Origin of the sequence: Lacrimispora indolis DSM 755, from assembly GCF_000526995.1 — a bacterium.
Taxonomy (GTDB): domain Bacteria; phylum Bacillota; class Clostridia; order Lachnospirales; family Lachnospiraceae; genus Lacrimispora; species Lacrimispora indolis.
The window spans coordinates 1,209,846-2,132,591 of sequence record NZ_AZUI01000001.1 but is presented as its reverse complement, the minus strand read 5'-3'; the positions used below and the strand labels follow the sequence as shown (position 1 = coordinate 2,132,591).

At 44.9% G+C, this 922,746-nt stretch carries 802 protein-coding genes, 14 tRNA genes, 9 rRNA genes, 1 other RNA gene, 4 pseudogenes and 3 other annotated features (2 of these 833 running past the window's edge); of the genes and pseudogenes, 543 read left to right on the top strand and 287 right to left on the bottom strand.

The features are described from left to right. From K401_RS33545 to K401_RS32840, 22 genes are all read right to left on the bottom strand, one after another. Positions 1–509, bottom strand: the 5' end (the start) of a protein-coding gene (locus tag K401_RS33545) for a hypothetical protein (protein ID WP_024292861.1). Its footprint begins 2,299 nt before the window's first position; 509 of the gene's 2,808 nt are visible here — the first part of the coding sequence; its start codon is at positions 507–509; its stop codon lies off the left edge, out of view. Further along, complete coding sequence (locus K401_RS0110255) at positions 509–886, bottom strand: hypothetical protein (protein WP_024292860.1); 378 nt, start codon at positions 884–886, stop codon at positions 509–511. The genes K401_RS33545 and K401_RS0110255 overlap by 1 nt, the downstream gene beginning before the upstream one ends. 13 nt (positions 887–899) lie before the next feature. After that, entirely contained in the window at positions 900–4,970 is a 4,071-nt protein-coding gene (locus tag K401_RS31820; RefSeq protein ID WP_024292859.1) for a hypothetical protein, read from the bottom strand. A 34-nt stretch (positions 4,971–5,004) separates the two neighbouring features. Then, positions 5,005–5,400: a Gp15 family bacteriophage protein gene (locus K401_RS0110245; RefSeq protein WP_051464020.1), complete on the bottom strand. Its 396-nt coding sequence runs from the start codon at positions 5,398–5,400 to the stop codon at positions 5,005–5,007. Continuing rightward, positions 5,333–5,680, bottom strand: coding sequence for a hypothetical protein (locus K401_RS0110240; protein WP_024292857.1), 348 nt, complete (start codon positions 5,678–5,680; stop codon positions 5,333–5,335). The genes K401_RS0110245 and K401_RS0110240 overlap by 68 nt, the downstream gene beginning before the upstream one ends. Before the next feature lie 13 nt (positions 5,681–5,693). Then, positions 5,694–6,155 (bottom strand): phage tail tube protein, encoded by a 462-nt coding sequence (locus tag K401_RS0110235; RefSeq protein WP_024292856.1) that lies wholly within the window; start codon positions 6,153–6,155, stop codon positions 5,694–5,696. Between the two features lie 4 nt (positions 6,156–6,159). Continuing rightward, positions 6,160–6,549 (bottom strand): minor capsid protein, encoded by a 390-nt coding sequence (locus K401_RS0110230; protein WP_024292855.1) that lies wholly within the window; start codon positions 6,547–6,549, stop codon positions 6,160–6,162. Beyond that, on the bottom strand, positions 6,546–6,923 hold the full coding sequence (locus K401_RS0110225; protein ID WP_024292854.1) for a hypothetical protein: 378 nt from the start codon (positions 6,921–6,923) through the stop codon (positions 6,546–6,548). The genes K401_RS0110230 and K401_RS0110225 overlap by 4 nt, the downstream gene beginning before the upstream one ends. After that, positions 6,923–7,264: a hypothetical protein gene (locus K401_RS0110220; protein WP_024292853.1), complete on the bottom strand. Its 342-nt coding sequence runs from the start codon at positions 7,262–7,264 to the stop codon at positions 6,923–6,925. Before K401_RS0110220 ends, K401_RS0110225 begins: the two co-directional genes overlap by 1 nt. 4 nt (positions 7,265–7,268) lie before the next feature. Next, positions 7,269–7,655, bottom strand: coding sequence for a head-tail connector protein (locus tag K401_RS0110215; protein ID WP_024292852.1), 387 nt, complete (start codon positions 7,653–7,655; stop codon positions 7,269–7,271). A gap of 1 nt (position 7,656) precedes the next feature. Beyond that, entirely contained in the window at positions 7,657–7,902 is a 246-nt protein-coding gene (locus tag K401_RS0110210) for a hypothetical protein (RefSeq protein ID WP_024292851.1), read from the bottom strand. Positions 7,903–7,904: 2 nt separating this feature from the next. Continuing rightward, entirely contained in the window at positions 7,905–8,798 is an 894-nt protein-coding gene (locus K401_RS0110205; RefSeq protein ID WP_024292850.1) for a hypothetical protein, read from the bottom strand. Between the two features lie 13 nt (positions 8,799–8,811). Further along, the gene (locus tag K401_RS0110200; protein WP_024292849.1) at positions 8,812–9,453 is read right to left on the bottom strand and encodes a hypothetical protein; all 642 of its coding nucleotides are present in this window, start codon (positions 9,451–9,453) and stop codon (positions 8,812–8,814) included. 329 nt (positions 9,454–9,782) lie between these two features. Then, positions 9,783–9,974: a hypothetical protein gene (locus K401_RS0110190; RefSeq protein ID WP_024292848.1), complete on the bottom strand. Its 192-nt coding sequence runs from the start codon at positions 9,972–9,974 to the stop codon at positions 9,783–9,785. Between the two features lies 1 nt (position 9,975). Beyond that, positions 9,976–11,340 carry a phage minor capsid protein gene (locus K401_RS0110185; RefSeq protein WP_242842301.1) on the bottom strand — a complete coding sequence of 455 codons (1,365 nt, stop codon included), beginning with the start codon at positions 11,338–11,340 and terminating at the stop codon, positions 9,976–9,978. A gap of 328 nt (positions 11,341–11,668) precedes the next feature. Next, the gene (locus tag K401_RS0110180; RefSeq protein WP_024292846.1) at positions 11,669–13,192 is read right to left on the bottom strand and encodes a phage portal protein; all 1,524 of its coding nucleotides are present in this window, start codon (positions 13,190–13,192) and stop codon (positions 11,669–11,671) included. Continuing rightward, positions 13,189–14,433, bottom strand: a complete 1,245-nt coding sequence (locus tag K401_RS31170) for a terminase large subunit domain-containing protein (protein ID WP_330363145.1) — start codon at positions 14,431–14,433, stop codon at positions 13,189–13,191. Before K401_RS31170 ends, K401_RS0110180 begins: the two co-directional genes overlap by 4 nt. A 133-nt stretch (positions 14,434–14,566) precedes the next feature. Then, the gene (locus K401_RS0110170) at positions 14,567–15,079 is read right to left on the bottom strand and encodes a terminase small subunit (protein WP_024292845.1); all 513 of its coding nucleotides are present in this window, start codon (positions 15,077–15,079) and stop codon (positions 14,567–14,569) included. Positions 15,080–15,170: 91 nt separating this feature from the next. Next, positions 15,171–15,524: a hypothetical protein gene (locus K401_RS0110165; RefSeq protein ID WP_024292844.1), complete on the bottom strand. Its 354-nt coding sequence runs from the start codon at positions 15,522–15,524 to the stop codon at positions 15,171–15,173. A gap of 242 nt (positions 15,525–15,766) precedes the next feature. Continuing rightward, positions 15,767–16,297: a hypothetical protein gene (locus K401_RS0110160; RefSeq protein ID WP_156945267.1), complete on the bottom strand. Its 531-nt coding sequence runs from the start codon at positions 16,295–16,297 to the stop codon at positions 15,767–15,769. Beyond that, positions 16,255–16,506: a hypothetical protein gene (locus K401_RS0110155; protein ID WP_024292842.1), complete on the bottom strand. Its 252-nt coding sequence runs from the start codon at positions 16,504–16,506 to the stop codon at positions 16,255–16,257. The genes K401_RS0110160 and K401_RS0110155 overlap by 43 nt, the downstream gene beginning before the upstream one ends. Further along, the gene (locus K401_RS32840; protein ID WP_156945266.1) at positions 16,496–16,696 is read right to left on the bottom strand and encodes a hypothetical protein; all 201 of its coding nucleotides are present in this window, start codon (positions 16,694–16,696) and stop codon (positions 16,496–16,498) included. The genes K401_RS0110155 and K401_RS32840 overlap by 11 nt, the downstream gene beginning before the upstream one ends. A 146-nt stretch (positions 16,697–16,842) precedes the next feature. Here K401_RS32840 and K401_RS0110145 point away from each other — a divergent pair, with 146 nt between their 5' ends. Continuing rightward, positions 16,843–17,064 carry a DUF4318 domain-containing protein gene (locus tag K401_RS0110145; protein WP_024292841.1) on the top strand — a complete coding sequence of 74 codons (222 nt, stop codon included), beginning with the start codon at positions 16,843–16,845 and terminating at the stop codon, positions 17,062–17,064. Positions 17,065–17,368: 304 nt separating this feature from the next. Here the strand turns inward: K401_RS0110145 and K401_RS0110135 are convergent, their stop codons facing one another. The 18 genes from K401_RS0110135 to K401_RS32830 all read right to left on the bottom strand — a co-directional run bounded on the left by K401_RS0110135 (position 17,369) and on the right by K401_RS32830 (position 28,554). Next, positions 17,369–17,578, bottom strand: a complete 210-nt coding sequence (locus K401_RS0110135) for a hypothetical protein (RefSeq protein ID WP_024292840.1) — start codon at positions 17,576–17,578, stop codon at positions 17,369–17,371. A gap of 32 nt (positions 17,579–17,610) precedes the next feature. Beyond that, a complete protein-coding gene (locus K401_RS31165) occupies positions 17,611–17,982 on the bottom strand; it encodes a hypothetical protein (protein ID WP_024292839.1) in 372 nt (123 codons plus the stop codon). A gap of 1 nt (position 17,983) precedes the next feature. Then, a complete protein-coding gene (locus K401_RS31815; RefSeq protein ID WP_024292838.1) occupies positions 17,984–18,523 on the bottom strand; it encodes an HNH endonuclease signature motif containing protein in 540 nt (179 codons plus the stop codon). After that, positions 18,523–18,759 carry a hypothetical protein gene (locus K401_RS0110120; RefSeq protein ID WP_024292837.1) on the bottom strand — a complete coding sequence of 79 codons (237 nt, stop codon included), beginning with the start codon at positions 18,757–18,759 and terminating at the stop codon, positions 18,523–18,525. The genes K401_RS31815 and K401_RS0110120 overlap by 1 nt, the downstream gene beginning before the upstream one ends. Before the next feature lie 11 nt (positions 18,760–18,770). Then, positions 18,771–21,092, bottom strand: a complete 2,322-nt coding sequence (locus K401_RS31810; RefSeq protein ID WP_051464019.1) for a hypothetical protein — start codon at positions 21,090–21,092, stop codon at positions 18,771–18,773. Positions 21,093–21,111: 19 nt separating this feature from the next. Further along, a complete protein-coding gene (locus K401_RS33185) occupies positions 21,112–21,276 on the bottom strand; it encodes a hypothetical protein (protein WP_166435267.1) in 165 nt (54 codons plus the stop codon). A gap of 168 nt (positions 21,277–21,444) precedes the next feature. Continuing rightward, entirely contained in the window at positions 21,445–21,984 is a 540-nt protein-coding gene (locus K401_RS0110100) for a hypothetical protein (RefSeq protein WP_024292836.1), read from the bottom strand. A gap of 304 nt (positions 21,985–22,288) precedes the next feature. Then, on the bottom strand, positions 22,289–24,175 hold the full coding sequence (locus tag K401_RS0110095; RefSeq protein ID WP_024292835.1) for a DUF927 domain-containing protein: 1,887 nt from the start codon (positions 24,173–24,175) through the stop codon (positions 22,289–22,291). Position 24,176: 1 nt separating this feature from the next. Further along, positions 24,177–24,635: a CHC2 zinc finger domain-containing protein gene (locus K401_RS0110090; protein WP_242842300.1), complete on the bottom strand. Its 459-nt coding sequence runs from the start codon at positions 24,633–24,635 to the stop codon at positions 24,177–24,179. A gap of 13 nt (positions 24,636–24,648) precedes the next feature. Continuing rightward, on the bottom strand, positions 24,649–25,167 hold the full coding sequence (locus tag K401_RS0110085; protein ID WP_024292833.1) for an ERCC4 domain-containing protein: 519 nt from the start codon (positions 25,165–25,167) through the stop codon (positions 24,649–24,651). 13 nt (positions 25,168–25,180) lie between these two features. Continuing rightward, positions 25,181–25,603, bottom strand: coding sequence for a single-stranded DNA-binding protein (locus tag K401_RS0110080; protein WP_024292832.1), 423 nt, complete (start codon positions 25,601–25,603; stop codon positions 25,181–25,183). Beyond that, on the bottom strand, positions 25,596–26,330 hold the full coding sequence (locus K401_RS0110075; protein WP_024292831.1) for an ERF family protein: 735 nt from the start codon (positions 26,328–26,330) through the stop codon (positions 25,596–25,598). The genes K401_RS0110080 and K401_RS0110075 overlap by 8 nt, the downstream gene beginning before the upstream one ends. A 12-nt stretch (positions 26,331–26,342) precedes the next feature. Then, positions 26,343–27,257: a DUF1351 domain-containing protein gene (locus K401_RS0110070; RefSeq protein ID WP_024292830.1), complete on the bottom strand. Its 915-nt coding sequence runs from the start codon at positions 27,255–27,257 to the stop codon at positions 26,343–26,345. A gap of 130 nt (positions 27,258–27,387) precedes the next feature. Continuing rightward, positions 27,388–27,537 carry a trigger factor gene (locus K401_RS32835; RefSeq protein ID WP_156945265.1) on the bottom strand — a complete coding sequence of 50 codons (150 nt, stop codon included), beginning with the start codon at positions 27,535–27,537 and terminating at the stop codon, positions 27,388–27,390. Continuing rightward, on the bottom strand, positions 27,530–27,712 hold the full coding sequence (locus K401_RS0110060) for a hypothetical protein (RefSeq protein WP_024292829.1): 183 nt from the start codon (positions 27,710–27,712) through the stop codon (positions 27,530–27,532). Before K401_RS0110060 ends, K401_RS32835 begins: the two co-directional genes overlap by 8 nt. Before the next feature lie 52 nt (positions 27,713–27,764). Then, entirely contained in the window at positions 27,765–28,079 is a 315-nt protein-coding gene (locus tag K401_RS0110055) for a hypothetical protein (protein WP_024292828.1), read from the bottom strand. Between the two features lie 19 nt (positions 28,080–28,098). Further along, positions 28,099–28,383, bottom strand: coding sequence for a hypothetical protein (locus K401_RS0110050; RefSeq protein ID WP_024292827.1), 285 nt, complete (start codon positions 28,381–28,383; stop codon positions 28,099–28,101). A gap of 18 nt (positions 28,384–28,401) precedes the next feature. Continuing rightward, complete coding sequence (locus K401_RS32830) at positions 28,402–28,554, bottom strand: hypothetical protein (protein ID WP_156945264.1); 153 nt, start codon at positions 28,552–28,554, stop codon at positions 28,402–28,404. A gap of 385 nt (positions 28,555–28,939) precedes the next feature. On the opposite strand from K401_RS32830, the gene K401_RS0110040 reads away from it, so the two are divergent. The 5 genes from K401_RS0110040 (at position 28,940) to K401_RS0110015 (ending at position 33,026) form a co-directional block, all read left to right on the top strand. Then, on the top strand, positions 28,940–29,503 hold the full coding sequence (locus tag K401_RS0110040) for a hypothetical protein (RefSeq protein WP_024292825.1): 564 nt from the start codon (positions 28,940–28,942) through the stop codon (positions 29,501–29,503). Positions 29,504–30,133: 630 nt separating this feature from the next. Continuing rightward, complete coding sequence (locus tag K401_RS32370) at positions 30,134–30,451, top strand: helix-turn-helix domain-containing protein (RefSeq protein ID WP_024292823.1); 318 nt, start codon at positions 30,134–30,136, stop codon at positions 30,449–30,451. Positions 30,452–30,474: 23 nt separating this feature from the next. Further along, positions 30,475–30,945 carry an ImmA/IrrE family metallo-endopeptidase gene (locus K401_RS0110025; RefSeq protein ID WP_024292822.1) on the top strand — a complete coding sequence of 157 codons (471 nt, stop codon included), beginning with the start codon at positions 30,475–30,477 and terminating at the stop codon, positions 30,943–30,945. A 58-nt stretch (positions 30,946–31,003) separates the two neighbouring features. Continuing rightward, positions 31,004–31,726 (top strand): SHOCT domain-containing protein, encoded by a 723-nt coding sequence (locus K401_RS0110020; protein ID WP_024292821.1) that lies wholly within the window; start codon positions 31,004–31,006, stop codon positions 31,724–31,726. Between the two features lie 166 nt (positions 31,727–31,892). Continuing rightward, on the top strand, positions 31,893–33,026 hold the full coding sequence (locus K401_RS0110015) for a tyrosine-type recombinase/integrase (RefSeq protein ID WP_024292820.1): 1,134 nt from the start codon (positions 31,893–31,895) through the stop codon (positions 33,024–33,026). Between the two features lie 71 nt (positions 33,027–33,097). Here the strand turns inward: K401_RS0110015 and K401_RS0110010 are convergent, their stop codons facing one another. Continuing rightward, positions 33,098–34,243 (bottom strand): glycosyl hydrolase family 18 protein, encoded by a 1,146-nt coding sequence (locus tag K401_RS0110010; RefSeq protein ID WP_024292819.1) that lies wholly within the window; start codon positions 34,241–34,243, stop codon positions 33,098–33,100. A 511-nt stretch (positions 34,244–34,754) separates the two neighbouring features. Between K401_RS0110010 and K401_RS33180 the strand changes: the two genes are divergently transcribed. After that, positions 34,755–34,919 carry a hypothetical protein gene (locus K401_RS33180; RefSeq protein WP_166435266.1) on the top strand — a complete coding sequence of 55 codons (165 nt, stop codon included), beginning with the start codon at positions 34,755–34,757 and terminating at the stop codon, positions 34,917–34,919. A gap of 393 nt (positions 34,920–35,312) precedes the next feature. Here the strand turns inward: K401_RS33180 and K401_RS0109990 are convergent, their stop codons facing one another. Continuing rightward, a complete protein-coding gene (locus tag K401_RS0109990) occupies positions 35,313–35,753 on the bottom strand; it encodes a putative ABC transporter permease (protein WP_024292817.1) in 441 nt (146 codons plus the stop codon). A 722-nt stretch (positions 35,754–36,475) separates the two neighbouring features. On the opposite strand from K401_RS0109990, the gene K401_RS33175 reads away from it, so the two are divergent. After that, positions 36,476–36,631: a glycine zipper domain-containing protein gene (locus K401_RS33175; RefSeq protein WP_166435265.1), complete on the top strand. Its 156-nt coding sequence runs from the start codon at positions 36,476–36,478 to the stop codon at positions 36,629–36,631. Between the two features lie 125 nt (positions 36,632–36,756). Here K401_RS33175 and K401_RS32825 read toward each other — a convergent pair whose 3' ends face one another. After that, complete coding sequence (locus tag K401_RS32825; RefSeq protein ID WP_156882377.1) at positions 36,757–36,927, bottom strand: hypothetical protein; 171 nt, start codon at positions 36,925–36,927, stop codon at positions 36,757–36,759. Between the two features lie 193 nt (positions 36,928–37,120). Between K401_RS32825 and K401_RS0109965 the strand changes: the two genes are divergently transcribed. Continuing rightward, entirely contained in the window at positions 37,121–37,720 is a 600-nt protein-coding gene (locus K401_RS0109965) for an HD domain-containing protein (protein ID WP_024292816.1), read from the top strand. A gap of 289 nt (positions 37,721–38,009) precedes the next feature. Beyond that, positions 38,010–38,186 carry a hypothetical protein gene (locus K401_RS32820; RefSeq protein WP_156882378.1) on the top strand — a complete coding sequence of 59 codons (177 nt, stop codon included), beginning with the start codon at positions 38,010–38,012 and terminating at the stop codon, positions 38,184–38,186. 182 nt (positions 38,187–38,368) lie between these two features. Here the strand turns inward: K401_RS32820 and K401_RS32815 are convergent, their stop codons facing one another. The 3 genes from K401_RS32815 to K401_RS0109950 form a co-directional block, all read right to left on the bottom strand. Next, positions 38,369–38,518, bottom strand: coding sequence for a hypothetical protein (locus tag K401_RS32815; protein WP_156882379.1), 150 nt, complete (start codon positions 38,516–38,518; stop codon positions 38,369–38,371). A gap of 226 nt (positions 38,519–38,744) precedes the next feature. Beyond that, the gene (locus K401_RS0109955) at positions 38,745–39,182 is read right to left on the bottom strand and encodes a DUF3955 domain-containing protein (protein WP_024292815.1); all 438 of its coding nucleotides are present in this window, start codon (positions 39,180–39,182) and stop codon (positions 38,745–38,747) included. Continuing rightward, a complete protein-coding gene (locus K401_RS0109950; protein WP_024292814.1) occupies positions 39,173–39,655 on the bottom strand; it encodes an RNA polymerase sigma factor in 483 nt (160 codons plus the stop codon). Before K401_RS0109950 ends, K401_RS0109955 begins: the two co-directional genes overlap by 10 nt. A gap of 169 nt (positions 39,656–39,824) precedes the next feature. Between K401_RS0109950 and K401_RS0109945 the strand changes: the two genes are divergently transcribed. Then, positions 39,825–40,109: a hypothetical protein gene (locus K401_RS0109945; protein ID WP_024292813.1), complete on the top strand. Its 285-nt coding sequence runs from the start codon at positions 39,825–39,827 to the stop codon at positions 40,107–40,109. A gap of 507 nt (positions 40,110–40,616) precedes the next feature. On the opposite strand, the gene K401_RS0109935 is transcribed toward K401_RS0109945, so the two are convergent. Next, complete coding sequence (locus tag K401_RS0109935) at positions 40,617–41,093, bottom strand: hypothetical protein (protein ID WP_024292812.1); 477 nt, start codon at positions 41,091–41,093, stop codon at positions 40,617–40,619. A gap of 740 nt (positions 41,094–41,833) precedes the next feature. On the opposite strand from K401_RS0109935, the gene K401_RS0109930 reads away from it, so the two are divergent. Then, entirely contained in the window at positions 41,834–43,030 is a 1,197-nt protein-coding gene (locus tag K401_RS0109930) for an IS256 family transposase (protein WP_024292811.1), read from the top strand. Here the strand turns inward: K401_RS0109930 and K401_RS0109925 are convergent. Then, the gene (locus K401_RS0109925; protein WP_024292810.1) at positions 43,027–43,344 is read right to left on the bottom strand and encodes a GNAT family N-acetyltransferase; all 318 of its coding nucleotides are present in this window, start codon (positions 43,342–43,344) and stop codon (positions 43,027–43,029) included. The genes K401_RS0109930 and K401_RS0109925 overlap by 4 nt on opposite strands. An 835-nt stretch (positions 43,345–44,179) precedes the next feature. On the opposite strand from K401_RS0109925, the gene K401_RS0109915 reads away from it, so the two are divergent. Next, positions 44,180–44,875 carry a response regulator transcription factor gene (locus K401_RS0109915; protein ID WP_024292809.1) on the top strand — a complete coding sequence of 232 codons (696 nt, stop codon included), beginning with the start codon at positions 44,180–44,182 and terminating at the stop codon, positions 44,873–44,875. 8 nt (positions 44,876–44,883) lie between these two features. Next, a complete protein-coding gene (locus K401_RS0109910; RefSeq protein WP_024292808.1) occupies positions 44,884–47,151 on the top strand; it encodes a sensor histidine kinase in 2,268 nt (755 codons plus the stop codon). Here K401_RS0109910 and K401_RS0109905 read toward each other — a convergent pair. Then, complete coding sequence (locus K401_RS0109905) at positions 47,141–48,502, bottom strand: MATE family efflux transporter (RefSeq protein ID WP_024292807.1); 1,362 nt, start codon at positions 48,500–48,502, stop codon at positions 47,141–47,143. The genes K401_RS0109910 and K401_RS0109905 overlap by 11 nt on opposite strands. Before the next feature lie 15 nt (positions 48,503–48,517). Next, on the bottom strand, positions 48,518–50,050 hold the full coding sequence (locus K401_RS0109900; RefSeq protein WP_024292806.1) for a C40 family peptidase: 1,533 nt from the start codon (positions 50,048–50,050) through the stop codon (positions 48,518–48,520). Positions 50,051–50,319: 269 nt separating this feature from the next. On the opposite strand from K401_RS0109900, the gene K401_RS0109895 reads away from it, so the two are divergent. Continuing rightward, positions 50,320–51,126 carry a ZIP family metal transporter gene (locus tag K401_RS0109895; RefSeq protein WP_024292805.1) on the top strand — a complete coding sequence of 269 codons (807 nt, stop codon included), beginning with the start codon at positions 50,320–50,322 and terminating at the stop codon, positions 51,124–51,126. A gap of 71 nt (positions 51,127–51,197) precedes the next feature. Here K401_RS0109895 and atpC read toward each other — a convergent pair whose 3' ends face one another. The 8 genes from atpC to K401_RS0109855 all read right to left on the bottom strand — a co-directional run bounded on the left by atpC (position 51,198) and on the right by K401_RS0109855 (position 57,511). Then, positions 51,198–51,614: an ATP synthase F1 subunit epsilon gene (gene atpC, locus K401_RS0109890; protein WP_024292804.1), complete on the bottom strand. Its 417-nt coding sequence runs from the start codon at positions 51,612–51,614 to the stop codon at positions 51,198–51,200. Positions 51,615–51,630: 16 nt separating this feature from the next. Next, positions 51,631–53,025: a F0F1 ATP synthase subunit beta gene (atpD, locus tag K401_RS0109885; protein ID WP_024292803.1), complete on the bottom strand. Its 1,395-nt coding sequence runs from the start codon at positions 53,023–53,025 to the stop codon at positions 51,631–51,633. Positions 53,026–53,113: 88 nt separating this feature from the next. Beyond that, positions 53,114–54,010: an ATP synthase F1 subunit gamma gene (atpG, locus tag K401_RS0109880; RefSeq protein ID WP_024292802.1), complete on the bottom strand. Its 897-nt coding sequence runs from the start codon at positions 54,008–54,010 to the stop codon at positions 53,114–53,116. Between the two features lie 3 nt (positions 54,011–54,013). Further along, positions 54,014–55,522, bottom strand: coding sequence for a F0F1 ATP synthase subunit alpha (gene atpA, locus K401_RS0109875; RefSeq protein ID WP_024292801.1), 1,509 nt, complete (start codon positions 55,520–55,522; stop codon positions 54,014–54,016). 5 nt (positions 55,523–55,527) lie between these two features. Continuing rightward, positions 55,528–56,031 carry an ATP synthase F1 subunit delta gene (gene atpH, locus K401_RS0109870; protein ID WP_024292800.1) on the bottom strand — a complete coding sequence of 168 codons (504 nt, stop codon included), beginning with the start codon at positions 56,029–56,031 and terminating at the stop codon, positions 55,528–55,530. After that, a complete protein-coding gene (atpF, locus tag K401_RS0109865; protein WP_024292799.1) occupies positions 56,012–56,512 on the bottom strand; it encodes a F0F1 ATP synthase subunit B in 501 nt (166 codons plus the stop codon). The genes atpH and atpF overlap by 20 nt, the downstream gene beginning before the upstream one ends. Before the next feature lie 54 nt (positions 56,513–56,566). After that, complete coding sequence (gene atpE / locus K401_RS0109860; RefSeq protein WP_024292798.1) at positions 56,567–56,785, bottom strand: ATP synthase F0 subunit C; 219 nt, start codon at positions 56,783–56,785, stop codon at positions 56,567–56,569. 30 nt (positions 56,786–56,815) lie between these two features. Continuing rightward, the gene (locus K401_RS0109855) at positions 56,816–57,511 is read right to left on the bottom strand and encodes a F0F1 ATP synthase subunit A (RefSeq protein WP_024292797.1); all 696 of its coding nucleotides are present in this window, start codon (positions 57,509–57,511) and stop codon (positions 56,816–56,818) included. A 553-nt stretch (positions 57,512–58,064) separates the two neighbouring features. On the opposite strand from K401_RS0109855, the gene K401_RS0109850 reads away from it, so the two are divergent. Then, a complete protein-coding gene (locus tag K401_RS0109850) occupies positions 58,065–58,874 on the top strand; it encodes an alpha/beta hydrolase (RefSeq protein WP_024292796.1) in 810 nt (269 codons plus the stop codon). 102 nt (positions 58,875–58,976) lie between these two features. On the opposite strand, the gene K401_RS0109845 is transcribed toward K401_RS0109850, so the two are convergent. Continuing rightward, a complete protein-coding gene (locus tag K401_RS0109845) occupies positions 58,977–60,995 on the bottom strand; it encodes an alginate lyase family protein (protein WP_024292795.1) in 2,019 nt (672 codons plus the stop codon). Between the two features lie 426 nt (positions 60,996–61,421). On the opposite strand from K401_RS0109845, the gene K401_RS32810 reads away from it, so the two are divergent. From K401_RS32810 to K401_RS0109810, 7 genes are all read left to right on the top strand, one after another. After that, complete coding sequence (locus K401_RS32810) at positions 61,422–61,562, top strand: hypothetical protein (protein WP_156945263.1); 141 nt, start codon at positions 61,422–61,424, stop codon at positions 61,560–61,562. A gap of 93 nt (positions 61,563–61,655) precedes the next feature. After that, positions 61,656–62,702 carry a methionine ABC transporter ATP-binding protein gene (locus tag K401_RS0109835; protein ID WP_024292794.1) on the top strand — a complete coding sequence of 349 codons (1,047 nt, stop codon included), beginning with the start codon at positions 61,656–61,658 and terminating at the stop codon, positions 62,700–62,702. Then, positions 62,683–63,363: a methionine ABC transporter permease gene (locus K401_RS0109830; RefSeq protein WP_024292793.1), complete on the top strand. Its 681-nt coding sequence runs from the start codon at positions 62,683–62,685 to the stop codon at positions 63,361–63,363. The genes K401_RS0109835 and K401_RS0109830 overlap by 20 nt, the downstream gene beginning before the upstream one ends. Positions 63,364–63,392: 29 nt before the next feature. Next, positions 63,393–64,352 carry an L-lactate dehydrogenase gene (locus tag K401_RS0109825; protein WP_024292792.1) on the top strand — a complete coding sequence of 320 codons (960 nt, stop codon included), beginning with the start codon at positions 63,393–63,395 and terminating at the stop codon, positions 64,350–64,352. A gap of 69 nt (positions 64,353–64,421) precedes the next feature. Continuing rightward, positions 64,422–65,354, top strand: a complete 933-nt coding sequence (locus K401_RS0109820) for a MetQ/NlpA family ABC transporter substrate-binding protein (RefSeq protein ID WP_024292791.1) — start codon at positions 64,422–64,424, stop codon at positions 65,352–65,354. Between the two features lie 21 nt (positions 65,355–65,375). Continuing rightward, entirely contained in the window at positions 65,376–66,779 is a 1,404-nt protein-coding gene (locus tag K401_RS0109815; RefSeq protein ID WP_029700713.1) for an FAD-binding oxidoreductase, read from the top strand. Further along, entirely contained in the window at positions 66,763–67,941 is a 1,179-nt protein-coding gene (locus K401_RS0109810) for a pyridoxal phosphate-dependent aminotransferase (protein WP_024292789.1), read from the top strand. Before K401_RS0109815 ends, K401_RS0109810 begins: the two co-directional genes overlap by 17 nt. A 703-nt stretch (positions 67,942–68,644) precedes the next feature. On the opposite strand, the gene K401_RS31800 is transcribed toward K401_RS0109810, so the two are convergent. From K401_RS31800 to K401_RS0109750, 14 genes are all read right to left on the bottom strand, one after another. After that, positions 68,645–68,857 carry a hypothetical protein gene (locus tag K401_RS31800; RefSeq protein WP_024292788.1) on the bottom strand — a complete coding sequence of 71 codons (213 nt, stop codon included), beginning with the start codon at positions 68,855–68,857 and terminating at the stop codon, positions 68,645–68,647. A 12-nt stretch (positions 68,858–68,869) separates the two neighbouring features. After that, positions 68,870–69,103: a hypothetical protein gene (locus K401_RS31795; RefSeq protein ID WP_024292787.1), complete on the bottom strand. Its 234-nt coding sequence runs from the start codon at positions 69,101–69,103 to the stop codon at positions 68,870–68,872. Further along, positions 69,093–70,460 (bottom strand): MATE family efflux transporter, encoded by a 1,368-nt coding sequence (locus K401_RS0109800; RefSeq protein ID WP_024292786.1) that lies wholly within the window; start codon positions 70,458–70,460, stop codon positions 69,093–69,095. The genes K401_RS31795 and K401_RS0109800 overlap by 11 nt, the downstream gene beginning before the upstream one ends. Before the next feature lie 79 nt (positions 70,461–70,539). Further along, positions 70,540–70,665 (bottom strand): hypothetical protein, encoded by a 126-nt coding sequence (locus K401_RS34195; protein WP_367401701.1) that lies wholly within the window; start codon positions 70,663–70,665, stop codon positions 70,540–70,542. Positions 70,666–70,828: 163 nt separating this feature from the next. Beyond that, a complete protein-coding gene (locus K401_RS0109795; protein WP_024292785.1) occupies positions 70,829–71,845 on the bottom strand; it encodes an AbrB family transcriptional regulator in 1,017 nt (338 codons plus the stop codon). Beyond that, positions 71,845–72,348, bottom strand: a complete 504-nt coding sequence (locus K401_RS0109790; protein ID WP_198018303.1) for a LeuD/DmdB family oxidoreductase small subunit — start codon at positions 72,346–72,348, stop codon at positions 71,845–71,847. The genes K401_RS0109795 and K401_RS0109790 overlap by 1 nt, the downstream gene beginning before the upstream one ends. Before the next feature lie 18 nt (positions 72,349–72,366). After that, positions 72,367–72,864: a LeuD/DmdB family oxidoreductase small subunit gene (locus K401_RS0109785; protein ID WP_024292783.1), complete on the bottom strand. Its 498-nt coding sequence runs from the start codon at positions 72,862–72,864 to the stop codon at positions 72,367–72,369. A gap of 3 nt (positions 72,865–72,867) precedes the next feature. Then, on the bottom strand, positions 72,868–74,127 hold the full coding sequence (locus K401_RS0109780) for a 3-isopropylmalate dehydratase large subunit (protein ID WP_024292782.1): 1,260 nt from the start codon (positions 74,125–74,127) through the stop codon (positions 72,868–72,870). Then, the gene (locus tag K401_RS0109775; RefSeq protein WP_024292781.1) at positions 74,124–75,134 is read right to left on the bottom strand and encodes a hypothetical protein; all 1,011 of its coding nucleotides are present in this window, start codon (positions 75,132–75,134) and stop codon (positions 74,124–74,126) included. Before K401_RS0109775 ends, K401_RS0109780 begins: the two co-directional genes overlap by 4 nt. A 12-nt stretch (positions 75,135–75,146) precedes the next feature. Continuing rightward, the gene (locus tag K401_RS0109770) at positions 75,147–76,241 is read right to left on the bottom strand and encodes a M24 family metallopeptidase (RefSeq protein WP_024292780.1); all 1,095 of its coding nucleotides are present in this window, start codon (positions 76,239–76,241) and stop codon (positions 75,147–75,149) included. Between the two features lies 1 nt (position 76,242). Beyond that, complete coding sequence (locus tag K401_RS0109765; RefSeq protein WP_024292779.1) at positions 76,243–76,743, bottom strand: LeuD/DmdB family oxidoreductase small subunit; 501 nt, start codon at positions 76,741–76,743, stop codon at positions 76,243–76,245. Positions 76,744–76,754: 11 nt separating this feature from the next. After that, entirely contained in the window at positions 76,755–77,996 is a 1,242-nt protein-coding gene (locus tag K401_RS0109760) for a 3-isopropylmalate dehydratase large subunit (RefSeq protein WP_024292778.1), read from the bottom strand. A gap of 15 nt (positions 77,997–78,011) precedes the next feature. Further along, positions 78,012–79,187 carry a tRNA-dihydrouridine synthase gene (locus tag K401_RS0109755; RefSeq protein WP_024292777.1) on the bottom strand — a complete coding sequence of 392 codons (1,176 nt, stop codon included), beginning with the start codon at positions 79,185–79,187 and terminating at the stop codon, positions 78,012–78,014. 474 nt (positions 79,188–79,661) lie between these two features. Further along, entirely contained in the window at positions 79,662–80,393 is a 732-nt protein-coding gene (locus K401_RS0109750; RefSeq protein WP_024292776.1) for an IclR family transcriptional regulator, read from the bottom strand. A gap of 284 nt (positions 80,394–80,677) precedes the next feature. Here K401_RS0109750 and K401_RS0109745 point away from each other — a divergent pair, with 284 nt between their 5' ends. Then, positions 80,678–81,655 (top strand): 2-keto-3-deoxygluconate permease, encoded by a 978-nt coding sequence (locus K401_RS0109745; RefSeq protein ID WP_024292775.1) that lies wholly within the window; start codon positions 80,678–80,680, stop codon positions 81,653–81,655. A 158-nt stretch (positions 81,656–81,813) separates the two neighbouring features. Here the strand turns inward: K401_RS0109745 and K401_RS0109740 are convergent. From K401_RS0109740 to K401_RS0109705, 6 genes and pseudogenes are all read right to left on the bottom strand, one after another. Continuing rightward, positions 81,814–82,251, bottom strand: a pseudogene (locus tag K401_RS0109740) (transposase); the annotation flags it as partial. 211 nt (positions 82,252–82,462) lie between these two features. Beyond that, positions 82,463–82,535: transfer RNA gene (locus K401_RS0109735), tRNA-Lys, on the bottom strand. Between the two features lie 111 nt (positions 82,536–82,646). Next, positions 82,647–82,799 (bottom strand): hypothetical protein, encoded by a 153-nt coding sequence (locus K401_RS33170; RefSeq protein ID WP_166435263.1) that lies wholly within the window; start codon positions 82,797–82,799, stop codon positions 82,647–82,649. A gap of 88 nt (positions 82,800–82,887) precedes the next feature. Further along, positions 82,888–83,526 carry a tRNA (guanosine(46)-N7)-methyltransferase TrmB gene (trmB, locus tag K401_RS0109725; protein ID WP_024292773.1) on the bottom strand — a complete coding sequence of 213 codons (639 nt, stop codon included), beginning with the start codon at positions 83,524–83,526 and terminating at the stop codon, positions 82,888–82,890. 1,112 nt (positions 83,527–84,638) lie between these two features. Further along, positions 84,639–84,725 (bottom strand): hypothetical protein, encoded by an 87-nt coding sequence (locus K401_RS34190; protein WP_084492835.1) that lies wholly within the window; start codon positions 84,723–84,725, stop codon positions 84,639–84,641. A 341-nt stretch (positions 84,726–85,066) separates the two neighbouring features. Next, positions 85,067–85,594, bottom strand: a complete 528-nt coding sequence (locus tag K401_RS0109705) for a terminase small subunit (protein ID WP_024292770.1) — start codon at positions 85,592–85,594, stop codon at positions 85,067–85,069. A gap of 931 nt (positions 85,595–86,525) precedes the next feature. Between K401_RS0109705 and K401_RS0109700 the strand changes: the two genes are divergently transcribed. The 12 genes from K401_RS0109700 (at position 86,526) to K401_RS0109645 (ending at position 97,984) form a co-directional block, all read left to right on the top strand. Beyond that, entirely contained in the window at positions 86,526–87,650 is a 1,125-nt protein-coding gene (locus K401_RS0109700) for a DUF4145 domain-containing protein (RefSeq protein ID WP_024292769.1), read from the top strand. Between the two features lie 230 nt (positions 87,651–87,880). Further along, complete coding sequence (locus K401_RS0109695) at positions 87,881–88,192, top strand: hypothetical protein (protein WP_024292768.1); 312 nt, start codon at positions 87,881–87,883, stop codon at positions 88,190–88,192. 4 nt (positions 88,193–88,196) lie between these two features. Then, positions 88,197–89,243, top strand: coding sequence for a V0D/AC39 family V-type ATPase subunit (locus K401_RS0109690; protein ID WP_024292767.1), 1,047 nt, complete (start codon positions 88,197–88,199; stop codon positions 89,241–89,243). A 16-nt stretch (positions 89,244–89,259) separates the two neighbouring features. Beyond that, positions 89,260–91,188, top strand: a complete 1,929-nt coding sequence (locus tag K401_RS0109685) for a V-type ATP synthase subunit I (protein ID WP_024292766.1) — start codon at positions 89,260–89,262, stop codon at positions 91,186–91,188. Positions 91,189–91,210: 22 nt separating this feature from the next. Then, complete coding sequence (locus tag K401_RS0109680; RefSeq protein ID WP_024292765.1) at positions 91,211–91,642, top strand: ATP synthase subunit C; 432 nt, start codon at positions 91,211–91,213, stop codon at positions 91,640–91,642. A gap of 3 nt (positions 91,643–91,645) precedes the next feature. Continuing rightward, a complete protein-coding gene (locus K401_RS0109675; RefSeq protein WP_024292764.1) occupies positions 91,646–91,954 on the top strand; it encodes a V-type ATP synthase subunit F in 309 nt (102 codons plus the stop codon). A gap of 16 nt (positions 91,955–91,970) precedes the next feature. After that, a complete protein-coding gene (locus K401_RS0109670; protein WP_024292763.1) occupies positions 91,971–92,573 on the top strand; it encodes a V-type ATP synthase subunit E in 603 nt (200 codons plus the stop codon). Further along, a complete protein-coding gene (locus K401_RS0109665; protein WP_024292762.1) occupies positions 92,566–94,332 on the top strand; it encodes a V-type ATP synthase subunit A in 1,767 nt (588 codons plus the stop codon). The genes K401_RS0109670 and K401_RS0109665 overlap by 8 nt, the downstream gene beginning before the upstream one ends. Positions 94,333–94,346: 14 nt before the next feature. Continuing rightward, positions 94,347–95,750 (top strand): V-type ATP synthase subunit B, encoded by a 1,404-nt coding sequence (locus K401_RS0109660; protein WP_024292761.1) that lies wholly within the window; start codon positions 94,347–94,349, stop codon positions 95,748–95,750. Positions 95,751–95,761: 11 nt separating this feature from the next. Next, the gene (locus K401_RS0109655; protein WP_024292760.1) at positions 95,762–96,382 is read left to right on the top strand and encodes a V-type ATP synthase subunit D; all 621 of its coding nucleotides are present in this window, start codon (positions 95,762–95,764) and stop codon (positions 96,380–96,382) included. A gap of 206 nt (positions 96,383–96,588) precedes the next feature. Then, positions 96,589–97,206: an RNA polymerase sigma factor gene (locus K401_RS0109650; RefSeq protein ID WP_029700711.1), complete on the top strand. Its 618-nt coding sequence runs from the start codon at positions 96,589–96,591 to the stop codon at positions 97,204–97,206. 124 nt (positions 97,207–97,330) lie between these two features. Further along, entirely contained in the window at positions 97,331–97,984 is a 654-nt protein-coding gene (locus K401_RS0109645; protein WP_156945261.1) for a hypothetical protein, read from the top strand. A 117-nt stretch (positions 97,985–98,101) separates the two neighbouring features. Here the strand turns inward: K401_RS0109645 and K401_RS0109640 are convergent, their stop codons facing one another. The 4 genes from K401_RS0109640 to K401_RS0109625 all read right to left on the bottom strand — a co-directional run bounded on the left by K401_RS0109640 (position 98,102) and on the right by K401_RS0109625 (position 102,869). Further along, a complete protein-coding gene (locus tag K401_RS0109640) occupies positions 98,102–99,628 on the bottom strand; it encodes a glycoside hydrolase family 43 protein (RefSeq protein ID WP_024292757.1) in 1,527 nt (508 codons plus the stop codon). A gap of 37 nt (positions 99,629–99,665) precedes the next feature. Then, positions 99,666–100,505: a carbohydrate ABC transporter permease gene (locus K401_RS0109635; protein WP_024292756.1), complete on the bottom strand. Its 840-nt coding sequence runs from the start codon at positions 100,503–100,505 to the stop codon at positions 99,666–99,668. A 14-nt stretch (positions 100,506–100,519) separates the two neighbouring features. Then, positions 100,520–101,431, bottom strand: a complete 912-nt coding sequence (locus K401_RS0109630; protein WP_024292755.1) for a carbohydrate ABC transporter permease — start codon at positions 101,429–101,431, stop codon at positions 100,520–100,522. Positions 101,432–101,507: 76 nt separating this feature from the next. Further along, positions 101,508–102,869, bottom strand: a complete 1,362-nt coding sequence (locus tag K401_RS0109625; protein WP_024292754.1) for an ABC transporter substrate-binding protein — start codon at positions 102,867–102,869, stop codon at positions 101,508–101,510. Between the two features lie 247 nt (positions 102,870–103,116). On the opposite strand from K401_RS0109625, the gene K401_RS0109620 reads away from it, so the two are divergent. Together K401_RS0109620 and K401_RS0109615 are read left to right on the top strand one after the other, a co-directional pair. Next, the gene (locus K401_RS0109620) at positions 103,117–103,866 is read left to right on the top strand and encodes a response regulator transcription factor (protein ID WP_024292753.1); all 750 of its coding nucleotides are present in this window, start codon (positions 103,117–103,119) and stop codon (positions 103,864–103,866) included. Between the two features lies 1 nt (position 103,867). Further along, positions 103,868–105,619, top strand: a complete 1,752-nt coding sequence (locus K401_RS0109615) for a sensor histidine kinase (protein WP_024292752.1) — start codon at positions 103,868–103,870, stop codon at positions 105,617–105,619. A 122-nt stretch (positions 105,620–105,741) separates the two neighbouring features. Here the strand turns inward: K401_RS0109615 and K401_RS0109610 are convergent, their stop codons facing one another. The 4 genes from K401_RS0109610 to K401_RS0109595 form a co-directional block, all read right to left on the bottom strand. Next, entirely contained in the window at positions 105,742–107,931 is a 2,190-nt protein-coding gene (locus tag K401_RS0109610) for an alpha-galactosidase (protein WP_024292751.1), read from the bottom strand. 94 nt (positions 107,932–108,025) lie between these two features. After that, on the bottom strand, positions 108,026–108,847 hold the full coding sequence (locus tag K401_RS0109605; RefSeq protein ID WP_024292750.1) for a carbohydrate ABC transporter permease: 822 nt from the start codon (positions 108,845–108,847) through the stop codon (positions 108,026–108,028). Next, on the bottom strand, positions 108,847–109,719 hold the full coding sequence (locus K401_RS0109600; protein ID WP_024292749.1) for a carbohydrate ABC transporter permease: 873 nt from the start codon (positions 109,717–109,719) through the stop codon (positions 108,847–108,849). The genes K401_RS0109605 and K401_RS0109600 overlap by 1 nt, the downstream gene beginning before the upstream one ends. A gap of 2 nt (positions 109,720–109,721) precedes the next feature. Continuing rightward, a complete protein-coding gene (locus tag K401_RS0109595) occupies positions 109,722–111,050 on the bottom strand; it encodes an ABC transporter substrate-binding protein (RefSeq protein WP_024292748.1) in 1,329 nt (442 codons plus the stop codon). 187 nt (positions 111,051–111,237) lie between these two features. Between K401_RS0109595 and K401_RS0109590 the strand changes: the two genes are divergently transcribed. The 7 genes from K401_RS0109590 to K401_RS0109560 all read left to right on the top strand — a co-directional run bounded on the left by K401_RS0109590 (position 111,238) and on the right by K401_RS0109560 (position 120,164). Continuing rightward, the gene (locus K401_RS0109590; protein ID WP_024292747.1) at positions 111,238–112,998 is read left to right on the top strand and encodes a sensor histidine kinase; all 1,761 of its coding nucleotides are present in this window, start codon (positions 111,238–111,240) and stop codon (positions 112,996–112,998) included. Beyond that, on the top strand, positions 112,995–114,419 hold the full coding sequence (locus tag K401_RS0109585) for a response regulator transcription factor (protein ID WP_024292746.1): 1,425 nt from the start codon (positions 112,995–112,997) through the stop codon (positions 114,417–114,419). Before K401_RS0109590 ends, K401_RS0109585 begins: the two co-directional genes overlap by 4 nt. A 153-nt stretch (positions 114,420–114,572) precedes the next feature. Further along, positions 114,573–115,184 (top strand): TetR/AcrR family transcriptional regulator, encoded by a 612-nt coding sequence (locus tag K401_RS0109580; RefSeq protein WP_024292745.1) that lies wholly within the window; start codon positions 114,573–114,575, stop codon positions 115,182–115,184. After that, on the top strand, positions 115,184–117,664 hold the full coding sequence (locus K401_RS0109575) for a phosphoenolpyruvate synthase (protein WP_024292744.1): 2,481 nt from the start codon (positions 115,184–115,186) through the stop codon (positions 117,662–117,664). The genes K401_RS0109580 and K401_RS0109575 overlap by 1 nt, the downstream gene beginning before the upstream one ends. Positions 117,665–117,680: 16 nt before the next feature. Then, complete coding sequence (locus K401_RS0109570) at positions 117,681–118,553, top strand: ABC transporter ATP-binding protein (RefSeq protein ID WP_024292743.1); 873 nt, start codon at positions 117,681–117,683, stop codon at positions 118,551–118,553. 10 nt (positions 118,554–118,563) lie between these two features. Then, positions 118,564–119,361 carry an ABC transporter permease subunit gene (locus tag K401_RS0109565; RefSeq protein ID WP_024292742.1) on the top strand — a complete coding sequence of 266 codons (798 nt, stop codon included), beginning with the start codon at positions 118,564–118,566 and terminating at the stop codon, positions 119,359–119,361. A gap of 2 nt (positions 119,362–119,363) precedes the next feature. Beyond that, on the top strand, positions 119,364–120,164 hold the full coding sequence (locus K401_RS0109560) for an ABC transporter permease subunit (RefSeq protein ID WP_024292741.1): 801 nt from the start codon (positions 119,364–119,366) through the stop codon (positions 120,162–120,164). A gap of 81 nt (positions 120,165–120,245) precedes the next feature. Here the strand turns inward: K401_RS0109560 and rpoN are convergent, their stop codons facing one another. The 5 genes from rpoN to K401_RS0109535 form a co-directional block, all read right to left on the bottom strand. Beyond that, positions 120,246–121,598: an RNA polymerase factor sigma-54 gene (gene rpoN, locus K401_RS0109555; protein ID WP_024292740.1), complete on the bottom strand. Its 1,353-nt coding sequence runs from the start codon at positions 121,596–121,598 to the stop codon at positions 120,246–120,248. 116 nt (positions 121,599–121,714) lie between these two features. Beyond that, positions 121,715–123,082 carry a homoserine dehydrogenase gene (locus K401_RS0109550; protein ID WP_024292739.1) on the bottom strand — a complete coding sequence of 456 codons (1,368 nt, stop codon included), beginning with the start codon at positions 123,080–123,082 and terminating at the stop codon, positions 121,715–121,717. Positions 123,083–123,158: 76 nt separating this feature from the next. Next, the gene (locus K401_RS0109545) at positions 123,159–124,148 is read right to left on the bottom strand and encodes a zinc-dependent alcohol dehydrogenase (protein ID WP_024292738.1); all 990 of its coding nucleotides are present in this window, start codon (positions 124,146–124,148) and stop codon (positions 123,159–123,161) included. A gap of 59 nt (positions 124,149–124,207) precedes the next feature. Further along, positions 124,208–125,533, bottom strand: a complete 1,326-nt coding sequence (locus tag K401_RS0109540; RefSeq protein WP_024292737.1) for a GntP family permease — start codon at positions 125,531–125,533, stop codon at positions 124,208–124,210. 301 nt (positions 125,534–125,834) lie between these two features. Next, positions 125,835–127,745 (bottom strand): sigma 54-interacting transcriptional regulator, encoded by a 1,911-nt coding sequence (locus K401_RS0109535; protein ID WP_024292736.1) that lies wholly within the window; start codon positions 127,743–127,745, stop codon positions 125,835–125,837. Between the two features lie 278 nt (positions 127,746–128,023). On the opposite strand from K401_RS0109535, the gene otnK reads away from it, so the two are divergent. Both otnK and K401_RS33540 read left to right on the top strand, forming a co-directional pair. After that, the gene (otnK, locus tag K401_RS0109530) at positions 128,024–129,298 is read left to right on the top strand and encodes a 3-oxo-tetronate kinase (RefSeq protein ID WP_024292735.1); all 1,275 of its coding nucleotides are present in this window, start codon (positions 128,024–128,026) and stop codon (positions 129,296–129,298) included. Between the two features lie 45 nt (positions 129,299–129,343). Beyond that, the gene (locus tag K401_RS33540; protein WP_024292734.1) at positions 129,344–129,934 is read left to right on the top strand and encodes a class II aldolase/adducin family protein; all 591 of its coding nucleotides are present in this window, start codon (positions 129,344–129,346) and stop codon (positions 129,932–129,934) included. Between the two features lie 70 nt (positions 129,935–130,004). Here K401_RS33540 and K401_RS0109520 read toward each other — a convergent pair whose 3' ends face one another. From K401_RS0109520 to K401_RS0109395, 25 genes and pseudogenes are all read right to left on the bottom strand, one after another. Beyond that, entirely contained in the window at positions 130,005–130,643 is a 639-nt protein-coding gene (locus tag K401_RS0109520; RefSeq protein ID WP_029700708.1) for a lactate utilization protein, read from the bottom strand. Continuing rightward, positions 130,576–131,508, bottom strand: a complete 933-nt coding sequence (locus K401_RS0109515) for a DMT family transporter (RefSeq protein WP_024292732.1) — start codon at positions 131,506–131,508, stop codon at positions 130,576–130,578. The genes K401_RS0109520 and K401_RS0109515 overlap by 68 nt, the downstream gene beginning before the upstream one ends. A gap of 119 nt (positions 131,509–131,627) precedes the next feature. Next, positions 131,628–132,308 (bottom strand): DUF554 domain-containing protein, encoded by a 681-nt coding sequence (locus K401_RS0109510; protein WP_024292731.1) that lies wholly within the window; start codon positions 132,306–132,308, stop codon positions 131,628–131,630. A gap of 22 nt (positions 132,309–132,330) precedes the next feature. Next, positions 132,331–132,747, bottom strand: coding sequence for a MarR family winged helix-turn-helix transcriptional regulator (locus tag K401_RS0109505; RefSeq protein WP_024292730.1), 417 nt, complete (start codon positions 132,745–132,747; stop codon positions 132,331–132,333). 141 nt (positions 132,748–132,888) lie between these two features. After that, on the bottom strand, positions 132,889–134,433 hold the full coding sequence (locus K401_RS0109500) for a sodium/proline symporter (RefSeq protein WP_024292729.1): 1,545 nt from the start codon (positions 134,431–134,433) through the stop codon (positions 132,889–132,891). 221 nt (positions 134,434–134,654) lie between these two features. Further along, positions 134,655–135,245 carry a TetR/AcrR family transcriptional regulator gene (locus K401_RS0109495; RefSeq protein ID WP_024292728.1) on the bottom strand — a complete coding sequence of 197 codons (591 nt, stop codon included), beginning with the start codon at positions 135,243–135,245 and terminating at the stop codon, positions 134,655–134,657. 100 nt (positions 135,246–135,345) lie between these two features. Beyond that, positions 135,346–136,500, bottom strand: coding sequence for a YibE/F family protein (locus K401_RS0109490; RefSeq protein ID WP_024292727.1), 1,155 nt, complete (start codon positions 136,498–136,500; stop codon positions 135,346–135,348). Positions 136,501–136,588: 88 nt separating this feature from the next. Further along, a complete protein-coding gene (locus tag K401_RS0109485) occupies positions 136,589–138,097 on the bottom strand; it encodes a purple acid phosphatase family protein (protein WP_024292726.1) in 1,509 nt (502 codons plus the stop codon). Between the two features lie 231 nt (positions 138,098–138,328). Next, entirely contained in the window at positions 138,329–138,916 is a 588-nt protein-coding gene (locus K401_RS0109480) for a DUF3841 domain-containing protein (protein ID WP_024292725.1), read from the bottom strand. Then, positions 138,892–139,449 carry a DUF3841 domain-containing protein gene (locus K401_RS0109475; protein ID WP_024292724.1) on the bottom strand — a complete coding sequence of 186 codons (558 nt, stop codon included), beginning with the start codon at positions 139,447–139,449 and terminating at the stop codon, positions 138,892–138,894. The genes K401_RS0109480 and K401_RS0109475 overlap by 25 nt, the downstream gene beginning before the upstream one ends. Before the next feature lie 58 nt (positions 139,450–139,507). After that, positions 139,508–140,206 carry a GntR family transcriptional regulator gene (locus K401_RS0109470; RefSeq protein ID WP_024292723.1) on the bottom strand — a complete coding sequence of 233 codons (699 nt, stop codon included), beginning with the start codon at positions 140,204–140,206 and terminating at the stop codon, positions 139,508–139,510. 74 nt (positions 140,207–140,280) lie between these two features. Beyond that, a complete protein-coding gene (locus K401_RS0109465; protein ID WP_024292722.1) occupies positions 140,281–141,186 on the bottom strand; it encodes a selenium metabolism-associated LysR family transcriptional regulator in 906 nt (301 codons plus the stop codon). Positions 141,187–141,365: 179 nt separating this feature from the next. Then, complete coding sequence (locus K401_RS0109460; RefSeq protein ID WP_024292721.1) at positions 141,366–142,835, bottom strand: glycine betaine uptake BCCT transporter; 1,470 nt, start codon at positions 142,833–142,835, stop codon at positions 141,366–141,368. Between the two features lie 201 nt (positions 142,836–143,036). Beyond that, the gene (gene grdH / locus K401_RS0109450) at positions 143,037–144,356 is read right to left on the bottom strand and encodes a betaine reductase selenoprotein B (RefSeq protein WP_084492831.1); all 1,320 of its coding nucleotides are present in this window, start codon (positions 144,354–144,356) and stop codon (positions 143,037–143,039) included. 13 nt (positions 144,357–144,369) lie between these two features. Next, positions 144,370–145,695 (bottom strand): glycine/sarcosine/betaine reductase component B subunit, encoded by a 1,326-nt coding sequence (locus K401_RS0109445; RefSeq protein ID WP_024292718.1) that lies wholly within the window; start codon positions 145,693–145,695, stop codon positions 144,370–144,372. Between the two features lie 18 nt (positions 145,696–145,713). After that, positions 145,714–147,114 carry an L-seryl-tRNA(Sec) selenium transferase gene (selA, locus tag K401_RS0109440; protein ID WP_024292717.1) on the bottom strand — a complete coding sequence of 467 codons (1,401 nt, stop codon included), beginning with the start codon at positions 147,112–147,114 and terminating at the stop codon, positions 145,714–145,716. A gap of 55 nt (positions 147,115–147,169) precedes the next feature. Then, positions 147,170–148,330, bottom strand: coding sequence for a glycine/sarcosine/betaine reductase complex component C subunit alpha (gene grdD / locus K401_RS0109435; RefSeq protein ID WP_024292716.1), 1,161 nt, complete (start codon positions 148,328–148,330; stop codon positions 147,170–147,172). 4 nt (positions 148,331–148,334) lie between these two features. Then, positions 148,335–149,873 carry a glycine/sarcosine/betaine reductase complex component C subunit beta gene (gene grdC, locus K401_RS0109430; RefSeq protein ID WP_024292715.1) on the bottom strand — a complete coding sequence of 513 codons (1,539 nt, stop codon included), beginning with the start codon at positions 149,871–149,873 and terminating at the stop codon, positions 148,335–148,337. A gap of 209 nt (positions 149,874–150,082) precedes the next feature. After that, entirely contained in the window at positions 150,083–150,547 is a 465-nt protein-coding gene (gene grdA / locus K401_RS0109425; RefSeq protein WP_084492830.1) for a glycine/sarcosine/betaine reductase complex selenoprotein A, read from the bottom strand. A 114-nt stretch (positions 150,548–150,661) separates the two neighbouring features. Continuing rightward, entirely contained in the window at positions 150,662–150,994 is a 333-nt protein-coding gene (trxA, locus tag K401_RS0109415; protein ID WP_024292713.1) for a thioredoxin TrxA, read from the bottom strand. Between the two features lie 14 nt (positions 150,995–151,008). Further along, on the bottom strand, positions 151,009–151,938 hold the full coding sequence (trxB, locus tag K401_RS0109410; RefSeq protein WP_024292712.1) for a thioredoxin-disulfide reductase: 930 nt from the start codon (positions 151,936–151,938) through the stop codon (positions 151,009–151,011). A 13-nt stretch (positions 151,939–151,951) separates the two neighbouring features. Continuing rightward, the gene (gene selB, locus K401_RS0109405; RefSeq protein WP_024292711.1) at positions 151,952–153,826 is read right to left on the bottom strand and encodes a selenocysteine-specific translation elongation factor; all 1,875 of its coding nucleotides are present in this window, start codon (positions 153,824–153,826) and stop codon (positions 151,952–151,954) included. A gap of 76 nt (positions 153,827–153,902) precedes the next feature. Next, positions 153,903–153,996, bottom strand: a tRNA-Sec gene (locus tag K401_RS32805). Positions 153,997–154,208: 212 nt separating this feature from the next. Continuing rightward, positions 154,209–155,216: pseudogene (selD, locus tag K401_RS0109400) on the bottom strand (selenide, water dikinase SelD); the annotation flags it as partial. Positions 155,217–155,326: 110 nt separating this feature from the next. Further along, positions 155,327–156,685 (bottom strand): citrate/2-methylcitrate synthase, encoded by a 1,359-nt coding sequence (locus K401_RS0109395; protein WP_024292709.1) that lies wholly within the window; start codon positions 156,683–156,685, stop codon positions 155,327–155,329. 277 nt (positions 156,686–156,962) lie between these two features. Here K401_RS0109395 and K401_RS0109385 point away from each other — a divergent pair, with 277 nt between their 5' ends. The 5 genes from K401_RS0109385 to K401_RS0109365 all read left to right on the top strand — a co-directional run bounded on the left by K401_RS0109385 (position 156,963) and on the right by K401_RS0109365 (position 161,868). Beyond that, positions 156,963–157,613: a trimeric intracellular cation channel family protein gene (locus tag K401_RS0109385; protein WP_024292708.1), complete on the top strand. Its 651-nt coding sequence runs from the start codon at positions 156,963–156,965 to the stop codon at positions 157,611–157,613. A 20-nt stretch (positions 157,614–157,633) separates the two neighbouring features. Continuing rightward, positions 157,634–158,329 (top strand): TIGR01906 family membrane protein, encoded by a 696-nt coding sequence (locus K401_RS0109380; RefSeq protein ID WP_024292707.1) that lies wholly within the window; start codon positions 157,634–157,636, stop codon positions 158,327–158,329. Positions 158,330–158,631: 302 nt separating this feature from the next. Further along, positions 158,632–160,056, top strand: a complete 1,425-nt coding sequence (locus tag K401_RS0109375) for a serine hydrolase (protein ID WP_242842299.1) — start codon at positions 158,632–158,634, stop codon at positions 160,054–160,056. A gap of 17 nt (positions 160,057–160,073) precedes the next feature. Beyond that, entirely contained in the window at positions 160,074–161,165 is a 1,092-nt protein-coding gene (locus K401_RS0109370) for a sensor histidine kinase (RefSeq protein ID WP_024292705.1), read from the top strand. Beyond that, a complete protein-coding gene (locus tag K401_RS0109365) occupies positions 161,158–161,868 on the top strand; it encodes a response regulator (protein ID WP_024292704.1) in 711 nt (236 codons plus the stop codon). The genes K401_RS0109370 and K401_RS0109365 overlap by 8 nt, the downstream gene beginning before the upstream one ends. Here K401_RS0109365 and K401_RS0109360 read toward each other — a convergent pair. The 4 genes from K401_RS0109360 to K401_RS0109345 all read right to left on the bottom strand — a co-directional run bounded on the left by K401_RS0109360 (position 161,865) and on the right by K401_RS0109345 (position 165,278). Next, positions 161,865–162,857, bottom strand: coding sequence for a 3'-5' exonuclease (locus K401_RS0109360; protein WP_024292703.1), 993 nt, complete (start codon positions 162,855–162,857; stop codon positions 161,865–161,867). The genes K401_RS0109365 and K401_RS0109360 overlap by 4 nt on opposite strands. Positions 162,858–162,868: 11 nt before the next feature. Then, a complete protein-coding gene (locus tag K401_RS0109355; protein WP_024292702.1) occupies positions 162,869–163,081 on the bottom strand; it encodes a DUF3006 domain-containing protein in 213 nt (70 codons plus the stop codon). A 28-nt stretch (positions 163,082–163,109) separates the two neighbouring features. Then, positions 163,110–164,195, bottom strand: a complete 1,086-nt coding sequence (locus K401_RS0109350) for a ComEC/Rec2 family competence protein (RefSeq protein ID WP_024292701.1) — start codon at positions 164,193–164,195, stop codon at positions 163,110–163,112. Positions 164,196–164,324: 129 nt separating this feature from the next. Continuing rightward, positions 164,325–165,278, bottom strand: a complete 954-nt coding sequence (locus K401_RS0109345) for a PspC-like choline-binding domain-containing protein (RefSeq protein ID WP_024292700.1) — start codon at positions 165,276–165,278, stop codon at positions 164,325–164,327. 475 nt (positions 165,279–165,753) lie between these two features. On the opposite strand from K401_RS0109345, the gene K401_RS0109340 reads away from it, so the two are divergent. Together K401_RS0109340 and K401_RS0109335 are read left to right on the top strand one after the other, a co-directional pair. Then, entirely contained in the window at positions 165,754–166,617 is an 864-nt protein-coding gene (locus K401_RS0109340; RefSeq protein ID WP_024292699.1) for a carbohydrate ABC transporter permease, read from the top strand. Continuing rightward, positions 166,617–167,432, top strand: a complete 816-nt coding sequence (locus tag K401_RS0109335; protein ID WP_024292698.1) for a carbohydrate ABC transporter permease — start codon at positions 166,617–166,619, stop codon at positions 167,430–167,432. Before K401_RS0109340 ends, K401_RS0109335 begins: the two co-directional genes overlap by 1 nt. A gap of 200 nt (positions 167,433–167,632) precedes the next feature. On the opposite strand, the gene K401_RS0109325 is transcribed toward K401_RS0109335, so the two are convergent. Then, complete coding sequence (locus K401_RS0109325; protein WP_024291165.1) at positions 167,633–168,808, bottom strand: IS110 family RNA-guided transposase; 1,176 nt, start codon at positions 168,806–168,808, stop codon at positions 167,633–167,635. A gap of 255 nt (positions 168,809–169,063) precedes the next feature. Between K401_RS0109325 and K401_RS0109320 the strand changes: the two genes are divergently transcribed. Further along, positions 169,064–170,470 carry an ABC transporter substrate-binding protein gene (locus K401_RS0109320; protein WP_024292697.1) on the top strand — a complete coding sequence of 469 codons (1,407 nt, stop codon included), beginning with the start codon at positions 169,064–169,066 and terminating at the stop codon, positions 170,468–170,470. 71 nt (positions 170,471–170,541) lie between these two features. Here the strand turns inward: K401_RS0109320 and K401_RS0109315 are convergent, their stop codons facing one another. The 6 genes from K401_RS0109315 to K401_RS0109290 all read right to left on the bottom strand — a co-directional run bounded on the left by K401_RS0109315 (position 170,542) and on the right by K401_RS0109290 (position 177,827). Continuing rightward, the gene (locus K401_RS0109315) at positions 170,542–171,903 is read right to left on the bottom strand and encodes an FAD-dependent oxidoreductase (protein WP_024292696.1); all 1,362 of its coding nucleotides are present in this window, start codon (positions 171,901–171,903) and stop codon (positions 170,542–170,544) included. An 86-nt stretch (positions 171,904–171,989) separates the two neighbouring features. Further along, the gene (locus K401_RS0109310) at positions 171,990–172,541 is read right to left on the bottom strand and encodes a hypothetical protein (RefSeq protein WP_024292695.1); all 552 of its coding nucleotides are present in this window, start codon (positions 172,539–172,541) and stop codon (positions 171,990–171,992) included. A gap of 44 nt (positions 172,542–172,585) precedes the next feature. Further along, positions 172,586–174,739 (bottom strand): hydantoinase/oxoprolinase family protein, encoded by a 2,154-nt coding sequence (locus K401_RS0109305; protein ID WP_024292694.1) that lies wholly within the window; start codon positions 174,737–174,739, stop codon positions 172,586–172,588. Positions 174,740–174,764: 25 nt separating this feature from the next. Further along, positions 174,765–176,066 (bottom strand): hypothetical protein, encoded by a 1,302-nt coding sequence (locus K401_RS0109300; protein ID WP_024292693.1) that lies wholly within the window; start codon positions 176,064–176,066, stop codon positions 174,765–174,767. Between the two features lie 32 nt (positions 176,067–176,098). Further along, positions 176,099–176,794: a hypothetical protein gene (locus tag K401_RS0109295; RefSeq protein ID WP_024292692.1), complete on the bottom strand. Its 696-nt coding sequence runs from the start codon at positions 176,792–176,794 to the stop codon at positions 176,099–176,101. 46 nt (positions 176,795–176,840) lie between these two features. Further along, entirely contained in the window at positions 176,841–177,827 is a 987-nt protein-coding gene (locus K401_RS0109290) for a winged helix-turn-helix transcriptional regulator (RefSeq protein WP_024292691.1), read from the bottom strand. Between the two features lie 361 nt (positions 177,828–178,188). On the opposite strand from K401_RS0109290, the gene K401_RS0109280 reads away from it, so the two are divergent. Then, positions 178,189–180,012 (top strand): methyl-accepting chemotaxis protein, encoded by a 1,824-nt coding sequence (locus K401_RS0109280; protein ID WP_024292690.1) that lies wholly within the window; start codon positions 178,189–178,191, stop codon positions 180,010–180,012. A 103-nt stretch (positions 180,013–180,115) separates the two neighbouring features. On the opposite strand, the gene K401_RS0109275 is transcribed toward K401_RS0109280, so the two are convergent. From K401_RS0109275 to K401_RS0109260, 4 genes are all read right to left on the bottom strand, one after another. Next, the gene (locus K401_RS0109275) at positions 180,116–180,934 is read right to left on the bottom strand and encodes an alpha/beta fold hydrolase (protein WP_024292689.1); all 819 of its coding nucleotides are present in this window, start codon (positions 180,932–180,934) and stop codon (positions 180,116–180,118) included. A 153-nt stretch (positions 180,935–181,087) separates the two neighbouring features. Then, positions 181,088–181,813, bottom strand: a complete 726-nt coding sequence (locus tag K401_RS0109270; RefSeq protein WP_024292688.1) for a hypothetical protein — start codon at positions 181,811–181,813, stop codon at positions 181,088–181,090. Beyond that, positions 181,797–183,200 (bottom strand): AAA family ATPase, encoded by a 1,404-nt coding sequence (locus tag K401_RS0109265; RefSeq protein ID WP_024292687.1) that lies wholly within the window; start codon positions 183,198–183,200, stop codon positions 181,797–181,799. The genes K401_RS0109270 and K401_RS0109265 overlap by 17 nt, the downstream gene beginning before the upstream one ends. A gap of 133 nt (positions 183,201–183,333) precedes the next feature. Then, entirely contained in the window at positions 183,334–183,708 is a 375-nt protein-coding gene (locus tag K401_RS0109260; RefSeq protein ID WP_330363143.1) for a NusG domain II-containing protein, read from the bottom strand. A gap of 353 nt (positions 183,709–184,061) precedes the next feature. Between K401_RS0109260 and K401_RS0109250 the strand changes: the two genes are divergently transcribed. From K401_RS0109250 to K401_RS0109180, 15 genes are all read left to right on the top strand, one after another. Continuing rightward, positions 184,062–186,080 carry an NAD(P)/FAD-dependent oxidoreductase gene (locus K401_RS0109250; protein WP_024292685.1) on the top strand — a complete coding sequence of 673 codons (2,019 nt, stop codon included), beginning with the start codon at positions 184,062–184,064 and terminating at the stop codon, positions 186,078–186,080. Beyond that, positions 186,073–187,059, top strand: a complete 987-nt coding sequence (locus K401_RS0109245) for a polyprenyl synthetase family protein (protein ID WP_024292684.1) — start codon at positions 186,073–186,075, stop codon at positions 187,057–187,059. Before K401_RS0109250 ends, K401_RS0109245 begins: the two co-directional genes overlap by 8 nt. Positions 187,060–187,094: 35 nt before the next feature. After that, positions 187,095–188,210, top strand: a complete 1,116-nt coding sequence (locus K401_RS0109240) for a hypothetical protein (protein ID WP_024292683.1) — start codon at positions 187,095–187,097, stop codon at positions 188,208–188,210. After that, positions 188,200–189,273, top strand: a complete 1,074-nt coding sequence (locus tag K401_RS0109235; protein ID WP_024292682.1) for an FAD:protein FMN transferase — start codon at positions 188,200–188,202, stop codon at positions 189,271–189,273. The genes K401_RS0109240 and K401_RS0109235 overlap by 11 nt, the downstream gene beginning before the upstream one ends. 44 nt (positions 189,274–189,317) lie before the next feature. Further along, the gene (locus K401_RS0109230) at positions 189,318–191,048 is read left to right on the top strand and encodes a menaquinone biosynthesis decarboxylase (RefSeq protein WP_024292681.1); all 1,731 of its coding nucleotides are present in this window, start codon (positions 189,318–189,320) and stop codon (positions 191,046–191,048) included. Further along, positions 191,017–191,895, top strand: coding sequence for a 4-hydroxybenzoate octaprenyltransferase (locus tag K401_RS0109225; RefSeq protein WP_024292680.1), 879 nt, complete (start codon positions 191,017–191,019; stop codon positions 191,893–191,895). The genes K401_RS0109230 and K401_RS0109225 overlap by 32 nt, the downstream gene beginning before the upstream one ends. A gap of 21 nt (positions 191,896–191,916) precedes the next feature. After that, positions 191,917–192,501, top strand: coding sequence for a UbiX family flavin prenyltransferase (locus tag K401_RS0109220; protein ID WP_024292679.1), 585 nt, complete (start codon positions 191,917–191,919; stop codon positions 192,499–192,501). A gap of 75 nt (positions 192,502–192,576) precedes the next feature. Continuing rightward, a complete protein-coding gene (locus K401_RS0109215; protein ID WP_166435261.1) occupies positions 192,577–193,551 on the top strand; it encodes an ABC transporter substrate-binding protein in 975 nt (324 codons plus the stop codon). Between the two features lie 27 nt (positions 193,552–193,578). After that, positions 193,579–194,316 (top strand): ATP-binding cassette domain-containing protein, encoded by a 738-nt coding sequence (locus K401_RS0109210; RefSeq protein ID WP_024292677.1) that lies wholly within the window; start codon positions 193,579–193,581, stop codon positions 194,314–194,316. Beyond that, complete coding sequence (locus K401_RS0109205; protein ID WP_024292676.1) at positions 194,313–195,050, top strand: ABC transporter permease; 738 nt, start codon at positions 194,313–194,315, stop codon at positions 195,048–195,050. Before K401_RS0109210 ends, K401_RS0109205 begins: the two co-directional genes overlap by 4 nt. Positions 195,051–195,243: 193 nt before the next feature. After that, a complete protein-coding gene (locus K401_RS0109200) occupies positions 195,244–196,332 on the top strand; it encodes an extracellular solute-binding protein (protein ID WP_024292675.1) in 1,089 nt (362 codons plus the stop codon). 96 nt (positions 196,333–196,428) lie between these two features. Further along, the gene (locus tag K401_RS0109195; protein WP_024292674.1) at positions 196,429–197,529 is read left to right on the top strand and encodes an ABC transporter ATP-binding protein; all 1,101 of its coding nucleotides are present in this window, start codon (positions 196,429–196,431) and stop codon (positions 197,527–197,529) included. Then, positions 197,526–199,190 (top strand): ABC transporter permease, encoded by a 1,665-nt coding sequence (locus K401_RS0109190; RefSeq protein ID WP_024292673.1) that lies wholly within the window; start codon positions 197,526–197,528, stop codon positions 199,188–199,190. The genes K401_RS0109195 and K401_RS0109190 overlap by 4 nt, the downstream gene beginning before the upstream one ends. A 206-nt stretch (positions 199,191–199,396) precedes the next feature. Further along, on the top strand, positions 199,397–201,121 hold the full coding sequence (locus tag K401_RS0109185; RefSeq protein WP_024292672.1) for a sensor histidine kinase: 1,725 nt from the start codon (positions 199,397–199,399) through the stop codon (positions 201,119–201,121). Next, the gene (locus K401_RS0109180; RefSeq protein WP_024292671.1) at positions 201,114–201,914 is read left to right on the top strand and encodes a response regulator transcription factor; all 801 of its coding nucleotides are present in this window, start codon (positions 201,114–201,116) and stop codon (positions 201,912–201,914) included. The genes K401_RS0109185 and K401_RS0109180 overlap by 8 nt, the downstream gene beginning before the upstream one ends. A gap of 167 nt (positions 201,915–202,081) precedes the next feature. Here the strand turns inward: K401_RS0109180 and K401_RS0109175 are convergent, their stop codons facing one another. The 7 genes from K401_RS0109175 to K401_RS0109145 form a co-directional block, all read right to left on the bottom strand. Continuing rightward, positions 202,082–203,665, bottom strand: a complete 1,584-nt coding sequence (locus K401_RS0109175) for a methyl-accepting chemotaxis protein (protein WP_024292670.1) — start codon at positions 203,663–203,665, stop codon at positions 202,082–202,084. 147 nt (positions 203,666–203,812) lie between these two features. After that, positions 203,813–203,962 carry a hypothetical protein gene (locus K401_RS32800; protein WP_156945260.1) on the bottom strand — a complete coding sequence of 50 codons (150 nt, stop codon included), beginning with the start codon at positions 203,960–203,962 and terminating at the stop codon, positions 203,813–203,815. Positions 203,963–203,999: 37 nt separating this feature from the next. Then, positions 204,000–205,724, bottom strand: coding sequence for an ABC transporter ATP-binding protein (locus tag K401_RS0109165; protein ID WP_024292669.1), 1,725 nt, complete (start codon positions 205,722–205,724; stop codon positions 204,000–204,002). After that, the gene (locus K401_RS0109160; protein ID WP_024292668.1) at positions 205,721–206,542 is read right to left on the bottom strand and encodes an ABC transporter ATP-binding protein; all 822 of its coding nucleotides are present in this window, start codon (positions 206,540–206,542) and stop codon (positions 205,721–205,723) included. The genes K401_RS0109165 and K401_RS0109160 overlap by 4 nt, the downstream gene beginning before the upstream one ends. A 10-nt stretch (positions 206,543–206,552) precedes the next feature. Next, a complete protein-coding gene (locus tag K401_RS0109155; protein WP_024292667.1) occupies positions 206,553–207,566 on the bottom strand; it encodes a FecCD family ABC transporter permease in 1,014 nt (337 codons plus the stop codon). Continuing rightward, positions 207,563–208,591, bottom strand: coding sequence for a FecCD family ABC transporter permease (locus tag K401_RS0109150; protein WP_024292666.1), 1,029 nt, complete (start codon positions 208,589–208,591; stop codon positions 207,563–207,565). The genes K401_RS0109155 and K401_RS0109150 overlap by 4 nt, the downstream gene beginning before the upstream one ends. A gap of 33 nt (positions 208,592–208,624) precedes the next feature. Then, positions 208,625–209,557: an ABC transporter substrate-binding protein gene (locus K401_RS0109145; RefSeq protein ID WP_024292665.1), complete on the bottom strand. Its 933-nt coding sequence runs from the start codon at positions 209,555–209,557 to the stop codon at positions 208,625–208,627. A gap of 327 nt (positions 209,558–209,884) precedes the next feature. Here K401_RS0109145 and K401_RS0109140 point away from each other — a divergent pair, with 327 nt between their 5' ends. Then, complete coding sequence (locus K401_RS0109140; protein ID WP_024292664.1) at positions 209,885–210,853, top strand: helix-turn-helix transcriptional regulator; 969 nt, start codon at positions 209,885–209,887, stop codon at positions 210,851–210,853. A 152-nt stretch (positions 210,854–211,005) separates the two neighbouring features. Here the strand turns inward: K401_RS0109140 and K401_RS0109135 are convergent, their stop codons facing one another. From K401_RS0109135 to K401_RS0109095, 9 genes are all read right to left on the bottom strand, one after another. Beyond that, positions 211,006–211,932, bottom strand: a complete 927-nt coding sequence (locus K401_RS0109135; RefSeq protein ID WP_051464016.1) for a hypothetical protein — start codon at positions 211,930–211,932, stop codon at positions 211,006–211,008. A 20-nt stretch (positions 211,933–211,952) separates the two neighbouring features. Beyond that, a complete protein-coding gene (locus K401_RS0109130) occupies positions 211,953–212,597 on the bottom strand; it encodes a DUF4317 family protein (RefSeq protein ID WP_024292663.1) in 645 nt (214 codons plus the stop codon). Between the two features lie 94 nt (positions 212,598–212,691). Then, positions 212,692–213,426, bottom strand: a complete 735-nt coding sequence (locus K401_RS0109125; protein ID WP_024292662.1) for a class I SAM-dependent methyltransferase — start codon at positions 213,424–213,426, stop codon at positions 212,692–212,694. Between the two features lie 288 nt (positions 213,427–213,714). Beyond that, positions 213,715–214,527: a DUF1189 domain-containing protein gene (locus K401_RS0109120; protein WP_024292661.1), complete on the bottom strand. Its 813-nt coding sequence runs from the start codon at positions 214,525–214,527 to the stop codon at positions 213,715–213,717. Positions 214,528–214,543: 16 nt separating this feature from the next. Then, positions 214,544–215,017: a hypothetical protein gene (locus K401_RS0109115; RefSeq protein ID WP_156882382.1), complete on the bottom strand. Its 474-nt coding sequence runs from the start codon at positions 215,015–215,017 to the stop codon at positions 214,544–214,546. A gap of 385 nt (positions 215,018–215,402) precedes the next feature. Further along, a tRNA-Arg gene (locus K401_RS0109110) sits at positions 215,403–215,476 on the bottom strand. Positions 215,477–215,588: 112 nt separating this feature from the next. Continuing rightward, entirely contained in the window at positions 215,589–216,476 is an 888-nt protein-coding gene (locus tag K401_RS0109105) for a DUF3881 family protein (protein ID WP_024292659.1), read from the bottom strand. Positions 216,477–216,736: 260 nt separating this feature from the next. Then, positions 216,737–218,071 carry an NADP-specific glutamate dehydrogenase gene (gene gdhA / locus K401_RS0109100; protein WP_024292658.1) on the bottom strand — a complete coding sequence of 445 codons (1,335 nt, stop codon included), beginning with the start codon at positions 218,069–218,071 and terminating at the stop codon, positions 216,737–216,739. Between the two features lie 175 nt (positions 218,072–218,246). After that, positions 218,247–233,735 (bottom strand): doubled motif LPXTG anchor domain-containing protein, encoded by a 15,489-nt coding sequence (locus K401_RS0109095; protein ID WP_024292657.1) that lies wholly within the window; start codon positions 233,733–233,735, stop codon positions 218,247–218,249. Between the two features lie 246 nt (positions 233,736–233,981). On the opposite strand from K401_RS0109095, the gene K401_RS0109090 reads away from it, so the two are divergent. Together K401_RS0109090 and nudC are read left to right on the top strand one after the other, a co-directional pair. Beyond that, entirely contained in the window at positions 233,982–234,569 is a 588-nt protein-coding gene (locus K401_RS0109090; RefSeq protein WP_024292656.1) for a biotin transporter BioY, read from the top strand. A 146-nt stretch (positions 234,570–234,715) separates the two neighbouring features. After that, on the top strand, positions 234,716–235,558 hold the full coding sequence (gene nudC, locus K401_RS0109085; RefSeq protein WP_024292655.1) for an NAD(+) diphosphatase: 843 nt from the start codon (positions 234,716–234,718) through the stop codon (positions 235,556–235,558). 177 nt (positions 235,559–235,735) lie between these two features. On the opposite strand, the gene adhE is transcribed toward nudC, so the two are convergent. Then, positions 235,736–238,351 carry a bifunctional acetaldehyde-CoA/alcohol dehydrogenase gene (gene adhE / locus K401_RS0109080; RefSeq protein ID WP_024292654.1) on the bottom strand — a complete coding sequence of 872 codons (2,616 nt, stop codon included), beginning with the start codon at positions 238,349–238,351 and terminating at the stop codon, positions 235,736–235,738. A 474-nt stretch (positions 238,352–238,825) separates the two neighbouring features. Between adhE and coaW the strand changes: the two genes are divergently transcribed. Beyond that, complete coding sequence (gene coaW, locus K401_RS0109075) at positions 238,826–239,692, top strand: type II pantothenate kinase (RefSeq protein WP_024292653.1); 867 nt, start codon at positions 238,826–238,828, stop codon at positions 239,690–239,692. 291 nt (positions 239,693–239,983) lie between these two features. Here coaW and K401_RS0109070 read toward each other — a convergent pair whose 3' ends face one another. Genes K401_RS0109070 through K401_RS0109060 form a run of 3 tightly spaced genes read right to left on the bottom strand, consistent with a single transcriptional unit; the run spans position 239,984 to position 242,232 of the window. Then, positions 239,984–240,490, bottom strand: coding sequence for a DUF4446 family protein (locus K401_RS0109070; RefSeq protein WP_024292652.1), 507 nt, complete (start codon positions 240,488–240,490; stop codon positions 239,984–239,986). A 24-nt stretch (positions 240,491–240,514) separates the two neighbouring features. Then, positions 240,515–241,459: a ParB/RepB/Spo0J family partition protein gene (locus K401_RS0109065; RefSeq protein ID WP_024292651.1), complete on the bottom strand. Its 945-nt coding sequence runs from the start codon at positions 241,457–241,459 to the stop codon at positions 240,515–240,517. Positions 241,460–241,461: 2 nt separating this feature from the next. Continuing rightward, positions 241,462–242,232, bottom strand: a complete 771-nt coding sequence (locus tag K401_RS0109060) for a ParA family protein (protein ID WP_024292650.1) — start codon at positions 242,230–242,232, stop codon at positions 241,462–241,464. Positions 242,233–242,656: 424 nt separating this feature from the next. Here K401_RS0109060 and K401_RS0109055 point away from each other — a divergent pair, with 424 nt between their 5' ends. Next, entirely contained in the window at positions 242,657–243,607 is a 951-nt protein-coding gene (locus K401_RS0109055; RefSeq protein ID WP_024292649.1) for an alpha/beta fold hydrolase, read from the top strand. Positions 243,608–243,716: 109 nt separating this feature from the next. Here K401_RS0109055 and rsmG read toward each other — a convergent pair whose 3' ends face one another. The 8 genes from rsmG to rpmH all read right to left on the bottom strand — a co-directional run bounded on the left by rsmG (position 243,717) and on the right by rpmH (position 250,815). Next, complete coding sequence (gene rsmG / locus K401_RS0109050) at positions 243,717–244,448, bottom strand: 16S rRNA (guanine(527)-N(7))-methyltransferase RsmG (RefSeq protein WP_024292648.1); 732 nt, start codon at positions 244,446–244,448, stop codon at positions 243,717–243,719. Between the two features lie 10 nt (positions 244,449–244,458). Further along, positions 244,459–246,360 (bottom strand): tRNA uridine-5-carboxymethylaminomethyl(34) synthesis enzyme MnmG, encoded by a 1,902-nt coding sequence (mnmG, locus tag K401_RS0109045; protein ID WP_024292647.1) that lies wholly within the window; start codon positions 246,358–246,360, stop codon positions 244,459–244,461. Between the two features lie 119 nt (positions 246,361–246,479). Beyond that, positions 246,480–247,859 (bottom strand): tRNA uridine-5-carboxymethylaminomethyl(34) synthesis GTPase MnmE, encoded by a 1,380-nt coding sequence (gene mnmE / locus K401_RS0109040; protein WP_024292646.1) that lies wholly within the window; start codon positions 247,857–247,859, stop codon positions 246,480–246,482. A 152-nt stretch (positions 247,860–248,011) separates the two neighbouring features. Further along, complete coding sequence (gene jag, locus K401_RS0109035; protein WP_024292645.1) at positions 248,012–248,677, bottom strand: RNA-binding cell elongation regulator Jag/EloR; 666 nt, start codon at positions 248,675–248,677, stop codon at positions 248,012–248,014. A gap of 12 nt (positions 248,678–248,689) precedes the next feature. Beyond that, positions 248,690–249,973, bottom strand: a complete 1,284-nt coding sequence (locus tag K401_RS0109030) for a YidC/Oxa1 family membrane protein insertase (RefSeq protein ID WP_024292644.1) — start codon at positions 249,971–249,973, stop codon at positions 248,690–248,692. 19 nt (positions 249,974–249,992) lie between these two features. Continuing rightward, the gene (yidD, locus tag K401_RS32355; protein WP_013274846.1) at positions 249,993–250,208 is read right to left on the bottom strand and encodes a membrane protein insertion efficiency factor YidD; all 216 of its coding nucleotides are present in this window, start codon (positions 250,206–250,208) and stop codon (positions 249,993–249,995) included. 4 nt (positions 250,209–250,212) lie between these two features. After that, positions 250,213–250,560 (bottom strand): ribonuclease P protein component, encoded by a 348-nt coding sequence (gene rnpA, locus K401_RS0109025; protein ID WP_024292643.1) that lies wholly within the window; start codon positions 250,558–250,560, stop codon positions 250,213–250,215. 120 nt (positions 250,561–250,680) lie between these two features. Beyond that, entirely contained in the window at positions 250,681–250,815 is a 135-nt protein-coding gene (gene rpmH / locus K401_RS32350) for a 50S ribosomal protein L34 (RefSeq protein WP_013274848.1), read from the bottom strand. Positions 250,816–251,172: 357 nt separating this feature from the next. Here rpmH and K401_RS0109015 point away from each other — a divergent pair, with 357 nt between their 5' ends. The 6 genes from K401_RS0109015 to K401_RS0108990 all read left to right on the top strand — a co-directional run bounded on the left by K401_RS0109015 (position 251,173) and on the right by K401_RS0108990 (position 257,871). After that, on the top strand, positions 251,173–252,048 hold the full coding sequence (locus K401_RS0109015) for a glycoside hydrolase family 43 protein (protein WP_024292641.1): 876 nt from the start codon (positions 251,173–251,175) through the stop codon (positions 252,046–252,048). 70 nt (positions 252,049–252,118) lie between these two features. After that, the gene (locus K401_RS0109010) at positions 252,119–252,973 is read left to right on the top strand and encodes a helix-turn-helix domain-containing protein (RefSeq protein WP_024292640.1); all 855 of its coding nucleotides are present in this window, start codon (positions 252,119–252,121) and stop codon (positions 252,971–252,973) included. A gap of 182 nt (positions 252,974–253,155) precedes the next feature. After that, on the top strand, positions 253,156–254,106 hold the full coding sequence (locus K401_RS0109005) for a carbohydrate ABC transporter permease (protein WP_029700699.1): 951 nt from the start codon (positions 253,156–253,158) through the stop codon (positions 254,104–254,106). Between the two features lie 3 nt (positions 254,107–254,109). Then, positions 254,110–254,955 (top strand): carbohydrate ABC transporter permease, encoded by an 846-nt coding sequence (locus K401_RS0109000; RefSeq protein ID WP_024292638.1) that lies wholly within the window; start codon positions 254,110–254,112, stop codon positions 254,953–254,955. A gap of 37 nt (positions 254,956–254,992) precedes the next feature. Beyond that, a complete protein-coding gene (locus tag K401_RS0108995; RefSeq protein ID WP_024292637.1) occupies positions 254,993–256,360 on the top strand; it encodes an ABC transporter substrate-binding protein in 1,368 nt (455 codons plus the stop codon). 74 nt (positions 256,361–256,434) lie between these two features. Continuing rightward, positions 256,435–257,871: an MGH1-like glycoside hydrolase domain-containing protein gene (locus K401_RS0108990; RefSeq protein WP_024292636.1), complete on the top strand. Its 1,437-nt coding sequence runs from the start codon at positions 256,435–256,437 to the stop codon at positions 257,869–257,871. A gap of 78 nt (positions 257,872–257,949) precedes the next feature. On the opposite strand, the gene K401_RS0108985 is transcribed toward K401_RS0108990, so the two are convergent. Then, complete coding sequence (locus tag K401_RS0108985) at positions 257,950–258,579, bottom strand: ECF transporter S component (protein ID WP_024292635.1); 630 nt, start codon at positions 258,577–258,579, stop codon at positions 257,950–257,952. Between the two features lie 463 nt (positions 258,580–259,042). On the opposite strand from K401_RS0108985, the gene dnaA reads away from it, so the two are divergent. The 7 genes from dnaA (at position 259,043) to K401_RS0108950 (ending at position 269,370) form a co-directional block, all read left to right on the top strand. Then, entirely contained in the window at positions 259,043–260,419 is a 1,377-nt protein-coding gene (gene dnaA, locus K401_RS0108980) for a chromosomal replication initiator protein DnaA (RefSeq protein WP_024292634.1), read from the top strand. Positions 260,420–260,677: 258 nt separating this feature from the next. Beyond that, complete coding sequence (gene dnaN / locus K401_RS0108975) at positions 260,678–261,799, top strand: DNA polymerase III subunit beta (protein WP_024292633.1); 1,122 nt, start codon at positions 260,678–260,680, stop codon at positions 261,797–261,799. Positions 261,800–261,909: 110 nt separating this feature from the next. Beyond that, complete coding sequence (locus tag K401_RS0108970; protein ID WP_024292632.1) at positions 261,910–262,119, top strand: RNA-binding S4 domain-containing protein; 210 nt, start codon at positions 261,910–261,912, stop codon at positions 262,117–262,119. A gap of 8 nt (positions 262,120–262,127) precedes the next feature. Then, a complete protein-coding gene (recF, locus tag K401_RS0108965; protein WP_024292631.1) occupies positions 262,128–263,213 on the top strand; it encodes a DNA replication/repair protein RecF in 1,086 nt (361 codons plus the stop codon). Positions 263,214–263,276: 63 nt separating this feature from the next. After that, positions 263,277–265,190 (top strand): DNA topoisomerase (ATP-hydrolyzing) subunit B, encoded by a 1,914-nt coding sequence (gene gyrB / locus K401_RS0108960; protein ID WP_024292630.1) that lies wholly within the window; start codon positions 263,277–263,279, stop codon positions 265,188–265,190. Between the two features lie 79 nt (positions 265,191–265,269). Then, a complete protein-coding gene (gene gyrA, locus K401_RS0108955; RefSeq protein WP_024292629.1) occupies positions 265,270–267,864 on the top strand; it encodes a DNA gyrase subunit A in 2,595 nt (864 codons plus the stop codon). Between the two features lie 189 nt (positions 267,865–268,053). Then, the gene (locus K401_RS0108950; RefSeq protein ID WP_024292628.1) at positions 268,054–269,370 is read left to right on the top strand and encodes a hemolysin family protein; all 1,317 of its coding nucleotides are present in this window, start codon (positions 268,054–268,056) and stop codon (positions 269,368–269,370) included. Between the two features lie 184 nt (positions 269,371–269,554). On the opposite strand, the gene K401_RS0108945 is transcribed toward K401_RS0108950, so the two are convergent. After that, a complete protein-coding gene (locus K401_RS0108945; protein ID WP_024292627.1) occupies positions 269,555–271,474 on the bottom strand; it encodes a BglG family transcription antiterminator in 1,920 nt (639 codons plus the stop codon). 155 nt (positions 271,475–271,629) lie between these two features. Here K401_RS0108945 and K401_RS0108940 point away from each other — a divergent pair, with 155 nt between their 5' ends. From K401_RS0108940 to K401_RS0108840, 20 genes are all read left to right on the top strand, one after another. Then, the gene (locus K401_RS0108940; protein WP_027352510.1) at positions 271,630–271,935 is read left to right on the top strand and encodes a PTS sugar transporter subunit IIB; all 306 of its coding nucleotides are present in this window, start codon (positions 271,630–271,632) and stop codon (positions 271,933–271,935) included. A gap of 25 nt (positions 271,936–271,960) precedes the next feature. Continuing rightward, the gene (locus K401_RS0108935) at positions 271,961–273,220 is read left to right on the top strand and encodes a PTS sugar transporter subunit IIC (protein WP_024292625.1); all 1,260 of its coding nucleotides are present in this window, start codon (positions 271,961–271,963) and stop codon (positions 273,218–273,220) included. A 22-nt stretch (positions 273,221–273,242) separates the two neighbouring features. Further along, complete coding sequence (locus K401_RS0108930; RefSeq protein WP_024292624.1) at positions 273,243–273,584, top strand: PTS lactose/cellobiose transporter subunit IIA; 342 nt, start codon at positions 273,243–273,245, stop codon at positions 273,582–273,584. Between the two features lie 32 nt (positions 273,585–273,616). Then, positions 273,617–275,053: a glycoside hydrolase family 1 protein gene (locus K401_RS0108925; protein ID WP_024292623.1), complete on the top strand. Its 1,437-nt coding sequence runs from the start codon at positions 273,617–273,619 to the stop codon at positions 275,051–275,053. Between the two features lie 13 nt (positions 275,054–275,066). Further along, complete coding sequence (locus K401_RS0108920) at positions 275,067–275,339, top strand: HPr family phosphocarrier protein (RefSeq protein WP_024292622.1); 273 nt, start codon at positions 275,067–275,069, stop codon at positions 275,337–275,339. 193 nt (positions 275,340–275,532) lie between these two features. After that, positions 275,533–275,982, top strand: coding sequence for an RrF2 family transcriptional regulator (locus K401_RS0108915; RefSeq protein ID WP_024292621.1), 450 nt, complete (start codon positions 275,533–275,535; stop codon positions 275,980–275,982). Between the two features lie 97 nt (positions 275,983–276,079). Further along, on the top strand, positions 276,080–276,922 hold the full coding sequence (locus K401_RS0108910) for a fumarate hydratase (RefSeq protein WP_034620266.1): 843 nt from the start codon (positions 276,080–276,082) through the stop codon (positions 276,920–276,922). A 154-nt stretch (positions 276,923–277,076) separates the two neighbouring features. After that, positions 277,077–277,631, top strand: coding sequence for a Fe-S-containing hydro-lyase (locus K401_RS0108905; protein WP_024292619.1), 555 nt, complete (start codon positions 277,077–277,079; stop codon positions 277,629–277,631). 5 nt (positions 277,632–277,636) lie between these two features. Continuing rightward, positions 277,637–278,350: a lysophospholipid acyltransferase family protein gene (locus K401_RS0108900; protein ID WP_024292618.1), complete on the top strand. Its 714-nt coding sequence runs from the start codon at positions 277,637–277,639 to the stop codon at positions 278,348–278,350. 86 nt (positions 278,351–278,436) lie between these two features. Further along, positions 278,437–278,524: transfer RNA gene (locus K401_RS0108895), tRNA-Ser, on the top strand. Positions 278,525–279,048: 524 nt separating this feature from the next. Continuing rightward, positions 279,049–280,580, top strand: a 16S ribosomal RNA gene (locus tag K401_RS0108885). Positions 280,581–280,680: 100 nt separating this feature from the next. Then, a 5S ribosomal RNA gene (gene rrf / locus K401_RS0108880) occupies positions 280,681–280,798 on the top strand. 576 nt (positions 280,799–281,374) lie between these two features. Continuing rightward, positions 281,375–284,267: ribosomal RNA gene (locus tag K401_RS0108875) — 23S ribosomal RNA — on the top strand. The 16S, 23S and 5S rRNA genes sit together here with 7 tRNA genes alongside, the layout of an rRNA operon. Before the next feature lie 93 nt (positions 284,268–284,360). Then, a tRNA-Asp gene (locus tag K401_RS0108870) sits at positions 284,361–284,434 on the top strand. 22 nt (positions 284,435–284,456) lie between these two features. After that, positions 284,457–284,529: transfer RNA gene (locus K401_RS0108865), tRNA-Val, on the top strand. Between the two features lie 36 nt (positions 284,530–284,565). Beyond that, a tRNA-Thr gene (locus K401_RS0108860) sits at positions 284,566–284,638 on the top strand. Positions 284,639–284,659: 21 nt separating this feature from the next. Next, positions 284,660–284,741 (top strand) — tRNA-Tyr (locus K401_RS0108855). Between the two features lie 46 nt (positions 284,742–284,787). Beyond that, positions 284,788–284,861, top strand: a tRNA-Met gene (locus K401_RS0108850). A 48-nt stretch (positions 284,862–284,909) separates the two neighbouring features. Beyond that, positions 284,910–284,982 (top strand) — tRNA-Phe (locus tag K401_RS0108845). Positions 284,983–284,985: 3 nt separating this feature from the next. After that, a tRNA-Lys gene (locus tag K401_RS0108840) sits at positions 284,986–285,058 on the top strand. A gap of 100 nt (positions 285,059–285,158) precedes the next feature. On the opposite strand, the gene K401_RS0108835 is transcribed toward K401_RS0108840, so the two are convergent. Continuing rightward, complete coding sequence (locus K401_RS0108835; protein WP_024292617.1) at positions 285,159–285,389, bottom strand: hypothetical protein; 231 nt, start codon at positions 285,387–285,389, stop codon at positions 285,159–285,161. A gap of 167 nt (positions 285,390–285,556) precedes the next feature. Between K401_RS0108835 and K401_RS0108830 the strand changes: the two genes are divergently transcribed. Continuing rightward, complete coding sequence (locus K401_RS0108830; protein WP_024292616.1) at positions 285,557–287,020, top strand: aminotransferase class I/II-fold pyridoxal phosphate-dependent enzyme; 1,464 nt, start codon at positions 285,557–285,559, stop codon at positions 287,018–287,020. A 269-nt stretch (positions 287,021–287,289) separates the two neighbouring features. Beyond that, on the top strand, positions 287,290–287,877 hold the full coding sequence (locus tag K401_RS0108825; RefSeq protein WP_024292615.1) for a guanylate kinase: 588 nt from the start codon (positions 287,290–287,292) through the stop codon (positions 287,875–287,877). Between the two features lie 70 nt (positions 287,878–287,947). Here the strand turns inward: K401_RS0108825 and K401_RS0108820 are convergent, their stop codons facing one another. The 6 genes from K401_RS0108820 to K401_RS0108795 form a co-directional block, all read right to left on the bottom strand. Continuing rightward, on the bottom strand, positions 287,948–288,949 hold the full coding sequence (locus K401_RS0108820; RefSeq protein WP_024292614.1) for an ABC transporter permease: 1,002 nt from the start codon (positions 288,947–288,949) through the stop codon (positions 287,948–287,950). After that, complete coding sequence (locus tag K401_RS0108815) at positions 288,949–290,451, bottom strand: sugar ABC transporter ATP-binding protein (protein ID WP_024292613.1); 1,503 nt, start codon at positions 290,449–290,451, stop codon at positions 288,949–288,951. The genes K401_RS0108820 and K401_RS0108815 overlap by 1 nt, the downstream gene beginning before the upstream one ends. Before the next feature lie 36 nt (positions 290,452–290,487). Beyond that, positions 290,488–291,462: a sugar ABC transporter substrate-binding protein gene (locus tag K401_RS0108810; RefSeq protein ID WP_024292612.1), complete on the bottom strand. Its 975-nt coding sequence runs from the start codon at positions 291,460–291,462 to the stop codon at positions 290,488–290,490. Between the two features lie 221 nt (positions 291,463–291,683). Next, positions 291,684–293,111 carry a sugar ABC transporter ATP-binding protein gene (locus K401_RS0108805; protein WP_024292611.1) on the bottom strand — a complete coding sequence of 476 codons (1,428 nt, stop codon included), beginning with the start codon at positions 293,109–293,111 and terminating at the stop codon, positions 291,684–291,686. Continuing rightward, on the bottom strand, positions 293,108–294,145 hold the full coding sequence (locus tag K401_RS0108800; protein ID WP_024292610.1) for a sensor histidine kinase: 1,038 nt from the start codon (positions 294,143–294,145) through the stop codon (positions 293,108–293,110). The genes K401_RS0108805 and K401_RS0108800 overlap by 4 nt, the downstream gene beginning before the upstream one ends. Before the next feature lie 17 nt (positions 294,146–294,162). Then, the gene (locus K401_RS0108795; protein WP_024292609.1) at positions 294,163–295,791 is read right to left on the bottom strand and encodes a response regulator; all 1,629 of its coding nucleotides are present in this window, start codon (positions 295,789–295,791) and stop codon (positions 294,163–294,165) included. A gap of 258 nt (positions 295,792–296,049) precedes the next feature. On the opposite strand from K401_RS0108795, the gene holB reads away from it, so the two are divergent. From holB to K401_RS33165, 20 genes are all read left to right on the top strand, one after another. Continuing rightward, positions 296,050–297,039 (top strand): DNA polymerase III subunit delta', encoded by a 990-nt coding sequence (holB, locus tag K401_RS0108790; protein ID WP_024292608.1) that lies wholly within the window; start codon positions 296,050–296,052, stop codon positions 297,037–297,039. 3 nt (positions 297,040–297,042) lie between these two features. Beyond that, positions 297,043–297,951, top strand: a complete 909-nt coding sequence (locus K401_RS0108785; RefSeq protein ID WP_024292607.1) for a PSP1 domain-containing protein — start codon at positions 297,043–297,045, stop codon at positions 297,949–297,951. Continuing rightward, on the top strand, positions 297,941–298,678 hold the full coding sequence (locus K401_RS0108780) for a tRNA1(Val) (adenine(37)-N6)-methyltransferase (RefSeq protein ID WP_024292606.1): 738 nt from the start codon (positions 297,941–297,943) through the stop codon (positions 298,676–298,678). The genes K401_RS0108785 and K401_RS0108780 overlap by 11 nt, the downstream gene beginning before the upstream one ends. Before the next feature lie 21 nt (positions 298,679–298,699). Then, positions 298,700–299,554, top strand: coding sequence for a 16S rRNA (cytidine(1402)-2'-O)-methyltransferase (gene rsmI / locus K401_RS0108775; protein WP_027352512.1), 855 nt, complete (start codon positions 298,700–298,702; stop codon positions 299,552–299,554). Between the two features lie 141 nt (positions 299,555–299,695). Beyond that, positions 299,696–300,661 (top strand): beta-ketoacyl-ACP synthase III, encoded by a 966-nt coding sequence (locus tag K401_RS0108770; RefSeq protein WP_024292604.1) that lies wholly within the window; start codon positions 299,696–299,698, stop codon positions 300,659–300,661. A gap of 80 nt (positions 300,662–300,741) precedes the next feature. Then, positions 300,742–300,975: an acyl carrier protein gene (gene acpP, locus K401_RS0108765; protein WP_024292603.1), complete on the top strand. Its 234-nt coding sequence runs from the start codon at positions 300,742–300,744 to the stop codon at positions 300,973–300,975. Next, complete coding sequence (gene fabK / locus K401_RS0108760) at positions 300,975–301,898, top strand: enoyl-[acyl-carrier-protein] reductase FabK (RefSeq protein WP_024292602.1); 924 nt, start codon at positions 300,975–300,977, stop codon at positions 301,896–301,898. Before acpP ends, fabK begins: the two co-directional genes overlap by 1 nt. Before the next feature lie 16 nt (positions 301,899–301,914). Further along, entirely contained in the window at positions 301,915–302,829 is a 915-nt protein-coding gene (fabD, locus tag K401_RS0108755) for an ACP S-malonyltransferase (protein WP_024292601.1), read from the top strand. A 126-nt stretch (positions 302,830–302,955) separates the two neighbouring features. Continuing rightward, positions 302,956–303,696, top strand: a complete 741-nt coding sequence (fabG, locus tag K401_RS0108750) for a 3-oxoacyl-[acyl-carrier-protein] reductase (RefSeq protein ID WP_024292600.1) — start codon at positions 302,956–302,958, stop codon at positions 303,694–303,696. 108 nt (positions 303,697–303,804) lie between these two features. Next, positions 303,805–305,043, top strand: coding sequence for a beta-ketoacyl-ACP synthase II (gene fabF / locus K401_RS0108740; protein WP_024292599.1), 1,239 nt, complete (start codon positions 303,805–303,807; stop codon positions 305,041–305,043). A gap of 10 nt (positions 305,044–305,053) precedes the next feature. Beyond that, entirely contained in the window at positions 305,054–305,533 is a 480-nt protein-coding gene (accB, locus tag K401_RS0108735) for an acetyl-CoA carboxylase biotin carboxyl carrier protein (RefSeq protein WP_024292598.1), read from the top strand. Between the two features lie 62 nt (positions 305,534–305,595). Beyond that, positions 305,596–306,021: a 3-hydroxyacyl-ACP dehydratase FabZ gene (gene fabZ, locus K401_RS0108730; RefSeq protein ID WP_024292597.1), complete on the top strand. Its 426-nt coding sequence runs from the start codon at positions 305,596–305,598 to the stop codon at positions 306,019–306,021. An 8-nt stretch (positions 306,022–306,029) separates the two neighbouring features. Next, positions 306,030–307,382, top strand: coding sequence for an acetyl-CoA carboxylase biotin carboxylase subunit (locus K401_RS0108725; protein ID WP_024292596.1), 1,353 nt, complete (start codon positions 306,030–306,032; stop codon positions 307,380–307,382). 20 nt (positions 307,383–307,402) lie between these two features. After that, positions 307,403–309,127, top strand: coding sequence for an acetyl-CoA carboxylase carboxyl transferase subunit (locus tag K401_RS0108720; protein ID WP_024292595.1), 1,725 nt, complete (start codon positions 307,403–307,405; stop codon positions 309,125–309,127). Then, positions 309,127–310,242: an NAD(P)H-dependent flavin oxidoreductase gene (locus K401_RS0108715; protein WP_024292594.1), complete on the top strand. Its 1,116-nt coding sequence runs from the start codon at positions 309,127–309,129 to the stop codon at positions 310,240–310,242. The genes K401_RS0108720 and K401_RS0108715 overlap by 1 nt, the downstream gene beginning before the upstream one ends. Positions 310,243–310,466: 224 nt before the next feature. Further along, entirely contained in the window at positions 310,467–311,729 is a 1,263-nt protein-coding gene (gene uraA / locus K401_RS0108710) for a uracil permease (protein WP_024292593.1), read from the top strand. A gap of 262 nt (positions 311,730–311,991) precedes the next feature. Then, on the top strand, positions 311,992–312,609 hold the full coding sequence (locus K401_RS0108705; RefSeq protein WP_024292592.1) for a nucleoside recognition domain-containing protein: 618 nt from the start codon (positions 311,992–311,994) through the stop codon (positions 312,607–312,609). A gap of 227 nt (positions 312,610–312,836) precedes the next feature. After that, positions 312,837–313,322 (top strand): nucleoside deaminase, encoded by a 486-nt coding sequence (locus K401_RS0108700; RefSeq protein WP_024292591.1) that lies wholly within the window; start codon positions 312,837–312,839, stop codon positions 313,320–313,322. Between the two features lie 32 nt (positions 313,323–313,354). Beyond that, positions 313,355–314,647, top strand: coding sequence for a cytosine permease (locus tag K401_RS0108695; protein WP_024292590.1), 1,293 nt, complete (start codon positions 313,355–313,357; stop codon positions 314,645–314,647). 14 nt (positions 314,648–314,661) lie between these two features. After that, positions 314,662–314,826 carry a hypothetical protein gene (locus K401_RS33165; RefSeq protein ID WP_166435260.1) on the top strand — a complete coding sequence of 55 codons (165 nt, stop codon included), beginning with the start codon at positions 314,662–314,664 and terminating at the stop codon, positions 314,824–314,826. Between the two features lie 159 nt (positions 314,827–314,985). On the opposite strand, the gene K401_RS0108685 is transcribed toward K401_RS33165, so the two are convergent. Next, positions 314,986–315,780: a GntR family transcriptional regulator gene (locus K401_RS0108685; RefSeq protein WP_024292589.1), complete on the bottom strand. Its 795-nt coding sequence runs from the start codon at positions 315,778–315,780 to the stop codon at positions 314,986–314,988. A gap of 401 nt (positions 315,781–316,181) precedes the next feature. Between K401_RS0108685 and K401_RS0108680 the strand changes: the two genes are divergently transcribed. The 7 genes from K401_RS0108680 (at position 316,182) to K401_RS0108650 (ending at position 322,210) form a co-directional block, all read left to right on the top strand. After that, positions 316,182–316,889, top strand: a complete 708-nt coding sequence (locus tag K401_RS0108680) for a FadR/GntR family transcriptional regulator (protein WP_024292588.1) — start codon at positions 316,182–316,184, stop codon at positions 316,887–316,889. Beyond that, positions 316,886–318,250 (top strand): ABC transporter substrate-binding protein, encoded by a 1,365-nt coding sequence (locus K401_RS0108675; RefSeq protein ID WP_024292587.1) that lies wholly within the window; start codon positions 316,886–316,888, stop codon positions 318,248–318,250. The genes K401_RS0108680 and K401_RS0108675 overlap by 4 nt, the downstream gene beginning before the upstream one ends. 64 nt (positions 318,251–318,314) lie before the next feature. Continuing rightward, positions 318,315–319,187 carry a carbohydrate ABC transporter permease gene (locus K401_RS0108670; protein WP_024292586.1) on the top strand — a complete coding sequence of 291 codons (873 nt, stop codon included), beginning with the start codon at positions 318,315–318,317 and terminating at the stop codon, positions 319,185–319,187. Positions 319,188–319,190: 3 nt separating this feature from the next. Continuing rightward, positions 319,191–320,027 carry a carbohydrate ABC transporter permease gene (locus tag K401_RS0108665; protein WP_024292585.1) on the top strand — a complete coding sequence of 279 codons (837 nt, stop codon included), beginning with the start codon at positions 319,191–319,193 and terminating at the stop codon, positions 320,025–320,027. A 24-nt stretch (positions 320,028–320,051) separates the two neighbouring features. Next, positions 320,052–320,852, top strand: a complete 801-nt coding sequence (locus tag K401_RS0108660; RefSeq protein ID WP_024292584.1) for a transketolase — start codon at positions 320,052–320,054, stop codon at positions 320,850–320,852. Beyond that, positions 320,852–321,778 carry a transketolase family protein gene (locus tag K401_RS0108655; protein ID WP_024292583.1) on the top strand — a complete coding sequence of 309 codons (927 nt, stop codon included), beginning with the start codon at positions 320,852–320,854 and terminating at the stop codon, positions 321,776–321,778. Before K401_RS0108660 ends, K401_RS0108655 begins: the two co-directional genes overlap by 1 nt. A 15-nt stretch (positions 321,779–321,793) precedes the next feature. Then, entirely contained in the window at positions 321,794–322,210 is a 417-nt protein-coding gene (locus tag K401_RS0108650; protein WP_024292582.1) for a cupin domain-containing protein, read from the top strand. 43 nt (positions 322,211–322,253) lie between these two features. Here K401_RS0108650 and K401_RS0108645 read toward each other — a convergent pair whose 3' ends face one another. From K401_RS0108645 to K401_RS0108600, 10 genes are all read right to left on the bottom strand, one after another. Then, positions 322,254–322,667, bottom strand: a complete 414-nt coding sequence (locus K401_RS0108645; RefSeq protein WP_024292581.1) for a M67 family metallopeptidase — start codon at positions 322,665–322,667, stop codon at positions 322,254–322,256. Further along, complete coding sequence (locus tag K401_RS0108640; RefSeq protein WP_024292580.1) at positions 322,664–323,467, bottom strand: HesA/MoeB/ThiF family protein; 804 nt, start codon at positions 323,465–323,467, stop codon at positions 322,664–322,666. Before K401_RS0108640 ends, K401_RS0108645 begins: the two co-directional genes overlap by 4 nt. A gap of 1 nt (position 323,468) precedes the next feature. Beyond that, positions 323,469–323,675 (bottom strand): sulfur carrier protein ThiS, encoded by a 207-nt coding sequence (gene thiS, locus K401_RS0108635; protein WP_024292579.1) that lies wholly within the window; start codon positions 323,673–323,675, stop codon positions 323,469–323,471. 78 nt (positions 323,676–323,753) lie between these two features. Beyond that, positions 323,754–323,999, bottom strand: coding sequence for a sulfurtransferase TusA family protein (locus tag K401_RS31140; RefSeq protein WP_024292578.1), 246 nt, complete (start codon positions 323,997–323,999; stop codon positions 323,754–323,756). Continuing rightward, positions 323,992–324,852, bottom strand: coding sequence for a ferredoxin-like domain-containing protein (locus tag K401_RS0108625; protein ID WP_027352513.1), 861 nt, complete (start codon positions 324,850–324,852; stop codon positions 323,992–323,994). Before K401_RS0108625 ends, K401_RS31140 begins: the two co-directional genes overlap by 8 nt. 16 nt (positions 324,853–324,868) lie before the next feature. Beyond that, positions 324,869–326,095, bottom strand: coding sequence for an O-acetylhomoserine aminocarboxypropyltransferase/cysteine synthase family protein (locus K401_RS0108620; protein ID WP_024292576.1), 1,227 nt, complete (start codon positions 326,093–326,095; stop codon positions 324,869–324,871). Then, entirely contained in the window at positions 326,085–327,698 is a 1,614-nt protein-coding gene (locus K401_RS0108615) for a sulfate adenylyltransferase subunit 1 (protein WP_024292575.1), read from the bottom strand. The genes K401_RS0108620 and K401_RS0108615 overlap by 11 nt, the downstream gene beginning before the upstream one ends. Further along, on the bottom strand, positions 327,698–328,594 hold the full coding sequence (gene cysD / locus K401_RS0108610) for a sulfate adenylyltransferase subunit CysD (RefSeq protein WP_024292574.1): 897 nt from the start codon (positions 328,592–328,594) through the stop codon (positions 327,698–327,700). Before cysD ends, K401_RS0108615 begins: the two co-directional genes overlap by 1 nt. A gap of 84 nt (positions 328,595–328,678) precedes the next feature. After that, positions 328,679–328,990, bottom strand: coding sequence for a 4Fe-4S dicluster domain-containing protein (locus K401_RS0108605; protein ID WP_024292573.1), 312 nt, complete (start codon positions 328,988–328,990; stop codon positions 328,679–328,681). Beyond that, entirely contained in the window at positions 328,980–330,668 is a 1,689-nt protein-coding gene (locus K401_RS0108600; protein WP_024292572.1) for an adenylyl-sulfate reductase subunit alpha, read from the bottom strand. The genes K401_RS0108605 and K401_RS0108600 overlap by 11 nt, the downstream gene beginning before the upstream one ends. A 317-nt stretch (positions 330,669–330,985) precedes the next feature. Here K401_RS0108600 and K401_RS0108595 point away from each other — a divergent pair, with 317 nt between their 5' ends. Continuing rightward, positions 330,986–332,023 carry a LacI family DNA-binding transcriptional regulator gene (locus tag K401_RS0108595; RefSeq protein ID WP_024292571.1) on the top strand — a complete coding sequence of 346 codons (1,038 nt, stop codon included), beginning with the start codon at positions 330,986–330,988 and terminating at the stop codon, positions 332,021–332,023. Next, a complete protein-coding gene (locus K401_RS0108590; protein ID WP_024292570.1) occupies positions 332,020–332,691 on the top strand; it encodes a sirohydrochlorin cobaltochelatase in 672 nt (223 codons plus the stop codon). The genes K401_RS0108595 and K401_RS0108590 overlap by 4 nt, the downstream gene beginning before the upstream one ends. 122 nt (positions 332,692–332,813) lie before the next feature. Here the strand turns inward: K401_RS0108590 and K401_RS0108585 are convergent, their stop codons facing one another. Then, positions 332,814–333,260 carry an RrF2 family transcriptional regulator gene (locus K401_RS0108585; protein WP_024292569.1) on the bottom strand — a complete coding sequence of 149 codons (447 nt, stop codon included), beginning with the start codon at positions 333,258–333,260 and terminating at the stop codon, positions 332,814–332,816. A gap of 155 nt (positions 333,261–333,415) precedes the next feature. On the opposite strand from K401_RS0108585, the gene cysK reads away from it, so the two are divergent. From cysK to K401_RS0108555, 6 genes are all read left to right on the top strand, one after another. Beyond that, on the top strand, positions 333,416–334,348 hold the full coding sequence (gene cysK / locus K401_RS0108580; RefSeq protein WP_024292568.1) for a cysteine synthase A: 933 nt from the start codon (positions 333,416–333,418) through the stop codon (positions 334,346–334,348). A 343-nt stretch (positions 334,349–334,691) separates the two neighbouring features. Then, a complete protein-coding gene (locus tag K401_RS0108575) occupies positions 334,692–335,750 on the top strand; it encodes a sulfate ABC transporter substrate-binding protein (RefSeq protein ID WP_024292567.1) in 1,059 nt (352 codons plus the stop codon). Positions 335,751–335,782: 32 nt separating this feature from the next. Next, complete coding sequence (gene cysT, locus K401_RS32795) at positions 335,783–336,631, top strand: sulfate ABC transporter permease subunit CysT (protein ID WP_024292566.1); 849 nt, start codon at positions 335,783–335,785, stop codon at positions 336,629–336,631. 6 nt (positions 336,632–336,637) lie between these two features. Beyond that, positions 336,638–337,447, top strand: a complete 810-nt coding sequence (gene cysW / locus K401_RS32790) for a sulfate ABC transporter permease subunit CysW (RefSeq protein WP_024292565.1) — start codon at positions 336,638–336,640, stop codon at positions 337,445–337,447. Between the two features lie 5 nt (positions 337,448–337,452). Further along, entirely contained in the window at positions 337,453–338,511 is a 1,059-nt protein-coding gene (locus tag K401_RS0108560) for an ABC transporter ATP-binding protein (RefSeq protein WP_024292564.1), read from the top strand. 105 nt (positions 338,512–338,616) lie between these two features. Continuing rightward, positions 338,617–339,153, top strand: coding sequence for a hypothetical protein (locus K401_RS0108555; protein WP_024292563.1), 537 nt, complete (start codon positions 338,617–338,619; stop codon positions 339,151–339,153). 541 nt (positions 339,154–339,694) lie between these two features. Here K401_RS0108555 and K401_RS0108550 read toward each other — a convergent pair. Then, positions 339,695–339,943, bottom strand: coding sequence for a TIGR03905 family TSCPD domain-containing protein (locus tag K401_RS0108550; RefSeq protein ID WP_024292562.1), 249 nt, complete (start codon positions 339,941–339,943; stop codon positions 339,695–339,697). Between the two features lie 157 nt (positions 339,944–340,100). Between K401_RS0108550 and K401_RS0108545 the strand changes: the two genes are divergently transcribed. From K401_RS0108545 to K401_RS0108530, 4 genes are all read left to right on the top strand, one after another. Beyond that, on the top strand, positions 340,101–340,799 hold the full coding sequence (locus tag K401_RS0108545) for a 5'-methylthioadenosine/adenosylhomocysteine nucleosidase (protein WP_024292561.1): 699 nt from the start codon (positions 340,101–340,103) through the stop codon (positions 340,797–340,799). A gap of 127 nt (positions 340,800–340,926) precedes the next feature. Further along, positions 340,927–341,868, top strand: coding sequence for a hypothetical protein (locus K401_RS0108540; RefSeq protein WP_024292560.1), 942 nt, complete (start codon positions 340,927–340,929; stop codon positions 341,866–341,868). Between the two features lie 206 nt (positions 341,869–342,074). Beyond that, positions 342,075–343,421, top strand: coding sequence for a glucose-6-phosphate isomerase (locus K401_RS0108535; RefSeq protein ID WP_024292559.1), 1,347 nt, complete (start codon positions 342,075–342,077; stop codon positions 343,419–343,421). 192 nt (positions 343,422–343,613) lie between these two features. Then, positions 343,614–344,384: a DUF6612 family protein gene (locus tag K401_RS0108530; RefSeq protein WP_024292558.1), complete on the top strand. Its 771-nt coding sequence runs from the start codon at positions 343,614–343,616 to the stop codon at positions 344,382–344,384. A gap of 103 nt (positions 344,385–344,487) precedes the next feature. Here the strand turns inward: K401_RS0108530 and K401_RS0108525 are convergent, their stop codons facing one another. The 3 genes from K401_RS0108525 to K401_RS0108515 all read right to left on the bottom strand — a co-directional run bounded on the left by K401_RS0108525 (position 344,488) and on the right by K401_RS0108515 (position 345,527). Further along, on the bottom strand, positions 344,488–344,952 hold the full coding sequence (locus K401_RS0108525; protein ID WP_207641457.1) for a GNAT family N-acetyltransferase: 465 nt from the start codon (positions 344,950–344,952) through the stop codon (positions 344,488–344,490). 96 nt (positions 344,953–345,048) lie between these two features. After that, on the bottom strand, positions 345,049–345,198 hold the full coding sequence (locus K401_RS32785) for a GNAT family N-acetyltransferase (protein WP_156945259.1): 150 nt from the start codon (positions 345,196–345,198) through the stop codon (positions 345,049–345,051). 62 nt (positions 345,199–345,260) lie between these two features. After that, a complete protein-coding gene (locus K401_RS0108515; protein WP_024292556.1) occupies positions 345,261–345,527 on the bottom strand; it encodes a hypothetical protein in 267 nt (88 codons plus the stop codon). Between the two features lie 168 nt (positions 345,528–345,695). Between K401_RS0108515 and K401_RS0108510 the strand changes: the two genes are divergently transcribed. The 6 genes from K401_RS0108510 to K401_RS0108485 all read left to right on the top strand — a co-directional run bounded on the left by K401_RS0108510 (position 345,696) and on the right by K401_RS0108485 (position 353,349). Beyond that, the gene (locus K401_RS0108510; protein ID WP_024292555.1) at positions 345,696–346,787 is read left to right on the top strand and encodes a BAR domain-containing protein; all 1,092 of its coding nucleotides are present in this window, start codon (positions 345,696–345,698) and stop codon (positions 346,785–346,787) included. Positions 346,788–347,031: 244 nt separating this feature from the next. Continuing rightward, positions 347,032–347,631 (top strand): spore protease YyaC, encoded by a 600-nt coding sequence (gene yyaC / locus K401_RS0108505; protein WP_024292554.1) that lies wholly within the window; start codon positions 347,032–347,034, stop codon positions 347,629–347,631. A gap of 62 nt (positions 347,632–347,693) precedes the next feature. Beyond that, positions 347,694–348,908, top strand: coding sequence for a LysM peptidoglycan-binding domain-containing protein (locus K401_RS0108500; RefSeq protein ID WP_024292553.1), 1,215 nt, complete (start codon positions 347,694–347,696; stop codon positions 348,906–348,908). 73 nt (positions 348,909–348,981) lie between these two features. Beyond that, positions 348,982–350,256, top strand: a complete 1,275-nt coding sequence (locus K401_RS0108495; protein ID WP_024292552.1) for a DUF5711 family protein — start codon at positions 348,982–348,984, stop codon at positions 350,254–350,256. Continuing rightward, positions 350,253–352,232: a transketolase gene (gene tkt / locus K401_RS0108490; RefSeq protein ID WP_024292551.1), complete on the top strand. Its 1,980-nt coding sequence runs from the start codon at positions 350,253–350,255 to the stop codon at positions 352,230–352,232. Before K401_RS0108495 ends, tkt begins: the two co-directional genes overlap by 4 nt. 172 nt (positions 352,233–352,404) lie before the next feature. Beyond that, positions 352,405–353,349 carry an ROK family glucokinase gene (locus tag K401_RS0108485; protein ID WP_024292550.1) on the top strand — a complete coding sequence of 315 codons (945 nt, stop codon included), beginning with the start codon at positions 352,405–352,407 and terminating at the stop codon, positions 353,347–353,349. A 106-nt stretch (positions 353,350–353,455) separates the two neighbouring features. Here the strand turns inward: K401_RS0108485 and K401_RS0108480 are convergent, their stop codons facing one another. From K401_RS0108480 to K401_RS0108465, 4 genes are all read right to left on the bottom strand, one after another. Beyond that, complete coding sequence (locus K401_RS0108480; protein WP_024292549.1) at positions 353,456–354,643, bottom strand: oxygen-binding di-iron domain-containing protein; 1,188 nt, start codon at positions 354,641–354,643, stop codon at positions 353,456–353,458. Next, the gene (locus tag K401_RS0108475; RefSeq protein WP_024292548.1) at positions 354,640–355,344 is read right to left on the bottom strand and encodes a DUF542 domain-containing protein; all 705 of its coding nucleotides are present in this window, start codon (positions 355,342–355,344) and stop codon (positions 354,640–354,642) included. Before K401_RS0108475 ends, K401_RS0108480 begins: the two co-directional genes overlap by 4 nt. 131 nt (positions 355,345–355,475) lie before the next feature. Then, positions 355,476–356,165 (bottom strand): Crp/Fnr family transcriptional regulator, encoded by a 690-nt coding sequence (locus K401_RS0108470; protein ID WP_024292547.1) that lies wholly within the window; start codon positions 356,163–356,165, stop codon positions 355,476–355,478. 126 nt (positions 356,166–356,291) lie between these two features. Then, positions 356,292–357,389, bottom strand: a complete 1,098-nt coding sequence (locus K401_RS0108465) for an aldose epimerase family protein (RefSeq protein ID WP_024292546.1) — start codon at positions 357,387–357,389, stop codon at positions 356,292–356,294. 366 nt (positions 357,390–357,755) lie between these two features. Between K401_RS0108465 and K401_RS0108460 the strand changes: the two genes are divergently transcribed. From K401_RS0108460 to K401_RS0108450, 3 genes are all read left to right on the top strand, one after another. Then, entirely contained in the window at positions 357,756–359,261 is a 1,506-nt protein-coding gene (locus tag K401_RS0108460) for a sugar ABC transporter ATP-binding protein (protein ID WP_024292545.1), read from the top strand. Then, positions 359,261–360,247 carry an ABC transporter permease gene (locus K401_RS0108455; RefSeq protein ID WP_024292544.1) on the top strand — a complete coding sequence of 329 codons (987 nt, stop codon included), beginning with the start codon at positions 359,261–359,263 and terminating at the stop codon, positions 360,245–360,247. Before K401_RS0108460 ends, K401_RS0108455 begins: the two co-directional genes overlap by 1 nt. Before the next feature lie 66 nt (positions 360,248–360,313). Continuing rightward, the gene (locus K401_RS0108450; RefSeq protein ID WP_024292543.1) at positions 360,314–361,390 is read left to right on the top strand and encodes an arabinose ABC transporter substrate-binding protein; all 1,077 of its coding nucleotides are present in this window, start codon (positions 360,314–360,316) and stop codon (positions 361,388–361,390) included. A 54-nt stretch (positions 361,391–361,444) separates the two neighbouring features. Here the strand turns inward: K401_RS0108450 and K401_RS0108445 are convergent, their stop codons facing one another. Next, positions 361,445–362,293: a helix-turn-helix domain-containing protein gene (locus K401_RS0108445; protein WP_024292542.1), complete on the bottom strand. Its 849-nt coding sequence runs from the start codon at positions 362,291–362,293 to the stop codon at positions 361,445–361,447. 162 nt (positions 362,294–362,455) lie between these two features. On the opposite strand from K401_RS0108445, the gene K401_RS0108440 reads away from it, so the two are divergent. Beyond that, positions 362,456–365,731: a DUF5107 domain-containing protein gene (locus tag K401_RS0108440; protein ID WP_024292541.1), complete on the top strand. Its 3,276-nt coding sequence runs from the start codon at positions 362,456–362,458 to the stop codon at positions 365,729–365,731. A 188-nt stretch (positions 365,732–365,919) separates the two neighbouring features. Here the strand turns inward: K401_RS0108440 and K401_RS0108435 are convergent, their stop codons facing one another. Continuing rightward, the gene (locus K401_RS0108435; RefSeq protein WP_024292540.1) at positions 365,920–368,604 is read right to left on the bottom strand and encodes a calcium-translocating P-type ATPase, PMCA-type; all 2,685 of its coding nucleotides are present in this window, start codon (positions 368,602–368,604) and stop codon (positions 365,920–365,922) included. Between the two features lie 617 nt (positions 368,605–369,221). On the opposite strand from K401_RS0108435, the gene K401_RS0108425 reads away from it, so the two are divergent. The 3 genes from K401_RS0108425 to K401_RS0108415 are packed head-to-tail and all read left to right on the top strand — an operon-like array spanning position 369,222 to position 372,070. Further along, complete coding sequence (locus K401_RS0108425) at positions 369,222–370,892, top strand: putative manganese-dependent inorganic diphosphatase (protein ID WP_024292539.1); 1,671 nt, start codon at positions 369,222–369,224, stop codon at positions 370,890–370,892. Between the two features lie 15 nt (positions 370,893–370,907). Further along, complete coding sequence (locus K401_RS0108420) at positions 370,908–371,546, top strand: flavin reductase family protein (RefSeq protein WP_024292538.1); 639 nt, start codon at positions 370,908–370,910, stop codon at positions 371,544–371,546. Beyond that, positions 371,543–372,070, top strand: a complete 528-nt coding sequence (locus K401_RS0108415) for a shikimate kinase (protein ID WP_027352516.1) — start codon at positions 371,543–371,545, stop codon at positions 372,068–372,070. The genes K401_RS0108420 and K401_RS0108415 overlap by 4 nt, the downstream gene beginning before the upstream one ends. Before the next feature lie 134 nt (positions 372,071–372,204). Here the strand turns inward: K401_RS0108415 and K401_RS0108405 are convergent, their stop codons facing one another. Beyond that, positions 372,205–373,884 carry a methyl-accepting chemotaxis protein gene (locus tag K401_RS0108405; protein WP_027352517.1) on the bottom strand — a complete coding sequence of 560 codons (1,680 nt, stop codon included), beginning with the start codon at positions 373,882–373,884 and terminating at the stop codon, positions 372,205–372,207. A gap of 380 nt (positions 373,885–374,264) precedes the next feature. Here K401_RS0108405 and K401_RS0108400 point away from each other — a divergent pair, with 380 nt between their 5' ends. Genes K401_RS0108400 through K401_RS0108390 form a run of 3 tightly spaced genes read left to right on the top strand, consistent with a single transcriptional unit; the run spans position 374,265 to position 379,515 of the window. Continuing rightward, the gene (locus K401_RS0108400) at positions 374,265–375,383 is read left to right on the top strand and encodes a bifunctional glycosyltransferase family 2/GtrA family protein (protein ID WP_024292536.1); all 1,119 of its coding nucleotides are present in this window, start codon (positions 374,265–374,267) and stop codon (positions 375,381–375,383) included. Further along, positions 375,376–377,646 (top strand): glycosyltransferase family 2 protein, encoded by a 2,271-nt coding sequence (locus K401_RS0108395; protein ID WP_024292535.1) that lies wholly within the window; start codon positions 375,376–375,378, stop codon positions 377,644–377,646. The genes K401_RS0108400 and K401_RS0108395 overlap by 8 nt, the downstream gene beginning before the upstream one ends. Positions 377,647–377,649: 3 nt before the next feature. Continuing rightward, positions 377,650–379,515 (top strand): hypothetical protein, encoded by a 1,866-nt coding sequence (locus K401_RS0108390; protein WP_027352519.1) that lies wholly within the window; start codon positions 377,650–377,652, stop codon positions 379,513–379,515. Positions 379,516–379,590: 75 nt separating this feature from the next. On the opposite strand, the gene K401_RS0108385 is transcribed toward K401_RS0108390, so the two are convergent. Next, a complete protein-coding gene (locus K401_RS0108385) occupies positions 379,591–381,558 on the bottom strand; it encodes a methyl-accepting chemotaxis protein (RefSeq protein WP_024292533.1) in 1,968 nt (655 codons plus the stop codon). A 665-nt stretch (positions 381,559–382,223) separates the two neighbouring features. Here K401_RS0108385 and K401_RS0108370 point away from each other — a divergent pair. The 27 genes from K401_RS0108370 to K401_RS0108240 all read left to right on the top strand — a co-directional run bounded on the left by K401_RS0108370 (position 382,224) and on the right by K401_RS0108240 (position 409,856). After that, positions 382,224–384,245 carry a BglG family transcription antiterminator gene (locus tag K401_RS0108370; RefSeq protein ID WP_024292531.1) on the top strand — a complete coding sequence of 674 codons (2,022 nt, stop codon included), beginning with the start codon at positions 382,224–382,226 and terminating at the stop codon, positions 384,243–384,245. Between the two features lie 21 nt (positions 384,246–384,266). Then, the gene (locus K401_RS0108365) at positions 384,267–384,749 is read left to right on the top strand and encodes a PTS sugar transporter subunit IIA (RefSeq protein ID WP_156945258.1); all 483 of its coding nucleotides are present in this window, start codon (positions 384,267–384,269) and stop codon (positions 384,747–384,749) included. Further along, positions 384,746–385,063: a PTS fructose transporter subunit IIB gene (locus K401_RS0108360; protein WP_024292529.1), complete on the top strand. Its 318-nt coding sequence runs from the start codon at positions 384,746–384,748 to the stop codon at positions 385,061–385,063. Before K401_RS0108365 ends, K401_RS0108360 begins: the two co-directional genes overlap by 4 nt. 15 nt (positions 385,064–385,078) lie before the next feature. After that, positions 385,079–386,161, top strand: coding sequence for a PTS fructose transporter subunit IIC (locus K401_RS0108355; RefSeq protein ID WP_024292528.1), 1,083 nt, complete (start codon positions 385,079–385,081; stop codon positions 386,159–386,161). Between the two features lie 15 nt (positions 386,162–386,176). Beyond that, on the top strand, positions 386,177–387,040 hold the full coding sequence (locus tag K401_RS0108350; protein WP_024292527.1) for a ketose-bisphosphate aldolase: 864 nt from the start codon (positions 386,177–386,179) through the stop codon (positions 387,038–387,040). A 12-nt stretch (positions 387,041–387,052) separates the two neighbouring features. Further along, on the top strand, positions 387,053–388,243 hold the full coding sequence (locus K401_RS0108345; RefSeq protein ID WP_024292526.1) for an iron-containing alcohol dehydrogenase: 1,191 nt from the start codon (positions 387,053–387,055) through the stop codon (positions 388,241–388,243). 137 nt (positions 388,244–388,380) lie between these two features. Next, positions 388,381–388,719: a hypothetical protein gene (locus K401_RS0108340; protein ID WP_024292525.1), complete on the top strand. Its 339-nt coding sequence runs from the start codon at positions 388,381–388,383 to the stop codon at positions 388,717–388,719. Between the two features lie 57 nt (positions 388,720–388,776). Further along, positions 388,777–390,270: a PTS transporter subunit EIIC gene (locus tag K401_RS0108335; protein WP_024292524.1), complete on the top strand. Its 1,494-nt coding sequence runs from the start codon at positions 388,777–388,779 to the stop codon at positions 390,268–390,270. 15 nt (positions 390,271–390,285) lie between these two features. Next, a complete protein-coding gene (locus K401_RS0108330) occupies positions 390,286–390,933 on the top strand; it encodes an N-acetylmannosamine-6-phosphate 2-epimerase (RefSeq protein ID WP_024292523.1) in 648 nt (215 codons plus the stop codon). A gap of 178 nt (positions 390,934–391,111) precedes the next feature. Beyond that, on the top strand, positions 391,112–391,924 hold the full coding sequence (locus K401_RS0108325; RefSeq protein WP_024292522.1) for a MurR/RpiR family transcriptional regulator: 813 nt from the start codon (positions 391,112–391,114) through the stop codon (positions 391,922–391,924). 114 nt (positions 391,925–392,038) lie between these two features. After that, a complete protein-coding gene (locus K401_RS0108320) occupies positions 392,039–392,767 on the top strand; it encodes a MurR/RpiR family transcriptional regulator (RefSeq protein WP_024292521.1) in 729 nt (242 codons plus the stop codon). 180 nt (positions 392,768–392,947) lie between these two features. Next, positions 392,948–394,555 carry a PTS transporter subunit EIIC gene (locus tag K401_RS0108315; RefSeq protein ID WP_024292520.1) on the top strand — a complete coding sequence of 536 codons (1,608 nt, stop codon included), beginning with the start codon at positions 392,948–392,950 and terminating at the stop codon, positions 394,553–394,555. A gap of 12 nt (positions 394,556–394,567) precedes the next feature. Then, a complete protein-coding gene (locus K401_RS0108310) occupies positions 394,568–395,899 on the top strand; it encodes a 6-phospho-alpha-glucosidase (RefSeq protein WP_024292519.1) in 1,332 nt (443 codons plus the stop codon). A 254-nt stretch (positions 395,900–396,153) separates the two neighbouring features. Beyond that, a complete protein-coding gene (locus K401_RS0108305) occupies positions 396,154–396,909 on the top strand; it encodes an IclR family transcriptional regulator (RefSeq protein WP_024292518.1) in 756 nt (251 codons plus the stop codon). Positions 396,910–397,211: 302 nt separating this feature from the next. Continuing rightward, positions 397,212–397,790 carry a hypothetical protein gene (locus K401_RS0108300; RefSeq protein ID WP_024292517.1) on the top strand — a complete coding sequence of 193 codons (579 nt, stop codon included), beginning with the start codon at positions 397,212–397,214 and terminating at the stop codon, positions 397,788–397,790. Next, complete coding sequence (locus K401_RS0108295; protein ID WP_051153190.1) at positions 397,771–398,736, top strand: ABC transporter permease; 966 nt, start codon at positions 397,771–397,773, stop codon at positions 398,734–398,736. The genes K401_RS0108300 and K401_RS0108295 overlap by 20 nt, the downstream gene beginning before the upstream one ends. Positions 398,737–398,755: 19 nt before the next feature. Further along, positions 398,756–399,619 (top strand): carbohydrate ABC transporter permease, encoded by an 864-nt coding sequence (locus tag K401_RS0108290; protein WP_013270840.1) that lies wholly within the window; start codon positions 398,756–398,758, stop codon positions 399,617–399,619. 36 nt (positions 399,620–399,655) lie between these two features. After that, complete coding sequence (locus K401_RS0108285; protein WP_024292515.1) at positions 399,656–401,758, top strand: type 2 periplasmic-binding domain-containing protein; 2,103 nt, start codon at positions 399,656–399,658, stop codon at positions 401,756–401,758. 49 nt (positions 401,759–401,807) lie between these two features. Continuing rightward, entirely contained in the window at positions 401,808–402,359 is a 552-nt protein-coding gene (locus K401_RS0108280) for a hypothetical protein (RefSeq protein WP_024292514.1), read from the top strand. Next, on the top strand, positions 402,352–402,801 hold the full coding sequence (locus K401_RS0108275) for a hypothetical protein (RefSeq protein ID WP_024292513.1): 450 nt from the start codon (positions 402,352–402,354) through the stop codon (positions 402,799–402,801). Before K401_RS0108280 ends, K401_RS0108275 begins: the two co-directional genes overlap by 8 nt. A gap of 15 nt (positions 402,802–402,816) precedes the next feature. Further along, entirely contained in the window at positions 402,817–403,920 is a 1,104-nt protein-coding gene (locus K401_RS0108270; protein WP_024292512.1) for an ABC transporter ATP-binding protein, read from the top strand. Continuing rightward, positions 403,913–404,314 carry a hypothetical protein gene (locus tag K401_RS0108265; RefSeq protein WP_024292511.1) on the top strand — a complete coding sequence of 134 codons (402 nt, stop codon included), beginning with the start codon at positions 403,913–403,915 and terminating at the stop codon, positions 404,312–404,314. Before K401_RS0108270 ends, K401_RS0108265 begins: the two co-directional genes overlap by 8 nt. Before the next feature lie 5 nt (positions 404,315–404,319). Continuing rightward, positions 404,320–404,832, top strand: coding sequence for a hypothetical protein (locus tag K401_RS0108260; protein WP_024292510.1), 513 nt, complete (start codon positions 404,320–404,322; stop codon positions 404,830–404,832). 4 nt (positions 404,833–404,836) lie between these two features. Then, positions 404,837–406,813: a DUF4962 domain-containing protein gene (locus K401_RS0108255; protein WP_024292509.1), complete on the top strand. Its 1,977-nt coding sequence runs from the start codon at positions 404,837–404,839 to the stop codon at positions 406,811–406,813. Positions 406,814–406,837: 24 nt separating this feature from the next. Beyond that, the gene (locus tag K401_RS0108250) at positions 406,838–408,742 is read left to right on the top strand and encodes a heparinase II/III domain-containing protein (protein WP_024292508.1); all 1,905 of its coding nucleotides are present in this window, start codon (positions 406,838–406,840) and stop codon (positions 408,740–408,742) included. Between the two features lie 26 nt (positions 408,743–408,768). Beyond that, the gene (locus K401_RS0108245; RefSeq protein ID WP_027352523.1) at positions 408,769–409,503 is read left to right on the top strand and encodes an SDR family NAD(P)-dependent oxidoreductase; all 735 of its coding nucleotides are present in this window, start codon (positions 408,769–408,771) and stop codon (positions 409,501–409,503) included. Positions 409,504–409,526: 23 nt separating this feature from the next. Further along, positions 409,527–409,856, top strand: coding sequence for a cupin domain-containing protein (locus tag K401_RS0108240; protein ID WP_024292507.1), 330 nt, complete (start codon positions 409,527–409,529; stop codon positions 409,854–409,856). Positions 409,857–409,993: 137 nt separating this feature from the next. Here the strand turns inward: K401_RS0108240 and K401_RS0108235 are convergent, their stop codons facing one another. Continuing rightward, positions 409,994–410,848, bottom strand: coding sequence for a MurR/RpiR family transcriptional regulator (locus tag K401_RS0108235; protein ID WP_024292506.1), 855 nt, complete (start codon positions 410,846–410,848; stop codon positions 409,994–409,996). Positions 410,849–411,004: 156 nt separating this feature from the next. On the opposite strand from K401_RS0108235, the gene K401_RS0108230 reads away from it, so the two are divergent. The 17 genes from K401_RS0108230 to K401_RS0108150 all read left to right on the top strand — a co-directional run bounded on the left by K401_RS0108230 (position 411,005) and on the right by K401_RS0108150 (position 426,497). Then, on the top strand, positions 411,005–412,123 hold the full coding sequence (locus tag K401_RS0108230) for an ABC transporter substrate-binding protein (protein ID WP_024292505.1): 1,119 nt from the start codon (positions 411,005–411,007) through the stop codon (positions 412,121–412,123). A gap of 47 nt (positions 412,124–412,170) precedes the next feature. Beyond that, positions 412,171–412,947 (top strand): ABC transporter permease, encoded by a 777-nt coding sequence (locus K401_RS0108225; protein ID WP_024292504.1) that lies wholly within the window; start codon positions 412,171–412,173, stop codon positions 412,945–412,947. After that, positions 412,944–413,726, top strand: a complete 783-nt coding sequence (locus tag K401_RS0108220; protein ID WP_024292503.1) for an ABC transporter permease — start codon at positions 412,944–412,946, stop codon at positions 413,724–413,726. The genes K401_RS0108225 and K401_RS0108220 overlap by 4 nt, the downstream gene beginning before the upstream one ends. Continuing rightward, complete coding sequence (locus K401_RS0108215; protein ID WP_024292502.1) at positions 413,705–414,478, top strand: ABC transporter ATP-binding protein; 774 nt, start codon at positions 413,705–413,707, stop codon at positions 414,476–414,478. Before K401_RS0108220 ends, K401_RS0108215 begins: the two co-directional genes overlap by 22 nt. A 13-nt stretch (positions 414,479–414,491) precedes the next feature. Further along, positions 414,492–415,229: an ABC transporter ATP-binding protein gene (locus K401_RS0108210; RefSeq protein WP_029695555.1), complete on the top strand. Its 738-nt coding sequence runs from the start codon at positions 414,492–414,494 to the stop codon at positions 415,227–415,229. Positions 415,230–415,255: 26 nt separating this feature from the next. After that, complete coding sequence (locus tag K401_RS0108205) at positions 415,256–416,719, top strand: sulfatase-like hydrolase/transferase (RefSeq protein WP_051464015.1); 1,464 nt, start codon at positions 415,256–415,258, stop codon at positions 416,717–416,719. Positions 416,720–416,859: 140 nt separating this feature from the next. After that, positions 416,860–417,657, top strand: a complete 798-nt coding sequence (locus K401_RS0108200) for a sulfite exporter TauE/SafE family protein (protein ID WP_024292499.1) — start codon at positions 416,860–416,862, stop codon at positions 417,655–417,657. Positions 417,658–417,814: 157 nt separating this feature from the next. Then, positions 417,815–418,246 carry a Fur family transcriptional regulator gene (locus K401_RS0108195; RefSeq protein ID WP_024292498.1) on the top strand — a complete coding sequence of 144 codons (432 nt, stop codon included), beginning with the start codon at positions 417,815–417,817 and terminating at the stop codon, positions 418,244–418,246. Between the two features lie 453 nt (positions 418,247–418,699). Then, positions 418,700–419,011: a hypothetical protein gene (locus tag K401_RS0108190; RefSeq protein WP_024292497.1), complete on the top strand. Its 312-nt coding sequence runs from the start codon at positions 418,700–418,702 to the stop codon at positions 419,009–419,011. Between the two features lie 60 nt (positions 419,012–419,071). Further along, entirely contained in the window at positions 419,072–420,130 is a 1,059-nt protein-coding gene (locus K401_RS0108185) for a metal ABC transporter substrate-binding protein (RefSeq protein WP_024292496.1), read from the top strand. Between the two features lie 20 nt (positions 420,131–420,150). Continuing rightward, a complete protein-coding gene (locus tag K401_RS0108180) occupies positions 420,151–420,858 on the top strand; it encodes a metal ABC transporter ATP-binding protein (RefSeq protein WP_024292495.1) in 708 nt (235 codons plus the stop codon). Beyond that, positions 420,845–421,651 (top strand): metal ABC transporter permease, encoded by an 807-nt coding sequence (locus tag K401_RS0108175; RefSeq protein ID WP_024292494.1) that lies wholly within the window; start codon positions 420,845–420,847, stop codon positions 421,649–421,651. Before K401_RS0108180 ends, K401_RS0108175 begins: the two co-directional genes overlap by 14 nt. A 53-nt stretch (positions 421,652–421,704) precedes the next feature. Continuing rightward, the gene (locus tag K401_RS0108170; RefSeq protein ID WP_024292493.1) at positions 421,705–422,682 is read left to right on the top strand and encodes a CobW family GTP-binding protein; all 978 of its coding nucleotides are present in this window, start codon (positions 421,705–421,707) and stop codon (positions 422,680–422,682) included. A 1-nt stretch (position 422,683) separates the two neighbouring features. After that, the gene (locus K401_RS0108165) at positions 422,684–424,249 is read left to right on the top strand and encodes a permease (protein WP_024292492.1); all 1,566 of its coding nucleotides are present in this window, start codon (positions 422,684–422,686) and stop codon (positions 424,247–424,249) included. Beyond that, positions 424,246–425,172, top strand: a complete 927-nt coding sequence (locus K401_RS0108160; RefSeq protein WP_024292491.1) for a TIGR03943 family putative permease subunit — start codon at positions 424,246–424,248, stop codon at positions 425,170–425,172. The genes K401_RS0108165 and K401_RS0108160 overlap by 4 nt, the downstream gene beginning before the upstream one ends. Before the next feature lie 48 nt (positions 425,173–425,220). Next, positions 425,221–425,370, top strand: a complete 150-nt coding sequence (gene rpmG, locus K401_RS0108155) for a 50S ribosomal protein L33 (RefSeq protein ID WP_024292490.1) — start codon at positions 425,221–425,223, stop codon at positions 425,368–425,370. A gap of 14 nt (positions 425,371–425,384) precedes the next feature. Next, positions 425,385–426,497, top strand: a complete 1,113-nt coding sequence (locus tag K401_RS0108150) for a CobW family GTP-binding protein (RefSeq protein WP_024292489.1) — start codon at positions 425,385–425,387, stop codon at positions 426,495–426,497. A 478-nt stretch (positions 426,498–426,975) separates the two neighbouring features. Here K401_RS0108150 and K401_RS0108140 read toward each other — a convergent pair whose 3' ends face one another. After that, positions 426,976–427,485: a QueT transporter family protein gene (locus K401_RS0108140; protein ID WP_024292487.1), complete on the bottom strand. Its 510-nt coding sequence runs from the start codon at positions 427,483–427,485 to the stop codon at positions 426,976–426,978. Positions 427,486–427,992: 507 nt separating this feature from the next. Here K401_RS0108140 and K401_RS0108130 point away from each other — a divergent pair. The 4 genes from K401_RS0108130 to K401_RS0108115 all read left to right on the top strand — a co-directional run bounded on the left by K401_RS0108130 (position 427,993) and on the right by K401_RS0108115 (position 432,940). Then, a complete protein-coding gene (locus K401_RS0108130) occupies positions 427,993–428,877 on the top strand; it encodes a hypothetical protein (protein ID WP_024292486.1) in 885 nt (294 codons plus the stop codon). 197 nt (positions 428,878–429,074) lie between these two features. Further along, positions 429,075–430,454: a UDP-N-acetylmuramate--L-alanine ligase gene (gene murC / locus K401_RS0108125; RefSeq protein ID WP_024292485.1), complete on the top strand. Its 1,380-nt coding sequence runs from the start codon at positions 429,075–429,077 to the stop codon at positions 430,452–430,454. Positions 430,455–430,864: 410 nt separating this feature from the next. Continuing rightward, entirely contained in the window at positions 430,865–431,908 is a 1,044-nt protein-coding gene (locus K401_RS0108120; protein WP_024292484.1) for a DnaD domain protein, read from the top strand. A 36-nt stretch (positions 431,909–431,944) separates the two neighbouring features. Further along, positions 431,945–432,940: an ATP-binding protein gene (locus tag K401_RS0108115; RefSeq protein WP_024292483.1), complete on the top strand. Its 996-nt coding sequence runs from the start codon at positions 431,945–431,947 to the stop codon at positions 432,938–432,940. Between the two features lie 84 nt (positions 432,941–433,024). Here K401_RS0108115 and K401_RS0108110 read toward each other — a convergent pair whose 3' ends face one another. Further along, positions 433,025–434,698: a S8 family peptidase gene (locus K401_RS0108110; RefSeq protein WP_024292482.1), complete on the bottom strand. Its 1,674-nt coding sequence runs from the start codon at positions 434,696–434,698 to the stop codon at positions 433,025–433,027. A 236-nt stretch (positions 434,699–434,934) separates the two neighbouring features. Here K401_RS0108110 and K401_RS0108105 point away from each other — a divergent pair, with 236 nt between their 5' ends. From K401_RS0108105 to ltrA, 3 genes are all read left to right on the top strand, one after another. After that, positions 434,935–436,113, top strand: coding sequence for a ribose-phosphate pyrophosphokinase (locus K401_RS0108105; protein ID WP_024292481.1), 1,179 nt, complete (start codon positions 434,935–434,937; stop codon positions 436,111–436,113). Between the two features lie 10 nt (positions 436,114–436,123). Next, a complete protein-coding gene (gene brnQ, locus K401_RS0108100) occupies positions 436,124–437,431 on the top strand; it encodes a branched-chain amino acid transport system II carrier protein (protein ID WP_024292480.1) in 1,308 nt (435 codons plus the stop codon). A gap of 426 nt (positions 437,432–437,857) precedes the next feature. Continuing rightward, positions 437,858–438,805 carry a group II intron reverse transcriptase/maturase gene (gene ltrA / locus K401_RS0108095; protein ID WP_029700685.1) on the top strand — a complete coding sequence of 316 codons (948 nt, stop codon included), beginning with the start codon at positions 437,858–437,860 and terminating at the stop codon, positions 438,803–438,805. Positions 438,806–438,807: 2 nt separating this feature from the next. Here ltrA and K401_RS0108090 read toward each other — a convergent pair whose 3' ends face one another. Next, complete coding sequence (locus K401_RS0108090) at positions 438,808–439,002, bottom strand: hypothetical protein (RefSeq protein ID WP_024292478.1); 195 nt, start codon at positions 439,000–439,002, stop codon at positions 438,808–438,810. 41 nt (positions 439,003–439,043) lie between these two features. Next, positions 439,044–439,652 (bottom strand): annotated as a pseudogene (locus K401_RS31130) (transposase); the annotation flags it as partial. 376 nt (positions 439,653–440,028) lie between these two features. Between K401_RS31130 and K401_RS31125 the strand changes: the two are divergent. From K401_RS31125 to K401_RS0108045, 6 genes and pseudogenes are all read left to right on the top strand, one after another. Then, a pseudogene (locus tag K401_RS31125) lies at positions 440,029–440,535 on the top strand (M15 family metallopeptidase); the annotation flags it as partial. Between the two features lie 454 nt (positions 440,536–440,989). Continuing rightward, a complete protein-coding gene (locus K401_RS0108070) occupies positions 440,990–442,315 on the top strand; it encodes an extracellular solute-binding protein (RefSeq protein WP_166435259.1) in 1,326 nt (441 codons plus the stop codon). A gap of 26 nt (positions 442,316–442,341) precedes the next feature. Next, positions 442,342–443,226, top strand: coding sequence for a carbohydrate ABC transporter permease (locus tag K401_RS0108065; protein ID WP_024292475.1), 885 nt, complete (start codon positions 442,342–442,344; stop codon positions 443,224–443,226). Beyond that, positions 443,223–444,047: a carbohydrate ABC transporter permease gene (locus K401_RS0108060; RefSeq protein ID WP_024292474.1), complete on the top strand. Its 825-nt coding sequence runs from the start codon at positions 443,223–443,225 to the stop codon at positions 444,045–444,047. Before K401_RS0108065 ends, K401_RS0108060 begins: the two co-directional genes overlap by 4 nt. A 2-nt stretch (positions 444,048–444,049) precedes the next feature. Then, the gene (locus K401_RS0108055; RefSeq protein WP_024292473.1) at positions 444,050–445,171 is read left to right on the top strand and encodes an enolase C-terminal domain-like protein; all 1,122 of its coding nucleotides are present in this window, start codon (positions 444,050–444,052) and stop codon (positions 445,169–445,171) included. Between the two features lie 167 nt (positions 445,172–445,338). Then, positions 445,339–446,262 carry an ArsR/SmtB family transcription factor gene (locus K401_RS0108045; RefSeq protein WP_024292472.1) on the top strand — a complete coding sequence of 308 codons (924 nt, stop codon included), beginning with the start codon at positions 445,339–445,341 and terminating at the stop codon, positions 446,260–446,262. Positions 446,263–446,853: 591 nt separating this feature from the next. Here the strand turns inward: K401_RS0108045 and K401_RS31790 are convergent. Beyond that, positions 446,854–447,495, bottom strand: a complete 642-nt coding sequence (locus K401_RS31790) for a nitroreductase (protein ID WP_024292471.1) — start codon at positions 447,493–447,495, stop codon at positions 446,854–446,856. A gap of 476 nt (positions 447,496–447,971) precedes the next feature. Between K401_RS31790 and K401_RS33535 the strand changes: the two genes are divergently transcribed. Together K401_RS33535 and K401_RS33530 are read left to right on the top strand one after the other, a co-directional pair. Beyond that, positions 447,972–448,613: a hypothetical protein gene (locus K401_RS33535; RefSeq protein ID WP_242842298.1), complete on the top strand. Its 642-nt coding sequence runs from the start codon at positions 447,972–447,974 to the stop codon at positions 448,611–448,613. A gap of 11 nt (positions 448,614–448,624) precedes the next feature. Next, positions 448,625–449,305, top strand: a complete 681-nt coding sequence (locus K401_RS33530) for a transposase (RefSeq protein ID WP_242842350.1) — start codon at positions 448,625–448,627, stop codon at positions 449,303–449,305. Positions 449,306–449,510: 205 nt separating this feature from the next. Here K401_RS33530 and K401_RS0108030 read toward each other — a convergent pair whose 3' ends face one another. The 3 genes from K401_RS0108030 to asnS all read right to left on the bottom strand — a co-directional run bounded on the left by K401_RS0108030 (position 449,511) and on the right by asnS (position 453,961). Further along, positions 449,511–451,373, bottom strand: a complete 1,863-nt coding sequence (locus K401_RS0108030) for an ATP-binding protein (protein ID WP_024292470.1) — start codon at positions 451,371–451,373, stop codon at positions 449,511–449,513. A 4-nt stretch (positions 451,374–451,377) separates the two neighbouring features. Beyond that, the gene (locus tag K401_RS0108025; RefSeq protein ID WP_024292469.1) at positions 451,378–452,448 is read right to left on the bottom strand and encodes a metallophosphoesterase family protein; all 1,071 of its coding nucleotides are present in this window, start codon (positions 452,446–452,448) and stop codon (positions 451,378–451,380) included. 121 nt (positions 452,449–452,569) lie between these two features. Continuing rightward, the gene (gene asnS / locus K401_RS0108020; RefSeq protein WP_024292468.1) at positions 452,570–453,961 is read right to left on the bottom strand and encodes an asparagine--tRNA ligase; all 1,392 of its coding nucleotides are present in this window, start codon (positions 453,959–453,961) and stop codon (positions 452,570–452,572) included. Between the two features lie 245 nt (positions 453,962–454,206). Here asnS and K401_RS0108015 point away from each other — a divergent pair, with 245 nt between their 5' ends. From K401_RS0108015 to K401_RS0107995, 5 genes are all read left to right on the top strand, one after another. Continuing rightward, entirely contained in the window at positions 454,207–455,481 is a 1,275-nt protein-coding gene (locus K401_RS0108015; RefSeq protein ID WP_024292467.1) for a glucose-1-phosphate adenylyltransferase, read from the top strand. Next, positions 455,478–456,599: a glucose-1-phosphate adenylyltransferase subunit GlgD gene (glgD, locus tag K401_RS0108010; protein ID WP_024292466.1), complete on the top strand. Its 1,122-nt coding sequence runs from the start codon at positions 455,478–455,480 to the stop codon at positions 456,597–456,599. The genes K401_RS0108015 and glgD overlap by 4 nt, the downstream gene beginning before the upstream one ends. A gap of 25 nt (positions 456,600–456,624) precedes the next feature. Beyond that, positions 456,625–456,909, top strand: a complete 285-nt coding sequence (gene spoVG, locus K401_RS0108005) for a septation regulator SpoVG (RefSeq protein WP_024292465.1) — start codon at positions 456,625–456,627, stop codon at positions 456,907–456,909. 142 nt (positions 456,910–457,051) lie between these two features. Beyond that, positions 457,052–458,038: a diaminopimelate dehydrogenase gene (locus K401_RS0108000; RefSeq protein WP_024292464.1), complete on the top strand. Its 987-nt coding sequence runs from the start codon at positions 457,052–457,054 to the stop codon at positions 458,036–458,038. 24 nt (positions 458,039–458,062) lie between these two features. Continuing rightward, the gene (locus tag K401_RS0107995; RefSeq protein WP_024292463.1) at positions 458,063–458,464 is read left to right on the top strand and encodes a DUF3783 domain-containing protein; all 402 of its coding nucleotides are present in this window, start codon (positions 458,063–458,065) and stop codon (positions 458,462–458,464) included. A gap of 128 nt (positions 458,465–458,592) precedes the next feature. Here the strand turns inward: K401_RS0107995 and K401_RS0107990 are convergent, their stop codons facing one another. The 5 genes from K401_RS0107990 to K401_RS0107970 form a co-directional block, all read right to left on the bottom strand. Continuing rightward, positions 458,593–459,342 (bottom strand): phosphotransferase family protein, encoded by a 750-nt coding sequence (locus tag K401_RS0107990; protein ID WP_024292462.1) that lies wholly within the window; start codon positions 459,340–459,342, stop codon positions 458,593–458,595. Positions 459,343–459,478: 136 nt separating this feature from the next. Next, a complete protein-coding gene (gene glgB, locus K401_RS0107985) occupies positions 459,479–461,389 on the bottom strand; it encodes a 1,4-alpha-glucan branching protein GlgB (protein WP_024292461.1) in 1,911 nt (636 codons plus the stop codon). Between the two features lie 4 nt (positions 461,390–461,393). Further along, positions 461,394–462,728, bottom strand: a complete 1,335-nt coding sequence (locus K401_RS0107980) for an alpha-amylase family glycosyl hydrolase (RefSeq protein ID WP_024292460.1) — start codon at positions 462,726–462,728, stop codon at positions 461,394–461,396. A 26-nt stretch (positions 462,729–462,754) separates the two neighbouring features. Continuing rightward, positions 462,755–462,973 (bottom strand): YaaL family protein, encoded by a 219-nt coding sequence (locus K401_RS0107975; RefSeq protein ID WP_024292459.1) that lies wholly within the window; start codon positions 462,971–462,973, stop codon positions 462,755–462,757. A 101-nt stretch (positions 462,974–463,074) separates the two neighbouring features. Continuing rightward, positions 463,075–463,455, bottom strand: a complete 381-nt coding sequence (locus K401_RS0107970; RefSeq protein WP_024292458.1) for an ArsR/SmtB family transcription factor — start codon at positions 463,453–463,455, stop codon at positions 463,075–463,077. A 401-nt stretch (positions 463,456–463,856) separates the two neighbouring features. Between K401_RS0107970 and K401_RS31110 the strand changes: the two genes are divergently transcribed. The 11 genes from K401_RS31110 (at position 463,857) to K401_RS0107910 (ending at position 473,869) form a co-directional block, all read left to right on the top strand. Continuing rightward, positions 463,857–464,348, top strand: a complete 492-nt coding sequence (locus K401_RS31110) for a prepilin peptidase (RefSeq protein ID WP_024292457.1) — start codon at positions 463,857–463,859, stop codon at positions 464,346–464,348. A gap of 18 nt (positions 464,349–464,366) precedes the next feature. Further along, complete coding sequence (locus K401_RS0107955) at positions 464,367–465,368, top strand: P-loop NTPase family protein (protein WP_024292456.1); 1,002 nt, start codon at positions 464,367–464,369, stop codon at positions 465,366–465,368. A 71-nt stretch (positions 465,369–465,439) separates the two neighbouring features. Then, complete coding sequence (locus tag K401_RS0107950) at positions 465,440–466,621, top strand: TadA family conjugal transfer-associated ATPase (protein ID WP_024292455.1); 1,182 nt, start codon at positions 465,440–465,442, stop codon at positions 466,619–466,621. Continuing rightward, positions 466,611–467,348, top strand: a complete 738-nt coding sequence (locus K401_RS0107945; protein WP_024292454.1) for a type II secretion system F family protein — start codon at positions 466,611–466,613, stop codon at positions 467,346–467,348. Before K401_RS0107950 ends, K401_RS0107945 begins: the two co-directional genes overlap by 11 nt. Positions 467,349–467,361: 13 nt before the next feature. After that, on the top strand, positions 467,362–468,624 hold the full coding sequence (locus tag K401_RS0107940; protein WP_024292453.1) for an immunoglobulin-like domain-containing protein: 1,263 nt from the start codon (positions 467,362–467,364) through the stop codon (positions 468,622–468,624). A gap of 21 nt (positions 468,625–468,645) precedes the next feature. Beyond that, positions 468,646–468,825, top strand: coding sequence for a Flp1 family type IVb pilin (locus K401_RS0107935; protein ID WP_024292452.1), 180 nt, complete (start codon positions 468,646–468,648; stop codon positions 468,823–468,825). Further along, the gene (locus tag K401_RS0107930; protein ID WP_024292451.1) at positions 468,825–470,720 is read left to right on the top strand and encodes a DUF5702 domain-containing protein; all 1,896 of its coding nucleotides are present in this window, start codon (positions 468,825–468,827) and stop codon (positions 470,718–470,720) included. Before K401_RS0107935 ends, K401_RS0107930 begins: the two co-directional genes overlap by 1 nt. Before the next feature lie 69 nt (positions 470,721–470,789). Beyond that, entirely contained in the window at positions 470,790–471,713 is a 924-nt protein-coding gene (locus K401_RS0107925) for a hypothetical protein (protein WP_024292450.1), read from the top strand. Between the two features lie 11 nt (positions 471,714–471,724). After that, on the top strand, positions 471,725–472,159 hold the full coding sequence (locus K401_RS0107920) for a prepilin peptidase (protein WP_024292449.1): 435 nt from the start codon (positions 471,725–471,727) through the stop codon (positions 472,157–472,159). Then, the gene (locus K401_RS0107915; protein WP_024292448.1) at positions 472,156–472,545 is read left to right on the top strand and encodes a hypothetical protein; all 390 of its coding nucleotides are present in this window, start codon (positions 472,156–472,158) and stop codon (positions 472,543–472,545) included. Before K401_RS0107920 ends, K401_RS0107915 begins: the two co-directional genes overlap by 4 nt. 1 nt (position 472,546) lies before the next feature. After that, positions 472,547–473,869, top strand: coding sequence for a DUF6382 domain-containing protein (locus K401_RS0107910; RefSeq protein ID WP_024292447.1), 1,323 nt, complete (start codon positions 472,547–472,549; stop codon positions 473,867–473,869). A gap of 264 nt (positions 473,870–474,133) precedes the next feature. Here K401_RS0107910 and K401_RS31780 read toward each other — a convergent pair whose 3' ends face one another. The 6 genes from K401_RS31780 to K401_RS31775 all read right to left on the bottom strand — a co-directional run bounded on the left by K401_RS31780 (position 474,134) and on the right by K401_RS31775 (position 478,093). Continuing rightward, positions 474,134–474,697 carry a hypothetical protein gene (locus K401_RS31780; protein WP_024292446.1) on the bottom strand — a complete coding sequence of 188 codons (564 nt, stop codon included), beginning with the start codon at positions 474,695–474,697 and terminating at the stop codon, positions 474,134–474,136. Continuing rightward, on the bottom strand, positions 474,694–475,548 hold the full coding sequence (locus K401_RS0107900; protein ID WP_024292445.1) for a metal ABC transporter permease: 855 nt from the start codon (positions 475,546–475,548) through the stop codon (positions 474,694–474,696). Before K401_RS0107900 ends, K401_RS31780 begins: the two co-directional genes overlap by 4 nt. Continuing rightward, positions 475,545–476,255 carry a metal ABC transporter ATP-binding protein gene (locus K401_RS0107895; RefSeq protein ID WP_024292444.1) on the bottom strand — a complete coding sequence of 237 codons (711 nt, stop codon included), beginning with the start codon at positions 476,253–476,255 and terminating at the stop codon, positions 475,545–475,547. The genes K401_RS0107900 and K401_RS0107895 overlap by 4 nt, the downstream gene beginning before the upstream one ends. A gap of 14 nt (positions 476,256–476,269) precedes the next feature. Next, complete coding sequence (locus K401_RS0107890; protein ID WP_024292443.1) at positions 476,270–477,256, bottom strand: metal ABC transporter substrate-binding protein; 987 nt, start codon at positions 477,254–477,256, stop codon at positions 476,270–476,272. Positions 477,257–477,374: 118 nt separating this feature from the next. After that, positions 477,375–477,671: a hypothetical protein gene (locus K401_RS31100; RefSeq protein WP_024292442.1), complete on the bottom strand. Its 297-nt coding sequence runs from the start codon at positions 477,669–477,671 to the stop codon at positions 477,375–477,377. 32 nt (positions 477,672–477,703) lie between these two features. Beyond that, positions 477,704–478,093 (bottom strand): Fur family transcriptional regulator, encoded by a 390-nt coding sequence (locus K401_RS31775; RefSeq protein WP_024292441.1) that lies wholly within the window; start codon positions 478,091–478,093, stop codon positions 477,704–477,706. Between the two features lie 212 nt (positions 478,094–478,305). Between K401_RS31775 and K401_RS0107875 the strand changes: the two genes are divergently transcribed. From K401_RS0107875 to K401_RS0107865, 3 genes are read left to right on the top strand one after another with little or no spacing between them, the layout of a single operon-like run. Then, on the top strand, positions 478,306–478,926 hold the full coding sequence (locus K401_RS0107875) for a rhomboid family intramembrane serine protease (protein WP_024292440.1): 621 nt from the start codon (positions 478,306–478,308) through the stop codon (positions 478,924–478,926). Between the two features lie 23 nt (positions 478,927–478,949). Then, positions 478,950–479,387 carry an HIT family protein gene (locus K401_RS0107870; protein ID WP_024292439.1) on the top strand — a complete coding sequence of 146 codons (438 nt, stop codon included), beginning with the start codon at positions 478,950–478,952 and terminating at the stop codon, positions 479,385–479,387. Then, positions 479,384–479,926 carry an RNA polymerase sigma factor gene (locus K401_RS0107865; RefSeq protein ID WP_024292438.1) on the top strand — a complete coding sequence of 181 codons (543 nt, stop codon included), beginning with the start codon at positions 479,384–479,386 and terminating at the stop codon, positions 479,924–479,926. Before K401_RS0107870 ends, K401_RS0107865 begins: the two co-directional genes overlap by 4 nt. Positions 479,927–479,929: 3 nt before the next feature. Here K401_RS0107865 and murG read toward each other — a convergent pair whose 3' ends face one another. Beyond that, positions 479,930–480,997 carry an undecaprenyldiphospho-muramoylpentapeptide beta-N-acetylglucosaminyltransferase gene (gene murG / locus K401_RS0107860; protein ID WP_024292437.1) on the bottom strand — a complete coding sequence of 356 codons (1,068 nt, stop codon included), beginning with the start codon at positions 480,995–480,997 and terminating at the stop codon, positions 479,930–479,932. A 111-nt stretch (positions 480,998–481,108) separates the two neighbouring features. Here murG and K401_RS33385 point away from each other — a divergent pair, with 111 nt between their 5' ends. After that, positions 481,109–481,597 (top strand): hypothetical protein, encoded by a 489-nt coding sequence (locus tag K401_RS33385; protein ID WP_024292436.1) that lies wholly within the window; start codon positions 481,109–481,111, stop codon positions 481,595–481,597. A 108-nt stretch (positions 481,598–481,705) separates the two neighbouring features. Here K401_RS33385 and K401_RS0107850 read toward each other — a convergent pair whose 3' ends face one another. Continuing rightward, a complete protein-coding gene (locus K401_RS0107850; protein WP_024292435.1) occupies positions 481,706–482,065 on the bottom strand; it encodes an arsenate reductase family protein in 360 nt (119 codons plus the stop codon). Between the two features lie 138 nt (positions 482,066–482,203). Here K401_RS0107850 and K401_RS0107845 point away from each other — a divergent pair, with 138 nt between their 5' ends. From K401_RS0107845 to K401_RS0107835, 3 genes are all read left to right on the top strand, one after another. Further along, positions 482,204–482,731 (top strand): spore maturation protein, encoded by a 528-nt coding sequence (locus K401_RS0107845; protein ID WP_024292434.1) that lies wholly within the window; start codon positions 482,204–482,206, stop codon positions 482,729–482,731. A gap of 103 nt (positions 482,732–482,834) precedes the next feature. After that, complete coding sequence (locus K401_RS0107840; RefSeq protein ID WP_024292433.1) at positions 482,835–483,284, top strand: MarR family winged helix-turn-helix transcriptional regulator; 450 nt, start codon at positions 482,835–482,837, stop codon at positions 483,282–483,284. 27 nt (positions 483,285–483,311) lie between these two features. Continuing rightward, positions 483,312–483,848, top strand: a complete 537-nt coding sequence (locus K401_RS0107835; protein ID WP_024292432.1) for a GerMN domain-containing protein — start codon at positions 483,312–483,314, stop codon at positions 483,846–483,848. 49 nt (positions 483,849–483,897) lie between these two features. Here the strand turns inward: K401_RS0107835 and K401_RS0107830 are convergent, their stop codons facing one another. Beyond that, positions 483,898–485,718: a DUF885 domain-containing protein gene (locus tag K401_RS0107830; RefSeq protein ID WP_024292431.1), complete on the bottom strand. Its 1,821-nt coding sequence runs from the start codon at positions 485,716–485,718 to the stop codon at positions 483,898–483,900. 142 nt (positions 485,719–485,860) lie between these two features. Beyond that, positions 485,861–486,149: a binding site (T-box leader), on the top strand. A 113-nt stretch (positions 486,150–486,262) separates the two neighbouring features. Between K401_RS0107830 and metG the strand changes: the two genes are divergently transcribed. The 5 genes from metG (at position 486,263) to dhaS (ending at position 491,370) form a co-directional block, all read left to right on the top strand. Further along, complete coding sequence (gene metG / locus K401_RS0107820; RefSeq protein WP_024292430.1) at positions 486,263–488,242, top strand: methionine--tRNA ligase; 1,980 nt, start codon at positions 486,263–486,265, stop codon at positions 488,240–488,242. A 78-nt stretch (positions 488,243–488,320) separates the two neighbouring features. Continuing rightward, a complete protein-coding gene (locus K401_RS0107815) occupies positions 488,321–489,073 on the top strand; it encodes a TraX family protein (protein ID WP_024292429.1) in 753 nt (250 codons plus the stop codon). A 51-nt stretch (positions 489,074–489,124) separates the two neighbouring features. After that, complete coding sequence (locus K401_RS0107810; protein ID WP_024292428.1) at positions 489,125–489,901, top strand: TatD family hydrolase; 777 nt, start codon at positions 489,125–489,127, stop codon at positions 489,899–489,901. A gap of 19 nt (positions 489,902–489,920) precedes the next feature. Next, on the top strand, positions 489,921–490,790 hold the full coding sequence (rsmA, locus tag K401_RS0107805) for a 16S rRNA (adenine(1518)-N(6)/adenine(1519)-N(6))-dimethyltransferase RsmA (protein ID WP_024292427.1): 870 nt from the start codon (positions 489,921–489,923) through the stop codon (positions 490,788–490,790). A 16-nt stretch (positions 490,791–490,806) separates the two neighbouring features. Beyond that, positions 490,807–491,370 carry a dihydroxyacetone kinase transcriptional activator DhaS gene (dhaS, locus tag K401_RS0107800; RefSeq protein ID WP_024292426.1) on the top strand — a complete coding sequence of 188 codons (564 nt, stop codon included), beginning with the start codon at positions 490,807–490,809 and terminating at the stop codon, positions 491,368–491,370. Here dhaS and K401_RS0107795 read toward each other — a convergent pair. Continuing rightward, the gene (locus K401_RS0107795; protein WP_024292425.1) at positions 491,367–491,600 is read right to left on the bottom strand and encodes a hypothetical protein; all 234 of its coding nucleotides are present in this window, start codon (positions 491,598–491,600) and stop codon (positions 491,367–491,369) included. The two genes, dhaS and K401_RS0107795, sit on opposite strands and share 4 nt — an antisense overlap. A 218-nt stretch (positions 491,601–491,818) precedes the next feature. Between K401_RS0107795 and K401_RS0107790 the strand changes: the two genes are divergently transcribed. After that, a complete protein-coding gene (locus K401_RS0107790; RefSeq protein ID WP_024292424.1) occupies positions 491,819–493,546 on the top strand; it encodes an oleate hydratase in 1,728 nt (575 codons plus the stop codon). Between the two features lie 206 nt (positions 493,547–493,752). Next, positions 493,753–495,426, top strand: a complete 1,674-nt coding sequence (locus K401_RS0107785; RefSeq protein ID WP_024292423.1) for a peptide ABC transporter substrate-binding protein — start codon at positions 493,753–493,755, stop codon at positions 495,424–495,426. A 158-nt stretch (positions 495,427–495,584) separates the two neighbouring features. On the opposite strand, the gene K401_RS0107780 is transcribed toward K401_RS0107785, so the two are convergent. The 4 genes from K401_RS0107780 to nagB form a co-directional block, all read right to left on the bottom strand. Then, on the bottom strand, positions 495,585–496,136 hold the full coding sequence (locus tag K401_RS0107780; protein ID WP_024292422.1) for a TIGR01440 family protein: 552 nt from the start codon (positions 496,134–496,136) through the stop codon (positions 495,585–495,587). A gap of 34 nt (positions 496,137–496,170) precedes the next feature. Next, positions 496,171–496,590 (bottom strand): HIT family protein, encoded by a 420-nt coding sequence (locus K401_RS0107775; protein WP_027352531.1) that lies wholly within the window; start codon positions 496,588–496,590, stop codon positions 496,171–496,173. 35 nt (positions 496,591–496,625) lie between these two features. Beyond that, positions 496,626–497,030 (bottom strand): bacteriohemerythrin, encoded by a 405-nt coding sequence (locus tag K401_RS0107770; RefSeq protein WP_024292420.1) that lies wholly within the window; start codon positions 497,028–497,030, stop codon positions 496,626–496,628. Between the two features lie 209 nt (positions 497,031–497,239). Beyond that, positions 497,240–497,974, bottom strand: coding sequence for a glucosamine-6-phosphate deaminase (nagB, locus tag K401_RS0107765; protein WP_024292419.1), 735 nt, complete (start codon positions 497,972–497,974; stop codon positions 497,240–497,242). 118 nt (positions 497,975–498,092) lie between these two features. Between nagB and K401_RS33525 the strand changes: the two genes are divergently transcribed. After that, the gene (locus K401_RS33525) at positions 498,093–500,153 is read left to right on the top strand and encodes a hypothetical protein (RefSeq protein ID WP_024292418.1); all 2,061 of its coding nucleotides are present in this window, start codon (positions 498,093–498,095) and stop codon (positions 500,151–500,153) included. 28 nt (positions 500,154–500,181) lie between these two features. Here the strand turns inward: K401_RS33525 and K401_RS0107755 are convergent, their stop codons facing one another. Further along, entirely contained in the window at positions 500,182–500,877 is a 696-nt protein-coding gene (locus tag K401_RS0107755) for an anaerobic ribonucleoside-triphosphate reductase activating protein (protein ID WP_024292417.1), read from the bottom strand. Positions 500,878–501,077: 200 nt separating this feature from the next. On the opposite strand from K401_RS0107755, the gene tadA reads away from it, so the two are divergent. From tadA to K401_RS0107680, 15 genes are all read left to right on the top strand, one after another. After that, positions 501,078–501,572 carry a tRNA adenosine(34) deaminase TadA gene (gene tadA, locus K401_RS0107745; RefSeq protein ID WP_024292416.1) on the top strand — a complete coding sequence of 165 codons (495 nt, stop codon included), beginning with the start codon at positions 501,078–501,080 and terminating at the stop codon, positions 501,570–501,572. 60 nt (positions 501,573–501,632) lie between these two features. Beyond that, an RNA gene (gene ffs / locus K401_RS32320) (signal recognition particle sRNA large type) lies at positions 501,633–501,894 on the top strand. Positions 501,895–502,107: 213 nt separating this feature from the next. Further along, positions 502,108–503,187 carry a 6-phosphofructokinase gene (locus tag K401_RS0107740; protein WP_024292415.1) on the top strand — a complete coding sequence of 360 codons (1,080 nt, stop codon included), beginning with the start codon at positions 502,108–502,110 and terminating at the stop codon, positions 503,185–503,187. Positions 503,188–503,200: 13 nt separating this feature from the next. Next, the gene (dnaX, locus tag K401_RS0107735; protein WP_024292414.1) at positions 503,201–504,796 is read left to right on the top strand and encodes a DNA polymerase III subunit gamma/tau; all 1,596 of its coding nucleotides are present in this window, start codon (positions 503,201–503,203) and stop codon (positions 504,794–504,796) included. Positions 504,797–504,827: 31 nt separating this feature from the next. Further along, complete coding sequence (locus K401_RS0107730) at positions 504,828–505,181, top strand: YbaB/EbfC family nucleoid-associated protein (protein ID WP_024292413.1); 354 nt, start codon at positions 504,828–504,830, stop codon at positions 505,179–505,181. A 2-nt stretch (positions 505,182–505,183) separates the two neighbouring features. Continuing rightward, on the top strand, positions 505,184–505,780 hold the full coding sequence (gene recR / locus K401_RS0107725; RefSeq protein WP_024292412.1) for a recombination mediator RecR: 597 nt from the start codon (positions 505,184–505,186) through the stop codon (positions 505,778–505,780). Positions 505,781–505,891: 111 nt separating this feature from the next. Continuing rightward, positions 505,892–508,171: a tetratricopeptide repeat protein gene (locus tag K401_RS0107720; protein ID WP_024292411.1), complete on the top strand. Its 2,280-nt coding sequence runs from the start codon at positions 505,892–505,894 to the stop codon at positions 508,169–508,171. Positions 508,172–508,186: 15 nt separating this feature from the next. Then, a complete protein-coding gene (locus K401_RS0107715; RefSeq protein ID WP_024292410.1) occupies positions 508,187–509,020 on the top strand; it encodes a Cof-type HAD-IIB family hydrolase in 834 nt (277 codons plus the stop codon). Between the two features lie 81 nt (positions 509,021–509,101). After that, positions 509,102–509,836 carry a CvpA family protein gene (locus tag K401_RS0107710; protein WP_242837936.1) on the top strand — a complete coding sequence of 245 codons (735 nt, stop codon included), beginning with the start codon at positions 509,102–509,104 and terminating at the stop codon, positions 509,834–509,836. Between the two features lie 681 nt (positions 509,837–510,517). Next, a 16S ribosomal RNA gene (locus K401_RS0107705) occupies positions 510,518–512,049 on the top strand. Positions 512,050–512,149: 100 nt separating this feature from the next. Further along, positions 512,150–512,267: ribosomal RNA gene (gene rrf, locus K401_RS0107700) — 5S ribosomal RNA — on the top strand. 576 nt (positions 512,268–512,843) lie between these two features. Continuing rightward, positions 512,844–515,736 (top strand): 23S ribosomal RNA (locus K401_RS0107695). Positions 515,737–515,815: 79 nt separating this feature from the next. Continuing rightward, a tRNA-Asn gene (locus K401_RS0107690) sits at positions 515,816–515,888 on the top strand. A 47-nt stretch (positions 515,889–515,935) separates the two neighbouring features. Further along, positions 515,936–516,007 (top strand) — tRNA-Glu (locus K401_RS0107685). A 31-nt stretch (positions 516,008–516,038) separates the two neighbouring features. After that, positions 516,039–516,109 (top strand) — tRNA-Cys (locus tag K401_RS0107680). A gap of 112 nt (positions 516,110–516,221) precedes the next feature. Here the strand turns inward: K401_RS0107680 and K401_RS0107675 are convergent. Continuing rightward, complete coding sequence (locus tag K401_RS0107675; protein WP_166435258.1) at positions 516,222–517,298, bottom strand: tyrosine-type recombinase/integrase; 1,077 nt, start codon at positions 517,296–517,298, stop codon at positions 516,222–516,224. 633 nt (positions 517,299–517,931) lie between these two features. Between K401_RS0107675 and namA the strand changes: the two genes are divergently transcribed. Both namA and K401_RS0107665 read left to right on the top strand, forming a co-directional pair. Then, positions 517,932–518,960, top strand: a complete 1,029-nt coding sequence (gene namA, locus K401_RS0107670; RefSeq protein WP_024292407.1) for an NADPH dehydrogenase NamA — start codon at positions 517,932–517,934, stop codon at positions 518,958–518,960. Between the two features lie 402 nt (positions 518,961–519,362). Continuing rightward, the gene (locus K401_RS0107665) at positions 519,363–519,869 is read left to right on the top strand and encodes a DsbA family protein (protein WP_024292406.1); all 507 of its coding nucleotides are present in this window, start codon (positions 519,363–519,365) and stop codon (positions 519,867–519,869) included. Positions 519,870–520,161: 292 nt separating this feature from the next. On the opposite strand, the gene K401_RS0107660 is transcribed toward K401_RS0107665, so the two are convergent. The 4 genes from K401_RS0107660 to K401_RS0107645 all read right to left on the bottom strand — a co-directional run bounded on the left by K401_RS0107660 (position 520,162) and on the right by K401_RS0107645 (position 525,972). Continuing rightward, positions 520,162–521,454, bottom strand: coding sequence for an ATP-binding protein (locus K401_RS0107660; protein WP_024292405.1), 1,293 nt, complete (start codon positions 521,452–521,454; stop codon positions 520,162–520,164). A 227-nt stretch (positions 521,455–521,681) separates the two neighbouring features. Then, positions 521,682–522,926, bottom strand: coding sequence for a tyrosine-type recombinase/integrase (locus K401_RS0107655; RefSeq protein WP_024292404.1), 1,245 nt, complete (start codon positions 522,924–522,926; stop codon positions 521,682–521,684). Positions 522,927–523,031: 105 nt separating this feature from the next. Then, positions 523,032–524,120: an ATP-binding protein gene (locus K401_RS0107650; protein ID WP_024292403.1), complete on the bottom strand. Its 1,089-nt coding sequence runs from the start codon at positions 524,118–524,120 to the stop codon at positions 523,032–523,034. Further along, a complete protein-coding gene (locus tag K401_RS0107645; protein WP_024292402.1) occupies positions 524,113–525,972 on the bottom strand; it encodes a hypothetical protein in 1,860 nt (619 codons plus the stop codon). Before K401_RS0107645 ends, K401_RS0107650 begins: the two co-directional genes overlap by 8 nt. A gap of 273 nt (positions 525,973–526,245) precedes the next feature. Between K401_RS0107645 and K401_RS0107640 the strand changes: the two genes are divergently transcribed. After that, positions 526,246–527,847, top strand: coding sequence for a hypothetical protein (locus K401_RS0107640; RefSeq protein WP_024292401.1), 1,602 nt, complete (start codon positions 526,246–526,248; stop codon positions 527,845–527,847). Positions 527,848–527,961: 114 nt separating this feature from the next. On the opposite strand, the gene K401_RS0107635 is transcribed toward K401_RS0107640, so the two are convergent. Further along, positions 527,962–528,144 carry a helix-turn-helix domain-containing protein gene (locus K401_RS0107635; protein WP_024292400.1) on the bottom strand — a complete coding sequence of 61 codons (183 nt, stop codon included), beginning with the start codon at positions 528,142–528,144 and terminating at the stop codon, positions 527,962–527,964. A gap of 132 nt (positions 528,145–528,276) precedes the next feature. Here K401_RS0107635 and K401_RS0107630 point away from each other — a divergent pair, with 132 nt between their 5' ends. After that, positions 528,277–530,820, top strand: coding sequence for a hypothetical protein (locus tag K401_RS0107630; RefSeq protein WP_024292399.1), 2,544 nt, complete (start codon positions 528,277–528,279; stop codon positions 530,818–530,820). Positions 530,821–531,437: 617 nt separating this feature from the next. Beyond that, a complete protein-coding gene (locus K401_RS0107625; RefSeq protein ID WP_024292398.1) occupies positions 531,438–531,704 on the top strand; it encodes a Mor transcription activator family protein in 267 nt (88 codons plus the stop codon). 151 nt (positions 531,705–531,855) lie between these two features. Here the strand turns inward: K401_RS0107625 and K401_RS0107620 are convergent, their stop codons facing one another. After that, positions 531,856–532,215 (bottom strand): helix-turn-helix transcriptional regulator, encoded by a 360-nt coding sequence (locus K401_RS0107620; RefSeq protein WP_024292397.1) that lies wholly within the window; start codon positions 532,213–532,215, stop codon positions 531,856–531,858. A 132-nt stretch (positions 532,216–532,347) separates the two neighbouring features. Here K401_RS0107620 and K401_RS32775 point away from each other — a divergent pair, with 132 nt between their 5' ends. From K401_RS32775 to K401_RS0107485, 26 genes are all read left to right on the top strand, one after another. Next, positions 532,348–532,506 (top strand): hypothetical protein, encoded by a 159-nt coding sequence (locus K401_RS32775; RefSeq protein ID WP_154526655.1) that lies wholly within the window; start codon positions 532,348–532,350, stop codon positions 532,504–532,506. A gap of 154 nt (positions 532,507–532,660) precedes the next feature. Then, on the top strand, positions 532,661–534,673 hold the full coding sequence (locus K401_RS31770) for an N-acetylmuramoyl-L-alanine amidase family protein (protein ID WP_024292396.1): 2,013 nt from the start codon (positions 532,661–532,663) through the stop codon (positions 534,671–534,673). Between the two features lie 210 nt (positions 534,674–534,883). Further along, the gene (locus K401_RS31765; RefSeq protein ID WP_024292395.1) at positions 534,884–536,698 is read left to right on the top strand and encodes a YARHG domain-containing protein; all 1,815 of its coding nucleotides are present in this window, start codon (positions 534,884–534,886) and stop codon (positions 536,696–536,698) included. Between the two features lie 122 nt (positions 536,699–536,820). Continuing rightward, the gene (locus K401_RS0107600; protein ID WP_024292394.1) at positions 536,821–537,027 is read left to right on the top strand and encodes a hypothetical protein; all 207 of its coding nucleotides are present in this window, start codon (positions 536,821–536,823) and stop codon (positions 537,025–537,027) included. Between the two features lie 98 nt (positions 537,028–537,125). Further along, positions 537,126–537,302 carry a hypothetical protein gene (locus K401_RS33160; protein WP_166435257.1) on the top strand — a complete coding sequence of 59 codons (177 nt, stop codon included), beginning with the start codon at positions 537,126–537,128 and terminating at the stop codon, positions 537,300–537,302. Between the two features lie 244 nt (positions 537,303–537,546). Then, a complete protein-coding gene (locus K401_RS0107590; RefSeq protein WP_024292393.1) occupies positions 537,547–538,479 on the top strand; it encodes a DUF932 domain-containing protein in 933 nt (310 codons plus the stop codon). Then, entirely contained in the window at positions 538,476–538,757 is a 282-nt protein-coding gene (locus K401_RS0107585; protein WP_024292392.1) for a hypothetical protein, read from the top strand. Before K401_RS0107590 ends, K401_RS0107585 begins: the two co-directional genes overlap by 4 nt. 230 nt (positions 538,758–538,987) lie before the next feature. Next, the gene (locus K401_RS0107580; protein ID WP_024292391.1) at positions 538,988–539,509 is read left to right on the top strand and encodes a JAB domain-containing protein; all 522 of its coding nucleotides are present in this window, start codon (positions 538,988–538,990) and stop codon (positions 539,507–539,509) included. Beyond that, positions 539,510–540,439 (top strand): YqaJ viral recombinase family nuclease, encoded by a 930-nt coding sequence (locus K401_RS0107575; protein ID WP_024292390.1) that lies wholly within the window; start codon positions 539,510–539,512, stop codon positions 540,437–540,439. A gap of 141 nt (positions 540,440–540,580) precedes the next feature. After that, positions 540,581–540,862 carry a type II toxin-antitoxin system Phd/YefM family antitoxin gene (locus tag K401_RS0107570; RefSeq protein ID WP_024292389.1) on the top strand — a complete coding sequence of 94 codons (282 nt, stop codon included), beginning with the start codon at positions 540,581–540,583 and terminating at the stop codon, positions 540,860–540,862. A gap of 215 nt (positions 540,863–541,077) precedes the next feature. Beyond that, positions 541,078–541,887, top strand: a complete 810-nt coding sequence (locus tag K401_RS0107565) for a recombinase RecT (protein ID WP_024292388.1) — start codon at positions 541,078–541,080, stop codon at positions 541,885–541,887. Between the two features lie 89 nt (positions 541,888–541,976). After that, on the top strand, positions 541,977–542,156 hold the full coding sequence (locus K401_RS0107560; protein WP_024292387.1) for a hypothetical protein: 180 nt from the start codon (positions 541,977–541,979) through the stop codon (positions 542,154–542,156). Beyond that, positions 542,156–542,320, top strand: coding sequence for a hypothetical protein (locus K401_RS33930; RefSeq protein ID WP_312433265.1), 165 nt, complete (start codon positions 542,156–542,158; stop codon positions 542,318–542,320). The genes K401_RS0107560 and K401_RS33930 overlap by 1 nt, the downstream gene beginning before the upstream one ends. 449 nt (positions 542,321–542,769) lie before the next feature. Continuing rightward, positions 542,770–543,030, top strand: a complete 261-nt coding sequence (locus tag K401_RS0107550) for a hypothetical protein (protein ID WP_024292386.1) — start codon at positions 542,770–542,772, stop codon at positions 543,028–543,030. Between the two features lie 119 nt (positions 543,031–543,149). Beyond that, complete coding sequence (locus tag K401_RS0107545; protein ID WP_024292385.1) at positions 543,150–544,454, top strand: AAA family ATPase; 1,305 nt, start codon at positions 543,150–543,152, stop codon at positions 544,452–544,454. Between the two features lie 94 nt (positions 544,455–544,548). Continuing rightward, positions 544,549–545,574, top strand: coding sequence for a DUF5688 family protein (locus K401_RS0107540; protein WP_156945254.1), 1,026 nt, complete (start codon positions 544,549–544,551; stop codon positions 545,572–545,574). A gap of 374 nt (positions 545,575–545,948) precedes the next feature. Continuing rightward, positions 545,949–546,125 carry a helix-turn-helix domain-containing protein gene (locus tag K401_RS31080; RefSeq protein ID WP_024292383.1) on the top strand — a complete coding sequence of 59 codons (177 nt, stop codon included), beginning with the start codon at positions 545,949–545,951 and terminating at the stop codon, positions 546,123–546,125. 23 nt (positions 546,126–546,148) lie between these two features. Continuing rightward, positions 546,149–548,545 carry a phosphoadenosine phosphosulfate reductase domain-containing protein gene (locus tag K401_RS0107530; protein WP_024292382.1) on the top strand — a complete coding sequence of 799 codons (2,397 nt, stop codon included), beginning with the start codon at positions 546,149–546,151 and terminating at the stop codon, positions 548,543–548,545. Positions 548,546–548,746: 201 nt separating this feature from the next. Continuing rightward, positions 548,747–552,253, top strand: a complete 3,507-nt coding sequence (locus K401_RS0107520; RefSeq protein ID WP_024292380.1) for a DUF6079 family protein — start codon at positions 548,747–548,749, stop codon at positions 552,251–552,253. A gap of 15 nt (positions 552,254–552,268) precedes the next feature. Beyond that, entirely contained in the window at positions 552,269–554,722 is a 2,454-nt protein-coding gene (pglZ, locus tag K401_RS0107515; protein WP_024292379.1) for a BREX-4 system phosphatase PglZ, read from the top strand. Further along, positions 554,715–556,148, top strand: coding sequence for a BREX system Lon protease-like protein BrxL (brxL, locus tag K401_RS0107510; protein WP_024292378.1), 1,434 nt, complete (start codon positions 554,715–554,717; stop codon positions 556,146–556,148). Before pglZ ends, brxL begins: the two co-directional genes overlap by 8 nt. Continuing rightward, positions 556,148–556,738: a hypothetical protein gene (locus K401_RS0107505; protein WP_024292377.1), complete on the top strand. Its 591-nt coding sequence runs from the start codon at positions 556,148–556,150 to the stop codon at positions 556,736–556,738. Before brxL ends, K401_RS0107505 begins: the two co-directional genes overlap by 1 nt. A 4-nt stretch (positions 556,739–556,742) precedes the next feature. Further along, complete coding sequence (locus K401_RS0107500; protein ID WP_024292376.1) at positions 556,743–557,867, top strand: cysteine desulfurase family protein; 1,125 nt, start codon at positions 556,743–556,745, stop codon at positions 557,865–557,867. A 57-nt stretch (positions 557,868–557,924) separates the two neighbouring features. After that, a complete protein-coding gene (locus K401_RS0107495) occupies positions 557,925–559,220 on the top strand; it encodes a GmrSD restriction endonuclease domain-containing protein (RefSeq protein ID WP_024292375.1) in 1,296 nt (431 codons plus the stop codon). Beyond that, positions 559,210–560,166: a hypothetical protein gene (locus K401_RS0107490; RefSeq protein WP_024292374.1), complete on the top strand. Its 957-nt coding sequence runs from the start codon at positions 559,210–559,212 to the stop codon at positions 560,164–560,166. Before K401_RS0107495 ends, K401_RS0107490 begins: the two co-directional genes overlap by 11 nt. 1 nt (position 560,167) lies before the next feature. After that, the gene (locus K401_RS0107485; RefSeq protein WP_024292373.1) at positions 560,168–560,965 is read left to right on the top strand and encodes a hypothetical protein; all 798 of its coding nucleotides are present in this window, start codon (positions 560,168–560,170) and stop codon (positions 560,963–560,965) included. A gap of 1,505 nt (positions 560,966–562,470) precedes the next feature. On the opposite strand, the gene tnpC is transcribed toward K401_RS0107485, so the two are convergent. The 3 genes from tnpC to tnpA all read right to left on the bottom strand — a co-directional run bounded on the left by tnpC (position 562,471) and on the right by tnpA (position 564,812). Beyond that, positions 562,471–564,012: an IS66 family transposase gene (gene tnpC / locus K401_RS0107475; protein ID WP_024292371.1), complete on the bottom strand. Its 1,542-nt coding sequence runs from the start codon at positions 564,010–564,012 to the stop codon at positions 562,471–562,473. A 90-nt stretch (positions 564,013–564,102) separates the two neighbouring features. After that, positions 564,103–564,459: an IS66 family insertion sequence element accessory protein TnpB gene (gene tnpB, locus K401_RS0107470; RefSeq protein WP_024292370.1), complete on the bottom strand. Its 357-nt coding sequence runs from the start codon at positions 564,457–564,459 to the stop codon at positions 564,103–564,105. Continuing rightward, positions 564,453–564,812, bottom strand: coding sequence for an IS66 family insertion sequence element accessory protein TnpA (gene tnpA / locus K401_RS0107465; protein ID WP_024292369.1), 360 nt, complete (start codon positions 564,810–564,812; stop codon positions 564,453–564,455). Before tnpA ends, tnpB begins: the two co-directional genes overlap by 7 nt. 414 nt (positions 564,813–565,226) lie before the next feature. Here tnpA and K401_RS0107460 point away from each other — a divergent pair, with 414 nt between their 5' ends. The 15 genes from K401_RS0107460 (at position 565,227) to K401_RS0107380 (ending at position 583,455) form a co-directional block, all read left to right on the top strand. Next, the gene (locus K401_RS0107460) at positions 565,227–566,171 is read left to right on the top strand and encodes an AEC family transporter (RefSeq protein ID WP_024292368.1); all 945 of its coding nucleotides are present in this window, start codon (positions 565,227–565,229) and stop codon (positions 566,169–566,171) included. An 11-nt stretch (positions 566,172–566,182) separates the two neighbouring features. Further along, positions 566,183–566,797: a YesL family protein gene (locus tag K401_RS0107455; RefSeq protein WP_024292367.1), complete on the top strand. Its 615-nt coding sequence runs from the start codon at positions 566,183–566,185 to the stop codon at positions 566,795–566,797. After that, entirely contained in the window at positions 566,794–568,683 is a 1,890-nt protein-coding gene (locus K401_RS0107450) for a sigma 54-interacting transcriptional regulator (RefSeq protein ID WP_024292366.1), read from the top strand. The genes K401_RS0107455 and K401_RS0107450 overlap by 4 nt, the downstream gene beginning before the upstream one ends. Beyond that, the gene (locus tag K401_RS32770) at positions 568,650–568,844 is read left to right on the top strand and encodes a hypothetical protein (RefSeq protein WP_156945253.1); all 195 of its coding nucleotides are present in this window, start codon (positions 568,650–568,652) and stop codon (positions 568,842–568,844) included. The genes K401_RS0107450 and K401_RS32770 overlap by 34 nt, the downstream gene beginning before the upstream one ends. A gap of 207 nt (positions 568,845–569,051) precedes the next feature. Next, the gene (locus K401_RS0107440) at positions 569,052–570,407 is read left to right on the top strand and encodes an ABC transporter substrate-binding protein (RefSeq protein ID WP_024292365.1); all 1,356 of its coding nucleotides are present in this window, start codon (positions 569,052–569,054) and stop codon (positions 570,405–570,407) included. 120 nt (positions 570,408–570,527) lie between these two features. Continuing rightward, positions 570,528–571,442: a carbohydrate ABC transporter permease gene (locus tag K401_RS0107435; protein WP_024292364.1), complete on the top strand. Its 915-nt coding sequence runs from the start codon at positions 570,528–570,530 to the stop codon at positions 571,440–571,442. Continuing rightward, positions 571,442–572,281 (top strand): carbohydrate ABC transporter permease, encoded by an 840-nt coding sequence (locus K401_RS0107430; RefSeq protein ID WP_024292363.1) that lies wholly within the window; start codon positions 571,442–571,444, stop codon positions 572,279–572,281. Before K401_RS0107435 ends, K401_RS0107430 begins: the two co-directional genes overlap by 1 nt. 42 nt (positions 572,282–572,323) lie before the next feature. Next, a complete protein-coding gene (locus K401_RS0107425) occupies positions 572,324–573,862 on the top strand; it encodes an alpha-N-arabinofuranosidase (protein ID WP_024292362.1) in 1,539 nt (512 codons plus the stop codon). A gap of 19 nt (positions 573,863–573,881) precedes the next feature. Beyond that, positions 573,882–574,136 (top strand): DUF6171 family protein, encoded by a 255-nt coding sequence (locus tag K401_RS0107420; protein WP_242837838.1) that lies wholly within the window; start codon positions 573,882–573,884, stop codon positions 574,134–574,136. 646 nt (positions 574,137–574,782) lie between these two features. Continuing rightward, on the top strand, positions 574,783–575,760 hold the full coding sequence (locus tag K401_RS0107415) for a LacI family DNA-binding transcriptional regulator (protein WP_024292360.1): 978 nt from the start codon (positions 574,783–574,785) through the stop codon (positions 575,758–575,760). Between the two features lie 1,131 nt (positions 575,761–576,891). Continuing rightward, entirely contained in the window at positions 576,892–577,851 is a 960-nt protein-coding gene (locus tag K401_RS0107400; protein ID WP_024292359.1) for an ABC transporter permease, read from the top strand. A gap of 18 nt (positions 577,852–577,869) precedes the next feature. Next, a complete protein-coding gene (locus K401_RS0107395) occupies positions 577,870–578,769 on the top strand; it encodes a carbohydrate ABC transporter permease (protein ID WP_024292358.1) in 900 nt (299 codons plus the stop codon). A 52-nt stretch (positions 578,770–578,821) separates the two neighbouring features. Then, entirely contained in the window at positions 578,822–580,597 is a 1,776-nt protein-coding gene (locus tag K401_RS0107390) for an extracellular solute-binding protein (RefSeq protein WP_024292357.1), read from the top strand. A gap of 73 nt (positions 580,598–580,670) precedes the next feature. Beyond that, positions 580,671–582,041 carry a glycoside hydrolase family 32 protein gene (locus tag K401_RS0107385; protein ID WP_024292356.1) on the top strand — a complete coding sequence of 457 codons (1,371 nt, stop codon included), beginning with the start codon at positions 580,671–580,673 and terminating at the stop codon, positions 582,039–582,041. A gap of 43 nt (positions 582,042–582,084) precedes the next feature. After that, a complete protein-coding gene (locus tag K401_RS0107380) occupies positions 582,085–583,455 on the top strand; it encodes a glycoside hydrolase family 32 protein (RefSeq protein WP_024292355.1) in 1,371 nt (456 codons plus the stop codon). A 385-nt stretch (positions 583,456–583,840) separates the two neighbouring features. Here the strand turns inward: K401_RS0107380 and K401_RS32315 are convergent, their stop codons facing one another. After that, complete coding sequence (locus K401_RS32315) at positions 583,841–585,139, bottom strand: LysM peptidoglycan-binding domain-containing protein (RefSeq protein WP_024292354.1); 1,299 nt, start codon at positions 585,137–585,139, stop codon at positions 583,841–583,843. A 286-nt stretch (positions 585,140–585,425) separates the two neighbouring features. Here K401_RS32315 and K401_RS0107370 point away from each other — a divergent pair, with 286 nt between their 5' ends. Then, positions 585,426–585,968, top strand: coding sequence for a hypothetical protein (locus K401_RS0107370; RefSeq protein ID WP_024292353.1), 543 nt, complete (start codon positions 585,426–585,428; stop codon positions 585,966–585,968). A gap of 226 nt (positions 585,969–586,194) precedes the next feature. Here K401_RS0107370 and K401_RS0107365 read toward each other — a convergent pair whose 3' ends face one another. From K401_RS0107365 to dpsA, 6 genes are all read right to left on the bottom strand, one after another. After that, positions 586,195–587,628 (bottom strand): amidohydrolase, encoded by a 1,434-nt coding sequence (locus tag K401_RS0107365; protein ID WP_024292352.1) that lies wholly within the window; start codon positions 587,626–587,628, stop codon positions 586,195–586,197. A gap of 27 nt (positions 587,629–587,655) precedes the next feature. Then, positions 587,656–588,318, bottom strand: coding sequence for a hypothetical protein (locus K401_RS0107360; RefSeq protein ID WP_024292351.1), 663 nt, complete (start codon positions 588,316–588,318; stop codon positions 587,656–587,658). 15 nt (positions 588,319–588,333) lie between these two features. Next, positions 588,334–589,080, bottom strand: coding sequence for a DUF5058 family protein (locus K401_RS0107355; RefSeq protein ID WP_024292350.1), 747 nt, complete (start codon positions 589,078–589,080; stop codon positions 588,334–588,336). Positions 589,081–589,289: 209 nt separating this feature from the next. Continuing rightward, positions 589,290–591,584 (bottom strand): helix-turn-helix domain-containing protein, encoded by a 2,295-nt coding sequence (locus K401_RS0107350; protein ID WP_024292349.1) that lies wholly within the window; start codon positions 591,582–591,584, stop codon positions 589,290–589,292. Positions 591,585–591,729: 145 nt separating this feature from the next. Continuing rightward, complete coding sequence (locus K401_RS0107345; protein ID WP_024292348.1) at positions 591,730–592,308, bottom strand: dipicolinate synthase subunit B; 579 nt, start codon at positions 592,306–592,308, stop codon at positions 591,730–591,732. An 11-nt stretch (positions 592,309–592,319) separates the two neighbouring features. Continuing rightward, the gene (gene dpsA, locus K401_RS0107340) at positions 592,320–593,153 is read right to left on the bottom strand and encodes a dipicolinate synthase subunit DpsA (RefSeq protein WP_024292347.1); all 834 of its coding nucleotides are present in this window, start codon (positions 593,151–593,153) and stop codon (positions 592,320–592,322) included. A 120-nt stretch (positions 593,154–593,273) separates the two neighbouring features. Between dpsA and dapA the strand changes: the two genes are divergently transcribed. Both dapA and K401_RS0107330 read left to right on the top strand, forming a co-directional pair. Further along, a complete protein-coding gene (gene dapA / locus K401_RS0107335; protein ID WP_024292346.1) occupies positions 593,274–594,164 on the top strand; it encodes a 4-hydroxy-tetrahydrodipicolinate synthase in 891 nt (296 codons plus the stop codon). A 103-nt stretch (positions 594,165–594,267) separates the two neighbouring features. Further along, positions 594,268–596,283, top strand: a complete 2,016-nt coding sequence (locus K401_RS0107330) for a methyl-accepting chemotaxis protein (RefSeq protein WP_024292345.1) — start codon at positions 594,268–594,270, stop codon at positions 596,281–596,283. 72 nt (positions 596,284–596,355) lie between these two features. Here K401_RS0107330 and K401_RS0107325 read toward each other — a convergent pair whose 3' ends face one another. Beyond that, positions 596,356–596,598 (bottom strand): HPr family phosphocarrier protein, encoded by a 243-nt coding sequence (locus K401_RS0107325; RefSeq protein ID WP_024292344.1) that lies wholly within the window; start codon positions 596,596–596,598, stop codon positions 596,356–596,358. 181 nt (positions 596,599–596,779) lie between these two features. Between K401_RS0107325 and K401_RS0107320 the strand changes: the two genes are divergently transcribed. From K401_RS0107320 to K401_RS0107245, 15 genes are all read left to right on the top strand, one after another. Further along, positions 596,780–597,748 carry an AraC family transcriptional regulator gene (locus K401_RS0107320; protein WP_024292343.1) on the top strand — a complete coding sequence of 323 codons (969 nt, stop codon included), beginning with the start codon at positions 596,780–596,782 and terminating at the stop codon, positions 597,746–597,748. A 97-nt stretch (positions 597,749–597,845) separates the two neighbouring features. After that, a complete protein-coding gene (locus tag K401_RS0107315; RefSeq protein WP_024292342.1) occupies positions 597,846–598,250 on the top strand; it encodes a zinc ribbon domain-containing protein in 405 nt (134 codons plus the stop codon). A gap of 23 nt (positions 598,251–598,273) precedes the next feature. Continuing rightward, positions 598,274–599,194 (top strand): DUF2156 domain-containing protein, encoded by a 921-nt coding sequence (locus K401_RS0107310; RefSeq protein ID WP_024292341.1) that lies wholly within the window; start codon positions 598,274–598,276, stop codon positions 599,192–599,194. A 2-nt stretch (positions 599,195–599,196) separates the two neighbouring features. Beyond that, entirely contained in the window at positions 599,197–600,246 is a 1,050-nt protein-coding gene (locus K401_RS0107305; RefSeq protein WP_024292340.1) for a GNAT family N-acetyltransferase, read from the top strand. Between the two features lie 246 nt (positions 600,247–600,492). Further along, entirely contained in the window at positions 600,493–601,482 is a 990-nt protein-coding gene (locus tag K401_RS0107295) for an aldo/keto reductase (protein ID WP_024292338.1), read from the top strand. 48 nt (positions 601,483–601,530) lie between these two features. Further along, positions 601,531–601,728, top strand: coding sequence for a DUF951 domain-containing protein (locus K401_RS0107290; RefSeq protein ID WP_027352535.1), 198 nt, complete (start codon positions 601,531–601,533; stop codon positions 601,726–601,728). A gap of 151 nt (positions 601,729–601,879) precedes the next feature. Beyond that, positions 601,880–602,167: a 30S ribosomal protein S6 gene (gene rpsF / locus K401_RS0107285; RefSeq protein WP_024292336.1), complete on the top strand. Its 288-nt coding sequence runs from the start codon at positions 601,880–601,882 to the stop codon at positions 602,165–602,167. A gap of 22 nt (positions 602,168–602,189) precedes the next feature. After that, complete coding sequence (locus K401_RS0107280) at positions 602,190–602,642, top strand: single-stranded DNA-binding protein (RefSeq protein ID WP_024292335.1); 453 nt, start codon at positions 602,190–602,192, stop codon at positions 602,640–602,642. A 21-nt stretch (positions 602,643–602,663) separates the two neighbouring features. Then, positions 602,664–602,930: a 30S ribosomal protein S18 gene (gene rpsR, locus K401_RS0107275; RefSeq protein WP_013270973.1), complete on the top strand. Its 267-nt coding sequence runs from the start codon at positions 602,664–602,666 to the stop codon at positions 602,928–602,930. A gap of 674 nt (positions 602,931–603,604) precedes the next feature. Further along, positions 603,605–604,252, top strand: a complete 648-nt coding sequence (locus tag K401_RS0107270; RefSeq protein WP_024292334.1) for a hypothetical protein — start codon at positions 603,605–603,607, stop codon at positions 604,250–604,252. 39 nt (positions 604,253–604,291) lie between these two features. Continuing rightward, a complete protein-coding gene (locus K401_RS0107265) occupies positions 604,292–604,552 on the top strand; it encodes a hypothetical protein (protein WP_024292333.1) in 261 nt (86 codons plus the stop codon). A gap of 130 nt (positions 604,553–604,682) precedes the next feature. Beyond that, positions 604,683–605,177 (top strand): peptide deformylase, encoded by a 495-nt coding sequence (locus K401_RS0107260; protein ID WP_024292332.1) that lies wholly within the window; start codon positions 604,683–604,685, stop codon positions 605,175–605,177. Between the two features lie 91 nt (positions 605,178–605,268). Beyond that, a complete protein-coding gene (locus tag K401_RS0107255; protein ID WP_024292331.1) occupies positions 605,269–605,601 on the top strand; it encodes an ArsR/SmtB family transcription factor in 333 nt (110 codons plus the stop codon). Beyond that, positions 605,594–606,634, top strand: coding sequence for an ACR3 family arsenite efflux transporter (arsB, locus tag K401_RS0107250; protein ID WP_024292330.1), 1,041 nt, complete (start codon positions 605,594–605,596; stop codon positions 606,632–606,634). Before K401_RS0107255 ends, arsB begins: the two co-directional genes overlap by 8 nt. 102 nt (positions 606,635–606,736) lie before the next feature. After that, positions 606,737–607,147 carry an arsenate reductase ArsC gene (locus K401_RS0107245; RefSeq protein ID WP_024292329.1) on the top strand — a complete coding sequence of 137 codons (411 nt, stop codon included), beginning with the start codon at positions 606,737–606,739 and terminating at the stop codon, positions 607,145–607,147. Between the two features lie 101 nt (positions 607,148–607,248). Here K401_RS0107245 and K401_RS0107240 read toward each other — a convergent pair whose 3' ends face one another. After that, positions 607,249–608,088, bottom strand: coding sequence for a MerR family transcriptional regulator (locus tag K401_RS0107240; RefSeq protein ID WP_024292328.1), 840 nt, complete (start codon positions 608,086–608,088; stop codon positions 607,249–607,251). Positions 608,089–608,291: 203 nt separating this feature from the next. Between K401_RS0107240 and K401_RS0107235 the strand changes: the two genes are divergently transcribed. The 15 genes from K401_RS0107235 (at position 608,292) to K401_RS0107150 (ending at position 629,200) form a co-directional block, all read left to right on the top strand. Continuing rightward, entirely contained in the window at positions 608,292–610,019 is a 1,728-nt protein-coding gene (locus K401_RS0107235) for an ABC transporter ATP-binding protein (RefSeq protein WP_024292327.1), read from the top strand. After that, positions 610,016–611,770, top strand: a complete 1,755-nt coding sequence (locus K401_RS0107230; RefSeq protein WP_024292326.1) for an ABC transporter ATP-binding protein — start codon at positions 610,016–610,018, stop codon at positions 611,768–611,770. The genes K401_RS0107235 and K401_RS0107230 overlap by 4 nt, the downstream gene beginning before the upstream one ends. A 246-nt stretch (positions 611,771–612,016) precedes the next feature. Beyond that, the gene (locus tag K401_RS0107225; protein WP_024292325.1) at positions 612,017–612,766 is read left to right on the top strand and encodes a MurR/RpiR family transcriptional regulator; all 750 of its coding nucleotides are present in this window, start codon (positions 612,017–612,019) and stop codon (positions 612,764–612,766) included. A gap of 169 nt (positions 612,767–612,935) precedes the next feature. Then, on the top strand, positions 612,936–614,342 hold the full coding sequence (ascF, locus tag K401_RS0107220; RefSeq protein WP_027352536.1) for a PTS cellobiose/arbutin/salicin transporter subunit IIBC: 1,407 nt from the start codon (positions 612,936–612,938) through the stop codon (positions 614,340–614,342). 1 nt (position 614,343) lies between these two features. Further along, on the top strand, positions 614,344–615,774 hold the full coding sequence (gene ascB, locus K401_RS0107215) for a 6-phospho-beta-glucosidase (RefSeq protein WP_024292324.1): 1,431 nt from the start codon (positions 614,344–614,346) through the stop codon (positions 615,772–615,774). A 297-nt stretch (positions 615,775–616,071) separates the two neighbouring features. After that, a complete protein-coding gene (locus K401_RS31075) occupies positions 616,072–622,296 on the top strand; it encodes an S-layer homology domain-containing protein (protein ID WP_024292323.1) in 6,225 nt (2,074 codons plus the stop codon). A 254-nt stretch (positions 622,297–622,550) separates the two neighbouring features. Next, complete coding sequence (locus K401_RS32760) at positions 622,551–622,703, top strand: hypothetical protein (protein WP_156882218.1); 153 nt, start codon at positions 622,551–622,553, stop codon at positions 622,701–622,703. Further along, positions 622,700–623,482, top strand: a complete 783-nt coding sequence (locus K401_RS0107195) for a sugar phosphate isomerase/epimerase family protein (protein WP_024292322.1) — start codon at positions 622,700–622,702, stop codon at positions 623,480–623,482. Before K401_RS32760 ends, K401_RS0107195 begins: the two co-directional genes overlap by 4 nt. A gap of 23 nt (positions 623,483–623,505) precedes the next feature. Then, entirely contained in the window at positions 623,506–623,958 is a 453-nt protein-coding gene (gene arr, locus K401_RS0107190) for an NAD(+)--rifampin ADP-ribosyltransferase (RefSeq protein WP_051152960.1), read from the top strand. Positions 623,959–624,006: 48 nt separating this feature from the next. Then, the gene (locus K401_RS33520) at positions 624,007–624,846 is read left to right on the top strand and encodes a GNAT family N-acetyltransferase (RefSeq protein ID WP_084492814.1); all 840 of its coding nucleotides are present in this window, start codon (positions 624,007–624,009) and stop codon (positions 624,844–624,846) included. Positions 624,847–624,859: 13 nt separating this feature from the next. Beyond that, the gene (locus K401_RS0107175; RefSeq protein ID WP_024292320.1) at positions 624,860–625,243 is read left to right on the top strand and encodes a hypothetical protein; all 384 of its coding nucleotides are present in this window, start codon (positions 624,860–624,862) and stop codon (positions 625,241–625,243) included. 524 nt (positions 625,244–625,767) lie between these two features. Beyond that, on the top strand, positions 625,768–626,421 hold the full coding sequence (locus tag K401_RS0107165) for a response regulator transcription factor (protein ID WP_024292319.1): 654 nt from the start codon (positions 625,768–625,770) through the stop codon (positions 626,419–626,421). Next, a complete protein-coding gene (locus K401_RS0107160) occupies positions 626,422–627,840 on the top strand; it encodes a sensor histidine kinase (protein WP_024292318.1) in 1,419 nt (472 codons plus the stop codon). It abuts the gene before it with no gap. Next, entirely contained in the window at positions 627,824–628,378 is a 555-nt protein-coding gene (locus tag K401_RS0107155) for a hypothetical protein (RefSeq protein ID WP_024292317.1), read from the top strand. The genes K401_RS0107160 and K401_RS0107155 overlap by 17 nt, the downstream gene beginning before the upstream one ends. 66 nt (positions 628,379–628,444) lie before the next feature. Then, positions 628,445–629,200, top strand: coding sequence for a hypothetical protein (locus tag K401_RS0107150; RefSeq protein ID WP_024292316.1), 756 nt, complete (start codon positions 628,445–628,447; stop codon positions 629,198–629,200). A 96-nt stretch (positions 629,201–629,296) separates the two neighbouring features. Here K401_RS0107150 and K401_RS0107145 read toward each other — a convergent pair whose 3' ends face one another. Beyond that, complete coding sequence (locus K401_RS0107145; protein ID WP_024292315.1) at positions 629,297–630,091, bottom strand: IclR family transcriptional regulator; 795 nt, start codon at positions 630,089–630,091, stop codon at positions 629,297–629,299. Positions 630,092–630,314: 223 nt separating this feature from the next. Here K401_RS0107145 and K401_RS0107140 point away from each other — a divergent pair, with 223 nt between their 5' ends. The 8 genes from K401_RS0107140 (at position 630,315) to K401_RS0107105 (ending at position 636,116) form a co-directional block, all read left to right on the top strand. After that, positions 630,315–631,301: a 2-keto-3-deoxygluconate permease gene (locus tag K401_RS0107140; protein WP_024292314.1), complete on the top strand. Its 987-nt coding sequence runs from the start codon at positions 630,315–630,317 to the stop codon at positions 631,299–631,301. Positions 631,302–631,326: 25 nt separating this feature from the next. Next, entirely contained in the window at positions 631,327–631,620 is a 294-nt protein-coding gene (locus K401_RS0107135; protein ID WP_024292313.1) for a UxaA family hydrolase, read from the top strand. A 23-nt stretch (positions 631,621–631,643) separates the two neighbouring features. Beyond that, the gene (locus K401_RS0107130; protein WP_330363140.1) at positions 631,644–632,831 is read left to right on the top strand and encodes a UxaA family hydrolase; all 1,188 of its coding nucleotides are present in this window, start codon (positions 631,644–631,646) and stop codon (positions 632,829–632,831) included. A gap of 31 nt (positions 632,832–632,862) precedes the next feature. Beyond that, on the top strand, positions 632,863–633,759 hold the full coding sequence (locus tag K401_RS0107125; RefSeq protein WP_024292311.1) for a fumarylacetoacetate hydrolase family protein: 897 nt from the start codon (positions 632,863–632,865) through the stop codon (positions 633,757–633,759). 30 nt (positions 633,760–633,789) lie between these two features. Next, the gene (locus K401_RS0107120; RefSeq protein ID WP_024292310.1) at positions 633,790–634,707 is read left to right on the top strand and encodes a dihydrodipicolinate synthase family protein; all 918 of its coding nucleotides are present in this window, start codon (positions 633,790–633,792) and stop codon (positions 634,705–634,707) included. Positions 634,708–635,042: 335 nt separating this feature from the next. Beyond that, a complete protein-coding gene (locus K401_RS0107115; protein WP_024292309.1) occupies positions 635,043–635,300 on the top strand; it encodes a GlsB/YeaQ/YmgE family stress response membrane protein in 258 nt (85 codons plus the stop codon). Positions 635,301–635,712: 412 nt separating this feature from the next. After that, complete coding sequence (locus K401_RS0107110) at positions 635,713–635,919, top strand: hypothetical protein (protein ID WP_024292308.1); 207 nt, start codon at positions 635,713–635,715, stop codon at positions 635,917–635,919. Continuing rightward, positions 635,916–636,116 carry a hypothetical protein gene (locus tag K401_RS0107105; protein ID WP_024292307.1) on the top strand — a complete coding sequence of 67 codons (201 nt, stop codon included), beginning with the start codon at positions 635,916–635,918 and terminating at the stop codon, positions 636,114–636,116. The genes K401_RS0107110 and K401_RS0107105 overlap by 4 nt, the downstream gene beginning before the upstream one ends. Positions 636,117–636,119: 3 nt before the next feature. On the opposite strand, the gene K401_RS0107100 is transcribed toward K401_RS0107105, so the two are convergent. Further along, positions 636,120–637,271 carry an ROK family transcriptional regulator gene (locus tag K401_RS0107100; protein WP_024292306.1) on the bottom strand — a complete coding sequence of 384 codons (1,152 nt, stop codon included), beginning with the start codon at positions 637,269–637,271 and terminating at the stop codon, positions 636,120–636,122. A 95-nt stretch (positions 637,272–637,366) separates the two neighbouring features. Here K401_RS0107100 and K401_RS0107095 point away from each other — a divergent pair, with 95 nt between their 5' ends. Both K401_RS0107095 and K401_RS0107090 read left to right on the top strand, forming a co-directional pair. Further along, on the top strand, positions 637,367–638,437 hold the full coding sequence (locus K401_RS0107095; RefSeq protein ID WP_024292305.1) for an SIS domain-containing protein: 1,071 nt from the start codon (positions 637,367–637,369) through the stop codon (positions 638,435–638,437). 14 nt (positions 638,438–638,451) lie between these two features. Further along, entirely contained in the window at positions 638,452–639,372 is a 921-nt protein-coding gene (locus K401_RS0107090) for a BadF/BadG/BcrA/BcrD ATPase family protein (protein ID WP_024292304.1), read from the top strand. A 110-nt stretch (positions 639,373–639,482) separates the two neighbouring features. On the opposite strand, the gene K401_RS32755 is transcribed toward K401_RS0107090, so the two are convergent. Genes K401_RS32755 through K401_RS0107075 form a run of 3 tightly spaced genes read right to left on the bottom strand, consistent with a single transcriptional unit; the run spans position 639,483 to position 641,693 of the window. Continuing rightward, entirely contained in the window at positions 639,483–639,653 is a 171-nt protein-coding gene (locus tag K401_RS32755) for a hypothetical protein (protein WP_156945251.1), read from the bottom strand. A 20-nt stretch (positions 639,654–639,673) separates the two neighbouring features. Continuing rightward, positions 639,674–640,978, bottom strand: a complete 1,305-nt coding sequence (locus K401_RS0107080) for a GHKL domain-containing protein (RefSeq protein ID WP_024292303.1) — start codon at positions 640,976–640,978, stop codon at positions 639,674–639,676. A gap of 7 nt (positions 640,979–640,985) precedes the next feature. Then, the gene (locus K401_RS0107075; protein WP_024292302.1) at positions 640,986–641,693 is read right to left on the bottom strand and encodes a LytR/AlgR family response regulator transcription factor; all 708 of its coding nucleotides are present in this window, start codon (positions 641,691–641,693) and stop codon (positions 640,986–640,988) included. A 177-nt stretch (positions 641,694–641,870) separates the two neighbouring features. Here K401_RS0107075 and K401_RS0107070 point away from each other — a divergent pair, with 177 nt between their 5' ends. After that, positions 641,871–643,328 carry a sodium:solute symporter family protein gene (locus tag K401_RS0107070; protein WP_024292301.1) on the top strand — a complete coding sequence of 486 codons (1,458 nt, stop codon included), beginning with the start codon at positions 641,871–641,873 and terminating at the stop codon, positions 643,326–643,328. Between the two features lie 255 nt (positions 643,329–643,583). Here the strand turns inward: K401_RS0107070 and K401_RS0107065 are convergent, their stop codons facing one another. Next, a complete protein-coding gene (locus tag K401_RS0107065) occupies positions 643,584–644,225 on the bottom strand; it encodes a GntR family transcriptional regulator (RefSeq protein ID WP_034620283.1) in 642 nt (213 codons plus the stop codon). A 274-nt stretch (positions 644,226–644,499) separates the two neighbouring features. Between K401_RS0107065 and K401_RS0107060 the strand changes: the two genes are divergently transcribed. Together K401_RS0107060 and K401_RS0107055 are read left to right on the top strand one after the other, a co-directional pair. Then, positions 644,500–646,038 carry an alanine/glycine:cation symporter family protein gene (locus K401_RS0107060; protein WP_024292299.1) on the top strand — a complete coding sequence of 513 codons (1,539 nt, stop codon included), beginning with the start codon at positions 644,500–644,502 and terminating at the stop codon, positions 646,036–646,038. A gap of 2 nt (positions 646,039–646,040) precedes the next feature. Next, positions 646,041–647,447, top strand: coding sequence for a tyrosine phenol-lyase (locus tag K401_RS0107055; protein ID WP_024292298.1), 1,407 nt, complete (start codon positions 646,041–646,043; stop codon positions 647,445–647,447). A gap of 187 nt (positions 647,448–647,634) precedes the next feature. Here K401_RS0107055 and K401_RS0107045 read toward each other — a convergent pair whose 3' ends face one another. Then, complete coding sequence (locus tag K401_RS0107045) at positions 647,635–648,507, bottom strand: MurR/RpiR family transcriptional regulator (protein ID WP_024292297.1); 873 nt, start codon at positions 648,505–648,507, stop codon at positions 647,635–647,637. A gap of 269 nt (positions 648,508–648,776) precedes the next feature. On the opposite strand from K401_RS0107045, the gene K401_RS0107040 reads away from it, so the two are divergent. The 16 genes from K401_RS0107040 (at position 648,777) to K401_RS0106960 (ending at position 667,846) form a co-directional block, all read left to right on the top strand. Beyond that, complete coding sequence (locus K401_RS0107040; RefSeq protein WP_024292296.1) at positions 648,777–649,193, top strand: PTS sugar transporter subunit IIA; 417 nt, start codon at positions 648,777–648,779, stop codon at positions 649,191–649,193. Between the two features lie 5 nt (positions 649,194–649,198). Then, positions 649,199–649,690, top strand: coding sequence for a PTS sugar transporter subunit IIB (locus tag K401_RS0107035; RefSeq protein ID WP_024292295.1), 492 nt, complete (start codon positions 649,199–649,201; stop codon positions 649,688–649,690). Positions 649,691–649,702: 12 nt separating this feature from the next. Then, positions 649,703–650,452 (top strand): PTS mannose/fructose/sorbose/N-acetylgalactosamine transporter subunit IIC, encoded by a 750-nt coding sequence (locus K401_RS0107030; RefSeq protein WP_024292294.1) that lies wholly within the window; start codon positions 649,703–649,705, stop codon positions 650,450–650,452. Between the two features lies 1 nt (position 650,453). Further along, the gene (locus K401_RS0107025; RefSeq protein WP_024292293.1) at positions 650,454–651,281 is read left to right on the top strand and encodes a PTS system mannose/fructose/sorbose family transporter subunit IID; all 828 of its coding nucleotides are present in this window, start codon (positions 650,454–650,456) and stop codon (positions 651,279–651,281) included. 21 nt (positions 651,282–651,302) lie between these two features. After that, positions 651,303–652,433: a DgaE family pyridoxal phosphate-dependent ammonia lyase gene (locus tag K401_RS0107020; protein ID WP_024292292.1), complete on the top strand. Its 1,131-nt coding sequence runs from the start codon at positions 651,303–651,305 to the stop codon at positions 652,431–652,433. 3 nt (positions 652,434–652,436) lie between these two features. Continuing rightward, on the top strand, positions 652,437–653,171 hold the full coding sequence (dagF, locus tag K401_RS0107015) for a 2-dehydro-3-deoxy-phosphogluconate aldolase (protein ID WP_024292291.1): 735 nt from the start codon (positions 652,437–652,439) through the stop codon (positions 653,169–653,171). A 256-nt stretch (positions 653,172–653,427) separates the two neighbouring features. Next, positions 653,428–654,267 carry a BglG family transcription antiterminator LicT gene (gene licT, locus K401_RS0107010; protein ID WP_024292290.1) on the top strand — a complete coding sequence of 280 codons (840 nt, stop codon included), beginning with the start codon at positions 653,428–653,430 and terminating at the stop codon, positions 654,265–654,267. Positions 654,268–654,544: 277 nt separating this feature from the next. Next, on the top strand, positions 654,545–656,416 hold the full coding sequence (locus K401_RS0107005) for a beta-glucoside-specific PTS transporter subunit IIABC (protein ID WP_029700671.1): 1,872 nt from the start codon (positions 654,545–654,547) through the stop codon (positions 656,414–656,416). A 103-nt stretch (positions 656,417–656,519) separates the two neighbouring features. Beyond that, the gene (locus K401_RS0107000) at positions 656,520–657,959 is read left to right on the top strand and encodes a glycoside hydrolase family 1 protein (RefSeq protein WP_024292288.1); all 1,440 of its coding nucleotides are present in this window, start codon (positions 656,520–656,522) and stop codon (positions 657,957–657,959) included. A gap of 202 nt (positions 657,960–658,161) precedes the next feature. Continuing rightward, the gene (locus tag K401_RS0106995; protein WP_024292287.1) at positions 658,162–659,790 is read left to right on the top strand and encodes a response regulator transcription factor; all 1,629 of its coding nucleotides are present in this window, start codon (positions 658,162–658,164) and stop codon (positions 659,788–659,790) included. Then, the gene (locus tag K401_RS0106990; protein WP_024292286.1) at positions 659,774–661,213 is read left to right on the top strand and encodes a sensor histidine kinase; all 1,440 of its coding nucleotides are present in this window, start codon (positions 659,774–659,776) and stop codon (positions 661,211–661,213) included. The genes K401_RS0106995 and K401_RS0106990 overlap by 17 nt, the downstream gene beginning before the upstream one ends. Positions 661,214–661,386: 173 nt before the next feature. Next, entirely contained in the window at positions 661,387–662,472 is a 1,086-nt protein-coding gene (locus K401_RS0106985) for an ABC transporter substrate-binding protein (RefSeq protein ID WP_024292285.1), read from the top strand. Between the two features lie 153 nt (positions 662,473–662,625). Further along, entirely contained in the window at positions 662,626–664,146 is a 1,521-nt protein-coding gene (locus K401_RS0106980; RefSeq protein WP_024292284.1) for a sugar ABC transporter ATP-binding protein, read from the top strand. After that, positions 664,139–665,194 (top strand): ABC transporter permease, encoded by a 1,056-nt coding sequence (locus K401_RS0106975; RefSeq protein WP_027352538.1) that lies wholly within the window; start codon positions 664,139–664,141, stop codon positions 665,192–665,194. The genes K401_RS0106980 and K401_RS0106975 overlap by 8 nt, the downstream gene beginning before the upstream one ends. Further along, the gene (locus K401_RS0106970) at positions 665,195–666,208 is read left to right on the top strand and encodes an ABC transporter permease subunit (protein ID WP_024292282.1); all 1,014 of its coding nucleotides are present in this window, start codon (positions 665,195–665,197) and stop codon (positions 666,206–666,208) included. It abuts the gene before it with no gap. A 249-nt stretch (positions 666,209–666,457) separates the two neighbouring features. Further along, complete coding sequence (locus K401_RS0106960; protein WP_024292281.1) at positions 666,458–667,846, top strand: MATE family efflux transporter; 1,389 nt, start codon at positions 666,458–666,460, stop codon at positions 667,844–667,846. Here K401_RS0106960 and K401_RS0106955 read toward each other — a convergent pair. Then, the gene (locus K401_RS0106955; RefSeq protein WP_024292280.1) at positions 667,843–668,712 is read right to left on the bottom strand and encodes an AraC family transcriptional regulator; all 870 of its coding nucleotides are present in this window, start codon (positions 668,710–668,712) and stop codon (positions 667,843–667,845) included. The genes K401_RS0106960 and K401_RS0106955 overlap by 4 nt on opposite strands. 193 nt (positions 668,713–668,905) lie before the next feature. On the opposite strand from K401_RS0106955, the gene K401_RS0106950 reads away from it, so the two are divergent. The 15 genes from K401_RS0106950 to K401_RS0106875 all read left to right on the top strand — a co-directional run bounded on the left by K401_RS0106950 (position 668,906) and on the right by K401_RS0106875 (position 688,797). Beyond that, the gene (locus K401_RS0106950) at positions 668,906–670,771 is read left to right on the top strand and encodes a DUF2264 domain-containing protein (RefSeq protein ID WP_024292279.1); all 1,866 of its coding nucleotides are present in this window, start codon (positions 668,906–668,908) and stop codon (positions 670,769–670,771) included. A gap of 23 nt (positions 670,772–670,794) precedes the next feature. Continuing rightward, positions 670,795–671,931, top strand: a complete 1,137-nt coding sequence (locus K401_RS0106945; RefSeq protein ID WP_024292278.1) for a glycoside hydrolase family 88 protein — start codon at positions 670,795–670,797, stop codon at positions 671,929–671,931. Positions 671,932–671,958: 27 nt separating this feature from the next. Continuing rightward, entirely contained in the window at positions 671,959–673,245 is a 1,287-nt protein-coding gene (locus tag K401_RS0106940) for an ABC transporter substrate-binding protein (protein WP_024292277.1), read from the top strand. Next, the gene (locus K401_RS0106935; RefSeq protein ID WP_084493081.1) at positions 673,214–674,197 is read left to right on the top strand and encodes a carbohydrate ABC transporter permease; all 984 of its coding nucleotides are present in this window, start codon (positions 673,214–673,216) and stop codon (positions 674,195–674,197) included. The genes K401_RS0106940 and K401_RS0106935 overlap by 32 nt, the downstream gene beginning before the upstream one ends. A gap of 12 nt (positions 674,198–674,209) precedes the next feature. Continuing rightward, complete coding sequence (locus K401_RS0106930; RefSeq protein ID WP_330363139.1) at positions 674,210–675,055, top strand: carbohydrate ABC transporter permease; 846 nt, start codon at positions 674,210–674,212, stop codon at positions 675,053–675,055. Positions 675,056–675,071: 16 nt separating this feature from the next. Continuing rightward, on the top strand, positions 675,072–675,935 hold the full coding sequence (locus K401_RS0106925) for a sugar phosphate isomerase/epimerase family protein (protein WP_024292274.1): 864 nt from the start codon (positions 675,072–675,074) through the stop codon (positions 675,933–675,935). Positions 675,936–675,974: 39 nt separating this feature from the next. Then, on the top strand, positions 675,975–677,666 hold the full coding sequence (locus K401_RS0106920) for a glycoside hydrolase family 2 protein (RefSeq protein ID WP_024292273.1): 1,692 nt from the start codon (positions 675,975–675,977) through the stop codon (positions 677,664–677,666). A 306-nt stretch (positions 677,667–677,972) separates the two neighbouring features. Next, positions 677,973–680,189 (top strand): DNA topoisomerase III, encoded by a 2,217-nt coding sequence (locus K401_RS0106915; RefSeq protein ID WP_024292272.1) that lies wholly within the window; start codon positions 677,973–677,975, stop codon positions 680,187–680,189. A gap of 288 nt (positions 680,190–680,477) precedes the next feature. After that, positions 680,478–681,452, top strand: a complete 975-nt coding sequence (locus tag K401_RS0106910) for a LacI family DNA-binding transcriptional regulator (protein WP_024292271.1) — start codon at positions 680,478–680,480, stop codon at positions 681,450–681,452. Positions 681,453–681,499: 47 nt separating this feature from the next. After that, the gene (locus K401_RS0106905) at positions 681,500–682,606 is read left to right on the top strand and encodes a phosphate/phosphite/phosphonate ABC transporter substrate-binding protein (RefSeq protein WP_024292270.1); all 1,107 of its coding nucleotides are present in this window, start codon (positions 681,500–681,502) and stop codon (positions 682,604–682,606) included. 83 nt (positions 682,607–682,689) lie between these two features. Continuing rightward, entirely contained in the window at positions 682,690–683,445 is a 756-nt protein-coding gene (gene phnC / locus K401_RS0106900) for a phosphonate ABC transporter ATP-binding protein (RefSeq protein WP_024292269.1), read from the top strand. Continuing rightward, on the top strand, positions 683,442–684,263 hold the full coding sequence (gene phnE / locus K401_RS0106895; RefSeq protein ID WP_024292268.1) for a phosphonate ABC transporter, permease protein PhnE: 822 nt from the start codon (positions 683,442–683,444) through the stop codon (positions 684,261–684,263). Before phnC ends, phnE (K401_RS0106895) begins: the two co-directional genes overlap by 4 nt. A 12-nt stretch (positions 684,264–684,275) precedes the next feature. Next, entirely contained in the window at positions 684,276–685,085 is an 810-nt protein-coding gene (gene phnE / locus K401_RS0106890; protein WP_024292267.1) for a phosphonate ABC transporter, permease protein PhnE, read from the top strand. 4 nt (positions 685,086–685,089) lie between these two features. Next, on the top strand, positions 685,090–686,607 hold the full coding sequence (locus K401_RS0106885) for a bifunctional metallophosphatase/5'-nucleotidase (protein WP_024292266.1): 1,518 nt from the start codon (positions 685,090–685,092) through the stop codon (positions 686,605–686,607). 477 nt (positions 686,608–687,084) lie between these two features. Beyond that, complete coding sequence (locus K401_RS0106875; protein WP_024292265.1) at positions 687,085–688,797, top strand: carbon starvation CstA family protein; 1,713 nt, start codon at positions 687,085–687,087, stop codon at positions 688,795–688,797. 151 nt (positions 688,798–688,948) lie between these two features. On the opposite strand, the gene K401_RS34325 is transcribed toward K401_RS0106875, so the two are convergent. From K401_RS34325 to K401_RS34320, 3 genes are all read right to left on the bottom strand, one after another. Then, entirely contained in the window at positions 688,949–692,296 is a 3,348-nt protein-coding gene (locus K401_RS34325) for a hypothetical protein (protein ID WP_024292264.1), read from the bottom strand. A 650-nt stretch (positions 692,297–692,946) separates the two neighbouring features. Beyond that, positions 692,947–693,051, bottom strand: a complete 105-nt coding sequence (locus tag K401_RS34185; protein ID WP_242837837.1) for a 16S rRNA (cytosine(1402)-N(4))-methyltransferase — start codon at positions 693,049–693,051, stop codon at positions 692,947–692,949. Positions 693,052–693,909: 858 nt separating this feature from the next. Next, positions 693,910–698,130 carry a beta strand repeat-containing protein gene (locus K401_RS34320; protein WP_024292263.1) on the bottom strand — a complete coding sequence of 1,407 codons (4,221 nt, stop codon included), beginning with the start codon at positions 698,128–698,130 and terminating at the stop codon, positions 693,910–693,912. 457 nt (positions 698,131–698,587) lie between these two features. On the opposite strand from K401_RS34320, the gene K401_RS0106850 reads away from it, so the two are divergent. The 5 genes from K401_RS0106850 to K401_RS0106830 all read left to right on the top strand — a co-directional run bounded on the left by K401_RS0106850 (position 698,588) and on the right by K401_RS0106830 (position 704,150). Continuing rightward, the gene (locus tag K401_RS0106850) at positions 698,588–698,965 is read left to right on the top strand and encodes a LytR/AlgR family response regulator transcription factor (protein WP_024292262.1); all 378 of its coding nucleotides are present in this window, start codon (positions 698,588–698,590) and stop codon (positions 698,963–698,965) included. 227 nt (positions 698,966–699,192) lie between these two features. Next, entirely contained in the window at positions 699,193–701,253 is a 2,061-nt protein-coding gene (locus tag K401_RS0106845; RefSeq protein WP_024292261.1) for a DHH family phosphoesterase, read from the top strand. Further along, positions 701,253–701,699 carry a 50S ribosomal protein L9 gene (gene rplI / locus K401_RS0106840; protein WP_024292260.1) on the top strand — a complete coding sequence of 149 codons (447 nt, stop codon included), beginning with the start codon at positions 701,253–701,255 and terminating at the stop codon, positions 701,697–701,699. Before K401_RS0106845 ends, rplI begins: the two co-directional genes overlap by 1 nt. An 11-nt stretch (positions 701,700–701,710) precedes the next feature. After that, positions 701,711–703,045: a replicative DNA helicase gene (gene dnaB, locus K401_RS0106835; protein ID WP_024292259.1), complete on the top strand. Its 1,335-nt coding sequence runs from the start codon at positions 701,711–701,713 to the stop codon at positions 703,043–703,045. A gap of 445 nt (positions 703,046–703,490) precedes the next feature. Next, on the top strand, positions 703,491–704,150 hold the full coding sequence (locus K401_RS0106830) for a helix-turn-helix domain-containing protein (RefSeq protein WP_024292258.1): 660 nt from the start codon (positions 703,491–703,493) through the stop codon (positions 704,148–704,150). Between the two features lie 104 nt (positions 704,151–704,254). Here K401_RS0106830 and K401_RS0106825 read toward each other — a convergent pair whose 3' ends face one another. The 6 genes from K401_RS0106825 to pflB form a co-directional block, all read right to left on the bottom strand. Continuing rightward, positions 704,255–704,968 (bottom strand): gamma-glutamyl-gamma-aminobutyrate hydrolase family protein, encoded by a 714-nt coding sequence (locus K401_RS0106825; protein WP_024292257.1) that lies wholly within the window; start codon positions 704,966–704,968, stop codon positions 704,255–704,257. A 177-nt stretch (positions 704,969–705,145) separates the two neighbouring features. Next, the gene (gene fdxA, locus K401_RS0106820; protein ID WP_024292256.1) at positions 705,146–705,316 is read right to left on the bottom strand and encodes a 4Fe-4S ferredoxin; all 171 of its coding nucleotides are present in this window, start codon (positions 705,314–705,316) and stop codon (positions 705,146–705,148) included. 89 nt (positions 705,317–705,405) lie between these two features. After that, positions 705,406–706,179 (bottom strand): pyruvate formate-lyase-activating protein, encoded by a 774-nt coding sequence (pflA, locus tag K401_RS0106815; protein WP_024292255.1) that lies wholly within the window; start codon positions 706,177–706,179, stop codon positions 705,406–705,408. Between the two features lie 24 nt (positions 706,180–706,203). Beyond that, positions 706,204–706,449 carry an autonomous glycyl radical cofactor GrcA3 gene (gene grcA3 / locus K401_RS0106810; protein WP_024292254.1) on the bottom strand — a complete coding sequence of 82 codons (246 nt, stop codon included), beginning with the start codon at positions 706,447–706,449 and terminating at the stop codon, positions 706,204–706,206. A 21-nt stretch (positions 706,450–706,470) separates the two neighbouring features. Next, positions 706,471–706,746, bottom strand: a complete 276-nt coding sequence (locus K401_RS0106805) for a hypothetical protein (protein ID WP_024292253.1) — start codon at positions 706,744–706,746, stop codon at positions 706,471–706,473. Between the two features lie 92 nt (positions 706,747–706,838). After that, positions 706,839–708,899: a formate C-acetyltransferase gene (gene pflB, locus K401_RS0106800; RefSeq protein ID WP_024292252.1), complete on the bottom strand. Its 2,061-nt coding sequence runs from the start codon at positions 708,897–708,899 to the stop codon at positions 706,839–706,841. A 253-nt stretch (positions 708,900–709,152) separates the two neighbouring features. On the opposite strand from pflB, the gene K401_RS0106795 reads away from it, so the two are divergent. After that, positions 709,153–709,353 carry a DUF1858 domain-containing protein gene (locus K401_RS0106795; protein ID WP_024292251.1) on the top strand — a complete coding sequence of 67 codons (201 nt, stop codon included), beginning with the start codon at positions 709,153–709,155 and terminating at the stop codon, positions 709,351–709,353. 72 nt (positions 709,354–709,425) lie between these two features. Here the strand turns inward: K401_RS0106795 and K401_RS0106790 are convergent, their stop codons facing one another. Continuing rightward, entirely contained in the window at positions 709,426–710,298 is an 873-nt protein-coding gene (locus tag K401_RS0106790) for an AraC family transcriptional regulator (RefSeq protein ID WP_024292250.1), read from the bottom strand. A gap of 124 nt (positions 710,299–710,422) precedes the next feature. Further along, positions 710,423–711,745 carry an alpha-glucosidase/alpha-galactosidase gene (locus tag K401_RS0106785; protein WP_024292249.1) on the bottom strand — a complete coding sequence of 441 codons (1,323 nt, stop codon included), beginning with the start codon at positions 711,743–711,745 and terminating at the stop codon, positions 710,423–710,425. A 117-nt stretch (positions 711,746–711,862) separates the two neighbouring features. Here K401_RS0106785 and K401_RS0106780 point away from each other — a divergent pair, with 117 nt between their 5' ends. The 12 genes from K401_RS0106780 (at position 711,863) to K401_RS0106725 (ending at position 725,052) form a co-directional block, all read left to right on the top strand. Then, positions 711,863–712,660, top strand: a complete 798-nt coding sequence (locus K401_RS0106780; RefSeq protein ID WP_027352541.1) for an AraC family transcriptional regulator — start codon at positions 711,863–711,865, stop codon at positions 712,658–712,660. A 153-nt stretch (positions 712,661–712,813) separates the two neighbouring features. After that, the gene (locus K401_RS0106775) at positions 712,814–714,151 is read left to right on the top strand and encodes an ABC transporter substrate-binding protein (RefSeq protein ID WP_024292247.1); all 1,338 of its coding nucleotides are present in this window, start codon (positions 712,814–712,816) and stop codon (positions 714,149–714,151) included. 105 nt (positions 714,152–714,256) lie between these two features. Next, on the top strand, positions 714,257–715,162 hold the full coding sequence (locus K401_RS0106770; RefSeq protein WP_024292246.1) for a carbohydrate ABC transporter permease: 906 nt from the start codon (positions 714,257–714,259) through the stop codon (positions 715,160–715,162). A gap of 12 nt (positions 715,163–715,174) precedes the next feature. Next, positions 715,175–716,005 (top strand): carbohydrate ABC transporter permease, encoded by an 831-nt coding sequence (locus tag K401_RS0106765; protein ID WP_024292245.1) that lies wholly within the window; start codon positions 715,175–715,177, stop codon positions 716,003–716,005. A gap of 13 nt (positions 716,006–716,018) precedes the next feature. After that, positions 716,019–718,235 carry an alpha-galactosidase gene (locus K401_RS0106760; protein WP_024292244.1) on the top strand — a complete coding sequence of 739 codons (2,217 nt, stop codon included), beginning with the start codon at positions 716,019–716,021 and terminating at the stop codon, positions 718,233–718,235. Between the two features lie 163 nt (positions 718,236–718,398). After that, complete coding sequence (locus K401_RS0106755; RefSeq protein WP_024292243.1) at positions 718,399–719,082, top strand: helix-turn-helix transcriptional regulator; 684 nt, start codon at positions 718,399–718,401, stop codon at positions 719,080–719,082. Between the two features lie 200 nt (positions 719,083–719,282). Further along, entirely contained in the window at positions 719,283–720,497 is a 1,215-nt protein-coding gene (locus K401_RS0106750; RefSeq protein ID WP_024292242.1) for a dicarboxylate/amino acid:cation symporter, read from the top strand. Between the two features lie 27 nt (positions 720,498–720,524). After that, positions 720,525–721,193 carry an L-serine ammonia-lyase, iron-sulfur-dependent subunit beta gene (gene sdaAB / locus K401_RS0106745; protein ID WP_024292241.1) on the top strand — a complete coding sequence of 223 codons (669 nt, stop codon included), beginning with the start codon at positions 720,525–720,527 and terminating at the stop codon, positions 721,191–721,193. A gap of 9 nt (positions 721,194–721,202) precedes the next feature. Further along, positions 721,203–722,078 (top strand): L-serine ammonia-lyase, iron-sulfur-dependent, subunit alpha, encoded by an 876-nt coding sequence (gene sdaAA, locus K401_RS0106740; RefSeq protein ID WP_024292240.1) that lies wholly within the window; start codon positions 721,203–721,205, stop codon positions 722,076–722,078. Positions 722,079–722,234: 156 nt separating this feature from the next. After that, positions 722,235–722,684, top strand: coding sequence for a MarR family winged helix-turn-helix transcriptional regulator (locus tag K401_RS0106735; protein WP_024292239.1), 450 nt, complete (start codon positions 722,235–722,237; stop codon positions 722,682–722,684). Between the two features lie 7 nt (positions 722,685–722,691). Continuing rightward, positions 722,692–724,080 carry an MATE family efflux transporter gene (locus K401_RS0106730; protein ID WP_024292238.1) on the top strand — a complete coding sequence of 463 codons (1,389 nt, stop codon included), beginning with the start codon at positions 722,692–722,694 and terminating at the stop codon, positions 724,078–724,080. A gap of 81 nt (positions 724,081–724,161) precedes the next feature. Then, the gene (locus tag K401_RS0106725; RefSeq protein ID WP_024292237.1) at positions 724,162–725,052 is read left to right on the top strand and encodes an alpha/beta hydrolase fold domain-containing protein; all 891 of its coding nucleotides are present in this window, start codon (positions 724,162–724,164) and stop codon (positions 725,050–725,052) included. Between the two features lie 77 nt (positions 725,053–725,129). Here the strand turns inward: K401_RS0106725 and K401_RS0106720 are convergent, their stop codons facing one another. Together K401_RS0106720 and K401_RS0106715 are read right to left on the bottom strand one after the other, a co-directional pair. Beyond that, positions 725,130–725,849: an adaptor protein MecA gene (locus tag K401_RS0106720; protein ID WP_024292236.1), complete on the bottom strand. Its 720-nt coding sequence runs from the start codon at positions 725,847–725,849 to the stop codon at positions 725,130–725,132. A gap of 512 nt (positions 725,850–726,361) precedes the next feature. Further along, on the bottom strand, positions 726,362–726,763 hold the full coding sequence (locus K401_RS0106715) for a pyridoxamine 5'-phosphate oxidase family protein (RefSeq protein WP_024292235.1): 402 nt from the start codon (positions 726,761–726,763) through the stop codon (positions 726,362–726,364). 138 nt (positions 726,764–726,901) lie between these two features. Here K401_RS0106715 and K401_RS0106710 point away from each other — a divergent pair, with 138 nt between their 5' ends. The 7 genes from K401_RS0106710 to K401_RS0106675 all read left to right on the top strand — a co-directional run bounded on the left by K401_RS0106710 (position 726,902) and on the right by K401_RS0106675 (position 734,229). Further along, on the top strand, positions 726,902–727,252 hold the full coding sequence (locus K401_RS0106710; RefSeq protein WP_024292234.1) for a winged helix-turn-helix transcriptional regulator: 351 nt from the start codon (positions 726,902–726,904) through the stop codon (positions 727,250–727,252). A 331-nt stretch (positions 727,253–727,583) separates the two neighbouring features. Further along, a complete protein-coding gene (locus K401_RS0106705) occupies positions 727,584–729,056 on the top strand; it encodes a serine/threonine protein kinase (protein WP_024292233.1) in 1,473 nt (490 codons plus the stop codon). Positions 729,057–729,063: 7 nt separating this feature from the next. Then, positions 729,064–729,681 (top strand): hypothetical protein, encoded by a 618-nt coding sequence (locus tag K401_RS0106700; RefSeq protein ID WP_024292232.1) that lies wholly within the window; start codon positions 729,064–729,066, stop codon positions 729,679–729,681. An 89-nt stretch (positions 729,682–729,770) separates the two neighbouring features. Further along, complete coding sequence (locus K401_RS0106695; protein WP_034620286.1) at positions 729,771–730,016, top strand: hypothetical protein; 246 nt, start codon at positions 729,771–729,773, stop codon at positions 730,014–730,016. Positions 730,017–730,330: 314 nt separating this feature from the next. Beyond that, positions 730,331–731,992, top strand: a complete 1,662-nt coding sequence (locus K401_RS0106685; protein ID WP_024292229.1) for a glycosyl hydrolase family 18 protein — start codon at positions 730,331–730,333, stop codon at positions 731,990–731,992. Between the two features lie 34 nt (positions 731,993–732,026). Next, positions 732,027–733,454, top strand: coding sequence for a metallophosphoesterase (locus tag K401_RS0106680; protein ID WP_024292228.1), 1,428 nt, complete (start codon positions 732,027–732,029; stop codon positions 733,452–733,454). 106 nt (positions 733,455–733,560) lie between these two features. Continuing rightward, positions 733,561–734,229, top strand: coding sequence for an N-acetylmuramoyl-L-alanine amidase (locus K401_RS0106675; protein WP_330362235.1), 669 nt, complete (start codon positions 733,561–733,563; stop codon positions 734,227–734,229). Positions 734,230–734,507: 278 nt separating this feature from the next. Here K401_RS0106675 and K401_RS0106670 read toward each other — a convergent pair whose 3' ends face one another. Beyond that, complete coding sequence (locus K401_RS0106670; RefSeq protein WP_024292226.1) at positions 734,508–735,530, bottom strand: LacI family DNA-binding transcriptional regulator; 1,023 nt, start codon at positions 735,528–735,530, stop codon at positions 734,508–734,510. Between the two features lie 202 nt (positions 735,531–735,732). Between K401_RS0106670 and K401_RS0106665 the strand changes: the two genes are divergently transcribed. The 21 genes from K401_RS0106665 to K401_RS0106565 all read left to right on the top strand — a co-directional run bounded on the left by K401_RS0106665 (position 735,733) and on the right by K401_RS0106565 (position 758,874). Continuing rightward, on the top strand, positions 735,733–736,923 hold the full coding sequence (locus K401_RS0106665; RefSeq protein ID WP_024292225.1) for a diphosphate--fructose-6-phosphate 1-phosphotransferase: 1,191 nt from the start codon (positions 735,733–735,735) through the stop codon (positions 736,921–736,923). A gap of 23 nt (positions 736,924–736,946) precedes the next feature. After that, entirely contained in the window at positions 736,947–737,783 is an 837-nt protein-coding gene (locus K401_RS0106660) for a triose-phosphate isomerase family protein (protein ID WP_024292224.1), read from the top strand. A 134-nt stretch (positions 737,784–737,917) separates the two neighbouring features. Then, positions 737,918–739,411 (top strand): lactate racemase domain-containing protein, encoded by a 1,494-nt coding sequence (locus K401_RS0106655; RefSeq protein WP_024292223.1) that lies wholly within the window; start codon positions 737,918–737,920, stop codon positions 739,409–739,411. Between the two features lie 11 nt (positions 739,412–739,422). Beyond that, positions 739,423–740,244: a sugar phosphate isomerase family gene (locus K401_RS0106650; protein WP_024292222.1), complete on the top strand. Its 822-nt coding sequence runs from the start codon at positions 739,423–739,425 to the stop codon at positions 740,242–740,244. Positions 740,245–740,272: 28 nt separating this feature from the next. Then, a complete protein-coding gene (locus K401_RS0106645; protein ID WP_024292221.1) occupies positions 740,273–741,436 on the top strand; it encodes a class II fructose-bisphosphate aldolase in 1,164 nt (387 codons plus the stop codon). Positions 741,437–741,587: 151 nt separating this feature from the next. After that, the gene (locus K401_RS0106640) at positions 741,588–742,376 is read left to right on the top strand and encodes an ABC transporter permease (protein WP_024292220.1); all 789 of its coding nucleotides are present in this window, start codon (positions 741,588–741,590) and stop codon (positions 742,374–742,376) included. Next, positions 742,352–743,143 (top strand): ABC transporter ATP-binding protein, encoded by a 792-nt coding sequence (locus K401_RS0106635; protein WP_024292219.1) that lies wholly within the window; start codon positions 742,352–742,354, stop codon positions 743,141–743,143. The genes K401_RS0106640 and K401_RS0106635 overlap by 25 nt, the downstream gene beginning before the upstream one ends. A 12-nt stretch (positions 743,144–743,155) precedes the next feature. Further along, complete coding sequence (locus K401_RS0106630; RefSeq protein ID WP_024292218.1) at positions 743,156–744,250, top strand: ABC transporter substrate-binding protein; 1,095 nt, start codon at positions 743,156–743,158, stop codon at positions 744,248–744,250. Between the two features lie 252 nt (positions 744,251–744,502). Then, complete coding sequence (locus tag K401_RS0106625) at positions 744,503–746,026, top strand: sensor histidine kinase (protein WP_024292217.1); 1,524 nt, start codon at positions 744,503–744,505, stop codon at positions 746,024–746,026. Beyond that, the gene (locus tag K401_RS0106620; protein ID WP_024292216.1) at positions 746,023–746,706 is read left to right on the top strand and encodes a response regulator; all 684 of its coding nucleotides are present in this window, start codon (positions 746,023–746,025) and stop codon (positions 746,704–746,706) included. Before K401_RS0106625 ends, K401_RS0106620 begins: the two co-directional genes overlap by 4 nt. A gap of 91 nt (positions 746,707–746,797) precedes the next feature. Continuing rightward, positions 746,798–747,943 (top strand): N-acetylglucosamine-6-phosphate deacetylase, encoded by a 1,146-nt coding sequence (gene nagA, locus K401_RS0106615; protein ID WP_024292215.1) that lies wholly within the window; start codon positions 746,798–746,800, stop codon positions 747,941–747,943. A 25-nt stretch (positions 747,944–747,968) separates the two neighbouring features. Further along, positions 747,969–748,763, top strand: coding sequence for a sulfite exporter TauE/SafE family protein (locus K401_RS0106610; RefSeq protein ID WP_024292214.1), 795 nt, complete (start codon positions 747,969–747,971; stop codon positions 748,761–748,763). Between the two features lie 97 nt (positions 748,764–748,860). Next, entirely contained in the window at positions 748,861–749,577 is a 717-nt protein-coding gene (locus tag K401_RS0106605; protein WP_024292213.1) for a sulfite exporter TauE/SafE family protein, read from the top strand. A 122-nt stretch (positions 749,578–749,699) separates the two neighbouring features. After that, on the top strand, positions 749,700–751,046 hold the full coding sequence (locus tag K401_RS0106600) for an L-fucose/L-arabinose isomerase family protein (RefSeq protein ID WP_024292212.1): 1,347 nt from the start codon (positions 749,700–749,702) through the stop codon (positions 751,044–751,046). 84 nt (positions 751,047–751,130) lie between these two features. After that, on the top strand, positions 751,131–752,141 hold the full coding sequence (locus K401_RS0106595; RefSeq protein ID WP_024292211.1) for a LacI family DNA-binding transcriptional regulator: 1,011 nt from the start codon (positions 751,131–751,133) through the stop codon (positions 752,139–752,141). 142 nt (positions 752,142–752,283) lie between these two features. Beyond that, complete coding sequence (locus K401_RS0106590) at positions 752,284–753,636, top strand: ABC transporter substrate-binding protein (protein ID WP_024292210.1); 1,353 nt, start codon at positions 752,284–752,286, stop codon at positions 753,634–753,636. Positions 753,637–753,710: 74 nt separating this feature from the next. Next, entirely contained in the window at positions 753,711–755,114 is a 1,404-nt protein-coding gene (locus K401_RS0106585; RefSeq protein WP_024292209.1) for a sulfatase family protein, read from the top strand. A gap of 17 nt (positions 755,115–755,131) precedes the next feature. Then, positions 755,132–756,055, top strand: a complete 924-nt coding sequence (locus K401_RS0106580) for a carbohydrate ABC transporter permease (protein WP_156945250.1) — start codon at positions 755,132–755,134, stop codon at positions 756,053–756,055. 14 nt (positions 756,056–756,069) lie between these two features. Continuing rightward, positions 756,070–756,909: a carbohydrate ABC transporter permease gene (locus K401_RS0106575; protein WP_024292207.1), complete on the top strand. Its 840-nt coding sequence runs from the start codon at positions 756,070–756,072 to the stop codon at positions 756,907–756,909. Between the two features lie 16 nt (positions 756,910–756,925). Continuing rightward, positions 756,926–757,780, top strand: a complete 855-nt coding sequence (locus K401_RS0106570) for a class II fructose-bisphosphate aldolase (protein ID WP_024292206.1) — start codon at positions 756,926–756,928, stop codon at positions 757,778–757,780. Between the two features lie 41 nt (positions 757,781–757,821). Continuing rightward, complete coding sequence (locus K401_RS0106565; RefSeq protein WP_024292205.1) at positions 757,822–758,874, top strand: SIS domain-containing protein; 1,053 nt, start codon at positions 757,822–757,824, stop codon at positions 758,872–758,874. A 142-nt stretch (positions 758,875–759,016) separates the two neighbouring features. Here K401_RS0106565 and K401_RS0106560 read toward each other — a convergent pair whose 3' ends face one another. Genes K401_RS0106560 through K401_RS0106540 form a run of 5 tightly spaced genes read right to left on the bottom strand, consistent with a single transcriptional unit; the run spans position 759,017 to position 763,963 of the window. Continuing rightward, positions 759,017–759,856 (bottom strand): sugar phosphate isomerase/epimerase family protein, encoded by an 840-nt coding sequence (locus tag K401_RS0106560; RefSeq protein WP_024292204.1) that lies wholly within the window; start codon positions 759,854–759,856, stop codon positions 759,017–759,019. Between the two features lie 24 nt (positions 759,857–759,880). Further along, on the bottom strand, positions 759,881–760,708 hold the full coding sequence (locus tag K401_RS0106555) for a carbohydrate ABC transporter permease (protein WP_024292203.1): 828 nt from the start codon (positions 760,706–760,708) through the stop codon (positions 759,881–759,883). Further along, positions 760,708–761,592, bottom strand: coding sequence for a carbohydrate ABC transporter permease (locus tag K401_RS0106550; RefSeq protein WP_024292202.1), 885 nt, complete (start codon positions 761,590–761,592; stop codon positions 760,708–760,710). The genes K401_RS0106555 and K401_RS0106550 overlap by 1 nt, the downstream gene beginning before the upstream one ends. 48 nt (positions 761,593–761,640) lie before the next feature. Continuing rightward, positions 761,641–762,903, bottom strand: a complete 1,263-nt coding sequence (locus K401_RS0106545; RefSeq protein WP_084492802.1) for an ABC transporter substrate-binding protein — start codon at positions 762,901–762,903, stop codon at positions 761,641–761,643. Between the two features lie 34 nt (positions 762,904–762,937). Further along, entirely contained in the window at positions 762,938–763,963 is a 1,026-nt protein-coding gene (locus tag K401_RS0106540) for a Gfo/Idh/MocA family protein (protein ID WP_024292200.1), read from the bottom strand. 673 nt (positions 763,964–764,636) lie between these two features. Between K401_RS0106540 and K401_RS0106535 the strand changes: the two genes are divergently transcribed. Continuing rightward, positions 764,637–765,833, top strand: a complete 1,197-nt coding sequence (locus K401_RS0106535; RefSeq protein ID WP_024292199.1) for an ROK family transcriptional regulator — start codon at positions 764,637–764,639, stop codon at positions 765,831–765,833. 42 nt (positions 765,834–765,875) lie between these two features. Further along, a complete protein-coding gene (locus tag K401_RS0106530; RefSeq protein WP_438830316.1) occupies positions 765,876–766,940 on the top strand; it encodes a Gfo/Idh/MocA family protein in 1,065 nt (354 codons plus the stop codon). Between the two features lie 297 nt (positions 766,941–767,237). On the opposite strand, the gene K401_RS0106525 is transcribed toward K401_RS0106530, so the two are convergent. Then, on the bottom strand, positions 767,238–768,506 hold the full coding sequence (locus tag K401_RS0106525; RefSeq protein ID WP_024292197.1) for an Nramp family divalent metal transporter: 1,269 nt from the start codon (positions 768,504–768,506) through the stop codon (positions 767,238–767,240). A 127-nt stretch (positions 768,507–768,633) separates the two neighbouring features. After that, entirely contained in the window at positions 768,634–769,608 is a 975-nt protein-coding gene (locus tag K401_RS0106520; RefSeq protein WP_024292196.1) for a dihydrodipicolinate synthase family protein, read from the bottom strand. Between the two features lie 312 nt (positions 769,609–769,920). Here K401_RS0106520 and K401_RS0106515 point away from each other — a divergent pair, with 312 nt between their 5' ends. Both K401_RS0106515 and K401_RS0106510 read left to right on the top strand, forming a co-directional pair. Next, the gene (locus K401_RS0106515) at positions 769,921–770,916 is read left to right on the top strand and encodes a LacI family DNA-binding transcriptional regulator (protein ID WP_024292195.1); all 996 of its coding nucleotides are present in this window, start codon (positions 769,921–769,923) and stop codon (positions 770,914–770,916) included. Between the two features lie 171 nt (positions 770,917–771,087). Continuing rightward, positions 771,088–772,359: a methyl-accepting chemotaxis protein gene (locus K401_RS0106510; protein ID WP_024292194.1), complete on the top strand. Its 1,272-nt coding sequence runs from the start codon at positions 771,088–771,090 to the stop codon at positions 772,357–772,359. A gap of 90 nt (positions 772,360–772,449) precedes the next feature. Here the strand turns inward: K401_RS0106510 and asnA are convergent, their stop codons facing one another. Beyond that, complete coding sequence (gene asnA, locus K401_RS0106505; protein WP_024292193.1) at positions 772,450–773,457, bottom strand: aspartate--ammonia ligase; 1,008 nt, start codon at positions 773,455–773,457, stop codon at positions 772,450–772,452. 178 nt (positions 773,458–773,635) lie between these two features. Between asnA and K401_RS0106495 the strand changes: the two genes are divergently transcribed. The 16 genes from K401_RS0106495 to K401_RS0106415 all read left to right on the top strand — a co-directional run bounded on the left by K401_RS0106495 (position 773,636) and on the right by K401_RS0106415 (position 790,462). Beyond that, positions 773,636–774,697, top strand: a complete 1,062-nt coding sequence (locus K401_RS0106495) for an L-threonylcarbamoyladenylate synthase (RefSeq protein ID WP_024292192.1) — start codon at positions 773,636–773,638, stop codon at positions 774,695–774,697. A 124-nt stretch (positions 774,698–774,821) separates the two neighbouring features. Beyond that, positions 774,822–775,316: a deoxycytidylate deaminase gene (locus K401_RS0106490; RefSeq protein ID WP_024292191.1), complete on the top strand. Its 495-nt coding sequence runs from the start codon at positions 774,822–774,824 to the stop codon at positions 775,314–775,316. Position 775,317: 1 nt separating this feature from the next. Next, on the top strand, positions 775,318–777,108 hold the full coding sequence (locus K401_RS0106485) for a B12-binding domain-containing radical SAM protein (RefSeq protein WP_024292190.1): 1,791 nt from the start codon (positions 775,318–775,320) through the stop codon (positions 777,106–777,108). A gap of 56 nt (positions 777,109–777,164) precedes the next feature. Continuing rightward, positions 777,165–777,839, top strand: coding sequence for an endonuclease III (gene nth / locus K401_RS0106480; RefSeq protein ID WP_024292189.1), 675 nt, complete (start codon positions 777,165–777,167; stop codon positions 777,837–777,839). A 1-nt stretch (position 777,840) separates the two neighbouring features. Beyond that, positions 777,841–778,548, top strand: a complete 708-nt coding sequence (locus tag K401_RS0106475) for a 3'-5' exonuclease (RefSeq protein WP_024292188.1) — start codon at positions 777,841–777,843, stop codon at positions 778,546–778,548. A gap of 188 nt (positions 778,549–778,736) precedes the next feature. Next, a complete protein-coding gene (locus tag K401_RS0106465) occupies positions 778,737–780,233 on the top strand; it encodes a VanW family protein (protein WP_024292186.1) in 1,497 nt (498 codons plus the stop codon). Between the two features lie 11 nt (positions 780,234–780,244). Continuing rightward, the gene (locus tag K401_RS0106460; protein WP_024292185.1) at positions 780,245–780,865 is read left to right on the top strand and encodes an AIR synthase-related protein; all 621 of its coding nucleotides are present in this window, start codon (positions 780,245–780,247) and stop codon (positions 780,863–780,865) included. A gap of 73 nt (positions 780,866–780,938) precedes the next feature. Continuing rightward, on the top strand, positions 780,939–781,421 hold the full coding sequence (locus tag K401_RS0106455) for an Lrp/AsnC family transcriptional regulator (RefSeq protein ID WP_024292184.1): 483 nt from the start codon (positions 780,939–780,941) through the stop codon (positions 781,419–781,421). After that, complete coding sequence (locus tag K401_RS0106450; RefSeq protein WP_024292183.1) at positions 781,418–782,587, top strand: aminotransferase class I/II-fold pyridoxal phosphate-dependent enzyme; 1,170 nt, start codon at positions 781,418–781,420, stop codon at positions 782,585–782,587. Before K401_RS0106455 ends, K401_RS0106450 begins: the two co-directional genes overlap by 4 nt. Positions 782,588–782,591: 4 nt before the next feature. Further along, positions 782,592–783,086, top strand: coding sequence for a tRNA (uridine(34)/cytosine(34)/5-carboxymethylaminomethyluridine(34)-2'-O)-methyltransferase TrmL (gene trmL / locus K401_RS0106445; RefSeq protein ID WP_024292182.1), 495 nt, complete (start codon positions 782,592–782,594; stop codon positions 783,084–783,086). Between the two features lie 520 nt (positions 783,087–783,606). Continuing rightward, complete coding sequence (locus K401_RS0106440; RefSeq protein ID WP_024292181.1) at positions 783,607–784,545, top strand: ABC transporter permease; 939 nt, start codon at positions 783,607–783,609, stop codon at positions 784,543–784,545. Between the two features lie 26 nt (positions 784,546–784,571). Further along, positions 784,572–785,441, top strand: a complete 870-nt coding sequence (locus K401_RS0106435) for a carbohydrate ABC transporter permease (RefSeq protein WP_242842297.1) — start codon at positions 784,572–784,574, stop codon at positions 785,439–785,441. A gap of 105 nt (positions 785,442–785,546) precedes the next feature. After that, the gene (locus tag K401_RS0106430; RefSeq protein WP_024292179.1) at positions 785,547–786,725 is read left to right on the top strand and encodes a Gfo/Idh/MocA family protein; all 1,179 of its coding nucleotides are present in this window, start codon (positions 785,547–785,549) and stop codon (positions 786,723–786,725) included. Next, positions 786,722–787,804, top strand: a complete 1,083-nt coding sequence (locus K401_RS0106425) for a Gfo/Idh/MocA family protein (RefSeq protein ID WP_024292178.1) — start codon at positions 786,722–786,724, stop codon at positions 787,802–787,804. The genes K401_RS0106430 and K401_RS0106425 overlap by 4 nt, the downstream gene beginning before the upstream one ends. A 17-nt stretch (positions 787,805–787,821) precedes the next feature. Next, positions 787,822–788,646, top strand: a complete 825-nt coding sequence (locus tag K401_RS0106420) for an AraC family transcriptional regulator (RefSeq protein ID WP_024292177.1) — start codon at positions 787,822–787,824, stop codon at positions 788,644–788,646. 103 nt (positions 788,647–788,749) lie between these two features. Continuing rightward, positions 788,750–790,462, top strand: coding sequence for a type 2 periplasmic-binding domain-containing protein (locus tag K401_RS0106415; protein WP_024292176.1), 1,713 nt, complete (start codon positions 788,750–788,752; stop codon positions 790,460–790,462). A gap of 145 nt (positions 790,463–790,607) precedes the next feature. Here the strand turns inward: K401_RS0106415 and K401_RS0106410 are convergent, their stop codons facing one another. The 3 genes from K401_RS0106410 to K401_RS0106400 all read right to left on the bottom strand — a co-directional run bounded on the left by K401_RS0106410 (position 790,608) and on the right by K401_RS0106400 (position 795,183). Then, entirely contained in the window at positions 790,608–792,014 is a 1,407-nt protein-coding gene (locus tag K401_RS0106410) for a sensor histidine kinase (RefSeq protein ID WP_024292175.1), read from the bottom strand. Continuing rightward, positions 792,015–792,725, bottom strand: coding sequence for a response regulator (locus K401_RS0106405; protein ID WP_024292174.1), 711 nt, complete (start codon positions 792,723–792,725; stop codon positions 792,015–792,017). Positions 792,726–792,792: 67 nt separating this feature from the next. Then, on the bottom strand, positions 792,793–795,183 hold the full coding sequence (locus K401_RS0106400) for an endonuclease MutS2 (protein WP_024292173.1): 2,391 nt from the start codon (positions 795,181–795,183) through the stop codon (positions 792,793–792,795). Positions 795,184–795,586: 403 nt separating this feature from the next. On the opposite strand from K401_RS0106400, the gene K401_RS0106395 reads away from it, so the two are divergent. The 6 genes from K401_RS0106395 (at position 795,587) to nagA (K401_RS0106365) (ending at position 802,647) form a co-directional block, all read left to right on the top strand. Continuing rightward, positions 795,587–796,897: a S1C family serine protease gene (locus K401_RS0106395; protein WP_024292172.1), complete on the top strand. Its 1,311-nt coding sequence runs from the start codon at positions 795,587–795,589 to the stop codon at positions 796,895–796,897. A 130-nt stretch (positions 796,898–797,027) separates the two neighbouring features. Beyond that, positions 797,028–797,972 (top strand): 3'-5' exoribonuclease YhaM family protein, encoded by a 945-nt coding sequence (locus tag K401_RS0106390; RefSeq protein WP_024292171.1) that lies wholly within the window; start codon positions 797,028–797,030, stop codon positions 797,970–797,972. 358 nt (positions 797,973–798,330) lie between these two features. Then, on the top strand, positions 798,331–799,044 hold the full coding sequence (locus K401_RS0106380; RefSeq protein WP_024292170.1) for a response regulator transcription factor: 714 nt from the start codon (positions 798,331–798,333) through the stop codon (positions 799,042–799,044). Next, on the top strand, positions 799,016–801,274 hold the full coding sequence (locus K401_RS0106375) for a sensor histidine kinase (RefSeq protein ID WP_024292169.1): 2,259 nt from the start codon (positions 799,016–799,018) through the stop codon (positions 801,272–801,274). The genes K401_RS0106380 and K401_RS0106375 overlap by 29 nt, the downstream gene beginning before the upstream one ends. 19 nt (positions 801,275–801,293) lie before the next feature. Further along, complete coding sequence (locus K401_RS32750) at positions 801,294–801,452, top strand: hypothetical protein (RefSeq protein WP_156882213.1); 159 nt, start codon at positions 801,294–801,296, stop codon at positions 801,450–801,452. A 55-nt stretch (positions 801,453–801,507) separates the two neighbouring features. Then, positions 801,508–802,647, top strand: coding sequence for an N-acetylglucosamine-6-phosphate deacetylase (gene nagA / locus K401_RS0106365; RefSeq protein WP_024292168.1), 1,140 nt, complete (start codon positions 801,508–801,510; stop codon positions 802,645–802,647). Positions 802,648–802,841: 194 nt separating this feature from the next. Here nagA (K401_RS0106365) and K401_RS0106360 read toward each other — a convergent pair whose 3' ends face one another. After that, positions 802,842–804,527: a sensor histidine kinase gene (locus K401_RS0106360; RefSeq protein ID WP_024292167.1), complete on the bottom strand. Its 1,686-nt coding sequence runs from the start codon at positions 804,525–804,527 to the stop codon at positions 802,842–802,844. Between the two features lie 5 nt (positions 804,528–804,532). Next, positions 804,533–805,294 carry a response regulator transcription factor gene (locus K401_RS0106355; protein ID WP_024292166.1) on the bottom strand — a complete coding sequence of 254 codons (762 nt, stop codon included), beginning with the start codon at positions 805,292–805,294 and terminating at the stop codon, positions 804,533–804,535. 260 nt (positions 805,295–805,554) lie between these two features. On the opposite strand from K401_RS0106355, the gene K401_RS0106350 reads away from it, so the two are divergent. From K401_RS0106350 to K401_RS0106335, 4 genes are all read left to right on the top strand, one after another. Next, positions 805,555–806,934: an ABC transporter substrate-binding protein gene (locus tag K401_RS0106350; protein ID WP_024292165.1), complete on the top strand. Its 1,380-nt coding sequence runs from the start codon at positions 805,555–805,557 to the stop codon at positions 806,932–806,934. Positions 806,935–807,042: 108 nt separating this feature from the next. After that, the gene (locus K401_RS0106345) at positions 807,043–807,957 is read left to right on the top strand and encodes a carbohydrate ABC transporter permease (RefSeq protein ID WP_024292164.1); all 915 of its coding nucleotides are present in this window, start codon (positions 807,043–807,045) and stop codon (positions 807,955–807,957) included. Beyond that, a complete protein-coding gene (locus K401_RS0106340) occupies positions 807,954–808,796 on the top strand; it encodes a carbohydrate ABC transporter permease (protein ID WP_024292163.1) in 843 nt (280 codons plus the stop codon). The genes K401_RS0106345 and K401_RS0106340 overlap by 4 nt, the downstream gene beginning before the upstream one ends. A gap of 99 nt (positions 808,797–808,895) precedes the next feature. Then, a complete protein-coding gene (locus K401_RS0106335) occupies positions 808,896–809,921 on the top strand; it encodes a Gfo/Idh/MocA family protein (RefSeq protein WP_242842296.1) in 1,026 nt (341 codons plus the stop codon). Between the two features lie 176 nt (positions 809,922–810,097). Here the strand turns inward: K401_RS0106335 and phoU are convergent, their stop codons facing one another. From phoU to K401_RS0106310, 5 genes are all read right to left on the bottom strand, one after another. Next, positions 810,098–810,760 carry a phosphate signaling complex protein PhoU gene (gene phoU, locus K401_RS0106330; RefSeq protein WP_024292161.1) on the bottom strand — a complete coding sequence of 221 codons (663 nt, stop codon included), beginning with the start codon at positions 810,758–810,760 and terminating at the stop codon, positions 810,098–810,100. 143 nt (positions 810,761–810,903) lie between these two features. Further along, positions 810,904–811,668 (bottom strand): phosphate ABC transporter ATP-binding protein PstB, encoded by a 765-nt coding sequence (gene pstB, locus K401_RS0106325; protein WP_024292160.1) that lies wholly within the window; start codon positions 811,666–811,668, stop codon positions 810,904–810,906. After that, complete coding sequence (pstA, locus tag K401_RS0106320) at positions 811,665–812,573, bottom strand: phosphate ABC transporter permease PstA (RefSeq protein WP_024292159.1); 909 nt, start codon at positions 812,571–812,573, stop codon at positions 811,665–811,667. The genes pstB and pstA overlap by 4 nt, the downstream gene beginning before the upstream one ends. Then, positions 812,563–813,501 (bottom strand): phosphate ABC transporter permease subunit PstC, encoded by a 939-nt coding sequence (pstC, locus tag K401_RS0106315; RefSeq protein ID WP_024292158.1) that lies wholly within the window; start codon positions 813,499–813,501, stop codon positions 812,563–812,565. The genes pstA and pstC overlap by 11 nt, the downstream gene beginning before the upstream one ends. A gap of 98 nt (positions 813,502–813,599) precedes the next feature. Then, a complete protein-coding gene (locus K401_RS0106310; protein WP_024292157.1) occupies positions 813,600–814,526 on the bottom strand; it encodes a phosphate ABC transporter substrate-binding protein in 927 nt (308 codons plus the stop codon). Between the two features lie 387 nt (positions 814,527–814,913). Between K401_RS0106310 and K401_RS0106300 the strand changes: the two genes are divergently transcribed. The 6 genes from K401_RS0106300 to K401_RS0106270 all read left to right on the top strand — a co-directional run bounded on the left by K401_RS0106300 (position 814,914) and on the right by K401_RS0106270 (position 824,322). Continuing rightward, complete coding sequence (locus tag K401_RS0106300) at positions 814,914–816,482, top strand: plasmid pRiA4b ORF-3 family protein (RefSeq protein ID WP_024292156.1); 1,569 nt, start codon at positions 814,914–814,916, stop codon at positions 816,480–816,482. A gap of 666 nt (positions 816,483–817,148) precedes the next feature. Beyond that, positions 817,149–818,680, top strand: a 16S ribosomal RNA gene (locus tag K401_RS0106290). Positions 818,681–818,780: 100 nt separating this feature from the next. Further along, positions 818,781–818,898, top strand: a 5S ribosomal RNA gene (rrf, locus tag K401_RS0106285). A gap of 576 nt (positions 818,899–819,474) precedes the next feature. Next, positions 819,475–822,367, top strand: a 23S ribosomal RNA gene (locus tag K401_RS0106280). A 374-nt stretch (positions 822,368–822,741) separates the two neighbouring features. Continuing rightward, the gene (locus K401_RS0106275; RefSeq protein WP_024292155.1) at positions 822,742–823,236 is read left to right on the top strand and encodes a low molecular weight protein-tyrosine-phosphatase; all 495 of its coding nucleotides are present in this window, start codon (positions 822,742–822,744) and stop codon (positions 823,234–823,236) included. Positions 823,237–823,251: 15 nt separating this feature from the next. Further along, positions 823,252–824,322, top strand: a complete 1,071-nt coding sequence (locus tag K401_RS0106270; RefSeq protein ID WP_024292154.1) for a Gfo/Idh/MocA family protein — start codon at positions 823,252–823,254, stop codon at positions 824,320–824,322. 70 nt (positions 824,323–824,392) lie between these two features. On the opposite strand, the gene K401_RS0106265 is transcribed toward K401_RS0106270, so the two are convergent. Then, entirely contained in the window at positions 824,393–825,391 is a 999-nt protein-coding gene (locus K401_RS0106265; protein WP_166435256.1) for an HD-GYP domain-containing protein, read from the bottom strand. Between the two features lie 377 nt (positions 825,392–825,768). On the opposite strand from K401_RS0106265, the gene K401_RS0106260 reads away from it, so the two are divergent. The 16 genes from K401_RS0106260 (at position 825,769) to K401_RS0106180 (ending at position 843,124) form a co-directional block, all read left to right on the top strand. Next, on the top strand, positions 825,769–826,629 hold the full coding sequence (locus K401_RS0106260; protein ID WP_024292152.1) for an AraC family transcriptional regulator: 861 nt from the start codon (positions 825,769–825,771) through the stop codon (positions 826,627–826,629). Positions 826,630–826,831: 202 nt separating this feature from the next. Next, positions 826,832–828,991 carry a glycoside hydrolase family 3 C-terminal domain-containing protein gene (locus tag K401_RS0106255; protein WP_027352171.1) on the top strand — a complete coding sequence of 720 codons (2,160 nt, stop codon included), beginning with the start codon at positions 826,832–826,834 and terminating at the stop codon, positions 828,989–828,991. Positions 828,992–829,298: 307 nt separating this feature from the next. Continuing rightward, complete coding sequence (locus tag K401_RS0106250) at positions 829,299–830,003, top strand: bactofilin family protein (protein WP_024292150.1); 705 nt, start codon at positions 829,299–829,301, stop codon at positions 830,001–830,003. A gap of 24 nt (positions 830,004–830,027) precedes the next feature. After that, positions 830,028–830,894 (top strand): M15 family metallopeptidase, encoded by an 867-nt coding sequence (locus tag K401_RS0106245; protein ID WP_024292149.1) that lies wholly within the window; start codon positions 830,028–830,030, stop codon positions 830,892–830,894. Positions 830,895–831,032: 138 nt separating this feature from the next. Then, a complete protein-coding gene (gene spoIIID / locus K401_RS0106240; protein ID WP_013271108.1) occupies positions 831,033–831,305 on the top strand; it encodes a sporulation transcriptional regulator SpoIIID in 273 nt (90 codons plus the stop codon). 537 nt (positions 831,306–831,842) lie between these two features. Then, on the top strand, positions 831,843–833,315 hold the full coding sequence (locus tag K401_RS0106235; protein WP_024292148.1) for an aminotransferase class I/II-fold pyridoxal phosphate-dependent enzyme: 1,473 nt from the start codon (positions 831,843–831,845) through the stop codon (positions 833,313–833,315). A 5-nt stretch (positions 833,316–833,320) separates the two neighbouring features. Continuing rightward, positions 833,321–834,178 carry a polyamine aminopropyltransferase gene (gene speE / locus K401_RS0106230; RefSeq protein WP_024292147.1) on the top strand — a complete coding sequence of 286 codons (858 nt, stop codon included), beginning with the start codon at positions 833,321–833,323 and terminating at the stop codon, positions 834,176–834,178. Then, complete coding sequence (locus K401_RS0106225) at positions 834,175–835,443, top strand: saccharopine dehydrogenase family protein (protein WP_024292146.1); 1,269 nt, start codon at positions 834,175–834,177, stop codon at positions 835,441–835,443. The genes speE and K401_RS0106225 overlap by 4 nt, the downstream gene beginning before the upstream one ends. Before the next feature lie 7 nt (positions 835,444–835,450). Then, positions 835,451–836,572: a carboxynorspermidine decarboxylase gene (nspC, locus tag K401_RS0106220; RefSeq protein ID WP_024292145.1), complete on the top strand. Its 1,122-nt coding sequence runs from the start codon at positions 835,451–835,453 to the stop codon at positions 836,570–836,572. A 41-nt stretch (positions 836,573–836,613) separates the two neighbouring features. Then, a complete protein-coding gene (gene aguA, locus K401_RS0106215) occupies positions 836,614–837,762 on the top strand; it encodes an agmatine deiminase (protein ID WP_024292144.1) in 1,149 nt (382 codons plus the stop codon). Next, positions 837,716–838,597: an N-carbamoylputrescine amidase gene (aguB, locus tag K401_RS0106210; RefSeq protein WP_024292143.1), complete on the top strand. Its 882-nt coding sequence runs from the start codon at positions 837,716–837,718 to the stop codon at positions 838,595–838,597. The genes aguA and aguB overlap by 47 nt, the downstream gene beginning before the upstream one ends. Positions 838,598–838,684: 87 nt before the next feature. After that, on the top strand, positions 838,685–839,548 hold the full coding sequence (locus K401_RS0106205) for an AraC family transcriptional regulator (protein ID WP_024292142.1): 864 nt from the start codon (positions 838,685–838,687) through the stop codon (positions 839,546–839,548). Positions 839,549–839,662: 114 nt separating this feature from the next. After that, positions 839,663–840,046 carry a protease complex subunit PrcB family protein gene (locus tag K401_RS0106200; protein ID WP_242837835.1) on the top strand — a complete coding sequence of 128 codons (384 nt, stop codon included), beginning with the start codon at positions 839,663–839,665 and terminating at the stop codon, positions 840,044–840,046. Positions 840,047–840,193: 147 nt separating this feature from the next. Continuing rightward, positions 840,194–840,892 carry a serine O-acetyltransferase gene (cysE, locus tag K401_RS0106190; protein ID WP_024292140.1) on the top strand — a complete coding sequence of 233 codons (699 nt, stop codon included), beginning with the start codon at positions 840,194–840,196 and terminating at the stop codon, positions 840,890–840,892. Positions 840,893–841,013: 121 nt separating this feature from the next. Next, positions 841,014–842,585 carry a DUF3794 and LysM peptidoglycan-binding domain-containing protein gene (locus K401_RS0106185; RefSeq protein ID WP_029700660.1) on the top strand — a complete coding sequence of 524 codons (1,572 nt, stop codon included), beginning with the start codon at positions 841,014–841,016 and terminating at the stop codon, positions 842,583–842,585. Between the two features lie 293 nt (positions 842,586–842,878). Further along, positions 842,879–843,124 (top strand): GIY-YIG nuclease family protein, encoded by a 246-nt coding sequence (locus K401_RS0106180; RefSeq protein WP_024292138.1) that lies wholly within the window; start codon positions 842,879–842,881, stop codon positions 843,122–843,124. 49 nt (positions 843,125–843,173) lie between these two features. Here the strand turns inward: K401_RS0106180 and trhA are convergent, their stop codons facing one another. Then, positions 843,174–843,821, bottom strand: coding sequence for a PAQR family membrane homeostasis protein TrhA (trhA, locus tag K401_RS0106175; RefSeq protein ID WP_024292137.1), 648 nt, complete (start codon positions 843,819–843,821; stop codon positions 843,174–843,176). Between the two features lie 245 nt (positions 843,822–844,066). Here trhA and K401_RS0106170 point away from each other — a divergent pair, with 245 nt between their 5' ends. The 7 genes from K401_RS0106170 (at position 844,067) to K401_RS0106130 (ending at position 852,709) form a co-directional block, all read left to right on the top strand. After that, positions 844,067–844,804 (top strand): nitroreductase family protein, encoded by a 738-nt coding sequence (locus K401_RS0106170; protein WP_024292136.1) that lies wholly within the window; start codon positions 844,067–844,069, stop codon positions 844,802–844,804. A 9-nt stretch (positions 844,805–844,813) separates the two neighbouring features. Next, positions 844,814–845,515: an RluA family pseudouridine synthase gene (locus K401_RS0106165; RefSeq protein WP_024292135.1), complete on the top strand. Its 702-nt coding sequence runs from the start codon at positions 844,814–844,816 to the stop codon at positions 845,513–845,515. Positions 845,516–845,615: 100 nt separating this feature from the next. After that, positions 845,616–846,719: an AI-2E family transporter gene (locus K401_RS0106160; RefSeq protein ID WP_024292134.1), complete on the top strand. Its 1,104-nt coding sequence runs from the start codon at positions 845,616–845,618 to the stop codon at positions 846,717–846,719. Between the two features lie 72 nt (positions 846,720–846,791). Next, positions 846,792–847,001, top strand: a binding site (T-box leader). An 88-nt stretch (positions 847,002–847,089) separates the two neighbouring features. Continuing rightward, positions 847,090–848,523 carry a proline--tRNA ligase gene (gene proS, locus K401_RS0106145; RefSeq protein ID WP_024292133.1) on the top strand — a complete coding sequence of 478 codons (1,434 nt, stop codon included), beginning with the start codon at positions 847,090–847,092 and terminating at the stop codon, positions 848,521–848,523. A 37-nt stretch (positions 848,524–848,560) separates the two neighbouring features. Beyond that, a complete protein-coding gene (locus K401_RS0106140; protein ID WP_024292132.1) occupies positions 848,561–849,778 on the top strand; it encodes a CCA tRNA nucleotidyltransferase in 1,218 nt (405 codons plus the stop codon). A 93-nt stretch (positions 849,779–849,871) separates the two neighbouring features. Next, a complete protein-coding gene (locus tag K401_RS0106135; protein WP_024292131.1) occupies positions 849,872–850,852 on the top strand; it encodes a protein kinase family protein in 981 nt (326 codons plus the stop codon). 120 nt (positions 850,853–850,972) lie between these two features. Beyond that, complete coding sequence (locus K401_RS0106130; RefSeq protein WP_024292130.1) at positions 850,973–852,709, top strand: phospho-sugar mutase; 1,737 nt, start codon at positions 850,973–850,975, stop codon at positions 852,707–852,709. A gap of 137 nt (positions 852,710–852,846) precedes the next feature. Here K401_RS0106130 and K401_RS0106125 read toward each other — a convergent pair whose 3' ends face one another. After that, positions 852,847–853,734, bottom strand: coding sequence for a putative ABC transporter permease (locus tag K401_RS0106125; protein WP_024292129.1), 888 nt, complete (start codon positions 853,732–853,734; stop codon positions 852,847–852,849). 201 nt (positions 853,735–853,935) lie between these two features. Between K401_RS0106125 and K401_RS0106120 the strand changes: the two genes are divergently transcribed. The 5 genes from K401_RS0106120 (at position 853,936) to K401_RS0106100 (ending at position 860,810) form a co-directional block, all read left to right on the top strand. Next, positions 853,936–855,492 carry an ABC-F family ATP-binding cassette domain-containing protein gene (locus K401_RS0106120; RefSeq protein ID WP_024292128.1) on the top strand — a complete coding sequence of 519 codons (1,557 nt, stop codon included), beginning with the start codon at positions 853,936–853,938 and terminating at the stop codon, positions 855,490–855,492. 517 nt (positions 855,493–856,009) lie between these two features. Beyond that, complete coding sequence (locus tag K401_RS0106115; protein ID WP_024292127.1) at positions 856,010–857,014, top strand: rod shape-determining protein; 1,005 nt, start codon at positions 856,010–856,012, stop codon at positions 857,012–857,014. A 137-nt stretch (positions 857,015–857,151) separates the two neighbouring features. Next, entirely contained in the window at positions 857,152–859,377 is a 2,226-nt protein-coding gene (recD2, locus tag K401_RS0106110) for an SF1B family DNA helicase RecD2 (protein WP_024292126.1), read from the top strand. A gap of 178 nt (positions 859,378–859,555) precedes the next feature. Beyond that, positions 859,556–860,266, top strand: a complete 711-nt coding sequence (locus tag K401_RS0106105; RefSeq protein ID WP_029700659.1) for a ComF family protein — start codon at positions 859,556–859,558, stop codon at positions 860,264–860,266. A gap of 52 nt (positions 860,267–860,318) precedes the next feature. Continuing rightward, complete coding sequence (locus K401_RS0106100; protein WP_024292124.1) at positions 860,319–860,810, top strand: GNAT family N-acetyltransferase; 492 nt, start codon at positions 860,319–860,321, stop codon at positions 860,808–860,810. 90 nt (positions 860,811–860,900) lie between these two features. Here the strand turns inward: K401_RS0106100 and K401_RS33835 are convergent, their stop codons facing one another. Further along, a complete protein-coding gene (locus K401_RS33835; RefSeq protein WP_024292123.1) occupies positions 860,901–861,254 on the bottom strand; it encodes a helix-turn-helix domain-containing protein in 354 nt (117 codons plus the stop codon). 429 nt (positions 861,255–861,683) lie between these two features. Then, positions 861,684–863,087 (bottom strand): sugar transferase, encoded by a 1,404-nt coding sequence (locus K401_RS31040; RefSeq protein WP_242842348.1) that lies wholly within the window; start codon positions 863,085–863,087, stop codon positions 861,684–861,686. A gap of 2,099 nt (positions 863,088–865,186) precedes the next feature. Here K401_RS31040 and K401_RS0106075 point away from each other — a divergent pair. From K401_RS0106075 to prfA, 39 genes are all read left to right on the top strand, one after another. Then, a complete protein-coding gene (locus K401_RS0106075) occupies positions 865,187–866,077 on the top strand; it encodes an N-acetylmuramoyl-L-alanine amidase family protein (RefSeq protein WP_024292121.1) in 891 nt (296 codons plus the stop codon). Between the two features lie 73 nt (positions 866,078–866,150). Next, entirely contained in the window at positions 866,151–867,710 is a 1,560-nt protein-coding gene (locus tag K401_RS0106070; RefSeq protein WP_024292120.1) for a hypothetical protein, read from the top strand. Between the two features lies 1 nt (position 867,711). Further along, positions 867,712–868,449 (top strand): CpsB/CapC family capsule biosynthesis tyrosine phosphatase, encoded by a 738-nt coding sequence (locus K401_RS0106065; protein WP_024292119.1) that lies wholly within the window; start codon positions 867,712–867,714, stop codon positions 868,447–868,449. A gap of 14 nt (positions 868,450–868,463) precedes the next feature. Continuing rightward, on the top strand, positions 868,464–869,207 hold the full coding sequence (locus tag K401_RS0106060) for a YveK family protein (RefSeq protein ID WP_024292118.1): 744 nt from the start codon (positions 868,464–868,466) through the stop codon (positions 869,205–869,207). Further along, positions 869,204–869,902, top strand: coding sequence for a polysaccharide biosynthesis tyrosine autokinase (locus K401_RS0106055; protein ID WP_024292117.1), 699 nt, complete (start codon positions 869,204–869,206; stop codon positions 869,900–869,902). The genes K401_RS0106060 and K401_RS0106055 overlap by 4 nt, the downstream gene beginning before the upstream one ends. Before the next feature lie 165 nt (positions 869,903–870,067). Further along, positions 870,068–871,249, top strand: coding sequence for a MerR family transcriptional regulator (locus tag K401_RS0106050; protein ID WP_024292116.1), 1,182 nt, complete (start codon positions 870,068–870,070; stop codon positions 871,247–871,249). Between the two features lie 84 nt (positions 871,250–871,333). Then, positions 871,334–872,224, top strand: a complete 891-nt coding sequence (gene rfbA / locus K401_RS0106045; RefSeq protein WP_024292115.1) for a glucose-1-phosphate thymidylyltransferase RfbA — start codon at positions 871,334–871,336, stop codon at positions 872,222–872,224. Between the two features lie 48 nt (positions 872,225–872,272). After that, positions 872,273–873,295, top strand: a complete 1,023-nt coding sequence (gene rfbB, locus K401_RS0106040) for a dTDP-glucose 4,6-dehydratase (RefSeq protein WP_024292114.1) — start codon at positions 872,273–872,275, stop codon at positions 873,293–873,295. 62 nt (positions 873,296–873,357) lie between these two features. Further along, the gene (rfbD, locus tag K401_RS0106035) at positions 873,358–874,194 is read left to right on the top strand and encodes a dTDP-4-dehydrorhamnose reductase (RefSeq protein ID WP_024292113.1); all 837 of its coding nucleotides are present in this window, start codon (positions 873,358–873,360) and stop codon (positions 874,192–874,194) included. Between the two features lie 126 nt (positions 874,195–874,320). Next, a complete protein-coding gene (locus K401_RS33485) occupies positions 874,321–875,226 on the top strand; it encodes a helix-turn-helix transcriptional regulator (protein ID WP_024292112.1) in 906 nt (301 codons plus the stop codon). A gap of 171 nt (positions 875,227–875,397) precedes the next feature. Next, positions 875,398–876,756: an ABC transporter substrate-binding protein gene (locus K401_RS0106025; RefSeq protein ID WP_024292111.1), complete on the top strand. Its 1,359-nt coding sequence runs from the start codon at positions 875,398–875,400 to the stop codon at positions 876,754–876,756. A gap of 54 nt (positions 876,757–876,810) precedes the next feature. After that, positions 876,811–877,710, top strand: a complete 900-nt coding sequence (locus K401_RS0106020) for a carbohydrate ABC transporter permease (protein WP_024292110.1) — start codon at positions 876,811–876,813, stop codon at positions 877,708–877,710. Next, positions 877,703–878,542 carry a carbohydrate ABC transporter permease gene (locus K401_RS0106015; RefSeq protein ID WP_024292109.1) on the top strand — a complete coding sequence of 280 codons (840 nt, stop codon included), beginning with the start codon at positions 877,703–877,705 and terminating at the stop codon, positions 878,540–878,542. Before K401_RS0106020 ends, K401_RS0106015 begins: the two co-directional genes overlap by 8 nt. A gap of 34 nt (positions 878,543–878,576) precedes the next feature. After that, positions 878,577–879,791 (top strand): enolase C-terminal domain-like protein, encoded by a 1,215-nt coding sequence (locus tag K401_RS0106010; protein WP_024292108.1) that lies wholly within the window; start codon positions 878,577–878,579, stop codon positions 879,789–879,791. A gap of 291 nt (positions 879,792–880,082) precedes the next feature. Continuing rightward, the gene (gene rpmG / locus K401_RS0106000; RefSeq protein ID WP_013271142.1) at positions 880,083–880,232 is read left to right on the top strand and encodes a 50S ribosomal protein L33; all 150 of its coding nucleotides are present in this window, start codon (positions 880,083–880,085) and stop codon (positions 880,230–880,232) included. Between the two features lie 107 nt (positions 880,233–880,339). After that, the gene (secE, locus tag K401_RS0105995; RefSeq protein ID WP_024292107.1) at positions 880,340–880,543 is read left to right on the top strand and encodes a preprotein translocase subunit SecE; all 204 of its coding nucleotides are present in this window, start codon (positions 880,340–880,342) and stop codon (positions 880,541–880,543) included. A gap of 23 nt (positions 880,544–880,566) precedes the next feature. Then, entirely contained in the window at positions 880,567–881,082 is a 516-nt protein-coding gene (nusG, locus tag K401_RS0105990) for a transcription termination/antitermination protein NusG (protein ID WP_024292106.1), read from the top strand. A gap of 85 nt (positions 881,083–881,167) precedes the next feature. Continuing rightward, positions 881,168–881,596 (top strand): 50S ribosomal protein L11, encoded by a 429-nt coding sequence (gene rplK / locus K401_RS0105985; protein WP_024292105.1) that lies wholly within the window; start codon positions 881,168–881,170, stop codon positions 881,594–881,596. Between the two features lie 162 nt (positions 881,597–881,758). Further along, positions 881,759–882,454 carry a 50S ribosomal protein L1 gene (gene rplA, locus K401_RS0105980; RefSeq protein WP_024292104.1) on the top strand — a complete coding sequence of 232 codons (696 nt, stop codon included), beginning with the start codon at positions 881,759–881,761 and terminating at the stop codon, positions 882,452–882,454. 40 nt (positions 882,455–882,494) lie between these two features. Next, positions 882,495–882,638 (top strand) — a sequence feature (ribosomal protein L10 leader region). 59 nt (positions 882,639–882,697) lie between these two features. Then, positions 882,698–883,201: a 50S ribosomal protein L10 gene (gene rplJ, locus K401_RS0105975; protein WP_024292103.1), complete on the top strand. Its 504-nt coding sequence runs from the start codon at positions 882,698–882,700 to the stop codon at positions 883,199–883,201. Between the two features lie 117 nt (positions 883,202–883,318). Continuing rightward, positions 883,319–883,687: a 50S ribosomal protein L7/L12 gene (gene rplL / locus K401_RS0105970; RefSeq protein WP_024292102.1), complete on the top strand. Its 369-nt coding sequence runs from the start codon at positions 883,319–883,321 to the stop codon at positions 883,685–883,687. Positions 883,688–883,945: 258 nt separating this feature from the next. Further along, positions 883,946–884,149, top strand: a complete 204-nt coding sequence (locus tag K401_RS0105965) for a cold-shock protein (RefSeq protein WP_024292101.1) — start codon at positions 883,946–883,948, stop codon at positions 884,147–884,149. Between the two features lie 542 nt (positions 884,150–884,691). After that, on the top strand, positions 884,692–885,411 hold the full coding sequence (locus K401_RS0105960; protein WP_024292100.1) for a polysaccharide deacetylase family protein: 720 nt from the start codon (positions 884,692–884,694) through the stop codon (positions 885,409–885,411). Between the two features lie 2,125 nt (positions 885,412–887,536). After that, on the top strand, positions 887,537–889,750 hold the full coding sequence (locus tag K401_RS0105950) for a DUF6273 domain-containing protein (RefSeq protein ID WP_024292099.1): 2,214 nt from the start codon (positions 887,537–887,539) through the stop codon (positions 889,748–889,750). Positions 889,751–890,009: 259 nt separating this feature from the next. Next, positions 890,010–890,225, top strand: a complete 216-nt coding sequence (locus tag K401_RS0105945) for a hypothetical protein (RefSeq protein WP_024292098.1) — start codon at positions 890,010–890,012, stop codon at positions 890,223–890,225. A 330-nt stretch (positions 890,226–890,555) separates the two neighbouring features. Continuing rightward, the gene (locus K401_RS0105935) at positions 890,556–894,731 is read left to right on the top strand and encodes an Ig-like domain-containing protein (protein WP_024292097.1); all 4,176 of its coding nucleotides are present in this window, start codon (positions 890,556–890,558) and stop codon (positions 894,729–894,731) included. A gap of 57 nt (positions 894,732–894,788) precedes the next feature. Beyond that, entirely contained in the window at positions 894,789–895,223 is a 435-nt protein-coding gene (locus tag K401_RS0105930; protein ID WP_024292096.1) for a single-stranded DNA-binding protein, read from the top strand. Between the two features lie 891 nt (positions 895,224–896,114). Beyond that, complete coding sequence (locus K401_RS33830) at positions 896,115–897,167, top strand: transglutaminase-like domain-containing protein (protein WP_024292095.1); 1,053 nt, start codon at positions 896,115–896,117, stop codon at positions 897,165–897,167. 330 nt (positions 897,168–897,497) lie between these two features. Then, positions 897,498–911,417 (top strand): MSCRAMM family protein, encoded by a 13,920-nt coding sequence (locus K401_RS0105915; protein WP_242842295.1) that lies wholly within the window; start codon positions 897,498–897,500, stop codon positions 911,415–911,417. Further along, the gene (locus K401_RS0105910; RefSeq protein WP_024292093.1) at positions 911,401–912,498 is read left to right on the top strand and encodes a hypothetical protein; all 1,098 of its coding nucleotides are present in this window, start codon (positions 911,401–911,403) and stop codon (positions 912,496–912,498) included. The genes K401_RS0105915 and K401_RS0105910 overlap by 17 nt, the downstream gene beginning before the upstream one ends. Positions 912,499–912,605: 107 nt before the next feature. After that, a complete protein-coding gene (locus tag K401_RS0105905; RefSeq protein WP_024292092.1) occupies positions 912,606–913,616 on the top strand; it encodes a LacI family DNA-binding transcriptional regulator in 1,011 nt (336 codons plus the stop codon). Between the two features lie 270 nt (positions 913,617–913,886). Further along, positions 913,887–914,360, top strand: a complete 474-nt coding sequence (locus K401_RS0105895) for a NanQ anomerase/TabA/YiaL family protein (RefSeq protein WP_024292091.1) — start codon at positions 913,887–913,889, stop codon at positions 914,358–914,360. Positions 914,361–914,762: 402 nt separating this feature from the next. After that, complete coding sequence (locus K401_RS0105885; RefSeq protein WP_024292090.1) at positions 914,763–915,737, top strand: Gfo/Idh/MocA family protein; 975 nt, start codon at positions 914,763–914,765, stop codon at positions 915,735–915,737. A gap of 148 nt (positions 915,738–915,885) precedes the next feature. Further along, positions 915,886–917,205, top strand: a complete 1,320-nt coding sequence (locus K401_RS0105880; RefSeq protein WP_024292089.1) for a replication-associated recombination protein A — start codon at positions 915,886–915,888, stop codon at positions 917,203–917,205. 164 nt (positions 917,206–917,369) lie between these two features. Continuing rightward, complete coding sequence (gene rho / locus K401_RS0105875) at positions 917,370–918,983, top strand: transcription termination factor Rho (protein ID WP_024292088.1); 1,614 nt, start codon at positions 917,370–917,372, stop codon at positions 918,981–918,983. A 134-nt stretch (positions 918,984–919,117) separates the two neighbouring features. Then, complete coding sequence (rpmE, locus tag K401_RS0105870; protein ID WP_013271164.1) at positions 919,118–919,327, top strand: 50S ribosomal protein L31; 210 nt, start codon at positions 919,118–919,120, stop codon at positions 919,325–919,327. Positions 919,328–919,526: 199 nt separating this feature from the next. Further along, on the top strand, positions 919,527–920,471 hold the full coding sequence (locus K401_RS0105860) for a DUF1385 domain-containing protein (protein WP_024292086.1): 945 nt from the start codon (positions 919,527–919,529) through the stop codon (positions 920,469–920,471). Beyond that, positions 920,468–921,334: a peptide chain release factor N(5)-glutamine methyltransferase gene (gene prmC, locus K401_RS0105855; RefSeq protein WP_242842294.1), complete on the top strand. Its 867-nt coding sequence runs from the start codon at positions 920,468–920,470 to the stop codon at positions 921,332–921,334. Before K401_RS0105860 ends, prmC begins: the two co-directional genes overlap by 4 nt. A 33-nt stretch (positions 921,335–921,367) precedes the next feature. Further along, entirely contained in the window at positions 921,368–922,444 is a 1,077-nt protein-coding gene (prfA, locus tag K401_RS0105850; RefSeq protein ID WP_024292084.1) for a peptide chain release factor 1, read from the top strand. Between the two features lie 299 nt (positions 922,445–922,743). Here prfA and K401_RS0105845 read toward each other — a convergent pair whose 3' ends face one another. Further along, positions 922,744–922,746, bottom strand: partial view of a hypothetical protein gene (locus K401_RS0105845; RefSeq protein WP_024292083.1) — the end only. It continues 219 nt past the right edge of the window; 3 of the gene's 222 nt are visible here — the last part of the coding sequence; the start codon falls outside the window, past its right edge; it ends in the stop codon at positions 922,744–922,746.

Genomic DNA, 922,746 nt, shown 5'->3' with positions numbered 1-922,746 from the left:
CCGTTTACCATGGTCGAAGGGGTGAAGCGCAGGAACGTGGCGCCGTTAAATATCTCTTCCGTGACAAAGTGGCCACCAGTGTTCCCGGTGATCTCCACCATGTTGTTATCTGATTCGATAGTGAAGTCCACCGGGTAGGCCTTGCCAAATTCAATAGTAAGGCCCTTAATATCGTATTCAATTGGAAACCGTATCTCTATGGGGCCAAGAAGCTCCTCTGACACAATTCCTTGATTCAGGACTACATCTGCCCTTCCCCTGGGAAGGAAATACATACTGCCGTCCACCGCTGTGTAGTCCTGGTCACAAGTGGCATAAAGCTCCTGGACCTCATAATTGTCCAAGGGCATTTTAAAGCTGCTGTAATACGTATAATTTTCTTTGTCCGGAATGTAGGCGCTGGCCTGGGCTTCCTGGTTTATCAGGCCTATGGTGACACGGATATATGAAAACGGATTCTTATACTCCCTCCTCATCAAATCTTTATATTTCTGACTAGCTGGCTGCACTATTCAATCACCCCACAGTCAATTATATTTACCTTACAGTCCATGTACCTTGTTGGAAGTCCATCTGCATCAAATTCTATGGGGGTTGCGGTACGGTTCCCCGGGTACATGCGGATTGTCATCATGCGGTTATGTACCATATCTGGGAGCCTTGCCGTCACCACAAATTTATCAAACTCCTGCAGCATGGCCGCCCAAGTGGCAGCGTCTAAAAATTTCCATTGCAGGTTCTCAAATTTGTATTGATCTCTTCCTACTCTCTGGCCTATAAATTCCCCCAGGGCATTTTTCCCTTCACTTACATTCGTTGCCACCACCAGATTCCCTCCAATGTCGGGAGACGGAAACTCCCGGCCATTGATCGTTATTACTGCCACATTTACCGCCTCCTTACGTTGTTTTTAATGGGTAACCACTTCTCTTATCCAAATCGGCCAGTTTCTTTTTAATCTCCCTGATATCAATATTTACAGTTAAGTCCATAGCCTCAATCAGTTCTATGATCTTCCTGAGCAGATCCACCATAAGGGACAGGTAGTGATCTGACATGTTCTCGGTCGGCGTGGACATTGCTTGATTTGCCATAGCCTGGACCAGCTCAGCTGTGTCAGAGCTTCGCCCAGAGGTACCAACCAGAGACAGCGGCGGGGTTGCGTTACTGACAACGGTACTCATACTGGACACCAGCGGTGCTATGGCAGATCTCATCCCGCTTTGTACAGCACTGGCAATACCTGCCGTGATCTGCATGTTATTGGCGACCGCAGCCTTACCTCCCCAGCTTCCCACCATTTCGGGATTGCCGTTTTCATTTGCCACAAATAGGCTGCCGGATTTTGGGAAACCACCAGTTGCATGGCCTTTTACTCCAGGACCGCTACTTACATACCCCTTACTGCTTCCCGGCCCGGAAGAATCTTTTTCGTCCTCCTCCTCTTCTGCATCAGCCTTAGCTTTGCTGAATAGATTCTTAGCCCCGCTGACCACCTTATCCCAGGCTTCCCCCACTGCCTTCACGACACCATCTAGCCAGTTTGTGATACTCTTCCACACCTCCTGCATGCCGTCCCAAAGCTTATTCATTACCGCTTTACCGATCTCCAGCATTTCATCAAGTTTGAAAACATCTTTAATCTTCTGCCAGATTTCCCCGAACCAGTCCTTGATGGCGTTCCACTTTTCTTCAATGGTAGACTTTACACTATCCCAGATTTCAGATAGCTTATCTCTGATCGCAGTAAAGATTTCATCGGCCTTGGTCTTAATGCTGTCCCACAGATCGGAGACAAAGGTTTTTATACCATTCCAGATAGATTCCCAGGTCCCTTTTATTGCAGCAAGAACGGTATCTATCACCATTTTTATAGTATTCATCAGAGTTTCAGCCAGCGTCTTCATTGCATTCCAGATGTTGGAGAAAAACTCCTTAATTCCATTCCAGGCTCTTTCCCAGTCTCCTGTAAAGATTCCTGCGATGAAATCAATTAGACCTTTAAGAGCATCAAGAACGTAAGACAAAGTTTCCTTGATTCCTGACCACCATACACCAAAAGCAGCAATCAACCCAGATAGTGCATTTTTTATCACTGGTAGCATCGTATCCATGAACCAGGATGCAAATGGCTTTAGGTAAATATCCAACAAGGAGGTAACCAATTGGATAATTCCATTCACGAATCCCGAAAAAAAGCCTACCAATATCCCTATGACCGTACTGATAGTACCTGATACGGTATTCCACATCTCTAAAAAACCATCAAGGAAGCCCTGAACCAGGAAAACCCCTATTTCAGCAAATACCGTAGAGGGTGAATGAATACCAAAAATTCCCTTCACCACATCAATAATACCAGAGAAGATTTCTTTAATTTTCCCCCATGCCCAATCAGCAAAAGAAGAAATACCGTTAACAAAACCTTCCATCAACATCTGACCAATGGTCGACCAGTCAGTACCGTTTGCTATTTCCCTAAAGATGTTACTCAGACCTTTAAATACATCAGTAATACCTTTGATGATATCCATGATGGTTCCGCCGGTCCAAGATGCCAGTGGTTTTAAAAGGTTGTTCCAAAGCCATTCTCCTAAAGGCATCAATGCGTCCAGAACACTGTTTAGGAACTCAAGGGCCCCAGTAATTGCATCAAGGGCGGCAGGAACAGCCTGCTCCAGTGCCCATTTTCCAAGCGGCTCCAGTATGTTTTTAAATAACCATTCAAGCCCTGATCCTAATTTATCCCCCAGGGGCTTTACAGCGGCAGTAATGCGTTCAAACGCCTTCATAAGGGGACCAAAATCAAGAGTCTTACTCCATTCCGATAGAGACTGGGTAATTCTATCGATTGATCCCAATAGGCCGTCAAACAGATCCATTAGGTTTTGGACCACTGCTGTCCCGGTTCCATCAAGTTCCCATGCCGTCCGGAAGTTATCCCGGATATTCGTAATCACATTGTTGATATTCGTAAATATCTCAAGGATATGACCTATGATGGATTCCCCGGTTCCATTATTCCAAACGGTGCGGAACGATTCCCCAATCGTAAGAATCAGTTCCAGCCAGGAATTTAACCGATCAAAGATGCTCTGCAAAAGAGCCGTCCCTCTCCCGTTTTCATCCCAAGCTTTTTTAAATGCCCCGGCTATATCACCTACAACATTAAAAATCAGCGATACAAGGCGCAAGATGTTATTGCAAAACTGCTCCCCGGTTCCATTTGTCCACACTTCCAGAAAACTGGATCCAATAGACTTAGCCAAACCAATGACGTTTGTAAAGGCATAATTAGCAGCGTCAATTACATTCTTACCCTCTTGATCCCAGGAATCTTTTAAGGGTTTGAATAACTGATTTAGAACGCTTTTTACTTTTTCTGCAACGGAGCCAATCGCATCCATCTGACTTGTATCAATATCAGGAGTGATTATTTCAGGTGTCCCTGCTCCGCCACCGTCGTCAGCGCTGCTATCATCTTTCAGGATATTAAGTTCATCAATCCCAGTACTTACGCCTTGTGCGTCCTTTGCTGCTTTCTTTGCGCTGTTTCCATAAGCCCCCATAGCCGATTTCGCAGCCACAAGGCTCTTTGTGGCTGCTACGCTCCCTGACAGCGTCTTACCGAACAATAGGCTTACAAATGCTGCTACATAGCCAGTGACTCGTGCCAGCGCAGCCATGAGCATATTTAAGGCCGGCATAATAGCCTGCAGAATAGGAGTAAACGCTACATTCAGGTTTGATCGGATCTGTTTCAGAGAATTATTAAATTGATCATTGGCCTTCATGGAATCCATCAAATGTTTACCCATGGAGCGGATTGCGCTTACTACCATGGGGAGAATCAGCCGATAGATCATTAACGTTTTTAGCAGCCTCTGCATTCCGTTTTGTGCACTGGAAGCATTGTTACTACTTTTTCTTAGGGTTCTTCCGAAAAGAGTAATCTGCCCCGCAGCTTTCAGCAGCTTCATTCCTCCATTACCAGCCGTTCGAAATAGGTTACCAAGAGAACTGGTCACCTTTCTTGCCGCTCCAGTAATTCCACCTCCAAGGATTTTAAACAGGTCCGTGATGCCCCTTTTTAAGAAATTCACTCCGTTCAGTGCACTGCCAGTACCGATCAGGGCGAACATCTGATTGATCTGGCCCACAGATGCCATGGCTCTTACTTTAGCAGTATCAATACTGCCAGAAATGTCCTGCAAGCCTGCCACTTTAGGCGCGGCATTTGCCTGGGGAATCTTAACATTGGCCCCCTTAAAGCTTCCAATCCGCTGGCTTTCAACCGCCATTTCATCAATCTTTTTGTTGATGGCATCCCACTGTACTCCCAGATTCTCAATTTTACCCTGCAGATTAATGATATTTCCTTCTGTTTTTACAATCTGCTCCTGGATCTTGGATTTCTTGGATTCGTTAAAGGTGCGATCATAAGAGCCTTTTAAATCTATAAGTTTTTCGTCCAGGACATCAATCTGTTTACCAAGATTATTAATAACTGCTTCGATCTGATCCGCCTGATTTCCCAATATCTCAGAACTGGGATCAACCTTGATTACTGGTAATTTTACAGGCGGTCCTCTCGGCTTTGCAGGGCTAACATTTTTACCGGACAAAGCTGCGTTGTCTACAGAAGAGGCGGAAACATTAACATCAGTAAACCGGGAAAGAGCCTTTTCAATAGCAGCACTTAAGCGTTCTCCCAAACCATCAATTTCAGTTCCGGCTTTTCCAAAGCACTTGTCCAGTGCTGCATTGATCGTGCTGCTAACGTTCTGCATTGTCACCTTTATCTGATTGTCCATATCCTGAAACATTTTTTTAGTGTCAACGCCTACCGTTGCCTTTTCGAGACTTCCTTTCAGTCCGGTGCCGATCTTCTGGGCAGCATCGGATATTTGCCTCCCAATATCGGACTGCACTTCTAAGTCCAAGCCGATTCTTCCTACGCTGTCAGTCATCTTCTCACCTACCTTTCATAGAAAAACGGGCATTCTACCCGAACGCCCGCGCAAATAATTCCTGTATTTCTTTTACCGCTTTTGCTTTTTCCGCTTCCGTCATACCCTCAGTAGGATTATGGCGGCTTCGCCAGCTGTTCCTGATCTCATGCTGCGCTTTAGAAAACTGTTTAAGTACATCTTTGTCCTCTTCGCTTCGAATACTTACAATCTGCCCCAAAGGCGTCTTCGGCATGATCCCGGATAATAACGTGCAAAACTCTTTCCAATCCATATCCTCGGCTTCGACAAGGCGGATATTGTATTGCATAGCAAAGGAGGATTCTATCAGCTCCCAATCTTCAAAAATATCATACCAGGAACTATTTTCTTTTCTTTCCTGCCTGTCTTTCCTCCCCGGCTTCAGCCTCCACCTTTTCCAAATCCTCATTGGCAATCGCTGCCATGATAACATTGACAATAAGGCTCAGATTATCCATGGTTGGATCCTGAGACATGATGTATTCGAAGGCTTCTTCTCCCAGGGTGATCTTGATAATATCATCGATCTTGTCAAATTCATCCTTTTCCCGATCCTCTGTAGAAGCCCGTATAAAAAGCACCGCGCTTTTGCTTGTATTAATCCTGTATTCGTGGTCTGCGTCAATTTTGACTGTAGGCCGTTCCTTTCCGCTCTGTAATCTTGCAACAATGTCATAAGCTCTTGCCATATCTATCTCCTCCTTATTCTCCTGTCTCAGTGCCGTCCCCTGGTGTATAAACTGGCCGCCCGTCTCCGACCATATCGAATTCCAACGGAGCTACGTTGGTGGAATCACCGCCATAAATTGATTTCACATCTAATACGCAATCATAAGCCAGCTTTCCGCCATCTGGAAATTCAACCGTAGCCTTCGTACTACAATCCAGGCCATCTTTCCACGCAACACCTGCCACATAATCATTTCCAGGATCCCCGATATTCCGCTTTCCTTTTAAGCTGACCTTGAATTTCTTGGCGGTCATCAGGGATCTTGCCCAGCCTTTTGTTGTCATAGGAGTCCAATCCTGGACGCCTCCATCGATGCTGATTTCAAAACTTTCCATATCAGCAATTTCACTCATGTCACTTTCTGTACTGGCTTTTCCTTTCGTGCCAATCTTAAATACTAAACCGTAAACTGGAAATACTCCTAAACTTGACATATTATCATCCTTTCTTGTAATAGATCACAAAATTAATTACATATTCATAGATACCTTTACTGTCTGTCCCGACACTCACAGGGGAGTCCGTTCGCATATCAAACAAAAACACTTCTTTATCCCCCACAATCCCAGATTTTCCATATAGATGGTCATATAGCTCTTGCGCTTTTGCTTCCGCGCAAACCGCATCTGCTCCCCAATGGACCAGGATGGATACTGCCCTGGTGTCGTAGGACTTATTTTTTAAGCCGCCTAATGGGACAGGACGGTCAGGCCCCTGTGTGGGATATATTCCGATACACTGTTTATCATTTCCATTGATTTTTCCAATGTACCAGCAGGGACACTCTACTTTGGATTTCAGAAAATCCTTTACCTCTGTCAGCGTCATGTTATCAACCCCTTTGCATTTGCTTTCAGCCGAGCCTTAAAGGCATTTTTAAAGAAATCTTTCTTAGCACCATCAATATATACCTGAAGCCACAGCCCCCCGGCATTCTGGTTTTTATCAGTTCGAAAGTTGTATTCCGGGTGCCAGTAAAGCCGCCTTGCATAAGGAGTATCATAAACAAGTTGATACTTGGATCTTGACTTCTTTTTCATGAAAGAACTGCGCTCCAGCTCACCGGTCTCTTTAGGAACCACCTGACTGCTTACAATATCAGATTTCACAGCAGCAACCGCCTGTTGAATCGATGGCTCAATCGCCTCCTGGATCTCTTTAAGCTTACCTTGATCCAGTTCTACCGTAACATTCACCTTCATTAGACTAGCCTCAGTTCTGTAAAGTTAACCGTTCCGTCCGGATTCCTGACTTTTAGAGCCTGAATAATAGTACGATTTTTAGAAAAGATCGTAGCTTCTCCTCCGCTGATCACAGGCAGGTCGGTATAAATATCGCCGGGGAATAAAGCGATTCCCGATATTTGCACCAACTTCTGATCTGTATCCATGATCATCTTAGCGGAATCCTGATAGTTGCATTTTAAGTCCGGAAGATCTGCAGCCACCAAAGGACCGCCAGTTTCAGACAGTCCTTCTTCATAAAGGATTAATGATATGTCTGTCTTACAGAGCCGCTTCGGTACCAAACATGGATATTTCATAGACTCACCTCGCTAACCGGCAGCACAGGCCCGTCTGGGACAGCTGGGCATACACATCACGCTTCATAGCCACGCCTTTATCCATGAACACATTCCAGGAGCTCCCAAACTGTGCCGACACTCCATTAATGCTGTAGCTGGACAGGATTGTGTTGATTTCGTCCGCATTCTCAAACTCAAAGTCAGCCTGCTGACAGATCACTTCCTGAATGACTTCCTGTTGAAATTCTGACAGAGAAGAAAATCCCCGGCCCACAATGCGATTGTAGGTCAGGGAATCAATGTGCCTGCTGGCTTGCCGAAGGTGCGTTTCCAGGTCTTCTTCCGGTACTATGCTGCCTTTATAGGTTTCTTTGTAATACTCTGGGGTTACATAGGGAACGTAGGGCATATTACTCACCTGCTTTCGCTTTTTCCTTTGCAAGCTTTTCTTTTTCTGCCAGCTGAGCTTTTAATGCGGCGTTCTCCTCTTTCAAAGCAAATACTTCTTTTTCATGCTCTGCGACTGTAATCTTCTTCAGAGGGGAATGCTCTATCAGCTCCCCATCGTCACCATAAATATCATACCCCGTATCAAGGTAACGTTTCTTCTCTGTTTCGGTGATCGTGTACACCTTATTTTCTTTTTTTGCTTTCATGGTTACGCCTCCCTATTGATGATGCAAGCCTGTTTTAACTCCTGATCCAGCGCAAATGTGCCATTAAATCTTCTATTCTGATACATGTAATTGTCTGCAACTCTGGAATCATGCCCCGGAGTGTAAACATTGATGTAAGAGTACTTCACTCTAGAAACCTGCGCTTCCGGATCAACCAGGATATAATTGATCTGCTTTCCGGAGGCATCAGCCACATATCCCTCTGTGAAGTCATAAGTAGTTTTGAATCGCTCCAACGGAACGGTTACAATCTCCCCCAGGTCATCTAAGCCATGTACTCTGCGGTCAATCTTGGTGCTGCCATTGGCTTCCAGGGTTCGCTGCAGCCCTTCCGCATTTTTTAACTCCTTACGGTAAGCTGCTGTACAGTAAAGAATGCATCGGGACAACGGAATGCCTAAGTCTTCAAACTTTTCACAGTTATCATCAAAGTCTGCAAGAATGTTGGCGCGGGTCACTGCATTGGTCCGAATCTCCGCCCCGACTCTCTCGGCTTCGGAATAAATCTTTGAAAATGTGTAACAGTCCAACTCAGGAATTGCCTGTCGTTTCTCAAATCTTGCCTGGATATTGGCAATGGACATGATCTGATTTGTTTCGTCCACGTCCATGGGATCAATGAAAAACTCAATATCTCTATCGTGGTCAAGAGATTTGGTTTCAAAGTTGTTAGAGTAATTCCCGCCGTTAAAACCTAACGTATTCCGATCATGATCCTTATAACCGCTCACTGCAATGCGGGGAATTTTGATATCCTTTGCCCCTATAATCTTGATATCCGGATTACTGTTGTACAGTGCGCTTGATTTTAACTCATGCCCATACATATCAATAATTCTGGTGTGAAACTGTGTAACATAACTTAACACTGCCATAATAAATTTCCTCCTATTTTTTAACTCCAAAAATTTTGTCCAATTCTGCATCAATAGCCGTTGTGGTTCCTCCCTGGCCAGGGGCTCCCACTTGTACAAAGCCAGTAGCCTGCCCGGTCTGGGGTTTTAGAGCAGGCACATCTTCCAGTACTTTTGTTAAAGCGTTTTTCATTGTCTCATCATTGATCTTGCCGTCCTGGCCTATGACTTGAGTCAAGTCAGCCATCTTAAGGGCGTATGGAACTGTTTTTACATCAATACCTAATCCGATCGCTACCATCGTAGCCGCTTTGTCAATTGCTGCCTGCTGAGCAGCAGCCTGCGCCTGTGCAAGCTGTGTTTGCATGGCATTCACATCCGGCTGAGAAGCTGCCTTCTGCTGTTTGAATGCGGCTATAGCCTGACTCATTTCTTCCTGGCTTAGCCCCTGCTGTTTGAGATACCCTTTCAAGACGCTATCCTCAGTAGCAGCTTGTTTCCCTGCTATCGGCTGAGCGATCTTATCGTAATCAATAGCAGGAGCAGCAGTCTGAGTTGTCTGCTGGGCAGTACCGGCTGGTGGTGTCTGGTTTGCACCTGTGGCAGCTCCTCCACCTCCAGATCCGTTCTGTCCTCCATCTGCCTCAAACATAGGTATAAATCTTCCAAGTCTCATAGTTTATAATCTCCTTTCACAGTTAAATGGTGTCTCCATGTGCTGTTTGCACGAACAGTTGATAACAGTGTGTCTCACCGTAGTTTATAGCGCCTTCGGGCATAAAAATAAGACGCATAACCCTGCGCCTCAAAGGAAGATATCCGGATCACCTTACCCTTTCTTATCCTTATCAATGGAATCTAACAGCATCTTTAAAGTTACCAAAATGGTAATGCAAATAATAGCCGTGATCCGCACTCCTGTAGTCATGTAAGATCTCCTTCCTGTTGCGATATCGCAACTTTTAAATATAAAAATACCACCGGTCCTTTTACAGATCAGTGGTATTAAACAGTGTTTATTGTCTCTATGTCTACCGTCTCAAATTCAATCAGCCTTGCATTGCATCGAACAATCAGGCTTTCATTTCCTGATTCATTTTCATCTGGAAAGCAATAGTCTTCAGCAACTCCACTCCAGTGCTTTCCGGAAACATCGACAATATTAACTTCTTTTGAATAAAACTCTTTTAAACTCATGTCAATTCTCCTTCCTTGGCACTACATGCGTCCCTGTTTTTGAATAATGGATTGTTGCCTTTCTTGTTTCCTGCTCTTCTCCCAAAGGATCCACATTAACCCCGATCGGCTTATCTGAAACAACCTTTTCTTTATTATTCCATTCGCCGCTTGGTTTAAACACAGGTTCACCGGTTCCCTGCAGATCATCGACAAGCTTTTGGACCTCCCCGATCTCACCGTACAAGTAACTCCTGCCTTCTATGTACTTATCTGAGCTCTTTATGTGGCGCCCCTGTTTGTCGGCATTAATTTTGGTGTTTACCCTTCCGGAATCAATATATGCTCTTACAATATTACCTGATTTCATTATATCAGTTTTGGCGGCTTTTACAACACTAACTTCTGGATTTTTCTCCGTCAGTCCACGTGTTTTTTCCCGATTTGGTGTCCTCCGTATCTCTGGGTGATGTTCCAGATGTTCTTTCATCATCTTATGCAACTCAAACAGTTTATCATTTGCCAATTTTACTGTAGCCCCTTGTGCTGCCCCCTCAGCTATCCGTTTCCATTTTCGTATCTTTCTTTCGATCGCTCGCTGCATCTGCTCTGCTTCGTAGTTTTCTTTGGCCTTTTTTTCGTCTGGTACAGCAGGAAGCATTGTTACACCCGGAAAATACGTTGCCAGAGTATGGCGGCAGTTAGGGTGTAGCAGGCCTGCTTTCATAGCTTCAGACAAAAGAGGAACCCCTAATTCCTTAGCCTCCTCCGCGGTCCCGTGGCTGAATACATCATCAACCAAAACCCTTCCTTGCCACGGCGCGCACTTAGAACAGGTATTTGCGTGAGCTGATACAAAAACGGTATGAACTCCCCATTGATCCCTTAACTTTCCCTCAGCAAGAAACGTCGCCCGCTGGGAGGCGGTACGCAAAGCCATTTCTGCATAACTGGCGATATTTACCCGCCTGCCTGTTTTATACTCAATACAATTAATTCCGGCATTTAAGAAATCTTTTGTAGCCATATCAATTGCCTGATCTAATGTTTTCGTGCCTGCGGCCATGAACATTCCAGTTTTATAGATGGTCTTCCGGTAAACGTCGTCCATGTATCTCCAGACAGCCCCCTGTACCTTTTGCATGTCCTTAGTAACTTTATCCTTGAGGTCATCTAACTTTTGATCATTATCTTTCCCATTCAGGGTCTTTTCTGCTCCTTCTGGTCGGAAGGCGGCGTTATCAGTGACCTGAGGGGACTGGGGATCCTGATCCTCACGATTCTTTTCGGGAGGTCGGAAGATAATATCTGCCGTCTCCTGCATGGCGTTTACTTTGCCCTCATTAATTCCGAAAAAGTTTTCCTCCGGCTTTGCCGGTATATCCAAGTCCTTTTTGTCCTCCGGGATTGGAATTGGTAGGTTTAATGACCTGCCGGCGGCACTGATCAGCCGTTGTAAGGTATTCTTTGCCTTATCAAAGCTCCCCTGCAATGTGCTATTGACCATATCTTTGATCTCGGAACTATGCTCCTTAATGATCTCCAGATTCTCTTTTCGGAACTTGGAGAGGTTCCGAAGCTTTGACTTTTGCCACATCTCCCACCGGAATCCTTCTTTTTCCTCTTCCTTTTCGTGCCGGGTAAGGTTGCGGTTGAGATTTCGGATGAGATCCAGCTCTATTTCCTCAAAGATTTTCCAAAGGTTGTAAGCATTGTCACTCGGTAATTTCTGTTTCTGGCGCATTGGCTGCACCCTCCATTCCATCATAACCGGCTACATCGGGTTCCTCCGTTTCCATGATCCCCAGCTCAGCTTTTAACCGGCTCACCTCTTCGGCCTTCCATTCCTCATCTTTACTATCTCCCCACATTTCCTCCACCTGGGCCTCAATGCTCATGACGGGGGATCCTGGCCGGGCTTTTGACATTGTTTCCACCTGGCTTTCAAAGGACGGATTGGCATATTCACCAAATGGTATTTCCACCTTCACCTCTTCTAAAGGCTGTTTTAGCAAGATTTGATAGGCATTGATACATGCCGTTATGACTTCCGGCAGTTCTTCCTGCAAAGCCTCCACCACAGCGTTACGGGTGTAGAGAGTGGCCTTCTCCTTCTCTCTTTGGGCCTCTGCATTATCCAGTTTCTTTACATCAATACCTAGTGTACTGGGAGATATGATTCCCTGCAGGCAGAGATCCAAAGCTGTCACATAGCTGGCGAGATAACTTTCATGAGGAATGTCCGGCTGTTCAGTGTTAATCATGTTTTTCCCGTCTTCGCCCATATTGTCATCACCGGAGATAAAACGGTTGTCAAATGGGTTAGGCCTTATCAGCTCACCCGTTTCTGGATTTCTTGGTATGTAAGATTCCGGTATAAAGGTTCTGGCCCTACCGGCCCGCAGTGCGTCCATCCATTGGCTCCAGGCTTCATCAAAAGCATCGAAACTATCCAGCTTCCCATCAAAAATGGATCCGCCCCGGCCTTCGTATTTCGTGCTCTCATATATCTTTAGTGGCACTGCAAGTATGGTACTGCTGTCAAACTGGTAATCAGACAGGTTCTTCGTCTTATCAATAGATTTTAGATCCACCTGACGATCTTCCACAAACAACTCATTCCGTATGTATCCATAGCCGTAATGCTCATACAAGACATAACGCTTTTGTTTTTCTGTGTATGGCGTTTTAAACACCACCTCTTCCAACTCATCGGCATCATAGACTAACTCTACCCGTTCCCCTGGATACCATTGAAGGATAGGAAATTTACTTTTCTTTGTGTTGAATGTTACTTTCCAAGCTCCATCACCGACATATAATACTTCTTTTAAGCACCCTTCCAGCTTCTTTCGAAAACGGTTCCTTTTCTCTATATCCTTCCACAAGCCAGCCTGCGCCTCGTTATCAAAGTCAAAGTCATTCATATCTGATAATACAATCCCTGTCAAAACACGAACGATTAATCCGGGCAAGCCGGTATGGATCTTTCTCATTTCCATTCCCGGGGTGCACTTGGATGCCCAAAATTTATACTGATCTGCAAACTCAGCGGTCTGCTGGTAAAGCTGCTCCAGTTCATTTCCATCACCGCGGTACCAGATCCGGTTGCGGATGGCGTGAAGCTCAAAATCTAAAGTCTCATGGATCTGAATCGTGGTTCCTCCACTTGGCTGGATATCAAGCCAGCTGCGGATCCCCCTTTTTATATTGTCACCCAATTTCTTTGTCCACCTCATTTCTTTTCTTCCTCCTCAAATCCTATCAAATTTCGGTATGGGATCCACCCATACTGGCTGGCGTTGATTGTATGATCGTTGCGGTCCTCCGGTTCGTCCTTATCTTCCTGCCAAGAATACCGGTCCAGCTCTCCCATGTGCTCTGTGCAAGTATCTACAACCAGATAGCAGCCCTGTGTGATCCAGCCCAGCATGAAATTGATACGATCCAGGATCGTCACTTTCTTGTAAGAATCGTGGAAGTTATACAGGCAGCCTTTGAGCCGCTTATATTTCTTAAGCTCCGTGATTGTTGCCTGATCCGCACAATCAATAAACACATCTTTTGCAAGTCCCCATTCTTTTCGGTTCCTTTCCAGGAAATCCAGGAACTTCAAAACCGTGTCCGATGGAGCCAGCGGAACTGATAGATCGGCATTACTATACACCTTCTCATCAAGGATAATCACCCTACGGTCCGTTGTGATGGCCTGGAAGATCATTGCAATGGTATCAGGGCTTTTACTGGAATAAGAGGTATCCAGGGCAGCCGAAAACTTCTTGACCTTTATCTTTCCGGATTCGATCTGCTGTTTTACCCAGGCTTTGCTGACCACATGCTTTTTACGGTCAAAATTCGGGAAAATCAGTCCGGTTGCTTTCCCTCTCAGGCCCTGGATCTTGTTTTTCCAGATCTTTGTACCTTTTGGAGTATTTGATATAATCCGATCCAGCTTCTCCTTGGACAGGCCCAGATTATGGGTAAAAGAAAAGAACCAGTGCACCCAGCCGGGCTTTGGTTCTTCTCTTAATTCTTCCAGTATTTCTTTCGGCGTTTCATCCTCCCATTCAGGAAGTGGCCGGGAGCAGTTTATATACTCCTTATAGACCGGGAGATTGGGATCATCAGGATTAAGCGTACCCATCAGGTAATCGCAACGCATGGCGGACTCTCTTACAAACTCAATATCCGCTGTGTTGATCTCGTCAATATAAAGACAGCCGTACTGGCCGCCCAGGGCCTTCTGCCATTTCTTCTTGTCCCCGTATCCCATTACATAGATGATCTTATCGCCACCGGAAGTATGGAAAAGAATGTGGGGGATCTTATCATCTTTGGTTCCGTTGCCGTTGTATTCAGACAGAACTCCAAAATCATCTATGATTCCCAGATCCTTATTGATGATATTCTTCTCAGCAGTTCCGGTATCCTTTGCAGCAATGATGTGCAGCTTCTTAGGGCTCTCTGCCACCTTAAGCATGAACTTAAAAAGGCCGACCGTAGTCTTGCCCGCAGCCGTAGTTAAGTTCCCTCAAGGAATTCTACGGGAGCATCGCATTTTAGAAATGCTTTGTATTTTTCAGATAACAATAATCTTTCAGAACTCATGAGGATTAATCACCTCCCTGCATCTGCTTAATCAGGTCATCAAGCTTCGTTTTCTCAGTCTCCAGGGTGCCAGACACTTCCAGTTTATCCTTAAACATGCCCAGGTGCCTGCCGATCAGTTCCAGGGCCTTTCCCTTATCATTCAGTTTAATTTCTATCCCGTTGGCACCTTCCTTAATGCCAGCAATGGCTCCAAGCTTATCTGGGGGCATATCTTCCGTTTGTTTAACTTTTACATAGGGACCTTCAATTGTCACATAATCAGTGACATTTGCAAAACCGATCTTTGCTAACTCCTTTAAAACCATGTCCTGAGTGATCTCAGTACGCTTCTCCCGGTCTTTCATTCGTTTCTGGATATAATCCTCAACCTTAACATTTCTTAACAATCTGGCCCCTGCAGCTGCGGCCGACTCATCATTCTTGACCTTTGGATATGCCAGCTTGTAAGCCCTGGTGGCATTAAGATCAATCAGGTATTCATCTGCAAATATTTTCTGTTTGGCTGTTAATGCCATCAGGTTCACCTCACCTTCCAATCTGGCTGTTTTTTACATTAAAAAAGAGACGGGGTTGAGCCGCCTCTGTGTTCTTTCTCAACATGTACACTCAAATATAACTTTCTCTAACAAGGACTTCAACTTCGCATATGTGAATCAATTCTTCTGGTATACCAGACTGCCTTAAGCAATCATGAAACGTTTCTACCACTTCCTCATCTGCTAAAGCAACTACATTTTGAAGGTTTGTGATACATGATTCATTAATATCGCCACAAGAGTTAACAGCTTCCTCTATTATTCCACTTGCAACATATGCAACTTCATTAGCACACTGCAAGACTATTAATTCATTTTCCCCATCAACATCAGGAATAGTGAAATTCACAATCGCTTCATACAACTTGGTTCCTTCTGGCTCGTTATAATTTAGCCTCCATATCTTAATTTCAAAGCTTGACATGATAGTCTCCTACATTAAATCTATAATTCAATATATGAGTTATTTGCTAAGATGTAGATAAAAGAAAACACCCATCGACCAAATTTCGACAGGCGTTTTCATAAAGGAGAAAATCAGGAATCAATCAGCTGCCAAGCTGTTACACCCGGCGGCCGCAGGGGGAGGTTTTCCTAATGGATTCATCTGTTTACAGATTTCTCAGTTTAAATAATATCACTAAAAAACCGCCGTAACCGCCGTTTTCAATCTTTTTCCAAAAATCTATCATGCTTCTGCCGGCAGCTACTATCCGTATAGCACCGCATCTTCCCCCTATAGATCTGATCTTTATACAAATCATTCATTCTATGCGCCACCTGCACCCAGTTTAAGCCTTCCACATAATACAGTGTCATGATGTTCCTGATCTCCATCTTATCAACCCCGGCTATGTATTTCTCCACCTGATTGATCAGCTCCAGAAGTTCCTGCTCCTCGTCCATCAGGATAGCGTAGCTCTTTTCATAGGCCCTGGCAGCTTTCTGGGATTCAGGAACTGGATACCCAATGATCACCGCTGTTCCCAGAGGCTTCTTGCCTCTCTTCCCCTTGGTCACGGTATCCGCCACTACATACCCCCGTTCCCTTAGCCTGTCCAGATGATCCTCCTTCTTCTGCAGCTGCTCCCGAAGAAGCTTCACCCGGGCCAGCGCATCGGAATATTCAATCAAAATGTCTTTATCTATTTCAGTCACCTCCCTGCTGTCAATATCCTTTCTGTTACCTCGTCCCATTCCTCAGCCCACTTCATAGCCGCCGCAGTCTTTTCATTCGCCAGTCCCACCTCCTTGAAGGTGTACCGGTCTTTATAGATCAGGCCGTCCCTTGCATAATTACAAATAACACCCGGGGCCGTCCCCAACTTCTCCGCAAGCTCCTTGGCTATCCCCGTATCTATTGGCGCGCCATAGCTACAAAGGGCATATATCTTTTTAGGTTTCAAGCTGCACCTTCTTTCGCTTTGGTGGCTTCCGTAACGCCGGATCCGGACAAAGGCTTGTATATGTATAAGCCGGATGTGTTGCAGAGAAGGTCTTGGCAGGAGGCGCCTTCATAGCAATGGCTGCCTCTACCGTGGTTATCCTCTGCGCTTGGACGTATTGTATCCGGCGTTCTTTTGGTGATTTTCTCAATCCACCATCCCTTTCTTCATTTTCTTATACCAATTTCCCGATACCAGGAATATGGTTAATCATGCAAATTCTAACTTTACTATTTAATTTATTTTCATGCTTTTGTATAATCAATATGTGAGAATAATTCACTGAAAGGAGCTTTTATGTTTAAAAAAGGTTTTCATATTGATTTAGAAGAGTCGTTAACATATCCATCTGCAAAAGTAATGTGTTCATGCATAGAAAAGTATGCAAAATCAACTGGAGAGAAACTAGTTTTTATAAATACACAAAAGCCTATAACTTTTCACCTTAATGATATACCTTATATTGCTGAAGTTTCTATGATTCGTGGCGGGTACTATATTCATTGCAAGGAGAATTAGTGGTATTACTATTCATTCAACGGAATTATTCTCACAAATAAATTCTAATTCGTAAACAATCTTAATGAATGGCCTGCTATCTTTTTAAAATTTGTTATAATATAATTGTATTAAAGAAAATTTCAGGAGGCCTCCCATGTTCAGTATTTTAACTTTTATTGTTCCAATACTTGAAATATTTAAGTATGTTGTTTACGTTATGGTTTTTCTGTGCTGTATCAAGTATCTAAAGGAATAATATCCTTTCTCCCTCCGGCCCCTGCACTGCCAGTCAGGCCGGAATGTTATGTAATGCCGGATCGTATTACCCTCTACAAATTTTAAACGCATCTTCCAAACTTCTCACCCTAAGTGGCGTACCCATCATGAAGAAACCGCCTATTTCTGTTACCTCTTTACCTGTAAAGTATGCTATAAACTGGTCGGGCCAATCTGCATCATAAATTTTCCGCACTCCTTCGGCATCTGCATATAAAAACCTGATAAATGGTATTTTTTCTATTTGCTGATCCATAGTACTTACCTCCTGCTTTGCTCCGTCAAATTCTATTTTTCCAGGATCATCTGCTCCGCCGGTTCAATCCCCACAATACGCTCCGCCAATCCCTTTGCCACTTCCCATGGAGCCATTGGTTTGTCCATTTCATAAAAATAACCATGGATCGAAACCACCAACGCATTGTACCAATCACCCTTCTTCATGAATTCAGCTCTGACCACTTCCGCAGCTGCCTGAAGCTGATCGGTTGCGTTGTATGTATTTAGGATATTGCATAAAAATTGACCCATCTCACAACCGCCGCAGATATCGTCCAGTTCCTCCCGATCGCTGATCTCCCTGGGAAACCGGCATAGGTGATCACATACATGCTCTACCATGGGAGTAATGATCTTTACCATTTCATTCTGTTCTGCCATACTATCTCCTCTTTGCCTCCGCTATCGCGCTTATCAACTCTGCAATACAGGCCCCTGCCCTGGTACAATCTGCATCTTGGTATCTAAGTCCTTTTCTATTCATTATCAGATTAACCTTTCGATCAACCAGCATTAAATTTTCCATATCTGAATTAAGAGTATTTCCGTCCAAAAATATAACTACCTTTCCTCTTGGCATCTCACCATAATTTTTCTCCCACTCCACAATATGCTTCGGTCTCCACTTATTCGGTTCAGCTACTTTCACATAAGCATATTTATTTCCGTTACTGGAACTGCGCCTTATTTGTTCCGATCCCAGGGGCTTGCTTACGTGGGGGCGGCAGATTATCCTTTTCAAATAGGATTCTTTTCGGCCTGTTTGGATTTTTCGCCGGACTAAGAAATAATGTATTTGCTCAGAATCTACTGGAGGGTTGAACCTTTCGTTGAAAGCTTCTGCAATCTCCTTGTATCCGTGACCGTAAGCAAACGATGTAATAAACTCTACTTCAGTTTCAGTATATCTTCTCGCTGCCACTATTCCGCCTCCAGGAATTTAGGAACCTTAGCTTCCTTCAAGGGTCCTATCTCACTCTTAAACTGTTCTGCTCTAAGCGCCAGGGCTCCATTGGCAATGATTTGAGAAGCTACTCCCGTGATAGCCCTTGCCCGCTCAATCTCCTGCATCAGGGTCTCTCCCTTCAGTTCCTCGTCTCCAAGTCGTTCTATCTCTGCAAATAAATGATTGTTCAAATCAATCAGTTTATTGTTCATGACCACTCCTCCTATTTCTTTTTCTGAAATTCCTTCAAATATTCCACCAAAGCTGACATATTGCTGCTACACTCATAAAAGGTCCTGGTATCATCTTCTATACAAACACTTTTATTGGGACTCCATTCTGACTTCACACCCAGGAGATAATACTGCTTAGCACCATATTCACAGTCTTTGGTTTCTTTACCACTTTTCCAGGTATGTTTCAGGCTTACCTTCACAACCATGGCGATCTTGTCCGATAAGTCATATCTGTAATACCGCTCCCCGGTTTCTTTCTGGTCAACCCAGATCGGCCATGTGGTATAGTTTTCAATAAACTCCTTACGCTGATCATTGTTTTTCAGGCTGGGAAGTTCTGGCTGTTCCTGCTTAGCTGGTTCCGGTGCTTCCATATCCTCTACCATAGTGGTCAACGCAGCAACAATTATTTTCTGACGCTCAACCATTGGCGGCATCTCTAGTCCTTCGTCCTGATATACCTTTACCCAGTTGTGAAGTTCGGCTTTTTCTTCTTCAAGAATAGATCGGGCAGACAATTCCTGTTCTGGTGGAACTTCCACATATTCCCCGTCGATTACGGTTTCCCGGGGCTCTGGAACGGGTTCTGGCTCTTCTGGGACAGATTCGTGTTTTGGTGTGACAATTTCCGGCTTTTCCGGGACAGGCTCCGGTTCCTCAGAATCCGGATATAAGGCTGCAAGCTCCTGCACAAAGCGGCCGTATTTTAGGTGGAAATCCACCTTGCCGATGTGGAAGTCTATGCCGGCGGTAAAACTGCTGAAATGGAAGCGGTTTCCATCGCAAGCTTGCCCAGAATATCCTGCTGGGGCAAGGAACATCTGTACTGCTTTTGCCCGGTCGGAATTGTTTTTCTGTTCCCTGCATACTCTTAAGACACTGTTTCGTCTTTTCGGGTACTGCTCGGCCCAGAATTTTGTAGCCCAGGCTGCGTCATATTTGGGGATCTCTCCATTACGGCCGGCGGAAGCATTGCATTCCAGCTCACAGCGGCCCTGGTATCTGCATATCCAGCAACAGGAGGATCCGCAGTTGCTTCCATCTCCTGGGACCTCTCTATTTTCGGCCAGGACTGTACAACTGTATCCGTCCCGATGTGGGCAGCTGGTGGGGGTAGAGTTAAAGGTACCTTTTCCCTGGCTCTTCTCCGCCCGCTTTTCCGTCATCTGATCTATGTATGCATCAATTTGTTTCCTGGCAAAGTTTGAAAACTTCTTAAAAAGACAGATGCCCAGGTCTTCATCGCTTCTGTAAAACTCAATAATTTCTGCACACACTGCCGCTTCCACGTCATCATCAATCACTATGCTTCCCTCGCGTGCCTGAAACAGTTTCAGCATGTCAATGATGCTCTCATCAGTGATTCTAATAAATTCACCGTTCCCAAACAACCGCCTTGCATTCTCCTGAACAAACAGCTGGGCTAACATGTTCACATGTCTGTCGGAAGCCCTGGGAAAGTCTGCCATACTGTAGGATTCATCTACTTTCTTTTCATCATCCGGATTATAAAATCCCAGTTGCGGCAGATCCTCCTGCTCTTCTTCTGGCTCCTTGGATTCAAGTTCCGCCTTATTTCCGAAAAAGAAATTATATTCCCGTTCCAGCCTTGTGTTTTCAACGTCAAACGTAACAGCCGCGGGGCGATCGTCTCCTGAACAATTATAAAACACTGTAACAGTCTCACCCTTGACAGCTCTGTACTCATCTCCATAGACCGCAATTTTATATTCTCTTTCTGGTCCTTTATATCCGATTCTTAGATACTCCTTTACCACCTCTGAACGGATCCAGCCATAAGCATCACCTGTGGACTTGCTCTGGTCAAAAAAGTGCCTAATCTCTGGCTCTGAATCCTGATCCTCCTCCGGCTCAGAAGTTGTGACGTCACAACTTTTTTCCAGCTCCTCAGTTTCCTCCGGCTTCCTGATCTGCTTCAGCTTCTTGACCGTCATGCCCGGATCAACTTCCTCCCGCTGTTCTTCTGACATGTAGGCCAGCTCCACCAGCTGATAAGTGCTATATTCAAGATATTGCTTACTGAGAATAGGGGAATTCCCTTCCTCAGACAGCTGCTGATTTACCTTAATGCACTTGGACGCCCAGCCTTTATCCTTGTTATATTTTCCGCGGACATAATCTTCAAAATTCTGATACCCGGCCTCCTCAAACAGTTTGTCATCCCGTATCCTCCGAAGATAATACCCGTTTGCTACATAGGCCCTGGCTGCCGTGATCAGACCACTCTGTATGTATTGCTCTGCCTCCTCCAAAGTCATAGAGGAATTATAATATCTCACTTCATCCATAGCAGCACCTCCCTGCTCTTTATGTTTTACTTTCCTTTCCTGGCATACACTCAAAATGTATATGCAGCTTACTCTTTCTCTTGGTTTGTATGTACACATGCTCCCCTTGGATCTCCTTGCCGCAGATATGGCAGAGATAAGTCTTTTCCTGTTGGGGGGCGCTTGCTTTTCTTTTAGCCGGCATCCTCAATCCTCCTTCAAGGTTTCAAATTGTTCAGGTGTCCAGTGATCCCCTCTTAAGCAGTTTCGACATTCATCTGCTTCCTGGTGGCATTCAATTCCATCGTAAAATTTACACTCAGCACAAGTTCCAGCGCATTTATTACCACATGTATCACATACGATCTCATAATTACTCATTCTTGATTACACACCCTTTCGCAATCCGGTGAACGATCTCTCGCAGCTGTCCAGCATGTTCAAGCACCTGATCCGCATCCTGTTGGCGGAACACTGCATGACTCACCTTTTCCATGATCCCGGATTCCTTAATCGCCGTATTGATCTCCATGTATTTCCCCTTCGCCTGGATCCGCTCAATCTTCAGACCACTAAGCACTATGTCCTGAAGGATTTGTATTGTCATGGATCCAAGCTTTTCCTTTAGCTGCTCATAGGGAACTCTATACTTTGTTGTAAGAAGATCCAGTGAAACATTTTCTTTATTCCGCTTCAATTGCTTAAGCAGGGATTTATACTCATTCAGGTCCACCTCTGTCAGCTCAACAGAATTAAATGGTTTCTCTTCGTAAGCCTGGAATGACATTTCGCACATTTTTATAAACCTGTCCACCTGCTCTTTACTCTCAAATTTAGGATAATGTCCGGGAACCATTCTGATATTGCTCTCCAGAATGCGCTTTTCCGCATATTTTCTCACTTCTTTCGTCATAACATCACCTCAGTAACCGGATTTTAGGTTACAGTAACCCTGTTTTCTATTTGCATAGGTTACCGCTCAAACCCGCACAGAATAAAGGTTTTCTGGCTACGGTAACCCAGTAACCCACTTTTTTAGGTTTCCTTACGCGCGAGACATTTTTATAAAACCTTGTTAAATAATCTACAAAAGTTTTGAAATTATTTTTTTGTATATAGGAGTGTGTTTTTCTGGGTTACTGGGTTACTCACCCCTAAAAACACCCTCAAGCCCGCATAAAACCTAGCTTTTTGCGGTAACCCCTCTTGGGTTACTCTTAATTGAACGGAAGCTCTTCCTGAATACTTTCCGCATCATCTATTCTCACAAAGCCGTCCTTATCCGCATCGTCATTCAGCTTAAGGAATACGCAGCGCACCTTATTTCCCTTAAAGCTCTTTATCTTATCCATCTTTTTTCCACTACTTTCCGCCTGGATCAGCCCCTTGCGATTCGCCCAAGACAGAAAGGAAGTCCTTGAAAATCCTCCGTCTTTACATAGCGCAGTAAATGCAGTGGTATAAATAATGGCATAGCCATTTTCTATCACGCCCCACTTCTCCACATTTTCATTTTGGACATCAAACCGAGCTGGATTCATGGCAATCTTATCCAGAATAAACTGATAGCAGCGTTCATTGTCGGAAAGCTCGTTTCGATCCACCAGAACTTCCCTAGCCTCTTCCAGGCTTATGTATTGTCCATCTTTAAACAAATAATCTGTGACCAGCTTATCCGCCGTCAGGACGATTGACAGAGACAGGCTCTGCTTCTGCATCTTCTCGTCATCGGCCAGAAGCTTTGCAAATTCCTGCTGGATCTCCCTGATCTTCTCAATTCCCAACTCTTTTATAATCTCAATAAACTCCCTGCCTGCATGACCGTAATTTCGCTTAACAAGCTCTGCTGTATAGCCAGGGCTTTCAAAAACACGTTCCCCGCACTCTATTTCAAGAATACGGTTAATGGCTCCGCCCTGGGTCACATAAGAGCTTAAAGGCCTCTCTCCGTTTGTAAGGATGCAGTTCTTCCAATGATTCTCCCGGTTTAGCCCCAGCTCCTTGTTAGAGCGGGTTTTTCCCTTTCCGGAACACAGATCATATACCAATCCCTCAAAGTTATCTTCAATTTTCCGGTTCTTTTTGCTGGAATCGTCCAGGACAAGTGGAAGGTTATTTAACAGGTCGCAGATGGCCTCCAAGCCAACCTCCGTGCCTTTATAGTCCTTTATGTAGGCGCTCTCATCAGGATCGGCCCAGACCGACGCAGCCACCATTAGGGATACTGTTTTACCGCCTTCTGTCTCTCCCCAGAGATCAACAAAATACGGGAGGCCCCCAAGCGGCTGAACCAATACACTGGAAAACGCCGCAGCCAGCATGAATTTAACTTCTATTCTTCCGGCCTTACGCAGGGCTGACACATGATCAAACCACTTTGTCCGGCTTCCATCCTGTCCGATGCTCTCATATATTTGCCGGAAGCGCGCGTCCCCATCAAAGACAATTTCCGTATCATAGGGGAGGAATCCGCCCCGGATCCAGCCCAGCTTCGATGTGGAATACTGCACTGTGATGTGCTCCTCATTGGCATTTTCCACATCAGCCAGATATCTCACCAGATACTTTGCGTTCTCACTGGTAACGGCGATCCCGCGACCCGATAGAGAAACGATCTTATTGGCCGATGTGACCATGGTCTTAGGAACAATGATTTCATCCCACCGGCCGTTCCGTTTATAAGCCAGTTTGATCTGCTCCTCGCCCGTCTCCAGGTTCTTCAGGCGTTCGATCGGGAGGATCGGGTGATAACAGGCCAGGATATCCGTATAGCCTGTTGATGGATTTCTGAGGCAGATCCCGCTTTCCGTAGCGAGCCATTCCTTGCATTGCATATTTTCATAGGGACCTGTGAAATTCGTCCAGTTGTCCAGATAGCAGGGAGTTTTACTCTTCTCCCTCTCTTGGCGCTTCATTTCCTTTTCAACCTTTTTATAGGCCGCCACCATGTCCCTGAATTCTGTTTTTACTTTTAATTCCGTAGCTCTTAAGCCAAGGGAAGCAAGAAGCTCCGCTCGATACAGCTCATCTTCCTGGTCAAAAACTTCTGTTAAAATTGTACTGGATAATATTGTTTCTGCCGTGAGCTCATTCAACGGCACCATGCTACCACCTCGCTTCTATTTCATTTAATTCTGCCTGTACATAGAGCTGATATTGCAAGGCATTGTAACTATCACACCAGACGTCACTGAAAGGCTCTGAATGGTCTATATATGCCCGGAAAATACCTATAAGCATACAGTTAAGCCATTTCTTTCTGCCAAGCCTCTCCCGTTCTTTTTGCAGCATACTCCGGTGTTTCTGGGACCGGTAAACAGTAAGTTTGGAAGAGAATGTCGGCTTTTCATAAGCACCTCCCAGGGCCTGAAAAGCCTCCTTAAAGGAAATATTTTCCATCAGCTGGACAAAAGAAAAAATGTCTCCGTTGGCTCCACAGGCATGGCAGTGGAAGTCCCGGTCATACACCTTTAGAGAAGCCTGCCTGTCGCCCGAATGAAAGGGACATGAAATGAATCCTCTGTGGTTTGGTTGAAAACCGTACCGGGCCACAATGTCCCTCATACTGTATTTCTCCTTAATCTCTTCCACCGTCACCCGGAACACCTCCCAGCAGCTTTATGATCCGTTTTCCTGTCTCTATCCTGTCGCAAAACTCAAACCGGCACTGATATTTTCTCTGTAAGGTGCAAAGGATCTTATACAGCTTTTCCCCGGTGATTGCCTTGGTTGTGATATCTTTCCATTTTCCTGTATCCGGATCCTGTATCCGCTTATGGCGCCGGGGATTATCCCACCAGATCACATCCTCTAGGCGCTCCATGCCCTTCCCATGCTCACACAAGATAATCACATCGATACCGGCTTCATTTGCACGGATCAGCTCATTCCGGAAGCGGTCATGATCCTGACAGACGTTATTGCAGAGCTCCGTCAGATTCTGTTTCCGGTCGATGATCAGCCTGGGATTGTCCAGGTTCATGTAATCCCCGACATACAGCTTAGATACATAGTAATCCACTCTCTGGCAGTCAAACTCTGCCAGGATCTTCTTAATTGCTTTGGCCTTCTCCCGGCTGTCTATCTGTATATTCAATCAATATCACCGCCTAATTAAAGGGAAGTCCTTCATCCCCCACGTCATCAGGAATATGCATGAAACCATCTCCTGCGCTGGAAGGCTCCGGCCTGGAGTCTCCTTGACTGCTCTCAGAAGATCCCTTACTCTCCACAAATTCCACATTGTCCGTGCAGACATCTGTTGTATAAATTTTCTGCCCATCCTGATTCGTATAGGATCCGGTCTGAATGCGCCCGATCAGGCCGATGCGCATACCTTTCCGGAAGTGCTTTTCAATAAATTCTGCGGTCTTGCTAAAAGCAACACAGGAAATAAAATCTGCTTCTTGCTGTCCCTCTTTACGGAAGCGCCGGTCTACTGCAAGAGTAAACCGGGCAACCGTTGTGCCGCCGTCTGAATACCGTACTTCCGGATCCCTGGTGAATCTTCCCACAAGCTGCACATTATTCATGCTTTATATCCTCCTTCTCGTAAAGCTTCAGTTTGTTCATACAGTCCTTGTAATTCTCCAAAGTCATTTCTTCAATCTTTTTAATCTTGTACATGGCCAGGATCTTGTCCATCTTCAGCCCCTTATCACTGTATTTTTCAATCAATGACTTGACAGAAGTAATCATCGGATCTGTAACTTTATCCGATGTCTTTGCTCCGTTCGGAATAGACTCTGCAGCGGGAGGATTGGCTGGACCTTTTCCCTGTCCCGCATTCTTTCCAGAACCACCTGTATTGGAAGAAGAACTCCTTCCTTTTCCGGAAGTTTTGTTGTTTTCTGCTTTGCCCTCATCTGTCCCGCCCTGGTGATCCGCATCCTTCACATCGTCAATGCAGAACAGGCCATTCAGCGCATATTTTCTGGCATAGCTGCTGGTACTCCCTGTAATCTGGGAAGCGTCCATTCCCTTCTTGTCCAGCTCTTCACGGGCGAAAGCTGTATTCTTGATCTCATCACCGGATTCGCAGTCCACAAACCGGGCTGTGGCTTTTATGTAAAACCGCTCTCCCATCTGAACCAGTTCGTCTCCTACGATCAGAACAGCCTTCACCTCTCCAAGAAGCGGCTTTGCCGCCTCTTGGATATCTTCGCAATTCCGGTAATAATATTTACCAAATATGTTGTACTGGCTCTTGGGTGCTTTAAGGCCAGCTTGTACTTGCAGGAGTTTTTCCTGGATATTCATGCAAACACCTCCTTATACATCCTTTCTTTCAAAGTAAAGCCCAAGACTGTTCATGGCCATTTCAAGCTCTGCCAGCTCACACTCCGTCCCAAGCACTGTATAAACTGCTGTACGGGATTCTGGAGCTGTCAGAGGGGCCGCGGCAACTGTATCTACGGAAGTAATTTTCGCTTTCGTGTTTTCCTCGGTTTCCCTGCGAATCCGCTCCTCTTCGGCAACCCTCTGACGTTCCTCTGACTTCACACGCTCAATTTCCGCCTGATATCTGCGCTCCTCTTCTCTCTTAAGGTGCTCCTCCTCCCTTTTGAGAATTTCAGCCTTCTGAATTTCATACCGGTTTATATGTCCCAGAGCATCCGCAAGATTAAGGGTGGACTGAAACTTTCTCAACGCTTCTGGTACAGCTTCTGACTGCATAGCCTCAATAGCCGCTTTTCCTGTCCTGGCATTGGTAATAATCTCTGTCATTTCCTTTGCCAGAGCCTTAAGGCTTGTACTGGCATTGGTCCACTTATCCGACTTGATTTTATACAGCGGAAGGAATTCAATCATGTCTCCGATAGTTTCATTATAGATTCTCTGGATATCGGCCTCACGCTCTGCAATACGTTTATTTTCAAACTCCTCAACTTGTCTAAGTATGTAATCAATAGGGATATCAAGCTTTGCAGACAGAGCCTTGACCTTATCTGCAAACCTTTCATATGGTTCCATCCATAACTTTTTTGTAGTTTTAAGGCTGTCATCTACAGACTTTTTTGTTTTTCTGAGATCGGCTACAGACTTCTTGGCAGCTGCTTTCTGGTCCTCTGTGAAAACAACACCATCGTACTCATGGGTACGTTCTTCTATCCATTTTTCAAAATCTTCAAAGTTTGCTGTGATCTCCGCATTCACCGTTGTTACTTTCAGTTCCATATTGTTCATAATCCACTCCTATCTGGCTTCCGCGAGCCACTTTCTTAGTAATCCTCGATTTATTGATACATTCCTCACACGCTGCTCCATCTGAATCCAGATGCAGGCCGCACATGTCGCATTTATGCCTGTCCATACTTTAATCCTCCAAAAACTCTGCAGCCTCCATCTGGGCCATCTCAGTTAGTACAAAATGATAGATTTCCTTGTCCTCCGGATCCTTCTCATTGTTTTCATAATCAGTCAGTTTTTCCCTGAGAAGAACCCAGAGCTTACGATACTTATTCATGTCCCACCCTTTTTTCCGGCAGCTCAAACCCCAAAATACTGGCAATGTCCTCCTGCGAAATGCTGTAATCACTTTTTATAGTAAAAGATTTCAAGGCTTCAAGCCTCGCTATGGCAGCTTGTCCTTTTGCGTACTCATTCAAAGGAACATATACCATTATTATTTTTTCTTCCATCTTGATTTCCTCCGATAGATTCCCTATAATAGGGATGTGAAATATTTACGTGTTACCTTGATTCCCTGGGAGTTGCCGCTCCTGGGGTTTCAGTTTTTAGAGTCTGTATGACTCCATCAATTTCTGAAATTGCTTTTTCGTACTCCAGTTTAGAAACCTGAAACCGTTTGAGCAATGCAGTTCTGGCCCGCTTAGTCACTACAATGTATTGGCCGATTCCCTGCTTTACCATGATTGCCTCCGGAAACTCTGCTTGAACATACGGAAATAATTCATCCGCAAGTGCTTCATTAGCCATGCCGTAAGGCGATCCTTTCCGGTTTTGCAATTCCGTTAAGTAATAGTTCAGACGATCTTCATTTATCATGACCCCTCTCCTCCTCTCATTAAATTTCGATTTCATCAACGAGCATGAAACATTTTTGTCTAACCGCTATCATGACTAACTGTTTTTGTTCATCCAGCCATTCACCGAAGTCACCAGTAAAATCATTATTTTCAGTACAGATCATTGCATTGACTGTCATGTTCATACCATTGATAAAACCAAGTGCAGCATTTCCAGCTGCTTTTGCTCTTTCAATAGTCTCTGCCTTATCAATCCATTCCTTGTAATTTTCAAGTTCCCGTCCTGCGCTTACTGTCAAGTCAATATTGTTAATTTTTTTCATATTTCAATTGCTCTCCTCTCACATCACTTCCAACGAGCCACATACCGCAAACAGCACGGCCAGACAACAGAAAAATATGATTGTCATCCGGACGTAGCATATGGCTTTGTCCATTAGTGGGTGCCTGCTGTGATCGGTGTAATCATCTAAATTGTCATAGTACTTTTTCATGAGATTTACCCCTTACTCTCTTCTGCCAATTTTAGCAGATACTGATCCCATTTATTTACATCCACTTGCCATCTACGGCCAACGCGGATTGCTGGAGATCCTTTTCTTTTAAACAGGGACTCTATTGTGTTGTGACTTATGCCGTGGCGCTCTACGCAGTCCTTGATTGTTAGGAATTGCTTGTCCAACTTTATTTTCCCTCCTCTCATAATCTTTGCATGGATACCGCCTGCTCCGTTCCAGACAGCGGTTGCGGTACCGGCAGGACTTGCATGAATATGTAATTTCTATATGTATCACCATTCCTTTCTTGTAAAATTTTCCATTTCTCCTTATAATGTAAGTACCAGACTGCCATCTGGAATATATATGATAGGAGAAAAAAATGGTTCCTCTAATCAATGTTTCATTAAAGTTTTTCCTACTGCTTTTTTTTGTTACTGCATACATTGTTAAAATTGTAAAATCATTTATGAAGCTTAACGAAATATTAAAATGTTTAAAGTGTCTATTAAGATACATAAATTCCGCAAGAATAGATAGAATAAGCCTTCAATTTGATAAGAAAGAAAATTATCAACAATGTCTTAATGAAACCCTGCTTAAATTCCCAACGATACAAAAATACTACGGTGATTATGGCGATTCACTTGAATATGGGGCTTCCGATGTAGAAAATTATAGAGCTGCTATAAATATTTGCAATTATCTGCTGATGAAACGAAACTATCTTCTTCAAGACTTTAAATCTTCTTTTAATCCAGTACGGACATTAAAAACACTTTTTTCATTCCCAAGCAATTTAATTGAATTGATAGGATTTAATCCCTCTGCAGTAGCTTCAAGAGTTATAAACCTTGGCGGCTGGCTTTTATCCCTTGCAATCAGCCTTTATTCAACAGAAATAAAAGTTTTAATATCAGCCTTAATCCAAAAGCTTATGAACTGATAAATAGACAAGCATAAATAGTACAGACGATTGATACTTTGAAAGAATCTCACCATCAAAGCCAAAAATCATTTTCAAAATGAAAAAGCAGCTGAGTGTTAATAATAATGCGAGGCTGTTTTTCTTTATCTTTATCTCTCTCACCTCCCCTTTCTACTGCTTGTCCACGGCCCCGACCGTCCAGTCTTGCCCTCCTCTTTTTCGATGCGCTGTTACGCGTCCTGGGTGTCTTCCAGTAAGCTGTCTACGGTTACGCCTAATAGCCTGGCAACTCTGTGCACCCTCCATACACTTGGTTCATTTTCATCCCATTTACAAATACTGCTCCTCGGAAATTCAAGGCGTCTTTCTAGTTGTGAAATAGGGATATTTTGTTTATCGCACAGAGCCTTAATATTGTCATATAGCAAAGCTTCACCTCCTACAATTTTTGTAGTTGCGTAATATTTTATGAATTTAGCTTGACATTTTGCGTAAAATATTCTAGAATCAGAAGTGCCAATAATCAATTTAAGAATATACGCTTACAACATGACATTCGCAAAATCTTGCGCAACTCATAATTTTATTATACATAAAATTTTGCGAATGTCAATAGTTAATTGCGCAAAATTTTGAGGTATAACAAAAATGGGATTATATGAACGTATACGTGATACTGCCAAATTGAAAGGTTATTCCGTCAATCGGCTGGAACAAGAACTCGGGTTTGCTCGTAGCTCCATTAATAAATTTAATAAAAACATGCCGAGCGGAGACAAATTGCAAAAGATTGCAGAATTTTTGGGCGTTTCTGTCGATTTCCTGCTAACAGGACAAGAATCTAATCCTGAAACTTCGCGGATTGAAACCCTAGCAGCTCATTTTGAAGGAGAAAAACTTTCAGAGGAAGAAATGGAAGAAATTATGAATTATGTTGCGTTTGTAAAAAGTAGACGTAAAAAATAGTATTACACGGGGACTACAGAGTAATGAATGACTTAGAAAAAGAAGAACAGGAAGCGACAGACATCGGTTTACAAATCGATTATGTCCCTTTTAAGAGCGAAAATATTAAAGGTTTATACTGCGATGGGTCTATAGCAATTAGTAATCACATTGATACGTGTGTTGAAAGAGCATGTATACTTGCAGAAGAATTAGGACACTTTCATACTTCTTCTGGTATAATTTTAAATATGGAAAGTGCTGTCAATCAGAAACAGGAAAATTCCGCAAGGCTATGGGCCTATAATAAAATGGTTACAATAGAAAAATTAATTTCTGCCAAGGAAGCTGGTTGCTCTAACCGGTATGAAATCGCAGAGCATCTTAATGTAACTGAATCTTTTCTTCAAGAGGCCATAGATTGTTATCGTTCAAAGTATGGCCTTGGTTTTCAAAAAGGCGAATACATAATATTATTTGAGCCATTTAATATTTGCAAAATGTCAAGTGAGTAAAAATGCTGTGATTTTATAGAAAATTGTAAATAGATAAAAAAGAAAAGAGGTAATAAATATGGGGATAATGGACAATCTGGTTGGTTTGGCCAAAAATGAAATTGAAAACACTAAAGCAAAGGCCTTGAAACAGGCAGAGTGCTCAAAAGACAGAAGTATTCCTTTAAGTATGTCTTTTGGATTTAAAGAACTTGGACTCGGTCCCTCCGCCACACTTCGCCAGAAGTTAGACGGTGCCACATACTTTAACTATGACGATTCAGAAATTTATAAGATTGTAGATTACCATTGGAATGGACCTACTTATGATTCTGTGATGACAGCGAACACAAAAGGCTCTACAAACAGTGAAACAACCAAAAAAGGAAAATCGGGAAAAATGGCTACTGGGGCTATTATCGGCACAGTGCTTTTCCCTGGTGTCGGTACGGTTGTTGGTGCTGCTATTGGGGCAGGAGGAAAAAGCAAGGCAAAGACTCAATCCACAAACGAGTCTGCTACACAACAAGTACATAAGCAAGTTGAAAAAGATAATACAGCTATACTTAAATTACAAAGAATAAGCGATGGGACAGTCTTTCCAATTACCATCGCCTGCAACTCGAAGACCGATTCTCAAATTCAGTGTTTTAAAATAGAGAAAGAACTTTCAATCTCTTCTTCATCAAAAGAAATATCAGATTCTCTTAAAGGAATTAAGGCACTAAAGGAGCTTCTAGATATGGGAGCTATCACTCAAGAAGAATTCGACACAAAGAAAAAACAGTTGCTTAATCAATAATACGAAAAACCGCCCAGCACTCGCAATGCTGAACGGCTTTACATAGATTTTCTCTTACCGGACTTCCGGAAAGATATATCCATCTCATCAATGGAATTATATCATTTCTGGAACGCTCTGGCAAGAGGGCGTATTTATTTTACCCATTTTTAGGAGGAATGATATTATGGCTGAGAAAAAGAAGAAAAGAAAGGATGGACGATACTCCAAACAGGTGACCATAGGACTAAGGAACGGTAAGCCAATCCGAAAAACCATATATGGAAAAACACAAAAAGAACTGGACAAGAATTATAGGGATTTTATGAGTCTTAAGGACAAAGGGATTATCTTGCAAGAGGAGAACATGACCTTTCGTGAATTATCTGACCTGTGGCTCACGAATGAAAAAGTAGGAAGCGTTAAGGAGCAATCAATCACAGTCATCAAAAGCCGGCTGAAAACTATCAATTCTTACATTGGAGATATTAAAGTAAAAAATCTTAAGCAGAGTCACATTGAGGAATTCCGTAAAGTATTAATTGAATCCGGGAAGGTAGACAGATACAATAAATGTTTATCCACAATCCGGGCAATTATAAAATACGCAGTCCACAAAGATATTATGGCAAAGGATATTACAGGTGGAATGTCACGAGTTAATTATCACAGAAAAGAAAGAAGATCTCTCACTCAAGAAGAGCGAGACTTGATTGAAAAAGCAGACTTAAACGAATTTGAATACTGCCTCGCAAATCTCCTGCTCTACACCGGACTGCGAAAAAGCGAAGCACTAGCCCTGAATGTATCTGACATAGACTTGAAGAAGAGAAAGATTAATGTCTGCAAGACCCTTGTATCAAGTAAGAGCGTTACTGATTGCTTACAAGACTACCCCAAAACCAAAGCTGGCAAGCGGCAGGTGCCCATACCAATGCCTCTATACCCTATTTTGAAAGATTATATTTCCCATAAAGACGGGATTTTATTTCCCTCAAAATATGGAAGCTATATCGGGTTAAATTATTTTTTTAGGCGCTGGAAGCAATTTATCAATAAGCTCCAGGCGGTTAGTGACAAGCCTCTCCCTGACGATATTACCGCGCATACGTTTAGGCATACTTATGCCAGTGATTTATATAAGGCAGGAGTAGATATTAAGCAAGCGCAATATCTTTTAGGACATGATGATATCAAAACCACTTTAGATACCTACACCCATTTCGGATACGCAGATGTAAAGGTTGATAAGTTAGAGGCTTATTACAATGCAGTCAAAATGCAGTCAGAGAGAAAAGTAATACCCATGAAACACGCATAAACAAAGGGTTTCATGGGTATGTATCGGCAATAGCAAAAGTGCAACGGACTTTTTCTGAAAACAGACAAAAATCAGTTTACAAACTTTATAATATCAAACATTTGCTCCAATAGCAGCCAGTTTGCCCGGAAAAATTGCATGATCTGCCAGTACCCTGCCCCGGTCAGGCCGTATTCCTTGATTAAGTCAAACTTGGCCTTATAGCTTCTCACATCCTCAAACCATACCTCATGCTGGACTCCATATTGCCAATAGCGGAAAAATGGGGACATAGCGACCTCATCAAACTGAATCTCCACACCATGATCAATGGCAATCTGGACCGCTTCCAAATTGTTTATGGTTCTTGCCCTTGTCACACCTCTCTCATAGGGCAGAGGCCAGTCATACCCATAGTTGGGGATGCCAAGGCTGATCTTTTCCTTCGGGATCTCTGTCAAGGCATAATCCACCACTCTTCTGACCATGTTGATTGGTGCTACGGCCATTGGCGGGCCGAATGTATACCCCCACTCATAAGTCATAAGCAAAACCCTGTTAGCTGCTTCTCCTAAAAGCCTGTAATCAACACCTTCATACAAAAGCCCGCTCTGAGTAGCCGATGTCTTGGGAGCCAGGGCCACCGTGACCTGATAGCCGAACTGGTTCATGATCTGAGTGGTCCGTCTCACCAATTCCGCATAGCCAATACGGTCATCCGCCATAATATATTCAAAATCAAAATCCAGGCCTGCGAATCCCTTTTCCAGCATCTTAAGGCCTAAGTTCCAGGTCATCCTCTGCTGGACCTCCATATTATGTACCGCCGTAGTAACCAAGTTGTTGTTAAAATGCCCGTCAGGTCCAAGAGGGGTGAGTGTCAAAATCGGGCGCACTCCAAGTTGCCAGGCCCTTTCTATCATCCAGTCATCAGGGCTCATGGGCGGCACCAGATCCCCCTCCATGGTAAATCCATAGGAAAACACATAAAGATCGGTCAGATATGGAAGAGTATTTTGCAGATTATCCTGACTGATGATCGGGTATGCATAGCCGAACACATAAAGAGGCGTCCTATCTTCCGAGGGACTTTCATCACGAATGTAAAGTGCCTGGCCGACAGCCAGGCGGTACGGATAACCGATCTGGTTATCAAATATCAGGCTTTCTACCGGAATGCCCTGGGAAGCGGCAATGGTGTCCACACTGTCCCCCCGCTTTACCACATATATTCTCATAGTAGCATCCTTTTACCAGAATTGGTAAAGCATATGTTGAAAAAATCCGAAACATGACAGAAAGAGACATCTTTTCAGGGCTGTTCAGAAAATGATATGTTCTGCTATGTAAAAGGCGGGGTCCGGAATACCGGATGCCCGCCTTTCATACTAACTAGCAATCACTCTCGTTGTTGCAATTCTCTTCATTAATCCAGCGGCAAGGAGCATTTCTGCACCCGTCTCGGTATCCCTGCCAATAACATCTTCGTTTTTCCTCTGCGCAAGGATCATTATTAATGTTACCACAGTTGTTCCAACATCTGCAACAGCATCTACAGCAATTCCTTCTATTACCCCAGTTAAAGCAGCACATAATGCAACACCTCTTTTTATTAAACTTTACACTGTATACTATGGGACAAACAGACAAGTTGTGAATTCAGAAAAGTTTGAGAATGGAGCAATTTCCAGACATTTCCACTTAAGTTATTGCATTACCTATTTTATAATTCACTATGAGGTGATTACTATGAATTTTATAGAAAGAAATCTGGCAGCAGAATTTGATCGATTAAAAAAAGTCAGTGAAGGTGTTAAAGCTCCGAAGGCTCCAGCAGGAGAATTTAAAAAAATACTGAAAGAAATGGAACAAAGAGGTATTGAACCGAAAATTCGTAAAGAGTTGGAAAAGTGACCATTGGCAGCCAATCAATGGTTTCCACCTCTTCTATATTCATTTTACTCCGCCAATCCTGGATGCTGCAGTGTGCCATCCTGATCAGTTGTGATTGTTACCAAATCCATAGCCATTTTCCCTCCTGACCCTGAAGCAAATCATGCCAGACCGGCTGACCGGTAATTCCATTATAGAATCTCCAGTCACCATCTTTCTGATACCAGCCGTATTTCTTCTCCGGAACTGCCGCCGTAGATATCTTAAAGGCTGCCCAAGTATGCGTTGTATGGCTAAATACATATGGATCCGGATATATCTTCCCTGCCACATCGCAGTGTCAGATCATGTGATCTGCAGGAATATCATACTTTGCCTGCGGCTGTACATAATACATTTTTCATTCTCATTTTCTCAAACTTTCTTAATTATAGATTTTTTAAAAAACGTATAATGCGGTCGGTCTTCTCCGAACAGCCAATATCTAAGCCAGTCATCTAACACGATCCCAGCACCGCTAATCCAGAACCATAAAAAGGAAAATTCCGGGCAGATCTGTCCCAGGATATTACCTGGCATGTGGCTGTAATCCCATATTCCCCAACCGAGCCATATATTTACTATACAGCCGGTTAATAACTCAAAGTATGTAATTATAATCATACCTATGATCATTTGCTGGAAGAGGGGCATCTGCCAAGGTATCAACTCGTTGATCAGGCCCAAAACCACAAAGCAGATGCCGCCTAAAAGAAACATGGTCCAATGTGAGCGGCTGCGGAATGCCAGTTCCATACCTATATAAATGATCCCGCCTGTAAACCAGAGAAATACATATTTAAACGCCTGATTCATCCCTTAGCTCCTTTCTCCTATGTCATAAAGGCAGTTTGTGCCAGATATGTTTATAAACTATTCCTGTAAGTAATATGGTATGAGGTATGGAGCATAGCTTTTTTAATTATCAGGGATATGTCAGCCGCAGGATTATGCCGGCACGACTGGCCATCTGCAGGATATACAATCTTCTCCGCCCCGGCCGCAAGCCGCATCTGATATCTCCATCACCCCTTCTGAGCACTCTGGCAAATCCGATTATTATTCTCCCTCAGCTTTTTGGCATTCGAAAACCCATTTACCCGCTTATTCTTTTTCCGGGACTTTTCAAATTCCTTTGCCACGATTAAGCCGCATATCAATCAGTCCTTCATGGCTACCAATCATAGTTCCAAACTTCCTGACAAGATACACCTGAACCATAATTATCTTTTTATCTTTCAGTTTCACATTTTGCTTTCTTTCTCCTTACCAGCGGCTCCCAAAGCACCGGATCTGGGCATAATCATGTACACGGATAGGGGGATAGCGGGACATCATTACTGATAAGGTCATAAATGGAGTCGGTTTTATGGATATATCTGCTTCTGCAAAGGGAATCCTTTGTGCTTGCACAAATTGAACCCGGCGCTCTTTTGATGATTTTCTCAATGTAGTTCTGCTTCTTGTAAAAATTCCCATGTACTTATTTGTACAACTAATGTAAACTAGTTTTATATAATTCAGAAAGGAAAACTATTATGTCTAAAAATAATAAAAATAATTATTCTAACTCTGGTTTAGCTACCGGAATGAGTCTAGGCTTGATATTTGGGTTACTATTTGATAATCTCGCCTTTGGTATCATTATAGGCATGATAATTGGTCTAATAAGTGACCGCAATAAAAGCGGATAAGAAACAACATATTATTTTTATGAAAATTGCCTGTTATGCATATTCGACATATTAACAAGCTTTATGGCTTAGCCTTGATTATTGCTTATCCCATGGAGTATTTCCCTTGCAAAATCTTCACATGCCTATATATAGCCATCTCTATCAGCCGTTGCTCTTTCAACTTCTTTACTACACTGCAGCTTTGCCTCATGCTCTAAGGCATCCGCTATTTCATGGGTCTTATCAATCCATTCTCCTGCCTTTAACATTTCCCCTCTAAAGTATGGACCCAGATTGCTATGGTGCTCTGGCATATTTCCGATTATCCAGGGGCGATTCGTTTCTTGCTGCCGGGATAATGTAATAATGATTTCTACTCTCTTTATAATAATAAAAAACCACCTTACATCTTTATACTTATTGAATTCTATTACACAATATGATACGATGCGAATTAACACAAATATTATGGATAATTACATTATTATAAGGGGGGGGGTAACACTATTGGATTTACAAAAATACAAGGTACTTGAGGATTACATGCTTTCATGTATGAAAGATAGCGCACACGATAAAGATCATATTTACAGGGTCTTATATGTTGCATTAGACATTGCCAGCCAGGAATGTAATGTAAATTACGATGTGCTGATTTGTGCCTGTCTGCTTCACGACATAGGCCGGAATGAACAATTTAAAAACCCCAAATTATGCCACGCTGCTATTGGCTCCCAAAAAGCATATAACTTTTTAATTTCTAATGGTTATAAAGCCGAATATGCCACACATGTAAGTTCTTGTATAAAAACACACCGATTTCGTACCGATGCACCACCACAAAGTATAGAAGCGAAAATTTTATTTGATGCTGACAAAATAGACGCAACAGGGACTCTCGGTATAGCACGTACCATTTTTTACAAAGGACAGGTATCTGAACCACTCTATTCCCGTTTTTACACAAGCAGGGGGCTAGAAGTTGCATCGGAACGTCGGGCAGCTGCAATATCTTTCTATGAAAGCATGGTGCATGAAGTACAATCATCATATAGGGTTGGCAGGGAATTACTTCGTGGCCAAATAATCGAACAAGCTAATAATTAGTCAAATACTTTCACAATCTCTTCACATATCCATCAAATTCCTGTCACAATTTCCAGGTATATTAATAATCACAAAGAGGTTAATAACCCTTTAATATATAGCTTCTTTTCATGCTTCAGCCGGCAGGGTTTCGTCTCCTTGCCGGCCCCTTTCGTTTTAAGGCAAATACTTCGGAAAATCATAATTTTTATAATATGTTTCTTCCCCCTCTATTGAGTTAAATTCTTAGCATTTTGCATATTATTTTTTGTTCTGCAGACACTACTGAAAAGCGAAAGGAGCATCAATCTTGAATAACAAAGATATATCTTCCAACAAACAGGGCAGTGCAACAGACAATAATGCCAGTAATAAAAATGTTACCCTTACAGATCATCGTTCGAAAACCGCATTAAATAGCGATTATATTGATCCATTTTATACTCCTCCGGGTGAAGGCCCTAAACCTAGAATTACATCCAATTAAGCATCATCCAGTTACGCAAGGGAGATTTAAATCTCCCTTGTTATTCTTTGCATCATCTTTCCAGCACCTGTTATGCATTCCTGGCAGATTTTACAGTGGGATCATTTGGCCTTTTTAATCAGTTTCTTGTCGTGTACCATAGTTAGGTTTCTTTTTTCTGTAAACCTAATTATGCTGAATAATCAACCGCTCAAAGAGTAAGTCCCTTTTCCTGTATGGCTGCTCCATTTATTAATAAATCCCTTGTAAAAAATGATGTTATCTTTTAATGAGAACTCTTCATTTAATCCGGATCCTTTAACGTCAATATCAACTGTAACCGCCACTCTCATAGTTACGCCTTCCTTTCTCTGTAAGTATCAGTCTTCTGGATTTACCGCAATAAAAAACTACCAGCAAAATACTGAACTGCTCCCTGACAAGTAGACAGTGTTAAAGAATAAACAATTTTACATTTAAATAGTCTGCTACAAGGGGAGTATATCATACTGATAGTTAGTAGTTCTTTAACCTATTTATATTATTGGCTATACATAATGAGCAATATCTTTCAAATAATTATTTAGCATTTAGCATGCGCCTTTTTATAGCCAGAATCCCTAGAACAAGGCCTGACAACAGTGCAGCCAATCCAAACAGGTAGGATAGCGGAATCAAAGCAAACGGTTCCACCAGAAATCCTTCTGCAGTTACATAACTGCCGATCATATTAAATGCCACCAGGCACCCCACACTGGCAATAATCGAAAAAAGTAATGTGCCTGTGAAAAAAGATGACAATCTGTCCTGTTTCCATTTCTTTGCAATATTATTCATAATTTTTACATCCTCCGTATTTTTAACCGCTTTTATCTCTATATCAATTTGCTTCAGCTCGCCACGGCACCTTTCACAGGTTGATAAATGCTCTTCAATTAATTTGCGGCTGTCCTCACTGCATACATTATCGTGATACAATGGTAGCAGGTCCTTTATTATTTCGCAGGTTATTCGCATTCTATCCTCTCCTTTAATTTCATTTTTGCTCGATGGTAAGTGACCCTCGCCCAGCTTTCTGTTTTTTCAAATAAGCTCCCTATCTGTGAAAAGGATAAGTCTCCAAACACCCGTAGCATAAAAACCTCCTTATAGGGTTCGCCTAAACTATGAAGCTCTTTGTGAATTTTATATACAGATTCTTTCGATAACAGGCTCTGCTCTAACGTTGAATCAGCAAGAATATCTTCCGCCTCAGTCAAGTCTTTAAGACACTTTTCTTTCTTTTTGTAGGTGAAAAATGTATTTTTTGCAATTTGACATAACCACACATAGAGTTTGCACTTCCCATCAAATTTATCGATGTTTTTTAAAGCCTTAAAAAATGTCTCTTGTGTTATTTCTTCCGCAATCATTTCATCCCTGCTTATCGACAAAACATATTTATAGACATCCTTGAAGTAAAGAATGTATATTTCATTGAAGTCCTCCACTTTTTCACCTCGCTTTCATACATAAGACTACGGAAGATCGAATTCGTTACAAATATTTTTTCTCGGCATAGTAATTAAAGATTATTTTATCTCCAACTAACTATCAGTATTAAGTTTTCAATACCTGTAAAATATGCTATTATAAAACAAAACTATATAAGGAGGCACTATGACACACCATATCATTGTAAAATTTCTAGATACTGTTTCTAATAAAGAAGAATTAATCAGCCAAATTAAGGATCTGTTTTCACATGCAACTGAGATCCCTGGAGTCCATCAGGTTCAGTTGTTCTCATCTTGTATTGACAGGGCAAACCGCTATGATTTAATGATAAAAATGGTTTTGGAACCGGAAACTCTGAATGTATGGGATTCATCGGAGGTCCATAAAAAATGGAAGGATGATTTCGGACAATATCTTGCAGCCAAGACTATTTTTGATTGCAATTAAAAAGTGCACCACGGTTTAAATATGGTTTAAGAACATCTTTTGGAGCCCATGCGGCAACATTACTTCAATTAAATCCGGTATCTAATAGATAGTATCCGTCATGAACACATCTTACACCGGAATCCACTGCTATTCTTTCATGTTTCTTTCTACTTCCGGCCCGGTCAGGCCTGATTAGGCCGGAAGGTTATGTAATGCCGGACATACCGGACGCATTGCTCCTGATCTGCTTCTACAAAGCCTGAAACTATCTCTTTGAGGAAATCCTTTTATATGGTTACCGCGTCCTTGTCCTGGCAGGTAATACGCATTGCACATGTACAGCACCATGAAGCTTTTTGTGGTTTATAAGATGCCTGTTTTAAGAAATCGTTTTTATCCATCGTTCATCCTCCTTAAAATATCAGCTTTATGTGATTTAAAAAAACTACCAGCTTAATACTGATAGTTAGTAGTTTTCTTTACATGTTCACTTTATTAACTTTGCATTATGCACATAACAGGAAGTTATATGTTTTTTAATTTAACAGGAATAAACGTTTCCATTTGTGCCCAGCCTTGAGCATTTATAATCTCTTGTGGTGTAATGATGTGTCCCATTGCATAATGATTTGAGCGAATATCTAACTCTAATATTTTTGAGTTTACAATAAAATTTATCGCTTCCCTATATAATTTCCCGTTTGTTTCTTCATCACCATCCTTATAGGCATAGGTTAGGTAATAGCCGCCATCAAAATTAATTACCTCATTACCACCGTCATCAATATCCTCACTTAAAGCCCACATCCACACCATTCCTTGTTTCTCATTATCAAAATACAAAAAATCACGAGGTCTAAAGCTATCTCTTGGGCACAATTTAATGGCTGAAAAATACTTGTCGAATTTGTTCAAAATACTTCCCGGTGCAAAATCACACTCATTTGATACACCTGATGTAGATGCCTTAAATGGTGGCAATGATATAATTCTGAATTCCATATTTGTTCCCCCTTGTATATAAATTAGCTACATGAACAGAATACCACCATACTTACTAACTATCAATATGAAGTTTTCAATGTACATTTCTCTATTAAATGCTAATTTTTTCACACTCAAATTACCAACCTACTATCAATTTCAAATAACCTGTTATACTTAAATTAAAAAAATTTGGAGGTTTTTATGATTTCTTATTTTTTGCTATTCGCACAGTCACTTGAAATATTTAAGTATATTGTATATGTCATGGTTTTCCTATGCTGCATTAAGTATCTAAGAAAATGATTTCCTAAACTCTCCATCCTAATCTGCTTCATTCGCACAAAGTTCAAATACAACATTTCTTTCTGGCAACAAAAAACTACCAGCTTAATCCTGATAGTTAGGGGTCATCTTTACATATTCGATTTTATCGGTTCCGTGTTATGCTCATTAGTATAAGTTGTAATTACAACTTCTTTTCCATTTCCACATAAAGATCATTGCGAAATGTTTCATAAAATCCAGAATGTCGGTACAATGTAATGGCGGGTTCAAGTGTAATGCGGGTACTCAAATGTAACGCTTGGTCACCACACTGCTTTGCATGTTTTTCAACCATATCAAGCAATGATTTTGATATTCCGATGACGTATAATTAATTTCGCAAATTTAATTTCATAAAAATAGACATGGTCTATAGCCGTTTGGTAGAATTAAGTTACCACACAAAATACTCTCAAAGGAGGCTATAGAACATGTCTGATAATATTATACAATTAAATCAGGAACTTATCCATAACGAATTGAAAGATTTAGTACGCAACAGCGTTGAGGAAACCCTCAATGCCTTGCTGGATCATGAAGCAGAAGAACTCGTTAATGCGGAAAAATACGAACGTTCCGGTGAACGCAAGGGATATCGTTCCGGCCATTACAGCAGGAACTTTCAAACCACAGCTGGTGAGGTCAAATTAAAGATGCCAAAGCTAAAGGGTGTTCCGTTCGAAACTGCCATTATTGAACGCTATCGCCGCAGAGAATGCTCCGTAGAAGAGGCTCTCATTGAAATGTATCTCGCGGGTGTTTCTGTTCGCCGTGTTGAAGATATCACCGAGGCATTATGGGGAACTAAAATTTCACCTGGAACAATAAGTAATCTTAATAAAAAAGCTTATGAACACATTGAAACATGGAGAAGCCGCAAACTTAGCGGTTCTTATCCATATGTTTATGTTGACGGTGTTTACTTAAAGCGCAGCTGGGGTGGTGAAGTTCAAAATGTCTCTATCCTTGTTGCTATTGGTGTCAATGAAGATGGATGCCGTGAAATCATTGGCACAGCAGAAGGTATGAAAGAAGATCGTGAAAGCTGGAGGACATTCTTTGTATGGTTAAAAGAACGTGGCCTGGCTGGAGTGCGCCTAATTATTGGTGATAAATGCCTTGGGATGCTCGAATCCATTCCAGAAGTATTTCCGGATGCAAAGTATCAAAGATGTACGGTTCACTTCTATCGGAATATATTTTCGGCCACTCCTCGTAATAAGATGAAAGAAGTCTCTATGCTGCTAAAGGCTATTCATGCTCAAGAGTGTAAGGTATCTGCAAAGGAAAAGGCAAAACAAGTAGCTGATAAACTTCGCGAGATGAAATTAGCTTCGGCAGCTAAAAAGGTCGAAGACGGAATCGAGGAAACCCTTACATACATGGATTTTCCTAGCCAGCACTGGACTAGAATTCGCACCAACAACACCATCGAAAGACTTAATAGGGAAATCAAACGTAGAACCCGGGCAATTGGCGCTTTTCCTGATGGGCAAAGTGCTTTAATGCTTGTATGTGCCAGACTACGACACGTAGCAGGGACCCAATGGGGTACAAAGCGCTACATGAATATGGAGCATCTAAAAGAAATGGATCTCCAAAACGAGTCTGATATCATAGCCGGCTAACTACCGGCTACCAGACGGTTGAAATACAATTTGCGAAAAAATCTTGACACTATCGATATTCCTCGTCCACGATATTCATGCTTAATAAACATACGTTTAACCTCGCCAACACCAATAGATTTTTTTCGATAAGCAACGCATCCGATTGGCAAGTCGCCAAAGTAGGCCACCCAAACATTTTCTATGTTTTCATTTTTGCTATAGCGGGTATAATAAACACTATCACCGCCGAGAAACTCTATCATAAAATTATCTTGTTCTGAAAAGAGTTTAACAACCTCTTCGGAAATAACATCTATGAGTGCTATCTTCATAGGTACAACCTCCTGTAAAAGATATAATTAATCTGAAGTTGACATTTTATCAATATTCTTCATGAGTAGAATATCACCATACTTATTAACTATCAATATTAAGTTCTCAATGTACCTGCTTTTTCACAAACTCTTCACAGATCCATCAAATTCCTGTCACAATTTCCAGGTATATTAATTACAAATAGGCAATGGCCTTTATACATAAATCTTTTTCACACTTCAGCCGGCAGGATTCCCGATCTTGCCGGTTCCTCTATTTTTATGGGTTTGTTTTACTCCCCGTTGCCGACTTCTCTATCGTATTGGTTTGATGTTAAACCAGCCGCTGCAATACGCTTCCGACATCATCAAAAACATATGGCCCCATATTTACTGCTTCCTCTGCGTCCAATGCAATATTCAGGCAGTTCACCTGTTCTGAAAATCTTCCCACATCTCTGGAGTTGGCTTCTTCTCCAGTGATACCGTTTATTTTAGTTTACTGCCTTCCTTGAGAACTTCATCAATTTTTCCACTTGAATCAGCCATTCCAGTACTTCTTTCTGTGCCCCTGGCAAGTGATATTACTGCGCATATCTTCCGGCATACCTGTGAGAGCAATCTATACAAAGCTGAAGTGGATAATAATCAGACCCAATATCTCTCTGGACACTTACTTTCATTTTGGATACGTGTATGTAAAAGTGGATAAACTGGAGTCATATTATAATGCAGACAATGATAAAATAGCAGCTTTCTAATACGCATAAATAAAGGGTTTAGAAAAATCATAAAAATGTAATGTGCTTTTTTACGGCCTTCGTTGTATAATATTGAAAAAGGAGGTTTTCGTATGCAGAATATTTTAGTATGTGATGATGACAAACAAATCGTGGAAGCCATTGATATATATTTAACAGGAGAAGAATTTCATGTGATCAAAGCCTATGACGGTTATGACGCCCTGAAGCTTCTGGAGGATCACGAGGTGGATTTAATGATCCTGGATGTGATGATGCCGGGGCTTGACGGGATCAGGACCACCTTAAAAGTCCGTGAGACAAGCAGTATTCCCATCATCATCCTCTCCGCCAAATCCGAGGACACGGATAAGATCCTGGGATTAAACATCGGGGCTGATGATTATATTACCAAGCCATTTAACCCGCTGGAACTGGTAGCCAGGGTAAAATCCCAGCTGCGCCGCTATACCCAGCTTGGTAATATGAACCAGCAGCCGGCAGGACAAGTGTATAAATGCGGAGGCCTGGCCATCAATGACGACAACAAGGAAGTTGCCGTGGAAGGCGAGCTGATCAAGCTGACTCCCATTGAGTACAACATCCTGCTGCTCCTGGTAAAGAACGCCGGTAAAGTATTTTCCATTGACGAGATCTATGAACAGATATGGAATGAAGAAGCCATCGGCGCCGATAATACCGTTGCCGTGCACATCCGGCACATCCGGGAAAAAATCGAAATCAATCCAAGAGAACCCCGTTATTTAAAAGTGGTATGGGGTGTTGGCTATAAGATTGAAAAACAATAGGTGTATTTATGAAAAAAAGAACAGATTTTGCAGTCTTCCTGCACATGCTCTTCTCCCTTCTTGTTGTCATCGGCGTCTCCATCATGTACAGCAATTCCCACTACGGAGAGGGCATCCGCTGGATCACCCATGAAACCTATGAGGACACGCCTGACTTCACCCGCCAGCTCAAATCCGATATTGATGATATTTTTAACTATGTAAAATATAAGGAAGTATTTGAAACCAACGGAAAGCTTGATTATTCCAAGCCCATTGCCAGGGTTATGGAAGGTCCTGGGACCACAACGGAATATACGGTAGATGAGATGATACGCAGGGCCAAGTCCCTGGGCTTTTATCTGAATGAACAGTTTAAAGTGAGCGGAGGACAGCCGGCCTCCAATGACGGAGATTCCTATGTACGGGTGGATTACCGGGCATATGAACCGGATTTTAAGATCACGGAGCCTGGGGAAGCATTTCTCACCATGGACCAGCTGGCCTATGAGGTGCTGACCCACCTGGGCAATTACTATTCTTTTTATTACCGCTTTATCCAGAATCCCAGTAATCTGAAGTTCGAAATTCTCTATCATAACACGGAGGAAGATTATAAGCTTTACAGCAATGTTTCCGGAAAAACAGTAAATGACTTTAAGGCCATGGGAAAATATCTTTACGTAACCGGAGAAGCCCTTTACGTGGATTCCAATTTAAGTAATGTTCCGAAAAATGTTTCTTCCCAGCTTGAAAAGATGAATCCCTATAACAACGGCAATTACCATATGACCATAGCCGTGGACACTTCCTATCCCTTTGATGACGCTTACGCCCAGGCTTCCGCCTCCTATGACCGGATGCGCCTGCTGTTCATCATTGGAATGATAAGCCTGTGCCTGGGGATTTTAGGCTGTGCAGCAACCCTTTACGCCCTCGTAAACCACATCGGGCATCCGGATAAGGAACATGGCTCTGGTCCTATGGAGCGGATCCACCGGCTCCCGGCAGAAAGCTGCATGCTTCTGTTTGCCGGCGCTGCCATTCTGACCCTGTTTCTTGCAAACCAGGTGGCATATAAGATCATTCATCTTTTCCTTTCTGATGAACTATGGGATTACGGAGAATTGGCACTGCGTATTCTTATTTATTACGCAGCCGGACTGTCAGCTGCCTTAAGCCTTTTAAAGCGGTATAAGGAAGGTAATCTCTGGACCGGAAGCCTAACGTACCGGGGATTTCGAAACCTGTCCCTGTATGTAAAGAACCACCGCTTCACCACCCGGATCATGCTTTTCTATATCCTGTTCCTGGTTTTTAACATTGGAATGACAATGGCTTTTGCTTTTCTTCTGTTTACCTATAGCAGCCTGGAATCCAGGATCCTTATGGGTGCAGTTGCCGTATTGTTTTTCTGCCTGGATTTTCTCGTATTTCATCAGATGTACAAGAATGCATGGGAAACCGACCAGATCAACGAAGCTCTTTTAAACATTTCTAATGGAGATACCACCTATAAGATCGAAACCATGGCATTTAACGGGAAAGAACGGGAGCTGGCTGAGCATATCAATCACATCAGCACAGGACTTGAGACAGCCCTCCAGGAAAAGGTGCGTAGCGAGCGCTTAAAAGCAGACTTGATCACCAATGTGTCCCATGATATCAAGACTCCCCTTACATCCATCATAAACTATGTGGACCTTATAAAAAGGGAGCAGATACAGGATCCAAAGATTCAGGGATATTTGGAAGTTCTGGAACAAAAGTCCCAGAGGCTAAAGACTTTGACAGAAGACCTGGTAGAAGCCTCAAAGGCAAGTTCAGGGAATTTAAAGCTGGAGATCACCAGCATTGATTTTGTAGAACTCATCCATCAAACTAATGGAGAATTTGAAGAAAAGTTTGCCCTCCGCCACTTAGAACTGGTCTCCAGCTTACCGGCCGAATCCATCCTGATTGAGGCGGACGGCCGGTATCTGTGGAGGGTGCTTGAAAACCTTTATAATAATGCGTTTAAGTATGCCATGGAACACAGCCGGGTATACGTGGACATTACCGTGGAAGGGAATATGGCAGTCTTTACCATGAAAAACATTTCCCAAAACCCCTTAAACATCCGGGCTGATGAACTGACCGAACGCTTTGTCCGCGGCGATGTTGCCCGGACAACGGAAGGAAGCGGCCTTGGGATCTCCATCGCCAAAAGCCTGGCCGAGCTCCAGGGCGGAGATTTAAGGCTTTACATTGACGGAGATTTATTTAAGGCAGGCGTTGCCTTCCCCATTAAGAAATAAGCCTTATCCTCTCCCACTTTCCCGTCAGGTAGCGGAAAAAAGATATGATATAATTGGCCGTCCAGCCCATTGGAACCGCAAACCAAACGGCCTGGACGCCAATAACGGGGGCCAGCAAAGCAGCCACTGACACCCGGATCGCAAGGTTTACCAGATTGGCTGCAGTAAACACCACCACATCTCCTGCCCCCCTTAAAAGCCCGTCTGTGGTCGCTTTAAGACCAATGCACACGTAAAAGAATGAGATGAACCGGACATAATCCATTCCCGTCTTAAATGCCGTTTCCGCACTTCCTTCATTTAAAAAGCTTCTTATGAACCAATCTCCCCACGTTTCCATGATGATACAGATGATCACAGCAAAAACACCCACCATGAAATAACAGTAACGGTAGCCCTTTTTCACCCGGTCTGTCCTTCCTGCACCTATATTCTGGGCAGTATAGGTGGACATTGCATTTCCCAGAGCCAGCATGGGAACAATGCAGATGGATTCGATCCTGGTCCCTGCCGCAAAGCCCGCCATGACCGCAGAACCGAATACATTGACAACGGATTGTACGAGAAGCATTCCGATATGAACTATGGACTGCTGAAGGGTGGAGGGAATTGCTACCCGCATCATATGAAGCATCATATTCCAGTCATAGAGCCGGAACTGTTCCGTTGTTTCATACTTCTTTAACCTTCTCATCAGAATGAAAAATGACAGGACTGCGGAAAGCCCCTGGGCGATCAGCGTGGCGATTGCTACACCGGCTACTCCCATGAAAAACTGGACCACAAACAGCAGGTCCAATCCAACATTTAAGAGAGAAGAAAAGACCAGTAAGTACAGAGGAGTCTTTGAATCTCCCAGGGCCTGAAAAACCGAGGCCTGCACATTATACATGAATAAAAAAGGCAGCCCCATAAAATAAATGCCCAGATACACCGCAGCATCATCAAATACATTCTCAGGGGTATTCATGAAGCTTAAAATCCGGTGATTGAAAAGAAGCCCCAGACCGCCTAATATCACACCGATCAAAAGAAAATTTATAAGGGTGGTAGATATGGCGGTTTTCATGTTTCCTGTCTGTTTTGCCCCTAAAAACTGGGACACAACCACCGAGCTTCCGATTCCGCCACCTACCGCAATGGCAATAAACACGTTTGTAATGGAATAGGAAGCCCCTACCGAAGCCAACGCTTCCTCCCCTACAAACCGCCCTACCACCACGGAGTCTATGATATTATAAAACTGCTGAAATAAATTTCCAAGAATCATGGGAAGGGCAAAGAGCAAAAGTGCCCTTCCCGGTGAATCTGTTATCATATCAATTGCTTTTCTCTGTGTTTTCATACTCATTATTCTGAACCATTCCTATCCAAATATTCGCCAGCCGCAAATAAAGTTGTTCTTCCACCAGGAGCTTAAAGTACGTTCCACTACCCGTCCGTTACTGGAGGAAGCATCGATGACACTTCCGCCTCCGGCCACGATTCCCACATGGCCGCTCACCACAATGATATCCCCTGCCTTCAAACTTCCAAAGCTGGTGATTTTCGTATATTTCCCAACATTTCTCCAGCCGGAAGAAGTTAAGTAGCTCTGCCTCACTCCTGCCTGGTTGAGTGACCAGTAGACAAATCCCGAACAGTCAAAGGACTCCGATCCTTTGGCTCCCCATACATAAGGGCGTCCCAGCTTGGATCTGGCAATGGAAAGCAGACCGCTTACGCCGGAGCCTCCCTTAACGGTGCCTCCCTTGGTTGAACCGCCTGAGGAACCGGAAGAGCCTGCAGATTTTATGCTGCTTCCCGTAAGCTTGCTCATGGTAAGCTGTCCCACGGAACCATCCGCTGTCAGACCATTGTTGCTCTGAAAGGCCTTAACCGCCTTCTCTGTCACCTCACCGTAATATCCTGTCACATTGGCGGAAGCTAAGTACCCGTATTTATTTAACAGCTGCTGGATCCTGGTAACCGATTCTCCCTGTTCACCAAGGGTAAAGCCGTTTGGCTGCGCTTCTGCGCTCATTAAGGTGATCCTGGTGGAAGGCCCTAAATATCCATCCACAACCAGGTCATTCCTGGACTGGAACTGCTTCACCGCTGTCACTGTATCAGCTCCGTAAGCCCCGTCCGGAGTGGTGGTTAAATACCCAAGGTCTTTAAGGCGCTGCTGGCTGGATAAAACCACATCACTTTTTTCCCCATAAGCCAGAAAGTTGGGCTTGATCTCTTCGCTGTAAAGAAGGTTTATGGTCTGACGTCCCACTTTTCCGTCTATGTTTAAGCCGTTGACTTCCTGAAGCTTCTTGACCGCAGCCTCCGTTTCATCCCCAAAGCAGCTGGATACCTGGCCTGCGCTTGCCAGATACCCTAATTCATAAAGGCGGTTCTGGATCCGTGATATGTCCTCCCCTTCCACCCCCTTTGACACGGCGTAATATTTGGCGGATGGGGACATAATGGAATTTAAGGTCTCAGGCCCTACGATTCCGTCCTGGGTCAGACCGTTCTGGCGCTGATAGGTTTTAACAGCTGCCTCCGTCACATTTCCAAAATAATGGGTAGGTTCATCGTTATCCATAAAGCCTAAATTCATCAATCGCTCCTGAAGGCTGGCCACCACCGGATGCTCCACTCCATTGCGCAAATACTCGGGAATGGGGTTTTCCTTTTGTTCCGGCACCATAAGCAGCCTTGGCATTAAATCCCCGCCGGGCGTGAGTATCTCAATGGGCTGGATCTCCTTTTTTTGTTCCGTTACTATAGCAATGGAGGGCGTAGCATCTTTTCTAAGTTCCGTGACCGCTGACTTTTCACCGCAGCCTGCCAGCAGGGACGCTGCTGCCGCTGCCAGAAACACAGAATAGGCCGAACGCCTCTTCCATCTTATTTTTATGTTCATAAACCAAATTCCTTTCCTAATTATTGCCCACGCTTTTTGGGCATAAAGGGATACCCGAAGGGTGCTTCCTAATTATTGCCCATGTCCTTTGAGCATAAAGGGATACCCGAAGGGTGCTTTTTATGTAAAACCAGGTCTATTTTAACATAAATTTGTCGGAAAGGGAAAGGGAATTTATCTCATTGCGCCCAAACAGAGGTTATGATATAGTTAAAGCAGTGAAAATACAGTCAGAACCGCTGACTTTAAACAGAAAAGGAGGGATTTTTATGTCACCGATCTTGTGGGCTGCCGGCGGTACCGGCTTTACATTCCTCATGACCACTTTGGGAGCTTCCGTTGTATTCTTCTTTCGAAAAGAGGTAAACCAGTCTGTCCAAAGGATCTTCTTAGGTTTTGCCGCCGGTGTCATGATCGCGGCCTCTGTCTGGTCGCTGCTTATTCCGGCCATTGAAGAAGCCGAAGCAAAGGGGATTCCAGGCTGGATGCCTGCTGCCGGAGGATTTATTTTAGGAGTCGTTTTTCTCATCGTGTTGGATACCCTCCTTCCTCACCTGCATCCTGATATGAACGCTCATGGAAACAATGAAGCAGAAGGAATTTCTTCTACCTGGAAGCGGACCACCCTGCTGGTCATGGCCGTGACACTACATAACATTCCGGAGGGCATGGCCGTTGGGCTTGCTTTTGCCCTGGCAGCCCAGCACGGAAGTGATCCGGCCCTTTACACTGCTGCCATGGCCCTTGCCATTGGAATCGGTATTCAGAACTTTCCGGAAGGCGCCGCCATTTCACTGCCCCTCAGACAGGAAGGTCTTTCTACGGGAAAGGCATTTTTCCGGGGCAGCATGTCCGGCATTGTAGAGCCTGTATTCGGAATCCTTACCGTAATCGTTGCAGGCAGTATCCAGCCGCTCATGCCCTGGCTTCTGTCCTTTGCCGCAGGCGCCATGATGTACGTGGTGGTGGAAGAGCTGATACCTGAGGCCCACCTGGGAGAACATTCCAATGCAGGAACCCTTGGTGTTATGGTTGGATTTTTAATCATGATGATTTTAGATGTAGCTTTAGGGTAATAAAAAAGGATATCCGGGAGACAGACTTGTTCCTCCCGGATATCCTTTTTTATTTTACATATGTTTTCCTGTCAAAGGTTATATTTATGCTTTGTGCGCAGTCTGGCTAAGGATCTGGCTAAAGAAGCCTCAAAATGAGAATGCTCCTGAATGCTTTTACCCTGCCTTAGCTGCTCGGCCGCCCTTTCTCTGGCTTCCTCAGCCCGGCGTTCATCAATGTCCTCCGGGTGCTCTGCAGTATCAACAAGAAGCGTCACCCGGTTATTGATGATCTGGATGAAGCCATTGCCTACAACGGCATGAATCCACTGGCCGCTTTCATCCATCAGACGCATCTCCCCTATGGATACTGCAATAACCATATCCTCATGATGGGGAAGAACCGCCTTCTCACCATCCGCAAGAGGTATGATAAGCTTTTGGCACTGGCCTTTATAAAATATCTTATCACTGGCAAGAACCTGAAGGAAAAATGTTTTTGTACTCACAGGCAGCACCTCCAAGCTAAGCCTCTAATGTTCCGGCCTTTTCAATCACCTCATCAACGGTTCCCACGTTAAAGAACGCTGCTTCCGGATACCGGTCCAAACTTCCGTCTACGATTGCCTTAAAGCCGCGGACCGTTTCCTTAAGGGGAACGTATTTGCCTGCAACTCCGGTAAAATTCTCTGCTACAGAGAAGGGCTGGGATAAGAACTTCTGGATCTTTCTTGCCCGGTAAACCGTGGTCTTATCCTCATCTCCCAGTTCTTCCATGCCCAGGATCGCGATGATATCCTGAAGCTCTCTGTATTTCTGAAGAATCTCCTGAACCTTACGGGCCACTTCATAATGCTCTTCTCCCACCACATCCGGTTCCAGGATACGTGAGTTTGACGCAAGAGGGTCAACTGCCGGATAAATACCCTGTTCCACGATTTTTCTGGATAAAACGGTGGTGGCATCCAAATGGGCAAAGGTCGTTGCCGGGGCTGGATCCGTTAAGTCATCGGCAGGCACATAAACGGCCTGAACAGAGGTAACGGAACCATTTTTTGTGGAAGTGATCCTCTCCTGAAGCTCGCCCATTTCCGTAGCCAGGGTAGGCTGGTATCCAACCGCTGACGGCATACGTCCTAAAAGAGCGGAAACCTCAGAGCCTGCCTGAGTGAACCGGAAAATATTGTCAATAAATAAAAGCACATTTTTATGCTCTTCATCGCGGAAATATTCCGCCATGGTAAGTCCTGTCTCAGCCACACGCATACGTGCACCCGGCGGCTCATTCATCTGTCCGAACACCAGGGCAGTCTTAGAAATAACGCCGGATTCTCCCATTTCGGTCCAAAGGTCATTTCCCTCACGGGAACGCTCTCCCACACCGGTAAAAATAGAATATCCTCCATGCTCTGTGGCAATGTTGTGGATCAGCTCCTGGATCAGAACCGTTTTTCCAACACCTGCGCCGCCGAACAAACCAATCTTTCCGCCTTTTGCATAAGGAGCCAGAAGGTCAATAACCTTGATCCCTGTTTCCAGGATCTCTGCCACAGGACTTTGCTCCTCAAAGGCTGGAGGATCTCTGTGAATGACCCACTCCGGACCGCCCTCTAAGGCTCCCCCGTTGTCAATGGTCTCTCCGAGAACGTTAAAAAGGCGTCCCAGAGTCTGCTCGCCCACAGGGACCTTGATTCCTTCCCCTGTTGCGGTTACCTCCAGGCCTTTATACAGCCCTTCACTGGAAGCCAGCATAATGCAGCGGACTGTGCTGTTGCCCATATGCTGTGCAACTTCCATGACGCAGCGTCTCCCTTCATTATCCACCTCAATGGCGTCCTTAATGCGGGGAAGGTCGCTGCCCTCAAAAAATTCTACGTCTACTACAGGTCCAAGGACCTGAACGATCTTTCCTTTATTCATATTCTGTTACTCACAGTCGTGAGGACTCCTCCTCTCTAAAGTCAACCGGAACATCCGGTGAAACGGACATTCGCAGGCTGCATTCAAATTACGCTTTCTTCCTTTTCTTTTTCTGAGCCTTTGCACCGCTGATTACCTCGGTGATCTCCTGGGTAATGGCTGCCTGGCGGACCCTGTTGTAGGTGATTGCCAGCTCGTCAAGCATTTCCTGGGCGCTTTTTGTTGCCGCCTGCATTGCCATCATTCTGGAATTCTGTTCACTGGAATAAGATTCCACCAGACCTCCATAGATAAAGCCTGCGATGTAATTGGGCACAATGGCATCGATCACTGCCTGCGGAGACGGCTTCATGGTGATCTCCTCCAGATGCACGTTAATGGGAACGCTCTGGCTTAACCGGTGCTTGGGAAGAGGAAGAAGCTGCTCGATCTCAGCTTCCATTTTCATGGCATTCACCATTCTGGTGTAGATCATATACACCTCATCCAGCTTTCCGGACAGGAAGTAATCCACGATTTTTTCTTCAATGATCCTGGCCCGGCTCATATTGGGCTTCTGTACGGTATACCGGAAATCCTGTTCTACGGGTATGCCTTTTTTCAAAAAATACTGCTGTCCCAAATCGCCCACAACAAACAGCATGGGATTTCCGCCCTTGTCAATCTGCTCCTGAGCCAGTTTAAAAATATTATGATTATAAGAACCAGCAAGCCCTTTGTCAGCCGTTACCACGATGTATCCGATCTTTCGTTCTTCTTTTTTAATATGCGGCCTGGTATCCAGATAGGGGTCGTCAATGTCGGGCGTATGCCTTATGATCCTGCTAATGGTCCTTTGCAGCGCATAGAAATAAGGCTCCGTATCAGTCAGGGCTTTCCTTGCCCTTTTCAGCTTTGACGAGGAAATGGTATACATCGCATTGGTTATCTTCATAGTGCTTTTAATGCTGTTCATCCTGCTTTGTATCTCTCTCGCATTTGCCATATCCTACACCCGTTTCTGTTTAAATTCGGCTGTTGCATCAAGAATTTTCTGCTTCAGCTCGTCGGACAACGCCTTGCTTTCTTCGATTTCCTTTCCGATTTCCGGATGAGACTCATCAAAGAAGGCCAGCAATTCTCTCTGAAATTCTTTGATCTTAGAAGCTTCCACATCCAAAAGCAGCCGGTTATTGGCCACAACCAGACTGATCACCTGGGCATGAAGGCTTAAAGGATGGCCTAAGGGCTGCTTTAACAGCTCTGTAAGCCCCTTTCCATATTGAATCTGCTCCTTGGTAGCCGGATCTAAATCCGAGCTGAACTGGGTAAACACCTCCATCTCCCGGCACTGGGCCAGGTCGATACGAATGCTTCCAGCAGCCTTTTTCATGGCCTTGGTCTGTGCCGCGCCGCCTACACGTGATACGGAAAGACCAACATTGACCGCCGGTCTCATGCCGGCGAAAAACAGATCGCTTTCTAAGAATATCTGTCCGTCAGTAATGGAAATAACATTGGTGGGAATATAAGCGGATACATCACCGGCCTGGGTCTCAATAATGGGCAGAGCGGTAATGGAACCGCCTCCTGCTTCCTCGTTCAACCGGCTGGAACGCTCCAGAAGTCTGGAATGAAGATAAAATACATCGCCAGGATAAGCCTCACGTCCCGGAGACCGCTCCAAAAGCAGAGACAGGGAACGGTAAGCCACTGCATGCTTTGACAAATCATCATAAACGATCAGCACATCTTTTCCCTGGTACATAAAATACTCCGCCAAAGCCGTCCCTGCATAAGGAGCAATATACTGTAAGGGAGCCGGTTCACTGGCCGTGGATGACACCACAATAGTATAATCCATCGCGCCGTAATGAGTAAGGGTATTCACCAGCTTTGCAACGGTGGAAGCCTTCTGGCCAATGGCAACATAAACGCAGATCACACCCTTACCCTTCTGGTTTAAAATGGCATCAATGGCAATGGAAGTCTTACCGGTCTGACGGTCGCCGATGATCAGCTCTCTCTGCCCCCGTCCGATGGGGAACATGGAGTCAATGGCAAGAATTCCTGTTTCCATGGGAACGGATACGCTCTTACGTTCAATAATGCCAGGCGCTTCATGTTCAATGGGGCGGTAATCGTCAGAGATGATCTCTCCCTTTCCGTCAATGGGTGCACCAAGAGCATTGACCACTCTTCCAACAAATCCTTCGCCCACGGGGATTCCTGCGCGCTTCTTTGTTCTTGTTACCTTACAGCCTTCCCGGACGTCCCGGTCGGAACCAAACAGGATGCAGCCGATATCTTCTCTTCTGATATCCTGTACCATGCCCTTGATTCCGTTATCAAAAATAACAATTTCTCCGTACATTGCACGGTCAATTCCATAAACCGTCGCAATGCCATCGCCAACGCTTATAACCGTTCCCACTTCCTGGTCCCTGGCATGAGCGTCATAATCTTCAATCTCACTTCTCAATATAGAAATAATTTCATCTGAATTGATGGAAGCCACGTTTTTCACCTCCGCATTATTTTTTGTTCCAATTCTTTAAGACGTCCCTTTAAACTCCAGTCAGTCTCCACATCTCCTACGCGGATGATGAATCCGCCGATCAAACCTTGATCAAGGATCAGACGAAGCCTTACATCTTTTTTATCATATTTTTTACGCAGCATTCCCTTGATTTCCTGAAGCTGTTCTTCTTCCGGTTCTGTCACATAGTAAAGAGAAGCCTCCAGAATCCCTTCCTGTCTGCAAACACAGGCACGCCATGCCTTAAAAATGTCATCTGCAAGATCCATATCCCGGCGATCCACCAGAACCTTTAAAAAGGTCCTGATCTCAACAGGAAATACACGGTCAATGACACGGTGTTTGCTGCTCCTTGCCACCACAGGACTGTTAAGGGCGCGCTTAAGCTCCGGCACAGTCCTTAGTGCCAGAGCTGTTTCCTCAATGGCTGTTTCAGGAACAGAAAGCTCAAAGAGCACCTGCCCGTAATTAATTGCTGCCTGCATCATGGAAATCACCTGCTTCTGCTATAAATGAATCGTAAAGCGCCTGATTCGCCCTGGCGCTCACCTCCTGATTAACCACCTTGGCTGCAGCTGCGATAACCAAGCCCGCGATCTGTGCCTTGGCCTCACGCATGGCCTTTTCCTGATCAGCCTCCGCTTGTTTCCTGGCTTCGGCCATCAGACGGCCTGCATCCTCCCCCGCATCCTTTAAGATCCGGTCATACTGGGCCTTTGCCTGGGTTCTCGCCTCTTCAATAAGCCTTGATCCTTCTTCAGAGGAGGCAGCCAGCTTTTCTTCATACTGCTTTCTAAGCTCCGCTGCCTGACCTTCCTTATTCCTGGCATCCGAAATGCTCTGCTCAATCATACCCCGCCGCTTATTCATCACATCCATAACCGGCCCTATGAGGAAATGCTTAAGCAGAAGATACAGGACGATGAGGTTTACGATATTCCACACAAAGTTCATATCCAGTCTAAGCATCTGTACCGCCTGCCTTTCTTTTTATTTTTTCCGCTTTCATTCCGACCTTGCGAATTATTTGAGGAATAAAATGATGAGAAGGGCTATAACGAAACCATAGATGGCAGTTGCTTCTGCAAGTGCACATCCTAACAGAAGGGCCTTGCTGATCTTGCCTTCTGCCTCTGGCTGTCTCGCGATGGCATCCACTGCCTTGGAAGTTGCCAATCCGATTCCGACTCCTGCTCCAATACCTGTAAGAACTGCGATTCCTGCTCCAATTGCTACTAACATAATAATTCTCTCCTTTTAGTTTTTAATGACTTACTCCACTGCTTCCCTGATAAAAAGTGCAGTTAAAAATACAAATACATAAGCCTGTATCAATCCGTCAAAGATATCAAAATAACAGGTGAACGGAATTGGTACGATTGGCCCGACAAGCTGCTTAATCAGCTCCATAACTACGAATGATCCCAAAACATTACCAAACAACCGCATGCACAGGGAAAGCGGCCTGATTAATATTTCCAGAACGTTCATGGGGGCAAGAAGAGGCAACGGCTCCCCGAAGCTCTTAAAAAAACCCTTTACCCCTTTTTTGTGAAAGCCCGAATATTCTATCAGCAGAATGCTCATAACAGCAAGCGCTGCGGTGGCATTTAAATCCTTGGTAGGCGGCTTGAATCCCACCATGCCAATTAAATTGGCTACTCCGATATAAATGGCCACGGATATGAGATACGGGATATATCGTTTTCCCTCTTCTCCCACCAGGTCTTCAAAAAAATTGTAAATTCCGCCGATTGCCATTTCAAGCGCCAACTGCTTCTTCCCAGGATTCTCAACCTTAAGATTTCTCACCAGAATGATGGAAAGGAGCGTCAGAGCTGCCATGATAATCCATGATACCACTACTGATTCAGCAATGGGGATCCCACCGAATATGGGAATGGTAAAAACCGTTTCGCAGTTCAGTTCCTCTAATAACTTCTCTGCCAAATCCTCCGTAATGCTCACTTCCTTTCTTAACCGTCCTCCTCTTAAATATTACCAATTTTGTAAATTGTACTCCTAAATATACAATGTTACAGGAGGTATACCGTGTATCATACTTTCATCTTCAGGAATTGTCAACTTTTTGCAGAATTCGTAACATCCTGTTAATGCCACTACTTGTTTGAACAATTAAAACAATTTTATCCTATGAGAATCTAAAATTTTTATTAATTTTTTAATTCAAAATATAAGCAAATCATAAAGTGTTTTCTTTTCAGCCAATTTTCTGGGTTTTATGTAGAATTTTTTTCTAATAATTTGTGAATTTTGACGGCGTTTTTTTTTTGATTTTTTATTTCACCGTCATTAGTGCCTAACACAATTATAATTAGATAAGAATAGATAGGGAAAAGAGATATTCACTCAACTATCAAAACCCATAGAGCTATCAAATCCCACAAATACCTTGTAAACTTATTTTCCTTCCTTTCATGTCTTTCTTCCTATTAAAATGGACATGAATCTGGTATAATAAGGTAAATATAAATTAAAATGCATCAAAGGAGGTATTACTATGGGAGAAATGATTTCTTCATTTGACGGAACCATGCTGTTTTTAAACAGGGAGGCTCCAGAGGCTGCCAGGGGGACGGCCGTCATCGTTCATGGACTATGTGAGCATCAGGGAAGGTACGATTACGTTGCAGAGCAGTTTCACAAGGCCGGGATCGCAACCTACCGCTTTGATCACAGAGGCCACGGGCGCTCCCAAGGGGAACGGACCCACTATGAAGATTTTAACCAGCTGCTTGATGACACCAATGTGGTGGTTGACATGGCTATACGGGAAAATCCGGATATTCCCGTATTCTTAATCGGCCACAGCATGGGAGGTTTCACCGTTTCCTTATACGGCGCAAAATATACGGACAAGAAGCTTCGGGGCATCATCACCAGCGGAGCATTGACAAAGGATATCGCCGGGCTTATAAGCAGTGTTCCCAAAGGCCTGGATCCCCACACCATGCTTCCCAATGAGCTGGGAGCAGGCGTGTGCTCTGTAGCCGAAGTTGTGGACTGGTACGGCAAGGATCCCCATAACACCAAAACCTTTACCACCGGCTTATGCTACGCTCTCTGCCAGGGAATCACCTGGTTTGAGGAGGCCGTCACAAGGTTTCAGTACCCCATTCTCATGCTCCACGGAGAAAAGGATGGCCTGGTAAGCGTTCAGGATACTTATGAGTTTTTTGCAGCTGCTCCTTCAAAGGATAAGCAGATGAAAATTTACGGCGGCTTGTTCCATGAGATTTTTAATGAATACTGCAGGGATGAGGTTATCAATGATGTCCTTCACTGGATCCAGGAGCGGATTTCCAGTTAGGAGAACGAATATTATCGCATTCAGTTTCAGGCCATAGCAAAAGCAGCGTTTATCCATAAAGGAAAACGCTGCTTTCTCTTTTTTATTTTATCTTCAGGCTCTCTACCAGTGAAGGACCGTGCCTCCTACCTTCTGTTTCTCCGTATCAAACACGATGACTGTTCCAAGCCCCTTCACGCCTCCTGCCGTCAGTAAGTCACAGGAACCCCCAATATCTCTGTGGGCTAAAATGACAACATATTTCTTTCCCTTCCAGCCAATGGATATTGCTTCCGCATCAGACGGGCTTAAGGGAACGGTGGGATCAGCCCCGAATACGGGGAGCATGGAAAGTTCCGGCGCCTTGTATTTCTTCTTTTCCCCCCCTGAAACAACGGTTATGATGGAAGAAAAGCCTTCTGTTTCTTTGCCGGCCAAAAGCTGTTTTCCCGTCTCCATCTGGTTATAATTTCTGGAAATCCATCCTTCCGACAGTTTCATCTCGCACCCGTCCGTGAGAACAGTCAGTTCCCCGTCCGCCTGAATGCCGGAGTAGCGCACAGTACGCCCGGAACGGGAGATCTTTCCATGATTATTAAAATGGAAAAGCTGCTGATAGGTATGGGTTTCTCTGGAAAAGAACTCATCAGCAATCAGATAAAGATCCGTATCAATTGCCAGCACTTTTCTGGTGATCCACACATTTCCCCCGTCTCCGTTTAAATATCCGCCGTGACTTCCCTGGACATAACGGTACCCGTCCTTTGTCTTATAGCCGCCAAAATACGCTGCAGACATGTTATCTACTGCCCAGGCATCCCGGCATGTTAAATAATCACGGCCATCCACCAGGGGAACATTGTGGCCCAGAGCGCTTTTAAACCAGGTTCTTGCTTCACCGGGCACATAATGATAGCGCCCTGTATCCATAAGCATGTCCTCTCCGTTGATCACAAGATCCACATGCAGCTTGTCGGAATGGCCATGGCCTCCTCCCAGGAATCCGCAGCGGAAATGAAAATAATCCGCGTTTTCATCCCAACCGGACCGGATAAAAAGATTTCCGGTGCTTTCCATGACCCTGTCTAAAAAATCCGGTTCCTGTGAATCCAATTTCCCGTAGCCTTCGATCCCTTCTTTTAAGAAATCCCAGGCTCCGTCATAATCCATCTTGTCATAGGCACTGAATTTTAACACCGGGTCTGAAAAAAGCCAGGCGCTTTGTGCCAGTAAGTCCCTGAGATCGGTTTCATCGCTGTCCCCCTGCATGGGCTGGCAGTGGTTTGGCTTTTTCCATGCAATGTTTGCATAGGCCATCTGCCGGATCTTTTCCTTCATTTTCTTGGGAAGCTTAATGCTGTACCGTCTGGCTAACCGCATCACTTCCAGATAACAGTGGAACACTTCATTATGATACATGGGAGACTGTTCCCAGTGCACTCCGTCATCAGCGACCTGCACCCCAATCTCTTCGCTAAGGCGCATTAGGGCGGAATCCAGATACTCCCTTGTCCTGTCGCAGATAGGAAGGGCCAGGGCGATCTCCATCAGTCCCCTGTTCTCAATCACTCCCCAGTTGCTCTTGATCTGGAAATGCTTATAGGTTGTCATAAGGTACTCCCCATGAACTGTCAGGCAATCCATATAAGCCTTCAAAAGTCCGTCATTCACAGAGGGACTGTCTTTAAAATAGCCCATGGCCTTTACCCAGGTTTCGGCCCGGATCCCTGCTTCAATACTCCTCCATGTGGTATTCTTAGTTTCTTCTGTCAGAGGGTTATTTTTTATCCAGGAATCCAGCAGCTCTGCAAAAGTCTTTGCATATTTCTCATCGCCTGTTATGGCGTATGCCTGTCCCAGGCATATAAAAAACTGGTGGCGGTTAAACTGGAAGATAAATTCCGGATCATCACCCGGCATATAGTCCCATACCACTTCCCCATCAAAATGGACCGGCTCATAGGTTCGTTCCATATCCCACCTCAGATCGAACAAAAACGTGTGCTTCGCAGCATCATCTGCAATCCTCAGGATATGGCCCACTTCCTCCGGCCAGTTCTTTTGACAATACTCTGTGACCCAGGCCTTATCCTCCTGAGTGATATAATTGTTCCGGTTTTCAAAATATTGTGCCTTTGACATCTCATTCCCCCTCTTCCATGATAAATTATTTTGTTTACTTCTATTATAAAGGAAAAACCAAATGAATGGAATAAACGATTTACATGATTCTTATTCTTTTTTTAGGTTTGCAAATCAGGATATTTCACTCTCATGTGATATGTTGTCATCCCAGGCGCTTTACCATACGTTTTAAATTTATCTGTTGCTAATAAAAGCCGGTAGTCTTGTGCCGCCTTCCGGACAAGTGCTGCACTGATCATGTCCGGGATTTTCGTGAATCCGTCAGACAGATAAAGAAAGAAGGCCGTCCCTCATCTGCTTTCCACTAAAAAAAATCCTGGTTTTTTCACATTCTGGTTGACAATTTCATTTCTCAGAGCTATTATACATATAAATCCAATATGTTTAGTAGGTAATGATTCATTCTACAGGAGGAACACACTTATGAAAAAATCTGCAGCCCCAATCCATGTTACCATGTGTATGTTTAAGGACATGTCAACTGCCATGTCCCTGATGTGTTGCACTCATTTTGTTTCCTGTGCTCCCAATCCGGTAGATAAGGATCTGTCATTGCAGCGCTGATTTCACAATCAATGTGTATTTCATACATGCAAACACAGCAGACCAAAAACGGGAGCCTGAAAGCTGCCCGTTTTTTTATAGGAGGAAATGACTGTGATTCAATTAGAAAATATCTCAAAAACCTTTGGGACAGGGTCTGTCGAAGTCCATGCGGTCCATGATGTGTCGCTGTTCATTGAAAAAGGGGAAATATTCGGGATCATCGGATTCTCCGGAGCCGGAAAATCCACTCTGGTCCGATGTATCAACTTGTTGGAGGCGCCTACCAGCGGGACCGTCACCGTAGACGGACAAGTGCTCACCGGTCTGCCGCCCAAGGCCCTGCGGGCCGCCAGAAAGCGTATCGGCATGATTTTTCAGCATTTCAACCTGATGCGTTCCAGAACCGTGTTCGGGAACGTGGCCTTTCCCTTAAAGGGCAGCGGCCTTTCAAAAGAGGAGACGGTAAAAAAGGTGAGGGAGCTGCTGAAGCTTGTGGATATTGCGGATAAAGAAAATGCTTATCCGGCCCAGCTTTCCGGCGGACAGAAACAGAGAGTGGCCATTGCCAGGGCCTTAGCCAATGATCCCAAGGTCCTTTTATGCGACGAAGCAACCAGTGCCTTAGACCCACAGACCACCCAGTCCATTCTCCGGCTTCTCCAGAAGCTCAACAGGCAATTGGGCATCACTGTGGTGGTCATCACCCATGAAATGGCTGTTATCAAGGAAATCTGCAACCGTGTGGCTGTCATGGAAAATGGAAAAGTGGTGGAGGAAGGAGAAGTATTCTCCATTTTTGCAAATCCCAGAGAGAATGTGACAAGGGATTTTATCCGTACCACTTCCAACTTACAGAAGATCGAAGGGCTTTTGGCTGAAGACTCTCCGGTCACACGGCTGAAGCCGGGAGAACTGATCGTCCGTCTGACCTATGTGCAGAAAAATGTCTCAGAACCCCTTATATCTACGGTTTCACGAAAGTTTGACATCAATCTGAACATCATATTTTCAGATGTGGAAATCGTTCAGGACGCACCTATCGGAGGTACTGTTGCCATTGTAGACGGTGACAGGGACAGAATCAACCAGGCCATCAATTACCTGATTGAAAAAAATGTAGGAGTGGAGGTGATAAAAGATGCAGGAATTGTTTCTTGATATCGTGCCCAATGTGGCGGGCAAGCTGCCGGATTTTTATAAGGCCATCAGGGACACCCTGGTCATGACTTTTTGGTCCGGGTCCATTTCCTTTTTGCTGGGCTTAATTCTTGGAGTCATCATCACGGTCACCAGACCGAAAGGAATCCTGGAAAATAAAGCCGTCTTCCAGGTGCTTGATAAGGTCATCAACTTTTTTCGTTCCATTCCCTTTATCATCCTTCTGACAGGTGTCATGCCTATTTCTCGGCTCATTATGGGAACGGCTATCGGTGTGAAGGGGGCAATCGTTCCCTTGATTTTCGGAACAGTCCCGTTTTTTGCCCGTCAGATTGAGAGCGCTCTGGCAGAGGTAGACCACGGGCTGGTAGAAGCAGCCCTTTCCATGGGACTCAGCCCTCTGGAAATCATTTTCCGGGTCTATCTTCGGGAGAGCATCGCGGGAATTGCCCGCAGCACGACGATTACGGCCATCAGCCTTTTAGGCCTGACCGCCATGGCGGGAGCTGTCGGTGCAGGAGGCCTTGGAGATTTCGCCATCCGCTACGGCCATGACCGGAATCAGACCGACGTGACCTATATCACGGTCCTGGTCCTGGTACTCATGGTCAGCGTAGTTCAGATTATAGGAAATCAAGTCGTTAAAAAGAGCACCCATTAAAAATAAGGAGCTTTCCGGAGGAAATGAAAATGGAAATTCAAAAAAGAAAAATCGTAATCATCGGCGCAGGCCACGTTGGATCTCATGGAGGCTACGCTCTGTTATCCCAGGGACTTGCAGAGGAAATCGTCTACATTGATATCGACGAGAAAAAGGCAGCGGCTCAAGCCTTAGACCTTTTCGACTCCACCGTCTACTTGCCGAAACGGGCCATGGTCCGTGCCGGCAGCTATGAGGACGCCGCTGATGCGGAGCTGATCATGGTTGCAGCAGGACCTTTGCCTGACATGAGCAAGGGTCAGACCAGAATGGATACCTTAAAGCAGACCATTGAAATCGTTAAAGACATCACTGACCATATCCGCATTTCCGGCTTTAACGGGATCATCCTGAACATCTCAAACCCTGCTGATGTGGTCACCCATTATATTCAGCACGTACTGGACTATCCGGTCCAGAAAATATTTTCTACAAGCACTACCCTAGACAGCGCCAGGCTGCGGAGGGCCATTTCCCAGGCCATCGGCATTGACCAGAAATCCATTCAGGCCTACGCCTTAGGAGAGCACGGGGAAAGCCAGATGGTTCCCTGGTCATCGGTAACTGTGGCCGGAAAGCCTCTGTTCCAGCTTATGGAGGAACAGCCGGACACATACGGAAAATTGAATTTGGAAGCCATTGCGGCAGAAGGAAAGGCCGGCGGCTGGCATATATTGGCCGGAAAAGGCTCCACAGAGTTTGGAATAGGAGCCGCCATTGCCGAAGTGGTCCGGGCGGTATTCGGAGATGAGGATCGGATCCTTCCCGTTTCCACTATGCTGACAGGACAGTACGGCCAGACAGATGTTTATGCCAGTGTTCCTGCAGTACTAAACCGGCACGGAGTGTCCCAGGTAGTGGAATTGCGGCTGACAGAGGCAGAAGCAGCGCTGTTTCAGAAGTCCTGCCAGACTATGAAGGAGAATTTCCAGCTGGCGCTGACGCTTTAATATGGAGTCAATGATTCAAAGCAACCAATCATTTAAAATAATCAAAATTTCAAAACGGAGGAAACAATTATGAAAAACAGAAAACTTACCGCAATTTTATTATCCGCTTCGGCCCTGGTCTTATCCCTTACCGCCTGCGGCGCATCATCAAGCGGCAGCAGCACCCAGGCCACGGAAAGCACCAAGTCTGCAGAAAGCACTTCCCAGGCCCCGGAGAACACTGCCGCCGAAAAGACCGGAGACCCGGTTACCATAACGCTGGGCGTGGTGGGAAGCATTTATGAAGACTTATGGGCTCCCGCAAAAGAAGCATTAAAGTCAGAAGGCATCAACCTGGACATTGTTCAGTTCTCCGACTATGTGACCCCCAACAACGCTCTTGCCAACGGGGAAATCAATTTAAATGCATTCCAGCACCGCATTTATCTGGACAATGAAATTCAAAGCTACAGCTATAAAATCCAGAACATAGGCAACACCTTTATTATTCCGTTAAACCTCTATTCCAAAAAGGTCACTTCCGTTGAGGAAATCAAAGACGGAGACACCGTAGCCATTCCAAACGACGTGACCAACGGCGGCCGTGCATTAAAGGTGCTTGAGGCGGCAGGCTTAATCAAGATCAAGGCGGATGCAGGCTTTAATCCTACCACCGACGACATTGAGACCTACAATGTTCAGATTAAAATAGAAGAGCTGGCTGCCAACACCATTCCTTCTGCTCTGGCGGATGTGACAGCGGCCATCATCAACGGAAATTATGCCCTGGATTTCGGCTTAAAGACAGAAGAAGCCATATTCGCTGACACCAGCCTTGGAGAAGAAAAATACTGGAACCTGGTGGCGGCCCGCACTGACGATTTAAGTGATCCGGAAAAGGCGGAGTTATACCGGAAGGTCGTGGAAGCATTCCAGTCACCGGAAACAGAGAAGATATTCAACGATACCTACGGCGGCTATTTCATCAAGCAGGGCTGGGACGAGGATTTACTGAGCAAATAAGATATTTTACCGGAGGCAGTTATGAACATAGATAAAAATGCCCTGTGTTCCATCATTCAGGACCCAAAACGGCTGGTGTTCGAACACATAGAGCCCCGTTTCTTAAGCGACACGTTAGGACGGCTGACCGGAAATGCAGAAGCACTGGTATTTCCGGCCTCCGCCGGAGAGGTCAGCAAAATTCTCCGATACGCCCACGAAAACCGGATTCCCGTGACTCCCAGAGGTGCGGGGACCAATCTGGTGGGCTCCACCGTTCCGGTGGAAGGGGGAATTATTCTGGACCTCTCCAGGCTGAACCGCATCCTGGAACTGGATAAGGACACCTTTACTGCAACAGCAGAGCCTGGGGTTCTGCTTCAGGATTTTCAGGCATTTGTGGAAAGGGAAGGATTTTTCTATCCCCCGGATCCGGGTGAAAAGGCCTCCTCCCTGGGCGGAAACATCAGCACCAATGCAGGAGGGATGAGGGCGGTAAAATACGGAGTGACCAGAGATTACGTCAGAGGCCTGGAAATCGTCCTGGCAGACGGCACCATTTTACAGGTGGGCAGCAAAAACGTCAAGGACGCCAGCGGCCTTTCCCTTAAGAACTTAATCATTGGTTCTGAAGGAACTCTGGCCGTCATCACCAAATGCATCTTAAAGGTGATTCCGAAGCCGGAAACCTCCGTCAGCGTGCTTGTCCCATTTCCTGATTTAAGAATCGGCATGGAAAATGTCCTGTCCATCTTAAGGGCCAACGTGAACCCAACGGCAGTGGAATTTGTAGAGAGAAAGGTCATTTCCCTGGGAGAGGAATTCATGGAGTTCCGTTATCCAAGGCCGGATGCAGGCTCCTATATTCTTCTGACCTTTGACGGCAGGAAGGCGGAGGTGGATTCCTCGATAGAGCAAGTAAAACGCCTTGTGACAGAACACGGCGCCCTTGACTATGTGGTCCTGACAGACCCGGATTTAGCGGCAGGAATCTGGAAGGTACGCGGAGCTCTTGTGAATGCTGTGGAAGCTGTGTCCGAACAGGAACCGGTTGACATCGTGGTGCCTATCGATAAAAGCCATATTTTCATTCAATACATCAATGAGCTGGAACGGGATACGTCCATGCAGATGGTCAGCTTCGGCCACGCCGGAGATGGCAATGTCCACCTATGCGTGGTACGGGGAAACCGGGACGAAGAAAGGTGGCAAAAGGAACTTAAGAAGAACATGGAAAAGATCTACAAAAAGGCTTACGAGCTGGGAGGGCTGACCTCCGGCGAGCACGGCATCGGGATCAGCAAACGTCCCTATTTTCTTACGGAAACAGCAGGAGAGAACCTTTTGGTCATGAACCGGATCAAGGATGCCTTAGACCCTCTCCACATCTTGAACAACCGAAAATCCTATATCACAGAAGGAGAGAGCAATGCAGAAATTATCTGACCGGACGGCAAGCTTTACAGACTCCGTCATACGTCGCATGACCAGGATCAGCAACCAGTACGGGGCTGTTAATTTGTCCCAGGGCTTCCCTGATTTTGAACCGCCAAAGGAGATTCTGGACCGGCTTTGTGAGGTTGCCTATGGTGACTTCCATCAGTATTCCATCACCTGGGGAGCGGAGAATTTCCGGCAGGCGCTGGCCGCCAAGCAGTCAGAGCCAATGGGCCGTGATATCGATCCGGCAAAAGAAATCGTCGTTACATGCGGCAGCACGGAAGCCATGATGGCCGCCATGATGACCGTGGCAAATCCGGGAGATAAGGTCGTTGTATTTTCGCCGTTTTATGAAAATTATGGGGCGGATGCCATTCTTTCGGGGGCGGAGCCCATTTACGTGCCCCTTCACCCTCCTTTATTCAACTTTGATCCGCAAGAGCTGGAGGCTGCCTTTCAGCAGCAGCCCAAGGCCCTGATCCTCTGCAATCCGTCCAATCCCTGCGGCAAGGTTTTTACCCTGGAAGAACTGACTTATATCGCCGGGCTTGCCCAAAAATATGATGTGTACGTCATCACGGACGAGGTTTATGAGCACATCGTCTACGCGCCTCATAAGCACGTTTATTTCGCTTCCCTGCCGGGAATGTGGGAGAGGACCATTTCCTGCAGCTCCTTATCAAAGACATATTCCATCACAGGCTGGCGTTTGGGCTATATCATCGCGCCGCCGGAGATCGTAGATGTGGCGAGAAAGGTCCATGACTTTTTGACTGTAGGCGCTGCGGCTCCCTTACAGGAAGCGGTCATTCCCGGGCTTAAATTCGGTCAGGATTACTACGATTCTCTTCTTGAAAAGTATACCGGGAAGCGGGAGCTGTTCTTAAAAGGCCTTGATGACCTGGGACTGGTCCATACGGTGCCGGAAGGGGCTTATTACGTTATGATGGATATTTCTGAATTTCATTTTAAAAGTGATTTGGAGTTCTGCGAGGTACTGGCAAAAGACGTGGGCGTAGGCGCCGTACCCGGTTCCAGCTTCTTTAAGGAGCCGGTCAATCACCTGATCCGCTTCCACTTTGCAAAGCGGGACGAAACCTTAATAGAAGCCTTGAACAGGCTCTCATTGATCAGGGAAAAGATACCTGTGAGACAGGCAGACTTATAACAGTAATGGGGTGATATGGAGGAAAGCTGTAAAACAGCTGGGAATAAGGGTGAAAATCAAATAAATATGAACTGTTGTATCACATAAGACACCGCTTTAGCAGGGCTCTGTGCAGTGTAACAGCAAAAGGCTGTATGCTCCCGTAGAAGGAGTATACAGCCTTTTTGTTGTCAGCAGCCTGTTTCACTGCCTGGCCGCGTTTTCTTATAAATTTCTATGGGAATACAGTCACCGAATACTCAGCTGATTCTATTGGCAAAAATCCATAAATCCAGACAAAATAAAAGCCCCAACCCCGCAGCTCTCTGTCTGCAAAACCGGAACTTTTGATGCGCCTTCGGGGGCTCGAACCCCGGACAAATAGATTAAGAGTTCCATTACCAGGTTTTTAGAGTAATTTTTTATGCTCTTTCATTGTTTTGGATTCGATTCAGGCTTATAAATCCTTTATTTTATGTCTTAATATTTTTAATTTGCATAGACTTTGCAAAGAACGCTTGTATATTCTATCCTACATTTCCTTTAAATGCACTTTCCTAAATTTGTGTACTAGACGTATATATTTCAATAATCGTTTTTATAAGGACCTCACCAATTGGAGCTGCTAAATTGCCTAATCCTATGTAATATAAGAGGAAATAACGAATTTCTAACTGTGGAGCTTAAATTATTAAATATTATTCAGTTCTTATTTTATAACCAATCATAAACAAAGCTGCCTTATAGCTCTTAACCCATCTTTTATATCAAGTTTTCCAAATGATTCTACATCTTTCCTATATAACTCTTTTACTAACCAATTTGCTCTAATATTATTTTCTAAATGTGAATTATAATGATTTGTAATTATTGAAAATTTGTATATTCCTTTGTTTGGATTTCTTGGATTTTCACCTATTTTTGATTTAGTATTCATTCTTAAAACTCCCTAAGAAAATTTTAATTCTTCTGGAGTCATATCCAACCCACTTTCTTGACAAAATTTTCTTACCAAATAACATAAAGCAGCCCCAACCCTACTATCATATATTACAAAATCTCTAACAATCAAAGAGTATATCTTTGTAAATCCAGAACTCATAAACAAATCAATATTACGATACCATTCTAACGACTCATCTCTTTCCAAATTTTCCTTAACTTTTATAAATTCAATTGCCATTTTCAATGTTGCCGGCCTGGACCAACATCTTACCGCCCCACAGCCGTTTGTAATAATATATCCAGGCAGCCAGAGAAGAAAGCGCCCAGCCGACCGGTATTGACCAGGCTAAGGCTTCCGGACCCATACCTGCGAATAATACCAGCAGATGCGCCAATACCGCACGGACAAATAAACTCGCCACCGGAAATACCATGGCCATAACAGAATCGCCGACACCGCGGAAGAAACCGTTGAAAGCAAACAAAAACGCAAATAAGAAATAAAAGATTACCATGATATTTAAATAATTCAGCCCTACCTCTGCAATGATACCAGCGTTTATATCCTTCCGGTTTAAGAACATAGAAATCAGCCATGGCCCCAATGATATGAGCACAACGGAAATAAATATCGCCAGCACTACCATCATAACAATAGCAAACCGCAGACCTTTTCTCGCCCGGTCTTCCTGGCCCGCCCCCATATTCTGGGCCACAAAGGTGGAGAGGGCCATGCTGACATTGCTCACCGGCATAATCGCAAGTTGATCAATCTTCGCAGCAGCTGTAATGCCTGCCATCACTGCGGCTCCAAACGAGTTGATCAACTTGGTAATTGTCAAGTTAGCAAGACTTACCACTGAAAGCTGAATCGCTGCAGGGGTTCCATATTTTAAGATTTCAGTAAACAGCTTCGGATCAAAGGTAAGGCTGGTAACATGTAATAACGGCACCTTGTGCAAAGTATATAAATAGCATAAAACTGCTGAGACCGCCTGAGCAATCAGGGTAGCCACTGCCGCACCCAAAACACCCATATGAAACTGCATAACAAAAACAAGATCCAATACAGTATTGATAATGGTACATAAAATCAGAATCAGCAGCGGACTGCGCGAATCTCCCAAGGCCCGCAGATAAGCTGTGTACATATTATAAAAAACAGGAAACAGCATACCGCCCATCAAAAAGCGCAGATACAATACTGCATCATCCATAATTTCCGGCGTAGCATCCAGCCAACGCAGTAGATGCGGTGAAAACAAAATTCCGGCCACTGCCACCACAACAGAGAACACCCCCAGAAACACAACGCTGGTAGACACCATCCGTTTCATTTTATCATACTTCCTGGCACCATAATACTGGGAAATCAGAACCGAAGCACCTGTCGTTAAGCCAATCAACACAGATACAAGAAATTGCAGAATACTCATCGCCACACCGACCGCCGCCAGTGCGTTGCTGCCAACATAACGGCCGACCACCATCGCGTCAACCATACTGTATAGCTGCTGAAAGACATTGCCAATCAACATGGGAATTGAAAATGATATAATCTGTTTGGTTATACTGCCCTTTGTAAAATCATTCAACGAATTTACCTCATCCCGATATCTTTTTAGTATATTTTGTAATTAATTATAAGCCTCTTATAATCGGTTTGCAAGTGGCTCAGCTGAATCCATAATCGTAATACCATTTTCCATCCATATCCTGGAACCACCCCTTATTCATATAGCCATTTCCATCAAAGTGATACCACTTGCCATCTGCTGGATTCTTTACCCAGCAAGATATGGCATATGTATTATCATTCCGCAGATATTTCCATTCTCCACTGTCTAATAACCACTGTCCCTGAGCTAATTCCGGCGAAAGCGATCCATTGGGCGGCTACTCAGCCTGGCACTCAGCACATGGCTTACCTGCGCACTTCCGCATACCCTTCATGTTCGCTAACCTATACCAAAAACCTGATCATCACTGGAGTCATGAGAAGCACTGTCACCATTCGAATCACCTGAAAGATCGTTACAATATCTGTATCCGCCCCATATTCCATGGCCACCATGATTGTAGGAGAAAGTCCTGCCGGGCAGCAGCTTAAAATACAGGTAAGCTTATCCCAACCCGTCAGCTTCATCAGGAGATATGCCATCAAAAGTCCAAAGCCCACCACAAGCAGACTCAGCAAAATGACAGGTAACACATAGTGGGGAAATTCCATCATACTCTCCCTGGATATGGAAACCCCTGTCAAGCCACCAATCCCAATCTGCACCATAGTCTGTAATTTCCTGTTTATTTTACATTCCAGGTTCGCTTTCCTTACAGCCGCTCCCACCACCAGCATAGAGCCCAGAATATTAGCCGCCGGCATGTGAAATAGATCTAAGAGCTTAGCAGCCGCCAGGGAAATCAGAATTAGAATGCCCCACAGAAGCAAGGAGATCTTTTTTCCGCTTACTGACCTCATGTTATCTGTTCTCTCCTCCGGGCACCTCCTGTATTTTGCAGCCAAAGAGGAGAAAAATGTCATGGAGATCAGCATTCTGGAGGATTGAAGCAATACGGTCACAAAGGGGTCGGAATGATAATTGAGGGACATCAGGGTAATTTCAGCCATACCGCCGGGCATAGCTGCAAAAAAGGCTGTCTCCCTGTCAATTCCCATAGTTGTCAGAACCCAGATGCCCGCCAGGGATAACAAAATAAGCCCAGTAACATACACTAGCAGCTGCCTGTACACGCCTTTTAAACTGTGGTTCATCCGCAGCCCCAGAAACACTCCTGTGATCACCGATAAAAGTGGTTTCTGGAATGAAGGAACCGGAAGGCGAATCCCGAGAAGGGTCAGGATCATAAAACAGGCAACAGGGCCTAAAATAGCAGGGGCAGACACTTTTAAGTGTCTGCCTCCCAGATATCCCAGATAACTTACACACCAGAATAATATAAAACCAACAGCGAACTCCATCAGTCAGCCTTCCACTCATCAATTCTGGGACCAAAGGCAATGAGACCGCCGGCATCTAACATCTCCATCAGGAAAGAATCTACCGGCTGTGCCTGCAACACATCACCGGTGGTCTCATTTTTCACCTTTCCTGTTGCCATGTCCACGGACAGACAATCCCCTTCTGATACATGATCTGTAATTCCCGGACATTCTACAAGGGGTAGTCCTACTTCAAAAGCATTTCTGTAAAATAACCTGGAAGCATACTCTACCACCACGGCACCCACGCCGGTAGCCTTGATCGCCTTTGGTGCCACGGCCCTGCCTGAGGACTGGCCAAAATGCTTTCCAGCTACAAGAATATCCCCTTTCTGAACCTTCTTCGGGAATTCCGGATTATAGTTTTCCAAAACGTGTTTGGCCATCTCCGCCATATCACCCAAGGCTCGATCCACTCTTACTATCTGATCTGTGGGAATATTGTCACCAAATTTCCACACTCTTCCTTTTATCTCACTCACTATATCACCACCAAATCATTATATTTGATATTCATCAATCTTTGGTCCGAAAGCTATCAGACCTCCGGCATCCAGCATTTCCATCAGGAACGGATCAATGGGTCTGGCATGAAATTCCTTTCCTGTGGTTTTGTTGACAATCAGACCGTTTTCCATATTGACAGAAATGATATCTCCGTCACTGACTCCCTGGGTAATTCCCACACATTCCAGAAGGGGAAGTCCTATCTCAAAACTGTTCCTGTAAAACAGCCGTGATGCATACTCTACAATCACTGCGCCCACGCCTGTGGCTTTGATCGCCTTTGGTGCTACGGCGCGGCCTGAGGACTGTCCAAAATGCTTCCCTGCCACCAGGATATCACCCTTTTTTACGTTTTTAGGAAAATCAGGATTTAAGTTTTCCAACACATGTTTGGCCATCTCGTCAAGGCTGAGCAGGACTCTGTCTGCTTTCACAATCTGGTCTGTGGGAATATTGTCACCGAATTTCCAGCATCGTCCTTCTCTCTCCATTTCTCAACCCTCCAAAAACTCTCTGGGATCTGCCACACAGCCTTTTACAGCAGATGCCGCCACAGTGTATGCAGAGCTCAGATACATGATTGCCTCAGGACTGCCGTTTCTTCCCGGGAAGTTGCGGGCATGGGTGGAAATCATAGCCTCATTCTTTGACAAAGCTCCCATATTGATAGCCTGGTTGGATCCGGTACTGGCCGGGAACCAGGAAGCCCCTGCCTGATGGAAGATTTCCACGATACCTTCTTCCAGACATTGCTGGAAAGTCTCCCTGCTGCTTGGAACAGCATTGAATTTTACGCCGGAAGCCAGTTTACGTCCCTTTAAAATCTCTGCCGCCTGTCTGAAATCTTCTATACGACCACCGCCGTGGCCGCCCAGCTCTGCCCACTGAACCGGTTTTCCGGCAAAGCCACCGGCTGGCTTTACATTTCCAAGGGTGGGAGATGCTGCAACCTGGGGTTCCAGACTGCTGATGTCAAAGCTCATCACTTTCTCATACTCACAGTCAGGATCAGAGGTAATCACGTCGAAAGGCTCATCCGTATATTTCTTAATAAATTCAATGGTTTTCTCATCCGGATCGATAAAAGCACATTTGCCTCCCACATCAATCGTGATTAACGGAAACAGCCATCTGTCCCATACATCCAGATCTTTTATAAATTGGCCGGTAAAATGAATTGCACGGTAAACAGCCCCGCCCTCTCCGATCTGGCCGGTGAGCCACAATGCCACATCTCTTGGGGTCACTCCTGGCTTTGTATGGCCGGTCAGTTCAATTTTGATGGTCTTTGGCACCATAAACCAGGCTTTTCCATAAGCCATTACAGTAGCTGCGTTGGAATTATTTCCCAGTCCAGTAGCAAAGCAGCCCATAGTTCCGTGCACAGGAGTATGGCTGTCAGAGCCTACCACAATGGTTCCCGGACGTACAAAGCCAGTTCTTTCTCCTACGTTGTGGATATTACCGGAGCCACAGTCAAACAGGTTAATGTGGTACCTTCTGGCAAACTCACGATTTCTCTCCAACACCTCCGCCCTCTGCTCCGTAGGTGGTGAGAAATGATGATCAAATACCATTGCCACACGTTCCGGATAACGCATCTCCTTTTTTACTTCATTGTCAAATACATTGGCGGTAATATAACCGCTTAGGTCATGAAGCAAAAGGGTATCTACATTGGCTACCACCACGTCTCCAGGCTTTACTTCCTTTCTCCCGCTGGCCTTGGCCAGGATTTTTTCTATCATATTCATAAAACAACTGCTCCCTTCTCTGTAATACGGTACATATTGCTGCAACAAATACCACTTTTCTTTTCATGCACCGCCACATATAGAACCTGATCTGTAGTAATCTCACATGCCGCCTGGTTCAGATCTGAGATGACGTCCGACAATACCTCAACGATAATCTCAAAGCCTTCCGCCCCACAAGGTACTGCTCTTCCAGGTAACAGCTCAAGAGCCACTGCTTCCAGCTGTCTGTCCACTGCTGTCGTAACTGCACCAAAGGTCTTCGTCAGCTTGACCCAAATACCTAAGTACTGCATCAACCCGCAGACCGTCCATTTACCACCTGCATCCTCCATTGTAACAGGAAGACCAAAGGAATTCCCCTCATGGGAAACATAGAGTACGATATCCATTGCACCATTTTTCCTGGCTCCATACTCGATTTCTGCAGTCACGGTTTTGGAACTTCCGCTCCGGGCATATTCTTCTGCCCCCCGTTCAAATGCCTGGTGCAGGATTACGGCTGCTTTTGAAGCCATCTCTCTGTAGGAGTCATCTGTTGTCTGCATAAGTTTCGTTTGTATATCATCTATGGCAACCAGTTCAAATCCCTGCACTTTCAATGCATCTCCCAAATCTGCCATGATATATTTTCCTATCATTCCAATCCGTCCGCCCTGAGGGAAACGTTCCTTTAAGGACTGCGCTGTCCGGGCCGGCACCTTAAAGCCTGAGGCTAACAGCTTCTCCTCTTCAATTCCGGTCAGAGTATGTATCCAGGGATTGACACGGTTATTATGGCCTGTCACCATATAAACCTCTTTTTCAGTTATCACTGCCACACTGTTACACCAGTAAGGTGCATAATTCACATAATAGGATAGTTCATCTGCTGAATACACATCACCGTAAACCACTACTGCCTGTACATTCATCTTGGCAGCCTCTTTCATCAGTGCCTGCCTTCTTTCCTCAAGGGCAGACAGAGGCAGCAGATTTTTATCCCAATCCATATATCCACGCTTCATATAATCCTCCTTCTACACCTCAAACAGCTTACGCTCTGTAACGGAAAGCAGCTCATATCCATCCTTTGTGATCAGTACAGGATCCCCAAATACCATGTAGCCACACAGCGGACTGAAGGTATTGGGATGAATCACTACCACCATGTTTTCCTTTAACACCAAATCAGTAGACTCTAATACCAGAGGCATCTCATCTAAGTCTAGGCCATGTCCGTGGCCTCTCACTCTGGTATATTTCTCAGTACAGTATTCACCATAGCCATACTTACGGAACACATCATTTTCTGCTTTGGCCACATCACTGATATTCACGCCGGGGCGTATCATGTCAAAGCCGGCCTGTTCTGCCTCCAGGAAAATGTCAAAGGCTTTCTTCTGATTATCATTAGCCTTCCCCTTCACACAGGTACGGCAGATCTGGGCCCACCAGCCATTGACCTGGGGCGTTATCTCTGTACGCACCATCTGACCAGGCTGGGCTACACGCATCATGGGCGGCGTCATACCATACACATCTTCCCCGCCTGTGGCCAGCAGCATAAAGGAATCCTCGGCGCCATGGCGCTTGATGTAATGCTCAACCTCAGCCACAATCTGGTACTCATTAAGACCGTCGGCCACGCCCTTCATAAATACGATCCATGCCTGATCTGCCAGGCTTACGGCCTGTCTTAAATAGCCGATCTCTTCCTCTGTTTTCTGCATTCTGGCAGTCTCAAGCTTCCCTTCGCCCGGGATACAGGAGACGCCTGCCGCTTCAACAGCCTGAGCCAGATTAAGAGGCATATATCTTTTTCCTGATATTGCCATGTTCTTCACCCCAGCCTCTTTTAAAAGCCGGGTTACTGTACCGTAAGGATCTGCGCTGTAAACAGTCACTCCCTTTAATAAGGGTTCATTTTTACATTGATCCCACTCTGAGCCATAAATCACATAGGTCCTATCTGTTTTTGCCAGATACAGGACAATTCCAAATGGTCCGATAAAATTCTGTTCTGTCAGAAAACGGTAATTTTCCTTGTGCCACTGGGGGCTGTAGACGAGAAATCCATCTGCCTCTAGCTCAGAGGTTATCGTCCTGAGCAGTCCGATTTTCTGAACTTTCATTCTATTTCCCCTCCGTTTCGGCCTTCAGCTTATTCAACAAACCGCCTGCGGTCATAATATCCAGAAGGAAGTCCGGAAGCACCGTACCCTTAGTCTCTGTTTTCTGGGTTACGTTCTTGATGATTCCCTTTGAGAGATCCACTTCAAGCTCATCTCCCTCTTTACAAAAATCACAGATATTGTCACATTCAATAATTGGAAATCCTATATTAATGGCATTCCGAAAAAATATTCTTGCAAAACTGTCTGCGATTACAAGATTTACCCCTGAAAATTTAAGAGCTCTGGGAGCCCACTCACGGCTGGAGTTGCAGCCGAAATTCTGTGCGGCCACCATAATATTCCCATCCTTTAGTTTCTCATGAAACTGAGAATCAATGTCCTTCATACATGCCGCTGCCAGACCCTCAGGCGTTACTGCTGTCACATGGGTAGAAGATGCAATCTGCTCTGCCGCCACATTGGGTCCGTAAACACCAAATACTTTGTTATGTATCACCATAGTTAGTCACCTCAAATCTTTCTAGGATCTGTAATCCTGCCGCTTATAACAGACGCTGCCACAACTGCCGGGGACGTTAAGTAAACCTGAGATGTGGGATCTCCCATTCTTCCAACCATATTCCGGTTGGAGGTGCTCAGACATACTTCATTTTTTCCCAGAAGTCCGTAATGGCCGCCTGCACATGGTCCGCACTGAGGATTGCACCAGATCGCTCCCGCATCCAGAAAGTCCTGAACAATTCCTTCTTCAACACACTGCCTGAAAATGGTTCTGGATCCTGGGATCACCTGAAGGCGTACACTTGGAGAAATCTTTTTACCTTTGATGATATCACGGGCAATGTGGAAATCTTCCATTCTTCCGTTGGTACAGGTTCCAAGAAGCGCTCTTGTAAATGGCGTTCCCACCACTTCACTGACTGGAACAGAATGCTGGGAACCGCCTGGCTTCGCCACCATAGGCTCTAGCTTGCTTCCGTCAATATTGATTACCTTTTCATAGACTGCATCAGGGTCAGAGTGGACGATTTCAAAACTGCGTTCTGATCGTTCCTTGATATATTCCACTGTTTTCTCATCAGCTTCGATAATCCCATTTTTTGCTCCCGCTTCCACAGCCATATTGCAAAGAGAGGAACGGGAATCAATGCTGAGCTGGCGGATGCTGCTGCCTCTGTACTCAATGGCTTTATAGCTTGCCCCATCCGTTCCTAAAAGGGTCATCACATAAAGCGCCACATCTTTTCCACATACATATTCAGAAAGCTCTCCCTCAATATTGATGAGAATCGAACTGGGAACCTTCATCCAGATGCTGCCCTTATTAAATACCCAGGCCATCTCAGTAGCTCCAATTCCTGTGGAAAATGCGCCTAACGCGCCATAAGTCGTGGTGTGAGAATCTGTTCCCACATAGGCATAGCCTGGAAGGATATGGCCTTTCTCCGGCATGATCTGATGACAGATTCCCTCAGAGTTATAAAGGGGTAAATCATATTCTTCTGCAAAACGGATGGTGTCGGTAATTAAATCTGCATCCATAACCTTGCTGGGAGGCGTGCCATGATCCACCAGAATAATGGCCTTCTCTTTATCCCATATTTTCAAACCCAGCTTACGGAATTCTGAAAAAAACAAAGGGCCCTGCTTTTCCACCGTAAATGCCGCATCTACTTTAACCTCTATAATTTGTCCTGGCTCCACACGATCCAGTCCAGCCGCTTTGGCTAATATTTTTTCAGTTATATTCATGTTCTGCTATCCTTTCTATAACACATATGTAAATGCATCTCTCGGACATACGCCGCGGCAAAATCCACAGCCAATGCATTTATCTTCCTCAACAACACACTTTTTCGCATCGCTGTCATAAGTAATCGCATCACAATGTGCAATCGGCAAGCACTGCTTACAGCCGATACAGCGTTTCTCATCTATCAGTGCTGTAACATCTGCGTAGTCCATCTCTCCCGGAGCACACACATATTTGGATGCAATCCCTACCATCTCATCTATAGAGCTGTAGCCACACTCGTCCATGAACTGTTCCAAACCCTTTAAAATCTCTTTGCCAAGTCCAAAGCCCTTTTGCATAACAGGGACGCACATCTGAACAGCAGAAGCCCCATACATGATAGTTTCCACTACATCCTGCCACGTATATAATCCGCTGCCGCCGATGACGGCTTTTCCCGTATTAGCTCTATATACATCATTTATGAAACGGTTTGAGGCCCGTTTGGACCATACGCCGCTAATAGCGCCAAAGTTTCCTTTTTCACTTCCCGGATACAGCATCTTTCCGCCATTATAAATGTCCAGCCCGGGAGCACTACGGTAAGACGCATGAATATTCAGAATATCAGCGCCCGCTTCTGCCACGGCTTTGGATACCGGCATCAGCTTTCCGCTCTCTGTATTTAATTTGGCAATCACCGGAATCTTCACTGACTTTCTAACCTCTGACACAACAGTCCTGCAGGAATCCGGATCAGCGCCAAGATTAGCACCAAGAACCGCCTTTGTCTTTGCATCAGCTGTCAATAAATTCGGGCAGTTAAAATTCAGTTCAATTGCATCTGCTCCCGCCTGTTCCATCATATGGGACAGTTCTCCCCAGGATGCCACGTTATTGGGAGTTCCGGACAGATTCACCGCTATTTTAAGCGATGTCTGTTCCTTGGCCTTTCTAATCATATCTAAGGTGTATTCAGGATCCAAGCGCGGATCCCCACTTACAATTACCCCAATCTTGCTATCGCTGTACCATCTTGGCTTTGCTGCAAATTTTTGCCAGGTCATGGTGTGCTTTAAGCTTACGGCGGCAAATCCGTTTTCATCAGCCTGTTTTAAATGGTCAAGTTTAGAACTGATCGGACCTGAAGCAATCATTAACGGGTTTTTCATTTCAAAACCACCAACATCAATTTTTAACGAACTCATCTTTAATAACCTCCTCCATTGTTGTCCCATTATACGGTATAGCTGTCCCATTTATCAATATATCACTTTCTTTTTACTATTGCAAGATGTTTTTTAAAGTGTTAAAAAAAGACGGTTCATATAACCGTCTCAGACTGTAAACAAAGTCCAGGGCTTGCACCCTGGATTTTGTCTGTTTTAAGATAGAAAAATAGCGAAACCTTAATTAGGGATTCGGGTCATCGAACACAGGCGATAGCGAAGCTGATACTAGATGATCAAATACAGCCGTTGTTTCTGCATTAAAGACCAAAGACGAAAAGTAGATTTTTTAAGAAATATAAATATATATGATAAGTATTATGATTACTATATTTGCCCAAATGATACAAAATTTTATAATGAATAATGACAAAATGGAGTTAGGGCTTGTGCCCTAACTCCAACTTTGTCTACAGGATAAAACGGTTCATCTCTGTATTTTATTGTCACCTTTTATCTTAATAATTTAACGCTTGCCTCATCCACAGCTTCCTGAAGCATTTCTATATACATTTTTTTCACTTCTTCCGAGTAAAAAGATATCACACTGTTGATTGAAAGGGCTCCTATTATCTCTTTTGTAATCACACTAATGATTGGAACAGCAATGGACCAGCAGCCGGTATAAAGCTCCTCTTTACTAACGGCATACCCGTCCTGACGGCATTTTTCAATTTTTTCAAGGATCTCTTTTTTATTCGCTGCAGTGATGATCCCATTTTTTTCACTATATTGAAAAGCCTCCTCAAATTTTGAAGAAGAAAGTGATGCCGCAAGCATACGCCCCGTAGAACCAATGAAAAGAGGGCCTCTGTCCCCCATATGCACATTGCTGATGGCACGTTTGTGCCCCTCAGCTCTGTAAACGCAGATACGCTCTATATCATTTATAACATTCACAGAAACGGTTTCCTGGGTTTTTTCCGAAATATTCTTGACCAGCGGAATCATTACCTCCAGGAAATCTGTGTTCTGATTGTAACTTAAGCATAGGAGCTGAAGTTTCTGGGAGATGGAATAACCTTGATCCTGTACATAAACAATCATTCCCGCTTTCTCCATACTCTGAAGCGTCCTGTGAACTGTACTTCTTGGAAATCCTGTCAGCTTTTGGATCACGCTCACGCTGTTGTTCCCTTTTGTCTGTCCTACTGCCTCAAGTACTGTAAAAATCTTCTCTACCATATTAACCATCCGTTCTAAAAAGTTTTGGCACACTCTTTTGCTGTACCATCAGTTTCTATTATCATATTATTAATTTACAAAAAAAGCAATCTATTCTGATACCACTCAAAGTTTTATAATGTAACTTCTGTGTTTTGTGAAATTTGTATTTTTACACTTGCATTTTTCTAACTTTTTTGTTATGATCCCACTATACGGTATAGCAGTCCCACTATTCGGTATAGTGCAAATAACATATTTTGATAGTTTAACTATCACTTTTTGGAAAATGAGAGGAGATTACAATGAAATTAAACATTATGAAAACCATGCATAAAATCCCCAGTGGGCTATTAATTATTCCTTTACTGATATCCGCCGTATTTAACACACTCTTTCCTACATTCTGGACCACACTGGGAGGGCCCAGCGAAGGTCTTTTCAAATCTGGTACATACTGCGTCATCGGACTTATGCTGTTTTCCAGCGGTGCTACCGTTTCCTTTTCGAAAATAGGTAAGATTTTGAAATACGGTGCTACTTATGCCATATTTAAGCTGCTTATCATTTTCGGTATCGGAACTCTGTTTCTGCGCTTTTTTGGTGTGGATGGGATCTGGGGTATCTCTGCCTTCGCTTTTATTCCCGCCATCTGCTATATGAACCCCGGATTATTTATCTCACTGGCACAGCAATACGGAGAGCCTGAGGATATCGGCATGATGCTGCTCCCACAGCTTTTCTGCATGTCCGTCTGGTCCATCCTCGTATTCAACCTTTCCGGCGGCTCGGATGCTGTCAACTGGATGTCTGCCATTAATGTATTGATACCATTCTTTCTTGGTATGCTGCTGGGAAATCTGGATCCGGAATTTATTAAATTTATCAAGCCGGCTTCCACCATCTGTCTCGTGCTGATGGGCTTTGTATTTGGAGCCGCTATTAATTTAAAGACTGCTTTCCATGCTGGTATACGCGGGATTATTCTCGCACTGGTTATATTTGTTATCAATCTGGTGTTTATGTATTTTCTAGCCGACAAAGTTATCTTAAAGAGACCCGGCTGGGTTGGTGCCGGTCTGTGTGCTACCACAGGAGTCGCCTGTGTGGATCCTTCTCTCATGGCGGCAGGCAATGAGGCATACACAGCATATGTACCAGAAGCGGTTTCCTTGCTTGCTCTCACCTTTTTGATTACAACCCTGATATCCGCCGTTATGTGCAGGGTAATCTCGAACAAATCGAAAAGTACGGAAGCTGATGGGAACAAAGAGGCAGCCTAACCGATATATTTCATGAAAATAATCAAAAAGGGGCAGTCGGGTAATGGTATTTTTTAATCCATTTGTCCCCAAATAAGAACATCCTCGCAGGAATCCACACTTTTCAGGTGTTCGGTTTTCCTTCGGGGATGTTTTTATGCTTTCTTTGAGAATCACTCTTCCTGATGACTTATTTCGGTACGGATATAGGTAAGGCTTCTTCCATTATGATATTGATAATAATGTGTGTCTTCTTCTATCATGTACATCATGTTGTAATGCTTTCCGATGTCTTCCTTGTATGCCTTGATTTTCGTCTTTTCGTGCATCTGCAGCCTGATGTAGCTTTTAATTCCCTGCTCCTTTAGATAAATCATATTCTTTTCCCTGCAATAGCCACTGTCTGCAGTTGTTTGCTTTGGATCGTGCCAAAAAACCCGTTGGTGTTTTTCCAATACGGTAATCAAGGTATTGTAATTCGTTCGTTCACTGCTGATATAGCTATGAATAATAAAATAATTCTCCACTGCTATCTGTACATTATAGGCTGGCTTGAGCAGCCCGTTTTTCATGTGGTCATCCTTCATTCTCATAAAGGTGACAGCTACATCCATTTTTCAAATCTTCCACAACACCAAAGGAAAAAAATTTGCATTGAATTTGCAAAGAAATATTTTTCCCTAAAAGAAAAAAAGCGGACGCTCACCCAGCATCCGCTCTCCAACCAATTCAATTTTAACATAACAAACACCAGCAACTCCGCATAAATCCAAACAAAATAAAAGCCCCAACCCCGCAGCTCTCTGTCTGCAAAACCGGAACTTTTGATGCGCCTTCGGGGGCTCGAACCCCGGACAAATAGATTAAGAGTCTACTGCTCTACCAACTGAGCTAAAGGCGCTTGTCTTTCGTTTCTACACTGTACTCTCGTCTTGAGCACGTGTGTAATTATATAACCGTATCCAACAAAAGTCAACACCTTTTTTACAAATAATTTACAACTTTTTCGAATTTATTTATTTTTCTTATTTTTTTGTATATTTCCGCTCAGGGTTTTGTTCACATCTACAAAAGATTTGTTCCAGGTCAGCATTTTCTTATTTAATTCCGTCTTATCACTGGTAGCTTGAAGAAGCTTGCTTGTGACCTTGTCTTTCATTCCCATAACCGCTGCTCCCACAACTGATTTTGTTTTATTATATGCAAAACCGGCATTATGGTTATAGAAACCAAACACCGGTTTTAAAAAAATATTATCTTCTTCCTGCTGTCAATTTATAAATGGGATTCCCCTTGGAGGAAAATTTCTCTTCATACTCTGTCATCACGTTCCCCTCTCCCATCTGGCTGTGATGAAGGTCATAGGTAAATTCCTTAACCTGCCAGCCGGCTCTAGGAATGGATTCCAGGGAGTAATCAAACAGGCCTTTGTTGTCGGTTTTAAATTCCACAGTGCCGTCAGGCTTTAAAATCCGGTCATAAACCGCCATAAAATCCTCTGATGTGAGCCTGCGTTTAGCATGACGGTCCTTTGGCCAAGGATCAGAAAAGTTTAAGTACACCCTCTGTACCTCTCCGAGGGCAAATATATCACCCAGGTTTTTTGCATCCACGCACATAAAGAATATATTATCAAGCTCCATCTGAGCCCGCTTCTGCAAACCCCTCAAAAGAACGCTGGGATATCTCTCAATGCCCACATAATTGATTTCCGGGTTCATGGCGGCCAGCTCCATGATAAAACGGCCCTTACCCATGCCAACCTCTATTTCAATAGGATTTTCATTGCCAAACACTTCCTTCCAGCAGCCTTTTTTATCAAAAGGATTCTGGACAACATACGGACTGTTCGCAATCTCCTCTTCCGAGCCTTGTATATGACGCAACCTCATCTTAAAATTCCTCCAAATAAATTCATCTTAATGAAAACATACATTGCCTGATCGATTGTATCATACATGGTACAGGGAACGCAAGTTTGCCGTTTATTTTTCCGCCTCCAGCCTGATAATTTTACAGGCTCTGCCGCTGTCTCCGGATCATCCTGAATGTATCTGAGTAAGCACAGATCAAGCTGCTGCACTTCCCTTTCACAAACTGTTCACATCTTCCACAACTTTTCTACACAACAGCCCGGTATATTAATACTTGTTACAGGTAATATCCTTATAAATAAACTTTTTTCATATTGCCGGCAGGATTCCTCCAATCTTGCCGGCACCTCTCCTTTATGAGGAGATTAACGGTTCTTATGTCATTTATATCCCTTCTGATTTCTAATCGCTTCCGACAATGTCTGCATAAACCCTATTAATTTAACCCCACAGACCCATTTTCCTGTTTTTTTTACTTTTCTCTTACGAAGCCCATCATATTTTAGCCACGACACCCCCTGTTTTTACAGCAATTCTAAAGATAATTCGCATAAAAACAAATGTTTTATACTGTTTATATGTTTTTTTTGTATCATAATAGTATCACGACTTTATGTAATGGGCTGGCCCGAAATAACGGTTACTCGCAGCAATTTGTTGATAAAAGTAGAGTTAATGCTGACGAAACTGAAACATACTTGGGGGAATGGGGATAAAATGCAATCTGACACCTACCTATATTCTTTGCCGCAATCACCCTTATTTTTTGTAAAGATTCCTTTACTTGTAATATTTTAAAAGTAAGTATAATATAATAAAAAAGGCAATCGCCACAGGGTGGTTGGCTAATTAGAAAAGCAAAAACCTTCCCAACCGGCCAAAGTACAGGGAAGGTTTTTTGTATTTAGCGACACGTCAATAAGACGAATGTCAGCAGTGCCAGAAAGAACATGCCAAAAGACATTAAATCCTTAAAGTCAAAATACTTCATGAGCAACACCTCCATTCTATGTAGAATCGAGGCCTACCATCCTATACACGATTGCCAGCAGTTTGTACCTGCCAGTATAATTATATGTTCCAACTTAAGACTGTACTATTAATAATATCTTACAAATTCCATTGGGACCCTATTCATCCAGCCCTGGATACTGCAGCGCTCCATCCTGATCCAAGTAATACCACTTTCCGCCAGAAGATTGCAGGCCCTTCACCATGGCTCCATCAGCTCCTTGGTCAGTTCAATAGCTGCCTGCACCGTAGCCTCCTCAAAATACCAATCCCTGATTGCATCCGCCTCCAACAGTACCATAGTTTATCGTAATTTGGGCAGTTTCAAATGAAATATAAGATTCTCCTACAAAACCTGCTTTATTTGCTCCCCGGATATATAGTTCATTTGCCCCACCAACATATTCTTCCCATGTTACCGTAATCCAGGGCCTTCTGCCATTTCTTCTTGTCCCCGCAGCCGTGGTCACTTCCAGGAACTCTACCGGACCATCTCATTTTAGAAAGGTTTTATACTTCTCTGACAGAAGCAGGCGCTCATCACTCATTATCCATCACCGCGGCGCATCTGCTTAATCAAATCATCAAGCTTCGTTTTCTCAGTCTCCAGAATGCCAGACACTTCCAGCTTATCCTTAAACATACCTAAGTGCCTGCCAATCAGTTCCAGGGCTTTTTCCTTATTATTCAGTTTAATTTCTATCTCATTGGCACCTTCCTTGATTCCGGCAATGACCCCTAACTTATCCCTTAGCATTTCATCTGGGGATTTTATCTGCACTGCTTTATAGCTTCCTTTGCTTTCAATCGTCACAAAGTCAGTAATATCTGCGAAACCGATCTTAGCAAGCTCCTTTAAAACCATGTCCTGGGTGATCTCAGTACGTTTTTCCCGGTCCTTCATTCGCTTTTCAACATAAGCCGCAACGTTAACATTGGTTAACATTCTGCTTGCAGCCGCTTTGGCTGTTTCATCTTTCTTGACCTTGGTATATGCTGCCTTGTAAGGCCTGGTGACATTAAGGTCAATCAGGTACTCATCTGCAAATAATTTCTGTTTGGCTGACAACGCCATCTGGCTCACTTCCTTTCAATTTGTGCATAACAAGCGACTAAAACCCTGTAATAATTTGCAGTTTTGTGTCGTATTTTCAGATATTAACACTCAATCCACAATTGTTTCCACAACATTGTGGATAAGTGTCGTTTTGGGTATTAAAAAGAGACGGGGTTGACCGCCTCCTGTTTACTCTTCAACATGTACGTTCAAATATAACTTTCTCTAACAAGGACATTAACCTCACACTCGCGAATTATTTCTTCAGGCATACCAGACTGCCATAAGCATTCCTGGAACGCTTCCGCTACTCTTTCATCTGCCAATGCAACTGCATTTTGAATGTTTGTCATACATGCATCATTGATATTCAAAAACTTATCACCGCCATGATCAAAACGACGTTATTACATCTCCCAAAACAGCAGGCGGTACAAGACTTGTAACCATACCTCCATTTCTCACAGAATGTCTGAAAGAGTACATAGATAAGAATTATGGAGTAAAAGCTGAGGATAGGCTTTTCAATTTTCCCGGTATAAATTAGGAATTTGCTTAAAAGGCGCCTGCGCATCTTCCGGAATTAAACCAATACGCATTCATGACATCCGCCACAGCCATGTTTCCCTATTAATAGATATGGGCTTCTCTCCTTATCTTATAGCAGAGCGCATAGGTGATTCAGTGGATATGGTAAACAATATTTATGGACATTTATATCCCAATAAGCACAGCGAGGTCGCAAACAAATTACAGGATTTAGTATCAAAGTAGTATCACAGATAACTTTAAAATACAGGAATTCCTTTATTTTATAGGGAATCCCTGTATATTTTTTACTTTTCTCTTACAAATCAAAAAACGACAAAATAACAGGTGCGCAATTTACAATAATCTAGTATAATATCTGTATATTGGAATACAACCGTCTTTGCAAAGGAGGAAATATATGGGAACTACAGACAACAGTTTCTTGACCAGAATCCAGCAGGGTCTGAGGGAAGCGGAAAGGCTCATGAACCAGAAGCAGTATAACATGGCCATGATCAAAGCCCGGCAGACCCTGGAATATATGGTAAATTATCTTGGTGAAAGGGCTTTGATCGTGGAGGGTGATCTGGCGGACAGCATAGACCAGCTATTTGAGAGGCGCTTTATTTCCCAGTCAGCCAAAGACCACTATCACAGGATCCGCGTGCTGGGAAACAAGGCAGTTCATGAAGGAGACGACAGCCCTTATGATGCCAGCGAAGCCTTTCAGCTTCTGTCTCAGGAAGTCAATGCCTTTGCAAACTCTTTCAATAGAGGAAGCCAGGGGGGAGCCCCTGTCAGTAAGCGGCCCGCAGACGTCAGGACCATGTCATCATCCACGTCCAGGAATAATCCCCCCCGAAGCGGTGCCTTAAGGAATGAAGCCTATGGAACAGGAAATCCAAGAAGCACCGGTGCAAGAACCGCGCCTTTAAGAACCCAGGAGCATATCGGAGGGACAAGGAGCAGCGGGACGAGACCGGATGGCCAAAGACCCGGTCAGAGGCCGCCCCAAAGGAATGCTTCCAGAACCGGCCAAAGGCCTGCTTCACACAGCAGAAGCAGGAGGCGTACCAGGAAGAACAGCTTTGATGTCTACGGACTGCTGAAACCAGCTCTTATTTTCCTGGTTCTTCTTGTGCTCGTCTTAATCATCGTGAAGCTGATCCCGGGAAAAGACTCAAAAAACGAGCCTACCACAACCCCAACATCTGCTGAGGTCACTACCGAAGCCATGACAAGCGCCGAAACACCTACAACAGCTGCGGAGCCGGAAACAGAAGCTCCTAAGGTCTACACCACCATGAGCAAGCTTAATGTCCGTTCCGAGCCATCCACCAACGGAGCCAAGCTTGGAACCCTTGCTTCCGGTACTGTGGTGGATTATGTCAAGACCTATGATGACAAATGGACGGTCATCATGTTTGAAGGAACAGAGGCTTATGTTGCCACCGAATTCCTGACCGTAACGGAAGGCGAATCGGAAGCGGGCGCAGAGGAATCTACCTCTGCCGCTGAGGGTACCACAGCCGCTGCCCCGTAAAGAAAACGTTAAAAAAGCGAAGAATCCAGGGATAATTTTCCCTTGGTCTTCGCTTTTTCTATTGTTCATGCATAACCCCAGCTTTGGCGGCGTAACTTATATTTATGATAAAATTTCATTAATATTGTCGTTTTTCTCTAACAGACTATGGCATTTTTTTTAAATTGTAGTATCATTATAAATTAAGCACTATTTTTTTCAACGAATGCTTACGAAAAGGAGGGTACAGTATGGATACTGTAATCGAGAAAATATCCGAGATTGAATCGGCTGCGGCTTCCATTATGAATGATGCCAATGAGCGCAAAAAGGCCTTTGCAAAAGAAATGGAAGAGAGGACGGCTGCGTTCGATGCACAGCTGGAAGCGGAAACCAACAAAAAGATTGAAGAGCTGCAGGCCGCCATGGAAATCAGCATGAATAACCGTCTGGAAAAACAGCGGAGTGATGCCCAAAGGATCCTTAAAGCCATGGAACAGCATTACGAGGACCATCATACTCAATATGTGGAGGAGTTATTTAATACAATGACAAAGGAGTGATCTTATGGGAGACTTATTATCCTACAGCGGCATTACAACCAAGGTAAGAGCCATGGAAAGCCATCTGATCACCGACAGCCAGTTTCGCGAAATGGCAGCCCTTGAAACTGTTTCTGATGCAGTGGAATATTTAAGGCGCTTGCCTGCCTATGAAGGGCTGTTTGCAAACTTAGAGGGCGTGGTCCTTCACAGGGGAGCCATTGAACAGCGGCTGATCCTTTCCCTGTACCAGGATTTTGCCAAGCTCTACCGGTTCGCCAATTTGACCCAGCGTAAATTTCTGGACTTATATTTTATGCACTTTGAAATCGATATCCTGAAGAAATGCTTCCGCAATGCTATGGGGCGGAACCGGCCGGATATCGATCTCTCTGTATTCCAGGACTTTTTTGAGAAGCATTCCCGGCTGGACTTAATGAGGCTGTCTTCCTCAGGAGACTTGCATGAATTCATTACAAACCTGGAAGGCTCGGTTTACTATGACCTGCTTTCCCACTTAGACGATAAGGAACAGCCCGCCTTGTTTGATTATGAGGTCCACTTAGACCTTCTTTACTTTAAGACCATCTGGAAGGTCATGGGCAAATATCTTACCAGAAAAGAACAGGAGCTTCTTATACGCTGCTTTGGCAGCAAGCTGGATTTACTTAATGTCCAGTGGATTTACCGCTCCAAAAAATATTACCGCCTGCAGCCTGCCGATATTTATTCCCTTCTCATCCCTATTAATTACCATTTAAATAAGGAGCAGATCACAAAAATGGCAGAGGCAGCCACGTTGGAAGAGTTTTATTCTGTTCTAAGGACCACCTTTTATGGGCGGAAATCCGATTTGGAAGCCGCGGACATGCCGGACTTAGAACAACTGACTCAGGAAATGCTGGACAAAATATACCGTTCCACCAGCCGGCAGAATCCCTATTCCATTGCCACGCTGAATTCCTATCTTTATTTTAAGGAGGAAGAAATTCAAAAGATTATCACCCTCATAGAGAGCATCCGGTACAGCGTAAGCTCGGATGAAATTATCTCCTATGTTGTAAAAAAGTAAAGGGGGTTGCTTTTCCGTGATAGAAAAGATGAAATTCTTAAGTATCACCGGACCCAAGGAAGATATTGACCGGGTCATCGACACCTATTTATCCAAATATGAAATCCATTTGGAAAATGCCCTGTCGGAATTAAAAACGGTAAAAGACTTAAGACCTTATATTGAAACCAATCCATACAAGGACGCGTACCAGCGCGCCATGGAACTGGCGGAATTACTCCCGCCGGGAGATCCGGCAAACAGCCGGAAAAAAGTTTCCATTGAGCGGGCCGCTGAAATTGTTGCAGGGATCGGAGAACAGGTAAAGGAACTGACTGCAAAGGAAGAGGCCCTTGTGACCGAGCAAAATTCCTTCCGCCAATCCCTGGACCGGATCCTTCCGTTCACCGGACTTAACTATGATTTAAGCTCCATCCTCCATTTTAAGTACATTAAATTCCGTTTTGGGCGTATTTCTCATGAGTATTACAACAAATTTGAGAGCTACGTATATGATACCATTGATACTGTCCTTTATAAATGCCGGGAGGATGACGAGTATGTCTGGCTGGTTTATTTTGCACCGGAAACCATCTCAAACCAGATTGATGCCATTTTCTCTTCCATGCATTTTGAACGCTTCTTTTTGCCTGATGAATACGAGGGCACGCCCCTGGACGCCATCCATTTTCTGGAAGATAAGATCAATACCCTGCAGGCTGCTATTAACAGCATCCGAAAGCAGATGTCTGATCTTCTGGCGGCAAGGCAGGAGGACTTATCAAGCGCATATAGAAGTCTGGAAATATTTTCAACCAACTTTAATGTGAGAAAGCTGGCAGCATGTACCAAGCAGAATGTAAACACCTTTTACATTATCTGCGGTTGGATGAGTAACCGGGATGCCGCTGCTTTTCAGAAGGAGATCTCAGACGATAAAAAGACCTTCTGCTTCATGGAGGATGACCATAACAACATTATGAGCAAGCCTCCAACCAAGCTTCACAACCCAAAGCTTTTTAAGCCTTTTGAAATGTTCATACAGATGTACGGCCTTCCGGAGTACAATGAGATCGACCCCACCATATTGATCGGCATCACCTATTCCTTCCTCTTTGGTTTTATGTTTGGGGATGTGGGACAGGGAATGTGCCTTCTGTTTGGAGGGCTTCTCCTTTACCGGCTTAAGAAAATGAATCTGGCGGCCATTTTATCCTGCTGCGGCTTCTTCTCAACCATATTCGGATTCCTTTTCGGCAGCTTTTTCGGGTTCGAAGATGTTATAAGCGCCGTCTGGCTCCGCCCCATGGAGCACATGACCAGCCTGCCCTTTATCGGGAAGCTGAATACCGTATTTATCGCAGCGATTTCCATTGGCATGGGAATTATCCTGATGACCATGGTATTAAACATCATAAACAGCATCCGTTTTCATGACCCGGAAAAAACCCTGTTTGACACAAACGGTACGGCAGGACTTGTGTTCTATGCAAGCCTTGTGCTCACCATTGTCCTTTACATGACCAAAAACCCTGTTCCGGCTGCCATACTCCTTGTGATCATGTTTGGCATCCCGCTGGCTGTCATGTTCTTTAAGGAACCTCTCACAAACCTGGTGGAAAGAAAAGCCCAGATCATGCCAAAGGAAAAGGGCATGTTTGTGGTTCAGGGCTTTTTCGAACTGTTTGAAGTGCTTTTAAGCTACTTTTCCAACACCCTTTCCTTTGTCCGTGTAGGAGCCTTTGCCGTCAGCCACGCAGCCATGATGGAAGTGGTGCTCATGCTCTCCGGTGCGGAAGCAGGAAATCCCAACTGGCTGGTTGTGATTCTGGGCAACTTATTCGTTTGCGGCATGGAAGGCCTGATCGTGGGAATCCAGGTTCTGCGTCTGGAATATTATGAATTATTCAGCCGTTTCTATCGGGGAACCGGCCGGGAATTTAAACCATACGGAAAGAAAAATTAAAAACCAAAATGGAGGTAATATTATGTCAATCTTAGTAAAAATAACATTAGCAATCGCATTGACCTTAAGCATCGTTGTCCCCTTTGGTGCTTTTGCCTTGGGTGAAAAAACAAAAGGACGGTATAAAACCGCACTGGGCATTAACGCACTTTTATTTTTCGGTACCCTGATCGTTTCCAGTGTATTCATGTTTAACGGCCAGGCTGCCGCAGCAGAGGCAGCAAACCCTGGCACAGGAAGCATTGCAGGAATGGGCTACTTAGCTGCCGCACTTTCCACGGGACTTGCCTGTATCGGCGGCGGTATTGCCGTTTCCGCGGCTGCCAGCGCTGCTTTAGGCGCCATCAGCGAGGATGGCTCCATACTTGGTAAATCACTGATCTTCGTAGGGCTTGCCGAAGGCGTTTGTCTGTATGGTCTGATCATTTCTTTCATGATCTTAGGAAAGCTGTAACCCATGAAAATGTATTTGATCAGCGACAACGTGGATACCTGGACCGGAATGAGGTTAGCCGGAGTGGAAGGCGCTGTCGTTCATGAAAAGACGGAACTGAAACGTGAACTGGATAAAGTCCTGGCCGATAAAGAGATCGGGATCATTCTCCTGACGGAGAAATTCGGAAAAGAGTTTCCGGATATCATCAATGATGTGAAGCTGAACCGTAAGCTCCCATTGATCGTGGAGATCCCCGACCGCCATGGTACCGGCCGCAAGCCGAACTTTATCACGGATTACGTGAATGAAGCCATCGGATTAAAACTATAAGAAAGAGGTGGTCATCTTGACAACTGAGGAAAAATTACAGCATTTCCTGGAATTTTGTATGGAAGATGCCAGAACCCGCAGTGCAAAGATGCTTGATGAATATACGGCAGCCTTAGAGCAGACCTTTTCGGAGCATCAGGAGGATGCCAGGCGAAGGGCCGGCCAGCAGGTAAACCTGGAAAGTGAACGGATCGAACGGGAGATCAACAAAAAGCTTTCCCTGGAGCAGATCGGAATGAAGCGGGCCTTTGGAAAAAAACAGGATGAGCTGAAAGATAAGCTGTTTTCGGAGCTTCGGGATAAACTGGCCACATTCATGGAATCTCCGGGATACACAAAGCTTTTGGAAAAGCAGATCAAGGAAGCCAAGGCCCTGGCAGGAAAAGAATTCATCACCATTTACATTGATCCTGCGGATGAAGATAAGATCAATGAACTGTCAATTGCCGGCGGCTCCGATATCCGGGTGAGCGAATACTCCTTTCTGGGAGGAACCCGGGCTGTCATCCCTTCCAGGCATATTTTAATCGACAATTCCTTTCAAACAAAATTGACAGAAGCAAAACGGGACTTCCGCTTTGATGTAAAGGATCTGATTGGAGGTACGGCCAATGACTAATACAGGTACTATTTCCGGTATTAACGGCCCTGTCATTTATTTGAAGGGCGATTCCGGATTCCGAATGAATGAAATGGTCTATGTAGGCAAAGACCATTTAGTCGGCGAGGTCATCGGCCTTACGGACCGCCGCACCATTGTCCAGGTGTACGAGGAAACCAGCGGCTTAAAGCCGGGAGAAACGGTCTCCTCCTCCGGCTTCCCCGTATCGGTCACACTTGCTCCGGGCATTTTAAATAACATTTTTGACGGAATTGAACGGCCTTTAAGCGAGATCGCAAAGACCGGAGGCGCATACATTGACCGGGGTATTCATGTGGACTCCCTTGACGGTTCAAAACTATGGAAGACTCACATGACTGTAAAGAAGGGTGATCATTTATTCCCCGGAACCATCATTGCCGAGGTTCCTGAAACCCCTGCCATTGTCCATAAGGTCATGATTCCTCCTGATATGGAAGGCTATGTCCTTGACGCCGTGGAGGATGGTTCCTATACCATTTCTGATCCCCTGCTGACCCTTCAGCTGACAGACGGTTCTGAAGCCAAGATCACCATGACCCAGAAGTGGCCCATCCGCGTTCCAAGGCCCATATTGAAAAGGTACCCGGCTTCCAAGCCCCTTATCACCGGGCAGAGGATCATTGACACCCTGTTCCCTCTTGCAAAGGGTGGCACTGCCTGTATTCCCGGCGGCTTTGGCACGGGAAAAACCATGACCCAGCACCAGATCGCCAAGTGGTCTGATGCGGATATCATCATCTACATCGGCTGCGGAGAGCGGGGAAACGAGATGACCCAGGTGCTTGAGGAATTTTCCCAGCTGGTGGATCCACGTTCCGGAAATCCTCTGATGGACCGGACCACCCTCATTGCCAATACCTCCAACATGCCTGTTGCAGCCCGTGAAGCAAGCCTTTACTCCGGCCTTACCCTTGCGGAATATTACCGGGACATGGGGTATCACGTGGCCATCATGGCGGACTCCACTTCCCGTTGGGCCGAGGCCTTAAGGGAATTGTCCGGACGTCTGGAAGAAATGCCTGCGGAGGAAGGCTTCCCGGCCTATCTGGCTTCCCGCTTATCAGCCTTCTATGAAAGAGCCGGAATCATGCAGAACATGAACGGAACCGAAGGCTCAGTCACCATTATCGGGGCCGTATCTCCTCAGGGAGGCGATTTCTCCGAGCCTGTGACCCAGAACACCAAACGTTTTGTACGCTGCTTTTGGGGCCTGGACCGGAATCTGGCAAACGAACGCCATTTTCCGGCTATCCACTGGCTCAGCAGCTATTCCGAATATTTAACCGACTTAGCCCCCTGGTATGTGGAAAACGTGGATAAGAAATTCGTGGACTACAGAAACCGCCTGGTCTTTCTTCTGACCCAGGAAAGCAGCCTTATGGAGATCGTAAAACTCATCGGCGGAGACATGCTTCCCGATGACCAGAAGCTTATACTGGAAATCTCCAAGGTGATCAGGATCGGATTTTTACAGCAGAACGCATTTCACAAGGATGATACTTGTGTTCCAATGGAAAAGCAGTTTAAAATGATGGACTTAATCCTTTATTTATTCAAGAAATCCCGTTCCCTGGTTTCCATGGGAATGCCTATGTCCGTACTAAAGGAAGATCCGATTTTCGATAAGATCATTTCCATTAAATATGATGTACCTAACGACAGACTGGATATGTTTGATGACTACAAAAAGCAGGTAGATGCCTTCTATGAATCTGTCATCGAACGCAACGCATAGGGAGGAGGCAGACTATGGCAATCGAATATTTAGGACTAAGTGCGATCAACGGGCCCCTGGTGGTTTTGGAAGGCGTCCAGAATGCTGCTTTCGACGAAATCGTGGAAATGACCGTAGAAAAAAAGACAAAGAAGCTTGGACGCATCATTGAGGTTTACGAGGATAAAGCCATCATCCAGGTATTTGAAGGGACTGATGGGCTTGCCTTAAGAAATGTTCACACCCGCCTCACCGGGCACCCTATGGAGCTTGCCGTTTCCGAAGACATGTTAGGACGCACCTTTAACGGAATCGGAGAGCCTATTGACGGACTTGGAGACATCAGCTCTGACATTCGCCTGGATATTAACGGAAAACCCTTAAATCCTGTTACCAGGGAATACCCAAGGGATTATATCCGCACGGGAATCTCAGCCATTGACGGACTGATGACCTTAATCCGCGGACAAAAGCTTCCCATCTTCTCAGGAAACGGCCTTCCCCACGATGAACTGGCGGCTCAGATCGTACAGCAGGCTTCCTTAGGGGATGATGCCCTTTCCAGTGAACAATTTGCTGTGGTATTTGCAGCTATGGGGGTGAAATACGATGTGGCTGATTTTTTCCGCCGCACCTTTGAAGAAAGCGGTGTTTCCGACCACGTAGCCATGTTCATCAATCTGGCAAACGATCCTGTGGTGGAACGTCTGATCACGCCAAAGGTGGCCCTGACCCTGGCAGAATACTTAGCCTTTGAAAAGGGGATGCACATTCTGGTTATTTTGACCGATATGACCGCCTATGCAGAGGCCCTCCGTGAGGTTTCCTCCTCAAAAGGAGAAATCCCTTCCAGAAAGGGCTATCCCGGCTATTTGTACAGCGAGCTGGCTTCCCTTTATGAGCGGGCCGGCATTGTAAAGGACCGGCATGGTTCCGTGACCCAGATCCCTATCCTGACCATGCCAAACGACGACATCACCCATCCCATTCCAGACCTTACGGGATATATCACAGAGGGGCAGATCGTTCTGGACCGCAGTTTATACGGCCAGTCGGTTTATCCGCCGATCAATGTCCTCCCTTCCTTAAGCCGTCTGATGAAGGACGGCATTGGAGAAGGCTTTACAAGGGCAGACCATCAAGGTCTGGCAAACCAGCTCTTCTCCTGTTATGCAAAGGTTGGGGATGCAAGAGCACTGGCATCGGTCATCGGAGAAGATGAACTCTCTCCCATTGATAAAAAATATCTGGTGTTCGGAAAAGAATTTGAAAACCGTTTTGTAGGGCAGGGAAACCATGCCAACCGGAACATCATTGAAACCCTGACCATTGGCTGGGAGCTTCTGGGGCTTCTCCCAAGATCTGAGCTGGACCGCATCGACACCAAGGTCTTAGACCAGTATTACAAGCCAACCACCCTTGACGCACCGGAAGAATAGGAGGGATATTCATGAATCCCAATACATTTCCCACCAAGGGGAATTTGATCCTTGCCAAAAGCTCCCTGACTTTAGCCAGACAGGGCTACGAGCTGATGGATAAAAAACGGAATATCCTCATCAAGGAGCTGATGAGCCTGATCGATGAAGCAAAGGGCATCCAGTCGGAAATCGACGTCACCTTTACTTCCGCATACAAGGCCCTGCAAAAAGCCAACATTGAGCTGGGGATCAATTATGTGCAGGACATCGCCCTGGCAGTTCCCGTGGACAATTCTGTGCGAATCAAGACCAGGAGCATCATGGGAACAGAGATTCCTCTGGTCGAACATGATGAAATGCCCTTAAACCTGACTTATGCCTATTACAGCACCAGGGAATCACTGGATGAAGCACGTTACCAGTTTGAAAAGGTAAAAAAGCTGACAGTAAAGCTTTCCATGGTGGAGAACTCCGCCTACCGTCTGGCAAACAGTATTAAGAGAACTCAGAAACGGGCCAATGCCTTAAAGAACATTACGATCCCCAGGTATGAGGTTCTGACAAAGAACATCACCAATTCACTGGAAGAAAAAGACAGGGAAGAGTTTACCAGGCTTAAGGTGATCAAAAGGAATAAGAATGGAGTTTAGCGGCAGGTTCCAAAAGCCGTGCAATAAATTTAATATCAGAATTTTTATAAGCCATAAGGATCGGAGACGGAAACGGCAGCAGTCAGTTTTCCGCCCCCGGTCCTTTGTTTTCATGTTTTTAAAATAAAATCTATAAATAGTGAACCAAATAAAACTTTGATGACTCTTATTATCAGATGCATCGAAAAAAGGAAAGGAAACAGGTTATGATGGAAGAAAAGAAGGCTTTGGTGGAAAGCATGATCAATGGCAGCGAAGCAGCATTTGACGAACTATACCGTTCCTATTCCGGAAAGCTATACCGTATGGCGTATTTTATTACCGGCAACCAAAGTGACAGTGAGGACATTTTACAGGAGACCTTTGTTAAATGCTTTCTTCATAAGTCAAAACTGAAACAAGGGGAACGCTTTGAGTCTTGGCTGTATCAAATTCTTGTCAGGACTGCCTGGCGGCTTGAACGAAAGAAAAAAGGGAGGGCTGAAATCTCTTATGAAGGTATTTTAGAAAATGAGGAAGAAAAAAAGAGCGCGGAACACATCCGGGAAGATAAGAAAGCAGATGGACCTTTGGAATCTGTTTTAGAGGCAGAGACAGCAAAAGAAATCCAGGCGGCACTCATCCATCTGGATATTAAATACCGTACTGTGATTCTTCTGTACTATTATAATGAATTGAGCACCAGAGAGATTGCCCACATTACAGGAACCATGGAAGGGACGGTAAAATCCCGTCTGCATAAGGCACGGAAACTGCTGAAGGATTTATTGAAAGCTGACGGCACTGAAAAAACAGAAAGGGAAAGGGGCATTTGCCATGGATAACTTTAGGGATGACAGATTAAAACAAATCATAAAGACTGGGCTGGATCAGATAAGCCCGGATGTGCAGACAGAGAATCGTTGTCTTAGAGAAATTCATAAAAAAATAGAAATGAGGAATGGAATTATGAAATTTAATAAAAAAAGAATGGTGGCAGCATTGGCTGCAGTGTGTACAATAACGGTAATGGGAACTGTCACGGCAATTGCAGGCGGTAAAATTACAGGTCTGTTTAGCTCTGTATCCCGGGATGATATGGTCCATTCAAAAGCTGAACTGGTCCAATTAGCTGAGAACCAGATGAGAACCGCTCCAAAGCTGGTAGATACTTTTTCAAATGGCATTTCCTTTAACGAAGGTTCTATTACTAAGATAGAAGGAAGGGATTTAAACCAAAATCCAATGCTTACCTACCCGGAACTCTATGCCGGATATGGGGACAATGATCGTGTGGCACTTCACGTTCATGAACATCAGGATATGATTCCTCAGGGTTCTTCTACGGTGATAAAGCAGGAAGTCTATCAGGATATCACATTAGAAGTCCACGAAGATAATTACCTGTTTTTACCTCCAGATGCAAAACCATCAGAGGACGATTTGAAACTGGAGGAAGAAGGCCAGCTGATGATCAGCTACGGAAGCAGCGAAGAAGAGCGTAAGGTATATCGTTATGTAAACTGGAGTGAAAATGGTATGGAATATTTGCTCAGTTCCTTTGATGATTTGAGCTGCGATGATTTAATCGGTATGGCGAAGGAAGTTATAGACGTAAAGTAAAAGAGACAGCAGCTAATCTGCAAAAACTGAAGTACTAAGAGGCTGGAGATATGCTTCTCAGTACTTCAGATTTTTTTAGCCATACTGATACTGCCCTCTGAACACTGATATGTTCTCTTAAATTTCTGCCTTTCGGATACGTATAGATTCATAATCGCAGTAACCTTCCGATTCCGCATTCTCCCGGGCGCACGCCCACAAACAAGGCTTGGCTCCCGTCCAAGTGGTCCGGCAAAGCTTAAATAAAGGGTCTGTCTCCAGAAATTCTTCACCATCCCAGGAATAGGAGAAGCGATACGTCTTATCCTCCAACACATGAAGCTTCAGCCATATTCTATTTCCATTTCCTATCAGCTTTAACACGCACTCCTCGTTTGCTTTTCCTTTGAACATCTTGTCTGTAACAGTTCCTTTGTAGCATCTTAGTTCTGTCCCATCCTCCGTCTGATATAATCCCATGTAGGAATAGAAGTGCCCTATCATACCGATCCCTCCGAAATCACCTGTCGTTCTTCCGTGTAATACAAGCTTGGCCGTCATAGTAAAAGACTTGCTCTGCGGAATCTGAGTTAGCGCATTCGGTGCATACCACAAAAGATTATCTCTTGTAGGATGTTTCCGGCAATACAGCCGCAGAAAGCCCGGATTGGCAGTAAGAGAATAATGATTGGGATTTGGGTTTGCCTGCCACTGCCATTGGAGACCAAGTCTCTCAGACTCAAACTCATCCGATTGAAGGATTTCATATTCAGGCATGTACTCCACAGGCATTCGCCACTCTTCTACCGGTTCTCCAATTCCATCACCATCTTTATCCTGACCGATAAATGGCCAGCCTTTAAAAAAGCACATGGGCTCCAGATGTAAAATTCTTCCCAGCTCATTTACATCCTGGAAATGAATAAACCAATCATGCCCGTCAGGAGATGTGGTCCAGCCGCCTTGATGAGGGCCATTAATTTTAGAATTACCCTGCCGCATAACAACCCTGTACTCATAGGGGCCCCAAATATCCCTTGATCTCAGACATGACTGCCAGCCGTTTTCCACACCTCCTGAGGGCATTAGTATGTAATAATATCCATTCTTTTTATACAGCTTCGGCCCCTCAGTTGTAGGCGCTATCTGTTCCCCGTCGAAAATCATCTGAGGTTCTCCCACCAGATACTTACAGTCTGTATTAATCTCTGCCAGCATCAGACGATGTTTGATTCCAGCCCTGCTGCCTGCATATGCAAACACCATATAGGCTTTCCCAGCCTCATCCCAAAACGGACAGGGGTCTATCCAGCCCTTCCTTTCACATAACATATTTAATTGAAATTCACCATAAGGATTATCACTTCTGGCAACCAGGATACCCTCATCCACCAAAGGAATAAATACGAAAAATGTTCCTTCATGATAACGGATGGAAGGAGCCCACGTTCCTGAACCATGGGAAGGTTCCTTATATTTCTCAAATGGAAGCGCTTTTACACAGTAATTAATGATTTCCCAGTGTACCAGATCCTTAGAGTGAAGAAGCGGAACTCCCGGAACATAGGTAAATGATGATGCTACCATATAGTAATCGCTCCCGACTCGGATCACATCCGGGTCGGAATAATCTGCATATAATACTGGATTTTTATAAGTCTTCATGATTCCTCCATAGTTACGTCCTGCTATTTTTCTAACACTACCCCTTCATACCAGTTGTGGCAATCCCTTCCACGAAATATTTCTGTGCTGCAAAAAATAAAATGATCAGCGGTATTACAGAGACCAAAGCCATGGACATCACCTGATTCCATCTGATATTGGAAGTTACATCAATACTGACTCTCAGCGCCAGGGATAATGGGAATTTAGCCACCGTATTAATGTAAATATTTGTATTAAAGAAATCATTCCAGGTCCATAAAAACTGGAACAGTCCGGCAGAAAAGAGCGCCGGTTTCAAAAGAGGCAGCAAAATTCTGATAAAACACTGGAACGGTCCGCAGCCATCAATATAAGCAGATTCATCTAAGTCTCTGGGAAGTCCCCTTAAGAACTGTACCATCATAAAGACAAAGAAGGGATAGCAGCCTACGGCTGCCGGTGCAAAAAATGTCATGTAGGAATCCAGCCAGCCTAACTTATTAAACAGTGCATATCTCGGTATAATGATTACTGCATTGGGAAGCATCAGCGTCGCAATCAGTATCATGAAAAGGAACTGGTTTCCCGGAAAATCAAATCTGGCAAAGCCATAGGCCACCAGTGAACATGACACCAGAGTCAGCAGGGTGGTAGGGATAACCAGGGCAAAAGTGTTGATAAAATACTTTGCATAGGTATAGGTACCCGTTGTTTTCCAGCCCTTAATAAATGCTTCCGGGCTCCAGCTCTCCGGAAGCAGAGTCAGGCTGCCGAATATTTCATTATTGGACTTAAAGCAAGCGAAAAACATCCAGATTACCGGAAACAGCATGACAACACCAAATATTCCCAGGAGCACATATGTAATTCCATTGTTGATTTTTTTGTCTTTCATTCGGTCTCTCCTTCCTAGTTATCATAATAGACCCATTTTTTTGATGTTACAAAAAGAATCAGGGTCATAATCATAATGATGATAAACAAAATCCAGGATGTGGCACAGGCATAACCCATCTTAAAATACTTAAATGCATCCGTATATAATTTCATACCCAACACGTAGGTGGCCTTGTTAGGCCCGCCATTTGTCACTACAAAGGCCGATGTAAAATTCTGTAGAGCTGTAATCAGCTGCATGATAATATTGAAAAATGCAATGGAGGTAATCATCGGTAACGTTATCTTAATAAAGATCCTGATCTTTGTGGCTCCATCTATCCTGGCCGCTTCATAAAGCTCCCTCGGCACCTGCTTTAAGGCAGATAAAAACAGTACCATGGAAGAGCCAAACTGCCAGATCTCCAGCATACAGATAGTGATCACCGCCATACCGGGATTGCCCATCCATTTTACAGGCGGTATATGTACGACACCCAACAGGCTGTTGATAAAGCCGTCGTTCATGAAAAGCACCTTCCACAAGATCGCAACCGCTACGGAACCGCTTAAAAGGGAAGGAATATAATACACAGTTCTCATAAAGTTGATCCCTTTCAATTCCCTGTTCAGGATCATGGCGATAATCAAAGCCAGAATCACCTTTCCAGGAACTGTAATAAAGGTATATTTTAAGGTAACTGTCAGGGAATTCCAAAACTCCTTATCTTTTGTAAATAGCCTGATATAGTTATCTAAACCTATGAAGGCAGGCTTATCAAAGATATCATAGTCCGTAAAGGAATAGATCAGAGAACTGATAAAGGGGTACATCTGAAATAAAAGGAATCCAAAAATCCAGATGCATACATACATAAAACCAATCCTGTTTCTTTTGGTCCATCCGCCGCAATTGTGCTTTGCTTTGACCTTACTATTAACCATTAATTTAATCCTCCTGCCTTTTAAAAAGGACTGCCGTAAAATGAAAGTTCATTTCCCGGCAGCCCATTATGTACTCTTATTTTAAACCGCTTAAGTAATCATTGATCAAATCAATCGCATTATCGGCAGCATCTTCCGGTGTACTCTGTCCATAAGCAACACTTTCAATCATATCTTCCTGAATGGCATAAACTTCCGCACTGGTAGTATACCCCTTGTCACTCTTGCCATTTAACCCTGCTGCCAGATCTACCGCACTTACAACAACCGGATTTAACAGTTTCTTATCTGCGCAGAGGCTTCTGGCTGTAGAGGTCGGCGGCACGCTTCTGACGTCTTTTAATGTCTCCTGAGCTTCCGGATTGTTATAGAAATAATCCAGGAATCTCACTGCTTCCTCCGCATGCTTGGAGTTCTTGTTTACTGTCATGTACTGGGGCGTGTCTGCAAAGAAACCGTCATTAACCCTTTCTGCGGACAAGGGCATCTGCACTACCGTACATGTGTTATCCGGAACAGCATCAATCAGCAGATTGATACTGGAAGAAGGACCATAAGCAAATACAAATTTTCCGTCCATCCACATAGGATTGGTTTGAATCTGCCCCTTAAAGGTCGCACTGTCTTCTGCAGGTTCAAAAACACCGGCCTCATAGCAGTCTTTAATATATTGAAGCACTTCCACCAGCTGTTCTCTTGTAAAGCTTATCTTTTTTTCGCTGTCAATGATAAAGGACTGACCTGTTAACTGACGAAGATATGGTCTTAATACATATTCACACAAAATTCTGGTATCCGTATTCATATAGAAATACTCAGGGTTCTGTTCATGAAGCTTTTTCCCGTCTTCCAGCATTGATTCCCAGGTAATCTGCTTGCTTAAATCAATTCCGCAGGTTTTCGCTGCATCTTCATTAGCCACGGTGGCCAGACAGGACATCCCAGTGGGAATGGCCAGAAGCTTGCCGTCAAAGGTTCCGAACTGGCTGATAAATGATGTTTCAAAACCTGAAGTATCAAATAAATCAGGGTAATCATTAAAGTTTACGAAGAAATCGCCTCTGGATATAAAATCAGGGAGGGAGTCCACGTTCTGCTGCATGATATCCGGTGCAGTACCGTTGGCCAGCATGGTGGATACCTTATCAATATAACCCTGGTCGGAATTCATCTCTGCCTCAATCTTTACTTCCGGATGAAGGTTCTGATATTGGTCAATCACTGCCAATGTCGCCTCATTTCTGGCGTCACCGCCCCACCACATGAAGCGGAGTGTTATCTGTTCTGCAGATGACTTTCCTGCTGTTGTCTGATCCGCTGCCTTTTCTGTCTCTGCTCCGGAAGACATGGCTACCGGTTTATTCGTGCAGCCCGTCAGGGCGGTTGCTGCCATCATTCCTGTTAGAAGCAGGCATGTCAGTTTCGTCACTTTTCTCATAATCTTTACCTCCGTTTGCTTTTCACTGAATCATTAACTATGATTATTGTAACTGAAGTTTTATAAAATAGTAAGAAACTTGCATGATAGAATCGTATCATTCTTTACAAATTTTTCTGCCAAAGTATCATTATGAACTAAATTTCTTCATTTTCAACGATCCCGCCAATTCTTTAAAAATAAAAGATGCTTTTTTATTTTTTTTCTTTATAATAAAATCAGATCTTTTGTGAAGGGAGTGTTCATTATGTATCAAGTGATCATCGTTGATGATGAAGCCAAGATCCGCAGCGGCCTCGTAAACCTGTTTCCCTGGAACCAACTGGGCTTTGAAGTAGCCGGCTGCTTCGCCAATGGAAAGGAAGCCTATGAATTCATACTGGGAAATCACGTCGATCTGATTCTTTCCGACATCCGGATGCCCATTATGGATGGACTGGAACTGTCAGAAAAGCTTTCTTCAAAGAGGAAGGTCAGGATTATTTTTTTCAGCGGATACCAGGATTTCGACTATGTCAGACGGGCTCTGCGCAGCGGCGCCATTGACTATCTTTTAAAGCCGGTCAAATATGAAGATCTGGTAGATTGCCTTACAAAAATCAGAGAAAACCTCAATATAGAAAATCATCGGTCTACTGCACCGGAAGAAGAGAATTTGAGCTACTATGAAAAGCTTATCGGCATGGTTAAGAATTATCTGGATACGGATTATCAGAATGCCACGCTGGAACAAGCAGCCAGACTTGTGGAATTAAGCCCCAATTACTTATCAAAGGTCATGAAGGAACACTCCGATTTAAGCTTTTCCAATTATCTGCTGAAGACTCGTATGGATAATGCAGCCAGGATGCTGAAGGATGTCGGTTATAAGCAATATGAGATTGCTTACCGGGTGGGGTATGATAATCCTAAGAATTTCTCAAGAGCTTTTCATCAGTATTTCCATATGACGCCATCGCAGTACCGGCAGAACCACTGCCCCCCTCGCGGAGAATGACATGAGAAAACGGAATTTTATCAAGCGGTTCTTATATTATACAGGTATCATCACGCTACCCATCATTACAGTTTTTATGATCTTTCTCGCTGTCATTGTATATGGAAAGCAAAAAGATATAGAAGCCGAAGCCATCAAATCAGCCCAGGCCGTCAGAGACAGCTATTCCCTCGTTCTTGACAGTGCTGCTACCCAATATGATATGCTGGTCCGAAATCCCAGGATGTCCATTTCGCTGCGCAATTTTATATCTCATAAGCAGCTTGGTTACATGGATGTGATCCTCACTAACAGTATCTTCTCCAATTTTGCCTCTCTGACCAGTAATGCTTCTTATATATCCTCGGTATATTATTATCTGGATGGATATGATTCCCTCCTTACCTCATATACCGGAGGGATTGCCCAGTTGTCACAATTTTCCGACTTAAACTGGATGGAATCCTATAAAACCTCTGACAAAAGCGAATGGATTGAAAAACGGAATATGACTTTATATTCCTACAGCCGGCCTACCCCTGTTCTGACTTATTATAGGAAACTCAGCATGTTCCAGGGAGTCATTCTGGTCAATATCTATGAAGAGCAGTTAAGGCAGCTTCTCAATTCCGGTTCTAATCTGGACCAGTTTTTTATCATTGACTCACAGGGCAACTTTCTTTTACAGGGAAACGGAAACATGCAGGAACTAAACGACCACGACAGGGAAGCCATCGTATCTATGGTAATGGCTTCTTCTGACCAGCCCTGCCAGGACTGGATATCTTTTAACCACCAGAACTATTATGTCAGAGTCATACCGGCCGCATGCGGTACTTATATTGCCGCATGCACCAGTAAGTCTAATTACTATCTGGCGCTGTACACGCTTCTTTTCCAGTTACTTATGGTTCTGGCAGTGGTGGTATGCACAATGGTCTGGATTGCTTATACCATTACCAAGAAGAACTTTCAGCAGATCGATTACTTTGTTACTGTATTTTCCGATGCAGAACGGGGTACTTACAATCAGGAGAAACCAAGCTTCATCAAGGATGAATACGATATTATTTTAAATAATATCGTCCGGCTATTTGTTAATCAGACCTTCCTGAAAAATCAGCTGACATTAAAGAAGCAGGAACAAAAGCTGGCGGAAATGGCTGCTCTACAGCTTCAAATCAATCCTCATTTTCTCTTTAATACCTTGCAGACACTGGATTTTAAGGCCATTGAATTTACCGGTAAACCTACGTCTCTGAACAATATCATTGAAGCACTCTCCGATATTCTCAAATATTCGCTTCAAACTACCACCTCCATGGTAACCATCAGGGATGAGGTTGAATATCTGAAAAAATATGACAGTATCCAGAGATACCGGTATGAGGATAAATACATTCTGTACTACGATTATGACAAGGCAGTGGAATCTTACCCCCTCATGCGGCTCATCCTTCAGCCACTTATTGAAAACAGCCTGTATCATGGCATCAAGCCCCTTCCAGGCTCAGGCTTTATCAAACTCAAAATATCGGAGAAAGATCAATGGCTTACCATTACCGTAATCGATACAGGTGTTGGAATGAGCAAAGAAGAAGTGGCTGCCCTCAATGAGAAAATCAATCACCCCAATCAGGAAAACATCGGCCTGTCCAATGTTAACAGCCGCCTGGTAATGCAATATGGAAACACTTCTCAATTAAAAATACTTAGTAAAAAACATATGGGAACCTGTATATCATTCAAAATCCCGCTATACCGGCAAAATTAAATGGTTTATTGCAAAACTAAAACAAACAGGATCCAAGAAGGGAACAACATATGATGTGTTCCCCGTCTCCGATCCTTTCTTACATATCTCTCTTAAGCATTTAAAACCAGTCAGAACTATCCTCACCGCGCCATCAAGGTAAATACCCTGGCTTCATTGTCCGCCTTGATCACCGGCATAGGCAGTCCCGCATACATCAGCGCTGCTCCGGAAAGCTTTATGCCAAGCTCCAGAATCTCATACTTTGTCTGTTCCTCAAGCCCCTTAAGCCTTAAGTAAATAATCCCCTTATTGGCTCCGGAAACCCTCTGTACATATCCTACGACCGCCTCTTTCTTATCTTGGGAGACCGACATAAACGCCCCATACTCCCGCTCTCTTTCCGGGTTAGTCAGCCGGTAATAGTCTCCATGGGCGGACACCAGCCCGTGTTCCTGATAATATTTTACCTGCCTGCGGACCGCTTCCTGTTCTTCCTCTGATATTTCATTTAAATCCAGCTCGTACCCAAAGGTCCCAAAATAGGCAAGAGCCGCTCTTGTGTCAATGGAAACCGTTCTTCCCGTCTGCTGGTTGGGGCATTCCGAAACATGGGAACCCATGGCAAAAGGCGGATAGATCATGGAAGTTCCGTACTGAATGCGAATCCTCTCCACCGCATCTGTATCATCAGAGCACCAGATCTGGGGCATGTAGTAAAGGACACCCATATCAAACCTTCCTCCGCCTCCGCTGCAGCCCTCAAACCGCACGTTTGGAAACGCCTTTGTCATCTTATCCATCAGCTTATAAAGTCCCAGCACATACTTATGGCAAACCTCTCCCTGCCTGTGGGCCGGAAGAGCCCCTGAGAAACGGTCCGTCATGCTCCGGTTCATATCCCACTTAATGTAATCAATCTGTGCATCCTTAAATTCCTCATAAAGCTGATGAAAAATAGCATTCACCACTTCATCCCTGCTGAAATCCAGGATCAGCTGATATCTTTGGCGGGTTGGTTTTCTTCCCGGAATCTGGATACACCAGTCCGGATGCTCCTCATAAAGCCTGGAATCCTCATTGACCATTTCCGGCTCGATCCAGATGCCGAATTTTAATCCCATATCATGAATTCTTTCTGAAAATCCCGGAATTCCGCTGGGCAGTTTCTTCCGGTTGCACTGCCAGTCTCCAAGCCCCCTGTATTCATCGGTCCTTCTTCCGAACCAGCCGTCATCCATGACAAACATCTCAACGCCCAGTTCCTTTGCTTTACCTGCAATATTCACCAGCATTTCTTCATCAAAATCAATCATGGTCGCCTCCCAGTTATTGATGAGAACCGGGCATCTTTCATTGACAAACTGGCCGGGAATCAGATGATGCTTCACAGCCCGGTGGAAATTGTGGCTCATTATGGAAAGTCCCTGAAAACTATAGGTCATGACTGCTTCCGGCGTTTCAAATGCACTGCCCTTTGTAAGCTCCCAGTACAGCGTCTCCGGATTCACTCCTGCCACCAGCCTGGTCTGCTTAAAATCGTTGACCTCCGTTGTGATCGCAAAGTTTCCGCTGTAAACCAGGGCAACTCCATAGCAATCTCCCCCATCCTCTGTTGCATCCGGACTGCAGAGAATGGCCGAAGGATTCTGGTAATGGCTGGAAATGCCTCTGGCACTGTCCACCGTAATCTTCCCATGTCTCACAGATGTTCTCTCCGCACACCGCTCATGGCCCCAGCTTCCATAGAAGCTGATCATATCCATCTGATCCGTCGGGAAAGAAATGCAGGTGGAATGAGCTGCATTGACAAATACGGTCTGCTCTCCCCCATTCTCAATCCTGGCACATCTTGTAATGATGTCATACTCCTCCAGCACGCCGTAAACAAGAGTCACCTCCAACAGAGTGTAAGGGTCCCTCATCAAGACCTCCAGGGTCTGCCATGTGCCGCCGTTGTCCCGCAGGGAAGGCATTCCTTGCAGGCTGTATTTTCCATTAATCACCTTATGAGACACATATCTTAAATCAATACAGTCAGACCCATCCCCGTTAATTACGCTGACTGCGGAAACGCGGAAGTCTGAAACTCCAAACCCGGGATACTCCTGTTCCAGCACATCCAAGCAGATGGTCCTGTCCTTTTCCGACTCATAGGGATTGGCCTCGAACCCATGGCGGATTCTCACCGGGAGATAATCCGCTGTATCGGAAATCTTTCTTCCATAGTATAAATGCTCTAAAAACCCAAACTCCGCCACCCGGAACTGGTAGCTTGTATGTTTCGTGTTCAGCAAGAATACCTTTTTATCCTCAATATATTGTACACTCATAACAAACCTCAATCTTTCAATAATTTTAGAAAGAAAGCGGAATTCTCATCTGATTCCCGCTTTCCTTTTTGAATCATATTTAATTATTTTCCAATTACTTAATTGCGCTGTCCACCATGCCCTGGATAAAGTATTTCTGTAAAAACAGGAACACCACAACCATGGGAAGAATCCCGATAAAGGCAGCCGCCGCCGCACCGTTGACATTGGCCGAGTCCGCGGAAAAGAAGCCTGCAATGGCCAGGGTGATGGTTTTGATCCTGGGTGACTGGAGTAAGTATAGGGCGAACTGGTAATTGTTCCAGCAGTTTACGCCTGTGATGATGATAACAGAAGCCGTTACCGGCTTCAGCTGGGGCATGATGATCCGGAAAAATGTCTGGAACGGCCCGCAGCCGTCAATTGCCGCCGCTTCCTCAAGGGCAACAGGAATGCTGGTAATAAAGCTGGAAAACAAAAAGATGCTGGTGGGAAGCTGGAAGGTGATCAGGGTCACGATCATGCCCCAGTAGGAATTGATTCCCTGAATCTTTGCCATAAAGGAATACAGAGGAACCAAAATGCTTAAGGGGGGGATCATCATGACACCCATAATAAACCCTTTCACCAGATTATTAAGCCTGCTCTTATTTCTTGCAAGGGGATAAGCCGCCATAGCTCCCACAACCACAATGAACAGAATTGCCATGCCGCTGATGATCACCGTATTTTTAAGGGCCAGGAGCATCCCTCCCCGTTCCAGTGCGGTGTAAATGTTTTTTAAGTAAAAGTATCCCGGAAAGGCCCACCTGGAGGAATGGTCATAAGGGGATTTAAACGCAATGGCGACCACCATATAAATGGGCACAAAGTGGACTGCAATGATGATGAGAGCCAGAATATACTTCCAGGCATTGGAAACTCTTGATCCTTTCATTACGCATCCACCTCCTTCCTGTCAAAATACCCCATAACCACATTGCTGATGATCATAATCAGCAGGAATGAAAAAATCCCGATTGCAGAAGCATATCCTGCGGACTGAGCGGAGAAATACTGGTTGGTAACCAAAGTGGACAGGGAATGAGTGCTGAATCCCGGTCCGCCGCTTGTAAGCGCCATAACCAGGTCAAAGAGCTTTAATCCTCCGATCAGGTTTAAAATGGTAGAGGAAGAAATGGCCGGCATCAGCAGGGGAACGGTAATGTGCTTAAAACGTTCCCAGAAGGTAGCTCCGTCGATCATGGCTGCCTCATAATACATGTTGGGAACATTCTGAAGGCCTGCCAGGTAAATGACCATGGCAACGCCCACAAACTGCAGGGAATTCACTAGAACGATGATCCAGATGGCTGTTCCTGAATGGACCAGTAAATCCACCGGCTCCATGTGGAGGGCGGTCAGAATATCATTGACCGCACCTCCGTCATACTGAAAGAAGAAATACATGATGTAACCCATAATCAGCGGAGCAATCATAACCGGCATATAGATAATCGTTCTGACAAGGGAACGTCCCTTAAACTTTGTATTTAAAAATAACGCGTAGCCAAGACCCAGTATATTCTGGATCAGGGTACTCATAACACCGTAAATAAGTGTATTGACCAGTGCTGTCTTTACATTTGCATCCTGAAATAATCTGGCATAATTTTTAAATCCAACATATTTCATAGTCTGGGAATATCCATTCCAGTTGGTAAAGGAAAGCCGGATACCCTGGACAAAAGGATAAATTACAAAAACCAGAAACAGTATCACTGCCGGAATATAAAACAGATTGATCGCTGATTTTTTTTGAATCTTCATGTTTACTCCTGTGCTTTCTTTTCCTCATAGCTTGTCTTCATCTGATCCACTGCAACGGTAAGGGAATCTGACTGTCCGGAAACAATGGTAGCTCCTGTTACACAGAGGTCATTCCACATGCCGCTTGGAAGGTATTTTCTGTCAAAATACGGAATGTTTAAAATGGAACTGTCATTTGCATACTTATCATAGAAAGGAGCCAGTCTGCCCGTATCGCTTACCACGTTGTCAAGTCCGGAAGGCATACCGCATTTGGTTGCAAGGTAAGAACAAATGTCTTCACGGGCAAGGAAATCCATAAACTGCTTTACTTCTTCCGGATGCTTTGTGGTCTTTGACATGCCCACTGCAAAATGCTCTCCTGTCATCAGAGACCGTTTCAGCCCTGCTTCTCTTGCAGGAAGAGGCATAAAGCCCATTTTCGTATCCGGGTTCTGAACATAAGTCTCTGTGATTCCGCTGGCTGCAGTAAACATAAATGCTGACTTGTCAGCTGCAAGGGCCTTGATACCGGTCATGAAATCTGCTGTAACGGCATCTGTATTAAAGTATCCCTTCTGCCTCCAGGAGTCGATCTGGTTTACGACCACATTCCATTTGCTCCAGTCAAAGCTGCCGTCTAACAGAGCGGACTGATTAGCCTCATCCTCGTTTGTGATCAAAGTAGGCGCCACGAAATCCATCATATTACCCATGGTGTAGCTGTCTTTTCCTCCAAGCTGGATCGGGGTAAGTCCTGCTGCCTTGATCTTCTCGCAGGCTTCCTCAAAATCAGCCCAGGTTTTGATGTCATCCACATTCACGCCGGCTTCTTCCAGAACATTTTCATTGTAGATCATTCCGGTTAAATCCATGTCAATGGGAAGGGTATAAAGGTTTCCTTCACCGTCCGTGATCTGTTCCTTGATGCTTGGGGCAATGTGAGATGCAAATTCAAAATCATTTAAAGGAGATAAGTATTCCGCATATCTTGCAACTGCCCAGCCATGGGTTGTCCACACATCAGGAAGCTGGTTGGAAGCCATTCTGGTCTTCATGATATCGGAAAAATTACTGCCAGGCATGACCGCTTCCACGCCGATTCCGGTTTCCTCTGTAAACTGCTTGCAAACATCCTGAATGGCATCGCTGACAGACTCACCGTTTAAGTTATATAAAAATTCAATGGTAACACCTGTGGAAGCTGCTGCTTCCCCTTTTGATTCTGTCTCTTTTACTGCTTCCGCAGCTGTGGTCGTGGTTGTCTCCACAGGCTCTTCAGGCGCCTTGGAGCAGCCTGACATGCTGACTGCAATGAAACCTGCCATCGCAGCAAGTGCTAATTTCTTCATAAATATTCTCCCTTACATTCCTAATAGTTTTTAGCCGGCTATTTTGTAACCTTAGTTTATCATAGTCCTCTGGAATCCGTAAGATACTCAAATCTACACTTTCAGGCTCATTTCCATCATTTTCCCCATGGGGGATTGAAAAACATTGATAATATGGATACAATATAGGCCCAGGAGGTGACTCAACATGAAAAAACGCCAAAGCTTTCAAAACCGGTTTTTGGCCCTGTTTCTCATCAGTATTGTTATGCCCATCATCATCATGGCCACCATACTTGCCTTTTACTTTCAAAACAGGATATACAGGGACAATGAAAAATACTTTTCAACCTCCCTTTACTCCATTTCAACCAATTTAAGCACCTATGTATCCGACTTAAAAAGGCTGGCTCTTACCCCTTATATTTATGATGATATTCTGAACTTTTTTGCAGCTGTTGAAAATGGGAAATACACAAAGGATGGTTCCTCAGACTACCGGATCGAGCGCCACCGGCAAAATTATACCACTTCCATGCAGCGGATTTTAAATACCGCCAGGGAGGATATTCTGGCAGTATCTTTCATGCCTGTAAACCCGGACAACCATATCATCGTCACTGCAACAAAAACCAGTGATCTTATGAATACCACAGACTATCCTTACCAGCTGGAACCCTGGTATCAGCAGGTTTTACATTCAACGGACCCTTATTATTTTATGGTTTCAGAGCCTCCCCCTTATATCCGCGCTGAGACAACGGTCATCTCCGCCCTTCATACGGTCCGCAACGTGTACACCAAACGGAAGCTGGGCGTCATACGGATCGACGCCTCCGACAACATCATTAAGGATATTTTCAGCAGCGTAAGCTTAAGCGAAAATTCAGGCTTTGTGATTGCAGGCCAGGACGGAACTCCCGTCTACCAGGTTGGAAAGGTGGAGAAAGGCGTCCTTGAAACGCTTTCTTCCCCTGATAATAAAATCCCCACTGGCTCCGATACCTACCGCCTGTATAAAAGTGATATTTCAGGAATGCCCTGGCAGCTTATTTTTGTCTCCTCACAAAAGGATATATTTAAGCAAGTATCCATTGTGTGGAGCCTTGCTGCTATTTTAAGCCTTTCCTCCATTCTGGCCGCATTCTCCATTTTCCGCTCCAACTCAAAAAAGACTGCCCTTGCTTTAAATTCCATTTTAAATACAATGAAAAAGGTGGCACGGGGTGACTTGGAGGCTTCTGTCCCTGACACAGACCTTTTGCAGAACGATTCCTTTAACACGGAAGAATTGTCCCTGATTGCGGAGAATCTAAATGAGATGATCCGTAAGCTGGAGCTTTATATTGACCGGTCCTATAAATATGAGATTGACCGGCAGGAGGCAGAATACCGGGCCCTTCAAAGCCAGATCAACCCCCATTTTCTCTACAATACCTTAAACTGCTTTCTCACCATGAACCGGATCGGGATGAAAAAAGAGCTGGAGGACAGCATTATCCAGCTCACCAGAATATTCCGCTATACCTGCAGCAACGCAAAGCTGACCACGGTTGAAGAAGAATTTAAATTCTGCATCCAATACTGCAATCTCCTTAAAATACGCTATGATGAACGGCTGACCTTTATAAGCTCCATGGAGGAAGAAGCAAAGAACATCTCCATTCCAAGGCTTCTCATACAGCCGCTTGTGGAGAATGCCTTAAAGCATGGAATGGACGGGGACGGTATTTCCATTACGATCTCAATCTCCGCCTCCATTGAGAACCATACCCTGATCCTGGAAGAAAAAAACAACGGAATTCCCATTCATATTAAGGAAGTATACTCCGATGGAAAGGTTGGTATAAGAAATGTGGAAAACCGGGTAAAAATCTTTCACCCCCATGCCTCCTTTGAAATAAATCTGACTGGAGACATTACTTCCATGACAATTAAAATACCTCTGGAAGGAGGAACCTCTTTATGAAAATTCTTTTAGCTGACGATGAACGCCTGATCCGGCTGGGATTAAAAAGCATGATTGAGGAGCTTTATCCCAACGTTCACCGGTTTTTTGAAGTAGAAAACGGAGAAAAGCTTTTAGAACAACTGGAAAAGGATACGCCTGACCTGATATTCCTGGATATCCACATGCCAATGCTCACCGGTCTGCAGGCTTTTTCCCGGTTTCATGAGCAGCAGATCCCGGTGGTCATGCTGACCGGATATGCGGAGTTTTCCTATGCACAGGAAGCTTTAAGGCTGGGAGCCTTAGACTATCTATTAAAACCGGCCAGTCTTGACGAGGTCCGGGCTACCATGGAAAAAGCAGCTTCTCTTTTTGGAGAGCGGGAGCTTTTGCTGAAAAAAGATTATGAACTGGAATTTGAAAAAATTCTCGACCTCTATACATCCATCCGGTTTTTACAGACTCCAAGGTACGTTCTTCCCCCTTACACGGCTGTTCTGTTTTATGTTGACCATTACCATAAGGAAACCTTTAAAAATGACTTGGATGAGTTAAATACCATGCTCTCTTCTATCTCCTCCCGCCACGGTGCCAGGTTTACATTGACATTTCTTCCTACAGGGGAAATCTGTTATCTTACCAGCACGGCAATTCCCCCTGAGGAGTTTAAGAAAGAACTCAGCCGGTTTCACCAGACCAGCGGATGCGTTGCAACCGGATTTCACGTTTCAGCCGGAGATCTTTCTCAGCTGTTTGCACAGTTTGAGGCCGTTCAAAAGGCAGACAGCCTGCGATTTTGCGTTGGCCTTGGGTCGGTTTTATCAGAGAAAGAACGATTGGCGTTTTCCCCTCTCCTGCCTTTTTCGGATTTGATGGAAAAGCTTTTGATTGCCCGCCAGACAGATGATGTGATTGGTTTCCAGAATCTGCTCCACACACTTTCCCTTTTTCCTCATGAAAAAGAGGTCTTTGAACTTTGTGATGATTCCTTAAACCGCATTCTTACCATGGAATCCGGTACAGCGGCCGGTATTTGCTCCATCAGCCGGCTCGTAGAATTTTTTAAGCAGATGACTTACCAAAATCAGAGCATTGACTTAATTGATAAAATCAACGTTTATATGGAAGAGCATTATATGGACCAGATCGGGATCAATACCATTGCGGATATGATTGATATTTCACCCAACTACTTAAGTAAAATCTATAAGATGAAAACCGGAGAAAAATTTGTTGACCACTTGACCGGGGTCCGTATAAAAAAGGCAATGGAGCTCATGTCAGGGGGACATACTGCCACGGTACGGGATACTGCAGAGCGGGTGGGATATTTCAGCACAAGGTATTTTACCAAGGTTTTCTTAAAAAGTACGGGAATCTCACCTTCCGAATATTTAAAGGGCCATATGCTGAGCGAAGGGAAGCCCACTGCTCCATAATAGCCCGGAACTGTTTTTCATACAGCCACCATATGGATGCTGATACAAATATTTCAAAAAATGATTAAATTACTCATATTGACCGATTCGGTTCATGGTGCTATAATCAATCCATAAACCGATTCGGTCAATACTATTTCAGAAGGTGGGAACATGGAAAAATTTAAGGAACTCTCAGAAGAAAAGCAGCAGCCCATCATTGAGGCGGCATTAAAGTGTTTTGGAAGGCATGGGTATAAAAAGGCCTCCATGGGTGACATTGCCCAAAACAGCGGTGTGTCCAAACCAATGCTGTTCCATTATTTCGGCACAAAAAGGGATTTATACTTATACCTGTCGGAATATGTGAGAACTGTTATGATTGACGCATATAAGCGCAGTGAAATCAATGCATATGACGATCTGTTTGAACGCATTATTGCGGCTTCCAGAATGAAAATGGGCATACTGGAAAAGTACCCTAATATATTGAAATTTATTATCAGCATGTTTGAAGAGACCGACGATGCAGTTACGGATATTACAAAAAAGATCATGCCCGAATCCCAGCGTTTTTCCTATGACCTGGTGTTAAAGAAGGAGGATGCGGTTAAATTCAAGGAAGGCGTGAATATTGATGAAGTTATGCGCCTGATGTTTCTCATGGCCGAAGGATACGCCCACGAAATGTCCGATGAGCGTTGCGGCCTTGGGGAAATAACAGAAGAAATGGAAAGAATCATGAACATGCTGAAAAGCAATCTGTATAAGGAGGAATACCTGTGATGTATATACTGAAAATCCATGATAAAGAAGCTGCTTCCCTTAAGGTGTCAGGAGGAAAGGGCGCCAGTCTTGCAAGGCTGATCAAACGGTTCCCGGAAAGCGTGCCGGGAGGCTTTATTATTACAACAGAATTTTTTAAAGCATATATCCTTCCCGCCGTAAACCTTGCCTGGGACGATGCAAAATCCGCCGTTGCCGGTCTGACCCTGCCCGCCGAAGCCAGGGAACTGATCCGATCCGCCTATGACGGCCTGGGTGATAACATTTCCGTTGCAGTCCGTTCCTCTGCCACAGCCGAGGATCTGCCGGATGCTTCCTTTGCCGGCCAGCAGGACACTTATTTAAATGTCTCCGGTTTTGAAGCCGTAATAAAGGCGGCAGTCAACTGCTTCGCATCCTTGTATAATCAGCGGGCGGTTTCTTACCGGGCCAAAAACGGGTTTGAAGAAAAGGAAGTCCAAATGGCAGTGGTCGTACAAAAAATGGTGGATGCAAAGGCGGCTGGGGTCATGTTTACCGCCGATCCCATAACCTCAGACCGTTTTACAACTGCCATTGAAGCAGTGGAAGGCCTTGGAGAAGATCTGGTGTCCGGACGCAAGATCCCGGTTACATGGACGGTCAAAGGCGGAATTGTAAAAAAAAGAAGCGGCCCGGAGCCATGTCTGACCGAAACCCAGGTAACCGCCCTTTCTGCCATGGGAAAAAAGATTGAAAGGGAATTCGGCAGTCCCCAGGACATAGAATGGTGCTTTGACGGGAAGCGGTTCTACATCGTTCAGTCCCGGGCAATCACCACCCTTTTCCCCTGCCCCTCCTCCCCCGACGGCTTTAAACGCTGTTTTATCTCTGTCGGCCACTTACAGATGATGACCGACACCATGCTGCCCCTTGGCATGTCCTTTTGGAAATTGATGTCAAAAACCGTGAAGATCACGGAAATCGGCGGGCGGCCATATATGGAGATCACTCATAACTTAAACAGTCCCGTAGGCAAAGCTCTGGTACGGCAAAAGCTGTCCAATTCCGACGAACTGATGAACAACGCATACAATCAGGTCCTGGGAAGAAAGGATTATTTGAAATCCATTCCAAAAGGCCAGAAAAGCGATTTTGCCATTCCAAGGGATGTGGGCAAATGCATCACTGCCGGATTCAGGATCTACCGGAAAAATGATCCGGCCATCATTGACGGCTACAACCGCCGCATGGAAGCAACAGTCCAAAAGACAAAAAAAGGACTTGACCGTCTGACCGGCAAAGCTGTAATCGATTATATTGTTAACGACACGGACAATCTGATGAAAAGCCTGTTTGACCCGGAAGGCTTAGGGCCGCTTATGGTCGCCTTCTACCTCACAAAGTCCATTGATAAAGCAGGAAAGCTCCTCCTTGGACGGGACAATATAAGCGTTGATGTGTCAAAATCCATAAAGGGGAACATCACCTCAGAAATGGGATTTTACGTCAGCCGCATTGCAGACGCTGCAAGAGATTGCCCGGAAGCTGTAAAATACCTTGAAACAGCAGGGGATTCCTTTTCCACTTACGAATTGAGAAAACAGCAGGGCGGAGAGGAAGCTGCAAAAGCCTTTGAAGAATTTTTCTTACGGTACGGAATGCGCTGCCCCGGGGAAATTGACATCGCAAAGCCCCGGTTTGCAGAGGCGCCTGAAAAGATCCTTCCCACCGTGCTTGCCGACATAAGGCTCCCTGAAGGCCATGCGGAGCAAAAGCTCCTTCAGGGGAAGAAAGAAAGCGATGAAGCGGTAAAGGCCATGGTTCTGGCTGCAAAAAAGAAATGGGGAGCCAGGAAGGCCAGGAAGCTGGCAAAGCAGCTGTCCTTTTACCGGAATTTTTTAGGCCTGCGGGAATCCCCGAAATATTACTGGATGAAGCGGTATTGGGAATACAAGCAGGCGATCATCCGGGAATCTGAAAAGCTTGTGAAGGAAGGCAGGCTGAGAAAGGTAGAAGATGTATTCTATTTAAGCCTTCCGGAGCTGGCCGCCTTATTTGCCGAGAACCAGGAACCTGATTATGGGAAAATCGATGGACTGCGGGCGGATTATGATAAGTACGCCTCTTTAACACCTCCCCGCCTCATCTTCTCTGACGGAGAAGTGGTGGAAGGGGAATACAAACGAAAGGTTCCAGGTGGGGCGCTGCCAGGGCTTGCCGTATCAGGCGGCGTGGCAGAAGGCCGGGCCAGAGTCATCCTGGACATAAAGGAAGCAGGCAGAATAGAAAAGGGCGACATCCTGGTTACCAAATTTACCGACCCAAGCTGGACACCGGCCTTTATCTCTGTGAGCGGACTTGTCACGGAGGTTGGCGGAATGGCCACCCACGGCGCGGTCATCACACGGGAATACGGCCTGCCTGCAGTGGTTGGCGTGACCGATGCCACAAAACACATTAAGGATGGGGACCGGATCCGTGTAAACGGCAATATGGGGTATATTGAGTTTTTGGAATGAGAAAGGAGACTCACCGGTGAACGCAATTCATATTAAAAACCTGACCAAAAGCTATGGGGATCACAGAGGTATTGAGGATGTGAGCTTTTCCGTAGAAGAAGGAGAGATCTTCGGCTTTATCGGGCCAAATGGAGCCGGTAAATCCACCACTATCCGCACCCTTCTGGCACTGATCCATCCCACCTCCGGAAGTGCGGAAATCTTTGGCAGAGACTGCATCAAGCAGGCCGCTGAAATCGCAAAGGATGTGGGATATCTGCCCGGAGAGTCCTCCTATTATGACAATATGACGGTCCGGGAGCTGGTAACGTACGCGGCAGATTTGTACGGCGTAAAGAACGATGGCAAAATAAAAGAGCTTTCCAGGCGCCTGGGCCTGGACTTGTCCCGTAAAATTTCCGACTTGTCCCTGGGCAACAAAAAGAAAGCAGGGATCCTGTGCGCCCTGCTCCACTCTCCCAGGCTCATTATATTAGATGAACCCACCAGCGGCTTGGACCCGCTGATCCAGCAGGAATTTTTTACGATTTTAAAAGAAGAAAACAAACGTGGGGCGACGATCTTCTTTTCTTCCCACGTCCTGTCAGAGGTTCAGAAAGTCTGCGACCGGGTGGCAATTTTAAAAGAAGGCAAGATCATCAGCGTACAGAAAATCAGCGAGCTTCGGGCCAACAGCCATAAAAAAATCAGTGTTACGGCAGAGGAAATACCGGCAGGCTATTTTAACCTTGTGGGAGTTACCAATTATCATCAGGAGGGCCATACTGCCTCATTCATGTTTATGGGGGATATGGGAGAGATCCTGACAAAGCTGTCTGCCTTAAAGGTCCACGACCTGTTTATCGAAGAACCGGCGCTGGAAGAAATATTCATGCACTATTACAGGTGAGGTGAAGGGGATGACCGTATTTAAGTATGAACTGAAACAGTTAAAGAAAAATATCATTATCTGGTCCCTGTCCATGGGCGGGCTGATCTTTCTCATGCTGCCCACGTACCTTGGCTTTATCTCAGGGACAAATGCTGTGATGGTGGAGGCCATAAAGACCAATCCGATGTTTGAAGCCTTAGGACTCAGCGCCGCCTTTGTCATGACCCCCCTTGGCATGTTCAGCTTTTTAAACAGCTTTGCCATGACAGCGGCGGCAATCCACGGAATGAGCATTGCCTTTTCCTCCCACACAAAGGAATATATGAACAAATCAGCAGAATTTCTGCTGACAAAGCCCCTTTCCAGGCGCAGGGTTTTCTTTAGCAAGCTTCTTGCCTGTACAGCAGACAGCCTGATTGTGGGAGCCGCCTATATCACAGGAGCAGCACTCGCCCTTATGACCGTCAAAGGCATTTCCGTTGATTGGAGGGCATTTTTTCTCATAGGAAAATCCCTTGTGCTGCTGGAGCTGATGTTTGTGGTTTTCGGAACAGCTGCAGGGACGTTTTTCCCCAATGTAAGGACGCCTGTTCTCATATCCTCCTGCGTCATGTTTGCCCTCTTTTGCTTAAGTTCCATGTCAAAGAAGATCCAGGAACCGGTACTGGGCTATTTCACCCCCTTTGGCTTCTTTGATCCTGTCAGAATCGCTGAAACCGGATTTTACCAATGGAATTATGTGGTGTGGTATGTGATCCTGGGCGGGGGGCTGTTGTTTGTCAGCTGCAGAGTATTTCTAAAAAAAGACGTTGTATTTGGAGGCTGAGCATGAAGACGATATATTTAAAAGAGCTGAAATTGACGAGAAAGCTGTTGATCATATGGCTGGTGCTGATTGTAATGCTTACAGGATTTGCAGCAATCGAATTTGTGGTGCTGAAGGATGCAATGGGAGAAATCGCGGAACTGGCAGATAGCTTCCCAAAAATCATATTGATTTTATTCGGGCTGAACGGAGTGAGAATCGACACTCCCCTGGGGGCCTATCAGTGCATGGTATTCTGGATTGACTTACTGGCCTTCTTTTATGCGGGATTTTCAGGGGTATATGCCGTTTCCAGGGAAGAAAAGTTTGGCACAAGCGAGTTCCTGTTCTCAAAGCCTTATAAACGTTCCGCCATCATTTGGGCGAAAATCGGGGCGGCAGTAACAAATCTTGGGATATTTTCCCTCACGGTGGGGATCATGTCATATTTGTGTATCATACTTCCCCTGGGTGACAGGAGCATCGCGGGCACGCATTTGATCACAACAATGGGAATATTTATCACCCAAACTGTGCTTTTTTCCATAGGGCTTTTCATTTCGGGCCTTGGGAAAAATTATAAAGCCGCAAGTCTCATTACAATGCTAACGGTCCTGACCTTTTACGTAATCAGCTTTGCGCTGGATTATGCCGGCACCGTGGATTTTTTACACGCTCTGACACCGGTGAGCTATTTTGATGTGGTGTCGGTTTCAGAACACGGACTAAGCCCTTTCTATATCCTGCTTTCATTTGTGATCATTTTGGTTAGCTGTTCCATGGCTGGCCGGCTCTACACAAAAAAAGATTTGCTCCCTTCGTAAATAGCAAAATAGCGGAACTGGGTTTATCAATAACCCAGCTCCTCATCAACAGAAAGCCAAAATGAGTGATCCGGGATTCCTTTAATTATATCTTTTTCGTCCGCTGGCATCCGGAATCCCGGCTTCCTCACGGTATTTTGCAACCGTACGCCGTGAAATAGAGATGCCGGATTCTAAAATCTTCTCACCGAGAATCCGGTCACTGTACGGCTTTTTCTTGTCTTCCTCCTTGATAATATCCTGAAGAACCCGCTTGATATCCCCATTCGTCAGGGTCTGTGCTGCTTCATGAAGCCGGCTTTCCTCATGTTTTATTACACTTCTGGGAAAAAAGAAGCTCATGGGATAAACTCCCCAGGAACACTGAAGATACTTCTTACTGACAGCACGGCTGACGGTTGATTCATGAACTCCTATGGCTTCCGCCACATCCCCCATTCTCAAAGGGATTAAGTGATTTGGCCCGTTCATAAAAAAAGCTTCCTGGTATTCCAGGATTTTTTTTGATACCTGCATGATTGTCTTTGAGCGCTGTGCAACACAATGCCTGATCCATTCCGCCTGCCGGATTTTATTATCCAGATATGCTTTTACTTCCTCCGATTCTCTGCGCTGGTTCATCTGCTGATAATAACAGTTGATCTCAATTCCTGAACAGGAAGATTCATTCAGCAGAATATCAAAATGATCTCTAAACTTCACAATTGTTACATCAGGAACAATATAGCGCATCTGTTCGCGGTTACCAAACGAGGTGCCTGGTTTTGGATTCAGTGATCTGATGATCTGACAACATGCTGCTGCCTCTGAAGAAGACAACCGCAATTTTCTTTTTATGGCAGGAATCTTATTTTTTGCAACCATCTCCAGACAGTCATCAATGATCTGAGAAAGAACCGGAGACAGCATCTTCCGGCTTTTCAGCTGCAATTTTAAGCATTCCTCAAGGCTGCGGGCACAGATCCCCGCAGGTTCCAGCGTCTGCAGTTTTTCCAAAAGTTTTTGAACCAGGAATTCATTCACTTTGAAATAAACCGAAATATCATGAACCGATTCTGTCAGGTATCCCTTCCCATCCAGGCATTCCAGCATGAATTTGACGATTTTCGTCTCAAGTGAAGAAAAGTCCTCCATAATCAATTGTGACCATAAATAATTCTGCAGCGTTTCTCCATCATCGGCGTTATAATTCCAGCTATTCTTATAATCATCATCATCGTTCTGCTTTCGATAAAGGTAATAATTTTGTTCATTAAAGGAATCCAGCCACCGCTGCTGTTGGAAGGGTGATACAACATCTATGGTTGGATTTTCCAAAGCCAGCTCATTGATATATATATCCAGCTCCTCAGCTGTCATCTGCAGGATTTTTGCAGACTGTATCATCTGGGGCGATAAGGTTTGCCCCTGTTTCATCTGCAAATCTAAGTTCATGTTTTCCTTTCCTCCTTTCCCTGACATCAAAACAACATTAACGAAAAATCTGCTGCTCCACTGAAAAAGAAAATGCAAAGAAGAAGGCACCCACGGCACCCTCTTCTTTCTCTTTCTTAAAGATCTAAGCCTTGCGCATATAGCTTATACGTTTCCAGCTGTGATAAATCCACGTCATCAAGAGTGATCGGCTCTCCCTTTTTTACGTCCTTAAGCAAAGCCATGCCGTTCAGCAAATAGAAGGGAGCCAGGTTCTCAACGGATTTTCTTTCAAGAAGTTCAGGAATCAGGCCATCGATCGCATGATGATGTCCCTGGACTGTAAGCACAGTTCCCTTGGGTAAATCTTTTTCAGCCACACCTGCCAGAACAGATACCTGACGGCATTCGGGATGAGTACCGATTCCCATAAAATCACCTAACAAAACAGAGACTGGGGTTTCAAGTCCCATATAATGATAAGGATAATAAATACATGCATACTTGCCATTGCTGCTCATTACATGTCCCTTGCCCTTCAGAATATCCCACATCTTTTCATTTTCACATTTAATGATAATAAACTCTCCTCCGCAGAAGCTTGCCTCGTCCGTACCTCTTAAATTATAGAATACATCTACAACTCCCGTCTTTTTCAGGATACCTCCATCTTCTTCCGGAATAAAAATATTGGCAAGTTCGCTGGTCTTAGCGATGGGATAGCTTAAAAATGGGGCAGAAGGCACCAGTCCGGTGATGTTTGAAACAAGGTTCATCTCGCAGAGATCCGCTGAAATAACCCCGGTATACTTTTCCAGCATTTTGCGCCGTTGATTCAGGGTTTCCACGCCCTTATAACTCCAATGCTCAAACATCTCCGGCAAATTCTCACTGGCACTGTCTCCATCTAAGTAAGTGAATTCTCCTGTCTCCCGATCCCAGACAAAATCGTATTCACTGGATTTTCCGGCAGCTACCACTTCCAGTCCTAAAAGCATGGCCCAGGAATAAAGGTCTAAAAGATTACGTGGCTGGTCACCGTTAACAAGAGCATAAACAGCACCGTTTTCAACAGCCGTCTGGTTTAAAACCGGGCCGCACACACTGTCGGTCTCCTTGGAAACCATATAAACATTAATTCCCTTCCCAAGTGCTAAAAGAGCTGCATCAGAACTTACCGCAGTATTTCCGGTGCATTCTACAAGAGCTGTAATCCCGCTTTCCATAACAAGGCGGTAATCCCTGACAATGAGAATGGCATCTTCCGGTGCGCTCTCAATCTGGGCTTTCTCTTGGCAGAAAACAATCCTGTCTTCCTCATACCCGATTTCCTTCAGCACTTCCAGGCACTCATCCGGATGCCTGGAACAGATGACTCTCAAATCCATGAGCCTGACCTTTGGGATCTGGGCAAGCAGCGTATAGCCATAACCACGGGTAGCTCCTATGATACCTACTTTTGATTTCTTTCCGGTATTGTCATTCATTAAATTTGTATAATCCATGTTGTGCATTACTCCTTTACTGGTATTAATTAGTGATCTGCATCAGCTTTGCAGAAGTGGCTGGAAACGGAGAGAATCAAGGACGGAACACAATCTTGATCGCAGCGTCATCCTTATCAGCTAAATCAAACCCTTCCTTAATGTCAGCCAGTTTAAATTCGTTGGTAATCAACGGTTTAATCTTTACGGTACCCTGAATGATGGGGCGGAGTGTTTCTGGAACCCAGACATAACGCTGCTGCCATGTATGGTGAACCAGGCAGGTATTAACAAATTCCAGACCATCATCATGCCAGCGGCTGATGTTCAAGGTTACCGGAGTGGTCACCCAGCTGTAAAATACGAATTTCCCGTTATGGCGGATCAGCGCGCTTGCAGCGTTAAAGGATTCTGCCGTGCCCGCCGCTTCTACCACCACGTCAGCCCCCCGTCCTCCTGTCAGCGCCTTTACTCTTGCAACCGGATCCTCTTCTTTGGAATTGATTACAATATCCGCGCCCAAGGTTTTTGCCAGCTCCAGCTTTCCATCCAGAACATCGACTACGATTACCTGATAAGCCCCTTTCAGCTTGGAGCACTGAGCAATGATCTGTCCTGCATAGCCGCCGCCCATGACCACGACAATATCACCAAGCTGTACGCCGGTATTTAAGCCGGAATACATTGCACATGCAGTGGGCTCACCAAGTGATGCAATGTCCATATCCAACCCTTCCGGAACCGGCTGGAGCTGAAAGGACTTTGACTTAAAATAGTCAGCAAAATTATTGTTCCAGCCGAATGCGATGACCTTATCACCCACCTTATAATCGCTGACACGGCTTCCTACAGCAACTACCGTGCCTCCGCTCTCATGTCCCAGAAGAAATGGAAACTCCGGCGGCTGGCGGAATTCCGCTGTCTGGGGAGGCATAAATCCCCGGTAAAAGCTCTTATCAGAACCGCAGATTCCCATCATATGGTTTTTGACGATAATATCATCCTCTTCACATACTAATTCACGTTCAATCAACTCGATGTCATAAGCCTTGTTTAAGCGTGCTGCTCTTGTAATAAATTTTTCCATTGATTCCTTTCCTTTCTGTATGTAATTCCCGTCTTGTTTCAGCAGATTGATTTTAAAGATCAGATAACATGCAAGGCAACCAGGATCCAGGTCAATACTGCTCCTATAAATCCGGCTATGGTAGAGGCCCCCCCTACGGCGCGGATCCCCTGATTTACATCCATATTTGACATAGAAACCGTTACCCAGAATCCGGAGGAATTTGCATGCTTAAACATCAGAGCGCCGGTACCGCAGGCCAGAAAAGCAGCTATGGGAGAGATGCCCAGAGTTGCCAGCATCGGCTCAACCAATGCGGCTGCAGTCATTACACCCAAAGCATTGGAACCAGTAACCGCATGGATAATGGCTGCAATGATGATGGGAATTAAAATCGCCGGGAATGGAGATTGTACCACAGCACCTGCGATTTTTTCTGCAACGCCTGCATTCTTTACAAAGGTAGCCAGAGCACCGCCCATACCGGTTACAATGATCGGCATTGCAGCGGCAGTAATTCCTTCATTTACCCAGTCATTTAGTACCTTTTTACTCTTCCATTCCTTGCCTGCCAACAGCAGGGAAAGGAGGCAGCCGGTAAATAATGCCGCCAAAGGGCTTCCGATAAATGCGAAGAAGTTTGCAACAGGAGTATCCGGAACAACTACGGATGCACCGGTATTGACCAGGATCAGAAACAAGGGGAACAAAATCGGCAGCAAAGACTTGGAAAGGGTCGGCAGCTCCATATGATCGCTTTCCTTTGCCGCTGTCAAAAACTCCTCCTTTGGGGCAACAGGGGTCTTTAATGTCATACAATACAAAGTGGCGCCAATTACACTTGGAACGGCAACGATAGCTCCCCACAGGATTGCCTGCCCTAAGGGTACGTGCAGCAAAGCTGCCGCTGATACCGGACCGGGAGTCGGAGGTACTAAAGATGCGGTTACCAAAGCTCCAGCGTAAAGAGCCGTGCCGTAGCTCATCATGGATTTCTTCGTTTGAACAGCCAAAAGAGATACGATTGGAATCAGCAGAATCACTACAGTATCTGCCCAGATAGGAATACCAAGAATCGCGGAGCTGAGAGCGATCGCCCAGATTATATTTTTTTCACCGACAAGGCCAATGGCCCATTTGGTGATCCGGATCGCTGCACCGGTCTTCTCCAGTACCGTGCCCAGAGTACAGCCTAAGAAGATTACGATTGCCACGCTCTTGATTGTTCCGGCGAAACCGCTGTTTATGGTATCTTCAATTTCCTTCCATGGGGTTCCCAGTGCAATTGCCAGGATTAAGGCAGAGATCAGGATACCAAATGCTGCATTTACCTTGCACTTGGAAATCAGGATGATCATCAGTACAATGACCATTGCAAAAACGATAAGTACATAGGATGTTGACATAAGATTAACCCTCCATTATTATTTTACTGCTGTCCAATTTCACCTGATCAGGGTAGAGACGGGCGATCTGGTTCACAGATCAGGGAAAATTAGAAAACAAGCGTTTGATACTCTATTAAAAAGCAATATTTATGCCAACTTTTTAATAAACTTTAAAATTGGAGTAAAAGGATTATAAACATTGTATAAAACAAAACGTATCAAGAAATTGAAAATATACAAAATAGAGGTGTTATCGTTGCAAAACAAAAAGCGATGCAACAAATGCAGCGCATTGCATCGCTTTTGCATCATGAGATGATTAGATCTGATATTTCTGCAGTTTACGCCACAGGGTAGTACGGTCCATGCCAAGCATCTTGGCTGCCCGTGTTCTGTTGCCGCCACATTGCTTCAGGGCAAGGCGCAGCTTTTCAGGCTCACTGAGCGAGTCGCCCTCCGGAAGAAGGCAGACGGAATCCGGAGGGGAAACAGAAGCTGCTTCCAGATCCTGAGGATAGAGAGCCTCCTGCAGATTCTTTTTACTGATAAAACTTCCTGTCTTTAAGACACTGGCACGCTCCGCTATATTTTTCAGTTCCCGGATATTTCCGGTGAACGGATACCGGCGAAGGAGGGGCAGGGCATCGGGATCCAGTTTTGGGAGCGGAGTCCGGGTTTCCTGGCTATGAACCTCCAGGAGATGAAGGAACAGCAGCTCTGCATCATTTTCCCGGCTGCGGAGAGGAGGAAGGAACAGCCGCAGCACATCCAGACGGTACATTAAATCTCTTCGGAACTCACCCTGCTGGGAAAGCTGGAGTATGCTTTTATTTGTTGCGGAAATGATGCGCACATTGACAGCAATAACCTTGTTATCGCCAACCCGCCTCACCTGCCTCTCCTGGAGGACCCTCAGCAGCTTGCTCTGGGTGGACAGAGAGATTTCACCGATTTCATCAAGAAACAGGGTGCCTCCGTGAGCCTGTTCAAAAAGCCCCATTTTACCGCCTTTGCTGGTTCCGGTAAAAGCACCTTCCACATAGCCGAACAACTCACTTTCCAGAAGATTTTCCGGGAGTGCCGCACAATTAATGGCTACAAACGGACCGTTTTTCCGATTGCTGCTGTTGTGTATACTCTGGGCAAACAGCTCTTTGCCCGTACCGGTCTCGCCTACAATAATTACATTGGAATCGGACGCAGCATAACGTCTGGCTGTCTCAATGGTATTGTCAATGATACTGCTTTGATGGATGATATCCTGAAAGGTATATTTGGCCTGGAGCCCACGTTCGCTCAGCTTCCGACGGATCTGGCTTTCTAGATCCTGGATCATGGTAATGTCAGTAAGATTAATAATGACTCCTGAAATCTCTTTATTGGCAATTACCGGAGTGCAGCTTACAGAAACCGTAGTTTTGGTTCCGGGAATCGTAAGGATTCTTCCTGTCTCCTGCTGGCCGCTGGCAATCACAGAACGGAAAATTTTATAAAGATATGGAAGCGCCTGCTTTAAAGGACGGTTCATCAGGCTGACGTCTCCGTTCATCCGGCGGATGGCATGGTTGCGGACCTGAATCCGCCCTGCTGTATCTACATAAAGTAAACCATCCTTGGAGGAATAGATAATTGTTTTATACATCTGGGAAGTAATCCGTTCATGGCGGATCCGGTCTACCGTATTGATTGCTTCATCGATTGCCTGAAGAAGCGTATCTTCCCCTGTCCTGATTATGACGGAAGGCAGTCCGTACTGACGGGCCAGAATATTAGCGGAATATCCGCCAATCAAGGCATCACATCCAGCAGCAAGTGCCTTTTCCAACGTTTTCGGCAAATCTTCGTGATGGACAGGAGCATAGATCTCTGCGCTGATATGGAAAAACTGACAGATATTCTTTGCTTCATACATCTGTCCGCTAAATCCGCAGACAGCAATCTTTTTGGGATGATAGGCCTCGCAGCATTCAGAAATTGCCCTTACCATATCATATCCTGAGATTGACAGCCCTATGGTTGGAATCTGTGTATACATGGATGACGTTTTCCGGGCAGTATATCCTCTGGCAATTATAGCATCATACTCATCTGTGGGGACATCCGGTGTTTCTTCAACCGTCATGACCTGGATATTCGCATTGAGACGATTTTTTTCCGTATGATGAGAAAGGACATGTTCAACTTTTTCTTTTAATTCAGGATATGGAACGATAAATAAAAGACGAATCATAAGATACCTCCTGGTATGGGTAAGAAAAGCAATTAGTGATGCAGGATGTGTTGCATTGCTACAATTGTACAACATTGCAACATTGGTGGTCAATACTTCATAGAGCCCTTAATTCACATTTCTTTCCGTGTAAAAGGCAAGCAATATGATATGTCTGTGGGATTTGTCAAGAAGATGGAAACCTTTGAATATTAAACATAATTATTATGATAAATTGGCATGAAAATTGCTGTATAATATATTTAAACGGAGGAAATTCAAAGAAAGGGAGGATGACTATGGCTGTATTTGGATGCATTGCCGATGATTTTACCGGCGCCAGTGATGCGGCTTCGTTTCTGGTAAAGGGAGGAATGAGCGTTCAGCTTTATAATGGGATTCCGGATAACCATGTGACGAAAATAAATGCCGGCGAATCGTCTGTCATTCATTTGGCAAAAGCTCAGGCAATCGTCATCGCATTAAAATCCAGGACTCAGGAAACAGACCAGGCAGTGGCAGACAGCCTTAAGGCCGCCCGTTTTCTGCTATCTCAGGGCGTGGAACAAATTTATTTTAAATACTGTTCCACCTTTGATTCCACACCAAAAGGCAATATCGGGCCGGTAGCAGATGCATTAATAGACCTTTTGAAAGCTCCTTATACACTGCTGTGTCCCGCTCTTCCGGTTAACGGGAGAACGGTGGAACATGGGAACCTTATGGTAAATGGGGTTTTTCTTCATGAAAGCCACATGAAAAACCACCCTCTTACTCCCATGTGGGACAGCAGGATCCAAAAACTGATGGAGCCCCAGAGCCGGTATTCATGCCGTAATATGACATTGGAAGAATGGAACGGCCTTTCACTGGACACTCTGCTTAAGAAACCGTTTTATCTCATTCCTGACTATAAAAATACAGAGGATGGGGAAAAAATCGCATCTGTATTTGGACAGCTTTCTCTCTTAACAGGGGGAAGCGGACTTTTGGAGCCCCTGGCAAGAATCTGGACAAGGAAGCTTTCCGCAAAAGGAAAAATCCCGGAAAGCGGTACTAGGGGTAAGGCACTTCTGTTAGCAGGAAGCTGTTCCAAAGCAACTCTGGAACAAATTGCATGGTATCAGGGCCAGGGAAAACCCTGTTATAAGCTTGATCCAAAAGCAATGATGGAGGGCCGGCAGACAGCAGAGGAGGCCTGGAAATTTATTGAGGCACACAGCAGCGAATCAGATGCTGTTCTGGTGTACAGTTCTGATACGCCGGAAAAGGTAAAAGAATTCCAGAAGCTTGGAAAAGAAAAAGTAGCGGATATGCTGGAAGGTACAACCGCTGCATTGGCTGTTCATGCATTAAATTCCGGGTATACCAGAATCATATCCGCCGGAGGAGAGACCTCGGGTGCTGTTACAAAGGAACTTGGATTTTCTTCCTACTGGATCGGAGAAAGTGTCGCTCCCGGAGTACCGGTTATGGTTCCTGCAGAAAAGCCCAATGTTCGTCTGATTCTTAAAAGCGGAAACTTTGGGCAGGAAGATTTTTTTGGACGGGCTTTGACTATGACATTAAAATAAAATCAGAAAGCGAAACGTGGATTCGCTTCAGACTTGGAGGAAAAGATGGACTCTGTTTTAGAAGAAAAATTAAAAGCAGCAGTATGGACGGCTCACAGCTTGTTTGACCGGGGAAAAGCCACCGGTTCTTCCGCAAATATGAGCTTTCGCCATAATGATCAGATTTATATCAGTGCCGGCGGCTCTTGTTTTGGAACCATGAGGGAAGAGGACTTTACAGCAATTGGCCCGGACGGAACGTTCGGATCCTCCAAAAAACCCAGTAAGGAATGGCCGCTTCATTTGGCACTTTATGAAAAGTCAACGGAAATAGGAGCAGTTATCCATACCCATAGTACTTACTCTGTACTTTGGAGCTTTGTCCCTTCCTCTTCAGAGCATGACTGCATCCCGGACCATACTCCGTACCTGAAGATGAAACTTGGTTCTGTAGGCCTGATTCCTTATGAAAAACCAGGCTCTGAGGCACTTTTTTCTGTATTTCGGGAACGGGTAAATAAAAGTGACGGCTTCCTGCTAAAAAATCATGGCCCAGTGGTGCCGGGCAAGACAATAATGGAGGCTTTCTACTGTCTGGAAGAACTGGAGGAAACTGCACGTATAGCCTGGGAATTATACCGGGCAGGACTGAAATAAAGGCACTTTAACAGTTTCCTTTATTAAAACATAAAAAATCACAACGGCCTTTCAAAAACCGTTGTGATTTTTAATATCCCAATTCCTCATTTACGATAATTACCTTGATCCGATCCTTCACAAATTGTCCTGCAATTAAAACAAAATCATTGCAGATCCTCTCCTTGTGTCTGCAGTCAATGCAGCGGTCAAGAGCCGTACAGGGAGTTGCCTTATTAAGCCGCTTTGCATCCAGGGGAGCAGCAATCTGCCTGGCTCTCTTCACTGCCGCCTGAGCATCTTCTGTTATCTTATTCGTTCCCACAACAACAAGTACCTGCTTTGGTCCATACAGCATGGGGGCGACCCGGCTCCCATTGCCGTCAATGTTAAAAATCTTTCCGTCCATGGTGACGGCATTGGCCCCGGTAACAAATGTATCTGCAGAAAAATTTTTTAAGTATATCTCACGTTTTTCTTCCCGGGTAAGGGCCGGATCAAATTTGTCCAGAAAGTTGATCTTACGTTTTCTCAGATCATCAAATACTCCCGTCTGCTCAAGGGTAACCGAATCCCCGCAGCCTACGGTGGTTCCATCTGCTATAAACGTCCTCAAAAGACTCAGAAGCTCCTTTTTATCCCTGACATGGAAACCTGTCATGTTATTCTGATGAAGGCTTTTTATCAATGACGGAATGTCCACCCCTTTTTGGGGCAAAGAAAGACTCATAAATTTTTCCTCCAAAGTTAAATATAAGGATCCCTGATAAAATAATGGTCCCGCCGGTCAGAGTAGCCTTGTCCGGGACCTCATTTGCCATAAGAAAACCAAAAATGCTTGTTAAAAAGGGAGTTACAAACATATAATTGCTGACCTGTGACGTTTGCTTTGCCTTTGCAAATGCTTTTGACCAGGATACATAGGCGATAGCGCTGGAGCCTATGCCCAGGGTCACAACATAAAATATCTGAATTCCGGGAGCATACAGCACCTCATTGACAGATGACGGAAGAAATACGGCGAGAAACAGGGTGCCAAAGAAAATACTGAAGGCGCTGGACTGGAGGGCCTGATAAGTTTTCGTCAGTTTTCTCTGCAAAAGGTTGTAAATGCTGACCAGCAAAGCCGCCAGAAACAGCCAGAACAGGCCTGGGTTAATAGAAAATATCCCATTCATCAACGTCAGGACCAATACCCCGGCAAACTGGATCCCAATGGCCGCCCACTGGAAGCCCCGCAGCCTTTCCCCGTAAATGGAACGGGCAAGAAGCGCGGTTATGAGCGGAACCGTGGCAAGCACAACGCTGCCGGTGGAAGCCGTTACCATTCCCTGCCCTTTGTTAAAAGCAATCATGTAAAGGAAAAAACCGGTTGCCCCGGAAGCCATGAACCACAAAACATCCCTCTTCCCCGGCAGCTTCATCTTTGTAAAGACAGCCACTGCCAGCAGTGCCAGGGAGGCCACCCCATACCGGAGAAATCCCAGGGAAAACGGGGAAAAATATCCAAGCGCCAGCTTTGTAAACACATAGGCCAGTGACCAGAAAACTATGGTTGTGGCCGCATAAGGGTGAAAGCTATCTTTCCATTTCATATTTGTACCTGCCTTTAAACTGTTTATTACGGTTGTCTTCCTGCCTCCCTATCATTTACCACGGAAATGCTGTAAAGAAAAGAAACAATCCTTTCCGCTGCTCTTTCATGCCCAGAGTCTTACAACAACAGAGAAAACGGAAACACCAGAACCAGCGCCGGAAGAATGTTAAGCACCCTGGTCTTCTTAATATTGGATATCTTCAGCCCCACGGCAAGGGTGATGATCCCGCCGCAGGCCTTGAAATTCGCCAGCATAATATCTGTCACCAGGGGCAGGATAAAGGAGGCCCCGTAAAACAGCAAGGTCCCTATTATAAGCTGGGGAACCGCAATAAATCCCACCAGATACCCGGCTGTTGTGCCGAAGATCATTGCCGTAAAGAAATCCATGACAGACTTTGCATAAAGAATGGAGTGATCCCCTGTCATACCGGAATTCATGGCTCCAAATATTCCCGTCCCGCTGAAACAAAACAGAATAATCAGGCTGATGAGAACGTCAAGCTGATCCTCGTTTAATTGGACCGGAAGTCTGGCCTCCAGCCTCCGAAGTCCGGTCAGCAGACGGTCTTCCAGACTCAGAAGTTCACCGATTACCGTTCCAATAATCACGGCAAGGACCACCGCTGTCAGACTTTCCAGCCGGATGATCAGGTAAATCCCCATGGTGATCGCCGACAGCCCGAATATATTGGGAAGAGCTTCGGCCAGCTTTTGCGGAAAATGATTCTTTAAAAAGGCCCCCAGGATCCCTCCAAGAAAAACAACAATGCAATTAATTATGACTCCCTGCGGCATATCTTTTGTCTCCTTTAACAATTCATTCTGATGGTACCATGTTTCTGTGTATTTTAGAAAACAGTTCCAGAAATTCTTTTCTTTTTTCTTGTGAAATGCCTTCAAAAGTCTCTTCTTCCAGCTTAAGGAAGATTTCATGTACCCTTTGCTCCAGTTTTTGCCCCTTACCTGTCATAAACACATGAAAGGAACGCATGTTTCCGTTCAGCCGTTTTCTTTCAATAAGGCCCTTTGCTTCCATCCCGTTCAAAACGCTTGTAATGGTCGCGGCTTCGATGTAACAGGCTGCTGCGATCTCCTTCTGGGTTGCTCCATCGTGGTCTCTTAAATAATCCAGGACCTTGGGCTGGCCCGTGGTCAGTTCCGTATCCTTCAGGACTTCCATGAGCCTCCTCTGATAAATCGCCTGATTTGCCATCAGCAGATAGTGAAATGTCATGATTCGTCATCCTTTGAATAGTTAGATTTCTAACTATTATATTTCTAATCTTTTTTATTGTCAATTGATTTCATCAAATCAGATTCCGAAAACAACAATACCAGGAAAAACGTGCTTTCCTGGTATTGCCAATATAAAGTCTTATTTCATTTTTCTGCCCACTGACTCAAACTCCTGATAAATCTCTTTGGAAGGCGGAGATGTTACCAGTGATACGATGATTATAGCCGCACATGCTGTGGTAAAGGCTGGAAGCAGCTCATAGATATTCCATATGCCGCCCAATGGACGTACTGCATATTTCCAGATAAATACCATAACGCCTCCTGACACCATACCGGCAATGGCCCCCCATAAATTGCTCCGCTTCCAGAACAGGGCAAAAAGCATCACCGGCCCAAAGGAGGCACCAAACCCCGCCCATGCAAAGGATACTATGGTGAACACCGAGCTGTCAGGATCCCAGGCCAGGATCATACCCACCAGTGCGACTCCAATAACCGTAAGCCTTGCAACTATCATAGAAGCTTTTGTGCTTACCTTAATCTTTAAAAAGTCCTGCATAAGATTCTGGGATACACCGGAAGCAGCAGTCAGAAGCTGGGAATCTGCGGTTGACATGGTACATGCCAGGATTCCCGCCAGAACCACACCGGCAACAATGGCTAATAAAAATCCGCTTTTCCCTAAAAGATCTGCCAGCCTGATAATAACGGTTTCTGCCTCAGACCCGGTGGACAGCATGGGAATATGGCCGGCAACTGAAACACTGTATCCGATGATTCCAATGAGAACCGCAACAAACATGGAGATAACCACCCATACAGTAGCAATCCGGCGGGAAGTCTTAAGCTTATCTTCATCATTGATAGCCATAAACCGCAGCAGGATATGGGGCATCCCAAAATAACCAAGTCCCCAGGCCAGAGTGGAGATGATGGAAAGAAATCCGTAGGGAGAGGCGCTGCCATCTGACAAGTCGTGAACCTGAACCATGCTTAAGTAGCCCTCAAGTGACCGGGCATTCTCCATAACATTGTTCCAGCCGCCAGATACCAGTATTCCGAAAAAGACAATGATAACCAGTGCAATGCTCATGACAATGCTTTGGATTAAGTCTGTGGTCGACACGGCCATAAATCCGCCCATTACAGTATAGCCCACAATCACGGCTGCACCTGCAATCATGGCTCCATGATAATCAATCTGAAACAGGCTGTTAAACAGCGTACCTATTGCCTTGAATCCGGATGCGGTATAAGGAATGAAAAAGATCAGAATAATAACAGCAGAAATGCACATCAAAATGTTTTTTTCATCCCGGTAACGCCTTGAAAAAAAATCCGGAATGGTAATGGAATTACACACCATCGAATACCGGCGAAGGCGTTTTGCGACAAGCAGCCAGTTTAAATAGGTACCCACAGCCAGACCAATGGCGGTCCATCCTGCATCTGCGATCCCGGTTAAATAAGCAACTCCCGGAAGTCCCATAAGCAGCCAGCTGCTCATATCGGAAGCTTCCGCACTCATGGCAGTAACCAGCGGCCCCAGCTTCCTTCCTCCCAGGTAGAACTCGTCGGCAGAATCACCGCCCCCCTTTTTGCTGTAATAAAATCCTATGTAGACCATACTGACCAGATAAATGATGATGGATAATAAAATCCCCGCCTGCCCTATGCTCATAACTTCCCTCCTGTTGTGGAAATGTTCAGACAGCTTTTTACGTAAACCAAAAAAGCCATAATGAGGGTATTATAGCATGGGTGGAAATAGAACGCAACGCAGAACGAAGTATAGACTATATACTAGACGTTTTATATAAAATATTCAATAATCTCTTATTTTAAAAGGGTTTAATACAATACGGTATCTTATAATAAATCAAAGACAGGCCTTGTTATCAGTCATGATTCCGGTAGAAAGCCGCTTAAAAATGAAGGCAAAACAGAGGCACTGTACTGGCGAAGAGAATATTCTCCGCCGCATAAACACCAGTCATACATGAGGGACCTCTCACACAGGGCATAAAGCTTGACCATTTCACTGACACTGAAACGGGTACCTATCTCCCCCTTTTCCTGTCCCTGTGCAATGATCTTTCGAAGGAGCTTATAATAAGTCCTGTTATGGTCCAGGAGGTGTTTCTCTCCGTTGGTAACAAGCTGGGTAGATAGAAGCCTTGCCAGCAGATCAATGGAGATACTGTTTTCAATCATACCAAACAGCTCGCTGTTGAGCAGCAGCAGCTTTTCCATTGCCGGCAATTCCGGTTCAATGATATTGGTCAGTTCTTCATATTTATCGTCAAACAGGACGCTCAGAGTGCTTAGCAGCGCATCCTTTCCGTCAAAGTAATGATAAAAAGATCCTTTGGAAGTCTGGGACAGTTCAATGATTTCTTCTACAGTAGTATCCTCATATCCCTGTTCATAAAATAATTTCCAGGCCGCATTTACGATCTTCCCCCTGGTATTCCGAACATTCTTTTTTGCCATGCCCGGCCCTCCTTGCATTCAAACATTTTGATCTTCGGTTCTTCAGCAAGTATACCACAGGATAGGAGATGCTGTCCATTTTTCTATGACAGCTTAAGGCTCATTTTGCTGCTTCCATCTTCTCCCGCTTTCCAGCGGCAGCAATAAAGGAAGCAATAAAGGACACAATGGGAACCGTCATCACCACGCCCAGACTGCCTGATATCCCCTGCATGATCTCGATTACAATATGATTGGAATTAATGACCTGAAGGTAAGGCAGCTCATAGGCATAGTTTAACAGCAAGGTGCTGGCTCCGCTCCCTACAAATGCCAGGATCAGGGTATTGACCATGGTTCCCATGGCATCCCGTCCCACATTCATTCCCGATCGGAACAGCTCCTTCCGATCCAGTTTAGGATTCTGGATATGGATCTCAAAAACAGTGGAGGAAATGGACATCCCCACATCCATCACTGCACCCAGAGCCGAGATCAGCAGGCCGGAAAACAACAGCTCTCCCACCCGGATGCCCCGTATATTTTCCAGCACCATCAGGGATTCAATATTTGACACATTGTATCCCGATATATGAGCTGCCTCTCCAAATAAATAGGCCGATATTCCTGCTATCACCACGCCGCTGACCGTTCCAAGGACAGCACATGCCGTCTTCCCTGACCAGCCGCCCAGAAGATACATGGTTGCAAAGGTGGTGACTGCGGCCACCAGAACTGCCGCCAGAAAAGGAGAATATCCTTTGTATATCATGGGAATGTAAAGCCAGATAATGCAGATAAAAGTAAACAGAAGCCCGACACAGGCCTGCACCCCTTTTTTTCCTCCAATGAGACAGACCACAGCAAAAAATATCAGTACAAACCCCACCACGGCCCATTCTCTGTCCATGCTGTAAACCGTGTGAATGGAGATCTCCCCGGAAATGCTCTGTATCACCACAACGTTCATTCCCGGCTTACAAGCTGCCCCGAACAGATACCCATTGTTGCTGGTGGCCTCCACCCGTTCCCCTTTCATGGGCCCGGATTTCATTTCAATCAGGACTTCCTGCTGCCCGACCCTGCTTCCATCTTCCTGTACATTGTCCTTGAGAACCTCCAGGACCTTTGCCCGCTCAAAGGTTCTTCCTTCTGTTGCGATCAGGCCGGCAATGTCCACCTGATTAAACCGGATCAAAAAAATGGCAAATGCAGCCATCAGTGCGGCTGCCAAAAGCCACTGCGCCGGTTTCTGTAATGTTCTGTTTTGCTCCATGCTCCTGTTTTAACCTCCATAGGGAGAGACGCTGTCTTTGCACCGCCTCCCCCTGTATTCTGTATGATTTCATAAAGGTTATCTTTTGTTATCTTCTGGCCGCGCTGGTCTTTTTCAGTTCAAATGTTTTATCGATATTTTGTGGCTGGCCGTTTACGATTTCATAGGTATCAATGGAAAAGGAGTTGTGGTTGACCTTGATCACCGAATAGGTGGGATTCCAGTTCTGGCTTCTGGCCGCAATGTAATCCTGCTGATTAGGGATCAGTTCATAATACTTGCTGCCGGTAGAGGAATTGGCTTCCATGTACAAGGTCCCATCCGCATTGGTTACACTGTCCGGCATGGTATTTGCAATGGTGTAACAATTATTCTCAGCCTGGTAAGCGGCATCGGAGTAGGGAAATACGTTTCCTGCCTCATCCTTTACATTGTCCCAGTCATAAAAGTCATAGTTGGAATGGGTCCTGGAATCGGATTTCAGCAGATAACTTCTGGAATAGGTATGGTCATGTCCCTGAAGCACTACATCCACGTCATACCGGTCCATCAGAGGAGTCAGCTGTGTCCGAAGCACAATACCGTCTGAATCGGAGTGGTCAAGGCCGCTTCCGTAAATATCCTGATGGAACATTACGATCCTCCAAGGGGTCTTGGGATAAGCAGCAACTGCCTGCTTCATCACCTGTTCATGCTCGGCGCAGTTATAGTTATTCGTATTCAGAATCACATAGAGGGCCGGACCATATTTGTAAAAATAGTCGCCTCCGGCAACGGTCTTTCCCAGCTGTGTATCATTGGGATTGTTAAAGTGAAAGCTGTAGCTTTCATTGGTGGCATCATGGTTTCCGATGGTGGTCGCAACAGGAAGGGACTTGATCCAGTCTGCATTTAAAAATCCTGCATACTCTACCTCATTGCCCGGATCTCTGCCTTCCACGTTCTTATTGATCTGGTCCCCTGCCGACAGGACAAAGCTGACATCCGGGTTGGCTGCCATTGCCGTGTTTAAAGTTTTGTTCCAGCTGAAGGCATCATTGCGGGCCGCCGTATTGATGTCCGATTTATTCTCAAGGGTATCTCCTCTGGAAGTGGTCTGGCCTTTGGAAGCTCCGATCTGGGGATCTCCAACGTAGAGCATGGAATAACTGTTAAAGCCATGGGTCTGGAAGGAAGCGATCTGGCTTGGTTCTCCATTTTTATAATAACGGTAATAATAGGTGGTGTTTTCTGCCAGAGACGTGGCAGTGACCTTATTGCTCATATATCCGTCAACCGCGGTCGACGAACTTCCTTCAAAGGTGACCGGCTGGCTCATATCGCTGTGTTCAGACAGTTCGATCCTTGGGGTAGGGGTTCCGTCATTTTGGGAATACCATGCAAAGTTCATCTTTGTCTCATCAGAACCCGGTGTCAGTGCGATTTTTTCATAGTCCTTACTTACCTGGTCCGCCCACTGCTGCACCCAGCTGTCCCATGCTCCATCGGTTGTGGAATCCGCAAAATGTTCCGTAGCCGCAAATACATATCCTCCTGCCAGAGTTATGGAAAGAGCAGCCGAAATAACAGCAGCCGCATACTTCTTCCTGACTTTCATACGTCAATCCTCCTTGTTTCCGCGTAAAGCTCCTGCGTGATTTGTTGTTTTTAAATGGTAGAAGCACTTCTCGCTTTTTAGAATAAGGCTACCTTAATCACAAATCAATAGACTTTGCAAAGGCTTTACAAACTATATCTGAACTTTACAAAAAGAAGGCCCCACGATTTGAAGCATATGTCAAGTCTCCAAACCGCGGGGCTGTTTTCCCACAACTGTCTATTATTCTCATCATTTGCTTTCGCCGGCCACCCACTCTTTTTTTATACACCAAAGCCCGGCCTGCATATCTTCAAATTCCGGGAGCCCTTCACTTTTGACCACACGGTCAAACCGAAACAAATTGTTCCAGCTTGCAGCCAGTTCACCCTTTAACTGAGGATAAAAGGGAGTTTCATAAACATCCCCTTCATACTTTATCCCGTATTTCTCAAGCTTCTCAGTATACTGATTTTCCTCTTCCTTTGTCCTGCCAATGTACCTTAAATTCAACACCTTATTCCAGTCGGACATCCGGAAAAATACGGCCTCCTCCACCGGCACCTTAAGCTTCATCACCGTATATCCCGGATGCCGGTCCGCATATTTTTCATTAACAAACGTCCACACGGCAGATTCCGCCTGTTCCGGTTTTTCAACGATCACGGCCGCCTGACGGACATACCACCGGTAGGCATTTATAAAAACGCCCTTTACTTCTCTATATTTATCCTCAATGTATTTCATCTTTACATAATGGCAATGGCCGCCTTTTATAGAATCTGCAATCTCATTCAGCTGAACAGTATAAAGCTCTATGAATCCATCTTTACAATCCATTCCTTTTTCACCTCCCAGATAATTCCTACCCTGGCAGGGCTCAGTTCGATCTCTGCATCAAAAAGCCTGTCCCAGCTTTTTCTGATCTTATTTTTCACGCTGGGATAAAATGGAGACATGTATGCTGTGCTGTCATCAATGCCGTATCTTTTTAACAGCGCGTCATGCTCCCTGGCATCCTCCGGGTCTTTTGGAATGTACATATAATTTACGATATACCCCCACTTGTCCAGGTCCATGATAAACAGTTTCTCAGGATCCACCAGTATTTCCAGAAGTACATTTCCTTCGCTGTTTTGTATTTTTGATTCTTCTGTAACAGATACCCATATGGGATATTTCGCATCGTTTGGTATTTCCATGAATTTAGAGGCAGAATGATACAGCCAGTTGTAAGTATCCAGATATATCCCAGCATGCTCTTCCATCTTATTGACGATGTACTCTTTTTTTACAAGGTATCTTCCATTTTGATCCAGATCATTTCGTATATTTTCATGCTGCTTTGTCCACACTTTTATTTTCTCAGTCAAATTCATTCCTCCTTCCGATCAACTGATCATTAAGAGTACAGGCCGTTTTCTTTCGCTTTTAAAGCTTTGAAACCGCCTTTAAATAAGAATCCATATGAGCCTGAAATGCAGATAAGGTCTTTTCAAGAGATCCGGTTCGGCATGCCTCAATAATCGCTTTATGCTCGGCAAATTTCTCTTTCATGGAACCCAAGGTGGAAAGGTCCTGATTCATGGCTATCAGCAGTTGAAAATACTGATTTTCCAGGATTTCAGCCCTTCGGAAGCTTTCTGATTTTTCCCAGAAAAATTTATGAAAAGCCAGATCGCTGGTATTTAATACAAAGGTCTTTTCCTTATCTTCAATGTCGCTGTCACGTTCCGGCTTTATCATGTTTTCATTTAAAGCCTCCAGATAATCCAGATCCCGCTCCTCCAGCAGAGATTTTTCAAAAATAATGGTAAGGGTTTGCATTTCAAGGGGAATCCGGATGGAGAAAACCTCCATTATATCCTCATAACCCATTTCAAGGATCTGACTGCCCTTTTTGGGAGAAAAAGTCAGGATCCCCCGCATATTTAGTTCTCTTAGAGCCTCTCTTATAGGAGCTCTGCTGATCTGCAGCTCTTCCGACATATCTGTTTCCACTAACCGGTCTCCACTTTTCAGTTCTCCTGTCAGGATCTTATTTTTTACATAGGAAACTACAATTTCACTTAGATTTGCCTTTGAATATGTAATCATATGGCTTAATTTATCGTAAGAATCAATGACCATAATATCCACCTTTCAATATAAACTCTATCTAACAGAATATTATACTATAGATGGAAGACAAATCATATGAACAATTAAATATTCTGATAACAATTCTTTGCATAGTTAATAAATAATTCCTGGGCAGGTGTTAATATCATGTCTTTTTTCTGAACATAAAAGATATTTCTGCTTAACAGTTCCGATTCAATTTCCACCACATTGATCAGATCCAGCCGGGTATAAATCTGTGCTGCTGCCTTTGAAACAAAGGAAATGCCCATTCCCTGAGAAACAGCTTCCACAATTCCCTGAGTATTGCCAAAGTATGCAACCGCTTTTAATTCTTTTTCCGAAATGCCATGCCTGGTTAAGAAGGATTCCATTTCTGCTCTGGTACCTGAGCCCTGTTCTCTCATAATAAAATTTTTATCCGCGATGAACTTTATGACTTCAGACGCCTCCCGGCTTCCCTCATACTTCATATCCTTAGGAAGTATCAAAACCAGCTGATCCTTACACAAAATGGTCAGAGTATAACGGCAATTCTCGCTTTCCGTACCTACAAATCCGATATCATACTGATATTTAATCAGCTCTTCAAATACTCCGCCGCTGTCCTTCTGATACAGACGAAAGACAATATTGGGGTATTCCTTATTAAAATCAGCGATCAGCTGAGGTAAAATATACTGAGCAGGAACACTGGAAGCCAGAATGTTGACTTCTCCTGTACATTCCTTGGAATACTTGCCCATTTCATACAGAGATTGATCCCTTAAAGCCAGCATCTTCTGCGCATACTCATAAAAATCAATCCCTGCCTTAGTGGGAAATACCCTCTTTGTGGAACGGACAAACAACTGGGTTCCAATGTCTTTTTCCAGCGCATTGATCTGACTGCTCAGTGCCGGCTGAGTTAAGAATAAGGATTCGGAGGCTTTTGAAAAACTTTGAAGCTTGGAAATCTGTACAAATGCTTCTAACTGTTTAAATTCCATATGATCTCTACTTTCTTATGAACATAGCCAGACAGCGCCTGCCGTTTTATAAAAAACAAAAATGCAGGCGCCTTAAGCTGTAAGGATGAAAGAAAATCAGCTTTCAGCCTTGAGTTTGTGAATCAAAGGATATGAAATCATATCCTCTGATTCATTAGCATACAAACAAGAAAAAATTTTTATTCTTTTTTAGGAGCTTTGGGCTTTTCCTTCATCAGTTCCTTGATCAGGCACACACAGCATAAAAGCATGATAATAGCCAGAGGGAAAGCTGCCACGATGGAGCATGTCTGAAGCGCTCCAAGGCCTCCAGTCATTAACAGTACCAGAGCCAGCAGAGCCTGGATCACTCCCCAGAATATCTTTTTACCGTTGGCAGGCTCCATGTCACCTTCAGAGGAAAACATGGATAAAACAAAGATCCCTGAGTTTGCCGATGTGATAAAAAATGTTCCCAAAAGGCAAATTGCTATGATGGAGAAAATGCTTCCAAGAGGATACTGGCGGAAGACCACAAACAATGCGGTTTCCGTTGTTTCGATTGCCTTTGAAATAATGCCTTTATCCAGATTTAAGCCAAGGCTTCCGAAAACGGAGAACCAGATAAAGGATACTAAGGATGGAGCCAGTATTACTCCGAAAACAAATTCCCGGATGGTCCTTCCCTTTGAAATTCTGGCGATAAATGTACCTACAAAGGGGCCCCATGCGATCCACCATGCCCAGTAGAAAATAGTCCATGAACCAAGCCATGATTTATCTCCGAAAGGATTTATGGCAAAGCTGTCCTTTACAAAGTCATTCACATAACTGCCGATGGAGTTTGTGAAAACATTTAAAGTCAGAAGCTTGGGACCTACAAGAAAGGCACCGGCCAGAATAGCAATTGCCAGTACAAGGTTAATGTCAGACAGGAGCTTAATGCCTTTGTCAATTCCGCTTACAGCTGTCCAGGTATAGATGACCATCAGAATAATGATAATAACGATCTGAACCAAACGTGTTGTTGGAACATGGAACAGGAAATTCAGTCCGGAATTGATCTGCATGGTTCCCTGTCCAAGGGAAGTTGCGATTCCGGCTACCGTAGCAAAAACCGCACAAATATCGATCAGCTTTCCAATCGGTCCTCTGACTCCCTTTTCACCCAGTATGGGAAGAAAGATGCTGCTGATCAGGCCGGGAGCATTTTTCCTGAACTGGAAATACCCCAGTGCCATACCGATGATCGCATAGGCTGCCCAGGGATGAAATCCCCAGTGCATAAAGGATTTTTTCATTGCAAAGTTTGCTGCTTCTTCTGTTGCCCCAAATGTCATATAGTGATTCAGTGGTTCCGCAACGCCCCAGAAAACCAACCCAATTCCCATTCCTGCCCCAAAAAGCATGGCAAACCATGACCGGTTGCTGAATTCCGGAACGGAATCATCCGGCCCCAGTTTAATATTTCCGTATTTGCTGAATGCAATAATCAAAGAAAATGCAACAAATACAAACATGGAAATCAAGTAAAACCAGCCAAAATTATTGACAAGAAAATCATTTGCCGCTGTTGTGGCCTTTGCAAATGGCTGTGGAGCTATCAGACCAAATGCAACAATTGCCATGGTAATAAGAAACGATATGTAAAAAACCTGATTCTTCTTCATGTAATACCCTCCTCTTTAAAATATAATCGTTTGCTGTTTTTTTGCAATCCGATTTTTGCATGACAGGATAAAAATTTATCCTGTCATGTAAAAATTCTTCTTTCAGAATAACGTTTAATCATGTATTTTACGCTGACGGCCTGCGGCGTTTAGGGGAAGGTAATGATTTACGCCGGCCTTCAGACTCTGTTATAATGAAATTTAAATTTTAACTTTAAAGAGATAAGGTTCTTTTATATCCGTTGTCAACGCATCCAGAGCAACTCCCACTCTGTGATAACGAAGCTTGAACTGCTCTTCCTTCGGTGTGGCAGGATCTCCAAGGGGATATGGTATGGATATGGTGGGAACAAGTCTGTTCACTCCAACTGTTTTAGCTACAGGAATCAGGTTCGCCATCTGAACGATGGTGATGCCTTCTCTTTCAATTTCTCTTGTCATCGTTGCACCGCAACGTGTACAGGTCCCTCATGTGGAGGTCAGAATTGCAGCTCTGATTCCATCCTTTTTCAGTTCTCTTGCGATTTCTTTTCCCATTCTCGCAGCTTCGGCCTGGGTCGTTCCAGTACCAACGGTGGAGAAGAAGTATTTGTATACTCCGCCGATCTTTCCTTCTTTCTGATACCGCCTCATGGCATCTAAGGGAACGATTACGTCAGAGTCGTTGTTGGCTGCTGCCGGATCAAACCCAGCGTGAATGGTCATATATTCACCCTTCACAAGGTCATCGGTTTGGGAAATGTCATATTTCCCCCACTTGGTTGCTGAGGCTGACTGAATGCGGTCCGGATTTCCTACCGGAACGATTCCTCCAGAAGTAATGAGGGCAACCTCCAGCTTGCTCAGTTCTTCCGGAGTGATGGCCGGAGCAATTGCCACCCTGTCAGACTTTGGAATGGCAAGCTCTGTCTCATACGGCTCTCCATGAACTTTCTTAAGGAGCATATCAATAACACGGTCAGCTGCCGTTACCGGAGGATCCAGCCAGATCTGATCCCTGACTCCTCTTCCAAAATAACCTTCCTCTGCTGCCGGAAGTAATTTCTCTCCCTTTAACAGCTTAAGGGCAAACTTTGCCATAGCCTTTACATCCTTTTTCATGGCTGCGGCGCTGGCTCCACCCTTAAATACATACATGTCTTTTCTGAACATTTCAACCCCAGGGTTTTCATCGTTCATAGAGGTGAGAACGGGCACTCCGAACTCCTTTTTAACCGCGTTGCAGATATGACCGCAGGCTGATCCGTAACGTCCTGCACGGAAAGCCGGTCCTGCAAAAAATACATCCATCTCTTTTCCCTTCAGCATGGAAAGGATGATTTCTACGGCTTCCTCTGTGTTGGAACCCATAAAGTTGTCGCCGCAGATAATGGTATGTGTGATTTCAACATCATTGCCTAATTCCTGCTGCAATGCCAGGGCCGGACCAACAAGGCCTTCTCTGATTTCCGGTTTGAAATCAGCCAGTTCTTCTCCGCCGATCTGCCCAAAAAACTGATTTAAGTATAAAATACCTTTCATTTCGTCCCTCCTTTTAGAATTCTACCATCCTCTTGGTTGACCAGCCTACTACCTGATCCCCGCAGAACATGGCGTTGTTTTCCATAATAATAGAACCGTCTTCTTTTACGGAAGCCCCTAAAATCTCATCATTGGACCAGCCTCCGGACATTCCGTCCCTTGCAAGGGCCTCTAGCTCTCCAAGGACCGTTTCCATCTTTGGAAGCCTGATGAGTGTGGATACGTTTCCGCAGGAAACAATGGCATCCTCTTTCTCATCTAAGGAAACCAGCGGCTGACTGGCACCGTCTCTTCCCGTGCACTCGTTTGTAAGTCCTACGGTTTTCACGCCTGCATTTTCCAGGGCAACGATACAAGCTGTAAAATCTGCATCCGGATTGCCGTATCCTTCTTCCGCAACAATGGCGGAATCCGCTCCCAGGCTCTTTGCCATCTGTGCCACGAATAAGGCGGCTCTTTCCTTCTGATCCAGGGCCACATTTAAGTTGGACATGATCACTCCAAGGAAATTAATGGTCTTTCCATGCTCCTTATAAAGCCTTCGGATCATGGGAAGGTTCTGGAAATCATAGGTAGCCCACTTGGAAGAGCATGGCATAAAGGATCCGCTGATCATTGCACCATCAAGCACCTCATTGGGATGCATGAAGGTGGGAAGCATCCGGTTGGTATCCCAGCCGTAATTTAAGTCATTATAGCCGCCTTCTTCCATCTGAGACTGAGGCTGAAGCACCAGTACCACGCTTGGAAGCTTGTTTACTTCCTCGCTTCTTTTTGTAACCGGCTCCAGCTCAAAGGTCTCTACCTCATCCGGAGTCAAATCCTTTGCTGCAGCTCCGATGTATTCGGCAAGGCGCATACCTGCCCATCTTAAAGCCCTGTTCTTTTTCTGCTGTTCCTTCTGCTCAAAAACCTCATCTGAATCAGCAACCAATACCAGATTTTTTAACTGTGAGAAGTAGGTGTATTTGGCTCCTTCTCCGCTCATATCGATCAGCCCATCCTGGAAACCGCCGTAGTGTTTTCCTACCACCAGAACGCTCATATCCTTCAGTGCATAGGTGGTTCCGTTTCCTGCCTGCAACAGTTCGCCGGTCACTCCCGGAAATACCGGGCCTCCCCCTACGCGGTAGCGGGGCTCAATGGCCTCTTTTACAGGAACAAGCCTGACATGATCCCCAGGCGATACAATATAGAGTTCTGCTTCCGTGATATGTTCGTCTTCTTTTATTACTGCAAGAGCTTCTTCTTTATTCACTGTAAGAAGTCCGTCTTTTAAGGAAGTCTGATCGCCGAAGCAAATATCTTTGACATAAAAATTTCCCAATTCCAGCTTCATTCCATATCTCCTTTCAAATTAATACTGAATTACCGTCTTGGTCAAGCGGTTAAAAAAATCCGCCGCCTCCAAAAGGTCTTCTTCACTCATGGTCCTTACATCAAGCAGCACCTTGTTTTTCCAGATCCTTGCTATAATGGGAACGGAATTATTTCGAAGCATGCTTTCCAGCATATCTGCAGATACCCGTTCCACGCTTATTCCCACTGCATAAGATGCAAGATTAACACCCGGCATGGTTCCTCCGCCGATCTGCCCTTCTGTTTCCAACACCTCAACCTGTACCCCCGGCTGTTTCACCAGAAGACTGTGTAAATGCTCTGCTTTTTCCCTTAAACGTTCCAAAGGCTCTGTGATCATTTTCAGGGTAGGGATCTGTTCCATTGCCGTTTCCGGGGACAAATACTGCCTGAGAGTTAATTCCAGGGCGTTTAAGGTCAGCTTATCAATCCTCAGTGCCCGGAGCAGATGATTTTTCTTCATCTGGTTGATATAACAGGCTTTGCCTACTATAATGCCGGCCTGAGGTCCGCCAAGTAGCTTATCTCCGCTGAAGCATACGATATCGGCCCTTTGTTCCAGACAGTCTTTGACCGTTGGTTCATCACCGATCCCATACGCTTTTAAGTCGGCCAGCAGCCCTGATCCCAGATCGTATATCACCGGAAGCCCGTGCCTTTCCCCCACCGCCTTCATCTGTTCCAGAGAAACCTCCTCTGTAAAGCCGATGATCTTATAATTGCTGGTGTGGACCTTTAATAATGCTCCGGTATTCTCACTGATGTTATCTTCATAATCTCTTTCATGGGTCTTGTTGGTGGTTCCCACCTCTGTAAGCCTGCATCCGCTGGCTGTCATAATTTCAGGAACCCGGAATGCTCCGCCTATCTCCACCAGCTCTCCCCTTGAAACGATGACCTCTTTTCCCTTTGCCATGGAATTCAGCACCAGATACACGGCTGCCGCATTGTTGTTGACAACAAGGGCTGCCTCTGCTCCGGTCAAAAAGGTAAGAAGCTGCTCCACATGGTCGTACCTGGAGCCTCTTTCCCCCGTTTCCAGATGATACTCCAGGTTGGAGTAAGATCCGCTGATTTCCTTCATGCTTTCTGAAACCGTCTGAGAAAGCCTTGCTCTCCCCAGATTGGTATGAAGCACGATGCCGGTCCCGTTGACCACCCTTCTCAGATGGGGCTGGTTCTGCCTTTCGATTTCAGCCTTGATCCGTCTGATTAACTCATCCTTTGAGAGCTGACAGGATTCTCCGGATAATATTTTTTGCCGTTCCAGCTGGATTTCCTTTTGACAGGCAAGTTTTATCAAAACCGCCGGAGCATCAGTGATTCCTTCTAAAGCCATGGAACGCATCATTTCATCCACTTTAGGCAGCTGCCTCATGAGACTGTTTTTATCTGTCATTTTTCCGAACCTCTCAAATTATTTTTCAAACCTTCAAAGCTGTCCTCCGGCTGGGTCAGCCGATAAACTGATTGCCGGAAAGGATCTCCCTGGCCTTTTTAAGATTGTGTTCTGCAATGAGAACCACAGGCCCTGTACAGCCCATTCCGCTCTCCGCATAAATACCGGCAGCCCATAAACAGGAAACCGCTGCTTCCAGATCCATGATCTCAATTCCAAGGATCTCCTCTGTTACCACTTCCTTTGGAGGCGCTTTTATTTCTTCTGCCGGCCCTGAATCCTTACCTGGCTTTATTTCCTCCAGAATCTCAGCAAGGCCTGCCTTCTTTGCCTTTGCAAACTCCTCTGCCATAACCTTCTGATAATTGCCGTCAAGGAGTTCTTTTGCAAATTCAATGGCCCCTGTGACCAGAGGAGTTCCCGATGCCCTTGATACAATGAGGATCAGCTTATCAAACCCTTCACCGATTCCCGGACCGTATCCAAAACCAACCGACTCATAGCTGCCTCCTGTGGTATAGGCGGAAAACACCTTTGTAAGGACATTTCCGGTGAGAGAATCCATGACCATTACATCAGCTGAGCCTGTCAGTAAGTCATTGCCTCTCATGACAATGCCTCCATCAGCTCTCTGGGAAAGAGCAAACCGGATATCATATCCATTTTTCTTAAGCTTTTGCAGTGCAATCTCTGCCTGACGGGCTCCATCCACATTTAAAATACCTACAGTGGGGTTTTCCACCCCGCTTGCCTTTGCGGCTATGATCCCGTATACGGCATTCTTTACCATGCTCTCCACCCGGTTCACGGATGACGTTCCAGTTGTGGATGCAATATACATCTGTTTGCCGGCCGCTGGCGTGATCACCCGGCCAACCGTAGAGACTCCGATCGGGAAAGGATAGTGCATGGTTACTGCCCCGTAAGCTTCCTGGTTCTTAAGCATGTCATCCATTTTTTTATGGGCCTCTTCTTCCGAGGCAACCGGTATGACCTCCAGGTTTTCCGCTTCCATTGGTTTGGTTCCGATTACTTTCACAGATATCCCTTTTTTAGCCGCTGCACGGGCTGCCTGATAAATGGCCTCTTCCCCGTGCTCACTGCCCATGGCGGTAACTGCAATAGGCATCTTTTTGCCGGCCTGGCCTGTCTCAAGCATGTGAGCCATATCCAAAAAGGTCTCTGCGATTATACGTTTCATCTTACCCTCTGACATACACTCACCCCTCGTCTTCCTGAAGATGCTCTGCAAAATCCTTTAAGGCGGCTGCGATCAGCTTTTTGATCCTTTCCTCTGACACGGTTTCCTCCTGGCCTGCACCGCTGTTCTGCTGCAGGATAAAGGACACTCCGTCAAAGAGATTGGTCATCCTTCCAAGGAACAGGCTTCCCTTTCCAATAAACATAGCTTTGGTGATTTTCTTATCCATCAGCTCCTGTCTGGCGAAACCAAGGTAAGGAACCGCTGAGGGGATATGTCCCTGAGTAGGCGCCCAGCCCACCATGCCGTGCTTTGATACGAAATCTGCCAGCTGGGATTTTTCAATCTCTTTGCGCATGGCGGCAAGAGCCCCTATCATTTTATAATTTGCCTCCGGCACGTTGCCGGCACCTGCAGGCTTGGTAATATCCGGATTCTGCATTTCCACGGAATACTTATCAATATCTGTCAGTTTCAGCCCTGCTCTTTCAAGAGCCGACGCTGTCAAAGAAGAAATGACATTCTGAGGAGAGGATCCGGTTCCCACCGTATGCCTGCCCACAATATCCGTATTGATCTCCGGGCTGATGCCGTCGTTGGCACTGATGAGCACGGCAAAGCCGGCCACACAGTCTTCCAGAATGGGCATCCCCTTGTTTACGTGATCTTTTCCATTCATTCCAAGCTTTGCGGTAGAGCCTCCGGCAGCAACGATCACATGTTTAAAGGTTCCCGCTTTTACCAAAGCCGCCGCATGGATCAGGGCGTGGGCCGGACCTGCACAAAAGCCCCTTACATCAGAGCCTGTGGCATTGGTAAGACCTGCGATTTCAGCCGCTGCCTTTGCAAAGTTTCCTCCGCCTCTCTGGTTCATATCACCGCACGCTTCTTCCGAACACTCAATCACATATTCAATTTCTTCCTTTTTGATATCATTCTTATCCATCAAATGCAGTAACGATAAAACACAGGAAGCTTTTGAAACGAGATTTTCAAAAATGACGTGGGCCGAAAGGGAATGGTCAATATCATGTGCTGCTTTGATGCAGCCGACAGTAGTTCCCTGGTAATACAAAGGCTCCCCGTGTTCGTCTGCGATCAAATGGTTGATTTCTGATAATTCAAAGCTTTTATCAAAGACTTTTAAAAGCGATGGATCAATAAGGCTGTGAGATTCTAATTTTTTCTTTACGGAATCAGCAAACTGAACTTCCAGTTTTACAAGATCAAACACATCGCAGATTGCGATCAGACCGATGAATTCATCCTCAGGCATAATTTCTCCAAACCTGCCTTCTCTCTGATCGTAATCGGATTTCTGCTGATACCATGGCTGCGCATAACCGGCCAGTTCATCAGGCGTAACATTTCCTATGTAAGTCTGGTTCGGCAGATATGCCTTACACTCTTCATAAGAACGCAGACTTTTATCCAGATTTTTTAAATATTCCGAATTCGGATCAATGGTTCTCTGGGTCGTCTGTGTTGTGCCATTATGAATTACCATATCCGGCGTATGGGCAAGGATGTAGCTTGCCCCTTTTAAGACGCTGTACATATTTTGCCTCCTACTGAATCAAATTGACAGGAAGCCCTGTTCATTTGATTTTCAAATTCAAGGTTGAAAAATGTTTTCACCCCTGCACCTCATATTAGGTCCTAATAATAAATCAATTCCTGCAAAATGCGGTGCCAATATACCATTTTTATTCAAACGGAAAAACTGGGTCACCATTTCACAAGAATTGATCTGTGAAGGGATGAATGTTAATATTTACAATGCTCGTCCCTTATTGTTGACATTTCTTTTCGGATATCATCAACATCCAATACCATTTCCATCATACTGATCTGCTCGTCATAGACATCGCTGTCCACTTCATTTTTGATTTCCGGCTCACAAGCATGGTATACTTTTAGTCCCAACTGGACTCCTGCCAATGGTCCTGCATAAGTAGGGTCTCCTGCCGTAACAGTTTCAGCAGCAAGGCCTGCGGCCTCACCTTCTGCAGCTCCTAAAACAACGATAATGTTTTCAGGGCCGTACTGCTCCGCCAAAGTTTTTACCCTCTTTTGATTCTCCAGGTCCATAGCACCCGCAGCCGTTCAGACAAAGCATTCTGTTGACGAAAATACTACTTCCGCTCCGGCTGTTTTAATACATTGTTCAATTGCCGGACCAGGAATGCCGTCTCTGTCACCAATAATGATGACTTTCTTGTCTTTCAGCATTTTATTACCTCCTTTTTTTATATTATAACGTGTGTCCCCAAGGCAGATTGCTCCGCTTTGCAGACTGAAAACATCATGTGTTCCACGCTATGTTCCAAATGATTTTCAAAAATCTTAAACCGGTGAGGACAATGCATATTTTTTTATCATTTCTTCGATTCTGTCAGGCGTTGCATCGTCTTTTACCAGTTCTTCCACCTTTTCACCGTTTCTATAGATCGCCATGACCGGAAGCCCCAGGATCTTCTGGGATATGGCGAGCCTTCTGGCCTTTGTGGTATTCAGCTTTGTGAATTTGATCTTATCACTGTACTCCTCGGCAAATTTCTCCACATGAGGAAGCAGAGCCTTGCATGGCTCACACCCGTCACCGAAAAAGTCTACAAATACCACCCCTTCCGCTTCCAGCACTTCTGGTACAAAGGTATCCTTATCTACAACCAGCATCTTAATCTCCTCCTTTAATTTTCTATATATTTCTCAGCCATAACGGCTGCGATAGCCCCATCCGCACATGCGGTGACAACCTGTCTTAAGCTCTTCACCCTGATATCTCCGGCAGCAAAAACACCTGGTATATTGGTTTCCATGTTTTCATTTGTTTTGATATAGCCGTATTCCATATCCAGAATGCCCTCAAAGCACTTGGACTGAGGCAGGTATCCGATAAATCCGAAGATTCCGAAGGTACCGTCCTCCTCATCGGCAGCCACCTCCGTCACTTCTCCTGTCTTTACGTTTTCCACGGACATACTCTGGACCATTCCGTCTCCGTTTATTTCCTTTACCACGGAATCCCACATAAAACCGATTTTAGGATTTTCAAAAGCCTTTTCCTGAATGGATTTAGCGGCCCGAAGCTCATCTCTTCTGTGGATTATGGTCACCTTCCGGCCAAATTTCGTTAAGTAAAGGGCCTCTTCAACGGCTGTATCTCCCCCGCCGACCACATAGATCTCAAAATCCTCGAAAAAGTTTCCATCACAAGTAGCACAGTAAGATACCCCTTTTCCGATCAATTCCTTTTCCCCGGGACAGCCGATGGGCTTTGGAAAAGCTCCTGTGGCAATGATCACGGTTTTTGCATGGTATTCTTTTTCTTTTCCTTTTAATACCTTGATATCTCCTGAAAAATCCACTTCCTGAATGCAGTCGGCAGTCCGGTCGATCCCGAATTTCTCCACCTGCTTTGTCATCCTCTGCACCAGAGAACTGCCTGATTCCTCGGGAAGGCATCCCGGATAATTCTCGATCTCTGAAGTAATGACGATCTGTCCCCCATCCTTTTCCTTCTCGATCAGCAGGGCATTCAGCCTGGCTCTTCCTGCATAAAGTCCTGCGGACAATCCGGCAGGCCCCCCACCTATTATTACAACATCGTAAATCTTCAAGGCGCACCTCCATTTATTTTTTAGTATTTAATACCCTGTCATCTCCCTGGCGTCTGGTAAACTTCTCCTGGTCAAACCGCTCCAGAAGCATTAAGGCAAACTTCCTGCTGGTTCCAATGGAATCCCTGAAGTCCGGAAGCTTTAACACACTGTTTTCATGAAAAAGCCTTTCTGCCCTTTCCTTTGCCTTTTTATACTGGTCTTCCGCCAAAATATACTGTCCGGGGAGGACCATAAAGCCGTCCTGCAGCATGAATTCAAGCACCTGCTGCTTTTCCCTGGCGTTTTCCGTAAGTTCTCCGGCCGTAAGAAATGTATAACCGCTTTCCAGAATCTTTTCAGCCAATTCAGCCTTTACTTTCTTTTGGCCTTCCGTAAGCGCAGGCTCAAAGTCATAACAAGAAACCAGATTCTGCTCCAGCCTCACCAGATTTTTCCCTGCCAGATATTTCAGCATGGTTTCACATTGCTTTTTATGGGATAAATCCAGCTTTTCCAGAAGTTCCGCCTTTGGAATTCCTCTCCGCAGCCGGTTCTTCTTATGATAATCGTTTAAAATGTCCTCCACCATATATCTGTAATGCATCAGGTACTCTGCATGTATGTACTGCTTTTCTATGAATAGTATGGTTTCATCCGCTTCCAGCTCCTTTAATTCCTCTTCCTTAATATCCTTATTTAAAAAGGCAGCGATCTGATCATGGGTGGAAAATGGATTATTTTTAATATATTCTTCTATGATCTCCTTGGTAGATGCCGAGTCCTTCATTTGAAGGGACTTTAGCCGTTCCTCAGGATTATTTTTATATTTCCCGGCCTTTGGATCGATAATGACCCCTCCGCCAATGGTTGTAACCGGAGAAATGGTTCTGAGCACAAAACGGTCGCCCTTTAAAACGGCTATTTCATGATCCAGAAGAATCTGACCATAACCATCATCCCCTGCCTTTACCTTTTTATGGGTGATTGGCACAAACCTGGCCACTTCCTCCGCAGCTCCCACATAGAGCTTTAACTTATAAAACCTTCCCATTTCAAGCTTTGCCGTCTTTACGATGGAAAACTTTACATCGATCCTGTCTGTTACGAACACGCCGTCCTTTGTTGCAACCGTATTTCCTCTCTTTAATTCATCCACTGCAACATTGGATAAGTTGATGGCCGTCCGCTGCCCCGCATAGGCTGATTCTACATTATGTTCATGAACCTGAAGGTTCCTTACCTTGGTCACAATACCCTGAGGATAAACCACCAATTCATCCTCAGCCTTTAATACCCCTTCCATCAGGGTTCCGGTGACTACGGTTCCATACCCTTTAACAGAAAAAACCCGGTCAATGTTCATCCGGGGTTTCTTCGTAAAGCTCCGCTCCCGGATATTGGATGTCAGGATCTCAAGCTCCCTTATCAAGTCGTTAAAACCCTTTCTGCTGACAGAATCCACCTCAACGATCTTGCTCCCTTCTAAAAAGGTCCCCTTTATAAAGGATTGGATATCTTCGATCACCAGTTCTTTAAATTCCTCATCCACCAGGTCGATTTTTGTGAGCACGATTAAAAATTTTTGTATTCCCAGGTAACTGAGAATGTCCATATGTTCCCTGGTCTGAGGCATGATGCCCTCATTTGCCGCAATGATGATGAGAGCGGCGTCAATGCCTGTGGCTCCGGCCAGCATGTTCTTAATAAATCTTTCATGCCCCGGAACATCAACAATGCCAAGAGTACGCCCATTGGGAAGCTGAAAACCGGTAAATCCAAGATTAATGGAAATCCCTCTTTTCTTTTCCTCTGCCAGGGTGTCCGTATCATGGCCTGTGAGAGCTTTTACCAATGCCGTTTTTCCATGGTCAATATGCCCTGCCGTTCCTACAATTATGCTGTCCATTCATCCCTCACCCAGATCCCATGTTTGATAAATTTTTAACAATATGGTCGCAATTTATGTTAATGGAAATTATTTTTGGCGGAAGCATATGGGAATCGAACCCACCCACGACGATTAGCCGCAACACGGTTTTGAAGACCGGTAGGCACACCAGTTACCTGTCTGCTTCCATAAATATTCAGATTGTAGATTGTCTACAATCTACTTTTATATTATACCATTTTTTCCTTTCATATCAAGAAAGTGTTTTTTATATTATCAATACCCTTTATTTCATTTTTTTATAGGTCAGAAAAATTTATAGGTGAAAACTTATAAAATACGGAATTATCAAAAACATTTTTAGATTAATTTTTATAATAAAAAAAACACAAGCTTAAAATCACTTGTGTTTTTGCATATTCATTAATTCAATTTTTTTATCTGCTTCATCCTTGACAAGTCCTATGATATATCCCATGGTCCCGGCAGCCTCAAGCCTTTTTAATAGGAAGCCGGCCTCTTCTTCAGGCAGGGAAATACACAGACCTCCTGAGGTTTGGGCATCAGAAGCAATATCAATCAATGCCTGTTCCACATCTGGCATAATTTTAACAAATGATTTGATATAATCAAAATTCCGGTAAGCGCCGGCAGGCACCAGCCCGGTAAGTGCCATTTCCTCTGCCAAAGGAAACAGGGGAAGTTTATCTGCAAAAACAGATATGGTAACTTCACTGCCTGCCGCCATTTCGTAGAGGTGGCCCAGAAGTCCAAAGCCTGTGATATCGGTGCATGCGTGAATGGAAAGTCCCTCCATGGCTGCCCCTGCCTCCTGATTCAATGCGGCCATGCTCTCAAACATGATCTCACAGTCCTTTGGTTCTATAAATTCCGCTTTCAGGGCGGTTAAGAGGATCCCTGAACCAATAGGCTTGGTCAGAACCAGCACATCACCAGGTTTTGCTCCCACATTCTTCCGCACCTTTCCCGGATGGACGAATCCCGTAACGCTTAACCCGTATTTGGGAACCTTGTCCTCAATGGTATGACCCCCGGTTATGATGCATCCTGCCTTTATAGCCTGATCTGATCCTCCCCGCAGGATTTCCTTTACCACCTCATCTCCCAGACAGGGGTTTACGCAAAGGAGATTTAAGGCTAACTTAGGTACCCCTCCCATGGCATAGACATCTGAAAAGGCGTTGGCAGCCGCAATTTTGCCGAATAAATAAGGATCATCCACCATGGGCGGAAAAAAGTCCGCCGTCTGTATGATTGCCATATCCTCACTGATCTGATAGACACAGGCATCATCCGCCGTATCAAATCCGACGATCAATGCAGGATCTGACAGCTTCGGTAAATCGCCGATAATATTTGAAAGAGCTCCCGGCCCTAATTTGGCCGCTCAGCCCCCGCCTGATACGAACTTTGTGAGCAGTCCTTTCTGCTCCATATAGAACACCGCCTTTCTGAAACCCAATGACCTTTATCATTTTGTACCGGCTCCCTGGCTTCCTATCTGTCTCCCAGGGGCATATAATCTTCTTCCTGCATCACGCTGATGTAGGCCGGACGGATGATCTTATCCATGTTGATCAGCTCTTCGATCCGGTGGGCGCTCCAGCCCACGATCCTTGCAATGGCAAAGATTGGGGTGAACAATTCATTGGGAATATCCAGCATGCTGTACACAAAACCGCTGTAAAAGTCCACGTTGGCGCTTACGCCCTTGTAAATCTTTCTTTCATCCGCAATTACCTGAGGCGCCAGGCGCTCGATCATGGAATAGAGGTTAAAATCCTCCAGACGCCCCTTTTCCTCTGATAACTGCTTCACAAAGCCTTTGAATATTTCTGCACGGGGATCGGATTTGGAATAAACAGCATGTCCCATACCGTAAATAAGCCCTTTCTTGTCAAAGGCTTCCTTATGAAGAAGCTTTCTTAAGTAATTCTCCACTTCCTCCTCATCATTCCAGTCCCGGACTTCCTTTCGCAAGTCATCCATCATCTCCACGACCTTAATGTTGGCGCCGCCATGCTTGGGCCCCTTTAAAGAAGCAAGGGCAGCCGCAACCACGCTGTATGTGTCCGTACCGGAGGAAGTGACCACGTGGGTCGTAAAGGTAGAGTTGTTTCCGCCACCATGCTCCATATGAAGGATCAGTGCCAGGTCGAGAACATGGGCTTCCACCTTGGAGTACTTCATGTCCGGCCTTAAAAGCCTTAAGATATTTTCTGCCGTGGACAGGTTTTCATCCGGCCTGTGGATATACATGCTTTCTCCTCTGTCATAGTGGTTGAATGCATGGTATCCGTAAACCGCCAGCATGGGCATAACGCTGATAAGCATCAGGCTCTGACGAAGCACATTGGGAACGGATATGTCGCTGGCCTTTTCATCATAAGAGGCCAAAGTCAGGATGCTTCTTGCAAGACAGGACATCATATCCTGGCTGGGCGCTTTCATGACAACATCTCTGACAAAGTTGGTGGGCAGGGTCCGGCTGTAGCCTAAGGTCTTGGTAAACCGTTCCAACTGGCTCTTGTCCGGCAGATCTCCAAAAAGAAGGAGATAGGCGATTTCCTCAAAACCAAAACGCGCTTCTCTCACAACGCCGTTTACCAGATCATGAATGTTATATCCCCGGTAAAACAGCTGGCCTTCACATGGGACCTTTTGTCCGTCTTCGATCTTGTTTGATAAAATCTTTGATACCTTGGTTAAGCCTGCCACAACACCGGCTCCGCTTTTATCTCTAAGTCCCCGTTTTACCTCAAATTTCTCATAGGCTTCCAGGTCAATCTTCTCATCATTCAAACAGATATCAGACCACTCTTCCACATTTTTCAAAAATTCTTTCTGGTTCATCATGCAACACCTCTTTCTGAAATCAGGTCATCGAGTTCCACTGCTCTCCTCCCATTGGGCTTTCTAAGCCTGCTTCATCCCCTTTCCTTCCTTACAAAATTCTCCAATCATTCATGTTAGAACTTTTCAATATAATATATAATTTTATTTAAAAAAGCAAGTAAATTTTTAAGCATAGTGATCATCCCTGTGTTTCCGGCTCCGTCATATATTGACAAACTCCCCTCTAAATCTTATACTTGCCTTAATTTCCTTTAGAGGAATGTATCGGAGGTTATCCATGAAAATTGAACTTTCCCTGTTTTTCTTTGTAGAAGCCATCGGAACCATCGCATTTGCATCTTCCGGAGCCATGGTTGCCATAAAAAAACGGCTGGATCTTCTTGGTGTTATTGTACTTGGTGTTACCACCGCCGTGGGAGGCGGTATGTTAAGGGATATTATCATAGGAAATGTACCTCCTGCCCTTTTTAAGGACCCCATCTATGTATTGCTGGCCTTTATAACGGTTATGCTTTTATTTATCATCGTAAGGCAAAACCAGAAGATCCTGGCCGGGCGTTCCATAGAAACCTATGAAAAGGTCATGAACATATTTGATGCCATCGGACTTGGTGCCTTTACTGTAGTGGGAATTGATACGGCGGTGCTGTCCGGCTATGGGGATTACCATTTCCTCATCATCTTTTTAGGCGTCATCACAGGAGTGGGCGGCGGCATTCTGCGGGACATTATGGCCGGACAAACTCCTTATGTACTCAGAAAACATATTTATGCCTGTGCTTCCATTGCAGGGGCGGTCATATATGCAACGCTTATGAGCTGTATAAATGGCGACATCGCCATGCTGATCGGCGCCTGCTCTGTGGTTCTGATCCGCCTTTTAGCAACCCGCTTTTGCTGGAATCTGCCTACCGCAACAAAAAATTAATTTCCTTAAGGAGGACCCTTATGAACCGTTTTCTGCAATATACTGCTGGAATCATTTTTTCCTTCTGCCTTATGATCGTGCTTTTATTCACCTCCGTGGAGGCAGCCGTTTACTGGTTGCCGGGATATTTTGAAAAAGAATATGCCAAATATAATGTGACCCAGTCAGTTTCCATGACAATGGAGGATCTTCTTGACGTCACCGGTGAAATGATGTCCTATCTGAGGGGTGACAGAGATGACCTTCACGTGGAAACCACCATGGGAGGCGTAGAACGGGAGTTTTTCAACGCCAGGGAAATCGCCCATATGGAGGATGTCCGGGGACTGTTTTTAGGCGCCCTTTCCATACGAAGAGGTTGTCTCATGATCATGGCCTTATGCCTGATCCTTCTCCTTTTACTAAAAACCAGCTTTAAGAAGACCTTTCCCCGGGCCGTGTGCGCTGGAACCGGAATCTTTTTTTTCCTGACCGCTGTCATAGCCTTCATTATCTCAACAGATTTTACAAGATATTTTATCCTCTTCCACCATATATTCTTTAAAAATGACTTGTGGATGCTGGATCCTTCCACTGATATGCTCATTAACATCGTTCCGGAAGGCTTTTTCCGGGACACGGTCTTTCTCATCGGCTTTATCTACCTTTTCTCCATCCTGCTTATTTTCGCCGCCTGTCTTTTTCTTATGCGCAGGGAAAAAAATAAAGATCTTTAATTCCTGGGTTCGTGATCAAGGGGATATGTCCGCGTATCCCCTTGATTTACCGGCACGTAAATGGGGAAAAATACTAAATAATCTTTACTTGTTACGGTAAATAACCTATACTGTAGATTGAAGTATTGTCTGAAACTGAATCAAAGCCTATGGAGAGATTACTCAATATGACTCAATTTACGAAAAAGATTTCTATATTTTTTCTGTGCCTGCTTTTTTTTATCTCCTCCTTTACAAGGATTTCTCTGGCTGCAGCAGATTGGCCTTCCAACCTTTCAGTCCAGGCCCAGGGAGCCATTTTGATGGATGCGGATACAGGGACCGTCCTTTGGGGCCAGAACATACACAGTGAATATTTTCCAGCCAGCATTACCAAGGTCATGACCGCACTGATTGTTATCGAAAAATGCAGTCTGGACGAAATCGTAACCTTTTCCCATAACGCCGTATACAATGTGGAATCCGGAAGCAGCAACGCCGGAATCAATGAAGGGGACAAGCTGTCTGTGAAGGACTGCCTTTATGCCCTGCTGCTTAAATCAGCCAATGAATCAGCCAACGCCCTTGCAGAGCATGTGGCAGGAAGCACGGAAGCCTTTGCTGACATGATGAATGCCAAGGCAAAGGAACTGGGATGCACAAACACTCATTTTGCCAATCCCAGCGGATTAAATAACCCGGAGCATTATACTTCTCCTTACGACATGGCTCTCATTGCAAGGGCAGCATTTAACAATCCTGTTTTTGAAGAGATTGATTCCACAACCTATTATAAGCTTCCGCCCAACTCCATCAATAAAGAAGGGCTTACCATCTATCCTGGCCACAAGATGATGCGCAAAAGCACGCCTTACTACTATCCGGGCATTGTAGGAGGCAAAACCGGCTACACCACGCTGGCCGGCAACACCCTCATAACCTGTGCGGAAAAAAAGGGATTAAAGCTGATTACCATCATCTTAAAAGGATCGACTCCCCAGTATTGGACTGACACCAAAAATCTTCTGGATTTTGGTTTTGAAAATTTTGTTTCCTTAAAAGCTGCGGAATACGAAAAAACCTACAGCTCCATTACCAGCGACTTAAATTTCAGCGGATTGTCCATCACCAAACCGGAGGCCCTGATCCTGGACCCTGACAGCCGGATCATCCTGCCTAAAACAGCAAATTTTTCCGATGCAAAGCCGGAGCTCAGCTATGATATTTCATCCGGGGACCCGCCAAATGCCATCGCAAAGATAAACTACCGTTATAATGACCGTGTGGTTGGCTGCACTTTCCTGGAGGTGAATGAAGCCTTATTCCAGAACAAGACACAGGAAGCCGGGGCAGCCACGGTACCTCAGGCCGAAACCCTCTCCGATTCCATGGAGGATTTGGATCCGTCCGCCACCCAGACTTCCACCAAGCCTACCGGAAGGAATCTGGAAAAAGAAGCGGAAGATTACCGGGAAAAGGCTTTAAGACCCTTTGAGATCCCATTAGCAGCCTGGCTTATTTTAGGAAGTGTGGGCGCTGTGGCAGTGATCGGAGGGGCAGTCACCTTCTTTCTGTACCGGAAACACAGAGAGGAGCAGGATTTCCTTATACGGCGGGAACAGCGTATGAAACGCCTCCAGGACTCCGGGGTCTCTGCCGATGAATTCAACAGCATTCTGGAACAAAGGCGCAGTTCCTATTCATCAAAGCGGAAAGGACGGCGGGGCGGCCGTTTCAAATTCCGTTAGCTGCAAAAGGAGATTTCATGAATAAACAGAAAATCATATCCAAAAAGGACTTGCTTCGGAATTTCATTGTCACCTTTGTCTGCCTTTTATTTGCCACCGCCCTCTCCTACATGATGCACATACTGGGCGGGTATACTAACAACGTGGGAATCATTTATATGATGGCAGTTGTATTGATCTCCCGCTATTCCAGCGGTTATATACCGGGAGTCATTGCCTCTTTTATCAGTGTGATCTGTGTAAACTTTGTGTTTACTTACCCATATATGGCGTTTAACTTTGTAATGGAAGGATATCCTGTTACTTTCATTGCACTGCTGATCATTTCAACTATTACAAGCACCACTACCACTCACTTAAAAGAACAAAGCCGTATCATAAACGAGCGGGAAAAGATGTTAATGGAGGCGGAAAAGGAAGCCTTACGGGCAAACCTCTTGCGGGCCATTTCCCATGACCTTCGGACCCCTCTCACAGGGATCATCGGCGCAAGCAACACATATCTGGAAAACTCCGTCAACATGCAGGAGTCAGAAAAGACCAGCCTGGTTTCCAATATCCGCGAAGACGCCAACTGGCTCTTAAATATGGTGGAAAACCTGCTTAGCGTTACCAGGATACGGGATACGGGAGCTCATGTTTCAAAGCGTCCGGAACCATTGGAAGAGGTTGCTTCCGAAGCCATTGAGCGTTTTCACAAAAGACTGCCCAAATCCGTTGTCCATGTGACCGTACCAGATGAGTTTATCATGGTTCCCATGGATGCCACTTTGATCGAACAGGTCATCATCAACCTTCTGGAAAATGCTGTTTACCATTCCAATTCAAAGGAACCCATCAGCCTGTCCATATTCGTTGAGGATGGTTATGCCTGGTTTGAGGTGCGGGACCAGGGTGTGGGAATTTCCCCGGAACGGCTGGACACCTTATTTGACGGTTATACCTCATCGCCCAACAGCAGCTATGATTCCCATAAGGGAATGGGGATCGGGCTTTCCATCTGCAAGGCCATTGTTACTGCCCACGACGGAAAAATCACAGCAGCCAATGAAGATCATGGCGCAGTTTTTACATTTACACTACCATTAGGGGAGAATGCTTATGAGTAAGTTTACAATCGTCATGATTGAAGACGAAAAGAATATCTGCAACTTTATTGAAAGCGCTTTAGAAAGACATGATTATAAAGTAAATACGGCCTATAACGGGCGGGATGGACTGGCCCTGATCAATTCCCTCTGCCCGGATGTGATTCTTTTGGACTTAGGACTTCCTGACCTGGACGGAATTGATATTATAAAAAGCGTCCGAAGCTGGACTTCCATTCCGATTATAGTCATTTCCGCCAGGACCCAGGAACACGAAAAGGTAGCCGCCCTTGATTTCGGCGCCGATGATTATATCACCAAGCCCTTTGGAACCAGCGAGCTGCTGGCCAGGATCCGCACTGCCCTTCGCCATGGAAGGCCTACCGTCAGCACCATGGATGGAGCTGTCATACCCACCCCCTACAGCAGCGACGGCCTGTTTATTGATTTTGCCAAGCGTCTGGTCACACTTGAAGGGCGCAAAATCCATTTGACTCAGATCGAATACAAGCTGGTCTCCCTTCTTGCGGAAAATTCCGGCAAGGTCCTGACTTATGACTATATCATAAGCCACATCTGGGGGCCTTACGCGGATAACAATAACCAGATCCTCCGGGTCAATATGGCCCACATCCGCAGAAAAATAGAAAACAATCCGGCGGAACCAAAATATATTTTCACGGAAATCGGAGTCGGATACCGGATGAAGGAAAGCGAAACTTAGGAAAGGGGGGCATCCCCCTTCTTTTTATTCTGCTTTCGTATCTTGGTCTTTTCCACCCGTTTTTTTCTGGTTTCTTCCTTTTTCTCGTAGATCTCCCGGATGTCTTCCTCTCCCACCAGCCTCATAGTCTTCACCACATAGACCCTGCCGTCATCGGTGCGCCTCATGCGGATCTTTCCCTTTACATTTCCATGTTCAGGACAGATACCAAGAGCCGTATAAAACTTCTGGTTCACGGAAAACCATCTGATTTTCTTTCTCAGCATCCGGTTGCACTTGCAGCAAATGACATCAGTGACGGTTTTGTCCCCAATGGCATCCTGCTTTGACTCAAAGGGCCTTGAAATGTATTTGGAGTACCTTGGAAACACCAGATATACTTCCTCCTCCTTATTTTCCGGCAGGCGGTAATAATCCGTTGACCAGTATTCCCGGACCTTATCAAAGTCCATTTTATGCATAACACGCCCGGTGTAATGGGCATCGTCAAGGGCTCGGTGAAAGGGCCTCTCTTCCATGATCTGCATCTCTAAAACCGCAATATCAAGGGACTGCCGGTCTTTGCCATCCCCATAAAGGAGGCTGTAAAGCTTCTGTACATCATAGTAGAGAAAGGGCTTTGGAAAGGGGTTTATGATTCCATAAAACGCCATATTCCTCTGCAGCTCGGTTAAGTCCATGGAACCCCAGGTACAGAATACGGCTTCCTCTCCGCACCACTTTAAAAACTCCTTTATGGCTTCCTCAAAGTCCCTGCCTTCTTCCATCAGGGTTTTTTCATCCATGTGGGTTACTTCCAATATCTTTTCATGAAGTTCCGGATAGATCCTGGGCCGTATCAGTCTCTTAAATTCACCCACTTCTTCCAGCCCTTCATTAAGCTTCACAGCCCCGATCTCTATGATTTCAAAGGGAAGGCGCTCTACCGCCTCTTCCTTCCCTCCGGCACTCTGGTTCCATTCCAGATCCAGTACAATATAATTCTTCATATTCTAATCCTTTATTCTGTCAGACCTCTCAGCTTGTCACGAATCCTCTGCCTGCGCCTTTCCGTCTCTTCCCTCTCAAATGTCCATGTCCCGTCTTCCTCTGTGAGAATGTCTCCTTCCTTTACGCCTTCCGGCAGCGCAGAGGCCCGGACCTTTACCATGTCCCCGTTTTCATCCTCGCAGATGACAAGGGTTTCTCCTATCCTGTCTATGGTAACCTTCATAACCTTTCCTCTTCCTTTCTCCCCCAGATTAAGGATTGCAGCTTTGGCACGGTTCATACCCCATTCCGATCAATTCCTCTCTGGCCCCCTGATAAGCCTTCCGGTTCTCTTTTTTCATGGAGGCTGCTGACTTGCAGTCCGGTCTGTGAAATTTCTTCGTGTTGGTATTTATCACATAATCCTGGACAGCTGCCGTACTTTGCGCCCTGTCCTCACCTGCATCTTCCCCAATTGCCGGAAAGGTGACCTTTGATCCGTCGCTCACCGCCACAATGGTCCCAAGCTGATCCGTGCGCAAAGCTTTGATGTTCCGCTTCTTTAGCATCTCCAGGATCTCCCTGTGAGGATGCCCATAATCATTATTTTTACCGCAGGAGATCACCGCATATTCCGGATCCACCTTATCCATAAAGCCCGGAGCGGATGAGGTGGAGCTTCCATGATGGGAAAGCTTCAGCACATCGGCCTTTAAGGGGAGACCGCCTGCTGCCATATCCTCTTCCGCTTCCTTTTCCGCATCTCCGCATAAAACAAAGCTGTTCTTTCCATAAACCAGCCGCAGGCCTATGGACCAGTTATTCAAATTATCTCCATAGTCCCTGACGGGAGCTATGATCTGAAATGAAGCCTCCCCAAGGGAATAACCATCCCCCGGCTTTGGAATGGTGACTTTTAAACCTTTATCCGCTATGGCATCTAACAATCGCTCATAAACCTTCGTAGTGTGTTCTTTTTCCGGCAAAAGGACCTTCTGAACGCCGAATTTCCGGATAACCGTCTCCAGGCCGCCGATGTGGTCTGAATGGGGATGGGTTCCGATCACATAGTCCAGCGTCTTCACTCCCTGTTTCTCCAGATAGGAGGCAACAATCTCTCCCTGATCCCGCTCTCCTGCGTCTATGAGCATGAAATGCCCGTCTTTTTCAATTAATGTGCTGTCTCCCTGGCCCACGTCAATAAAATGTACCTTTAAATCCGCGCCTGCCTCATTTCCCTGAGGGAATGGGGAAGGATCTGCGGCTGCCGGGCTGCAGCCTGCCAAGAAAAGAGTTAATAGGACAACGGCTGCCGCCAGTACCCGTTGGTAACGCTTTCCCGTCTTTTTTTCTGTCATTCTTATCTGCCTCCGCCCTGTTATTATATGATATAATCCTTAATCCTACAAGTTTTTTTAAAAGCAGGGGCCCTCAGACGGCAAAAAAGCGGACCGCAAAAAGCAGCCCGCCAATTCATCTTTAAATCCTTAAGGAAGCTTTGCTCCGTCGGCTCCGACCCTGACTCCGTCAGGGGTTGTGGTGTTTGAAAGCATCTGTCCTCCTGCAAGATCGCAGTAATACTGCTTTCCGTTCCACTCAACCCACCCTGTAGCCATATAGCCCCTTGCGTTGAAGAAATACCACTGTCCATCGATACTCTGCCAGATTTCTGCCGGATAGGTTCCGTCGTTGTTGGCATACCACCAGCCGGTTCCATCCTGCTTCCATCCCCCACTGTTCCCGGAAGAGGTGCGGTTTTGTTCAGCTGCCGCCGCATCCACGTAGTTGGCGGAAGACTCCACCCAATCACCTTTATTCTCAGAGTTCTGCTTACTCACCGGGCGCACCTTAAAGGTGTAGTTCCCCACCTTTCCCATTGACCCGGAAAGATCCAGACTCGTTCCCACGGAGGTCTTAACCCCTCCCGTATGCTTTCCGTCACGGTACAGCTTCACTTCATAGCTTCCGGCTCCTGCTGCAGGACTCCATACTGCCATGGTTTTAGAACCCCACTCTGCACTTGTTATGTCCTGGGTAAATTCTCCCACCCTGGGAAGATCAATGGTCAATGTCAGCGTCTGGCTGAAATCTTCCCTTGCCTGCTTTACGAAGGTTCCCCCACTAATGGTGAAACCAGACTCAGAAACTGAAAAATAATATCCTTCCTGTGCATACAGCTTTACTTCCAGCCTTGGCACATCATGCTCATACCACTGAAATCCGCTGTTGGTAAATTCATATTCTCCCACATCAATTTTGCCGTTTTTTACTGTGAGCTCAGCCTGCTGGTCAAAAACGGAACCTCCCGGCACCACATCCGCAGACACGGACAAGTTCACCGTAGTGATCTTCTTTCTGGTGGCAGCCATAGAAGTCATGCTGTTAAGCCCTGCTGCCATTGTAACAGCAAGTACCAGTGATAAGATTCTTTTACCATTCATAAACGATCCCCCGTCTTTCTTTCTTAAATTTCAAATTACTGCGCAATAGAATTATTATACCCTATTCCCGGACGTTTGTGAATACCATTCTCTTTTCCGGAGGCTTTCCCGGATATTCCAGAACGCAAATACCTGATTAAAGGCCTGGTATCTGTTTCCAATTGTGGATGAGCAGTGTGTTACAAGATTTTTGTTGTTTATAAAGTATATTTTTATTCATATTTTAATCTACTTTTTATAGAAGTTAATTCATATCTTTTTGTATTTGTTAATAATATATCAAAAATTAACCAAATTTATAATGCTTTATCGCAAATATATATTGCATTATAACCATTAATATGATAAACTAACGTCAATGAAACATTTGCTAGAGAAAAAGAGAGAGCAGACGTTACATTTCCGCCATTATCTCTAAGGCGGAGTGTAATGCTGGTTCTCTTTTTCTTTTTAGGAAAAGGAGGATAAGTTTTTCATGAAAAAGAAGCGATTTTTCCGGGTGATTGAGCCATATCTGTATCTATTGCCCGCCATGTTTTTCTTTACGGCATTCCTGTTTTGGCCGTTCTTTAAAACCATTTGGCTCAGTTTTGCCATGACAACTCCCCTTGGGGCGGTTTCCTCCCTTGTGGGCCTTGGGAATTATCTTACCATCTTCACCTCCCAGGCCTTCCAAAACAGTCTTCTGGTTTCCTTTCAATACGCAGTTATGACCGTGGTCTGTTCTATTGTCATCGGGTTTGTCCTGGCAATCATAAGCAATGAGGATATTAAAGGAAAAAACCTGTTCAGGACCATTTATGCTCTTCCCATGGCAATTTCCGCTGCGGCTGCTTCCGTTGTTTTTATGTTCATTTTTCACAGCAGTCTTGGAATTATAAACAAGATCCTGGGTACCCACATCGGCTGGCTGACGGATCCCAAGTACGCCCTGGGCGCTGTCACCCTTGTGACCGTATGGATGAACATCGGATTAAACTTTATATTCCTTACCGCCGCCTTGCAAAGCGTTCCCTTAGACTTATATGAATGCGCGGCCATTGAAGGAGCCGGCTTTTATGCCAAGCACAGGCACATTACTATTCCATGCATATCGCCTACCCTGTTTTTCCTTTTGATCATCAATGTCATCAATGCCCTTCAGGCTTACGCTCAGGTTAAGATGATGACACAGGGCGGGCCTTCCGGAAGCACCAATGTCATTGTGTATCAGATCTATCAGGAGGCCTTTATAAACAGCCGGTTCGGTATGGCCTGCGCGGAATCCATCGTCTTGTTTGTAATTCTGATGGTTCTCACTTTGCTTCAATTTAAACTGGAAAAGAAGGTGACCTACTGATGAAAAACAAACTGGTTAAATATTTGCTTTATGCTTTAAATATCCTTTTTGCAATCATCATCATATCGCCTGTTGTCTACTGCTTTAACGTGAGCATGATGACCATGAAGGAGGTATTTTCCGGCGGCTTCTGGCCAAAGCAGCTGATCCCTGATAATTACATAAAAGCCCTGCAGCTGGCTCCTTTTTTTACCTTTATAAAAAACTCCTTAATCGTGTCCGGTACAGTTACTTTTGGACAGATCGCCACAGGAGCGCTGGCTGCCTATGCTTTTTCCATGATGAAATTCCGCGGCCGTAATGTTCTGTTTTTGCTGATGCTTGCAACCATGATGATCCCCAGCCAGGCCATCATCATTGCAAATTACTTAATCATCTGCGACTTAGGCCTTAAGAACACCTATACGGCCCTGATCCTTCCAAACGTTGCTTCTGCTTTTGCAGTGTTTAACATGAGGCAGGCGTTCCTCCAGCTTCCCATGGAGATCAAAGAGGCTGCGGATATTGACGGCTGCAGCAACTTCCGGTTCTTCTGCTTTATCGCCCTTCCGCTTGTAAAGCCCTCCATGGGCGCACTGGGTATTTACATATTCCTTCAAAGCTGGAATCACTATTTATGGCCCCTGCTTGTAACGGATTCAGTGAACATGAGAACCGTTCAGATCGGCCTTGGTATGCTTCAGGGCGCGGAATCCACGGACTTCCGTCCGGTCATGGCCGGTTCCATGATCATCCTGATTCCCTCCATCCTGGCGTTCGTATTAGGTCAGAAGCAATTGATTTCCGGCCTCACCTCAGGTTCTGTAAAAGGGTAAGTATTTTATGCAGGCCCAACAGGGACTGTGTATAGATAAAACTATATAATTAAAGACTAACTATTAAAAGTCAAGTCTAAAAAAGAAAGTTTATGAATGAATTGCAGAAATGCATTTCAAGTAAATCAGTACCTTGAAAACCGCATGACAAACAGAGCATCTTTACAGGTGCTCAAAAAGAAAATTATTAAACAGAAAAGTTAAGAGACTTTGTTGTATGCCTGTCCCGATTTTTCTAACCGATAAATGACTCTGACCAGCTTCTTCGCAGCATGAGAAACAGCAACGTTATAATGCTTACCCTCCGCCCTCTTTTTTGCAAGATAGGCGGCAAATACCGGATCCCACTTACAGACAAATTTAGCAGCATTAAAAAGTGCGTAGCGCAGATACCTGGAACCACGCTTTTCCATATGTGAATGAGAAGATTCCAACTGTCCGGATTGGTAGGTAGAGGGAGATAATCCAGCATAGGCAAGAATCTTATCAGGAGAGTCAAAACGGGAAAAATCACCGATTTCAGCTAGAATCATGGCGCCCATCCGGTAACTGATTCCAGGAATCGTAAGAATAGGGGAATGGAGTTCATCCATGATACGTTTTATTTCCTGTTCGATTTCATCAATTTCGGCATCTAATTCACCTATCAGCTTTAGGGTGTGTTTCAGTTCCAGAGATTTTACAGGCATATTCGAACCGATAGAGGCTCTGGCTGTTTCCCTGAACAGGATGGCGTTGTCTCTGCCGTAACGACCCTTAGAGGTTTCGTAAAGCAGATTGGTCAGTCTGGTAAGATGAGCAGAAGCAATCTGAAAAGCACCGGGGAATTCGCTTAGTAAAGCGGAAATGGAAGGCATATGAAGAGTGGGAACCAGCTTTTCCAGTTCAGGAAAAAGAATCGTAACCAGACGGGAAACAGAAGTTTTAAGCTTGGCGCGCTCCCTGACTTTATCAAAACGGTAACGGGTTAGTGACTTTAATTCCTCGTTGTGGTAAGATATGTCTGAGTAGGACTTTAAGTTCACATCAGACATAAGCATTGTAGCAATCGTATGGGAATCAACTTTATCCGTTTTCGTCTTTCTAAGGCTTAGACTTTTTCTGAAAAGACTGGTATGTAACGGATTGATAACAAAGGTGGTCAGACCTTTATCAAGAAGAAAGCCCAAGATGTTATAACTGTAGTGTCCAGTGGCTTCAAGGCCTACTTTTACATTGGTTAAATCATCTGTAGTGGAAGTGATCTTCTGATAGAGGACCTCAAAACCTTCCCGGTTGTTGGGAATGGTAAAGGATTTAAAGAGAATCTTCCCATCTGAGTTGATGATAAAACAATCATGCTTATCCTTGGAAACATCAATCCCTGCGTATATCATAGCGAAACTCCTATTAAATGAATTTGATACTGTTTTAGACCACGGTGGCTCTCTGCGATTGTAACCTTGTTCTAAATAAACCGTCATGCGGTATCTAACTGATTAACAAGTGAACAAAGAGACTGTGGTTAGAGCCTTTACTAAACCATCAAGTGGTAGGAGAAATGAACTAATCCACAGTATCTAAAACAGCATAGCTCATACCTAAGAAAAGGTAAAGAAAAGCTATGACTATATAATACAAGGAGGATTTATATGAAAAGAAGAAAAAGATGGCTTGCGGCAGCTATGGCCGCAGTCATGTCCATGACTCTGGCTGCTTGCGGAGGAAGTGCTTCCACTTCCGGGGGAACCACAGCGGCAGGTTCTACAGAAGCCGCTACAACAAAAGCTGCGGCTGACACAAAAGCTCCGGCTGAAGGCGGAAAGACGGTCATCACCCTCTGGCATGCCATGGGAGGCGTAAACGGAGAGGCGACCGAAGCCCTTGTCAAGGCCTTTAACGAATCCCAGAGTGAGGTGGAGGTAAAAAGTGAGTACCAGGGAACATATGACGACTTAATCACCAAGCTGAAAGCTGCCATGCAGAGCGGCAACATGCCGGACGTCTGCCAAATGTACGACATCGGTACAAAGTTCATGACTGACAGCGGCTATGCCGTTCCGGTACAGGATATGTTTTCCACCACAAACTTTGATCCTTCCACCGTTATGGACATCATTACCAGCTATTACACCGTAAACGGAAAACAGATGTCCATGCCGTTTAACGTTTCCACTCCAATGCTGTACTACAACAAGGATGTTTTCAAGGCTGCCGGTTTAGATCCCGACACCCCGCCTAAGACATTTGACGAGGTTTTGGAATTCTCCAAGAAAATCGTGGAAAGCAAGGCTGCCCCGGTAGGCTATGCCCAGGCCATTTACGGCTGGTTCTTTGAGCAGCAGATCGCGGGACAGGGAAAATTCTATGCAAACAATGAGAACGGGCGGAAAGATCCTGCCACGGAAGTGGATTTCTTAAACAACGGAGCAGGACTTAAGATTTTTGAAACCTGGAAAAAACTCATGGATTCCGGATATGCGGCAAACTACGGAAGCACCACCGCAGATACCCAGACCGCATTCTTTTCCGGTCAGACTGCCATGATCATTGAGTCCACGGCAATCCTTAAAAATGCTACGGCCAGCAGCGATTTTGAGATCGGTACCGGATATCTTCCAAAGATCGATGCAAGTGCTGCCGACGGCGGCGTAATCATCGGAGGCGCCTCCTTATGGATGATGGATAACAAGGATGAAGCGAAAAAGAACGCCGCCTGGAAGTTCATTGAATTCACCACCACACCGGAATCCCAGGCCACTTGGAGCATGTCCACCGGTTACTTTGCAGTTAACCCCAAGGCTTATGAAACTCCTGCCATGAAGGATTTCATTGCCCAGAATCCAAACTTCACCACAGCTATCAACCAGTTAAAGGATACTCCTGTCAACGGATACACCGCAGGCGTATTATCCGGAGTCGCTACCGAATCCAGAACACTCTTTAACGAAGCAATGGAAAAAACCTATGACGGCACCTACACACCGGATCAGGCGGTAAATTTCCTGGCTGAAAAGGTAAATGCAGCCATTACAAACTACAATTCATCCATAAAATAATGATAAAAAAGATCTGGGGACCGGCTGATTATCATCAGCCGGTCCCCAGATCTTTTTTATGCTTTCAGAATTTAACAATAGGGTTCAAGAAACGCCCCGCCGGCCTTTAATGTTTCCCTAAGCTGTACCACGTCAATAGCAGCCACGCTGATTCCCTGTCCAGCTGCAAGAGCAGCCGCAGTGCCGGCCCCTTCACTGATGGCCATAAGTATGGGAGTCACTCGGACGGCCGCACAGGCTTCGTGTGTTGCACTCATGCAGCGTCCGGTCACCAGTAAGTTATCCAGCTCATTGGTATACAGGCAGCGGTAAGGAATGGAATACCAGCTTCCCTCTTTTAAATAATGATGCTCCATCGTCCCCCCGTCAGGCGAATGGATATCAATGGGGTAGCCGCCCATGGCGATTGCGTCCTCAAACATCTTATTTTGAAGCAGATCGGTAGCAGTCAGCTTATATGCGCCGTTGATCTTGCGGCTTTCTCTGACGCCGATATGAGGTCCTGTGGAAACAATCACTGCCTGTTCAAATCCAGGTATATATTTTTTCATGAAATTCACAATGATATGAGCCTGTCTTCTTCCCTCTATCTCCGCCTCTGTTAAATCAAAGGAATCCACTGCGCTTCTTCTCACGATACGGGACATGTTAAGGATGTATTCTCCCAGATTATTTGTCTCAAAGCACAGCACCATATCCCTGTCAATGGGAAATTCCCCTGCTTCCCTGGCCTTTCTTACAACGGAATATGCTCCCTGCACGCCGCTTCTTGGGATCAGCTCCAGACGGTCAAAGGGAATGGTTGAAAGCATGTCATCCGAATGCCCTTTTACATATTCAATGACCCGTTCCCGATCCACGTTCCGCACCTTGATGTTCATGGTCATTGGCTGGGCGAGATGATCCTCTTCCCTTCCGTAGACGCTTTCAACTCCGACATGGGTCGCAAGATCTCCGTCTGCCGAAGCGTCAATGAAAACCGATCCGGTCACGGTAAAGAACCCCTGTTTCCCATACAAATGCACGCCGGTGATTTTCCGGCCTTCCCGCTCACAGCCTGTGTAAACGGTGTGATACAAAAGATCGGCCCCGGATTCCCGGACCATGGTCTCTAAAACCAGTTTCATTCCTTCCGCATCAAAAGGGGTTATAGAACTGGCATACCCCACAAAATCCTCCATATGGCCCGGAGAAAAGCCCTCTTTTACCATTCGTTCCACGATCTCCTCTGCAACTCCCCTCACAACCTGTGTGCTGCCTGCATGAAAGGTCATCTGTGGGCCAGTGCCTGCCATGGTAAGCATCCCTCCCAGACAACCGTTCTGCTCCACAAGAAGCGTTCTGGCCCCGTTTCTGGCGCTGGCAATGGCCGCGGCAGTTCCTGCCGGACCGCCGCCGATGATCACCACATCATAATTCAAGTCCTGTTTCATATACCTTCTCCTCTCTTCTTTTCTTCCTTTTTTATCAAGGTATCCCGGGTGTTTTCTCTTTCCTGCCCCTTATTGGGAGTATGAAGCTAATCCTGAGGGGTGTTTGCCAGCTGGTAATAGCGGCAGGCAAACCCATGAGCCCCGATCTCCGACAAGGCCCTGATTCCGGTCCGCCCGATTTTTAAACCGCCCAGCTTCAACATAGGCACCTGGTAATCCTTGCTGGTCAGTCCCAGCTCATTCCATTCCAGAAAATGATAGTATTCATGGCTCAATATCAGGTTTACTGCCTCATCTGTCTCCATTCCGTTTTCCTCTGCCCAGAGTGAAATGGATTTCATATAGAGGTGGATCAGCTTCTGCCCTGTTAAATAATCGCTGAAGTATCTCTGATTTCCCATGACATAATCCGTATCGATCTTTTCATAAGTAAGGCCGCTTTCTTCAACAATTTTCGTAAAATCCTTTTCTCCCCGGTAACGCTTAAAAACCAGTTCAGCCGCCTTCATTCCTTTTAACCAGGCTTTGTCTGTGATGACCGGTCTGTCACATTCAGGAACCTTGCTGCAGCAGCTGTCACGGCTCAGCTCTTCTTCCGCCAGCTCCCTGCCGGGAAAAGGCATGGAAATTTTATTCAAGGTCTTTCACCGCCTATCTGTTCTTCCTCATTTTCCTCGCAGCTTTATGAATCTGCCCTTTTCGTTGCCACAATCAGAATCTTTTCCTCTTTGTCAAAGCCCGTAAGCTCTGCATTTCCCAGGCCGCAGATCTGCTCTCTGTTCTGAAGGCCGGACAGATCAATGATGCGTTTTCCTGATACCAGATAAATATTGGGAAGATTGGCGCCGCCGTCATTAAACACGGTCAGTTCTTCCAGAAACCAGTCAGCCTTTGCCTCCCAATCTTTTATCTTCGTCTCAGCAGCCATTGCATTGTTTTTCTGCAGGCGGATGACCCCTTCTTCATCGATCAGGCGCAAAGGAGTGGTGGTGGTCTTCACCAGACCCAGTAATTTTCTTTCCACCTTTTTATACTGAACCGCATACATGCGGCCGTTCTCAGCCGTTACGGACAGTTCATCAGGAGCCACTGACAGATTTTCCGCAGACAGCTTTAAAAGCTCTTTCACTGACAGCTTTGCACTGCCCAGGGTTTTGCTTCTCATTTCCGTAGCCCCAACAGCAATCGCCCTTACAAGATTTTTCTGGGTATCAACGTCCACATGAATCTCAATAGTACCAGGCGCGGCGCCGCTTTGTATGGCTTTCTGCTCCGCTTCCCTGCGGATGCTTAAAATATCTTCCTGGGTGGGATTTGAAACCGTTCGTTCCACCATATCCCGGACCATGGCCAAAGCCACGCCAATGGTGGAAATGACCGCCGCATTGCCAGCGATCCGGCATTTATGCTTCAGGGTTTCGGCCAGATGAGGCACTACGCCGGCCGCCCCTCCGCCTCCGCCTACAAAAACCGTCTGCTCTGGCTGCATTTTATAATCCTTCATCAGCTGCTCCGCCACTTTTGCATTTTTTGCCGCTGCAAAAGCCATTACCTTTTTTGCAGCTTCCTCCACGGTGCAGCCCATGTTTTCGGCCAGAGGCTTCCAGGCCTTTCTGGCAGCTTCCACATTCCCATAGGCGTAATCCTCCGGCTTCACATAACCGGCAATGTTGGCTGCCCCGGCCATGGTCAGGGTGACCCTCACTCCGTTGTCGCATACGATCACCGCGTAATCCGGATCGGTTGGCACCGGCCTGATGGTCTCAAGCCTTGGATTCCGGATCAGGCCGGCATCCGTATAGACTTCATAATCCAGTCCTGCTATATGGGCGCTTCTGGGCCCCATATCCACCGGCTTTCCATCCTTTATCTGGACCATGCTTCCGCCTCCGATTCCCACGGTCCTCACATCCAGGCTGTTTAAATAGGTTTTATGTCCCCCTACCTCGGCGTACTGGATCATGACCTTGCCATCCTTCACACAAGAAATATCCGTTGATGTACCGCCGACTTCAAAAAACAGGCCATCAGTCAGCTTTTCATACATAAGCGCTCCGGCAACACCGGCTGCCGGCCCTGAAAGAATTGTCATAATGGGTCGGTTTCTCACCTCATCTACAGTCATAACCCCGCCGTCGCAGCGCATGACCATAAGCGGGCTTTTGATCCCTGCGTCCTTAATGCTTTTTTCCGTCATAGTGGCAGCTTCCAGCATTTTAGGCATAATGCTGGCATTCACCACGGCAGTCCTGGTCCTTATTTTTAAACCGTACAGCTTGGAGATCTCATTGGTAGCGGTCCCCGGAATTTCCATCCTCCTGCACATTTCCAGAGCCATGTTTTCATTGCCCGGATCATCCACGCTGAACGCTTCTGCCGCAACAATGCTTGAAGCGCCCCGCTCCAATAAGGAATTGATGGCGTTTTCAATGGTGCTTTCCAGTTTTTCCGCCTCTGATGTATCCGCATAAACATTCTGGCTCACCAGAAATTTACCCGCTGCCAGTTCAATGTTTCCGATGTTTGTATCTGATTTGCTCTTTACTCCCTGCAAGCCGCTTCCAAGGGTTACAATGCCCACAGAAGCCACATCCCCTTCCAGCAGGGCATTGGTCGCCTGGGTCGTGCCGTGAGCGATAAAAACCACGTCCTCCGGACTGATGCTGCAATCTTCCATGATTTTCTGCAGCGCCTGTACAATTCCTTCCGCCACGCCCCTGGAAGAATTGTGGGTGGTCGGCGTTTTTACAACGCCGACCAGCTCAAAAGTTTCATTATCAATGGCAACTGCATCCGTAAATGTGCCGCCGACATCAATTCCGATACGTACTTTCATAAAATAAAATCTCCTGTCTGAATGCTTAGAAGTATATAAATGCTGAAATAATAACGCCCATCACCGAAACTGTCCAAAGGTATGGAAGCAGCTTTTTTGTTATGGTGTTCACATCCACCTCGGCGAAATTTGCGGTCCAGACGTTCTGGGTATTGGTAGGATCTCCGCAGCCCTGTATTCTTTCCGCTGACAGAAACGCGCCCATGACTGCCTGGGGATTTAATGTTCCAAGGCCAATGACTAAGGCAGCAATTCCAGAACCAAGTCCGAATAAGTTCATGGGACCTCTGTATAAAGATAAGGGAGCCAGGATGCTGAAAAAGATGATGTATCCGACTTTCGATGAAGGAACTACCGCAATCAGAAACGGATTCAGCACTTCTTTTACCATGGCATGGGTCACCGCAAGATATAAGATACCAATGCCGATCATTAAAATGATTGCAGGAGCTCCATCCGTGATCCCGTCATAGCAGGTTTTTACCAGAAGATTCATTGCCTTTGAAAAGCTCTTGGAGGTAAATACCAGGATCCATAATATACCGGCCAGAAAGGATGGAACTACAGGAACCTTAAAAAACGCCACCAGAACAATCGGTATAAGAGGGGTGATCATGGCAAGCCCTCCGGACATTCCTCTGAGCTGCTTGGTCTGTGCCTGATCGGAGACTGGTGCGGAAAAAGCAAACTTGACACCGTTTTTCTTAAATTCAACAAAGATCAGAACAATGGTGGCTGCCAGGGTAAGTACCAGCATATAGATCTCAAACCCTTTTATCTGGGCGATCTCCAGACCGAATATGCTGGAAAAGGAGGTCCAGTTGGCAATGTTAAAGCAGAGCCCTACGGCAAATGCCATCAAAAATATGCTTGCTGCGCTGACTGCCGGGACACCCACGGAAATCAGAATAGGCAGCACAATGGTTCCCACCATGATGACGGAGCCCAGACCGCTTAAAGTTGTAAACAAAAGCGCTACCGCCGTTACCATGATCAGGGTTACAATCAGAGGTCTGTCGCCTCCCAGCTCCGCACTCTTTTTAATGATATTCTCAGTTACCCCTGTCTTGTTCATCAGCTGGCCCAGCCATGCGCCGAAAATAACGGCCATGATAGCTGATCCCATTCGAACCGTACCGGCCTCCAAAACAGTGGAAAGCCAGCCGATCTGAGCCCCTTCCCCATTCACACCCACGGCAGGAACTCCTGCGATCACGCAAATGACAACAGCCAAAAGCGGCAGAGCCAGCAGGGTGGGCAATTTCTTTGCCATCATGAATGCTGCAATAATAAGAAAAGCAATGATGATTAATGTTCCCTGTAACATATGTTTTTCCTCCATATTCCCCAAAATAATATTTATAATTTATCGACTGCATTTTTAAATTGTATTGTTGCAGCTTTTACCTGATCCGCTGTGGGATCTTTTCCCATAACTATTGCTCCGATCATGACGGCTTTGCAGCCGGCTTCATAAAGATGTCTGACTTCCTCAGGACGGATTTTTTTCTGGGTGGGAATCAGCGTTGGCTTCCCTGCCTTGGCAGATATATCCGTATAACGGAGAATATCACCGTAATTTAACGGAGTTCCGTAAAGCTCCCCCGGCTGGATGCTGCATTCCAGTATATCAATGCCGGATAAACGCACCCCATCCAGCGTATTTTGATTATAAGTGCAGTCAATCGCAGCCATTTTGGTCAGTACCTTGCTTTCCATCATATAACACGGCAGATGGTGTATGTAAGAAGAAAAGAAACAAAGCCCCATTTCTTCCGCTTCCAGCCTTTCCTCATTGGTAATAAATGCTTCTTCCCCTCCCGGAACCAGCCCTACAGGCACCTCCCCGCAGAGTTCTATTAAATCTTTTAAAAACCGGCGGTTTTCTTCATATGTCCCGAAAGTATGACCGCTGGCCCGGTGCCATACATTTGCATGAACCTTGATTGCCTGCGCTCCTCCTTCCAGCGCAGCTCTGGCCAGCTCCAGATTATTTTCCGGAAGGCTTACAACCAGAGTGAATTTGTTTTCATTTACCATTGACTTAAAATCCATTGACTTCTCCTTTCCAGGTCGCAGCTGACGGTTGGCCGTCCGGCAGCTACATTTCATAAATCACTTTTTTCAGCACTCGCTTGCCTAAATCTGTTTCCATATGGTTAATCACGGGCTTTATTGCCCTGACTTCAACAGCGTGTTTTAATAAACGTTTTTTCTTCAGCTGACCGCTTACGCGCTTTGCAAGGTCATCTCCTTCTGTCAGCCTGCCTGATAAGTATACATTTTCAATAGGAAACAGCATGCAGATCATCTGCAGTATATTGACAATTCCTTCTGTCAGTCTGTCACCGGTTATTTTCTTATCTTCTGTTTCCACAAACGGAGTCATATCCGCCTTTTTTCCTGAAGTCATATCCAGAAGCGTCCCATTGGCAGTTATGGATACAAATACCTTTTTTCCGATTTCAATATGGGCGCTGTTGGCGCTCTCTTCTCTTTCCAGTATCTGCCGGAAGGAATAGACCTGGGAATATTCCTCTATAACAGGCACCTTAAACTGGGTCTTGACCGCTTCACAGAACGAAATGGTGTCAGAAGACAAGGATGTGGAATACATGACATTAAAATCACTGGGATTCATGTCTTCCTGAAAAAGCAGGCCGATTCCGGCCAGCTGGCCATTGCAGAGATTTCCCGCATCCTCCTTTAAATACTGAATGACTTTTTCCAGCAGCTCATTGCCCGTAATATAATAATCCGACAGAAGAACACTGTCGCTTTTTTCCAGGGAAAGATCCATAAAATGAAGCACAGCCCTTCTCCAACCGATTTCCAGAACAGCAATATACCCTTTGTTTTTATTAATTGACAGTTCCGTCCTCTTTCTGCCTCCCGTGGAAGCGGCAATACCGCTTTCTTCGATCCAGCCCTTTTCCATCAATTCTGAAGTCAGAGAGGATACCGTGCTGGGTGAAAGCCCTATGATCTCGGATAATTCAATGCGGGAAACTGATTCCTTTTCCAGTATCACGCTCATGATCAACCGCAGATTTTCCCTTTTCATGTCCTGTAAACCACTTTTTTTCATGTTAAGACAGCACCCTCCTTCTTTTTTCGGTCTCCGAAATAAGTATGTAATTTAAAAATATTCCATTTGCACGAAAATGTCAATCGATTATTTTTTTTCTCTGGTATTTTAGGCATAATGCATAGATTTTATTTTTTATTTTGTAAAAAACCTCCAAGTACTCAGCTGTTGTTTTCCCTCACTTTTCTGCCTAAAATCGATCTTCCGGGACAAAAAATATTCCAAATAGTCTGTATAGTTAAAAAAATAACCGAAAGATTCTTATTGATTTCCTAAAATTTTCCGATATATATGGTAGAATACAAAGCATTCTCCGGCCTGTATATTTCATAGGCTGAAAAATCGGGAAAGGAACGATAAAATGAAAAAACAGAATACAAATGCTGAGGATAGCCGCAGAGAAACAGGTTCTCTGATTAAAAACCTATCTATCAGCAAAAAGCTGATTTTAGGCTTCGGTGTCATGCTCCTGATCATTATAGCATCCACCGCTCTGTCTGCCTGGGACACGAAAAAGATCGGGTTTCAGGTTGAACGCTATTACCGCTACACCGTACCAAATACCAACAGCACATGGACCATGAGGTCCGGCCTTGCCTCAGCGCAAAAATATCTTTTGCAGGCGATTCTTGATGATGATGCACAGGCCGTACAGGACAACCTGACCAAGGCTCAGGAACAGGAAGACAGCGTTTCCGCCGCACTGGAGGCCTTTGCAGGCAACCAGTCATCCAACGCAAGGGATAACGACATTGCGCAGCTAAGAGATTTGTTATCAACGGCCAAGGCGGCAAGAGAAGAGATTTCAGGACTGGTTACCGCTTCTTCCAGCGGAAACGGCAGCAAAGCCTATGAATCCTATAAAATCACTTATTCAGCCGCAATTGATCAGGCCGGTGAGATCCTGACGAACTTTTCAAATATCCAGCTGCAGTTTGCCACCGCCCAAAAACAGGAAGCACAAAACTTCATGAAAACAGCCTGGTTCGCCCTTTCCTTATCCCTTTTAATCTCCCTGCTGTTTACTCTTTTCATTACAGTGATCCTCAGAAAATCCATTCTGGATCCTGTAAAGGAAATCGAGCTTGTTTACAGGGAAATGGCAAAAGGCAATTTACAGGCTCAGATTACATATGAAGGCCAGGATGAGCTTGGAAGCATGGCTGAAAATATCAGAAATACAAATGCAACCATCACCTCCTATATCAGGGACATTACGGAGAAGCTGAATCTTCTGTCACAGGGAGATATGCGTTTTTCCATGGACCTGGACTATGTAGGAGATTTTGAAGCAATTAAAAAAGCAATTTTAAAGACCGTTTCCTCTTTGAACCACACCCTCATCATGATTGATGTTGCCGCAGAGCAGGTTAATACAGGAACAGAACAGGTGTCCGCAGGAGCCCAGCAGCTGGCAGCCGGTTCCACAGAGCAGGCCGCTTCCGTAGAGGAACTGTCCTCCTCCATTGCCAGTATCACGGAACAGGCCGCGGAGAATTCAAAAAATGTTATAAAAGCCACCGAGTATGTAAAGCAGACAAGTGATAATGTGAAAAACGGCGGCACTCATATGAAGCAGCTCACAAAGGCAATGGACAACATCAGCGTCTTTTCCGATCAGATCACCAATATAACAAAGGTCATCGAGGACATTGCATTCCAGACCAACATCCTTTCCCTTAACGCCGCCATTGAGGCTGCCCGGGCTGGAACCGCAGGAAAAGGCTTTTCCGTGGTAGCTGACGAGGTCCGCAACCTTGCATCCAAATCCGCAGAGGCCGCCAAGCAGACGGCAGAGCTCATACAAAATTCCGTCCATGCTGTAGAGGAGGGCACTGAAATTACCCAAAAAACCGCACAGATCCTGGCGGATATTGACCGGACCACCGGTTCTATCAACGATATCGTCAATAAGATCAACGTATCAGCCTCTGAACAGGCTTCTTCCATTGAGCAGATCCGTATAGGGCTGGAGCAGGTATCCGCTGTCATACAGGCCAATGCAGCAACTGCAGAGGAAAACTCAGCCTCCAGCGAGGAAATGAGCGCCCAGGCCAATACCCTGCGGGAAGAAGTAGGCAAATTCCACCTGGAAACAGAACAAAAACAAGAAAAAGAAACCATACAAAATACCCCAAAGCACGAATTTGACACCGTGACAGATCCGGTCTATCAAAAGTATTAAGGAAAGCAAACGGTCAGGCAAATATATTGGTTATAAAATAATCAAGGGCAGCCGCAAAACAGATGATTATTATCTGTTTTGCGGCTGCCCTCATTTTCACGTTCTAACATCCGCCGCCGGCGAATTCAGCCAGAACCTTATTGAACTCATCCTTTTGGTCATAGAAAGCCCCATGGCCGCTGAATTCAAAGGGTACCAGCCTGGAATTTTTAATGTATTGATGCTGGATCTCACCCAATGAATAAGGCACTATCTGATCATGGATTCCGTGGATGATCAGGGTCGGAACACTGATCGCATCCAGATCCGAGAATAATACCTCCCGGAGCCAGGTATTTGCAACAGCCGCAGTTGCCCAGCCTGCCGCCTGTAAGCCTAATTGGAAGAACCATTGGGAAAAAGGCTCGGTAATATGCTGGAAAAAGAACATATTTCCAAAATCATTCAGCATGCTGGGACGGTCTGCGTAGGTACCGTCTATGATCTGAATCACTGCCTCCTTATCAAGCCCATAAGGAAAATCAGGGCGCTTAATAAGGCTTGGAGCTGCTGCCGCAAACAAGGCAAGCCTTGAGACTCCGTAACCCCTGTGCCTTGCCATGTACCGAACAGCGATCGCCCCTCCTGTGGAATGGCCTGCCAGGGTAATGTCCTTTAGATTCAGCACATCAATGACCGCTCTTACATCATCTGCCAGGCGGTCATAATCATACCCGCAAAATGGCTTATCGGAATTTCCAAATCCCCTTGTATCTATGCCGATGCAGCGAAAGCCCATCTTTGGAAGGACATCAAACTGATATTCAAAAAGCTTATGGCTTCCCGGCCATCCATGGAGAAATAAAATTGTTTTTTTGCAGTCCGGATTAAGATCTTCCACGTATATGTTCACATTCTTTTCAACGGTTATATAGTATCCCATGATCTCACTTCTGCACATTATGTTTAATCTATGCTATTCCCTCTAAAAAGCCATGGTTCCGTTTTTTTAAATTTTAGTTAAAAAATCATCCCCGGCCAGATGGCGGAAGAAAAATGAGCCGTTTCATAATAGGCATCGCTTTCTCAAAATCACTCATAATTTCCTCCTTTTATCTGCTGCATCTTCCTGTTCCTTTTCCTGAAAAAGAAGATGAAGGTTACAGTGCCTTTGTAAAGAATTCAGGCCCTGCATGATAAAATTCCATGTTTCATGAAAGTCCCCCGAAACTGCAAACCCGCCGTTTGAAAGAAATGCCTGAAACCCCTTCTGATCCGAACCATACCGGTCTGCAAAGGCATCTGCATAGCTTATCTTTTCATCATCAGTCAGATCCTCACTACTATTATGAAGCACATGCTCAAGATTCCGGGAAAAATAATAAATGGAATAGGGAATTCTGCCAACCGCATCAGCCGCGAAGAGACGGTGCAGCACCTGAGACTTTCTCTTATTCCGGTCAATGATCCGGTCAGGGTCCGGGGACTCGATCCTGTCATCAAAGTACTTAACAACTCCCGCCTTGCCGCCAAGGACCCGGTCCTCCGGAATAAAGGCTCCGTCAAGGTCCACAAGATGGATCACCTTCATAATGTCTCTTTTCTCAATTCCGTACCGCTTTCGTTCCACCTCAATATGTTCATAAACGGTTTTTAAGGCATTGGCTCCTGATACAGACCAGTTGCTTGTCATATCACCGTGAACCACATGAAAGCGGACATCTTCCCTTTGAAATATCTTTTTAAAAACCGGGCTGAGGGTCTCCTCGTCCGTGGGTCCTTCCACCACAAACAGGATCACCTTCCTAGTTTTGGCCCCCATCTCCCACCGCCTTTCCGGCGCGCCGGAACGCACGGCCAATTTCTACGCTGTCGGTTTCCTCATAAACAGTTTCCTTTTGACCGCCTAATATAATGCTCCGCAAATACATATCCCGCAAATTGTGATTGCTCTTGATATTCTGCAGACGGATATACCGGTTGGAAGGGTTTGTGGTGGAAAAGACAATGCTGTTTTTATTGAGCATTTCCAGTGCACGCAGATTATGAGATGTAAAAATCAGCTGTCCCTTTGCCCCTTTTTCAAAAACAGAAAGCAGTTCTCCTAACAGATACTCATATACGCCGGAATCCAATTCGTCAATAATTAAACACATGGAGGCATTATTATAAACGCACATGAGGGCATTTAAAACGGAAACGATCTTAATGATCCCCTCTGACTCATATTTTAAGGGAATTATGATGTCTCCCCGTTTTGAAATCAGTTCAACCTTATGGCCTGTCTCTCCCCATTCAAGAAGCTGCCGGCCAAGGTCGTAAATCCCGATGGAAAGGCCGGGGATTATGGTATCAAGGACCACATTCATCTCATGGATGATCTGCTGCGCCATTTGAAAGTGCTCCTTGCTGATTACTGACGGCTCATCAAGCCTTATGAGCAAGTCTCCCTTTGCGATCCTCTCCCCAAGGTCTAAGCGGAAGGCAAAGGGGATCATGAAATCCATGCTGATGGCTCCGGCATGGGCACTGGAAATCACAAACAGATTCATGCCTGCGTATTGATAAAGAGCTTCAATGATAAAAGCATAATCCTCAGACGCACCGTCTGCAGCGGATAAAAATACCGGCCTGCCTTCCGGACCGAAGATAAAGGAAACAAGGTCTTTCCGGGCAATTTTTTTTGCAACACTTAAGTTGACTTTATTTTCGTCATTTTCCCGCACTAAAGCTTCCAGACGGTATTTGGGCGTAAATATGATCCCATCCGAATGCAGATCATAATCGATCACGGTTTTTTTGCTCTCAAACCTCTCTCCGTTCCAGGCCGCCCCGGAGAGAATCTCGCGGATGATTTCAAACTCATTTTTTGAATTTCTCTTTAATTGGACGGAATACTCTGCCATGGCTTTTTTGCTGTCTGTCTGAATGACAAACTTAACCGTAATTGTGCAGGTCTCCTCTTCTTTGGAAATATAGTGGACCGTTTCCTTTGATAAGGGCAGCCCCGTCAGCAAAGCCTGGATAAACCCCATGGCCTCGATCACCGCTGTTTTTCCCGAACCATTCTGGCCGTAAATGCCCAGAATATCCGCTGTCTTTGAAAAAAAATCCTTATTTCCGGCAGACGGCATGACAATCCGTCCGTATTGGGTATTCTTAAATCCCTTTAATTCAATTTCACTTATGCGAACCGCAGCCTGAATCACTTTTTCATCAGCTCCTTTCCTGATCAAAGATTAACATGACCCATAAAAAATGTAAATATTTTCGAATAACGATACATTTTATTTCGATATGGGGTATTATGATCCATAAAAAGGCATAATATTCAAAGCATCTTTAATCTTCCCCCTCAATTGTCACCACCACCCGGTTGGGCAGGCAGACAATCAGTTCCCCGCTCTTGTGGATCTTTCCCGTTCGGACACACACCTTATCAGGGCAGGAAGCATCCGTAATGCTGGCGTAGCCGTCCTTGATGACAAGATGATCCGTACCTCCATATCCCTCAATGATCATATCCACGTCCTTATGAAGATCCAGGGTTTCCACAGTCTTGCCGTCTACGGTAACTACCACCTGCTCCGCCGGTTTTCTGTTTCCGGCATAAAATACTGCAGAAAGCAATCCCGCTATGACCAAAATAGCGGCAATAAGGATCAGCTCTCTTTTTTGTATGATTGTCAGTTTCTTTAAATGATTCAAATTCGTCACCTCATATTTCTCTTAAATGTCCTGAACTTTTATTATAGCATGTCCGTTCTGTTTATAAAATAAGAAAAGAGGAAATAGATATATCAGAGGTATATTTTTAACAAAGTTTACGAAGTAAGGGAAACGGCCGGAATGATCACAGAAAATCATGACAAAACCGCCTTATTCCGTCATTTTTAATGCTTAGAAAAAAAGATGGAACAGCAAAACGGTTACAGGAAAAGAACCCATCAGAAATTGATGTGGGAAAAATTATCGTTTTGTGATAAAATTCTGGTAAAAATAATGCTCATATGTTATAATAATGTCAAAGTGGCGTTTTGTGAGCCGCTATCACACAAGGAGGGGAAGACTTGAAGAAAATAGTAGTGCTGGGTGCCGGTTATGCCGGTATTTTAACTGCCAAAAAACTGGAAAAAAAGTTCCGCAAGATGAAAATGGACAATGAGGTAAGTATTTCCATCATTGACAGGCATCCATTCCATACCATGCTCACGGAGCTTCACGAGGTGGCCGCTGGAAGGGTGGAAGAAGACAGTATCCGCATCAGCTTGAAAAAAGTATTTGCAGGCAGGAATGTGGAGATCATCACAGACACCATCAGCCAGATTTCCGTTGAGGAGAAAAAACTGAAGGGAAGCCAGGGCGAATATGATTACGACTATCTGATCCTGGCCGCCGGCTCCAAACCCACCTTTTTCGGTGTGGAGGGCGCAGAGGAGTATTCTTATAAGCTTTGGTCCTATGAAGATGCTATGTTATTAAAAGAGCGGATCCAGCAGGTGTTCCGCAAAGCGGCCTGTGAGCCGGACGAGGCGGAAAAGCGCCGCCTTTTGACGTTCTACGTGGTAGGCGCCGGTTTTACCGGTGTGGAAATGGCTGGAGAACTGGCAGAATACGTGCCCTTCCTCTGTGAAGAGTATGAGATCGATCCGTCTCTTGTTTCCATGTTTGACGTGGATATTTTAAGCCGCACAGTGCCCATCCTTCCGGAGAAGCTGTCCGGCAAGGTAGAAAGACGCCTTGAGAAAATGGGCGTTAAGGTAATGATGGAAACCGGTGTGACCGCCATTGGCGAGGATTACATCGAGCTGAACCAGAACGGCAGGAAGAACCGTTATCCGGCAGGAACTGTAATCTGGACAGCAGGTATTGAAAGTGCGGACATCACCGGGGAAGCTGCAAAAATCCTGGAATCCGTGGGACGCGGAAGAATCCAGGTTGATTCTTACCTTCGGGCCAAGGATCATGAAGAGGTATATGTAGTCGGTGACAACATGATGTATGTGCCTCAGGGAGAGAATGAACCTGTTCCCCAGATGGTGGAAAACTGTGAGCAGAGCGCTCATACCGCCGCCCATAACCTGGTCTGCGCCTTGACTGGCACAGGAGCCATGGAGGAGTATAAACCATCCTTCCACGGCGTCATGGTCTCTGTAGGCGGCCGTTATGGAGTTGCACGGGTAGGACTTCCCAATCACATGTTTAACCTGTGTTCCTTCTTTGCCATGCTTTCCAAGCATTTTATCAATGTTGTTTACTTTATTCAGGTATTAGGCTGGAATAAGGTATGGAGTTATGTTTGCCACGAGTTCTTTACCATGAGAAACTGCAGAAGCTTCTTGGGAGGCCATTTCTCCAACAGAACCCCAAGCTTTTTGCTGGCGCCTCTGCGCGTATGGCTGGGAGCCGTATGGGTGTTTGAAGGCGCTATGAAGATTGTGGAAGGCTGGATGGGCCAGCCAATGCTGAGCGGATTCTTTGGAGGCGCCAATCAGTTCTTTAACAGCATCCTGGCTCCTTACGGAATCACGGGCATCGGAGGGGCAGCACCTTCGGCTGATGCAGTTTCCAGCGCAACTTCGGCTGCGGCTGACGCAGTAGCCAGTGCCACCGGAGCTGCGGCTGATGCAGTTTCCAGCGGTGTACCGGTTTTCTCCTATCATATATTGGGATTGATAGACGCTACCCTTGTCAGCTCCGTGGGCTTATCCCATGCCACTCTGTCTGATTATGCCTTTAAACTGGATTTTGCTCCCATGAACTGGTTTGTGAACAACGTGATCCTGCCTAACGGCGGACTGCAGCTGTTCATGCAGCGCGGTATCGTGATCGCGGAGATCCTGATCGGCCTTGCTTTGATGGGAGGTTTGTTCAACTTCCTTTCCTCTGCAGCCTCTCTGGTGCTTCAGTTCATGTTCGTCTGTACTACAGGCCTTTACTTAAATACGTTCTGGATGATTTTCGCCGGCATAGCAGTCTTAATCGGCGGCGGCAGAACCCTTGGCCTTGACTACTACGCAATGCCGTGGCTTAAGAAAAAATGGAGAAAACTTCCCTTTATAAGGAAGTGGTATTTATACAATGACTAATAGAGAATTGTTGGAGGATGCCGGCAAACTGCGGTATGAGTTTGAAGAAGCTTTTGAATTGATGGCATTAGCTGTGGAAAAGCATTTATCTTCAGCACCTCCTGTCATCAGGAATTATACGGCTCATCTGGCTAAATCCACCGGCAAATTCATCCGTGCTTACGGGCTGATGGCCTGCTCCATGGATGAGGAGGATAAAGTCCCGGCTGAAGCCGTCTCTCTGGCATCTGCGGTAGAACTGCTGCACCTGGCTACGTTAGTTCATGATGATGTGATTGATGACGCTGATACAAGGCGGGGAATCGAAACACTTCAAAAGAGATTTGGAAAAAAAGCGGCAGTCATCTGCGGAGACTATTTATTGTCTCTGGCCCTTAAGCTGGCGGCTTCCATCCCTGAGAGAAATGAATATAACGCTTTGGATATGCCCAATTACCTGTGCAGGATCTGCATGGGCGAGCTTCGTCAGGAAATTAACAATGGGAACCTGGATTTATCGGTTTACCGCTACTTAAGCATCATCAAAGGAAAGACAGCAGCACTTTTTGAAGCCTCCTTTCACGGAGGCGCCATGCTGTCCACAAAGGATGTGAGAAAGCTTCGCATGTACCGGAAGGCCGGGAACGATGTGGGCATGATCTTCCAGCTCATGGATGACTGCATTGATTATGAGATGGAGGAAACGGAAGCAAAGAAAAATGTCCGATCTGATTATGAAGAAGGAGTTGTCACCCTCCCTCTCATCCATGCCATGAAACAGGATGAAAACTTTTTAGGACAGGTGAAAAACGGTCTGGTCTCAGCCAAGGAACTTTATGATAAAGTTTTAGAAGCAGGCGGAACCGCTTATACAAAGACCGTAGCCGGCAGATACTATGCGAAAGCTTCAAACACCATCGGGAATCTGGAATTATCCGAGGCAAAAAAGGCCAGGATCATGACCGTGGTGGATAAATCTTATTATGGTATTAAAAAATAATACAATATAAAGCAACATAAGGAGGAGTAATTTCTATGAAAAAACGAGTATTAGCTTTAGGCTGCGGCCTCATGGCAGCAGCATCCATTCTGGCAGGGTGTTCTTCTAACTTACAGCAGGCACCAACCACTGCTGCGCCTACAGAGGCTGCAACAACTGCCGCACCTACCACACAGGCGGAGACCACCACAGAAGCTGCAAAAACAGATGCTGCAGGCGGCGCCCTGTCCACCGGTTATTCAGTACTTTCTTCCATCGGTAAATCCACAGATGCCGGCGAAAAAGATGGTCTTGCAGAAGTAGATACCATGTTCGCAGCCGTACTGGTAGACGAAAGCGGAAAGATCGTAGATTGTAAGATCGATTCCGTTCAGACAAAGGTGAACTTCTCTAAAGAAGGAAAGCTGCTTACAGATCTTGGAACCGTTGTAGAATCCAAAAATGAGCTGGGAGAGAAATACGGCATGAAAAAAGCTTCCGGCATCAGCAAGGAATGGAACGAGCAGGCTGAAGGTTTTGCACAGTATGTGATCGGAAAAACAGCTGATGAAGTAAAGGGAATCGCAGTTTCTTCCGAAGGTGTTGCAGATGATGCAGACTTAAAGGCAACCATTACCGTTCATATCGGAGACTTTATCACTGTTGTTGAGCAGGCTGTGGCAAATGCCAAGAGCGCAGGTGCTTTAGCCGGCGACAAACTGGGCTATGGCATCGTTACAGGTATCAGCAAGTCCAAGGATGCTGCCGCAGATGCTGAAGGCGTAGCACAGGCTTATTCTACCTACACGATCGCCAGCTTTGGCGCAGACGGAAAGATCACAAGCTGCCTTCTTGACGCTTCTCAGGTCAATGTAAACTTTGACGCTACCGGTAAGATCACCAGCGACTTAAAGTCTGCTGATTTCAAGACCAAGAATCAGTTAGGTGAAGCTTATGGTATGAAGAAGGCTTCCGGAATCGGTAAAGAGTGGAACGAACAGGCAGCCAGCTTCGCAGAATATGCAGTTGGCAAGACAGCTGCTGATATCACTGGGCTTGCAATTGATGAAGCAGAAGGCGCACCAACTGATGCCGACTTAAAAGCCAGTGTAACCGTTGGTATTGGTGATTTCCAGGCGGGCATCTCCAAGGCTGAAGCAAATGCAAAGTAAAAAAGCAGTAAAATTTATTATAATTGCCGGAACTCTGGCAGCGCTTACTATGGCGGCGGTTAATACCGCCGCCATAGGAGCGAAAAAGGAGCAAAGATTCCATGCCGAATTTTTGAATCTCTTTGATACCGTTACCCAGATCGTGGGATATGCAAAAAATAAAGAGGAATTCACCCAAATAGCTACGGACGTTCATGACCAGCTGGAAACGTACCACAAGCTGTATGATATCTATAACGATTACGAAGGAATTGCCAATATTAAGACCATCAATGACAATGCCGGCAAAGGCCCTGTGAAGGTGGACCAGAAGATCATTGATATGCTGAAGCGGGCAGAAGAAGCCTATGAAAAAACAGATGGAACGGTGAATGTTGCCATGGGAAGTGTCCTGTCCATCTGGCACGACTACCGTACCTGGGGCATCGATGATCCGGAAACCGCCAAGATCCCTCCTATGGAAGAGCTGAAAGCGGCGGCCCTACATACGGATTTTTCAAAAGTCATCATAGATGAAGCAGCCTCCACCGTATATCTGGAGGATCCTGATATGAGGCTGGATGTGGGGGCCATCGCAAAAGGTTACGCCACGGAGCAGGCGGCGGAATTCCTGGAGTCAAAGGGTGTCGGCCATGTCCTTCTCAGCGTAGGAGGCAATATCCGCGCCATAGGGAAGCGGGCAGACGGGAAACCATGGAAGCTGGACATTCAAAACCCGGATACTGACAGTGAAAAAACCGCCATCGATACCTTGGCCTTAGACGGACTTTCCCTTGTCAGCAGCGGTGATTATGAAAGATTCTATATGGTAGATGGAGTGAAGTACCACCATATCATTGATCCTGCTACATTGATGCCTGCCGCATACTTTCGGGCAGTTTCCATTGTGTGCAGGGATTCCGGCTGGGGAGACGCTCTTTCCACTGCCGTATTTAATATGCCTTATGAAAGAGGACTTGCCCTGGTTGAAAGCATGGAGGGTGTGGAAGCAATGTGGGTCATGCCGGATGAAAGCATACGGACCAGCAGCGGATATGAGGCATACCGCAGCCATGACAACTAGGCTGGAGGCCAAAAATCGTGAGTGAGACAGAGGAAGGAGGCCATATGTCATATAGAGGACTGCAGGATTTTATTCATAAATTGGAAGAGAGAGGGGAGCTGATCCGGGTAACCGAGAAAGTATCCCCTCTCCTGGAAATAACGGAGATCACAGACAGAGTCTGCAAGGAGGAAAATTCCGGCAACAAGGCGCTTTTGTTTGAACATGTGGAGGGTTCCCCCTATCCGGTGCTGATGAATGCCTTTGGCACAGACAGCAGAATGGCTCTTTCTCTTGGAGCGGACAAGCTGGACGATATCGCGGCAGACATTGGAGCCTATCTGGACTTTAGCAATTATTCATCTATTTTAAAGCTGGTCTCCTTTGCTCCCAGGCTGCTGCGCCTGTTGTGCTGTTTTCCTCTCCGGAGCAAATTTCATTTAAAACGGCCAAGCTGCCAGCAGGTGATCGAGAGAGACCCGGACTTAAGCCAGCTGCCGGTTTTGCAGTGCTGGCCTCTTGACGGAGGACGTTTCTTCACCCTTCCCCTTGTCTTTACAAAATATCCTGATACAAAGCTCCAGAACATAGGCATGTACCGGATGCAGGTACTGGATTCCAGGACAACTGCCATGCACTGGCAAAAGCATAAGGACGGAGCCGGCATTTACGAAGCTTACCGGAAAAAGGGCTGTCCAATGCCCGTATCGGTTGCTCTTGGAGGCGATCCGGCCGTCACCTACGCTTCCACTGCTCCCCTTCCTCCCAGGTTAGATGAGATGATGCTGGCCGGATTTCTTAAGAAATGGCCTGTAAAAATGGTAAAATGCATCACCAACGATCTCTATGTACCGGAGGATGCGGAATTTGTACTGGAAGGGTATGTGGACCCTCAGGAAGATCTGGTCTGGGAAGGGCCATTCGGAGACCATACCGGATATTATTCCCTGGCAGACTGGTATCCGAAATTCCATGTCACAACCATCACCCATAAAAAGCATCCGGTCTATCCCGCCACCGTAGTTGGAAAACCTCCCATGGAAGACTGCTACATGGCAAAGGCTACGGAACGGATATTCCTTCCCATTTTAAAAATGACGATTTCAGAGCTGCTGGATATCCACCTGCCCTTTGAAGGAGTTTTCCATAACTGCGCGGTGGTATCAGTAAAGCATTCCTATCCGGGAGCCGCCAGAACCGTTATGAACGCCATCTGGGGAATGGGACAGATGAGATCCGCCAAGATGATCGTTGCGGTTGACGAAACCATAGATCCCCAGGATACGGCCGCAGTCTGGCAGGAAGTCTTACGCTATGCCGATCCAAAGGAAGATTTTGTGGTCAGCAAGGGACCGTTGGATGCCCTGGATCACTCTTCCGATTATCCCTTGTATGGAGGACGGCTTGGCATAGATGCCACCAGAAGGGGAAAGGAAGCATTCACAGAAGGCTCCCTTGAAGTCGTGCCTGTACGCAAGGAACAGCCCTGGGACGGCAGGCGAAAAGCCCTTGCAATGCTGGAGGAGAAAAACGCCTCCCTCATCCTGGTTGTGGATGAGGATGTAGACCCCGCCGATCATTCCACGGTCATGTGGCGTGTATTCAATAACATTGATGTTGCCAGAGATATGTTCATTGATGGCAGGCGGGCAGCTTTTGATGCCACGAGAAAGCGTCTGGAAGAAGGGCTTACCCGTCCCTGGCCGGAGGATATTATGATGACGGATGAGATTAAAAAAAAGGTATCAGAGAAATGGAGTACTTATGGGATGGATCATTGGAAAAATAGTAAATAAATTAAATGAATACGGGAAGCTGGTCATGTTCAGCCATACCGTCTTCTCCCTGGCCTTTGCCGCAGTGTCCCTCCTTGCCGTGTCCGGCGGACGGCCTGATCCAAAGGCAGTGTTCTGGGCTGCCCTTGCCTTTTTAAGCGCCAGAACAGGGGCCAACGCACTAAACCGGGTGGTAGATGCCAGGATCGATGCAAAAAACCCCAGAACAGCAGGCCGCCAGATTCCCCAGGGACAGATCGGAAAAAAGGAAACCCTGGCTCTGGTGGCTGTCTGCTTTCTGGTGATGGTGTTCAGCGCCTCCCGTTTAAACCTGCTGTGCCTCCTCCTGTCCCCTGTGGCCCTGTTCCTGATGACGATCTATTCTTACACGAAACGCTTTACCTGGATGTGCCATCTGGTTCTGGGTGTCACATGCGCCTGCGCTCCTGTGGGAGCCTGGCTGGCGGTAACGGGAAAATTTTCCCTTATTCCCCTTTTCTTCGGTGCGGCCAACTGCCTCTGGACTGCTGGCTTTGATATTATCTACGGCTCCCAGGATTATGAATTTGACAAGGCAAACGGCCTTCACTCCATTCCGGTGCAGTTTGGCGTGAAAGGCGGATTGCTGATCAGCACTCTGTTCCATGGAGCTGCGCTGCTTAGCCTGTGTATCGCCGGGGTGCTGCTTTATCCGCAGTTTGGTGTCCTTTACGGAACAGGTTTAGGAATTATCGTAATCCTCATGGTGATCCAGCACCGGCTGGTATCACCGGATCACTTAGAAAATGTCAATATCGCGTCATACAGCATCAGCCAGATCACCAGTATCGTGCTTCTGGTTTTCGGGACTCTGGATGTATATTTATAATGCAATGAAAAGAGGCGGACTATGAAACAATATGTTGTTGGAATTACAGGCGCAAGCGGCAGCATTTACGGTCTTCGGACAATAGAAGCCCTGCTTGAGGCCGGAGCCAGGGTACGGCTCATCCTGACGGAAACCGGAGAAAAGGTCATTGCTTACGAGACCGGACGGGAGCCAGGAGAATGGATCGCAGAATTTAAGGCGCGTTTCTCAGACCTGCTTATACTGGAGGATAACAAGGACCTGTTTTCTGCGGCCGCCAGCGGTTCCCATCTGGCGGATGGAATGGTCATTGCGCCCTGCTCCATGTCAAAGCTGGCCCACATTGCGGCCGGCATTACCCCGGACTTACTTACACGGGCCGCTGATGTGGCATTAAAGCAGCGCCGGCCTCTGGTGGTGATGCCCAGAGAAACGCCCCTGTCCCAGATTCATTTAAAAAACATGCTGACTCTGGCAGAGTGCGGTGCATTCATCGTTCCCGCCATGCCTGCCTTTTATCAGAAACCCAAATGCCTTGATGACATGGCGGATTTCATGGCCGGTCGGGTACTGGACTGCTTAGGAGTAGAAAACCACCGGTATGCCAGATGGAAAGAAAAATGTTAGAAACGAAATATGAAAACGAAATATGGGAACAAAATAAAATAAATGGAAAACCTTAAAAGGATTGCAGGAAAACATATGAATAAAACAGGAAAAAAAGCGATAAATCATTCCCTCTTGGGAAACAGAAAAATCCTCACTCTGCTGCTGTGCGGCGCAGCAGCTGCCCTTCTTGGCGGCTGTACCGGTAAGGCAAAGGCTCCGGTTGACACCACCGTTCATTTAGGCGTTATGTACTCTTCCGACATTGTGCCCCTTACCATCATCACGGAACAGGGACTTGATAAAAAATACGGATTTCAGCTGGATATGCAGGTATTTTCTTCTGCAAAAGACCGGGATGCAGCACTTCAGGCAGGGAAATTAGACGGGGTATTTACAGATTTTATCGGCCTTTGCATGTATCAGAATGCCGAACTGGACGTAAAGGCCACCGGATGCACGGACGGGGATTATGTGCTGCTGGCCGGAAAAGATACTGGGATCACCTCCCTGGAAGATGCATCAGGAAAAAGCATTGCAATTTCGGAAAACACGCTGATCGAATATTCTCTTGACTATATTTTAAATAATGCAGGGTTGGATGACACGTACCTGGACAAGCAGGTTGTGCCGCGGATTCCTGACAGGCTTGAAATGCTGCGAAACGGCAAGATAGACCTGGTTCTTCTGCCTGAACCATTTTCCACCCTGGCCATCAAGGATGGTGCCGTGGTCCTGGGAAGCGCCAACACCGATGGACTGTATCCGGCCGTATCTGCATTTACAAAGAAAGCCATCGACGAGAAGTCCGATACCCTCCAAAAGATGTATCAGGCATACGACGAGGCGGTTGATTATCTTAACAACATACCCCTTAAAGAATATGAAGCCGTTATCATCAAGGGTGCCGGCTATCCTGAAGAGCTTACCGGAGCTATCAAGCTTCCGGTATACCGGAAAAACGAATTGCCAAAAGCAACTGACTTACAGGCTGCTGTGGAGTGGGCGGCAAAGAAAGGGCTGTGCAGCCCTGAGTTAAAGCCTGATCAGCTGATCGGAGAACTGAAATAAAAAGATAAAGCCAGAGGAGGGAACCAGATGCTGGAAATGAAAGACATTTCCGTCATATATGAAAAAGGCGGGATACATAAGGTAATTGACCAGATGTCCTGGAAGCTGGAGACAGGAACAGTCCTGGCTGTAGCGGGTCCCTCCGGCTGCGGAAAATCCACCATGATCCACTCCCTGGCCGGAATCCTGCCCTATGAGGGTTCCATCACCCTGGATGGAACCGGCCTTGATCCCAAAACATGTTCGATTGGACTGATCCCGCAGAATTACGGTCTTCTTCCCTGGAAAACAGTAAGGGAAAACTGCCTTTTCACTGCGAAAATCAGAGGAAACATAAGGGACATGGAAACACGGCTTTCCGGCCTGTGCAAGGAACTGGGAATTGACGGACTATCAGACCGGTACCCTGGCACATTAAGCGGCGGCCAGGCGCAGCGTGTGGCCCTGGCAAGGGCCTTTCTCATGGATCCGAAGCTTCTCCTGATGGACGAACCCTTCGCAGCCCTGGATATTGGGGCCTCTTTGGCCGCAAGAGAGCTGTTTCTGCGCATCTGGAAGGAAAAAAAGCCTACAACAGTGATCGTCACCCACCGGGTAGAGGACGCCCTTTATCTTGCTCATAAAATCGCAGTTATGGAACGGGGCGGCGGCTTCAATTTCTTCGGCACCAATCCATGGCAAGGCATAATTCGTCCTTCAGAAGCAGCCTATGGGGAACTAGCACAGCATATCACGGAGAAAATCATAAAGGCGGATGAGATATGAGAAAGAAAATGTGGGTCTTTTTAAAGGGATTTTTACTTGTAAATCTGCTCTGGTTCTTTCTTGCAGCCTTTCTGTCCACTTCGGTGCTGCCCGGCCCTCTCACGGTTTACGGCAGATTTGACCAGGTGATGAGCGGAAAGCTCTGGCTTCATGTGGGGGCCAGCTTAGGCCGTGTGGGAGCGGGTTTGTCCATTGCCCTTCTCACCGGCATTCCTTTAGGCCTTGTCATGGCATCTTCCACCATTGCCAACCGCCTCCTTCATCCTTTGGTTTACTTTTCCTATCCGATTCCAAAGACAGCTCTGCTGCCTGTCTGTATGCTGCTTTTAGGCCTTGGTAACGGCTCTAAGATCCTCATCATCGTTCTGACCACAGTATTCCAGGTCATTGTAGCTGTCCGGGATGCCGCAGACCATATTGATCAGGGAATTTATTATGTGGCAAAAAGCGCCGGCGCCAATAAGAGAAGCATCTTAAAAGATATCACCCTGCCTGCGGTACTTCCGGAGCTGTTCACCAGCATCCGGATCGGGACAGGAACCTCTTTAGCCATTCTTTTAATTGTAGAAGCCTACGGAACCCGGTGGGGAATGGGTTACTACATCCTGGATGCGTGGTCCAGAATTAACTATATTCAGATGTACGGCGGCATAGTTGTCATGTCAGTGGTTGGATCAGCATTATTCTGGATATTGGACGGGCTTCAGTGGACCTTGTGCAAAAGCACAAGGTAACTGGCGTCTGATTCTCACATATCAATAGCTAACGCAGCCGGCTTTTACAGCCGGCTTTTTTCATGAAGATTATGCATATGTTGTGTATTTTACACCTTTGTGTGATATTGTCGGATTTACATTCCCAGCCCCCACAGCTAAAATAATATTATCAGATTAATCAGTGAAACACCCATAGGGAGGAGAGAATCACATGAAGAAAACAGCACTATTATCAGCAGTCATATTAGCCATGACACTGACAGCCACCGCCTGCAGCTCCGGGAAACAGGCAGATACAAAAGCACCGGCTGACACCGGAAAAACCGAAGCCGCCGCTCAGACACCAGAAGAGGAAGAACCGGTTTTAGTAGTCTATACCGCCCGCGGCGAATCATTAAACAATGCCGTGATTCCGGAATTTGAAAAGGATACCGGCATAAAAGTCGAGGTGGTAGTAGCCGGCACCGGAGAGCTTTTAAAGAGAGCTCAGTCAGAAAAGGCCAATCCTCTTGGGGATATCTTCTGGGTTGCTGACCAGACCATGTTATCCGCTTCCAAAGACTTATTCATGGAATATGTATCATCCGAAGACAGCAACATGATCGATGCATTCAAAAATACCACCGGTTACTTTACCCCTGCATTTGCAGATCCTACGGTTATGATCGTAAACAAAGACTTAAAGGGCGACATGAAGATCGAGGGATTCGAAGATTTATTAAATCCGGAATTAAAAGGAAAAATTGCCTTTGGCGATCCTGTAAACTCCAGTTCCGCATTCCAGTCATTGCTGGCTATACTTTACGGCATGGGCAAAGACGGCGATCCCCTTTCAGACGAAGCGTGGGCTTATGTAGACAAGTTCATCACCAACTTAGACGGAAAGATGAGCAACAGCTCCAGCCAGGTATATAAAGGCGTTGCTGAGGGCGAATATGTGGTTGGCTTAACCTGGGAAGATCCTGCTGCCAACTATGTCAAGGAAGGTGCCGCAGTAGAAGTTGTATTCCCGGTTGAAGGAGCCATATTCCCCGGTGAGTCTGTACAGATTTTAAAAGACTGCAAACATCCGGAAAATGCAAAGAAATTTGTAGATTACATGCTGTCTGAAAAGATCCAGAATGCAGTCGGTTCCACACTTACCGTACGGCCGCTGAGAAAAGATGCCACTCTGGCTGACTATATGAAACCTCAAAACGAAATAAAATTATTTGATAATTACGATGAGGGCTGGGTGGCAGAACACAAATTAGAAATCACCAATCGGTTCAGCGAGCACTTGGAAACATCCATGGATTAATAAACTGCATCAATCTAAATAAAAGACTGCCTGAGACTCAGTCAGGGGCAGTCTTTTTGTACAAAAAAATATGGAGTATGTTAGGAGATATGAACTATGGGAGTTGCGATCAGTATAGAAAATACAGTAAAACGTTTTGGAAAAGATACCATTATCAATGGATTATCACTGGATATTAAACCAGGGGAGTTCTTCACCCTGCTGGGACCATCCGGCTGCGGCAAGACAACCCTGCTTCGTATGATCATCGGCTTTAACAGCATCGAGGGCGGTGAAATCAAGGTAGACGAAAAAGTAATCAATAACATCCCCACCAACAAACGAAACATGGGTATGGTATTCCAGAACTATGCCATTTTTCCTCACATGACAGTCAGGGATAATGTGGCTTTTGGACTGAAAAACAGAAAAATGCCTGCATCACAAATCGAGGCCCAAGTGGATGAAATCTTAAAGATCGTAAAAATCGACCATTTAAAAAACCGTATGCCAGCCAAACTGTCAGGCGGTCAGCAGCAGCGTGTCGCCCTCGCACGTGCAATCGTCATCCATCCCGAAGTTCTCCTCATGGATGAGCCGCTGTCAAACCTGGATGCAAAGCTTCGTGTGGAAATGAGAAATGCCATTAAACGCATTCAGCAGCAGATCGGCATCACCACGGTTTATGTAACTCATGACCAGGAGGAGGCTCTTGCCGTATCGGACCGCATTGCTGTCATGAACGGCGGTGTCATCCAACAGATCGATACGCCTAAGAACATCTATCAGCGTCCCGCAAACTTATTTGTATCCACCTTTATCGGCTTATCCAATATCCTGTCCGGTAAAATATCGAAAAAAAACGGCCATACCTCCATTCAAATTCAGGATTATGCCGTGCCCATGGATCAGTTAAGCCAGGATGTAAAAGACGGACAGAATATCAAGGTATCCATCCGCCCCGAAGAATTCATCATCAACCAGGCAGACGGCGCCGGCATTCCTGCAACAGTAAAAAGCAGTGTATTTCTCGGCATTACCACCCATTATTTTGTTGTCCTGGCTGACGGTCAGGAAATCGAAGTCATTCAGAATTCTGATATCTGGGATATCATTCCGGAAGGTTCTCAGATCCGCCTTGCTGTGCAGCCTCAAAAGATCAACATTTATACGGAAGACGGAAATAGAAATCTTGTGATAAGGAGGGACCAGTTATGAGATATGCAGGCGAAAAAAAGTTCAATATCTGGATTGCTATGGCACTGGGGATTCTCTGCCTTTTTCTCATCTTCGTAGTTTACCCCTTGATTCTCATATTATATAAGAGTGTGCTTTCCGAAGATGGCTCCTTCAGTCTTGCATATTTCGGTAAATTCTTTGCCAGAAAATATTACCGGAGCACACTGGTAAACAGTTTTAAGGTCACCATTGTTTCCACCCTGCTGGCGGCTGCTCTAGGTCTGGTCATGGCATATATCCTGCGAAGTGTGCGGATCAAAGGAAGTAAGTTTTTAAATATCCTGATCGTCATGTCCTATCTTTCTCCGCCGTTTATCGGAGCTTATGCCTGGATCCAGTTATTGGGACGCAATGGCTTTATCACCAGGATCTTAAACGACCTGTTTCAGGTGAAGTTAAACGGTATTTATGGATTTACAGGAATTGTTCTGGTTTTTTCTCTTCAATCCTTTCCACTGGTTTATATGTATATCTCCGGTGCTCTTAAAAACCTGGATAACTCCTTAAATGAAGCCGCCGAAAGCCTTGGCTGCAGTGCCGTTCAGAGAGTGCTGCAAGTGATCGTGCCGCTGGTCATGCCCACCTTGCTTGCCAGCTCCCTTCTGGTATTTATGAGAGTGTTCTCGGACTTTGGTACCCCTATGCTGATCGGTGAAGGTTATAAGACATTTCCGGTTCTGATGTACAGCCAGTTTATGGGCGAAGTCAGTACGGATGACCATTTTGCTGCTGCACTCTGTGTGATTATCATCGGCATCACACTGGTGTTATTCTTCTTCCAGCGCTATCTTGGAAACCGTTATACCTATTCCATGACAGCATTAAAGCCCATGGAAGCAGAACATTGCTCTGGTCTTAAAAATATATTATCCCACCTGTTTGTATACCTGGTTGTCCTCATCGCCACCCTTCCCCAGCTTACCGTTATTTTTACCTCCTTCCTGGCTACCGGAGGCGGAAGCGTGTATACCGGCGGATTCTCTCTTGATAACTACCGGAACACACTGTTTTCCAAGAATAACAACGGCGCTATTTTCAACACTTATTTATTCGGGCTGTGTGCCATTGCTGTCGTTGTGGTCCTGGGAATTTTGATCTCGTACTTAACTGTACGGAAAAAATCATTTTTAACTAATATCCTTGATACGGTCACCATGTTCCCATACATTATACCAGGCTCTGTACTGGGTATCTCATTTTTATATGCATTTAACACAAAACCGTTTCTCCTCAGCGGTACTGCCCTCATTATCGTCATCTCACTGTCCATCCGGCGTATGCCCTACACCATCCGTTCCAGTACTGCCATTATCGGCCAGATCAGCCCCAGTGTGGAGGAAGCCGCCATCAGTCTGGGCTGTTCAGAGACGAAATCTTTTATAAAAATCACAGTTCCAATGATGATGTCCGGTGTATTATCCGGTGCCATCATGAGCTGGATCACCTTAATCAGTGAGCTGAGTTCCTCTATCATCCTCTATACCAGCAAGACCCAGACACTGACCGTAGCCATTTACGCAGAGGTCATCAGAAGCAACTTCGGAAATGCAGCTGCTTACTCCACCATCTTAACCCTGACCAGCATCCTATCGCTTCTTTTATTCTTCAAAATAACAGGCAGCAATGACATCAGCATATAGCGTAAGCAATGAGCAGTGGGAAATAAGTCATGAAAGGATTTTCGTTGTGCTTGCACATAAGAAAATCCTTTCATGACTTATTTCATAGGGCGAATGCCCGTTAGCTCATAAAACCGCAGGTTTTATGAGCTACACTGCGGACTTATGTTATAATAGACACAAGCACCTATCCCCCCCATACAACGATACCATTGGAGGCCTCCTCAATGAAAAGTAACCAATACAAAGACTACATTAAAAAATCCTTTATCAAATACGCCCTTTCCATCATATCACTGCTGTTTGTGCTGGTGCTTTTATTCCTATTAGTCAATGTACATTGGCTGATCTCCGGCTTTAACAAAAAAAATCATTCCCAGTTATCCGGTATCTTAGATCAGCAGTTCCTGCTCTACCAGCAAGGCCTTACCAATCTTTCCCAAGATCCGGATCTATTAACCGCACTGGACAGCACAGACCCTGCCGCCATCACTGCAAATAACCGGCTACTTTATGACTTTTCCAATGCCCAGACAATCCGTTCATCCTTTGTGCTCCTAAACCAGAGCGGACGCATCACCAGCAGCAATCTGTTTGCCGGAAATCAGGAAATATTCCTTGACAGTGATATCTTTCGCCGCATGACCAGTCAGATGCAGGAACAGCCTGAAAAGATCTTCGCCCTGCCAAGCAGATTAAACTATGCCCATGGGCAGGCAGGAGATCTGATCCTTGGCAAAGCAGTAATAAAAGAGGGCAAACTTACCGGCTATCTGTTTTTTGATTTGCTGGATTCTTATCTTTACGAGATCATCCGCAAATATCCCCTGGATGATGTTATCATCACGGACCGGTATGATAACCTCATCTTTTCCATCAGCCGCCAGCAGACCGACCCCATGGACAAATACCCTTCCGGAAAATACCGGATGGACTGGCAGGAAGGAAATGTGGTAAAAGTAAATGGAAAACATTATCACATTCAAAAAAGTTCACTTCCCGGGAGCTCACTGATCTTATATTCACTTGTCTCCACTGAATACCAGAAGAATCTTTTATATTACGGTTTTATATTCATGCTTACCGTAGGAATCCTTCTGGTGATCATTTCGCTGCCTGTAACCGAACACATTACCCAGAAAAACCTGCTGGCCATCAATGAGCTTCAGAAATCCATTGAACAGATGGGAAAGGGCAACATGGACTATCAGCTCCGTACTCAGGTCTTTGATGAATTCCAGAAGCTGGATGATGCATACCGCCATATGGTAATGCAGCGGGAAGAATTGCTGACTTATAACAATGAGCTGTCCGAACGAAAGCGGATCATGGAAATCAAACAATTAGAAGAACAATTTAACCCTCACTTTATTTTCAATGTTATGGAGACCCTCCGTTATGAGATTATGATAGATGCTGCAAAAGCTTCTGATATGGTTCAGTCTTTCGCCAGCCTCATGCGCTACAGCATCCATTATGGCAGTACCATTGTCTCACTCAGAACCGATATTGAATATATCAATGATTATCTCCTGTTACAGAAAATGCGCTATAACCGGCGTTTGAAATATCATATTGACATTCCTGAAGAACTTCTGGAATACCGGATTCCCAAGCTGCTGCTCCAGCCGGTTGTGGAGAATTCCCTTGTTCACGGCATGAAAAATACCCACTCCATCTCCATTACGATCACAGGACGTGTGCATGGTGATCTGCTGGAGCTGTGTGTGGAGGACGACGGAAGCGGCATAGATGGGGAACGCCTTGCCAGTCTGCGGGCCGGGCTGGAGTCTGAAGACGAATATAAGGAGCATATCGGTCTTTATAATTCCCATCGTGTTGTCCGGCTGTTATATGGCCCTGGATACGGCCTGACAATCGAAAGCCAGCCAGGTTCCGGCACACGGGTCACTGTAACCATGCCGGCAGATATGGAGGATTATTATGTATAAGGTTTTACTTGTAGAAGATGAAGATATCATCAGAAAAGGCTTGATGTTCATGGTAAATTGGCAGGAGCTTAACTGCGTGGTCGTTGGCGAAGCCATAGACGGAGTTGATGGCATTCAAAAGATCAAAGACAATGAACCTGACATTGTCATTGTAGATATTAACATGCCCGTAATGAACGGCCTGCAGATGCTGGAAGAAAGCATTAAAGAACACGGCTATGAAGCCATTATCGTGTCCGGATACGGGGAATTTGAATTTGCCAAAAAAGCGATCCGCCTTGGCGTCACTGAATATCTTTTAAAACCCGTGGATTTCACAGAACTATATGATGCAATTCATAAAATAACCGAAAAGCTGGAAGCAAACACACGGATGAAGGGATACATCCGGCAAATCGATATGGAAAAGAAAAAGCTGGGCATTTTAGAAACAGATATTTCAGAAACCGTCACCTTCAAAAACAAACATGTGAGTGCCATGGTAAAGTTCATTAAAGAGCATTACTCTTCCCGCCTTTCCTTGACCGATTTAAGCGAAGAATATAATCTTTCCTGTACCTACTTAAATACGAAATTCAAAAGCGAGACCGGCTATACCTTCAACGACTTTTTGAACCGCTACCGGATGCAGAAGGCTGTGGAACTTCTGAAATCAGATCAGTATAAAGTTTATGAAATCGCAGAAATGGTGGGATTTTCCGAATATAAGTATTTTATTAAGGTGTTCAAGAAGTATATTGGCTGCTCTCCGGCAAAATTTATGGAGGCAGGGGATGGGAAGCAGATATTATAACCCCCGGCCTGCAGGGAAAAAACAGGCAACTTAATGAGAAATAACAGGATAGAAGTGAGAATAAAAGAAGACGCTGATCCACTAAAAATGAATCAGCGCCTTCTTTTATTGTGTCCTTGACAAAGGTATTGTTTATCCCTTTCAACCCACTTACCGCTTCAGAACCCTTACAGAAAGCTGATATCACTGTTTCCCTTTAAGGTGAACTGATTTGCCAGACTGCTGAGCATTCTTGCCTGTGCGGACAGTTCTTCACTTGCAGCGGCACTTTCCTGGGCGGTGGCCGAATTGGACTGCACCACTGAAGTGATCTTTTCCACGCTGTCGGTAATGTGGGAAACAGAAAGGCTCTGCTCCTGTGAGGCTGACCGGATCTTCCCGATGCCGGAAGCGATCTCTCTGGCATCCATTAAAACGGTATTGAGTATCCGGGCCATGGAATCGCTTAAATCCTTTCCTGTCTCAACAGACCTGACAGAAACATCGATCAGTTCAGAAGTATTTTTTGCAGCAAGTGCACTCTTTGCTGCCAGGTTCCGGACCTCATCTGCCACTACGGCGAAACCCTTTCCAGCTTCACCTGCCCTGGCCGCTTCAACAGCCGCATTTAATGCCAGGATATTGGTCTGAAATGCGATATCCTCAATGGTTTTGTTGATCTTTATAATTTCCTCTGAATTCCTTTGGATGTCATCCATTGCCTGAAGCAAAAGCCGCATCTGCTGCTCACTCTCATCAAGGCTTACCCCCATTGTCTGCGCTTTGGTGTTAAAAATACCGGCGTTTGACTTCGTATAATCTATTTTTGTTACAATGGTCTCTACCGCATGAGACAGGTCATCAATTGCGCTGTTCTGCTCCGCAGCCCCCACAGCCAGCAGCTGGGAGCTTGCCGCAACATGCTCCGCGCCTGCGGATACCTGTTCAGAGGTCTGGTGCAGCTGGCCAAGCGTCTCTGATATCTGCGCAGAAAAATTCTCAATGGAATGTCCGATATTGATAAAATCTCCGATATACTGCTGGGAGGGTAAGTCAAAATTCCCCTGTTCCATCTGCTTCATGGAATCTCCGATACGGGAAATGTAATCGGAAAGGGTGTTAATGGACACCCGCATGCTGTTTGCCAGCATTCCCAGCTCATTACTGGAAGAATAATCGATCTCGCTCTGCAAATCTCCCTGAGAAAGGCGTTCCATTCCGCTTTCCAGGGTTTTCACCGGAATCAGGATCTTTCTGCGGATGATCATCAGAATAAAGGCGATGGAGATCAAATTAATTCCTAAGGTAAAAAGACTCACAATTTTAAGCATTGTGATTCCCTGAGCGGAGTACTTCTCAGCCTGGGATACAGCGTCGTTGCTTTTGTTAAAAAGCTCTTCACTGTTTTCCAGCAGCTTGTCATTTTGTTTGTCGTTTAAAAGGGGCAGGATCTGATCTTTCCAATATGTACGGATCTGCTGCATCTGTTCAACCAGTTCTTTGTCCCTTGGAACGGGAAGACCCAGTTCCTTGTCGCCTGCAATGATTCCATCCATGGCCTTCTCTGCCTTCGCGATCTGCTCTTCCACCGGCTGCTCAAGCAAGTGGAGCTTCATAATACGCTGTGTTGCACCTCTTACGACACCGCAATAGTTCACGATCTTTCCGTTGCTCTGGTTCTGGTTTAAAAGCCAAAACATCAAACCGGCATTTAACACGCTTAGAAGAGCAAGGCAGGCCATTGTGCTGTAAATAATTTTCTTAATACTCACGTTTTGATCTCCTTTAGGAATTTGTGGTGGGATTACTCTTCAGTCAATAACACGGCATATTTTAAGTGGCTGCGGCAAAAAATATGTCGTATATTGTCAATATATGGTGATATCTTACTTCAAAATCAAGAGCTAGTCAATAAAGCCTTATGACCATTTCCGGAATTTATTGAAACTTTTTTTCTTCAGCTTCACACCGCACTGCTTCATGATAAACATTCTCACATCCGCAGCAAGATAATTTCTCTCATCTGCTGCCGTTTCTGTAATAAAACAGACCAGGGAAAATCCTCCCATGGTCTGTCTTCCTAAAAAATATAAACGTTTTTATTCCCTACGATGCCTGGGCTCCATGGAGACGGGCAAAAATTCCTCCTTTTGCAATCAGCTCATCATGAGTACCCATCTCCGCTATACCTGTCCCCTCAAGCACTACAATCAAATCGGCCTCACGGGTCGTAGAAAGCCTGTGCGCAATCATTATGGTGGTGCGCTCCTTTGATATCTCATTCAAAGCCGCCTGTATTTCCTTTTCTGTTTTCGTATCCAGAGCAGAAGTTGCCTCATCCAGGATCAGGATTGGAGAATCTCTTAAAATTGCGCGGGCAATGGCAATTCTCTGCCTTTGTCCCCCGGACAGCAAAACACCACGTTCTCCTATATACGTATCATATCCGTTTTCCATCTTTTCAATGAAATCATGGGCATTTGCTGCCTTTGCTGCTGCGATGACATCTTCTCTTTTGGCATCCTTCCAGCCATATTCAATATTTTCATACACGGTTCCATTAAAAAGGAATGTGTCCTGCAGCACCATGGAGATATTATCCCGTAAACTGGATAGGGTCACATCCCGGATATCAACCCCATCGATAATAACAGCCCCTTCCTGTGGGTCATAAAACCGGTTGATCAGGTTTGCTATGGTGCTTTTTCCCACACCGGTTGTCCCCACCAAAGCCACTGTCTGCCCCTTCTTAATGGTCAGGTTCATACGTTTCATCACCGGAATATCTTCCTGATAAAAAAAAGAAAGATCTTTCAGCACGATTTCACCTTCAACCCTTTTAAGGACTTTTGCATTTTTCTTTTCCTTTACCTCCGGGATTTCATCAAAAACATCAAAAACCCGTCTGCATCCGGCTCCTGCTTCTCCCGCCCTTTCTGCAAGGCCGGAAAAACTTTTTACAGGACCATAAAACATGGACAGATACATGACAAATCCAACAATGTCTGCAATTTCCACTTCTCCTGTTCCCACTAAGTACCCGCCATAAACGACCACAATCACCGTTCCCAGAGCAGTGACAAAGGCAAGCAAAGGATAGGTTGTCTCAAAAAAGAAGCTTGCACGGAGATACGCCAGACTGTGGCGGAGAGAAAGCTTTGCAACCGTTTGTTCCTCATGGCTCTGCTGATTAAAAATCTGAATTTCTTTAATGCCGGAAAGATTGTCCTGCACCTTTCCTGCAAGCTCCCCTCTTACCCTGGAATTTTCTTTCCATGTGGGAGATACATGGCGGCTCTGCCACAAGGTAATCCCCAGCAAAAACGGTATGGTAACCAGACTCATCATGGCAAGCTTCCCATTGATCGTAAACAGCAAAACACCTACTCCTGTAAATGTAAGAACATTGACTGCAAAATCCGGAATCACATGTGCCAAAAGTACCTCAGCATCCAGCGCATCATTTACTACACGGCTGGTGAGATCACCTGTCCTGCTCTTGTGAAAATAGCTTAAGCTCATATGCTGCAGTTTCCCGTATAGCCGTTTACGTAAATCGGCCACATAATGAAGAGCCGCATAATGATTTAGATACCCGGCTGCAGAAGTTCCTGCCGCCTGAATTGTAGCTGCGCACAGAAGCAATAACCCGATACGCAGGGCCTGTACCTGAAAATCACTGATTCCTTCTGTAGCAAGTGCGGTTAATTCCCTTAACGCCCACGGCGTATAAAATCCGGCTGCCGTAGATACCACAAGGGCAAAAAGTGCAAGTATCAGATGAATCCGGTACATTTTTGCCTCCCGAAATATCCGCAGTGCTGTTCTCATACAGAAATCGCCTCCTTTGGGTACAAATGTTCCTGATGTAAAAGAGCGTAGGTCAGGCACACAGGCCGCCCGGTTCTTGGTTCCCTGACAATTTCAGCATCAATGGAAAATGTCTCCTTTAAAACACCAGGCACCATTACTTCTTCCGGACTGCCGTGCTGAATAACTTTTCCGCCGCGGACCGCAATCATATAATCAGAAAAACGGGCCGCCAGATTTAAATCATGAAGAACCATGGCAATGGTACAGCCCTGGCTGCGGTTCAGTCCATGCAAAAGCTCCAGCACTTCCAGCTGATGAGCCAGATCCAGATAAGTGGTGGGTTCGTCAAGCAAAATCAGATCTGTCTGCTGGGCAAGCGCCATGGCAATCCAGACTCTTTGACGCTGTCCTCCTGACAAGGTATTTACTTCCCTATGCTCTAAATCCATAAGCTTGGTTGCTGAGATTGCCCACCTCACAATTTTTTTATCCTCAGGGGTCAGTTTTCCAAACCCGTTTTGGTGGGGAAACCGTCCATATGCAACCAGTTCACTTACTGTCAGCCCGCTGGGAGCGGAAGGAGATTGGGGCAAAATCGCCATTTTTTTTGCAATTTCTTTGGTGGGAAGTGTTGAGATATCGCCTCCATTTAAATAAACCATTCCGTTTTTCGGCTTCAGAATACGCCCCACCGCTTTCAGCACTGTGGATTTTCCGCATCCGTTAGGGCCAATAATGGAAGTGATTTTTTTATGAGGAATTACCATATCTAAATTCTCCACAATCAGAGCGTTGTCATAGGCAATGTCTAATTCTTTTGTCGCGATACTGTTCATACCGTCCTCCTTAATTTGCTTTCGCCAATAGATATAAAAAGTACGGTGTGCTAAGCGCCGTAATTACGATGCCCGTAGGCACATCCGCCCCAAGGCTGATGGTTCTTGTTATGGTATCTGCAAGCAGTACAATAATTGCACCGCAAAGCCCGGAGGCAGGAAGGAACAATTTATGGTTTGGCCCCATTAATTTTCTTGCCATGTGAGGAGAAATCATTCCTACGAAAAAGAAGTTCCCACCCAGGGATACGCTTCCCGAAGAAAGTGCTACTGCTGCTACGGTCAAGCCGATAAATTCCGGTTTCACAGCTACCCCAAGACCAGAAGCTGTTTCATTTCCAAGGTTAAGAATGTTTAAAATATGGGCTTTAGAAAATACATAACCGCATAAAATCAATGTCCATGGAATCAGTATGGCAAGATACCTCCATTCATCTCCCCATAAGCTGCCGGCGCTCCAGCGCTGTATAAAGTCCATCTGATTCTGATCCAGCTTAAGAGTCAGCAGTGTGGTTAAGGCCCCATACCCGCTTCCCAGCGCAACGCCTGTTAAAATCAGCCCTGTAGGAGAGATATCTCTCTCCCTTCTGTAGGAAAGCAGAAAAATCAAGCCTGCGGCAGTCATTCCTCCAAAAAAAGAAAGCAATGGCATTAAAATTGCAGATGACACCGTCTTTGCGGAAAACAATACCACAAAAATCAGTACAAACAGCCCTGAACCAGAGCTGATTCCTAAGGTACCGGGACTTGCCATATCATTTCGCAGAAGGCTCTGCATAATACAGCCGGAAATGCCCATTCCCACTCCCACAAGAATTGACAGAATAATGCGGGGAAGGCGGAATTCTAAAACAATTAAATTTTGCTGCGGGGTGCCTTTTCCTATGATCACATGAAAAACTTCTCCGGGAGTGAGATTCATTTTTCCGGAGTTCATGCTGATCACTGCCACTGCTGCCATTAAGATCAACATCATCAGAAAAAGAAATCTTCCCCGTTCTGCCGGATAACCATGTTTTTTCATTCAAATTCCCTCCTTTGCTTTCTTGCAAGATAAAGGAAATAAGGAACACCGATCACAGCAAATATGATACCAATGGGCGTTTCATAAGGTTTATTGATCAGCCGTCCTATTAAATCGGCAAAAACCGTAAGCAAGGCCCCGTAAAGCCCTGAGGCCGGAATGATATACCGGTAATCCACTCCTACCATATATCGGACAATATGAGGCGTGATAAGCCCAACAAAACCAACCGGCCCCACGATAATGACTGAAAGCCCGGTAAGAACCAGCACAATCAGTGAAGAAACCCCTTTGACCAATCTGGTCTTTAACCCCAGTCCGGTTGCAACGTCCTCTCCTAAACTCAGCACAGTGACAGAAGGGGAAAGCCAGAACGCTGCAAGCACTCCTGCTGCAAAAAGAGGCAGGATGATCATGAGCTCACTCCATTTAGCACCCGCAGTTCCTCCTGCTGTCCAATAAGCAAGGGCATGACCCAGATGGTATTTAATGGACAGAAACTGGCTGAAAGCCCCAAACAGCATGGAAATAGAAATCCCTGCCAATACAAGCCGCTGAGGCGTCATCCCTCCTTTTCCAAGGGAAGCAATAAAATAAGTCATTGCCGTTGCAGCCGCAGCCCCTGTACATGAAAACAAAATGGTCTGGCCATAGGTGCGTCCCGGCAGAAATGCCATACAAAACGCCATGGCAAAGGTAGCTCCGGAGCTGATCCCCATAAGGCCGGAGTCAGCAAGGGGATTCCTTGTTGTTCCCTGCATGATGGCCCCGCAAATTGCCAGACTGCAGCCCACCATTAAATCTGCCACAGTACGGGGAAGGCGGAGTGTCTGAATGATCTGATGCTCCGTCATATTTGGATCAAACCGGAAAACCGCTTCCCAGGCAGTAACAAGGCGCATGTCGGCAGCACCAAAAGAAATGGATGCAGCCGACATGAAAAGCAAAAGCCCAAAACCAAGAATCATATAAATAGCAAAGCCGGCGGAGCCCTTCCACCGCCGCTTTATTGATGTAATTTTCATTATAGCCTGTTCCTTTCCGTGGAAACTTTCAAGTTACTCAGGCATATTTAGCATCCCAGCCAAAAGATAATCCAACTGTGCAGTTAAGCTGGCTACATCAGAATAGTAAAACAGTCCCTGATACTTTCCCGGAATCTCTGCGATCCGCCCGTCTGCAACAGCAGGAATGCTGTTCCAAATATCTGTTTTTGCATATTCGGAATCTTTACCTTCCTGCTGGAACCATAATATATAATCTCCGAAATATTCATGAGCAACCTCATAGCTTAGGGTCCCTCTGCTGTTACCGGATTCTTTAATCAGTTTCTCCAGCTTCTCCGGTTTTTTAAGCTCAAGATAGTTGTAAACCAAAGTTCCGCCTCTGGAACCAGTCTCATAGGCAACACCGTTCCAATCCCCCGATGGCCCCCAGTCTTCCAGAATGCTGAATGTTTTCCCCTGGTATTTATCGCTTTGCAGCTCTTCCTTTGCTGCGGCAAGCTTTTCCTCAAAGGATTCGGTCAAGACTTCTGCTTCTTTTGTTTTTCCTGCAGCCTCTCCAATTATGCTCAGACGCTCAACAGAGCTTACGCTTTCCTCCGGAATGACAAGTACCGGAGCAATTTTTCCAAACTTTTCAAAATCCTCTGCCTGATAAGTAATAATCAGATCCGGTTCAGCCGCCATGATATCTTCTGCAGCCCAGTTCTCCAGCTTGGCATCAGAAGAAAACTTATCATAAAACGGCATGGTTTCCTGCTCCCAGGCATTGTATCCCACCACATTCAAATCTAAGGAAAGCACATCTCCTATGTACCAATTCACAACTACCCGCTGGGGCTCTTTCGGCACTTGTATTTCTCCCATAACTGTATTGATTGTGTGCATGTCCGGCACTTCAGAACCTTCCCGGCTTGCATTGCTGCATCCGGTCAACGTAAATAAAAGCGCAAACATGAAACAACATATGGATCCTATTTTCTTCATATCAATTCTCCTCAAAATTGTGATAATGTTCCCCTTTTCAGCATAAGAGCTTACTTTCTTTTGCTTTATGTTAGTTTTAACTAACTAAGCAGAATACTAGCATAATAAAAAATATACGTCAATATGGCCTGTGCCCATTGCCAGGAAGTTACCTTTTTCATTTAACCGCTCAAACATGCTGTTTTCGGCCGATTTTTAACGTATTTCGTTTTTACGGTCAGCAATATGGAGTATAAATAAATCAAATTGGAGCACTGTCTCATTGTATTCTTTTTTGCTTTCATGTATAATTGGGAGAATAGAAATCAGAAAGTGAGCCCTTATTCAATGAATGAATATCAAGCCGCCTCATGGGGAGCCATGGGAGAAAAATATAACCTGGATCAGCGGACCTACGGACCGGGAATGGGATATTACTTTCCGCCTCACTGGTCCAATGGCTGGATTGTTGAAGCATGTCCTGCAGAAGGCCTGTTTGTTTCCAGTGCATGGTTTACTCCGGATAAAAAGGTTGTTCACACCTTAGATGTGAAAAAACCATGTATGTGGATCTTTTGTATTGACTGCGGCAGTATGATATATTCCCGGCAAGGCAAAGCATCAACCACGTTTACGCCCATGACCCATGTTCTGGTTAATCCCCAGAGTCCATTTCATTTGACCTTTCCAAAAGGAATCCACAACTGCTTTACCAGCGTTTTAATTTTTGATGATTTTTTACAGCTCTTTTTACAAACAAGAAACAATCCTCCGAAAATCAGCATTGCAGATGCAAAAGCATGGGAATCGGAACATTACAACTCACCAAATACCATGATGGTATTAGAACAAATCCGCTGGGCAGTGCGCAATGCGGATATGCCCCTCCTTGCATTTGAAGGAATGGTGCTTCATCTGCTATGTTCAATCGCCAGAAACTATCCTGTAACTCCAGATCGGAGGAGCAGCCGCAGAAATTATGTGACGTGGGAAAATGAGAAAAAGGTTTACTCAGTAAAATTGAAAATTGACGAAAACATTCTCCAGGTTCCGCCAATGGAAGAATTGACAAAAATAGCAGACATGAGTGAGAGCAAATTACGCCTCAGCTTTAAAAACATTTATCAGATTCCCCTTTATGATTATATCCGCAGGGAAAAAATGAAACGTGCCATGCAGCTTTTATCTGCAGACCATTTGAGTATCCGGTATATTTCGGAGTTGTGCGGCTATAAAAATGCATCTAAATTTGCTGCTGCCTTTCAGGATGTTCATGGGATTACACCCAGCGAGTTTAGGAAGACTTTTAATTTATAGGAGGCGGCCCAATGACCATTGGAATGATACCTGCTATTAAAAACAGCTCTTAATACAAGAATGGGACGGGGGTGTTTGACCCCTGCTCCATTTTTGCATTAAGAGCTGCTTTAATTGTTGATTCTATTATATATCTAACTATTTTCCCCGGTTTATTTTATCTGAAACCCATCCCAGGATTTGCTTATGAGTTTTCGGACTGCTTCTCCACTAATTTCAGCAATCGTCTTATCTCCAGCCTCAGAAATATCATCAGCTTCTATCCAGAAGAGGGAGGCCTGCCGCTTTTCCAGATCTCCATAAAAGGTATCTGCAATCACATTGTACTGGTCTTCCGTAATAGAATGGCCGTCAGCATCCTCAGAAGTGATCACCGGCTTGTCACTCCCATCCGAAAAAATCATGCTCTGAGAAGCAAGATATTGCTGTTTCATGGATCCATTCTCCAGCCAGACAGCCCGCTTGTTGTAATAATACGCAGCTCCTCCGGCTCGTACTACATCATCGAAAATAAAATAGTAACGGCTTGCCGCCGCATCATAGTAGACAGGCACTGATTCTGTGATAATATCTGCCTCCGAGTCGCCCTCGGATATATTATTTTCAACCGGTAACAATCCATCCATGGACTCATTTACCTCCCAGATAGAACTGCGTGTATAAAGGCCGCTTCCCTGGCAGGTGGATGCAATAATTTCCAATCGGCCATTCTGATTAAAATCCGTAACGGAATAACCATAGCGGCCATAAAGAATATCATCATCTCCCCACCAGAGCGCAACGTTTTCAGAAATAAGATCCAGCTGCTTTTCAATGGGTTCGGAATGATTTTCAGAAGCTGTTTCCAAAGCTTGATTTTCCTGCTCCTGTTTTAGATCGTTATCATCTGTTTTCTCGCTTCTGGTATCATTCTGACCTGAAGATGATTCCTCCGGTGCCACTGTTTCCCCGGCAGTTGCTTGGGAATCCGCCGAGATTCCCCCTTTACCGGAACAAGCAGTCAAGGCTGCCATCATTCCTACCACACACATCAGAACGGCGATCCGCCGGTTCCATAGCCGTTTTTTTCTTTTTTTCATCCTATATGATCGTCCTTTCGTTAATTACAGCCAATTCTGGCACTGCCGATTCCTAATGCCTCCAAGATTTCCTTGTGCGGCCGGTCCGCATCTGCATGAAATACATCAATATGATTCAGATCCCCGCTTCTGTCAGTAAATGCTGGGAATAAGAATCCACACTCCGGTTTCCCCGGCTCATACTCCCCTGCTAACGGGCAGATGGCACAAATCATATATTCAAACACTTCTTCCGATTCCCACAATCTCTCCTTATCTGATGCCTTTGCCGGAATATCATATCGATCATGGAAAAGTAAAATGGCATACTCCAAATCCGTATGGTAGTTTTCCATAACAATGTCATAAAACGTATCCATCAGAGCATCATTTTTTAATCCGCATTCATTCATCGCCATAAGCAGCTGCCACATGCTCCCCGGTTTTCGCACGCTTTGTGGAAATTCATATTTCTTTAAGTTTACATTCGTGGCAGAAAAGGGGATCTCCTTTGCCAGCTTCAGTTTTTTGGTTCTCTCAGATGGGGATAATTTTAAGAAATTTGTATTAAAGCTCCCGTCAAACTCTCCATCCTTATCTACATAGCATCCTGCAATTCTTGTAAAGGAGGTCCGGGCAAGGGTCATCCGCCTTGTCAGCTCCAGCATATCTTCTCTGTTTATCATTGTCTGTCTATTCCTTTTCTGTCATTTTATCCAATTTTTCCTTTGCTTCTTTTGCAACCAGGATTATTCAATACCTTTACATTCAACTAAGTGATTATATTTTTTGTGAAAATACCATTAATTGCATATATTTAGGTGATGATTCCGTGCCGTAATAATCAGAGAACGTTGCTTCCATTTTCATATTTCGAGTCTCAAGAATATTTTTCAGCTCTTCAATCGAATAAAGCCGAGTCGGTTCGCTATTTCCTAATTCCGGCTTATGTATTACCTGGCCATAAGGTAATTGATATCCGTTAAAGCGCATTTTGCGTGTTTCTTGATCCCATGTAAATTCTGATAATGACAATTCTTTTTCCCCCGCTGCCCAGGCTCTTTTGGGAAAGTATTGTTCTGCGTGTTCTGCATTACATACATCCATAAAATGCTTGCCGCCACGCTTTAATGCGTGACCTATCACATCAAATATTTTGAGATTCTCCTCATCGGTATTCAAATATCCAATTGCGCCGTCTGCCAAATTCAACACCACATCAAATTCCTCGGAAAAGTGAACATCCCTGATATCAGACAGGATAAATTCCGCCGACAGACCAGATGCGGCGGCATGTATTTTTGCGTCTTTTATATAAGCATCAGTAAAATCTACACCAACAACAGAAAATCCCCTTTTGGCAAAAGACAGCGCATGCCTGCCATAACCGCATGCCAAATCTAAAATCCGCTCTTTTCCGGTTAAACTCATGGTTCGGATAAGAAAATCCACCTGATTCTCCGTATCTTCAACCCACGCCATGTTTTTAATATCTAGCGTCCAGCCAGTATTCATAATTGTTTTCCTCCCATATAATTCAATGATTGAACTATAACATGAGAAAAATAAAAAGAGTAGACTTATAATTTTGTTTGTGATATTATATTGCATAAGGTGCGTCCTCAGGGATGCACTTTTTTATTTGATCACAATGGAACTTATTAAATCACGAAATCATGACCACCAATTTGCCGGGTGGCCATGATTCACTGGAAATGTGGTTTACCATTTATATCGTTTTGCGAAGATGTGAGACAGGATACTGCGAATTACTAGAAGTTCATAGTATTCCCTGTCTTGCATTTATCTGAAATAATCCCCTTGTTCTGAAACAAATTCCATGGTTTTTTGCAGATCAGACTCCTTCATCTTCTGAATGGCAAGTACAATATATAACACGGAAAGTCCAAAATTAATGATCCCGAACATTGGTATGGAAAACGGCAGAAAGGACATAATTGCCTTAATCAATAAAGGCAGCGTTCTGGCATAGACCCCCATTTGATACAACTGTCCAAAGGTCAGACGGTATTTCATGCAGGAGGCAACTATCATCCCAATAAGGGCAACGACCAGTACTCCAAAGAAAAACAACGCCGTCATGAATATAAATGCCAGAACCATAAAAGCTGTTACAATCAGATAAGCATTCGGTACCCATTGCTGAAGCGTCTCCCTGCTGAAATCCATGTCAAATTCGGAAAAGTATCTTCCCATAATTTCACCTTTATTCTTTACAATAACCTTTTCCGAATCCATCAGGACTACCTGATAATAATCTGAAATATATTCCCCGATCTCATCCACATCATAAAAAGAGGTATCCGGAGCCGTATCTATATAAATATATGTACCGTCTGTTTCGTATTCGATAGGCTTCTCAACCCAAAGAGTGCCGTCCTTCAACTCAAAATCAGGAATATAATCATCTATGATTTTTACAAATCCGCCTGTTTTAAACTGAAATCTTATAAAGGGAACAATCATGGTCAGGGAAAAATATATGACCATAAGAACAACTCCTGCAAAAAAAACCTTGCTGCGTTTATTTTTTATAAATTCCTTAAAGCTTTTAAAATCGTAAAGAGATAATATAAGTTCCTTAAATATGTTCATTTTTATCTTTCCTTCCTTATAACTGTGCTAATGCAAATCCAATTCCAAAGACCAAAACATAAGTCAAAATCAGCACCACAATATCCAGGGCCACTCTTGCGGCTATATGGATTTTTTTGTTGGAAGAAATAGAAACAGTAGCAGAACAGCCGATTATACCGATCAATGCTCCCAAAAGACCATTTATAAGATTTATCGAGTGCAATGCCATAAAAATATATGCCCATTTAGGGATATTAACAGGAACATATGCTTCACCGGTTGCACAGTCTTTCCCGTCAATGACCAGCTTAGTTCCCCCAATCAGGGAACTTACAATCAACGAAGCCTTTTTAGTGCCAACATCTATGGCATAAGCAGTCTGAAACCACTCTCGCTTAACAAGGAAGTCCTTCAGCTTTTTTTCTTCATTATTCACAAGAACCTTACTCCCCTTCAGCTTGATCTCATAATTCTTTTCATCAACCTTTACTTTCCATACTTTACTCATACTCATGTATCCTTTCTCTTAAGTGTTTTTATACATGATTATCTTATCATGTGATGAATGAAAGGAAAAGACTTTCCTTAATGTGCTGGTTTAAATCCTGAACCGGTGCAACTAATTCCGCCGTTTTCTGGGTAAATACCTCATCATGCTTTCATAACTTCAGATTTTTTAAAATAGCGCCGGTAATAACTACCGGCGCCCAGACTGTAGGCAAAAGCAAAAAGATTATGTTTCTGATTGAATACTGATTAATAATAATTCATTGTGTTATCTGTACTTCAATTCGAATTTACCTGTGTGAAGTACGATAAATCGACAATTATAAGATATCTTGCTGTAAAAAAGACATAGCTTCCCCTTAAAAGGAAAACCATGTCTTTTTTTATGTTCCCGAGCGGATTTGAACCGCTGGCCTTCCGCTTAGGAGGCGGACGCTCTATCCTGCTGAGCTACGGAAACGCCTATATGAAACGGTAAAGAGACGGCAGAATCGCTGTTCTCCTCTGCATTCCTTTACGGTCCGTCTACTATTATATTCATAATCCGACGTTTCGTCAAGACAATTTTGTACTTATTCCACCTGCTCCGCAAAATTCACGGTTCCCTGCATCCATATCTGTCCCTTGAATCTGCGTCCGATTTCAGGAGTTCCAGTCAGATCCTTTTTGGCAATTGCCACATGGAAAGTAAGGTCACTGCATTCCAAGGTGAAATCGTAAACCTCTTCATCGGTGATCTGGTTCTTCTTTTCTTCTATCTTAATGATCTCTCCGATAATGGAGTACTGGTCACATTCCACACCGCAGGGCATAAAGCAGGAATCAATGATAGAGTATAAATCCTCCTTCATCACCCTTCTGGAAGCCTGGGAATATAAATCAATATCCTCAATGGTAAGGGTCTCCATGGCGTCTTCATCGCCGTTCTTTGCCGCTTCCAAAAGCGTATTACGGTCCTTTGCCGCCACTCTGGCCTTTTCTCTCTGTGTTTCTGTCTTCTGAATGGGAAGCAGAACCTTTCCGCTTACCGCAAGCCCGGTAAGGCAGACGTCCTTAGTATCCATAGGGTGATGATCAATGATCCGTTCCCTGCACTCAAAGGAATTGTCTATATAGAATATGAGTGAAATCCCTACCTTATATTCATCCATAAGGCCGGCGTAAGTCTCTCGTTCCGTATGGCGCTGGATGGAACAGGCTACGTCTGATGTCATATCATTGCTTTTCAAATACGGATAATAGTAACTTCTTTGAAAGTTTCCTTCCCGGTCCATCTCTCCAAAGATAGCAATCCCCATACCTGGAGCCACTTCCCTGCGAAGCTCGCAAAGATTGGATTCCTCGTCAATCTGAATCCGTTTCAAGCCTGACAAATCTTCACAGAGCTTATCCAATAACTTATCTATTTCCTTGTCTTTCTGATATAGGCTGAAACCAATGGTTCTTAAGAATTTATGCATAGGATCATCACCTGCTTTCTAATAATATAAAAGAAGTTCGATTCGCCCTGGCTCATCGAACGGCTGATTTACTAAACTCAAGCTGCGCTATGCCTGCCTTCATTAAGTAAATAATACCGAGAAAACAATAAGGCGAAGATTACTCCGCCTCAAGCCTTATCGTTTATTATATACCATAAATCATGATAATGCCAGCACAATTTTCTTATTTTAAAAATTGGGGCCCGTTCCCTCTTAATGGGCACAGACCCCTGATTTTCTTATACGATTCCCTGTGCCGTCATGGCTTCAACAACCTTTTCAAAGCCGGCGATGTTTGCACCCGTCACATAATTACCTTTTACGCCGTAACGCTCTGCAGCTGAAGCTGCCTTTGCGTAAATGTCCACCATGATTCTGTGAAGCCTTTCATCTACCTCATCAAAGGTCCAGGAAAGCCTCTGGCTGTTCTGGCTCATCTCCAGGGCAGAAGTTGCAACTCCGCCTGCGTTAGCTGCCTTGCCCGGCATGAAGAGCATTCCGCTTTCCAGGAAGAAATCCGTTGCTTCTCTGGTAGACGGCATGTTAGCGCCCTCAGCAACCGCAAAACATCCGTTTGCTCTCAGCATTTTTGCATCATCAAGGTTTAATTCATTCTGTGTTGCGCATGGAAGAGCGATGTCACATGGAATACTCCAGATGCCCGTTCCTTCTGTATAAACAGCCGTTGGAAGCGCATTGGCATATTCCCTGATGCGTCCCCGGCGTACTTCCTTAATTTCCTTAACCAGGTTAAGATCAATGCCGTCTTTGTCATAGATATAACCGTTGGAATCACTTAATGCGATAACCTTACCGCCTAATTGGTGCACCTTCTCTGTAGCATAGATGGCTACGTTTCCGGAACCGGAAATGACCACATTCTTACCAGCCAGCTCCTTGCCGTTATGCTTTAACATCTCATCAAGAATATATACAAGACCATATCCGGTAGCCTGGGTGCGTGCCAGAGAACCGCCATAGGTTAAGCCCTTGCCCGTAAGAACTCCTTCATATAAGCCTGTCAGCCTCTTATACTGACCGTATAAAAATCCGATTTCCCTTGCTCCCACACCGATATCACCGGCAGGAACATCCTGATCTGCACCAATGTATCTGGACAGCTCAGTCATAAAGCTCTGGCAGAAAGCCATAACCTCTCTGTCTGATTTTCCTTTGGGATCAAAGTTGGAACCACCTTTACCGCCGCCGATAGGAAGACCTGTCAGAGAATTTTTGAATACCTGCTCAAAGCCCAGGAATTTTAAGATTCCCTGGTTTACAGAAGGATGAAGGCGCAGACCTCCCTTATACGGTCCGATGGCGCTGTTAAACTGGACACGGTATGCTTTGTTCACCTGTACCTGCCCATTGTCATCCACCCACGGCACGCGGAAGGAAATGATTCTTTCCGGCTCCACAAGACGCTCTAAAAGACCCATCTTGCGGTATTTCTCTTCATTGGCATCAATGACAAGCCTTAAAGAATCAAGAACCTCTTTTACGGCCTGATGAAATTCGGCTTCCCCTGGGTTCTGGCTTACGACTCTGTCATAGACTTCATCCACATATGACATAATTTTTTCCTCCTTAGATTGGTTTATACATATTTCCCTTATATGAGTAAGTTGCTTAAAGGGCAAAAAGGGGCCAGAACTTTTGTGAGTTCCGGCCCCTTTGCCTTGTCATAACTTCTAAAAAATTATAACAAGTTAATTTAATAAAGTCAATAAACACTTTTCCTTTATTTTCTTAATTTTCCTTTTTCTTTTTGCTAAGTGCTGCATAAAGAGCCATCATGAATCCTGACAGGGCCACCATTACCTTACCCGCAGCCTTTTGCCGGTCGCCGGTCTTAGGCAGATTGGCAAGAGGTACGTTTCCATCGTCAACATTCAGCAGATCAATGGAACCGTCACCAGGCAGGTTGGCAAGGGGCACCGGGTCCGGCACAATCGTCACCGCAGCACCCGGACCGCCTGGGTTATCCCTTCCGGAAGGTCCTCCCGATGAACCGCCGCCGCCTCTGATTCTCTCATCCTGAATGGTAATGGTAAAGCTGTTGACGCCATCCAGGGTCACCGGCGGGATATTGCTGTTAATATAATACCCGGTCGGCGCTTTTGTTTCAATGAAAGTATAGGTGTCTTTTGGCAGTCTTTTTATTACAAACTGCCCGTCGTTGCCGGTCACAAAAATTCCTGCAGCTGCCCTGTCGTCCGTATATCCGGCAAAAGAGCCGCTATCCAGCTTCACATACTTTCCATCGGAAGCTTTCAGAATGAACTCAGCACCTTTCAGCTTCACATCCGCATAGACCGCATTGGTTTTTACCACAGTAATTTTTGAAGGCATATTGGCAATAGCACCATTGGTCTTTTCAAACAGCCCCGGTGTTGTATACCGGATTTCCTTATTGGCTTCATTAATGGTAAATTCTGCAGTCCATGGAGCCGTTCCAAGAAGATATCCATCGGGCGACATTATCTCCGTCAGACGGTAGGTGCCGTAGGGCAGGTTTGTTATAACTCCTTTTCCGTTTAACACAAAGGTTATGGTATTTCCTACCACCTGATCGGCCGTCCAGGCAGCGCCATCTGCTGCCGCCTGATTGCGGTAGCTGTCCCAGGCTCCCGGAACCAGGGTCGAAAGGTTCGACAGCACAAATTCTGCTCCCTCAAGCCTCTTTCCGGTGTTTTCACCGTCAACCTTTTCCATTTCCAGATTTCCGGTGCTGATCTTATTGGTCACGGTAACTGTAACAAGAGCGTCATTTGAAACCACTGCTGCTTTGCTGTTATCCTTTAAGATGCTTACCTTGCCTTCCCCGTCAATTCTGATATAGAACGGATCAATGGAATCGTACCGGTCGGAAGAAGCCTCCCTGATCTGGTAATCGCCATGTTTCAGCCCCAGGTGAATCAAACCGTCAGCTCCGGTGGTAAATAATCCCGTATCAGAATCCCCGTCAGTCTTAAACCGGTTTGCTCCAAAAATTGATAAAACTCCATTTTCTTCATACCGGCCCGGTCCTAATATTTCAAACTGGATTCCGCTTATACTGTTTCCAAGATTATCCGCCTTCTTAAGCTGAAGCTCAAACTGAGCCCGTTCATTAACTACCTCATTGCCGTTTCCTAAGTCTGCTTCCCTTTGGTCCTCTGTAATAGTAAACTCAAATTCTGCCTTTCCATTCAGGCTTAAATAGCCCTTTGGCGCCTTTTCTTCCTTAAGAATATAGGTTCCGTATGGGATTTCCTTTATATCCACATGGCCGTTTACTGCTGTAAAACGGATTTTTCCGCCTTCTGTCTCAACGTCCATAATTCCCATTGCCTCCAGCTCAGCCTGGCTCTTATTACCTATATCCTCTAAAAACCGCTCATAGGCTCCGTCTACATTCGTATCCTTCCTGTTTATGGAGAACTGGGCAGAAGCAATTTTTTCACCTGTGGAACTGTCTACCTTGTCAAATACCAGAGATCCGGTTCCATAATCGTCGGTAACGAACTCGTTTCCGTCTGCAAGGACCGTATAAGCCTCTTTGTCGCTCAGCAAAGTCACTTCATAGACTCTGTCGCTTAATTCATAGCCGGCGGGGGCCTTCTGTTCCTTCACATAGTAGGTTCCCAATGGGAGCATTTCAGATTCCCCAATGCCGCCATTTCCTGTTGTCATGGTACCTGCAAGTGCTGTTAAGTCTTTATCGGAGTAAATCTCAAATACCGCTCCGTCAAGCCTCATCTCATGGTTGTGGGATGCAGCCTTGTTAATCCGTATTTTGGCCATATTCCTTAAATCATATACTACAACAGTCTCGGAGTTGCCGGATCGCAGTACGGTTATTTCCGTATCAGCAGTTACGCCATAATTGGCAGGTGCCTGTGTTTCCTTTAAAATATAATTTCCTGCCGGGAGACGTTTTACAGTAACTCTTCCGTCGCTTCCGGTGGTAAATGCAGAACCTTCCTCCTGGCTTTCCTTTAATCCGGTATAGGAGTTGTTTCCATCAAGAGCCACATATTTTCCGTCTGCGGTCATGAGCATAAATACTGCGCCGGACAGTACCTCCTCCGTCTTCTGATCCCGTTTTTCAATGTTAAGCTCATGAGGCGTATTGACGATTCCATTGCCTCCTGTCAGCTTCACACCTTCAGCACTTTCAATGGTAAAAGCTTTGGTCCATTTGCTTCCGCTGTTGAATAAATATCCGTCAGGAGCCTTGATCTCCGTCAAGGTATAGGTTCCATATGGGATCTGGGTCAAAAGACCTGTCTTGGAATCTCCGGTTCCGTCTACCTGGAATCTGATCCAAAGCCTTCCGTTCTCATTACCTGTTGATACTCCGGAAACGCCCAGACCTAATACATAATTCTGATAAGCCTCAAACGCTCCGTTGATCACAGAAGTTCCGCTTAACTCAAACTGTGCTCCTGCAATGGCTTTCCCGGTTTCTCCGTCAATCTTTTCTACGGAAAGGGAACCGGTCTTGATCACATTCTTTATGATCAGGTTGATCTGGTTCTGTTCTTCGCTGTCTAAGATAAGCTCGCCGCGCCCCTCTCCATTTAAGAGAGATACTTTTCCATTCACATCAATTCTTACATAGAATGGCTCTACAGGTTCATACCCCGCTGCATCCAGTTCTTCTATTTTGTAATCCCCATAAGGCAGATTCCATTTAATAAGGCCCTCCCCGTCGGTTTGTTTTACTTCATATCCGCTTTCCGACGGATCATTCAGCTTAAAGTCTGCCTTGGCAAACGGGATCCATGAACTGCTTTCATACTTTCCAGGACCTGTTATGGCAAAGCTGATTCCGGCCACCTTATCGTTACCGGCATTATCTGCCTTCTTAAGGCTTAAGCTGTAATCGGTTCTGGTATTCTTAATGAGGTTATCCTCAAGGCCTGAAAGCACTGCCTTCTGCCCGTCAGTCTCGATCTGGAAATCAATATCAGCCTGTTTCTTTGTAATATCATATCCGTCTGGTACCCGGATTTCCGACAAGGTATAGGTTCCATATGGGATTCCGGTCAATGTCACCTTTCCGGATACCACTTCAAACTCTATTCCATTGCTGGTTTCCGTTACCTTTGTCACTCCCATGGATCCCGGATCTGCCTTCATGGCCTCTGTAAATGCCTTCCAGGCATCTTCCAGCACAGCACCCTTTTTCTCGATCTTAAATGCTGCTCCGCCAAGTTCTTTTCCCGTTAACCCGTCAAGCTTTGTAAATTCCAGAGATCCGGACACATAGCTGTTCTTAACCGTTATGGTGCTTGGCACGGGATTTCCAGACGTCTTAAATTCCTTGCTGAGCAGCTCCCAGGCTTTATGGCCGTTTACCTGATAAGAAGTCATTGGAACCATATCATCGGTCTGTGCATTGGCAATCTCATATCCTGCAGGCGCGCCATCCTCTACAACAATATAATTCCGGTAATAGAGAAGCTCTCCTGCACTCCAGACTGCCTCATTGTTATCCAGAACCGTATTGCCCTGAGCAACCGGACTTCCAAGGTCTGCCGCATTCTTGATTCCATTTTGCCGGAACCCTTCCATCTCCTCGTTGGTATATGGACCATATACGCTGAAATGGGCACCTTCTACCGGATTTCCGGCTTCATTTGTCTTCTTAATGGTTACATTTCTAAATGGTACAAAACCAATATCCTTTGTCTTATCATAATCATCTCCTGCCGACCATAAGAAGAAGTCTTCCGATGCATAAGAATCATTGGTCTCTTTAAAGTTGCTGTCAAGGCTCTCTTCGTAATTCTTTCCTCCCTCTGCCAGGGTATCAGGAAACCTTGATCTTCCTGCCTCCGCATTTTGCCCTGTGGAAAGCATAGTTGGTTTTGTCAGTTTAAGCACCAGGTCTTCATAGCCTGCAGGCATTGTCCCTGTTGTCACATAAATCCGGTAATGAGCAGGATCCTCCCCCTTTAGCTTTGACACGATCAGGGACTGGTTGCTGTACCAGCTGTTTTCCTGTTCCTGGGTGAATTCTGATCCTGTGATGCCAAAAGGCTTCGCCGGCGTCAATCCGTCAAACAGGAATCTGGCATCGCTTAAGTTTACTGTACCCGATACTTCATCATCGCCGCTCTTTCCGTATTTCAGCAGATTGACCTTAAAATACTTAGACTGAAGCACTGGAAGCAAATCTGTAAGAAGATGATCATCTGTAGTGCTTTCATCCTGTATTCCATTGTTATTGTCGTCAATCCATATCCGTCCGGATACTTTTACATTTCCCGGCACCAGAAGTACCTGAACCGCATTGCTGGTCTGTGCCTGGGGGAACATTATCTCAGATGTATCTGTTAAGCTCTTCTTATAGCTGTAAGAGGTAGCGAAATCATTAACCGCATATCCATAAGCTACATCATCCAACTCCTTCTTATCTGTATAAGGAACAACCGTCTTATAGGTCACCACCAGATTCTCTCCCGGAGCCAGATAGAACTCAGGATCAATGATCTTGATGCGGATGGCCGTGGGATCACTGAGGCTTTCGGACCAGAACCCGTCATTGTTATCGTTCAGCATGGATTCTTTTCCTTGCTGGGCCGTTGCTTTGTTGTTAAATACTGTGCCCGAATAGGTCACCTGATTGCTGAAGTCTTCAACCTTTCTGCCTTCCTTGTGATCCGTCCTGTTCTCAATTGCAATGGATACAATTTCCTCATACTTCAGCTGGTAATCACTGTAACGTTCAAAATTGCCGGTACTGTAATCACCTTTTACCGGAAGGATATCCATGAGCTGCAGCTTGGTGATAATATCACTGGCAGAGGCATTGTTCACCGTGAGCCGGTACAGTACGGTACCGTCATAATTAGTAAGCTCCGTATCATCTGCGCTCTTTGCCACTTTTCCTACCGTTGTTCCTGACACGAACCTGGTATCTAAGTTTCCTTTTACCTCCTTATAGAGGACCAGCCCCGTACCGGTGCTCATGGTGTTCTCCGCAGAATCCGAAGCGTATCCATAATCCCGGTATTTTTCATCCGGCAGCTGCACATCCTTTGGCAGGTCAGCGCTGGGCCATTTGCTGCCTGAATCTGTTTTGATCATAAAGGAAGCGCCAGTCTGGTTTAATGAAAATGCAGGCTGCAGAACATCACTTGTAACATAAAGCTCATTGAGAATGTTCTTTCCGTAATTGATAATGCTTCCCGCGATCTGTGCTTTTACTTCAACCGTAACAGATTCGCCCTTATCTAAGTTTCCGCTGAGCTGAATGAATAAAGTCTCCCGCCCGGTCGTTGGATCAACCTTTTTAACAGTCTTTTCAATAGCAACACCCTGCGGCGAATCCTTTAAGGTAACAGCCTTTAACAGACGGTCCTCTCCAGCTGATTCTCCTGACACGGTAACTCCAAGAGGTACGTAATCAATAAGGATAGGCTCTTTCATCGGCACGATATCAGAATCATTGCTTGTGGTATCATTCTTTACATAAAGGGTATAAGTCAGGATATCACTAGGCTGTATTCCTTTAATAGGATCAACGCTCTTTTTCACCGAGATAATCGGTGCCTGGCTCTGAACAACCTGAATATCACATTCCGTCTTTGCCTGGCTCTTTTCCTGGCTCTGCACCAATGTTCCGTTAATATCCCACCTTCTAAAGTCCATGGACACTTCGGCCTCATTGCGAATATACTTGATTTCTTTCTTATAGGTTCCGTTGGACAGCTTCGCATCCTGGTGATCCAGCTTAACCGTAACCTCAATGCTTCCCGGTACAAAATCATTTCCAAGTACATATTGGTTTTCCGTGGAGGCCTCCAGAGTGTCATCCCGATAGCTGATCTGGAAGGATTTCACCTTTTTACCGTTTACCGGCTTGATCAGACCGATCTCTCCGTCACCGGATACCGCAACGCTCTGTACCGCTCCCACCTGGTTTCCGTTAAAATCATAGAAAGTTACATCCGCCATAATGGTTCCGGTCCTTGCCCCCTGAATGTGGTTCTGTTCCGTGGCCTTTCCCGGTTTTATTGAAACAATGGTGTATTTTTCATAGGTGTACTCAGCCTCTGGAAGTTCCGATTTTCCCGTATCCAGCATCTTTAAGCCTGTATCCGTTACTACAAACCGGTCTAAAGGTATGCTGTTTGCTGCGTTAGGCGTTAAGGTATAGGTCACTGTCTGGCCTTCATTCCACCATAAGTCCTTTAAAGTGGTTGTGAGAGATGTCTTATCCAGTGTTACTCCTGTCTTCTGTTTTACATTTGTAAACTCGCAGGGATCTGGAATCACACCCTTCTTAACTTCCACCTCTTTCCTGTAAACGGTTCTTGCATCATCCTTGTTAATGATATAACCCTGGCTGTTCTGAGTTACTGCCGTCTCTTCAATAATATAAGTTCCAGGCAGAAGCTGTACTGTAGTTCCGGTCTCCCCGTATGGTACGTTAACCGTATTTCCAATCTGCTTTCCTGTTTCTTTTTCCGTGACCTTCATGGAAACAGCAATGGAGCTGCCAGGATTATCTGTCTTATTTACATCATTCTTAATAAGCTTTAATGGCAGCGCTTCCTGGTTATGAGCCTCAAAGCTATGGACTCCCGGTGTAACGGTATTGCTTCCTGTGAGAACATAAAGTTCAAGACCTGTTTTAGTTTCCCCGTTCTTTATCACATCAGCGGTTGTGGGAAGGATGGTCCCTTCCGCCCCGTTAAAGGAATCCATACGGAATGTTTCAAAGCCATTCTCATTCTTCGTCACCTCATAAACTCCATAGGAATCGCCCGCCGGAAGTTCAAGTCCACGGAAGGAAAGCTTTCCTTGAGAATCACTGGTACCTTCTGTAACATAATTCCAGGTACCACCTGGGGATCTTCTGTAAAGCTCAAAGGTGATTCCTGACTTAAGAGATTTTGAACCTCCGTTACCGCTGTATTTGGTAATCTGTAAATCAATACCGCCCTGATTCTGCACGGTAATTTCTGTTGTTTTTCCTGTTTCTGCTGCCAGACCTTCCTCGGGTATGGCTGTTGTGATTGCAATGTAGCCTGCCGGAGCGTTCACTTCTTTAATATAGTAGGTTCCAGGGCTGTAGACCTTGGTGGAAAATACGATTTCATATACTCCGCTCTGGCCTATCTCTGTGAAGCTTCCTACTTCATTTGTCAGCTGCTGATCGGAATACAGCTTAAAGGCTGCTCCTGACAGCTTCTTTGAATGATTTGCTCCGTCTGCCTTGGTAAGAAGTATTCTGGCCTTTGCATATTCGTTGTTCACCGTAATGGATACCGGGTTTTTAGAGGTAAAATCAGTCTCTACGCCCACCTTAATGTATCCGTCCTCCTGAAGAGTTCCGTTTTCCACCGCGCCTGATGGCGAAAGCATCCAGTCAGGATTCTCCTGCTCTTTCAGATAGTAGGCGCCTCCCTCCGGATTCTGAGGAAGATGCACAGTTCCGCCTGCCGTGTAATAACCAGCCTGAGCTTCAAAGTTCCGGATCTTTACCTGTACCGGACTGCCGGATTCATCTGATACCCTCTTATAGGTGTTATTGGAATAGGTGTAAATATCAAAAACAATTTCAGAAGGAAGCTTATCAGCAATATTCTCATCATTTTTGAATCCATCGCCAAAGAAAAGCTTCTTTGTTATGGTCAGTTCCGCCTTCTGTCTGTTTTCAAATTCGACCGTAAGTGTATCTTCATATCCACCTGCCATATCTGCTACGACTGGCACAATGATTGGCTGGGCATCAATGGTATATCCTGACGGGGCTTTCTGTTCCGTAATCCGGTACCAGCCAGGTTCACAGTTCTTCAGCGTATAGGTGCCGTCTTTGTTATCTGTCAAAGTTCTTGTGACGGAATTAAAGCCCTGATCTGGCTTTGCATAGCCTGCATCTCTAACATTCTGCAGAACCCCTCCGATTAAATCCGTGTCTGAGCGGAACTTCAAGTATTCCACTTTAAAGGTAGCACCTGCCATACCAGTACCGCTGTCCTTTGTTTCTGCATCAATTTTATGAATGATTAATTCCGCCAGACGTGGATTCTTAACCACAGCGGTTGCCAGCTTTCCTGTTGCGCTTCCTATGAGAACCAAGGATACCCTTCCATCAATGGCTTTCGCTTCATATCCGACATCCACCGTTATTGTTTCAAAATATCGGTCAGTTACAGTTTTTGCCGCTTCGCTTCCCAATACTTCTGCCTTTATGGTGTAAACGCCGCTGACCAGATTATTAAAGCTGGCCACATATTTTCCATTCTCAGGTTTGGTAGTTTTATGAATCTCGCTGCCGCCTGATTTTTGGATGGTAAAAGTGATTCCGTCAAGGTTTACCGATGGATCTCCAGTCCAGGTGGTTTTTTCAATTACCAGATCCGGCTTCTCCGGGTTATATACGTTCACAGTGGAAGGATTGCTTCCTACGGTAAAATATCTCCAAAGATCATCTTCTCCCGTATACATGGTAATATATTTCTGCTGCTGGATCTCTGTCATGGTTTCCTTTAACCGGTATCGTCCGGCTTGTAAGCCCTTTGGTACTTTTACCTGGCCATTGATGTCCGTGGTATAAGTTCCGATACTTACATAGCTGTAACTGCCGTTTTCCCATTGATACTGGTAAATTTCAAACTCTACGCCGCTTAAAGGAGTCTTTGGAATGTTTAAAGCATCCAGTTCTTCATCCGTTTTACCAAATGTACTGGAATCCGGTACATATCCATATTTTTCAATGGTCACCGGATACTGTTCCAATACCGTGTTCATCAGACGGTACTCCTCATCTTTTCCCGTTACCCAGAAATAATGGGAATCAATGGAATCCTGATTTTTGGGTATTTCTGCCTCAAGATAGTGAAGCGTTGGGTCCATTTGTACCTTGGAAGGCGCATATACCTCCTCCAGTCCAAAGAGGGCCTTTACAACATTATCATTCTCAACCTTTAAAATTCTGTTTACTTCATCTCCAAGTCCCTTATTTTCAAGCGCATCTTTAAGCTTACCCATGTTGATCATCTTAGAAAGGGCATAGCCGGTTTTGTTACTGTCATCGGATTCCAGACCGGTTTCAACCACTTCAATTGGAAGCAGCTTTTCTTTACTGTCAGGCTCTAACAGCCATATCTGGAATTTGGCTCCTCCTAAAAGAGTTGGCTCCTCACTGGGCTTTAAGGCATCTTTCAGCCATTTGTTTAATTTAATCTGGAAATAGTATGCATCATAGCCTCCCGGGCCATCCTCATGCTGGTTTTTCACCACAACAGGCTCTTTGCTGCGCCCGTTTTCATACTCATGAAGCATACCGTCATATCCGGTGTGGCCGGATCCTTTTGGCACAAAGACCGCTACGATTTGGGGTCCGCCGGGAAGCTGATAGCCCGGCGCCGGCGCTTCCTCCACCAGCCAGTATACCTTACCGGGTTCCAAAACCGCTGTATCAAATTCTCCGTTCACCCTGCTGCCTGTTTTTGGATCACCCCTGGTGCCGCTCTCATAACTGTCTACCTTTTCAAACCGGCTTTCATCCGCCAGATCTGCCAACTGGATTCCCGAGAGATTTTTTACATCTCCTGTCATCTTATAGAGGGTAAACTGGGCTCCATTAATATTTTCCGGCTGATGGGTAGTTCCATCAACTGCGTTACCATCACAGGTTTTTAATACGTTAAACTGAACCCAAGGCTTGTAGTTTAAAAGATCATCGGTCTTCTGAATTAAAGAGTCCGCGTCTTTGGGAAGATCTTTGCCCGAATATTCCACTGCATTGTACTTGCCTTCTCTTAATTCTGAAACTGAAAGGGTTTTAGGAGGTTCTTCGTCTCCATTTGCCAAAGGTGTCTTATTACCCATATTCAGCTCAAAATCAAAACCAGTTTCGTCCTTGGTGGGCACCCGCACTTCAACTACAAAGTAGGTATCATTCCGGTTAATGTTATAGAAGGTCGCAATGCCGTCATAAGCATTAGTGGTTACTGTTTCTACGTAGTCAGCCTTAGTAATATCATCTGTATTTACCCTATAGAGGGCCAGTTTTACGTTTCCAAGGACATGATCTACCTTATAGAATTGATAATTCCATTCATCCCTCCAGTACTTCTGAGTGCGGATGGTCAGCTTGGGTTCATTCTTAATAACAAGCTGGCTGCCATTTTCTTCCCCATTAACCGTTGTAATGACCTTGCCTTCCTTTAAAGTGGTCGTCAAAATTTCATAGGAAGGCAGATAGCCGTTTGGAGGTGTTATCTCAGCAATGACATAGGAAATTCTGTTTCCGTTGGTATCAAAAATCTTAAGTTCTGTGCTGCTAAAGGTTGCCTGGCCAGCTGTTGGTTCGGTTCCACTGGTTGTCACCGTCTCAATTGGATTGCTGATGCTTGCTTCCCAATTATTTACATCAAACTTATCAGCTTCGAAAATACCGAAAACTGCACCATTAACAGAACGATCCCTCAGCGCATCTTTTTTAGTGACTGTAACTTTTCCGTTATCCTTATAATTCACTAACGGCTTATCAGGTCCTGCCAGATAAATTTCCTGCTTTGTATTGCCTGCAGACGCTGCAGTTATGTCGACTGGTCCATAATATATATTTTTTTCAAATATCTTATAACCAGGATGGTATCCTTCTGTTTTGTCATCATCTGAGAGCAGGTAATAAGGATTGATATTGCCGTCTGGGACCTTTTCTTTAAAATAATAGTTTCCAGGAGCAAGAGGAATCGGTGTATTGGAATTCAAACTGCCTGTTTCCTCAAAACCACTTCCCACCTCATTCTCAACATAAATTTCAAATATTATTGTGTCTATTTTGGAATCTTTATTTCCATCTGCATCGTATTGTGTCTTTTTGATAGTAACCAATTTATATGGTTCATTTTTAAAGGTCTTATGGTTCTCTGTGTTATCTTTGGCAAACCATCTTTCTAAGTCTGTTTTTCTCACAGGCCCATCGGGAGTGATTAACTCAGCCTTTTCCCCTTTTACAAAATTATCCGGTGCCACTGTCTCTTCAATGATATATGTTGTTCCAGGATCAAGGGTAATATAGGTTCCTTCAGTGGATACCCAATCATCGAAAGCCACTTTCTCAGGATTACTATCTTTTACCGTTATTTTAAAACGTGCTGAAATAGAATTATCCTCATCTGTAATATCAACCTTATAAAACCAGTAAGGAACCTTTTGAGGAATGTTATAGGCCTCTACAATAGTATCGCTTTTTCTGCTTACTGCGTAAGGACCGATAAAAATCTGGTCACCTGAGGTTTCCACCTTTGTAAAATTCTCTGCTTCCAATCTTCCGGTACCGTTAATCTCTGACCAGTAGTATTGTTTTGTTACATCAAGGCCCTTTACCAGAATTTCTCCCTTACTGTCTGTCGTATAGGTCGTTGCTGGCAACACTTCGGTGAAATTACCCTCGTTTTTATAATAAAGCTTAAACTGAAATCCACTTTTGGAAGCGTTCTTATCCAGGGTTCCATCCTCAGTGTCAACAGACCATGCCTCCTTCTGAAGCTTTAAGGTTCCACCCTTATTATTTTTTAAATTTACCTCAGCAATTTCTAAAGGCTTTAGAGAAAAGGTCTTATATATATAAGTCCCATCCTCCTTTTCCTCTTGTGAAAAACCGGCTTCATTCCCATTTCCGTCGGAATATCCTTCCGGTACTTTTTCAGCTACCCTGTACTCGATCTCATTGCCGCTTCCATCATAAACAGGCAGAGTCACCGTAAACTGACTTTCACTTCCTAGAGAGTAGGTGATTCTAACTTCTTTGGTGATTTTGTCTTTTATGCTCACCTGTTCCCATGTACCAGCTACCTTCTTCTCAATCCAGAACCTATCATTAAAATCCTCTCTGTAAGCCTCTGGTACATTTATATAATTATCATTGTCATCCTGCATCAGCTTCGTAACTCTTACTTTTGCTTGATTTAACGTGTTGACAAGAAAATTATCCCCGTCTTTTACAGGCGACGTCACATCAGCGTATACAGTTACCTCATACTCATGATTATCAATAATATAACCATTAGCGCTTTTCTCTTTTACAACGTATTGTCCTGGCGTAAGAGGCTTAAACAGCACATATCCTTTATTGTCTGACTCTACAGTTTTAACCTCTGTGAGACTTCCATCTTCATTTTTCTGATAAAGAGTAAATTCGGCCTCTTTCAAGACATTTAATTCCGTCTCGCTAACAGTTACACTATCCCAGGTACGAGCCTTTTTGTAAAACTCAATAGCTCCTTTTCCAATAACTTCATTTACAACCGTAACCTCGGCGTTTTCACCTGCCTTTAAGGTGACCTTAATATCCTCCCCATTGGCAACAGGTTTTGTTCCCACCTTTGCGGAATTGAATTGGGTCCCAACAGGTTTTTCAGTTTCCTTCTCTTTAATCACATAGGTTCCCGGATCTACCTGAATCTGAATGTAACCATCATCTTCTGTTGCGTAAAATCCGCTTTCCGTTTCATCATTTGAAGGATTTACCACAATGTTCCGATTGTTAATTTTTTGACCTTTACTGTCAATGACTGTATAATTGTCATAAGGTATTTGATTATTGTCAGCATCCACAGAATAAATCTCAAAACCGGCCAATCCCGGATACTCCTTCTCCATATCCAAACCATATTTCTGAGTAACTCCCAGGCCTTCGTCAATTTCCTTCTTTATCTTAATGACTGCCGGCTTGTTAAACTCATGGACCGCAACATTCACATCAGAAGCTTCCGTCACCGTCTGATCCGTTCCCAGCTTTACATATTCCAGATAAGCCTTATTATTAACCGTAAAAACATCATTGTTCTCAACACGTTCATCATTGTACTTCAGTAAAAACGGTTCATAGGGATAGCGGGCCGTTACTAAATAGGAACTGTAGGTGGGCGCTGATTCTGATACATAAATATGATCCTCTCCACTCTGTCCCTTGGTTTTGAATTCATCAATTGTAATTGATCCGTCTTCATTTTGGATCATGTGAACATCGGATCCATCTCCCCACTTCGCTGTTACGGAAACCGGCATCATGGCCTCCGGAGCATTTTCCGTGACAATCTTAAGAGAGTCCGTTATTTTAAAAGATCCCTCCTGAAAACCGGTTCTCCCATACGTTTGATAAACAACTCCGTCCGGCTGACGGGATATGGTATTTGAGCTTCCGTACATACCGACTTCAATCAAATAGGTAATATCCACAAACTCAGGATTTCTCTCTCCGTCTCTTACCACTGTATAAGGATCACCAGTTGAATTTAAACTCTTTTTAATATGCCAAACGTCATCAGACACAAGGGTCAGTGTGGTTTCCCCCGGCTGATTTGCATAAGTAACTGTTTCAATATTTCCCGGATATTCCACATGTTCCGTATCTGTCTTATCCGCCACCTTAACATCGGCATAGAAAGCAACGCTGTTCTCAGACAAATTAAACTGCTCGCCAACCGCTCTTTTTCCGTTTCCGTCAATATAGGCATTCATGGTTATGCTGTCTGATTTGCCCGGTCGGATCACATTCTGCTCATCTCCCACGCTGATTTCGTAAACCTTGCCATCATCGTCAGAGGAGATCAGTTCTACTTTACCAGGCTGCTCTTCTATGATAATGCCGGCAGGCACGGTAAACCGGATTTTTGCGTTCTCATAAGCATCAAACAGAGAAAGCTTTCCGCCTGCTGCATATTCATAAAGAGGTGCTGCCTGCATGGTATAAGTGATGGTATAGGTATATAAAACGCCTGCCTTAATGGAACCTGTTTGACTTTGAGAAAGGCTTACTTCTACGGTTTCCTTCTCATCCGTGGCATCAGGCCCATAATAAGTTAAAGCCGTTTCATAAGGACTAAGCTTACCTTCACCGCTTATCTCCGTATTCAACAGGGTGATTCCATAGCTTCGTACGACCATACCAAAGGACGGCTTGCTGAGAAAAGAAAACAAGCTGGTCTTCTTTTCCTCTCCATTGAGGGCGGCCACATCCGTTCCCATAAGGGCGGCCCGTTCGTCTTCTGAAAGGACCTTCGTATCCCCTACAAAAACAAGATCAGCCTCTTCTCCAAGAGAGTCATCAATCTCTGCTTCAGAAGCCGTTGCCAATGAACCTTCAGAACTGAAAAGTACCGGAACCTTATGCCTTGTTACTGAAATCCCATTGATTCCTATGCTGCTTACAGAAAGGGCAGCCCCGGATTTTTCAGAATCAGAATCTCCGCTTTTTTCTTCCTGCCCGGCATGATCCTGATTTTCTTTTCCAGCTTCTTCCTTAACTGCTTCCTTAGCATCTTCCTTAGCTGCTTCCTTAGCCGTATCATTTTCCGTATCCTTTGGCTCTTCCACAGCTTCCCTTGAATTCTCTTCCTTTTGGGCCTCAGTCACTTCACCGGCCTGGTCTTGTGTTTCTTCATCCGGTTCGGAAAGATTCTTATCAGCCTCACCGGTTTCCTGAGTCTCGGTTTCCTGGGTCTCAGTTTCCTGAGCCTCAGTTTCCTGGTCATTGGTTTCTTCTTCTGTTCCATCCGTTGTTTCCTGGCTTACTGAACTTCCGGTATTTCCTGAACCACTTGTGCTTCCCGAATTCACAGAATTCCCCGATCGAGTCCCGGCTGAGGATGGCTGTGCAGCCTTTTCTTCCTGAGAATTTTCTCCAATGACTGCAAACTCCTCCATATGGGCATCTGTTATCATCAAATCATCCCCGACGATCCGCAAACGGAATTCGCAATCCCGGTCCTTATAGCCGTTCACACCTATGACCTGGATATTTTTAAGGATCGAATCCTGTTTGATCCTTTCAGACTTATGGGATTCGAAAAAAGGTTCTCCATCCAAAGTATCGGAAACCACCACCAGATACATGGCTTTTCCAACTTTTTTCTGGAGCACCAGAGTCTTTCCCTCCAGTTCTTCATACAATTTTCCTATAACCAGATCCTTTTGATCCCCTTCAAAAGGAACCAGATCTTCGTTTAATTCCGGCCTTCTGTCAAAATCCTTTTTAAGAACCTTCTCAATGGAAGACTGGGTTACCTGAACATCGATAATCCTCGCCGCCTCTGATGGTGACGCCTCTGACGGAGATGCTTTCCCCACATTGGAAGTAGATTCGCTCCTGCTTTCAGCAAGCTCTGAAGCATATGCGGTGGTTATGGAAAGCTGTGATATATTTCCTGCAACAATCGCAGCCGTCAATAACCAGGCAATAGCCCTTCTTAAGCGATGCACTTTCTTCACTGCACCTTTCATACTTTTATCCTCCTTTATTTGTTCCATCTTAAGGTTAAAATCTATTAATAGACAAAAAGCTGTATTTTCTTTTTATTCAGTATATATACCGTTGGTTACAGATTGGTTATTTTTTCCTCATTTTATCTATTTTGTTTTGAAACCATTTTTCAATTGTTAACCTAATATTAATTATAGGTTGACAATTGTTTTTGCATGTGTTACCATTCCAGTAGAATTTATATTACAATAAGGGAGCATGATCTTATGAATACAGCGAAAACCTTTGAAACCAAGACCTCATCCCCTGCCAGACGCCGGATTTCAACAAAGGAACTGGTTCTGGCCGGAATGTTTGCGGCTGTCCTTGCCGTGATTTCCCAGATATCCATTCCCTTACCAACCGGTGTTCCCATTACCATTCAGATATTTGGAGTCGCTCTTATAGGGACCGTACTTGGATGGCGGCTGGGATTTTTAGCAACTCTTATTTACATCCTTTTAGGAGCCGTTGGCCTGCCGGTCTTTTCAAACTTTCGGGGAGGAATCCAAGCCTTGGCGGGACTTACCGGCGGTTACATATGGGGCTGGCTTATTATGGTCATCCTATGCGGAATCAGGCCGAAAACAGGCAGTAAGCCCTTAAACACAGTCCTTATGTTTCTTCTTCCCATCCTGGGAACTCTCGTGGATGAAACCATCGGAGGACTTCAATGGGCGGCATTATCCGGAGAGATGTCGGTCTTAGGCGTATTTTCCTACTCCATGGTGGCATTCGTGCCCAAGGACATCATCCTTACGGTAATTGCTGTCATCACCGGAATCCCTGTCCGAAAAGCCATTTTACGGCAATAACAAAGATTCTGACCGGCCGGCGCCTGCAAAGGCGCCGGCTCTTCTATTTTTAACCATATTCTTAAGGCTTGACAGAAACGGCTTTGGAACTTAAAATAATTTCATATGTCTTAATAACAAATAATCCAAAAGAAGGTTTTCCACATATGATTCAGGATATTTTCCCCTATGTATTTCATAACGAATTTGAAATAAAAACACCTGAAACAGACAGCTATTTCCTGTATTTCCTGGATGGCCGTCTCCTCCTTAACAAAAAAAAATCAGCAAAAATTCCCCAATTTGAAGACTTAAAAAGCCTGGGTGAGGAAGCCATGTCCCACTCGGACTACCTTTTTTCCATTGATCAGATGGATTTTTTCCTTACCGATGAAGCCATGGTCACCCTGACAGAAACAGATTCCCTGGCATTTTACCAGACCGGCAGAATAAGAGACCTAGAGCCCATGTGGGTATCCTTTGCAGCTGTTTCCGCCATGCAGCTTCACCGTTTCTACGGCTCCAGCCGGTTTTGCGGCTGTTGCGGTTCTCCCATGATGAAAAGCAAAAAGGAGCGGTCCATGGTCTGCTCCTCCTGCGGAAATACTGTTTACCCGAAAATTTCCCCGGCTGTTATCGTGGCCGTCACTCACAACGGAAAACTTTTGCTGACCAAATATGCAGGAAGAGAATACACCCGGTATGCTCTGATCGCAGGCTATACGGAATTCGGTGAAACCCTGGAAGAAACCGTAAGCCGGGAGGTGATGGAGGAAGTAGGTCTTCGGGTCAAAAATATACGCTACTATAAAAACCAGCCCTGGGGCTTCAGCGATTCCATTTTAGTTGGATATTGGGCTGAGCTGGATGGTTCTCCACAAGTCTGCCTGGATGAAACAGAGTTATCCACAGCAGAATGGATGGCTCCTGAGGATATCCCTGACGACTTCACCAACTTAAGCCTGACTCATGAGATGATTCTTCTCTTTAAAAACAGGAAAGTAACTTAAAAAGTAATATTTCAACAAAAAAACACCGCGGTACGGCGGTCAATCAGCTGCCGTGCTGCGGTGTCCTTTTTCTATGGTACCCATCTATTTCCTCAGATATGTTTATGCTTCAATTCCAAATGCAAATACAAAAGGCCGACCCGCAATTGGGAACGGCCTTTTGCCACCTATTTAAACTTATTTACCGTAGTAAGCCTTTAAATACATTTCCTTGATCTCACTCATAAGAGGATATCTTGGATTTGCGCCTGTACACTGGTCATCAAATGCATTTTCAACCATTTCATCCAGAGTATCCAGGAAGTGTTTCTCGTCAATGCCATATTCCTTAATGCTTGCCTTGATTCCCACTGCTTTCTTTAATTCCTCAATCTTTACAATGAGTTTCTTAAGCAGTTCAGCATCATCCTTGCCTTCCACGCCGCAGAAACGCGCGCACTCTGCATATCTTGCAAGGGTATGAGGATACTCATACTGTGGGAAAGTTCCCATTTTAGTCGGAACTTCACAAGCATTGAACTCCATGACCAAGGTGATCAGAAGGGCATTTGCAACACCATGGGGAAGGTGATGATAAGCGCCTAATTTATGAGCCATAGAATGGCATACACCTAAAAATGCATTGTTAAATGCCATACCAGCCATACAGGAAGCATCTGCCATCTTACATCTTGCCTCTACGTTGGTTCCGTCGTTGTATGCTGTTGGCAGATAGTCGAATACATTTTTCATTGCCTTAAGTGCAAGGCCATCGGTGTAATCGGAAGCCATTACAGAAGCATAAGCCTCTAATGCATGAGTCATAACGTCGATACCGGAAGCGCTTGTAAGACCTCTGGGCTGGCTCATCATGTTGTCTGCATCAACGATCGCCATATCCGGCATTAATTCATAGTCTGCAAGAGGATATTTCACCCCTGTTTCCTGATCGGTAATAACTGCAAATGAAGTTACCTCGGAACCTGTACCGGAAGAAGTTGGGATTGCCACAAAGTAAGCCTTTTCACCCATTTTAGGGAATGTGTAAACTCTCTTGCGGATATCCATAAAACGCATGGCCATATCCTGGAAATCCACTTCCGGATGCTCATACATAACCCACATGATCTTGGCCGCGTCCATAGCGGAACCGCCGCCCAAAGCGATAATGGTATCCGGCTGGAATGCCTTCATAGCTGCCGCACCTGCCTGGGCATTTGCCAGAGTCGGATCTGGCTGGACGTCGGAAAATACCGTATAAACAATGCCCATTTCATCTAATTTATCTGTAATCGGTTTGGTATAACCGTTCATGTAAAGGAAGGAATCCGTTACAACGAATGCTCTCTTTTTATTATATACATCCTTTAATTCGCTAAGTGCGACAGGCATACAGCCTTTTTTAAAGTAAACCTTCTCCGGATTTCTGAACCACAGCATGTTCTCTCTCCTCTCAGCAACGGTCTTAATGTTCAGCAAATGCTTTACCCCAACGTTTTCAGAAACAGAGTTTCCGCCCCAGGAACCGCAGCCTAAGGTCAGGGATGGCTGCAGCTTGAAGTTATAAATATCACCGATGCCGCCGTGGGAGGATGGGGTATTCACTAAGATACGGCAGGTCTTCATAGCCGCAGCGTGCTTTGCCATCTTCTCCTTTTCATTTACATTTACATAGAGAGAGGATGTATGTCCGTAACCGCCGTCAGCAACCAGCTGCTCCGCCTTCTCAATGGCCTCATCAAAGGTCTTGGCCTTATACATTGCCAGAACCGGAGACAGTTTTTCATGTGCAAACTCTTCCTCAATGTGAACGTTCTCAACCTCACCGATCAGAATCTTTGCATCTTCCGGAACCTGAACTCCTGCAAGCTTTGCAATTGTGCAGGCTTTCTGGCCTACGATCTTGGCGTTTAACGCGCCGTTGATGATGATGGTCTTACGAACCTTATCCAGTTCATCACCCTTTAAGAAATAACATCCTCTGGCCGCAAATTCTTTTTTAACTGCATCATAAATAGTTTCAAGAACGGTTACAGACTGCTCGGAAGCACAGATCATACCGTTGTCAAAGGTTTTAGAATGAATGATGGAGCTGACTGCCATCTTAATATCAGCCGTATCATCAATGATAACAGGGGTATTTCCTGCACCAACGCCAAGGGCTGGTTTTCCGGAAGAATAAGCAGCCTTCACCATTCCGGGGCCGCCGGTTGCCAGGATTATATCAGCACTTCTCATGACCTCATTGGTCAGTTCTAAGGAAGGAACGTCGATCCAGCCGATGATCCCTTCCGGTGCGCCTGCCTTGACAGCAGCATCAAGAACCACTTTTGCAGCCGCAATGGTAGAATTCTTTGCACGGGGATGAGGGGAAATCATGATGGCATTTCTGGTCTTTAAGCTGATAAGGGTTTTGAAAATAGCAGTTGAAGTCGGGTTCGTGGTAGGGATTACCGCTGCAACCAGACCGATCGGCTCTGCAATCTTCTTAATGCCATATGCCTGATCTTCTTCGATTACACCGCAGGTCTTGGTTTCTTTAAATGTATTATAAATATATTCTGCAGCATAGTTGTTCTTAATGACCTTGTCTTCCACAACACCCATGCCGGTCTCTTCTACAGCCATTTTTGCAAGAGGAATTCTCAGTTTATTGGCAGCACTTGCTGCCTCATAAAAGATCTTATCTACCTGTTCCTGGGTGAAGGTAGCAAATACTCTCTGAGCCTCTCTCATGGCTTCCATTTTTGCGATCAAGGCATCTACGCTGTCAATGATCTGGGGAACCTTTACCTGTTCTTCTTTCTTTGCCATAATAACTTTCCTCCAATTTTCAAATAAGTTAAATAGGTATTTTTATATCGATATATTTTTAACAATCTGTTATGGTTTCATTATATGATATCGTTATTTTTTTGTCAATGTTGAATCTCACAAAAATATACATAGTTCCGGTTAATTTTTATTCATATCTCATATTTTTAAAATAAATACAAAGATTCCTTCCTCCTCCCTGATCTTTCTCATATAAAATATATTTTGAACATCTCATTAGAGCTATATTATTATAGAAAAAGCTGTTTTTTTGTCGATTTTTTATGCTTAACAGGCTGAATAAAGCTTTTGAACGGATTTAAAAACTTGGCAATACGAATCAGGTATGGTATAGTATGCCTTAGAACCATAAGATCATTTAGTGCTTAAATGTGATTATGTCACCTCATACGCTGCTCTATTACAGGTCAGATGAGATTGTTTTATATATAAGAATAAGGGGATTTGAGAATTATGAAAATTACGATAGGGATTGATCTTGGAGGAAGCACCACTAAAATTGTAGGATTTCAGAACAATAAATTAAAAATTCCTACTTTTGTCAAAGCTGATAACCCCATTGCTTCTCTCTTTGGAGCTCTTGGAAAATTCATATATGAAAATAACATTCAGTTAAGCGAAATTGAAAAAATCATGATCACAGGAGTTGGCAGCGCTTACGTGGAGCAGCCTTTGTATGGGATTCCTACTTATAAAGTAAACGAATTTACCTGCAATGGTCTGGGAGGACAATACTTTACAGGGCTTAATGATTTGATCGTCGTAAGCATGGGAACAGGAACCTCTCTCGTTCAGGTAAACGGAGATAAAATCATTCACACCGGCGGGATCGGCATTGGCGGAGGGACCATCCTGGGCCTTTCAAGCCTCCTGCTAAAGACCCAGGATATTTCCCAGATCATGGAGCTGGCAAGCCGGGGAAACATAAGCAACATTGACTTACAGATACAGGATATTTCTAAAGCGCCTCTTCCCGGCCTTCCTCTCTCTGCCACAGCCTCTAATTTCGGCAAGGTACGAAATCTTGTGTCTGATGAAGACATTGCCGTGGGAATTATTAATATGGTGCTTCAGGTCATTGGTAAATCTGCTATTTTATCTTCCTTAAACAGCAATATCACCAACTTTGTCATGACAGGAAATCTTGCAAAATTTCCTCAGTGCAAAGGTATTTTCCAGTCCCTTGAAACCATGTTTCACGTCCATTTCATCATACCGGACCAGGCGGAATACGGTACTGCAATCGGAGCTGCCCTAACAGAAGAACACCATATGGAAATGAGACAGATTTTATATCCAGAGGAAAAAACACAATCATAAGATTATTGTAAACTAATTTTAAAAAACTTTTTCTGCTATATACTTAGTTAAGGGGATATTTCTTATCCTCTACACTATTTGATTACAGCGTGCCACGCTTCACCTGAAATGACCAAAAAGCAACTTCCATCCATCACTTAAAGCCTTTCTTATTTGATGCAAAGACTTACATGATTCGGCGGTCATTCTCAGTATCCGAGAAGTTATGCAACCTGACAAAGTTTTTTCATTCACAGTATGTCACTTCCTATTTATAAAAAAACAGGTACAGCAAAAGCCGCACCTGTTTTTTTATGAATGATAACCTAATGCCTGCTCCAAAGCATCCTTTTCTTCGCTTCCCAGCAAGACATCTGTTTCTCCTCTTTCCACTTCCTTGATGTATACATAACAGCCTTCCCGGCTGTGCACGGAATTCAATACAAAACCTGAATTTGTATAATCAAGGATTGCCATTGCAAAACTTAGGTTTCCGCCCATCCCTTTAAACGCATTATATTTTATAAGTCCGAATTTCTGGAAAGCGCTTCTGTAATTTTTGTTGGTATTGCGAAGAGAATCCTTATTGGCCCGGTCTTCTGACTTTAATTCCGCAATATCCTCCATTTGCTCCATAATAATGTCTTCCAGAGTTTCCGCATCTTTTCCCCTCATAAAATAGTCGTATCTGCGATACAGCTTTCTCATCTGAACCAGACATATGATTACAACGATCAGCAATATGATGGTAAGCACAGCTAATCCAATAATCAAATAAGCAGGATCAACCGATAACTGATTCAATATACTGTTGTCCATTCTTTCGTCCTCGCTTCCATGATGTTATCTTATGGATTCTATCAACTCTACTATTCTTTCCAATTCTGCCTCAGAATAGTACTCAATTTCCACTCTTCCTTTGTTTCTATCTTTCCGATTAATGCTTACCTTTGTTCCCATGGCAGTTTTCATGCGGTTTTCCAATTCTCTGAAAATCAGGAAAATGCTCTCATCCTCTTCCTTTTTTTCCTTTGGCTCTTTTTTCTTTGATATGGATTTAACAAGCTTTTCCACTTCACGGACGCTTAAATTTTCAGCAACAATTCTTCCTGCAATCTGGAATTGTAATTCCGGATCATCAACAGCCAGAAGTGCCCTGGCATGTCCTCCTGTGATCTGATTTTCAATCAGCATATCCTGGACTCTTTTTTCCAGCTTTAATAAACGCATGCTGTTAGTGATGGTCACCCTGTTTTTCGCCACCCTGGCTGCGATTTCTTCCTGCTTTAATCCAAATTCCTGCATCAGCCTTTGATAAGCCTTGGCTTCTTCAATGGGATTTAAATCCTCTCTCTGCACGTTTTCAATCAATGCGATCTCCATTGATTGCTGTTTCGTATATTCCCGAATCACCACAGGCACTTCCTTCAGACCTGCCAGCTTTGCCGCTCTCCATCTTCGCTCACCTGCGATGATTTCATAGAAATCCCCCTTTTTTTGTACTAAAAGGGGCTGTAAAACACCGTATTCCTTCATGGATTCCGCTAATTCCATGAGGGATTCCTCACGAAAGTCCATTCTGGGCTGATGTTGATTCGGTTCAATTGAAGATATTTTAAGGAACATCCCTTTTCCTGTTTCCAGTTCCTCTTCACCTGATTCTTTTTTTTCCATTGTTTTTTCCGGCTTCGAACGGTTTTTCATCTCCTGTTCCTCTGCCGCAGACTCCATTACTTCATCTCCAAAAATTGCTCCAAGGCCTTTTCCTAAACCCGTTCTCTTTGCCATAATTATATTTCTTCTCCTCTGCTTATTACTTCTGCCGCCAGTAACCGGTAGCTTTCCGCTCCTGCTGATCTGGAATCATATAAATTAATCGGCATTCCATGGCTGGGAGCCTCTGCCAGTCTGACATTTCTGGGTATAATGGTTTTATAGATATTCTGGTTTAAATTATTTTTAACACTTTCTACAACTTCCAGGGAAAGGTTTGTCCTGGCATCGTACATGGTGAAAACTACACCCTCCATTTCCAGAGCAGGATTCAGCTTCTTTTTCACCAGATTTACGGTCTTCAATACCTGGCTTAATCCCTCTAATGCATAATATTCACATTGAATTGGCACCAATACGGTGTTTGCGGCTGTTAAGGCATTAATTGTCAATAGATTCAATGACGGAGGACAATCTATGATAATAAAATCATAGTGTTTCTTGATTTTTTCAAGATATGTTTTGAGGAGTGTTTCCTTGTTTTCAATTTCCAATAATTCAATCTCTGCTCCCGCTAAATCCACGTTAGAAGGAAGTAAATCCAGATTTTCCTGAACATTGGTAATCAGACATTCTTCAATTTCACACTCTCCTACCAGCAAATCGTAAACCGTTCGTTCAATGGAGCTTTTTTCAATTCCCAGTCCGCTGGTTTCATTTCCCTGTGGATCAAAATCCACAGCCAATACCCGTTGTCTGGATTCCGCAAGACAAGCAGATAGATTGATCGCAGTTGTCGTTTTACCGACTCCGCCCTTCTGGTTTGCTATCGCAATGATTCTTCCCATTTTTAATTTTGCCTCCTGATGAATCAAAGGAATATTCTATCCAGTTGATTCATAAATTCAAGGTTGAAAGACACCTTCTTTCAACCTTTTCCTGTTACTACATCCGAAACTTGCAGTTCAAAGTAGAGTATAGCATATTTTATTTTTTTTTCCTATGGTTTCCTGTAAAAAAAATCTATAAATTACAAAAAATGTTTCACGTGAAACATTTTGCTATTTTTATATCAGTGAATCAAGCGGATTTATACACACATCCAATCAATCCACAAGCTTAAAGTTAATAAATGCTTTTCTTTCAACCTTTACTCCATGATTCCTGGGTATAAAGGCCAAGTTTTAAGAATAAATTAATATGTTAGGCGTTGTAAGTCCATATTGATTATATTATAATAGGAAGAGATCAACCTATTTCAGGAGGTAAAGTATGAAAACAAAGAACAAACTATTGACCCTGCTTATTTTATCAGCCAGTACAGCAGTCACCACTGCTATCATTAATAAGTGCATTAAATATTCCGCCACCTCCAAAAACATATTATCGGATTCAAAATCCTTGTGCTATAAATGGCGTTTTGGCAACATTCATTATACAAAGACAGGAACTGGAAAACCTCTTTTACTGATTCATGATTTAACTACATGCTCCAGCGGATACGAATGGAGCCAGATGATCAACCATTTAAAAGAACAGTATACCGTATACACGGTAGATCTTTTGGGATGCGGACGTTCTGAGAAACCAGATCTCACCTATACCAATTATTTATATGTTCAAATGATATCTGACTTTATTAAATCAGAAATCGGCCACCGCACCAATGTGATTGCATCCGGTTCCTCATCAGCTCTTGCTGTCATGGCCTGCAATCAGTCACCGGAATTATTTGATCAGGTCATGCTGATCAATCCGGATACTTTACTGGCATGCAGCCAGATACCGAATAAGCATGGAAAGGTGTATAAGTTTATTTTGGACTTGCCTGTATTAGGAACACTGCTCTACCATATAGCTACCAGTAAAAAAGCAATAATGGAAGAATTTGCTTCTAATTATTTTTATAATCCATATTCAGTAAAAACATCATTGGTGGATGCCTACTATGAATCAGCCCATTTAGGAGATTCTCCAAAATCTTTATATGCCAGTGTGAAATGCAATTACACTAAATGTAACATTGTAAATGCTCTGAAGAAAATCAATAACAGTATTTATATTATTGGTGGATGTGAAATGGAAAACGTCAGTGAAATGATACGGGAATATCAGATTTACAATCCAGCTATTGAAAGCTCCCTGATCAGCAACTCCAAATATCTTCCTCAATTGGAAAATCCTTCTGAATTGCATCGCATTATTCAAATGTTCTTTGTTTAACTAGTTCAATAAAAATAATAATAAAATGGTAAAAAAATAATGTTTCACGTGAAACATCCTTAAGCTATCAGCTCAGTAATCATACATAGGATGTTTCACGTGAAACATTTTATTTTAAAGGTTCCTTAGATGGCAATCCGGCCTTTCTAGGATATTTTTTTGAAGTACCATTACTCTTAACTATTTTAACCAATGACCTTTCCGCATCCGTTCCTGGCAGTAAAAAGGTTTTCACCTCTTCAATATTTCCCCCTAATAAAAATACGGCGTGTTTTGCTGCTCCCAGCTCTTCCTCAATCTTCCCTGATTTATATGGAATAAAATAGCCCCCTATCTTTACAAAAGGCATACAATATTCGGATAAAGTGCTAAGATTGGCTACTGCTCTGGAAACACAAAAATCATACTGCTCTCTATGAGATGGATCTCTTCCCAGATCCTCTGCTCTTCCATGAATGGCTTCTATCTTTTCAAGCCCCATACTGCTGATCACTTCATTCAAAAAATTTATCCTTTTGTTTAAGGAATCCATTAATGTTATCTTCAAATCAGGAAATACGATCTTTAATGGTATTCCAGGAAATCCCGCTCCGGTACCCACATCAATAATCTTATAATCCTTTGTACCTATCTCCCTGACTGCTTTTACAAGGGATAAGCTATCCACAAAATGTTTTGTGATCACCTCAGCCTCTTCTATAATTGCAGTTAAATTCATATATTTATTCCACTCCACCAATAATTGAAAATAATCATAGAATTGCTTCATTTTATTTTCTTCTAACTCTATAGATAATAAATTTAATTCCTTCCGGAGATTCTCTTCAAACGCTTCTGTCATACAAAGTCCCTCACTCTTTCTTTTCCAGGCTCTTCTGGTACCGAAGCTGTTCCAGAAAAACAAGCAGCACAGATATGTCTGCCGGTGATACGCCGGATATTCTGGATGCCTGTCCAATGGACATGGGCTTATATAGATTCAGCTTCTGGATGGCCTCTCTTCTTAGACCTTTTACCGTGGAATAGTCAAATTCCACATCCAGCTTTTTATTCTCCAGCTTTTTATACTGGTTTACCTGCTGTTTCTGCCTGCGGATATATCCGTCATATTTAATATTTATATTGACCTGTTCTATGACATCCTCTGAAAGTTCAGGTCTGTTTCTATCTATTTTAGTTAACATAATATAATCCAGCTCCGGCCGTCTCACCAGCTCCGCTACAGTCGTACCTGTTTTTAAAGGAGTGCTTCCATTTTCCTCTAAAAACTCCTGGACTTCTTTGGATGCCCCTATATTAGTGGTTTCCAACCGCCTGATCTCTTCTTCAATCAGCCGTTCCTTTTCAAGCAGCTTTTCATACTGCTCCTTGCTTATTAATCCAATGTCATGGCCTATTTTCATTAAACGGATATCCGCATTGTCCTGGCGAAGCAAAAGCCTGTATTCCGCTCTTGAGGTCATCATACGGTATGGCTCATGATTCTCCTTTGTAACAAGATCATCAATGAGAACACCGATATAAGCCTGGGAGCGGTCAAGCACCACCTGCTCTCTTCCCAGTATCTTCATGGCAGCATTTACACCGGCCATAAAGCCCTGAACAGCAGCCTCCTCATATCCGGAGCTTCCATTAAACTGGCCACCGCAGAACAATCCGCTGATAACCATGGTTTCCATAGTTGACTTAAGCTGTCTGGAATTGATGCAGTCGTATTCAATGGCATAAGCATTTCTGACGATCTTCACCTTTTCCAATCCCGGAACTGTCCGGTACATGGCATACTGCACATCTTCGGGCAAGGAGCTGGACATGCCGGCTAAGTACATTTCATTGGTATAAAGGCCCTCCGGCTCCACAAAAACCTGATGGCGGTCCTTGTCCGGAAATTTAACCACCTTATCCTCAATGGATGGACAGTATCTTGGCCCTGTTCCCTCAATGGCCCCGGAATATAAGGGAGAACGGTCTATATTATCCCGGATGATCTGGTGAGTATTTTCATTGGTGTAAGTAAGCCAGCAGGATATCTGGTCCTTTTGCAGGGCTTCCTTATGGGTTGAAAAAGAAAACGGAACCACTTTTTCATCACCAAACTGCTCTTCCATCCTGGAAAAATCAATACTTCTCTTATCCACTCTGGCAGGAGTACCTGTCTTAAAGCGCAGCATTTCGATTCCATGCTCCTTTAAGGAATCCGTCAGATGATTGGCCGCCTTAAGGCCGTTAGGCCCTGTATATTCGCTTACATCCCCGTAAATGCACCTTGCTCTTAAATAAGTACCTGTAGCCAATACTGCCGCCTTACAGCGGTAGACTGCCCCGGAAAGGGTCTTTACTCCTGTAAGGGTCCCATCCTCTGCAATGATCTCAGAAACCTCAGCCTGCCTTATGGTCAGATGATCCGTATTTTCCAGGGTCATTCTCATGGCTCTGGAATATTCCTGTTTATCTGCCTGAGCTCTTAAGGAATGAACGGCCGGCCCTTTGGACTGATTCAGCATTTTGGACTGGATAAAGGTTTTATCAATATTTTTACCCATTTCCCCGCCTAAAGCATCCAGCTCCCTTACCAAATGGCCTTTGGAGCTTCCGCCGATATTGGGGTTACAGGGCATCAGCGCAATGCTGTCCACGCTGACTGTAAACATAATGGTCTCAAGCCCCAGCCTTGCACAGGCCAGAGCCGCCTCACAGCCTGCATGGCCTGCGCCGACTATGACAACGTCATAAGACTCTTCTAAATGCTGCATTTCGTTCTCCTCTCCTATCTATTGCCCACGTTTCTGAGCAAAAAAATCCACTGTCAATTCTTATTGGCATTGAAATAAACCTGTATGGTTATTTCCCGGACATTCCCAACCACAACTTTTTACTTACCCATACAGAACTTACGGAATATCTCATTCACCAGATCATCTTCCACCGATTCTCCCAGGATGGTTCCCAGCTGCTCATAGGCATCCATTAAATCTATGGAATAAAAATCCTCAGGCATCTCATTTTTCACGCTTTCTTCCACCATGAAAAGGCTCTTAAGCGCTTCCTGAAGGGCATTCTTATGTCTTACATTGGTGATGTAGACCTGATCATTAAAATCAATCTCACCATGATAAAACATGGCCTTAATCTCATTCTCCAGGTTCCCGATCCCAATCTGTTCCTTTGCGGAAATGGGAATCACCCGATGCCCTGTCCTTGAGTTTATCATATCCTCTGTAACAACCGGTATGAGGTCGGTTTTATTTAAAAGAACAACTGCCTTCCTGTTTTCAATGAACCTTAAGATCTCCTCATCATTTTCATCAAGAGGACAGGACCCATCCACCACATAAATGATTAAATCCGCTTCCTGGGCCGCGCTTCTGGCCTTCTCAACGCCGATTCTTTCAACCACATCCTGTGTATCCCGGATTCCTGCAGTATCAATGATATTAAGGCTTAAATCCTCCAACCTGATCTGTTCCTTTAAGGTATCTCTGGTGGTTCCTGCAATATCCGTCACAATTGCCCGCTCCTCTCCCACCAGAACATTTAAAAGAGAGGATTTTCCTGCATTGGGTTTTCCTAAAATAACGGTTTCAATTCCTTCTGAAAGGACTCTGCCATTATCTGAAGACTTAATAAGAAGATCCAGCTCCTTCTTTAAAGGTTCCAAAGTCTGCAAAAGAAGCTCCCGGTACCCATCCAGGGAAATGTGTTCCGGATCATCAAGAGCCGATTCAATAAAAGCGATATGATAAATAATTTTATCTCTCATGTCCCGTATCTTCCTGGAAACAGCTCCCTCTAACTGGCTGACAGAAGACTTTAAGGCATAATTATTTTTTGCATGAATGACATCAATCACTGCTTCTGCCTGGGATAAATCCACCCTGCCGTTTAAAAAAGCCCTCTTGGTAAATTCCCCTGGCTCCGCAGGCCTGGCTCCGTATTTTAACACTGTCTCCAGAATCCTCTTGGTCACCAGGACTCCTCCATGGCAATCAATCTCAACCGTATCTTCCGCCGTATAGCTGCGTGGCCCCCTCATAATAAGAACAAGAACCTCATCAATAACCTCATCCCCGTCACAAATGCAGCCGTAATGAATGGTATGAGACGGCTCCATGGAAAGCTTTTTCTCTCCTTTTCCCTTTGTCTTAAAAATCCGATCTATAATTTGAAATGACTCTTCGCCGCTGATCCTTACGATCCCGATTCCGGAACTGGACATAGCTGTGGCGATAGCCGCTATTGTATTCATTTTCATATTTTGTCTCCTAATGAATCAAGCGGATAAGTCTGTATATCCTGTTGATTCACAAATTTAAGGTTAAAAAACACCTTCCCGTGAATAGCCGCTTTCCAAAGAAAAGGGGGTGAGGTGCCTTCCGACAGCCCCAACCCCTCATTGTTATTTGTCTATTTATCTTTTTCCTGATACCGGTCCTTTTTGGAATAATCTTTTTTTAAAGAAATAACAACATGCCTGAATGGCTCTTCTCCCTCACTTCTTGTAACCACAAATTTGTCATTCTGAAGTGCGGAGTGGATGATCCTTCTTTCATAAGGATTCATCGGTTCCAGAGAAACAGAACGTCTTGTCCGCTTCACCTTGTAAGCGATATTTTTTGCAAGAGTTTCCAGAGTTTCTTTTCTCCGCTCCCTGTAATTCTCCGTATCAAGCTTTACCCTGATATAATCGTCATTTTCCTTATTAATAACAAGGCTGACCAGGTACTGCAGGGAATCCAGAGTCTGTCCTCTCTTGCCAATTAAAATTCCCATGTCATCTCCTGACATGTTAATGGAAAGCTCTTTTTCCTTTTCATTATAGGAAACTTCCATATGAACTCCTAAATTCATAGCGCCGAACACATCGGAAAGAAAAGTCACAGCCTTATCTTCCAAGGTTTCTTTCTTCTTTGCACGGATGATAGCCGGTTTGAAACCGATAATTCCCAGAATACCATTACTGCCCTTATCAACAATTTCATACTCCAGCTTATCACTGGTTGTCCCTAATTCGATTAATGCCTTTGTAATTGCTTCATCAACGGTCTTTGCTGAAACTGTAATCATATCCATAGGTCACCCCTCCTATTTATTATTGTGCTTTTCGTTGTACTTCTCAACCATCCTCGCCTTTGATGCAATGCTGCCCGGATTTGAGGCTCCGCTGTTATAATAATCATTGGAAGCCTTAACCTGTTCCTTTGTCTTTTCAGCCTTGGCATTCATCTCAGCTTCCGCCTTTTCATTGGAAGTCTGAAGATTCTTTAAATTAGCTGTGGCATTCTGGGCAACACGCTGAGGCGGAAGCCCCTTCTTAGCACGCTTTTTATTAGCCTTTTCCACATTCTTCTTAATCATATCATCCATATCAATCTGGTTTAAATAACGGTTTACCGCAACCTGCTGAATGATCTGGAACACACTGGAAGCGATCCAGTAAATACCGATACCTGATGCAAAAGTGAAACAGAAAAATACGGACATTAAAGGCATAACGGTATTCATGCTCTTCATGGACTGAGCCATTGCACCGCCTTCATCATTTGTATTCTGAGGCTGATTTACTGTCATCAGCTTGGTACTGAACCACTGGCTGAGACCGGCCAGAATAGGGATGAGGATCGCAAGGCTGAACTGGAAACCGCCTCCTGGCGGAAACATCACGCTGGATGGCGTAGAAGCCAGATTGATTCCCAGGAAAGAATTCATGTGGGAAATCTGGGTTGCATTGGCAGCAATGGTATCCTTGATGGTTGGAAATAATTCCTGCATAGAACTCCACTGGCTGGGATTTAGCTGATACAGAAAATCTACCATTCCATTGCTGGTTGTAAGGCTTCCGATTCTTGATACATTGATTTTATTATCCGTGGCAAACTGTGTCAGCATCCCTACGTGATCTACTCCAAGGGAATTAATGGCAGTCACCACATTTTCAAATACTGCCTTTACGCTCTGTACATAGGCAGGAATATGATAAATGACCTGATACAAGGCAAAAAGAATTGGCATCTGAATGACAAGCTGCACACAGCCTCCTGTCATGGAAGTTCCGTATTTCTCGTAAACCGCCTGAACCTCCACATTCTGCTTTCTCATGGATTCCTGATCGGTTTTTCCTTTATATTTTGCCTGAATCGCAGAAATTTCCGGCTGCATAACGCTCATAAGCTTTGATGATCTCTGCTGCTTTAAAGTCAGCGGAAACATGAGAAGCTTTGTTACAAGAGTAAATAAAATAATACATAAACCAATATTCTGAATACCAAATGTGCTGGTCAGCTTAAACAGCCAATCCATAATAACACCCAGAACGGTTGCAAACGGCCCCAGGATGCCTCCTACCTTAGTCAATACTAAGAATTCCAATGAACTACCTCCTCATCTGTTACGGAACTGGATCATAACCGCCTTTTGCAAAGGGATTACACCGAAGTATCCTCTTGCAAGCCAAAAATGTACCCTTTAACACGCCGTACTTTGTAAGCGCCTCAATGGCGTATTGAGAACACGTAGGCGTGTAAATGCAGTGAGTTCTTATTTTCAGAGGAGAAAGATATTTCTGATATCCTCTGATCAACAAAATCATGACTTTTTTCACCATAAGATCACTTCGATTCTTTTTTTAAAATGTTATGAAGTCCGCACAAGTGCAGATATGCACTTTCGATTGTTTTGTAATTTTCTTCCTTTGCCGCTGTTCTTACAACGACTACGATGTCTAATCCTGTCTCCACCATTTCCTCATGAAGCCTGAAGCTTTCTCTGATCAATCTGGTTATGTGATGCCTCACAACGCTGTTTCCTACCTTCTTGCTGACGGATATGCCGATTCTGGTTTCCGGCCTGTCCGTTTTTTTAACATACATCACAAGAAGTCTGTTGGCAAGGGACTTTCCGTTTTGATAAACTTCCTGAAAATCCCGGCTTTTTTTAATCGAATTAAAATGTTTCATGAAACTTTTTCCTATCTCCTGTCCACGTCTTTTGGACAAAAAAGTATACCTGGAAGGTATTTTCCTGTTTCCCCGGAATTTGAGAAAAGAAAAGGCCACAATTACTTGCGGCCTGGTCCATTAAGCTGATAATTTTGCTCTTCCCTTTGCTCTTCTTGCGGCTAAAACTTTTCTTCCGCCTGGAGTGCTCATTCTGGCTCTGAAACCATGAACTTTGGATCTCTGTCTCTTTTTTGGCTGAAACGTCATCTTCATAATCTACGGACACCTCCTCTTGTTACAATAGCTTATCATAGGCAATATGATGAAACATATTGAGACTATCTTAATTAAACATCGTTTCAATTATATAGAACAAAAGGTGGTTCGTCAAGGGAAAAATGTATTTTTTCTTTTGAAACCAGCACTCTTCCGGCTTTTTTGCAGAGCATTCCTGATACCGGATTAAATACTTAACTGACTTTCCTTCCCATATACCGGAAAAATCCCATAATGTCCGTCCCCAGCCTATCAATCAAATCATTTATACAGTATAATTAGATATGGAAAATATTTCTATTTATTAATTGGATAGACATGGAAAAAACGCTCTTATGAAAGGATGGTTTGCAAATGAATCGTGAAAAAATCAATATCAGGGATCCCTTTGTTCTGGTTAATGAGGGGAAATACTATATGTATGGAACAAGGGCTGAAACATGCTGGACATCTGCCACAGGATTTGACTGCTACATCAGTGAAGATTTAGAAAACTGGAGCGGTCCTTACGAAGTATTTTGTAAGCCAAAGGATTTTTGGGCCGATTTAAATTGCTGGGCCCCGGAAGTACATAAATACAACGGTTCTTATTATATGTTTGCAACCTTTAAAGACAGTCAATGCCATGGGGGAACTGCAATTTTAAAAGCAGACCATCCTTTAGGACCGTTTATCCCACACAGTGAAAAACAAATCACGCCAAAAGACTGGGAATGCATTGACGGAACCTTTTATGTAGACCCGGAAGGAAAACCCTATATGGTTTTCGTTCATGAATGGGTCCAGATTTCAGATGGTTCCATCTGTGCCGTTGAACTTAGCCCTGATTTAAAACAGGCAGTGTCCCATCCCATACTGCTTTTTCACGCTTCCGAAGCAAAAAACTGGGTCGTCCCAGTAAAAAACAAAAGACCCGGTACAAATTATGTAACAGATGGTCCCTTCCTCTACCGGACCAAAAGCGGCCGCCTGATTCTTTTATGGTCAAGTTTTGGAAAGGAAGGATATACAGAGGCCCTTGCTTATTCCGACAACAATGATATTACAGGAAAATGGATTCAGGATGGCAGGCTTCTGTTTGAAAAAGACGGAGGTCATGGCATGATATTTAAGAACTTATCCGGTGAACTTTATCTCACTCTCCATACCCCCAATGAACATTTAAAAGAGCATCCAGTTTTTTATAAACTGGAAGAAACAGACGGCACGCTTTGGGTCAGTGAAACGTAATACTCTTCGGGCATACCTTTATGCCCGATAAAGGGGGACGGGCTTTGCCCATGAGAAAGAAAGAGGAAATATGAAAGAAGTGATTTTTACAGGAAAATGCGGGGGAATCGGAATCAGCCACGTGGCCAGAGACTGTGACCTGTCTGAAACCATTGGGTTTTATAAAAATGAATATCAGATTTATTATATCCTGGATGGAGAACGTTTTTTCTATTCAAATAATAAAAGCTACAGGATGTCAAAAGGCACCCTGTCTTTTATTGATAAAAAAATGATTCCTTTTACCAATGTAATCGGCGGAAAGTACCACGAAAGGATATTAATAGAAATTGAAGAAACATGGCTGATCTCTGCAGGAAGTGTCATGGAACTGGACTTAAAGGGATTTTTCACTGATTTACACGGCGTTCTTCAGATGAATTCCCAGCATCAGGAAGTAATTGAAAAGAAGCTTAAGAAAATAGAACATATTTTGCAGGAAAAAAGACCTTATGCTGCAGCGGAAGTAAAAGAACTGCTTCTTTCCATCATCATAATGATTCTAAACGGAGCCGGAACCAGGCCGGATGAATACCATACTCCAGGCGGTAAAATGATGCGCTATGCCAAAGTGAAAGAAATTATGTACTATATCATGGAGCATTATTCTGAAATCTATGGTCTGGAGGATCTGGCAGGCATATTTTACCTTGATAAAAGTTATTTAAGCCGCATCTTTAAAGAAGTGACCAATTTTACAGTAAATGAATTCATCAACCTTCAGAAAGTAGACCGTGCCAGAAAACTGCTCTTAGACGAGTCTCTTTCCATAGAGGATATATCGAAAAAGTTAGGATATGAAAGACATTCTTACTTTGACCGTGTTTTCAAAAAATACACAGGGATGTCTCCCCTTCAATATAGAAAATCCAGGAAAACCACATAACTCCAGTCAATTTAGTGAAAATACGAAAGTTTTTTTGATGTATTGGCGTATTGCCCAACATATGTTGTTATTTCCTATTAAAAACAGTAAAATATATCCATATAAAATCAAATCCGGATTTCATTATTGTATCATTTAAGCATCTTTTCAAAACGTAAAGGAGGTTAGATTGATTGAAAAAGATGAAAAAATTCTGTGGGGACAATTTTATCCCCTATATGTTCCTGCTTCCCTGGCTTATAGGAATTCTGGGACTGACGGTTTATCCCATGTTCATGTCACTCCGCATGAGTTTTACGGATTACGATTTCACAAAGCCTGATTCGGCCCTTTGGATCGGTTTCGGCAATTACATAAGAATGTTTGGTTCTTTATTTGGCATCACCGATTTTACGGCGCCGTCAGGAAAAATAATGAGGGTTGACCCATACTATTTAAAATCACTGTCAGTGACATTTACCTATGTATTTACGTCAGTTCCCTTAAAGCTGATATTTGCTCTTCTGGTGGCTGTACTGATGAATCAAAAACTGCGGTTCGTATCTTTTTACCGTGCTGTATACTACATTCCCACACTGTTAGGCGGTTCTGTGGCTATAGCGGTTTTATGGCGAAAGCTCTTTGAAAAAGAAGGTCTGATAAACGGAATCCTTTCTTCAATTGGGTTTACGGATCTGCCAGGCTGGATCACCAATCCAAAATATGCACTGGGAACTCTGGTGCTTCTTACGGTATGGCAGTTCGGCTCATCAATGATCATTTTTCTGGCAGGCTTAAAACAGATTCCAATGGATTACTATGAAGCAGCCAGCGTGGATGGTGCCAGTAAAGTCCAGCAGTTTTTCTCAATAACCATACCATCGCTTACGCCTGTCATACTGTTTAACCTTGTCATGCAAATGATCTCGGCATTCCAGACATTTACTCAGGCATACATCATCGGCGGCGGCAAAGGCGGAGTCTTAAATTCAACCCTTTTCTATACCCTTCATTTATATATTCAAGGATGGACCTACCATGAAATGGGTTATGCATCAGCAATGGCGTGGATGCTTCTGATTATTATAGGCTCATTTACGGCAGTCATATTCGGATCGTCAAAACTATGGGTCTCCTATGGAAACGGGGAATAATTTATGAGAGCGAAAAAACAATTCCATATCATACTGACACATATTTTTATCGTAACACTGGGAATTACTATGCTTTATCCGGTCATCTGGATGATCGTCAGTTCGTTTAAGCCCAACAATATGATATTCAGCGACACCGGCCTGATTCCAAAAGCAATTACCATTGAAAATTATATCAGCGGCTGGAAGGGCTATGCAGGTGTATCATTTGGCAGGTTTTTTTTAAACTCCACGCTTCTGTGCATAACAGCAGTTGCCGCAAATCTCGTTTCATGCACCATGGCAGCTTATGCTTTTGGAAGGCTTAAGTTTTTCGGGAAGAACTTCTGGTTCGGTATCATGATGATAACGCTTATGCTTCCGGCACATGTCACCCTGGTGCCCCGTTATATCCTTTTTAACACCTTTGGCTGGGTAGGCACCTACCTGCCCATCCTGATCCCTAAATTTTTAGCCACTGACGCGTTTTTTGTATTTCTGCTGGTACAGTTTATAAGAGGACTTCCAAAAGATTTAGATGAAGCAGCCATCATAGACGGCTGCGGAAAGGTGGGAATATTTTTTAGGATCGTAATACCTCTTGCAGGGCCGGCCATGGTAACCACCGCACTCTTTACCTTCCTCTGGACATGGGACGATTTTTTCAATCACCTTCTCTACCTTACGTCTCCGGAAAGCTATACGGTATCCCGTGCCTTAAGAACCTTTGTAGGCGATGCGGGAGCCGTATCAAACTGGGGCGGCGCACTTGCCATGTCCACTCTCGCCATGCTGCCAAGCTTTATTTTATTCTTTTCACTTCAAAAATATTTTGTTCAGGGCATCGCCACATCCGGAATTAAGGGATAAAGCCCTTTTAATCAAATAACAGGAAAAGGAGAATATTATGAAAAAATCGTTTCAACTGCTGTTAGCTGCCTGCACAGTTCTTTCCTTATGGGGATGCAGTTCCAATACTGCTTCAGAAACAACACAAGCACCGGCCTCAGCTCCCACAGAATCACAAAAAACGGAAAGTGAACCGGCTGACACAGAAGGTTTTCCCGCCTATACCGGCGAAGCCGCTGAACTGCGTTTCAGCTGGTGGGGCAATGACGAACGGGCTGCCCTCACCAATCAGGTAATAGACCGGTTTATGGCAGCCTATCCCAATATCAAAATTACAGGAGAGCCTAACGGCGGTACTGCCGATCACTTTCAGATCATCGATACCCAGCTGCAGGGGAATAACGCTCCTGATCTGATTCAATTCGGAGGCAATTACCCGGATTACATACAGTATCTCACGCCTCTTAACGATTTTCTCGGTAAGCAGCTTCTCATCAACACTGCCGGACAGTTTGACCAGGTGGCCCTTGAAACAGGCACTTCAGATGGAAATCTTTATGCCGTCAGCCTGGGAACCAATACTCCTGTTCTTGCCTATAACAAAACACTGATCGAATCCGCAGGTGCTTCTGTCCCAGAATACAATTTAACCTGGGATGAACTGATTGACTACGGCAGAGAGTTAAAGACCAAGCTTCCCAATGGAGTGTTTCCCTTTGTTGACAACAGCACAAATCAGGCGAATTACTTAAGCTACTACTGCCAGCAGGAAGGAACACCCTTATGGACCTCTGATCAGGGCGGCAAAAGCTATATGACACTGGAAACCTCAAAAAAATGGATCCAGTTATGGGCCGATTTGCGGTCCGAAGGACTGATCCCGGATTCCGATACTACTGCAACCTATGCGGAAACAGGGGCTGACAGCTCTGCTCTTGTGGCAGGCAAGGCTGCGATCGGAATGATATGGAGCAATCAGGTAGCCGGTTATCAGGCAGCGATGACTGATCAGCTTGGGGCTACCACACTTCCGGCAGGCGGAGAAAAAGCATATGCCATCCAAATGAGCCAGTATCTTGGAATCAACAAAAACAGTGCAAATCCGGAAGCAGCGGCCATCTTCATTAATTATTTTGTGACAAGTCCAGAAGCCGGAGAGATTCTTGGCACCAACCGCGGCATTCCCTGTTCACCTGTTGTACGTGAAGCAATCTCCGAAAAAGCCACTTCCGCTGATGCGGCTGTCTATGCTATTTATGATGCCATCAGCGACCGTTCCATTCCCCAGGGGCCCAATCTGCCCAATGATCAGGAATTCATCAATGAATTACACTTAATCGGCCAGAATGTGTCCTATGGCAGCATTTCCCCGGACCAGGGTGCCGCAGATCTTTTTGATCTGATACAAAGACTTATTGTAAAATAAAAACTTAATCAGCAGGAGAAACCGCTTGGCTTCTCCTGTTTCTATAAAAAAGCTTTTTCTACTGGAGGCAAAATTTGAATATCCAAACAAGTGTATCATTTCAGACTTCTTATGAACTTTTGCAAAAGCTTATGGACTCAGCCGAAAAAAAAACATGGAATAATTTAAAATATTTCAATTCCAGGCTTGTACTGATCGAAGGCGGGGGGTACGAAAAAATATGGCTGGAAACCCAGCCCATGGGCGGAGAAATGTACGCAAAAAGAAATATGGAAGCCGGACTGAATAACCATCTTTTGTTCATGGAAACTCAACGGGAGGATGGAAGATTTCCCGGAAGCATTGCTTTTATGAATGGAAAAATCACTCCTCAGTTTGATAAATTTCAGGGATTCTGCTTCCCCTCTTCTGCTCTTAATATGTATTATCTAATAGGGAAAGATCCGGAATATTTAAATCTTCTCTATACTACCCTGGAAAAATTCGACGCTTATCTCTGGAATGTAAGAGATTCTGACGGAGATGGATGTCTGGAAAGCTGGTGCAAATACGATACAGGGGAAGACCATGCTCTCCGTTATGGGGATTCACCGGATTCCTGGAGTAAAGAAGTTCCCCCAAAAAGCTCTCAGATCGTACCCATGGCCTCCATGGACATTATGAGCTTTTCTTATTCCTCAAGGGAAACTCTGTCAAAAATATCCACCATACAGGGAAATGAAAAAAGAGCGGATTCCTGGAAAAAAAAATCATTATCAATTCAGAAAAAAATCAAAAATTACCTGTGGGATGAAACAAAAGGTGCCTGCTTTGACAGGGACCGGAATCACAATATCATGAATGTTATGACCCATAACAATTTAAGAGCCATGTACTGGAACAGCCTGACCCAGGACATGGCTGAGAACTTTGTTATAAAGCACCTGCTGAATCCGGAAGAATTCTGGACCTATATGCCGCTTCCATCCATTGCAGTAAATGATCCCCTATTCCGTAACATTCCCACCAATGACTGGAGCGGACAATCTGAGGCACTTACCTTTCAGCGGGCAATCCGCGCTCTTGAGAATTATGGCTTCGATCATCTGGTTCCATATCTGGGAGAAAAGCTGTTCCAGGCAATTGGAGATACATGCATATTTGTTCAGCAGTACGATCCTTTTACCGGCAAACCATCCATAGAATCCCTGGAAGGCATACAGGACTCCTATGGGCCTGCCATGCTTTCTGTCATGGAATACGCAGCCCGCATGTACGGAATACATATCGAGCACGAACGGATTTACTGGGGAACCACAGGCGGACACGAAAATATTTATGAGCAGGTCTGGGGAAACCACACATTTAAAATAAAAAACTCAGGATCCAAAGCAGAAGCCTTTGTCAATGGAAAAAAAGTTTTTGAAGCCGGAAAAGACTTAAAGATCATTACAGATATAAAAGGAAATCCATTGAATTTAAGACAGTTGAATACATGCGCTGATATCAGAAATATAAAAACTTTTTTATAATTCACTATATATATAGTAAGAGCCATTGCTCCTCGAAATGATTCATTCGAGAAGCAATGGCTCTGTTTTTAACAGTAATTACCCTTTCATTGCCTTAAATAGGGCCTGTGTAACCGCTACCGTAAGAATTCCAGCCACAATGGCCTCAGGAATTCCATTGATGCATATAATTCCAATAATTACGGAATAAATTCCTTCTGTCAGTCCCTTTGCCGCCTGACCGTATTCTTTTCCAAAAAATAAGTAAATCAGATTCATTACCAAAAGAGTATTGGTTAATGATCCGGCTACTCCTGCGGCCGCCAAAGCGATGGTCCTCTTTCCGTTTTTCTCACCCAAAGCTTTTAACACCGCCCGAAAAACATAATAGGCTACGATTCCAACGAGAATTCTGGGAACCATGCAAATGATCAGGCTTCCTATATTTCCGCCGTACTCTCCCACTTTAATAAAAGGTGAAAATACAAAGGACGTAGGATTGGGCATGTTGGTATTTTTCCACAAACTGGTAAGTCCAAATACCATTCCTAAAAATCCGCCATATTTTGGTCCAAGAATAATGGCTCCAATTATGACCGGAACGTGAATGATGGTGGCGTTCATAAATCCCAAGGGTATGTACCCAAAGGGCGTAAACGCCATGATGACGATAATGGCAACAAATACGGCTGCCAGTACCAGGCTACGGGTTTTGTTTTCAATATTCATTTTTTTCCTCCTGTGCTACTGTTCTTTTATAAAGATACAATGCATCTGGTTACATGTGCATTATATTATAGAAAGCTTTCATCCGTCAATCCACGTCAGTAAATTCACGCCCATTTTGTTAATTTACATAAACTTATCAACATTATGGGGATAACTTGTGGAAAACTCTATGGATATCATCTTGATAATCGTCGTTTTATTCACAGGCCTGTCCTGAGAGCCCATATAAATTCCACTTTTCCGGACTGTGAATATCCAAACTTATAAAACACACCTTTTTTGTGGACAACTATTTCTCTGGATGATTATCAACATATGATTCACATGCAATACACATCCTCTGCACACACTTATCCACAATTTTTTACTATTATCATTGAAAATTATTTCAAAATAGTATAGAATGAACTGTAGATTGGGTAAATGCGCATATTTGCATTTTTATAAATGTAGGAGACTTACGATGTTAGAAAAGTTAAAGGAAAAATGGGATGAAATCTTATTGAATTTAAAAGAAGAGCACGAAATTACGGACGTGTCTTTTAAAACCTGGCTTCTTCCCCTGAAGGTTCATTCCGTGAATGGCGAAAAAGTCATTGTCACGGTACCGGATGTGGAATTCTTAGGATACATCCGCAAAAAATACGGGTTTCTTCTGAAAATCACCATAGAAGAAGTGACCGGCTTTGAATGCAGCGTGGATTTCGTTGTTGAAAGTCAGATTCAACAGGAGACTGTTTCATCTCCTGCAGGCAACACTCTTATTAATAATACCATGAATTCGGTCAGCCAGACGGCTATCACAAATGCAAACCTGAATCCAAAATACATTTTTGATACCTTTGTGGTAGGTGCCAACAACAACTTAGCCCATGCCGCCTCCCTGGCTGTTGCGGAATCTCCTGGTGAAATTTATAACCCTCTGTTCATTTACGGAGGCGTTGGTCTGGGAAAGACCCACCTGATGCATTCCATTGGCCATTTCATCTTAAAAAATAATCCCAGGGCAAAGGTCCTCTACGTGACCAGCGAAAAGTTCACCAATGAGCTGATCGACGCCATCCGTAATAAAAACAACTTCTCTCCTACGGAATTCCGTGAGAAGTACCGCAACAATGACGTTCTGCTCATCGACGATATCCAGTTCATCATTGGTAAGGAAAGTACTCAGGAAGAATTCTTCCACACCTTCAACGCATTATACGAAGCTAAAAAACAGATCATCATTTCCTCGGACAAACCACCCAAGGAAATCGAAACGCTGGAGGAGAGGCTTCGTTCCCGGTTTGAATGGGGCTTAACAGTGGACATACAGTCCCCTGATTATGAGACCAGGATGGCCATCCTCAGAAAAAAAGAGGAAATGGAAGGCTACAACATTGATAATGAGGTCATCAAATACATAGCCACCAACATCAAGTCCAACATACGTGAACTGGAAGGCGCCCTGACAAAAATCGTGGCCCTCTCCCGCCTTGACAATAAGGAGATCACCGTAGAACTGGCGGAAGAAGCCTTAAAAGACATCATCTCTCCCAACGGCAAACGGGAAGTTACTCCGGAGCTTGTCATACAGGTAGTTGCAGATCACTACGGCCTCACTCCTCTTGATATTTGTTCCCAGAAACGGAACAAGGAAATCGTTTATCCACGTCAGATCGTCATGTATCTCTGCCGAGAAATGGTTGGAACCCCCTTACAAATGATTGGAAAATTCCTGGGAGGAAGGGACCATACCACCATCATCCATGGAATAGAAAAAATAACTGCAAACGTGGATAAAAACGAATCTTTAAATAACACCATTGAGATCCTGAAAAAGAAGATTAATCCACAATAAGGTGTGTATTAGCTGTTAATTCCCTGTGGATAATTAAGGTCCTAAAACTGTTTCTCATGTTCCTGTGGATAACTTCAATGTTTTCCTTAACTTTTGTGGACGTTATTCACACCCTTATGAACATGGAAACATCAGCCTTTATAAAGGTTATCAGGGCTTTTACACAAACCCACAGCCCCTACTACTAATACGACGGAATTTAACTATATCATCCATCTATTTATTGCAATTTCTAGAGCAAAGGAGTTATCAACAATTATGAAACTGACATTTAAACAGGATGAGATCCTAAACGGCATTAATATCGTATTAAAAGCAGTTCCAAGTAAAACAACCATGTCCATCCTGGAGTGTATCTTTATTGATGCCAGCGGATCAGAGATCAAACTGACAGCCAATGACATGGAGCTTGGAATTGAAACAAAGGTAGAAGGTACCATCCTGGAAAGGGGCAAAATCGCCCTGGAAGCAAAACTGCTTTCCGAGATCGTAAGAAAACTTTCTTCTGCAGGAGATTCCCTGGTTACCATTGAAAGCGATGAAAAACTCACCACCACCATTTCCTGTGAAAACTCCGTATTCCATATTCAGGGACGGGATGGAGAGGAATTTGCTTATCTTCCGTATATTGAACGGGATCATTATATCTGCTTGTCCCAGTTCTCTTTAAAAGAAGTGATCCGCCAGACCATCTTTTCCATTGCTCCCAATGACAGCAATAAAATGATGACAGGAGAGCTTTTCCAGGTTACAGGAAACCAGTTAAAGGTGGTTTCTCTGGATGGCCACAGGATTTCCATCCGGAATATTGAATTAAAAGATACGTATCATGATATAAAAGTCATTGTTCCTGGCAAGACTTTAAACGAAGTCAGCAAGATTCTGGGCGGAGACAATGAAAAAGAAGTACTTATTTTCTTCAGTACTAACCACATTTTATTTGAATTTGACGATACTATCGTTGTTTCCCGTTTGATCGAAGGAGAATATTTTCGGATCGATCAGATGCTTTCCAGCGATTATGAGACAAAGACATCGGTCAATAAAAGAGAGCTTTTGGACTGTCTTGACCGGGCCACCATCCTGGTGAGGGAAAATGATAAGAAACCCCTGATCATGAACATTGAAGATCAGGAAATGCAGCTTAAGATGAATTCCAGCTTTGGATCCATGAACGCTAAAGTCCCCATCCATAAAACGGGAAGCGACATTATGATCGGCTTTAATCCAAAGTTTTTGATCGATGCCTTAAGGATCATTGATGATGAAGAAGTGACCCTTTATATGCTGAATCCCAAATCTCCCTGCTTTATCCGGGATGAAGAAGGAAAATATATTTATCTGATCCTTCCTGTCAACTTTAATGCGGCAGCAGTTTAAACCGTCCTTATGGCAGGAAAACGGCAGGATATAAGAAAATCCTGATTTATGGCGTGCAGTCCGCGCCTCTGGATAGAGAGGAACGCCCTATGGGCGGCAGAGAGGAAACTATGGAAACGATCAAGTTAAGGGATGAGTATATCAAGCTGGGACAGGCCTTAAAGGCCGCCGGTATGGTAGGATCAGGTGTTGACGCCAAATTTGTCATTGAGGATGGCCTTGTGAAAGTCAACGGCCAGGTGGAATACCAGAGAGGAAAGAAATTAAGAGCTGGAGACGTAGTCACATTTGATGGCAATACCATTAAGATCGAGGAATAACACCATCCATGATAATTGAATCGATAGAGCTTAAGAATTACCGCAACTATGATGAATTACATATGGATTTTAGTCAGGGAACCAATATACTCTATGGGGACAATGCCCAGGGGAAAACAAATGTCTTAGAAGCAATCTATGTCTGTGCTACGACAAAATCCCACAGAGGGAGCAAGGATAAGGAAATTATACAATTTGACAGGGATGAGTCGCATATCAAGCTAAATGTCAGAAAGAAAGATATTCCATACAGGATCGACATGCATTTGAAAAAGAATAAAGCCAAAGGTGTGGCGGTAAACGGCGTTCCCATAAAGAAGGCCAGTGAATTGTTTGGAATTGTCAACGTTGTATTTTTTTCTCCGGAAGACTTAAATCTCATAAAAAATGGGCCGGCCGAAAGGCGCCGGTTCGTTGATTTGGAATTATGTCAACTAAACAGGCTTTACGTCCATTCCCTTGTGCAATACAACCGGATCGTGACGCAGCGCAATAAACTGTTGAAAGATATGGCTTTTCGGCCTGATTATGAAGAAACCCTGGACATATGGGATATGCAGCTGGTCCAGTACGGAAAGGAAATGATAGGTTATCGGAAAGAATTTATAGAACAACTGGATGGAATCATTGGATCCATCCACCGGAAGCTTTCCGGGGAAAAGGAACACTTACACATCCTCTATGAACCAAACGTAGAGGCTGATGAGTTTGAGGATACCATAAGGCGAAGCAGGCAGCAGGATATGAGGCAGAAAACAACGCTTACCGGTCCCCACCGGGATGATTTAAGTTTCATCATCAACGGAATCGACATTCGCCGGTTCGGTTCCCAGGGGCAACAGAGGACAGCTGCGTTGTCCTTAAAGCTTGCAGAAATAGAACTGGTAGAAAAAACAGTATATGATTACCCCATCCTTTTACTGGATGACGTATTATCGGAGCTGGATAACAGCAGGCAAAATCAATTACTTGCCGGAATTGATCATATACAGACCGTGATCACCTGTACGGGACTGGAAGAATTTGTGAAAAACCGGTTTCCTGTTGATAAAATATTTAAGGTGGTAAACGGTACCGTAGGCAATGAAAATTAGTTACAGTTTGGCCATGCTGCCAAATTATAACGCAAATAACGATTCAGGAGGAAGCGTGCAAATATGAGTCAAGAATATGGTGCAGATCAAATCCAGATATTAGAGGGTCTTGAAGCAGTAAGAAAAAGGCCTGGTATGTATATCGGCAGTACTTCCACAAGGGGACTTCATCATTTGGTTTACGAGATCGTGGACAATGCGGTGGATGAGGCTCTGGCAGGATATTGCGACAGCATAGAGGTAATTGTCCATCCTGACAATTCCGTGACCGTTGTGGATGATGGACGGGGGATCCCCGTAGGAATCCAGAAGAAAGCAGGGATACCGGCAGTAGAGGTAGCTTTTACCATCCTCCATGCAGGCGGTAAATTCGGCGGCGGGGGATATAAAGTTTCCGGCGGCCTTCACGGCGTGGGCGCTTCTGTAGTCAATGCTCTTTCCCAGTGGCTGGAGGTAGAGATCCGCCAGGATGGAAAGATTTATAAACAGCGTTATGAAAAAGGAAAGACCATGTACCCCTTAAAGGTGACAGGAGAATGCGGCCCTGATGAGCATGGAACAACGGTTACCTTCCTTCCCGACGGGGATATTTTTGAAGAAACGGTTTTTGATTACGATACCTTAAAGATCCGTCTCCGTGAGACAGCATTCTTAACCAAAAATTTAAGGATTATCCTTAAGGATGAGAGAGAGGAAAGCCATGAGCACGTGTTCCATTATGAAGGCGGCATCAGGGAATTCGTCACTTATTTAAACAAGGGAAAGACCCCGCTTTATGATCAGGTATTTTACTGTGAAGGAATAAAAGATGGCGTTTATGTTGAGATCGCCATGCAGCACAATGATTCCTATACGGAAAATATTTACAGCTTTGTCAATAACATCAATACTCCTGAAGGAGGAACTCATCTGGCAGGCTTTAAAAACGCTTTGACAACAACCTTAAATGATTATGCCAGAAAGACCAAGCTGTTAAAGGAAAGCGAAACGAACCTTTCCGGTGAAGACATCAGGGAAGGTCTGACGGCTATTATCAGCGTCAAAATCGAGGAGCCCCAGTTTGAGGGACAGACAAAGCAGAAATTAGGAAACAGCGAAGCAAGAGGAGCGGTGGATAATCTCTTAAGAGAGCAGTTCACCTATTATTTAGAGCAGAATCCAAGTATTTCAAAGACTATCTGTGACAAATCCATCCTGGCTCAGAGAGCAAGAGCAGCGGCCAGAAAAGCCAGGGATTTGACAAGGAGAAAGACCGCACTTGAGGGGATGGCCCTTCCTGGAAAGCTTGCGGACTGTTCTGATAAAAACCCGGAAAACTGCGAGATCTACATCGTAGAGGGAGACAGTGCAGGCGGCTCTGCAAAGACGGCCCGTTCCAGGAATACCCAGGCTATCCTTCCTTTGAGAGGAAAGATCTTAAACGTGGAGAAGGCAAGGCTTGACAAGATCTATGCCAATGCGGAGATCAAGGCCATGATCACAGCATTTGGAACAGGCATCCATGAGGACTTTGACTTAAGTAAATTAAGATATCATAAAATCATCATCATGACTGATGCCGATGTGGATGGTGCCCATATCAGCACCTTGCTTCTCACCTTTTTATACCGCTTTATGCCGGAGCTGATCCGGGAAGGTTATGTATATCTGGCACAGCCTCCCTTATACAAGGTGGAGAAGGGGAAAAAGGTATGGTATGCCTATACCGATGAGGAGCTTAACTCCATTCTGAGGGAAATCGGCCGTGACAATAACAATAAGATCCAGCGTTACAAAGGTTTGGGAGAGATGGATGCAGAGCAGCTTTGGGAAACTACCATGGATCCGGAGCGAAGAGTCCTTCTGCGGGTTACCATGAATGAGGATACCACTTCCGAGATGGATTTGACCTTTACCACCTTAATGGGCGATCAGGTAGAGCCAAGACGTGAATTTATCGAAACCAACGCCAAATACGTACAGAATCTTGATGTTTAATAAAAAGCGAGTGTTGAAGTACAAAGGCACTTTTCGTATCTAAAGGGATACGTGGATTGAAATAATTGGAGGAAATAAAATGGAACCAAATATCTTTGATAAAGTTCATGATGTGGACTTAAAAAAGACCATGGAAAAATCGTATATCGAGTATGCCATGAGTGTCATTGTTTCCAGAGCTCTGCCTGATGTAAGAGACGGTTTGAAGCCGGTTCAGCGTAGAGTCCTGTATTCCATGATTGAGCTCAACAACGGTCCGGATAAGCCACACCGTAAATGTGCCCGTATCGTGGGTGATACCATGGGTAAATACCACCCTCACGGTGACAGCTCTATTTACGGAGCTCTGGTGAATATGGCACAGGAATGGTCTACCAGATATCCGCTGGTGGATGGTCACGGAAACTTCGGTTCCGTTGATGGAGACGGGGCGGCTGCCATGCGATATACAGAAGCCCGCTTAAGTAAGATTTCCATGGAAATGCTTGCAGATATCAGCAAAGATACCGTTGATTTCAGCCCCAATTTTGATGAGACGGAGAGAGAGCCGGATGTACTTCCGTCCCGTTATCCCAATCTTCTGGTAAATGGCACCTCCGGAATAGCCGTTGGTATGGCTACCAACATCCCTCCTCATAACTTAAGAGAGGTTATTAATGCGGTCATTCATATTATTGACAACCAGGTGGAAGAAAACAGGGAAACCACCATGGAGGAGATCTTAGAAATCATCAAAGGGCCGGATTTCCCAACAGGAGCAACCATCCTGGGAAAACGGGGAATCGAAGAAGCATATCGTACGGGAAGAGGAAAGATTCGTGTCAGGGCTGTCAGCGATATTGAAACCATGGCAAACGGAAAAAGCCGGATCATAGTGACCGAGCTTCCCTATATGGTCAATAAGGCCCGCCTTATTGAAAAGATCGCAGAGCTTGTAAAAGATAAAAAGGTGGATGGAATTACCGACTTAAGGGATGAGTCAGACCGTTCCGGTATGAGGATCTGCATTGAGCTTCGCCGTGATGCCAACGCCAATGTAATCCTTAACCAGCTGATCAAGCATACCCAGCTTCAGGATACCTTTGGTGTGATCATGCTCGCTCTTGTTAAAAACAGTTCCGGCGTTTTAGAGCCAAAGGTCTTAAATATCCTTCAGATGTTAAATTATTATCTGGAGCATCAAAAGGAAGTTGTGACCAGAAGGATCCGTTATGACTTAAACAAGGCGGAAGAAAGAGCACACATTTTGCAGGGCTTGCTCATTGCCTTAGATAACATTGACGAAGTCATCAGGATCATCCGTGGCTCTGAAAATGTCCAGGCAGCTAAGGCAGAACTCATGAGCCGCTTTGGCTTAAGCGATGTCCAGTCCCAGGCAATTGTTGATATGCGTCTGAGAGCTCTTACCGGTTTGGAAAGAGAAAAGCTTGAGAACGAATACAAGGAGCTGGAAGCCAGGATCGAAGAATTAAAGGCCATCCTTGCTGATGAAAAAAAGCTTTTAGCAGTGATCAAAGAGGAAATATCCATCATTTCCGCAAAATTCGGAGATGACAGAAGAACCTCCATCGGCTTTGATGAGTATGATATGTCCATGGAAGATTTGATTCCCGATGAAAGTACCATTGTAGCCATGACAAAGCTGGGATATATTAAGAGGATGTCTATTGATAACTTCAAGAATCAGAACCGGGGCGGCAGGGGAATCAAGGGAATGCAGACCATTGATCAGGATTACATCGAAGACCTGATGATGACAACCACCCATCATTACCTGATGTTCTTTACCAATACAGGCCGTGTTTACCGGTTAAAAACGTATATGATCCCGGAAGGAAGCAGAACCTCCAGAGGAACCGCCATTGTAAACCTTTTGCAGATGCTTCCCGGCGAGAGCATTACGGCCATCATCCCCATGAAGGAATACGATGATGACAAGTTCTTATTTATGGCAACCAAAAACGGAATGGTGAAGAAAACACCTATGAAGGAATATGCCAATGTCCGCAGGAACGGTCTTCAGGCTATTGTCCTTCGGGAAAATGATGAACTGATCGAGGTTAAGGCCACGGATGATACAAAGGACATCTTCCTGGTGACGAAGAAAGGCCAGTGCATCAGGTTCCATGAAAAGGATGTCCGTATTACAGGCCGTGTATCCATAGGTGTTATCGGCATGAAGCTCAATGAGGATGACCAGGTTGTAGGAATGCAGAAGGAATCCCAGGGGCCGAAGCTGCTGATCGTATCGGCTAATGGTATGGGCAAGCGAACTCCTATTGAGGAATTCACACCTCAGAGAAGAGGCGGAAAGGGTGTTCTGTGCTATAAGATCACGGAAAAGACAGGAGACATCGTAGGGGCTAAGTTAGTACAGGATGACCATGATCTTCTTCTGATCACCACCGAAGGAATCGTTATCCGAATTTCTGTCAATGACATTTCCGTCATCGGAAGAAACACTTCCGGAGTAAAACTGATGAACATTGACCAGGATTCCGATATTACCGTTGCCAGCATTGCAAAGGTACGGGATGACGGAAGCAAATCCGATGGAGAAGGTCTGGAAGAACTGGACATCGTGGATGTAGAACTTCCAGAGGTACTGGACGATGGGAATGAAGAATTCCCGGAAGAGATAACCGGTATAGATGAAGCCTCTGATGAGGAATAAAAAAATTAACACAAAGGATATGGTAATATTTTAATTTTTATATTATAATATTAACCATCAATAATCAGCAGTAAAAGACTTTGAATGCAGCAATATTAACTTTACTGCGGTCAAAGTCTTTTATTTATTGAAATTTAGCAGGAAAACCTGCATGGACAAATATGTCCTAAAAAAAGGAGGAATACCAGCTTGGACAGTGACCCAGGCGCGGCGCAGATAGCCGCACAGATTTTATTATTAATTGCTTTAACCTTAATGAATGCGTTTTTTGCAGGAGCGGAAATGGCTGTTGTATCAGTCAACAAAAACAGGATCCGGATGCTGGCTGATAACGGAAATAAGAAGGCAGCTCTGATTCAAAAGCTTTCAGAGGACTCCACCGGTTTCCTTTCAACCATCCAGGTAGCCATAACCTTTGCCGGTTTCTTCTCCAGTGCATCGGCTGCAACAGGAATTTCACAAATACTGGGAGACAAAATGCAGGTCTTAGGCGTTCCCTACAGCCGGAGCATCTCCATGGTAATAGTGACCATTATTCTGTCTTACTTTAACCTGGTATTGGGAGAACTGGTTCCCAAACGGATTGCATTGCAAAAGGCAGAACGGTTCAGCTTGTTTGCCGTACGCCCCATTTATATGGTATCAAAAGTCATGGCGCCGTTCATTAGGCTTCTTTCCATGTCAACCAATGGAATTTTAAAGCTTCTTGGAATGAAGACGGAAAATTTAGAAGAAGAAGTGTCTGAGGAAGAAATCCGTTCCATGCTCCAGACAGGGCGGGAAAGCGGTGTGTTCAACAAGATCGAAGAGGATATGATCACTTCTATTTTTCTCTTTGACGATAAAAGGGCCAGAGAAATCATGACCCCCAGACAGGATATGGTGGCAGTTGATATCAAAACTCCCATGGAGCTTTTCATTAATGAGATATTTGACAGCCGTCATTCCAGGATTCCGGTTTATGAAGAAGAAATTGATAATATTATCGGTATTTTATCCATAAAGGACTTTATCATTGAATTGAATAGGAATGAGTGGGCGGATATTGATATCCGTACCATTATGCAGAAACCTTATTTTATCCCGGAAAATAAAAAGACAGATGACTTATTTCTGGATATGAAGAATGGTAAGATCAGAATGGCCATCCTGGTGGATGAATACGGTGGAGTATCCGGTCTTATCACCATGGAAGATTTGATTAAAGAAATTGTGGGAGATATTCCGGAAGAGTATGAAGATGAAGAGCCGGAGCTGGTCGAAGTAGAACCTAACGTTTATAAAGCAGCAGGAAGTATTTCCTTGTATGATTTGGATGAGGTTCTTCATGAAGAAATTGAAAGCTCCTGTGATACGCTGTCAGGATATCTGATCGAAATACTTGGTTTTATCCCGAAGGAATCTCAGCTTCCATTGGAAATGGAGGATGATAAAAATCAATATTCCATATTGGAAATGGATGATAAGGTGATAAAGAGTGTGATTGTTCGTATAAAGGAAAAATAATTTATATCCAATATAAAAAGTTGTCCGGCTTTCAATACCCGGACAACTTTTTTAGTTCATCAAGTAACGAAGAGGAAGGTCCACCCGATGATGCGGGGGGCGCTGTGACCCTTGGTCATTGGGAATATCCGATTGACTTCATAGGGAATCAAAACCTTTAGGCATGAATACCCACAACGCTGTACTAAAAAGTTACTTCCAGGTTATCGGTCAGCATTTGAATGAATGTTTCATGATCTCTCACCTGAATCAGTTTTTTAATGAACTCCCGGTCCGTCAGCATCATGGTAAGCGGTTCAAAGATTTCATTGAAAATGTGACGGTCATTTTTGTTAAAGCACATCATAATGACAAGATAAACAGGCTTTCCATCCCATGAAACAGGCGAATCAGAAATCAGGATATTCAGTCCTGTTTTTTCCGCATGCATTTTCATTGCATGGGGAATTGCAAAATCGTGGAAAGCAGTGGAAGAAAGTTTTTCACGCACATAGATATCTTCCCGGAACGTCTCGTCTACATAACCCATCCGGTGCATTTTACGGGTCAGATATTCGATTGCTTCTTTCTCTGTTTTTAAATCATTTCTTCTTTCAAAGAATTCAGGTATGATCAGGGTTTCCAGATAATTTTTAAAGGTTGTTTTTTTCTTATTAATTCTCACGGATGTAATCTTATTTCTGATTACGGAAATATCCTTATCCGTAAAAAACATTCCGATATGGACAATATCCACGCCATAAAAGTCATGGAGCGGTACAGTTGACATAATAAAATCAAATTTAGGAACCTGTTCCAGACCATTCTCATCCGTTAAGATGTTGGTTATTAACATTTCACAGGAAAAATGATGGTTAATGGTATCTGTCAGACGTATATTCAAATCATAATAGTTAGGGCAGTATAAAACGGCAGTCACTTTTTTATTTAAACTTTTCTGGGCTTCCAGAGTGCTTCCTAAGTGAAAGGTGATATAGGCAATTTCATCGTCATTGATGATGATCCCCGTACGGTCTTTGATGATTCCGGACAAATATACGGAGACATCATAAATCAGAGGGCAGGAAGTTTTAATTTCTTCGGTTAAAGGATTTTTTGAAAATTGCTGATTTTTTGATCGTTGAAGCAGATTCCTGATATGAATGGCAAACCGAATCAGAAATTCAGGCTCTGTTAAATCAATATAATAATAAGCATTAACCGACCGGATCATTTCTTCTACCAGATCAAAGCATTCTTTCCCGATAAAGTCCACCAGATTTGCAGTGGTTATGCTTTTATAATCTATGGTGGTAGCCCTGGAAATCAGCAGCAGGGCAAGTTCATAGATCTCCGCTTTGCTGTAGGTAATATGAAAATGGTGTTCCAGCTGCTTTATGACCTGACTTGCCAACTCATATTCGTGATACCGTATCTGAGTCAGTTCCTGGACATCCTGAGTATTAATATTGTGATTTTTGATTCTGTCAATGGCTATGGTGATGTGGAGAACAATATTGATAAGGGAATAATCATTGACAAAATAATGGTATTGATCAAAAATATTCAGCAATGTGTTTTTGATATACTCAATTTCAATATCAGGAAACACATGTTGAATGGTTTTAAGGCTTACAAAGTTAATATTGGATTCATCGTATAAAATAGAGCTTAGCAAGCGGCGTTTATTTTTTTCCAGCCCTTCAATGGATAAATTATCCTTTTGATTGAGAAGTTTTAAATCAAACTGACTCAGCTTCCTTTTTACTGCTCCCAGCTCATTCTTTAAAGTGGAGTAGCTGATGTATATGGTATCGCATAGATCGTATGCGTGAATGCCGGCTTCCTGTTTGATCAGAAGATTGATAATATAAACCAGCCTTTCCTGAGAGGACTGGGGGATGTGGGTGCCGGAATCATTTAAGATTTTTCTTCCGGCCTCTGGGTCAATGGAATATCCCTTTCTGGAAGAACGGATTGTCTGAGGATCGTGGATGTTGATCTCAGAAATATAACTTTTTATACTACGTTCCGATACCCCCATTTCAGCAGCTAAAGCAGAAGCTGTCATTTCGTTTGTGTGCATCAGCAGAATGCGTATTAATTTCAGTAATTTTGTCCCCATAGTAAAACCCTCCTTCTGTCTATTATAGGAGTATGGAAAGAATTTTTCCACCAGAGATTTGCACAGGAAGCGTGCAAATCTCTGGTGGAATTTTAAGATAAAAAAAGTCATAATGAGTGCATCAACTATTATGCAGATTAAGGAGGATTTTATTTATGTTAAAGGTTTTGCTGGTTTGCGGATCCGGTGCAAGTTCCGGGTTTATGGCGGCTAATATAAGAAAGGCAGCAACTGCAAAAAAAGTAGAGGTCAGTATAACAGCCAGAGGGGAAAGTGAGATTGAAAACTATATTGATGAAATCGATGCCCTTATGGTAGGACCTCACCTGGCCTATATTCTGGATGAAATTGAGGAATATACAGGCGGAAAGGATGTGAAAGTCATTTTAATGAAGCCGGAATACTACTCAACATTAAATGGAGAGATGGCATTGGAGCATTTATTAAGTGAAATGAGCTGAGTGAATAAGGAGGAGGAGGAGAAAGATGAAACAGTTAATTCATTGGTTAGAACACAGTTTTGCACCGAAAATGAACAAAATTAATAACAATGTCTGGGTTACCACCTTAAAAGATTCCATTATGCAGGTGCTTCCGTTTATTTTGTTAGGATCAATCTTTTGCTTTTTAACTGTTCCGGGGGATGTGTTTGGCTGGCAATGGTGGCCCAATTTCTGGACTCCCTTTGGCTGGACAATGGGATTGTTATCATTATTTGTTGCATTTTTAATACCATTTAACTTAATGGAAAAAAAGCGTCTGCGCAAACAAAGAATCATTGCAGCACTTTCCGGCGTGGTAGCATTTTTGATTATTATTTCTCCTCAGGTGATTAAGGATGGTGTCCCTGGGTTTGGGCATGCGTCTTTAGGGGCCGGAGGGATGTTCGTAGCGATTACCGCAGGTGTTTTTTCAGGTTTGATCATGGGTCTATTCGGAAAGTTCTCATTCTTTAAAGAGACTTCTGTAATCCCTGACTTTGTAAGAGCCTGGTTTGATTCCATGCTGCCGGCAGGGATCATTGTTTGTTCCCTCTGGGTTTTGGTGGATTTACTTGGGATCGATATCTATAATATTGTGCTGTCATTGTTTATGCCGATTTCCAATGTTATGCAGACTCCCTGGGGATTTGCCCTTTCTCTTTTACTTGTTTGCTTTTTATATTCCCTGGGGATTTCAAGCTGGGTTCTCACACCGGTTTATAAACCGGCCATGCTTATGGCTATTACTGCAAATGTGAGCATGGCAGCCGCCGGAACAGCTACTCACGAAACATTGAACCTGGTTACTGATCCTACCGTATACTCTGCATATATCTGGATCGGCGGAATCGGATGTACCTTGCCCCTGGTCATTATGCTTATATTTGCAAAAAGCAATAAATTGAGAGCATTAGGGCGTGCCAGCTTTGTACCTGCAGTTTTTAATATCAATGAGCCGGTTGTGTTCGGATGCATCGCATGGAATCCCATTATGATGATCCCTATGTGGCTGATGGGAATCATCCTTCCCACAGTAGTCTGGATTTTTACAAAGGTCATTCCATTTGCACCTATTCCCACCAGGGTTTTTGATATGTGGTATTGTCCTTTCCCCATTTCAACATGGCTGACAACGGGAAGCATCAAAGGCATTATTTTAATGGCTGTTTGTGCATTGCTTTCAACCGTAATCTGGTATCCATTTTTCCGTATATATGACAGCCAGGAGGCTGAGGCAGAGAGAAAAGCTGAAGAAAAGAAATAGAGTGATCAGAAGGGTGATAAAAATGGATGAAAAAACATTAGAATCTGCAATGAGCATTATTATGAATGCGGGAGATGCACGCTTACTGTGCAAAGAAGCATTGACAGCCATTGCCGATCAGGATTTTATTTTGGCCAACGAAAAAATGAAAGAAGCGCAGAAAAAAATTACAGAGGCCCACCGGATCCAGACGGATGCCATTCAGGGAGAAACCAGAGGAGAAAAAGCGGAGTATTCATTGATTTTCGCCCATGCACAGGATACCCTGATGACCATATACAGTGAAATCAATATTGCAAAACAAATGATCAAAATCTTTGAAAATTGGGAAAAACGTTTGAAACGCCTGGAAGATCAGGAATAGACCGGTAATATCAGGAAGGAAAGGAGAACATCATGAGAAAAGTACCAAAAGGTTTTCCATCGGATTTCATGTGGGGAGGCGCTGTGGCGGCAAATCAGCTGGAGGGGGCTTATGACCTGGATGGCAAGGGGCTTTGCCTTGCAGATATTAATGAATTTCAAAAGGATCTGCCCATTGAAAAGCGTTCCAATGGGGAAGTGACCAGAGCATATATAGAAGAGGCCCTGCAAAGCAGTGATAAAAATTTCCCAAAAAGGAGAGGCATTGATTTTTACCATACCTATCCTGAAGATTTAAAGCTGCTGGCTGAGCTGGGACTGAAAACATTCAGAACTTCCATTAACTGGGCCAGAATTTATCCAAATGGTGATGACGCACAGCCAAATGAGAAAGGGCTTGAATTTTATGATAAATTATTTGATGAGATCATTAAAAACGGCATGGAGCCTATGATCACCATTTCCCATTATGAGATGCCGCTTCATCTGACCACTTCATACAAAGGCTGGTATTCCAGGGAGACCATTGATTTTTTCGTAAACTATTGCAAAACAGTATTTGACCGGTATGCTGGTAAGGTAAAGTACTGGATCATTGTGAATCAAATCAATTTGATCGGTCATGAATCATTTAACCACCTTGGAATCGCAGAAGATGTGGTTGACGATCTGCGCTCTGCAAAATATCAGGCAGTTCATCATGAGATGGTGGCATGTGCCAGGGCAACAAAATACGCTCACGAAAAATATCCTGAAATGCAGATCGGCATGATGCTGTGCGGAGGGCCGGAATACCCGGCCACATGTAAACCAGAGGATGTTTTGGCAGCATTAAAGCACAATCAAATGGAGTATTTCTTTGCCGACGTATTGCTTAGGGGATATTATCCCGGTTATGCATTCCGATTTTTTGAGGACTGGAATATTGATATTACCTTTGAAGACGATGATGAAGAGGATTTAAAAAATACCGCAGACTTTTTCTCATTTTCTTATTACTACACCCAGATATGTTCCAAGGAAAGCTATGACAAAGGGAATGAGGCATACAGGAACAAAGAACTGCCGGCAAATCCCTGGGGCTGGAGCATTGATCCCATTGGGCTGAGGATTTTGTTGAATGAATTTTATGACAGATATCAGAAACCTGTTTATATAACTGAAAACGGAGTTGGCTATTATGATGAGGTAGAAAATGGCGAAATCCATGATTCCTACAGAGTGGAATATCTCCGGGCACATATTGAGCAGATGAAGGAAGCCATTGGTGACGGGGTGGATCTAAGAGGTTATTATGCATGGGGACCCATTGATATTGTTTCCTGCTCTTCCTGTGAAATGAGTAAACGTTATGGTTTTATTTATGTAGATTATGACGACTATGGAAATGGAACAGGCAAAAGGATCAAGAAGGACAGTTATGCATGGATGAAAAAAGTGATTGCATCGGGCGGTGAGGATCTGGATTAACAGGAGGTGCTTTGTGAAGCAGTTTGAATTTGTAGTTCAGGATGCAATGGGGATACATGCCAGGTCAGCAGGAGACATGGCTGCGGCAGCCAAACAGTTTACATCCCTTATAAAATTAAAAAAAGAAGAGAAGGAAGCCGATTTAAAAGATCCCCTTGCTATTATGAGATTGGCAATCAAGCAGGAAGAGCGGGTGATAATATCAGCAGCAGGGGAGGATGAAAACCAGGCAATCCAGCAGTTAAAGGATTTAATAGAAAAAATTGGATTAAATAAAAGCCGCTGAATTCCACGAAGTAAATGAAGTCCGCTTGACAATGATCCGGCAAATTGATAAAATATAAACTGAAACTATATCAATTACAGATCAAGGATGTTCGATTTGCCAGGCGGCTCATCGAACGGTTGATTTTCTGAGTCCGGTCAGCACTGTGTTTGGCTTCACGAAGAAGATCATGCCTATGAAATAGGGGATTCGTATGACAAGTGAGTTTGCAGTAGCGGTTCATGGAGTAGTTTATTTAAACCAGAGGAAAGCCACCATTTCCAGTGAAGAACTGGCTTCCAATGTATGCACCAATCCCGCCCGGGTTAGAAAAGTGATGGCAAAATTAAAAAAGGCCGGAATTATTACAACAAAGGAAGGGCTGGAGGGCGGCTATCATTTTGCAAAAGATTCCTCTGAAGTAAATTTAAGAAGCATTTGTGATGCTTTGGATGTTACCTTTGTATCTTCTTCCTGGAAATCCGGAAATGTAGATACTCCCTGTATGGTTGCTTCGGGAATGTCAGGGATCATGGATGAAATCTATGGAGATTTAGATGAGCTTTGCAGAAAAAGAATGGAAGAGCTTACGATAAAAGATATTCAGGAAAAATTGATCCGGAATCGTCTTGGTTCTGAAAATAAGGCAGGGAATGATAAATAAGACATCCCCTGCCTTATTTTATGTTTGAACTTGATTTCATAATGAGAATCATTTATGATGAAATAAAATAAAGGGGTTTGTTTATCTGGAGGAATATATGATCAGAACGGTTAATATTGAAGAAGTAACGAAGAACATAAAGGAAATGTGTATAGAAGCCAATCATGTGCTTTCAGATGATATGGAAAGCGTATTTCTTAAGGCAGTGGACAAAGAAAACTCCGCTCTTGGCAGACAGGTGCTTTGCCAGTTGAAGGAAAATTTGAAAATTGCCAGAGAAGATATGATTCCCATCTGCCAGGATACAGGGATGGCCGTCATTTTTATGAAAATAGGGCAGGATGTGCATATAGAAGGCGGAAATCTCACAGATGCAGTCAACCAGGGTGTAAGAAAAGGGTATGAAGAAGGATATTTAAGAAAATCAGTGGTGGAGCCGGTGGAGCGGGTGAATACAAAGGATAATACTCCTGCGGTCATTCATTATGAAATTGTGAGCGGAGATAAAATTGATATCACAGTTGCCCCTAAGGGGTTTGGAAGTGAAAATATGAGCCGCATTTTCATGTTAAAGCCTGCAGATGGGCTGGAAGGGATTAAGGAAGCTATTTTGACTTCCGTTAAAGAAGCCGGCCCCAATGCCTGCCCTCCCATGGTCATAGGAGTGGGAATCGGCGGAACCTTTGAAAAATGCGCCCAGATGGCAAAGCACGCCTTGACCAGAGATCTTGAGGAAAAGCCTTTGGTACCTTATGTAAAGGAACTGGAAAAGGAAATGCTGGAGAAGATAAACAAGCTGGGAATCGGGCCAGGAGGCTTGGGAGGAAGTATAACCGCTTTAGCTGTAAATATTGAAACCTATCCGACTCATATCGCAGGGCTTCCGGTAGCCGTCAATATTTGCTGTCATGTGAACAGACATGCCCACCGCATCATATAATCATTGCAGCAAAGGTTAAAAAACATTTTTTAACCTTGGGACAGTGAACAACGTGTATTGTTTTACCGGGCACAGTGCGCCCCGCCTGATCGGGCGTCAATTGGATACGCAGGCATATCCGATTGATTCATAAATACGCAAAATGGAGGAGACCATGGATTATCATATAAAAGCACCCATAGAAAAAAAGGATGCCCAGTGTTTAAAGGCAGGGGATTACGTTTATCTTACAGGAACCATTTATACGGCCAGGGATGCCGCTCACAAACGGATGAAGGAAGCTTTGGACAGAAATGAGCCGCTTCCCTTTGACATAAAAGGAAATATGATTTATTATATGGGGCCGTCACCTGCAAGAGAAGGACGTCCCATAGGTTCTGCCGGACCGACAACCGCCAGCCGCATGGATAAATATACGCCCCAGCTTCTTGATATGGGTATGGGCGGCATGATCGGAAAAGGAAAGCGAAGCAAAGATGTGATAGAAGCCATGGTAAGAAACGGAGCCGTTTATTTTGCCGCGGTGGGAGGAGCCGGCGCCCTTCTTTCCAAATGCATCGTCTCATCGGAGGTAATTGCTTATGAAGATCTTGGAACCGAGGCCATCAGACGTCTGGAGGTGAAGGACTTTCCTGTTATTGTAGTAATTGATTGTAAGGGGAATGATTTGTATGAAACGGCTATTAGAAATTACAGAGAGGAATCATAAAAACTATGAACCGTATTTTCTATATAATAGTCAAAAATCTTTTTCGCGTTCCTGTGTGGTTTTACCGTATCTGGAAGCTTGGCCTTCCGGAAGATTCTCATACAGATGAACAGCGTTATGATTATATCCGGAATGTTGTGAAAAAAGTAAATAAATCAGGGCGGGTGGAGATTTGCGTCCATGGGACCGAAAATCTTCCGTCTGAAAATGGGTTTATCCTTTTTCCAAACCATCAGGGCCTGTTCGATGTTCTTGCTCTGATGGATGCCTGTCCCAACCCATTCACGGTGGTGGTAAAGAAAGAAGCTTCCAATCTTATTCTTGTAAAGCAGGTAATAAAAGCCTTGAATGGATTTTCTATAGACCGCCAGGATATCAGGGCTTCCATGGAAATCATAGCAAAGATGGCGGAGGGTGTAAAAAACGGAAGGAATTATGTGATCTTCCCGGAGGGGACCCGTAGCCGTGAAGGAAATAAACTTCTGGCTTTTAAGGGAGGAACCTTTAAGAGTGCCATAAATGCCAAATGTCCCATTGTACCGGTTGCACTGATCGACAGTTTTAAACCCTTTGACGAGAAGTCTTCCAAGAAGCAGATCGTTCAGGTTTGCTTCTTAAAACCCCTTTATGCAGAGGATTATCAGAAGCTGAAAACCATGCAGATTGCAGAAATCGTACACGACAAAATACAGGAAGAAATAAATCGAAAAATAGGTTGACAAGTAGAAATATATCTTGTATAATTGTCAATGCGTCTGGAAAAGATTTTATTTGAAAGACCAATCATATGGAAATTATGAACTACGGAGAAATACTCAAGAGGCCGAAGAGGCGCCCCTGCTAAGGGTGTAGGTCGGGCAACCGGCGCGAGGGTTCAAATCCCTCTTTCTCCGCTCATTTCCAAATGATTATTTTTTACTCTTAGGCAGTGAAAAAAGTAGTTGACATGGAAATGAAGATGTGATACTATATACCAGCTGTCGAAAAGCAGTGAAAAATAAATAAAGAAAAGTGTTGACAAGACAGAAACGCTGTGATAGAATAAATGAGTTGCTGTTAAGACAAAAACAACACAAAGCACTTTGAAAACAGAAGATTGAACAGTATGTAAAACCCTGAAAATTCTAATAAAATAAGCCATTGTTTGATGGCTTTGAATGAGAAAATTCAGAACGAATACAAGTAATTGTATACGAACCAAACAACAAGTAAAACGGGAAAAAAATTAGCTAGTTAGTTGATTTTGACCCCGGATTGAACCGAATGGCAGGTCTAAGCGGTATGCTCATGAAGCTTTGCTTCATTCGCTACCATTTGCTTCGCAAATGTTCGTTGATTTCCCCTAAACCCCTTATGGAAGTAAACTTCCAACGGGCTTTTGTGCAAATCACCGACCGCTTTCAAAGACTATCTGCTTAAATTTGAGAGTTCGATCCTGGCTCAGGATGAACGCTGGCGGCGTGCTTAACACATGCAAGTCGAGCGAAGCGATTTAAATGAAGTTTTCGGATGGAATTTAAATTGACTGAGCGGCGGACGGGTGAGTAACGCGTGGGTAACCTGCCTCATACAGGGGGATAACAGTTGGAAACGACTGCTAATACCGCATAAGCACACAGTGCCGCATGGTACGGTGTGAAAAACTCCGGTGGTATGAGATGGACCCGCGTCTGATTAGGTAGTTGGTGAGGTAACGGCCCACCAAGCCGACGATCAGTAGCCGACCTGAGAGGGTGACCGGCCACATTGGGACTGAGACACGGCCCAAACTCCTACGGGAGGCAGCAGTGGGGAATATTGGACAATGGGGGAAACCCTGATCCAGCGACGCCGCGTGAGTGAAGAAGTGTTTCGGCATGTAAAGCTCTATCAGCAGGGAAGAAAATGACGGTACCTGACTAAGAAGCCCCGGCTAACTACGTGCCAGCAGCCGCGGTAATACGTAGGGGGCAAGCGTTATCCGGATTTACTGGGTGTAAAGGGAGCGTAGACGGCGATGCAAGTCTGGAGTGAAAGCCCGGGGCTCAACCCCGGGACTGCTTTGGAAACTGTGTTGCTGGAGTGCAGGAGAGGTAAGTGGAATTCCTAGTGTAGCGGTGAAATGCGTAGATATTAGGAGGAACACCAGTGGCGAAGGCGGCTTACTGGACTGTAACTGACGTTGAGGCTCGAAAGCGTGGGGAGCAAACAGGATTAGATACCCTGGTAGTCCACGCCGTAAACGATGAATACTAGGTGTTGGGGAGCAAAGCTCTTCGGTGCCGCCGCTAACGCAATAAGTATTCCACCTGGGGAGTACGTTCGCAAGAATGAAACTCAAAGGAATTGACGGGGACCCGCACAAGCGGTGGAGCATGTGGTTTAATTCGAAGCAACGCGAAGAACCTTACCAAGTCTTGACATCGGAATGACCGGTCCGTAACGGGGCCTTCCCTTCGGGGCATTCCAGACAGGTGGTGCATGGTTGTCGTCAGCTCGTGTCGTGAGATGTTGGGTTAAGTCCCGCAACGAGCGCAACCCTTATCCTTAGTAGCCAGCAAGTCAAGTTGGGCACTCTGGGGAGACTGCCAGGGATAACCTGGAGGAAGGTGGGGATGACGTCAAATCATCATGCCCCTTATGATTTGGGCTACACACGTGCTACAATGGCGTAAACAAAGGGAAGCAAAGGAGTGATCTGGAGCAAACCCCAAAAATAACGTCTCAGTTCGGATTGTAGTCTGCAACTCGACTACATGAAGCTGGAATCGCTAGTAATCGCGGATCAGAATGCCGCGGTGAATACGTTCCCGGGTCTTGTACACACCGCCCGTCACACCATGGGAGTTGGTAACGCCCGAAGTCAGTGACCCAACCGCAAGGAGGGAGCTGCCGAAGGCGGGACTGATAACTGGGGTGAAGTCGTAACAAGGTAGCCGTATCGGAAGGTGCGGCTGGATCACCTCCTTTCTAAGGAAGAAGAAGTAAGGGTTTTATATACTGTTGAGTCTTTGGTTTTCAAAAGAAGTAAAAAAGAATAATAAGGAAACACTAAGAAAGACGTAAAATTTCTGGTGCCGATGCGCTTAGGGGAGACACCCGTTCCCATCCCGAACACGATGGTTAAGACTTAAGCGGCCGATGGTACTATGCTGGAGACGGCATGGGAGAGCAGGTGGGTGCCAGATTCCTTTAAAAAAATCACTTGAAAGAGTGTTTTATATAGAACGGACACGTTCCAATGGGCGGAGGGAAAAGCGAAGCCTGTGTTAAAGAATGTGTTAACCTGATTCAGCAGGGCAGTGCTGTTTTATATAGCTGGTTTTTACCAGTGATCCGTGAGTTTGAGTTGATCAAGCTTTCGAATGACTGATAAACTTCAGTCACAGTGATGCGGTTACGAAGGTGCACTTCGAAAAGCTGACGCTTTTCTCAGTCACGGCGTTCCACGCCTATACAATCACATAAAAAACTGCTTATGAACACAAGTGTTCAACACAGTTTTCCATATGATTGTGCACGCTTCTGATTGCATCGCGCATGTACCTTGAAAACCACATATTGAAATATATCTAGATTAGTTTTTATATGTCAAAGTATAAAAACAAAATCAAGACATCCGAGGTGTTACATCTTATGATGTAACCAAACAAAACTCGTTAAAGTAACCGTGTAACGTACGGTGAAATAACAAACCTAAGACCAGAGATACAACGCTATGTATCTTAGATGAGTCACCCGCACCCGCAGGTGAACATCGAATTGGTTAAGCTAATAAGAGCGCAGGGTGGATGCCTTGGCACTAAGAGCCGATGAAAGACGTGATAAGCTGCGAAAAGCTTCGGGGAGGAGCAAATATCCTTTGATCCGGAGATATCTGAATGGGGAAACCCAGCTGAGCAAACCTCAGTTGTCGTATGGTGAATCCATAGCCATACGTCGGGAACCCGGGGAACTGAAACATCTAAGTACCCGGAGGAAAAGAAAGAAAACTCGATTTCCAAAGTAGCGGCGAGCGAAATGGAAAGAGCCTAAACCGGTATGCGTGCATACCGGGGTTATGGACTGCAATAAGTGAGACGATTTGTTACCAGAACGGTCCTGGAAAGACCGGCCATAGAAAGTGAAAGCCTTGTATGGGAAAGCAATAGTCAGCGAGCAGGATCCAAAGTACCACGAGACACGAGAAACCTTGTGGGAATTCGGGGGGACCACCCCCCAAGGCTAAATACTACTTAGTGACCGATAGCGCATAGTACTGTGAAGGAAAGGTGAAAAGGACCCCGGGAGGGGAGTGAAAGAGAACCTGAAACCCTGTGTTTACAAGCTGTGGAACCACATTTTAAGTGGAACCGCGTACTTTTTGTAGAACGGTCCGGCGAGTTACCGTTACTGGCAAGGTTAAGCACTTAAGGTGCGGAGCCGAAGGGAAACCAAGTCTTAATAGGGCGAATGAGTCAGTAAAGGTAGACCCGAAACCGGGTGATCTACCCATGTCCAGGTTGAAGTTTCCGTAAAAGGAAATGGAGGACCGAACGCACATCCGTTGAAAAGGGTGGCGATGAGGTGTGGGTAGGGGAGAAATTCCAATCGAACCCGGAGATAGCTGGTTCTCCTCGAAATAGCTTTAGGGCTAGCCTCGTATTAGTCTGCCGGAGGTAGAGCACTGAATTTCCTAGGGGGCGTCAAAGCTTACCAAAGAATATCAAACTCCGAATGCCGGTCAGATGATGTACGGGAGTCAGACTGCACGAGATAAGTTGGGCAGTCAAAAGGGAAAGAGCCCAGACCACCAGCTAAGGTCCCAAAGTGCGTGTTAAGTGGAAAAGGATGTGGGATTTCAGAGACAACTAGGATGTTGGCTTAGAAGCAGCCACACATTCAAAGAGTGCGTAATAGCTCACTAGTCGAGAGGTCCTGCGCCGAAAATGTCCGGGGCTAAAACACGACACCGAAGCTGTGGAATGTGTATTCATACACATTGGTAGAGGAGCATTCTTAACGCACAGAAGCATTACCGTAAGGAGATGTGGAGTGTTAAGAAGAGAGAATGCCGGAATGAGTAGCGAGATGGAGGTGAGAATCCTCCAGGCCGAATATCTAAGGTTTCCAGAGTAAAGCTGATCTGCTCTGGGTAAGTCGGGGCCTAAGGCGAGGTCGAAAGACGTAGTCGATGGACAACAGGTTGAAATTCCTGTACCGCATATCATCAGAACTGTGGGGACACAGAACCGAGGAAGAACCCGGGAATGAAAAGACCGGGGCAAGCATTTTACTGGCTGAGATGGAAAATCCGCTCAGCAACAGGAAGGTGTGACGCGTACCGAACACAAGTAGGGAAGTCTTCGTAGGGGCTGTCAAGAAAAGCCGCTATTGTGTGATATGTGCCCGTACCGTAAACCGACACAGGTGGATGAGGAGAGAATCCTAAGGCCGGCGGGAGAAGCATTGTTAAGGAACTCGGCAAAATGACCCCGTAACTTCGGGATAAGGGGTGCCTGAGAAATCAGGCCGCAGAGAATAGGCTCAAGCAACTGTTTAGCAAAAACACAGGTCTATGCAAAACCGAAAGGTGAGGTATATGGGCTGACGCCTGCCCGGTGCTGGAAGGTTACGAGGAGGGGTTAGCGGCAACGCGAAGCTCTGAATTTAAGCCCCAGTAAACGGCGGCCGTAACTATAACGGTCCTAAGGTAGCGAAATTCCTTGTCGGGTAAGTTCCGACCCGCACGAAAGGCGTAATGATTTGAGCGCTGTCTCGACAATGCACCCGGTGAAATTGAAGTACCAGTGAAGATGCTGGTTACCTGCGCCAGGACGGAAAGACCCCATGGAGCTTTACTCCAGCTTGATACTGGGATTCGGTACTGCATGTACAGGATAGGTGGGAGGCAGTGAAGATAGGACGCCAGTCTTATCAGAGCCGATGTTGGGATACCACCCTTGCGGTATTGGGTTTCTAACCTGCAGCCATGACCTGGCTGGGGGACAATGTCAGGCGGGGAGTTTGACTGGGGCGGTCGCCTCCGAAAGGGTATCGGAGGCGCTCAAAGGTTCCCTCAGAATGGACGGAAACCATTCGAAGAGTGCAAAGGCATAAGGGAGCTTGACTGCGACACCGACGGGTGGAGCAGGTAGGAAACTAGGACTTAGTGATCCGGTGGTATAAAGTGGGATTGCCATCGCTCAACGGATAAAAGCTACCCTGGGGATAACAGGCTTATCACTCCCAAGAGTTCACATCGACGGAGTGGTTTGGCACCTCGATGTCGGCTCATCGCATCCTGGGGCTGTAGTAGGTCCCAAGGGTTGGGCTGTTCGCCCATTAAAGCGGTACGCGAGCTGGGTTCAGAACGTCGTGAGACAGTTCGGTCCCTATCCGGCGTGGGCGTAGGATATTTGAGAGGAGCTGTCCTTAGTACGAGAGGACCGGGATGGACTGACCTCTGGTGTATCTGTTGGTGATCAACACCATGGCAGAGTAGCCAAGTCGGGAAGGGATAAACGCTGAAGGCATCTAAGCGTGAAGCCCCCCTCAAGATGAGATATCCCATCGCAAGAGTAAGACCCCTTGAAGACGACGAGGTAGATAGGGCAGAGGTGGAAGCATGGCAACATGTGTAGCTGACTGTCACTAATAGGTCGAGGGCTTAACCAGGTTGGTTTAGGTAAGAGGAAAAAAAACGGATGAAAATAGATATGTAACAATGTGTGGTTTTGAGGGTATATGCAATAGCCTTCAATAAGTTTTGGCCTGGTGGCTCAGTTGGTTAGAGCGCCGCCCTGTCACGGCGGAGGTCGTGGGTTCGAGTCCCATCCGGGTCGTTTAAAACTAAATTTTGATCATGGGATCTTAGCTCAGCTGGGAGAGCATCTGCCTTACAAGCAGAGGGTCATAGGTTCGAGCCCTATAGGTCCCATTCGGTATGCAAAGCAACACGCATGAGAAGATTTGTGCCGATGTGGCTCAATTGGCAGAGCAGCTGATTTGTAATCAGCAGGTTATCGGTTCGAGTCCGATCATCGGCTTGCATCACTTTAATAAAATATGGATGGGTTCCCGAGTGGCCAAAGGGGGCAGACTGTAAATCTGTTGCGACACGCTTCGATGGTTCGAATCCATCTCCATCCATTTGGTGATTAAAATCTTAATCACTGCATATAATATAATTAAATAACGCGGGGTGGAGCAGTCTGGAAGCTCGTCGGGCTCATAACCCGAAGGTCGCAGGTTCAAATCCTGCCCCCGCAATTTTTTTTGAGTAATTTTAGGAAAATGTGTACGAATGAAAGTACATAGGCCCAGATAGCTCAGTTGGTAGAGCAGAGGACTGAAAATCCTCGTGTCGCTGGTTCGATTCCGGCTTTGGGCATATGGGATACTAGCTCAGGTGGTAGAGCACTTGACTTTTAATCAAGTTGTCCGGGGTTCGAGTCCCCGGTGTCTCAGGACAAGCCTTGAAACAGAGATGTTTCAAGGCTTTTTGTTTTATAGAAAATTTTGCAGATATAGAGATTTATGAAGGTAGAGTTACTCATCAAAATGGGATCATTCATCAAATTCTACAATTACATAATAACCACGATCATTGTGCTTGATCTCTTTGACAATTCCATGATCGGATTTGATACGATCCCTTCCCATGTAGCAGCCGGACATGGCCACAGCAGGGTCTATGATATAGCTGTAGCTGCTGGTTCCTTCCCGTTCTATGATCTGAACGTCATCTCCGGCTTTTACCAGGCCAGGGCGTTCCATTTTAAATTCAATTAATCTCATGATAACCATCTCCTTTTTTCTTTCCGAAGTTATATTATAGCGCTGTGAGAAAAAATTGTAAAGAGAGGATAAGGATGCTATACTAAAGGGGTCGAATTATAAAGAAGAATGGAAAAAGAGCAGGGAAATGGGCCAGTGGTTTATGGAGGCAGAAGGCGGTTCATACTATGAATGATACACCTGATTTATTAAAGAAACTAAAGGAATATGGGAAATCGGATTTTTATCCCTTTCATATGCCGGGTCATAAAAGGCAGTATAAAGAATCTTTTGCGGCTGATTTTCCAAATCCTTTTTCCTTAGATATTACGGAAATAGAAGGTTTTGATAATTTACACCATCCGGAAGGTATTTTAAAGGAGTCTATGGAATGGGCTTCAGGGATTTATGGGAGCAGCAGGACATATTATCTGATCAATGGGAGCAGCAGCGGAATACTCAGCGCCATAAGCGGAACTGTATCAAGGGGCGGAACCATTCTTATGAGCAGGAATTGCCATAAGTCAGCATTTCATGGAGTTTTCCTCAATCAGTTGAAAGTGGAATATATTTATCCACAAATCATACCGGAATTCGGTATTCAAGGTGGATTAATTCCAGGAAAAATAGAAGAAATGTTGATGAACCATCGTGAAATTCAGGCTGTATTTGTAGTATCCCCAACCTATGATGGAATTGTATCTGATGTTAAAGCTATTGCAGAGATCGTTCATAGGTTTCACCTGCCTCTTATTGTGGATGAAGCTCATGGAGCGCATTTTTCCTTTGGGCGAGAGGGAAAATTTCCGGTTTCCGCATTAGAGCTTGGAGCGGATGTGGTAATTCAAAGCCTTCATAAGACTCTTCCTTCCTTTACTCAGACGGCTGTTATGCATGTCAGGGAAGGATATGTGGATATGGGGAGATTAGACCGCTATGTGCATATATATCAAACCAGCAGCCCTTCCTACGTGCTGATGGCGGGGATCGAGAGCTGTATACGGTATATGGCCGGGGAAGGGGTGAAGCAGATGAAGCTCTTCTCCGATAAAATAGATTGGATCCGAATGGTTTTGTCTGGCTTGAATCATCTGAAACTTCTTACGGATCAGGAGAAGGGGATGCATGGAATCTATGACATGGACCGCTCCAAGATCATCATTTCCACAAGGGGTACGGGAAAATCGGGTACCTGGCTGGATGACAGGTTGAGAAAAGAATATCATCTGGAAATGGAAATGTGCGGTCCAGACTATGTGACTGCCATAACGACTCTGGCTGATACCCAGGAAGGTCTTGAACGGCTATGCAATGCCCTTCTTTCTATTGATTCTATGCTTTCCACGGAGGCTGGTTATGAAGGTGGTGAGATCGGCTTATGTCAGGAGCTGGATAGAACACCGGAATGTCGTCTGACCATTGCTCAGGCTATGGATGAACCCAGGCACAGAATCGCTATTCCCCACGGAGAAGGAATGATATCGGCGGAATTTGTTTACGTGTACCCGCCAGGAATTCCTATCGTTGTACCAGGGGAGGTTTTAAATAAAACATCTATTGACCTGATCATGAAGTATAAGGAACTGGGGCTTGCGGTGCAGGGTATGGAGGATGAGGATTCCAGAGAACTTTATGTGGTTGATGAAGTATGAGTGGTTGGAAAGAAAAATAAAGACAAAATTAAGGATAAGATAAAGGTAAGTCAAAAGATAAAATAAAAGATAAGATAAAAGGTAAGTCAAAAGATAAAATAAAAGATAAGATAAAAGGTAAGTCAAAAGATAAGATAAAAGGTAAGTCAAAAGATAAGATAAAAGGTAAGTCAAAAGATAAGATAAAAGATAAGGCAAAAGATGAGATAAAAGATAAAAAAGAGATACAGGATAAAATAAAAGATAGAATAAAAGATGGAGCAGAAAAAATGGGCAAAATATTCTATGTAATGGGAAAGAGCGCTTCCGGAAAGGATTCGATTTATAAAAGACTTTTAAAGAGGCTTCCTCAATTAAAGAGAGTTGTTTTATATACCACCAGACCGATCCGGGATGGAGAACGGGATGGGGTGGAATATCATTTTACTACCATGGATAAACTGGAGGAATTCAGGAAAGAAAACAGGCTTATTGAGGAGAGGACGTATGAAACCATTTATGGGCCGTGGAGTTATTTTACTGTTGATGACGGTCAGATTAATTTAGAAGAGAAAAATGGGTATTTAATGATCGGAACTTTGGAATCTTATGAAAAGACCAGGGATTACTTTGGAAAGGACAGGCTGTTTCCTATTTATGTTGAGGTTGATGACGGGGACCGGCTTTTGAGAGCAATCAGACGGGAAAGGGGACAGAAGACACCAAAATATAAGGAGCTTTGCAGAAGGTTTCTGGCCGATGAAGAGGACTTTAAAGAAGAGAATCTGGTTCGATGCGGAATACATAGGCGGTTCTGCAATCAGGAGCTGGAAACGTGCCTGGATGAGATCGTAAAAGCTGTGACTGCTGAGATATAAATGATTAAAATAAGCATGAAAGGGATATGGGATTCCATAGCGACTTTCATGCTTATTTTAAAGTTGATTTTTATTTAGCGGCAAGCCGTTTGGCCTTTGCTTCCATACGGGTTCTTGTTACGTCGATAAATACGGCGGCGATTATTACAAGGCCGATAACAACGTACTGTACGGAGCTTGAAGTATTTAAGAGTGTTAAACCATTTCGAATGGTAGAGATCATCAGGGCGCCGATCAGGGTTCCCCAGATGGTTCCTTTTCCACCCATAAAGGAGGCACCGCCAATGATACATGCCGCAATGGCATCGGTATCATATGGTGAGATAGCTGCGGAAGGATTGGCTACTGCGGAGCGCCCTACAATAACCAGACCGGCAATGGCGCACATAAATCCGGATAAGCTGTAAACAAATATCAGTACATTATCGGAATTGATTCCGGAAAGGCGGGCAGCTTCCGGATTGCCGCCTACACAGTAAATCATTCTTCCAAGAGCAGTTTTATTTAAGAAGAAATGATAAACCACATAGATCAATATCAAAATAATAAAGCATAATGGAATCCCGGAGAATCCGCCGGACACCTTAAATAAGTTGCTGGAACCTAAAAATGTAACGGCAGCCGGAAAGTCGGAAATTGTTTTTGTTGAAACCACCAGCAGTGCAAGTCCGCAGAGCACATTTTTCATACCAAGGGTTGAAACGAACGGATGGGGAAGGTGCATTTTTGTGAGCAGTATGCCATTTAAGAAGCCCACGCAAACACCGGTTATGATGCAGACCAGGATCAATACCAAAGAGTTTGTAATGCCAAAGGAGTTTTTCAGCATACCCATCATGCATGCGCACAGAATTGCATTGGCGCCTACAGATAAGTCGATGCCTGCTGTAATCAGCACCACCAGCATGGCTGCGGAAATCAGCCCGTTAACAGCTGTTTGCCTTAGAATATTCATCATATTATTGAGCGTAAAAAATTTATCTGTTGCCAAAGATAAAACAATGAATAAAAGAACCAAGGCCAGCAATGGAGCCACCTTTCCTAAAATATCTTTTAACTTCTTTTTTTTCATCAAATTTTACCTCCCCAAGCTGCTTTCATGATAATTTCCTGATTCAGTACATCTGTTTTTTTCGAAAGTTCTCCCATGACTCTTCCTTCCCTCATGATGATCACCCGGTCACTCATTCCTATGATCTCCGGTAATTCGGAAGAAATCATGATAACACATTTTCCGGCAAGAACCAAACGGTTCATGATGTTGTACACTTCCACTTTGGCACCTACATCAATTCCTCTTGTTGGCTCGTCAAATATAAAGATATCCGCGTCTGTATTGATCCATTTTCCGATGACCACTTTTTGTTGATTGCCGCCTGATAACTGCCCCACTACCTCATCGGCAGTGGGAGTTTTTATTTTTAAGTCACTGATGGTTTCTTCCGCCAGCTGATCGATCTGTTTCTCATCAAAGAACAGGCCCTTCACACAGTTTCTCATATTGCTTAAGATCAGGTTCGTCCGGACTGATTGGGAAAGAACCAGTCCCTGGCCTTTGCGGTCTTCTGTTAAAAATGCCATTCCGCAGCGGATGCCGTCTTTGGGTGATTTTATGGTTACCTTTTTTTCGTTTACATAAATTTCCCCGCTGTCATAGGGGTCAGCGCCGAACACGGCGCGGAATGTTTCAGTTCTGCCGGCTCCTACTAAGCCTGCAAAACCAAGGATTTCTCCATGGTTTGCATGAAAGCTTACATCCCGTAAAACACCTGCGGAGTTTAAATGTTCTACCCGAAGTGCTTCCGTGCCGGTTTCTGATTCTACTTTCGGGTATTGATTATCCAATGTTCTGCCTACCATTGCGGAGATTAAAGAATCGTTATCCAATTCATCCGTATTTTTTGTCAGGATGTGTTCTCCGTCTCTCATGACCGTTACCCGGTCGCATAGCTCGAAAAGCTCTTCCAGCTTATGGGATACGAACAAAATCGCAATGCCTTTTTCCTTTAAGGAGCGGACTGTTTTCATTAACTGTTCCACTTCCTTTTCCCCAAGGCTTGAGGTAGGTTCATCCATGATAATAAGTTTTGCATCGATCAGAACTGCTTTTGCGATTTCCACCATCTGCTGGATTCCCATGCCATAGGAACCGCATTCCTTTTTTACATCAATATCCTGACCGAGAGAAAGCATTACTTCATGGGCCATCTCATGCATTTTTGTATATTCCAGAAACGGGCTGCCTTTCTTTTTTAAGGCTTTGTTAATAAAAATATTGTCTGTGACTGAAAGTAGCTTTACAATGTTTAATTCCTGATATACACAGGCAATTCCGGCAGCGGCAGCATCATTGGGATTCTTAAATGAAACTTTGTTACCTTCTATAAAAATGGTGCCTTCTTCCGGAATATGTACGCCGGTCAGAACCTTGATCAGGGTGGATTTTCCTGCACCGTTTTCACCGATCAGTCCGTGGATCTCGCCGGGTCTGATCTGCAAGGACATGTTCCGCATTGCTACTACACCGGGGAAGCGTTTTGTCACACCTTTCAGCTCAACCAAATAATTACTCATAATGCCGCCAAACCTTTCCTTACGTGCTCAAGTTGATTATTTTAAGTAGCCTTTCAGTTTTTCTAAGTATGTTTCTGCATTTTCTGCTGTGATGACTTCACATCCCGTATCTACGAAGGTTTCAACGGTTTCCCCTTTTACAGCCTGAAGGGCTGTTTCAACTGCCTTGTAGCCCATGGTATAAGCGGCCTGTGCGCAGGTAGCGGTTATGTTGCCGTCAATGATATTCTGAACACCGCTTTGGTTTCCGTCAAAGCCGACAATGATGACATCCTTTAAACCAAGCTGCTTTACGGCATTGGATGCGCCGGCTGCTGTATCATCGTTGTGGCAGCAGACGATCTGAATGTCCCCGTTCTGAGCGGTAATGATATTTTCCATTACATTTGCAGCAGTATCCGGATTGGACTGGGCATACTGTACGGAAACAATTTCAACGCCGTTTTCTTCCAGAGCCTTGGTATATCCTGCCTGGCGGGCATCGCTGGTGGCATTGCCTTCAACGCCTCCGATAATAACAGCTTTTGCGCCTTTTCCGGCTTTTTTAGCGGCAAATGTACCGCCTTGGTATGCTGCATTGTCGTTACCGGTTCCCACAAAGGAGACTTTTCCTGCTATTTCCGCATCCGTGTCTACGGTTATGATGGGTATATTCACATCCCCGATTACGCTTGCCACGGAGTCAGACTGCAGAGGAGAGATGACAAATGCATCAACTCCGCCGGAGAGCATGGTTTCAATCATATTGTTCTGTTCATCATAAGCTGTTTCAGAAGCAGGACCCTGTAAATCAACCTTAACCCCCAGATCTTTTGAGGCTGCCTGGACACCTGCCGCAACATAACCCCAGTATTCGCTGGACAGTGTTTTTAAAATGACACCTATGGTGACATTCTCAGAAGCAGCCTTTTCTGCTGTACTGGATTCTGAAACAGTCTTTTGGTCCCCGCAGCCAGTCATGGAAGCCAGCATTGCAGATGCTAACAGCATGGATAAAATTTTTCTTTTCATTACTTTTTAATCTCCCTTCTTAACTTTCTATCGTTTTGATAGTATGAATGAATGCTATGTATTTGTTATTTTAACAGTGAAAGGGGGAGGGGACAATGGTATATTTTGTGCAATATGGGGGTGTATTTTTCGAAACTAGTCTATAAATAAGAAAAAAAGCCTTATTAAACAGGATAATAAGACTTTTTTATGGTTTAATTATACAAAAAATGTGAAAAGAGTTAATCGATAGCAATGGTTCCGTTGTGAAAGGTGATATTCTTGCCTTCCATTGTGTAAGCCTCTGCAATCTGGTTTGTGATAATTATCACAGCGATCCCTGACTTTAAGACTTCCTTCAGCAGATTGATGGTAATCTGGCGCATTTGAAAATCAACAGATGAAAAAGGTTTTATGCATACCAGGACCTTTGGCCGGACAAAGATCCAGCGATAGTACAGAAGCTTTAGTTTGCATTCTTCACTGATCATATATGTTTTTTTCATCAATTCTTCTTCTGTAAATATTCCTTCCATCAGATGCCAGGTCATCTTTTTGTATTTTTTTCTTAAAAGGTATTTTTTCTTTTTTCGCTGGATCATAAAAGTCATATGATCCAGAACGGTCATATCGGCAAACAGCATTTCTTCCATTGGCCTAGCTTCAATAAAGGCGATGCCATCCCGAATGGATTGGTGAACAGACTGGAAGGAGTATTCACTTCCGCCTAATAAAATTTTTCCGGCTTCAAATCCACATTCTCCCTGAAGGATGGGAAGGATATTTCTGCATTCCGTAGAATCTAAGTCTAATATGTTTAAAACATCTCCTGCACTTAATGAGAGATTCAATACAGGGAGGTCAGGCAGCTTCACATCCCGGAATTCTAAAACCGTTTTTTTATCAATCTGTTTTTGTGCCAGATTATTTTTTTTTAAGGTGTTTTTTTTGGTCTTTTCAAACAGTTCCATATAAGTCTGGAATTTGGAAAAATTCTCCTGATTCATATGGCCGATGGTCCTGCCGTTTTTGATGATGGTTATTTCATCTGCATGTTCGTATAATTTGGTGGAGCTGTTAACAATGAAAAGGAAAGTCATTCCCCGGGCCTTTAACTTTTTCACAAGAATAAAGAAATTTTTGAGCTGCTCTTCCGTCATGATCATTTCCATATCCGTTATGACGGCCAGATGACACCCGGAGACATAAGCGCGCATTAATTCTGCCTGTTTCTGCATGCCGGGATCCAGCAGGTGAGCCTTATCCAGAAGGGGAATGGAACTATCCAGATCATCAAGAAGACCGGGAGCTTGCCGGCAGAGAGGATTCACCCGCTTCCAGAATGAGACCCTGCCGCTGGCCACGAAAATGTTCTCAGCCACGCTTAAGGCAGAAAAGATCCCTTTGTTGCGGCCGATAAATGCAATCTGTTTCTGCATCTGCTCCTGCATTTTGGGAGATGTTATTTTCTTTCCTTTATAATAGGTCCAGCCATAGCCTGGTGTTAAATTTCCGTACAGTAGCTGCAGGAAATATTCTTTTTCAATGGCATTATTAACGATGACACAGCAGATTTCTCCTTCAAAAGCCCGAAAATAGAGTCCGTTAAAACAGGTCTGGCCCTCCATGGAACAGTGGATATTTTCATAGCGGATCAGTTCAGTTTTCATGATTTTCTCCCTTCTTGCGGCTCAAACATATAAGGAAGGATGAGGCATACTTCCGTTCCGATTCCGGGAGTACTGAGGATGTGGAGGCCATATTCGTCACCCATGAGAAGGCGGATTCTTGAGTTCACATTTATGAGGGCGATTCCTCCCTTTCCTCCTTCATTGGCGGAGCCGTCTCCGGCATCCATTCGGGAAAGCTTTTCATTAAGGCTTCCAAGCCTGGCTTCTTCAATGCCAATGCCGTCATCAATCACGGAAAGGTAAAGGATGGTGTCGCTGTGTTCTATGTCGATGACAACAGTCCCCCCTGAAACCTTGGGTTCCAATCCATGTTTAATGGCATTTTCCACGATTGGCTGAAGGGTGAGCTTGGGGATTCTGGTTTTTAAAATTTCATCATCATCCCGTGGCAGCTTGATCTTTAATTCCAGCTTATCATCAAAGCGGTATTTCTGAATTAAAAAATAGTTCTCTACATTGGCCAGTTCTTCCTGAAGGGTGCTCAGCCTCTCCATTTTAGAAGTTGTATAGCGGAAGAATACGGCAAGGGCTTCTGTGATCTTTCCGATTTCCGGGACGCCCGCCATAAGCGCATCGGAACGTATGGATTCCAGTACATTATAGAGAAAATGAGGATTGATCTGATTTTGAAGAGCTAAATATCTGGCTTGCTGCTTGGCGTTTTCCATTATTTTATCTTTATCCAGGATGGTATCCACCTTTAAAAGCAGGGCATCTGTGTCAGGCGAAATTCCTTCCAGGCTTTTGAATATTTCTGTGAAAATGATCCCGTCATTAAAAAGCTCTACTTTTTTTTTCATGGTTCCCAGGGGCTCTAAGATCCTGATCCTGCCAATAACCAGCAGCAGGAGAAAGGAAAGCAGCATACTCCATACCATAATTCCATATAGAATGGATTCCGTCAGTTCCGGCTTCAGCAGAATCAAAAAAAACAGAATCAGGGCAAGACAGCTCCAAGAGATCATGGCCCTGATCCAGATCAGAATTCGTTTTTTCAACCATTGTTTTTTCAAAGGACATCCTCCCCGTTTCAGCGTTCCAGAAACATTTTGCGGTATTCATTAGGAGAGACACCCAGCGTTTTTTTAAACTGTTTGGTAAAAAATTTGATATCGCTGTAGCCTACCAGTTCCGCTATTTCACTCACATTCCGTTCTTTTTCTACCAGAAGCTTTTTGGCGGTCTCAATTCTTACCATCTGTATATATTCAGTGAGTGTTTTCCCTGTCTCTTTTTTAAATAGATATGAAAAGTAGGAATAGCTGAATCCCGCATTTTTGGCCAGCTCTTCCAGCTTTATATCAATGCCCTTGTTTTTTTCTATATAATGTTTGGCATAGGCAACCGGTTTTATTTCCCTGCTTTTTAAATGGTTCAGAACTTCAAGTAAGGTTTTAATAATGGTTTCTTCCAGGAGTTCAAATGCCTGGTCAAGGTTGATACAATGCTCATACATTTCAGAAAAGTAAGCAGCTTTTCCGCTTTTGTCCAGAGATGTGTCAAGCAGCTCGAACCAGTCCATATAATTGTGGGCCAGCCGAAGCAGCTCCGTCTTAACATCAAGGCCGGATATATTTTTTGTTTCGTGCATGATCCGTTTGGCATCATTTAAGCACTTTTTTATTTCTTCCGGTTCAAAGGATTCCGGCCTGTTTTCTAACAGACTTGAAATCTTTGAAGTTAAGGTGTGATTCTCTTCTGATTCAGCAGCAGGTGCATTTAATTCTGAGACCGTATTGGTATCAGTAAGGAGCCGGTTGTACATGGCGATCCGGCTGTGCTGTATCTGCCGGATCAGATCCTCATCTGAATCTACCGGCTCTGTAATGATTGCCGTAAAATATAGCTTTGGAAATAAGTCCTGAAGTCCCATGACCCGGTCTTTCACATGGTTTAAGGCTTTGATCAGTTCTTCCTTGTCATGAGGTTCATGGCAGAGCAACAAAAATATGCCCTCTTCCGAGGACTCAATGGTTAATTCTCCTTCATCAGAAGCAAATTCCACCTGCAGGATCTCAATGGTTTTATCAATTAAAAGCTCATAGGCATCTTTTGTAAAATCCTTATATTCAATGTCCGGCTTTACAATCAGGCAGCGGCCGGTCTGGTCTATAACCTGGGAGGTATTGATTTTCCGGACTTCTTTTAATACTTTCTCAGGCCTTTGCTCCGGTTTTTGTTCCAGTACTATTTTTAAAAATACCCGTTTAAACTCACCGGAATAGTTTTTGATGGTTTTCTCTAAATGAATACGGGCTTCCTGGCTGTTTTTCTGCTCCATGGTTTCATTAACAAGCTTTTTTAACGTGCGGGTTAAATCATCCTGATTAATGGGTTTTAATAAATAGTCCCGTACTCCGTATCTGATCCCCTGTTGTGCATATTGAAAGTCCTTATAGCCGCTTATGATTATGCACTTAAGGGAAGCATTCTGTTTTTTGGCCTCTTCAATCAGCTGGAGACCATCCATGCCCGGCATTCTGATATCCGTAAGCAGAACGTCAGGTTTCTTTTCCTGAATCAGCTGAAAGGCAGATAAACCGTCATAAGCAACACCCAGAAGCTTAGCCCCAATTTCATCCCAGTCGATCAGATATTCCAAAAGCCTGCATATCTTTTTTTCGTCGTCTGCAATTATTATTCCTAAAATTAAAATCATCCCCTATTGTTTTAATTTTGATACAAATGATACCTTCTCTTTTCAGTATACTTCACCGGGTCTATAATCTCAACTCAAAAAGTTTCAAGCGCTGCAAAATATTGGCAGAAAGTGTGCAGAATAAAGAGAAATGATAAAGGTTTGCCAATACTTCTTTCTTGTGATGATAAAAGTTCTATGCTATAATTAGTTAAATTCGTTTTTACGTCTTTACAGACAGGAAAGACGGATCAGACAACAGCGACAGGGGGTGCCTCTATGCCAGGGTTTAAGGATATCATCGGCCATGAGAGAATTAAAGAACATTTGCAAAAGGCCATTGAATCAAATCATGTTTCCCATGCGTACATTCTTACAGGTGAAGCAGGGATGGGGCGTAAGTCCCTGGCCAATGCATTTGCAATGACCCTGCTCTGTGAAAAGGGAAAAAGTGAGCCATGTATGCAGTGCCATGCCTGCAAGCAGGTCATGAGCGGAAACCATCCGGATCTGATTTATCTGACCCATGAAAAAACGGGAAGCATTGGCGTTGACGATATCAGAGATCAGATTCATGACACCATCATGATACGCCCTTACAGCAGTTACTATAAGATCTACATTGTGGATGAAGCGGAGAAGATGACGGTCCAGGCACAGAATGCACTGTTAAAGACAATAGAGGAACCGCCGTCTTATGCGATCATCATGCTGCTTACCACCAATCAGGAATCATTTCTGCCCACCATTCTTTCCAGATGCATACAGTTAAAGCTGAAACCATTGCAGGATACGGTGGTGAAATCCTATTTAACAGGATCTTTGGGCATTGGAGAGAGCAAGGCGGAGGTTTATGCGGCGTTTGCCAGAGGAAATCTAGGAAGGGCGATTCATTTGGCTTCCTCTGAGGAGTTTCAGCTGATGTATACGGAGTTGCTCCATATGCTGAAGCATATAAAGGATATGGATATTGTGGAGCTGCTTTTTTACATTAAGCGGATGAAGGATGAAAAGCTGGATATTTACGACTGCCTTGATTTTATGCAGCTGTGGTACCGGGATGTTTTAATGTATAAGGTGACTCAGGATATCAATCTTCTGGTTTTCAGGGAAGAATATAATACAATGAAAGAGATGAGCGCTGCCAGCGCTTATGACGGCATTGAGATGATATTACAGGCCATTGACAAGGCCAGGATCCGTCTGGATGCCAATGTGAATATGGAGTTGGCTATGGAGCTCATGCTGCTTGTAATGAAGGAGAATTAATAGATGATAAAAGTAATAGGCGTTCGTTTCCGCAATGCAGGGAAAATATATTACTTTGATCCCATGAGCCTGGAGGTTCATACAGGGGATCACGTAATTGTGGAAACTGCACGGGGAATTGAATATGGTTACGTTGTCCTGGGGTGCCGGGAAGTGGAAGATGATAAGGTTGTTCAGCCCTTAAAGCCTGTGATCCGCATGGCTACCAAGGGTGATGATGAAGTAGAAAAGAAAAATCATGAGAAGGAAAAGGAAGCATTTAAGATCTGCAAGGAGAAGATCAGAAAGCACGGTCTTCAGATGAAGCTGATTGATGCGGAATATACCTTTGATAACAATAAGGTGTTGTTTTATTTTACTGCGGACGGAAGAATTGATTTCAGGGAGCTTGTGAAGGATCTGGCTTCTGTTTTCAAAACCAGGATCGAGCTCCGCCAGGTGGGAGTCCGGGATGAGACGAAAATCGTGGGAGGGATCGGCATCTGCGGAAGGACCTTATGCTGCCATTCTTACCTTTCTGAATTCATACCTGTGTCCATTAAGATGGCAAAGGAGCAAAACCTTTCCTTAAATCCCACGAAAATATCCGGGGTTTGCGGAAGGCTCATGTGCTGCTTAAAGAATGAAGAGGAAACTTATGAAGAACTTAACAGCAAGCTTCCCAATGTAGGTGATTTTGTGACAACAGATGACGGACTGAAAGGAGAGGTTCATTCCGTAAGCGTGTTAAGGCAGCTGGTAAAGGTTGTTGTCACCATTAAGGATGAAAAGGAAATCCGGGAATATAAGGTGGAACAGCTGAAATTCAAACCAAGGCGCCGCCGGGAAAAGGCCCAGGTGACTGATGCAGAGTTAAAGGCATTGGAAGCCCTTGAAAAAAGAGAAGGAAAGTCCAAGTTAGATGACAATTGATTTAAAGGAAAATGAACGTATTGATGATCTGCAGAGAAATGGGTATAAGATCATTCAGAACCGGGATGGGTTCTGCTTTGGCATGGATGCGGTCCTTCTTTCCGGATTTGCCCTGGTAAAGCCGGGGGAAAAGGCGGTGGACTTAGGGACAGGCACTGGAATCATTCCCATTCTGCTGGAGGCTAAAAATCAGGGCCTTCATTATACCGGTCTGGAGATTCAGGAGGAGATGGCGGAAATGGCCAGAAGAAGCGTGGCCTTAAACCATCTGCAAGAAAAAATTTCCATTGTGACAGGAGATATAAAGGAAGCCAGCCGTTTATTTGGCGGGGCTTCCTTTGACGTAGTGACCTCAAATCCTCCGTATATGAATGATTCCCATGGCCTTAAAAACCCGGAACTGCCAAAGGCCATTGCCCGCCATGAGGTGTTATGCACCCTTAATGATGTGACAAGGGAGGCGGCAAGGCTTCTGCGCCCGGGAGGGCGGTTTTATATGGTGCACCGGCCTCACCGTTTAGCTGAGATCATAACGGCTTTAAAAGACTGCCGGCTGGAGCCAAAGCGGATGAAAATGGTTCATCCCTTTGTGGACAAGGAGGCGAACATGGTTTTAATAGAAGCGGTGCGGGGAGGAAGATCCATGATCAAGGTGGAGGCCCCTGTGATTGTATATAAAGAGCCGGGTGTGTATACGGATGAGATTTATACTATTTATGGATATTAAATTTTGCTGGGAGCAGGAACATTGGAAGAGAAAACGGGAAAGTTATTTTTGTGTGCAACGCCTATAGGGAATCTTGACGATATTACCTTAAGGGTTTTAAACACGTTAAAGGAAGTGGATCTGATCGCTGCGGAGGATACCCGCCACAGCATTAAGCTTTTAAATCATTTTGAGATCAAAACACCTATGACCAGTTATCATGAGTATAATAAGGTGGAAAAGGCCAGATACCTGGTGGAACAGATGAAGCAGGGGGTGAGGATCGCCCTGATCACGGATGCCGGAACTCCTGGCATCTCAGATCCTGGAGAGGAACTGGTAAAGCAGTGCTATGAGGCAGGAATTGAGCTGACTTCTCTTCCCGGTCCGGCGGCTTGTATTACGGCTCTGACCCTTTCCGGACTTGGTACCAGGCGTTTCTGTTTCGAAGCCTTTTTACCTTCTGATAAGAAGGAAAAGCAGTGGATCCTGGAAGAGCTTAAGGAAGAATCCAGGACCATAGTCATTTACGAGGCGCCTCACCGGCTTGTCAAAACCTTAAAGGAGCTTTATGAGGCTTTGGGTGACCGGAGAATCACCATTTGCAGGGAGCTTACAAAACGGTTTGAAACAGCGTTTCGTACAACCTTTTTCAATGCTTTAAAGACCTATGAGGCTGAAGATCCTAAGGGAGAGTGTGTCATCGTCATCGAAGGAAAGAGCATCAGGGAGAAGATAGAGGAAAAATCCATGGCCTCCCGGGAGATGTCCATGGAGGAACACATGGAACTTTATGTAAACCAGGGGCTGGACAGGAAGGAAGCTATGCGCATGGTTGCAAAGGACAGGGGAATCAGTAAACGGGAGGTTTATCAGTATTTCATAAAAAATGAATGAGAAAATTTCTCTTGACAATCCGCGTTTCTTTTTATAAAATTACTTTGATATTCAAAATATTTGATAAATAAAACAATCCAACGCGGCATGGATCCCGTAATCCTAAAGGGGAGAGGGGACATGGATGGGGGAATTTAATTTATGACAACAAGAATAATAGGAACAGGATCTGCTGTCCCGGAGCAGGTGGTAACCAATGAAGATCTGGCAAAATTTGTGGATACCAGTGATGAATGGATAAGGACCAGGACCGGAATAAGGGAGAGGCGGATCGCATCGGCGGAGTCGGGAACTTCTGACCTGGCCATTCAGGCGGCAGAAGAAGCGCTTAAAAATGCCGGTGTTTCGGCAAAAGAGCTGGATATCATCATTTTAGCCACGTCTTCTGCGGATTGCTGTTTCCCCAGCGGCGCCTGTGAGGTACAGGCGGCCATCGGAGCTGACCATGCGGCTGCATTTGATATCAGCGCGGCCTGCTCCGGATTTGTTTATGCTTTAAATACGGTCCACAGCTTTTTTAAAGCAGGGATCTATCAGACAGGGCTTGTGATCGGAGCGGATACATTAAGTAAGCTCATTGACTGGAATGACAGAAGCACCTGCGTCTTGTTCGGTGACGGGGCCGGAGCAGCTGTGGTACGGGCGGAAGAAAAGGGAATCCTTCACATGACCATGGGAGCGGACGGAACCAGAGGAAAGGCCCTGGAATGCGGAGGGCGGACTACGGGAAATTTCCTCACAGGAAAAAAGCCGGAGCTTGGATACATGACCATGGACGGCCAGGAAGTGTTCAAATTCGCAGCCAAAACGGTGCCCGAATCCATTAGAAGGGTAGTGGAAGAGAGCGGGACCGAAATGGAAGAAATTAAATATTTTATCTTGCATCAGGCAAATTACCGGATTTTTGAATCCATCGCAAAAAGGTTGAAGATACCCATGGAGAAATTCCCCACCAATCTGGAACGGTATGGGAATACATCGGGGGCGACCATTCCCATACTTTTGGATGAGATGAACCGGGAAGGAAAATTACAGCGGGGAGATAAGCTTGTACTTGCTGGCTTTGGGGCAGGATTGACCTGGGGAGCCACTCTTTTGGAGTGGTAATGATTTTGACTAATACTTTGAAACTCAAAGTAATAGCATAAAATTAAATATAAATGAAAATGAAAGAGGAGATTAAAATTATGTTGGAGAAAATGCAGGAAATTATTGCGGAGCAGTTAAACGTGGAGGCAGGTACAATCACTGCTGAATCCTCCTTCAAAGAGGACTTGGGAGCAGATTCTTTGGATTTGTTTGAGCTTGTTATGGCACTTGAAGATGAGTACTCTGTGGAGATCCCGTCTGAGGACTTAGAGAAACTGACCACAGTTCAGCAGGTTATGGACTATTTAAAAGCAAAGGGCGTGGAAGCGTAATGAAAACCAGAATTACCGAACTTTTGGGAGTGGAACATCCGATTATCCAGGGAGGCATGGCCTGGGTTGCTGAGCATCATCTGGCGGCGGCCGTATCGGAAGCCGGAGGCCTTGGGCTGATCGGCGGGGCAAATGCTCCCGGCGAGGTGGTACGGGCGGAGATCCGCAAGGCAAAGGAACTGACGGGAAAACCCATCGGCGTCAATGTCATGCTGTTAAGTCCTCATGCAGAGGATGTGGCAAAGGTGGTAGTGGAAGAAGGCATTAAGGTGGTGACCACCGGAGCCGGAAACCCGGAAAAGTATATGGATATGTGGAAGGCAGCAGGCATTAAGGTAATTCCGGTGGTGGCTTCCGTTGCTCTGGCAAAGAGGATGGAAAAATACGGCGCGGACGCAGTGGTGGCGGAAGGCAGTGAGTCAGGCGGACATATCGGCGAGCAGACCACCATGACGTTAGTTCCGCAGATCGTGGATGCAGTATCCATCCCGGTGATTGCAGCCGGCGGCATTGGAGACGGACGGGGAATTGCGGCAGCATTCATGCTGGGAGCAGAGGCTGTCCAGATCGGGACCAGGTTTGTGGTTGCAAAGGAATCCATTGTCCATGACAACTACAAGCAGCGGATCATTAAGGCAAAGGACATTGATTCCGCTGTAACAGGGCGCAGCCACGGCCATCCGGTCAGATCCTTAAGAAACCAGATGACCAGAGACTATGCAAGACTGGAACAGGAAGGCAAGTCTTTTGAGGAATTGGAGTACATGACTCTTGGAACCTTGAGAAAGGCTGTCCAGGAGGGGGATATCACAAACGGCACGGTTATGGCCGGACAGATTGCAGGTATGATTTTCAAAGAACAGACCTGCAAGGAAATGATTGATGAGATGATAGAGCAGGCTGAGAAATTGCTTGGCCGATAAAGAGGAGTTTATTATTATGAGCAAGATTGCATTTATTTTCCCAGGCCAGGGTGCGCAGTACTGTGGTATGGGCCAGGATTTTTATGAGCAGACAAGGATTGGAAAAGAAACATATGATATGGCTTCGGACCTGCTTGGTTTTTCCCTACCGGAACTTTGCTTTGAAAAGAATGACCGGCTGGATATTACAGAATATACCCAGGCAGCTATGGTAACCACCAGCATCGCCATGATGCGGGTGCTGGAAGCTGAAAAAGGGATAAGGCCGCAGGTGTCTGCCGGCTTAAGCCTGGGAGAATATTGTGCGCTTGCAGCCGCAGGCGTCATGAGCGATAAGGATGCCATACGCACAGTCAGGCAGAGGGGAATCCTCATGCAGGAGGCTGTTCCTGCGGGGCTGGGAGCCATGGCGGCCATTCTGGCACTGGATGCCTTAAAAATTGAAGAGGTATTAAGCGGTATGGAGGGAGTCCAGATCGCCAATTACAACTGCCCAGGGCAGATTGTTATATCAGGAAAAAAAGAAGCTGTGGAAGCTGCTAATGAAAAGCTTCTGGCAGCAGGCGCAAAACGGGCGCTGATGTTGAATGTAAGCGGGCCTTTCCATTCCACCATGCTCAAAGGTGCGGGGGAAAAGCTGGGAGAGGTGTTAGAGGGTGTGGAAATAAAAACCCCTGAAATCCCTTATGCTGCTAATGTAACTGCCCGGTATGTGACGGACAGTGAGATGGTAAAGCCTTTGCTTAAGGAGCAGGTGTATTCTTCCGTGCGATGGCAGCAGAGCGTGGAAACTATGCTGGCTGACGGGGTGGATACCTTTATTGAAATCGGTCCGGGCAAGACTTTAGCCGGATTTATCAAGAAGATTACGAAAGACGTAAGAGTCTTTAACATAGAGAAGCTGGAAGACATGGAGGCACATTTTTCTTAGGGCGTTCCTGATAAAAGAAAGGGTAAGCGCAGCTTGAATTTTACCCTAAAGGGCACTTAGAAAAATAGCCGTTCGATGAACCGTAAGGTGAATGGAACTTCATTATGAATGCAGGAGGTAAGAAACATGTTAGATGGTAAGATAGCAGTAGTGACCGGAGCAGCCAGAGGAATTGGCAGGGCGATTGCCGTAAAGCTGGCAGGCCAGGGAGCAACAGTGGTTATAAATTATAACGGTTCTGATACCAAGGCAATGGAAGTGGTGAAGGAGATCGAAGAAAAGGGCGGCAAGGCAGAGGCCATCCAGTGCAATGTGGCGGATTATGAGAGCGTGGGTTCCTTTTTAGAGGGCGTCATAAAGAAATACGGAAAGCTGGATATTCTTGTGAACAATGCGGGAATCACACGGGATAATCTGCTGATGAAGATGTCTGAGGAAGATTTTGACGCGGTGATCAATACCAATTTAAAGGGAGTATTCAACTGCATGAAGCATGTGGCCCGCCAGATGATCAAGCAGAAGAGCGGAAGGATCATAAACATTTCTTCGGTTTCCGGCGTGTTAGGTAATGCCGGGCAGGCAAATTACTGCGCAGCAAAGGCCGGTGTCATCGGCATTACCAAGTCTTTTGCCAGGGAGGTTGCAAGCAGGGGAATTACCGTGAATGCGGTGGCTCCCGGTTTCATCCATACTGCCATGACTGAGGTTCTGTCGGAATCCATAAAGGCGGCGTCCTTAGAGCAGATTCCCATGAAGCGTTTTGGAGCAGCGGAGGATATTGCCGGTGCGGTGGCATTTCTGGCATCAGAGGAAGCCGGATATATCACCGGTCAGGTGATCAGCGTAGATGGCGGCATGGCAATGTAGGAAGGCATACCTTTATGTCCAAAAAGCATGGACAGGAAAGAGGAACGCCTTACAGGCATACCTTTATGCCCAAAAAGCATGGGCAGGAAAGAGGAAAGGAGAGACGGGATGAAGAGAAGAGTCGTAGTAACCGGCATGGGTGCCATTACTCCCATTGGAAAAGATGTGGAAAGCTTCTGGAATGGATTAAAAGAAAAAAAGGTGGGGATCGGACCGATTACCCAGTTTGATACTACAGATTATAAGGCAAAGCTGGCTGCAGAGGTAAAGGATTTTGATCCTAAGGAGTACATGGATGTTAAGGCGGCAAAGAGAATGGAGCGCTTTGCCCAGTTTGCTGTGGCAGCGTCCAGGGAAGCCCTTGAGAACTCCGGCATTGATATAGAGAAGGAAGATCCTTACCGGGTAGGCGTAAGCGTTGGTTCCGGAATCGGAAGCCTGCAGGCCCTGGAGAGAGAGAATAAAAAGCTTTTGGAAAAGGGACCGGGCAGGGTGAATCCCCTTCTGGTACCTCTCATGATATCCAATATGGCAGCCGGTAATGTAGGAATTCAGTTTGGATTAAAAGGTAAATGCATCAATGTGGTGACTGCCTGTGCTACCGGAACCCATTCCATTGGGGAAGCATTCCGTTCTATTCAGTACGGAGAGGCGGATGTAATGGTGGCAGGAGGTGCAGAAGCCAGCATCACTCCTATCGGCGTGGCTGGATTTACAGCTCTTACGGCACTTACCACCTCCGATGATCCTCTTTGTGCCTCCATCCCATTTGATAAGGACAGAAGCGGCTTTGTTATGGGAGAAGGGGCCGGTGTAGTTGTCTTAGAAGAGCTGGAGCATGCTCTTTCCAGGAATGCGGTGATTTACGGCGAGGTAGTTGGTTACGGGTCAACCTGTGATGCATATCACATCACTTCTCCGGCAGAGGATGGAAGCGGTGCGGCAAGGGCCATGACTGATGCAATAAAGGATGCAGGTATTACCCCGGATCAGCTTGATTATGTCAATGCCCACGGAACCAGCACTCATCACAATGACTTATTTGAGACCATGGCCATCAAAACTGCCCTGGGCGATCATGCAAAGAATGTGAAGATCAATTCCACCAAGTCCATGGTGGGCCATCTCTTAGGTGCAGCAGGAGGCGTGGAGTTCATTGCCTGTGTAAAATCCATTCTGGATGGATTTGTTCATGCAACTGCCGGCCTTCAGGAAGAAGGAGAAGGCTGTGATCTGGATTATACCAAAGGGGAAGGTGTTGCCTTGGATGTAACATATGCCATCAGCAATTCCCTGGGATTTGGCGGACACAATGCCAGCATTCTTGTGAAGAAGTTCGAACAATAGGAGGCAGTCTATGGAGATCAATGATATTATCAGGCTGATGCAGGCTGTGAAAGAAAATGATTTAACCGGCTTTAGGATGGAAGAGGGAGACTTAAAGCTTTGCATTAAGAAAGAAAAAGAAAGAGAAATCGTGACAATATCCGGAAGCTCTGCGGCACCCGCAGAAACGGCAGCAGGTGTTTTCACCCAGCAGGCGCCTTTTGCTGCGGCCAGTTCAGGGAATGTGACGGAAGTGCCGGGAAATGATATCTGTTCCGACAAAATCGTATCCTCTCCCCTGGTTGGAACCTTTTATAATGCCCCTTCTCCGGACAGTGAACCGTTTGCAAAGGTGGGAGATCAGGTGAAAAAGGGGCAGGTTCTGGGAATCATCGAAGCCATGAAGCTTATGAATGAGATTGAATGTGAATACGATGGTGTTGTGGATGCAGTTATGGTAGGCAATGAAGATGTGGTGGAGTACGGTCAGCCTCTGTTCCGTATCCGGTAAGACGTTGTGATAGCTATGAGAGGCCCAGAGGCTGGGCCTCTCTTTTAAAAATAGGAGGGCGCATGATGTTAGATATTAAGGAGATTCAGGAAATCATTCCTCACAGACACCCATTTTTGCTGGTGGACTGCATTGAAGAGTTTGAACCAGGAGTAAAAGCGGTGGGATATAAATGTGTGACTTATGATGAGCCTTTTTTTCAGGGACATTTTCCGGCAGAGCCGGTAATGCCGGGGGTTTTAATCATAGAGGCCCTTGCCCAGGTCGGTGCGGTTGCCATCTTAAGCCTGGAAGATAACAAGGGAAAGATTGCTTATTTCGGCGGCATTGACAAGGCAAAATTCAAGCATAAGGTCATTCCGGGAGAAAGGCTTAAGCTGGAATGTGAAATCATTAAGCGTAAAGGCCCGGTTGGGGTGGGGAAGGCCACAGCAACCGTGGACGGCAAGCTGGCCGCCAGCGCGGAACTGACATTTATGATTGGATAGGTGAGCTTATGTTTGATAAGATTTTAATTGCCAACCGCGGAGAAATTGCGGTGCGTATCATAAGAGCCTGCAGGGAAATGGGGATCAAAACGGTTGCCGTTTATTCGGAAGCTGACCGGGAGAGCCTTCATACCTTATTGGCTGACGAGGCTATCTGCATTGGTCCGGCACCTTCGACCCAGAGCTACTTAAACATGGAGAGGATCATTACGGCTACCGTGGCCATGAAGGCGGATGCAATTCATCCGGGATTTGGTTTTCTTTCAGAAAATGCAAGGTTTGCGGAACTTTGTGAAAAATGTAACATTGCCTTTATCGGTCCCTCTGCGGGAATCATCGGGAAGATGGGAAATAAGTCCGAAGCCAGAAAGACCATGATGGAAGCAGGAGTTCCTGTGATTCCAGGGGGAAAGGAAGCTGTCCGTCAGGTGGGAGAGGCAAAGTCCATGGCGGAAAGGATCGGTTTTCCTGTGATGATCAAGGCTTCTTCCGGAGGCGGCGGAAAGGGTATGAGAATATCCAGAAGCTTAGAAGATTTTGAGGCTAATTTTAAGAATGCCCAGATGGAATCTGTAAAGGGATTTTCCGATGATACTATGTATATTGAAAAATACATTGAAAAGCCAAGGCACATTGAATTTCAGATCATGGCGGATAAGTTTGGGAATGTGGTGCATTTGGGAGAGCGTGACTGTTCCATTCAAAGACGCCACCAGAAGGTTCTGGAGGAATCCCCCTCAGCAGCTATTTCTCAGGAGCTGAGAGACCGAATGGGAGAGATCGCTGTCCGTGCGGCAAAAGCAGTTGGATATGAGAATGCGGGAACCATTGAATTCCTTCTGGATAAACATAAGAATTTTTATTTTATGGAAATGAACACCCGTATCCAGGTAGAGCATCCGGTGACGGAAATGGTGACCGGATTGGATCTGATCAAGGAACAGATCCGGATCGCAGCAGGAGAGCCTTTGAGCATAAGTCAGGAGGACGTGATGATCAAAGGCCACGCCATTGAATGCAGGATCAATGCGGAAAATCCGGCGAAAAACTTCATGCCCTGTCCCGGACTTATAAAAAACGTTCATGTGCCGGGAGGCAATGGAGTCCGCATTGACACCCACATTTACAATGATTATAAGGTTCCGGCCAATTATGATTCCATGTTAATGAAGATGATCGTCCACGGAAAAGACCGGGAAGAGGCCATCTTAAAGATGAGAAGCGCTCTTGGGGAGCTGATCATTGAGGGAATTGAGACAAATGTGGATTTTCAGTTTGATATCCTGAGTCATGAAGCTTACCGGGACGGAGACGTGGATACGGATTTTATCCCGAAATATTTCCCGGATTATGTCCGGTAGGCAGGTAAAGGAGCAATCTTATGTTAAAAAGCATGTTTAAGAAAACCTATACATTAATAGACAGCAAATACAAGGCTCCTGAAAAGTCAGAGGAACCCAATATTCCTGCGGGTTTATGGAGGAAATGTAATAAATGCAGCCAGCCCGTTTACGGGGAAGATGTGAAAAACAACCATTTTATCTGCCCCAAATGCAAGGGTTATTTCCGCATTCATGCTTACCGCAGAATTGAAATGGTTGCAGATGAGGGAACCTTTGAAGAATGGGATAAGGAGATGGAATTTAAAAATCCTCTTGATTTCCCGGGCTATGATAAAAAGGTTGCGGCAGCCAGGGAAAAGACAGGGCTTAATGAAGCCATTGTCACGGGCAGCTGCGCAATAAACGGCCAGAAGGCAGTGATCGGTGTCTGTGATGCCCGCTTCATCATGAGCAGCATGGGCCAGGTCATGGGAGAGAAGATCGCAAGAGCTGTGGAACGGGCTACAAAAGAGAAGCTTCCGGTGATTCTTTTTGCATGCTCCGGCGGAGCCAGGATGCAGGAGGGAATCGTGTCCCTGATGCAGATGGCAAAGACCTCAGCAGCCTTAAAGCGCCATCACGAGGCAGGCCAGCTTTATATCAGCGTTCTTACGGACCCAACCACAGGAGGAGTGACAGCCAGCTTTGCCATGCTAGGTGATATTATTCTGGCAGAGCCTTTTGCCCTCATCGGATTTGCAGGTCCCCGGGTGATCGAACAGACCATTGGGCAGAAGCTTCCGGAAGGGTTCCAGAGGTCGGAGTTTTTGCTTGAACATGGCTTCATAGATAAGATTGTGCCAAGGGAAGAGATGAAGGAAACCCTGGCAGATATCTTAAAGCTCCACAATCCCCGGACCAGTCAGGCATTTTCTGTGGATAACCGGACAAAAGGGGAAGCTATCGGTGGAAAAAGGAAATCCTTCCGGTTGAGAAAGAATAAAAGAAGCGCCTGGGATACGGTGCTGTTATCCAGAAGCTCGGACCGGCCGGTGGCGTCGGATTACATCCATGAACTGTTTGATGATTTTCTAGAGTTTGCAGGAGACCGCTATTATAAAGATGACGGAGCCATCATAGGCGGGATCGCCTCCTTCCATGGAATTCCTGTTACGGTCATCGGACAGGAAAAAGGGAAGAATACAAAGGATAACATTAAGCGCAATTTTGGAATGCCGTCACCTGACGGCTACCGGAAGGCCCTGCGCCTGATGAAGCAGGCGGAGACCTTTGGCCGTCCCATTGTCTGTTTTGTGGATACGCCGGGAGCCTTCTGCGGCCTGGAGGCCGAGGAAAGGGGCCAGGGGGAAGCCATAGCCAGAAACTTATTTGAAATGGCGGATTTAACGGTTCCGGTTCTTTCTATCGTCATAGGAGAAGGCGGCAGCGGCGGTGCACTTGCCATGGCAGTTGGCAATGAAGTCTGGATGATGGAAAATTCCATCTACTCCATCCTCTCTCCGGAGGGTTTTGCTTCCATCCTTTATAAGGACAGCAAAAAGGCAAATGATGCGGCCAGGGTCATGAAGATCACGGCCAGGGATTTAATGGATTTAGGTCTCATAGAGCGGGTGATTCAGGAGGAAGAGCCGGCCAATGGGGATAATCTTTCCGCAATTGCGGAAGAAATGGATAAGGCCATGGAAGAATTTTTTGCCACTTACCTTGCCATGACAAAGGAAGAACTAGCAAATCAAAGATATGAAAGATTTAGGAGAATGTAATGGGAACATTAAAACCTTTGGTAATAGGAGACCTGTCAGCAAAGCATCCGGTGATCCAGGGCGGCATGGGAGTTGGGATCAGCCTTTCCTCCTTAGCCGGAGCAGTGGCAAAGGCCGGAGGGATCGGTATTATTTCTACGGCACAGATCGGCTTTCGGGAGCCGGATTTTAAGCAGAATCCTCTGGAAGCAAATTTACGGGCCATTGGACAGGAAATGAAAAAGGCAAGGGAAATCGCGCCGGAAGGCATCATAGGCTTTAACATCATGGTTGCGACGAAAAACTATGCCAGTTATGTGAAAAAGGCGGTAAAGGCCGGAGCGGATTTAATCATATCAGGAGCCGGGCTTCCAGTCAGCCTGCCGGAATATGTGGCAGAGGCTGCAGAAGAAGCAGGGATCGTGTTAAAGACCAAGATTGCTCCCATTGTATCAACGGTAAAATCTGCTATGGTCATCTGCAAACTGTGGGATAGGAAATACCATCGGGCGCCTGATCTTGTAGTAGTGGAAGGACCTTTGGCAGGAGGTCACCTGGGATTTTCCAGAGAGGAACTGGAAAACCTTGGGGTGGATACGGACGATGTGGACCACACCTATAAGCAGGCTGATTACGATGAAGAGGTGAGAGGCATCATCCGGCTTGTAAAAGAATACGGGGATAAGTATAATAAGGTGATTCCCGTGGTGACCGCAGGCGGAATTTACTCTCATGAAGATGTCATGCACCAGCTTTCCCTGGGAGCCGACGGAGTCCAGGTGGCTACCAGGTTTGTGACTACTGTGGAATGCGATGCGCCGGAAGAATTTAAGCAGGCTTATCTTCAGGCCAGGAAAGAAGATATCGTCATTACCAAAAGTCCGGTAGGAATGCCGGGAAGGGCCATCATGAATCCTTTTCTAAAAGGCGTGGGAAATAATCCCTTCCGTTTAAAGCATTGCTACCAATGTCTGGAAAAGTGCGACAGAACTACAATTCCTTACTGTATAACTGAGGCTTTGGTAAACTCTGCGGAAGGCCGGACTGACGAAGGTCTGGTGTTCTGCGGAAGCAATGCATACCGGGCAGAACGGATGGAAACGGTGGAAGAGGTCATAAAAGATCTGGTTGGTTAGATTTTGCTAAAAGGGACTGCAAGGCTGCAGGTTTGAAGAAACCGGAGCTGCAGTCCTTTTTTCCGGCGAACCGGCAGATAAGACTGTTTAACAAGGTGAAGTGAATCAGCTGTATAAATTTACCAGAAAAAGTCATTTTTTATGTTGTTGCATGAAAATTAAGGGAATGCTATAATGGGAAAGATAAAAATTTTTTAGAAAACTAGAGAGAAATGGAGAGCTGTATGGAAAGCAAGAAAATCATTCAGGTGGAAGAAAAAGTGCCATTTAATATGTTGGTGCCTTTAAGCATTCAGCATATGTTCGCAATGTTCGGGGCGTCAGTCCTGGTTCCTTTTATATTTGGAATCAACCCGGCAGTTGTACTGTTCATGAATGGAATTGGAACATTATTTTTTATTTTCATAACAAAGGGAAAAGCACCGGCATACCTTGGCTCCAGTTTTGCATTCCTGGCACCGGCAGGAATTGTTATCAGCAAATGGGGCTATAATTATGCCCTGGGCGGGTTCGTTGCCGTGGGAATCGGCGGATGTATTCTGGCAATAATTATTTATAAATTCGGTTCGGACTGGATTGATATTGTTCTTCCTCCGGCGGCTATGGGACCGGTTGTGGCCCTGATTGGCCTGGAACTGGCGGGAACAGCGGCATCCAATGCAGGTCTGAAGGATGAAATGATTGATATGAAGAATGTCATTGTTTTTCTGGTAACTCTGCTGACCGCAGTGCTTGGCTCTGTGGTATTCAAGAAATTCCTGTCCGTTATTCCCATTCTGATTGCGATTATAGTAGGATATGTGGCAGCGCTTTTATGCGGCATTGTAAACTTTAGTGAGGTCAGCACCGCTGCATGGCTGTCCCTTCCTAATTTTACAGCGCCAAAGTTCAAATGGGAAGCAATTGTCATTATTCTTCCGGTGCTTCTGGTGGTTACGTCGGAGCATATCGGTCACCAGATTGTAACCAGTAAAATCGTGGGGAGAGATTTAATCAAGGATCCCGGGCTTCACCGCTCCTTGCTGGGAGATTATATATCAACCACACTTTCCGGACTTGTGGGTTCCGTGCCTACCACCACATATGGGGAAAATATCGGCGTTATGGCAATGACAAAGGTATACAGCATCTATGTGATCGGAGGAGCGGCGGTCCTCTCCGTTGTCTGCTCTTTTATCGGAAAGATGACTACACTGATCAACACAATTCCAGGTCCGGTAATCGGCGGAATTTCATTCTTACTGTATGGTATGATCGGAGCCTCAGGCATTCGGATTCTGGTTGATGCACAGGTAGATTATGGAAAGTCCAGAAATATGGCCATGACTTCAGTCATTTTTGTAACAGGCCTTTCCGGTGTTGCCGTAAAGTTTGGAAGTATTCAGCTGTCAGGTATGGTTCTTGCATGTGTGGTGGGAATGCTCATGGGCCTCATGTTCTTTGTGCTGGATAAACTGAATCTGACAAACGACAGGGACAAGGCGTAACTGATTAAAGGAAAGACCTGGGTGTGTCAACAACCGGGAAATGTAAATAGAAGATCGGAATGAATATGATACCGCAAAGCAACGGAATATCAGCTGCTTTGCGGTATTTTTTGTTTTGATGTAAATGCTCCCTGATTATAATTCTGAAGAAGGAGGCTTTATTTTACTCTGAATTTGCACCAGGGAAAACTCATAAGGTCATCTCGGGGGGAATAAGATGGATTAAGAAGGAATTGAAAGATATTAAGAAGAGGAAAGAGGAATGCTGAATTATTTATGGGCCTTTATGATGCTGGTGGGAGTCCTTTGGGGAGCTTTTCATGGGAATTTAAACGGGGTGACAGAAGGAGCGCTGACCTCTGCAAAGGAAGCTGTTATGCTGTGCATTACCATGCTGGGGATCATGTCCTTTTGGAGCGGAATCATGGAGATTGGGCGGAAATCCGGGCTGATCGAACGGATGTCGCATAAAATGGGCCCCATACTCCGCTTTCTGTTTCCAAAGATTCCCAGAGACCATGGAGCGTTTGAATATATTTCTACCAATATCATCGCCAATATCCTTGGGCTTGGCTGGGCGGCAACGCCGGCTGGGCTTAAGGCTATGGAGGCCTTAAAGGAGCTGGAAGAGGAGAGGAGAAAGGGGGAGGTTCCTGAAAGATATTCGGTTAAACCGGTTCCCGAGGGAACTGCAAATAATGAGATGTGCACCTTTCTCATCATTAATATTTCTTCCCTGCAGTTAATACCTGTTAATATGATTGCCTACAGGAGCCAGTACGGCAGCCTAAACCCAATGGCAGTGGTGGGCCCAGCGCTTATTGCCACTCTTGTGTCGACCATTGTAGGCGTGGCGGTCTGCAAGCTGATGGACCGTTAGGCTCTTCCTATAAGATTGTCTTGCAATAAATCCCTTACTTATTTCGAGTGCGGGATTTATTTTTATGTCAGGTTAAAAAAGCATCAATGCCATTGTGATTTAGATGATATGCACAATATTTTTCTGAGTTATTAAGCATATTGGTTATTTACAACACTTCCAGAATATGTTAAATTATTATCGTAAGATAGATAAGAGGTAATACCTTATATGATAGGAGGTCTGATATGGACTACGAAATTGATAAGAAAAACCTGAAGCGGTGCGCAGAAATTTCCCGCCAGTCAAGAGAGGCGGGCAACACGCCTTTTGGTGCACTCCTTGCTGGAAAAGATGGAAGCATTCTTCTGGAGCAGCCCAACATTGAGATCACCGAAGGGAAATGTACCGGCCATGCGGAAACACAGGTAGCTGAGAGAGCATCCCAATTATATTCCAAGGATTTTTTGGCAGAATGTACTCTTTATACCACCGCAGAGCCATGCGCCATGTGTGCGGGGGCTATTTACTGGGCAGGCATCGGACGGGTGGTGTACGGCATGTCTGAAAAAGATCTGCTGGCCCATACAGGTGGGGATCCTCAAAATCCTACTTTTGATCTGCCCTGCCGTGAAGTTTTTGCAAGGGGACAGAAAAAGATTGAAGTTGTGGGACCTTTTCCAGAGCTGGTAGAAGAGATTGCAGAGGTCCACAAGGGGTATTGGAACAATTAATGAATTGAATGAATCGTCAGGAGGGTTTCGAGATGGAACAGAAAAATCAGAGTCAACAGACGGATACGGAGTATTCCCGCAGTGCCGTGCCGTTAAGCCAGCGGAAAAGCTATTTCAGTCTTACGATTATTTGGACCGGGTTTGTCTTTGTTATCACCAGCATGATGGCAGGAGGGGGACTTGCAGCCGGTCTGGATTTTAAAGGGATTATCATTGCAACCCTGGGCGGAAATATTTTCTTGAGCATCATTGCTGTGCTGATCAGCATCATTGCCTGTAAGACAGGGCTTACCTTTGCCCTCCTCACCCGCTACAGCTTTGGTTCCAGCGGCTCCAAGGCGGCGTCGATTTTCGTACCTATCGTAAACTTTGGCTGGTATACCATTCAGGCGGCTACCTACGGACATTTTGTGGCCCAGGTATTCCATTTTGGCTGGGTGGGAGAAGGGATCTGTATGGCAGCCAGCGCCATTGTCATGGGGATCTTTGCAATGTTCGGCATACAGGCAATCGCTATTCTGGGCTATATTGCTATCCCTGCAATCGTATTCTTGTCCATTGCAACAGCCATCCGCTCACTGGGCGTCATTGGCGGCGCTGAGGCCCTGTTTTCCTACATTCCAAGCGGAAGCATATCCCTGTATTCCGGAATTACGGCAGTAATTGGTACCTGGGTGCTTTCCACCGCTACCTGCATTGCAGATATCATGCGCTATGCAAAGGATACGAAAACAGCCGTATCCGCCACTCTTACCGGCCTTCTTGGAGGCAACATCCTCATGATCGTCTGTGGAGCGATTGCGGCCATTGCCATGCAGAACAGCGACTTAACTGTCATTCTTTTAAGCTTTGGCCTGGTTATTCCCAGCCTGATCCTCATGACCACAAACATTTTTACAACCAATGCGGCGAACCTTTATTCCACCTCCTTAAACTTATCCAATGCGTTTAAGATGGAAAGAAAGAAGATGCTGGGGATCCTTTTGGCCCTGTCCGCTCTTGCAACCCTTACAAGGCCATATGAAATCGGTTTCCTGTTCAGTTTCTTAAATATCCTTGGAACAGTGGTTCCCCCATTGTCCGGCATCATACTTTCCGACTATTTCCTGGTTCACAAAGGCAATTACCTGGAATATGACAAGGCTTCCTTCCGGAAATGGACTCCCATTCCCTGGGTCACCTGGGGTGTCTGCATCGCAGCAGTATACATAATTCCCTTTGGACTTCCGTCACTGAACGGTATTATTCTGGGAGCTGTCATTTACACGGCATTGATGGCCGTGACCAGCAGGCAGGCGGCAGGAAAACTGGCTGAAGAAGCGTAAAAGGAGGGATTGATATGGACAGATATAAATTAAGCGCCCTGGTGGGAACCGTCATTATGGGGATAGGATCATTCATGGCCTGTCTGGCTGAAAAAGGGCCATATATCATTACAGGAAATGTGCTGCTTGTTGTGAGCATTTTCATCATGATCTATGGTTATGCCAAATGGCAGCCATAAATAGGGGGTAACAAAAAGATCTGGAATTATGGAATCCCTTATATAGAAAAAACAAAGCGTCCCGGAACGAAAGCTTTTAGAGCCTTCGTTCCGGGACGCTTTTAATGTCAGCTCCGGCGCGGGAGCCTGCAATGCAGGCTCTTTTATGTGCCGTAATTTTTAAATTTCTTCGTAGTGGAGAAGCCTTTTTCGTATCTGGCTGTATTTTAGTATGGTAGTATCCACGTACTCCCAGGTGTAAACGGCAGCGGTGCCATCCTCGTCATAGTTCATGGCTTTCAGAAGGAGAAATGCCTTAGGAGGGATGTGAGAGCGTTCCAGCAATCCGTTTAACAGTTCTACCTCCTTGCTGTAAACAGCATTCAGTTCTACCTTATCCCACTCCAGTTTTTTTCCGGTGGCCTTGTACATGAAGTAAAAAACGGATTCAACGAAATTGTCCAGCTCCGCCATATTCACTCCGTTAAGATAGGAGAAGGGGATGTAATCCCTTGTGACGGCGCATATCTGTTTATCTGCGTAGAAGATCTTGTCACAAATAAGAACCAGGCCGCCTTCTGCCATTTCAAGATGAGCGGCAACATCCCTGTCCGCCTTGATGATATCATGGTGGATCATTTCCACCCTGGGCTTATAGCCGCTGCTGGTTATCATGTCCACAAAATGCATGACAGGGTTAAAGCTGGCTTTCATTTCAAAAAAGCTGTTATTGATGAAAGTCCCCTTACCATGCCTGCGGAATATCATTCCCTTGGCTGATAAGTCGTCCAGGACGCTTCGAAGCGTGATGCGGCTGACCCCCAGCATTCTGGACAGTTCTTCTTCCCGGGGCAGCTTGTTATTTACCGATAGATCCATCTGCTTGATAAAATGCAGCAGCTCTGTTTCTACCTGTGTTTTTAAATCTGTTTTTTGTATACGCCGTGGTTTTGGCTCCTTGTTTTCTTCGGTCATGTAATCCCCCCATCATATCTTAGGTTAAGAGCAGGAATATCGTTGATTACATTTTATCATGAGAGAATTATATTGTAAACAGACGTCTGAGTTTTAAGATTTATGGCAGCTTTTCTTTAAATTATTTACGTACAAAATTAAAAACAACATACCAATTGGTATGATAAGTGTGTGAAAGGTATGATGAATTGTTTCTAATATTTGTGATATATGCATAAAATTTTTGAGTATAAATTGTGGTTTTATAATAATAATTCAAATAAACATAAAAATACTATTTACATACATCATATGTTATGCTAGTATTAGGACAGATGAAATGGAAAAATAACTAAATGGAAACAGTAAAAAGATTTATTTGTATACAATTTATACAAGCTGATTTGCGGAGAGGAGGAGATATGAGAAGGAACATGGATAAGATGCAGAATGTGGATGTTCTTCCAATGGCTACGGCTCAAAAGGTAAAAACCATGATTATCCAAAGGGAGATGAAGCCGGGTGACCGGCTGCCTACGGAGAAGGAACTGACAGAGGTTTTTGGAGTCAGCCGTTCTACCTTGAGAGAAGCCATGAAGTATTTAAGGGCTGAAAATGTAGTTGTCATCCGCCAGGGGAGCGGAACCTTTGTCAGTGCTGGAACAGGGATCGGGGAGGATCCCCTTGGGCTGCATTTTACGGATCAGAAGTATCTTATTCAGAATCTGTTTGAAACCCGGATGTTAATTGAACCTCAGATTGCGGGACTGGCGGTACAAAGGGCCACGCCTCAGGATATTAAGAATCTTGAGAGACTGGTAGCGGAGATGGACCAGATTCAGATCAACAGCACCGCTACGGCAGAGATGGATGTTCAGTTCCATACGGCTGTAGCAGAATGCACCCATAATGAAGTACTCATTCGGGTGGTCCCAATAATCAATGAATCCATCCGGCGGAGCCACGTAGAAACCCATAATGACCTTGAGAGCTTCAAACGGGCAAAACGAAGCCATAAAGGTATTTATAAAGCAATTGCCGACGGCAATTATATGGAAGCTAAATTTCTTGCCGAGCGGCATGTGTGGGAAACACTAAATGATGTAAGGGAAAGGGAAGGGAAAAAATGAAAAAAGGATTGATTGGAAAGAAAACAATGGCAGTGGTTCTGGCAGTTCTTATGGCCGGGGGAGCGATGGCAGGCTGTTCTTCAGGCAGCAAAGAGGCCACGGCGGCAGGTACACAGACCACAGCAGCTGGTGAACAAACCACGGCAGCAGGTACACAGACCACATCTGCAAAGGAAGGACAGGCTCCTTCCGGGGATATAAAACCATGTACCATAAAATTTCGCTATTGGGCCGATAATACGGATTATTCCCAGCTCATGCAGGATATTATCAAAAAGTTTAATGAGGAAAACGGTAAGGGAATTACCGTTGTGGGAGAAGAAAGCCCGTGGGATGGGGGCGCATATTCAGAGAATCTGTTTAACGCTAAGATGGGAGGCGGAGATATTGACTGTGCCACATGGAAGCTTACCTCCACGCCGTTATTTGTAAACAACGATCTGCTGGCTGACTTAACACCAATGATCAATGTGTGGGACAAAAAGGCTGAAATTGATGATAACATTTATGAAATTATGAAAAAGGCCGGAGACATGGAGCGTATCTATGTAATGCCATGGAACATCCAGGTTCTGTATGTATATTACAGGCCCTCCATCTTTAAACAGGCAGGGATAGAGGTACCCAAGACTTATGAAGAATTCTTACAGGCCATAGAAAAGTGCACCATGGATACCAATGGGGATGGAAAGACAGATGTATACGGCTTTGGCATGAGAGGCGCAAAAGGCGGTCAGGAGCCATGGGGCAGCTTTGTATATGGACGGGGCGGCACCTTTGAGGACTTAACAACACCTGAGGCAATACAGGGCATGCAGGATTTCATTGATATTTATAATAAAGGCTATGTGCCTCCCACAGCCACCAGTGACGGATTCAGTGAGATCATTGCCAATTTCCAGTCAGGGCTGACGGCCATGACCATTCACCATACAGGATCCAGCAAGGATATGGAAAAGCTTCTGGGAGATGATGTATCTGCATTCGCGTTCCCGGCAGGTAAGGGGCAATGGACATCAATGGGAGATACGGAAACAGTTATATTTGAATCCTGTGAAAACAAAGAGGCAGCCTTTGAGTGGGTATCCTATCTGGCAGCAGGAGAAGGCCAGAAAATGTGGTGTGAGGGAACTGGAAATGTTCCGGTAAGTAAGAGCGTCCAGGAGACTGACTTTTTCCAGAACAACCGCTTTATGAAAGCCTCCATTGATGGCCAGAAGTTTGCAGGTATCATTCCGATCCTTGATACAACTACAGAATGGATTTCCACGCTGTGGCCCAATACCGTTTCTCAGGCACTGACCGGCGGAATTTCTGCCGAGGAGTGCATGAAGGCTTTACAGGCCGGATTATATCAATAAGGAATCAAAAGGTGAGGGGGCTGCAAAAAAGGCGGCCCCTTCCGGTTGGGAGGGAGAACTATCGATGGTTAAAAAACGGACCATATGGCCGTATGTACTGGTGGCTCCGGCAGTGATTATCATTTTGTGTGTGGTGTTTATACCGGTTATGAATGCAATTCTTATGAGCTTTCAGAACTATGATCTTCGAAGACCGAAAGAGATTGCGTTTCATGGGCTGACCAATTATGTCTCTGCTTTTAAAGACCCGCTGTTCTGGGGGGCTCTTGTTCGAACCATTTTATGGGTGGTATGCGGAGTTGGCTTTCAGTTTTTGTTCGGATTCATTCTGGCCCTCCTCTTAAATCAGGAGTTTTTCGGAAGGGGAATGGTGAGAGCGGTCAGTATGATACCCTGGGTTACGCCCGGAGTATTGATCGGGTTGATGTGGAGATGGATTTATGACGGCAACTTTGGTGTTCTGAATGATCTGCTTTTAAAGCTTCATGTTATTTCAGATAAGATACCTTTTCTGTCCCAGGTGCCGACCGCATTTCCCAGTGTCATTGTGACCATCATCTGGCAGGGAATACCGTTTTTTGCGCTTATGCTTCTGGCAGCCCTGCAGGGCGTATCCTCGGAAATATATGAAGCTTCCAGCATAGACGGAGCAGCGGCGTGGCAGAAACTTTTTTATATAACCATTCCATCCATTAAGAATACGATTTTTGTTACGGCACTGCTTCGTGTCATCTGGGTTGCTAATTCAGTGGATGTAATTTTTAACATGACGGAAGGCGGGCCGGCCTATTCCACCCAGACGCTCAGCGTTTATATATTCAGCAAGGGAAATGCACTGAATCTGGGCTATGCTTCTGCAATGGCGTTATTACTGGCAGTATTGCTTTTGTTTGCTGCAATCCCGTACTTAAAAATGAACTTTAAAGGAGAGGAGTAAAGGATGAAGAAACAACCTGATATCAAACGGATTTTATGTGTGTATCTGCCGCTGACTGCAATGCTTATCTTTATTTTGTTCCCGTTTTATTGGACACTTGTCACATCCTTGAAACCCCAGGATGAACTGTACGGCATGGTAGTTACCTACTTACCGAAATCCATCACCCTTGAATCCTACCGGAAGCTTTTTACCACTACGGTTAATTTCCTGGCAGCAATAAAGAACAGCTTTGTGGTGGCAGCAGCAACGACTCTTGTATCCTTAACTGCATCCACACTTGCCGCCTATGCCTTTTCCAGATACCAGTTTGCCGGCAGAAAGCTTCTCATGTGCACATTCCTCTGCAACAATATGTTTCCTACGGTATTGCTGCTGATTCCGCTGTATTCCATTATGCGGAAGATGGGGCTGTTGTTCACGCCTGCTTCCCTTGTATTATCTTATACCACCTTTACCATACCATTTTCCGTATGGCTGCTGTTAGGGTTCTTAAATGACCTTCCCATGTCTCTGGAAGAAGCGGCTCTGGTAGATGGCTGCAACCGGGGCATTGCCTTTGTGAAGATCATTCTTCCCATACTGGGACCTTGCCTGGTGGCCACAGGGGTTTATATTTTTATGACATCATGGAATGAATACACATTTGCAGTGATGTTTACCAATACAGAGACGCGTACCATTCCGGTGGCCTTAAAAAGTCTGATCGGGCAATTAGGGGTTCAGTGGGATTTGCTGACAGCAGGAGGCATCATAACCATTATTCCGGTATGCATCATGTTCTTTTTTGCACAGAAGCGGTTAGTGGAAGGGTTAACAGCAGGAGCCGTAAAAGGCTGAGTTATATAATAAGGAGGAAAACAAATGCAGTACAGTAAGAAAGCAAAAGAACTGCGGGCCGAAATTCTTAAAATGTTATTTGCCTGTCAGTCCGGGCATCCGGGAGGATCCTTATCCTGTGTTGAGATGCTGATGGCACTTTATTATGAAGTGATGAATGTGGATCCAAAGGATCCGGAAAAACCGGACAGGGATCGTCTGGTCCTGAGCAAAGGCCATGCATGTCCTGCATTGTATGCGGTACTGGCGGATTTGGGATATTTCCCCAAGGAGGATTTGGCCGGATTAAGACAGATTGACAGCCACTTGCAGGGACATCCGGATTGTACAAAGACTCCGGGAGTTGATATGAACACCGGTTCTTTGGGCCAGGGGGCATCTCTGGCAATGGGCCTGGCCCTGGCTGCCAAACATGGAGGCGAATCCTATCGCGTATATGCAGTCCTTGGGGATGGAGAGTGCCAGGAAGGGCTTGTATGGGAGGCAGCCATGGCTGCGGCTCATTATAAGCTTGATAATCTTACGTTTCTGCTGGATTATAACAAGCTGCAGATTGATGGCTGCAATGCAGAAGTCATGAGCCTGGGAGACATTGTGAAAAAATATGAAGCTTTCGGATTTGAATGCTTTGAAGTGGATGGACACGATATTTCTGCCATAACAGCAGCCTTAAAGGCGCCGGTAAGAGGGAAACCGAAGTTTATCTGCTGTAATACCATAAAGGGAAAAGGGGTTTCCTTTATGGAAGACCAGTCCGGCTGGCACGGAAGACCGATGAATGGGGAAGAATTTGCCCAGGCAATGAAAGAGCAGGAGGTAGAGTAATGGGGAAATCACTGAGAGTTGCTTATGGAGAATCTCTTGTAAAGTTAGGTGCGGAGAATGAGAAGGTAGTGGTGCTGGATGCAGATTTGGCACATGCCACCCAGACCTGTATGTTTCAGGAAAAGTATCCGGAGCGTTTCTATAACATGGGAATTGCAGAGGCAAATATGATGTGTGCTGCAGCAGGTTTTGCAAACACCGGATACATACCCTTTGCCAGTACTTTCGCATTATTTGGGGCAGGACGGGCCTATGAGCAGATCCGTAATTCCATCTGCTATACCAATGCAAATGTGAAGTTCGGTTTTTCCCATTCCGGCCTTTCCGTAGGAGAAGACGGCGGAAGCCACCAGTCTTTTGAAGACATTGCCCTTATGAGGGAAATGCCTCATATGACCATCTTTGTGCCCTGTGATCCGGCGGAAACGGAGAAAGCCGTGATGGCTGCGGCTGAAATAAACGGACCGGTATACATCCGGGTGGCAAGACCGGTCTGCAAGGATATTACAACTGCAGAGACGCCGTTTATACCGGGAAAGGCCAATGTGATGAAAGAAGGGAATGATGTCTGCATCATATCCTGCGGCCTGATGATCCCTGAGGCATTAAAGGCAGCCGAAGAGCTTGAGAAGGAAGGCATTCATGCAGCAGTTGTGAATATGCATACCATCAAACCGATTGATAAAGACATCATTTTAAAAATGAATGATATCTGCAAAGGCATTGTGACCATAGAGGAACATTCTGTGATCGGCGGGCTTGGGTCAGCGGTGGCAGAAGTCCTGGCCGGGCATATGGGCGCTAAATTTGCGTCATTGGGAATACAGGATAAGTTTGGAAAATCCGGAAAGCCGGAAGAACTGTTTGAGGCTTATGGACTTACCGCCGGACATGTAGTAAAAGCCTGCAGAAATATACTGGGTTAATGGGAGGATAAAATCATGAATATTGCCGTTTACGAGTTTGCGGGCGAAGGAATGCAGAGAGTATTTGAGAATGAAAAATGGACCGTTGGCATCAAAAACTGGAAACCCGCCAATGATGTGTCAGGAATTGACTGCCTGGAGAGGCACAACAAAACAGACGAACTCTTTGTGCTTGTGGAAGGATCGTGCACCCTTGTTTATGCCAATGAATCAGAAAAAGGCCTGGAATTTGCCACGGTTCACATGCAGCCTGATAAGGTATATAACATTCCGGCAACCTTGTGGCATAACACCATTACCCAAAAGGATACTAAAATGATTTTAATTGAAGATTCCAATACTTCTATGGATAACAGTGATATTTTGGAACTGGATGAGGAGCAGATCGCCAAGTTCCAGGCGGATTATAGGGCTGTATTCGGAGAATCGTAAAAGTATAGAAGGAGCGTGCTGTCTGCAGACAGCACGCTCTTCATTAAGATATGACCACTATTTCCTGTTGTTCCACCACATCTCCGGTAATGCCGAATGCTTTTAACACAGGTGTATCTTCTGCCAGGGAGAGGATCAAATAGCTTGCAAAAGGATCATAGGCCAGCCGGATATCCTCTTGTGAGGGTCTGGCAGGAGTAGATGGGTGAGAATGGAAATTCCCAAGGGGTGACCAGCCGTTCCCCCGCATATCCTTGATTGCGGAGAGATGCTCTTTGGGGTCAATGGAGAAATGCTCCGGGCTTTGGTCGGGATTGGAAAGCAGATAGACCTTTTGAACCGTCTTACTGTGGCCCTCCACAGTACCTGCGATCAATCCGCAGACTTCGTTGGGAAGGCCTTCCCTGGCGTGTTCCACAATTAATTTAATATCAGTTTCTTTTATTGTAAGCTTCATTTTAAATCACACACCGCCTGTTCATAATCAAAGGGAGCCAAAATAGAGGGGGATTCTCCGCATACCTGGCAGTCTGAGGGCTTTGGAAGTTTGACTTTACGAAATGTCATGGTTAATGCGTCATAGGTCAGGAGTGAGCCGGTCAGGAGTTCCCCCTTACCGATGATATATTTGATCGCCTCCATTGCCTGAAGGGAGCCGATGACTCCGCCCATGGCACCGATCACACCGGCCTGTTTGCAGGTTGGAACTGCATCCGGCGGAGGCGGATCCTTAAAAACGCAGCGATAGCAGGGGCCCTGCCCCGGTACATAAGTCATCAGCTGCCCTTTGAACCGGATAATGCCGGCATGAGAAAAAGACTTCTTCGCCAGTACACAGGCATCATTAATCAGGAACTTTGCCGGGAAATTATCGGTACCATCAATGATAAAATCATAATCGGCAATCAGATCCATAATATTGTCTGCCGTCACAAAAGTACGGTAGGTTTTGACAGTCACGTCAGGGTTGATGGCCTCGATGCTTTCTTTGGCTGATTCCACCTTGGCTTTGCCCACGTCGGGCGTGCTGTGAATGACCTGACGCTGGAGGTTGGAAAGATCCACTTCGTCAGCATCGGCTACCCCGATGGTTCCTACACCCGCAGCGGCCAGGTACAGCGCACAGGGAGCGCCCAGTCCGCCGGCTCCGATGATCAGTACCCTGGCATCCAGAAGCTTTTTCTGTCCCTTTACACCTACCTCGGAAAGAAGGATGTGCCGGGAATACCGTTCCAACTGCTCATTGGTAAATGCCATATCACTGCCCTCCGCCCATAAAGTATAAAAACTCCACGCTGGCACCGTCGTGCAGCTGTGTTTCGCCGAAAGCATCTCCGGAAATAAACTCATCGTCAACAGATACAGTGGCATATTGGGGTGTTTCTATCTGCTCTATTTCTATCAGCTGCGCTACGGTCAGGCCGTCAGCGTATTCTTTTTTATTTCCTGCTACAGTTAGTATCATTTCGATTCCTCCGTCATTTAATTGATGTGCTAAAAGGGAAGATAATTGCTGACATTTATCTTACAGATTTTAAATCTGCTATTCTCCGGCCTTTCGCACGATCAGGTTATAGGTTCCGTCTTCATTCTCTGTTAAGCGCAGAATTTGATGTCCCTCGTCCTTTACACTGCGGGGAACATTTTGTACCGGTTCGCCGTCGTTTAAACGAATGGACAGGATTTGTCCTTCATCTAACTCCTCAAGTGCCACTTTTACTTTGACAAAGGTGACCGGACAGACCACGTCTGTGATATCCAGTGTTTCATTTATATTAAAATCAGCCATAGTAAGCAACCTCCATTTCGCGTTTGAATTCATCCCAGCCGGTGCGTTCAATGGCGACCCGGAACCGCTCGCTGGGTTTTGCATTCCTGTTGAAATAATCAAGTGCCGCATCGGTTACACGAAATAAGGTTTCTTTGTCGCGGATGATGGGCAAAAATTGTTGTCCTTTGGCAATTAAGTTGCCGAAGGTCCCCCCGAAGGAGATCAGATATCCCGGTTCGCTTTTCCAGGCGTCAAAGGGGCAGGATTTGGCGCAGCGGCCGCAGTTGCTGCATTTATCGCGATCCATGAGAATTTTGCCGTCTGTCTGGGTGAGAGCACCATCCCGGCAGGCTTTGGTGCATACACCGCATAAGGTGCAGGCCTCTTGAATCCATTCCACTGTATAGCCGCCCTTTATGCCCAGATCATTTTCCTCTGCCTTGAGGCAGTTGTTCATGCAGCCGGTCACCCCAAATTTGAATTTATGAGGCAGTTCCCGTCCAAAATAGCGGTCGGAAATTTCTACCGCAAGGGGATAAGTATCAATGCAGCCGGAGGGGCAAATGGCGTTGCCCTGGCAGGCGGTGACGGTTCGAACCCGGGGACCGCAGACGCCGGTGTTCACGCCGCCGTCTTCCAGTTCCGCTTTGACTGCATCCACATCCTCCAGCTTAATAAAAGGAATCTCTATGCCTTGACGGGAAGTAAGATGGACATGGCCGTCGCCGTATTTCTGGCTGATTTCGGCAATCACGGCCAGCTGTTCAGCGGCCAGATTGCCGCCAACTACCTTCAGCCGCAAGGAGAAATGGTTTTTCTGTACCTGACGCATAAATCCGCCGTTTTTCAATTCTTTGTAGTTAACCGCCATAATGATCCCCGCTTTCCTATATTTTTGAAATTGCCTGTGCAAAGTCTTCTTTTAAATCTTCAATATCTTCCAGCCCAACGCTGACACGGATCAGGTCGTCATATACGCCCGCGTTTTGTTTTGTCTCTTCGCTTGCATGATTGTAAATGGTGGAGGCGGGATGAATCACCAGAGTGCGTACATCCCCGATGTTGGTTGCGATGCGAACGTATTTCAGCGCATTAATCAAAATAAACGCGTTTTCTTTTGACCCTGCACGGAGCGTCAGAATGGCCCCGCCTGCGCCGCCTTCCATCTGGCTGTCGATGAGCGGCTTATAATTGCTGCTCTTTAAGCCGGGATAATTCACATGGACTCCAGGTGAGTTTTCCAGAAATTCTGCAAGTTTCAGCGCGTTTTGGCAAAGCCGCTCCATACGCAGTCCCAGGGTTTCCAGCCCGATACAGTTTAAATATGCGTTTTGCGGAGCCAGACAGGAGCCGAAGTTACGCCAGATATCCTGCCTTAACCGGGCCGTATAGGCAAAACCGGCAAACTTCCTGTATTTTGCAAGCATCGGAAATTTATCAAAATCCCAGGTGAATCTGCCGCTGTCTACTATAACTCCGGAAATGGCGTCGCCGCTGCCATTGATGTATTTGGAAGAGGAGTGCACCACAATCTGTGCTCCGTGATCAAGAGGCCGGATGAGAGCAGGGCTGGCGGTAGTGCTGTCGATGATCAGCGGTATTCCATGGCTTTCAGTAACATCGGCAACTGCCCGGATATCTACCACATCCAGCTTTGGATTTCCGATCAGTTCCGCAAAGACTGCGCGGGTGTGTGGGGTAATGGCGCTTTCAATTTCCTCTGCCGTCACATTCTGAACAAAACGTGTAGTGATTCCGAAAGCCTCCAGGTCAGAGAGAAGATCCAGAGTTCCGCCAAACAGACCGCTTCCTGCTATAATTTCATCTCCTGCTTTTAAAATATTTAAAAGCGCCATGCTGACAGCCGCCATACCGGAGGAACAGGAGACCGCATCCAGGCCGCCTTCTAAAACTGCAATTCTCTTTTCAAAAGCTGAAATTGTGGGGTTGGATATACGCGTATAGGCAAATCCAGAGGCCGTATTGGCAAAAACCTTTTCCAGTTTTTCGGCCGATTCCTGGGAAAAGGCTGATACCTGATATACAGGAGGAAGTGTTGCGCCCTGGAAATCAGGAGGAAATGTTCCGTGTAAAAGCCTGGTGTTAAATTTCATAAGAATCCTCCCAAATCAGCACACGGCGGTATTTTCCAAAATTCCGGGGCAGTTCATCTTCTGTCGGAATGCCGTTGGTATCGATCAGCGGCGTCTTTTCATCACGGCTGCCGAATCCGGCAAAAACTCCCTGACGAATATGTGCGAACTCCTGGGCATAGGGCAGGTCAAAATCAAGAGGATAATCAAACAGATCGGTTTTTAAAGGAAGGGCATCTCCCACTTTATAAACCGCTGGATCAGGGCTATGACGCAGCACAGCATGAATGCCCGGATGGTAATAAAAGTTATCAAACAGCCGAATGGACAGTTTTTTCTCTCCATCCTGCAGGAGGACATCCTCTTGTTTTTGTTCGTCTGTCTCTTCAATGACGCCGCAGGCGGTCGTAGAGTGCCGCACTCTGTCGATTAATATCAACTCGCCCAGGCTTTTATGCCGTTTGAATTGATCCAATACAATAGGCTCGGACAATGAGATTTCACAGCGCAGTATTTCGTTCTTACCCACTGATTCGGCGGGCAGCAGTGCCCCGCTGTTTATATCCACTTTATGCTGGATGCCAGTCACAACGGCCGGACATAGCTTTGTACCCAGTTTGAGTAAATATTCCTTTCCGGGAATCAGATTTTCTTCATCCATCCATAGAAGTGTGGCAACAAAGGTCCTTTCCAGCTTGAGGCAGGCGTCTTTAACCAGCACACATCCCCGGGACACATCCACTTCCCGGTCAAGCTGAATGGTGACCGACTGCCCCACAGACGATTCGGCCGCATTTTTCCCGGCAATGGAAATGGATTTTACAAGAGCATGTTCTCCGCTTGGCAAGGCGGTCAGCTGATCGCCGACTGATACCCGGCCTGCCTCTATCTGCCCCTGAAACCCTCGAAAGCTATGGTCGGGACGGCAAACCCGCTGCACTGGCATATAAAAGCCTGCTTCCGGCTGTTCACCGGAAATATCCACTGTTTCCAGATGGGAGAGCAGTGTTTCCCCCTGGTACCACGGCATGTTTTCAGAATGTCTGGTGACATTGTCTCCTTCTGTGGCCGAAACCGGGATGATAACCACATGTTCCAGTGACAATTCCTCGCACAGAGTCACGATATCTTCTGATATCTCGTTGAATTTTTCCCTGCTATAGGAAATTAAATCCATTTTGTTGACGGCAAAAATGAAAAAGCGTATCCCCATCAAAGAACAGATCCTGGTATGCCGGCGGGTTTGCGCCAGCACGCCCTGGGATGCATCTACCAGAATGACCGAAAGCTCCGCAAAAGAGGCACCCACCGCCATATTCCGGGTATATTCTTCGTGGCCCGGCGTGTCGGCTACGATAAAGCTTCGGGCATTGGTTGTGAAGTAACGATAAGCAACATCAATTGTGATCCCCTGTTCACGTTCAGCCATGAGACCATCTAGCAGGAGAGAATAGTCGATTGCGCCGCCCCTGCTTCCCACCTGGCTATCCAGAATCAGTGCCTGTTCCTGATCCGCATAAAGCAGCTTTGAGTCATATAGAATATGTCCGATCAAGGTGGATTTACCGTCGTCCACACTGCCGCAGGTAATAAATTTCAAAAGTCCGTTTTCTGTACTGCCCATTAAAAATACCCCTCCCGTTTCCGACGTTCCATGCTGCCGGCCGCCTCCTTATCAATGACCCGGCTGGTGCGTTCACTTGTGGCCGAGGCCAGTGTCTCCTTGATTACTGCATCCAGTGTATCTGCTTCGGATTCCACTCCGCCGGTGAGCGGGTAGCAGCCCAGTGTGCGAAAGCGGACTTTTTTGAGCTGCGGAACTTCCCCTGGACTTAAACGCATCCGGTCATCGTCTGCCATGATGATGTTTCCATCCCGATAAACCACAGGACGTTCCTTCGCAAAATACAAGGGCACGATGTCGATATTTTCCCTTCGGATATATTGCCAGATATCCTTTTCTGTCCAATTGGAAATAGGGAAGACGCGCATGCTTTCCCCTTTATTAATCTGCGTATTGTATAATTTCCACATCTCAGGACGCTGATTTTTGGGATCCCATGCGTGGTATTCGTTCCGGAAAGAAAAGATCCGCTCCTTTGCACGGGATTTTTCCTCGTCCCGCCGCCCGCCGCCAAAGGCTGCCGTGAACTGATACTTGGTAAGCGCGTCTTTGAGCGCCTGCGTCTTCATAATATCGGTGTATGCGGCGCCGTGGTCAAAGGGATTAATTCCTTGCGCGATGGCCTCTTCGTTTCGGTAGACCAGCATGTTGATGCCCAGCTCCTTTGCGCGACGGTCACGAAATGTAATCATTTCATGAAATTTCCAGCTGGTGTCAATATGCAGAAAAGGGAAAGGCGGCTTTTCCGGGTAGAAAGCTTTCAGGGCCAGATGAAGCATTACCGACGAATCCTTTCCAATAGAGTATAGCATCACCGGACGTTCGCACTCGGCGGCTACCTCACGAAAAATATAGATCGCCTCAGCTTCCAATTGATCTAAATGTGTCAGAGACATGGGGATCTCTCCTCTCTTGATATAATCTGTTTTTTACGGATTAATTCTGCGCCTGCCTGTGTCACTGAATACAGGTAAAGGCGTTTAGTATTTGTTGGCGCTGCGGCTGTCTACCGTTAGGGTTTTTGTGCTGCCATCCGGATTTGTGAGTGTCCAGTGCAGCTGTGTACCGGTTCGACGGATAGTAAACCGGCCGCCCAGTCCCCCGATGTCCTCGCCTAAATAGAGCGCAATGGCCTGTACCGGACATTCCTTGAGGCAGGAAGCGCAGCCCCAGCAACGCTCCGGCCGTAAAATTTCAGCCTTTCCCCGTTGTAAGCGAATCAGGCTGCCTGGACAGATGCTTCGGCACCTGCCGCATCCAATACATTGCTTTGATCTTATTTCAATGCTCATATGCTTCTCCTTCCCCAACAAGCGGCCGGAAGAGAATCTTTAAATTGCCGTTCTCAAGCCTGGAATTGACATAGCATTCCATTTCGGAACTGATATCCGGGTAATCGGTGTTCTCTGCAAAGCTGTGCCAGCGGGTTTCCCGGCGGGCCGCCAAGTGGGTGATCACTGACCGGCAGAGGATTAATCGTTCACGCAGCTCCAGTAAGTATACAAGTTCTTGCATATCCGACGCAGCCAAAGCATTTGCCAGCCTTTGAATCTCCTGAATCTTTTTATCGGCAATGCGGAGGGAGTCTTCAGAAAAACGGTAGTCGGAGCCAATACCTCCGGCGTATTGATCCATGACGGACTGCATTTTTTCTTCCAATTCATCTGTGGTAACACTGGCTTTATCATTATTTAGAAATTGCTCCAGCCAGAGCTTTTTTTCAGGGACTTGCCCTGCGTCCGGCAGCTCCGCCCCTTGGCTTATGTAGAAAATAGCTGCATTGGCTGCGATTTCCCCCTCTGCAAACGCGCCGGTCACATACTTTTGGGGGCACCCTCCGGCCACATCTCCGGCAGCAAACAGACCCTTTATGGTGGTTTCCCGATTGGTATCCACCCAATAGCCGCTGGCCGTGTGTCCTCCCACGATATATGGTTCGGTTCCTTCAATTTCCACATTCTTGACGCGGGGTGTTTCACCGCTTTCCAGCCATCTTAGGGTTTGGCTTGGCGCCATGTTGAGATATGCCTTCTGTAAATCCTCATCCTGTTCTGCAGTGATCCCAATGGTGCGCAGGGTGCAGGGACCCCGGCCTTCACGGTTTTCTGTCACCGTTCCATGGAGACGCTGGGAGGTGGTCAATCCATATTTCTGTTCATAAATCTCTCCCCGGGAATTGATCTGCTTTGCACCAACACCCTGAGCCAGCGTTCCTGTAGGTGCAATGGTATCCTTGCAGCGCAGGGCGATAAAGCGCATTTCCAAAGTGGTCATCTCAGCACCTGCCAGAATGCCCATGGCATACCCGGCGCCGGTATTGAAGGGAGGATACCACATTTTGTGCCGGGAAAATCCGGGGTGGTTGGGGCGGTACAAGCCCGCCGCGCCGCCGGTGGCGCAGAGTACTGCTTTGGCTGTAAGGACGTACAGCACCGGTTCATCTATGCTGATTGCATAGGCCCCCTGAATGCGATTATCCTTAACAATATACTCAAACACGTTGACGCGGTTCATCACTGTAATTTCCGGTTTCTTTGACACGGCATCGGCTAAAATCGGTTTTATGTTTTCTCCGTTTATTTTAATATTTCGATTGCCGCGTATGGTATATCCGCCTTGTTTATCCTTGAGAATCGTAAGTCCCAATCCTTCCAGTTTTTGTGCTGTCCGGTTCAGTCTCTCAGCCATTGTCAGAAGTAAGTCACCGCGCACAATCCCTTGTGCATCGTTACGGGCGTAATCCACATAATCCTGAGGAGTTTTTCCCGGAACAATGTATGCGTTGATTGCGTTGACTCCCGCGGCCAGGCAGCCGCTGCGCCGTATATCCGCCTTATCGGCAATCAGTATGCGGCCGCAGCTTTGTTCACTGAATGTCAAAGCAGCATAACACCCTGCGGTGCCGCCGCCAATGATTAAAAAATCTGTTTCTAAATATTCCGTACGAAGCATCTTATTTACCTGTTCCATGAAATCACCTACTTTATATATGGGAAATGTATGATATGACTCATTTTACCTGTTCTAAAGATGGAAATCCAGAGTAAATTACGCAATCGTTACACAAGAAAAACGCAAGATCATGGCAAAAACTGGCGCAAACGTTACACAAGATTTATCTTGCTTTTTCATATTTAATTGTATATCATACTAAACATATAGATATAATATGAGTTATCCGAATATGCAGAGCAAGTGAGGAGAAAGGGGCGCTCTTTGCCCCGTCCATCCGATTATGGGAGGTGCTATTTACTTCCCATAATATGTTAAGAGGGGAGGGTAACAGCATGACATTAAAAGAAGTTGCAGCGCGGGCCGGAGTTTCTGTGTCCACCGTTTCCAGAATTATCAATTCAACGGACGGGAGTTTCGCCCGCAAGGAAACCCAGGACCGGGTATGGGCTGTCATCAAGGAAACCGGTTATATGCCGAACCAAAGTGCACGGAATTTGAAAAGGGGAAAAAACGGAGTGCAGCAAGCTCCGGCCGGAACCTTTGCCTGCATTTTAGGGAGAGCCAAGACTTTGGATGATAATCCCTTTTTTGCTCAGCTTGCGCAGGTAATTGAGCAGCAGGCCATGGAACGAAACTATCCTGTGCGGCTTTCTTATTCAGTTTTTGATATTAAAATGATCCCTACCCTTGAAAAAATTGAATCGGCAAAAGTGGATGGCGCAATTGTGTTGGGACGGTTCAGTGAGGCAGCAACAGCATTCCTGGAGTGTCATTACAAAAATATCGTTTATGTAGGACGAAATTTAATTCATGCTGAGTGGGATCAGGTAATTTGCGATGGGTATGAGGCGACACAAATGGCCATAGAACACCTTGTGTCCTATGGTCACCGGCGGATTGGCTATATTGGTGAAACAGACGATGAAATACGGTACCAGGCGTATCGTGACATGATTTGTAAATGCGGACTGGAAGACAACCGGCGTTTTGTTTGCAATGTTCCCCACACTGGCGAGGGGGGATACCGGGGGGCGGATCTGCTTTTGCGCACGGGAGCTGGATTGCCCACCGCAGTCTTTTGCGCAGCCGATGTGTCGGCTATTGCTGCCTTGCGCCGTTTCAGGGAGGCGAGAATCAAGGTCCCGGAGCAGCTTTCCATAATCAGTATGGACAATATTGAATTGTCCAGCTATGTTACTCCCATGCTGACAACAGTAGGCATGCCAATTGCTGAAATTGGAAGCATGGCGGTGCAGCTGCTCATCGGACGGATTCACAAACAACACCGGCTTCCGCTGAAACTGTACCTGCCAAATAAGTTGATGCGGCGGGAAAGCGTATTCAATATAAACGAAGGAATGTATATATGAAAGACAAAATGCGATGGGATATCCTGCTGGTCGGTTTTGGCGATCTGGCGGTTTTAGAGGGTGAGGTGAGATTTCTGTTTCCCGGCTGCCGGGTCTTTTCTGCACGAACGGTACAGGCAGGGCTGGAACAGTGGGAATCAGACAATATTTTTGTTCAGCCGGTACATTTACTGCCGGGTTTTGAATATGAAAAGCTGCTTGCTGCAATTTCCTTTTACACGAAAAATATTGAGGTTGGTAAGCCTCTTCTGCATTCAGAGGAGGCGATTACATGTTTTGCAGAGATTCTCCATAATGAATACGGGGGGAAGCCAACACTGTTTGTGGGGCATGGCTCCGGTCATCCTTTGGGTAAAACTATGTATATGCGTCTATCGGAAGCATTGCAAAAGGTGGGATTTTCACAGGCATCGGTTGCTGTTTTAGAGGGCCAGCCGGATCTGGGCATATCGGTGCGGTTCTTCCGGCAAAACGCGCACTCAAATATTACGCTTGTCCCTCTGACTTTAACGGCCGGCAAGCATATGCGGGAGGATATTCTGGGGAACCATGAGGCAAGCATGGAAAGACGGCTTATTTCCAATGGTTTTATGGTAAAGCCCGTCCATCGCTGCTTGCTTACGCTTTCCCCTATCCGGCAGATGTTCCTGCAAAATATTGCTGAATGATTTGAACAGAGTGAGGATTGATGAAGTTGACACAAGAGATATCAATTAAGGAAACACAATAAAAGAGAACACCCTTGTGATGCGGAACGATGAAATAGAAATACGAATTTCTAAAAATAAATTTATATATACAGCATAAAGGATTGGTTATCGCCCTGCTGCACGATAGCATCCTGCAAATTCTGCAGTGTTACACTTACAAGGCAGTCTGCAACGGCCTTATCCAACGGGTTGAAAATCAATTCTTCCAGCACAAGTACATTAGCCGGCGACTGTTTCAGCCCTGTTGTTTCTGTCTTTTCAAAGAGCCCGCCCTCTACCGCAAACAGAATATCCAGTGCGGTAATGCTGTCCGCTGCCCGGGCCAGACGATAGCCTCCATTTTTTCCTTTTGTGGAAAGCAAAAGGTTGTTTTTCTTTAAAAGCGTGATGGTTTGTTCCAAAAATATTTTAGAAACGCCAAGCTTTTCCGCAATGTTATAGGTGGAAACTGGTTTCCCCAATGCGGTTTGATTCGCAATTTCAATGAGCGCGGCTATTGCATAGCTGCCTTTGGCTGATATTCTCAAACAAAATTCCTCCATAAGTTGTGTGATTACTTCCATATCAAATGAAAAATTAATTAAATACATACTAAACATATCTATAATCTTGACATTCCAGATCTAACGGAATATGATAGATATCATAACAATTTACTATATTGTACTGGGAGGTTATAAAGATGTCAAGAATTGCATACAGTTTAACTGAGTTAATCGGAAAAACTCCGCTGTTGAAGCTGAACCGGTATATGCAGCAGAAGGAGCTTTCAGCTGTGCTGCTCGGCAAACTTGAATATTATAATCCGGCAGGGAGTGTAAAAGACCGTATTGCCTGGGCTATGATTCGTGATGCAGAGGAGAGCGGCAAATTAAAGCCTGATTCTGTTATTATTGAACCAACCAGCGGCAATACCGGCATTGGACTGGCCGCTGTTGCGGCAGCCAGCGGATACCGTATCATTCTGACGATGCCGGAGATTATGAGTATAGAGCGCCGTAAGCTGCTGGCCGCATATGGCGCTGAGGTAGTGCTGACCGAGGGTGCGAAGGGCATGAGGGGAGCAATCGTTAAGGCCCAGGAATTGGCGGAAAAGACGCCAAATTCCTTTATTCCAGGGCAGTTTGTCAACCCTGCAAATCCACAGGTGCATCGGGAAACCACCGGACCGGAAATCTGGGAAGATACTGATGGTCAGGTTGATATTGTGGTAGCAGGTATCGGCACTGGCGGTACCATCACCGGAGTGGGTGAATATCTGAAGAAAAAGAATTCCGCCTTGCAGGTGATTGCGGTAGAACCGGCAGATTCCCCAGTTCTTTCCGAAGGCCGTCCCGGCCCGCACAAAATTCAGGGCATTGGCGCAGGCTTTGTACCGGAGACACTGGATACCTCCGTCTATGATGAAGTAATTACAGTGAAAAACGAAGACGCTTTTCTGGCGGGACGGGAAATCGCACATACCGATGGACTTCTGGTAGGTATCTCCTCTGGTGCCGCATTATGGGCGGCAACAGAAGTTGCCAGACGTCCGGAAAACGCAGATAAGGTTATTGTAGTTATTCTCCCGGATAATGGTGAGCGGTATCTTTCCACAGCTCTCTTTGAAAATTAAAAATTGCCTTTAAAAGGAACCGTCGATTATGATGGTTCCTTTTTAAATTTATGAAGCAAAAACCGCTGGTATATGTACAGATGACCACTGCTTAAAGCAATAAAAGCAAACGTTTGCTTAATTTCCCGTTGCAAAAATTGAATCAGATTCGTATAATGCATAGTAAACATATTTGTTTTATATGTAATAGGGATTGGGGGTGAACCGAATGCGGAAAAAACCTACTCTTCGCATGATTTCGTATTGCCGATGTTATATGCTTAGTCATTTTGCTGCTGGAAAAACCTGCGGCATGAAAGATCTGAGGCATAAAAATATCGTGATGAAATGAGGGATTTCTATTATGAAACGTACAAATATTTTTTCCAAGAGAGTCTTAGCGCCGGCCATCGTATTAGTTTCTGTCCTTGGTGTTTTGACGGGCTGCTCAGGCAAGGCTGTCTCTCCTGACGCTGACCGTGGGGCCCCTGAAACTGTATCTATTACAAATGTTTCCTACGACCCTACCCGTGAGTTGTATGAGCAATATAACAAACTCTTCCAAACCTATTGGGAGCAGGAAAAAGGGCAAACAGTGGAAGTCACCCAGTCCCACGGCGGATCAGGCAAGCAGGCACGTTCCGTATTGGAAGGCAACGAAGCTGACGTAGTAACACTGGCCCTGGAGGGCGATGTAGATGAACTGCGCACAGGCGGGCTGATTGAAGATGGCTGGGTAGACGAATTTCCAAAGAGCAGTGCCCCTTATACGTCCACAATTGTTTTCCTGGTGCGCCAAGGAAATCCGAAAAACATTAAGGATTGGGATGACCTTGTGGGGACTGGTGTTGAAGTCATCACCCCTGATCCTAAAAGCTCCGGCGGTGCCCGGTGGAACTTTTTAGCTGCCTGGGCCTTCTCCGATAAAACATATGGCGGGGACGAAACAAAAAACAAAGAGTTTTTACAAGCGCTATACGCCAATGTATCTGTACTGGATTCCGGCGCGCGCGGAGCAACCACTACATTTGTAGAAAACAAAAAAGGGGATGTGCTGTTAGCCTGGGAGAATGAGGCGTTTCTTTCGGTGGAAGAGCATCCCGGTGAATTTGAGATCATAACTCCCAGCTTAAGTATTCTGGCGCAGCCGTCAGTTGCCGTGGTTGACGCCAATGCCGAAAAACATGGAACCACGGAGATCGCAAAGGCTTATCTTGACTACCTTTATTCAGACGAGGCACAGCGGTTGGAAGGAGAAAATTATTATCGTCCTTCGAATCCTGACATCCTAAAAGAATTTGGAGATACCTTTGATCTCAATATCCAGCTGGTCAATATCAACGATGACTTTGGAGGGTGGGCCTCTGCCAGAGAGAAATTTTTTGCCGACGGAGCGATTTTTGATCAGATTTATCAGAAGTGACACGGTTGTAATCGCCGGGTACAGGGGGAATCATGCATAATTTTGAAAAACCTATTTTAAAACGGAAAAGCAGAGTGATACCAGGATTTGGCCTTTCCATCGGCATCACGATCACAATGCTCAGTTTGGTTGTGCTGATCCCTCTGTTTTCTGTATTCTTACTTCTTTCCGATTCTACGTTCAGCGACTTTTTGAGAGTGATTACTGATAAACAAACCGTAGCGGCCTATAAGGTCAGTCTCAGCTGCGCTGCGATTGCAGCTGTTGTTAATGTAGTATTCGGCATTTTGCTGGCCTGGATTTTAACTCGTTATCAATTTCCTATGCAACGGATATTGGATGGCCTGATCGAACTGCCTTTTGCGCTGCCCACCGCTGTGGCAGGAATTGCGCTGACCACGTTATATTCTGAACAGGGCTGGATCGGCAGATTGTTTGCGAAAATTGGAGTGGAAATTTCTTATTCGAAAATTGGAATCATGATTGCTATGATTTTTATCGGAATTCCATTTGTGGTACGCTCCATTCAGCCGGTTCTGGAAAAGCTGGACCCACAGTATGAGGAAGCGGCACAGGCTTTAGGAGCCAGCCGCTCCCGTACTTTTTTTAAAGTAGTACTTCCAGAGATTCTGCCGGCTGCCCTGACTGGTTTCGGCCTTGCGTTTGCCAGGTCCATCGGTGAATACGGCAGCGTGGTGTTTATCGCGGGAAATATTCCCTATGAAACACAGATCGTACCGCTGATCATCATGAACAAGCTGGAACAGTTCAACTATCCGGCTGCAACATCAATTGCTTTCATAATGGTGGTATTTGCGTTCCTGCTCCTGTTCGGTATCAACCTGATTCAGGCGCGCATCCAAAAAATTGCAAGGGGGTAAGGGCGAATGAAAGAGAAAATCATAAAATGGCTTTTGATTTTACTTGGAGCGGCGTTTCTGGGCATCATGCTTGTACTGCCTCTTGCCACTGTTCTGGTATATGCATTGCGTCAAGGCTTTGAGGTTTTCTTCCAGGCCGTCACAGATGACTATACGGTGAAAGCATTAAAGCTGACCCTGTTTACGACTGTCATTTCTGTTGCTGTGAATACACTGTTTGGTGTCTTTGCTGCCTGGGCTATTTCTAAATTTCAGTTCCGGGGAAAGCAGGCGCTGACTACGCTGATCGATATCCCATTCTCTATTTCCCCTATCATCGCAGGATTGGTGTTCATTCTGGTATTCGGGCGAATCGGCTGGGCATATCCTCTGCTGGAGGCATGGGATATTAAAATTGTATTTGCCGTACCTGGAATAGTATTAGCAACAATTTTTGTTACCTTCCCCTTTGTTTCCCGTGAGCTGATTCCCTTGATGCAGGCACAGGGCAGCGACGAGGAAGAAGCCGCTGCCCTGATGGGTGCCAAGGGGCTGAGAATCTTTCGCAAGGTTACCTTTCCCCATATTAAGTGGGGGCTTTTATACGGCATCATACTCTGCACAGCACGGGCTCTGGGCGAGTTTGGGGCGGTGTCGGTGGTATCCGGTCACCTGCGGGGTAAGACAAACACATTGCCGCTGCACGTGGAAATTCTGTTTAATGAATTTAAACTGACTGCGGCTTTTGCCGTTTCCTCCATTTTGGTGTTGATTGCGATATTGATCCTGATTCTGCGCAATATTGTAGAGTACCGTGTCAAACGGGAAGAGAGGTAGAGCCTATGTATGTACAGCTAAAAAATATCAATAAAAAGTTCGGTTCTTATCAGGCAGCGGAAAACATCAGTTTTTCCATTGAAAAAGGAAAGCTGATTGGGCTGCTGGGGCCCTCAGGGAGCGGGAAAACAACTATTTTACGTATGATTGCAGGACTGGAGGCACCGGACAGCGGTGATATCTTTATTGATGGTCAGTGTGTTAACGATCTTCCTGCCAGCAAACGCGGTATCGGTTTTGTATTTCAAAACTACGCCCTTTTTCGTTATATGACGGTTTTTGATAACATTGCATTTGGTCTGGAGGTACAGAAAAAGGATAAGGCATATACCAAACAGAGAGTAAACGAACTCATCGAACTCATCGGTCTGAAAGGACTGGAAAACCGCCGGCCTCACCAGCTTTCAGGCGGGCAGAAGCAGCGTGTGGCTTTTGCCAGGGCGCTTGCACCGAAACCTCATGTGCTGCTGCTTGACGAGCCCTTTGCCGCTATTGATGCCAAGGTGCGCAAAGAATTGCGTACATGGCTGAGAGAGACGATAAACAAGGTTGGAATTACCAGTATCTTTGTTACCCACGATCAGGAGGAAGCAGTTGAGGTGGCGGATGAAATCATCATCACCAATACAGGCCATATTGAACAAATCGGGTCACCGGTGGAGATTTATAAAAATCCGGCTACGCCTTTTGCTGCGAGATTTATTGGTGAATCCATTATTGTAGAGGATTACAGCCGGCTCAGCGGTTTTGAATTTGAAAAAGGCTATGAAAAGGCTGTTCTTCGTCCTGAGTTCATAAGGGTCACAAGAAAGGACAAAGAGGTTTATCCACACGCTTCTCAACGTGCAATCGTAGAAGACAGCTTTTTTCGCGGCAATATGTTAGAGCTGAGATTGAATGTGGGTGGGATAAAGCTTGTTGCATACAGGTCCTTAGAAGATGAATTTCTCGCTGTGGGGGAAGAAGTCAGTGTGCTGATTTACCGTCTGTATCTTTACAATGACACACAGGTGCGCCTGGCGGAAAACAGGTCTTTTCAGCCCAGTGATATATTTACCATCTGACAGTTCAGCATTTATAACGCTGTTTATTTATGAATTCTGTTTTTGTCATGGCTGCATCGGTGATATGTGTCTTTTCTGTTATCAGCTCATTTTGGAGGCGATAAGATGAACCTTCTTTTAAAGTCAGGCACCCTGTACCGGATGGACAATAAGGCTTCCGGTCCGGCATTGGCCAACATTCACAACCATATGTTCGGTTTGGAAAAGCAAATCATTGCAGGAGAAAAGCAGTTCCTTACCCAAATCCGGACGGAGATACCAACAGGAGAGCGAATCCTTGGTGTCTGCTCCAGGCAATACCTGCTGAAAAATTCTGACGGCGAGATTCTGTTATCCGGTGTTCCCAAATATGCGGACGAAAACGACCCCTCCATTGTTGGGCAGTTCAGCTATAGGATGCCACGGGTAAATTCCGCTGAACTCGTGTTTCAGGACCGGAGCGGACTTCTCCGAATGATCAACAGCCAAAACTACCGTTTGACCGACCCTTCCGGCAGAGTGATTCTCACTCTCCTGCGCAGGGGTATCTTTTCCGGTGGCTGGAATCTTGACGCAGCAGAGGAGCTTCGTCCCGAGTTTTTGTGTGCCATCTTTATATTTTGCCGGTATATGGAGCAGGAGAACGAATTACCTATTGTATAACTGCAGGGACAGCAGCACCTTTAGAAGGACAATGGCAATTGCCCCATAAATTAACCTTGGAATGTCTATTTCAGAAAAAGTTTCCATTTATAATAACTCTATATATGGTTGAATAAGTGGATATGAAGAATAGGGAGAAAGTGCGTTTCCAGGACCTGGGACCGCGCTTTATTCGTATTAGTATGAGATAGAAAAACTAAGGCAAGAAGACCTGGAGCTTCATAAGAAACCCGGACTATTAAAGAGAGCTTATTGAAGAGACCTGTTATAAGACTCTTAAATAAGCTCAAGCTGCTATTCGGTTATGAGCAAGTAGCGAAGCGGATTGCGAATATCCGCTTGACTACATTGAATTATATTATAATGTCGGGCAGATTCATTCTGCTCCCGGATATATAACCCCGGCTCCATTCAAAGAATAAAATTCATAAAATCCGCTTAACTTTGTGTCTGCAAAATCTAGGCAGTTTCAGGATAAGCTTTTTTCAATTGTCCACTTGGCGGTACGCACACCACCGCCATTTCTGCGCCGTTCTATTATTTACTGTAAGCCTTCTTTGTATTGCTTTAAAGCTTCCGCAAGCTGGTCCGGACAGGAAGTGGGCCTGTAGCCGCACTGGATTCCTTCCAGCCTTCTTATGGCTTCATCTACATCCATTCCTTCCACCAGGCGTGACACGCCCTGGGTATTGCCGGAGCATCCCCCTACAAACTGGACTTGTACCAGTTTATTGTCTTCCACCTCAAAATTGATTTCCCGGGAACAGACTCCGTGTGTTTTATATTTCATTTCTGATTCCTCCAATTTGTAAACCGTTTCTTGTTACGAACTTTAAAATTATAGCCAAATTCCGGTGGGGTTGTCAATAGTTCTTTGCAAACTGGCTTCTAACCGCTATAATAGAAGGAAATACTTATAAAAACAATGCATGGAAAAGGAGAAAACTATGTTAGGAATTATTGGAGCCATGGATGTAGAGGTGGCGGAAGTAAAAAAAGCCATGGAGAATGTTACGGTAGAAACCATAGCTGCAATGGATTTTTATAGAGGAAAATTAAAAGGAAAGGAAGCGGTGGTGGTCCGCTCCGGCATTGGCAAGGTAAATGCAGCAATCTGCACTCAGATCCTGGCAGATCATTACCATGTGACCGCAGTCATCAATACCGGGATCGCCGGTTCTTTAAAGAATGAGATCAACATCGGGGATGTGGTGCTGTCTACGGATACGGTGCACCATGACATGGATGCAACAGGCTTTGGATATCCTGCGGGACAGATCCCTCAGATGAAAGAATTTGCTTTCCGGGCCGATGAAAGGCTTCGGAATCTGGCTGAAGAATGGTGTAAAAAGGTTAATCCTGAGATCGGAGTTTTTACTGGAAGAGTGGTTTCGGGGGACCAGTTTATTTCTGATAGGGTTAAAAAACAGTGGATATCCGAAACTTTCGGGGGGTACTGCACGGAAATGGAAGGGGCTGCCATCGCACAGGCGGCATACTTAAACCATATCCCGTTTCTTATCATCAGAGCTATTTCAGATAAGGCGGATGACAGCGCAAACATGGACTATGGCGAGTTTGAAGAGAAGGCGGTAAGGCACTCCGTAAACCTTATTTTAGCCTTGGCTGAACAGTATTCATATTAAGTTGAGAATCGAATCCTGACGGGATTTGACGAACGATTCTAGGCTTTCTCATCTTCCCAAAGCCGGACAGGGTGATTATAATAAACCTATCACCGGTCGAAACCGGGAAGAAAGGGGAGCTACTATTATGCTGGAATTTTTACAGACAGGCAAAGCGCTGTACGTGCTTGCAGCCCTATGCGGCATTGGCATTATCACCAGATGGCTGACACGTAACCTCTACAAAAGATTGATCAAAGAATCGGACAACCTTACACTGACCAAAAACAAAAATCTTCGGGCGTTTAAGCAGAAGACAGAAACCACGTACCAGATGAACCAGGGAATCCCAAAGGTAAAGCCGTATCTGGAACGGCAGATGTATGATTTTAAACATATGGGAATTACACTCCACGGATGGAATATGTTTTCCAACCAGATGACGCTATGGTGCTTTCTTATAGGAGGTGCGGCAGCATTCGCATCCTACTGGTACCGCACCGATTCTTATTACATAGTCTTGTATGGCTCTGCGGGAATCATGGCCGGACTGTTTACCATACTGGTAGACCACGGCGCAGGAATTACGGAGAAACGGCAGCAGCTGTTTGCGTCTCTGGACAATTATCTGGAAAATACGTTGATTTACCGGTTAGATATGGAAAGAGAAGAAATACAGGCAATATCGGGGCCTCATATGGAAACCCGTGAAAATATAAGATCCATTTATCCCGGTACCACAAAGAGCGTGGTGGAAAGTGAGCCGGAGCAGGACAAGAAGGCTGACAGGAGAAGTGCTAGGCAGAGAAACGGATCCTTGGAAAAGGCAATAAGGAACCGGCCGCAAAAGCAGTCCATGGAGGCATTCCCTGAAGGCGGGGAGGCCGGAGCAGAAAGAGGGGAAATCCAGAGTCAGCCGGATGTGAAAAGTTCCAGGCGTGATGTGGATTACTTAAAACGAAGCTTAGAACAGATTGCCGCCAGCAGGGAAAGAGAGCGGGGAAACAGGCAGGGAGAGGACTGGCTTAAGGATCTAAGCCCTGATGAGCTAAAGCTGATCAGTGAAATTCTCCAGGAGTATTTAACATGAACATTTGGAAGGCATAAAGAAAATCATGTCGCATTTAAGACTATTCTGTGGTATAATTTTCCTAAGCAGGGGGTCAGAAACCTGAAGTCAAATAAGCCATAGCAACCTATGGACTGTTTGGTTTTGCAGGCAGTTGCCAAGGTCAAGCTCGCTTGACTTCGGCTCGTTGCCTTTGCCAGAATAAAAGGAAAAGGAGAATATTAGCAATGGGAAATGTAATTTTTGATTATTCCAGGGCAGCAGGCTTTGTGTCAGCAGAGGAAATGGAGAACATGAAGGCCACAGTTATGTGTGCGAAGAACGTGCTGATGGACAAATCCGGTGCAGGCAGTGATTTCTTAGGTTGGATCGACCTTCCGGTGGATTATGATAAGGAAGAATTCCAGAGAATAAAGATGGCAGCAGAGAAGATTCAAAATGATTCTGATGTTCTGCTGGTCGTCGGTATCGGCGGTTCCTATCTTGGAGCCAGGGCAGCCATTGAATTTTTATCCCACAGCTTTTACAATGTATTGCCAAAAGGAAAACGCAAAACTCCGGAGATCTATTTTGTTGGAAACAGCATCAGCAGCAAATACATCCAGGATTTAAAGGATGTGCTGGATGGAAAGGATTTCTCCGTTAATATTATATCAAAGTCCGGGACAACCACAGAGCCGGCAATCGCCTTTCGGGTATTTAAGGATATGCTGATTGAGAAATATGGCCGTGAGGAGGCAAATAAAAGGATTTATGCCACTACGGATAAGGCAAGGGGCGCACTGAAGAATCTGGCTGATGAGGAAGGATATGAATCCTTTGTAGTTCCTGATGACGTAGGAGGACGTTTCTCAGTGCTTACGGCAGTCGGCCTTCTTCCGATTGCGGTGTCCGGTGCTGATATTGATAAATTGATGGAAGGCGCGGAGGCGGCCAGGCAGGAAGCCCTGGAAACAGCCTATGAGTCAAACGGTGCCCTCCAGTATGCGGCTGTGCGCAATATCCTGCTTCGAAAGGGGAAAACAGTGGAGATCGTGGCAAACTATGAGCCAAGCCTTCATTATGTTTCCGAGTGGTGGAAGCAGCTGTTCGGTGAAAGCGAAGGAAAGGATCAGCGGGGGATCTTTCCGGCAGCAGTGGATTTGACCACAGACTTACACTCTATGGGACAGTTTATTCAGGATGGGGCCAGAATTATGTTTGAAACGGTCCTGGAGGTTGAGGAATCTCCTGCAGAAATTCTTCTTAAAGAAGAAAAGGTAGATACCGACGGAATGAATTATCTGGCGGGAAAGAGTGTTGACTTTGTCAATAAGAGCGCCATGAACGGAACCATTCTGGCTCATACCGACGGGAACGTGCCCAATTTAATGGTCAGGATCCCGAAGCAGGATGAATACAGTCTGGGACAGCTGTTCTACTTCTTTGAATATGCATGCGGCATCAGCGGATATATTTTGGGCGTGAATCCGTTTAACCAGCCGGGAGTGGAAAGCTATAAGAAGAATATGTTTGCACTCCTTGGAAAGCCGGGATATGAGAAGGAAAGGGAGGAGCTTTTAAAGAGATTATAGGACGTTGGCAAACAGCGCCGGTGTTCTGGTTTGGACCTTCATAAAAGGCCGGACCAGGGCACCGGTTTTTTAATATTTGGATTTTTTGGAAATAATAAAGAGTTTTTTAAGAAAATCTTTGATATGAAATGGCAATGCAGTATAGTATACTTAAAGTGCGTGACTAAAAACAATTCATTCAAGGAGGAAGATATGAAAAAATGTTTAATGCTTTTCCTTACTTTGGCAACAGTGCTGTCATTGGCTGCCTGCAAGGGGGAAAAGGATCCAAAGGTGCTCTATGATGAGGCTTCCAAGAAAACGTCGGAGCTGGCGTCCATGGATGTGACCTCAGTGGTCAACATGCAGATGACGCAGGGAGAAAACACCACGGATATCAAAATGGACCTGGATATGAAAATGGCGGATATAAACACAGAGAACATGAGGTATCTGGCACAGGGGACCACCTCCCTCATGGGCCAGAGTATAGATATACTTATGTATTATGAGAATGGATATTATTATATGGATTCCATGGGCCAGAAGGTGAAATACGCCATGGATTTAAATTCCATGATGGATCAGATCAAGCAGAGCACAGAGGGCGCAAGTGTAAATTCCTCTTATTTGAAGGAAATCACAGCAAAGAAGGATGGGAATAACCAGATTCTCACCTTTACCGTTGATGCTGAAAAGATGGATGCTTACGTACAGGATTTAATGGGCCAGCTGGGAACCAATATGGAAGGGGTAACCTATACCATTAAGGAGGCCAGCGGAGAAGCCACAGTTAATAAAGATGGGTATTTTACCAACTCAAAGATTAAGATGTCCCTTGAAATGAATGCTCAGGATCAGACGGTAGCCATGGTTATGGATACGGATTCCACCTACAACAATCCCGGTCAGACCGTTGAGGTCACGGCTCCGGATCTGGAAGGGTATACGGAAATCGACGCAGGAGCACTGGAGAATCAGTAAGAATAATTAAAAAGCATTCAGGCAGGGGAGCCGGCAAAGGGTTTTCCTGCCTGATGCTGCATATGAAAGCTTCTGCTCTTGTTATCCAAAGGATATACCGGGTTTACTTTAATGTGGAAGCAACATACATCCGTTCAGAATTTCCATCATCGCCTGTTACCGTTGTGAGGAATTCCCAGCCGCACCTTTCATAAAATTCCCTATGGCCTGTAATTAAATATAACTTTTCAAATCCCATATCACCAAGATCTTTTCTGGCAAAATCTAAAATATACTTTGCGATTCCCTGATTGCGGTGTTTTTCTTCTACAAATAAAGCGCATAAATTAGGGCTTAAGTCTTTCCGGTCATGGAAGTCATTATCTATAATTCCCGCTCCCGCGATAATTTCCTGATTTTCGTCTAAAACAATATACCATTGAGGTATTCCTGACTTTTTGTCAATGCATTCCTGAATGCTTTCTTTGTATGCTTCAAGAGGAATGACCCATTTTTGAAAGAACCAGGAGGCCGCGGCTTCCAAAAGTTCAGGATTTTTGCATAATTTCTTTAATGTCATGGTTTCCATTTTTATAGTTCCTCTTCCTTCAAAGTCCGGATCAGCCTGTTAAGATAGAATATCATTATCAGAAGCAGAAAGATATAAGGGAAATTCCATAAAGGGCTAAAGCTTATTTGATAATATAATCTCAAACGGTTCCTTCTCCAGTATAAATCCGCCAATAGCCTGGTATCCTAATTTTACATAGAAATGCTGGCTGTATTCATCTGATCGGGCAGAGGTCATAACCGAGTGATATCCCAATGACTTCATCTCTTTTTCCCAATACTCCGTAAGCTGTTTCCTATTTTAAGTGGATTGCAGTTCACGGCCTCCTATTCTTCAATTACCTGGATTTCCAGAAAATCAAATTCAATGTGCTCGATAAAATTATCCTGGGTAAACCGGACTTTGGAATGCTTTTGAAATTCATGAATGGTAGCATCCAGCCATATGGGTTTTCCGAGATCGAACTGGAGACAGATATCATCTAGTGCCTGAAAGATCATGGAGGTCCTGGAAAGACTGTAGTCAGAGATGGAGATGACTGTGTCTTTCATGATTTTGGTGTCTTTCATTAATTTTGCCCACATGCGAAACATAAGCGAATTTTCCTTTCTGAAATTGGCAGCTTTATCAGCCGTTTTTATGATGCAACGATTATAGCATTACCTTGCAGAAAAAGGCAAGAAGGAAAATGACGGACGTTGTAAAACCTTGAAAAATATGGTAGAATCTTTGTAGGAAAAACCGAAGGAGGAAGACTTAAGATGGCGCAACCCATAACGGATCAGGTTGGTTTTCTTGGAGAGGCCTGCAGGGCTGTACAGGAATTATCTGCAAGCAGAAATTTATTGGAAAAGTTCCGCCTGGAAGAAAAACGTCTGGACAAGGAACTGGAAGCAGAGAGAAAGGCTGTGACAGATGCCATCAGCCTTACGGTGAAGAAACGGATCGAGGAAATTAACGACACCTATGACAAAGAGATTGCCAGGGAACAGGACCGCTTAAAGCGGGTGAGAGGAAAGCGTGAAAAGGCCAAGACCCAGGGCGTCAAGGAACGGATCGAAGAGGAGACGGCAGAGCTTAAGGAAAACAACCGGGAATTAATGCTCCAGATGAAGTCTGTTTTTCAGCAGGACCGGGTTCCTGGTTTTTGCAAAAAGGGCTGGTATTATGCTCTGTATTTTCCCAGGGGATTTTCTGAGTTTTTTGTGCTGCTTTTGAACGTATTTCTGTTCTTTCTGGTCATTCCCTGCGGGGTTTATCTGCTGCTTCCTGAAAAATCCCCGTTCTACTTAATGGGGATCTACTTTGCTGCCATTTTGTTTTTCGGTGGGATTTACATTCTCATCAATAACTTTACCAAGGTGAAACACCAGAGCGCATTGAGAAAAGGAAGGTCCATCAGGGATCTGATAAAGACCAACAAGAGAAAGATCCGGGTGATCATCCGCTCCATAAAGCGGGACCGTGACGAAGCCGTATATAACTTAGAAAAATATGATGATGAGATTGCCAGAATCGAACAGGATTTAGCAGATATTGCGGATAAGAAAAGGGAAGCCTTAAATACCTTTGACAGGGTGACACGAACCATTCTGTCCGATGAGATCGCCGGCAACAGCAGGGAAAAGATCGCAAAGCTTGAGAATGACTTTGAAGCGGCGGCGGCCAATGCTAAGGAGGCAGAAGTCAGGGTTAAGGAGCAGACCTTGTTTATTAACGACAATTATGCGTCCTATGTTGGGAAGGAATTTATGGTTCCGGAGAGGCTGGATGAACTGGCTGATATGATCCGGATGGGCAAGGCTTCCACTATCAGTGAAGCAATAACTCTTTATAAAAGTCTTAAGGAGTAAGGTTAAGGTGCAGGAAATGGGCATATATGTGCTCTCAGCCTGCACCTGTTTTTTTCGTAATTTTCCCCAGGGGTGTGGTGAATAATTCCATAAACGGCGGCTTATAATAGAACATGGAAAGTCAAATACCCCACAGCCGGCTATAGGGCATTTGACTCCTGCAGCATTCGTCAAATTCGGAGATACTTGTATCTCTGCTCTTGGCTCATTGCCTGCAGAAATAAGGACAGCAAGGCAGGATATTATGAAATTATGGGAAAGAATTGCGATCCGCGGAAACCGGGACGTTTTTTACTACGATACAAGGCAGACTTTTGAGGCAGAGGATTTTGCCTCCAGGCTTTACGATATGATATGTGCGGAGCAGGAAAACGGAAAGGTGGCCGGGGTGCTGTTTTTATGCATTGGAACCGACCGTTCAACTGGGGACAGCTTAGGGCCGCTTATCGGATACAAGTTAAAGGAAAGAGGGCTTGAATATCTGGAGATCCTGGGAACTCTGGAACGTCCGGTCCATGCCATGAATCTGGAGACTTACCAGGCAATTTTAAAGCTTCGTTATCCGGATCATGTGGTGGTGGCAGTTGACGCTTCTGTAGGAAGTATGGAACACATCGGCTATGTGACTTTGGGAAAAGGCGCACTAAAGCCCGGCCTTGGAGTCAGCAAGGAGCTTCGGGCCGTGGGGGATATTTTTATTACCGGGATCGTAGGCAGCTGTGGAAATTATGACCCTCTAATGCTGCAGAGCATCCGTCTTTCCGTTGTCATGAGAATGGCTGACTGCATCAGCTACAGCATTTATCTTGTCGAAAAGTTATGGGAAAATACCGCCCCGCTTTGACACGATTTTCACCCATTGTATGCTATGATTCATTGGATTAAAAAGAATAGCGGGGTGAGCCAATGGGTGAATTATATAATCCGTTCCCAAAGCTGCCGAAGAATATCAGGCAGATTGGGGAAAGGGATCAGATTGTAAAACTTTATGTGGAAGATTATGTAAATACTTATTTGAAACGTCTGTATCCTGCGGGTGGACAGGAACTGCGGGTTGGTCTTCTCTTAGGCGGCATGGAATTCAATGACGGAACGCCGTATATCTTCATTGACGGAGCTATGGAAATGGAGGATGTGACGGAGGCCGGCCGGAGAGTGATATTTTCCGAGATGTCATGGAAAAGAGCCTACCGGAACATGGAGCAGCTTTTTCCAAAGAGGTCTATTCAGGGCTGGTTTATATGCGGCAGGCCTGGAGATGATTTGAGCCCCATCAATTATTGGAAACAGCATATCCAGTATTTTGGGGAACCGAACAAGCTGATGTATTTGTGCAATGGAACAGACGGAGAGGAGACAATTTACATAACATCTGAGGACGGGTTTTACAAGCTGCAGGGATACAGCATTTTCTATGAACGAAATCAGATGATGCAGGACTATATGGTACTGCGAAAAGATGTAAAACGTATCGAAACAGATACAAATGATAAGGTGATCGAGGAATTCCGCAAGCGGATGGACGAGCATAAGGTGGAAGTTACGGACCGGCATCAGACGGTTGGGCTACTCCGGGGCATGTGTATGGCCATGTCAGTCGTCATATTAGCTGGCGGAATTGTTATGTTTAACAACTATGAACGAATGCGGGATATGGAGAGCGTGATCGCGTCGGCCATTCCGGCAAAGGCGGAACAGCTCCTGATTGGGAAAAAGGGTGAAGAACAGGGAAACAAGGGCGAATCCAAAGTAGTTGTGGAAGAGGCCGAGGGAGGCGTCTATCCCACCACCGCGGTGAGTAAGGAGACCATGTCTGAAACATTGCCTGCACAATCCCAGGCGGAGACAATGGCTGAGAGCAAGGCAGCAGAGACGCTGCCTCCGGAGACGGAAGCGGCAACCCAGGCAGCGACAGAAGCGGCAACCCAGCCTGCCAGCCAGGAAACAGAGGCAGCAGCCAAGGCCAGTCCGCGTGTTTATGTGGTACAAGAGGGAGAGACTCTTTACGGGATCTGCATCGCTCAGTACCAAACGGTGAACAAACTGAAGGAAATTTGTGAGCTTAATGGGCTGGACGATGAAAATAAGATTGTTGCGGGCCAGAAATTACTTCTTCCATAGAAAAATATAATGCGTTTCTTCCTGAAATGATGTATACTACCTATATATATGGGCATTTTTGGGAGAAAAGAGCATGAGTGACAGGGACTCTATGAACAGAGAGATTAAGAAGAACCAGCTTCGGAGGCAGATTGTTTCATCTTCTCCTCAAGCGGGCGAAGACAGCCAGGAGGTCATTAAAAAGGCTCTCACCAAGGTGAGGAAAAGAAAAATCAGGATAGCTCTGGTTCTGTTTTTGGTGCTTTTGGCAGGCGGCATAGGGGTATATGAATATTTTACTCTTTATCAGTATACCCAATACGGCGTAGTCTGGGATAAGCAGATAAATGAGGGAAGCTATGTTGGATATCTTAGCTTTGGCTCCAATGTGTTAAAATACAGCAAGGACGGCGCCTCCTATCTGGATTCCCAGGGGAAAGAAGTGTGGATAGAAAGCTATGAGATGAAATCTCCCAAGGCATGGGTAAACGGGAATTATGCGGCCATTGCGGACCAGCAGGGAAATTCCATCTATATCTTTGACAAAACGGGAAACACGGGCATAGCGACTACGGTTCTTCCCATTGTGAAGGCGACGGTGTCCTCTTACGGAGTGGTGGCAGCGATCCTGGAGGACTCATCGTCCAATTATATTTATTTCTTTAAGAGGGATGGAAGTGCTCTGGATGTGAAGATTAAGGCGCTGTTAGGCGGTGATTCCGGTTATCCTGTGGATATCAGCTTATCCCCCGACGGAACTCAGCTGATAGGAGCTTATTCATATTTGAAAAACGGGACGTTAAACGGCAGAGTGGCGTTCCACAATTTTGCGGAAATCGGCAAGAGTATTCCGGACAGGCTGGTAGGCGGTTTTGACGAGCCTTATGACGCCTCTTTGGTTGCACAGGTCCAATTTCTTGACAATACATACTCCTGCGCCTTTGCAGATAACAGCGTATCCTTTTACTCCACAAAAAATGAACTCTCTCCGGAGCTGATCCGGCAGGTGGCAGTGGAGGAGGAGATAAAGAGTGTGTTCTATTCGGAGAAATATGTAGGGCTTATTGTGGACAATGGGGAAGGAGAAAATCCTTACCGGCTGGATATATACAAGCCCAGTGGAAATCTGGTGTTTACCAAAGGTTTCCAATATCAGTACACCCATGCTGATATTGACGGGGACCACGTAATTTTGTATAATGAAGATTCTTGCAGAGTCTATAATATGTCAGGAAGGCTTAAATTTGCCGGGACATTTGATTTTCCGATATCTAAGATCCGAAACGGCAGGTTCCCAAATACTCTGATCGTAACCGGCCCCCAAAACATGAAAGAAATAAGATTACAAATAGGAGGACAATACCAATGAGCAACATCCATACCATGTCAGTCAATGCAATCCGTGTCCTATCTGCGGATGCCATCCAAAAAGCGAATTCCGGTCATCCGGGACTTCCATTAGGCTGTGCTTCTGCAGCTTATGAATTATGGGCGAACCATATGAACCACAATCCGGCAGATCCAGACTGGACCAACAGGGACCGCTTTGTCTTATCAGGAGGCCATGGTTCCATGCTTTTGTATTCCCTGCTTCATTTATTCGGCTATGGGAATTTATCAAAAGAGGATTTGATGAATTTCCGCCAGCATGGCTCCAAGACTCCCGGACATCCGGAGTACGGTCATACAATCGGTGTGGAAGCAACCACAGGACCTTTAGGTGCAGGTATGGGTATGGCAGTTGGAATGGCCATTGCCGAGAAACATCTGTCATCCGTATTCAACAAAGAGAATTATCCGGTTGTTGACCACTACACCTATGCGCTGGGCGGGGATGGCTGTATGATGGAAGGCATTTCCTCCGAGGTTTTTTCCCTGGCAGGCACCCTTGGTCTTGGGAAATTGATCGTTTTATATGATTCAAACCAGATTTCCATTGAAGGAAGCACTGAGATTGCATTTACCGAGGATGTGCAAAAGCGCATGGAAGCCTTCCATTTCCAGACCATTACCGTTGAGGACGGAAATGACTTGGAAGCAATCGGACGGGCCATTGAGGAAGCGAAAGCAGATACAGAGCATCCTTCCTTCATTACCATCAAAACCCAGATCGGCTACGGCTGTCCTGCAAAGCAGGGGAAAGCCAGCGCCCACGGAGAGCCTTTGGGTGCTGATAATGTGACCGCTTTAAAGGAAAACTTAGGCTGGCCTTCCACAGAGCCGTTCTACGTTCCGGAAGAGGTGTACAGCCATTATCGTCAGATCGCAGAGGAAAAAGCGGAGACAGAAGCAGCATGGAATGTGATGTTTGCCGCATATTGCCAGGAATATCCAGACATGGAAGATCTTTGGAATGCATACCATGATCCGGATGCAGGAGAAAAGGCCATTGAAAAATGCGAAGACTTCTGGAAGCGGTCTGAAAAGGCAGATGCCACCAGGAATTTATCCGGACAGGTATTAAACCGGATAAAGACTTATATGCCCAACTTAATCGGAGGTTCTGCGGACCTGGCTCCTTCCAATAAGACCAACATGACCGACATGGGTGATTTTTCAAGGACAGACGGCAGCGGCCGCAATCTGCACTTTGGCGTCAGAGAGCTTGGTATGACGGCAATCGGAAACGGAATGATGCTTCACGGCGGTCTCCGCACCTATGTGGCAACCTTCTTCGTATTCAGCGATTATACAAAACCAATGGCACGCTTATCCGCATTAATGGGCGTTCCCCTGACCTATATATTCACTCATGACAGCATCGGTGTAGGAGAAGACGGACCTACCCATGAACCCATTGAGCAGCTTGCCATGTTAAGGGCAATGCCGAATTTCCATGTGTTCCGTCCCTGCGATGAGACAGAGACAGAAGCAGCATGGTATTCTGCACTGACCTCTAAGAAAACTCCTACCGCCCTTGTGCTCACAAGGCAGAACTTAACTCCAATGCCGGGAAGCAGCAAAGAGGCCTTAAAGGGTGGCTATGTGATTGACGATTGCGAAGGCACCCCCGAAATCATTCTCATGGCCAGCGGTTCCGAGGTGGAACTGGCAGTCAAGGCGAAAACCCTTCTTGCCGATAAAAAGGTACGAGTGGTTTCCATGCCCTGTATGGATTTATTTGAGGAGCAGACAGAGGAGTATAAGGAATCCGTTCTTCCCAAGGCAGTCCGCAAGCGCGTGGCAGTAGAAGCATTAAGCGATTTCGGCTGGGGCAAATACGTTGGCCTTGACGGCACATATGTGACCATGACCGGCTTTGGCGCCAGCGGCCCGGCAAATCTTTTATTTGAACATTTCGGATTCGCGGCAGAACGCGTAGCAGAGGCTGCAAAATCCATCTAAGCAATGAGCAGTGAGAAATAGGACAGGAGAAAATTTTCGTTGTGCTTGCACATAAGAAAATCTTCTCGTGGCCTATTTCATAGGGCGAATGCCCGTGAGCTGGCAAAACCTACGGTTTTGCCAGCTCCACTGCGGACTTGCGTTACGACAGTTAAAAAGGAGTGTATACAAAATGGGAATGAAATGTGTTGGCGTTGATGTAGGAGGTACATCCGTAAAGATCGGAATATTTGAAGTGACGGGGGAACTCATCCAGAAGTGGGAGGTGCCCACCAGAAAGGAAGAAGGCGGGAAATATATCCTTGAGGACACCGCCGCTTCCATACTGAAAACCTTAGAAGAGCTTAATATTCCCTTAGATGAAGTAAAAGGGGTAGGCTTAGGAGTTCCCGGGCCAGTCATGCCCAGCGGATATGTGGAGGTCTGTGTGAACTTAGGCTGGCGTGACATGTATCCGGAAAGGACACTGAGTGAAAAACTTCACGGCTTGCCCGTAAGAAGCGGCAATGATGCAAATGTGGCAGCCCTTGGCGAGATGTGGCAGGGAGGCGGAAAAGGCTATGATGATATTGTCATGGTCACTCTGGGCACAGGAGTCGGCGGAGGCGTAATCATTGATCAAAGAATCGTTGCCGGAAAGCATGGCCTGGCCGGTGAGATCGGACATATGCATATCCGTGACGATGAAACGGAAAGCTGCAACTGCGGAGGCGTGGGCTGTGTGGAACAGATCGCCAGCGCAACAGGCATTGCAAGAGAGGCCAGAAGAAAAATGGCTGCAACGGATACCCCCTCCGCTCTCAGAACATTTGGCGACAACGTAACGGCAAAGGATGTTCTGGATGCAGCAAAGGAAGGGGATGCCCTGGCTTGTGAGGTCATGGAAGTAGTAGGCCATTATCTTGGCCTTGCCCTGGCTCAGATTTCCATGGTAACAGACCCTGAGGTCTTTGTTATCGGAGGCGGTGTATCAAAAGCAGGAGCCTTCCTGATTGACAACCTCTTTAAGCATTATGATAAATATACTCCCATTTCTAAAAATAAGAGCGGGATCGTTCTTGCGAAGCTGGGAAATGACGCAGGAATCTATGGTGCGGCCAGGCTGATTCTGGATTAAATAAAAGGGCGGATTCTTAAGAATCCACCCTTTTACTTATAAAGCTGTTCAGCTGATCATCCAATTTCAAACACCAATTTAACCGGTATTCTGTCCGTAAGCTCTTCTACCGGCAAAGCGCCCCGGCAATCTCCGCAGCCTTGTTAAAGTCTTCTTCCTCCGGGTTCCAAAGGCATTTGGCCTCCTCCTCCACCACAGAGAATCCGGCTTCAGTCAACCGTTCCCGAAGGACTTTTGTTCCCTCTCCGCTCCATCCGTAGCATCCGAACACTGCCGCCTTTTTCCCCTTATATTTCAATTCCTTCAGGAAATCAAGCCATCCCCCCACAGAAGAAAGGATGTTCCCTCCCACGGTTGGAGATCCAAGGGCAATCGCTTTTGATTTAAACACTTCTGTCATGATATCGTTCTTATTTGTCTTGGAAATGTTATAAATCTTCACCCTGGTATCCGGTGAAATCCGCGCGATTTCGGCGCTGATCTTATGGGCCAGCTGCTTGGTTCCATCCCACATGGTATCATAAACAACAGTGATCTGATCCTCTTGATAGTTCTGGGACCATTCATAATATTTTTCCACGATCTGTAACGGATTTTCCCTCCAGATGGAGCCATGGCTGGTAGCGATGATATCGATGGGAAGGTTCAGTCCCTGTATTTCTTCAATTTTCTTTTTCACAAGAGGAGAAAACGGAGTCAGAATATTAGCGTAATACTTGATGGCCTCTTCCCAAAGCCTGCACTGGTCGGCCTTGTCATTAAACAATTCCTCCACGGCATAATGCTGTCCAAAGGCATCGTTGGAAAAGAGGATATTGTCTCCTGTTAAATAAGTGGCCATGCTGTCCGGCCAGTGAAGCATTTTCATTTCCACAAAAACCAACTTTTTCCCATTGCCGATGTCAATGGAATCCCCTGTTTTCACCACCTGGTAATTCCATTCCGGATGGTGATACTGTCCTGTAATGGATTTCACCCCGTTTGCGGTGCAGTAGATGGGGGTGCCAGGTATCTTCTCCATTAATGCGGGAAGAGAACCGCTGTGATCCACCTCTCCGTGATTGGCAACAATAAAATCAATTTCCTTTAAGTCGATCTCTTTTTCCAGATTGTCGATGAACTCCGTGGAATGAGGCTTCCAGACCGTGTCAATGAGGACCGTTTTTTCTTCCTTTATTAAATAGGCATTCTGACTTGAGCCGTGGTTAATGGAATAATCTGCCCCATGGAAGGATTCCAGCTCCCAGTCCATGAATCCCACCCAGTAAACATTATTTTTCACAAGTTTTTTCATTGTTCCATTCCTCCTTCATATTTTGGAAACAGCAGTGAGTTTTCTGTAAATATATGAATATACACGTCCTTAACCAGTTCCTCCAGCTTCTGAAAGACCATGCTGTAAGAAGAGCAGCCGTCTTCCGGAGGGGTAAAATCATTGGTGCAGACTGTGATCTCTTTTATCAGGTTTCCGGCTCCTTCATGCTCATCCTCCAGCTCCTTTACATATCCGGCGCTTTTATCCCATGTAAAGCTCTCTTTCATATAGGGAAATATAAGCCTTTCTTCCTTGGCAAAATGTTCCTGCAGCTCTTTTCTCAAGTCTGAAAAAAGTCCGTGTAAGGGAACCAGCTGCTCCTGATGATGTTCGTAATGAACCAGCAGGACCTTGTTGATCAGCTCATCGATTTCTGCCAGGAGGATTCTCTCCTTTGAATGATGGGTGTCGATGATATAATCGATCAGCTCCGGGACATCCATTTCCATCAGCCGTTCCACTGCCAGCACCTGTCCCTTATTTGATTTCTGGGGTTTATTCACAAGCTTTTTATTCAGCAGTTCAATAAAGCTTTTTGATTCGATTCCCAGCCCTTGTAAGGCAGCTTCTAAATGATCTTTCCCGCCGCAGCAATAATCAATATGAAAATCATTGAAAATTTCAACTGCTTCCGGATAGGCTTTCACCACATCGGTTATTTTCATGTTACCTGTAATCATAATTCTCCTCCTCTTACCTGAATTCTTTGCCTTTTCTAAAACAATTGCTCTGTCTGTAAGGCTAGTATAACCGGGAAAGAGAAGGAAAAATGTGATTTGAATCATTATTTGAAAACTTTTTAATCAATTTATTAATTTTCACTTTTAAAGGCATCTCTTAAAATATCCTTGTTTCGAACGCGGATTCTGCGGTTTCCTTCCAGCTCGATCGCGCCGTCCCTGCGCAGTTCCCCCAGCTTTCTGCTGATGGTTTCTCTTCTGACATTGATAAAGGCAGATATATCATCCCTGGTCAATTCAATGGTTTCCCCCTTGATCCGGCTGCTTCTGAATAATAGAAAACCGGCGACCCGTGCCTTGGCATCGTTTACGGATAATAGCTGTACCAGTTCATTTGCCGCCGACAGCTTCTGCCCTACTACGTTTAATAATTTAACTCCGATTTCAGGTCTTTTTAATATCAGCGCCTGAATATCTGACAGGGAAATGAGACATACTCCGCATTCCCCCAGGGCAACGGCATTTGATTCAAAGACTTTTCCGCCGAATATATTCTGCTCCCCGTAAATATCGCCTTCTACCAGGATATCAAGTACATATTCCTTTCCTTCCAGGGAATAGCGGTTGATTTTGGCTTTTCCGTAACGGATGACCAGAATTTTATCCGCCGGATCATACTCGTGGAAAACCGTTTCTCCTCTTTTAAAATCCAGATGCCGGGCGTTAGAAACAAGTTCTTTCTGTTCTTCTAAGGAGAGGGGCTCAAAAAGAGGGATCTTTGAGGTGCATAATTTGCTGCAGTGGTTACATGTAAGCTCCATTCCTGTCTCCTTTCGGGGGTTTGACTGTTTTATGGATAATTGTATTATATCAAACAGCAGGAAGATGGCAAGAGGGGTCTTATTTCTGCAGTTTTTTTGTTTCTGGCAAAGGTCCGGCCGCCGGGATTATGAAATATGGTACCGGATAGTCCTGTAAAAAGGATTATCAGGGGTGGTAAGCCGGTAATTGCCGGGCAGCAAGTGCATCACATCGGGAATGTCCTGTGCTTCCAGTGCAACGGCACAGGAGGGGAAAGAGGAGGCTCCGCCGGACAAGGCTATTCCATGGGGTAAAAACCCGCCTGAGTATAAGACAAGGGCAGGTGCATCCGTCATCATTTTCAAGGTCCGGCCGGTCTTCTTATCCCGCAGGATACAGGCCCGTTTAAGCTCGCCTGGCCGCTTTGCAAACCGCAGAGGCCGGAAGGTCTGGTTTTTGTTAAGAATATAAGCGTTATTATATCCGCGTCCAATGGAAAGCTGCTCCTTACAGGCTAGCGCTTTTGCAGACCGGATCCGGGAAAGAAGCTGCTTTGAGGAACGGAAATCAAAGACAGTGTCTGCTGCGGGAATGATATCTGCAGGAAGATGGTCCTTATTATTGATGCATACGTTATTGGCAAAAACCTGGATCTCCTGTTCCAAACCGGAGACAGAAAAGTCCCCGGAAAGATTCCAGTAGGTGTGGTTGGACATATTGATATAAGTTGAAACGTCTGTCACGGCAGTGTATTCTATGGTAAGCCAGTTGGTGTCCTCCAGGGTATACTTAGCGTGGTAGGTTCTGTTGCCCGGATAGCCGTCAAGGCCGTCTGGCTGGCTGGCGGACAGAAGGATAGAAGCCGATTCCAGGCCGGATGTCACAGATGTCACCTCCCAGAGCCGGGAAGATAAATTCTTCACTCCTCCGTGGAGCTGGTTTTGCCCGTCGTTTTTTGAAAGCTGGTATAGCTGGGTTCCCACAGGAAGCAGGGCGTTCCCAATTCTTCCGGCATTGGGCCCAAGGGTGGCTCCTGCATAGTAAATACAGCTTTCGTACTGCCCCATATCCTCAAAGCCTAAGGTGAGGGGCTGCTCCCTGCCGGTTTCCTCCCTTATGGCAACTTTTTGAATGGCAGCGCCCAGCGCCGTTACGGAAACCGTCATGCCCCGGCCGGTGGTCATATCATAAACCGTATAAACAGTTCCCTTCTGATTCCGTAATTCTCTGGTCTTGATTTTCATAAGCATGTCCTCCATTTAAAGCCAGTATAAGGATTTGCCGCGGGAAGGAGAAGTGCAAACATTAAGAAGAGCAATTTTTCAAAATGACAGAGCAAGAGAAAGCAACGGCAGTCTGAAAATTAACATCCCTGCAGAAAAAACAGGTACGAAGGGAGGACTCTGAGGCCAGTTTGCGGTAAAAAAGAAAATTTATGGCAAATTTTTGAACTGGCGATGGCTCTTTTATTATAATGGCAGGATAGAGGGTATAATATGAGAGCAATTTTTAACAATGATAGAGCAAACCTGCATAATGATGGATTTTGATTAAATGATATAATTAGCTTATTAAAACGTAAAGCTGGAATAAAAAAGGAGGGGTTAGGCATGGGGAGTGTATTGGAATTCCAGAACATATCCAAATATTTTCCCGGAGTAAAGGCGTTGGACCAGGTATCCTTTCAGGCGCATTCCGGAGAGGTTCTGGCGTTTTTAGGGGAAAACGGGGCAGGCAAGTCCACTCTGTTAAAGGTGCTTAATGGGGATTACCAGCCTACCGGGGGAAAATATCTTCTGGATGGGGTGGAAAAGCACTTTCAGTCCCCTCATGAGGCCATTGAGGAAGGGATTTCCGTCATATACCAGGAGCGGCAGATCCTTCTGGAATTGTCTGTGGCGGAAAACATTTATCTGGGGAGAATGCCTGTAAACAGGCTGGGGTTTATTGATACCCGGAAAGCAAATGAAATGACGGAGAAAATCATAGAAGATTTTGGTCTTCCAATCAGTCCTACCGTAAAGGTGAAGGATTTAAGCATCGCCTATCAGCAAATGGTGGAAATTATGAAGGCCTATTCCAGGGAAAACTTAAAGGTGATCTGCTTTGACGAGCCCACAGCCTCCCTGTCGGACTCGGAGATTGAATCCCTGTTTAAGATCATAGGAAAACTGAAGGAAGAAGGAAAGATCATCATTTATGTGTCCCACCGCATGGACGAGCTTCGGAGAATTACGGATAAGGCTGTAATTTTCAAGGACGGGCGCTACGTGGCAACAGTGGAAACGGGAAAGGTGCCGGAAGCGGAGCTGATCCGTATGATGGTTGGCCGGGATCTGGGTGATATTTACAGAAACTTAGACAGGAACAAGGTGATTGGTGATGTGCTTCTGGAGGTGAAAAATTTATCTTCAGACTATGTAAAAGAGAATTCCTTTGTGCTGCGGAAGGGAGAAGTGCTGGGATTTTCCGGCCTTGTAGGGGCGGGAAGGACCGAGCTTATGCGTGCCATCATCGGAGCAGATGAGGCGAAAAGCGGAGAGATTTATCTGGAAGGGAAGAAAATACACAACCGTTCTCCCCACGAAGCCATGGAGCAGGGAATCGTCCTGGTGCCGGAGGACCGGAAGCTCCAGGGGATCCTTTCCAATTTAAGCGTCAGCGACAACATGAACATTGCAATGCTGGATACCAATTCCAATAAGCTGGGGTTTGTCAGCCGGGAAAAGGAAGAGAAACTGGCCCTTGACGGTATCCGGGATTTTAAGATCAAGACCCCGTCTCCAGACAAAAAAATTGTGGAGCTTTCCGGAGGAAACCAGCAGAAGTGCATTGTGGCCCGCTGGATCAGCACGAATCCGAAGGTGCTCATCCTGGATGAGCCTACAAAGGGAATTGACGTAGGAGCAAAATCGGAATTTTATCATATGATCTGTAAATTTGCCAAGGAAGGGCTGGGAATCATTCTGATATCCTCCGAGCTTCCTGAGGTGATCGGCCTTTCGGACCGGATCATAGTCATGAAATCATTGAGAATCACAGGAGAAATAGCGGCATCGGAAGCAACGGAAAGCAAGCTTCTGAGCCTGGGTATGATTGGGGAGGTACAGGAATAATGGGAACAAATAAGAAAAGCAGAATCAGGATAAACGGAGACAAGATCGTACTGCTGGCGGCAATTGCAGTGGTATTCGGGCTTTTTACCTCTCTGAACAGGAACTTTCTTTCGGTTACGAATTTAATCAATATTCTGGTAGCGGCTTCCCTTGTGGGGCTGGTGGCTGTGGGACATACATATTTAATCATTGCAGGGCAGAATGATTTGTCCCCCGGCTCTGTGGCGGCCTTTTCCGGTGTTGTGGCGGCCCTGCTTGTGGGGAAGGGAGTTCCTTTCGGCGCAGCAGTGCTTCTGACTATTGCCGGAGGCGTCCTCATCGGAATTTTCAATGCCTTTATGGTAAACCGGATTCATCTGGAGGCCTTTATTGCAACTCTGGTGACCCAGTCCATTATCAGGGGCTTTGCCTATATCATATGCGGCGGAAAGCCGGTTTCCATCAGCAATAAGACCTTTCTCATCCTGGGAAAAGCCAGGATAATGAACATTCCCCTTTCCGTATGGATCATGGTGATCTGCATTATCATTTTCGGCATCATCCTGTCCAAAACCAAATTCGGAAGAAGTGTTTATGCCATTGGCGGCAGCATGGAAGCAGCCAGACTTGCCGGATTAAATCCCAAAAGGATCATCACCACCTGCTATGTGATGATGGGAGTCCTCTGCTCCATCGGCGGGATCATTTTTGCGGCCCGCATGAATTCCGGCCAGCCGGCGGCCAATGTGAACCTGGAATTTGACGCAATTACAGCGGTTATTCTGGGCGGCGTATCCTTTATCGGAGGAGTGGGAAATATGGGGGGAACCATCCTTGGAATTATCTTGATCCAGTCTTTTAACACGGGTCTTACCATGGTAAACGTTCCCAGCTTCTGGCAGTTTGTGGCAAAGGGAGGCCTTCTCTTATTCGCCTTGGCAACGGACTATTTGAGAAAGCAGAAGAGAGAGCGGGATTTACTGGCAGCATCCATGAAAAATTTATAGCGTCCACGGAAAACCGGCAGGTTTTCTTAAGATAGAGCAAAAACTAAAACAGGAGGGTTTCAAATCATGAAAAAAACAGCAGCAATTATTTTGGCGGCAGCAATGGCAATGGGGTTGACAGCCTGCAGCGGATTTTCCGATGAAAAGGCGGAGGCAACCACAACAGCGGGTACGGCAGAGACAACGGCAGGCGGTACCCAGACAGAAGAAAAAACCCAGGCTCAGGCAGAGGGAAAGGGTGTTGTTTACGGGATTTACAAGGCTGGGGATCAGACCTGGTTCATTGACGAAGGAGCAGCGGCTCAGAAGGCAGTGGAAGAAAAGGGCGATGAATTTATCTATGTGGATGCAAAGATGAGTCCGGAAGAATACTTAAAGGCAATTGACAATGCCATTGCCAATAAAGCAAAGGGAATCGTTACCTGCATCCCGGACCAGACCATGTCCCAGGCGGTGGTTGATAAATGCGAGGAAGCAGGAATTCCTATTGTAGCAGCCGATGACGCGCTTCAGACAGAGGCGGGAGAAAAGATCGCTCCATGGGTGGGCATTAACGCTTATGTGATCGGAGAGGCCAACGGCCAGTGGCTGGCGGATTATGCCAATGAGAATAATCTGGCAGGGGACCCGGAATGCGGACTGCTGATTCTGACCATGGATACCGTTTCCTCCTGTGTTCCCAGGGCGGAAGGCGAATACGATAAGTTTACGGAAGTAAGTCCTGATTTTGCAAAAGAGCGGATCTATAAGGCCGATTATGACGGAACCACGGACAAAGGAAATGTGGCAGCTACCTCAGTGATTACCGCTCATCCGGAAATCAAGAAATGGCTGGTAACCGGAGCCAATGAGGAAGGCACCATCGGTGCGGTACGCGCCCTGGAGAGTGCAGGTCTGGATGCCGATGCAACAGTAGTGGGCCTGGGAGCTTATATGGCAAAGGATGAATGGAACAACAAGGGAGCTGACGGGACTTGTATGAAAGCAGCGGCCTACTTTTCTTCTGATTCCGTTGGAGCAGGTTCAGTCAATGTTTTATACGATGTGATCAGCGGAAAAGAGGTTCCAAAGGAGACAGCCGTAGATGCGGTGATCGTTACCCCCGAAAATTACAAGGAAGTAATGGGCAAAGCAGCGGAATAAACCGATTGCCTGGTGATGAAAAAAAGCAGCCTCTGCAATGCAGGGGCGCTTTTTTCAGTTCCTGATAGAAAAACGGTATTCGGAAGGCGTGATTCCCGTCACCTTTTTAAATGTGGTGCAAAAGCTGCTTTCACTGGTAAAGCCTGTGCTGAAGCAGATGTCCTTGATGGAGATGTCCAGGGACTTTAAAAGGAACTTGGCATTGTTGACTCTGGCAGCGATCACATATTCGTGAGGTGAGAATCCGGATTCCTTTTTAAACAGCCGGCTGAAATAAAAAGGGCTTAAGGAAGCCTGGTCCGCCAAATCCTTCAGGGTAAGAGGATCAGTCAAATGTTCGTTGATGTAGGCAATGGTGTCCTCAATGATGCTGGAAGAAACGTTTTCTGAATGCTCAAAGTCCCTGTTGACCAAAAGCTCCGTTAGAATATTAACAATGTAATTGTTCAGCCAGGCCTCTTTGACGGAAATACATTCCCGAAACTGCAGATAAATTTTGTGCAGATATTTTTCCAGACGGTAGGTATCCCTCAGGGAAATGACAGGAGGGCCGCCATCCAGGATTGCATCATAATATCCTGCCGCACCTATGCCGTCAAAATGGAGCCATTCCGCTTCCCAGCCCGTTGTTGTCCAGTAGGCATGAGGCTCAAAGCAGTTTAACATCACTACCTGCCCTCCGCCTGCATGATAGACCCGTCCACCTGTTTCCACCTGGCATTCTCCTCTTCGGATAAACATGATGAGGAAGCTGTCATAGGAATTCCGATGAAGGGAATAGCCGGGTTCGTACCGGAAAAGTCCCATGTTGATGGGATATAAGAAGATTTTTTTTGCCTGGGCGCTGGGCGTGTAAACATAATAATCTGACCCTGAGATGACCCCCCGTTCTGTAGACAGCATATATAGGCCCTCCTTTCTTTTTATGAAACCATTATAGAGAAAAAACGGTGATTCGTCAATTGTATTAGAGCAATTTTTATAAACTAGTAAGCAACTAAAGGTAATGAAAACCATGATAAAAGATTATATAGTATAGGCAAGAACTTAAAAGGAGGTCTAAGAATGGAAGCAGTAAAAATATGGGAGGAATCCATCGTCATTCCCACTTATGAGGTGGGGGAAGCAGATAAAAACCCGATGTTTCTGGAAAGCCGTGTTTATCAGGGAAGCTCCGGAAAGATTTATCCTTATCCTACTGTCGAGAAGATCCATGATACCAGGACGGACAAAACCTATCAGGCGGTCTGGCTGGAAAATGAATACTTAAAGGTAATGATACTCCCGGAGCTTGGCGGAAGGATCCAACGGGCCTTTGACAAAACCAATCAATATGATTTCGTTTATTATAACCACGTTATAAAGCCTGCCCTGGTAGGACTCTGCGGCCCCTGGATCAGCGGCGGAATCGAATTTAACTGGCCCCAGCACCACCGGCCGACCACCTATTCCCCTGTGGATTATATGTTGCTGGAACATGAGGATGGTTCCAAAACCTGCCGGGTCTGTGATGTGGATCAGATGTATGGAACCAAGGGGGAGGCCAGCTTCACCCTGTATCCCGGAAAGGCTTATATAGAGATAAAGGGCCAGCTTTACAACCCCACGCCAATGCCCCAGACCTTTTTATGGTGGGCCAACCCGGCGGTCCCGGTCAACGATCATACCCAGTCTGTTTTTCCTCCGGATGTCCACGCCGTCATGGATCATGGAAAACGGGATGTATCCCGTTTCCCCATTGCAACGGGAGTTTATTATAAGCATGACTACAGCGAAGGCGTAGATATTTCCCGCTATAAGAACATTCCGGTTCCCACCTCCTACATGGCGGAAAAGAGTGAGTTTAACTTTGTAGGAGGCTATGATTACCAGGTGAGGGCAGGAATCCTTCATGTGGCCGACCATCACATTTCCCCTGGCAAGAAACAGTGGACCTGGGGCTGCGGCGATTTCGGAAAGGCCTGGGACCGGAATTTAACCGATGAGGATGGCCCCTACATTGAGCTGATGACCGGTGTTTACACAGATAACCAGCCGGATTTTACCTGGTTAAAGCCTATGGAGGAAAAAACCTTTACCCAGTATTTCATGCCTTATAAAGCCGTTGGTCCCGTGAAAAACGCCTCCATTCACGCCGTCATAAACTTAGAGACAAGGGAAAATGAGATCCATGTTGCCGCATACGGAACCCAGAAGTACCCTGATGCACGGATCCTGCTGACTTACGGCACGGAAACGCTGTTAGATGAAACCACCCTTCTTTCTCCGGTTCATATTTATGAAAAGACGCTGCATACGGGGGTGGAGGATGAGACAAGGCTGACTCTTAAAGTCCTTTCCGGAGAAAGGGAGCTGGTTTCCTATACTCCTTTAAAGAAGGAGATTCCAAAGCTTCCCGACCCGGCCAAAGCGGCCGATGATCCGGAAAAGATCATGACAAATGAAGAATTGTATCTGACTGGGCTTCACATTGAGCAGTACCGTCACGCCACTTATAAGCCGGATCCTTATTACATAGAAGGCTTAAAAAGGGATCCAGGGGATATTCGCATCAATAACGCCTACGGCTCCCTGCTCATGCGCAGAGGCTGTTTTAAGGAAGGAGAGGAGCATTTTAGGAAGGCGCTGAAACGGGCAGTCTGGAAAAATCCCAACCCTTACGATTCCGAGCCCTACTACAATCTGGGCCTGGCGCTTTGGTATCAGGGAAAGATTGAAGAAGCTTTTGAAGCCTTCTATAAGGCCACATGGTCGGTTGAGCAGCAGGAAATGGGCTTTTATTATCTTTCCTGCATCGAATCCATGAGAGGTAATTATGAAAGCGCCCTGGAATTCGCAGATAAGGGACTGGTAAGGAATACTCATAATGTAAAGGCCAGAGCCTTAAAAGCCTATCTTTTGCGCAGGCTTGGCAGAACGGAAGAGGCCAAAGCCCTCATTGCAAGGAATTTAGAGGTGGATCCCTTTGATTATGTATCATGGCTGGAATCCTCATATCTGGAGCCGGACCGCCAGGAAGAAATCAGGGCAAAGACCAGCCGGCTGGCCAGAGGCTTTCATGAAAATTACTTAATGGCAGCCAGGCATTATGGGGAGTTCGGCGCATATGAAGCTGCTGTAGAGACCCTGGACCAGTGTTCCCGGAAATGGCCCATGCTCTATTACTATAAGGCCTTTTATCAGGATCTTATGGGAATAGACGGGGCAGAAGCCTTAAAGCAGGCCGAAGGCTGCACCACAGATTACTGCTTCCCCAATAAGCTGGAGGACATTTTGGTGTTAAAGTTTGCTGCAAAAAAGAACCCGGAAGGAGCCAATGCCTATTATTATCTGGGAAATTTATTTTACGACAAGCTTCAGTACCGTACCGCCCTTTCTTACTGGGAGCATTCTGCCCGGCTGAATCCCCGGTTTCCAACTGTGTGGAGAAATTTATCACTGGCCTATTACAACAAGGAAAAGGACAGGGAAAGTGCCGGAAAGGCCATGGAAAAAGCCTATAGCTTAAACCCGGCCGATGCCAGAGTATTCCTGGAACTGGACCAGCTTTACAAAAAGCTGGATATGCCGGTATGGGAACGTCTGAAAAGATATGAAGCCGCAAGAGATGTATTTATGAAGCGGGACGACTTAATGATTGAATATGCAACCCTTTTAAATCTTCTGGGCCGTTACAATGAGGCTTATGAATTCATTATGAACCACAAATTCCATCCGTGGGAAGGCGGGGAAGGAAAGGTAACCGCCCAGTATGTGGTTTCCCTTGTGGAGCTGGCCCGGCAGGCCATGGAAACAAAGGAATGGGGCAGGGCGGAAGAATACTTAACAAAAGCCCTGAAATATCCGGAAAATCTGGGAGAAGGGAAGCTGGAAGGAACAAAGGACAATCATATCAATTATTATCTGGGTGTGGTCATGGAGAATCTGGGAAAGGCGGAGGAAGCAACGGCCTACTATGAAGCGGCCGGCGTGGGAACGGATGAACCGGCAGGCATGATGTATTACAATGACCAGCCTGCGGATATGATCTATTACCAGGGGCTGGCAAAGGAAAAGCTGGGAAAACCGGTGGAGGCCAGAGCCAGATTCTATAAGCTGCTGGACTATGGGGAGCAGCATATGTCTGACAGCATGAAGATCGAATATTTTGCCGTATCCCTGCCTGATTTCCTGATTTATGAAGAAGACCTGAATAAGAAGAATAAGGCGCATTGCAGCTATCTTACAGGGCTTGGGAAAATGGGGCTTGGAGATACAGAAGGGGCAAAGGCGGCTTTCATGGAGACCATAAGGCTGGATAACGCTCATTTAAACGCAATCAGGTATTTGAATATGATATAAGCCTTGGCCATAACAATATAAAAGTAAAAGCGGTCCCTGTGATTTTGCAGGGGCCGTTTTATCAAAGGCAGAGGTTTCCTTTCCTGCTTTCGTTTTTGGTTTCATACTGATACGAAGAAAGTGCGTCACCATGTCTGGAAACGCACTTTTTTCGTATTCTCCATCTTCAAGAACCAGTTTTACCGCAGCTATTTCATTTTCCTTGTAATAAGCTTTGCAAGCTCGCCGCCCAGGGTAGGAACTACCGCAAAGCCCAGTGCCTCGCTTAACTGTGTGAGGGTAAGAGGCGCTGTACTAAAAATTGTATTTAAAAGCGGCACATAAACCACAACAACTAAAAGTGCAAAGGAAGCGATTACACATTTATTCAGGAAGGAGTTTGACAAAAGCCGGATTCCGAATATGGACCTCTTTTCGCTTCTGTTTGAGTAGGCACGGAAGAGCTCACCTAAAATAAGGGCTACAAAGCACATGGTACGGGCAATGGTTTCCCCGTTTTCGACGCCTCTGTAGTTTACATGACCGATATAGAATGCGGTCAAAGCGCCGATGCCCAGGAAAAGGCTCTGCAGGGTAACTGTTACACGCATCTTCTTATCAATAATGGATTCGTTGGGATCTCTTGGCTTCTGGTCCATAATGCCAGGTTCCTTTTCCTCCATTCCCAGGGCAAAGGCCGGAAAGGCATCAGTGATAAGGTTGATGGAAAGCAAGTGAATGGGCATTAACGGCATAGGCAGGTTAAAGAGCATGGCTAAAAATATAAGAAGTATCTCACCGATGTTGCAGGAAAGAAGGTAACCCACCACCTTTCTGATGTTGTTATAGATGGTTCTTCCTTCCTCAACAGCTTTAACAATGCTTACAAAGTTGTCGTCCGTAAGGATCATATCGGCTGCTTCCTTGGAAACATCCGTTCCGGTAATTCCCATGGCAACGCCGATATCAGCTCTTTTAAGGCTTGGCGCATCGTTTACGCCGTCCCCTGTCATGGCAACGATCTCCCCGTTTGCTTTGCATGCGGTCACAAGCCGTACCTTGTGCTCCGGTGAAACGCGGGCAAATACGTTAACGGTTTTGACCTTTTCTCTCAGTTCTTCATCGGACAGAAGCTGTATTTCAGCTCCTTCCAAAGCCTCTTGTCCAGGGGACATGATTCCCAGATCTGCAGCAATGGCGCTGGCTGTAATCTTATGGTCTCCTGTGATCATCTTCACGCGGATTCCGGCTCTCCTGCATTCGTCGACCGCCGGCTTTACTTCTTCTCTCGGCGGATCAATCATGCACATGAGACCCAGGTAGGTAAGAGAGTGTTCCTGACTGTCAAAGTCATCAAGAGTTTCCAATGTCTTGTTGGCCACGCCCAGCACGCGCAAAGCGCTTTTTGCAAATCCGGAATTGGCTTCCAGGATTTTTTTCCGGTCAGCCTCCGTAATTTCCGAAACCTCACTATCTTTATAAATGCGGGTGCACCGTTTTAAAATTTCATCCGGAGCGCCCTTTGTATAAATGGTCAGTTCTCCGTCTTTTTCATGGAATGTGGACATAAGCTTTCTGTCGGAATCAAAGGGAATTTCCTGAACCCGCCGGTATTCTTCGTTTAGCCGGTCTTTGCTTAGGCCTGTTTTTTCTCCCAAAACCAGCATGGCGCCTTCCGTAGGATCTCCGATGATCTGGCTTTTTTCTATATCATAGGTTGCGTCATTGCACAGTACAGCGCCCTTTATAAGTTCCATAATGTTGGATGTTAACCTGCCGCCTTCTTCTACGGTGACGGAGCCTTCCCTGCTGTAGCCTGTACCGGTCACATCATAAGCTCTTTCATAGTCAAATACCTTGACTACGGTCATTTTATTCTGAGTAAGAGTGCCTGTTTTATCTGAGCAAATGACCGTTGTGCTTCCCAGAGTTTCCACGGCGGAAAGCTTCTTTATGATGGCGTGGGATTTTACCATCTGCTGCATGCCCATTGCAAGGATTACGGTAACTACCACCGTAAGTCCTTCCGGTATGGCGGCCACAGCAAGAGAAACGGAAACCATGAAGATTTCCATAAGCTTATCCCCCTGGATCAGTCCCAGGATAAAAATCATGGCGCATACGGCAATGCAGACAATACCCAAAACCTTGCCCAGGCTGTCAAGCTTCTTTTGAAGCGGGGTTGTCTCCTCTTCGGATTCATTGAGCATGGCTGCAATATTGCCCATTTGGGTTTCCATGCCGGTTGCGGATACGATGCCCTTGCCTCTTCCATAGGTGACCACAGTTCCCATAAAGGCAGAATTGACACGGTCTCCCAGGGGCGCATCCTCAGGAAGGATGCTCTCACAGTTCTTTTCCACGGGAACTGATTCACCGGTAAGAGCCGCTTCATCGATTTTTAAGTTAAAGCTTTCCACTAGCCTTACGTCCGCCGGAATATAATCTCCTGCGTCAAGGATCACCACATCGCCCAATACCAGTTCCTCGGAAGGAGTCTTTACGATGTTTCCGCTGCGGATCACCTTTGCCTGAGGGCTGGACATTTCCTTAAGGGCTTTCAGTGCACTGCTTGCCTTTGTTTCCTGGTTCACACCGATAATAGCGTTGATGATTACGATGGCAATGATTACGAGGCTGTCAAAAAATCCTTCGTCCTCAACAATTCCCACGACCATGGAAACGATGGCCGCTATAATCAGGATGATCACAAGAAAATCCTTGAATTGTTCAGCAAACAGCTGCAGCAGGGTCCTTTCCGTTGCTCCCTGCAACCGGTTGTAACCGTTTTCCTCAAGCCGTTTTTTTGCCTCCTGCGGGGATAATCCCTGAAGGGGGTCAGTTTTTAGCTCACTGACTGTTTCCGGAATAGCCTTGTTATAAAATTTTTTCATACATAATCCTCCATTTAAATTTGCTATGTAGCGCCTTGTTTTCTGGCGGACCGCCTGGAAGAAAGTGAAACAATATATTCATGTTAAGTCTTTTTGATGATTCTGTCAATAAAGTCAAGGCGGGTATTATAATTGTGTCAGTATAATTGTATTATTTCATAATTTATGGGATTTATTCTGAACATGAAAGGTTATGGAGATAGCATGAAAGGCAGAACGTCATAATACCCTGCTTGTGCCTTTATGCCCAAAGAGCAAGGGCAGAGAAGATGGAGTTTGTAATCCGGACAAAAAGTTGGAGCAAGCTTGCTGTTGAAGCGGCGGATGTTTTAGGGAAGTAAATGAGAGGAAGGGATGTTTATATGACATCCTTTCCTCCTGTCCTCTTATTTACAATTTACTAAATTATGATATAATGGGAATACTTAACAAAGAAAAACCTCGTGAAATGAGGAGACCCCGGTTGACAGGCAACCGGGGCAATTATGAAAAATCTATGTGCAATTTGACGATTTAATCAATTTGACTCATATATTTTCTATGTATTTAGTATAAAAAATATATGTGAACGGAATATGAACGGCCTGTAAACACATTATGAAAAAAGGGAGGAAAGTATGGGAGAAACTTATAAGAACAGAAAGACCATCGTAATAGGACATAAAAATCCGGACACAGATTCCATCTGTTCTGCCATCTGTTATGCAAATTTAAAAAGTGCACTGACCGGAGAGGAATATCAGCCGGGCAGGGCGGGCCACGTCAATGAAGAAACACAATTCGTGCTCCATTACTTTGGTGTGGAAGCTCCGGAGCTTGTGGAAAATGTGAAGACCCAGGTCCGTGACATTGATATCCGTAAAACAAAGGGAGTAAAGAAAAATTTATCCTTAAAAAAGGCCTGGAACCTGATGCAGGAAGCCAATGTGGTCACCATTCCGGCAGTGACTGAGGACGGGATGCTGGAAGGGCTGATCACGGTAGGCGATGTTGCAAGATCCTACATGAACGTGTATGACAGCAGCATTTTATCAAAGGCAAATACCCAATATGAAAATATCGTGGAAACCCTGGAAGGGGCTATGGTAGTGGGCGGAAAGAATGAATATTTCAACCATGGCAAGGTGCTGATAGCGGCGGCAAATCCGGATATGATGGAATATTACATTTCCAAGGGCGATCTTGTGATCCTGGGAAACCGCTATGAGTCCCAGCTTTGCGCCATTGAGATGGAGGCGGCCTGTATCATTGTATGTGAGGGCGCGGCGGTATCCATGACCATTAAAAAGCTGGCCCAGGAACGGGGCTGTACAGTCATGACCACACCTTATGATACTTATACGGCAGCCCGTCTGGTGAACCAGAGCATTCCCATAAGCTATTTTATGACCACCGAAGGCCTGATTTCCTTTGAGGTGGATGATTATATTGATGACATAAAAGATGTGATGGCAAGCAAACGCCACAGGGATTTTCCTATTCTTGATAAGGACGGGAAGTACATGGGAATGATCTCCCGCCGGAACTTGCTGGGCGCAAAGGGAAAGCGCCTGATCCTGGTGGACCATAATGAGAAAACCCAGGCAGTGGAAGGCATGTCAAGTGCGGAGATCCTGGAGATCATCGATCACCACAGGCTTGGAACCGTGGAAACCATTGCCCCGGTATTTTTCCGCAACCAGCCGGTAGGATGTACGGCCACCATCGTATACCAGATGTATCAGGAAAACAAGGTGGCAATTGAACCGAAGATCGCGGGTCTGCTGTGCAGCGCCATTATCTCCGATACCCTCTTATTCCGTTCTCCCACCTGTACGGAGTCAGACAAACAGGCGGCCCTTACCCTTGCGGATATTGCTGGCATTGAGGTGGAAAAATACGCTTCTTCCATGTTTGCGGCAGGAAGCAATTTAAGGGGAAAGACCGATGCAGAAATCTTTTATCAGGATTTTAAGAAATTCACGGTTGGGAAGGTGTCCTTTGGAGTCGGACAGATCAGCTCCTTAAATGCCAAGGAACTGGAGGAGTTAAAAGACCGGATGCTGCCTTACATGAAAAAATCGAGAGAAGAACATGGCATGGATATGATGTTCTTTATGCTTACCAACATTCTGACGGAATCCACCGTACTGCTGTGCGAGGGTTCGGGAGCAAAACAGCTGGTTATAGGGGCCTTCCGGGCCGAGGAAGAGGAATCCAAGGCAGAAGATCATGTTGTAAGCCTTCCCGGTGTTGTATCCAGAAAAAAACAGCTGATACCCGGCATTATGCTGGCAGTTCAGGAATAGGGGGCTGCCGGATCGATGAAGAAACAGGAAACCAGTGAAAATAAAAAAGAAATGAAACGCTCCAGGGTCACCTGGAAGCCGGGAAACATGCTATATCCGGTTCCAGCGGTCATGGTGAGCTGCCAGAGGGAAGGGGAAAACCCGAATATCATTACTGTGGCATGGGCAGGGACCATATGCTCTTCCCCGGCCATGCTGTCCATATCCATCCGCCCGGAGCGCCATTCCTATGGGATCATAAAGGAAACCAGAGAGTTTGTTGTAAACCTGGTAACAAAGGATCTGGTACGGGCTGCCGATTACTGCGGAGTGAAGTCAGGCAGGGAGGTGGATAAATTTGCGGAAATGAAGCTGACTCCCTGTTCTCAGGAACATATCAAAGCACCTGGAATAGAGGAAAGCCCGGTGAATTTAGCCTGCCGGGTGGTGGAGATCAAGGCTTTGGGAAGCCATGACCTGTTTTTGGCAGAGGTGGTTGGTGTGACCGTAGACAGCCGGTACATGGATGAAAAGGGAAAATTCCGTCTCAATGAGGCAGGACTTATATCTTATTCCCACGGGGAATACTTTGAATTGGGGAAAAAGCTTGGAAGTTTCGGCTATTCTGTGAAAAAAGCAGGAAAAAAGCCGTCAGGCAGGAGGAAAAACAAATGATGAGTAAGCTTGATAACATTACACTGATCGGCATGCCGGCTTCCGGCAAGAGTACGGTGGGTGTTCTGCTGGCAAAACGCCTTGGATATTCCTTTGTGGATGTGGACATTGTGATTCAGGAGCAGGAGGGGCGTCTGTTAAAGGAAATCATCGAGGCGGAAGGTCAGGAAGGCTTCATGGCTGTAGAAAACAGGATCAATGCCGGTCTTTCGGTCCACCACAGCGTCATTGCTCCGGGCGGAAGCGTGATTTACGGAAAAGAGGCTATGGAGCATTTAAAAGAGATCAGCACAGTGGTTTATTTAAAGCTTAGCTATGAAAGTGTGGAAGAAAGGCTTGGGAATCTGGTAGACCGTGGCGTCGTGTTAAAGGATGGGATGACCTTAAGGGATTTATATGAGGAACGGGTCCCCTATTATGAGAAATATGCGGACATAACCATTGATGAAAACGGCCTTGATGCCGGAAAGACGGTGGACATGCTCAGAGCTGTCATGGAGGAGAGGTTTGGCCTGAAAACATGATGGCAGCCTGTGCCAAAAAAGGAAAGAGTATTTGTGACAAAAAGTCAGCCTTGATTGGTTTTAATAACCATTCAAGGCTGACCTTTTTTATACACTGTTTCACAGAAAAGCCATATTACGGCAGTCCCCTCTGTTTAGCCCTTTAATTGGAACCTGTCCATTAAGAGCTTCAGCATCTGGGCCTGTCCGGCCATTTCCTGGCTGGCAGCAGCACTTTCTTCCGATGTGGCGGAATTGGTCTGGATCACGCTGGATATCTGGTCAATTCCCTGGGTTACCTGGGCGACTGCAAGGGCCTGATCCTCGGAGGCGGTGGATATCTGATATACTAAATCCGCCGCCATTTTGGAGGAAAGGACAATGCGGTCCATGGATTGTGCAGTCTCCTTTGCGATGTGATTTCCTGCATCAATGGAAGATAAGGCCCGTTCAATCAATACGGCCGTGTTCTTGGAAGCTTCCTGGCTCTTATTGGCAAGATTCCGTACTTCATCAGCCACAACTGCAAAGCCCTTTCCTGCCTCTCCTGCTCTTGCCGCTTCCACGGCAGCATTAAGGGCCAGAATGTTGGTCTGGAAGGCAATGTCTTCTATGGTTTTAATGACCTTTCCGATTTCTGATGATGCACTGCTGATGTTTTCCATGGCATTGGTCAGTTCCTGCATCTGCGTTTTTCCGAATTCCAGTTCTTCTGCGGTATTATTCACCTGCTTGTTGGTTTCCTTTGCATTTTCCGCGTTCTGGTTTATGTTGTTGGATATATCATTGATGGTAGCAGCCAGCTCTTCAATGGAAGAGGCCTGCTCAGTCGCACCCTGGCTTAAGGCCTGGGCACTGCTTGCCACCTGATCGGCACCGGAAGCCACCTGGTCAGAAGACTGGGTTATTTTTGCCATGACATCATTTAAGGAGTCCGTAAGATTCTGTATGGAGATCTGAACAAAACGGAATTCCCCTTTAAATTCTTCCGATTCATGAGGAATGTCAAAATCTCCCTGGGCCATGCGGCCTGTAGTAGAGGAGATATAATCCATATAATAGGATAAACGCCCCATCATCGTCCTCATGCTGTCGGCAAGATGTCCCAGTTCATCCGCTGAACTGTATTCCAGCCGGCATTTTAAATCTCCTTGGGCCATTCGGTCTGCAACATGTCTCAGCTCATCAATGGGACGGGTGATTCCCCTTGTAATCACGATTGCGATGATTACGGATGTAACGATGGAAATAAAGATAATGGCCCCCATAATCCCAATGAATATGGAAGTCTGGCGGGAGAGCTGGGCAGATTTTATGTCACCGGCTGTTGACTTATCCGACAGCATGGTATTGATCGTATCAGCGATTTCCGCAGCAAGGGGAGCAGCGTAGCTGCGGAAAAAGGCCATGGACTCCTGAGACGATTTTGACGCAAGCTCAATGGTCTGGCTGCGGATATCCTCATAGGATTTCATTTTCTCCAAAAGCTGGCTGTAAAGCTCTTTTTCTGAGGCAGTCTTCATCCTTGCCTGTACAAGCTGCATTTTCTCGTTTATAACGTCGATCTGTTTGTTTAAATTTTCCTTCTGCTTGGCGGTTTCAGCAGCATCTTCCGAAAAAATTATGTATAAGACTGTTGCCCGGTGAGCCTGAAACGCCTGACCCAGGCTTCCGATATCGCCCTGGGCAAATCCATAATCCTGAAGCTCGGCATGATATTCCTTATTAACAGTCCGGATGAGCAGGATCCCGATGGTTCCGGCCAGACCTGAAAATAGTACAACGATGAGAAATGCAGCAAGCAGCCGGTTTTTTACCTTTAGTTTTTTTAACATAGAATTTCCTCCCTGGGATTAAAGTTTATATTGCCGTAAAATGTTTGTTTCCATGAACTTCTGGATAATTGTCAAATTTGGTATTTTATTACTTTATTATATAATACTCAAATCCTTTATGAAATTCCAAAATATGGATTCACTAATAATTATAGTTATTTTTCCTAATTTAGTCAATATGGTAGATGATTCCGTTGAAAATTCCCTTGAAAGGGGAATAAGAAGGGGGAGGCGGGTGGTTGAACGGTCCCAGGGAAGCAATATTTTTCCAGCATTATTATGTTCTTCCCATCCACCAATCACCTTGCCGACAAAGGTTGACATAATTTTCACCAACGTATATTATAAGCATACTTTAACTTTATAAGCTGAAATTGATTATGGCGGAAACGGGTGCTGAGATGAATCAGACGGAAAAACACAGCGTTGTACTGATCCCTTCACTTGAACCTGATGACAGACTTCCGGTTTATGTAAGGAAGCTGGGAGAGTACGGATTATCTCATATTGTGATCGTGGACGACGGTTCCGGAAATGATTACCAGGATATTTTCAAAGAGTTGGAGGAGGGCGGCTGCACTGTGCTCCGGCATAAGGTAAACATGGGAAAGGGACTTGCCCTTAAGACGGGATACAGGCATATTAAGGAACATGTCCCAGGTTATATGTGTATTATAACTGCGGATTCCGACGGACAGCATGCCCCGGAGGATGTGTATAAGCTGGCAAAGGAAGCTGAGCTCCATCCCCATGCATTGATACTGGGAGTGAGGGACTTTAAAAAGGCTGGAATACCGGTTAAGTCCCTCATTGGAAACCGGATCACTTCCGCAGTATTTGCTGGGCTGTACGGAAAATACCTTCCTGATACCCAGACAGGGTTAAGGGCCTTTGGCTCCAGCCTTACCGATAAAATGACCGGCATAAAAGGAGAAGGGTTTGAGTATGAGACTCAGGTTCTGGTCACCTGTATCCGTTCCCGGATCCAGGTCCTTACAGTACCCATCCAAACCATTTATGAGGACGAAAACAGGAGAACCCATTTTAAGGCTGTTAGAGACAGCTTAAAAATCATCCGTACCCTTGGTGCTGATTTTATGAAATTCCTTTCATCCTCCTTTGTCTGCTCCTTTGTTGACATAGGCCTGGCCTGGGTGCTTCTGGACCTTCTGAGGCCTTATGTGCAGGGGAAGGACTTCTTAAGGATCATGATTGCCACGGCAGCCGCCAGAACGGTTTCCATTGCTGTAAATTATCTGTTGAATAAAACGGTGGTGTTTAAGGACAGGCACGGCCCGGGAAACAGCCTTATCCGCTATCTGGCTCTTTGTGTCTGCAATATACTGCTGTCTGCAGGCGGTGTATATCTTCTTCACCAAGCCCTGGGCGTCCATGAAAGGCTGGCAAAGCTCCTTTGTGATGGGTGTCTGTTTCTTATTGGTTATCAAATACAGCAACGCTGGGTATTTTCCCGGGAAGAGGGCTGGTTCCATGAATAAAGAAGAGAAAAAACGAAATGTAATTTTCATCATAGCAATGGTCCTGATGACCATTTATCTGGGTTGGCGTCTGATATTCACCCTGCCGTTTCATGAGGGTGCAATGAGTCTGGTGTTTGGGCTGCTATTGGCCGGTGCGGAAACTGTTACGGTATTTACCACCTTTGAGCTTTTCTATCAAAAGATGCAGATGAATAAATTCCATCTGGAATGCCCGGAAATACCGGATGAAGATTATCCTCATGTGGACGTTTTCATTGCGACCCATAACGAACCCTCTGATGTCCTGTACAAAACGGTCAATGCCTGTACGTTTATGGCCTATCCGGATAAAAGCAAGGTACATATTTATATTTGTGATGACGGAAACCGGGAGGAGATCGCAGGGCTTGCCAAAGAGTTTGGGGTCGGGTATCTGGGGCTTGCAGACAATAAGGATGCAAAATCAGGCAATTATAATAACGCTTTAAGGAAAACTTCCTCTCCCCTGATTGCCACCTTTGATGCGGATATGATTCCCCAGCATACGTTTCTCATGAAGACGGTTCCTTATTTCCTCCTTTCCAGATTCATAAAGGAAAATGGGAAGTGGAGGCTGAGAACGGAAGAGGAAATCGAAAAAAAATTCAGGCTTGGATTAGTTCAGACGCCTCAGAGCTTTTATAATCCCGATCTCTTTCAGTTCAACCTGTATGCGGAGGGAAACATTCCAAATGAACAGGATTTCTTTTCCAGGGAAGTCAATGCCATGAGAAATGCTTCCAATGCGGTCGCCTATACAGGCAGCAACACCGTTATTTTAAGGGAAGCCATGGAGGAAATAGGCGGTTTTCCGTTAAACACCATTACAGAGGATTTTGAGACAAGCATACGGATACAGAAAGCCGGATACATCACCTATGCAACGGATGAGATACAGGCGGCCGGACTTACCACAACAACGGTAAAAAGCATGATCAGGCAGAGGGTGCGCTGGGCAAGAGGTATCATTCAGAGCCTCCAGAACACCCGTGCCATTTTTTCTTCCAAGCTTTCCCCGCTGGCAAGGCTTACCTATCTGAACACTTTTTTATACTGGTGGTCTTTTTTTAGCAGGCTGATATTCATTATGTCTCCCATTCTGTTCGCTCTGTTTGATTATAAGATCGTAAACAGCCATTTTTGGGATGTAATCGTGCTTTGGGTACCCGCATACTTTTTTTACAGCATATCCATGCGTTATTTGTCGAGCAATATCAGAAACCACAGATGGAGTCAGATCATTGACACCATATTCATGCCCTATTTGATTCTCCCGGTCCTCCTTGAGACCCTTCACATCCATCAAAGGGAATTTAAGGTCACTGATAAAAGGAGAGAAGGGAACGGCTTTGGCTTTGCCATGTTTGCCATTCCTCATGTGGTTTTACTGGCCCTGTCCGCAGCGGCCATGGTGCGCTTTGTGCATGGAAAGTACGGCTGGGCATTATTCTACAGCAGCATTATCCTCTTCTGGATCACTTATAATATGATCTCCTTATTCTATGCCATATTTTTTATGCTGGGAAGACGGGCTTACAGAAGCAGCGAGAGGATCCGGGCAGAGGAACTTATCACCATACAGTATAAGAATTTAGGCTATGAAGCGAAGACTGTGGATGTTTCGGAAAACGGCCTGGCCTTCTGGTCGGAAAAGCCCATTTATCTTCCGGAAAATGAAACTGTAAAATTTCAGGTCACCACACCTTTCTATAAAGCCGGGCTTGAGGGAAAGATTGTTTATGTGAAAGAGCAAAGCGGCGGCTGGCGGTATTCCGCAGCTGTTCAGCCTGTTGATGATGAAAACAAACGCCAGTACATGCAGGTGATATACGACAGGACCCATTCTCTCCCGATGCAGATGGATTTATGGGTCACTGCCTATGATGATATGCTGAGAAACATGAAAAGACGGCTGAGGCGGCCGTTTTCAGACAAAAGAAAGATGCCCAGGATCCGGCTGGAGAAAGAAGTTATTTTTGCAAACGGAGCCACCTGCAGGCTGGTGGATTTTAATTACCATTATTTTTCGGTTTCCGGTTTTAATGATAACGGGAGCCAGGAGGATCAGTTCATCTACAGGACAGAAAGCGGGATCCCTCTGGTCTTAAAACGGACAGGTATATACATACGGCGTTCATCAGAGGAGCTTTTGTCTCTTGTGAATTTAAATGAACTTATAGGGGAAGTCCAGATCGATCAGGTTTTGGCTGACATAACAAATACAGGCGAAAAAGAGGGGTAAGGGATGAGCGTTATAGTCCATAGTGTCATGGCAATGGTGCTTTTGTGTTCTTTATGCGGCTATATGATGTTTACAAGGGCAAGGCTGAGGCTTCAGGCGGAATTTGTTCCTGTTTTTGTCTGCTCGGCCATTGCCTGTGCCGTTTATCTTTGCGGACTGGCCGGATTTTTGCTGCAAGGGTCATCGGTTGTATTAGCGGCAGGGATTCTTTTGTTTCTCTTCTATTTATCAAGGCTTGTCAGGGAAAAGTCCTATAGAAATTTCCGCTTTTCCCTGTTTCAGGCAGGATTTGCCCTTGGGAGCCTGTTCTTTTTCCAGCTTTTACTGGCCAGCAGGCTGATCCATTACGACAATTTTTCCCACTGGGCCATAGTGGTCAAGCAGATGCTAAGTACCAATGCATTTCCGGATGCGGCATCTGCTCTGATCGATTTTAAAAATTATCCGCTGGGTTCTTCCTCATTTCTGTACTTTGTCTGCCGTTTTGCAGGAAATTCCCAGGGCATTATGCTGGCAGCTCAGGGGATCCTGATCTTTTCCTGCTTTTATGCCTTGTTTGGGGTGATTGGAGAAAAGAAGAGGTTTTTGCTGTTCGCTTTTCTGGCTGCAGGCTGTTCCCTGTTGTCCGTATTTAACATTACCATACGGATCACCAACCTGCTGGTAGATTTTCTTCTTCCTGTTTATGCCCTTGTGTTATTTGTGATGATATACAGATATAAGAAGAAAATAGAAAAGGCCTGTATCAGTATGATTCCTGCAGCAGGACTTTTAATGATCATAAAAAATACGGGAATCATATTTGCGGGAATCGGGTTTTTGTATCTGATCTATGCCTGGCTAAAAAACAGGGACAAGCTTTTTTGGAAAAGCGGGCTGGAAGTGTTTCTTTCAGCCGGAGCGGCCTTTCTTCCATATTTGTTATGGAACATACATATGGCGGAGGGATTTAAGGGGACAGAGAACAAGTTTGAAGTTTCCGCCCATAACATCCGAAACGTTTCCGGCGGGAAAAGCCCGGAAGAGATCCGGCAGATCATGGGACTGTTCGTCAAATCCGTGTTTGACATCACCAGCCGCCCTGCTATGGGGATTCTGGGTTTTAATATTGCTGCAATAATTGCCAGTGTGTTTGTTGCCGTCATATTAAAAAAGAGCTGGAATCTGTGGAAGGCACTGATCGCATTAAACCTGGTTTTGATGGGCTATTATCTTGGCATACTTGCCCTTTATATTTTTTCCATGCCTCTTGACGAGGCTCTTCGGCTGGCTGGGTTTGAGCGTTATGCATCAAGTATTGTGATTTTGTTTGCAGGAGGGCTGGTGCTGTGCGCGGCCGTTGATATTGAAAAATCCTTTTACTACAGATACGGAGAGCTTCCGGACTACCGGGCTTTTAAGACCGTAGAGAGCAAGGGGCGGTATCAGAAGGGCATTATCTTTTTTACGGCCATGGCAATCGCCCTGCTGATGTCGGAATACAATGGCATGCAGACCATCAGGAGTTCCTACAATGCCACTCTGCCTTACAAGGTATCCCGCGTTACGGGGGATCGCTGGTATTCAAGCGGAAAGGTGGATGAAAGCAGGTATTTGTTTTATGCATCAGATGCGGATGGCCAGGTGACGGATTATTACCTGCAATACATAGGGAAATATATGCTTTATGCCTCCAATGTAGATGGGATTTGTGCGTTTTATGAGGATAACCTGATCCATTTGTTAAGCAACTATAATTATCTGGTTGTTGTTGAAAGCGATGGGGACGCAAAATATCTGCTGAAAAAGTATTTCGGCGTCTCCGGAAAAGAGGGAGTCTATCGGATCGTTCACTCCCGGAAGGGGCTGGAAGTGAAACTGACGGGGTGAAAGGCTGTATACAAAAATAGCCGCTTCATAAAAGAATGGTGATGATCATTTCTTTATGAAGCGGCTGTGTTTTATTTAAAATTTAAACTGTTCCATAAGTCCCTTTAATATCTGAGCCTGACCGGAAAGTTCTTCGCTTGTGGCCGCGCTCTCTTCTGCTGTGGCGGAGTTAGTCTGAACCACACTGGATATCTGGTCGATCCCCAGGGCTACCTGGGCAATGGAACTGGCCTGTTCCTGGGACGCTGCGGCAATTCCATATATCAGAGAAGCCATTTTTTCAGAGGAGGAGGCGATCTGTTCCAGAGAATTTGCTGTTTCCCCTGCGATATCCGTACCCTTCTGCACAGAATAGGCAGAGCTTTCGATGAGGGAGGCGGTATTCCTTGAAGCCTCTGCACTCTTTGATGCAAGATTGCGCACTTCATCGGCAACGACGGCAAACCCTTTTCCGGCTTCCCCGGCACGGGCGGCTTCAACAGCGGCATTTAAAGCCAGGATATTGGTCTGGAATGCGATATCCTCAATTGTCTTTATGATCTTTCCGATTTCCCCGGAGGTCTGATTGATCTCGTTCATGGCATCGGTCATCCTCTTCATCTGCTCTTTCCCGTTTTCCAGATGGGAGGAGGCTTCTTTAGCCTGGAGAGTGGCCTCTTCTGCGTTTTTGGCATTTAGATCTACATGAGAGGATATGAGGCTTATGGTGGCGCCCAGCTCTTCCACGGAACTGGCCTGTTCCGTAGCTCCCTGGGAGAGGGCCTGTGCACCTGCGGAAACTTGTTCCGCACCGGAGGCTACTTCCTCCGCAGAATGGCTGATCTGTAAAAGTGTCTCACTAAGCCTAGACCGCAGCTGGGTCATGGCCTGAAGGATTCCGCCGAAACCTCCTGCATAGGCGGATTCACAGTTGGAAGAAACCGTTAATCTGCCATCTGCCATCTCGTTGAGAATATGATCCACATCTCCGATGATCATTTTCAATCCGTCCACCAGCTCTCTGGTGGCGCCTGCCAGCACGCCGGTTTCGTCCTTGGTATTGATTACAGGAACAGGAGAATCTAAGTCGCCCTGTACCAGTTTCTTTAGGCGTTCAGCACAGGCAGTTATGGGATTTCCGATTTTTCCTGCCAGAACAACGGATATGATTCCGGCTACAATCAGTGCCGCAATAAGCAGTACCGCTGAAATGACGATTCCGGTCATGGTGGCGCCCATAAAGTCTGTCATGGGCGCTTTAAGACCAAAGCTCCAGCCGTCAGTCCCTTCAATGGGCGCATAGGCCAGGAATTCCTTTACACTTCCCCTGTTGTAACGTCCAAATCCGCTTTTTCCTTCTGTCATTCCCTTTTCAAGAGCTGCCAGGGCGGCCAGCCCGGGATCTGTCTTTGCAATGTCCTGGGTATTTGTCCCATTGATTACATTCTCCATATCCACATCAGCGATGACCCCGCCGTTTTTGTTCAGTATGTAAGAGTTGCTTCCCTTGCTTATCTTTATGCTGGCAACGATATCATTTAAAAAGGTTTCAGTGGGGACAAAATATACAACACCTACTACTTTGGTATCCGGAACGCCCTTATCCCACAATGGGGCGGATATGATAATGGTAAGCTCTCCTGTGACCTTGCTGATCAAGGGATCGGAAACCGCTGTCTCACCCTTTATGGACCTTTGGAAATAATCCCGGTCAGAATAGTCCTTTCCATCGAATATGCTGACCCCGTCTGTTCCCAGTATGTTTCCCCGCTGAAAACCGTGAGACTTTGCTTTCTGGTCCATGAGGATCTTTTTATCTTCCACACTGGTTTCACTGCTGGAAAGACGGTTGGTGCTGCCGACTTCATAGGCAATGTTTTTATAAATATCCAGCTCTTTGGAAACCCGCTGGGAAGCGGTGAGGGCAAGTTCCGTCATGGTCTGGTTCATGGTCCCGATCATGCTGGAATAGTTTAAATAAATGCTGGTACCTCCCACTGCGCATAAAGAAATAAATACTGTCAAAGCCATGCTGAGCAATATTTTTGTTTTAATACTCTTCATAATCATTTCTCCTTTGTACTTTGCTTAAGCCTGAAATAACAGGAACGGAAAGCAGAGCTTCTATATCATTAAGTATACTTTATGATGGTAAAAATGTCTAATTTCTTTTTCTGTATTCTATAGAATATCATGGAGAAATCATTATGAAAGGTGTGGAGCATCTTTTATACGCAGTGCCTGGAAGGAACCTGTATTCCGGTCCTGCACCACATGCCGGGGAACCTCCGTTCATATGATATTAATATCGTTTATCCGGATTCATCGGAAAGCTTTTCCTATGGATTTTTGGTGCAGGAAAAAAGGCTGCATTTACTTACCGCTATTAGAGGGCTGCCTGTGCGGAAATATTCGATAAAACGCTGACGAAATAAAACAAAATATATGGGAAACAGTAAATAATGGTTATTAAGGGCTATGCCCGGAAGAGTTTTATATATTCTTCCGGGCTTATTGTTGTATGGTAATAAGGAAAGTTCCGGAACGGTTTCCATGCATGTAACAGGCTCTGTTTCCCTTAGGGGTCACCTCCGTTCAAATGATTGTGCCAATAATTTAGGAGTAATCTATCAAATGTTGCAGAAAAGTTGACGCGCACAAAAAATACGTGCTGCTATAATGTGTATAACAGACAATGAAATACAGAAAAGAGAGGGGTATTAAGCGATATGACCGGTCGGCAAATGAATATTCTAAACTACCTGCGGGAACAGAAAGATTTTGTAACTGTTTCAGAAATCTCCCGTGTGATTCAAGTGTCTGTAACAACCATAAGAAATGAATTAAACGTGATTCAGGATACCATTGACCAAGCGAACCTGGGAAAGATCTGCAAAAAACCCCATAAAGGCATTAAGCTCGAGATGGCCGAGGAAGCATGGAACCAATTATTGTTCCTATCGGAGGAATCACAGCTGAACAGTGATATTCCTGAAGCAAAATATCAAATTATTTATTATTTACTGACAGATTGTAATTTGAGCCTGTCTTATATTCAGAAAAAGTTTTATATAAGCCGTTCCTTCGTGGAAAAGCTGCTTCCTGATTTAAAAAAATGGTTTCAGATATATGGAATCAATTTTGATAAGAAAAGAGGAAAAGGGTTTCAAATCAAATATGAAGAATTCCAATGGCGCCTTGCTATGTGGAATCTCTTCTTAAGTGTGAAGCAGGAAAACAGTAAGGACTATCTGCCCGGAAAACAGATGGAATACCAGGCAATTGAATATTCTTTCATGGAAAGCTTCCTAAAGGGGTTTGATACTTCCGGAGTCAACAGGGCCATATATCATCTGGAGGAAGCTTATGGTTTTTCTTATGGGTATGAAGCACATATTCAGATGTTTTTCCTGCTGTCCCTTTGTATTATTCGTTCCAGGCAAAAACATATGATACGGCTTCCGGCAGCCCCTCCCGTTAAAATATCAGGTGAATTTTCCGGAATGATAAAAGAAGAGCTTATCAAAATGCTGGAAACCTGTTATCAGATGAAATTGGACTCAAATGAAAAGGATTATGTAGGGTTTGTTGTAGAGATCTCAGATATACAAAAGTTTCACAGTATGAATGGAATGTGTGTGTGCCAGGCGGAGAATCTGGAATTGTGTTATTTTACGTTTCGTATGGTGTCCTTAATGAGCGATATTGTAAACGTAAATCTGAGGTCAGATACATTTTTTCTGGAAAGCCTGTTTCTGCAGCTCCATTCAATGATACCAAGATTAAGATACAATATAAGAACTGAAAATCCGCTCCTTAAGCAGGTAAAACAGCGGTATCCCAATATTTTCACAGCAATATCCGCTGTCAGCGTTTATTTTCAAAAGGAGCTTGGACTGGATATCAATGAACATGAGATGTGCACATTAGCGCTGCTGCTTGGAGGCGCAATCGAAAGAAGCTTATCAACAGTTGCTGCCTGCGTTGTGTGTGATTACGGTTTAGGCATATCCCAGTTGCTGAAAGAACAATTGGAACGTACCATTAGTGACATAAAAATTGTGGATGTTCTTTCCGTCAGGGATCTTAAAAAGATCATCCATATACCTTGTGACTTAATCATCACCACCATTCAGTTAAAAAACATCTGCTATGGAAAAACGGTGGTTGCCGTAGAGCATCTTTTAACAGCTAATGATATTAAAAATATTGAGGATGCCATGAAACTGGTTCGCAGGAGGAACATAAAAAACAGGCAGCATTGCAGTAAGTTAAGTATCTGTAAAAACCTGTTTTATGAGGAATTTATGTTTCTCCACATGGATGTCATGGATAAACAAAGCCTTATGAGTCTTTTATGTAAAAAGCTGACTGAAGCGGGATATGTGACGGATCAGTTTCTTCCGTCGGTCATGGAGCATGAAGTAACGGCTCCCACCGCACTTGGAAAAGGGATCGCATTGCCCCACGGATTTGCAAAGTATGTCATGCGGCCTACAGTAGCCATTGCAACACTTGCAGCTCCTATTTTGTGGCAGGGTAAGGAAAAGGTTGATGTCATTTTCCTTTTGGCCTTTAACCTTGATGAAGCAGTTGGTATGAAGGAAGAAACCATAAAGTTCTACAGTGTTTTTTTGGACCTTCTCGACGAAACGGAGAATATCAACAAAATCAGACAGGCCGGTGATCCGGAGGCGTTGGCAGAATTGATGAATCAAAAAATCATGAATGCAGTTGTATTAGAGGAATAAAAACAGAGGAGGAGCCTAAGTATGGCGGCACATGTAACACATATGACAATAGAGGATGTGATTCAGCGCTCATGTATTAACCTGCACTTAACCGGCAGGACAAAAGAGGAAATCATAATGGAAATGACGGATATGTTTTTTAATTCCGGAGCCCTTTCTTCGAAAGAACTTTTCTTAAGGGATGTGTATCAGAGGGAAATGGAGGGGCCAACCGGAATCGGCAATCAGGTAGCCATTCCCCATGGGAAATCAGATGCGGTTATTCGTACTTCCATGGCAGTTGGCAGGGCAGATCATGAGATTGAATGGGAAACACTGGGCGATGGAAACAGCAGGGTATTTGTTATGTTTGCTGTTAACAGCGCAGACAAATCGGAACTGGTTTCACTATTATCACAGGTGGCAGTTGCATTATGTGATGATAAGGTTATAGAAACATTATTGTTGACAGAAGATGCGGAAGAAATCTTCACACTATTCAATCACAAGGAGGGAAGCAAGTGAAAATTGTCGGTGTAGCAGCCTGTACGGCGGGGATCGCCCATACCTATATGGCGCGGGAAAAACTGATGAAAGGGGCAAAAGCGAGGGGGCATGAAGCCAAAATTGAAACTCAGGGTACCATAGGTACAGAACATAAGCTTACAGATCAGGATATATTGGAAGCTGATGTGGTAATTCTGGCAGTGGATGTAAAGATCTCAGGGGAGGATCGGTTTAAGGGGAAACCGGTCATCCGCGTAGGAACAGCCGTTGTAATTAAAAATGCAATTGGATTCATAGAAAAGGTGGAGAAGGCAATCTCAAACAAAAAGTAAAGGAGGAGATAAAAAATGAAAGAGCATGGAGTGATAGCATTCATTAAAAAACATGTATTGACGGCAATTGGTTACATGATTCCTTTAGTAGTAGCGGCCGGATTGTGCATGGCACTGGGACAGTTTATTGACGGGGATGTCCGTAATTCCACATCTGGTATCGGTTACTTCTTATATAAGGCAGGCGGATTTGGTATGTCAGCCGTAGTGCCTGTAATCACTGCCGGTGTGGCCTATTCCATGGCAGACAAACCAGGAATCGCGCCTGGACTTATATTGGGCTTTATTTGCACGGAGATCAAAGCCGGTTTTATCGGAGGCATTGTAGCCGGTTTTTTAGTCGGGTATCTGGTTCTGACTATTAAGAAATACATAAAACTTCCTCAGAATATGCAGGGGTTAATGCCTGTCATGGTAATACCCGTACTGACCACTGCCGTTGCCGGAATATTAATGTTCACAGTTGTGGGTCAGCCGTTTGCCTGGCTTCAGGTAACGCTCACTTCTGCAATCTCAAGTCTTCAAAGCGGTTCAAAGTTTGTATTTGGAGCTGTACTGGGAGGGATGGCCTGCTTTGACTTCGGAGGGCCTGTAAACAAGACCATGTCTACATTTGTCAATGGACTGATGATAGACGGTGTCATTGAGCCGGAAGCCGTGAAGTTTGTTGGCTCCATGATTCCTCCTTTTGGCATCGCCATCTCCTGCCTGCTTACCAGGAATAAATATACCAGGGCTGAAAAAGAAGCTTTGAAGGCCGCTGTTCCTATGGGCTTTTGTATGATTACAGAAGGTGTTATCCCAATCGCTGCAAGAGATCTGGTCAGGGTAGTTTTTGCATGTGTCTGCGGTTCTGCGGTAGCAGGTGGTTTATCCATGACCTGGGGCTGTGGTTCTCCGGTACCGCATGGGGGCATGCTCTCGGTACCTCTGTTCACCAATCCGGTGAAATTCTGTCTGGCGCTGGCTATCGGCAGTGTGATTACAGGAGTGATATTATCCGCAATCAAGAAAAAGGTGACAGAAGAGGATGAAGATTTTGAAGATCTGGGAACTGTCACCGCTGATATGGAAGATATTAAAATAGAAATGATTTGACAAGGGGAGAAGAAAATGCTGATTAATATGAATGAAATGCTGAAAATCGCAGAAAAATACCAATTTGCAGTTGGAGCTTTTAATGCCACGGAAAGTTCTCTGTTCCGGGCTGTCGTCGAGGAAGCAGAGGACAGCAATTCTCCTGCGATTATTCAGGTGGCACCGGGGGAGTTTGATTTTGCCACTAGGGAATTCTATACATATGTAAGGGAACGGCTGGCAGAAAGCAGAGTACCGTTTGTGCTCCATCTGGATCACGGTAAATCCCTGGAGCACTGTATGAAGGCGGTTCAGGCCGGTTTTACTTCTGTCATGATCGATGGTTCCGAACTTTCGTATGAAGAAAACATCCGGATTTCAAAGGAAGTATCAGAACTTGCACATATGATAAATGTATCAGTAGAAGGAGAAATAGGGACCATTGGGGTCATGGATAATTCCGATGAGGGGGGAGTCAGAAATGTGACTTATACAAATCCGGAAGATGTTACGGAATTTGTTTCCCAAACCAATGTAGACTGCCTTGCCATTGCAATTGGCACGGCACATGGAATATATCCCAAGGAATTTAAACCACAGCTGCGGCTTCAGCTGTTGAGAGAGATAAAGAATGTATCTCCTGTTCCTCTGGTTCTTCACGGTGGAAGCAATAATCCTGATGAAGAAATACGTGAAGCGTGTAAAATCGGAATACGGAAAGTAAATATATCCAGTGATTTTAAATATGCCTTTTTTAAAAAAGTAAATGAAGTAATTGAAGAGACCGGAGGCTTTATACCTGCTAAAGTATTTACACCTGGAATTCTTGAGGCGCGTAAGGTGATTCGGCAAAAAATGGAATTATTTGGTTCCCTGGGAAAAGCGGAATGCTACAGGTAGAGGAGTATATGTATGATAAATTTTAGGTTTTCCAATACAACCGAAATTGTATTTGGAAGAAATACGCAGAATTTGATAGGGGAGAATATCAGAAAATACAGCGATTGTAAAAAGGTCCTGATCGTATATGGCTCTGACCGGATAAAAAAGAACGGGCTTTTCAACACCGTTGTCAAAGCGCTGAAAAAAGAGGGTTTCTGTTACTGCGAATTGGGAGGAGTCCGGCCAAATCCCAGGCTCGGTCTTGTGAAACAGGGAATCGAACTGTGCAGAAGTGAAACAGTGGGCTTTATCCTTGCAATCGGAGGCGGCAGCTGCATTGATACTGCAAAAGCCATTGGCGTAGGAGTACCCTATGAAGGAGATGTATGGGATTTTTATCTTGGGAAAGAAGTTCCCCAAAAAACGCTGCCAACTGCGGCAATATTGACAATCCCTGCGGCAGGAAGTGAAGCAAGCCTGAGCTCAGTCATTACAAATGAGGATGGCTGGTACAAAAAAAGCATTAATCTGGACTTGATCCGCCCAGTCTTTTCTATTATTAATCCGGAATTAACTTTTAGTTTACCTCCCTATCAGATCAGCTGCGGAGTTGTGGATATGATGACTCATATCATGGAACGGTATTTCACTAATACTGCTGAAGTGGATTTAACAGACAGATTATGTGAGGCTGCCTTGAAAAGCATTATTGTAAATGGACTGGCAACGCTAAAGGAGCCTGATCATTATGATACAAGGGCTGAAATTGTATGGGCGGGAACATTAGCTCACAATGGGCTGTTAAATACCGGGCGGGAACAGGACTGGGCTTCTCACAGAATTGCATTGGAAATGAGCGGAAAATACGATATTGCTCATGGGGCAAGTCTGTCCATTGTTTATCCTGCCTGGATGGAATATGTATACAGCCACGATAAAAACAGGTTCGTCCAATTTGCAGTAAAGGTATGGGATGTAGACATGTCCTATGGAAAAACGGATGAAATCTGCCTGGAAGGTATTCGGAGGATGCGTGAATACTTTAAAAAGCTGGGTATGCCTCTTACTTTTTCTGATGCAGGACTTCCTGCCGATGCTTTTGAGGAAATGGCAGATAAAGCCACCTTCAAGGATACAATTCCTGTAGGGAATTTCGTTAAAATAGGGAAAAAGCAAATGATTGATATCTATGAGCTTTGTACAAAGGAAATCAAACTATAGTACATAGAATATAATTAGAATCTGATCGGTACGTTGCTTGGAGAGGGTCCTGATGAACCGCCTTAATGAAGCAGAACAGATACTTCCAAAATAACAAAAAAATGAATTTTAATATCTAAGAAATGGGAGAGCCTTGTTTGAATACAGGCTGCTCCCATTTTTGTGTTGAAAGGAGTGAGTTTTATAAAGAGACTGGTACTGAAAGAACTATAACAGATTTATTGAAATGCCTTGGCCGGAAAAATGGAGATAATTCATTTTCAGATGGTCACAGAGAGAATCGAAGGCAGCGGGAAACTGACGGGTTCCTGGGGCCTGATGTGGTCAGAATGTATAAGGCTTATTTAAGAAGCAGAATATTTAAAAAAGTGAAGAGATTTCTTTTGGCAAAAAAAGGACTTGTTATTAAAATTATTATTACTAAAAATGTATTGACTAAAATTATTTTATATAATATAATGAAGATACCTAAATAATATAAAAAGTTTCAATGTTAATTGTGCAATATGCACGTAAAAAAGGGGGTATTATTTATGTTTAAACAACTGCAAAAATTGGGTAAGGCATTTATGCTGCCTATTGCCATTCTCCCGGCAGCAGGTCTTCTTCTGGGAATTGGTGGAGCACTGTCTAATCCAAACACTGTGGCAGCCTATCCATTCCTGAACATTTTTGCTCTCCAGGCCATATTCACGGTTATGAGCAAAGCGGGCGAGGTAGTGTTCGGAAATCTGTCACTGATCATGTGTATTGGTCTGGCTGTGGGCCTTGCAAAGAAAGACAAGGGTACGGCAGGACTGGCGGCTGCGGTTGCGTTTCTGGTTATGAACGCATCCATCGGCGCATTGCTTTCCGTCTTTAATCCTGAAGGCAGCGCCATTGACACCGGAGTTGTGGGATCTATTGTAATTGGCTGTATGGTCACTTATTTCCATAACAGGTACCGGAATATCCAGCTTCCGGCTTTTCTGGGATTTTTCGGCGGCTCCCGTTTTATTCCGATCATATCTTCCTTTGCGGCAATTTTCGTTGGTACCGTATTCTTCCTGATCTGGCCAACCTTTCAGAGATTGCTGATTTCCAGCGGGCAGGCCATTGCAGGAATGGGAGTGTTTGGGACCTTTTTGTATGGATTTTTAATGAGGCTTTGCGGAGCGGTGGGACTTCATCATATGATCTATCCCATGTTCTGGTATACGGAATTAGGCGGAGTTGCCACTGTGGCAGGCCAGCAGATTGCAGGCGCTCAGAAGATTTTCTTTGCACAGCTGGCTGATCCTAATTTTACAGGAATGTATACCGAGGGCACACGGTTTTTTGCTGGCCGTTTTGATACCATGATTTTTGGATTGCCTGCAGCCTGCCTTGCCATGTATCACTGTGTTCCGGCAAAGCGCCGCAAAATGGTATTTGGTTTGTTCTTCTCAGCGGCCCTCACATCGTTTTTAACAGGAATTACCGAACCCATTGAATTTATGTTCCTGTTTGTAGCGCCGTGGCTGTATGTGGTTCATGCACTTTTGGATGGCCTTTCCTTCGCAATTGCGGACCTCTTAAGCGTGCGCATCGGAAATACTTTTTCCGGCGGGATCATCGACTTCACCTTGTTTGGAATATTACAGGGCAATGCAAAAACCCACTGGATCTATGTGGTGGTGGTAGGCATTTTCTGGGCGGCTCTTTACTATGTGCTGTTCCGTTTTCTGATCACAAAGTTTAATATACCCACTCCAGGCCGGGAAGAAGGCGAGGATGACGAGATCAATGTGGAAACAAAGGGCACTATAGCCGAAACCGCGGTTCGTGTGCTTGCTGCTTTGGGCGGTAAGGAAAATATTGAGGATTGTGATGCCTGCATCACTCGTCTGCGTGTGGCTGTAAAGGATATAAGCAAGGTTGACAAAGACGCAATCAAGCGGGAAGGAGCGACGGCCGTACTGGAGGTGAAGGGAGGAATTCAGGCGATATTCGGAGCGAAAGCAGATTTAATAAAATCAAAAATAAATGAGATAATCGGTGAGGACTAAGGAGATGTGTTGCTTATGAATAGAGGTTTAATTGTATCCTGTCAGGCGCTTCCACAGGAGCCCCTGCACAGTTCATTTATCATGGGACGTATGGCAGTGGCGGCAAAGGAAGGCGGCGCAATCGGTATCCGTGCTAACAGCGTTGAAGATATCGAAGAAATCAAAAAAAATGTGGATCTTCCGATCATTGGAATAATCAAAAAAGTATACGCAGAGGGCAAACCTTATATAACGCCCACATTGACAGAGGTGGACGCTTTGGTCCGTACCGGCGTGGATGTGATTGCGGTGGATGCTACCATAAACCAGGATGTGGATTTTCTCCATAAGCTTCACGAAAGGTACCCCAACCAGAAATTTATGGCTGATATTTCAACGGAAGAGGAGGGCCTGCGTGCAGATGAAATAGGATTTGATTTTGTGGGCCTGACCCTGCTGGGATATACGCCTCAGTCTTTGGGACTGGATAAATTTCAGGTGCTTCAGTCCCTGATTGCAAAGTGTAAGCATCCGGTCATTGCAGAAGGAAATTTCAACACGCCGGAGCAGGCAGCAAAGGCTATTGAGCTAGGCGCTTACGCCGTTGTGGTGGGAACTGCGATCACACGCCCCCAGTGCATCACTCAAAGATTTGCCGAGGCGGTGTCAAAGGTTTCTAAATAAATTTATGCAGCCCTTCCTGCAGCTTTCTATAGGAAAGCGGGGGAAGGGCTTTTTTTTGTCTTTTTGATGGAACCTTTTTGTTTTTTTATTGTGACTATGATATAATATGAACATTTAGTGAGATATTTATCGGGTTTCGTGTCATGGAGAAAACAACAAAAGTACAAGGGGTACCAATATGGACATTCTAACATCAATTCAAAAAGAATATCAGACTTTTACAGATAAAGAACGAAGAATTGCAGATTATATCCTACAGGAAGGCAACAATATCCGGAACATGAATATCTCTGTGCTGGCCGCTACCGTGGGAGTTTCTGACGGTACCATTACCCGGTTCTGCAAGAAGGTAGGGAGCAAATCCTTTGCAGAGCTGAAAATCCAGCTTGGGAGCGCAGGGGCAGGCAACAAAATTGCCCACTCCGACGATCTCGTGACCCAGGTGTATGATTTTTACAAAACAGTAATTGAACATTCTAACAAGATGATGGATATGAAGGCACTGGGAGACCTGGCAGACCAGATCGTTAAAGCGGGAAATATCTATGTCTTTGGAGTCGGGTCATCAGGGCTGACTGCTGATGAAACCATGCTCCGCTTATCACGGATGGGATTTCATGTGCAAAGCGTGACGGATTCCCATTTGATGCTGATTTACAGCTCTATTTTGGGGGCCGGGGATCTGATCATAGCCATCTCCATATCCGGTGAAACCGCTGAAGTCGCCAATGCGGTCAGAGTGGCGAAGCAGAATGGGGCAACGGCCATCTGTCTTACCAGCTTCACTAACAGCACCATTGCACAATGTGCGGATTTTTGCTTTCCCGTAGTCAATCCTCTGTTTGTTGACCAGGAACGGTTTGTGAACAGCCAATTATCAGCTCTTTATATGATTGATCTACTTTGTCTGGTTCTGTTAACCGATGAAAACAGGAAGAAAAAGATGAATATTACGGTAGAAACCATTGTTAAGCAGTCTCATTTGAAGTAGATTGTTTTAGATGATTCCTTTATCAGGGTAGTGTAGATTAAAAAATGATTGGGTAAAAGGCGGAGCGGGCAAGTGCCTTCCCAGCTGGCGTATCCCACTGAAAGAAAGGATTTCATGAAATTTGATGTTTATAAACTGGCAGACAAATACAAACTGACAGACACGGAAACCCAGATATTAAATTATATCCTGGAAAATAATCAACAGGTACTTCATATGGCGGTACGTGAAGTGGCAAACTTAAACTTTGTGTCTGCCGCAACCATAATTAAATTATCAAAAAAGATGGGATATACCGGATATACGGATATGATATACCGTCTTAATTTCATGATGACAAGCCATCGGAAAAATAAAGAAAGGCTGTCGGACATCACCAGCTTTATCAACGATATACCGGATGAAATTTTAAGTGATTTCATGAACCAGTTAAAGAGCCATAGAAATGATATTATTTTAGTATCAGCCACCGGCTTTTCTTCTACCCTGGCGGAATATATAGAGCGCAAGCTTCTGGTAACCGGTTTCCGGGTCATTAAGACCAACGCCTATGCGGTCTATGATAAGAACCGGCTTGGGGCATCCCTGGTTCTTGTGGTTTCAAAGAGCGGTGAAACGGATACCATTGCAAAGCTTGTTGATTATGCGAATGAAAATCAGGTGGACGTCATTTCCTTTACCGGGGAACAGAGCAATCACATTGGGCGAAAGTCTGCGGTAAATATTCCCATTCTGGATGACAAGACGCTGGATGACCGGAATCTTCAGTCCAACTATTTTTATGCACGGGTGATTGTGGTATTTGAATATTTAATGAGTCAGGTAATGGAAGAACTGGATTAGTCCGGTTCTTCTTTTTATTTTCCCGTATTGGAACATATTAGTAACAAAAGTAAATATGTTCACTATATGGTCAACATGTTGTGAATAACGGGGAATATATTTTGGTTTGTGTGCAAGTGTGATAAAATTCCATAGCAAGGTAATTACCAGTGAAAACAAAAATGTATGGAGGAATACGAAATGAAGGATAAAGCAGTAAAAGCGATGCAAAGCTTTTCCAAGGCTATGATCGGGCCGGTGTTATTTTTACCTGTGGTAGGTATGATGATTGCCCTGACCGCGATCATGACCAATACCGCATTTGTTTCTGAAGGAGGACCGGTGTGGACCATCGGCAAATTTTTTAACAGCATGCTGAATTCCATTATGGGGAATTTAAGCATTCTGTTCTGTGTGGGAATTGCAAACGGCATGGCAAAGAAGAAAAAGGCAGATGCATCATTCGTGGCATTGCTGGCATATATCATGTTTTTAGGTGCCAACAGCAAGTGGCTGGAGCTTTCCGGGAAGATGGTGGAAGGGGCAACTGCCGGGGCCTTATATGGCACGGGACAGACCATTCAGTTAGGATTCCATGTGACGGATATGGGCGTGTTTCTTGGCATGATCATCGGCGTTTTGGTGGCTCTGGTTCACAACAAACACTGTGATACCGAGTTTAAGGGCGGATTCGCTCCTTACGGCAACAGCAAGCTTGTTTACATGATCATGATTCCCATTATTGCAGTATTGAGCATTGGCGTGACTTATGTGTGGCCGGGAGTTGCAAGCGGAATCTCCGCATTAACCGGTTTTATGAGCACGGCCGGGGCAGCAGGCGTATTTGTATACGGATTCTTAAACCGGTTCCTGATCCCGACGGGATTGCATCACTTGATCTGGTCTCCCTTCCTTTATTCGGCGGTGGGCGGACAGGCGGTGATCGGCGGGGAAAACGTTATCGGTGCAAAGCCCATCTTCCTGGCATTGCTGAGTGATCCGGCAGCAGGAATGATGCCGGATACCTGTCGTTTCCTGACTTATGGTCTGGTGAAGACCTTTGGTATCATCGGCGTGGCACTTGCTTTCTATGTAACCGCCAAGAAGGTGAAAAAGGCAAACTTAAAAGCCCAGATGATCCCGGCCACCTTAACCGCAGTGATCGCCGGCATTACAGAACCGCTGGAATTTACTTTTATTTTTGCAGCACCTTTGTTATGGCTTGTATATTCTGTTCTGGATGGCTTTTTCCAGATGGTGGTTTATTTGATCGGTGTCCGCGTCTGTGCCACCAATGGGATCCTGGACTTCCTGGTGCTGAATCTTCCGGCAGGAGCCGGCAGAACCTTATGGCCCTTATACGTACTGGTGGGTCTGGTGGAGATTCTTGTGATCTTTGTGGTGTTTAAGTTTATGATCGAAAAGCTGAACTTAAAGACACCTGGACGAGAGGATGATGATACGGAAGCGGCTTTGGATTTAAATGCCAATGCAGCAAGCGTTAAAAAGGAATTAAAGGCAAAACAGTCCGGAAGCGGAGAGACTGAGGAAGAAAGACTGACCCAGGGCAGGACCATCATAGAAGCATTAGGCGGAAAAGATAATATCTTAAGTCTGGAAAACTGTTTTTCCAGGTTAAGAGTGGAAGTTGCAGACAGTTCAAAGATCGATGAAGCGGCTTTAAAAGGGACCGGAGCGGCCGGCATTATGAAGAAAGGAAATGCTGTTCAGGTGGTATACGGTCTCAGCGTTTCCAAAATGAGAACCTTGGTGGATGATGCGTTAGAAAAGATGGAATCAAACAAATAAGGAGGAAAAGACATGAACAAGACGTTTAAATTAGTCATTGTAGGCGGAGGCAGCACTTATACACCGGGAATTGTTAAAAGCCTGCTGGATCAGAAGGATCAATTTAAGCTTTCTGAATTAAGACTTTATGATACTTTCAAAGAACGCCAGGACAAAGTTGGAGTTTTGGTAAAAAAGGTCATTGAACTGTTTGATCCTGAGGTGAAGCTGGTTCTTACCACAGATCCGAAGGAAGCGTTTGAGGATGCAGATTTTATTTTTGCCCAGATGCGGGTGGGATTATATCACATGAGAGAGCTTGATGAGAAAATCCCTTTAAAATATGATGTGGTAGGCCAGGAAACCTGCGGACCAGGCGGCCTTGCATATGGCTTAAGAACCATTTATCCAATGGTGGAAGTCATTGATTACTGTGAAAAATATGCAAGCAGGGATTACTGGATCGTAAACTATTCCAACCCGGCCGCCATTGTTGCAAAGGCAATGTATAAGCTCCGTCCAAATGCCAGAATCTTAAATATTTGCGATATGCCCGTGGCAATCATGAGAAACATGGCAAACATTTTAGATTGTGACAGAAAAGACATTGTGCCGGATTACTTTGGATTGAATCATTTTGGCTGGTTTACAAAGATCCGTGTAGGGGATGAGGACCGTACGGAAGAATTAAAGGCTTATGTAAGAGAGCATGGCTATATGCCTCCTGATGAAAGAAGCGAAGTGCGTCATAATGACGCTTCCTGGAAGCATACCTTTGACAATGCAAAGAATTTAATGAGAATGTTTCCGGATTATCTGCCCAATACCTATCTGCAGTATTATCTGTTAGGGGATGAGATCGTAAAGCATTCGGACAAGAATTATACGAGAGCCAATGAAGTCATGGACGGCAGGGAAAAACGGATCTTCCAGGCAGTGGAACAGTATGAAACCACAGGGGAAATTGACATGACTCCATTCTTTACCGGCGTTCACGGAGAATTCATCGTGGAAGTGGCCATGAGCCTGGCGTTTAATTTAAAGAAACGCCATCTGGTTATGGTCATGAACAATGGCGCTGTCAAGAACTTGCCGGACGATGCCATGGTGGAAATTCCCTGCTACATTACCAAGGAAGGACCGGAAGCTACCAGAGTAGGGGAAATTCCCACCTTCTTTAAAGGGATGGTCGAGCAGCAGGAGGCTTGTGAAAAGCTGATCGTAGAAGCAGCAATAGAAGGAAGCTATGACAAGGCTTTGGCGGCATTTACATTGAATAAGACCATACCGTCAGCCATGGTGGCAAAACAGATTTTGGATGAAATGATTGAAGCCAATAAGGAATATTGGCCGGAATTAAAATAAACCAATCAATTACAGGAACAGTGTCAGATGGATCTGATTCCGGTGTTTGAAAATAGGGGAGTTTTTAACACGCCGGGGAAATACTGCATATTCAGTATTTCCCCGGCGCTTTGTATTGTTTCCGGTTATTTTATCTCGCATATTTTTCAAAAAGACAGAACATTGTGATACAATATTGACACTAAAGCAAAAAAAGAATACAATCTATATAATTGTGAATTTGATTCGTATATATAAACTTTCGGAGGTATGAGATGAATCGGACCGTGGAACGCACATTTATGATTTTGCAGTTGATAGCGAGCAGAAAAAGAGGGATCACCTTACAGGAGATTACAAATGAAATGGGAATGGCTAAGAGCAGTGTTTTTGTCATCGTTCAGTCATTGCTGGAGTTGAATTATATTACAACCCTTCGTGATAATGATAAAAAGTATTGTTTGGGAATAGAGACCTTTTCTTTGGGTATGAAGTATGTGGATGATATGAGCCTTATAAAAGAGTGCACCGTAAATTTACAGCCAATAGCTGAAAAATATAATAAAACGGCTTTTGTGGCAGTTTTAAACGGAACCAAGATCGTATACGTTCATAAATACGTGGCTCAGAATGCCAGACTGGCTTCATGCGCCATTGGAACCAGAAAGGATGCCTATGCCACTTCCCTTGGAAAGGCGATTCTTGCATTTTTGCCGAAAGAGGAACAAAGCGCAATTATCGATAAGATTGATTTTAAGCCATTGACAGACTACACCATCACTTCCAAAGAGCAGCTGCTGGAAGAGCTTAGGAAAACAAAAGAGCGGGGATATTCCTTGGATCAGAGAGAACTGGAGGATATTACCAGCTGCTGCGGAGCCCCTATTTTTGACTATTCAGGAAGAGTGGCAGCGGCTGTTTCCTTATCGGATATCTACAACGAATCCATTGATGACGAGCAGGTTGCCCAGGAGTTAAAAGAAGTGGCTATGAACATATCAAAAAATTTAGGATATCATCCCAATCCGTGATGTCTTCTTTTTTATTTCACAAACAATGTCAGCTATGCGAGAAAACCGCCTTTTGCTTTTCATGATGAAATGCAATGCAAAAGGCATTCTCGCATTTATTATTTGTCCTGTTTTGAGAAGAAATATTGCTAATATGTAGCAGAACAATATAAAGTGCACATTTATATTGACAAAAATAGAAATGAAATGTATAATATGCTCATGTTAAAAACTTAGTTCTTATATATGAACTTTTTCGGTTTTAAGATCTCTTTTATAGAGATCTCATTTATTAAACAATATCGTGAACGGAGTTCTTAATTATGAACAATACAAAAGGAATTGTTTCTTTCCGTTATCTGGACTTATTGTTTTTTTCCATACTTGCGGCTGTTTCAGAGATTATGAGCTATGAGACTCTGAAATTTTGGAGCAGCAGCTTTTATTTCAGCTTTTCCATGGCCCTCTGTCTCATATCCATGATCCGCTGGGGAGCGGCCGGAGTGGCAGTAGCCATGATCGGAGGCATACCCGGCATCCTGTTTTCTGATATGCCGTTTTGGTCCGGATTTTTATTTTATGTCTTGTCAAATGCATTTATAGGAATTCCCATGCTGGTTTATGGACACAGAAACAGGGATACCATTGCCAACGGGCATGTTTTTCTGCTGCTTTATATCTTTCTTTCTCACTGCAGCCTGTCTGCGGGAAAGGGAATGATTATATTTTTACTGACCGGAGAATTAACAGGAGCCATGGATTATTTTGGGGCGACATTTTTTCCTTTGATGATCAATATCATTGTGTGCTGTGTGCTGCAAATGCGGAAAGGGCTTATCTGTGATATGAGATATTATTTTACTGAGATGGAAGGAGAAGGGAATGGAAACGGAAGAAGTTAAGATGCGAAAACCGCAGACAAAAAAGATATGGAAGGCGGTGAGAAAGGATTGGCGTTTGTATGTGCTCCTGCTTCCGCTGGTGATCTGGTTTGTTTTGTGGGCCTATAAGCCAATGGGAGGGCTTCTCATTGCATTTAAGCGGTTTGACCCTCAGTTTGGAGTCTGGGGAAGTGAATTTAAGGGGATCGACAATTTTATCAACCTGGTTGCAGGTGTCAATCAGGTTGAGTTCTGGCAGGCATTCAGAAATACTTTTATCATCAGTGCCTACAGCCTTATATTCGGATTCCCCGTCCCCATTATCATGGCTTTGTTATTTGCTGAAATCGGAAATGATACGGTCAGAAAATTGACGCAGACAGCCACCTATCTGCCTCATTTTCTCTCAGAAGTTACGATTACAGGCATTGCCCTTATGCTGGTATACAGCGGTGTCCGCTCAAGCGGAATCATTGCCTCTTTGTTCCAGCACATAGGACTGATTGAGCCGGGAATGTCCATCATGCAGAAATCCAATTATTTCAGGCCTCTCTATATTATGGTGGGGATCTGGAAGGAAAGCGGATACAATTCCATCGTTTATTTTGCAGCGATTATGGGAATTTCCCCTTCTCTGTACGAGGCGTTAAAAGTAGACGGCGGCAATAAATTTCAGGAAATCCGCTTTATCACATTTCCGGGAATGGCTCCGACTCTGATCATCATGATCATTATGAGGATCGGAAGCATGCTGACCATTGGTTATGAAAGGGTTTTGCTTTTATACAATGCGAACATTTATGTGACAGCAGATGTGCTTTCCACCTTTGAACAAAGAATCGGTATTTTGTCAGGCAATTATGGAATTGGAGCCGCAGTAAGCCTGTTCAATTCACTGATCGCGTTTGCACTGGTGATCGGTGCCAATACGATCAGCAGAAATATATCGGAAACATCCCTGTGGTAGATTAGGAAAGGCGGAAACGATGGAGCGCTTAAACAGAAGTGAAAAGATATTTAAGGTATTTTCCTATACGATGATCATCATCTTTGCATTGCTTGCCCTGTATCCGGTTTTGTACGCGTTCAGCGTGTCGATCAGCGGAAAGGTGGCGTATGAAAGCGGCCAGATTGTACTCCTGCCAAAGGAAGTGACATTTCAGGCTTACGACATGGTGCTGCACAATAAAGGCTTTTGGATCGCATACACCAATACCCTGTTCTACACCGTACTTGGTACTGCCTGGAGCATGGCCATTTCCATTACAGGTGCTTATGCGCTGCAGAAAACAAAGCTGATGTTCAGAAGGCAGTGGAACTTTTTGCTGGTATTTACCATGTGGTTCAGTGCTGGAATGATTCCCCTGTATTTAAATTATAAGACCATGCACGTGGATAACCGGTGGGGAATGATTATAGCCTTTGGTGTTCAGGCATATAACATCATTCTTCTCAGAAATTATTTCAGCAGCATTCCCAAGGAGATAGAAGAAGCTGCAATCATGGATGGGGCCAATGAGTTCCAGATGCTTGGAAAAGTTTACATACCCATGTCAACAGCCAGCATTGCAACAGTAACCTTGTTTTATGCCATTTCAAGATGGAATGGTTATTACTGGTCAAGGATGCTGCTGGCAAACCCCTATGAGCAGCCGCTGCAGGTATACTTACGGCAGCTGATTGAAAACTATCAAAAATTATACGATGAATCACCGGTCAATCTTGCATATTCCGCAGACAGCCTGGCTTATGCCATCATTATATGCTCGATCATCCCAGTGTTAGTTATTTACCCTTATATTCAAAAGTACTTTGCAAAAGGCGTGAATATGGGGGGAGTAAAAGGATAAATGATTTATTCGCCATAAGGCAGAAGGAGGATTTTTATGAGAAACAAAGTAGCAGGGGGTATTCTGTGTGCCGTTATGCTTGCATCGGCATTGACCGGATGCGGTTCTTCCGTTGTGGATCAGGCATCGACCCGGGCAGCAGAAGAAACACAGCCGGAAACCAGCGAGGAAGCAGGCGATCAGACTGATTTAACAGATATGGTTGAATTAAAGTTTAATATTGCCAATGGAAATAAGTCCAGGACCATGACTTACAACCAGGAGTCTCCATTGACTCTGCCGGATGGCACCGTTGTCACAGCCGGTATGTTAAAACCAATGTGGTCTTATATGGAAAAGGAATTAAACAGCAAGTTTTCAGATGTGACGGTACAGGATGTGAAGGCAACTGATATGATCCAGACAGAATCCACATCAAATTTCTCCGGGGCCAATATCTATGGAGGCGAATCCATTGCAGAACGCCTTATGTTTTATGGAACCGAAGGAAAATTCGTGAACTTAAGCGAAATGATGAAAACCGGCTATATGCCTAATTTTAAAGAATATTTATCTAAAAATCCTGACGTAAAGTCTGCGATCACCGCTTACGACGGAAATATTTATCACGTGCCTTATATTGCGGAACTGAATCAGATAGCAAGGACCTTTGTTATCCGTGAATCCTGGGTCACCGGGCTTTTGGATGCAGAAGGCGCCGCCTATGATAAGAATTCCTTTGATGTGCATTATAAAGGCTTTTATGTGGAAAACAACCGCAGAACAGGAGAAAATGGTGGAACAGTTACTCCAAAAGAAGGAATCGACATTGTAAAGAAAACGGACCAGGATATTATTGAAATTCAGAATGCCCTGGAAGTAAAAAATGGCGAAACCTTGACCAATGCGCTGATCCAGTACATTAAGGATAATTACGATTATGAAAACCCGTCGGAATTATTTCTGGGGGAAAAGGCTGCCTATGACATTGATGAGATGATCGCCCTGATGCGCTGCATTAAGGCAAATCCCACTCTGCTGACCAATGGAAAAGCAAACGTGGTATGGCCTCTTTTTGTCAGGCAGTCCAACTACCGGGAGGATTTGCTCCGGTTATCTACATATTTTGACGGTGTGAAGGTCCATGGTGCAGACTCCTACGGCGCAAGATGGTACATTGATGAGAACGGACATATCCAGTATACCTACTCAAAAGAAGGCGTGTACAATGTCCTGCAGTATTTATCCATGATGGAGGCGGAAGGGCTGATCTATTCCGATGCATATGATCTGACTGAAAAGACCAATTACCGTTCTACCTTATGGGGGACCGATGAGGGAGAAGCTCCATCCTTTGGATTTATGACATACGACTGGATTGCTTCCTCCACTTCTGATTCTTTAAATCCGGATACCGTTGTGATTCTGCCTCCGGTTGCCAAGGTAAACGGCGCATGGCAGTATTATCTGGATAACGGAAGAGCCATTAAGCCGGACGGCTGGGCAATTTCCGCAGCAGGTTCTACGGAAGCTCAGATCCAAAGGGCATGTGCAGTTATGGACTACCTTTTTACAGAAGATGGAAGCAGATTGCAGAATTATGGCTTGCCGATGAACCTGGAAGAAGGAAAGACATATACAGGACCTGATGGATTACAGTATCCGTTATTTACCAGCTGGGTATATGAAACCTCAGGCAAAGTGGCAAAAGGAGATTTATCCACGTTCTTAAGAGACTGGATGGGCTGTCTGATCCCAATTGGATATCAGAAAGAAATCGGTTTTGAGTACCAGTATACATCTGAACGGGGATTTGAAGGCTGGGCTCTTCTGCAAAATTCAACAACCAATTTTGCAACTTATGCGGGAAAAGGAATGAGCGGGGATAATGCCAATTATTATAAAATGGTGCCGCCGGTCTTCTCCCTGACTTCCAGGCAGAAAGAAACGATTTCAGATACAACATCCCTTGATACAGAGGACATTGTAGAATACATGTTTAATATCGTCCGTTACCAGGCAAAAGGCAATGCGCCTCAGGGTGCGGTAGTGGCTAAAAACTATGAAGAATATGCGGCAGAATTTAAGAAGCGGGGACTTGAGATTTATGAAGAAACCTATCAGGCTGCCTATGACGTCATGACATTGGATAAACAGTAGTTAAACCGGGGGAGGGGCTTTCCCCTCCCTTATAAAAAGGTGGGAGCTGATGATGCAGAAGTGTTTAAAAACTCAAAGATTAGCAGCAGGATTATATACCGGGATCGTGATCCTTGTATTCATTTATACTCTTTGTTTTATGACAGAGTATAAGGACTTGTTCGGACTGAAATTAAAGCAGAATGATCAGATTTCCTTTTTTCATGATTACATTCTGCAGGTATTTAATAAACAGATTTTTGCCTTTGCGGTATTTGGAGTTCTCGTGATTTTACTTTCCTTTCTGCTGGAGATTTTCGGTAAAATACCGGACAAATTTGCTTTAATTATCATGGAGCTGTCACTGTTTCTCTGCTGCGCATGTTCCGCCTATGCCTTGTTTAACCTTCAGGCCATAGAAACCTATTATGGGGGACTGGATTTCCAATATCTGCGGTTGGAGAGCGCGGGTGATTATGAGCCCCATTTTACCACATTCCGAATCGGACTGGGAATCTACATTTCCTATATTCTCTGCTGTGTTTATTACAGCGCTGCCATTGGCAGAAGCCATTTTAAATTCCGGAAGAATCAGAAGAAGGGGAGTACAAGGAATGGATAATCGGTTGCTTGAAAAAGAAAAAAAGGCATACGTGTCATTATATAAAAAGGATGTGCTGCCATATTCACTGATCCTTTGTGCCATATTGGCTGAACTCATCTATGATATTATGGTTCTGGATGTTATGCCTGTGAGCTACTTAATGGGAATCACGGTAATGATTAATATTGTGATATTGTTTCTACTTTTTACCTGTGCCGTGAAGGTCAGTATCTATCACAAAAAATGGGCCGTCATTGCTGTCTTTCTGGGTATATACATGCTGGTCAGAATGTCTGTGCTGGTCCCCCTTGTGCTGAAGCCATATGCCAGGCACACGGAAATTGCAGCAGCAAATATTTTCGGAGGAATCATACTTCTGGCAGCCGGCTTTATCAGCTTGAAGCATGGGAACAGAAGACAAAGGCTTCAGGAACAGCTAAAGCAGTCAGAAGCCAGCTAGGACGAGGTGAAAGGTATGGGAAAACTCCGGTTTAATAATATAAGTAAAGCATATGCAAATGGATTTTGTGCGGTCAGCAGCTTCAATTTAGAAATTGAGGATGGAGAATTTATTGTCCTTGTAGGGCCGTCAGGCTGCGGAAAGTCAACCATCCTGCGCATGATTGCCGGACTGGAAAAAATATCGGATGGAGATCTGATTCTGGATGATAAGGTCATTAATAAATGCCCTCCGGTGGAACGGGATATTGCGGTGGTGTTCCAGGACTATGCGCTGTATGGCAATATGACGGTTTATGACAACGTGGGGATGAGCCTGCGGGTCAGACATGAAAAAGACACGGTTATTTATGACAAGGTACAGGAAGCTTCCGGAATATTAGGGATCGGAAGCCTGTTAAAACGCTTGCCAGGACAATTGTCCGGAGGGCAGAAACAAAGAGTGGCTTTGGCCAGATCGGTGGTAAGAAAGCCAAAGGTATTTCTCATGGATGAGCCCCTGTCAAACCTGGATGCAAAGCTTAGAACAAGTACAAGGGCTGAGATTGTAAGGCTTCAGAGAGAACTAAAGGTTACGACCATCTATGTGACTCATGACCAGACGGAGGCCATGACAATGGCAGACCGTATGGTGGTCTTAAAAGACGGGGTGATCCAGCAGGTGGGGACCCCCAATGAAATTTATTATGAGCCCTGCAATTTATTTGTAGCCGGTTTTATTGGAGCGCCTCAGATGAATTTCATCGAAGGCAGGGTTGAAGGCAGCCGGTTTGTATTTGGTTCCCATGAGCTTTCCTTTCCCCAGAAGATTGCGGATGCCTTAAAAACGTATTCCGGCAGGGAGCTCATATTAGGAATCAGGCCGGAGCAGTTTTCCATTTCCCATGGGGAAGATAACAATACGGTTGCAGGAGAGTTGGAGAACAAAGAATTTTTAGGAAACTGCTATATTTTGTATGTAAAAATCGGAGAATCGGTCCTGGCATGCCAGATTGAAACCCTGGAGGACAAATTTGACCATCGGGTCAATATCCACTTTGGAATGGAACATCTCTATTTTTTTGATAAGGAGACAACAGAATTAGTAATGCATGCAAAGGCGGAGGAGAAGGATGAGTAAACAGTTAACCGGTATAGCAAAAGCGATTATTATAATTTCTTCTTTGGTGCATCTGATTTTTACCAATATTCATGTAAAGGCCCTGCTTCTCCTGGAACATGAGATGTGCGGCTTTGTGATGTTTCTGTTTGTTCTCATGGGGCTGGTTGCCCTGTTTGAAACAACCCGTATCAAGAAACGGGAAGTAGCGGAACGAATCTTTACAGCATTGATATGTTTTGTAACAGCAGGCATAGGATTCTATCTGGTCACTATTTACCGGAATGCAATTTCTGTACAGCACTCCCTTAATGTGAGCGTGGTAAATCATGGGGTATTGTTCAGTATGGCAATCCTTTTGGCTTATGTAATTTCCGGTATCCTGATTATTGTTGATTTAATAAAGAACGGGTGAAGATCATGACGGGCAGAGAAAAGAAATATGGAAAAAAGAAAGTCTCGGACAATGTGAAAGCAGGAATATTCAGGTGGTGGATCGCAGGCATGTGCTACTTTTTTATTGGATTTGGAACACAGTCCGGCATCTTTGCCGATCCGCTGGATATGATTTTTTTCCTTGGACTGGGATTGGGGCTTGCAACATTGTTTCTTTATAATCCGGTCGCTTACCGGATGTTTGATATAGTGAGAAAAGGGAGGATTTACAATCAATCCTATTTTGAGCGGAGCGGCTGGCAGAATGCAGGTTTAAAACTGGCTGAAATTTTTAAAAATCTGGTTCTTGTGTTTTTGGTTTACATGACCTATCAAAACGTAAATATGCTGTTGGAGGAACTGTTTCACCTTCCGGAAGGCACGGTCACCATACCGGGAGAACCCATTGGCTTTGCCGCGGTTTACACCATCTATTATTACCTGCTGACCGGATTGATGGATACAGCGGCCGAAGCGAGGAAGAAAGAGGAGAAATAGAGACATGAGCAGTCTTGTATTTATTGGTGATTTAAGGCCTTATAAAGAACAGGCCAAAGGAGTAAGAAAAAAGCAGTATGAAAGACTGCTTTTGCAGGCAGACCGGTATGAGTCATATCAATTGCCTGCACAGCATCCAAAAGAGAGCACCACGTATATGGGGATTGCAATTATGAATCTTGCCCTTGCATACCGCTTAAGCGGAGAGGATAAATATCTGTTTGAAGCAAAGCGGTTTATTGGAGCTGTTTTGTCCTATGAGCAATGGGGAAACGCCCATCTGGTTAATGTGGATTTGTCTGCTTCCTGGATCTTATTTGGACTGTCTTTGGGATACGACTGGCTGAAGCCGTTTTTCGAAGAAGAAGAAAAAGAGAAAATCCTGGCCAAGATCAGGCATCACGCGGATATCATGTATCAGTACAAACTGGATACTTATGGTCACGGCTGGTCAACCAATTATTATCAGAATCACAACTGGATCAATATGACCGGTCTGGCAGCGGCAGGATATGTGCTTTCAGAGACTTGTGACAAGGCCATTCAATATATAGAGGAAGCAAAGAAGAATTTTTCCAGAGTATTTTCGCTCCTAGCAGATGACGGATCAAATTATGAAGGCGTTCCCTATTGGAGATACGGGGGAATGTGGCTCTTTGTATATGCCCATCTCCTTAAGGTAGAAGAAGGCGTGGATTATTTTCATACAAGCAATTATCTGAAGAATACCTTTTATTACCGGTTATATCAATCCTGCGGTGATTTTGAGCAGCAGATGAATTTTGGAGACAGCCATGACCGCCACAGCGGACATGCTCCCTGTGTCTATTATAAGACGGCCGCTGAGTACGGGGATGGCTTTGCCCAGACCTTTGGAAATCTTGTTCTGGATGAATTCCTCATGGCGGAAGCAAAAATAAGTAAAATTAAGCCGGGCATTTTACCGGAGGCTGTATTTGAATTTTTATGGTATGATCCCGGAGTTTCAGAAAAGCCTCTTTCCCTCCTGCCAAGAGTAAGGTTTTTTGAGGATTTAGGCTTGCTGTCCATCAGGGAAGACTGGAGCAGAAGCAGTAAGGTCCTGACCATAAAATGCGGCTGTCCCGGGGGCAGAAAGCAGTGGATGAACGGCTGGGATTTATACCGCAAGGAAGGTGTGGAATGCCTTTCCCTTTCCCACCATCATCCGGACAATCTTTCTTATATTTTCGCAAGGGGAAGTGAATATCTGACCTGCGAAGACGGATATAACCGGAATATCATGCCGGATAACCACAATGTAATTCTGGTAGACGACCGGTATACGGATGCAGTGGATGTCAATGACGTATATGTGAGCAGCGCCAGAAAAAGGCTGGAAAAAGATTCTTCTTATCCCATTGAGGAAAAATACCGGGGAGAAGTGGTTTGCTTTAAGCTGGATGATTCCATGGTCATTTATAAAGGCGAAACCTCCGGGATATATCCGGAAGAACTTGGAATGAAAGAGGTAAGCCGTCTTTTATTTACCGACCAGTTATTCTTTTTTCTGTTCATTGATGTGTGTGTGTCTGATAAGGAGCATATTTACCGTATTATTTCTAATACGGATATGCCGGCACAGAAGCAAACGGATCATTCCTATTATTATCCCATGGAAAGCGGAGGCATCACATATACGGTTTTTTCAGACCAGGAGATCTGTTCAAACCAGTACACCCAGGAGGTTGTCAGTGTTATGACAACCCAGGAGCCGGATAAGCTTTGCAGATCTTTCCTCAATACGCTGTCATTTCAATCGGCTTCTCCTGTAAAAAGGCAGACGTTTATAGAATGCTTTACTTTTGATGGAATGAATACGGAAGTTTCCTTTGCAGGAAAGGAACTTCATGTCAAACACGGAGAAAGAGACTACGGGTTAAACTTTGGAGATGAAATGGCCGTGGTTTTAATAGAGGTTTGCAGCAAGAACGGAGAAAGAAAAAGTTACCGGATTCCGTAAAACAGGAAAAAGCGAGGAAAGGAAATGAAGTATGTAAATGACAGGTTTTATGAGCTGATGAATGCAGAGGGCTGGAATCAGGAGCTGATACAGGAAATGAAAAAAGAGGTTGATGAATTTCTCCCCTGTTTTTCTGACTCTCCGGACCGGTTAAGCCGGTGGGGTCACTACTATTTCTGTGACGATGACGGAGGCAGGCTGATCTTTGATTTAAACTCGCCCGGCAGACATCGGTGTGAAGTGTGCGGCAAAGTGTTTGAAAGTGAGATTTTGGACGGCGTATGGGTTTATTTTTACCGGAATAAAGCAGTGATCATGGCACTGGTATCTGCGGTCATTTATAAAGCCACAAGGGAAAAGAAATACTTTGATTATTCCGTGTCAGTGATGGAATTTTACGCCGGACATTATAAGAAGTTTCCCTTACATAATAAAGAAAACTTAATGGGAGATTCCTATGATACCATGCCGTGGGGCTGCGGCAAAATAATGCCCCAGGGGTTAAATGAATCCATTGTTGCCATACGTTTTGCTCAGATCATTGAAATTTTAAGAGATGAATTAAGCCCGGAATTTCTGCACCTGGTATATAACAATATGTTTCGGGAAATGTATGCCCTGCTGGCTCCTCAGGCAACAAGGATCCACAATATCAGCTGCTGGAATCTATCGGCCATCGGCGTCATGGGGCTGGCATTCCAGGATCAGGAGATGATTGATTTCGCATTCACCAGTGAGTTTAATATCAGAAAACAGCTGGAAACAGGAGTGACCAAGGATTGTTTCTGGTATGAGGGATCGATTCACTATAACTTCTTTTTGCTGGAGGGAATTACTTATCTTTTCCTGTTCAGTAAAGTTTACGGCTATAATTTTGGAAAATCAGGGACTGAAGTTTTGCAGAATATGTTTGTACAGGCATATAATTATGCATTTGACAATCAATTCCTGCCCAATCCCAACGATGGCTGGCCCAATCTGAATTTGCGCACATTCAGTTATATCTATCACACGGCTGCCAGGGCAATGGGAGAAGACAGTCCCATCGGCAATCTGGTGAAGAACATAGAAGCATCTGATTCCGTTCGTACGGCCCTGCCTTTGTCAGAGCCCTATTATTGCAGCAACAGCGTCTGCCTGGAACAGCTGCTGTTTAACATTGACTTTGATTATCAGAAATTCATTCCGGTGAAACAGCGTTCACACAACTTTCCTGAATCCAATTTTGTGATTTTGAGAAATGCCGGCTGGAATGCGTTTATGAAATATGGACTCAATGGGAAATCCCATGCCCACCCGGATATTATGAATGTGGAACTGATGTATGGGAATCACAGAATATCCAGGGATTTATCCAATGCGGGATACCGTGCCCGCCTGTGCAATGAATGGCACAGGAAAACCCTATCTCATAATACCGTTTGCTGGAATGGAACGGACATCACCTCAGTAAGTCCGGGAGAATGCCTGTATTATGATGAAAATAAGGTTACTGCAGCGGTTAAAGATGTTTATGAAGGTATGAACTATACCAGGACAATACAGATTACAGAGGATTCCTTTATTGATGATTTTTGGGTGGAAAGCGGAAAGGAAGGAATTTTCGATTATGTGTTCCATCTGGAATCCGCCCTTAACCTGGAGTATGATCTGGATCTGGAAGATGCATCCCTGGGGTTTGAGAAAAATGGATATCAGCATATTCTTGAAACGAAAAGAGTGAGAACAAGAGAGGATCATGTTGTTTTGCATGCCAGTGTGGAAGAAGTCATGTGGAGCATATGGATCGATTTGACCGGAAACCACGAATTATATTTATTAAAGACAATGGATAATCCGGTGAATCAAAGGAGAAATACGATTTTACTTAGGAATAGAGGAGTCTCCCCCCATTATCATCTGAAAATAGAGGCGGAGACAAAACAATAATGAAAGCTTAGAAAAGGAGAGTAAACATGAGAGCAGTCATCACAGGAGGAACAAGCGGAATCGGCTTAAGTGCTGCAATGGAGCTGGGGAAGGCCGGTTATGATATTATTATCACCGGAATCAGCCATGAGGACGCAGAAGCAGCACAGGAGACGTTAAAAAAGCAAGGGATAAACAGCGAATTCATTTATGCAGATTCCATGAAGGAGGAAGACGTCAATCATTGCTTTGAAAAAATTGTCCAGAAATATGATTCCCTGGATGTGTTAGTGAATAACGTGGGAGGTCTTGGGGGAAGACAGCGTTTTGAAGAAATGGAGACTTCTTTCATGAGAAAGGTCATGGCACTTAACTTTGACAGCGCATTTTTTGCAAGCCGTGCAGCTATTCCGCTGCTGAAAAAGGGGAATAACCCCTCCATTATCAACTATAGTACCATTGCGGTTACCTCCGGCGGAGGACCCGGTGCAGGAATCTATGCGGCAGGTAAGGCTGCCATTGAAGGGCTGACACGGGCGCTTGCAAAGGACCTTGCGGAATATGGAATCCGCGTAAATGCCGTATCACCGGGAACTATTGACACGGCATTCCATTCTGCTACAAAGCGTGAGATATTAGAGTCCTGGAAGGAAGGAATTCTTATGAAGAGGCTTGGAGAACCATCGGAGGTGGCAACAGTGATCGGATTCCTGGTTTCTGAAAAGGCTTCTTTTATTACGGGAGAGGTTATTCAGATCAACGGCGGTCAGGTATTCATCTGACGAAGCAGAAAGGAAGCGGTGAGATGGTTTTAAAATATGAAGATATCATTCCTACGAACCCGGAGCCGGGGATTACCAGACGCATTCTTGCAAGAGGCGGAAGCATGATGGGGGTAGAAGCTTCATTTAAAAAGGGAGCTGTCGGAAGCGTACATAAACATCCTCATGAGCAGGTCAGCTATATTGTATCCGGTTCATTTCAGTATGAAGCCGATGGTATAACATATATGCTGAAGGCTGGTGACAGCTATTATGTGGAACCGGATGTGCCGCATGGTGCAACTGCACTGGAAGATTCTGTGATCCTGGATATCTTTACACCCCAACGGGAGGATTTTGTTGTGGTGGAATAAGTGCTTGCAAGCATTAAATGGCAATATTAAAATTTAATATAGTTTTATACATGACCGATAGGCTGGCAATTTTACATATTGCCAGCCTATCATTATTGATTTAATTGAGCAAATCCCTTGAAGTTATAGGAAGGTGGTTATTTTTTAGGAGGAGACACGGAAGTCTCATTAATAATCGTTCTGTTCAGATCAAAAGCTGATTTATAACGTTCCCCCATAGCTTGTGATAAAGAGTAGTATATCGTCTCGATAATGCACATGATCGGCAGCCTGAAAGAAAAGTGGTTATCATGAATGTTGGATATATTTGGAAGTGCGGCTAATAAGATATTGCAGTATTTTGAAAAAGGAGTGCCCATGTAATTGGATATACCAATTATTTTGTGTTTATTGCTGTGTATTTTATCGGCAATAAGCAGTACATCCCGGTTAACACCTGACTGTGAGACAATTAATGATATGTCATTTTCTTTCTGCATGGAAATTGACATATGGTGATAATATGGATCATCATATAAAACGCATTTTAAACAAAGGCGGAATAGAAAATCATAGGCCTCGCGCGCAAGTATGGCGGAAGTACCGATTCCATAAATATGAATGGTGTCAGCCTTTAAGATCAAATCGGTAGCCTGTTCAATTAAGGAATAGGGCAGAGTATTTAAAATTTCTTTTAAAGCAGAAATATTGGAATTAACAACATTTGTTAGTGTATTCATGTCGTTATTCTGGGTGACAGGTATTGTCATATGTTCAGTAGGGTTTGTCTGTTCGGAGGCAAGGGATATTTTAAAGTTCTTCAGACCGCTGTAGCCCAGCTTTTTTGTTGCAGCAATCACTGTAGAGGCAGCAATATTTGTAGCTTCAGCCAGTTCAGTGATGGACATATAGATGACCTTTGCTTTGTTAACTAATACATAATCAGCAAACAACTTTTCGCTGTAACTGAGCTTATTATAATTATCAATTATATTCTTCGTGCAGCTTACCATGTACCTTATCCTCCAAATACTGTATTAGTCAGAAAATTCCGAATTATATTTGCAAAATTTACATCATTGTTTCTATTGCCTTTTTGTATATTTTATATAATAATGTAGTGGAAAGCAAGGGTAAAATAACAAAAATAAATAAAATGGAGGGTTATTATGAAGAGAAGAATTGCGTTTTTAATGAGTGCTGTATTGCTTGTTTCTTCATTGACAGGGTGTGGAGGAAATGCAGGAGGTTCAGCTGGTAGTACGTCTGCGGCTCAGCAGAATTCTGAAGCAAAAGAGACATCGGAGGAAGGACAAACAAAAGGAAGTTTATCGGGAAAAACACTCAGAGTCGGCACGATGCCAGTAACCATAGGGGTCCCTGTACAGTATGCTTATGATAAGGGGTATTTTGATGAAGCTGGATTGGATGTGGAAATTGTACTGTTCGCAACGGGAGCTCCTGTAAATGAGGCTATGGCAGCAGGAGAAATTGATGTGGCGGTCAGTGGAATGGCTTCCGTCTATGCGCTGGCTACCGGGCTGTATACCTATATAGGGGACGGGAGTATAACTCTGGATGGCGAAGCAATTTATGCACGCAGTAATAGTGATATTGTTAAGGAGGAAGGTGTGATTCCGGGTACCAAGGGAAGTGCAGAAACCGTCAGAGGAAAATCGATTTTAGGACCTCTTGCTACCACTGCTCATTTTATGGCAATCAAATATGCGGAATCTTTCGGTCTTACATCAGATGATTTTACAATGATGTCAATGGAATATGCACAGGCTTATCAGGCATTTATCATGGGGGACGGGGATCTCCTGGCAACCAAACCCCCATATACCTCCCAGTTGGAAAACGAAGGATATGTGAGAGTGTGCGGCATTTCGGAGGCAATGGGGAGCCCCATGGTCAATGCTATTTATACCCAAAATTCAATTTTTGAGGACAGACAGGAGGATTTAAAATTATTTTTAGACTGTTATTACAGAGCATGTGAAGAACTGAATCAAGATAAAGATCTCCGAAAGGATTATTCCATGAAGTGGTATGAAGAGAATGGTATTACATTTAGTGAGGGAGATATGGAAGATGAGATCGAAACTAAAATATATCATACGTTAAAGACGCTTGATACGGAGGAATATCCATTTGGATTTACAATGATGAGCATAGGTGAATTCTTTATGGAACAAGGCATGATAGACAAAGAAAATTTGCCAAATATCAAAGCCTGCATGAATGACAGCGTGATAAAGGAGCTGAAAGCAGAATCCGGTAAGTAATGGGGAAATGCTTATTGTGGCAGGCTGGATAGAGGAGTGAAAAGCACATGAGGAAAAATAAATATTTGTTGATATCGGTTTTATCGCTTTTTACGGTGGTTTTAATCTGGTATCTGTGCGTGGATGTGTTTGGGCTGGTCCGGCAGTCAGTTTTTCCGGGGCCGGTTAAAGTATTAGGAACATTTATTACAAAAATGCATCATAAGAATCCTGACGGAGCAACTCTTGTTCAACATTTGTTTGAAAGCCTGAAGGTGTGTATGCTTGGGTATGGCCTGGCTGCATTGGTGGGAATCCCGTTAGGTATCATGATGGCCTGGAACATTTGGGTGGACAGGCTGGCCAGGCCCTTGTTTGATTTGATCCGGCCTGTTCCGGGCATAGCATGGATTCCGTTATTTCTTTTAATGTTCGGAATAGGAATTTTTTCGAAAGCATTTGTGATTTTCCTGAGCGCTTTGATTCCATGTACTGTGAACGCTTATACAGGAATCAGGCAAACCAGCCAGATACATCTGTGGGTAGGGGATATATTCGGGGCAAGCAGGATGCAGAAATTATTTAAAATAGCAATTCCTACTGCATTGCCGATGATATTTACAGGACTGCGGGTCGCAGTCGGTTCGGCATGGAGGTCGTTGATTGCAGCGGAACTGCTTGCATCCAACAAAGGTTTCGGGTATATGATTCAGCAGAGCCGGGCATTGTCAAGAACAGATATTATTATTGTGGGAATGTTTGCCATTGCTCTTGTCGGTTCTTTGCTTGATACGCTGCTTAGATTGATCGAACGAAAAGTTGCGAAAGGAATGAATGCAGTATGAAAACAAAACGGGATACACTTCTTTCTGCTGTCGCGGCCTGTATATCCATAGGTACATTTATATTTGTGTGGTATATTGCTACAAATGGAACTACACTGGGGCAGTTTATATCCGGTCCGGGAGAGGTACTCCATTCTCTGGTGAACGGAACAATGGGTAAAGTCGGAAAACACAGCATTGCCGTGCATGCGGCTTATAGTCTTCAGCGGGTAATGGTGGGGTATGTTCTGGGTTCGGCGGCCGGAATTTTACTAGGACTTCTCATGGGCTGGTATCCGGTTGTCAAAGCTGTTTTCTGGCCGTTATTCAGTATTATCAGGCCAATACCCTCAATTGCATGGATACCTCTTGCAATTATCTGGTTTGGGCTTGGAGAGGAAGCAAAGATATTCATTGTATTTATATCATCTTTCGCCAATTTAACTTTAAACGCGTATAGCGGAGCAAGGAGTACGAACAAACAATTGATCGGTGCAGCACGGATGTTAGGGGCTGGGCAGCTTCAGGTGTTTTTAACAATCGTACTTCCGTCCTCGGTTCCGCAGATATTTGCAGGGCTTCAGGTTGCCATGTCCAGCGCATGGGCAACTGTAATGGCGGCAGAGATGGTCCGTTCGTCCGAAGGCCTTGGCTGGATGATCGTAACCGGTATGAGCAACAATAATATTAATCAGATACTTACTGGTATCGTAGCAATTGGAATTGTAGGATTCATATTGGCGGTACTGATGAGAAAAACAGAGGAGGTATTGTGCAGATGGAACAAGGGCGCAGTATAACCAATCATATAATCGATTGCAGTAAGCTATCAAAAACGTATAACAATCACAAAGAGAGTCAGGAAGTTATACATAACATAGATTTATCAGTCGGAGAAAATGAATTTGTGGTAATTCTGGGGCCGGGACAGTGCGGAAAGAGCACATTAATCAATTTAATGTCCGGCCTGGAAAAGGCCACCTCCGGCGGAGTGACTGTATGCGGAAAAAAGGTCGATGGTCCGGATCCTGAACGGGGAGTTGTTTTTCAGAGCATTTCCCTGTTCCCATGGCTTACAACCATGGGAAATGTTGAATATGGCTTAAAAATGCGCGGAGTAAGAAAAAAGGAGAGGCAGAAAAAGGCGCAGTATTATATTGACCTGGTCGGTTTAAATGGATTTGAAAAGTCATTTCCAGTGGCCCTGTCCGGTGGAATGAGGCAGAGAGTCGGTATTGCCAGGGCTTATTGCATAGAACCCAAGGTATTGATGATGGATGAGCCGTTCAGCGCTCTCGATGCCCAGACCAGGTACTTAATGCAGGAGGAACTTCAGCGGATCTGGGAGATTGAAAAGCGTACCATTCTTTTTGTAACCAATAATCTGGAAGAGGCGATTTATCTGGCTGACCGGATTATTGTTTTAAGCCGCTGCCCTTCACAGATCAAAAAGGAATATGTCATTGATTTGCCCAGGCCAAGAAATTATGTTTCTCCCGAATTTTTAGCATTGCGTAAGGAAATTGACGATATCATGGATTCGGCGAACTGATGGAGGGACGAGAATGAAGACAAAAGTAAAGGTAAAGAATCTGACCAAGAAATTTGGGGATTTACTGGTTCTCAATGATATTTCTTTTGATGTGGGAGAGGGTGATTTACTGTGTGTCGTAGGTCCGACGGGATGCGGAAAGACCACTTTTCTCAACAGTCTGACAAAAATCTATGAAGCCACATCCGGAGAAATATTATTGGATAATGAGCCGGTAAATCCGAGGAAACAAAATATCTCCTATATTTTTCAGGGGGATTCCACCATGCCGTGGCTTACTGTGGAACAAAATGTAGGTTTTGGCCTGGATATTAAAAAGGTTTCAAAAGAACGCAGAGTTGAACTGGTGAACAAGTATCTGGATATAGTCGGTTTGACCAAATATAGAAATTATTATCCTAATCAATTGTCGACCAGTATGCTGCAGAGAGTCGGTATTGCCAGAGCATTTGCTACGGAGCCTGATCTTTTGCTGATGGATGAGCCATATGGACAATTAGACATGGAACTGCGGTTCCATCTGGAGGATGAACTGGTTCGCTTATGGCAGATAACAGGAACCACAGTAATATTTATTACTCATAATATAGAGGAAGCCGTATATTTAAGCAACCATATAATGATTTTGACAAACAAGCCTACTTCTGTGAAAAGAATTATGGATAATAAATTGCCAAGACCGAGAGATATTACATCGAAAGAGTTTGTAAATCTCAGAAATGAAGTAACCGAATTAATAAAGTGGTGGTAGGCATCTTCAGGAAGGAACAGATAATAATGGACAAGAAAAATGTTTTATTGATTACGGTTGATCAGTGGTCAGGTAATTACCTGGGGTGTGCGGGGAACAATGAAATTTTAACTCCCAGTCTGGATGAATTGGCCCGCTATGGAATCAGATATTCCAATGCGGTTAGTACGACGCCGGTATGCATTCCGGCGCGAAGGGAATTGATGTTGGGTGTAGGAAGCAAAACTCATGGGGACCGGAAATTTAATGAGTCCTTACCAATGCCCAGCGATATTCCAAGTATGGCACAGGTATTCAGGGATAATGGCTATCAGGCCTATTGTGTCGGGAAACTGCATGTATATCCCCAGCGTGACAGGATCGGGTTTGATGATGTGCTTCTTCATGAGGAAGGCCGCCATAAAGATGGGATGGCTCAGGATGATTATGAAAGGTTTCTTGGGAGGTCCGGGTATGCCGGTCTGGAAATGGGACATGCCATGTGTAACAATAATTATTTTTACAGGCCGTTTCATCTTCCGGAGGAGTATACAGTAACCAATTGGGCGGTCAGAAATATGTGTGAGTACATAATCAGAAGGGATGCAGCCAAGCCTTCATTTTGGTATCTCTCATTTGCAGCGCCCCATCCGCCCCTGGTACCTCCAAAGGATTATCTAGATTTTTATGAGGACATGGATTTTGAAGAGCCTAAGTATGGAGAGTGGACAAAACGTCCGGAAGAAGAATTGCCGTATGCTTATAATTATTATAAAAATCTCTACAAAATGGAAAAAAAGAGAGACTCAGACATGGCTAAGAAGGCCTATTATGCCTCTTGTACCTATATTGACCACCAGCTTAGACTGGTGATCGGAACACTGCGTGAGCAGGGTATCCTGGATGATACCGTGATTTTGTTTACGTCAGACCATGGGGAAATGTTAGGTTCTAATCATCTGCACGGTAAATTCCTTATGTATGAAAATTCTGTAAAAATTCCTTTTATATTGTCTCCGACTGCAGACAGCGGCATGAAATGCAGCACAGTTGATGACAGGATTGTTGAACTAAAAGATGTAATGCCCACACTGTTAACACTTGCGGGCCTAGAGGTCCCAAGTCATGTGGAAGGCCGGTCTTTAACAGAAGAATGGGATCGGGAATACTCCTATGGAGAGTTATGGGAGGATGACCGGGCAACGCGTATGATCCGTACAAAGGAATGGAAGTTGATTTATTACTGTACAGGAAATACTTTCCAGTTGTTTAATATGAAAGAAGATAAGGATGAACTGTTTGATCTGGCAGATATTCCGGAGTACCAAAATGTAAAAGAACTGCTTTCTGAGAAACTTATGGAAAATCTGTATGGCCAGGATCTGAATTTGCTTAAAAACGGAAAACTTGCAGGGCTGCCGCCAAAGAAGTATGATTTCAATGCCAGCCTTGCAGACGGGAATAAATTATTTCAGGGGCGTGATATGCTTCTGCAGAGGGGCATTCGATAAAGGCTGACAGCAGTCATTTAAAGCCTATGGCAATGAAGTTATGCCCTGAGGTGGTATAAGGTTAAAAGAAGGCTATCCAGTGAATGGGTAGCCTTCTGGCTGATGGTAAGACAGATGTAAATTGAAAGTGGGATAGTAAGATGAGTGGATATTTATATGTGTTATTTTTTGCGGCCAGCTTTTTTTCCACAGTTGCAGGCACCGTCTGCGGAATTGGAGGAGGAGTGATTATCAAACCGGTTTTGGATTCCTTTGGTTTAATGAGCGCTTCGTCCGTTAGCTTTTTATCCGGGTGTACGGTTTTGGGAATGAGCTGCTGTTCTTTTGTGAAAAGTAAGATATCGGGAGACTCTCCGGTATCCGGGAAAATCGGACTGCCGCTGGCAGTTGGAGCAGCTTTGGGCGGAGTTTTCGGTAAAATGATGTTTCAGTCAATGTCAGATGTGTTTACAGATAAGAATATGATCGGAGCCGTTCAGGCCGTATGTTTACTTGTGTTTACTGTTGGGACTTTGATTTATACGCTCATAAAAGAACGTATAAGTACCCATCAGATTGAAAACAGGGTTTCCTGCCTTATGGTGGGATTGATTCTGGGAGTCGTTTCTTCCTTCCTGGGTATTGGAGGAGGGCCGATTAATTTGGTGGTACTGTTTTACTTTTTTTCGATGGAAACAAAGGCCGCTGCCCATAATTCCCTATATATTATTATGTTTTCACAGTTTGCCGGCTTGATCAGTACATTGGTGACAGGCTCTGTGCCGGAATTTCCCTTCCTGCTTATGGTTCTCATGGTGACAGGTGGTGTTCTGGGCGGAGTGGGAGGACGGTCAATCAACAATAAAATGAGTGCTGATGACGTGGATAAGATATTTATTGCATTAATGATTGTAATTATTGGAATCAATGTTTATAATATTGTAAAATTTTTAAAATGAATCATATATATTTTGATAAAGCCTGTTATGCTACATTATGTTTATACGTTCTCAATGCATCTGAGCTGAAAGGGTTTATTTCAATGATTCCTTGACAATACTCATATAATTGCTATAATATAAAAATAAAATTCAATTTCAAATTTAGAGGTTTCGTATGGCAGAGAGAGGCAGATACAGAACAAAACAGCAGGAAATCATTTTAAATTGCCTGAAAAAGCAAAGATCTCGCTTCCTTACAGTGGATCAGTTTATGGACTGTCTTCAGGAAGAAGGAGTGCAGGTTGGGCAGACAACCGTATACAGGGTCCTGGAGCGCCTGGCCGAAGAGGGGGAAGTTATGAAGCTCCCCACTGAAGACGGCTCCAAGATACGGTATTGTTATGCTGATAAGGAAGAACTGAACAAACCGGGGAAATTAGTATGCCTGAGGTGCGGCCGGTTCATCCCCCTTGAATGTTCCAAAATGGCTGATTTTTTAGAACATATCTATGAGGAACATGGTTTTGAGATGGATGAACAGCACACAGTCTTATATGGCTATTGTGGGTGCGGCAAAGAAAACAGCTCTAAGTCCCAGGGAGTCTGAGAGTGACAGATAAAGTCAATGATGGCGAAAGCCGGATTGAAACGTGACAGTGATGAGTGCTGAGAAAAAACAGGTGAAGATTGTCAGATCTGCACAGGATTAAAGTGAGTCCGGCCGCGGTGCGCCTGATTATAAGAGCTGGCCGTTTATTGAAATTACAGACATGATTCTAAAAATACATCTTTATACCAAGGCCTGTTTATCTGCCCTGTTTCTTTAATTCACCTAAAAATACCCCTAAATAATTGATCTTTTTGATGTAGAAAACGAAAATACTTTACTTCTTCTGCAAAAGCCGGGAATCTGACTGTTATCCACACCCCAATGACTGCGGATAACCATAATGGCGGCGGCCAAATCATAGAATAACATATTGACAATACGAAAAAAATTGTTATAATATGAAAATGATTTTAAATTCCAAATTAGCAAACCAGGAAAGGAGGAGACGAAGTGAGCTGTTTTACGAAGAATAGACGAATCTATGCATTTCTTACAGCGTTTTTTGTGACCGCTGTACTGCTTCTCTCCGTCCTTTTTATTGTCACGCATGTGGAACATGACTGTACAGGCGAGGGCTGTTTTGTCTGCACGGAAATTGAAGCCTGTGTTTGCACCATCTGTTTATTGGCAGAAGCCGTGGGGGCAGGAGCCGTTGTTATCTTTGCATATAGTGCAATTCAAAAACTCTTATCTTCTTATCTGGCCGGACGTTATTTGTGCCCGGTTTCTTTGGTCAGCTTAAAAATCCGTTTAGATGATTGAAACTTTCTCATAACAAAACAGAGGTCACACCATTAAAAACACTATCTGGAGGATTATTTTATGAAAAAGAATTTAAGTACAACATTGGGTACGCTGGCTATGACGGCGTTTGTTTCGGTTGCTATGCTTTCGGGCTGCTCCGGAACAGCATCTGTGACGGAAACTTCTGATACGGAAAATACTTCCGCTTCAGCAGATGTAAATGAAAGCCCGGCTGCGGACTCCGCCAAAGGTGAAGAGTCTTCCGCTGCAACGGGAGAAAAGGATTCTGATGGCAGGAAACTGAAGGTGATGGCAAGTTTTTATCCAGTGTATGATTTTGCAGTCAAGGTCGGCGGTGATAAAGTTGAAGTGATTGATATGGTTCCGCCCGGCACAGAGCCTCACGACTGGGAACCGGCAGCCACTGACATCAAAAATATGGAAGAGGCTGATCTGTTTGTTTACAGCGGCGCGGGAATGGAGCATTGGGTCGATGATGTGCTTGCCAGTCTGGAAAATAAGAAACTGTTGTCTGTTGAGGCATCTCAGGGAGTCACCCTTCGGGAAGGCCATGAGGAAGAGGAGCACGAAGAGGAAGAAGAGGATGACCATGGCCAGTATGATCCTCATGTGTGGCTCAGCCCTGTAAATGCAAAAAAGGAAATGGAAAATATTAAGAATGCTTTTATAAAGGCAGACCCTGACAACCAGGATTATTATGAATCTAACTATGAAACTTATGCGGCCAGGTTCGATGAACTGGACCAGGAATATAAAGATACCTTATCCCCTCTGCCAAATAAGGATATTGTAGTATCTCATGAGGCTTTCGGCTATCTTTGCGACGCTTACAGCTTAAATCAGATAGGGATCGAAGGGCTGTCCCCGGATTCTGAGCCGGACCCGGCAAGAATGGCGGAAGTCATTGATTTTGTAAAGGCAAACAATGTAAAGGTCATCTTTTTTGAGGAGCTGGTAAGCCCGAAAGTTGCTGAAACCATTGCAAAAGAAACGGGAGCGTCTACCCAGGTTTTAAATCCCCTGGAAGGCTTAAGCGATGAGCAAATGAAAGACGGCGCTGATTACTTCTCCGTGATGAGAGATAACTTAAAACAGCTGGAAGCAGCACTGAAATAAGACAGACAGGAGTATTGATGATGGATGCCATTGCAGTTAAGGAACTGGACTTCTCCTATGGAAGCACCCAGGTACTGAATCGTATTAGTTTTACCGTTGCCGCGGGTAAGTTTGCCGTCCTGCTGGGACAAAATGGAGCAGGAAAAAGCACGCTGCTTAAGCTCATGCTGGGTGAACTTACTCTTAACGGGGCAGACGGGAGTATACAGCTTTTGGGGCGGGATATCCGGCAGTTTAAAAACTGGCAGGAGATCAGCTATGTCCCACAGAGCGGCATGGCATCCTTTCAAAACTTTCCGGCCTCAGTAGAGGAGATTGTTCAGGCAAATTTATACGCCCGGATCGGGCGGTTCCGGTTTGCCGGAAAAAAAGAAAAAGAGCTGGTCAGGCAGGCGCTGATCCAGGTTGGAATGGAAAACCTTTCTAAACGGCTGATCAGCCGGCTGTCCGGAGGGCAGCAGCAGAGGATCCTGTTAGCAAGGGCCCTGGTAAACAGTCCGCAGCTTTTACTCATGGATGAACCAACCTCCGGTATGGACGAGAAAAGTACGGAAGATTTTTACCGGCTCTTAAAAGATATCAACCGTGAACAGGGCGTAACGGTGCTGATGGTCACTCATGACCGGAAACGTCTGGAGCCATTTGCTGACGATATCTGGATTTTGGAGGACGGAACCATGAATCTGATTAAGACGGGTCAGGAGGAGAATGGCAATGGAGATATTTAATTATGCATTCATGCAGCGGGCCTTTATTGTCGGGATCCTGCTGGCCGCGGTCATTCCCTGTATCGGGATTGTGATTGTATTCAAACGTATGTCCATGATTGGAGATGCCTTATCCCATACTTCCCTTGCCGGAGTGGCGGCAGGACTGATCTTTGGAATGAATCCCATAGCAGCCGCAGCGGCCGCCTGTGTGATCGCCTCTCTTGGAATTGAGTGGATCCGCAGGAAGCTGCCCAGATTTTCGGAGATGTCGATTGCCATCATGATGTCCGCGGGAATCGGCCTGGCAGGTGTTTTGTCAGGATTTGTGAAGAATGCGGCCAACTTCAACAGCTTTTTATTCGGCAGTATTGTGGCAATCAGTGATACGGAACTGTACCTTGTGGTGGCGGTCAGCGTTGTGGTGCTGCTTATGTTTCTGCTGATGTACAAAGAATTATTTTACGTGTCCTTAGATGAGCAGAGTGCCAGGCTGGCAGGGGTGCCGGTCCGGACCGTGAACTTTATATTTACAATTTTAATTGCAGTGACGGTTTCCGTTGCCGCCAGGACGGTGGGAGCGTTGATCGTATCCTCCATGATGGTGGTGCCTGTGGCTTGCGCCATGCAGTTCGGGAAAAGTTACCGCCAGACACTTTTCTATGCAGTAGCCTTAAATGTCATATTTATGATAATCGGACTGTTTGCGGCTTATTACCTGGGATTAAAGCCGGGAGGCACCATTGTGCTGGTAGGTGTGATATTTTTAATACTGGTGTTTGCAGGAAAAAGGCTTTTTAAGCGGAAGGGATAACAGGAAAGGCAAAATAATCTGTGCAGCCGGCAAGGCAGCAGAATGGAGTGCTTATGACTGATATTTATATTATATCCGGATTTTTGGGTGCGGGTAAAACGACATTAATTAAGACAATGGTCCGGTCCGTATTCAGGGATAAGGAAGTCGTTGTGATTGAAAATGATTTTGGGGAGGCCGGGATTGACGCCGGGCTCCTTAGAGAGTGTAATTTGACGGTTACCAGCCTGAGTGCAGGTTGTATCTGCTGCAGCTTAACCGGTGACTTTGAAAAGGCAGTAGAGAGAATTTTGAAGGATTACGCGCCGGATGCCATTATAGTGGAGCCGTCCGGTGTAGGAAAGCTCTCTGATATTGCTAAAATCTGTTTAAAGCAGGAGGATGAAGGCAGGCTTCACTTAAAAAGGACTATTACAGTGGCGGATATCCGTTCCTTTGATAAATACCAGAAAAACTATGGTGAGTTTTTTGAAGACCAGATCGCCTATGCAGATTTGATCCTGTTAAGCCATCAAGAGGAATGTCCCGATAAAATCACATACATAGAAAATAAAATCCGGCAGATCAATCCGGAAGCCAGAATCGAGGCAGGCTTCTGGGATTCCATTTCCCCTGCTGTTTTCCGGCAAGGTCCGCGGGGCAGCAAAATTTTTAAGCTGGAGCTGGAGGCTGCTGTGTCTATGAAACCTGTGAAGATCAGAGGAAGCCTGCGTAAGAACAATGACCAGAAAATGGGATTTTTAAGCCGCCACTTTGCCAGAGATGTTTTCTCCGCCGTCACGCTGGAGTGGAAGGAACCCCTTTCAGAAGATCAGCTGAGGAAGAGAGTGCTTCATGTTGTGGAACATGCGGATGGAGTAATCCTGCGGGGAAAAGGAATTGTGGCAAACGGTTCTCATGGTCTTATTTTCCACTTTGTGCCGGGGAGTCTGAACATTGAACCTGCAAATGCAGCAGGAAACCAGGTCTGCTTCATCGGTACCGGTCTTGATGATCGGCAGATACGGACATTATTCAGTGAGGGGAAATAGCATGAGGACACCTGCATGGGTCATAACCGGTCTGCTGGATTCGGGAAAAACCACACTCATCAACAATCTGATTGAAAAGGAACTGGATGAGCTGGATATTCTGGTCCTTCAGTTTGAGTCAGGGGAAAAGCCTCTGAAAGAAAATACACAGGTGAAAAAGCTGGTGTTTTCCAAACGCCAGCTGGAACAAAGCCCTTTCAGCGTTGCTGATACAGTAATTAAGGATTTGGATGAGCGCAGCCCGGATTTAATTCTCATTGAGTGGAACGGGATGGAACACTTCCATAAGCTGGAGGAAATGTTTCTCCAGTTTTCTGCTAAAACAGCTGTAAGCATTGAAAAGGTCATCTATGTTGCAGACGACACCGGATTGAAAACAAAAATTCCGGATGCCGGTGTAATCGCATTTTCACAGATTGCGGGAAGCGACTGCGCCTTTGTCAGAACAAAAGGGCATGAGTATCTTACAGATGATATGGGGATTCTTTACAACTGTAATCCGGATATCCGGATCTATACTGACCGGAAATGGGATCGGTTTATTAAAAGAATATTCAGTTTCAGAATGCAGCCAGGGTCCTGGCTTCTGGCAGTTTCAACTGCAGTTCTGGTTTATATGGTGGCATTATCACTGCTGAATGGCCTTGGATTTCCGGTGGGGCGGTATGTCAGCATATTTCTTGGTGTCTTTTTGCAGGCTATCCCGTTTCTGGCGATTGGGGTTTTGCTGTCCTCTTTCATTCAGGTCTATCTCCAGCCGGACTGGATTCAGAGGAAATTCCCCAGGAGAATTCTGGCAGGCCAGCTGTTTGCAGTGATAGCGGGGTTCTGCCTGCCGGTCTGTGACTGCGCATCCATACCGGTTTTTAAAAGTCTGGTGAAAAAAGGAGTTCCAATGCCTGCCGCGGTGACGTTTATGCTGGTATCCCCTGTGATCAATCCGGTGGTGATTCTCTCCACCTGGTATGCTTTTAACGGAAATTACCGGATGATTGCCGCCAGGTGCGGTCTGGGAATTCTGTGTGCGGTGCTCTGCGGGCTGACTTATTTAATAGCGCCTCCCAGGGATTATCTGCTTGAAAATGCCATACCCGTTTTAGCAAACTGCGGGGACTATACCCTTCCTGCCAAAGAAGATACCCGCCTGTCCCGTTTCTTTCTGATGATCCGGCATGCGCAGAATGAATTTTTTTCCGTAGGAAAATTCCTTCTCACAGGAATTTTTGTATCCACGCTGTTCCAGGATATGATTCCTTCCGCCGTATCGGCCGGAGGTGGGATGGCTGCATGGAAAGCGCTTCTGGTGATGATGGGAATGGCCTTTGTGCTTTCGCTTTGCTCCTCATCCGATGCAGTGGTGGCCAGAAGCATGGCGGGAAGCCTTCCGGTGGGGGCAATCGTTGGATTTCTGGTATTTGGGCCGATGATGGATATTAAAAATGCCGCTATGCTGCTTTCAGGCTTTAAGTCCGGTTTTGTGGTCCGGCTGTTTGTGACCGCATTTCTGGTTTGTTTCCTGGTAATTGCGCTGTTTATGTTCTGGGGGAGCGGAGGGATCCGGATATGACGTTAAAAGGAAAAGGACTCAACCTTCAGGTGCTGGCGGAATGCGTCTGTTACCTGATTTTCGGATGTCTGCTATTTCATCTGACTTATTCAGGCGGGTATTTAAGCTATGTGACGCCAAGGATGAAACCTTATCTTTATGGGCTGTCCCTCCTGATGTTTCTCTGGGCAGTGGCGGAAGGACGAAACTTACTGGCACCCCAGTACAAGGCAAGGCTGTCCCGTCTGTTTGTTTTAATTATTCCGATCCTGGTGCTTTCTATCAGGCCGCCGGCCCCCGGAGGGAGCAGCATGGCCAGAAATTACAATAGCTCCGGTATTTCCATGTCATCCGGAAACAGAGGCGGCCAGATAACAGGCGGTACAGGACAGCAGACACCTTCGCCAGACAGCACAGGGCCACAGGAACCGCCGGGGAACGGAGAAAATGATCCGTCGCAGTCTGACTGGGAAGGTGCGGAAACCGACGCATACCAAGAGACGGATGAGTATTCAAAGGATGATGCTTCACAGACATATGGAGAAGAAGGTCCCAATGTTTTAAACGGTCTGGATGAAAAAGGGAAAACCATAACCATAGCAGATGAGGATTATTATGGGTGGCTGCAGGAATTAAGTTCCTCCACTGAAAAATATGAAGGTTATACGATTGCTATGAAAGGTTTTATTTACCGGGATCCAGAGATTGAAAAGGAATGTGACTTTGCGCTGGTTCGCCTTTCCATGTGGTGCTGCGCAGCAGACTTAACTCCCATGGGCTTTTTGGTCGATTACGATGGAAAGCTGGAATATAAGGATGATGACTGGGTGGTGGTAAAAGGTACGATTGATTTAACCCCAGATGGCTCTTCCATTATCATGAAGGCCCAAAGCATTGAGCCGGCCGAAAAGCCGCAAGAAGAATATGTTTATCCATACTTTTAAACGGGAAGAATAAAAGCTTTACAGGGCCATGCCCGGAAAGGAATGATTATGAGAGTAAAAGTAACATTGGAATGCACGGAGTGCCATGACAGGAATTATACGGTCACCAAAAACAAACAAAAACATCCGGAGCGAATGGAGATCATGAAATATTGTCCAAGGCTTAAAAAATATACGCTTCATAAAGAAACAAAATAGAAAGAGGAGAAAAGATGAAAAAAATACCGGTTACTTTATTGGCCGGATACCTGGGGGCAGGGAAAACGACCCTGCTGAATCATATTTTAAATGATCCTATGGGATTTAAAATTGCCCTGATTGTCAATGATTTAGGCGCAGTAAATGTGGATGCCAGGCTGCTTAAGAACAATGGGATCCGGTATAAAAAGGACCAGCTGCTGGAACTGACCAATGGCTGCATCTGCTGCAGCCTCCGGGAAGATTTTATTCACGGAATTGAGGGCCTGGCACTGGACGGCAGATTTGATTATATACTGGTGGAAGCTTCAGGGGTCAGCAGTCCGGCTAATATAGCAGATGCTTTTGAAGAGGAAGGCAGTGAATTTCCGGCCAGGCTGGATTCCATTGTTACCGTGGCAGATACAAACCGGATTTACACGGAATTCATGGATGAGTTTAAGGAGTACGCAGCATCGGATCATGGCAACGGCCAGGAAGAAGAACAGGACATTATTAATCTTGTGATGGAGCAGATTGAATACAGCAACATCATTATTCTTAATAAATGTGACTTACTGACAGAAATGCAGGTGGAGAAGGCTGCAGAGCTGATTCTCAGCCTGGCACCGGAAACCGAGATCATAAAAACATCTAACGGCCGCGTGGATTCCGGCATCATATTTAACCGTAAGCTGTATGACTATGAGAAAATGAATCAGGCGTCTGTTCTCTCCAGGGCATGGTCAATGGGAGAAAACAGTGACTATGAACCGGATTATGGAATAAAAGCTTTCTGCTATAAACGGAGGAAACCATTTGATGAGCAGAAATTCGATGCATGGATAAAGAATCATTACCCCAAAGAGATCATTCGCGCCAAGGGATATCTGTGGTTTGCGGGGGATGAAGACCATGGAGTTTTATTTGAACAGGCCGGTAACAGCATTGCCATCACTCCGGGAGCCAGGTGGATTGTGTCTTATCCGGAAAACGAGAGAGAGGAACTGCTGGAGGAATATCCGGAACTGCTGGAAGGCTGGGATGAGAAGGACGGGGACAGGGAAAATCAGGTTGTTTTTATTGGAAGAAATATAGATATAGAGTCTCTGAACCAGGTACTGGATTCTTTCTTAAAGAATCCTTGACAGCAGGCAAATAGCGTTTTCTATAAAGTCCGAGAAATGGGCAATAGAAAACCACCCTTGTATACCTGGTAGGTTGAAAGGGTGGAGTTTTCTATCGTTTTGACGGCCAACCCCCTGTATTGGGGCGGTTGTTCCTTATGTAATTTTACTATAGCATATCTGGCAGCAGGATTCAAGGAAAATATATATTGTCCACACTATATATGGCAGACGGTATATAGCTGCCGGAACTGCATTCTTATTCAGATCGTTCTGATTCCACGCACATATCAATAGCCTTTTTGATGTAACCGTTTACCGATTCGCCTATAGAGACAGCGGTTGCAGCAATCTCTTCATACTTTTCCCTTTGGACGTCAAGAGAAATACGTATTAATTTTTCTTTTGTGTATTGCAAGTTATATTCAGTTTTGTTTTTGTTATCTATTCCTTCACTGTGTTTTACTCTCAGATACATGGATCTGCGGTCAATCAAAGATTATTCTTTATCTGACAGAAAACGCCCGAATATTACATGCTTGTAATTGTTTAAAAAACTAAGCAGGATGTTTCCAAGGACCCCAATGGCAAGGATTTCCCCTATACCCACTGTAATCATGGCGTACCAGATGATATCCTCTGAGCCATAGGCATACCGGAGGACCCATGGGATGATGATGGTATTTGCCAAAATCGGGGGAACGCATACCAGCCACCTGTTTTTCCGAAGCTTATAGGAACCAATCGCTCCGATGAGGGTCGCAAGGCTGCCGAAAATCACATCCAGGGTGGCTGCTCCGCACAATAAATTAGACAGGAAACATCCGATAAACAATCCGGGAATCGCCGCCGGGGTAAAAAATGGAAGAACACAGAGCATCTCTGAGATCCTGAACTGGATGGGACCAAAGCTGACAGGTGCAAAAATCATGGTCAGCACAGTGTAGACTGCGGCAATCACCGCTGAAAAGACCATAAAATAGGTCTTCTCTGAATTTTTGTAATGCATATTCATTTCTCCTTTAGTTTTGTTTTAGGTGTGGAAGGTCTCGAACACACCGGTCTTTACCTGCAGACGTTCCTGAAGATGTAGAAAAATCAAGGGGTCTGCGACCTTATTGCAGAAAAAAGTGTATCACAAAATACATGAAAAGGCAAGCAGTGCCAAGAAAAAGCCCCAAATGATAAAATATCATCTCGCCCCTTTATCCATTTATCCCACAAATGCCTTTGATATTGATATCATTTCCTCCGCTTTCGCATTCCAACTCTGAGATCCTCTGCCCCGAAAATTTCCATCTAAGTGCCTTCACTCTCATAATACCAGCCTACCCTTTTTCTTATTTTTCCTGCACGGTAAATAACATTAATAGACAAGATCCTTTGTCCAATATCATAAAATTAAGGGGAGGGTTACAATCAATATATAAAATTTACACAAAAATACCGGATGTAACCAAAATGTAACCGCCTTGGTTTATAATAACATCATAACAAAAGGATAATGGTGACAATTATGATAAAAGGAAAAGTCAGTGTGGTTCGGGGAACCGACCGATATATTACCATTGCAGTGGATGAATGCGATGATTGCGGCATTAAGGGAATTATGTTTCATTGGGATGATCCTAAAGGAATCCAATTCAGCAGTATGCTGGAGATGATTTTAAATATGGACAGAGTACTTGATTCCATGAGTTGTCCAAAACAGACATTTCAAATGCGTCATTTTCAGGGAACTAATCCTTCTGATCTTGTGACTCGGATCAGTGAGGAGAAGGAACGGCAGGGAAAACGGAATACATTTCGTATATACGTACGGTATCGTTACCATGCCAGCTGGCAGGGGTTGATCGCCTGGGACGAAGGAGATCAGCAGGAGCCGTTTGAAAGTACGCTTCAGATGATTCTTATCATGAACCGAATGCTGAAGGGATATTCCCAGGCGGGACAGGAAGGGGAAACATTGAATTCCTTCCATGTCGCCATTGATGCTTATGATTCCGGAAGGATTGTGGGAAATTACCAGAATATCTCTGCAGACCTTACAGAACAGCATGATATTCCGGCTGATTTAGCAGGAACCCTGGGGAACTTTATGGAAATCAGAGCCTTAAAGGAAAAATTTTCAAAATACGGCCTGGATTACAGCCGCCTGATTTCCAATGAGGTTTGCTCCATATGCAGAAGAGGTGGACAAAAGGCAACCTTTTCCATTAAGATCATGTTTCGTGAGCATTCTACGTGGCAGGGCATTATTTACTGGCGGGAAGGCAGGGTGGAGCAGTCCTTCAGGAGTTTCAAGGAAATGCTTTATTTAATGGTATCTGCAGTAGGGACATTACCGGCAAGAGGCGAACGTTATGAGGAAGAGGTGACGCCCATTGCCTTAGGGTTATAAGAACTGTGTCATAAAGTGCACTTTACAGGACATAAAATCTGTAAGGTGCATTTTTTTGATTATAATTCTAGTGTAGATTTTCTCGGTGCTTTCTTATATAATAAAAAGGAAAGCAGTTGCCTTTACGGAAGAAAAGCTGTAAAAGTAAAGGAAGACATTAATTATTACATAAAACAAAAATTAAGGATGGAAAAAGCATGTATCAAATTGATTTTCATAAACCAGAGGCAATTCATTTTATTGGAATAGGCGGAATCAGCATGAGCGGTCTGGCAGAAATTCTCATTGACGAAGGATTTACCGTAACAGGATCAGATTCCCAGGAGTCGGAGCTGACACGCCATTTAGAGACAAAGGGTGCGGTCATCGCATATGGCCAGAGGGCGGAGAATATTAAAGAAGGAATTGACGTGGTTGTGTATACGGCAGCTGTCCATCCGGATAATCCGGAATTTGCTGAGGCCAAAGAAAAAGGACTTCCCATACTCAGCCGTGCAGAGCTTCTTGGACAGATGATGAAAAACTATGAAAACTCCATAGCCGTATCCGGAACCCATGGAAAGACTACCACAACCTCCATGATAACGGAGATCCTTTTGGCAGCCGAAGCAGACCCTACCATATCGGTGGGCGGAATCTTAAATTCCATTGGCGGCAATATCCGGGTGGGAGGTCCAAGGCTGTTTGTAACGGAGGCCTGTGAATATACCAATAGCTTTCTGTCCTTTTTCCCCACAATGGAAGTGATCCTGAACATAGAGGCGGATCATCTTGATTTCTTTAAAGATATTAAGGATATCCGCCATTCCTTCCGCCTTTTCGCCGAAAAGCTTCCTCAAAACGGAACCCTGGTGATCAACAATGACATTGAGAGCAGAGAAGAGATCACAGAGGGACTGCCATGTAACGTGATCACCTTTGGCAAGAGGCCGGGAAGCAGATATCAGGCAGAAGCCATACGTTTTGATGAACTGGCAAGAGCAACGTTTGATTTAAAGGTGGACGGAAATGTTGTGGATACCGTGACACTTGGCGTTCCGGGAGAGCATAATGTGTATAATTCCCTGGCAGCAGCGGCAGTCTGTACAGAACTGGGAATTGACTTAGAGCTGATTAAAAAAGGGCTAAAGCGTTTTACCGGGACCAACCGGCGTTTTGAGAAAAAAGGAGAGCTGTCCGGCATTACCATCATTGATGATTATGCCCACCATCCCCAGGAGATCAAGGCGACCCTGGAAACGGCAAAGCACTATCCTCACAAAAAGCTGTGGGTGGCGTTCCAGCCCCATACTTATACCAGGACAAAAGCATTTCTGGAGGAATTTGCAGAGGCCCTGTCTCTGGCTGATGAGGTGATCCTGGCAGATATCTATGCGGCCCGGGAAGCGGATAATTTGGGAATCAGCTCCGGGGATATTGCGGAGAGGATAGAAAAAAGAGGGGTAAAAGCCCACTATTTTTCATCCTTTGATGAGATCGAAACATTTATTTTAGAAAATTGTATACACGGTGATTTGTTGATAACTATGGGGGCCGGAGATATAGTAAAAGTGGGAGAAAAGCTTTTAGGCTTATAGTTATCCACATTATCCACATAGTTTTCAACATTTTATGTTAAGAAACTATGTGGATTTTTTAATTTACATAATTTATAATCTTACAATTTATAAAATCTCGGTTTTATCAGCAAATCGACACGATTCGGAGGAGAAATCCTATTTATGTATACCTGGTTTCCACATTATCCACAATATCCACAATTCATTTAGTGGATAACTGCGGCTATTTCCTTTTGCTGAGAGTTGTGGTAAGATATCCACGAAAGCAATGAGCAGTGCGAAAAAGAACACGAAGAAATTTTTCGTCGTGCCTGCACGTAAGAAAATTTCTTCGTGTTCTTTTTCATAGGGCGAATGCCCGTGAGCCTGCTGATCCTGCGGGTCAGCAGGCTCCCACTGCGGACCAGTGGTACGAAAAAAGCGAGGTTATGGCAGTGAATATTAAGAGCAGTTTCAAGATAAACGTAACGGTAATATCCAATGAGTTCATTGACGAATACATGGCTGCGGCCAATGGAGAATACATAAAGGAATATTTATATTTGCTGCGCCATGAAGGGGAAGAAATCACCGTTTCCATGATAGCAGATGCATTAAACCATACAGAAGCGGATGTGACCCGTGCCATATCTTACTGGAAGAACGCCGGGGTCCTTAAAGAGATTCCTTCTATAAATCAGGCAGCATCTCCCGCGGTATCTGAGACAGCCTGTTCCGGAGTCAGCCCGGAGGAACCAAAAAAGCCCGGGACAACCGGCCGCCGGATGGTCTATTCGCCTGAGAAAATCACCAGTCTTGCCGGAGATGAAGATTTTTCCCAGCTCCTTTATATTGCACAGAAATATATGAATAAGGTGTTCACCCAAAGAGAGTGTGAGGTATTCGCCTACCTTTATGACGGGCTCCACATGCCCGCAGAGCTGTTGGAATATGTGGTGGAGTACTGTGTCCAGGGCGGCCACAGCAGCATCCGTTATATTGAAACAGTGGCAATCAGCTGGCATGAAAAGGGATTTAAGACCATAGAGGATGCCAAGAGCTATGCTCTTACCTTTACAAAGGATTCCTTTGCTGTTATGAAGGCTTTTGGATTAAATGACAGGAAACCGGGAGACTTGGAAAGGGATTTTATGGACAGGTGGTTCCGCTCCTATGGATTTACCAGGGAGCTGGTGGTTGAAGCCTGCAACCGGACCCTGGCAGCCACCCATACGCCCAGCTTCCAGTACGCAGACAAAATACTGGAGGGCTGGAAAAAGTCAGGTGCACGTTCCATGGAAGAGGTCAGAAAACTGGATGAGCAGTATGCGGACCGTGTGAAGAGCGGGGAACAAAAAGCTGGAAAGAGCGGAGAATATAAGCAGTCTCAGACCTCAAAGGGCAGAAAGGGACAGAACCAGTTTCAGAATTTCCCTCAAAGAGAGATTGATTATGATGCCCTTGTATTAAAGCAGCTGACGGAACGGCAGTAGTTTTTACATAAGACACCAGGAGGAATGGAGGTAATTATGGCGCTGAGCAATTCACAGTACGATGCCATCATGCGGGCATATGGACAGCAGCAGTTTAAGAACCGGCATGAGCAGGAAGAGAGGATTGCGGAAGTATATCGTAAAATTCCGGTTATTAAGGAGCTTGATGATTTCATCAGCACCAGTGCGGTGACCAGTGCCCGCAGGCTTCTTGACGGTGACAAGGGGGCTCTTAAGGCCCTTAGAAATGAAATCGCAGACTTGAGAGAGCAGAAAAGCGTGCTTTTAAAGGCAGCCGGTTTTCCTGCAGATTACATGGAGATGCGGTACCGCTGTCAGGATTGTCAGGATACCGGGTATGCAGACGGGGTAAAATGCCACTGCTTCCGCCAGTTTGAAATGAAATATCTTTACGCCCAGTCGAACATTGAACAGATCATTGCGGTAGAAAATTTCAACACATTTTCTTATGCATATTTTGATGATACAAGAGTGGTTCCGGTCCTTAACCGGACCGTCAGACAGTATATGGGACAGGTTGTGGAGACCTGTAAAAGCTTTGTAAAGGGATTTGCCGCAGACCATGGGAACCTGCTGTTTACAGGCCCTACGGGGGTCGGTAAGACGTTCCTGACCAACTGTATTGCAAAGGAACTGATCGACCGGTATTATTCCGTAATATACTTATCTGCCAATGACTTATTTGAGGTGTTTTCCAAGAACCGGTTTGATTACCAGGATGAAGAGGACATGAAGGGGATGTACCAGTATATACTGGATTGTGATCTTCTGATCATTGATGATTTGGGAACGGAGCTTAATAACAGCTTTACATCTTCAGAATTGTTTTATTGCATCAATGAACGGCTTAATTCTTCAAAATCAACCATTATTTCCACCAATCATCCCATCAATGAGCTGAGGGACCGGTATACGGAGCGTGTAACTTCCCGGCTGATCAGCCGTTATACGGTGATTCCTCTTTATGGAGATGACATTCGCATCAGAAAAAAAGAAAAACGTATTGAGTAATTAAAATCCAGGAAGCCTTTGTACGATAAGGCTCCTGGATTTTCAGTTTTCTGTGTTGGCTCAGTTTGACTGTAAGGGCAGCTTTTAAAGGCTGGCGAGCCGTTGAAAAAGTCTGTTCACGTCCACCTGACCATATCCCCATATGTTATTGGGATAAATGAATGTATCGCTGCGGGTCGCCCCGCTCACTAAGAGGCGGTTGACATTATTTCCGGTCATTCTGGGATAATTTTCCCTGACAATGGCCCATTCAAATACCATGGCAACAATTCCAGCAGCGTGGGCTGCCGCGGCGCCCGTACCTGTTACAGATCCGTACATGTTTCCGGGGACAGCACAGGTAAGCTGGTAGCCCGGCGCAGCCAGGTCAGGCTTGATCTCACCGGTCCTTGTATAGCCTCTGCCGGACTCCGGCAGGATGCTGTTATTCATGTCGTTGTAAGCGGCAACCGTCAGCTGATGCCTTCCGTTTCCGGGAGCGGTCAGGGTGGTATCAGGATTTGAATTAAGGAAATACGTCTCTCTTGAGATTAAGTCTCCGGAAGGCAGCCAGGAATGGAAAGCAAAGGGTTCATTTTCAATGTTTTGCACACGCAGGTACCAGATGCCGGGGAGGAGATTGTTAAAACGCAAAAGGATGAGCTGGTCTCCGTTTTCCTCCTCAAATATGATATTGTTGACGTAGATGGTGGTCTGGTTAAATATGAAGCTGAACCTTCTGCATTGATTGAAGGAGGGGAAAACAGGCTGGGTAGATTCCCGGTTTGGAGAAGAGATATCAATGGAAAGCCTGGCAGGGGCATATGACCAGATTTCCATGGAAAACATTGTGTCACTGCTCCCGACTCTCAGTTCAAAATCATTGTAGAAAGGGGCTCCGGTATTGGCATTAAAATAGTGTCTCTGACTGTTTCCTTCATTGCCGCCGGAAACGCATACCCCGATTCCAGGCAGCAATGTAAGGTAATCAATGTAGCTGTCCAAAGAACCTCTTCCGTCATGGCCTCCCTGGTTGCTTCCCAGGGCAATGCACACCACAAGGGGGCGTCTTAACCGTTCGGAAATCATAAAAGCATACCGGATTCCCAGTATGATATCGGATTCCTGATAGCAGAGGGCATTTTCAGGAACAAAAAATATACTTTTTAAATTTTGTTTTGCTTCTTTCAGCTTTACGATCACAAGATCGGCCTGGGGCACTACTCCGCTGAAGAATTGGGCTTCATCCGGGGTACCGGCCAGAACACTGGCAATGGCGGTTCCGTGTCCAATGGTATCCGTTGTGGGGACAAGAGATAAAGGGTCCTCTGAGCTTAATGCCTCATTGATTTGCTCCCTGGTGTATTCGGAACCGAATGTAAAGGTTTCCGGAGGCGTACCGGTTTGTACCGTCTGGTCCCACATGGAGAGGATGCGTGAGGTTCCGTCATTATACTTAAAAGCCGGATGCCGGTAGTCAATTCCGGTATCAATGACAGCCACCAGGACCCCGCTGCCAAACAGGGCCAGATAAGGGTTCCTCTGAACAGTTGAGATGCCGGACTTTTCCAGACTGGTGGTGGAGGTAAGCGTATAAAGTGTCGGGAAATTGTTGTAGGGATGGCGGCCTAAATCACAGGGGTCCACGGTGGTGACAGGAATGTGCAGAAGAGAATCCCTTATATCCAAATAGGTAATATTATTTCCGGTATCATAGGAAGGAGCCAGGGTATTGCTTATAATCAGGTCATAATAATTATTATCTAAAATTTTGGGCAAGATTTATCCTCCCTGCTTTTAATAGTACATAATACATTTTATGCAAAGAAATATCGAATATGAGAATCTCCTGAAGCCTTGGCTTCAAACGTAAGAAATTAGCGGTTGCAACAAATGGAGGCAACGATTACAATGAAATTAAGAGTCCTAATTGCATCGATTAACTTGACTATTTCCGCGCATAATGTTATAAAAGAACCGTTGCATTGTATTAGGATACGTTGGAGGAGAGAAGAATGCTTTACGAAGAAAAGACGATAGAAACCATTCCCGTGGGTCCGCTGGGTTTGATACCGTTAAAAAGCTGCAAAGAGTTGGGAGATAAGGTCAATGATTATCTGGTGTCCTGGAGACAGGAGCGGGAAAGCGAGCACAAGTCTACCATCGCTTTTTCAGGCTATCAGCGGGATTCCTATATTATAGGAGCCAGCACCCCAAGGTTTGGAACCGGTGAGGCAAAGGGCACCCTGCAGGAATCTGTTCGCGGTGATGACCTTTATTTTATGGTAGATGTATGTAATTACAGCCTTACCTATTCCCTATGCGGAATGACCAACCATATGTCCCCTGATGACCACTTCCAGGATTTGAAGCGTCTCATTGCAGCATCGGCAGGAAAGGCCCGCCGCATTAATGTGATCATGCCTTTCTTATACGAGAGCAGGCAGCATAAGAGATCCAGCAGAGAATCCTTAGACTGCGCGCTGGCGCTTCGGGAACTGGTGAACATGGGCGTTGAGAACATCATCACCTTTGATGCTCATGACCCTAGAGTGCAGAATGCGATTCCATTAAAGGGCTTCGAGACCGTTCAGCCCATTTACCAGTTTATCAAATACCTTCTGAGGGAAGAGAAGGAACTGGATATTGACAGCGAACATATGATGGTCATCAGCCCGGATGAAGGCGGAATGGGACGTGCTGTATTCTTTGCCAATGTCCTTGGCCTTGATATGGGTATGTTCTATAAACGCAGGGATTACACCCAGATCATTAACGGCCGCAATCCCATTGTTGCCCATGAATTTCTGGGAACCAGCGTAGAGGGTAAGGATGTGATCATTGTTGACGATATGATTTCCTCCGGCGAAAGTATGTTGGATGTAGCCAAGGAGCTTAAGAGAAGAAAGGCCAGGAAAGTATTTGTTTGCTCCACCTTTGGACTCTTTACCAACGGCCTTGCAAAGTTTGATGAATATTATGAGAATGGATTTATTGACAGGATCCTCACGACCAACCTGGTATATCAGACCCCTGATCTTTTATCCAGGCCGTATTATATCAATGTGGATATGAGTAAATACATTGCGCTGATCGTAGATAACTTAAATCACGATGCCTCCTTAAGCGAGCTTTTAAATCCGACTACCAGAATTAACCGGCTTTTGGAGCGCTACCGTGCAGGTGACAGATAAAGCGGGACATATGGAAAAATTATCGAAACAGAAGCTGGTCTTAGTGGGCCTTACACTTTTCTCCATGTTTTTCGGGGCGGGAAATCTTATTTTTCCGCCCTATTTGGGTGCATCCGCGGGAGTCAATACCTGGATCGCAATGGCCGGTTTTGCGGTAACGGCCATTGGGTTTCCGGTTCTTGGCGTGGTCGCTGTGGCCCGGTCCGGCGGTCTTGGTAAGCTGGCCGGCCGTGTTCATCCCGGATTTGCATTTGTTTTTACACTGCTTATTTATTTATCCATAGGGCCGTGTCTTGCCATTCCAAGAACTGCCAGCACCTCCTTTGAGATGGCGGTAGTCCCCTTTTTAAAAGAAGAGAGTACAGGAGCCCTTGCTCAGCTCCTTTATTCCGCCTTTTTCTTTTCCATTGCCTTTGCCGTATCCTTAAAGCCGGACAAGTTGACGGACAGGCTGGGGAAAATACTGACTCCGTGCCTGCTGGTCTTGATAGTGGTGATATTTGCGGGCTGCATGGTCCATCCGGCAGGCCCTTACGGGGTTCCGGCAAAGAGCTATGGGTCCAATCCCTTTGTAAAGGGATTTCTTGAAGGGTACCTGACCATGGATACCATTGCCGCCCTGAATTTTGGGATCATTATCTCCTTAAATGTTCGGGCAATGGGGATCAAACAGGAGGCTTCTGTGGTCAGAGAGACCATTCAGGCAGGTTTTATCGCAGGAGGGATACTTCTTCTGGTATATAGCGCTCTGGCCCACGTAGGGGCCGTTACAGGCGGCACATTGGGGTCTGGGGAAAACGGTGCCCAGACCTTAAACCAGGCGGTACGTTTTTTATATGGGAATGCAGGGCTTATGATGCTGGCCGTCATTTTCTTTATAGCCTGTTTAAATACCTGCATCGGCCTTATCAGCTGCTGCAGCAGGTATTTCAGCACCATTATACCGAAAGTGGGCTATCGTGCCTGGGCCTTCCTTTTTGCTCTGGTAAGCCTGATAATCTCCAATATCGGCCTTAATAAGATCCTGGAAGTCTCTGTTCCGGTGTTAAATGCCATCTATCCGGTAGCCATTGTTCTCATTTTACTGTCCTTTGGTTTCCGGGATGAAAGGAAGTGGAAGGCGGTTTACATCTGCTCCATCAGCCTTACCGGAATTGCCAGTGTGCTTTTATCACTGGAACAGGCAGGCCTTGGCTTTTTAAATGCGGGTCTTTCCAGGCTTCCTCTTTATGATATGGGACTTGGCTGGATCGGGCCGGCAATGGCAGGAATTGCTGCCGGAGCTTTAATTGGAATTGCTGGGAATAAGAATCCATAGAAAATTGGAATTGTCAGGGAAATAGGAACCATTAAGAGAATAAGAGCATATAGAAAAAGACTGTCATGGAGGGCATAGACCCGGCATAACAGTCTTTTTATCGTATAGGGCGTGTCCAGCGAAGCTGGATCACACCAGCCGGTGCAAGTCCGGTCACGGTAATTACTAGTGAGCCGTGTAGCTAAATCCGGTGCGTTGCAGTAATGCAGGGTGCTAAGCGGATGGATAACATATCTCTTTTTTGATATGGCAATCATGCAGACCGTAACGTAAAGTGAATTCTGCCGTGTCGTAAGTAAAACTGCTCCAAAAAAGGAGGAGAGATGGGGAGGTTGAGCCTTGCCTATTGTGGCGAAAACCAAGGAAGATGGGAAGAGACTGGAAAAGCACCATTGATAATCCTCCGGCATATGGGAATCGGTATGTATGAAGGGTGTGGTCCGGAACTGGAGAGACCCTACCTGTCACCGTAAGGTAAAGATGAGATGTATAAGTGAGAACGAAGTAGTACTCATGACAGGAGGGAGCCAGAGACCATTGGGAATCCCCACAGTCAAGGACAGAATCGTCCAAATGGCGGTAAAGATAGCAATAGAACCGGTATTCGAAGCCGATTTCAAAGACTGTTCCTACGGATTCAGACCCAAAAGGGATGCCAGACAGGCATTGGAGACAGTGAGAAAGGCTTGCAACAACAAAGGATACTACGTGGTGGACGCAGATATTGAAAAGTTCTTTGATCAGGTGAATCAGGAGAAGCTGATGATACTGATAGAACAGAGGATATGGGACAGAGGGATATTAAAGCTGATCAGACAATGGTTAAAGGCAGGAATACTGTATGGAAATGTACTGGAAATCAGTGAATTGGGGACAAGTCAGGGAGGAGTTATATCACCGTTACTGGCGAATATCTACTTAAATGCATTTGATGGCTGGTGGGAAAGAAACGGGAGTAAACATGAGAAGCTGGTCAGGTATGCAGATGATAGTGTGATTATCTGTAAAAACAAGAAAAGCGCAGACTATGCGATGAACCTGTTGAAATACATCATGTGGAAGCTGGATTTAACCTTACACCCGACCAAAACCAAAACGGTATGTTTATGGGGAGGAAAAGAAGGCTTTGATTATCTGGGAATGCATAACAGAAGATTCAGCAAAATCAGAAAAGAAGGAAATCCATATGGGGAACTGACCCAGTATCCAAGTAAGAAAGCCATGAAAAAGATAAAGGAAACAGTGAAAGAGAATGTCAACCAAAGATATCTGTTGGTCAGAACGGAGGAAGACTTGATAAGAATAATAAATCCTAAAGTCATAGGGTGGCGTGATTACTACAGAACCAAAACAGATGGAAAACAGACGGTTTAGAATTAGAAGATATAAAACCCTTCTTCTCCTAAATCGTCATCTTCAAGGTCATCGAATTCATGAAGAAAGCAATCCATATCGAGAAGGTCATCATCACTCATATCGCGAACTTCGTCACATGTCATACCTTCCGGTGAATTTTGTAAGTAGTGTTCCCGTAGCTCCTTTGCAAGCTCTTCTTCTGTTATCCGTTTCATTGTAACCTACCCCCGTACTTGTCTAAGATATCATGATTGTATCATGAAAACGGAAGGTATGAAAGAAATAAAAGAAGAGCGGGGGAACGGCACAGATGCTTACGCATTGCCTTTTCGTATAATTCATGCAAAGGAACAGGTCTATGATTAAAATATAACTTAAGGAAGAGCATGACATTTCTACAGATGGAACATTTTAGGGGATCGTATCCAAATGAGTGAAGGCTGGAATCCCGCCAGCGGTTGAAAGAGAGATATAGTTTATGTTTTTCTTTTAAAATAGCCCTGCGAAGACGCTTGTCAGAACTGCGATGTTTGGCATAAATGCCGTAGTAACGAATCATTTTAAAATGTTTTTCCGGTATGTGCTGAGTCAGGCGCGCAATAAATTCAAGAGCAGGAAGAGTTTCAATCATGAGTTGATCATCTTCATGGCGGTTGTAATGGAAGGTAACGGAATCGCCGTCGTAAGAATCAATTCTGGAAGTGGCGATGACGGGTCTGCCCAGGTAACGTCCAATGCGTAAATGGAGTTCATTAAGCAAGGCTGTCTGAAAAGAATCCCGAAGGAGTTTATAATTGAAATGTTTTACATGCTGCCACAGGAGAGAATTACCAACCCCACCTTCAGAAATAAGACAATGGCGATGCTGAACAGAAATAACCTTAAAAGACATGGAAGTAGTCCTGTCAATGATGGGCCAGGGGAGCTGAAGTGTCGAAGACACTTTTTTTCAGCTACAGACAAACTATAGGCTGGCTACAGGGGAAACACAGATGACCACAAGTTGAGGCGTCATATACGGCGGGGGAATCGGTATCAAAAAGGCCGCTTGTCTTATGCGTGTGCTTTTTTGCTCTGGCAGCTGCCGTTGGTTTGCTCTGGAACAGTCAGCTTCCAGTGCGCAATACAAATTCCTTGCTTGAATAACCTCTGTTTATTGAGAGCAGCGCCGGAGGGGAGTCTCATGAAATGGTTGAAGACGCAATGAAAGAAGCTGTGGATAAAGCGGAATAAAGCCCCTTATCCCCTCCGGGTGCGACGTAGAACTAAAACGGCTGTCCGGCGGAAAATCCGTTGATATCCGGATTTACCCTGCTCTCCAAAGAATGTTTGATGCCGCAAGGGAGGATGGCATTTATCCGATTGCCTTGTCCGGATACAGAACGGCGGAAAGAGAGCAAAAAATCATGGATGAAAAAATCGAAGTATATAAGGCGGAGGGGTATTCCCATGCAGAGGCCCGGAAGGAGGAGGCTTGGGTGGCCGTTCTGGGAACAAGTGAACATCAGCTTGGAATTGCGGTGGACATTAATGGGGACGGGATTCATTCTTCTGGAACAGAGGTTTACAAGTGGCTGAATGAAAACAGCTATCGCTTTGGTTTTATCCGCCGCTGTCCGCCCGATAAAACAGAACTCACAGGAGTCAACAACGAGCCGTGGCATTACCGCTATGACGGCATTTCGGCTGCCACGGAAATGAAGCACCAAAACCTTTGCCTTGAAGAATACCTGAATCCAGAAAAATGAGAAAAGGAGGAGGTTCATTTCGTAAGAATAAAATATATATTGACCATCCCATTTAGATGCCGGGAGAGCGGTTTGTAGCATTTCAATGGAACTGCATATACCCAGAGAACATTTTGAAATGTAAAAATGGTAAAACTGCCCGCCGGTAATCACCTTCTCCCGGACCCGCCAGAGCTATGCCAGGCTGATCTGAATTAATACGATTCGGTTACTCAACCTTATTTAAACATAAAAAATGTATAAATAAAAAGCACAAACCAAATATTGAATATAATTAATATAATAATATCCGAATAAATAGAGATAAAACATACAAAATCACTAAAACAAACAATATATATGTTGACTTGAGAAGTACCGTACTGTATAATGCATATAAAAGAATATAAGAAACAGCCGGCAGAAAATTCTTTTAAAGAAACTATAGACGCAGAACTATAAAATGGAGGAGAGAATGATGAATAAGAGAATGTTGCAAATATTCGGTATTGGTTTATTCGCGGCGCTGACAGTGAGCGGCTGCGGCACAGCCGGTGGTCAGACGGCATCTGGAGATAAGACACAGGAACAGGCTGCCCAGTCCGTAGATGCGGCTGGTGATTCGGGGGCGCTCACCTTCTGGTCGCTGTTTACCGGTGGAGATGGGGAATTTATGGATGACATTATTGCGGAATACAATCAGACTTCCCCGGCACAGGAGGTAAAGTCTATCACAATGGTGTGGGATGACTATTATACGAAGCTCCAGACGTCTGTTGCGGCGGACAAGGGGCCGGATATCGGGGTGTCCCACGTTTCCAGGATTCCGGAGCTGGCTGAACTGGGCGTCATTGATCCGATTGATGATTATATCGAACAGCTGGGAATAAAACCGGAGGACATTTACATACAGACCGAGCTTGAGAGCGTGACCTACAACGGACAGATCTATGCGATTCCTCTCGATATGCACGGCGAGATTTTCTGCTTCAATTCCGGTCTGGTGAAGGAGGCCGGAATCACGCTTAACGAGGCCGGTAAGCTTGAGATCAACAGTAAGGAGGAGATGAAGGCGGTTTTAGACCAGCTGAAGGCGGTTGTGCCGGAGGGCGGGTCGACGATCGCTTTCCCGAATCAGGGGACACAGCCCTACCGAGTATGGTACTCCTTCTACAATCAGCTGGGCGGCGCACCGGTTCTGAGTGAGGACGGAACACAGCTTACCTGGGATAAGGACAAGGCGCTGGAGGCTCTCATCTATCTGGATTCTCTTTATAAGGACGGATACATTACTCCGGGAATTGATGATTTCCAGGGATTGTTCGAATCCGGCAAGGCGGGGCTTCTGATCAACGGCACTGTGGCGGTGGCCAACTTGGAACGCCTCGACAGCTTTAACTGGGAAGTTCAGGCATTTCCTGCGGTCTTTGGAAATGGAGCATGTTATGTAAATTCACACTCTCTGATTCTTCCGCATAACGAAGAGCGGTCCGAGACAGAGTCCCTGGAAGCCGTAAAGTTCATGCAGTACGCGGCTGCCGACGGCGCCTACATCTGGACCGGCTCAGGCAATATTCCGGCCAACCAGGCGATTCTCAACAGCGATGAGTACGAAAAGGTTCCGCACAGGAGCGATTATAAGGCGATGGCGGAGGAGGGCGTCTACCTGTTCAAGTCGTTAAACTATTCATCCATTGAAAATGGAATCATTGAAGTGTTTAACAAGGTGTGGCTGGGAGATTTAACTCCGGAGGCTGCGATCGATGAGGCGGAGACGGTACTCAAAGACAACCTTTCCTGACTGCCATAGGAAAGGGGGGGATAATAGTGGCTCGGAACAGAAAAACAACAATAGCGGCAATTGCATTCATTCTGCCATTTATATCGGTTTACACGGTCTTTACCATCTGGCCGGTAATACAGGGCATTTATGTAAGTTTTTTCAAATGGACGCTCTCGGGAAAACAGAAATTTGTCGGCCTGCAGAATTTCAGGAAGCTTCTGACCGACCAGAATTTTATTCAGTCTCTGGGAAATACGTTCAAATTCGTCATTATTACCGCCCCTGTGGTAGTGGTATTCGCGCTGATTCTGGCGCTTCTGGCCAACAGGGAGTGGAGAGGGCGGCGTTTTTTGCGGGTGGCATATTACATACCGAGTATTCTGTCTGTTTCCGTGGCCTCCTTTATGGCAAAATACATCCTGATGCCCTACAGCGGTTTCATCAGCGATTTTCTGCACACATTCCATCTGATGAATCCGGGTACCGAGATCCAGTGGCTGCAGGACAAAGTGCTGGTGTGGTTTTCCGTCGTCGGAATGACGGCCTGGTGGACCGTGGGATTCAGTATGCTGATCTATTTAGCCGCGCTGCAGGAGATTGACGCTGCGGTCATGGAAGCGGCCTCCATCGACGGGGCATCCCCGTGGAAGAAGTTGATCTACATCACGCTGCCGCTCTTAAAACCGACCACGCTGATGATCGGGCTGCTGCAGGTGATCTCATGCTTTAAGATTTTCGGACAGGTCTATATGATGACGGGGGGCGGCCCTGCGTCCAGCACAAGAACGATCATACAGTATATTTATGAGACGGCATTTGAAAAAAATAATATGGGGTACGGGGCCGCCATGTCGTACGTCCTCTTCTTTATTATTGCGACACTGTCGGCGCTCCAGCTGAAACATTCAGGGAAGGGGGGAGATAAATGAAGAAAAATACAATTCCCAGGGCGATTATTTCTATCCTTTCGGTCTTGCTTGCGCTGTCTATGCTGATGCCGCTTATCTGGTCCTTCTTCGTATCCTTGCAGCGGGAGGGAAAAGCCATCAAAAACGTGTGGGACTGGTTTGCGCCGCCCTATATCGTGACCAATTATGTGGATGTATTTTTAAAGAGCAATGTGCTCCTGTGGCTGAGAAACAGTGTGATCGTATCGGTTATAGCGACAGGCGGCTGCGTTATCATGACCGCGATGGCGGCCTACGCGGTGGCACTTCTCGATTTTAAAGGAAGGGATCTCGTTTTCTTCTACCTGATCCTGGGCGTCATGGTACCCGGCCAGGCCACGATCGTGCCGCTCTTTATTACGGCAAACAAGCTACGCCTGATCGATACGTACCAGGGCCTGATCCTGCCGCTTCTTGTAAATTCCATGAATTTCATTATCCTGACGACCTTTATGAAGGGGCTCCCAAAGGAACTGATCGAGGCGGCCCGAATGGACGGCGCGGGAGTTGTAACCATCTTTTTCAGGATTGTATTTCCATTGGTAAAATCGGCGCTGTCGACGATCTGCATTTTTTCCTTTGTCGGCAGCTGGAACGACTACTTATGGCCTCTGCTTTGCTCCATGAGCGAGACGATTTTTACGCTGCCTATCGGAATTCCGACGCTTGCGGGGACGTACTCCGTGGATTTTGTGAAGCCGATGACGGCAAATATGGTAGCGAGTATACCGATCGTCATTTTATATTTAATATTTGAAAAGAAAATAGTACAAGGAATCACCATGACTGGTGTGAAGGGGTAAAAATGGAACAGGACAGATATAACAGCGAGTTAGACAACCATGTGATTACAGACGTAAAATTCAAACAATTTCGGGCGAGATATCCGCGGCTGCACGGCAAGAACGCCAGGCTTGGGATTCACGGCTTTGGCGGGACGGTTAAGCTGGCTCAGATCTTTACCGACAAAGGGGCGAGCGGCTGGGGTGCATACGAGGGGGAACACGGTTCCGGAGGATTGGTGACCGGAAGACGGGTGAGCGAAGTCTTCCGCGCCGATTACGGGATTCTGGATCCTGCCTGCAAGACCTTCGATATCGCACTCCACGATCTGGCGGGCAATATTTTGGGAATCCCGGTGTACCAGATGATTCGCGGGGACGCGGAAGGCCGGGCCAATGTCTATGACGGCGCAATCTATATGAATGATCTGATTCCCGACGAGAAGCCGGCCGGTGTGGAAGCGATCCTGGGAGACTGTCAGTATGACTACGATCTGGGATATCGAACATTTAAGATCAAAATAGGGAGGTCGTACCAGTGGATGGAACATGAGGAGGGACTGAAGCGGGATATCGAGGTAGTGCGGAGAATCCATGAGAAATTCCCCACGGTTCGTCTGATGGTGGACGCCAACGACGGCTATACATACGACGACTGTATCCGGTTCCTGGAAGGGATCGGGGATTGCCCCCTGGTGTGGTTTGAGGAACCGTTCCGGGAGGAAAAGGAGCTGTGCAGTCGCTTAAAGACGTATTTTAAATACAACCGTCCGATGACATGGCTGGCTGACGGAGAGTCATACACCGATATCGATTTGCTGTATCGGCTGTCCGAGGAGGGGTGCCTGGATGTATGGCAGCCGGACATTCTCAGCTATGGGTTTACCGCCTGGAGAAATCTGATGAAGGATATTTCGGCGAAAGGGTATCTGGTCTCTCCCCATTCCTGGGGACTGGTGGTGAAAACGTGCTATTGTTCGCACTTGGCCGCCGCTTACCCCCACCATATCCCGTGTGTGGAGGCGGTGCTTGGGGAGTCCGAAGGGGTGGATTATTCCGGTTACCGTATGACGGAGGGAGTGCTCACGCTGCCCAAGGAATCCGGGTTTGGCATCCGGCTGCTGTGGGCGGAAGAGTGTGAATGAGCATTGGGCTGGTGCGGGTGGAGGAGTGTGGATCATTTTCCACCGGGCCGGTGGTTCTGTGCAGCCGTAATTTCTGCAATTAGTGCTTGCATCTCCCAGGGATAAAATGGTAAATTGTATACAGAGAATTGTTTTTACTGCTGAAACAAATGACAGGGAGTGGTGTTATGGCGAAGATCATTGATTTGGATATCGGAAATAAGGACGAGGTATGCAAGGTGGCGAAGGCATTGTCGTCGCCCATGAGGCTGGATATTCTGACCATGTTAAACTGCCGGGGTATGATTATTAGTGAGATTGCAAAGCAGCTGAATATTCCCCCCTCCAGCGCCGCGCTTCATGTGAAGGTGCTGGAGGAGGCCGGGCTGATTATGCTGGAAGAGCAGCCTGGGACGAGAGGGGCCACCAAGCTGTGCAACCGGAAGAAGGACATTGTGCATATAGAGCTGGTGGGAAGGCCCAAGGGGATCAGCGAGGTGGTATCGGTGGAAATGCCGGTGGGCTGCTTCAGCGAATGTCAGGTGATGCCGACCTGCGGGCTGGCAAATGTCGCCGGGATCATCGGATATGAGGATATCACCAGCTATTTCTACCATCCGAACCGTGTCAGCGCCGGGATCCTGTGGAGCTCCGGCGGCTTCGTCAAGTACCTGTTTCCCAACCTGATCCCCAAGACGCGGCAGCCAAAGACCCTCATGGTGTCGACGGAGCTCTGCTCCGAGGCACCCGGATATAATGAAAACTGGATTTCCGATATTACGCTGAAAATAAACGGCTGCGACTGCGGCTTCTACAGGAGCGGCGGGGATTACGGCGGCCGGAGAGGCCGTCTGACCCCGGAGACGAAAACGATCGGCAGCACACAGTACGGCAAGATGGTAAACTGGAGAATCGGTGCAAATGGCGTATTTATCGATGAGAAGAAGGTGAGCAGCGTGACCATCGACGAACTGCATATTATGGAACACGAGTCCGTGGAGGTCTGGATCGGCAATCAGGAGGGGATTAAGTTTTCCGGGGGATTTAATATCTTTGGGCGTGGATTCGGAGATTTTGACCAGGATATTTTGATGATATCGGAGTATATATAGAAAGCAGAAAATGCAGGACGCCGGACAATCTTTGATATCTGGCGTCCTATTGACATCTTCTTGAATGGGAATTTGAATGATTCTTAGCCAATATTTTATGAGGATTCCAACGGATATCGCGCGAACAAGTTAGCAATTCAGGCACAGGAGGTCACAAGAACAAGATGTTGGAGGAAAGACTGGGTACTGGAGTTCGATATCAAAGGTCTGTTCGATAACATACAGCACTCTCATTTAATGGAAATGGTCAGCAGGCATACAAAGGAGAAATGGATACTTCTCTATGTGGAGCGTTGTCTGAAAGCACCATTTCAAATATAAAAAGCGAAAAGTAAGAAGAGCCGAGCATTGGCCAGGAGAGCTAGCAAAGCGTGATAGAAATCTGTCTGCTCACTGGAAGTTTGGAATACTGCCATTGGTTGGGGAGCTGCAAAGAGAATCGAGGATGGCCAGAGAATACGCTTAAACGGAAGGCTATATCAAGATTTTAGAAGATAATCAGGTGATTTATGAAGAAGTAAATAAAAACAAATAATAATTTTGTATTGCCTTTACCTGGTACAAAACCGCAGAAAAATCCGTTGGATTGTATCAACGTAAACCAGCAGCTATCCTATGTTTTCTAAAAGATAAGAGTCTGCTGCGGAATTTATTAATCGGATGAAGGCTGTCCTCATATCCGATTGCGATCCCAGCTACTACCGACAGTTCGTCGGGAATGCCCAGCTCCGCATGAAGAATCTCGGGATACTGTACAAGACACCCCGCCGGCATCGTCGAAAGACCGTGTTCCAATGCCTTCAGCATGATGCCCTGAGAGAGCGCACCCAGGTCGAAGAACGATAATCCCGCCAGATTCTTGTCCATACATAAATAGATAACTGCGGGAGCGTTAAAAAAATTCCCCATCAGTTCCCCTATCTCTTTTACAGACTCTCCGGCAGCGGCGCTCATATCCGCAAGCAGCTCCTGCATACGGGCATGGTGGACAATTGGCATTTTTGACATATCAAGATCGGCTTGTGGCCTGTTTTGAGTATTGCTCAGAAATAACCGCTTGACCCTCTCCAGCGCATCGCCTCCGGCGACGAAAACTTCCCATGGCTGGGAGTTACCTCCGGATGCGGCGCGTGTCGCCGCCTCCAAAATGGTTTTAATGGTGTTCTGGTCAACCGGATCAGGCTTAAAGGACCTGCAGCCGTGACGGGCAAATAAAGCGTCAGTTACATTCATTTAAATACCTCCAGAATTTTTTTTAGTTTGTACGGGAAGCACATGTTTTACTTAGGATTGGCGTATCACTTCTGGTTACAGACATCTTTTCCGTTATGCCCGCCAGAGGCTTCCTCAGATACCCCCCCAAAAAAATGGTGTGAGGACTTATCAAAGCATTTCCCGAACGAATTTTCTGACAGATTCAATGTCTGCGGTATCCGGATGGCTTTTTGCTATGCCGCCGATTAGTTTAAACGGCCCCGCGGTGTCAAAACCCTTGCAGGCGAAACTGCCCGCGATTTTAGCACCTGATTTTTTTAGCAATTCTACGAGTGGCGCGTTATTGGACTCTGATTTATGGATCGTGACCCTGTTGAGCACGCAAAGCGTGCGAAATATAAACCATCAGCATAGCTCAACATCATAAACTTAAGGGATCTTTCTCTATATAGGCAGGTCCCTTTTTATATTGTAAAATATAGACAGGGGTGCCAATGAAAGCAACCTATATGAAAAGATTCCAAACACTTTCTCATGCATTGAAAAATACTGATCTAATGGAACGTGCAAGAATGGATGAGCATAACACATTTTCAAGAAAACGAAAAATGCCATTAGAGGATATTCTATTATCTTGCCTTACCAGAAAGAGGCTTACCACCACTTTAGAACTCCGTACATATTTCAAACAAAAAGAGGATTTGTCTATGGAAATATCGAAGCAAGGCTATCTGCAGCAAAGGAAACGATTGAACCCTGATATTTTTACTCATTTAAATGATCAATATTTAATGGATTTTTATAATTCTTCTGAAGTGAGTTTATGGAACGGCTTTCTTTTACTTGGAATTGATGGAAGCAAAGCGGAAGTACCAAATTCAGAAGGAAACCGATTATGTTTCGGCAAAAGTAATAACCAGCATTCTGAACAGGGGCAAATACGAGCATTAGTAAGTGGTATGTATGATATTTTAAACGGATTCTATTTGGATATCGGGGTTGCACATATTTCCACTAGTGAAACCGAAATGGCAAATGAAAATCTGGAGCATTTGAAAGTGCTAGGGATAAGATGCCCGATTTTGGTAATCTTCGATAGAGGGTATCCAGCTATGGAATTCATTGATTTTTTTTAGAAGAGGCAGGAATCCATTATTTATTCCGTCTTTCATCAAATGATTATAAAAAAGAACGTAATGAAATGAAATCGTCTGACAAGGCAGTAACATTACTCCATACATCACAACACCTTACAAAAATCCGGCAAAAACATCCAGAGAGATATCAGCATATGAAAGAAAAAGCTAACACAAACACCCGGATATCAAAGAGCTTTCTTCCTATGGGCAAGGAATTGGCATTAATGACGAATCTTTCTAAACATTACAGCGATAAGCAACTGCAGGATTTGTATTATAAAAGATGGGAAATAGAGAAAAAATATCATATTTTAAAAAATAAAATGAAATTTGAGAGTGTAACAGGAAAAGCTACAGTGTATGTGTATCAAGATTTTCGTGCACAATTACTGGTTTATAATATGATACAAGATGTCAGGAATGCCGCCAATGCCAATTTAAGAAAAAAGCATGCGTGGAAAATATATAAGTATTTCATGCAAACCAATGAAAATATAGCAATAGGTTTGTTTAAAGAAGAAATGATCAAAATTCTTCTGGAAACTGATCCCTTAAAAAGAGAAGAGCGACTCATAGAATTACAGGGCGAAATAGAAAAACATGTTTTACCTGTAAGAGACTTAAAAAGCGCTGAACGGAAGAAAAATATATCAAACAAATATAAAAATAATCAGAAGAATAGTTTTTAAAATGTCCATACTATCCAATTTAAGGGATAGTATGGGCATTTTTAGGAAAAGTAGATTATGACTTGGATAAACTGCAATCATAAAATAACAAATATTATTTCAACAGTAAAATTTAGTCAATTAATGATCTGAATTAGTTAAATACTTATCTTAAGTTTATGATGTTGCGTTTTACGGGTGGTCATGATTAAAATATTTTATACGGCTAAATTTCTACCAGATGATAAGGAATCAGGTTCGCTGTCAGCATCTGGGCCTCCCTCTGATGGCAGGTGAAGATGATGACCTGGTCGGAATAAGTGTTTACCAGCCACCTTAGGGCTGTACGGAGCCTGTCATCATCATACAGCACAAAGCTGTCGTCAAATATAAAGGGCATCCGCTCTGTCCCCTCCTGGATCAAAGTGGCGGCTGCCAGACGGAGCGCTAAATATACCTGGTCCATGGTACCGCTGCTGACCTGTTCTAAGGGAACCAGCTTTGTCTTTGTATTCAAAAAGACATTCAGGTTCTCATCCACGCTCATGCTGGTATAGATTCCCCCTGTGATACCTGCGATTAAGTCTGAGGCTGTTTTGTTTAAATATAAACCAAAGGAATCCCGGATGGAGGAGGAGAGGCTGGTCATGGTTTCCAGGGCCAGGTCAATGGCGGAAATTTCTTCCCTGATCCGGTCGTTCTCTGTCAGGATGTGCTTTAACCCTTCTGCCTGGGTCTTGCAGTTTGACAGATGCTCCAGCTTTTTTTCCAGCTCCCACTGGCTTTTCTGCTGCTTTTCAATGGACTCCCCGCAGTTTTCCTGCTTTTTTGAAAGTTCCTCAAGCTCTGAAGCCTTTTGTGCGATGACTGCTTCGGATTTGGAAACGGCGGAGCATAAGCGGGTAAATTCCGCCATCCTCGTCTGAAACGCCCGGATCGCTTCAGGACTGATCTCTGTATTTCCCAAATGCCTGGAAAGGATCTCCTGCAGGATCTTGGCGCTCATTTCCATGTCCTTTTGGCTGTGTCTCAGCCGCAAAAACAGGATTAAGCCGATCAGATAAAAGATCGTGGCAGTGCCGATAAAAATACCAAGCAAAAGGAGGAGGTCAAGCCCATAGTAGGCGGTAAAATAATTTGCTTCTCCCAGATAGTAAAGGACACCTGTGCCGCATAAAAGCAGGGTCGCAATGACCAGGGAAAGGATTGAACAGATTTTTCTCGGTTTTCTGTTACAGGCTGCCCTGGCATCCATGTATTCATCATAGCTTTCCTGAGCCTTTGCCTGGCAGGCGTTAATGGAAGCCTGGTCGGAAAAATGGTTGCTGGTCAATACCTGCCTGCCCCTGGCAGCTTTTTGAAGAAGCTCTTCCTTTTCTTTCTGATGCTCCTCCATGGAATTCTTCAGCTGGGACCGGAGCTTATGATATTCCTGAATCTGATTTTCATATTCCGGAGATGAGATTTCTTTTTCCGTGTTGCGGATCTCACTTAACAAAGAGGTGTAAGTGCGGGCCGCTTCCGGAACCATCTGGGATTCCAGCTCCTTTCTCTGGGATTTTAAAAAGGCGGCGGACTTGGTAATGTTAAGGGCCAGGTTTCCTGTTGTGTTTAAGTTTGCAATGTAATTTTTAAGTTCAGAAACCATGCCCTCATCGGTAGCGCTTTTTAACTGGCCGATGCTGACGGTGTTAATGTAGGCTGCCTCGCTTAAGCCGCACAATAAGTCGTCTAAAAATGCCTTTGTAGGCTCTACTTCCCGTCCGGCGGTTTCATCCACAATCTTAAATTCTTTTTTATTTTTCTGAAAGGTCCGTTCGATCCGGTAAATGTGATCCTTATGCTCTAACCGTATCTGCCCTTCATAGGTGCCGCTGTTTTCCCAGGGCTCATACTTTGTGTAAAGGTCATTCCGGGATGCGCGGCCTCTCTGGCGCTCAATGCCGAAAAGCATTCCCCTGATGAACGTATGGATGGTGGATTTTCCGGCCTCATTTTTGCCATATACAATGTTCAGCCCATCCCGGAAGGTAAGGTTTCTGCCATGGAATTTCCCAAAGCCATTGATATAGATATCAATTATTTTCATGGGGTCAGCTCCTTTCGTCCGTTGTGCGAAGCAATGCGTTGATGCCGTAATGAAGGGCCTTTTTTTCCACAGGGCTCATCTCCGGTTTTTGAAGGGCCTGAATAAAGAAGCCGATCATGTCGCTGGGATGTTCGGCGAACAATGCGGAAAAGTCATACTGAGGTTCTGACTCGTCAATGATTTCCATGATTTTAAACCGGGTGGACAACATCTCCAAGTCAAAGGAAATGTCAGGATCCCTCATGCCGCGGATCCGAAAACGGAATATGTTTTCCGGTCCCCGGTTCTGGATTTCCTGGGTGATTTTCATGGCAAGTTCCGTATTGGTAGTGGCAGTTGTTACATTGACGGCCAGGGAGATGTACTGAAGCTTTGCCATTGGAATGAACTTTAAGGAAGTTACCATGCGGGTCACTTCGTTGATCTCCCCAACCATCATGCCGTGCTGCCCTGATTCTGTCTTGTCCAGAGGCTCTAAGGAACCGGCAAATGCCATGCGGTTTTCCAAAAGGATCTCCGGCCGGTGGATATGCCCCATGGCGACGTAGGAAAAGTCCAGATTGGACATGGCGCCCTTGTCAAAGGGGATGTGGTTGGCGTCGCCGCCATGGCCTAAAAGAACATGGATGCGCCCGTTGTTAGGCACCTTTAAATGGTCAAGGCGGTTTTCCGGAATCTCTGATGTATGGTAGCTGAAGCCGTAAACCTCTGTATTGATATCCTTAAAGTAAACACTTTCTAACTCCTCTCCCATGAGATAAGACACATTGGGAGCCCAGGTAAAGCTTAACAGGGCGGAGTTGCTCCTGATGCGGTCGTGATTGCCGGCAATGATGACCACATGGACCTCCGGTATGGTGGAAAAAAGATAGTTTACTTCTTTTAAATCTCTGGCCAGGGGCTGCCGATGAAATAAGTCGCCGGAAATAAAGAGACAATTAGCTTCCAACGCTTTTGCCTGGCTGACCGTCTTTGCAAAGGTATCCTTAATGTCCTGATACCGTTCCTTGCTCCACGGCTTGTCGCTGTCCGGGCTCATGCCCCAGTGGACATCTGCAATATGTATGAATTTCATTGTCATTACCTCGCTGGTCCTCTGTACAAATGGTTACAGTTCGCCATGCCATTCATGATCCGGCGGCTGAACTGAAACCGCAAATTCCCTGCCGGTATGGAAGGGAATTTGCGGTACAGGATTAAAGTTCGCAGTTGCCTACGGTTCTTGGGAATGGAATCACGTCACGGATATTGGACATTCCGGTTAAATACATCACGCAGCGCTCAAAGCCAAGGCCAAAGCCTGCATGGCGTGTGGAACCAAATTTTCTTAAGTCAAGGTAGAATTCGTAATCCTCTTTCTTAAAGCCAAGCTCATCCATACGTGCCACCAGCTTGTCGTAGTTGTCTTCCCTCTGGCTTCCGCCGATGATTTCCCCGATTCCGGGAACCAGACAGTCCACGGCAGCCACGGTCTTGTTATCCGGATTCAGCTTCATGTAAAATGCCTTGATCTCCTTTGGATAATCCGTTACGAATACAGGTTTTTTATAGTGCTGCTCTGTTAAATAGCGTTCGTGCTCGGTTTGTAAGTCACAGCCCCAGAACACTTTATAATCAAATTCGTCATTGTGCTTCTCCAAAAGCTCAACGGCCTCGGTGTAGGTCACATGGGCGAATTCAGAGTTCAAAACATGATTTAAACGGTTAAGAAGTTCCTTGTCCACAAACTGGTTAAAGAAGTTCATCTCTTCCGGAGCATGCTCCAGAACAAAGCGGATCACATATTTGAGCATGGATTCTGCCAGTTCCATATCGTCTTCCAAATCAGCAAAGGCCATCTCAGGCTCGATCATCCAGAACTCCGCCGCATGGCGTGTGGTATTGGAATTTTCAGCGCGGAAGGTTGGGCCAAAGGTATAAATGTTGCGGAATGCCATGGCATAGGTCTCTCCGTTGAGCTGGCCGCTTACGGTTAAGTTGGTAGGCTTTTCAAAGAAGTCCTGGCTGAAATCCACAGCGCCCTCTGCTGTCTTTGGAATGTTTGTCAGATCCATGGTGGTAACCTGGAACATCTCCCCGGCTCCCTCGCAGTCGCTTCCAGTGATGATAGGAGTATGCACATAGACAAAATCTCTTTCCTGGAAGAACTGGTGGATAGCATAAGCGATCAGAGAACGAACACGGAAAACAGCCTGGAAGGTGTTGGTTCTGGGACGCAGATGGGAAATGGTTCTTAAATATTCAAAGGAATGGCGTTTTTTCTGAAGGGGATAATCCGGTGTAGAAGCTCCTTCAACGGTAATGCTGTCCGCCTGGATCTCAAAGGGCTGTTTTGCTTCCGGAGTGGCGACCAGAGTACCGGTGACGATGATGGCGGCTCCTACATTTAATCTGGATATCTCAGAGAAATTTTCCATGGTGTCATGATAGACGATCTGAAGTGTTTCAAAATAAGTTCCGTCATTTAAAACAATGAATCCAAATGCCTTGGAATCTCTTAAACTTCTCACCCAGCCTCCAACCGTAACCTGGGTATTAAGAAGTGATTCTTTGTCTTTATATATTTGCCTCACAGTGATTAAATCCATAATAGCTTCTCCTTTTACATGTTCGCATACTTATTAAGATTATACTGTATTTCGAGCATTGATTCAAGGGGGATAGGTATAAAAACGCAAGATATGGCTTAAAATGTAAAAGATTTAAAAAAAAGTAGAAAAATGTCGGAAAATGCACAAAAAATTATAGTTATAATTCAAAATTTTGTTCACTATTTTCCGAATATGTGTTATAATGCTAGTACAATAAAATTACAACAGCGAGAGGTGATAACGTGATCAAGAAAGAGATGATTGCCATGCTTTTGGCAGGCGGCCAGGGAAGCCGCTTAGGCGTGTTAACGCAAAAAGTGGCCAAACCAGCAGTATCATTTGGCGGCAAGTACCGTATTATTGATTTCCCACTGAGCAACTGTATTAATTCAGGAGTGGATACGGTGGGAGTTCTTACCCAATATCAGCCATTGCGTTTGAACACCCATATCGGGATCGGGATCCCATGGGATCTAGACCGGAACGTTGGCGGCGTTACGATCCTCCCTCCCTATGAGAAGAGCATGGGCAGTGACTGGTACACTGGAACGGCCAATGCCATCTATCAGAACCTCGAGTATATGGAGACTTACAATCCGGACTATGTCCTCATATTGTCAGGCGACCACATATATAAGATGGATTACGAGGTCATGCTGGAGTATCATAAGGCGAATAATGCTGATATCACCATTGCTGCTATGCCGGTGCCGATTGAGGAGGCCAGCCGTTTTGGAATCCTGATAACTGATGAGAATAACCGGATTACAGAATTTGAGGAGAAACCGGAAAATCCAAGAAGCAACCTGGCATCCATGGGTATCTACATATTCAGTTGGAAAGTGTTAAGAGAGGCACTGATCAAGATGTCTGAAGTTCCCGGCTGTGATTTCGGCAAGCACATCATTCCCGACTGCTTCGAATCAGGAGACCGGGTATTTGCCTACGAGTACAATGGCTACTGGAAGGATGTGGGAACCTTAAGCTCTTACTGGGAAGCCAACATGGAATTGATTGATATCATTCCGGAATTTAATCTTTACGAAGAATACTGGAAGATCTACACCAAGAGCGACATCATACCGCCTCAGTACGTGTCAGAAGAGGCTGTCATAAACAGAAGTATCATTGGAGAAGGGTCGGAAATCTGCGGGGAAGTCCATAATTCCGTCATAGGTGCCGGCGTTACCATTAAACCGGGAGCCGTGATCAGGGATTCCATTATTATGAGGGAGTGCGTGATAGGAGAAAACGTTAAGATCCAGAAGGCCATTATCGCTGAAAATGTGAAAATAGGTGCAAACTCTGAGCTTGGTTTTGGGGAATTTGCTCAAAGCAAATACGATCCCAAGGTCTACCAGTCCGATCTGGTAACAGTCGGTGAGAACTCGACCATACCGGAAAATGTGAGGATTGGTAAGAATACGGCAATTGTCGGTGAGACAGCAGCAGAAGATTATGCTGACGGAGAGCTGGCTGGCGGAGACTACATCATAAAGGCAGGTGGCATACGATGAGAGCGATAGGAATTGTATTAGCAGGCGGAAACAGTAAGAGAATGCGGGAATTATCCAATAAAAGGGCAATTTCGGCCATGCCCATTGCAGGAAATTACCGCAGCATTGATTTTGCCCTCAGCAATATGACGAATTCTCATATTCAGAACGTAGCGGTTTTGACTCAGTATAATTCCAGATCACTTCATCTGCATTTAAGCTCTTCCAAGTGGTGGGATTTTGGAAGAAAGCAGGGGGGATTATTTGTATTCACTCCAACCATAACTGCAGAAAGCAGTGACTGGTACAGGGGGACCGCAGACGCGCTTTACCAGAACCTCACATTCTTAAAAAACAGCCATGAACCCTATGTGGTCATTGCGGCCGGCGACGGCATCTACAAGCTGGATTATGGCAAGGTTCTGGAATATCATATTGAGAAAAAGGCAGATATTACTGTGGTTTGTACGGAGCTTCCCGGGGGAGAGGATATCACCCGGTTCGGACTGGTGAGGACCAATGAAGACGGAAGGATCACGGATTTTGAAGAAAAGCCCATGGTGGCTTCTTCCAATATCGTATCCTGCGGTATTTACGTCATCCGCAGACGGCAGCTGATCGAGCTCATTGAGCGCTGCGCCATGGAAGACCGTTATGATTTCGTAAGTGATATTTTAATACGGTACCGGAACTTAAAGAGAATTTATGCTTATAAGATGAACACCTACTGGAGGAATATCGCTTCTGTTGAGTCTTATTACAAGACTAACATGGATTTCCTGAAGTCGGAAGTGAGGGATTATTTCTTCCGCCAGTACCCGGATGTTTATTCTAAAATAGATGATTTGCCTCCGGCAAAGTATAACCCTGGTGCCGTGGTAAAGAACAGCCTGATATCCAGCGGCAGCATTGTCAATGGAGTGGTTGAAAATTCAGTTCTGTTTAAGAAGGCATATGTGGGTAATAACTGTGTCATTAAGAATTCAATCATTTTAAATGATGTATACATAGGTGACAATACGGTTATTGAAAATTGTATCGTGGAGAGCCGGGACACCATCCGGGCCAATACCACCCATATAGGTACACCAAACAATATAAAAGTTGTTTTAGAGAAAAACGAAAGATACACATTATAAGGAAATGTGGGGGAAGGGGCTTGACATGCAGATTACAGACGTGAGGGTTAGACGCATTGAAAAAGAAGGAAAAATGAAAGCTATTGTATCCATTACATTGGACAATGAATTTGTGATTCATGACATTAAGGTGATTGAAGGAGAAAAGGGATTATTTATTGCTATGCCCAGCCGTAAGGCAGCTGACGGGGAATACCGGGATATCGCACATCCCATTAATTCCGATACGCGGGATATGATCCAGAAGGTCATTCTGGACAAATATGAGACCACGGCATTGGAAATGCCGGACGCAGAGGCATTGGCTTAATAAGATTTTGAATCCGCAGGCAGAAGGTTGATTCTGCCTGCGGATTTTTTCTATTACAGACTCTCCGAAAATACAGGATTTACATGAGACTCCTTTTAGAGTTATAATGTAAAAAATATTTTTTTGAAAGGTAGATGAACATATGACAATTAAAATAGGTATTGCAGGCTATGGAAATTTGGGAAAAGGAGTGGAGTGCGCTATCCGCCATAATCCGGATCTGGAGCTTTCTGCCGTGTTTACCAGAAGAGATCCGGCCTCAGTAACCCTTCTCACTCCAGGCGTAGAAGTGTATTCCATGGATGAAGCCATTTCAAAAAAGGATACCATTGATGTAATGATCCTCTGCGGCGGAAGCGCTGTGGATCTTCCAGTGCAGACCCCTCTTCTTGCCAGACATTTCAACGTGGTGGACAGCTTTGATACCCACGCTAAAATCCCTCAGCATTACGAAGCGGTGGATGAAACGGCTAGGGAAGGGAATAAGATAGGGATCATATCCGTAGGCTGGGATCCGGGAATGTTTTCTTTAAACCGCCTGTATGCTGGTGCTGTTTTACCTGGCGGTCATGATTATACGTTCTGGGGCAGGGGCGTGAGCCAAGGCCATTCCGATGCTATCCGCAGGATCCAGGGTGTAAAGGATGCCAGACAGTACACCATTCCGGTGGAAAAAGCCCTTGAGGCGGTCAGAGGCGGGAAGAATCCGGAGCTGTCCACCAGGGAAAAGCATACACGTGAATGCTTTGTAGTGGCTGAAGAGAATGGGGACTTAGATAAGATCAGGGAAGAGATCGTGACAATGCCTAATTATTTTGCAGATTATGATACCACGGTTCATTTCATAAGCGAAGAGGAGCTTAACAGGGATCATAAGGGGATCCCTCATGGTGGATTTGTCATAAGGACCGGAAGGACAGGCTGGGAGGATGAGAACAGCCATGTGATCGAATACAGTCTGAAGCTGGATTCCAATCCGGAATTTACGGCCTCCGTGCTGACGGCCTATGCAAGAGCTGCTTACCGGCTGAATAAAGAAGGCCAGAGCGGCTGCAAAACCGTGTTCGATATAGCTCCGGCTTATTTAAGTGCATTAAGCGGAAGCGAGCTTCGGGGAAATCTGTTATAAATTCAGAGGCAGGAGGAATGGAAAATGGCAGCGAGAAAGGAAATGGTTCTGTATTATCAGCCTGAAAAGGACAAGCAGAGCGGAAATGATACAAAGGCCGCCAAGCTAAAGGCAGTTCTGATCCGGATGGGCATACGGATTAAAAATATTTCTCCGGATCAGATGGGCCAGACCATAGGATATCTGGCAGGTTTTGACGGTTTTGAAGAGATAAAGCAGGAGGAATGCCCTGATGTGGAAGAGGAGATCCTTGTGATGAAGAATTTTTCAAACAGCCGGATCGATGAACTGCTCTTAAACTTAAGGCGGGCAGGTGTACCTAAAATCGACTTAAAGGCGGTAATTACCGATACCAACTGCAAATGGAAATTCCATGACTTGTATCTGGAGCTTAAGAAAGAACATGATACCATGTCCGGGTCATAAGCGTTTGGAAACGCCGGGAGTAACTGCCGGCAGCAGCATGATAGAAAACCATATAAAAGTGCAAAAAAACGCGTTTTGAAGGAGGCTTTTACAGCCTGATCAAAACGCGTTTTCTATGCTAAGAAGCTCTACTGATAATCACAAACATTGGCCCATTGATGAAGCAGTTCCGCTTCTTCCGGCCGTTTTTTTGAAAGCTGGGCAGCCGCAACAATGGGAAGCCAGCTCTGTACATATTTCTTTGCCGTTCCGGTCTTCTTACAAAACAGGTTCATATACATATCCGCCTTATTCTGGTCCTGCAGGCAGAACAGCAGGTAGGTTCTTGCCACATCGGCACTGGCATTTCCCTGGGTCGCATGAACCCAGTCCAGAACAAACATGGTTCCGTCATCCTTTACCACAATATTACTGGGGTTAAAATCTCCGTGGCATAATTTCGTATGCTTGGGCATGCTGTCCAGCTGTGTCCGCATATCATATCTGGTCACATCGCCTAATTCTTCCGTGTCCAGGATCTGCCGTGACATTTTATCCTTCAGCTTGTTAAGTAGCGGGCACTGCTTTGACAGGATGTTTAAGTGAAGATCAACCATATTATCCATGTATTCCGGCAGTTTGTCAGGATTTTCATCCATGAGCTGTTGGAGAGTCTTGCCTTCGATGAAATCAAAGGTAATGGACCATTTGCCTTCGAAAACGCCAACTTCTAGAACCTTGGGAACATTGATTCCGCCGACTTCTTCCACGCGCGCGGTAATCAATGCTTCATTCAATACATCTGCCTTTGGAAAATCAGCGTTAAAAACCTTGATCGCCTTATCTCCATCACGAAAGACACTTTTTGTTGCAGTTGTAGCAATTAATTCTGCTGCCATAAGAACCTCTCCTTCCATCACCATTCGTCTGAACCATTATGTAATGATTTTGTACTTATATTTTACTACAAATCCAGTAAAAAGTATAGCTTGTTTTAAGATATATCAGGAAAAAATTACTGAATATATCTGATGACTAAAAACGGAAAACAGCTGCGCCGTAAGCCGGAAGCTTGTAAGAGAAAGAGTAATCCTGCCCATCCCATTCTGTCTTTGCAGAGCGGAAGGAAGGAGCCTTTTCTCCCCGCTTGTACAGTCCGTGGCTCTCATCTAAAACCAGGGTATAGGTTCCCCGTTTCGGAACGCCGACCCGGTAATCAGGACGCTCTACCGGAGTAAAGTTCAAGACAAACAGTAAGCTCCGCTTATGATCCTTGCTGTACCGGATAAAGCTGAAGATGCTGCGTTCGCTATCGTTGGCATTGACCCAGTAAAAACCCTCCCAGTCATAATCCTTCTCATAAAGTGCCGGATATTTCTTATACAGGTGGAGGAGGTCACTTACATAATTTTTAAGGCTTTTGCCTAAAGGCTCCTCAGATAAATACCAGTCCAGGGATGTCTTTTCATCCCATTCATGGAACTGACCGAAATCCTGCCCCATAAACAGCAGCTTTTTGCCTGGATGGCCCAGCATAAATGTATATCCCAGCTTTAAATTAGCGAATTTATCTTCCAGTAGTCCCGGCATTTTATGGATCATAGAGCATTTTAAATGCACTACCTCATCATGGGACAATACCAGTATATAGTTTTCGCTGGTAAAATATGTAAGGCCAAAGGTCATTTTGTGGTGGTTGTATTTGCGGAAATAGGGGTCCAGCTTCATGTATTCAAGAAAATCATGCATCCAGCCCATGTTCCATTTGAAGGTAAAGCCAAGTCCGCTTTCTTCCTGGTCTCCTGTGACCTTTGGCCAGGCAGTGGATTCTTCAGCAATGACAATGGCCCCGTTTCCCCGCTTTTTAATGACACTGTTTAAATGCTTGAAAAACTCAATGGCCTCCAGGTTCTGGTTGCCTCCGTACTGGTTTGGCACCCATTCTCCCTTGCTTCTTCCATAATCCAGATAGAGCATCGAAGCCACCGCATCCACCCGCAGTCCATCCACGTGGAATTTCTCCACCCAGTAAAGGGCATTGGCAATGAGGAAATTATCCACTTCATATTTACTGTAATCAAAGACCTTTGTCCCCCAATCCGGATGCTCTCCTTTCCTGGGGTCCGCATATTCATAGCAGGCCTCTCCGTCAAAGTCTGCCAGGCCGTGGGCATCCTTGGGAAAGTGAGCCGGAACCCAGTCCAGAATGACTCCGATTCCTTTTTTGTGCATATAATCAACGAAATACATGAACTCTCTTGGGGTTCCATACCGGGACGTGGGAGCAAAATATCCTGTCACCTGGTATCCCCAGGAGCCGTCATAGGGATGCTCTGCGATTCCCATCAGCTCCACATGGGTGTAGCCCATTTCCAGGACATAGTCTGCCAGCTCATGAGCTGCTTCGATGTAGGTATAAAACCCATCTTTTTCATCCCTGTTTTTCTTCCGCCAGGAGCCTAAATGTACCTCATAGATGCTGAAAGGTTCATTTAGCGGGTCTATTATCTTCCGCTTTTCCATCCAGGCTCCATCCTTCCAGGGAAATCCGGATAAATCCGCTGTAACAGAAGCGGTCTGGGGACGGTATTCTGCCTGAAAGGCGTAGGGATCCGCTTTAAAAAGGATCTTGCCGCTTCTGGCGGTAATTGCATATTTATACAGTTCTCCAATGCCTAAATCCGGAACAAAAGCTTCCCATATCCCGGAATCGGCAAGGAGGGTCATGGGAGTTGCTTCCGGATCCCAGCCGTTAAAATCTCCCACCACTCCTACCTGACTGACATGAGGTGCCCAAACGGCAAAATACATCCCGTCGTTTCCTTCATGGTTTTCCGGATGAGCACCCAATTTTTCGTAGATTTCGTAATGTCTTCCGTTGTTATAAAGATACCGGTCAACCTCCGTGATAAAACCTGTTCCGATTTCATTTCTCTCTTTTTCCATTTGCTCATTCCTCCATGATCTTTAAGATAACGCCCCGGTTAGCCGGTATGGTCAATCCGATTCTATGGTCAGTCACTGGAAATACTTCTCCATCAAGCAGATTCACGGCAGTATTTCCCTCACAAGGGCAGGGTATAGTAACAAATGCATCGGCCTTATCGTTATTGACCGCAGTGATGACGGCCCGTCTTTCCTGAAAACGAGCAAAAGCGTACTGCCGGTTGGTTAGGAGAAGCTCCTGGTACCGCCCTCCATGAAATTCCGGATTTTCTTCATGGATATGTCCCAGCTTGCTGATAAAGTCCTGAAGAGGGCAGGAAAGCTCCCTGATCTCAGAAAAAGAAATTCTGGGACGAAGCATGGAGTCTTCCGTATTGGTCCGTTTTCCTTCCAACCCAAACTCGCTGCCATAATAGACAGAGGGGATTCCGGGAAGGGTGAATAGCAGAGTATAAACCGGATAAAGATGACTGGGATCATGAAGTTTGCTTGCGATCCGGTTTTCGTCATGATTGTCCACAAAGGTATAGAGCCGGGAGCCAATGGATTCCAGCCTCTTTACGTTGTGGGCGATTTCAAAATAATTGTGGTCATTATGACCGGAATAAATGCTTTTATGTAATTCATAATTAGTGACAGAATGCAGCATCTCTTGATTGACCCATCTGCCGTATTCTCCATGGATGACTTCTCCCATGAGCCAGAAATCTTCCTTCATGTCCATGGTGTGCTCCCGCAGTTCTTTCATAAAACAAAAATCCAGCACATTGGCGCAGTCAAGGCGTATCCCGTCAATGTCAAAGGTATTGATCCAGAACTGTACGGTATCAAATAAATACTGCTTTACTTCAGGATTAAAAAGATTAAGGCAAGGAAGTTCTAAGTGTCCCTGCCACCCTTCGTAGCCGAAAGAATCTCCCAGGGGGCTGTTTACGGCAAAATTAATTCCCCGGTACCATTCTCTGTAAGGAGAATTCTCTCTGTGCTCCAGGATATCCTGAAATGCGAAAAATTCCCGGCCCGTGTGGTTAAAGACGCCGTCAACCACGACCTTAATGCCCGCCTCGTGGCAGCTGGAAACAAACTCCTGAAAACCTTCCCTGCCGCCGAGGCGGCGGTCCACCATACGGTAATCACGTGTATCATACCCATGGGTAGAGGATTCAAACAGTGGCCCGATGTAGATCGCATTACATCCAAGAGACCGGATGTGGGAAATCCACTGGCAAAGCTCTCCAAAACAGTCTGCAACAGAGGATTCTCTGTTTTCTTTTGGAGCGCCCACAAGCCCCAGGGGATAGATGTGATAAAAAACTCCCCTTTCATACCACTTGCTCATATACTTATCCTCCAGATTATAGTAGTTTATACCTCCCGGCTTTTGAAACGGCGCAGAAGGAACTGATAACGCAGCTGAGCCGCGTTAAGCTCGTAAATATAACAATCAATAAGCGTTGGATCAACCACCTGTTCAAAGTGGTTTCTGGCGGCATCAATGGCGGTTTTGGAACGTTCAATTTCATGTCTTAAATTCCGCTCTTCCTCTGATGGAGCCAGATGTCTTTTTAAAAGGCCATTTTTCATTTTATCATCTCCAGACATATAATTTGCAACTAAATGCTATAATTTCAGTATGTCTGGAAATTGGAACTTTATTCATAAATTACCTGTATAACATTTATAATTTATGAAACCCGGTTCATCAGCTCCTGCAAATACTGGCCAAGGGAACAAAGCTTTTTTGTGCTGTCCCCGATGGTTAAATAATAATAATTAGCTGTCCCCTCCTGGCGGACACTTACAAGGCCCGCATCTTTTAAAATTTTTAAATGATGGGAAATGGCAGGCCGGGATAATCTGGTCATCTCCGTAATTTCCTTTACATTCATCCCCTGCCGGGGCTGCAGCTTTAAGCCGTCCCCCATGTTTGCAACGTCGTTCCCCAGGTTATCATAAAGGCCCATACGGGCGAGGCCTTCAATAATGGACAGGCGGACTTCATCTCCCAGAGCGATAAAAATCGGCATGCAATTCTGGAAAAGGTCGTTAAAACCCTCGGCTTGCATGGTCGCATCCCTCCTTTGGTTTAAAAAAGTAAACTAATAACATTTTATCATCCTGGCAGGATAACGTCAATGTTTTATCGGCAAAATTTTGTGATTTATGCTGCGAAATTTGAAGAAAAAGAGAAAAAATTGTTGAAAATAACAAAAATACTGCAAAGAATTATCTGATTACAAAAAGGCACAAAAAACATGTATACAGCATTTCTATAAAAAAACGGTTGACAATTCACCTCCCCTTGTGCATAATAAAGGCACATTCTTATATGCATTCCGCATACAGCATTTCAATAATTTTCAAAGAATTATGGATGACTGATTCCATAATCAAAGCTGATTTTCCAGCATGAATTCCAGGTTCAGATTTTAAGAAAAGAGGGGATTATATCGTTCAATATGTTATTTTGCTGCTGATTTTAGGAGCAGGGGCTTACTTTGATGTCCGTAAACACCGGATTCCCAACTGGCTGGTGCTTTCAGGGATCATCATCGGCTTTTTATTTGAGATCTTTGGGTCGGGGAAGCTTATGGGGAGCCTTTTATTTTCCTTAAGGCTTGTGGCTGTGACCGGGGCATTCTTTTTATTGTTCCTGTGCCGGATGGTGGGTGCAGGAGATATTAAGCTGGCTGCTTTGATATGCGGTTTTCTGGGGCTTAGAGCGGGCGCTCTGGCAGTTGGAGCTGGTTTTCTTATAGGGGCTTTCTGGTCCTTTATCAAAATGGCGGAAAGGGGCATTCTTTTTACCCGTCTTATCTGTCTTCTTGCCTATATCAGGCACATATTTCAAACAGGGAAATTTACAACCTACTACGATCCTGTCCGTGATGGATACGATGTGGTGATACCTTTGGGGCTGTGTCTGTTTTTGGGTACGCTGTGCTCCATGTTTTTCTGAAAATAAGGAGGTTTTGTTTTGTCAAAGAGAGTGATGGCGGTTTATGACGCAGATCCTTTGTATACGGAGGGATTTGCAGAATTTGTAAGCAGAAAGGAACAGATCCCGTTTTCAGTCATAGCGTTTACGGCCCTGGAGCTGCTGAAGGCATATGGGGAAGACCACAAGATAGAGCTTTTGCTCATTGACTCCTCCGTTTCCCGTGAGGAAATAGAAAAAATAGGAGCAGCCTTTGTGGTCATGCTGGCTGAAGGGGAGGTGGTTTTGGCGGAGGGACAGTACCCAAGTGTCTGCAAATACCAGGCAGCAGATGGAATCATGCGTGAGGTGATGAAGCATTACTGTGACAATCCAGGGGAAGGGGGATATGCCATGGTTTCAAGGACAGGCAGGATCATTGGGGTCTATTCCCCCATAAACAGGTGTTTAAAGACTTCTTTTGCCCTTACCATGGGACAGCTGCTGGCCAGGGATTTAAAGGTCCTTTATATGAATTTTGAGGATTGCTCCGGCTTTGGACGGCTGATGGGAGAAGAATACAGAGGAGGCTTATCTGATCTTTTGTATTATTACAGCCAGGAGGGATTTCGATGGAGCCGTCTTGGGGCCGTTGTTTATACCTGGGGGGATTTGGATTATGTGCCTCCGGTGGAATATCCTGAGGACCTTTGCCAGGTGACTGGGCAGATGATGGCGGACCTGGTAAGCCATATTGCAGGGGAAAGCACCTATGGATCCATTATTCTGGATCTGGGCCAGTTTGGAAAGAAGGCGGCAGAGGTGCTGGAGGTATGCGATGCGGTATACATGCCTGTTAAGGATGACTGCGTGTCCGCGGCAAAGGTGGAGGAATTTGAGGAATACTTGACATCATCCGGCCGTGAGGCTCTTAAAAGCAGAATCCATAAGATAAAACCTCCTTACCACAGCAGCTTTGGGCGGAGGGATAATTATTTAGAGCAGCTTTTGTGGGGGGAATTGGGAGATTATACAAGGCAGCTTTTGAGGAAATACCCATAGGCTGCAAAGGAATTGTGCAGGGAGGAACAGCCATGGAAGATGGGCAGAGAAGGAAGCTGCGGGAAGAAATCATGGGAGAATTAGATGAACGGCAGCAGGTGGCCGATGAGGAGCTTTATGACATCATAGACGGACGGATTCTGGAATATGGACAAAGCAGCTTTCTTCCCCTGAAGGATAAGATGGAGCTTCGGAACCGGCTTTTTGATTCCTTCCGGCGGCTGGGAGCGCTTCAGGAGCTGGTGGATGACCAGGATGTGACGGAGATCATGGTAAATGGGGCTGACATGGTCTTTGTAGAGAGAAATGGGCGCATGGAGCAGTGGGGCAGGGCCTTTGAAAGCCAGGAGCAGTTAGAGGATACCATCCAGCAGATCGTCAGCAGAGTAAACCGGACAGTAAACGTATCAAGACCCATTGCAGATGCCAGGCTGTCCGACGGTTCCAGGGTCCATGTGGTGCTGCCGCCCATCGCCCTGGACGGCCCTTCGGTGACTATCCGGAAATTCCCCAAACCAATTACCATGACAAGGCTCTTAAGGCTTGGATCAGTCACGGAGGAGGCTGTAAGTTTCTTAAAATGCATTGTGGAGGCCGGATACAATATTTTTATCAGCGGCGGGACCAATTCAGGAAAAAGCACGTTTCTAAATGCGCTGTCCGCCTATATTCCAAAGGATGAGCGGATCGTGACCATTGAGGATTCCGCGGAATTAAAAATTACCCATGTGGCAAACCTGGTGCGTCTGGAAACCAGGGAGGCCAATGGGGAAGGAGATGGGGAAGTGACCATCGGGGACCTGATCCGGGCGGCTTTGCGGATGAACCCCAGCAGAATTATCGTTGGAGAGGTGAGGGGAAAGGAGGCTCTGGACATGATATCGGCCATGAACACCGGACATGACGGGAGCCTTAGTACCGGACATGGAAACAGTCCCAGGGACATGCTTTCGAGGCTGGAGACCATGGTGCTTATGGGGGCGGATATTCCGCTCGCAGCGGTCAGAAGCCAGGTGGCGGCAGCAATTGATATTTTAATTCACTTAGGGCGGTTGAGAGATAAAAGCAGGAGGGTCCTGTCCATTGTGGAGGTGGTTGGTTATGAGAATGGAGAAATTAAGCTCAATCCGTTATACCGGTTTGAGGAAGATTACGAAGGCCGGGAAGCGGGACCGGCCGTACAGGGAAGTCTTAAAAAGGTGGGAAGCCTTCAAAACACCGAAAAACTTAAAGCAGCAGGCATTGAGATATGACGATTATGTCCTGACACCGGCTCAGTGGTGCCTGTATGGATTTCAGGGCCTGGGGGCAGCAGGGCTTTTCGCTTACGTCTTTTACCGCAGCATTGCGGCATTTCTGTTATTTCTTCCAATGGTTTTTATTTTTCCCATAATCAGAAAAAGAGAACAAAAAGAAAAAAGGCTTCAGCAGCTGAATCTGGAATTTAAAGAGGGCATCCTGCTTTTAGCTTCTTTCCTAAGCGCCGGGTACTCTGTGGAAAATGCGTTCTCCGCTTCTGTAAAGGAATTGGTTTTGCTTTATGGGGAGGAAGGGATGGTTTCGAAGGAATTCACCCACATTGAGAGCCAGATCCGGATGAACCGATCGGTGGAGCAGGCGTTTTCCGAATTTGCAGGACGCAGCGGCCTTGATGATGTTAAGAACTTTGCAGAAGTGTTTGCCGCTGCAAAACGAAGCGGGGGAGAGCTGGTTCCCATTATCAGCCATACGGCGGATGTGATAAGGGATAAGGTGCAGGTGAGGCAGGAGATCCTGACCATGACAGCCTCAAAACAGTTTGAACAAAGGATTATGAGTATGATCCCCTTTTTCATTGTCCTTTATATTGATATGACTTCGCCCGGCTTTTTTAACATCATGTACAGTACTGGGATCGGAAGGATTCTTATGACTCTTTGTTTGGTTATTTACATCACGGCCATAGCCATTGCAAGGCTGATCATGAAAATCGAAGTGTGAAAGGAAGGGACAAATGTCAAGGAAAAGTGAAAAAAAATGGAGGTTCCCCTTTACAAAGGCGCAGACGGCCTGTGCAGTTTCAGGGATTATCTTATATGCTGTCCTGGAGCTGGTCTTTGCAGCAGGCGGCCAGACTGTTTCGGAAGGAGGCGGACTTAAACGGGCCGGGCCGGGGAAGGGCGAGACTACATACCATGTTCTGGTATCCGGACTTGACCGGGACAACGGAAATAAAAAGGTACCGGTGAAAATACCGGTCAGGGAACGAAAATATGGGGAGGAAGAGGCAAGGGAGCTGTTTCAAAGGATCCAGCCCGAGCTGATAGAGCAGATGCTGGGGGAAAATGAATCTCTTGAAGAGGTAAGAAGGGACTTAAACTTAAAGAACAGCCTTGGAGATTATGGGCTTAGAATTATCTGGGAATCTGATAATCCTCAGGTCATTGATTCTTTCGGGATCCTTCATAATGAGGATATACCGGAAGAGGGAAATCCGGTCTGGTTAAAGGCCAGAGTCACAGATGGAAGCAATGAGAGGAGATATGAGTTTTTGGTGATGGTTTATCCACCTGCTCTTACTCAGGAGGAAAGAGCTGCAGCTGACTTTATCCAGTGGATAAGCGGGCTGGATCTTAAACAGCAAACAGAGGACCGCTTATCCCTGCCTTCGGTATATGAGGGGAAACGGCTGACCTATTTCCTTCCCGGGGAGACCGATTACCGGATGCTGCCTGTGCTGGGTTTTTTGCTTGCTGCACTGCTGCATGTAAAGGAGGAGTTTGACAGGAAAAGTCAGGCAAAGCTGCGGGAACAGAAACTGCTTTTTGACTATTCTGAGGTGGTTTCCAAGCTGGTAGTCTATATAGGGGCAGGGCTTACGGTCAGGGCATCATGGGAGAGGATTGTGGCCGGCTATAAGGAGGCAGCAAAACAGGGGAAAAGGAGTGCGCGCCCGGCATATGAGGAGATGATGAAAACAGCGGTGCAGCTTGGCAGCGGGCTGTCAGAAGGACGGGCCTACGGCGAATTTGGAAGGCGCTGCGGCTTACAAGCTTACATAAAGCTTTCTGCTCTTTTGGAACAGAGCCAGAAAAACGGGAGCCGTCAGCTCCGCCCGGCTCTGGAGCTTGAGATGGCATCTGCCTTTGAACAGAGGAAGAACCTGGCAAAAAAGCTGGGAGAAGAAGCCGGAACCAAGCTTTTGCTGCCCCTGTTTATGATGCTGGGAGTGGTCATGGTCATGATCGTGGTTCCTGCGTTCCTGGCATTTTATTAGAAGGGAGGTGAGAGGATGTCGATGTGGATAAAAGGGCAGGTCATGGATTTTTTAAGGGAAGAAGATGGAATCGGTGTCATTGAAGTTGTGTTGATCCTGGTAGTTTTAATCGGGCTGGTTATTATTTTTAAAAAGCAGATAACAACACTTCTTGAGAACATATTCAAAGAAATCAACAGCCAGTCTAAAGAGGTGTATTAATGCAAAAAAGCGGACAGATCACGGTGTTTTTCAGTTTGGCTCTTTTGTGCATATTCAGCCTGATGTGCGGACTTTTAGAGTCCGCACGGACTGCTGGAGCCAGGTGTTATTTAAAGCTGGCGGCCGATTCTTCCATGGATTCTGTATTCAGCAGGTATCATAAGGAAGCCTGGGAAAAATATCGTCTCTTCCTTCTGGAATGCGGGAATGATGAGGAACTGGAAAAAGCATGGAAAGGATTCATGGAGCCTTACATGGACAGTTCCGGCTGGTATTCCATGGATATGGACCAGGCGGATTTGATGCAGCTTTTCCATATCACCGATGGGGGAGGCCGGTATTTGAAACAGGAAATTCTGGATTATATGAAATACGGAATCTTTGAAAATATTACTGATGAAGAGGGCGGGGAAGCTCTGCTTAAGAATTTAAAAGAAGCAGGGGCCGTGAAGCAGCTGGCCGGGTCCTTCCGCAATCATGAGCGGGAAGCCGTACGCCTGGAACGGGCATTAGAGGATATCAATGACTCTTTAAAGCAGCAGAAGGCATTCTGGCGGGCTGCTGATGAAGGAATCGGGAATTATGACGGTGCGGAGTTTCGAAGGGGGGCTGACCGTCTGGAACAGGAGATGAACCGGCTCCCTTCCCTTGTAAAGGCCTATGGGAAAAGAGCAGATGATTTAAGAAAGAGTATAAATGAAACAAACAATAGCCTTTCTAAGGTTCAGGAAGAATTAAGCCCGGAAGTCCGTGAGGCTTTAAAAGGAGATACCTCCTGTTATGAATCCTATGTAAATCAGGATGGAGAACGGAGAAGGGAGATTGAGTCCCTTCCAGGGAAGATGGAACAGATGAAATTGGTTATAGAACAGGCAAAGGGGCGTTCTTATGAGGTGGAGAGCATCATCGATAACTGGGACAGCGATGAGGAAGACGAGGATGAAGGTCCGGACTTATCTGCCTTGTGGGGATCTGTAGGAGAAATATGGCATAAGGTGGACATTCCATCCCTTTCCTATTCCAGCGGTGTGAAGGATACGGAAAAACAGAAGCTTCTGGAACAGGTGGAAGGATTCCTGCAGACAGGACTTTTCTCCCTGGTTCTGCCTGAAGGAAGTGAAGTATCCAAAGGTATTTTGGCTGATGATTTTTTTCCTTCCGTCACTTGTATGGAGGAACAGGAACCTGGAGTGGAGGCGGGAATTATGGACCGGATTCTGTTTGGGGAGTACTGCGGCGGTTTCCTCACAAGCTTTCTTTCAGAGGATGATAAAGAGATAAAATACGAATTGGAGTATCTGGTTTCAGGAAAGATAACAGATGAGGAAAACTTAAAGCAGACAGTTACTGATATTCTCATGATAAGAGAAGGAATGAACTTGATCCATATCCTGTCCGACAGCCAGAAGAGAGAGGAGGCAAGGGTTGTTGCGGGGCTTATTACCGGAGCTGTGGGTCTGGCCCCTCTTACGGGTATCGTCGCATTCTTTGTGATGAGTATTTGGGCTTTGGGAGAGGCGATTGCTGATGTAAAGATGCTCTTAGAGGGGAAAAGGGCGGCCTTTCTCAAATCAAGGGATACCTGGAAGCTGTCCCTTGATGGCCTTTTGGAATTGGGAAGGAGTGGAACCTGTACGGGAGGAAAGGGGGATGAAAATGGGATGGATTATACTGCCTATTTAAAGCTTCTTCTTTTCATAGGAGAGACCGGGCGGCAGTACTACCGCCTTATGGATGTGATCCAGATGAACCTATCCGGAAAACAGCCGGATTTCCGCATGGTGCACTGTGTTTATCAGGCCCAGATCCGGGGAACCGTGAAATCAAGGCATATGTTTTTTGGGGGAAATGATCCCTTTTATCCGGTGGAAGTCCGGACAGAAAAAGCATATTAAGGGACGTTTTGCGGGCATACCTTTATGTCCGGTCAATTAGGCATGAAAGAGGAAAGGAGGCGGATGATCATGCCCTTTTTCAAGGAGTTCCAAGGAAAAAATAATAAAAATAACGTTACTCTCCAGGTACGAATCCCCTTCATGAAACAGGGATTCCTTGCAAAAAGGGTATTATCATCTGCCCCCTTTTCCCGAAAAAACGGGAGCCTGACCGTGGAGGCGTCCATGGTCCTGCCCTTCTTTTTATTCCTCATGGTGGTCCTCATGGTTCCTATGAAGGTCATGCAGGAGGGAAGGCGCATTCAGACCGCTTTGGAAGCAGCAGGGGAAGAAGTAAGCCAGTATGCCTATGTATTACAGCAGCTCAAACTGGGAGAACGGCTGGAAACCTCAGGAATTGAAGACTTTTCAGAGGAATTCATGGAAGGGCTGACAGAGGAGGGGATCCTTCTTTACGTCACACGTCGGATGGAAGGGCGGGCTGTGGTTGAGCGGCTTGAATCGGTTTCCTTTGCGCGTTCTTCTGTTTTAAGAGACAATGAGACCATTGATCTGGTTATGGATTACCGGATAAAAATCCCCTTTTCTGTTTTTGGACTGAACAGCGTACCAATGACAGCAAGAAGCTGCCGGAGGGCCTGGATCGGCCGGAAAGGAGGAAGCAGCGGAAGGGATGGACAGGAGGATGAGCTTGTATACATTGGCAAAGCAAGCACAAGATATCACCGGCAGCGAACCTGCCATTATTTATATAATGATATAATGGAGATTCCTTTTAAAGAGGTGGAAAATGCCCGTAATTCATCCGGCGGAAAATATAAGCCCTGCAGCAGATGCGGAAGGTTTGCAGAGGAAAACGGCAGCGTTTTCATCATGCCGTCAGGAGAGAGATATCACAGTGACAGGAATTGCTCTTCCATTATGTCATATGCGGAGGCTGTCCCCTTATCTCAAGTCAGCCATTTGGGAGCATGTTCTTACTGTTCACAATAGGAGGTGTTTTAATGCTGGAAAGCATAAGCAAAATTTTATTCGGCATATTTCTGCTGGCGGCCGCCTGGGAGGATGGGAGAGAAAAGGCCGTCAGCGTATGGCTTTTTAAATCGGCCGGTGCGGCAGGAGTGGTGCTTGCTCTTTTGCGGAAGGATATGGGAGCGGAGATGCTGTTAAGCTGCATGGTAGGAGCGGGGCTCCTGTTATTGAGCCGGTTAACAGGTGAGGCGATCGGCACGGGAGATGGGTACTTTTTTATAGTCAGCGGATTTTTTTTAAGTGCACTTTTGAACCTGAAGCTTTTGATATATGGAACCTTTTTAAACGGCATCGTCTGCGGCGGTATGTATATCTGGGGCTTGTTGAAGGGGAGGGATGTGAAGAAGAAATCAGTGCCCTTCCTGCCCTTTCTGGTCCCTGTCTGGATTGGACTGGTGATGCTATGAAGGGAAAGCTGAAGGGGAGCTATACGGTTGAAGCAGCGTTTGTCATGGCAATCGTCTTATGGGCACTGATCGTTTCCATTCAGACGGCTTACCGCCTGCGGGATGAAGTGGTAGGAGCAATGGCGCTGGAAGAGACTGCACAAAGGCTGCGCCATAACGAGACGGAGCCCCCAGATGAAGCGGCAATGTGGGCGGCCCGCAGGGCTGGAAATCCCTTTTCCTGGAAAAAGTATGATTTTCAGATCAAGGTCACGGGAAATCCTGTAACAGGCAGGAAGGTGAAGGCATGGGGGACGGCAGGGACCTGGAAGCTGGAGCTGGAACAGGGCGTGTTTGATCCGGAGAATTTTTTAAGGATGTTGACTCTCGTCAATCAGGAGGAATGAAATGAAGGTTGCATACAGGCGGGAAATGAAGCACAATTATTTGATAATAGAGCCGGAAGAGTCTGGATATGACAGCTATGAAATACATATGCTGGCGGCAAACGGGATAGATGGACTGTTAAAATTCCAGGCAAAGCAGGTGGATGACCGGAAGCTTTATTATTATGAAATCACTTCAAAGCAGCCTTTAAACAGGGTCCTTGAATATCATAGCCTGGGCGGGGAAGAGCTTAAAAAATTGATAGGAGATATTGGACACACGCTGGAAAGGCTGGAGCGTTATCTTCTTAAGGAAAAGCAGATTCTTCTGGAACCGGAATTTATTTATGTAGAGCCGGAGCAGTTTTCGGTTTACTTATGCCTTGTTCCCGGAAGGCAGATGGGATTTCCAGGGGAGATGACCGGGTTGCTGAGATACCTTCTTGGCAAGGTCAACCATCAGGATAAGGAATGCGTGGTGATGGCCTATGGTCTGTATCAGGAAAGCCTTAAAGAAAATTACGGGATGAAGGATCTTCTTGAAATTGCGGGAAAAAATTGTTCCGGCACAAAAGACAAAGATGAAAATGTCCGGCAGCCGGAAATGGATAGTAGGACGGAAGAAAGTTCCGTCGCTCCATTTTCCTATGGTTTAGACGATTTAAGCAATATAGGTGAGGAATTGGGAGAAGGAGGTGATTTACCTGACATAAAAAAGAACGGGCCGGTCTTAATTATCCCGGTCTTAGTCATGACTGGCATTGCTGTAAGTCTATGGCTTTTTTTGGGTATGGAAGGGATCCGGAAATTCTGGTATACAGTGCCGTTTGCAGGAGTTATCTCTGTCTTTGCAGCTTTGAACTTATGGGAGAAAAGGCTCTGGAAGCAAAAGGATACGGTGGTAAAGCAAGAAGAGGATAGCCGTCAGCCCGGGGAAAGCTATGACTGGCATATAACATTTGAAGACGAAATAAAGGATAAGGCTCCAAAATATGAAGCGGCAGATGAGGAGATGTTTCAGACCGCCCTGCTGACGGATACAGATGGGGATAAGAGTATCCGGTATTTACGGGCGGTTGGGTCTGATGCAGAAGATATTGCAATTACTTATGTTCCCTATTTAATCGGAAAGCAGGAAGGCATGGTTGACTGCATCCTTGCCGGAGAGGCCGTCAGCAGAATTCATGCCAGGATAGACCGGGAAGGGGAGGAATACCGGATCAGCGATTTAAATTCCACCAATGGAACGTCAGTGAACGGGCGGATATTAGAAACAAATGAGACGGTGGCCTTAAATAAGGGGGATGAAGTATTTATTGCAAACTTTGCTTTTATATTTACATAATATAAAAGCAGGCCTTAATTTTAAGAATATCAGCCATTTTTCAGACCAATGTGCATATTATAAACAGTTCGGTCAGATTAAAAGGTCCTGTTCAATTTGACACATGTTTTGGTATTCCTTTGGCGTAACCCCTGTTTTTTTAAACGGATGGATAAAGTAACAGATATCTCCATAGTCCGCTGCATTGGCAATCTTTAGGAGGCTGGAAATGTGATTTCACATTTCCAGCCTCCCTCGTTTCATAAAAATCATATATGGTATACTCTATACCGGCTTTACGTCATCCACCAGCAAATAATAATATGTGCTGCTGCCCTCCTGGTAGCTTTGAAATACGCCTGTTATTTCTATTTCGCTTTCCTGTTCCGGATAGTCATCCGGATAAGCGTGGGCTCCGTTCCAGATAAATTCCAATCCCTGCTGACAGCAGGCGGTGGCATCTGCAATCACAACGGCATAATAATTTTTCTTTGTGTCAGGGTCCTGGTAAACCTGGAATGATCCTTCGGCTTTCACCATTTTCCCCATATATTGTTCCGGAGATACCATCATGTTGTACACTTCGGAAAAGACCATGGTACTGCTTAATTTTGTCAGGTCAATATCAACGGAGGGGTCGTCAGAGGAACCGGTGTTTTCATCTTCCTGTAATTGATCTGTAGGGGGCTCCGCAAAATCCGGAGGATAGGAATTGACGTCAGTGTCTGACTCAGCCTCATTGTTTTGGGGCAACGGCAGAGGGGAACCCCCAACGGTCTCCTTTTCGCAGCCGGTCAATACCAGATTTACCATAAAAAACATTAAAACAACTCCAAAGATACGCTTCATCCTTTTACACCTCCTGAAATCCAGCCTATAAGTGAACATAAGGCAAACGCTGCGATGTCTGCGGCAACAATGGTGGAACCCACTGGCGTTCCGGCCAGAATGGATATGAGAATACCCATTACGGCGCAGAAAACGGACAGGATAGCCGAAAAGAGGATCACGGACTTAAAATTTTTAAATATACGCATCGCCGAAAGAGCCGGAAAGATGACCAGAGCTGAAATCAGCAGGGAGCCTACCAGATTCATGGCAAGCACGATGATGATGGCAACGATGACGGCGATCAGCAGGTTGTATTGATCCGCTTTAATGCCCGTGGCCTTGGCAAAATCCTCGTCAAAGGTAACTGCAAAAATCTTATGGTAAAAGAGAAGAAATATGGCGATGACCACCACGGAAAGCGCGGCGCAAAGCCATACCTCCGCCTTTGACAGCGTCAGAATGGAAGTTGACCCAAACAGCGTGCTGCATACGTCTCCTGCCAGGTTGGCAGAGGCGGAATATATATTCAACACCAGATAACCCATGGCCAGAGCGCCTACAGAGATCATTGCAACAGCCGCGTCCCCTTTGATTTTGGCATTTTGCCCGGTGCGCAGCAAGAGGATGGCACAGATAATTGTGACCGGCAAAATGAGAAGCATTTGATTGGCCAGCTTCATTATCGTGGCAATGGCCATTGCGCCGAAGGCGACATGGGAAAGGCCGTCCCCTATGAAGGAAAATCGCTTTAAAACCAGGGTAACCCCCAGGAGAGAGGAGCAAAGGGCGATCAGTATTCCTACGATCAGCGCATAGCGCACAAAGGGATATTCAAAATATAAGGTTAATTTTTCAATCAATACATTCATGCGTTTCTTCCTCCGTTCCCAGATGCGAACGCTTTGCCTATATCGCTGTCCAGGTATTCATCTCTTGTTCCGAAGAAACGGGGATTTCCGATGTGCAGGATATGGCTGGCATATTTTACGGCAGCACCGATATCATGAGAGATCATGATGATGGTGATGCCTTCTTCATTGAGCCTGCGTATCAGTTCATACATTTCCCCGGTGACCTTTGGATCAAGGCCGGAAACAGGCTCGTCAAGGAGAAGCATTTTTCCTGCGGCGCACAGCGCCCGTGCCAGCAAAACCCGCTGCTGCTGGCCTCCGGACAATTCCCTGTAACACCGCCCTGATAAATGGGAAATCCCCATTTTCTCCATATTTTCGCGGGATAGCTGCTTTTCCTTATGATTGTAATAAGGGCGCAGTCCGCAGCGGTTTAGGCAGCCGGACAAGACGATTTCCCGGACAGAAGCCGGAAAATCCTTCTGCACCACTGTCTGCTGCGGCAGATATCCGATCCCGGCAGGCTGAAGCCCGTTTTCCATAACAATGCTTCCTTCTGATGGGGAATGCAGGTGCAGAATGGCTTTCATCAGTGTGCTTTTACCGGAGCCGTTTTCTCCCACAATACAAAGATAATCACCGCTGTTTATGGAAAAATCAAGTCCTTTCAGAACCGTCTTCCCATCGTATCCAAGGGTGAGGTTGTTACATGTTAGCTGTGCCACATTGATTCCTCCTTTTAATTCAATGCATCTTTCAGTACTTCCAGATTGGTCTGCATGATGGAAAGATAGGTTGTGCCATTTTCCACATCCTTTGAAGTAGTGGATTGCATGGAATCCATGGTACGCACTGCCTGATTTTTGTCCTTTGTATTTTGAACAATGGTTTCCGCGATTTTATGTTTGGCACCTTCAATTGTCAGCACGCTGCCAAGCCCCTGTTCATCCACCTTTTTAGAAAGAAAGGCAATGGTTTCAAAGCTGGCTTCTGTTTCAGCCGAGCAGCCTACAAATGCGGCGTAATAGGTAAGACCGTAATCATCTGCCAGATAGCGGAAGGGAAACCGGTCCCCAAACAGCACGGTTTTCAGTCTGGCAGAGTCCACCGTCTGCTGATAGTTTTTATCTAATTCATCCAGCTTTTTTCCGTAGGCATCAGCATTTGCAGAATAATCCCCGGCATTTGCGCTGTCCAGTTCTCCCAGCTTTGATGCAATGTAATTACAGAAAGTTTTGGCATTTTTCAGTGACAGCCAGACGTGCTCGTCATATTCCGGGCCTTCTTCGCCTTCCTCCTGGGCCTCTTCTTCCTCTGCTTCCATTCCTTCAATCACTTCTTCCTCCTTGACCGTGTCGCCCAGGACCTCTAAAAGATTGATTACCACCATGTTTTTGTTTGTGGACTCTTTGAGAGCATCTTCCACCCACTGATCGGATTCGCCGCCTACATAGATGAACATGTCGCAGTTTGAGATTTTAATGATATCATCTGCAGTGGGCTGATAGCTGTGTAAATCCACGCCGTTATCAAGAAGCATGGTGATATCCGCATCTCCGGCATGGCTGCCCAGGATTTCCCTGACCCAGTCGTATTCCGGGAAAATGGTGCAAACCACACTCAGCTTGTCGGTTTGACCGGTTTTTGCAGTTGTGCTGCCGGAACAGGCGGTAAGAGCTCCCGCCATCATAAGTCCTGCCAGGAGGCAGGCAATTAATTTTTTCATTATCAGAACCTCCAAATAAATATTAATTTAAAAAAATGGGCATAAAAATACAAGGAAGGCGGTTGAAAATCAGTTTCTGCCTGAAAAATGGGCAGAATCCTCCCCTGGAAAATTATATTCAATTTGTCAGCTTTACCTTAAGAGAAACCAGAGTGTGTGAAGGATTGCGGCGGAATACCGGAGTTATGCAGATTAAGATAAAGTGAGCTGCCGCGACTGCGGCAACAACCACAAAGAGACCTGTCCCAAGGGTATTAAGAGCCTGGACGCAAGCCTGAACTTCAAGACAAATGGGACAGTTTTCCCCTATACAGTTATGGTGGGTTTCGGCAGTAATATAAAATACGGAAAAGAGCAGCATAATAAGAACCGACAGGGTCATAAGCCCGGCAAGCAGTTTTTTGTTTTTTGCCATGTCTCTTCCTCCTTTTTTAATCGCGGATCGTATCAGATACAGTCTTTGCAGATACCGTAAAGCACGGATTTCTCTTTTCTGATCTGGAATCCATCCGTTTTTAAAATGTCTTCCAGCATCCTGTCGGCAATACCGGCATTCATATGAAATGTCTTTCCGCATTTTATGCAGCTTAAATGAATACGATTACGGCAATCTTCCGAATGAATATACTGGTAATAGATTCCCCTGTTTCCATCTTTGGTGAAGCGGTTGATCAGCCCCTGTTCCTGAAGGAAAGTGAGGTTACGGTACACCGCACTTAAACTGACTGGAGAACCGGAAAGGCTGTTTGTGATCTGTTTTGCAGAAAACTGCTTATCAGGATTTTCCTGTAAAAAAGCAAAGAGCTGTTTTCTTTGTTCTGTCATATAATTAGCCAAAGGGATTCACTTCCTGAATTTACGATTTGTGTGCAAATAAGTGTACTGCTGAAAATAAAAATTGTCAATATAATTTGCGAATGCTTCGCAAATTGCCCCAAGGTGACCATAAAGTAAAAAGGTGAAGTTTTTACCGCAAATTTCCTGTTTATATTTACATAATATGGCAGCCTGTGTTAAAATAAGCGTAATATTTATCAAGGAGAGCGGCAATGAAGGACTTGTACAGGCGAAAGAAGGCATTTGTAAATATTGGTTTAATTGCTATAAATGTCATCTATTTCCTATATCTGGAGATGACAGGCTCCACGGAGAATACCCGGTTTATGGTGGCACATGGAGCGATGTATGCTCCGCTTGTATTGGAGGGAGGAGAGTATTACCGGCTGCTCACTTCTGTTTTTATGCATTTTGGAATTAACCACATTATGAATAACATGCTCATTTTGTTCATTCTGGGTGATAACCTGGAAAGGGCACTTGGCCATTTCAAATACCTGCTTTTCTATCTGCTTTGCGGGGTGGGCGCTAATGTGCTGTCCATGATCGTGAATATGGGAGAATACCGGAGTGTAGTCTCGGCAGGGGCTTCAGGCGCTATTTTTGGCGTGATCGGAGGCCTTTTATATGCGGTACTCGTCAATCGCGGCCGGCTGGAGGACTTAAGTGCCCGACAGCTGGTTATTATGATTGTTTGTTCCCTGTATTTTGGTTTTACCAGCACAGGTGTAGATAATGCTGCCCATATTGGGGGGCTGCTTTTTGGCATTGTTATGGGGATCCTTATGTACCGTAAGCCGAGAAAGTGCCGCGATATGGAAATATGGGAATAATCCATTTGGAAGGAGGTGAGAAAGTGAGGGAAGATAATTGCATTTTCTGCAAAATTGCAAATGGCGACATACCTTCTGAAACCATATACGAGGATGATACCTTTCGCGCCATACTGGATTTAGGACCGGCTTCTAAGGGACATGCCCTGATTCTTCCAAAACAGCATTACAGCGATATTTGCCGGCTGGATGAGGAAACAGCAAAAAAGGTCCTTCCATTAGCTGCAAAAATAGGGAACGCCATGAAACAGTCATTAGGCTGTGCCGGATTTAATGTTGTGCAGAATAATGGGAAAGAAGCAGGCCAGACGGTTTTTCATTTTCACGTGCATTTGATTCCTCGTTATGAGGGAGGCCCTGTTATGGTTTCATGGATGCCGGGCGAGGCGAGTCCGGAGGAATTAACACAGACAGGAGCTGCTATACGGAGCGCCCTGCAATCAGAGGGACATAATAAATGAGCATACATGAAGATGAAAATTTGCTGCTGCAGTCCATATATGGAGAGTATCAGGGGCTGCTCCGCAGAATAGCCAAAACACTCAATGTACCGGATATGGAATTGGACGATGTGGTGCAGGAAACTTTTATTGCATATTTTGAGAATTATTCATTATCATGGACAGATACGCGAAAGAAAGGCATGCTGATTAAGATTTTAAAGCGTAAATCCATTGACTGCCTCCGTAAAAACGGCCATTATGAAAAGGTGAGTCTGGATGAGGAAGACGCGGTCAATGAGGTGGCGATGCTTACCAGATATGTGGTTACTGATCCCCTGGATGTAATCCTTGGAGAGGAAGCTCTTTTAAAGATAACCAGGGAGATTTCCGGTATGAGAGAAGAGTGGAAGGAAATGGCTGTTCTTTATTTTCTGGAACAACTTACCATTCCGGAAATCTGTGAAATTCTGAAAATTCCGGGAACGGTTTGCCGTTCCCGGATATATCGTACAAGGGTTTGCTTAAAAAAGATACTTGGTCCCAACTTTGATGTGTGAAGGCTATTTCTTTACAAGGGATTCGATCATATCAATGATGGTATCAACTGCATTGTATAATTCGCTTTGCTCCATTTTTGAAATAAAGGTATGCCGGTTGGAATAGGTTTCGGTGATGGCCTGTAAGAGGGAATCTCCGGTTAAGTTTTCTTCTTCCAGAAGGAAGCTGAAGCCTTGCTTTGCAAAGGATCTGGCATTTAAGATCTGATCGCCTCTGCTGGCGGCAGCGGAAAGGGGAATCAGGATATTTGGCTTTCTAAGAGCGAGAATTTCGCAGATGGAATTGGCTCCGGCTCTTGATATCATAAGGTCAGCAGCTGCAAAAAGGTGTTTTAAAGGGGCGTCTACATATTCATACTGTACATATCCTTCCGTTCCGGTCAGGCTTTCATCCAGATTGCCTTTTCCGCAGATATGTATCACCTGGTAATTTTTAAGCAGTTTCGGGAGAATGCCCCTTAGGGTGGTATTGACCGTTACAGAACCAAGACTTCCGCCGATGATCAGGATCACAGGCCGGTTTGCAGATAACCGTGCATATTTTAATCCTGTCAGCCGATCCCCTTCTAAAAGTTCTTTTCGTATGGGCGAGCCTGTGAGTATGGCCTTATCTTTTGGAAGATAAGGAAGGGTTTCCGGAAAATTGCAGCATACTTTTACTGCGGCCGGGATGCACAGCTTATTGGCAAGTCCCGGTGTCATGTCTGATTCATGTATGATCACAGGCACCTTGCAGTGCTTTGCTGCAAACACTACAGGAACGGCCACAAAGCCTCCTTTTGAGAAAACCACATCCGGCTTGTAATTTTTTATCAGCTTCAAAGCTTCCCAATATCCCTTTAATACCCGGAAGGGATCTGAGAAGTTTTTTAAATCAAAATACCGGCGGAATTTACCGGAAGAAATGCCATCATAGGGGATGCCAGCTCTCTTGATGAGCTGACCTTCGATTCCCTGGTGTGATCCTATATAGTGAATATCGTAATTTCGCTCTTTTAAAGAGGGAATCAGAGCCAGGTTCGGGGTAACATGGCCGGCTGTACCGCCGCCGGTTAAAATGATTTTTTTCATAAAGCGTTGCCTCCCAAATTCGATATACTATTATAGTAAACGTTAGCGATAAAAAGTCAACCCCAAAGCGTGTGGGAACTAAAGGATAACTTGTATTTAAGAGGTGTATACGTGGAGAAGGAGAGAAACCATGGAAAAAAATGTTCCATTTTAAAACGGATAAAATATTATGTATTATCTCAGGAAAGAATAGAAGCCCATCTCCTTGATTATATGCAGGAGCATCCGGAATTAACACCTGAGCCCCCATCCCCTCCTCCCGGTGAATTTCAGAAGATCATGGCAGAACTTAACAGGCGGGGGGCAGAGACGGTGGTAAGAAAGCAGCTAAAGGTATTGTATTACGGCCACAGATTTGTAAATTCCCTGCAAAAGCCTCTGCTTATCGTGATGGTGGTCCTGATCGTCCTGGCGGCCTCTGCAATCGGGGCTTCTGCAAAGAAGGCGAGCAATTACCGGATGAGAGAGCAAAATACCGGTGAGAGCAAAAGCGAAGTGCTTAAAGCCAATAAGATGTCAAATGCATATGAAGAAATGAAAGAACATCCAAGGATCGGACTGCTGATGATTAACGATATAGCCTATGACCAGGACCGATGAAATTTTAAGAGCAGAATGCCCGGCGGAAATGAGATGATCCAAAATCTTAAATCCTGCCGGGTATTTTCAAAGATCAATCCAGGAAAGGGCTGTCCACGAGAAAGACGTTTACCGGGGCAGTGCTGCTTCCCATTCCTTTTCCTTAAAGCCAACCAGAACAAAGTCCTCTCCAATAATTAACGGACGCTTGACCAGCATTCCATCGGTAGCCAGAAGGCCGATCTGCTCTTTTTCGCTCATGTCCGGCAAAAGGTTCTTTAAATTCTTTTCCTTGTAAATGATCCCGCTGGTATTGAAGAACCGTTTTAAAGGAAGGCCGCTTTTTTTGATCCATTCTGCAAGCTCCTCTGAGGTCGGGTTTTCTTCTTTAATATTTCTGGGCTCATATGATATTCCATGGGCATCCAACCATTTTTTTGCATTTTTGCAGGTACTGCAGGGAGGGTATTGTAAAAATAAAATGCTCATATCTTTAGATCTCCTTTCGGCTAACAGCGCAAGTCCGCACTGCTCATTGCTTTCGTGGATAGTTTACCTCAAAACGCCTTGAATGAAAAGGTAAGAATTGGAATAAACTATAACAATTATGAAATTTTAGGTGAAAAGATGAAGTTTCTATTGTTTTTGTCTGAGGCGGCGGTGCCGCTTATCATTTTTTACATGGTAGGTTTTGGGATCTTGTCCAAGCGTCCGGTCTTTGATGATTTCATAGATGGGGCAAAAGAAGGGATGAAAACGGTGGCAGGGATCATGCCCACACTGATCGGGCTTATGACTGCCGTAGGGGTGCTCCGGGCGTCGGGCTTTCTGGACTTTCTTGCTAAGTGCTTAACAAAGCCGGCTTCCTTCCTTTGTCTTCCAGCGCCTGTGGTACCGGTGATTCTGGTGCGTCTGGTGTCAAACTCAGCGGCAACAGGGCTTGTGCTGGATATCTTTAAAAGATATGGGACTGACTCCTATATCGGCATGCTGACTTCTGTGATTATGAGCTGTACGGAAACCGTGTTTTATTGCCTGAGCATCTATTTTGGAACCGTAAAGATCAAAAAAACCAGGTATACCCTGGGCGGCGCATTGGCAGCTACGGCGGCCGGAGTTGCTGCCAGCGTTATATTATCCCGTTTTCTGGTATAAAAGGTATTTTTTTGTTTCGATTTTAAGAATTTCATAAGAATTCAGGTGGTTGTCTTGGGATACATAATCATGTATAATTACGAAGAAGCTTTTATTGTCATATGTGAAGGGGATAAACGTGGATACTTACGGGACTCTTAACGAAGTTTTGGTAAGACTGTTTCGGGATATTATGGATATAGAACAACAGGCTATCATTACCCAGGAATTTAACAATATTACGAATAATGATATGCATGTGATTGAGGCCATCGGCATTGGAGCGCCTAAAAATATGTCGTCCATAGCCAGGGAACTGTCCGTTACTGTGGGAACCCTGACTATTGCCATGAACAGTCTTGTGAAAAAAGGGTATGTGACCCGTCAGAGAGGAAAAGAGGACCGGCGAGTTGTATATATCTCTCTTTCAGAAAAAGGGAAAGAAGCCTATGAGCACCATGCTGAATTTCATCAGGAGATGATCGCCAGCGTTGTTTCGGGCCTAAGTGAGAATGAGGTAGAAGTTTTGATCAAAGCTCTGACCAAGCTGAATCAGTGGTTTCGGAGTCTTTAACAGAATTTAAGGAGGCAATATGCAATTATGAAAAAATTCATCGTGTTTTTAATGAGCGCAATGATAATGATGTCCCTGGCGGCGTGTACACCAACACAGCCTAAGATGGAGACGACTGCGCCTGATCCCCAGGTGATGGCTTCAACAGGCGGTGCAAGCGATAAGGTTCCTGATCCCAACGCAGAGCCTATGGAGGTCATTTCCGTATATAGCCAGAATGATGACGGTACCGGTTTGAATCAGGCCATGGATGCAGTATCGGAGCTGACGGCAGAGGCCATGGTGGACAAACTGATCGAATACGGCGTATTAGAGGAAGGAACAACAGTTCTGAAATTTGATAAAAAGGATGGAACTGCCACCCTTGATTTATCCAAGGTGCCGGACAAGGGTTCAGACGGGGATATACTCATGTTGACAGCCATTGGCAATACTTTTATCGAGAATTTCGAGCTGGATAATTTAAAGCTGCTTGTTAATGGAAATAATTATTCCGGAGAACAGATCAAGCAGGGAGATAATGATTATCTGGAATATGTTAAGAATTATAAGAAGATGAAATAAGAGCAAAAAATAGGGCAGAAGCGGTACATCACCGCTTCTGCCCTTTGCCTTATTTGGTTCTTAATTCTTTTGCCAGCCAGTTGCGGAATGCAGGCTGGATGACGGAAAATGGGGCAGGCCCGATATCAAGTAAAAAGCCATGGAAATCCTTTAAGTTAAAATCATCCTTTAAGATCTTTTTTGCTGTGTTCAGCATTTCCACAATTTCTAAGTATCCTACATAGTATTCCATGTAATTGGTGGGGTTTTCGATCAGGCTGTTGTAAATGGAATCCACAATATCCGTGTTTTCCACGTTGTAAAAGGTGCCAAGGTACTTGGCTGTCTGCTCCTTATCCCAGCCCTCATAATTGATGCAGATATCCAAATATGCGTAGATGCCCAGGGTAACAGCGGTATTATGGGCCAAAAGCTTCCCAAGCTCCGGGTCCAGCCCGTTATCCAGAGTGTAGGAGTAAAATTCCACATAAGTGGCCCAGCCCTCCGAATAGCTGGGGAAGGAGAGGATGCTTCTTAAATCGCTGGGATTCCTGCTTAAGAAATAGACGTTTTGATATAAATGTCCTGGGTAGCCTTCGTGTGCCAGGGTGGTGAAAAGGTCGTCATTTTGAAAACGCGGGTTGCCGTTGATGTAAATGACGTTATCCTCATAACGGTCCAGAGGAGGAACTAAATAAAAGGCAGGGCTTAAGGAAGCTTCCAGGGAGCTGGGAACGTATTTTACCGTATAGCTGCAGGGCGGAAGCTCTGGAAAATCCTTGGCTATAAGGGTCTTTAAAGATTCCAGGATATCCTCCGGCTTGGTATAGCGGAAGGAATAATTATCAAGGGAGTCCAGTACCTGGGGATGTTCCTTTGTGATCTGTCCGATGGCCTGTATATCAGAGTTCAGCTGTTTTTCGATGGCCTTTGTCAGACTTCGGATGGTACCGTAGGAGGTCCCGGTATTGGAATTGACCAGATATTCAAAATACTCTTTTCCCTTTGGATACCAGCTTAAGCCCTTGTCATTGGTCCCGGTCCCCATAAGGGCAGTGATGCCGTTTACAAGGTTTTTATAGGCAGGTATGAAGTGCTCTCCCAGGATTTTTAAATTCTTCTCCTTATAAGCTGCCTTTTCTTCCGGTGTCAGATCCGTAAGGGCATCCACCCTGGTGTTGAACGTCTCCGCAAGAAAGCTGTGGTCAGGCTGGATCAAATAAGCCTCACAGGACTTTAATACGTGATCGGCAGCAGAGTCGGACATAAAAAGCCCTGCCTCTGATTTTTTCTTTTCAAACTCCATGATCTGGCCGTAATAATCATCAATGGTGGAAAGCAGCGCAAGGTAGTGATCCACATCATCACGGGTATAAAAGGCATACTCGGAAAACAGGATAGGAAGCTGCGCCTGAATCCCAATGGTGCTGGTTAAAGGCTGGGCGTAAAGCTCCAGACCGTCAGAGCTTAATTCTGTGTCTATGTAGGAGCGGAGGATCTGCCAGGTAAGCCGCTGTTCATCGGACAGCTGGCGCTGGTTGAATCCGTCCAGCTTCTTCTTTAACTCCAAAAGCTCTTGTGTTCCCCCTTTCATTTTTTCCAGGGAAAAATCCCCAAGGGTCAGAGGAACGGTGTCAAGTCCCCGGGATGCCGGATTGGCAATGCTGAAGTGAAAGCTGATCCCGGAATTGCTGATTTCCTCACGAAACAGGTCGTTTGTAAATTGATCAAACTTGTTTTGAGTGGACAGATCCTTGGCATGGTATTGTTCATACTCGGCCCATGAAGGCGATGCAGGCGGTCTTTTGATTGGTGAGCAGGCACAAAGCAGGGAAATTGCCAGAATAATGGAAAGAAAACGGCTGCCCTGTTTCAAAACGATGTTTTTCATATATGAGTCCTCCGTGATTCGCTAGTATTATTTATATGATGAGATTAAAAAAGTCATGACAAAAGCCCTGAAGTACAGGCTTACCCGCTTGACAAACTTTACGGAAACCATTAAACTAGGGATACTGACAATCTATTTATATGAAAATGCTGAGAAAAGAAGAGTAAGAAATCCACCTCATGTGCAGAGACTTCCGGAAGCTGAAAAGGAAGCTTGAGCGTATTTCCCAACATGGCCTTGGAGCAGCGGAATTGAATTGGCAGATTCATGCCTTTAAATTCCGACGGTTACACCCGTTATCGTGTCAGACTGTTATTAAGTAACCATAAAATCCCGGAAGGATTTTAGGAAGCTGACGCAGCCGGTAAGGTCCGTACTGTAAGGTGCGGATAAATTAAAGTGGTAACACGGGACAGTTCCCCGTCTTTAAATTTCCGAGAGGATATTTTAAGGCGGGTTTTTCTTTGCAGGGAAAACACTGCCTTTTATCGAAGCTTACATTGCAAGTTACGATAAGCCATATTATAAACAGGAGGAAACAAGAATGTGTAAAAATTCTAACAAAAAATCATACTACATCACCACAGCCATTGCCTATGCATCAGGAAAACCCCATATCGGCAATACCTATGAGGCGGTTTTAGCCGATGCCATTGCCCGCTATAAGAGGGCGGAAGGCTATGACGTATTTTTTCAGACAGGCACTGATGAGCACGGCCAGAAGATCGAGGAAAAAGCAGAGGCAGCAGGGATCACTCCAAAGGAGTTCGTAGACAGGGCAGCAGACGAAATCAGAAAGATCTGGGATCTGATGAATACCTCTTATGATAAATTCATTCGAACCACAGACAAAGACCACGAGGAGCAGGTTCAGAAGATCTTTAAAAAGCTTTATGAACAGGACGACATATATAAAGGATATTATGAAGGTCTATATTGCACTCCCTGTGAATCCTTTTTCACAGAATCCCAGCTTGTAGACGGCAAATGTCCTGATTGCGGGCGGGAAGTAAAGCCTGCAAAAGAAGAGGCATATTTTTTCCGTATGAGCAAGTATGCGGACCGTTTGATAAAGCATATCAATGAAAACCCGGATTTTATCCAGCCTGTATCCAGAAAAAACGAGATGATGAACAATTTCCTTCTTCCTGGGCTTCAGGACCTTTGCGTATCCAGGACTACGTTTAAGTGGGGAATTCCGGTATCCTTTGACCCAAAGCACGTTACCTATGTCTGGCTTGATGCGCTTACCAACTATATTACCGGCATCGGCTACAACTGTGACGGCAAAAGCAGTGAGCAGTTTGAAAAACTCTGGCCTGCAGACCTTCACCTCATCGGAAAGGACATCATCCGCTTCCATACCATTTACTGGCCTATTTTCCTGATGGCCCTTGATGTTCCCCTGCCAAAGCAGGTATTTGGCCATCCATGGCTGCTGCAGGGCGACGGCAAGATGAGCAAATCCAAGGGAAATGTCCTCTATGCGGACACTCTGGTGGATTTCTTCGGCGTGGATGCGGTCCGCTATTTCGTCCTTCATGAAATGCCTTTTGACAATGACGGAGTCATTTCCTGGGAGCTTATGGTAGAGCGCATGAACTCTGACCTTGCCAACATCCTGGGCAATCTGGTGAACCGAACCATTTCCATGTCCAACAAGTATTTTGAGGGCATTGTAAATGACGGGAAGGCAGCTGAGGCTATTGATGAGGATTTAAAGGCAGTGGTGCTGGAAGAGGTAAAAAAAGTCCAGGAAAAAATGGAAAAGCTCCGGGTTGCCGATGCCATGACTTCTATATTTAATATTTTCAGAAGAAGCAACAAATATATTGATGAAACAACTCCATGGACCCTTGCTAAGGATGAAGCTTCCAAGGGGCGCCTGGAAACCGTCCTTTATAATCTGACGGAAGCCATTGCCATAGGAGCCTCTCTTCTTGATTCCTTTATGCCGGAAACCTCTAAAAAGATTCTCGGCCAGCTTAACACTTCAAAGAGAGAGCTGTCCCAGATGAGTGAATTTGGCCTCTATCCCTCCGGAAACAAGGTGACCGACAAGCCGGAGATCCTGTTTGCCCGCATGGATATCAAGGAAGTGATGGAAAAGGTGGAAGCCATGTACCCATCAAAGGCGGAGGAATCCAATGAGCCTGACAAGGAAGACGGATCTGCAGTCATAGATATTGAAGCAAAGGCTGAGATCGAATACGATGATTTTGCCAGGCTGCAGTTCCAGGTAGGTGAGATCATCGCCTGTGAGGTCGTTCCGAAGTCAAAGAAGCTTCTGTGTTCCCAGGTGAGGATCGGAAGCCAGGTAAAACAGATTGTCAGCGGAATCAAGGCCCACTACACACCGGAAGAAATGGTTGGCAAAAAGGTGATGGTTGTGGTAAACTTAAAACCAGCAAAACTGGCTGGAGTCATGTCTGAAGGCATGCTTCTCTGTGCGGAGGATGCAGAGGGCAATCTATCCCTTATGGTTCCGGAAAAACCTATGCCGGCAGGAGCAGAAATCTGCTGATAAAAGGGAATGTCATACCCCGTAGGAAGCTACGGGGTATTTGACTTGATGGCTGGTCGTGTTAGGGAGGAGGAATCCATGGAGAAGTCAATAAGTGCCCGTACAAAAGGAATAACAGGAAATACTTTAAAGATGATCGCCATTGTTACCATGCTCATTGATCACATTGGGGTGGCTATCATTGAAAACGGCATTTTAAAGTATCAGAGCATCAATCCGTCCTATGAGGTTTACGGTATGGCGGAAAGCATGTGGGGCATCATCAACCTGGCGCTCCGCACCGTTGGAAGGGTCGCATTTCCTATCTTTTGTTTTCTGCTGGTAGAAGGATTCTTCCATACCAGGGATATTAAGAAGTATGGGGCCAGGCTTTTTGTGTTTGCCCTTATTTCCGAAATCCCCTTTGATTTAGCTCTCTTTGACAAGTGGTTCTACCCAGGATATCAAAATGTATATGTTACCCTGTTTATCGGGCTCTGTGTCCTTTATTGGTATGAAAAGGTCTCAGGGGACCCCGTCAAACGGACTCTGGTGTTTCTAGCCGGCTGCGGTGCGTCTGTAGTCTTAAAATGTGATTATAGTATTATAGGAATTGCCATGATCCTGCTTTTTTATATTTATTATCATAATAAAAAACTGCAGACCATATTTGCAGGGATCCTGGCTGCCGTTGAAAGTCTTGGCTGCTTTGGAGCCGCCGTCCTGGCTTTCATTCCAATCCGCATGTACAACGGAGCCAGAGGAACAGGGAATTTAAAATATTTTTTTTACTGGTTTTATCCCGCTCACTTAATATTGCTCTATATCCTGCGTTTGCTCATCATAAAGTAAGAAAGGCATCCAAATGACCGGAAGGGGCCTGGTTTTTTAAAGGAGATTTTTATGATTTTTGATACACACGCCCATTATGATGATGAGGCATTTGATGAAGACAGGGAGGAACTGCTGGCAAGCCTTTACGCCCATGGAATTGAGGCTGTTACCAATATAGGAGCCAGCATGGAATCCTCCGGACATACACTGGAACTGGCAGAGAAATATCCATATATATATGGAGCCATCGGCGTTCATCCCAATGAGACCGGAGAAATGAATGAAGAGGACTTAATCTGGCTGAAGGAACAGTCTGCCAATAAAAAAATTGTGGCAATCGGTGAGATCGGCCTTGATTATTATTGGGACGAGCCGGATCATGAGACTCAGAAAAAATGGTTTATCCGCCAGCTCGGTCTGGCAAAAGAGGTAAAGCTTCCTGTTGTCATTCACAGCCGGGATGCGGCAAAGGACACTCTGGATATTATGAAGGCAGAGGGAGGAAAGGACATTGGCGGAGTGATCCACTGCTTTTCTTATGGAAAGGAGATCGCCAGGGAATACTTGAATATGGGGTATTATCTGGGGATCGGAGGCGTTCTCACCTTTAAGAATGCCAGAAAGCTTAAAGAGGTGGTGGAGTACATGCCCATGGAACAGCTGGTCCTGGAAACAGACTGCCCTTATCTGGCCCCCGCTCCCAACAGAGGAAAGCGGAATTCTTCCCTTTATCTTCCCTATGTGGTGCAGGAGATCAGTATCATCAAGGGGATCCCAGAGGAAACGGTTATTGAAATCACCAATCAGAATGCCAAAAAGCTATACAGAATAAAGGAACAGCTATAAAGGAAAACGGAGGACAGGCATGGCGAAACTGGGAAATCCCCAAAAAACTATTGAGATCATTCAAAAGTATGAATTCGCATTCCAGAAGAAATTCGGACAGAATTTTTTAATAGACACCCATGTATTGGATAAGATCATAGCTGCAGCAGGCGTGACAAAGGATGACTGCGTCCTGGAAATCGGGCCGGGAATCGGCACCATGACCCAGTATCTGGCTGAAAGCGCCAGACATGTAGTGGCAGTGGAGATTGATTCCAACTTAATCCCCATTCTCAAAGAGACCCTGGGGGAATATGAAAATGTGACGGTTATTCATGATGATATCCTTAAGGTTGACATCAATCAGATAACAGAACAGTATAACAGCGGACGCCCCATTAAGGTGGTGGCAAATCTGCCGTATTATATCACGACCCCCATCATCATGGGCCTGTTTGAAAACAAGGTTCCTATTGACAATATCACGGTCATGGTCCAAAAAGAAGTGGCGGACCGCATGCAGGTAGGGCCGGGCTCCAAGGATTACGGCGCCCTTTCCCTGGCAGTCCAGTATTATGCAGAGCCTTATATAGTGGCAAATGTTCCGCCTAACTGCTTCATGCCCCGTCCCAGCGTAGGGTCTGCGGTCATCCGCCTGACCCGCCACAAGGAACCGCCCGTAAAGGCAGAGGATCCAGGGCTTATGTTCCGGCTGATCCGGGCTTCCTTTAATCAGAGAAGAAAAACCCTTCAAAACGGCTTAAATAATTCTCCGGAAGTCCCCTATACAAAGGAACAAATCGCCGAAGCGATTGAAAGCCTGGGACTTGGTCCTTCGGTGCGGGGAGAGGCATTGACCCTGGAGCAGTTTGCTTCCTTAAGCAACTATTTTACAGGAATGAAACAGTAATAGAACAGGAGGCCCTATGTCGGATTCGCTGATCACAAAACGCGCAATAGCGGAAGCCTTAAAACAGGTATGCAGGGAAAAGCCCTTTGATAAGATATCCATATCCAACATCACGTCCGTATGGGGGTTAAACCGGCAGACTTTTTATTACCATTTTCAGGATAAATATGAGCTTTTAAGCTGGATCTATTATAATGAGAACTTTGCAAAAATAGCAGATGACATCACCCTTGAAAACTGGGATCAGAAGATTTTTGAACTGCTTCAAAATATGGAGGAAGAAAGAACCTTTTATATGAATACCATAAAAGAACAGGAGCATACCTTTGAAAGTTATTTGTTTGAGATGGCAAAGGCCCTGTTTTCCGAAGCGATTTTAAAGCTGGATGAAAAGAAGAAGCTCACAAAAGAGGAACGGGATTTTGATGCGGAATTTTTTGCATATGGCATCTGCGGGATCATCGTTGACTGGGCAGAAAAGGGAATGAAAACGGAGCCGCGGCTGGTGGCGGAACGTTTAAAAAGCCTGGCCAGGGCTGCGGAGCGGGCCGCTTACCTCAGGAGCCAGGCAGAGTTTTAAGAAAGCTTATGCATGATAATATCCAGACATTCTTCCCAGGAACAGCTTTTAATAAGAGAAACCAGATCAGAATAAGAAAAAAGCTCTGCGGATATGGGATTGAATTTTTGCAGCAGCTCTTCTAGGTTACGGGCGGTCCGCTCCGGTGATTTCTGTCCGTTTCTTAACTGATGGAGTAGCGCTGTTTTCAGGACGGACTCCCGGATATGTTTGTGTATGATGGCTGACATAAAAAGCCCTCCTTTTTAACTATATTCATTTTAAAAGAAGATAAGCAAAAAACCCATAGACAAAACTGAAAAATTGTCTGGTTTTCCGACATCATTGACCTGATGTCGTTTTTTTATACAACTGAAAAACCATGTATGGTGACGGATAAAATGAAGTATGATAATATAAGCGTATCAAGCGAATCAGTTATCACAATTCATAGAATGGAGCGTTGCATATGAGAGGAAAAAATAATTTCGGAAAAGTGCTTGCATGGGGAGCTGCGGCAACTGCGGCAGGAGTTGCCGCAAAAAAGGCCTATGATTATTCAAAAAAGCAAATGGATTTAAAGAAGGAAGAAACCATGAGGCCAGAGGGAAGCGGCCAGACCTCAGGAAAAGCATATTTTGTCGGCGGCGGTCTGGGAAGCATGGCAGGAGCTGCTTATCTCATACGTGACTGCAACATGCCGGGAGAGCAGATCACGATTTTTGAAGGGATGCACATCCTGGGAGGAAGCAATGACGGCATCGGTACCCCTGAAAAAGGTTTTGTATGCCGCGGCGGACGTATGCTGAATGAAGAAACTTACGAAAATTTCTGGGAACTGTTTGGTTCCATTCCTTCTTTAAATAACCCTGCCAGAAGCGTGACCGAAGAGATTTTAAGCTTTGACCATGCTCATCCGACCCATGCAAAGGCCAGGCTGGTGGACAAAGATGGAACCATCCTTGACGTAAAGAGCATGGGATTTACCCAGCAGGAACGCATGGCCCTGTTAAAGCTTATGAACACGCCGGAAGAAAAACTGGATGATATGACCATTGAAGAATGGTTTGCAGACATGCCTCATTTCTTTACCACGAATTTCTGGTATATGTGGCAGACCACCTTTGCGTTCCAGAAATGGAGCAGCCTTTTTGAATTCCGCCGCTACATGCGCCGGATGATCCTGGAGTTTTCAAGGATCGAGACTTTGGCAGGAGTAACAAGAACTCCTTTAAACCAGTATGACAGTGTGATCCGTCCTTTGGAAAACTATTTAAGAAAGCAGGGAGTTGTCTTTGCAGAAAACTGTGTTGTTACTGATATAGATTTTGCCGATGGAGACGGAATCACGGCAAAGGTGCTTCACTTAAAGGATAATGGAATAGAAAGAACCATTGAGCTTCAGGACGGGGATATCTGTATTATGACCAATGCCTGCATGACTGACAGCGCAACCTTAGGAGACCTTCATACTCCTGCTCCGGAGCCTGTTTTAAGGCCAATATCAGGGGAATTGTGGAGCAAGGTATCCGCAAAAAAGACCGGTCTTGGAAATCCCTACCCCTTCTTTGGAGATGTTCATGAAACCAACTGGGAGAGCTTTACCGTAACAAGCCGGGGAAATAAGCTCCTTAAGCTGATCGAGAACTATTCCGGCAATGTGCCCGGAAGCGGAGCGCTCATGACCTTTAAGGACTCCAGCTGGCTGATGAGCATTGTTGTGGCTGCCCAGCCTCATTTCATCAATCAGCCAATGGATCAGACCATATTCTGGGGATACGGGCTTTATACGGACCGTGAAGGGGATTATGTGAAAAAGCCTATGAAGGACTGCACAGGAGAAGAGATGCTCATCGAGCTTCTTCACCATCTTCACATGGAAAACCGTAAGGATGAGATCCTGGCAGACGTGGTCAATGTCATTCCCTGCATGATGCCTTACGTTGATGCCCAGTTCCAGCCACGTAAGATGACAGACCGCCCAAAGGTGGTTCCGGCCGGCTCCACCAACTTCGCTTTGGTAAGCCAGTTTGTGGAGATTCCGGAAGATATGGTATTTACCGAGGAATACTCAGTCCGGGCAGCCAGGATCGCTGTTTACACCCTCATGGGAGTGAATAAGAAGATTTGTCCGGTCACTCCTTACGTGAAGGATCCTAAGGTTTTAATGAAAGCAGTTCAGACCTCATACCGCTGATAAAAGACATAAATGTCCTCTTGGGCCAGACATTTCCCTATCCGGAAATGCCTGGCCCTTTACTGCTTTATCATGGTAACACTGCGCAGAATAAGGAGAGTGTAAAAATTTTCCTCGTTGCAAGAACCCTCTTTCTGTGGTATGCTAGAGCTTGCGTTGTCTGTGATAGACGGACGCAAAAATAAAAAAGATATGGAGGAAAAGATATGAAGAAGATGGCGCTTGTATTAGCGGCAGTCCTTGCTTCAGGGATGATCCTGACAGCATGCGGCGGTTCCGGCAAGTCCGGTACAACAGGCGGCGAAACACAAAAAACAGAAGCGGCAGGAAATACCACAGCAGGAGGTCTTGACCTGTCAGTACAGATCGGGCCTGACCCGGAAACCATTGATCCGGCCTTAAACACCACGGCGGATGCTGCCAATATGATCCTTCACGCATTTGAGACACTTCTGACCTTTGATCAGGATAATAACATTATTCCCGGACAGGCAGAATCCTATGATGTGAGTGATGACGGACTTACTTATACCTTCCATTTACGGGATGGCTTAAAATGGAGCGATGGCTCTGACCTTACTGCAGAAGACTTTGTATATTCCTGGAAACATCTGGCAGATCCTGCCACGGCAGCTCCTTATGCAGCAGACATGCTTTCCATGGTAAAAGGATATGAAGAAACAGCGGCAGGAAACACCGATGCCCTGGCTGTGTCTGCACCTGATGCGAAAACCTTTGTAGTGGAGCTGGCGTCTCCCTGCGTTTATTTTGATAAAATTGTTACTCATGCAACCATGGTTCCCGTGAAAAAGGATGTGGTTGAGGCAAAGGGCGACCAGTGGTCCTTAACTCCTGATACTTATATATCCAACGGACCTTTAAAGATGATTGAATGGGTACCAGGCTCCCACATCACCTTTGCTAAGAATGAAAATTACTGGGATGCAGAAAGTGTAACCTTAAATACCTTAAAATTTGTCCTTATGGAAGATGCCAATGCTGCATACAGCGCATACCGTACAGGAGAGGTTATGATGATCAAGGATATTCCTACTGATGAGATCCCAAGTCTTCAGGGAACACCGGATTATCATCTGGATCCTCGTATGGCCACTTCTTATACGATTTTCAACGTAAAAAAGGCACCCTTTGACAATGCCCTGGTTCGCCGTGCATTAAGCCTTGCAGTTGACCGTGATTATATTGCCAATACCGTAATGGCCGGAACCGTTTTACCGGCGACAAACTTTGTAGGCCCTGGCATTTCTGATGTGGAACCAGGTTCTTCCTTTGAAGAAGTCACCAGAAAGAACAACGGCGGCGATTACTTTAATGTGAGCAACTATGAGGAAGACCTTAAAAAGGCCAAAGAACTTCTGGCAGAAGCAGGCTATCCAAACGGAGAAGGTTTCCCTGTGATCGAGTACATGACCAATGAAGCCGGTTACAATAAGCCGGTTGCCGAGTATTTACAGAGCGCATGGAACGAACTGGGCGTGAGAATGGATATTAAAATCGTTGAATGGTCTACCTTTGCACCAACCCGCCGGGCCGGTGATTTCCAGATTGCCCGCGGAGGCTGGGTATATGACTATGACGATCCTTCCAACATGCTGAACTTATTCACCTCAGAAAGCGGAAACAACGATGGAAAGTATTCTAATCCTGAGGTGGACAGCTTATTAAGCCAGGCCCGTGATACGGCTGATAAGACCGAGCATTATGAGAAGCTTCATGAAGCAGAAAAGATGATTATGGAAGACGCAGCGATTTCCCCTCTTGTATATTCCAGCGATTTCTATCTGCAGAAGCCTGAATTAAAGGGCACATGGCACTCTTCATACGGTTACTGGTTCTTTACACATGCCACCATGGAATAGTGGCTGAGACCAGAGAACGGTTATGAAATAGCTTAAAAACAAATAAAAACCGCATCTTGACTGAGCTGTAAAAGCTGTTTCAAGACGCGGTTTTTTACATTAATAAATTCCAGTGAAAGCCTGCTGATGTTCTAAATCCCTGCTCTCGCCTCTCCTGTTCATCCCATGGAATCGTTATAGCAGGCACGGGCACCGCCGATATATTTCGGCCTGGTACGGGCGGTGACCACATGGGCGGAGCCGATGTAGCGGGTTTTAATGCGGACCGGAACAGCCACGGCCTTTAAGTGCATTCCGATCAGGGTGTCCCCGATATCAATGCCGGCATGTGCTTTAATGGACTCCACCGCCACCGGACATTGTAAAGTCTGGTAAGCCGCAGTGGCAAAGGAGCCGCCGGCTTTTAGCTGGGGCATCACATTGACCGGCTCATAGCCATAGAGCGTTGCCGCCTCTTTTTCCAGGATCAAAGCCCGGTTTAAATGTTCGCAGCACTGTGCGGCAACGTATATTCCCTGGGCCTGAAAAACCTCGTAGATGGCGGAAAATACTGTCTGCCCGATTTCCGCGCTGGAATGGGAACCGATTCTGTGATCGGAGATCTCACTGGAGGAGCAGCCGATGACGACTAAATCTTTCTCATTTAAATGTGCAGCTTCCAACAGTTCTTTTGCGGCCATTGCGGCCTGTGTCCTGATTTCATCCAGCATGATCCGGCCTCCTCTTCATGAATATGGTTTCTTTCTACAATGCTGCCCGGATAGCAGCAGCCATTTCCTCGTATTCCTTATCCGTTAAATATACCTTGTCCGGGTTCATGGCAAAGGTACTTCCCCATTCATCCCCTCCGTTGTATTTCGGAACGATGTGCATATGAAGGTGGCAGCCTGTATCGCCGTAAGCGCCGTAATTTACCTTATCCGGGTTAAACACTTTATGAACAGCCCTGGAAACCCTGGCAACATCGGCAAAAAAGGCATTTCTTTCCTCAGCCTCAATGTCCACCAGTTCGCTGACGTGATCTTTATAAGCCAGGATGACTCTGCCTTTCTTACTCTGCTCTTTAAATAAATATAAAAATCCTGTTTCCATTTCGCATATGGGATAGCCGAATTTGGCAACAAGTTCTCCCTTCATACAGTATGCGCAATTTGGATCTTTCATAATCATGTACCTTCCTTTGCTTCTTCTTCAAGAGATTAAGATCTGCTTTTAATGTGAGCGGCTACTTTTGCATCTTCCTTTTTAATGTGGGTGATCAGCCAGCCGGCAATGGCGCTGTTGACTTCACCTACAAGGATTATGGACGGGCCATCTTTGTCAAGCTTAGAACAGATTCCGGCCACCACCTTTTTGAAGTCTTCGTGATAACGTTTGTGGTTTACATAATCCGGATACTGATACTGAAGCTGAAGCATTTCCTCATTGCCGAAATGCTTTGCAGTATAGTCCTGCAAAAATTTGGTCGTATTAGCCAGTTCCGCACGGCCCTTGCCTGTAGCGCAGGCGGCGAGCAGGTTATTGACCGCATCGATCAGCTGGCGATGCTCGGAATCAATTAATTGATTTCCGGTTTCCAAATCTTTTGTAAATGTATATGCCATATTTACCGTCTCCTTATCTTACGTTTTACACTCATTCTACACCATTTTCTGAAAAAATCCAACCGTTAATTTTCCCGCCGGCTAAAGGGAAATTCCGGCTTTATCCCCTTAAAAAGTGCCTTCTGAAAAAGAAAAAAATGCCCGGTGCAGGTAGCAGCCGGGCAAAAGCAATCATATTATTTGACAGTAAAAAAAATAAAAGACTGTGCTTAGAAGTTTTCCATTCTGGTAAGTGCTGCTTCGTCTGCAACGATGATAACATCCGGATGAAGCTGTAAAATGGATGCCGGAACACGGGAGGTGACCGGACCGCAGATTACATCATAAAGAATGTCCGCTTTGTCGGCTCCGCTGATGATCAGCAGGATTTTCCTGGCTCTCATGATGGTGCCGATACCCATGGTATATGCCTGGCGGGGAACCTCGTCAATGGATGCGAAGAAACGCTTGTTGGCTTCGATGGTGCTTTCCTGAAGATCCACAATGTGGGTATCCTTTGGGAATATATCGGAAGGCTCGTTAAAACCGATGTGACCGTTGTGTCCGAGACCTAAAAGCTGTAAATCAATGCCGCCCAGGCCTTTGATCACTTCTTCATAGCGGGCAGCCTCTTTATTGGCATCTGTTTCCGTTCCATTGGGAATATTGGTGTTTGCTTCGTCAATGTTCACATGGCGGAAAAGATTTTCACGCATAAAATAATAATAGCTCTGATCATTTTCCCTGGTAAGCCCTTTGTATTCATCCAGATTTGCGGTCTTTACCTGGGAGAAGTCTAAATCTCCTTTATTATACCACTCCACCAGCTGCTTATAGGTGCCGACAGGCGAGGAACCGGTAGCCAGTCCCAAAACACAGTTCGGTTTCATAATGATCTGGGCAGAAATAATATTAGCCGCCTTACGGCTCATATCATTGTAGTCTTTTGCGCGATAAAGCTTCATTTCTTTATCCCTCCATACGTTCGAAAAAAATTTTATTATATTCTTTTCACTAGGATAACATTTTTGTGTCATAGATGCAATGGCATTTTGCATAAAATAATTATAAAGGAGTGATGGCATGCCTAATTATCGAAGACTAATCTCATATATTTATGCCTATGAAGGCGCAGTCAAAGGAAAAAACATCGGATTTGCCAAGATAGAAACGAGAGGGGTCCAGTGCAAGATTACGGTCAGTGTCAAAAGGATATATGTGGGCGGCAATGATATTGGAGTGTACTTATTAGCCGCAGACCAGGAAATATTCCTGGGCAATATTTTTATACGCGGCGGTTCCGGCGAATTCAGGACTGTGGTATCGGCAAGCGATATAGAACACTCCGGAATTAATATGGAACAGTGCTTTGGACTGACCATCCATGATGTAAAAAATACATGGCGTTCCTACACGACCATTTGGGAAGATGCCGTTGCCCATGCGGCGGAAGTCGATTTAGAGAGTACGGCCAAAATGGTTTCCGTGAAGGAACAGGCCGTTATTTCAGAAGAACAGATAAAACGGGCGGTACGTGAGATCGAGGAAGAATTTCCGCTGGAGCCTGATAAATCCCGGGAGACTGCCCAGACAGAAGTTTCCCATGAGGAAAAAACAATGGAGGCTTCTTCCAATGACCGGGAGGAAGAGGAAGCTGCACCGGTCCCAGAAAAACAGGAACTGCCGGAAGAGGAAGATTTGCAGACAGAGAATCTGGAGGCGGAAAGTCAGAGTCCGGATGACGAAGCTGCGGATTCTGCCGTGCCGGCTGGGGAAGAATTGGTAAATGCGGAATCAGAGGATGTGGAACAGGAACAAGTCATTTCGGATGATGCAGAGGTGGCTGAAGAAGAGCTTCAGCATACGGAGGAAGCAGAGGCGCAGCCAGAAGAAGCCGGGGAGCCGGATACAGAGCCGGATGCATCCACATTTATGGAGGCCTTCGAATCAGCGGAAGCAGCCACACCCGCGGAAGCAACTAAACCAATAAAAACGGCCATACCAGCGGAAGCATTTATACCAGCGGAAGCATTCATGCCAGCGGAGTCAGCCATGCCAGCGGACGCGTTCACGTCAGCGGAAGCATACACGCCGGCAGGAACAGCCATACCGGCGGAAGCATTCATACCGGCTAGAGAAGCCATACCAGCGGAAGCGTTTATGTCAGCGGAAGCATACACGCCGGCAAAAGCAGCGATACCGGCGGAAGCATTCATACCTGCTAGAGAAGCCATACCAGCGGAAGCGTTTATGTCAGCGGAAGCATACATGCCGGCAAAAGCAGCGATACCGGCGGAAGCATTCATACCTGCAGAAGCATTCATACCTGCAGAAGCATTTATACCGGCGGAAACATCCATGCCAACGGACGCATTTACATCAACAGAAGCATCCACATCAATGGATGCACAGCAGCAGGCTGACTGGCCCGAAGCAGAGGAACCAATGCCGGAAGCTATGCAGGATATAGTACAATCTGTGGAAGAATCGGGTCCCGGAGAGTGGGAAAATGCCGGACAGGAAGACATTCAGGGCGAAATGCAGGAAGAGGAAGAAGTGCAGGGAGCCAGGGAAGCAGTGGATGTCCAGGAGAAAGAACCGGTAATCAGTGAACCATATCCCTGCAGTGACGAGGATATGGCTGGGGATACGATCTTATACCGGGCAGATGCTGTGATAAGTGAAGACAGGAGCAATCCGGAGGTCCGGCCAGAGCTGGGAAATCCGGATGAATTAGAGCGCCTGCGCCAAAATGAAGACCAGGACGAAGCTCCCCATGATTTAATCTGGGAGAAGCTGAAACGAGAACATACAAGGATTCTGGCATTTGATTATGAAGATGGCTGCGAAATTCTCACCATTAAACCCCAGGATATCGGTATCCTTCCAAGAGACACCTGGGTCTATGGAAATAACAGCTTTCTTCTGCATGGATACTATAATTACCGCTACTTAATCCTGGCAAAGCTGTTAAACCCAAGTGGAATGCCCCGTTACCTTCTGGGGATACCCGGACATTATTACAGCAATGAGCGATACATGGCTTCTATGTTTGGTTTTCCAAATTTCGTGCTGTCCAAAGATCAGCCGATGGAAGACGGCAGATTTGGATTCTGGTATACCGATATAAAATTAGGGGGCTGATTTAAGCCCCCCTATCGGCATGTCCCCATTAATCATCAACGCCCCGAAGCATGGCGTTGGGAATCAGGGGCTTTAAGACATTTATAAAGCTGTCCAGTTCTTCCCTGGAAAAAGACTGGAAGCCTGGGCATAAAACCTGGTCCGAATCCACATAATTCTGCAGATAATAATGGGGACAGCCTGCCAGCCAATCTCCGATATCCATAAAATCCTCCAGGCTGTGGATTCCTTTTACCGCTGTGGTACGGAATTCAAAAGGAAGGATTCCCCCAAGTAAAAAGGCGGCGCTTTCCTCAATATTTTTTATTTTTATGTTCCATACGCCTGCAGCCCTGGAGTAATTCTCCCTGCCGGCTTTAATGTCCATTGCCACATAGTCCAGGAGTTCGTTTAAAACCAGCCTTTTTAAAACCTCCGGCCGGTAACCGTTGGTATCCAGCTTGATGAGATACCCCAGTTCCCGTATTTTACGGATAAAGGCCTCCAAATCCTCAGACAGGGTGGGTTCTCCCCCTGTGATGCAGACCCCTTCTAAAATCCCTTTTCGTTTCCTTAAAAAGCTTAAAATTTCTTCCTCACTGAATTCTGACTTTGCCTCACTGCCGATCAGCTCACTGTTATGGCAGAAGGGGCAGCGGAAATTGCAGCCGCCCAGAAAGATCGTGGCAGCCACATGACCGGGAAAGTCCAGAAGCGTTGTTTTTTGAAGACCGCACAGTTTCATACCTTCACCATTCCTTTGTTTCGTGATATACTATACCAGTATATCACATGAAAAAGCCCGGAGTATATCTTTTTGTGTCCCAAAATATGTTAAGATACTTTTGGGGAATTCCTTTTTATCTGGAAAGCACTGGAAAGAAGGGCTATCCTTATATGTCAGGATAATGTGGCAGGAAATATAAAAAGCAAAGAGGAACGAGAATGACCATTGATGAAAAATATATGCGTGCAGCAATCAGACAAGCTGAAAAGGCGGGCGCCTTAGGCGAGGTTCCCATCGGCTGTGTCATTGTTCATGAAGATAAGATCATTGCCAGGGGATACAACCGCCGTACCATTGATAAAAATGTTTTATCCCATGCAGAAATAAATGCCATCCGCAAAGCGTGCAGAAAAATAGGGGACTGGAGACTTGAAGGCTGCACCATGTATGTGACCCTGGAACCCTGTCCCATGTGTGCAGGAGCCATTGTCCAGGCAAGGATACCCAAAGTCGTCATGGGCTGCATGAATGCAAAGGCAGGCTGTGCAGGATCGGTGCTTGATATGCTTCACGAGGAAGGCTTTAACCATCAGGTGGAAACGGAAACAGGGGTTCTGGGAGAAGAGTGCTCCCAGATGATGAAGCGTTTTTTCAAAGAACTGAGAGAAAATAACAAGAAGAAACTGGAAGGCAAATCCCCCATAACTCCTTGACAACCTGCTCTTTTCCATGTATACTAAAGTGCGATTAAAACAAAACATGTCATAAAGTTTCCGTGCAGCCGGGGAGATAGCGGTGCCCTGTACCTGCAATCCGCTCTAGCAGGGGTGATGTCTCACCCAGGGCCGTCTATTGCAGGGCTGCCCCTGATAAGTGGCGATGACGTTTGGGTCTTACGCAACAGATCTTCATGAACCGTGTCAGGGCAGGAATGCAGCAGCACTAAGTGGAACCTTCTGTGTGCCGTGAGGGTGCCTGGACCGAGCTAACTGTCAGGGTAACGCCTGTGATAGCGGTTCAAAGTGAGACGCACGGATTAAATATAAAGAATTTTCAGACGCCGGAGAGCAAAAAACTGCTTTGCGGTGTCTTTTGCAATCTGCAATTCCCATTTTTAATATTTTCTTACATTTCTTATGAAATAAAGTTTTCCCTTGCCCCGCATTCCCCTTTGTATTATAATTATAAAATGGGTATAATACTACCTATTTCCCAATGACAAATCGAATCAAAAAGAGGTGTGCTTTTATGATAAGAATTGGAATGCTTACAAGCGGAGGCGACTGTCAGAGCCTGAATGCAACCATGCGCGGCGTGGCCAAGGCACTGTACCGGTTATGCGGTGATATTGAGATCGTTGGATTTGAGGACGGTTACAAAGGGCTGATTTATGCGAACTACCGTGTGATGAAACCGGAAGAATTTTCCGGAATCCTGACAAAGGGCGGGACTATTCTCGGTACCTCCAGACAGCCATTTAAACTTATGCGTACACCTGACGAGAACGGTCTTGATAAGGTGGAAGCAATGAAGCACACATATCGTAAGATGAAACTGGAATGCCTGGTGGTTTTAGGAGGCAATGGGAGCCAGAAAACAGCCAATCTCCTTCGGGAGGAGGGGCTGAATGTAGTATCCCTTCCAAAGACCATTGATAATGATTTGTGGGGAACCGACACTACCTTTGGTTTTCAAAGCGCCATCAATGTGGCAACCAATGCCATTGACTGCATTCATACAACAGCGGCTTCCCATGGACGAGTCTTTATTGTGGAAGTCATGGGACACAAGGTGGGCTGGCTCACCCTGTATGCGGGGATTGCAGGCGGGGCTGATATCATCCTGCTTCCGGAGATTCCCTATGATCTGGATATCGTTGTGGAAGCATTAAAAACCAGAACTAAAAACGGCAAAAGATTTTCCATTCTCGCCGTGGCAGAAGGGGCAATTTCCAAGGAAGATGCCTGTCTGACGAAAAAAGAATTAAAAGAAAAAAAGAAGAGCGGAGTGGTTTACCCTTCTGTGGCATATGAAATCGGAGCTCAGATCACGGAGCGCACCGGACAGGAAGTACGGGTCACCGTACCAGGCCATATGCAGAGGGGCGGCGACCCATGTCCTTATGACAGAGTGCTTTCCACCCGGCTTGGGGCAGAAGCAGCAAAGCTCATAAATAACAAAGAATACGGATATATGGTAGCGGTGGATAACAATGATATTGTTAAAGTCCCCTTAGCCGATGTAGCCGGAAAATTAAAAACCGTCGATCCGAAAAGCTCTATTGTTGAGGAAGCCAAGATGATAGGCATCAGCTTCGGCGACGAATAAGGAGTTAACAGGCATGTCATATACGGCATTGTATCGGAAATGGCGTCCGCCTTCCTTTTCAGATGTAAAAGGCCAGGACCATATCGTACAGACATTGAAAAACCAGATAGTAGCCGGGCGTATCGGACATGCATATCTGTTTTGCGGAACAAGAGGAACCGGTAAGACCAGTATTGCCAAGATATTTGCAAAAGCGGTCAACTGTGAACACCCGGTGGACGGAAGTCCCTGCGGGGAATGCCAGACCTGTAAGAATATCGCAGCCGGTGCTTCTCTCAATGTGGTGGAAATCGATGCTGCGTCAAATAACGGCGTAGAAAATATCAGGGAGATAAGGGATGAAGTCCAGTATCCTCCCACAGAAGGCAAGTACCGGGTTTATATTATCGATGAGGTTCATATGCTTTCCACAGGAGCATTTAATGCACTGTTAAAGACTCTGGAGGAACCTCCATCCTATGTAATCTTTATTCTGGCGACTACGGAAGTCCAGAAGATCCCGGTGACGGTCCTTTCCCGGTGCCAGAGGTATGACTTTAAACGCATTACGGTGGAGACCATTGTAGAGCATTTAAAAGAGCTGACGGCTGCAGAACATATTCAGGTGGAAGACCGGGCCCTTACTTATATTGCCAAGGCCGCTGACGGCGCATTGCGTGATGCCTTAAGCCTTTTAGACCAGTGTATTGCCTTTCATTACGGAGAGCTTCTTACCTATGATAATGTTTTGGATGTGCTGGGAGCTGTGGACATCACCGTGTTTGGAACCTTGTTTCAGGCGATCGTGGAAAACCGGACAAAAGACTGCATCACCTGTCTGGAAGAGCTGGTGATCCAGGGCCGGGAGTTAGGCCAGTTTGTCATTGATTTTATCTGGTATTTAAGAAACCTTTTAATATTAAAATCCGTGGACAACGGGGAAAATCTTCTGGATATGTCAACGGAGAATCAAAACCTGTTAAAAGAGGACAGCAAGCGTACGGACAACGAGACGCTTCTGCGGTATATCCGGATATTTTCGGATTTGTCCAATCAGCTCCGCTATGCTTTCCAGAAACGGGTCCTCATCGAGGTTGCCCTGATCAAACTGACCCGCCCCCAGATGGAACAGAATTTAGATTCCATACTTCAGCGGATCAGCAGTATAGAAAAGCAGCTGGAAAACGGCATCATAGGAACTGCACCTTTGCCAGTCTTAAACGGGGACGAAGGAAAAGACGGCAGCAGTGCCCCTGTCCCCCAATTAACTCCCGCAGAAAGGGTGGCCCTTCCCAAAGGCCAGTTAGAGGATTTAAATATGATCCGGGGCGAATGGGGGAAAATCATTCGGGAACTGGGAGGGCCTATCCGGGCCAGCTTCCGGGATACAGTGGTAGAACCTGCAGGAGAGAGCTGTCTTTGCGTTGTCTTTACCGATCAGAGCAATTACATGATCGGAAGCAGGGATTCGACCGTTGCAGAGATTGAACGGTATGTGGAAGACCATTACCAGAAGTCCATAACCTTTAAGACAAGGCTCCGGGGCGGAGGGGAACGGTCTGACACCATCTATGTCAGCGATGAGGAATTAAAAACCAATATTTTAATGGATATAACAATAGAAGACTAAAAATCATAAAGATAGCAGGAGGATACACACCATGGCAAAACGTGGCGGTTTTCCAGGCGCAATGCCTGGCAATATGAATAATTTAATGAAGCAGGCTCAGAAGATGCAGCGTCAGATGGAAGAAACAACAAAGGCGCTGGAGGAAAAGGAATATACGGCTGCAGCAGGCGGCGGAGCTGTATCAGTCACTGTTTCAGGCAAAAAAGAAGTGACTGCGGTTAAATTATCCCAGGAAGTAGTGGATCCGGATGATATTGAGATGCTGGAAGATCTGATCATGGCGGCTACCAATGAGGCGTTCCGTCAGATGGAAGAGGACAACAGCTCTGCCATGGCTAAGCTCACCGGCGGTCTTGGCGGGTTAGGCGGAGGCTTTCCGTTCTGATTATGAATTACTACAGCAGTCAGATAACAAGATTAATTGAAGAGCTGTCCAGACTTCCTGGCATTGGCAGTAAATCCGCACAGCGACTGGCGTTTCATATCATTAACATGCCGGAAGAACAAGTGGCAGGTCTTGCCTCATCCATTACAGAAGCAAAACGAAATGTACGCTACTGCAAGGAATGCTTTACCCTGACGGATCAGGAGCTGTGCCCCATCTGCCAGAGCGAAAAACGCAATCACAAGGTGATCATGGTAGTGGAAGACACCAGGGACTTAGCTGCTTATGAAAAAACAGGAAAGTTCGAAGGCGTTTATCACGTCCTGCACGGGGCTATCTCCCCCATGCTGGGAATCGGACCTGGCGACATAAAGCTGAAGGAACTGATGCAGAGACTGCAGGGAGATGTGGAAGAGGTGATCATTGCAACCAATTCCAGCCTTGAGGGGGAGACGACAGCCATGTATATCAGCAAGCTGATCAAGCCCACAGGAATCAGAGTCACCCGTATAGCCAGCGGAGTTCCCGTTGGAGGAGACTTAGAGTACATAGATGAGGTGACATTGTTACGGGCCCTGGAAGGCCGGGTGGAACTGTAGCTCATTTGCCTTGTTAGGAGATGCAGGTTGAAAGAAACACATCTTTCAGCCTTGAATATTGTATCAGTTGGATATGCACGCATATCCGCTTGATTCATTAGGAGACAAATAATGGATAAGTACGAGTTTAATATAAAGGTTGAACAGATTAAAAAACTGGTCGGCAAAAACGACTATGAGACGGCTATGAAAATAGCCGACACAATAGACTGGAAGAGAGTCCGCAATACCAATCTGCTATCCATGGTTGCCATGGTTTACGAGAAAAATGAGGATTACCAGGAGGCCAAGGATATCCTTCTCCAGGCTTTCGAACGCGCTCCCATTGGGAAACGTCTGCTTTATAAGCTGGCAGAGCTGGCGATCAAAGAAGGAAATATTGAAGAGGCGGAAGCCTATTATAAGGAATTTGGCGACCTGGCTTCTGACGATCCAAGACAGCAGCTTCTTCGCTATATGATTTTAAAAGCAAAAGGAGCCCCTGCCCAGCAGCTCATCCATTCCCTGGAATCCTACACCAGTGTGGAACTGGATGAAAAATGGCTGTATGAGCTGGCAGAACTGTACAGCCTTGCAGGTATGCCCGACCGCTGTGTGGAAACCTGCGACCGGATCATGCTGATGTTTGGCCTTGGAAAATATGTGGACAAGGCCATGGATTTAAAAATACAGTATGCACCGCTCACCAACTACCAGATGGATCTGGTGGAGAACCGGGACAAATACGAGGCCAAGCTGCGGGCGGTTGAACAGGAGTACAGCGCCGGAAAAAGGCCAAGCCCGGAACCGGAGCCTGAAGAAGAATATTATGAGGAAGAACCGGAGACGGTTATGACGTTTGGAGAGAACCCTATGGAGGATAATCTGGAAGCAAGGCTTCAAGATGCCGCGGTTCAGGAAAACCTGGCCAGGGAAATGTCCAGGATCTCCTATGAAGAACCCATAATTCAGGAAGAATCCAGGCTGGAACACACCAGAGTGCTGGAGGATATCCGGAGAGTGGGCAGTCCCATAACCCCAATGCCGGGAACCAGAGGCATATACGCGTCTGAAAATGAAGACTCTCTTTTCCATCACCCGGAGCCTGTTTTTGAGGAAGAGGAGCCGGAAGGTCCTGGAATGGAAGAATCCTCCTTGGAAGGGCAGTATGACAGAGAAATAGAATATGAAAAACCTGATGATGCCGGACAACTGTCCGCGATCACATCCGAAGGTTTCCAGGAATCCGATGACCAGCCGGAGGATGATTATGGTTATGAGGAAAACGATTATGATCAGCCGGATGAATCCTATTATGAGAAGGAAGAAGTTACAGAGACGCCTTACGCATCTTTAAACCAGGCCTCGGAAGAGGACGCTCCGGCCTGGAATCAGGACTTCCGGAATTTTGGCGATGAGGAAAGCCTGGAGTTTGAAGATCTGTATGAAGGAGAGGAAGACGAGTCGGAGGAAACACCGGTTCAGAATCATCTCATGATAGAAGCGAGAACCCCTGAAAAAGGACTTCAAATGGCTGTAGAAGCCTTAAAACAGATTCACAATGAAAGCGGAGTAAAGAATCCTGTGGCAAAGATCAACGGCTCCAAACTGTCAAAACGGGGAGTATTGGCTTCCGCAGACAGGCTGGCCGGAAAAGACCTTATCATCGAGGAAGCCGGAGATCTGACCCGGGAAGCCCTGACTGAATTAAATGAATTGATGGACCGGGATACCAGCGGAATGATCGTGGTTCTCATTGATAATCCCAAACAAATGGAAACTCTGCACCAGGAGCATCCGTTACTTGCAAGTAAGTTTGAGTGCATTGGAACCGGAGAAGGAACTCCGGCTTTCTGTATAAGCGAACCAGTACGGGAAGAAAGACCGGTCAAAGTCCCTGAAGCGCCCGTTTACAAACCTTTCACCCCTGCCCCTAAGGAAGAAGAACTGAGGGAAGAATCCTACGAAGCAAACCAGGAGTATCGTTATGAATACGATTCCTGGCAGGAGAACAATTACGGGGAAAACAGTGACTATGAAGAAGGCGTTCATGAAGACGATGATTTCTATGAAGAGGATGAAGAATTTCGTCCGTCTGTCCGGGACGAGGAAGGTCCAGGGTTTCAGGGGGAAGAAATGGACATTGATGAATTCGCTCAATATGCCTGCCGTTACGCCAATGAGATTGATTGCAGCATTACCGGTAAAAGCATGCTGGCACTGTATGAGAGAATTGAGATCATGGAAGAAGACGGCCTTCCTCTTAACAGGGCCAATGCGGAAAGCCTGATCGAAGAAGCAGCTGACCGCGCAGAAAAGCCGTCCCTTGGAAAACGGATCAAAGGTTTGTTTTCTACGAAATATGATAAAGACGGTCTTCTTGTTTTAAAAGAGGAACATTTCATTTATTAAATTGGGGTATAAAACGTGGATATTAAACTCATTGCAATTGATTTAGATGGAACTCTGCTGGATAGTAAAAAGCATCTTCCCGATGCCAACCGCCAGGCGCTTATCCAATGTGTTCAAAAAGGAATCTGGATCGTTCCATGCACCGGCAGGACCGTACATGGTATACCTGCGGAAATAAAAGATATTTCCGGGATCCGTTATGCGATTACCACCAATGGAGCAGTCATCGAGGATATGGAGGAAAATGCGGTCATTGACACTCAGATGCTGTCCTGGGAGCACGCTTTGGAGCTTTTGAACCTGGTGGATTCCTACCATGTTATGTATGATCCCTACATTGACAGGCGCGGAATAACGGAGCCCCGCTTCTATGAACATCTGGCAGAGTATGGTCTGTCGTCCGAATTACAGGAAATGGTCTACCAGACCAGGGATGTCCATCCCAATATCATAGAATTCGTGGAAAAAAACCATAAGCCTGTGGAAAAGATCAATCTGTTCTTCCCAAACATGGAAGAACGTGCCAGACTTAGGGCCGAGCTGGAGAAACGGGGCGATGTTCTGATCACTTCCTCCTTACCCAATAATCTGGAGATCAATGCATTCGGAGCGACAAAGGGAGAAGCCATCCTAAGACTGGCTTCCCATTTGGGGATCAGCAGAAAGCAGACCATGGCCATAGGGGATGGAGAAAACGACTTTTCCATGATCAAAAAGGCGGGGACCGGAGTGGCTATGAAAAATGGAAGCAAAGAGCTTCGCGGGGCGGCTGATTACATAACCGATACCAATGATGAAAATGGGGTGGCATCCGCTATTAACCGATTGATATTCGGAGCAGAAGGTTGAAAGAAGAATGTCTTTCAGCCTTGTATTTATGAATCAACTGGATATGCATGCATATCCAGTTGATTCATTAGGAGGCAAATTATGACGAAGTTTTATATGGAGAACTGGCTGTCTGTTGTGGCAGGAATTTATCTTATAGGAATGGTTCTTTACGGCCATCACAGAGGATTTATCCGGTTGGTCGTATCAATGCTGGCGGTGGTCTTATCCCTGACCATTGTCCGGGTTTCTCTGCCCACTGTAACAGGGTTTTTAAAGGAAAAAACAGGCCTTCAGCAAACCATTTCAGAGAATATGAAAAAATCCATGGGTTTGGAGCTGGAAGAAAATCCTTCCGGAGAAGCCTTGGAAGCACCTTCTGTCCAGCGCACGGTGATCGAAAGCCTTAAGCTGCCCCAAAGTGTCAAGAACGCTCTCATTGAAAACAACAACAGCGAAGTATATCAGATGCTGGGAGTTCAGGCGTTTACAGACTATATTGGAGGCTATCTGGCAGATATGATCCTTAATTCTGCAGGATTTGTCCTTCTCTTTGCAGCAATCTATCTGTTTTCAAATTTAGTCATGAGATGGCTGGATATCATTGCCAGGCTTCCTATTCTGTCAGGAATCAATAAGATCGCAGGTGCCCTGTTGGGAGGACTGGAGGGATTGGTATTTCTATGGATCGCCTGTTTGCTGGTCACCGCTTTCTCAGGAACGGAGTGGGGCCTTGCCTTATCCCGGCAGATTGAAGCGAGTAAATGGCTGTCCTTTTTATATGGCCATAATTTCCTGAATCTCATGGTTTTAGGGGTATTGCGAGGCTTCATATAAGATGGGAATTGTAGCTATCATATATTCAATTAAAACAAGTCTGCAAGCAAAGGTGAGACTGCCTCTGCTTGCAGATTGTTTTATCCACCACAAAATATGGAGAAATTAAGGAAAAATCCTTATATGTAGTGGTAATCAAATTGCTGAAAAAATTGTTTGAACAAGTGGCACAAATTCCCTTGACAATATGATACGGACATGTTATATTAAAGACCCGGTGCGAGACAGACCGCAGAGGCAATCAATTAAAACAGATTGAAAAAAATAAAAAAGTTGTTGACAAAAAATCGGCAATATGATATAGTAAATGAGTTGCCGACGAAGTAGGTAGCAACACAAAAGCACTTTGAAAACAGAAGATTGAACAGTATGTAAAACCCTGAAAATTCTAATAAAACAAGCCATTGTTTGATGGCTTTGAATGAGAAAATTCAGAACGAATACAAGTAATTGTATACGAACCAAACAACAAGTAAAACGGGAAAAAAATTAGCTAGTTAGTTGATTTTGACCCCGGATTGAACCGAATGGCAGGTCCAGGCGGTATGCTCATGAAGCTTTGCTTCATTCGCTACCATTTGCTTCGCAAATGTTCATAGATTAGCAAAAAAGTCCTTATGAAAGCGAGCTTTCAACAGACTTTTCTACCAATCTCTGACCGCTTTCAAAGACTATCTGCTTAAATTTGAGAGTTCGATCCTGGCTCAGGATGAACGCTGGCGGCGTGCTTAACACATGCAAGTCGAGCGAAGCGGTTTAAATGAAGTTTTCGGATGGAATTTAAACTGACTGAGCGGCGGACGGGTGAGTAACGCGTGGGTAACCTGCCTCATACAGGGGGATAACAGTTGGAAACGACTGCTAATACCGCATAAGCACACAGTGCCGCATGGTACGGTGTGAAAAACTCCGGTGGTATGAGATGGACCCGCGTCTGATTAGGTAGTTGGTGAGGTAACGGCCCACCAAGCCGACGATCAGTAGCCGACCTGAGAGGGTGACCGGCCACATTGGGACTGAGACACGGCCCAAACTCCTACGGGAGGCAGCAGTGGGGAATATTGGACAATGGGGGAAACCCTGATCCAGCGACGCCGCGTGAGTGAAGAAGTGTTTCGGCATGTAAAGCTCTATCAGCAGGGAAGAAAATGACGGTACCTGACTAAGAAGCCCCGGCTAACTACGTGCCAGCAGCCGCGGTAATACGTAGGGGGCAAGCGTTATCCGGATTTACTGGGTGTAAAGGGAGCGTAGACGGCGATGCAAGTCTGGAGTGAAAGCCCGGGGCTCAACCCCGGGACTGCTTTGGAAACTGTGTTGCTGGAGTGCAGGAGAGGTAAGTGGAATTCCTAGTGTAGCGGTGAAATGCGTAGATATTAGGAGGAACACCAGTGGCGAAGGCGGCTTACTGGACTGTAACTGACGTTGAGGCTCGAAAGCGTGGGGAGCAAACAGGATTAGATACCCTGGTAGTCCACGCCGTAAACGATGAATACTAGGTGTTGGGGAGCAAAGCTCTTCGGTGCCGCCGCTAACGCAATAAGTATTCCACCTGGGGAGTACGTTCGCAAGAATGAAACTCAAAGGAATTGACGGGGACCCGCACAAGCGGTGGAGCATGTGGTTTAATTCGAAGCAACGCGAAGAACCTTACCAAGTCTTGACATCGGAATGACCGGTCCGTAACGGGGCCTTCCCTTCGGGGCATTCCAGACAGGTGGTGCATGGTTGTCGTCAGCTCGTGTCGTGAGATGTTGGGTTAAGTCCCGCAACGAGCGCAACCCTTATCCTTAGTAGCCAGCAAGTCAAGTTGGGCACTCTGGGGAGACTGCCAGGGATAACCTGGAGGAAGGTGGGGATGACGTCAAATCATCATGCCCCTTATGATTTGGGCTACACACGTGCTACAATGGCGTAAACAAAGGGAAGCAAAGGAGTGATCTGGAGCAAACCCCAAAAATAACGTCTCAGTTCGGATTGTAGTCTGCAACTCGACTACATGAAGCTGGAATCGCTAGTAATCGCGGATCAGAATGCCGCGGTGAATACGTTCCCGGGTCTTGTACACACCGCCCGTCACACCATGGGAGTTGGTAACGCCCGAAGTCAGTGACCCAACCGCAAGGAGGGAGCTGCCGAAGGCGGGACTGATAACTGGGGTGAAGTCGTAACAAGGTAGCCGTATCGGAAGGTGCGGCTGGATCACCTCCTTTCTAAGGAAGAAGAAGTAAGGGTTTTATATACTGTTGAGTCTTTGGTTTTCAAAAGAAGTAAAAAAGAATAATAAGGAAACACTAAGAAAGACGTAAAATTTCTGGTGCCGATGCGCTTAGGGGAGACACCCGTTCCCATCCCGAACACGATGGTTAAGACTTAAGCGGCCGATGGTACTATGCTGGAGACGGCATGGGAGAGCAGGTGGGTGCCAGATTCCTTTAAAAAAATCACTTGAAAGAGTGTTTTATATAGAACGGACACGTTCCAATGGGCGGAGGGAAAAGCGAAGCCTGTGTTAAAGAATGTGTTAACCTGATTCAGCAGGGCAGTGCTGTTTTATATAGCTGGTTTTTACCAGTGATCCGTGAGTTTGAGTTGATCAAGCTTTCGAATGACTGATAAACTTCAGTCACAGTGATGCGGTTACGAAGGTGCACTTCGAAAAGCTGACGCTTTTCTCAGTCACGGCGTTCCACGCCTATACAATCACATAAAAAACTGCTTATGAACACAAGTGTTCAACACAGTTTTCCATATGATTGTGCACGCTTCTGATTGCATCGCGCATGTACCTTGAAAACCACATATTGAAATATATCTAGATTAGTTTTTATATGTCAAAGTATAAAAACAAAATCAAGACATCCGAGGTGTTACATCTTATGATGTAACCAAACAAAACTCGTTAAAGTAACCGTGTAACGTACGGTGAAATAACAAACCTAAGACCAGAGATACAACGCTATGTATCTTAGATGAGTCACCCGCACCCGCAGGTGAACATCGAATTGGTTAAGCTAATAAGAGCGCAGGGTGGATGCCTTGGCACTAAGAGCCGATGAAAGACGTGATAAGCTGCGAAAAGCTTCGGGGAGGAGCAAATATCCTTTGATCCGGAGATATCTGAATGGGGAAACCCAGCTGAGCAAACCTCAGTTGTCGTATGGTGAATCCATAGCCATACGTCGGGAACCCGGGGAACTGAAACATCTAAGTACCCGGAGGAAAAGAAAGAAAACTCGATTTCCAAAGTAGCGGCGAGCGAAATGGAAAGAGCCTAAACCGGTATGCGTGCATACCGGGGTTATGGACTGCAATAAGTGAGACGATTTGTTACCAGAACGGTCCTGGAAAGACCGGCCATAGAAAGTGAAAGCCTTGTATGGGAAAGCAATAGTCAGCGAGCAGGATCCAAAGTACCACGAGACACGAGAAACCTTGTGGGAATTCGGGGGGACCACCCCCCAAGGCTAAATACTACTTAGTGACCGATAGCGCATAGTACTGTGAAGGAAAGGTGAAAAGGACCCCGGGAGGGGAGTGAAAGAGAACCTGAAACCCTGTGTTTACAAGCTGTGGAACCACATTTTAAGTGGAACCGCGTACTTTTTGTAGAACGGTCCGGCGAGTTACCGTTACTGGCAAGGTTAAGCACTTAAGGTGCGGAGCCGAAGGGAAACCAAGTCTTAATAGGGCGAATGAGTCAGTAAAGGTAGACCCGAAACCGGGTGATCTACCCATGTCCAGGTTGAAGTTTCCGTAAAAGGAAATGGAGGACCGAACGCACATCCGTTGAAAAGGGTGGCGATGAGGTGTGGGTAGGGGAGAAATTCCAATCGAACCCGGAGATAGCTGGTTCTCCTCGAAATAGCTTTAGGGCTAGCCTCGTATTAGTCTGCCGGAGGTAGAGCACTGAATTTCCTAGGGGGCGTCAAAGCTTACCAAAGAATATCAAACTCCGAATGCCGGCCAGATGATGTACGGGAGTCAGACTGCACGAGATAAGTTGGGCAGTCAAAAGGGAAAGAGCCCAGACCACCAGCTAAGGTCCCAAAGTGCGTGTTAAGTGGAAAAGGATGTGGGATTTCAGAGACAACTAGGATGTTGGCTTAGAAGCAGCCACACATTCAAAGAGTGCGTAATAGCTCACTAGTCGAGAGGTCCTGCGCCGAAAATGTCCGGGGCTAAAACACGACACCGAAGCTGTGGAATGTGTATTCATACACATTGGTAGAGGAGCATTCTTAACGCACAGAAGCATTACCGTAAGGAGATGTGGAGTGTTAAGAAGAGAGAATGCCGGAATGAGTAGCGAGATGGAGGTGAGAATCCTCCAGGCCGAATATCTAAGGTTTCCAGAGTAAAGCTGATCTGCTCTGGGTAAGTCGGGGCCTAAGGCGAGGTCGAAAGACGTAGTCGATGGACAACAGGTTGAAATTCCTGTACCGCATATCATCAGAACTGTGGGGACACAGAACCGAGGAAGAACCCGGGAATGAAAAGACCGGGGCAAGCATTTTACTGGCTGGGGAGGAAAATCCGCCCAGCAACAGGAAGGTGTGACGCGTACCGAACACAAGTAGGGAAGTCTTCGTAGGGGCTGTCAAGAAAAGCCGCTATTGTGTGATATGTGCCCGTACCGTAAACCGACACAGGTGGATGAGGAGAGAATCCTAAGGCCGGCGGGAGAAGCATTGTTAAGGAACTCGGCAAAATGACCCCGTAACTTCGGGATAAGGGGTGCCTGAGAAATCAGGCCGCAGAGAATAGGCTCAAGCAACTGTTTAGCAAAAACACAGGTCTATGCAAAACCGAAAGGTGAGGTATATGGGCTGACGCCTGCCCGGTGCTGGAAGGTTACGAGGAGGGGTTAGCGGCAACGCGAAGCTCTGAATTTAAGCCCCAGTAAACGGCGGCCGTAACTATAACGGTCCTAAGGTAGCGAAATTCCTTGTCGGGTAAGTTCCGACCCGCACGAAAGGCGTAATGATTTGAGCGCTGTCTCGACAATGCACCCGGTGAAATTGAAGTACCAGTGAAGATGCTGGTTACCTGCGCCAGGACGGAAAGACCCCATGGAGCTTTACTCCAGCTTGATACTGGGATTCGGTACTGCATGTACAGGATAGGTGGGAGGCAGTGAAGATAGGACGCCAGTCTTATCAGAGCCGATGTTGGGATACCACCCTTGCGGTATTGGGTTTCTAACCTGCAGCCATGACCTGGCTGGGGGACAATGTCAGGCGGGGAGTTTGACTGGGGCGGTCGCCTCCGAAAGGGTATCGGAGGCGCTCAAAGGTTCCCTCAGAATGGACGGAAACCATTCGAAGAGTGCAAAGGCATAAGGGAGCTTGACTGCGACACCGACGGGTGGAGCAGGTAGGAAACTAGGACTTAGTGATCCGGTGGTATAAAGTGGGATTGCCATCGCTCAACGGATAAAAGCTACCCTGGGGATAACAGGCTTATCACTCCCAAGAGTTCACATCGACGGAGTGGTTTGGCACCTCGATGTCGGCTCATCGCATCCTGGGGCTGTAGTAGGTCCCAAGGGTTGGGCTGTTCGCCCATTAAAGCGGTACGCGAGCTGGGTTCAGAACGTCGTGAGACAGTTCGGTCCCTATCCGGCGTGGGCGTAGGATATTTGAGAGGAGCTGTCCTTAGTACGAGAGGACCGGGATGGACTGACCTCTGGTGTATCTGTTGGTGATCAACACCATGGCAGAGTAGCCAAGTCGGGAAGGGATAAACGCTGAAGGCATCTAAGCGTGAAGCCCCCCTCAAGATGAGATATCCCATCGCAAGAGTAAGACCCCTTGAAGACGACGAGGTAGATAGGGCAGAGGTGGAAGCATGGCAACATGTGCAGCTGACTGTCACTAATAGGTCGAGGGCTTAACCAGGTTGGTTTAGGTAAGAGGAAAGAACGGATGAAAATAGATATGTAACAATGTGTGGTTTTGAGGGTATATGCCTCAGTAATCCTCGATAGCTCAGTCGGTAGAGCAAACGGCTGTTAACCGTTGGGTCGTAGGTTCAAGTCCTACTCGGGGAGTTCGTGATACTCAAGCGAAGACTATGAGGAGAACGAAATGTAAGTCCGGCCCCATGGTCAAGCGGTTAAGACATCGCCCTTTCACGGCGGTAACACGAGTTCGAATCTCGTTGGGGTCACTGAAAACAATAAATTTAGAATTTAATTTATGGCGACATAGCCAAGTGGTAAGGCGTGGGTCTGCAACACCCTGATCACCAGTTCAAATCTGGTTGTCGCCTCTCTTATGAAAGCCTCAGAAACCTGATAGAATAAGGGTTTCTGGGGTTTTTGCTTTATAGTTTTGGTGTTTGCGCTGGTTTGCGTGGGCATTTTTGGTACTTTTGAGGGCTGTTAATCTAGGATTGCCCTCATTTTTGATGCTGTTTCTTCCTGGGAAGTGATATTCCGGAGGTAGTGGTGCGTCATGGTGAGACTGGTATGGCCCAGGAGCTTCTGGAGTTCAGTATCTTCCATTCCATTTTTGTACATGATGGATGCGGTGGAGAAGCGGAGTTTGTGGGAAGAGCGGTATTCAATGTTTAATTCTTCGCAGCATTTCTTTAAACGGCGATTAAAGGTTACTGTTGCCAAGGGCTGGCCATTCCGAATGAAAATGTATTCACTGTTTGGATTTAGAGTCTGGATTTGTGTTAGAATTTCTTTGGCTTTCGGCGTCAATGGCATATAACGTTTCCCTTCGCTTGCATGGCCTTTAATATCTTCAATGATTTCATTTTTATCATCTACAAAGCGTTGGATATGTAGAAAATCGCCAGAAATGTCATCCCATCTTAACCCTTTCAATTCGCCTATTCGCAGAATGAGGTAAAAATCCAGCTTTATTGCCAGAGAGTAAAAATCATCTCCCAAGTGATTTATAATTTGCAGACGTTCTTCTTCGGTGTATGGGGTAATTTTAGTATTTTCTGCCTTATAGCTGAACTGTTTACAGTTGATGTCTCGAAGATAATTTCGTTCTATAATATCATTTTCCACTGCAAGGTACAAAATCCCATTCATAATACTTTTTAGGTCATTAAAGCGTTTTCTTGTGATCTGGCGTCCTTTTGTAATGTTCCTGAAATAGATAATCAGATCCTTTGCTGTCAACTCCTTTAAGGGAATCAAGGTGATATCCTGATCCTTCAGTAAAGAATTCCACATAAAGCGATTTTCTCTAATTGTCTTTCTACTTACGCTTGTCTCCTTTTCTCTCCATTCCATCCAGGTTTCAAAATATGTTTCCATGGTAGCAGCGGTAGCACCGAAAAACTGTTCATACAGTTTTTCGATTAAACCCTCATAAGTACTACAGCTTATTGGCTTTCTTTGAATAATAAAATACTTTCGTCCGTCATCAGGTCTGGTTTTGATTTTTGATAGATCACAAACTCTTTTTAACTGCTTTTCTTTTGATTTTATATTCATAAAAATTATGTGTGCCGGTGGGACTATCATAGCACTATGCTTGGAAATGCACAATCTTATTTTGTTGAATAGATGGTTTATTTTTTATGGAAATTTTTGATTGTTCTAGTTTACCAATGTAATGCTAACCACATTAACACTTAAATTCATTGCATGAGCAACGAGAAAAAATGAATATAATGACGGAGAAAAGAAAAAATCAGTATATACGGAATGCATCAAAAAATAAAAAAATCTAATAAATTGCTGGAAGAGTGAAGAGGGAAACAAATGAGTTATGCAGTGTAGCTGACAGGATATGAAAAAGTTAAATTTTATGCTCCTTTTATTTTTTTAATAATGTAAGAAAGTTTTATTGGCTATTTAGCCAGAGGAAAGTACTATGTGTCTTGTTTAGATGGATATGGATATACTTGAATAATAAGGTAACCTGTGATAGTATCGAAGTATAGTAGGTGTATTATACACTTTTATTTTGTTGCAACAGAAAAAATAGTACCAATAAAAGAAAGTGTCGGTCAAGAGGAAGCGGTTTTTGTTGATCAGCTATCGCAATCGTGATTTTGATTAACAACCAAATAAAGCAAGTTGTTTTACCAAATCTTACATTTATAATAGAAGGGAGAATGTTCTATGTACTTATTAAGCTCATTTACAGTAAAAGGCATGACTCTGCGCAACCGTATCGTTATGCCCCCAATGTGTATGTACAGTGCCGGAACCAATGGTATTTCAAATGAATTTCATTTTACGCATTATACCTCCCGTGCGGTTGGTGGAGCGGGACTGATTATTATGGAGGCTACCGGTGTTTTGCCGTGGGGTCGTATTTCTGACCACTGTCTGGGACTTTGGAATGATGATCAGGCAAAGGCGCTTGCTCCAATTGTTGCCGCCTGCCAGAAACAGGGAGCAAAAATAGCAATTCAGCTTAATCACGCGGGCCGCAAATGTGGAGCCCAGGAAAAAGCAATTTACGTACCCAGTGCCATTCCTTTTAATCAGGATTCTCCCATGCCCCATGAGATGACGGAAGCGGATATTCATGATACGGTTAATGCATTCCGTAGCTCTGCTGCTCGGGCATTTGAAATTGGTTTTGATGCGATTGAAATTCATGGTGCCCATGGTTATCTGATTAGCGAATTCCTGTCGCCGTTGACCAACCATCGTACAGACGGTTACGGTGGATCAACGGAAAACCGATGCCGTATACTAATTGAAATACTGAAGGCAGTACATGAGGTCTGGCCAGATGAAAAGCCGGTTTTATTGCGTGTATCTGCTGAAGATTATGAACCCAATGGTATGCATATGGAAGAAATGTCCGAAATTATTGAACTTGTGAAGCCCTATATTGACGTGCTGGACGTGAGTACAGGAGGAGTTGTTTCAACACCGCCGACGAAAATCTATCCAGGCTATCAGGTGAAAATTGCCGAGTGGCTGAAGCAGAAGGCTGGGTTGCCTACGGTTGCCGTTGGTCTGATTACGGACCCGCATCAGGTGGAGGAAATTCTGGGTGGAGAACGGGCGGACCTGGTTGCTTTGGGCCGGGAACTTCTGCGTGATCCTTACTGGGTGCTGCATACGGCCCGTGATCTGGGAGTTGAATATCCGTGGCCGGAGCAGTATTTGCGTGGTTTTCAGGCAAGAAAGTGATGTATGCAACGAATTTATGCGCCAGGCAGCTTCAGTTATTTATTGCACGAGTTGGAATCTAATTTGGATTTCCGCAATTAAATACTTTTGCTGAAAATTATTCAAAGGGTAGTATCTGATGACAATATCGGTTGTATAATCATCACGCTTGATCTTAATCATGCACTTCGGATAGCCGGCAGTAATATCCTAAAACACTTTGGCGCTTACTTTTCTGTGCTTCAATTTCAGCATAAAAGTAAAACAATGATTTCGTTTTCTTTTTTGGATGAGGGATAGTGTATGTGAAATAGTAAATAAGACGGTGCCGGAAGGAGTAGTGACGATCTCCAAAGCCACCACTTATGAAGCAATAAAAAGAAAATTGTAAATTTAATTATACTAATTAAGAGGTGGTTAAGAGTGAAACAGGAATTACATGTCTTTTTTGATTATATCTGTCCTTATTGCCTGAAGGCACATAAATATTTAAAGGAGCTTATTCCAGAGTATTCGGCTGTTACTATAGTCTGGCATCCATGCGAATCGCATCCCAGACCGGATCGGTATGGCCCCCACAGCGATCTGTGCATACAAGGATATTTTTATGCTGTTAATCATGGGATTGATATTTTAGAATATCATGAACGAATGTATCAGGCAGCTCAGAAGGAGAGTATTAATATTGAAAATATTGATGCTCTTAGTGAGTGCGTCAGTGATTTGGTTGATGCAGATGACTTTCGGTTGTCACTCCAGCTGGGAACTTATCGCGGCAAGCTGGACGAGTCTAACAAGCTTGCTTTTGAAAAGTCTGATGTATGGGCAGTTCCTGCATATAGAATGGGCGCTTTAAAGCTTGATGCAGTTGAAAATGTGGGTGTTTCCAAAGAGCAGATTTTGCATCTTATAAAGAACCACTGCATTTAAAATTTTTTCTGTATATAGGATCTTCTATGATAAAATAATAAATTATATGAGGCCCTAAAGTATGTATGCTTCGCTTGAATCATTTCTATTTTTCAAAATAGCAATGCAGTTCGGGAAATTGTAATATTAATGCCAATTGTCAAACTGCCTGAACTGCCATTCAAAAATGTAATACTAAATTGTATGAATACAAGTTTGCTGTTAATCTGTTTAATTTCATTATAGAAAGTGCATGAAACCTCTTAGGATTGGAAGTTGAGTCCAATCCGTAAGGGGTTCTTTTTCTGCATAATCATATGCAAAATGCTGCATAAAGTGGAATGGAAAGCATATTCTCAGTTTTGCCGAAATTTTTTTCGGAGAAGCGAATGGAATAGCTGGGTTTATACTTTTGAATAAATACGCTGAGACTTTTAGAGTGAACCTTTGTCCCCTTTTTGACTTCTATACCGATGACCTCGGAACCTTTTTGTAATACAAAGTCAAGTTCGGCACTGTGTTCACTTGCCCAATAGAAGAGGGCGTGTCCATTCGAGGCCAACGCTTGAGCAACGTAGTTTTCGGTAACAGAGCCCATAAACACATTTGATTCTCCAGTCAGGATCGTTTGTTGAGGCACACCAGATTTCATAACAAGAAGTCCCACATCACTCATATAAAGCTTAAAAGAGGACAAATCTGCATAAACAGCGATAGGGCTTGTGCCATGATCAATCTTCTGACATTTTAACACGATGCCAGCCTGTGCCAGCCATTCGATTGATTCACCGAACAGTGCTGCACTGCCGCCACGTTGAACAACCTTGTATTGGAACTTTTTATTTTCTTTTGCAAGTTGAGCAGGAATGGAATTGAAACAGCTGCGAATTTTAACAGTATCAGCTGTAGTAGCGTATTTTGCCATGTCCGCTACGTAGTTGTTTGCGATTTCATTTTGTACAGTTGGTACAAGAACCAACTTTCCGGAGTTTGTAAAAGTCTGGACACAGGCAGGCATTCCACCGACAATGAGATAGTACCTGTAAAATTCGATAGCTTTTTGATGGAGCGCCTCTGGCAGCGGAGTCATCAGGTCAAAGGCAGAGCGAATTTCCTGTGATAGTCGCTCTTCACCGTTTGCCCAAAGAAATTCTTCAAAATCCAGTGGATAAAGTGTCATGCTTTCTACCTTGCCAACGGGAAAGGAGTAATGTTCCCGATGGATTGCAACTCCAAGCAGGCTTCCTGCCGCAGCAATGTGGTATTCCGGTGCCATTTCACAGAAGTATTTTAATGAGGTCAATGCTCGTTCACAAGACTGGATCTCATCAAAAATAATGAGGGTTCTGCCCGGTGTAATGACTTCATTTACGGTTGTTTCCAAGAAGCGAATGAGCCGTTCCGGGGAGATATCATCGGAAAAATAAGAAGCAACGGAAAGATTGGTTTCAAGGTTAATGTAAACGGTGTTATCAAACTGTGTTTCACCGAATTTGGTCAGTATATAAGTTTTGCCAACCTGCCTGGCTCCATAGAGGAGCAGGGGCATCCGGTTTTCGGTTTTGTTTCTCCAAGTAAGGAGCTTTTCTTCAATTTTTCTACGCATAGCATACACCTCTCTATGATAGTATATTACGATTTTAATATTTATATGTCAAGAAAAATAAAATTATAACATATTTTTATGGATTAAAAGGTTAATAATAAGCTTTTGATGAATAATCTCGAGTTGCTCAACGACATTGGAATTAATATCATTCAGTTTATATATATGAAAAATGGGAGCTTGTATTTATTCGGTAAAATAGACAAAGTTATAAAAAGTGAGGACAATCAGCCAAGGATTGCCCTCATTTTTGAAGCGGTATCCTCTTGAGAAGTTAGACTTCGAAGGTAGTGATGGGTCATGTTTAGGCTGGTATGACCCAAAAGTTTCTGGAGCTCAGTATCCTCCATCCCATTTTTGTACATGATTGATGCGGTGGAGAAGCGGAGCTTATGGGAGGAACGGTACTCGATACCTAATTCCTCGCAACATTTTTTTAAGTGGCGGTTAAAGGTTACTGTTGCCAGCGGCTGGCCGTTGCGGATGAAGATATATTCGCTGCCCGGATTCTGGTGACGAATTTGTTCCAATATCTTCTGCGCATTGGGGGTAAGTGGCATCTGGCGCTTTCCTTGGCTTGTATGTCCCTTTATATCCTCAATAACTTTATTTTGATCATCGATAAAACGGCGTATAAAGATGGTATCACCCTTTACGTCTTCCCATTTTAACCCTTTTAGCTCACCGATGCGGAGCACCAGATGAAAATCAAGCTTGATGGCCAGATCGTAGAAATCATCTCCCAAGTGATTTATAATCTGCAGTCGCTCTTCCTCTGTATAAGGTTTTATGTTATTTTCCTCTGCTTTAAAGGCAAATTGCTTAAAATTAATATCTCTTAGGCAATTATGGTCAATGACTTCGTTTTCTACGGCCAGGTAGAGTATGCCATTCATTATACTCTTTAAATCATTGAAGCGTTTTCGGGTGAGCTGACGGTCTTTAGTAATAATTCGGAAATAACGGATGTAGTCCTTAACAGACAGGCTGTTTAAAGGGACTTTAGTTATTTCCTGATCCTTAAGGAGAGCATTCCACAGAAAACGGTTTTCTTTTATAGTCTTTTCTGTAACACTGCTTTCAGATGACCGCCATTGCATCCAGGTCTCAAAGTACTCTTTCATAGTAATTGCGTTGGTGCTAAAAAGGTGGTCATAGAGTTTTTCTACCAGACCTATGTAGTTGGTACTACTTATGGGTTTCCGTTTAATAATCAGGTAGATTCTGCTGTCATCCGGCCTGAGCTTTATTTTTCTGAGGTCGCAGACTTCTTTTACTTGGGATTCTTTTTGATTGAACTCCAAGATTGCCTGACATGCTGCAGTGGTTAGTTTTCCGTCTGGATAGAAAATTTGCTTTTGCAGTTCTGAGATAGTGTCATTTAATTCTGCAAGAGGTGCTGACGGATTGCTTGTCAGTATTCTTACAATTATTTCGTTCTGTTTTTTGTATGGGCTTACGGAACGGCACATCCGCCATCACCTCCTTTCCTTTGGATACATCTAATCTTTGTTTGGTTGTTTCAATAGATCATAATAATAATATCTGAATGAAAGAATTGACTATTACAATAACTGTTAAATGTCTGCTGGAACCTTTAATAATATCTGCTTGGACCTCATTCCGGCCGAAGTGTTTTTGGTGTATGCCGCAATGCATTCTCCAAGCTTCAGGTTTTTCAATAACTGGGTCCAATTGTTATTATTTGGATCGATTTCTTTAGCGATTCCTTTAATATCACAATCATTTGGCTTGAAGTATATCTTTGTTGAGGCTTGTTGTATTCGGCTTATAGCAGTCTTTGAAAAATTATTATTTATGAACTGTGTTCCAAGCCATAAACCAATGCCTACTTTTCTCCCTTCAGTTAGCATCCGGGCAATTGGAGAGTGAGAGGAATGGTTAAAGAGCTGAGCTTCGTCTAAAATAATAAAGGTCTTATGATTTATGTTACCTCTTAACGTGGCTTGATTCCAGATATGCCACAATATAATATCAGATAAAAACTGCTTTGTTTCATCGGTGAAAAATTGCAGGTCATAGATATAAACATAACCAGGTTTATAAGCATTGAAGCTACTCTTATCCACCGTGAAAATTTTTTGATCAAAAAGCGGCTTGAGTTTTCCATATAAGCTATTAGCATGTGCTCCCCTGGTGTCATGTATTAATTCAAGTAAAGTTTGAATCTTATGTTCAATATTGCCAGGCATTATAGTCATCATGGATAGCATTACCTCATACAACGTATTTTCTTGACGGCTTCCAAGACAGAGAACATGGGAAAAAAGTTCTGTAACTCTAAGAGCTGTATCAACCTTCCTTTCCTCTAAGTCAGTATCTAATTGCAAAGATTGAAAAGGATTTATATCAATACCATGCTGGTATACATTTATAGTTACGGGAGTGATTGCGGATGAGAACCCCCATGCTTTTTCTTCTTCCGAAAGTTTATAACTTCCGGAAGAGTCTATTATTATTACAGGAAAACCTAAAGCCGCAGCTTGTAGCGCATAATTTTTTAGCGCATGAGTTTTCCCACTTCCTGATGCACCCTGGATTGTCATGTGGTAATTAGGCATTTCCTGTATATTCAGAGAAATCGTTACGGGATCTCCTAATCTAGTGTGTCCTAATAACATTTCTTTTTGTTTTGTATTAATCATAAATATCATCTCCTAAGCTCCAGATTCTGGTTCGATTGAAGGCTACCATTTTTTTCTGTGTTGGTGGGGTATGCTTGGGAAAATATACTGTTTTTAAGTATGTTTTTACCCGTGTCTGATCTGAGGTGATTATTTCAGCCTCCGATAGACTTTTAAGTAACTGGTTCACTGTAATATGAAAAGGGAATATGGAGGGTATGATATAATTTCTTAAATCTTGCTCAGAGACGTATAAGAAATTATCATCACAGTATAGGGTAATATTGCCCCCTTCCAGTAAAGTATCGTCCCTTAACCGGTTGATTAATGTACAGCCAGATATCAATGATCTTAATCCTTCAATAAAGAGTTCCGGTATACTTTCCATATCACTGGACATTTCATTTTGGTATAGAAAGTCTACCAGTAGTGATTCTATTTCATTACGTGTACCCCAAAAGTCTTCAATTCTAAAGTTATAGTGTTTTAAAAACTTTTCCATAAAATCACATACTGTCATAAAAATAGAATATGCGACTCCGTTTTTTTCGAAGGTTCCCAAACCAGTTTGAAGGTTTTCATTCCATGCGTCTGAAAGCATTTTAATTGTAGTATTAAAGTTACTACTTATGTATTGGCACAAGAGATTAATGTAATTTCCCATTGCACAGGGGTTGCATAATGCCTCTTTTAACACACCAATGTTAATATCACTGCTTTCAATATAAATCGACAGCGCATTTTCCATAGGAATATCTACGATATTTTGGTTTGATATACAAACAAGAGAGGCTCGTGATGTAATTTCAAAACCGTCATAATTGTATTTGACTCCTTCTAGACATACGTTATGTATCATATCCCAATTGCTGACCCTCAGCTTTTGCTTATAGGTATTACATGTAGGATTATCCACTCGTAATATAAATGGTTCATCCTGGTTTGTAAGAACGTTGCGCAGCAGTGTCTTGAAAGGCAAATCCAGGGTTGTACTGGTACCTTTATCATTGTTAAAGACCTGGAGTAATGACTGTGAAACTTTTTCAATATTTATGGGGCCATTGGTCATTTGGAGATATAAAAATTTGTCTAATGCCCACATATCTGCTTTGTCCAATACTCCACGCAAAATAGACATATGAAAAAATAGACTAATCGGAATAGTCGTTTCCTTTTTTAATAAGGACAATCGGTGGAAATATGATGCTATTATCTCAGTTGGCTCTGTAATATTGGAAAGTGCAAGTTGTCTGCTGTTAACTGGCATTTTAAGTAAATCCTTAGGAAGCAATGAAAAGATTTCATAATCTGAAGTAAGAAATCTTGGAGATGCATTACTAAAGGACCAGCCAGCGAAATACGGGAGACAAATAGATGTAGCTTTTGATAACTTTTGGCTAATATAATCACTTACAAGTTCTCCTTTGCGTGAATCGCTCTTGTCAATAAGAAAAGAAATGGAGATATTACGCAAGAAGGTTATCGCCCTGCCTGGGGTAAAATCCTTACGCTTCATTGCGCATACTTTTTCTCCGCATTCTGTCCCTACTTTCAATACCATTAAATAAATGGTATCAAGTGATGCGAACTCAGGAAACTCAACGATAATTATTTGGGTGATGATAAAATTAGCAAAAGGCTGATTCATAACTGTCTCATTTTTCAATCCCTTTGTTTTACATATGAGAAGACTATTAAAGGGAGTATTTTCGATGAGATATTCAAGGTTATTACCCCTACTGGCTAATTGCCTTTTTAAAGACTCGATTTCTTTCCTTTGATTATCAGTTAAAATTGATAGCTGAGTATTTTCGTAATAAACAGCGCTTGGAGGGTAAAGGAAGTTTTGATACGGAATGGATTCATATGGCATGGTAGTTCTCCTTTCTCAAAATGAGTTGGTCTGAATAATAGGGCATATTTTCCCCAAATGTAGGCTACCACAATAGTTTCAATTTAGCATTCGAATCGAATAACGGTTATGAATTTCATTAAAACCAATATTGTGATTATCATCACAGTTATGATTTTCAATTTGAATTGAATAACAGCTATAAATATCTCCAAGGACATGTTTTATATTGTTTTTAAGGAGGAGTTGGTTTAATATTACTTACAACATAGATAAAACTAAGGAGGAAATTAAATGAGAGTAATAGACCTTAACACATTTCTGGAAGATGAAAGATGGTTTCCCAATGACTTACAAAGACGTATAGGGGAATCATGGGAAGAGGCATCAAGATTATGTAATGGCTCTTCTATTGAAGATATATGGAATCTTTTGGTGAAGAATTGCTTGAATAGTTGGTTTGTTGAAGAAAATGAACGATATAATCTTGAAAAAGTAATGGGACTAATAAAATATGATATTATTCTTTCTGCTTGTATTTCTTTCAATTTTGCAATAATTCCGCAAAAGAATATAGGAGAATTTGTTATTGATGTTCTGAAAGGAGACCCGGACTTTAAAGATGAAGAGATATTAAAGCAACTTATAAAGACGCCTAATTTAAAAACTGATTTGGGATATAAGTGGTCGCAAAGAAGAAAAGCGATACTGGATACCATAGATAAAGCTGCACTATTATTTTTAGATACAGAAAATAATATGATTCCCACTAAGGAATTGTATATCTATGTGAGGCAGTTTTCAAGGTACCACTTAAGGGCTGATGAGGAAAAAGAGGAATATAAATTTGAATATATGAATGCGGAATTGTTTTATACTCTTCTCAAGACTAGAAACAGACTTCCTTTTACCTACATTGCTCAGCGAGGTATGTATATTAATAAGATTTATGATGAAATTTATGATTGTTTTAGCCTTTTAAAAAACATTTATCAAGATCAAGGGTATTCGATTGAAAAGATTAAGGATACATTTATGATAGATAATTTCCTGTCATTTTCTACATTGGATTATTTGAGCACTCATTATTTAGAGCGCTTTACAAATTTGTCTACCTATAAACAGAGTTATTCACCTGAACAGGCTCAATCTGCTTTATATTTTTATAATTTCCTTTTCCCATTACCATATGAGATATGTAAGAGTGAAGTGGACGGATATAATAATGCTATTGACCAATTTTTCCAAAGTGATAATTGTAAATGTCGATGGAAGATATTAGAGCCTTATATTTCAAAGTACGTTTTTATTAATTCCTGCTTAGTGCCAGTTATTCAGACAATATTTTCAAAATATTTGCTTATGAATGAAAATGCTACGCTTCAGAACCTGGAACCGTCTTTGCAGAAGGTTGCCATAAGGTTAGAAAAATATATACTTAATAATAAGGACTTTTCATACTATCATGATTTAGTGGATAATTCGGTAGAAAATGAAAGAGTTAAGGATTATAGGAGATATTTGAAGCATTTAAGTGAAGATGTTGGGAAAATAGAGAGTACGTACAGTAAAGACGATAAAGAAAAAAAGGGTAATAAAGGTGGGGGTTATCAGAAGCAATTAGAATTCAATATAGCGTATTATTTTTATTTTATAAGGCGTGATAATTTTGTGGAAAAATGTAGGCGTTATGCTGATATGGATTTTAGCAAAATTATGGAACGTAGACCCAAGGTGAATAGAACTTTTGATGAATTTATACACCAGAAAATAGAAGAAGCCATGCTTGAGTATGATTTAATTCAGCGCTCAAACGATTTTCCTAAAACAAAGCAATATACGGATTTTATAAAAGGAAGCAAGAATAGGAAGATTTACCCTGATCTGAAAAAATAAAATAAAAAAGGTAATAAAAAGTACTCCTATAATAAGGATTAATAAAATAATTTTTTTAAATTATGGGTAAACCCCCTATGAATTAAGTTTCATAGGGGGTTTGTGCATAGGTGTTTATAGAGAAGATTTTCTTTTCAGATATTCTTCGACCGAAACTTTAGGTATTTTCCAAGGCCGTCCCATTTGAAATCCTTTGATCTGGTTTGTTTGTAATAATTCATAAGCACGGTTCCTACCGATACCTAATATCTCACATAGTTCATTTGCAGAAATAACATCATCATATTGTTCTAACATAGTCGGTAATCTCCTTTAAAATTTATTTTATTAAATAGTTATAAATCTTCTAACAATTTAATAAATCATTGGGAAGCAATAAAAAGCTATAAAAATCCCTATGATAATTTTATAAGAAAGGTACAGACAACAATGAATGTCAGCGTGAGCTTAGACGGTACACAGTATCAAGTAAAGCCAGATAAAATAGAAATGGCTAAAATAAGTATAAGAATTGCAAAGAGGCCAGTTAATTTGCCGCTGGAGGAATTGGCTTCATATGTGGGTAATTATGGTTGCTCATTTTGTCCGGCAGTATTTAATAATGGAGAAAGAAAGTCAGATGCATTTAGTGAAATGCAAATATTTGCTCTTGATTTTGATTCAAAGGTTACCTTTGAAATGATAAGAACCAGAGCAGAAAAATATGACTTGCCAATAGCGTTTGCCTATCATACGTTTAGCTCTACAGAGTTATCGGAACGATTTAGAGTTGTATTTATTCATGAATGTCCTGTAAATAATGCTATTGCAGCAAAGGTAATACTTGCATTATTACATGAAGTATTTTTGGATGCTGATGGACAATGTAAAGATGTTTCTAGAATATTCTTGGGAGGTAAAGGTCTGATATATTTTCATGAAGAAACGTTTAATATAGCAAGTTTGGCCCTACAATATCAGAAATACGAATACATTACTAATTATTCTAATTATTCCAGAAAAATAAAAGGATTCGCAAAAAAGAACAAAGTGGCTTTAAACGGTTCATACTTAGAAATTGGCCGCGCATCACAACTTGGTAGGATTGAAGATTTTTCGGAAAAACCTATTTATATTATAATAGGAAATGACGTAAAATCTTCATTTTTTATTAAAATGGCATCCTACCAGACTGGTAAGCGCGATAATAAGGTATTAAATGATCAAATTAGGGTTAAATGGTCAGAGAACGGAAAAAAATGTGCGTTATATAAGGATTTTCTAAATGGTGTGGAGCTTGAACATAATGAAAAGTTTTTGCTGTTGACCAATTTTGTTAATATAAGAGGGGGAAGGAGTAAGTTTCTTTCATATATTGAAAAGAGGGGCGATAATCTCAAAGATTGGAGTTTTTATTTTGGATATGCTAAATCCATGGGATATAAACCGCAGCTTTGTGAGAATGGTTGCAAGTATTGCAACTATTGTAATCATAAAGCAAATATGCTGCTGACAATAGCAGAAAGAGAAAAGATTCAGAGGTTAGATGATTCTAAAGGATATGTTAGCGTGGAAAATGTGTATGCTCATATTGAAAGCTGTCTAAAAGATGCTATGAGTGAGATTAGAGATGGGCTATATCTAATCCCAGCCCAGACCGCTGCCGGTAAGACCAAGGCATATTGCGATTTTGTACAATCTTTAAAAAATGAGAAGATTATAATTGCAGTTCCTACAAACTTATTAAAACAACAGGTTGTAGAAGAATTACATATACGAGGAATCAATGCTGTAGTTACCCCTTCTATTGATGAAATGAAAGTGCCCGAGGAACTGGTTAATGAAGTTAAGTATTATTATGATATTGGAATAAACAGAATGGCAGCCAAGGTTCTAAGAAAATTTATTATTGATCATGAGGAGGAAAGGAACCCTGAAATAATCATGGCAGTTCAAAAATGCAAAGAGTATTTGAGTTTTTATTCGAATATAAAAAGATTTGAATATATTGTTACGACTCATGCAAGGCTACTTACCTTATCAGATGATGACTTAAAGGGTTATACCGTCATTATTGATGAGGATATTTTGTTATATTTATTTAAAAATATAAAGAAAGTCAGCCTAAGAACTATAGAAAAGGTACTGTGCTTGGATCATTGCCCTTTGGCGTTAAAGGCATTATTGTCACAGATTAAAGGTACAAAGGACAATACATATAAAACTGTGACCCCGATGTCAGAAGAAGCTATAATATCAGAAGATGACCTATATCAATATGGCATATCGGAAAACGTTAATGATTTAGTACAGGCCTCCGTCTATTATAAAGAAAAAAATGGTGATATACAGTACTTCTGCCCTAAGATGTTGCCTAAAGCAAAATATATAATTTTATCAGCCTCATTATCACCAGAATTGTACAGACAATATTTCTGTGGCTGGTATGTTAAAGAGTATTCTAAGAAGGAGGCCAACTATTTGGGTCGTCTTATACAATATTCAGCTCATTCCATGAGCCGTAAAGATATTTTTAAGAGAGGTGACAAGGCAATGGATTCAATTAAGGATATTTGTGGAGATATTCCAATAATAACATTCAGCAAAATGGGAAAGGGTTTTAATGAATATGAACTTCATTTTGGAAATACTGAGGGGATAAATGCTTTTACAGGTAAGGATATTGCTGTAGTAGGCACTCCACATTATGCAGAAACAGTTTATAAGCTGATTGCATTCCATTTAGGAATTGATGCTTCTGATGCATTGCATTGGCAAATAATAAAATATAGAGGCTATAAATTTGGGTTTACCACATACAATAATCCGATGTTACGAGAGATACAGCTTTATTTTATAAAAAGTGAACTAGAGCAGAGTATCGGACGTGCCAGGCTACTAAGGTTTCCTAGTACAGTTTACTTGTTTTCAGATTTTCCGTGTGAACAGGCTGAGCTTGTGCAGGAAGAATATATAAAAGAGATAGAGCAGTAAGGTATTTTAAAATAAGGTGTTTACGCGCCGTATTATAGTATCTTACTCTTTTTGATTTTAAATTTAATAAAAAGAATAATAGAATATAGCATATAGTTTGGGGTGATCGGTCTTGATTCTGAAAATTCCGATCATATTATATAGAGAGCGAAAAAACGGGGTATAGGTTGTTCTATATGCTTTTAATGTGAGTGCAGGCAAAACTGTAGTGTTGGATATGATGGTTATATATAGTGGGCTCTCATATATAACTTAGTAAGATAAAAAAGTCTTTTTTTTATTTTCAGATATATATTATATCCATGTTAATCTGCAGCATGGCTGTATGAGGGGAACATAGGAACATAGAAAGCCATAGTGTACAGAAGCTATGGCACCTTTTATGCTATTAATTAGTAAATTTGGCAATGATTTTTTATTGCTATTATGTAAAGTTGACTACGGCCAATTATATATTATTGAAGTGGTGCTGATAGTTGATGCCAGAAGTTAAATTTATGGATAGGGAGGTTCGTAGAAATGTAATATGAAGAATTATAAGAGAAAAAATAAGGATATTGACAGAAGAAATAGTATTCATGAAACCCTTATAATAGGAAGGCAAAGGAGGAAGATTCATGGATGCAAAGGATTTTTATGGTATTTACCGGGATCTGGCAGAGCAATTGGGAGTGGAAACTACAATCCGTATCTATGAGCATCTACATGGATTACAGATTACATTTCCAGTGAAACTATACAGCAAGTCATATATTGAGAAGCAGATAAAAGAACGTTATGACGGAACAAATGGAAAGGTTTTAGCGAAGGAGCTTGGATATACGGAGCGATATTTCAAAAAAATCTTAGTGTCCTCAAATCGGAGCGAGGATTTAATGCCATAAAATGAAAAAATTGAGGCAAGGAAAAACATAAGTAAAGAGAGGCTGCCTCATATGAGCCTTGACTCATTTTCAGGCATCCTCTGTCCTGGATGTTAGTTCCATATAAGCATTCTATCTATGGATGGCTTGCTGTGAGTACATACTGTGGGTCTTAAGACGGTTCCTTGAAATCATCTTCTATTTCTTCCAATGCTTTTACAAAGGCCAGTACGGCTTTTATTTGCCCCGGATTCAGTTTCTCTATTTGTAAAATTGCTTTCTTATGGATGTCTGATAAGGACTTGTTTTTCCCTACCATTTTTAACTTGGGTTCTGTTCCATACAGAATCCAAGAATTATTGTACCCGTATTTTTCCTCAATTAATGTAGCAAGCGCTTGAGATATGTTGGAGTTTCTTCCATTTAAGAGGGCAGATATATAGCTCTCTGTTACCCCGATTTCTTTGGCCAAATCTTTTTGTTTTAAATGGTTTTCCTCAAGTAGTAATCTGATTCTTTCGCTTAGATTCAAAATTGCTCACCGCCTTTGTTCAAAATAATATCATAGTAACTAAATTCAGTCAAGAATGTAATATTGACAACTAAATTCAATCATGATAAACTAAATTCAATTTAGATTAACGTGATTAAAATGGAGGGGAATATGGAGCCAACAGAGAAAGATATTGTAATAAAAAAGATTATGGAATTGGAACCGGAGCAAGTATCCAAAGTTTTAATTTTTATAGCAGGTTTGGAGGCCGGGGAAGACCTAAAAACAAAAAATGGAATAGAAAAAAAGCAGGACTGTAAATGTGAATGATTAAAGGTGGGTGGTTATATGTGGGGGCAGGAAAACTGCGTGAAGTAATAGTCTCTATTTGCGAGAGAGGTGTTCCTCCATAAATAGGGACAGGCCAGAAATGTTTTTACATATGCTGATTGAGTTATAACAATTATATCCAGGAGGACAAAGGATGAAACGCTTTAGAAAACAGCTTGCGGTCGCTTTGGTTACCACAATGATGGTCAGTAGCTTTAGTTTTAATGGAATAGCAGCTGAGAATAAGGGGAAGTGGGAATTAAACAACGGGGAATGGAATTATAGAGAAAATGGTGAGATTATAAAGAACCAAATTCTCCAATACAATGGTGAAAAGTATTATATAAAAGAAGATGGAATCATGGCTAGTGACGAATTCTTTCAGCCGAATGATGGGGGAACCCGGTATGCTTTTCCAGAAGGCAAAATAGCAAGCGGATGGTGGCTTTATTTGGATGATGAAGGACATCAGCTTCCTGACTTGCAGAACGGTAATTGGTATTACTTCGATAACAATGGGATACGGATGGAAAACTCCACACCCAGGATCGGTAAATATAGGTATGCTTTTGATGAAGATGGGAAAATGCTGTCAAGAGCTTTCCTGGAGGATGGAAAGAAGTATTATTATGAGTACGATGGACAGATGGCAAAGGATAAATGGCTGAACATCGATGGTGACTGGTATTATTTTGAAACGGATGGTTCTTGTAAGAAAGCTTCAAAAGCATCTGATTCTAATGCTTCTATGGATGAGTTTGATGAAGAGGGAAGATTGATTTCCGATACGACTCCCTGCCGCACAATTGAAGATATTAAAGTGAAAGGCAGCAATGAAAGGAATGGAACTATCGGAAAAGAGTTAAAGGTAACCTTTAATGTAGAACTTGCGACTGACAGCAATGCGAAGAAACAAACATTAACTGGGGATCATGATTTCTGGATAGAAGAGGTGGGCTCCTCCGGAACTTATAAAAGAGGGTGGGAAAAATCCCTTGATGGAGGAAAGAATGAATATACCATTTCTTATATACCGTATGCCATAGAGACATTTCAATTAAAATTAGTGATTGATGGAATTGAATCTGACCCGGTAACAATAACATCTGACTGGAGTTCAGGTTCAGATAAAATCGGAGGGATAGGAGATACCTTATCAGGAAATTGGGATGTATCGAATAGAGTAGCTTCTATAAAAACATTGTGTCAAAGTTTAGACGATAACAGTCAGATTAAAGAAACCTGGATTAATAAAATCAGAGAATTGAGAGTTATGGATAATTCTTTTGCAATGCTCAATCGAAATATGGTTTCAATAGATGCTGCTGGGGTGAAATCACTTTTGGGAACAGGGGAGTTAGACTTAATTGGAGGAAGTTTAAATGCTGCTCAGGGAGAGGAAATCAGTCTTTCCGCGACAAAAGGTACTGTGGCAGCTCTTCCGGAAGCCTTTGAAAAGCAGCTCTCCGTCGAACTTGATTTGTACAAAGGCGGCGATGAAATCCATGAGCTTGATGTTCCAGTAATTGTAGGTGTGCCGGTTCCTAGTGGAATGAGTGCAGAGGGTCTTAAAGTATTCCATATTGGGGAGGACGGTTCACCTGAATTGCTGAATACAAAAATTGACGGAAATATGGTTTATCTCGTTACAGACAGTTTCAGCAATTTTGTATTTGCAGGTAAAGCCGTCCAAGACTCAAGCGGTTCAAATAATTCTGGCGGAGGTTCAGGCAGTGGTTCTTCCGGTGGATCAGGTTTTAATAAGAAATCCAGCAGCACAAGCTCTATTCCCGAAACATCTGGACTATGGCAACAGACAGAAAGCGGATGGAGTTTTAAAAAGCCCAATGGGGATTTATATCAGAATACCTGGATTTACGTTAAAGGAAAATGGTATTGGATTGAACCTGATGGAATCATGGCACAGGGCTGGAAAGAATTGAATGGAAAGAAATATTATCTGATGCCTGCTATGGGAGAAATGCTGGTTGGTTGGATTTTAGACGGACAAAATTGGTATTATACAGATGGAAATGGTGTGATGCAGACTGGCTGGGTTAATGTAGGAGAAAAGTGGTACTATCTGGGGGCAGATGGACATATGCTCTCTTCTGCAACCACTCCTGACGGTTATTCTGTAGATGAAAATGGAGTATGGATTCAGTAACTAGCCTTGCTGACCGGTTGAAAAGGGTATGGCTTAATCGGCCATACCCTTTTCGATCAATGTAGTTGTTTTGCATATATCTTTAAATGGTAATTAAAGGTCTAAACAAGATTACAAAAGTCCTTCTTTTGTTATGAAGCTTAGAGTGGATGCTATATTAAGAGGAATAGAGCATTAGAGTCCTCTTTAATATTTATGGAGAGAACAAGTATGATAAATTATTATAAAGTATTGGAAGTAAGTTCAGACGCATCAGAAGAAGTAATTAGGGTTGCATACAAAGCGTTAGCGAAAAAATACCATCCAGATGTATGTAAAGATAAAAAAATTATAAATGAAAAAATGAAATTAATCAATGAGGCATATGAAACACTTATTGATCTGGAAAAAAGAGCTGTTTATGATAAATGGTTTAATGAGGAGGCTCCACAGCCGGATATATCATTTAGTCAAACTGGTGAAGAAAAAGAAGAAGCTTCAGTTTCTCCTGCTTCTTATATTAAAAGGCCAAAGAAGAAGTTCGGAATAATAAAGACAGGCGTTCTTATTTATATCGTATATTTAGGAATTTCGTGGTTTAGTGGGAATTCCAATTCTGATTCTGTGGAAGCTTTAACAGAAACCAATGTTACAGCATCAACTACAACACCTGCAGGAGAATCGGAATCCGGTGAAGTCCAGGCTGACAATGTATCGGTATGGTCAACAGAGTATTTATCTTTTTATTTGCAAAATAAGTCATTGGAAATATATGATTTCAGCAAAGAAGAAAAGAATGCTTCTGTAATAGCAAATAAAGTGAAACCAGAACAATGCTATATAAAAGGTTCAGGGGGATTTTTAAATAATTCAATTATAACCTACAAAAAGACGGATGAAGAAACGGACTTCGTTTATATGGGCGAAATCAAAGATGAGAAACCTGATGGATATGGGATGCTTTATAAGTTGATAAATTATGGCTCTGATTATGAGCCTATGCTTGCACGACAGGTGGTTTATGAGGGCATGTTTAAAAAAGGGAAGTATTCCGGGTTTGGGAAGTCATACTTTTTCTTTCAGGATGAAAATGAAGCGTGGAAATTTGGAGAATTTGTTGGGCAATCGGGAGATGCACAAAAATGTGTGAATGATTATTTTAATGAATTAGAATATGTAGGGTATTTTGAAAATGGGCAATTTGAAGGAAACGGTATTTTTATAACTTATCCAGACAAATTGTATACATCAACATATTCAAAAAGAATATCAATGAGGGCAGATGAAGATCCTCAATATTACACATTAGGGATTGTTTCCTCCAATTTCAAAAAGGGAGAAATGAATGGAGAAGCAAAGCTATATTATGCGGATTATCTGTCATATGATGGGGAAGTTAAAAAAGACACAATGGATGGAAAGGGGAAACTGTATTATAAAGGCAGTGACCATATAAAGTATGAGGGAGATTTTTTCTATGGAGAAATAGAAGGAAAGGGGATTTTGTATGATTACGATGGAAATATAGTAGTCTCTGGACAATGGAAGAATAATATGTGCGGCCTTATAAATGCTGAAGATTACCAGTCGCCTGAAATGACGCAAATAATGTCCGTCAAAGATGTGTCCCAGGGTGTTGTAGATAAAATAGTTCCTGAAACAAGTACTGATGCAGATAACTATATTCTGCCAGATAGTAATTTACGCTATATAACGAGGGAAGAAATAACCTCATTTTCTAAAGAGGCACTTCGATTGGCACGGAATGAGATTTATGCAAGACATGGACGCAAATTTGAATCAGAAGATTTAAGACAGTATTTTGAAAGCCAGCCATGGTATAATGGCTATCTGTCACAGGAAGAGTTTGACGATGGTGTATTAAACGAATATGAAAGAGAAAATTTGGATTTACTCAAAGCTATTGAAAATGGTCAGACTGATGGTGGAGCGGGTTCTTCTGATGGATATTTAGAAGCATATAGAGAGATCATTAACCGGGCATATGGTCAGTATGGGGAAATATATACTTTGTTTATGATATAGAGCAAAATGGAATCCCAGAATTAATTGTACAAGAAGGCACCAGTGAGGCCGATTTCATGTATGTTGTTTATACCTACAATGGAACGGTTCGGGAGGTGGGAAGCATTTCAGGAGGACATAGTATGATTTATGGTGAACCCGATCAAAATGCGATCATTTCTGTTTCTGGATACATGGGATATCAAGTGGTAACTCGAATTATAATCAAAAATGGTATGCTAAATGAGAGTACACTTATGGAGGGAGATATTGCTCCAGGCCAGGACTATTATTCTACTCCGTATGATATTCCGTATGCATATGTAAATGATCTGATCTTGTTGAACTAATGCAATGTGGAAAAAAATATTATTATAGAAAAAATAGTGGAAATACGAATTGAATAAAAGATACATAAGTTTTTAAAATACCTGGAGGAGAAAAGGAAATGTTGTTAATAATTTATTGGATTGCCGGATATTGGGCTGTTGGAAGAACTGTTTACGCAAATAGAATTGTGTTTGATACATGGGGGAGGATTATTATTCAAAAAATGACCCTGGCGCTTATCTTGGGATGGTTATTGATTCCAATAGCAATTATTAAGGCTTTACTTGGAAAATAGCAGCCTGAATTTTACTAAAAGCTTTATGAAAGAAAAGGTAACTCATATATTTCTGTAAGTATTGAGAAATCAGTAGTTGTGCGTGCTCCCTTAGAGCTTTTAAATATTTTCGATATAGCTTTGTAAAAGATTCTTTGGTAAATGATAATCTTAATTTGGTGTGGGATATGTAATAAAAAGAATATGTATTTATATATTATCTCCTTGGATGTGAATCAATAAATTATTTAAGGAGGTAATCTTTATGGCAGCAAATGTAGAAACAATGTTTTACACAAGAGAGAAGCCCTGGCATGGACTAGGAACAATGGTGATGGAAGCACCTGCATCTGCAGAAGCTCTGGCTTTGGCGGGATTGGACTGGCAGGTAATTCAAAAGTCCATTGAAACGGAAGATGGTATACCGATTACTGGCTTCAAAGCCAATATCCGTGATATGGATGAAAAGGTTCTAGGAGTTGTTTCCGATCGTTACAAAGTGGTTCAGAATGAGGAAGCTTTTGCTTTTACAGATGAATTACTTGGTGAAGGTGTTACCTATGAAACGGCGGGTTCTCTTCAGGAAGGGCGAAAGACCTGGCTGCTTGCAAAGCTTCCTCAGCATTATATTATAAGCGGGGATGAAATCGAACCTTACCTTGTGTTTATGAATTCTCACGATGGAACAGGCGGTATAAAGGCTGCAGTGACACCTATTCGGGTGGTTTGCCAGAATACTTTAAACCTGGCCCTGGCGACAGCAAAGAGATCCTGGTCTGCAAACCATACCGGAAATATAGAGGGAAAGATGGAAGATGCAAGAAACACGCTCCTTTATGCCAACAGGTACATGGGAGAGCTTGGTAAGGCCATTGATGAACTAAGCAGAATTAAGATGACAGACCATCAGGTGTATGAATATATTGATGCATTGTTTCCTTTGCTTGATAACCCTACGGAACAGCAGCAGAAGAATCTGATGAGACTGAAAGAGGATCTGAAGATGAGGTATTTTGAAGCGCCGGATTTAAAATTTGCTGGAAAGCATGGCTGGCGATTCCTGAATGCTGTATCGGATTTTGCCACTCATGCGAAACCTTTAAGAGAACGGGCAAATTATAAGGAAAGTCTTTTTGCGCGCACAGTAGAAGGGAACGCTATGATTGATAAAGCCTATGAGCTAGTGAGGGCAAGGTGAAAAAGCAGAGCCAGAAAAAAGGTATCCCAGTTGAGCCGGAAGGAGGGGGTGAGGAGAGATGGGAAGCTTTAAGTAATTGCAGAGATTTTCCATTCTTGGTTCAGAATGCGAATCCGGATATACTTGATTTGTTTGAAGTGCAGATTAAGGAATATCTGAATATGGGTGAGCTATCAGAATGTTACTTGAATGAAGTTCCCAGAAGTGTATGCTGGTACGAGGGACTCATTGATACTGCGATGTTGTTGATGGAAATCGAAGGGTGGGGAGTGCTGTAAAAATGAATTTGTTTTTAACATGAAAGTACATTCCCTATTTCCGGAGGAATGCTGTTCCAGAAAGTTCGTTGATACAATATTCTCTTATGCTGTGAAAGGGTAGTACAGAAGTCTTGATGTGAAGAGAGTGTTTTGTGCAAGTTATTAAAAATAAAATAATTATATAGAAAACGGAAGCCTCTTTCTTAAATATTGGAAGCTTCCGTTTTTGCAAGGAGGCGTGATTATTTATGAAGAATGCAACGCAGGAAGAAAAGGTAATCGGTATGATGAAGCGACCTATTCCTAAGAAGAGAGTAGGAATCATAAAGCTTAAAATGATTCGGGATGGAACTGCCGTTTATGGAACTGAACGTTTTCATGAAGCAAAAGAGGCAGTGGATATGGTGAGGCCTCTCTTTGAATATTCAGATCGTGAGATGATGATGGTAATGTCATTGGATTCAGCAATGACGCCCATCGCTTTGGAAATCATCGCAGTGGGAGGCTTGAGCTCATGTGGGATAGATCCAAGGGATTTATTTAAACATGCCATTCTTTCAAATGCTTCAAAAATTATTTGCTTTCACAATCATCCTTCTGGAGAGCCGAAGCCAAGTCGAGAGGATTCTCTTATTACAGGTCGGATTAAGGAAGCCGGAGTATTGCTGGGAATCGAATTGCTTGACCATATTGTGATTGGTTCAGAGGGCAGATATGTAAGCTTCCGGGAAGAAAGGATTGAGCCTTTTGGAATTGGGGGTGTGGCATGAATGAAAAAGTTAATTTCAACAAACGGCTTATCTCATGAAGATTGGCTGAAATACAGAAAACAGGGAATCGGTGGGTCTGATGCAGGTGCAATCTGTGGTCTTAATCCCTATGTCAGCCCTATGAGTATTTTCTATGAAAAAACAAGCTCAGAAGTAGAAGATCATGATAATGAATCCATGAGACAGGGGCGAGACCTAGAAGAATATGTGGCCCGGCGCTTTATGGAAGAGACAGGCTTAAAGGTACGACGGTCCAATGTCATGTATCAGAGCGAAGAATATCCCTTTATGCTGGCAAATGTTGACCGCCTTATTTCAGGGGAAAACATGGGACTTGAATGCAAAACTGCCAGTGCCTATAATGCAGATAAATGGACCGGAGAATCTGTCCCTGCCCATTATGAAATCCAATGTCATCATTATATGGCGGTGACCGGGGCGAAGGCCTGGTATCTGGCTGTTGTGATTTTGGGAAGGGAATTTAAGTATAAGAAGATTGAACGTGATGAGGAGCTGATTCAAAATCTGATTGCCATAGAAAAGGAATTCTGGGAGGATCATGTTTTGTCAGGAAATATGCCAGACCCGGACGGCAGTGATATTTCAAATGAAGTGATTAACCGGTATTTTCCAACGGCCCGTAAAAAGACGATTCCTCTTCCGTCTCATTTAAATGAGCAGTTAAAAAGAAGGGAAGAAATCATTCTTCTGGCAAAGAAGTTGACACAGGAGCAGAATCAGATTGAACAGCAGCTTAAGCTTTATATGGGCGAATATGAAATGGCATTTAATGAGCACTATAGAGTTTCCTGGAGCAATGTGGATACAGTCCGTTTTGACAGCAAGCGATTAAAGGAGGAACGGCCAGATCTTTACCGGGATTTTGCTAAATGCAGCCAGTCAAGACGATTTACTGTTAAGGCGGCGTAATGGTTTGAGGTTTAAAGATGTAAAGGCTCGAGTTTAACACTTCACAGGATGCTTGTTTTGCTCAATGAAAAAATGCAGATTGTACGTGTATCGTTATCACGTTATAATAATGCCATAAAATCATGACGAGGAGGACGCATAATGGAAGCAATCATACCTTCATCTGATTTACAAAATAAGTATTTGGAGATATCAGCCTTAACACGGGAATCCCAAGAACCAGTTTTTATTACAGTAGATGGTCGGGAGGATACCGTTTTGATGAGCCATGTCCAGTATGAAAAAATGAAAACCGAGTTGGAATTGTGGAAAATGTTGGCGGAAGCTCAGGGTGATGTGGAAAATGAAAGAACTGCTTCTATAGAGGATACATTTTCGGATATCCGCAAAAATCTTTTAGTGGGGAAGTCTCACGACCTGTGATGTAATATAATATAAAGGCGGACAGTCAGGTAAATGATTTGGTTTTTTGTGAGATGAGAGAGAGGAATCATACAAAATTGTATATTCAGTTGTTAATTTCAGATGTAATTATGTTAATTTAATATTTTGAGTATTGAGGAGAGGGACCGTCTTGCTGGATGCAGGATGGTCCTTTTCAAATTAATTAAATGAACTAAAATGAAAGGGATGAGAAAATGTCAGATGTAAAACAGGAATTAGAGAAGAGGGCAGCAGGCGGCGGAGGTCAAAGTCAATCCGTCAGACTGACAAAAAATATGACAATCGTTGATATGGTTAAGGCTCTTGAACCGGAAATCAAACGGGCGCTTCCCAGTATTCTTACGCCGGAACGATTTACGCGTATGGCATTATCGGCGATTAATAATACTCCCAAGCTGGGAGAATGTACTCCTATGAGTTTTATTGCGGCTTTGATGAATGCAGCACAATTGGGTTTGGAACCGAATACACCCTTAGGACAAGCATATTTAATCCCTTATAAAAACAAAGGAGTGTTGGAGTGCCAGTTTCAGCTGGGATATCGGGGCCTCATTGATTTAGCCTATCGAAATGAAAGAATGCAAAGCGTTGAAGCACAGGTAGTATATGAAAATGATGAGTTTTCTTATGAACTGGGCCTTCATCCCTCTTTGATTCATCGCCCTTCTTTTGATGAACCGGGGGAGATCCGGGCCTTTTATGCTATTTTCAGACTGGACAACGGTGGATTCCGTTTTGAGGTGATGAGTAAAAGCTATGTAGATGCCTATGCAGCCCGGTATTCAAAAGCATTTACTTCGGATTTCAGTCCATGGAAAAGTAATTATGAAGGCATGGCAAAAAAGACGGTTATTAAACAGCTGCTAAAGTATGCCCCCATGAAGTCCGAATTTCAGAAGGCTGTCACTATGGATGAGACGATTAAAACGGAGTTATCTGTAGATATGAGTGAGGTTTCCAATCAGGAAGTGATTGATAGAGAGTTGACGGAACAAGTTGCATAAATATCTTGTTCAAATGTTTGCTCTACTCAATTGTATTCCATGACGTGCCTATGATATAATGGTCTTACTTAAGAGGAAAGAGTGATGATATGTCAACCAATGATGCCTTGAAAATGTTATATGAAGAGTGTTTGAAATTAGAGCCTGATGAGGCTACACAGTTAATTCTTGGGGCGGAGACTGAGGAAGAACAGGAGTTTTATTCCATTGTCAGCGACTTCATTCTTCAGCAGAGACAGAGAAAAGTAATTGAGGAGAATCGTTTTTGATGAAACGATATGTTATCTTTGCCGGGGTAAACGGAGCGGGGAAGTCTACTTTGTATCAAACATTCCCGCGGTATCATCAGATGCCTAGAATCAATACAGATGAAATTCTTAGAACGTTTGGAGATTGGAAAATCATCAGTGACGTTATGAAGGTATACTGGTGATCTAGGAGTTGAACTATTGTCTGTCGTCAGGTATTTCCTTTAACCAGGAAACAACACTCTATGGAAAGTCCTTATTCAGAAACATTGAAAAGGCCAGGAGTCAGGGGTATTACATCGAACTTTAATATGCAGGAGTTGATTCAGTAGAACTGGCAAAACAGAGAATCGTATACCGAGTATCCAAGGGAGGTCATGGAATACCTGATGAGGATGTGGAAAACGGTATTAGGAAATATTCCTGAATTTAAGGCATGTTTTTCCTATGTGTAATTTAGCTTCTTTGTATGATAACACGGTGAAATTTAGAAGAATTGCCATTTATAAAGATGGGATTCCTGTTCGTATTTCCCATAATGTGCCGAGCTGGTTTCAACGTATATAATAGAAAATACCCTTGCAGTATGAGTCTGCAAGGGTATTTTTTGCGATCAGAGAGGAGGAGATAAGGCATGGAAGATTTACTGGAACAGATTATTTGTGAACGTATTGAGATGCTACTAAATGTACGTTCTGATGAAACCAGTCATGATGAAAAGAAGTTTAACCATAAGATGGAAGAAATTCTTGAACGGTTGGATGGGGAGTCAAAAGTTGCTATAGAGCAGTTTTGGGAAGAATGGGTCATGCGATCGGCAGAAGAAAGCCGTTATCTGTACCTTGCCGGTGTGAAAGATGGAGTCAGGATTTTAGAAATAATTTTAAAGTTATGAGAAAGGGGAGCAGCAATAATGAAAGATAAGGATTTCAGGAATATATTTTATTGAAAGGAATTTGAATCAAGGTTATGGTACGCTATAGCGGAAGTGTTGGAAAGAGGAGGAAGACTCTGGTGGAACTGAAGCGAAATATTTATAATAATCTGCTTTGCTGGAAGCAACGTGACAGCGGTAAGGTCCTGGAACTAAAAGGTGCCAGACAAACTGGAAAGACATTTATTCTGGATAAATTTGCTAGAGAAAATTACAAAATTTATATCTATATCAATATGGCTCAGTTGTCCGGGGAACAATTTCTGGTTTGTATGGAACAGGCATCTGCCTGGAATCCAGGAGAACCGCGTATAGAAAGGAAGCTATATGAAGCTTTCCGATTGTTCGATTCCCGGTTCGAGGATAACAAAGACACTATTATTGTTATAGATGAGATTCAGGAATCGGCGAAAGTGTATTCCAAAATCAGGGAATTTTCAAGAGAGTTTGTATGTCATTTTGTAGTTGCAAGCAGTTACTTAGGGAAGGCATTGGAAAAGGGGTATTTTATTTCAGCAGGAGATACAGAGAATTTGACACTTAATACATTGTCATTCGAAGAATTTGTAAAGGCATTTGGAAAACGGGAGCTTTATAATGACGTTGATCTGCTTGGTTCCAGTAATCCCTTACAATATGATGAATTAAAAGAGTATTATAAGATATATTGTGAAATAGGTGGTTATCCGGATGTCGTAAATTGTTATTTGGAAACACAGAATACACAAGAATGCAAAAAGATTTTGAAACAGATTATTAGGACTTTTATAGAAGAATCAACAAGATGCTTAGGCGGTATACAGGAAATGATTTTACTGGAGCAGATATTTCCTGCGATTGCACAGCTTTCTGTCCGGGAGAAAAAGGAACAAGATGATTTAATTACAGAATTATCCCGTATTATTTATAATGGAAAAAGCAATAGAACCATAAGGAAAAGTATCAATGCAGTTATAGACTGGCTATATCGTGCAGATATTATAGGTTATTGTGGCAAGGCCAATGAATGTGATCCCGTGAACGTATATTTGCACAACCGTTTTTATTTTCTGGATGTTGGAGTATGCAGATATTTTCTGGATGTGGCAGGAGCTGATTTGCCAACTCTTAGGGGAGTGATAAGTAATGGAACGTACAAGGAAGGGGAGATTGATTTCCTTATAAAACGCTGGGAAAATGATAATAGCTATGGCGTGGGGGTAAAGGATGGGATATCAGAAACAGAGACAGTACGTCAGCTTTTAAAAGATGAAAAGGTAGAGGCTGTTTATTTGCTGAAAGGAGATACTTATGGCGGTATAGCAGACCGAAAGATAACCGTGCCTATTTATCTGGTGGGAAGAGTTCGGTTTGATTATGAAAGAGGGAATGAAGAGAAGTCTTGAATAGGATAGAAGTTGTAGTTTGAGTTGAGATTATAGCTTCATTTATGTTGCTTTATTTTGCATTGGTAAATGAGCGTGAGATTGGCTATGTGAAGTGGGTAAAAGAATAAGTGATTTTTCTGTCAGAGGCATTTCTAAGGAGATGCTTCTTTTTGTTGTTAAAAATAAGAGTAAGAAAGTAGAGGAAGAACAAATGAATTACAATCAGTTTTTAGTGGAAGTCAGAGCAGCAGTGCAGGAAAGATTAGGAAGAGATTATGAGATTCGCATTCAGAAGATTACGAAAAATAATGGAATTGTGCTGGATGGGCTGATTATTGGGAAAGTAAGTAAAAATATCGCTCCCACAATTTACTTGAATTCATACTATATGCATTTTACCCATGGTATGTCACTGCAGGAAATTCTGGAAGATATTATATCTGCATATAAGGAAAATAATGATGTAGTTTTTGGTGATATGAGAGAGCTTCTGGATTTTAATAATCTGAAGGGTAAGGTGGCTTTCAAACTGATCCAGAGAGAAAAGAATAAGGAGCTTTTAAAGGATGTTCCATATTTTGAATTTCTGGACCTGGCAATGGTGTTTTATCTAATTCTGGATGAACATAGAGGAGGACAAATGACGACTTTGATCCATAACTCACACATGGAGCCGTGGGGAGTGGAGAAAGAGGAACTGTATCGCTTTGCAAAGAGGAATACTCCAATGTTGCTGCCGCCGGAAATTAAAACGATGAAAGAGATTGTGTGTGATATTTTAAAGGGATGTTTAGAGGAATTAGAAATGGCTGGGCTGGTAAATGATTTGCTGGATTTTGATTCTCAGAGACCGCCCTTGTATGTGCTTTCAAATAAAAAGCAGATTAACGGCGCCGGGTGCATTTTATACGATGGTTGCTTGAAGGATTTTGCCGATTCTCTAAATTCAGATATTATTATATTGCCGTCGAGTACGCACGAAGTTATATTGGTTCCTGATGATGGGAATTTGGATTATGGGGAGCTGCAGAAAACGGTTGATCAGATAAATGAAAGTGAAGTGCCCAAGGAGGATGTATTGTCAGATATGATTTATAAGTATTCTCGGCATGATTGTAGTATTAGTTTTATAGAATAAAATCAAATTCATTGTATGGTTAATTGCTCCTATGGTTGAGGTCCATAGGGGCAACTAGTGAAAAAGGGCTTATTTTTTGTGAATAAAAAGATTAGATACCTATATTGCGAAATAAAAAGTACAGTTGTTTCCTAAATCAAAAAAATTACTAAGTCAATTGTTTTGCTAAGAGTATGATTTTCTATAAAAACCTTTGTAAAACAGTATAAAACAATATAAACATATAGAAGTATAATATTAATCTCTAAAAAATATCATAATTCCAGATTAATATATATTAATCTGAAGGAATATTGTCATTTAATAATACCTATGCTACAATGATAAAATGGTACTTTTTACATAAAGTAAATTATGCTTGAGAGGTTAGTAGAGTGGGAACTGATAGATGGCTGTCAATGAAAGAAATTTGTGTACATCTAGGTATTAGCAGAGATACAGCTTTAAAGTGGATTAATAAAAGAGGAATGCCTGCTCACAAGATTGAACGTCTTTGGAGATTTAATACTAATGAAATCGATGAGTGGGTAAAAAACAATGGAGCCAAATAGCGCAGTTAGGAGATACATTCGCGATGTTTAAGATAAAGTGGGACAGCGAAAACAATGGGATACTATTATCCGAGTATATAGAAGAAAAAGATGCGCTTAATTCCCCCAGACCTGTATATGTAGAAGAATTTAGAATGTTGGGGCTAGATGAGGCTTTTCAATTACCACAGGAAAATGTTCCTATTTGTTGGGAGATGGATAGGAAGTATTACTATTGTGGAGGAGTTATCGCAGAGACTAAAAAAGGAAACATTTATGACGACCCAACAGTTATTGTAAATCCTGAAGCTTATAAAATGGTATTGAATCCAATTGATTTGGAAGTTTTAGTGAAGGCCAATTTAGATCAGATAACAGTTGCTGAAAATGAGGCGATGGATTTTATAAAAGAAAAGTATGAGTTTTACCAAGAGAAAAATATTTCTGGTTATGTAGTTGCATTTAGTGGAGGCAAGGATTCACAAGTAATTTTGGATTTGGTAAGTAGAGTGATTCCTTCTGAAAAATATAAGGTTGTTTTTACTAATACGGGTATGGAATTGCCATGTACTATTGAAACGGTTGAAAATACTGAAAAATTTTATAAACAGAGATATCCAGAGTTTAAGTTAGAACATGCAAAAAGTAAAAAAGATGCATTGGATCTATGGAAAGACTATGGGCCCCCAAGTCGTTTGAATAGATGGTGCTGTTCTGTTTTAAAAACGGCATTATTTGGACGAAAGATGAAGGAACTTCTTGAAACAGATTTACAACCTAAGCTAGTTGTGTTTGAGGGAGTTAGAAATGATGAGAGTGCGCGACGAGAATCATATGGTCGAGTTGGTGATGGCGTAAAGCATGTCAATTTGATTAACTGCCGTGCAATTCTCAAATGGAATACTACAGAAATTTATCTGTACATGTACAAGAATGATATTAGGATTAATCCTGCATATACAATGGGGCTGACCCGTGTTGGCTGTGGTGTTTGCCCATTTGCATCTGATTGGTCTGAATATGTAATTAGAAAGCGTTACCCTGAAGTGGCTAAAAACTATATTAGTGTAGTTGAAGATATGGCCAAGAATATAGGAATCACATCTCAAACGAAAATTAATGAGTACATTTCTTCTGGTAATTGGAAGAAGAACGCTGGAGGAAAGGGTCTTATTCCTGATGCCTCAAGAGTAGATGTCTTATCAAAAGAACCTAATTTTGAATGTATTGTCTTGAATCCTAAGGTAGATTGGGAAAAATGGTTTTTCACATTGGGAGAATATTTCCTTGAGAAAATAGACGAGAATTATTATAAAGGAGAATTGAAGTTTAAAGGAACTGTTGTTAAATTTGATGTCAGGTATGGAAAGAATTCTATCAGATTTAAGGCAATGGGTACAACTAATAAGATTCTTCTTGTTAGCTATTTAACAAAAGTTTTTACAAAGACAGCATATTGTGAGCTGTGTGGTGTGTGTGAGATTGAATGCCCGACTGGTGCATTGACAATCCGTGATTCTGTCGAGATAGATCGAGAGAGATGTATCCATTGTAATAATTGTTTCGGTATTAATACTAAGGGCTGTATTATTGCCACTAGAAAGCTAATGTATGAAGGAGGAGGAACGATGGGAACAGCTACAAAAACATCAGGTATAGATAGGTATTCAACATTCGGTTTGAGAGCTGAGTGGCTGACGGCTTTCTTCGAATTAATGGATGGTTGGTTTGATGGATATAGTGATCTAGGACCCAAACAGATTACCGCAATGATTAACTGGCTTCGAGAAGCAGAACTAGTGGATTTAAAAGAGAAAAAAGTGACAGATTTGGCCAAGCTTTTGAGTTCAGTTTATGATTCAAATCCGTTGCAAGTATGGCAGATCATTTGGATTAATTTGTCTTTCAATTCTTCGATTGCTAATTGGTATGTTAATAATACTAAGAACGAGATGGAGTATTCTAAGGTTGAACTGGTAGAATTGCTGAAGGAAAATTACCCAACGCTTAAAGGGGCCACTTTGAGAAATCCGGTTGATGCATTGGTAAATACCTTTACAAATTCTCCATTAGGAACTATTGATAGGGGAGATGATAGCAGCCTAAAAATTGGGCTACTCACCAAAAAGGGGGTTGCAGTTAAAACTATTAGGAGGTATGGTACTTCAAAAATATCTTCAGCTTCGGTGGCATATTTACTATATAAAAATGCAGAAATTAATGATATGTACGAATTAACTGTTTCAGATATCTATGAAAAGGGGTGTATGGGAGTATACAATGTTTTTAACATGGATAGTGTAAGTTTTATGAATGCACTTAGAGGCCTGACTACAAATGAAGTATTATCAGCAGATCTATTAGGAGGATTAGAAAATATCCACTTAATAAGTGAGTTTACTTCTTTCGCTGTCTTAAAGCGGTTTTTAAAGAGGGTATAGGATGAAAAGATGTATTGAATGTACTAAGGGCCTCAGCAAAGATGAGGTTTCCCTAAATAAAAAATTACTTGGGAAGAACACGAAACAATTTCTTTGCTTGGATTGTCTTAGCAACTATTTAAACACAGATAGAGAAATACTTGAGGACAAGATAGTTCAATTTAAGGAAGAGGGCTGTACGTTGTTCCTATAGGAGGACATATGAGATACTCAGATATAGTAGGTGTAGAAAAACATTTTAAGTCTGCTTTCGATATTACCTCAGATCGTGGCGATGCTTGGAAAACATTTATATCCAATGAGAAGTTTGAAAACAACATGAGGAAAATCATAAATTGTTTCACTTCACCTGTTTATAACAACCGCAATTCTGTTTGGATTCAGGGCACATATGGAACAGGAAAAAGTCATTCTCTGGCTGTGATTAAACATTTATTATGTGACGATTTTGATACAATAGAAGATTATTTACCAAGACTTAACAAGACCCAGCTTAGAAGTAGCATCACAAATTTTCGTAAAGAAAAAAAAGTATTTCCTGTTGTACTTAAGGGCATATATGCAATTACTGATGTAGCAGATCTTACATATGTGATTCAACAACGTGTTTTAGCTGCTTTGAAAGATAAAGGCATTGAAATATCGACAAAGACGGATTTTCAATCTGTGCTTCAAATCCTAAATAATGGGACGCTAGATTCTTTTTTTGATAATCTGTTGGCTAATAATATTGAGTTACATAGTTATGCTTCAAATAAGGCACAGCTCATACAGGTGTTGGAAGATTATGAAACTAAGGTCATTAGAATTATTGCAGATGAATTAAAGAGGGCAGGATTAGGCGGATTTAGAACACATAGCATTGTTGAGTGGTTGACAGAAATTAAGAAAGAACTAGCAGAACGTGGAATTGCAGATTATTTAATGATTTTCTGGGATGAATTCACCTCTCTTTTAGATATACCGGCAAGAAGAAGTATACTTAATGTTATGCAGGATATCGCTGAATTAAGCAAAACAGAGGTGGAGCAAGGAACGGATACTCTCGGAGTATATCTTCTTATTATAACACATAAGAGATTAGAACAGACAGAAAGCTATAAGGAACTTAAAGAAGATGAGAGGACCATGGCTAAGGCCAGATTCATTGAGTTAGATTATGACATGCAGCCAACGACTACTTATCACATACTGGCGGGGGCATTAGATAGAAAGCAACCGGTTGTACTTGATGAATTACGACAGAAAAATTTGCTAGATATTGTTAGCGTAATAAAAGTAGTAGATCAAGTTGTTGATGGTGATGCACCAAATGCAACGGAGGTCAAAAATAAAATCATCAGTTTGTATCCGTTTCATCCATATACTTCTTACTTGGCTACTTTTGTTTCAAGGGTAGTAGGAGAGGCTGAAAGAAGTATCTTTGGATTCTTAAATGATGAGGATAATGGTTTTAAGAAATTTATTAAAAATGAAATTGATAATCCAATGTTCCTGACCGCGGATTATGTTTGGGATTTTTTCTATAATACATTTGAGACTAGTCCAGCTGGTCATTTTGATGCAATTACAAATAAATATAAGTTAGCGATTGAGTCTGTAGAAGCGAAAGGGGAAAGCTATGTATCAGTATTTAAAACTATTCTTTTGCTGAATATTTTATACCGCATGACGACTACAGATGCAGATTCATCTGAGAAGAATATGGTCAATCCAAGCACGGGTAATATTATAGCTGCGTTTAGTGGTGCACTTGCTGAGGCTAGGGTTAAAGAAATTTTGGATGATATAGATGATGCCCAGATTCTCCATAGAAATCCAGATGGGATTTTTGAGGTTGCTTCATCAGCTCTTCCCCAAAAGAAGATATTGGAGGAAAAGAAAAAGCTATATCCAAATAAAGAGGATGTAAGCAAAGTCCTTGAGGAATATTCTATTAAGTGTCTTGGAAAATTAAAGAATAGTATATCTAGGAATATTGCCAGAGAAGTTGATGTGCAAGTATTTTGGGGCGGAGAAAAAGAGCATATTTTAAAAGGACGTGTTGAAGCAAAATTTAAAGCATCATATAACCTTCATGTCGCTCTAATTGTGTATAGAGGTGTGACACATGATTTGGATGAGATTTTAGGAAGAACAGAATCCAAGTTAGATGTATCCCAAAACATGATTTTGAGAATATCTAAAGAACCAGAATTTCAAAACATCGTTTTTGTCGCAACCAATACGGAATTAGGCAATAAACGTTTTGAAGCATATATGGATAGTTTGGCTCAAGAGGCAGTAGCACGTTCCCTGCAAATGGATGAAGAACGTATCGAGGGACAGAAAAATGCAGAAAAATGGATAACGCAGTGGGTTGATGAAATTATTACTTCTGGAATGGTTGATTTGATTTTCCGGGGGGATATTCTTCATGTACCTTTTTTACAGTGTAATAAATATTTGAAAGATAATTATATAAACACTATCTTTAGATATGGCCTTGACAGCTTGGCGGTTCCAAACACTGTCTGGAATCACCAGACTAGTAAGAAGGCAGTTGAGCTTGTGCTCTATTCACTTAGCAAATCGAGTTTAGAGCAGGAAGCAAAAGGAAATGATGGAGCAGTAAAATATTTGCTTTCATTTGATAATACACTACTTTTTGATGAGGCACTAACACTTATTTCTGATGATGAAAAAATTCCTGTTGTTAAAGTGTGTAAGGAAGTTCAACGAAAAATTGAAGCAAAGAAAAATGAGCCTTCAATAAATTTGGCTGAGGAGCTTAAGTTTCTTACAAGACCAGAATATGGATACTATCAGAATAGATTATTTATGGGGGCATTAGCTTTTGCTTTGAAGCCTTATTGCGACCGATTATATACCTCTGGAAATGGGCAGAGGATCGATAAGACGGTGATGAAAGAGGTAATTGTCTCAATTTTTATATATTGGGAAGGAGGTAAGTTTAATGACAAATTTATTGTTAGAATGAGTACGGAGGAAGAACGAGAACTTACTGAAAAACTTAATGCCATTTTTGGTATAAAAGATAAAGATGGATTGCTGGGAACTAAATGGGCAATCCGCGATAAATTCAAAAGTAAGAATAAGGCTCCTCTATGGGCGTTGAAACACGTTGGTAATAATACTGATAAGTATTGTGAATTCATTGATAAACTGTTTAAATTTTCTAAAAGCACAGACGAGAATATTTTACAGGCGTTTATTATAGATCTCTTGGAAGGGATAAAAACTTTTGATGTTGAAATATCCAATGCAATTTCAAGCGTTGAGAGTGAGAAGTGTTTGGATGCTTATATTTTGTCTGAACTAAAGAAAATCGAAGAAGATGGCATTTCATTACCTGCTGTAAAATCATTTCTAAATGGAAAAATGTCTGGAGACATCGTTTTTTGGGAAGAAAGTGATATTCATGAGCAAATATTACTTTGGAAAATTAAGAAGAAAGCAGAGGAAGGAAGTCAATCAAATAATCAGTCTAGTCAGACAAGTGAAGATGGAAAAGTTTTAGAACAAGAAGATGAAGTTGGTAGTAACACGGATAATAATAGCGGAATAACTTCGCAAGATGATGTCATGAAGCGTGTTGGAGACAAACTTCTTGCAGTTAAGTCTAATGGAGAGAAATTGTATAATGTTCTTATAGTATTGATGAAGAAATATAGTAATATTGCAGAAGAGGTAGATAATTTGCTCTAATTAGGGGGGGATTGCATGGATATAGATAGTATGGTTGACATTATTCAAAGTGATTTAAATCGCCAAGGATCATATGATCGCTATCCAATAAGATTTTTTAGCATGAAGTTATCAAATGGAACTTCGAATTATCTAATGAAGCTTCGTACAAAAGTAGAGGCTCTAGCAAAAAATTGTGTAGAAATTTTGGATTTTCAAAACTTTTTACTACACGATGATGGTTGGATTACAATTGATAGATTTCGTAAAAAAGTATATGCATTAGACTCAGATAAAAGCTATATTATTGTAGGTTTTTCAGAATATGCTCGATTTTTATCAAATGCGGAATTTATTACTTTATTATTAGGCTTGCTTGAATTGGAGAATAGTGGAAATTATGTTAAAAGGCGAATATATATTCCTTGCTTTGCAATTTATAGTCAAGTAAGAAAGATTGTGAAAGCCAATAATCGGCGCATGGATGTGTATAATCCTTTCTTAAATGAAATGGATTTTGAAGATTTGCCACGTATTTTCTTTATTGATGATAACTTGGATAATTCAGCTTATGAAAATGAAGTTACTAATTCAAGTGAGTGGTTTGGAATGTGGAGAAAATCTAATATAGATGTTACTAAACCTATTATTTGCACTTCCAAAGTCCTTTCACTATTTTATGAAAAAGCCAGTCCAGACAATGTTTATAATATAAAGAGAATTTCAACTTATGAGGAATTATTATTATATTTGTATGGAATAGAAAATATTGTTTCCTATAAAGTTGATTCGGATGAGTACTTTAGGCGTCTTATGATGCTCCTGCGTTCCTCACATGGAATGCAGCTTAAATCTATAATTCTGCAAGTAGTGAATGCCCAAAAAATTACAGTAGACAATATTTATTCTTTGTGGAAAGTTGCAGGAATCTTTGAAAAATGGTTGATCCAGAATTACGTAATATTATTTAATAATAAAGAATCATATCTTACTTATATGATGTCATCAATGACACAACTATCTGTAGAGGAATTTGTTGAAAAAGCTTATGTTTGTTTTTTGGTGAATTTAGATGATACAATCTATGAAGAGAGAAGAAGATTAATTTTATCAGTTAAAAAAATAGAACATGATATCAGATGCACAAAGCAAATAGAGGAGTATTTTGAAAAGTTTCTTTGTGAACTTATAAGAAGGCAGACAACCATAGCATTGGAAAGCATTAATATGACTAAGGAATCAGATTTTTCAGCGGAAAATATTGAGAAAATGTCCTTGGAGGTAAAAAAAAGACTGTTGCCTATTTTAACGGATTGCAGTAGCTATGAGCGCCAATTGATTATTTGGCTCTTCCGATCAGGATTAGTAGAAGAAAAGGAACTTAATAAAGTATATTCTAATTTATGGGAATACCTAAGTAAAAGTGAATTTATTGCTTCTGAAGGGGATTATCCGGCTAGATTTGTTGCTTATTTTGATTTATATAGAAGGTGCAGATTAGGAAAAAATAGCGGGAATATATATAATGACTCTTTATTAGAATGGAATAAGAATGAGGGTTCATTCTATGAGTGGTACACTAGTGGACAGATAGAGTTTCCGGAAAGCACATTGAAAAAACAGAATTTTGTCGGTCCGGTATATGTTTTAGATGGTGTTGGTGCAGAATTCTTAGATTATCTTTTGGCTTTGTTAGAACATGAATGCTACGAAGTGGAGTATTGTAATTATGCGAAATCGCATTTACCATCAGTTACTTCTATCGCAAAGGAATTTTATGATTCAAAATATCACTGGGTAGTAGATTATGATAGAGATGTTATTCATGGAGAAATTTATTATCATGCTGCAAATTTGGAAAGAGCATTATCTGTCATTGAAAGAATTGTTAAGCGGATTATATATGAGCATAAAAACGAAAGCTTTGCTATAATTGCTGATCATGGATCGAGTGTCGGTCATAAGCTATTCAAACGTGAAAAGAAATATAATTATGATCAGTCTGATCATGACGGGCGATGTTATTTGGTGAAAGGCAATCAAAGTATCCCATCATCTGTTGATTATGTATTATATACTGATGAACGATCTCGTCAATGGGTAATTTCGTTAAATGAGCAATCGCTTTTCAATACATCCAAGTATGAAGTTCATGGTGGTGCAACCCCCGAAGAAATTATAGTTCCAGTGATCATTGCACATAAGAGTAATAAAAAAAGTAGGACTTACAAAGTTAACCCGAAAGATCTTAAAGTGAGTGGAATGAAAAAAGAGTTGGAGTTTAAAATAAGCCCTAAGCCAGATAGTGCTCAACTAATGGCCAAGGATGGAACGAATATAAATATGATTTATGACCAAGAAAAGAAAATTTGGATTGGAAAATTGAAGCGTGGGATAGAACAGACAATAGAAGTTTGTATTGAAAATCAATATTTTTGCTTCAAGACAATACCGCCAACTAAGATGGGAGATGATTTGTTTGATGACTGAGTTAGATCAAAAGATTCGGGATATTTTTCCGGAAGAATCTATTTATAAAACTGCAACTCATTATAATATGTTTAATGGGATTAATATTCCTTCTTTTATCAAGGACTGGCTTATCAAACGGTATTCAGATGAGAATGAAAATGTTGATAAACAGGCGTTGTTTTCTTTTCTGGATAAGCATATACCGTCAAAAGACAGTGATATTAAAAGTCGGCTTATGAAAGGAGAAACAATCCAAATTTTGGCTAGAATCATTGTAGAGTCAGATTTAAAAACCGGGTTGTTTAAATTTTCAATACCGGATATTGGTATTAAGAGCAACGAGGGGCGCATTAATGATTATGTTATGCGATCTCAACATGGTGTAATTAAAGAAGGTGAAAACTGGGGGATCGTTACATTGGACTATGTCCAACCTGAAGGCAAAGAAAAAGGATATGCTGAATTGGTTAAATTCAAACCCTTTAAGCCTTATACTCCGGACTTTGAATATTACTGCGAGGCAAGAAAACGGTTTTCTATTAAAGACTGGATTGATTTTATTATAAAATGTATGGAGTATAATCCATATTCAACTCAGTTTGATTCATATACGCAGAAATTATTATTTATCTCACGTTTACTGGTATTCTGTGAGCCTAATTTAAATATCGTAGAATTGGCACCTAAGGGAACGGGAAAATCTTATATATTTAACAATTTAAGCAAATATGGTTGGCAGATTAGCGGAGGCAAGATAACTAGAGCAAAATTATTCTATGATATGGCGGCGAACAAGCCTGGAATAATTCCTAACTATGAATTTGTCTCAATGGATGAAATAAAGACCATAATTTTCGAGAATAAGGAAGAATTACAGGGCGCATTAAAAGGTTACCTTGAGCAAGGAACATTTACTATGGGGCAGGCAAAACAAACATCAACGGCGGGTTTGATTTTACTTGGCAATATTGATTTGGATAATAACAGGCGACCAGTTAGTAAAAAGTATTTCCAGGAACTGCCGGAAGTATTTCATGACACAGCACTTCTTGATAGGTTTCATGGTATGATTGAAGGATGGTATTTACCTAGAATTACAGAAGATTTAAAACTAGACGGTTATTCTTTAAATGTTGAATATTTTTCGGAAATTTTATCTATGCAACGAGCTATGGCAAGGTATGCTTCAGTTGTCACTGATTTGCTTGATATTCCTAAGAATGCTGATATAAGGGATACTACTGCAATAATTCGTATGGCGACTGCTTATATGAAAATATTATTTCCATATGTAGAGTCTGTTGGAGATATAAAGAGGGAAGATTTTGAAACATATTGTTTTAAGCCTTCTTATGAAAAACGAAAAATCATCAGAACACAACTTTCAATAATGGATATGGAATACAGTCCTAAAATGCCGGACATTAAAGTGAGGGATTTTTGATGGTAAATTTTGAAGAAGAGTTAGAAGAGATGGTCTGTAGTAAGAATTTAATGAATAGCTACAAGCTCTATTTCCTAAAAACTATTTTGATTAATGCTTCAAAGGATCGAAGGACATTGGAGTTTTATGAATTAGCATGTTGGATGTGTGCTTATTCATTTTCAGACGTATGTGCCATAAAGCATCGGATTCGGCCATTAGATAAACTTTTTGATACTGCTGTGATGATTATTGAAGAGGAAGATTTGATGGAATCATCTAAAGTTTCAGAGGTATTCGATGTTGTTCAAAATACTTTAAATAAAAAAATTCGTAGAAATGTTTTGTCACTATGCAATTATGTACCATATCGATTGCTGGCTTATCTTTGGCCAGAAGATTTGAAAGGGAAAACAGACGTTCAAAAAAATCAACTTATTGAAGAGTATTCAAGAAGTGCTGAGCGGAATCTATATATGATTTTTTCAAATTCAACTGACCAGAAAAGTATCGAGATAAAAGAAGAATGGCTAAGTTATATTAATAATAACAGAAAAAGATTAGTGGGGTGGATAGATAAAAAAATTCAAAATTTTGTTTGGAAGGAATGATATTATGATTTATGTGGACAATGCGGCGACGACAAAATTGGACCCTGAGGCTTTTCAAGAAATGGTTCCATATTTGACAGATTTATACGGTAATCCTTCTAGTAGTTATCGCTTGGCTGTAGAAGCAAGAAAGGCAATTTGCAAAGCGCGAGAAAGAATAGCTAATATTATTGGTGCCAAGGAAAATGAGATAATTTTTACTTCAGGAGGAAGTGAAGCAGATAGTTGGGTTATTAATGGATATGCCAATATACCAAGCAAGAAGCAAATAATAACAACGGTAATTGAGCATCATGCTATTATTAATTCTTGTGAGGCGGCTAAACGAAAGGCTGTACCAGTAATATATCTAAGTGTTGATAAAGATGGAATAGTTGATAAAGAGGAACTTAAGAGAGAACTTATGAATGAAACCTCTTTAGTATCTATTGCATATGCAAATAATGAAATTGGAACTATACAAGACATAAATTTGCTATCAGAAATAGTACATCAATATGGCGTGACTTTTCATACAGATGCCGTGCAGGTGGTTGGTCACGAAAATGTTGATTTAAATAATTTGGAAGTAGATTTATTATCTGCATCAGCACATAAGTTTAATGGCCCGAAAGGTATTGGATTTTTATTTAAAAGAGCGAATATAGATATAGAACCGATTATTTATGGAGGAAAACAAGAAAACCATATGCGAGGTGGAACAGAGAATGTTGCCTCAATAGTTGGTATGGCGGCTGCTCTAGAAAATAATATAAAAAAGTTAAATGATACTAAAGCACATATTATGAAATTGGAAAGTTACGTTCGAAATAGATTGCAGCGACAAATAAGTGATATTTTGTTTAATGGTAGTGTAGATAAACATATGCCAGGAAATATAAGTGTAACATTTGTATCTATAGAGGCAGAGGCTATAATTAATTTACTGGATCTAAGGGGGATTTGTGTATCAGCAGGGTCAGCATGTAATGAAGGATTGGATGAAATTTCTCATGTATTAAGAGGAATAGGACTCTCAGAAGATTTAGCTAGTAGTACAATACGAATTTCTATTGGAAAATATAATACGTTAGATGAAATGAGTAAATTATGTGATGAGATTGAAAATATACATCATATGTTGTCATGAAGCTAACTTGGTTGTTGCTGAGTTGTTATAATATTTTTTACGGAAGAGGGTAAAATAGTGAATATAATTGAGCAAATTGGGCTGGAGATGGATGACATGGATTTTAGAATAAGTGATAATGATATTGATTCAAAAGAAATAGCATTAAGTGAATTAACGGATACACGTATCGCCAATAGAATTTCAGCTATGGATGTAGAAACAATTATAATCAATCTAGAGAGAGATAATTACGAAATTCCTAAGTATCAAAGACCATTTGAATGGGATAAGATTAAAATTACTAATCTAATTATTTCTTTGATAAAGTCTATACCAATACCACCTATTTATGTTTACTTTAATGAACAAAATGCAAAATATATGATACTGGATGGTCAACAAAGGATCACATCAATATTTTTATATTTTTATGGATTAGGATATATTCGCAATCGGGTATATAAACGAATTGATTTTAAAAAGGTCTCTGCGTTGATGAAGGAAAAAAGGATAATTGAAAATAGTACAGACAAAGAAGATAAAAGAAGAAAAAAAGAAATTGTACTTGAATTAAATCGTGATTATAATTTGCGAGAGGAACAATATATTGACGAGTCAACAAAACAAGAAATCACATTTTCTAATCTTTCAGAAAAGGCACAACGTATATTATATAGAAAATCTTTAAATGTGGTTTACGTAGAATGTAGAGGAAATAACACACAAAGAGCATATTCTGAAATTTTTAAATTATTAAATAGTGGGGGAAAATTATTAAGCAGTCAAGAGATACGAAATGGTGTTTATATAAATAATTGTTTGTATGATTTGATTTATAATTTAAATGATAATAATGAAAATTGGCGTAAAATTTTCGGGAATAGTGCAGTTAGAAATGATATGGAAGCTCTGATTAGATTTTTGGCATTAGATAATTTTTCTATTTATAAAGATAGTGCTGTTATTATAAATTTTAAAAAAGCATTTTCTTTGGCTTCCATAATAGATGAGTATTCTGAATTATTTAATTTAGATGAAAATAATGGTGTTGTTAATGAAGATAAAAAAATAATGGCACAAAAAGCTGTTACTTCGATAGAATTATTTTTAAGCATGATTAAGTTTCCAACAGAAAAATGTCCACCTTGTAGTATTCTAATAATGGAAGCATTATATGTTGCTTTTAGCAAATTGGGGTATCTAGATGTTACACATGAAAATCTGTATATAGATTATAATTGGATTCTTGGATTGGATTTATCTAAAGATTTAGAACTTGATAAGTCAGCATTATCAAATAAGGGAAGTGTAGAAAAAAGATTAAAAAATGCAATTATTTTGGTGAGGGGCAAGTTCAAAAATGAATGTTAAAACAGCTACTATTGAGCTAGTTAAAAGCATTAAGGGAGAAAAAAATTTTAGAAATAATAAGAATTTAGTATTAGTGGGATTGAGTTCATCTGGGAAGTCAAAAATACTCAAAGATATGATAGAAAAGCTATTTGATGAAAACATATACTTTATTGATTCACCAAATCGCGTTATAAAGACTTCCATAGGAACATTTAATTCCTTTGAGGATTTTAAGGTGAAGGATGTTTTAACATGCAGGAATAAGGAAAAATATTTTGGTGCAAAGGATGTTTTTTCAGAAGAGATTGGAACTGAATTAATTTTAAGTGAGCTGAATAAAAAAAAGATTTTTTATAAAAAGCTTTTTAAAGAGGTTATAAATAAGAGATTAACATTTGATGAAGATTTGCCATTTGGTGAATTGACAGATGCTATAGAATCTTTTAAATTGGATAATATAGATTTAAATCATATATCCAGTGGGTATCAGGCTCAAATTCGCATATTGATGGAGGTCAATTTTGCTGTAGAGCAAGGATGTAAGATAATAATTATTGACGAATATGATGCTCACTTAGATTTTAAAGACTCAAAATTTTTTTTAGATTCTTTATGTAATAAGTATACTGCAATTAGGTTTATAATAGTCGTGCATTCAGCTTATACGTTGATAGAACTTGAAAATTTTGATGTACTTAAAATATATAAGGAATATGACAGAATTGAACAGAATGAGTGTGTATATTTTGATAGTAATGATTTGTACGAGCTATCTAGCATTCATTCAAAAATATTTGATATTGAAAGTGGTAGAAAGAAAAGAGATCTGATTTTTACTGACGCACTATCACAAAAGATTGCCTTAGGAAACGTAAATGCTGAATTTTTTTGTGAAGTTGAAAAATTAGAAAAACTGTCAATAAGAGAAAATGTTTTATTAGAATACATTAAAGGATGCAAGTAAAATGTATATTGTTTTTCCAACATTGTTTCATGTAAGATATCCGAAAAAAAATAAATTATATTACAATTCTAATAACATTGGTGAAATCAAAAAGATCTTATGGATATCATCTAAAGGTTTTTGCATGTACTGCGGCAGAAAGATAGATATTGATAATCAAATCTATTCAGATATAGAACATTCTGTTGAAAAAAAAGGTCAATATGAACAAAATGGAAAAGAGTCTATTTTAACTCATTGTAAGTTCAATATGTCTTTATCTTGTTCTAAGTGTAATCAAAAATATAAAACTAGAATGCTGGAAAGTATTGAATTAGACGAAAAAGATTATGACATAAAAACATGCTTATCAAAACAATGTTCGCGACCGTGCAAAAAGTATATAAGACTAAAAACAATGCATTGTCATTATAATAATATTATTTTGCAGCCGGGCGGAGTTAAGTACGAGAATATACAATGTCAGATTGTTTATAATTTAGTAAAGCATACATATGAACCTATGTATTGGGGAAAAAACAAACAATGTGATGATTATATATGGAATCATATTTCAAGATTTCACTTAAACCGTGAAATGAAATCTGAATCAATAATAAAAGTTTGCGAATTTATCATAAATTTATATGAAAATTTTAACCAGGAGTTTTCAATAAACCAGTTTAAAGTTATAATGGACGAATATATATATGAAAATTATTTGGCAATTTTATTTGTTGATTATATAGTACGTAATTTTCGACATGCGTTGCAGATATATGAATTTTGTAAATTTATTATTATATTAAGCTTTTTATAATGTCAATAGAAGTTTGCTTTTTTGTTTGCCCCCCGCTTGCGCAAACCCATCCCGGCACGCCAAACCCTCCTTTTTCCTACGTTTTTTGAGCGATCTCCAGTTCAAATCTGGCTGTCGCCTCTCTTATGAATGTCTTATAGACCGGTTAAAATAAGGGCTCTTGGGGTTTTCGCTTTTTGCTTTCACTTGTTTGTGTGGGCATTTTAATATTTTTTATATTAACCGCTGTAACGATGTTTATTTTTAAATCTTTTTAGGAAAATATTACATTTTACCACCTGTGGGGTATAGTTTATCATGCTTCCAGCAAGAAGAACTATTCCTCCCAGGATCCTGAGAATTACAAATACACCTTTGGTCTCTGGTCTACAGGCCTATTTCAAATAGGTGGCCCAATACAGTTATGTTCATGGCGAATCCAATGAGGAGCGCCCCGTTAGCCAGACCTATTGATCGTCAAAATATAAGGGCAGAAGACTGATCATTATAATATATGAAATTACAATGGTCAGACCGCAGCATATGCCGTATGTAAAATAGGACTGCCACAGTCTTTCCGTGCGGAAGTACGCCTAAGGCAAAAATAACTTCAGCGGTCCTTAGCAGGATCGCTGATGGAAGTTTTCGAACCAAAAAGCTGGTTATCAGAGATCCAAGTGCAAAGAAAATAAAGCACAGAGTGAATAAAAGGAAGTTTCCTCTCCTGTAAGGCTTAGATCTTTTGTAATATTAACGAGCTCATTAAATATTACCATGAAGAATTCCTTTAATTTCACATCTATGGTCAGCATCAGGCTGAGCTGGACCCTTTCTTAGTCATCCCGGATGACTGGATACTTTAAAGTCATCAGGCTGATCTCCTTTTTTGACGTGTCCTTCATAGGCATAAGAAATTGCAAAAGTATATACCATAGATGTGGATGCAAGGTCTTCTCTTAGAAATACAAAGTCAATAACCCCTTTATTAACATAGCCCTTGCAGTGCAGCCTCCCGCCCAAAAGGCGAGTAGCTTCCTTTTTTGAACGGCATCCGCATTTCAGAATGAATATTCTGGTATTCACTACGTGGAACAGGTTGGCATAACTGCCGTTTGCCAATTTTTCCGCTTTTATATTACCTGGATTGGTAGCGCCCCTTATTTTGTTTACACCATTTTAATTAATCAAAGAAGTGACAATAATCACCTCAACCCCCCCATTTTAGCGCTACCACAAAAATAACAAAATATAAACCCTGACAATCCATGTTCTTCGCCTCTCAATACAAGAATAATCCTATTAATAATCATATCGCCAAAAAATCAATTTAAATTTCACCTCCACAAACTAAGAGATACCCATTCCCATACCTTCGTCCCCATCATTTCCATCACTAACATAAGCAAAATGAATACCAAGAAAAAACAACCATAACCAGCCCTATTCATGCAATAAAGGTAAGCGCTTAATAAAAGAGTGCCTTTAAAATTAAAAACAGGATCAGTTATAATAACCAACCCTGAGCCTTACCTCTTACATTCACTTTGTACATCCGCTGACCACGGCATCAGATCATCAAGTAATTCTGGATGGTTTCGCCAATCAGTGTCAGGCATGTAAAGTAATAAATACTCTAAGTAGGTATATACATTAAGACCATTTGCTTTTGCGGTCTCGACGATACTGTATACAGCAGCAGACGCATTCGCTCCTTTTGGAGTGTCTGCGAACAGCCAGTTTTTTCGCCCCACGGTAAATGGACGAATGGCATTTTCAGCTGCATTGTTTGAAATGGAACATCTCCCATCAAGAAGATAATTCTCCATGTAAGGTTTCTGGTTCTTTGCATAGACAACTGCCTTTCCAAGGGCAGATCCCTTGAGATAATTAAGGTTATCAAGCCAACACCAAAAGGCCTCAAGAACTGGTTTTTCTAGTTCAAGACGCTTGCTTAATCGTTCTTCTGTGGTAAGATCTTTTAATCCTTCTTCGATTTTAAAAAGCTGATTGCAGTAATCCCTTCCGATTTCAGCCTGAGTCAATGAAGCCCCCTCGGCTTTTTTTGTAGAGATGGCTTCTACAAATTTTCTTCGTAGGTAAGCCCAACAGCCGCAACGGGTTATTCCGGAAAGTTTGTTGTATCCGGAGTATCCATCTGAATGGACATACCCTTTGAAGTTCTTCAGGAAGTTTACTGCATTGTCCCCGTTTCGAGAAGGCTGGTAATCGTAAAGAACAATTGGTTCTTTTCCATCATTACCGGTACAGTATAACCACATGTAAGATTTCGTCTGTGGTTTCTTACCCTCCTCCTTAAGGACTTGGACAGGCGTTTCATCGCAATGGAGAACATCGCGTTCCAACAGCTTTTGCTGAAGGTGGTCGATGATTGGTTTAAAATAGTCATCCGAGCATCGAATAATCCAGTTAGCCATAGTTGCTCTGCTTAGAGCAATCCCCAGCTGTTCCCAATCCTTTTCCTGTCGGTAAAGAGGGATGCTATTGACATACTTTTGGTACATGACATTTGCCACGGAACTCGCAGATGCAAGGGAATGATTCATAAGTGATGTTGGAGTTTCTGCCTTCACAATATATGGATGCTCAGAGCGCTTACATTTCGAACATTCATAAACAGTCTGTATGTACCTGACGATCCGAAGTTTTGCCGGAATGTATTCCAGCTCTTCACGCAGAACCTGTGTACCAAGTACTTTTAATGGTGTACCACACTGATCACAGAACTGCTCATCTTCTGGTAGTGTACACGGAACTTCTCTTATAGGAAGATCTTTGATCAGTTCTTCGCGTTTGGTTTTTGTATTTTTACGTTTATAACCTTTGACGTCCTTTACTATAGGCTCAGGAAGAGAAGCATCTGCTTCCATTTCAGCTTCGTTGAATAAAGAAAGCTGACCATCGATTTCTTCCTTTGGAGTTTTTTCACTGGAAGAACCAAACTTCTCTTTACGGAGAAACAGGACTATTTCATTTAAGTTGCTTATCTGATTCTGTAGGTCTTGTATTGTGTTTTCGAGGTGCATGATATAAGCCTCTTTATTGTCCATTATAGTTTCATCCCTATATTTTTGATACAATAATTATACCACAAAAGTAGCTAAAAAGCCAGTAAATACAGGCTTTTCTGGCACTGGAAGCTAACAGAACGAAGCCGGTTTAGCTGGCAGAATAACCGTTTTCTGTTCCAGTTCAAGACCTTCCATCAGCCAGCGGAACTGTTGCCATGTGATAGGCTTTACGTCTTCCTCCGAGCGCGGCCAGCGGAAGCTTCCATTCTCCAGGCGCTTGTATAAAAGGCAGAATCCATCTCCTTCCCACAGCAGGCATTTGATCCTGTCACGGCGTTTTCCACAGAATAGGTAAAGTGATGGGGTAAAAGGATTTAAGTGAAACTGCTCCTGTACGACAGCGGCAAGTCCGTCAATCGACTTACGCATATCGGTATAACCGCAGGCAATGTAAATGTCCTTTGCAATAGTAATATCTCCTAACATAAGCAGTTCAGTGCAAGGAGCACAGTCTCAATGATCTGCTGCGTGGCACCATTGTGTATTTCAAGTGATGCAGCCGGAAGATGTATGATTACAGCAGCTTGTGTATGAATAGGTGTTTGCACCTCCAACTTTTTAAATAAAACCGGTTTCTCCATTGGATCAGGCAGTGCTACAGGAATCTTTTCGATTTCCTGTTCACGAATCTTCTTAAGGTAATAATAATAGGACTGTTCTTTGAAACCATTCTGGTCACACCAGGTCTTAACGGGAAGGCCACTGGCCTGGCATTCCGCAATGATCTTTTTCCATTGTTCTCTGCGGAATAAAACTTTTGTTTGAGTAACTTGATCCATAAATGCCTCCATTCCTAGAGCTTGAAAAATTTGAAAAACTATAACTCAAAAAGCTCTAATTATATGGAATTAATTATGACATGGATCTTAATCATTATATAAGGCACTCTTTTATTAAGCGCTTACGAAAAAACAACCATAACCAGCCCTATTCATGCAATAAAGTGTTACACAATCTGTTCATAGTGTTTAAAGCGTGCAACAGAATGAACATATTGCAAATGACTTCATTTATATAAATCTGCCGTAAATACAGTAGAAACATACTAAGTAAATGAAATTCAAAGACAAAATCTACTCTGGCATAATATTTGCTTGAATAATTAGTGAGAGTACCGGAGTACACTTTTGCAGGGGCCTATAACCTTGCATGGTACCAACCGCTATGATAAAATTGAGGGAGATTGAGTATTTATGAATAATTTGATTTTCAGCCTTAACTCTGTAGTGCCAGTATTTCTTGTAATGTCTGTAGGTTTTTATCTGTCAAAAAAGGGAATTGCCACCCAGTCCTTTGTGAATCAGGCCACATCCCTTGTGTTTTATGTTGCACTTCCTGCCAAGCTGTTTCTGGATGTTTCCGGCAGTAACTTGGCGGAGAGCCTTGATTTGAGCTACACGGCATATTTATTAGGAGGTACCTTTGGGGCCTTTGCCGGAGCGTGGCTGCTGGCACTTTTATTTGTCAAGGACAGGTCGGCGGTCAGTGCGTTTGTACATAGTGCTTTCAGGGGAAATTTTGTTTATGTAGGACTTCCCATTTGCCAGAATATTCTGGGAAAGGAGGTAATTCCTTCGGCCATAATGGTAATTACGTTTGTGCTTCCTTTTTATAATATATTGGCAACCATTGTCCTGTCCTGCTATGATCCTTCGGGCAGAAAGGTCAGCTGGAAAAGGCTGTTAAAGGATATTGTTACGAATCCTATGATTGCCGCCATCTTACTTGCTCTGCCTTTTTCGCTGCTGGGGATAACGCTTCCGTATTCGGTGGAAAAGGCATTATCTTACCTGGGACAAATTTCTACTCCCATGGCACTTTTGTTTATCGGTGCCGGCATACGGTTTTCTGCTTTTGCAGGAAGGATGAAGTGGATTGTGTTAGGTTCTTTGTATAAGGTTGTCATGACTCCCCTTATCTTTGTCATACCTATGGTATGGGCAGGCTTTGAGTCAGAGCAGATTGCGACAGCCTTTGTCCTGTTTTCGGTTCCATCAGCTATGAATGCATATATAGTGACTAAAAAGATGGGCGGAGATGATGAGTTAGGGGCGGCTGTGATTGTGGCTACCATGCTCCTTTCTGTCATTACCATGCCTGTTGGCATATGGCTTATCAAGTCAGTGGGAATCATATAAGGGGGATTCATATGAAGCCGTTTTTTCATGCAGATAATATGATATTCAGAGGAATCAGCAAATGGATGGATTATGTATATGTAAGCTTTCTGTGGTTGGTGTTTTCTTTACCCCTGATTACGGCAGGCGCTGCAGCGGCAGCTCTTTATTATACCTCCAATCATTGCTTGAGGTGTGACAAAGGCTATATTTTTAGGACGTTCTGGAAAAGCTTTAAGGATAGCTTCAGACAGTCTGCTGTTGTGTCTGTGATCCTGGCTGTTTTGCTTGGGGCCATACACCTGGATATGAAGCTGGCCAGCGGGAAGGAGACCATGAAGGTATTCCAGATCGTGTTTATTGCAGCCAGATTTTTAATTCTGATGGTGTGTGTTTATGTATATCCGTATATTGCAAAATATGAAATGAAATTAATCCAGGTGATTAAGAATTGTGTGTATCTGAGCATATTAAATGTTCCGTGGACCCTTCTTCTGGTGTTCATATTGTTGGCCGCCATATGCCTGACCCACATGGTGCCATGGGCTGTTTTGATCATGCCTTCCTGTGTTGGCGTATTTTTCAGTTTGATTCTTGAACAGGTTTTTAGCAGGTATGCAGATGAAAGAAGGGAGAGGGAGTCTTGAGAAAAATCACATATTTTGTTCCGTATTCCAGGCTGGTCCCTGTTGTACGAAGAATTATGGACCAGCCTCGCTATGAAGGAATATTCACGAATGCATCCATAGAGTATTTTCCCAAAATGTATGATGTGAAAGTGGCGGATGACTGTGATCTGGTAATTGCCAGGGGCTATTCCATTCATGTAATAAGAGAGAGATTCAATGGACCTATTGTTGAAATACCCATAACAGGCAGTGATATAGCCAATGCGATTGCACAGTGCAGAAGAAATACGGATTGTCAGAAAATAGGGCTGATTGGAGATTATTCAAATATGAAAGATATTGAATCCATGAGCTGCCTTTTTAATATTGATTTTGCTGTTTATATGATTGACAATCCAGACCAGATTGAAGATATGGTTAAGCGAGCCATAGAGGAAGGATGCGATGCCCTGATCAGCGGCAGTCATGCAAATAAATGCGTGATAAAAAATGGCTTTAAGGTCTATTCCGGCATTATTGAGAATAGCGAGGAGGCAATTATGAGGGCGTTGGATTCGGCAGCAGGCCTGATTAAAAATATGGAATATGAGACCAATCAGATGGAACTCCTTAGACTTCTCGCGGAAAATGTAACGGATGGACTTATATTTGTAGATGATAAAGAGCTTATAAGGATAATCAATGCCAGCGTGAGCAGGATATTTTCAGATAGAAAACTCATTGGGGGAAGAAGTTTCTGTCAGGAGTTTCCGTTTATGGCCCGGAATTATTTAAAGGCATGCAGAGAAAAGCAACAACTGGATAATGAGATTTACAGGACTTGTGATAGGAATATCGCCGTTGATTTTGCACCTGTAATGATAGGCGGTGTTTATAAGGGGATGGTTATTACCATTCATGATATTGGACATTTACAGCAGAGAGAAGTACAGATCAGGGCGAAATTAAATGAAATGGGGCTTTATGCAAAGTACGAATTTTTTGATATCATCTATTCAAGTCCTGTGATGGGACAGGTAATTGAGCGTGCGAAAAAATTTGCTTCCGTTACCTCCAATGTTCTGGTATACGGTGAAACGGGAACAGGAAAAGAACTCATCGCCCAAAGTATACATAATGCAAGCAAACGGAAAACCGGTCCCTTTGTAGCTGTCAACTGTTCATCCTTTCCGGAGAATCTGCTTGAAAGTGAGCTGTTTGGCTATGAAGAAGGTGCTTTTACCGGAGCGGTCAAGGGGGGGAAGGCAGGCCTGTTTGAGCAGGCTCATAATGGTACACTGTTTTTGGATGAGGTATCGGAACTGCCGGTCAGTTTTCAGGGAAAGCTTCTTCGAGTTCTGCAGGAAAGGGAAGTGCGGCGTATAGGAGGCAAAAAAGTAGTTAAGATTGATGTCAGAATTATTGCGGCTACCAATAAAAGCCTGAAAAGACTGACCATGGAAGGTCTTTTTCGGAAAGATCTGCTGTACCGGCTGGATGTTTTGAACCTTTCTATCCCACCCTTAAGAGAACGAAAAGAAGATATCGAATTGCTGGCAAAGCACTATCTGCTGAAGTACAAAGAACAGTTTGAAACAAGTGCGGACCATTTTACGGAAGATGCCATGGCACTTCTTTGTAGTTATCCGTTTATGGGAAATATACGGGAGCTGCGCAATATTATGGAACGTCTCAGCGTTACTGTGGTGGAGGAAACGGTGCACTATACAGATGTAGAAAAATCATTAGGGCCTGGCAATATGGAGGAACAGGAAGCAGCTCCTGTATGCATCAATACGGTTCAGAAGGATGAAATTGTAAGGCTGTTAAAGGAGTGTGGCTATAATAAAAGCGAGGTTGCAAGGCGTCTTGGAGTCAACAGGACGACCTTGTGGAGAAAAATGGGAAAGCTGGGATTGATTTAGCCCATATGTTCACGTGGGGTGGGCAACGTTCAGGGCAACAGAAAAAGCAACACATTAATGAAAAGGAGAGAAGGCTTCCAGCCATTCTCTCTTTTTTGTTATTTTTGGAAAGTGTTGAAAAACCAATGGGTTTTAAAGCATTTATCGTAAAAATAAAATAAAATTTAAAAGTTGGAACAATGTTTGCTTATTATTAGTTATGTAACAACAAACAGCAGGTATATGTCAGCGATGCAGAGTAATGTTTAAGAATCATCACATACAGTCCCTATCGTATTGATGTGAAAGATGATTAACAGAATATCTGCGGAGGAGTTGTATCCTGCGTGGTGGGTGTAGGAACGTATTATGTAAATGGAGGTATTACTATGAAAAAATTATTGGCAACGGTAATGGCAATGGCAGCGGCCCTGTCGCTGGCAGCGTGCGGCGGTTCCACGGAACAGACTGGGGGAGGGATTTCCGGTGAAACACAGACCTCACATACAGAAGATTCAGGAAGTCGGCAGAGCTCAGGAGAAGGTAGTGTGATTTCAATCTGGACATCCAATGAACTACATAATCAGATGTTTGAATTCGGAAAAAATGCATACAACGAAAAACATAAGGACAGCCCCATAGAGCTGAAGATAGAGGTCTATCCCAATGCAGAGATGTCAAATAAGCTGCTAATTGCTTTGCAATCTGGCGTAGGAGCACCGGATATAGCAGATATCAATATCAATTATTTTTCCAATTTCCTAAAAGGTGATATCCAGCTGGTTTCCTTAAATGACATTGTAGAGAAGGAAATTGGCAACGGTGTACAGTCCAGGTTTGACCTTTATAAGAAAGACAGTGACTACTATGGCCTTCCAACCCATGTAGGAGCCACTGTTGTTTATTATAACATGGAAATCATTGAAAAAGCAGGATTTACGATCGAGGATGTGAATGCGGTTGAGACTTGGGATCAATACAGGGAAATGGGTCTTCAGTTGTTTGAAAAGACGGGAATCCCCATGACCGTTTTCGAGGTGTCCAACCAACGCCCGTTCTGGCCCATGATTGTACAGCAGGGAGGCGACTATCTCAACACAGACGGGACTGTTGCCATGGACAGTGATTCCAACATTAAGGTTCTCGAATGGATGAAGGATTTTTGGGATACGGGAGCAGTTGTTGCTGCACCGGGCGGTTCTACATCTGTGGAAGAATTCTGGACTTGGCTTAACCAGGGAGGTTGTGCATCCTTGATTATGCCGTCCTGGTATATGTCACGCTTTACAAATTATATGCCGGACTTAAAGGGCAAGATTGCAATTCGTCCAATGCCTGTATTTGAGGAGGGGCAGCCAAGGACCGTAGGAATTGGAGGAACGGGAACAGCAATAACGTCACAATGCAAGAACGTTGAGTTAGCAAAGGAATTACTATATGAATCAAAGCTCACTTATAATGCGAATGTGAACATATGGGAATGCCTTCAGTTTGACCCTGTCAGGACCGATGTATGGACCGATGAAAAGCTGACGGCGCCAATGGAATATTTTTATAATGAATCCTTCTTTGAGATTATGGGTAAATATGTGGACGGCTGCCCGTCTCCTGTAAACGCAGATCTTTCTGTTGCAGCCCAGGATCTTGTAAACAATTCTGTTATGTACAACGTATTTGTGGATGGGTCACAGACTCCGGCCGAGGCACTGAAAGCAGCGGCGGAAGAATTGAGGGCGCAGCAGTAGCTTTCTGATTAAAATGATAGGGACTGAGGCTGCCGCATCAAGGGGCTCCTGCTTCGGGCGGCAGCTTGCATAAAATGTATGGGGAAATGCCTTCGATGGCATAAGGAGGTTTAAGCAAATATGAATAAAGACAAGGAGATCAGGGGGCTGCGAAAGGTTTTATATAGCAGGAAAGCAGCACCATATATATTCTGCTTACCATTTATTATTTCGTTTTTGGTTTTTTTCCTTTATCCGACTGTTAATACGTTATTGATGAGCTTTCAGAAGATAGAAGGATTTAATAACGTAAGATGGATCGGGCTGGGTAATTATAAACGTCTGTTTAACATTCATTTTTACAATGCTTTAAAGTCCAGTACGATCTATATGATATGCATGGTTTCCATTATGCTGATTCTTCCGATTACAATTGCTGCTTTTTTAAATTCGAAAATACTGAAGTTTAAAAACTTCTTCCGGTCTGCCATATTTGTGCCAACCCTAACATCAGTAATTGTTGCAGGCATCGCCTTCCGGCTGATGTACGGAGAAACAGAAGCCGGTTTGTTTAACTCCATTATCCTGAAACTGGGGGGAGGGATCATTGCATGGAAAACAGGTTATGTCACTGGAATGATAATGATGGTTACACTGGCGGCCTGGCGTGAATTAGGGATCAATATGGTATACTGTCTGTCTGCACTGCAGAGCATTCCGGAGGAACTTTATGAGGCGGCAAACATTGATGGGGCCAATGCGGTTCAGAAGTTTTTTTATGTGACCATCCCTCAGGTGAAGCCCATTATTATTTATATACTTACGCTGACCATTCTCAACGGTTATCGGATGTTTACAGAGGGCTATGTTTATTGGAATGAAACAAATCCTGGCGATATCGGCCTGACCATTGTCCGCTATATTTACCAGCAGGCATTTCAGAGAAATGACTTTGGAATGGGGTCTACGATCGGTGTGGTATTGTTGGCAATCGTATTGACTGTAAACATGTTCCAATTAAACTTCTTTGGTTTGTTTAAAAAGGAGGAAGCATAATGAGAGCGCATAGAAGAATGATGTCCGTATTTGTTTTTATATTGTTCTTGCTGGTTTCCCTGATCATGCTGTTTCCGGTATATTATCTGCTTATCGGTTCTTTGCAGGATGGACAGGAGATTTTCCGGGCAGGCATGAAGTTCTTTCTTAAGCCGGAGGATATAAAGTGGTCAAATTATCCCAACCTTTTTACATATAACAATGGTATTTATCCCAAATGGTTCAAAAACAGCGTTTTTTATGCTGCAGCCTTTACGGTATGTGCCTTGTCACTGTCCTCGCTCGTAGGATATGGTTTGGGAGCATACAGCTTTAAGGGCAGAAATTTGATATTCGTGCTTGTCCTGGCAGTCATGATGATTCCTCTGGAGATATTAATGCTCCCTCTTTACAAGCTGATTGTAAAAATCAGGCTGATTAATACGGCCGGAGGCATTATTTTTCCCTTTATGGTCGCTCCGGTAGCCATATTCTTTTTCCGACAGTTTGTATCCGGAATTTCCCAGGAATTCATGGAGTCAGCCAGGATTGACGGTTGCACGGAGTTTGGTATATTCTTCCGGATCATGGTGCCGCTGATGAAGCCGGCTTACGGTGCAATGACTATACTTCTTGCTATGCAGAACTGGAACAGCTTTGTCTGGCCTCTGATTGTTTTGAGGGACAGCGGAAAGTTTACGTTAACAATAGGAATTGCATCGTTAATTAATCCGTACAGTGCGAATTATGATGTCATGATAGCGGGTTCTGTTACTGCAATATTTCCCATCCTGCTTCTGTTCTTATTCAATCAAAGGTTTTTCATTGCCGGTCTTACAAGCGGCGGTGTAAAAGGATAAATAAAAATCAATATAATTAAATCTATTTAGGAGGATTGCAATATGGCAAATCAGATTATTGTCAATGCAAAGACAGAAAAGTCCACTATTAACAAAATGATTTATGGACATTTCGCAGAACACTTGGGAAGGTGCATATATGATGGCTTTTATGTGGGAGAGAATTCGAAAATCCCCAATGTAAAGGGAATGCGGACAGATATTATTGACGCATTGAAGAAGATTAAAATCCCCTGCTTACGCTGGCCGGGGGGCTGCTTTGCCGATGAATACCACTGGCGGGACGGCATCGGCCCGAAAGAATCGAGGCCGTCTATGATTAATACCCATTGGGGCGGGGTGGTGGAAAACAATCATTTTGGGACACATGAATTCTTTGATTTATGTGAAATGCTGGATACGGAACCATACATATGCGGCAATGTGGGAAGCGGTACGGTCCGGGAAATGTCAGAATGGGTTGAATATATGACCTTTGACGGACAGTCTCCAGTGACTGAATTAAGAAAGAAAAATGGACGCGGGAAGCCATGGAAATTAAAATATTTTGGAATCGGAAATGAAAATTGGGGCTGCGGAGGGCGTATGAGGGCTGAATATTACGCAGACGAGTTGACCCGCTACAACCTATATGCCCGGGACTACGGAGATAATAAGCTTTATCGCATCGGAGCAGGCCCAAGAGGAGCGAATTATAAATGGACTGAGGTGATGATGAGGGATGCAGCCATGTTCCTGGATGCGATTGCTCTTCATTATTATACCAGGATCGGAGATAAAGTAATAATCGAATATCTTCCGGATGGAAATGAGCGTTATTTGAGAGATAGTTCCAAGTCCCGGATGTCTGCTACAGATTTCGATGAGAGCCAGTGGTTCGGCATTATGAAGGCGGCCCTGTTTACAGAGGAGCTTGTGTCAAAGCATATTGCAGTTATGGATAAATATGATCCCGCAAAGAAAGTCGCATTAATCGTAGACGAGTGGGGAACGTGGTTTGACAATGAACCCGGAACGAATCCAGGTTTCTTATATCAGCAGAATACATTGCGGGATGCGGTTTCTGCCGGAACCAGCCTTAATATATTCAATAACCATGCCGACCGCATCCATATGACGAATATTGCCCAGACAGTAAACGTACTTCAGGCAATGGTGCTTACGGAAGGGAATAAGCTGATCCTTACCCCGACCTACCATGTTTATGATCTGTATAAAGTTCACCAGGATGCGAAGCTGCTTGATTTTGCCATTCTTTCAGATGACTATGAGTGCGGCGGAGAGCTGCTAAAGCAGATTAATGGCTCCATTTCCAAGGATGGCAAGGGAAATATCAATGCAACCCTGGTAAATATTGATCCCGGTCATGCTGCTGAGGTGACATGCCATATAGCTGACTTTGGAATGATTGATGTGATAGAGGGAACCGTGCTTACGGCAGATACTATGAATATCATGAATACATTTGAGCAGCCTGACCAGATCCGTCCCAAGAAATTTACTGACTTTGTGATTGAAGGCAGTACCATCCATATTAAGATGCCGCCAAAATCAGTTGTTCTGGTTTCGGTTAAAAAATAAAGGAGGAGCTTCGTTGGAAGTGTTGCGCGGGAACTGTTTCTCCTGTTTGCCAAAAGGCCTGTCAGATGAAGAATATGAGAAGATTTTGAAGCAATATATTGAATGTATGGATGAGGAGATAAGGACTCCTGGAGATATCTATGAGAAACGGCTGCTCCTTTGCGGGCAATGTGAATTTCTGAGAAATGGCATCTGCAGGCTATGCGGTTGTTTTGTGGCATTGCGGGCAGCAAAGAAGTTTCATTATTGTGCGGATACTCCTGCCAGATGGTAGACATTGTATGGAAGTTTAGCCATCTTGGCAGTAAGTGCTGAAGGCCTGGCTTCTTGATTTACCAATGTGGAAGTCTGAATAAAGGTTCATTCCGTACTCATGCATGCTGAGACCGTCTGGCTGCTCCTGATTCGAACCCTTTAAACTGATGGTCTTCTTCATAAGGGGAGAGATGATAAATGCCGTTACCGCCGCATAGACCGGAACAGATATAACACCGTTTATTTGGGTGAAAAATTATAGCTTTCTGGTTATTTATAAGCCAGATTTATGGGTATGTCTAGAACCGGCAGGAAAATCTGCCGGTTCTAGACGTTCTGAATTGTTTTATTTCGGGATCCATCTTTCACACACGATATTCAACTATTGTTTATTTTGCCCTGGCTTTGGATTGATATTGTTCATTATTGTTTCTTTGGTGATTCAGCTTTCCATAGGTAGAATTCAGGCTCTCTATGGTATTGTCTATATATATGACCATATTCGAATTTGAGAAAGTCAGAAAGTCCTCATCCTTTAGAAGAGGCATGAACTGGAAGCTTTCAGAACTGCATTTCAAATGCTGTCTTGCATTTTACTCCAGGATAAGATAAGATAAAAATAATTTGTAAAAAACTATGATGCAAAATGAAAGGAGTAAAAAAATATGGCCAGTATTCGAGATGTTGCGTTAAAGGCTGGAGTTGGAATAGGGACGGTTTCCAGGGCTTTGAATGGAACTGGTTATATAGCGGAAGAGACCAAGAAAAAGATCCTTGATGCGGTAAAGGAACTGGAGTATGTGCCAAATGAATTGGCTCAGAATCTGTACCGCAAGCGCTCCGGTTTTGTAGGGGTCATGGTTCCGGACTTGGAACATCCTTTTTTTGCAGGCTTGACAAAACACATAGAGATTGAACTGTATAAACATGGCTATAAATGCATGATCTGCGGTGTTGATAAGAAATTCTTAAAACAGGAAGAGTACTTGGAGATGCTGCAAAGAAATGTTATGGATGGGCTGATCAGCTGTGTAGATATGGCTGTTGATACAGATATAAGTAATATACGGCGTCCGATTGTATGTATGGATAGAAGCTGGGGGCCTGATGTTGCCAATATTCATTCTGACCATCGCCAGGGAGGCCGGATGGCGGCGGAAGTCTTATTAAAAGGAGGCTGCCGGAAGGTGGTGCAGTTCATGCCCATGCCATACGACAATTGGTTTTTTTTAGAAAGGCATAAAGCATTTCGGGAGAGAATGGAGGAGGAAGGGCATAAAGTGCTGGAGGTATATACTCCCAGAGATCGTATGATTTTTGAATACAGTGAATGGGTGAGGCGGGAATGCGTTAGGTTCATTGAATATGCGGATGGGATTTTTGCAGATGATATTGCAGCAATCACCTGTTTGAAGGTAGCCGGAGAATATCAGATTGATGTACCCGGGAGGCTTAAAATCGTAGGGTATGACGGGATCCCTCTCACCAGAATGTTACATCCAACCATAGCAACCATATGCCAGAACCTTCCGGAAATAGCCAAGAGGTGCGTAAATACCATTATGCAGGAAATTGAAGGCGCCAAGCAAATAGAGCTGGACCAGATTGTGAAAATAAGCTTCCAGGAAGGTGGAACTGTTTAAGAAGACCGGGAACATAAAATTGAAAGTATGGCGGTGCTTTACATAATACAGTATACCGTTATTATATAGTGAAGCCGCCTCATGAAGAAGTCGTGATATTTCTTCATGAGGCGGCTTTTGTTTTGGGATTTTTCTGCCTGCCTATAACTGAATGCTTTGGAATGAAGGGTCTGCAGATAAAGGATATTTTGGCAGGGGTATTTCAATAATAACGGATAAAATGTTGATCGAAAGCTTTGGGTTTATGCATTTGCTGGGTATATTTAAGAGTTTGGTATGCAGAAAGGCCTCTTTTTCAGCAGGTCCCTTATTGCACTGGATCATTTGTCAAAGTTATCAACAGGCCCTTGAATTTGCATAGGTTATTGGTCCTGTGAACAAATGTCTTTTTTTATAAAATATTAGCCTTCAAACCCAATAAACACGTTGATAAATTCAATCAAAACCAAGCTTCCCAACAGACTCTTTATTATACGCGCCCAATATGTCCGTGATATGTAAGCCTCACTGTTAAAATATATTCTTTCATAGAAATGAGAACTATAATATCATGCTCAAATTAAAAAATAGATGATGCAGATGCTGAATGGATATGGAACAGATGTGGAACGAGGCTGTAAAGCTGGAATAAGAAGCCGGAAAAAGAAGAGGAAATATGAAGCAGGGTTATGAAGCAGAAATATAAAGAAGAAATATAAAGTAGAAATATAAAACAGGTTTATGAAAGTGATTTTTTTAACAGGGATAGGAACCAAGAATAAAGAACAAAAATATGGAACGGAAATATGGAACATTGACGCGGAACAAGAAAATAGATCAATGTGGTGAAACAAAAATATAAAACAGATAAAGTAATACAAGGAAAATCAAACTCTTAAACATGCCGCTTTGTTGGCTGAAGTGCATAATAAAGGTAGATTAAAATTGGTATTAATACATAAAATTAATTTTTGTTTCACATGTATATTGATATATTGTACAAATTAAACTATAATACAAAATGTGGAACGGGTTTCACATAAAGAATATTACAAAAGTTATCCTATATAGGGGATATGTGCAGACTTCTTAGGGGAAAGGAAACCGCTATCCATTCATAGTTCCGTAAAAGGAAAGGAGGAGAAGTTAAGTATGAGTAAAAATCGTAAAGAAACAAAAGTCATGCTGAAAAGCAAGAGGGATTTGAAAGGGAACCTGCGGAGAGCGTTGGCCTGCTGGCAGCTATATGTGCTTTTGATCCCCGCTGTGATCTGGCTCTTAGTGTTTGCTTACTATCCCATGTATGGGTTGATTATCGCCTTTAAGGATTTTAAGCCAAGGATGGGAATCATCAACAGTCCCTGGGCGGTGCCGTTGTTTAAACACTTACAGACGTTTTTCAGTACCAGCATTGCCATGACCGCGATTAAGAATACGGTTGTTATCAGTTTGTTAAGCCTGGTGATCGCATTTCCAATCCCTATTGTCTTTGCTCTTTTGCTGAATCAGATCACCCAAAATGGAGCAAGAAAGGCAATTCAGACGATCTCTTATGCACCCTACTTTATGTCTAACGTCGTTGTGGTAAGCATTATTACCGTTCTGTTCTCAGCGAATGGTCTGGTAAACAACTTAATCAGAGGGGCAGGGGGTCAGGAAATTCTGTTTACCAGTTCTGCCGATTGGTTCCGGACTTTGTTCATCGGATCAAACATCTGGCAGACCATGGGATTTAATGCCATCATATATATTGCGGCATTGATAGGGATCAGTCCTGATTACTATGAAGCGGCAATTATTGACGGGGCATCTAAATTTCAGAGAGTATTGTACATAGATATCCCTCTGATTCTGCCAACGATTATTTTGATGCTGATTTTGACGGTAGGAAATATTATGAACGTAGGTTATGAGAAGGCCTTCCTGATGCAGAACGGAACCAATACGGTGGTGAGCGAGTTGATTTCTACCTACGTGTACAAGGTCGGTTTGAAAAGTGCACAATACAGTTTTGCTACTGCAGTTGGATTGTTTAATGCGCTGGTGAATTTTGTTATCCTGCTGATTGCAAACTTTGTTTCCAAGAAAACCAGTGATATCAGCATCTTCTAAAGTTAAGGGGGAATAAGGATGAATCCAAAAAAGAAAAAGATGAAGTTATCAGCAGGCGACAGAATTTTTGTGGCAGTGAATGTGTCCGTAATGCTGCTGGTATGTATCGCAATTGTGTACCCTCTTTACTATGTGGTCCTGGCTTCCTTTACTGATCCGGTCATTGTAAACTCCGGCAAGCTGCTCTTGTTTCCGGAATCCCTGTATTTGGACGGATACAGGAAAACATTGAGCTATGCGCCCATCTGGAGCGGATATTGGAACACGATCAAGTACACGGTGGTTGGCACCGTTGTATCCCTCGTTTCCACCATTCCTGCAGGATATGCCCTATCCAGAAAGGACCTGGTAGGAAACAGGGTGCTGATGTTTCTGTTTACGTTTACCATGTTCTTCAGCGGCGGTATCATTCCTTTGTATCTGACCATTTCCCAGCTGAAAATTTACAATACCATCTGGGCAATGGTGCTTCCGGTGGCGGTATCAGCCTACAACTTAATTGTATGCCGTTCATTCTTTGAAAGCGGAATTCCCATGGAGCTTTTGGAGGCGGCAAAGCTGGATGGATGCAGCGATTTCGGGTTCTTTTTCAGGATCGCCCTTCCTCTATCCAAGACCATCATCGCGGTTATCACACTGTTTTATGCAACGGCCATGTGGAATCAGTTCTTTAATGCGCTGATGTTCCTGGGAGATGAAAATAAAATGCCTTTGCAGGTCGTATTAAGGAATCTGGTGCTGATGAATCAGGCTGGAAATGTAGGAGCTTCTGCGGCGGAGCTGGTGGCAAAGCAGAAGCTTGCAGAGCAGTTAAAGTATTGTATTGTTGTGGTTTCAGCTTTCCCATTGCTGGCTGTATACCCATTCCTGCAGAAGTATTTTGCAAAGGGTGTCACCATTGGTGCGGTAAAGGGCTGATGGAGCAAGGTATAAAAGAAAAATAAATATTATTTTAAGAGGAGGAATAAATATGAAAAGAAAATTAGCAGCAGGCATTCTTTCTGTATCAATTGCAGCATCTCTGCTTTCCGGGTGCGGCGGCTCCAAAGGCAGCAGCAATACAGCCGATGCGGAAAAGGGAGCAGTAGAGCTGACGGCAGAGGAACAGGAAGCCGTAGATGCGGGCATCATCCAATTGGATGGCTCTCTTCCGATTATCAAAGATCCAGCCAAGTTTGAAGAAAAGTACGGAAAGATCAAAGTATTAAACGTTGGTGATGCTCAGCGTGTGACAAAACCTGAAGATATTGAAATGGTGAAGAAATGGACGGAAGATACGGGTGTATCCTTTGAGTGGACCACCATCCCGCCGGAAAATGCAGGAGAAAAGATCAATTTAATGCTGACGGCCGGCAATGAGCTTCCTGATGTGTTCTGGAATTTTGAGGGTTCCCAGTCCGGCATTACGGTTGCCCAGTATGCGGATCAGAACATTTTCCTCCCAACAGAAACAATCGTAAAGGATTACATGCCCAACTTAAAGAAGATCCTGGATGATAACCCATCTTACATGATGGAAGTACAGAGCCCGGACGGTCATATGTATGGCTTCCCCTGGATTGAGCAGATGAAAGGCTTAATCCTGACTCCCGGGCCCTTCCTGATTAACAAAACCTGGCTTGACAAGGTTGGGAAGGATGTTCCTGCAACCGTGGATGAATGGGTCGATTGTCTGAAAGCGTTCCGTGATGCCGGTGATTTAAACGGAAACGGCAAAGATGATGAGATTCCCATGGCCTGCTGGTTTGGTCAGCATAACCAGGATGGTTTCGGCTCTTATAACCTGTTCTACAGATTTACCGGAGCTTTCGGAAATGCGGATTCTTACTGCGGCGGCAATCCATATGCCGACCATTTGAGAATTATTGACGGTAAAGTGACCTTTACCGCATTGGATGAATCCATTAAGAAAACAGCAGAATTCTTTAACATGCTTTACAAAGAAGGACTGTTATGGAACGGTTCCTTTGAAAATGCGGAAAGCGCTGCATTTAAGAGCTCTTTGATCAAAGAAGATGTAGCTAGAATCGGCTCTTTCGGTGTTTGGGCAGATCAGGAAATCGTAAACCTGGATGTGCATGATGAATACGTTCCTCTTCCGAGATTAGAGGGGGAAGCAGGAAAGACCGGCTTTGCCCTGAACCAGTCAGAGATGCAGGATTCTTCTATTGGTGCGATTACAACAGACTGTAAGTTCCCTCACCTGGTAGCCAGATTCTATGACTATATCTATGGCAATCCGGAGGTTTCTATCCAGACCAACTGGGGCGCAATGGGATACAACTATGTGAAAAATGACCAGGGTATCATGGAAACGCCTTTAGATGAAAATGGACATATCATTACACAGGATCCGTGGACAGATTTTGGACAGCAGAGAGCCAATACAACCATTACCCGTACGCCAATGGCTGTATTAGACGGTTATTATGACACCGTTGTAAAATATACCTTTGATGCGGTAAAGCTTTATGAGTATCAGGTGGTCAACGGCAAAGAGGATATTCTGAAGGAATATGAGACAATTCCAAAAGTAATGATGACAACTGACGAGATCACAAGACTTGCACAGGTTCAGCCTACAGTTTCCAATATTGTTGACCGTTACATAGCAAAATGGATTACAGAAGGTGTGGATGATGCAGGCTGGACAAGCTACAAGAACGAACTGGAATCAGCAGGAGTAAAAGATATTGTTGATATTTATCAGGGAGCTGTAGACAGAGCGAAAAACGCTGTAAAATAATAAAAAATTAACAGGGCTGCCACACAGAATAGGCTGTACGGCAGCCTCTGCTATATTGCTAGGAGGATTAAATATGAGTACAAGGGGTGTACGTAATTTCAGGCCAAAGGTACATTTTACACCGCCAAGAAACTGGAGCAATGATCCTAATGGAATGGTCTATATGGATGGTCTGTGGCATCTTTATTATCAGCATCATCCGGAACAACCGGTCTGGGGGCCGATGCATTGGGGCCATGCTGCCAGCAGGGATCTGCTGCACTGGGAGCATCATTCCATCGCCTTGCATCCGGATGAACTGGGTTATATTTTTTCGGGAAGTATGGCTTATGATAAAGAGAATACATCAGGCTTTGGAAAAGCTGGAGAGATTCCTGTAGTCGCCATGTATACCAGCCATCGACCGGAAGGCGGCCATGAATGTCAAAGCATTGCTTACAGCGTGGATGGAGGATACCATTTTGAGAAGTATTACGGCAATCCTGTCATTGATAATCCAGGCCTGGAAGATTTCAGGGATCCCAAGGTGTTCTGGAACAAGAAGCGGAATTGCTGGAGCATGATCCTGGCGGCCAAAGACTGTGCTTATATTTATGCATCTGAGGACTTGAAAAGCTGGGAAAGGACAGGCGAATTCGGCAGGGAAGAGAATCTGGTGAATAGCACCTGGGAATGCACGGACTTGTTCCCTCTTCAGACAGAAGAGGGTGAAAAATGGGTGCTGCTTGCCAGCATGATGGCAATTCCGGGAAGGTGCTGCGCCAATATTCAATATTTTATTGGAGAGTTTGACGGAGATACATTCCGGACCGGAACACAGGGGAAGGAACCGCTTTGGCTGGATTTTGGATTTGACAATTATGCCGGGGTGACGTTTCATAATTACGACAAATCCATTTATTTAGGCTGGGGAGTCAGTCCGGAATACGCCAATCTGGTGCCTACGGGAGAATTTGCAGGGTTGATGACTGCAGCCAGAGAGCTTTCCCTGATAAAAACAGAAAAGGGGCACCGCCTGGCAGCTAAGCCTTTTGGATTGGATCATTTGCGTGCTGTTTCTTACCCGGTTGCTGACGGGGATTCGCTGATTGGCGAATGCTTTGGATTGAAAGTGCAGGGGCGATCCGGTAAAATAACATTTTCGAATGAAAAGAAGCAGGAGCTGGTAATTGAGATAGAAGAAGAGAACATCAGAATTGACCGGTCCAGGGCAGGTGCCTGTGATTTTTCAGAAAAATATTGTGATAAGCTTCATTCTGTGGCGGAAGCAAAACGCCTTTTGAGCGGAGCGGTTGATATGGAAATACTGTTTGATGTATCTTATCTGGAGGTATTTGCAGACAAGGGATTGGAAACGGCATCTATGACCGTATACCCGGATGTTCCCTATGAGAAAATCTCTGTACAAGGGGATTTGACTGTGCAGATTTACCAGCTTCAGTAATAATTAAGAAAATAAAATGTAGACTGGAAAGAGGAGGAATATTATGAGCACAAAAGGAATAAGAGATTTTCGGCCCAGGATTCATTTTGCTCCAACCGATAACTGGATGAATGATCCTAACGGTATGGTGTATATAAACGGGACTTACCATTTTTGCTACCAGAAATACCCCGGTGATACCGTATGGGGGCCAATGCACTGGGGGCATGCGGTGACAAAGGATCTGCTGCATTGGGAGCATCTTCCTATAGCGCTGTATCCTGATGAACTGGGTTATATATTTTCAGGCAGCAGTGTTTATGATAAGTATAATACCTCAGGCTACGGAACCAAGGAAAGTCCTCCTATCATTGCCGTTTATACCAGCCATGACAGTGAGACAGGGCTGGAACAGCAAAGCATTGCTTACAGCGTAGATGGGGGGAAGCATTTTGAGAAATCTTATTTGAATCCGGTGATTGAAAATCCCGGCATTCCTGATTTCAGGGATCCCAAGGCTTTCTGGAATCCTGTCCATCGCTGCTGGAGTCTGGTGCTGGCAGCCCAGGACCGGGTTTATTTTTACAGTTCTCAGAATTTGAAAAAATGGGAAAAAACAGGAGAATTCGGTCCTGAAGGCAACCGTGTGAAAGGTGTATGGGAGTGCCCGGATCTGTTTCGAATCAAGTATGAGGATCAAGTATTCTGGATTTTAGTGGTGAGCATGACCAAGACGGACGAGGAACGCTGCAGAATCCAGTATTTTATAGGAGACTTCGACGGAGACAAGTTCATCTGCACCCATCCGGCAGATGAGGTACTTTGGCTGGATGACGGTTTTGACAATTATGCGGGCGTCACGTTCCAGAATTATGATTCTCCCCTGCTTATGGGATGGGCCATGAATTGGACTTATGCATCCAAGGTCCCTACCAATGAATTCTGCGGACAGGCGACTCTGGCGAGAAGCCTGTCTGTTCGTGAAACAAAGGCAGGCTACCGGCTGGCCGGACATGCGGAAGGTCTTGACAAGTTCCGGCATATGGCGTATCCCGTTAAAAGCGGTGTACATTTGATGACGGAAACCTTTGGTTTAAAAGTCAAGGGGGAAGGGGAGGGAAGGATCTACCTGTCAAACAGTGAAGGACAGAGGCTGGAGATTGAAGTGACGGAAGATACGATAACTGTGAACCGGACCATTGCCGGATACCGGGAGTTCGATGAACAGTTTATGACGTCGGAATATTCCGTAGCTTCCGCAAAACGCCTGAAAGAAGGAAGCTGGGACCTTGAAGTGATCTTTGATGTATCAGTTTTAGAAGTATTTGCAGACGGAGGTCTTAATATGATCACCATGGTTGTATTTCCTGACACCCCTTATGATACGATCAAATGGAAAGGCAGCCTTGAGGTATCTTTGTTTGAAATTAACTGACAGGGGAGAATTGATATTGATAGAAATGTAACAATCTTGGAGGGATGGTGAAATATATAAGTGGTGAGAGGACTTTTTTTGAAAGTTTAAAAAGATGCGGCATATAATTCCAAATATAGAAATTGATCAAAAACATAATACTTTAAAAGCCCGGTCTCAGCTCCAGGTTCCAAAACATAAATATTTTCAACCAAACTTATAGCTACAAGCGTTCCGTGGAGCTATAAGTTTGCAAAAAATAATTACATAATGGAATCTGAAACGGGAACCGTCTGCTGTTGCCTGATAAATGATTTATTAACTGGAAAATCAGAGCAACAGCAGATTTTTTTTGTTAAGCACCTCATTATTACTTTGTGATATGGGACATACGTCCTGATCCAGCCTATCTGAAATACTGAGGAAACTGCTTTACGATTCCAAGGGCCATGATATCGGCCATTTCCAGTGCCCCCCGCTCAATATCGGTAAATGTACCTATGCTGTCCTCAAAATTTCCGGATAACATGTTGCAGATGTCCTCTTTCAGAAGCGCAAGATGGTCGTGAAGCATGTTTTTCCATTCTTCGGCTGACCAATTTGGATTAATGTTTCCAAGAAAAGCCGCAATCTGATCGGCATTCTGGTATAATCGTCTTTCAACATCATCCGCTGCGGCCGTATCTTCTGCTTTTACAGCTGTGACGTATTCATTGGCAAGAGAAAGGTGTTCGTTAAGCAGATTTGCAAAATTCTCAGCTACTTCCTCTCCATAGAAAGTCTGTAAAGCTATTTCAAAATCTTTTGGATTCTGTGCGAGACGATTGGCAACTGACTGCGCATCTGAAAGGTCCTGTATCATACTTTGCATTGCCATTCTGGCCCAGTAAACATGCTGAGCCCACAAAAGACGAATGTAGTTGTTTAAATTCTGCTCTTCCTTGCTGACCCAGAGGAAAATAGGTGGTTCTGTCGGTTCAGGTATAGGTTGAGGCGTTGGCCGTGGTGTTGGCCGCGGAGTTGGCTGGGGTGTCGGCTGTGGCACAGGCATTGGCTGAGGGATGTTATTGCGTCTCCTGGGTATACAGATCACCAGTCCGACAAACAGATTGGCAGGATCGATGCCTGGGTTAACTGCCATGATTTCATCGACCGTAGTCTGAAAACGCTGAGAAAGCAGCCAAATCGTATCACCGGCTTCAACCACATAGGAATCGGATTCCTCCGGGCATACGGTGGTCTCATTACTGCTGGCTGGTTCCGTCGGTGTGACGGCCTGGGAACGGAACCAGAAAGGCAGGTTGGGCAGCTGGTATCCGGCCGGTATCCAGATCGTCTGACCTACTCTCAGGTTGCTGGGATTCATTCCGGGGTTCAGGGCCAGAATACTTTCTACGGTGGTGCAATAACGCTGGGAAAGAAGCCATAAGGTATCATTTCGCTGAATGGTATAGGTACGAAGGCCTACGGGACAGCGGCTCCCACCGCCGCCTGTTCCTCCGGAAGGTGGAGTCGGAACGGGAGGACGGGGAGCTCTTCTTGCCGGAATACAAATGGTCTGCCCCACTGATAAGTTGTTTGGATTTAAGCCTGGGTTTGCTGCCATAATTGCACCAGTGGAAGTATAATAACGTTGTGAAATCTGCCATAGCGTATCGCCGGATCGAATGGTATAAGGAAACAGTCCTACAGGGCAAGAAGCCATAATTTTACTGCCTTTCAATAAAACAATTTGCCTTATGTTATGTTAAAAAAATGGGAAAGTACCTGTCAGCCTTGACCTTTTTTTATTTTGTTAAGAAGACGGGCTTTGCATGCCAGGAAACTGGCCCGCTCTTTTTGAAATTTATGAAAAAGATAGTAATATTTATTTGCTTGTACGATTATGATAGTACCAGCACTTTAAATCAAAATAGCCCATACTCCATCTCCTGTTATACAGTCATAATCCTGTTAACAGGCAGATGGCCGTTGGCAGTCAGGGGGGATATATGATATTAACAGACGATTTAATAAATAGAGGTTTTTCCTTGCATGATGTAAATGAAAATGACTTAGAAAGATACATAAATATAAGAAGGGCCTGTTATAAAAAATATGTAGATAAATACAATGATGGCTGGATTGAAGATATACAAGTTATAATAGGCACAGATAATTTTCATAAAATGCAAAAATGTACTTGTTTTCAGAAGGTACTGCTGAACAATAGGATTGTCGGTTTTTTCACATTTAATGAACAGGCGGACAGGTTTGGTTCAATATCCCTTCAGCTTATAAAGTCTGCCCGGTATAAGGGAATAGAGGCATTTTATTTACGCCATATTACGTCACTTTCCAGGGAAGCAGACAAGCCGATATTCTTGAATCTTTACAAGTCTGACCCGGTTCAAAATCTATATAAGCAATTCGGATTTATAATTTATGACCAATCAAGAACCCACCATTTAATGAGTTTTAATCAAAATGGTGCAATCGAAATAAACAATACAAATCATATCAGAAATTATATGAACCGCATGTGCAATAATTAATTAGAGAATGGAGTGAACCAAAAGCAAAACGCCGGTAGCAGAAGAATACGCATAAAGAATTGCCAGCCTTATAATCAGAACACAGATTAAAAGGCTGGCAATTATCTTATTATTTTGGTCCTTTCTCTGCAACCGCGGATGCAGCTATGGCAGCAGAAGGACCCATCATTTTAAATCCTCTTCAGCAAAAGCAAATACGGGAAACTCCCCTGTTTAAATGACGGATTTAACGGGGAGACACCTCTGGCGGGATGGCGCTTTCAAAAGGCTTGCCGCCAAGATTTCTCTCATGCTCCTCTTTTGCTTTCTTAATGATCTCAGGATTTTCCAGGAGATCGAGAGCGGTCATTGCAATGGTCTTTCCGGCAGTGATCATTCCCTTATGGGCAATGCTTGATTTGCCGGTGGCAACCCACTGCCAGGAATGGGCTGGGGTTCCGTTTGGCGCAGTCGTAACAACTGCAGTGACCGTAGGAATGGTCCAGCTCACATCACCCACATCCGTGGAGCCGCTCATGGGCTTATTGGGGAATGTGAGGGGAGCAACCAGACGGTTAACAGGGCTTTTGGCTTCCTCTTCAATAACTGACTTCTCTGCGTCCGGAAGGAAGGCCTGGATCTTTCTTGCAATCTGGTTCTTGGTTGACTCGGGAAGCTGGTCATAGAACTGCTTTGCATAGGCCATTTCTTCCGGGGTGTATTCAATGGGGCTCACCTGTTTTAAGTTGTCATACATGACCCTGCCCAGCTCCCGGTTGACCAGATAGCTTGCACAGGCGGAGTCAAAATCCACTTCCAGTTCTGTTTCCGTCATCAATGCTGCGCCCTGGGCGATTTTGACCACACGGTCGTAAATTTCCTTTGCCTGGTCTGTTCTGGGGGCGCGCACAAAATAGTAAAGCTCTGCCGTAGGCTGTACCACATTGGCTGAGGTTCCCCCTACATCGGTAAAGGCGTAATGAACCCGTCCCTCATCAATGATGTGCTCTCTTAAGAAGTTCACGCCGATGTTCATTAATTCCGCTGCATCCAATGCGCTTCGCCCATGTTCCGGCGCCGCAGCGGCATGGGCCGCACGTCCCTTAAACCGGAAGTATGTCTGGAATACTGCCAGGGAGCTGAAATCCCAAAGGCCTGTGGAATCCATGGGATGCCAGGTAAGGGCAACATCTGTGTCGTTAAAAATGCCGTCCCTTGCCATAAATGCCTTCCCATAGCCGCTTTCCTCTGCAGGGCAGCCAAACAGGCGGATGGTGCCGGATAAACCTGCTTCCACCATGTAATCCTTAATGCCTACCGCGCCTGCGGCGGCTCCGGCACCTAACAGGTGGTGGCCGCAGCCATGGCCGCTTTCTCCTGCCTTAATGGGGCATGGAGACGCAACATCGGATTCCTGGCTCATATTAGCCAGAGCATCGTATTCGGCGAGAATTCCGATCACAGGGCTTCCCTGGCCATATTCGGCAATAAAGGCATCCTTCATTCCTGCCAGGTCCCTGGTGATTTTAAAGCCTTCCTTTTCCATTGCACTGCATAATAAATCGGCAGATTTTTTTAAAGCAAAGCGGGTCTCCGCAAATCCCCACACCTGATCGGAGAGGGCCGTAAATAAATCCCTTTTTTGTTCAATTAATTCAATAATACGCTCTTTGCCGCTCATAACGAGTCTCCCTTCCTTGTTTTCATCTTATTTGTTTTTCGCGTTTGTAATTAAAATAGATGCACCCACTGAAAGAATCATTGTCACTAGAAGCAGATATCCCTGGACCTGGCCGTATTTTGCGGCAAACAAGACTCCTGATAAGGTGCTGATGATGAGAGGAGTGATGGCCAAAGGAAAGTTCTTGCGTAAATAGGGCAGCAGCATGGTTCCGAGAAGTGCCGGCATAACGCTGCTGAAGCCTGGCTTTAAGACGGGGTTCTCTAAGTAGTGAATAAAAGGAGTAAATAAGAACATGCCCGCAAATATGATCAGGGTGGTGGTAATGGAGGACATGCCGATGGCAAGCACGGAAACCACTTCTCCTTCATCGCTGTGAGGCTCCACATTCATAAGGCGGTGGCCTGCGGCAGCAGCAGGAAGCTTCATGTTCATAACATTACCGGTAATAAAAGAAAGATAAGTACCGCCGGCTCCCAGAATGGGTGAAAAGGAGATGACCTCTGTAAGCTGGGTGGGAATAAATACGATACAAAGCTGGATGGCGGCAGCCACAACGGTTGCGGTATTGAGTTTTACATCATAAATAATTGTCGCAGCAACAGGCACCATAAACATGAGCGCAATGCCGATCAGGGTAGACCAGCGTCCTAACCGGTGAATGGAACTGTAATAATCGTTCTGTTTCATTTGTTTTCTCCTCCTTTACCCTAATATCTGACTGAATATAATTGCAGAGGTCATGCCCAGCACAAGGCTGATAGGGAAACAAAACTCCGACAGGGCCTTGATATTGCTTTTTTTAGCAGCAACGTCCAGAAGCCAGCTGATTGCCATGGAGGCGATTACCACCAGCAGCGGAACAAGGCCGATGGGACCTGTGATTCCTACCCGGAAAGGAGTGGCTAAATATGGTCCTGAAAATACACATAGCAGTGCAAGGAACATGGAAGCAAAAATTGCCTGAAAACGTTTTTCCTGTTTTCCCTTTAGCACCTTGATCCCTTTTTGGATCAGCTTGGAGCCAAAGGCGGTGTACAGCGGTCCCCAGATGATGCCGATGGTCATGACCCACATGGCGCTGACGAAAACCTCAAGGGAAAACCGGTTGTCGGCAATGCCTTCCAGGCCAAAGGCCTTTGCAGTAACGTCTGCCGCCATATTTTCATATACTCCTGATCCGACCACGCTGAGACGCAGCCATGGGAAATAGCGTCCAAGGGAAGGCATTAACAGCAGCAGGATGATCAGGATAGGCAGGCTTGGCAGAACAGATACCACGCAGCTGTTGATCATGACCTTTTTCATGGCGCTTTTTTCCATACCCAGTTCCAGGCCTCTTGCCCAGGCCTTTCGCATGAATATGACGGCTTGTGCCAGCACATATGCGATGACAATGCCGCAGAGCAGGAATACCACACCGCCGTTTGCGATGTCTAAATAATTGTTCATAAAAGACCTCCTCTTTCCTTTTTCGGGTGACCTCACCCTTGATAAGTAAATTTTATATAAAAAAATATAAAAAATAAATAAATAATTGTATATAATGTAGGAGGTTTCAATCTTTTTTTAAGCTTAGAATAAGAATGGAATAAAAATGGGAGGTCATTTTTTAACCAATCAAGTAGCGAAGCGGATTGCGAATATCCCCTTGACTATTTTTACTGTTTTTTTATGACGTAAAGCACCAGCCCGTTAAACGTAAGGCTCGCATGCAGAGAGCATTCCCCATCGATTTTCTGTTCCAGGAAATAGAAGTCCGGTTGTACGACACGTTCCAGGTACTCTGTAACATCAGGATCATTAAGATCCGGCAGCCCGGCTCCTGACCAGCGGTTGAATATGCCTGCGCTTCCCTGGTCAAATATAAACCGTTTGATCCGGTAGGAGCCGGGGGCCAGTCCCTGAAGGCTTAAGGTTATCTGATGGATCTCATGTTCAATTAAAAACAGATCCACTGAGTAAAGAGGGTTCATGTAATAGGGACTGTATATGACAATATGAAATTCGTCCTCTCCTTTTTTAGTAACTACAAGGTTGTTATTGTAAAATACCAGCCTGCCGCTTACATAATTAAAGGCCTCCAGCACAAAGTAAACCGGGCGTTTGATCTTTTTAAGAAGAAACAGGCCCAGTATACCGAAATCATGGATTCCTTCAAACTCCTGGATATGGTAAGTGCTGACCGGGAATCCGATGGCTTCCACTTTGCCGCATAATTTCATCATGGTGTCAAAGATCAGGGCGGATCGGAAGAATGCCCCGGCTTCTGCCACGCTGGAGCCTGCAAGCGTATTCCACCGGGTCATATACAAGGGCGGAACAGGCAGATCATGGGCTTTTAAGGACATTTCAATGGCTTCGATCCGGCATACGTAGAAATCCTCCAATTGCTGTTTTGTTCTGGAGTGGTCCTGCTCAGGAAACGGGTGGGGATATCCGTGAAATCCCGCAAAACAGGGAGGGGAAATAAGGTTTTTTAAGGCCTCATAAAAAGCCTCATGCTCTTTTCCCGGCATTAAGGCCCAGTCAGGGATCAGGATTCCAATCTGAATCTTAAGCTCTTCCTGCATTAAGAGCTTCCAAATGGAATTATAAAATTCGGCAAAGCTTTTTAAGTGGGCAGGGTCCTTACATGCGATCTCAAGTCTCCAGTGCCCCAGTGTCTGACAGCTGGTATTAGAGCGCAGTATGCCTGCCAAACAGGACAGACGCTTCATATAAACGCTTAAATCGCTATGGCAGCGATCCAATTGCCGGGACAGATCGATCTGTACGTAAGGGGTGAGCTTAAGTTCTCCTATCTGATGTATGCACTGATTGTAAAGATAATTGGAATAAAAATGGTCATTTTCTACCCTGATCTCATCTAAATCAAAGGCTTCAAAATAAATATAATCAAAGGACAGCCTTCCCAGCTCCCTGAGCTGTTCCATGAGCTCGTCCTGAAGAATGTCTGTCATGCGGCCGATCTGGACCATTTTTTTTGGCCTTTTCAGCTGGATCGGGGATATCTGGGTCATGTCCAGCTTGATGGCATCCGGGGAATACAGGGCCGTGTCGTGATGCATGTCATGCCTTTTCATATATTTGACCAGCTCCAAAAGGTTATCCTGTAAATCCGAGCTGATTTCTTCCAGACTGCTGTTCTTCCTTTTTGTGGGCCTTGCATATATTTTCCGGTATTCACCCGGAGACTTTCCATACTGCCTCTGGAAAGCGGCTGAAAAGGCTTTGGCATTGGCAAATCCATGGTCAAGGGCAATCCTGATAATCGGCTGGCTGGTGCCAAGCAGGCTTACGACGGCATGTTCCAGGCGTACCTGATTTAAATACTGCAAAAAGCTTGTTCCCATTTTGCTTTTAAAATATTTGGAAAAATATTGGGGGGAAAGGTACAGCTGTTTGGCTGTATCAGTCAGGGTGATGGCAGAAGCATAGTTGCGATGAATATAGTCTACTATATGGTTGAGAGATGCCGTATTTTGCCTTTGTTTTTCATAGGGGGGATTGTTTCCGACTTTAAAGCGCTGCATAAGGGTGACTAAAAAGCGGAACAAAAGGGCCCGGAATTCCAGATCAGATCCTTCTTCCTTTTTCATATGTACAAGGAGCATACGGGTGAGCAGACGCTTAATTTCATATAACTTGTCCGAATCTGACTGCAGGATGGAATTACATTGAAAGGTGCTGTTTAATACTTCTTCGCATTCGTTCTTTAAGAAATCCTCTTCTATGAGCAGCATAATGGCCAGATTATTATACTGGGCAGAGTAGGAATGGATATCCCTGCAGTTGATCAGTACAATATCATCCGGAGACATGTGATAGACATCACCGTTGATCTCCACTTGTAATTTCCCTTTAAGCAGCAGCACGCACTCCAGGCAGCTGTGAGTGTGGGGAAGGATGTTTTTAATGCTGTTAAGCGTGATCCCTACTGACGTTTGATTCATAAACAGGCTCCTTTCACCTAATAATTCTTGTTTTTATTATAGCTTATTTTTATATGCCGGGAAAGCAGAATCCGGATGAGAATGCGCCAGAAAAGGCCTCAAAAACCAGTATCAACGGGTTTTTGAGGCCTTTGCATCGCAAGAGCTAAAAAATGACAGGCTGAATTTGCTTCCCTTCTAAAGCGTATTCCAAAGTATCTGCAATCAGGTCGGTATGTGCGATCATGGAATTGGGCTTTTTCACAGGGTCATCCTGGCCAAAGGGGACGAAATAAATATATTTTGCGTTAAATAATTCTCCCACATTCTTAAAATTAATTCCAAGGGCATCGTTGGTGGAAAGAGAGATCACCAGTGGCTTGGAATTTCTTAAATGGGCTTTGGCTGCCATGAGCACCGGGGTATCGGTGATGCCGTTGGCCAGCTTTGCCAGGGTATTGCCGGTACATGGGGCGATGAGCAGGATATCCAGATAGCCTTTTGGCCCGATAGGCTCCGCTTCCTCAAGGCTCAGGATCGGCTGATTGCCTGTCATGGCAGAGACCTGCTTCATGTATTCCCCTGTATCTCCGAAACGGGAATCTGTTGTCTGTACTTTGGTGGAGAAAATGGGATAGATATCGGCTCCCTTATCCACCAGAACCTTTATTTCCTTTTCTATTTTATCAAAAGTACAAAAGGACCCGGTGATTGCCAGGCCTACTTTTATTCCTTCCAGCTTCATAGGACACTCCTTTACGACAGGTATTTTACAATTGCTTCAAATAAAATCTCCGCTGAACTTCCGGGTGCATAGATCCCGGGCAGTCCCGGGCAAAGCTTGGCGCGGATATTCTGCTGCCTGCAGAAATCAAAATCAACGCCGCCGGGGGCGGATGCGATATCAATGATTGTTACGTCCGGGTCCATGGAATTGATCAAATCTTTTTCCAGGATGAGAGCGGGGATGGTATTAAAAATAAACTGATAATCCCCCAATCCCAGGGCCAGATCACTTAAAGGTCTGGTATGAAGTCCCATGGAGTCCGCGGCGGCAAGCTGTGTTTCCTTACGGCCTGCAACGGTCACCACCGCATCCAGGCCCTTTAATTTCATTGCCAGAGTTTTTGCACACCGGCCAAAGCCGGTTACCAGACACCGGCTTTTGTGAAGGCAGCCGGGACTTAGGCGGATGGCCTCAGCAATGGCGCCTTCTGCAGTTGCAATGGTATTTTTCACAGTAACATCTTCCATGTCCATATAGTCAAAACATGCAATGTGGTTTTCTTCGGCATATTCCTTTACATAGGCAGGGATGCTGCCCCCAAAAAGAATGTGGTCAGGTGTCAAAAGACTTAAAAGGTTCCCTATCCCTAAGTCTTCCATGCCGTTGACAGAAAACAGGCTGATTTTGTCCCTTGTAAAGGGGATGGGACAAAGGATGACATTGTTGTTTTTTATGGCTTCCTCCATGGAAAATGAAGGATCCTCGCTGCTATAGTGAAAGGTCGTCTGAAAGCCGTTTTTAATCAACATGTGGTTTAAATAAAGCTGCCTTGAATCGCCGCCTAAAAGAAGAAAATTATGCATACGGTCATCACTCCTTATAATGGTTTATATGATAAAAAAATTGATTTGTGTATGGTACCAACAGGGGATGTTTGTCATACTTTTGTTAGTATGAACCTCTAATTTTGGGAATGAGTGCCTATGAAAGATGCGATTTTTAAAGGCTCTGCGGTAGCCATCGTTACGCCCATGGATGAGCATGGGAATTTAGATTTTAAAGCAATGGAAAGATTGCTGAAATTTCAGCTGGAAAACGGCACGGATGCCATTGTAGTCAACGGGACCACAGGGGAATCCGCCACCCTGGAAGAAAAGGAAAAACTGGAACTGATCGAATTTGTGGTGCATTATGTAAATCACCGCGTTCCTGTGATCATGGGAACGGGGGGAAACTGTACGTCCCACGCCGTGCGTTTGTCCCGAAAGGCCCAGTCCTTAGGAGCGTCCGCATTGTTACAGGTGACCCCCTACTATAACAAGACCTCCCAGCATGGCCTGGTGGAGCATTTTACAGCTGTGGCAGACAGCGTGGATATCCCCATCATCCTTTATAACGTCCCCACCCGCACCGGGGTGAACATTAATCCGGAAACTTATCTAAAGCTTTCGGAGCATCCCAATATTAAAGCCATTAAGGAAGCCGGAGGGAATATTTCCCATATTGCCAAAACTGCGGCTCTCTGCGGCGATAAGCTTGATCTTTATTCGGGAAATGATGACCAGACCGTCCCCATTCTTGCCCTTGGGGGTAAGGGAGTGATCTCTGTTTTAGCCAATATCATGCCCTTTGAGATGCATATGATATGCCAGTATTTTTTTGAAGGCGAATTGGAAAAAAGCAGGAATATGCAGCTGGAGCTGATTAGCATTATGAACGCCATGTTTATGGATGTGAATCCTGTGCCGGTTAAGGCGGCCTTATCCATGCTTGAGCTGTGCGAAGAAACCTACAGGCTCCCTCTGACCCGTATGCAGGATAAGGATAAAGAGATCTTAAAACAGGTCATGAAAACCTGTTTCCCTCACTTATAGGATCGCACTCTGCAGCTGTTTTAAATTAATTATCATTTTGGTTGCGAACCTTCCAACGCCATGCTATATTAATTGTAACCAAAACAAAGGAGGACGGATGTCTATGAAGCACAAAAGAAAAACACACATTTTTACGAAGTTGCTGTTCGGTATCTCCATTCCAGTTGTATTTATTTTTATTCTGTCAGGAGTATTCATTTCAACGCAGACAGGTAAGAGCATGCAGGCCCAGTCAATTGAAACACTGAATTCTGCTTCCCTTGCGGCTGCAAATCAGGTGAATTCTTTCCTGACTTTTTATTTGGCTGAGGTGCAGAGTGCGGCTGCCAGCAGCCAGTTTGAAACGTTTCTTACCAATGCCACCGGGAAGGTAAGGCTGCCAAACAGTGAAGGTTATCCGGATGTAAAGAAGACACTTGATAAGCTCCAGGCTACTGACAAGGAAAATATTCTTGCCGCATGGATCGCGGATCTGGATGTCAGCCAGGTGACGCAGTCGGATAATTTTACGTCAGAAGACGGCTGGGATATTTCCACAAGGCCCTGGTACCGGGCTATGGAACTGGATCACCCCATTCTGACAGAGCCTTATGTGGACGCAAGTACTGGACAGGTCATTGTCAGTGCTGTCTGTGGAGTGTTTGATGATAAAACAGGGGAACCGCTGGGTGTGGCGGGAGTTGATATTCAATTATCCCAGCTGGTCTCGGTTTTAGGCGATTATAAGATCGGGAAGACCGGAGCCGTGATTTTGGCAACAGAAGGCGGGCAGATCGTCTATCACCCCAACAATGGCCTGATTCAGAAGACCATTTCAGAGATCGATATTTCCCAGAATATTAAAGATGCATTTACCGGTCAGGCGGTGGGAAATTACGAATATACCATGGAAAAGGTTCCGTATATGGGTTCCATCAACCGGGTAGGGGATTCAGGCTGGCTTGTATTGTCCAGCATCCACCAGTCTGAGGTGCTCTCCTCCAGAAAGGCGGTGGTGAGCACTATAACCACTATCTTTACTCTGGGTTCCTTTATTCTTATTCTGATCATCTTTGTAATGGCCAGGGGGATATCCGGACCTCTTAGAAAGCTGTCCGTCATTGCGGAACGGATTGCAGAGGGAGAACTTGATCTTCAAGTGGATGTATCCAGCAGCGATGAGATCGGCATGGTGGCATCGTCCCTGGGAAATACGGTAAGCCAGCTAAAGAATTATGTGAATTACATAGATGAAATCGCCGCAGTATTAAACCAGGTAGCGGAAAAAGATCTTGTTTTCCAGCTCCAGTATGATTATAAAGGTGACTTTGAGAAAATTAAAAAGTCTCTGCTAAAGATAAGAAGCACCCTTACCACCACTATGGAGCGTATTACCGAGACTTCTGATCAGGTGGCATACGGCGCACAGAGCATTTCGGCCAGTTCCCAGGCCCTGGCACAGGGGGCAACAGAACAGGCCAGCTCCGTGGAAGAGCTGGCGGCAACCATCGGTGATATTTCTCATAAGATCCAGCAGAATGCAAAGGATTCCACAAGTGCCAACCAGCAGGCCGCTCTTGCTTCCAGGGAGCTGGAAACCAGCAATCATCACATGAATGAGCTGGTTTCCGCTATGGCAGAGATTAATGAAAGCTCCAGTGAGATCGGGAAGATCATTAAGGCCATTGAAGACATTGCCTTCCAGACCAACATCCTGGCCTTAAACGCGGCGGTGGAAGCTGCCCGGGCGGGAGAAGCAGGAAAGGGCTTTGCAGTGGTTGCCGATGAGGTAAGGAATCTGGCCTCAAAGAGCTCTGATGCAGCCAAGAGCACCACTCATCTGATTGAAGGGTCCATTCAGGCTGTGGCAAATGGTTCCAGGCTTGTGGATGAAGCGGCTGAATCACTGAGCAATGCTGTAAACAGTACACGTTCTGTTTCTGAAATGATAGGAAGAGTATCAGAGGCTTCGGTTCAGCAGTCTGAGGCAATCCGGCAGGTTTCTGTTGGAATTGATCAGATATCCGGCGTGGTTCAGACTAATTCGGCCACAGCGGAGGAAAGTGCTGCAGCCAGCGAAGAGCTATCCGATCAGGCAGAGATGTTAAAGGATTTAGTAAATGGATTTAAATTTCATTAATGAATCATAAATAAAAAAGATGTCCGGTAAGGAATTGGCTTATCGGACATCTTTTTTATTTGAATGTATTGGTCATGCTGATTTCTCATCAAGGAGAAAGCCGGACAGAGAATCCAGAATCTCTTTGTGGTCGTTTTCATGGATAATAAGCTCCAGATCAGTGTCAGGGCAAATGGTCAGAATGCCGAGAAAAGATTTTGCGTCAATGACAGTGCTTCCTTTACATATATCCATGTCGCAGTCATACTGGTTGACTGTCTTGACGAATGCGGTTACTTCGTCTATGCTGTTTAAGCAGATGGGGTACCTTTTCATATAGCTCACCTCATTAAAAAGATGGTTGTATTCGGATAAAATCCAAGCTGATTATATGACAACATGGAAGGAATAAGCTATGTCTAAATTTGTATAAAAACCGTCTTTTCTTGCAAATAATGAGGAGATAGTGCTATAATGGTCTGGGGAAGGCAGGGGAATCTGCCGTTTGGAGGGAAGCATGAAAAAAGAACTTCTGGAATATTTAAGGGATTTATCGGAAGGGAAGAATGGTTTATGGAATGAAGCGGCTTCCGCCCTGTGTCACTGTGTAAAAGAACCGGGAAACAGTACGGCTGATAAGGATATTGCCATGGGCCAGGGAAAGCTGATGGACATGTGCTGCCAGCCTCACAGGCTTCCCATTCCGGATCACAGCCACAATTATGTGGAGCTGGTTTATATGTGCAGCGGGTCTACGGTCCATGTGATCAACGGAACCAGGATCCTGCGTTTGGAAACCAATGATCTTTTGCTGTTAAAGCAGGGGACGATTCATGCCGCCTATCCGGCGGATGAGGGGGCTGTTGCGGTCCATTTCTTTTTGATGCCGGAATTTTTTTTCCATCCCGAGCTGATGGTAGAGGATGGAAGCATTTTGCGCCATTTTATTACCGGTCCGGCCATGGGAAAGCATTGTACAGCAGAATACCTTCACTTTCATTTACAGGACATGCTGCCGGCCCAGAACTTATTGGAAAATATGATCTGGTCCATGATCGGAGATAAAAAGGGCAGGCAGGAAATTAATCAGGCTACCATGGGAATACTTATTATGGAGCTGTTTCATAATGCGGATAAGACAGAATTGCATGATATGGCTCAATATGAGGAAAAAATTGCAATAACTGCATATCAATATTTAGAGAACAATTATCCGACCGCGACCCTGGAAGAGTTTTCGACTCTGTCCATGCAGCCGTCTTATTATATCAGCCGCTTGTTTAAACGGCATTTTCAGGTGACGTTTACGGAGTGTCTGCAGCTTATCCGGATGATCCGGGCGGCAAATTTTCTCGCCTCTACGGCAAAGCCGGTGGAAGAAATCATTGCAGAGATCGGCTATGAAAACAGCAGCTATTTTCACAGGCTGTTTAAGGAGCGGTATGGAATGACGCCCAAGCAGTACAGGGATAAATCTAAGGAGTAATTCTGAAAAGATTATGAAATATTTCCCAGGAAGATTGACTTTCGGTCCACAGGTTATTATAGTTAAGGCAAAATGAAGAAGGGACGGCAGACACGGGATGAATGGGTTTAGGGAACGTTTTGCTCGTTTTATGATCGGAAGATACGGCATGGACAGGCTGGGACAGTTTTTAAACGGTGCAGCTTTTGTTTTTATTGCGGCCGGATTTTTCAGCCGGAACAGGCTTCTGGACACGGCAGGGATGATCCTCCTGATTTTGTGCTATTTCCGCATGTTTTCAAAGAATATCGGAAAGCGTTTTAAAGAAAATCAGAAATTTGAACGCATCTGGTTTCATATCTCGGAAGCATTTCGGAAACGGCGTTTTAAACTTCAGCAGATCAGAAAATTCCATATTTATAAATGCCCGGAATGCGGGCAAAAGATCAGGATCCCCAGAGGAAAGGGAAGGATCAGCATCCATTGTCCGAAATGCGGGACTGATTTTATTAAAAAAAGTTAGCAATAATATAGAAGGGAACAATTATGAATTTACAATTTAAGCCGGTCGAGGCAGAGGATATACGCAAAATAGCGCCTTTTTATGCCTTACGGCCCAACAGGACCTGTGACAGTGTGTATTTAGACAGTTTTATCTGGAGAGATTATTACCATGTGAAATACGCCATAAGTGACGGGAAAGCAGTGCAGTTTTTAATGGAAAAGGACGGAGAGCCGTTTTCCGCCATGCCCATGTGTAAGGAGGAGGATCTTCCTCATTATTTCCAGGAGATGGTAGATTATTTTAACCAGGTTTTAAAGAAGCCTCTCCGCATTTTTCTTGCGGACGAAGAGGCAGTCAATTTCTTAAAGCTGGACCCGGAAAAGTTTGAAGTCAAAGAAGAAGAGGATTTAAAGGATTATCTTTACGACGGGGAAGCCATGAGGACTTTGGCAGGGAAAAAGCTTCACAAGAAGAAAAACCATTTAAACTCATTTTTAAGGGAATATGAGGGCAGGTATGAATACCGGACACTTTGCTGCTCGGACAGGGATGATGTGCTGGAATTTCTGGATGACTGGTGGGAGAATAAGGTGGAAGCCGCAGAATTTGTCCGTCAGCTGGATTATGAGGTAATGGGCATCCATGATATATTAAAGAACTGTTCTCTGCTTAACGTGAGGATGGCAGGCGTTTATATTGACGGTGATTTAAAAGCTTTTACCATCGGCACCTACAATTCCTTTGAAAATATGGCGGTCATTCATATCGAAAAGGCTGACCCGAATATGAAAGGGCTTTACCAGTTTATCAACCAGCAGTTTCTGATTCACGCATTTCCGGAAAAACCGGTGCTTGTCAACCGGGAGGATGATGTTGGAATGGAAGGCCTGCGAAAGGCAAAAATGTCTTATTACCCCATTGACTTTGCAAGAAAATACGGAGTAGTTCAGAAGGGCTTTTAACTATGGTACGGTATTTGAAGCAGGAAGAAAAAGGCGAGAGCCGGGCGCTTTGGGCAAAGGTTTTTTCTGAGGATTCCCAGAGCTTTATAGATTATTATTATTCAGACAGGGTGCGGAAAAATAAGATTCTCACTGCCTGGAAGGAGACCCGCGTGGTAGCCATGCTGCACCGCAATCCTTATGAGGTGGTGGTCAAGGACCGCCTGTGGAAGGTGGATTATATTGCAGGGGTTGCCACGGATCCGGATTTCCGCCATCAGGGACATATGAGGCGGCTTTTAAACCGCTGTTTTTCCGATATGTATATGGAGCGGATGGGCTTTTGTTTTCTGGTGCCCGCTGACCCTGCGATTTATTTTCCCTTTGATTTTACCTATATCTGCGACTTGCCGGAGGTGGCGCTGAACGAAAAGGGACGGCTGCGCTTAAGCCGCCGGGCTTTTGTGGAGCGGTCGGATGAATGCAGGGAAGCTGCAAGATTTGTGGGAAGGCAGCTGGAAAAAAGGTATGAGGTCTATGCACTCAGAGATGAGGAGTATTACCAGAACTTAAGCAGGGAAGTGAGAAGTGACAGAGGGGATTTAATCCTTCTTTTTACCAGAGATGACAGGGAAGAGCTGGCCGGCGTGTGGGCCTATTACGGAGAGACGGCGGAAAACCAGCGGGAACTTGTCTGTCTTCCCGGATATGTAAAGGAGACCGGCCCATTAAAGCCGGCCGTCATGGGCAGGATCATTCACCTGGAACAGTTCATTTCTGTGATACGATTAAAAAAGGAATGCCCTGTCAGCGAGATGGAGCTGTTTATAGAAGTAAAGGATGATTTCATCCGCCAGAATGACGGAGTGTTCCGTTGGAGGCTGGGTCAGGAAGGTTCTTCTCTTCTTCCTGTAAAGGACGGAGAAGGGATCAAGCCTCATTTGTCCTTAAGTATCAGTGAGATGACCTCCTGGCTGTTTGGATATGGGATGCCAACCGTGCCGGAGGACAGAAGGTCCATGGTGGAACGGATCCGGCCATTAAATGGAGTGTTCTTTGACGAGATTACCTAGCAGATTTTTCCGGAAGGAGAATGAAGCAGGTCAGCTTTGGCGGGTTCGATTGAATCCGCCTTATGTTTTGCGCAGGCAATGAGCCGGATGAATATGTCTGCATATTCATTGGGTGAATGCCGCGGCAGCCTGGAAAACTCACAAGGCGTGTGATTCTGGGCTTGAAAAATGTCCGGGGCGGCCGCCAGAGTCAAGCTCGCTTGACCTTGGCCCGCTGCCTTCACGAGAAGAAAAGGAGAGTCAGTTATGTATCAGGCAGCAGAAAACAGATATGAAAAAATGGAATACAGGCGTTGCGGAAGGAGCGGAGTTTTACTTCCCATGATATCCTTGGGCTTGTGGCAGAATTTTGGCCTGGAAAAGCCTTTGGAGGAACAGAGGGAGATTCTTTTACGGGCATTTGATATGGGGATCACCCATTTTGACCTGGCAAACAACTACGGCTCTCCGGCAGTGGGGAAAGCGGAAGAAAATTTCGGAGAGATTTTAAAAAGCGATCTGGGAAAATACCGGGATGAGCTGGTCATCTCCACGAAAGCCGGATTTGATATGTGGCCCGGACCTTATGGAAACTGGGGTTCCAGAAAGTACTTAATGGCCAGCCTGGACCAGAGCTTAAAGCGGATGGGGCTGGATTATGCTGACATTTTCTACCATCACAGGCCGGATCCGGAGACACCGCTTGAGGAAACCATGGGAGCATTGGCTGACATCGTGAAACAGGGAAAGGCCCTTTATGTGGGAATCTCCAATTATGGGGATCGTGAGGCAAGGGAAGCGGTTCTTTTGTTAAAAAATATGGGAGTTCCCTGTCTGATTGAACAGCCAAGATACAACATGTTTGAGAGAGGGGCAGAAGAAGGCCTGTTTGATACGCTTCTTGAAAACGGCGTAGGCTGCATCTGCTACAGTCCTCTGGCTCAGGGAGCGCTGACTGACAAGTATTTAAAGGGCATTCCGCAGGGTTCCAGGGCTTCAAAGCAGGGAACCACCATTGGCGGCCGCTATTTGTCAGATGAAAAGCTGGATCAGATCAGGCAGTTAAATGAACTGGCCCTGGGGCGCGGGCAGACGCTGGCCCGGATGGCCCTTTCCTGGGTTCTTCGGGAAAAAGCCGTGACTTCCGTTCTCATCGGAGCCAGCAGTGTAAAACAGTTAGAAGACAGTGCGGCCTGCCTTGATAACTTAAAATTCACACAGGAAGAATTGGGAAAGATCGATTCCATTTTAAAATAGCAGAGAGCAAGAGATGTTTGTGAAAGAGGTCAGGGGCAGGTGATTGATATGAATTACGAGGTTGGAGATATTGTAAAACTCAAAAAGCAGCATCCCTGCGGAAGCCAGGAGTGGGAAATTTTAAGGGTTGGCGCGGATTTTCGCTTAAAATGCATGGGATGCGGCCATCAGGTCATGGTTTCAAGGAAGCTGGTGGAAAAGAACACCAGAGGACTGAAAGGCAAGGATGGCCAGCCAAAGGCATAAAATGGCGAAAAAACAAAGGAAAAGGTCCGGGAAATTGGGAAAAGGACTTGCTTTTATCAAATGTTTCCTGTATAATATTAATCCGTGACATATAGATTCCTTGCTCCTGAAACTGAAATCAGGGGCCAGAGACCACAAGGAGGTAACAAGCATGAACAAATATGAGTTAGCCGTTGTTCTGAACGTAAAGCTCGAAGATGAAGAGAGAGCAGCAGCCATGGAAAAAGTTACGGGTTATATCACTCGTTTCGGCGGCGCTGTAACCAACGTTGATGAATGGGGTAAGAAGAGATTAGCTTACGAGATTCAGAAAATGAAAGAAGGATTCTACTACTTCATCAAATTTGATGGCGATTCCACAACTCCCAACGAGTTGGAAGCACACATTCGCATTATGGAGCCGGTCATCAGATACTTATGCGTTAGACAAGAGGCATAATAGATAAAGAAAGCGTGATCGTATGAACAGAGTAATCCTTATGGGCAGATTGACCCGTGATCCAGAAGTAAGATATTCCCAGGGAGAGCGTGCTATGGCGATTGCAAGGTATACCCTTGCAGTTGATCGCAGAAGCCGCAGAAATCAGGACGGCAATGAGCAGACTGCTGATTTTATCAATTGCGTTGCATTTGACAGAGCAGGAGAATTTGCGGAGAAGTATTTCCGTCAGGGCATGAGAGTACTGATTTCCGGAAGGATCCAGACTGGAAGTTATACGAATAAAGAAGGCGTTAAGGTTTATACAACTGATATCGTTGTAGAAGATCAGGAATTCGCAGACAGCAAGGGCGGAGCGTCCGGAGAAGGCGGCGGTTATCAGCCGGTTTCCAGACCAGCACCCTCCAGTGCGATCGGCGATGGATTTATGAATATTCCGGATGGAGTCGAAGACGAAGGACTTCCATTCAACTAAATCTAACAGGAGGTAGTACCAATGGCATATAATAAGAATGATAAAGCTGATGGCGCTAAGATCAGAAGAGGCGGCATGCGCAGAAGAAAAAAAGTATGCGTATTCTGCGGAGAGAAGAATGGCGTTATTGATTACAAAGATGTAAATAAATTAAAAAGATATGTGTCTGAAAGAGGAAAAATCCTTCCAAGACGTATTACAGGTAACTGCGCAAAGCATCAGAGAGCGCTTACCGTTGCAATTAAGAGAGCAAGACATATCGCTCTGATGCCTTATACTATGGAATAATCTTAAACTTCAGATGTTTATAGGAAGACTCTGCATGAAAGTGTAGGGTCTTTTTTTGAAGGCAGAGTTAATGAACAGAGCGTAAAGTGCGAAGAGCATATGATAATGACATGAGTTGTCACGTCAGGAAGAATATGGTAAAATACTGCCATGGAACAATCGTGTACAGGGTGTGTTGATCTCATTCTTTATAGAATTAGAGTGATGCTTATGAAATATGACTTTAAGGACTTGATGACCTTTGGTATGTTTCTGCTTGCATTGCTTACGTTCATTATTACAGTTTGTAAGTAATACATAGAAATGGCACTGCAACAAAAAGAAAACCCACCCTGATATACTTTGGCGAGCAGGAGCCTTATACTATGGAATAAATCCTTTTTTTTTGGCTGTCTTTCAGCCGGGAAGAGAATTTCATGATAAGGGAGACTTCACATGAGAGTGTGGGGTCTTTTTTAATATTTATTGGCATTTTGATCAGATGTGTGTGGTATAGTAAGTCGAAGTAATTAAACTTGGATTTCTATTGAAGAATGGTGTATCATTCTGCTTTAGCTGTAGAAAAAATCAATTTTAAATAAGCATTGAATATAAGTCAAAAATATTCAGTGCTGTATTTTTTACTTAATCTTTGTTATGATCAAATAAATAGAAATCAAAAAGGGGGATACGGAATGAATATCATAAAAATCAAGGGAGTATCGGACTCATATCCGGAACCGGTAGATGGTACCATGGAATGGTATTTCTGCAAAGACAGCAATAGTTGCTTTTGCGATTTATATGAGGCTGAAGAAACAGTTAAATCCGGAGAAGTATTTTCTGGCATGGTCTGTCATTTGATTCATTATCCGGAGGGAACTGTTTACAGTCCATTTGTGCAGAGGGAAAATGTTTATATTGATCAGCCGATCTGGGACAAGGGGATATTATATTTTTCAGGTGTGGATTTTAACGAACAAAAAATACAGATATACAGCTATTTTCCAGATAGTCAAAGACTTGAAATGATAAAAGAACTTCCTTTGGGGATTGTGGAAGATTGTTATAATCTTATGTTAAAAGTCTCTCCCCTCATGCTTTGCCGGGATGGGAACAACGGAATTTATGAGATTGTCTGGCCGGAGAATAAAAAAATAGAGATAGGAGAAACAGAAGGATTATTATTCCGTGATGGAGATAATTTGTATTTTTCTGAATGGTATGAAGACCCGGAATATCATGAAAATGTCATAATCAGAGATTTAGATACGGGAAGGGTGAAAGAAAAATATTCTGGTTATCTATGTAAATTACCTAATGGAGTGTATTGGAATATTTAGATAAACTGATTGAAATGTTTGTTTAGGGAGGAACCAATTATGTTTATAGATACAGACTTTCTTAGAAGTGATGAAATATTTCTCAAGTTAGAAAAAACTGTTGAAGGCAATACAGATAAAGATTGGCTTCCAACATATCACTTTGATATCTGTGATAAATTTGGCACCAAAATGGGGGGCTGCGATTTACGTATTGGTCACAACGAAAAAGTGTACTATGGAGGCAATATTGGTTATTACATAGACAAAGAATACAGGGGACACCATAGAAGAAGTAGCTCAATTGCCAGATCAAAGTGATATGAGATTAAGCGGAGAATCGGAAAAGTGCATATATCGATTTAGTTTACATAATCCTTTGGATTAGCTAATGTATGGAAACAGAAATTTGCTGGGCATAGATTTAACGAAAAAAGAGAGGACAAAAGCGATGGTGCGAGAAATATTGAAACTTGGAAATCCCCAACTATATGAAATGAGTGAAGAAGTTACGAAAGCAGAGATTAATTCTTTGACGGAGTGGGTGCAGGACTTACATGACACTCTTATGGATTATAGGGAAATATATGGAGCGGGCCGTGCGGTTGCGGCACCACAGATAGGAATTAAGAAGCGATTGCTGTACATGTTTACGGATAAACCCTATATTATTATAAATCCGGTGATGTCTTTTCCCGATGATGAAAAATATACATTGTTAGATGATTGCATGTCTTTTCCAGGTCTGACAGTTAAAGTAGAACGTTATAAGCGTGCAGAAATTTCTTATTTTGATGAGAATTTTAATCCACAGAAAATGTATTTGGAAGGTGATCTTTCGGAGCTGTTACAGCATGAGTATGATCATTTAGATGGGATATTAGCTACAATGCGTGCAGTTGATAATAAGTCCCTTTATGTGGAGCAGATGAAGCGGGATTTTTGATGTTATTCTTATAATTGAAAAATCATATTGACATTTTTCGATTTGATGTATATAATAATCAAATCGAAGTTTATAGATGTGAGGTGTTAATATGGAAAGCTATGAGGAATATACAAAGGTATTTAAGGCGTTGGGCGACCCGAAAAGAGCCATGATTGTCGACATGCTGTCTTGCGGCGAGCTTTGTGCCTGCATGATTTTGGAGAAATTTGAGATGTCCCAATCTACACTTTCCCACCATATGAAGATCCTGTGTGACTGCGGGCTTGTGAAGGGAAGGAACGAGGGAAAATGGACGTACTACTCATTGGATGAAGATACCATCAGCAAAACAAAACAGTTTTTCTGCAATATTACATCCGACAAGGAAAGCTGCATCTGTAAAGATTCCGCAGGCTGCAAAGGATGTGATGGGAATGAGTAAATATAATATAGGATTTTTCGAAAAGTATCTGACCCTTTGGGTTCTGCTTTGCATGGCAGCGGGAATCCTGGTGGGAAAATACCTGCCGGGGATTCCTATGTTTTTAGGGAAGTTTGAATATGCCCAAATTTCCCTTCCGATTGCGGTTCTGATCTGGCTTATGATTTATCCGATGATGATGAAGGTGGATTTTACCAGCATTAAAAATGTCGGAAAGAATCCAAAGGGGCTTTTTGTAACATGGGTGACCAATTGGCTGATTAAACCGTTTACCATGTATGGGATCGCAGCATTTTTCTTTTATGTCGTATTTAAAACAATCATTCCTGCTGAATTAGCAAAGGAATATCTGGCAGGTGCGGTACTTCTTGGGGCAGCCCCATGCACTGCGATGGTATTTGTATGGAGCCATTTAACCAAAGGAAACCCGGCCTATACGGTGGTGCAGGTTGCCACCAATGATCTTATAATCCTGATCGCCTTTACACCGATTGTCGCCTTTTTACTGGGTGTCGGCGGTGTTGCCGTGCCGTGGGACACTTTGTTTTTATCTGTGGTGCTGTTTGTAGTGATTCCCCTTGCAGGAGGTATTCTGACAAGGACGCTGATAATTAGAAATAAGGGAAAGAAATACTTTGAAAATCAGTTTCTCCCCAGGTTTAATCATATAACCATAATCGGACTGCTTCTGACGTTGGTCATCATATTTTCGTTCCAGGGCAATGTCATATTGGAAAATCCCCTGCATATCGTTTTGATTGCGGTTCCGTTGATCCTTCAGACCTTTTTGATTTTCTTCATCGCGTATCTTGCATCGAAATGGTTAAAGCTGCCCCATACCATTGCAGCTCCGGCCGGGATGATCGGTGCCTCCAACTTTTTCGAACTTGCAGTGGCAGTTGCCATCTCACTATTTGGCGCCACTTCTCCGGCAGCGCTTACAACCATAGTGGGTGTGCTGACAGAGGTGCCGGTTATGCTTCTATTGGTAAGGTTTGCCAATAAAACCCGTCATTGGTTTCCTGAAAAATAAAGGCTGGATCGTTTACAACAGAGGGGGAGCAAACAACAGATGATGTGGGGATGAAATCAGGGGTAAGAAACTGCTGGAGTTATAATAGGGAGAAAAAATACCATGATAAAGGTTGCTTTTATATGTGTGCATAACTCCTGCCGTTCGCAGATTGCAGAGGCTTTTGGCAAACGGCTGGCGGATAATATCTTTGAAAGCTATTCTGCGGGAACAGAAACTAAACCACATATTAACCAGGATGCTGTCCGGCTGATGATACAGCTGTATGGGATTGACATGGAAAAAACGCAGCGTTCAAAACTGCTTTCAGAAATCCCTCCCGTTGATGTTGTTATCACCATGGGCTGCAATGTTGAATGTCCTTATTTACCCTGTAAATACAGGGAAGATTGGGGGTTGGATGATCCCACTGGAAAAAGTGACGAAGAGTTTATAAAAGTTATAAGGCAGATTGAACGCAATATATTGTCTCTCAAAGAAAGGTTGAAAGCTCCGCAGGCTTTAATCCGGTAAACTTAATTTGCTTAATGGTATCCTTAAGATTTTATAATTTTCAAAATAATAATACAGAGTCAGAAAATAAGAGTACCGCCATACGTTCTGACTCTGTTTATTTAATGCTCCTGTGGTTCCCCATCAATTTCAACCAATATTAATGTAACATAATCATCTCTGTTTTTTGTACCGATCTCAAAGATAAGATATTCCTCATAAGCATTCTTTCCAAGCTTTATCTGATGTTCATTTGCGTACTGCATTATCTTTTCATACATTTCATTGATATTTCGATAACTCCCCTTATAGTAAACCTGAAGATACCAGCCTTCCTTTCGCACCAGAGTGTTTTTTTTCTTATCAACATTGTTTGTTTTTGTATACAAATAAGAAAAGCTGTCAAATCTTTTTTCCCGGATATTATCAATGGTAAGTGATCCTCCCAGAAAGTCAATCATGCTTGCATTGCTGTCATTTCGGAATGCGATCAATTCTGTAAGAAAGTTTGAATAAGAATCGTCTTTGCCATTATCCATATGGGTACTGCATAGAGCCTTCATGCTTTTGTGATAAGCGGGCTTAATGATATTGTATTCTGCGGATAAGGCATTTTCAGTTAAATCCTTAAGAAAATCTATCCCATGTTTCGTATTTTTTAATTTTATAATTTCTTTAGCCACTTCATTTGACTTTTGTTCCAATAAATCAATTAAATTAGCAGGGTTTCTTTCATCCATGTATTTTTTAATTTCTTTTAATGGCATTCCCAGCCTTTTTAATGCAGAAATAATGGAAAAAGTATCAAATTGCCGGAAGGAGTAATAGCGGTAGCCATTCTCCTTTGTGATTTCAGGCTGGAAAAGCTCTATCTGATCATAATAAAATAAGATATGTTTGGGGATTCCGCAGATTTTTGCAAATTCTCCTGTTGTTAAATATTCGTTTTTATTTTCTGACATAAAATCACCTCATTCTGTGCTGCCTTTTACGGGCCTCCTGTTTGCGTCCGTATCAAAGGCTTTAATTTTATATTTTATCTTGCTGTTTTCTTCTTGACTATAAGACAACCTTATAGTTTATAATAGTCAGGCAGCCTGTTCCTGTCAAGGAATATGGCTGAAATTATTTGGGTTTTATTCAGTAAAATGAAAGGAGTTTTGTTATGCAATTAATGTTAAAATATTTAAAAAGATATCCCAAGCTAATTTTCTTAAACATCATAGGAATCTTTAGCTTTGTAGCGGTGCAGCTGGGAATACCCACAGTCATGGCGTGGATGATTGATAATGGAATAGGGAAAGGCGATATAGCTTATATTAAGAACATGGGCGGAATCATGCTGATTGTCTGTATCCTTGGAGGTGCAGGGACCATTTTATTGACTTACGCTTCATCAAGAATTTCTACTTATATGATTCGTGATATCAGAAATGATGTGTTTGCCCAGTCGCAGAGATTCTCCCATACAGAATACAATAAATTCGGCGTATCTTCCATGATTACACGAACCACGAATGATGCGTTTCAGTTAATGTTGTTTTCCAATCTGTTGTTTCGGACTGCACTTTTGGCACCAGTCATGATTTTTATCAGTGTTTTTATGACCATCAGAACAAGTATCAATCTTTCCATGGTTATCGGAGGAAGCCTTCCGTTTATCGTGGCAGGCGTTATTATCATTGCCAAGCTGACCAATCCCCTTTCCGAGAAGCAGCAAAAAGGTATGGACCGGTTGAACCGGATATCAAGAGAAAGTTTAACAGGGGTCCGCGTAATCAGAGCCTTTCGAAAAAGTGAGTATGAGTCAGCGCGTTTTGCAGAAACCAATGACGAATATGCATCCAATTCCAAGAAGTTATTTAAAATTATGTCATTTACACAGCCGGCCTTTTTCTTCTTGCTGCACCTTGCGATGATGGCGGTGTTTTGGATATCAAGTGTAATGATTGATAATGGCACCTTACAGGTTGGACAGTTGGTTGCTTTCTTAGAGTATCAGTTTCATGCAATGTTTTCAATTATGCTGTTTTCCATGGTATTTGTAATGTACCCCAGAGCGCAGGTGTCTGCAAACCGTATTCAGGAATTATTAGTTGAGGAGCCATTGGTGAAAAGCCCCTTCAAGGGTATTACAGCTGAAAATAAAGGTATGGTGGAATTTGACCATGTTACGTTTCAGTATCCGGATGGGGAGCTTCCAGTGATAAAGGATGTATCGTTTACTGCCAACAAGGGAGAAACCGTTGCATTTATCGGCAGTACAGGCAGCGGAAAGAGTACATTAATTAATTTGATTCCAAGATTTTATGATGTGACAAGGGGATCTATTAAAATTGATGGTGCGGATATACGTAACTATGATTTAAAGGCGCTCCGTCAGAAAATTGGTTTCATCCCTCAAAAAGCATTTTTATTTAAAGGAACCATAGAAGAAAATCTTAAATTCGGCAATCCCAATGCCACACCGGAAGAAATCGATCATGCAATTGAAGTGGCACAGGCAAAGGAGTTCATTGAGAATAAGCCGGATCATTTGCAGGAATATATCAGCGAAGGTGCAAAGAATGTTTCAGGAGGCCAAAAACAGAGGATTTCCATTGCAAGAGCATTGGTCAGAAAGCCTGAAATTTACATTTTTGACGACAGTTTTTCTGCTCTTGACTATAAAACAGATGCTTCTTTGCGTACAGCACTTAAGAAAGAAACAAAAGAATCCGTTGTATTCATTGTTGCCCAAAGAATCAGTACAATCATGAATTCGGACAAAATCATAGTGCTCAATGAAGGCGAAGTGGTTGGAATGGGGACCCATAAAGAATTATTAAAGTCATGCAAAGTATATTATGAGATTGCAGATTCACAATTAACAAAGGAGGAATTGGAGCGATGAAAAAATTATATCCATATATAAAACCATACCTAAAATTTTTTATAGCCGCAATTCTCCTTACCATAGGCTACTCCGCATTTTTATCAGCGGCACCGATGGTGGAAGGTTTGATTACAACAAGGCTGAAGGATGATGTTGTAAATATCGCCAACAAAGTTCCCGGAGCCTCCATCAGCTTTTCCTATGTTATAAAAATCTTAAAGCTGTTGCTGGCCATTTATATAGGAAACATACTTAGCAACTTTGGTTCTCAATATTTTTTAACAAATGGCATTCAAAACACAATGCGTGATTTGAGAAACGATGTGCAAAAAAAGATCACAAAGCTGCCGATCAGCTATTTTGATAAACGGACAGTGGGAGATATTCTCAGCATCATTTCAAATGATATTGATACCATGTCAAATGCTCTGCAGCAGAGTTTGTCAAGAATATTAAGTGCATTCCTATCCGTTATTTTGGCAACAGTATTAATGTTTTATATTAATCCCATTATGGGTGCTGTAGCCGTTTTGCTCATACCTGGAAGCGCTTTGATCATGAAATTTATTATGAACCGCTCTTCTGCTATGTTTGAGAGGCAGCAGGTGGCTCTTGGTGACTTAAACGGCTATATTCAGGAAAGATACACAGGATTGACCGAAATCAAGCTATATGGAAAGCAAGAAGATTCCATAGAGCAGTTTAAGGAGATTAATAATAATCTTTGTGAAAACGGATTTAAGGCACAGTTTATTTCCGGGCTGATGTCACCCCTGATTTCATTCATTACTTATTTAGGAATTGTAGCTGTTTGCATATTAGGTGCCATATTTGCAATTACAGGTGCCATAACAGTAGGACAGCTGCAGGCATTTATCCGCTATATGTGGCAGTTAAATGAACCATTGGAGCAGGTGGCACAATTGTCCGCCTCCATTCAATCTGCCATGGCAGCATCGGCAAGAGTATTTGAGTTTCTTTCTGAACCGGAAGAAGTACCGGAAGCTTCCAATCCGGTAAAAATAGATGATTTGCAGGGAAATGTAGTCTTTGAAGATGTATCCTTTGGGTACACCGAAGATAAAATGCTCATTGAGCATCTGAATATTAACGTGAAAAGCGGCCAAATGGTGGCGATCGTCGGACCCACCGGCGCAGGAAAAACCACGCTGATCAACCTCTTAATGCGTTTCTATGACGTAAATGAAGGTGCCATCAAGGTTGACGGCGTAAAAATTAAGGATATGAGGCGGGATGACCTTCGTTCGATCTTTGGTATGGTACTGCAGGATACCTGGCTGTTTAACGGAACCATAGCCGATAATATAAAATACGGGAAAGGGGATGCGGCCCGGCAGGAGATAGAAAATGCTGCAAAAACTGCAAACGTAAATCATTTTATCAAAACACAGCCAGATGGCTACAATATGATATTAAATGAAGAATCCTCAAACGTATCTGTGGGTGAGAAACAGCTTTTAACCATAGCGAGGGCGTTCCTTGCCGACCCGGCTATTTTAATCCTTGATGAGGCGACAAGCTCCGTGGATACCAGACTTGAGCTAATGCTTCAGACGGCTATGAAAAATATCATGAAGGGCAGAACCAGCTTTGTAATTGCTCACCGTCTTTCTACCATCAGAAATGCAGATCTGATCCTTGTTATGAATAACGGAACCATTATTGAACAGGGAACCCATGAGGAATTAATATCAAAAAAGGGATTTTATGAAAAGCTGTATATGAGTCAGTTCCAGAATCAGGCCTAAACAGGCTTTATCGTATACAGACACGGCATCATCTGCTTTTCCGTCCATTCCCGGCTGTTGCGTGCCGGGGTTTTCTGTTGCAAGCATTGCGCAAATGCTTGTTCTTTTTTATGCAGAGTGATATAGTTAAGTGAAAAAGTTTGTTCCTGGTCAGCCGGATAAGGGGAAAATGTGAATCATACCTATTGGGGAGGACGGCGGCATGGACAAGAGTAGAGCAGGCATTTCATAGAAGGGGGCACAGGGATGTTTCGTGTGGAGCAGGTTAAGTCACTGAATGATCTGGAAATGGAAGTATATCATTATGTAACGAAAAACTATGATAAAGTGAAGTATATGAGAATCAGGGAACTGGCTTTGGAAGCCCATGTTTCCACTTCTACGGTTTTGCGTTTTTGTAAGAAAATGGATTGTAACGGCTATGCAGAGTTTAAGATAAGGCTGAAGCAGCATTTTGATAAGGGAAAGGAATTGCATGCAACGGATGATGTGACGGAAGTCATTGACTTTCTAAAGAAAACCACATCGGAAGAATTTGAGAAAAAGCTGGATATGATGACGGAAGTTATTGTCCGCGCCAATCATGTGATCTTTGTGGGCAGCGGCATGTCCGGAATTGTGGCGAAATATGGGGCAAGGTATTTTTCCAGCATGGGTAAGTTCTGCCTTTATATCGATGAACCCCATTATCCCACAGAAAGCAAGTTTTTTGAAAATGCCCTGGTCATTGTATTTTCGGTTTCAGGGGAGTCTAACGATACCATTGGACATGTGATCCGTTTTAAGGAACAAAATTGTCAGATCTTCAGTGTGACCAATACTGAAAACTGCACTGTGGCGAAATTATCGGACTACAATATAGCTTACTATGTGACTTATATGCGGTTAAAGGTTTACGACATTACTACTCAAATGCCTGCCATGAGCATTGTGGAACGGCTGGGGAAAAAGCTGTACCGGTATACTTCCGAAGGATCGGACAATACTTTAAATTAGGAAATTTGCATATTAAAAAACATACTGTTACGTGAAAAAAACAAGTGAGAAACGTTGTCACTTGTTTTTTTACGCCTTAGAACTGATGACAATAGATCTGATAAACAGTATAATCACAATCAGCAAAAAACTATGTGTATTCATCAATTGATAAGAGAGGAATGAAGAAATGGCAAGAGATTATGCGGTTGTATCAAAAGCGATTGTGGAAAATATTGGGGGAGTTGATAATATTTCCAGTCTTACCCACTGTATGACCCGTTTGAGATTTGTCTTAAAGGATGAAAGCAAGGCAAATGAAGGGGCAGTCAAAGCCATTGACGGTGTTATGGGAGTGGTAAAGCAAGGGGGGCAGTTTCAGGTTATTATTGGGAACCATGTTGGGACTGCTTACCAGGAGGTTTTAAAATTAGGAGACTTTGGAGAAGAAAGTAAAGTTGCAAGGGGAGAAAAGAAAGAGCCTTTGACTCTGAAGAAAATCGGAAATAACATTTTAGATGCTATTGTTGGAACCATGTCCCCGTTGATTCCGGCAATTATCGGTGGTTCCATGGTGAAATTGCTGGTTATGCTGCTGGCCATGGCAAATATATTGCCTGCAGACAGCGACACTTACAAGATCATCAATTCCATTGGTGACGGGGCCTTTTATTTTCTGCCTGTGATGGTAGCTGCGTCTGCTTCTAAAAAGTTTAAAACCAATATGTTTCTTTCCATTGCCATTGCGGGAACATTAATTCATCCGGATTTCCGCGGTTTGATGGAGGCGGTAACTGTGGGAGAAACGGCGGCCCATTTTCTGGGGGTCCCCATAGCATCCGTAAAATATACTTATACAGTAATTCCGGCAATCTGCATGACCTGGATTTTATCTTATATTGAACGTGGCGTTGACAGAATTACACCGGCAGTGACGAAAAACTTCTTAAAGCCTATGCTGATTTTATTAATTGCGGCTCCTATTGCAATTTTAATCATTGGACCTGCCGGAATTTTAATCGGTACTTCAATTTCTAAATTCGTATTCTTTGTACAGGCAAAGCTTGGATTCCTGGCAGTAGGTATTATGGGCGCAATTTGGCCTTTACTGGTTATCACAGGTATGCACAGGGTGTTTACTCCAACAATTTTGCAGACGATCTCTGATACAGGAATGGAAGGAACGGTTATGCCCTCTGAAATTGGTGCAAACCTTTCTCTGGGCGGAGTATCCTTAGCCGTAGCTTTAAAAACCAAGAACAGAGAGCTTCGCCAGACTGCCCTTGCGGCTGCTTCTTCCGCCCTGATTGCAGGGACTACGGAACCGGCGCTTTACGGTGTAGCAGTCCGTTTAAAGCGTCCGTTGATCGCTTCTTTGATTACCGGGTTTGTCTGCGGCTGTTTAGCAGGAATCGGGGGACTTGCCAGCCGTTCCATGGTTTCCCCCAGTGTTTTAACAGGAGTTCAGTTTATTGATCCGGAGCATCCGGGAACCAGTATTGCATGGATTGTAGGTATTACGATTTTATCAATTGTATTGTCCTTTGTATTGACTTTGGTAATCGGTTTTGAGGATCTTCCGGAAGAGGAGGAATAATTTGAGCGATTTTAAATTTCCTGAGAACTTTCTTTGGGGAGGGGCCATTGCCGCCAATCAGGCGGAAGGCGCCTTTCGCGAAGGAGGCCGGGGACCAGGCAACATTGACATGATTCCTCATGGAGTGGGAAGGCTGAAGGTAAAGACAGGAAATGTTCCCCGCCCTGAATTGCAGAAAGGGGAATATTACCCCAGCCATGAGGGAATTGACTTTTATCACTATTATAAAGAAGATATTGCTTTAATGTCAGAAATGGGCTTTAAAGTATTCCGTACTTCCATTTCGTGGTCAAGGCTTTTCCCTGACGGAGACGAGGAAAAGCCCAACCAGGCTGGAATTGATTTTTACCGCAATATGTTTTTGGAGTGTAAAAAATATGGTATGGAACCTTTGGTGACCTTGTGCCATTTTGATATCCCCATGGGACTGGTGGAAAAGTACGGTTCCTGGAGAAACAGAAAGGTTTTAGATTTTTTCCTGCGCTATGCAAATGTCTGTTTTAAGGAATTTTCAGGATTAGTAAAATATTGGCTGACTTTTAATGAGATTAACATTATTTTGCACAGCCCCTTTTCCGGTGCAGGAATTGCATTTCAGGAAGGGGAAAATAAAGCCCAGGTTACCTACCAGTCTGCTCATCATATTTTGGTGGCCAGCGCTTTGGCCACTAAGCTGGCACATGAATGGGATCCGGAGAATCAGGTGGGCTGTATGCTTGCAGGAGGCAGTTTTTATCCTTATTCCTGTAATCCTGAGGATGTTTGGGAATCTGTGAAAAAAGAGCAGGAAAATTTATTTTTCATTGATGTCCAGGTGAGGGGAGCTTATCCATCTTATACCAGGAAACTTTTTTATGATAAGGGAGTCAGCCTTATTATGGAAGAGGGAGATTTGGAGATTTTAAGAAATACGGTGGATTTTGTTTCTTTCAGCTATTATTCCAGCCGCTGCGTGGCTGCGGATATGAACGATAAGGCCTCGAATGAGGGCAATATTATCCGTTCTGTGAAAAATCCTTATTTGCAAGCAAGCCAGTGGGGCTGGGGGATTGACCCTCTGGGACTTAGAATTACCATGAACCAGCTGTATGACCGTTATCAGAAGCCTTTGTTTATTGTTGAAAATGGTTTGGGTGCAAAAGACGAAATCAGGCAGGATGGAAGCATACAGGATGATTACCGTATTGATTATTTAAGAAGTCATATTCAGGCAATGAAAGAAGCTATGGAGGATGGAGTGGAGTTATTGGGGTATACGGTCTGGAGCTGCATTGACATTGTATCTGCTTCTACAGGAGAGATGAGTAAACGATACGGTTTTATCTATGTGGACAGGGCAGACGACGGAAGCGGGACGCTGCAGCGGAGGAAGAAAAAGTCCTTTTATTGGTATAAAAAGGTAATTGAAAGCAATGGTAATGATATTGCCTGACAGGAAATGTGCGGTTAAGTTCTGATATAATATTTTTAATTTATTTTTGCAGATGAAAATTTAATCTGATGATGAGATGGGAGTCTGAAATGGATTTTTTCAAGGATTGTTATGATTCTAGAAAAAGTCAGTTTCAGACTCCCTTTTCGTTATAAATTTATCAATAAGCGATTTAATGATAAGAAACTCTCATTAGCCAAATTGACATGAAATTTTGGAAATGGTAAAATTTGGTTAGTTTTCCCTAACTAAAGTGTTAGGTTTGCATACAAATTCAATTACAAGGAGGATAATGGATTGAAATTTTCTTGGGGTAAGAAAAGGCTTAAAAGGAGATTGAGCACAGCGCTGGTTTTCATTATGGTAAGCTCCTGCGTTATGCCTGCTTATGCAGACGGAAGCGGAATTACCGGGAATTTAAACAGCAATGTTTCTTTTTCTGAAGATGTTTTATCAGAAGAATCATTGGAAGCTGCGCCGGAAGCCAGTTGGGAAGAGGAGGTGATTTCAGAGGACAATGCCGGTGAAGGAGAAACCGTAATAGATGAAACGGCTGAATCGGATGAGGCGGCGCAGGAAACGGAAGAAGAGACCATAGAAGAACCTTCGGAAGAGACAGATGAGAACCTGGGAGAAACGGAGGCAGAGCCTGGAGAAACGGAGGCAGAGCCTGGGGAGACGGAAGCAGAGCCAGGGGAGACGGAAGCAGAGCCAGAGGAAACGGAAGCAGAGCCTGGAGAAACAGAAGCAGAGCCAGAGGAGACGGAAGAAAGCATAGATGAGACAGAAGGATCCGGGGAAGCGGTTGAGGAGACAGAAGAAGATACGGAAGAATCCCAGGAGCCATCCGGCGAGACAAAAGAAGAAGGGGAAAAACCGGAAAACGAGAGCATAGAAGAAACCGAAGCGCCGGTTGAGAATGCAGGACCGTTTTCTATTGAAGTAAGAAACATAGAACTGATGGGAGACTATGAGGATGGCACCTATACCGGAAGCGGAGCAGGGTATAAAAGTACCATTACTTTAAAGATCACGATTGCTGACAATCAAATTACGGAGATACAGGAAATCTCCCAAAATGAGACATTAAGTAAATGGGAAATGGCAAAGGTGCTTTTTGAGGAGATAATAAATGCCAATTCTACCGATGTAGACGCCATTAGTTCCGCAACATACAGCAGTGATGGAATCATAGAAGCGGTAAATGATGCTTTATCAAAAGCTGTAACAGGCGGCAGCCAGGTGTTTGAAGATGGAAACGGCAGTAAAGGGGATCCCTATATCATCGCAGAAAGCGTGCAGCTTGAACGGTTTGCCCAGAAAATAAATGAGGGCAATGACTACCAGGGAAAGTATATAGAGCTTTCCGATGACCTGGAATTAAGCGGAGAATGGACTCCTGCCGGAACAAAAGAAGAGCCTTTTGCAGGATTCTTTAACGGAAAAGGCCACACAATCACCGGATTGAGCATACAGGAAAACAACGTGAAATATGCCGGTCTTTTTGGTTATCTGGCAGCAGGGGCGAAGGTTTCTGACGTGAAGCTGGAAGATGTAAATATTTCCCGTGAAGCTGGAGCCACTGAAGCAGGAGCCATAGCAGGAAGCGCGGAGATTGGGGTCATTATTGATAATTGCCAGGTATATGGAACCATTGAGGCCAGTAATTCCACAGGCATCAGTTATGCCGGCGGAATTGCAGGGAGATTGGGACAGGAATCCGTGGTATCCAATGTTTATGCAGACGTGACGGTTGCTGCATTTTCAGGAAGCAGCAGTGCTTATGCTGGAGGCGTGATCGGAATGTCCGTAAACAAATGCATTCTGATAAATGGGGCATCCGTTGGAAGCGTTTCTGCTAAAACAGATGCCGGCACCATATGCGGTGCAGGAGGTGTATTCGGTACCCAGTCCGGTACGGCGTACAATGTTTTCAGCAATTGTGATGTCACAGCGGAAAGCGCAGAACAAAGCAAGGCTTTGGCTGGCGGAATAAGCTGTATGGCCACAAACAATACTGCAATTGTGAATGGTTATTTCAATAACAGCATTGCCAATGCATTTATGACAGCATCCAGCGCGATTAACAAATATGTGGCTGAAAATGTGGTGAGCTTATGGGATTCGGAATTCAATAGTCAGGATTTTGCAGACACATTAAACCGCGGCTTAACAAGATCACAAAGAGCAGGGGGGATTGCAAGGATTTCAGAAGCAGGAAATCAGAACATGGGAGATCTTGAACATGCGCTTGATGCTCTTGATATTCTTTATGCTTGGGATTATACTGGCGGAGTCATTCTCTCTGGGGAAGCCTTTGTGGATGACACCATTGATACGGGCATATTTGAAAGCGGCAGCGGAACAGAGGAAGACCCATATGTTCTTAAGACGGAAGAACAGCTCAGGGCGTTTGCAAAGTCCTTATCCGATGATGTCACTTATTCCGGTATTTATATAGCTCTTGAGGAAGATGTTGATGTTTCCAGTGAAACCTGGCTTCCCATCGGACTTGGACACTATGATTTCAGAGGAACTTTTGACGGAAAGGGGAACAAGATTACAGGAATACGCATAGGGACCCAGGAAGCTCCTTATGAAGAGGAGTCCGGAGACAGTCAGAATCTCAGCAAAATGACGACCTATTATGGATTTTTTGGCGTTATAGGTGAAAATGCGGTCATTAAGAACTTAGGCATAGAAGATTCCGTAATTTCTGTCAAGAGAAGTACAAGTATTTATGCAGGACTTCTTGCGGGTGTTACAGACAGAGCGTATGTTGACAGCTGCTATGCCCAGGGGTATGTTTCCAGCGAAACAACTCACAGCAAAGCAAATGCCTGGGCAGGCGGCCTGGTAAGCCAGACTATTAAAGGCGGAATCATTAATTCATGGTCGGATGCGGAAGTTTTCTGTACGGCAATCGGCGGTCTTGCGGAATCCGGGGCATTTATAGGTATGACAAACAGAAGTGTTGTTGCAAACTGTTTTGCCTTGGGCAATACAGGAGGAAAAGCCAGCAGAGAAGATGGCAACGAAGGGATGCCGGCGGTTTCTTCCTTCATTGGTGTAAACGCAGGTAAAGTAGCAAATTGTTATGCTTCCGGCGATATGAATGCGGCTTCTTTTTCTACTTATGTGGGATCCTTTTCAGGCTGGGCAACAGGCATTGCAAGACAGTTTATCTCTTATTATAACGCAGACGCGGTCCAGAATAGCAACGGAACCATCAACAATCCGGTGATCAGCGTTGGTTTTATGGTGAGCGCAGGGGTAAATGACGAAGGCGAACCTTATGATGGTACTTATCATGTGGGAATTGAGGCAAAAGAACTGTCATTTATGAAGAGTCAGGCGTTTGCCGATCTTTTAAACAGCAATTTCCATGCCTTTCCTCTGGATCTTGTAAACGGAGAAAGCTCCAATGTGGGAAATCAGAATGCCATGGGTCTTCCTGAATTCATGAAGCTGAAAGAATGGCAGCTGGAAAATGACGTTGTTATGCCTGTAGGAGAAACGGTAATCACGACCTATGAAGATATGACTCCGGTATTTGAACCGGATGCCCTTGACGTGGCTGACGGCACTTATTATGGTAGAGCAAAAGGGCCGGGCGGAGAATATATTTATGTGAACATGACGGTAGCGGAAGCCCGTATTTCAGAGATCCATGTAACGAAGCACAGCGAGGGAAGCCAGCTGGATTCCATTTCTCCTGAAATCATAGCCTCCGTAATATCGGCTCAGAATTATTCCCAGTCAGGCAGTGACAGTGAACTTGGGAAAGCTTTGAAAAGTGCGATCGCAGTTGCGGCACAGAAGGCCGCCATACGGGATATTTCCGGATACGGATATGTTTCAGACACCATCTTTGGGGCAGGAAACGGCACAAAGGAGAATCCATATCTCATAAACACTCCTGAGCAGTTGGTGGCGTTCGCCGGTTCTTTAAATGAAGACGAGCATTATGATGGGAAGTACGTGAAGCTTGGGAATCATATTTCTCTGGACGGAATTGAATGGATTCCTGCAGGGGGATCAGGAGTGTATGGTTTCCGGGGAACCTTTGATGGAAACAACAAGGTAATAAGCCATATGACCATCGGTTCTCCGGAAAATCCGGAAATGTACTGCAAGTCGGTTGGCCTTTTCGCAAATCTGGAAGCAGCCAGGATTAAAAATCTTGGAATCGAAAATGCATCGATTTACCAAAAGTATCTGGGCGATTCCATCGCCTATTCCGGATTGCTGTCTGGATATTATATTGAAAATGCAGGTGACGGCGGGTACGTTGATTTTTGTTATGCAGAAGGAACCATTAACAGCTATGCTGCAAAGCAAAATGACAGCGGAGGCCTGATCGGGGCCATTAACAGAGGAACCATAGCAAACAGCTATACAAAGGCTGAGATTAACTGTGAAAGCAGGGATGGCTATGCTTATGCGGGAGGCATAAGTGCGCTTCCTAACAGGGCTTTGATCATTAACAACTATGCCTTGGGCAGCATCAAGGGCAAGGGAAATGGAGCCAGGATTCAGATCGGTGGAATTTCAGGCATGAACGCCGGCATAACGATCAATAATTATGCCAGCGTTGAGCTGGTTTCAGCGAATACAACCGTAGATATCGGAGGCTTTTCAGGAAGAGTTTCAGGAATTGGATACGTAGAACGGGCTTATTATAACAGCGAAGCAAAACAGATAAGCGGTTCTCTGGAAATCCTTCCGGCCAAAGGGGTCGGCACTGTTGTTTCCGGTACCAACTACGGCAAAGGGATAGTCGTGGATTTAGAAGGAAAGAGCTTGTCCGATTTAAAACGTCCGGAATTTGCAGAGACTTTGAATGCAAATAAAGCTGATGCAGAAATAATAAAAAAAGCGGGCAGTCTGTTAGTAGAACTGGGTTCTGGGATTCCTTCTGAAATTACTCTCCGTGATTTTCAGTATTCCGCAAATGATGACGGGGTAGTATTCAAGGACAGAGTGTCAGGTTCTACAGACGGAGGATCATCGGATGGAGGTTCGCCGGATGGAGGATCATCGGACGGAGGATCATCGGATGGAGGATCATCAGGTGGAGGTTCAACCGGTGGGGATAATTCAGGCGGTGACCCATCAGACGGCGGCGCCACCAGTCATGATTCTTCAAGCGAGAGCTCTTCTGCCGGCACAGAAACAAAATCCTCCGCCAATTTGGCAGACCGGCCTGTCAAAGCAGATATTGCTGTGACGGTAAATGTTGGAGAGAATGGTTCTGCCAGTGTCTCTGTTTCCGATCAAACTATTGCAGAGGCAATCGCCAGGGCACAATCCGATGCCAGAGTGCAGGGGAAAACGGCAAATGGAATTTCCATAGCAATCAATATTGTCCTTCCAAAGGAGGCCAGATCCCTGGTTGTCGCGTTTTCAAGAAACGCACTGGAACGTCTTGTGAATGCAAATATACAGAGCCTTGATTTCAATGGGACTCTTGTGACCATGGGCCTTAATAAGAAGGCGGTGGAGGAAATCTGCAGACAAAGCGGCAATGACATCACCATCTCAGCAGAACCGGTTGATATAAGCGGTGTCCGCAGCTGCTATGACATCACCATTCGTTCCGTAAAGGATGGAGAACCCCTGACTGTTACAGACCTGAAAGAGGGAGCTGCTGTCATGGGGATTCCGTACACACCAGAAAGCAATGAGGACTCAGGACGTTTGTACGGAGTATATGTGGATGACAGCGGAAGGATCAGCCGGATTGCAAATTCGGTATATGACGGAAACAGCAGGCAGATTCTCTTCCTGACAGATCATTTTTCCATCTATGGTGTGGGATACATGGCTTCTGCCCCGGCATTTGCAGATACACAAGCACATTGGGCCGGGGAATCCATTGATTATATAACTGGCCGCGGACTTTTGCCGGGCGTCTCCGTTTCCGGATTTGCACCGGAGGCCGTTCTGACCAGAGGAACGCTGGCAGCGGCTCTGGGAAAGCTGGCAGAGGCTGATGTAAGCAGTTATACGGGCAGCAGCTTTTCTGATTTGGCAGGCAATGAGCAGGCACCTTATGTGGAATGGGCATACCGGAATGGAATCATCCAGGGAACCGGTGCTGATTTATTTGCACAGGACGCTGCAGTGACCCGTGAGGAAATGGCTTCAGTAATGCAGAATTATGCCAGAGTCACCGGTTTTTCTCTGCCGGTCACTCGCTCCCAATACAGCTTTACGGATTATGAAAGCATAGGAAGCGAAGGGAAAGCTGCGGTAACAGCCATGCAGAAGGCAGGTGTTATGATGGGAGAAAGAGACGGCAGTTTTCAGCCAAAAGGCAACATTACCCGTGCTCAGGCGGCTGTTATTCTGGAGCGGTATATTAAGCTGGTTATAGATCCTAAAACTGCAGAGGGCTGGGCGAAAAATGATTCCGGTCAGTATCTGTACTACAAAAATGGGCTTGCTGTCACCGGAACAGAGATCATTAACGGAGTAACCTATTATTTTTCTGCAGCTGGAATCATGCAGGAAAACTAAAAAGTAAAAGATTCTGATAAATAATAAATAAAGTTGGCCTCCTGACATGGCTTTTGTATCCAGCCATGTCAGGAGGCTGTTTTTATTTCAGCGAAATAATAAAATGAATACTGCATTGATGAAATATGCAGTTTTTGTAATGGGATTCTGGTAAATAAGAACTATTTGATATATAATTATTAGCAGTAGAATATTCAGACCTGTTATTTGTTTCAGGATTTTATTGCAATCATGGGAAGCCGGGGAGAATAACCTTGGGATTTGGGACCAATGATATGGGATTATCAACACTTATTCCCGATATTCCGCTGTATACAAGTATATTATTTATTGAATTTTGTTGGGGGAAAACCTATGAATTATATAAAAGCTATGATGGAAAAATCAAGAAAGGCGGCGGATTATGATTGCGATTTATGATTGGTTTGGCTATGAATTGCCCATAAAGGAACGATATCAGCTAATAAAAAAGGTCGGATTTGACGGCGTTTTATTATGGTGGAGTGAAGGCTTTGGCCGGAATTATTACCGCAACGCGCCGCAAATTACACGTGAGGCAGGTCTTTTAATAGAAAATATCCACACGCCGGTGGAAAACCAAGACGATCTCTGGCTTGACAATCTGGATGGTGTTGCTTTAACTGATTGCTATTTGCAATGCGTTTCAGACTGCGCCGAATTTGAGATTCCCACAATGGTGGTACACCTGCCAGGCGAAGACAAGCCATATAACACCTTGGGTCTGGACAGAATCAAGAGAATCACTGAAAAAGCGGAGCAGCTTGGCGTCAATGTTGCGTTTGAAAACTTACGGAACCTTGTCAATTTGGCATATGTGCTGGATCAGGTGGACTCCCCGCGGATCGGATTCTGTTATGACTGCGGACATCACCACCGCTATTATCCGGGCCATGATTTATTATCCATGTACGGTTCCCGGTTGATGGCACTGCATTTACATGATATTGGCGGGGCTTATGGCCAACACCAGTTACCCTTTGACGGACCCATTAATTGGCCTGCAGCCATGAGAAAGATTGCTGAAAAGAAGTATTCAGGTGCAACTGCAATAGAGGCCATGAATTGGGATTATAAGCATTTATCAGCAGAGGAATTTTTGCAGGAAGCATTTGTGCGGGCAAAAAGACTGGATTCGTTAAGACTCTGTAAGGAGGGGTTAGTATGATTCATAAAGAAGATTTGATCAAAATGAATAAAGAAGAGCTGACAAAATTATCTGCTAAATTACAGAAAAGCAGATCCCTTGACTCTGGGCCATTTTACCACGGAACAAAAGCTGAGCTGAAGAAGGGGGATTTGCTGGAACCTGGGCACGGCTCCAACTATGGCAAGGGGAAGCAAGCTAACTACGTGTATCTGACCGGAACAATGGATGCGGCTAAGTGGGGAGCTGAACTTGCGGTGGGTGATAGGCCCGGCAGGATCTATTGTGTGGAGCCCACAGGACCCTTTGAGGATGACCCCAATCTCACGGATAAAAAGTTTCCGGGGAACCCAACCCGTTCCTACCGAACCCAATATCCATTGAAGGTAGTGGACGAAGTCCTGGACTGGGAAGGACATTCCCCGGAGGAGCTTAAGAAAATGAGGGATCACCTTGATACGCTTAAGCGACTGGGCATTGAGGCAATTAACGACTGACATCATTGCTTTAAAAAGTGAATTCCAATGCATCTTAGGAGATAAAACATGGAGAATAATAAAAAAATAATCCGGGCAATAGAAGAATACTGTATAAAGCATCCTGGCGCATATGAGGCAAGGCCATTTGGAGAGTATCCAATCTGCTATAAGGTCATGGGAAAGATATTTGCGCAGCTTAATCCGGAAGCAGGGTTTTATAAGATCACATTAAAATGTGAGCCGGATAAAGCAAATCTTTATCGGCAGCTTTATCCGGGGATTGTGATCCGGGGATATCACTGTCCTCCTGTTCAGCAGCCATATTGGAATACAGTTAATCTGGATGAGTTCTCTGATATGGAAATGCTTTTTCAGATGATTGATGAAGCATATGATGCTGTTATTCATAAATTCAGTAAAAAAGCAAAAGCGGACTTGCTAAATCTGTCTGAATTGGAGTTTAAAGATACGGATGGAGAAGATCAGGATTTTGCATTGCTTTGCAGCAGGCTGGACAGTGCTCTTGATGAAATTGTTGGCGGGAAATTTCAGAGAAGTCAGTATGAACAGTATAATCAAAGAGACAGCATTCATGACGTGATTGTGGCTTATCAGAAAGAAAAGCCGGTTGCATGCGGCTCCTTTAAAATGTATGATGAGGATCATGCAGAATTAAAAAGAATATATGTGGAACCATCCCATCGGAAGATGGGGCTGGGTGCAGAATTGGTTCGGAGATTAGAAGCAAAGGCAAAAATCAAAGGATATGGCTGGTGCATTCTGGAGACCGGAAAGCCCTTAGAGGCTGCCTGTTGTCTGTACAAAAAGGCAGGGTATAAAATGATTCCAAATTATGGGCAGTATGTGGATATGCCGGATTCAATCTGTATGGAACGAAAAATCTGATGGGGATAGTTCAATGGAGAAGTATGAACTTGGTTTAAAGAAAAAGTCTTTTTCCTTGTTTTTTAATGGGGGAGAAATATGGTGTGAACATTTGGATTCCCTCCATGGGGAAAAGGAATTGTTAAAACAGAAGTTTGAAGGAGATTTAATACAGATCAGCAGACCGTCTGCAAGTTCCTTTATCATAGTTGTTCTTGATGAATCAGATGTTGACAGAGAAATTCTGGACCTGATCGTTGACAGGTTTGTTATGTTAAAGAGGCCGCTGAGCAAAGTGGTTTTTGTGGGACTGAATTTAAAAATGAAGGGCCATGTTAAAAAGAGAAAAGCAGATATTTCATTTATGATGGCCTGTATCGATGATATGGAGAAGGCAAAGGAATGGCTTGTCTCGTAAAAAAATGATCCGGATGGAAAATTAATATGACATATAAATTTTCATATTATTCTGATGAATATTTTGACCAGATTGAGGAGCTGATACTTCGCAGCTATGGTGCAGGCGTAAGGGGATTGCAAGAGCATTGACTTATGAGTTAGCCAACAGGGGCATGAAAAAATATCCATTATGCAAGGGGATGGCTGGAGGTGCCCAACAGTTTTATTGGGATTTTTAACAGAAGCTGAAAATGAAATTTGGAAATGGGAAATGAAGTTTTAATTATATAATTCAAGTCTTGTACAACACAGATTTATAAGAGAGTTCAATTGTTTAAAACAGGACTTCGCATGAAAATGTGGAGTCTTTTTCATGTTGTATCTGATAAATCACGTATCAATAGTTGGTTCGGTTCATTACTGCTTTTTACAAAATTGATACATTTATATGATTTCTTATATAGTAAGTTGAACAATATGGAATAATAAGGTGAAGATTATTGCAAAGTGATAAAAGGGAAAACGGAGGGAAAAGAAATAGAAATGCATAATATTTTAATTATCGAAGATGAAAAGCCCATATCTGATTTTATCAGGCTGAGCTTAAAGACTATAGGATATGAATGTGAACAGGCATTTGACGGGGAAGAAGCAGCAAATAAAATTTTGGAAAAACGATATTCGTTGATTCTTTTAGATGTAATGCTGCCAAAAGCAAATGGATTCGAATTAATGGAATTTATTCGCCCCATGGAAATACCGGTAATTTTTTTGACGGCAAAAGGAAGTGTACAGGATAAAGTAAAGGGCTTTAAGCTGGGGGCGGATGATTACCTGACAAAGCCCTTTCAGATTGAAGAATTGCAGGTCCGAATTGAAAACGTACTCAGGCGGTATTATAAAATGGATGAAATCTTATCTTATAAAAATATTTCAGTGAATGTTTCATCTCACAGAGTTACTAAGGCGGAAAGGGAGATTACGCTTACAGAAAAAGAGTTTAAATTATTGGTGTTATTTATTCAAAATAAAAATCTGGCATTATTTAGAGAGCAAATATATGAGAAGGTATGGGAAGGGGAATATACCGGAGACAGCAGGACGGTGGACATGCATATACAAAGACTGCGCAAAAAATTAGATTTATATGATCAACTGGTATCTGTATTTAAAGTTGGTTACCGTTTGGAGGAATAAATGAAGCTTTCCTGGAAGATATTCTCAAATACATTTTTGGTCGTTTTATTTTCTTTAACTTTAGAAGGAGTTGTATTTCTGTCCACAACATTTCATAAAGCATATTTGCTGGAAGTTGAGCGGGAAAAAGAAAATATAGAAAATATTCATAGGGAATTGGTAACGGTGCTGGCAAATGACAGCAGTACGCTGTATAAGGAGCCAATAAAAAGCATTGAAGCTGCAATTGATATTTTGGAAGACAATTGGCGGGGTGAATCTTATAGAATAAGTGATGAAAGCGGAAAGGTGCTTTTTCAGAATCATGATGCAGAGTTTTTGGATAAAAAGGGAAGGGAATTATCTCTTTACAGGATTGTATATGGTGTAGAAAAGAACGAGAAGGGATATTTTTTGCAGATGTCAGTTCTGACAAAGCTGCTGGAAAAGCCTGTTATAATAGAGGTCAATAAGGACTTAACACAGATTTTTATGGAGAAAGCGGAGCAGCAAAGAATATTTGTAATAACCATAATTGCCGTTGGAGCCATAAGCGCTTTGATTAATGCTGCCAATGTTATTAAACTGACTAAGCCAATTCACAAATTGATTTTTGCAGTGAAAAAGATCAGGTCAGGGGATTATACAGAGAGGGTGGAATATAAGGAAAGAGATGAAGTCGGCATATTGGCATCTGATTTTAACAGCATGGCGGAACAGTTAGAAGAAAAGATCCGATTGCTGAAGGACACGGCAAAAAAGCAGGAAGAATTAGCGGGAAGCCTTGCCCATGAAATAAAAACACCTCTTACTGCCATGATAGGATATGCTGATTTAATAAAGAGAAGCAAAATGGATGAGCAGGATTTCCTATATGCGGTTAACTATATTATTTCAGAAGGAAAGAGACTGGAGACGCTATCAAACAGGATGATGCAGCTGTTGATAGAAAAGAATGCAGTGCCCAATAATACCGTCAGTACGGTGCAGAAATTGCTGGAGGATGCACTGGAAGCAATGAGACCAGTCTTTGACAAAAAGAATATTACTGTAAAAAAATCTTCTATGGATTTTCCCATAAAAGCGGATATGGAGCTTATGAAAAATGTATTATTAAATGTATTAGACAATGGGGGAAAAGCAGCAGGAATGAATGGGGAGATTTCCATAAAATCCGGATGTAATAACAGTCATGTATGGATTTCAATAACAGATAATGGGATGGGAATGGCGAAAGAGGAAATTTCTAAAATCAGGGAGGCATTTTACCGGGTGGATAAATCCCGTTCCAGGGCGGAAGGGGGAGCTGGCCTGGGATTAGCAATTTGTTCTAACATTATGAACATTCATAATGGAGAAATGCTGTTTGAAAGCGAGCCTGGTAAAGGAACTACGGTAACACTGACATGGAAAGGAATTGTGGATGAACATGATATTTGACTATGTAATATATTTTACCAAGATATCTGCCTTGGCTTTTGGAATCCTGATTCTTCCGCATTTTTATTTTCAATATCAGGACCAAAGGCTGTTCCGTGAGATAAAAGAAATGGATATGAACGTTTTTCAATTGGACAGGATGAATCGTAATGCCTTAACCACAGAGGAAAAAAGGGCATTATTATCTGACGGTGATGTAAACCTAAGGCATATTGAACTCAAGACAGGGGACAGGTATAGTTTATATGAAGCGCGCAGGCAATGTTTTCGAGAACTGAGCAAGATCCCTGTTCTGGAGGTCAGCATATACGGTCCCATATTAAATGAGATTGATATAACCCCTTACCTGCTGATTGACCCGGAAACACCGTCAAGTTCTATGCTTATTTGGAAAGGTTTTCTGACAATAAAGGATATTAAATATCAGATTACATTGGAGGAAGAAAGCGGTAAAGTCCTGTCTATCCAGCCTGTAGGAAAAGAGGATGATGTTTTGAACATGCAGTGGGAAAAATATTTAAAAGAACCTCAGGAATAATACAAGTTTGTTACATCTATTTGTGAAAATACAGTGGAACTTAAAAAACAAATGGAGGATTTAAAAATGAAAAACAAAAATTACAGGATATTACTATTGGGAAGCCTTGCAATTGCTGTAACGCTGTCAGTGAGTGCTTGCGGGAATAAAGCATCAGACCTGCAGCGGAATGATAAAGCTGCCAAAGTAACAGAGGAAGCAGTCCAAAAAGGATCAGCGGAACCAGATGATTTAGAGGAAACATCGGTTGCCGATGTGCCGAAGGTTGCCGATAATGTAAAGGCCGGAACTGATGAAATCCCGATGGTGAAATTACCGGAAGGCATATCAGGTATGAAAGCAGAGACTAAACCGTTTAAAGAATTGAGGGATCTGATCATTGAAGACATGGAGGTACCGGAGGAATATTACGAAACAACACATTACTTTTATAATTACTTTGATTTAAATGATGACGGGAAAGATGAAATATTTGTTATGGTCGCAGGGCCTTACACCAGTGGCTCCGGTGGAAGCAGTGCATTGCTGCTGTCTGAAAACGGTGGAAAGCTGCACATTGTTCAGGAGTTTACATTAGTAAACGAACCCGTCATAATCAGCGATGAGCTGGACAATGGTTACCATAATTTAATCATTCCATATTATAGTGAAAGCAAGACTCAGTATTCTGTATTAAAGTATAAGAATGGAGCGTACCCTAATGTGCCGGATGGAGAAATGATCCAAAGTCTGGAGGGGATTAAAGGAAAAGCAATCATTGCCAATGACAGGATAAATGAGGTTCAGGCAGGAATCATGGGATTAAGCCTTAGTGAAAAATAAATCCTGCAGACAAACGGCATAGAAAACCCGAAGAGTGAAAACCTTCGGGTTTTCGTGCTTTGAGTCCGCCGCAGGATATGATCTCCTGCCCTTTGATCACAAACTGTCATAAGCACAAAATGTATTCTCGTCTAAATTGTTCTCAAACAGATACTGCTCGATTGTGTTGCCGATCCGCTTTAAAACATCCCTGATTTGTACGGCCTTTTCCGGCGTGTCACGGTAAGTAGGAACGCTGATGGACACGCTTGCAATGGTTTTCTGATTACAGCAGATAGGGGTGGCATAGCAGCAGATGTCCGTGTTGGTTTCCCTCTTCTCATAAGCAAATTTGTTGGCATTGAGTTCCTCCAGCTCTTGAAACAAACGGTGGAAGTCTGTGATGGTATATTCGGTAAGAGGCTGAAGGCCGTTTGGATAAAGACTCCTTACTTTTTCAAAGGGGGCCTGATACAGCAATGCTTTTCCAATCGCTGTACAATAAAGCGGGAACCGTTTGCCGACTCTGGAAGAAAGACGGATGGCTTCTTTGGAATCCACCTTTGCGATATACAGAACACTGTCTTCGGAGCGGATGCCGAACTGGCATATCTCGTTTGTCTCATTCACTGCATATTCCATCTCTGTCTTTATGAACTGCATGACACTTTTTTCGCCATAGTAAGTAAGCCCTGAAAGATAGGTCTCAATTCCAATCGTATACAAATTTGTATTTTTATGAAATGCAATAAAATTCCTGCTGGCCATTGTGTGAAGAATAGGGGCGATGGTCGTCTTGGGTGAATCAATATTTTTGGCAATATCCGACATGCTGAGGCCGGATGGATTTGCCGCCAGCAGCTCTAAAATATTTAAAACGCGTTCCGTTGGTTTGTGCTCAATATTAGGCATGGTCTGCTCCTTTATCCATCATTGCTGTGTCTATTATACCAAAGTCAATTTCAAGAAAGCCATTGGTAAAAATAAACAATATAAATAGGAAATATATGTATATTATGTCAGAAATGTAAAAAGCGTATTGACATTTATGGAAAATAAATATATTCTTTCATTAAGGTGTACGAAAATGCGCATAACGTACGTAAATACATATAAAATGAAAGGGAGTAAAATTATGATAATGAATTTTCTAAAGAAAGTTCCAGCCGGAATGATGATTGTTCCATTGCTGATCGGGGCTATTTTAAATACGTTTTTCCCTGCGGCACTTCAACTGGGCTCTTTGACAACAGCCACCTTTTCAAATGCCGGAGCAGCAACCGCCATGGGAATCCAGCTGGTCTGTCTGGGCACCACCTTACAGATCAGTGATATTGGAAAGGTTCTGAAGAGAGGCGGCATCCTGTTGCTTTCTAAATTTTTTATCGGAGCGGCCATTGGTATTGTGGTTGGCAAACTCTTTGGTCCGGCAGGCGTGTTAGGTTTATCAGCCTTGGCAATTATCAGCGCGGTGACAAACAGCAATGGCTCTGTTTACCTTGCATTGATGCAGACCTACGGGGATGATGTGGATGGCGGAGCCATGGCGTTGCTGGCATTAAATGACGGACCGTTTTTTACCATGATAGCGCTGGGGGCCTCTGGATTGGCTAATATTCCTTTTAAAGCACTGATTGCAACCATTATACCGATTTTAGTAGGAATGATTCTCGGTAATCTGGATAAGAACTTCTCTAAATTCGTATCCCCGGCTGGTTCTGTGCTGATTCCTTTCGTGGGATTGACACTGGGCGCTGGTATTAATCTTATGAATGTAGTCAGGGGCGGCGCGCCCGGAGTGCTTCTGGGATTAGTTACCGTATTTATTGGAGGCGCGTTTATCGTATTCTGCGACAGGGTAATCGGAAAACGCCCCGGATATGCGGGGTGGGCGGTTGCCACAACCGCCGGCAATGCGGTGGCCGTACCTGCTGTGGTGGCGTTGGCTGACCCGGCCCTGGAGCCCTATGTGGCAGGTGCAACGGCCCAGGTGGCAGCAGCAGTCGTTGTTACGGCAATTCTGGCTCCTTTGATGACCAGCTACTGGGTAAAGAAGTATGGAAGCCCCCAGATGCCGCTGGAAGCTGAAGCCGGCCTGCATGTACCGGCGGAAAATAATTAAGAAAAATAAAAGGAGGATGAACAAGATGAGTGAAGTTACAACAAACGCAATGATCATTGATGAGAAAGATACTGTTGCAGTGGCCATCGAGCCTGTGGAAGTTGGCAGTACCCTTGCCTGGTTAGACAAGAATGGCGAATTACATAAACTGACAGCCTTGACTCCAATTCCGATTTATCATAAGTTCGCAATCAAAGACATGGAAAAAGGTGAGCCTGTGGTTAAATACGGTGAGCATATCGGTCTGTCGGGGACTGATATTCATGCAGGCCAGCATGTACACGTCCACAATGTTGAAAATCACAGAGAGCAATTATAAACTGCATACAGGAGGCTGTTATTATGGATAAGAAGACAATGAAAGAAATGACTTTTATGGGTTATAAAAGACCAGACGGAAGGATCGGCATCCGCAACAAACTGCTGATTCTCCCTGCAAGTGTCTGTGCCTCGGATACAACCAGAATCATTGCATCCCAAGTGGAGGGCGCCGTTACCTTTAACAATCAAAACGGCTGCTCCCAGGTTCCTTCCGATCAGCAGTTCACCATGGATGTTATGGCAGGATACGCGGCGAACCCCAATGTATACGGAACAGTAGTAATCTCCCTGGGATGCGAAAACTGCCAGATGGATCTGGTTCTGGAGGCGATCAAGGAGCGGACCAACAAACCGATTGAACATTTTGTGATTCAGGAAAACGGCGGTACCATTGCAACCATAGAAAAGGCCGTCCGTGCAGCCAGAAAAATGGCAATGGATGCATCTGCGCTGCAAAAGGAAGAATTCAGCATGTCTGAGCTGATTGTAGGAACAGAATGCGGCGGTTCAGATCCTACCTCCGGCCTTGCGTCCAATGTCCTGATCGGTGAAATCAGCGACCGGATGGTGGAAATAGGGGGAACCTCGATTTTATCAGAAACCACGGAATTTATTGGAGCAGAGCATATTTTGGCACAGCGGGGTAAGGATAAGCGGGTCAGTGACCGGATCTACCAGATCGTACATGATTACGAACATGCCATAAAGCTGGTGGGCCATGACGTCCGTGAAGGCAATCCTTCTCCCGGAAATAAGGAAGGCGGGCTGACCACACTGGAAGAAAAATCCCTGGGCTGCATCCACAAAGGTGGGCATACCCCTGTCAATGAAGTCTATGATTATGGGAAACAGGTGGACAAAAATATGGGTCTGGTAATCATGGATACCCCTGGAAATGATCCCTCGTCAGTAGCCGGAATGGTTGCCGGCGGCTGTCAGATCTGTCTGTTTTCCACGGGAAGAGGGACTCCTACCGGCAATCCCATTGTTCCGGTGATCAAGATTACGGGAAATCGGGAGACCTATGCCAATATGGTGGATAATATTGATATTGACGCAAGCCCCTATATCTATGGAACAAAGACTCTGGAAAAGCTGGGGGATGAACTGCTGACAGAGATGAAGCTGGTATCCGACGGCAAGCTTACAAAGGCTGAGGCATTGGGATATACGGAGATGGCTATTGCCAGAGTCTGTAACTACATGTAGAAACTATTATAATGAAGGAAAAAGGCATTTTATGAAATATATCAGATTTGTGCCCCCAGGTGAGAGTGTCAAAATCGGAATCCTTTTAGAAAACTGCAGAATCCTGCCGCTGCAATCGGTAATTCCCGGACTGATATCGGAAGATATGATTGAAGTGATACGGTATGCGGGAACAGCCGGTGGAATGGAAGAACTGTCATGCCTGGATTATGAATCCAAAACAAGTGAGATGTATGATCTGGATTCCGTAAAAGTCCTTGTGCCGATTGAGCGGCCGGTACACGATATCATCTGTGTAGGCGTTAATTATGAGGATCACTTAAAGGAGACAAAAGAACATCTTGGAACGAATGAGTTTCAGACACCTTTAAAGGCCGTGTATTTCTCCAAGCGGGCCATTCGCATCACAGGGCCCGGTGAAGAGATCATCAGCCGGCCGGATCTGGATGAAGGGCTGGATTATGAAGTGGAGCTGGCAGTAATCATCGGAAAGACCGGAAAAAATATTCCGGCTGAAAAGGCAGAAGATTATATTTTCGGATACTCTGTATTCAATGACATCTCTTTCAGAAATCTTCAGACCCTGCACGGACAGTGGTTTTACGGGAAGAGTCTGGACACCTGTGCGGCCATGGGGCCGGTGATTGCAGGAAAAGAAGAATTTCCCTTCCCGGTGGAACTGGCAGTAAAAAGCGTGGTAAACGGAGAACTGCGCCAGCACTCCAACACAAGGAACTTTATTCATGATATCCCTTCCCTGATATCTGAGCTGTCGGAAGGCTTCACGCTGGAATGCGGGGATATCATTGCAACAGGGACCCCGTCCGGTGTGGGAATGGGATTTGCGCCGCCTCGTTATATGAAAAAGGGCGATACAGTGACCTGTGAAATTGAGGGAATCGGCAAGCTGACAAACAGTATAAGCTAGCTGTGATTAACATTAGAAAGAGGTGCTCCTATGGAAGTGAGTTTTTACACTCCGGTTGTAACAGCATTTAATGAACACGGAGAATTGGATTTAGACGGCAATAAACAAATATATGACCATCTGATTAACGGCGGGATCAAGGGTCTGCTGATTTTGGGAAGCAGCGGTGAATTTTATACCATGGACATGGAGCAAAAGAAAGCTTTGATCGATATGGCAGTTCCATATGTCAATAAACGGGCAAAGTTGTTCTTCGGAACAGCCTGCAGCACCATGGAGGAAACATTGGACTTAAGCGATTACGCCCTTAAAGCAGGTGCGGACGGAGTGATGCTGATCAGCCCTTATTATTTTACTCTGGATGACGCATCCCTGGAGAATTTTTACGATGAAGCGGCAAAGAACATTGCAGGCCCTGTCTATATCTATAATTTTCCTGACAGAACGGGATATGACGTCAGGCCGGAGATCGTGCTGCGGCTGCTGCGGAAGCATAAGAATATTGTGGGACTTAAGGATTCTGTTTCAGAGATGGGCCACACCAGAGCCTTGCTGACAACGGTGCGGGAAGAATTTCCGGATTTTCAAGTCTACTGCGGCTTTGATGAAAACCTGATACATAATGCCGCTTGCGGAGGCGCCGGCTGCATCGGAGGGCTGTCCAACGTATACCCGGAACTCATGACCCAGTGGCAGGATGCGGTTAACCGGAACGATTGGAGTTTGTCGTTCGCGCTCCAGAAGAAGGTAGACATCCTGATGGGCATCTACGATATTAACCCGTTCTTTGTTCCGATATTGAAAAAGGCTATGATGCTGAGAGGCGTGGGAATCAGGGATCATTGCCGGAAGCCGGTCCTTCCCGTGACTGATGAAGAAACCAGACGGCTTGAGGAAATTATGGGGAAGGTGGACATGATGCAGCAGAGCGGGGAATCAGATCGCTGATATGAAAGAGTAATGAAAAGCAATAAAAAGCAATAAAAATAAAACAAACTGGAAGAAACAGTTTTCCGCCGGCTCCTCAGTGATTTGTTAAACTGAGGAACCGGCGGCTTTTTTATCATTGGGAGGAAAAATTTTAACTTCGTGTATAAAAAATGCAAATATGGCACAATCTAACTATAAATACCTGGTGAGGATAAAAACTGATACTTGGGATCCCGTATGTCAATGCGCGGATGCTTTTTTGGTTCTGATAAAGATCTGTATTAATTGACAGATCATCACACAAATAATGAAATTTTCATTATAAATAAAGCTTTGAAAGAGAGGAAATAAACATGGGAATTATAAGTTGGATTATTATTGGTGCTCTTGCAGGTTGGATTGCCAGTATGTTCACCGGTAATAATAAAAGTATGGGGGCTGGTGCCAATATTTTGGTAGGAATTGCCGGCGGATTGATCGGCGGATTGATCATGGGCCTCCTGGGAGGAACCGGCATTACCGGATTTAACATCTGGAGCCTGGTCGTTTCCGTTGTGGGTTCGGTCATTTTATTATCCATTGTGAATGCAATGAGAAGGCAGAGAGAATAGATTGATTTGGCGGTTCATGCCATAAGAAAAGATATCCTGATGCCATCCGGATACGGTTGTTTAAACAATAAGGGGTATGTCAAAGAAACTGTGTAATAGAGCACAGAGCATTTGGCATACCCTTTTTTCTGTAGAAATTCTGCTGTCTGCAGGCAGGTAAATAATAGTTAAGAAACTTTAAAAATAGTCCCGAAAATAAGATGAAGGTGTAAAGACGAATCAAATTTCGTAGAAAATCCGAATAAAAAACAGTTTGAGAGATATGTGATATTGTGCATTATATACATGAAAATAAAGAAAAAATCATAAAAAAATACCATAATCATTGACTTGAATTTCCATTTTGCCTATGATATACTGTTTGCAATATATAATTATTAAATAAAGTTAAATAATTGAATGAGGTTGTGTAATGGAAGAGGAAAAGAAAAGCATGAGCTTTCCCAAGGGACTGTTCTGTGTTTATCTTGTATTTTTTTCAGGTCAGGCAATTTATAATACATATTTAAATTTATATCTGGCTCAGATTGGTTTTTCCACAACTCAGATAGGAAGCATAATATCCATATCCTGGATCCTGGCGGCAGCCATGGCCTTATGCCTGCTGTTTTCCTTATGAGTTTCAAAGACCGGTATGATTTTATGAATTGTCTGGGAGGCATCTGCAATGGAATCACCAGCGATGAGGACAATGAAGAAGGAATCGCATTGATCCGGGAACCAGGAGGCACAGTCAATGATAACTGGCGCTGGGCGGAGCAATGGATTCCTCATGTATCATGGTTTATTCTTGCACAGGCTTATAAACAGATATAGGAATTAATCTTTAAACAGAGCCTCCAGACGTTTGTTAAACACTGTGACCGCAGCGCCGATAATGCCTGCGTCACGGCTGATGGAAGGCTCGATCAGAAGGGTGTTGTGTGTCAGGGTGGTGCGGACTGTATCCTGTATTTTCTGCAGTAAACCTTCTCCTAAAGCAAGGGGCACAATTCCTGTCAGCACACAGTGCTGGATATCCAGGAGATAGGATATGTTGGCAAGGGTAAAGCTTAAATAGGGGCAGAGATAATTAATAATATCTTCCCGTATGGACTCCGGCAGGCCCGGATTTTGCTGGAGGCTGATCTGGAAATGCTTATAGATGGCTTCTAAGTTAATCAGCTGTTCGAATGTGGTTGGTTCTGGCACCTCTGTTCCCGGTATCTGGCAGGAACTGATCATCATGTTTCCGATCTCTCCTGATTTGTGAGTGGCACCATACCACAGCTCGCCGTTCATCATGTAGCTGACACCGCAGCCTGTGCCCAGGGTGAAATATATCAGATCCTGGTATTCCGGGTTCTTGCGGCGTAAGAAAGCTTCTCCCTGACAGGCGAACTTCACATCATTATCAAGGAAAAAGGGAACGGTCAAAGATGAGGCGAATTCAGAAAATGCATCTTCAAACGGAACCTCATGATCAATATTCATTCCTGACATATGAATGATGCTGTTAGTTTCCGGGTTAATCATGGCAGGAAAACCGATTCCAATACCCAGAACCGGAATGTGGTCATTGTCAGCCAAAGACATTAAGGTATTGATTTCCTTTGTCAGCTTAGATAATTTCAAAGTATGATTCTGAGCAGGAAGATAAATGGATCTGCAGTACTGGCAGGTGCCCAGCATATCCACCAGGCCCAGATGAACAACCTGGCCTTCAAACTCAATGCCAATGGCATAGCAGGCTCTTGGATTGAACTTGAGGAGGTGGCCCTTCCGCCCTGCTCCTGAGCTTTGTTCTGTCTCTTCCAGCTCAATGACAATGCCCAGTTCCAGCAGCTTATCAACAATTTTTGAAACAGTGGGAAAGCTGATGCCTGTGATGCGGACCAGTTCTGCCCGGCTCATAAGATGCTGGTTGCGGAATAAATCAAAAATCATCATACGGTTTTTGGTTTTAAGATATCTTGGCATGTACTGGTTCAAGGCAAAGCTCCCTTCTGAGGTATCATTATACTAGAATCATAGCATTAGAACTACAGCCAGTCAAACGATTTTCAGCTTTCTATAAGGAGGAACACATGGCACAGAAAATGATGGAATACTTGAAGGAACAACCTGCAGTATGGGGAAAAATTGTAAAGGAAAGGGAGGAGATATTCCGGGAGCTGAAGGAATATGGAATCAGACCTGTAAAGCGAATTCTGCTCATTGGTTCAGGCAGCTCTTATATTGCGTCAATGGCAGCAGCAGATTTTATGGAGAACATTCTTGGAATTGAAACAACTGCAGCAGTACCCACCCGTTTAAATGGTTTTAGAAAGGTTTTAAAGCCGGAAGATACTCTTGTCATTGCTTCCTCGCAATCAGGTAAAAGTACTTCTACCATATCTGCTGTAAAAGAGTGGAGGGAACATGGATTTACAGTTATAACGGCAACGTCAGATCCTAAGTCACCTGTTGCTTTACATGGAAGCATGCACCAGCTGATCCCATGCGGTGAGGAAGCCGTAGGGCCCAAGACAAAGGGAATGACAGGAACGGTTTTGACTCTGTCTCTTATGGGTCTGATTCTGGGGCAGCTATGGAACCGGGTGGAGGAAGGACAGTTTCATCATTTCTTGGATGAAATAAACAAATCCATAGAGGCAGCTCCTTTCAATATAGAGGCTTCCATGGAATTTTGTAAAAGAAATGAAGATCTGCTTTCGTCCATGCCGCATTTTACCCTCATATCAGAGGAAGCCGGATATTATGCGGCCCAGGAAGGGGCTTTAAAAATCCTGGAAACCTTGTATGTACCTGCCGCAGCTTATGAATTTGAAGAGTACTTGCATGGGATTAACAATACCATAGAGCCGGGAATGTGCAATCTGTTTCTGCCTGCCGGGACTCATAATTCAGACCGTATGGCAGTCTTGGAGAGGTATTCCAGAGAAAAGGGCTGTATTAATTTTGTCATAACCTCCCTGGATTGGGAGAGGGGCAGTCATGTCCTGAATCTGACCGGAAGCAGAGAACCCTACTTTTCCATGTTCCAGGCTTTGCTTGCTTTTCAGGTTATGAGTGTTTATGGGTCGGAGCGGAAATGTATTGAATGCGATACCCCCAAATTCCATGATTTTTATCAGGTAATGAATACAAAAGCTTAATTTAGGAGGGTATTATGAAATACTATGCTGGTTTAGACATAGGCGGAACGGTTGCACGAATGAAGATCGAGTCCGCTGAGGGCAAAGTCATTGGAGAGTTTTATGGTGCGGGAGGTACCATGAATACAGATGGATTTAAGCTGTGCAATGAAAAATACCGCAGCCTGATTCTGCCTGTCCTGGAGGAAAATCATTTGAAGGCAGAAGACTGTATCAAGGTTTGCGTTGCCGCCAGCGGAATTGATTCCAAAAGGCAGGAAGAGGAATGCAGAAGATCTTTTATGGAAATGGGGTTTAAACAGGAAAGCATAACAGTCCATAATGATTGTGAAATTTTTCTTCATATGTCCTCCGGACCGGCCATTGTGCTGGTAAGCGGTACCGGCTCCATCGCATTTGCAAGAGGGGAATCCGGGGAGATTGTTCGCTGCGGAGGCTGGGGACATGTACTCAGTGATGAGGGAAGCGGTTTTCACATGGGGATGAAGGTAATAAGAGCGGCTGCCAATCATATTGACGGAAGGCAGAAGTGTCCTGTGCTGTATCAGTTGTTTTCAGAGAAAAGCGGCTTAACAACATTAGATGAGATCAATGGTTTTGTCAATGACAGGCTTATGGAGAAGTCGGAAATTGCCTCTTATGCAATCCTTGCAGAAAAGGCCTGTGATATGGGTGAGGAAGCAGGATCAGAGATTCTTAAGGAGTGCAGGGATGAACTGCTGACTCTTGTCAGAGATGTTTATTATAAGGCCGGACTTTACAAGTATGAGGGAGAAAAGCCTGTGGAATTATGGTTCTGGGGAAGTGTGCTGTTAAAAAATAAGATAATGGGAACGGAATTGTCTTTAGTCATTCATAGTGAATTTCCCAGGATCATCATGAAACGTCCCGCATTCTCAGCGCTGGATACGGCTTTGATACTGGCCAAAGGTTAAGCGTTAGATGCCTTGGCTGTGACGAAAGGCGGAAATTAAAACAAGCATGAAACATATCGGTTTTCCCGGTAATTTTTCATGCTTGTTTTTTTCAGAATCTTAAATTTGTTCTAACAGTCCTTATAGTAATTATACTGATATTTCACATCAAATGGAATCCCGCATTCTTCCGGATTTTTTGCAATCCGTTTCTTGTTTTCATCATTTTCCATGATGTTAATGGTCTGATAAATTCCGTCAACCACCTTGGAAAACTTTGATGCAAGGATTCCTGCGGCCATCTCATCAGTCCCCCAGCCGGTCAGATGCCGGAGCGGTCCATGATATTTACCATGGCCGTAAAGGTGGTATCGTTAAAGCATATGTCAAAGTCATCTCCCGGCCGGTTTAATATCCTGCGGATGCTTAACAGCCCCAGGCCTCCATCCTGTTTGCTGGACAAAAGCTTTCCTCCGCTTTCTCTGATCTGGCCGTTGTAGGAATTTTCCGCAAGCATCATGAGATGATCCTGCATCCACCTTGCCTGCAAATGGATAAAGCGGTTTTCCTTAAGCTTTAAGCAGGCTTCCATGGAGTTTTCCATAAGATTGCCGATGACAATGCAAAGAGTTAAGTCATCGATTGGGATGTGGGCGGATATATCCAGACTTGCCACGAATTCGATCTGGTTTTCCTGGCAGCGGGTGCCGTATTCCTGAAGGACCTGGTTGACGGCAGGATTTTCACAGTAATTTTGCTCTTTTGGGGTATCTAACTCCTTGTTTAGATCAAGTAAGTATTTTCTCTGCTGATCTTTGTCCATATGGAGAAGGGCGTGGATATGGTGCCTGAAATCGTGGCGGATGATCCGAAGCTCATCTGCATGTTCCAGCATCTGGTTGTAATGCTCTCTCTGCTTTCCGATGAGCTGCCTGGCAAATATAAGCTCTTCCTCTGTTTTCTTTCTGGATACAGCTTCCAGGGTGCCGTCCAGGATCATGACATAAAGCACCAGGATCATGGTGCAGAAGGCAAGATAGAAAACCACATCTTCAAACCCTCTTTTTGCAAGGGATTCTCTGGAAAAGATGGTGGAGGTGCCAAACAGGGAAATGGCCAGGGAAATAGCCGGATACGCGGCAAGGAGCAGATGGGAGCGTCTGGACAGCTGGATAAAAAGCTGACCGGTCCTATCCTTTAGCCAGTAACGGACAAAAATATAAAATCCGCAGGCGGACAGGAAGGAAACGATGACGCAGATCTGACTGTAGGAAAGGAATATGGATTTTCCCAAAACCGAGGCGGCAAACTCGTTTAATGACATGGATAAGACTGCAAAAAGCCAGGCGGATAAGTAAAGAAATACCTTTTTTATCAGCTCTCCGTTAAAAAATATGAGAAGAAGGAGAAAAAAGAGGCAGGAGAAGATCCCCTGGACGAAGAGAAACACCGGTTCCCTGATGTGAAACAGAGATTGGAGGGATACCATGATGACCCAGAGATAAACGGATACTGCCGCGATGTTTTCCCGGTTCTTCCTTTTTGGCTCCAGACAGACAAAAATAGGCATCATGCGGACTGCCAGATTGATCAGATTTAATATAACATTACATGCTGCTTCGTTCATGGCTGCCTCACTTCAATTGAAAATGATAGTAAACGTATTTGCATTCCTTGTAAAAATTGCGGGAAACAGGGACCATATCCCCGTTTGTCATCACAAAGCCCGTGGCTTCCAAAGCTTCCACGTGGTTCAAGTTTACAATATAGCTTTGGTGGCAGCGGAGAAAGCAGGTCTGAGGCTTTAATTCCTCCTGAAGCTCATTGAGCTTTTGGTGGATGGAAAGAACCTCCCCGTTTTTAAGGACAATGTAGACCCGGTGCAGCCTGTTTTCAAAGTACAGGATCCGGCTTAGCTTAAGCTCCATGGGAACCCGGTTATGTATGATGGAAATCGCAGCTTCCCTGGATTTAAAGTTTTGTTCCATGACCCGTTTTAAGGTTTCCTCAAAATCCTTTTCCGCCAGGGGCTTTAAGACAAAGCCTGAAGCATTGACCCGGTAACCGTCTACGGCGGATTCTAAGGATGAGGTGATGAATATGATTACAGGAGCTTCTTTCTTTTTCACCAGCCTTTTGGCGGCTTCAATGCCGGTCATGTCAGGCATGATGACATCCAGAAGATAGATGTCATAGGTTTCTTCCGCGGAAAGCAATGTTCCGGCGGTTTCAAAATCATCAATCTGAGCATCCATATCATGCTTTTTATAGTAGTCGCGCACAAAGTCAAGAATCCTCTTCCTGTCCTCTCTGCTGTCGTCACAGATGGCAATACGCAGCATAGAAAAGTCCCTCCGATCTCATTCCATTTTATTGAGATTTTTCAGAGAAGTCAAGCGGAGAGAAAGAATCTGCATATTTGGTGGGAAATCGGCAGAATCGGTTGTGTGCCCTGCCCTGTGAATGTGTTAAACTGGATTCATAAAAGAATTTTCATATAAAAACAGGAGGGGTTTTTTATGGGAGCAAATGTTGTTGTTACTGCTATTGTTATCATTTATCTGCTGCTCATGCTGTGGATCGGTTGGTATTCATCCTCCAAGATTTCTACCAGTACAGACTTTCTGGTGGCTGGACGCCGCCTTGGGCCGCTTCTCATGGCCGGAACGCTGGCTGCTACGGAAATCGGCGGGGGAAGTTCCCTTGGAGTGGTGCAGAACGGGATGTCAGGCTTTGGACTCAGTGCTTCCTGGTACATAATCACCATGGGGATCGCATTTGCCATTTTAAGCTTTATTGCGCCCCGGTTCAGGGCTGCAACGGTTAAGACGGTACCGGAATATTTCCGAAGGCGTTATAATAAGTCCTGCGGCATCATTACGGCTGTTATCATGCTTTTGCCCCTGGTAGGGCTTACGGCGGGACAGTTTATTGCATCAGCGGTTATTTTGTCCACCATGCTGGGCATAGATTACCAGGTGGCAGTCATCATCGTGGCGGTAGTGGTAACGGTCTACTCCATTATGGGAGGCTTATGGAGTGTTACCCTGACGGACTTTGTCCAGGTGTTTCTCATTGTTATCGGAATGATCATTGCAGTACCTTTTGCGCTCCGGTTTGCAGGAGGCTGGGAAAATGTGACGGCTAATATTCCGGAGGGAACCTTAAGCATGTTCCAGGGCTATGATTTATTCGGAATCATTTCCCTTATCATCATGTACACAGCTACATTCTCCGTGGGGCAGGAGGCGGTATCCCGTTTTTATGCGGCCAAGGATGAGAAGGCAGCAAAAGGCGGAGCCTGGCTGGCAGCCCTTATCAACTTCATCTATGCCTTTATTCCCACAATTCTGGGAGTCATTACCCTGGCACTGATGAATATGGGGAAATTTAATTCTGAGCAGTTTGCAGAGGTGGGAGCCAGATATGCGCTTCCGATCCTGGCAATCAACACCATGCCAGCAGTGGTCTGCGGACTTTTGTTTTCCGGCATTATCTCAGCAACCATGTCAAGTTCGGATTCCGATCTTTTGGGAGCAGGGTCCATCTTCTCCAATGATATTTATAAGGCCGTGTTAAAGCCGGATGCTTCCAGCCAGTCTGTCATGAGAGTCACAAAAATCGTTATGTGTCTGGTAGGCGTGGCCTCCATGTTCATTGCCCTGTTTAATACCCAGAGCATCGTATCCATTCTCATGTTTTGCTTTACCCTTCGGGCTGCAGGCTCGTTCTTCCCTTATGTTATGGGGCATTACTGGAAAAAGGCGTCATCAGCGGGAACCATTGCTTCTCTCATAGCAGGAACCATTGTGGTAGTATATTTAGAGCATATTTCCGGAGGCGTGCTGTTTGGAGTCAAATTCAGCCAGCCCATTATACCGGGGCTGATCGCGGGGCTGATTGGATTTATTATTTTCTCCTTTGCCATGCCGCCTAAGAATGAGACTACGGAGCTGGTCCCGGAGGAGGATGACTGATCACCTTGTCAGATAAGCGGATATTTTCTATAAGGGGATTGAGGCAGAAAACTAAAGAAATAGAATATTTCAGCAGGGAAAGAGGGGGCTGCCACACTAAGTGATTAGTGTGCAGCTTCTTTTTTGATGCGTCCAACGGGTGTACGTTCTATAAGGTGAAAGTCCGGAAATACGACCGGCAGCAGAAAGGATATAGGCAGGACCCGCCCATCGTAAGGTGGGATTTAAAGCGGTTACTCAGCCTCTTGGTTTTTCTTATGGATTGTATCCTTTAATCAGCGAAAGGCCGTGGATATAGTGCTGCTCCAGAAGCTGGGAGGCAAGGTCAAATTGGCCGGAGCTGTAGGCATTGACAATATCCCCGTGCTGCTTGGTGGAGCAGGACCGGTCTTCCGCTGTGCGGATAGCAAACTTTATCAGCAGGAAACGGAGAAGATTGTATCTTTTGTAGGTCTCTTTTAAGAACTGATTGCCGCAGAAGTCAAAAAATGACTTATGAAAATGGAAGTCTGCGTCAAAGTAGGCATCATCATCCGGAGCAATTGTCTGCTTTTTTAAATATTCCTTCAAATGCTTTGTCACTTCCCTGTCAGTACCCTTGGCAACGGTCATTTTGAGAGCTACACAGGAGATAGCCGCAATGAATTCATTGATTTCTGTCGCATATCCATAGTCAAAGCTGATCACCTGGGCGCCTGTTTTAGTAACCTCTTTTACCAGGCCATCCTGATAAAGCTTGTTGATGGTATCCCGCACCGGTGTGGAGGAAACTAAAAAGCGTTCCTGCAGTTCTCTGTTTGTTATTTTGCTTCCCAGAGGAATGGTTCCGCTCATGATCTCATTTTTTAGGATATTGTATATCTGTTCGCTTAAGGTCATTTTCACAAGAGTACTCATTATCATCTTCTCCTTCCTGCTTGTCTTAATTACTTGTAGTTTACATCTTACTATAAATCTCTTTTAAAAGCAATAATAGGGACAATTGTTGGCCGGGCTTGTCTATATATTTCCCACAACCGCAGAAATATAAAAAATGTTAAAAAAAAATATTGACAAAATGCCTTTTAGTTGTATAATAAACCTAACACATATGATGCATCATACATCATGCATCACAAAACGGACTTGAAGGTAGAAAGCAAAAACTAAATATGTAAAGGAGGATAGGGAAATGCATCTATTTGAATGGCTGGTGTTTTACATCGTAAAGATTGTAACGGCACTTAATAAACTGTTGTGGGGCGACATGTTTATTCTGGAATTTTCAAATGGTGAAACCCAGTTCGGCATATCATTGCTGGTAATCCTGCTGATTCCCGCAGGACTTTATTTCACCGTTAAAACAAGATTCCTGCCGTTCCGGCTTTTTCCTGAAATGATTCGGGCGACTTTGAGGAAAAAAAAGGGAGAGGATCAGAATTCCATCTCTGGTCTTCAGGCATTGATCATCGCCACGGCCACCCGCGTGGGTATGGGGAACCTGGCAGGCGTGGTAGCGGCCATTTCCTTTGGCGGCGCAGGCGCAGTATTCTGGATGTGGGTGACTGCCATTATAGGCTCGTCTACTTCATTCATTGAATCAACGCTGGCGCAGATTTACAAAGAAAAGGATCCTCTCTATGGAGGATACAGAGGCGGACCTGCCTATTTCATGAACCGGATCCGGTTTATTACAAAGGTGAAGCATGAAGATATCTTTGTAAAGGATGTAAAGAAGGAAGCAGAGTATGTGGCAATGGACGGCAACACCTATTACATAAAAGGATGCAAGTGCACATTCCTTGGAATTGCGTTTGCGCTCTCTGGTCTGCTTTGCTGGGCCGGTATCAGCCAGGTAATCGGAAATTCGGTTTCCACTGCCTTTAAAAATGCATTTGGCATTCCCCAGATCACCACGACAGTGGTTCTGGTTGCGGTTTCCGCATGCATTGTGCTCCGTAAGAATGCCACAGTGAAGGTACTGGATAAGGTTGTGCCGATTATGGCATGCGCTTATATTGCAATTACGCTTTTCATTATTGCCAGGAATATCGTTCATCTTCCGGCTGTGTTTGACAGCATCTTTTCCCAGGCATTTGGACTTAAGCCTATGGTAGGAGGAGGAATGGGAGCCGTTGTTATGAACGGAGTAAAGCGGGGACTTTTTTCAAATGAGGCCGGAAGCGGCTCCGCCCCCTGTGCAGCAGCGGCTGCCGAGGTGGATCATCCGGTAACGCAGGGGCTGATTCAGTCTCTGGGTGTTTTCATTGATACCCTGGCAATCTGCAGCTGTTCCGCATTTCTGATGCTTTTGGCACCGGCTGAGGTTATCAGCGGATTAGAGGGAATGGATCTTTTGCAGGGAGCTATGAACTATCACCTGGGTAGATTCGGAGTTATTTTTATCGCGATTATCCTGTTTCTGTTCAGCTTTTCCACATTTATTGGCATTCTGTACTATGCGCGCAGCAATGTGGCTTATATTTTCAAGGATACATGGGCAGCTCAGACAGGATATAAGATTTTTGCACTGGTGATGCTGTTTGTCGGCGGAATCGCTGCATATAGCTTTGTGTGGGATTTAGGAGACCTTGGTGTAGGGCTTATGACCATTTTCAATATGCTGGCAATCATTCCCTTATCAGGCCAGGCCATTGCATCCCTTAAGGATTACGAAAAGAATTTTTTAATTAAAAAAAATAAAAATATAAATATTTTGCAGGAGGAATAGTAATGGATATGATGAAATTTGCACCGGAGCCTTTCAAAATCAAGATGGTAGAGCCTATGGGCAACTTAAACAAAGAAGAGAGAAAAGAAGCCATCAGGACAGCAGGATATAATACGTTCCTGTTAAAATCAGAGGAATGTTTTATTGACCTTCTGACAGATTCCGGAACAAATGCAATGAGTGACAGACAGTGGGCAGGACTGATGCTGGGTGACGAAGCTTACGGCGGATCCAGAAACTTTTACCATTTAGAGGAGACTGTGCGCGAACTCTTTGGATTCAAATATGTTGTTCCTACTCATCAGGGACGCGGCGCAGAGAACATTCTGTCTTCTCTTACCATTAAGCCGGGAGACTATGTACCTGGTAACATGTATTTCACCACAACCCGGTTCCATCAGGAACACAATGGAGCTACTTTCCGAGACGTGGTTATTGACGAAGCCCATGATCCAGGCGCAATTCTGGACTTCAAGGGCAATGTGGACTTAAATAAGTTCCAGGCTCTCATTGACGAAGTCGGTGCAGACAGGATCCCATATATCTGCCTTGCAGTCACTGTAAACCTGGCAGGCGGACAGCCGGTTTCCATGGCTAACATTAAGGCTGTGTCTGAGATGGCTCATAAGTATGGCATTAAGGTAATGTTCGATGCCACCAGATGTGTGGAGAACGCATATTTCATCAAGACAAGAGAAAAAGGCTATGAGGATAAGACCATTAAGGAGATTGTTCACGAATTGTTCTCCTACGGCGATGGCTGTACCATGTCCGGAAAAAAAGACTGCCTGACCAATATCGGCGGCTTCCTGTGCATGAATGATAAAGATTTATATATCCGTGCAACTGGAATGGTCGTACAGTATGAAGGCATGCCTACCTACGGCGGAATGGCAGGAAGAGATATGGAGGCCATGGCAATTGGCCTTAGAGAGTCAATGGAATACAACTACATCAGCCACCGCGTAAATCAGATCCGTTACCTTGGGGAAAAGCTGGACGCTGCAGGAGTTCCTATGGTTAAGCCCAGCGGCGGTCATGCAATTTTCGTAGATGCCCGTGCATTCTTAGATCATCTGGATCAGAAAACGGACTTCCCGGCTCAGGCTCTGGCAGCAGCTGTTTATGAGTTCTCCGGTGTCAGAACCATGGAACGCGGCATTGTCTCCGCAGGAAGAGACATTAAGACAGGAGAGAACCATGTGCCGAAGCTGGAGACAATCCGTCTGACCATTCCGAGAAGAGTTTATACATATGCACATCTGGACTATGTTGCTGAAGCAATAATCCAGCTGTATCAGATGAGGCATGACATCAGCGGTCTTAAATGGGTATATGAGCCAGAAGTTCTGCGCTTCTTTACCGGACGCTTTGAACCTAAGAATGGAGAGTTAATTAAAGGATTTTAAAGCTTGGAATAAAACAGACAGCTTGAAAATGAAGTGTGTCTGAAAAAAGATAAAAGTATAGGATATAGGAAGCTGTGAAATAAGAGAAAATGCTGTTTTTGGCCCGGGCAGGGCCGGAAACAGCATTTTCTCTTATATGGGGCAGCAGCAGGGCCGGTTTGTTTTACAAAAGCCGGCTCATCAATATTTACAGCAGATCCATCAGCTTTCTAAGGCCATCCCTGGTATCATCAGCCGCGCTCAGCTTAGAGTAGGAGGCAGCCTTTTGGAAGGCCTGGAAGGACTTCACATCCTCTGTGAGGAAGTTATGGAACAGCATGTCAAAGAGAACCAGGATGAGGATCTCCCTGGAAATGGTGTTGCTGCTGTGGAGCAGGTCTGTTTTTGGGACCAGAAGTGTTATGTTCGCATAGGGAGAGCAGAGGGACTTTTCGTAATTGGTGACAAGCAGAATGCTGCTCCCGTTTTTCTTAAAGTCAGCCAGGATGGAGGAAAGCTGCTTGTGATTGCCGGAAAGGGAGATGGTGATAAAAAGGTCGCTTTCCCTGGACAGGCTCTGATACAGCTTTAGGGTATCATAATTGGTCAGGGCCTGGACCGTAAGTCCAATGGTCATGAATTTGTGGGCAATGATTTCTGCTACATTCTGGTTGAAATTCAGGCCAACGATAAAAATACGCTGGGATTTTAGCATAAGCTCCCTGGCATGGTTGATGTCCGAAGGGTTTGTGAGATTAAACAGGCTGTCCAAAAGCATCTTGTTATCGTTAAGCAGAGTGGAGTAGTCGGAATGATTGACGGAAGAAGAACTTTTGTCGATCTCCTTCTGCATGGTATATTTTAACTCATTAAGCCCGGAGTATCCTACTTTCTGAGCAAAGCGGATAATGCTGGCATCCGATGTCCCGATTTCCTTTGCCAGCTCCTGGGCGCTCAGTTCAATGAATTTGGCCGTGGACTTCTTAATATACTGGACGATTTTCCAGTCAGTCTTGGTAAACTGGTTTGACATACCGTCAATCCGGGCCATTAATGTAAAAAGTTCATAGTTCTCAGTCATTTGTTATACAGCCTTTCTTTCACTCTTCCCGGAAAGGGAAGCGTGTTGTTATTTCTGTAGCACTTCTGTAGTGAATTTCAAAATAAGTATATCATATTTTAAAATCAAAATACAATATTCCAGGGATAAAAAAGTTATAATTACAAGAAAAGTAGTAAAATACATTATTTTATATGTACAAATATCATAAATACAATATTGACATTAAAAATGTAGTATGCTACAATTTCAATTATCAAGGGTCACATCATAAGAAATGGAGGTACGAAATGGAAAAGCCGCAGATATTGCTTTTGACCCACGGAGGCTGGGGAATGGCGCTGACGGAGAGCCTTAAGATGATTATGGGAAGCGTGGATTTTGTCCATGAGATCCCGTTAACACCGGAAGTGACGTTTGCCGAATATTACGCCCTTGTGGAGAGTTACGCAGCCGGGATGCCGGAGGGATCTTTGATCCTTACTGACGTTTTTGGAGGAACCACTACCAATGCAGGTGCAAAAATCGGAAAAGAGCGGAACATTAAGGTGATTTCAGGCCTTAATGCACCTCTTATGATTGAGGCCTGCACACAGATCCAGTACACGGGGACTTGTAACTTTGATGTGGTATTAAAACAGGGACAGGCTTCGGTCATGGACGTGGTGAGTCAGATCATGGAATCCATGGAAAGAAAGGAGAATTAGGAAATATGGCAGAAATCGTATTATGCAGGATCGACAGCAGGCTGATTCACGGACAGGTCATGACAAAATGGGTCAACCAGTCCCAGGCAAATAAAATTGTTGTGGTCAGCGACAGCCTTGCAGCTGATGAATTCATGCTGGAGATTTACTTAATGTCCGCTCCTGCAGGGGTTAAGGTAGAATGCTACAGCAAGGCGGATGCAGTTAAAAACTGGAAGGAAAACCAGTTTGGAAACGGACGGGTCCTTTTGCTACTTCCTGATCTGGGAAGCATGAAGGAAGTATATGAAGGAGGGATTGAAGTTACGGACATTCAGGTGGGAGGCCTTGGGGGAGCGCCTAACCGTAAGGTGGTATTTCAGAATATCACCTTGGATGATGAGGATGTGAAAAAGCTGGTTTATCTTCAGGAAGCGGGTGTGAAGATCATCTTCCAGACCATTCCGGAGGATGTTCCTCAAAATTTGGATGGGATATTGAAAAAATACAATAACTAAGGAGGGTATGACATGAGTGTGTTGATGTTAGCTGTATGTATGGGGTTCTATTACTGGTTCTGCCGTTTGAGATTTGGGTACACCTTTTCTTCCATGCTGCTTCAGCCGGTAGTGATCGGGGTTTTTGTAGGCTTGCTCACCGGAAATATGCCTTTGGCCATGAAGATCGGGGCAGGGCTTCAGCTGGTTTATCTGGGAGTTACGTCCACGCCGGGAGGCAATGTTCCAAGTGATCCGGCCCTTGCAGGCTGTATTGCCATTCCTTTGGGGGTCATGTCCAATATGACGCCGGAGGTTGCCATTGCCCTGGCAATTCCCTTTGGTGTTATCGGCGTATTTGTAGACCAGTTAAGAAGGACTACCAATGCGGTTTGGGTACATATGGCGGACCGTTATGCAGAGAAGGCGGATACAAAAGGGATTTTGAGGGCGGCTTTTCTCTATCCCGCCATTGCAGGCCTGATCATCCGTTTTCCAATCGTATTTGCCATTGACTATTTCGGCGTAACAGCCGTGGAACAGCTGATCACCATCCTTCCCCGGTGGCTCATGCATTCCTTTGAGATCATGGGAGGCATCCTTCCGGCTCTCGGCTTTGCCATCACCCTGTCGGTCATCGGGAAAAAGGCACTGGTGCCGTTCTTTATCGTTGGATTCTTTGCAGTCATGTATTTGAAGCTTGACACCATGGCAGTGGCGATCTTTGCCACCTGCATGGCATTGCTTTTAGGTTTATTCCAGTTAAAGGAGGAGGCAGTTTAAGATGGGAGAGCAGACACAGGTAAAAAAGCTTACAAAAAAAGATATTACAAAATCCATGTGGATTTATTATGCCGGCGCGGAACTTTCCAATTCCTATGAGCGTTTGCAGAGTCTGGTATTCTGTGCATCCATGACGCCGGTTTTAAAAAAGCTTTACAGCACGGATGAAGAATTGAGCGCAGCCTTAAAACGCCACCTGGTTTTCTTTAACACAGAGGGGATCTTCGGAGCGATCATCCAGGGGATTGCCATTTCCATGGAAGAGCAGAAGGCCAATGGGGAAAATGTGACCGATGAAGCCATAACAGGCATTAAGACAGGACTTATGGGCCCTATTGCCGGGATGGGAGATGCCATCGTATGGGCGGCCATCATGCCTATTATCATTTCCATCTTCCTGCCCTTTGCAAGCAGCGGATCAGCTTTGGGCGGCATCATGCCTCTGATCCTGTATCCGGCCATTTCCATTGCAATTGCCTACGGCCTGATCCACAACGGATATACCCTGGGCAAAAAGTCCGTCATGTCCCTGCTCCACGGCGGGAAGATGAAATCCATCATTTTTACGGCCAATGTCATCGGTCTTACCATGATGGGGGCATTATCTGCAAGCTATGTAAACATCACCACTCCGCTGAAATTTGAATTTGTCAGCGGAACCCAGATCGTGGTCCAGGATATATTAAATACCATAGCCCCTGGCTTACTGCCTTTGGCGGCCGTATTTACCATCTATACTTATTTAAGGAAAAAGGGGCCTTACTATAACAGGATTCTGCTTACGGTTGTGGCAGTGGCTGTCATCGCTTCCCTGCTTGGCATCCTGTAAGAGTCACTAAGGAGTATGAATATGGAAAACATATATAGCAGAAACGGCTTACAGGCCGTGATCAATGCTTCCGGGAGAATGACCAAGCTGGGCGTTTCTACCATTTCAAAAGGGGTGGGGGAAGCGCTGGTGGAGGCAGCTGGAAATTACGTGGTGATTGACGATCTCTATGCATGGGCAGGAAGGAAGATCGGAAGCATGATCGGGATAGAGGATGCCTGCGTTACTTCAAGCGCTTCTGCGGGCATTGCCCTGGCAGTGGCTTCCCTGATCTGCAGGGGCAATCTTCAAAAGGTAAAACATCTTTATGATATTCTGCCCCTTGAGCCTAAAAGAGAAGTGATTCTCTTAAAGGGGCAGAATGTGGACTTCGGCGCCCCCATTGCCCAGATGATCCAGGTTGGAGGAGGAACCATTAAAGAGGCCGGCTATGCCAACGGCTCTACGGCCGATGATATAGAACAGGCTGTGACAGAACGCACGCTGGCGGTGGTTTTCGTCAAATCCCATCACTGCGTCCAAAAGGAGATGGTGGATGCGGAAACAGTGATCCGTCTGGCAAACCGCCTGGGAATCCCCTGCATCGTAGATGCGGCCGCGGAAGAGGATTTAAGGGTCTACGCCGGCCTGGGAGCCGACTTCGTATGCTACAGCGGAGCAAAGGCCATTGAAGGGCCGACCAGCGGATTTGCGGCCTGCAAGACAAAAGAGCTGGCAGATCATATGAGGCTTCAGTACAAGGGCATCGGGCGCACCATGAAGGTGGGGAAAGAATGTACCATGGGCCTTGTGAAAGCCATTGAGGAATATCTGGCCGGAGAAAAAACAAGCCCTGTGACAAAGGAAGAACTGGAAGCGTTTGCGGCCCGTGTAGGGGAGATACGGGGCTGTAAAACATCCATGATTAAGGATGAGGCCGGAAGAGAAATATACCGCTGCAGGATCGAATTTGACCCGGAGCTTTACGGCATGGATGCAAAGACTTTGGTAGAGAAGCTGAAAGAGGGAACTGTGGCTGTCTTTACCAGGGACTATCAGGCTAACTTAGGTTCCATCGCAGTTGATCCCAGGCCCTTAAACAGCGTGGCTGAGCTGAATATGATCCATGAAAGGCTTGTAAAAATCCAGCAGTCGGCAAAGGAAGGAATGTAAAGGATGGAAAAACTGAATTTTTATAAAGGAAGGGTTTGTTTAAACTGCCTGACTAATTCCGTGGAAAATGCAAGGGCAATCTATGAGGCTGCACAGGGTCATGTGGCGGTTGGCATTTTATCGGCGGATTATCCGGATGTGGAAAGCGCTGTGGAAGATATGAAGAAATATCAGGCAGCAGTGGACAACAATATTTCCGTAGGACTGGGAGCGGGAAATCCGGGACAGTGGAAGGCAGTGGCGGAAATCTCCGGTCAGATAAAGCCAAAGCACATCAACCAGACCTTTACGGCAGGCGGATATACAAGGGCAAAGGCAGGGGACGGTCCGTTTATAAATTCCATGGTGGCTCCCTGCGGAAAGCCTGGGTATGTAAAAATTTCCACCGGACCTTTGTGCAAGGATCTGGAGCCTGCCGTGGTGCCTGTTAAGACAGCCATCGCCATGGCAAGGGAACAGGGAGCCGATTCCTTAAAGTACTTCCCAATGGGAGGCCTTAAGGTCCGGGAAGAGCTGGAGGCAGTGGCAAAGGCCTGCAAAGAGACCGGCTTTGGCCTGGAACCTACGGGAGGAATTGACCTTGAGAACTTTAAGGAGATCTTAGAAATTGCGGTGGATGCAGGGGTAGAGCTTATTATTCCTCATGTATATTCTTCCATCATTGATAAAGAAACAGGAGCTACCAGGATACCGGATGTTCTGGTTCTTTATGAGATGATAAAAGAAGTGGTGAGATAAGAGAAAATGATCATGCCGTTTTCAGCAGCGGCCTGGCTGGAAACGGCATGTTTTTGTGCATATTGTACGAAATATAACGGCGTTATTGAATAAATTTGCAAATAGACTTCTGCAATGATCCGTGATATACTGCGTTTAGAAAATAGATTTGTAGTTTGTGACTGGTAAGGCAGGCAAGATCTACAGGATTGTAGTCACGTATTCTCGTTATGTGATGGTCCTCGTAGCTTGTCTTTTTTTGTTATTGAAAGGGAATATGAAGATTGAAAAAGTTTTGAACAATAATATGGTATCCGCTTACAATTCCGGGGGGAAAGAAATCATTCTGAAGGGTAAATCCATTGGCTTTGGAAAGAAAAAGGGCGATGAGGTGGACCGTAAGCTGGTGGAGCGGGTATTTGTACAGAATGACAAGCGGGAAGCCCGTCATTTTGAGGAGTATTTTGCAAAGCTTCCCCAGGAATACTGGGAGATCAGTGAACAAACCGTGGATTACGCCAAAAGTGAGTTTGGAATGCAGCTGGATTCCCGGATCATTCTTCCGGTGTGCGACCATATCGCCGGTGCTGCAGACCGTTACAGAAGCGGGACCATCCTGCGCAATGCCATGCTTTGGGAGGGGAAGCGGTTTTATCCCAATGAGTTTAAGGTGGGGCTGTATGCGGTGGACTTGATCAGGAGAAGGCTTAATATTTCCATGGAAGAGGATGAAGCCATGTTCCTGGCGTTCCATTTTGTTTATGGACAGCTGAACCGGGCGGAGACTGATGATTTAGAGGTTATTACGGAAATTATCAAGGATATCGTGGATATTGTGGAAGCTTCTTTTCAGGTAAAACTGAATACGGAATCCTGGGATTACAGGCGTTTTGTGACTCACATACGTTTTTTCGTTCAGCGCATGCTTCAGCATAAGCAGTATGAGGAGACTGACGAAGAGTGGTATCAGCTGTTAAAGGACAAATACCGCAGGTCCTATAACTGTATTATTAAAATAGCAAATTATATACATGACCGGTATTATTATGAAATAGACCGGGAGGAAATGATGTATCTGATGATTCACATAGAAAAGGTTACCAGAGAGCTGGTTTAAAACAGAGGGCTGGGATTGTTACCGGACAGGATTTATGGTCCGGGCAGGACCCTGCATGGAAAGTGGGCTGCAACGGTTGTTTGACCGGCAGGCTGCTTTTCGGCAGGGTCCTTTTATTATATCACAGGAAAGTGTGCAGACACTTTTTAACCGAATCAAGTAGCGAAACGGATTGCGAATATCCGCTTAACTGAATGGTAAGGCGTTATAAGATAGCCGGCAGACGCCTTTTCAGATAGATAACAATAAAAAACTTTAAAATAAGGGGGAAAATCATATGGCATTGGATTATGCAAAGACCGCACAGGCCTTGCTTGACGAGGTTGGCGGAGAAAAAAATGTAAGCGGGCTGACCCATTGTATGACACGACTGAGGTTCGTGCTGAAAGACAGCGCCATTCCAAAGGATTCTGAAGTTGAAAAGGTGCCGGGAGTGATCCGGGTGGTCCGCCAGGGCGGACAATACCAGATCGTCATCGGCAACGAGGTAGGCAATGTACACAAGGAGCTTTTAAAGCTGGGACATTTTGAGGAGAGCACAGGGGGAACGGATGAAGGGCCAAAGGAGAATTTATTCTCCCGCATGTGCGGCTTTGTAGCCGGCTGCATGACTCCTCTGCTTCCGGCCATGCTGGGCTGCGGTATGATCAAGGTGGTTCTGACCCTTCTCATGACCTTTGGGCTGGTGGATACCACAGGAAGCACGTATGTGATTTTAAATGCAGCAGGCGACGCATTCTTTTACTTCATGCCTGTGTTGCTTGCAATGACAACGGCAAAGCGCCTTGGCTCCAACATTTATCTGGCAATGGTTGTGGCCGCGCTTCTTATCCATCCCGATATTACGGCTCTTTTGGGCCAGGGCAATACCGCTTATTTCGGGATCCCGGTCACATCGGCCGTGTATTCCTCTTCCGTACTTCCGGTGCTTCTCATCGTACCCATTATGGGCTATATTGAGCGGTTTGCGGATAAGATCTGCCCCAACATTGTAAAGGTGTTTTTAAAGCCTTTGATTGTGGTTTTTATTTCCATACCCGTTGCTCTTGTTGTAGTTGGTCCGCTTGGAAGCATCCTTGGAAATTATCTGGCTTCCGGCATCAGCTTTCTGTATGACAAGGCCGGCTGGCTTACAATTATGCTGCTTTCTGCGGCCATGCCGTTTATCGTTATGACGGGTATGCATTATGCTCTGATCCCGCTGATGACCATCGGTTTCACCAGCCTGGGCTTTGACGCAATCCTGATTATTACCATGTTCTGCTCCAATCTGGCCCAGGGCGGCGCTTCCCTGGCTGTTGCGGTCAAGGCAAAGGATGAGAACGTGAAATCCACCGCCTCTGCCGCCGGTGTCTCTGCCATTGTTGCAGGCATTACAGAGCCTGCCATGTACGGTGTGACCTTAAAGTATAAAACTCCTATGATCGCCTCTGTCATTGCTGCCGCTATTTCAGGACTTTATGCGGGAATTACCCATTTGGTGGCCTATTCCTTCGGCGGTTCTCCCTCCAGTTTATCCCTGATCCAGATGATCGGCGGCGGTGGCTTTGGGAATATGATAAACGGTGTGATCGCCCTGGTGGCTTCTGTGACACTTGCCTTTATCCTTACCCTGATTCTTTATAAGCCGGGGGAGGCAGACGGGGGAGCGGCATCTGAATCTGATGCTGCTTTTGAAGAGAAAAAACCATTGGTGGAGACCATTGAACTGGCAAGCCCTCTTGCGGGAACTGTGATTTCTTTAACAGAGGTGGAAGATGCGGTATTTGCAGGCGGAGTGCTGGGAGAAGGGGCGGCAATTATCCCGTCAGAGGGAAAGGTGTATGCTCCTGCGGATGGAACCATCAGCGCGGTGATCGACACCAGGCATGCAGTGGGAATCACCACGGATAGGGGAGCAGAGGTTTTGATCCATGTGGGCCTTGATACGGTGCAGCTGAAAGGAGATGGCTTTACCATTCACTGCAAGGAAGGAGACCATGTGACAAAGGGAAGTCTTCTGCTGGAATTTGATATGGAAAAAATTAAGGAAGCGGGATTTTCCCTTACGACCCCTGTGCTTGTATCCAATATGAACAATTTTGTAAGCTTAAAGATCTGCGATAAGAAGCAGGTTGAGGCGGGAGAGAAACTGTTGACCATTGTGTAAGCTCATCAAGTAGCTAAGAGGATTGGAAATGTCCGATTGACACAAATCAAGCAATGAAGCGGATTGCAAATATCTGCTTGACTCATTTTGAAAGAGGTGTGATATGTCTGTATTTTCTGAAGATTTTTTATGGGGAGGAGCAGTAGCTGCCAACCAGTGTGAAGGGGCATGGAATGAGGCAGGAAAGGGGGTATCGGCTGCAGATGTATGTACGGGAGGTTCCCATACAAGATCCAAGCGGATCACCCGTACCATAGAACCGGACACATATTACCCCAGCCATGAAGCAATTGATTTTTATCACCATTATAAGGAAGACATTGCCCTGTTTGCGGAAATGGGCTTTAAGGTATTCCGCTTCTCCATTGCATGGACCAGGATTTTCCCTACAGGCATGGAGGAAGAGCCTAATGAAGCCGGTCTGGAATTTTATGACAAGGTGATTGAGGAGTGCTTAAGCCATGGAATTGAGCCTCTTATAACCATATCCCACTATGAAATGCCTTTTGCCCTTACGGAAAAGTACAATGGCTGGGTTTCCAGAGAGTGCATCGGCCTGTTTGTGAAATATGCTGAAACCCTGTTCAAACGGTACAAGGGGAAGGTGAAATACTGGCTGACATTTAACGAGATCAATGCAGGAACAATGCCAATGGGCGGTTTTCTTTCCTTAGGCATTTTAAATGAGGGAACAACGGATTTCACCAATCAAGTGGATATTCCCCAGCTGCGGTTCCAGGGACTTCATCACCAGTTCGTAGCCAGCGCTCTAGCAGTCAAGGCAGGACATGAGATCGATCCGGACAACAAGATCGGCTGTATGATCTGCCATATTACCACCTATCCTTTGACCTGTAATCCTGATGATATATTAGAGGCCCAGAAAAGGGATCAGATTTTGAACCGGTTCTGTGGCGATGTGCAGGTAAGGGGAGAATACCCCAGCTTTATGAACCGTTATTTTAAAGAAAACGGGATCACCGTTCAGATGGAGCCAGGGGATTTAGAAATAATAAAAGAAGGCTGTGTGGATTATTATACCTTCAGCTATTACATGTCCAACTGCGCCACCGCTTCTCCGGAACAGGCAGCCTCCTCCGGCAATTTAATGGGAGGGGCGAAAAATCCTTACTTAGAATCCAGCGACTGGGGTTGGCAGATCGATCCCAAAGGGCTTCGCTATACCTTAAATGAGCTTTACGGACGTTACCGCATCCCTCTCATGGTGGTGGAAAACGGTCTGGGGGCTTATGATAAGAAGGAAGAGGACGGAAGCATTCCGGATGACTACCGGATAGATTACTTAAGGAAACACATTGAGCAGATGAGGGAAGCTGTGGAGGATGGCGCAGAGCTTATGGGATACACTCCATGGGGCTGTATTGACTTGGTAAGCGCCTCCACAGGTGAAATGGCAAAGCGTTACGGCTTCATTTATGTGGAAAAATACGATGATGGAACCGGGGATTTATCCAGAAAGAAAAAGAAATCCTTTGACTGGTATAAAGGGGTGATCGAAACCAACGGGGAAAAACTGGATTAAAAACAGCAGGCAAGCTGAAATAGAGAGAGGGCATCTTAAAATTCCGTATGAATCAGGAACTTTAAGATGTCCTCTTTTTGTGGTACTATTAAGTATATTTTTTTACGAATGAAAAACCAGGGACGGAAATTATTCCCTTATATTTCTTTTTGGGATTTTATATAATTTAGTCATGAACGTGGGCAGACAGGGGGCATTGGATATGGTTAAGATTTTTCTTGCAGAGGATGAAAAAATAGTCCGTGAGGGTATTAAAAATGGGATTCCATGGGAAAGGTACGGATTTGAATTCGCAGGGGAGGCGCCGGATGGAGAACTGGCCTATCCTCTCATTTTAAAATCCAAGCCGGACATCCTGCTGACAGATATCCGCATGCCTTTTATGGACGGGCTTGAGCTGGCCGAGCTGGTAAAAAAGCAGCTTCCGGGCATCCGCATCATGTTTTTCAGCGGATATGATGATTTTGAGTATGCTAAGCGGGCCATAAAGATCGGTGCGGCGGATTATCTTCTTAAACCTGTAAGCAGCAGCCAGCTTTTAGAGGCCTTGGAGCGGATGAGCGAAGCCATTATCCAGGAGAGAAGCGAGAAAGGGTATAAGCTGGAGTTTTTAAAGCAGCAGGAGGAAAGAAAACGGATGGAGCGGGACCGGCTGTTTGATACCATTGTATCAGGAAAATTAGGTCTCCAGGAAATCCTTTTAAAGGGGCAGGAACACAGCTTATCTCTCAGCGCTCCGGTCTATAACCTGATTTTGTTCCAGGCAAGGCCATCCCATGGACAGGAACAGTATACGGATCAGGGAGTTATTTTTGATGAGATGGTAAAGGAACAGTTTGAAGGCAGGGCGGAGGCAGTGGTATTTAACCGGCTGACGGAAGGGTATGCCATTCTTGTCATGGGAAATGACTTAGAAGATTTGGAGAAAAGGGTGGCAGCGTGCTTAAATCGTTTGATCCGCCTTGTGGAATCCTGCCCGGGTATGGAGTATTTCGGGGGGACCGGCGTTCCGGTCCGCAGGCTCAGTGAGCTTAAGGCCTGTTTTAAGGCAGCTAGCCGGGCATACGCCTGCCGTTACATGCTGGAATACAACCAGTTTCTTACGGCAGAGGCCGCAGTACGGCTTCATGATGATTCGGGAAGCCTCAGCCTGGAAGGTCTGGATATAACGAAACTGGGCAGGGACATTGTCCCCAACTTTCTTAAAAACGGTTCTGTTCCTGAGGTGAAGTATTTTCTGGAGGAATATTTAGAGGCCTGCGGGGATAACTTCAAATCCCTGATCTTCCGGCAGTATCTGCTAGTGGATATGTATCTCGCCGCGGTAAGCTTTGTCACCCAGCTTGGGTTTGAACCGGAGCAGGTGCTGAAGGAATTCGGAGATGCAGAGACCATAAAGCCCTGGGTGGGATCGGAAGAAGCTGCGGTAAAATACGCCAGGGAGATCTTAACAAAGGCTGTCACCCTCCGCACCACCTGTTCCCAGAAAAAGTATCGTCTGGTTCTTGACAAGGCCAGGGATTATATTGGAAATCACTTTCAGGATGAGGATATTTCCTTAAATGTGGTGTCTTCCACCGTGAATATAAGCCCCAATCATTTCAGCACCATATTCAGCCAGGAAATGGGCATCACCTTTGTGGAATATTTAACAAAGGTGCGGATGGAGGCTGCGAAAGAGCTGCTTCTTAAGACAGACCTTCGTGCCTCGGAGATCGGATATCAGGTGGGATATAAGGATCCTCACTATTTCAGCTACATATTTAAAAAGACACATGGAATTACGCCCAAAGCATTCCGGTCAGGAGGCAGAAATGAACTGCAAACGTGATTCGATCAAAGCGAAAATACAGTCCATGCAGGCAATCGTATTTATCCCGGTCATTATTATGATTGGGATATTGCTGTATATGATGGCATGGCAGAATAAGCAGTACCGGCAGAGCATCCGGAACTTAACCATGGCCACGGAGTTCAATTTTGACTTTAAATCCAACATCGATTATAAGATGTACCGCATCGTCATCGGAGCGGACAGCTTTGATTCCTTAAATCCTTATGAGGAGCTGGAAAATTCCCGCAGGCTGTTTGAGCAGCTGAAGGATTCCACTCCCCAGGAAAACAGCAAAAAGGGGCTTGACGGGATCATCATTCTCATAGGCATTCTGGAAAAAAGGATCGAGGACATCCGCACCAGCAATATTATCGGGGATTATGACCGGAACATGGAGCGGCTGGACAAGGACATTTATGTGATCACCGACTTAATCGAAGAAACCATGTCGGATTATATTTACAATGAAACAAAGACTCTGGAATCCATGCGCCGGAAGCTGGATTCCCAGACAAAGCGGGCCATTGCCCTCTGTATCATGGTTTCCGCTTATATCATTGTGTTTTTAATGGCTTCCTTTTCTTCCTTTGGAAAGAAGATCACAAGGCCCATTGAGGAGCTGTGTGAATATACCATGGTCCTTGCAAACGGCAGTTTAAAGGCCAATGCGCCCAGGAGCAATATCAGGGAGATCCAGATGTTAAGCGACCAGTATGATCACATGGTAGTCCGCATTGTAGAGCTGATCGACCACATTAAGGAGGAACAGGAGTTAAAGAGAAAGGCCGAATTAAAGCTTCTCCAGGCCCAGATTAATCCTCATTTTCTTTATAACACCTTAGATACCATCGTCTGGCTGGCAGAGGGGAAACGACATCAGGAGGTGGTGGAAATGATCACAGCCCTTTCTTCCTTTCTCCGGATGGGACTGAACAACGGCCGTGATTTTATCACCGTCAGGGGAGAGGCGGAGCATGTGAACAGCTATCTCCAGATCCAGCATTTCCGCTATGAGGATATTCTGGATTATGAGATCGATTTTAAGGAGCAGATCATGGATTACTCCATCTTAAAGCTGACCCTGCAGCCCATTGTGGAGAATGCCCTTTATCATGGGATCAAGAATTGCAGGAAAAAGGGTTTTCTAAAGATCACCGGCTGGCAGGAAGAGGGGGACATCCTGTTAAAGGTGGAGGATAACGGCATTGGTATGAAACCGGAAGAGCTTGAAAAAATGCAGAAGCTGGTGAGCAGGGGAGGAGAGGATGTTGGCCTTCGGGAAGGCTTTGGAATCGCCAATGTGGCGGAGCGGATCCGGCTGAATTTCGGGGAAGCCTATGGGCTGCACATTGAAAGCCAGTACGGAGCGGGGACCTCAGTGACTGTCAGGATTCCGGCTTCTTTAAAGGGGAACAGATAAAAAAACCAACCTTTTTCCGAAAAAAACCAACCTTGTTCCGGAATGCCCGGCAAAAGCGTAAAAAACTCAACCCTTTACAAAAGATTTTGCATTGAGAAAAGGGCATGCAATCGCTATGATACAGGTAGTTACTAAGAAGAGCAAACACGATATATCATTTGGAGGGAATTGATATGAAGAAAAGATTATTGGGCATGATGACGGCGGCTGCCATGACCGCAGCCATGGTATTATCCGGATGCAGCGGCTCTCAGACAGCGGCAACCACAGCAGCGCCTGCCGGCGGGGAAACAAAAACAGAGGCTGCTGCGGAGACGACAGAGGCTGCCAAGACAGAAGCTGCAAAGGCAGAGGAGAAAAAGGAACTGCTGGTGGTAGGCTTTTCCCAGGTAGGTGCGGAGTCTGACTGGAGAACGGCAAACACCGAATCCATGAAATCCACGTTTACGGAAGCAAACGGGTATAAGCTGATATTCGATGATGCGCAGCAGAAGCAGGAAAACCAGTTAAAGGCTGTCAGAAACTTTATCCAGCAGGATGTGGACTATATTGTTATCGCGCCGGTTACGGAAACAGGCTGGGATACGGTTTTGCAGGAAGCAAAGGATGCAGGAATCCCGGTTATCATTGTTGACCGTATGATCGATGTTTCCGATGACTCTCTTTATACTGCATGGGTGGGTTCCAATTTCCTTCAGGAAGGATATGATGCGGTTGCCTGGCTTGATGAATATTTAAAGAAGAATAACCGGGCAGACGATGACATCAACATCGTGACCCTGCAGGGCACCATCGGTTCCTCCGCCCAGATCGGCCGTACCGACGGCGTGGAAGAAAAGATGAAGGATCATCCCAAGTGGAAGATGTTAGAGCGTCAGACAGGAGAATTTACTCAGGCAAAGGGACAGGAGGTCATGGAATCCTTCTTAAAGACCTATGATGACATTGATGTTGTGATCGCTGAAAATGACAACATGGCCTTTGGAGCCATTGACGCCATCAAGGCGGCAGGAAAGACCTGCGGGCCAAAGGGCGATATCATCATCATTTCCTTTGACGCGGTTGCAGCTGCTTTTGATTCCATGATTGCCGGGGATATGAACGTATCCGTAGAATGCAACCCGCTTCACGGTCCCCGTGTGGCTGAAATCATTCAGAAGCTGGAAAAGGGTGAAAACGTAGATAAGATCGCCTATGTACAGGAAGGTGTGTACCCGGCTGACACGGCTGCTGAAGAAAAACCGAAGAGGGCATATTGATCCCAGGGGCCTTGGTGCCGTAAAAAAGAGCGAATCTAGAGAAACAGGTGCAAAAGGATGGAGGATGGCGGTTTTCATTCCTCCTCTCTGCACCTTTTTTAATCCCTGAATTTGCCGTTTTAAGCGGGGCGGGGAAGGAAAGGAAGGGTTTCTATGCCCAATAAAATCGTATTAGCCATGCGAAGCATTTCAAAAACATTTCCTGGCGTGAAGGCCCTTGACCACGTGGATTTTACCTTAAGAAGCGGAGAGATCCATGCTCTCATGGGAGAGAACGGAGCAGGAAAATCCACTCTCATTAAGGTCCTTACAGGAGTGGAAGAGTTTGAATCAGGAGAAATCACCATTGAAGGGTTTCAGGGGAACATCATCAACCATTCCCCTCAGGAAGCACAGGCCCATGGGATCAGCACAGTCTACCAGGAGGTCAATCTCTGTCCAAATTTATCTGTAGCGGAAAACTTATTTATCGGCAGGGAACCAAAGCGTGCCGGCATGATTGACTGGAAAATCATGAATAAGAGAGCAAAGGATCTGCTGGAAAGCCTGGATATCCACATAGACGTGACCAGGGCCCTGGAAAACTACTCCATTGCCTTGCAGCAGATGTTTGCCATTGCCAGGGCTGTGGATATGTCTGCAAAGGTGCTGATCCTTGACGAACCCACATCTTCTCTTGATGACCATGAGGTGGAGAAGCTGTTTAAGCTGATGAACCGCCTGAAATCGGAAGGCGTGGGGATCATCTTTGTCACTCATTTCCTGGAACAGGTGTATGAGGTCTGCGACAGGATCACGGTTCTCAGAAACGGCGCCCTGGTAGGAGAGTATGAAACGGAAAAGCTGCCCAGAGTCCAGCTGGTGGCCAAGATGATGGGAAAGGATTTTGACGACCTGGCTGCCATAAAGAAAAGCGGGGAAGCAAAGGAAACGTCCGGGGAAGTGGTGATCCATGCCAAGGGGATCGGAAAGCAGGGGACCATTAAACCTTATGATCTTATGATCCGCAAAGGGGAAGTGATCGGCCTTACAGGACTTTTAGGCTCCGGGCGGTCGGAGCTTGCCAGAAGCCTTTACGGTGCGGATAAGCCGGACAGCGGAGAATTAACGGTAAAGGGACGTCCGGTTTCCGTGACAGCCCCTCTTGATGCCATGATGGCCGGAATGGCCTATCTTCCGGAAAACAGGAAGGAAGAAGGGATCGTGGCGGATCTATCGGTGCGGGAGAACTTAATTCTGGCTCTTCAGGCAAAAAAGGGAATGTTCCGTCTCCTTGGAAGAAAGGAGCAGGAGGAGCTTGCAGATAAGTATATAGATCTTTTACAGATTAAGACAGCTAACAGGGAGACCCCTATAAAAAGCTTAAGCGGAGGAAACCAGCAAAAGGTGATCTTAGGAAGATGGCTTCTTACAGACCCGGATTTCCTCATATTAGATGAGCCTACCAGAGGGATCGATGTGGGAACCAAGACAGAGATCCAGAAGCTGGTGGTAAAGCTTTCTGAGGAAGGAAAGTCCGTGATGTTCATTTCCTCGGAGGTAGAGGAAATGCTGCGCACCTGCAGCCGCATGGCAATACTCCGGGATGGACAGAAGGTGGGGGAACTGGAGGAAGGCGAGCTGGATCAGAACAACATTATGAAGGCGATCGCAGGAGGTATGGAAGATGAATAGGATGACAGTGATTGTGAAGAAAATAACAGGAACCCGGTTATTCCTGCCCCTGTTCTGCCTGGTCCTGGTGCTTCTCTCAAATCTCATCAAGACGCCTACCTTTTTTCAGGTGACCATAAAAAACGGCGTTTTGTATGGATACATCATCGATGTGATCAACCGGGCCAGTGATCTGGTGATCCTGGCCGTGGGGATGACCATGGTGGTGGCGGCTTCCGGCGGCACGGACATTTCCGTGGGAGCAGTCATGTCTGTGGCAGGGGCCGTGTGCTGCTACATCCTGTCAGGGGGTCTGCAGACGGTGAATGAGTTCCAGAATCCTTATATATTAGGCGTGCTGGCAGCGGCCCTTGCAGGGATTTTATGCGGAGGCTTTAACGGGTTTCTGGTGGCAAAGATGAAGATCCAGCCAATGGTGGCGACCCTGATCCTGTTTACGGCGGGACGGGGTATGGCGCAGCTGATCACCAGGGGGCAGATCACCTACATCCGGGTGGAATCCTATAAGATGCTGGGAGCCAGCATTCCGGGAATCCCTATTCCAACTCCCGTATTCGTGGCCCTTTTAGTGGTGGTCCTTACCTACGTTTTACTAAAAAAAACCACCCTGGGGCTTTATATCCAGACGGTGGGAATCAACTCCAGGGCTTCCAGACTCATGGGGATCAAATCCTCCATGATCATTTTTCTTTCCTATGTATTCTGCGGCCTCTGTGCAGGCATATCCGGCCTGGTGGCATCATCAAGGATCTATTCGGCAGATGCCAATAATATTGGTCTTAACCTGGAGCTGGATGCCATCCTTGCTGTAGCCTTGGGAGGCAACAGCCTGGGAGGGGGTAAATTTTCCCTCCTTGGAAGCGTGATCGGAGCTTATACCATTCAGGCCCTAAGTACCACCTTATACGCCATGGGGGTTTCCCCGGACCAGATTCCCGTCTATAAGGCAATCGTGGTGGTAGTCATAGTTGCCCTTCAGTCAACGGAGCTTAAGAAAATGGCAAAACGGTTCCAAACAGGCTTTGAAGCCGGAAAGAAGGTGGCGTAAATGAAGAACAGAGGAAAAATGGATGGAAAGGTATTCCTGCTCATGATCACCATCGCTCTTTTTGTGGGAATGTACATAGCCGGGATCCTGATTTTTAAGAGCAAGGGCTTTGCAAAGCCCCAGGTATTTTTAAATCTTTTCATCTCCAATGCAGGACTGATCGTTATTGCAGCAGGCATGACCATGGTCATGATCACAGGGGGAATCGACATTTCTGTAGGTTCCGTAGTAGCCCTTACCTGCATGATGCTGGCCTGGATGATGGAAATCAAGGGAATCGGAGCTGTTCCCGCCCTTTTGACGGTTTTGGTCATGGGCCTTGTCTTTGGCCTAATCCAGGGATTTTTTATCGCTTACCTAAAAATACAGCCCTTTATTGTGACCCTGGCAGGCATGTTTTTTGCCAGAGGCATGACGGCCATCATAAGCCAGGAAATGATCAGCGTGAAAAATGAGCTGTTTTTAAAATGGGCAAAGAGCAAAATCAACTTAACCTTTCTGGGAGGGACCCCCAACAAAAAGGGAGTGATCAATTACCCGTTTCTCTATCCAAGCGTTCTCATCGCCCTGACGGTGCTGGTGCTGGTATTTGTGGTGTTAAAGTATACGAAATTCGGGCGGACCGTTTACGCGGTAGGAGGAAATGAGCAGTCTGCCCTGATGATGGGATTAAATGTGAAGCGCACCAAGCTTTTGGTTTATGTGGCCAACGGCTTTTTATGTGCCTTAGGCGGGTTTTTATTCAGCTTAAATACCTGTGCAGGCTTTGTGGAGCAGGCAAAGGGCTTTGAGATGGAAGCCATCGCCTCGGCAGTTATCGGGGGGACATTGCTGTCGGGAGGCGTGGGAAATGTTTTCGGCAGTTTGTTTGGGGTGTTAATAAAGGGAACCATAGAGACCTTCATCACCTTCCAGGGGACTCTTTCCTCCTGGTGGACCAAGATTACCATTGCGGCTTTGCTGGCATTTTTCATACTCCTTCAAAGCCTGTTTGCAAGGGCAAAGGAAAAGTGAGCTCAGACAGGGAAGGATATGGATCAGCGGCGGCAGCCGCCTGGCGGGATTTTATCTGTCAGGCAGCTGACGCCGCTTTTTCATTTTTCCCGCTCCTTTTTGCGAAAAGCCAGGTCAAAAGGCAGGATTCTGTTGACATAAGCCTTTATTCCATATAAAGTAATCATACGGAAAGAAGAGTATAACGTAAGGCAGAAAATTTACATTACGGAGGTATAACAGAAAAGTGCGCTTTTGCTGGAAGAGTTTATGAAAAAATTTATCGGAAACAAAGCATTTTACAGGATGGTGCTGACAATCGCCATTCCCATTATGGTCCAAAACGGGATCACCAACTTTGTCAGCCTGCTGGATAATATTATGGTGGGCATGGTAGGAACCGAGCAGATGTCCGGCGTTGCCATTGTGAACCAGCTGATCTTTGTTTTTAACATCAGCATTTTTGGGATCATATCAGGTGCAGGCATTTTCGGAGCCCAATTCTATGGCTGCGGAAGACACGATGGAGTCCGGCATACGTTCCGGTTTAAAATCATCTGCTGTGCCCTTCTGGCGGTGGCTGCGGTGGCTGTGTTCTTTTTCTTCGGAGAGGATATGATCGCCATGTATCTCCATGGAGAGGGCAACGAGGCGGAGCTTGCCACTGCGCTGATGCACGGAAGACGGTATATGCTTGTCATGCTTATAGGATTGGTGCCCTTTGCCCTGGAGCAGGCTTATGTCAGCACCTTAAGGGAATGCGCAGAAACAGTAGTGCCCATGAAAGCCGGAATCGTGGCTGTCCTGGTAAATCTTGTGTTTAATTATATCCTGATCTTTGGAAAGCTTGGAGCTCCGGTCCTGGGGGTGGTGGGAGCCGCAATTGCAACCGTTATGGCCAGATTTGTGGAAGCAGCGATTATCATAATCTGGACCCACAGGAATACAAAAAGGAATCCGTTTATTGAAGGGGCTTATAAAAGCTTTTATATACCGGCAGGCCTTGTGGGGAAAATCTTTGTTAAGGGAACGCCTCTCATTGTAAATGAAGCCCTTTGGGCAGCCGGAGTGGCTACTCTCATGCAGTGTTATTCTGTGAGAGGACTGATCGCGGTGGCAGGCCTTAATATATCCGCCACCATAGGAAATGTATTTAATGTGGTTTATCTTGCCCTTGGAAGCGCGGTCTCCATTATTGTGGGGCAGCTTTTGGGAGCCGGAAAAATGGAGGAAGCCAGGGAAACGGACACCAAGCTCATCGCTTTTTCCGTTGGTTCCTGTGTGCTCATAGGAGGACTCTTGGCGGTCATGGCCCCCTTATTTCCCATGATTTACAACACCACGGATGAGGTCAGGAGCCTGGCCGTCTGGTTTATCCGCATACTGGCACTGTGTATGCCCATGAATGCGTTTATGAATGTGGCCTATTTCACCCTGCGCTCCGGCGGAAAGACGGTGATCACCTTTTTGTTTGACAGCGTGTTCATGTGGGTGGTCAGCATTCCGGTTGCCTATACCTTAAGCCGGTATACCGCCATTCCCATTGTGCCCTTGTATTTTATGTGCCAGATGGTGGAGATCATCAAATGCATCGTTGGTTTTGTACTGGTTAAGAAGGGCGTGTGGATACATAATATTGTTTTGGGTCAGGAAGATTAAAGAAGAAGCTTCGAAGAAGAAGCTTCTTTTTTATATGCCGGAATATTCTTGGCGTATCTGCCTGGAGAAACGCCGTTGATTTTGCTGAAAACCTTGACGAAATGGGCATAATCCTTAAAACCGCACTCATAGCAGGTGGCAGTAATAGAAGTTCCCTTTAATAAGAGGGTACGTGCATACTGTATTCTTCTGGTGATGATATAATTCCAAAGAGAAGTTCCTGTATATTCTTTAAATAAATGACTCAGTCTGGAACGGCTGATGTTAACAAAATCAGCGATCGTCTGAATGGAGATATCACTGGTTAAGTTGGAATCCACAAAGCTGATGGTATCACGGATGATTTTGGGAGAAATATCTCCCAGATACATATTATTGGACCGGGCGGCTGTATTGGCCAGCAAAAGGATGAACAGCAGGCAGGCCTTCACCCGGAGATCATAGCCAAAGGCCTTCTCATTCAAAGCCGTTATGATGGTGTCGGCGTAATGCTCATATTCCGCCATCTGCTCTTTGTTCAGATGATAAAGGCGTTCCGGCCTTCCGTTGTGGAAACAGCTGAAAAGATCTGTAACAGGTGTTGATAAGTTGTCCGCAAAGCTTTCCCCGATGTGGATCGGAATTCTTTCGTAGGGATTGTTATCCTTGATAAACAGTCCGTGGATATCATTGGGACATATAAAGGTCAGACAGCCCGGCGTTAAATGGTAAGTGACGTTATTGATAAAGTAATCTACATTTCCGCTTTTAAACAGCATGATCTCGTATGCGTTATTGTGCAAATGAAGTGTTCGTTCTGCGTTCTGGCAGGTGCGGATATGTGATACAAGCAGCTGTTCAATTGGCTGAATGGTGATCTCATTCATGATAAATCTCCTCCTGTCTGCAAATAAAAGTATGCAATATAAATAAAAATATAAGTTTATTAAAAGAAAAAACAGGGTGATATAACAATGAAAGTCAGTACAATATGACATAAATATAGCATAAAAACCAATATCCAAAAAGCTCCTATGTGATATTATGTAAAAAATGATAAACCACAGGAGGACATCAGGGATGGACATCACTTTAAGAACGAGGAAGGATGCGGTTAAACTTTTCTTGGATACCATAAGCCCTTTAAAGCCATTTTACAGTCCTTGTCATGCATTTTTGCACCTGGGAAATACAGGCGTCCATTATGGGGAAAAATCCGCCAGAATGGAAGGGTTTGCCAGGATCTTATGGGGGCTTGGCCCGCTCTGGTCAGCTGACAACAAAAACCTGCCCAAAGAGGAGCAGGAGGAAATAAGGGAGTGGCTTGAGCTTTACCGGGAAGGGATCATCCATGGCACAACTCCGGAGGATGAGGAATATTGGGGGGATATATTTGACTATGACCAGAAGATGGTGGAGGTGGCTGCCGTGGTATTTGCCATAGCCATTAACCGGGATAAGCTATGGGATCCTTTGGAAGAAAGAGAAAAGAAAAACTTATATAACTGGCTGCGGCAGATGAATGAACACGATATGCCAAAAAACAACTGGCGTTATTTCCGGATCCTTACCAATATGATGTTCCGGCTTTTGGGGCTGGAATGTTCCAAAGAACGCTTGGAGGAAGATTTTGGCCTGATGGAAAGCTTTTACACAGGAGATGGCTGGTATTGCGACGGCAATCCCGGGCAGGTGGATTATTATGTGGCATTTGCCATCCATTATTACGGACTGCTTTATGCAAAGCTGATGGATGGCATGGAACCGGAGCGGTGCAGGCTGTTAAGGGAACGGAGCACACAGTTTTACAATGACTATGTGTACTGGTTTGCTAATAACGGAGAGGAAATTCCATTTGGAAGGAGCCTGACCTACCGCTATGCCCACTGCGGTCCCTTTGGAGCAATGGCCTTTGCAGATCTTGATGTGGATTATGGGATACTTAAGAATTTGACTTTAAGAAATCTGGAGTCCTGGATGAGGCGGCCGGTTTTTGACCATTCCGGAATTTTAACGATCGGCTACGGCTATCCCAGCCTTTCCATGAGTGAGTCCTATAATGGCTGCGGCTCCCCCTACTGGTGTAATAAGGCCTTTTTGATTCTGGGCCTTAATGAGGACCATCCGTTTTGGAAGGCAGAGCCACGGAATTATCCATATGAACCGAAAAAGCTTCTCATTCATCCCCATATGCTCATAACCCATGATCAATATGGCCATGCACAGGCATATGTGGCTGGACAGCATTTAAAGCACAATCATGGAGGCGGACCGGAAAAATACGAAAAATTTGTTTATTCCAATCAGTTTGGTTTCAGCGTCTCTAAGGGCACCGGTCTGGCAGAGGGAGCTTTTGACAATACGCTGGCCGTTTCGCTCAAAGGAGAAAACCGGTATTTTATGAGGTGGGGCCAGCATGATTTCTCCATAAATCACCAGACCCTTACCTCCAGATACAGCCCCATACCCGGGGTAACCATAGAAAGTACCGTGATCCCGTGCTTTTCCTGGCATGTCAGGATCCATAAGATATCAAATTCTATTCCTGTGGAAGCGGCTGACGGAGGGTTTGCCATCCCTCAGGAGAACTGTTTCCAATTGGAAAAAGGCAGGAAATCAGGCAAATTTGAGGCAGAAGATGTAAAAGCGGAGGGAAACTCCCTGTTTGCAGTCTTTCCATGGGGAATCAGCGGGATCATAGGTGAAACGGGAGGGATGCCGGAACTGGTTTCCGCATTTCCCAATACCAACCTGCTTTATAATCTTACAGTCATTCCCACGGTCAGGGCAGTTTATGAGGAAGGGACCCATGTTATGGTAACCAGTGTATTTGCGGATAAATCCCCTGAGGCAGAAATTCTCATGAAGGAGAAACCCCAGGTAGAGATTTTGGAAAAGCAGATCCATGTTATATATAAGGGAGAGTGTGTTAAGGTTTTGCTTTAACATGGTAAGGAAAGGAGAAGGAGATGAATTTATCACAGCAGGATAGGGATTGGGTATCATCTGCCCTTGAGAAGATAACCGGCAAAATGATGCCCGTAACAGAGCGGACAAAGGATAAGGTGCCTTATACAGCCATTGACGGAGTATTTGATGACCGTTCCGGAAGTGATGATATCGCCTGGTGGACAAATGGCTTCTGGGGAGGCATAATGTGGCAGCTTTTTTCCGTGACAGGAGAACCGCTTTATAAGGAAACAGCCATAAAGCTGGAGGAAAAGCTGGATGCCGTTCTGATGAACCCGGAGGGCCTGGACCATGACAATGGCTTTAAATGGCTTCCAACGGCAGTGGCCCATTACCGGATTGACCGGAATCAGAAGTCCCGTAACAGAGCTTTGCTGGCAGCAGACAATCTGGCAGGAAGATTCAATCTTTCCGGGAATTTCATCCGGGCGTGGAACGACTGGGGAGAAGATGACCACAGGGGTTATGCAATCATTGACTGCATGATGAACCTTCCGCTGCTGTACTGGGCCAGTGAGGTGACACAGGATCCAAGGTTTAAGCAGATCGCAGAGGCTCACGCCGTAACAGCGGGGAAATACTTTGTAAGGGAAGACGGATCGGTCAGTCATATTGTGGAGTTTGACCCGTTTACCGGGGAAATGAGAAAAACCCACGGCGGGCAGGGATATGGAGAAGGTTCTTCCTGGACAAGAGGTCAGAGCTGGGGTCTTTATGGCTTTGTACTCAGCTACATCCATACAGGAGAGGTCCATTATTTACATACGGCCAGAAAGATTGTGCATTACTTTATTTCCAATATTCCGGAAAACGGCCTCATTCCGGTGGATTTCCGGCAGCCGGAAACCTGCACATGGGAAGATTCAACGGCAGCGGCCATTGCAGCCTGCGGTCTGATTGAAATCGCCAAAAATACGGAAGGCAGGGACAGCCAGGTCTATCTTAATTGGGCTCTTAAGCTGTTAAAGGCGTTGGAGCAGGAGCGGTGCTGCTGGGATCATAAGACAGATAATCTTCTTAAAAAGTGTACCGCTGCCTACCATGACAAAACCCACGAATTTTCCATTATTTATGGGGATTATTATTTTATTGAAGCAGTATGTAAGCTTTCCGGAAAGGGAATCTTCATCTGGTAATAAAAAGAAGGGAACAGGAGGAAAAATATGAAAAGGAAACAGTTATTAGCAGGTTTCATGGCAATGATCATGGCAGCCGGGGGGATCACGGGATGCAGCAGCCAGTCCGCAGGAAAATCCGGAGGCAATGAAAAGGTGACCATTAAAGTGGCTCTTTGGGATTATTCCAATACCAAGTATTATAAGACTATGTTTGATGCGTTTATGGAAAAGAACCCTGACATTACAGTAGAGCCGGTGGAGTTTTCCGCAGATGAGTATGATAACACCATTACCACGCAGCTTGGAGGAAAGCAGGATTTTGATGTTGTGTTTACAAAGGGAACTCCGGCATTAAGCGCCCTGATCTTACAGGGCCATGTGCTTGCTTTAGATGATTTCATGGCACAGGACGATTCCTTCAGCAAAGATCATTATTTAGGTTTGATTGACCAGCTGCAGCTGGATGGAAAAACCTATGGGGTTCCATTCAGAAAAGACAATAACATGATATTCTACAACAAAGACCTTTTTGATAAGGCTGGAGTCCCCTATCCACAGGATGGAATGACCATGAAGGAATATCATGAACTGGCAGCTGAAATGACAAGCGGAAGCGGGAATGAAAAGGTATACGGAGCCCACGTACATACATGGCCCAGTAATGTTTATAATTACGCACGACGAATCGAAGCATTTGATCAGCTGGATAAAGAAAGTTATCAAAACTTAAAACCGTATTATGAAGAAATATTAGCCATGCAGGATGAAGGAGTTGTTCAGGATTACGGCGCGCTCAAGGCTTCCAATATCCATTATTCCGGTGTGTTTTACAACCAGCAGACAGCCATGCTTCAGATCGGTTCCTGGTTCATCAACATGTGTCTTGAAAATGTAAAGGATTTTAACTGGGGCTGCTGCAGCATACCCAATGTAGATGGGATCGGCAATACCAATGCCATTGGAGGAGTGACTCCTGTTGCCATCGGTGCCTATGCAAAACATCCGCAAGAGGCATGGAAATTCATCACCAGCGTATGCGGAGAGGAAGGAGCGGAGCTTCTTGCCCAGACAGGAATCGTACCGGGCTACAACTCTGAAAAGATCAGCGGGATCTTTGATTCCATGCATGAGACATATCCCAATGCGCCTGAAAAACTGTCGGAATACATTGATGTTGATAAATATATGGTAGAGCAGCGCATGGACAGGCTGACAAAGGAAATTGATAATATTTTACAGGAACAGCACAGCGCAATCATGACCAAGAGCGTTACTGTGGATGAGGGGCTTAAACAGCTTTATGACAGAGTTTCAGAAGCAGAAAAACAGTAAACAGCCGGAAAGTGCCGGCCTGGGAAAGGAGGAATCTGTGAGAAAGGAACATGATCCGAAAAAAAACAAAAAGCCGCTGGCCAGAAAGAAGACTTTGGTGGCATACTCTTTTATTCTTCCCAATTTGATCGGTTTTTTTATTTTCACATTAATACCTATTGTATTCTCACTGCTTTTAAGCTTTTGTGAGTGGGATTCGGGCAATCCTATCCGATTTGTGGGATTAAAAAATTTTATAACAATGTTTACAAAAGATTCAAGCTTCTGGATTGCACTGAAAAACACACTGTGTTATACTCTGGTAACTGTGCCTGTTACCATGGTATTTGCATTGTCTCTGGCGATATTGATGAACAAGGAGTTAAAAGGACGCGTATTTTTCCGTTCCGTTCTTTTCTTTCCCTATGTGGCGTCTCTTGTGGCAGTAGCCGTTGTATGGATGGCCCTGTTTAATCCGGACCGGGGTCCTGTTAACAGCATTCTCATGGCTTTAGGGATGTTAAACCCTCCCAGGTGGGCAGCTTCCACGAAGTGGGCCCTGCCCACCATCATCGGCCTTACAGTCTGGAAAAGCATGGGTTATTATATGGTGGTTTATTTAGCGGCTCTCCAGGGAGTTTCAGGAGAATTGTATGAAGCGGCGTCTTTAGACGGAGCCAATCAATGGAAACAGTTTTTACATATTACCTGGCCAAGTGTGACTCCCACCACCTTTTTCATTCTGATGATGCTTATGGTATCCACCTTTAAATCCTATGATACCATGTATATCACAACCCAGGGAGGCCCTGGGGAGGCGACCAAGGTACTGGCCTACCACATTTATAACAGTGCATTCATCAGCTCAAAATTCGGCTATGCCAGTGCGGTGGCCATGGTATTGTTGGGAATTATCATGATGGTAACTCTCATCCAGTTTAAGGGTGAAAAGAAATTCACAAGCTATCTGTAAGGAGGCAGTTTTATGAGCAGGAATCAAATGAAAGTAATTGCCTCCGGAGGCAAGAACGTGTTTATTTATGCCGCTCTTATTCTGATGGCGGTTGTTATGCTGATCCCCTTTGCATGGATGATATCCGCATCCTTAAAGCTGGAGAAAGATGTGTTTTCGTTTCCCATTGTATGGCTGCCCCCTAAACCCCAATGGGGAAACTATCTGGAGATATGGAAAAAGGTCCCGCTTTTGACCGGTTTCTTAAATACAGCCAAGTTAACGCTGTTTACTACGGTCCTTCAGATTATTACCTCCAGCTTTGCAGCCTACGCCTTTGCGAAGCTGGAATTTAAGGGAAGGGATACGCTGTTTATGCTGTATGTAATGACCATATCCATTCCCTGGCAGGTTTATATGGTTCCCCAGTATAAGCTTATGACATGGTTAGGGCTGACGGACAGCCATCTTGGGATAATCCTGATGCATGCGTTTACTGCTATGGGGGTATTCCTCATGAGACAGTTTTTTATCGGCATTCCGGGGGAACTGTTAGAGGCAGCCAGAATTGACGGGTTAAGTGAGTACGGCATATGGGCAAAGCTGATGCTTCCCTTATCAAGGCCTGCAGTGGCAACCCTTTGCATAACCTCTTTTACCTTTGAATGGAATGATTTTATGGGCCCCCTTATTTATCTGTCGTCCCAGAAAAATAAAACCATACAGCTGATGCTGCGGATGTTTAATACCCAGTATTCCTCTAACTATGCACAGATCATGGCAGCAGCCACAGTAGCGCTGATACCGGTGCTGATCCTCTTCGTATTCCTGCAGAGATATTTTGTGGAAGGGGTCGCAAGCTCCGGTATCAAAGGGTAATGAGAAAGGAGAGACAATGAAATATTCACTATTTACAGTAAGTGTGCCGGATATGACGCCGGAACAGGCATTATCAAAGATGAAAGAATTGGGGTATGACGGAGTGGACTGGAGGGTAACAGATATTCCTGATGATCCTGAAATCTTAAAGGAAGAGCCCTCTTACTGGAGAAACAATCTTTGCACCATTGATATTGAAACCATTGATAAAAAGGCGGAGGAAATAAAGGCTCTCACCGACCGGTACGGAATCTGCATTCATGCCCTGGCCACCTATTTAAAATGTTCGGACAGCGGAGACAGGATTGAACGGTGTATGGCAGCGGCAAAGGCCATGGGCTGCGGACGGATCAGGGTCAATGCCCCTTCCTATGACGGGAAACGGACTTACGGCGAATTATTTGAAGAGGCAACAGCAGGATTTAAGCAGGTTGAGGAGCTGGCAAAAAAGCACGGCGTTAAGGCTGCTTTTGAAATGCATATGAGAACCATTACCCCGTCTGCAAGCGCGGCGTACCGTCTGGCCTCACAGTTTGATCCCAATTATATCGGCGTGATCTATGATACAGGAAATGTGATCTATGAAGGCTTTGAAGAATACAAGATGGCTTTTGAAATTTTAGGACCGTATCTGGATCAGATCCACGTAAAAAATGCCAAATGGGTGAAGGAACCTGTGGATGGAAAAGAAAAATATCTTCCCACCTGGGCTCCGTTTGCAGAGGGGCATGCAGACTTTGAAAGGTGTTTCCGGGCTCTGAAAGAGGTTGGCTATGACGGATTTATCACATTTGAGGACTTTTCTTCTGCAGACAGTTCAGAAGAAAAGCTGAAAAGTGATATTAATTATATGAAAAGACTTGTTGAAACCATAGAATAGCAGGAAGATTTAAGTCTGAGATAAGACAGAGGGAAATAAATGATCAGAACATTTCAAACCAATAAAATCAGGGAAACCAGGGAGCTAAGCGGCAGCTTGTGGAATTTATCCCCGTGTGCAGGGGAACATAAAGATGAAAAATACAGCGTAGCTGTTCCCTGCTGCTGGGAGACGGTTCCGGATTTATCAAATTACCGGGGAACAGGGCTCTTTTCAAGAACCATGGAGGCAGAAGGCAACATCAGGCTGGTATTTAAAGGTGTGAGCCATACCGCAAGGGTATGCCTGGATGGAAGGGTAATCGGTGAGCATTATAATGCTTATACTCCCTTTTCTTTTATCGTAAAAAATGTCTCCAAAGGGGATCATTTATTGGAGGTGTATGCGGATAATTCCTTCCATGAAAACAGTGCTCTGCACGTGCCCAATGATTATATGAGCTATGGAGGGATCAGCAGAGGAGTTGTATTGGAAACTCTGGAAGATGCTTTTATTGAGTTTATTCATGCAGTTCCTGTCCGGCTGGAAGAGGGCTGGAATACAAAAGTATTGGTAAAAATAAAAAATTTATCAGCGGAAGAAAAAGGGTATGGACTCATAATCCAGCTCAATGGAAGGCGTGTTGTGATTGATGAGGCCGTCATTGGTCCGGAAGAGGAAAGACTGGTTGAGGCTGATATTTTCCCCGGGGAGGTGGAAACCTGGGAGATGGAAAATCCCAGGCTTTATGAGATCCGCGGGATCCTTACGGAAAATGGGAGGGAAATTGACGATTTGATCGACCGGATCGGGTACCGGGAGATCAAAACAGAAGGAAAGGATATCCTTCTTAATGGCAGGAAGCTTCTCATCAAGGGCTTCTGCCGCCATGAAGATCATCCCATGTTCGCCTGTGCCCTTCCTTTTTCCGCAATGCAGCAGGATCTGCTGATCGCCAGGGATTTGGGCGCCAATTCCATCCGTACCTCCCATTATCCCAATGATGAGCTTTTTCTGGATTTATGTGATGAACAGGGAATTCTCGTATGGGAAGAAAATCATGCCAGAGGGCTGACTTTGGAGCAGATGAAAAATCCCAACTTTGAGGAACAGGCGGAACGCTGTATTGAAGAAATGATCACCGCCCATATAAACCATCCGTCCGTTATCATATGGGGAATCTTAAATGAATGCGCCAGTGACACGGAATATGGCTATGACTGTTATAAAAAGCAGTATGATTTGATCAAAAGCCTGGATGATACACGGCCAAGATCCTCTGCCAGCTGTAAATTTAAAACAGATATCTGTCTGGGACTTCCTGAAATCGTATCCTACAACTTATACCCGGAGTGGTACCATGATACGCCTGTAGGAGATTATGTGGAGGATATTTACCATTGGGTCCAGGCTGAGAGCCAAGGCAGAGACAAGCCGTTTCTTGTGACTGAGATCGGAGCAGGTGCAATTTACGGATATCGGTCCCAGACCATGTGCAAGTGGTCTGAGGAATACCAGGCCAAAGCATTGGAGAACCAGATCCGGGCAGTATTGGATCACCGTGAGATCTGCGGTATTTATATCTGGCAATTCTGCGATGTCCGGGTCAGTGATGAATGGTTCGGCAGCAGGCCCAGAACCATGAACAATAAGGGGATCGTTGATGAGTTCCGCAGAAGGAAGATGTCCTATGATGTGGTCAAAGGCCTGTTTCATTCCTATCCGGATTATAAGGAAAGGTCTGGAGCTTGAAAATGAGAAATACTCTCAAAAAAAACCTTGTATTTTAAGCGGGTTTGTGGTATTATAACTATAGTTAGTTTAAACTAACTCCGTGTGAATATTCTAACATCAGACTAACCCTCTGATTGTATCCTTCATTTGACCCGTGAAGGATCATGACTCCTGCAAAAAAGCCGCTCCTGTTACCGCATGACAGGGCCGGCTTTTTTGATGTGAATCTAACTGGAAAATAAAAAGGTCCGGATACAAGGTAAAAGTTGTAATAACCAGGACAATACGCTATAATTGGGTGAGAGTTGAGTTTGGAGGAATGAAATGAAATCTTTAATTATAGCAGAAAAGCCGTCGGTTGCCAGGGATATTGCCCGGGTGCTTCATTGTACAAAAAATCATGACGGAGTAATAGAAGGGGAGACTTATGTGGTTACCTGGGGGCTGGGCCATCTGGTCACATTGGCTGACCCGGAAGATTACGATCCCAAATATAAGGAATGGAAAATGGAGGATCTTCCCATGATGCCGGACCAGTTCCGGCTGGAAGTCATCAAACAGACCGGAAAGCAGTACCGGGTGGTAAAAGCCCAGATCCACCGGGCAGATGTGGGAGAAATCATCATTGCTACCGATGCCGGACGGGAGGGGGAGCTTGTGGCCAGGCTGATCCTGGAGAAGGCAGGGAATAAAAAGCCAATAAAAAGGCTGTGGATCTCTTCCGTCACAGACAAAGCCATTAAAGAAGGATTTGCAAAATTAAAAAACGGTCATGAGTACGACAACTTATACGATGCTGCCATGTGCCGCGCCGAGGCGGACTGGCTGGTGGGCATCAACGCCACCAGGGCGCTGACCTGTAAGTACAATGCCAGCTTAAGCTGCGGCCGGGTACAGACTCCCACCCTTGCCATCATCGCAAGGCGGGAGGAAGAAATCAAAAATTTTGTTCCAAAGCCCTATTATGGGATAACGGCCAAATGTGCCAGTCCGGCCCTTTCCTTTACCTGGCGGGATGAGAAATCAAAAAGCTTCCGTTCCTTTGACAAGGACCGGGTGGAAGCCCTTTTTGATCATATGAAGGCAATAGGCGAAGGAGTGATCACTGAGGTGAAAAGCGCTCCAAAGAAAACGGATCCGCCTCAGCTTTATGATCTGACAGAGCTTCAAAGGGAAGCCAACCGCCGGTTTAACTATTCTGCAAAAGAGACTTTGAACATCATGCAGAGGCTCTATGAAAACCACAAGGTCCTGACTTACCCCAGAACGGATTCCAGGTATTTAAGCTCGGATATTGTTCCATCAATAAAGGAAAGGCTGGAAGCCTGCGGCGTTGGGCCGTACCGGAAGCTGGCCGGAAGGCTGGCAAACCAGAAAATCAAGGCAGCTCCTTCCTTTGTAAACGATAAGAAGGTGACGGACCATCATGCCATCATTCCAACAGAGCAGTTTGTCCAGCTGGACCATATGACTATTGATGAGCGGAAGATCTATGATCTGGTGGTCCGCAGATTTTTAGCTGTACTGTATCCGCCCTTTGAATATGAACAGACGGAAATTACCCTGGATTTAGGTGGAGAGACACTTGCGGCCAGGGGAAAGACCGTGAAAGCCCAGGGCTGGAAGGAAGTTTATGATAATCAGGATGAGGAAGAGGAAGAGCAGGAATTAAAGGAGCAGAATCTTCCTGCCATGAAAAAAGGGGACCGTATCACAGGGCTGACTGTGACCATGACGGAAGGAAAAACAAAGCCTCCGGCCCCGTTTCAGGAAGCGTCCCTTCTCACTGCCATGGAAAATCCGGTTTCTTATATGGAAACAAAGGACAAGGACATGGCGAAGGCCTTGGGAGAAACAGGGGGACTTGGGACCGTGGCTACAAGAGCGGATATCATTGAAAAGCTGTTTTCCGGCTTTCTTTTAGAAAAGCGGGGGAAGGATATTTATCTGACCTCCAAGGCCAGGCAGCTCCTTAACCTTGTGCCAGAAGATTTAAAAAAACCGGAGCTTACCGCCCAATGGGAGATGAAATTATCTGAAATTGCAGGAGGAAAATTAAAGCGGGCCGCATTCATGAAGGACATCAGGCAGTACTCCGGGGAATTGATCCATCAGATCAGGTCAGGGGAAGGCAGCTTTAACCATGACAACTTAACCAGTCACAAATGCCCGGTCTGCGGAAAGCGGATGCTGGCAGTAAAGGGGAAAAACAGTGAGATGCTTGTTTGCCAGGACCGGGAATGCGGTCACAGGGAGGTGGTCTCCAGGACCAGCAATGCCAGATGTCCGGTCTGCCATAAGAAGCTGGAGCTTAAGGGAAAAGGGGATGGACAGATCTTTATCTGCAAATGCGGCTATAAGGAAAAGCTCTCTTCCTTTAAAGAAAGGCGTGCCAGGGAAGGTGCCGGAGTATCCAAAAGGGATGTGTCAAAGTATTTGAACGAACAGAAAAAGGAAGGGAGTCAACCCATTAATTCAGCCTTTGCAGATGCCTTTGCAAAGCTGAACCTGGGAGGAAACGGGGAGAAGCCTGTCCCTTAAAAAGCCTTATACCGGCCTTATAATGAGAGGCCATGGAGAGGAAACCGGGTCTGCTGCTGCCGGTCAAGCGGCATTCCGGATAAGGTTATGGATCCTGTGGGTAAGGCCATATGGGTGTAGGGAGAGGATGTCTCAAGTATGTTTGCTGTTTTGAAATATACGTTTGGGACATCCTTTTTTTAAACTTATAGTAACAGTATGGTAAAAATTTAGTAAAATTTTACTTTGCTTATTGACGGTGGCAGAAACTGCAATTATAATGAAAATTGAAAGGTGAGGATATAGATTATGGCTACAATAAAAGAAATTTCGCAGCTTGCGGATGTATCCATTGCAACGGTGTCAAGGGTCTTGAACCAGGACGATACCATTGTGGTGAGCCCGGAAGTGAAAAAAAGGATATTTAGAATTGCCCACGAATTAAAATATGTCCCACCCAGGAGGCGTCATACGCAGAAAGAAAGAGGAATTGTCATAGGAGTGGCTGACTGGCATATTATCCGGAAGGACAGAACCAACATCAGGCTTTCCTCCCTGGACGTGATCGTAAAATCCATGTCAGGGAAAAATGATGTGCGTTTTGAACGGCTGGATAAAAATAAGCCGGGACAGTACGACGGTATCATGGCCTTCGGCGTTTTTTCTGAGGAAGAGATGGAGTTTTTGCGGATGCAGAGCTATTCTATTGTATTCATTAATTCGGATCCAAAGGATTATGAGTACGACAGCATTGTTATGGATTTTAATAAGGGGATCCATGAAATGCTGGATTATCTCATGGAACGGAAAAAATACTGCAGCGTCGGCTACATAGGAGGCCTTTATGAGGAAGGCCAGGTAAAGATCGGTTACAGGAGGCTGGAAGGAATCCAGGCAGCTTTTATGCAGAGAGGCCTTTACAAAGAAGAGAATTTTTACATAGGCGATATCAGCAGGGAAAGCGGCTATGAGCAGGCAAAACGGGCTGTGGAATCAGGCCGTCTGCCGGAAGCGGTGCTCTTAGGAAGCGAAGAAGTGGCGGAAGGCGCATTGGAAGCGTTCCAGGATGCGGGCCTGCGTGTCCCAAAGGATGTGGCAGTGGTCATCTATAAGGATATTGAGACCCTGGAATCCAAATGGCCGTCCTATACTAAGGTCCGGATGTTTCCTGATATCGTATGGCAGACAGCGATCAAGCTTCTGCTGGAACAGATCCAGGAAGGCCGTAAAGACAATATGACAATTTATCTCCCAACAAAGCTTGAAGTCGGGGACAGTGCGTGATGACCCATGATCCCAAGAACCGATGAATCACGGAAAAGGAGAGCAGTATGAAAAAAACAGTTTCTGTATTAATGGCAGCAGCACTTTGTGCAGCAATGATCGGAGGATGTTCTGGCGGCAGCCAAACAGGAGCCACAACCGCAGCAGGGACAGAGGCAGCATCGCCTGCGGCAGGAGAGACCACAAAGGCGGAGGCAAAAGCTGAGAACAAGAAGATTGACAAACTGAACGTATATTTTGTTCCTTCCAGAGAACCGGAAGAGATCGTAACCGCCACAGAGCCTTTAAAAGACATGCTGAAGTCAGAGCTGGGAAAAGAAGGTTATGATATCGGTGAAGTAGTGATCACGGTAGGAACCAGCTACGAAGCGGTTGGAGAAGCCCTTTCTGCAGGCACTGCGGATATCGGCCTGATTCCCGGAGGTACTTATGTCCTTTATGATGATGGGGCAGAAGTAATTCTTACGGCCACCAGAGATGCACTGAGCAAAAACTCCGATTCTGCAAAGGACTGGAATGACGGAAAGGCCACGGAAGGCACTACGGACCAGGCAACTTCCTACCGGGCTCTTATCATTGCAGGTCCTTCTGAAAAGGGGAAAGCATTGACAGACAAGGTAAACAAGGGCGAAGCATTGACCTTTGAGGATTTAGACGGAGCAAACTGGAGCGTTATGTCATCCTCCTCACCGGCAGGATACATTTACCCATCCTTATGGCTTCAGGATAATTTCCAGAAAAACATGTTAAACCTTTCCCATGCAGTACAGTCTGATTCCTATGGAAGCGCATTTGCAAGACTTGCTTCCGGTCAGGTGGATGTTCTCTGTACCTATGCAGATGCCCGCAGGGACTATGAGGAGAAATGGAAATCCGAATATGGCAGAGCCGGCTCCATCTGGGAAGAAACAGGTGTCATCGGTGTGACTCCTCCCATTTTCAATGATACGGTCAGCGTGAGCAAGACTTCCAAAATCATGGATGATGATTTTAAAAAGGCAGTTCAGAACGCATTTATCAACATCGGCAATACGGATGAGGGCAAGGAAGTCATTGCCATCTACAGCCATAAGGGATATAAGCCGGCACAGAGTTCTGATTACGATAATGAACGTGCGGCACAGAAGATGATCAAGGAATTAAATGCAAAATAAATAATACACACAGGCTGCGGAGGCGTCGTAAACGGAAAACATTTGCGGCGCCTCCTCTCTCTATCCTGGGAAATGAGGAAAATATGATTGAATTTAATCAGGTGGACAAAAAGTATCCCAATGGCTTTCATGCCTTAAAAGATATTAACCTGAAAATTGAACAGGGGGAATTTGTGGCGATCATCGGCCTTTCCGGTGCAGGAAAATCCACACTTCTCCGGACCATCAACCGCATGCATGACATTACAGGAGGAACCTTAACCGTGAATGGGACCGATGTGATGCAGTTAAAGGGAAAGGAGTTAAGGCGTTTCCGCCGCAGGATCGGCATGATCTTTCAGTCCTTTAACCTGGTGACCAGGACCCTGGTCATTAACAATGTTCTCATGTCAAAGGTGCCGGATCTGCCGTTTCTAAAGGCTTTATTGGGCATTTACCCAAAAGAGGATAAGCTGGGAGCTTTGGAGGCTCTTGACAAGGTGGGGATCCTTGACAAGGCCTTTGTCCGTGCGGATCAGTTGTCCGGAGGCCAGCAGCAGAGGGTTGCTCTTGCAAGAACCCTGGCCCAGAATCCCCAGATCATCCTGGCGGATGAGCCGGTGGCTTCCCTTGACCCGGTCACTGCAAAACAAGTCATGGGTGATTTCTTAAGGATCAACAAAGAAATGAACATTACCATCCTGCTAAACATCCACCATGTGGACTTAGCGCTCCAATATGCCAGCCGGGTCGTGGGCATAAGGGCGGGACAGATCGTGTACGACGGCCCTGCTTCGGAAGTTACCCAGGATATTTTAAATGAAATATATGAAGGAAAAGAAGAGGAGGCGGCAGGATGAGTTTCTATGACAAGATATTTCCGCCCAGGAAAATGGTATTGTCCAACGGAAAGACCGTCTTTCGGCCGTTTTCCAGGCTTCCTCTGGCGGCATTGATCCTGGTGTTCTTAACCGTGCTGTCCGTAAAAATCACCGGTTTTGATATGAGGGTCTTAGCAGAAAGGGGTAATCAGTTCTTTGTTATTCTGGGAATGATGGTTCCTCCCGCTTTTTCCTACAGCTCCCAGGTGTGGAAGCCCCTGTTTGACACCATTAAAATGTCTCTTCTTGGGACAGTGACAGGGGCGGTGCTGGTCATTCCCTTTGCAATGGCTGCTTCCACCAACATTATAAAAAGCCCTGCAGCGGTCAGCGTGATGAGGCTGTTCTTAAGCGTTGTAAGAACCCTTCCTACCCTGGTGACTGCTCTTATTGCCACCTATGTGTTCGGCCTGGGCACTTTGGCAGGAACCACGGCCATTGGGGTTTTTACCTTTGCCTATATGGGGAAGATTTTATATGAAGAGATCGAGACTGCCGATATGGGAGCCTTTGAAGCCATGGAAGCCATTGGAGCAACCAAGGTCCGGGCCTTTGTAAGCGCCATCATTCCTCAGGTGCTTCCTTCCTATATTTCCAATGGATTGTTCTGTTTTGAGGGAAATGTCCGCTATGCGGCCATTTTAGGTTATGTAGGTGCAGGCGGCCTGGGGCTGATCCTCAATGAGAAATTAGGCTGGAGGGAATACCCCAGTGTGGGCATGATTCTTATCATGCTGTTTGTTGCCGTATTTTTGATCGAGTCGGTGAGCCGTTACTGCCGCCGGAAGCTGGTGTAGGAGGGCTGACAGATGAATAAACAGATTGAAAAAGCATATGAAGAGCGCCCAAGAAACACGGTTTACCGGATCACCGTGTCCATCATCGTACTGGCTCTCATTTTATGGTCCGGATCTGCCGTAGACTTTTCAGGCGGTGGTCTTGGGGGACTTAAAATCGCCGGAAATATTTTAAACGGGATATTTCATCCCGACAGGAAGCTGCTGTTTAACCTAACCGTACAGGGAGTTCCCTACCTTCTTTTGGAAACGATTTGTATTGCATTTTTAGGGACCCTTGTGGGGGCATTTCTTGCCATTCCCTTGTCCTTTTTATCTGCTTCCAATTTGATGCCGGCCCCCATTGCCTATCTCAGCCGTCTGGTGATCATGGCTGTGAGGACTATTCCGGCCTTTGTATATGGCCTTATGTTCATACGTGTCAGCGGACCCGGCGCATTCACCGGACTTTTAACCATGTCCGTCTGTTCCATCGGCATGGTATCAAAGATGTATATTGAAGCCATAGAAGACTTAGACACCAGGATTTTGGAATCCCTGGATGCCTGCGGCTGCAACACATTTCAGAAGATACGGTATGGAATTCTGCCTCAGCTGATTCCAAATTTCGCATCAACGGTAATCTACCGGTTTGACATTAATTTAAGGGATGCAACGGTTCTGGGGCTGGTGGGAGCCGGAGGCATCGGCGCGCCCCTGATTTTTGCCATGAATTCCTACCGGTGGAATGAGGCGGGAGCGATTCTGGTGGGTCTGGTGATCCTGGTTCTCATCGTGGAGTACATATCTACCAAAATCCGCGTGAAGCTGGCCAGGGGGTGATCAGTTGGAGAAACAGGCAAGAATTTATTACACTTCAGATGTTCACGGATATTTATTTCCCACTTCTTACGGGGACAGAGAAGAGCGGCCTATGGGTCTTTTAAACTGCATCTCCAACTTTAAGAAGGACGGAAATACCCTTGTTTTTGACGGAGGGGATACGCTCCAGGGGGCTCCCCTGGCAACCTACATTTCTTCTCAGATGGAGGTTGTTCCGGAAGCAGACCCAATTGCAAGGGTATACAACGCGGCAGGCTATGATGCCGTTGTTCCGGGCAACCATGATTTTAATTTCGGCTATGAGCGCCTTGCGGAGTACTTTCAGGCCCTTCAGGGAGTCTGCCTTTGTGCCAATGCCAGGGATTTAGAAGGTAAGGCCAGGATAGTAAAGAGCCATATCTTTACCCTGGAGAACGGGCTCCGCTTGGGAGTGACAGGAGTTGTAACGGATTATGTAAACGTATGGGAACAGCCGGAGCACTTGGAAAAGATCCGGATCACCGATGCGTTTGAAGCGGCTTCGGAGGAACTGTTACGATTAAAGAGTCAGGCGGATGTTACCGTATGCATTTATCACGGCGGCTATGAGTGTGATCTTGACAACGGAACGGTTTTAAGTACTACGGGGGAAAATGTGGGCTGCCGCATTTTAAGGGAGCTGGATTATGACCTCCTTTTGACTGCCCACCAGCACATGTCTGTTCCAGGAAGAGAGCTTTATGGAACTCATACCCTGCAGCTTGCCCCTAATGCCCTGCAGTACGCCTGTGTGGATATCAGGGTGGAGGATGGAAAAGTTTCTGTGGATTCCTCCATCTGCCCTGCCGGGGGAGTTCATGGAAAAGAGCCATACGAATCCCTGCTGCCTTTGGAAGAGGCGGTGCAGGAATGGCTGGATGTGGACATCGGCCGCTTAAAAGAGCCGGTTCCGGAAAAGGGTAAGCTTGAGATGGCTCTTAAAGGGTCAGCCATTGCAGATTTTTTTAACCAGGTCCAGCTGGAATATTCGGGAGCTGATATCTCCTGTGTTGGCCTGGGAAATTCGTCCATCAGCCTGCCGGACCATGTGACCATGCGGGATCTGGTGCGGGTGTATCCGTTTTCCAATACCCTTGTGGTCCTGGAAGTAAATGAGGGATCCCTTAAGAAGGCCTTGGAGCGGTGCGCCGAATACTTTACTCTAAGAGATGGGGAGTTAAAGATTTCAGATGTATTCTTAAAGCCAAAGGTGGAACATTATAATTATGACTATTTTTCCGGCATTACCTTTGAAGTGGACTTAAAAGAATCTGTGGGAAACCGGGTGAAAAGGATCCTGTATAGGGGAGAGCCTCTTGCAGGCCGTTCCTTAAGTCTCTGCATGAGCGATTACCGGGCCAGCGGTACTGGCGGATATGAGGTATACAAGGAATGCCGGATATTAAAGCGTATTAACAAAGAGGTCCCACAGCTGTCCCTGGATTATTTTAAGAGGCATCCGGTGGTAAATATAGAGAAAAACGGCGGTATTATTGTCGTTTAAAACCGGAAGGTCCTGTATATAACCTGGGGTTATGGAAGCTATGGATATTAGGTATAAAGAAAACGTTAAAATTTCTTGATTTTCCAAAAGTAAAGTGATACACTGCTCTTCAACAAGAGTTATATCGAAAAAATGATGATTGGGACATATCATGACTCCGCCCCACATTCCTTTACAGAGAGCGGCCCGGCTGGTGGAAAGGGCGCAAAGGAAAGAGCATGATCTCGCCCAGGAGTTCCGGGCTGAAAGCTTTCCCGACAGGAAATGCGATTAGGTTTGGACGGGGATCTTTCCGTTAACAAAGAGCTGCTGCCCGACAGGCAGTGGATTGAAGTGGCTGCGTTTGCGTGGCAAACAGAGTGGTAACGCGGATTGATTGATTCGTCTCTGCATCTTTTGATGCAGGGACGTTTTTTTCGGTTTATCGATTGTTATTAGGAATGAAAGTTCTTATTAAAATGGAAAAGGAGAGAGAGTATGAATGGTTTAACAATGATGCTGCTGGCCGTTGTGGTATTAGGCGGCGCCTATTTAATCTATGGCAGATATCTTGCCAGGACATGGGGGATCGATCCGAAAGCGAAGACTCCTGCTTTTGAAATGGAGGATGGAGTGGATTATGTTCCTGCTGATACCAATGTTGTTTTTGGACATCAGTTTGCATCAATTGCAGGTGCAGGCCCCATAAACGGACCGATTCAGGCTGCCATGTTTGGCTGGCTGCCGGTTATGCTCTGGATACTGCTGGGCGGTGTTTTCTTTGGAGCAGTACAGGATTTTTCTTCTATGTATGCGTCTGTAAAGAACAAAGGGCGTTCCATTGGATACATTATTGAACTTTATATAGGAAAATTGGGAAAACAGTTATTCCTATTATTTACCTGGCTGTTTTCCATCCTGGTGGTAGCTGCCTTTGCAGATATTGTTGCGGGAACCTTTAACGGTTTTTCTGCCGATGGTGCGGCGATTCCGGCAAATGGTGCCGTTGCCACGACTTCCCTGCTGTTTATCGTATTTGCCGTGGCTCTTGGATATTTCCTGAAATACACAAAATTCGGAAAAATAGTAAACACATTGACTGCCATAGTTTTTCTTGTGCTGGCCGTTGGGCTTGGCCTTGCTTTTCCGGTATATATCCCCCAGAGTTCCTGGCTGATTTTTGTATTCTTATATGTGCTGGTTGCTTGTGTTACACCGGTATGGGCACTTTTACAGCCTCGTGATTATCTGAACAGTTATTTGCTCATTGCCATGATTGTCGGAGCTGTTTTTGGGATTTTGGTATACAATCCTTCTATGAATCTGCCATCCTTTACCGGATTCAAACTGGTTGGTACCAATGGAAGCGTATCCTATTTGTTTCCGACCCTGTTTGTTACCATTGCCTGCGGAGCCGTATCAGGGTTCCATTCTCTGGTAGCTTCGGGAACTGCATCAAAGCAGATCAAAAATGAGAAAAATATTTTACCTGTTTCCTTCGGTGCCATGCTGCTGGAAAGCCTGTTGGCAATTACTGCGCTGATTGCAGCCGGATTTATAGCAACAAAGGAAGGGCTGCCGGCAGGCACGCCACCCCAGCTTTTTGCCAGGGCCATCGCTGTGTTTTTAACCAGCCTGGGTTTGCCGGAATCTGTGTGTTATACGCTCATAACTCTGTCCATATCCGCGTTTGCACTGACCAGTCTGGACTCTGTGGCCCGTGTGGGGCGTATCGCATTTCAGGAATTTTTTACTGATGATTCCATGGAACCAGAGAAAAAAGGTTCGTTGAATAAATTTCTGACGAATAAATATGTTTCTACCATCCTGACTCTGCTGCTCTGCTATGCTCTGTCCCAGGCAGGATATGCCAGTATCTGGCCGCTGTTTGGTTCCGCCAATCAGCTCTTGTCCGCACTGGCATTGATAGCTTGCGCCGTATACTTAAAGAAAACAAACCGCCAGGGCTTTATGCTCTGGGGGCCAATGGTCATTATGTTGGGCGTGACCTTCACAGCGCTTGGATTAAAGATTAAGGAACTGATCACAGCACTTTCCGGACAGTTTGTATTTGGAAATGCGCTGCAGCTTGTATTTGCAGTACTCCTGCTCATACTCGGCGTGATTGTTGCTTTTGAAGGAATTAAAAAGCTGATTGGAAAAGAAGATGAGGAAGTAGCTAAGACAGGGAAAAATGCATTGGCTCAGTAGGAGCTTCCGCAAGAGCGAAAAAAGAATGTTGGCATTGCTTAAAGTTTTCATTAAAATCAGCACACTCTCCTCTAAAAAGGGAAGAGTGTGCTGATTTTTAGTTTCAATTATTACGAGCTAAATAGAATTGATTCTTTTTGTTTGCTCATTGTTATTGTATATACAGGCCACCTGAATAGAAGAAAGGCAGACTTTGTGCCTGTGTACCGCCACTGGTAGTAAATCCTAATACGATCGCAACCTGAGTACCTGCGGTAAGCGGGACGTTCAGTCCGGTGGAGGAGCCTGCCCGGGTTACATAAGCTCCATAGGCAGTTCCCTGCGTATAGGGCTGGGTTGCCGGTGTAATTGTACTGGTGATAATTGTATAATCCGCGCTGTTCGATGGGGCAGTTGCTATTGCCACATACAATGTTACATTGGTAGTTGGTGTAAATGCTGCAACTGTAGCAAAGTTTGCATAAATTGACTGAAGTGTTCCATCGACTGGCATTGTAAAGGTATACCAGCCGTCTGCTGTATTGATTGAAAAGGTGGTTGCGGATGTCAGGGTTAACGTTGTTGCACTTTCACCATAGCCGGTTAAAGAAATAGCTGATGATGCACCAGAAGAGTTTGTGGCAGGTGTTGCATTTACATAACCTGTCGCAAAAGGAATAATATTTCCTGATGCAAGGCCGGCTGGCCCGGTATCGCCGGTAGGCCCGGTATCACCGGTAGGTCCGGTAGGTCCGGTGTCCCCGGTAAGCCCGATAGGTCCGGTAGGTCCGGTAGGCCCGGTGTCACCAGTAGGCCCAGTGGGTCCGGTATCGCCGGTAAGTCCGATAGGCCCAGTGGGTCCGGTGTCACCAGTAGGTCCGGTGGGCCCAGTAGGTCCAGTGTCACCAGCAGGTCCGGTGGGTCCGATATCACCGGTAAGTCCGATAGGTCCGGTGGGCCCAGTGTCACCAGTAGGTCCGGTGGGCCCGGTATCGCCGGTAAGTCCGATGGGTCCGGTGGGTCCAGTGTCGCCAGTAGGCCCAGTGGGTCCAGTGTCGCCAGTAGGCCCTGTAGGTCCGGTATCGCCGGTAAGTCCGATGGGTCCGGTGGGTCCTGTGGGTCCGGTATCACCGGTAAGCCCGATAGGTCCGGTGGACCCAGTATCGCCGGTAAGTCCGATAGGTCCAGTGTCACCAGTAGGCCCGGTATCGCCAGTAAGTCCGATGGGCCCGGTAGGCCCGGTATCACCAGTAGGTCCGGTGAGCCCGGTGTCACCAGTAGGCCCAGTGGGTCCAGTGTCGCCAGTAGGCCCTGTAGGTCCGGTATCGCCGGTAAGTCCAGTGTCACCAGCAGGTCCGGTGGGTCCGATATCACCGGTAAGTCCGATAGGTCCGGTGGGCCCAGTGTCACCGGTTGGTCCGGTGGGCCCGGTATCGCCGGTAAATCCGATGGGTCCGGTGGGTCCAGTGTCACCAGTAGGCCCGGTGTCGCCGGTAAGTCCGATGGGTCCGGTAGGCCCGGTGTCACCAGTAGGCCCGGTGGGTCCAGTGTCGCCAGTAGGCCCAGTGGGTCCGGTATCGCCGGTAAGTCCGATGGGTCCGGTGGGTCCAGTGTCACCAGTAGGCCCGGTGGGTCCAGTGTCGCCAGTAGGCCCATTAGGTCCGGTATCACCGGTAGGTCCGGTGGGTCCGGTATCACCGGTAAGCCCGATAGGTCCGGTGGGCCCAGTATCGCCGGTAAGTCCGATAGGTCCAGTGTCACCAGTAGGCCCGGTATCGCCAGTAAGTCCGATGGGCCCGGTATCACCAGTAGGTCCGGTGGGCCCAGTATCGCCAGTAAGTCCGATAGGCCCAGTGGGTCCGGTATCGCCCGTAAGACCGATGGGCCCAGTGGGTCCGGTGTCACCAGTAGGTCCGATGGGTCCGGTAGGCCCGGTGGGTCCGGTGTCGCCGGTAAGACCGATGGGCCCGGTGTCACCAGTAGGTCCGATGGGCCCGGTAGGTCCAGTGTCACCAGTAGGCCCGGTGGGTCCGGTGTCACCAGTAGGCCCGGTGGGGCCAGTATCACCGGTAAGACCGATGGGCCCAGTGGATCCGGTGTCACCAGTAGGTCCGATGGGCCCGGTAGGTCCAGTGTCACCAGTAGGTCCGGTATCGCCGGTAAGGCCGATAGGTCCAGTATCACCAGTAGGCCCGGTGGGCCCAGTATTGCCGGTAAGACCGATAGGTCCGGTGGGCCCGGTGTCACCAGTAGGTCCGGTATCGCCGGTAGGCCCAGTGTCACCAGTAGGTCCGATAGGCCCGGTAGGTCCAGTGTCACCAGCAGGCCCGGTGGGCCCAGTATCACCGGTAAGTCCGATGGTTCCAGTAGGCCCGGTATCGCCGGTAGGTCCGGTGGGGCCAGTATCACCGGTAAGACCGATAGGCCCGGTAGGCCCAGTATCGCCAGTAGGTCCGATGGGTCCAGTAGATCCGGTATCGCCCGTTAGCCCGATGGGTCCAGTAGGCCCAGTGTCACCAATAGGTCCGATAGGCCCGGTAGATCCAGTGTCACCAGCAGGCCCGGTGGGCCCAGTATCACCGGTAAGTCCGATGGTTCCAGTAGGCCCGGTATCGCCGGTAGGTCCGGTAGGCCCAGTATCGCCGGTAGGTCCGATGGGTCCAGTATCGCCGGTAGGCCCAGTGTCACCAGCAGGCCCGGTGGGCCCAGTATCACCGGTAAGTCCGATGGTTCCAGTAGGCCCGGTATCGCCGGTAGGTCCGATGGGTCCAGTATCGCCGGTAGGCCCAGTGTCACCAGCAGGCCCGGTGGGCCCAGTATCACCAGTAGGTCCAGTAGCCCCTGTAGATCCAACAGGCCCCGTAGAACCGGTAGGCCCAGTAGCACCAATAGGCCCAGTAGGCCCGGTGGCACCGATAGGTCCGGTAGGCCCGGTGGCACCAACAGATCCGGTAGGTCCAGTAATACCGGTAGGGCCAGTAGGTCCGATAGGCCCCGTGTCACCAGCAGGCCCCGTAGGCCCGGCAGGCCCAGTGGGCCCAGTGATACCGGAAGCGCCGGTAGGTCCCGTAGGTCCAGTGGGTCCGGTAGGCCCAGTAGGTCCAGTAATCTCTTCTGTTTCATCCTCAACGACAACCAGCGTTCCCCTCAGCGGAACCTGTTGAGAAAAATATACCGTTGATGTACTAATGTTTACAAGAGAAAAAGTAACGGGTGGAGCTGTAACCTCAATAATTCCAACTCCATACACCTCTCCTGTTTTTATAGGAGAATTACCTATTATAAAGTCTCCCTGTGATGAGGATATGGCGAAAGCAGATCCATTTAAAGATGCTGACGACTGTGTTGCTAGCCACCAATGAATAACATATCTTCCAGCCTCAGGAATAGTAACAGTGCCAGTTGATGGATTATAGCTGATATTTCCTGAAAGATAAATGATTGAATCAAAGAGGACATTTGATCCGGTTCCGATTGATAAGGCAGCATTTAAGTCGATTTGTAGTGCGGAATTGCTCATTGTAATTCCTCCCCATATTTTACTAGTCAATATAAAAACAGCGCATAATAATGCCTGCTATATATTTTATGCTGAGAAATGGGATTAGGAAACTTTTAGTACTTTACATGTTTTCAGAGAATTTCCCTTTGTCTTTTCACAGAAGTTATAATAAAAGCGAGTTGGGATATTGAAAAATACTGATTTAGAATAGTATAAAATAAGAGGAATATTCATTGATGACGAATAATAGTTGAGGTGGTAAAAATAGACTTTAACCCGAAAGTGTTATAATTTGAAAGTGGTTTCGGACCAAAGATTGGGCTGAGAAGCGACATTTTTTACCCTCCTAAAATAAGCGAATATAAAAGTAGATATTGGAGATGAAATAACAGAAAATTATTAATTACCCCAAATGATGCTTCTATGTTTCACTGATACCGCAAGCCTAAAAAGGGGTAAGCCTAACCAAAGTCAGTGTTATGTTTCTATAATGACTTACCCTATTCCTATTAAGCTTTTATAGACTAATGAGATTTTGCACATCGAGCACGGCTATTAAAACCACATTTAGCTGCTGATGGCTGAATAGCCTTAGGAGCTATTTCTTTATAGATACCTCCACGATAGAAGCCTTAGAAGGACTTTTTTACGAGACGATATTCACCATGTTAAAAAGTAATGATAGCAACACGCCCGTCCTCAGCCATGGCAGAATGAATTTTTTCTAAAAATTCATATAACACTTCAAATTCATGATTGATATCAATTCGCAACGCTTTAATATATCTTTGACAGGATTTTTTTACTTCATTATTTCTATCCTTTTCCGAAATAAATTTCAAAGCGTCTTTGATAATTTACTGGAGCTGGCTTGTTGTTGTAATGCCAGTACCTTTTTTTGATTACGTGAATAATGGCACCATAGACTTCTGAGGAATGAGGATCGTCCGTAATTGGAAAAGTTTGTTTGCATGACCGTTAAAATTTCCGGGCTATAACCTAAGCGCTCAAACATTACTTTGTCCGCAGCAATTCGATGGAATCTCCATCAGTAGCATACAAGTGCCCCTTTGAGTTTAAACATTTAAATATCTCTAAAGTATGGCCACAGTGACCTAAGATGGCATCTAAATCATAATAAAAGAATCTGGTTTTGCTGTATTTCTGGGTACCATAAAGCGGACAGTACAGAATGGTTTCCCTGATTGTGGAAGAGATTGCGGGAGAAGTAAAAGGCGCGAGGATGCATAAAGTCAATGTAAATAAACAACTGAGGTTATTGCATTGCGTTAAAGTAATGAGCATTCCTGTTCTGCCTGTTATAAGAGAAGAACTTTGAGTTTCGTACTTTACAGAATTTGTTCAATGGCCATACCACATTAGAAAAGCGTTCTACCACGGTACGCGAAGCAAAGTTTTCAACATAGAGGTTTTGGCTGGTCAAATATGCAAACACAGAGGTATTAATATGCAGGGCCTCTCCGTCTTTTTTGTATTGATATATATGCCAAAAATGTACTATGATATAGAACCTGCTGCCCCCCGTTCTATAAAATCGCCTATTTCTGCTATAAATTACAGAGGATTACCATATGGCAATCCTCTGATAATAGCATATAGCAACTTATATTCTAAGCGATTCGCTCTACCAATATGCGTGCTCCTAATCCCGTGGCGGGAAAGAAGAAAGTAATTGGTGCAACGAGCGACTGCATCTGAAGTGTCAGGAGGTCTCCGGCGGTGAGTGTATAATAGTCTGCCATTGCAAATGTGGTCGTTGTATCACTGGTTGCCTGCAAGGACTGTTGCATGGTGGTTTGGGGCGTTCCGTTAATGACAAACGAGGCAAGAACATCTTCATCTGAGGAACTGGCTCCAGCTATAAGCACGTCAATACGGTATACGCCGCTCTCTACGATTGTAATGGTATTTGCTGTTGTATAGTCAACATTGTCTGATGCCGTGGTTTGAATGGTCATAGGAACCGTGACCGGTGTGGTGGTCAACGCTAAGGTTCCCAGCTCCGACATCAAGCCTCCAAAAGCACTGACTACTCCGCCAGTTGGACCCGTAGGTCCGGTATCGCCCGTAAGTCCGATGGGGCCAGTAGGTCCAGTATCACCGGTAGGTCCAGTGTCACCAGTAGGCCCAATGTCGCCAGTTGGACCCGTAGGTCCGGTATCGCCCGTAAGTCCGATGGGCCCGGTAGGTCCAGTATCGCCAGTAGGTCCTGTGGGTCCGGTATCACCTGTAAGTCCGATGGGCCCGGTAGGCCCGGTGTTGCCAGTAGGTCCAGTATCGCCCGTAAGTCCTGTGGGTCCAGTAGGGCCCGTAGGTCCGGTATCGCCCGTAAGTCCGATGGGCCCGGTAGGTCCAGTATTGCCAGTCGGCCCAGTTGGGCCGGTATCGCCCGTAAGTCCGATGGGCCCGGTAGGTCCAGTGTCACCAGTCAGCCCGATGGGTCCAGTAGGCCCGGTATCGCCCGTGAGTCCGATGGTTCCGGTAGGTCCAGTGTCACCAGTAGGCCCAGTGTCACCGGTCAGTCCAATAGGCCCAGTAGGCCCAGTATCGCCAGTAGGTCCAATGGGTCCGGTATCACCCGTAAGCCCGGTGGGGCCGGTAGGTCCAGTATCACCGGTAGGCCCAATAGGCCCAGTAGGCCCAGTATCACCAGTAGGTCCAATGGGTCCGGTATCGCCAGTAGGTCCAGTATCACCGGTAAGTCCGATGGGTCCAGTAGGCCCAGTGTCACCGGTAAGTCCGATGGGTCCAGTAGGCCCAGTATCACCGGTCAGTCCGATGGGCCCGGTATCACCGGTCAGTCCGATGGGCCCGGTATCACCAGTAGGTCCAGTGTTACCGGTAAGTCCGATGGGACCGGTAGGCCCAGTATCGCCAGTAGGGCCGATGGGGCCGGTATCACCCGTAAGCCCGATGGGTCCAGTAGGCCCAGTATCACCGGTAGGTCCAATGGGTCCGGTATCGCCAGTAGGTCCAGTATCACCGGTCAGTCCGATGGGTCCAGTAGGCCCAGTATCACCGGTCAGTCCGATGGGCCCGGTATCACCAGTAGGTCCAGTGTTACCGGTAAGTCCGATGGGACCGGTAGGCCCAGTATCGCCAGTAGGGCCGATGGGGCCGGTATCACCCGTAAGCCCGGTGGGGCCGGTAGGTCCAGTGTCACCGGTCAGTCCAATAGGCCCAGTAGGCCCAGTATCACCAGTAGGTCCAATGGGTCCGGTATCGCCAGTAGGTCCAGTATCACCGGTAAGTCCGATGGGTCCAGTAGGCCCAGTGTCACCGGTCAGTCCGATGGGCCCGGTATCACCAGTAGGTCCAGTGTTACCGGTAAGTCCGATGGGGCCGGTATCACCCGTAAGCCCGATGGGTCCAGTAGGCCCAGTGTCACCGGTCAGTCCAATAGGCCCAGTAGGCCCAGTATCACCAGTAGGTCCAGTGTCACCGGTAAGTCCGATGGGCCCAGTAGGCCCAGTATCACCGGTAAGTCCAATAGGCCCAGTATCACCAGTAGGTCCAATGGGTCCGGTATCGCCAGTAGGCCCAGTGTCACCGGTCAGTCCAATAGGCCCAGTATCGCCAGTAGGTCCAATGGGTCCGGTATCACCCGTAAGCCCGGTGGGGCCGGTAGGTCCAGTATCACCGGTAGGCCCAATAGGTCCAGTGTCGCCGGTCAGCCCAATGGGTCCGGTAGGCCCAGTGTCACCAGTAGGCCCAGTGGTCCCGGTATCGCCGGTCAGCCCGATGGGTCCAGTAGGCCCAGTGTCACCGGTCAGTCCAATAGGCCCAGTAGGCCCAGTATCGCCAATAGGTCCAATGGGTCCGGTATCGCCAGTAGGTCCAGTGTCACCGGTAAGTCCGATGGGTCCGGTAGGACCAGTGTCACCAGTGGGTCCGGTATCACCCGTGAGCCCGATAGGTCCGGTGGGCCCAGTATCGCCGGTAAGTCCGATAGGTCCAGTGTCACCAGTAGGCCCGGTGGGCCCAGTATCGCCAGTAAGTCCGATAGGCCCAGTGGGTCCGGTATCGCCAGTAAGACCGATGGGCCCAGTGGGTCCGGTGTCACCAGTAGGTCCGATGGGTCCGGTAGGCCCGGTGTCACCAGTAGGCCCGGTGGGTCCGATGTCGCCGGTAAGACCGATGGGCCCGGTAGGTCCGGTGTCACCAGTAGGTCCAGTGTCACCAGCAGGTCCGGTGGGTCCGGTATCGCCGGTAAGACCGATGGGCCCAGTGGGTCCGATGTCACCAGTAGGTCCAGTGTCACCAGCAGGTCCGGTGGGTCCGGTGTCACCAGTAGGCCCGGTGTCACCAGCAGGCCCGGTGGGCCCAGTATCACCGGTCAGTCCAATAGGTCCAGTATCACCAGTAGGTCCAATGGGTCCGGTATCACCCGTAAGCCCGGTGGGTCCGGTAGGTCCAGTATCACCGGTAGGCCCAATAGGTCCAGTGTCGCCGGTCAGCCCAATGGGTCCGGTAGGCCCAGTGTCACCGGTCAGTCCAATAGGCCCAGTAGGCCCAGTATCGCCAATAGGTCCAATGGGTCCGGTATCGCCAGTAGGTCCAGTGTCACCGGTAAGTCCGATGGGTCCGGTAGGACCAGTGTCACCAGTGGGTCCGGTATCACCCGTGAGCCCGATAGGTCCGGTGGGCCCAGTATCGCCGGTAAGTCCGATAGGCCCAGTGGGTCCGGTATCGCCAGTAAGACCGATGGGCCCAGTGGGTCCGGTGTCACCAGTAGGTCCGATGGGTCCGGTAGGCCCGGTGTCACCAGTAGGCCCGGTGGGTCCGATGTCGCCGGTAAGACCGATGGGCCCGGTAGGTCCGGTGTCACCAGTAGGTCCGATGGGCCCGGTAGGTCCGGTGTCACCAGTAGGCCCGGTGTCACCAGTAGGTCCGATGGGCCCGGTAGGTCCAGTGTCACCAGTAGGTCCGGTATCGCCGGTAAGGCCGATAGGTCCGGTAGGTCCAGTATCACCAGTAGGCCCGGTATCGCCGGTAGGTCCGGTGTCACCAGTAGGTCCAGTATCACCGGTCAGTCCAATAGGCCCAGTAGGCCCAGTATCACCAGTAGGTCCAATGGGTCCGGTATTGCCAGTAGGTCCAGTATCACCGGTCAGTCCAATAGGCCCAGTAGGCCCAGTATCGCCAGTAGATCCAATGGGTCCGGTATCGCCCGTAGGCCCAGTGTCACCGGTAAGTCCGATGGGCCCAGTAGGCCCAGTGGGTCCGGTAGGCCCGGTGTCGCCAGTAGGACCAGTATCGCCCGTAAGTCCGATGGGTCCAGTGGGTCCAGTATCGCCAGTAGGCCCAGTATCGCCCGTAAGTCCGATGGGTCCGGTAGGTCCAGTGTCACCAGTAGGCCCAGTGGGTCCGGTATCGCCAGTAGGTCCAATGGGTCCGGTAGGTCCAGTAGGCCCAGTAATCTCTTCTGTTTCAACCTCAACAACAACCAGCGTTCCCCTCAGCGGAACCTGTTGAGAAAGATATACCGTTGATGTACTAATGTTTACAAGAGAAAAAGTAACGGGTGGAGCTGTAACCTCAATAATTCCAACTCCATACACCTCTCCTGTTTTTATAGGAGAATTACCTATTATAAAGTCTCCCTGTGATGAGGATATGGCGAAAGCAGATCCATTTAAAGATGCTGACGACTGTGTTGCTAGCCACCAATGAATAACATATCTTCCAGCCTCAGGAATAGTAACAGTGCCAGTTGATGGATTATAGCTGATATTTCCTGAAAGATAAATGATTGAATCAAAGAGGACATTTGATCCGGTTCCAATTGATAAGGCAGCATTTAAGTCGATTTGTAGTGCGGAATTACTCATTCTAATTCCTCCCCATATTTTACTAGTCAATATAAAAAACAGCGCATAATAATGCCTGCTATATATTTTATGCTGAGAAATGGGATTAGGAAACTTTTGGTACTTTACATGTTTTCAGAGAATTTCCCTTTGTTTTTACACAGAAGTTATTTCAATAAAAGCAAGCCGGAATATTGAAAGGACATGGAATAGAATGGTGTCAGACAGGTTATGAATAAACTTGTTAAGGAAAATAAGAACATGAATTACAGCATATCCTTTCACTGTAAGCAAGGCAAGCTCATGGATTGTATAATCAAAAATAGTCAGATACAGGGCGGAAAAAAGAAAATAACCAACCTCAAATCCAGCTGATCCAATGTTTTATTTCAGTCCCCCGTTGAAAGAATATGCAATTCTAAGTATAATAGCATTATTACATTTAATGAAAAAAGATTAAAAGAACCAGGGAGGCATTATGTGCATCAGAGTCATAGTAGTAGATAACTCGGAGGAATTATTAGTTAAACTGACTCGTATTTTAAAGGAAATAGATGGAGTTGAGTTATGCGGCAGCTTTAATGAAGCCATTACAGCCATGCAATATGTGAGAGAAAATTCGATAGATATGGTGTTTTCAGATGTGGTCATGCCAGACATCAGCGGAATTACTCTTGCTGCTAAGCTCTATGAGCTTCCCAACCCGCCGGAGGTGGTACTTCTTTCCGGAATTCCCGGTTTTTCGCTGGAGGCATGGAAAATCCGGGCTTTTGGCTTTATCATAAAACCCTATACAAAAACGCAGATAGTTAAAATGATCAATCAATATATAATAGAAAGAAGCAGAGTGGTATAAGGCTGAGAAAGATGTTCGGCGGTAACAGACAATAAGGACCATACCGGTTTATTGTCAAAGGGGTTTTTGCGTTTTTTGCAGCGCAAAGGCCCTTTAAAAATTGTTTTAAATTCACCGAAAGCCTTGTATTTCCTTAGTTTTTGTATTTTAATGGACGAACCCAGATGACTATGATATAATGTTAAGATAGTGAAAAAGAGAACCCTTTTTTCCATAAGGAGAAAGATATGAAAGAAAAGTTCAAAATAAAGGGACAGCTGAGGACGTATATGCAGTGGCCGCTTTATCTGAGCGCATTGCTGATTGCCGCCAATACGGTGATCGGCGCAGCCAGCACAAAAGCGGGCATTATCATGGCGGTTTTTACACTTCTGTATATAGGTATAGCAGTCTGGCTTTATACTTACAGAAGAAGACTTCTGCTGAGTGGCCTTGTGGAATTTTCTGCGGAATATTCCTGGATGCAGAAGCAGCTCCTTACCGATCTGGAAATTCCGTATGGGATGGCGGATGAAAACGGAAGGATTCTCTGGGGAAATACAGTGTTTTCAGAGGTGTTGGGGGAAGAAAAGCCTCTAAAGCTTACAAGAAAGAACATCATGACCATTTTTCCGGAGATAACAAAGGAAGTGTTAAAGCTTAACGAGGGTACGGCTGTTCTTCATGCCGCACGGGATGAACGGAAATACCAGATCCGCTTAAAGGCCATTTATATGAAGGATTCACCGGAATCTATTGTTCCATCCATTGGCATGGAGGCTGCCGGGCAGATGCTTGTGGCAATCTATCTTTTTGATGAAACAGAGATTCTTACTTATAAGCAGATGGTGGATGACCAGAAGATGGTGGCCGGCCTTATTTATCTGGATAATTATGATGAGGCTCTGGAGAGTGTGGAAGAGGTACGACGTTCCCTGCTTACTGCCCTCATTGACCGGAAGATCACCAAATACATCACCAATATGAACGGGATCGTTAAGAAGCTGGAAAAGGATAAATATTTTATTGCCATTAAGCAGTCCTATATTGCGGAACTTAAGGAGAACCGTTTTTCCATTTTGGAAGAAGTAAAAACCGTCAATATCGGCAATGAGATGGCAGTGACCTTAAGCATTGGCCTTGGAATGAACGGAGACAGCTATTACCGGAATTACGATTTGGCAAGAATCGCCATTGATATGGCCCTGGGACGGGGAGGCGACCAGGCGGTGATTAAGGATGGTGAACGGATCCAGTATTTCGGAGGTAAGGCCCAGCAGGTAGAAAAAACCACCCGCGTAAAGGCCCGTGTAAAGGCTCATGCGCTCAGGGAGCTGATGGAGACAAAGGACCGGCTGTTGATCATGGGACACCGTTTAACAGATATTGATGCCTTTGGCGCTGCGGTTGGAATTTACCGCATTGCGACGGCCATGGATAAAAAGGCCAATGTCATCATCAATGAAGTGACTACCTCGGTCCGCCCCATGCTGGACCGTTTTGTGGGAAATCCTGATTACCCGGAGGATTTATTTTTAACAGGAGCTAAAGCAGCAGAGCTGGTGGACGCCAATACTCTTTTGGTGGTGGTGGATGTAAACCGTCCCAGCATTACCGATGCGCCGGAGCTTCTTCGTCTTGTAAAGACCATTGTGGTTCTGGACCATCACAGACAGAGCAGTGAGATCATTGATAATGCGGTTCTTTCTTATGTGGAACCCTATGCATCCTCTTCCTGTGAAATGGTAGCGGAGGTGCTGCAGTACATTGCAGATGGAATCAAGATCAAATCACCGGAAGCAGATGCCCTTTATGCAGGGATCGTCATTGATACCAATAATTTCACTAACCAGACAGGTGTCAGGACCTTTGAAGCGGCCGCTTTCTTAAGAAGAAACGGTGCGGACGTAGTCCGTGTGCGGAAGCTGTTCCGGGATAACTTAGATGACTATAAGGCAAAAGCGGAAGCCGTGCGTGATGCGGAGATTTTCGAGGGCTGCTTTGCCATCAGCGTATGTTCCTCGGAAGGAATCGATAGTCCTACGGTCGTAGGTGCTCAGGCAGCCAATGAGCTGCTGGACATAGCCGGAATCAAGGCCTCCATCGTAATGACAGATTATAATCATGCGGTGTATGTAAGCGCCCGTTCCATTGATGAAGTCAATGTACAGGTCATGATGGAAAAGCTGGGCGGAGGAGGTCACCGCAGCATTGCAGGTGCACAGCTTGCAGGTGTCAGCATTGAAGAAGCCAAAACCCGCGTAAAAGCGGTTATTAAAGAGATGTTAGAGAAGGGAGACATATCATAATGGAAGTTGTATTATTAGAAGACGTAAAGGCATTGGGCAAGAAGGGACAGATCGTTAAGGTCAACGATGGATATGCGAGGAATTTCATTCTCCCGAAAAAGCTGGGTATTGAAGCAACAACTAAGAATTTAAATGACTTAAAGCTTCAGAAGGCCAATGAGGCCAGAATTGCGGCGGAGCATTTGGAAGCTGCAAAGGAACTTGGAACCAAGATTTCCGAAGCGTCCATCACCTTAACCATGCGTGCGGGAGAAGGTGGAAGAGCCTTTGGTTCTGTATCGGGAAAAGAAATCTCTGCTGCCATTAAGAACCAGCTGGGATATGATATTGATAAGAAGAAACTGATTCTTCCTGAACCCCTTAAGACCTTTGGTTCCCATGAGGTTCCAGTCAAGCTTCATAAGGATGTTACTGCAAAATTAATTGTTAAGGTAGTAGAAAGCTAGGAGGCATGAACATGGATGATGCCCTGATCAAACGGGTGCTTCCTCACAGCATTGAGGCAGAGCAATCCGTCATCGGTTCCATGCTGATGGACCGGGATGCGATCATCACGGCTTCCGAGATCGTTACAGCAGGAGATTTTTACCAGCACCAGTATGGCATCATGTTTGAGGCCATGCTGGAGCTTTTTAATGAGAATTTACCAGTGGATCTGGTGACGCTTCAAAACCGTTTAAAGGAGAAGGATGTCCCTCCCGAGGTTTCAAGCCTGGACTTTGTAAGGGATATCATCACCACGGTTCCAACATCCGCCAATATAAAGTCTTATGCAAATATTGTGCAGAACAAAGCCGTCCTGCGGCGGCTTATTAAGGCAAACGAAGACATTGCAAACACCTGTTACGCAGGAAAGGAATCCCTGGAGACCATTCTTGCCACCACGGAAAAAACTATATTTGACCTGCTTCAGAACCGCAGCTCCGGAGATTTCGTACCCATCCGCCAGGTTGCCATGAACGTTCTGGAAAAGATCGAAGAGGCCTCTAAAAATCAGGGAACCGTGACCGGAATCCCCACAGGCTTTATTGATCTGGATTACAAGACTTCCGGTCTGCAGCCTTCCGATTTCATCCTCATCGCAGCCCGCCCTTCCATGGGTAAGACGGCTTTCGTACTGAACCTGGTAGACCATATTGCGGTAAAAAAAGGCCTGCCCAGCATGGTATTCAGCCTTGAGATGTCAAAGGAACAGCTGGTAAACCGTATGCTTGCCATGGAATCCAACGTAGATTCCCAGAAGCTCAGAACCGGAACCTTATCCGATTCCGACTGGGATGCCGTAGTGGAAGGAATCGGAGTCATCGGAAATTCCAAGCTGATCATCGACGATACTCCTGGAATTTCTATTGGAGAACTGCGTTCCAAATGCCGAAAGATGAAGCTGGAACATGGTCTTAGCGTAGTCATCATCGACTACCTTCAGCTGATGAGCGGAAGCGGAAAAGGCGGCGATAACCGTCAGCAGGAGATCTCAGAAATTTCCAGATCCCTTAAAGGCCTGGCAAGAGAGCTAAGCGCTCCCGTAATCGCCCTATCACAGTTAAGCCGTGCCTGTGAAACAAGGCAAGACCACCGGCCTATGCTTTCCGACCTTCGAGAGTCCGGGGCGATTGAGCAGGATGCCGATGTGGTTATGTTTTTGTATCGTGATGATTATTATAATAAGGATACCGATATGCCGAATATTGCGGAAGTAATAATTGCTAAACAGAGAAATGGTCCTATCGGAACAGTAAACCTGGTCTGGAGGCCAGAGTATACAAAGTTCGCAAACATGGCCAAGCAATGAGCAGGATAGAAACAGAGGGACCCCTTGCCCCGGAAAAACAAACTTGTTTGCTTTTCCGGGGCAAGGGGTCCCTCTGTTTCTATGGGGCGAATGCCCCCCATCTGGGAGAATGGATTGCTCCTCAAATCCATTCTCCCAGATGGCCCCTGCGGGCTCGAAGTATATCCAAAGCATACCCCGCCGGATTCCAGCAAGCGCCTATATTCTCAATGCTCCCCTCAGCATTCTCAAAGCCTCCCGCCTATATTCTCAAACACCCCCCACCCCCTCAAATCTCCCCCACTAAACTCCCTTCTCCATCATTCCCCATCCCTCCCCCATTCAAATATTTTCTCAATTCCCTTATAAAATTTTCCAATTCCCATTCATAATCCCTTCGAATCCCGCATATGATATAAATAGTAAGGTTATGAAAACTAAACGAACCAAAGGAGAGGATATAGCTATGGCTGAGATACATTACTTAATATCGGATGCATCGAAGAAGGTCGATGTGGAGTCTCATGTCCTTAGATACTGGGAGGACGAGCTGGAGTTAAAAATTCCCAGAAATGAGATGGGGCACCGGTATTACACTGAAGCACACATCCGTTTATTCAAGCAGATCAAAGACTTAAAGGAGAAGGGATATCAGTTAAAAGCCATTAAGACAGCGCTTGATAAGGTTATTGAGGACGGCAGGGATCCTGTCATACCAGATGAATTATTAGAGGGACAGGTTGCTCAGGAATTAAAAGACAGTGCAATATCTGGTACGGAGGACGGGACAGGCCTGGAGGTACAGACATCGGCGCCGATTTCCGTTGCCCATGAAAAAATGGAGCAGTTTCAGGAGATCATGAACCATATCATTGGACGGGCCTTAGAAGTAAATAATGAGCAGTTAAGCCAGGATGTAAGCAGCCTGGTTAATGACAAGGTCATTAAAGAGATGGAATATTTAATGAATTTAAAAGAAGAAAAAGAGGAAGAGCGGTTCAAGCAGTTGGACGAGCTTATGCGTTCGTATCAGAAAGATAACAAAGGGCGTGCGGAAGCTGCCGCTTCCAAGATCCCATTTTTTAACCGTAAAAAGAAGTTCGGACGAAATGGAAAAAAGTTATAAAACCACACTACTTTCAGATAATTAGAGCTGCCAAAAGGGCTCAGGCAAAGGAATCCGCAGCTGCCGCTGAAAGTGGAAACTGCGGATTTTTTACGTATATAAAGTCATTCTTTGCAGGCTTCTACAAACGTCTGAAACAGTCGGAACGCCTCTTCATTCTTTTCCCATAGATATTCCGGATGCCATTGAACTCCGATAAAAAAGGGATAGCCAGGCATTTCAAGGGCTTCGATCAAATGATCGGTCGAGTAAGCAGAAGCAATAAGCCCTGGAGCAATGTCTTTGACTGCCTGATGGTGCATGCTGTTGACCTTTAAAGAGGAGCACCCCGATATCCTGGCAAGAAGGCTGCCCTTGGTTAGGGAAACCGTATGGCATGGCATATCATAATGAAACGGCTGGGAGTGGGCGAGAGGAAAATCCCGTTTCACCTGGGAGGGAATATCCTGCCAGATATTTCCCCCAAGCGCGATATTTAAGACCTGGATACCCCGGCAGATTCCAAGCACAGGCTTTCTAAGTTCCATGATCATGGGAAGCAGGGAAATTTCCATCTGGTCCCTGGCCGGGGATACATTGCCGCAGTGCTCCTGTGTCTCTTCTCCAAAAAGGAAGGGGTGGACATCGGGACCGCCTGTGAACAGAAATCCGTCCAGTTCCTGGGAAAGCTGCTTTAAATCCTCTTCTGAGGCATCTAAGGGCATTATGACCGGGATTGCTCCCGCAGCTTTTAATGCCCGCATATAAGTAGGACGCGCCTTCACATCACCGCTCTCAATATCATGGGCAGGGGTCAGGCCGATCAGTGGTTTTCTCATACTAGAAATGTCCTTTCCTTATTAAAGGCTGAAAGAACAACATCTTTCAACCTTAGATTTGCGAATCAGCTGGATGTGCAGCCATATCCGCTTGATTCATTAGTATGCAAATATGAAGAATGTGATGATATAACAAAATGCCTCTTCCCGAAGGAAGAGGCATTTATGTATCCATAATTATGCTTCAGAAATAGCTCCTGTTGGACAGACACCTTCACAAGCACCACAATCGATACAACTATCTGCATCAATAACAAACTGAGAATCACCCTGGCTGATAGCGCTTACTGGGCACTCAGCTTCACAGCTTCCGCAGCTAACGCAAGCGTCACTAATAACACGTGCCATGATAAATTACCTCCTTATAATCTATAGATTTTTCTATATTTTATACTATTAATAAGAATTATTCAAGTAGTAAATGGTACAATTATTGTTTAATTTTGGGAGCAATACCGGTCGGGGATCCCTGTGCGGACATCCCTGATTCCGCTTAAGATGATCTTCTTGGCGGCAACGGCTCCTTCTCTGGACATGGGAGGGGTATCCTTTAAAGGGTAGTCCAGACCCATGCTTTCGTATTTCACCTTACCCATGTCGTGATAGGGCAGGACATCAAGAGCCTTGACGTTTTTAAGTCCGCCGATGAAGCGTCCCAGCCTGTATAAGTCAGGGGCCTGGTCCGTGATCTGAGGCACTGCCACGTGGCGGACCCACACCGGAATATCCCGGTCGCTTAAGTAACTGGCAAAATCCAGGATATTTCCATTGGAATGCCCTGTAAGCGTTTGGTGCTTTGTGTCGTCAATGTGCTTGATATCCAGCATGACTAGATCGGTTAGGTCCAGAAGCCGGTCTATTTTTTTCAAATAATCCGGATCATTCCTGTGGAACGTGACGCCTGAGGTATCAAGACAGGTATGGATGTCTTTCTTTTTTGCAGCTTCAAAAAGCTCTGTCACAAAATCCAGCTGCATAAGGGGTTCCCCGCCGGTGGCAGTTATGCCGCCGCCCCGGTAGAAACTCCGGGACGACTCATACTGCGTTAACAGTTCTTCTGCCGTCATAGGCGTGCCGCCTGCCATTTTCCAGGTGTCCGGATTGTGGCAGTACTGGCAGCGCATGGGACAGCCCTGTAAAAAGATCACCATGCGCACACCCGGTCCGTCAACGGTGCCGAAGCTTTCAATGGAATGAATATATCCTGTCATGCACATCGCCTTCTTTGTCTTTTATTACATGTTGCTGTGGAACGTACGGGAGATTACCTCATCCTGCTGTTCCTTTGTCAGTTTGATAAAATTCACTGCATAACCGGACACCCGTACGGTAAGCTGTGGGTAATTCTCCGGATGCTTCTGGGCATCCAAAAGGGTGTCGCGGGTGAACACATTGACATTTAAGTGGTGTCCGCCTTCTTCTACATAACCATCCAATAAATTTACAAGGTTGTTGATTTGAGATTCGCTGATATTTGCCATATTATGATCCTCCTCTTGTGCTTAATAAGTGTCTTCCATAAACAGCCGGTTGCTTTCCGGGTCTTCATTATCAGTATCAGTGTCCATGCCCTCAAACAGGGTGGGCACTCTGCAGGCGGAATTTCCATCTGCACAATCCGTGGAACTCATAGTTGTAACTGATTTTGCCATTGTTTTATCGGTGCTTACGGTACCGTCCTCCGATACGCGGATGTTCATATGACCAACCTTTTCGGTCATAAACTGATCCAGCATGGAGACGATTTCGTCAATCTGTTTTTCCTTTGGGTCTGCCATAACAGCCACTCCTTATTTTCATATACTGACGAATCAAGGGGATATGCGGACATATCCAGTTGATTTACAAACTTAAGTTTAAAAGATGATTTTTATATTTGATCATCGTTAAGAGCCAGTTCTAAATCTACCTCTAAATCGCCTGTGAAAATCTGATCTTCCTTGCCAAGGGCACCTGGTACGATGGAGAAGGTATTGGAGATGCCATCCTGGGCATCTTTAAACGGAAGCTTTGCCACTGACGCCAGAGAGGCGACAGCGCCGTGGGTATCCCGATGGTGCATGGGATTTGCACCCGGTGCAAAGGCTTCTCCTTTCTTACGTCCGTCAGGAGTTGCTCCTGTATTCTTACCGTATACCACATTGGATGTGATTGTCAGGATCGAGGTAGTTGGAATGCCGCCGCGGTAGGTGTGGTTTCCTTTTACATAGTTCATGAAGGTGTGGACCAGTTCGTTTGCAATCTGGTCTACCCGGTCATCGTTATTGCCGTATTTCGGGAAGTCTCCCTCTACAATGTAGTCAGTAACGATTCCGTTTTCATCCCGCAGGGTCTTTACCTTGGCATATTTGATTGCGGATAAAGAGTCGGCCACAACGGAAAGCCCGGCGATTCCGGTGGCAAACCAGCGGGTCACCTTTTTATCGTGAAGAGCCATCTGAATGCGCTCGTAGCTGTATTTGTCATGCATATAGTGGATGATGTTCAAGGTGTTTACATAAACTCTTGCAAGCCATCTCATCATATCCTTATAGGCTTCCATTACCTCATCGTAATCCAGATATTCGGAAGTGATTGGGCGGTATTTGGGGCCTACCTGCTTTTTGGAGACTTCATCAATGCCTCCGTTAATGGCGTACAGCAGGCACTTTGCAAGATTGGCCCGTGCGCCGAAGAACTGCATTTCTTTACCGACCCTCATGGAAGATACGCAGCATGCAATGGCATAATCATCTCCGTGGGTCACTCTCATTAAGTCGTCATTTTCATACTGAATGGATGAGGACTCAATGGAGGTCTTGGCGCAGAAGCGCTTAAAGTTTTCAGGAAGCTTTGTGGACCAGAGAACGGTTAAGTTGGGTTCCGGAGCGGTTCCTAAGTTCTTAAGGGTGTGAAGGTAACGGAAGGAAGTCTTGGTCACCAGATGGCGTCCGTCGATGCCCACTCCTCCGATGGATTCTGTTACCCAGGTAGGATCACCGGAGAACAGCTCGTTGTATTCCGGTGTGCGGGCGAATTTGACTAAGCGGAGCTTCATGATGAAGTGGTCCACAAACTCCTGGATATCCTCCTCGGTAAAGGTTCCTTCCTCTAAATCTCTTTGAGCGTAAGCATCTATAAAGGTAGAGGTGCGGCCTAAGGACATGGCAGCTCCATTCTGTTCCTTGACAGCGGCAAGGTAGGCGAAATACATCCACTGGATGGCTTCTTTTACATTGGCGGCTGGCCTGGAAATATCAAATCCATAGATGCTTCCCAGTTTTTTCAGTTCCTTAAGGGCGCGGATCTGTTCGGAAAGCTCTTCCCTTTCCCGGATTACATCAGAGTACATAATGGTACGGGTGGTTACCTTCTGTTCTTCCTTATCCTCGATCAGCCGGTCAATTCCGTAAAGGGCCACTCGGCGGTAATCACCGATGATGCGTCCCCGGCCGTAAGCGTCGGGAAGACCTGTGATGATGTGGTTGGAACGGCAGTCCCTCATTTCCTGGGTGTAAGCGTCAAAAACTCCGGCATTGTGTGTCTTTCTGTGAATCATAAAAAATTCCTTGACTTCAGGATCAATGGTGTAGCCATTATCCGCACAGGATTTTTCTGCCATACGGATGCCGCCGTAAGGCTGTAAGGAACGCTTAAATGGCTTATCGGTCTGAAAGCCTACGATGGTTTCTTTCTCTTTATTTAAATATCCCGGGCCGTGGGAGGTGATGGTAGAGATGATCTTTGTATCCATATCCAGCACGCCGCCGGCGTCCCGTTCCTGTCTGGATAAATCCATGACCTGTGCCCAAAGTTCATTTGTTGCTGCAGTCGGCCCGGCAAGGAAGGTATCATCGCCGTCATAGGGAGTGTAATTCTTCTGTATAAAGTCCCTGACGTTGATCTCCCGTTCCCAAACACCGCCTGTGAAAGCTCTCCATTCTGTTCGCATAGTATTGTACCTCCGTAAGATCTATTGTATAAGTGGTAATTATTAATGAGTGCCATCAAAGATTATAATTCATACAATCTTTGTATGAATACATTATATATGAATACTGTATACAATGTCAAGAGCCCTTAATGAGAAAAATTCATTAGAAAAGGTGACGAATGAAAAAAGAGGAATTTAGTCCTTGCTAATCACAGGGAAAAGTATTATATTAGAAAGACAGTAAATACAATTTTTTAAGGAGGAATACAAGATGCAGATCCAAAAGGATATGTTAATAGGCGCATTGCTTGAGATGGACGAGAACATTGCACCTATGTTAATGCGCGCAGGTATGCATTGCCTCGGCTGTCCGGCATCTCAGGGCGAATCCCTGGAAGAAGCCTGCCAGGTTCATGGAATAGACTGTGATGTTCTGGTTTCACAGATTAATGAAGTGTTGGAAGAACGATAGAATATGTTACAGGAGGCAGTCCTTCAGGACTAGCCTCCTGTTTTTTATGCAGATAACGAGCCGGGCGATTGATTATGGCTGCCGTTTTTCATCTCTGTAATGTTTAGGGCTGACGCCGAATTCCTGCTTGAATATTTTGGAAAAGGTCAAAGGGTTATGATATCCGATGCCTGTGGCGATTTCCTGAATGGACAAGGTTGTGGTAGCCAGTTGATTGGCGGCGATGCCCAGGCGGAATCTCATTAAATATTCCTGAGGTGAAACGTGAAGCTGCTTTTTAAAGATCGAGGTTAAATAAGAGCGGTTGATCCCGATGTAGTCTGCAATATCCTGAACCTTGATCCTGTCGTAGTTCAGCTTGATATACTGAAGGGCATAATCCACGTAAGTATCAATGGAATAATCGTACTGGTTCTTCTTAATGGTTCTTATGGTGTTCTGCATTTCGATCAGAGTGGACAGGATCTCATATAAGTATCCTACCCGCTTGATCTCATTGGCAAAGGTCAGCTCGCTGGTATCCAGGATCTTGTGTATCATGGGAAGATAGAGCTGGTTAGGGATCTGGGAATGGATGGAAGGAAGCTGGGCAGATAAGCCTGCGTAGCTTAAATAGGCATCCGCCATTTCCCCGTCAAAGGTGATCCACATGTATTCCCAGGGGTTTTTATGGTCTGCGTTATAAAGAACGGGATGGCCCTTGGGAATGAGAAAAATGTCATCGGTCTTTAACTCATACCGTTTTCCGTCAATTTCCAGGGTACCTGCGCCGCCCAGAACAAAGTGAAGGTGATTTTCATTTGGAATCTTGTGATCGTAGGTGTATTCCGGAGGACACTGCTGGATTCCGCAGTGGACCAGGTACAGATCATTGGTCTGCCGCTTGATGTTTCGTAAGCAGCGGAAGCCGGCTACGTTTTTATAAGTGGTTTGTTTTTCGCTCAAAAATATACCCCCTCAAAATGGTGAAAGACCCTGTCAGACGATCCGCTTTTTTTAGGATGTTTGATAGGGTCAAGTATACAGGCAGCAAACGTAATTTGCAAATGAAAGTTCCTGGAGATATCTTTTAACGGTACATGTTCATGTAGCCGCCGTGGGCTGCAATGAGCTCATCTACCATGGAGCGGATATCCTTTATGTTTAGCTCGGCAGCAGTGTGTGGATCCAGCATGGCTGCCTGGTAAATGGTTTTTATGTCTCTGTTGTGAGCTGCTTCAATTGTGAGAAGCTGGGGATTGATGTTTGTCATGTTCATGGCTGCAAGCTGAGTGGGGATGCGTCCCACGTGGCAGGGGGTGATGCCGCTTCCGTCCACAAGGCATGGCACTTCCACACAGGCGTCAGACGGAAGATTGTCGATCAGCCCGTGGTTTAAAACGCTTGCGCCGATCTTATAGGGCTTGTTGGTCAGAATTGCTTCCATAATATAGGAGGCGTATTCATGGGAACGGGTATGGGTGATCTCGCCGTTATTTAAGATGGAATTCTTTTCTGCCTCCCATTCGTTGATCTGCTTGATGCAGCGTCTGGGATACTCGTCCAGGGGGATCTGGAATTCTTCGATCATATCCGGATATCTGGATTTTATAAACAATGGATTATATTCGGCATTGTGTTCGCTGGATTCCGTACAATAATAGCCTAAATGGTTAATGTACTCATAGCGGACCATATCCTTATGCTTTTCTGTCTTGTTTTTCTCAATGGCTTTCTGTCTGATGATGGGGTAGAGGTCGTTTCCATCCCTGTCATTAAGCTTTAAAAGCCAGGCCATATGGTTGATCCCAGCGATCAGCTCTGTTCTTCCCTCCAGCTTATCCTCCATATTAAGTCCCTTTAATAAGGTTTCTGAGCATACCTGGACGCTGTGGCATAAGCCGATGGTTTTAATGGATGTATAGCGCTGCATGTAACCGGTCAGAATTGCCATTGGGTTGGTGTAATTTAAAAAATATGCATCAGGGCAAACCTCTTCCATATCTCTGGCGAAATCTTCCATAACGGGAATGGTCCTTAAGCCCCTCATAATGCCGCCGATTCCAAGGGTGTCTGCAATGGTTTGCTTTAAGCCGTATTTCTTAGGAATTTCAAAATCCGTTATGGTGCAGGGATCGTATCCTCCCACCTGAATGGCATTCACCACAAAGGTGGCACCTGCCAGGGCTTCCTTCCGGTTTTCCACTCCCAGATAGGTCTTTATGCCGGCCTGTCCCTGATTCACATTTTTGTTGATTGCATTCAGGATCAGTTCCGAATCCGCAAGCCGGACCGGGTCAATGTCGTAAAGAGCGATCACAGCATCTTTAAGCACTGGGGTGCACATGCAGTCACCCAGGACATTTCTGGCAAATATCGTGCTTCCAGCCCCCATAAAAGTTATTTTTACCATGTTCCTTCCTCCTTGTTTTCCTTGTCTGTCTTATGAGGATATTGTATAATTACAGCAGGAAAAAAGATAGGATGTTTGTTTCATGAAATTGTCGTTTTGTTGTATGGAGGGATTAATATGAATCAGTCGGCAAGGGGGTTGACCATTTATTACTGCGGCCGTGAGCATTGTGCATCCGGTCACTTTTTCGGTCCTGCAATACGAAAACATTACCTGATGCATGTGGTGCTGGGAGGAAAAGGCATTTACAGGACAGGAGGAAAGGAATACGCTTTAAAGGAAGGGGACGCATTTTTAATCAAGCCCCAGGAGGTGACTTATTATCAGGCTGATAAGGACGAGCCATGGGAATACGCCTGGGCGGCCTTTGCAGGAGCAGAAGCCGAGCGGCTTTTAACCGATTACTGCCAGGAGGAAAACGGGTATGTTTATCATTTTGGTCTTGAGGATGAATGGCGTACCTATATGGAAGGGCTGGTGGCCGCTTTTCAAAGCGGAGGACATAATATGGATGAAATGGCTGGGTATCTTTATCTGCTGTTTTCCCGGTTTCCTAAGGAAGAAAAGGAAGGGGGAGAGTATGAGCAGAGCTATTTGTCCCGGGCCGAAGCGTATATCCGCCATAATTACAGCTATCCTATTCAGATCGGGGATATAGCAAACTATGTAGGGATTGACCGTACCTATTTGTACAGGCTTTTTATAAAATACAAAGGGATCTCCCCAAAGCATTATTTAACAGCCTACCGGATCATGGAGGCCAAGCGTTTGCTGGAGGATACCGGCCTTAGCGTAACGGAAACCGGTTTGTCCTGTGGGTTTCACGATGCTTCGGTTTTTTGCAAGAGTTTTCTTCAGACAGAGGGAAAGTCACCCCTTCAGTATAGAAAGGGAATGAGGGAAGAAGTTCGGTAAATATAACAAAACACCATGTACCTGTCACATTAGTCTATGTAATATAGATGAAAAATGGTTTATAATCAACATTGGTAAAAGAAAAATACACAAAAAAAGGTTGTATACTCAGTTTTAACTATATAAACTGACTAATCAAAGGGAGGTAGCAAAATGAAACGGAAATGGTGGTTTACGGCGGCAATGGCAGCGGTTATGGCAGCAGCACTGGTTGGCTGCGGAAGCAACGCCGGAAAGGAGACTGCTCCTGCAAGCTCAGGGGAAACAAAGCAGGAAGCAGAAAGCTCCAGTGAGTCAGGAAATGCCGGGGCACAGGGAACTCTGACAGTTGCCATCTGGGATAAAAACCAGGAGCCGGGACTGACAGAAATCATGAAGGACTTTACAAATGAAACAGGAATCAAGACACAGATCCAGGTAACTCCTTGGGAGCAGTACTGGACCATGCTGGAGGCAGGAGCCACCGGAGGATCTCTTCCAGATGTTTTCTGGATGCATTCCAATGAGATCGCAAGGTACTCTGAATATGAAATGCTTTTGAACTTAACGGACCGGATCAAGGATAGCAAGACCCTGGAAATGGATAAATTCCCCAAGGATATCGTGCAGATCTATAATTGGGAAGGTACAAAGCAGTATGCGGTGCCAAAGGATATCGACACCATTGCTCTCTGGTACAATAAGACCATGTTTGACGAAGCAGGAATCCCCTATCCTGACAAGGACTGGACCTGGAACGATTTTGCAGAGGCAGCAAAAAAACTGACCAAGTCCGACGGAAGCCAGTATGGATTTGCCTTAAGGCCAACCAATGACCAGGCAGGCTGGAACAATATCGTTTACGATATGGGCGGTTATGTGATCAGCGAGGATAAGAAATCATCCGGTTTTGACCAGCCGGGAACCATCAAGGCGTTAACGTTCATAACAGACTTAATGAAAGAGGGATATGCTCCTCCATACGAAGTGATGGCGGAGAATACGGAGGAAGCTTTGTTTGAAGCAGGCAAGGTAGCCATGATCACCGCAGGTTCCTGGATGCTTCCGGAGCTTTGCAACAATGATTATGTAAAGGCAAACTGTGATATCGCAATGCTTCCGAAAGATGCTGAGACGGGAAAGAGAATCTCCATTTACAATGGACTTGGCTGGGCAGCTTCCGCCAATACCGGCATGCCTGAGGAAGCATGGAAGCTTATTGAATATATGGGATCAAAGGCAGCACAGCAGAAGCAGTCTGACCTTGGAATCGTTATCTCTGCCTATGAAGGAACAACGGATAACTGGATCAAGGCATATCAGGGCTTTAACCTTCAGGCATACTTGGATATGATGGGTGATCTGGTGATCAGGCCATACTCCAAATCAACGGTTGCATGGAACAATATGAGCCATGAAAAATTGATTGATGCATGGACCGGTGCCAAGAGTGTGGAAGATGTCTGCAAGGACATTGCTCAGGAAATGAATGCCATGCTGGCACAAGAATAGGAAGGGCTGGGGAGGCAGGCTGTAAAGCGCCTCCCCTTTTTAATCGAATCAAGCAGCGAAGCGGATCGGGAATATCCGCTTTTCAAAGAAATACGGAGGGTCTGCATGAATAAAAAATCAAAGGTATCAAGGCGGGCGAGAAGTGAATTTTTATGGGGATGGATGTTTTTGCTGCCCACCATGGCGGGTCTTATCATTTTAAACATCATCCCAATTTTCCAGACCATTTACCAGAGCTTTTTCAAAACAGGAGCTTTTGGAAAAGGCAATGTATTTATCGGGCTTGACAATTACCGTAAGCTTTTCAGTGACGGGACCGTATGGCAGGCTTTGTGGAACACGTGTAAATATGCTGTGGTGGAAGTGCCCTTTTCCATTGCCATTGCCCTTGTGATAGCCGTCTTTTTAAACGGAAAGATCCGGGGACGATCCATCTGGAGGACCATTTATTTCCTGCCCATGGTGGCGGCTCCCGCTGCGGTGGCCATGGTCTGGCGGTGGCTTTATAACTCGGAGTTCGGACTCCTTAACCATTTGCTGCGGGCGATTGGCCTTCCCGGAGTGAACTGGATCTCCAATCCTAATATTGCATTCATCTCTGTGGCTGTGGTCGGGATCTGGTCTGTGATCGGTTACAATATGGTTCTTTTCTTTGCAGGCCTTCAGGAAATACCCAGGGATTATTATGAGGCGGCGCAGATTGACGGGGCGGATGGTATCAGCCAGTTCTTTACCATTACACTGCCTTTAATATCCCCAACCATGTTTTTCGTGACTGTGACCAGGGTTATTGGGGCAATGCAGGTGTTTGACAGCATTTATATGATGATGGGCAGAAACAATCCGGCTCTGGGAAGGACCCAGTCCCTGGTGTATCTTTTCTATAAATATTCCTTTATTGAGGGAAACAAGGGCTACGGCTCTTCCATTGTCATGCTGCTGCTTTTTGTGATCCTTCTGATCACGGTGATTCAGATGATCTGCCAGAAAAAATGGGTGAATTATAGCTAGGAGAGGAGAACTATGAATAAGAATACAAAAATCAGATCAGGTATCGTTTACTTAATCCTTATCATAGGGTCCGCCATCATGCTGGTACCCTTTTTATGGATGTTTTTAACAGCCTTTAAAAGCACATCTGAGGCCACCCAGATGAATCCCTTCATCATTTTTCCGACAGTATGGAGGAAAGAAGCATTCTTATCTGTGGTGAGTAAAATGAACTTTTTTAGGCTGTACTGGAACACGCTTCTGCTCATCGTGGAACGAGTCATTTGTGCGGTGCTCACCGCTACTATGGCTGGATATGCTTTCGGACGCCTTAATTTTAAAGGAAAGAATCTGGCTTTTTCCCTGGTTCTTTTCCAGATGATGGTGCCATCCCAGATCTTTATCATCCCCCAGTACTTAATGGTGAGTAAGCTTGGAATGTTAAACACTTCATTTGGACTGCTTTTCCCAGGACTTGTGACGGCCTTTGGTACATTCCTCCTAAGGCAGGCTTATATGGGGCTTCCGGCTTCTTTGGAGGAAGCGGCCAGACTGGATGGCTGCAATATCGGCCAGACCTTTCTCTATGTGATGGCTCCCCTTACGAAATCTTCCATGGTGGCTCTGGGCATTTTTACCGCTCTGTTTGCATTTAAAGAGCTGATGTGGCCTCTGGTCGTTAACACAGAGCAGAACACAATGCCCTTATCCGCTGCCCTTGCAAAGCTGCAGGGACAGTTTGAAACAAACTATCCGGAGCTTATGGCAGCATCCTTGCTGGCCTGTATTCCAATGATTATCATATATCTTATATTCCAGAAGCAGTTTATAGAAGGAATTGCTACATCCGGAGGAAAATTATAAAAGGAGTCGACTTATGCCTATCATTTATCATGAACAAGCAAATCAGTTTCACCTGTATAATCAGTCCGTGAGCTATATCATCCAGATCATGGCCAATGGACAGCTGGGAAATCTGTATTATGGGAAACGCATTACGGACAGGGAGTCCTATGCATATCTTCTTGAGACAGGGGAGCGCTCTCACGCAGCCATCACCTGTCCGGAACCGGTGAGTCTTTGTTTACAGTATACAAAGCAGGAATATCCGGCTTATGGAACAGGGGATTACCGGTACGGTGCCTGCATTGTCAGACAGGAGAATGGCAGCAGGATCAGCAGCTTCACCTATGTGTCCCATAAAATCTTTGGGGGAAAACGGTCCATAGAACCTCTTCCTGCCACCTATGTGGAAGAGGAGAAAGAGGCCGTTACCCTGGAGGTCACCCTTCGTGATGAGGTGTTGGGTACGGACCTGATCCTTTCCTATACCATTTATGAAGAACTGCCGGTCATCACAAGGCATGCCCGTTTTGATCACCGGGGCAAGGAGGAGATCGTCCTTCTGACCGCAATGAGCGGAGCGGTGGACTTACCGGATTGTGATTACGAGATGATCCAGCTTTCAGGGGCATGGTCCAGAGAGCGGTATTTGAAGAGGCGTGTCCTGGAACAGGGAATCCAGTCCATTTACAGCATGAGAGGAATCAGCAGTGCAGAGCATAATCCATTTCTGGCTCTGGCGAGAAAAGAGACTACGGAAAAAAGCGGCCAGGTATACGGCTTCAGCCTTGTGTACAGCGGAAGCTTCTTAGGACAGGTGGAGGTCTGCACCCATGATACCACCCGGGTGCTCTTTGGGATCCATCCGGATACCTTTGAATGGCCTTTGAAAACAGGGGAATCTTTTCAGACTCCGGAGCTTGTGATGGTGTATTCGGACCAGGGACTTTCCCATATGAGCCAGATGTTCCACCGTTTATACAGGACCCGGCTTGCAAGGGGATATTGGAGGGACAGGGAAAGACCTGTGCTTTTAAATAACTGGGAAGCCACCTACATGGATTTCAACGAAGAAAAGATCCTTGACATTGCACAGAAGGCGAAGGAAACCGGAGTGGAGCTGTTTGTCCTGGATGACGGGTGGTTTGGGGAGCGCAACGACGACTACAGAGCTTTGGGAGACTGGTATGTGAACAAGGAAAAGCTTCCGGAGGGGATTTCCGGGCTGTCGGAGAAGATCGAGGCTCTGGGTTTAAAATTCGGTTTGTGGATCGAACCGGAAATGGTCAATAAGAACAGCCGTTTTTACGAGGCCCATCCGGACTGGATCCTGTCCGCTCCCGGACGCTATGAAACCCCCAGCAGAAACCAGCATGTCCTTGATTTTTCAAGGAAAAAAGTGGTTGATGCGGTTTATGGCATGTTAAAAGAGATCATTGGTAATGCCAGGATTTCCTATATTAAATGGGATATGAACCGGTATTTAACGGAATGTTATTCCAAAGGGACTCTCCCTGAGAGCCAGGGAATGGTGATGCATAAATTTATCCTGGGAGTCTATGACTTATATACCAGGTTTACCAGGGATTTTCCGAAGATCTTATTTGAATCCTGTGCCAGCGGAGGGGCCAGGTTTGATCCTGGAATGCTTTACTTTGCTCCCCAGGCATGGTGCAGCGACAATACTGATGCAATGGACCGGCTGAAGATCCAGTACGGGACCAGTATGGTCTATCCCATATCCAGCATCGGAGCCCATGTTTCCGCAGTTCCAAACCATCAGGTACACAGGATCACGCCTTTGGAATCAAGGGGAAATGCGGCAATTTTCGGAGCTTTTGGATATGAACTGGATTTAAATAAACTGACCTCCGAGGAAATAGAGGTGGTTAAACAGCAGATCGTTTGCTACAAAAAGTACCGGAAGCTTTTGCACCAGGGTACATTTTACCGGCTTAAGAGTCCTTTTGAAGGGAATGACACAGCCTGGATCACGGTGTCAGAGGACATGGAACAGGCAGTTGGCGCCTATTTTCAGGTCCTGAATCCAGTCAATGCCGGCTGGCTCAGACTGAGGCTTCAGGGCCTTTGCCAGGAAATGCTGTATCAGGTTTCCCTGCCTGGGATGACCGGCGAATATTTTGGAAGTGAGCTTATGTACGCCGGTATTCCCATTGACAGAGGACGCCTGTTAAAGGAGACAGGAGATTTTGCCTCTTTCCTCTTTTTTGTTAAGAAAAAACAGGAATAAGAAAAATAGTCCGGTCAGGCGTTGACCGGACTATTTTAATGTAATAAATTACATTATCTTTAAGAACCTTTCTTTATTTTATTGAAAAAAATTTTACAGCATGTTATAATGCCTTAAAAATAATGCATTATTCCTCAAAAACTGAACATAGGGGATGATTACAATGAAGGATTATAATGTACACTTAACACTGATTGACAGAATTATACTGGATTCCTATAAGATCATGCTGGAAGGGCTGGCGGATTATCTGGGGGGAGGCTATGAGATGGTACTTCATAGTCTGGAGGATACGGAACATTCCGTCATAAAGATCATCAATGGACACCATACAGGACGCGCGGAAGGAATGCCGATTACGGACCTGGCTCTTCAGATGCTGGAAGAAATCGAAAAAGATGGCGAAAAGAGCTATATTTCCTATTTCACCAAGAACAAAAAAGAAGAACCATTAAAATCCTCTACCATTGTAGTGCGCGGGGAGGAGGGGAGGATTATCGGACTTTTATGTATCAATTTTTATTTGAATACAGGTTTATCCGATATCCTGTCCAGCTATTTTCCCCAAATATCCTCACATTCCCTGGTTAAATCCGAAACTTTTGCAAATAATCTGGATGAATTAATTCTCAGCAAAGTCAAAGAGGTTCGGAAAACCGTAATGGAAGATGATGGAATACTTCCGTCTCTTAAAAACAAGGAGATCATTAACTCTTTGCACCAACAGGGGGTTTTTACCCTGAAAGATGCGGTTGTAAAGGTGGCTGATTACCTGGGGATTTCTAAAAACACCGTATATATGCACATTCGGAATGCGGGGGTAATTACAGAAAAGAGAAATGAATAAACATTAATACAGCAAAACCTGATGCAAAGAAAAATCCTGCAGTCATTTGTGCAATATTACAAAGAAACTGCGGGATTTTTGTTTGATTATTAGAAAAATATAATGACATTGCAATCTTTATAAATTTATGATAAAATAAATTACATCAAAAAAATAAAATAAATAAAATTTATTTTACTCATCGAAAGGAAGGTATTGATATGGAGGAAAGTAAAAAGAGTAAGAAGGGACTGGGGCTGGTACCAAGGCTGATTATTGCAATTATCATTGGTATTTTGATCGGAATGTATTGTCCAAGCTTTGTAACTTCAATATTGATCACTATATCAGATTTGTTTAAGCAGTTTTTAATGTTTATCATTCCGCTTATGGTAGTAGCTTTTGTTACAATGGGAATTGCAGACTTATCTCAGGGAGCAGGAAAGCTGCTGGCGTTTACCGCGGCAATTTCTTATGCTTCCACGCTGCTGGCTGGAAGTGCAGCTTATGCGGTTGCCAGTACGTTTTTCCCCTCTTTTGTGAATGAAGAGGTAGTAGCGAAAGTTGCATCTGCAAGTGATAAGGCCATCAGCGGATATTTCTCTCTGGCCATCACTCCGCTGCTTGAAACAACAGCCGCTGTTGTACTTGCCTTTGTACTGGGCGTATGCATCAGCACCATGCGGGGCAAAGAGATCGGGGATACCTTGTATAATGTGATCAAAGACTTTGCTGAGATTATTACAAAAGTACTGGGCCGTGTGATTATTCCGCTTCTTCCTTTATATATCTGCGGAACTTTTGCCAAGATGACATATCAGGGAACCACCTTTGCAATTATGTCCGTGCTTTGGAAGGTATTCCTGATCGTAATACTTCTTCATTTGATCTATTTGCTTGTAGCCTTTACCTTTGCAGGCATAATGACAAAACGAAATCCTGTCACCATGCTGAAAAACCAGCTGCCAGGTTACTTAACCGCAATCGGTACACAGTCTTCTGCGGCAACCATTCCGGTTAACATCAAGTGTGCGGAAAGTAATGGCATTTCAGAAGAAATCCGTAATTTCGTAATTCCGCTGTGCGCTAACATTCATATGGCAGGTTCCATGATCACCATTACCTGCTGTGTGACCGCGACCCTGCTTATTTACGGCATGCCTCATGGCTTCCTTACCATATTTCCATTTATCTGTGTGCTGGGAGTAGCCCTGGTTGCATCTCCGGGAGCTCCGGGAGGTTCCATCTTTACGGCGACACCGTTCTTCCCCATTGTTGGAATACCGGCAGTGGGTGATATTGCCAGCCTTCTTCAGGCAATGTATATTGCACAGGACAGCTTCGGAACTGCTTGTAACGTATCAGGAGATAATGCAATCAGTGCATTGGTTGATATGTATTACCACAAATATATTAAAAAAGATAACTTACAATAAGGTGACTGGGAAAGGAGAAGACCGTTTATGCCGTCTATCAGTATTTTTGATGTAATCGGCCCCAATATGGTAGGGCCATCCAGTTCCCATACCGCGGGTGCTGTGGCGATTGCTCTTCTGGTTAAAAAGATGTTCAACGGGCCGATCAAAGAGGTGGAATTTGTTTTGTATGGTTCTTTTGCAAAGACCTACAAAGGCCATGGGACCGACCGTGCGCTTCTTGGAGGCATCCTGGGATTTGAGACTTATGACTTAAGGATTAAAAATTCCTTTCAGCTGGCGGATGAATGTGGACTGAAGTATTCCTTCCGTGTGGATGAAAAAGAAACAGAGGTGCATCCAAATACAGTAGAGATTCATGTAACTGGAGAAGAGGCCGGAACCATGTCGGTCCGCGGAGTCTCGTTAGGAGGAGGTAAGGTAAAAATTGTCAGGATCAACGGAATTGATGTAGACTTTACCGGAGAATATTCCACACTGGTCATACGGCATTTGGACTATCCGGGCATGGTGGCCTATATTGCAACCAGTTTAAGTGAGCGCAATGTAAATATTGCTTTCATGCGATTGTTCCGGGAACGGAAAGGGGCAACCGCTTACTCTGTGGTAGAATCTGATGAGGAGATTCCCCAGGAATTGTTGGAAAAGCTGCGGGAACATCCGAAAGTAGAAGATGTTATGCTTATTCAGGTTTAGGAGGCTTTTATGGATTTTATATCAGGAAATGAATTGCTGAAATTATGTGAGGAAAATCAATGCCGGATCTCAGAAGTGATGAAGGAACGTGAAGCCAGTGAGTTCGGCGCCGGTTCTGAAGAGACCATCAGCCGGATGAAGGAAGCTTACCGGATTATGAAAGAATCCTGCCATAAGCCCTTAGATGAACCTGTGATTTCCATTGGCGGACTGATCGGGGGAGAATCTGCAAAGGTACGGGACAGAAGGAGATCAGGAAAATCCATATGCGGGAGCATGCTGTCCAAGGCGATTACCTATTCACTTGCTGTCTTGGAGGTGAATGCTTCTATGGGACTTATTGTGGCGGCGCCTACAGCCGGAAGCTCCGGAGTGCTGCCCGGGCTGCTCCTTGCCCTGGAAGAAGAATTTTCCCTGGGCAGTGATCAGATCATAGATGGCCTTTTTACGGCAAGTGCGGTTGGTTATCTGTTCATGAGGAATGCGACCGTGGCCGGAGCACAGGCCGGCTGTCAGGCCGAAGTCGGTGCGGCTTCCGCAATGGCAGCGGCAGCGGCGACGGAAATTATGGGCGGTACGCCGCAGCAGTGCATGGATGCAGCTTCCTCTGCCTTAGTAAATCTTTTAGGTCTGGTCTGCGACCCGGTAGCCGGCCTGGTGGAATATCCCTGCCAGAACCGCAATGTTCTGGGTGCTGCCAATGCACTGGTATGTGCAGAAATGGCATTGTCAGGAGTCAAACAGTTCATACCCTTTGACCAGATGCTGGACACCATGATGGCGGTGGGGCGCTCCATTCCATTTGAATTAAGGGAAACTTCACTTGGCGGCTGTGCGGTTACAGAGGCTGCCTGCGGGAAGGCCTGTGAGATTTTTAAATCATAGTAAATTTATTATGAACAGCGGTACCGGTAATGCAAAACCGGTACCGCTTTTTGTTTTTCTGGATGAAAAAAATAGTTGCGGGTGCAACCATTTTATGATATGCTGATTATCACCCTAAAAAGTGTAATTCGCCCTTATGGCTTGGAGGTGGAACGCATGAACGAGCACAGGGAAATCGGGAAATATATCTCGATTCTCCAAAGACTGAATAATATGTACTTTGCAAATCAATTATCCTTTTATCAGATAGGCTGTGGACAACAGTTTTTTTTATTGCAGATTTATAAAAATCCGGGCATGAGCCTCCATGAACTGGCTTCCTATGGCCAATATGATAAAGCGACTGCCACCCGCGCGGTGAAGAAGCTGGAAGAAGAGGGGTATGTCCTGACGGAAATGGCAAAAGAGGACAAGCGCATCCGAAGGATTTATGTTACGGACAAGGCGGCGGCTGTAGTGGAAAAAACTCTGGAGAGTGTAAATGAATGGGCGGATATTGTATTAAAGGGGTTTACTAAGGAAGAACGTGAAGCAGCGGAGCAAATGCTCATCCGCATGGCCTGCAATGCCCGCGATCACATTGTGGAACAGAAAGGAAAGGAATAGAGATTTTATGGAACAAGACAGGATAAGACAGGGGGAAAATCCCCTGGGATATAAGCCAATAGGGCATTTGCTGCTGCAGTTTGCACTTCCAGCAATTGTTTCCATGCTGGTAAATTCAATTTACAACATTGTGGACCAGATTTTCATCGGACAGGGCATCGGATATCTGGGAAATGCGGCCACCACCATTGCATTTCCCATTGTCACGATTATTTTGGCCATATCTACCCTGCTGGGAGCGGGGGGAAGCGCCTATGCGGCCATTAAGCTGGGGGAAAAGAATGAGGAGGCGGCGGACAAGACTCTTGGAACCGTTTTCCTGGTGACCCTGGCAGCCAGTGTCCTGGTCATGGCTGTGGCCTTTCCCCTTATGACACCTATGTTAAAGGTTTTTGGGGCGACCGAGAACACTATGGAATATGCGAGGCAGTACACCTCCGTCATACTGTTAGGAACTCCGTTTAACATGCTTTCTGTGGTGCTGAGCAATATGGCAAGGACCGATGGGAATCCTGCTTTGTCCATGTACGCCATATTAGTAGGCGCTGTTTTGAATACCATTTTGGATCCTATTTATATCTTTGTATTCCATTGGGGTGTGACCGGTGCGGCCATAGCTACCATCACCTCTCAGATTATATCAGCAGTTGTCCTGGTGCTGTACTTTATGTACAGGGGAAAACATATGCGCCTCAATAAAAAAGGCATGCGCATTGATAAGGGTATTTGCCGGCTGGCTCTGCCCCTTGGGGTTTCCAGCGGTATCACCCAGATCGCGTCTACCATTTTACAGGTTGTCATGAACAATTCTCTGGTGTATTATGGAAACCGGACAGCCATTGGCGGCGATGTGGCTTTAAGCGCTATGGGCGTTGTGAATAAGATCGGAATGATACTCATTTCCATCTGTATCGGGATCGGTATCGGATCACAGCCCATACTTGGTTTTAACAAGGGAGCGAATCAGCCGGATCGTGTGAGAAGGACCTTTCTTCTGGCTGCCAGTGCGGCAACAGCGGTTTCCCTTATAGGCTGGCTTGCCTGTCAGCTGTTCCCCGGACAGATTTTAAGCCTGTTTGGAACTAAGGATGTAGAGTTCACCCAGTTTGCGATCCGCTGTCTGAAGATATATATGCTGGGAATTTTTTCGGCGGGCTTCCAGGTTGCGACCACCAGCTATTTTCAGTCAACGGGACAGCCTTTAAAGGCCTCTGTTTTATCCATGCTGCGCCAGCTTTTGCTGCTGATTCCGCTGATTCTAATCCTTCCCTTATCCTTTGGACTGGAAGGGATCTTATATGCAGGACCTGTGGCGGATATCACATCAATGGTCATTGTCAGTCAGTTTGTGGTGTATGAGCTGAAAAAATTAAACAGATTATGTAAGGCTTCGTAATGTGGAGGTTACAGTTCGTCTATGGAGAAACCATGGCTAAACTGTAACATGTGAAATACAGGGAAAGGAGAGATAAAAACCATGAGCATGAAAGCGGAAATGGCAAGGATTTCTGCAGGACTTAAAAAAGCGGACAAGAAAATGGCGCTTAAGCTGGAACAGCCGGTCAGAGGAAGGCCGGTGCTGACTCAGGAGCTGTTTACAAAAAGGGTGAGGGTCAGGGCCTGGAGCGTGGACGGCTTTCCTGCAGTCACCATAAACGGAAGCTATGCAAAGGCTGCCCATGTCCTCATGCTCCCGGGAGGGGCTTATACCCTGGAACCGTCGGAGCGTTACAGGGAAATGGCGGAGCATTTTGCCATAGAAAATCAGGTAAAGGTGACCATACCCCAGTGCCCTCTGGCCCCGGAGTTTACGGCATTGGATGTCCACCAGTATCTGGTCCGTGTATACAGCCGTCTTGTGGCGGAGTATCCGGAGGATGAGTTTTTCCTGTTTGGAGATTTTTCCGGCGGCGGCCTGGCTCTTTCATTTTTACAGGAACTGCGGGACATAGGGAATCTGCCCATGCCTGTGAAAACCGCCGTCATTTCTCCATGGCTTGATATCGCTCTTAACAACCCGAAAATAAAGATCGTGAAAAAAACAGATCCAATCCTTCCGGTGGAAGCTTTAAGAGAAGCCGGTGCCCGTTACCGTGGTCCCCTGGAACCGGATCATCCCTTTGTGTCTCCTCTTTATGGGAGTTGGGACAATCTGGGGCAGATTCTGGTATTTTCGGGGACAGAGGAGATTCTCACTCCGGATTGTGAGCTTTTGGCGGAAAAGGCGGGGAAACTGCAGGGAACAGAAATCATTTACAAAAAAGGGGCAAAAATGATCCATGACTGGATTTTGATCCCGTGCAAGGAAACTGATGCCACTTTGGAATTGATTTTTGCATTTTTTCTGGAAGAAGCTTCTGTATTTTAAAAATGAGGCTCGGCCCTTTTTGGGGGCCGAACCTCATTTTTTGATTTGTGATGAAGTACTATGAACAAAGGAACGGATTAAAGTTTTGCCAGAGACTGAAGGGCGTGGCCCTCAATCAGCACCTCGTAATGTTCCTTGTAGTACGCTTCGGAGGCGTAATCCTGACGAATCTTGGAACCATATTCTGCAAGCAGGTTGCAGATACGGCTGAAATCCAGAGATTTGTCTGGAGTATTTCTGATCACCAGATAATACTGTCTGGTATCAGGCTTTTTGTACAATGTATTCTCGCCATCGTAAACCTGTCCGATGGTCCGTGCAGCATCAGATATCTGATCCAGGCTTTGAAAACAATAGATTCTTATAGAGGAAGCACTTGATTGCTCTTTTGGCTGTTCTGTTTCCGGTTCTTCCTTTTTGTCAATACCCAACAGGTTTAACAGTCCGTCGGCGCCTTCCAGCAGTTCGCTTGCCAAGTCTCCTGGCATGGAATCCAGGTCTTCGTCAGCTGCTGGTGAAAATTTTGCAAACCTTGTATCTAATTCTTCCGGGTCTTCGATTTTTGTGATCACCAGCATCACACTTTCGTTGGACAACGGAATTGCTTCTACCATGAGAGGAATGTCTTCTGCTTCGAATCCCACTTCGTTAGAGGCTTTTTGAATCATCTCGCGGAACAGGTTACGGGCTTTTTCACTGCCATAAGCAAGCTCGCCTAAATTTAAGTTTCGGACGCTTAAATCAAAGCTTGTAAGCGTACAACGAATTTGATTTTCATTAATACGTTCTATCTTCATAGGATCACTTCCTGTTCTTTTTAAAATGGTAATGAATATTTACATACTTCCTCAACATAACTATACTATATAATATAGCGAAAAAGCAATTACTATGTGAAAAAATTTATATAATTTTAAGGTTTGTATGCTAAAAACCGGGTATCCTATTTGATTATTGGAATTTTTCGGTTTTATTTTTTGATATGATGCTGATTTAATATGATTTTTTGTAATTTTTCCGGAATCTCCGCGTGGCGGTTTTGAAGAAAATGTCTGAAAATATTATTGGCCAAATTGGCTGTACTGTTAATTTCTGCCGCTGCGGGGGACTGAGAAAATTTTTTATTAATAAGAGTTAAAATAAATTACGTCAGTATAGTATAATAAGGACAAATCTCAAAATCCGCATAAACAGAGGATTTGAGGTTTGTCCTTATGTTTTTTCTGATTTTTTCCGGGTTTTTACTAAAACCAAACCAGTCTCTCTTTATATATTAGCCATATAGGAGGCGGCTCATTGCTGTTTGCGGTTAAATGGTATAGGTCTTGGGACCGTCTGAATAGCTGAAAGTTTCTACTTCTTCTACATCTATGTAGAAAATCTCAAAAACGGGATTGTCGGGTGTTTTGTACAGACCTTTTATGCCTGGATTCTCATCCAGCGCACGGGCCTTTAAGGAGATATCGTCGACAAAGACCGCATTACCGTTCACAGACACAACCGGTGCAAAGTCGGCAGGGTAGGTACAGAAGGAAACATAGGGGTTGGCCTTGATCTGGTTGTAGACCGGTTTTTGGTTACTGGTGCAGAAATATACCTTGTTGCCGTCAGTAAACAAGTACTGGAAAACACGGGTTTTTACCTTATTTCCATCCTGGGTCGCCAGGACACCGTTGGGGTTCTCTTTTAAAACAGCTGCATAATCGATCATGATTGATCCTCCATTCTTTTACCGGCAAATTGTATTTTGCCTTGCTTTATGGTACAATTATAGTATGTGCATATAAAATTACAAGTACGATTTTTTAGTATAGTAGGTATCTATTTAGATAGTAATGGAGGATTTATCATGAAAAATGAAATTGAAAAGAAAGATCTGTTCGGTATCTGCCCGTATTTTACTTCTCAAAAGGTATTGAGCGGGAAATGGGCGCTGCTGATTCTTCACCATCTGGATGAGCAGACACTTCGTTTTAAAGAGCTGGAGCGTGAATTGGCTCCCATTACCCAGGCTACTCTTACAAAACAGCTGCGCAATCTGGAAGAACACGGCCTGATCACCCGCACCGTTTATAATACCATACCGCCAAAGGTGGAATATTCTTTGAGCGAGCTGGGCCGTGAATTCAGACCGGTATTGGACAGCCTGGAAAAATGGGGGGATTTATACATCGCTCATATGGAAGGGAAAGACGTTTAGAAGGTTTGATGTAAAATAGTCTCAACTTTGGTACATTCATTTTAGCATTACCTACCTTTATTTTGGTTGATTGTAAGTGATATTTTTCTGTAAAGTCCTGGAAACAGGCATAGAAAAACCACCCTTTCATATATTTCTAAATATAGAATTACTGCATTTGCATATGATAGTTGTATCGCTTTGAATTATTGTCTTCACTGGTACCGGTGCAATCCGGAAAACAGCAAAAAATACAGTGCTTTTCTGGTTATCAATTCCTGTTTTTATATTTTTATGAAAAATAGTTGAAAAAACAGGAGGAATATATTAGAATATACCCCAAGAGATGATATTGGACAGACAAAAGGAGGTGGTTTTAGTAAGCGCCGTTCTGTTTGGCAAATATCAGCTATACGGCATCTTGGGAACCGGCCGGGCAGGGACAGTGTTTTTGGCGGTTCATCTTGGGCTTGAGGAGTACCGGGCGATCAAGCGGGTACCTAAAAGCTTTCTGAAATTTGAAGATCTAAGGCGTGAAGCACTGGTTCTTAAAGAACTGCGCCATCCTGGAATTCCCATTATTTATGACGTAGAAGAAGACGAATTTTATAGTTATTTGATCGAAGAGTATCTGGAAGGAGAATCTTTATATGACCTTGTAAAAAAACAGGGCCATCTATCGCGGGCACTGACCATATCATATGGAATTCAGTTGACCAGCATCATCAGTTACCTGCATCTCGCAGGACCAAACCCCATATTACATTTGGATTTACAGCCGAAAAACCTGTTATTGTGCCATGACACCATAAAACTGATCGACTTTGGACTTGCTGCATCCCTGGCTGATGCAAATATGCCCGGAGAACGGTACGGAACCGTGGGTTGTGCGGCGCCGGAGCAGTATTCAAAGAATGGAGTGCTGGATGTTAGAACAGATATTTATGCCATTGGTACTATCATTCATTACCTGTTTACAGGAGAATTTCCAAAACTGCCTTATAAACCGGCTGCATCAATGGATACCGATCTGGCTGCCCTTATTAAACGGTGCATAAAAAAGGAAAAGGAAGAACGGTTTTCATCAGCAAAGGAGCTGGAAGAAAGGCTCAGACAGCTTGAAAACATGGGAACGGCTGCAAAGGACCGTCTACAATCATCATCTCTTACAATTGCTCTTGCAGGGAGCAAATCAGGGGCCGGAACGACTCATATAGGAATCGGCCTGTCTGTTTATCTTAGAAATCACGGATATCCCAATTTATTTGAAGAAAAAAATAACTCTGGCATGGGCGCCGGGCTTGGTGACTATGCGTCTGCAAAACGGGACCAGTATGGTCTGATGCGCTGCCGTGGCTTTGTCTGGAAACCTTATTATGGTCCGGGAGTGAAGTTAAAAGATCCGCCCTTTAGGGTCCGCATTCTGGATTATGGAAAAGATCTTGAGCAGGCGCTGGGGGCAGGCCCCGACAGGGTGATACTGATATGCGACGGCAGCAGCTGGAGCAGAAGCAGCACCTTTTTCTCAGTAGAACAGGTTGTAAAAGGGCGTATTCCCTATGGGATCGTATACAACCATGCAGCCGGGGGGATCAGGATAAGGCTGCCTGAAGGGGCGGCTCCCTCCCGATGCTTGAAGGCCCCTTATTATCCGGATCCTTTTGCCCCAGATGCGGAAGCAGAAGATTTTTACAAGGTGTTCCTGGAAGAAATTTTAGAAATAAAAATAAGGAGAAAAAAAGGGATCAGCGGGCTTGCAGGCTGGATCGCACAGCGGCTGACCGGAATGCTTCCGGGCAAAGACCGTACCTTTGGGAAAGGATAAACGCCGCATGAATGGAATGGCAGAAAAGGTATGGAAGCTTTTGCGCTCCGGTAAAAAGCCGGTCAGCCAGGAAGTCATTGGGATTATAGGCACCGGCAGAGGAGTGGGGGTGACTCATTATACGGTTATGACGGCAGGATATCTGGGCGGGGTCCTGGGAAAGAGGTGTGCGGTTTTGGAGTGGAACAGTCATGGGGATTTCCGGAACATGAGAAAGCTGTGCGCTGAGGAAAAGGCCCAGGCAGAATTCTGCCGGATCCTGGAGGCGGATTATTATGAAAGAGCGGGGATTGATACCCTGCTATTGTGTAAAAAGTCCGGTTACCAGGCGGTGATTGTGGATTACGGAACCGTAAAGGAAGGCAATCTGGAAGAGTTTTTAAGATGTGACAGGCAATTTGTTCTCGGAAGCTTGAGTGAGTGGCAGATAGAAGCGTTTCTGGAGTTTGAGGGAAAGAGGAAAAAAGCGGAAAAGAGCTGGAAGACTCTCGTGTCATTTGGCAGCGAGGAAGCCAGAAGGAATGCAGAAAAGAGGCTTAAAATACCCATCTTTCGGATTCCGGTTTCAGTAGACGCATTTGCTGTCACCGGTGAAATCATAGGCTTTTACCAGCAGTTTTTTTAGGCCTGGGGAGGGATTGTGTCACGGCAATATCCTTGTGGTTCTCTCCCGGGCCTATGCAGTACAAATGAAATGATACGGGGGAGATGTGGATGAGAACAGAGGATGCCAGGGAAAGGAATGAGCGCACAAAAGAAGGTGAGTATCTGGCAGGGCTCAAAAAATACCGGGATCAGGGAATTGCCATCATTATTGACGGAGAGGAACTGCCGGAGGAAGATTGGAACAAAATATTTGAAGTAAGGGAGGACAACAGTTTTTACATGGCCGATTATATTCCTGACAAAAAGACAGGAAAGCTGCAGGAAATAAGATTTGACCGGGTTTATAACCGGTAAATTTTAGAAAGTGCCAAAGGGGACGCGCGCTGGATGCCATCTTCAGCCTTAAGCTGGTCATATAAGCGCGTCAGGGTAGGATCAGGGGATTTGGAACGTAATGAAAATGTAAATTCCAAAAAAGAAGAATTGTGGTATAATCTTCACGTAAGCAATGAGCAGTGGGAAAAAGTCAGGAGAAGATTTTCGTTGTGCCCGCACATAAGAAAATCTTATCATGATCTTTTTCATAGGGCGAATGCCCGTGAGCCTGTGAATCCTCAGGATTCGCAGGCTTGCACTACGGATGCATGGTACATACAGGAGGAAAGCAGATGAAGAAGAAAGCAGTGCCGGTTCTTGCGGCGCTAGGATTAATTTTGTTAGTGACCGCGGGGTTTTTCGGGGTCCGGTTTCTGGAACGGTATATTCCGTCAAAGGAACAGGCAGATATAACCGAACTGCTGGGAGTAAAAGAAGATGAAGTTGCCCTCTATCTCAATGAGGATTTGCAGGAAGCAAAGGGGCTTTTTCTGCAGGGACAGACCTACCTCCCAATCACGTGGGTAAATGATATGCTGAATGAACGGTTTTACTGGGACAGCAATGAAAAGCTCCTGGTGTACGCCCTGCCGGACACCATTGTCTATGCGGATCATTCCACTGTCGGAGCGTCGGGGAAACCCCTCATATGGGTGGATGAAAACGGGGTTTATTTGTCCATCGGTCTGGTGGCAAATTATACGGATATCCGCGTGACGGCCTATGACGGAGCTCAGTTCAAGCGGATCTTTATAAATAATAACTGGGATGCCCAGAAAAAAGCCATTGTTTCCCAAAAGGGGAATGTCAGGGTAAAGGGCGGAGTGAAAAGCCCTATTGTGACCTGGATCTCTCCTGGAAGCCAGGTTACGGTCCTGGAATCCATGGAAAAATGGGATAAGGTGCGGACTGATGACGGATTTGTGGGCTATGTGGAACGCAAGCGGCTTGGAGAGATGACCAGCGAGGTTCCTGCAAGCACCTTTGAAAAGCCGGTTTACACCAGTATTTCCATGGAAGAACCGGTTTGTCTTGCCTGGCACCAAATGACGAATCCGGAAGGAAATGCTTCCTTTGACAGCCTGATCGCCAATACGAAAGGGGTCAATGTCATTTCCCCCACCTGGTATGAGCTTACGGACAATGAGGGGAACTTCCGGTCTCTTGCCCAGGCGGATTATGTAAAAAAGGCCCATGACAAAGGACTGAAGGTCTGGGCTCTCATCAATAATTTCAGCCCTGATGTGAATACGGAGATCCTCATGTCAAAGACCTCCACCAGACGGAAACTGATTGAAGCTCTTATGTCTGAGGTGGAACAATACGGCCTCGACGGGATCAACCTGGATTTTGAGGGGATCAAGGAAGAAGCAGGGGTCCATTATATCCAGTTCATACGGGAGCTTTCCATACCTTGCCGCAAGAAAGGGATCGTTCTTTCCGTGGACAATTACGTTCCGGCTCCTGGCAACCAGTTTTATAACCGGAAGGAACAGGGGATCGTGGCGGATTACGTAATTGTTATGGGATATGATGAGCATTATGCAGGCGGAGATGCCGGCTCCGTTGCTTCCATTAATTATGTGGAAAACGGAATTAAGGATACCCTGGCTCAGGTGCCAAAGGAAAAGGTGATCAATGGGATCCCCCTTTATACAAGGGTGTGGACCGAGGGAGAAGACGGGAAAGTCACCTCCTCTTCTATGGGTGTTGCCCGTGCAAAGGAGTGGGTCAGTGAAAATAATGTGGAATTGTACTGGCAGGAGGAATTAGGCCAGTATTACGGGGAACTGCAGTCAGAGGAAGGAATTAAAAAGCTGTGGCTGGAGGAGGAACGCTCCATTAAGCTTAAGATGGATTTAATCAAGCAGTATGACCTGGCAGGGGTGGCCTGCTGGAAGCTGGGATTTGAGCCCTCAGATTTATGGGATGAAATCCAGTTTGATAAAAAATAGACAAATGATGTGAAAGAGACAGGAAGGTCAGGTTATGAGAAACAGGATCGTATTGGCAGCATTACTGGCCGCGGCATGCATGCTGGCGGGTTGTTCTTTAAAGGAAGCGGTGCAGGAAAGCACCACCGCAGAAACCACTCTGCCTCGGGAGACGGAAACTACAAAGGCAGAACCACCCACCACAGAAGAAGTTCCCCAAACTTCCGAAGAACCGGCTTCAGAGCCGCCGGAGGAAACCATTGAAGGTGGCTGCAAGATCATTGTGGCTACGGATATGCACTACTTAGCCAGGGACCTGACTGATTTTCAGAAAGGTTTTCAGTACAGCATAGACCATGGCGACGGCAAGGTGATGCAGTATATCTGGGAAATCACCGATGCCTTTGTGGAAGAGGTGAAGAAGGAGCGGCCGGACCTGGTGATCTTAAGCGGGGATTTGACCTATAACGGGGAAAAGGAAAGCCATGAGGAATTTACCGAAAAGCTTGGAGAACTGGAAGAAGCCGGGATTCCCGTAATCGTTATACCGGGAAACCATGACATCAATAATCCCCAGGCAGCTCAGTTTGTGGGAGATACCTTTTTGGGGGCGGAAAATATCACTCCGGAAGAATTTGAAGAGATTTACCAGGATTTTGGATACAATGAAGCGGTCAGCCGTGATCCTGCTTCCTTAAGCTATGTTTACCAGATAAATGACTATACCAGGGCATTAATGCTTGATACCTGCCAGTACGAACCAAAGAATCTGGTGGGCGGAATGATACGGGATGATACATATGACTGGATTGAAGAGCAGATGGAAGAAGCATGGAATCTGGGAATGAATGTGATACCTGTAGCCCACCATAATCTTCTTGATGAAAGTGAGGTATACTTGCAGGACTGCACCATTGAACACAGCGAACAGCTCATTGACCAGCTGGAAAGCTGGGAGGTGCCCTTGTTTTTAAGCGGTCACCTTCATGTACAGCACTACATGAGGTCAGGTAGTGATACCGGGATTTATGAGATTGTGACCAGTTCCTTATCCACGCCGCCCTGCCAGTATGGAGTCCTATATTATGGAGATGACGGTAGTTTCCGTTATCATACAAATTCCCTGGATATGGAGGGCTGGGCGAAAGAGACTGGAAGCACCGATAAGAATCTTTTGAACTTTGATGAATTTGGAAAGAAGTTCTTAAGTAAGGTGTTTTATAACCAGGCCCAGGATGAATTTAAGAGCCTTGATACGTTTAAGGACCTGACAAAATATCAGAAGGAGCAGATGGCAAAGGTCTATGCAGAGCTTAATGCCGCCTGCTATGCGGGAAAAGTGGCGGACATCCGGGATAAGGCTATGGCAAAGGCCGGTTATAAGATGTGGGAGGAAGAAGGGTATCCCAGCATTCTGGCCCAATATCTGGAATGGATCACCTCGGATGGAACAAAGGACTATAATGTATTGAGTTCAGAATGACAGGAAAGTAGCAGGGAGCAGTTCTTTTTTATTTCGCTGAAAGATATAATTCATTAAGAAAGTGAATTAGGTAGAAAATGTGAAATTAAAAAAGTGGGAACCCTTTATGGCACTGATTTTGCTGGTGCTGGTATATGTGATATCAACTCAGGCCGGAAAGATGGCGGCAGGGGTCAATGCAAAGGCCGGAAAAGAAAAACCTGTGGTGGTCATTGATGCGGGACACGGAGGAAATGATCCGGGAAAGATCGGCGTTGACGGAACCCTGGAAAAAGATATAAATCTGCAGATCGCAAAACGTTTAAAGAAGTATCTGGAAGCTTCCGACGTGGAAGTGGTCCTGACCAGGGAAGATGACAATGGTCTGTATTCCGAAAGGGACAGCAAAAAAAAGATGGCTGACATGAACAAGCGCTGTGAGATCATCAATGATGTAAGCCCGGCTCTCACCGTCAGCATCCACCAGAACAGCTATCACCAGGCGGATGTTTTCGGAGGACAGGTATTTTACTATAAAAAGTCCGGAAATGGAAAAAAGCTGGCAGAGATCCTGCAGGACCGGTTTGATTACGTGCTGGGGGAACAGAACACCAGACTGGCAAAGCCCAATGATAACTATTATCTGCTTTTGCATGTGCGGACCCCCATTGTGATTGTGGAATGCGGATTTTTGACTAACTGGAAGGAAACGGCTCTCTTAAATTCCCCGGATTACCAGGACCGGCTGGCATTCACCATTCACATGGGAATTATGCAGTATTTGAATGAAAGATGAAAAAGTGCCGGAGATGCCACCGCTGTAAGGCGGCATTAAGAGGAATCTTACATAGCGGCCCGAGCAATAAATGTGCAGGATCTATCGTATGAGAAAACACCTTGAAATGGTTATTACTGACCAGTCAAGGTGTTTTTTTATGTCCGTTTTGCAGGAGATCCTCCCGTTTCCTGTATAATTTCAAAGAAAGAAAAGGTGGAGGAATAGATGGAAGAAAAAATTGCTGGTAACGGGTGGAACAGTTATCCCATGGTTTTGGTCATAAACGGACAGACCCATCACCGCCTGGGAGCTGCGCAGCTGTCCCGGACTGCGATATAAAACGGAAGGTCGAGTTTAACCGGCAGGCGGTGGCCGCCCTCAATGCGGTCAATGAGGATCTTTGCCGTCATCTGGCCCATTTCTTCCACAGGGATATGAACCGTGGTGAGCATTGGAGTCAGATACTGGGCAGTGTCAATGTCATCAATGCTGATGATTGAGACGTCTCCGGGGATTTTAAGGCCGGCTTCATGAAAGGCCTTCATGGCTCCGATGGCTGTGATATCGTTGCTGCAGAAATAGGCGGTGGCGTCACAACCGGCATTTAAAAGGCGCTTTGCCCCCTGATAGCCACCCTCTGAGGAAAGGGCCACGTTGGCAACATACTCCTTGCACAGGGGGATCCTGCGGGCCTTTAGACCGTCGCAGTATCCGGTATAACGGTTTTCGGATTTGGTTTCCCCGATGTATGCGATTTTCCGGTGTCCCAGTCCGGTTAAATAGCCGGTGGCCGCAAGGGCGGCCTGGTGTCCGTCGCAGATGATCTGATCGTATTTTGCTTCCAGATTATTTAAGCCTGTATAGGCCAGGCAGTTGAAATATTTCTTCAAAAGGCCGAGAAGCTGTTTATCGCAGCGCCCCAGAATCACGACCCCGTCCACCTGGTTGTCTGTGATCAGGCGGAAGGTGCCTGGATGATTGATATCAAAAGAAGAAAAGGAATATTTTAACACATAGTTTCGTTTAAAGGCTTCCTGTTCAATGCTGCGGGCGAGGGAGGAGAAAAATAAGTCGGTTACAGTATCCGTTGTACGCGCGAATAAGCAGGCAATGGAGCGGGAGGAGACAAGGGCTGCTTTTTTCTCTCCAAGCTTTAAGTTACGGGCAGTGGGATTGGGCGTGTATCCGGTCCGGCGCACGATCTCCCAGATCCGGTCCTGTACTTCCTTGCTGGCCGCGCCATGAGTGTTATTGTTCACGACCCTGGATACGGTGGAAATGGACACGCCGGCTTCTTCCGCTATTTCCTTTAATGTCATATTCTACCTCCGTAAAAATATCTTGAATGTTATTATAAATCATGATCCATAAAAACAGTATACCATAAAACCCAAACGTTTGGGTAAAATTTGCACAAATCCGGGGGAGAATATGTTACGCTGATATCATAGAAACGGAAACCTTTGGGTTTCGGTACAATGCAGTGAAATGATTTTGTAAAGAGGAGAGTGGATCAGAAATATGAATGGCAATGTTCTGGTAGTACATGGAGGCGGCCCTACTGCCGTGATCAATTCCTCCCTGTATGGCGTGATCAAAGAGGCAAAGGAAAGCAAAAAGGTTGAAAAGGTATACGCTGCCATGGGAGGCAGCGAGGGGATATTAAAAGAGGATTTTCTGGATCTCATGAACTTTCCGGAGGAAAAGCTTCAGCTGCTTTTGGAAACTCCATCCTCGTCTATCGGTTCCTCCAGGTACGCCCTGGAGAAGGAAGATTATGAGGCCATGTCTGCCATATTTGAAAAATATCATATCAGGTATGTTCTTCTTAATGGAGGCAACGGGACCATGGACACCTGCGGAAAGATCAATGAAGCCTGTAGAAAATCAGGAGTCACGGTGGTGGGGATCCCCAAAACCATAGACAATGACATTGCGATTACGGACCATACTCCGGGATACGGCAGCGCGGCCAGATACATTGCTGCCACAACTGCGGAGGTAGGGATGGATGTAAAATCCCTTCCCATCCATGTATGCGTGATCGAGGCCATGGGAAGAAATGCGGGCTGGGTCACGGCAGCCTCGGCTCTTGCCCGGAAAAAGCCGGGAGATGCGCCTCATCTCATTTATCTGCCTGAGCGTCCGTTTAAGGAAGAAGAATTTTTAGAGGATGTAAAAAGGCTTCATGAGGAAAAGGGCGGCGTGGTTGTGGTTGTCAGTGAAGGATTAAAGGGAGAGGATGGAAAGCCGGTGGTTCCTCCCATCTTTAAGACAGGACGGGCTACTTATTACGGTGATGTAAGCGCCCACCTTGCCAATCTGGTGATCCGGAAGCTGGGCATCAAGGCCAGAAGTGAAAAGCCGGGGATCTGCGGACGTGCTTCCATTGCATGGCAGTCAGCCGTGGACCGGGAGGAGGCTGTGCTGGCAGGACGGGAGGCTTTAAAGGCTGCCATGGAGGGCCAGGGCGGAGTAATGATCGGATTTATACGGGAAGCCGGAGAGGGTGGAGAATACCGCATCCGTGCGGAACGGATCCCCATTGAAAAGGTCATGCTTCATGAGAAAGTCATTCCGGAAAGCTTTATCAATGAGCGGGGAAATGACGTGACCCGGGAGTTTGTGGAATGGTGCCGTCCCCTCATCGGCCCTGAACTAAGAAATTTTATAGATTTTCAAGAGATCAATAAAAATGGCTTAAACATATAAACAGAAAGGTGAGGATCATAAAAATGAAACATATTTTTTTGAACTTAAAGCGGTTTGACATTCCCCGGGAAGCAGGCGGTGTAAATTCCATTGCTCCCATGGACCAGTGGGGAAGGTATATTGTATCCAATACCCAGGAAAACTTAAAAAGGTATGAAAATGAGGATGTGGAGTTTGCCATGTATTTTCCGGAGGCTCATTTGATTCCTGCGGTAAATGCTTTAGCGGAAAACAGCCCGGTGAAGATCGGATGCCAGGGAGTCTACCGTGAGGATACCGCAGTTGGAGGAAATTTTGGCGCTTTTACTACAAACCGTACGGCAAATGCGGCAAAGGCCATTGGCTGTACCACCACCATCATCGGTCATTGCGAGGAAAGACGAGATAAGGCAGGAGTGCTTTTGGAAGCAGGGGTGACCGATCCCCAGGCAGTCAGCCGCCTGATGAATAAGGAGATCGGACAGGCCATTAAGGCGGGTTTATCTGTACTTTACTGCATTGGAGAATCCGCAGAGGAACAGCCCCGCTGGCAGGAGGTGTTAAGGGAACAGCTTGAGACCGGGCTTTTTGGTGTGGACACCTCCCGTGTGGTCATTGCCTATGAGCCGGTATGGGCCATCGGGCCGGGGAAGACTCCGCCGGATGGAGAGTATATTGCCAGGATCGGCTCCTATATCAAGGAAGTGACAGGAGGTCTTCCTGTGGTTTACGGAGGAGGGTTAAAGACTGACAATGCACGGATGCTGGCTTCCATTCCTGTCATTGACGGAGGGCTGATCGCCCTGACCAGATTCCAGGGAGAGATCGGCTTTTATCCTGAGGAATATCTGGAGATTATAAAGACTTATTTAGGAAAATAAAGTTAAAAGAAAAATACCTTTTAACCTTGAGTTTGTTAACAGCGTGCCTTGTTTCACCGGGCATCCACTGGATACACAAGCATATCCGCTTAATTCGTTCGTATATAAAAATCGGAGAAAAGGAGAATTATAAAATGAATGTAGCATTGGAGTATGGACAGGGAACTGTAAACGTCACATTGCCGGATACTGCGGATATTTTTATTCCGGGAGAGACCGTACCGGATCCGCCTTATATTCCGGAGGATCAGCTGGAGGAGAAAACCCTTGAATCCCTCCGCAATCCCATGGGCATGGAGCCTCTTTCAAAGCTGGCTCATAAAGGCTCTAAAGTGACCATCGTATTTCCCGACAGGGTAAAGGGAGGAGAGCAGCCAACCTCTCACAGAAAAGTTTCCATTAAGCTGATTTTACAGGAGCTGTATGATGCGGGCGTGGAAAAGAAGGACATCCTTTTGATCTGCTCCAACGGCCTTCACAGGAAGAATACGGAAAAGGAGATCAGGGCCGTGCTGGGGGACCAATTATTCCATGAGTTCTGGTATACCCATCAGATCATCAACCACGACAGTGAGGATTACGATCATCTGGTAGACCTTGGGACAACGGGCCGGGGTGATCCTGTTCTTATGAACAAATACGTATATGACAGCGATGTGGCCATTCTCATCGGACATACCCAGGGAAATCCATACGGCGGCTATTCCGGGGGCTACAAGCATTGCTCCACCGGAATCACCCACTGGCGTTCCATTGCCTCACACCACGTGCCCGAGGTCATGCACCGGGCGGACTTCACTCCCGTAAGCGGCAAATCCCTTATGAGGACGAAATTCGATGAGATCGGGCAGCACATGGAACAATGTATGGGAAAGAAATTCTTCTGCTGCGATGCAGTCCTGGATACCAGGTCACGCCAGATCGAGATCAACAGCGGGTATGCGGCTGTGATGCAGCCCCACTCCTGGGTCACGGCTGACAAGCGAACCTATGTGCCCTGGGCGGAAAAGAAATATGATGTGATGATTTTCGGCATGCCCCAGTTTTTCCATTACGGAGACGGAATGGGGACTAACCCCATCATGCTGATGCAGGCTATTTCAGCCCAGGTGATCCGCCATAAGAGGATCATGAGCGATAACTGTGTCATCATCTTTACCTCCACCTGCAACGGATATTTCCATGACGAGCTGTGGCCCTATTTAAAGGAAATGTATGACATGTTCCAGAAAGACCAGATGAACACTCTGCCGGATATGAACCGTTACGGAGAGTATTTTGCCACTGATGAAGAATACATCCGAAAATACCGTTACTGCAACGCCTTTCATCCTTTCCACGGCTTTTCCATGATCAGCTGTGCCCATGTTGCGGAGATGAATACCTCTGCCATTTATTTATGCGGAGCACAGGAACCGGGATATGCCAGAGGCATGGGGTTAAAGACCAGAGCTACGGTGGAGGAAGCCCTGACAGATGCAAAGAAGAAATTTGTGGGGCAAAATCCCAATATCCTGGTGCTTCCCCAGACCTTTAAGCTGAGCGCCGTCCATTTAATGATGAAGGGAGAAACGCCTGACGGAAAGGGACATGAAGATAGCGGCTGCATGGCCCATCATCATAAATAGGGGGAGCTGACATGACGCATGAATATTACGGATATGATAAGGAAGCGCTTTTAGGAGATCCGAAGATCAGACTGCTTTGTATGAAGGATAACCATGAGGTGTTCCGCCAGATGGCTGAGCAGATGGCAGAAGAGATAAAAAGCCGTAATGCCGCAGGTGAAAAAACTGTATTCATCTGCCCGGTTGGGCCTGTAGGACAGTATCCTTACTTTGTGGATATGGTGAATGGGGGAAATATAAGCTTAAAAAATGTCTGGTTCATCAATATGGACGAGTATCTGGATGAGGAAAAAAGGTGGATTCCCGCAGACCATCCCTTAAGCTTTCGCGGATTTATGGACAGAAACGTTTATTCCAGGATCAGACAGGAGCTTTTGATGCCAAAAGAACAGAGGATATTCCCGGACCCAGACAATCTCTCTTATATTCCAGAGCTTATTGAAAGGCTTGGAGGGGTGGACATGGTCTTTGGAGGCATCGGAATTAACGGCCATGTGGCCTTTAACGAGGCGGATGGAACCTTAAGCGAGGAGGAATTTCTGGCCCAGAAGACAAGAGTCTTAAAAATAAGCCCGGAAACAAGGGCCGCCAATGCCATTGGGGATTTTAACGGGGCGCTGGAGGATATGCCGTCTTACTGTGTCACGGTGGGCATTCATGAGATCGCCCACGGGAGAAAAATCCGTTTGGGCTGTTTCCGCAGCTGGCACAGGGCTGTGGTCAGAAGGGCCGCATATGGGGAGCCGACCTCAGAATTTCCCGTAAGCCTTTTACAAAACCATCCGGATATCACCCTTACGTTTACGGAATACGTAGCAGCATTAACCGACTGACCATCATATAAGACAGGAGAAATAAAAAATGAGCCTGATACCGATGAGGCCTCTTATGGAGGCTTCCATAAAATATGGCTTTGGACAGGGCGGCTTTAACGTAAATGCCGTGGCCCAGGCCAAAGCAGCTATTGAAGTACATGAGATGTTCCGTTCCCCTGCTATTTTACAGGGGGCTGATCTGGCAAATGGATTCATGGGAGGAAACGCTGATTTTCTCAATGCAACCCTGGAAGATAAAAGAATTGGTGCAAGAAACATTGGAAATGCGGTGAAAAAGTACGGTCTGGATTCTGAAATCCCCATTGTTCTCCATTTAGACCACGGCAGGGATTTTGATTCCTGTGTGGCCGCCATTGAAGGAGGTTATACCTCTGTCATGATTGACGGTTCTTCCCTTCCTCTGAAAGAAAACATGGAGCTTACCAGGGAAGTGGTAAGGTATGCCCATAGCAGAGGGGTGAGTGTGGAAGGAGAGCTGGGCGTGCTGGCCGGCGTGGAAGATCACGTATTTTCTGATTCCTCTACCTATACCAACCCTTTGGATGCAGTGGAATTCTTTAAAAAAACCGGCGTGGATGCCCTGGCAATTTCCTATGGCACCATGCACGGGGCGTCAAAAGGAAAGAATGTAAAGCTGCGCAGGGAAATTGTTATTGCAATCAGGGAATGCATGAATCACCTGGGAATTTTCGGCGCCCTGGTTTCCCATGGCTCCTCCACTGTACCGAAATACATTGTAGATGAGATCAATGGCCTTGGAGGAAAACTTTCCAACACGGAAGGCATTTCCATGGAACAGCTTACGGCGGCCATTGGGGCAGGGATCAATAAGATCAACGTGGATACGGATATCCGTCTGGCTGTTACCCGCAACATGAAGGAATTCTTTGAAAAATATCCGGAAAAAAGGAGCAGTGAGTCAATCGGCCCCATTTATGAACGGCTGGAGGCCAGGAAGGAAGCTTTTGATCCCAGGGTGTTCTTGCCTCCCATCATGGATACGGTGATGTATGGCACCATTCCTGATGAGGATACCGCTGCCATTGCGGACTGCGTGGAGCGTGGGGTCAAGGAAGTGGTGGGAACCCTGATCGTAAAGTTCGGTTCCTATGGAAAGGCCCCGCTGGTTGAATGTGTAACTCTTGATGAAATGGCAGAGCGTTATAAGATAATTGATAAATGGCTGTAAAAAAGAGCCGGTTCAGAGAAATGTCTGGATCGGCTTTTTGAAATGGAGGAGAAGAAAGGTATGATAAAAAATCCCCCTCCCCAGACTTCTTTTTTGGGTGTAAACTACAGATACTAAAACACTACGAAAAACAGAGAGGGAAATGGTAAGCATGAGCAGTAAAAAAAAGAACAGTGTGTTAAACCGCATTCCTGCAAGGCTGTGGATGTTTCTGTCGGTTCTGGCAGCGTTTCTGCTTTGGATCTTCGTTGCATCTACGGATGCAGGCGGAGTCATTTTTGCAAAGCCCTGGGAGGTAGTATCAAAACTGATCGGAAAGCTCCAGGATGGAACCTTGTGGCCCCACATTACCATCAGCTTGTTCCGTGTGATCGCAGGCTTTCTCTGCGGCTTTATTGCATCGATCCCCATTGCATTTCTCATGGGCTGGTATGCGCCGTTTCGGAATCTGGTGGCACCCTGGATCCAGTTCGTAAGAAATATTCCGCCCCTGGCGTATATTCCCCTTGTCATCGCAGGGGCAGGAGTGGGAGAAAAGGCAAAGATCATCGTGATCTTTATCGCTTCTTTTCTTGTGCTGGTAGTCACCATTTACCAGGGCGTCTGCAATGTGGATGTGACCTTGATCAAGGCTGCAAAGGTGCTGGGGGCAACGGACCGGGATATATTCTTCCGGGTGGTCATACCGGCGTCCACACCCTTTATTCTGGTGGGGGCCAGACTGGGGCTTTCCGCTTCCTTAACCACTCTGGTGGCCGCGGAGCTGACAGGGGCGTCCAAGGGGCTTGGAATGATGATCCAAAAGGCCCAGGGTTATTACGATATGGCAACCGTACTTATGGGAATTCTGATCATAGGCGTGATCGGTCTTACCTTTGAACAGATTGTAAGATACTTGGAAAGGAAGTTGACCGGATGGCAGGAGACAATGCAGCAGTAAAAGTAAAAATCGATCAAGTGGTAAAAACATATAGTGCCCGCAAGGGAGAGATGACGGCTTTAAACGGGGTCAGCCTTGACATAAAGGAAAATGAATTCATCTGTGTGGTAGGTCCGTCAGGCTGTGGTAAGTCGACTCTGCTAAACATCATAGCCGGACTTTTGGAACCAACGTCTGGAAGCGTATCCGTGGACGGCAAAGCAGTGGAGGGCCCGGGGCCGGAGCGGGGGGTGGTGTTCCAGCAATACGCCTTATTTCCATGGCTCACAGTGCTTAAAAATGTGGAATTCGGCTTAGCGCTTAAGGGGATCAAGGGAGAGCAGGCCAGGGAAGAAGCCATGAAATATTTAAGAATGGTGGATTTAGAGCCGTTTGCAGGAGCTTATCCCAAGGAACTGTCCGGCGGCATGAAGCAGAGGGTCGCCATAGCCAGGGCCTATGCGGTAAATCCCCAGGTACTTCTTTTGGACGAGCCATTTGGTGCCTTGGATGCCCAAACCAGAACCCAGCTTCAGACGGAACTTTTATCCACCTGGCAGAAAGAGCGGAAAACCTGCTTTTTTATCACTCATGATGTGGACGAAGCCATTATTCTGGCCCAAAAGGTTATCATTATGAGTGCCAGGCCCGGGCGCATTAAAGAGATCGTGGAGATTGGGATCCCATATCCAAGGACCCAGGAAACAAAGATGACTCCGGAATTTTTGGAGTTAAAAAATTATATATGGTCCCAGGTGTATCAGGAATATCTGGAGATCAGGAAATAGGAGGAGAAAGGAATGAAGAAAAGGATTTCGTTACTCATGGGGATGGTAATTGCAGCAGCAGCTCTGACCGCATGCTCAGGCGGGGCACAGACTCCTGCAACAACGGCAGCGGAGACAAAGACAGAAGAGACGAAAGCGGAGGAGACAAAAGCAGAGGAAACTAAGGCAGAGGAAACAAAAGCTTTTGAGACCGCAAAGCTCCGGGTCGCTTATATGCCCAACATGGGAAGCGCCTCTCTGGCTGTTACGGCAAAGGAAAAAGGCTATTTTAAGGAAATGGGGCTGGAAGTGGAGATGGTGGAATTCCAGGGTGGCCCTGCCGAAATCGCGGCAATGGCTTCCGGGGATATTGATATATCCCAGATCGGACACGGGGCACATGCTCTCTGCGCATCGGGGGAAGCGGTGATTTTCCAGATCGACTGTACCAGCCTTGCTGATGCTGTCATCGGCAATAAGACAAAAGGGGTTAACACCATTGAAGATTTAAAGGGCAAAAAGGTGGCCGTTACCAGCGGAACCTCTGCGGAAATCATTTTGAACCTGGCTCTTAAGTCTAAGGGAATGACAACGGATGACGTGGAACTGGTGGAAATGGATGCCAACGGCACCGTATCTGCCGTGATCAGCGGCAATGTGGATGCATGCGCCACCTGGTCACCTGGAACCGGAACCATTATGAAAGCCCTTGGAGACAACGGAGTCATGCTGGCAAATAACCAGGATTTTCTAGACCAGGTCACATTCCCGTCGAGTTTTATTACCACACAGAAATTTGCTGATTCCAACCATGATGTTCTGGTGCGCTTTGCAAGGGCCCTTCAAAAAGCCGGGGATTACCGGGCAGAGAATATTGATGAGGTTGCAAAGTTGGTTGCAAAGCAGTGTGAGGTTGATGAGGCCGTCATGCTGGCAGGCACGGAAGAAGGAAACTGGCTGACAGGAGAATTTATGGGAAAAGCTCTGTCGGATGGGACCATCAAAGCCTATTATGAGAACCAGCAGAAAGTATTCTTAGACGCAGGCCGTCTGGAGCAGCCGGTAGATGTAAACAAGTATGTTCTCTTTGACATCATGCAGGAAGCATATGATGAAAACCACAAATAAAACATATGGGTGATTGTAAATGGAGGTATCTGTAAATAACAGGGCACCTCCATTTACGGCACTTAAAATTTAACCGGATCAAGTAAGTCCCCCACTTCAAATGCGGAAAGCATTAAGTGGTGTGTGGGGACTTGCTTGTGTCAGGTGGAGTACAAGCTCCACCTGACAGGCAGCGATAGCTGCTATTCGGTTATGAGCAAGTAGCGAAGCGGAGTGCGAATATCCGCTTGACGAACGATACGGGGTGAAATCATGCTGTTTGTTGTTCTGTTTTTTATTTTATCCTCCTCTATAGCGATTTTTTTCCTTAGAAGAGACAAACAGACCAGGCTGATGCTGGGGCTTTGCGTCAGCTTTGTCTGCATGTTTATCGGGATTATCATTTACTTATCAAAGACAGGAGGGCTGCAGACAGGGCAGAAGTTTTTCCTTTTTTTCGATCTCAGGATACAAAGGAAGCTGTCCTACATGGTTTTTCCCTTAAAGAAGCTGGGATATATGATCGCCATGGGAAGAACCCTGTTTCCCGGGTTTCTGCTTATGCTGGCCTTTGATTATTCCATGATACCCTGGATTCTTCGGAGCAAATCCCGGCATATTTTAATCATGGTCCTGCCCTGTCTGACCTTGGTCCTCTACTATCCCTCCCTGTTTTTGGGGCTGATAAAATGGGGGAAATGGCTGCAGTTTCTGGCCATCAATTTTACGATTTTATGGATCGCCTGTTACCTTGCGGCGGCTTTGTGGCTGCTGCTTCATGAGTACAAAAGCATTACCATTCCCTACTGCAAAAGGCAGTTCCGCTATATTATGGTGTTTTTGATCTGCATGGGGATCATGTACTGCTTTTATTTCCGTCAGGATCCCATCCAGGTATATCAGATGTATTCCGCAGAGTATATGCGTTTTGGAGGGCTTCTTTATTCCACAACGGCAAGCGGAGCCGTCAGCCGGTGGATGATTCTGTCGGTGTTCACCACACTGTTTGGAATTCTGGGATTCTTAAGCCTTAAATCCTATTCTGTCATGGAACATGAGGAGACCAGAGGGGATGTGATCATCCAGAAGAAGATGGACATGGCCAGCAAGGGCCTTTCCGTATTTGTTCATGGCATGAAAAACCAGCTGCTGTCCAACCGGGTCCTTCAGGAACGGATCAGGGAAGAGCTTGAAAAGTCTGACCCTGATAAGGGGAAGCTTCTGGAATATTCCCATATGCTTGAAACCATTAACCAGAATATGATAAACCGGATGGAGGAATTATATAAGAGCATTAAGTCCAGCTACATGACCCTGGTGCCAACGGAAACGTCGGAGGTGGTCCGCAGGGTTCTGGAACGCTTTCATGAGAAATATCCGGATGCAGCGGTAGAAACGGCCATTGAGGCCAAAACCCTGGTCCTGGCAGACGCCGTTCATTTAAGCGAAGCCCTTTATAACCTGGCAATCAATGGGTATGAAAGCATTCTGGAATCCGGCAGGCAGGAAAGGCGCTTAAGCATAAAGGTGCATCATGAGCGGCTGTATGTGACTTTTGAGATCAGGGATAACGGAAGAGGGATGTCCAGGCAGGTCCAGAAAAAGATATTTGATCCCTTTTATACCAGCAAGAATACCAATAATAACTGGGGCCTGGGGCTGTATTATGTGAGACAGATCGTTAAGAACCATTTTGGAATGCTGAAACTGGAAAGTGCAGAGGGAGAGGGGACAACCTTTTTTGTTGCCATACCCAAATGCAAAAGCCAGGATGAATATGGAAGGGGAATAGGATGATAAAGGTGCTGATCGCAGAGGATTTTACCATACTTTGTGATGATTTAAAAAAGCAGCTGGAGAGGGATGGGGAGATAAAGGTGATCGGCTGCGCTTCCACCGGAAAGGAAATCGTGGAAATGGCCCTGGAGCTGGATGCAGATGTGATTTTGATGGACATTGAGATGGAAACCATGAACGCCGGGATACTGGCAGCCGAACGCATCCGGGATGTAAAACATGATCAGAAGATCATTTATCTGACCGTACACGAGACCGAGGAGATCATCATTACGGCCATGGGAACCGGGGCCGTGGATTATGTTGTGAAGGGAGGGGCAATCGAACATGTAATAGAGCATGTAAAAAATGCTCATATGGGAAAGCCTGTAATGGAAGCGAGAATACAGAAAACCATTATGAACGAATACAAACGGCTTCAGCGTTCTGAGCGGAGCCTGCTGTATTTTATTAATAACGTTTCCCAGCTGACCGCCGCGGAGCGGGAGCTGGTGAAGCTTCTTTTGGAGGACAGGAAGATAAAGGAAATTGCGGGGATCCGCTGTGTGGAGATCATAACCGTCAAAACCCAGATAAAAAGCCTTTTGCGAAAATTCGGCTGCAGCAGATCAAAGGAGATTGTTTCCATTATCAGGGAATTAAACTTATCCCATTTATTTGAGGAGCAAACGTTTGGTTAAATAGAATGGAATCTTTGCAGAAATTATGATATGATGAAAGCATAAAACGCGAAAAAGACGGCGGTCTTAGAAAGGGGAAAGGAGAAGTTTGATGAAAACGTTATTTAAAAACGGACGGTTTTATCAGAACGGCAGCTTTGCCTTGGGGGACTTACTGGCCGGGAATGGAATGATACTGGAGACAGGGAAAATTCAGGGAGAAGAGGGTGCCGTTGTTTATGATCTGGAAGGAAAGCCGGTAGTTCCGGGATTTATTGATATCCACACCCATGGGGCCGCAGGAGTCGATGTAAACACGGCAACGGCAGAGGATTATGAAACGATCTGCCGTTTTTTTGCTGCCCAGGGAACCACTGCATGGCTGGGATCAGTGCTTACGGATACCAGGGAGCAGACCCTTTGGTGTATAGAAGAGTATAAGAAATGGAAGACCCGGGAGCATAAAGGAGCAGAGCTTTTGGGAATCCATCTGGAAGGCCCATTCCTTTCTCCGGAATATAAGGGAGCTATGCCGGAGCATCTGCTTAGGAATGGGGACTTAGAGCTTATAAAGGAATACCAGAAGGCGGCGGAGGGGGACATTAAATATATCACATTGTCGCCGGAGGTGGAGGGAAATATTGCCATGATCCCGGAATTAAAAAGCCTTGGGATCCAGGTGGCCATCGGCCATTCGGGTGCTGATTACCATACGGCCAATGAAGCCATTAAAGCAGGAGCCAGAGGGGCTACCCATACGGGAAACGCCATGAAGCTACTGCACCAGCATTTCCCGGCCATCTGGGGCGCTGTGCTGGAGTCTGACGATGTGTTCTGCGAGATCATCTGTGACGGCCTTCATCTCCATCCAGGAACGGTACGGCTGATCATCAAGACCAAGGGCCTGGACCGGGTGGTGGCGGTTACGGATTCCATCATGGCAGCAGGGCTTCCTGATGGGAATTATAAGCTGGGAGTGAATGATGTGGTGGTGGAGCATGGGGATGCCAGACTGGCTTTTGGCGGAAGCCGTGCGGGAAGCACGCTGACCATGGGAAGAGCCTTAAAGAATATTCAGGAGTATACGGGAAGACCTCTTAAGGAAGTTCTCCGGCTTTTTTCGGAAAATCCGGCGAAGCTGCTGGGCGTTTATGACAGGATGGGGTCCATTGAGGCAGGAAAGGAAGCGAACCTGGTGGTGCTTGATGAGGACTGTTGTGTTTTAAAGACGATTGTACGGGGAAGAGAATGCCGCTGATGCGGGCTAGAAGGGACTTGAAAAAATGAGCGGTTATTTGTACATATTGTTTCTGTTGATCAGCTTTGGTGCCTCCGTTGCAGGGGCCATCTGCGGAATCGGAGGAGGTGTCATCATTAAGCCTACCCTGGACGCATTTGGAGTGCTCAGCGTATCCGCCATAAGTTTTCTGTCGGGCTGTACCGTGCTTGCCATGACCTGTTATTCTGTGATCAAGGGAAAAATGAGCGGAGAATCCCTGGTGGATATGAAGACAGGGACTCCTCTTGCCATAGGGGCGGCTCTGGGCGGAGTTGCGGGAAAGTCCATGTTCCAGGCTGTTTCTTCCCTGTTTGCAGACAAGGATACGGTGGGAGCGGTCCAGGCGGCCTGCCTTCTGGTGATCACTCTCGGAACGCTGATCTATACCATAAAAAAGGACAGGATTCACACACATCATGTGACACAGCCTGTGATCTGCGTGGTGATCGGACTGGTGCTGGGGATATTTTCCTCATTTCTGGGAATCGGAGGAGGCCCCATCAACCTGGTGGTGCTGTTTTACTTTTTTTCCATGGATACGAAAACGGCTGCTCAGAATTCCCTGTACATCATCCTGTTTTCTCAGATTACAGGGATTCTGAATTCTCTCATGACCGGAACGGTTCCGGAATTTTCCATGGGACTTCTGGTGCTTATGGTGGCTGGAGGGATCTTAGGCGGGGTAACCGGCCGGGCTGTTAACAAAAGGATCCATGAGAGGGTAGTGGATAAGCTGTTCCTGGTTTTGATGGTGATCATCATTGGAATCAATCTGTATAACATTTATCAGTTTATGTAAGCCGCGGGGCTGTTGCGGATAGGATCCGTTTCAGCTCTTTTTATGCGGACAACCAGCCAAGTGAACATACGAATCTGTTATCAGGAAAGGAGATCTGATGGAACGAATATTTGTTGTGGCCCTGTCAGCTTTGCTGGGAGGTTTTGCCCAGGCTGTCACAGGCTTTGGAGGGGCGATCATTATCATGATTTTTCTTCCGCTCATCCTGTCCATGAATGCGGCTCCTGCCTTAAGTGACGTAATCACCATGGTGCTGTCCTTTTCCATGTTCTGGAGGTATCGGAAGTCAGTAAGGCTAAAACCCATTCTCCTTCCGGCCGGAATTTATCTGGCGGCCAGCACAGCTGCCATCCACTGGTCTGCGTATTTTGACGGGAGGAAGCTGAAGGGGATCTTTGGCCTGTTTCTCATAGGGCTGTCCCTTTACTTCTTCTTTTTTTCAGGAAAAGCAAGAGTAAAGCACTCTCCTTTCGTGGGAGCGGTCTGCGGGCTTGCGGCAGGAATATGCGGTGGTTTTTTTGGGATCAGCGGGCCGCCCATGAGCCTTTATTATCTGGCTGCCATGGAGAAAAAAGAGGAATACTTAGGGACGCTGAACGCATTTTTTTCCATTACGGTGGTTTTTAACATCATCGCCAGAATCTCCAATGGATTCCTGACAAAGAATCTGATTCCCTATATGGGTGTTGGGATCGTGGCGATCCTCGTTGGAAGCACCTGGGGCAGCAGGCTGGTGGAGCGGATCGACCGTAAGACCATGAGCATGTGCGTTTATGGGCTTATGGCAGTAGCCGGAATTGTGGCTGTGCTGTAAGAAACATAAAAAAGAGGAAGGGGTATCTTGACAAAGGTTTAGAAATATGGTAAATAACTAATATACACACGAGTTTACATTGAAAAGTATTGTGCAATATTTCGGAGTATTGGAGGGTAAAGATGAAAACAAAACTAAATGCGGGGTTTGTCACCACCTATTCCGGCAGGTGGCCCATGGAGGTCCCGGAACAGAGAAACCGGGAATATGGGGACTGGCTGGCCGAAAACCTGCCTATGGCCCGGATCATAAGGGCTTCTGTCTTAGGCTGCAGCCGGGAAACAGTAGAGCAGGTTACAGAGGAATTTAAGAAACAGGATGTGGATGTAATTGTTCTGGTTTATGGTGCGTTTACAGGAGATGATGTGGCTTCCTATCTGGCGGAGATGGTGAAGGTGCCGATCATTTTATGGGCGCCCTATGAGGTACCATTTGAAAAGGATGACAGGCTTTATTCCAATGCCCTCTGTTCCATGACCATGAACGCGGCTGCAATCAGAAAGCTGGGGGCCTCCTATCATACCGTATACGGAAGCCTGGAAGATGAAAGGGCAGCGGAAAAGGTCAAAAATCTGATCAGGGCCTATGGTGTGGTCAAAGCCTTAAGGCACACCAATCTGGGACTTTTGGGATACCGGCCTACGGCCTTTTATAACTGCAGCTTTGATGAAAGCCTGATCCGCAGGACCTTTGGGGTGAAGATCGAAGAAACCGATTTAAAGGTGGTGTTTGACCGGATGGAAGGGCTCTCTGAAGAGGGCTGGAAGGCGGACATGGAGAATATGTCCTCCCAATACGATACGACCCAGCTCCCAAAGGGGCATTTGGAGAACCATTCCAGGCTGTATCTGGCTCTTAAGGAGGTCATGAAAGATCAGAAATATGATTTTGCGGCTATTAAATGCTGGCCTGAAATGGGAAATCTCCATGCAACCCCCTGTGCAGTCCTTGGACGGCTGGCAGACGAGGGGATCAACATCGGCTGTGAGGGAGATGTGGATGCGGAGCTGGCACAGATGACGGAATACTATCTTACGGGAAAGCCCAGCTTTATTACTGACTTAATCAACATTGATGAAAAGGAAAATGTGATCACCTTCTGGCATTGCGGAAACGCTGCTCCGTCTTTATGCAACCAGGACTATCAGGTCCAGATCAGAAATCATCCTCTGGCAGGGCAGGGCACTGCGTTTTACGGAGCCTTAAAGCCCGGAGAAGTGACCATTGCAAGATTCTGCAACATAGACGGAGGCTATAAGCTGTTTCTCATGAGAGGAGAGGCGGTGCCCCTGGACCGGTATACAAAAGGAATCATGGCAAATATAAAGGTGAAACGCCCTGTAAGGGAAGTCATAGAAGGAATCATCGCAGAGGGGATCCCCCACCATTACAGCATTGTGTGGGAGGATGTGGCGGATGCCATGAAGCAGGTATGCGCCCTGTTGGACATTCCTGTCATTGAAATGTAGCCTGGAAATAAACGTTGACACCATTTGTACCGTCCGGGTATAATGAGAAATATACATACGAGTTTATAGTAAGGAGACGGGACAATGGGTCAGAACGGCGAACGGGTGACAAGATCAGATGTGGCGAAGGCAGCAGGAGTCAGCGAGACGATCGTATCCTATGTGATCAATAATAACCGCTATGTGGCAAAGGAAAAGCGGCAGAGGGTGGAAGAAGCCATTGCAGCCCTCCACTACAGGCCCAATAACGTTGCCAGGGCTTTGAAGGGAAAACGAAGCAACCAGCTTCTTTTCATTGCGGACCAGATCACCAACGAATATTTCAGCCGGATCGTCAGCGAAATGGATAAGTACGCCTATGAGGCCGGATTCCTGATTTCCCTGTGCGCCAACCGGAATACGCCGGAATTCGTTTCTCAGGTCATCAGCCGCCAGTACGACGGCATCATCATCAGCTCTATCAGCTTTCCCATGGAGTATGTGGAGTCCTTCAGCAGAGCGGGAATCCCGGTTTTGCTGTTTGAGCACAGAACTCATGGCAGGCTTCCGGAAAATGTGGCTACTCTTGCTTCCGGCCTATATTCTGGAGCCAGAATGGCAGTAAAGCATCTGGTTGACAGGGGAAAGAGGCATATCATTTATATTGACCGAATCAGCAGAAAGGGAAATGTAAGCGGTCCTACGGATCTGCGTTTAAGCGGATATCTGGATGAGATGAGAGAAAGCGGGCTTTGGGCCGGTGAAGACACGGTGATTGCGGGCTGCCACTCGGAAGAGGAACTGGCGGAGGCTGTTGTAAAATATTTAAAGGCTCATAAGGAAACCGGCGGGATCGTAGGGCGGAATGATATGGTGGCCTGCATCGCCATGTACGCGGCTGTGGGTTATGGAAAGAGAGTTCCGCAGGATATGGGAGTGGTGGGATTTGATAATTCCAGCATCAGCAGGTTTTGTTTTCCCAGGCTTACTACTCTGGAAATGCAGCGGGAGGCCATAAGCAGGACAGTCATTGATATGATGGTCCAGATGATCGGAGGAAAACAGCCGGAAAATGCAAAGTTTGAAACAAGGCTGATTGTAAGAGAAAGCACATAAACGTTTTATTTTGGGGAAAAACACAGATTAATCCGGGAGGTTATACACACGAGTGTACAAAGGGAATACCAGGCTGATATTGCCCCCGGTAAATCTGGTTTTAATAGAACAAGGCGAGTCATAAAGAAAGAGAGGGTATTTTATGAAAAAAAGAAGACTAGCAGCGTTGGCACTGGCCGGTATCATGGCGCTCACAACCGGTTGTTCCGGCGGAGGAAAGACAGAAGCAGTCACATCAGCAGGGGAGACGAAAGCAGAGGCAAAGGCAGAGGCAGAAACAAAAGCCCAGGATTCAGGAAGCAAGGAGCCCATCACCTTAAAGATTGCCAATTATGCGGTGCTGGAAAAGGGGTATGATGAGTTCTGGAAAAATGTGAAGGAAGGTTTTGAGGCAAAGTATCCCAATGTGACCATTGAATGGGTCACCGCTCCCTACGGGGAAATCTTAAACCAGGTCATCAACATGGCAGGCGGCGGAGACCGGGTGGACTGTGTTTTCAGTGAGATGATCTGGATTCCTGCGCTGGTGGATGCCGGTCTTGCGGCTCCCATGAAGGATGTGGTTGATGAAGACTTTTTAAATGACTATTATCCCAATATCCTGGAAGCCCATAAGGTTGATGGAGAGGTTTACGGCGTACCGCTTTACGTGTCTCCTTCCCTTTTGTTCTACAACAAGAACTTATTTGAAAAGGCCGGCCTTGATCCAAACAAGCCGCCTAAGACCTATGAAGAAATGCTTTCCATGGCGGAAAAGCTGTCAGGGCTCACTACGGACGACGGAAATAAGGTATATGCATTCGGTCAGCCCACTGCATCAGTAATCGTTATCGGATCCTCCATTCAGGCCTTTGCCGCAAACTTCGGGGGTTATGTCTTTGATGAGAACGAAAAGCTGAATGTGGAAAACGAAGGCCTGAAGGAAGCTCTTGAAATGCTGAAGCTTCTTGATGAAAAAGGCTATAATCCCCAGAATGCCAAGCCAAAGGATTTGAGAAACTTATTTGCCCTGGGACAGCTTGCCATGTATTATGACAATTCATGGGGCTTTAACGGTGCCAGATCCATCAATCCGGAAGTGGTGAACTTTGCAGCTGCAGCAGAGCCTTTAAAGGGCGGAAACGGAGATGGAGCTTCCACCTTACAATCCCATTGTTTTGTAGCGGTTGACAACGGGCCGGAACGTGTGGAAGCGGTAAAGGACTTTATCCAGTACGTGATCACGCCGGATATTTTAAATGACTATATTGCCAATATTGCCCCGGCCCTTCCCGCAAAAAATGCCATGAAGGACATGGAAGCAGTAAAGAACAGCCCGATTTTAAACGGAGCAGGAAATTCCGTGGAAAAGGCAGAGCCGGTACTGATGTTCCCAACCCTGTCTGATTTTAACTTAGAGCTGTGCGCATTGGCTCAGGCGGTAACTGTAGGGGGAGAAGATGTGGACACTGCCCTGAAAAACTTCCAGAATTCAGTGCAGCCTTTGCTTCCGTAACAAACGGACAGTGATTTAACTTCATCAGGCAGCAAAGGGGATTGCGAATATCCCATTGGCTGAAAGGAGAGAAGATGGCAGGAAAGAGACCAAACATTGTATTTATTTTAACAGATGACCAGGGGATCTGGTCCCTGGGCTGCTATGGAAATCGGGAAATCAGGACACCCAATTTAGACCGGCTGGCCCAGGACGGCGTCCGCTTTGATAACTTTTTTTGTACCTCCCCGGTCTGTTCTCCTGCCAGGGCTTCTCTCCTGACAGGAAGGATCCCGTCCCAGCACGGCATTCATGACTATTTAAGCGGCGGCAACGGGGGCTGCGGGCAGGAGGCCATTGAATATCTGAAAGAATACAGGGGTTATACGGATATTCTGGCGGAGAACGGATATACCTGCGGGCTCAGCGGAAAGTGGCATTTAGGAGACGGAAGGAGACCTCAAAAGGGGTTTTCCTTCTGGTATTCCCATCAAAAGGGCGGCGGACCTTATTATAACGCTCCTATGTTCCGGGATGGGGAGCCAGTGTGTGAAAAGGGCTATATCACGGATGTGATCACGGATGAGGCCCTGGCCTTTATTGACAGGGAGAAAAATAAGGAAAATCCCTTTTATTTAAGCGTCCATTATACGGCTCCCCATTCCCCCTGGGTCAACAGCCATCCAAAGGAGTACACGAGCCTGTATGAGGATTGTCTGTTTGAAACCTGCCCCCAGTCTGTTCCCCATCCGTGGGCTAAGACAGAGGTGCTGGACGGGTATAAGAATTCCAGGGAATGCCTCATAGGATATTTTGCGGCGATCACCGCCATGGACAGTAATGTTGGCCGGATTTTGGAAAAGCTGGATGACGAAGGGCTGACAGAGGACACCATGATCATTTTTACCAGTGACAATGGCTTTAACTGCGGTCATCACGGGATATGGGGAAAGGGAAACGGAACATTTCCTTTGAATTTTTACGATTCTTCCGTGAAGGTTCCCTTTCTTATAAGCCATAAAGACCATATTCCGGAAAAACGGGTTTGCCGGACCATGTGCAGCGGCTATGACTTTATGCCCACTCTTTTAGAATATCTGGGCCTTGAGAATGAGGAAGAGGATAAGCTGCCGGGAAAAAGCTTTTTCAATGGCCTTATGGGTGTTGAGGAAGAAACGGAAGGTCCTGTGGTTGTATACGACGAATACGGCCCGGCCCGGATGATACGTGATAAACGGTATAAGCTGGTCCGCCGGTATCCATACGGCCCGGATGAATTCTATGATCTGGAATCAGATCCGGGAGAAGCATGTAACCGGATCCAGGATGAGGACTGCATGGAAGTGATCGGCCGTATGAAAAAACAGATGGAACTGTGGTTTCTTAAGTATGCGGATCCAAGGATCGACGGTTCCAGAGAACCGGTTTTGGGCGGGGGACAGAGCTGTATGGCCGGAGTCCTGGGTCCTGGAATCAATGTTTACGGAGAGAACAAATAGAAAGTGGGGAAAAAACCTTGAAGGAGAAGGCAATTAAGAGGTCGTATGTTAAGACTCAGACGGGAGACAGGATATTTGCTTTTGCACTGCTGCTTCCCGCGATTATTACAACCGCAGCATTCATATTGATTCCGGTGGCGGATTCCATTTACAGAAGCTTTTTTGATTATAAGGTAAAGAATATTATTTCGGGAAAACCGGGAGTGTGGAATGATTTTGCCAACTACATAAAGCTTTTTTCCAACGGAAAGCTGGTTCCTTCCATGACAAATACCCTGATGTTTGTGTTTGGAGTGGTCACCGCCCAGTTTGTTCTGGGAATGGCCCTGGCCCTGATTTTAAACACCAATATAAGGTTTTCACGTTTTATCCGCAGCATTATGATGGTGCCCTGGGTGGTGCCTACCCTTATATCCGGACTTGTCTGGCTGTGGCTGTTCCAGCCCCAGTATGGCCTGGTAAAATATTTCGCAGGAGTCCTGACCGGAGGAAGGGTGACTAATCTGGCGGTTTTAAATAATCCCTCCACGGCTATGCTGGGCGTATCATTGGCAGCCTTGTGGAAACAGATTCCCCTTGCAGCCCTCCTTCTTTTGGCCGGCCTTGCCAATGTGCCTGAGGAAATTCTGGAGGCAGCTAAAATTGACGGGGCAAACGGGGTTCAAAGATTTTTTAACATTGTGCTGCCCTATATGAAGAGCGTGATCAAGGTCACGGTTTCCATGTCCATTATTGAGAACTTCAAACAGTTCCCCTTATTCTGGACCATGACAGGGGGCGGACCAAATAACTCCACCACCACCATGGCCATATTAAGCTACCGGGAAGCCTTTGTTTCCAACAATTTTGGCTCCGGAGCGGCGGTCACTACGGTATGGATGCTTCTGATGATTGTGGTGGTATTTATTTATAACCGCATTTTTCGGACAGATGACATGTAAGGAGGAGGCAGAATATGAAACGAAACCGTACCTTAAACAACATTCTGAAGTATGTGGTTTTAGGCCTCATCCTTTTGTTCCTGCTGTTCCCTCTTTTATGGGTTCTGATCACGTCCTTTAAAACCAATATGGAGGCATATAAATTTCCGCCCACCTTTCTGGTGAGGAATCCTACGATTCAAAGCTACATCAATTTATTTACTGTTGATAACGACTTCTTTACTTATTATAAAAATAACTTTGTTGTGGCAGGAAGCGCCGCGCTCATCACCACCTTTATGGCGGTCATCTCCGGCTATGCCTTATCCAGGTTCCATTTTAAATGGAACAAATGGATCGTGGCGGCATTTACTTCCGCACAGATGTTTCCTGTGGTCAGCCGTTTGATTTCCCTTTATAAAATCCTTGGGGACGTTAAACTGATTAATACCCATCCAGGGCTGATCCTGGCTGTTACGGCGGGCATGCTCCCGTTCACCATTATGCTCATGTCCAGCTTCTATGACGGGATTCCAAAAGAGTTAGAGGAAGCGGCCAGAGTGGATGGAGCGGGCAGATTCGGGACCCTTTTTAGGGTCGTGGTCCCTCTTGTAAAGCCGGGGATGCTGGCAGTGGGCATTTATGCATTCCTGCTTTCCTGGGATGATTATCTGCATGCTTCCACCCTGATTCAGACAGATTCCCTGCGGACTCTGTCGGCAGGCGTGGCACTCCGTTATCTGGGCGAGCTTTCCTATGACTGGTCTCTGATCAATACCATTTCCATTGTGGGCACCATTCCCATGGTAGTGATATTTTTCTTCTTCCAGAGATATATGGTCAAGGGCCTGGTAGCGGGTGCCGTAAAAGGATAAAAAAGGAGAAAAAACCATGCTTGTAACGAACAAAGAGAATTTAATGAAAGCGGCAAAGTCAGGATATGCCATTCCGGCTCTTAATACACAGGGAGGAAATTACGACATCATCTGGGCCGCCTGCAGGGCGGCGGAGGAAATGAAGTCCCCCATCATACTTGCCCATTACGTATCCACTGGGGCTTATTCCGGCAACGACTGGTTTGCAGAGGTTTGCAAATGGTGTGCGGGCAAGGTATCTGTTCCCGTATCCATTCACCTGGATCATGGCGCGGATTTTGATATCTCCATGGAGGCATTGAAGCTGGGTTTCACTTCTTTAATGATCGACGGCTCTGCAATGCCTGTAAAGGAAAATGCGGCCATGACCAATGAGGTATTAAAGGTGGCTAAGTGCTTTGGAGTGCCGGTAGAGGCTGAGATAGGAGAGCTTTTGCGCCTTGACGGCCAGGGGGCTGTTATGGAAAATAAGAATATTGTGGATCCTGAGGAAGTAAAGGCGTTTTTAGAACTGTGCCGGCCGGATTCCCTGGCAATCGGCATCGGCAATGCCCACGGATATTACAGGGGAGAGCCTGATATTCATCTGGAGGTTTTAGAGGCGGTGAGGCGGTTTACGGATATTCCCCTGGTTCTTCATGGCTGTACCGGAATGAAGGAGGCCATCATCAGGGAGGCAATCAAGCTGGGAGTGGCAAAGATCAATTTCGGCACGGAGATCCGTTATAAATATGTGGAGTACTACGAAGACGGCTTAAAGACCATGGATCATCAGGGTCATTCCTGGAAGCTGTCCCAGTATGCCAATAACAGGCTGACAGAGGACATTAAGGACATCATCCGTTTGGCAGGGTCAGAGGGAAAGGCCTGATTTGTCTGATAAGAAAAGAACCGTTTGAGAGGAGTTTTGACATGGAAAAGAAAAACAGCCAGTTGACTTATGACGAAATATACAAACAGCCGGAATCATTTGAAGCGGTCAACAGGACATTGGATGAGATTTATAAGGTCCTGGATCAGGTATTTGCGGAAGGATACGAGGAGTTGATCTTTACCGGCTGCGGCACCAGCTTTTATCTGGCACAGGCTGCCGCCCATGCCTTTTCCGCTTACAATTCAATACCGGCAAAGGCCGCGTGCTGTTCCGAGCTTTATTATTTTCCGGAGACCTTTGTGAAAAACAGAAAGGTCCTGGTTCTTCCCATCACCAGGAAAAGCTATACCACCGAAGTCCGTCTGGCCATTGATAAAGTGAGAAGCTTTCCAGGGGTAAAAACTCTGGCAATTACCTGTGACAAGGACAGCGAAGCCTATAATGATTATGTGATCCTGTCTCCGGATACTGCCGAGGACAGCGTGATCATGACCCGTTCCTTTACCAGCATGGTCTATCTGACCGTGATCATGGCCATGTATGCGGGAGGGAAAAAGGATGAAGTGTCTGCCATGGCGGACTATGGAAACAGTGCAAGAGACGCCCTTAAGAAAATGGATGATCTGGCAAAAAAAATCATCCGTGAAAATGGGAACCTAAACTTATACATTACCCTGGGGCAGGGGATTTATTACGGGGTAGCCAATGAGTGCATGAACAAGATCAAGGAAATGGGAATATCGAATTCAGAGGCGTATTACAGCCTGGAATACCGCCATGGGCCTATGAGCCTGGTGGATGAGAACACGCTGGTCCTTTTCTTGAGCCACCGGGAGACAGAAAAAGAGGATGCAAAGCTTTTGGTTCAGATGAAGGGATACGGCGCTGTGACGGCTGTAATCGGAAATACCGTCTCTGCTCATATGAAGGAGGCAGATTACTGCCTGGATCTGCCCTATGGATATAACGACATGCAGAATGCGGCGCTCATAGGATTTATCGGGCAGTTTATCGGTTATTATATTGCTGAGAAAAAGGGCATTGATGCGGACAATCCAAGGCATCTGTCCCAGGCCATCGTTATCCAGTAGCTTTTCTCTTATAGAGCCGCTGCAGAATGAAAAAGCCGCCTGCCGTTCTGTTATATAGAGGGAGATGGTGAAATTCATAAAACCAGGGCAGCCCGTCGCTGAATTGACTCAGAGACCGGGCTGACCTGGTTTTTATGTAACCCTATTCTTCCTTTATTAATTGCTCCAGAAGGTTTTTAGCCATAAGAATATCCGTTTTTTGTTCCTCTCCGGATATTTCCCGCTCTATGGTGATATCTCCTGTATATCCTATTTCTTTCAGCTTTGCTACAAAAGCAGGATAGTTGACCTTTCCCATGCCAAGAGGCACTTCCTGGCCCAGCATGTGGCCGTCTGTGGGATAGTTTCCGTCTTTGCCGTGAATTCCCATTACGTATTCCCCGAACACATCAAGGGCGTCCACCGGATTTGCTTTGCCGTACATGATCAGATTGGCAGGATCTAAATTGATCCCTATATTTCCTTTTCCTGCTTCTTTTTCTATATCCTGTATGGCTCTTTTTAACGTAACCGGAGTTTCCTGTCCTGTTTCAAAAAGAAAATTCTGCTGATTCTTTTTACATTCCTTTACCAATGTTTTTAAGCACGCCAGAACGCCCGGATAATTGGGATCGTAGGGATTTTCCGGCATGTACCCCACATGGGTCACCACATCCCTTACATGTATCATGGCTGCAAAAGCAATTCCCTTTTCCAGCATCTTCATCCTTTCAAAGCGGAAGGCCTCAGGCACAAGGCCCAGAGTAAGCTGCCCGTCATAAAAATCCCAGACTTTTGGGCCTTCCCAGCCGCACCAGAAGGCTGTGATATCCACCTTGTGACGATCTGCGGCTGTGTTTACTTTACCTGCAATGCGTTCGTTCATCAATTCCTGATCCCAGCATACCAGCTGGCAGCTTTCCATCCCCATGGAGCGCAGCTCCGCAAATTTTTCATCCACATCCGTATCCCGGAAAAGTTCTACCATAACTCCAATTCTCATGGGAAATCCCTCTCTTTCTTTTTATTAACCCTTGACAGCTCCGGCCGTAATGCCTCCCACAATGTGCTTCTGCATGATCACAAAGAAAATCAGGCTTGGAGCCATGGACATGACGATTCCCGGAAGGGCGTGTTCCCAGTCCGCCGTCTGGGCGGAAAACTGCATATAAAGGGCATTTTGAATGTTCATGGCCTTGGCATTGCCTCCGACGATCAGCTGGTTGGTGATGATGTCATTCCATATGGCAAGGGTATCCAGAACCACCACCGTGGTCAGAATGGGCTTTAACAGCGGGAGAACAATGGTAAAATAAGTCCTCACCTTTGATGCACCGTCAATGCAGGCACATTCCTCCAGCTCAATGGGAACATTTTTTACAAAACCGTGGATCATATAGACCGCTAAAGGCATGCACAGTCCTGTGCTCACCAATATGTATCCTATCCTGAGTCCCGTCATGCCAAGGCTGGCAACCAGCCTGGTGAGAGTGATCATGTAGGACTGGAAGGGAACCATCATAGGCATGATAATGAGTATAAAGCATACCGAGGACAATCTGCCCTTTGTCCTTGCCAGCTTATAGGCTGCCATGGGGGCCAGCAGTGTGATCATTGACACCGTACACGCCGTATACAGCAGGGTATTGCTGATGAGCATGGGAAAACGGAATTTTGTCCAGGTTTCCATGTACATGTTTAAGCTCCAGCTTTCAGGCAGGGCCAGGAACTTTTGAAGCATGTCGTTGTAGGGTTTAAAAGAATTTATGAATATGAGAAGCAGGGGCATCAGCCAGAACACGGAACAGATGAACACAACAGCGGAAAGTACGCTGATTTTCTTCATTTTTTTCATTACGCCTCAATCTCCTTACCCTTTGTTACCTTAAGCTGTATTGCCGTGACAATGAGCACGAACACTACAAACACCAGGGATTTAGCAGTAGCCATTCCGTACCGGTTGTTCATAAATGCTTCCTTATAGATATTGTACGCCACGGAAACAGTAGAATTGGCCGGCCCGCCTTTGGTAAATACCATGATCACATCAAACAGCTTAAATGAAAATGTCAGGGAGGTAAGCATACAGATGGACACTGCGGGCATGATTAAGGGAATAGTCACCCTTTTCAACACCTGGAATCTGCTGGCTCCGTCAATTTTTGCAGCCTCGATCAGCTCTCTTGGCACAGAAATGATTCCTGCAATATAGTTTACCATATAGAATCCCAGATTCTGCCATACGGTCATGATCACCACCACAAAGAATGACAGCTTTGCTGAACCCAGCCAGCTCCAGTGGAACACCTCCCAGCCGGTTATCTGATATAAGGCCTCAAATCCCGGTCCAAGAATGAATTTCCAGATCAGACTGATGGCCGTCAGGCTTATGATATACGGTATGTAATAAAATGCCCGCCCCACACTTGAGCTTTTCTTCTCCTCTGACATGACAAGCGCCACCGTCAGGGACAGGATGTTCACCGCCACCACATAAAATACTGCAAATCTTAGGGTAAATGCGGCGCTTTTCCAAAACAGTGCATCGTTTGAGAATATATTAACGAAGTTCTGAAGGCCCACAAACTTCATGTTCTTACTGATTCCATTCCAATCAAAAACAGAGTAGTACAGGTTCATCAGAAACGGTATGTCTGTGGAAAAAAGCACAAACCCTACCGCCGGAAATACAAACAATGCGAATATTAACAGATCTTTTGCTTTCCCTTTGTCTTTCACTTTCACGCCTCCCAATTTCCATTTCCATCAGGCCGTTTAAGCAGGAGATTAGTTTTTCTGAGCCTGCCAGCCTTTCTGGAATTCTTCTGTCACCTGCTCCGCAGTCATGTCACCGATCATATATGCCTGAATGGCAGGGCCTACGATATCGGAATATCCGTTGGGTGCTATGGTGTGGATCCAGCCGTTTGTCTTGCCTTTTTCTACGTATGATGCCGCATCGTTAGCCAGGGCACCCTTTACTTCCATGGTTGTCTTGGCTCCCGGAACACCTCCTACGCCTTCGCACATCCATTTCTGGCCTTCCTCTGATGTGAGGATGTATTCCAGATATTCCTTTGCCAGGTCTAAATGCTTGGAATCCTTGTTCACAATATAGGTCCAGTTACAGGAGGAGAGAAGTGTGGCGTCTTCCGGATTATCGCTTACCGGGCAGGGGAGGAATGCCAGGCGTGCATTGGGGTTAAAGGAATCCAGGGTGGACTGGCACCAGTCGCCCATTTGGATGATGGCTGCCTGCCCGTTAGCCAGCATATTTTCACTTGTTTCCCAGTCGATTTCAAGGGGCTTGTCAGGGCCGTATTTTACAGCCAGGTCCAGGAAGCGGAAGAGGTTCTGGAAATTCTTCATGTCCGCGAATTTTAATTCGCCGCTGTTTAATTTCTCCACAACTCCCTTGGCGTCCAGAGATTTATCCATCATGAAATGGGTGGACAGGTGATGAAGGACCCAGGTTTCTTTTCCGGCCAGGGCAAATGGTGTGATACCGGCAGCGGACAGCTTCTCACAGGCTGCTTCAAGCTCATCCATGGTAGCCGGAAGCTCTGTGATGCCGGCCTTTTCAAACAGTTCCTTATTATAGATCAGGCCCATATTTTCATAGGTCCAGGGCAGGGACATGATGTTTCCGTCTGCGTCCTTTCCGGTTTCTAATGCGGCCTCCTTAAATTTGCCTAATACCTCTTTGTCCCCGGACCAGTTATAGGCATATTCATAATACTTCTGGGCTGCTGTGCCGGACTCCACATCAAATACATCAGGAATATCCCCTGAATTCACACGGGACTGAAGCAGGGTGCTGCTGTCGTTTGCAGCGTGCTGCACTTCAATCTTTACTCCTGGGTGGGCCTCTTCAAACTTTTTGGCCATCTCCGCATACTCTTCTAAGCCGTATGCGTGGGCATCAAACACCTTTAAGGTGATCTCCTCTGCCGTCTTTGCCTGATCCTTGGAGACGCTTCCGCTGCATGCCGTAAGGCCGGGGACCGCTAATGCGGTTGTCATCAGGATTGCCAATGCTCTTTTCATCATAATTTTTCCTCCTAACATATAAAAACTTTTATGGTTACCTTTTATTCACGTATTCCTTTGCCTGTTTCCATTCCCTGATCGCCTGCCGTACCGATTGGATGCCTTCTTCAAGAGGGGCGACTTCCACAGGCTTTCCTTCCTGAAGACATTGGATAAAATATTTTATTTCCGTATAATAAGGTCCCAGATTAGAGATGTTGATCCCGGCCGAATCATCGCTTACATCATACTCCCGTTGAAGCTCCGGATGCTGGATCCTTCCGTCATTCCTATAGATGGTCAGAGAGGGTTTTTCCCTTCCCTTAAATACCACGCTGGCTTCCTCAAAGCATGCGTGGAAGCTGGCCTCAAAAGGAAGTGCAGAGCTTACATCCCATATGCCTTCCGTTATGGCAAACACTTTGCCGAATTCATAGGCCGTGAAGATCTGATTGATCATGCCGCTGGAAAAGGCTGTGGCCCTTACGTCAAAGGAATCAGGCTCTCCCAGCATATACCGGAGAAAGTCTAAGTCATGAACGTGGAGGTCTAAAACCACGGAACCGCTTTTTCCTTCCTCGTGGAACCAGTCTTCATATCCCCAGGCGGCATCACCGCTGACCCTTTGCATGGTAATGGATTTCAGTTCCCCAAACCTGCCCGTATCGTAGCATTCTTTTAAATACCGGTATTCGTCGAAGGATCTCACCACCTGGCCTACCATTACCTGAACATGGTTTTTTCTTTGTGACTCCAGAAGCTTTTCAGCCTCTTCCTCTGTCAGACATACAGGCTTCTCCACAAATACATGGATCCCTTTATCCATAGCCGCCAGCGCATGCTCTGTGTGGAGATAGCTGGGAAGGCAGATATGAACGCTGTCCAGGGTTTCCCCTTCCAAAAGCTCCATGCCTGTCTGGTACAGCCTTGCCTTTGGCCATTGAATTGCTGCCTTTTCCAGAAATTCGGGCCTGCAGTCTGCCAGGGCCGTCACTTCCACATTCATTTTCGTTGACAGCGCTTTCAGCGACAGGTTGTGAGTCGTGCCCATTCCGCCGCATCCGATCAGTCCTACATTCATTTTATCATCCTCTTTTCTTAGTTTGTACAGTGACCTTACTAATAAAACTTAAAATTAAAAGCCTTTCCGGTTAAACTGCAAAATTTCGGCTTTTAATTTGAGCAAATCTCATTTATTTGTTGGTTTTACAATAGCATTAAGTGACATATATGTCAATATACTTTTGGATCTCACATGAATTTAATGTAATTTACGATATTTGAGACGATATATAGTTATTAATTTTATATATTATGCATATATTATAGCTATTAATCATGTGGATTTACAATTTATTGTCACTGGTTCTATGGGAGCTCTTACAACTACAAAGATAAAAAGTAAGTTTTTGAGAGAATTATTTTGAATTTTTCAAATAATAGGGCGTTTTATTGTATTTTTACGAGGATTATTGCAACTGATCATTTTTTATGATAACATTATTTAATAATACCGCTTTACTAAATAAGCCATGAGGAGGTGGGGGAAAGCTTCGTCTTCATCAGATCACGAGAAGCGCTGGAGTGAAGTATCTGTGTTTTTCTTTGGGGCCTGAAAATGATCCTGGATGAAAAAACTACTTAAGGTGCGGTATTCCGGAGCTTTATGTGCCCCTTTTCCGGACAGGCCGGGAAATATGAGCGGCAGCTGAATCAGTATTTTATCATAACAAGCAAAGGACAGGCAGGATATTATGAAACTTGTAAACCAGCAGTTAATTAAGAATACAAATATGAAGCAATTATACAATTCCATATACCGGGAGCCAGGGATCTCAAGGGCGCAGCTTGCAAAGGATTCCCGTTTAAGCAAGACTGCAGTTTCCTCTCTGGTAGATGAATTGATTGCCCGTAAATTTGTATACGATTCCGGTGCCAGCGGAAGTACGAATGTGGGACGAAAGCCCAACAGTCTGCTGCTTCGGGCGGAACAGTATTATGTGGCCGTTTTTTTTCTGGAGGAAAAGAGACTGAACGCGGCCCTGGTGGATATCACCGGATCTACATCCTTTTATGAACAGATGGATGTGCCCTCCCCTGATGACTACATTCCAATGTGTCAGGAATATATTCATCAGACTGTGCTGCAGCAGATCGGCAAGGAGCAGTTTCTGGGAATCTGTGTGGTGGTACCCGCCATGATTGATCCTGACAGGCGGGAGATATTTGCCACAACCTTAAATCTTCCGGAGAAAGACTTTGTGGGCCAGATCCAGCGGGCATTCTCTGATTTTCCTGTTGCCCTGTTAAATGATACGGCCTGTTTTGCCTACGCAGAAAAGGTCTACACCCAGATAACAGAAAAGGATTTCGCTTTTATCAACTTCGGGAAAGGGATCGGCGCCACCCTTTTTATCCGAAATGAGATGCTGGGCCGTGCCAGTGCTTCCTATACCCAGTTCGGTCATTATTCCATTGACCCCGAGGGAGAGCTTTGCTCCTGCGGAAACAGGGGCTGCCTGGAGCTGATGATAGGAGAGGCTTCCTTAAAGGGCCGTATTTCCAAAGCAGGGGGCAGCCCGGCTTTCAGAAAATCATCCGCCGTTACTTATGGAAACCTTGGGCAGGCCAGCGTGTATGGAGATGTGGTCTCCTGTAAGGTGGTACGGGATATTGCCGATGAGTTTTCCATGGCTTTGTGCAACTTGATTTGTATGGTACATCCAAAGCTGGTCATCATCGGAGGAAAGGGAAAAGACCTTGGACCCTTATTCCTCCAGGAGATCCAGGAGTGCCTGCGTACCATGGGGTTCCGCCGCATGGTAAGCTCTGTCAGCGTCAGGTACAGCCTTTTAGATTCCAGCGCTCTGTATAATGGCGCCATGAAGTATTTTTTAGATATCCATTATAATTTTACTCAGGATATGGCCGGAAGCTTTTTTATCGGCTGAGTCAAGTTTTCCGGCTATTGTGTTTTCTTATAAAACGGAGGTATGCCAGTGGAAAAGTTAAGAGCTGCAATTATGGGCTGCGGAAGGATCTCTGCCTGCTATGAGGACGCTTTTCGCAGACTGTCGGATTATGTGGAATTAGTATGTGCCATAGACATTGATAAAGACAAGGCAAAGGCCTTTGGGGAAAAATTCAATTGCCATTACTGTACGGATCTGGAAACCGCGATGCAATACCGCATTGACGTGATCCATTTATGCCTTCCCCATTATCTTCACCCTGTCATGGCCATAAAGGCTATGGAGGCAGGAGTACATGTGCTGACAGAAAAGCCCATCGCAATTTCTCTTTTGGATGCGGATCAGATGATGGATGCGGAGAGGCTGACAGGGAAAAAGCTGGGAGTTATTTTTCAGACCAGGTATACGAAAAGTGTAGAAAAGTTAAAGCAGCTTATTGGTGAGGGCTATTTTGGGAAGATTTTATCTGCCAGGTCTTATCTTACATGGGACCGTCCCGGCTCTTATTATGAGGGAAGCGGCTGGAAAGGGACCTGGGATAAAGAAGGCGGCGGCGTCCTGATCGACCAGGCCATTCACAGCATGGACCGGGTGCGGTATATGCTTGGCAGCGACATTGACTGGATCGAGGGAAGTGTACACAACCACTGCCATGAAATGGTGGATGTGGAGGATACCGCAGAGGCAGCCATCCGGTTTAAGAACGGCTGCATTTATAATCTTTACGCCTGCAATTCCTATGCTTTTGATGCGCCTATTACCATAGAATTCCAGGGAGAGACGGGGCGCTGCGGCCTGATACAGGACATGGGGTTTTATGAAGCTGATGGATGCTATACGGAAATCCGGAATACATATGAAACCACAAATGTTGGGCCGGATTACTGGGGGAGCAGCCACCACCTTCAGATCAGGGACTTCTATGAATCCATTCTGTATGATAAGCCTGTGGCTGTCGGCGGACTGGAGGGCAGGAAGACCCTGGAAATGGTTAAAGGGATCTATTTGTCTTCTCTGGAGAGGAGGCGTGTTTATTTGCCATTTGAGGATGTGTATTATAAGGATTTGAATATTCAAAGGGTATGAGGTGCACAAAGAGCTTGGAGGTTATGAGCGAATAGCGAAGGGATTGTGAATATCCGAATGACAACGATGATACAGGCTGCAGGAAAAGCCGTGTTTCTTACTGCATTAAAGAATTGAAGAAAACAAGGATTAAAAAAGGGATAACTGCTGAGGGGATCATTCCATCCCCTCATGCAACAGTCCCTTTCATTGCCTTCCTGTATTTCCTTCCGCTTAATCTGTCATCACTGTTTTAACCCTTTTATTGAAAGAAAAAGCCGACACACGGCCGGCTTTACGTTTCTGGCATGATTTATATCAGAACAATTTTTGCAAGGAGGAAAATGTTAGAAATAAGCATACGATGTAGCAAATCGTCATGCAGATTCTTAAAGCAGTGGGAGCTTTATATCCGGCCGTTGTATCTTTTCTCCAGATCATTAATACAATAAAAGCGCCTGATACCGGTGTGGCAATAGCGGTTGCCAGGTTTGCAATATATATTAACTGAACCGGAGAGCCTCCAAACATAAAACAGATTACCGCTGAAACGGCCAAAACAACAAAGGCTCCGATTTTAATGCTTTTATCCTCTAATGAGGTGGGCTTATCAAAACCGGCATTTAAAAGTACCACACCTCTTTGGGTATTACCAAGCAGAGAGGAAAAACCTGCACCTAGAAGTGCGATTCCCATGATCGGTCTGGCAACACTTCCCATAACAGGAACCAGCATTTCAGCAAGCTCCGCAGGTGATTTTACTATAGTTTTAGTGGGATTCAGTACAATCGCCGCAACCAGCATGACAGCTCCGCTGATCAGTATTACACAGATAACATGAGCGATGGAATCTGCCAATAAGGTTCCGTTAAACAAGTCTTCCTTCTTCCATTTCTTTTCACTACCAAGATAGGTGCCATAAATTCCGGTAGTAAGAGCTGCATGGGTGCTTAAAAATCCCAATGCAGTGGCCATACTTCCTTCCGGAAACCTCCAGGCCGAAAGACCCTTTGCCATTGCGCTCACGCTGGGACCGCCGGTGCCGACCAGGGTAATATAAAAAGCAACAATCATACCCAATACACAGATACCAACACCTTTTTCAATCTTAGAGTAAACCCCTTTAGAAAAATAGCAGTATATGAGTACGCAAATCATGATCATTGCGCCTAGTTTCCAGTCGATGCCAAACACCAGCTGCATACCTGCGCCGGTTCCCGAGATATTACCTATCGTAAAGAAGCAGCAAGTCAAAAATAATGCAAAGCCTGTAAAGGCTGCCGCCCCTTTTCCATAATACTTTCTTATAGCATGAATCGTTGGCATACCTGTCAGCATAGAAAGTCTGTATGTAACCAAAACATAAGTTGAACCCATAAAAGCTATCAGGATATAAAGCCACAAAAGGCTGTAGCCGTATTGGGCACCAATCATCGATGCAGTTGTAATCGCCCCTGGTCCAATTACAATACCGGTCAGAATAATCCCTGGTCCAACTTTCTTTATCAATTCCCCAAATGTCAGTTTCTTAACCGTTGAAGGATCAAAAGTTTCTGCCTCCGCGTTAGCAATATTTAAATGATTCATAGTTTGTCAGCATGGTTTTTAGGAGAACCATACCACCCTCCCTTCTCAACTTCCCCGAAATGAATACAGATACATGGCTATCGGCTTGCTGCTGCAGACAGAAAGCCGATTTGCCCTTAAAATATGACTATTTCTCAAATTTGCTCATATCAATGGCCGGCAGCTGGCTGTGTTTAAGTCCCAGTGCAACCCAGTCTTTTTCTTCCTGGCCCAGCGGAAGTACTGGCTTACGCATTAAGGCTGAAGTGAATACCTTTCTCTGAACCAATGCTTCTTTTAACCGTGCATGAGCCTCACCGGATGGCTGGCCGCCGCCGTAAATAGCCTGGGAGATGTGGTAAATACGGTCTGACCACGCCTGTGCTTCTTTTAAAGTGTGGCTTTCCGGATCCTTGAATACTTCCCATGCCGGACAAATCAGCTCGGGTACGCACCCTGCGAATCCGATCAGAGCGCCATCCATTCCCGGGAACCAGCTGACACACAGAGTCTCATCATGGCAGGTGATCAGAGAAATATCCGGGCACTCCTGACGCAGTAAGCGTACATCATGTTCATAGATAGAAGTAACACGGGTCCCCATCTTGATGCACTTTACATGGTCAATCTCTTTGCACATTTTGATCAGAGTCTGTACCGGATAATTTGCCTTGCTGGTTGCCGGATAGAGATGGATGATTATATCGATATCAGCTCCTTCCGCAACATCTTTTATGTACTGGAACGGAGCATCATCGCTCATGCCGAAACGCAGCCACATATGAGGTGGCATCAGCAGAATTCCGTCTGCACCGGCTTCTTTTGCTTCTTTTGCCATTTCAATTGATTCAATTGTGTTCTCGCAGTTAATACCTGAGATGATGGTCATGATATCGCCGCATTCTTCGCTGCAGATTTCAACTACACGTTTCCGTTCCGCGCGGGAAAGGCCGGTAATCTCTCCGGTATGGCCATTGCATACCAGGCCCTGAATGCCTTTGTCATAAAAGCTTTTGATCCAGCGAAGATAAGCGCGGAATTCTTTTTCATTAATAGAGTAGTCATCCTTTAATGGAACCGATACTGCCGGAAAGATTGTCTTAAAATGTTTTACTTTTGCCATAATATGATTCTCCTTATAATTTTTGCCTTTTTCTTTTCCAAGCACTGCGCTTATGCTTTTGATTTCATACAAACGTTTGCATATCTTACGATTATGTTATATCATGCCCTAGTATTTACGTCAATATCACATGAAAAGGCTGCAATAATTTGCATATCATATGCAATATTTTGCATTTATTCATTAAAGTATAGAGAGAATAACTTGGGTTTTTGGTGTTTTTGTTTACTTTATATCTTGTATTCCATTGGAATGTTGGATATAATTCTTTTGTACTAACGTTTGTATATAATAAAATAAGGAGTGTGAAAGATGGCAACTTTAAAAGATGTTGCTCGTATTGCCTGCGTCGATGTCAGTACCGTATCACGGGCAATTAACAATACCTCATATGTACATCCTGATACAAAAGCCCGCATATTTGCGGCAGTAAAGGAACTAGGCTATCAGCCCAATGTCATCGCCCAAAGCCTGCGGCAGGGAAAAAGGCATACCATAGGAGTTGTTGTTCCCCGTCTGCATATGACAGTCTTTGCTGAAATTATGCAGGGGATTGAAGAAGAAGCCAGACGATTAAGATATGCCACGCTCATCTGTAACACAGAGGATGATCCGAAAATAGAACAGGAATGTTTAACCCGGCTGCGCAATGGTTTTGTCGATGGTATTATCATTGCCGGAACAGGCCACAACGGCCGCCTGCTTCGTGATATCCGTTCCAGTGGTCTGACAATTACTCAGATCGTACGGCAGCAAGACAGTACGATTAACAGCGTCATTGTCAATTATGAAAACTGTGGTTATGAGGCCACAAAATATTTGGCAGCAAAAGGCTGCCGGGAGATCGGCCTGATCAACGGCACCATGAAGCTCGCTCCTTATCAGGGGCGGTATAATGGTTACAAACGCGCTTTGACGGAACTGGGATTGGCTGAAACCAGTGCCATCTCCACTTCTCCCGTCAACAGTCTGGAATACGGCTACCAGTGTGCCCTTGATCTGCTGGAACAAAATCCTGAGCTTGATGCTATTATGGCCGCTGTGGATGTTCAGGGCATTGGGGCCATGCGCGCCTTAAAGGAACGAGGTATCAAGGTCCCCGGCCAGATCCGTTTGATCAGCCTTACCGGCCATGTTATTGGTGCAATGCTGGAAACAACCATGACATCCATGGAAATGCCGGCACGTAAAATGGGAGAAAGGGCGGCTCTTATGACAATTCATGATATTGAATCTCCCGCAGACCAAACCTCATCTCCCCAGCACCTTGTGTTTACGTCTTCGCTGGTAGAACGGGAAAGCAGTTAATATAGTTAATCTAAATTTTTCCCTGCCCCTTATGTGTCCAGTGTGTCATAGTATTTTTACGGTCGCCTATCCTTTATAAATGAAGAAAATCTTTATTTTACTAAAATTATGCTAAAAGCTGCCGATATACACACTATGAATATAAAAACAAAAACAAGGGGTGTAGTACAAATGGGAAAACGGGAAAAACAGAATTCAATTGTCCTTAGCAAAAGGCTGGCAATAGGATTCGGAATAGTAAACATTATAACGGTTTTAATTTCTTTCATAAGTCTTTTCACCATTTACAGATTGTATTTTGCAGGCAGTGTTTCATCAGGGATTGTTGCACTTTTTTCAGCTGCAGTGGTGGTTCTGACCGTCGTATCTGTTGTCGCAAGTTTCATAATATGCAGGATCTTAAACGGAAGCATTGTGCGTCCTCTTAAAATACTCAACAATATTGCGCGTCAGATGTCTGTGGGAGATGCCAGTGCAAACGTCCGGGTTCTCACAAAGGATGAAGTGGGAGAATTGATGAAATCTTTTAAGGAGATGGTGGAAAACACCAGAAACCAGGCTCAGACAGCTGAAGCAATAGCCGGCGGGGATATGACTGTCCACGTGAAGGTAAATTCGGAAAAGGATGTCCTGGGCATTGCGTTAAAAAGCATTGTAGAGAAAAACAACCACATTCTGTCTCAAATATGTGATACATCGGGGCAGGTTCTCAGCGGGGCCGGACAGATATCGGAAGCAAGCGTACGCCTTTCGGAAGGAGCAAGCCGTCAGGCAGGTTCTCTTCAGGAACTGGCGGCAGCTGTGACGGAGGTAAAAAACCAGATCAGCTTAAGCGCGGATCATGCGGCAATGGCCAGGACATGTGCAAATGATGTCAGGCACGGGGCCGTGGACGGCAACAGACACATGGATGAAATGCTGAAAGCCATGGATGAAATCAACCTGTCCTCGTCAAATATATCAAAGGTAATAAAGGCGATTGAGGACATTGCTTTCCAGACAAATTTACTGTCATTAAATGCCTCCGTAGAGGCTGCAAGGGCAGGCCAGTACGGAAAGGGCTTTGCGGTTGTGGCGGATGAGGTGCGGAGCCTGGCGGCCCGTTCAGCAGAAGCTGCAAAGGAAACTGCAGACATGATTGAAAGCTCCATACAGAAAGCAGAGCATGGAATGACAATTGCAAAGACCACTGCAGATGCTTTCAGCAAAATAGTGGGAGGGATAGAGCAGGTTGCCGGTTTGGCAGAAAAGATCGCCGGAGCATCGTCAGAACAAGCTTCCGGAATAACACGGATCAACGACGAAATCAGCCAGGTATCCGACGTGGTGCAGGCAAATTCGGCAGCGTCCGAGGAAAGTACCGCCGCAACGGCTCAGCTGTACAAGCAGGCAGAGGCGCTGAAGGATATGGTGCAGACCTTCAAACTGAAAACGCCTTGCTAAAGAGAAGGGTGCTGTCCAATAGCGATGAATCGCTATTGGACAGCACCCTTTTACGTTTATCCTTTCAATCTCATGAAAAGGCCCTTGAGCCTACAGAAGAATGATGTTATGCTTCTTGCATTCCTCCCGCATTTCCTCCGGCCAGGTGCTGGCCTGAACTTCTCCCACATGGGCTCTGTCCAGAAGGAGCATGCAGAGCCGGGATTGTCCTATGCCGCCTCCGATGGTGTAGGGCAGTTCTCCGTTTAAAAGCATTCTGTGGTAAGGAAGGTTTCTCCGCTCCTGGCAGCCTGCCTTCTCCAACTGCTTTGCCAGGGATTCTTCATCCACCCGGATGCCCATGCTGGAGATTTCCAGGGCGCAGTTTAAATTCTCAAACCAGAACAGGATGTCCCCGTTTAACTGCCAGTCATCGTAGTCCGGGGCTCTTCCGTCATGAGGCTCTCCGCTTTCCAGCTTGTCCCCGATCTTCATGAGAAAAACACAGCCGTGCTCCTTTGTGATCAAGTTTTCCCGTTCCTTTGGAGTCTTGTCCGGATACCGGTCTTCCAGTTCCTGGGAGGTGATAAAGGTGATATCCTTTGGAAGGTGTTTCACTGCCTGGGGATATTTGTACCAGACTTCATGCTGCATGTGCTTGATGATCTTGAAAATGGTGCGGACGGTTTCCTTTAAGGTTTCCACCTTCCTCTCTTCCTTGGTGATGACTTTTTCCCAGTCCCACTGATCCACGTAGCAGGAGTGGAGGTTGTCTAATTCTTCGTCTCTCCGGATAGCGTTCATGTTGGTATAAAGGCCTTCTCCTGGCAGAAAGCCGTATTCATGAAGTGCCATGCGCTTCCATTTGGCAAGGGAATGGACGACCTCAACCGTTTCCCCCGGAATGCCTGCGATGTCAAACTGCACCGGGCGCTCCACTCCGTTTAAATTATCGTTTAATCCGCTGCTGCGCTCAACAAATAAGGGAGCTGAGATACGTTCCAGATTCATTTCCTTTCCAAGCTCTTTTTGAAATGTATCTCTAATGTATTTAATGGCCTCCTGGGTCTCCCGGACAGAGAGCCTGGGGTCATAGTTTTCCGGTATGATGAGTTCCATGTGGTATTTTCCTCCCAAATAAAATGTTTTTATTATGGTATCACTAATATGAAAAACGTGCAACCATTGTTTTATATTGGGGAACAAGGGGAAAGCTTTTGGCTGCCGGCAAAAAAGTTGCATGGAGACTGGCCCTGTGATATGATAAATGGAAGTGAAAAGAAAAGAGCAGAGTGATATGACAACGGAACGAATTATTATAGAAGATAAAGAAAATCCAAAGGAAGAACTATTAAAAAAGCCTGCGGAAATTTTAAAAGCAGGCGGCCTGGTGGCCTTTCCCACGGAAACCGTGTACGGGCTGGGGGCAAATGCCTTAAATGAAGCAGCGGCAGGAAAAATTTATGCAGCAAAGGGAAGGCCTTCGGACAACCCTCTGATCGCTCATATAGGAGATTTTGATGATCTGCCTCCTCTGGTTCTGGAAATCCCGGAGACAGGAAAAAAGCTGATGGAAGCCTTTTGGCCGGGGCCTTTGACCCTGATTTTTCCTAAAAGCGGTTTAGTCCCTTACGGAACGACCGGAGGCCTTGACACGGTGGCAGTGCGCATGCCTGCGGATCCGGTGGCAAGGGCCCTCATTCGTTTGGCAGGGGTGCCTGTAGCCGCGCCCAGTGCCAACACCTCCGGGCGTCCCAGTCCTACTACGGCAGACCATGTGTGGCAGGATATGAATGGAAAGATCGATATGATCGTAGACGGAGGGGCAGTGGGAATCGGCGTGGAATCCACGATCATTGATGTATCAGGGGCTGAGCCTGTAATCTTAAGACCGGGAGCCATCACCCAGGAAATGGTTTCTGCTGTTCTAGGGAAAGAGGTCCCTCTTGATCCTGCCATTATCTCCGGTCCAATGAAGGCGGATGTGAGGCCAAAAGCCCCCGGCATGAAATATAAGCATTATGCGCCTAAGGCTGAGCTGACCCTGGTGGAGGGGGATGCAGAGTCTGTTGCCGGGACCATAAACCGCCTGGCAGAAGAAAAGCTGGCCCAGGGATTCCGGGTGGGGATCATCTGTACGGAGGAAACAAAGGAAAAGTATCATGAGGGAATGATCCGGAGCATGGGAATGCGGGCCAGGGAAGAGACCATAGCCCATAACTTATACGGAGTGCTGCGGGAATTTGATGATCTGGAAGCTGACGTTATTTTTTCCGAAAGCTTTTCCAGGGATCACTTAGGACAGGCCATTATGAACCGGCTTACAAAAGCGGCCGGATATCATATTTTAAAGGTTTAAAATCATAAGAGAAGAGCGCCTTGCGGGCATACCGTTATGCCCAAGAAGCATGGGAAAGAAGGAGGAAACACCCTGCGGGTATACCTTTATGCCCAAAAGGCGTGAGCAAGAAGGAGGAAAACAAATGTCGGGAAAAAGAGAAGATTATATTACATGGGATGAATATTTTATGGGAGTAGCGGCTCTTTCCTCAAAGCGTTCCAAGGACCCCAGCACCCAGGTGGGAGCCTGTATTGTGAGCCAGGATAACAAGATTTTGTCCATGGGCTACAACGGTTTTCCCATGGGCTGCTCCGATGATGAGTTCCCATGGGACAGGGAAAATGAGAAGGACGATCCTTATAATGCCAAATATTTCTATTCCACTCACAGTGAATTAAATGCTATTCTGAATTACAGGGGAGGAAGCCTGGAAGGCAGCAAGCTTTATGTGACCCTGTTCCCCTGCAATGAGTGTGCCAAGGCCATTATACAGGCCGGAATTAAAACTATTGTGTATGGTTCGGACAAGTACGAGGGAACTCCGGCAGTCAATGCATCCAAGCGGATGCTCAATGCGGCAGGGGTCCGGTACTATCAGTATCAGACCACAGGAAGAAAGATAGAGATCGAGGTTTGACATGAAATTTCTATTGGTGGCGCTTAACGCCAAGTACATCCATTCCAATCCCGCCATTTACAGCTTAAAGGCTTTTGCAGAGGCCTATGTAAGGGAGCCGGAACTGGAGGATGGAAGGTTTCAGATTGAGACTCAGGAATATACCATTAACAATCAGCCCGATGAGATCTTAAAGGATATTTTCTTAAGGAAGCCGGATGCCGTGGGATTCTCCTGTTACATCTGGAATATTTCCTATGTATTAGAGCTGGTCCGGGACCTTCCGAAGGTTCTCCCTCATGTGGAGATCTGGCTGGGAGGTCCCGAGGTGTCTTATGATGCTTCTGAACTCCTTTGCCGGGAACCCCAGGTTTATGGGATCATGATGGGGGAAGGGGAGGAAACCTTTTCGGAGGTGGTGCGGTGCTATATAAAACAGGGCAGGGATGCTCATAAAAGCGACGAAAGCTGTTCCTTTAAAAACATAGATGGCACTGCTGTAAGGAATGAGGCAGGAACTGTGGTGGAAAAACCCAAAAAGGCAGCAGTTGACATGAGTTCCATCCCCTTTCTTTACAAAGATTTAAGAGGGTTTGAGAACCGCATTATTTATTATGAAAGCAGCCGCGGCTGTCCCTTTTCCTGCAGCTACTGCCTTTCTTCTCTGGATAAGTCCGTGCGGCTGCGGGATACGCAGCTGGTGCTGAAGGAGCTGGATGTGTTTCTTGATAAAAGGGTCCCTCAGGTGAAATTTGTGGACAGGACCTTTAATTGCAGCAGAAAGCATACCTTGGCGATCTGGCGTCATATCATTGAGCATGACAATGGGGTAACCAATTTTCATTTTGAGATTTCCGCAGATCTTTTAAATGAGGAGGAGCTGGAGCTCATGTCCCGTATGAGGAAGGGGCTGATCCAGCTTGAGGTTGGAGTTCAGAGCACCAATCCGGATACCATTAAGGAGATCCGCAGAACCATGGATTTAAACCGCTTAAAGGAAACGGTCGGAAAAATCAACAGTTTCGGAAACATCCATCAGCACCTGGACTTAATCGCAGGACTTCCCTGGGAGGATTACCAAAGCTTCCGGAATTCCTTTAACCAGGTTTATGAGATGAAGCCGGAGCAGCTTCAGCTTGGATTCTTAAAGGTATTAAAAGGCTCTTACATGTGGGAAAAGGCGGGGGAATACGGGGTTAAGTTTAAAGGTCTGCCGCCCTATGAGGTGCTGTCTACCAGATGGCTGGATTACGGAGGGATTTTAAAGCTGAAGGGTTTGGAAGAAATGCTGGAGGTTTACGGAAACAGCGGACAATTCCGGACGACCTTAAATGAACTTCAAAAAGAGTTTAAAACACCTTTTGATATGTTTGAGGCATTAGCCGAATATTATGATAAACAGGAGCTGTCAGGAATCAGCCACAGCCGGATGGCCAGGTATGAGATATTGGAAGGGTTCATTTCCAGTCTGGTACCGGAAAAACGTTCCCTGTACCGGGATCTTTTGGTATATGATCTTTACCTGAGGGAGAATTTAAAAAGCAGGCCTCCTTTTGCGGCGGACCAGGAGCCTTTTAAGGACCAGGTGAGGGCGTTTTTTGAGGCAGAGGCGGCTGGATACCGGTATTTAAAGGAAGGATATGAAGGCTATGAGGCAAGACAGCTTATAAAGATGGCTCATGTAGAGGTATTCCGGGATGGAAGAGCAGTCCTTTTTGATTACAAAAGGCGGGATGCCCTGTCCCATAATGCGGCGGCTTATGAGCTTGGAGTATGGAGAAAGGCTGAAAGAGAAACGTCTTTCAGCCGTTAGTTTGTGAATCAACCGGATGGGTGGGCATATCCCTTTGATTCATCAGGAGGAATTTAATGGCAAAGAGAGAGACAAAAGCAGAGCGGCAGGCCCGGGTATTAAAGGTGCTTGAGGCCCTTGACCGGGAATATGGAACGGATTATATATGTTATTTAAACCATGAAAATCCATGGCAGCTCTTGATAGCGGTTATTTTAAGCGCCCAGTGCACCGATGCCAGGGTGAACATGGTGACACCGGACTTGTTCCGGAAATACGATTCTCCAATGAAATTTGCCCAGGCGGATTTAAAGGAATTGGAGAAGGATATCCATTCTCTTGGTTTTTATCATATGAAAGCAAAAAACATCATATCCTGCTGCCAGGATCTGGTGGAAAAATTCGGAGGCGAGGTTCCGCGTACAATGGAGGAACTGACCTCCCTTGCAGGAGTGGGCCGGAAAACCGCCAATGTGATCCTGGGAAATGTGTACAACGAACCCAGCATTGTGGTGGATACCCATGTAAAGCGGATTTCCAGAAAGCTGGGCTTTGCAAAAGAAGAAGATCCGGAGAAAATTGAGTATGAGCTGATGAAGGTACTTCCAAGGGAACACTGGATTTTGTGGAATATCCAGATTATTACTCTTGGCAGATCCATATGTGTAGCAAGAAATCCTAAGTGCTGCCAGTGCTTTTTGCAAACCCTCTGTCCCAGCGCTGGGGCGCAGTCACAGAAAAAGGAGGCTTAATTTGGTATCATCCTATATTGCCGTAGATTTGGAAACCACCGGCCTTGATCCTAAGCAGGATAAGATCATTGAAATCGGAGCAGTGAAGGTGGTGGATGGACAGATAAGGGAAAGCTACGAGACCTTTGTGAATCCTTACAGAAAGCTGGATATCCGGGTGATCATGCTTACCGGCATCAACGACCGCCAGCTGGAGGCTTCTCCGGGGATCGGAGAGGTGCTCGGCGGGTTTCTGAAATTCGCAGAAGGCTTACCCATCCTTGGACATCATGTAATTTTTGATTACAGTTTTTTAAAGCGTGCCGCCATCAATGAAGGTCGCAGCTTTGAGCGCCAGGGAATCGACACCCTTAAGCTTGCCAGAAAATTTATGCCCCCTGATGAGAAAAAGAATTTGGCGGCGGCCTGCGAATATTTTGGGATCGCCCAGACTTTATGTCACCGGGCTCTTGCAGATGCAAAAGCAGCCCATGGGCTTTATCAGGAAATGGCAAAACGGTACGGAGAGGAATCGCCGGAAGCTTTTGGCTCTCAGGCTTTGATTTATAAGGCAAAAAAGGAACAACCGGCCTCAAAAAGGCAAAAAGAACACTTGCAGGATTTATTAAAATATCATAAAATAGTTTTATCTGTGCAAACGGAACATTTGTCCAGAAATGAAATATCAAGAATTACGGATAAAATCATAGCACAGTATGGAAGAATATAAGAGAGGTGATACCGTATGATTAACTTTAACAATAAAAACAACAGAAAATTTTTATCAGTAGTTTTGATCCTAGTAGTCATTTTGCTGATTGTTGCCATGGTGCTTCCGATGATGCTTCAGTTTATGTAAGCGGCCCAGGAGGTTTATTGGCAGCATACAGGCACAGCAGCAGAGCATGAGGAATGAATATGAAAAAGAAAACTTTGTCCATGAGCCTGGCTGCAATTATATTAGCGGCGGGAATTGGATTTCTCTCTCCCACCCATGTCATGGCTGATACCCTGCCGGACGGGATATATGTGGGAGAATACAATCTGGGAGGTATGACAGAAGAAGAAGCCAGCCAAAAGATCCAGGAGCTGGTAAATGAGATGGAAAATCAGAAAATAACGTTGATTGTTGACGGACAGCCGGTAGAAACCGTGGCAAGAGAGCTGGGTTTTCACTGGAGCAATCCCGAGGCTGTAAACCAGGCCGCTTCATCCTGGCAGGGAGGCAACTTAATCAAACGGTATTTGAATAAAAAGGATATTGAGCAGAACCATGTGATCATTCCTCTGGAAACGGCCCTTGACGACGGAAGGGTGGGAGCTTTTGTTGCGGAAAAATGTGCACAGGCCATGATTGAACCAAAGAACGCTACCATTGTCCGTGACAAAGGGGCATTTATTGTGACGCCTTCAGCCATTGGAAAAACCGTGGATGTGGCGGCTACCAAGCAGGCTTTGGATGCGGCCCTTGCCAATGGGCTTAAGGAGCCGGTAACGGCTACTGCAGTGGTTACAGAGGTGAAGCCTGCAATCGCCACGGAAGATTTATCCACCATAAATGATGTGCTTGGAACCTTTTCCACCAGCTTTTCCACCAGCGGCGCTTCCAGATCCAAAAATCTGCAGGTGGGAGCCGGTAAGATCAACGGCCGCGTGCTGATGCCCGGGGAAACCTTGTCAGGCTACGAATGCATGCATCCCTTTACCCTGGAAAATGGTTATGCCACGGCATCAGCTTATGAGAACGGCCAGGTGGTGGACAGCATAGGCGGAGGCGTTTGCCAGATCGCCACCACTCTTTATAATGCCGTACTCAGGGCAGAGCTGGAAGTTGCACAGAGGCAGAACCACTCCATGGTGGTAGGATATGTAAAGCCCTCTGAGGATGCAGCCATTGCAGGTACGTATAAGGATATTAAATTTACCAACAATTACAGCACGCCCATTTACGTTGAGGGCTATACTAACGGGAAAACTCTTACCTTTACCATCTATGGAAAAGAGACCAGGCCTGCAAACCGGACCTTTGAGTTTGTTTCCGAGACCTTAAGCGTAACAGATCCGGGTGCACCCAAGGAAGTGGTGGATCCCGCCATGCCGCCGGGAAGCAGAAAGCAGGTTCAGTCCGCGCACAAGGGAATGAAGTCCAGGCTGTGGAAGATCGTTTATGTGGATGGCGTGGAACAGAGCAGAGAGCTCCTTCACACGGATACCTATAACCCATCAAAAGCCATTATTAAAGTCGGTCCTGCCGCGCCGGCAGTAGCCGTGCCGTCAGAGACTCCCGGGGTTCCGGCAGAAACACCGCCGGTGGTAATGCCCCCTGAAACAGCTCCGGCAGAGACTGGGAATCCGGGGCCGGGAACGGTCCAGATGCCGGGTGAGGTTTCACCTGAGGCAGGACCGGGAGTGTAGGCAGGTAAGATATGAGATGGATTGAAAGGGAAAACGCCGGAACCTTAAGACCAGGGCAGGATCTTGTTGTTGCAGGATATGCCGGTCTTTGGGGAACGGTAGAAACCGTAAAAAATAAAAAAGAAGAATTGTATCAATGGTTTTCCAGAGATTATGTGGACGGTATTTTGGAAAACGGGAACATTGTGCCGGATGGTGACCTGGAAAAGTGGAAAAAATTTGGTGCGGCGGAATGTGAACCTGCAGGTGAGGGCGGAATCTTAAAGGCTCTTTGGGATTTGTCCGGTGCTTACATGACAGGAATCCGGTTTTCTTTCCACAGGATTCCCGTGAAACAGGAAACCATTGAGATTTGTGAGCGGTACGATCTAAATCCGTACCGCCTTTTCTCAACAGGCTGTCTGCTTTTTTCGGCGGATAACGGAGGGGATCTGGTACAGGCTTTAAAAGAGCAGGGGATCCATGCCGCTGTGATCGGGAAAGTGACAGGAGGCATCAAAAGGGTCATTGACCACGGGGAAGGTGTCGGTTATCTTGACCGCCCCACAGAGGATGAGCTTTACAAGGTCTTGGCACATAAAAAGGAAACGCCCTGCGGGCATACCTCTATGTCCAAAAAGCATGGACAATAATAAGGAACGCCCTGCGGGCATACCTCTATGTCCGAAAAGCATGGACAATAATAAGGAAATCAGGAGGCAGGATATGAGAGAAAAGATATTGGCAATTATCGAAAAAAACAGCAGGATTGATTTAAAGGATCTGGCGATTCTTTTAGGTGAAAGTGAGGCCGCCATTGCCAATGAAATCGCTGAAATGGAAAAAGAACATATCATATGCGGTTACCATACCCTGATTAACTGGGATAATACCAGCGACGAAAAGGTCGTGGCGCTGATCGAGGTCAAGGTGACTCCCCAGAGAGGCATGGGCTTTGACAAGATCGCGGAACGCATTTATCAGTACAGTGAGGTAAACGCCGTTTATCTCATGTCCGGCGCTTTTGATTTTACGGTTTTCATAGAAGGAAAAACCATGAGGCAGGTAGCACAGTTTGTATCGGAAAGGCTTTCTCCCATGGAATCAGTATTGAGCACTGCAACCCATTTTGTCTTAAAGAAATACAAGGACCATGGAACTGTTCTTGCTGAAGTGACAACCGATGAAAGGATGTTGATTACGCCGTGAGAAATCCATTATCAGATCGAATCGTAGAGATTCCGCCTTCCGGGATCCGCAAGTTTTTTGATATCGTCAGTGAAATGAAGGATGCCATTTCTCTGGGCGTCGGAGAGCCTGATTTTGACACACCATGGCACATCCGGGAGGAGGGGATTTATTCCCTGGAAAAGGGCCGCACCTTTTATACTTCCAATGCAGGGTTAAAAGAACTGAAAGTGGAAATATGCAGCTATTTAAGCCGGCGCTTTGCGGTTACATATGATCCGGACCATGAAGTCATGGTAACAGTGGGCGGCAGCGAGGCCATTGATATTGCCCTTCGGGCCATGTTAAACCCGGGGGATGAGGTGCTGATCCCGCAGCCCAGCTATGTTTCCTACGTTCCCTGCAGCATTCTGGCAAACGGCGTTCCGGTCATCATTGATCTGGAAGCAAAGGATCAGTTTAAGCTGACCCCTGAAAAGCTGCTTGAGAAGATCACTTCAAAGACCAAGGTACTGGTGCTTCCCTTCCCTAACAACCCTACGGGGGCTGTTATGAAGGCCGAAGAGCTGGAGGAGATCGTTAAAATCGTAATAGAGAAGGATTTATTTGTAATATCAGATGAGATCTATGCAGAGCTCACCTACGGAAGTGATCATACCACCATTGCTTCATTTCCGGGGATGAGAGACAGGACTGTGCTCATTAACGGTTTTTCAAAATCCTACGCAATGACAGGCTGGCGTCTTGGCTATACTGCCGCTCCCAGGGTGATCTTGGAGCAGATGTTAAAAATCCACCAGTTTGCCATCATGTGCGCGCCGACCACCAGCCAGTATGCTGCGGTAGCGGCCCTGCGTGAAGGAGATAAGGATGTCCAGATGATGAGGGAATCCTATAACCAGAGGCGCCGTTATTTAATGCATGCGTTTCAGGAAATGGGTATGGAGTGCTTTGAGCCTTATGGTGCATTTTATACCTTCCCCTCCATCAAACGGTTTGGCATGACCTCTGATGAGTTTGCCACCAGGCTTCTTCGGGAAGAAAAGGTGGCGGTAGTGCCGGGTACTGCTTTTGGAGACTGCGGAGAAGGATACTTACGCATTTCCTATGCATACTCCTTAGATAATCTCAAGGAGGCATTAAACCGCATGGAGAGATTTGTTAAAAGACTGGAGGAAAAAGCGTAAGGATATGAATATTGTATTATTGGAACCGGAAATGCCAGCCAATACGGGAAATATCGGACGGACCTGCGTAGCAACGGGCACAAAGCTGCATTTGATTGAACCTTTGGGCTTTAAGCTCAATGACAAGCTGATCAAGCGTGCCGGGCTGGATTACTGGGATAAGCTTGATGTGACCGTGTACAGCGATTATCAGGACTTTCTGGACAGGAATCCAGGTGCCAGGATTTATATGGCAACGACAAAGGGGCTTCATGTGTATTCAGAGGTGGAATATGAACCGGACTGCTTTCTGATGTTTGGAAAAGAGAGCGCCGGGATCCCGGAAGAGATCCTTTTGGAAAATCAGGACCGCTGTGTCAGGATTCCCATGTGGGGAGATATCAGGTCCTTAAATTTATCCAATTCTGTTTCCGTTGTTTTGTATGAGGCCTTAAGGCAGAACGGATTTGAACGCATGACCATGACGGGTGAACTTCATCACCTTCAGTGGAAGGAATAAAAAATACCGATACAGTTTTTTCTTGTCTGTCCAGAGGAAAAATGTATCGGTATTTTTTTATACGCTGACAGGCAGTCCCCGGTCATGGCGATTCTTTCGATGATTCAGTATTTTCATTATTAAAAGACTTGGAATCAGGCTGGTTCGGCCTGATTCCAAGTCTTTTTAAAATAGTATTTTCCTGTCTCGGCTGCAGTAAATATTATCGCGATTTTATATGTGAGCGGATTATGATGAGAACAATATTCTTAATGATATAGAAATATCAAGTAGACGTAAATGGAAAGTAAAAAGTCATTTTTCGCAATATCCAAGTATTGATATGAATAGACAAAAAAATAAAGTTTATATAAAATTTATATAAAGGTTCCTGCGTAAATGGAGTTTGTATGTGAGATATTACCATATAACCATTTGCATATGTCAGGAAAAACACTATATCACGTTGATGGAGGAATATAGTGATGGTTACTTTGCAAGTTTTGCACTACTAATAAAGATACATGAAAAGGAGGTTATTATGACTAAGGATAGAGCTGTAAGATCGGGGCAAATGTACCTGTATTTAAAAAGGTACTGGGGGCTTTACTTATTGTTGCTGTTGCCGATTGCATATTTTATCGTTTTTAAATACATACCCATGACTTACATCCAGATCGCTTTCAAAAAGTATAACATAATGCAAAGTGTATGGGAGATGGAAAGCGCGAAACAAGGAGGATTTGAATATTTTATCAAGGCATTTGCCAATCGGGATTTCTTTTATGCGGTACGTAACACGCTGCTCCTTAACTTCTTAGATTTGCTTTGCGGATTTCCGGCGCCGGTTATCCTGGCACTTTTGCTAAATGAGCTGGCTTTTAAGAAATTCAAGCGCCTGACGCAGACCGTGGTTTATATGCCGCATTTCCTGTCATGGATTATTATTTCCGGCATAGCACTTCAGCTCTTTGCCCCTACTGACGGTCTGGTAAATAATATCATCACCGCCACAGGAGGCCAGCCGATCCATTTCCTTGATGATCCTGCCCATTGGGTGGTTATGTACGTGATATTGGGAATCTGGCAGAGCGTAGGCTGGAATACAATCATTTATCTGGCGGCCATTACAGGTGTTAATCCTGAACTGTATGAAGCGGCGTCTATCGACGGTGCGAACCGCCTGACTCGGATCTGGCACATTACGCTGCCCAGCATCAAACCAACCATTATTGTACTGTTGATCATGAATTTAGGCCGTATCTTAGGCAGTGAGTTTGACCGGCCCTACGCCTTAGGGAACAATCTGGTGACAAGTGTGGACAATGTAATCGCAACCTTTGTTTATACCAACGGCATACGCGGTTCGCAGTTTTCCCTGACCACTGCTGTTGGACTCTTCCAGTCTGTGATCTGTGTTATCTTCCTGCTGGTTTCTAACTCTCTGGCTGAAAAATTTGGTGAGCAAGGGGTCTGGTAAGGAGAACGAAAGGAGGTAAAAAAATCGTGGTAAAAAGCCAAAAAACAAAAGTTATGGATTATCTTATCGCCGCTGTCTGCGGCCTGATTATTATCATCTGCCTGCTACCGGTTATCCATGTGGCGGCGCGTTCAGTCAGTTCTCCTGAGGCGCTTATCAGAAAAGAAGTACTGCTGCTGCCGAAAGGACTTAATTTTGATGCATACGTCAAGGTCCTGGGCGACTCGAAATACATCTGGTCTCTGTGCTTTACCGCAATCCTGACCATTGTCTGTACCTTTGTCAGCATGTGCATGACAATCTTTTGCGCTTATCCTTTTGTCTACAAAGACTTAAGAGGGCGAAAGGTTTTTAATACTCTGATTATTTTTACGATGTACTTCAACGCTGGGACCATTCCGAACTATCTGCTTTTAAAAGATATGGGACTGTTGGAAAATCCGCTGGTATTAATACTTCCGAACTGCCTGAGTGTCTTTAATGTTATTATTATGAAGAGTTTTTTCTATGAAATTCCTGAGAGCCTGCGGGAGGCGGCGCAGATAGAGGGGTGCGGGGTGCTGCGCACGTTATGGTATGTATACCTGCCGCTGTCCAAACCAGTCATGGCGACGCTGTCTCTTTTTTATGCCGTGGGTCGCTGGAATGGTTTCTCCGATGCCCTGATGTTTATCACTCGCCGCCGGGAACTGTTTCCCATACAGCTTCTCTTATATAATCTGCTGAAAAATGTGTCATCAATAGAAGCGGTCTCAGAAGGCTTCACGGCGCCGGGAGTTTCTGAGTCTGTGAAGGCTGCCACTGTGATGCTCGCTATGGTACCAATCTTAGTGGTCTATCCGTTTTTGCAGAAATACTTCATCTCCGGTGTCACATTAGGAGGCGTGAAGGGTTAATTAAGCAGGAGCTGTTTCACCTGCGGGAATGAGGGATTCATTCCTGGATTCCGGCGCATAGGCGAAAATTCCAATACAATACTTTATATAAAGAAGGAGGAAAATATGATTCACATAGCTGTAGTAGGACTGGGCAATATTTCTGGAAAACATTTGCACGGGCTTTTACTGTTTCCTGAAAGGTGTAAAATCGTCGCTCTTTGTGATATTTATCCCGAAAAAGCCGAAGCCGCTAAAGAAAAATATGGATTGAAGGGGGCACGGGTTTTTAACGACCATATTAAAATGCTCTCTTCTGAGCTGAAAATTGACCTGGTACATATCTGTACCCCGCCCTCGTCCCATGCCGAAATTGCCATAAACGCCATGAATGCCGGAGTAAATGTGCTGGTAGAAAAACCCATGGCTCCAGGTCTTAAAGAATGTGACGAGATGCTGGAGGCTGAAAAAAGAAATGGCGTTGTGTTGTCTTGTATCTCTCAGAATCGCTTCCGCAATCCTGTCTGGCGCCTAAAAAAGCTGGTGGATAGTGGGCTGGCTGGAAATATACTGGCCGCCCATGCAGATTCCTTATGGTATCGTGGACATTGCTACTATGATCTGTGGTGGCGGGGCACCTGGGAAAAAGAAGGAGGCGGTCCAACCTTGAATCACGCAGTACACCAGATAGACATACTTAACTGGATTAAAGGGGAACTGCCTGAAGAAGTGACCTCTTTGCTGGCCAATGTGGCCCACAACAATTCCGAGGTGGAAGATCTTTCATTTTCGGCATTCAAATACGCTGATGGTACGGCGGCGGAGGTTACGGCTTCGGTGGTTCACCACGGAGAGGGACAGAGTATTGTCCTTCAATGTGAAAAAGCCAGGATTGCTGCGCCCTGGAGTATCGCTGCCGATGTTACCCAGAACAACGGATTTCCCATACCGGGGGGCAATGCTGTTCTCGAAAAAGAATTGAATGAGTATTACGATAAGATAGAGCCCTTAGTTTACGAGGAACACGATGGAGAAATAGATGATGTGCTTACAGCTTTAGAAAAGGGAACGCGGCCGCTAATTAGTGGGGAAGACGGAAAAGGGACGGTTGAACTGATTACCGCTATGTATATGGCAGGGTTTGAAAAGCGAACAGTCAAGCTGCCCATTACACCAGAGGATGAATATTATACCGCCAATGGCCTGATGAGGCACGCACCGCATTTTTACGAAAAAAAAGCCAGTATTGAGAATTTTTCCTATACTGATATTATTCCTACAGGAGACATGGGGAGGACGAAATGAGTGTAAATAAAGTTGATGGAATGAATTATGCACCAAAAGGAAAACCGAGCCCCGTAGTAAAGGAGGGGGAATTTGTCATAGCAGCGATTGCATTAGACCATGGCCATATCTACGGGATGTGCAACGGACTGACAGAGGCAGGAGCCACCCTCAAATGGGTATACGATCCCGATGAAAAAAAGGTAGAGGCTTTTTTGACGGCATTCCCACAGGCGAAAGCCGCAAGGAGTGAGGAGGAGATCTTTTCTGATCCTGAAGTGAAGCTGATCGCCGGGGCGGCCATTACTTCCAAGCGCTGCGAATTGGGCTTGCGGGTACTGGCTGCGGGGAAGGATTATTTTACGGACAAAGCGCCTCTGACCTCACTTTCTCAGTTGGAAGCCGCCAAAAGGGCTGTGGTGCAAAGTGGAAAAAAGTATATGGTCTACTATAGTGAGAGGCTGCACGTGGAATCAGCCGTTTACGCAGGACAGCTTATTGAACAGGGTACGATTGGTGAGGTGGTCCAGGTTATTGGCATGGGACCCCATCGATTAAATGCCTCCTCCCGCCCGGACTGGTTTTTCTTAAAGGACCAATACGGTGGAATCCTGTGCGATATCGGCTCTCACCAGATTGAACAGTTCCTCTTTTTTTCCGGGGCAAAGGATGCGAGAGTGGTTCACAGCCAAGTGGGTAATTACGGACACCGGGAGTATCCGGAACTGGAAGATTTCGGCGATGCCATGCTAGTGGCCGATAACGGTGCCACTCATTACTTTCGTGTGGACTGGTTTACGCCGGAAGGACTGCGCACTTGGGGAGACGGCCGCACCTTTATTCTCGGTACGAAGGGTTACATTGAGATCCGAAAATTCGTCAATGTGGGTACGGAGGATGAGGTTGGAAATCACGTCTATTTAGTCAATGAGGAGGGAGAATTTCATTACGCGGTGGAAGGGCAGGTAGGCTATCCGTTTTTCGGAAAGCTGATCTTAGACTGTGTAAACCGCAGCGAATACGCCATGACGCAGGCACATGCTTTTAAGGCGGCGGAATTAAGTATATTGGCGGAGCTGAATGCCGAAAAGATCAAGTAACACAAGGGGAGTTTCCTATGAACAGGATTTATGAGAAATTTGAAGAAGACTGCAAATGCGATTTTAAGGATATAGTGGCTGTGGAGCGGGCTTACCACAGTCATGACGGCTTTGAGGTCTATTTATTTTTAGACGGTGAGATTAATTATTATATCGAGCAATATTGCTATCCTTTGATGGGAAGTGAGCTATTGCTCATCAATCCGGGAGAATATCACCGCGCCGTACTCTTAAATACTGTGAAATACAAGAGAATGACACTGAACGTCAGCGTAGGTATACTAAGAGAGCTCTCGGATGCTGAGACGGATTTGTCAGATTGCTTTTCGAACGCTAAAGGTACAGGAAAGGTCCTGCATTTGAATACCCAGGAGCTGCAAAGCTTTATCTTTGCAGCAAAACAATTGGAGACGGCCCTGAATGGAGGGACCGCTTACGGACATGGGCTGTTGGCTAAATCCTGTCTGCTTCAGGTGCTTGTGCAGTTAAACCGGCTGTTTTTAATGGCGGGTAAGAAAAAGATTGAGAACACGATGCCTGCGCTGGTGCAGAAAGTTATCGAATATGTAGAGCAAAATTTGACAGACAATATCAAGCTGGACGACATATCAAGCAGCCTTTGCTTTAATTCTGCATATATAAACCGGCAGTTTAAGAAAATTACGGGACTTACCATAGGGCAGTATATTCTGTGCAAAAAGGTGGATTTGGCTAAGCGGTATCTGTGTGAAAACCACTCTCTAATGGAGGTGTGTGAACTCTCCGGCTTTAACGATTACTCAAATTTCTCACGGACTTTTACCAGCAGGGTTGGCTGTTCTCCCAGGGAATATCGAAAATAAGACTGAGGAATAAATGGAAGGTGTTCTGGCCACAGCCGCTTTTTGCGTGGACGTGCCCGGCCTCCGCTAAGGGGGCTGTTTCATTATAAAAAGGAGGAGCAAAATGAAGGATAAACAGTGCTTAATGATAGTAGGAGTTGTATTGGCTTTTGCGTTGACCGCATGCAGCAAGGGTGGAGAGAGAACGGCTGGGAATGAACCGGATCCGTCGCAGAAGACTGCCGCAGCTATGGACAGCGGCAAGGCAGGGGTCCACCAGGAACTCGATGGTGTGCGTATGAAAGAGAAGACAAAGATCACAGTGGAGGTTTATGACCGTGCCAATGACGGCGGTTCCAAGCCGGAGGATAATTTTTATACCAATTATATCAAAGAAGGAATGCTGCGGGATCATAATGTAGAGGTAGAGTTTATACCCGTACCTCGCTGGACGGAGACAGAACAGATCAACAATCTTTTAGCGGGTGGTTCTGCTCCCGATATCTGTGTGTCCTACTCCTATCCGGTGGTTTCCACTTACTCAGCTATGGGTGCAGTCGTGGATATGGCCCCCATTCTTGAAGAGTATAAGGATGTTTTACCAAATCTTTGGGAACTTTTGGGTGAAGAGAATTTGTATTATAATAAGGACCCGAAAACCGGCTCAATATACGCAATAGAGTCTCTGCGGGCCAATCAGGCCACTTTGTGCACCTTTGTACGGGCGGATTGGCTCAAAAAGCTGAACATGAAAGAACCGACAACTCTGGAAGAATTTGAGACTATGCTGCATGCTTTTAAGGACAATGCCGAGATGCTGTTGGGGGCGGATGCAGCAAAGATGGTACCTCTTTCCTATAGCTTTGATGCCGGATGGCGTGCTCAGCCCTTAGTAGGCTCCTTTGTACCGACATCTATGACCGAAAAGGATTATTACATCAATAGTTTTGCCAGTGACAGACTGATGACTTATCCCAATGTTAAAGAAGGATACCGGCTGTTGAACAAATGGTATAACGATGGACTGATATGGAAGGATTTCGCAATTTATCCCGCCGGAGACCCTACAGAGGATAATATGATTAAAGCTGGTTATGTAGGCGCTTCCATTGGTCCTAACTGGGATTACCCTTACAGAAACGGTGAAGATTCCATCCAGGCAAATATACGGCGCGCCACCGGAGATGAAGAGGCTGGAATGATTGCGATTGACCCCTTTCAGGATGATACGGGGGCAAGGCGCAAATATATCTACAGCCCCGCAGGGACTGACAGAAAAATATTTTTCCCGGCTACAAATAACGAACCTGTGGCTTCAGCACTTTACTTAGACTGGATCAGCCAAATGGACAATCGTTTATTTTTACAGTTCGGCGAGGAAGGCGTTACCTGTGAGACACAGAGCGACGGTGCGGTCAAAACCTTGTCCGTTACCGGCGAGAAAATCATGAATTCCATAAACAATACTGATTATACTCTTACGATCAACGGGCTGAAGATGAAAGATGAGGAAACAACTCTAAAAACGGTGGCCTTGGGTTATGATACGGTTTCCTCTGATGTTATCACAAAAGCTTATTACGCTTCAACGACTGATGGCTTTGCTCCTAAGCACTATAATCTGGGAGATATAGAAGCGGAAGCCGGTATAGAGGAATCTCTAAGGGTAAAAAGGGATGCGTTCTTAGATCAGGCTGTTTCAGCCTCTGTGGATAAATTTGATGCTATATTTGACAGCGGTTTTGCTGATTACCTGGCAAGCGGCGCCCAGGCCGTCATCGACGAGCGCACTGATAAATGGCAGGAGTTTTTTGGAGATAGCACCAGCGGAAAGTAATATTCACCGTTTGAGTTATTAAGCGGGAACAAGCACCTCTGTTTTTGACAGGGGTGCTTGTAATTTCAAAGACCATAGTCGGGATTTAGAAAAGAGAGTAAGTACATTAGCTGTCTTATTTCTTTGTACGGTTCAATTCTCTATGCTATGGAGTTCCGGCCTTAGGAAGGCTGAAGATGAATTCCGATCCAACTCCTTCCGTGCTGACCACATCAATATTTTCACCGTGGGACTGGATGATTTCCCTGACAATGGCAAGGCCAAGCCCTGTCCCCTTCTTATCCTTTCCTCTTGATAAGTCTGTCTTGTAGAACCGTTCCCATATCTTTTTCAAGCTTTCCTTTGGGATGCCGATTCCTGTGTCCTTAATGGAAACAAATATTTTCTCATACTTTGCCGAAGCCTGTATGTAGATGGTGGAATCTGCATGGCTGAACTTTATGGCATTGTCAATGAGATTATAAAGGACCTGCTGTATTTTACCAAGGTCCGCATAAACCATCTGAATACTTTCGGAAAAGGTTAAGTCAAAGTTAATGCTTTTTTCGCTGCAGGTCCCTTCAAAAGAGGCTGCCGTATCTTTAATAACCCGGTTGATGTCAAAGCTGGTACGGTTCAAATACCCTTTGCTGTCCAGGGAATTAAGGGTCAGAAGACCCTGTGTCAGCTTATTCAGCCGGTCCGTTTCTGAAATGACCCTGTTTAAATATTTCTCATACATTTCCGGCGGTATGGTTCCGTCAAGGATGGCTTCCAGATATCCCTTGATGGAGGTCAGGGGAGAACGGAAATCATGGGAAACGTTGGCGATAAAGGTTTTCTGATAATCCTCCATCTTGCCCAGTTCAGCGGACATGTAGTTGAGCGTAGCGGCCAGATAGCCCATTTCATCTCTCGTATGCACTTCAATGTGGTGTGCGAAATTTCCCTGGGCATATTCATTTGCCCCGGCTGTGATTTTCTTAAGAGGAAAATATACATTTTTTGTAAAGACCAGGAGGATGATCAGGGATAAGCCGAACACCGCCGCCGATGTAACATAGACGATGTTTAAGATCCCATCTCTCTCCAGCCTCAAGTAGGACAAGGGAAGGTGGATCACCACATAGCCATGGGTGGTATAGTTCCCCGTAATGGGAGCATGGACGCTTAGTACATCATAGGAAAACTGATGATAATAGTCGCCGATAATATAGGACTTGTTGCCCATGGAGGTAGGGTCAAAGTTTTCGATGATCTGTCCCTGTTTGTCAGACTGAGCGCTGTCTGATACTACCTTGCCCTGCCGGTCCACGATCCATATCTGTGCGTGAAGGTAATTGGCTTCCTTCACAAGCTCCGGATAGGAAGAGGATAAGTTCATATCCTTTCCATGGTACATGCCGCTGTAGGAGGAGGCAATCTGGTTAGCCTCATCATACAGGGCCTCGGAACGGCGGCCAAGGAGATACTGGTCCGTGATCTCAGAAGAAAAGGTGGCAATGATCACAAATCCAAGGAGGCCGAACAACAGATAGCCCAGGATGAATTTATAGTAGAGAGAATGTGTCATCTAGCGTTTCACCTCAAATTTGTAGCCGATGCCCCAAACCGTTGTAAGGGCCCAGCCTGTGTGATCCTTGATCTTTTCCCGGAGACGTTTGATATGGACGTCAACGGTTCTGGTATCACCGATGTATTCATATCCCCAGATGTGGTCTAAGAGCTGCTCTCTTGTAAACACCTGGTTTGGAGAGGAAGCCAGGAAATAAAGAAGCTCCAGCTCCTTTGGCGGCATCTCAATGGAATGGCCCATATAGATGACGGAATAATTCGTAAGGTTGACAATGAGGTCCGGATACTCCACGTAATCTCCCTGATGGTCCGTATGGAGGGCTGCAGGAACAGGAGTGGTCTGGTAGCGCCTTAAGACAGCCTTTACACGGGCCACCAGCTCTTTGGAATCAAAGGGCTTGATCATATAGTCGTCGGCACCCAGCTCCAGGCCAAGGACCTTATCAAAGACCTCACCCTTGGCTGACAGCATAATGATGGGAACCTGGGAGGAGGATCGCATCTCCCGGCAGACCTGATAGCCGTCCATACCGGGAAGCATCAGGTCCAAAAGCACCAGATTGGGACGGAATTCCGGGAACACCCGGAGCGCCTCCTCTCCGTCGCCTACGATTTCTGTTTCATAGCATTCTTTTAGCAAGTATAGGGAAATTAATTCTGCGATGTTGCTGTCATCGTCTACGATCAATATCCGCTGTTTTTCTGCCATAATGGTCCCCTTTCTCAAATGATTCACGCAAAGGCAACGAGCCGGGTGGATATGCCTGCAAGATATGTTACTTGAATGAAACGATGGTTACTCCGGAATCCCCTTCGCCAAAGGCGCCCAGCCGGAATTCCTTTACATATTTTAATTTCTTTAAATGCTTGTGAACCGCATTTTTTAGGGCTCCCGTTCCGCGCCCGTGTACCACACGAACCTGGGGAAGGTGGGCCAGATAGGCATCGTCTAAATATTTGTCCAGTTGGGGAATGGCTTCATCAGTGGTCATGCCGATCAGGTTGATTTCCGGTGAGATGGAAAAGGACTTGGACATACGGGTAGAACTGCTTCCGCTTCCCGTTTTCCTTGAACCGTTTCCGGAAGGGGTGGAAACCGACTCCTCGTGGAGCAGCTCTAAATCCGAAAGGTTGACCAGGGAACGGAGAATTCCCATCTGCACATATAAATCACCCTTGGCATTAGGCAGGGAGCTGACGGTCCCGTTTAAGTTCATGCTTAAGACCTTGACGCCGTCTCCCAGCTTCAGCTTTTTGGGATCGATCTGCTTGCCGGGCTGTTTTTTTTCATTTTTCAGGGAAAGGGTGGAATCCACATCCTGAAGCTTGTTTCTTAATTTGCTTCGCTGGGCTTCCAGTTCCTTGCTCACGCCTGAGTCTGCGGCCAGCTTGTTGATGCTTCTTATGGTCTGGTCTGCGGTGTCCTTGGCATCCCGCAGGATCCTTTGTGCTTCCTCTTTGGCCTCCCGTATCATATGATCCCGGCGTTCGTCAAGACGTTCTTCCTTCTGGGTCAGACGGGCTTTTAGCTGCTCCACCTCCAGTTTATAGGAAGCGATCTGGATCCGTTCCTTTTCAATGGTGACCCGGTTTTCTTCTAAGTGGGTCAAAAGGTCCTCAAAGGTTTCATCCTTTGCTTCCAGATGGTTTTTTGCATCTTCAATGATATAATCCGGAAGTCCCAGCTTTTTAGAAATGGCAAAGGCGTTGCTCTTTCCGGGTACGCCGATTAAAAGGCGGTAAGTAGGCTTAAGGGTCTCCACGTTAAACTCGCAGCAGGCATTTTCTACGCCTGGAGTTGTAAGGGCAAATACCTTTAACTCACTGTAATGGGTGGTTGCCATGGAGCGGCATTTCATGTTGTGAAGGAATGACAGGATGGAGATGGCAAGAGCCGCTCCTTCCGTAGGGTCGGTTCCTGCTCCAAGCTCGTCAAATAAGCAGAGGGAATTGCTGTCTGCCTGTTCTAAGATATGGACGATGTTGGTCATGTGGGCAGAAAAGGTGCTTAAGCTCTGCTCAATGCTCTGTTCATCTCCAATATCTGCAAACACCTCGTCAAACACCGCCAGCTCAGAGCCGTCAAATGCCGGAATATGAAGGCCGGACTGTCCCATGAGGGTAAATAAGCCTACTGTCTTTAAAGAGACAGTCTTTCCTCCCGTATTAGGGCCGGTTACAATCAAAAGGTCAAAGTCCCGGCCAAGATGAATGCTGATGGGGACTACCTTGGAAGGATCTAAAAGGGGATGGCGTCCATCCTTGATGTTGATGATCCTGTTTGTGTTAAATATTGGTTCGCTGGCGTTGTAATGCCTGGATAAGGCTGCCTTTGCGAAAATAAAATCCAGTTTTGTCAGGATTTCAAAGTCTGTTTCCAGCTCCTCAAGATAAGGAGCCAGCTGGTTGCTTAGATCCGCAAGGATCATCTCGATCTCTTTTTGTTCCTGGATTTCCAGGGCCCGGAGATCGTTATTAAGCTTTACGATTGCCATTGGTTCAATAAATAGGGTGGAGCCTGTAGAGGACTGGTCGTGAACCATGCCGGATACCTGGGATTTGTGTTCGGATTTCACCGGGAGGCAGTAACGTCCATCCCTCATAGTGATCACCGCTTCCTGAAGATAGGTCCGGTTGGAATTTAATATGGAGTTTAACTGGGTGTGAATCTTGTCGTTAATGGATCGCATGGAGCGTCTTACATGATGAAGCCCCGGGCTGGCGTCATCGCTCACTTCCTCTTCGGAGAGGATGCAGCGTTTGATTTCCGTGTTGACCGGGGTAAGCGGTTCCAGCATCCGGAAGAATTCCTCCAGAGAGTCTTCCGGCAGTTCCGAGTCTTCATGACGGCCGTATGCTTTTACCCGGGCTGAGGAGGTAAGAAGGGAGCTGATGGAAAGAATCTCCACGATCCCCAGGGCGCTTCCTACGTCCAGGCGCTTTAAGGAAGGCCGGATGTCTTTGATGCCTCCAAAGGAGATGCTGCCTTTCTGACGGACTCTTGTGGCTGCATCGGTGGTTTCCTTCTGAGCCCTTACGATCTCATGATAGTCCGTTGAAGGGACCAGATTCTTACACAGCTCCTTGCCGGAATCGCAGGACGCGAACTGGGTAAGCTGTGCGATGATTTTATGATATTCTAAAGTTTTTAATGCTTTCTGATTCATATGTTATACCTTGTTTATTCTGCTTTCTTTACACTGTGGTCCGGTGATGATGGTATCTGTTACAGTATAGCATATATGGGACGAAAACTGCAATCCTCAGGTTGCTTTTCCTGCCAGTCATATTTTACTTAGTATGATTCATTTGTTATTCAAATATCAGCAGGAGCGGGCATTGCTTTATAAATCCGGACGGAACAACGTTGTGTATTTAGTATAACATCAGACAGTATTTTATGTATAGGTGCACAAATCCATATAAAAGGTTTTTGGTCTTTCATGAGCCGGTAATGCAGAAATCTTGAAAGATCATTGGGCTGAGGGGCCAAAGTTCTCATGTTTTTCTTGCATAAAGGGACGAAGGACCTTATAATAGTATTTAGGTCTTCTGCAAAGGAGGGTTAGTATGCCGGAAAATAACGGGCCAGGCGATAGAAAGACGGAGCCACGTCGGTTTATCAATGAAAAGATAGTGAGACAGCCCATGTCAAAAAGGGATATGCTTAAAAGGGCTTTGGGCCTTTTTGCGACTGCGGTTATTTTCGGAATCGTTGCAGCTGTTACATTTGCCGTATCCCGGCCTGTCGCTGAAAGATTTTTTGAAAAGGAATCCACCAGTGAAAGTGTTCCTGTGACCATACCAAAGGATGACCCTGAAACGGTGCCTGCTGAGGCTGAGACCGGGTCTACGGCGGCTGAGACGGAACCTATTGAAGATATTCTAAAGTCCGCCATGGAGAAATATCCATTTTCAGTGGATGATTTAAATACCCTGTATGGAAGCCTTCGGTCTTTGGTCCAAAAGTCGGACAAAGGGATCGTGACGGTCCATTCCGTAAAGACCCAGACAGACTGGTTTAATAACTCTGTGGAAAATTCCAGCTTGTTTTCCGGAGTGATCATCGCTTCTGCAAATCAGGAGCTTCTTGTGCTGACCCCGGATGGGGCAGTGGAGGATGCAGAGGCTATCCGTGTGGCGTTTTCCGATGGGACAGAGGTTCAGGGAACCGTCAAGCAGACCGACAAGCTTTCCGGAATGGCAATCGTAAGCGTTTCTACGGCTGACTTAGGAAGGGCTTTGCTGGAGGAAGTCAAGGCCATTGAGCTGGGGAATTCCTATTCCGTGAAACAGGGGGATCTGGTTGTGGCCGTTGGCGGCCCTGCCGGCATGGTTCATTCTGTTGGTTATGGATTTATATCGTATATAACGAAAAACGTGCAGGTTACGGATGGAGTAACCCGCATCCTGTATTCCGATGTGAAAGGAAATGCCAGTACAGGCACTTTTCTCATGAATACAGCCGGTCAGATCATCGGCTGGGTGACTGATGATCATAAGAATGACGGAAGCAAGGATATGACGGCAGCCATGGCCATATCCGACTATAAGAGCATTCTGGGAAAGATGAGCAATGGCGGGGCATTCCCGTACTTTGGGATCAAGGGACAGGAAGTGAGCGCTGTCATGAACAGCACTGGGCTGCCTCTCGGAGTGTATGTAGTTGACGTAAATGCAGACAGCCCTGCCTACAATGCCGGGATCCAGTGCGGCGATATTATAAGGACCATGGGAGATGAAACCATTGTTACCATGAAGGACTTCCAGGCAGTCCTTGAAAATACCAACCCTGGAGATGTGATTCCTGTGAGTGTTTCCCGCAATGGAAGGGAAGAATATAAAGAGATACAGTATCAGGTAACCATTGGAGCCAGGTGATCTTCCTGGCTTCCTTGTTGCCTGAGGTTGGGTTGAAAGAAAACGGTCTTTTAACCTTGAGTTTATAAAGCAAGGGGATATGCCTGCATATCCAGCCGCTTTGTTAGTGTTCAGAATGTGGAGGAAAAGGATGAGGTATGTAGAATCATTCCGTGAAGGAATGCATGTTTCAGATGTGTATTTATGCAAAAATAAGCAGATTGCCCTTACAAAGTCAGGAAAAGAATATGGGAGCCTGATTCTTCAGGACAAGACCGGAACAGTGGATGCCAAAATTTGGGATCTTGGTTCTCCGGGAATCGGTAATTTTGAAACTCTGGATTATGTATACATAGATGCAGATGTGACCGTTTTCCAGAATTCCAACCAGCTGAATATCAAACGGGTACGTAAGGCAGAAGATGGGGAATTCGTCCCCGGAGATTACCTCCCTGTTTCCGCCAAGGATATCGGGCTTATGTATGAGGAGTTTTTAGGCTTTATCAGAACGGTCAAGAGTCCTCATTTAAAAAAGCTTTTGGAAAGCTTTTTTGTGGAGGATGCCGCGTTTGCCAAGGCATTTCAGTTCCATTCTGCGGCAAAAAGCGTTCATCACGGCTTTGTAGGCGGGCTTTTGGAGCATACCTTAAGCGTGGTGAAGCTGTGTGACTATTATGCCGGCTATTACCCTCTTATTAACCGGGATTTACTCATAGCTGCTGCTATGTTCCATGATATCGGAAAGACCAGGGAACTTTCCACGTTTCCGGAAAATGATTATACCGACGACGGCCAGCTTTTAGGCCACATCATCATTGGAACGGAAATGGTAGGAGAGAGGATCCGGGCGATCCCCGGTTTTCCGGAAAAGACGGCCTCTGAGCTGAAGCACTGCATTCTGGCCCATCATGGGGAGCTGGAATACGGCTCTCCCAAGAAACCTGCTTTGATCGAAGCCCTGGCCTTAAATTTCGCAGATAATACGGATGCCAAGATGGAGACCATGATCGAGGTGTTAAAGGGAGCGGGAGACAACAACGGCTGGCTGGGATATAACCGGCTGATGGAGAGCAATATACGGAAGACAACGGAATAATATTTAAATGAGATTAATACAGCATACAAATGGCAGTGATAAGGCGCATCAGGATTACGGGAATCCTGATGCGCTTTTTGGGTTTGTAAAAAGGCGTTATAAAAAGGATACGTAAATTTTAGAATTTCTTTCGTTTTCTCTGGCCCTCCATTTAAGATTGCTTTCGTATCCTTTAAATGAAGTAAAAAGAAAGAAAATGTGGTATCATAAATGGGATGTTATAGTCAGTAACTATATAATTTGTCAGACAGCACCCTATGGGTATACCTTTAGGCCCGGCAGCGCGGAGCGGACTTTGCCAGGTAAAGCAGAGCGGGCTCTGACAAAAACGGGCAGGAATGGGAGAAGGAGAGATAGCATGGAAGCAAACCACATCTTATTGGTAGAGGATGATAAAGAGATCAGGCAGGGGATCGAAATATATTTAAGAAGTCAGGGGTACGAAGTGTTTCAGGCGGCAGATGGCGTGGAAGGCCTTAAGGTTTTAGAGAGGGAAGAGATCCATCTGGCCATTGTAGATGTAATGATGCCCCGGATGGATGGCATTACCATGACCGTGAAATTAAGAGAAAACCATGATTTTCCTGTGATCATTCTGTCGGCAAAGTCTGAGGAAGTGGATAAGATCATGGGGCTTAATATCGGTGCGGACGATTATGTAGCAAAGCCCTTTACACCTATGGAACTGCTGGCAAGAGTAAATTCCCAGCTCAGGCGTTATAAAAAATATATGGATGTGCTGGAAGAAAAGGAGCAGAAAGAGAAAAGCAATGTTTATTCCATCGGAGGGCTGGAGCTTAATGAGGATACGGTGGAGGTTACCGTGGATGAAAAGCCGGTGAAGCTGACCCCCATTGAGTTTAAAATACTTGCCCTTCTCATGAAAAATCCGGGAAGAGTGTTCTCTGCGGAAGAGATTTATGAGCGGGTCTGGAATGAACGTGCCATTAACACGGATACGATCATGGTTCATGTAAGGAAGATCCGGGAAAAGATCGAGATCAACCCAAAAGAACCCAAATATTTAAAGGTGGTGTGGGGAGTTGGATATAAAATTGAGAAACAAGCATAGGCTCAGCGTTGTCCTGGCGGTGATCGTGGTTTTACTGGCATCTGCTGTCATGGTAGGACTTTATCCGTTTTTTAAAAATGAGTCGGCCAGATACGAGGAGCCTGTTTATGGGCAGGATGAATTTCTTCGGCATCTGGTGACCAGCAATTACGTGCTTTCTCTGGAGCAGGCCCAGTATGAGCAAGGCAGTGTCATTTCTCCTTTCCAGTTTTATTTCCCTCAGGCTGAGGAGGAATTAAAGAACCCCATGGCTGCGCCGGCAGGGGAGGGAGAGACGGAGACAGCGGTAAGTGAGAATATCACCGCAGAGGTTGCGGAAGAATCTTACGATTTGACCGGCGGGCAGGAGCGGTATGAGTATTTAAAAGAGCTGCGAAGGAACTGCATCAGGGAATATGAATCCTGGAGCCGGTATTTTGGAGGTATGAAAAGTTTCCTGGATTATCAGGTCCTTGATAAGGACGGAAGAGTTTTGAACGATCATGCAGGAGGCCGGTCCATTGCAGGGAGCAATGAATATACCTTTAAGGCGGTGCTCCATTATGATGATCTGGGGCGCATGAAGGTGGAAGCTGTAAGCGGAGAAAATGCTGTCAGGCTTTTAAATACGCTGGAGACCCTGGGTGGAAAAGATCCTATGAGTGACTGCTATTGGGATCAGTATCTCTATGAAACGGATCTAAAGCTGAAAAGCCCGAGAAATGTCACCTTTGCGTATGGAATGAGGCCTCAGCAGATCGCCTCATATGAAGAGGAGAGAGAAACGGTCTGGAACTCTTATAATTACTCCGGCAGCGTTTCCAGAATATTTATCGGCCTGATCTGTGCTGTGGCTATCGCCGCCTTTATCTTCGCCTGTTTTGACCCGACTCTTCCGGAGGCCAGCAGACTTTTAAGAGCACCTTTGGAGATCATTGCAGGAGTGGGCTGCGGGGCCGTACTTTTTGGAATGGGGCTTACAAATCTTGTGGCAGTGACAAACAGGGGGGATTTGTATGACGCCCTTATGCGGGCCAACTTCCTGCCTCTTGTTGCCAGGGTCATGGTAAGGTTCTGGAACCTGATGTGGTGGTCCATTCCATTTGCCATCGTCTATTGGGCGGTTTTATGCATGCGTGATGTGATACGCATCGGCTTTAAGCGTTACTTTCATGAACGGACTTTGTGCGGCTGGTTCTGGGAATGGGTGAAAAACCTTTGCCATAAGGTTTATACATTTGTAGGGAATATCAACTTGCAGGAACGGTCGGACCGGACTATTTTCCGGATCGTTGGAGTGAATTTTATTATCCTGGCCATTCTTTGCAGTTTGTGGTTTTTTGGGATCGGTGCCCTGATCCTTTATTCCATAGCCCTGTTTATAGTGATGAGAAAATATTACAGGGAATTAACTGAAAAGTACAGCATTCTTTTAAGGGCCACAAACCAGATCGCAGAGGGAAATTTAGAGGTTGACATTGAAGAGGATTTAAGCGTGTTTGAGCCGTTTAAGAAGGAGATACAAAAGATACAAAGGGGGTTTAAGGTGGCGGTAGGTGAGGAAGTGAAAAGCCAGAAGCTGAAGACGGACTTAATCAGCAATATGTCCCATGATCTGAAAACGCCTTTAACAGCGATTATAACTTATGTAAACTTATTAAGAGATGACCATGTTACGCCGGAGCAGAGAAAGGCTTATATTGATATACTGGAACAAAAGTCCATGCGATTGAAATCGCTGATTGAGGACTTGTTTGAAATCAGCAAAGCCAACAGCAACAATGTTACCCTGAATCTGGAGGATGTGGATATTGTCAGCCTGTTAAAGGAGGTCAGCCTGGAGCTGAGCGATAAAATAGAGGAGTCCACCATTGATTTCCGGTGGAATCTGCCCGATGAAAAGATCGTTCTTCCTTTAGACAGTCAGAAAACCTACCGCATATTTGATAATTTATTGACAAATATCATTAAGTACGCCATGCCTTATACAAGAGCTTACATTGACATGAAGAAGGAAGGAGGCTATGTGGTCACTACCTTGAAGAATGTTTCGGCTGCTGAACTTACCTTTAACCCGGATGAAATAACGGAAAGATTTGTCAGGGGAGACCAGTCCAGAAATACGGAAGGGTCCGGCCTTGGGATGGCCATTGCAAAAAGCTTTGTGGAGCTGCAGAATGGACGTCTGCAAATAGAGGTGGAGGCGGATTTGTTCCGGGTGATCATCCGGTGGCCGATTCCTGAGGATTGATGTTTATGGATATAAAAGAATGGAAACCGGTTTGAAACTCCTTGAAAACGGGGAGGGAAGTGTTTATACTATAGATAAGCATCAGCCCATGGGCAAACGGGTGTTGGGAATGGGATTAAGTCCCTGGGAAATACTCTTATGTCCTGTTGAGAGGGGCGGAGCCTGCAAGGTGAAATAAGCTGGTTCTGCTTGGAACGCATGGGCGGGAAATCAGGAAAGTGAGGGCTACGGTTATGATAATACAGAGCAGACGGGTCTGGATTGCAGGGCAGTTTATCCCGGCACAGCTGGAAGTGGAAGATGGAAAGATCAAGGTAGTGCGTGCCTATGATGAGATGGCGGCAGACAAGGATTATGGCGATGACAGGATCGTTCCTGGGTTTATTGATATTCATACCCATGGGGCGTATGGATATGATACCAATGACGGGGAACCGGAAGGACTTCGGAATTGGATGAGACGGATACCGGAAGAGGGAGTGACTTCTATTCTTCCTACTACAGTGACTCAGATGCCGGAAGTGCTGACCAAGGCGGTTGCCAATGTGGCGGCTGTGGCGGAAGGCGGATACGAAGGGGCTGAGATCCTGGGAATCCATTTTGAAGGGCCTTATCTGGATATGAGGTATAAGGGAGCCCAGCCGCCGGAGGCAATCGCTACTGCCTCTGTTGAGCAGTTTAAAGAGTATCAGGAAGCGGCTAAGGGAATGATTAAATATATCACACTTGCGCCGGAGCATGATGAGGGCTTCACTCTGACAAGGTATTGTAAGGATACCGGAGTGGTGGTCAGCATGGGCCACTCGTCTGCTACCTATGAGCAGGCGCTTATGGGGATTGCCAATGGAGCGACTTCCATGACTCATGTATATAATGGTATGACGGCTTATCATCACAGGGATCCGGGTTTGGTAGGCGCTGCGTTTAGGGTGAGGGATATTTATGGCGAGATCATTTGTGATGGGTGCCATTCTCATTTGGCGGCGCTTAATAATTATTATGCGATTAAGGGAAGGGATCATGCGATTATGATTACGGATTCTCTTTGTCCAAAGCATTGCCCTGTTGGTATGGATTTTCAGCTGGGCGGGCATAGCATTGAGATTAGGGAGAATGGCCTGGCTTATTTAAAGGGGACGAATACGATTTCCGGAAGCACGCTGAGAGCGAATAAGGGGTTGAAGATTTTGGTTGAGGATGCTATGGTGCCTTTTGATTCGGCTTTGAATTCCTGTACTATTAATCCGGCCAGGTGTCTTGGTGTGGATGACAGGAAGGGGAGACTGGTTGCCGGGTGTGATGCGGATATGGTTGTTCTTCGGGATGACTATGAAGTGGTTCAGACTTATTGTAGAGGTAGGGCGATGTTGTAGTAAGAGGGAAAAAGGATTGGTTTAAGGGTAAGTTCATTATTCGGCACTCTGCCTTCATCCATCATCACCTCTTAATCGTTGTTATTGCAAGAAAGGGCATCCGGTACAACTGGCGGATGCCCTTCCTTGCTGCATACTCTAAATTGCTTATAATGATTTTTAATATTATCACCTGGTCCTTTAAAATGTTTTCTTCACATCTCCTCAGGAAATGCCTCCTGCAAAGGCAGCAGCACTGTAACGGTGGTATCGCCGACTTTGCTTTCAATGCACAGACCGTACTCCATACCATAGCATAACCGCAGTTTATTATGGACGTTGATGATCCCGATATGGGCATCTTCGTCCATTTCTGTTTCCATTTGGATAGGGGATTCCATCTGCTGACGCAGAGACTCCAGCAAATTGGGCTGGATGCCCACACCATCATCGTGGATCTTCAGGTAAAGCTGATCGTATTCGATCTGCGCGGTGATAGTGATCGTACCTTCATAACCGTTGGGAGCAAGACCGTGAAAGACAGCATTTTCCACGAGCGGCTGCAGGGTCAGCTTGGCGATGCGGTGAACACCAAAAGACGGATCAACATCGATCATATACTGCACTCTGTCCTGGAACCGGACCCGCAGCATATTGAGATATAGGTCTGTGATGAACAGTTCCCGTTCCAGCGGCACCTGGGTCTCTCCTTTAATGGAGTACCGGAAGATGGTGGCCATACTGGTACAGATATCAGCGATGTCCCGCATGTCTCTGGTTAATGCAATTCCACGCATACATTGCAGCATATTGTAGAGGAAATGTGGATTGATCTGACTCTGGTAAGCATACAGCTGTGTTTTCTTTTTCAGCAGATCTGCCTGATACAGCCGTTCCAGATTTTCTGTCATACGCTGATTCAGGCCATGTACCATATCCAGCATTTGATTGATGTAGGTGGCGATGGAGCCGATCTCGTTTTCAGGGATATTTTTCAGACGGGCTGTGGTATCCTGCTGGTTCAACAGGCAGATCTCCCGATTCATTTGCATGATGGATTTCAGAAAAAGCCGATGGACGATCCAGGCCAGATAAATAAATAACAGGACCATGATGATGATGGAAATCACGATGTGTTTCAGGAAAAAACTGGACTCATCATCTGTGCCGATCCCGGAGGCGGTACAGCGCAGTTCCAACCCGGTGCCGGGAATTCTTTGCGTATAGACGCGGCCCTTTGGATATGAATGGCTGTTTTTCAGTAAAATCTGTCCGGTGTCTGCAGAAACAAGCTCAGCTTGCATATCGTCTGTACTCTGGAGGATGGTTTGCAGTTGTTTGGTGCTGCACAAAATGGAGATAACGCCTACCTGTTTTCCATAGTGAGCGGCCATGTTGGTGGCAAAGACAGGGGCTGAATACAGCAAGTAGGAAGTTTTATTTGTATCCTGCTCAAAGATTGTAAATGTTGCGGGCTGATGACTGGTGTAATGCTGCCCGGCATATTCTTTGACATATTGTTCCACTACCTGGGACAGGTAACCTTTCAGACTGTAGGTGGTTCCATTCATATCTGTCAACAGGACATCCATTGCATCGGGATTGTATCTTTGTGCCATCATGATGATAGTGTTGATACGCACAGGATTGATGGCCAGTTCCCCTGCTGCCATCGACTGGACCTCATGACTGTAGGTGAATGTCTGGGCGGCGTTCACCAGATTGCCAAGCATCAGTGAGATGTTCTGTGTCATAGTGATGGAGGTATTTTCACCATAGGTATCCAACTTTTGCTGGTTGTGGCTGTTGAGCCAGTCCAACACGAACAATTGATAGATCATGATGATCATCACCGGAATCAGGATGGCGATGACGAACATACTGGAAAGCCGTTTTCTCATATTGATCACTCCCGGGGCAGTGTCTGCGACTGCAGCTGTTGACGGTACTCTCGCGGCGATAGTCCGCAATGCTTTTTGAAGACTTTGGAAAAATAGAAGGCATCGGAAAAACCTACCTGTCGGGCGACATCCTCCACCTTGACGCCGGGTTGTGCCAAAGCAGACCGGGCACGGTCGATACGCAGATCAGTCAGATACTGGGAAAACGTGGTTCCCACTGATTGAGAAAACAGACTGCAGCAATAGTTGGGGTTCAGCGAGAAGCGTTTAGCCAGTCCCTCCAGGGTCATTTTTTCGTTGTAATGAACGCGCATATAGGCCAACAGTTCCTCAAAAGCGGTAGGCGGGGCAGCCATCTCGAGCGGCAGCTTACCGGCGTGGCCGTATGTGGCATCCAGTTTCTTTTTCAAATCAATCAGGAGACTTTTGACTTCCAATGTGTCTGTGGGCTTCAGGCAATAGCCGAATACGCCCTGGCGGATCGCCCGCTTGGCGTATGCAAAGTCATTGTATCCACTCATGATAATTACTTCACAAGCTAGTCCTTTCTGGCGCAGGTACTCGATCAGTTCCAGACCGCCCAGATTTGGCATACAGATATCCGTCACTACCAGATGCGGAGGTGATTCCATAAGCGCCTGCATCGCCTTTCTGGAATCTAAGTATGTACCGGTAACATGAAATCCCAATTCCTCAAACGGAAATGTTTTTTGTATATCGACGATGGACCAAGGTTCGTCATCGATAATCACAGCATCGTAGACCATTCTTTGCCCTCCTTAACCATTCTTCATCCGTTCAAAACATGGAAAATTCTCAGATAATCGATATATTTTGGTCATTTTTCCTTAATACAGTACATGTACGAAAATTTATTTGTGCATTATAATTAAAACATAATCATTATAGCAAATAAGCAGAAGCATTACAAGCAACTTTGCAGATGGTAACTTGTGCCAGTTTTTGTTTGAAGGTGTGGACAGTGGCTGGCGGTGTGAAGCGATTTAAAAAAAAGGAGGAGAAGATTATGAAGAGAGTAATGTCTATTCTGTTAGCGGCAGCTTTGGCAGCCGGTTTGACTGCATGCGGCTCAAGTGCATCAGACGGCACAGCCACGACAGCGGCTCCGGGCGGATCAACGGAGGCTCAGACAACAGGAGGTGCAGGCGGAGAGAAAGTCACACTAACTTTTTCCACCTCTGTTTATGTGGAAGAGCCGCACCGGGCGGCGATTGACAAATTGATCAGCAGATATACTGAGCTGAATCCCAATGTCACAGTCGAGATCTTTGGTGCCGGATGGGCGGACTACTGGAATAACTTGACAACAGAGGTGTTGGCTGGAAATGAAGCAGACATCATTCAGGTATATCCGGAAAATATTGCAAGCTACAACAGCCTTCTTGCGGACGGTGTCTGCGTGGATCTGGCGCCTTACATAAGCGCGTCAGGTATTACAGCAGATCAGCTGTCCGGGCAGGAATTCTGCACAATCGATGGTAAAACACTGGCACTTGCCAACTATGCCTGGGGAACAACCGGTATCTTCTACCGCAAGAGCATGCTGGAAGAGAAAGGGATCGATCCTGAGAGCATCAAAACCCAGGAAGATTTCCTGGAAGCCTGCAAAGTGTTTGCAGAAGATGGAAAATATGGAATGGGTGTGGTGGTCAGTTCCCACAGTTTTGTGGTCGGTGAATGGTGCCGCATGCTGGCACGTCCGGTATCAGGCGGACTTTATTTCCTGGATGGTGAGGCTGGCCCCTTCACAGCAGAACGTGTCAATGTCAATTCACCGGAAAATGTATGGGCAGCCCAGTGGTGGCAGCATTTTCTGATGGATGAAAAGGGAGGAAAACCTGTTCCTGATAAAAAGGATTCCCGTGAATTGTTCTGGAATAAGGAAGTGCCGTTCAACTATGACGGACCGTGGTTCGTCGGTATGACCCGCGAGCGTGATGACGCACTGATGGATGACATCGGACTGATCCCTTCTTTTGATGTGGTCTATGAAGGAAAAACCTATAAACCCAATCCAACCAACTATCCGCTGGTTACAATGCTGAGTAAAAACTGTAATAACCCGGAAGAGGCTTGGAAATTCATGGAATGGATGGCAAGTGATGAGGCACAGGCACTGGTTGCTGATTGTGGCATGATCCCCAGCAACAAAGCTTATGCGTCTACACCGGAATATATCGCCGGTCATGAGCTGGAACAGAAATTCCTTACGTTTGCCCAGGAGAACTACGCGGATCTGGTCAGTGATCCGGCGATACCGCAACAGCAGGAACTGAGCCAGGTGATGATCGATGCTACACAGGCGATGTTCTCAGAACAACGGGCTGATGCAAAAACAACATTGGATGATGCAGCCAAACAGATCAAGGAGATTATGAATAAATAATCAGACAATAAAAATACGAATCAGCCGCAAACTGATGACGGCTGATTCGTTGAAAGAGAAAGCATTTTGTCCGTATGGAAGTGGAATGACAGTAGAATGGAGGTATCTATGAAACAAAGCGGAGCACAAAAGAAAGACCAAGCGGGGGAACGATGGGGAGCTGCCTTGTTTCTGGCGCCACTGATCATCATCCTGGCTGTGTTTCTCGCACTACCGATCGTGAGGGCTGCAGTTATGAGCGTGCAGTATTGGTATATGAGCAAACCTTCACCCGATGGCAATTACTTTGTCGGACTTAAAAATTATCAGGCAGTGTTTCAAGACAGCCATTTTTTCAATTCAGTGAAGGTGACACTCCTTTATATCGTGGTAACGGTTTTTGTACGGTATCTGTTGGGATTCGGGGTGGCTTTGCTTGTGAACGAGCGGTTTCGGGGCAGGGCGGCGGCTCGATCTATCCTCATCATTCCGTGGGCGATTCCGGAAGTGGTTGCCTGTCTGATCTGGGTGTTGATGTATGACAAGGATTATGGGATTGTCAATTATCTGTTTTCCAATCTGGGGCTTATCCAGGAAAATGTGGGCTGGCTGCAAAATCCCACGGCCGCGTTGCCGGCGGCTATGGCTGTGAATATATGGAAGGGGTTTCCATTTGTGGCGATCATGCTTTTGGCCGGACTCCAGAGTATACCAGGGGAACAGTATGAGTCGGCTGCAATCGACGGTGCCAATGGCTGGCAGAAACTGATGGCTATTACGATTCCGGGGATTAAGCCGGTTGCCAAAGTTGTGTTTCTTCTGCTGATTATTTGGTCGATCAAAGACTATGCCATCGCCTACTGTCTGGCAAAGGGCGGGCCGTCCAGGGCGACAGAGCTTCTTACAATCTTTATACAGCAGACGGCTTTCCAGTATTTTGACTTCGGGAAAGCGGCTGCGGCAGGGATGATCATGTTGGTATTTTCCATTCTGTTTACAGTGTTTTATTTCCGGGTTGTGGACAGGAAGGAGGAAGCGGTATGAAAAAACCATTGCTCTACAGAATCATGGTGATCGTCCTGGTTATTCTTATGCTTGTATTTGTACTTTTTCCGGTATTCTGGATGCTTTCGACTTCATTTAAGGCAGCTGGAGAAGTCTACTCCAATCCGCCGGGATATATACCAAAGGAGCCCAATCTCCGGGGCTATGTGAAGCTGCTTACTGAAAAATCCAACAGTTTCAATTTTCTGATATGGGCAAAGAATAGTTTCATTGTGGCATTGTGCACCACGTTGTTTTCTATGGCGATCGCCGCCTTGGGCGGGTTCGGACTTTCCCGGTTTCGTTTTCGGGGACGGAAGGGGATCATGTACACAATCCTGATGACACAGGTACTGCCGGGGAGTTTGCTCATTGTCCCGTTATATACAATCATGTCCAGCCTCAAGCTGTTAGATACCACGCTGGGACTGGTGGTGGCAAATGTAACATTTGCGGTTCCATTTTGCACATGGACAATGAAAGGTTTTTTTGACAGCATCCCTGCATCCCTGGATGAGGCGGCCAGGGTGGATGGTGCCGGGCGCTGGGTGACCTTTATGCATATCGTTCTTCCGTTGACGGTGCCCGGACTGGTGGCTACGTGTATTTTCTCTTTTATTACAGGCTGGAATGAGTATTTATTTGCCAGTATTTTTATGCGTACATACAGTAAGTGGACACTGCCGGTTGGCATTTCCAGTTTTCAGGGGCAGTATGGCACTGACTGGCCGACGATTATGGCGGGTGCTTTCATGATTACAATACCAGTGGTGTTTGTATTCCTGGTGCTACAGAAATACCTTGTTTCAGGTATGACTGCGGGAGCGGTCAAGCAGTAGGGCTATGAAATGGATGCGGGGAAGAAAATATTTAACTGAATCAAGCAGCGAAGAGGATTGGGAATATCCGCTTGACTAAAATGAAAGGTAGGAATCAGAATGGAAAAGGTAAAAATGGGAATTATCGGCGCCGGTGTATGGGGGGAAACACATGCTTCGATCTATCGTGAACACCCCAATGCTGAACCGGTTGCCGTCTGCGATAAAGACGAAGCCAGAGCAAAAGCACTGGCTGCAAAGCTGGGGATTACACAGGTTTATACAGATTATCATGAAATGGCAGCAAAGAGCGATTGTGACGCGGTAGCAGTGGTTACGCCGGATTTTCTTCATGCGGATATCGCAGTTTGCATGGCAGATGCCGGAAAACATATGTTGATTGAGAAGCCGCTGGCAACCACAAGAGAAGATATAGCGCGTATATGCGAAGCGGTGGAAAGGAACGGTGTGCGCTGCATGGTCGACCTGCATAACCGATGGAGTGCGGCGTTTAATGTGGCGAAGCAGAAGATCGACGACGGAACAATCGGTGAACCCTGGACAGCCTATATTCGTCACAGCGACATCAAATGGGTGGCCACAGACATGCTCAAATGGGCAGCGGATTCCTCGATTCTCTGGTTCCTGGGCAGTCACAGCCTGGACGCATTGCGTTGGTTTTTTAATGACGAAGTGAAACAGGTATATTCTGTGAAACGAGTGGGGATCTTGAAGGAACTGGGGGTGGATACGGCGGATGTGTATCTGACGACTGTGATCTTTCAGAATGGCGGGATCGCCCATATGGAAAATGGCTGGGTAACACCGAATGGCAATGGAAATGTTAATGATTTTAAGTGTAGTGTGATGGGGACGAAAGGACAGGTAAATATTAATGCCTCCAATCACAACCTGATTCAAATCGCTACGGATGAATGCATGCAGATCCCTGATGTTATGGTAACTAATATGGTATTTGACAAGTGTAAGGGACTTTCTTATGAGAGTATACGCGACTTTGTGGATCGGCTGGTGGATGGGAAGGAGTTTCGTGTAACGCTGGAGGATGCGCGTCGCATTGCACTGGCAATTATTGCTATTCATGAGTCGGCGGATACGGGGGGGATTGTGGATGTCGTGTATTAAGGAAATAATTGGGCTTGATTGTGTGGAACGCTGGTCCGCAGTGCTCAAGCTCGAATCCGCTGCGCTACTTCTCGCTTGACGGGCTGTCGCCCTATGTCCATAAAATCAAAAGAGCTCATAAGAATGCTGGCATTCTTATGAGCTCTTCCGCTTTTGTGGACGCACTGCTTGTAGCTTTACAATATCCGTACATTCTTCAATGCTCCGGTTTTTGAAAACTCGGTCCATTCGCATACGTTTACAGCATGATCCCCAATGCGTTCTAAATATTTTGCTACCATCAGCAAATCAATGCACTGGTCAATATGCTCGTTAGAGTGTTTTAGTAAATCTACTACATCATTTTTTACCTTATCAAATAATTCGTCAACCACATCGTCCTGCTTCTCGATTTTCTTTGCGGTTTCTAAATCCTGATTGATGAAGGCCTCAATGGAGCTGCGGACCATTTCTCTTGCTGCGGCGGCCATAGATGGGATGTGGCGGACGACGTGGTATACGTGTTCGCCTTTGATGCGCAGGATGAGTTCGGCAATGTCGGAAGCGTGGTCGCCGATTCGCTCTAAGTCTGTAACCACTTTTAAGGCGCTGGAAACGACTCTTAAATCTCCGGCAACAGGCTGCTGGCGCAGGATGATGGAGAGGCAGCGGGCTTCGATGGAACGTTCTAAGTCGTTGATGGTACGGTCTCCTTTTATGATATCCTCTGCCTTTTCAAAGTCCTGATCTTCGAATGCCACAAAACACTGTTCAATGGAGGTTTCAACCATACGCCCCATTTCCTTTATGTCGTGGTTTAAGAGGTCTAATTCGTGTTCGTAATTAACTCGCGTTGTCATTTTTTGTTCTCCTTCTTTGTTCTATCATTCAAGTACGCCAGAGGCGTACTTGCTGCGAGTGGTACGTCAGCCTTGCTGACATCATACATCTGTGCCGCTCTGCAATTCGCCAAAGGCTTTATCTTCTTTCAAGATAAAGCGGATCAGCCGAAGCGGCCTGTGATATAGTCTTCGGTTCTTTTGTCTTTGGGAGATGTGAACAGCTCAGTTGTGGAAGCGTATTCCACTACTTCTCCCACAAGGAAAAAGGCGGTATAATCGGCGATTCGGGTTGCCTGCTGCATGTTATGGGTGACGATGGCAACCGTGTATTTCTCTTTCAGCTCATCCATCAGGTCTTCGATTTTTAGGGTGGAGATCGGGTCTAAGGCTGAGGTGGGTTCATCCATAAGCAGTATCTCCGGCTCAACAGCCAGGGCGCGGGCAATACAAAGGCGCTGCTGCTGGCCGCCGGAAAGGCCAAGAGCAGACTTTTTTAGGCGGCCGGATACCTCATCCCAGAGAGCGGCTCCTTTCAGGCTTTTTTCCACAATGGAGTCCAGTTCGGATTTATTCTTGATTCCATGGATTCTTGGGCCATAAGCCACATTGTCATAAATGCTCATTGGAAATGGGTTTGGCTGTTGGAATACCATGCCGATTTTTTTTCGCAGAAGAGTGGTGTCTACCCTGGGATCGTAAATATTCTCCCCGTCTAAAAGAACTTCTCCTTCTATTTTTACGCTTGGAACCAGGTCATTCATTCGATTTAATGTTTTTAAGTAAGTGGATTTTCCACATCCGGAAGGCCCGATAAAGGCCGTAATTTTATTTGTATAAAGATCCAGGTTTACATCCTTTAAGGCATGGTTGGTCCCATAATATAGATTTAAATTGCTGGTTGAGATTTTAACTGTATTGGTATTCACGATTCTTTAACCTCCGTATTGAATTTATGAGACAGAAATTTTGCAAGTCCGTTTATTGCCAGTACAATGACCAGAAGGACAACGGCAATTCCGAAGGCCTGATCGTATTTAGCCTTTTGCATGCATAGGTAAAGCTGAATCGTCAGGGTGCCGCCTGATTCAAATATTTTTCCGAAAAAGTCCCTGGGAAGAAGATAACCGCTTCCTGCCGTAAAGAGAAGGGCAGCGGATTCTCCCACGATACGGCCGATGGCCAGGATGATTCCGGTCACAATGCCGGGCATGGCGCTTGGAAGCAGGATGGTCCGGATCATATACCATTTGGTTGCACCAATGCCCAAAGCGCCGGAGCGGTAGCTTTCCGGTACAGTCTTTAAGGCTTCCTGTGTGGTCCTGGTGATGAGAGGAAGGACCATGATGGACAAGGTCAATGCACCGGTGAGAATGGAATAACCAAGGCCCAGGGTGATCCCGAAAAATACATAGCCAAATAAGCCGAAGATGATGGAAGGGATACCTGATAAGGTCTCTGTGGTGAACTCGATGATGCGGACCACTTTTCCGCCTTTTGCATATTCATTTAGATAAATGGCTGCACCAACTCCTAAAGGAGTGGCGATCAATAAGGTAATGGCCACAACATATAAAGTGTTTACAATATTTCCCAGGATGCCAAAGGTTCCCCTGATGGTACTTGGCACGCTGGTTAAGAATTCTACGTTGATCTGGGAAATGCCCCGGACAAAGACATAGCCCATGATACCGATTAAAACCAGAATGGAGATGGAAGCGCATAAGTAAATGAGAACCGTTAAGACAGAATCAGAGATCCGGTTTTTCCGGTTATAAATGCTGTGTGCTGCAGCAGAATTTTTTTGAACAGGGATGATAATATCATTTGTCATGACGTTCCTCTCCTTTCTTTAACAGATTATTAAGGGTAATGTTAATGAGCATGATAAATGCAAACAGGACAAGGCCAATGGTAAAAAGCACCTGTTTGTGAAGCCCGGCGGAATAAGACATTTCCGAAACAATGGCCGTTGTCAGGAAGCGGACTGAGTTAAAAGGAAGCGGAAGATTTACTGCGCTTCCCGACACCAGGCTGATGGCCATTGCCTCGCCAATTGCCCGCCCTGTTCCAAGGACGATTGCGGTGATGATACCGGATTTTGCCGCCGGCAGAACCGCATTGAAAATGGTCTGGATCTTGGTGGCACCAAGGGCCAGGGAAGCGCTTCTTAAGTGCTGCGGCACAGCCCGTAGGGCCGTTTCGCTGATATTGATAACAGTGGGAAGAATCATTAAGGACAGCACTAAAACAGCAGAAATTAAATTGGCACCTCCCGTAAACTGATGGGTGGAAGAGCCTGCAAATATTTTTAATTCCAGCTTATACATGATAGGATTTAAAATCAGGATACCAAGCAAACCATAAATAACAGAAGGGATGCCGGCTAACAGCTCCACTGCCGGACGCACGATATTGGTAAGCCTTTCAGGGGCCACTTCCGCCAGGAAAACAGCAGTCATGACGCCAATGGGAACGCCGATTAAAATCGCCATGGCTGTTCCCATGATGGAGGTCAGGATAACATAAAGGATGCCAAAGCTTGGAGAAGCGGCTTCCGGCTTCCAGATGGTTCCGAACAGTATATCCAGGATACCCACCTTAAATAAAGCCGGAGTGCCGCTTATGATCATGTACAGAGTGATGGAGGCCACTGCCAGAACAGCAAAGAAGCCGCAGACAGTAAAGATAACCTCTGCAGCATGTTCTACCCCTGATTTACTTCCGTGGCCGCTAAATATGGAATAAGACTTTGGACGCATATAACAGCTCCTTTCAAAAACGGGGACGTAGCATGATTCTCTGGCCGCGTCCCCTGTAAATATTATCGCTATGCAGTATGAGAAGAGTTCCTTTTCAACTAGTTTGCCGGGATTAAACCAACAGATTTTACTAACTCGGTTCCGTCACCGGAATAGATATAGTCAAACAATGCTTTCACCAGATCGCTCTGCTCGGAAATCTCTCCCTTGGTTGCCATAACAAATGGACGGCTTAAGAAATAGGAACCGGCTTTGATGTTTTCCGGAGTAGGCTCTATGCCCTCCAGCTTTAAGGTACTAACGGTGTCATCAAGAACGTCCAGAGAAACATAACCGATGGAGCCTGGAGTGGAAGCGACCTTTGCCATAACGGCACCGGTGCTGTCCAGTTCGTTGCTGTATTTGCAGGCATCTTCCAGCTTTAACAGCTCTTCAAAAGCGCTTCTTGTACCGGAACCGGACTCACGTCCAATGACAACGATGGGCTGATCTGCTCCGCCTAAGTCTTTCCAGTTGGTGGTTGTACCATTGTAAACGTTGATCAGCTGATCTTTGGTTAAATCTTCAACAGTATTGGCAGGATCAGAGACAACTGCAATGCCGTCAATTGCAACGATGTTTTCAGTAACACCTTTTGCTATTTCTTCCTCTTTTAAGTTACGGGAAGAATTGCCGATATCAGCGGAGCCATTGGTCACTGCTTCGATTCCTGCGCCGGATCCAACGAATTCGGCCTGTACGGTAACATTCGGATATTTTTCCATAAAAACTTCACTTAAAGCGGTTGCGAACTTCTCCATAGAAGTAGAACCAACCATGCTGATAGATCCTTTTAAGTCGGCAGAGGCCTCTTCTTTGGCAGCCGTGGTTCCTGCAGAGGTGGTCTCAGTGGAAGCGCCAGCCGCAGTTGTAGTACTAGGAGCCTGTGTCTCTGCATTATTGCTGCTGCCGCAGCCAGCTAAAGTTCCCATAGTAAGAACTGCCAATCCAGCTAATGCAAGTGCTTTAACAATATTTTTTTTCATAAATTACTTTCTCCTCTTTTCTTTTTAAATTGCTTTCGCTTACATCATGGAGTATATCAGCCTAAAAACTTTTCTGATATCATGTTTTAGTATAGAAAATGTAAAGGTTGTGTAAAGCATGCCCGCACTCATTTTTTCCTCTATTAGTATTCGCTGAATGGGAGAATGAAATTCTTTTATTTCCTTCAGAAGGCGGTGAGAAAGGAAAAAAGACTGGAATAATTACAAAAAACAGACTTTTCTGTGGAAAAATTAACGGAATGGACTGGACAGAACAGTAAGAAATATGGTAAATTGTAACGTGCGCTTATTTTATAGTAGAAATATAAAAAATCATTCCGTAAATTAAGAACGGATACAAAGGATACAAGACAGGAGGGCGTTTTCATGGGAGCATATCAACTGAAAATCACGATCAAAGGCAGCAAGCCGCCGATTTGGAGAAGGGTTCTGGTACCGGAAGGAATAACCTTTGGAAAGCTTCACCAAACGATTCAGACAGCATTTTGCTGGTCCGACGAAAACCTGTATGAATTTGAATTCCGTTCTGAAGGGGTAAGGGTAGTTCCGGATAAGGAGAACTTGTCCCAGAAATTTCAATATCTTTTAAGTGATGAAAAGATCGACAGCCTGGTATCAGGTACCGGCAAGTTTACATATATATATGGCCCTGATAAGAACTGGGAGCTTGCCATTCAGATGGAAGATAAGGTCGAGGATTATCAGGGAAACTGGGGACAGGTTGTTAAATTCAAAGGAGATACAGTTCCGGAATCCTGCAAAAGCATGGCCGGGTATTATGAACTTTTGGAGTCAGGCTCCAAGGAACTGAAAGAATATGATATGTCCGAGGTCAATAAACGCCTGGGTCAGGAAGTAAAATCTGCTTCGGAAGGGGTCCTTATCGCCGATGTTTTCGACTGTTATGATAAAAACAGCATCCTTGAGATTGCAAAAAGGCACAGCATGGGCGGACTTTCTAAATTAAAAAAGGAAGAACTGGCAGAACGGACCATCACCCATATCCTGGATCATAATGTCATGGGTCGTTATTTTCTATGTGCCCGCAATTCAGAAATAAAATTATTTGAGCAAGTGGCGGAAGGTGATTTTCAGGTACCGTCTTTTGAAGCGGAAGAAATGGATTTTCTTTATGCAGGCGGTTATGTTACCGCAGGGCCTGACAGTCAATTTATGGTTGCAAAAGAGGTAATAAAGGCATATAAAGAGGTGAATACTCCGGGATTTAAGGAAGATCGTGAGCGCCTCAGTAAGATCGGAGACTATCTCCGGGCGGCAAACGCCCTGTATGCTGTTACGCCGACGTCGGTTCTTTTGGAAACATTTAATAAATATGAAGATAAAAAGCTTACGGTGGAGGAACTGCTCCATGCCTATGAGCTTCTTCATCCATACCGTCCTGTGGTCATTTATGTTGATGGAAGCTTTGTGGATGGAACGCTGGCAGGGCAGAATGGCATGGAAGGCTTACAGCGGATGCAGAAAAAAGTTCCTTATTATATCCCTGCCCAGCAGGAAATCCGTTTCATGGCAGACAATGGGGGCTTTTTAATGACTCAGGAATTAAGCCGGCTGAGCAAATTCCTGACAGATGAAATGAACGTTCCGGATGAGGTAATTCCATATATGCTGCGACAGGTGCAGGCGAAACTCAGTATGGGCGGACAGCTTCAGGAGGTCGTGGATGGCATAGAGGCCTCCGGGATTATGTTTGAATCCGCAGAGCAAATAGAACAGCTTACAGGTATTATCACAGATGTATGGAATCATACCAGGATGGTGTTAAACAGAGGCCATAAGCCATATGAAATGGTGATGAAGGGCTTGGAGGCTGTATCTGTTCAGCGCAAGAGCCCTCCGAAAATTTATCCAAACGATCCTTGTTCTTGCGGGAGCGGGAAAAAATATAAGAAATGTTGTGGTAAAAGAAACTAGGTATAGTAAGAAATGCTGTGGTAAAAAAAATTAGATATGTTAATCTGGGTTCTGTCTTTTTCTAAGGACAGAACCCGTTTTAATTATCTTGAATATTTTGAAAATCTAGTTTTTCTAGAAAAATAAAATAATTCAAAAAAATTGTTGACTTTTGTCGATGCCTTTGGTAAGATATAACTCGCCGCTGAAAACGGCGGCAAATTTTCTTCTAAAAACACATCGATGATCGATGAAAAAGCTTTTAAGAAAATGAAAAAAATGGTTGACAAAAACAGACAGCCATGATATCCTATAAAAGTTGCTGCTGCGACAGTAACAAACAAAATGCACTTTGAAAACAGAAGATTGAACAGTATGTAAAACCCTGAAAATTCTAATAAAACAAGCCATTGTTTGATGGCTTTGAATGAGAAAATTCAGAACGAATACAAGCAATTGTATACGAACCAAACAACAAGTAAAACGGGAAAAAAATTAGCTAGTTAGTTGATTTTGACCCCGGATTGAACCGAATGGCAGGTCCAGGCGGTATGCTCATGAAGCTTTGCTTCATTCGCTACCATTTGCTTCGCAAATGTTCGTTGATTTCCCCCAAATCCCTTATGGAAGTAAACTTCCAACGGGCTTTTGTGCAAATCACCGACCGCTTTCAAAGACTATCTGCTTAAATTTGAGAGTTCGATCCTGGCTCAGGATGAACGCTGGCGGCGTGCTTAACACATGCAAGTCGAGCGAAGCGATTTAAATGAAGTTTTCGGATGGAATTTAAATTGACTGAGCGGCGGACGGGTGAGTAACGCGTGGGTAACCTGCCTCATACAGGGGGATAACAGTTGGAAACGACTGCTAATACCGCATAAGCACACAGTGCCGCATGGTACGGTGTGAAAAACTCCGGTGGTATGAGATGGACCCGCGTCTGATTAGGTAGTTGGTGAGGTAACGGCTCACCAAGCCGACGATCAGTAGCCGACCTGAGAGGGTGACCGGCCACATTGGGACTGAGACACGGCCCAAACTCCTACGGGAGGCAGCAGTGGGGAATATTGGACAATGGGGGAAACCCTGATCCAGCGACGCCGCGTGAGTGAAGAAGTGTTTCGGCATGTAAAGCTCTATCAGCAGGGAAGAAAATGACGGTACCTGACTAAGAAGCCCCGGCTAACTACGTGCCAGCAGCCGCGGTAATACGTAGGGGGCAAGCGTTATCCGGATTTACTGGGTGTAAAGGGAGCGTAGACGGCGATGCAAGTCTGGAGTGAAAGCCCGGGGCTCAACCCCGGGACTGCTTTGGAAACTGTGTTGCTAGAGTGCAGGAGAGGTAAGTGGAATTCCTAGTGTAGCGGTGAAATGCGTAGATATTAGGAGGAACACCAGTGGCGAAGGCGGCTTACTGGACTGTAACTGACGTTGAGGCTCGAAAGCGTGGGGAGCAAACAGGATTAGATACCCTGGTAGTCCACGCCGTAAACGATGAATACTAGGTGTTGGGGAGCAAAGCTCTTCGGTGCCGCCGCTAACGCAATAAGTATTCCACCTGGGGAGTACGTTCGCAAGAATGAAACTCAAAGGAATTGACGGGGACCCGCACAAGCGGTGGAGCATGTGGTTTAATTCGAAGCAACGCGAAGAACCTTACCAAGTCTTGACATCGGAATGACCGGTCCGTAACGGGGCCTTCCCTTCGGGGCATTCCAGACAGGTGGTGCATGGTTGTCGTCAGCTCGTGTCGTGAGATGTTGGGTTAAGTCCCGCAACGAGCGCAACCCTTATCCTTAGTAGCCAGCAAGTCAAGTTGGGCACTCTGGGGAGACTGCCAGGGATAACCTGGAGGAAGGTGGGGATGACGTCAAATCATCATGCCCCTTATGATTTGGGCTACACACGTGCTACAATGGCGTAAACAAAGGGAAGCAAAGGAGTGATCTGGAGCAAACCCCAAAAATAACGTCTCAGTTCGGATTGTAGTCTGCAACTCGACTACATGAAGCTGGAATCGCTAGTAATCGCGGATCAGAATGCCGCGGTGAATACGTTCCCGGGTCTTGTACACACCGCCCGTCACACCATGGGAGTTGGTAACGCCCGAAGTCAGTGACCCAACCGCAAGGAGGGAGCTGCCGAAGGCGGGACTGATAACTGGGGTGAAGTCGTAACAAGGTAGCCGTATCGGAAGGTGCGGCTGGATCACCTCCTTTCTAAGGAAGAAGAAGTAAGGGTTTTATATACTGTTGAGTCTTTGGTTTTCAAAAGAAGTAAAAAAGAATAATAAGGAAACACTAAGAAAGACGTAAAATTTCTGGTGCCGATGCGCTTAGGGGAGACACCCGTTCCCATCCCGAACACGATGGTTAAGACTTAAGCGGCCGATGGTACTATGCTGGAGACGGCATGGGAGAGCAGGTGGGTGCCAGATTCCTTTAAAAAAATCACTTGAAAGAGTGTTTTATATAGAACGGACACGTTCCAATGGGCGGAGGGAAAAGCGAAGCCTGTGTTAAAGAATGTGTTAACCTGATTCAGCAGGGCAGTGCTGTTTTATATAGCTGGTTTTTACCAGTGATCCGTGAGTTTGAGTTGATCAAGCTTTCGAATGACTGATAAACTTCAGTCACAGTGATGCAGTTACGAAGGTGCACTTCGAAAAGCTGACGCTTTTCTCAGTCACGGCGTTCCACGCCTATACAATCACATAAAAAACTGCTTATGAACACAAGTGTTCAACACAGTTTTCCATATGATTGTGCACGCTTCTGATTGCATCGCGCATGTACCTTGAAAACCACATATTGAAATATATCTAGATTAGTTTTTATATGTCAAAGTATAAAAACAAAATCAAGACATCCGAGGTGTTACATCTTATGATGTAACCAAACAAAACTCGTTAAAGTAACCGTGTAACGTACGGTGAAATAACAAACCTAAGACCAGAGATACAACGCTATGTATCTTAGATGAGTCACCCGCACCCGCAGGTGAACATCGAATTGGTTAAGCTAATAAGAGCGCAGGGTGGATGCCTTGGCACTAAGAGCCGATGAAAGACGTGATAAGCTGCGAAAAGCTTCGGGGAGGAGCAAATATCCTTTGATCCGGAGATATCTGAATGGGGAAACCCAGCTGAGCAAACCTCAGTTGTCGTATGGTGAATCCATAGCCATACGTCGGGAACCCGGGGAACTGAAACATCTAAGTACCCGGAGGAAAAGAAAGAAAACTCGATTTCCAAAGTAGCGGCGAGCGAAATGGAAAGAGCCTAAACCGGTATGCGTGCATACCGGGGTTATGGACTGCAATAAGTGAGACGATTTGTTACCAGAACGGTCCTGGAAAGACCGGCCATAGAAAGTGAAAGCCTTGTATGGGAAAGCAATAGTCAGCGAGCAGGATCCAAAGTACCACGAGACACGAGAAACCTTGTGGGAATTCGGGGGGACCACCCCCCAAGGCTAAATACTACTTAGTGACCGATAGCGCATAGTACTGTGAAGGAAAGGTGAAAAGGACCCCGGGAGGGGAGTGAAAGAGAACCTGAAACCCTGTGTTTACAAGCTGTGGAACCACATTTTAAGTGGAACCGCGTACTTTTTGTAGAACGGTCCGGCGAGTTACCGTTACTGGCAAGGTTAAGCACTTAAGGTGCGGAGCCGAAGGGAAACCAAGTCTTAATAGGGCGAATGAGTCAGTAAAGGTAGACCCGAAACCGGGTGATCTACCCATGTCCAGGTTGAAGTTTCCGTAAAAGGAAATGGAGGACCGAACGCACATCCGTTGAAAAGGGTGGCGATGAGGTGTGGGTAGGGGAGAAATTCCAATCGAACCCGGAGATAGCTGGTTCTCCTCGAAATAGCTTTAGGGCTAGCCTCGTATTAGTCTGCCGGAGGTAGAGCACTGAATTTCCTAGGGGGCGTCAAAGCTTACCAAAGAATATCAAACTCCGAATGCCGGTCAGATGATGTACGGGAGTCAGACTGCACGAGATAAGTTGGGCAGTCAAAAGGGAAAGAGCCCAGACCACCAGCTAAGGTCCCAAAGTGCGTGTTAAGTGGAAAAGGATGTGGGATTTCAGAGACAACTAGGATGTTGGCTTAGAAGCAGCCACACATTCAAAGAGTGCGTAATAGCTCACTAGTCGAGAGGTCCTGCGCCGAAAATGTCCGGGGCTAAAACACGACACCGAAGCTGTGGAATGTGTATTCATACACATTGGTAGAGGAGCATTCTTAACGCACAGAAGCATTACCGTAAGGAGATGTGGAGTGTTAAGAAGAGAGAATGCCGGAATGAGTAGCGAGATGGAGGTGAGAATCCTCCAGGCCGAATATCTAAGGTTTCCAGAGTAAAGCTGATCTGCTCTGGGTAAGTCGGGGCCTAAGGCGAGGTCGAAAGACGTAGTCGATGGACAACAGGTTGAAATTCCTGTACCGCATATCATCAGAACTGTGGGGACACAGAACCGAGGAAGAACCCGGGAATGAAAAGACCGGGGCAAGCATTTTACTGGCTGAGATGGAAAATCCGCTCAGCAACAGGAAGGTGTGACGCGTACCGAACACAAGTAGGGAAGTCTTCGTAGGGGCTGTCAAGAAAAGCCGCTATTGTGTGATATGTGCCCGTACCGTAAACCGACACAGGTGGATGAGGAGAGAATCCTAAGGCCGGCGGGAGAAGCATTGTTAAGGAACTCGGCAAAATGACCCCGTAACTTCGGGATAAGGGGTGCCTGAGAAATCAGGCCGCAGAGAATAGGCTCAAGCAACTGTTTAGCAAAAACACAGGTCTATGCAAAACCGAAAGGTGAGGTATATGGGCTGACGCCTGCCCGGTGCTGGAAGGTTACGAGGAGGGGTTAGCGGCAACGCGAAGCTCTGAATTTAAGCCCCAGTAAACGGCGGCCGTAACTATAACGGTCCTAAGGTAGCGAAATTCCTTGTCGGGTAAGTTCCGACCCGCACGAAAGGCGTAATGATTTGAGCGCTGTCTCGACAATGCACCCGGTGAAATTGAAGTACCAGTGAAGATGCTGGTTACCTGCGCCAGGACGGAAAGACCCCATGGAGCTTTACTCCAGCTTGATACTGGGATTCGGTACTGCATGTACAGGATAGGTGGGAGGCAGTGAAGATAGGACGCCAGTCTTATCAGAGCCGATGTTGGGATACCACCCTTGCGGTATTGGGTTTCTAACCTGCAGCCATGACCTGGCTGGGGGACAATGTCAGGCGGGGAGTTTGACTGGGGCGGTCGCCTCCGAAAGGGTATCGGAGGCGCTCAAAGGTTCCCTCAGAATGGACGGAAACCATTCGAAGAGTGCAAAGGCATAAGGGAGCTTGACTGCGACACCGACGGGTGGAGCAGGTAGGAAACTAGGACTTAGTGATCCGGTGGTATAAAGTGGGATTGCCATCGCTCAACGGATAAAAGCTACCCTGGGGATAACAGGCTTATCACTCCCAAGAGTTCACATCGACGGAGTGGTTTGGCACCTCGATGTCGGCTCATCGCATCCTGGGGCTGTAGTAGGTCCCAAGGGTTGGGCTGTTCGCCCATTAAAGCGGTACGCGAGCTGGGTTCAGAACGTCGTGAGACAGTTCGGTCCCTATCCGGCGTGGGCGTAGGATATTTGAGAGGAGCTGTCCTTAGTACGAGAGGACCGGGATGGACTGACCTCTGGTGTATCTGTTGGTGATCAACACCATGGCAGAGTAGCCAAGTCGGGAAGGGATAAACGCTGAAGGCATCTAAGCGTGAAGCCCCCCTCAAGATGAGATATCCCATCGCAAGAGTAAGACCCCTTGAAGACGACGAGGTAGATAGGGCAGAGGTGGAAGCATGGCAACATGTGGAGCTGACTGTCACTAATAGGTCGAGGGCTTAACCAGGTTGGTTTAGGTAAGAGGAAAAAGAACGGATGAAAATAGATATGTAACAATGTGTGGTTTTGAGGGTATATGCAGCAGGTTATAGTGCATATCACGAAATAATAATGCGTAAATCCAGGAATGGGTTTGCGCTTTTTTAAATTTTCAGCGGAGCAGCCGTGTGAAACAACCAAGTTTCGGTACAGTAGCTTGTCTGGCAAATGTTTTGTTTTTTGAAAAATATGGAAGATGGTCTTGCATTGGAGCGCATTCCGGGGTAAATTAAGATAGAACTAAACTATAACTTTTAAGAGAGCGTTTAACTATGCTTAAGGCTTTTAAAGAATGGACTGAATATAATATAGGCTTTTCAAAGAATTAAGGAGATATAGGAGATGAAGAGAGAACAGGATGCCACCCGAATATTAATGGTTTGTCATGGAAACATATGCAGATCCCCCATGGCTGAGTTTGTTATGAAGGATATGATAGAAAAGGAGAACTTGGGCAATCGTTTTCATGTTGCGTCAGGGGCTACAAGCACGGAGGAGATCGGGAATCCGGTGCACCGTGGGACAAAGGAAAAGCTTAAGGAATATGGAATTTCCACAGCCGGAAAATATGCGGTCCAGTTATCCAGGAAGGATTATGACAAATACGATTATCTCATTGGTATGGAACAGCGTAACGTGACAAATATGCTCAGAATCCTGGGAGGAGATCCGGAAGGAAAAGTGAGGCGGCTTTTGGACTTTTCCTCTGATCCAAGAGATATTGCAGACCCATGGTACACCGGAGACTTTGATCGTACCTATGATGATGTTTATGAAGGCTGCAAAGCTCTTCTTGCGTTTATTTTGAATGAGGAATCAATAAAGCATTACAGGTAGCAGGGAGGCATTTTTATGAAACCACTTAATTTTATAGTAGTAGGCTCCGGTTGGAGGTCCCTTTTTTATGCCAGGATCGCCAAGGCTTATCCGGATTGTTTTAATGTGGCAGCGTTTCTTTGCAGGACAAAGGAAAAGGCGCGGAAGATACAGGAGGAAACCGGAATTAAGGCCGTGATAAGCCAGGAGGAATGCCTGTCAGAAAATCCGGATTTCATTGTAGCGGCTGTAAGTAAGGATTCCATTTTTCAGGTGACAAGAGAATGGGCGCTGAAAGGATATCCGGTACTTTGTGAGACTCCTGCTGCCATGGAATTAGAAGATCTTCAGGAACTATGGCGCCTTCGCACTAAGGAGGGAGCCAGGATCCAGGTGGCGGAACAGTATTTTAGATATCCGGTTTTTCAAGGGGCTATTGAGATCGTGAAACGGGGATACCTTGGAGACCCGTATATGGTTAATATCTCGGCAGTCCATGACTATCATGGGGCCAGTCTGATCAGGCGGCTTTTGGGAATCGGTTTTGAAAATATGAAGCTGTATGGAAAGAAATTCCGGTATCCGGTGGTGGAAACAGATTCCAGATACGGACTGATTGAAGACGGCAGGGTTAGTGAGAGAGAACGGGTCAGGCTGACCTTTGAATTCCAAGGGGGAAAAACAGCCTTTTATGATTTTAACGGCATACAATACCATTCCAGGATCAGGGGACGCCATTTAAACGTTCAGGGAGCCAAAGGGGAATTGGATGACTGGACGCTGCGTTACGTAGGAGAGGACAACCGGTCCAGGGAGTATCAGATCATAAAGGAACCATTTGAAACAGGAGGTGGAATTAAGAGGATATGCATGAAGCAGGAACAGCTTTATTTAAATCCGTTTTATGAGTTGGGAAAAGTTAATGGGCTTCCTCAGGATGAAACGGCAATAGGGACCCTTATGCTTGGGATGAGGCGTTTTATTGAGGAAGGCGCAGAGGTTTATCCCCTCGCAGAAGGATTGCAGGATGCCTATGTAAGGATCCTTATGGAACAGGCGCTGAAAGGCGGACAGACGGTAGAGTCAGAAACACAGGTTTGGGGCTGATGGAAAAGAGGCTTGTTTTTCCGTAAGATGCGAAAAATCAAGCCCATTCTGCTGCCTGTGAAAATTATGATTAATCATTATCATCAATGATGGTAAGGTTAAAGGATTCGCAGGATAAATCCACATCCCTGCCTGCCTTTTGAGCAGGACTGATGAAACGGATGATAGGGCGCAGGGAAAATCCCGGCGTATTATCTTTGACGACCGCTGAGCTTCCGTCACTGAGATGGACAATGGTACCGATGGGATATGCGGAGACACAGTGAAGGAAAGCTGTCAGCAGTTCCGGGTCAAAATGGGTGTTGGAGCAGCTGGTGAGATAATCAAAAATCTGCCTGGGAGACCATGCTTTCCGGTATGGCCTGGTGGAATTGAGGGCGTCATATACATCTGCAATGGCCAGAATACGGGCATAAAGGGGGATATCTTTGCCTGAAAGGCCGAAAGGATATCCGCTTCCGTCATATTTCTCATGATGGGTCTGAACCCCCTGCAGCACCGCCTGGGAAATCACCATATGTTCTTCCAGCTTTTTATAGGAAAGGCTTGGGTGCTGCTTCATGATTTCAAATTCTTCGCTGGTTAAGGGTCCCGGCTTGTTGGTAATATCAATAGAAATATCCGTTTTCCCAATGTCGTGAAGAAGGCCGCAGAGTGCCAGATCATTTAAATTGGAAATGGAAAGTCCGATGTATTTTCCTAATAAAACGCTTAAAATGCCCACATAAAGGCTATGGGAATAGGTATAACCGTCATAATCTCTGATATCAATCAACTGAAAGAGATACTTATCCTTATTCAGGACATTCATAACAACGGATTCGGCTACTTTGGCGATCTCCACGTAAACCTGTTTGCTGGACTGAAAGGTGAATTTTTTTAAGCTCTGGTCAAAGACATCACGGATGCTTGTGAGCATTTTTGCCTTTAATTCCGGCTCCACGAAGTCTTCAGGTTCAATGCCTTCCGTTAGCGCTGTGCTGATATAAGCCCCTTGTATTCCGATTCTTTTCATGCGGTTGATCATACGTTCACTTAGTTTGCAGCCGGTTACCGCAAAAGGAAGCATTGGGTTTATTCCCGGGATGTTTCGGGCTAATTCCATACCTTCAGTCAATTTCTCAATAGGAAGATAAATCAATTCTTTCACCTCGACAGACCAAAACGCAGTCTCTTCTTTCTGTTCCTCAAATTCCTTTTATGCTATCCGTAAATTCCTTTTTATGTTAAAGTTGGAAATATATACACAATGACACATTAAATTATAGTGGGAATTGACTAATGCGTCAATGAAAATTTACATTTTAGACACTAGTATGGCAGAGAAAAATTGAGGGGTATTTTATGCAAAAATCATTTTGATTTTTATTTTTCATGGAAATCCGGATTGATTTAGAAGGGCAATGAAGTAGTTTTTTAAAAAGAAGGTTAAAGAGGGGAAATCTTATGATTGAAATCTTAAACGGTATGCATGAGACCATTCATTATGAGTGTTCATTAGGGCTTCGTCTGTATCATAATACGAAATATGAGGATTATCCGGAGCACTGGCATGGGGGGATTGAGATAATCATGCCAATTAAGGGAGGGTATGAGGTCATAGTAGGCGAAGAACATTATCCCATTGAAGCAGAAGACATCATTCTGATCCATTCCGGTGTGATCCATTCTTTAAAGGCACCTCCTGTGGGAGAACGTTACATTCTGCAGTTTGATACGGCCCTTCTTTACCATTTAAGGGAGATGGAAACCCTGCTTCACATGATCCCTCCGGTAATACTCATGAAAAAAGAGGACAAGGATTCCCCTCATGGATCTGTAAAGAAAAAGCTAGATAAAATTATTGAGGAATACCAGGGTAACAGCAGCTTCCGGGAAGCGTCCATCTATGCTGCTCTCATTGAAATTTATGTGGAATTAGGTAGAAATACAGTGTGGCGGGATGAGGGCGGCCGGAAGCTCCACACCATGAAAGGACACGAGTATTTCGAAGCGGTCATGAGCGCCTGTAATTATATTAATCAGCACTTTATGGAGAATTTGACATTGGGAGAAGTGGCACGGATAGGTGGATTTTCCAAATACCACTTTACAAGGATTTTTAAACAGTATATGAATATGACTTTTTACGAGTATTTAAACTCCAGGCGTATAAAAAGAGCAGAAGAGCTTTTGTATAATGCTGGGGAAATGAGCATTACAGAAATTGCTATGAGTTCCGGCTTTTCATCCATGAGCGCATTTAGCCGTACCTTTAAGATGATAAAGCACTGTTCTCCAAGCAGCTACAGAAAGATCAGGCAGTAGGCGTACCTGCAAGAAGAATAAAGGAATGAATCGTTCCCATGTGAAAGTCAGCCATGGAAATTATTTCCATGGGAAAAAGCAATATGTGCACCATTGGAAGCAAGAAGTGTGATGCTTAAACTGCCATGTTAATGTTATGATGAAGTCACCAGGAAAAAGGCAATCAGCCGGAAAATAAGATTAACAGGAGAGGATAAATTTCATGAATCAGGATAAGCAGAAGGAATACCGGAAACGGGCAAAAAAACTGGTGGCAGAAATGACACTTGAGGAAAAGGTTTCACAGACCGTGCATAGGGCGGCGGCGATCCCAAGGCTTGGAATAAAGGGCTATAACTGGTGGAACGAAGGGCTTCACGGTGTGGCAAGGGCAGGAATAGCCACGGTGTTTCCTCAGGCCATTGGTATGGCGGCAAGCTTTGATGAGGGGCTGCTTTGGGAAGTGGCTGATGTGGTTTCCACAGAGGCCAGGGCAAAGTTTCATATGCAGCAGAAATTTGGAGATTCGGATATTTACAAAGGCCTTACGTTCTGGGCTCCTAATGTAAATATTTTCAGGGATCCGCGCTGGGGGAGAGGACATGAGACTTTTGGAGAGGATCCTCATCTGACCTCACGGCTGGGAGTCAGTTTCATTAAAGGGATGCAGGGTGATGATGAGAATTATATGAAGGCTGCGGCCTGCGCCAAACATTTTGCAGTCCATTCAGGTCCGGAGGATGAACGCCACTCCTTTGACGCGGTGGTAACAAAGCAGGATATGTTTGAAACGTATTTACCTGCTTTTGAGGCATGCGTAAAGGAAGGAAAGGTGGAAGCGGTCATGGGGGCCTATAACAGGACCAATGGGGAACCCTGCTGCGGAAGCAAGACTTTGCTTAAGGATATTTTGCGGACTGCCTGGGGATTTGACGGGCATGTTACCTCAGACTGCTGGGCGGTAAAGGATTTTCATGAACATCATGGGGTCACAGGTTCTGCCCTGGAATCTGCCGCCCTGGCTATGGAAAACGGATGTGATCTAAATTGCGGAAGCCTGTTTTTATACCTTACCGAGGCGGTGAACAGGGGGATGGTATCTGAGGAGCGGTTAAATGAGGCAGTTGAAAATCTGATGGTGACCAGGCTGAAGCTTGGGTTGTTTGAAGAGCCGGAACACGTAGAATACAGTAAAATCACCTATGAGAATAATGATACCAGAGAGCATAAGGCGTTGAATTTCAAAGCTTCCAGAAAGTCCTTTGTGCTTCTTAAAAATGAGGGACATGTTCTTCCTCTGGATAAGAGCAAGATAAAAACCATTGGCATCATTGGGCCAAACAGCAATAACCGGAAGGCGCTTATTGGAAATTATGAAGGCACTGCATCCAGGTATTATACGATCTCAGAGGGGATCCAGGATTACGTGGGAGAAGATGTCCGCGTTATGGTTTCAGAAGGCTGCCATTTATGTAAACCAAGGGTGAGCGGCCTTGGACAGGAGAATGACCGTTTGTCAGAGGTTCGGGGAGTCTGTGAGTCCAGCGATGTGATCATTGCCTGTATGGGCCTGGATTCCAGCCTGGAAGGGGAAGAAGGAGATGAAGGTAATGAATTTGCCAGCGGGGATAAACCCAATCTCTCCCTTCCGGGACTGCAGCAGCAGGTATTGGAGGAGATCTATAAGAGCGGGAAGCCGGTCGTTCTGGTGCTGCTATCGGGAAGCGCCCTGGCGGTATCCTGGGCAGATGAACACATTCCTGCCATTATTGAGGGCTGGTATCCGGGGGCCCAGGGAGGCCGCGCCCTGGCTGCCGTGCTGTTTGGAGATTATTCGCCGGAAGGAAAGCTTCCCGTCACCTTTTACAGGACCACAGAGGAGCTTCCGGCCTTTACGGATTATGCCATGAAGGGCAGAACCTACCGCTACATGGAGCAGGAGGCCCTTTATCCCTTTGGTTATGGGCTTTCTTACACAGATTTTTCCGTAAAGGATGTGGCTTTAAGCAAAGAACGGATCCAGGAGGGCGATACTCTTACCATAAAAGCGGTGTTAAAGAATGAGGGCCTTATGAAGGGGGCGGAAACCCTGCAGATATATGTTAAGTCCTGTGCCCCCCAAACGCCGAATGCCCAGCTGAAGGCATTCTTAAAAGCAGAGCTGGAGCCTGGGGAGGAAAGAGAAGTGCAGGTGACGCTTTCTGACAAAGCATTTGCTTTACGAGATAAACAGGGAGATCTGGTAATGGAGACCGGCACATATCAGGTGTATGTTGGAACACAGCAGCCTGATAGGCGGAGCCGGGAGCTTACAGGAAAAGAGCCGGAAATGGTGACGGTATCCGTTGGTCAGCGGGGTGTTTTGGAAACTTGCTGCATTTAGTACCTGGGGTTGTTACAAAATGAATTATTATAAAAAAATTGCATAAAATAAGGTGCTGCGCTGTCTGAGGAAGAAGAACCCTGAGACAGCGTTTTTTGGTTACAAAGACAATGGTTAAATGAAATAAAGTAAGTAATCTAAAATTTTAGGAAACAAAATGAAAAATTTTGGAAGAAAATATAAGAATTTTGTAAGAGTTTTATCAGATTCTACTTGTCTTTAATATAAAATTTTATTATAATATTACAGTATGTGAAAGACCGGATATACAGCGTTATTATATAAAAACTGATACAAAGGAGGCCGTATGATCAAAAGACAAGAGAGCAATTTCAAAAAAGCTGTCAATGAATTGCTGGGTTATTCCTCGGAGGCTGAGGATGAGATCGAAATTCCGGAGGGCAAAGAGGAGCCCAAGGCTGTGATGAACGAGAGACCGGATGTGGAAGCGGTTGTAAACCAGACGCAAAATCCTGTTCAAAACTCATTTTATAACTCCGTCCAAAACCCCAATCCCATGCGCATGACAGCTGAGACCAGTAAGGTGTCCTCCTACACGGTGGAGACGAAATCATTATCAGTGGAGGCCATGAACCAGGTGTCTTCCAAGGTGGCGGTAATTACGGAGGATATGATTGTAAACGGAGATATTGCCACCCAGTCTGATTTGAACATTTTCGGCCAGGTAACCGGAAGTGTGGACTGCAGAGGTGACGTTTTGGTCATGGGCCGTGTGACCGGAGATGTTTCCGGCTTGAATGTGAGAGTGGAAGGCGAGGTAAACGGAAACTTAACCGTGAATAAACGCCTGGACATGGGCCCCGGAGGACGGATCAAGGGAGATATTACGGCGTCCAATGTTTTCAGTGAAGGGATCAGCGAGGGGGATATTAAAGCGGAAGAGACCATTCACCTGGGAGGAAGCTCTGTGGTAGTCGGTAAGGTTTATGCCAAGGCATTTGCCATTACACAGGGGGCCAGGATTAAGGGCATGATGACAACCTACGACTGATAAACGACTGCCGGGGAGAATACTATGAACAAAAGAAAAAAAAGAAGGCGTAAACCTTACTTTGGCAGCGTACGGTTTTTCCGGCATTTGATACTTACAACGATCGCATTGCTTATCATCATTCCAACTGGTCTGGCTGCATATTTTAAGGCCCAGAACAAAAGAATGGTGAAGGAAAGCTATGAGCTATATAGTGAGAACCTGGTACTTCAAAGGCAGGCAGATATGGCGTTGAACAGTGAAACGGTTAATGAGACGGAACCGGTCCGCCTTTCTTCTGACAAATACGGGGAGATACTGGTGGATACAAATTCCTGGGAATTGATGCTTGTCAATGATGCCCATCCCTTAAGCCAGAAGTTTCAGGTAAACCTGGTTGAAGTGCAGCCAGGCCAGAGCGTGGATTCACGGATCGTCAAGGACTTACAGGACATGATGGAGGCAGCTGAAAACGAGGGATATGAACTTCATATCTATTCTTCGTTTCGTGATTTAAAAAGGCAGCAGTCACTTTTTAATGATTGTTTAAAGCGCCTTCAGGAAGAAGGCATGGATTACCAGCAGGCCTTTTATGAGAGCAAGGCAAGGCTCGCACTGCCGGGGACCAGCGAGCATCAGACCGGTTTGGCGGTGGACATTGCGGCAAAGGCTTATTATTACCTTGATGAGGAGCGGGGAGGACAGAAAGAAGCCGTGTGGCTGGAGCAAAACTGCTACCGCTACGGTTTTGTGCTTCGTTATCCTAAGGACAAGGAGAATATAACAGGCATCCGCTATGAGCCGGAGCATTTCCGCTACGTGGGGAAGACTGTGGCCAGATTCCTTACGGAAAATGATCTGGTGCTGGAAGAATTTTATGATATTTTACAGAAAAACGGCAGACTCCGTTAGTTTGCAGGGTGGGATTCCTATGGATCCCGCCCTGTTATTTTTGGAAAAAAATTCTATGTGAAAACAGTGGGGATAACCATTCATACTTAACACACATCCTGCATAAGTATGTAAAAACGTCCTAGCAGGGGGATTTTCTTGAAGGAATATATTGAAGAACGCGCGGTTGCGATCGCCAACTACATAATAGACTATCATGCAACCGTGAGGCAAACCGCGAAGAAATTTGGGATATCCAAATCTACGGTACATAAAGATGTTACGGACCGACTGGAACACATCAATCCGTCCCTGGCAGCCCGAGCCAGGGTGATCCTGGATATTAACAAATCCGAGCGCCATATACGGGGCGGCCTGGCCACCAAAGAAAAATACCAGCACCGTCTTCAGATGTGCAGCAAAAAGAATTAATAAGACAAAGGAGTGAAAAACAGCCTCTGATGGGAAGGGAACCAGCTTCCCATCAGAGGCTGTTTTTAATTCAGAGAAAATTTTAGTTGACATGAGACCTGAAAATATGTTATTCTTTACCCCGGTATGAAGAGACATTATCGTTTTCATGCAAATATTGACCACTTCGTAAGAAGTTAAGCCCAGACGGACAGGCGGGTCAGCTGCCGAGCGTGGGAAACCACATTATTGATTGAGTTAAAAGCTCAAATTTTATAAGTTGATTACTTTATAATCCGTGCGATTGCACATCACTTGTGAAACGATCAATAATAGCAGGGACAACATATTTGCTATGTAGACTCGAAGACGATAATTATCATGACGAAAAGATGGGCATTATGCCTTTATTGGAAATACAGTTCATGAAATTGCAGGCAGGTGATGATTTATCACCTGCCTTTTTGTTATTAAAAAATTGCGTCCCATAAGGTGACGTATCCATTTCAGTGACAAAAGAGGGGTAACATTCCCGTAACAAGGAAAGGTAAAATCCATATGAACAAAAAAGATCAGATGAGGGCGCCTATTTATGAAGCTCTTGAAACATTCCAAAAAAAGAGGGTGGTCCCCTTTGATGTGCCAGGCCATAAAAGAGGAAGGGGAAATCCGGAGCTTGCCCGGCTTTTGGGAGAACGGTGTGTGGGACTTGATGTGAACTCCATGAAGCCTCTTGATAATTTATGTCATCCCGTATCCGTGATCCGTGATGCGGAACGGCTGGCAGCGGAGGCCTTTGGGGCGGCAGATGCATTTTTAATGGTGGGAGGAACCACGTCTGCGGTACAGAGCATGATCCTGTCTGTCTGCAAGGCAGGGGATAAAATTATTCTGCCGAGAAATGTTCATAGAAGCGCTCTGAATGCTCTTGTATTATGCGGGGCAATTCCGATTTATGTAAATCCGGAGGTAAACAGCATGCTGGGCATTTCCCTTGGCATGGAAATCGGCCAGGTGGAAAAGGCGATCCAGGAAAATCCCGACGCAGCGGCGGTGTTTGTCAACAATCCCACCTATTACGGAATCTGTTCTGATATTCGTTCCATTGTCAGGCTGGCCCATGCCCATGGGATGAAGGTCCTTGCCGACGAAGCTCACGGGACCCATCTCTATTTTGGAAAGGGTCTTCCGGTATCCGGTATGGAAGCAGGGGCAGATATGGCGGCGGTGTCCATGCACAAATCAGGGGGAAGTTTGACACAAAGCTCCCTGCTCCTTTTAAATGAGGGCGTGAATGGGGATTATGTGCGTCAGATCATAAACTTAACCCAGACAACCAGCGCTTCTTACCTGCTTTTGTCAAGCCTTGATATATCCAGGCGGAACCTGGCCTTAAGAGGGGAAGAATCCTTTGCAAAGGTGGTGGAAATGGCAGAATATGCCAGGGGAGAGATCAACTCCATCGGAGGGTACTATGCCTATGGAAGGGATTTAATCAATGGAACCAGTATTTTTGATTACGATGTGACAAAGCTTTCCGTCTATACCCTGGGGAATGGGCTGGCCGGAATTGAGGTTTACGATCTCCTTCGGGATGAATATGATATCCAGATCGAATTCGGGGATATCTGCAATCTCCTTGCCTATATTTCCATCGGCGACAGGATACAGGACATTGAACGCCTGGTGGGAGCCCTGGCGGATATTGAGCGCCTTTATAAAAAGGACAGGACAGGAATGCTGTCAGGCGAATACATAGCCCCCAAAGTGGTGGTATCGCCTCAGAAGGCTTTTTATTCCCAAAAGGTATCAGTTTCTGTAGGGGAATCCGCAGGAAGGATCAGCGGGGAGTTTGTCATGTGTTATCCTCCCGGAATTCCCATCCTGGCTCCGGGGGAAATGATCACGGAAGAAATTGTGGAATATATCATTTATGCCAGGGAAATGGGCTGTTCCATGCAGGGGACGGAAGACCCGGCGGTGGAACGGCTGATGGTATTAAAGGAGCAGATTCAGGAAGGGGAGAGGTAAGAAAAATGGAGATATGGTTTTCAAAATTTCACACTTCCAATGTTAAGCTTTCCGTTCGGATCGACAAACAGCTTTTTTCCGGGGAGAGTGAGTACCAGAGGATCGACGTGTTCGACTCCCAGGAATTCGGAAAGTTTGTGGCATTGGATGGAGACATTGTTTTTTCTGAAAAGGATGAATTTATTTACGATGAAATGGTGACCCACGTTCCCATGGCGGTCCACCCCAATGTAAAGGATGTGCTGATCATCGGCGGAGGGGATGGAGGAGTGGCAAAGGAGCTTTTACAGTATCCGTGGATCCGGTCCATTGATGTGGTTGAAACGGATAAGCTGTTTGTAGACGTGTGCCGGGATATTTTTCCGGAGGTATCCTGCGGGCTTGCTGATCCAAGGGTTAAGGTCTATTATGATGACGGGCTTCGTTTCTTAAGAAGCAAAAAGGAAGAATATGACTTAATCATCAATGATTCCACGGATCCCTTCGGGCATACGGAAGGGCTGTTTACCAAGGAATTTTACGGAAGCTGTTATAAGGCGCTGCGAAGTGACGGAATCATGGTTTACCAGCATGGAAGCCCGTTTTATGATGAGGATGAGGCGGCTTGCAGGAGCATGCACAGGAAGGTGTACCGGTCCTTCCCCATAAGCCGGGTTTATCAGGCCCATATTCCCACCTGCCCGTCAGGCTACTGGCTGTTTGGGTTTGCTTCAAAAAAATATCATCCCATCAATGATTTTAAGCGAGATGCATGGAACCAGTTGAAAATTGAAACCTGGTACTATACGACCAATCTTCATATGGGCGCTTTCATGCTGCCAAAATACGTAGAAGATTTACTGGAAGAGGAGGAAAAAGAATGAGCAGATTATTAATTATCGGATGCGGAGGAGTTGCCTCCGTTGCAATCCACAAATGCTGTCAGAACAGTGAGGTGTTTACCGACATCTGTATCGCAAGCAGGACAAAGGAAAAATGTGATGCATTAAAGGATAAGCTTGCAGGAACAACAAAAACCAGGATCGAGACCGCCAAAGTGGATGCGGATCACACGGAAGAGGTCATTGCCCTCATAAAGGATTATAAGCCGGATGCAGTGTTAAACGTAGCTCTTCCTTATCAGGATTTAACCATCATGGATGCATGTCTGGCAACAGGGGTGGATTACATTGATACCGCCAATTTTGAACCTGAGAATACCGATGATCCGGAGTGGAAGGCGATCTATGAGAAGCGCTGCAAGAGCCTTAAATTTACCGCCCTTTTTGATTATTCCTGGCAGTGGGATTATAAGGAACGTTTTGAAGAGGTGGGTATTACCGCCCTTCTTGGAACCGGGTTTGATCCTGGAGTTACCAGCGTATTTTCCGCTTACGCCTTAAAGCATTATTTTGATGAGATCCATACCATCGATATTCTGGACTGCAACGGGGGAGATCATGGATATCCTTTTGCAACCAACTTTAACCCTGAGATCAACTTAAGAGAAGTATCTTCCAATGGTTCCTATTGGGAGGAGGGCCGTTGGATCGAGACAGAGCCTATGGAGATCAAATCCAAATACAATTTCCCTGAGGTTGGGGAAAAGGACATGTACTTACTTCACCATGAGGAGATCGAATCCCTGGCAAAGAATATTCCGGGGGTTAAAAGGATCCGCTTTTTCATGACCTTTGGACAAAGTTATCTGACCCACATGAAGTGCCTGGAAAACGTAGGAATGCTTTCCACCTCCCCTGTGGAATTTAACGGACAGGAAATCGTGCCTATCCAGTTTTTAAAGGCCCTGCTTCCTGACCCTGCTTCTCTTGGCCCAAGGACCAAAGGAAAGACCAACATCGGCTGCATTTTTACGGGAGTAAAGGATGGAAAGGAAAAGACTATTTACATTTACAACGTATGCGACCATGAGGAATGCTATAAGGAAGTGGAATCCCAGGCAATTTCTTATACAACCGGTGTTCCGGCCATGATCGGCGCCATGATGGTTCTGACCGGCCAGTGGAAGAAGGCGGGGGTATTCAATGTGGAAGAGTTTGACCCGGATCCCTACATGGAGGCTTTAAACAAATGGGGACTTCCCTGGGTGGTATGCGAGGACCCGGAAACCGTTAAGGTATGGAGATAGGAAAAGGATGAGGATCGAGGATTTAAAGACCCCCTGCTATGTGATCGATGAGGGCAGGCTGGAGAAAAACCTGGAAATCTTAAGACAGTTAAAGGAACATACCGGATGTAAGATCCTGCTGGCCCAGAAGGCATTTTCCTGCTATGCAGAGTATCCCCTTATAGGCAGATACCTTGACGGGACCACTGCCAGCGGGCTTTTCGAGGCCAGACTGGGGAGGGAGGAGATGGGGCTGGAAAACCACGTCTTTGCTCCTGCTTATAAGGAAGAAGATTTTAAAGAGCTGGTGAAGATCTGCGACCACATTGTGTTTAATTCCTTTTCCCAGCTTGAGAAATATAAGGATTCCTTAAGCGGGGTGGAGGCAGGCATCAGAATCAATCCCCAGTGTTCCACCCAGGAAGGCCATGAGATTTATGACCCCTGTGCTCCCGGCTCAAGGCTTGGGGTTCCCCCGGATCATTTTAAGGAGGAGTGGCTGCCAAGGCTTTCCGGGCTCCATTTCCACACCTTATGTGAACAAAATTCCGATGATTTAAAAAAGACCCTGGATGCGGTGGAGGAAAGGTTCGGGAAGTATTTATCCGGACTGTCCTGGCTGAATATGGGCGGAGGACATCACATCACCAGGGAGGATTACGACATGGGTCTGCTGGAAGATTGTATTATGAGACTAAAGGAGAAATACGGCCTTACAGTTTATTTAGAACCAGGAGAGGCTGTGGCTCTTAATGCCGGGTATCTGGTAACAGAGGTAATGGATGTAGTGGAAAACGGGATCAGGACTTTGATTCTTGATGCTTCCGCAGCCTGCCATATGCCTGATGTGCTGGAAATGCCATACAGGCCTCCCTTAAAGGACAGCGGGGAGCCTGGAGAGAAGGCATACACCTACAGGCTGTCCTCCTGCACCTGCCTGGCGGGAGATGTGATCGGGGATTATTCCTTTGACAGGGAAATAAAGCCGGGGGATAAGCTGTATTTTATGGATATGGCCATTTATTCCATGGTAAAGAACAATACCTTTAACGGGATGCCCCTCCCTGCAATCGCCGTCATGGATAAAGGAGGAGACTGCCGTGTTATAAAAAGGTTCGGCTATGAGGATTTTAAGAACCGGCTGGCCTAGGACAGGCCTGCATATCCGGTTGATTCATCAGGAGACAGACTATGGAAAAATTAAAAAGCCTTCCGGCAAATGACGGATTTTATATGCCGGGAGAATTTGAACCTCATCGGGGCTGTATCATGATCTGGCCCAAACGGCCCGGCTCCTGGCCCTTTGGGGCCGGGAAGGCCAGGGAGGCCTTTGTCAGGATCGCAGAGGCTATTGCGGACAGCGAACAGGTGATCATGCTGGCAGAGGACGATGTGAGGGAAAGCGCCAGAGAAATGCTTTCGGACCGGATCCAGGTGGTTGATATGGAATCTGACGATGCGTGGGCAAGAGATGTGGGTCCTACTTTTGTGGTAAATAAGGAACGTGAGGTCAGAGGGATCGACTGGCAGTTTAACGCCTGGGGCGGGACCTTTGACGGACTGTATCCTGACTGGCAAAAGGATAACCTGCTTGCAGGGCATTTTTGTCAGCGGTTTGGATATCCGGTTTATGATGCCGGGCATTTTGTCCTGGAGGGAGGTTCCATTCACTCCGACGGGGAAGGCACACTTTTGGTGACCGAGAGCTGCCTTTTAAGCGCCGGAAGGAACCCCTCCCTGTCAAAGCTTCAAATTGAGGAACAGCTGAAAACCTATCTGGGTGCCTCTAAGATCATCTGGCTGAAGGCAGGCATCTATCAGGATGAAACAAATGAGCACGTAGACAATGTCTGTGCTTTTGTACGGCCGGGAGAGGTGGTTTTAGCCTGGACGGATGAGAGAGATGATCCTCAGTATGAAATGTCCCTGGCTGATTTAAGGATTCTGGAAACGGAGACGGATGCAGCAGGAAGGCATTTTAAGATCCACAAGCTTCCCATACCCAAAGAACCGGTCTGCATCACAGAGGAGGAGCTTTCCGGCTTCTCCTTTGAGCCAGGAGAGGATGTGAGGGAGGCAGGTGAGCGCCTGGCCGCCAGCTATGTGAATTTTTACATATCAAACGGCGGGGTAATTGTCCCACAGTTTGGAGATGCCCACGACTCAGAGGCAGTACGGATATTGGAGGAGTGCTTCCCGGAGAGGAGGATCTATCCGGTGTATGCAAGAGATATCATTGTGGGAGGCGGGAACATTCACTGCATTACACAGCAGATACCGGAAGGAGAGTTTCATGAGAGAAGTAACAGTGGCAGCAGTTCAGATGAAGTGCTGGGATGACGTTAAGAAAAATATTGAAAACGCGGAAATGCTGGTAAGGCAGGCGGCAAAGGAAGGCGCAAAGGTCATCCTCCTTCCGGAGCTGTTTGAACGGCAGTATTTCTGCCAGGAACGGCGGTATGAATTCTATGACTATGCAGGACCGGTGGAAGAAAACCAGGCAGTGAAGCATTTTTCCCGGATCGCGGCTGAGCTTTCTGTGGTCCTTCCCATCAGCTTTTATGAGCAGTCCGGGAATTCCATGTTTAACTCGGCAGCAGTCCTTGACGGAGATGGCACAAATCTTGGGGTATACCGAAAGACCCATATTCCGGATGACCATTACTACCAGGAAAAATTTTATTTCACGCCCGGAGATACCGGATTCCGGGTATTTGATACCATGTACGGAAAAATAGGGGTAGGGATCTGCTGGGACCAGTGGTTTCCTGAGACAGCAAGGTGTCTGGCTTTAAACGGGGCTGAGCTGATCCTGTACCCAACTGCCATCGGAAGCGAGCCGATTCTGGAATGTGACAGCATGGAGCACTGGAGGCGCTGCATGCAGGGGCATGCTGCCTCCAACATCATCCCGGTGGCTGCTGCAAACCGGGTGGGAGTGGAATCTGTGATTCCCTGCGCGGAAAATGGGAATCAAAGCTCTTCCCTTAAATTTTATGGCTCTTCCTTTATTACGGACAGCACCGGGGCAATCATAGCATCCATGGACAGGGAGAAAGAGGGTATTATATGTGCTTCCTTTGACCTTGACCAGATCATGGCTGACCGGAGGAACTGGGGGCTTTTCAGAGACCGCAGGCCAAAGATGTACGGAGAAATTACAGGAAAATCTTAAACTCACTTTTTTGTGCAAGGAAAGTTGCGATAATTCAATGAGACTATACTATACTGAAGCTGTCACAAGATGATGGGAGGTAAGCGTGTGGATTGGCTGGAGAAAATGAACGGAGCCCTGGAATACATTGAAGACAATTTAAGCGGAGAGATTCATCTGGAGGAGGCGGCCAAACGGGCCTGCTGTTCCAGCTTTAATTTCCAGCGGATGTTTTCTTTTATGGCAGACGTATCCTTGGCGGACTACATCAGAAGGAGGAGGCTTTCCCTTGCTGCCATGGACCTTCTGACGACAGAAGAAAAGGTCATTGACATTGCCGTAAAGTATGGATATGAGTCTCCGGTTTCCTTTGCCAGGGCATTTTATGCCATGCACGGGTTAAATCCCAGGGATGTGAGAAAGCCCGGTGGGAAGGTCAAGGCTTATCCCCGCATCTCATTTGAAATAACCATAAAAGGAGCTGAAGCTATGAATTATTGCGTAAAAGAGTTGGGAGAATTTAGGCTGGTAGGATTTAAGGAAAAAATATCCATGGAAAATGGAGAGAATTTTAAAAGGATCCCGGAGTTCTGGAATGAGGTTTGCAGGCAGGGCAGGTATGAAAAAATGCTGGGCTATAATGACAATAAGGAGCTGTACTCCATGGGAGTGTGCACCAATTCCGATGACGGCAGGGATTTTGATTATTACATTGCCACCGGATCAGACAGGGAAATACCGGGAGATATGGCTGAACTGGTAATTCCGGCCGGCACCTATGTGATCTTTGAATGCATAGGCCGGATGCCGGAAGGCCAGCAGAAGGTATGGAAGCGGGTTTTTACGGAGTGGTTTCCGTCCTCCGGCTATGAAATAATGGATGGTCCGCAGCTGGAGTGGTATTCCGAAGGGGATATTACTTCCGAGGAATACCGGAGTGAAATCTGGATCCCTATCCGCAAAAAGGCGTAAATCTGTTCATAAAATCGGCTCACTCCCCATATATATAGTAATAATCAATAAGTTGGGGAGTGTGCTATGAAGAGACTGTTTAGCAGAAAATGGATGATTTTTTTCGGCCTGACCATGTGGGTATTGGTTGTGCGTACCTTAAGCGGGTGTACTTTAAACGGGGATAGTGGGGATAAAGTGCGGGATCTGGAATTTACCGTTGTAGCTGACGCGGATATTCCGCAGGAACTTAGACAGATCATTGCTGAAAAGCAGCAGTCGCCCTTTAAGCTGACCTACAGCGATGATCAGAACCTTTACATAGTAGTTGGTTACGGAAAACAGGCCAGCGGAGGATATAGCATCGCAGTCAATGAACTGTATTTGACGGATAATTCCATTGTCCTGGACACGGAATTAATCGGACCGGAAAAGGGGGAGAATACGGGGGCAGAACCCTCCTATCCATTCATCGTCATTAAAACAGAGATGTCGGAGCTTCCGGTGGTGTTTCAGTAGAAAAAATGGAAAAAGACAGCCGTTCCGCAGATGGCAAAAGCGGGACGGCTGTTTTTGCGGAGATATTAAAATTCCCCTTTTTTCTTAGGCCGTCATATGATATACTACTTCAAACAGGAGTAGGCAGTAAGGAAAAGAGGAAGGTATATGATATTAAAGGATATATGGCTTGATGTGACGGCAGTAAAAGAGCGGGATCCGGCAGCCAGAAGCAAGCTGGAAGTGCTCTTGCTGTATCAGGGAGTTCATGCATTGATCTGGCATCGGTTTGCCCACTGGTTTTACCAGCACAAGATGTTTTTTGTCGCCAGGCTTATTTCCCAGCTGGCAAGATTCTTTACACTGATCGAGATCCATCCGGGGGCACAGCTGGGGCACGGAATTTTAATTGACCACGGCTGCGGAGTGGTAATCGGAGAAACTACGGTGGTAGGCGATAACTGTACCATTTACCAGGGGGTGACTCTGGGAGGCGTAGGACTGAATAAGGGAAAACGCCATCCAACACTTGGCAACAATGTGTCGGTAGGAGCAGGTGCCAAGATTTTAGGGTCCTTTGAAGTGGGTGATAATTGTACCATAGCGGCAAATGCCGTGCTTTTAAAACCTTTGGAGAGCAACGTAACAGCGGTGGGGATCCCCGCCCGCCCGGTTAAGATCGACGGCGTGCCCATTCCAAAGAAACAAGATAATCTGGTGACAATGGATCACTACTGTAAGATGGAAGAGCGGGTCAAGGAACTGGAAGAAAGACTTCTTAAGCTGCAGACAGAGCTGTCCTCATACAGGGAAAAGGAAACGGAAGCCGGGACAGAGGCTTCTCCCGAAGAAAAACCAGAAGAATAAAAGTGCCCAAATCTCCCTGTTTTTCCGTAAATAGGGGAATGGTAACAAAAAAAGTATAATGAAACATGCACCTGCATAAACTTTCTTAAAGGAATAAAGAAGGTAAGGCAGGTGCTTTTTTATGTTGGAGCTGGTGAAGAAAAACATACATATGAATCGCTGGAAAGGAAATGCTACGTCTCAGATTACTCTTGACGATGACTTCATCGTCCCGGACAGCATGGATGATGTGGATCAGATTATTTTAAGTTCCGGTGAAATTACTATTGATTCCGTAAAAAACCAGACAGAGCGCGTCGCGGTCCGGGGCAAGCTGGACTTTATGATCCTCTATCGGGGAGCGGAAGGAGGGATTCAGACCCTTTCAGGAAGCATTAACTTTGAGGAACCCATCAATGTGCCTGGACTGGAGGAAAAGGATTATGTCCAGCTGGCATGGGAGCTTGAGGATTTGAACGCAGGAATTATTAATTCCAGGAAGCTGAGTGTAAAGGCTATTGTAACCCTTAGGGTGAAGGTAGAGACCGTCAGCGATGTTAATGCTGCCGTTGAAGTGGACACGGGAAGCGCATCTTCTGACGCGCCTTCGGTGGAAACTCTCCGCCGCAGCCTGGATGTGGCTTCCGTTGCGCTCCGCCACAAGGATACGTTCCGGATCAAGGATACCATTACCCTGTCAGGAAACAAGCCGAACATTGATCATGTTTTGTGGACTGAAATGAAGCTAAGAGGCATTACCACAAGGCCTATGGATGGAAAAATGATGCTTGACGGGGAGCTGCTGGTATTTGTTATTTACCAGGGAGAAGGAGAAGGAGCTCCGATCCAGTGGGTCGAGGAAAGCATTCCATTTTCAGGAGAGCTGGATGTTCCGGATATGACTGAGGATATGGTTCCTGTGATCATGGTCCATCTGATCCATAAGGATATAGAAGCAAAGCCGGATTCTGACGGCGAGATGCGTGAAATGGATGTGGACGCAGTTCTTGAATTGGATATGAAGCTTTACAAGGAAGAGAATATGGAGCTGCTCAGTGACTTATATTCTACTAACCGGGAACTGACGCTTCAGACAGGAGAAGCTTGTTTTGATAAGATCCTGACGAAAAATATGAGCAAGTGCAAGATCGTGGAAAAGATCAGCCTGGATCAGGCGGAGAGGATCCTGCAGATATGCCACAGTGAGGGAATCGTTAAAATTGATGATACGGAAATCAGAGAAGACGGACTTCATGTGGAAGGCGTTTTGGAGGTGCGGGTCTTATATCTGACCTCTGACGATACTCAGCCGATTCAGTCGTCTGTAGAGGATATCCCCTTCCATTTCCTGATTGAGGCTCCGGGGATCAATGAGGATACCATCTGTCAGTTAAATCCGGGCTTAGAGCAGCTGGGCGCTGTTATGATGGGCGGAGGGACCCTTGAAGTGAAGGCGACCATTTCCCTTGATTTACTGGCCCTGCAGCCGGTCTGCGAGCAGATCATCATAAATGTAGCGGAAGCTCCCATGGATTTAAACAATCTGCAGAAACTGCCGGGAATCGTGGGATACATTGTACAGCCTGGAGATTCTCTTTGGAAGGTTGCCAAAAAATTTCATACAACAATTGATACCATTATAGCAACTAACAGTTTGACGGAAAAATCTGTAAAACCGGGGGACCGGCTGATTCTAGTGAAAGAATTGGCATAAATACCTTAATTGAGATGCCAGGCAAAAGAATTCACTTTTGCCTGGCATAATTGATTTTATCTTTGAATGATTTTTTCAAAAAAGGGCAAGATAAAGATTGCTATTCACATATCAGCTTGCCCTGTTATATAATATACTATAGCTAAGCTATAGCTTCAACCATCGATGGCGCCAAAACGCATCCAGCTGGTGCTTAAGATAGATGACAGGTTACCCTGGACGGTAGTGACGTGATTGCAAGGCGTTATTACCGTTTACATATCCTGAATTTCCTATACCGGAGAATGAAGAACATGAATTACACCTATATTTTAAAATGTGCAGATGATACTCTGTACTGCGGTTGGACAAACCATTTGGAGAAACGCTTAACAGCCCATAACCAGGGAAAAGGAGCCAAATACACAAAAGCCCGCAGGCCAGTGGTTTTAGCTTATTGGGAAGAATTTTCCACAAAGGAAGAGGCCATGCGCCGTGAAGCTGCCATAAAAAAGCTTTCCAGGAAGGACAAGCTAAAGCTCATGGGAGAGATTGTATGAGAAAAACCGCCAGGGCCGCAAAATCGCGGGACTGACGGTTTTTACCATTCTATGCAACAAAATGATACATCAGAATATAATGGCACAAGCTTCCTCCCATGACGAAAAGATGGAAAATCTCATGGGAACCGAAACTTTTGTGTTTTGCGTTAAAAAGAGGAAGCTTCAGGGCATAAATGATACCGCCCAGGGTGTAGATGACGCCTCCGGCTACAAGCCAGAGGAACCCGGCAGGAGAGAGGGCATCCATGATCTTTGTAAATGCCAGGACACATACCCAGCCCATGGCAATGTAAAGGCTGGAAGAAAACCATTTGGGGCACATGATAAAGCAGGCTTTTATGATAATCCCTGAAACAGCAATTCCCCATACAAGAGCCATCAGGCTCCAGCCGGTCTGATCTCCAAGAACGATCAGGCAAACCGGCGTGTAGGTTCCTGCGATCAGGATGAAAATCATCATATGATCTATTTTTTTTAACAGCCGGTTGATTTTCGGTGAAATGTCAAGGGTATGGTAGATGGTGCTGGCCGCATAAAGAAAGACCATGCTGAGGATAAAGACCGTTAAGGCAGCCAGGTGGAGCTTTCCATCGGAGGAAGCCTTAATGAGCAGCGGTATTGCGGCGATGAGCGCCATTATCATGGCGACAAAGTGAGTGATGGCACTGACTGGATCTTTGATTTTAATTTCCATAAGAAACCTCCTTGTAGATAATAAAAACTTGTAACGTAGTAATTAATACTATGTATTATATTTTTATATACTATACACTCAAAATGGAAAAAATGCAACTGTTTTTTAACCGAATCAAGAAAGTTCCCGCTTGCAAATACCTGCTTGACAATAGAAAGTGTAAAAATGGGTTTGCCATATTGGGAACAATAAAATATAATGGATAGATAAAATATAATTCAGGAAAAGGAAGGTATGACCGCCTTATGAATCAGACGATAAAAGAACTGATGGAAAGAAAATCCGTCCGGGTGTACGAGGACAGGGTCATTGAGCCAGAGAAAAAGGCGGCTATTATAGATGCAGCCTTACAGGCTCCCACTGCCGGGAACATGACTTTGTATTCCATCATTGATGTGACGGACCAGAAGCGGAAGGAGACCCTGGCAGTGACCTGCGACAACCAGCCCTTTATCGCAAAGGCCCCGCTGGTGCTGGTTTTTGTGGCGGATTACCAGAGGTGGTATGAGCTGTTCTGTCATTATGAAGAGGAGGTCCGAAAGCCAGGGCTTGGAGATCTTTTGCTGGCCTGTGACGATGCGCTGATAGCGGCCCAGAATGCGGTTGTGGCGGCAGAATCCCTTGGTATTGGCTCCTGCTACATCGGAGATATTATGGAGCAGTATGAAACACACAGGGATTTATTTGGCCTTCCTAAGTATGCAGTTCCGGCGGCAATGGTGGTCTTTGGGTATCCGACCAAGCAGCAGATGGACAGAAAGAAACCGGTGCGGCTTAAGCCTGAAGCCGTGGTGTTTGAGAATTCTTACCGCCGTTTAAGCCCTGAGGAATTTTCCGGGGAGCTTAAAACGATTCAGGGAAGGGAAGAGGATTTCGAACGCTGGGTAAAGGCATTTTGCATGCGTAAATGGAATTCTGCTTTCAGCGCTGAAATGAGCCGTTCCGTGGAGGCCATGATGGCGTCATGGAAGAAAGTGGAGTAAGGAAAAAGGATGGAGCTTAACATATTATACGAGGATGAAGACATACTGGTGGCGGAAAAGCCGGTGGGAATGGAATCCCAGTCTTCCAGATCATTTGAGCCGGACATGGTCAGCGAGGTAAGGAAACATATCAACAGTTTATCCCCAAAGTCAGACCCGCCATATGTGGGAGTTATCCACAGGCTGGATAAGCCGGTGGGAGGCGTCATGGTTTATGCAAAAACGAAAAATGCCGCAGAGTCTTTAAGCAGGCAGGTTTCCCAGCATCAAATGGAGAAAATCTACTACGCGGTGGTTTGTGGAAAACCTGTGGAAAACTTTGGGGCCTACGTGGATTATTTGTGGAAGGACGGAAAAACCAATTGTTCCAAAATTGTGGATAAGGGGATAAAAGGTGCAAAACTGGCGGAGCTTCATTATCAGGTTGTGGATAACCGGAGCATAGGGAATGAAGAATGCAGCCTTACAAAGATCATATTAAAAACCGGCCGTCATCACCAGATACGGGTGCAGATGGCCGGCCACGGCACACCCCTTTGGGGTGACCGTAAGTATAATCCCGGTTTTCAAAAGGGAGCTGACGGCAAACATGTGGCCTTGTTTGCTCACAGCCTGTCATTTTCCCATCCAGGCACAAAGAAAAGGCTGAGTTTTTCCGTGAAACCAAAGGGAGAAATCTTTGAAATGTTCTCATTGCCGGAAATGACATAAAGAAGGAATTTTTTGCTAAACGGATTTCGCATATTTTCATTCCGTATGGCTCATAATAGTGATTGTACAAAAGAAGTACAAATCAGAAACAGGTGAGTCCATGGTGAAACCGAGCAGGAAACTGAAGAAAACATTATTAATATTGGGAGTTACAGGGGCAGTGTATTTAAGTTTTCGCTATCTGCTGCCCCTTGTGATTCCCTTTTTGATTGCATACGTATTTGCTCTGTCCCTTCGGCCTTCAGCCCTTTGGATCGAGAAAAAGACCCGCTTCATCATAAAGGGTAGGGTGATTTCCATTCCCCTGGCAGTTATCGGGGGAGTAGAAGTTATCCTTTTTATGATCGCTGTTGGAATCATCCTTTATGTGGCAGGGAGAAAGCTGTTCATGGAAGCCAGGCTTTTACTTCAGAACCTGCCGGTCATTCTGGAAGGCATGGACCGGTGGCTTATGGATAACTGCTTCTTTGCGGAGCGGTTTTTAAAGCTGCCTGACGGATATATGGTAGAAGTGGTAAGGGACATTATATCAGGTGGACAGGTTGCTATAAAAAGCAGGATCATGCCCTTTCTTATGACGAACTCCATGACCATCATGAAATGGATCGTACAGGTAACGGTGATCATTATCATATTGCTGATTGCCACGGTTCTTTCCCTTCAGGAGATGGATGACATCAGGGAAAGGCGGGATAATTCCATGTTTCGCTTTGAATATGCCATGCTTGGGAGACGGCTGACAACGGTGGGAAGCGCCTGGTTAAAGACCCAGGGAGCTATCATGCTGTTTACTATGACGGTGTGTTCGGCAGGGCTGTTTTTCCTGGGAAACCCTTATTTTATTTTATTTGGGATCGGGATCGGGCTTTTGGATGCGCTTCCGATTTTTGGCACAGGGACAGTGTTCATTCCCTGGGCCCTTTTCTCCATGATCAATAAAAACTGGAAGTACGGAATCGGATTAATGGTCATTTATATTATCTGTTATTTTCTGCGGGAGATCATGGAAGCCAAGATCATGGGCGGAAAGGTTGGGCTTACGCCTTTGGAAACCCTTGCATCCATGTATGTGGGCCTTCAGCTTTTCGGGCTTTTGGGATTTATTCTTGGGCCTATCGGCTTATTGATTGTGGAAGATATTGTAGAGGTGTATGAGGGCTGGTGCTGTGAAGATAGGAAGGAAATGGCAGATTCGGAGGAATGAATCAGATGACCTACTTGACAAACATTTGCAAATAACGTAAAATCAACCATACAATCTTTTTCATAATGAAGAAATAAGACGTTGAAGAGGACCAGTAAGTGATGAAGTATTCCAGAGAGAAGGCTGTGTGCTGGAAGGCCTTTATACCTCTCATGACCCAACCTCCCTCGGAGTCCCGCAGCAAACTGCGGCGCATTTCCTGCGTTACGGGATAGGAAAAGTGAGTCGTGGAAATTTCCATGGCTAAATTGGGTGGCACCGCCGAGCTGTTCGGTCCCTTTTTTAGGGAACGGATGGCTCTTTTTGATTTTATGAAAGCACCAATTATGCCCCAAAAGCTTGGGCAGTAAATAGGAGAGGAGAACTTGTTATGGCAAAGGACAAGAAATTAGTAGAAGCGATCACATCCATGGAGGTGGATTTCGCCCAGTGGTACACCGATGTAGTAAAGAAAGCGGAATTGATCGATTATTCCAGCGTAAAAGGCTGCATGGCCATTAAGCCGGCAGGATATGCCATCTGGGAAAATATTCAAAGCGAGCTTGACAGAAGATTTAAGGAAGTAGGGGTGGAAAATGTTTACATGCCTATGTTTATTCCGGAGAGCCTTCTTCAAAAGGAAAAGGATCATGTAGAGGGATTTGCTCCTGAAGTCGCCTGGGTGACCCATGGAGGTTTGGAGCCGCTGCAGGAAAGGCTTTGCGTCAGACCTACCTCTGAAACTCTGTTCTGTGATTTTTACTCCAGAGAGATCCAGTCTTACCGGGATTTGCCGAAGCTTTATAACCAGTGGTGTTCGGTAGTGCGCTGGGAAAAGACCACCAGACCGTTTTTACGTTCCAGAGAGTTTTTGTGGCAGGAAGGCCATACTGCCCATGCTACGGCTGAAGAAGCGGAAGCCCGGACAGAGCAGATGCTTCATTTATATGCGGATTTCTGTGAGGAGGTCCTTGCAATGCCAGTTGTCCGTGGCCAGAAGACAGATAAGGAGAAATTTGCGGGAGCAGAGGCAACCTATACCATCGAGGCTTTGATGCATGACGGCAAGGCACTTCAGTCAGGAACCAGCCATAACTTTGGAAGCGGATTTGCAAAGGCCTTTGAAATCCAGTATTCCGATAAGGAAAATAAGCTTCAGTATGTTCATCAGACTTCCTGGGGAATGACGACCAGGCTTATTGGTGCCATCATCATGGTCCATGGTGATGACAACGGCCTTGTGCTTCCTCCCAGAATCGCACCTATTCAGGTGGTCATCGTTCCGGTTCAGCAGCAAAAGGAAGGCGTTCTTGACAAGGCATATGAGTTAAAACAGGTTCTTTCTAATTATAAGGTTAAGGTGGATGACTCCGATAAGAGCCCTGGCTGGAAATTCAGCGAATCAGAGATGAGAGGCATTCCGGTCCGTGTGGAGATCGGACCCAGAGATATTTCAGAAAACCAGGCGGTTTTGGTACGCCGTGATACCCATGAGAAGATCACCGTATCCTTAGACGAGTTAAATGCTAAGGTAGGCCAGCTTCTGGAAACCATTCAGAAGGATATGCTGGAAAGAGCCAGAGCTCACCGGGATGCCCATACCTATGAGGCAACGGACATGGATACCCTTGTTAAGACCGTAGAGGAAAAGCCGGGCTTTGTAAAGGCCATGTGGTGCGGCTCTCAGGAATGTGAGGATAAGATCAAGGAGATCACAGGGGCGACATCCCGCTGTATGCCATTTAAGCAGGAAAAGCTGGCAGAAACCTGTGTATGCTGCGGAAAACCTGCGGTAAAGATGGTTTATTGGGGCAGGGCGTATTAATACCGGCAAGACAGGAAAATCAGGAGGTGGCAAAGTGATAACGATTCAGGTTCCGGAAGCGGCAAAAAGGATCATCGAACAACTGAATACCAACGGCTTTGAAGCTTATGTGGTGGGAGGCTGTGTGAGAGACAGCCTTTTGGGCCGGACGCCGGAAGACTGGGATATCACCACCTCGGCAAAGCCGGAACAGGTAAAGGAAATTTTTAAGCGGACGGTGGATACGGGAATCCAGCACGGCACGGTTACAGTGCTTATTGATCATGAGGGATATGAGGTAACCACCTACCGCGTCGACGGGGAGTATGAGGATGGGCGCCATCCCAAATCCGTGGAATTTACAGGAAGCTTATTAGAGGATTTAAAGCGCCGGGATTTTACCATCAATGCAATGGCTTACAGCGACCGGGAAGGGCTGGTAGATGCCTTTGACGGGGTAAAGGATTTAGAAGGCCAGACCATTCGGTGCGTGGGAAATGCTGTGGACCGGTTTACAGAGGATGCTTTGAGGATCTTAAGGGCCATCCGCTTTTCAGCCCAGCTGGGCTTTGACCTGGAAGAGGAAACCAGGGCAGCAATTGCCGTCATCGCCCCCAACATGGCAAAGGTCAGTAAGGAACGGATACAGGTGGAGCTTACAAAGCTCCTCCTTTCTGACAACCCCGGGAAGCTTAAATGTGTGTATGAAAATGGAATCGGCCCTTATATCTCTGACCATTTCGAACATGCGGGAAGGCGGCTTCTGGAAGCGGAAAAGCTGGCCTGGCTGCCCCTTAAAAAACACCTGCGCTGGTCAGGCTTTTTAAGGCTGGAGGAGCCTCAGGATGCCGTCCGGATCCTTAAGGAGCTTAAACTGGATAATGAGACCATTCATCAGACAAAAACTCTTGTCAGCTTATGGAAAACAGAGATTCCGGCGGATAAGGCAGCCATCCGGCAGGTCATGAGCGGCCTTTCCCCGGAGCTGTTTCAGGATCTTTTGTGTTTTCAAAAGGTATTTTGTCCTGAAACCTATAAGGCCCAATTAAATATGGTGGAGCAATATTCCGGGGAAATCCTAAGTGCCGGGGATTGCATCCGCTTGAAAGACATGGCAGTCACCGGCCGGGAATTGATGGATGCAGGCATGAAGCCGGGGCCTGAAATGGGGGCGGTATTAGACCATTTGTTCCAGCTGGTCCTTACGCAGCCGGAATGCAATAACAGGGAATATCTGATGAAATCAGCAGAACATTTATTAAAGGAACAAGCCTGAGGCACGTATAACTTTCCGCCGTATTTTGCATATTTTTTTCCACCTCTTCATACCCTAGAAGTAGCTGATGAGCTAAGAGTTGGAGGGGTGGTTGTGAACGAGAAATACACAGAGGTGCTTTCGCAGTATGAGCTTGAAATTCTGGATGTGAAACGCGGCCGGGGCGCCTGGCTGTGTGAAACGAACCAGGGGCTTAAACTGCTTCGGGAATATAAAGGAACCTTAAAGCGCCTGGAATTTGAGGATCAGGTATTTTCACAGATGAAAGAGACCTGTCATTTAAACGTAGACCGCTACGTCAGGAATAAAGATGGTGAACTCCTCTCCAGTGCCGAGGATGGAACCCGGTGGATTGTAAAAGACTGGTATGCGGACCGGGAATGTAATTTGAAAGATAGCAAAGAGGTATTATGTGCCATCGAACAAATTGCTTCTTTACATAAAGTGCTGCGGCGGATCGAATTTAAAGAGGAATGGAACTTAGGATCCATATTGGTACAACAGCCGGCTGAGGAAATGGAACGCCACAACCGGGAGCTGGTGCGCGCCCGCACGTTCATCCGGAATAAAAGGAAAAAGTCTGAGTTCGAATTGTGCGTTATGGGAAATTACGACATATTTTTCGAACAGGCCATGGAAGCCTGTAAAGGGATGGCAGGCTTTTATGAAAACCGGGGTGACAGTGAGGAATACTTATGTCACGGAGACTTAAACCAGCATCACATCCTCATGTGCTTTCATGATGTGGCCATTGTGGAATTCAACCGCATGCACAAGGGCATGCAGATGGAGGATTTATACCATTTTATGCGGAAGGCCATGGAAAAGCATGACTGGAATTTAAAGCTTGGTATGGCCATGCTGGAAACCTATACAAAGGTTCTCCCTCTTTCGGATGCAGACAGGATATGCCTTTACTATTTGTTCTTATATCCTGAGAAATACTGGAAGCAGATCAACTTTTATTATAACGCCAATAAGGCCTGGATTCCTGCACGGAATATTGAAAAGCTTAAGGATTTAGAGATTCAGCAGCCCATGCGGAATCTTTTCCTGTCACGGATCAAGGATTGAAAGAAACGCGCCTTTCAATCTTGGGTTCAAGGCACAAAATAATGGAAATACGCTTTTCTTTTAACCTGTTATGATTTATAATAGCCATAACAGAAATGGAGAGAAAGGAGTATTTTGCTTATGAAAGATTACAAGAGTATTTATGAGGAATGGCTTTTAAATCCTTATTTTGATGATGCGACTAAAGAAGAACTCCGGGGGATCGCAGATGATGAAAACGAAATCAAAGAGCGTTTCTATCAGGATCTGGAATTTGGCACTGCCGGTTTAAGAGGCATCATTGGCGCCGGTATCAACCGGATGAATATTTATGTAGTTAGAAAAGCCACCCAGGGGCTTGCAAATTATATCATAAGCCAGGGCGGAGCCGATAAAGGTGTGGCTATTGCATACGATTCCAGACATATGTCTCCGGAATTTGCAGAGGAAGCAGCGCTTACGCTGGCAGCCAATGGAATTAAGACATATAAATTCGAATCTCTGCGCCCAACGCCGGAGCTTTCTTTTGCTGTAAGGGAATTAGGCTGTATTGCCGGAATCAATATTACCGCCAGCCACAACCCTCCGGAATATAACGGATACAAGGTATACTGGGAGGATGGCGCCCAGTTTACTCCGCCTCATGACAAAGGGGTGACCGCAGAGGTTTTAAATATCACGGATATATCAACGGTCAAGACCACCACCTTGGAAGCGGCAAAAGAATCAGGAAAATATGAGATCATCGGAGCTGCTCTGGATGACAAATATATAGCCCACGTAAAAGCCCAGGTAGTGAATCAGGCCGCAATAGACCAGATGCAGAATGATATTAAAATTGTTTATACTCCTCTCCATGGTACAGGCAATCTTCCCGCAAGAAGAGCGTTAAAGGAAATAGGATTTACGCATGTGTATGTGGTTCCTGAACAGGAACTGCCCGATGGTGGTTTTCCAACGGTCAGCTATCCCAATCCTGAAGCCGAGGAAGCGTTTGAACTGGGCCTTGCCCTTGCAAAGGAAAAGGATGCGGACCTGGTTCTGGCAACGGACCCGGATGCTGACCGTCTTGGGGTGTATGTAAAGGATGACAAATCCGGAGAATACATCCCCTTGACCGGCAATATGTCCGGTTCTCTTCTGTGCGAGTATGTATTGAGCCAGAAGAAGGAACGGGGAGAGATCCCCGCAGATGGACAGGTAGTAAAATCCATTGTTACCACCAATCTGGTGGATGCGGTTGCCAAGGCTTACGGCTGTGAGCTGATCGAGGTTTTAACCGGCTTTAAATACATTGGCCAGCAGATTTTAAAGGAAGAGGCCACCGGATACGGGACCTATATGTTCGGTCTGGAGGAAAGCTATGGCTGTCTCATCGGAACCTATGCCCGCGATAAGGATGCCATATCCGCAACGGTCGCTTTGTGCGAGGCTGCGGCTTATTATAAGACAAAGGGCATGACCTTATGGGATGCCATGATTGCCATGTATGAGAAGTACGGCTATTATAAGGACGCAGTAAAGTCCATTGGCTTAAAGGGTATTGAGGGCCAGGAAAAGATCCGGACGATCATGGAGACCATGCGTAAGGATACACCGGCAGAGGTTGGCGGATATAAAGTCCTTTCCGCCAGGGATTATAAGCTTGATACGGTAAAGGATATGAGCACCGGAGAAGTCAGCCCCACCGGGCTTCCCCAGTCTGACGTGCTTTATTATGATCTGACGGAGGATGCATGGCTGTGCGTAAGGCCATCAGGAACAGAGCCGAAGATCAAATTTTATTATGGCATTAAGGGCGCTTCCATGGCAGAGGCGGAGGAGAGATCCGCGAAGCTGGGAGAAGCGGTCATGGCTATGGTTGATAAGATGATGTAATGAGCACAAGTGAGCCAAGATGAGCGTGCTCATCGGCGCGAACGGTGAATGCTGACCATGATTCCCAGAATCATGACATAAGAAAATATAAAATTGAGACGGAGCCTGGTCAAAAAACCAGGCTCCGTCTTTATAAATTATGATTTTTTGTATTTTTTGGAGTATTCCTTTAATTCCTTTAAAGCCTCCCCAAACAGCCGGGATGAAGCGGTAGGGTTCCGGCGGAGAATACCTTTTCGGTAAAAGGTCAGGCGTCCGCTGAGCTTTTCTTTGGTTTCTGTCAGGGACTGAAGGCGTTCTGCTAAAGCGGATTCTTTTAAGGCACTGGCAGTTTCGGCCTTCAGAGAGGAGATCTTTACCATGGTCCCATCCTTTAAGCTGGCTGCTTTTTGAATGGTTTCAGTTTTTAAATCGGATACCTTCTGGGCGGTTTCGGCCTTTAACAGAGCGATCTGCACCTGTACCTCTTCTAGCTCTGATTTTAATTTTGTCATGGACTCCAGGATTCGGCCAAGGTCCAGGGCTTCCTTGGTGGAGTGTATGGCATCAGTGACAAAAAGACTGCCGATCACGATCACAAGGGCGATGCACACCGTCCCGTTTAAATCAAGGACCAGCCATTCCAGGGGACGGTGAATGACCTCCGTCAGCAGCAGGGTGAGAAAGCCCCATGCAATGGAGGTACCAAGACAGACATAACCGTTTAAATTAAAGGGCTTGCTGCTGTAGTCCCAGTATTTCATTTTAAACAGCCGTTCCATGGCATAGCCGGTGGCATATTCCAGGGCAGAGGCACCTGCCATACCAAAGAGAAATACAAGAAATAAATTGCCCTGGACGGGCAGGGACAGCCACAGCATGATAATGGCACCGCTTCCATACAGGGGAAGAAGGGGAAGCCTTAGAAAACCGCGGTTTACAAAATGAAAGCTTTTTACGGATACATAGGTGGATTCGATGATCCAGCCGATAAAACAGTATATGAAAAAAAACAGCAGCCACTGATACCAAGTATACAAGTACATAATAGAACCCTTTCTTCAAAATATTTCTGTTGGATTTATCATAAACGGTTTTGTCATTTTTTGCAACCTTTGCTTGCTTTAATCGCTTCTGTCATGTAGAATTATGATGTTTCGTATTTAGAATGATGAAACCCTGTGAAAAGTCAAGGAACACTGTAAAGATAAGAGAAAATCAAACCGCATTAATAAAGGAGTTTTTCAATGAGCATATTAAACGTAGAACATCTGACCCATGGATTTGGAGACCGTGCCATTTTTCAGGATGTATCCTTCCGCCTCTTAAAAGGAGAGCACATCGGCATGATCGGAGCCAATGGAGAAGGAAAATCCTCATTTATGAATATAATCACCGGAACACTACAGCCGGACGAAGGAAAGGTGGAATGGGCCAAACGGGTCCGCGTAGGTTATTTGGACCAGCATACGGTGCTGGAAAAGGGGATGACCATCCGGGACGTATTAAAAAGCGCCTTTGCATTCCTGTTCCAGATGGAAGAGCAGATGAATGAGATCTGTGATAAAATGGGAGAGGCTGATGAGGAAACCATGGCTTCCATGATGGAGGAGCTTGGAACCATTCAGGACCTTCTTATGGCCCATGACTTTTATATTATTGATTCAAAGGTAGAGGAAGTGGCCAGGGCTTTAGGCTTAACCGACATGGGGCTGGATAAGGATGTGACGGAATTAAGCGGAGGCCAGAGGACCAAGATTCTTTTAGGAAAGCTTTTATTGGAAAAGCCGGATATCCTTCTTCTTGATGAGCCGACCAATTATCTGGATGAACAGCATATTGAATGGCTGAAGCGTTATCTCCAGGAATATGAAAATGCATTCATCCTGATTTCCCATGACATTCCATTCTTAAACAGCGTGGTCAACATCATTTACCATATGGAAAACCAGAGCCTGGACCGTTATGTAGGTGACTATGAAAAGTTCCAGGAAGTGTATGCAGTGAAACGTTCGCAGCTGGAGGCTGCTTATAAAAGGCAGCAGCAGGAAATCGCTGAGCTGGAAGATTTTGTTGCCAGAAACAAGGCCCGTGTGTCCACCAGAAACATGGCCATGTCCAGACAAAAGAAGCTGGATAAAATGGAGGTCATTGAGCTATCAAAAGATAAGCCAAAGCCGGAATTTCATTTTATGGAAGCCCGCACAGCCGGTAAATGCATTTTTGAAACAAAAGATATGGTCATCGGCTATGAGGAGCCTTTGTCAAGACCTTTGAATCTTTCCATGGAACGTGGGGAAAAGGTGATTTTAGCAGGCGCAAACGGCATAGGAAAGACCACCCTTTTAAAGAGCATCCTGGGGCTAGTGCCGTCCTTAGAGGGAAATGTGGAGCTTGGAGATTACCTTTCCATCGGATACTTTGAACAGGAAATGGCCCCCGGAAATACCACTACCTGCATTGAAGAGATCTGGAAGGAGTTCCCATCCTACACCCAGTACCAGGTCCGGTCTGCTCTTGCCAAGTGCGGTCTGACTACCAAGCACATTGAAAGCCAGGTGCGGGTGTTAAGCGGCGGGGAACAGGCAAAGGTCAGATTATGTAAACTTCTTAACCGGGAAACAAATGTCCTTCTTCTGGACGAGCCTACCAACCACCTGGATGTGGAGGCAAAGGAAGAGTTAAAGAGAGCCTTAAAGGAGTATAAGGGAAGCATTCTTTTGATTTGTCATGAGCCGGAATTCTATGAAGGGATCGCGACCAGAGTGATTGACTGCAGGGAATGGGCCCTTAGATTATCTTGATATGATACTGATGGAGAAGCCAGGAAAAACATGTTTTAAAGTTTTTCCAGGTTGACGCGGCATCTGCCGAATGAATATGCTTGCAAATTCATTTGGCTCGCTGCCCGCGCACATAAAAATCGGGGCCTGGCTCTTTTAGGAACCGGGCCCCAAATTAAGTATTGCGATTGGGAATGGTAGGTATATAAAATAAGAGAATGTTCTTTTAGGGGGGCCGGACGGCTCGCGCCGTCCGGTATGAGTATGAAAAAGCTTTGTGATTTCAAGTAAGTTACTTGAAACAAAAGGCCCGTTATCCTTCCGGATAACGTATTATTAGTATACGAGGAAATTGTGACTAAAATGTGTACCACATATTAAAAAAAAATAAACATAATAAAAATTAAAAAAAGCCTTTGAATTCCCAGGGTTATTGTATATAATAAAGTAGAAACTGTGACTTCAATTACGAATTAGCCATAATTTTGAAGATAAAGGAAACCCTGGGAACAGGATACAGCGAACAGGAGGAAGCAAGATGATGATGTCCAATGATATTGGAATCGATTTAGGTACAGCAAGCATACTGGTTTATATTAAGGGAAAGGGAGTTGTATTAAAGGAACCTTCGGTTGTAGCCATTGACCGTGATACAAATAAAATCAAAGCCATTGGAGAGGAAGCCAGACTGATGATCGGAAGAACACCGGGCAACATTGTGGCGGTAAGACCTCTTCGTCAGGGCGTTATTTCTGATTATACAGTAACAGAAAAAATGCTGAAATATTTTATTAACAAAGCGGTTGGTAAAAAGACTCTGAGAAAGCCAAGGATCAGCGTCTGTATCCCAAGCGGTGCCACTGAGGTAGAGAAAAAGGCGGTAGAGGATGCCACTTATCAGGCAGGGGCCAGAGAGGTGGCGATCATTGAGGAGCCGGTGGCAGCAGCCATTGGTGCTGGAATCGACATTGCAAAGGCATGCGGAAACATGATCGTTGATATCGGAGGAGGAACCTCTGATATTGCTGTTATTTCCCTGGGAGGTACGGTTGTAAGCACCTCCATCAAGGTTGCGGGAGATGATTTTGATGAAGCCCTCGTCCGTTATATGCGAAAAAAACATAACCTTTTGATCGGTGAGAGGACGGCTGAGGAAATCAAGATCAACATCGGTGCGGCATACAGAAGGCCTGAGGTCCTGACCATGGAGGTTCGTGGACGAAACCTGGTTACCGGCCTGCCAAAGACCATTGTAGTCACTTCCGACGAGACTCTGGATGCATTAAAAGAACCGGCCATGCAAATCGTTGATGCGGTTCATAATGTACTGGAGCGCACTCCACCGGAGCTGGCGGCGGATATTTTTGACCGTGGGATCGTGCTTACCGGAGGCGGCTCTCTCTTAAGCGGCCTGGATGCCCTGATTGAAGAGAAGACGGGAATCACCACCATGATCGCAGAGGATCCGCTGACTGCAGTTGCCATTGGAACAGGAAAATTTATTGAATTCATGCATGGCGGAGATAATAAAACAGAATTTTAACCCAAAAACAGGGCTGATAGGAATATCAGTCCTGCCTTGAGGTTACCAGGACTGCTTTGGAACGACCCTGTCGGCATCGTAAGATTCCGGCGGGGCTGGTTTTGAGGCAGTCCGCTTGTATTTGTACGGGAGGAACCATGGCAACAGTCTGCGGATTTGTGGAGAAAATTAAATACAGGAACGAGGACAACGGCTACACAGTCTTAAGCCTTGTAAATGCAGGGGAAGAGTATACTCTGGTGGGCAGTTTCCACTACATAAATGAAGGAGAAATGATCGAAGCCGTTGGGGTTATGACCGAGCATCCGGTTTATGGGGAGCAGATGACTGTAGAAAGCTATGAGATCAAGGCTCCGGAGGACACTGCGGCAATGGAACGGTACTTAGGTTCAGGGGCCATCAAGGGAATCGGGGCAGCTTTGGCTGCCAGGATCGTCCGCCGCTTTAAAGCCGACACCTTCCGCGTCATGGAGGAGGAGCCGGAACGGCTTTCTGAAGTAAAGGGCGTCAGCGAAAAGATGGCAATGTCCATTTCCCAGCAGATAGAGGAAAAAAAGGAGATGCGTCAGGCCATGATGTTTCTTCAGGAATATGGAATTTCCATGAATCTGGCGGTAAAGATCTACCATGAATACGGTCCCAGGCTTTACAGCGTATTAAAGGAAAACCCTTACCAGCTGGCAGATGACATTCCGGGCGTAGGATTTAAAATGGCAGATGAAATTGCGAGAAAAGCAGGAATTTTCACGGATTCCAATTTTCGCATCAAAAGCGGGGTGCTGTACACTCTTCTGCAGGCCACGTCAAACGGCCATACCTATCTGCCGGAAGAAGAACTTTTGTCTCAGGCTTCGGAGCTTCTTAGGATAGAACCCTCTTTTATAGAAAAGCATTTGATGGACATGCAGCTGGATAAACGCCTTGTCATCCGGGAATCGGAAGGCAAACGCATCGTTTACGCCTCCCAGTACTATTACATGGAACTGAACGTGGCAAAGATGCTTCACGATTTAAATATCAGGGGTCAAATGCCCGAGGAGGAGATCCGGACCCAGCTTCTTAAGATCCAAAAGGAAGGGCAGATCGAGCTGGATGAAAAACAGGTCCAGGCGGTTGTGGAGGCGGTCAACAGCGGGCTTCTTATCATCACCGGAGGCCCGGGTACCGGTAAGACTACCACCATCAACACCATCATACGGTTTTTTGAAAGCGAGGAGATGGAGATCCTGCTGGCTGCTCCCACCGGCAGGGCGGCAAAGAGGATGACGGAAGCCACCGGGTATGAGGCCAGGACCATCCACCGGCTTTTGGAGCTGACCGGAGTTCCGGGAGACGATCGTTCCGTTGGAATGCATTTTGACCGGAATGAAGAAAATCCCCTGGATGCCGACGCGGTGATCATCGATGAGACCTCCATGGTGGACATTCATTTGATGCAGTCTCTTTTAAAAGCGGTCAATCCGGGGACAAGGCTTATTCTGGTGGGAGATGTGAACCAGCTTCCCAGCGTTGGCCCCGGAAACGTGCTCCGGGACATGATTGATTCAGGAAGTTTTAACGTAGTCATGCTGACTAAGATTTTCCGTCAGGCAACTCAAAGCGACATTGTGGTCAATGCCCACAAGATCAATCGGGGTGAGCAGGTTCCTTTAGGGAAAAAGAGCAATGATTTCCTCTTTATCAAGAGAGAGGATCCTAATACCATCATCAATGCCATGATCACTCTGGTTCAGGACAAGCTGCCCGGCTATGTCCATGCAAAAACTTATGATATCCAGATCATGACGCCAATGAGAAAAGGGGCCATTGGTGTGGAACGGCTTAACTCCATTTTGCAGGAATATTTAAATCCTCCCGGAGAAGGAAAGGCTGAAAAGGAATCAGCCGGAGTCACCTACCGGGTGGGAGATAAGGTTATGCAGATCAAGAACAATTATAACATTGAGTGGGAGGTCCGCAACGGATACGGGATCCCTGTTGATAAGGGAACGGGCATTTACAATGGGGATATGGGCATTATCCGGGAGATCAATACATTTGCCGAGCTGGTAACCGTGGAATTCGACGAGGGGCGTATGGTGGATTACAGCTTTAAGCAGCTGGAGGAGCTGGAGCTTGCTTACGCCATTACGATCCACAAATCTCAGGGAAGCGAATACCCGGCAGTTGTCATCCCCATATTTTCCGGTCCAAGGATGCTCATGACCAGAAACTTGATCTACACCGCGGTAACCCGTGCAAAATCCTGCGTTTGTCTGGTGGGAATGCCGGAAGTATTCGGGGAAATGGTGAACAATGAAATGGAACAGCGGAGATATTCCGGTTTAAAGGACCGGATCTGCGAAATCAGCAGGCTGTCATAATTGAGAGAAACAGGCTTTATGTGTTTCTCTCGTTATGGCGGTAGTTGCCGGGTGAATAGGCGGCCCTGATCGTTAGCCATGCCACTGGCGGAAATTCTTTGGGCAGACAGTCTTTGTATGAATCTGCTTATCTTATAATTCTTTTAATTCTATTCGTTCTATAAGGAGAATCTTTTATATGTACCCTTCGTTTTTTATTGATTTGTTATTTCCCAGACGATGCCCTGTCTGTGACGGGATCGTTATGCCAAAGGGCAGGCTGATCTGCCGGGAATGCATGAAAAAGCTGTCATTTGTCAAGGATCCTGTCTGTAAAAGGTGCGGCAAGGAGGTTATAAGCTCTGACATGGAATATTGCTTTGACTGTGTCAGGCACAAGCGCACTTTTGAGTATGGCAGGGCGCTTATAAATTATGACGAAAGAGCCGGAAGATCCATGGCAAAAATTAAATATAGGAATAAGAGGGAGTATTTAGACTTTTATGGGGAAGCAATTTGTGCCAGGTACTGGAAAGTGATCAGGCGCATGAAGGCAAATGTCCTTGTTCCTGTTCCGGTCCATCCTTCCCGGAAAAGGGAGAGGGGATTTAACCAGGCAGAGCTTTTGGCACGCAGGATCGGAGAAGGCCTTGGGATGCCTGTTTACCCTCAAATGCTGGTCAGAAATAAAAGGACAATGCCCCAAAAAGGGCTTGACCCGGCGGGCAGGCTTAAAAATCTGGAGGAGGCATTTTCTGCCGGGGAAATTTTAAAAGGAGTGGAAGGGGTGATTTTAGTAGATGATATTTATACTACTGGAAGCACCATAGAGGCATGTACCCGGGCGCTTAAAAAAGCAGGAATAAAAAGGGTATATTTTCTCACGATTTGTATTGGACGGGGACAGTAGATTGATGTATGATAGCAGGTGATAAAAGCAATCAGGCCTAGGAGGAACATATATGATAATCAGAACTGCAGAAGAAAAGGATATGCCGGAGCTTTTGAACATTTATAATTATGAGGTAGAACATGGACTGGCCACATTTGACTTAAATCCGAAAACCATGGAGGAGCGGTTGGTCTGGTTCCGGGAACATAACGTGGGAAACCATCCTTTGATTGTAGCTGAAGAAGATGGAAAAGCAGTGGGGTATGCAAGCCTTTCCTCTTATCGCCCCAAAGAGGCTTATGGGGCCACGGTGGAGCTGTCTGTATACATTGATAAGGATTATCGCCGCAGAGGGATCGCCGGGGAGCTGTCGTTTGCTATTCTTGAGATTGCCAAGGAACGGGACGATATTCATACGGTCATTTCAGTTATAACCGGAGGAAACGAAGCGAGCATAAAGCTCCATGAGAGACTGGGGTTTGTTCATTGCGGGACTATAAGGGAAGTGGGCGTGAAGTTTGGGAAGATGCTGGATATTGAGAATTATCAGTTGATGGTTTAGAAGATAAGTGAAATTTAGAAGTCAGATATGAAAGGGACGCATTGCACTCCATCTTTAAATGTGGAGAGTGCAATGCGCCCCTTTTTATCCTTATCTGTCATCACAGGCTTTCATAAATAGTTTTAACAGGTCCAATGCATAACGTCGTTTCTTATCACTGCATTGCCCAAGGATGTTAATGATGGTTTGCTGTTCAATCAGAAGTGAACTGGTTTCTGTTTCCGACTCCATTTTTCCGTAAATCAGATAATCTAAAGAAATATTCAAACTTGATGCAATGCTTAACATTGTCTCAACAGACATTCCGCATGTTCCACGCTCAATATCCTGACAATATTTATATGCACGCCCAATTTTCTCGGCTAGCTCCTCTTGCGTCCAACCAATTAGAATACGTCGATTACGGATTCGTTGACCTACTTCAATCCTGTTGTACTTTGTCAATCACTTCACCAAACTTTCCAAAATTTACCAATTTTTTGATTTGACATAATTATATCGAACAAAGATGTTGGCAACACCTGTTTTAAAAGTATAATAAAAGTATGTCACCAATGTAAACTTAACTTTATGGTAAAATTTTGAAGGTATTGGGAGTGTATGATGATTGTTGTTTGTGTCGGGTGGGGGATTTGATCGTAGTTGTGAGCATTCTGTTGAAGATATAAAAGAAGTTAAAGAAATTATAGTAATCATAAGAAGGGGATATGTTAAAAAACAGGTCAGAACAGCGGTTTCCGAAAAACAGCTGTTCTGACCTTGACATATAAATTGAAACAGTAGTTAAAAACAATAATTTTTGAATCATTTAATTGCAATTAAAAGAGACTCCATTTATTTGCAATTAAAATTTCGAAGGACTAAGAAACATTTTTATAAAGCACCTTCCTTATATGCAACTACCCCCACTGTTTTCAGTAAAATTTTAATATCCAGTTTAAAATTCCATTCGGTTATGTATTTTTTATCCAGTTTAACTACTTCTTCAAAATTCGTTATGCTGCTTCTTCCGCTGACCTGCCATAAACCAGTCAGTCCTGGCTTGATTGACAACCTTGCCCGGTGATGTAGTTCGTATCTTTCCCACTCATCTAATGTGGGAGGTCGGGTTCCAACAAGGCTCATATCACCTTTTAATACGTTCCACATCTGAGGCCATTCATCCAGGGAATAATTACGCATAAAGTTTCCGATTCCCTTTTCGCCTCCTATGATACGTGGATCGTGATCCATATTAAACATCATACCATCTTTTATTCGGTTTTGTGCCAGTAGTTCTTTTTTTCGCTTCTCCGCATTCATGTACATACTGCGGAATTTATATATTTTAAATTTTTTTCCATTCTTACCGACACGGACTTGAGAAAAGAGAATGGGACCTGGAGAATGAAAATAAATACAGGGTGCAAGAACCAGATATAGAAATCCGGCTATGATGCAGCCAATTAAACCGCCTGCAATATCCATTGCCCTTTTCATGAAAAGCTGTCTTGAACTTGCCATGTTAATGCTGGTGGTTAAAACTGTATAACCTCCCATGCGCTCTACTCTTTGTTTTTGTTCGTTTAAAACAGTGATATCAACGAGATTCTGGTGGACTGTAATACCCATTTCCATAAAGTTGTCCACGGTCTTTTCGAGTGTAAAGGAATCTCTTGGCAGGTTTATAAAAACTTCATCCACCCATTTATGGCATACGTAATCCACCACATGTTTGATATCAGAGACTACCGGTATTCCTTCTATTTCATCTCCTGTCATATTGGCATCTTCAATAACGATTCCGCTTACCTGAAAACCCTCGTAATTATAGTTGTTTATATTATCCAATACAGTTGAAGCTATATCTTTGCTTGTGATGACCAGCAGGGAACGTTTCCCTTTATTGGTTAATCCGGATTTTTTTAAGTGCCTTTTCCAGAATAATCTGAGAAAATAGGTGGAGAATGTATAGAACAATCCGGTGAGAATCAAGATGATACGAGAATATTGTTCTCCTGTTTGTGTTAGAAAAAAACAAAAAGCAGTAGATAGAATCACAAGACAGGTGTGTTTTATTGTTTCAATGCATTCCCTGTAATATCCTCTTTTTAAGACGTTCTTAAAGCTTTCAAGGAAAAATGTAACGATTATCTGGATCATAAAAAGAAGAATTGCCATGCTACGATAGAGAAAGGTTCGGTACGGCATGAAACTTTCTTGTCGGATTAAATATGCCAGAATAAATGATATTTGAAGGCATAATGCATCAAGAATTATGAAATCAAGATGCTTTATCCAACCTTCACTTGCTTTTTAATACATCAACTCTCACCTCCCCTCATTTAATCGTTAATTTAGATTTGGCGTTAATAACAGGTTATATTAGTACGTTTATAACGTGACTTAATTATACCCTTTATGGGGGAAAGTCAATGTTTGGATGGTGATTAGTATTGATTTTTATAGGATTTTAGCTGGGGTTTGTAATGGTAGTTTTGCACGATGGTTTCAACAAAAGTTCAATAGTTTATAAGAATTTTTTTGTTAATTGTAATATTTAATAGAATAAAAATTAAATTAGCATAATGGAATGGATTGATAACACCTTTTGTAAGTGTATATATCTGACTTTTTAAAATTAATTGTAGATTTTGTTCTAAAATTGTTGGGTTTGATAGTGGGATAATATTAAATATACTAAAATCTGCGTTGGCCTCAATAAAAGAATTAATTGTTTAGTTAAACTAATTTTATTCATTATTAACAAACCGTTAGATTTCACGTATTATTATATGATCCTATATTGTTGAAAACAGTGTGAAAGATTTTTGAGTTTTTAAAAGAATATAATTTGGTTTTTATTATTATGCAAACGAATGTTGTGTTATTATAATTAATGTTAACATAACTATATTTCGCGGTCTATAGTAGGGGTATGAAGTATCTATATTTATCATTTCAATAGTAGTTAATGAAGAGTTTAATATTAAAGATATGGGCGAGTATAAGGAGATCGAAAATTAATTGTTTTGATTTAGAGATAAAAAAGATTATTGATATGTAATATTTTTGTGATAAAAGTGGACGTGATAGAATATACTCACGACATAATATGGATATGAGATAATATACATATGCCATAATTTGAATGCAGCATAATAAGCATGCGTCATAATAGGAATGGATGAGTTCGAATGACTTAACTGGAGGTTCATATTTCATACCCGAAGAGGATGGACGAGGAATGCGGTAACAAAAGTATTTTTTGAGCAAATGAAGAGGGGGAGATGATGTGACTTAACGAGTGGCTGGAAGGTCTGTTCATTGTTTAGAGTTAGAAAAAATCAAAAACTATTTATTGATTAATAGAAAGTTATATAGATGATGAGAACTTTGCTTACAGGAAATTTAAGAATATGCCTTTATAGAAATTATCTCGCTGCATTGAGATAAAGGGATAGGTTGATGAAAAAGATATGACGATTATTGTTGCCAGTGATGTCAGATTATGGGCATAAATTGAGTTAAAAAATAAATTGAAAGACAGTTTGAATTTTGATTGCGAGAATAGGAGACCAGCTATGAAAAGTTAAGTATAAATATAGCAGGAAGTTTTCTTTTTGTATTTATGGTAAAAAGGTTAACCTTAACAAGTCTCATGCATGGGAGCTTTTTCAAAATCAATCAATTATCAGATTTTTCTATTGAGATTAAATTTCACTTTATCAGTGAGCATCTTATAGATGACTCTGATAAGTTTGCTGGCACAGTGTCCGAGGGCAATATTATGTGTTCGTCCCTTCGCCAACTTGGCATCATGATAAGTCCTGAAAGTGGAGTTGTTTTTACAACATTATCATCTGCATTCACCAGGGCAAATCTTAACACCCTTGAGCTGCGTTTAGGATTCTAGTACGTTTTGCACTGAAACTTCCTGATTGATATACAAACGGGTCTAGGCCAGTAAAAACGAGGTAAGTGTACAATTTGACGCTTACCTTGATGCTTATAGGCATACTCAGAAAATATCTTAAAGAGAGGAAGTAATGAATAGTACTGAAATAAAAAATATCGTTACAAAAAAGTATATAATATGTGAAAATATAAAGATATGTAAAGGGAAGATGGCTGATTTTTTATTGATTACATCTTAATAGTTATTTTTAAATAGAACTTTTCCTACATATTAAAAAAGTTTTCAGTACAAATAAATGCTAAAAGACTATATAAATTCTACATAAAATCAACCTTAATAGCAGAATCAACTTAAAACATGCACCAAATAGATGTTATAAACGTATAATCCTTGCATTTTTACAGAAAGAGAGTTAAAATATACACATCAATTTATTTTGTAACAAAATTGAAGGTAGGATAGTGAAAGGAGAAACATTATGAAGATGAAAAAGCTAATGGTAGCAGCATTAGCCGCAGCAATCACTGTTGGCAGTGCATTACCAGCGTCTGCAGCATGGATTCAGTCCGGCTCCGACTGGAGATATCAGAATGAGGATGGCAGCTGGCAGGCAAACAAGTGGTATCAGGAGGATGGCAAGTGGTATCATTTTGATGTCAATGGCAATGCACAGAAGGGCTGGTTTAAGGATACCGATGGCAAGTGGTATTTCTTTGCATATAATGGAATTATGCAGACAGGCCTGCTCAAAGTCGATGACAAGGTATATTACATGAATGCGGACGGTTCCCTGTTTTCTGGAGCTATGAAGATTGGTGGAGTTGAATATAACTTTACCGAATACGGGACAACAAACGGAAAGCCATCCGTAGGTGCTTCTCAGACTTTTGGAGGTAACGGGAACCAGACTAACGTCGTCGTTGGCGGTGGTGGTTATTCCCGATCAGGTGGTGGATCTGGAAATAGTGGACCAATCAGCAACGTTGTGAAAGAAAACGTGCAGAAAGCTGTAGTGGCTGCTGTAGAAGAAAATAAGGAGAATGAATTCGTTTCGACTACAATAGCAGGACAAAATATTACTGTTACAGTTAAGGCTGAGCAAACCGAGTCCACATTAAAAGAAGTATTAGGCGATGCTGAAAGTGTATTATCAGGAATTCTTACCACAGAAGGTGTGGAAAGTGTTCAATTTGGAAATACAACTATTACTGTTGATGACAACATCAAGGATAAAATTAAGGCAGCAGCTATAAAAGAAGGCCTTACCCCTGATACGTTATTAGGTAGTGTTGAAAAGACTTACAAAATAACAGTTGCATTAAGCGATGGACAACAGTCAATCGATTATACTTTTTCAGTTAAAAAGTAAAAATTGTTTTGATATTATTTCTTTTTAGGGTGGCTCTCACAGGAACCGCCCTATTTTAAATATGGAGAGCGGCATGAGAGTAAAAAAAAGATGGATAATTTGTGGAATAGCATTTATCATAAGTGCCTGCGCAGCCCAGACGGCGTTTGCTGGGTCCATTAATGGGAACGAGCAGTCTGTCATATCCGCGGTAAGCGGACAATTTGAGAAAGACGGAATTATTTATGCGGTCAAACCGGAATACATTAGCTCGGTAAAAAGCTATCTGGCCCAGGATGATGTGGAATTGACTGCGGAACAGGCTCAGGCAGCTATTTCAGAAATATATGCCAATGTACAGACCGGAGTGGAAAGCGGTTATTTAGTAGAGGTAGGAAGAACCTCCTCTTCGGAAACAGAACCTTCACAAGCTCCTTCAGAAGGTCAAGCGGAACGGCAGGAAAGCAGTACATCCACAAAAAAACCTGAGAAGCAAAACACAGAAGAAAATCAGAAGGAACCAGAGACTGCGGGAACGCAGGAAAACGAAGGCCCAGAGGCTAAACCGGAAGACAATTCCGCTACATCAAAAGAAGGTACGAAAGAAGATCGCATAACAGAAAAGACCTCATCCGTAATATCCATCCTCGAACTTGTAGACAAGGCGCCTCCCCAGACTTATGAATACTTATATAAAGATACAGATGCACGGATGCAGCAGTTTAAGATCCGGTACGAAATCATGTGGGGATGTTTGGCAGCATCTGCATTTGCAATTGCAGCGGTACTTGCTATATCAATACATAAGAAGTTATTAATCAGTCACAGTCATCGGAAGCTGCGCAAACTTTTGAAATATATTCTGACAGCTGCCATAGCAGCTCTGTCTTTAACATTATGCTTAATTGGCGGAGGCTGGTTCGGAGCATTTCAGAAAAATGCGATTCTCAGTAAATTAGCGGATACAGGATATTATTCATTTGCCTATAATGAACTCAGGAAGGATACTTCCATCTCATTTTCACTGTTAAATATCCCGAACAGCGTCATGGACCAATCTCTCACCTACGAAAGGGTGGTTATAGCGGCCAGGCAGCAGGTAGAAAATGATTTGAGGCAGGGGGGCTATAAAGCCGATACTTCTGTTTTAATAGAACCATTAAAAGCCGATATTGAGAAATATTTACAAGGGCAGTCTGTATCTATGACAAAAGAAGCGGAAGCAGGACTTTCTCTTCTGATGGGACGCCTTGATGAAAAATACACGGCTTTACTAAAATGGCCGTTTGCCTCGTGGTGGTTACAGTTGAAGGCCGACTATACAAAGACGGTAACTCTTCTTCTGCCTGTCTCATTACTTTTAATCGCGGCGGCACAGATCATTCTTGTTTTTCTCCATCATTACAAATACCGGGGCCTGTCACTGGGAGCAAAAGGATTAATGCTGGGAAGTGCATTGGGCTTTTTGGTCTTTACCGGAAGCAATATGGTTATTTCAGGCCGGCTGGGAGAAATCAAACCTCCTTATATGAATTCATTTTTTGAAATTTACAAAAGCGGGATATGGAAGGCAGGAGCGGTTGTTTGCGGGATAGGAGTGCTGTTGGCCTGTATGGTTCTTGCTGCTGTAAAAGCATGGAAAGAAGGCAAATAACTTGGAACAGATATATTTTTTTGATATACACTGCCATTTAATACCTGGGGTAGACGACGGAGCAAAGGATATAAAAGAAAGCCTGGCTGCATTAAAGGAAGAGTACGATCAAAATGTCAGGTGGATCATTTGTACCCCCCATGTGACGGCGAATTTAACCTCTCAGCAAGCAGAAAACATAAATGCTTCTTTTGATGATTTAAAAGGCAGGTTGGAAAAAACAGATTTTGGAAAAGAGATGGAACTCTATCTGGGTTGTGAGCTCATGTATTCTGAGAGCCTTGCGGAGCGGTTGGATGCAGGGGAAATATGGACAATGTCCGGGACAAGTTATATTCTGGTTGAGTTTTTGCCCTCAGTTGCTTATGAGGAGTTATATCGTGCGGTCAGGAAATTGTCTGCAAGGGGATATATTCCGATTCTGGCTCACATTGAGCGTTATCTATGCCTGAATAAAAGGCTGGAGCGAATTCGGGACCTGCAGGATTTAGGCGCATATTTCCAGGTAAACGCTTCCAGTTTAAAGGGAGGCGTGTTAAACCAGAAAGCAGCTTTTGTAAAAAAACTATGCAAATCCGGTCTGATTCATTTTCTTGCTACAGACAGCCACGGCATGGTATACAGGCAGCCGGATATAAAGAAGGGGGCCGAATGGGTGATGCACAATTGCGATTCCCGGTTAGGACAAAAGATATTATACCAGAATGGAATTGCATTGTTGAATGATATCATTATTTAACTGAGGAGAAAGTTATGGGAACCAATCAGGACGATGAGATTGAAATAGATTTAATTGAGTTATTTTATGTTTTGAGACGGAAAATATGGATTATTTTATTGACCGGTATTTTGGGAGCAGCTTCCTTAGGCTTATTTGCAGCAATGGTTATGGAGCCTGTTTTTACTTCTTCTACCATGCTCTATATAGTTAATAAGACTACTACACTGACTTCTCTGACGGATCTGCAGCTGGGAACTCAGCTTACAAAGGATTACAAGGTACTGGTGACCAGCAGGCCTGTTACGAACCAGGTCATTTCGGATCTGGATTTAAATATGTCTCATGAACAGCTTGTGGGTAAGATTAAGGTGGAGAATCCAACAGATACCAGAATTCTTACTATATCAGTAGAGGATTCAGATCCGTACATGGCCAAAAGTATTGCGGATGAAGTGGCAAAAGTGGCATCTGCCCGAATGGCTCAAATTATGGATTCCGTTCCGCCGAATATTGTAGAGGAAGGATATCTGCCGACTGACAAAACCAGGCCAAGTATTACAAAGAGTTCATTACTGGGCGGATTTGCAGGGATGTTTCTGTCCGCATTAATCATACTGGTGTTATTTATTATGAATGATACGGTTAAAACTCCCGAGGATGTGGAAAAGTACCTGGGGTTGAATACACTGGCTGCTATTCCATTGTTTGAAGAAAATGCTTCCATGCAGAAAAAAAGACGAAAGAGGAACTTTGGGAGAGGAGGTAAGGTGCAATGAGAAAGGTTTCATTCCGCAGAAAAGATAAACTTGATTTTAAAGCAAACGAAGCATTTAAAACATTGAGGACAAATATTCTTTTTTCAGGTAAGGATATTAAAGTATTGACTCTTACCAGCTCTACCCCCAATGAAGGAAAAACCTCCGTTTCATTTCAGCTTGCCAGCTCCTTTGCAGCGGCGGATAATCGGGTATTGTTTGTAGATGCTGATATCAGAAAATCGGTTATTGCAGGCCGATATAAGGTGGATGGAAATACATTTGGGCTGACCCATTATATGACAGGGCAGAAAACCATGGAGGATGTAATCTGTCAGACAGACATTAAGAATATGGATATAATTCTTGCAGGACCAGTTTCTCCCAACCCTACCGAACTTCTTGGGGGACCTTTGTTTGCAAAGCTGCTGGAAGAGCAGCGGGAGAATTACGACTATATTATCGTAGATGCGCCGCCCCTTGGAAGCGTAATCGATGCAGCCCTTATTGCAAGATATGTGGATGGTGCGATTATAGTTGTGGAAAGCGGTGTGATCAGCTACAAAATGCTGCAAAGGGTGAAAGAACAGCTGGAAAAGAGTGAGTGCCGTATTTTGGGTGTCGTGTTAAATAAGATAGATATGGAGCGAGACGCTTATTACGGAAACTATTACGGGAAATATTATGGCAAGTATTACGGAAACTATGGAGAATGATATTAGTAAGGATCAAAAAGAACGTGTGCGGTCTGAATCAAAAGGCCTGCACACGTTTTTTCTTTCTTTCTTTTATCCAATCTTTCAAAATTCACTTGACCATGACCATACGTCACCCTTTATAATACATATATAATAATTCAGGAAAAAGGAGGTGACAGGCCAATGAACCAATATTATACCTCAGGCCAGTTCGCAAAAAAAGCCAATGTTTCCATACGCACCGTGCGGTACTACGATAAACAGGGACTGTTAAAACCATCGGGAATGAGCGAGGGAGGATACCGGCTATATACGGATTCCGATTTCGCAAAGCTTCAGAAAATTCTCTCCTTAAAATATCTGGGCTTTTCCTTAGATGAGATCCGTTCCATTACCATCAATGATGATGACAATGATTACGTTGAAGAGTCTCTCCGGCTTCAATTAAATCTCATCAGGAAGAGGATTGAGCACTTAAAGCTGGTGGAGCAGACCCTTACGGAGACTTCAAAGCTGGTGACGGAAAACCAGTCCGTGGACTGGAATAAAATCCTCCACTTAATCCATATTACCAATATGGAACGGTCCCTTGTGGAGCAATATAAGGATGCAGCAAATATAAGCATCCGGATCGGTCTTCATAAAAAGTATACAAAGAATTCCATGGGCTGGTTTCAGTGGCTGTACGACCTGATGGAGCCTTTGGATGGAAAAAGCATTCTGGAGCTGGGCTGCGGCAATGGGGAATTGTGGCGTGCAAATAAGGACAGGATACCGGCGGATGCAAGGATCTGCCTGTCTGACATTTCAGAAGGGATGATCCGGGATGTGGAAGAAAGCCTGAAAAATGTTCCCGGTTCCTTTACCTTTGAAGTATTTGACTGCCGTCAGATCCCCAAGGCTGAGGAAAGCTTTCATGTTGTGGCAGCCAATCATCTCCTATTTTATCTTACAAATTTAGATGAAGCGCTGGAACAGGTGAAAAGAGTTCTGAAACCGGGAGGCATTTTTTACTGCAGCACCTATGGCTCAGATCATATGAAGGAGATCAGCCAGCTGGTAAAGGAATTCGATTCCAGAATCGCTCTTTCCGAAGTGAATTTATATGATGTGTTTGGCCTTGAAAATGGAGAGGAAATTTTAAAAGACCATTTTCATTCAGTGGAGAGGGAAGACTATAAGGATTACTTAGAAGTCAGTGACCCGGGGGCGCTTATGGAATACATTCTTTCCTGCCATGGCAACCAGCAGGAGTATTTAAGCGACCGCTACGAGGAATTCCGGGAATTTCTGAAGAAAAAAATGGAAAAAAAGGGTTTTATCCATATTACAAAGCGTGCTGGGGCATTTATCTGCAGAAAGTAAAGAAAAATTAATGAATAAGGACTTGACAGTGACCTTACGTCACCCTGTATGATGATATCACGAATTAATACGGAGGAAAAACAAATGAAGGGAATTATTCTTGCCGGAGGCTCCGGCACCAGACTTTACCCGCTGACCATGGTAACTTCCAAACAGTTACTGCCTATTTATGACAAGCCCATGATCTATTATCCCCTGTCCGTTTTAATGAATGCAGGGATCCGGGATATCCTGATCATCTCCACGCCTGATGATACGCCCAGGTTTGAGGCTCTTTTAGGAGACGGAAGCCAGTTCGGGATCAGCCTGTCCTATGCGGTACAGCCTTCCCCGGATGGCCTTGCCCAGGCATTTATCATTGGAGCGGACTTCATCGGGGATGACAGCGTGGCTATGATCCTTGGGGACAATATTTTTGCAGGCCACGGACTTAACAAGCGTCTGTTAAATGCGGCAAACAAAAAGGATGGAGCAACCGTATTCGGCTATTATGTGGATGATCCGGAGCGCTTTGGCATTGTGGAATTTGATTCTGACGGAAAAGCAGTATCCATTGAAGAAAAGCCGGCAAAACCAAAGAGCAATTACTGTGTAACAGGCCTTTACTTCTATGATAATAAGGTCGTGGAGTATGCGAAGAATTTAAAACCATCGGCCAGAGGGGAACTGGAAATTACGGATTTAAACCGCATTTATTTAGAGGAAGGAAAGCTTGATGTGGAGCTTTTGGGACAAGGCTTTACCTGGCTTGATACGGGAACCCACGAATCCCTGGTAGACGCCACTAATTTTGTCCGCACCATGGAGACACACCAGCACAGGAAGATTGCCTGTCTGGAAGAAATCGCTTACTTAAACCACTGGATCACAAAGGACCAGCTCATAAAGAGCATTGAGCCTTTGAAAAAGAACCAGTACGGACAATATTTAATGGATGTCCTTGCAGGAAAATACATTGATAGATTGCACGGTTAAGGTTTGCCCGCATTAAAAATATGTCAATAAAAGCAGGAGGAAGTATAAATGAAGATTATCGTTACCGGAGGAGCCGGTTTTATCGGCGGAAATTTCGTACATCATATGGTGAATAAATACCCGGATTACCAGATCATTAATCTGGATCTTTTGACCTACGCAGGAAACTTAGAGACATTAAAGCCTGTTGAAAATAAGCCCAATTATCGGTTTGTAAAAGGAGATATTGCGGACAGAAGCTTTATTTTTGACCTTTTTGAAAAGGAAAAGCCGGATGTAGTGGTAAACTTTGCGGCAGAGAGCCATGTGGACCGCTCCATTACGGATCCTGAAAGCTTCGTAAGGACCAATGTAATGGGGACCACCACCCTTCTTGATGCCTGCCGCACTTACGGAATCAGGCGCTATCATCAGGTTTCCACAGATGAAGTATACGGCGACCTGCCTTTGGACCGCCCGGACTTATTTTTTACAGAGGAAACGCCGCTTCATACGTCTAGCCCATATTCTTCTTCAAAGGCAAGCGCAGATCTTTTTGTTCTGGCATACCAGAGGACGTTTGGACTTCCGGTAACTATTTCCAGATGCTCCAATAATTACGGACCCTATCATTTTCCGGAAAAGCTGATTCCTCTTATCATCAGCCGCGCTTTGGCAGATGAAGAGCTTCCGGTATACGGAACAGGGGAAAATGTAAGAGACTGGCTCCACGTTTCCGACCATTGCGAGGCCATTGACTTAATCATCCACAAGGGAAAAGAAGGAGAGGTCTACAATGTAGGCGGACATAACGAACGCACCAACTTAGAAGTGGTTCAGACCATTCTCAAGGCCCTTGATAAGCCGGAGAGCCTGATTAAGTTTGTTACAGACCGCCCGGGACATGACAGGCGCTATGCCATTGATCCGAAAAAGCTGGAAACTGAGCTTGGCTGGAAGCCCCAATATAACTTTGACACAGGGATCCGTCAGACCATCCATTGGTATCTGGACAATGAGGACTGGTGGAAGCATATTATCAACGGAGAATATCAGAATTATTTTGATAACATGTACGGCAGCCGTTTATAAACTTCTGCGGCATGGTTTCCTTAATAAAAGAAATGGAACTTCCTTGGAGAAAAGAGGCATCTATGAAAGTATTTGTTACTGGCGTAAAAGGCCAGCTTGGATTTGATGTAGTAAATGAACTGAAAAAGCGGGGACATGAGGCCATTGGCGTGGATATTGATGAGATGGACATTACTGATGAGGTCAGCGTAAACAGAGTCATTCGGGCAGCAGCTCCTGATGCGGTCATCCACTGTGCAGCCTATACGGCCGTAGATGCTGCCGAAGAGAACGAAGAACTGTGCCGTAACGTGAATGCAAAGGGAACGGAGTACATTGCAAAGGTATGCCGGGAACTGGATATCCGGATGATGTACATCAGCACGGATTATGTATTCGATGGCCAGGGAACCCGTCCATGGGAGCCTGATGACGAAAGGGAGCCGTTAAATGTTTACGGTCAGACAAAATACGAGGGAGAGCTGGCAGTGGAGGAAAACCTCGCCAAGTATTTTATTGTCAGGATCGCCTGGGTGTTTGGTGTGAACGGAAAGAACTTCATAAAGACCATGCTGAATCTTGGAATGACCCATGATAAATTAACGGTTGTAGCCGATCAGATCGGTTCCCCTACCTATACCTATGACCTTGCCCGTCTTCTGGTGGATATGATCGAAACGGAAAAATACGGCCGTTACCATGCGACCAATGAAGGCCTTTGCAGCTGGTATGAGTTTGCATGTGAAATTTTTAACCAGGCTGGCATGAATGTTAAGGTGGAGCCTGTAGGCTCGGATCAGTACCCGGTAAAGGCAAAGCGGCCCATGAACAGCCGCATGAGCAAGGATAAACTGGATGAAAACGGGTTCAGCCGCCTGCCTTCCTGGCAGGATGCGCTGAAGCGGTATCTGCGCGGGTGATGAGCCGGGCGAACATGCCTGCATGTTCATTCGGCGACCACTGCGGCAAACGAGACAAAACGCGCAAAGCGTGTTTTGTCTCGTTTGGAGATTGTTTCTCCCGGCGGATGATCGGTAGGAGTGGATATGGAAATCAAGATAAATGACTACTGGGAACCGGATCATTTCCGGGCCTTAAGTGAGGACAATTACAATGTGTCCAGATCCTGTGAATATGAGAGGAATGAGATGCACCATATCCATTCCTCAAGCGAAATCCTGTTTGTTGAACAGGGTTCTGCGGAATACTATGTCTGCGGTAAAAAATATCATCTGGAACAGGGTGATATCATGGTGATCGGAGGACAGGAGCACCACCAGAGGAGGCTTTTGGAGTGCCCCTTCTTAAGGTACGGGTTGTCGGTCAGGCCCTCTTATTACGAGAGCCTGAATCTTGGAGAGGATTTGAAAAAGGTGTTTCTTACGCCAACGGAACAGGTGTATAAGGAACGTTATAAGCATGTGGATCCTGATATCTTTTACCATATTGTAGAACTGCTGCAGGAGTTGTATGGGGAGCAGGCCGTTCATAAACCCTTTCGCTCCATGATCGAAAGGACCCTCATTACCCAGATTTCTGTCCTGTTGTTCCGGGTGTTCGGCCTGGAACGGAGAGAAAGCGAGTTGTCCGTGATGAATTTAAGGATGATAGACATCAAGGAATATATTGATGTACATTTTCGGGAAAATCTGGATCTTCAGATTTTAAGTGAACTTTTTTATTTGCATCCGGCAACCATCAGCAAGGAGTTTAACAAGTATTTTGGAAAGACCCTGATAAAGTATATTAACAGCGTCAGGGTATGTGAGGCTGCCAGCCTGCTTGAGAATACCAATGAGAGTGTTACAAGCATTTCGGCAAAATGCGGATATGACAGTGTCAATACATTTTTAAGGCAATTTAAGGCAATCATGGAAACCACCCCACTCCAGTACCGCAAGGCTGTGAAGGAATGGTTCGAAAAAAAACGGGAAGAATTTCAAGGGCTGTAAGCGATTACAGCTCTTTTTTTGTCTGAAAGAGGGATTCTCATAGAAGATACTCCGAAAATGTAATTAAGAAATGGTGATTTATGACTAAAATCTATGCAGAATATACAAGGAGAATGAGATATGATGATAGCAGTTAATACAACAGACTAAAAATTAATGGAGGGATCAGTTATGAAGAAAAGAGTTCTTGCATTGCTTCTTTCCACCGCTATGGCGGCGTCAATGATGGCAGGCTGCGGCGGAAAGACCCAGAATGAAACAACAGCGGCAAAGGAGACGGATAAAGCTCAGACAAGCGCTGCAGAAAAAGGAACAGAAGGAGAAAAGGTGCTGCTCACCATTTTTGACGGTTATGCGGGAGAAGATCCACACGGAAAGTTCATTTATCAGTATGCGGAAGAGTATATGGCACAAAACCCCAACGTGGTCATTGATGTGCAGGCTGTCAGCACAAATGACATTTACACAAAGCTTTCCGCAATGGCTGCCACTCCAAAGGATGTGCCCACCATTTTCTTCACATCGGCAGACGCAGTTGCGACCCTTCACGATCTGGGGCTGACAGCGGATATCAAGGAACTTGTGCCGGAAGATTTAAAAGCGAAATTTGCCAACGGCGTTGTGGACTCCTGTATGCTGGGAGAGGAGATGTCCTATTTCCCGGTTGCGGTTCAGCCTCAGGCAGTGATCTACCGCACGGACAGATTTAAGGAGGCCGGTTTAGAGGCTCCAAAGACATGGGAAGAGTTTGTGGCGGCTGCAAAGACCCTTACAAAGGATACCAACAATGACGGGCAGATGGATGAGTGGGGATTTGATATGGTAGGTTCCAACAACTCCTCCGGACAGAGCCGTTTCATGGCGTACTTATGGTCAAATGGAATTGATTGTGTGAAGGAAGAAAACGGCAAGTGGATCACTGATATTTCCGAAGATCAGAAATTTATGGATGCATTTTCAAGATGGACCAACATGAATGCAGAGGGCATCGTTCCTACGGGGATCACAGAAGTGGATTATCCTACAGCTGCCAATTACTTTGCCATGGGATACACCAGCATGTTCCTTACCGGGCCCAATGCTCTTGGTGTGGCTTATGCCAACAACCCTGATTTAAAGGGAAAGCTGGGATCCTTTAAGATGCCTGGTGATTATCCGGGAACCATGCTTGGAACCGAAGGCTATGGTGTCAGCGCCTATGCAACCGATGCAGAAAAGGCGGCAGCCATTGACTATCTGAAGTTTTTTGTGGAGCATGACAAAGACATGCAGTTCTGGCAGAGCAGCGGAAAGATTCCGGCAACAGCAGAAGGACAGAAGGCAGACTATATATCAGGAGACGATTATGCAGGCTTTTTACAGCAGATTGCAGACGGCTGCCGTCCGACAGTTAAGTTTGCAGGTGTCAGCGGTTTAAAAAGCGCTCTTGGAAATGCGTATGCATCTGTATTCTCCAATGAAAAGACGAACGAAGAAGCAGTTAAAACTCTTGTAAGCGATGTTGATGAGTTGTTAGAGGATTATAACTGATCATGAAAATGAGGGAGGAACCATCCTCCCTCAAAAAATTGAGAAGGGAGTAAGATGAATTTCATGAACAAAAATGGAACTGCCCGGATAAAAGTGAAGTCCCAGAGGCAAGGATATTACTTTACTCTGCCGATTGTCGTCATGCTGGCTGCCCTTATCATTTATCCTATGGTTTATGGGTTCTATATCAGCTTTTTCAACACGAACCTGGTGACGAAATGGAATTTTGTAGGCTTTAAATATTATGCGGCAGCATTTAAAGAAGCGGCCTTTTACCAGTCTGTTCTGCTTACGACTGTATTTATGATTCTGGTGGTAGGAGGACATTTCATCCTGGGATTTATCCTGGCCACTCTGCTCAACCGGGAATTTAGAGGGAGAACGGTTTTCCGGGTCATATTCATGCTCCCCTGGTTTTTCCCTGAGGCTGTGGTGGCTCTTTTGTTTACCTGGATCATGAATCCCATGTACGGGATCTTAAACAGCGCCTTAAAAGGGCTTGGTCTTATATCCACCAATGTTTCCTGGCTGGGAAGCAAGGAGCTGGCTTTCCCGGCAGTGGTTTTTGTCTGCATCTGGAAGGGCTTTCCCCTGGTCATGACCATGATCCTGGCGGGGTTACAGAGCATATCCAGGGATTATTACGAGGCGGCGGAAATTGACGGCGCCAGCAAATGGGCCCAGTTCCGGTATATCACTGTTCCCTCCTTAAAGCCCATCCTGACCACGGTCTTGATCCTGGACTGCGTCTGGTGGTTTAAGCAGTATACTCTGGTTTACACGATGACGGCAGGAGGGCCGGGAACTGCAACGAATTTAATCAGTTTAAGCATCTATGGCACGGCGTTTAATGATTTAAGATTTGGAAAAGCGTCTGCCTGGGGAATCCTGGTGTTCTTTATATGCTATTTGATCAGTCTGGTGAGTAAGGTGGTGACAAAGGACAATGAGTAGATCGAAAAAGAAAAAAAACAGTTTGATTGCAACTTACGCCGCATTAATTCTCATGGCTTCTTTTATCGTGGTCCCGGTTTTGTGGATGATATCCACTGCCTTTAAAACAGAACCGCAGACGTATTATCCTCAGCCTAAATGGCTCCCAAACCCGTTTTCCCTGGATTCTTTCCGGAAATTTTTCAGTACTTATAATTTTGGGCGCATGACCTTAAACAGTCTGGTAGTCTGCCTTTCTGCCATGGTGATCTGTGTGGCCTGTGCCTGCCTGGCCGGATACGGGGTGACCAGATTCCGGTTTAAAGGAAGAAAACAGCTGATGAGTTTTCTGCTCATTACCCAGATGTTTCCGGGAGTCATGCTGGTGGTGCCGTTTTATGCAGTACTCTCTAAGTATCATCTTGTCAACTCCCTGCTTGGCCTGGTCATTGTATATGCAGCCACAAATATCGCCTTCAGCACCTGGATGATCGTATCTTATTTTAAGACCATTCCCCTGGAGCTTGACGAGGCGGCGCGGGTGGATGGAGCTTCCAGCTTCCGCATCTTCTGGAATATTATCCTTCCCCTGATCGTTCCCGGAATAGCAGCGGTAGCCATGTTCGTGCTGTTTAACGGCTGGAATGAATATATGTTTTCTTCTGTCCTGGTATCCAAGGACGAATTAAAAACGCTCACTGTTGGGATCATTTCCTTAAATTCCCAATATCAGATTAAGTGGAATGACTTAATGGCAGCATCCAGCATATCCAGTCTTCCTTTGGTAATTCTTTTTGTAAGCTTCCAGAAGTATTTTATTGCTGGAATGACCGGAGGAGCTGTAAAGAGCTGATTTGCAGAGAATATGACTTATGGAGGTAATAAAAATGGATCATATAAAAATCCATGACATCAAAGTGTTTGTAACGGCCCCAAGAAACATCAATCTGGTTGTGGTGAAGGTAGAAACAACGGAGCCGGAATTATACGGCTATGGCTGCGCTACATTTACATGGAGGCACAAGGCGGTTGTGACTGCCATTGAAGAATACTTACGCCCAATGCTCAAAGGGAAGCCTGTGGATGACATTGAAGGAATCTGGCAGTCGATGGCGGGAAGTTCTTACTGGAGGAACGGACCGGTCTTAAATAACGCCATATCCGGTGTTGACGAGGCATTGTGGGACATCAAGGGAAAAAGGGCAGGAATGCCGCTTTACAGCCTGCTTGGCGGAAAATGCCGGGAAGGGATCGCTGTCTACAGGCATGCGGATGGAAGCTCCATAGAAGAGGTGGAAGAATGCATCCACGGGTATATGGACGAGGGGTACCGCTATATCAGATGCCATATGGGTACCTATGGCGGAAACTTCGACGGAAAGATACAGAGGATCGTAAAGCCCCACAATGCACCGGAGGGAGCGTATTTCCATCCGAGAATGTACATGCAAAGTGTATATAAGCTGTTTGACCGTGTCCGCAGGGACATTGGCTGGGAAGTGGAGCTGATGCATGATGTCCACGAGCGCTTAAGCTTTGCAGAGACTCTGGAGTTTGCCCGGGAAATGGAACAGTACAAGCTGTTTTTTCTGGAGGATTCTCTTGCGCCGGAGCATGTGGAATTTTTTAAGATTCTGCGGCACCATACTATCCTGCCTCTGGCCATGGGAGAACTGTTTACCAATCCCAATGAATGGAAGGCCATTGTACAAAACCAGTGGATCGATTATATGAGAGTCCATTTAAGCGACATCGGAGGGTTGACCCCTGCCAGGAAGCTGGCGCATTTTTGTGAGGCTTATGGAGTGAAGACCGCCTGGCATGGGCCAAATGACTTATCTCCTATTGGAATGGCGGTGCAGATGCACCTGGATTTAAACAGCCATAATTTCGGCATACAGGAATTTTCCGGCTTCAGTAAAGAGGAGCAGGAGATATTTCCGGGCTGTCCTGCAATCAGGGAAGGATATGCCTATGTAAACGATAAACCGGGAATCGGAGTCTGTTTTGATGAAAAAGCGGCAGAAAAATATCCTGCAGTGGATATGGATCACGGCTGGCTGTTCTCACGGCTTCCCGATGGAACGCCCGTAAGGCCATAACAAAAAAATACAGAATACATATAATAATGGAAGCATTTCCGGCCGGAGCAGGTCAAAAAATCCCTTATATCCTCCCGGCCGGACTTGCATTTTATCTGCTTTCATGATATAATGGCGAAATACCGTAAATACCATAGTTTTTCATAAAAAAAGATTGACGAATCCTGGCCTGTGTGTTATAGTAATTGGGCGAATGGAAGAGCTTAGGTCTTTTTTTTATGCTCAAAATTGCTTGCAGCAGAGAAAAGGACTTAAAACACAACAATGAAAATTTAAGTGGAGGTGGAAGTCGTGCGCACAAAAATCACACTGGCATGTACTGAATGCAAACAGCGTAATTACAACATGACCAAGGATAAGAAGACTCATCCGGACAGAATGGAAACAAAGAAGTATTGCAGATTCTGTAAGAGCCATACGATGCACAAGGAAACAAAGTAATCAGTTGTAAAGGACGTGAAGGTTGAAAGAAAGACGTCTTCCAACCTTGAATTTGTGAAGCGACTGGATATGCAAGCATATCCGCTTACTTCATTAGGAGGCAAATTATGGGAGATACAGTGAACAACGAGAGTGCTCAGAAGAAGAACTTTTTTAAGGGTCTGAAAACTGAGTTTGCGAAAATTGTTTGGCCTGACAAAGAAACCGTAACGAAGCAGACGATCGCTGTTATGTCATCAGCGATTGCTTTAGGATTGATTATTGCGATTATTGATCTGATCATCAAGTTTGGTCTCAGTTTTGTCTTATAATTCGTAAGGGTTAAGGTGAGTTTATGTCAGAAGCTAATTGGTATGTAGTCCATACCTATTCAGGTTATGAGAACAAAGTAAAAGTTGACATTGAGAAAACAATCGAAAACAGAAACTTGCAGGATCAGATTCTGGAAGTATCGGTTCCGTTAGAATCCGTCATTGAACTGAAAAATGGCGTTGAGAAGAAGGCCGATAAAAAGATGTTTCCCGGCTACGTACTGATTCACATGGTCATGAATGACGACACATGGTATGTGGTACGTAACACCCGTGGAGTGACAGGCTTTGTAGGTCCTGGATCAAAACCAGTTCCTCTGACAGAAGAAGAGATGGAGAAACTTGGGTTCAAGAACGAAGAGATCATCGTTGGCTTTGAAGAGGGAGATACCGTTGTGGTAACTTCCGGTGCATGGAAGGATACCGTTGGTGCTATCAAGTCCATCAACGAAGGTAAGAAAACCATCACCATGAGCGTTGAGATGTTCGGCCGGGAGACTCCGGTGGAATTAAATTTCAGCGAAGTGAAAAAGATGTAACAAGTAAAAGCGGCTTATACCGGTGTATAGGCTCGTGGGAGGGAAATCCCCGACAATACCACATTTATTTAGGAGGTGCCTAATTATGGCAAAGAAAGTAACGGGATATATCAAATTGCAGATTCCAGCAGGAAAGGCTACACCAGCTCCTCCTGTAGGTCCGGCACTTGGACAGCATGGTGTAAACATCGTACAGTTTACAAAGGAATTTAACGCAAGAACAGCTGACCAGGGAGATTTAATCATTCCAGTTGTTATCACTGTTTACGCTGACAGAAGCTTTAGCTTCATAACCAAGACTCCGCCGGCTGCTGTATTACTTAAGAAGGCCTGCAAGATCAAATCCGGATCTGCAGTTCCGAACAAGACAAAGGTTGCTACAATTACTAAGGCTGAATTACAGAAAATCGCTGAGCTGAAGATGCCAGACTTAAATGCAGCATCCGTTGAATCAGCTATGAGCATGATTGCCGGTACCGCAAGAAGTATGGGTATCACAGTTGTAGAGGCATAATTTTCTTAAAGAAAGCAGGCGGAAGCGCTGCCTAAATTTAGAAAATCAGCGGTTCGGTGAGCCGGCAGGCGAATCGGACTTCCTTAATAATATTGCAGTTGATGTAGTTTTAAGAACGTGGGAGGGAAAATCCCCGACAATACCACTAGGAGGTTATTTAGAATGAAAAGAGGAAAAAGATACGCAGAGGCAGCTAAAACAGTAGATCGTTCTGTTCTCTACGATGCACCAGCAGCAATCTCTTTAGTTAAGCAGAATGCAAGTGCTAAATTTGATGAAACCATTGAAGCTCATATCAGAACCGGTTGTGACGGACGTCACGCTGACCAGCAGATCCGTGGTGCGGTTGTACTTCCCCACGGTACAGGTAAGACTGTTCGTATTTTAGTTTTCGCTAAAGGCCCGAAGGCTGATGAAGCACAGGCTGCAGGCGCAGATTATGTTGGAGCTGAGGAACTGATTCCGAAGATCCAGAACGAAGGCTGGCTGGATTTTGATGTAGTTGTTGCTACACCAGATATGATGGGTGTTGTTGGACGTCTGGGACGTGTCCTGGGACCAAAGGGCTTAATGCCAAACCCAAAAGCTGGTACTGTTACTATGGATGTAACAAAAGCAATCAACGATATCAAAGCTGGTAAGGTTGAGTACAGACTTGATAAGACAAATATTATCCACGTGCCAGTTGGAAAAGCTTCTTTCGCAGAAGAACAGTTAGCGGACAACTTCCAGACGCTTGTTGATGCAATCATCAAAGCAAGACCAAGTACAGTTAAGGGTGCTTACTTAAAGAGTGTTACACTGGCTTCCACCATGGGACCTGGTGTAAAGCTGAACGTAGCAAAGTTAATGAACTAATTTTGTTTTGTGATTGACATTGATTATAAATAATGTTATAATATTTCAGTATTAACTGCCGAAGACAGCAGGTGCCGTGAGGCATAAGGTGTAAACGCCTGCCGAGGAATGTACAAGAATCATTTTATGTAAATGAATTGTAGACCTCTCTGTCCATCCGGCGGAGAGGTTTTTCTTTGCGGTTTATACGAGCGGGCTTCCCAGGCAACCGGGAGGTTCAGACTAAACAGGAGGTAAACCATAATGGCAAAAGTTGAATTAAAACAGCCAGTTGTAAGCGAGATCAAGGAATTACTCGACGGCGCTGAGTCAGCGGTAGTTGTAGATTACCGTGGTATCACAGTTGCTCAGGATACAGCGCTTCGTAAGAAATTAAGAGAGGCCGGTGTTTCCTACAAGGTATATAAGAATACCATGATCCGTTTTGCAGCTCAGGGTACCGCATTTGAAGCTCTGGATCCAAATCTGGAGGGACCTACAGCAATCGCTGTATCCAAGACAGATGCAACAGCTCCGGCAAGAATCCTGGCTGAATTTGCTAAGACAGCTCCGGCTCTGGAAATCAAGGGCGGCGTTGTAGAAGGCACTTACTATGATGCAAAGGGTATGGAGAAGATCTCCAGCATTCCTTCCAGAGAGATCCTTCTTGGAAAGTTGCTTGGAAGCATGCAGTCTCCTATCACAAACATTGCCCGCGTTCTCAAGCAGATTGCAGATGCTCAGGGCGGAGAAGCGGCAGAGGCATAATTTTCTTAATAAAAGCAGGCAAAGACCCGCTTGAGATTAGAAAATCAGCCGTTCGAGGAGCCAAAGGTGATTCGAACTTTCTAAAAATAAACATATTAAATACGGAGGTATATTATCATGGCAAAGTTAACAACAGCTGAATTTATCGAAGCTATCAAAGAATTATCTGTATTAGAATTAAACGAATTAGTAAAGGCATGTGAGGAAGAATTCGGTGTATCCGCAGCAGCAGGCGTAGTAGTTGCAGCAGGTCCTGCAGCAGTAGAAGAAGAGAAGACAGAATTCGACGTTGAATTAACCGAAGTTGGTCCAAACAAGGTTAAGGTTATCAAGGTTGTTCGTGAAGCTACCGGCTTAGGCTTAAAGGAAGCTAAAGACGTAGTTGACGGTGCTCCAAAGGTAGTAAAGGCTGGCGCTTCCAAGGAAGAGGCTGAGCAGATCAAGGCTTCCTTAGAGGCTGAAGGCGCAAAAGTTACTTTAAAGTAATTATACTTTTGGGTTGTTTTGGACAGGATTTGTACCTCTTAAAAAGGGACAGGATCCTGTCCTTTCTTTGTGTAAGATAACAGAATAGTCTTGACAATTTTGTAAATTTAGGTTAGAATGTAGGTGTATTATCGAATGGAGTTATGATTTCACATATTTTTGTAAGTCATTATTTTCGGATGATGATTTACAAAAATATGTGATTTTTTGTTTCAGGCGATATATCAAATATTTTTTATTTTATAGGAGGTACACGTTATGAACAACGGTACAGTAAAATGGTTTAATGGTGCTAAAGGATATGGTTTCATCGTAAATGACGCAACAGGCGAGGAAGTTTTCGTACATTTCTCCGGCATCGTTTCTGATGGTTACAAGACTCTTGAAGAAGGCCAGAAAGTAACCTATGATACAACAGAAGGAAACCGCGGTCTGCAGGCAGTTAACGTTTGCATGGCTTAATAAAAGCTTCGATTTATATGTAAGCTTTAAGGGCTGCTCTCATTTTAGAATGAGGGCAGTCCTTTTCTTTTCTACCTGGGAAAATATAATCTGCCCCGTTTTTTTATTTTGGAAGGTTATTTTAGGATCTTTTTAAAGGCTTGTTGTTTTGAATTTCTTAGGTGTTGAGAGGTGCTTTAAAACGCGTCTGTACGTGTCATATGTGTGGGAATAGAGTGAAGACAGGATGAAGGCAGGAGGCAGAGTACAGGTACGCTCGGGGAGGTGTGTGGTGGCTGGAAGATGGAGGGATAAATCCCTGTTATTTGATTTACGACAAGGTCTGGGCTGCGCTATAAGTCCGGGTTATTTATAAAAGGTCATGTTCTGTTGATATGGCGCAATAAGATTGTGTATAAAATTCTCTTTGGTATAGTGGATATGTCCTGATTCTAGGGGCATTTAAGGGAAAAGATAGAAAAAGACAGAAATGTTTTGGTTTTATTTTTCCGTAAATCTCCATAGATTGATTAATAATGGCAGAAAGCTGGACTAATGGGATTATGAAAATAAAATGGAAAGCAGCCTGTTTACTGGTTGTTTTTATACTGGATATCATTTTTGTGAAAGCAATGCATCAGTCGTACACGGATGCAAAGAATACCCTGTTTCTTCCTGCAGGAGCGGACGATGAAGCAGTTGATGAGGTCAGGAGGCAGTTTTCCGGAGATAAGCAGATAGCGCTGACCTTTGATGATGGCCCTCATTCTGTTTATACGCCGAGGCTTCTTGACGGGCTCCGCAAAAGGGGGGTCCATGCCACATTTTTTCTTCTTGGTGAAAATGTGGAAGGGAAAGAGGCCATCGTGAAGCAGATGGAAGAGGATGGACATCTAGTTGGAAACCATGGATATTCTCATGTTCAGATGAGCAAGGAGTCGGTAGGAACTGCCTGCCAGCAGATTGAACAGAATAACCAGCAGATAGAAGAGATTACCGGAGTGAGACCTCAGTATTTGCGTCCGCCTTATGGCTCATGGACGGAGGAATTGGAGTGTACCACCAATATGACGGTGGTGCTCTGGAACTTAGATCCTCTTGACTGGAAATCAAAGAATACCAAAAAGGTGGTACGATATATTGTAAAACATGTAGAGCCTGGAGACATCATCCTTCTCCACGATGTGTATCCGACTTCAGTGGAGGCAGCCCTGGAGGTGATCGATACTTTGACGAAGCAGGGATATACCTTTGTTACCGTTGATGAGCTGCTGGTGGATTAAGAGGAATAAGCTATAGAGTTCGTGGTTTGTGAAACCTTTGGGGTTGTATGATTTTTTGGAAGCTGAGCTAATTGAGGCTTTGAATATTAAGGGGGTCGGTTGGCCGGCGATTTTTTCATGAGGATTCTATATGCTTTTCAGAAAGTTTCGGGAAAGGGATAGAAGGTGGAATCATAAGAGTGGGTATTGCCAGGGTATTTTTTGCTTTTTAACTTTATGTTTGATTTGGGATGATTTGTATTTGCGGAATAAGTATATATTGTTGGTATCATATAGTTTATCTGAGCTTGCAAAGCAGGTGAGGATAAAAGGGTCGTACTTTGCCCTGCCCCCCTGATTATAAAAACATCTTTTTGATTTCATAATGTAGCTTATCCGAACATGAAAAGTAAGTAAGGATAAAAGGGGATCTCTTTGCACCCGTGCATTTGATTCTGAAAACCTCCTTTTTTCATAATATAACTATCCTAACTAGCAGAGTAAGTGAGAATAAATGGGGAGTTTTTTGCCCTGTGGATTCGATTCTGAAAACAAGAAGATGTTTTCAGAATATAGCTTTTACATATTCTTAATGAGCATGTTGATTTTCTGTGCAGTTTGTTGTATACTGTGCTTATAGGTCGAAAGCTCCCTGCGCGGCATACAGTTGTCGGTGCAATAAATAAGCAGTTTGGTTAAATTCTTTTACTGTTTGATGTGATGAATGGTTAGACGGTTCTTTGCATTGTGGGAAGTTTTTTTCTAAATAAGGTGTCCAATGGATAGATCCGGATTTATAAGGGAGGACTCGCATTAGCATGATTGGAGAACTGGAAGGTTATTTGTTCTTTCTGGTGGTTCATGAAAATCCTTATATTCTGTTGGGAAAAAGACCTGGCTAAATTCTTTTTCAATTTGTGTGGTATACAGTTGTATTTATTAAGCGCATTCTGCGGTAATCATTTGATCTTTCAGGTCGTCATCGACAAAAATTCCTTCTTAAAATATTGTTGGGTTTATGTGAGATTATACTTTATATGAGAGTGTAATGGCGTCATAGTTTATTTTTGATAATTCTATTTTTATTTTCTATGTCTTTACGAAATTAGTTCTGAAAGGAACAAATGCCTTGTTGCCATTGAAGAGTATTGGAAGGATTTTCCTATTTCTATATTTTCTCAATTTATTTTTAATATGTTATCTTTTGATTTGTATTTCTGATTTCTAATTCATATCTCCATATTCCATTTTTGCTTTACCTTTTTATCTGTGCATTAAGTGTCTTATGCTATAGCGTTTACAGGGTGATAATAAAAGATTTTATAAGAGTTTTCCTTAGTTTTTTGAGATAAGGTTAATAGTAGTTTAATGAGTTTCTGAACTTGTTAATTTAATATTAATATTATTATTATTTTTAGAAAGACATCTTTTTAATAATAAGAACCAGATGTTGAAAATAGAATTCCTATATCCCGTAGGGTATGATACTGATTGAAAAACATTGTGTTGTTGTGTTTTTTAAAAGGAACGTGTTTTCAAGTATCAATTTGAGTAAATCAGCTTTTTTATTGGAATTAAATTGCTGATATGTGAAAATGATTTGATATAACAATTAATTTATTTGGATATCTGGAATAATGTTGTAGCAGATTATTGTTTATATAACAAATATTGAAGTTTTGATTTATTAAAAAGGTATATACTTTAACATATTAAGAATACCTGTCATTCTGGGAAATACACAATCGAGTATTCCCTCTTTAGGTTATTTATTCCGCCGTTTTTTTTCCATAATTATTATTTATAAGTTTGAAACAAAATGGTCATAAAGCTTTTCTCCAGGAGACTACTTTTTTTAAGAGAGTTATTATGCACTTTCTTACTCTAGCAGCCGCAAATACTACTGTGCATTGATCTGCAATGTTTAGTACAAAAATTTCCTTGCGATTGAAAGTTGTTAAGTTAGTATTTGAGGGTTTTATTAAAGAAAAAGAGTTGGTTTAACCAGAGAAAAAATAAATAAAAGGAGTGATAAAAGTTTGCAATGAATAAAAGAAAATGTTTTGTTCTATTGAGCACAGTCCTGGCGGCAATAAGTACCCCGATGCCGAGTTACGGGGCATGGGTACAAAAGGAAAGTTATTGGTTGTATGAAGAAGACCAGACCTTTGAAAGGAATGCCTGGAAGCTGATTAATGAGGCATGGTATTACTTTGATGATACTGGTTATATGGCCACTGGCTGGCAAATGATTGAAGGAAGATGGTATTTTCTTAATACATCATCGGATGAGTCAAAGGGAAAGATGCTCACCGGCTGGCAATGGATTGACGGGCGTTGTTATTATCTGGCTGATGAACCTGGAGCTAATCATCCTGAGGGAGCTATGTACCTAAGCGAAAGGACTCCGGATGGGTATTTTGTAGATGCCTCCGGAGCATGGATCGATGACAACGGTACGATACAGTATGTGGCTGGAAAAGGGGTACAGACAGTATTTGTCAAAAGATCAGCATCGGCAAATAAAATTTCAGGAGGCAGTTCAGGAGGAGGCAGTTCAGGAGGAGGCGGATCTGGAGGAAAGGGGAGTAGTTTCAGGCCGGGGAATGGATCGCAGAATTCAGAGATTGATGAACAGGAGCCGGAAATTAATCAGGAAATTTCGGAACCGGGAGAAAACCCGGAGGATATGAAGGAACCAGATGCGGAAGAAAAGCAGTATAGGTACACGGTGCGATATATGGATATTATTGATAAGACAATACTACATACCGTAACTGGTGTGGCAACCGAAGGGAGAACGATCATTATCATTCAACCGGTCATTAATGGGTATCATCTGTGTAAGGGACAGAGAGAAAGCTTTAAACTGACTGGCGATTCTATGAACCTGAACATCTACTATGAGAAGGAAATCCCGGCCTCTCCCTCAGAGGCTCAGAAAGTTGACTGGAATCTCTGCTTTGTAGAGAAGGGAAATCACAGCAATGAGATATTTAGGTCTCAAAAGGGACAGACGGAGGAGGGAAGACAGCTTGTTATTGACTTTCCGGAATCTATTTTAGGCGGCGACGGTTATTATTATCATTCTATGGTTTCAAGTCCATGGAGTATTATTGTAAACGGAAATGGTAGACAGAAATATTATATTGAATTCGAGAAAGGAGACCATCTTCCGGAGGAACGAGACCCGGATCAGGAGAACAAAGACAAGCTGAAAAGGTGGTTGGGGGTTGCAAAAGAAACAGATTTTAGACTTGGTGGCAGGGAGCCATCAGACCAGCAGATCATTACTAAAAGTATAGAGGAAAGCAATGAAAGACTTCTTAACCTGGTATCAATGGCAGACGGTGTGGAGCGGAAGGAGTTTTATCTCATTGCAAAGGGGCATGTGCCAAGTACCGTGATTATAAGCCAGACATTTCAGAACATTAAGAATCTGTCTGAACTGATTGTGGATGAGTTTACCATAGCTTATGAGAAATACACGATTATGAGAGTGGGATTTGAAAAAACTTATGAAGAAAGCATTTGTAACCACAATTATCAGGTTATGGATAAAGTTAATGCCTCATGTATGATAAACGGTCATGAAACGATCCGGTGCCGAAAATGCGGAAAGGAAGAAACCGTGATATTGCCAGCGACCGGACATGTGGATGCGGATCATGACGGATCTTGTGATGTTTGTTACAACACGGCCAACGAAACGCCGGAAGCCGTGCAATACCGCATTGGAGATGTGCAGGCCCGGACCATTGGAAATAAGATTTATCTGTTCCGCTGTATTGATGATGATTATGAAGATACCATGGGTAACAGCCAGCGAATGGCGCTGTTCCTTTGTGACAATGTGATAAGGTCGGATATTGACGGGACATCAATGAAGCTTAACTTTGGATTTAATAATAATTATAAGTACTCCAATATCCGGGAATGGCTTCTGGATCATGCGGCAGATGATTTTCTCCATGAAACTTATATTGGAATTACCGGGTCATACATAGGCGCGACATGGAAAGGGGCGTATGAGCAGATAAATGATAACAGCCTGATGGCTGGGAAAGAAGTGTTCCAGCTTTTGCAGGACAGGGTATTTATTTTGTCCGTGGATGAGGCTCTTAAATACCGGGATGTGCTCTGGAAGTTCAACGGGAGCAAAACCAATAATCCGGAATCACAAGTTTCTGCTTACTCTAAAGGATATTATCTTCGCACCCCACAGGATGGTGGATTGGATGAATTCCTTTATGGAGATGGGATCTATGCGGTCAGCCTGGTAGATGGCAACATTCAGCCGGTTAACGTGAAAGAGACAGGTTTTGGTATCAGGCCGGCTATGGCGATTGCACAAGGTTAGGGGGGATTTTATGAAGATTATTATTTTATTCGGTATCACTGTTTTAGTATTATCCGGTTTATCTTTGGCCGTGTTTTTGCGGTAAATTCGAAACAGAAGGAATGGGAGGATAGAGAGCGGCAGGATTAGCTGAGAAAATACTAGAGAACAAAGTGTAAAGGATGAAAAGGCTGCTTCATCTGAGGTTACACCTTATTAAGCAGATTCAACGTTTTTCGAAGCAAAGAGAAATTTTGAAAGAATGGAGCCATGAAAGATTTTGAAATATTACCGGAAAACATCCTATTCGGACAGGAACTTCTGGAAGTTTGAATTCATTTATCTGGATGGCGAATGCTATGATTTGACTCATTCTGCTTATAAGCGTTTTCCACCCACAGAATCAAGATGGTCCGGTTTATCTTATAAAGTATGGGAGGATATAAAGGCGATGGAAGGATATAGAAAAGGTGCTTACCGGCTGGCAGTTTACTGATAATAGGCGGTACTACTTTACCTTGCAGAATGGAGACCAGACCAATTTTGTAAGTAGATCCAGCAAAGCTAGAGAAACCATATGGTTTCATATACCCAGATGAAAGAACTTTTGATGGGCCTCTGGTATATAAAAATGGAGCTTGCTCCGATAGGGATGGAACAATGAGCAAAGGGATGGTATGCATGTTATGTACCTCTCTGGTAATAAGCGCAGCGTTTTTCAGAGGCAGTATGCATTTTAAGTAGCAGAAAACGAATAAAACACCAAATGGGCTGATTAGGCCTTTGTATTTGAGGCGTGCCAAAACACAGAGATAAAGGAGGAACAATGAGAAAAGGAATTACAAAAGGGCTGGCATACGCTATGTGTACAGCCTTGGTAATAACAGCGGTGCCAACCTGGGTTGCTTATGCAGAGAATGGGCAGACCATAAAAAAAGCAGTTCAGACATCCACCCCCTCCAAAGCGGACCGGGATACAGAAGTCAATCAGGAGGTGGAGGAAAAGAACAACAACGGAGAATTGGAAACCGGTTTAGAACAGGAGGAACATTTAAAGGAGGCCACCCCTTCCGAGGCGAAAGAGGTGCCAAAGGAACCTCCGGAAATGGTCATTCCTGCAGCTAAAATGGCGGTAACAGCCGCCTCCAGCTCTCTGGGAGATATTTGGGATGCTTGGGCAGGAAAAACCAGCTTTGAGTTTTTAAGCGGAATCCAGGGAGAGGGGACGGAAGAAAAGCCCTATCTGATCAAGAATCGGGAACAGCTCATGGGCCTTTCGGAGCTGGCAGCCATGGGAATGATGGTCCCGGAAGCTGGGGGAACGATGTATGCCGGTGACTATTCCGGATGCTACTTTGCCCTTGGCGGAAACATTGATTTACAGGGAGTGGACTGGATTCCCATCGGCTTTTACCGGGATTCCTCGGAAAGCATTGGTGCGGTCCCCTATCCCTTCAGTGGCCAGTTTGACGGAAAAGGCTATTCTATTAAGAACTTAAAGCTTACATCCTTTGCCAATTATAACAATGTGGGACTTTTCGGGGTGGTTACGGATGCAGAAATTCATGACGTAACCATTATCCCGGATAGCAGCGAAATTAAGGGAAAGGACCGAACCGGAGTTGTGACAGGATATGCGGAAGATTCCCGGATCCGGAACGTTACCGTGAAAAACGCCTACATCCGTTCCACCGGCATTGCCGGGGGGATTGCCGGGGAAATCAGCGGAACTGTCATTGAAAATGCTACCTGTGAAAAGGTGATGATTGATGCCGCCGGCGGAACGGATGTGATCTATGCCGGAGGAATCGCCGGGATCGCATCTGATTCCTATATCGTAGACTCTGATGTTTCCACCGGAGACGGAACCACGGCCAGAATTCAAGGAACCGGCTATATTGGCGGAATCGTAGGATACCAGAATGCAGCCTATATTTACAATACTCGTGTCAGCGGAACCATTGGCGGCTACCATTCAACGGCCATCGGAGGTATCACCGGAAGATATGCAGCGGGGAAAATAAAGGTGGCACGGTTTGAGGGTACCATTGGTAACTCCCAGCTTGGGTCCTTAGCGAGGGAAGGGACCTTCATCGGAACCAGACAGGGAGCTGCAACAAACTTTAATTACATTGAAGATGTAGCCTATTTATTTGCGGATTCTGAGAGTAAGATCAGTGCCAATGTGTGCGGATCGGAAATACCTGATGATAATGACTACACCTATGCTGCCCATGTAGGCTACTGGCATACCGGGGATTTATATTACACCCTGGTACAGGGCGGAGCGAAAAAGTCCATCTCAGACCGGTATTTCTATGAGGAGTTAGAAGATGGCATCCTGACGGTCGTGGACGAGGAAAGCGGGGATTACACCCTTGACCATTTCGCCCCCAATTTCCTGGGCCGCCCGGTAAGAGGATATTTACTAAATGTGAACCAGATCGACACGATAGCAAATGGCCAGAACTTTTATGATGTTGCCACCCTGGAGGTAAGGGGAAACTCCCAGTACTCCAAACCGCTTAATAAGGAACACCGTGGAGCTATTGCAGCCGGTACAACGGTAAGCGTAACAACAGCCCCGAAAAATACGGATACAGAAAAGTTCCAGATGGAAGGAACGCCAACCTATACCAACGGAAAAGGGGTAAAGAAAAGTACAACCTATTCAGATGGGAGCCATGCCTACACCTTTACCATGCCGCAAGAAGATATCACTGTATCAGCGGTCTATAAAAAGGTGGCTGTATCCATCAAGGTAGAGCCGGAAAACTATACCTTTGCAGTGACCCAGACCAGGACCGGAAACCGAAAAAATCCGATAAAGATTACGGAGATCCGGGATAAAGAAGGGAAGCTCCTTGCACGTTTTATTAATGGGGTGTTAGAGCAGGGAACCGAAGTGCAGCCGGTGAACATCAAAGCTACCATTGATGCCAATAATGATGTGGTGGATGGCCGGGTGAAGTGGAGCATTGATGATCCACAGCTGATCAGTCTTGCAAAGAATGATGATGAGGAAACTGATGGCTATACAGCAAAATCCGCCAGCCTTTCTGTAAATCTCTCCTCCTCTTTTTTTACAAGCATCATAGAAGAGGCAGAAAGAGTACAGGCGGAGGGGAACTACCAGTATAAAATTCCCAATACGATTTATGGAGCTGGGCATCAAAACGGCGGCGTTGCGGTCCTGACAGCTCAGACCAGGCCCTCTGCTTCTTTTGAAGGAAAACCCTGTACGGCAAACAGCCGGGTCAATGTTACGTTCCAGATCCTGGACAATACCCTGGTAGCAACAGAAGGGGCGGTCCTTGATAAACAGGCCATTAACCTTACCATAACAAGAAAATTAACCGGTGACCGGATCAATCCGCAGGAAACGGTAACAGTAACGGTTCCTCAGTCATTAACAGCCACCTTTTCACCGGACTTTTTCTCAAGGGATGAGGTAACCTGGACAAGTTCGGATCCGGCAGTGGTTTTCGTATCCCAGGATCAAGAAGGTTACCGGGAAGCATTAGTTTCAGCCTTAAAGGATTCAGCATGGATCAGGAATATCATGGCAACCGACAACGGAATCCGGGAGAATGATAAGTATGCAAAGATATCCGGAGCCGGAAGCCGGGATGTGATTATTACGGTAAATGGAAAGGATAAATTGGGAAATCAGGCTTCGGCCTCATGTCAGGTAACAGTAAAATTTGTTACCAATGATCATACTCGTATTATTCCAGAAGGAATCACCCTGGATAAAACGACACTCATTTACAGTCTTGGTTATCAGAAGGCCGGGGATATTCATTCTGAAACCGTTAAAAAGACTGGCTTTGAAACAAAGAAACTATCTGCAGCCGTTTTTCCTGAGGTGGAGGATACCCTAGATCATAGGCCCTATGACCGCAACGTTATCTGGACCTCTTCCGATCCGGAAGCGGTAAGGGTGGATCAGGAAGGAAATATAACTTCGGTTGATGGGGCAGCCTGGATCAAAGAAGCACTTTTAATGGCACCATACCGGGCAGAAAAAAACGTGGAGATCACAGCTACAACAAAAGATAGCCAGAAAGCCGCTTCCTGTAAGGTGACATTAACTTTCCAGGCAGATTGTATTGAGGCAGACCGTGAGAGCGAAAACTTTGACCTTGTGCTTACAAAAACAGGAAAGAGGAATAATCCAGTCCTCACTTGGAATGGGATTGAAGGTAAGAAATTTAATGCTTCCATTTACTCAGGAAGCCAGGAGAATAAGAATGTTTTATGGCGTTCCTCTGATGCCGGAATACTTACGGTGGATCAGGAAGGAAATGTGATCCCGGTAGTACTAAATGAGAAACAGGAGGTTATAGCCAGCTGGATCAAGGAGGCCATGGCAAAGACTCCATACATCGGAACCACAACAGATACGATTTACGCAGTTTCCAGTGATGAGAAAATGTCTGATCCGGTGACGGTAACTCTTAATTTTAAAGTAATAGATAACACCACTTCCAGCAGTTCTTCCGGAGGCGGAGGCGGTAAAGGTTCTTCTGGTGGTGGAGGCGGTTCCCGTTCCATGGGAGTGACAACCGCAGGGAACACCCAAGGACCGGCAGCTCCAGCTGGAGCCGTGACAGGAACCTGGATGCAGACAGCAAATGGGAAATGGATCTTTGCCTCAGAGCGGACGTACACAGATGAATGGGCCTATATCAGCAATCCATATGCAACAGGAGATCAGGAAAGAGCCTCCTGGTTCCGGTTTGATAAAGATGGATTTATGGTATCGGGGTGGTACACGGATGCAGACGGAAATATTTATTACTTAAAAGCCGCTTCTGATGGAACCCAGGGACAGATGCTTACCGGGTGGCAATACATATCCGGTGAATCAGGGTATGCTGCAGAAGGAGTCTGGTATTATTTTAATTCGGTTTCTGATGGAACGAGAGGGAAACTTCTAATCAATGCTGTTACTCCAGATGGTTTTATGGTAAATGAGAAGGGGCAATGGATACAGTAAAACACTTTGAAAACATATCTCCTCTGCTTTTTTAGCAGGGGAGAAGAGGAGGAAAATATGAATCGTGTGATATTAATGGGGAGATTAACCCGTGATCCAGAAGTAAGATATTCCCAGGGAGAGCGTAGTATGGCAATTGCAAGATATACTCTTGCAGTTGACCGTATAGGCCGCAGGAATCAGGAGGGCAATGAACAAACGGCGGATTTTATCAATTGTGTTGCATTTGATAAAGCGGGAGAGTTTGCAGAAAAGCACTTTTGTCAGGGTATGAGAGTACTGATTTCCGGAAGAATCCTGACTGGGAGTTATACGAACAAGGAAAACGTAAGGATTTATACAACGGATATCGTTATTGAAACACAGGAATTTGCTGATAGCAAGAAAGCATCTTCTGATAATTCCAGGCAAGAACCGTCTGGTGCGGCAGGGGACGAGTTTATGAACTCTCCTGATGGAGTGGGTAATGAAGAACTTCCATTTAACAGTTAAGGCGGTTACATAGCATATACTTCGTAGCAAGCAGGACATTGACAATCGAATATGTTAAACCGATATAATAATATAAAGAGGATAGGTTAGATGAAGATACACCTATCTATCTCTTACTTATGAATTTAATGATATTTGCAGTTATTGTATGACTTTGATACTGAAAAAATAAAAGTTATACCGGACTAATCGAAGAGAAGATGATAAAAGGAATTGCTTCATTTATTTCCTCAATCTGAAAGGTACATCGATTAATGGAGAGAATAACTATAACGACGGAAGTATTTATGAAACGTACCTATATAATATAGGTTTCCAGGTAGACAATGCTATGTTTAAGGATCGCTGTTAATATTTTTCGAAATGCACTCGTGAGAGCAAACTTTGTTGAATATAGGAATGGAATCACTGAAATAAGCCAATATCTTGAAAATTTCTATAAAAGCCTGCTTTCAGGGAGAGAAATTCGCTTAGAAATCCTGGCCTTGTTATGAAGAAACATTTTGTACCAAGGAGAGAGGAATAGAGTTATAAGTAAAAATTGTAAAGATTACCATGATATGGTATTATTATCATGGTAGTCAATCTGCCGGGTGGTTTCCATCTCCGAAAGGAGGTGGTGATTGTGAACACTTATGAGGAATTTATGGTAATCATAAATGTTGCAGTGTTAATCGTTGCAATACTTACATACGTGAAACGCAATGACAAAGGTACAAAAAAATAATCACCCAGCCGACCAAAGCATTGGTGATTATTTTTAAATGATTAATCAATAATTTGGAAGCCACTCTGTGGAGTTGGCTACCCTTTGTACCTTTAGAATAGCACGAATTTATGATGTTGTCAAATCGGAGATTTATATAATAGACTTTAAGGGAGGATTTAAGTATGAAAAAGAAGTTATTGACGGCTGTGATGACAGCTATTTTTATAATTGGATCAGCAACAACTTCATTTGCCGGCCAGTGGATCCAGGATGGAAGCAACTGGAAATACCGGAATGACAATGGCAGCTACGCAGCTAACTGGCAATGGATTGATGGGAAGTCCTATTATTTTGACCAGAATGGCAATATGCTCACTAATACAACCACCCCGGATGGCTACACGGTGAATGCAGATGGGGTATGGGTTGAAAATGGAATAGAACAGACAAAAAATGCCAATGCATCAACAAAGGCTAGTACAGGGAGCTATGATCCACAGTATCCCTTAAAAGGCTATATGGAACCATGGTTTGTGACCAGCCCGGTTACTGGTACTACTGCTTGGAAAAGTGATCCGAATAACTTTTTCTATGAGTCCAATAATCATTTGCAGTATGCTTTGGATCTTGCCACCCAAAATAGAGATCCTCTTTCTCTCAATTATTTTGCAGGAAGGGAATTGGCTGCTATTGCGAAATTAACGGGATATCCAGCTACAGGCTTGGAAGGTCACACATCGGAAGAAGTAGAGAGCCTAGCTGCAGAAATTCGGAACTTTTTAAATAGTTTTGATTGGAGAAATGCAACTGATTATGAAAAAGCAGTACGGATTGCTAAGAGAATCGCACAGGCGGACTACTTGTCCCAAGAAGGAACTCAGTATTCTTATAGCTGCTTGATAGATGGAAAAGCAAATTGCGATGGATATACTGATGCAGCTTATTTACTATCAGCATGTGTTGGATTGCCTGTAAGTGGACTTAGTTCAGGAAATCATATTTTTCCTGTGTTTTTGGTGGATGGTGTGTGGTTAGCTTATGAGCCAACAATAAAAAATAATTATTTTACAGTAGCCGATGTGTATAAAAAAAATATACTTGGAAATTATCAGCAACTTGGAGAATACTGTCAAGGAACTGGCTATGAGATTCCCATAAGTGTGGAAGGAAAGTTCCCCAATATATCATATGGAATTATTCAGGGAGAACAAGCTCCATTTATAAAATTTAATTAAATATTTTTATATTTTAACGAAAAGCTATCGGTTAATCATAATCGGTAGCTTTTTTCTTTGCTCAAAACATTTGGAGAAAATGAAAAATAAGGAGAATAAATGTTTAAATATAAAAATTGGAAGAACATTATAAGCCGCATAAAATTAAAACAGAAAATTGCTGCGTTGCTTGCGACAGTCTTATTATTGACACCTATATTTACCTATCTTCCTCCAGGTGTCTTTAATTCTTGGGGATTCGGCTTGGTATTTGTTAGTTCCGGACAGGCTGGGCACCCATATTTGATGGGTAAAGCGCCTGGTGACGATGGAAATAAGTGGTTCTTGTGCATGAACCAAGGAGCTTCAGCCCATAGCAATTATGACTATTCCAAAGTTAACATGGATATTGATTACAATCAAGGAAGCATTGAACAGAAAAGAATGTTCTGGGCTTATATCGGTGCATTTGGGAGTTATGATGGAAAGACCTCTCTTACTACTCAGTTTGGCAGGATTGATAGAGATACTGCAAGAGATGTCGCTTGGACTAAAGGAAAAAGTAATGGCGGATCAGAATGGATAGAAAACCTGGCCAATGATGGTTTTATGTCATTAGCAAACATTCCAGAAGGCTGTAAAAGCCCAAAAGATATCCTTAAGTTGATTAGTAAATATAATACCGCTAACAAGGCCATGTACATCAACGAACTAAGAAGCGGACCCGGAGAAATAGATACGACAAAGCTGTATGAGTTAACTGGACTTACCGATTGGGAAACCTTTAAGAAGTATTGCACCATTGACGTTGTGACGCCGGGAATGGTTATTAACACAGAGGGACAGAAGCTTTTCTGGAGCTTTCCTAGTATTCCGGCTGGTCAAAAACCAACCGAAGCAGTTATGAAGATTAGTTACGATCCTACCTTTTTTAATGTACTAGAAGTAACAGGCCGTTTGGAGTATTTTCAGTGTAATGTTCCAAGTTCCCAGCAGTTATACCGGGCTAAAGGAAATGTAGAGGAAATAAATTGCGAATTTTACCTCACTACAAAATACAGCCCAAATACACCTACGCCCACCAAGGGCGGTGGAGAGGTGTCCTTAAAGATCTATAAACATAACGAAACCTTTGAAGCCAATTATAAAGTTGAACTGGAAAAGAGGGATTATGAAACTGGAAATCCGCTGCAGGGTTCTACCTGGCAGGTATTAGAGCGTTTCGATAATAGTCAGTTAAGTAATAACGAGTCTGGCGGCGGAATCATCGAAGATAACATGAGAGAAGACCCAACAACCTGGCAGGATTGGCTGGTGTTTGATGATGATCTGATAACAAATGTCAGTGGACGTATATCTCATAAAGATACACGTTTTTATGATTTTAGTCATGCCTACTGTAATGGTCATCCACTCCCCCCGGAACCGGAAATTGATGAATCGGAAAGTGGAGAGGGTGAGGAAGGAGAAGGAAGCAACGAAGCTGATGAAGGGGCAGAAGAGTATGAACAATTGATGGAGGAATGGCAAGCGGCCATAGACGAATGCGAAGCCCGTGCTGCAGCCAGTGGAGGAACCTTCCATCACTGGTTATGTAACAGTGAGGAAGAACCATCTGAAGAAGAGGCATTTGAAGCATCAGGCTGTAAAGCTGCCAGGGACGCTGCATATGAAACCTTTATCAACCTTGAATATGACTACACGTTCCGGGAAACCAAGCCAAGAGATGGTTACATCATTCATGATCCGGGACATCCGGATGATGTTCCGATTGAGATCATCACAACGGCAGCTTCCGAAGCAGAAAAACCTAAAAAATGGAAAAGTTCCAGTAATGCAGATATAAAGGTCACCGGATATGTCCGGAACATGACGAAGAATAGTTCGGCTGATACAGGTATTGAGGGATTTGCTGGATCAGCCATGCGGAGTTTGACTAACAGGGAAATTCCTGAATTAGAGGAATCCAGCCAGATAGATGAAAGTGATCTTTTATTAGCTGATAACAGAGATAAGGTAGCAAGTCCTTCTACATACTTGAAATCCTCTGAGGAAAGCGGAGATTTAATCCTGAAAGAAACCTATGATCTTCCACTAGGAGAAAGAATCATAAACAAACTTCTTAAGTTCATCGGACTTCCCACCGCTTTTGTGGAAGAGAAGGAAATTACCGTAAAGCTTACCGCTAAGGATAAAAAAGAATTATATGATGAGGAGTTTGATGCTGAAGAAGAGGAATTCCCGGATGAACTCTTAGATGATGAAGAGGAGTCTACTCCATCGCAGGCCAAAAGGAATTCTATGAACCGTTTGTTAAGATATAGCCTGGCCACAGACTCCGATGCCGCCCTTCCTAAAGAAGAAAGAGGAATCAGACAAATCAACCTTTTGGCAGAAGATACTGACGAAGAGCCAGTTATGACAACAATGCTTGGTTTCAGTACTCTTAGCGGAGATTCCAGTAAGGGGTTCGAAAATGGAGAAGAGGACAGTCAACCAGAAGTGGATAAAGGACCAAGCAACAATACAGCCCATACCTTTAAAGTATACGATCATCGTGTACCAGGACAGGTCCATTTCAATAAGAAGGACATGGAATTAAAGGACGGGGAGTTTGGAAGATATAATTCCTATGGAGATACCCAGGGTGATGCCACTTTAGAAGGTGCTGTATATGGCCTGTTTGCGGCTGATCCAATTTACGGACCAGACACCCAACGGGATGACAATGGAAATGTGACCTCCGGTATCGGAGTGGTATTTGATGCCAATGATCTTGTTGCTGTGGCAACCACAGATAAAAATGGAGATGGTTCCTTCTTAACAGTAACAGAAAGACCTCATAGTATCTACAATTACAAGATAGGGAAAATTGAATATACCGGGAAGAGCTATCCAGAAAACCTATATGTAAAAGAAGGATATGAAAAGGCGCAGCCACAGGAAGAAAGGGGCCGCATCTATAAAGATAATAAGACCATGAATGGGGACAGTTGGATCGGGAGACCTTTGATTCTTGGCAATTATTATGTCAAAGAACTTTCCCGTTCCGAGGGATACGAACTTTCCATCACCGGAAAAAACCTGGAGGTTACAAATGCAGAAGAGAGTACCCGTGAGTCCTATGGTGATACCGCTGATTCAAAAACGGCTCCTGTGGGATCTGTCTGGATCACAAAACAGCTATATCATGCAGTTACTTTCCCGGAGGGGAATGCTGCTTATGGAAATAAGGAAAACTTGATTCTTCTTGAAACAAAATCTAAAGATGCCACCAATGGTTATAATGTAGTCCTTGATGGGATTCCGGAGGGGGCAGGCATCTACTTAAATAACGTCACATTAAATCCGGTGGTGATCCAGCAAGTGGACGGAGGAAACTGGGCAGATGCAAAGGAAGCGCCTTTTTATCTGACAGCAGAATCCGATTCCGTTTATAAGCGTGATATCAATGGAAACATGATTGAGAAGCCAGGAGTTTCTGCAACCATAAAGGTTCCCTATGAAGCTGTCGGAACTGAGGCAGATAAGCTTCCTACGGAAGGAACGGCTATTGCCAGTGACCCAACAAGATTTGCCGGCACCTTTACAAATTCAGACAGTAACATAAAGTATGTGAAAGCCGAATTAGAACAGATGATGCGCAATGCTCTCCATATGGAGACTCCGAAAGATGGTAATTATTCCACGGTAGATGTTCCAGTCTACGATGAGAAGCGGACTGTGAATGGAAAAACCGTTTATGGCAAGCCGGAAATGGTCCTTGAAATTGAGAATGTCACAACGAATCAGTCAGTGATAGAGGCGATTTTAAATTATTTCATCAATGAAAAGGTATTTACCTATGGCGGACTTCAAAAGATGGAATACAGTGGCGGAAAAGTTATTGTAACGGTCGTTGTCGGCATGACGCCGGGAAAGACTTTGTTGTATCAGACAAATTCCAGTGGTGATGTTGTGGCTGCTTACTTAACGAAACTCAATACCACCTACGGAAGATATGTCATTAGAAAGTATACCGGCAGCGAATTAAATGCCGCAGAAGTAGCAAACACTGGCAAATACATTATCAACGTTACGCCTGATTATGAAGTGGGCGATGATGGAATCCCAACGGATAAAACCATGTACCCGACAGACAGTGAGAGGTATCTCCGTTATGCTGCAGGGGAAACCCTTTACGATTACTGGTACTTAAATAACGGAACTTACGTTGGCCATACTCCCGTAACCAGGAAAGTCTGGAAGCCAAATTACAAGGAAGTCATTGTAAACGAGGAGAATGTAAGCTCTTCTAAAATCACAAAGGTTAACTCCATGGAAGAAGTGGCTGACCGGGAGGGCAGCACCTATTACTTCTATGATCAGGAGGCAAAGCAGTATACCATTCATGTTGGCTCAAAGGATATGGACCTTACCGGAATCAAATCAGGCAACTTTACAATCGCACTTGATAATGGAAAGACCATTGTAACAAATGGAGATATAAACAAGATTGGTTCTAATAATGTGTGGGGATATACGGCTGGGGCCGGCATATCCAATGCGGAATACGTAATACGTGTTTCCGGAGCAGGAGCAGGAGCCGGGGCCTTTACTTCCTTAGATTTTGATACCAACAAGACTTTCATAAAGAATCAGCGCCTGATATGCAACGGATATCATGATCTGCTTGAGGACGGAAATACAAGGGAGACGCCAATTCTTGTGCAGGAACGCATCATTGGCCAGCAGATTAAAGTAACAAAAACCATTGATGAAAGCTCATATGACAACATTAACTTCCATGCAGAAGCCCATGATGACTGGTTTACCAGGACCTTTGGAGGGCATCTTGGAAGAGACACGGTGGCCAAGAAAATGGATAACTTCCGCTTTAAGGTGTATTTAAAATCAAACCTGGAACGTCTATACCGTGACAACGAAGGAAATGTAATCTGGCAGGACCGGATGGGGAATGAAGTGAATGTGTTTGAGCAAAAGGAGAGATTCCCAGCCCTGGTAAACAAGGTTTTCACAAAAGTGCAGCATGTTACCTCTCCTTTATACAAAGATTCCGGTGACTCAATCGTAAGCAACGATTCCTTGTACAGCTATACCAATGGTTTTATAAATGAAAGCCAGAATAACGGCTATACTGACCTGCTGGAGACCATATCAATAAAGGCGGATAGCAGTGCAGAAGCAAGAATGATTTCTGGTTACAATTATGACAAGTTCTTTGATGCCATAAACGTGGCTAATAATGATAAATGGGATCATACAGAAAACTACAGCACATCCTTTAAGCTCTTTGCCTTAATAAAGAAGCTCCTTTTTGGAACAAACGGGGCGGAGAAACAGTATCCATCAGTCCATAATAATCCGGATATCAAAAACCATATTAATACATCGGATATCGCTGCCAATAATGCCCTTCGCTCTGATAACGTCCGCCAATTTGCCATTACCTGGTATCTGGATGACGAAGCGGCAAAGCTGGTTAAAAAGAATCAAGCCGGAGAAACGGAAAGCGCCACAGGTGGCAATGCTTATTCCGATGAAGTTTACGACAAAGCCCTGTCAGAAGCTGTCCGAAAGGCGGGAAACTATTTGAAACCCTTCTTTGCATATGACCTTGACCGGATTTATTCTATTGACTGGGACAGTGCACAGGACGGTGGCTCAGATCAGGATCTCACAACGCTTTCGGCGGATACCTTATTCGGTGCCGTTTCCGGAAGCAGTGATGGCTATTATTTTGCCGCATCAAAATACCTGCCATACGGAACCTATGTAGTGGCAGAGCAACAGCCGAAATTCAGCAATCTTGGGGATTTTAAGAACAAGCATTACCAGATTGATAAGCCACGGGAAGTCTCTCTTCCGTCTGTATATGCAAACTATGACGGTTCTCAGGCTACACCGGAAGTGACTAATAATTACTACAATTATTTTGCCGGCATAACACAGCCTGAGATGGAGAGTAAGTACAAGATCCGTTTTAATGAAGAAGCTATCCATGTAATCAAAGGCAGGAATGCGGATGGTGACTTTGAAGTTTACAAGTACGGCATGGACATTGACAACATTAAAAACGGCGTGACGGGAACCGGGCCGGGTGATTACTTTGCCTTGAGCCAGAGCGCATTCAAACCGTATCAGAACTACTACAATGAACAGGACAACAGGACCAATGAAAATGTCCCATATTACCTGTCAGAAGGCTTAAGCGGTAGGGAAGCCGTATCAAAATATTACCGATACAGCTCCGTGGCAGAAAACAAAGGCACAGCAAATAATGTTCCATTCCCTACGGAGAGTGCTGGAATCGAATACAAGGACAACGTAACGGCCATGCAAGGCGTACAGGTTGCTTATGATGGGAAATATGCCCCTATGCTTGTGCCGTGGACGACTGTGGCACCTGACAATGCAGTTACAGAGGTTGAGGACAGCGCCCTTTCCGCAAATGGAGAGAGTTCATACAAAGGTTTTGGGTATACAAAATTTTACAACACGTTCTTTAAAACAAAGCTGAGGATTGAAAAGCTGGATTCAGAAACCGGGGAAAACCTTCTCCATGACGGAGCGTTATTTACCCTTTATGCAGCGTCCAGGGAGGACGGAGAGTATACGGATGGCCTGGTGAAGTTTTATGAAACAGATACCCGAATCGAAGGATCAAAGGAATTTCTGGAAGCCATGGGAACCAGGAATATAGCCTTGGAAGGGAATGTCTGGAAGGGAACTGTTCCGGCAGGAACCCCGGTATGTAAGGAATCGGAACAGGTGATTCTTACGGATCAGGAAGGCCGAAGAACGGGCCGGTTTGAAGCCTTTACAACCACCAGGGACGGCCTTCAGGCCAAGGAAGAGGATTTAACAGAAACTTCCTATCAGGATCAAAATACCGGATACCTGATTACCCCACAGCCACTTGGAGCCGGAACCTATGTACTTTGTGAGGTAAGGCCCCCAACTGGATACGTAAGAACAAAGCCGGTAGCCATAGAGATTTATTCTGACCGGACCACCTATTACCTTGACGGAAACAGGGATAACCGGGTAGCAGCGGCTATTTACGAAGATAAGACAGGAGAAGGCCCGGAGGAGATCACAAACACTGCAAGGATCTATATAGGAAATACTCCGGTTCGTCTGGAAGTATCCAAAATTAAGGATACGGAAAATACTGTTACTTACAAGACCAATACCAGACTGGAAGGAACCGAACTGGAATTAAAACAAAAGTATGGGACGGAAAACTTGGAGTTTGCCTACAAGAACGGAACTTATTTAGGTTACGCCTGGTACAAAGGCACCCTGGAGTATTTAGAGTCCAGAAAGACCTCCGGAGAAAATGCAGAGCCGGTTTACGTAGACGGCGTATTTGCTGGTTACGGCCTGATATCCAGACCATTAGACACCGCAGACGATAACACCCGTTACGTGGCAGGGGCGCAGATGGCTCTTTACGATGCCATAGAGATCAAGGAAAACGGGGACAGCGGTGATTATGGCTATGACGGGGTAAAGGTAACGAGGGACCGGAATAACAACGTTCAGTCCATTCAGGTATTAAAGGGATACGCCGGGACAAGCATTGAATTTATCCGGGAGGAAGATGAGGAAGGAAGCATAAACGGAGATCCAGGGGAAGGAACCTGGACCTACCGAACAATAGAGCGGGGAGATACGGATATTCTGTTTTATTCCCTCGGGGAACTGAAGGTGACGGAAACCAGAACGGATGGAAAGCTTTATGGATATGACCGAAATGGGAATCGGGTACAGATAAAAAACCAAGAATCCATTTATGTGCTGAAGTCCGGGCAGCCTGTCTTTGAACTGACCGGAGGGGATTTAACAGCGGTGAAATATTCCGCAGCGGACAAATGCTTTACCTTAAGCCATGGAACCATTCTCTATCACCTTGACAGCAACGGAAACCGGGATGCGTATGTAAATCCCACCACCGGCATGGCCTACGCAAAGGAAGGGCAAAAGCTCCTGGTATGGCCGGTAAAGGTATCCAAAACCAAAACCGGAGCAGCCATTGCCAGGGAAAAAATCAAAACCTGGAGAATTGCTTCCATCAATGCGGATACGGATCAGGAATACTTTACAGGGACTTATGACGGAAAGCGCTTGAATAAAAGCATGAATCCCGTCTTAAATGGCCACGGACTTCCGGAGTATTACCAAAGATCAGCAGAAACCTATAAAAAGGGCAATCCCGTCTATGACATTGACGGTGATTACGTCCGCTATAAATACGATGACCTTCTTTCCGCCTACAACAATGCTGCATACAAGATCAATAACAGGACCGGCATGGAGGATATCGGGGAAGAAGAGGATACTACAGACGATAAGAAACTTTACCACCGCCAGGGAGAAGCCTGGATCATGGAAAACACCTGGATCACCGGAGAGAAGTACCCCAATGATCCGTTTAAAAAGGAAATGACCGTGGGGCAGGCCGATATGATAAAACGGGTGATTCCAGGAACCTACATTCTGGAAGAGGTAAAAGCTCCATCCGGTTATGCAAAAGGATTTCCGGAAGGCATTACTGTTACGGAAACCAGGGAAGTACAAAAGACCGGAATGGAAGATGAAAAGATCAAGGTGGAGATCGTCAAGACCGATGCACCGGGCCAGTACCGGATAAACGTCATATCCGATAGTGCGGGGCACGCTGTAAGTGATTATGACCAAGGATCAGGCTCTCAGGAAAACCTTACTGTTACTGAGCCGAAGGGGGCCTACGGTTACGGCCAGGTATCCGGGGCGCATTTAGTACTCTTCAAGGCAAATCGGATTTATACCACAGACAGCGTGACCTATCCAAAAGGATATTATCTTATAAAGGCAGAAAGCAAACCGGCAGAATGGACAGTAGAAAATTCCGTTGACAATGCACCGGTACGGATCGTGGCTGACTGGATCACAGATGGGACCCCGAAATACTTTGAGGGAATCCCTGCAGGGGATTATATCCTGGAAGAGGCAGAAGTAGGCGGCGGCTATGTCCGCAGTTCTATAGAGCTTACGGTGAAAGCGACCGGAGAAGTACAGACCATAAACTTAAAGAATGACCATACCAAGCTGGAGGTCTACAAATACTACGTAGACAGCACCGGGAAAAAGAGGCAGCTTCCAAACAGTCATGCAGCAGGTCTGGCTCTTTACGAAGCAAAGACGGACGGTAATGGAACAATTGTAATGGATGAAGGAAAGCCGGTCTTTGATAAGAACAAAAAGATAACAGAATGGATGACCGATGACTTGACTGAGTACACCGAAAAGTTTGAAAAAAGTACTGGATTTATAGACCGTATAAAAGACCTTCTTGGCCTGTCAGAAAATCAGTCCAGCTTTATCACAGACTTTGAGGCAGCCTACCAAGAGTACGGGGAAAGTCTTACCTCTCTCACCTGGTACACCAAAGACGGGGAACGGGCGGCAGGGCGCAGCGAGAGCCTTCAGACCGGAAAAGGAGAGGGCGCCGTCCAGATCTGGATCACCGATGCCGGAAAAACAATCCGGATCACCATTTACCGAAATGTGAAAAATGGCTCCCTTGATTCGGACGGGAAACTTCCACTGAATTTTGAATATCAGTTCAACTACAAAGAGGAAAACGGGGTAAAAAGTTATGACACCTTAGAAGGCGTGCACCGGATTGATTATCTTCCTCTCAATGCAGAGAAAGACGGGAAGAAGGTGGGAAATTACGTCCTGGTGGAAGAAAAGACACCAGAAGGCTTTGAAACAGCCGATCCCAAAGCAGTAGTCCTTGAAGAATCCGGAAGCGTGCAGAGGATCAGCCTGGAAAATAAAGAAAAATACATCAACGTCTTGAAGGTTGTAACAGACGGAACAAATGAGTATGCCGTGGAAGGTGCAGAATTGGCCCTTTATCGGGCCGATGAAGCCGGGTACTTTGTAGAAGATGAAAGCCACCTGGTTGAAACCTGGCTGTCCGGATCGGATGGAAGATATACGGAAAATGATAGATTTAACGGGGATATTCTTAAAGGACTTTCTGTAGGAGATCTAAAGCCACACAGGATTGATAAAACCCCGTACGGAACCTATTATATCGCAGAGCTAAATCCACCGGCTTACATGCAGAAAATAGAGCCGGTAAAGATCCTTGTGGGCGAAGAAAAAATCCCTGTTTACCGGGTCGTAAATACCCCAACAGTAGGAAAGCTGGAAATTAAAAAGAAAGCTTCTGATACCGGGCAAGGTCTGGAAAATGCCCGGTTTAAAGTGACAAACAAGGATACCGGCGATGTCTGGTACATGACAACAAGCGCTGACGGAACGGCGGAAATTACCGGACTTCCCGTGGGCCTGGTGCAGACAGACGGAACCATAAGACCATACACATATGCCATTGAAGAAATTTCCCCGCCGGATTATTACCAGATCTCCGAAGGAATGAAGAAATTCCAGTTTGATGGGAAAGAGAGCGGAAGAGAAATACTTTATACCTGTGAAATTGAGAACCAGCCAACAAAGATCCAATTTAAAAAGACAAACTTTAATAATGGAATGGCTGTGGAAGGTGCGGAAATCGCTGTATATCATGCAGTAGCCGTTAATGGGGAGTATCAAAAGGATGGAGTAGCCATTGAAACTTTGGTTTCAGGACCGGATGGATTTACTTTGACAAAGAAGCTGTCAGCAAACTGGGTATACATCATGGAAGAGCTAAAAGCTCCACCCGGATTTGCCCTTTCAAAGCCGGTGATCTTTACTTTAAATAAAACTGGAACCGGAATCAGGCATGTTTCAAACAGCTTCAGTGTCTTGAAGCTGGCTGGTGAAAATGACCATATCGAAGCCCTTACCGTAACCGGAAGGGTCCCAGTAAAGGTCTACACCGTTTTAAAAGATTTAGATATGGGGACTGAACTTCCTCCATTGATTGGATCAGGCAACAGTCAGGCGATAACAGCAGAGGACGGTGTTATAGATGGCCACTTATATGAGATTAACGAATACACCAGGTACTCAGACGGCAGGACAGAAAAGTCTTTTAAGGAAACAAAAAGGATCTATTTTGATGAAGCCGGGTCTTGCACCCTTTCTTCCAGAACCTATTTGGAAGCCCGGCAGGAGCTGACCAATGCAGAGGGAAACGTCCTTGCAAACTGGACTGTCAATGAGGACAATCACAATTACACCATCAAGAATCCGGTAACCAGGGAAGTTTCAATCGCCAAGGTAACAGGCAGCGTGGGTGTGGGTCAAAGTGCAGTAAAGACAGGAAGCGTCATAAAATACACGGTTTCCTATACCAATCCTTACAACTATCCAACAGATATCCAGGTCAAAGCAGTACTTACAGATGGGCTTGAATATTTAAGGTCCACAGATTACGGAGCAGAACAAAAGGGAATTGTCACCTGGAACCTTACGGAAATCACCGCTCATGAAAGTGGTACGGTGGATGTAGTAGCTGTGGTAAACGGTGAAGAGGGAACGCAGACGAAGGCGTATTTTGAAACAAAGATAGAAGCAGTAATAAAGCAAACGACTCTCACAAATCCCGTTGTTCCAGCGGGTTCCATTACCATCATAAATAAACTGACTGGTACCGGAAAGGATCAGGCGGATGAATTTACCCTTCATGTAAGGCTTATAGACGCTGCTGGTAAAACCTTAACCGGATACCAGGCATACAGCGGTTCATCAGAGGGCCGGATCAAGGGAGAAGGAAATATCACCATAACCGGTGATGGCTTTCTGATCTTTGCAGGGCTTCCCTACGGAACCAGCTACGAGATCATACAGCAGCCAAAAGACGGATATGACAGTACATCATACACCGGGCAGACGGAAGAAGGAACGATAACAGGAGAGGTATCAAAAAATCCTCAGAGCGCAGTATTTATAAACAACCGAAACAATGAAACGATCCGGGAAATCTTAACAGCAGGAGGAAACTACCAGCTCACTGAAACCACAACATACAGTGACGGAAACAGCCTTACAAGCGGAATATACCGCTTCCAGCTAAATGCAGACGGAATGGTTGATAATGTGGATATGGAGGATCGTCCGATACACTTGTATTTTTCAAAAGTGGATGCAGAAACCGGAGAAGAACTTGCGGGAGGCAAATACAGCCTTATAGATGAAGAAACCGGAACGGTGATCTATGAGTTTACCAAAGAGAAAGGAGAGAAGATGGTTATCCCCGCAGAACTTATTATCCCAGGGAAGAAATACTCAGTTAAGGAAGATATTTCACCGGAAGGCTACTTCTACGAAAACAAGATTTGCTTTACAGCAGAGGAGAGCGGCATTCCAGAAACCATCATTATGCAGGATAAAAAGACAGAGGTTGAAATCATAAAAATGGATGAGGAAACGGGAGAACTTTTAACCGGAGGGCGTTTTTCTATCCGGGAAAAAGAAACTGGTACTGTTATTGAGACCTTAATCCCAGAAGGAAAACCATATCTTTTAAAGGGAATATTGACTGCCGGTGCCGTGTATGAACTGGTGGAAGAAGAGCCACCTGCCGGTTTCGCCCTCAGTCAGAGCATAGATTTCACCGTACCTAAAGAGCCAGAATCAATTACCATTACCATGAAGGATAGGAAAACAGAAGTAGTGATTAAAAAACTTGCTGGGAATATGGGTAAGGGAACTCCTTCAGAAGCCGAAAAACCACTGGAAGGAAGTGTGCTTCAGATCCTGAACGAAGATAAGACCCCCACCAAGGCTTTGCATGATAGAAACGGCTTAAAAGCCGGAGAAGATTTAATCTTTACTACAAAAAGCCAATTTGAAAATTTGAAAGGCCAGCTGGAAGCGGGGAAAAGTTACTGGCTCCATGAAGTCAGACCGGCAGATGGATATGCCTATGCAGAAGATATACCTTTTGTAGTGAGTTTATACGGTGACACAGATGTAATTGTGATGATAGACGAACCAACCCATGTGATCCTGTCTAAAAAGGCCATAACTGGCAATGAGGAGTTCCCAGGGAACTATATGAGCATAAAAGACAAGGATGGAAATGTTATGGATGAGTGGGTTTCAAAAGAACAACCTCATGAACTCATTGCAAAATTAAAAGCAGGAGAGCGTTACTGGCTTTATGAAATACACCCGGCAGACGGATATGCTTATGCAGAAAGTGTTCCTTTTACTGTCAGCAAAAACGGAACAGTTGATATTGTTGAGATGAAAAATGAGGCTACTGTGGTCCGCTTAAAGAAAGTAGATTCATCAGGACAATTATTAAAAGGAGCTGTTTTACAGATCTTGGATCAGCAAAAAAATATGGTCATTTCAGACTTTGTAACAACAGGTGAGACCATAGATATTACCGGAAGATTGACGGCAGGAAAAACATATTACCTTCATGAGGTGAAAGCTCCATCAGGATATCTCCTTTCCTCTGATGTACCATTTACAGTACCAAAAGAATCAAAAGTGCTGGAAGTCACGATGACAGATCCAAAGAGGCAAAGTCCTGGATCAGATAAAATGCATCTCTATAAGGCAGATGCAGCAACAGGCAAGGGATTAGAAGGAGTGGAGTTTTCTATTTACCGGTCTGACGGAAGTTTATGCCTGACTGTAAGAACAGAAAAGGATGGATATGCCAGATTCCATATTCCGGCAGACGGAACCTATACCTACAAGGAAACAAAGGCAGCCTCCGGCTACCTTGCAACAGATCATATCTACTATTTCACCATTAAAAACGGTGAAATATCAGAAATCAGTACAACGTCAGTCGTAAATTATCCTTCACCGGAAGTTTTGATTCAAAAAGCGGATGCTGAAACATGGGAAGAGCTGGCCGGAGCAGAATTGGAAATAAGAAACGAAGCCGGAAAGCCGGTATTGACCGGAATAACGGATGCAAACGGCCAATTATTATTCCGGCCACAGCATGCTGGTAAATACACTGTACATGAATTAAAAGCCCCGGAAGGGCATATAAAGACCGATACTTACCTAACCATTTATGTAACGGATGACGGAACTGTAAGGGGAGAATTGGTAATGTATAACCTCCGGTTGCATGGAAAGAAAAAAGGAATTATTACGGCAGCGTATCAGTCAGGCTTAAGCGGACTGGGAATCATCAATCATAAAGGAAAAGGGTTCTGGGGCTGGCTGAGCAGGCTTCCAAAAACAGGAGATATTTATCTGGGCGGTGGATTATTTATAGGAATAGGGCTGATCGGTATTGCTGCCGTTATTGCTTTCACAAGGAGAAGAGATAAGAAAGATGAAAAACGAGCTTAAGAAAAGCTTTGCTGCTATATCCCTTATCGCAGCCATGGCTCTGGGATGCTGCGGTATGGTGCATGCAGAGGAAAAGTATCTTGAAATAAAAAAGGAATACAAAACATTCATAAAGGAGGAAGATGGAAGATCCCAGTTTAAAGACGTCTATGAAAAGGATGGAATCATCTACCTACTGAAATCCATTCAAATAGATGAGGTAGAAGAGATCGCTCCAGGTGATACCATCGCTTATGATTCTGCCCCCTTTGTGGGAAGTCATGAGGAATACACCCCTAAAAACGCAATAGAGAGAAACGGAAAAAGGTATATTCTGAAAACCACTGAACTTACAAAAGTAATCACGGAAGAAACGACAAAATATTCAGAAGCTTCTATATTATATAAAGGTGTGGAATACATAGATTCTCTCCCAGAGGCTGCGGAAGTAAAAGTCATAAACGAAGATTTAAAGCAGGAATTAAAGGTGAGACTTCCGGCGGTTGATTATAAAATGGAAGGTACTTACTGGGATTATAATTTTACATTTCCCATTACAGTAACCGGGTATGATGCAGATTCCTACATGCTGGGGCAGATTGAGATTTCCAATCATTCTCCTTTAATAGATCATGGAGATCAGTTTCTGGATTATCTGAACCTGCCTACCCAATATTACAAAGTTACCAGGATCCAGTGGGAGGGGAAGCCTGTAGGAAAAGAAGGAGAAATGATTCGTAAAGCGACCGCTTATGGCCGGAAACTGGTGAAAGATATCAGAGGAATATACGGAGGGGAGGTAACTTTCCCTTCTGTTGAAGCCACTGTTTATCATAGCGTTTATATGGAAGCAGATGCAGAGAATGAAACCAGCCAGGTTATATACCGAAAGCAGGCGACAGCAACCTACGAACGGAAAGGCAGAATCGGATTCTGGAATTTCCTAAAATGGCTGCTGACAAACTCCGTTACCTTGACAATCCTTACAATTCTGCTGTTAATCCTGCTTCTCTTACTGACCATTGCCCTTAAAAAACGAAAGAGAAAGGAAAAGGGAGCGGGGAAAGCCGGGGAGGAAGAAAAGCAAGATAGGATCAATTGATGTCCCGGCAATACAGATACAGTACTTTCCGAGAATCTGTTATTGAATATTATAAATTGTAATGCTAGTATTAATATAATTCTATTTCATTTAAAAGAGGTGAGCCAATGACAATTTATGATATCGCCAGGAAGGCAGGAGTTTCGGCCAGTACGGTTTCCCGCGTGATTAATGATAAGCCGGGAGTCGGAGAAACGACGAAGGATCGGATACGAAAGCTTTTAGAAGAGTATAACTATTCCCCCAATGAGGCAGCCAGAGGCCTTGTGACCCAATCCTCAAAAATTGTGGGAATCCTGATTGAGGACATCCGCATCTCTCATCATACGGAGTCTGCCTATATCATTGAACAGGAGATGACCAAAAGAGGCTATACCTGTATCACCCTCAGTACGGGAATGTCTCCTGTGAAAAAGGCAGAATACATTAAAATCCTGGAACAAAGAAGGATAGAGGGAGCCATTCTCATCGGGTCCATGTTTGGGACCCAGGAGATAGAAAAAAGCATAAAAGAGCATTTGCCGGATATTCCCATAATGCTTGTAAACGGTTCTCTGGATCTTCCGAATGTACGGGGGATCCTGGTGGACGAAGAGCAGGGAGTGGAGGAGTGTGTGGATTTACTGGTAAAAAAGGGCCGCCGCAATCTGACCTTTGCCGTGGATGCAATCACACCTTCCAACAACAGCAAAATCCAGGGCTTTAAGAACGGCCTTAAGAAAAACAGTCTTGGAGATGGGGAAAGATTTATTTTTTATGCAACGGACAATGATACGGCTCCGGAACATGCGATTGAAAAGGGTAGACAGGCAACGAAAGAAATCATTATGAAATATCCTGAGGTAAACGGGATCATCTATTCCATTGATTTGCTGGCTGTTGGTGGGCTGCAGTTTTGCCATGAAAAGAAGATAGCTGTCCCGGACCAGATAGCAGTAATTGGGAGCGATAATACCCTTTACGGAAAAATCTGCATTCCAAAGCTGACAACGTTGGATAATAAGCTGGTAGAAGTCTGCCAGAATGCTTCCAGGATCCTGCTGGAAGCACTTGAAGGGAAGGAAACACCTCATGACATGAAGATATTTACCGATATTATTCAAAGGGAAAGCAGTTGAAAAGCTTATTAAGATTCCCAACCGGTTTTCGGAAACAACTGGCCGCAGACAGGAAAGCGGAAGAAGCAGACTTACCTGCAGCACAGATTCCTTCTTTTACGCAATTGATTCCCCAAATAGATATCATTTTGAATTTTTATAATATTTATGTCAAAAACCACAAAAGTACATGAGAGAATTTAGCAATTAATAGGATTGATTCCCTGAAAAAAAACTGATATCCTAAATAAGAATTACGCAATCGATTGCAAAAAGGAAAGGGGAACATTTATGATTTACGGACATATTGGGTCAGCGGAGACTGAGAAAGCTTATACGGAAAAAATCCGTAAAGCAATATCGATTTTAAGGGAGACTGACGTGACAGAGATGCATCATGGAAAGTATCCTTTGGATGGGGAGAATCTGATTTTGCAGATTAATGAAGTTACTACAGGGCCAGCAGAGGAAAAGAGGCCGGAAGTGCATAGAAAATATATTGATGTTCAATATATGGTGCGCGGTCATGAATTGATCGGGTTTTATCCGGACTGCGGAGATGGTGAAGTGCTGGAGGATCTGCTTGAAGAAAATGACGTTCTTTTTTACAAAGAGAGAGACGATGTAAATGAACTGATGCTTCCCATGACAGAAGGCTGCTATGCCATATTTTTTCCTGAGGATGTCCACAGGCCATGCTGCCAGATGGGAGCTCCTGAGGAAATAAAGAAGATTGTGTTAAAAGTAAAAGTAGATACATTATAAAAAATTGATACGAAAGAAATGCGGGATTAACAGAAATGTTTTTTATCTGTCCCGTCTTAGCCGGAATTTGTTGCAGATAAGGGTTATAAATCGTTTTTTATAACCTTATTGAGTGTGAAGTAAAGAGGAAAGAATGAAGAACCACTGTAACGATTCAGCCTCCAACCCCTATTTGCCCGGCAGGTTTCATGCCGAAGCAAATGGGGTTTTTATATTATGGGAAGTGAGGATAAGCTATATTATACATAACATAATTGTTATATATCCGGTTATATGATTGGCGGCGATGCTTGACAAAGGGACAGGTTCTGCCCATAATAAACATTATATAGAGTTTGTGTACGATTGAAGTATTTAAAAGAAGATGCGTGATGAAAACAAGATGATTAGGAGGATCGGGCTATGAAAGAGTATCGTTGGGCCACATTAGGCTGTGGCGAAATTGCCAAACAGCTGGCAGAGAACATGAAGAAGCGGGGAAAGACCTTATATGGGGTTGGAAACAGAACCCATGATAATGCAGTTAAATTTGCAGAAACATATGGAGTAGAGAAGGTCTATGATAATATTCATGACATGTTTCATGATGATCAGGTGGATATTATCTACATTTCAACTCCACATAACACCCACATTACCTATTTAAAAGAGGCATTAAAAAGCGGAAAACATGTGCTGTGTGAAAAATCAATTACCCTGAATTCCCAGGAGCTTGCCGTTGCAGCCGGTATTGCAGATAAAAACAATCTGGTACTGGGAGAGGCAATGACGATTTATCATATGCCCCTTTACAGGAAATTAAAGGAAATTGTAAAAAGCGGCCAACTGGGGACTCTGCGCTTTGTACAGATGAACTTTGGAAGCTACAAGGAATATAATATGGAGAATAGATTTTTTAACCCCAATCTTGCCGGCGGGGCATTGTTAGACATTGGTGTATATGCCCTTTCCTTTGCCAGATGGTTCATGACCGAGGCGCCGGACCAGGTTCTGTCACAGGTCAAATTCGCACCCAGCGGTGTAGATGAGCAGGCGGGGATCCTGTTAATGAACAATCAACAGGAAATGGCCTCCATTTCTCTGTCCCTCCACGCAAAGCAGCCAAAGCGCGGCACAGTGGCTTTTGATAAGGGGTATATTGAAATCTTTGAATATCCCAGGGCTGACAAGGCGGTGATCACTTACACAGAGGATAGTCGCCAGGAAGTGATTGAGGCAGGAACCACGGATGATGCCTTATTGTATGAAATATTGGATATGGAGAAGGCGGTTTCCAAAGAATCTGACGAAATGTATCTGGAATACACAACAGATGTTATGAATATGATGACGAGAATACGGAATGACTGGAATATGAAGTACCCGGAAGAAGGATAAACTGTACTCTTAAGAAGGCGCAGGAAAACGGGATGCTGTTGACACTTTGCCCAAGCAGGGCTATACTCTTGTTACAGCCGGAAGGCTTTCGCCGGATTAACCGGCAGAAATCTTTCCCCAACGGATTTCATGATACGGGAGAATAACAATGGATTTGTTTGATTATATGAGGGAAAATACCATGAAAAATGAGTCTCCCCTTGCATCAAGGCTTCGCCCGGCGACCCTTGATGAGGTGGTGGGGCAGCAGCATATCATTGGCAGGGACAAACTGCTCTACCGGGCTATAAAGGCGGATAAGCTGGGTTCCGTAATTTTTTACGGTCCTCCCGGAACCGGGAAAACTACTCTGGCAAGGGTGATCGCCAATACTACCAGTGCGGATTTTAGGCAGATCAACGCCACGGTGGCCGGGAAAAAGGACATGGAAGAGATCGTAAAGGAAGCCAAGGATTCTCTGGGAATGTATGGAAAAAAGACCATACTGTTCGTGGATGAGATCCACCGTTTCAACAAAGGGCAGCAGGACTATCTTCTTCCGTTTGTAGAAGATGGAACATTAATCCTCATTGGAGCGACCACGGAAAATCCCTATTTTGAGGTAAATGGCGCCCTTCTTTCCAGATCCAGAGTATTCGAGCTAAAACCGCTGGAAAGGGAGGATATCAGGGAGCTGATCCATCGTGCGGTTTATGACAAGGACAAAGGAATGGGGTCCTATAACGCTGTGATTGACGAAGATGCAAAAGAGTTTCTGGCGGATGTTTCCAACGGAGATGCAAGAGCTGCTTTAAATGCGGTGGAGCTTGGGATATTGACCACGGAACGGAACCTGTCGGATGGAAAAATCCATATCAATCTTCAGGTTGCCGAAGAGTGCATCCAAAAGCGGGTGGTGCGTTACGACAAGACAGGAGATAATCATTACGATACCATATCGGCTTTTATAAAGAGCATGCGGGGTTCGGACCCGGATGCAGCCGTTTATTATCTGGCAAGGATGCTTTATGCCGGAGAGGATATAAAATTCATTGCCAGAAGGATCATGATCTGCGCTGCGGAGGATGTGGGAAATGCGGATCCTCAGGCTCTTGTTGTAGCGGTTGCTGCAGTCCAGGCTGCGGAGAGGATCGGGCTTCCGGAAGCCCAGATCATCCTGTCCCAGGCAGTTACCTATGTAGCCTCGGCGCCTAAGAGCAATGCAGCCTGCATGGCAGTGTTTGAGGCACTGGATTCGGTGAGGAACCAGAAAACCATGCCGGTGCCGGTTCATTTACAGGATTCCCACTATAAGGGAGCATCAAAGCTGGGCCATGGACAGGGGTATCTCTATGCTCACGATTATCCCGGCAATTATGTAAAACAGCAGTATTTACCCGATGGAATGGAAGGAACAGAGTTTTACCACCCAACGGAAAATGGTTATGAGAGTAAAATAAAAGAGCGTTTAAGGGAACTAAAAAAATAACTTTTCTTTTTTTATATAAAGGTATATAATAGGCGTATCATACGACCTGATTTAGCATGATTTGGGCCGGAGCAACCCTTCCGGCCATCTGTTGCGATATTCTATCGTGAAGCATTCCCAAGATTATGAAACGACTGTTATAAGGAATCATGAAGGAGAATAATATGCGTGAAAAATTACAGACATTGCCGTTAGCGGAACTAAAGGAGCTTGCCAAAGCCCAGGGAATCAAGGGCTGCAGTTCCATGCGAAAAGCTGAAATTATAGATTTGCTTTGCCAAAAAGAAGAGGGGACATCTGCTTTTCCAGTTTCGCCGGGGAGTGTTTCAGCAGAAAAGGCGGAGGAAGTAAAAAAAGAGGTTCCTAAAGCTGCAGCCCATCCGGCGGCGCAGACCCAGTCTCAGCCAGAGACGGTAAGCCAGCAGGGACAGATGAATGGGGATCAGCAGATGATGTCCGCAGCAGGCAGCCAAAGAAAGACGGTTGTCCGTTCCTACCGCCAGGAAGGCCAGCAAAGGCCGGCAAGCTACCGTCCTGCTCCGGGAAATAACACAGAGTCTTATTCCAGAAATGAGGCTAGGACAGAATCTGCTCCGGAAGAACCAAAAGCAGATTTTCAGCCAAGTCCTGAACTGCAGGAGTTAGACAGCGGCATAGAAGCCCATGGTATTTTAGAAGTCATGCCTGATGGGTTTGGCTTTATCCGCTGTGAAAATTATCTTCCAGGGGAAAATGACGTCTACGTTGCCCCTTCCCAGATCCGCCGGTTTAATATGAAGACGGGAGATATCATCCACGGAAGCCGCAGGGTGAAGACGGCTACAGAAAAATTTGCCGCTCTGCTATATGTAAAGAACATCAACGGCTATCCCACCAGCGTGGCGGAACGCCGTCCAAACTTTGAAAATATGATCCCCATATTCCCGGATGAAAGACTTCACATGGAAACACATGGAGGGAAGAACACCACTGCCATGCGTGTCCTGGATCTCTTAGCTCCTATTGGAAAGGGACAGAGAGGAATGATCGTATCCCCGCCAAAAGCAGGAAAAACGACCCTGCTTAAAGACGTTGCAAAGGCCATTACCGTAAACCACCCGGAGATCCATCTCATGATCCTGCTGATCGATGAGCGCCCTGAGGAGGTTACGGATATCAAAGAATCGATTTACGGAAACAACGTGGAGGTGCTTTATTCCACCTTTGACGAGCTTCCGGATCGCCATAAGAGGGTATCGGAAATGGTGATCGAGCGTGCCAAGCGCCTTGTTGAGCATGGCCGGGATGTGGTGATCCTTTTAGACAGCATTACCCGTCTGGCAAGGGCCTATAACTTAACAGTGGCTCCAAGCGGCCGTACCTTATCCGGAGGTCTGGATCCTGCAGCCCTTCACATGCCGAAACGGTTCTTTGGCGCAGCCAGAAATATGAGGGAGGGAGGCAGCCTCACCGTTCTTGCCACCGCTCTTGTGGATACAGGCAGCCGTATGGATGATGTTATTTATGAGGAATTTAAGGGAACCGGCAATATGGAACTGGTTCTCGACAGAAAACTGTCTGAAAAGAGGATTTTCCCTGCCATTGACATCCTTAAATCCGGTACCAGAAGGGATGACCTGCTTCTTTCCAGAGAAGAGGCGGAGGCCGTTGATATCGTCCGGAAGGCTACCAACACCCTGAAACCGGAAGATGCGGTAGAGAAAATTCTGGATTTGTTCTCAAGGACAAGAAACAACAGGGAATTCGTGGAAACCTCCAAAAAAATGCGCTTTTTCTAGGGAATGCGGGTTTTTGCAGAAATAAATGCTTGCATTAAAAAAAAATTTATGTTATACTGTGTAAGCTGTTTATTAGACAAAGTCGGTTTGCGGACTGCGATTTAATAGAAATCAGAGTATGCGAGGTGAAAATCATGAAAGAGGGAATCCATCCAAATTACTATCAGGCAAAAGTAGTTTGCAACTGTGGTAATGAATTCGTAACTGGTTCTACAAAGGAAGATATCCACGTAGAAGTTTGTTCTAAATGCCATTCATTCTACACCGGTCAGCAGAAGGCTGCTTCCGCTCGTGGACGTATTGATAAATTCAATCGTAAATATGGCGTTAAGGCTGAGGCATAATTTCTTTGATGAATGCAGGCGAAGCACAGCATGAATTCAGGAAATCAGCCGTTCTATGCGTTCATTGGGCGTATGGAACTTCCTTATTATATCAGGGGCAAAGAAAAGGTTGAGTTTGGTGGAAACACTTTAGCTCAGCCTTTTTTCAGATTTGAACAAGTGAAAAGCTTCCATTTTAAACAGAGAGGTGGTTTGGCGTATGAAATATTCAGGTATCGGCGGGCAGGCCGTGATTGAAGGCGTTATGATGAAAAACGGGGATGAGTATGCCACAGCAGTCCGCAAGCCGGACGGAACCATTGAAGTGAAAAAGGATACTTATGTCAGCATGGGAGAACGGGTAAAGCTTTTTTCTCTGCCTTTTGTGAGGGGAATATTCAGCTTTGTGGACTCCATGGTTTTGGGCATGAAGTCCCTGACATTTTCAGCCAGCTTTTTTGAGGACGATGAGGAGGTTTCAGAGCCTTCCAGGTTTGAAAAGATGTTGGAGCGGATGTTTGGGGAAAAGACGGAAAAGGCACTGATGAGCATGGTGATGGTGTTTTCCGTGGTAATGGCTATCCTGATCTTTATGGTATTACCCATGTTCCTTGCAAACATATTTCACCAATTTATAAAGTCCCAGACCCTTATGGCTATTTTAGAAGGTGTGATCCGTATCGGGATCTTCATCGCTTACATTGGTCTGGTCTCACGCATGGAGGATATCCGCCGGACCTTCATGTATCATGGAGCGGAACACAAGTGCATCAACTGCCTGGAACACGGGCTTCCGCTTACTGTGGAAAATGTGAGAAACAGCTCTAAAGAACATAAACGCTGCGGAACAAGCTTTCTTTTGATCGTCATGATCATCAGCATCCTGTTTTTTATGGTGGTGAGAGTGGATACAGTGCCCCTTCGGGTTCTCAGCAGGATCATATTGATTCCGTTCATTGCCGGAGTATCCTATGAATTTTTGCGTCTGGCAGGGCGCAGCGAATCAAAGCTGGTAGATTTATTAAGCCGTCCGGGCATGTGGATGCAGGGAATGACTACCAAGGAGCCTGATGATGAGATGATTTTAGTTGGAATCGCTTCTGTTGAGGCGGTATTTGACTGGAAAGCATTTCTTGACAGGAATTTCCCGGAGAAGAGTGCATGAATCTGACATTACAGCTTTTATTGGAAGAAGGAACGGAAAAGCTGTTAAAGGCAGGGGTGGAAGAGGCATCTCTTGATTCCAGGTACCTGCTGTTAGAGGCGTTTTCTACGGATATGACCCATTTTCTCATGGACAGAAACAGAAAACTTCCGGAAGACGGGCACAATCTGAAGGCAATATGGGAATATCGTTCCATGATCAACAGGCGCTCCCAAAGAATTCCTCTTCAGCAGATCATTGGCAGCAGGGAGTTTATGGGACTTGAGTTTTTCGTCAATGAGCATGTGCTGATCCCAAGACAGGATACGGAAACTCTGGTGGAGCTGGTCTTAAAGGATTATAAGGGAAAGAATCCGGAACTTTTGGATATGTGTACGGGAAGCGGCTGTATTGCTGTCAGTTTGGCAAAGCTTGGCAGGTTTGACCGCGTGACTGCCGTGGATATTTCAAGGGAAGCCCTTAAGGTGGCGGAACAAAATGCGCGGAAGCATTTGGGAGAAGGAAAAGTGACGCTGACGGAAAGCGATTTATTTGCTTCCTTAGAGAAGCAGAAAAAGTTTGATGTGATCGTGTCAAATCCTCCTTATATCCCGACAAAAATAATAGAAGGGCTGCAGCCGGAGGTCCGGGATCACGAACCCATGCTGGCCCTGGACGGAAAGGAAGACGGACTGTATTTTTACAGGAAGCTTGCTTTGGAAAGCCGCTCACACATGGTATCAGGAGGAGCGGTTTATTTAGAAATCGGCTATGACCAGGGAGCAGCGGTCAGTGGCTTATTAAAGGACGCTGGCTTTGGAGAAATCCGTGTGGTCAAGGATGCGGCAGGACTGGACCGGGTGGTTTGTTCACGAAAGCAATGAGCAGTCCTTAACGGGAAATTCAGGAGGTTACCAATGTTTGATAGATTAGATGATATTTTAATTCATTATGAAGAATTAATGCAGGAGCTTAACAATCCTTCTGTAACAGAGGATCAGAACCGGTTTCGGAAGCTGATGAAGGAGCAGGCAGATCTGGCAGAGCTGGTGGAGGCTTATACCCAGTATAAGAAGGCAAAGCAGACGGTAGAAGACAGCCTGGCTCTTCTGGAGGAAGAGAGCGACGAAGAAATGCGGGAAATGGCAAAGGAGGAATTATCTGATGCCAAGAAGCAGATCGAGGCGCTGGAACAGGAGCTTAAAATTTTACTTTTGCCTAAGGATCCCAATGACGATAAGAATATTATTCTGGAGATCCGTGCAGGAGCAGGCGGCGACGAAGCGGCCCTGTTTGCCTCCGAGCTTTACCGTATGTATGTAAACTATGCGGAAGCACACCACTGGAAGGTGGAACTGATCAGCGTCAATGAAAATGGGATCGGCGGCTTCAAGGAAGTGGTTGCCATGATCACCGGCAAGGGCGCTTACTCCAAGATGAAATATGAAAGCGGCGTTCATCGGGTACAGCGTGTGCCGGAAACAGAAAGCGGAGGAAGAATCCACACCTCCACGGCTACGGTAGCAGTTATGCCTGAGGCAGAAGAGTTTGACGTGGTGATCGAGGATAAAGATGTGAGGATCGACGTTATGCGTGCCTCCGGAAACGGAGGGCAGTGCGTAAACACCACCGACTCGGCTGTCCGTCTGACCCACATGCCTACTGGAATCGTGATTTACAGCCAGACAGAAAAATCACAGCTTCAGAATAAAGAAAAGGCCTTCCGTTTACTGCGTTCCAAGCTTTATGACATGGAGCTGGAGAAAAGGCAGAATTCAGAGGCTGAGGAAAGAAGAAGCCAGATCGGTACGGGAGACCGTTCCGAAAAGATCCGGACCTATAACTTCCCTCAGGGCCGCGTAACGGATCACAGGATCAAGCTGACCCTTTATAAGATCGATTCCATTATGAATGGAGACATTCAGGAGCTTTTGGATTCCCTTATTGCGGCAGATCAGGCCGTGCGCTTAAGCAGGTTAAATGAAGAGGCGTAAAATTCCGTATCTGCGGTGTTTTCTGGTTTATTAAAAGATTATCTGTCAGCCCTGTTCCATCAGGGGAGGGCACTGATAAAATAGTCGATTTTTAATAATTGTAACTTACAAAAAAGCCCAAAGAGCCTTGCTACAAAAAACTCTTTGGGCTTTTTGAAAAGGATAGAGCGTATTCGCCCTATTTTTCATCATATCATTATAATTTGTTTCATATTAACTGCAATGATTACCATGGCACCCTGCATTTCCATTCCAATGAAACCTGATGATGTTACTTCATAACTGTGTCTGTGTTTTAATTA

Coding starts and splice junctions, on each gene's coding strand:
- K401_RS0110190 (WP_024292848.1), bottom strand. CDS start 9,974: ATGAGTTTAAAAGAGTTTTATTCAAAAGAAGTTAATATTGTCGATGTT.
- K401_RS0110060 (WP_024292829.1), bottom strand. CDS start 27,712: ATGGAAGAAAAAATAATAATGGTATATGTTCCTTTGAATGAGTACGCA.
- tnpB (WP_024292370.1), bottom strand. CDS start 564,459: ATGTTAGGAGATATTACTATTGCAAAGGACATTTACATTGCCTGCGGT.
- K401_RS0108090 (WP_024292478.1), bottom strand. CDS start 439,002: ATGAAACGGATAACAGAAGAAGAGCTTGCAAAGGAGCTACGGGAACAC.
- dnaB (WP_024292259.1), top strand. CDS start 701,711: ATGGATGATGCCCTGATCAAACGGGTGCTTCCTCACAGCATTGAGGCA.
- K401_RS0108415 (WP_027352516.1), top strand. CDS start 371,543: ATGATGAGTAAGCTTGATAACATTACACTGATCGGCATGCCGGCTTCC.
- K401_RS0106785 (WP_024292249.1), bottom strand. CDS start 711,745: ATGGTAAAAATAACTTTTATGGGGGCTGGAAGCACGATATTTGCCAGA.
- K401_RS0107080 (WP_024292303.1), bottom strand. CDS start 640,978: ATGAACGAAGCAGCATGTAATGTTATATTAAATCTGATCAATCTGGCA.
- K401_RS0107790 (WP_024292424.1), top strand. CDS start 491,819: ATGAGAGGAAAAAATAATTTCGGAAAAGTGCTTGCATGGGGAGCTGCG.
- K401_RS0107355 (WP_024292350.1), bottom strand. CDS start 589,080: ATGAACAATTATTTAGACATCGCAAACGGCGGTGTGGTATTCCTGCTC.
- K401_RS0106250 (WP_024292150.1), top strand. CDS start 829,299: ATGATCAAAAGACAAGAGAGCAATTTCAAAAAAGCTGTCAATGAATTG.
- rsmG (WP_024292648.1), bottom strand. CDS start 244,448: ATGACAGAAGCGTTTGAAGAGAATCTCCGGAAGGAATTAAATTTATTA.
- K401_RS0109115 (WP_156882382.1), bottom strand. CDS start 215,017: ATGAGTAAAGTATGGAAAGTAAAGGTTGATGAAAAGAATTATGAGATC.
- K401_RS0107235 (WP_024292327.1), top strand. CDS start 608,292: ATGCAATTAATGTTAAAATATTTAAAAAGATATCCCAAGCTAATTTTC.
- K401_RS0107910 (WP_024292447.1), top strand. CDS start 472,547: ATGAAGGTTGCATACAGGCGGGAAATGAAGCACAATTATTTGATAATA.
- K401_RS0108685 (WP_024292589.1), bottom strand. CDS start 315,780: ATGACCGAAGAAAACAAGGAGCCAAAACCACGGCGTATACAAAAAACA.
- K401_RS0108995 (WP_024292637.1), top strand. CDS start 254,993: ATGAAAAAATCGTTTCAACTGCTGTTAGCTGCCTGCACAGTTCTTTCC.
- K401_RS33160 (WP_166435257.1), top strand. CDS start 537,126: ATGTTGTTAATAATTTATTGGATTGCCGGATATTGGGCTGTTGGAAGA.
- K401_RS31770 (WP_024292396.1), top strand. CDS start 532,661: ATGAAACGCTTTAGAAAACAGCTTGCGGTCGCTTTGGTTACCACAATG.
- K401_RS0109650 (WP_029700711.1), top strand. CDS start 96,589: ATGATGGAAGAAAAGAAGGCTTTGGTGGAAAGCATGATCAATGGCAGC.
- K401_RS0106935 (WP_084493081.1), top strand. CDS start 673,214: ATGACAGAGTTTCAGAAGCAGAAAAACAGTAAACAGCCGGAAAGTGCC.
- K401_RS0106260 (WP_024292152.1), top strand. CDS start 825,769: ATGATTGAAATCTTAAACGGTATGCATGAGACCATTCATTATGAGTGT.
- K401_RS0109470 (WP_024292723.1), bottom strand. CDS start 140,206: ATGGTCATTGATTCTTACGATAAATTAAGCCATATGATTACATATTCA.
- K401_RS0106920 (WP_024292273.1), top strand. CDS start 675,975: ATGATCAGAACATTTCAAACCAATAAAATCAGGGAAACCAGGGAGCTA.
- K401_RS0108200 (WP_024292499.1), top strand. CDS start 416,860: ATGAGTGGATATTTATATGTGTTATTTTTTGCGGCCAGCTTTTTTTCC.
- rplJ (WP_024292103.1), top strand. CDS start 882,698: ATGGCAAAAGTTGAATTAAAACAGCCAGTTGTAAGCGAGATCAAGGAA.
- K401_RS0106610 (WP_024292214.1), top strand. CDS start 747,969: ATGAGCGGTTATTTGTACATATTGTTTCTGTTGATCAGCTTTGGTGCC.
- K401_RS0109150 (WP_024292666.1), bottom strand. CDS start 208,591: ATGAAAATTACATCAATAAAGCGGCGGTGGAAGGGCTCCGCCGGCTTT.
- K401_RS0106765 (WP_024292245.1), top strand. CDS start 715,175: ATGAATAAGAATACAAAAATCAGATCAGGTATCGTTTACTTAATCCTT.
- K401_RS0105965 (WP_024292101.1), top strand. CDS start 883,946: ATGAACAACGGTACAGTAAAATGGTTTAATGGTGCTAAAGGATATGGT.
- K401_RS0107320 (WP_024292343.1), top strand. CDS start 596,780: ATGAAAAAAGAACTTCTGGAATATTTAAGGGATTTATCGGAAGGGAAG.
- K401_RS0106805 (WP_024292253.1), bottom strand. CDS start 706,746: ATGGCAGACCCAAAGGAAAAACAGATTGACGAAATCGTCTCCATGCTG.
- K401_RS0107325 (WP_024292344.1), bottom strand. CDS start 596,598: ATGAAAAGGTACCCCATCTGCTTAAACAGCATAGACGAAGTAACCGCA.
- K401_RS0107290 (WP_027352535.1), top strand. CDS start 601,531: ATGAATTACGAGGTTGGAGATATTGTAAAACTCAAAAAGCAGCATCCC.
- K401_RS0108825 (WP_024292615.1), top strand. CDS start 287,290: ATGGGCAAAATATTCTATGTAATGGGAAAGAGCGCTTCCGGAAAGGAT.
- K401_RS0106380 (WP_024292170.1), top strand. CDS start 798,331: ATGGAAGCAAACCACATCTTATTGGTAGAGGATGATAAAGAGATCAGG.
- K401_RS0110210 (WP_024292851.1), bottom strand. CDS start 7,902: ATGAAAGCAAAAAAAGAAAATAAGGTGTACACGATCACCGAAACAGAG.
- phoU (WP_024292161.1), bottom strand. CDS start 810,760: ATGACAACGCGAGTTAATTACGAACACGAATTAGACCTCTTAAACCAC.
- K401_RS0107850 (WP_024292435.1), bottom strand. CDS start 482,065: ATGAGCATTTTATTTTTACAATACCCTCCCTGCAGTACCTGCAAAAAT.
- K401_RS0106595 (WP_024292211.1), top strand. CDS start 751,131: ATGGGTCAGAACGGCGAACGGGTGACAAGATCAGATGTGGCGAAGGCA.
- K401_RS0107295 (WP_024292338.1), top strand. CDS start 600,493: ATGTATCAGGCAGCAGAAAACAGATATGAAAAAATGGAATACAGGCGT.
- K401_RS0109575 (WP_024292744.1), top strand. CDS start 115,184: ATGTATATACTGAAAATCCATGATAAAGAAGCTGCTTCCCTTAAGGTG.
- K401_RS0106955 (WP_024292280.1), bottom strand. CDS start 668,712: ATGAATGAGATCACCATTCAGCCAATTGAACAGCTGCTTGTATCACAT.
- K401_RS0106015 (WP_024292109.1), top strand. CDS start 877,703: ATGAGTAGATCGAAAAAGAAAAAAAACAGTTTGATTGCAACTTACGCC.
- K401_RS0108115 (WP_024292483.1), top strand. CDS start 431,945: ATGGCGCTGAGCAATTCACAGTACGATGCCATCATGCGGGCATATGGA.
- K401_RS0108805 (WP_024292611.1), bottom strand. CDS start 293,111: ATGAAAACTGAACTGATCCGCTATGAAAATATCCACTGTTCCATGGAG.
- ltrA (WP_029700685.1), top strand. CDS start 437,858: ATGAAGGGTGTGGTCCGGAACTGGAGAGACCCTACCTGTCACCGTAAG.
- K401_RS0110170 (WP_024292845.1), bottom strand. CDS start 15,079: ATGGCATTAACAGCCAAACAGAAAATATTTGCAGATGAATACCTGATT.
- sdaAB (WP_024292241.1), top strand. CDS start 720,525: ATGCCGTCTATCAGTATTTTTGATGTAATCGGCCCCAATATGGTAGGG.
- K401_RS0107090 (WP_024292304.1), top strand. CDS start 638,452: ATGAAATACTATGCTGGTTTAGACATAGGCGGAACGGTTGCACGAATG.
- K401_RS0108060 (WP_024292474.1), top strand. CDS start 443,223: ATGAAGAAAAATACAATTCCCAGGGCGATTATTTCTATCCTTTCGGTC.
- K401_RS0107900 (WP_024292445.1), bottom strand. CDS start 475,548: ATGAATGTATTGATTGAAAAATTAACCTTATATTTTGAATATCCCTTT.
- K401_RS0108700 (WP_024292591.1), top strand. CDS start 312,837: ATGGACTACGAAATTGATAAGAAAAACCTGAAGCGGTGCGCAGAAATT.
- K401_RS0108025 (WP_024292469.1), bottom strand. CDS start 452,448: ATGAAATTCATACATATTGCAGATGTCCACTGGGGCATGAGCCCGGAC.
- nudC (WP_024292655.1), top strand. CDS start 234,716: ATGATTCAGGATATTTTCCCCTATGTATTTCATAACGAATTTGAAATA.
- cysT (WP_024292566.1), top strand. CDS start 335,783: ATGCATAATTTTGAAAAACCTATTTTAAAACGGAAAAGCAGAGTGATA.
- K401_RS0106630 (WP_024292218.1), top strand. CDS start 743,156: ATGAAGAAAAGGATTTCGTTACTCATGGGGATGGTAATTGCAGCAGCA.
- K401_RS0108150 (WP_024292489.1), top strand. CDS start 425,385: ATGAAAAAAATACCGGTTACTTTATTGGCCGGATACCTGGGGGCAGGG.
- K401_RS0109365 (WP_024292704.1), top strand. CDS start 161,158: ATGAGTAAGTTTACAATCGTCATGATTGAAGACGAAAAGAATATCTGC.
- K401_RS0109755 (WP_024292777.1), bottom strand. CDS start 79,187: ATGAGTTCGTTAAAAATTGATGTTGGTGGTTTTGAAATGAAAAACCCG.
- K401_RS0110145 (WP_024292841.1), top strand. CDS start 16,843: ATGTTTAAAAAAGGTTTTCATATTGATTTAGAAGAGTCGTTAACATAT.
- K401_RS0109355 (WP_024292702.1), bottom strand. CDS start 163,081: ATGAAGGTTACCATAGACAGGATAGGAGAAACCCTTGTCATCTGCGAG.
- K401_RS0106455 (WP_024292184.1), top strand. CDS start 780,939: ATGAGAGAAAAGATATTGGCAATTATCGAAAAAAACAGCAGGATTGAT.
- K401_RS0108165 (WP_024292492.1), top strand. CDS start 422,684: ATGAGGACACCTGCATGGGTCATAACCGGTCTGCTGGATTCGGGAAAA.
- K401_RS0109705 (WP_024292770.1), bottom strand. CDS start 85,594: ATGGCGTTGTCAGCCAAACAGAAATTATTTGCAGATGAGTACCTGATT.
- K401_RS0108160 (WP_024292491.1), top strand. CDS start 424,246: ATGACGTTAAAAGGAAAAGGACTCAACCTTCAGGTGCTGGCGGAATGC.
- K401_RS0106335 (WP_242842296.1), top strand. CDS start 808,896: ATGGAAAAGGTAAAAATGGGAATTATCGGCGCCGGTGTATGGGGGGAA.
- K401_RS0105910 (WP_024292093.1), top strand. CDS start 911,401: ATGAAAAACGAGCTTAAGAAAAGCTTTGCTGCTATATCCCTTATCGCA.
- K401_RS0106940 (WP_024292277.1), top strand. CDS start 671,959: ATGAAAAGGAAACAGTTATTAGCAGGTTTCATGGCAATGATCATGGCA.
- K401_RS0108310 (WP_024292519.1), top strand. CDS start 394,568: ATGAACAAGACGTTTAAATTAGTCATTGTAGGCGGAGGCAGCACTTAT.
- K401_RS0107975 (WP_024292459.1), bottom strand. CDS start 462,973: ATGAAAAATGGCCTTTTAAAAAGACATCTGGCTCCATCAGAGGAAGAG.
- K401_RS0106975 (WP_027352538.1), top strand. CDS start 664,139: ATGAATAGGATGACAGTGATTGTGAAGAAAATAACAGGAACCCGGTTA.
- K401_RS31810 (WP_051464019.1), bottom strand. CDS start 21,092: ATGGATGAAGTGAGATATTATAATTCCTCTATGACTTTGGAGGAGGCA.
- K401_RS0109350 (WP_024292701.1), bottom strand. CDS start 164,195: ATGACAGAAAAAAAGACGGGAAAGCGTTACCAACGGGTACTGGCGGCA.
- K401_RS0107165 (WP_024292319.1), top strand. CDS start 625,768: ATGCATAATATTTTAATTATCGAAGATGAAAAGCCCATATCTGATTTT.
- K401_RS0106990 (WP_024292286.1), top strand. CDS start 659,774: ATGAACTGCAAACGTGATTCGATCAAAGCGAAAATACAGTCCATGCAG.
- K401_RS0110055 (WP_024292828.1), bottom strand. CDS start 28,079: ATGATAAATGAAGATCGTCTGAACTATTACTTAACGGAATTGCAAAAC.
- K401_RS0106825 (WP_024292257.1), bottom strand. CDS start 704,968: ATGAGAAAACCACTGATCGGCCTGACCCCTGCCCATGATATTGAGAGC.
- K401_RS0107130 (WP_330363140.1), top strand. CDS start 631,644: ATGGATAAGAAGACAATGAAAGAAATGACTTTTATGGGTTATAAAAGA.
- K401_RS0108275 (WP_024292513.1), top strand. CDS start 402,352: ATGGATAATCGGTTGCTTGAAAAAGAAAAAAAGGCATACGTGTCATTA.
- K401_RS0109095 (WP_024292657.1), bottom strand. CDS start 233,735: ATGAAAGGTGCAGTGAAGAAAGTGCATCGCTTAAGAAGGGCTATTGCC.
- K401_RS0107035 (WP_024292295.1), top strand. CDS start 649,199: ATGGCAGAAATCGTATTATGCAGGATCGACAGCAGGCTGATTCACGGA.
- K401_RS0106555 (WP_024292203.1), bottom strand. CDS start 760,708: ATGAAAAAAATGAAGAAAATCAGCGTACTTTCCGCTGTTGTGTTCATC.
- K401_RS0109905 (WP_024292807.1), bottom strand. CDS start 48,502: ATGAGTATGAAAACACAGAGAAAAGCAATTGATATGATAACAGATTCA.
- phnE (WP_024292268.1), top strand. CDS start 683,442: ATGAGTTTCTATGACAAGATATTTCCGCCCAGGAAAATGGTATTGTCC.
- K401_RS0106510 (WP_024292194.1), top strand. CDS start 771,088: ATGGGAAAACGGGAAAAACAGAATTCAATTGTCCTTAGCAAAAGGCTG.
- K401_RS0109625 (WP_024292754.1), bottom strand. CDS start 102,869: ATGAGAAAAGTGACGAAACTGACATGCCTGCTTCTAACAGGAATGATG.
- K401_RS0110040 (WP_024292825.1), top strand. CDS start 28,940: ATGGTTCCTCTAATCAATGTTTCATTAAAGTTTTTCCTACTGCTTTTT.
- K401_RS0107095 (WP_024292305.1), top strand. CDS start 637,367: ATGGCACAGAAAATGATGGAATACTTGAAGGAACAACCTGCAGTATGG.
- K401_RS0108575 (WP_024292567.1), top strand. CDS start 334,692: ATGAAACGTACAAATATTTTTTCCAAGAGAGTCTTAGCGCCGGCCATC.
- K401_RS0106560 (WP_024292204.1), bottom strand. CDS start 759,856: ATGAGAATTGGAGTTATGGTAGAACTTTTCCGGGATACGGATGTGGAT.
- K401_RS0109900 (WP_024292806.1), bottom strand. CDS start 50,050: ATGAACATAAAAATAAGATGGAAGAGGCGTTCGGCCTATTCTGTGTTT.
- K401_RS0110070 (WP_024292830.1), bottom strand. CDS start 27,257: ATGAACAATATGGAACTGAAAGTAACAACGGTGAATGCGGAGATCACA.
- K401_RS0109210 (WP_024292677.1), top strand. CDS start 193,579: ATGCTGGAAATGAAAGACATTTCCGTCATATATGAAAAAGGCGGGATA.
- K401_RS0108175 (WP_024292494.1), top strand. CDS start 420,845: ATGGAGATATTTAATTATGCATTCATGCAGCGGGCCTTTATTGTCGGG.
- licT (WP_024292290.1), top strand. CDS start 653,428: ATGAAGATTGAAAAAGTTTTGAACAATAATATGGTATCCGCTTACAAT.
- K401_RS0106950 (WP_024292279.1), top strand. CDS start 668,906: ATGGACATCACTTTAAGAACGAGGAAGGATGCGGTTAAACTTTTCTTG.
- K401_RS0107995 (WP_024292463.1), top strand. CDS start 458,063: ATGGCAGCGAGAAAGGAAATGGTTCTGTATTATCAGCCTGAAAAGGAC.
- K401_RS0108300 (WP_024292517.1), top strand. CDS start 397,212: ATGAACAATACAAAAGGAATTGTTTCTTTCCGTTATCTGGACTTATTG.
- K401_RS0107645 (WP_024292402.1), bottom strand. CDS start 525,972: ATGCCATATGAATCCATTCCGTATCAAAACTTCCTTTACCCTCCAAGC.
- K401_RS0109015 (WP_024292641.1), top strand. CDS start 251,173: ATGAATCGTGAAAAAATCAATATCAGGGATCCCTTTGTTCTGGTTAAT.
- K401_RS0109605 (WP_024292750.1), bottom strand. CDS start 108,847: ATGAAAGGATCAAGAGTTTCCAATGCCTGGAAGTATATTCTGGCTCTC.
- K401_RS0109535 (WP_024292736.1), bottom strand. CDS start 127,745: ATGATTCGTCTTTTATTTATCGTTCCATATCCTGAATTAAAAGAAAAA.
- pglZ (WP_024292379.1), top strand. CDS start 552,269: ATGGATATAGATAGTATGGTTGACATTATTCAAAGTGATTTAAATCGC.
- K401_RS0108315 (WP_024292520.1), top strand. CDS start 392,948: ATGAAGGATAAAGCAGTAAAAGCGATGCAAAGCTTTTCCAAGGCTATG.
- K401_RS0108650 (WP_024292582.1), top strand. CDS start 321,794: ATGAATATTGCCGTTTACGAGTTTGCGGGCGAAGGAATGCAGAGAGTA.
- K401_RS0108335 (WP_024292524.1), top strand. CDS start 388,777: ATGTTTAAACAACTGCAAAAATTGGGTAAGGCATTTATGCTGCCTATT.
- K401_RS0106245 (WP_024292149.1), top strand. CDS start 830,028: ATGAACAAAAGAAAAAAAAGAAGGCGTAAACCTTACTTTGGCAGCGTA.
- dagF (WP_024292291.1), top strand. CDS start 652,437: ATGGAAAAACTGAATTTTTATAAAGGAAGGGTTTGTTTAAACTGCCTG.
- K401_RS0109135 (WP_051464016.1), bottom strand. CDS start 211,932: ATGAAAAAAAGAAAAAAACGGCTATGGAACCGGCGGATCGCCGTTCTG.
- phnC (WP_024292269.1), top strand. CDS start 682,690: ATGATTGAATTTAATCAGGTGGACAAAAAGTATCCCAATGGCTTTCAT.
- K401_RS0109290 (WP_024292691.1), bottom strand. CDS start 177,827: ATGAAAAAAAGTGGTTTACAGGACATGAAAAGGGAAAATCTGCGGTTG.
- K401_RS0108910 (WP_034620266.1), top strand. CDS start 276,080: ATGATCAGAACGGTTAATATTGAAGAAGTAACGAAGAACATAAAGGAA.
- K401_RS0108220 (WP_024292503.1), top strand. CDS start 412,944: ATGAAAACAAAACGGGATACACTTCTTTCTGCTGTCGCGGCCTGTATA.
- K401_RS0106425 (WP_024292178.1), top strand. CDS start 786,722: ATGAGTGTAAATAAAGTTGATGGAATGAATTATGCACCAAAAGGAAAA.
- K401_RS0107675 (WP_166435258.1), bottom strand. CDS start 517,298: ATGAATATAAAATCAAAAGAAAAGCAGTTAAAAAGAGTTTGTGATCTA.
- K401_RS0107570 (WP_024292389.1), top strand. CDS start 540,581: ATGGAAGCAATCATACCTTCATCTGATTTACAAAATAAGTATTTGGAG.
- dnaA (WP_024292634.1), top strand. CDS start 259,043: ATGTTAGAAAAGTTAAAGGAAAAATGGGATGAAATCTTATTGAATTTA.
- K401_RS0108670 (WP_024292586.1), top strand. CDS start 318,315: ATGGTTAAAAAACGGACCATATGGCCGTATGTACTGGTGGCTCCGGCA.
- K401_RS0106355 (WP_024292166.1), bottom strand. CDS start 805,294: ATGGTCTACGATGCTGTGATTATCGATGACGAACCTTGGTCCATCGTC.
- K401_RS0108815 (WP_024292613.1), bottom strand. CDS start 290,451: ATGAGTAATTATTTGGTTGAGCTGAAAGGTGTGACAAAACGCTTCCCC.
- K401_RS0109700 (WP_024292769.1), top strand. CDS start 86,526: ATGGGAACTACAGACAACAGTTTCTTGACCAGAATCCAGCAGGGTCTG.
- rpsR (WP_013270973.1), top strand. CDS start 602,664: ATGGCATATAATAAGAATGATAAAGCTGATGGCGCTAAGATCAGAAGA.
- tnpA (WP_024292369.1), bottom strand. CDS start 564,812: ATGGATCAAGTTACTCAAACAAAAGTTTTATTCCGCAGAGAACAATGG.
- K401_RS0106635 (WP_024292219.1), top strand. CDS start 742,352: ATGGCAGGAGACAATGCAGCAGTAAAAGTAAAAATCGATCAAGTGGTA.
- K401_RS0107160 (WP_024292318.1), top strand. CDS start 626,422: ATGAAGCTTTCCTGGAAGATATTCTCAAATACATTTTTGGTCGTTTTA.
- K401_RS0107920 (WP_024292449.1), top strand. CDS start 471,725: ATGCTGGAAAGCATAAGCAAAATTTTATTCGGCATATTTCTGCTGGCG.
- K401_RS0108370 (WP_024292531.1), top strand. CDS start 382,224: ATGACCGGTCGGCAAATGAATATTCTAAACTACCTGCGGGAACAGAAA.
- K401_RS0106700 (WP_024292232.1), top strand. CDS start 729,064: ATGAATGGAATGGCAGAAAAGGTATGGAAGCTTTTGCGCTCCGGTAAA.
- K401_RS0109335 (WP_024292698.1), top strand. CDS start 166,617: ATGAAAAACAAACTGGTTAAATATTTGCTTTATGCTTTAAATATCCTT.
- K401_RS0109345 (WP_024292700.1), bottom strand. CDS start 165,278: ATGAATGGTAAAAGAATCTTATCACTGGTACTTGCTGTTACAATGGCA.
- K401_RS0107815 (WP_024292429.1), top strand. CDS start 488,321: ATGGAGAAGTCAATAAGTGCCCGTACAAAAGGAATAACAGGAAATACT.
- K401_RS0106060 (WP_024292118.1), top strand. CDS start 868,464: ATGGGAACCAATCAGGACGATGAGATTGAAATAGATTTAATTGAGTTA.
- K401_RS0107145 (WP_024292315.1), bottom strand. CDS start 630,091: ATGCCTAATATTGAGCACAAACCAACGGAACGCGTTTTAAATATTTTA.
- K401_RS0109930 (WP_024292811.1), top strand. CDS start 41,834: ATGTCTGATAATATTATACAATTAAATCAGGAACTTATCCATAACGAA.
- K401_RS0106845 (WP_024292261.1), top strand. CDS start 699,193: ATGAAAGAAAAGTTCAAAATAAAGGGACAGCTGAGGACGTATATGCAG.
- K401_RS0110165 (WP_024292844.1), bottom strand. CDS start 15,524: ATGTCAAGCTTTGAAATTAAGATATGGAGGCTAAATTATAACGAGCCA.
- tadA (WP_024292416.1), top strand. CDS start 501,078: ATGACCATTGATGAAAAATATATGCGTGCAGCAATCAGACAAGCTGAA.
- K401_RS0107865 (WP_024292438.1), top strand. CDS start 479,384: ATGAGCATACATGAAGATGAAAATTTGCTGCTGCAGTCCATATATGGA.
- K401_RS0109060 (WP_024292650.1), bottom strand. CDS start 242,232: ATGGGAAGAATCATTGCGATAGCAAACCAGAAGGGCGGAGTCGGTAAA.
- K401_RS0109610 (WP_024292751.1), bottom strand. CDS start 107,931: ATGAGTGTACAATATATTGAGGATAAAAAGGTATTCTTGCTGAACACG.
- rfbA (WP_024292115.1), top strand. CDS start 871,334: ATGAAGGGAATTATTCTTGCCGGAGGCTCCGGCACCAGACTTTACCCG.
- atpD (WP_024292803.1), bottom strand. CDS start 53,025: ATGAATAAAGGAAAGATCGTTCAGGTCCTTGGACCTGTAGTAGACGTA.
- K401_RS0108785 (WP_024292607.1), top strand. CDS start 297,043: ATGATAAAAGTAATAGGCGTTCGTTTCCGCAATGCAGGGAAAATATAT.
- K401_RS0109595 (WP_024292748.1), bottom strand. CDS start 111,050: ATGAAGAAATTAGCACTTGCTGCGATGGCAGGTTTCATTGCAGTCAGC.
- K401_RS34320 (WP_024292263.1), bottom strand. CDS start 698,130: ATGAGTAATTCCGCACTACAAATCGACTTAAATGCTGCCTTATCAATT.
- K401_RS0108215 (WP_024292502.1), top strand. CDS start 413,705: ATGGAACAAGGGCGCAGTATAACCAATCATATAATCGATTGCAGTAAG.
- K401_RS0106185 (WP_029700660.1), top strand. CDS start 841,014: ATGTTGGAGCTGGTGAAGAAAAACATACATATGAATCGCTGGAAAGGA.
- K401_RS0107940 (WP_024292453.1), top strand. CDS start 467,362: ATGTCAAGGAAAAGTGAAAAAAAATGGAGGTTCCCCTTTACAAAGGCG.
- K401_RS0106730 (WP_024292238.1), top strand. CDS start 722,692: ATGGAACAAGACAGGATAAGACAGGGGGAAAATCCCCTGGGATATAAG.
- nth (WP_024292189.1), top strand. CDS start 777,165: ATGGCAAAGAGAGAGACAAAAGCAGAGCGGCAGGCCCGGGTATTAAAG.
- K401_RS31820 (WP_024292859.1), bottom strand. CDS start 4,970: ATGACTGACAGCGTAGGAAGAATCGGCTTGGACTTAGAAGTGCAGTCC.
- K401_RS0109275 (WP_024292689.1), bottom strand. CDS start 180,934: ATGGGATACTATATAACCGTTGAAAAGAATGTGAACATATACGTGGAA.
- K401_RS0108605 (WP_024292573.1), bottom strand. CDS start 328,990: ATGAGCATTGAAATAAGATCAAAGCAATGTATTGGATGCGGCAGGTGC.
- K401_RS0108120 (WP_024292484.1), top strand. CDS start 430,865: ATGGCAGTGAATATTAAGAGCAGTTTCAAGATAAACGTAACGGTAATA.
- K401_RS0108900 (WP_024292618.1), top strand. CDS start 277,637: ATGAACCGTATTTTCTATATAATAGTCAAAAATCTTTTTCGCGTTCCT.
- K401_RS32800 (WP_156945260.1), bottom strand. CDS start 203,962: ATGGGAGGATTTTCCCTGGTCTGTTTTATTACAGAAACGGCAGCAGAT.
- K401_RS32755 (WP_156945251.1), bottom strand. CDS start 639,653: ATGGCCGCAGGAATCCTTGCATCAAAGTTTTCCAAGGTGGTTGACGGA.
- K401_RS0106120 (WP_024292128.1), top strand. CDS start 853,936: ATGAGCATATTAAACGTAGAACATCTGACCCATGGATTTGGAGACCGT.
- K401_RS0106925 (WP_024292274.1), top strand. CDS start 675,072: ATGAAATATTCACTATTTACAGTAAGTGTGCCGGATATGACGCCGGAA.
- K401_RS0108390 (WP_027352519.1), top strand. CDS start 377,650: ATGAGCGTTATAGTCCATAGTGTCATGGCAATGGTGCTTTTGTGTTCT.
- rpsF (WP_024292336.1), top strand. CDS start 601,880: ATGAACAAATATGAGTTAGCCGTTGTTCTGAACGTAAAGCTCGAAGAT.
- K401_RS0109765 (WP_024292779.1), bottom strand. CDS start 76,743: ATGGTGATACATAACAAAGTATTTGGTGTTTACGGACCCAATGTGGCG.
- sdaAA (WP_024292240.1), top strand. CDS start 721,203: ATGGATTTTATATCAGGAAATGAATTGCTGAAATTATGTGAGGAAAAT.
- K401_RS0109315 (WP_024292696.1), bottom strand. CDS start 171,903: ATGAAACAGGACTTGAATTATGATGTGGTGATCATCGGCGGCGGTCCG.
- K401_RS0110225 (WP_024292854.1), bottom strand. CDS start 6,923: ATGAAGGTGAATGTTACGGTAGAACTGGATCAAGGTAAGCTTAAAGAG.
- K401_RS0108105 (WP_024292481.1), top strand. CDS start 434,935: ATGCTTTACGAAGAAAAGACGATAGAAACCATTCCCGTGGGTCCGCTG.
- K401_RS0107020 (WP_024292292.1), top strand. CDS start 651,303: ATGGAAAACATATATAGCAGAAACGGCTTACAGGCCGTGATCAATGCT.
- K401_RS0108280 (WP_024292514.1), top strand. CDS start 401,808: ATGATGCAGAAGTGTTTAAAAACTCAAAGATTAGCAGCAGGATTATAT.
- K401_RS0106390 (WP_024292171.1), top strand. CDS start 797,028: ATGAGGTATGTAGAATCATTCCGTGAAGGAATGCATGTTTCAGATGTG.
- K401_RS0107505 (WP_024292377.1), top strand. CDS start 556,148: ATGGTAAATTTTGAAGAAGAGTTAGAAGAGATGGTCTGTAGTAAGAAT.
- arsB (WP_024292330.1), top strand. CDS start 605,594: ATGAGTAAATATAATATAGGATTTTTCGAAAAGTATCTGACCCTTTGG.
- K401_RS0109785 (WP_024292783.1), bottom strand. CDS start 72,864: ATGGAGAGAGAAGGACGATGCTGGAAATTCGGTGACAATATTCCCACA.
- K401_RS0108230 (WP_024292505.1), top strand. CDS start 411,005: ATGAAGAGAAGAATTGCGTTTTTAATGAGTGCTGTATTGCTTGTTTCT.
- K401_RS0106850 (WP_024292262.1), top strand. CDS start 698,588: ATGTGCATCAGAGTCATAGTAGTAGATAACTCGGAGGAATTATTAGTT.
- K401_RS0107660 (WP_024292405.1), bottom strand. CDS start 521,454: ATGCGTAGAAAAATTGAAGAAAAGCTCCTTACTTGGAGAAACAAAACC.
- K401_RS0109695 (WP_024292768.1), top strand. CDS start 87,881: ATGGATACTGTAATCGAGAAAATATCCGAGATTGAATCGGCTGCGGCT.
- tkt (WP_024292551.1), top strand. CDS start 350,253: ATGAGCAACATCCATACCATGTCAGTCAATGCAATCCGTGTCCTATCT.
- otnK (WP_024292735.1), top strand. CDS start 128,024: ATGGCTGTATTTGGATGCATTGCCGATGATTTTACCGGCGCCAGTGAT.
- K401_RS0107310 (WP_024292341.1), top strand. CDS start 598,274: ATGAATTTACAATTTAAGCCGGTCGAGGCAGAGGATATACGCAAAATA.
- grdD (WP_024292716.1), bottom strand. CDS start 148,330: ATGTCAGAGGGTAAGATGAAACGTATAATCGCAGAGACCTTTTTGGAT.
- dnaN (WP_024292633.1), top strand. CDS start 260,678: ATGAAACTGACATTTAAACAGGATGAGATCCTAAACGGCATTAATATC.
- K401_RS0106760 (WP_024292244.1), top strand. CDS start 716,019: ATGCCTATCATTTATCATGAACAAGCAAATCAGTTTCACCTGTATAAT.
- K401_RS0105885 (WP_024292090.1), top strand. CDS start 914,763: ATGAAAGAGTATCGTTGGGCCACATTAGGCTGTGGCGAAATTGCCAAA.
- K401_RS0109180 (WP_024292671.1), top strand. CDS start 201,114: ATGTATAAGGTTTTACTTGTAGAAGATGAAGATATCATCAGAAAAGGC.
- K401_RS0108510 (WP_024292555.1), top strand. CDS start 345,696: ATGGCGCAACCCATAACGGATCAGGTTGGTTTTCTTGGAGAGGCCTGC.
- K401_RS0106050 (WP_024292116.1), top strand. CDS start 870,068: ATGAACCAATATTATACCTCAGGCCAGTTCGCAAAAAAAGCCAATGTT.
- K401_RS0107365 (WP_024292352.1), bottom strand. CDS start 587,628: ATGAGCGGCAAAGAGCGTATTATTGAATTAATTGAACAAAAAAGGGAT.
- K401_RS34190 (WP_084492835.1), bottom strand. CDS start 84,725: ATGGTGAAGGGCCTGCAATCTTCTGGCGGAAAGTGGTATTACTTGGAT.
- fabG (WP_024292600.1), top strand. CDS start 302,956: ATGTTAGATGGTAAGATAGCAGTAGTGACCGGAGCAGCCAGAGGAATT.
- thiS (WP_024292579.1), bottom strand. CDS start 323,675: ATGATACTAACTGTAGCAGGAAATAAAAAAGAATACGCTGACGGCCTG.
- adhE (WP_024292654.1), bottom strand. CDS start 238,351: ATGGCAAAGAAAGAAGAACAGGTAAAGGTTCCCCAGATCATTGACAGC.
- K401_RS0106995 (WP_024292287.1), top strand. CDS start 658,162: ATGGTTAAGATTTTTCTTGCAGAGGATGAAAAAATAGTCCGTGAGGGT.
- K401_RS0106400 (WP_024292173.1), bottom strand. CDS start 795,183: ATGAATCAGAAAGCATTAAAAACTTTAGAATATCATAAAATCATCGCA.
- K401_RS0108170 (WP_024292493.1), top strand. CDS start 421,705: ATGACTGATATTTATATTATATCCGGATTTTTGGGTGCGGGTAAAACG.
- K401_RS0108140 (WP_024292487.1), bottom strand. CDS start 427,485: ATGCATTACAAAAATTCAGAGAAGACCTATTTTATGGTCTTTTCAGCG.
- K401_RS0106310 (WP_024292157.1), bottom strand. CDS start 814,526: ATGAAAAAAAATATTGTTAAAGCACTTGCATTAGCTGGATTGGCAGTT.
- K401_RS0109195 (WP_024292674.1), top strand. CDS start 196,429: ATGGGAGTTGCGATCAGTATAGAAAATACAGTAAAACGTTTTGGAAAA.
- K401_RS0107650 (WP_024292403.1), bottom strand. CDS start 524,120: ATGATTAATACAAAACAAAAAGAAATGTTATTAGGACACACTAGATTA.
- K401_RS0107360 (WP_024292351.1), bottom strand. CDS start 588,318: ATGAAACAGAACGATTATTACAGTTCCATTCACCGGTTAGGACGCTGG.
- K401_RS0107305 (WP_024292340.1), top strand. CDS start 599,197: ATGGTACGGTATTTGAAGCAGGAAGAAAAAGGCGAGAGCCGGGCGCTT.
- K401_RS0106605 (WP_024292213.1), top strand. CDS start 748,861: ATGGAACGAATATTTGTTGTGGCCCTGTCAGCTTTGCTGGGAGGTTTT.
- K401_RS0106410 (WP_024292175.1), bottom strand. CDS start 792,014: ATGACACATTCTCTCTACTATAAATTCATCCTGGGCTATCTGTTGTTC.
- K401_RS0109375 (WP_242842299.1), top strand. CDS start 158,632: ATGGATGCGGATACAGGGACCGTCCTTTGGGGCCAGAACATACACAGT.
- K401_RS0109630 (WP_024292755.1), bottom strand. CDS start 101,431: ATGGTTAATAGTAAGGTCAAAGCAAAGCACAATTGCGGCGGATGGACC.
- pflB (WP_024292252.1), bottom strand. CDS start 708,899: ATGCGAACAGAATGGAGAGCTTTCACAGGCGGTGTTTGGGAACGGGAG.
- aguB (WP_024292143.1), top strand. CDS start 837,716: ATGAGAGAAGTAACAGTGGCAGCAGTTCAGATGAAGTGCTGGGATGAC.
- K401_RS0109580 (WP_024292745.1), top strand. CDS start 114,573: ATGGAAAAATTTAAGGAACTCTCAGAAGAAAAGCAGCAGCCCATCATT.
- K401_RS0106465 (WP_024292186.1), top strand. CDS start 778,737: ATGAAAAAGAAAACTTTGTCCATGAGCCTGGCTGCAATTATATTAGCG.
- K401_RS0108045 (WP_024292472.1), top strand. CDS start 445,339: ATGGCGAAGATCATTGATTTGGATATCGGAAATAAGGACGAGGTATGC.
- K401_RS0106695 (WP_034620286.1), top strand. CDS start 729,771: ATGAGAACAGAGGATGCCAGGGAAAGGAATGAGCGCACAAAAGAAGGT.
- K401_RS0108000 (WP_024292464.1), top strand. CDS start 457,052: ATGACAATTAAAATAGGTATTGCAGGCTATGGAAATTTGGGAAAAGGA.
- K401_RS33185 (WP_166435267.1), bottom strand. CDS start 21,276: ATGCCGGCTAAAAGAAAAGCAAGCGCCCCCCAACAGGAAAAGACTTAT.
- fabZ (WP_024292597.1), top strand. CDS start 305,596: ATGATGTTAGATATTAAGGAGATTCAGGAAATCATTCCTCACAGACAC.
- rsmA (WP_024292427.1), top strand. CDS start 489,921: ATGGCGAAACTGGGAAATCCCCAAAAAACTATTGAGATCATTCAAAAG.
- K401_RS0107890 (WP_024292443.1), bottom strand. CDS start 477,256: ATGAAAAAATTAATTGCCTGCCTCCTGGCAGGACTTATGATGGCGGGA.
- K401_RS0108355 (WP_024292528.1), top strand. CDS start 385,079: ATGAAAGAGCATGGAGTGATAGCATTCATTAAAAAACATGTATTGACG.
- K401_RS0109235 (WP_024292682.1), top strand. CDS start 188,200: ATGCAAAGTAAAAAAGCAGTAAAATTTATTATAATTGCCGGAACTCTG.
- K401_RS0109245 (WP_024292684.1), top strand. CDS start 186,073: ATGACTAATAGAGAATTGTTGGAGGATGCCGGCAAACTGCGGTATGAG.
- K401_RS0107600 (WP_024292394.1), top strand. CDS start 536,821: ATGATTTATGGTGAACCCGATCAAAATGCGATCATTTCTGTTTCTGGA.
- K401_RS33180 (WP_166435266.1), top strand. CDS start 34,755: ATGAATTTTATAGAAAGAAATCTGGCAGCAGAATTTGATCGATTAAAA.
- K401_RS0110160 (WP_156945267.1), bottom strand. CDS start 16,297: ATGGGACGAGGTAACAGAAAGGATATTGACAGCAGGGAGGTGACTGAA.
- K401_RS0106685 (WP_024292229.1), top strand. CDS start 730,331: ATGAAGAAGAAAGCAGTGCCGGTTCTTGCGGCGCTAGGATTAATTTTG.
- nagA (WP_024292215.1), top strand. CDS start 746,798: ATGAAAACGTTATTTAAAAACGGACGGTTTTATCAGAACGGCAGCTTT.
- K401_RS0106170 (WP_024292136.1), top strand. CDS start 844,067: ATGAATCAGACGATAAAAGAACTGATGGAAAGAAAATCCGTCCGGGTG.
- K401_RS0108545 (WP_024292561.1), top strand. CDS start 340,101: ATGTTAGGAATTATTGGAGCCATGGATGTAGAGGTGGCGGAAGTAAAA.
- K401_RS0109925 (WP_024292810.1), bottom strand. CDS start 43,344: ATGAAGATAGCACTCATAGATGTTATTTCCGAAGAGGTTGTTAAACTC.
- K401_RS0107000 (WP_024292288.1), top strand. CDS start 656,520: ATGTCTGTATTTTCTGAAGATTTTTTATGGGGAGGAGCAGTAGCTGCC.
- K401_RS31800 (WP_024292788.1), bottom strand. CDS start 68,857: ATGAATACTAAATCAAAAATAGGTGAAAATCCAAGAAATCCAAACAAA.
- K401_RS31100 (WP_024292442.1), bottom strand. CDS start 477,671: ATGGCAAAAAACAAAAAACTGCTTGCCGGGCTTATGACCCTGTCGGTT.
- K401_RS33170 (WP_166435263.1), bottom strand. CDS start 82,799: ATGGGAATGAAAGACAAGGTCACAAGCAAGCTTCTTCAAGCTACCAGT.
- K401_RS34325 (WP_024292264.1), bottom strand. CDS start 692,296: ATGAGCAATTCCGCACTACAAATCGACTTAAATGCTGCCTTATCAATC.
- K401_RS0110025 (WP_024292822.1), top strand. CDS start 30,475: ATGAATGACTTAGAAAAAGAAGAACAGGAAGCGACAGACATCGGTTTA.
- K401_RS32815 (WP_156882379.1), bottom strand. CDS start 38,518: ATGAGAGTGGCGGTTACAGTTGATATTGACGTTAAAGGATCCGGATTA.
- K401_RS0107430 (WP_024292363.1), top strand. CDS start 571,442: ATGAGAGCGCATAGAAGAATGATGTCCGTATTTGTTTTTATATTGTTC.
- K401_RS0106130 (WP_024292130.1), top strand. CDS start 850,973: ATGAAAGATTACAAGAGTATTTATGAGGAATGGCTTTTAAATCCTTAT.
- K401_RS0106180 (WP_024292138.1), top strand. CDS start 842,879: ATGAATTACACCTATATTTTAAAATGTGCAGATGATACTCTGTACTGC.
- K401_RS0106415 (WP_024292176.1), top strand. CDS start 788,750: ATGAAGGATAAACAGTGCTTAATGATAGTAGGAGTTGTATTGGCTTTT.
- K401_RS33525 (WP_024292418.1), top strand. CDS start 498,093: ATGCCTAATTATCGAAGACTAATCTCATATATTTATGCCTATGAAGGC.
- K401_RS0108940 (WP_027352510.1), top strand. CDS start 271,630: ATGTTAAAGGTTTTGCTGGTTTGCGGATCCGGTGCAAGTTCCGGGTTT.
- K401_RS0107045 (WP_024292297.1), bottom strand. CDS start 648,507: ATGACTGAGAACTATGAACTTTTTACATTAATGGCCCGGATTGACGGT.
- yidD (WP_013274846.1), bottom strand. CDS start 250,208: ATGGTGAAAAAAGTCATGATTTTGTTGATCAGAGGATATCAGAAATAT.
- K401_RS0108030 (WP_024292470.1), bottom strand. CDS start 451,373: ATGAAAATAATTGATATCTATATCAATGGCTTTGGGAAATTCCATGGC.
- mnmE (WP_024292646.1), bottom strand. CDS start 247,859: ATGAAAATGAATACAATAGCGGCTATCGCCACAGCTATGTCCAGTTCC.
- K401_RS0106575 (WP_024292207.1), top strand. CDS start 756,070: ATGAAACGAAACCGTACCTTAAACAACATTCTGAAGTATGTGGTTTTA.
- K401_RS0109500 (WP_024292729.1), bottom strand. CDS start 134,433: ATGAGCATAGGGCAGGCGGGGATTTTATTATCCATCATCATTTATCTG.
- namA (WP_024292407.1), top strand. CDS start 517,932: ATGTACTTATTAAGCTCATTTACAGTAAAAGGCATGACTCTGCGCAAC.
- K401_RS0109145 (WP_024292665.1), bottom strand. CDS start 209,557: ATGAAGAAAATAGGATCCATATGTTGTTTCATGTTTGCGCTTTTATTT.
- fabD (WP_024292601.1), top strand. CDS start 301,915: ATGAGCAAGATTGCATTTATTTTCCCAGGCCAGGGTGCGCAGTACTGT.
- K401_RS0105860 (WP_024292086.1), top strand. CDS start 919,527: ATGAAATATTCAGGTATCGGCGGGCAGGCCGTGATTGAAGGCGTTATG.
- K401_RS0108330 (WP_024292523.1), top strand. CDS start 390,286: ATGAATAGAGGTTTAATTGTATCCTGTCAGGCGCTTCCACAGGAGCCC.
- K401_RS0105935 (WP_024292097.1), top strand. CDS start 890,556: ATGAGAAAAGGAATTACAAAAGGGCTGGCATACGCTATGTGTACAGCC.
- K401_RS0106010 (WP_024292108.1), top strand. CDS start 878,577: ATGGATCATATAAAAATCCATGACATCAAAGTGTTTGTAACGGCCCCA.
- phnE (WP_024292267.1), top strand. CDS start 684,276: ATGAATAAACAGATTGAAAAAGCATATGAAGAGCGCCCAAGAAACACG.
- K401_RS0110080 (WP_024292832.1), bottom strand. CDS start 25,603: ATGAATAATGTGCAGCTTGTGGGAAGATTCACCAGGGATCCGGAAGTA.
- K401_RS0108915 (WP_024292621.1), top strand. CDS start 275,533: ATGACAAGTGAGTTTGCAGTAGCGGTTCATGGAGTAGTTTATTTAAAC.
- K401_RS0109935 (WP_024292812.1), bottom strand. CDS start 41,093: ATGGAATTCAGAATTATATCATTGCCACCATTTAAGGCATCTACATCA.
- K401_RS0107150 (WP_024292316.1), top strand. CDS start 628,445: ATGAAAAACAAAAATTACAGGATATTACTATTGGGAAGCCTTGCAATT.
- rplK (WP_024292105.1), top strand. CDS start 881,168: ATGGCAAAGAAAGTAACGGGATATATCAAATTGCAGATTCCAGCAGGA.
- K401_RS0107875 (WP_024292440.1), top strand. CDS start 478,306: ATGAAGGACTTGTACAGGCGAAAGAAGGCATTTGTAAATATTGGTTTA.
- grdC (WP_024292715.1), bottom strand. CDS start 149,873: ATGTACAGCGTCTTAAAAGGGGCAAGCTACATCCTTGCCCATACGCCG.
- K401_RS0109590 (WP_024292747.1), top strand. CDS start 111,238: ATGAAAAAACGCCAAAGCTTTCAAAACCGGTTTTTGGCCCTGTTTCTC.
- K401_RS0109155 (WP_024292667.1), bottom strand. CDS start 207,566: ATGAAAAAACATGGTTATCCGGCAGAACGGGGAAGATTTCTTTTTCTG.
- K401_RS0106100 (WP_024292124.1), top strand. CDS start 860,319: ATGATAATCAGAACTGCAGAAGAAAAGGATATGCCGGAGCTTTTGAAC.
- K401_RS0107055 (WP_024292298.1), top strand. CDS start 646,041: ATGGATATGATGAAATTTGCACCGGAGCCTTTCAAAATCAAGATGGTA.
- K401_RS0107830 (WP_024292431.1), bottom strand. CDS start 485,718: ATGAAAAACATCGTTTTGAAACAGGGCAGCCGTTTTCTTTCCATTATT.
- K401_RS0107030 (WP_024292294.1), top strand. CDS start 649,703: ATGAGTGTGTTGATGTTAGCTGTATGTATGGGGTTCTATTACTGGTTC.
- K401_RS0107845 (WP_024292434.1), top strand. CDS start 482,204: ATGAAGTTTCTATTGTTTTTGTCTGAGGCGGCGGTGCCGCTTATCATT.
- gyrA (WP_024292629.1), top strand. CDS start 265,270: ATGGAACCAAATATCTTTGATAAAGTTCATGATGTGGACTTAAAAAAG.
- K401_RS0108620 (WP_024292576.1), bottom strand. CDS start 326,095: ATGAAATTTAACACCAGGCTTTTACACGGAACATTTCCTCCTGATTTC.
- K401_RS0106620 (WP_024292216.1), top strand. CDS start 746,023: ATGATAAAGGTGCTGATCGCAGAGGATTTTACCATACTTTGTGATGAT.
- K401_RS0109340 (WP_024292699.1), top strand. CDS start 165,754: ATGAAAAAGAAGCGATTTTTCCGGGTGATTGAGCCATATCTGTATCTA.
- atpG (WP_024292802.1), bottom strand. CDS start 54,010: ATGGCAAATGCGAGAGAGATACAAAGCAGGATGAACAGCATTAAAAGC.
- nusG (WP_024292106.1), top strand. CDS start 880,567: ATGTCAGAAGCTAATTGGTATGTAGTCCATACCTATTCAGGTTATGAG.
- K401_RS0106570 (WP_024292206.1), top strand. CDS start 756,926: ATGCTTGTAACGAACAAAGAGAATTTAATGAAAGCGGCAAAGTCAGGA.
- K401_RS0106775 (WP_024292247.1), top strand. CDS start 712,814: ATGAAACGGAAATGGTGGTTTACGGCGGCAATGGCAGCGGTTATGGCA.
- atpF (WP_024292799.1), bottom strand. CDS start 56,512: ATGCTTAGACTGGATATGAACTTTGTGTGGAATATCGTAAACCTCATC.
- K401_RS0106405 (WP_024292174.1), bottom strand. CDS start 792,725: ATGGCAGAAAAACAGCGGATATTGATCGTAGACGATGACAGCAACATC.
- trxA (WP_024292713.1), bottom strand. CDS start 150,994: ATGCTGGTTGTAGATAAGGATACCTTTGTACCAGAAGTGCTGGAAGCG.
- K401_RS0110245 (WP_051464020.1), bottom strand. CDS start 5,400: ATGAGGATTTGGAAAAGGTGGAGGCTGAAGCCGGGGAGGAAAGACAGG.
- K401_RS0106910 (WP_024292271.1), top strand. CDS start 680,478: ATGGCTACAATAAAAGAAATTTCGCAGCTTGCGGATGTATCCATTGCA.
- K401_RS0109305 (WP_024292694.1), bottom strand. CDS start 174,739: ATGAAAGTACGTATCGGAATTGATGTCGGCGGCACATTTACGGATGCA.
- K401_RS0107390 (WP_024292357.1), top strand. CDS start 578,822: ATGAAAAGAAAATTAGCAGCAGGCATTCTTTCTGTATCAATTGCAGCA.
- K401_RS0106535 (WP_024292199.1), top strand. CDS start 764,637: ATGAAACTTGTAAACCAGCAGTTAATTAAGAATACAAATATGAAGCAA.
- K401_RS0109140 (WP_024292664.1), top strand. CDS start 209,885: ATGAATGAATATCAAGCCGCCTCATGGGGAGCCATGGGAGAAAAATAT.
- K401_RS0109215 (WP_166435261.1), top strand. CDS start 192,577: ATGAATAAAACAGGAAAAAAAGCGATAAATCATTCCCTCTTGGGAAAC.
- K401_RS0110205 (WP_024292850.1), bottom strand. CDS start 8,798: ATGGCAGTGTTAAGTTATGTTACACAGTTTCACACCAGAATTATTGAT.
- K401_RS0108365 (WP_156945258.1), top strand. CDS start 384,267: ATGGCGGCACATGTAACACATATGACAATAGAGGATGTGATTCAGCGC.
- K401_RS0108820 (WP_024292614.1), bottom strand. CDS start 288,949: ATGAAAAAAAAGAAGTTAAAAGATATTTTAGGAAAGGTGGCTCCATTG.
- K401_RS0105905 (WP_024292092.1), top strand. CDS start 912,606: ATGACAATTTATGATATCGCCAGGAAGGCAGGAGTTTCGGCCAGTACG.
- K401_RS0107590 (WP_024292393.1), top strand. CDS start 537,547: ATGGCAGCAAATGTAGAAACAATGTTTTACACAAGAGAGAAGCCCTGG.
- K401_RS0107385 (WP_024292356.1), top strand. CDS start 580,671: ATGAGTACAAGGGGTGTACGTAATTTCAGGCCAAAGGTACATTTTACA.
- K401_RS0105895 (WP_024292091.1), top strand. CDS start 913,887: ATGATTTACGGACATATTGGGTCAGCGGAGACTGAGAAAGCTTATACG.
- K401_RS0110095 (WP_024292835.1), bottom strand. CDS start 24,175: ATGGTGCCGTTGAATGAGCTCACGGCAGAAACAATATTATCCAGTACA.
- K401_RS0108535 (WP_024292559.1), top strand. CDS start 342,075: ATGGGAAATGTAATTTTTGATTATTCCAGGGCAGCAGGCTTTGTGTCA.
- K401_RS0108470 (WP_024292547.1), bottom strand. CDS start 356,165: ATGGAGCTTACATGTAACCACTGCAGCAAATTATGCACCTCAAAGATC.
- K401_RS0108475 (WP_024292548.1), bottom strand. CDS start 355,344: ATGATTACAGGTAACATGAAAATAACCGATGTGGTGAAAGCCTATCCG.
- dnaX (WP_024292414.1), top strand. CDS start 503,201: ATGTCATATACGGCATTGTATCGGAAATGGCGTCCGCCTTCCTTTTCA.
- K401_RS0109360 (WP_024292703.1), bottom strand. CDS start 162,857: ATGAAGAATTATATTGTACTGGATCTGGAATGGAACCAGAGTGCCGGA.
- spoVG (WP_024292465.1), top strand. CDS start 456,625: ATGCAGATTACAGACGTGAGGGTTAGACGCATTGAAAAAGAAGGAAAA.
- K401_RS0109815 (WP_029700713.1), top strand. CDS start 65,376: ATGAACATAGATAAAAATGCCCTGTGTTCCATCATTCAGGACCCAAAA.
- K401_RS0107240 (WP_024292328.1), bottom strand. CDS start 608,088: ATGTCAGAAAATAAAAACGAATATTTAACAACAGGAGAATTTGCAAAA.
- K401_RS0107485 (WP_024292373.1), top strand. CDS start 560,168: ATGTATATTGTTTTTCCAACATTGTTTCATGTAAGATATCCGAAAAAA.
- K401_RS0110120 (WP_024292837.1), bottom strand. CDS start 18,759: ATGAACAATAAACTGATTGATTTGAACAATCATTTATTTGCAGAGATA.
- K401_RS0109680 (WP_024292765.1), top strand. CDS start 91,211: ATGTCAATCTTAGTAAAAATAACATTAGCAATCGCATTGACCTTAAGC.
- atpE (WP_024292798.1), bottom strand. CDS start 56,785: ATGTTAGTAGCAATTGGAGCAGGAATCGCAGTTCTTACAGGTATTGGA.
- K401_RS0106225 (WP_024292146.1), top strand. CDS start 834,175: ATGAGCAGATTATTAATTATCGGATGCGGAGGAGTTGCCTCCGTTGCA.
- K401_RS0109550 (WP_024292739.1), bottom strand. CDS start 123,082: ATGGATTATACAAATTTAATGAATGACAATACCGGAAAGAAATCAAAA.
- K401_RS0107315 (WP_024292342.1), top strand. CDS start 597,846: ATGAATGGGTTTAGGGAACGTTTTGCTCGTTTTATGATCGGAAGATAC.
- cysK (WP_024292568.1), top strand. CDS start 333,416: ATGTCAAGAATTGCATACAGTTTAACTGAGTTAATCGGAAAAACTCCG.
- K401_RS0107125 (WP_024292311.1), top strand. CDS start 632,863: ATGAAATATATCAGATTTGTGCCCCCAGGTGAGAGTGTCAAAATCGGA.
- K401_RS0109120 (WP_024292661.1), bottom strand. CDS start 214,527: ATGAACATATTTAAGGAACTTATATTATCTCTTTACGATTTTAAAAGC.
- K401_RS0106515 (WP_024292195.1), top strand. CDS start 769,921: ATGGCAACTTTAAAAGATGTTGCTCGTATTGCCTGCGTCGATGTCAGT.
- K401_RS0106525 (WP_024292197.1), bottom strand. CDS start 768,506: ATGAATCATTTAAATATTGCTAACGCGGAGGCAGAAACTTTTGATCCT.
- K401_RS0106985 (WP_024292285.1), top strand. CDS start 661,387: ATGAAGAAAAGATTATTGGGCATGATGACGGCGGCTGCCATGACCGCA.
- K401_RS0109280 (WP_024292690.1), top strand. CDS start 178,189: ATGAAAAAACAGAATACAAATGCTGAGGATAGCCGCAGAGAAACAGGT.
- K401_RS0106520 (WP_024292196.1), bottom strand. CDS start 769,608: ATGGCAAAAGTAAAACATTTTAAGACAATCTTTCCGGCAGTATCGGTT.
- K401_RS0108405 (WP_027352517.1), bottom strand. CDS start 373,884: ATGTTAAAAAAACTAAAGGTAAAAAACCGGCTGCTTGCTGCATTTCTC.
- K401_RS0109220 (WP_024292679.1), top strand. CDS start 191,917: ATGAAACAATATGTTGTTGGAATTACAGGCGCAAGCGGCAGCATTTAC.
- K401_RS0108480 (WP_024292549.1), bottom strand. CDS start 354,643: ATGAAAAAACTTGTGAAAAATAATGTTTACTGGGTGGGATTCATGGAC.
- K401_RS0108905 (WP_024292619.1), top strand. CDS start 277,077: ATGGATTATCATATAAAAGCACCCATAGAAAAAAAGGATGCCCAGTGT.
- K401_RS0106750 (WP_024292242.1), top strand. CDS start 719,283: ATGGAGGAAAGTAAAAAGAGTAAGAAGGGACTGGGGCTGGTACCAAGG.
- K401_RS0107060 (WP_024292299.1), top strand. CDS start 644,500: ATGCATCTATTTGAATGGCTGGTGTTTTACATCGTAAAGATTGTAACG.
- mnmG (WP_024292647.1), bottom strand. CDS start 246,360: ATGCAGCATTTAGAAGAGTCTTATGACGTTGTCATAGTCGGCGCAGGC.
- K401_RS0106915 (WP_024292272.1), top strand. CDS start 677,973: ATGAAATCTTTAATTATAGCAGAAAAGCCGTCGGTTGCCAGGGATATT.
- K401_RS0106350 (WP_024292165.1), top strand. CDS start 805,555: ATGAAGAGAGTAATGTCTATTCTGTTAGCGGCAGCTTTGGCAGCCGGT.
- K401_RS0107720 (WP_024292411.1), top strand. CDS start 505,892: ATGGATAAGTACGAGTTTAATATAAAGGTTGAACAGATTAAAAAACTG.
- K401_RS0109185 (WP_024292672.1), top strand. CDS start 199,397: ATGAAAAGTAACCAATACAAAGACTACATTAAAAAATCCTTTATCAAA.
- K401_RS0107110 (WP_024292308.1), top strand. CDS start 635,713: ATGGAAGAGGAAAAGAAAAGCATGAGCTTTCCCAAGGGACTGTTCTGT.
- K401_RS0109795 (WP_024292785.1), bottom strand. CDS start 71,845: ATGGAGTTCGCTGTTGGTTTTATATTATTCTGGTGTGTAAGTTATCTG.
- K401_RS0109325 (WP_024291165.1), bottom strand. CDS start 168,808: ATGATATACGCAGGGATTGATGTTTCCAAGGATAAGCATGATTGTTTT.
- K401_RS0106340 (WP_024292163.1), top strand. CDS start 807,954: ATGAAAAAACCATTGCTCTACAGAATCATGGTGATCGTCCTGGTTATT.
- recR (WP_024292412.1), top strand. CDS start 505,184: ATGAATTACTACAGCAGTCAGATAACAAGATTAATTGAAGAGCTGTCC.
- K401_RS0107070 (WP_024292301.1), top strand. CDS start 641,871: ATGGGAGCAAATGTTGTTGTTACTGCTATTGTTATCATTTATCTGCTG.
- K401_RS0108205 (WP_051464015.1), top strand. CDS start 415,256: ATGGACAAGAAAAATGTTTTATTGATTACGGTTGATCAGTGGTCAGGT.
- K401_RS0109445 (WP_024292718.1), bottom strand. CDS start 145,695: ATGAAGCTGGAATTGGGAAATTTTTATGTCAAAGATATTTGCTTCGGC.
- K401_RS0107260 (WP_024292332.1), top strand. CDS start 604,683: ATGGTGCGAGAAATATTGAAACTTGGAAATCCCCAACTATATGAAATG.
- K401_RS0109010 (WP_024292640.1), top strand. CDS start 252,119: ATGAAAGAAGTGATTTTTACAGGAAAATGCGGGGGAATCGGAATCAGC.
- K401_RS0106980 (WP_024292284.1), top strand. CDS start 662,626: ATGCCCAATAAAATCGTATTAGCCATGCGAAGCATTTCAAAAACATTT.
- K401_RS0109845 (WP_024292795.1), bottom strand. CDS start 60,995: ATGTCAAAGGCACAATATTTTGAAAACCGGAACAATTATATCACTCAG.
- K401_RS0108835 (WP_024292617.1), bottom strand. CDS start 285,389: ATGAGATTAATTGAATTTAAAATGGAACGCCCTGGCCTGGTAAAAGCC.
- K401_RS0109780 (WP_024292782.1), bottom strand. CDS start 74,127: ATGAATATGATAGAAAAAATCCTGGCCAAGGCCAGCGGGAGAAAGGAA.
- dapA (WP_024292346.1), top strand. CDS start 593,274: ATGAAAGATGCGATTTTTAAAGGCTCTGCGGTAGCCATCGTTACGCCC.
- K401_RS0109240 (WP_024292683.1), top strand. CDS start 187,095: ATGAAAAAACGAGTATTAGCTTTAGGCTGCGGCCTCATGGCAGCAGCA.
- K401_RS0106420 (WP_024292177.1), top strand. CDS start 787,822: ATGAACAGGATTTATGAGAAATTTGAAGAAGACTGCAAATGCGATTTT.
- K401_RS0107785 (WP_024292423.1), top strand. CDS start 493,753: ATGAAGAAGATGGCGCTTGTATTAGCGGCAGTCCTTGCTTCAGGGATG.
- K401_RS0108245 (WP_027352523.1), top strand. CDS start 408,769: ATGAGAGCAGTCATCACAGGAGGAACAAGCGGAATCGGCTTAAGTGCT.
- K401_RS0107990 (WP_024292462.1), bottom strand. CDS start 459,342: ATGGCAGCAGAATTAATTGCTACAACTGCAACAAAAAGTGTCTTTCGT.
- K401_RS0106755 (WP_024292243.1), top strand. CDS start 718,399: ATGAAGGATTATAATGTACACTTAACACTGATTGACAGAATTATACTG.
- K401_RS0106585 (WP_024292209.1), top strand. CDS start 753,711: ATGGCAGGAAAGAGACCAAACATTGTATTTATTTTAACAGATGACCAG.
- K401_RS0110200 (WP_024292849.1), bottom strand. CDS start 9,453: ATGAGACTTGGAAGATTTATACCTATGTTTGAGGCAGATGGAGGACAG.
- K401_RS0107195 (WP_024292322.1), top strand. CDS start 622,700: ATGATTGCGATTTATGATTGGTTTGGCTATGAATTGCCCATAAAGGAA.
- K401_RS0107625 (WP_024292398.1), top strand. CDS start 531,438: ATGGATGCAAAGGATTTTTATGGTATTTACCGGGATCTGGCAGAGCAA.
- K401_RS0108400 (WP_024292536.1), top strand. CDS start 374,265: ATGGCGGAAACGGGTGCTGAGATGAATCAGACGGAAAAACACAGCGTT.
- recD2 (WP_024292126.1), top strand. CDS start 857,152: ATGGCAACAGTCTGCGGATTTGTGGAGAAAATTAAATACAGGAACGAG.
- K401_RS0109660 (WP_024292761.1), top strand. CDS start 94,347: ATGGCAATCGAATATTTAGGACTAAGTGCGATCAACGGGCCCCTGGTG.
- K401_RS0108295 (WP_051153190.1), top strand. CDS start 397,771: ATGGAAACGGAAGAAGTTAAGATGCGAAAACCGCAGACAAAAAAGATA.
- K401_RS0107635 (WP_024292400.1), bottom strand. CDS start 528,144: ATGTTAGAACAATATGATGATGTTATTTCTGCAAATGAACTATGTGAG.
- K401_RS0108550 (WP_024292562.1), bottom strand. CDS start 339,943: ATGAAATATAAAACACACGGAGTCTGTTCCCGGGAAATCAATTTTGAG.
- aguA (WP_024292144.1), top strand. CDS start 836,614: ATGGAAAAATTAAAAAGCCTTCCGGCAAATGACGGATTTTATATGCCG.
- K401_RS0108385 (WP_024292533.1), bottom strand. CDS start 381,558: ATGAAGAGTATTAAAACAAAAATATTGCTCAGCATGGCTTTGACAGTA.
- K401_RS0109540 (WP_024292737.1), bottom strand. CDS start 125,533: ATGTCAACATCCTATGTACTTATCGTTTTTGCAATGGTCATTGTACTG.
- K401_RS0107135 (WP_024292313.1), top strand. CDS start 631,327: ATGAGTGAAGTTACAACAAACGCAATGATCATTGATGAGAAAGATACT.
- K401_RS0106070 (WP_024292120.1), top strand. CDS start 866,151: ATGAGAGTAAAAAAAAGATGGATAATTTGTGGAATAGCATTTATCATA.
- K401_RS0106680 (WP_024292228.1), top strand. CDS start 732,027: ATGAGAAACAGGATCGTATTGGCAGCATTACTGGCCGCGGCATGCATG.
- K401_RS0109495 (WP_024292728.1), bottom strand. CDS start 135,245: ATGGCAAAAAAGAATGTTCGGAATACCAGGGGGAAGATCGTAAATGCG.
- K401_RS31165 (WP_024292839.1), bottom strand. CDS start 17,982: ATGGCAGAACAGAATGAAATGGTAAAGATCATTACTCCCATGGTAGAG.
- K401_RS0110075 (WP_024292831.1), bottom strand. CDS start 26,330: ATGAATATCCAGGAAAAACTCCTGCAAGTACAAGCTGGCCTTAAAGCA.
- K401_RS0107415 (WP_024292360.1), top strand. CDS start 574,783: ATGGCCAGTATTCGAGATGTTGCGTTAAAGGCTGGAGTTGGAATAGGG.
- K401_RS33175 (WP_166435265.1), top strand. CDS start 36,476: ATGTCTAAAAATAATAAAAATAATTATTCTAACTCTGGTTTAGCTACC.
- K401_RS0109645 (WP_156945261.1), top strand. CDS start 97,331: ATGAAATTTAATAAAAAAAGAATGGTGGCAGCATTGGCTGCAGTGTGT.
- K401_RS0107065 (WP_034620283.1), bottom strand. CDS start 644,225: ATGAGTACTCTTGTGAAAATGACCTTAAGCGAACAGATATACAATATC.
- K401_RS0106670 (WP_024292226.1), bottom strand. CDS start 735,530: ATGACATTAAAGGAAATAGCGGAAGAAGCCGGCGTGTCCATTTCCACC.
- K401_RS0108235 (WP_024292506.1), bottom strand. CDS start 410,848: ATGGTAAGCTGCACGAAGAATATAATTGATAATTATAATAAGCTCAGT.
- K401_RS31765 (WP_024292395.1), top strand. CDS start 534,884: ATGATAAATTATTATAAAGTATTGGAAGTAAGTTCAGACGCATCAGAA.
- K401_RS0107770 (WP_024292420.1), bottom strand. CDS start 497,030: ATGGCATATACATTTACAAAAGATTTGGAAACCGGAAATCAATTAATT.
- K401_RS0106495 (WP_024292192.1), top strand. CDS start 773,636: ATGACAACGGAACGAATTATTATAGAAGATAAAGAAAATCCAAAGGAA.
- K401_RS0106930 (WP_330363139.1), top strand. CDS start 674,210: ATGAGCAGGAATCAAATGAAAGTAATTGCCTCCGGAGGCAAGAACGTG.
- K401_RS0109105 (WP_024292659.1), bottom strand. CDS start 216,476: ATGCATAAATTCTTAAGAACCATTGGTTTCAGCCTATATCAGAAAGAC.
- K401_RS32750 (WP_156882213.1), top strand. CDS start 801,294: ATGGAAACCGGTTTGAAACTCCTTGAAAACGGGGAGGGAAGTGTTTAT.
- K401_RS0110240 (WP_024292857.1), bottom strand. CDS start 5,680: ATGGCAAGAGCTTATGACATTGTTGCAAGATTACAGAGCGGAAAGGAA.
- K401_RS0107835 (WP_024292432.1), top strand. CDS start 483,312: ATGAAAAAATTCATCGTGTTTTTAATGAGCGCAATGATAATGATGTCC.
- K401_RS0107350 (WP_024292349.1), bottom strand. CDS start 591,584: ATGAATCAAACGTCAGTAGGGATCACGCTTAACAGCATTAAAAACATC.
- prmC (WP_242842294.1), top strand. CDS start 920,468: ATGAATCTGACATTACAGCTTTTATTGGAAGAAGGAACGGAAAAGCTG.
- K401_RS0109300 (WP_024292693.1), bottom strand. CDS start 176,066: ATGTTACAGGGAACATTAATCATCATTGCTTTTCTTATTATTGCAGCA.
- K401_RS0109160 (WP_024292668.1), bottom strand. CDS start 206,542: ATGAACAGTATCGCGACAAAAGAATTAGACATTGCCTATGACAACGCT.
- K401_RS0107265 (WP_024292333.1), top strand. CDS start 604,292: ATGTTTATAGATACAGACTTTCTTAGAAGTGATGAAATATTTCTCAAG.
- K401_RS0106275 (WP_024292155.1), top strand. CDS start 822,742: ATGAAGAGAGAACAGGATGCCACCCGAATATTAATGGTTTGTCATGGA.
- K401_RS0108420 (WP_024292538.1), top strand. CDS start 370,908: ATGAAGAAACAGGAAACCAGTGAAAATAAAAAAGAAATGAAACGCTCC.
- K401_RS0106200 (WP_242837835.1), top strand. CDS start 839,663: ATGTGGGTATTGGTTGTGCGTACCTTAAGCGGGTGTACTTTAAACGGG.
- K401_RS0106720 (WP_024292236.1), bottom strand. CDS start 725,849: ATGAAGATAGAACGTATTAATGAAAATCAAATTCGTTGTACGCTTACA.
- rplI (WP_024292260.1), top strand. CDS start 701,253: ATGGAAGTTGTATTATTAGAAGACGTAAAGGCATTGGGCAAGAAGGGA.
- K401_RS0108595 (WP_024292571.1), top strand. CDS start 330,986: ATGACATTAAAAGAAGTTGCAGCGCGGGCCGGAGTTTCTGTGTCCACC.
- K401_RS32370 (WP_024292823.1), top strand. CDS start 30,134: ATGGGATTATATGAACGTATACGTGATACTGCCAAATTGAAAGGTTAT.
- K401_RS0106485 (WP_024292190.1), top strand. CDS start 775,318: ATGAAATTTCTATTGGTGGCGCTTAACGCCAAGTACATCCATTCCAAT.
- K401_RS0108935 (WP_024292625.1), top strand. CDS start 271,961: ATGAAACAGTTAATTCATTGGTTAGAACACAGTTTTGCACCGAAAATG.
- K401_RS0107105 (WP_024292307.1), top strand. CDS start 635,916: ATGAGTTTCAAAGACCGGTATGATTTTATGAATTGTCTGGGAGGCATC.
- K401_RS0106905 (WP_024292270.1), top strand. CDS start 681,500: ATGAAAAAAACAGTTTCTGTATTAATGGCAGCAGCACTTTGTGCAGCA.
- K401_RS0107655 (WP_024292404.1), bottom strand. CDS start 522,926: ATGTGCCGTTCCGTAAGCCCATACAAAAAACAGAACGAAATAATTGTA.
- K401_RS0108055 (WP_024292473.1), top strand. CDS start 444,050: ATGGAACAGGACAGATATAACAGCGAGTTAGACAACCATGTGATTACA.
- K401_RS0106970 (WP_024292282.1), top strand. CDS start 665,195: ATGAAGAACAGAGGAAAAATGGATGGAAAGGTATTCCTGCTCATGATC.
- K401_RS0106945 (WP_024292278.1), top strand. CDS start 670,795: ATGAATTTATCACAGCAGGATAGGGATTGGGTATCATCTGCCCTTGAG.
- speE (WP_024292147.1), top strand. CDS start 833,321: ATGGAGATATGGTTTTCAAAATTTCACACTTCCAATGTTAAGCTTTCC.
- K401_RS0109945 (WP_024292813.1), top strand. CDS start 39,825: ATGACACACCATATCATTGTAAAATTTCTAGATACTGTTTCTAATAAA.
- K401_RS0107460 (WP_024292368.1), top strand. CDS start 565,227: ATGAATAATTTGATTTTCAGCCTTAACTCTGTAGTGCCAGTATTTCTT.
- K401_RS0107755 (WP_024292417.1), bottom strand. CDS start 500,877: ATGAAACTGTGCGGTCTTCAAAAAACAACGCTTCTGGACTTTCCCGGT.
- K401_RS0109560 (WP_024292741.1), top strand. CDS start 119,364: ATGAAGACGATATATTTAAAAGAGCTGAAATTGACGAGAAAGCTGTTG.
- K401_RS32830 (WP_156945264.1), bottom strand. CDS start 28,554: ATGAAAAAGTACTATGACAATTTAGATGATTACACCGATCACAGCAGG.
- atpH (WP_024292800.1), bottom strand. CDS start 56,031: ATGATGCAGGCAGCAATTAATTACGGGCAGGTGCTCTTTGAGCTTTCT.
- K401_RS0110050 (WP_024292827.1), bottom strand. CDS start 28,383: ATGAAAAAAATTAACAATATTGACTTGACAGTAAGCGCAGGACGGGAA.
- coaW (WP_024292653.1), top strand. CDS start 238,826: ATGAAAATTACGATAGGGATTGATCTTGGAGGAAGCACCACTAAAATT.
- K401_RS33535 (WP_242842298.1), top strand. CDS start 447,972: ATGAAAGCAACCTATATGAAAAGATTCCAAACACTTTCTCATGCATTG.
- K401_RS0107950 (WP_024292455.1), top strand. CDS start 465,440: ATGGGAGAATTAGATGAACGGCAGCAGGTGGCCGATGAGGAGCTTTAT.
- K401_RS0108455 (WP_024292544.1), top strand. CDS start 359,261: ATGGGAACAAATAAGAAAAGCAGAATCAGGATAAACGGAGACAAGATC.
- glgD (WP_024292466.1), top strand. CDS start 455,478: ATGAGAGCGATAGGAATTGTATTAGCAGGCGGAAACAGTAAGAGAATG.
- K401_RS0107915 (WP_024292448.1), top strand. CDS start 472,156: ATGAAGGGAAAGCTGAAGGGGAGCTATACGGTTGAAGCAGCGTTTGTC.
- K401_RS0108715 (WP_024292594.1), top strand. CDS start 309,127: ATGGGAACATTAAAACCTTTGGTAATAGGAGACCTGTCAGCAAAGCAT.
- K401_RS0107370 (WP_024292353.1), top strand. CDS start 585,426: ATGATATTAACAGACGATTTAATAAATAGAGGTTTTTCCTTGCATGAT.
- K401_RS0109125 (WP_024292662.1), bottom strand. CDS start 213,426: ATGAATACTGGCTGGACGCTAGATATTAAAAACATGGCGTGGGTTGAA.
- K401_RS0107565 (WP_024292388.1), top strand. CDS start 541,078: ATGTCAGATGTAAAACAGGAATTAGAGAAGAGGGCAGCAGGCGGCGGA.
- K401_RS0106530 (WP_438830316.1), top strand. CDS start 765,876: ATGCCAGTGGAAAAGTTAAGAGCTGCAATTATGGGCTGCGGAAGGATC.
- K401_RS0107245 (WP_024292329.1), top strand. CDS start 606,737: ATGATAAAGGTTGCTTTTATATGTGTGCATAACTCCTGCCGTTCGCAG.
- K401_RS0107580 (WP_024292391.1), top strand. CDS start 538,988: ATGAAGAATGCAACGCAGGAAGAAAAGGTAATCGGTATGATGAAGCGA.
- K401_RS0108555 (WP_024292563.1), top strand. CDS start 338,617: ATGAACCTTCTTTTAAAGTCAGGCACCCTGTACCGGATGGACAATAAG.
- K401_RS0109825 (WP_024292792.1), top strand. CDS start 63,393: ATGGAAATTCAAAAAAGAAAAATCGTAATCATCGGCGCAGGCCACGTT.
- K401_RS0106255 (WP_027352171.1), top strand. CDS start 826,832: ATGAATCAGGATAAGCAGAAGGAATACCGGAAACGGGCAAAAAAACTG.
- K401_RS0108705 (WP_024292592.1), top strand. CDS start 311,992: ATGCTGAATTATTTATGGGCCTTTATGATGCTGGTGGGAGTCCTTTGG.
- K401_RS0107230 (WP_024292326.1), top strand. CDS start 610,016: ATGAAAAAATTATATCCATATATAAAACCATACCTAAAATTTTTTATA.
- K401_RS0108210 (WP_029695555.1), top strand. CDS start 414,492: ATGAAGACAAAAGTAAAGGTAAAGAATCTGACCAAGAAATTTGGGGAT.
- fabK (WP_024292602.1), top strand. CDS start 300,975: ATGAAAACCAGAATTACCGAACTTTTGGGAGTGGAACATCCGATTATC.
- K401_RS0106440 (WP_024292181.1), top strand. CDS start 783,607: ATGACTAAGGATAGAGCTGTAAGATCGGGGCAAATGTACCTGTATTTA.
- K401_RS0109585 (WP_024292746.1), top strand. CDS start 112,995: ATGAAAATTCTTTTAGCTGACGATGAACGCCTGATCCGGCTGGGATTA.
- K401_RS0109380 (WP_024292707.1), top strand. CDS start 157,634: ATGAACCGTTTTCTGCAATATACTGCTGGAATCATTTTTTCCTTCTGC.
- rpmH (WP_013274848.1), bottom strand. CDS start 250,815: ATGAAGATGACGTTTCAGCCAAAAAAGAGACAGAGATCCAAAGTTCAT.
- asnA (WP_024292193.1), bottom strand. CDS start 773,457: ATGGAACTCATCATACCGGAAAACTATGACCCCAGGCTCTCTGTCCGG.
- K401_RS0108795 (WP_024292609.1), bottom strand. CDS start 295,791: ATGATTTTAATTTTAGGAATAATAATTGCAGACGACGAAAAAAAGATA.
- K401_RS0108320 (WP_024292521.1), top strand. CDS start 392,039: ATGAAATTTGATGTTTATAAACTGGCAGACAAATACAAACTGACAGAC.
- gyrB (WP_024292630.1), top strand. CDS start 263,277: ATGAGTCAAGAATATGGTGCAGATCAAATCCAGATATTAGAGGGTCTT.
- K401_RS32315 (WP_024292354.1), bottom strand. CDS start 585,139: ATGGCTTCTTGCCCTGTAGGACTGTTTCCTTATACCATTCGATCCGGC.
- K401_RS0110230 (WP_024292855.1), bottom strand. CDS start 6,549: ATGACGCTGACAGAGGTAAAGGATTTTCTGAAATCCAAAGTAGAGTGT.
- K401_RS0109065 (WP_024292651.1), bottom strand. CDS start 241,459: ATGGCAAAGAGAACGGGTTTAGGAAAAGGCCTTGGAGCAATTTTTGGA.
- K401_RS0108810 (WP_024292612.1), bottom strand. CDS start 291,462: ATGAAAAGAAAAATTTTATCCATGCTGTTAGCATCTGCAATGCTGGCT.
- K401_RS0107520 (WP_024292380.1), top strand. CDS start 548,747: ATGAGATACTCAGATATAGTAGGTGTAGAAAAACATTTTAAGTCTGCT.
- glgB (WP_024292461.1), bottom strand. CDS start 461,389: ATGGAAAAAGAGAGAAATGAAATCGGAACAGGTTTTATCACGGAGGTT.
- K401_RS0109745 (WP_024292775.1), top strand. CDS start 80,678: ATGAAATTAAACATTATGAAAACCATGCATAAAATCCCCAGTGGGCTA.
- K401_RS0108515 (WP_024292556.1), bottom strand. CDS start 345,527: ATGTTTCGCATGTGGGCAAAATTAATGAAAGACACCAAAATCATGAAA.
- K401_RS0108260 (WP_024292510.1), top strand. CDS start 404,320: ATGACGGGCAGAGAAAAGAAATATGGAAAAAAGAAAGTCTCGGACAAT.
- rpmE (WP_013271164.1), top strand. CDS start 919,118: ATGAAAGAGGGAATCCATCCAAATTACTATCAGGCAAAAGTAGTTTGC.
- K401_RS0110100 (WP_024292836.1), bottom strand. CDS start 21,984: ATGACGAAAGAAGTGAGAAAATATGCGGAAAAGCGCATTCTGGAGAGC.
- K401_RS31790 (WP_024292471.1), bottom strand. CDS start 447,495: ATGAATGTAACTGACGCTTTATTTGCCCGTCACGGCTGCAGGTCCTTT.
- K401_RS0108525 (WP_207641457.1), bottom strand. CDS start 344,952: ATGGAAACCATGACATTAAAGAAATTATGCAAAAATCCTGAACTTTTG.
- grcA3 (WP_024292254.1), bottom strand. CDS start 706,449: ATGGCAAATATCAGCGAATCTCAAATCAACAACCTTGTAAATTTATTG.
- K401_RS0109230 (WP_024292681.1), top strand. CDS start 189,318: ATGTCATATAGAGGACTGCAGGATTTTATTCATAAATTGGAAGAGAGA.
- K401_RS0106645 (WP_024292221.1), top strand. CDS start 740,273: ATGAGCCTGATACCGATGAGGCCTCTTATGGAGGCTTCCATAAAATAT.
- K401_RS0106655 (WP_024292223.1), top strand. CDS start 737,918: ATGAATGTAGCATTGGAGTATGGACAGGGAACTGTAAACGTCACATTG.
- K401_RS0109000 (WP_024292638.1), top strand. CDS start 254,110: ATGAGAGCGAAAAAACAATTCCATATCATACTGACACATATTTTTATC.
- K401_RS0108350 (WP_024292527.1), top strand. CDS start 386,177: ATGCTGATTAATATGAATGAAATGCTGAAAATCGCAGAAAAATACCAA.
- K401_RS0108255 (WP_024292509.1), top strand. CDS start 404,837: ATGAGCAGTCTTGTATTTATTGGTGATTTAAGGCCTTATAAAGAACAG.
- K401_RS0107115 (WP_024292309.1), top strand. CDS start 635,043: ATGGGAATTATAAGTTGGATTATTATTGGTGCTCTTGCAGGTTGGATT.
- K401_RS0106545 (WP_084492802.1), bottom strand. CDS start 762,903: ATGATGAAAAGAGCATTGGCAATCCTGATGACAACCGCATTAGCGGTC.
- selA (WP_024292717.1), bottom strand. CDS start 147,114: ATGACAGATAAAAACAGTCTCATGAGGCAGCTGCCTAAAGTGGATGAA.
- K401_RS0106660 (WP_024292224.1), top strand. CDS start 736,947: ATGAAACATATTTTTTTGAACTTAAAGCGGTTTGACATTCCCCGGGAA.
- K401_RS0108250 (WP_024292508.1), top strand. CDS start 406,838: ATGAAGTATGTAAATGACAGGTTTTATGAGCTGATGAATGCAGAGGGC.
- K401_RS0109070 (WP_024292652.1), bottom strand. CDS start 240,490: ATGGACAACAGTATATTGAATCAGTTATCGGTTGATCCTGCTTATTTG.
- K401_RS0106540 (WP_024292200.1), bottom strand. CDS start 763,963: ATGAATGTAGGACTGATCGGATGCGGCGGAATGGGCACGACTCACAAC.
- K401_RS0108530 (WP_024292558.1), top strand. CDS start 343,614: ATGAAAAAATGTTTAATGCTTTTCCTTACTTTGGCAACAGTGCTGTCA.
- K401_RS0106665 (WP_024292225.1), top strand. CDS start 735,733: ATGAATGGCAATGTTCTGGTAGTACATGGAGGCGGCCCTACTGCCGTG.
- fabF (WP_024292599.1), top strand. CDS start 303,805: ATGAAGAGAAGAGTCGTAGTAACCGGCATGGGTGCCATTACTCCCATT.
- K401_RS0106565 (WP_024292205.1), top strand. CDS start 757,822: ATGGAAAAGAAAAACAGCCAGTTGACTTATGACGAAATATACAAACAG.
- K401_RS0107225 (WP_024292325.1), top strand. CDS start 612,017: ATGTTTCGTGTGGAGCAGGTTAAGTCACTGAATGATCTGGAAATGGAA.
- K401_RS0108930 (WP_024292624.1), top strand. CDS start 273,243: ATGGATGAAAAAACATTAGAATCTGCAATGAGCATTATTATGAATGCG.
- pflA (WP_024292255.1), bottom strand. CDS start 706,179: ATGACAGGATATATTCATTCCATTGAAAGCTTCGGCACCGTTGACGGA.
- K401_RS0106105 (WP_029700659.1), top strand. CDS start 859,556: ATGTACCCTTCGTTTTTTATTGATTTGTTATTTCCCAGACGATGCCCT.
- K401_RS0107925 (WP_024292450.1), top strand. CDS start 470,790: ATGCCCTTTTTCAAGGAGTTCCAAGGAAAAAATAATAAAAATAACGTT.
- K401_RS0108780 (WP_024292606.1), top strand. CDS start 297,941: ATGACAATTGATTTAAAGGAAAATGAACGTATTGATGATCTGCAGAGA.
- K401_RS0109395 (WP_024292709.1), bottom strand. CDS start 156,685: ATGATGAACCAGAAAGAATTTTTGAAAAATGTGGAAGAGTGGTCTGAT.
- K401_RS0106625 (WP_024292217.1), top strand. CDS start 744,503: ATGCTGTTTGTTGTTCTGTTTTTTATTTTATCCTCCTCTATAGCGATT.
- K401_RS0109775 (WP_024292781.1), bottom strand. CDS start 75,134: ATGAAGCGTGGATATATGGATTGGGATAAAAATCTGCTGCCTCTGTCT.
- K401_RS0108660 (WP_024292584.1), top strand. CDS start 320,052: ATGCAGTACAGTAAGAAAGCAAAAGAACTGCGGGCCGAAATTCTTAAA.
- K401_RS0106640 (WP_024292220.1), top strand. CDS start 741,588: ATGAGCAGTAAAAAAAAGAACAGTGTGTTAAACCGCATTCCTGCAAGG.
- K401_RS0107930 (WP_024292451.1), top strand. CDS start 468,825: ATGCAAAAAAGCGGACAGATCACGGTGTTTTTCAGTTTGGCTCTTTTG.
- K401_RS0109750 (WP_024292776.1), bottom strand. CDS start 80,393: ATGGTAGAGAAGATTTTTACAGTACTTGAGGCAGTAGGACAGACAAAA.
- K401_RS0110020 (WP_024292821.1), top strand. CDS start 31,004: ATGGGGATAATGGACAATCTGGTTGGTTTGGCCAAAAATGAAATTGAA.
- K401_RS0106165 (WP_024292135.1), top strand. CDS start 844,814: ATGGAGCTTAACATATTATACGAGGATGAAGACATACTGGTGGCGGAA.
- K401_RS0106715 (WP_024292235.1), bottom strand. CDS start 726,763: ATGATCGATTATGCAGCTGTTTTAAAAGAGAACCCCAACGGTGTCCTG.
- K401_RS0106960 (WP_024292281.1), top strand. CDS start 666,458: ATGAAAAAATTTATCGGAAACAAAGCATTTTACAGGATGGTGCTGACA.
- K401_RS33540 (WP_024292734.1), top strand. CDS start 129,344: ATGGACTCTGTTTTAGAAGAAAAATTAAAAGCAGCAGTATGGACGGCT.
- K401_RS0108985 (WP_024292635.1), bottom strand. CDS start 258,579: ATGAATATTGAAAACAAAACCCGTAGCCTGGTACTGGCAGCCGTATTT.
- K401_RS0107980 (WP_024292460.1), bottom strand. CDS start 462,728: ATGAGCAAGTGGTATGAAAGGGGAGTTTTTTATCACATCTATCCCCTG.
- K401_RS0108265 (WP_024292511.1), top strand. CDS start 403,913: ATGAGTAAACAGTTAACCGGTATAGCAAAAGCGATTATTATAATTTCT.
- K401_RS0109655 (WP_024292760.1), top strand. CDS start 95,762: ATGAATCCCAATACATTTCCCACCAAGGGGAATTTGATCCTTGCCAAA.
- K401_RS0107530 (WP_024292382.1), top strand. CDS start 546,149: ATGTTTAAGATAAAGTGGGACAGCGAAAACAATGGGATACTATTATCC.
- cysE (WP_024292140.1), top strand. CDS start 840,194: ATGATATTAAAGGATATATGGCTTGATGTGACGGCAGTAAAAGAGCGG.
- K401_RS0110015 (WP_024292820.1), top strand. CDS start 31,893: ATGGCTGAGAAAAAGAAGAAAAGAAAGGATGGACGATACTCCAAACAG.
- K401_RS0108325 (WP_024292522.1), top strand. CDS start 391,112: ATGGACATTCTAACATCAATTCAAAAAGAATATCAGACTTTTACAGAT.
- K401_RS0106735 (WP_024292239.1), top strand. CDS start 722,235: ATGAACGAGCACAGGGAAATCGGGAAATATATCTCGATTCTCCAAAGA.
- K401_RS0107560 (WP_024292387.1), top strand. CDS start 541,977: ATGTCAACCAATGATGCCTTGAAAATGTTATATGAAGAGTGTTTGAAA.
- K401_RS0106395 (WP_024292172.1), top strand. CDS start 795,587: ATGCCGGAAAATAACGGGCCAGGCGATAGAAAGACGGAGCCACGTCGG.
- K401_RS0110220 (WP_024292853.1), bottom strand. CDS start 7,264: ATGAAATATCCATGTTTGGTACCGAAGCGGCTCTGTAAGACAGACATA.
- holB (WP_024292608.1), top strand. CDS start 296,050: ATGCCAGGGTTTAAGGATATCATCGGCCATGAGAGAATTAAAGAACAT.
- K401_RS0109225 (WP_024292680.1), top strand. CDS start 191,017: ATGGGATGGATCATTGGAAAAATAGTAAATAAATTAAATGAATACGGG.
- K401_RS0109165 (WP_024292669.1), bottom strand. CDS start 205,724: ATGAGAACAGCACTGCGGATATTTCGGGAGGCAAAAATGTACCGGATT.
- K401_RS0108970 (WP_024292632.1), top strand. CDS start 261,910: ATGGAAACGATCAAGTTAAGGGATGAGTATATCAAGCTGGGACAGGCC.
- K401_RS33520 (WP_084492814.1), top strand. CDS start 624,007: ATGGAGAATAATAAAAAAATAATCCGGGCAATAGAAGAATACTGTATA.
- uraA (WP_024292593.1), top strand. CDS start 310,467: ATGGAAAGCAAGAAAATCATTCAGGTGGAAGAAAAAGTGCCATTTAAT.
- K401_RS0108465 (WP_024292546.1), bottom strand. CDS start 357,389: ATGAAAATCAAGACCAGAGAATTACGGAATCAGAAGGGAACTGTTTAT.
- K401_RS0106490 (WP_024292191.1), top strand. CDS start 774,822: ATGTCGGGAAAAAGAGAAGATTATATTACATGGGATGAATATTTTATG.
- accB (WP_024292598.1), top strand. CDS start 305,054: ATGGAGATCAATGATATTATCAGGCTGATGCAGGCTGTGAAAGAAAAT.
- trmL (WP_024292182.1), top strand. CDS start 782,592: ATGAATATTGTATTATTGGAACCGGAAATGCCAGCCAATACGGGAAAT.
- K401_RS0109665 (WP_024292762.1), top strand. CDS start 92,566: ATGACTAATACAGGTACTATTTCCGGTATTAACGGCCCTGTCATTTAT.
- dhaS (WP_024292426.1), top strand. CDS start 490,807: ATGTCGGATTCGCTGATCACAAAACGCGCAATAGCGGAAGCCTTAAAA.
- K401_RS0109005 (WP_029700699.1), top strand. CDS start 253,156: ATGAAAAAATTCTGTGGGGACAATTTTATCCCCTATATGTTCCTGCTT.
- K401_RS0109675 (WP_024292764.1), top strand. CDS start 91,646: ATGAAAATGTATTTGATCAGCGACAACGTGGATACCTGGACCGGAATG.
- K401_RS0106025 (WP_024292111.1), top strand. CDS start 875,398: ATGAAGAAAAGAGTTCTTGCATTGCTTCTTTCCACCGCTATGGCGGCG.
- pstA (WP_024292159.1), bottom strand. CDS start 812,573: ATGACAAATGATATTATCATCCCTGTTCAAAAAAATTCTGCTGCAGCA.
- K401_RS0107255 (WP_024292331.1), top strand. CDS start 605,269: ATGGAAAGCTATGAGGAATATACAAAGGTATTTAAGGCGTTGGGCGAC.
- K401_RS0108285 (WP_024292515.1), top strand. CDS start 399,656: ATGAGAAACAAAGTAGCAGGGGGTATTCTGTGTGCCGTTATGCTTGCA.
- K401_RS0107280 (WP_024292335.1), top strand. CDS start 602,190: ATGAACAGAGTAATCCTTATGGGCAGATTGACCCGTGATCCAGAAGTA.
- K401_RS0109620 (WP_024292753.1), top strand. CDS start 103,117: ATGTATCAAGTGATCATCGTTGATGATGAAGCCAAGATCCGCAGCGGC.
- K401_RS0106115 (WP_024292127.1), top strand. CDS start 856,010: ATGATGATGTCCAATGATATTGGAATCGATTTAGGTACAGCAAGCATA.
- K401_RS0107330 (WP_024292345.1), top strand. CDS start 594,268: ATGAAGCACAAAAGAAAAACACACATTTTTACGAAGTTGCTGTTCGGT.
- K401_RS0109520 (WP_029700708.1), bottom strand. CDS start 130,643: ATGAGTCTTTCTTTGCCCCAAAAAGGGGTGGACATTCCGTCATTGATA.
- K401_RS0108540 (WP_024292560.1), top strand. CDS start 340,927: ATGCTGGAATTTTTACAGACAGGCAAAGCGCTGTACGTGCTTGCAGCC.
- K401_RS0109200 (WP_024292675.1), top strand. CDS start 195,244: ATGAAGAAAACAGCACTATTATCAGCAGTCATATTAGCCATGACACTG.
- K401_RS0106780 (WP_027352541.1), top strand. CDS start 711,863: ATGAATCAGTCGGCAAGGGGGTTGACCATTTATTACTGCGGCCGTGAG.
- rpmG (WP_024292490.1), top strand. CDS start 425,221: ATGAGAGTAAAAGTAACATTGGAATGCACGGAGTGCCATGACAGGAAT.
- rplA (WP_024292104.1), top strand. CDS start 881,759: ATGAAAAGAGGAAAAAGATACGCAGAGGCAGCTAAAACAGTAGATCGT.
- K401_RS0110135 (WP_024292840.1), bottom strand. CDS start 17,578: ATGGATCAGCAAATAGAAAAAATACCATTTATCAGGTTTTTATATGCA.
- dpsA (WP_024292347.1), bottom strand. CDS start 593,153: ATGCATAATTTTCTTCTTTTAGGCGGCGATTCAAGGCAGCTTTATTTA.
- fdxA (WP_024292256.1), bottom strand. CDS start 705,316: ATGGCACGTGTTATTAGTGACGCTTGCGTTAGCTGCGGAAGCTGTGAA.
- K401_RS0109690 (WP_024292767.1), top strand. CDS start 88,197: ATGGGAGACTTATTATCCTACAGCGGCATTACAACCAAGGTAAGAGCC.
- K401_RS0108270 (WP_024292512.1), top strand. CDS start 402,817: ATGGGAAAACTCCGGTTTAATAATATAAGTAAAGCATATGCAAATGGA.
- nagB (WP_024292419.1), bottom strand. CDS start 497,974: ATGAAGCTTTATCGCGCAAAAGACTACAATGATATGAGCCGTAAGGCG.
- K401_RS0107425 (WP_024292362.1), top strand. CDS start 572,324: ATGGCAAATCAGATTATTGTCAATGCAAAGACAGAAAAGTCCACTATT.
- K401_RS31795 (WP_024292787.1), bottom strand. CDS start 69,103: ATGGCAATTGAATTTATAAAAGTTAAGGAAAATTTGGAAAGAGATGAG.
- K401_RS32775 (WP_154526655.1), top strand. CDS start 532,348: ATGGAGCCAACAGAGAAAGATATTGTAATAAAAAAGATTATGGAATTG.
- K401_RS0107455 (WP_024292367.1), top strand. CDS start 566,183: ATGAAGCCGTTTTTTCATGCAGATAATATGATATTCAGAGGAATCAGC.
- K401_RS0107400 (WP_024292359.1), top strand. CDS start 576,892: ATGAGTAAAAATCGTAAAGAAACAAAAGTCATGCTGAAAAGCAAGAGG.
- K401_RS31170 (WP_330363145.1), bottom strand. CDS start 14,433: ATGCTTAAGGTGGCAGAGAGCCCTAAGAAGCTGCACATCATTGCTGCA.
- yyaC (WP_024292554.1), top strand. CDS start 347,032: ATGAAATTATGGGAAAGAATTGCGATCCGCGGAAACCGGGACGTTTTT.
- K401_RS0106160 (WP_024292134.1), top strand. CDS start 845,616: ATGGTGAAACCGAGCAGGAAACTGAAGAAAACATTATTAATATTGGGA.
- K401_RS0109190 (WP_024292673.1), top strand. CDS start 197,526: ATGAGATATGCAGGCGAAAAAAAGTTCAATATCTGGATTGCTATGGCA.
- K401_RS0106710 (WP_024292234.1), top strand. CDS start 726,902: ATGAAAAATGAAATTGAAAAGAAAGATCTGTTCGGTATCTGCCCGTAT.
- K401_RS0106675 (WP_330362235.1), top strand. CDS start 733,561: ATGGCACTGATTTTGCTGGTGCTGGTATATGTGATATCAACTCAGGCC.
- K401_RS0108625 (WP_027352513.1), bottom strand. CDS start 324,852: ATGGCGGTTAACTACAAAGAATTGAAAAACGGCGGATTTATGCGTCAG.
- K401_RS0108460 (WP_024292545.1), top strand. CDS start 357,756: ATGGGGAGTGTATTGGAATTCCAGAACATATCCAAATATTTTCCCGGA.
- K401_RS0107550 (WP_024292386.1), top strand. CDS start 542,770: ATGGAAGATTTACTGGAACAGATTATTTGTGAACGTATTGAGATGCTA.
- K401_RS0107270 (WP_024292334.1), top strand. CDS start 603,605: ATGAATATCATAAAAATCAAGGGAGTATCGGACTCATATCCGGAACCG.
- K401_RS0106650 (WP_024292222.1), top strand. CDS start 739,423: ATGACGCATGAATATTACGGATATGATAAGGAAGCGCTTTTAGGAGAT.
- K401_RS0107775 (WP_027352531.1), bottom strand. CDS start 496,590: ATGAAAGATCCAAATTGCGCATACTGTATGAAGGGAGAACTTGTTGCC.
- K401_RS0107795 (WP_024292425.1), bottom strand. CDS start 491,600: ATGTCAGCCATCATACACAAACATATCCGGGAGTCCGTCCTGAAAACA.
- K401_RS0108675 (WP_024292587.1), top strand. CDS start 316,886: ATGAAAAAAGGATTGATTGGAAAGAAAACAATGGCAGTGGTTCTGGCA.
- K401_RS0109850 (WP_024292796.1), top strand. CDS start 58,065: ATGGGAGAAATGATTTCTTCATTTGACGGAACCATGCTGTTTTTAAAC.
- K401_RS0108435 (WP_024292540.1), bottom strand. CDS start 368,604: ATGAAAAAATTTTATAACAAGGCTATTCCGGAAACAGTCAGTGAGCTA.
- K401_RS0108225 (WP_024292504.1), top strand. CDS start 412,171: ATGAGGAAAAATAAATATTTGTTGATATCGGTTTTATCGCTTTTTACG.
- K401_RS0107490 (WP_024292374.1), top strand. CDS start 559,210: ATGAATGTTAAAACAGCTACTATTGAGCTAGTTAAAAGCATTAAGGGA.
- brxL (WP_024292378.1), top strand. CDS start 554,715: ATGACTGAGTTAGATCAAAAGATTCGGGATATTTTTCCGGAAGAATCT.
- K401_RS0108665 (WP_024292585.1), top strand. CDS start 319,191: ATGAAGAAACAACCTGATATCAAACGGATTTTATGTGTGTATCTGCCG.
- selB (WP_024292711.1), bottom strand. CDS start 153,826: ATGGACAGCATAATTGTAGGAACGGCAGGGCATATTGACCATGGAAAA.
- K401_RS0109490 (WP_024292727.1), bottom strand. CDS start 136,500: ATGGAGCAAAACAGAACATTACAGAAACCGGCGCAGTGGCTTTTGGCA.
- K401_RS0110180 (WP_024292846.1), bottom strand. CDS start 13,192: ATGAGGTGGACAAAGAAATTGGGTGACAATATAAAAAGGGGGATCCGC.
- trhA (WP_024292137.1), bottom strand. CDS start 843,821: ATGGAAATTAAAATCAAAGATCCAGTCAGTGCCATCACTCACTTTGTC.
- K401_RS0109830 (WP_024292793.1), top strand. CDS start 62,683: ATGCAGGAATTGTTTCTTGATATCGTGCCCAATGTGGCGGGCAAGCTG.
- rpoN (WP_024292740.1), bottom strand. CDS start 121,598: ATGAACTTAGATTTGCAGATGAAACAGGGGCAAACCTTATCGCCCCAG.
- K401_RS0107075 (WP_024292302.1), bottom strand. CDS start 641,693: ATGCTGCGTATTGCCATCTGTGACGACAGCAGAGAGGACAGGAAGAGG.
- K401_RS0107935 (WP_024292452.1), top strand. CDS start 468,646: ATGTGGATAAAAGGGCAGGTCATGGATTTTTTAAGGGAAGAAGATGGA.
- K401_RS0109615 (WP_024292752.1), top strand. CDS start 103,868: ATGAGAAAACGGAATTTTATCAAGCGGTTCTTATATTATACAGGTATC.
- K401_RS0109515 (WP_024292732.1), bottom strand. CDS start 131,508: ATGAAATGGAAAGATAGCTTTCACCCTTATGCGGCCACAACCATAGTT.
- K401_RS0107435 (WP_024292364.1), top strand. CDS start 570,528: ATGAATAAAGACAAGGAGATCAGGGGGCTGCGAAAGGTTTTATATAGC.
- K401_RS0108185 (WP_024292496.1), top strand. CDS start 419,072: ATGAAAAAGAATTTAAGTACAACATTGGGTACGCTGGCTATGACGGCG.
- K401_RS33165 (WP_166435260.1), top strand. CDS start 314,662: ATGGACAGATATAAATTAAGCGCCCTGGTGGGAACCGTCATTATGGGG.
- K401_RS0108725 (WP_024292596.1), top strand. CDS start 306,030: ATGTTTGATAAGATTTTAATTGCCAACCGCGGAGAAATTGCGGTGCGT.
- K401_RS0108695 (WP_024292590.1), top strand. CDS start 313,355: ATGGAACAGAAAAATCAGAGTCAACAGACGGATACGGAGTATTCCCGC.
- K401_RS0110090 (WP_242842300.1), bottom strand. CDS start 24,635: ATGAGGGACATTGTGGCCCGGTACGGTTTTCAACCAAACCACAGAGGA.
- K401_RS31780 (WP_024292446.1), bottom strand. CDS start 474,697: ATGAAGCGTATCTTTGGAGTTGTTTTAATGTTTTTTATGGTAAATCTG.
- cysD (WP_024292574.1), bottom strand. CDS start 328,594: ATGTCTCTGACACATTTAGATCAATTGGAAGCTGAGGCGATCTATATT.
- K401_RS0106600 (WP_024292212.1), top strand. CDS start 749,700: ATGAAAACAAAACTAAATGCGGGGTTTGTCACCACCTATTCCGGCAGG.
- rnpA (WP_024292643.1), bottom strand. CDS start 250,560: ATGAAACATTTTAATTCGATTAAAAAAAGCCGGGATTTTCAGGAAGTT.
- prfA (WP_024292084.1), top strand. CDS start 921,368: ATGTTTGATAGATTAGATGATATTTTAATTCATTATGAAGAATTAATG.
- K401_RS0107040 (WP_024292296.1), top strand. CDS start 648,777: ATGGAAAAGCCGCAGATATTGCTTTTGACCCACGGAGGCTGGGGAATG.
- nspC (WP_024292145.1), top strand. CDS start 835,451: ATGAGGATCGAGGATTTAAAGACCCCCTGCTATGTGATCGATGAGGGC.
- K401_RS0107025 (WP_024292293.1), top strand. CDS start 650,454: ATGGGAGAGCAGACACAGGTAAAAAAGCTTACAAAAAAAGATATTACA.
- K401_RS0106430 (WP_024292179.1), top strand. CDS start 785,547: ATGATTCACATAGCTGTAGTAGGACTGGGCAATATTTCTGGAAAACAT.
- K401_RS32785 (WP_156945259.1), bottom strand. CDS start 345,198: ATGAAGTCATTGGGATATCACTCGGTTATGACCTCTGCCCGATCAGAT.
- K401_RS0108720 (WP_024292595.1), top strand. CDS start 307,403: ATGTTAAAAAGCATGTTTAAGAAAACCTATACATTAATAGACAGCAAA.
- K401_RS0108615 (WP_024292575.1), bottom strand. CDS start 327,698: ATGGGCAGTACAGAAAACGGACTTTTGAAATTTATTACCTGCGGCAGT.
- acpP (WP_024292603.1), top strand. CDS start 300,742: ATGTTGGAGAAAATGCAGGAAATTATTGCGGAGCAGTTAAACGTGGAG.
- K401_RS0109955 (WP_024292815.1), bottom strand. CDS start 39,182: ATGCGAATAACCTGCGAAATAATAAAGGACCTGCTACCATTGTATCAC.
- K401_RS33930 (WP_312433265.1), top strand. CDS start 542,156: ATGAAACGATATGTTATCTTTGCCGGGGTAAACGGAGCGGGGAAGTCT.
- K401_RS32825 (WP_156882377.1), bottom strand. CDS start 36,927: ATGCCAGAGCACCATAGCAATCTGGGTCCATACTTTAGAGGGGAAATG.
- K401_RS0109270 (WP_024292688.1), bottom strand. CDS start 181,813: ATGGGGGCCAAAACTAGGAAGGTGATCCTGTTTGTGGTGGAAGGACCC.
- K401_RS0108925 (WP_024292623.1), top strand. CDS start 273,617: ATGAGAAAAGTACCAAAAGGTTTTCCATCGGATTTCATGTGGGGAGGC.
- K401_RS0109370 (WP_024292705.1), top strand. CDS start 160,074: ATGAATAAACAGAAAATCATATCCAAAAAGGACTTGCTTCGGAATTTC.
- K401_RS0108240 (WP_024292507.1), top strand. CDS start 409,527: ATGGTTTTAAAATATGAAGATATCATTCCTACGAACCCGGAGCCGGGG.
- K401_RS0108180 (WP_024292495.1), top strand. CDS start 420,151: ATGGATGCCATTGCAGTTAAGGAACTGGACTTCTCCTATGGAAGCACC.
- K401_RS0108445 (WP_024292542.1), bottom strand. CDS start 362,293: ATGCTGTCTACAGAACGGGGGGTCATCTCAGGGTCAGATTATTATGTT.
- proS (WP_024292133.1), top strand. CDS start 847,090: ATGGCAAAGGACAAGAAATTAGTAGAAGCGATCACATCCATGGAGGTG.
- K401_RS0109810 (WP_024292789.1), top strand. CDS start 66,763: ATGCAGAAATTATCTGACCGGACGGCAAGCTTTACAGACTCCGTCATA.
- K401_RS0106125 (WP_024292129.1), bottom strand. CDS start 853,734: ATGTACTTGTATACTTGGTATCAGTGGCTGCTGTTTTTTTTCATATAC.
- arr (WP_051152960.1), top strand. CDS start 623,506: ATGAATAAAGAAGAGCTGACAAAATTATCTGCTAAATTACAGAAAAGC.
- K401_RS33830 (WP_024292095.1), top strand. CDS start 896,115: ATGAAAAAGAAGTTATTGACGGCTGTGATGACAGCTATTTTTATAATT.
- jag (WP_024292645.1), bottom strand. CDS start 248,677: ATGGATATGATTACAGTTTCAGCAAAGACCGTTGATGAAGCAATTACA.
- K401_RS0109295 (WP_024292692.1), bottom strand. CDS start 176,794: ATGGATTTTAAGTCAATGGTAAATGAAAACAAATTCACTCTGGTTGTA.
- K401_RS0108590 (WP_024292570.1), top strand. CDS start 332,020: ATGAAAGACAAAATGCGATGGGATATCCTGCTGGTCGGTTTTGGCGAT.
- K401_RS0107175 (WP_024292320.1), top strand. CDS start 624,860: ATGGAGAAGTATGAACTTGGTTTAAAGAAAAAGTCTTTTTCCTTGTTT.
- rplL (WP_024292102.1), top strand. CDS start 883,319: ATGGCAAAGTTAACAACAGCTGAATTTATCGAAGCTATCAAAGAATTA.
- K401_RS0106075 (WP_024292121.1), top strand. CDS start 865,187: ATGAAGATGAAAAAGCTAATGGTAGCAGCATTAGCCGCAGCAATCACT.
- rho (WP_024292088.1), top strand. CDS start 917,370: ATGCGTGAAAAATTACAGACATTGCCGTTAGCGGAACTAAAGGAGCTT.
- K401_RS0107970 (WP_024292458.1), bottom strand. CDS start 463,455: ATGCAAGCCGAGGGTTTTAACGACCTTTTCCAGAATTGCATGCCGATT.
- K401_RS0109320 (WP_024292697.1), top strand. CDS start 169,064: ATGAAAAGAAGAAAAAGATGGCTTGCGGCAGCTATGGCCGCAGTCATG.
- secE (WP_024292107.1), top strand. CDS start 880,340: ATGGGAGATACAGTGAACAACGAGAGTGCTCAGAAGAAGAACTTTTTT.
- trmB (WP_024292773.1), bottom strand. CDS start 83,526: ATGAGGTTGCGTCATATACAAGGCTCGGAAGAGGAGATTGCGAACAGT.
- K401_RS0109635 (WP_024292756.1), bottom strand. CDS start 100,505: ATGAAAGACAAAAAAATCAACAATGGAATTACATATGTGCTCCTGGGA.
- K401_RS0109820 (WP_024292791.1), top strand. CDS start 64,422: ATGAAAAACAGAAAACTTACCGCAATTTTATTATCCGCTTCGGCCCTG.
- asnS (WP_024292468.1), bottom strand. CDS start 453,961: ATGGATTTAATCACTGTGAGGCAAATATATAAAGACAAAGAATCACTT.
- K401_RS0108130 (WP_024292486.1), top strand. CDS start 427,993: ATGATAAAAGGAAAAGTCAGTGTGGTTCGGGGAACCGACCGATATATT.
- K401_RS0109460 (WP_024292721.1), bottom strand. CDS start 142,835: ATGAAGAAGAATCAGGTTTTTTACATATCGTTTCTTATTACCATGGCA.
- K401_RS0109485 (WP_024292726.1), bottom strand. CDS start 138,097: ATGAAAGTCAGGAAGAAGTATGCGGCTGCTGTTATTTCGGCTGCTCTT.
- K401_RS0108770 (WP_024292604.1), top strand. CDS start 299,696: ATGACAACAAGAATAATAGGAACAGGATCTGCTGTCCCGGAGCAGGTG.
- K401_RS0107140 (WP_024292314.1), top strand. CDS start 630,315: ATGATAATGAATTTTCTAAAGAAAGTTCCAGCCGGAATGATGATTGTT.
- K401_RS0107380 (WP_024292355.1), top strand. CDS start 582,085: ATGAGCACAAAAGGAATAAGAGATTTTCGGCCCAGGATTCATTTTGCT.
- K401_RS0108425 (WP_024292539.1), top strand. CDS start 369,222: ATGGGAGAAACTTATAAGAACAGAAAGACCATCGTAATAGGACATAAA.
- K401_RS0109090 (WP_024292656.1), top strand. CDS start 233,982: ATGAATACAGCGAAAACCTTTGAAACCAAGACCTCATCCCCTGCCAGA.
- K401_RS0108345 (WP_024292526.1), top strand. CDS start 387,053: ATGATAAATTTTAGGTTTTCCAATACAACCGAAATTGTATTTGGAAGA.
- K401_RS0109915 (WP_024292809.1), top strand. CDS start 44,180: ATGCAGAATATTTTAGTATGTGATGATGACAAACAAATCGTGGAAGCC.
- rfbD (WP_024292113.1), top strand. CDS start 873,358: ATGAAAGTATTTGTTACTGGCGTAAAAGGCCAGCTTGGATTTGATGTA.
- K401_RS0108485 (WP_024292550.1), top strand. CDS start 352,405: ATGGGAATGAAATGTGTTGGCGTTGATGTAGGAGGTACATCCGTAAAG.
- K401_RS0107730 (WP_024292413.1), top strand. CDS start 504,828: ATGGCAAAACGTGGCGGTTTTCCAGGCGCAATGCCTGGCAATATGAAT.
- K401_RS0109465 (WP_024292722.1), bottom strand. CDS start 141,186: ATGGAATTTAAACAGTTAGAAGCATTTGTACAGATTTCCAAGCTTCAA.
- nagA (WP_024292168.1), top strand. CDS start 801,508: ATGATAATACAGAGCAGACGGGTCTGGATTGCAGGGCAGTTTATCCCG.
- K401_RS0107710 (WP_242837936.1), top strand. CDS start 509,102: ATGACGAAGTTTTATATGGAGAACTGGCTGTCTGTTGTGGCAGGAATT.
- gdhA (WP_024292658.1), bottom strand. CDS start 218,071: ATGTCATATGTGGATGAAGTCTATGACAGAGTCGTAAGCCAGAACCCA.
- K401_RS0106300 (WP_024292156.1), top strand. CDS start 814,914: ATGGGAGCATATCAACTGAAAATCACGATCAAAGGCAGCAAGCCGCCG.
- K401_RS0107395 (WP_024292358.1), top strand. CDS start 577,870: ATGAATCCAAAAAAGAAAAAGATGAAGTTATCAGCAGGCGACAGAATT.
- metG (WP_024292430.1), top strand. CDS start 486,263: ATGTGTAAAAATTCTAACAAAAAATCATACTACATCACCACAGCCATT.
- K401_RS0107155 (WP_024292317.1), top strand. CDS start 627,824: ATGAACATGATATTTGACTATGTAATATATTTTACCAAGATATCTGCC.
- K401_RS0106590 (WP_024292210.1), top strand. CDS start 752,284: ATGAAAAAAAGAAGACTAGCAGCGTTGGCACTGGCCGGTATCATGGCG.
- K401_RS0106725 (WP_024292237.1), top strand. CDS start 724,162: ATGAGCATGAAAGCGGAAATGGCAAGGATTTCTGCAGGACTTAAAAAA.
- K401_RS0107575 (WP_024292390.1), top strand. CDS start 539,510: ATGAAAAAGTTAATTTCAACAAACGGCTTATCTCATGAAGATTGGCTG.
- K401_RS0110010 (WP_024292819.1), bottom strand. CDS start 34,243: ATGAGAATATATGTGGTAAAGCGGGGGGACAGTGTGGACACCATTGCC.
- K401_RS0107740 (WP_024292415.1), top strand. CDS start 502,108: ATGATAAGAATTGGAATGCTTACAAGCGGAGGCGACTGTCAGAGCCTG.
- K401_RS0109130 (WP_024292663.1), bottom strand. CDS start 212,597: ATGATAAACAGAGAAGATATGCTGGAGCTGACAAGGCGGATGACCCTT.
- pstC (WP_024292158.1), bottom strand. CDS start 813,501: ATGCGTCCAAAGTCTTATTCCATATTTAGCGGCCACGGAAGTAAATCA.
- K401_RS0107810 (WP_024292428.1), top strand. CDS start 489,125: ATGATTTTTGATACACACGCCCATTATGATGATGAGGCATTTGATGAA.
- K401_RS0106055 (WP_024292117.1), top strand. CDS start 869,204: ATGAGAAAGGTTTCATTCCGCAGAAAAGATAAACTTGATTTTAAAGCA.
- K401_RS0107640 (WP_024292401.1), top strand. CDS start 526,246: ATGAGAGTAATAGACCTTAACACATTTCTGGAAGATGAAAGATGGTTT.
- K401_RS0109205 (WP_024292676.1), top strand. CDS start 194,313: ATGAGAAAGAAAATGTGGGTCTTTTTAAAGGGATTTTTACTTGTAAAT.
- K401_RS0108945 (WP_024292627.1), bottom strand. CDS start 271,474: ATGGGGACAAAATTACTGAAATTAATACGCATTCTGCTGATGCACACA.
- K401_RS0106345 (WP_024292164.1), top strand. CDS start 807,043: ATGAAACAAAGCGGAGCACAAAAGAAAGACCAAGCGGGGGAACGATGG.
- K401_RS0108070 (WP_166435259.1), top strand. CDS start 440,990: ATGATGAATAAGAGAATGTTGCAAATATTCGGTATTGGTTTATTCGCG.
- K401_RS0107630 (WP_024292399.1), top strand. CDS start 528,277: ATGAATGTCAGCGTGAGCTTAGACGGTACACAGTATCAAGTAAAGCCA.
- rfbB (WP_024292114.1), top strand. CDS start 872,273: ATGAAGATTATCGTTACCGGAGGAGCCGGTTTTATCGGCGGAAATTTC.
- K401_RS0107780 (WP_024292422.1), bottom strand. CDS start 496,136: ATGCTGGATGAAATCAGGACACAGGCCGCAATGGCCGCAAAAGAACTG.
- K401_RS0109600 (WP_024292749.1), bottom strand. CDS start 109,719: ATGAAGATTCAAAAAAAATCAGCGATCAATCTGTTTTATATTCCGGCA.
- K401_RS0109895 (WP_024292805.1), top strand. CDS start 50,320: ATGTCACCGATCTTGTGGGCTGCCGGCGGTACCGGCTTTACATTCCTC.
- K401_RS0106830 (WP_024292258.1), top strand. CDS start 703,491: ATGGCTGAGATACATTACTTAATATCGGATGCATCGAAGAAGGTCGAT.
- K401_RS0109760 (WP_024292778.1), bottom strand. CDS start 77,996: ATGAATATAACTGAAAAAATATTAGCCAAAGCGGCTGGACTGGATCGT.
- K401_RS0108450 (WP_024292543.1), top strand. CDS start 360,314: ATGAAAAAAACAGCAGCAATTATTTTGGCGGCAGCAATGGCAATGGGG.
- K401_RS0110235 (WP_024292856.1), bottom strand. CDS start 6,155: ATGTCAAGTTTAGGAGTATTTCCAGTTTACGGTTTAGTATTTAAGATT.
- K401_RS0109385 (WP_024292708.1), top strand. CDS start 156,963: ATGAAAATTGAACTTTCCCTGTTTTTCTTTGTAGAAGCCATCGGAACC.
- K401_RS0105930 (WP_024292096.1), top strand. CDS start 894,789: ATGAATCGTGTGATATTAATGGGGAGATTAACCCGTGATCCAGAAGTA.
- K401_RS0106265 (WP_166435256.1), bottom strand. CDS start 825,391: ATGCTTCCTTTTGCGGTAACCGGCTGCAAACTAAGTGAACGTATGATC.
- K401_RS0107345 (WP_024292348.1), bottom strand. CDS start 592,308: ATGAAGCTGGAAGGAATAAAAGTAGGCCTGGCAATCACCGGGTCCTTT.
- K401_RS0110215 (WP_024292852.1), bottom strand. CDS start 7,655: ATGCCCTACGTTCCCTATGTAACCCCAGAGTATTACAAAGAAACCTAT.
- K401_RS0109990 (WP_024292817.1), bottom strand. CDS start 35,753: ATGAATCAGGCGTTTAAATATGTATTTCTCTGGTTTACAGGCGGGATC.
- K401_RS0108600 (WP_024292572.1), bottom strand. CDS start 330,668: ATGGAACAGGTAAATAAGATGCTTCGTACGGAATATTTAGAAACAGAT.
- K401_RS0108495 (WP_024292552.1), top strand. CDS start 348,982: ATGAGTGACAGGGACTCTATGAACAGAGAGATTAAGAAGAACCAGCTT.
- K401_RS0109545 (WP_024292738.1), bottom strand. CDS start 124,148: ATGGAAAAATTTATTACAAGAGCAGCACGCTTAAACAAGGCTTATGAC.
- K401_RS0108395 (WP_024292535.1), top strand. CDS start 375,376: ATGAATAAAGAAGAGAAAAAACGAAATGTAATTTTCATCATAGCAATG.
- K401_RS0109565 (WP_024292742.1), top strand. CDS start 118,564: ATGACCGTATTTAAGTATGAACTGAAACAGTTAAAGAAAAATATCATT.
- K401_RS32835 (WP_156945265.1), bottom strand. CDS start 27,537: ATGAATAAGTATCGTAAGCTCTGGGTTCTTCTCAGGGAAAAACTGACT.
- murG (WP_024292437.1), bottom strand. CDS start 480,997: ATGAAAAAAATCATTTTAACCGGCGGCGGTACAGCCGGCCATGTTACC.
- K401_RS0107440 (WP_024292365.1), top strand. CDS start 569,052: ATGAAAAAATTATTGGCAACGGTAATGGCAATGGCAGCGGCCCTGTCG.
- K401_RS0108655 (WP_024292583.1), top strand. CDS start 320,852: ATGGGGAAATCACTGAGAGTTGCTTATGGAGAATCTCTTGTAAAGTTA.
- K401_RS0109770 (WP_024292780.1), bottom strand. CDS start 76,241: ATGAAAGTTCAGAAAATCGGACTGCTCAGGACGATAACCTCTGAGCTA.
- K401_RS33485 (WP_024292112.1), top strand. CDS start 874,321: ATGGAAATCAAGATAAATGACTACTGGGAACCGGATCATTTCCGGGCC.
- K401_RS0108290 (WP_013270840.1), top strand. CDS start 398,756: ATGGAGCGCTTAAACAGAAGTGAAAAGATATTTAAGGTATTTTCCTAT.
- K401_RS0108680 (WP_024292588.1), top strand. CDS start 316,182: ATGAGAAGGAACATGGATAAGATGCAGAATGTGGATGTTCTTCCAATG.
- K401_RS0106460 (WP_024292185.1), top strand. CDS start 780,245: ATGAGATGGATTGAAAGGGAAAACGCCGGAACCTTAAGACCAGGGCAG.
- K401_RS0106270 (WP_024292154.1), top strand. CDS start 823,252: ATGAAACCACTTAATTTTATAGTAGTAGGCTCCGGTTGGAGGTCCCTT.
- K401_RS0106795 (WP_024292251.1), top strand. CDS start 709,153: ATGCAGATCCAAAAGGATATGTTAATAGGCGCATTGCTTGAGATGGAC.
- brnQ (WP_024292480.1), top strand. CDS start 436,124: ATGGAAAAATTATCGAAACAGAAGCTGGTCTTAGTGGGCCTTACACTT.
- K401_RS0108305 (WP_024292518.1), top strand. CDS start 396,154: ATGAATCGGACCGTGGAACGCACATTTATGATTTTGCAGTTGATAGCG.
- K401_RS0106020 (WP_024292110.1), top strand. CDS start 876,811: ATGAATTTCATGAACAAAAATGGAACTGCCCGGATAAAAGTGAAGTCC.
- ascF (WP_027352536.1), top strand. CDS start 612,936: ATGGCAAGAGATTATGCGGTTGTATCAAAAGCGATTGTGGAAAATATT.
- tnpC (WP_024292371.1), bottom strand. CDS start 564,012: ATGGACAATAAAGAGGCTTATATCATGCACCTCGAAAACACAATACAA.
- K401_RS0108640 (WP_024292580.1), bottom strand. CDS start 323,467: ATGGCATTTACCAATGAGCAGTTGGAACGGTATTCCCGGCACATCCTT.
- K401_RS0106770 (WP_024292246.1), top strand. CDS start 714,257: ATGAATAAAAAATCAAAGGTATCAAGGCGGGCGAGAAGTGAATTTTTA.
- K401_RS0106360 (WP_024292167.1), bottom strand. CDS start 804,527: ATGAGAAAACGGCTTTCCAGTATGTTCGTCATCGCCATCCTGATTCCG.
- K401_RS0108195 (WP_024292498.1), top strand. CDS start 417,815: ATGGCAGAGAGAGGCAGATACAGAACAAAACAGCAGGAAATCATTTTA.
- K401_RS0108500 (WP_024292553.1), top strand. CDS start 347,694: ATGGGTGAATTATATAATCCGTTCCCAAAGCTGCCGAAGAATATCAGG.
- K401_RS31140 (WP_024292578.1), bottom strand. CDS start 323,999: ATGGCTGATTTTAATATAAATGAAACACTGGATATCACAGACGTGGTC.
- K401_RS0106235 (WP_024292148.1), top strand. CDS start 831,843: ATGAACAAAAAAGATCAGATGAGGGCGCCTATTTATGAAGCTCTTGAA.
- K401_RS0105960 (WP_024292100.1), top strand. CDS start 884,692: ATGAAAATAAAATGGAAAGCAGCCTGTTTACTGGTTGTTTTTATACTG.
- K401_RS0109055 (WP_024292649.1), top strand. CDS start 242,657: ATGAAAACAAAGAACAAACTATTGACCCTGCTTATTTTATCAGCCAGT.
- K401_RS0107005 (WP_029700671.1), top strand. CDS start 654,545: ATGGCATTGGATTATGCAAAGACCGCACAGGCCTTGCTTGACGAGGTT.
- K401_RS32810 (WP_156945263.1), top strand. CDS start 61,422: ATGAAAAAATCTGCAGCCCCAATCCATGTTACCATGTGTATGTTTAAG.
- K401_RS0108830 (WP_024292616.1), top strand. CDS start 285,557: ATGAATGATACACCTGATTTATTAAAGAAACTAAAGGAATATGGGAAA.
- K401_RS0105915 (WP_242842295.1), top strand. CDS start 897,498: ATGAACCAAGGAGCTTCAGCCCATAGCAATTATGACTATTCCAAAGTT.
- K401_RS0109510 (WP_024292731.1), bottom strand. CDS start 132,308: ATGCCGCAGGGAGTCATAATTAATTGCATTGTTGTTTTTCTTGGAGGG.
- recF (WP_024292631.1), top strand. CDS start 262,128: ATGATAATTGAATCGATAGAGCTTAAGAATTACCGCAACTATGATGAA.
- murC (WP_024292485.1), top strand. CDS start 429,075: ATGTATCAAATTGATTTTCATAAACCAGAGGCAATTCATTTTATTGGA.
- K401_RS0108560 (WP_024292564.1), top strand. CDS start 337,453: ATGTATGTACAGCTAAAAAATATCAATAAAAAGTTCGGTTCTTATCAG.
- K401_RS0109910 (WP_024292808.1), top strand. CDS start 44,884: ATGAAAAAAAGAACAGATTTTGCAGTCTTCCTGCACATGCTCTTCTCC.
- K401_RS0108440 (WP_024292541.1), top strand. CDS start 362,456: ATGGAAGCAGTAAAAATATGGGAGGAATCCATCGTCATTCCCACTTAT.
- K401_RS0109640 (WP_024292757.1), bottom strand. CDS start 99,628: ATGAAGACTTATAAAAATCCAGTATTATATGCAGATTATTCCGACCCG.
- K401_RS0109505 (WP_024292730.1), bottom strand. CDS start 132,747: ATGACATTTCACTATCTGCTGATGGCAAATCAGGCGATTTATCAGAGG.
- K401_RS0107120 (WP_024292310.1), top strand. CDS start 633,790: ATGGAAGTGAGTTTTTACACTCCGGTTGTAACAGCATTTAATGAACAC.
- K401_RS0107500 (WP_024292376.1), top strand. CDS start 556,743: ATGATTTATGTGGACAATGCGGCGACGACAAAATTGGACCCTGAGGCT.
- K401_RS0108645 (WP_024292581.1), bottom strand. CDS start 322,667: ATGAAGCTTACAATAAAAGAAACTGATATTAAATTAATTGTGGAACAC.
- K401_RS0105880 (WP_024292089.1), top strand. CDS start 915,886: ATGGATTTGTTTGATTATATGAGGGAAAATACCATGAAAAATGAGTCT.
- K401_RS0109480 (WP_024292725.1), bottom strand. CDS start 138,916: ATGGATTGTAAAGATGGATTCATAGAGCTTTATACTGTTCAGCTGAAT.
- K401_RS0106875 (WP_024292265.1), top strand. CDS start 687,085: ATGAATGGTTTAACAATGATGCTGCTGGCCGTTGTGGTATTAGGCGGC.
- cysW (WP_024292565.1), top strand. CDS start 336,638: ATGAAAGAGAAAATCATAAAATGGCTTTTGATTTTACTTGGAGCGGCG.